This is a genomic window from bacterium SCSIO 12741 (assembly GCA_024398055.1).
Lineage (GTDB): Bacteria > Bacteroidota > Bacteroidia > Flavobacteriales_G > Salibacteraceae > SCSIO-12741.
The window spans coordinates 807,401-1,730,146 of record CP073749.1 but is presented as its reverse complement, the minus strand read 5'-3'; the positions used below and the strand labels follow the sequence as shown (position 1 = coordinate 1,730,146).

765 protein-coding genes, 13 tRNA genes, 3 rRNA genes, 1 other RNA gene, 10 pseudogenes and 1 riboswitch (2 of these 793 only partly in view) are annotated in these 922,746 nt (G+C 44.5%); of the genes and pseudogenes, 414 read left to right on the top strand and 378 right to left on the bottom strand.

The window, feature by feature from the left end; translation table 11 throughout:
- Together KFE98_07365 and KFE98_07360 are read right to left on the bottom strand one after the other, a co-directional pair.
- On the bottom strand, window positions 1–592 hold the 5' portion of the coding sequence (locus KFE98_07365; GenBank protein UTW63949.1) for a T9SS type A sorting domain-containing protein. 389 nt of this gene lie to the left of the window's left edge; 592 of the gene's 981 nt are visible here — the first part of the coding sequence; it begins with the start codon at window positions 590–592; its stop codon lies off the left edge, out of view.
- Window positions 593–675: 83 nt separating this feature from the next.
- The gene (locus KFE98_07360; GenBank protein ID UTW63948.1) at window positions 676–7,191 is read right to left on the bottom strand and encodes a VCBS repeat-containing protein; all 6,516 of its coding nucleotides are present in this window, start codon (window positions 7,189–7,191) and stop codon (window positions 676–678) included.
- Between the two features lie 169 nt (window positions 7,192–7,360).
- Between KFE98_07360 and KFE98_07355 the strand changes: the two genes are divergently transcribed.
- The 18 genes from KFE98_07355 (at window position 7,361) to KFE98_07270 (ending at window position 28,972) form a co-directional block, all read left to right on the top strand.
- A complete protein-coding gene (locus KFE98_07355; GenBank protein ID UTW63947.1) occupies window positions 7,361–8,710 on the top strand; it encodes a sigma-54-dependent Fis family transcriptional regulator in 1,350 nt (449 codons plus the stop codon).
- Window positions 8,711–8,733: 23 nt separating this feature from the next.
- Window positions 8,734–9,276: a heme NO-binding domain-containing protein gene (locus KFE98_07350; GenBank protein UTW63946.1), complete on the top strand. Its 543-nt coding sequence runs from the start codon at window positions 8,734–8,736 to the stop codon at window positions 9,274–9,276.
- A gap of 9 nt (window positions 9,277–9,285) precedes the next feature.
- Complete coding sequence (locus KFE98_07345; protein UTW63945.1) at window positions 9,286–12,099, top strand: PAS domain S-box protein; 2,814 nt, start codon at window positions 9,286–9,288, stop codon at window positions 12,097–12,099.
- Between the two features lie 150 nt (window positions 12,100–12,249).
- The gene (locus KFE98_07340) at window positions 12,250–12,708 is read left to right on the top strand and encodes a response regulator (GenBank protein UTW63944.1); all 459 of its coding nucleotides are present in this window, start codon (window positions 12,250–12,252) and stop codon (window positions 12,706–12,708) included.
- 3 nt (window positions 12,709–12,711) lie between these two features.
- The gene (locus tag KFE98_07335) at window positions 12,712–13,449 is read left to right on the top strand and encodes a polysaccharide biosynthesis/export family protein (protein ID UTW63943.1); all 738 of its coding nucleotides are present in this window, start codon (window positions 12,712–12,714) and stop codon (window positions 13,447–13,449) included.
- A 2-nt stretch (window positions 13,450–13,451) separates the two neighbouring features.
- On the top strand, window positions 13,452–15,785 hold the full coding sequence (locus KFE98_07330) for an AAA family ATPase (protein ID UTW63942.1): 2,334 nt from the start codon (window positions 13,452–13,454) through the stop codon (window positions 15,783–15,785).
- The gene (locus tag KFE98_07325) at window positions 15,782–17,020 is read left to right on the top strand and encodes a lipopolysaccharide biosynthesis protein (protein ID UTW63941.1); all 1,239 of its coding nucleotides are present in this window, start codon (window positions 15,782–15,784) and stop codon (window positions 17,018–17,020) included. The genes KFE98_07330 and KFE98_07325 overlap by 4 nt, the downstream gene beginning before the upstream one ends.
- The gene (locus KFE98_07320) at window positions 17,017–18,135 is read left to right on the top strand and encodes a glycosyltransferase (GenBank protein ID UTW63940.1); all 1,119 of its coding nucleotides are present in this window, start codon (window positions 17,017–17,019) and stop codon (window positions 18,133–18,135) included. Before KFE98_07325 ends, KFE98_07320 begins: the two co-directional genes overlap by 4 nt.
- Complete coding sequence (locus KFE98_07315; protein ID UTW63939.1) at window positions 18,132–19,424, top strand: O-antigen ligase family protein; 1,293 nt, start codon at window positions 18,132–18,134, stop codon at window positions 19,422–19,424. The genes KFE98_07320 and KFE98_07315 overlap by 4 nt, the downstream gene beginning before the upstream one ends.
- Window positions 19,425–19,576: 152 nt before the next feature.
- A complete protein-coding gene (locus KFE98_07310) occupies window positions 19,577–22,222 on the top strand; it encodes a hypothetical protein (GenBank protein UTW63938.1) in 2,646 nt (881 codons plus the stop codon).
- 11 nt (window positions 22,223–22,233) lie between these two features.
- Window positions 22,234–22,941, top strand: a complete 708-nt coding sequence (locus tag KFE98_07305; protein ID UTW63937.1) for an acyltransferase — start codon at window positions 22,234–22,236, stop codon at window positions 22,939–22,941.
- A gap of 13 nt (window positions 22,942–22,954) precedes the next feature.
- On the top strand, window positions 22,955–24,253 hold the full coding sequence (locus KFE98_07300) for a glycosyltransferase family 4 protein (GenBank protein UTW63936.1): 1,299 nt from the start codon (window positions 22,955–22,957) through the stop codon (window positions 24,251–24,253).
- The gene (locus tag KFE98_07295) at window positions 24,240–25,334 is read left to right on the top strand and encodes a glycosyltransferase family 4 protein (GenBank protein UTW63935.1); all 1,095 of its coding nucleotides are present in this window, start codon (window positions 24,240–24,242) and stop codon (window positions 25,332–25,334) included. The genes KFE98_07300 and KFE98_07295 overlap by 14 nt, the downstream gene beginning before the upstream one ends.
- Window positions 25,335–25,458: 124 nt before the next feature.
- Window positions 25,459–26,670, top strand: a complete 1,212-nt coding sequence (locus tag KFE98_07290) for a DUF1972 domain-containing protein (GenBank protein UTW63934.1) — start codon at window positions 25,459–25,461, stop codon at window positions 26,668–26,670.
- Between the two features lie 21 nt (window positions 26,671–26,691).
- Window positions 26,692–27,567, top strand: a complete 876-nt coding sequence (locus tag KFE98_07285; GenBank protein ID UTW63933.1) for an undecaprenyl/decaprenyl-phosphate alpha-N-acetylglucosaminyl 1-phosphate transferase — start codon at window positions 26,692–26,694, stop codon at window positions 27,565–27,567.
- The gene (locus KFE98_07280; protein ID UTW63932.1) at window positions 27,549–27,806 is read left to right on the top strand and encodes a hypothetical protein; all 258 of its coding nucleotides are present in this window, start codon (window positions 27,549–27,551) and stop codon (window positions 27,804–27,806) included. The genes KFE98_07285 and KFE98_07280 overlap by 19 nt, the downstream gene beginning before the upstream one ends.
- 9 nt (window positions 27,807–27,815) lie before the next feature.
- Window positions 27,816–28,301 (top strand): hypothetical protein, encoded by a 486-nt coding sequence (locus KFE98_07275; protein ID UTW63931.1) that lies wholly within the window; start codon window positions 27,816–27,818, stop codon window positions 28,299–28,301.
- Window positions 28,302–28,387: 86 nt separating this feature from the next.
- Window positions 28,388–28,972, top strand: coding sequence for a hypothetical protein (locus KFE98_07270; protein ID UTW63930.1), 585 nt, complete (start codon window positions 28,388–28,390; stop codon window positions 28,970–28,972).
- Between the two features lie 58 nt (window positions 28,973–29,030).
- Here KFE98_07270 and KFE98_07265 read toward each other — a convergent pair whose 3' ends face one another.
- Both KFE98_07265 and KFE98_07260 read right to left on the bottom strand, forming a co-directional pair.
- Complete coding sequence (locus KFE98_07265; GenBank protein ID UTW63929.1) at window positions 29,031–29,672, bottom strand: response regulator transcription factor; 642 nt, start codon at window positions 29,670–29,672, stop codon at window positions 29,031–29,033.
- A complete protein-coding gene (locus KFE98_07260; protein UTW63928.1) occupies window positions 29,669–31,603 on the bottom strand; it encodes a sensor histidine kinase in 1,935 nt (644 codons plus the stop codon). Before KFE98_07260 ends, KFE98_07265 begins: the two co-directional genes overlap by 4 nt.
- Window positions 31,604–31,752: 149 nt before the next feature.
- Between KFE98_07260 and KFE98_07255 the strand changes: the two genes are divergently transcribed.
- Window positions 31,753–32,727, top strand: a complete 975-nt coding sequence (locus tag KFE98_07255) for a hypothetical protein (protein ID UTW63927.1) — start codon at window positions 31,753–31,755, stop codon at window positions 32,725–32,727.
- On the opposite strand, the gene KFE98_07250 is transcribed toward KFE98_07255, so the two are convergent.
- The 10 genes from KFE98_07250 to KFE98_07205 all read right to left on the bottom strand — a co-directional run bounded on the left by KFE98_07250 (window position 32,728) and on the right by KFE98_07205 (window position 42,935).
- Complete coding sequence (locus KFE98_07250) at window positions 32,728–33,357, bottom strand: NAD(P)H-dependent oxidoreductase (GenBank protein ID UTW63926.1); 630 nt, start codon at window positions 33,355–33,357, stop codon at window positions 32,728–32,730.
- A 10-nt stretch (window positions 33,358–33,367) separates the two neighbouring features.
- Window positions 33,368–34,246, bottom strand: coding sequence for a pirin family protein (locus KFE98_07245; GenBank protein UTW63925.1), 879 nt, complete (start codon window positions 34,244–34,246; stop codon window positions 33,368–33,370).
- Between the two features lie 90 nt (window positions 34,247–34,336).
- The gene (locus tag KFE98_07240; protein UTW63924.1) at window positions 34,337–35,218 is read right to left on the bottom strand and encodes an AraC family transcriptional regulator; all 882 of its coding nucleotides are present in this window, start codon (window positions 35,216–35,218) and stop codon (window positions 34,337–34,339) included.
- Window positions 35,219–35,280: 62 nt separating this feature from the next.
- Entirely contained in the window at window positions 35,281–36,525 is a 1,245-nt protein-coding gene (nrfD, locus tag KFE98_07235) for a polysulfide reductase NrfD (GenBank protein ID UTW63923.1), read from the bottom strand.
- 12 nt (window positions 36,526–36,537) lie between these two features.
- Window positions 36,538–37,605: a 4Fe-4S dicluster domain-containing protein gene (locus tag KFE98_07230; GenBank protein ID UTW63922.1), complete on the bottom strand. Its 1,068-nt coding sequence runs from the start codon at window positions 37,603–37,605 to the stop codon at window positions 36,538–36,540.
- 15 nt (window positions 37,606–37,620) lie between these two features.
- On the bottom strand, window positions 37,621–38,259 hold the full coding sequence (locus tag KFE98_07225; GenBank protein ID UTW63921.1) for a hypothetical protein: 639 nt from the start codon (window positions 38,257–38,259) through the stop codon (window positions 37,621–37,623).
- Complete coding sequence (locus tag KFE98_07220) at window positions 38,256–39,023, bottom strand: cytochrome C (protein ID UTW63920.1); 768 nt, start codon at window positions 39,021–39,023, stop codon at window positions 38,256–38,258. The genes KFE98_07225 and KFE98_07220 overlap by 4 nt, the downstream gene beginning before the upstream one ends.
- 31 nt (window positions 39,024–39,054) lie before the next feature.
- Window positions 39,055–41,382 carry a molybdopterin-dependent oxidoreductase gene (locus tag KFE98_07215; protein ID UTW63919.1) on the bottom strand — a complete coding sequence of 776 codons (2,328 nt, stop codon included), beginning with the start codon at window positions 41,380–41,382 and terminating at the stop codon, window positions 39,055–39,057.
- 10 nt (window positions 41,383–41,392) lie between these two features.
- Window positions 41,393–41,620, bottom strand: coding sequence for a hypothetical protein (locus KFE98_07210; protein UTW63918.1), 228 nt, complete (start codon window positions 41,618–41,620; stop codon window positions 41,393–41,395).
- Window position 41,621: 1 nt separating this feature from the next.
- On the bottom strand, window positions 41,622–42,935 hold the full coding sequence (locus KFE98_07205) for an alginate export family protein (GenBank protein UTW63917.1): 1,314 nt from the start codon (window positions 42,933–42,935) through the stop codon (window positions 41,622–41,624).
- Window positions 42,936–43,358: 423 nt separating this feature from the next.
- Here KFE98_07205 and KFE98_07200 point away from each other — a divergent pair, with 423 nt between their 5' ends.
- The 3 genes from KFE98_07200 to KFE98_07190 are packed head-to-tail and all read left to right on the top strand — an operon-like array spanning window position 43,359 to window position 46,323.
- Window positions 43,359–44,054, top strand: a complete 696-nt coding sequence (locus KFE98_07200) for a CoA transferase subunit A (protein ID UTW63916.1) — start codon at window positions 43,359–43,361, stop codon at window positions 44,052–44,054.
- Between the two features lie 48 nt (window positions 44,055–44,102).
- Window positions 44,103–45,662 (top strand): glycosyltransferase family 39 protein, encoded by a 1,560-nt coding sequence (locus tag KFE98_07195; GenBank protein ID UTW63915.1) that lies wholly within the window; start codon window positions 44,103–44,105, stop codon window positions 45,660–45,662.
- A 1-nt stretch (window position 45,663) separates the two neighbouring features.
- Window positions 45,664–46,323 carry a CoA transferase subunit B gene (locus tag KFE98_07190; GenBank protein ID UTW63914.1) on the top strand — a complete coding sequence of 220 codons (660 nt, stop codon included), beginning with the start codon at window positions 45,664–45,666 and terminating at the stop codon, window positions 46,321–46,323.
- Here KFE98_07190 and KFE98_07185 read toward each other — a convergent pair.
- Window positions 46,320–48,164, bottom strand: a complete 1,845-nt coding sequence (locus tag KFE98_07185) for a hypothetical protein (protein ID UTW63913.1) — start codon at window positions 48,162–48,164, stop codon at window positions 46,320–46,322. The genes KFE98_07190 and KFE98_07185 overlap by 4 nt on opposite strands.
- 82 nt (window positions 48,165–48,246) lie before the next feature.
- On the opposite strand from KFE98_07185, the gene polA reads away from it, so the two are divergent.
- Window positions 48,247–51,063 (top strand): DNA polymerase I, encoded by a 2,817-nt coding sequence (polA, locus tag KFE98_07180; GenBank protein ID UTW63912.1) that lies wholly within the window; start codon window positions 48,247–48,249, stop codon window positions 51,061–51,063.
- Between the two features lies 1 nt (window position 51,064).
- On the opposite strand, the gene rnr is transcribed toward polA, so the two are convergent.
- A complete protein-coding gene (gene rnr / locus KFE98_07175; GenBank protein ID UTW63911.1) occupies window positions 51,065–53,197 on the bottom strand; it encodes a ribonuclease R in 2,133 nt (710 codons plus the stop codon).
- 145 nt (window positions 53,198–53,342) lie between these two features.
- On the opposite strand from rnr, the gene KFE98_07170 reads away from it, so the two are divergent.
- From KFE98_07170 to KFE98_07160, 3 genes are read left to right on the top strand one after another with little or no spacing between them, the layout of a single operon-like run.
- On the top strand, window positions 53,343–53,858 hold the full coding sequence (locus tag KFE98_07170) for a ferritin (GenBank protein UTW63910.1): 516 nt from the start codon (window positions 53,343–53,345) through the stop codon (window positions 53,856–53,858).
- A gap of 12 nt (window positions 53,859–53,870) precedes the next feature.
- The gene (locus KFE98_07165) at window positions 53,871–54,896 is read left to right on the top strand and encodes an SPASM domain-containing protein (protein UTW63909.1); all 1,026 of its coding nucleotides are present in this window, start codon (window positions 53,871–53,873) and stop codon (window positions 54,894–54,896) included.
- Between the two features lie 30 nt (window positions 54,897–54,926).
- Window positions 54,927–55,592 (top strand): redoxin domain-containing protein, encoded by a 666-nt coding sequence (locus KFE98_07160; protein ID UTW63908.1) that lies wholly within the window; start codon window positions 54,927–54,929, stop codon window positions 55,590–55,592.
- A gap of 3 nt (window positions 55,593–55,595) precedes the next feature.
- Here the strand turns inward: KFE98_07160 and KFE98_07155 are convergent, their stop codons facing one another.
- Together KFE98_07155 and KFE98_07150 are read right to left on the bottom strand one after the other, a co-directional pair.
- A complete protein-coding gene (locus KFE98_07155; GenBank protein ID UTW63907.1) occupies window positions 55,596–56,057 on the bottom strand; it encodes a PKD domain-containing protein in 462 nt (153 codons plus the stop codon).
- An 89-nt stretch (window positions 56,058–56,146) separates the two neighbouring features.
- The gene (locus tag KFE98_07150) at window positions 56,147–57,673 is read right to left on the bottom strand and encodes a hypothetical protein (GenBank protein ID UTW63906.1); all 1,527 of its coding nucleotides are present in this window, start codon (window positions 57,671–57,673) and stop codon (window positions 56,147–56,149) included.
- 547 nt (window positions 57,674–58,220) lie between these two features.
- Here KFE98_07150 and rpiB point away from each other — a divergent pair.
- Complete coding sequence (rpiB, locus tag KFE98_07145; protein ID UTW63905.1) at window positions 58,221–58,655, top strand: ribose 5-phosphate isomerase B; 435 nt, start codon at window positions 58,221–58,223, stop codon at window positions 58,653–58,655.
- A 4-nt stretch (window positions 58,656–58,659) separates the two neighbouring features.
- Window positions 58,660–59,724 (top strand): endonuclease, encoded by a 1,065-nt coding sequence (locus tag KFE98_07140; protein ID UTW63904.1) that lies wholly within the window; start codon window positions 58,660–58,662, stop codon window positions 59,722–59,724.
- A gap of 5 nt (window positions 59,725–59,729) precedes the next feature.
- On the opposite strand, the gene KFE98_07135 is transcribed toward KFE98_07140, so the two are convergent.
- The 4 genes from KFE98_07135 to KFE98_07120 form a co-directional block, all read right to left on the bottom strand.
- Entirely contained in the window at window positions 59,730–60,839 is a 1,110-nt protein-coding gene (locus KFE98_07135; protein ID UTW63903.1) for a choloylglycine hydrolase family protein, read from the bottom strand.
- 87 nt (window positions 60,840–60,926) lie between these two features.
- Window positions 60,927–60,997: transfer RNA gene (locus tag KFE98_07130), tRNA-Cys, on the bottom strand.
- Window positions 60,998–61,040: 43 nt separating this feature from the next.
- Window positions 61,041–61,391, bottom strand: coding sequence for a dihydroneopterin aldolase (folB, locus tag KFE98_07125; GenBank protein UTW63902.1), 351 nt, complete (start codon window positions 61,389–61,391; stop codon window positions 61,041–61,043).
- Window positions 61,384–62,910, bottom strand: a complete 1,527-nt coding sequence (locus KFE98_07120; protein UTW63901.1) for a glutamate--tRNA ligase — start codon at window positions 62,908–62,910, stop codon at window positions 61,384–61,386. Before KFE98_07120 ends, folB begins: the two co-directional genes overlap by 8 nt.
- A 190-nt stretch (window positions 62,911–63,100) precedes the next feature.
- On the opposite strand from KFE98_07120, the gene KFE98_07115 reads away from it, so the two are divergent.
- The 8 genes from KFE98_07115 (at window position 63,101) to KFE98_07080 (ending at window position 74,561) form a co-directional block, all read left to right on the top strand.
- Window positions 63,101–66,448, top strand: coding sequence for a hypothetical protein (locus KFE98_07115; protein UTW63900.1), 3,348 nt, complete (start codon window positions 63,101–63,103; stop codon window positions 66,446–66,448).
- Window positions 66,449–66,451: 3 nt separating this feature from the next.
- A complete protein-coding gene (locus KFE98_07110; protein UTW63899.1) occupies window positions 66,452–66,862 on the top strand; it encodes an ATP-binding protein in 411 nt (136 codons plus the stop codon).
- Window positions 66,846–67,280, top strand: a complete 435-nt coding sequence (gene ybeY / locus KFE98_07105) for an rRNA maturation RNase YbeY (GenBank protein ID UTW63898.1) — start codon at window positions 66,846–66,848, stop codon at window positions 67,278–67,280. The genes KFE98_07110 and ybeY overlap by 17 nt, the downstream gene beginning before the upstream one ends.
- A gap of 40 nt (window positions 67,281–67,320) precedes the next feature.
- The gene (mnmG, locus tag KFE98_07100) at window positions 67,321–69,192 is read left to right on the top strand and encodes a tRNA uridine-5-carboxymethylaminomethyl(34) synthesis enzyme MnmG (protein ID UTW63897.1); all 1,872 of its coding nucleotides are present in this window, start codon (window positions 67,321–67,323) and stop codon (window positions 69,190–69,192) included.
- 151 nt (window positions 69,193–69,343) lie between these two features.
- Window positions 69,344–70,093, top strand: a complete 750-nt coding sequence (locus tag KFE98_07095) for a DUF1295 domain-containing protein (protein ID UTW63896.1) — start codon at window positions 69,344–69,346, stop codon at window positions 70,091–70,093.
- Window positions 70,094–70,149: 56 nt separating this feature from the next.
- A complete protein-coding gene (locus tag KFE98_07090; protein ID UTW63895.1) occupies window positions 70,150–73,488 on the top strand; it encodes an isoleucine--tRNA ligase in 3,339 nt (1,112 codons plus the stop codon).
- Between the two features lie 11 nt (window positions 73,489–73,499).
- Window positions 73,500–73,886: a TraR/DksA family transcriptional regulator gene (locus KFE98_07085; protein ID UTW63894.1), complete on the top strand. Its 387-nt coding sequence runs from the start codon at window positions 73,500–73,502 to the stop codon at window positions 73,884–73,886.
- Window positions 73,887–73,952: 66 nt separating this feature from the next.
- Window positions 73,953–74,561 (top strand): lipoprotein signal peptidase, encoded by a 609-nt coding sequence (locus KFE98_07080; protein ID UTW63893.1) that lies wholly within the window; start codon window positions 73,953–73,955, stop codon window positions 74,559–74,561.
- Window positions 74,562–74,774: 213 nt separating this feature from the next.
- Here the strand turns inward: KFE98_07080 and KFE98_07075 are convergent, their stop codons facing one another.
- Both KFE98_07075 and KFE98_07070 read right to left on the bottom strand, forming a co-directional pair.
- The gene (locus KFE98_07075; GenBank protein ID UTW63892.1) at window positions 74,775–75,674 is read right to left on the bottom strand and encodes a class I SAM-dependent methyltransferase; all 900 of its coding nucleotides are present in this window, start codon (window positions 75,672–75,674) and stop codon (window positions 74,775–74,777) included.
- 118 nt (window positions 75,675–75,792) lie between these two features.
- Window positions 75,793–76,845, bottom strand: coding sequence for a polysaccharide deacetylase family protein (locus KFE98_07070; GenBank protein UTW63891.1), 1,053 nt, complete (start codon window positions 76,843–76,845; stop codon window positions 75,793–75,795).
- Between the two features lie 106 nt (window positions 76,846–76,951).
- Here KFE98_07070 and KFE98_07065 point away from each other — a divergent pair, with 106 nt between their 5' ends.
- Both KFE98_07065 and KFE98_07060 read left to right on the top strand, forming a co-directional pair.
- Window positions 76,952–77,287 (top strand): hypothetical protein, encoded by a 336-nt coding sequence (locus KFE98_07065; protein ID UTW63890.1) that lies wholly within the window; start codon window positions 76,952–76,954, stop codon window positions 77,285–77,287.
- Between the two features lie 138 nt (window positions 77,288–77,425).
- The gene (locus tag KFE98_07060; protein ID UTW63889.1) at window positions 77,426–79,411 is read left to right on the top strand and encodes a hypothetical protein; all 1,986 of its coding nucleotides are present in this window, start codon (window positions 77,426–77,428) and stop codon (window positions 79,409–79,411) included.
- Here the strand turns inward: KFE98_07060 and KFE98_07055 are convergent.
- Both KFE98_07055 and KFE98_07050 read right to left on the bottom strand, forming a co-directional pair.
- Window positions 79,389–80,318, bottom strand: a complete 930-nt coding sequence (locus tag KFE98_07055) for a T9SS type A sorting domain-containing protein (GenBank protein ID UTW63888.1) — start codon at window positions 80,316–80,318, stop codon at window positions 79,389–79,391. The two genes, KFE98_07060 and KFE98_07055, sit on opposite strands and share 23 nt — an antisense overlap.
- A gap of 29 nt (window positions 80,319–80,347) precedes the next feature.
- On the bottom strand, window positions 80,348–81,706 hold the full coding sequence (locus KFE98_07050) for a hypothetical protein (GenBank protein UTW63887.1): 1,359 nt from the start codon (window positions 81,704–81,706) through the stop codon (window positions 80,348–80,350).
- A 203-nt stretch (window positions 81,707–81,909) separates the two neighbouring features.
- On the opposite strand from KFE98_07050, the gene KFE98_07045 reads away from it, so the two are divergent.
- From KFE98_07045 to KFE98_07025, 5 genes are all read left to right on the top strand, one after another.
- The gene (locus tag KFE98_07045; GenBank protein ID UTW64661.1) at window positions 81,910–83,079 is read left to right on the top strand and encodes a 1-deoxy-D-xylulose-5-phosphate reductoisomerase; all 1,170 of its coding nucleotides are present in this window, start codon (window positions 81,910–81,912) and stop codon (window positions 83,077–83,079) included.
- Window positions 83,080–83,173: 94 nt separating this feature from the next.
- Window positions 83,174–84,520 (top strand): RIP metalloprotease RseP, encoded by a 1,347-nt coding sequence (gene rseP / locus KFE98_07040; protein UTW63886.1) that lies wholly within the window; start codon window positions 83,174–83,176, stop codon window positions 84,518–84,520.
- A 90-nt stretch (window positions 84,521–84,610) separates the two neighbouring features.
- On the top strand, window positions 84,611–85,459 hold the full coding sequence (locus KFE98_07035; GenBank protein ID UTW63885.1) for a hypothetical protein: 849 nt from the start codon (window positions 84,611–84,613) through the stop codon (window positions 85,457–85,459).
- A 3-nt stretch (window positions 85,460–85,462) separates the two neighbouring features.
- Window positions 85,463–86,743, top strand: a complete 1,281-nt coding sequence (locus KFE98_07030; protein ID UTW63884.1) for a cation:proton antiporter — start codon at window positions 85,463–85,465, stop codon at window positions 86,741–86,743.
- Window positions 86,744–86,794: 51 nt separating this feature from the next.
- Window positions 86,795–88,333 (top strand): aldehyde dehydrogenase family protein, encoded by a 1,539-nt coding sequence (locus tag KFE98_07025; GenBank protein ID UTW63883.1) that lies wholly within the window; start codon window positions 86,795–86,797, stop codon window positions 88,331–88,333.
- A gap of 134 nt (window positions 88,334–88,467) precedes the next feature.
- On the opposite strand, the gene KFE98_07020 is transcribed toward KFE98_07025, so the two are convergent.
- The 6 genes from KFE98_07020 to KFE98_06995 form a co-directional block, all read right to left on the bottom strand.
- On the bottom strand, window positions 88,468–90,081 hold the full coding sequence (locus tag KFE98_07020; GenBank protein UTW63882.1) for an outer membrane beta-barrel protein: 1,614 nt from the start codon (window positions 90,079–90,081) through the stop codon (window positions 88,468–88,470).
- On the bottom strand, window positions 90,078–90,650 hold the full coding sequence (locus tag KFE98_07015; GenBank protein ID UTW63881.1) for an RNA polymerase sigma factor: 573 nt from the start codon (window positions 90,648–90,650) through the stop codon (window positions 90,078–90,080). The genes KFE98_07020 and KFE98_07015 overlap by 4 nt, the downstream gene beginning before the upstream one ends.
- A gap of 17 nt (window positions 90,651–90,667) precedes the next feature.
- Window positions 90,668–92,194, bottom strand: coding sequence for a T9SS type A sorting domain-containing protein (locus tag KFE98_07010; GenBank protein UTW63880.1), 1,527 nt, complete (start codon window positions 92,192–92,194; stop codon window positions 90,668–90,670).
- Between the two features lie 148 nt (window positions 92,195–92,342).
- Window positions 92,343–92,924, bottom strand: coding sequence for a hypothetical protein (locus tag KFE98_07005; GenBank protein ID UTW63879.1), 582 nt, complete (start codon window positions 92,922–92,924; stop codon window positions 92,343–92,345).
- Between the two features lie 47 nt (window positions 92,925–92,971).
- Window positions 92,972–93,514: a hypothetical protein gene (locus tag KFE98_07000; GenBank protein ID UTW63878.1), complete on the bottom strand. Its 543-nt coding sequence runs from the start codon at window positions 93,512–93,514 to the stop codon at window positions 92,972–92,974.
- Window positions 93,515–93,576: 62 nt separating this feature from the next.
- The gene (locus tag KFE98_06995) at window positions 93,577–94,149 is read right to left on the bottom strand and encodes a HupE/UreJ family protein (GenBank protein UTW63877.1); all 573 of its coding nucleotides are present in this window, start codon (window positions 94,147–94,149) and stop codon (window positions 93,577–93,579) included.
- 60 nt (window positions 94,150–94,209) lie between these two features.
- Between KFE98_06995 and KFE98_06990 the strand changes: the two genes are divergently transcribed.
- A complete protein-coding gene (locus KFE98_06990; GenBank protein ID UTW63876.1) occupies window positions 94,210–95,109 on the top strand; it encodes a hypothetical protein in 900 nt (299 codons plus the stop codon).
- A gap of 7 nt (window positions 95,110–95,116) precedes the next feature.
- Here the strand turns inward: KFE98_06990 and KFE98_06985 are convergent, their stop codons facing one another.
- Window positions 95,117–95,620: a (4Fe-4S)-binding protein gene (locus KFE98_06985; GenBank protein ID UTW63875.1), complete on the bottom strand. Its 504-nt coding sequence runs from the start codon at window positions 95,618–95,620 to the stop codon at window positions 95,117–95,119.
- Between the two features lie 91 nt (window positions 95,621–95,711).
- On the opposite strand from KFE98_06985, the gene KFE98_06980 reads away from it, so the two are divergent.
- Window positions 95,712–98,171 (top strand): mechanosensitive ion channel, encoded by a 2,460-nt coding sequence (locus KFE98_06980; protein UTW63874.1) that lies wholly within the window; start codon window positions 95,712–95,714, stop codon window positions 98,169–98,171.
- Here KFE98_06980 and dprA read toward each other — a convergent pair.
- Genes dprA through KFE98_06965 form a run of 3 tightly spaced genes read right to left on the bottom strand, consistent with a single transcriptional unit; the run spans window position 98,168 to window position 100,670 of the window.
- On the bottom strand, window positions 98,168–99,256 hold the full coding sequence (gene dprA / locus KFE98_06975; protein ID UTW63873.1) for a DNA-processing protein DprA: 1,089 nt from the start codon (window positions 99,254–99,256) through the stop codon (window positions 98,168–98,170). The genes KFE98_06980 and dprA overlap by 4 nt on opposite strands.
- Window positions 99,257–99,301: 45 nt before the next feature.
- Window positions 99,302–99,745: a hypothetical protein gene (locus KFE98_06970; protein UTW63872.1), complete on the bottom strand. Its 444-nt coding sequence runs from the start codon at window positions 99,743–99,745 to the stop codon at window positions 99,302–99,304.
- A gap of 10 nt (window positions 99,746–99,755) precedes the next feature.
- Entirely contained in the window at window positions 99,756–100,670 is a 915-nt protein-coding gene (locus KFE98_06965) for a hypothetical protein (protein UTW63871.1), read from the bottom strand.
- Between the two features lie 116 nt (window positions 100,671–100,786).
- On the opposite strand from KFE98_06965, the gene KFE98_06960 reads away from it, so the two are divergent.
- The 13 genes from KFE98_06960 (at window position 100,787) to KFE98_06900 (ending at window position 115,402) form a co-directional block, all read left to right on the top strand.
- Window positions 100,787–101,575: a TatD family hydrolase gene (locus KFE98_06960; protein UTW63870.1), complete on the top strand. Its 789-nt coding sequence runs from the start codon at window positions 100,787–100,789 to the stop codon at window positions 101,573–101,575.
- Between the two features lie 33 nt (window positions 101,576–101,608).
- Window positions 101,609–102,643 carry an asparaginase gene (locus tag KFE98_06955; GenBank protein UTW63869.1) on the top strand — a complete coding sequence of 345 codons (1,035 nt, stop codon included), beginning with the start codon at window positions 101,609–101,611 and terminating at the stop codon, window positions 102,641–102,643.
- Entirely contained in the window at window positions 102,640–104,586 is a 1,947-nt protein-coding gene (locus KFE98_06950; GenBank protein UTW63868.1) for a tetratricopeptide repeat protein, read from the top strand. Before KFE98_06955 ends, KFE98_06950 begins: the two co-directional genes overlap by 4 nt.
- A 108-nt stretch (window positions 104,587–104,694) precedes the next feature.
- Window positions 104,695–104,781, top strand: a tRNA-Ser gene (locus KFE98_06945).
- A 50-nt stretch (window positions 104,782–104,831) separates the two neighbouring features.
- Window positions 104,832–105,716, top strand: a complete 885-nt coding sequence (locus tag KFE98_06940; protein UTW63867.1) for a MotA/TolQ/ExbB proton channel family protein — start codon at window positions 104,832–104,834, stop codon at window positions 105,714–105,716.
- Between the two features lie 35 nt (window positions 105,717–105,751).
- Window positions 105,752–106,129, top strand: a complete 378-nt coding sequence (locus KFE98_06935) for a hypothetical protein (GenBank protein ID UTW63866.1) — start codon at window positions 105,752–105,754, stop codon at window positions 106,127–106,129.
- 18 nt (window positions 106,130–106,147) lie between these two features.
- A complete protein-coding gene (locus KFE98_06930) occupies window positions 106,148–106,735 on the top strand; it encodes a biopolymer transporter ExbD (protein UTW63865.1) in 588 nt (195 codons plus the stop codon).
- A gap of 2 nt (window positions 106,736–106,737) precedes the next feature.
- Window positions 106,738–107,205, top strand: coding sequence for a biopolymer transporter ExbD (locus KFE98_06925; protein ID UTW63864.1), 468 nt, complete (start codon window positions 106,738–106,740; stop codon window positions 107,203–107,205).
- Between the two features lie 72 nt (window positions 107,206–107,277).
- Entirely contained in the window at window positions 107,278–108,288 is a 1,011-nt protein-coding gene (locus KFE98_06920; protein ID UTW63863.1) for a hypothetical protein, read from the top strand.
- Window positions 108,289–108,378: 90 nt separating this feature from the next.
- Entirely contained in the window at window positions 108,379–110,676 is a 2,298-nt protein-coding gene (locus KFE98_06915) for a VWA domain-containing protein (GenBank protein ID UTW63862.1), read from the top strand.
- A gap of 44 nt (window positions 110,677–110,720) precedes the next feature.
- Entirely contained in the window at window positions 110,721–111,302 is a 582-nt protein-coding gene (locus KFE98_06910; protein UTW63861.1) for a biopolymer transporter ExbD, read from the top strand.
- 11 nt (window positions 111,303–111,313) lie between these two features.
- Window positions 111,314–111,757: a biopolymer transporter ExbD gene (locus KFE98_06905; GenBank protein ID UTW63860.1), complete on the top strand. Its 444-nt coding sequence runs from the start codon at window positions 111,314–111,316 to the stop codon at window positions 111,755–111,757.
- Window positions 111,758–111,907: 150 nt separating this feature from the next.
- On the top strand, window positions 111,908–115,402 hold the full coding sequence (locus KFE98_06900; protein UTW63859.1) for a hypothetical protein: 3,495 nt from the start codon (window positions 111,908–111,910) through the stop codon (window positions 115,400–115,402).
- Here KFE98_06900 and KFE98_06895 read toward each other — a convergent pair.
- Both KFE98_06895 and KFE98_06890 read right to left on the bottom strand, forming a co-directional pair.
- Window positions 115,399–116,019, bottom strand: coding sequence for a polysaccharide deacetylase family protein (locus KFE98_06895; GenBank protein UTW63858.1), 621 nt, complete (start codon window positions 116,017–116,019; stop codon window positions 115,399–115,401). The two genes, KFE98_06900 and KFE98_06895, sit on opposite strands and share 4 nt — an antisense overlap.
- A gap of 15 nt (window positions 116,020–116,034) precedes the next feature.
- Window positions 116,035–119,115: a DUF2723 domain-containing protein gene (locus tag KFE98_06890; GenBank protein ID UTW63857.1), complete on the bottom strand. Its 3,081-nt coding sequence runs from the start codon at window positions 119,113–119,115 to the stop codon at window positions 116,035–116,037.
- 213 nt (window positions 119,116–119,328) lie between these two features.
- Here KFE98_06890 and KFE98_06885 point away from each other — a divergent pair.
- Window positions 119,329–119,401 (top strand) — tRNA-Gln (locus KFE98_06885).
- Between the two features lie 154 nt (window positions 119,402–119,555).
- On the opposite strand, the gene KFE98_06880 is transcribed toward KFE98_06885, so the two are convergent.
- Window positions 119,556–120,362 carry a DUF4625 domain-containing protein gene (locus KFE98_06880; protein ID UTW63856.1) on the bottom strand — a complete coding sequence of 269 codons (807 nt, stop codon included), beginning with the start codon at window positions 120,360–120,362 and terminating at the stop codon, window positions 119,556–119,558.
- A gap of 202 nt (window positions 120,363–120,564) precedes the next feature.
- On the opposite strand from KFE98_06880, the gene hemA reads away from it, so the two are divergent.
- The 3 genes from hemA to KFE98_06865 are packed head-to-tail and all read left to right on the top strand — an operon-like array spanning window position 120,565 to window position 123,364.
- Window positions 120,565–121,794 (top strand): glutamyl-tRNA reductase, encoded by a 1,230-nt coding sequence (gene hemA, locus KFE98_06875; GenBank protein ID UTW63855.1) that lies wholly within the window; start codon window positions 120,565–120,567, stop codon window positions 121,792–121,794.
- A complete protein-coding gene (gene hemC, locus KFE98_06870; protein UTW63854.1) occupies window positions 121,794–122,714 on the top strand; it encodes a hydroxymethylbilane synthase in 921 nt (306 codons plus the stop codon). The genes hemA and hemC overlap by 1 nt, the downstream gene beginning before the upstream one ends.
- Window positions 122,714–123,364, top strand: a complete 651-nt coding sequence (locus tag KFE98_06865) for a uroporphyrinogen-III synthase (protein ID UTW64660.1) — start codon at window positions 122,714–122,716, stop codon at window positions 123,362–123,364. The genes hemC and KFE98_06865 overlap by 1 nt, the downstream gene beginning before the upstream one ends.
- Here KFE98_06865 and KFE98_06860 read toward each other — a convergent pair.
- Genes KFE98_06860 through KFE98_06850 form a run of 3 tightly spaced genes read right to left on the bottom strand, consistent with a single transcriptional unit; the run spans window position 123,315 to window position 129,184 of the window.
- Window positions 123,315–124,442: a bifunctional 3-deoxy-7-phosphoheptulonate synthase/chorismate mutase type II gene (locus KFE98_06860; GenBank protein ID UTW64659.1), complete on the bottom strand. Its 1,128-nt coding sequence runs from the start codon at window positions 124,440–124,442 to the stop codon at window positions 123,315–123,317. The two genes, KFE98_06865 and KFE98_06860, sit on opposite strands and share 50 nt — an antisense overlap.
- A gap of 54 nt (window positions 124,443–124,496) precedes the next feature.
- Window positions 124,497–126,836 carry a T9SS type A sorting domain-containing protein gene (locus KFE98_06855; GenBank protein UTW63853.1) on the bottom strand — a complete coding sequence of 780 codons (2,340 nt, stop codon included), beginning with the start codon at window positions 126,834–126,836 and terminating at the stop codon, window positions 124,497–124,499.
- A gap of 35 nt (window positions 126,837–126,871) precedes the next feature.
- Window positions 126,872–129,184 carry a T9SS type A sorting domain-containing protein gene (locus tag KFE98_06850; protein UTW63852.1) on the bottom strand — a complete coding sequence of 771 codons (2,313 nt, stop codon included), beginning with the start codon at window positions 129,182–129,184 and terminating at the stop codon, window positions 126,872–126,874.
- A 257-nt stretch (window positions 129,185–129,441) separates the two neighbouring features.
- Between KFE98_06850 and KFE98_06845 the strand changes: the two genes are divergently transcribed.
- Complete coding sequence (locus KFE98_06845; protein UTW63851.1) at window positions 129,442–130,113, top strand: PorT family protein; 672 nt, start codon at window positions 129,442–129,444, stop codon at window positions 130,111–130,113.
- A 17-nt stretch (window positions 130,114–130,130) separates the two neighbouring features.
- On the opposite strand, the gene KFE98_06840 is transcribed toward KFE98_06845, so the two are convergent.
- From KFE98_06840 to KFE98_06810, 7 genes are all read right to left on the bottom strand, one after another.
- Window positions 130,131–130,523 (bottom strand): response regulator, encoded by a 393-nt coding sequence (locus tag KFE98_06840; protein UTW63850.1) that lies wholly within the window; start codon window positions 130,521–130,523, stop codon window positions 130,131–130,133.
- Between the two features lie 147 nt (window positions 130,524–130,670).
- Entirely contained in the window at window positions 130,671–131,186 is a 516-nt protein-coding gene (locus KFE98_06835; protein UTW63849.1) for a DUF2892 domain-containing protein, read from the bottom strand.
- A 61-nt stretch (window positions 131,187–131,247) separates the two neighbouring features.
- Window positions 131,248–131,949 (bottom strand): YdcF family protein, encoded by a 702-nt coding sequence (locus KFE98_06830; GenBank protein ID UTW63848.1) that lies wholly within the window; start codon window positions 131,947–131,949, stop codon window positions 131,248–131,250.
- A complete protein-coding gene (locus KFE98_06825) occupies window positions 131,939–133,435 on the bottom strand; it encodes a GH3 auxin-responsive promoter family protein (GenBank protein UTW63847.1) in 1,497 nt (498 codons plus the stop codon). Before KFE98_06825 ends, KFE98_06830 begins: the two co-directional genes overlap by 11 nt.
- A 16-nt stretch (window positions 133,436–133,451) precedes the next feature.
- A complete protein-coding gene (locus tag KFE98_06820; GenBank protein UTW63846.1) occupies window positions 133,452–134,408 on the bottom strand; it encodes a DUF3078 domain-containing protein in 957 nt (318 codons plus the stop codon).
- Between the two features lie 20 nt (window positions 134,409–134,428).
- Entirely contained in the window at window positions 134,429–135,268 is an 840-nt protein-coding gene (locus KFE98_06815; protein UTW63845.1) for a mechanosensitive ion channel, read from the bottom strand.
- 84 nt (window positions 135,269–135,352) lie between these two features.
- Window positions 135,353–135,928 carry a phosphoribosylglycinamide formyltransferase gene (locus KFE98_06810; protein ID UTW63844.1) on the bottom strand — a complete coding sequence of 192 codons (576 nt, stop codon included), beginning with the start codon at window positions 135,926–135,928 and terminating at the stop codon, window positions 135,353–135,355.
- A 113-nt stretch (window positions 135,929–136,041) separates the two neighbouring features.
- Here KFE98_06810 and KFE98_06805 point away from each other — a divergent pair, with 113 nt between their 5' ends.
- The 4 genes from KFE98_06805 to trxA are packed head-to-tail and all read left to right on the top strand — an operon-like array spanning window position 136,042 to window position 137,918.
- Window positions 136,042–136,650, top strand: coding sequence for a nitroreductase family protein (locus KFE98_06805; GenBank protein ID UTW64658.1), 609 nt, complete (start codon window positions 136,042–136,044; stop codon window positions 136,648–136,650).
- Window positions 136,635–137,153 (top strand): hypothetical protein, encoded by a 519-nt coding sequence (locus tag KFE98_06800; GenBank protein ID UTW63843.1) that lies wholly within the window; start codon window positions 136,635–136,637, stop codon window positions 137,151–137,153. Before KFE98_06805 ends, KFE98_06800 begins: the two co-directional genes overlap by 16 nt.
- A 41-nt stretch (window positions 137,154–137,194) precedes the next feature.
- Window positions 137,195–137,620 (top strand): rhodanese-like domain-containing protein, encoded by a 426-nt coding sequence (locus KFE98_06795; protein ID UTW63842.1) that lies wholly within the window; start codon window positions 137,195–137,197, stop codon window positions 137,618–137,620.
- Window position 137,621: 1 nt separating this feature from the next.
- On the top strand, window positions 137,622–137,918 hold the full coding sequence (gene trxA, locus KFE98_06790; protein ID UTW63841.1) for a thioredoxin: 297 nt from the start codon (window positions 137,622–137,624) through the stop codon (window positions 137,916–137,918).
- On the opposite strand, the gene KFE98_06785 is transcribed toward trxA, so the two are convergent.
- Window positions 137,907–139,760, bottom strand: a complete 1,854-nt coding sequence (locus KFE98_06785; protein UTW63840.1) for a hypothetical protein — start codon at window positions 139,758–139,760, stop codon at window positions 137,907–137,909. The genes trxA and KFE98_06785 overlap by 12 nt on opposite strands.
- A gap of 99 nt (window positions 139,761–139,859) precedes the next feature.
- On the opposite strand from KFE98_06785, the gene dxs reads away from it, so the two are divergent.
- Window positions 139,860–141,791, top strand: coding sequence for a 1-deoxy-D-xylulose-5-phosphate synthase (gene dxs / locus KFE98_06780; protein ID UTW63839.1), 1,932 nt, complete (start codon window positions 139,860–139,862; stop codon window positions 141,789–141,791).
- A 7-nt stretch (window positions 141,792–141,798) separates the two neighbouring features.
- Entirely contained in the window at window positions 141,799–142,251 is a 453-nt protein-coding gene (gene rnhA / locus KFE98_06775; GenBank protein UTW64657.1) for a ribonuclease HI, read from the top strand.
- Window positions 142,252–142,258: 7 nt separating this feature from the next.
- Here the strand turns inward: rnhA and KFE98_06770 are convergent, their stop codons facing one another.
- The 7 genes from KFE98_06770 to KFE98_06740 form a co-directional block, all read right to left on the bottom strand.
- Complete coding sequence (locus KFE98_06770; GenBank protein ID UTW63838.1) at window positions 142,259–143,770, bottom strand: T9SS type A sorting domain-containing protein; 1,512 nt, start codon at window positions 143,768–143,770, stop codon at window positions 142,259–142,261.
- A 59-nt stretch (window positions 143,771–143,829) separates the two neighbouring features.
- Window positions 143,830–144,345: a hypothetical protein gene (locus KFE98_06765; GenBank protein UTW63837.1), complete on the bottom strand. Its 516-nt coding sequence runs from the start codon at window positions 144,343–144,345 to the stop codon at window positions 143,830–143,832.
- A 289-nt stretch (window positions 144,346–144,634) separates the two neighbouring features.
- On the bottom strand, window positions 144,635–145,456 hold the full coding sequence (locus KFE98_06760) for a T9SS type A sorting domain-containing protein (GenBank protein ID UTW63836.1): 822 nt from the start codon (window positions 145,454–145,456) through the stop codon (window positions 144,635–144,637).
- Window positions 145,457–145,531: 75 nt separating this feature from the next.
- A complete protein-coding gene (locus KFE98_06755; protein ID UTW63835.1) occupies window positions 145,532–146,533 on the bottom strand; it encodes a M28 family peptidase in 1,002 nt (333 codons plus the stop codon).
- Window positions 146,530–147,474 (bottom strand): NAD-dependent epimerase/dehydratase family protein, encoded by a 945-nt coding sequence (locus KFE98_06750; protein ID UTW63834.1) that lies wholly within the window; start codon window positions 147,472–147,474, stop codon window positions 146,530–146,532. The genes KFE98_06755 and KFE98_06750 overlap by 4 nt, the downstream gene beginning before the upstream one ends.
- A 130-nt stretch (window positions 147,475–147,604) precedes the next feature.
- Window positions 147,605–148,009, bottom strand: a complete 405-nt coding sequence (locus KFE98_06745) for a helix-turn-helix transcriptional regulator (protein ID UTW63833.1) — start codon at window positions 148,007–148,009, stop codon at window positions 147,605–147,607.
- Window positions 148,010–148,191: 182 nt separating this feature from the next.
- Window positions 148,192–148,551 (bottom strand): hypothetical protein, encoded by a 360-nt coding sequence (locus tag KFE98_06740; protein UTW63832.1) that lies wholly within the window; start codon window positions 148,549–148,551, stop codon window positions 148,192–148,194.
- 131 nt (window positions 148,552–148,682) lie between these two features.
- Between KFE98_06740 and KFE98_06735 the strand changes: the two genes are divergently transcribed.
- The 11 genes from KFE98_06735 (at window position 148,683) to accC (ending at window position 158,447) form a co-directional block, all read left to right on the top strand.
- A complete protein-coding gene (locus KFE98_06735; GenBank protein ID UTW63831.1) occupies window positions 148,683–149,843 on the top strand; it encodes a homogentisate 1,2-dioxygenase in 1,161 nt (386 codons plus the stop codon).
- 35 nt (window positions 149,844–149,878) lie between these two features.
- A complete protein-coding gene (gene hppD / locus KFE98_06730) occupies window positions 149,879–151,024 on the top strand; it encodes a 4-hydroxyphenylpyruvate dioxygenase (protein ID UTW63830.1) in 1,146 nt (381 codons plus the stop codon).
- A gap of 133 nt (window positions 151,025–151,157) precedes the next feature.
- Window positions 151,158–152,612 carry a leucyl aminopeptidase family protein gene (locus tag KFE98_06725; protein UTW63829.1) on the top strand — a complete coding sequence of 485 codons (1,455 nt, stop codon included), beginning with the start codon at window positions 151,158–151,160 and terminating at the stop codon, window positions 152,610–152,612.
- A gap of 2 nt (window positions 152,613–152,614) precedes the next feature.
- On the top strand, window positions 152,615–153,709 hold the full coding sequence (pdxA, locus tag KFE98_06720; protein UTW63828.1) for a 4-hydroxythreonine-4-phosphate dehydrogenase PdxA: 1,095 nt from the start codon (window positions 152,615–152,617) through the stop codon (window positions 153,707–153,709).
- 64 nt (window positions 153,710–153,773) lie between these two features.
- Window positions 153,774–154,121 (top strand): hypothetical protein, encoded by a 348-nt coding sequence (locus KFE98_06715; GenBank protein ID UTW63827.1) that lies wholly within the window; start codon window positions 153,774–153,776, stop codon window positions 154,119–154,121.
- Window positions 154,118–154,297 (top strand): DUF177 domain-containing protein, encoded by a 180-nt coding sequence (locus tag KFE98_06710; GenBank protein UTW63826.1) that lies wholly within the window; start codon window positions 154,118–154,120, stop codon window positions 154,295–154,297. The genes KFE98_06715 and KFE98_06710 overlap by 4 nt, the downstream gene beginning before the upstream one ends.
- Window positions 154,298–154,306: 9 nt before the next feature.
- Window positions 154,307–154,498, top strand: coding sequence for a 50S ribosomal protein L32 (gene rpmF, locus KFE98_06705; GenBank protein ID UTW63825.1), 192 nt, complete (start codon window positions 154,307–154,309; stop codon window positions 154,496–154,498).
- A 40-nt stretch (window positions 154,499–154,538) separates the two neighbouring features.
- On the top strand, window positions 154,539–155,477 hold the full coding sequence (gene plsX, locus KFE98_06700) for a phosphate acyltransferase PlsX (protein ID UTW63824.1): 939 nt from the start codon (window positions 154,539–154,541) through the stop codon (window positions 155,475–155,477).
- Entirely contained in the window at window positions 155,477–156,484 is a 1,008-nt protein-coding gene (locus KFE98_06695; GenBank protein UTW63823.1) for a ketoacyl-ACP synthase III, read from the top strand. The genes plsX and KFE98_06695 overlap by 1 nt, the downstream gene beginning before the upstream one ends.
- Window positions 156,485–156,495: 11 nt before the next feature.
- Window positions 156,496–157,044, top strand: coding sequence for an acetyl-CoA carboxylase biotin carboxyl carrier protein (gene accB, locus KFE98_06690; protein ID UTW63822.1), 549 nt, complete (start codon window positions 156,496–156,498; stop codon window positions 157,042–157,044).
- 35 nt (window positions 157,045–157,079) lie between these two features.
- Entirely contained in the window at window positions 157,080–158,447 is a 1,368-nt protein-coding gene (gene accC / locus KFE98_06685; GenBank protein UTW63821.1) for an acetyl-CoA carboxylase biotin carboxylase subunit, read from the top strand.
- Window positions 158,448–158,610: 163 nt separating this feature from the next.
- Here accC and KFE98_06680 read toward each other — a convergent pair whose 3' ends face one another.
- The gene (locus KFE98_06680; protein UTW63820.1) at window positions 158,611–159,465 is read right to left on the bottom strand and encodes a M23 family metallopeptidase; all 855 of its coding nucleotides are present in this window, start codon (window positions 159,463–159,465) and stop codon (window positions 158,611–158,613) included.
- A 165-nt stretch (window positions 159,466–159,630) separates the two neighbouring features.
- Between KFE98_06680 and KFE98_06675 the strand changes: the two genes are divergently transcribed.
- The 3 genes from KFE98_06675 to KFE98_06665 all read left to right on the top strand — a co-directional run bounded on the left by KFE98_06675 (window position 159,631) and on the right by KFE98_06665 (window position 163,260).
- The gene (locus KFE98_06675) at window positions 159,631–162,189 is read left to right on the top strand and encodes a tetratricopeptide repeat protein (GenBank protein ID UTW63819.1); all 2,559 of its coding nucleotides are present in this window, start codon (window positions 159,631–159,633) and stop codon (window positions 162,187–162,189) included.
- 63 nt (window positions 162,190–162,252) lie between these two features.
- On the top strand, window positions 162,253–162,648 hold the full coding sequence (locus tag KFE98_06670; GenBank protein ID UTW64656.1) for a polymer-forming cytoskeletal protein: 396 nt from the start codon (window positions 162,253–162,255) through the stop codon (window positions 162,646–162,648).
- Between the two features lie 105 nt (window positions 162,649–162,753).
- A complete protein-coding gene (locus KFE98_06665; protein UTW63818.1) occupies window positions 162,754–163,260 on the top strand; it encodes a hypothetical protein in 507 nt (168 codons plus the stop codon).
- Here KFE98_06665 and KFE98_06660 read toward each other — a convergent pair.
- A complete protein-coding gene (locus KFE98_06660) occupies window positions 163,257–163,766 on the bottom strand; it encodes an acyl-CoA thioesterase (protein ID UTW63817.1) in 510 nt (169 codons plus the stop codon). The genes KFE98_06665 and KFE98_06660 overlap by 4 nt on opposite strands.
- 78 nt (window positions 163,767–163,844) lie before the next feature.
- On the opposite strand from KFE98_06660, the gene KFE98_06655 reads away from it, so the two are divergent.
- From KFE98_06655 to KFE98_06635, 5 genes are all read left to right on the top strand, one after another.
- Window positions 163,845–164,384, top strand: coding sequence for a CopD family protein (locus KFE98_06655; GenBank protein UTW63816.1), 540 nt, complete (start codon window positions 163,845–163,847; stop codon window positions 164,382–164,384).
- A gap of 52 nt (window positions 164,385–164,436) precedes the next feature.
- A complete protein-coding gene (locus KFE98_06650) occupies window positions 164,437–165,429 on the top strand; it encodes a T9SS type A sorting domain-containing protein (GenBank protein ID UTW63815.1) in 993 nt (330 codons plus the stop codon).
- A gap of 122 nt (window positions 165,430–165,551) precedes the next feature.
- Window positions 165,552–166,100, top strand: a complete 549-nt coding sequence (locus KFE98_06645) for an RNA polymerase sigma factor (GenBank protein UTW63814.1) — start codon at window positions 165,552–165,554, stop codon at window positions 166,098–166,100.
- Window positions 166,084–167,298, top strand: coding sequence for a PorT family protein (locus KFE98_06640; GenBank protein UTW63813.1), 1,215 nt, complete (start codon window positions 166,084–166,086; stop codon window positions 167,296–167,298). Before KFE98_06645 ends, KFE98_06640 begins: the two co-directional genes overlap by 17 nt.
- A complete protein-coding gene (locus KFE98_06635; protein ID UTW63812.1) occupies window positions 167,298–168,413 on the top strand; it encodes a PKD domain-containing protein in 1,116 nt (371 codons plus the stop codon). The genes KFE98_06640 and KFE98_06635 overlap by 1 nt, the downstream gene beginning before the upstream one ends.
- Here KFE98_06635 and trpS read toward each other — a convergent pair.
- On the bottom strand, window positions 168,410–169,387 hold the full coding sequence (trpS, locus tag KFE98_06630) for a tryptophan--tRNA ligase (protein UTW63811.1): 978 nt from the start codon (window positions 169,385–169,387) through the stop codon (window positions 168,410–168,412). The two genes, KFE98_06635 and trpS, sit on opposite strands and share 4 nt — an antisense overlap.
- 114 nt (window positions 169,388–169,501) lie before the next feature.
- Between trpS and KFE98_06625 the strand changes: the two genes are divergently transcribed.
- Window positions 169,502–170,257 carry a 1-acyl-sn-glycerol-3-phosphate acyltransferase gene (locus KFE98_06625; protein ID UTW63810.1) on the top strand — a complete coding sequence of 252 codons (756 nt, stop codon included), beginning with the start codon at window positions 169,502–169,504 and terminating at the stop codon, window positions 170,255–170,257.
- Window positions 170,247–170,537, top strand: a complete 291-nt coding sequence (gatC, locus tag KFE98_06620; GenBank protein ID UTW63809.1) for an Asp-tRNA(Asn)/Glu-tRNA(Gln) amidotransferase subunit GatC — start codon at window positions 170,247–170,249, stop codon at window positions 170,535–170,537. Before KFE98_06625 ends, gatC begins: the two co-directional genes overlap by 11 nt.
- 3 nt (window positions 170,538–170,540) lie before the next feature.
- On the opposite strand, the gene KFE98_06615 is transcribed toward gatC, so the two are convergent.
- Entirely contained in the window at window positions 170,541–172,025 is a 1,485-nt protein-coding gene (locus tag KFE98_06615) for a glycoside hydrolase family 28 protein (protein ID UTW63808.1), read from the bottom strand.
- A 279-nt stretch (window positions 172,026–172,304) separates the two neighbouring features.
- On the opposite strand from KFE98_06615, the gene KFE98_06610 reads away from it, so the two are divergent.
- Window positions 172,305–173,150 (top strand): hypothetical protein, encoded by an 846-nt coding sequence (locus KFE98_06610; GenBank protein UTW63807.1) that lies wholly within the window; start codon window positions 172,305–172,307, stop codon window positions 173,148–173,150.
- Between the two features lie 8 nt (window positions 173,151–173,158).
- Here KFE98_06610 and KFE98_06605 read toward each other — a convergent pair whose 3' ends face one another.
- On the bottom strand, window positions 173,159–173,581 hold the full coding sequence (locus tag KFE98_06605; protein ID UTW63806.1) for a pentapeptide repeat-containing protein: 423 nt from the start codon (window positions 173,579–173,581) through the stop codon (window positions 173,159–173,161).
- Window positions 173,582–173,622: 41 nt separating this feature from the next.
- Complete coding sequence (locus KFE98_06600; protein ID UTW63805.1) at window positions 173,623–174,399, bottom strand: pentapeptide repeat-containing protein; 777 nt, start codon at window positions 174,397–174,399, stop codon at window positions 173,623–173,625.
- A gap of 113 nt (window positions 174,400–174,512) precedes the next feature.
- Between KFE98_06600 and KFE98_06595 the strand changes: the two genes are divergently transcribed.
- The 3 genes from KFE98_06595 (at window position 174,513) to KFE98_06585 (ending at window position 179,459) form a co-directional block, all read left to right on the top strand.
- The gene (locus tag KFE98_06595; protein ID UTW63804.1) at window positions 174,513–175,820 is read left to right on the top strand and encodes a sugar porter family MFS transporter; all 1,308 of its coding nucleotides are present in this window, start codon (window positions 174,513–174,515) and stop codon (window positions 175,818–175,820) included.
- A 43-nt stretch (window positions 175,821–175,863) separates the two neighbouring features.
- A complete protein-coding gene (locus KFE98_06590) occupies window positions 175,864–177,882 on the top strand; it encodes a hypothetical protein (GenBank protein UTW63803.1) in 2,019 nt (672 codons plus the stop codon).
- A gap of 95 nt (window positions 177,883–177,977) precedes the next feature.
- A complete protein-coding gene (locus KFE98_06585; protein ID UTW63802.1) occupies window positions 177,978–179,459 on the top strand; it encodes a T9SS type A sorting domain-containing protein in 1,482 nt (493 codons plus the stop codon).
- Window positions 179,460–179,487: 28 nt separating this feature from the next.
- Here KFE98_06585 and KFE98_06580 read toward each other — a convergent pair whose 3' ends face one another.
- The 6 genes from KFE98_06580 to KFE98_06555 form a co-directional block, all read right to left on the bottom strand.
- Window positions 179,488–179,829: a cupin domain-containing protein gene (locus KFE98_06580; GenBank protein UTW63801.1), complete on the bottom strand. Its 342-nt coding sequence runs from the start codon at window positions 179,827–179,829 to the stop codon at window positions 179,488–179,490.
- Window positions 179,830–179,980: 151 nt separating this feature from the next.
- A complete protein-coding gene (locus KFE98_06575) occupies window positions 179,981–180,418 on the bottom strand; it encodes a hypothetical protein (protein ID UTW63800.1) in 438 nt (145 codons plus the stop codon).
- Between the two features lie 166 nt (window positions 180,419–180,584).
- Window positions 180,585–181,289: a hypothetical protein gene (locus tag KFE98_06570; GenBank protein ID UTW63799.1), complete on the bottom strand. Its 705-nt coding sequence runs from the start codon at window positions 181,287–181,289 to the stop codon at window positions 180,585–180,587.
- A gap of 69 nt (window positions 181,290–181,358) precedes the next feature.
- Complete coding sequence (locus tag KFE98_06565; protein ID UTW63798.1) at window positions 181,359–181,970, bottom strand: hypothetical protein; 612 nt, start codon at window positions 181,968–181,970, stop codon at window positions 181,359–181,361.
- Window positions 181,971–182,124: 154 nt separating this feature from the next.
- Window positions 182,125–182,418 (bottom strand): DUF1330 domain-containing protein, encoded by a 294-nt coding sequence (locus KFE98_06560; protein UTW63797.1) that lies wholly within the window; start codon window positions 182,416–182,418, stop codon window positions 182,125–182,127.
- Between the two features lie 70 nt (window positions 182,419–182,488).
- Window positions 182,489–182,968, bottom strand: a complete 480-nt coding sequence (locus KFE98_06555) for a Crp/Fnr family transcriptional regulator (GenBank protein UTW63796.1) — start codon at window positions 182,966–182,968, stop codon at window positions 182,489–182,491.
- Between the two features lie 173 nt (window positions 182,969–183,141).
- Here KFE98_06555 and KFE98_06550 point away from each other — a divergent pair, with 173 nt between their 5' ends.
- Together KFE98_06550 and KFE98_06545 are read left to right on the top strand one after the other, a co-directional pair.
- Window positions 183,142–183,741, top strand: coding sequence for an ankyrin repeat domain-containing protein (locus KFE98_06550; protein UTW63795.1), 600 nt, complete (start codon window positions 183,142–183,144; stop codon window positions 183,739–183,741).
- Between the two features lie 87 nt (window positions 183,742–183,828).
- The gene (locus KFE98_06545; protein ID UTW63794.1) at window positions 183,829–184,914 is read left to right on the top strand and encodes an adenylate/guanylate cyclase domain-containing protein; all 1,086 of its coding nucleotides are present in this window, start codon (window positions 183,829–183,831) and stop codon (window positions 184,912–184,914) included.
- A gap of 2 nt (window positions 184,915–184,916) precedes the next feature.
- Here KFE98_06545 and KFE98_06540 read toward each other — a convergent pair whose 3' ends face one another.
- From KFE98_06540 to KFE98_06520, 5 genes are all read right to left on the bottom strand, one after another.
- Window positions 184,917–185,402, bottom strand: a complete 486-nt coding sequence (locus KFE98_06540) for a hypothetical protein (protein UTW63793.1) — start codon at window positions 185,400–185,402, stop codon at window positions 184,917–184,919.
- An 82-nt stretch (window positions 185,403–185,484) separates the two neighbouring features.
- Window positions 185,485–186,381, bottom strand: coding sequence for a haloalkane dehalogenase (locus KFE98_06535; GenBank protein ID UTW63792.1), 897 nt, complete (start codon window positions 186,379–186,381; stop codon window positions 185,485–185,487).
- A complete protein-coding gene (locus tag KFE98_06530) occupies window positions 186,378–186,998 on the bottom strand; it encodes a short chain dehydrogenase (protein UTW63791.1) in 621 nt (206 codons plus the stop codon). Before KFE98_06530 ends, KFE98_06535 begins: the two co-directional genes overlap by 4 nt.
- A gap of 11 nt (window positions 186,999–187,009) precedes the next feature.
- Window positions 187,010–187,597: a hypothetical protein gene (locus tag KFE98_06525; protein ID UTW63790.1), complete on the bottom strand. Its 588-nt coding sequence runs from the start codon at window positions 187,595–187,597 to the stop codon at window positions 187,010–187,012.
- On the bottom strand, window positions 187,594–187,974 hold the full coding sequence (locus KFE98_06520; GenBank protein UTW63789.1) for an alpha/beta fold hydrolase: 381 nt from the start codon (window positions 187,972–187,974) through the stop codon (window positions 187,594–187,596). Before KFE98_06520 ends, KFE98_06525 begins: the two co-directional genes overlap by 4 nt.
- A gap of 125 nt (window positions 187,975–188,099) precedes the next feature.
- Between KFE98_06520 and KFE98_06515 the strand changes: the two genes are divergently transcribed.
- Window positions 188,100–188,447 (top strand): helix-turn-helix transcriptional regulator, encoded by a 348-nt coding sequence (locus KFE98_06515; GenBank protein UTW63788.1) that lies wholly within the window; start codon window positions 188,100–188,102, stop codon window positions 188,445–188,447.
- Between the two features lie 41 nt (window positions 188,448–188,488).
- On the opposite strand, the gene KFE98_06510 is transcribed toward KFE98_06515, so the two are convergent.
- The 7 genes from KFE98_06510 to KFE98_06480 all read right to left on the bottom strand — a co-directional run bounded on the left by KFE98_06510 (window position 188,489) and on the right by KFE98_06480 (window position 192,320).
- Entirely contained in the window at window positions 188,489–188,632 is a 144-nt protein-coding gene (locus KFE98_06510) for a cytochrome c (GenBank protein UTW63787.1), read from the bottom strand.
- Window positions 188,590–188,838 carry a hypothetical protein gene (locus KFE98_06505; GenBank protein ID UTW64769.1) on the bottom strand — a complete coding sequence of 83 codons (249 nt, stop codon included), beginning with the start codon at window positions 188,836–188,838 and terminating at the stop codon, window positions 188,590–188,592. Before KFE98_06505 ends, KFE98_06510 begins: the two co-directional genes overlap by 43 nt.
- 59 nt (window positions 188,839–188,897) lie before the next feature.
- Window positions 188,898–189,386 (bottom strand): DUF1772 domain-containing protein, encoded by a 489-nt coding sequence (locus KFE98_06500; GenBank protein UTW63786.1) that lies wholly within the window; start codon window positions 189,384–189,386, stop codon window positions 188,898–188,900.
- Window positions 189,387–189,457: 71 nt separating this feature from the next.
- Window positions 189,458–190,360, bottom strand: a complete 903-nt coding sequence (locus KFE98_06495; GenBank protein UTW63785.1) for an AraC family transcriptional regulator — start codon at window positions 190,358–190,360, stop codon at window positions 189,458–189,460.
- A gap of 121 nt (window positions 190,361–190,481) precedes the next feature.
- Complete coding sequence (locus KFE98_06490; protein UTW63784.1) at window positions 190,482–191,087, bottom strand: alpha-ketoglutarate-dependent dioxygenase AlkB; 606 nt, start codon at window positions 191,085–191,087, stop codon at window positions 190,482–190,484.
- A 2-nt stretch (window positions 191,088–191,089) separates the two neighbouring features.
- Window positions 191,090–191,932: a methylated-DNA--[protein]-cysteine S-methyltransferase gene (locus KFE98_06485; GenBank protein ID UTW63783.1), complete on the bottom strand. Its 843-nt coding sequence runs from the start codon at window positions 191,930–191,932 to the stop codon at window positions 191,090–191,092.
- A gap of 70 nt (window positions 191,933–192,002) precedes the next feature.
- Window positions 192,003–192,320, bottom strand: coding sequence for a helix-turn-helix transcriptional regulator (locus tag KFE98_06480; protein ID UTW63782.1), 318 nt, complete (start codon window positions 192,318–192,320; stop codon window positions 192,003–192,005).
- A gap of 122 nt (window positions 192,321–192,442) precedes the next feature.
- Between KFE98_06480 and KFE98_06475 the strand changes: the two genes are divergently transcribed.
- Window positions 192,443–193,219 carry a DsbA family protein gene (locus KFE98_06475; protein UTW63781.1) on the top strand — a complete coding sequence of 259 codons (777 nt, stop codon included), beginning with the start codon at window positions 192,443–192,445 and terminating at the stop codon, window positions 193,217–193,219.
- 105 nt (window positions 193,220–193,324) lie between these two features.
- On the opposite strand, the gene KFE98_06470 is transcribed toward KFE98_06475, so the two are convergent.
- Window positions 193,325–196,132, bottom strand: coding sequence for a bifunctional aconitate hydratase 2/2-methylisocitrate dehydratase (locus KFE98_06470; protein UTW63780.1), 2,808 nt, complete (start codon window positions 196,130–196,132; stop codon window positions 193,325–193,327).
- A gap of 285 nt (window positions 196,133–196,417) precedes the next feature.
- Between KFE98_06470 and KFE98_06465 the strand changes: the two genes are divergently transcribed.
- Window positions 196,418–198,661, top strand: coding sequence for a gliding motility-associated C-terminal domain-containing protein (locus KFE98_06465; GenBank protein ID UTW63779.1), 2,244 nt, complete (start codon window positions 196,418–196,420; stop codon window positions 198,659–198,661).
- Here the strand turns inward: KFE98_06465 and KFE98_06460 are convergent.
- The gene (locus KFE98_06460; GenBank protein UTW63778.1) at window positions 198,640–199,641 is read right to left on the bottom strand and encodes an adenosine kinase; all 1,002 of its coding nucleotides are present in this window, start codon (window positions 199,639–199,641) and stop codon (window positions 198,640–198,642) included. The two genes, KFE98_06465 and KFE98_06460, sit on opposite strands and share 22 nt — an antisense overlap.
- A gap of 114 nt (window positions 199,642–199,755) precedes the next feature.
- Between KFE98_06460 and KFE98_06455 the strand changes: the two genes are divergently transcribed.
- From KFE98_06455 to KFE98_06440, 4 genes are all read left to right on the top strand, one after another.
- A tRNA-Asn gene (locus KFE98_06455) sits at window positions 199,756–199,829 on the top strand.
- 378 nt (window positions 199,830–200,207) lie between these two features.
- A complete protein-coding gene (locus KFE98_06450) occupies window positions 200,208–200,492 on the top strand; it encodes a hypothetical protein (protein UTW63777.1) in 285 nt (94 codons plus the stop codon).
- A complete protein-coding gene (locus KFE98_06445; protein UTW63776.1) occupies window positions 200,489–202,648 on the top strand; it encodes a hypothetical protein in 2,160 nt (719 codons plus the stop codon). The genes KFE98_06450 and KFE98_06445 overlap by 4 nt, the downstream gene beginning before the upstream one ends.
- Complete coding sequence (locus KFE98_06440; protein UTW63775.1) at window positions 202,597–203,580, top strand: gliding motility-associated C-terminal domain-containing protein; 984 nt, start codon at window positions 202,597–202,599, stop codon at window positions 203,578–203,580. The genes KFE98_06445 and KFE98_06440 overlap by 52 nt, the downstream gene beginning before the upstream one ends.
- A gap of 7 nt (window positions 203,581–203,587) precedes the next feature.
- Here the strand turns inward: KFE98_06440 and gatA are convergent, their stop codons facing one another.
- On the bottom strand, window positions 203,588–205,006 hold the full coding sequence (gatA, locus tag KFE98_06435; GenBank protein ID UTW63774.1) for an Asp-tRNA(Asn)/Glu-tRNA(Gln) amidotransferase subunit GatA: 1,419 nt from the start codon (window positions 205,004–205,006) through the stop codon (window positions 203,588–203,590).
- Window positions 205,007–205,080: 74 nt separating this feature from the next.
- Window positions 205,081–205,248 carry a twin-arginine translocase TatA/TatE family subunit gene (locus KFE98_06430; GenBank protein ID UTW63773.1) on the bottom strand — a complete coding sequence of 56 codons (168 nt, stop codon included), beginning with the start codon at window positions 205,246–205,248 and terminating at the stop codon, window positions 205,081–205,083.
- A 111-nt stretch (window positions 205,249–205,359) separates the two neighbouring features.
- On the opposite strand from KFE98_06430, the gene KFE98_06425 reads away from it, so the two are divergent.
- The 8 genes from KFE98_06425 to atpG all read left to right on the top strand — a co-directional run bounded on the left by KFE98_06425 (window position 205,360) and on the right by atpG (window position 211,287).
- Window positions 205,360–205,563 carry an AtpZ/AtpI family protein gene (locus KFE98_06425; GenBank protein UTW64655.1) on the top strand — a complete coding sequence of 68 codons (204 nt, stop codon included), beginning with the start codon at window positions 205,360–205,362 and terminating at the stop codon, window positions 205,561–205,563.
- The gene (locus tag KFE98_06420) at window positions 205,544–205,936 is read left to right on the top strand and encodes a hypothetical protein (protein ID UTW63772.1); all 393 of its coding nucleotides are present in this window, start codon (window positions 205,544–205,546) and stop codon (window positions 205,934–205,936) included. Before KFE98_06425 ends, KFE98_06420 begins: the two co-directional genes overlap by 20 nt.
- A gap of 269 nt (window positions 205,937–206,205) precedes the next feature.
- Window positions 206,206–207,345, top strand: coding sequence for a F0F1 ATP synthase subunit A (gene atpB, locus KFE98_06415; GenBank protein UTW63771.1), 1,140 nt, complete (start codon window positions 206,206–206,208; stop codon window positions 207,343–207,345).
- Between the two features lie 39 nt (window positions 207,346–207,384).
- Entirely contained in the window at window positions 207,385–207,597 is a 213-nt protein-coding gene (atpE, locus tag KFE98_06410; protein ID UTW63770.1) for an ATP synthase F0 subunit C, read from the top strand.
- An 81-nt stretch (window positions 207,598–207,678) separates the two neighbouring features.
- Window positions 207,679–208,176: a F0F1 ATP synthase subunit B gene (locus tag KFE98_06405; GenBank protein ID UTW63769.1), complete on the top strand. Its 498-nt coding sequence runs from the start codon at window positions 207,679–207,681 to the stop codon at window positions 208,174–208,176.
- A 2-nt stretch (window positions 208,177–208,178) separates the two neighbouring features.
- On the top strand, window positions 208,179–208,736 hold the full coding sequence (gene atpH, locus KFE98_06400) for an ATP synthase F1 subunit delta (protein ID UTW63768.1): 558 nt from the start codon (window positions 208,179–208,181) through the stop codon (window positions 208,734–208,736).
- 30 nt (window positions 208,737–208,766) lie between these two features.
- Entirely contained in the window at window positions 208,767–210,350 is a 1,584-nt protein-coding gene (gene atpA, locus KFE98_06395) for a F0F1 ATP synthase subunit alpha (protein UTW63767.1), read from the top strand.
- A gap of 52 nt (window positions 210,351–210,402) precedes the next feature.
- Window positions 210,403–211,287, top strand: a complete 885-nt coding sequence (atpG, locus tag KFE98_06390; protein ID UTW63766.1) for an ATP synthase F1 subunit gamma — start codon at window positions 210,403–210,405, stop codon at window positions 211,285–211,287.
- Window positions 211,288–211,369: 82 nt separating this feature from the next.
- Here atpG and KFE98_06385 read toward each other — a convergent pair whose 3' ends face one another.
- The 3 genes from KFE98_06385 to KFE98_06375 all read right to left on the bottom strand — a co-directional run bounded on the left by KFE98_06385 (window position 211,370) and on the right by KFE98_06375 (window position 214,696).
- The gene (locus KFE98_06385; protein UTW63765.1) at window positions 211,370–211,885 is read right to left on the bottom strand and encodes a gliding motility lipoprotein GldH; all 516 of its coding nucleotides are present in this window, start codon (window positions 211,883–211,885) and stop codon (window positions 211,370–211,372) included.
- A gap of 1 nt (window position 211,886) precedes the next feature.
- Window positions 211,887–213,326, bottom strand: a complete 1,440-nt coding sequence (locus KFE98_06380; protein ID UTW63764.1) for a hypothetical protein — start codon at window positions 213,324–213,326, stop codon at window positions 211,887–211,889.
- A 230-nt stretch (window positions 213,327–213,556) separates the two neighbouring features.
- Window positions 213,557–214,696 (bottom strand): DNA polymerase III subunit delta', encoded by a 1,140-nt coding sequence (locus KFE98_06375; protein ID UTW63763.1) that lies wholly within the window; start codon window positions 214,694–214,696, stop codon window positions 213,557–213,559.
- A gap of 101 nt (window positions 214,697–214,797) precedes the next feature.
- Between KFE98_06375 and KFE98_06370 the strand changes: the two genes are divergently transcribed.
- Window positions 214,798–215,991, top strand: a complete 1,194-nt coding sequence (locus tag KFE98_06370) for a phosphoglycerate kinase (GenBank protein UTW63762.1) — start codon at window positions 214,798–214,800, stop codon at window positions 215,989–215,991.
- Between the two features lies 1 nt (window position 215,992).
- Here the strand turns inward: KFE98_06370 and KFE98_06365 are convergent, their stop codons facing one another.
- Entirely contained in the window at window positions 215,993–216,571 is a 579-nt protein-coding gene (locus KFE98_06365) for a CvpA family protein (GenBank protein UTW63761.1), read from the bottom strand.
- 93 nt (window positions 216,572–216,664) lie between these two features.
- Between KFE98_06365 and KFE98_06360 the strand changes: the two genes are divergently transcribed.
- Window positions 216,665–217,003 carry a hypothetical protein gene (locus KFE98_06360; protein UTW63760.1) on the top strand — a complete coding sequence of 113 codons (339 nt, stop codon included), beginning with the start codon at window positions 216,665–216,667 and terminating at the stop codon, window positions 217,001–217,003.
- Between the two features lie 9 nt (window positions 217,004–217,012).
- On the opposite strand, the gene KFE98_06355 is transcribed toward KFE98_06360, so the two are convergent.
- Window positions 217,013–217,462 carry a hypothetical protein gene (locus KFE98_06355; GenBank protein ID UTW63759.1) on the bottom strand — a complete coding sequence of 150 codons (450 nt, stop codon included), beginning with the start codon at window positions 217,460–217,462 and terminating at the stop codon, window positions 217,013–217,015.
- Between the two features lie 206 nt (window positions 217,463–217,668).
- Between KFE98_06355 and KFE98_06350 the strand changes: the two are divergent.
- Window positions 217,669–218,390, top strand: a pseudogene (locus tag KFE98_06350) (peptidylprolyl isomerase).
- A 12-nt stretch (window positions 218,391–218,402) separates the two neighbouring features.
- Here the strand turns inward: KFE98_06350 and KFE98_06345 are convergent.
- Window positions 218,403–219,278, bottom strand: coding sequence for a ChaN family lipoprotein (locus KFE98_06345; protein ID UTW63758.1), 876 nt, complete (start codon window positions 219,276–219,278; stop codon window positions 218,403–218,405).
- 134 nt (window positions 219,279–219,412) lie between these two features.
- Between KFE98_06345 and KFE98_06340 the strand changes: the two genes are divergently transcribed.
- On the top strand, window positions 219,413–224,461 hold the full coding sequence (locus KFE98_06340) for a T9SS type A sorting domain-containing protein (protein ID UTW63757.1): 5,049 nt from the start codon (window positions 219,413–219,415) through the stop codon (window positions 224,459–224,461).
- 16 nt (window positions 224,462–224,477) lie between these two features.
- Here the strand turns inward: KFE98_06340 and KFE98_06335 are convergent, their stop codons facing one another.
- The gene (locus KFE98_06335) at window positions 224,478–225,266 is read right to left on the bottom strand and encodes an SDR family oxidoreductase (GenBank protein UTW63756.1); all 789 of its coding nucleotides are present in this window, start codon (window positions 225,264–225,266) and stop codon (window positions 224,478–224,480) included.
- Window positions 225,266–227,704 (bottom strand): T9SS type A sorting domain-containing protein, encoded by a 2,439-nt coding sequence (locus KFE98_06330; protein UTW63755.1) that lies wholly within the window; start codon window positions 227,702–227,704, stop codon window positions 225,266–225,268. Before KFE98_06330 ends, KFE98_06335 begins: the two co-directional genes overlap by 1 nt.
- Before the next feature lie 133 nt (window positions 227,705–227,837).
- Here KFE98_06330 and KFE98_06325 point away from each other — a divergent pair.
- Window positions 227,838–228,367 (top strand): annotated as a pseudogene (locus KFE98_06325) (3-hydroxyanthranilate 3,4-dioxygenase).
- Here KFE98_06325 and hemW read toward each other — a convergent pair.
- From hemW to KFE98_06295, 6 genes are read right to left on the bottom strand one after another with little or no spacing between them, the layout of a single operon-like run.
- On the bottom strand, window positions 228,364–229,491 hold the full coding sequence (gene hemW / locus KFE98_06320) for a radical SAM family heme chaperone HemW (GenBank protein UTW63754.1): 1,128 nt from the start codon (window positions 229,489–229,491) through the stop codon (window positions 228,364–228,366). The pseudogene KFE98_06325 and the gene hemW overlap by 4 nt on opposite strands.
- On the bottom strand, window positions 229,491–230,996 hold the full coding sequence (locus tag KFE98_06315) for a HAMP domain-containing histidine kinase (GenBank protein ID UTW63753.1): 1,506 nt from the start codon (window positions 230,994–230,996) through the stop codon (window positions 229,491–229,493). The genes hemW and KFE98_06315 overlap by 1 nt, the downstream gene beginning before the upstream one ends.
- A gap of 38 nt (window positions 230,997–231,034) precedes the next feature.
- Window positions 231,035–231,754 (bottom strand): tRNA pseudouridine(55) synthase TruB, encoded by a 720-nt coding sequence (gene truB, locus KFE98_06310; protein UTW63752.1) that lies wholly within the window; start codon window positions 231,752–231,754, stop codon window positions 231,035–231,037.
- Window positions 231,755–231,757: 3 nt separating this feature from the next.
- A complete protein-coding gene (locus KFE98_06305) occupies window positions 231,758–232,564 on the bottom strand; it encodes an undecaprenyl-diphosphate phosphatase (protein ID UTW63751.1) in 807 nt (268 codons plus the stop codon).
- Window positions 232,565–232,569: 5 nt separating this feature from the next.
- Window positions 232,570–232,818, bottom strand: coding sequence for a DUF3098 domain-containing protein (locus KFE98_06300; protein ID UTW63750.1), 249 nt, complete (start codon window positions 232,816–232,818; stop codon window positions 232,570–232,572).
- Window position 232,819: 1 nt separating this feature from the next.
- Complete coding sequence (locus tag KFE98_06295) at window positions 232,820–233,698, bottom strand: permease-like cell division protein FtsX (protein UTW63749.1); 879 nt, start codon at window positions 233,696–233,698, stop codon at window positions 232,820–232,822.
- Window positions 233,699–233,821: 123 nt separating this feature from the next.
- Between KFE98_06295 and leuS the strand changes: the two genes are divergently transcribed.
- On the top strand, window positions 233,822–236,404 hold the full coding sequence (gene leuS, locus KFE98_06290) for a leucine--tRNA ligase (protein UTW64654.1): 2,583 nt from the start codon (window positions 233,822–233,824) through the stop codon (window positions 236,402–236,404).
- Between the two features lie 5 nt (window positions 236,405–236,409).
- Here the strand turns inward: leuS and KFE98_06285 are convergent, their stop codons facing one another.
- From KFE98_06285 to KFE98_06250, 8 genes are all read right to left on the bottom strand, one after another.
- On the bottom strand, window positions 236,410–237,069 hold the full coding sequence (locus KFE98_06285; protein ID UTW63748.1) for a PKD domain-containing protein: 660 nt from the start codon (window positions 237,067–237,069) through the stop codon (window positions 236,410–236,412).
- Between the two features lie 76 nt (window positions 237,070–237,145).
- A complete protein-coding gene (locus tag KFE98_06280) occupies window positions 237,146–239,314 on the bottom strand; it encodes a peptidylprolyl isomerase (GenBank protein ID UTW63747.1) in 2,169 nt (722 codons plus the stop codon).
- 82 nt (window positions 239,315–239,396) lie between these two features.
- Entirely contained in the window at window positions 239,397–240,665 is a 1,269-nt protein-coding gene (locus KFE98_06275; GenBank protein ID UTW63746.1) for an HlyC/CorC family transporter, read from the bottom strand.
- A gap of 41 nt (window positions 240,666–240,706) precedes the next feature.
- Window positions 240,707–240,931, bottom strand: coding sequence for a hypothetical protein (locus KFE98_06270; GenBank protein UTW63745.1), 225 nt, complete (start codon window positions 240,929–240,931; stop codon window positions 240,707–240,709).
- Window positions 240,928–241,545, bottom strand: a complete 618-nt coding sequence (gene lptC / locus KFE98_06265) for an LPS export ABC transporter periplasmic protein LptC (GenBank protein UTW63744.1) — start codon at window positions 241,543–241,545, stop codon at window positions 240,928–240,930. Before lptC ends, KFE98_06270 begins: the two co-directional genes overlap by 4 nt.
- Before the next feature lie 2 nt (window positions 241,546–241,547).
- Complete coding sequence (locus KFE98_06260) at window positions 241,548–242,873, bottom strand: hypothetical protein (GenBank protein UTW63743.1); 1,326 nt, start codon at window positions 242,871–242,873, stop codon at window positions 241,548–241,550.
- 26 nt (window positions 242,874–242,899) lie between these two features.
- A complete protein-coding gene (locus KFE98_06255; protein UTW63742.1) occupies window positions 242,900–244,246 on the bottom strand; it encodes a hypothetical protein in 1,347 nt (448 codons plus the stop codon).
- Complete coding sequence (locus KFE98_06250) at window positions 244,233–244,964, bottom strand: type III pantothenate kinase (protein UTW63741.1); 732 nt, start codon at window positions 244,962–244,964, stop codon at window positions 244,233–244,235. The genes KFE98_06255 and KFE98_06250 overlap by 14 nt, the downstream gene beginning before the upstream one ends.
- A gap of 121 nt (window positions 244,965–245,085) precedes the next feature.
- Between KFE98_06250 and KFE98_06245 the strand changes: the two genes are divergently transcribed.
- A tRNA-Phe gene (locus tag KFE98_06245) sits at window positions 245,086–245,158 on the top strand.
- 127 nt (window positions 245,159–245,285) lie between these two features.
- Here the strand turns inward: KFE98_06245 and KFE98_06240 are convergent.
- From KFE98_06240 to KFE98_06225, 4 genes are all read right to left on the bottom strand, one after another.
- Window positions 245,286–245,705, bottom strand: a complete 420-nt coding sequence (locus KFE98_06240) for a nuclear transport factor 2 family protein (protein ID UTW63740.1) — start codon at window positions 245,703–245,705, stop codon at window positions 245,286–245,288.
- Window positions 245,706–245,817: 112 nt separating this feature from the next.
- Complete coding sequence (locus KFE98_06235; GenBank protein UTW63739.1) at window positions 245,818–246,693, bottom strand: helix-turn-helix transcriptional regulator; 876 nt, start codon at window positions 246,691–246,693, stop codon at window positions 245,818–245,820.
- Between the two features lie 25 nt (window positions 246,694–246,718).
- Window positions 246,719–247,549 carry an MBL fold metallo-hydrolase gene (locus KFE98_06230; protein UTW63738.1) on the bottom strand — a complete coding sequence of 277 codons (831 nt, stop codon included), beginning with the start codon at window positions 247,547–247,549 and terminating at the stop codon, window positions 246,719–246,721.
- Window positions 247,550–247,720: 171 nt separating this feature from the next.
- The gene (locus tag KFE98_06225; GenBank protein UTW63737.1) at window positions 247,721–250,210 is read right to left on the bottom strand and encodes a T9SS type A sorting domain-containing protein; all 2,490 of its coding nucleotides are present in this window, start codon (window positions 250,208–250,210) and stop codon (window positions 247,721–247,723) included.
- Between the two features lie 243 nt (window positions 250,211–250,453).
- Here KFE98_06225 and KFE98_06220 point away from each other — a divergent pair, with 243 nt between their 5' ends.
- Window positions 250,454–250,789, top strand: a complete 336-nt coding sequence (locus tag KFE98_06220; GenBank protein UTW63736.1) for a n-acetylglutamate synthase — start codon at window positions 250,454–250,456, stop codon at window positions 250,787–250,789.
- Between the two features lie 135 nt (window positions 250,790–250,924).
- Complete coding sequence (locus tag KFE98_06215) at window positions 250,925–251,554, top strand: response regulator transcription factor (protein ID UTW63735.1); 630 nt, start codon at window positions 250,925–250,927, stop codon at window positions 251,552–251,554.
- Here the strand turns inward: KFE98_06215 and KFE98_06210 are convergent.
- The 3 genes from KFE98_06210 to KFE98_06200 all read right to left on the bottom strand — a co-directional run bounded on the left by KFE98_06210 (window position 251,496) and on the right by KFE98_06200 (window position 255,256).
- Window positions 251,496–253,391 (bottom strand): hypothetical protein, encoded by a 1,896-nt coding sequence (locus KFE98_06210; GenBank protein UTW63734.1) that lies wholly within the window; start codon window positions 253,389–253,391, stop codon window positions 251,496–251,498. The two genes, KFE98_06215 and KFE98_06210, sit on opposite strands and share 59 nt — an antisense overlap.
- 172 nt (window positions 253,392–253,563) lie before the next feature.
- Complete coding sequence (locus KFE98_06205) at window positions 253,564–254,052, bottom strand: hypothetical protein (protein UTW63733.1); 489 nt, start codon at window positions 254,050–254,052, stop codon at window positions 253,564–253,566.
- Window positions 254,039–255,256 carry a hypothetical protein gene (locus KFE98_06200; GenBank protein UTW63732.1) on the bottom strand — a complete coding sequence of 406 codons (1,218 nt, stop codon included), beginning with the start codon at window positions 255,254–255,256 and terminating at the stop codon, window positions 254,039–254,041. The genes KFE98_06205 and KFE98_06200 overlap by 14 nt, the downstream gene beginning before the upstream one ends.
- Before the next feature lie 318 nt (window positions 255,257–255,574).
- Here KFE98_06200 and KFE98_06195 point away from each other — a divergent pair, with 318 nt between their 5' ends.
- The 3 genes from KFE98_06195 to KFE98_06185 all read left to right on the top strand — a co-directional run bounded on the left by KFE98_06195 (window position 255,575) and on the right by KFE98_06185 (window position 258,173).
- Complete coding sequence (locus KFE98_06195; protein ID UTW63731.1) at window positions 255,575–256,669, top strand: acyl-CoA desaturase; 1,095 nt, start codon at window positions 255,575–255,577, stop codon at window positions 256,667–256,669.
- An 82-nt stretch (window positions 256,670–256,751) separates the two neighbouring features.
- The gene (locus KFE98_06190; GenBank protein ID UTW64653.1) at window positions 256,752–257,936 is read left to right on the top strand and encodes a DEAD/DEAH box helicase; all 1,185 of its coding nucleotides are present in this window, start codon (window positions 256,752–256,754) and stop codon (window positions 257,934–257,936) included.
- Between the two features lie 12 nt (window positions 257,937–257,948).
- Window positions 257,949–258,173 (top strand): hypothetical protein, encoded by a 225-nt coding sequence (locus KFE98_06185; protein ID UTW63730.1) that lies wholly within the window; start codon window positions 257,949–257,951, stop codon window positions 258,171–258,173.
- Window positions 258,174–258,244: 71 nt separating this feature from the next.
- On the opposite strand, the gene KFE98_06180 is transcribed toward KFE98_06185, so the two are convergent.
- Window positions 258,245–258,694, bottom strand: coding sequence for a hypothetical protein (locus KFE98_06180; protein ID UTW63729.1), 450 nt, complete (start codon window positions 258,692–258,694; stop codon window positions 258,245–258,247).
- A 6-nt stretch (window positions 258,695–258,700) separates the two neighbouring features.
- The gene (locus KFE98_06175; GenBank protein UTW63728.1) at window positions 258,701–260,239 is read right to left on the bottom strand and encodes a tetratricopeptide repeat protein; all 1,539 of its coding nucleotides are present in this window, start codon (window positions 260,237–260,239) and stop codon (window positions 258,701–258,703) included.
- 626 nt (window positions 260,240–260,865) lie between these two features.
- Between KFE98_06175 and KFE98_06170 the strand changes: the two genes are divergently transcribed.
- Window positions 260,866–263,109 (top strand): T9SS type A sorting domain-containing protein, encoded by a 2,244-nt coding sequence (locus KFE98_06170; protein ID UTW63727.1) that lies wholly within the window; start codon window positions 260,866–260,868, stop codon window positions 263,107–263,109.
- A gap of 4 nt (window positions 263,110–263,113) precedes the next feature.
- On the opposite strand, the gene KFE98_06165 is transcribed toward KFE98_06170, so the two are convergent.
- The 4 genes from KFE98_06165 to tatC are packed head-to-tail and all read right to left on the bottom strand — an operon-like array spanning window position 263,114 to window position 268,322.
- Window positions 263,114–264,184 (bottom strand): hypothetical protein, encoded by a 1,071-nt coding sequence (locus tag KFE98_06165; GenBank protein ID UTW63726.1) that lies wholly within the window; start codon window positions 264,182–264,184, stop codon window positions 263,114–263,116.
- A 57-nt stretch (window positions 264,185–264,241) separates the two neighbouring features.
- Window positions 264,242–264,973 (bottom strand): LPS export ABC transporter ATP-binding protein, encoded by a 732-nt coding sequence (gene lptB / locus KFE98_06160; GenBank protein UTW63725.1) that lies wholly within the window; start codon window positions 264,971–264,973, stop codon window positions 264,242–264,244.
- A gap of 1 nt (window position 264,974) precedes the next feature.
- On the bottom strand, window positions 264,975–267,476 hold the full coding sequence (locus KFE98_06155; protein UTW63724.1) for a carboxypeptidase-like regulatory domain-containing protein: 2,502 nt from the start codon (window positions 267,474–267,476) through the stop codon (window positions 264,975–264,977).
- Window positions 267,477–268,322 (bottom strand): twin-arginine translocase subunit TatC, encoded by an 846-nt coding sequence (gene tatC / locus KFE98_06150; GenBank protein UTW63723.1) that lies wholly within the window; start codon window positions 268,320–268,322, stop codon window positions 267,477–267,479.
- A 148-nt stretch (window positions 268,323–268,470) separates the two neighbouring features.
- On the opposite strand from tatC, the gene KFE98_06145 reads away from it, so the two are divergent.
- Window positions 268,471–268,905 (top strand): heavy-metal-associated domain-containing protein, encoded by a 435-nt coding sequence (locus KFE98_06145; protein ID UTW63722.1) that lies wholly within the window; start codon window positions 268,471–268,473, stop codon window positions 268,903–268,905.
- Between the two features lie 108 nt (window positions 268,906–269,013).
- Window positions 269,014–270,060 (top strand): COX15/CtaA family protein, encoded by a 1,047-nt coding sequence (locus tag KFE98_06140; GenBank protein ID UTW63721.1) that lies wholly within the window; start codon window positions 269,014–269,016, stop codon window positions 270,058–270,060.
- On the opposite strand, the gene gldD is transcribed toward KFE98_06140, so the two are convergent.
- From gldD to mutY, 4 genes are all read right to left on the bottom strand, one after another.
- Entirely contained in the window at window positions 270,017–270,577 is a 561-nt protein-coding gene (gldD, locus tag KFE98_06135) for a gliding motility lipoprotein GldD (GenBank protein UTW64652.1), read from the bottom strand. The genes KFE98_06140 and gldD overlap by 44 nt on opposite strands.
- 40 nt (window positions 270,578–270,617) lie before the next feature.
- The gene (gene gldE / locus KFE98_06130) at window positions 270,618–271,964 is read right to left on the bottom strand and encodes a gliding motility-associated protein GldE (protein ID UTW63720.1); all 1,347 of its coding nucleotides are present in this window, start codon (window positions 271,962–271,964) and stop codon (window positions 270,618–270,620) included.
- A 28-nt stretch (window positions 271,965–271,992) separates the two neighbouring features.
- Window positions 271,993–272,457: a single-stranded DNA-binding protein gene (gene ssb, locus KFE98_06125; GenBank protein UTW63719.1), complete on the bottom strand. Its 465-nt coding sequence runs from the start codon at window positions 272,455–272,457 to the stop codon at window positions 271,993–271,995.
- Between the two features lie 79 nt (window positions 272,458–272,536).
- A complete protein-coding gene (gene mutY, locus KFE98_06120) occupies window positions 272,537–273,595 on the bottom strand; it encodes an A/G-specific adenine glycosylase (GenBank protein ID UTW63718.1) in 1,059 nt (352 codons plus the stop codon).
- 150 nt (window positions 273,596–273,745) lie between these two features.
- Here mutY and KFE98_06115 point away from each other — a divergent pair, with 150 nt between their 5' ends.
- The 5 genes and pseudogenes from KFE98_06115 (at window position 273,746) to prfB (ending at window position 277,887) form a co-directional block, all read left to right on the top strand.
- Window positions 273,746–274,039 carry an integration host factor subunit beta gene (locus KFE98_06115; protein ID UTW63717.1) on the top strand — a complete coding sequence of 98 codons (294 nt, stop codon included), beginning with the start codon at window positions 273,746–273,748 and terminating at the stop codon, window positions 274,037–274,039.
- Between the two features lie 5 nt (window positions 274,040–274,044).
- Window positions 274,045–274,512 carry a tetratricopeptide repeat protein gene (locus KFE98_06110; protein ID UTW63716.1) on the top strand — a complete coding sequence of 156 codons (468 nt, stop codon included), beginning with the start codon at window positions 274,045–274,047 and terminating at the stop codon, window positions 274,510–274,512.
- A 230-nt stretch (window positions 274,513–274,742) separates the two neighbouring features.
- A complete protein-coding gene (locus KFE98_06105; protein UTW63715.1) occupies window positions 274,743–276,296 on the top strand; it encodes an Rne/Rng family ribonuclease in 1,554 nt (517 codons plus the stop codon).
- A 20-nt stretch (window positions 276,297–276,316) separates the two neighbouring features.
- The gene (locus KFE98_06100) at window positions 276,317–276,787 is read left to right on the top strand and encodes a RecX family transcriptional regulator (protein ID UTW63714.1); all 471 of its coding nucleotides are present in this window, start codon (window positions 276,317–276,319) and stop codon (window positions 276,785–276,787) included.
- Window positions 276,784–277,887, top strand: a pseudogene (prfB, locus tag KFE98_06095) (peptide chain release factor 2). Before KFE98_06100 ends, prfB begins: the two are co-directional and overlap by 4 nt.
- 160 nt (window positions 277,888–278,047) lie before the next feature.
- On the opposite strand, the gene KFE98_06090 reads toward prfB, so the two are convergent.
- Complete coding sequence (locus KFE98_06090) at window positions 278,048–281,935, bottom strand: gliding motility-associated C-terminal domain-containing protein (GenBank protein ID UTW63713.1); 3,888 nt, start codon at window positions 281,933–281,935, stop codon at window positions 278,048–278,050.
- A 113-nt stretch (window positions 281,936–282,048) separates the two neighbouring features.
- Here KFE98_06090 and arsC point away from each other — a divergent pair, with 113 nt between their 5' ends.
- On the top strand, window positions 282,049–282,393 hold the full coding sequence (arsC, locus tag KFE98_06085; protein ID UTW63712.1) for an arsenate reductase (glutaredoxin): 345 nt from the start codon (window positions 282,049–282,051) through the stop codon (window positions 282,391–282,393).
- Window position 282,394: 1 nt separating this feature from the next.
- Here the strand turns inward: arsC and KFE98_06080 are convergent, their stop codons facing one another.
- Window positions 282,395–282,547 (bottom strand): hypothetical protein, encoded by a 153-nt coding sequence (locus KFE98_06080; protein UTW63711.1) that lies wholly within the window; start codon window positions 282,545–282,547, stop codon window positions 282,395–282,397.
- A 100-nt stretch (window positions 282,548–282,647) separates the two neighbouring features.
- Here KFE98_06080 and fumC point away from each other — a divergent pair, with 100 nt between their 5' ends.
- On the top strand, window positions 282,648–284,051 hold the full coding sequence (gene fumC, locus KFE98_06075) for a class II fumarate hydratase (protein UTW63710.1): 1,404 nt from the start codon (window positions 282,648–282,650) through the stop codon (window positions 284,049–284,051).
- A gap of 77 nt (window positions 284,052–284,128) precedes the next feature.
- Here fumC and KFE98_06070 read toward each other — a convergent pair whose 3' ends face one another.
- The 3 genes from KFE98_06070 to KFE98_06060 are packed head-to-tail and all read right to left on the bottom strand — an operon-like array spanning window position 284,129 to window position 286,480.
- Window positions 284,129–284,923, bottom strand: a complete 795-nt coding sequence (locus tag KFE98_06070; GenBank protein ID UTW63709.1) for an alpha/beta hydrolase — start codon at window positions 284,921–284,923, stop codon at window positions 284,129–284,131.
- 16 nt (window positions 284,924–284,939) lie between these two features.
- On the bottom strand, window positions 284,940–285,992 hold the full coding sequence (locus KFE98_06065; protein UTW63708.1) for a mannose-1-phosphate guanylyltransferase: 1,053 nt from the start codon (window positions 285,990–285,992) through the stop codon (window positions 284,940–284,942).
- Between the two features lie 47 nt (window positions 285,993–286,039).
- Window positions 286,040–286,480 (bottom strand): SprT-like domain-containing protein, encoded by a 441-nt coding sequence (locus KFE98_06060; GenBank protein ID UTW63707.1) that lies wholly within the window; start codon window positions 286,478–286,480, stop codon window positions 286,040–286,042.
- Window positions 286,481–286,985: 505 nt separating this feature from the next.
- On the opposite strand from KFE98_06060, the gene KFE98_06055 reads away from it, so the two are divergent.
- On the top strand, window positions 286,986–287,726 hold the full coding sequence (locus KFE98_06055; protein UTW63706.1) for an ABC transporter permease: 741 nt from the start codon (window positions 286,986–286,988) through the stop codon (window positions 287,724–287,726).
- Complete coding sequence (locus tag KFE98_06050; GenBank protein UTW63705.1) at window positions 287,723–288,478, top strand: ATP-binding cassette domain-containing protein; 756 nt, start codon at window positions 287,723–287,725, stop codon at window positions 288,476–288,478. Before KFE98_06055 ends, KFE98_06050 begins: the two co-directional genes overlap by 4 nt.
- A gap of 109 nt (window positions 288,479–288,587) precedes the next feature.
- Here KFE98_06050 and KFE98_06045 read toward each other — a convergent pair whose 3' ends face one another.
- Complete coding sequence (locus KFE98_06045; GenBank protein UTW63704.1) at window positions 288,588–291,614, bottom strand: T9SS type A sorting domain-containing protein; 3,027 nt, start codon at window positions 291,612–291,614, stop codon at window positions 288,588–288,590.
- 109 nt (window positions 291,615–291,723) lie between these two features.
- Window positions 291,724–292,398 (bottom strand): ABC transporter ATP-binding protein, encoded by a 675-nt coding sequence (locus tag KFE98_06040; protein UTW63703.1) that lies wholly within the window; start codon window positions 292,396–292,398, stop codon window positions 291,724–291,726.
- A gap of 78 nt (window positions 292,399–292,476) precedes the next feature.
- Between KFE98_06040 and KFE98_06035 the strand changes: the two genes are divergently transcribed.
- From KFE98_06035 to mgtE, 10 genes are all read left to right on the top strand, one after another.
- Complete coding sequence (locus KFE98_06035) at window positions 292,477–293,388, top strand: DMT family transporter (protein ID UTW63702.1); 912 nt, start codon at window positions 292,477–292,479, stop codon at window positions 293,386–293,388.
- Window positions 293,389–293,469: 81 nt separating this feature from the next.
- On the top strand, window positions 293,470–295,044 hold the full coding sequence (locus KFE98_06030; GenBank protein UTW63701.1) for a sulfatase-like hydrolase/transferase: 1,575 nt from the start codon (window positions 293,470–293,472) through the stop codon (window positions 295,042–295,044).
- A 267-nt stretch (window positions 295,045–295,311) separates the two neighbouring features.
- On the top strand, window positions 295,312–295,842 hold the full coding sequence (gene rplU / locus KFE98_06025) for a 50S ribosomal protein L21 (protein ID UTW64651.1): 531 nt from the start codon (window positions 295,312–295,314) through the stop codon (window positions 295,840–295,842).
- A gap of 32 nt (window positions 295,843–295,874) precedes the next feature.
- A complete protein-coding gene (gene rpmA, locus KFE98_06020) occupies window positions 295,875–296,135 on the top strand; it encodes a 50S ribosomal protein L27 (GenBank protein UTW63700.1) in 261 nt (86 codons plus the stop codon).
- 209 nt (window positions 296,136–296,344) lie between these two features.
- Entirely contained in the window at window positions 296,345–297,616 is a 1,272-nt protein-coding gene (gene serS, locus KFE98_06015; GenBank protein UTW63699.1) for a serine--tRNA ligase, read from the top strand.
- The gene (locus tag KFE98_06010; protein ID UTW63698.1) at window positions 297,616–298,155 is read left to right on the top strand and encodes a hypothetical protein; all 540 of its coding nucleotides are present in this window, start codon (window positions 297,616–297,618) and stop codon (window positions 298,153–298,155) included. Before serS ends, KFE98_06010 begins: the two co-directional genes overlap by 1 nt.
- 10 nt (window positions 298,156–298,165) lie before the next feature.
- The gene (locus KFE98_06005; GenBank protein ID UTW63697.1) at window positions 298,166–300,013 is read left to right on the top strand and encodes a tetratricopeptide repeat protein; all 1,848 of its coding nucleotides are present in this window, start codon (window positions 298,166–298,168) and stop codon (window positions 300,011–300,013) included.
- Window positions 300,010–300,309 (top strand): DUF4286 family protein, encoded by a 300-nt coding sequence (locus KFE98_06000; GenBank protein ID UTW63696.1) that lies wholly within the window; start codon window positions 300,010–300,012, stop codon window positions 300,307–300,309. The genes KFE98_06005 and KFE98_06000 overlap by 4 nt, the downstream gene beginning before the upstream one ends.
- Window positions 300,310–301,071: a 16S rRNA (adenine(1518)-N(6)/adenine(1519)-N(6))-dimethyltransferase RsmA gene (gene rsmA, locus KFE98_05995; GenBank protein ID UTW63695.1), complete on the top strand. Its 762-nt coding sequence runs from the start codon at window positions 300,310–300,312 to the stop codon at window positions 301,069–301,071. It begins immediately after the preceding gene.
- Window positions 301,072–301,133: 62 nt separating this feature from the next.
- Window positions 301,134–302,492: a magnesium transporter gene (gene mgtE, locus KFE98_05990; protein ID UTW63694.1), complete on the top strand. Its 1,359-nt coding sequence runs from the start codon at window positions 301,134–301,136 to the stop codon at window positions 302,490–302,492.
- Between the two features lie 73 nt (window positions 302,493–302,565).
- On the opposite strand, the gene KFE98_05985 is transcribed toward mgtE, so the two are convergent.
- Both KFE98_05985 and KFE98_05980 read right to left on the bottom strand, forming a co-directional pair.
- Window positions 302,566–303,423: a DUF2911 domain-containing protein gene (locus KFE98_05985; GenBank protein UTW63693.1), complete on the bottom strand. Its 858-nt coding sequence runs from the start codon at window positions 303,421–303,423 to the stop codon at window positions 302,566–302,568.
- A 335-nt stretch (window positions 303,424–303,758) separates the two neighbouring features.
- On the bottom strand, window positions 303,759–304,703 hold the full coding sequence (locus KFE98_05980) for a pyridoxal-phosphate dependent enzyme (GenBank protein UTW63692.1): 945 nt from the start codon (window positions 304,701–304,703) through the stop codon (window positions 303,759–303,761).
- Window positions 304,704–304,840: 137 nt separating this feature from the next.
- Between KFE98_05980 and KFE98_05975 the strand changes: the two genes are divergently transcribed.
- Window positions 304,841–308,782 (top strand): DUF11 domain-containing protein, encoded by a 3,942-nt coding sequence (locus tag KFE98_05975; GenBank protein UTW63691.1) that lies wholly within the window; start codon window positions 304,841–304,843, stop codon window positions 308,780–308,782.
- A gap of 138 nt (window positions 308,783–308,920) precedes the next feature.
- On the opposite strand, the gene KFE98_05970 is transcribed toward KFE98_05975, so the two are convergent.
- The 4 genes and pseudogenes from KFE98_05970 to KFE98_05955 all read right to left on the bottom strand — a co-directional run bounded on the left by KFE98_05970 (window position 308,921) and on the right by KFE98_05955 (window position 313,733).
- A complete protein-coding gene (locus tag KFE98_05970) occupies window positions 308,921–309,496 on the bottom strand; it encodes a hypothetical protein (protein ID UTW63690.1) in 576 nt (191 codons plus the stop codon).
- Window positions 309,497–309,568: 72 nt separating this feature from the next.
- Window positions 309,569–310,002: pseudogene (gene dut / locus KFE98_05965) on the bottom strand (dUTP diphosphatase).
- Between the two features lie 19 nt (window positions 310,003–310,021).
- Window positions 310,022–311,473, bottom strand: a complete 1,452-nt coding sequence (locus tag KFE98_05960) for an oligosaccharide flippase family protein (protein UTW63689.1) — start codon at window positions 311,471–311,473, stop codon at window positions 310,022–310,024.
- Between the two features lie 97 nt (window positions 311,474–311,570).
- Window positions 311,571–313,733, bottom strand: a complete 2,163-nt coding sequence (locus KFE98_05955; protein UTW63688.1) for a gliding motility-associated C-terminal domain-containing protein — start codon at window positions 313,731–313,733, stop codon at window positions 311,571–311,573.
- A 226-nt stretch (window positions 313,734–313,959) separates the two neighbouring features.
- Here KFE98_05955 and KFE98_05950 point away from each other — a divergent pair, with 226 nt between their 5' ends.
- Complete coding sequence (locus KFE98_05950; GenBank protein UTW63687.1) at window positions 313,960–315,483, top strand: serine hydrolase; 1,524 nt, start codon at window positions 313,960–313,962, stop codon at window positions 315,481–315,483.
- On the opposite strand, the gene KFE98_05945 is transcribed toward KFE98_05950, so the two are convergent.
- The 18 genes from KFE98_05945 to KFE98_05860 form a co-directional block, all read right to left on the bottom strand.
- Window positions 315,484–316,692, bottom strand: a complete 1,209-nt coding sequence (locus tag KFE98_05945) for a peptidoglycan DD-metalloendopeptidase family protein (GenBank protein UTW63686.1) — start codon at window positions 316,690–316,692, stop codon at window positions 315,484–315,486.
- Window positions 316,693–316,794: 102 nt separating this feature from the next.
- Window positions 316,795–317,628 (bottom strand): DUF4292 domain-containing protein, encoded by an 834-nt coding sequence (locus KFE98_05940; GenBank protein UTW63685.1) that lies wholly within the window; start codon window positions 317,626–317,628, stop codon window positions 316,795–316,797.
- On the bottom strand, window positions 317,609–319,348 hold the full coding sequence (locus KFE98_05935; GenBank protein UTW63684.1) for a tetratricopeptide repeat protein: 1,740 nt from the start codon (window positions 319,346–319,348) through the stop codon (window positions 317,609–317,611). Before KFE98_05935 ends, KFE98_05940 begins: the two co-directional genes overlap by 20 nt.
- Before the next feature lie 4 nt (window positions 319,349–319,352).
- A complete protein-coding gene (locus KFE98_05930) occupies window positions 319,353–320,357 on the bottom strand; it encodes a nucleotidyltransferase (protein UTW63683.1) in 1,005 nt (334 codons plus the stop codon).
- A 127-nt stretch (window positions 320,358–320,484) separates the two neighbouring features.
- Window positions 320,485–321,993 (bottom strand): NAD(P)/FAD-dependent oxidoreductase, encoded by a 1,509-nt coding sequence (locus tag KFE98_05925; protein UTW64650.1) that lies wholly within the window; start codon window positions 321,991–321,993, stop codon window positions 320,485–320,487.
- Complete coding sequence (locus tag KFE98_05920) at window positions 321,986–325,261, bottom strand: MMPL family transporter (protein ID UTW63682.1); 3,276 nt, start codon at window positions 325,259–325,261, stop codon at window positions 321,986–321,988. Before KFE98_05920 ends, KFE98_05925 begins: the two co-directional genes overlap by 8 nt.
- Window positions 325,201–325,674 carry a hypothetical protein gene (locus KFE98_05915; GenBank protein UTW63681.1) on the bottom strand — a complete coding sequence of 158 codons (474 nt, stop codon included), beginning with the start codon at window positions 325,672–325,674 and terminating at the stop codon, window positions 325,201–325,203. Before KFE98_05915 ends, KFE98_05920 begins: the two co-directional genes overlap by 61 nt.
- Window positions 325,675–326,856 carry a DUF2062 domain-containing protein gene (locus KFE98_05910; GenBank protein ID UTW63680.1) on the bottom strand — a complete coding sequence of 394 codons (1,182 nt, stop codon included), beginning with the start codon at window positions 326,854–326,856 and terminating at the stop codon, window positions 325,675–325,677. It lies immediately after the preceding gene.
- Window positions 326,857–326,866: 10 nt separating this feature from the next.
- A complete protein-coding gene (locus tag KFE98_05905) occupies window positions 326,867–327,244 on the bottom strand; it encodes a 3-hydroxyacyl-ACP dehydratase (GenBank protein ID UTW63679.1) in 378 nt (125 codons plus the stop codon).
- Window positions 327,241–327,915 (bottom strand): hypothetical protein, encoded by a 675-nt coding sequence (locus KFE98_05900; protein ID UTW63678.1) that lies wholly within the window; start codon window positions 327,913–327,915, stop codon window positions 327,241–327,243. Before KFE98_05900 ends, KFE98_05905 begins: the two co-directional genes overlap by 4 nt.
- The gene (locus KFE98_05895; protein UTW63677.1) at window positions 327,881–328,507 is read right to left on the bottom strand and encodes an outer membrane lipoprotein carrier protein LolA; all 627 of its coding nucleotides are present in this window, start codon (window positions 328,505–328,507) and stop codon (window positions 327,881–327,883) included. Before KFE98_05895 ends, KFE98_05900 begins: the two co-directional genes overlap by 35 nt.
- Window positions 328,500–329,273, bottom strand: coding sequence for a polysaccharide deacetylase family protein (locus tag KFE98_05890; GenBank protein UTW63676.1), 774 nt, complete (start codon window positions 329,271–329,273; stop codon window positions 328,500–328,502). The genes KFE98_05895 and KFE98_05890 overlap by 8 nt, the downstream gene beginning before the upstream one ends.
- On the bottom strand, window positions 329,270–330,325 hold the full coding sequence (locus KFE98_05885) for a beta-ketoacyl synthase chain length factor (protein ID UTW63675.1): 1,056 nt from the start codon (window positions 330,323–330,325) through the stop codon (window positions 329,270–329,272). Before KFE98_05885 ends, KFE98_05890 begins: the two co-directional genes overlap by 4 nt.
- An 18-nt stretch (window positions 330,326–330,343) precedes the next feature.
- On the bottom strand, window positions 330,344–331,522 hold the full coding sequence (locus KFE98_05880; protein ID UTW63674.1) for a beta-ketoacyl-[acyl-carrier-protein] synthase family protein: 1,179 nt from the start codon (window positions 331,520–331,522) through the stop codon (window positions 330,344–330,346).
- A 3-nt stretch (window positions 331,523–331,525) separates the two neighbouring features.
- Window positions 331,526–331,783, bottom strand: coding sequence for an acyl carrier protein (locus KFE98_05875; protein ID UTW63673.1), 258 nt, complete (start codon window positions 331,781–331,783; stop codon window positions 331,526–331,528).
- Window positions 331,776–332,339 (bottom strand): 3-oxoacyl-ACP synthase, encoded by a 564-nt coding sequence (locus KFE98_05870; GenBank protein ID UTW63672.1) that lies wholly within the window; start codon window positions 332,337–332,339, stop codon window positions 331,776–331,778. Before KFE98_05870 ends, KFE98_05875 begins: the two co-directional genes overlap by 8 nt.
- A 61-nt stretch (window positions 332,340–332,400) precedes the next feature.
- Complete coding sequence (locus tag KFE98_05865) at window positions 332,401–333,534, bottom strand: beta-ketoacyl synthase (GenBank protein UTW63671.1); 1,134 nt, start codon at window positions 333,532–333,534, stop codon at window positions 332,401–332,403.
- A 114-nt stretch (window positions 333,535–333,648) separates the two neighbouring features.
- The gene (locus tag KFE98_05860; GenBank protein UTW63670.1) at window positions 333,649–334,380 is read right to left on the bottom strand and encodes a DUF4197 domain-containing protein; all 732 of its coding nucleotides are present in this window, start codon (window positions 334,378–334,380) and stop codon (window positions 333,649–333,651) included.
- A gap of 82 nt (window positions 334,381–334,462) precedes the next feature.
- Here KFE98_05860 and KFE98_05855 point away from each other — a divergent pair, with 82 nt between their 5' ends.
- The gene (locus tag KFE98_05855) at window positions 334,463–334,825 is read left to right on the top strand and encodes a hypothetical protein (GenBank protein UTW63669.1); all 363 of its coding nucleotides are present in this window, start codon (window positions 334,463–334,465) and stop codon (window positions 334,823–334,825) included.
- Here the strand turns inward: KFE98_05855 and KFE98_05850 are convergent.
- The 20 genes from KFE98_05850 to KFE98_05755 all read right to left on the bottom strand — a co-directional run bounded on the left by KFE98_05850 (window position 334,822) and on the right by KFE98_05755 (window position 351,267).
- Window positions 334,822–336,027 (bottom strand): hypothetical protein, encoded by a 1,206-nt coding sequence (locus KFE98_05850; GenBank protein ID UTW63668.1) that lies wholly within the window; start codon window positions 336,025–336,027, stop codon window positions 334,822–334,824. The two genes, KFE98_05855 and KFE98_05850, sit on opposite strands and share 4 nt — an antisense overlap.
- Before the next feature lie 50 nt (window positions 336,028–336,077).
- Window positions 336,078–337,355, bottom strand: coding sequence for a sigma-70 family RNA polymerase sigma factor (locus tag KFE98_05845; GenBank protein ID UTW63667.1), 1,278 nt, complete (start codon window positions 337,353–337,355; stop codon window positions 336,078–336,080).
- A 5-nt stretch (window positions 337,356–337,360) separates the two neighbouring features.
- Window positions 337,361–337,699 carry a hypothetical protein gene (locus KFE98_05840; protein ID UTW63666.1) on the bottom strand — a complete coding sequence of 113 codons (339 nt, stop codon included), beginning with the start codon at window positions 337,697–337,699 and terminating at the stop codon, window positions 337,361–337,363.
- A gap of 75 nt (window positions 337,700–337,774) precedes the next feature.
- Window positions 337,775–338,176, bottom strand: coding sequence for a hypothetical protein (locus KFE98_05835; protein UTW63665.1), 402 nt, complete (start codon window positions 338,174–338,176; stop codon window positions 337,775–337,777).
- 1 nt (window position 338,177) lies between these two features.
- The gene (locus KFE98_05830; protein UTW64649.1) at window positions 338,178–338,660 is read right to left on the bottom strand and encodes an SRPBCC domain-containing protein; all 483 of its coding nucleotides are present in this window, start codon (window positions 338,658–338,660) and stop codon (window positions 338,178–338,180) included.
- A gap of 196 nt (window positions 338,661–338,856) precedes the next feature.
- Window positions 338,857–339,639: an RNA polymerase sigma factor gene (locus KFE98_05825; GenBank protein ID UTW63664.1), complete on the bottom strand. Its 783-nt coding sequence runs from the start codon at window positions 339,637–339,639 to the stop codon at window positions 338,857–338,859.
- A gap of 47 nt (window positions 339,640–339,686) precedes the next feature.
- A complete protein-coding gene (locus KFE98_05820) occupies window positions 339,687–340,109 on the bottom strand; it encodes an acyl-CoA thioesterase (protein UTW63663.1) in 423 nt (140 codons plus the stop codon).
- The gene (locus tag KFE98_05815; protein UTW63662.1) at window positions 340,102–341,385 is read right to left on the bottom strand and encodes an ABC transporter permease; all 1,284 of its coding nucleotides are present in this window, start codon (window positions 341,383–341,385) and stop codon (window positions 340,102–340,104) included. The genes KFE98_05820 and KFE98_05815 overlap by 8 nt, the downstream gene beginning before the upstream one ends.
- Window positions 341,382–342,140, bottom strand: coding sequence for an ABC transporter ATP-binding protein (locus tag KFE98_05810; GenBank protein UTW63661.1), 759 nt, complete (start codon window positions 342,138–342,140; stop codon window positions 341,382–341,384). Before KFE98_05810 ends, KFE98_05815 begins: the two co-directional genes overlap by 4 nt.
- Window positions 342,140–343,138 (bottom strand): BtrH N-terminal domain-containing protein, encoded by a 999-nt coding sequence (locus KFE98_05805; GenBank protein ID UTW63660.1) that lies wholly within the window; start codon window positions 343,136–343,138, stop codon window positions 342,140–342,142. The genes KFE98_05810 and KFE98_05805 overlap by 1 nt, the downstream gene beginning before the upstream one ends.
- A gap of 6 nt (window positions 343,139–343,144) precedes the next feature.
- Window positions 343,145–343,546: a hypothetical protein gene (locus tag KFE98_05800; GenBank protein UTW63659.1), complete on the bottom strand. Its 402-nt coding sequence runs from the start codon at window positions 343,544–343,546 to the stop codon at window positions 343,145–343,147.
- 50 nt (window positions 343,547–343,596) lie between these two features.
- The gene (locus tag KFE98_05795) at window positions 343,597–344,070 is read right to left on the bottom strand and encodes a hypothetical protein (protein ID UTW63658.1); all 474 of its coding nucleotides are present in this window, start codon (window positions 344,068–344,070) and stop codon (window positions 343,597–343,599) included.
- The gene (locus KFE98_05790; protein ID UTW63657.1) at window positions 344,067–344,525 is read right to left on the bottom strand and encodes a hypothetical protein; all 459 of its coding nucleotides are present in this window, start codon (window positions 344,523–344,525) and stop codon (window positions 344,067–344,069) included. The genes KFE98_05795 and KFE98_05790 overlap by 4 nt, the downstream gene beginning before the upstream one ends.
- Before the next feature lies 1 nt (window position 344,526).
- On the bottom strand, window positions 344,527–345,663 hold the full coding sequence (locus KFE98_05785) for a beta-ketoacyl-ACP synthase III (protein UTW63656.1): 1,137 nt from the start codon (window positions 345,661–345,663) through the stop codon (window positions 344,527–344,529).
- Between the two features lie 21 nt (window positions 345,664–345,684).
- Entirely contained in the window at window positions 345,685–346,605 is a 921-nt protein-coding gene (locus KFE98_05780; GenBank protein UTW63655.1) for a dialkylresorcinol condensing enzyme DarA, read from the bottom strand.
- 35 nt (window positions 346,606–346,640) lie between these two features.
- A complete protein-coding gene (locus KFE98_05775) occupies window positions 346,641–347,507 on the bottom strand; it encodes a lipid A biosynthesis acyltransferase (GenBank protein ID UTW63654.1) in 867 nt (288 codons plus the stop codon).
- A 9-nt stretch (window positions 347,508–347,516) separates the two neighbouring features.
- Window positions 347,517–347,771 carry an acyl carrier protein gene (locus tag KFE98_05770; protein UTW63653.1) on the bottom strand — a complete coding sequence of 85 codons (255 nt, stop codon included), beginning with the start codon at window positions 347,769–347,771 and terminating at the stop codon, window positions 347,517–347,519.
- A 12-nt stretch (window positions 347,772–347,783) separates the two neighbouring features.
- The gene (locus KFE98_05765) at window positions 347,784–349,010 is read right to left on the bottom strand and encodes a beta-ketoacyl-[acyl-carrier-protein] synthase family protein (GenBank protein ID UTW63652.1); all 1,227 of its coding nucleotides are present in this window, start codon (window positions 349,008–349,010) and stop codon (window positions 347,784–347,786) included.
- Window positions 349,010–349,741 (bottom strand): 3-oxoacyl-ACP reductase FabG, encoded by a 732-nt coding sequence (gene fabG / locus KFE98_05760; protein ID UTW63651.1) that lies wholly within the window; start codon window positions 349,739–349,741, stop codon window positions 349,010–349,012. Before fabG ends, KFE98_05765 begins: the two co-directional genes overlap by 1 nt.
- Window positions 349,738–351,267, bottom strand: coding sequence for an aromatic amino acid lyase (locus KFE98_05755; GenBank protein ID UTW63650.1), 1,530 nt, complete (start codon window positions 351,265–351,267; stop codon window positions 349,738–349,740). The genes fabG and KFE98_05755 overlap by 4 nt, the downstream gene beginning before the upstream one ends.
- 133 nt (window positions 351,268–351,400) lie before the next feature.
- Between KFE98_05755 and KFE98_05750 the strand changes: the two genes are divergently transcribed.
- Genes KFE98_05750 through KFE98_05740 form a run of 3 tightly spaced genes read left to right on the top strand, consistent with a single transcriptional unit; the run spans window position 351,401 to window position 355,609 of the window.
- Entirely contained in the window at window positions 351,401–352,642 is a 1,242-nt protein-coding gene (locus KFE98_05750) for a tryptophan 7-halogenase (protein UTW63649.1), read from the top strand.
- Complete coding sequence (locus KFE98_05745; protein ID UTW63648.1) at window positions 352,632–354,308, top strand: acyl-CoA--6-aminopenicillanic acid acyl-transferase; 1,677 nt, start codon at window positions 352,632–352,634, stop codon at window positions 354,306–354,308. Before KFE98_05750 ends, KFE98_05745 begins: the two co-directional genes overlap by 11 nt.
- A gap of 2 nt (window positions 354,309–354,310) precedes the next feature.
- Complete coding sequence (locus KFE98_05740) at window positions 354,311–355,609, top strand: AMP-binding protein (protein ID UTW63647.1); 1,299 nt, start codon at window positions 354,311–354,313, stop codon at window positions 355,607–355,609.
- A 91-nt stretch (window positions 355,610–355,700) separates the two neighbouring features.
- On the opposite strand, the gene KFE98_05735 is transcribed toward KFE98_05740, so the two are convergent.
- Window positions 355,701–356,123 carry an Hsp20/alpha crystallin family protein gene (locus KFE98_05735; protein UTW63646.1) on the bottom strand — a complete coding sequence of 141 codons (423 nt, stop codon included), beginning with the start codon at window positions 356,121–356,123 and terminating at the stop codon, window positions 355,701–355,703.
- A 282-nt stretch (window positions 356,124–356,405) separates the two neighbouring features.
- Here KFE98_05735 and KFE98_05730 point away from each other — a divergent pair, with 282 nt between their 5' ends.
- Together KFE98_05730 and KFE98_05725 are read left to right on the top strand one after the other, a co-directional pair.
- A complete protein-coding gene (locus KFE98_05730) occupies window positions 356,406–357,821 on the top strand; it encodes a HAMP domain-containing histidine kinase (GenBank protein UTW63645.1) in 1,416 nt (471 codons plus the stop codon).
- 11 nt (window positions 357,822–357,832) lie between these two features.
- Complete coding sequence (locus KFE98_05725) at window positions 357,833–358,615, top strand: enoyl-CoA hydratase/isomerase family protein (protein ID UTW63644.1); 783 nt, start codon at window positions 357,833–357,835, stop codon at window positions 358,613–358,615.
- A gap of 114 nt (window positions 358,616–358,729) precedes the next feature.
- Here KFE98_05725 and KFE98_05720 read toward each other — a convergent pair whose 3' ends face one another.
- Genes KFE98_05720 through KFE98_05700 form a run of 5 tightly spaced genes read right to left on the bottom strand, consistent with a single transcriptional unit; the run spans window position 358,730 to window position 364,003 of the window.
- Entirely contained in the window at window positions 358,730–361,129 is a 2,400-nt protein-coding gene (locus KFE98_05720; GenBank protein ID UTW63643.1) for an ABC transporter permease, read from the bottom strand.
- A gap of 17 nt (window positions 361,130–361,146) precedes the next feature.
- Window positions 361,147–361,830, bottom strand: a complete 684-nt coding sequence (locus KFE98_05715) for an ABC transporter ATP-binding protein (protein UTW63642.1) — start codon at window positions 361,828–361,830, stop codon at window positions 361,147–361,149.
- A 5-nt stretch (window positions 361,831–361,835) separates the two neighbouring features.
- Entirely contained in the window at window positions 361,836–362,741 is a 906-nt protein-coding gene (locus KFE98_05710; GenBank protein ID UTW63641.1) for a hypothetical protein, read from the bottom strand.
- A gap of 12 nt (window positions 362,742–362,753) precedes the next feature.
- Window positions 362,754–362,963 carry a hypothetical protein gene (locus KFE98_05705; protein UTW63640.1) on the bottom strand — a complete coding sequence of 70 codons (210 nt, stop codon included), beginning with the start codon at window positions 362,961–362,963 and terminating at the stop codon, window positions 362,754–362,756.
- 23 nt (window positions 362,964–362,986) lie between these two features.
- Window positions 362,987–364,003: an HlyD family efflux transporter periplasmic adaptor subunit gene (locus tag KFE98_05700; GenBank protein ID UTW63639.1), complete on the bottom strand. Its 1,017-nt coding sequence runs from the start codon at window positions 364,001–364,003 to the stop codon at window positions 362,987–362,989.
- Between the two features lie 328 nt (window positions 364,004–364,331).
- Here KFE98_05700 and KFE98_05695 point away from each other — a divergent pair.
- Both KFE98_05695 and KFE98_05690 read left to right on the top strand, forming a co-directional pair.
- Window positions 364,332–365,662, top strand: a pseudogene (locus KFE98_05695) (sigma-54-dependent Fis family transcriptional regulator).
- Complete coding sequence (locus tag KFE98_05690; GenBank protein UTW63638.1) at window positions 365,643–366,971, top strand: PAS domain-containing sensor histidine kinase; 1,329 nt, start codon at window positions 365,643–365,645, stop codon at window positions 366,969–366,971. The pseudogene KFE98_05695 and the gene KFE98_05690 overlap by 20 nt, the downstream one beginning before the upstream one ends.
- Here the strand turns inward: KFE98_05690 and KFE98_05685 are convergent.
- The 3 genes from KFE98_05685 to KFE98_05675 all read right to left on the bottom strand — a co-directional run bounded on the left by KFE98_05685 (window position 366,968) and on the right by KFE98_05675 (window position 369,891).
- Window positions 366,968–367,687, bottom strand: a complete 720-nt coding sequence (locus tag KFE98_05685) for a 3'-5' exonuclease (protein UTW63637.1) — start codon at window positions 367,685–367,687, stop codon at window positions 366,968–366,970. The genes KFE98_05690 and KFE98_05685 overlap by 4 nt on opposite strands.
- Window positions 367,688–367,841: 154 nt before the next feature.
- Window positions 367,842–368,864, bottom strand: a complete 1,023-nt coding sequence (locus KFE98_05680) for a zinc-binding dehydrogenase (protein UTW63636.1) — start codon at window positions 368,862–368,864, stop codon at window positions 367,842–367,844.
- A 28-nt stretch (window positions 368,865–368,892) separates the two neighbouring features.
- Window positions 368,893–369,891: a GSCFA domain-containing protein gene (locus KFE98_05675; protein UTW63635.1), complete on the bottom strand. Its 999-nt coding sequence runs from the start codon at window positions 369,889–369,891 to the stop codon at window positions 368,893–368,895.
- Window positions 369,892–370,013: 122 nt separating this feature from the next.
- On the opposite strand from KFE98_05675, the gene KFE98_05670 reads away from it, so the two are divergent.
- Window positions 370,014–370,379, top strand: a complete 366-nt coding sequence (locus tag KFE98_05670) for a VOC family protein (protein ID UTW63634.1) — start codon at window positions 370,014–370,016, stop codon at window positions 370,377–370,379.
- Between the two features lie 29 nt (window positions 370,380–370,408).
- Window positions 370,409–371,863: a TIGR00341 family protein gene (locus KFE98_05665; protein ID UTW63633.1), complete on the top strand. Its 1,455-nt coding sequence runs from the start codon at window positions 370,409–370,411 to the stop codon at window positions 371,861–371,863.
- Window positions 371,864–371,865: 2 nt separating this feature from the next.
- On the opposite strand, the gene KFE98_05660 is transcribed toward KFE98_05665, so the two are convergent.
- Both KFE98_05660 and KFE98_05655 read right to left on the bottom strand, forming a co-directional pair.
- Window positions 371,866–372,870, bottom strand: a complete 1,005-nt coding sequence (locus KFE98_05660) for a sensor histidine kinase (GenBank protein UTW64648.1) — start codon at window positions 372,868–372,870, stop codon at window positions 371,866–371,868.
- 45 nt (window positions 372,871–372,915) lie between these two features.
- Window positions 372,916–373,593: a response regulator transcription factor gene (locus tag KFE98_05655; protein ID UTW64647.1), complete on the bottom strand. Its 678-nt coding sequence runs from the start codon at window positions 373,591–373,593 to the stop codon at window positions 372,916–372,918.
- Between the two features lie 203 nt (window positions 373,594–373,796).
- Between KFE98_05655 and KFE98_05650 the strand changes: the two genes are divergently transcribed.
- From KFE98_05650 to KFE98_05640, 3 genes and pseudogenes are all read left to right on the top strand, one after another.
- On the top strand, window positions 373,797–376,643 hold the full coding sequence (locus KFE98_05650; GenBank protein ID UTW63632.1) for a carboxypeptidase regulatory-like domain-containing protein: 2,847 nt from the start codon (window positions 373,797–373,799) through the stop codon (window positions 376,641–376,643).
- 103 nt (window positions 376,644–376,746) lie between these two features.
- Window positions 376,747–378,012 (top strand): hypothetical protein, encoded by a 1,266-nt coding sequence (locus tag KFE98_05645; protein UTW63631.1) that lies wholly within the window; start codon window positions 376,747–376,749, stop codon window positions 378,010–378,012.
- Window positions 378,013–378,137: 125 nt separating this feature from the next.
- Window positions 378,138–378,580: pseudogene (locus tag KFE98_05640) on the top strand (DedA family protein).
- Here KFE98_05640 and KFE98_05635 read toward each other — a convergent pair.
- The 3 genes from KFE98_05635 to hemL form a co-directional block, all read right to left on the bottom strand.
- Window positions 378,570–379,184: a class I SAM-dependent methyltransferase gene (locus KFE98_05635; GenBank protein ID UTW63630.1), complete on the bottom strand. Its 615-nt coding sequence runs from the start codon at window positions 379,182–379,184 to the stop codon at window positions 378,570–378,572. The pseudogene KFE98_05640 and the gene KFE98_05635 sit on opposite strands and share 11 nt — an antisense overlap.
- Window positions 379,185–379,258: 74 nt before the next feature.
- On the bottom strand, window positions 379,259–379,429 hold the full coding sequence (locus KFE98_05630) for a hypothetical protein (protein ID UTW63629.1): 171 nt from the start codon (window positions 379,427–379,429) through the stop codon (window positions 379,259–379,261).
- 32 nt (window positions 379,430–379,461) lie between these two features.
- Window positions 379,462–380,760, bottom strand: coding sequence for a glutamate-1-semialdehyde 2,1-aminomutase (gene hemL / locus KFE98_05625; GenBank protein ID UTW63628.1), 1,299 nt, complete (start codon window positions 380,758–380,760; stop codon window positions 379,462–379,464).
- 91 nt (window positions 380,761–380,851) lie between these two features.
- Here hemL and kynU point away from each other — a divergent pair, with 91 nt between their 5' ends.
- From kynU to KFE98_05605, 4 genes are all read left to right on the top strand, one after another.
- A complete protein-coding gene (gene kynU / locus KFE98_05620) occupies window positions 380,852–382,123 on the top strand; it encodes a kynureninase (protein ID UTW63627.1) in 1,272 nt (423 codons plus the stop codon).
- 119 nt (window positions 382,124–382,242) lie between these two features.
- The gene (locus KFE98_05615) at window positions 382,243–383,577 is read left to right on the top strand and encodes an FAD-dependent monooxygenase (protein ID UTW63626.1); all 1,335 of its coding nucleotides are present in this window, start codon (window positions 382,243–382,245) and stop codon (window positions 383,575–383,577) included.
- 11 nt (window positions 383,578–383,588) lie between these two features.
- Window positions 383,589–384,428: a hypothetical protein gene (locus tag KFE98_05610; protein ID UTW63625.1), complete on the top strand. Its 840-nt coding sequence runs from the start codon at window positions 383,589–383,591 to the stop codon at window positions 384,426–384,428.
- 635 nt (window positions 384,429–385,063) lie between these two features.
- Window positions 385,064–385,804: a LytTR family transcriptional regulator gene (locus KFE98_05605; protein UTW63624.1), complete on the top strand. Its 741-nt coding sequence runs from the start codon at window positions 385,064–385,066 to the stop codon at window positions 385,802–385,804.
- Between the two features lie 19 nt (window positions 385,805–385,823).
- On the opposite strand, the gene KFE98_05600 is transcribed toward KFE98_05605, so the two are convergent.
- Window positions 385,824–386,471, bottom strand: a complete 648-nt coding sequence (locus KFE98_05600) for an MBL fold metallo-hydrolase (protein UTW63623.1) — start codon at window positions 386,469–386,471, stop codon at window positions 385,824–385,826.
- Window positions 386,472–386,587: 116 nt separating this feature from the next.
- Between KFE98_05600 and KFE98_05595 the strand changes: the two genes are divergently transcribed.
- The 4 genes from KFE98_05595 to KFE98_05580 all read left to right on the top strand — a co-directional run bounded on the left by KFE98_05595 (window position 386,588) and on the right by KFE98_05580 (window position 392,237).
- Complete coding sequence (locus KFE98_05595; GenBank protein UTW63622.1) at window positions 386,588–389,860, top strand: hypothetical protein; 3,273 nt, start codon at window positions 386,588–386,590, stop codon at window positions 389,858–389,860.
- Window positions 389,861–389,872: 12 nt separating this feature from the next.
- Window positions 389,873–390,238, top strand: a complete 366-nt coding sequence (locus KFE98_05590; GenBank protein ID UTW63621.1) for a sulfite exporter TauE/SafE family protein — start codon at window positions 389,873–389,875, stop codon at window positions 390,236–390,238.
- Window positions 390,239–390,269: 31 nt separating this feature from the next.
- A complete protein-coding gene (locus KFE98_05585) occupies window positions 390,270–390,578 on the top strand; it encodes a hypothetical protein (GenBank protein ID UTW63620.1) in 309 nt (102 codons plus the stop codon).
- A gap of 243 nt (window positions 390,579–390,821) precedes the next feature.
- Window positions 390,822–392,237 carry a tetratricopeptide repeat protein gene (locus KFE98_05580; protein ID UTW63619.1) on the top strand — a complete coding sequence of 472 codons (1,416 nt, stop codon included), beginning with the start codon at window positions 390,822–390,824 and terminating at the stop codon, window positions 392,235–392,237.
- Here the strand turns inward: KFE98_05580 and KFE98_05575 are convergent.
- Window positions 392,234–393,274 (bottom strand): aminopeptidase, encoded by a 1,041-nt coding sequence (locus KFE98_05575; protein ID UTW63618.1) that lies wholly within the window; start codon window positions 393,272–393,274, stop codon window positions 392,234–392,236. The genes KFE98_05580 and KFE98_05575 overlap by 4 nt on opposite strands.
- A gap of 66 nt (window positions 393,275–393,340) precedes the next feature.
- On the opposite strand from KFE98_05575, the gene KFE98_05570 reads away from it, so the two are divergent.
- The 6 genes from KFE98_05570 to KFE98_05545 all read left to right on the top strand — a co-directional run bounded on the left by KFE98_05570 (window position 393,341) and on the right by KFE98_05545 (window position 400,631).
- Complete coding sequence (locus tag KFE98_05570; protein UTW63617.1) at window positions 393,341–393,799, top strand: hypothetical protein; 459 nt, start codon at window positions 393,341–393,343, stop codon at window positions 393,797–393,799.
- Window positions 393,786–394,412, top strand: coding sequence for an SCO family protein (locus KFE98_05565; protein ID UTW63616.1), 627 nt, complete (start codon window positions 393,786–393,788; stop codon window positions 394,410–394,412). The genes KFE98_05570 and KFE98_05565 overlap by 14 nt, the downstream gene beginning before the upstream one ends.
- A complete protein-coding gene (locus KFE98_05560; protein UTW63615.1) occupies window positions 394,409–394,813 on the top strand; it encodes a cytochrome c in 405 nt (134 codons plus the stop codon). Before KFE98_05565 ends, KFE98_05560 begins: the two co-directional genes overlap by 4 nt.
- Window positions 394,814–394,902: 89 nt before the next feature.
- Window positions 394,903–397,944, top strand: a complete 3,042-nt coding sequence (locus tag KFE98_05555; GenBank protein ID UTW63614.1) for an ATP-binding cassette domain-containing protein — start codon at window positions 394,903–394,905, stop codon at window positions 397,942–397,944.
- 61 nt (window positions 397,945–398,005) lie between these two features.
- Entirely contained in the window at window positions 398,006–400,492 is a 2,487-nt protein-coding gene (locus tag KFE98_05550) for a WD40 repeat domain-containing protein (GenBank protein ID UTW63613.1), read from the top strand.
- Between the two features lie 64 nt (window positions 400,493–400,556).
- A tRNA-Val gene (locus KFE98_05545) sits at window positions 400,557–400,631 on the top strand.
- A gap of 307 nt (window positions 400,632–400,938) precedes the next feature.
- On the opposite strand, the gene KFE98_05540 is transcribed toward KFE98_05545, so the two are convergent.
- The 17 genes and pseudogenes from KFE98_05540 to KFE98_05460 all read right to left on the bottom strand — a co-directional run bounded on the left by KFE98_05540 (window position 400,939) and on the right by KFE98_05460 (window position 415,997).
- Window positions 400,939–401,499, bottom strand: a complete 561-nt coding sequence (locus KFE98_05540) for a hypothetical protein (protein UTW63612.1) — start codon at window positions 401,497–401,499, stop codon at window positions 400,939–400,941.
- Between the two features lie 5 nt (window positions 401,500–401,504).
- On the bottom strand, window positions 401,505–402,338 hold the full coding sequence (locus KFE98_05535) for an alpha/beta hydrolase (protein UTW63611.1): 834 nt from the start codon (window positions 402,336–402,338) through the stop codon (window positions 401,505–401,507).
- Between the two features lie 169 nt (window positions 402,339–402,507).
- A complete protein-coding gene (locus KFE98_05530; GenBank protein UTW63610.1) occupies window positions 402,508–403,014 on the bottom strand; it encodes a GNAT family N-acetyltransferase in 507 nt (168 codons plus the stop codon).
- A 137-nt stretch (window positions 403,015–403,151) separates the two neighbouring features.
- Complete coding sequence (locus tag KFE98_05525) at window positions 403,152–404,462, bottom strand: phosphatidylserine decarboxylase (GenBank protein ID UTW63609.1); 1,311 nt, start codon at window positions 404,460–404,462, stop codon at window positions 403,152–403,154.
- A gap of 177 nt (window positions 404,463–404,639) precedes the next feature.
- Entirely contained in the window at window positions 404,640–405,971 is a 1,332-nt protein-coding gene (locus KFE98_05520; protein UTW63608.1) for a toxin-antitoxin system YwqK family antitoxin, read from the bottom strand.
- A gap of 102 nt (window positions 405,972–406,073) precedes the next feature.
- Window positions 406,074–406,286: a hypothetical protein gene (locus KFE98_05515; GenBank protein UTW63607.1), complete on the bottom strand. Its 213-nt coding sequence runs from the start codon at window positions 406,284–406,286 to the stop codon at window positions 406,074–406,076.
- A 13-nt stretch (window positions 406,287–406,299) separates the two neighbouring features.
- A complete protein-coding gene (locus KFE98_05510) occupies window positions 406,300–407,178 on the bottom strand; it encodes a hypothetical protein (protein ID UTW63606.1) in 879 nt (292 codons plus the stop codon).
- Complete coding sequence (locus KFE98_05505; GenBank protein UTW63605.1) at window positions 407,178–407,528, bottom strand: DUF2147 domain-containing protein; 351 nt, start codon at window positions 407,526–407,528, stop codon at window positions 407,178–407,180. Before KFE98_05505 ends, KFE98_05510 begins: the two co-directional genes overlap by 1 nt.
- Window positions 407,529–407,618: 90 nt before the next feature.
- Window positions 407,619–408,200 (bottom strand): Crp/Fnr family transcriptional regulator, encoded by a 582-nt coding sequence (locus KFE98_05500; GenBank protein ID UTW63604.1) that lies wholly within the window; start codon window positions 408,198–408,200, stop codon window positions 407,619–407,621.
- Between the two features lie 94 nt (window positions 408,201–408,294).
- Window positions 408,295–409,035 carry a DUF481 domain-containing protein gene (locus KFE98_05495; protein ID UTW63603.1) on the bottom strand — a complete coding sequence of 247 codons (741 nt, stop codon included), beginning with the start codon at window positions 409,033–409,035 and terminating at the stop codon, window positions 408,295–408,297.
- A 2-nt stretch (window positions 409,036–409,037) separates the two neighbouring features.
- On the bottom strand, window positions 409,038–409,892 hold the full coding sequence (locus KFE98_05490) for a pirin family protein (GenBank protein ID UTW63602.1): 855 nt from the start codon (window positions 409,890–409,892) through the stop codon (window positions 409,038–409,040).
- Between the two features lie 71 nt (window positions 409,893–409,963).
- On the bottom strand, window positions 409,964–410,494 hold the full coding sequence (locus tag KFE98_05485; GenBank protein UTW63601.1) for an NAD(P)H-dependent oxidoreductase: 531 nt from the start codon (window positions 410,492–410,494) through the stop codon (window positions 409,964–409,966).
- A complete protein-coding gene (locus KFE98_05480; GenBank protein ID UTW63600.1) occupies window positions 410,491–410,919 on the bottom strand; it encodes a MarR family transcriptional regulator in 429 nt (142 codons plus the stop codon). The genes KFE98_05485 and KFE98_05480 overlap by 4 nt, the downstream gene beginning before the upstream one ends.
- 153 nt (window positions 410,920–411,072) lie before the next feature.
- A complete protein-coding gene (locus KFE98_05475; GenBank protein UTW63599.1) occupies window positions 411,073–411,825 on the bottom strand; it encodes a response regulator transcription factor in 753 nt (250 codons plus the stop codon).
- Entirely contained in the window at window positions 411,819–414,686 is a 2,868-nt protein-coding gene (locus KFE98_05470; protein ID UTW63598.1) for a histidine kinase, read from the bottom strand. Before KFE98_05470 ends, KFE98_05475 begins: the two co-directional genes overlap by 7 nt.
- Before the next feature lie 386 nt (window positions 414,687–415,072).
- A complete protein-coding gene (locus KFE98_05465; GenBank protein UTW63597.1) occupies window positions 415,073–415,501 on the bottom strand; it encodes a DUF1801 domain-containing protein in 429 nt (142 codons plus the stop codon).
- A gap of 220 nt (window positions 415,502–415,721) precedes the next feature.
- Window positions 415,722–415,997: pseudogene (locus tag KFE98_05460) on the bottom strand (hypothetical protein).
- A gap of 310 nt (window positions 415,998–416,307) precedes the next feature.
- Here KFE98_05460 and KFE98_05455 point away from each other — a divergent pair.
- Both KFE98_05455 and KFE98_05450 read left to right on the top strand, forming a co-directional pair.
- Window positions 416,308–416,475, top strand: a complete 168-nt coding sequence (locus KFE98_05455) for a hypothetical protein (protein UTW63596.1) — start codon at window positions 416,308–416,310, stop codon at window positions 416,473–416,475.
- A complete protein-coding gene (locus tag KFE98_05450) occupies window positions 416,472–417,179 on the top strand; it encodes a DUF4386 domain-containing protein (protein ID UTW63595.1) in 708 nt (235 codons plus the stop codon). The genes KFE98_05455 and KFE98_05450 overlap by 4 nt, the downstream gene beginning before the upstream one ends.
- On the opposite strand, the gene KFE98_05445 is transcribed toward KFE98_05450, so the two are convergent.
- From KFE98_05445 to KFE98_05410, 8 genes are all read right to left on the bottom strand, one after another.
- A complete protein-coding gene (locus KFE98_05445; GenBank protein ID UTW63594.1) occupies window positions 417,171–417,803 on the bottom strand; it encodes a Crp/Fnr family transcriptional regulator in 633 nt (210 codons plus the stop codon). The genes KFE98_05450 and KFE98_05445 overlap by 9 nt on opposite strands.
- Window positions 417,804–417,845: 42 nt before the next feature.
- Entirely contained in the window at window positions 417,846–418,412 is a 567-nt protein-coding gene (locus KFE98_05440) for a hypothetical protein (protein UTW63593.1), read from the bottom strand.
- Window positions 418,413–418,691: 279 nt separating this feature from the next.
- Window positions 418,692–419,006, bottom strand: a complete 315-nt coding sequence (locus KFE98_05435; protein UTW63592.1) for a DUF3817 domain-containing protein — start codon at window positions 419,004–419,006, stop codon at window positions 418,692–418,694.
- Window positions 419,007–419,008: 2 nt separating this feature from the next.
- Complete coding sequence (locus tag KFE98_05430) at window positions 419,009–419,473, bottom strand: hypothetical protein (protein UTW63591.1); 465 nt, start codon at window positions 419,471–419,473, stop codon at window positions 419,009–419,011.
- A 76-nt stretch (window positions 419,474–419,549) separates the two neighbouring features.
- Complete coding sequence (locus tag KFE98_05425) at window positions 419,550–420,140, bottom strand: TetR/AcrR family transcriptional regulator (protein UTW63590.1); 591 nt, start codon at window positions 420,138–420,140, stop codon at window positions 419,550–419,552.
- A gap of 109 nt (window positions 420,141–420,249) precedes the next feature.
- Window positions 420,250–424,053 (bottom strand): M4 family metallopeptidase, encoded by a 3,804-nt coding sequence (locus KFE98_05420; GenBank protein ID UTW63589.1) that lies wholly within the window; start codon window positions 424,051–424,053, stop codon window positions 420,250–420,252.
- A 144-nt stretch (window positions 424,054–424,197) separates the two neighbouring features.
- Window positions 424,198–424,920: a DUF3667 domain-containing protein gene (locus tag KFE98_05415; protein ID UTW64646.1), complete on the bottom strand. Its 723-nt coding sequence runs from the start codon at window positions 424,918–424,920 to the stop codon at window positions 424,198–424,200.
- Between the two features lie 100 nt (window positions 424,921–425,020).
- Complete coding sequence (locus KFE98_05410; protein UTW63588.1) at window positions 425,021–425,329, bottom strand: diacylglyceryl transferase; 309 nt, start codon at window positions 425,327–425,329, stop codon at window positions 425,021–425,023.
- A 257-nt stretch (window positions 425,330–425,586) separates the two neighbouring features.
- Here KFE98_05410 and KFE98_05405 point away from each other — a divergent pair, with 257 nt between their 5' ends.
- From KFE98_05405 to KFE98_05395, 3 genes are all read left to right on the top strand, one after another.
- Window positions 425,587–427,011 (top strand): MBOAT family protein, encoded by a 1,425-nt coding sequence (locus KFE98_05405; GenBank protein ID UTW63587.1) that lies wholly within the window; start codon window positions 425,587–425,589, stop codon window positions 427,009–427,011.
- A complete protein-coding gene (locus KFE98_05400; protein UTW63586.1) occupies window positions 427,011–427,952 on the top strand; it encodes a hypothetical protein in 942 nt (313 codons plus the stop codon). The genes KFE98_05405 and KFE98_05400 overlap by 1 nt, the downstream gene beginning before the upstream one ends.
- 719 nt (window positions 427,953–428,671) lie before the next feature.
- Window positions 428,672–429,061 (top strand): carboxypeptidase regulatory-like domain-containing protein, encoded by a 390-nt coding sequence (locus KFE98_05395; GenBank protein UTW63585.1) that lies wholly within the window; start codon window positions 428,672–428,674, stop codon window positions 429,059–429,061.
- 31 nt (window positions 429,062–429,092) lie between these two features.
- On the opposite strand, the gene KFE98_05390 is transcribed toward KFE98_05395, so the two are convergent.
- On the bottom strand, window positions 429,093–431,033 hold the full coding sequence (locus KFE98_05390; protein ID UTW63584.1) for a tetratricopeptide repeat protein: 1,941 nt from the start codon (window positions 431,031–431,033) through the stop codon (window positions 429,093–429,095).
- 44 nt (window positions 431,034–431,077) lie between these two features.
- Between KFE98_05390 and KFE98_05385 the strand changes: the two genes are divergently transcribed.
- On the top strand, window positions 431,078–431,806 hold the full coding sequence (locus tag KFE98_05385) for a response regulator transcription factor (GenBank protein UTW63583.1): 729 nt from the start codon (window positions 431,078–431,080) through the stop codon (window positions 431,804–431,806).
- A gap of 461 nt (window positions 431,807–432,267) precedes the next feature.
- Here KFE98_05385 and KFE98_05380 read toward each other — a convergent pair.
- A pseudogene (locus KFE98_05380) lies at window positions 432,268–434,714 on the bottom strand (arylsulfatase).
- Window positions 434,715–435,331: 617 nt separating this feature from the next.
- Between KFE98_05380 and KFE98_05375 the strand changes: the two are divergent.
- Together KFE98_05375 and KFE98_05370 are read left to right on the top strand one after the other, a co-directional pair.
- Entirely contained in the window at window positions 435,332–436,129 is a 798-nt protein-coding gene (locus KFE98_05375) for a hypothetical protein (GenBank protein ID UTW63582.1), read from the top strand.
- A 415-nt stretch (window positions 436,130–436,544) separates the two neighbouring features.
- Complete coding sequence (locus tag KFE98_05370; protein ID UTW63581.1) at window positions 436,545–437,528, top strand: hypothetical protein; 984 nt, start codon at window positions 436,545–436,547, stop codon at window positions 437,526–437,528.
- A 37-nt stretch (window positions 437,529–437,565) separates the two neighbouring features.
- On the opposite strand, the gene KFE98_05365 is transcribed toward KFE98_05370, so the two are convergent.
- Window positions 437,566–438,078: a GNAT family N-acetyltransferase gene (locus KFE98_05365; GenBank protein ID UTW63580.1), complete on the bottom strand. Its 513-nt coding sequence runs from the start codon at window positions 438,076–438,078 to the stop codon at window positions 437,566–437,568.
- A 218-nt stretch (window positions 438,079–438,296) separates the two neighbouring features.
- Here KFE98_05365 and KFE98_05360 point away from each other — a divergent pair, with 218 nt between their 5' ends.
- A complete protein-coding gene (locus KFE98_05360; GenBank protein UTW63579.1) occupies window positions 438,297–441,791 on the top strand; it encodes a T9SS type A sorting domain-containing protein in 3,495 nt (1,164 codons plus the stop codon).
- Window positions 441,792–441,870: 79 nt separating this feature from the next.
- Window positions 441,871–442,617 carry a DUF1573 domain-containing protein gene (locus KFE98_05355; protein UTW63578.1) on the top strand — a complete coding sequence of 249 codons (747 nt, stop codon included), beginning with the start codon at window positions 441,871–441,873 and terminating at the stop codon, window positions 442,615–442,617.
- Window positions 442,618–442,634: 17 nt separating this feature from the next.
- Here KFE98_05355 and KFE98_05350 read toward each other — a convergent pair whose 3' ends face one another.
- On the bottom strand, window positions 442,635–443,228 hold the full coding sequence (locus KFE98_05350) for a hypothetical protein (protein UTW63577.1): 594 nt from the start codon (window positions 443,226–443,228) through the stop codon (window positions 442,635–442,637).
- A 101-nt stretch (window positions 443,229–443,329) separates the two neighbouring features.
- Window positions 443,330–444,553, bottom strand: a complete 1,224-nt coding sequence (locus KFE98_05345) for a hypothetical protein (protein UTW63576.1) — start codon at window positions 444,551–444,553, stop codon at window positions 443,330–443,332.
- 181 nt (window positions 444,554–444,734) lie between these two features.
- On the opposite strand from KFE98_05345, the gene KFE98_05340 reads away from it, so the two are divergent.
- The 5 genes from KFE98_05340 (at window position 444,735) to KFE98_05320 (ending at window position 451,854) form a co-directional block, all read left to right on the top strand.
- Window positions 444,735–446,792, top strand: coding sequence for a DNA topoisomerase 3 (locus tag KFE98_05340; protein UTW63575.1), 2,058 nt, complete (start codon window positions 444,735–444,737; stop codon window positions 446,790–446,792).
- 107 nt (window positions 446,793–446,899) lie between these two features.
- Window positions 446,900–449,338, top strand: coding sequence for a DUF2339 domain-containing protein (locus KFE98_05335; GenBank protein UTW63574.1), 2,439 nt, complete (start codon window positions 446,900–446,902; stop codon window positions 449,336–449,338).
- A complete protein-coding gene (locus KFE98_05330; protein ID UTW63573.1) occupies window positions 449,331–450,557 on the top strand; it encodes a DUF3999 family protein in 1,227 nt (408 codons plus the stop codon). The genes KFE98_05335 and KFE98_05330 overlap by 8 nt, the downstream gene beginning before the upstream one ends.
- Before the next feature lie 176 nt (window positions 450,558–450,733).
- Window positions 450,734–451,132 carry a hypothetical protein gene (locus KFE98_05325; GenBank protein UTW63572.1) on the top strand — a complete coding sequence of 133 codons (399 nt, stop codon included), beginning with the start codon at window positions 450,734–450,736 and terminating at the stop codon, window positions 451,130–451,132.
- A gap of 639 nt (window positions 451,133–451,771) precedes the next feature.
- Window positions 451,772–451,854: transfer RNA gene (locus KFE98_05320), tRNA-Tyr, on the top strand.
- Window positions 451,855–452,339: 485 nt separating this feature from the next.
- Here the strand turns inward: KFE98_05320 and KFE98_05315 are convergent.
- Entirely contained in the window at window positions 452,340–452,762 is a 423-nt protein-coding gene (locus KFE98_05315) for a hypothetical protein (GenBank protein UTW63571.1), read from the bottom strand.
- Between the two features lie 388 nt (window positions 452,763–453,150).
- Between KFE98_05315 and KFE98_05310 the strand changes: the two genes are divergently transcribed.
- Together KFE98_05310 and KFE98_05305 are read left to right on the top strand one after the other, a co-directional pair.
- The gene (locus tag KFE98_05310; protein ID UTW63570.1) at window positions 453,151–456,642 is read left to right on the top strand and encodes a response regulator; all 3,492 of its coding nucleotides are present in this window, start codon (window positions 453,151–453,153) and stop codon (window positions 456,640–456,642) included.
- Between the two features lie 139 nt (window positions 456,643–456,781).
- A complete protein-coding gene (locus KFE98_05305) occupies window positions 456,782–457,681 on the top strand; it encodes a toxin-antitoxin system YwqK family antitoxin (GenBank protein ID UTW63569.1) in 900 nt (299 codons plus the stop codon).
- A gap of 49 nt (window positions 457,682–457,730) precedes the next feature.
- Here the strand turns inward: KFE98_05305 and KFE98_05300 are convergent, their stop codons facing one another.
- Both KFE98_05300 and KFE98_05295 read right to left on the bottom strand, forming a co-directional pair.
- Window positions 457,731–458,891: an RtcB family protein gene (locus KFE98_05300; protein UTW63568.1), complete on the bottom strand. Its 1,161-nt coding sequence runs from the start codon at window positions 458,889–458,891 to the stop codon at window positions 457,731–457,733.
- A gap of 116 nt (window positions 458,892–459,007) precedes the next feature.
- A complete protein-coding gene (locus KFE98_05295) occupies window positions 459,008–460,099 on the bottom strand; it encodes a slipin family protein (protein UTW63567.1) in 1,092 nt (363 codons plus the stop codon).
- Window positions 460,100–461,225: 1,126 nt separating this feature from the next.
- On the opposite strand from KFE98_05295, the gene KFE98_05290 reads away from it, so the two are divergent.
- Complete coding sequence (locus KFE98_05290) at window positions 461,226–461,912, top strand: hypothetical protein (protein UTW63566.1); 687 nt, start codon at window positions 461,226–461,228, stop codon at window positions 461,910–461,912.
- Window positions 461,913–461,976: 64 nt separating this feature from the next.
- Here KFE98_05290 and KFE98_05285 read toward each other — a convergent pair.
- Window positions 461,977–462,048 (bottom strand) — tRNA-Asp (locus KFE98_05285).
- Window positions 462,049–462,377: 329 nt separating this feature from the next.
- Window positions 462,378–462,449: transfer RNA gene (locus tag KFE98_05280), tRNA-Phe, on the bottom strand.
- A gap of 206 nt (window positions 462,450–462,655) precedes the next feature.
- On the opposite strand from KFE98_05280, the gene KFE98_05275 reads away from it, so the two are divergent.
- Together KFE98_05275 and KFE98_05270 are read left to right on the top strand one after the other, a co-directional pair.
- On the top strand, window positions 462,656–464,389 hold the full coding sequence (locus KFE98_05275) for a WYL domain-containing protein (GenBank protein UTW63565.1): 1,734 nt from the start codon (window positions 462,656–462,658) through the stop codon (window positions 464,387–464,389).
- 36 nt (window positions 464,390–464,425) lie between these two features.
- A tRNA-Arg gene (locus KFE98_05270) sits at window positions 464,426–464,497 on the top strand.
- A 149-nt stretch (window positions 464,498–464,646) separates the two neighbouring features.
- On the opposite strand, the gene KFE98_05265 is transcribed toward KFE98_05270, so the two are convergent.
- The 6 genes from KFE98_05265 to KFE98_05240 all read right to left on the bottom strand — a co-directional run bounded on the left by KFE98_05265 (window position 464,647) and on the right by KFE98_05240 (window position 469,040).
- Window positions 464,647–465,486 carry a T9SS type A sorting domain-containing protein gene (locus KFE98_05265; protein UTW63564.1) on the bottom strand — a complete coding sequence of 280 codons (840 nt, stop codon included), beginning with the start codon at window positions 465,484–465,486 and terminating at the stop codon, window positions 464,647–464,649.
- Between the two features lie 105 nt (window positions 465,487–465,591).
- Window positions 465,592–466,581, bottom strand: coding sequence for an NAD(P)-dependent alcohol dehydrogenase (locus tag KFE98_05260; protein ID UTW63563.1), 990 nt, complete (start codon window positions 466,579–466,581; stop codon window positions 465,592–465,594).
- A gap of 1 nt (window position 466,582) precedes the next feature.
- Entirely contained in the window at window positions 466,583–466,819 is a 237-nt protein-coding gene (locus tag KFE98_05255; protein UTW63562.1) for a MoaD/ThiS family protein, read from the bottom strand.
- Window positions 466,816–467,400 carry a molybdenum cofactor guanylyltransferase gene (locus tag KFE98_05250; protein ID UTW63561.1) on the bottom strand — a complete coding sequence of 195 codons (585 nt, stop codon included), beginning with the start codon at window positions 467,398–467,400 and terminating at the stop codon, window positions 466,816–466,818. Before KFE98_05250 ends, KFE98_05255 begins: the two co-directional genes overlap by 4 nt.
- Before the next feature lie 33 nt (window positions 467,401–467,433).
- On the bottom strand, window positions 467,434–468,618 hold the full coding sequence (locus KFE98_05245; protein UTW63560.1) for a molybdopterin molybdotransferase MoeA: 1,185 nt from the start codon (window positions 468,616–468,618) through the stop codon (window positions 467,434–467,436).
- A gap of 11 nt (window positions 468,619–468,629) precedes the next feature.
- Window positions 468,630–469,040 (bottom strand): DUF2141 domain-containing protein, encoded by a 411-nt coding sequence (locus KFE98_05240; protein ID UTW63559.1) that lies wholly within the window; start codon window positions 469,038–469,040, stop codon window positions 468,630–468,632.
- A gap of 235 nt (window positions 469,041–469,275) precedes the next feature.
- Here KFE98_05240 and KFE98_05235 point away from each other — a divergent pair, with 235 nt between their 5' ends.
- The 8 genes from KFE98_05235 (at window position 469,276) to frr (ending at window position 479,236) form a co-directional block, all read left to right on the top strand.
- Window positions 469,276–474,405: a DUF4082 domain-containing protein gene (locus tag KFE98_05235; protein ID UTW63558.1), complete on the top strand. Its 5,130-nt coding sequence runs from the start codon at window positions 469,276–469,278 to the stop codon at window positions 474,403–474,405.
- Between the two features lie 56 nt (window positions 474,406–474,461).
- A complete protein-coding gene (locus KFE98_05230) occupies window positions 474,462–475,112 on the top strand; it encodes a YceI family protein (GenBank protein UTW63557.1) in 651 nt (216 codons plus the stop codon).
- Between the two features lie 154 nt (window positions 475,113–475,266).
- Window positions 475,267–475,722 (top strand): 50S ribosomal protein L13, encoded by a 456-nt coding sequence (gene rplM, locus KFE98_05225; GenBank protein ID UTW63556.1) that lies wholly within the window; start codon window positions 475,267–475,269, stop codon window positions 475,720–475,722.
- 6 nt (window positions 475,723–475,728) lie between these two features.
- Complete coding sequence (gene rpsI, locus KFE98_05220) at window positions 475,729–476,115, top strand: 30S ribosomal protein S9 (protein UTW63555.1); 387 nt, start codon at window positions 475,729–475,731, stop codon at window positions 476,113–476,115.
- A 132-nt stretch (window positions 476,116–476,247) separates the two neighbouring features.
- Window positions 476,248–476,988, top strand: coding sequence for a 30S ribosomal protein S2 (gene rpsB, locus KFE98_05215; GenBank protein ID UTW63554.1), 741 nt, complete (start codon window positions 476,248–476,250; stop codon window positions 476,986–476,988).
- Window positions 476,989–477,017: 29 nt separating this feature from the next.
- Window positions 477,018–477,836 carry an elongation factor Ts gene (locus KFE98_05210; GenBank protein UTW63553.1) on the top strand — a complete coding sequence of 273 codons (819 nt, stop codon included), beginning with the start codon at window positions 477,018–477,020 and terminating at the stop codon, window positions 477,834–477,836.
- Window positions 477,837–477,923: 87 nt separating this feature from the next.
- Complete coding sequence (locus KFE98_05205) at window positions 477,924–478,631, top strand: UMP kinase (protein ID UTW63552.1); 708 nt, start codon at window positions 477,924–477,926, stop codon at window positions 478,629–478,631.
- Between the two features lie 41 nt (window positions 478,632–478,672).
- Complete coding sequence (frr, locus tag KFE98_05200; GenBank protein UTW63551.1) at window positions 478,673–479,236, top strand: ribosome recycling factor; 564 nt, start codon at window positions 478,673–478,675, stop codon at window positions 479,234–479,236.
- Window positions 479,237–479,264: 28 nt separating this feature from the next.
- On the opposite strand, the gene KFE98_05195 is transcribed toward frr, so the two are convergent.
- The 3 genes and pseudogenes from KFE98_05195 to aspS form a co-directional block, all read right to left on the bottom strand.
- The gene (locus tag KFE98_05195) at window positions 479,265–479,909 is read right to left on the bottom strand and encodes a hypothetical protein (protein UTW63550.1); all 645 of its coding nucleotides are present in this window, start codon (window positions 479,907–479,909) and stop codon (window positions 479,265–479,267) included.
- A 179-nt stretch (window positions 479,910–480,088) separates the two neighbouring features.
- Window positions 480,089–480,733, bottom strand: a complete 645-nt coding sequence (locus tag KFE98_05190) for a hypothetical protein (protein ID UTW63549.1) — start codon at window positions 480,731–480,733, stop codon at window positions 480,089–480,091.
- 98 nt (window positions 480,734–480,831) lie between these two features.
- Window positions 480,832–482,582 (bottom strand): annotated as a pseudogene (aspS, locus tag KFE98_05185) (aspartate--tRNA ligase).
- 104 nt (window positions 482,583–482,686) lie between these two features.
- On the opposite strand from aspS, the gene KFE98_05180 reads away from it, so the two are divergent.
- A complete protein-coding gene (locus tag KFE98_05180) occupies window positions 482,687–483,130 on the top strand; it encodes a nucleoside deaminase (protein ID UTW63548.1) in 444 nt (147 codons plus the stop codon).
- Here KFE98_05180 and KFE98_05175 read toward each other — a convergent pair.
- The 5 genes from KFE98_05175 to KFE98_05155 form a co-directional block, all read right to left on the bottom strand.
- Window positions 483,127–483,876, bottom strand: coding sequence for a response regulator transcription factor (locus KFE98_05175; protein UTW63547.1), 750 nt, complete (start codon window positions 483,874–483,876; stop codon window positions 483,127–483,129). The genes KFE98_05180 and KFE98_05175 overlap by 4 nt on opposite strands.
- A gap of 131 nt (window positions 483,877–484,007) precedes the next feature.
- The gene (locus KFE98_05170) at window positions 484,008–484,763 is read right to left on the bottom strand and encodes a response regulator transcription factor (GenBank protein ID UTW63546.1); all 756 of its coding nucleotides are present in this window, start codon (window positions 484,761–484,763) and stop codon (window positions 484,008–484,010) included.
- A gap of 62 nt (window positions 484,764–484,825) precedes the next feature.
- Entirely contained in the window at window positions 484,826–486,835 is a 2,010-nt protein-coding gene (locus tag KFE98_05165) for a histidine kinase (GenBank protein ID UTW63545.1), read from the bottom strand.
- Window positions 486,727–487,641: a hypothetical protein gene (locus tag KFE98_05160; protein UTW63544.1), complete on the bottom strand. Its 915-nt coding sequence runs from the start codon at window positions 487,639–487,641 to the stop codon at window positions 486,727–486,729. The genes KFE98_05165 and KFE98_05160 overlap by 109 nt, the downstream gene beginning before the upstream one ends.
- Window positions 487,641–488,006 carry a hypothetical protein gene (locus KFE98_05155; GenBank protein ID UTW63543.1) on the bottom strand — a complete coding sequence of 122 codons (366 nt, stop codon included), beginning with the start codon at window positions 488,004–488,006 and terminating at the stop codon, window positions 487,641–487,643. The genes KFE98_05160 and KFE98_05155 overlap by 1 nt, the downstream gene beginning before the upstream one ends.
- Window positions 488,007–488,126: 120 nt before the next feature.
- Here KFE98_05155 and KFE98_05150 point away from each other — a divergent pair, with 120 nt between their 5' ends.
- Both KFE98_05150 and KFE98_05145 read left to right on the top strand, forming a co-directional pair.
- Window positions 488,127–489,026 carry a TIGR01777 family oxidoreductase gene (locus tag KFE98_05150; GenBank protein UTW63542.1) on the top strand — a complete coding sequence of 300 codons (900 nt, stop codon included), beginning with the start codon at window positions 488,127–488,129 and terminating at the stop codon, window positions 489,024–489,026.
- 35 nt (window positions 489,027–489,061) lie between these two features.
- Entirely contained in the window at window positions 489,062–490,423 is a 1,362-nt protein-coding gene (locus KFE98_05145; protein ID UTW63541.1) for a hypothetical protein, read from the top strand.
- On the opposite strand, the gene KFE98_05140 is transcribed toward KFE98_05145, so the two are convergent.
- The 6 genes from KFE98_05140 to KFE98_05115 form a co-directional block, all read right to left on the bottom strand.
- Window positions 490,420–491,118 (bottom strand): polyprenyl synthetase family protein, encoded by a 699-nt coding sequence (locus KFE98_05140; protein ID UTW63540.1) that lies wholly within the window; start codon window positions 491,116–491,118, stop codon window positions 490,420–490,422. The two genes, KFE98_05145 and KFE98_05140, sit on opposite strands and share 4 nt — an antisense overlap.
- Window positions 491,067–491,396, bottom strand: coding sequence for a polyprenyl synthetase family protein (locus KFE98_05135; GenBank protein ID UTW63539.1), 330 nt, complete (start codon window positions 491,394–491,396; stop codon window positions 491,067–491,069). Before KFE98_05135 ends, KFE98_05140 begins: the two co-directional genes overlap by 52 nt.
- 7 nt (window positions 491,397–491,403) lie before the next feature.
- Complete coding sequence (gene rfbA, locus KFE98_05130) at window positions 491,404–492,267, bottom strand: glucose-1-phosphate thymidylyltransferase RfbA (GenBank protein UTW63538.1); 864 nt, start codon at window positions 492,265–492,267, stop codon at window positions 491,404–491,406.
- A 213-nt stretch (window positions 492,268–492,480) separates the two neighbouring features.
- On the bottom strand, window positions 492,481–494,691 hold the full coding sequence (locus KFE98_05125) for a M4 family metallopeptidase (protein UTW63537.1): 2,211 nt from the start codon (window positions 494,689–494,691) through the stop codon (window positions 492,481–492,483).
- Between the two features lie 11 nt (window positions 494,692–494,702).
- Window positions 494,703–495,869, bottom strand: a complete 1,167-nt coding sequence (locus KFE98_05120; GenBank protein UTW63536.1) for a hypothetical protein — start codon at window positions 495,867–495,869, stop codon at window positions 494,703–494,705.
- Window positions 495,870–496,021: 152 nt separating this feature from the next.
- Entirely contained in the window at window positions 496,022–496,492 is a 471-nt protein-coding gene (locus tag KFE98_05115; protein UTW63535.1) for a GNAT family N-acetyltransferase, read from the bottom strand.
- Window positions 496,493–496,560: 68 nt separating this feature from the next.
- Between KFE98_05115 and fbp the strand changes: the two genes are divergently transcribed.
- On the top strand, window positions 496,561–497,538 hold the full coding sequence (fbp, locus tag KFE98_05110) for a class 1 fructose-bisphosphatase (GenBank protein ID UTW63534.1): 978 nt from the start codon (window positions 496,561–496,563) through the stop codon (window positions 497,536–497,538).
- An 18-nt stretch (window positions 497,539–497,556) separates the two neighbouring features.
- On the top strand, window positions 497,557–500,934 hold the full coding sequence (gene mfd / locus KFE98_05105; GenBank protein ID UTW63533.1) for a transcription-repair coupling factor: 3,378 nt from the start codon (window positions 497,557–497,559) through the stop codon (window positions 500,932–500,934).
- Here mfd and KFE98_05100 read toward each other — a convergent pair.
- Together KFE98_05100 and KFE98_05095 are read right to left on the bottom strand one after the other, a co-directional pair.
- A complete protein-coding gene (locus tag KFE98_05100; GenBank protein ID UTW63532.1) occupies window positions 500,908–501,774 on the bottom strand; it encodes a hypothetical protein in 867 nt (288 codons plus the stop codon). The two genes, mfd and KFE98_05100, sit on opposite strands and share 27 nt — an antisense overlap.
- The gene (locus KFE98_05095) at window positions 501,771–502,394 is read right to left on the bottom strand and encodes a hypothetical protein (GenBank protein UTW63531.1); all 624 of its coding nucleotides are present in this window, start codon (window positions 502,392–502,394) and stop codon (window positions 501,771–501,773) included. Before KFE98_05095 ends, KFE98_05100 begins: the two co-directional genes overlap by 4 nt.
- 132 nt (window positions 502,395–502,526) lie before the next feature.
- Between KFE98_05095 and gcvP the strand changes: the two genes are divergently transcribed.
- The 15 genes from gcvP (at window position 502,527) to KFE98_05020 (ending at window position 537,904) form a co-directional block, all read left to right on the top strand.
- The gene (gcvP, locus tag KFE98_05090) at window positions 502,527–505,385 is read left to right on the top strand and encodes an aminomethyl-transferring glycine dehydrogenase (GenBank protein UTW63530.1); all 2,859 of its coding nucleotides are present in this window, start codon (window positions 502,527–502,529) and stop codon (window positions 505,383–505,385) included.
- 45 nt (window positions 505,386–505,430) lie between these two features.
- Window positions 505,431–508,088 (top strand): T9SS type A sorting domain-containing protein, encoded by a 2,658-nt coding sequence (locus tag KFE98_05085; GenBank protein UTW63529.1) that lies wholly within the window; start codon window positions 505,431–505,433, stop codon window positions 508,086–508,088.
- Window positions 508,085–508,633 carry a cob(I)yrinic acid a,c-diamide adenosyltransferase gene (locus KFE98_05080; GenBank protein UTW63528.1) on the top strand — a complete coding sequence of 183 codons (549 nt, stop codon included), beginning with the start codon at window positions 508,085–508,087 and terminating at the stop codon, window positions 508,631–508,633. The genes KFE98_05085 and KFE98_05080 overlap by 4 nt, the downstream gene beginning before the upstream one ends.
- Window positions 508,634–508,720: 87 nt before the next feature.
- A complete protein-coding gene (locus KFE98_05075) occupies window positions 508,721–508,942 on the top strand; it encodes a DUF2795 domain-containing protein (GenBank protein UTW63527.1) in 222 nt (73 codons plus the stop codon).
- Window positions 508,943–509,229: 287 nt separating this feature from the next.
- A complete protein-coding gene (locus tag KFE98_05070) occupies window positions 509,230–518,220 on the top strand; it encodes a T9SS type A sorting domain-containing protein (GenBank protein ID UTW63526.1) in 8,991 nt (2,996 codons plus the stop codon).
- Window positions 518,221–518,352: 132 nt separating this feature from the next.
- Complete coding sequence (gene secA, locus KFE98_05065; protein ID UTW63525.1) at window positions 518,353–521,721, top strand: preprotein translocase subunit SecA; 3,369 nt, start codon at window positions 518,353–518,355, stop codon at window positions 521,719–521,721.
- Window positions 521,722–521,817: 96 nt separating this feature from the next.
- Window positions 521,818–522,399: a ribonuclease HII gene (locus KFE98_05060; GenBank protein ID UTW63524.1), complete on the top strand. Its 582-nt coding sequence runs from the start codon at window positions 521,818–521,820 to the stop codon at window positions 522,397–522,399.
- Window positions 522,400–522,530: 131 nt separating this feature from the next.
- Window positions 522,531–523,460: a hypothetical protein gene (locus tag KFE98_05055; GenBank protein ID UTW63523.1), complete on the top strand. Its 930-nt coding sequence runs from the start codon at window positions 522,531–522,533 to the stop codon at window positions 523,458–523,460.
- Complete coding sequence (locus KFE98_05050; GenBank protein ID UTW63522.1) at window positions 523,457–525,286, top strand: hypothetical protein; 1,830 nt, start codon at window positions 523,457–523,459, stop codon at window positions 525,284–525,286. Before KFE98_05055 ends, KFE98_05050 begins: the two co-directional genes overlap by 4 nt.
- A 126-nt stretch (window positions 525,287–525,412) precedes the next feature.
- Window positions 525,413–526,939, top strand: a complete 1,527-nt coding sequence (locus KFE98_05045; protein ID UTW63521.1) for a hypothetical protein — start codon at window positions 525,413–525,415, stop codon at window positions 526,937–526,939.
- 15 nt (window positions 526,940–526,954) lie between these two features.
- Window positions 526,955–528,313, top strand: a complete 1,359-nt coding sequence (locus KFE98_05040) for a hypothetical protein (GenBank protein UTW63520.1) — start codon at window positions 526,955–526,957, stop codon at window positions 528,311–528,313.
- Between the two features lie 14 nt (window positions 528,314–528,327).
- Window positions 528,328–533,091 (top strand): CHAT domain-containing protein, encoded by a 4,764-nt coding sequence (locus KFE98_05035; protein UTW63519.1) that lies wholly within the window; start codon window positions 528,328–528,330, stop codon window positions 533,089–533,091.
- Window positions 533,091–533,453, top strand: a complete 363-nt coding sequence (locus KFE98_05030; GenBank protein ID UTW63518.1) for a YraN family protein — start codon at window positions 533,091–533,093, stop codon at window positions 533,451–533,453. Before KFE98_05035 ends, KFE98_05030 begins: the two co-directional genes overlap by 1 nt.
- Window positions 533,454–533,581: 128 nt before the next feature.
- Complete coding sequence (locus KFE98_05025) at window positions 533,582–535,183, top strand: RNA-binding S4 domain-containing protein (GenBank protein ID UTW63517.1); 1,602 nt, start codon at window positions 533,582–533,584, stop codon at window positions 535,181–535,183.
- A 51-nt stretch (window positions 535,184–535,234) separates the two neighbouring features.
- Entirely contained in the window at window positions 535,235–537,904 is a 2,670-nt protein-coding gene (locus tag KFE98_05020; GenBank protein ID UTW63516.1) for a hypothetical protein, read from the top strand.
- A gap of 76 nt (window positions 537,905–537,980) precedes the next feature.
- Here the strand turns inward: KFE98_05020 and KFE98_05015 are convergent, their stop codons facing one another.
- The gene (locus KFE98_05015) at window positions 537,981–538,892 is read right to left on the bottom strand and encodes a cation transporter (GenBank protein UTW63515.1); all 912 of its coding nucleotides are present in this window, start codon (window positions 538,890–538,892) and stop codon (window positions 537,981–537,983) included.
- 134 nt (window positions 538,893–539,026) lie between these two features.
- Here KFE98_05015 and KFE98_05010 point away from each other — a divergent pair, with 134 nt between their 5' ends.
- The 5 genes from KFE98_05010 to pbpC all read left to right on the top strand — a co-directional run bounded on the left by KFE98_05010 (window position 539,027) and on the right by pbpC (window position 548,234).
- Window positions 539,027–540,313: a T9SS type A sorting domain-containing protein gene (locus KFE98_05010; protein UTW63514.1), complete on the top strand. Its 1,287-nt coding sequence runs from the start codon at window positions 539,027–539,029 to the stop codon at window positions 540,311–540,313.
- Window positions 540,314–540,387: 74 nt separating this feature from the next.
- The gene (locus tag KFE98_05005) at window positions 540,388–543,006 is read left to right on the top strand and encodes a hypothetical protein (GenBank protein UTW63513.1); all 2,619 of its coding nucleotides are present in this window, start codon (window positions 540,388–540,390) and stop codon (window positions 543,004–543,006) included.
- A complete protein-coding gene (locus KFE98_05000) occupies window positions 542,970–544,562 on the top strand; it encodes a hypothetical protein (GenBank protein ID UTW63512.1) in 1,593 nt (530 codons plus the stop codon). The genes KFE98_05005 and KFE98_05000 overlap by 37 nt, the downstream gene beginning before the upstream one ends.
- The gene (locus KFE98_04995; GenBank protein UTW63511.1) at window positions 544,547–545,947 is read left to right on the top strand and encodes a hypothetical protein; all 1,401 of its coding nucleotides are present in this window, start codon (window positions 544,547–544,549) and stop codon (window positions 545,945–545,947) included. Before KFE98_05000 ends, KFE98_04995 begins: the two co-directional genes overlap by 16 nt.
- Window positions 545,931–548,234, top strand: a complete 2,304-nt coding sequence (gene pbpC / locus KFE98_04990) for a penicillin-binding protein 1C (GenBank protein UTW63510.1) — start codon at window positions 545,931–545,933, stop codon at window positions 548,232–548,234. Before KFE98_04995 ends, pbpC begins: the two co-directional genes overlap by 17 nt.
- On the opposite strand, the gene KFE98_04985 is transcribed toward pbpC, so the two are convergent.
- Genes KFE98_04985 through KFE98_04975 form a run of 3 tightly spaced genes read right to left on the bottom strand, consistent with a single transcriptional unit; the run spans window position 548,231 to window position 552,143 of the window.
- A complete protein-coding gene (locus KFE98_04985) occupies window positions 548,231–548,902 on the bottom strand; it encodes an NAD(P)H-binding protein (protein UTW63509.1) in 672 nt (223 codons plus the stop codon). The genes pbpC and KFE98_04985 overlap by 4 nt on opposite strands.
- Window position 548,903: 1 nt before the next feature.
- Window positions 548,904–550,853, bottom strand: a complete 1,950-nt coding sequence (gene ispG / locus KFE98_04980) for a (E)-4-hydroxy-3-methylbut-2-enyl-diphosphate synthase (GenBank protein ID UTW63508.1) — start codon at window positions 550,851–550,853, stop codon at window positions 548,904–548,906.
- Between the two features lie 57 nt (window positions 550,854–550,910).
- Window positions 550,911–552,143, bottom strand: a complete 1,233-nt coding sequence (locus tag KFE98_04975; protein UTW63507.1) for a CHASE2 domain-containing protein — start codon at window positions 552,141–552,143, stop codon at window positions 550,911–550,913.
- 138 nt (window positions 552,144–552,281) lie between these two features.
- On the opposite strand from KFE98_04975, the gene KFE98_04970 reads away from it, so the two are divergent.
- Together KFE98_04970 and KFE98_04965 are read left to right on the top strand one after the other, a co-directional pair.
- Window positions 552,282–553,175: a hypothetical protein gene (locus KFE98_04970; GenBank protein ID UTW63506.1), complete on the top strand. Its 894-nt coding sequence runs from the start codon at window positions 552,282–552,284 to the stop codon at window positions 553,173–553,175.
- A gap of 84 nt (window positions 553,176–553,259) precedes the next feature.
- Entirely contained in the window at window positions 553,260–553,667 is a 408-nt protein-coding gene (locus KFE98_04965; GenBank protein UTW63505.1) for a hypothetical protein, read from the top strand.
- A 44-nt stretch (window positions 553,668–553,711) separates the two neighbouring features.
- Here KFE98_04965 and KFE98_04960 read toward each other — a convergent pair whose 3' ends face one another.
- A complete protein-coding gene (locus KFE98_04960) occupies window positions 553,712–554,620 on the bottom strand; it encodes an LD-carboxypeptidase (GenBank protein ID UTW64645.1) in 909 nt (302 codons plus the stop codon).
- A gap of 54 nt (window positions 554,621–554,674) precedes the next feature.
- On the opposite strand from KFE98_04960, the gene metG reads away from it, so the two are divergent.
- The 6 genes from metG (at window position 554,675) to KFE98_04930 (ending at window position 559,055) form a co-directional block, all read left to right on the top strand.
- On the top strand, window positions 554,675–556,693 hold the full coding sequence (metG, locus tag KFE98_04955; protein UTW63504.1) for a methionine--tRNA ligase: 2,019 nt from the start codon (window positions 554,675–554,677) through the stop codon (window positions 556,691–556,693).
- A 46-nt stretch (window positions 556,694–556,739) separates the two neighbouring features.
- Window positions 556,740–557,390, top strand: coding sequence for a hypothetical protein (locus KFE98_04950; protein UTW63503.1), 651 nt, complete (start codon window positions 556,740–556,742; stop codon window positions 557,388–557,390).
- 60 nt (window positions 557,391–557,450) lie between these two features.
- Window positions 557,451–557,864 (top strand): DUF1801 domain-containing protein, encoded by a 414-nt coding sequence (locus tag KFE98_04945; GenBank protein UTW63502.1) that lies wholly within the window; start codon window positions 557,451–557,453, stop codon window positions 557,862–557,864.
- Window positions 557,865–557,978: 114 nt separating this feature from the next.
- Window positions 557,979–558,050, top strand: a tRNA-Arg gene (locus KFE98_04940).
- Window positions 558,051–558,259: 209 nt separating this feature from the next.
- Complete coding sequence (locus KFE98_04935; protein ID UTW63501.1) at window positions 558,260–558,628, top strand: hypothetical protein; 369 nt, start codon at window positions 558,260–558,262, stop codon at window positions 558,626–558,628.
- 73 nt (window positions 558,629–558,701) lie between these two features.
- Complete coding sequence (locus tag KFE98_04930) at window positions 558,702–559,055, top strand: heavy-metal-associated domain-containing protein (GenBank protein UTW63500.1); 354 nt, start codon at window positions 558,702–558,704, stop codon at window positions 559,053–559,055.
- Window positions 559,056–559,217: 162 nt separating this feature from the next.
- Here the strand turns inward: KFE98_04930 and KFE98_04925 are convergent, their stop codons facing one another.
- The 3 genes from KFE98_04925 to KFE98_04915 form a co-directional block, all read right to left on the bottom strand.
- Window positions 559,218–562,418 (bottom strand): hypothetical protein, encoded by a 3,201-nt coding sequence (locus KFE98_04925; protein ID UTW63499.1) that lies wholly within the window; start codon window positions 562,416–562,418, stop codon window positions 559,218–559,220.
- Window positions 562,419–562,513: 95 nt separating this feature from the next.
- Window positions 562,514–563,437: a hypothetical protein gene (locus KFE98_04920; GenBank protein ID UTW63498.1), complete on the bottom strand. Its 924-nt coding sequence runs from the start codon at window positions 563,435–563,437 to the stop codon at window positions 562,514–562,516.
- A gap of 115 nt (window positions 563,438–563,552) precedes the next feature.
- A complete protein-coding gene (locus tag KFE98_04915) occupies window positions 563,553–564,371 on the bottom strand; it encodes an SDR family oxidoreductase (GenBank protein UTW63497.1) in 819 nt (272 codons plus the stop codon).
- A gap of 248 nt (window positions 564,372–564,619) precedes the next feature.
- Between KFE98_04915 and KFE98_04910 the strand changes: the two genes are divergently transcribed.
- Together KFE98_04910 and KFE98_04905 are read left to right on the top strand one after the other, a co-directional pair.
- On the top strand, window positions 564,620–565,585 hold the full coding sequence (locus KFE98_04910; GenBank protein UTW63496.1) for a DUF3365 domain-containing protein: 966 nt from the start codon (window positions 564,620–564,622) through the stop codon (window positions 565,583–565,585).
- Between the two features lie 85 nt (window positions 565,586–565,670).
- Window positions 565,671–568,133, top strand: coding sequence for an HYR domain-containing protein (locus KFE98_04905; protein ID UTW63495.1), 2,463 nt, complete (start codon window positions 565,671–565,673; stop codon window positions 568,131–568,133).
- Between the two features lies 1 nt (window position 568,134).
- Here KFE98_04905 and KFE98_04900 read toward each other — a convergent pair whose 3' ends face one another.
- Together KFE98_04900 and KFE98_04895 are read right to left on the bottom strand one after the other, a co-directional pair.
- Window positions 568,135–571,215, bottom strand: a complete 3,081-nt coding sequence (locus KFE98_04900) for a T9SS type A sorting domain-containing protein (protein ID UTW63494.1) — start codon at window positions 571,213–571,215, stop codon at window positions 568,135–568,137.
- Between the two features lie 115 nt (window positions 571,216–571,330).
- Window positions 571,331–573,070 carry a tetratricopeptide repeat protein gene (locus KFE98_04895; protein ID UTW63493.1) on the bottom strand — a complete coding sequence of 580 codons (1,740 nt, stop codon included), beginning with the start codon at window positions 573,068–573,070 and terminating at the stop codon, window positions 571,331–571,333.
- Window positions 573,071–573,493: 423 nt separating this feature from the next.
- Between KFE98_04895 and KFE98_04890 the strand changes: the two genes are divergently transcribed.
- A complete protein-coding gene (locus KFE98_04890; GenBank protein ID UTW63492.1) occupies window positions 573,494–573,898 on the top strand; it encodes a hypothetical protein in 405 nt (134 codons plus the stop codon).
- 7 nt (window positions 573,899–573,905) lie between these two features.
- Here the strand turns inward: KFE98_04890 and arsS are convergent, their stop codons facing one another.
- The 6 genes from arsS to KFE98_04860 form a co-directional block, all read right to left on the bottom strand.
- Window positions 573,906–574,964, bottom strand: coding sequence for an arsenosugar biosynthesis radical SAM protein ArsS (arsS, locus tag KFE98_04885; GenBank protein ID UTW64644.1), 1,059 nt, complete (start codon window positions 574,962–574,964; stop codon window positions 573,906–573,908).
- A gap of 15 nt (window positions 574,965–574,979) precedes the next feature.
- On the bottom strand, window positions 574,980–575,318 hold the full coding sequence (locus tag KFE98_04880; protein ID UTW63491.1) for an arsenosugar biosynthesis-associated peroxidase-like protein: 339 nt from the start codon (window positions 575,316–575,318) through the stop codon (window positions 574,980–574,982).
- Between the two features lie 26 nt (window positions 575,319–575,344).
- Window positions 575,345–576,079 carry a DUF547 domain-containing protein gene (locus KFE98_04875; GenBank protein ID UTW63490.1) on the bottom strand — a complete coding sequence of 245 codons (735 nt, stop codon included), beginning with the start codon at window positions 576,077–576,079 and terminating at the stop codon, window positions 575,345–575,347.
- A gap of 72 nt (window positions 576,080–576,151) precedes the next feature.
- Window positions 576,152–576,802, bottom strand: a complete 651-nt coding sequence (locus KFE98_04870) for a hypothetical protein (protein ID UTW63489.1) — start codon at window positions 576,800–576,802, stop codon at window positions 576,152–576,154.
- Window positions 576,789–577,241 (bottom strand): sigma-70 family RNA polymerase sigma factor, encoded by a 453-nt coding sequence (locus tag KFE98_04865; protein UTW63488.1) that lies wholly within the window; start codon window positions 577,239–577,241, stop codon window positions 576,789–576,791. The genes KFE98_04870 and KFE98_04865 overlap by 14 nt, the downstream gene beginning before the upstream one ends.
- 35 nt (window positions 577,242–577,276) lie before the next feature.
- Window positions 577,277–578,239: a TraB/GumN family protein gene (locus tag KFE98_04860; GenBank protein ID UTW63487.1), complete on the bottom strand. Its 963-nt coding sequence runs from the start codon at window positions 578,237–578,239 to the stop codon at window positions 577,277–577,279.
- Between the two features lie 232 nt (window positions 578,240–578,471).
- On the opposite strand from KFE98_04860, the gene KFE98_04855 reads away from it, so the two are divergent.
- The 4 genes from KFE98_04855 (at window position 578,472) to infB (ending at window position 584,778) form a co-directional block, all read left to right on the top strand.
- Window positions 578,472–580,037 (top strand): hypothetical protein, encoded by a 1,566-nt coding sequence (locus KFE98_04855; protein UTW63486.1) that lies wholly within the window; start codon window positions 578,472–578,474, stop codon window positions 580,035–580,037.
- 92 nt (window positions 580,038–580,129) lie between these two features.
- On the top strand, window positions 580,130–580,594 hold the full coding sequence (gene rimP / locus KFE98_04850) for a ribosome assembly cofactor RimP (GenBank protein ID UTW63485.1): 465 nt from the start codon (window positions 580,130–580,132) through the stop codon (window positions 580,592–580,594).
- An 11-nt stretch (window positions 580,595–580,605) separates the two neighbouring features.
- The gene (nusA, locus tag KFE98_04845; protein ID UTW63484.1) at window positions 580,606–581,844 is read left to right on the top strand and encodes a transcription termination/antitermination protein NusA; all 1,239 of its coding nucleotides are present in this window, start codon (window positions 580,606–580,608) and stop codon (window positions 581,842–581,844) included.
- Between the two features lie 96 nt (window positions 581,845–581,940).
- Window positions 581,941–584,778 carry a translation initiation factor IF-2 gene (gene infB / locus KFE98_04840; protein UTW63483.1) on the top strand — a complete coding sequence of 946 codons (2,838 nt, stop codon included), beginning with the start codon at window positions 581,941–581,943 and terminating at the stop codon, window positions 584,776–584,778.
- Window positions 584,779–584,911: 133 nt separating this feature from the next.
- Here infB and KFE98_04835 read toward each other — a convergent pair whose 3' ends face one another.
- Together KFE98_04835 and KFE98_04830 are read right to left on the bottom strand one after the other, a co-directional pair.
- Window positions 584,912–586,333: a T9SS type A sorting domain-containing protein gene (locus KFE98_04835; GenBank protein UTW63482.1), complete on the bottom strand. Its 1,422-nt coding sequence runs from the start codon at window positions 586,331–586,333 to the stop codon at window positions 584,912–584,914.
- 187 nt (window positions 586,334–586,520) lie between these two features.
- Window positions 586,521–587,087 carry an SPOR domain-containing protein gene (locus KFE98_04830; protein UTW63481.1) on the bottom strand — a complete coding sequence of 189 codons (567 nt, stop codon included), beginning with the start codon at window positions 587,085–587,087 and terminating at the stop codon, window positions 586,521–586,523.
- Between the two features lie 239 nt (window positions 587,088–587,326).
- Between KFE98_04830 and KFE98_04825 the strand changes: the two genes are divergently transcribed.
- The 10 genes from KFE98_04825 to queG all read left to right on the top strand — a co-directional run bounded on the left by KFE98_04825 (window position 587,327) and on the right by queG (window position 600,708).
- Window positions 587,327–588,577, top strand: a complete 1,251-nt coding sequence (locus KFE98_04825; GenBank protein UTW63480.1) for a c-type cytochrome — start codon at window positions 587,327–587,329, stop codon at window positions 588,575–588,577.
- A 30-nt stretch (window positions 588,578–588,607) separates the two neighbouring features.
- Window positions 588,608–591,745, top strand: coding sequence for a TAT-variant-translocated molybdopterin oxidoreductase (locus tag KFE98_04820; protein UTW63479.1), 3,138 nt, complete (start codon window positions 588,608–588,610; stop codon window positions 591,743–591,745).
- 26 nt (window positions 591,746–591,771) lie between these two features.
- Window positions 591,772–593,145 (top strand): polysulfide reductase NrfD, encoded by a 1,374-nt coding sequence (nrfD, locus tag KFE98_04815; GenBank protein UTW63478.1) that lies wholly within the window; start codon window positions 591,772–591,774, stop codon window positions 593,143–593,145.
- A 12-nt stretch (window positions 593,146–593,157) separates the two neighbouring features.
- Window positions 593,158–593,688, top strand: a complete 531-nt coding sequence (locus tag KFE98_04810; GenBank protein UTW63477.1) for a DUF3341 domain-containing protein — start codon at window positions 593,158–593,160, stop codon at window positions 593,686–593,688.
- A 13-nt stretch (window positions 593,689–593,701) separates the two neighbouring features.
- Window positions 593,702–594,382, top strand: coding sequence for a c-type cytochrome (locus KFE98_04805; GenBank protein UTW63476.1), 681 nt, complete (start codon window positions 593,702–593,704; stop codon window positions 594,380–594,382).
- A gap of 102 nt (window positions 594,383–594,484) precedes the next feature.
- On the top strand, window positions 594,485–595,702 hold the full coding sequence (locus KFE98_04800; protein UTW64643.1) for a quinol:cytochrome C oxidoreductase: 1,218 nt from the start codon (window positions 594,485–594,487) through the stop codon (window positions 595,700–595,702).
- A gap of 29 nt (window positions 595,703–595,731) precedes the next feature.
- On the top strand, window positions 595,732–596,886 hold the full coding sequence (locus tag KFE98_04795; GenBank protein ID UTW63475.1) for a cytochrome c oxidase subunit II: 1,155 nt from the start codon (window positions 595,732–595,734) through the stop codon (window positions 596,884–596,886).
- Between the two features lie 26 nt (window positions 596,887–596,912).
- Window positions 596,913–598,670, top strand: coding sequence for a cbb3-type cytochrome c oxidase subunit I (locus KFE98_04790; GenBank protein ID UTW63474.1), 1,758 nt, complete (start codon window positions 596,913–596,915; stop codon window positions 598,668–598,670).
- Window positions 598,671–598,748: 78 nt separating this feature from the next.
- The gene (ruvB, locus tag KFE98_04785; GenBank protein UTW63473.1) at window positions 598,749–599,765 is read left to right on the top strand and encodes a Holliday junction branch migration DNA helicase RuvB; all 1,017 of its coding nucleotides are present in this window, start codon (window positions 598,749–598,751) and stop codon (window positions 599,763–599,765) included.
- Window positions 599,766–599,769: 4 nt separating this feature from the next.
- Window positions 599,770–600,708, top strand: a complete 939-nt coding sequence (queG, locus tag KFE98_04780) for a tRNA epoxyqueuosine(34) reductase QueG (GenBank protein ID UTW64642.1) — start codon at window positions 599,770–599,772, stop codon at window positions 600,706–600,708.
- A gap of 65 nt (window positions 600,709–600,773) precedes the next feature.
- Here the strand turns inward: queG and KFE98_04775 are convergent, their stop codons facing one another.
- From KFE98_04775 to KFE98_04755, 5 genes are all read right to left on the bottom strand, one after another.
- Window positions 600,774–601,427 (bottom strand): PorT family protein, encoded by a 654-nt coding sequence (locus tag KFE98_04775; protein UTW63472.1) that lies wholly within the window; start codon window positions 601,425–601,427, stop codon window positions 600,774–600,776.
- Window positions 601,399–602,298, bottom strand: a complete 900-nt coding sequence (locus tag KFE98_04770; GenBank protein ID UTW63471.1) for an Omp28-related outer membrane protein — start codon at window positions 602,296–602,298, stop codon at window positions 601,399–601,401. The genes KFE98_04775 and KFE98_04770 overlap by 29 nt, the downstream gene beginning before the upstream one ends.
- 12 nt (window positions 602,299–602,310) lie before the next feature.
- Window positions 602,311–603,993, bottom strand: coding sequence for a hypothetical protein (locus KFE98_04765; protein ID UTW63470.1), 1,683 nt, complete (start codon window positions 603,991–603,993; stop codon window positions 602,311–602,313).
- 26 nt (window positions 603,994–604,019) lie between these two features.
- On the bottom strand, window positions 604,020–604,532 hold the full coding sequence (locus KFE98_04760; GenBank protein UTW63469.1) for a TlpA family protein disulfide reductase: 513 nt from the start codon (window positions 604,530–604,532) through the stop codon (window positions 604,020–604,022).
- A gap of 130 nt (window positions 604,533–604,662) precedes the next feature.
- Window positions 604,663–605,382, bottom strand: coding sequence for an NAD-dependent deacylase (locus KFE98_04755; GenBank protein ID UTW63468.1), 720 nt, complete (start codon window positions 605,380–605,382; stop codon window positions 604,663–604,665).
- A gap of 152 nt (window positions 605,383–605,534) precedes the next feature.
- Here KFE98_04755 and KFE98_04750 point away from each other — a divergent pair, with 152 nt between their 5' ends.
- The 38 genes and pseudogenes from KFE98_04750 to KFE98_04565 all read left to right on the top strand — a co-directional run bounded on the left by KFE98_04750 (window position 605,535) and on the right by KFE98_04565 (window position 650,501).
- Window positions 605,535–607,853 (top strand): NADP-dependent malic enzyme, encoded by a 2,319-nt coding sequence (locus KFE98_04750; GenBank protein UTW63467.1) that lies wholly within the window; start codon window positions 605,535–605,537, stop codon window positions 607,851–607,853.
- Window positions 607,850–608,434 (top strand): Holliday junction branch migration protein RuvA, encoded by a 585-nt coding sequence (ruvA, locus tag KFE98_04745; protein ID UTW63466.1) that lies wholly within the window; start codon window positions 607,850–607,852, stop codon window positions 608,432–608,434. The genes KFE98_04750 and ruvA overlap by 4 nt, the downstream gene beginning before the upstream one ends.
- Before the next feature lie 134 nt (window positions 608,435–608,568).
- On the top strand, window positions 608,569–615,885 hold the full coding sequence (gene sprA / locus KFE98_04740; GenBank protein ID UTW63465.1) for a cell surface protein SprA: 7,317 nt from the start codon (window positions 608,569–608,571) through the stop codon (window positions 615,883–615,885).
- Between the two features lie 73 nt (window positions 615,886–615,958).
- The gene (locus KFE98_04735) at window positions 615,959–616,648 is read left to right on the top strand and encodes an energy transducer TonB (GenBank protein UTW63464.1); all 690 of its coding nucleotides are present in this window, start codon (window positions 615,959–615,961) and stop codon (window positions 616,646–616,648) included.
- Window positions 616,649–616,826: 178 nt separating this feature from the next.
- On the top strand, window positions 616,827–617,207 hold the full coding sequence (gcvH, locus tag KFE98_04730; GenBank protein ID UTW63463.1) for a glycine cleavage system protein GcvH: 381 nt from the start codon (window positions 616,827–616,829) through the stop codon (window positions 617,205–617,207).
- Between the two features lie 82 nt (window positions 617,208–617,289).
- Window positions 617,290–617,964 (top strand): energy transducer TonB, encoded by a 675-nt coding sequence (locus KFE98_04725; GenBank protein UTW63462.1) that lies wholly within the window; start codon window positions 617,290–617,292, stop codon window positions 617,962–617,964.
- A 175-nt stretch (window positions 617,965–618,139) separates the two neighbouring features.
- Window positions 618,140–619,048 (top strand): deoxyribose-phosphate aldolase, encoded by a 909-nt coding sequence (gene deoC, locus KFE98_04720; protein UTW63461.1) that lies wholly within the window; start codon window positions 618,140–618,142, stop codon window positions 619,046–619,048.
- 2 nt (window positions 619,049–619,050) lie between these two features.
- A pseudogene (locus KFE98_04715) lies at window positions 619,051–620,516 on the top strand (aldehyde dehydrogenase family protein).
- Window positions 620,513–621,400 (top strand): aldehyde dehydrogenase family protein, encoded by an 888-nt coding sequence (locus KFE98_04710; protein UTW63460.1) that lies wholly within the window; start codon window positions 620,513–620,515, stop codon window positions 621,398–621,400. The pseudogene KFE98_04715 and the gene KFE98_04710 overlap by 4 nt, the downstream one beginning before the upstream one ends.
- 10 nt (window positions 621,401–621,410) lie before the next feature.
- Window positions 621,411–622,190, top strand: coding sequence for a 3'(2'),5'-bisphosphate nucleotidase CysQ (cysQ, locus tag KFE98_04705; protein UTW63459.1), 780 nt, complete (start codon window positions 621,411–621,413; stop codon window positions 622,188–622,190).
- Window positions 622,191–623,261 (top strand): GDP-mannose 4,6-dehydratase, encoded by a 1,071-nt coding sequence (gene gmd / locus KFE98_04700; GenBank protein UTW63458.1) that lies wholly within the window; start codon window positions 622,191–622,193, stop codon window positions 623,259–623,261.
- A gap of 6 nt (window positions 623,262–623,267) precedes the next feature.
- Window positions 623,268–624,203, top strand: a complete 936-nt coding sequence (locus tag KFE98_04695; protein ID UTW63457.1) for a GDP-L-fucose synthase — start codon at window positions 623,268–623,270, stop codon at window positions 624,201–624,203.
- 10 nt (window positions 624,204–624,213) lie between these two features.
- On the top strand, window positions 624,214–625,767 hold the full coding sequence (locus KFE98_04690) for a hypothetical protein (GenBank protein UTW63456.1): 1,554 nt from the start codon (window positions 624,214–624,216) through the stop codon (window positions 625,765–625,767).
- Between the two features lie 20 nt (window positions 625,768–625,787).
- Window positions 625,788–626,867, top strand: a complete 1,080-nt coding sequence (locus KFE98_04685) for an undecaprenyl/decaprenyl-phosphate alpha-N-acetylglucosaminyl 1-phosphate transferase (protein ID UTW63455.1) — start codon at window positions 625,788–625,790, stop codon at window positions 626,865–626,867.
- On the top strand, window positions 626,845–628,473 hold the full coding sequence (locus KFE98_04680; protein ID UTW63454.1) for a hypothetical protein: 1,629 nt from the start codon (window positions 626,845–626,847) through the stop codon (window positions 628,471–628,473). Before KFE98_04685 ends, KFE98_04680 begins: the two co-directional genes overlap by 23 nt.
- 60 nt (window positions 628,474–628,533) lie before the next feature.
- Window positions 628,534–628,893 carry a UbiA family prenyltransferase gene (locus KFE98_04675; protein ID UTW63453.1) on the top strand — a complete coding sequence of 120 codons (360 nt, stop codon included), beginning with the start codon at window positions 628,534–628,536 and terminating at the stop codon, window positions 628,891–628,893.
- Window positions 628,890–629,423: a protoheme IX farnesyltransferase gene (locus tag KFE98_04670; protein ID UTW63452.1), complete on the top strand. Its 534-nt coding sequence runs from the start codon at window positions 628,890–628,892 to the stop codon at window positions 629,421–629,423. Before KFE98_04675 ends, KFE98_04670 begins: the two co-directional genes overlap by 4 nt.
- Window positions 629,423–630,019: a cytochrome c oxidase subunit 3 gene (locus KFE98_04665; protein UTW63451.1), complete on the top strand. Its 597-nt coding sequence runs from the start codon at window positions 629,423–629,425 to the stop codon at window positions 630,017–630,019. The genes KFE98_04670 and KFE98_04665 overlap by 1 nt, the downstream gene beginning before the upstream one ends.
- A 15-nt stretch (window positions 630,020–630,034) precedes the next feature.
- On the top strand, window positions 630,035–630,769 hold the full coding sequence (locus KFE98_04660; protein ID UTW63450.1) for a cytochrome c oxidase subunit 3: 735 nt from the start codon (window positions 630,035–630,037) through the stop codon (window positions 630,767–630,769).
- A 29-nt stretch (window positions 630,770–630,798) separates the two neighbouring features.
- Window positions 630,799–631,167, top strand: coding sequence for a cytochrome C oxidase subunit IV family protein (locus tag KFE98_04655; GenBank protein ID UTW63449.1), 369 nt, complete (start codon window positions 630,799–630,801; stop codon window positions 631,165–631,167).
- Between the two features lie 7 nt (window positions 631,168–631,174).
- Complete coding sequence (locus KFE98_04650; protein UTW63448.1) at window positions 631,175–631,840, top strand: hypothetical protein; 666 nt, start codon at window positions 631,175–631,177, stop codon at window positions 631,838–631,840.
- Window positions 631,830–632,348, top strand: a complete 519-nt coding sequence (locus KFE98_04645) for a DUF420 domain-containing protein (protein UTW63447.1) — start codon at window positions 631,830–631,832, stop codon at window positions 632,346–632,348. Before KFE98_04650 ends, KFE98_04645 begins: the two co-directional genes overlap by 11 nt.
- The gene (locus KFE98_04640; GenBank protein ID UTW63446.1) at window positions 632,338–632,571 is read left to right on the top strand and encodes a hypothetical protein; all 234 of its coding nucleotides are present in this window, start codon (window positions 632,338–632,340) and stop codon (window positions 632,569–632,571) included. The genes KFE98_04645 and KFE98_04640 overlap by 11 nt, the downstream gene beginning before the upstream one ends.
- A 69-nt stretch (window positions 632,572–632,640) precedes the next feature.
- On the top strand, window positions 632,641–633,633 hold the full coding sequence (locus KFE98_04635) for an endonuclease/exonuclease/phosphatase family protein (GenBank protein ID UTW63445.1): 993 nt from the start codon (window positions 632,641–632,643) through the stop codon (window positions 633,631–633,633).
- 60 nt (window positions 633,634–633,693) lie between these two features.
- Entirely contained in the window at window positions 633,694–634,257 is a 564-nt protein-coding gene (locus KFE98_04630; GenBank protein ID UTW63444.1) for a pyridoxamine 5'-phosphate oxidase family protein, read from the top strand.
- Window positions 634,258–634,311: 54 nt separating this feature from the next.
- A riboswitch (SAM riboswitch) is annotated at window positions 634,312–634,424 on the top strand.
- Between the two features lie 82 nt (window positions 634,425–634,506).
- Window positions 634,507–635,517 (top strand): homocysteine S-methyltransferase family protein, encoded by a 1,011-nt coding sequence (locus tag KFE98_04625; GenBank protein UTW63443.1) that lies wholly within the window; start codon window positions 634,507–634,509, stop codon window positions 635,515–635,517.
- On the top strand, window positions 635,507–638,179 hold the full coding sequence (metH, locus tag KFE98_04620) for a methionine synthase (protein ID UTW63442.1): 2,673 nt from the start codon (window positions 635,507–635,509) through the stop codon (window positions 638,177–638,179). Before KFE98_04625 ends, metH begins: the two co-directional genes overlap by 11 nt.
- A 150-nt stretch (window positions 638,180–638,329) precedes the next feature.
- On the top strand, window positions 638,330–639,742 hold the full coding sequence (locus tag KFE98_04615) for a TolC family protein (GenBank protein UTW63441.1): 1,413 nt from the start codon (window positions 638,330–638,332) through the stop codon (window positions 639,740–639,742).
- Between the two features lie 8 nt (window positions 639,743–639,750).
- A complete protein-coding gene (locus KFE98_04610) occupies window positions 639,751–641,055 on the top strand; it encodes an efflux RND transporter periplasmic adaptor subunit (GenBank protein ID UTW63440.1) in 1,305 nt (434 codons plus the stop codon).
- A gap of 3 nt (window positions 641,056–641,058) precedes the next feature.
- Window positions 641,059–641,775 carry a tRNA (adenosine(37)-N6)-threonylcarbamoyltransferase complex dimerization subunit type 1 TsaB gene (gene tsaB / locus KFE98_04605; GenBank protein UTW63439.1) on the top strand — a complete coding sequence of 239 codons (717 nt, stop codon included), beginning with the start codon at window positions 641,059–641,061 and terminating at the stop codon, window positions 641,773–641,775.
- Window positions 641,776–642,194: 419 nt separating this feature from the next.
- Window positions 642,195–643,714, top strand: a 16S ribosomal RNA gene (locus tag KFE98_04600).
- A gap of 136 nt (window positions 643,715–643,850) precedes the next feature.
- A tRNA-Ile gene (locus KFE98_04595) sits at window positions 643,851–643,924 on the top strand.
- Window positions 643,925–644,000: 76 nt separating this feature from the next.
- Window positions 644,001–644,074 (top strand) — tRNA-Ala (locus KFE98_04590).
- Between the two features lie 331 nt (window positions 644,075–644,405).
- Window positions 644,406–647,274: ribosomal RNA gene (locus tag KFE98_04585) — 23S ribosomal RNA — on the top strand.
- Between the two features lie 110 nt (window positions 647,275–647,384).
- Window positions 647,385–647,492, top strand: a 5S ribosomal RNA gene (gene rrf / locus KFE98_04580).
- Together the 16S, 23S and 5S rRNA genes with 2 tRNA genes alongside form the textbook arrangement of a ribosomal RNA operon.
- 244 nt (window positions 647,493–647,736) lie before the next feature.
- A complete protein-coding gene (locus KFE98_04575) occupies window positions 647,737–648,639 on the top strand; it encodes an energy transducer TonB (protein UTW63438.1) in 903 nt (300 codons plus the stop codon).
- 26 nt (window positions 648,640–648,665) lie between these two features.
- On the top strand, window positions 648,666–649,163 hold the full coding sequence (locus KFE98_04570; protein UTW63437.1) for an acetyltransferase: 498 nt from the start codon (window positions 648,666–648,668) through the stop codon (window positions 649,161–649,163).
- 102 nt (window positions 649,164–649,265) lie between these two features.
- Window positions 649,266–650,501, top strand: a complete 1,236-nt coding sequence (locus KFE98_04565) for a hypothetical protein (GenBank protein ID UTW63436.1) — start codon at window positions 649,266–649,268, stop codon at window positions 650,499–650,501.
- Window positions 650,502–650,504: 3 nt separating this feature from the next.
- Here KFE98_04565 and KFE98_04560 read toward each other — a convergent pair whose 3' ends face one another.
- The 4 genes from KFE98_04560 to KFE98_04545 all read right to left on the bottom strand — a co-directional run bounded on the left by KFE98_04560 (window position 650,505) and on the right by KFE98_04545 (window position 654,994).
- A complete protein-coding gene (locus tag KFE98_04560; protein UTW63435.1) occupies window positions 650,505–651,407 on the bottom strand; it encodes an RHS repeat protein in 903 nt (300 codons plus the stop codon).
- A 6-nt stretch (window positions 651,408–651,413) separates the two neighbouring features.
- Window positions 651,414–653,456 carry a thioredoxin domain-containing protein gene (locus tag KFE98_04555; protein ID UTW64641.1) on the bottom strand — a complete coding sequence of 681 codons (2,043 nt, stop codon included), beginning with the start codon at window positions 653,454–653,456 and terminating at the stop codon, window positions 651,414–651,416.
- Window positions 653,457–653,625: 169 nt separating this feature from the next.
- On the bottom strand, window positions 653,626–654,078 hold the full coding sequence (locus KFE98_04550) for an LEA type 2 family protein (protein UTW63434.1): 453 nt from the start codon (window positions 654,076–654,078) through the stop codon (window positions 653,626–653,628).
- Entirely contained in the window at window positions 654,071–654,994 is a 924-nt protein-coding gene (locus KFE98_04545; protein ID UTW63433.1) for a HAMP domain-containing histidine kinase, read from the bottom strand. Before KFE98_04545 ends, KFE98_04550 begins: the two co-directional genes overlap by 8 nt.
- Before the next feature lie 119 nt (window positions 654,995–655,113).
- Here KFE98_04545 and KFE98_04540 point away from each other — a divergent pair, with 119 nt between their 5' ends.
- From KFE98_04540 to KFE98_04460, 17 genes are all read left to right on the top strand, one after another.
- Window positions 655,114–656,463 (top strand): PhoH family protein, encoded by a 1,350-nt coding sequence (locus tag KFE98_04540; protein UTW63432.1) that lies wholly within the window; start codon window positions 655,114–655,116, stop codon window positions 656,461–656,463.
- 15 nt (window positions 656,464–656,478) lie between these two features.
- Entirely contained in the window at window positions 656,479–657,093 is a 615-nt protein-coding gene (locus tag KFE98_04535; protein UTW63431.1) for a threonylcarbamoyl-AMP synthase, read from the top strand.
- A gap of 94 nt (window positions 657,094–657,187) precedes the next feature.
- The gene (locus KFE98_04530) at window positions 657,188–657,583 is read left to right on the top strand and encodes a hypothetical protein (protein UTW64640.1); all 396 of its coding nucleotides are present in this window, start codon (window positions 657,188–657,190) and stop codon (window positions 657,581–657,583) included.
- 141 nt (window positions 657,584–657,724) lie between these two features.
- The gene (locus KFE98_04525; protein UTW63430.1) at window positions 657,725–659,026 is read left to right on the top strand and encodes a hypothetical protein; all 1,302 of its coding nucleotides are present in this window, start codon (window positions 657,725–657,727) and stop codon (window positions 659,024–659,026) included.
- A 66-nt stretch (window positions 659,027–659,092) separates the two neighbouring features.
- Window positions 659,093–660,037 (top strand): nucleotidyltransferase domain-containing protein, encoded by a 945-nt coding sequence (locus tag KFE98_04520; protein ID UTW63429.1) that lies wholly within the window; start codon window positions 659,093–659,095, stop codon window positions 660,035–660,037.
- Window positions 660,034–661,479 (top strand): B12-binding domain-containing radical SAM protein, encoded by a 1,446-nt coding sequence (locus tag KFE98_04515; GenBank protein ID UTW63428.1) that lies wholly within the window; start codon window positions 660,034–660,036, stop codon window positions 661,477–661,479. Before KFE98_04520 ends, KFE98_04515 begins: the two co-directional genes overlap by 4 nt.
- A gap of 8 nt (window positions 661,480–661,487) precedes the next feature.
- The gene (locus KFE98_04510; protein UTW63427.1) at window positions 661,488–662,279 is read left to right on the top strand and encodes a class I SAM-dependent methyltransferase; all 792 of its coding nucleotides are present in this window, start codon (window positions 661,488–661,490) and stop codon (window positions 662,277–662,279) included.
- A complete protein-coding gene (locus tag KFE98_04505) occupies window positions 662,276–663,670 on the top strand; it encodes a B12-binding domain-containing radical SAM protein (protein ID UTW64639.1) in 1,395 nt (464 codons plus the stop codon). The genes KFE98_04510 and KFE98_04505 overlap by 4 nt, the downstream gene beginning before the upstream one ends.
- A 71-nt stretch (window positions 663,671–663,741) precedes the next feature.
- A complete protein-coding gene (locus KFE98_04500; GenBank protein UTW63426.1) occupies window positions 663,742–664,821 on the top strand; it encodes a glycosyltransferase family 9 protein in 1,080 nt (359 codons plus the stop codon).
- Window positions 664,818–666,212 (top strand): radical SAM protein, encoded by a 1,395-nt coding sequence (locus KFE98_04495; GenBank protein ID UTW63425.1) that lies wholly within the window; start codon window positions 664,818–664,820, stop codon window positions 666,210–666,212. Before KFE98_04500 ends, KFE98_04495 begins: the two co-directional genes overlap by 4 nt.
- A 129-nt stretch (window positions 666,213–666,341) precedes the next feature.
- Window positions 666,342–667,619, top strand: coding sequence for a DUF2029 domain-containing protein (locus KFE98_04490; protein ID UTW63424.1), 1,278 nt, complete (start codon window positions 666,342–666,344; stop codon window positions 667,617–667,619).
- Complete coding sequence (locus KFE98_04485; GenBank protein ID UTW63423.1) at window positions 667,612–669,039, top strand: B12-binding domain-containing radical SAM protein; 1,428 nt, start codon at window positions 667,612–667,614, stop codon at window positions 669,037–669,039. Before KFE98_04490 ends, KFE98_04485 begins: the two co-directional genes overlap by 8 nt.
- Complete coding sequence (locus KFE98_04480) at window positions 669,039–670,220, top strand: hypothetical protein (protein UTW63422.1); 1,182 nt, start codon at window positions 669,039–669,041, stop codon at window positions 670,218–670,220. The genes KFE98_04485 and KFE98_04480 overlap by 1 nt, the downstream gene beginning before the upstream one ends.
- Window positions 670,220–671,416, top strand: coding sequence for a hypothetical protein (locus KFE98_04475; GenBank protein UTW63421.1), 1,197 nt, complete (start codon window positions 670,220–670,222; stop codon window positions 671,414–671,416). Before KFE98_04480 ends, KFE98_04475 begins: the two co-directional genes overlap by 1 nt.
- On the top strand, window positions 671,409–672,488 hold the full coding sequence (locus tag KFE98_04470; GenBank protein UTW63420.1) for a radical SAM protein: 1,080 nt from the start codon (window positions 671,409–671,411) through the stop codon (window positions 672,486–672,488). Before KFE98_04475 ends, KFE98_04470 begins: the two co-directional genes overlap by 8 nt.
- On the top strand, window positions 672,488–673,999 hold the full coding sequence (locus KFE98_04465; protein ID UTW63419.1) for a B12-binding domain-containing radical SAM protein: 1,512 nt from the start codon (window positions 672,488–672,490) through the stop codon (window positions 673,997–673,999). Before KFE98_04470 ends, KFE98_04465 begins: the two co-directional genes overlap by 1 nt.
- A 3-nt stretch (window positions 674,000–674,002) precedes the next feature.
- Window positions 674,003–674,671, top strand: coding sequence for a methyltransferase (locus tag KFE98_04460; protein UTW63418.1), 669 nt, complete (start codon window positions 674,003–674,005; stop codon window positions 674,669–674,671).
- 41 nt (window positions 674,672–674,712) lie between these two features.
- On the opposite strand, the gene KFE98_04455 is transcribed toward KFE98_04460, so the two are convergent.
- Window positions 674,713–675,015 carry a hypothetical protein gene (locus KFE98_04455; protein ID UTW63417.1) on the bottom strand — a complete coding sequence of 101 codons (303 nt, stop codon included), beginning with the start codon at window positions 675,013–675,015 and terminating at the stop codon, window positions 674,713–674,715.
- Window positions 675,016–675,348: 333 nt separating this feature from the next.
- Between KFE98_04455 and KFE98_04450 the strand changes: the two genes are divergently transcribed.
- Window positions 675,349–679,143 carry a hypothetical protein gene (locus tag KFE98_04450; GenBank protein UTW63416.1) on the top strand — a complete coding sequence of 1,265 codons (3,795 nt, stop codon included), beginning with the start codon at window positions 675,349–675,351 and terminating at the stop codon, window positions 679,141–679,143.
- On the opposite strand, the gene KFE98_04445 is transcribed toward KFE98_04450, so the two are convergent.
- From KFE98_04445 to KFE98_04410, 8 genes are all read right to left on the bottom strand, one after another.
- Complete coding sequence (locus KFE98_04445) at window positions 679,140–679,811, bottom strand: sugar transferase (GenBank protein ID UTW63415.1); 672 nt, start codon at window positions 679,809–679,811, stop codon at window positions 679,140–679,142. The two genes, KFE98_04450 and KFE98_04445, sit on opposite strands and share 4 nt — an antisense overlap.
- Before the next feature lie 401 nt (window positions 679,812–680,212).
- On the bottom strand, window positions 680,213–681,496 hold the full coding sequence (locus KFE98_04440; protein ID UTW63414.1) for a hypothetical protein: 1,284 nt from the start codon (window positions 681,494–681,496) through the stop codon (window positions 680,213–680,215).
- 6 nt (window positions 681,497–681,502) lie between these two features.
- On the bottom strand, window positions 681,503–682,606 hold the full coding sequence (locus KFE98_04435; GenBank protein UTW63413.1) for a DUF1972 domain-containing protein: 1,104 nt from the start codon (window positions 682,604–682,606) through the stop codon (window positions 681,503–681,505).
- Complete coding sequence (locus KFE98_04430; GenBank protein ID UTW63412.1) at window positions 682,599–683,690, bottom strand: glycosyltransferase family 4 protein; 1,092 nt, start codon at window positions 683,688–683,690, stop codon at window positions 682,599–682,601. Before KFE98_04430 ends, KFE98_04435 begins: the two co-directional genes overlap by 8 nt.
- The gene (locus KFE98_04425; protein ID UTW63411.1) at window positions 683,687–684,916 is read right to left on the bottom strand and encodes a hypothetical protein; all 1,230 of its coding nucleotides are present in this window, start codon (window positions 684,914–684,916) and stop codon (window positions 683,687–683,689) included. Before KFE98_04425 ends, KFE98_04430 begins: the two co-directional genes overlap by 4 nt.
- Window positions 684,913–686,022 (bottom strand): oligosaccharide flippase family protein, encoded by a 1,110-nt coding sequence (locus tag KFE98_04420; GenBank protein UTW64638.1) that lies wholly within the window; start codon window positions 686,020–686,022, stop codon window positions 684,913–684,915. Before KFE98_04420 ends, KFE98_04425 begins: the two co-directional genes overlap by 4 nt.
- Window positions 685,929–686,411, bottom strand: a complete 483-nt coding sequence (locus tag KFE98_04415) for a hypothetical protein (protein UTW63410.1) — start codon at window positions 686,409–686,411, stop codon at window positions 685,929–685,931. Before KFE98_04415 ends, KFE98_04420 begins: the two co-directional genes overlap by 94 nt.
- A gap of 9 nt (window positions 686,412–686,420) precedes the next feature.
- Window positions 686,421–687,323 carry a hypothetical protein gene (locus tag KFE98_04410; GenBank protein UTW63409.1) on the bottom strand — a complete coding sequence of 301 codons (903 nt, stop codon included), beginning with the start codon at window positions 687,321–687,323 and terminating at the stop codon, window positions 686,421–686,423.
- Window positions 687,324–687,679: 356 nt separating this feature from the next.
- Between KFE98_04410 and KFE98_04405 the strand changes: the two genes are divergently transcribed.
- On the top strand, window positions 687,680–688,597 hold the full coding sequence (locus tag KFE98_04405) for a glycosyltransferase (GenBank protein ID UTW63408.1): 918 nt from the start codon (window positions 687,680–687,682) through the stop codon (window positions 688,595–688,597).
- A 3-nt stretch (window positions 688,598–688,600) separates the two neighbouring features.
- A complete protein-coding gene (locus tag KFE98_04400; GenBank protein ID UTW63407.1) occupies window positions 688,601–690,442 on the top strand; it encodes a glycosyltransferase family 39 protein in 1,842 nt (613 codons plus the stop codon).
- A gap of 29 nt (window positions 690,443–690,471) precedes the next feature.
- Here the strand turns inward: KFE98_04400 and KFE98_04395 are convergent, their stop codons facing one another.
- The 3 genes from KFE98_04395 to KFE98_04385 all read right to left on the bottom strand — a co-directional run bounded on the left by KFE98_04395 (window position 690,472) and on the right by KFE98_04385 (window position 694,385).
- Window positions 690,472–692,361, bottom strand: coding sequence for a glycosyltransferase family 39 protein (locus KFE98_04395; protein ID UTW63406.1), 1,890 nt, complete (start codon window positions 692,359–692,361; stop codon window positions 690,472–690,474).
- Between the two features lie 243 nt (window positions 692,362–692,604).
- Complete coding sequence (locus KFE98_04390) at window positions 692,605–693,348, bottom strand: glycosyltransferase family 2 protein (protein UTW63405.1); 744 nt, start codon at window positions 693,346–693,348, stop codon at window positions 692,605–692,607.
- Between the two features lie 185 nt (window positions 693,349–693,533).
- Window positions 693,534–694,385, bottom strand: coding sequence for a methyltransferase domain-containing protein (locus tag KFE98_04385; GenBank protein UTW63404.1), 852 nt, complete (start codon window positions 694,383–694,385; stop codon window positions 693,534–693,536).
- 104 nt (window positions 694,386–694,489) lie between these two features.
- On the opposite strand from KFE98_04385, the gene KFE98_04380 reads away from it, so the two are divergent.
- The 9 genes from KFE98_04380 (at window position 694,490) to KFE98_04340 (ending at window position 704,060) form a co-directional block, all read left to right on the top strand.
- Complete coding sequence (locus KFE98_04380) at window positions 694,490–695,515, top strand: N(4)-(beta-N-acetylglucosaminyl)-L-asparaginase (GenBank protein ID UTW63403.1); 1,026 nt, start codon at window positions 694,490–694,492, stop codon at window positions 695,513–695,515.
- Window positions 695,516–695,607: 92 nt separating this feature from the next.
- Window positions 695,608–696,177, top strand: coding sequence for a TetR/AcrR family transcriptional regulator (locus KFE98_04375; GenBank protein ID UTW63402.1), 570 nt, complete (start codon window positions 695,608–695,610; stop codon window positions 696,175–696,177).
- Between the two features lie 66 nt (window positions 696,178–696,243).
- On the top strand, window positions 696,244–696,996 hold the full coding sequence (locus KFE98_04370) for an outer membrane lipoprotein-sorting protein (protein ID UTW63401.1): 753 nt from the start codon (window positions 696,244–696,246) through the stop codon (window positions 696,994–696,996).
- Window positions 696,996–698,222, top strand: coding sequence for an ABC transporter permease (locus tag KFE98_04365; protein ID UTW63400.1), 1,227 nt, complete (start codon window positions 696,996–696,998; stop codon window positions 698,220–698,222). The genes KFE98_04370 and KFE98_04365 overlap by 1 nt, the downstream gene beginning before the upstream one ends.
- Window positions 698,219–699,442 (top strand): ABC transporter permease, encoded by a 1,224-nt coding sequence (locus KFE98_04360; GenBank protein UTW63399.1) that lies wholly within the window; start codon window positions 698,219–698,221, stop codon window positions 699,440–699,442. The genes KFE98_04365 and KFE98_04360 overlap by 4 nt, the downstream gene beginning before the upstream one ends.
- A 1-nt stretch (window position 699,443) precedes the next feature.
- Window positions 699,444–700,664 carry an ABC transporter permease gene (locus KFE98_04355; protein ID UTW63398.1) on the top strand — a complete coding sequence of 407 codons (1,221 nt, stop codon included), beginning with the start codon at window positions 699,444–699,446 and terminating at the stop codon, window positions 700,662–700,664.
- 27 nt (window positions 700,665–700,691) lie between these two features.
- Window positions 700,692–701,381, top strand: a complete 690-nt coding sequence (locus KFE98_04350; GenBank protein ID UTW63397.1) for an ABC transporter ATP-binding protein — start codon at window positions 700,692–700,694, stop codon at window positions 701,379–701,381.
- The gene (locus KFE98_04345) at window positions 701,381–702,598 is read left to right on the top strand and encodes a hypothetical protein (GenBank protein ID UTW63396.1); all 1,218 of its coding nucleotides are present in this window, start codon (window positions 701,381–701,383) and stop codon (window positions 702,596–702,598) included. Before KFE98_04350 ends, KFE98_04345 begins: the two co-directional genes overlap by 1 nt.
- 70 nt (window positions 702,599–702,668) lie before the next feature.
- A complete protein-coding gene (locus KFE98_04340; GenBank protein UTW63395.1) occupies window positions 702,669–704,060 on the top strand; it encodes an arginine decarboxylase in 1,392 nt (463 codons plus the stop codon).
- Between the two features lie 375 nt (window positions 704,061–704,435).
- On the opposite strand, the gene KFE98_04335 is transcribed toward KFE98_04340, so the two are convergent.
- Both KFE98_04335 and KFE98_04330 read right to left on the bottom strand, forming a co-directional pair.
- Window positions 704,436–705,119 (bottom strand): response regulator transcription factor, encoded by a 684-nt coding sequence (locus tag KFE98_04335; protein ID UTW63394.1) that lies wholly within the window; start codon window positions 705,117–705,119, stop codon window positions 704,436–704,438.
- A gap of 98 nt (window positions 705,120–705,217) precedes the next feature.
- Window positions 705,218–706,483, bottom strand: a complete 1,266-nt coding sequence (locus tag KFE98_04330) for a T9SS type A sorting domain-containing protein (protein UTW63393.1) — start codon at window positions 706,481–706,483, stop codon at window positions 705,218–705,220.
- Window positions 706,484–706,635: 152 nt separating this feature from the next.
- On the opposite strand from KFE98_04330, the gene KFE98_04325 reads away from it, so the two are divergent.
- The 7 genes from KFE98_04325 to KFE98_04295 all read left to right on the top strand — a co-directional run bounded on the left by KFE98_04325 (window position 706,636) and on the right by KFE98_04295 (window position 711,653).
- A complete protein-coding gene (locus KFE98_04325; protein UTW63392.1) occupies window positions 706,636–706,965 on the top strand; it encodes a winged helix-turn-helix transcriptional regulator in 330 nt (109 codons plus the stop codon).
- A gap of 12 nt (window positions 706,966–706,977) precedes the next feature.
- Window positions 706,978–707,502 (top strand): VOC family protein, encoded by a 525-nt coding sequence (locus tag KFE98_04320; protein ID UTW63391.1) that lies wholly within the window; start codon window positions 706,978–706,980, stop codon window positions 707,500–707,502.
- Between the two features lie 4 nt (window positions 707,503–707,506).
- Entirely contained in the window at window positions 707,507–708,175 is a 669-nt protein-coding gene (locus KFE98_04315; protein UTW64637.1) for an MIP family channel protein, read from the top strand.
- Between the two features lie 6 nt (window positions 708,176–708,181).
- A complete protein-coding gene (locus KFE98_04310; protein ID UTW63390.1) occupies window positions 708,182–708,619 on the top strand; it encodes an arsenate reductase ArsC in 438 nt (145 codons plus the stop codon).
- Entirely contained in the window at window positions 708,592–709,314 is a 723-nt protein-coding gene (locus KFE98_04305; GenBank protein ID UTW63389.1) for an SDR family oxidoreductase, read from the top strand. The genes KFE98_04310 and KFE98_04305 overlap by 28 nt, the downstream gene beginning before the upstream one ends.
- Window positions 709,315–709,377: 63 nt before the next feature.
- The gene (locus KFE98_04300; GenBank protein ID UTW63388.1) at window positions 709,378–710,757 is read left to right on the top strand and encodes a TonB-dependent receptor; all 1,380 of its coding nucleotides are present in this window, start codon (window positions 709,378–709,380) and stop codon (window positions 710,755–710,757) included.
- Window positions 710,736–711,653: a TonB-dependent receptor gene (locus tag KFE98_04295; GenBank protein ID UTW63387.1), complete on the top strand. Its 918-nt coding sequence runs from the start codon at window positions 710,736–710,738 to the stop codon at window positions 711,651–711,653. The genes KFE98_04300 and KFE98_04295 overlap by 22 nt, the downstream gene beginning before the upstream one ends.
- Before the next feature lies 1 nt (window position 711,654).
- Here KFE98_04295 and KFE98_04290 read toward each other — a convergent pair whose 3' ends face one another.
- From KFE98_04290 to gldA, 11 genes are all read right to left on the bottom strand, one after another.
- The gene (locus tag KFE98_04290) at window positions 711,655–712,086 is read right to left on the bottom strand and encodes an Rrf2 family transcriptional regulator (GenBank protein ID UTW63386.1); all 432 of its coding nucleotides are present in this window, start codon (window positions 712,084–712,086) and stop codon (window positions 711,655–711,657) included.
- Window positions 712,087–712,089: 3 nt separating this feature from the next.
- The gene (locus KFE98_04285; protein UTW63385.1) at window positions 712,090–712,863 is read right to left on the bottom strand and encodes an ABC transporter permease; all 774 of its coding nucleotides are present in this window, start codon (window positions 712,861–712,863) and stop codon (window positions 712,090–712,092) included.
- The gene (locus KFE98_04280) at window positions 712,856–713,614 is read right to left on the bottom strand and encodes an ABC transporter ATP-binding protein (GenBank protein ID UTW63384.1); all 759 of its coding nucleotides are present in this window, start codon (window positions 713,612–713,614) and stop codon (window positions 712,856–712,858) included. The genes KFE98_04285 and KFE98_04280 overlap by 8 nt, the downstream gene beginning before the upstream one ends.
- On the bottom strand, window positions 713,607–714,839 hold the full coding sequence (locus tag KFE98_04275) for a nitrous oxide reductase family maturation protein NosD (GenBank protein ID UTW63383.1): 1,233 nt from the start codon (window positions 714,837–714,839) through the stop codon (window positions 713,607–713,609). Before KFE98_04275 ends, KFE98_04280 begins: the two co-directional genes overlap by 8 nt.
- Window positions 714,839–715,261 (bottom strand): nitrous oxide reductase accessory protein NosL, encoded by a 423-nt coding sequence (locus KFE98_04270; GenBank protein ID UTW63382.1) that lies wholly within the window; start codon window positions 715,259–715,261, stop codon window positions 714,839–714,841. The genes KFE98_04275 and KFE98_04270 overlap by 1 nt, the downstream gene beginning before the upstream one ends.
- Window positions 715,258–715,836 carry a hypothetical protein gene (locus KFE98_04265; GenBank protein UTW63381.1) on the bottom strand — a complete coding sequence of 193 codons (579 nt, stop codon included), beginning with the start codon at window positions 715,834–715,836 and terminating at the stop codon, window positions 715,258–715,260. The genes KFE98_04270 and KFE98_04265 overlap by 4 nt, the downstream gene beginning before the upstream one ends.
- Before the next feature lie 126 nt (window positions 715,837–715,962).
- On the bottom strand, window positions 715,963–717,924 hold the full coding sequence (gene nosZ / locus KFE98_04260; protein ID UTW63380.1) for a Sec-dependent nitrous-oxide reductase: 1,962 nt from the start codon (window positions 717,922–717,924) through the stop codon (window positions 715,963–715,965).
- Between the two features lie 18 nt (window positions 717,925–717,942).
- Window positions 717,943–718,437 carry a c-type cytochrome gene (locus KFE98_04255; protein ID UTW63379.1) on the bottom strand — a complete coding sequence of 165 codons (495 nt, stop codon included), beginning with the start codon at window positions 718,435–718,437 and terminating at the stop codon, window positions 717,943–717,945.
- 204 nt (window positions 718,438–718,641) lie between these two features.
- Complete coding sequence (gene metK / locus KFE98_04250) at window positions 718,642–719,898, bottom strand: methionine adenosyltransferase (protein UTW63378.1); 1,257 nt, start codon at window positions 719,896–719,898, stop codon at window positions 718,642–718,644.
- Window positions 719,899–720,158: 260 nt separating this feature from the next.
- Window positions 720,159–720,707, bottom strand: coding sequence for a hypothetical protein (locus KFE98_04245; protein UTW63377.1), 549 nt, complete (start codon window positions 720,705–720,707; stop codon window positions 720,159–720,161).
- 103 nt (window positions 720,708–720,810) lie between these two features.
- Window positions 720,811–721,719 carry a gliding motility-associated ABC transporter ATP-binding subunit GldA gene (gene gldA, locus KFE98_04240; protein UTW63376.1) on the bottom strand — a complete coding sequence of 303 codons (909 nt, stop codon included), beginning with the start codon at window positions 721,717–721,719 and terminating at the stop codon, window positions 720,811–720,813.
- A 96-nt stretch (window positions 721,720–721,815) separates the two neighbouring features.
- Here gldA and rsgA point away from each other — a divergent pair, with 96 nt between their 5' ends.
- The 6 genes from rsgA (at window position 721,816) to KFE98_04210 (ending at window position 731,811) form a co-directional block, all read left to right on the top strand.
- Window positions 721,816–722,751 (top strand): ribosome small subunit-dependent GTPase A, encoded by a 936-nt coding sequence (gene rsgA, locus KFE98_04235; GenBank protein UTW63375.1) that lies wholly within the window; start codon window positions 721,816–721,818, stop codon window positions 722,749–722,751.
- Between the two features lie 269 nt (window positions 722,752–723,020).
- Window positions 723,021–724,877 carry a S9 family peptidase gene (locus tag KFE98_04230; GenBank protein ID UTW64636.1) on the top strand — a complete coding sequence of 619 codons (1,857 nt, stop codon included), beginning with the start codon at window positions 723,021–723,023 and terminating at the stop codon, window positions 724,875–724,877.
- 206 nt (window positions 724,878–725,083) lie between these two features.
- On the top strand, window positions 725,084–725,629 hold the full coding sequence (locus tag KFE98_04225) for a hypothetical protein (GenBank protein ID UTW63374.1): 546 nt from the start codon (window positions 725,084–725,086) through the stop codon (window positions 725,627–725,629).
- Complete coding sequence (locus tag KFE98_04220) at window positions 725,626–727,485, top strand: ABC-F family ATP-binding cassette domain-containing protein (protein UTW63373.1); 1,860 nt, start codon at window positions 725,626–725,628, stop codon at window positions 727,483–727,485. Before KFE98_04225 ends, KFE98_04220 begins: the two co-directional genes overlap by 4 nt.
- 143 nt (window positions 727,486–727,628) lie before the next feature.
- Window positions 727,629–730,334, top strand: coding sequence for a T9SS type A sorting domain-containing protein (locus KFE98_04215; protein UTW63372.1), 2,706 nt, complete (start codon window positions 727,629–727,631; stop codon window positions 730,332–730,334).
- 10 nt (window positions 730,335–730,344) lie between these two features.
- On the top strand, window positions 730,345–731,811 hold the full coding sequence (locus KFE98_04210) for a T9SS type A sorting domain-containing protein (GenBank protein UTW63371.1): 1,467 nt from the start codon (window positions 730,345–730,347) through the stop codon (window positions 731,809–731,811).
- Window positions 731,812–732,039: 228 nt separating this feature from the next.
- Here the strand turns inward: KFE98_04210 and KFE98_04205 are convergent, their stop codons facing one another.
- From KFE98_04205 to KFE98_04175, 7 genes are all read right to left on the bottom strand, one after another.
- A complete protein-coding gene (locus KFE98_04205) occupies window positions 732,040–743,154 on the bottom strand; it encodes a T9SS type A sorting domain-containing protein (GenBank protein UTW63370.1) in 11,115 nt (3,704 codons plus the stop codon).
- Window positions 743,155–743,247: 93 nt separating this feature from the next.
- A complete protein-coding gene (locus KFE98_04200) occupies window positions 743,248–744,930 on the bottom strand; it encodes a sodium:solute symporter (protein UTW63369.1) in 1,683 nt (560 codons plus the stop codon).
- A gap of 102 nt (window positions 744,931–745,032) precedes the next feature.
- Window positions 745,033–747,537 carry a PIG-L family deacetylase gene (locus KFE98_04195; protein ID UTW63368.1) on the bottom strand — a complete coding sequence of 835 codons (2,505 nt, stop codon included), beginning with the start codon at window positions 747,535–747,537 and terminating at the stop codon, window positions 745,033–745,035.
- A 144-nt stretch (window positions 747,538–747,681) separates the two neighbouring features.
- Window positions 747,682–748,467: a hypothetical protein gene (locus KFE98_04190; GenBank protein ID UTW63367.1), complete on the bottom strand. Its 786-nt coding sequence runs from the start codon at window positions 748,465–748,467 to the stop codon at window positions 747,682–747,684.
- Window positions 748,468–748,553: 86 nt separating this feature from the next.
- Window positions 748,554–752,744, bottom strand: a complete 4,191-nt coding sequence (locus KFE98_04185; protein UTW63366.1) for a TonB-dependent receptor — start codon at window positions 752,742–752,744, stop codon at window positions 748,554–748,556.
- 15 nt (window positions 752,745–752,759) lie between these two features.
- On the bottom strand, window positions 752,760–753,215 hold the full coding sequence (locus tag KFE98_04180; protein ID UTW63365.1) for a hypothetical protein: 456 nt from the start codon (window positions 753,213–753,215) through the stop codon (window positions 752,760–752,762).
- Window positions 753,216–753,433: 218 nt separating this feature from the next.
- Entirely contained in the window at window positions 753,434–754,078 is a 645-nt protein-coding gene (locus tag KFE98_04175) for a hypothetical protein (protein UTW63364.1), read from the bottom strand.
- Window positions 754,079–754,353: 275 nt separating this feature from the next.
- Here KFE98_04175 and KFE98_04170 point away from each other — a divergent pair, with 275 nt between their 5' ends.
- From KFE98_04170 to KFE98_04135, 8 genes are read left to right on the top strand one after another with little or no spacing between them, the layout of a single operon-like run.
- A complete protein-coding gene (locus KFE98_04170) occupies window positions 754,354–755,154 on the top strand; it encodes a hypothetical protein (GenBank protein ID UTW63363.1) in 801 nt (266 codons plus the stop codon).
- Between the two features lie 5 nt (window positions 755,155–755,159).
- Window positions 755,160–756,380: a hypothetical protein gene (locus KFE98_04165; protein ID UTW63362.1), complete on the top strand. Its 1,221-nt coding sequence runs from the start codon at window positions 755,160–755,162 to the stop codon at window positions 756,378–756,380.
- Between the two features lies 1 nt (window position 756,381).
- The gene (locus KFE98_04160; GenBank protein UTW63361.1) at window positions 756,382–757,224 is read left to right on the top strand and encodes an FkbM family methyltransferase; all 843 of its coding nucleotides are present in this window, start codon (window positions 756,382–756,384) and stop codon (window positions 757,222–757,224) included.
- Window positions 757,221–757,988, top strand: a complete 768-nt coding sequence (locus tag KFE98_04155) for a class I SAM-dependent methyltransferase (GenBank protein ID UTW63360.1) — start codon at window positions 757,221–757,223, stop codon at window positions 757,986–757,988. Before KFE98_04160 ends, KFE98_04155 begins: the two co-directional genes overlap by 4 nt.
- Window positions 757,978–759,411, top strand: a complete 1,434-nt coding sequence (locus KFE98_04150) for a glycosyltransferase (protein UTW63359.1) — start codon at window positions 757,978–757,980, stop codon at window positions 759,409–759,411. Before KFE98_04155 ends, KFE98_04150 begins: the two co-directional genes overlap by 11 nt.
- 6 nt (window positions 759,412–759,417) lie before the next feature.
- Entirely contained in the window at window positions 759,418–761,862 is a 2,445-nt protein-coding gene (locus KFE98_04145; GenBank protein ID UTW63358.1) for a tetratricopeptide repeat protein, read from the top strand.
- A complete protein-coding gene (locus KFE98_04140; GenBank protein UTW63357.1) occupies window positions 761,859–763,739 on the top strand; it encodes a tetratricopeptide repeat protein in 1,881 nt (626 codons plus the stop codon). The genes KFE98_04145 and KFE98_04140 overlap by 4 nt, the downstream gene beginning before the upstream one ends.
- A gap of 58 nt (window positions 763,740–763,797) precedes the next feature.
- The gene (locus tag KFE98_04135) at window positions 763,798–764,385 is read left to right on the top strand and encodes a hypothetical protein (protein UTW63356.1); all 588 of its coding nucleotides are present in this window, start codon (window positions 763,798–763,800) and stop codon (window positions 764,383–764,385) included.
- Window positions 764,386–764,388: 3 nt separating this feature from the next.
- On the opposite strand, the gene KFE98_04130 is transcribed toward KFE98_04135, so the two are convergent.
- From KFE98_04130 to KFE98_04110, 5 genes are all read right to left on the bottom strand, one after another.
- Window positions 764,389–765,207, bottom strand: coding sequence for a hypothetical protein (locus KFE98_04130; protein ID UTW63355.1), 819 nt, complete (start codon window positions 765,205–765,207; stop codon window positions 764,389–764,391).
- A 12-nt stretch (window positions 765,208–765,219) separates the two neighbouring features.
- On the bottom strand, window positions 765,220–766,065 hold the full coding sequence (locus KFE98_04125) for a hypothetical protein (protein UTW63354.1): 846 nt from the start codon (window positions 766,063–766,065) through the stop codon (window positions 765,220–765,222).
- Between the two features lie 2 nt (window positions 766,066–766,067).
- Window positions 766,068–768,353, bottom strand: a complete 2,286-nt coding sequence (locus KFE98_04120; GenBank protein UTW63353.1) for a M48 family metallopeptidase — start codon at window positions 768,351–768,353, stop codon at window positions 766,068–766,070.
- Between the two features lie 8 nt (window positions 768,354–768,361).
- A complete protein-coding gene (lgt, locus tag KFE98_04115) occupies window positions 768,362–769,171 on the bottom strand; it encodes a prolipoprotein diacylglyceryl transferase (protein ID UTW63352.1) in 810 nt (269 codons plus the stop codon).
- Between the two features lie 69 nt (window positions 769,172–769,240).
- Complete coding sequence (locus KFE98_04110) at window positions 769,241–769,834, bottom strand: TIGR00730 family Rossman fold protein (GenBank protein UTW63351.1); 594 nt, start codon at window positions 769,832–769,834, stop codon at window positions 769,241–769,243.
- Window positions 769,835–770,045: 211 nt separating this feature from the next.
- Here KFE98_04110 and hemB point away from each other — a divergent pair, with 211 nt between their 5' ends.
- Both hemB and KFE98_04100 read left to right on the top strand, forming a co-directional pair.
- Window positions 770,046–771,029 carry a porphobilinogen synthase gene (hemB, locus tag KFE98_04105; GenBank protein ID UTW63350.1) on the top strand — a complete coding sequence of 328 codons (984 nt, stop codon included), beginning with the start codon at window positions 770,046–770,048 and terminating at the stop codon, window positions 771,027–771,029.
- A 13-nt stretch (window positions 771,030–771,042) separates the two neighbouring features.
- The gene (locus KFE98_04100; protein UTW63349.1) at window positions 771,043–773,100 is read left to right on the top strand and encodes a S9 family peptidase; all 2,058 of its coding nucleotides are present in this window, start codon (window positions 771,043–771,045) and stop codon (window positions 773,098–773,100) included.
- 20 nt (window positions 773,101–773,120) lie between these two features.
- Here the strand turns inward: KFE98_04100 and KFE98_04095 are convergent, their stop codons facing one another.
- The 5 genes from KFE98_04095 to KFE98_04075 form a co-directional block, all read right to left on the bottom strand.
- A complete protein-coding gene (locus KFE98_04095; GenBank protein UTW63348.1) occupies window positions 773,121–775,946 on the bottom strand; it encodes a hypothetical protein in 2,826 nt (941 codons plus the stop codon).
- A gap of 9 nt (window positions 775,947–775,955) precedes the next feature.
- Window positions 775,956–776,444: a T9SS type A sorting domain-containing protein gene (locus tag KFE98_04090; GenBank protein UTW63347.1), complete on the bottom strand. Its 489-nt coding sequence runs from the start codon at window positions 776,442–776,444 to the stop codon at window positions 775,956–775,958.
- Between the two features lie 193 nt (window positions 776,445–776,637).
- Window positions 776,638–777,669 carry a 2-oxoacid:ferredoxin oxidoreductase subunit beta gene (locus KFE98_04085; protein ID UTW63346.1) on the bottom strand — a complete coding sequence of 344 codons (1,032 nt, stop codon included), beginning with the start codon at window positions 777,667–777,669 and terminating at the stop codon, window positions 776,638–776,640.
- Window positions 777,670–777,671: 2 nt separating this feature from the next.
- Entirely contained in the window at window positions 777,672–779,516 is a 1,845-nt protein-coding gene (locus KFE98_04080; protein UTW63345.1) for a 2-oxoacid:acceptor oxidoreductase subunit alpha, read from the bottom strand.
- A 106-nt stretch (window positions 779,517–779,622) separates the two neighbouring features.
- Window positions 779,623–780,042: a hypothetical protein gene (locus tag KFE98_04075; protein UTW63344.1), complete on the bottom strand. Its 420-nt coding sequence runs from the start codon at window positions 780,040–780,042 to the stop codon at window positions 779,623–779,625.
- Between the two features lie 442 nt (window positions 780,043–780,484).
- Between KFE98_04075 and KFE98_04070 the strand changes: the two genes are divergently transcribed.
- Both KFE98_04070 and KFE98_04065 read left to right on the top strand, forming a co-directional pair.
- Complete coding sequence (locus KFE98_04070; protein UTW63343.1) at window positions 780,485–781,015, top strand: transposase; 531 nt, start codon at window positions 780,485–780,487, stop codon at window positions 781,013–781,015.
- A gap of 150 nt (window positions 781,016–781,165) precedes the next feature.
- The gene (locus KFE98_04065; GenBank protein UTW64635.1) at window positions 781,166–782,089 is read left to right on the top strand and encodes an aminotransferase class IV; all 924 of its coding nucleotides are present in this window, start codon (window positions 781,166–781,168) and stop codon (window positions 782,087–782,089) included.
- A gap of 3 nt (window positions 782,090–782,092) precedes the next feature.
- Here KFE98_04065 and KFE98_04060 read toward each other — a convergent pair whose 3' ends face one another.
- Window positions 782,093–783,220, bottom strand: coding sequence for a glycosyltransferase family 4 protein (locus KFE98_04060; GenBank protein ID UTW63342.1), 1,128 nt, complete (start codon window positions 783,218–783,220; stop codon window positions 782,093–782,095).
- A gap of 59 nt (window positions 783,221–783,279) precedes the next feature.
- Here KFE98_04060 and KFE98_04055 point away from each other — a divergent pair, with 59 nt between their 5' ends.
- Window positions 783,280–784,305: a hypothetical protein gene (locus KFE98_04055; protein ID UTW63341.1), complete on the top strand. Its 1,026-nt coding sequence runs from the start codon at window positions 783,280–783,282 to the stop codon at window positions 784,303–784,305.
- 48 nt (window positions 784,306–784,353) lie between these two features.
- Window positions 784,354–785,766, top strand: coding sequence for an O-antigen ligase family protein (locus KFE98_04050; protein UTW63340.1), 1,413 nt, complete (start codon window positions 784,354–784,356; stop codon window positions 785,764–785,766).
- Here the strand turns inward: KFE98_04050 and KFE98_04045 are convergent.
- The 8 genes from KFE98_04045 to KFE98_04010 form a co-directional block, all read right to left on the bottom strand.
- On the bottom strand, window positions 785,741–786,964 hold the full coding sequence (locus tag KFE98_04045) for a PP2C family protein-serine/threonine phosphatase (protein ID UTW63339.1): 1,224 nt from the start codon (window positions 786,962–786,964) through the stop codon (window positions 785,741–785,743). The genes KFE98_04050 and KFE98_04045 overlap by 26 nt on opposite strands.
- Window positions 786,954–787,877, bottom strand: a complete 924-nt coding sequence (locus tag KFE98_04040) for a UDP-3-O-(3-hydroxymyristoyl)glucosamine N-acyltransferase (protein UTW63338.1) — start codon at window positions 787,875–787,877, stop codon at window positions 786,954–786,956. Before KFE98_04040 ends, KFE98_04045 begins: the two co-directional genes overlap by 11 nt.
- Before the next feature lie 3 nt (window positions 787,878–787,880).
- Complete coding sequence (gene efp / locus KFE98_04035) at window positions 787,881–788,447, bottom strand: elongation factor P (protein ID UTW63337.1); 567 nt, start codon at window positions 788,445–788,447, stop codon at window positions 787,881–787,883.
- Window positions 788,448–788,559: 112 nt separating this feature from the next.
- Window positions 788,560–789,186 carry an ATP-binding cassette domain-containing protein gene (locus tag KFE98_04030; GenBank protein UTW63336.1) on the bottom strand — a complete coding sequence of 209 codons (627 nt, stop codon included), beginning with the start codon at window positions 789,184–789,186 and terminating at the stop codon, window positions 788,560–788,562.
- A 1-nt stretch (window position 789,187) separates the two neighbouring features.
- The gene (gene lpxA, locus KFE98_04025) at window positions 789,188–789,961 is read right to left on the bottom strand and encodes an acyl-ACP--UDP-N-acetylglucosamine O-acyltransferase (GenBank protein UTW63335.1); all 774 of its coding nucleotides are present in this window, start codon (window positions 789,959–789,961) and stop codon (window positions 789,188–789,190) included.
- A 3-nt stretch (window positions 789,962–789,964) separates the two neighbouring features.
- Entirely contained in the window at window positions 789,965–791,365 is a 1,401-nt protein-coding gene (locus tag KFE98_04020) for a bifunctional UDP-3-O-[3-hydroxymyristoyl] N-acetylglucosamine deacetylase/3-hydroxyacyl-ACP dehydratase (GenBank protein UTW63334.1), read from the bottom strand.
- An 18-nt stretch (window positions 791,366–791,383) separates the two neighbouring features.
- Complete coding sequence (gene lpxD / locus KFE98_04015; GenBank protein ID UTW63333.1) at window positions 791,384–792,409, bottom strand: UDP-3-O-(3-hydroxymyristoyl)glucosamine N-acyltransferase; 1,026 nt, start codon at window positions 792,407–792,409, stop codon at window positions 791,384–791,386.
- A gap of 119 nt (window positions 792,410–792,528) precedes the next feature.
- Complete coding sequence (locus tag KFE98_04010; GenBank protein UTW63332.1) at window positions 792,529–793,776, bottom strand: HD domain-containing protein; 1,248 nt, start codon at window positions 793,774–793,776, stop codon at window positions 792,529–792,531.
- Between the two features lie 167 nt (window positions 793,777–793,943).
- Here KFE98_04010 and KFE98_04005 point away from each other — a divergent pair, with 167 nt between their 5' ends.
- From KFE98_04005 to KFE98_03980, 6 genes are all read left to right on the top strand, one after another.
- Window positions 793,944–795,500 (top strand): PglZ domain-containing protein, encoded by a 1,557-nt coding sequence (locus KFE98_04005; protein UTW63331.1) that lies wholly within the window; start codon window positions 793,944–793,946, stop codon window positions 795,498–795,500.
- A complete protein-coding gene (tsaE, locus tag KFE98_04000) occupies window positions 795,497–795,931 on the top strand; it encodes a tRNA (adenosine(37)-N6)-threonylcarbamoyltransferase complex ATPase subunit type 1 TsaE (protein UTW63330.1) in 435 nt (144 codons plus the stop codon). Before KFE98_04005 ends, tsaE begins: the two co-directional genes overlap by 4 nt.
- A gap of 18 nt (window positions 795,932–795,949) precedes the next feature.
- A complete protein-coding gene (locus tag KFE98_03995) occupies window positions 795,950–797,173 on the top strand; it encodes an alanine dehydrogenase (GenBank protein UTW63329.1) in 1,224 nt (407 codons plus the stop codon).
- Window positions 797,174–797,176: 3 nt separating this feature from the next.
- A complete protein-coding gene (locus tag KFE98_03990) occupies window positions 797,177–797,461 on the top strand; it encodes a hypothetical protein (protein UTW63328.1) in 285 nt (94 codons plus the stop codon).
- A 109-nt stretch (window positions 797,462–797,570) separates the two neighbouring features.
- Complete coding sequence (aroB, locus tag KFE98_03985; protein ID UTW63327.1) at window positions 797,571–798,641, top strand: 3-dehydroquinate synthase; 1,071 nt, start codon at window positions 797,571–797,573, stop codon at window positions 798,639–798,641.
- A 103-nt stretch (window positions 798,642–798,744) separates the two neighbouring features.
- Window positions 798,745–799,179, top strand: coding sequence for a DUF983 domain-containing protein (locus tag KFE98_03980; protein ID UTW63326.1), 435 nt, complete (start codon window positions 798,745–798,747; stop codon window positions 799,177–799,179).
- On the opposite strand, the gene KFE98_03975 is transcribed toward KFE98_03980, so the two are convergent.
- On the bottom strand, window positions 799,151–799,600 hold the full coding sequence (locus tag KFE98_03975; GenBank protein ID UTW63325.1) for a hypothetical protein: 450 nt from the start codon (window positions 799,598–799,600) through the stop codon (window positions 799,151–799,153). The genes KFE98_03980 and KFE98_03975 overlap by 29 nt on opposite strands.
- 30 nt (window positions 799,601–799,630) lie before the next feature.
- Entirely contained in the window at window positions 799,631–801,172 is a 1,542-nt protein-coding gene (locus tag KFE98_03970) for a YifB family Mg chelatase-like AAA ATPase (protein ID UTW63324.1), read from the bottom strand.
- Between the two features lie 85 nt (window positions 801,173–801,257).
- On the opposite strand from KFE98_03970, the gene KFE98_03965 reads away from it, so the two are divergent.
- Genes KFE98_03965 through KFE98_03950 form a run of 4 tightly spaced genes read left to right on the top strand, consistent with a single transcriptional unit; the run spans window position 801,258 to window position 805,668 of the window.
- Entirely contained in the window at window positions 801,258–803,180 is a 1,923-nt protein-coding gene (locus KFE98_03965; protein ID UTW63323.1) for a hypothetical protein, read from the top strand.
- A gap of 9 nt (window positions 803,181–803,189) precedes the next feature.
- Window positions 803,190–803,696, top strand: coding sequence for a hypothetical protein (locus tag KFE98_03960; protein ID UTW63322.1), 507 nt, complete (start codon window positions 803,190–803,192; stop codon window positions 803,694–803,696).
- Between the two features lie 43 nt (window positions 803,697–803,739).
- Window positions 803,740–804,672: a hypothetical protein gene (locus KFE98_03955; GenBank protein UTW64634.1), complete on the top strand. Its 933-nt coding sequence runs from the start codon at window positions 803,740–803,742 to the stop codon at window positions 804,670–804,672.
- 9 nt (window positions 804,673–804,681) lie between these two features.
- Window positions 804,682–805,668 carry a hypothetical protein gene (locus tag KFE98_03950; protein ID UTW63321.1) on the top strand — a complete coding sequence of 329 codons (987 nt, stop codon included), beginning with the start codon at window positions 804,682–804,684 and terminating at the stop codon, window positions 805,666–805,668.
- On the opposite strand, the gene KFE98_03945 is transcribed toward KFE98_03950, so the two are convergent.
- The 3 genes from KFE98_03945 to KFE98_03935 form a co-directional block, all read right to left on the bottom strand.
- The gene (locus KFE98_03945; protein ID UTW63320.1) at window positions 805,665–806,915 is read right to left on the bottom strand and encodes a hypothetical protein; all 1,251 of its coding nucleotides are present in this window, start codon (window positions 806,913–806,915) and stop codon (window positions 805,665–805,667) included. The two genes, KFE98_03950 and KFE98_03945, sit on opposite strands and share 4 nt — an antisense overlap.
- Before the next feature lie 158 nt (window positions 806,916–807,073).
- A complete protein-coding gene (gene fabD / locus KFE98_03940; protein ID UTW63319.1) occupies window positions 807,074–807,961 on the bottom strand; it encodes an ACP S-malonyltransferase in 888 nt (295 codons plus the stop codon).
- 6 nt (window positions 807,962–807,967) lie between these two features.
- Window positions 807,968–808,381: a 6-carboxytetrahydropterin synthase gene (locus KFE98_03935; GenBank protein ID UTW63318.1), complete on the bottom strand. Its 414-nt coding sequence runs from the start codon at window positions 808,379–808,381 to the stop codon at window positions 807,968–807,970.
- 116 nt (window positions 808,382–808,497) lie between these two features.
- On the opposite strand from KFE98_03935, the gene rfaD reads away from it, so the two are divergent.
- Complete coding sequence (rfaD, locus tag KFE98_03930; protein ID UTW63317.1) at window positions 808,498–809,463, top strand: ADP-glyceromanno-heptose 6-epimerase; 966 nt, start codon at window positions 808,498–808,500, stop codon at window positions 809,461–809,463.
- Here rfaD and KFE98_03925 read toward each other — a convergent pair.
- Entirely contained in the window at window positions 809,460–809,795 is a 336-nt protein-coding gene (locus KFE98_03925) for a MerR family transcriptional regulator (GenBank protein UTW63316.1), read from the bottom strand. The two genes, rfaD and KFE98_03925, sit on opposite strands and share 4 nt — an antisense overlap.
- 49 nt (window positions 809,796–809,844) lie before the next feature.
- Window positions 809,845–810,816, bottom strand: coding sequence for a M23 family metallopeptidase (locus KFE98_03920; protein ID UTW63315.1), 972 nt, complete (start codon window positions 810,814–810,816; stop codon window positions 809,845–809,847).
- 157 nt (window positions 810,817–810,973) lie between these two features.
- On the opposite strand from KFE98_03920, the gene alaS reads away from it, so the two are divergent.
- Entirely contained in the window at window positions 810,974–813,598 is a 2,625-nt protein-coding gene (gene alaS / locus KFE98_03915; GenBank protein UTW63314.1) for an alanine--tRNA ligase, read from the top strand.
- On the opposite strand, the gene KFE98_03910 is transcribed toward alaS, so the two are convergent.
- From KFE98_03910 to KFE98_03850, 13 genes are all read right to left on the bottom strand, one after another.
- The gene (locus tag KFE98_03910) at window positions 813,595–816,996 is read right to left on the bottom strand and encodes a T9SS type A sorting domain-containing protein (protein UTW63313.1); all 3,402 of its coding nucleotides are present in this window, start codon (window positions 816,994–816,996) and stop codon (window positions 813,595–813,597) included. The genes alaS and KFE98_03910 overlap by 4 nt on opposite strands.
- 177 nt (window positions 816,997–817,173) lie before the next feature.
- On the bottom strand, window positions 817,174–820,602 hold the full coding sequence (locus tag KFE98_03905; GenBank protein UTW63312.1) for a T9SS type A sorting domain-containing protein: 3,429 nt from the start codon (window positions 820,600–820,602) through the stop codon (window positions 817,174–817,176).
- Between the two features lie 26 nt (window positions 820,603–820,628).
- Entirely contained in the window at window positions 820,629–824,063 is a 3,435-nt protein-coding gene (locus KFE98_03900; GenBank protein ID UTW63311.1) for a T9SS type A sorting domain-containing protein, read from the bottom strand.
- A 103-nt stretch (window positions 824,064–824,166) separates the two neighbouring features.
- Window positions 824,167–827,520: a VCBS repeat-containing protein gene (locus KFE98_03895; GenBank protein UTW63310.1), complete on the bottom strand. Its 3,354-nt coding sequence runs from the start codon at window positions 827,518–827,520 to the stop codon at window positions 824,167–824,169.
- Between the two features lie 12 nt (window positions 827,521–827,532).
- Window positions 827,533–828,699 carry a sigma-54-dependent Fis family transcriptional regulator gene (locus KFE98_03890; protein ID UTW63309.1) on the bottom strand — a complete coding sequence of 389 codons (1,167 nt, stop codon included), beginning with the start codon at window positions 828,697–828,699 and terminating at the stop codon, window positions 827,533–827,535.
- 2 nt (window positions 828,700–828,701) lie between these two features.
- The gene (locus KFE98_03885) at window positions 828,702–830,039 is read right to left on the bottom strand and encodes an ABC transporter permease (protein UTW63308.1); all 1,338 of its coding nucleotides are present in this window, start codon (window positions 830,037–830,039) and stop codon (window positions 828,702–828,704) included.
- Window positions 830,032–830,964 (bottom strand): ATP-binding cassette domain-containing protein, encoded by a 933-nt coding sequence (locus tag KFE98_03880; GenBank protein ID UTW63307.1) that lies wholly within the window; start codon window positions 830,962–830,964, stop codon window positions 830,032–830,034. The genes KFE98_03885 and KFE98_03880 overlap by 8 nt, the downstream gene beginning before the upstream one ends.
- A gap of 108 nt (window positions 830,965–831,072) precedes the next feature.
- Window positions 831,073–832,212, bottom strand: a complete 1,140-nt coding sequence (gene dnaJ, locus KFE98_03875; protein ID UTW63306.1) for a molecular chaperone DnaJ — start codon at window positions 832,210–832,212, stop codon at window positions 831,073–831,075.
- Between the two features lie 3 nt (window positions 832,213–832,215).
- Window positions 832,216–832,785, bottom strand: a complete 570-nt coding sequence (locus KFE98_03870; GenBank protein UTW63305.1) for a nucleotide exchange factor GrpE — start codon at window positions 832,783–832,785, stop codon at window positions 832,216–832,218.
- Between the two features lie 131 nt (window positions 832,786–832,916).
- Window positions 832,917–833,480: a TlpA family protein disulfide reductase gene (locus tag KFE98_03865; protein UTW63304.1), complete on the bottom strand. Its 564-nt coding sequence runs from the start codon at window positions 833,478–833,480 to the stop codon at window positions 832,917–832,919.
- 19 nt (window positions 833,481–833,499) lie between these two features.
- The gene (murA, locus tag KFE98_03860; GenBank protein UTW63303.1) at window positions 833,500–834,807 is read right to left on the bottom strand and encodes a UDP-N-acetylglucosamine 1-carboxyvinyltransferase; all 1,308 of its coding nucleotides are present in this window, start codon (window positions 834,805–834,807) and stop codon (window positions 833,500–833,502) included.
- Window positions 834,808–834,815: 8 nt separating this feature from the next.
- The gene (locus KFE98_03855; protein ID UTW63302.1) at window positions 834,816–835,418 is read right to left on the bottom strand and encodes a DUF4290 domain-containing protein; all 603 of its coding nucleotides are present in this window, start codon (window positions 835,416–835,418) and stop codon (window positions 834,816–834,818) included.
- A 40-nt stretch (window positions 835,419–835,458) separates the two neighbouring features.
- Entirely contained in the window at window positions 835,459–837,816 is a 2,358-nt protein-coding gene (locus tag KFE98_03850) for a UvrD-helicase domain-containing protein (protein UTW63301.1), read from the bottom strand.
- 332 nt (window positions 837,817–838,148) lie between these two features.
- Here KFE98_03850 and rpsL point away from each other — a divergent pair, with 332 nt between their 5' ends.
- The 36 genes from rpsL to KFE98_03670 all read left to right on the top strand — a co-directional run bounded on the left by rpsL (window position 838,149) and on the right by KFE98_03670 (window position 859,803).
- Window positions 838,149–838,523: a 30S ribosomal protein S12 gene (gene rpsL / locus KFE98_03845; protein UTW63300.1), complete on the top strand. Its 375-nt coding sequence runs from the start codon at window positions 838,149–838,151 to the stop codon at window positions 838,521–838,523.
- 11 nt (window positions 838,524–838,534) lie between these two features.
- Window positions 838,535–839,002 (top strand): 30S ribosomal protein S7, encoded by a 468-nt coding sequence (gene rpsG, locus KFE98_03840; protein UTW63299.1) that lies wholly within the window; start codon window positions 838,535–838,537, stop codon window positions 839,000–839,002.
- Window positions 839,003–839,022: 20 nt separating this feature from the next.
- Window positions 839,023–841,131, top strand: coding sequence for an elongation factor G (gene fusA, locus KFE98_03835; protein ID UTW63298.1), 2,109 nt, complete (start codon window positions 839,023–839,025; stop codon window positions 841,129–841,131).
- 10 nt (window positions 841,132–841,141) lie between these two features.
- Window positions 841,142–841,447, top strand: coding sequence for a 30S ribosomal protein S10 (rpsJ, locus tag KFE98_03830; GenBank protein ID UTW63297.1), 306 nt, complete (start codon window positions 841,142–841,144; stop codon window positions 841,445–841,447).
- Between the two features lie 23 nt (window positions 841,448–841,470).
- Complete coding sequence (gene rplC / locus KFE98_03825) at window positions 841,471–842,088, top strand: 50S ribosomal protein L3 (GenBank protein UTW63296.1); 618 nt, start codon at window positions 841,471–841,473, stop codon at window positions 842,086–842,088.
- Between the two features lies 1 nt (window position 842,089).
- On the top strand, window positions 842,090–842,716 hold the full coding sequence (rplD, locus tag KFE98_03820; protein UTW63295.1) for a 50S ribosomal protein L4: 627 nt from the start codon (window positions 842,090–842,092) through the stop codon (window positions 842,714–842,716).
- A gap of 7 nt (window positions 842,717–842,723) precedes the next feature.
- Complete coding sequence (gene rplW / locus KFE98_03815) at window positions 842,724–843,014, top strand: 50S ribosomal protein L23 (GenBank protein ID UTW63294.1); 291 nt, start codon at window positions 842,724–842,726, stop codon at window positions 843,012–843,014.
- 16 nt (window positions 843,015–843,030) lie between these two features.
- Window positions 843,031–843,852: a 50S ribosomal protein L2 gene (rplB, locus tag KFE98_03810; GenBank protein ID UTW63293.1), complete on the top strand. Its 822-nt coding sequence runs from the start codon at window positions 843,031–843,033 to the stop codon at window positions 843,850–843,852.
- A gap of 14 nt (window positions 843,853–843,866) precedes the next feature.
- Window positions 843,867–844,142, top strand: coding sequence for a 30S ribosomal protein S19 (gene rpsS, locus KFE98_03805; GenBank protein UTW63292.1), 276 nt, complete (start codon window positions 843,867–843,869; stop codon window positions 844,140–844,142).
- Window positions 844,143–844,158: 16 nt separating this feature from the next.
- The gene (gene rplV / locus KFE98_03800; GenBank protein ID UTW63291.1) at window positions 844,159–844,566 is read left to right on the top strand and encodes a 50S ribosomal protein L22; all 408 of its coding nucleotides are present in this window, start codon (window positions 844,159–844,161) and stop codon (window positions 844,564–844,566) included.
- Window positions 844,567–844,570: 4 nt separating this feature from the next.
- Complete coding sequence (gene rpsC, locus KFE98_03795) at window positions 844,571–845,275, top strand: 30S ribosomal protein S3 (protein UTW63290.1); 705 nt, start codon at window positions 844,571–844,573, stop codon at window positions 845,273–845,275.
- A gap of 26 nt (window positions 845,276–845,301) precedes the next feature.
- Window positions 845,302–845,724 carry a 50S ribosomal protein L16 gene (gene rplP / locus KFE98_03790; GenBank protein UTW63289.1) on the top strand — a complete coding sequence of 141 codons (423 nt, stop codon included), beginning with the start codon at window positions 845,302–845,304 and terminating at the stop codon, window positions 845,722–845,724.
- An 11-nt stretch (window positions 845,725–845,735) separates the two neighbouring features.
- A complete protein-coding gene (gene rpmC, locus KFE98_03785) occupies window positions 845,736–845,936 on the top strand; it encodes a 50S ribosomal protein L29 (GenBank protein ID UTW63288.1) in 201 nt (66 codons plus the stop codon).
- Between the two features lie 5 nt (window positions 845,937–845,941).
- Window positions 845,942–846,193, top strand: a complete 252-nt coding sequence (gene rpsQ / locus KFE98_03780; protein ID UTW63287.1) for a 30S ribosomal protein S17 — start codon at window positions 845,942–845,944, stop codon at window positions 846,191–846,193.
- A 25-nt stretch (window positions 846,194–846,218) separates the two neighbouring features.
- Window positions 846,219–846,587: a 50S ribosomal protein L14 gene (rplN, locus tag KFE98_03775; protein UTW63286.1), complete on the top strand. Its 369-nt coding sequence runs from the start codon at window positions 846,219–846,221 to the stop codon at window positions 846,585–846,587.
- An 18-nt stretch (window positions 846,588–846,605) separates the two neighbouring features.
- Window positions 846,606–846,926, top strand: a complete 321-nt coding sequence (gene rplX / locus KFE98_03770) for a 50S ribosomal protein L24 (protein ID UTW63285.1) — start codon at window positions 846,606–846,608, stop codon at window positions 846,924–846,926.
- A gap of 2 nt (window positions 846,927–846,928) precedes the next feature.
- Window positions 846,929–847,474: a 50S ribosomal protein L5 gene (gene rplE, locus KFE98_03765; protein UTW63284.1), complete on the top strand. Its 546-nt coding sequence runs from the start codon at window positions 846,929–846,931 to the stop codon at window positions 847,472–847,474.
- Window positions 847,475–847,483: 9 nt separating this feature from the next.
- Window positions 847,484–847,753 (top strand): 30S ribosomal protein S14, encoded by a 270-nt coding sequence (gene rpsN, locus KFE98_03760; protein ID UTW63283.1) that lies wholly within the window; start codon window positions 847,484–847,486, stop codon window positions 847,751–847,753.
- A gap of 20 nt (window positions 847,754–847,773) precedes the next feature.
- Window positions 847,774–848,172 carry a 30S ribosomal protein S8 gene (gene rpsH / locus KFE98_03755; GenBank protein ID UTW63282.1) on the top strand — a complete coding sequence of 133 codons (399 nt, stop codon included), beginning with the start codon at window positions 847,774–847,776 and terminating at the stop codon, window positions 848,170–848,172.
- An 18-nt stretch (window positions 848,173–848,190) separates the two neighbouring features.
- Window positions 848,191–848,742: a 50S ribosomal protein L6 gene (gene rplF / locus KFE98_03750; protein UTW63281.1), complete on the top strand. Its 552-nt coding sequence runs from the start codon at window positions 848,191–848,193 to the stop codon at window positions 848,740–848,742.
- A gap of 9 nt (window positions 848,743–848,751) precedes the next feature.
- Window positions 848,752–849,105, top strand: a complete 354-nt coding sequence (gene rplR / locus KFE98_03745; protein ID UTW63280.1) for a 50S ribosomal protein L18 — start codon at window positions 848,752–848,754, stop codon at window positions 849,103–849,105.
- 7 nt (window positions 849,106–849,112) lie between these two features.
- Window positions 849,113–849,631: a 30S ribosomal protein S5 gene (gene rpsE, locus KFE98_03740; GenBank protein UTW63279.1), complete on the top strand. Its 519-nt coding sequence runs from the start codon at window positions 849,113–849,115 to the stop codon at window positions 849,629–849,631.
- Window positions 849,632–849,641: 10 nt separating this feature from the next.
- The gene (gene rpmD / locus KFE98_03735) at window positions 849,642–849,824 is read left to right on the top strand and encodes a 50S ribosomal protein L30 (protein UTW63278.1); all 183 of its coding nucleotides are present in this window, start codon (window positions 849,642–849,644) and stop codon (window positions 849,822–849,824) included.
- A gap of 16 nt (window positions 849,825–849,840) precedes the next feature.
- Window positions 849,841–850,284: a 50S ribosomal protein L15 gene (rplO, locus tag KFE98_03730; protein UTW63277.1), complete on the top strand. Its 444-nt coding sequence runs from the start codon at window positions 849,841–849,843 to the stop codon at window positions 850,282–850,284.
- Between the two features lie 13 nt (window positions 850,285–850,297).
- Window positions 850,298–851,650, top strand: coding sequence for a preprotein translocase subunit SecY (gene secY, locus KFE98_03725; protein ID UTW63276.1), 1,353 nt, complete (start codon window positions 850,298–850,300; stop codon window positions 851,648–851,650).
- Entirely contained in the window at window positions 851,650–852,444 is a 795-nt protein-coding gene (gene map, locus KFE98_03720) for a type I methionyl aminopeptidase (GenBank protein UTW63275.1), read from the top strand. Before secY ends, map begins: the two co-directional genes overlap by 1 nt.
- Entirely contained in the window at window positions 852,437–852,655 is a 219-nt protein-coding gene (infA, locus tag KFE98_03715) for a translation initiation factor IF-1 (GenBank protein ID UTW63274.1), read from the top strand. The genes map and infA overlap by 8 nt, the downstream gene beginning before the upstream one ends.
- Before the next feature lie 8 nt (window positions 852,656–852,663).
- Window positions 852,664–852,780, top strand: a complete 117-nt coding sequence (ykgO, locus tag KFE98_03710; GenBank protein ID UTW63273.1) for a type B 50S ribosomal protein L36 — start codon at window positions 852,664–852,666, stop codon at window positions 852,778–852,780.
- Window positions 852,781–852,790: 10 nt separating this feature from the next.
- Complete coding sequence (rpsM, locus tag KFE98_03705) at window positions 852,791–853,168, top strand: 30S ribosomal protein S13 (protein UTW63272.1); 378 nt, start codon at window positions 852,791–852,793, stop codon at window positions 853,166–853,168.
- 10 nt (window positions 853,169–853,178) lie between these two features.
- Window positions 853,179–853,562, top strand: coding sequence for a 30S ribosomal protein S11 (gene rpsK, locus KFE98_03700; GenBank protein ID UTW63271.1), 384 nt, complete (start codon window positions 853,179–853,181; stop codon window positions 853,560–853,562).
- 29 nt (window positions 853,563–853,591) lie between these two features.
- The gene (rpsD, locus tag KFE98_03695) at window positions 853,592–854,200 is read left to right on the top strand and encodes a 30S ribosomal protein S4 (GenBank protein ID UTW63270.1); all 609 of its coding nucleotides are present in this window, start codon (window positions 853,592–853,594) and stop codon (window positions 854,198–854,200) included.
- A 96-nt stretch (window positions 854,201–854,296) separates the two neighbouring features.
- The gene (locus KFE98_03690; protein UTW63269.1) at window positions 854,297–855,286 is read left to right on the top strand and encodes a DNA-directed RNA polymerase subunit alpha; all 990 of its coding nucleotides are present in this window, start codon (window positions 854,297–854,299) and stop codon (window positions 855,284–855,286) included.
- A 34-nt stretch (window positions 855,287–855,320) separates the two neighbouring features.
- Window positions 855,321–855,914 (top strand): 50S ribosomal protein L17, encoded by a 594-nt coding sequence (gene rplQ / locus KFE98_03685; GenBank protein ID UTW63268.1) that lies wholly within the window; start codon window positions 855,321–855,323, stop codon window positions 855,912–855,914.
- Window positions 855,915–855,987: 73 nt separating this feature from the next.
- On the top strand, window positions 855,988–857,109 hold the full coding sequence (carA, locus tag KFE98_03680) for a glutamine-hydrolyzing carbamoyl-phosphate synthase small subunit (protein UTW63267.1): 1,122 nt from the start codon (window positions 855,988–855,990) through the stop codon (window positions 857,107–857,109).
- The gene (gene eno / locus KFE98_03675) at window positions 857,106–858,392 is read left to right on the top strand and encodes a phosphopyruvate hydratase (protein UTW63266.1); all 1,287 of its coding nucleotides are present in this window, start codon (window positions 857,106–857,108) and stop codon (window positions 858,390–858,392) included. Before carA ends, eno begins: the two co-directional genes overlap by 4 nt.
- A gap of 121 nt (window positions 858,393–858,513) precedes the next feature.
- The gene (locus KFE98_03670; GenBank protein ID UTW63265.1) at window positions 858,514–859,803 is read left to right on the top strand and encodes a citrate synthase; all 1,290 of its coding nucleotides are present in this window, start codon (window positions 858,514–858,516) and stop codon (window positions 859,801–859,803) included.
- Window positions 859,804–859,884: 81 nt separating this feature from the next.
- Here the strand turns inward: KFE98_03670 and KFE98_03665 are convergent, their stop codons facing one another.
- A complete protein-coding gene (locus KFE98_03665) occupies window positions 859,885–860,505 on the bottom strand; it encodes a hypothetical protein (protein UTW63264.1) in 621 nt (206 codons plus the stop codon).
- Window positions 860,506–860,842: 337 nt separating this feature from the next.
- On the bottom strand, window positions 860,843–861,253 hold the full coding sequence (locus KFE98_03660) for a hypothetical protein (protein UTW63263.1): 411 nt from the start codon (window positions 861,251–861,253) through the stop codon (window positions 860,843–860,845).
- Between the two features lie 328 nt (window positions 861,254–861,581).
- On the opposite strand from KFE98_03660, the gene KFE98_03655 reads away from it, so the two are divergent.
- Window positions 861,582–861,905, top strand: a complete 324-nt coding sequence (locus KFE98_03655; GenBank protein UTW64633.1) for a helix-turn-helix transcriptional regulator — start codon at window positions 861,582–861,584, stop codon at window positions 861,903–861,905.
- Here the strand turns inward: KFE98_03655 and KFE98_03650 are convergent.
- The 9 genes from KFE98_03650 to KFE98_03610 all read right to left on the bottom strand — a co-directional run bounded on the left by KFE98_03650 (window position 861,902) and on the right by KFE98_03610 (window position 872,956).
- On the bottom strand, window positions 861,902–863,311 hold the full coding sequence (locus KFE98_03650; GenBank protein UTW63262.1) for a DEAD/DEAH box helicase: 1,410 nt from the start codon (window positions 863,309–863,311) through the stop codon (window positions 861,902–861,904). The genes KFE98_03655 and KFE98_03650 overlap by 4 nt on opposite strands.
- A gap of 81 nt (window positions 863,312–863,392) precedes the next feature.
- On the bottom strand, window positions 863,393–865,168 hold the full coding sequence (locus KFE98_03645) for an acyl-CoA dehydrogenase family protein (GenBank protein UTW63261.1): 1,776 nt from the start codon (window positions 865,166–865,168) through the stop codon (window positions 863,393–863,395).
- Window positions 865,169–865,188: 20 nt separating this feature from the next.
- A complete protein-coding gene (locus KFE98_03640) occupies window positions 865,189–866,364 on the bottom strand; it encodes an acetyl-CoA C-acyltransferase (GenBank protein UTW63260.1) in 1,176 nt (391 codons plus the stop codon).
- 12 nt (window positions 866,365–866,376) lie between these two features.
- Window positions 866,377–868,779 carry a 3-hydroxyacyl-CoA dehydrogenase gene (locus KFE98_03635; protein UTW63259.1) on the bottom strand — a complete coding sequence of 801 codons (2,403 nt, stop codon included), beginning with the start codon at window positions 868,777–868,779 and terminating at the stop codon, window positions 866,377–866,379.
- Window positions 868,766–869,218 carry a MarR family transcriptional regulator gene (locus KFE98_03630; GenBank protein ID UTW63258.1) on the bottom strand — a complete coding sequence of 151 codons (453 nt, stop codon included), beginning with the start codon at window positions 869,216–869,218 and terminating at the stop codon, window positions 868,766–868,768. The genes KFE98_03635 and KFE98_03630 overlap by 14 nt, the downstream gene beginning before the upstream one ends.
- 61 nt (window positions 869,219–869,279) lie before the next feature.
- Complete coding sequence (locus tag KFE98_03625; GenBank protein ID UTW63257.1) at window positions 869,280–870,056, bottom strand: PorT family protein; 777 nt, start codon at window positions 870,054–870,056, stop codon at window positions 869,280–869,282.
- Window positions 870,028–870,750 (bottom strand): bifunctional demethylmenaquinone methyltransferase/2-methoxy-6-polyprenyl-1,4-benzoquinol methylase UbiE, encoded by a 723-nt coding sequence (ubiE, locus tag KFE98_03620; protein UTW63256.1) that lies wholly within the window; start codon window positions 870,748–870,750, stop codon window positions 870,028–870,030. Before ubiE ends, KFE98_03625 begins: the two co-directional genes overlap by 29 nt.
- Complete coding sequence (locus KFE98_03615) at window positions 870,747–871,850, bottom strand: D-glycero-beta-D-manno-heptose-7-phosphate kinase (GenBank protein ID UTW63255.1); 1,104 nt, start codon at window positions 871,848–871,850, stop codon at window positions 870,747–870,749. The genes ubiE and KFE98_03615 overlap by 4 nt, the downstream gene beginning before the upstream one ends.
- On the bottom strand, window positions 871,763–872,956 hold the full coding sequence (locus KFE98_03610; protein ID UTW64632.1) for a pyridoxal phosphate-dependent aminotransferase: 1,194 nt from the start codon (window positions 872,954–872,956) through the stop codon (window positions 871,763–871,765). The genes KFE98_03615 and KFE98_03610 overlap by 88 nt, the downstream gene beginning before the upstream one ends.
- Before the next feature lie 178 nt (window positions 872,957–873,134).
- On the opposite strand from KFE98_03610, the gene KFE98_03605 reads away from it, so the two are divergent.
- The gene (locus tag KFE98_03605; GenBank protein UTW63254.1) at window positions 873,135–873,656 is read left to right on the top strand and encodes a hypothetical protein; all 522 of its coding nucleotides are present in this window, start codon (window positions 873,135–873,137) and stop codon (window positions 873,654–873,656) included.
- Here the strand turns inward: KFE98_03605 and meaB are convergent.
- The 3 genes from meaB to KFE98_03590 are packed head-to-tail and all read right to left on the bottom strand — an operon-like array spanning window position 873,653 to window position 875,782.
- Window positions 873,653–874,660, bottom strand: coding sequence for a methylmalonyl Co-A mutase-associated GTPase MeaB (gene meaB, locus KFE98_03600; GenBank protein UTW63253.1), 1,008 nt, complete (start codon window positions 874,658–874,660; stop codon window positions 873,653–873,655). The two genes, KFE98_03605 and meaB, sit on opposite strands and share 4 nt — an antisense overlap.
- A 22-nt stretch (window positions 874,661–874,682) precedes the next feature.
- On the bottom strand, window positions 874,683–875,066 hold the full coding sequence (locus KFE98_03595) for a hypothetical protein (protein ID UTW63252.1): 384 nt from the start codon (window positions 875,064–875,066) through the stop codon (window positions 874,683–874,685).
- A complete protein-coding gene (locus tag KFE98_03590) occupies window positions 875,066–875,782 on the bottom strand; it encodes a hypothetical protein (protein ID UTW63251.1) in 717 nt (238 codons plus the stop codon). The genes KFE98_03595 and KFE98_03590 overlap by 1 nt, the downstream gene beginning before the upstream one ends.
- Window positions 875,783–875,997: 215 nt before the next feature.
- Here KFE98_03590 and trxB point away from each other — a divergent pair, with 215 nt between their 5' ends.
- From trxB to KFE98_03560, 6 genes are all read left to right on the top strand, one after another.
- Window positions 875,998–876,945, top strand: a complete 948-nt coding sequence (trxB, locus tag KFE98_03585; GenBank protein ID UTW63250.1) for a thioredoxin-disulfide reductase — start codon at window positions 875,998–876,000, stop codon at window positions 876,943–876,945.
- 191 nt (window positions 876,946–877,136) lie between these two features.
- Window positions 877,137–880,445, top strand: coding sequence for a BspA family leucine-rich repeat surface protein (locus tag KFE98_03580; GenBank protein UTW63249.1), 3,309 nt, complete (start codon window positions 877,137–877,139; stop codon window positions 880,443–880,445).
- A 356-nt stretch (window positions 880,446–880,801) separates the two neighbouring features.
- Window positions 880,802–883,711 (top strand): histidine kinase, encoded by a 2,910-nt coding sequence (locus tag KFE98_03575; GenBank protein UTW63248.1) that lies wholly within the window; start codon window positions 880,802–880,804, stop codon window positions 883,709–883,711.
- Between the two features lie 2 nt (window positions 883,712–883,713).
- Window positions 883,714–884,457 (top strand): response regulator transcription factor, encoded by a 744-nt coding sequence (locus KFE98_03570; GenBank protein UTW63247.1) that lies wholly within the window; start codon window positions 883,714–883,716, stop codon window positions 884,455–884,457.
- A gap of 201 nt (window positions 884,458–884,658) precedes the next feature.
- Window positions 884,659–890,154: a right-handed parallel beta-helix repeat-containing protein gene (locus KFE98_03565; GenBank protein UTW63246.1), complete on the top strand. Its 5,496-nt coding sequence runs from the start codon at window positions 884,659–884,661 to the stop codon at window positions 890,152–890,154.
- 183 nt (window positions 890,155–890,337) lie between these two features.
- Window positions 890,338–892,371, top strand: a complete 2,034-nt coding sequence (locus KFE98_03560; GenBank protein UTW63245.1) for a dihydrofolate reductase — start codon at window positions 890,338–890,340, stop codon at window positions 892,369–892,371.
- Window positions 892,372–892,439: 68 nt separating this feature from the next.
- Here KFE98_03560 and rnpB read toward each other — a convergent pair.
- Window positions 892,440–892,783: RNase P RNA component class A (rnpB, locus tag KFE98_03555), an RNA gene on the bottom strand.
- 191 nt (window positions 892,784–892,974) lie between these two features.
- Between rnpB and KFE98_03550 the strand changes: the two genes are divergently transcribed.
- The 3 genes from KFE98_03550 to KFE98_03540 all read left to right on the top strand — a co-directional run bounded on the left by KFE98_03550 (window position 892,975) and on the right by KFE98_03540 (window position 897,434).
- The gene (locus KFE98_03550; GenBank protein ID UTW63244.1) at window positions 892,975–895,980 is read left to right on the top strand and encodes a serine hydrolase; all 3,006 of its coding nucleotides are present in this window, start codon (window positions 892,975–892,977) and stop codon (window positions 895,978–895,980) included.
- Window positions 895,981–896,059: 79 nt separating this feature from the next.
- On the top strand, window positions 896,060–897,196 hold the full coding sequence (bshA, locus tag KFE98_03545) for an N-acetyl-alpha-D-glucosaminyl L-malate synthase BshA (GenBank protein ID UTW63243.1): 1,137 nt from the start codon (window positions 896,060–896,062) through the stop codon (window positions 897,194–897,196).
- A 31-nt stretch (window positions 897,197–897,227) separates the two neighbouring features.
- Window positions 897,228–897,434 carry a hypothetical protein gene (locus KFE98_03540; GenBank protein UTW63242.1) on the top strand — a complete coding sequence of 69 codons (207 nt, stop codon included), beginning with the start codon at window positions 897,228–897,230 and terminating at the stop codon, window positions 897,432–897,434.
- Between the two features lies 1 nt (window position 897,435).
- Here the strand turns inward: KFE98_03540 and KFE98_03535 are convergent, their stop codons facing one another.
- Genes KFE98_03535 through KFE98_03525 form a run of 3 tightly spaced genes read right to left on the bottom strand, consistent with a single transcriptional unit; the run spans window position 897,436 to window position 900,556 of the window.
- Complete coding sequence (locus tag KFE98_03535; GenBank protein UTW63241.1) at window positions 897,436–897,789, bottom strand: translation initiation factor; 354 nt, start codon at window positions 897,787–897,789, stop codon at window positions 897,436–897,438.
- Complete coding sequence (locus KFE98_03530) at window positions 897,786–898,682, bottom strand: YegS/Rv2252/BmrU family lipid kinase (GenBank protein ID UTW63240.1); 897 nt, start codon at window positions 898,680–898,682, stop codon at window positions 897,786–897,788. Before KFE98_03530 ends, KFE98_03535 begins: the two co-directional genes overlap by 4 nt.
- Window positions 898,679–900,556, bottom strand: a complete 1,878-nt coding sequence (locus KFE98_03525) for a sulfatase-like hydrolase/transferase (protein UTW63239.1) — start codon at window positions 900,554–900,556, stop codon at window positions 898,679–898,681. The genes KFE98_03530 and KFE98_03525 overlap by 4 nt, the downstream gene beginning before the upstream one ends.
- Window positions 900,557–900,916: 360 nt before the next feature.
- Here KFE98_03525 and KFE98_03520 point away from each other — a divergent pair, with 360 nt between their 5' ends.
- From KFE98_03520 to KFE98_03500, 5 genes are all read left to right on the top strand, one after another.
- Entirely contained in the window at window positions 900,917–902,893 is a 1,977-nt protein-coding gene (locus KFE98_03520; protein UTW63238.1) for a dehydrogenase E1 component subunit alpha/beta, read from the top strand.
- A 113-nt stretch (window positions 902,894–903,006) separates the two neighbouring features.
- The gene (locus KFE98_03515; GenBank protein UTW63237.1) at window positions 903,007–904,188 is read left to right on the top strand and encodes a DUF4856 domain-containing protein; all 1,182 of its coding nucleotides are present in this window, start codon (window positions 903,007–903,009) and stop codon (window positions 904,186–904,188) included.
- Window positions 904,188–905,306: an imelysin family protein gene (locus KFE98_03510; GenBank protein UTW63236.1), complete on the top strand. Its 1,119-nt coding sequence runs from the start codon at window positions 904,188–904,190 to the stop codon at window positions 905,304–905,306. Before KFE98_03515 ends, KFE98_03510 begins: the two co-directional genes overlap by 1 nt.
- An 85-nt stretch (window positions 905,307–905,391) precedes the next feature.
- Window positions 905,392–906,651: an HTTM domain-containing protein gene (locus KFE98_03505; GenBank protein ID UTW64631.1), complete on the top strand. Its 1,260-nt coding sequence runs from the start codon at window positions 905,392–905,394 to the stop codon at window positions 906,649–906,651.
- Window positions 906,648–908,207: a carboxypeptidase-like regulatory domain-containing protein gene (locus KFE98_03500; GenBank protein UTW63235.1), complete on the top strand. Its 1,560-nt coding sequence runs from the start codon at window positions 906,648–906,650 to the stop codon at window positions 908,205–908,207. The genes KFE98_03505 and KFE98_03500 overlap by 4 nt, the downstream gene beginning before the upstream one ends.
- Before the next feature lie 898 nt (window positions 908,208–909,105).
- Here the strand turns inward: KFE98_03500 and KFE98_03495 are convergent.
- The 13 genes from KFE98_03495 to KFE98_03435 form a co-directional block, all read right to left on the bottom strand.
- The gene (locus KFE98_03495; protein ID UTW63234.1) at window positions 909,106–909,573 is read right to left on the bottom strand and encodes a hypothetical protein; all 468 of its coding nucleotides are present in this window, start codon (window positions 909,571–909,573) and stop codon (window positions 909,106–909,108) included.
- A 25-nt stretch (window positions 909,574–909,598) separates the two neighbouring features.
- The gene (locus KFE98_03490) at window positions 909,599–909,994 is read right to left on the bottom strand and encodes a hypothetical protein (GenBank protein ID UTW63233.1); all 396 of its coding nucleotides are present in this window, start codon (window positions 909,992–909,994) and stop codon (window positions 909,599–909,601) included.
- 89 nt (window positions 909,995–910,083) lie between these two features.
- Complete coding sequence (locus KFE98_03485; protein ID UTW63232.1) at window positions 910,084–910,608, bottom strand: hypothetical protein; 525 nt, start codon at window positions 910,606–910,608, stop codon at window positions 910,084–910,086.
- 279 nt (window positions 910,609–910,887) lie between these two features.
- Window positions 910,888–911,925: an amidohydrolase family protein gene (locus tag KFE98_03480; GenBank protein ID UTW63231.1), complete on the bottom strand. Its 1,038-nt coding sequence runs from the start codon at window positions 911,923–911,925 to the stop codon at window positions 910,888–910,890.
- Between the two features lie 55 nt (window positions 911,926–911,980).
- Window positions 911,981–912,685 (bottom strand): hypothetical protein, encoded by a 705-nt coding sequence (locus KFE98_03475; protein ID UTW63230.1) that lies wholly within the window; start codon window positions 912,683–912,685, stop codon window positions 911,981–911,983.
- 44 nt (window positions 912,686–912,729) lie between these two features.
- Complete coding sequence (locus KFE98_03470; GenBank protein ID UTW63229.1) at window positions 912,730–913,623, bottom strand: HNH endonuclease; 894 nt, start codon at window positions 913,621–913,623, stop codon at window positions 912,730–912,732.
- A gap of 154 nt (window positions 913,624–913,777) precedes the next feature.
- A complete protein-coding gene (locus tag KFE98_03465; GenBank protein UTW63228.1) occupies window positions 913,778–914,443 on the bottom strand; it encodes a cysteine hydrolase in 666 nt (221 codons plus the stop codon).
- 33 nt (window positions 914,444–914,476) lie between these two features.
- On the bottom strand, window positions 914,477–915,055 hold the full coding sequence (locus KFE98_03460; protein UTW63227.1) for a cysteine hydrolase: 579 nt from the start codon (window positions 915,053–915,055) through the stop codon (window positions 914,477–914,479).
- Window positions 915,056–915,195: 140 nt separating this feature from the next.
- Entirely contained in the window at window positions 915,196–916,074 is an 879-nt protein-coding gene (locus KFE98_03455; GenBank protein UTW63226.1) for a hypothetical protein, read from the bottom strand.
- 3 nt (window positions 916,075–916,077) lie between these two features.
- Window positions 916,078–917,541 (bottom strand): MBOAT family protein, encoded by a 1,464-nt coding sequence (locus tag KFE98_03450; protein ID UTW63225.1) that lies wholly within the window; start codon window positions 917,539–917,541, stop codon window positions 916,078–916,080.
- 123 nt (window positions 917,542–917,664) lie between these two features.
- On the bottom strand, window positions 917,665–917,928 hold the full coding sequence (locus KFE98_03445; protein ID UTW63224.1) for a hypothetical protein: 264 nt from the start codon (window positions 917,926–917,928) through the stop codon (window positions 917,665–917,667).
- Between the two features lie 33 nt (window positions 917,929–917,961).
- The gene (locus KFE98_03440; GenBank protein UTW63223.1) at window positions 917,962–918,693 is read right to left on the bottom strand and encodes a hypothetical protein; all 732 of its coding nucleotides are present in this window, start codon (window positions 918,691–918,693) and stop codon (window positions 917,962–917,964) included.
- A gap of 11 nt (window positions 918,694–918,704) precedes the next feature.
- Window positions 918,705–919,283 carry a Smr/MutS family protein gene (locus tag KFE98_03435; protein ID UTW63222.1) on the bottom strand — a complete coding sequence of 193 codons (579 nt, stop codon included), beginning with the start codon at window positions 919,281–919,283 and terminating at the stop codon, window positions 918,705–918,707.
- Between the two features lie 19 nt (window positions 919,284–919,302).
- On the opposite strand from KFE98_03435, the gene KFE98_03430 reads away from it, so the two are divergent.
- On the top strand, window positions 919,303–919,875 hold the full coding sequence (locus tag KFE98_03430; GenBank protein UTW63221.1) for an NUDIX hydrolase: 573 nt from the start codon (window positions 919,303–919,305) through the stop codon (window positions 919,873–919,875).
- A 255-nt stretch (window positions 919,876–920,130) separates the two neighbouring features.
- Here the strand turns inward: KFE98_03430 and KFE98_03425 are convergent, their stop codons facing one another.
- Window positions 920,131–920,280, bottom strand: a complete 150-nt coding sequence (locus tag KFE98_03425) for a hypothetical protein (GenBank protein UTW63220.1) — start codon at window positions 920,278–920,280, stop codon at window positions 920,131–920,133.
- Between the two features lie 102 nt (window positions 920,281–920,382).
- Here KFE98_03425 and yaaA point away from each other — a divergent pair, with 102 nt between their 5' ends.
- From yaaA to KFE98_03410, 3 genes are all read left to right on the top strand, one after another.
- On the top strand, window positions 920,383–921,156 hold the full coding sequence (gene yaaA, locus KFE98_03420) for a peroxide stress protein YaaA (protein UTW63219.1): 774 nt from the start codon (window positions 920,383–920,385) through the stop codon (window positions 921,154–921,156).
- Window positions 921,157–921,249: 93 nt separating this feature from the next.
- Window positions 921,250–921,873, top strand: coding sequence for a thioredoxin family protein (locus KFE98_03415; GenBank protein UTW63218.1), 624 nt, complete (start codon window positions 921,250–921,252; stop codon window positions 921,871–921,873).
- A gap of 197 nt (window positions 921,874–922,070) precedes the next feature.
- Window positions 922,071–922,746, top strand: partial view of an outer membrane beta-barrel protein gene (locus tag KFE98_03410; protein UTW63217.1) — the 5' portion only. It continues 560 nt past the right edge of the window; 676 of the gene's 1,236 nt are visible here — the first part of the coding sequence; it begins with the start codon at window positions 922,071–922,073; its stop codon lies beyond the right edge, outside the window.

Here is a 922,746-nt window from a genome sequence, read left to right as displayed (position 1 = left end):
TGAGAATGTAGTTGGTGTCTACTTCTACCTTCTTGATGCGAAACACGTTGGAGTAATTCGTATTGCCAGGCATTTTGAGGGTGCCAAAGCCATCGTAATCGGTCGTGGTTCTTCTTTCGCCAACCTGGTTTGCTCCTACAAAAATAGGCGCCGTTACATCTGAGCTCTGGTTAAACCCTATCGGATAAACAATGGAAGCCAGCGGGGGATTAAAACTCGTTCCGGAGGACACCCCTCCAGTTCTGTGTTGAAATAGGGTGTCGTTTCGGTAGCTAAACAGACTAACAAATTGGCCTGCTGAACCCTGCCTAAACTCCTCTATCGTTGCCGTAGGGTGGGTTGAGCTTACCGGATGCTGTTTGGTTCTAAATGAATCTGTTTCATAAAAACCCAGGTTAAACATCAAATCGGAGAAGTCCCAATTGTATCCATTTCCGGTCTCAGCATCCAGGTCGTTAGTAATAGCGTGGTAGGTCAAATACAAGATCGTATCCTGATCGCCAATATCGGGCATATCGTTTTTGGTAAAATCGGGTTGTGCCAGCAAACTTCCAGATAGAAGTAACAAGGCGATTGATAGAACATTCTTCATGAGCGATTTTTGATACAAAGTTCTCGCCCAATCCCAGTAAATGGTCTACGTCATTTGCCGTATTTTTCGATAATTCCCAGGTTTTACCTCACCATTACTTTGCCGGTATAGGGATGATTCCACTCATCGCGAATTTTCAGAATGTACATACCATTACCCCAGGGGATATCGTCCAGAGATACGGGTCCTGGTTCATCTATCTCCCGACTGGCAACAAGCGTTCCCGACAGGGTAAAAACCTGCAATTGTCGAATGGTAATCGGTAAATGCTCCTCGCCTGTCATCACCAGCTCTAACTTCGATTCGGGCTGCACTGGATTAGGATAAACAATCATTTTCACCCATTCATCTCCATCCATACGATCCACCACCGTGTGAAACACTTCATTGGTAATGATGTAATCGTTGAAGTCAAATTGAATAGCAGCCGTATTTCGAATCACGGTACCGGACAGAGTTTGAACCCGAGGCAGTATTTTAAAGCTGATAAAACCCTGACTCAACAACGGGTCAGACATACTATCCGGCAATTCAATTCCATCGAACAGAACATGAAGTACGCCATTCTCAAAAAGGGTAAACTCACCGTCATGACTCATTTTTAAATCGTGCAAGGAGGTCCAGTCCAAGTCGCCACTCAAGGTGTCCAAAACCACCACTCGGGCAGCCGGGTAGTTACCTATATTTTGGAACCGGATTTTGTAGGTCAAGGTATCCGAAGCTAAAACCAAATGAGCCGCTCCAAAACCACGTGGCCAGGCCAATTTATCGTTTGGATCTACAGCTCCTACAATTTCTTCCCGAGCCAATGATTGATTATTAGCCAAGTTGTTTTCTGCAGTAGAAGTGGTAATGCTCGCTGGAATGTTTTTCCAATCTCCTAAAGTGGCAGCCAACGAAACAGAATCAGTTAAGACTAACTGGCCATAGGCTTGAACCGGAAGCGAATCGAAATACCAGAAGTAGGTGTTTTGAGAAACTGAATCCCAGGGAATACTGGTCTCTACCAATACCAAATCGGGATCCACTTCTACTCCTACCCAAACATCCTTGGCAGTGACGGTTCCTTCGTTGCCATAATTCACCAAAATGTTGTTTCGGAAACCGCGGCGAAGAGCAGACGCCCCAATAGTTACACTTACATCGGCCAAGGCATTTTGAGCCTGAAGTGGAAAATCAAGCCCAGTGTGAGATTCACCCGAAGCACCACTTACCGAAATACTATGCGTAATGGTTGAAGCCCCACATTTTGCTTTCCAGGAACTGGAATCTTTGAGCGCCAAGGTGTAGGCTCCCATTTCAAGATAGGTCTCGTAGTTTCCTTCAGAATTGGTGGATACATACCTCGGACCCGGGGTCAATTCTACGGTTTGATGGGCCAATACCTGCTCCCCTTGATCCCATTGGCAATTGTTGTTCTGATCAATAAACACGCGACCTGAAACCAATGTTCCTGCGGGCTCGGTAAGCTCCATACAGTTCTGCAAATTCACCTGAGTATAGTATTCTTTCAACCCAGATGGCCACTCGATGATTACCGAATCCGCTTGAGTGGCATCTCCCAATCCAATCAATTGACGCAAGGAACTTTGTCCTCCGGCTCCTCCTCCCGATTGGGCGGAAACCTCTCGCATTTGCCATACGGCTACTCCATAAATGGTCGCCTTAACCCGTACCTTGGCTCCAACCGCCGAACGGTTAGATTGGGTTCCGGTCAACTTGACGCACAAGGCGGACTGACAACTTCCAGTTTCGTTTTCGTAAAAGTCATTGTCGTTTCCAGCGCGGTTTGCCACCATTAAATCCAAGTCCATGTCATTGTCGAAGTCGGCCAGGGCTACTCCAAAAGACTGTGAACGCTCTTCGGTCATACCGGTTTGAAACCGAGAGAAATTTCCATTTCCATCGTTCATGTACACGAAGTTCTCTCCGTTTTGATCGTTCGCTGTGAATAGATCCAAGTCGCCATCATTGTCCAAGTCGGCCCAGGCACTTCCGTGGGAATGACCGCCGTTGTTCACAACCGCTCCATTCGTGATTTTGGTAAAACCTGCGGCTCCATCATTCCGGTACAAAAAGTTATCCTGATTACCGGCATTGGTCACAAAAAGATCCAGGTCGCCATCGTTGTCGTAATCGCCCCAGCTACTACCTACCGAGTTGCCAGAATCAGTGGTAAATGGCGCTTGCAACACCTTTTCAAAAGTACCGCCCATGTTTTCGAAAAGGCTGTTCTTTTGATTATTGGTATTCGGCATGAAAAGATCCAGGTCGCCATCGTTATCGTAGTCAGCCCAGGAAGCCCCGATCGAATAACGGGCCTCCTGAGTGACTACGGAAGACTCCACCCTAGTAAATGTTCCATCACCGTTGTTGTGATACAATAAGTTGAAACGTGTGGGCATAAATTCACACACGATTAAGTCGAGGTAACCATCGTTGTCGTAGTCACCCCAGGCTGCGCCATGGCAGTAGCCGCTATAGTCGACCAGGCCAGGGGCCGATACTTCGGTAAATTGCCCGTTTCCGTCGTTGCGAAACAACTGGTTCCCTGCTCCAATGTTGTTCGCTATAAAAACGTCCGGGTCACCGTCGTTATCGTAGTCGCCCCAGGTGCTGGTGACTGCTCCACCCAACGCAGATGTGAGATCTCCCCCACTCAATACTTTCTCAAAGGTTCCATCGCCTTTGTTTTTCCATAGTTGCCCGCTCTTTTGGGGATCGTATTCGGTAAAATACACGTCTTCCCATCCATCGCCATTGTAGTCCATCCAGGATACGCTCCAGGAGTCGCCTCCGCCACCTTGAAAGCCAGCAGTTTGGTTTTTCTCAAATCGAATAGATGGATCATAGGCCAGGTTGAGTGTGGGCAGTTTTCTTCTACAAATCTCTTGGCCGGCAATGGTCAACTGAACATACTCTCCAGGCTTGAATTGAGAGCTCAGGTCCAACTCAAACTTGAGTCTGAATTTGTTTGAATCGAGGTTTAACACTCCTGGTAATCCTCTACTACCCAAAGTACTATTGACCTGAGCGGTAGCATAGGAATACGAGACTCCTCCATTTTGTGGATCATTGATGCCTCCCCAACCGGAGTTCAACGGATACTCAAACTGACTTGATCCGGAACGGTAGCTCATACTTCCACTGGCAGGCAGCTGAAAGCTTACATCAATGCTATCTGCCGAAGCGAAGTACACACTAGCCACTTCCACTTCTACTTCTACAGTTCCCGAACACGCCCCACCAACAGTGGCCCCTTTGATTCGGGCTTGAATGCCTGCAGACTTAGGCTCAACCCGAAGCTCATAACTCGATTTTGGGCAGGTAAAGGCGTAATAGGAGGACGGGTATCCCGAACACTCATATCCGGTATAGACCCAAAGTTTATCGGCATTACAGGCACTGTACTTAGCGGTGATACTTACCTTACGGGTGCGGTTTCTGGCTATTTTACCCATGGGGTAGATATCGCTTACCTGGGTTAATACAGTATCTGCATCGGTATCACGAACCTCTACCAGGGTCAAGTCTCCCGAAGGAAGAATAAAATGGAGCCAGGAATTATTGGCATCGGTGTTGGAAGTAGAATTCTTAATCTCCAATTGCCAAGTCACGGTTTTGGAAAGTCCGTCTACCACAGGGGCGGGTGAACTCATCGCCAATTGAGTCGGGCGATAACGAATGCGGTCCGCATTTGTGGTCAGGTAGGCGGTGCTTGCCGAGCCCAAGGCTGTGCTTTGGTTAAAATTAAACTGCCAATCAATGTCTTCATAAGTGTTAGTGGGTACGTCACAAGTAGGAGCCACTTCCAGATACAAGGTCCCGATAAAGCCCTCATCACTGGGTTGAACAGTTCCCCCCTTGCCTGCGTACAAGCTACTGAGGTCATAAATAAGGGTATCCTGACTTTGAGTTGGAGTCAAATTGTATCGCCAATCTGTAATGTACGCGTTTGTAGTGCGTGTTCTCCGCATACGTACATAGGAGTTAACCAACTGATAGTTTTGTGGAATTACCACACGAGCTTTGTTTACTTCAGCCCAATTGCGGTATTCAAAGGGAAAGAGGTTCCCGCCGGCATAATTTGAACAGCAATCACCGATACTCATGCCAAAGTTTTGCTGAATCACCCGGGTACAGGAGTTCACAGTAAAGTTGTTTTTGGAGGAGTTGTTATAGAAGTAACCAATCAGGGTAAAACGACCGTTGTAGTAGCCGCAGGAATAACCTCCACCCGAACTTGGATTAGCCATAAAGGAAAGGTATAGACTGTTGTCCACCTTCACCTCTTCAACTATACCTCCTGGGTTGCTACTTACCCGATACCGACAAACCAATTCAATGGAGTCTCCAGGGCTGTATTTCCACTGATTTAACGCCGCATTTTGCGAGACATATTGAAAAGCCGAAATATCGTAGGCAAAGGTCTTGTTGGTTCCAGAAACGGTTTCTGAAGGATTGGACACAGTAACGGTGTAATAAGCTTGAGCCGATGCGTCGTAAATATTCAAGGTCGCATCGATCGCATCGAGGTAGGTTCCTTTTTCGATTTCAGAACTGGCGTAAGCGTACGACCACTGAGACGAACCGGTAGATTGAACCACCCCGGTAAAAACTCCTTGCAGGGTATCTCCAACCATCACTCGCTGAGATTTTATTTTACTTAAATCCAGGCTTCCACTATTGTCTGCCAAGCCATCCTGGTTGTTATCCGGTTGTCCAAAATTGGTACGGACAATGGAATAATTCTGGAAATAAACACCTTGGCAAGGCCCTGAAAGCGGACAATGCAAATCCACCTCAACAGACTGGTTGCAGAGAAAAGGAATACTTACAACCGTGGAGCAAGTGGTATCGGGAATGTAGGATACGCCATAGTCCACGGTCAATCCAGGAGTGCTTCCTACCACCGAGCAATCTCCAGTCAAGTTGAGCTGCACTTCTGATTTTGGGAGGGCGAAATTAACCGGCAAGGCAAAGTCTACTTCCAATACTCGATTTTGGGCATCCCAGGAAGACTTTAAAGCCGGCCATTGAGAACTTCCACTGGTCAAATTCAGGGTATTTGCCGCTGGACTGTAAGCCAATCCTTGAGGAATGTCGAAGCGATAACGCAAACGACCGCCTGTGCCTAATGGCAGTTCATTGGTGTAGCTTGAAATGCTGAAGGTAAATGTTTTGGTTTCCTGGTCTTTGATGTCGGTTGGTGATTCGGTAAAAATGCTCATGTTGGCATCCAAGGTACCTTGTCCGGTCCCGCTCTTCGAATAGTTGACCGCACAACCATCTTCATAAGCCAGGGAATAGGCCCAACCGCTAACCTCTTCACCCTGGCATACGGAAATGGCACAGTGACTCATATCCCATTCCAGGGTGAGTTTTTGTCCAGGGGCCAAATCGGGTAAACTCAGAAAAACTTGTCCCACAGGGTTTTGACCCAAGCAGGAATAAGAGCCGGAAGATTGAGTAGCAACTACACTATCCGGAGATATGGCCACTTGCGTTCCTCCATCTATTTGGTACACAAAACTTTCAGCCACAATCTTGGAAAACAAACTCTGGTCATATCCCGACCCGCTCGACTTGAACAGGTTTAACACAAGATCTTTTGCGGTTCCTTGGCCGTTGTTGGTAAACTCCAATTTCTGGCCGCTTAAGTCTCCTGAGGCAAAACAAGTCACCAAACTTGGAGTCGCCTTTGCTGAAATATTGGGTTTTTGATACTTGATTTGAACATGACCATAAGTGGAAACACCAGCCAAATTCTCTCCCGAACAGCCCCAATGGGTATTGATTTCGGAGGTAACCGTTACATCCTGGCAACCGGACCCTTGAAAGGTCTGAACAATCAGAATAGATTCATTGGGATCCAAAAAACCATCGTTGTTTCCAATTCCTTGAAAGTCGGAACTGCTTAGGGTAAGCGTGTCGCCCGTGGCATTCCATTGACCATGACTGGCCGAAACCGCGCTCAACCGAGCATCGTTGCGAACATCTGAAATTCGGATCTGATCAACTTTGCCATATCCGGCATTAACCACGGTGACTGTACGAGTAACCTGATCTCCACAATTAACCTGAGTGGTACTTGGAGAAACCTGAGTTATACTCAGCGCCGGGTACAACAGATTAAAAGCGTTGGAATATTGTTGTGCATTTCCACCTTGATATTGCAAGTCGGTTAAGACTCGAAGTGTATTCCCTTGCTGCAGGTAATTAACGGCTTTTGGGTCCGCCTTAACCAACAAACAAAACTTCAGGCTATCCCCTACACCCAGGAATGTGGCCCCAAAAGTTGGCCGCTCCAAATTTGAACTATCCAAAACTGTTAAGCCATGAGACGTAAGCTCTCTTGTACTTCCAGCAACATACTCTATTCCCGTGGGTAACTGGGTCTCCACAATGAGACCGGAAAACGCTTGTGACAAATCATTATATACCGTCACTTTCAAAGTATCCGACTCCTGGCATACCGTTAACTCTAAGGCCATGTCTGTTTGAATGGTTTGAGCTTGAAGAAAAGCCAGTCTTAAGAAGATAAGTTGGAACAAAAAGATCTTTTTAAAGGAATTTGAGCTGAAGTAAGGGTAATTCATGGTGTAAATTTTCCTATCCCCTTAGGAGCACCATGCCAAAATACAGACTGTTGATTTTCAACAACTTAAATGAACCAACATAATCTTCAATTGTCTCTAAAAGAAAAAAATCTCTATTTGAGATACATTCTTTAAGTTTATAGGAACCTAATTCTAAACTCCCGGTTCTATGCAGAATACATTTAAAATATTTCTGGTCGAAGACGACATTTGGTATGCCGAATTGCTTCAGTATCACCTGAGTTTGGATCCGGAATTTGAAGTTCGTCATTTTGGAAATGCCAAAGACCTCCTGGGTGCATTGAATGAGAACCCCCAAGTGATTTGTACCGACTTCAATTTACCCGACATTGACGGAGGCGAACTGGTGAAACAGCTAAAGGAACAGATGCCCAAGGTTCCTCTTTTGGTCATCTCAGGACAAAACGATGTGAGCACCGCCATCGACCTGCTTAAAAACGACAATGTATACGATTACCTGGTTAAGGATGACGACACCAAAGACCGACTGTGGAAGGCCGTGCATCAAATCAAGGAGCGAAGCAGCCTGGAAGAGGAAGTAGAAACCTTGAAGGAACAACTGGGCCAGAAATACGACTTCAACGAAGCCATAAAAGGAAACAGCCAGTCACTTCAGGATGTGTTTAAACGCATGAAAAAAGCGTGCGATAACAACATTACCGTATCCATAACCGGAGAAACCGGAACGGGTAAGGAATTGGTGGCCCAATGCATCCACTTTAATTCTACCCGAAGCAAAAAACCCTTTGTGGCCGTGAACATGGCCGCCATTCCCAAAGAGTTGATCGAAAGTGAACTTTTTGGCCATGAGAAGGGGGCCTTTACCGGAGCCCATGCCAGGCGTATTGGAAAGTTTGAAGAAGCCCACAAAGGCACTCTATTTCTGGATGAGATTGCCGATTTAGATGCCAGTTTACAAGCCAAGCTCTTACGTGTTTTACAAGAGCGTGAAGTAACCCGTATAGGGGGAAACAAACCGATCAAAATAGATGTGCGGGTGATTGTGGCCACCTACAAAGACCTGGCGGTGCAAGTGAAAAACAACCTTTTTAGACAAGATCTTTATTTCCGTTTGCTGGGCCTTCCCATCTCCTTGCCTCCGCTTCGGGAAAGAAAAGAAGACATCCTGCTGCTGGCCAAACACTTCGTTGATCAGTTTTGCCGAGAGAACAAAAAACCCAAGAAAACCCTTTCGGCAGAAGTCCGAAAAAAGCTCAACCAATACCACTATCCTGGAAACGTCAGGGAGCTCAAAGCCATTATGGAACTGTCTACAGTTCTGGCAGATGACACCGAAATTAAGCCCGAAGATGTAACCTTCAACAGCAGTGTTTCGTTCACTGACTTTATAGGTGAAGATACTACCCTTAAGGGCTTTACCTCTCAAATTATCCGGTATTACCTGGATAAGCACAGCAACGACGTGGCCCTGGTGGCCAAGAAGCTGGACATTGGCAAGTCGACTTTGTATAAAATGATTCAGCGAAACGATGTATAATCTTAAACTAAACGAACATAATTATGTATGGAATTGTTAATCAAGCGATTCAGGGCCTTGTAACCGAAAACTTCGGAGAAGACAAGTGGGAAGCCATTAAAGCCAAGGCTGAGATCGATACCGATTTCTTTATGAGCAATGAGTCCTACGATGATTCAGTGACCTATAACCTGGTTGGCGCCGCCAGCGAGGTTCTTGAGGTTCCTGCTTCTGCCGTACTCAGCGCTTTTGGAGAATACTGGATTCTGAAAACCGGAATGGAAAACTATGGCTCACTATTAGCTTCCGGAGGAGATAACTTCAAGGAGTTTTTGGTGAACCTTCCCAATTTCCACAGCCGGGTAATGCTTATGTATCCGGAATTAACCCCTCCTGAGTTTCAGGTGACCGATGTAACGGATAACACCATGCACGTGCACTATTTCTCAGAACGTGAAGGCCTGGCTGATTTTGTGACTGGCCTGCTCAAGGGAATAGGGAAAATGTTTCAAAAAAATGTGGACGTAGAAATGGTTGAAAGCCGTGATGCCGGAGCCGACCATGAGGTCTTTTTGGTGAAATTTTAATCTTTCGATTTGCCCGATCTTTTTCAAATAGATGGCGAACAGCTCAATGTTCTGTTTCCGTTCTACATTCAGGTAGATCCGGATCTCAACATTACCCGAGCGGGTAAGAGCATGGTTAAGCTTTTTCCCGATATAGTAGGTCAAAACCTGTTTGACCCCTTCAACATTTTACGTCCATCATTGCACCTGAACTTGTCCTTCGAATCCATTCAGGAGAATACCAACAAAGTATTCATCCTAAAAGGGAAACTCGGCATGAACCACATCCAGTTTCGTGGACAGGTTTTAGCCTCAGATGAACGATTACTCTTTGTGGTTAGCCCCTGGCTGACCGCGGTAGAGGATTTGGAGAAACACAATTTGTCCCTCACCGACTTTGCCATTCACGATCCGGTTACCGATATGCTTCTGGTCATTAAAGTGAGACAACTCGCTATTCAGGATTACAAGAAGCAACAAGCCATTTTAACGAAAAAGAACAAGGAAATTTCTGAGCTGGCAACCATCCTTTCAGAAAGTGAAGATCGCTATAAACAGCTGGTGCAAGATGCCAGCGATATCATTTACAAAACCAACCCGGCCGGTTTTTTCACCTTTACCAACAGCGTAGCCGAGCGACAAACCAAAATGACCTCGGAACAACTCGAGAAAACCCACTTTACGGACCTCGTTCGCGAAGACTGGAAGGAAAACGTCATCGAATTCTACCGCAAACAATTTGAAGAGCGATTACCGACGACCTATTTCGAGTTTCCAATTTTAGACTCCGAAGGCAATGAATTGTGGATCGGGCAAAATGTTCGAACCCTGTTTGAAGGCGACCAAATTGCAGGATTTCATGCCGTAGCCAGGGATATTTCTGAAAAGCACCACTTCATTCACCAAATCAAAGAAAGTGAGAACAAGTACCTGGGTATTATTTCGAATATGAACCTGGGCTTGCTGGAGGTGGACCAAAACGAAATAATCCGCTTTGCCAATCAACGCTTGTGCGAAATGAGTGGCTATGAACGCAATGAACTGATTGGTAAAAATGCCCGAGAGTTGTTCTTACCTGAAAACAAACGTCAAGCTGCCATCAAGGTGAATGAACGGAGAAAAGCCGGTAAGTCGGATGCCTATGAAGCGGAAATCATAACGAAACAGAAAAAGAAAAAATGGTGGCTTATTAGTGGGGCACCACTCCGGGATCGTGAAGGTGTGGTCGAGGGATCAATTGGAATTCACCTAGACATCACTGAACAAAAAGAACTGGAGGAAAGCCTTAAGGAATCCAAGCGAATCGCTGAAGAATCTTCGGCTGCCAAGGAACTTTTTCTGGCTAATATGAGTCATGAAATAAGGACGCCTATGCACGGTATTATCGGGATGAGTCGGTTGCTACAGAACGCTCCTCTCAATACCCGGGAAAAACAATACCTGGAAGCCATTCAGAATTCCTCTCGAACCCTGCTCGAAATCATCAACGATATTCTCGATTTGTCCAAAGTGAATTCGGGTAAACTCGAGCTTCAAAATGCACCTTTCTCACTCTCTCAACTTATGGCGGGTGCATTGACAGGTGCAGAATACCTGGCTGCTGAAAAAGATCTGATCCTAAGTTCCAACACCGATGAAATGGATGAAAATCTTGTTCTGGTTGGAGATGGCATTCTGCTTCACCGAATTCTCACCAACCTGTTGAGCAATGCCATCAAATTTACACCGGATGGCGAGGTGCGATTGAGCTGCAAAATGGAGCTGAAGGACACCAAGACGGTATTGGCCCATTTTGAAGTAAAAGATACAGGGATGGGTATTCCTAAGGATCGGTTGGAGTCTATTTTTGAGAGCTTTGAACGGGTAGAATCCAAAGACCGTCCAGCCATTCCGGGAACAGGATTGGGGCTTACGATTTGCCGCCAGTTGGTCCAAATTCAACAAGGAAAGATTTGGGTGGAAAGTGAAGAGGGCAAAGGAAGTTCGTTTTTTGTGACCATTCCTTACCCCTTGGGTAAACCCGAAGATTTAGGACACAAAGAAGAAAAAGAAGATTTGGTTTACGACCTCTCCGGGCTCAAAATTTTGCTGGCAGAAGATAACCGTATCAACCAGGTTTTGGCTTCCAGTATTTTGGAAGAATATCGGGTTTCAGTAACCCTGGCCGATAACGGTAAACGAGCTTTGGAAATTCTTGAACAAGAAAATTTTGACCTCATTTTGATGGATATTCAAATGCCGGAAATGAATGGGATTGAAACCACAGAGGTAATCCGAAACCAAATGGAGTTGCCCATACCTATCTTGGCCCTCACCGCCAACGCCTTTAAGGAAGACAGCGAAAACTACTTGCGGGCCGGGATGAATGATTACCTCTCCAAACCTTTCGATGCCGACCAGTTAATTGAAAAAGTAGGCTCCCTGACCGGGCGAAAACGATTGCAAGTCAAATCGGGGAAAGAACGAGATTTGGCCGCCTCAGAACCCGAAGAAGAACTACTCTACAACCTGGAAAAAATCCATGAAATTTCAAGAGGCAATGACGACTTCGTCAATCGGATGATAAACCTGTTTGTTCAGGAAATTCCAAAGTCGCTCGAAGCGCTTGAAAAACATTTGGAACAAGAAGATTGGGCCAGTATCAAACAAGTGGCGCACTCGATAAATCCGTCCGTTCAAATGATGAATATAACGGGTATCGGAGACCAGATTCAGGAGTTGGAAAAAATGGCTGAGTCACCCAGTGACCGCGATGCCATTCCAGCTCGAATTGAATTTATCACTCAAGCCTGCCGAGCGGCTATCAAACAGCTCGAAAAAAGGCTTGCTGCTTATTCAGAATAAGACTTATCAACCTTATTGCCCGATTCTCTGATCGAGAATCACTCTCTAACATAGACTAATTGACTTTGTTGGAAAACATTTAACCAGTTGCTTTTCAGGGGATTATGTTTTTGGTATCGCTATTGAATATCCAAAAGCAAACAATAAATCATGAAAAAAATGGCCTCTCCCCTGGTATTTGTAGTTGAAGACGACCCGCTCTACGGAGCTTTCATCAAAGAGGTGCTTCTTCAGAACGAATACACGAACCTTAAACTCTTTCAATCTGGCAAAGAATTCATGGAAGAGTTACATAAAAACCCTTCCATCGTCATTTTGGACTACCGCCTTAAGGAGCCTGGATTGGATGGATTGAAAATCTTAAAACGCATTAAAGCTTACGATCCTGACATCCATGTGCTGATGCTTACCGGGCAGCAAAAGCTCGAAGTAGCAGTAAACACCTTGAAGTATGGTGCTTTTGATTACGTGATCAAAGATGAAAATGCGCAACGCAACCTGCAAAAACAACTGCAGCGAATCGAAGAGATCAATAACCAGATCAAAAACAAAAAGTCGTCTGGTGGTTTTGGTCGCCAGCTTTTAAACTCTCTTCTCCTTTCCTTTTGAATCATGAAAACGCTCCCATCCTTTCAACTGATGCTTTTGTTTTTTCTGGTGCTTAGCCTAAGCAGCTGCCAGGTTCAAAACTTGCTGGAAACCGGAAAGCACTATCCCCTAACTGCAGATAGTCTCGCTGCCGACTCAGCAAGCTACGTGCTACGGGTAGACGACAAAGTGTCCATCAGCTTATGGAATCACAACGACTTGAGTGTAGGATCTGTTTTTGACATCTACAACTCCGCTGAGGCCTATGGAAAATGGGAACTGATCGATCCGGAAGGAAATATCCAGGTTCCAAAAGTAGGCAAGGTGCACCTGGCGGGTCTTACCCTAAATCAAGCAGCTGATACCCTAAGCGCCCGGTTTGCCGAATTTGTGGTTAACCCCATAGTGGTGGTCAAAGTGCTGAACAAGGAAGTTACTCTTCTAGGTGAATTTAACTCGCCAGGAAACTACCTGCTTGAAAAGGAAAAGAACACCCTATACGAAGTCATTGGTAAGGGTAGCGGCTTTGATTACTACGCCGATAAAAAGCGAGTGAAACTCATTCGCAACAACCGTCAGTATGTCTTGAATCTCACCGAAATGGAGGAGTATGAAATCAACAACATTTCGGTGTTGCCTGGAGACATGATCATCGCCCCGGCTAAAAACGGAAAGGCCCTGGACAAAAAGGCCCCGACCCTCATCTCTGTAGCAAGTATCATAACTGCGGTAGTGATCCTATTCACCTCATTTGGAAATTAATCATGGAAAACGCTCAACAACTAAAACGAATGCTCTGGCCCCTGCTCAAGGGTGCACCCATCATCCTATTGAGCGTGTTGCTGGCTCTGGTATTGGCCTTTCGCTACGTGCTGTATACCAATCCGACTTTTGAAAGCACCTCAAAAATCAAGTTGGACGATATTGGACATGGTTTTTCGAGTGCGTCCCTGTACGAAGATTTCGACCTGTTTTCTCACTCCAACAAGATTGCTGCTGAGGTGGAAGTATTGAAGTCTCCGATGTTGGTTCAGAAAGCTTTGGAAACCTTAGATTTTGAAGTGAGTTACTTCCGGGTGGGAAAGGTGCGCACTTCTGAACTTTACCTCCACACACCCTTTTTGGTGGAGTACTCAGGTATGGCTTCAGAAGCCTATGATCGCTTTTTCGATTTGTACTTGAATCAGGACTCCACCTTTACCCTCGTTTTTGCGCCGGGAGGAGTTGAACGCCGGGTAACAGGAAAACTAAACACGCCTGTAATAGACCCTCTTTTTCAATTTACAGTAAAACTAAATCAAGAACTATTTACCGACAAAGAACAAATAGATTGGGCGGATCATTTTCGCTTTAAAATCCACTCCAAAGAATTTATCAGCGAGCACCTGGTTGGTGACAATCTGGACGTGAGTGCCATCGATAAAGACATTGCCATTCTTCGGGTATCCTATCGCTCCGAAGTACCCGAAAAGGCGGCAGCTTTTGTCAATGCCCTATCCGAATCGTATGTGCGCGATTACGTAGAAAACCGAACTCAAGCCGCCGGTCGTACCGTACGTTTTATTGAAAATCAATTGGCCAAGGTTGAAAATGAGCTGAAGGAATCGGAAAGTGCTCTGGAGAAATACCGACTACAAAACAACATCATCAACACCTACCAGGAAAATGAAACCGACTTACGGAAAATAGCCCAACTCAAAATTCAATTGGCCAACCTGGAAATGAACGAAGCGGCCCTGGACACCCTGGAACACTACGTGACCAAGTCTCAAAGAGATTTTACCGAATTGGCTCCCAATTTCGAGGCCTTTAACGACTTGCTGTCCACCGAACTGGTAAAAGAACTAATCCAGCTTGAAGGCGAAAAAAAGGAGCTTTTGGTGGTCTACACTCCTGCCGATGAAAAAGTGAAGTTGGTGGAGGATCGTATCCGTCATATCGAGAACTACATTGTGGAAAGCATTCGCAATACCCGGATTAATAGCGGGATAAAAAGAAAGGAAATTGAAAACGCCATATTAGCTGCTGAAGAAGCATTGCTTTCGGTTCCTACCAAGGAAAAGCAGCTGGTTATTTTGGAACGCGACTTTAAACTGAACCAAAAGATCTACAACTTTTTAGCTGAGAAGAGAACGGAGGCGTCGATCGCAGAGGCGGCCAATATCTCCTTTCACCGCATTATTCAGCACGGATTGATACCCCGAATTCCGGTATCGCCCAAAAAGAACATGGTTGTTATCATTTCGGTATTCATCGCCTTGTTGGGATCTATCTCCTTAATCGTAATTCACGAAATGCTGCAGGGGAAAGTAAACTCCCGGGAGGAATTGGAAGCTACTTCTGCCACTCCTCTTTGTGGCGAAATTCCACACCTGAGTGCTAAATCCAATGGTAAGGATGAAGCCGCCTGGCAAAGCCTGGCCACCAATCTGCAGCTGCTTAAACGAGTGGTTCGGGGAAGTGCCGTGTCATTGGTATCGTCTCATCACGGTGAGGGTAAAACAACTTCAGTTCGCGGATTGGCCAAAGCTTATGGATTAATGGGATGGCGAGTTATCGTGTTGGATGGAAACCTGATCAACCCGGATCTATCTGCTCAAATGCAATGTGAATCTCATGCCGGATTGGCCGAAATATTGAACGGTAGTGGCACTTTGGAAAACTGCCTGGTACAAAATGAAACCGAAAACTGGAGTTTCTTGCCTGCCGGCAACAATCGCAATTTCCCGCTTCGGTTGTACAATCAGCCACAGCTTGAAGAATTGATCAACTCGCTCAAAAAAGACTTTGATTTGGTTCTAATCGACTCCCCGGATTTGGCAACCTCCATAGGAGCCTTAAAGTGGATGGAATACAGCAACCAATCCATCTGGGTGATTCACGCCAAACGCAGCAAGGAAAAGGACCTAATGGCCGTAGATAAAATCAGCGAAGAGTATGGGTTTTCAAACCTGTCCATTCTACTCAATGGAGTAAAGGGCTTCCACTTATCCGAAGTGTGGCCCTTCAATAGCCTCAAAGTGTTGTGGGGTTACCTTCCCAGCAATTCCCGCTTAAAACTGAGTGGCGATAAACTCATTAAACACCTAAGATCATGAACCTAAGTAAGTGGAAATCTAAGTTGTTGCCCTTTATGGATCAAGGCGTGGTGAGCGGAGGAAACTTCATTGCCGGCGTGCTGCTGGCCCGTGCTTTAGGAATGGATGGCTTCGGACAATTCTCCATCTTTTGGTTGGTGGTATTGTTCTTCAGCAGCTTGAATCAAGCGGGAATCAGTACTCCTTTATACACTCTGTTTCCACAGAAGTCCTTGGAACAAAAAACCGGCTACCTCACTTCGGTAGGTTGGATGCAAGCCTTGTACAGTATTGGCGCCTCTGGACTTCTGATCCTCGTTTTTACCCTGGCTACCCCTTGGGTGAGTGTTTGGAATCTGGACCAGGCCTTATTGGGTTCGGGCGTGTTGTTCTCCTTTTTGACCTTTGACTTTATCCGTCGCCTTCACTATTGCCAGGGAAAAACCAAGCAGGTTCTGGTACTCGATTCGGTGGTTTATACCCTTCAATTAGGGGCCTTCGCGATACTTACCTGGATGGGTTCCGTAAGCTTAACTTCTGTTCTATTGGTGCTGATGGTTACCTACCTTATTCCTCTATTGGGTTTGAATCAGGTTTTGCCCATTCGCTCTATCAGTCTCCATGATTTTAAAAGTGATTTAGCCCGCCACTGGACCTTTTCCAAATGGTTGATCGGTACGGCATTGCTTCAATGGACTTCCGGAAACTTCTTTTTGATTGCCGCATCCGTTCTACTTGGACCAGCGGCCGTCGGCGCCATTCGAATTTTGCAAAATCTGGTGGGCGTTATGCATGTGGTATTCCAGGCCCTGGAGCACATTGTTCCTCTTCGGGCTTCTCAAATTTTCCAGCAGTTAGGATCTGGAGCACTAAAATCTTTTTTGAAAAAAATTGCGGGTCAGGGGGTAATGGCCACTACCGTCATGGGCATTTCTATGGCGGTTTGTGGTCCCTTTTTGGTAAGACTTCTTTATGGAGATGATTACGTGGATTATGCCCACTTGCTGTATGGCTTTGCCCTGTTGTACATCTTCGTGTTTACCGGTACTATTCTTCGTTTTGCCATTCGTACGCTCGAACTCAATCGAAGCATTTTTATCGCCTACACCTTGAGCACTATTTTCAGCATTTGCCTGGCTCACCCGGTAATTCAATTCTTTGGTATTGCCGGTGTGGTTATTGGGCTTATCGCCAGCCAAGTCATCATCCAAATCTACTTTCTCTATTCCCTAACCTTAAAATTTAAGCAAGCATGAAAATCATTCACTTGATACTTGGAAAAGCCAATCCCCTACGCATGAATGGGGTAAACAAGGTGGTGAACAACCTGGCCACTACCCAGGCTCAATTGGGTCACGAAGTAGAGGTTTGGGGAATTGCCACTAATCTGGAGTTAAACTACCCGGAAAGAAACTATGTGACCCGCCTCTTTTTGGCACCTTCTTTTCCGTGGGGACTGCCTTCAGAACTTAAGCAACGACTAACCGCCATGAAGGATCCTTGTGTGGTTCATATTCACGGTGGATTTATTCCTCGCTTTTTCGTGGCTTCCAAACTGCTGGATCGTTTGAAAATTCCATACGTACTCACTCCGCACGGAGCCTACAACGACAAGGCTATGGAGAAAAGTAAGTGGGTCAAAAAAGTCTACTTCCAACTTTTCGAACGCCGTTTGATTGAGCATGCTCAATCTCTACATGTGATCGGGAAAAGCGAATGGAATACCCTTCAGCAACGTGAACTGCACCCCAACGGCGTGTTGATTCCCAACGGACAGATTCTGCCTCAAAACCAAAAAGATTACAAGCTGAAAAACCGCAAGCACCCTGTATTTACCTTTTGCGGAAGAATCGATATTGAAACCAAGGGCCTCGATATTCTGTTGCAAGCTTTTGAGCTGTTCACCCGTCAAGGTTTGCAAGCCGAACTCTGGATCATTGGCGACGGCGCTGAATTGCCCAAGCTCAAGGAACTGGCTCAATCACTGGGCCTAGATCATCGGGTGACTTTTCATGGCATGCAGACCGGTGATGCGAAAAACCAATTGCTGCTGGAATCGGATGTGTTTTTTCACCCCTCCCGGAACGAAGGTTTGCCCGGAGCCGTGCTGGAAGCCGCCGGATTTGGCGTGCCCTGCGTGGTAAGCCAGGAAAGCAACATGGCCGATTATATCAATCAATTTAAGGCCGGTGCCGGATTGCATAACAACAACTCCAAAAACCTGGCTCAAAGCATGAAACAAATGCAAGATCACTTTGCCAATGGCTCTCTCGAAAAATTAGGAGAAAATGCGCGCCAAATGGTGAGAAAAGCATTTGACTGGAGCTCCATCAGTGAACAACTATTTCAAGTATACCGCGCCGCACTATGATGGCCCAAAGCCAAGATAAATTTGCCCGAAACATCGCCTGGGTTCTGATCGCTATCCTGTTTTTGAAAGTGGGAAGCTACTTTACGGTATCCGAGAGTATCGTGATTACCCGAGTAGTTAAGGTGATCGTTCGATTAATGGCTACCGGGTGGTTGATCTTGGTTTTAAAACAACTTCAAAATCGAGGAAATGTTACTTCCTTTCACTGGCAAAATCAGGCGGCTTTGTTCTTTTATTTCGGCTACCTGTTTTTGGGTTTGTGTTCCCTTTTGTGGTCCACCAAGCCGGGTTACTCTTTGCTGCAATTAACCATGAACACCGAAAGTTTCCTTTTCGGCTTTTTGTTCATCAAAACCTACTTGGTACTACGCGATTTTTATCCGCAAAGAGCCACTCGATTTTCGGCTCTATTGGCCCCCGCCCTGTTCTTTATCCTGGCCATTTTCGTCATTGGATTATTCGTTAATCCCGACACCTTTTACCGGTTAACCCATGGAGGGGAAGAAGCTCGACTTGGAGGATATTTTATGAACCCCAATGAGCTGGGTATGCTGGCCGTGATAGGATTGGCTTGTAGCGGAATGGAATTGTACCTCGGCGCACCCAAGGTGAAGCACATCCTCATGATGGCGGTTATGCTTTTTGCCCTGGTCAAAACCGGATCCCGATCGTCGATGATCGGTTTGGCCTTGATTCTGGGCTACTTCATTTTCATTTCCAAAAACCGTAAGCTAAAGTTGGGTATGGTGGCAGCAGGAATAGCGGCCGTTCCTTTGGTCGTAAATACCATCATCATCAAACACGGCGGCCTGGACGAGGTACTAAGTATGACAGGACGTTTACCGTTTTGGAAAGCCCTGTTGAGCGAAGGTCTCCCAAAAGAACCTCTATTCGGTTTTGGCTACATGCGCATCGCTTACACCGATGCCTTTCAAAGTGTACACACCTATGCGGGTAAGATGACCCACAACACCTTTATTCAAGTCCTGATGAATTTGGGCTTCGTGGGGTTTTCCATCGTACTGGTTCAAATGATATTCACCTTCTCCGGTGTTCGAAAACTCTCCCTTCAGGCCGATCGCTTGTTTTTCATTGGACTGATTATTCCCTTGCTGATTAACTCATTCACCGAATTCGGGATTTTTGGAGAAACCAATTTTGGTATTCTCTTCTACCAACTTCTAATCTGGCTGCTGGTGGTTAAACGTAACCCCTTGCTCACCCTCAAGCAGAAAGTGATTTTAAGGAAAAAGAGGCCCGACCTCTATCAATCCTGGGTAAAAGGCTAAGCGTATTCTGTTTTCTCCTGTAGAAAATGTCTCTAATCGAGAATAGCTCTTTTACCTGCCAAAAACACAACCAACTAAAAAACAATTAGTTACAATCTTTTCCGCCCCTGGCACAAGGTTGGTTTAAGGTTTATGGAACGAAATCATTGCTTATGAAACCCTTTTTAAACTCCAGCGATTTAAACATTCTTACTCACCTCTTCGCTTCACCCGAGGCAGGCATAATAAGTAAGAATTCTCAAGATAAAATAGGCCACAACGAAACGCTTCGTAATGCCTCTCAAGAGGATGCACCTACCATGCAGATTCGTGTGGCTGAGGATGATCGATCTGAAATGCGATCAGACTACATCATGGACTTTACGTCTCGCTCTGGAGCTCCTCAAAAGGGTTATCAGCACAAGAAGTTTTACTACATCAAAAATCAGGATGGAAGCATGCGCTGGGTTGTTCCTCAAAACGCCAAGCGAGCCACCTTCTTGAACTTCTATTGCTCTTCGGGCATGCGGGCAAAATTGTTGGCCTTTGTTTGGTCCCTTGCTTTTGCTTTGAAAGGGTTTCGTTCGGCCTTCTTCCCATCCTTTACGGTTTACTACAAAAAGCCTCTATGGATGGAAGGCTGCTGGGCTCCATTAGACTTTGAGAGCTACAGCTTTTTTATGGGCACTACCGGACCCAATCGCAAGGTTGTGGTGGAGCTCAATCAGCGCGGCAAATCCACACATTTTGTAAAAATTCCACTGGGCCGTGGATCCCAGAAAATATTGGAAAACGAAATGTCGGCCATCCGCCGACTGTCCTACCACAGCTGGACCAAGCTTGTATTTCCACGGCACTCCTTTGATGGTGCTGGTCACAGTTTGATTACTCAAAACGTTCGTCCTTCCGCAGATTCACAACCCACAGAAATAGGGAATGTACACAGCGCTGCGCTGGTGGAGCTTCATGTGAAAAGCAGTTCACTTTCCACCTTGGGAGAGACTGCCTTCTTTCAAAAAGCCAAAAACCGGATGGACCGCCTCTATCCCGATCACCGAATCCAGCACAGTGATTTGATCCGTCAATGCATGATCGAGCTGGAAGCATCTTTGGATGAAGGAAAGCTGATCCACACCTCCATGGCTCATGGTGATTTTACACCCTGGAACTTGTACAAGGCTTCCAACAGATTGCACGCTTTCGACTGGGAGCTATCCGAATCCAAAATGCCAGCCTTGTTCGACCTTTTTCATTTTGTATTTCAGAGTGGTGTTTTGGTTCAGCGTAAATCTTATTCAGAAATCAAAAAGACCTTAAACAAGGCCTTGAAAACAGAGCCTATTCGTCGTTTGATTGAAACCCACAACCTGGACGTGGATCTCTATTTCAAATTGTACCTCTACTACCAGGTAAGTTATTACCTCACCCTGTATGCTGCTCAGGAGAAATTGCATACTCAGGTTCAGTGGTTGGCCGAGACCTGGTTAGACGCCCTTCGCGATGTTATTCCATTGCCTCAGGAAGATGTGAAAATGCTGTTTCTCCAGGATTTTTTCGGACGTATGGCCAACAGCACCTATGCCCTGCTTAAGTTTCACGAAAATCAGTTGGAAGAACTTCAGCCTGGTTCCGACTTAGATATCTTAATTCCAAAGGCCAACTTGGAGCCCATAAAAAGCTACCTGAAAAAGTATCCAGGGGTGGTTCGTGCCCGGTTTGTAGACAAGTCGTTTATGACAACAGCTGAGCTACACCTTTCGGATAACTCATTCCTAAGCCTCGATTTACTACACTCTTTTAAGTACAAAGCCAAGGCCATGATGAATCCCGAGCGAATGTTGCTCACTGCTCGTCAGGAAATGTACGGCTTGGCCCTCCCAGACGAGGTACTTGATTTTGAATTCGTATTCCTGTTCTACCAATTGAACAGAGCTGATATTCCAGCCAAGTACCGCACCTTTTTCAAGGCCTTCAGTGCCAAGAAACAAGATTTGACTATCCATCACCTTAACCGCAAGTACAATCTCGGTTTAGAGAACAAGGAAAGCCTGTTTAACGCATCCGCTTCTATCCGTCAATCTTTGATGCAGACTTTGAATCAGGATCCTCGAAACAAGGGATGGGAAGGGTTAAAAAACACCTTCAATTATGTGGTAGATACTTTCACCCGACTATGGAAAAACCAAGGCATGATCATCACCTTTACTGGCGTTGATGGAGCTGGAAAATCGAGTGTGATTGAGGCTGCTGGAAAACGCATCAGCTTAGAACTTCGTCGCCCGGTAGTGGTGCTACGTCACCGCCCTTCCTTGTTGCCCATTTTGAGTGCCTGGAGATACGGGAAACAAGGAGCGGAGCAGCGCAGTATCAATCGTTTGCCACGAACCGGCACCAACAAAGGAACCCTGAGCTCCCTGCTTCGTTTCGCTTATTACTACACCGATTACGTGGTGGGTCAGATCTACGTGTACTTCAAGTACATCTTACCAGGAACCATTGTACTCTATGATCGCTACTACTTTGACTTCATTAGCGACTCTCGTCGATCCAACCTGGTATTGCCCAAAGGATTGATCCGTGCCCTGTACAAATTCATCTGGAAGCCTGAAGTAAATGTATTGCTCTTTGCCTCGGCCCAGGAAATTCTAAAACGTAAACAAGAGCTCACCGAAAACGTGATCACCCGCCTGACTCAGGATTACCAATCCCTGTTTCACGATTTGGCTGGAAAAAACAGCCAGTCCAAGTTTCTTCAGATTGAGAATGTGAACCTGGATGCCACAGTAGAGCAAGTTGTACAAGAAGTAAGAACCTTTTAAATCTCCGCCTTATGAAAGCTATTATAGAACGCATTATCCGTCTGAGAAACCCTCAATTTGCCTTTGGTCCGGCTGTAACCACCTCCATGGTAATCGAGCTTTTTACTGAAAAGTTGATGGCCTGGGCACGATCCGGAAAACTGATCCTAAGAGGACGAATTCCAAACAAGGTTCTTTTGGGCCGCGGAGTTCAGTTTCACTATCTCAGTAAAATCTCCCTGGGTCGCTGGGTAAAAATTGAAGATCACGTTTGCTTAAGCGCCCTGGGTTCAGGTAAAATCAAAATTGGAAACAACGTAGGAATCGGAGCCTTTAGTCGGCTTATCATTTCCACTTCATTTGGCCAAATCGGTCAATTCATACACATAGGAAATAACGTCGGGATTGGGGAATTTGCCTATCTGGGCGGGGCTGGAGGACTGACCCTTGGGGAAGGTTGTATTATAGGTCAGTACTTCAGTTGCCACCCAGAAAATCACCACTTCGGAAGGTTGGATCAGGAAATTCGCTTTCAAGGCGTTAGCCGCCAGGGAATTAACATCGGTAAAAACTGCTGGATTGGATCCAAAGTCACCGTTTTGGATGGAGTAACCCTGGGCGATGGTTGTGTGGTGGCTGCCGGATCGGTCATCACCAAAAGTTTTCCCGCCAACTCCGTCATTGCTGGTGTTCCAGCTCGAAAAATCAAAGAAAGAATCGTCACCCCAAAAGTGGCTTAAACACCCCAAAATCATGACTACAATTTTAGCCTCAGCATACGCCGTAAATCCATACAAAGGATCTGAAGATGGAATGGGATGGAACTTTGTTCTACAAATAGCCCGCTTTAATCGCATCTTGGTGGTGACCCGAAAAAACAACCGGGAAGCCATCGAAAAATACCAGCGGGCCAATCCTGATTCGCGCTACAAGAACATCTCGTTCTACTACTTTGATTGGCCTTACATTCTTCGGGCCTGGAAAAGAAAAGGTCAGGGAGCACTCCTGTATTTCTACCTCTGGCAAATGACTTTGCCCCTGTTTGTGCTGGCTCAAAAACTCAAATTTGATATCACTCACAACCTCAATTTCCACAACGATTGGACTCCCTCTTTTTTATGGACTTTAGGCAAACCTTTGGTTTGGGGTCCTGTTGGACATCACCCCAAAATTCCAGCAGCCTTTGTTCAATCGGGAAAACCCTTCAAAGACAAGCTGAAGAACTCCATGACCTGGTTGGCCAAAAAGTTCTTTTGGAACCTGGATCCCTTTGTGTTTTTGACCAAGAAAAAATCCAATAAGGTTTTAGCGATGCACTCCGGTGTGGCCAAAGAACTTCGCTTGGATGCCAAACAATGGGAATACATGCCAAGCGTGGCTTCCGAATGGCACAATGATCAAAAAACAGTACATGGAGAAGGCTTCAAGGTGCTCTCCGTTGGACGGTTTGTAAGCCTTAAGGGGTTCGACGTTACGTTGCGTGCATTTGCCCGGTTTCACCACCGCCTGCCAGAAAATCAAAAAGCACAATCTCAATTGCACCTGATCGGAAAAGGGCCTTTGGAGGATTACCTGAAAAACCTGAGCAAACGTTTAGGCATCGATAAGGCGGTAACCTTTACCTCCTGGATCGATCGGAATGAACTCATGAAAATCTACCAGGAATCAGATGTGTTTCTTTTTCCCTCGCACGAAGGTGCTGGAATGGTCGTATCTGAAGCCCTTTCTTATGGTCTTCCTGTCATTTGTTTTGACAACGAAGGTCCCGGAGAGTTTGTAGACAATTCCTGTGGTCGCAAGGTTCCTTATGGTGAGTATGACTACACTGTTATCCAGTTTGCTAACCGCTTGACCGAATTGTATTACAACCCCATTCAGAGAAAACAGCTATCTCGTCAAGCTCGCTCTCATTTTGAGCAATGGTTTGCCTGGGATCAAAGAGGCTTGCAATTGCGTGATGTATACGACCAGGTTTTGGGTCATTCTCAGGCTGCTTTTTCCAAACAACAATTTACCCCTCAAACTAAAAACGACGCCTATGTCTCTGCCTAAAACAAAACTGGTTTTTGTTCATTTGATGGACGACCTCAGCGGTAGTCCAAAGGTTTTATCTCAAGTCATTGATCACTTTGCTAATCAAGGACACCCCGCCGATTTGTTCACCTCGAGCACTGGTAACAAAGGTTTCTTGCAAGATCTAAAGGGCGTTAATCGAGTGGAATTAGGGTATAAACGGCATGAAAACAAATGGCTTCAGCTCTACTCTTTTTTGGCCAGTCAGGTGGCTTTGTTTTTTATGATTCTAAAATACCGAAAGGAAGATGCCATCATTTATGTCAACACCCTGCTGCCCTTTGGTGCTGCCCTGGCCGGAAAGTTAACCGGTAGGAAGGTGATATACCACATTCACGAAACCAGTTTGAATCCACGTCAACTGAAGTGGTTTCTAAAAAAGGTGGCTCAGTTTTGTGCCACTAAGGCTTACTACGTTTCAGGATATTTGAAGCAAGCCGAAGAACTTATCGGGGTGCCTGGCGAAGTGGTGTACAATTCACTTACTCCCGAATTCATTGAAAAATCTTCGCAATCCATTCCATCCTTACATAAGCCTTTCACTGTGCTTATGCTCTGCTCCCTTCGGACCTATAAAGGCGTTAATGACTTTGTGGAACTGGCTCGGAAACTACCTAATCTTCAATTTGTGTTGGTGGTAAACGCTTCTTCTGTGGAACTCGACCAATTCTTTATCGATCAGTCCTTGCCTTCTAACTTAGAGCTTCATGCAGCGACCAAAAACGTGCACCCATTTTATGAAAAAGCACATTTGGTTCTCAACTTATCGCACCCCGATCAATGGGTAGAAACCTTTGGCTTAACAGCCTTAGAAGCATTATCCTATGGCCTCCCTGTAATCGTTCCACCGGTTGGCGGAATTACGGAAGTGATCGAGGATCAGCGCAACGGTTATGCTATTCATGTTGACAACAAGGGTGAAATGGTGCAAAAAATTGATCAATTAGCTCGAAACGAGCAGCTCTACGAAGAGTTTTCAAGAGCCGCCCGAACCGGTTCTCGCTTCTTCACCCCAGAAGTAATGAACTCCCGCATTGAACAACAAACCTTAAGTGCCTAATCTCTAAAAGAGAATCCGTCCTCACAAGAGAATAACAATTCCTTACCAAAAACCATTAAACACTTGATTTTCAACACATTCTTCTTCTGGCACGACTCTGACATAAAGAGTAGAAAAAGAATTCATGAAAAAGATCGCCATCATAGGTACAGCTGGAGTCCCTGCACGATACGGGGGATTTGAAACCCTCGCCGATAACCTGGTTGACCAATTGGGAGATCGTTTTGAGATGAGTGTGTATTGCAGCAATCGGTATTACTCCAAATCGGAGCGAACCAAATACTACAAGAAGGCTCGCCTGTATCATTTACCACTCAATGCCAACGGACTTCAAAGCATCCCCTACGACATCATCTCCATTCTACATGCCCTCATTTTTGCAGATACGCTGATCATTTTGGGTGTATCGGGTTGCATTGTTTTACCCTTTGTCAAACTCTTTTCCCGCAAACGCATCATTGTAAACATTGATGGCTTGGAGTGGAAACGGGGCAAGTGGAGCAAACCGATTCGGGCGTTCTTGAAGTTTTCGGAATACCTCGCCGTACGTTTTAGCGACGCTGATATAACGGATAATGAATCCATCAAACGATACACCGGTCGTTACTACAAAACCCTAAGTCACCTCATAGAGTACGGAGGTAATCATGCTCGCTCCAGAAGAATCAACAAGGCTGATCGGGCTAAGTATTCCTTTCTTCAGCAGTTTTATGCTTTCACGGTTTGTCGAATTGAGCCCGAGAACAACATCCATGTATTACTTGAAACCTTTAAGTCGCAGCCCGACAAGCCTTATGTAATAGTAGGCAACTGGGAAAACAGCCCTTACGGTCAAGAACTTAAAGCCAAGTACAGCTCCTATTCTCACTTGCATTTACTGGATCCCATATACGATCAAAAAGAATTGGACAAGTTGCGGTCCAACTGCTACGTGTACGTTCATGGCCATAGTGCCGGAGGAACCAATCCATCGCTGGTAGAGGCCATGTACCTGGGGCTGCCCATCATTGCTTTTGATGTTTCCTACAACCGGGCAACTACAGAAGGGAAGGCTTTCTACTTTGAAAATAGCGACGACCTCACCCAGGTGCTGAAGGAGAAAAGAATTGCCGACTACACCAAGAATGGTAAAACCATGAAGCGGATTGCCAAAGACCGATACGAATGGTCGGAAATTGCAGGAAAGTACGCCCGATTGATCTTCGGCTTTGACTACAACTACCAGAAGAAATCGATTTTCAGTTCTACCCGCTCACTGGAGCCACAACTCCTGATTAAAACGGGCAAAGCTCATTTATTGAATCAAAGACTCTTTTTTGACGACGACGAATATTAAACCCTAAAAAACACCCTTGATATGGAACAGATTTACCCTTTACTGATCGTTTTGTTGGCAGGTTTAGCCCTTGCCGGAATGGGTTTAATAACTCACTTCCTCATCCCAAAAATTATTCAATACGCCGTGAAGCACCGCTTGCTCGACGAACCCGACGAACGCAAAAAACACGCAACGCCAAAACCAGCTTTGGGTGGAGTAGCCGTCATGATTGGATTAACCCCCATGCTGTTTTCTTTCATCTTTTTACATGATCCGGTTACCTGGTTCGCTGTTGGTCTCGGCATTATCGCCTTGTTTTTTACCGGTTTGCGTGACGACCTTAAAGAGATGAGAGCGACCCTAAAACTCTTCATTCAGTTTGCCGCCGCTTCCCTGGTTTTTGCCGCAGGTATTCGAATCGAGTCGTTGTTTGGAATCGGATTTGACGGAGAGCTTCCTTTTATGGTGCAATACCTACTTACCGTATTGGTGATAACGGGTATCACAAACGCGATTAACCTCATGGATGGAATCGATGGATTGGCCGGTGGAATTGGTGTGATTTTGAGCCTCCTGTTTGCCTCCGTTTTCTGGGTTCAAGGACAAGTGGAGTTCATGTTATTATCCTCAGGAATGGTTGTTTGTTTGCTCGCTTTTCTCAAGCACAATTTCCATCCTTCCAAAATATTTCTGGGCGATAATGGGTCACTCGTTGTTGGATTTATTCTGGCGGTATTTGGCGTGGTGTCTACCCAAAACCTGGAAAGTGGATTTTCAATGACCTTACTTCTGGGGCATTCATGCTACCCGTATACGATACACTTCGCGTCTTTTCCTTGCGCTTACTCATGGGTAAGTCGCCTTTTCACCCTGACCGAAGTCACTTGCACCATAGCTTGCTTCGACATCGCTTAGGTCATCAGGGAGCTGCACTTACTCTTTATGCCTTGGAGGTTGTGTTGATCATCATCTCCTTCGGGCTTGATTTTACCTCCTTAGACCTCTTCAGCAAGGCTATCATATTGGCTGGAACAACGGTGTTTTTCTCCGAATTTATGGCCATCAAGCGTTTGCTCCGCATCCGATCAAGAATTGCGCAGCTACGTCAAATGCAACATATCAACCGTCAAAAAAACTATTTACTCGAACGATAAACGAAACCCATGACTCCTCAAAAAATTGCCATCGTTTCCAATTCCCCGGCAAAAGCGCTGGGATGGGCCCAACAAATAGAATCTTCAGGAAATTACCTGGTCAACTGTTTTCATCCTCAACAATGGAAAACCTTGAATGTACCTGGTGCCTTCTCCTGCTTAATTATCCTTGAATCGGCAGACTCTGATATCTCCTACCGGGAAATCCGCCGATTGATAAGCCGTCCTGAGGTTTTGCCCACGGTTATTCTCTCTGATGTTGAAAACCATTTACAGCGAGCTTTACAATTGCTCCGCCATGGTGCCTGTGACTACATCATCAACAACAGCCGTGCATTCTCACAACTCATTCCGTGTATACAACAAATGCATCGGCAAAAACAAGATCAACAAGAGTTGCAGCATTTGAAAACGAAAAGCAAGCGAACCCTAAAGCAAACGGTTTTCGTCATTTCGTTATTTCTCACTTGTGCCTTAATCGCAGCAAGTATGTAGCTGAAAAATACGGGAATTACTCTATTTTTTGGAGGAAATGAGTCCGGTAGCTTTGGTCTAATCTGCAATTCAAAAATTAGATCGTTATGAAAAAAGCTGCAAAACTTGGGCTCTCGGCACTGGCCCTTCTTCTCGTGTTTTACTCCTGTAAAAAAGAAGAAACGCCCGAACCAGAAACTCCGACTACCACGACCACTACAACGAACAATAACTCAAATAACAACAACAATCCCGTCACTCAGGGAGAGTACATTCAATGCAAAATTGACGGCAAAGATTTCCTCTCTAAGGATGATGACGAGAACCGCTTCTCTTATGCTCGAATAAACTTTGGGCAACACCACCTCAAAGGAGCAGATTCCACCACCCAATCTATCAATCTCTGGTTCTTCGAATTTGATAGTGTGGGTACCTATCCAGTTGGTGGGCCCAATAATGTAAGTTGCCAATGGCTGACAACGAACCCGCTCAAAACCTACGACTGTAGCGAGAAGTTGGCCAAAGACGGAATAACTACGGGCCAAATCGTGGTGACCCATTTCGACGGTGTTAAAATTGAAGGAACCTTTGAGTTTACCGCCGTATTCCCGGATTGGAATGATCCACAAAACCCAGACTATTCAGACAAGGTTACCGTGACAGAAGGTAAGTTCCGACTCAACTACAAATAAGGCCTTATTGGGGGCAGCCTGGTCAAGGAGCATTTCATGCAGATTGGCCGGGTTGCTTTTAATGAACAAGCTTGTTCTCAAAGGCAAAACGCACCAAGGCAGCCACATTGTGTACCTCCAGTTTGCGCATAATATTGGTTCGATGGGTATCCACGGTCCTTGGACTGATGAATAATCCCTCTGAAATCTCTTTGTTCGATTTTCCCTTGACCACCCATTGAATAATTTCCAATTCCCGAGGAGAGAGCTCGGCTACCAAAGGACTCTGAGTCAAGGATGGATTTACCCTGCTTTTGTTGGTTAATACTTCTTCTACATCTTTGGGAAAATAGGTCTCGCCCTGGGCCACTTTTCGAATCGCTTCAGCCAGCTCTTGTTGACCTACCGTTTTAATCAAATAACCCTTTACACCCACCTCCAGGCAGCGAGTCATCAATGCCTTTTCAGCGTGCATGCTAAGAATAATAATTCGATCGTTGGGGTATTTTTTTAGCAAGGTTTGAGCGCAATCAATGCCATTCATCTCAGGCATATCGAGATCCAATAAATAGACATCTACCTCCAGGTTGGCTACCTGTTCAATCACATCGCGGCCATGGATACATTGGGCTACCACTTCAATATCCTGCTCGGGCTGGAGCAATTGAGCAATTCCATCCAAAATAATTTTGTGGTCATCTGCTAAGAGTACTTTGATCATCCCATTGGAATTGTAACCGCCATTCGAGTTCCTTTATTAGGCGTAGATTCAACCATTAACTTTCCTTGAACCGTTTCCAACCGGCTGGTTATGTTACGCAATCCGATACCATCGCTGTTTGCGTCTGAATCAAAGCCTACTCCATTGTCCTCAACGCTCAAATGGATCTGACTTCCAGCTTGAAACAACTGAACCTGCACCAAAGATGCTTGGCTGTGTTTAAGTAGGTTATTAACCAACTCCTGGGCCACCCGAAAGAGCGTAATTTCCAGGTTTTCAGCGTATCGATTCGGTACATTAAAATGCTCAAAAGAGTATTCTATTCGATTTTTCAAAGAGAGTTCCAGCATGTCTTCCAAAGCTGGCACCAAACCAGATTCAGCAAGCGATCGAGGCATCATGGTATGGGAGAGTTCTCTTAACTCCTGAGTGGATTGATCAAGCAAGTCCATGAGCTTTCCCGAATCTTGGTGAGGTGTATCTCCAAACAATCGTCCGAAACCTAATTTAAGGCCTGCGAGTTGTTGGACCATTCCGTCGTGCAGATCCCGTGCAATGCGACTGCGCTCTTGCTCCTGAGCCTCGATAACGGCCTCCAATCCCTTTTGCTGTTCTTCGATTCGAGCAGCCGCCAGTTTCGATTTTTCCTGTTGTTTGTTCCTGTAAAAAACGAATCCTAAGCCCAGGATTAAAAACCCACCAGCCCCAGCAATAATGCCAATCAGGTTATTCTTTTCGGAAACCTTGAGCTCGGCTTCCGCTTTTTCTTTTTTGGTTTTATACAGCTCCTTCTCCTTCTCACTGATCTGGTATTTCTTATCCAATTCCAAAATCGTGCTTTGTACTTCCTCCCCACGCACCTCTTCTTGCAGCTGGTAGGATGAATCCAGGTAGTGATAGGCTTGGGTAAAGTTTTTCTGCCTGGAGTAGATATCGGAAAGGGTGTAGTAGCTCATGAATTTTAACCGTTGGTCGCCCATTTCCCGAGCCAAACTCAACGCTTGTTCCACTTGATTTCTGGCCTCGGCATAGTCTCCGGTTTCGTTCAATGAAGTTCCCAGGTTGAATCGATTGATCATTACTCCCTCCCAATCGCCAATGGCCTCGTCCACCTCCAGGGAGTTGCGGTAGCAATCAATTAAATCTTCTTCCGACGAGCCCATTCGGGTGTAGATCGCACAACGGTTTCTGCGGGCGATGGCTTCGTTATAGATCAATTCTTCTTTTTGGAAAAGATCAATGGCTTTTTGGTTGTAAAAGAGTGCCGAATCGAAGCGTTCGTTACGTTCCAATCCATAGGCCAGCGAGGTATAGATGTTTCCCAACGTTCGGGGATCTTCAATGCCTTCCATGGCACTTAATGCCCGATGCTGGTAGCGATCTCCTTCGTCAAAACTGTTCATTAGGTAATAGACGTTGCCCAGGTCATTCATCACCTTGATCATTTCCAGGGAATCCTGTTGCACGGTGTAATAGGCCAGGGCTTTGAGGCTACTTCGAACAGACTCTTCGTAGCGTCCACCGTTTCGGTAATTGGCTGCCAGGTAGCGATAAGTTTTCATCACCTTAGCGGAATCGGGAATGTGGCGGGCGTGGATCAAGGCTTGGGAAAAATAGTAGCTGGAAGAATCTATATATCCCGAGTATTTATAGCTGATTCCAATGGTCATTCTTAGGTCGTAACTTACCTCTGAGTTCAATTCTTCCAGCTCGTTGAGGAGCGGGATACAGAGGGAACGAACTGCCACTTGATCCGTACGAACCATCAATTTTCCATAAGCCACAGCCAATTCGGCTTTTTCCTGGTCTTGGGTCGATTGATGGTAAATCTGAAGCAGGCTATCTGCTTCCGCAGAATCAGCATAAACTGATCCAGGCGCTGCTAGCCAGAGGCAAAGGACTATACCTACCCAAATTGATGATCCCCTCATTGTTTGCTTGAATTTCCCACTCACCTCCAGGCCGACTCAGGATAAAAATAAAGCAAATAAACCAGTAAATCAGCACCTTCAAAATACAGGAATCACCGTATTGATCTCCGCGTATCACCCCGATAATTTTGAGCTAAATGCATGAAATTATGAAGTTTATTAAAACAATTTTAGCCTCAGCGGGGACCACGACTCTCGTCGTTCTCACTTTCGTCTTCGCTCCTGTCTCTCCTGTTCAAAGTCAGTCAAAAGACCTGCAAAAACTGGTCGAAAATCCTGAAAAATTAGGCAAGTACATCGTTGTGCCTCCGGGCCGAAATGAAATCAGAAACTGGCAAATCAAAAAAGGGTATTGCTCAGAAGGTGATTACCAAATTCCCAAGAAAGTCGCCTTACTCAGTTTCTACATCAAAGATGATAACTACACCGCTTTTTCCAGCGGCTATTACTTCAATACCAGCACCACCACCAAGGCATCGGCTGCCCAAGTCAATGTGCTTACCCAAATTCTATACGATCAAGAAATCGCTGCCCTTAAAAAGGAGTTTGAAGCCCTGGGTATTCAGTTGCTCGAACCCCATGAGTACCTGGACACCGAAGAAAAGAAAAACTGGTATTATAACGCCTCGTTACCCATTATCGATGAAAAGATCAAATCCTGGGGACTAAGCGGCAACAAATCAGCTATTCCAGATGGATATCGTTTGCTACCTTTCAATGACCTCTTTCTCAACGGAAACAAGTTCTTCAACGAAAAAGACGACTTCCTCGACAAGCTGGGCATGGACGCCTACCTTACCATTGGCATAAATCTATCTGCAGCCGGCGGCCTCTACAAACGATCATCGGCGAGCATTGATGTTAGAAACCCTGCCCAGGGAAGCAAAACCATCTACCGGCCTTTCCATGAGAACGTCTATGGCAACACCAAATTCGGCCGACAGTTTGACGGAATCTGGATCACCGAAGAAAGAGATGTGGTCAACAAAAAAGGTAAAACCAAAACCCAAACGGTAAAGGTGGGAGTAGATCAAAACATCTCAGTAGTAACCCGCATTGTGGCCACAGCTACCGGGCAACAACTGGTCGCCTGGATTGAAGACAAAAAGAAGAAGAAGAAATAGTCACCTCACTTCAAACAGGTCTGCCAAAGGTTTGCGCACTTTTTTCAAATGCTGGGCTTGGTCCTCTTCTGAACGGAATCCTACAGTAGCAACCACTACAGAAGCCAATCCTTGCTCTTTTAAACCTAATGCTTCATCGTACTGGCTAGCGTCGAATCCTTCCATCGGGCAAGCATCAATACCCATGGCTGCTGCTGCTACCAGAAGTTGACCCAAGGCGATGTATACCTGACGAGTGTTCCAGGCCTGAAGAAATTCTGAACTCTTCGGTTCAATAGTCTTCTTAACAAAGTCACCATAACCAGAAATGGACTCCAGGGACACTCCTCGGGTATCGGCCATTCGCTGTACGAATTCATCTACCATATCGGGAGTCATATCGGTATTGGCGCAAAACACAAACAAGTGCGAGGCATCCGTAATCTGAGACTGTCCCCAGGACATGGGTTTTAGTTTTTCACGCAATTCTGCATCACGAATGTCAAGCACTTTGTAAGGTTGCAGTCCATACGATGAGGCCGACAATTGAATGGCTTCCCAAAGCTCATTTACCTGTTCGTCAGACAGTTTTTTGTTCGGGTCAAATTTCTTGGTGGCATAGCGCCACTTTAGGGATTCATTTAAATTCATTGCTTACTATTTAAATCGCCATGGGCACTTCCATCAACAGTACGCGGGCCGTGCTTCCAGCTTTTACTTCAATTTCATTTACTTGGGTTATTCCGAAACCATCTCGTGGTGCCAGTTTTTGACCGGCCACTTCCACTTCGCCTTCAAGAACGAACAGGTAAAGGCCGTTACCTTCCTTTTTTCGGGTATAGTTCGCTTTCTTTCCGGCATCGAGGTTGGCCAGGCTAAACCACGCATCCTGGTGAATCCAAACCCCTTGGTCATTCGGATCGGGAGAGAGTACCTGGTAAAAACTATTTGGCTTAGCAATATCTCGGATGGAGATTTGATCGTAGCGAGGGGTTACGTCCTTTTTGTTCGGAAATACCCAGATCTGTAGAAACTTAACCGCCTGGTTTGCATTCTTGTTGTATTCACTGTGAAAAATACCTGTCCCAGCACTCATCACCTGAACATCTCCCTGGCGAATAACAGCGGTGTTTCCCATGCTGTCTTTATGCTCCAGGTCTCCTTCCAGGGGAATGGAGATGATTTCCATGTTATCATGCGGATGGGTTCCAAACCCTCGTCCAGCTTCTACTCGATCATCATTTAATACCCGCAATACACCAAAGTGCATCCGCTCAGGGTTGTAGTAATTGGCGAAACTAAATGTATGGTGTGTATCGAGCCAGCCATGGTTGGCATGGCCTCTTGTTTCAGCTTTGTGTAATACCGTATTCATGGTTTTGTCCTCCTCATTGGGTAGGTGATTAAACCCTACCTGTTTCATCATCTGGTCGTAATCGGAGTTTTTCAAGCGTACATTTTTGGCCTGAAGCATGGCGGGTGCAATGGCTCCAGCAGCTCCGGCTAATAAGGTCTTTTTGAGAAATTCTTTACGTTCCATAACGATGCGATTTAACGATAGAACAAAGTTCCCCACTTAGGGTTGAATGGAGCTTATCAAAATTCCGGGTGGGCTTATCAAAATCCGGGGTTATCTTTTTTGCCGGAAAGAAGAAGGGCTTATTCCGGTACACTTTTTAAAAAAGGAACTGAAGTTTGCGGGCTCGCTGAATCCTAATTCGTAGCTGATTTCTTTGTTGCTCAATTCGGTAAAATAGAGCATTCGTTTGGCTGCTACCGTGATCCTGGATTGTATGTGTTCCTTGGCTGATTTACCCGTCAGTGACTTAACTGAGGTATTCAGGTAATCCGGAGTCACGTTCATGGCTTGGGCATACTCTTTTACCTGGTGCCATTCCTTGAAGTGGTTTTCAAGTAATCCCTTTAAGTTCCGCAATAGCGTGAAGGATGCCTGGGCTTTTTGTGGATTATCCTGCGAATCGTTTAAACACCGTTGATTGCACCGGATGAGCAGCAATTTTAGCCAGGACCCAATCTCGGCGTATTTCAAAGCGTGGTTTTCGCCTTGTACCTGGTGGATTTTATGGGCAAAATCCCAAATCTCTTGGAACCCTTCTTGACCAGGGTTTAATGGGGGTCGGTTGCCAAAGTCCTCAAACAAGTGCAGGTCATCTATAAAGATCTTTTCGATGCCACTTTCCAACATGAACTGGGTAGAAAAAACGATAGCATATCCTTCCGGTCTACTGGTAGCGATGAGCTGATGGACCTGCCCTGGGGACAAAAAATAGATCTGATGGGCTCCCATATCAAACTCCTTAAAATCAACCAGGTGTTTGCCACTTGCCTTTTTGACCAGCAAAACGATGTAGAAATTGTGTCGGTGAGGTTCATCCGCAATGCCTTGATTGCGGTCATAGATATCCTCCATTCGCTTAAGGTCGAAGGATAGTTCCGTATTATCCGGATCAACTTCCTGGTAAACTTTTATGGGTCGTGCCTCGCTTGACATGAAAATTCAAAGCACTAAAATAAGCCTTATCCCTCGGCCCTTAAGGTTAAGATTTGTCAATCCTAATCCACCTTCTCAAGCGGTTTTTTAGTCACCGATGGATGAAGCATCTGCCCGGTTTCAATCCGGATAGCAATTTTTGCCAGGGCACTGAAGATAAAAGCCCCCATAGCCAGCACACCTACACAAACCACAAGTTCTACCCAGGTGGGGGTATACTCCACAATTTTGCCCCAAGGTCCGGGAATGAATCCTGGGATGATCAAGCCCAAACCCTTTTCAATCCAAATACCCACAAAGAGCATGGCACAAGCCAGAGAAAGCATTTTGAAATTTTGCCGAAACATTCGGATCGTAAGCATCAAGGTTGCCACTAAATTGAGGGCTATACCGGTCCATACCCAAGGAACCAAAGACTCATGACCTTCCAATCCAAAGAAGAGATATTGGGCACTCAAGCTATGGTGAGTGGGTGCGTAAAACTCCTTGAACAATTCAGATCCAAGCATCACCAGGTTAATCTGAGCCGCCACCGTTACAATCATGGAGATCTTTCTCAAGGTAATGTCCTCGATGGAAAACCGGGTGTACTTACGAACAAACTCAAGAACCAGAATAATCAAAGCAGGTCCCGCTGCAAAAGCAGAGGCCAGAAAACGAGGGCCCAAAAGTGAGTTGTTCCAAAACGGACGAGCGGGTAATCCGGCATAAAGAAATGCGGTAACCATATGGATTCCCACAGCCCAAAAAACGGAGATCAAGACGCCTGGAAGGTAGATGCTCTTTTTGGGCTCAATGCCCTTGTAATGGCAGTAAAGAATGTAGCATGGAATGGAAAAATTGATAAACAAATAGCCATTCAACACCAATACATCCCAGGCCAACATAGAATTGGGCCAGTTGAAGTAACCAATAACGGGAATCAAGTGCCAGGCTCGAGCAGGCCCGCCAAGGTCAACCACCACAAAGGCCAAACACATGCATAAGGCTGCCACAGCCAACCCTTCTCCAATTAATACAGCCTGCTTAAAGTTCATATCCTTCAACACATAGGCGGGAAGAATAAGCATCACAGCAGCCGCAGCTACCCCAACAAAAAAGGTAAAGTTGGAGATGTAAAGCCCCCAGCTAATCCGATCGTTCATTCCTGTGGCCTGAAGCCCTTCGTCCAGCTGAACGGTATAGGCATACATGCCCATCAAAACCAGAAAGGTGAGCAAGGCCATCCAAAGGTGGTAGGCCCGGTTTCCATGTATGACTGAATCGAGGCAGTCTCTTACAAATCTGAATATGATCTTAACTTCCATTTCTACTTTCGATTAATCCATGAAATACCAAAACTTAGGCTCGGTTCCGAGTTCCTCTTTTAAGCGAAACACCTTCTTGTTCTCCAATACCCATCTGATTTGACTGTTGGGGTCTAATAGGTTACCAAACACCCGTGCACCTGTTGGGCAGGCGTCTACACAAGCTGGGTTTTTACCACTTCGGCTTCGCTGAATACAGAAGGTACATTTCTCCATCACCCCTTTCTTCCGAGGGCGATTTCCCAGGTAATGCTGTTTCAGGTTGATTTCTTCTTCAGGAATTTCGGGCTCCTTCCAGTTAAAACGTCTTCCATCATAAGGACAGGCAGCCATGCAATAGCGACAGCCGATACACCAATCGTAATCGATTACCACAATTCCATCTTCTTCCTGCCAGGTTGCACCCACAGGACATGCCTCGATACAAGGAGCGTTTTCACAGTGAAAACACTGGGTGCCCATATAAAAGTGACCAGCAGCAGGAACTTCGTGAAAGAAGTTGTCATCTGCCCCATCAAAATTCACTTTTCCATTTTCAATTTCATGAATCCGGATATACTGCATTTGAGTACTTCTATCCTGGTTGTTTTCCTCCACACAAGCGTTTACACAATCCATGTAACCCTGGCATTTGGAAACATTGAAGGCGTACCCATAAAGCACATTTTCAACCGGGGCATCAGTACCAATGCTCACCGTTTTACCAGTTCGCATTTCATAAAGCTTTTGAAGTCGGTCTACGGTTTGGCCGCGCTCTTCATCCGTCATCAAGCGGTAGTTGGTCTTGAAGTATTCGTCCCACTTCATACTCGTTTTTTCACGAGATTCGGTTGAAGTGGCCATATTACAAGCCGTTTGAGTGAGCCCTGCCCCCACAATAAGTCCTTGGGTAATGGTAGATAGTGCCTTCCGCCGACTTACGGATTTATTCAACACATTATCGTAGCCATCCGGTTTCTTGTGATCCTGACATCCACCGGAATTTGATCCACATCCGCAGGATTCTTTTTTCGTTTCAGCAATCTCCGAAGCAAAAAAGGATCGGATACTTTGCTTGGCTCTGAGTAAGTCAATTAACATAGCATTCCCGTTTTGTCATTTGTCTTCCAATTTTTGAGTACTGTATCGGGCCGGTAACCGGGTTGGAAAAGAGGGATTGTGGGGATTGTGACAACCGACACAGGTTTTAGCCAGCCGGGGTGGCGCCCAGCCGTTGAGTTGTTTGCCGTGAGCTCCTCCCTGCCAATCTTTATACTGGGTGGAATGGCATTGCCCACAAAGCTCAAAACTTCGGTTTATAGAGAGCGGTTTACCTGTAAGTGTCACCAATTCATCCAGGTTGGATTCTGAGTGGCAAGTCAGGCATTCCATGGTTTCCGAAGAAGCATGTTGCAAGCTCAAGTTCCAATGTGAGTTTTTAGGCTTATCGGGTTTGGCTTGAAGTTCGGCCAGAGATTCGCTGTGGCAGTTGGAGCAGGGAAAAGAATTTAACCCATCTTCCCGGGTTTCGGTATAAAAGGGGTGAACTCCGGCAAGTTTGGGGTGCACCCGAACCAATAGGGAGGTGTCCAAACGACTGTTGTACTCCAAATGGTAAGTGGGTACCTCATCGTTTTTTTGAATTTCCTTAATCAGGCTTCCGTGATGGCCTGAACCATGGCTCAGCTGAGGAGCCAGTTTGGCGATCAAAACGACCATCAACACGAGAACTAATAGAACGATCCACTTTTTCATTCGTTTGATGTTTTTTGTTCCTTATCAGCTAACCATTGAATCAGCTCTTTCCTTTCTTTTAATCCCTGTTCACTCATCGTATCACGAATGACTGGAGCATTCATCGCATCGGGTCTGGAAAATTCCATGGACGATTCCCCGGCCACATGGCATTGGCGACAATTGATTCGCTCAGGGTGTGTGGTTCGAATTTCCACCGGTGCCGCAGATCCAGCATGACAGGAAAGGCAATTTCCCCTTAACTGCAAGGTGTGCGGAATGGGCGGAGGTGCCCCTGGTAGAGCCGCTTGATGCAATTCTGGAAACTCGGTTTTTTCCCATTCGGTGGGTTTGAATTCTCCATCTGTTGTTTTGGGAACATGGCATTGCCTGCAGTTGGTAAAATTGGGGTGTGGAGCAATCGGTGCGTACGCTTCAAACTCGGGAGTATAGCCCCCGTTTTTGTGACATTGTAAGCAGGTTTTTCCGCCCACCTCGTTCTCCGAAAAAACGGCATGAGGAATAATAGGTGGTGCTCCTGGATAAGCCCGATGAGCATAATTGTCTTTCAGGCTTCGATCTCCGTCAGGCATATTTTTGTATTCCAATGCCTTTTCGGATATAGAAAACACGTCCCGGTCTGCTTGAAGGGATGGTGTTAACACGGTTTCCAGAGGCGTTTCATGTACGTCCTCCATCTCTTGTTGGAGAGCCGAAAAGAAAACCAGAATGCTTCCCAACATGACCAGCGTGAAAAGACCGATAAAAAAGAGTCGTTTTTTCATAATTGCCGATTTATTGCCAAGTAAAGCATGGTTATACCTTCTCGATTTTTACTGCACACTTCTTGTAATCTGGCTCCTTGGAGATGGGGCAAAAAGCATCCAAAGTGAGCTCGTTGATAAGGTAACCCTCATCGAAAAAGGGAACGAATACCTGACCCACAGTTGGCTCTCCCCTTCCATACACAGATGCTGGAAGAGTTATGGTTCCCCGCCTTGAAGTAATTCGAACCAAATCTTTGTTGTGAATGCCCATTCGTTTGGCATCTGCCGGATGTAGTTCCACATAGGCATTGGGAACGGCTTGATGCAACACGGGAATTCTACGGGTCATGGATCCGGTGTGCCAGTGCTCAACCACACGACCAGTATTCAACCAGAATGGGTATTCCGAATCTGGAGATTCAGCCGCTGGTTCGTAAGGTCGAATCCATATCCAGGCCTTACCATCGGGCTTGCCGTAAAAGTCAAATCCATCACCTTTGGCTGCAGGGTCATATTTAGCATGGAACCTCCATTGAGTACTCTTTCCATTTACATAGGGCCATTGAGCCCCAGGTTGAGACTTCAGCACTTCGAGGGGTGCCATTCCATGTTTTTTGCCTTCGTGGAAGCGGGTGTATTCGTTGTAGATCTTTTCCACATGATTTTCGGGAGTCCAGGGAAACAGCTTTTCATAACCCATTCGATGGGCCACCTCAATCAGCTGCCAGGTATCGCTCATAGCTTCTCCGGGAGGATCTACGAGTTGATCAAAATGCTGGGTTCTTCTTTCGGAGTTTCCATACATTCCTTCTCGTTCAATCCACATCGCAGAGGGTAGTACCACATCGGCTATGTCGGTTGTAGGTGTTGGGTATACATCGGAAACCACAATAAACCGACCTTCCTTTTTGGTGGCATCCCGATATCGTTTCAACTTGGGTATGGTTACCATGGGATTGGTTACCTGTACCCACATAAATTTGATTTCACCACGGTCCAGAGCCCGGAACATTTCCACGGTATGGTAGGTCGGTTTACTCGGAATATTTTCCACCGGAACCTGCCAGATTTCTGCCGCCATTTGACGGTCTTTTTCATTCATTACCACTCCGTGAGGCAACTTATGGGTAAGTGTTCCTACTTCACGTACAGTTCCACAGGCACTGGGCTGTCCGGTGAGGGAGAATGGGCTGTTTCCAGGAGTGGAAATCTTTCCGGTAAGCAGGTGAATGTTATACACCAAATTGTTAATCCAGGTTCCTCGAGTATGTTGGTTCATTCCCATACACCAAAGCGACATCACTTTGAGATTAGGATCTCCATACAAAGAGGCCATGTACTTAATATCCATGACGCTTACTCCAGAAATCTTGGCCACTTTTTCGGGGGTATAATCCTGTAAGAAAGCCCGGAAGGAATCAAAAGAGGCATCCTCCGCTTTATCCTTGAATTTGAATTTGTCCTCTACTCCATATCCGATGTTGGTTTTTCCACTTTTAAATACACAGTGATTACGCACAAACTCCTCGTTCACCCAGCCATTTTCAATGATCTCATAACAAATGGCATTGGCAATAGCCAAATCGGTTTGAGGTTTAAACAAAAAGGAGCTGTCAGAGGCATGGCTGGTTCGGGTTGTTCGAGTAGCAAGATCAATAATCTTAACACCCTTTCGGTTCAAGCGCTGATCCAACATCCGAGAGAACAAAACGGGGTGCATTTCGGCCATGTTGTTTCCCCACATCACGAATACATCGGCGTGATTAATGTCTTCGTAGCAACCCATGGGTTCGTCCATTCCAAAGGAGGTTAAAAACCCGGTTACAGCGGAAGCCATACACACACGTGCGTTGGCTTCTACATTGTTGGTTCCAATGGCGCCTTTAAATAATTTGTTAGCCACATATCCGTCGGGAATGGTCCATTGTCCAGACCCGTAGATAGAAACGGCATCTTTTCCGTGATCGGCAATGGTCTGCTTCATTTTACTGGCCACGAGATCGAGAGCTTCCTCCATAGAGGTTTCAACCAACTTTCCGTTCTTTCTAACAAGCGGTTTGGTCAATCGATCTTTGCCATAGAGGGCCATCACGGAATGGTAGCCTTTTACGCAACACAATCCTTTGTTTACTGGACTGTCTGGGTCACCTTTTACAGCTACTGCCTTACCATCCGATAAGCCAACCAGAAGACCACAGCCTACTCCGCAAAATCGACACGGAGTCTTTTTCCAGGAGATCGCATCTCCCAGCAATTCTTTCATCACCTGGTCTTCCGGAAAAATGATTCCAGGAAACAAGGATGCCGCCGCCAATAGCGCCGAACCTCGAGCTATTCGCTTTAAAAAATCTCGTCTGTCAAGTTGCTTATTCATCATGACTAATTCTTTATTCACTAAATGCTGAAACCAGCGTGAGTAACTTAATGGAGTCCATTTCTTCCAACTTTTGTTGCAAGGCTTTTTCCTCCGTTTCGTTTTCCGTTTCGGTTAATAGAACCACCACGTCCTTGTTGTCTGCTGGAGAAGCATCACATTCTTTCATGTTATTCAACTCCTGAAGGAGCTTATCTTTTCCTCCGGCAGCGGGTATTGCGAGATAACTCTTGACGGGCATTCTATTTAATTTTTGGCTTGAACGTATAAGAAGGTTTTAAGGTAATCATGGCCCAGGCCCAATTCTGAACTTCGTTGCGGTCTCCTCCCTTCAATCTTTCCATCGTATCGCTGGCAAATAGGTGAGAATAACCAAAGTTCAACTTGCTGTTCTTCGTCAATTTTAGGCCTACGGAAAAGTCAAGTTCCGTACCCAAATAGCTGTCCATGGCTTGGCTTCGAGCATCCACCACATCGGCATTGGAGTAGAATACGTGACCAGTCAATACAAGCTTGAGTTGCTTCGGTCCTTTTTCTTTCCAGGCCGCTGTCAGGTAACCATCGTTCAGTCCAACACTTCCAATGTGGTTTCCGACATAGAAGTAGTCCATATAACCATTGAATTTGTGGTTGGTACCGAAGTAGGGATTAAAAGCATTGTTTTCTCCGTTAGCAGAAGCTTGGCTGTTTCCACTCAACATTTCATATCCTCCAGTGGCAGAAAGTTTCTTGGTCACTTTGTAAGTTACATCCAAGCTGGCCTGATAGGCATTCATAGTACTACTTAGCGTATCTCCATTTACTCCTCCTTGATAATAACCAGATCCATTCACAGCAAGTTTTCCTTTCTTCCAACCGATCCGACCTCCGTAGGTCTGAGCATAGTTAACGGATGGGTTTCCAATCACAGGAATAACCTGTACTCCATTGTTGAGAACCAATAAACTCAGATTCAAATTCTTCCAATCCTTATGCAACCACAAATACTGCATGGTTTTGTAGTTGTTTCGGGTAGTATATAAGGTGGTGTTTGACCGAATGCCATCCTGGTTGTAGGCCAACCCTAAGTGAGCCTTGAAGGTGCTGTCTTGATAACGCAGCAACAAAGCGTCATGACTACGAGCTTGCTGCGCCCAGTTTACGGCACCAAATAAGCGTTCGTCGTCGTATGAAATTTCTTGTCGACCAAATTTGAGGTCCCATTTCTGGTGTAATTTTATGATCCCCCAGGCCTGGTGAATGGCTGTTAATGCACCATCATTATCCACCAATTGAGGTTGCGATCCCCAAACCCGTATATCTTGAAAACTGAGGTAAACCTCTATATCCGACATTTTAATTCCGGCATTCAACCGCGTTCGTTGCTGAACATAAAAGGCCCCTTCCTGATGGGTATTGGCCAGCGTTCCATAACCATGTCGGTATTCTGCCCGGGGTCTGATTTCACCTTCTAATTTGATTTCTGTTGGTGGTGTTACCTGACCGAATGCGGGTTGCATCCAGCCGCAAAGAATGAGACTTGATACACACACCAAATCACGTATTCTTCTAATCATAATACTAGATTTTGTAAAACTGATAATGTTTGAACCGGCCCTCTTTTTAATAACCTGTTTTGGACCGTCTTTCCAAATGTAGACCATCTATTCACCTGATAAACTGATATATAAATCCATCAATTATGAGTTTAATCATGTTCAAGGATCAGTACTCAATCGAGTTAAAAAGATAAGATTTTTAAAAAGACTGTTCTGATTATCAATTGGTTAATTTCAGTATCCCCCGCAAATGGGGGCTTAAAGAAGATTTGATCTTGGATTGAACTTCCATTTAACAAGTTCAATTTTGGATTTTACTCATCCTGTCCATTCCATTCTCGAGTTAATCATTTGGTCTCCGTATTCCGCAAGGGCATGCCCATCTATTAGTCGATTATCATACCTTTGGGCGGTACCCTAAATTGATTATTTCCCATGGCAATGAACAAAGTTGTTTCGAGCGTAGAAGAGGCCCTGGAAGGCGTGCAGGATGACATGACCTTTATGTTGGGTGGATTTGGTTTATGCGGAATTCCCGAGAATTCGATCGCCGAACTGGTAAGACGCGGTATTAAGGGAGTGACCTGTATTTCAAACAACGCTGGTGTAGACGATTTTGGATTGGGCTTGTTGTTGCAAAACCACCAAATCAAAAAAATGATTTCATCCTATGTGGGAGAAAACGACGAGTTTGAACGCCAGATGCTGAGCGGGGAATTGGAAGTGGATTTGATTCCTCAAGGATCTTTGGCTGAACGCTGCAGAGCGGGTGGAGCTGGAATTCCTGCATTCTTCACTCCTGCGGGTTATGGAACTGAAGTGGCCGAAGGAAAAGAAGTTCGGGTTTTCGATGGAAAGCCACACATTCTGGAATCTGCACTAACTGCTGATTTTGCCTTTGTAAAAGCCTGGAAAGGGGACACCGCCGGAAACTTGGTATTTAAAGCAACGGCCAGAAACTTTAACCCGATGATGGCTATGGCCGGAAAAATTACGGTTGCTGAAGTGGAAGAACTTGTTCCTGCTGGTGAGTTGGATCCAAATCAAATCCATACACCGGGGATTTTTGTGCAACGAATCTTCCAAGGACAGAACTACGAGAAAAGAATCGAGCAGCGTACTACACGACCGGCCTGATTTTTTCGTTACGCTTAGTCTAACGAATTCAATTCAAGGTCGCTTCGAATGATTAACACCCCTCGCCAAAGAGACCTACTCCTAATCACCTGTGTGGCTTTGTGCCTGCGCTGGTTAATGATGCCGTGGGCCGAAACCGTGGATGCCGATGCCGTGTCTCGTATATTTCTGGCCAAGCAATGGGCGGCCCATCCCGATTGGATTTCGGAAGGAGTATGGGGTCCTTTTCACTTTTATCTATTTGGTTCTGTTTTTTGGCTCACGGATGATCATGTTTGGGCTTCTACTTTTTTGCAAACGGTAATTAGTGGATTGACTGCTATTCCGCTTTACTTGCTTGGATCTCGACTTTATGGTCGGGTGGGTGGGTGGGCCTGTGCTCTATTTCTGGTGGCAAATCCGGTTATTTTGCACAACAGCTTTCAAGGCTTATCCTTTCCTCCTTTTGCTTTGTTTACGGCCTGGTCGATGTATTATTTTCAACGGGCGATGGCTTCCGAAGGAAAGGAAAAGGATGCTTTTTATGCAGGTCTTTTTCTCACCATCGCCTCGGGTTTTCGATTCGAAGCCTGGATCCTCATGGCTTTGTTCGCCGGCTTTCTTCTCTGGAAAAAAGGATGGAAATCAACTCTGTCTTTCGGACTCATTGCCGCTTCTTTCCCACTCATTTGGATGGCCGGCAATTGGAGTGCTCACAACAATCCTCTTTATAGTATTACGCCCTACCAAACCTGGTGGAATGAATCTCTCACAGATGCTCAAAAAAACCCAATCATCTGGTGGAAACGTAGGCTTTTCTTTCCCCTTTCACTCACCTACTTGGTGCAACCTATATTGGGGCTCTTTTTCATAGCTATGAGCGTTTACCTAACGCTTAAAAAGAAGTGGAGATTTGAAGTACTCATCTGGTGGGTTCCACTCCTGGTTTTCCTGGTCCTTTGGATGCTAAAGGTGATTAACGGATCTATGTTTATGCAACATCGATTTACTTCGATCCTGTTGTTGCTTCTGGCTCCACTCATTGGAATTCTCACCCAAGCTCCCGGAAAACGCTGGATCAACCATAGTCTGCTATTCCTATTGATTGCCATCAATATTCCAGCCTCCTTCCGTTTCCGGTCCTTCCGAATAGAGAACTTCATTAACCAACCTAAAGAGGTTCGTGAGGCTCTTTTCGACTTTAGAGAAATGGGATTAGAACAAACCACGGCGATTCCCAGACTCAAATCCGGAAAAGTGCGTCCATGGGTTCAAAAACTTCAAGCCCAAAGATTAGAAAATCCCAATGGATTAATCCTGGATTTTATGGGCTGGGAAGAAACCTATCACCTGGCTTTTACGAGTGGATGGCACCCCGACAATATCTTACTCATTCCTGGCGGATGGGAAGGTGATTTTAACCCGGATGCCTTTAAATACTTTTTTGACCGATCTAATAACCTTTCCGGGACCTTGCTCATTCAAAAAAATTCTAAGTTTGATGAGTTATTTGGACCCGATACTCCCGAGCGTTTTTTCGAAGGCCGTGGCATCCGAGTTGAGCTCATAGAATTGGATCGGGACGAAGAATTTATCCTGTATAACTACACCTGGAAAAAAACGACATAACATGGCATTAGATAAAAACGGTATCGCACAACGAATCGCACGAGAAGTTCAGGATGGTCAATATGTAAACCTTGGAATTGGTATTCCCACCTTGGTGGCCAATTACATTCCTGAAGATATTGATGTAGAATTTCAATCGGAAAATGGTTTGTTGGGTATGGGCCCGTTTCCCGTAGAAGGTTCTGAAGATGCCGATTTGATCAATGCAGGTAAACAAACGATTACTACCCTTCCTGGAGCGGTATTCTTTGACTCGGCTACTTCTTTCGCTATGATCCGTGGAAAGCATGTGGACCTTACCATATTAGGAGCTATGGAAGTTTCTGAAAAGGGCGATATCGCGAACTGGAAAATTCCCGGTCGAATGGTAAAAGGAATGGGTGGTGCCATGGATTTGGTTGCTTCGGCTGAAAACATCATTGTGGCCATGATGCACACCAACAAAAAGGGAGAGTCTAAATTACTTCCTGAATGTTCTCTTCCACTCACCGGAGTAGGTTGTGTAAAGAAAATTGTGACCAACCTGGCCGTACTCGATGTAAAACCGGAAGGCGGTTTCCGCTTGGTGGAAAGAGCTCCTGGAGTAAGTGTTGAGGAAGTCGTTCAGGCCACAGCAGGTGAATTGGAAGTTCCTGCTGACGTTCCTGAAATGGTTATCTAATACCGTACGTAGTAAAAATTGACCCGTAAATGGTCTATCCAAACGGGGTCTTTTGAGTCGTTGAGCAAGAAGAAATAGAGGCCTTCCTCATCTTCTTCAAGCGATTGAATTTTATACTCAAATCGAGCTCCATTCCACACGTTTTGTTCCCGGGCACTGGTCGTTAACTTACGAGACATCCATCTGCCTCCACCACCTTTCTTCTGAGTGCCCACCACCGCTACTGCTTGAAGGTCGGGTCGTGAATACAAGGCATCAAAGGTTACTTGCATCACCAGGGAATAACGATTGTCTCTAATGGAATCCGTGGATAATTTTATTTGACCTCCATAAGGAGCCAATCGATCTACCTTGCAGCTGGTCATTCTGTTCTGAAAAGGCGAATGAGGTAACCATACTTCGGGTTGTTTGTTCTCAAAATAGGGAGATGGGTAGTTAAAATCTGTGTAGTAGCATTTTACAGAATCAATTACCTGATTTCTCAGGTATTCAGGTGGATCTGAACTCAGCCATCGGTATGATCCATCGGTCTTTAAAAAGACTTGCCAATACTTGGTATCATCCATGTCATCGTAATGGATGATGTTGGTTACGTACTGGTAGTTTTGCAACAGGTTTAAACCCACAAAAAGCAATACGATTCCAACGGCCATCACCCGACCCATACTCTGCCGAATAACCTGTAATCCCAAAGCCAGAGGAAGAGCAAAAACGGGAAACAAGTCAATCATAGATCGCATACCAAAACTCCCTCCATACCACCAGCACCACCAAGAAGATAGAATCCAGGTATTGACTACGAAAAACAAAACGAATGTTACTCCCGATCGAGGGCTGTTTTTCCAAAGGCGAATCACCCCTGGAAACAACAAAAAGAGCAAGGGAGTATAGACAAACAACCCCTTCCGAAATCCGAAGAGAAAAGGTCCCCAATTAGGGTTGGATAAATCAAAACTCTCCCCCTCGTATGACCACATCCACCAGGAACCGGTTTGCCAATAATACCAAAACGACTGCCCTCCCAACAAAAGAACCGGAAGAAGAATACACAGCCATCCCCAAGGTGAAATGAGAATGGATCGAATGCTTTGAAAGAGATCGCGCCAACCACCGGCCAAAAGCGGCAATATCAATAGGACCAAACCGGAGGTCGGCCGTATAACCACGGTTAATCCAAAACTCAATCCTGCCCAAGCCAGATATTTCCAGTCGCCCTTCCTAAACCACCGGGTTTGAAAATACAGAAAAGCCGATACTGCAAAAAAGGCATAAGCATGGCTAAAGCCCGATTCGTTGAAAACATAGTTGAAGAGGCAAGTACCCATATACACCCCTATGAGGGTCAGATAAATCAAATTATCGGACAGGTTCATCAATTTTAACCACCTCTTGAGAAAATAAATTCCAAGCAGGGAATAAAACAAGGCAGCCAGCATAACGCTCCATTGAAAGGGAGGGGAAAAGCCATCAACCGGATAACCGGAAACCCAGGCAAAAGCAGCTGCTCCCAGAAAAAAGGGCAGTTGCAGCAACGAGGTACCATAATAGTATTTGGTATATCGTTTCCCGTCGGCTGTATTCTTTACGGCATAGGTAAAATTTTGACCGTACCTTTCATTAAAGGTCGGTTCAAAGAGGTAATCGTAATTGGAATCCTGGTAAATGAACAGCGTGGGTAATCCCAAATAATAACCCAAAGCATCGTTTTGGAGAACACCGTACCAATTTCCTTTTTGGTGATGGGGAAGTTTCAAAGAAAACAAGGCTATCATCCAAAACAGAATCAATACCAGATACAAGCCCCGGTTTTGAGCTACACGGTATTTTAGCCAGGCAATCACAACTCGCTAAAATAGCCTTTTTAGCAGCTACATCTACCCGGTGATTTTCTGTAAATTCGGAGCTCACTTAACACCCCGGTTCATGGAGATCAAAGACGAAAACAAAAAGGTGTTTTTTCTAGACGCCTACGCACTCATATTCAGAGCCTACTATGCCTTTATCAAAAACCCGAGGATCAATTCCAAAGGGATGAATACCTCAGCGGTTTTTGGATTTGCCAACACCTTACTCGATCTTCTTAACCGGGAAAAGCCGTCGCACCTGGCTGTGGTATTCGATCACAAGTCACCCAATGTACGTGTTCAGGAATACTCCGAATACAAGGCCAACCGCGACGCTACTCCAGAAGATATCAAAGTAGCCGAACCCTATATCCGTCGTTTAATTGAGGCTTTTAACATTCCCCTACTCGAAGCCGCCGGATACGAAGCGGATGATGTAATTGGAACCTTGGCTAAAAAGGCTGAAAAAGAAGGCTACACTGTTTTCATGATGACCCCGGATAAAGACTTTGGCCAGCTGGTGTCAGAAAACATTTTCATGTACAAACCGGCCCGTGGTGGCGGTGCTCCTGAAGTTTGGGGTGTGCCTGAGGTGTGCGAAAAATTTGGGGTAAATCGTCCGGAACAGGTAATCGACATTTTGGGAATGTGGGGAGATGCTGTAGACAACATTCCAGGAATACCAGGAGTGGGTGAGAAAACAGCAGCCAAGTTGGTTCAGCAATACGACAGCATGGAAGGTTTGTATGAAAACACCCATGAGCTCAAAGGAAAAATGAAGGAAAAGGTAGAGGCGAACAAAGACATCGCCTTCCTTTCTAAAAAACTGGCTACCATTCTTCTGGATGCCCCGGTAGCCTTTGAACCCGATAAATTGATCATGGAAGATCCGAACAAGGATCAACTTCGTGAACTATTTACCGAACTGGAATTTAACAACCTTTCCAAAAAGTTGTTGGGCGAAGAAATTCGAATTCAAGCTCCGGCAAAGCCAGCTTCTTCCGGAAATCAAATGTCTTTGTTTGGTGGAGAAGAGCCAAATGTTGCTGAAGAAACCCTGGAAGAAGAATCTTCGGAAATCAAAAACCTGGAAAATTCACCGCACGAATACCACTTTACAGATACTCCGGAAAAACGGAAATCCTTACTCTACATTCTTCGCGGGCAAAAGAGTATATGCTTCGACACAGAAACTACGGGTACCAATCCCCTACTGGCTGAACTGGTAGGATTGTCCTTTGCTGTAAGCGCCTATGAGGCCTTTTATGTACCCGTGCCTGATACCCTCGAAGGAGCTCAGGCCATTGTGGATGAATTCCGCGATATTCTTGAGGACGAAAACGTAGAAAAAATCGGCCAAAACCTGAAATATGATATTCTGGTACTTCGGAAGTATAATGTGCGCGTAAAAGGCCCTCTTTTCGATACCATGGTGGCTCATTATCTGCTAGAGCCGGATATTCGGAAACATGGTATGGATTATTTGTCCGAAGTGTTTTTGAACTACCAGCCGGTTTCCATTACCACCCTCATTGGTCCAAAAGGCAAAAAGCAAAAATCGATGCGGGATATTCCTCAGGAAAACATCTCGGATTATGCCTGCGAGGATGCCGATATTACACTTCGGCTCAAGCGCAAATTCCAACCGATGTTGGAAAAAGAAAACGAGATGGATTTGATGAAATCGGTGGAAACTCCGCTGATCTCGGTGCTGTCGGATATGGAGGAAGAAGGAATCCGATTGGATACGGAAAACCTCAGCGAACTCAGTGAAAACCTGGGTAAGGATGCCCTAAACGTTAAGGAAGAAATCTACGAACTAGCCGGCATGGAGTTCAACATTTCCTCTCCCCGACAAGTGGGTGAAGTTCTGTTTGATCACCTCAAGGTGGATAGCAATCCGAAGAAAACCAAGACGGGTCAATACATGACAAGTGAGGACGTCCTCAAAAAGCTGGATGCCATGCACCCCGTAGTAGGTAAGATTTTGGACTACCGGGAACTACTCAAATTGAAAAACACCTATGTGGATCCCCTACCTCAATTGGTCAATCCAAATACCGGAAGAATTCACACCACCTACAACCAGGTTATTGCAGCTACCGGCCGATTGAGTTCAGAAGCTCCCAACTTGCAGAACATTCCTGTGAGAACGGAAAGAGGGCGGGAAATTCGAAAAGCTTTTATCCCCAGAAACGAAGATTTTATCCTCCTCTCTGCGGACTACAGTCAAGTAGAATTGCGCATTATGGCGGCTTTGAGTGAAGATCCGGGAATGATTGAAGCTTTTAAAAATGGAGAGGATATTCACGCAGCCACGGCGGCCAAAGTATTTGGGGTAAACTTCGATGAGGTAACTCGTGAAATGCGTTCTAAGGCCAAAGCGGTTAACTTCGGTATTGCCTATGGACAGGGAGCTTTTGGTTTGGCTCAAAACCTCAACATTAGTCGGACGGAAGCTAAAGAAATCATTGATTCTTATTTCACCAAATATGCGGGTGTAAAAGCTTACATGGATGCCTCTATAGAAAAGGCTCGTGACAATGGATTTTGTCAAACGATCTTGGGACGAAAATTAAGGTTGAGAGACATTCATTCTTCCAATCATACGGTTAGAGCTCAAGCCGAACGAATTGCCATTAATGCCCCCATTCAAGGATCGGCAGCAGATATCATCAAGAAGGCGATGATCAACATTCACCGTCGAATGAAAGATGAAAAAGTAGAAAGCAAAATGTTACTCCAGGTACATGATGAATTGATCTTTGATGTTCCTAACCAAGAGAAAGAATTGATCAAAAATCTGGTGGAAGAAGAAATGGCCTCAGCTGTTCAGCTGGTCGTTCCACTGGTTGTGGATAGCGGATTTGGCCACAACTGGCTGGAAGCACACTAAGCTATTGCTCGAGCTTTTCTACCAGTTCAAAATCCAGACGTCGACGAGATAGGTCTGCCGATTTTACGCGGATTACAAGCTTGTCACCCAGGTTAATTTCGCTTTTGGAGTTATGTCCAAGAACCCGGAAATTGGCCTCATCGAAGTAGTAGTAATCGTCGTCTAATTCCCTGAGTCGGATCATACCTTCACATAAGCTGTTTTCGAGCTCTACGTAAATACCCCATTCGCTAATTCCGGAAACGGCACCGGTAAATTCTTTTCCCTCAGTATCCTGCATGTACAGCACCTGGAAAAACTTAACGGAATCGCGTTCAGCATTGGTAGCCCGTTGCTCCATTTCACTACTGTGCTTACACAACTGCTCCAGCTCATCCTCATTGGCCGACTTGCTATTGGTTTCGTAGTATTCCAACAAGCGATGAACCATCATATCCGGATACCGGCGGATGGGTGAGGTAAAGTGAGAGTAGTACTGAAAATGCAATCCGTAGTGGCCAATGTTATCGGTGGAATATTCAGCCTTAGCCATGGTTCGAATGGCCAGATTTTCTAAAATGGACTCTTCCCGTTTGCCTTGAATTTCATTGAGCAACTGGTTCATATTGGAAGCCACATTGCCTGACGAAAACTTGTAGTTGTAGCCAAACTTTCGAATGAATTCGGAGAAAACGGCCAACTTTTCCGGATCAGGATTATCGTGTACCCGATAAACAAAAGCCTTTTTAGTTTGCCCACCATTTACCGATTTTGACACGGTTTGATTAGCGAGCAACATGAATTCTTCAATCAGCTTATGAGCATCCTTTTGAACTTTAAGAAATACACCTTCAGGCTTTTTCTCTTCATCCAATTGGAACCTTACTTCTACTTTATCAAAGGCAATGGATCCCTTTTTGATTCGCTTTTCCCGAAGGACTTTAGCGAGGTCATTCAGCTTGTGCAATTCCTCTTCGTAATCGCCTTTTTTTCCTTCCAAAATTTCCTGTACTTCCTCGTAGGTAAATCGCCTATCGGAGTGTATTACGGTCCTTTTGATTCGGTAATTAACCACCTCAGCCTGGTCGTTCATTTCGAAAATACAGGCATAGGTGAGTTTGTCCTCATTCGGACGAAGTGAACAAACCACATTGGAAAGTTCTTCAGGAAGCATGGGAATCACCCGGTCTACAAGATAAACCGAAGTAGCTCGCTCAACAGCCTCTTTCTCCAGCTCCGTTCCTGGTCTCACATAATGGGTTACATCGGCAATATGTACGCCCACTTCCACATTCCCATTTTCGAGGGAACGGAAAGACAAGGCGTCATCAAAATCTTTAGCATCTACCGGGTCGATGGTGAAGGTAGTAACCTCTCTAAAATCTTCCCGCTTTTCAATTTCCGATTTAGGAATTTCCATCGGAATTTGGGCTGCCTGAAGCTTAACATGTTCTGGAAAATCGAGGGGAAATCCATATTCCACCAAGATTGAATTCATCTCGGCTTCGTTATCTCCTGGATATCCAAGTACTTTTTCTACCCGACCAAAAGGACTGGATGCCTTTTCAGGCCAATCTGTCATTTGAACAATGACCTTTTGCCCATTCTTAGCTCCGTTAAATTTGGATTTAGGAATAAAGATATCCACCGGCATTTTATCATCATCGGCGATCATAAAGGCAAAACGATCCGTAATTTCCATGGTTCCCACAAAAACAGTCTTTTTGCGTTCCACCACTTCGAGTACCGTGCCTACCAGTTTACTTTTTCCTTCCTTGGATACTTCCACTTTTACGCGGTCTCCATTCAAGGCCTTACCAATTCTACGGTTTGGCACATAAACGTCCTTCTCCATACCCTCCACAATGACATAAGCAGAGCCTTTGGAAGTCATATCAATCAATCCTTCCACCACTTGAGTCACGTAATTGAGTTTGTATTGCCCGGGTTGAATTTCTACCAACATACCTTGTTGGGCCAATTTCTCCAGGTTATGCTGAACAATGCTTTTCCCCTTTTTTGTATTCAGGCTTATACGACGCGCCATCTGCCTGTAATTGTAGGGCTTGTTGGGAGTGTCGTGAAATATGGATAAGATGTAATTCCCAATACTTTTATCCGCGCCTGATTTCTGCTTTTTCTTCTTTCTCCCCAATCTTGTTATGTAGATTTATTCCAAATTCCCTCTTTTCCGCTATTTTTCCTGCAGGAGTCCACAAATTATGTGCAAAGTTTTAAAAGTAGACATAATTTTGACGTAGAAAATCACTCCAGGTTTTCTTTTACTAAAAACACACACTATGCTCGCTAAGAAGATTGAGGACGCATTAAACGAACAAGTACGATTGGAAGCGGCTTCTTCCCAATTTTATCTTGCTATGGCCAGTTGGGCTGAGAATCAAGGATTTAATGGCACGGCTACTTTTATGTATGCTCACTCTGATGAGGAAAGAATGCACATGCTTAAGCTTATGCAGTACATCAACGAGCGCGGTGGTCATGCGGTAGTTTCAGCTTTGGATCAACCCTCAACGGATTACAATTCCTTGCAAGAGGTGTTTGACAACTTGCTGAGCCACGAAGAATTGGTTACCCAAAAGATTAACGAATTGGTTTTCCTCTGTCTGCAAGAAAAAGATTACACCACTCACAACTTCCTGCAGTGGTACGTTTCGGAGCAAATTGAAGAAGAAGCTTTAGCCCGCACTATTTTGGATAAACTCAAATTGATCGGAAACGACAAAGGTGGATTGTACCTGTTTGACCGCGATGTGGAAAACATTCAGGTAAAAAGTGTTGCGGCTAACAATGGATAATTCTCCTTTGTTTTGACCAAAGCCCAATTGGCAGACGCACTGAACCTGTGGAGTAAACTTACCCCGCGGCGTTTGTTCAATGCCATTCAGGTTTTCGTTGGTTATTACTATTCCAGAATTACCCGCTCACCCAAGCCTTGGGGTGCACCCATTTCTCTTTCTATTGAACCTACCACTACTTGCAATCTGGGTTGTCCGGAATGCCCAAGTGGTCTACGTTCCTTTACCCGACCCACCGGTAATTTGGAGACCGGTATGTTTCAAAAAGTGTTGGATGAACTGGGTGATCGATTGACGTATTGCACTTTTTATTTTCAAGGCGAACCCTACCTCAATCCCAAGTTTTTGGATTTGGTAAAACTGGCTTCCGATCGGGGTATTTACACCAACACCTCGACCAATGCTCATTTTTTGAGAGATTCGGTTGCCCGTAAAACGGTGGAATCCGGACTGGATAGAATCATCATTAGCATCGACGGAAGTACCCAGGATGTTTATGAACAATACCGGGTAAATGGTAAACTGGATAAGGTGATTGAAGGAACCAAAAATCTGGTTCGGTGGAAAAAAGAACTCAAGAGTAAAACACCCTACATCATCTTTCAATTTTTAGCGGTTCGTCCCAACGAACATCAAGTGGAAGAAGTGAGGCAATTGGGTAAGGATTTAGGAGTGGATGAAACCAAAATAAAAACGGCTCAACTCTATGATTACGAGGATGGAAATCCATTAATGCCTACCCAAGAAAAATACTCCCGCTACAAAAAAGGAAAAGACGGAAAATACCAGATCAAAAACCCTCTACTCAACCACTGCTGGAGAATGTGGCAGGGTTGTGTAATCACCTGGGATGGCCGAATTGTTCCTTGTTGTTTTGACAAAGACGCCAAACATCAATTAGGTAATCTTTCGAATCAAAGTTTTTACGACATTTGGACCTCAGATCCTTACCTGGATTTTCGCAGGAACTTATTGACATCGAGAAAGTCTATTGACATTTGCACCAATTGTACCGAGGGAACTAAGGTATGGAGCTGATTTTTTGATCTTTTTAATTCTCCCTTTATCATGAAAGTTAACTCTCTCCTTTTAGCTTCAATCGCCTTATTTGCCGGATTAGTCACTGCTGCATTTTACCCAAGTGCTGGTGCTCCAAAAGCCATCGTTTCTGAAGAAATGAAAGCCTTGGAAATTGGTGCTGTTGCACCGATGGCTGAGGTAAAAATGAAAGATGTTTCGGGAGAAAGTTTTTCCTTGACGGACCTAAAAAAGGGTAACGGATTACTCGTTATTTTTTCTTGCAACACCTGTCCATTTGTGATAGGTCATGGTGAAAAAGAAGGCTGGGAAGGTCGCTACAACGGCTTGTTTGAAACCTGTGAAAAAAATGAGATGGGAATGGTTTTGGTCAATTCCAATGAGGCTAAAAGAACCGGTGATGATTCCATGGATGAAATGATCAAAAGAGCCCAGGAAAAAGCCTACAAAATGAACTATGTTTTGGATCCCGGATCAGCCATGGCTGATGCCTTTGGAGCTCGCACCACACCACATGTTTATTTGTTTGACAAAGACTTGAAATTGGTTTATCAAGGAAAGATTGATGACAATGTGAATAGCGCCAAAAAAGTAAAGGCTGAATACTTAAACGATGCGTTGAAAAATCTGGCCAACGGTAAACCTTGCGATCCCAACCGCACCGAAGCTTTGGGATGCAGCATTAAGCGTATTTAAGCCTCAATAGAGCTGGCAGGAATACCCTTCTTCCTGGTGGTGTTTAACTTCCTCATCCAGAGAATCGAAATAGGGATCCACATTTGAACCACAAAGCCGTTTTACAATGCTTCCTTTGGTGCATAGGTAGCATTTATCCACCACGTTAATTCTCATTTCTGCCATGGTTGGATTTCCAACTCCCAATCCATCTCGGGAATAGGCTTTTAATTTCACCAGATAAGACCCAGGATGATTGTAAGTATGCGAAAATGAACTTTCGTATTCATACTCTGTCTGCACTCCCCAATAGGAATCATAGACTTCGTATTCCCAGTCCACACCACTGGTGCGCTTTGAACAAGAATTGAAAACAACAGGCTCACCTACAAGCACTTCATTGGAAGAAGCATCAATACAAGCTTCGGGTTTGCAGGAAACCAAAGAAATGGTCAGAAAAAGGGTTCCAAACAAAAGATATTTCATGTTGATCGTATAGGGTTCGACGACCAAAATATAAAAATCGATTTTAAGGGTGGTTTTAAGGCTTTAATTTCAGATTTGAGGGTAGGATACTATTTGATCTTTACATTGTCATATTTCTTCTCCCTACCATCCTTAAATTGAATCTTGAGCAGAATGGAAGCATCCTCATTGTAGCGAATCCAATATCCTTCTTTGGAACCGTACTCGTATTTTCCTTCCAGCATTTTACGTCCACTTGGGTAGTAATACCGGTGCTTACCCACGGCCAAACCTGATTCATATTTTCCCCGAAAACGAACCACACCATTGTTGTAATAGTGCACCCATTCGCCTTCGCGCTGACCATTGACATATTCGCCAGTTTCCTTGTAATCATGCACTTGGTAAACCCATGGACCTTCCTCCATTCCTTCCACATACTCCCCTTCAGAGAGCACCGTTCCAGAATCGGAGTATTCTACAAAGGGTCCATTTTCGATGCCGTAGGTGTAATACTCATCGCGCCAAACTTGTCCACTTGGGTAAAACCATTCCCAGTGTCCATCGTAGTACTCGTTTTTGGTAAATGATCCCTTCTGCTCTACCTCTCCGGTGGGGTAATAGAAAATCCATTCTCCGGTTTTTAATCCCTTGTCGTAGATTCCCTCAGCTCTGAGCTTTCCATCCTCGTAATACTCCTTCCAGTGATCGAACTTAATTCCATCCTGATCAGCCAATCCTTCACCCATCAAATTTCCGGCGCGATACACCTGTGCAGCAACTACATTTCCGGCCGTATCGAATTGTCTACAAATACCTTCACGAAGTCCTGCAGGATTGTAATTGCAAATGGAAGAAATTTCTCCATTGGAATGAAAAGTGGTACGAATATCCAGAAAATCAATTTCTTCTGAATCTTCATCCAGTTGCCCATCCATGTATTTCTGGGTGTTGATCAACAGCCCTTTTGGGTTGTATTCTTTCCAGTATCCGGTCTTCTTGTTGTTCCGGTATTTTCCTTCTGATTTTACCGTACCGTCTTCGTAAAATTCCTTCCAAAGTCCTTCTTTTTGGCCGGTTGTATCACGTCGGTTAAGTTCCTCCCGTTTGTACACAAAATCGTTTTTGTATTCCACCATGGAAATGATTTTGCCGGTACGATCGTAGCCGTAAGCCATGCCGTGTTTCTTGCCCCACACGTAGGGTATTTCTTCACTTACACGGCCATCATCGTGGTAATAATAGGCCATTCCATGCAGCGTATCGCGGGTAAAAGGCAGAGAAGATTCTAAAAATCCTTCGGATGCATAAGTCAGCGTACGACCATTGCGAATATTTTCTCCGTACTCGATTTCTTTCAGCAGAATACCTTCTTCGGAATAAAACTTCCATTTACCAGACAGCAAATGATCTACCCGGCTACCGGAAGATTTTACCGCACCATTTTCAAAATAGGTAATCCAATAACCTTCGGGCTTACCATTCACCAAATAACCCTCGCTAGAAATCGCGCCGCTAGAATATTTGAATTGTTGGAAAGTTCCTCCCGGTATTTCCGGAATACTGTCTTTGTTTTGGGCCGTGGCCCATGACATCATACAAAACAGAAAAAGGAATACACTTAGGGATTTAAACATCTCCAATTATTTATTTAAATATTTAAAAAAGTTATTAGTAATAGTATTATGCTGTTGATAGTGTTTGAAAGTCGTTGCCAAAATTATTGGATTTCTGCTTTATCAAAATTTAATAACATCAAATGAACAGATTAATTTTTCTAAAGGCTTGAAAATTAGCAGGAGGTTTTTGGTTTTACACAATAGTTAACAATTTCAACACCCTGTTGATTATTGAAAAGTTTTGGTGAATTTGACTCCTAGTAACGTATTTCGGAGAGTGAATAAGTACTCAAAATAAAAAGCAATTCACTCTTGATTTCCTCGACAGAATAGTCAATTCACATTTTAGGGGAATAATGCAAGAAAAAAGTTTGAGGAGTTTTTAACGGTTATCAACGGTGTTATTAAACGTAATCTTAACCCATTGTTAATTCATTGAAAATCAACCTATCTTAAAGTTAACTCTGTCTTAACTACCTGTAAACTACCTAGAAATCAATTTTCCTTTCCTATTTGATGATTCCGAAAGCCAGGGTAAATGTATTTTTGTCCAAAATAGGAATCTATGAAACTTGCATTGGGAAGCGATCACGCTGGATTTGATTTAAAGGTTGAAATCAAAAGTTACTTGGAAGAACTGGGTCACGAGGTAGTTGACTACGGTCCGGGTTCTGCTGAGCGTTGTGATTATCCTGATTTTGCACACCCTGTGGCAAATGCTGTTGAAAACAAGGAAGTAGAATTAGGAATCCTCATGTGTGGAAGTGGAAATGGGATCAACATGGCCGCAAATAAGCACCAAGGTATCCGTTCGGCTTTGTGCTGGCAAAAAGACATCGCTGAATTAGCCAGACAACACAATGATGCTAATATCTGTGCACTTCCTGCTCGATATTTGGAAGTAGATAAGGCGAAGGAAATTGTTCACGCCTTTTTAGCGGAGTCTTTTGAAGGTGGTAGACATGCTGATCGTGTGGCTAAAATTCCAATGAACCACTAGTCTTGTGAAATCCTTCGGCTCGCTTCTTATTTTATTGGGAATTGTTTCCCTGGTTTCGGGCCAAACCTATTACGATAAATTACCGGAATCATTCAATGATTTTCCTCGTGGAGAAGATGCCATTCGCGTGTCTTTCTACAATGTTGAAAACCTCTTTGATACTTACGATGATTCCTTAAAGCGGGATGAGGACTTTACTCCAAAGGGAAATCATTATTGGAACAATTACCGTTTTTACGATAAGCTAAACAAGTTAAGTAAAGTGGTTATGGCGGTTGGCGGTTGGGAACCTGTTGAAATCGCCGGATTCTGTGAATTAGAAAACCGCTATGTACTGGAGCAGCTATTGAGTGAAACTCCATTATCGAAGAACAACTATGATATTGTTCACTTTGAATCGCCGGATCGACGGGGAATTGATGTGGGACTTATCTATCGGGCTGAAAAAGTTGAGCTGCTAAGTTCCAAACCCATTCCAATAACCTTTCCGTGGGATAGTGCTTACAAAACCCGAGATATTCTATACGCTCAATTCAAAGTACTGGAAAAAGATACCCTGCACCTCTTTATCAATCACTGGCCCAGTAGATGGCGAGGGCATTTAGAAACTCAACCAGCCCGAATGCATGTTGCCCGGGTATTAAAACAAGAGGTGGATCGGATCCAATCGGAAGATCCTTCTGCACGAATTTTAATTATGGGCGACTTCAACGATCAGCCAGTGGACAAAAGCATGAAAGAGGTACTCAATGCCAAATTGGATACGACTAATCTTGATTCTACTGATCTGGTAAACATGATGTTTGATAAATTGGAGAATCAAGGCACTCACAAATACCAAAGTGAATGGGCTGTTTTGGATCAGGTAGTTGTGAGTGCACCTATGCTTACCAAATCCAAGGGCCTTGTTGTTCGAAACAAACAAGCTCAAATATTTTCAGCTCCTTTTCTAATTGAGCGGGATGAGAAGCATGGCGGTACTAAGGTTTACCGAACCTATATCGGTATGAAATACCATGGTGGATACAGTGACCACTTACCGGTGTTTATCGACCTCAAAGTATTTTAATTTGCCTACAAACCAGGACCAATTTCCAGGATGTCTTGTTCTTTCTTTTCATCCATAGTGATATGAACAATTTCATCACCCATATTAGAAAAATCAATCTTCTTTAAATCTAACTGACGTAACCTGCGGTTGTGCTGGGTATGAAAATTCAGCTTGAGATCCGTCATGTTCCAAGAAGTAGTCCAAATAGTGGACGAGCGCATCAGATCATTATTGCTTTTTTCACTGGATCCTTCCGCTCCATCGGGACCTAAAGGAAGTTGAAAATTGTCTAAAATTCGGAACAATTCGTACGTAGCTTCTTCCGCATTTGGAAGTTCACGAGCGGTTTGAGACCAGGCTACGGCTCTAATAAATCTTGAAGGAGGAGTATTGTCTCCAGGTAATCCGGTCATTCCAGATCCAGCTCCAAGTGGACTAAAACTGTAACTCTCAATTTCTTTGGTAGGCAAAGAATACATGGATAGGTTGATGTGGTTTCGAAGGTTGGTAAGGTGCCAATCGTAATTAGGCGCGTTGGTAATTACACCCAAGGGAGCATCAAAAATTTTTAATTCCCCTTCATTGTATTCAATCACTATGGAATTGCCGGATGCATCGCTCACCATCCAATGACCTTCTACAATGATTCCTAGTTTGGGTTCTACCACGCCAACGACTTTAACTTGTTCCATTCCTGTTTTTACTTCTTCCACCGAGGCAAATTGAGTTAAGATGTAATTGGGAACTTCCTGAGCAGAAATAGTGTTGGTTGCCTGAGTCTTTTCAAATTCTGGGTATTTGGCAAATCCAGGATGGTAAAACAATCCGATTGTTAGTCCTTTTTCGTTCATTCCATCGGCAATGAGGTCTTTGTGTAGCATATCCAATCCCACTACTCCGTATATTGCCTGGTAGGTTTTTCCAGTAAATCCATCCGGAGTGAGGCCTGTAAAAGTGTATCCTCGGGGAACAATGGCCACTCTTGAATTTAGATCAAAAGCTCCCCATTCCATACTTCTACCGTAAATAACACCCCCGTCTTTGGTTACCAATCGAATGCCGGTACAGGTATTTCCAATAAAACTACTGAGAACAAGGGCAACCGTAAAAAGGGATAGGAAAAGGTTTTTCATAGCTAGCGTTTTAGGGCGATTTGAATACAAACAAATAGAAATAAAAAAACGGGTGAAATCATTAGATCGCACCCGTTTTTCATGTTGAGGTCTCGAGCGGATTCGAACCGCTGTACATGGTTTTGCAGACCAGCGCCTAGCCACTCGGCCACGAGACCCTTTTTTGTAAGGTCTGCAAAGGTAATAAACTCAGTTAATAAATCACTCTTCCAATGTTACACTCACCCCTTTGGTTTTTTGAGGAATGGGTGGATAGCATTTGGTAATCTGAACCTTAATTCGATTAATGGGTGAAAATTGTTTTTTGATTCGATCAATAATTCGCTGTGCAACGTGCTCCAAAAGATGAGATCGTTGCGCCATTTCGGCTTCAGCGAGTTCAATCAATTGGGTATAATCCAGGGTATCTTCCACCTGATCACTAATAACACCCCGATTTTGATCTTGCCAAACATCTATGTTGATCAAGAAAGTATTTCCGTTTTCAGCTTCCTCCGGATATACACCGTGGAAGGCTTTAATCTCCAGTTCGTGAACGGAAACTTTAAGCATTGGCCAGGTTGTTCAATCCTGTATCAATCCGATTCAATACCTCTTCTTTTCCTAAAAGAGCAGAAATTTCAGACATAGAAGGGCCCATTCCTTTTCCGGTAACCAAGAGTCTGAATCCAGGCATTACCTTACCAAAGCCATAACCATTGGCTTCCAAAAACTGGTGGAAAGCAGCGTCAATTGATTCAGCATTAAATTCCGGAAGATCGGCCAAAATCTGACGTAGGTTCCCGATAATGGATGGAGTATCCTCTTTCCATTTCTTTTTACGGGTTTTTTCGTCGTACTCCGTGGGCGCCGTGAAATAGAAGGATTCGGAAACCAAATCGCTAATAAATGTAGCTCGTTCCTTCATCAATTCACATACCTGAGCCAGATAAACTTCATCTACATCATAACCAGCTTGCTGTGCCAAAGGCATGGCCAAAGCAGCCAACTCGTTTTTATCTTTTTTGCGTAGGTATTGCTGGTTGTACCATTTGGTTTTGTCAGCATCAAATTTGGCTCCAGCTTTACCCACTCTTTCTAATGAGAAAGCTTCGATAAGTTCGGTAAGGGTAAATAACTCTCGATCATCACCTGGGTTCCAACCCAAAAAGGCCAACATATTGATAAAGGCTTCTGGAAAATATCCCTTTTCACGATATCCACTTGATACTTCATCACCAGCATGCCATTCCAATGGGAATACAGGAAAGCCTAAACGATCTCCATCACGTTTACTCAATTTTCCATTTCCATCTGGTTTTAGGATAAGAGGAAGGTGAGCAAATCGAGGCATTTCTTCTTCCCATCCCAAGTAACGGTATAGTAAAACGTGCGTAGGTGCAGAAGGCAACCATTCTTCCCCACGAATTACATGGGTAATTTTCATAAGGTGATCATCCACCACATTGGCCAGGTGATAAGTAGGCATTCCATCAGCTTTTAGAATAACCTTGTCATCAATGTTGGAAGTATTTACTACTACCCAGCCACGAATCAAATCATCGATACGGATTTCTTCATTTCGGGGCGCTTTTAAACGAATTACATACGGAGTTCCTTCATCCAACAACTGCTGGGTTTCATCCTTCGACAAGGTCAAGGAGTTTCGCATGCTGTTACGCGTAATGCTGTTGTATTGCCAATTCGGCATTTTCATTTGCTTGGCCTGTTCTCTTACCGCGTCAAGCTCTTCGGGTGTATCGAAGGCATAATAGGCGTGGCCATTTTCAACCAGCTGATCTGCAAACTGACGATACATTCCCGCTTCCTTACGTTCACTTTGGCGGTAAGGACCAAAAGAACCGGGTTGAGAAGGACTTTCATCAGGAAGTAATCCACACCAATCCAGAGCTTCTACGATATAGTCTTCAGCTCCTGGAACGTAGCGGGTTTGATCCGTATCTTCAATTCGAAGAATAAAAGTTCCACCGTGTTTTTTAGCAAACAGGTAGTTGTACAATGCCGTTCTTACTCCACCCATGTGAAGGGGTCCAGTCGGACTGGGGGCAAATCGCACTCGAACATTTTCCATTTTCAACGCCTTTAATTTGGGCTGCAAAGATAATTTTTGATTCCTATTCCATGAAGCGCTCTATCGAAGGTTTGGATTTTGAGATTCACAATATGGATTCTCATTTTAAGTTAAGAAGTACTAACAGGATTGTTAAAACCAATGGTCAACCTAAAATGTCGCTATATTCGTAGGTTACACAGTTGAAAACATGGCATCAAACTTTGAGCTCATACTCAAAAAATTAGACCGGTTTGTACGTAGGTACTACACCAATCGACTGGTTAAGGGCATCATCTTTTTTGTGGCCTGGTTTACCTTGTTCTTTATTGGGGTAACTACCTTGGAGCATTTTGGCCGGTTCGGTACTGGAATCCGGACCTTTTTGTTTTTCTCCTTTTGGTTGGGAAATGGATATATCCTGGTACGCTATGTAGTTATTCCCCTCACCCGATTATATAAACTGGGTAAGGTTATTTCAGCCGAACAAGCTGCTGAATTGATTGGTCAACATTTTCCTCAGGTAAAAGATAAATTAACCAATACCCTTCAGCTCCAAAAGCTGGTTGAATTGTCGGATACCAACCGGTTGTTGATTGAAGCAAGTATTGATCAACGAGCTGAAGAACTGAAACCCATTGCTTTTTATAAAGCCATTGATTTATCCCAGAACAAAAAGTACCTCAAGTTTGCTGCAGTACCCTTAGGTGCTCTCTTGATTTTAGTTTTTGCGTCTCCTAGCGTAATTACAGATAGTACGGAGAGAATTCTGGAATACGACGAAACTTTTGAAAAACCCAAACCCTTCGATTTCATATTACAGAATGAAAACCTCAGCTTTCTCAAAGATCAGGATGCTGAAATTGTCGTGAGAACTGAAGGAGAGGAAATTCCGGCTGAGTGTTATTTTGAATGGAAGGGTAACCGTTATAAAATGAACCGCCAGGAAATAGGTGTATTTAGTTACACCCTAAGAAATCTGCAGGAAAGTAATTCCTTCAACCTTTCGGCCAATGGTTATGAATCCAATTCTTATGAACTGCACGTAATGCCTCGTCCGGTTTTTAGAAGTATATCGCTGGATGTGAAATACCCGGAGTACATCGGTCGCGAAGCTGAAACCCTAAAGGACGTAACCGAACTATTTGTACCAGAAGGAACCCAACTCACTTGGGATTTTGAAACCCGTCACACCGGAACGATTCAGGTAAAAACAACCGATTCCCTTGTTGAGGTAAATCGTAAAGGAGAGGATATTTATTCTTTTTCAAGAATTGCATCCAATCTGGAAACCTTAACTTTCTTTCCGTCCAATAGTGAAGTAAGTCTGCATGATTCACTTAAGGTTCACGTAAAAGTGATCAAGGATCAATACCCAAAAATTCAGGTTTCAAAAATGAGCGATAGCCTGGCTACTCGGATCTTTTATTTCAAAGGCCAGATTACCGACGACTATGGTTTTACCAGATTGTGGTTTAAGTACCGGAAAAATGGTGGGGAGAATTGGAAGCAGGAGGAAATTCTGTTGCCAAAAGGTGTGAACAACCACCTGTTTTTTCACGCTTGGAATTTGAAGAATCTGGAATTGGCCATGGAGGATCAGCTCGAGTACTACTTTGAGGTTTGGGACAACGATGCCATTCATTCCCCTAAATCGGCCAGAACACACTCGTTGTTTTACCGAATGCCAGGTAAGAAAGAAATCCGCGAAGAAGCAGATCAGAAGGCGGAAGAAATTGTAAAGGACTTGGAGGCCAGTCTAAAAGAAGCCAAAGACATTAAACGAGAAATTGACAAGCTGAATCGTAAACTGATTGAAAAGAAAAATATCAGTTGGGAAGAAAAGAAACAGCTCAATGAATTACTCGAGAAGCAAAAGAATTTGCGCAATTCCTTTGAAGAAATTCAAAAGAAAAACAAAGAGAGAAACGAACGTCAGCGAGAGTTTAGCCAGCAGGATGAATCTTTGATGGAAAAGCAAAGACAACTCGAAGAACTTCTGGAAAAAGTGATGGATGAAGAGATGAAAAAAATGCTCGAAGAAATCCAGAAGATGATGGACGAAATGAACAAAAACCAGATGCAGGATAAGTTGGATAAGATGGAACTGTCCAACAAGGATCTTGAAAAAGAACTTGACCGAAGCCTGGAGTTGTTCAAGCAATTGGAGTTTGAGGATAAACTCAATAAGACTATTGAAGACCTAAAGGAGCTTCAAAAGAAACAGGAAGAACTGCGAGAAAAAACCGCTGACAAGAATGAAGAGAGCGAAGACTTGAAGCAGGAACAAGATAGCCTGAATAAGGAGATGGAGGATCTCGAAAAGGAATTGGAGAAGCTGGAGGAGTTGAACAAAGATCTCGAGAATAAACAGAACCTTCCGAATGTAGATCAGGAGAAAAAAGAGGCTAAAGACCAGATGCAAAAAGCCTCCGATCAAATGCAGCAGCAGAAGAAAAAGGAAGCGCAAAAATCCCAGCAGCAAGCGGAACGGCAAATGCAGAAAATGCAACAGAAGCTATCCGACTTGCAACAACAGATGCAAGAAGAACAGCAACAAGAGGATATTGAAGCGCTGCGTCGGTTGAGAAAAAATCTATTGGAGTTGAGTTTTGATCAGGAATCGTTGATTGATGAATCCAAGAAAACACAACCCAACGATCCCCGATTTACGGAGTTGACCAAAGAACAAAAGAGATTAAAGGACAACGCCAAAATGATTGAAGACAGTCTATTTGCCTTATCCAAGCGCAACATTCAGATTCAATCGGTGGTAAACAAAGAAATTTCGGCCATAAACAGCAACCTGGAAAAATCGATCAAACACATGGCTGATCGGAAATTGCCGGAAACCCTGAGTCGCCAGCAATTGGTGATGACTTCGGTAAACAATTTGGCTCTACTGCTGGATGAAAGTATCCAACAATCGCAGAAGCAAATGGCCGAAAAGAAGTTTGGTAACAAGAGCTGTTCGAAACCAGGATCAGGCGGAATGCCTAAGATGGGTGACCTAAAGAAAATGCAACAACAGCTGAGTAAACAGATGCAAAAGTTGGCTGAGCAGATGAAGCAGCAACAACAGAATGGTAAGAAGCCAGGAAGTGGCCAAAAAAAGGGTCAGGGAAATAAATCTGGGCGTGGGTCCCAGATGAGCGAACAAATCGCTAAAATGGCCGCAGAACAGTCTGCAATTAGAAATGAATTGAGACGTTTAAGTGAGCAAATGGAAGGTCAAAATGGTGGTGCTGGCTTGAAAAAATTGCAGGAGTTGATGGAACAGAACGAAGAAGATCTATTAAATCAACAATTAACTCAAGAAAGTATTCGTCGTCAGGAAGAAATTATGAGCCGCTTGTTGGAGTCTGAAAAGGCAGAGCGGGAGCGGGAATTTGACAATAAAAGAGAATCTAATACTGCCGATAATCTGTACGAAGAACAGCAGATGTTAGAAAAGTACAAACAAGAGAAAGAGAAGCAATTAGAATTATTGGAAAGTATTCCCTTAAATTTGAAACCTTTCTACAAGAATAAAGTTAACGAGTATTACAACAACTTGTAGCTGATGAAAAAAACGATTAGCTTTTCTTCGGTTCCTGAAAATCTGGATATCGTGGAACGCTTTGTTACCAACATCTGCGATTTTGAAGAAATCGACGAGCGTTTCTTTGGAAACATTCTCATCGCATTGACTGAGGGTGCTACCAATGCAATCAATCATGGTAACAATGCGGACCCCGAAAAAGAAGTAGTTCTTCAATACGATATCGACGGGAGCAGGTTGAAATTTGTTATCCAGGACCAGGGAAACGGGTTCGATTATGAAAACATACCAGATCCTACCTTGCCAGAGAATTTGGAAAAAGTAAATGGACGAGGAATTTTCCTAATTAGGAACCTTTCTGATGAATTAGAATTTAAGGATCAGGGTAAGGTCATGGAAATAACTTTCAACCTGAATGAACAACCCGCCTAAGATTGAATTCTACTCTGAAGATATTGATTTTCAGATAGATAAACCGGAATACATCCAAAATTGGATAGAAAAATGTGTTCAGGAAAACTCCTTTTCCATTGAGCACATCAATTACATCTTTTGCTCCGATCCCTACCTCTTAGACATCAATCAGAAGTACCTGAATCACGACTATTTCACGGACATTATCACCTTTGATAATAGTGAGCCGGAAAGTGAAGACCTCGAAGGAGACCTCTATATTAGTATAGATCGAGTGCGTGATAATGCTTTGCAATTGGATCAACCCTTCGAGCGTGAATTGCACCGTGTAATGATTCATGGTGTCTTGCATCTCATGGGCTTCCAGGACAAGACTCCTGAGCAAGAATCCGAAATGCGCGACCAGGAGGATAAATGCCTAAATTTGCAGCCCTGAAAAGGCACAATGTTCCACGTGGAACATTAAAGGGAAAATCATGTTACCAGAGTATGACGTTATAGTTGTTGGAGCTGGCCACGCTGGTTCTGAGGCTGCCGCCGCTGCGGCTAATCTAGGTTCAAAGGTTCTATTGATCACGATGGATATGGGTAGAATTGCTCAGATGTCGTGTAACCCGGCTATGGGTGGAATTGCAAAAGGCCAAATTGTTCGTGAAATCGATGCACTCGGTGGATATTCTGGAATTGTAAGTGATTTGTCGGCGATCCAGTTTAGGATGCTCAATCGGTCAAAGGGTCCTGCGATGTGGAGTCCGAGGACTCAAAATGACAGAAACCTCTTTTCTGCTGAGTGGCGTAAAATTTTAGAATCAATACCTAACGTCGAATTCTGGCAGGATATGGCAGTGGGTATTTTGACTAAAAATGGAAAAGTTTGTGGAGTCAAGACCAGTTTAGGAATCGAAATAAGATCCAAATCGGTAATTCTTACCAGTGGGACGTTCTTGAATGGATTGATCCATATTGGAGAAAAGAACTTCGGTGGTGGTCGAGCTGGTGAAAGAGCGGCTGTTGGAATTACGGAATCACTTAATGAACTCGGTTTTGAAAGTGGCCGAATGAAGACGGGAACACCTCCAAGAGTAGATGGAAGAAGTCTTGATTATTCGAAGATGGAGGAACAAAGAGGTGATGAAAACCCGGGTGTGTTCTCTTATCTAACGGATAAATCGCTACCCGAACAAAGGAGCTGTTACATTACCTATACGAATCAAGAAGTCCATGATTTGTTGAGAGAAGGGTTTGATCGTTCTCCCATGTTTAATGGACGTATTCAATCGATTGGGCCGCGCTATTGTCCATCGATTGAGGATAAAATTGAGCGTTTTGCTGAGCGAAACCGGCACCAAATATTTGTTGAGCCAGAGGGTTGGGATACGGTAGAAATCTATGTAAATGGCTTCAGTACTTCTCTTCCGGAAGACGTCCAGTTTAATGCAATGCGTTCCATTCCTGGGTTTGAAAATGTTCGTGTATTTAGACCTGGTTATGCGATAGAATATGACTATTTCCCTCCTGTACAGTTGAATCACACCTTGGAAACGAAGTTGGTTGATAACCTCTATTTTGCTGGTCAAATCAATGGCACTACGGGTTATGAAGAAGCGGCGAGTCAAGGATTGATGGCTGGTATTAATGCCCATCAAAAGGTAAAGGGATTGGATCCTTTTATATTGAATAGGGATGAAGCCTACATTGGTGTTCTTATCGATGATCTGATTACGAAAGGCACAGAAGAACCCTATCGGATGTTTACATCACGAGCGGAGTATCGAATTTTACTCCGTCAGGATAATGCGGATATTCGATTAACTGAGCGATCAAATGCAATTGGGTTGGCATCAGATGAACGTATGCGTCGATTAGATCAGAAGAAGGTTGGTACTGCTGAGTTGTTGGAGTTAATGGGTAAGGAAAGTGCTCAACCGGATGTTTATAATGATGTTTTGGTTGAGAAGAATACGAGTCCACTAAAGCAAAAAATCAAGCTTCAAGCCTTACTTTCGAGACCTCAAATTTCCTTATCGGATATTGTTGAACGGGAGAATGGTGTTCAAGATTTGCTCAAAATTTTTCCTGGCAGAGAAGGCGAAATTTTGGAGCAAGCGGAGATTGAAGTTAAGTATTCGGGTTATATAAACAAGGAAAAGGAGATGGCCGATAAACTTCAAAAGTTGGAACACATCAAAATTTCTGAAGGAATTGACTATCATTCATTCTCTTCCTTATCGATGGAAGCTCGGGTAAAGTTGACTGAAATTCAACCCAAAAATTTGGGTCAGGCTTCCAGAATTTCGGGTGTTTCTCCTGCCGATATTTCGGTACTTCTCGTATATCTTACCAAATAGTTCCACGTGGAACATTCCTAATATTTTAAGATCAATTATTTGTAAATCAGTTTTTTAGACTTTTTTCAGGTATTAGGTGTGTGGATTTGTTCCACAAGTTATTGATTTTGAAATTTGAATAACTTGCGGGAGTATTCAATCGGTCTATTCTATGGATTTTATGCACTTGGTTGGCGGCTGGATGTTGGTCGCTATTTTCACGTTTATCGCCCTATTATTTATTAGAGCTCCATACGGAAGATTTACCCGTGGTGGCTGGGGTCCGATGATTGATAACCGTTTAGGCTGGATTTTAATGGAGACGGTGTCGCCATTGAGTTTGACTTTTTGGGTGATGCTGAGCCCAAATGAACTATCACCATGGGTGTGGCTTTTTTACGGTTTATGGGTGTTTCATTATTTCTACCGGAGTTTTGTATTTCCCTTTATGCTTAAAACTACGAACAAGAAAATGCCACTTTCGATCGTATTGATGGCGGTGTTTTTCAATTCGGTGAATGGTTCTTTAAACGGTTATTACTTCGGTTATGTCAATCCCGATGTGCAATGGAGTGATATCCATCCCCTATTATTTGGCCTGGGTTCGGCACTTTTTGTGATTGGTTTTATGCTACATTTTCGATCGGATCGAATCTTAATTGGGCTACGGACATCAAGTGATGAGGGATATAAAATACCCTTTGGTTTTGCCTATCGTTATGTTTCCAGCCCCAATTATTTAGGTGAAATTGTGGAATGGCTGGGTTATGTATTGCTTACAGGATCCCCGGCAGCGCTTACTTTTTGGGTTTGGACCCTGGCCAATTTGTACCCTCGAGCCCTGGCAAATCACAAGTGGTATTTAACCAAGTTTGAAGACTATCCTAAAAACCGAAAGGCCATCCTTCCGTTTATCCACTAATCTCAGGCGAAGCAATACTTGATTTTGCTAATTTTGCGCTTCTTTTTTCGGAGAAAATGACAAAACCTAAATATCCTGAATACAAAAACCTCGATTTGCCCGCCCTGGCTGATGAAATGCTGGACCGCTGGAAAGAGGAAAATACGTTTGAAAAAAGTGTCTCGACCCGTGAAGGGAAAAAGCCTTTTGTGTTTTATGAGGGGCCTCCCTCAGCAAATGGTCTACCTGGTATTCACCACGTGATGGCCCGTACCATCAAAGACCTTTTTTGCAGGTACAAAACCTTGGAAGGTTTTCAGGTAAAACGGAAGGCTGGATGGGACACCCATGGACTTCCCGTGGAACTTGGAGTTGAAAAGGAATTGGGAATTACCAAAGAGGATATTGGAAAAACCATTTCGGTAGAAGACTACAACGATGCTTGTCGAAAAGCGGTGATGAAATACACGGATGTATGGAATGACCTAACTGAAAAAATGGGTTACTGGGTGGATATGGATGATCCATACATTACCTACAAAAGCAAATACATGGAGTCTGTTTGGCACTTGCTCAAGCAACTTTATGACAACAATATGTTGTATAAGGGCTACACCATTCAGCCCTATTCTCCGAAGGCTGGAACCGGATTGAGCTCGCACGAATTGAATCAACCTGGAACTTATCGTGAGGTAAAGGATACGACCATCGTTGCCCAGTTTAAAGTCATACGCGATGAGGCCTCCGAAAAGGTTTTTGAAAAAGCATCTGGGGAGGTGTTCATCCTCGCATGGACAACAACTCCTTGGACACTTCCAGCGAACACTGCTTTGACGGTTGGAAAGAAAATTGAATACGTTTTACTTCAAACCAAAAACCGATATACCCAAGAACCCATAAATGTGATAATGGCAAAAGACCGACTTTCGGCCTATTCCAAAGAGGATAGCGGAGATGAGGTATTAGCCACTTTTACGGGTGAGGAATTGTTGAACATTCGCTACGAGCAATTGATCGATGCGGTGCAACCGATGGAAAATCCAGATCAGGCTTTTCGTGTAATTCCTGGTGATTTTGTTACCACAGAAGATGGTACCGGAGTGGTTCATACTGCACCAACGTTTGGAGCGGATGATGCCTTGGTAGCTAAGTTGGCTGGAGTGCCACCTATGTTGGTTGATGATGGAAATGGAAATGCCGTGCCCATTGTAGATCTGCAAGGACGCTATATTTCTTCCATGGGCGAATGGGCCGGAAAGTATGTAAAGAATGAATACTACACGGACGAAGAGGCTCCGGAAAAATCCTTGGATGTAGAAATTGCAATCAAATTGAAAACGGAAAACCGGGCCTTTTTGGTTGAGAAATATGAGCACACCTATCCTCATTGTTGGAGAACGGACAAACCGGTCCTTTACTATCCCTTGGATTCTTGGTTTGTTAAGTCAACTGCTGTTAAAGAAGAGTTGATCGAGAACAACAAGAAGATCAATTGGAAACCAAAATCTACCGGTGAAGGTCGATTTGGAAACTGGTTGGAGAACCTTCAGGATTGGAATTTATCTAGGTCCAGGTATTGGGGTATTCCTATTCCCATCTGGACAACCGAGGATAAAGCGGAACAAATAGTTATCGGTTCCGTGGAACAACTCAAGGCAGAAATAGAAAAATCACTTCAGGCCGGATTGATGGACAAAGATCCATTCGAAGGATTTGAAGTTGGAAATATGAGTGAGGAAAACTACGAGCTCATCGATTTGCACAAAAACATTGTTGATGCCATCGTTTTGGTTTCTCCTTCTGGCAAGCCCATGAAAAGGGAAGCGGACCTGATCGATGTTTGGTTTGATTCGGGATCCATGCCTTACGCTCAGTGGCACTACCCTTTTGAAAACAAAGAAGAGTTTGAGCAAAACTTCCCTGCAGATTTCATTGCTGAAGGTGTGGATCAAACTCGGGGATGGTTTTTTACCCTGCATGCCATTGCGACGATGACCCAGAAAAACATTGCGTACAAAAACGTAGTGTCGAATGGACTGGTACTGGACAAAAATGGACAGAAGATGTCTAAGCGTTTGGGTAACGCAGTAGATCCTTTTGAGACACTGAAAAAATATGGCCCTGATGCTACCCGTTGGTACATGATTACCAATGCACAGCCTTGGGATAACCTGAAGTTTGACTTAGAAGGTATTGTTGAAGTGCAGCGGAAATTCTTCCGAGCCCTTCATAACTCCTATTCCTTCTTTGCGCTTTATGCCAATGTGGATGGATTTACCAATGAAGAACCTGAAATTCCTGTAGCCCAAAGACCGGAAATTGATCGATGGATTCTTTCCCGATTAAATTCCCTGAACAAAGCTGTGAGAGAATCCTTGAGTGATTATGACCCAACGAAGGCTGGTCGTATGATCCAGGAATTTGTCGTGGACGATCTTTCCAACTGGTGGGTTCGTTTGTGTAGAAAACGATTCTGGAGAGGAGAATACAACCAGGACAAAAAAGCGGCTTACCAAACGCTATTGACATGTTTGGAACAGGTAGCTGTATTGTCTGCTCCGATTGCACCCTTCTTCAGTGATAAACTTTACCGCGATTTAAAGGGACAGGAGAATTCAGTACACCTGGCCTATTTCAGCGATGTTCAAGAAGAGTGTATTGATGCGGCCCTGGAAAGTCGTATGCGTAAAGCCCAGAAAATTTCGTCTTTGATTCTCGGATTGAGAAAGAAGGAAAATATTCGAGTAAGACAACCGTTACAACGGATACTAATTCCAGCTATCCAGGAAAATTTCCGGGAAGAGGTGGAAGCGGTACGATCTTTGATTTTGAATGAAGTAAATGTAAAAGACTTGGAGTTCATTGATCCGGATAATGAAATTCTGGTCAAACAGATCAAAGCCAATTTTAAAACCTTGGGTCGTGTTTACGGAAAACAAATGAAAACTTTGGCCGGCATCATTGCTGGTTTGGATGCTGGAAGTATCGCTCAACTTGAACAAAATGGAGAGCTGGACGTAGACTTAGAAGGAAAAATGATTACCCTTAATCACGAGGATGTCATCATTACTTCTCAGGACGTACCAGGTTGGTTAGTAGCCTCTGAAGGTAATATTACCGTCGCTCTGGATGTTCAGATTTCCGATGATTTATGGCAGGAAGGTATTGCCCGTGAAATGGTGAACCGAATCCAGAATTTGAGGAAAAACCAAGGCCTTGAAGTAACGGATAGAATCCGTATTAACATTTGCAAAAATGAACAGCTGGACCCGGCGATAAATAACAATTTGGATTATATTCGCGCGGAAACGCTTGCAGATCAGCTGACTTTGGTAAATGAAATGATCGGGGCCGACAGTGTGGAAGTCGAAATCGACGACCAAATCAAAACCGTTTTAGAAATAGAAAAAGTCTAAATCCTTTCGATATGGCTGAAAAAGAAAAAACAAGATATTCTGATTCCGAATTGTCGGAATTCAAAGAAATCATCTTAGGGAAATTGGAAGAGGCCCACAAAGACCTGGAACTACTAACCAGTACGATGTCTCACAAAGATCACCACGGAACGGATGACACCTCACCCACTTTCAAATTGATGGAAGATGGACCGGATGTTCTTTCCCGTGAAGAGACCGCCCAATTGGCTTTAAGACAGCAAAAATTTATCAAGCACCTGGAAGATGCGATGGTGCGGATTGAAAACCAAACCTACGGAGTTTGCCGGGTAACCGGAAAATTGATTCCAAAGGAAAGGCTGCGCGTTGTGCCACACGCTACCTTGAGTATCGAGGCCAAAATGGCTCAGCAGAAGTAATAGAAACATTCTTACTACAAAGTAGAGTCCCGGTTTTTGATCGGGACTTTTTTGTAATCCTACCCCATGAAAAATACCTCATACCTTGCCACGATAACCGTCTTATTGGTTCTTGTGTTGGACCAAGCAAGTAAGTTTTGGGTAAAGTTGAACATGACTCTGACCGATGAAATTGCGGTTGCAGGAAATTGGTTCTACATCAATTTTACCGAGAACAATGGTATGGCCTTCGGTATTGAGTTTGCCGGTGAATATGGAAAATTGATTCTGACCTTGTTTCGAATTGTGGCAGTTTCAGGTATTCTGTACTTCTTGGTAAGAATGATTCGAACAGGATCTCCAAAAGGGCTCGTGATTAGTTTGTCACTGATCCTGGCTGGAGCTTTTGGAAATATTGTGGATTCCGTTTTCTACGGAATTTGGTTTAACGATAGCTACCATCAGGTGGCAACATTCCTTCCAGATGCCGGTGGATATTCCAAATTGTTCCACGGGAAAGTGGTAGACATGCTCTATTTTCCCATTTTAAGCGGCCATTTTCCGGATTGGATGCCATTTTGGGGCGGAGACCCCTTCCTGTTTTTTCGACCGGTTTTTAATATAGCAGACTCATCCATAACCGTAGGTGTAGGAATGATCATCCTTTTCCAAAAGAAATTCTTCGCCAACGCCTAAGAATACCAAGGCACACAAACCCATCAAAGAGACAATCACTCTTTCGGATATGTCATCCGAAAGCATGAGCCGCGGATTACTCACTTCGTTCATGAGGTCGCAAGCTCAGTTTAAAATCCGCAACCTCCAACATTCGGATTACAAATCCGAATGGGACTACTTAAAATAAAGGTTTCAGAATTGAAATTTCAAGATTCAAGATTGAACCCCACCCTACCCACGTTTCTTCTTCAGAACGTAGATCACCGAGCTCGCTTTCTTAGGATTCATCCATCCTTTTAAGAATGACATTTTACCCCAGATAAACCCGGAAATCAGATAAAGCGGATTCTTCTTGTATTGCTCGCTAAGAAGAGAATTGTAGAATGGATCAAAAGGCATACCCGTCAAGCGAATTCTGTTGAATCCATGTTTCTCGGCCAGGTTGTCGATATCCGAAGGGGTGAAATGCCACAAGTGCAAGGGCACGTCATAGGCTGCCCAGTCAGATTTGTAGTGAGCCGCATCCAGGGAATCGTGGTTCGGAACGGCGATAACCAAAATACCGTCATCTTCCAGGTGCTTATGCATGGTTTCCAGATAGCGGTTTAGCTGGTGCAAATGTTCCAATACGTGCCACAGCGTAATAGCTCCAAATTTTTTCCCAAGACCTTTGTCCAGGAATACGTCAGGATCAAGCACGTCGAGGCCAAACAGATCTTTACAGGTTTTACGAGCATCAGGATCCTTTTCTACACCGGTCACTTCAAAACCTTTGTTCTGCATGTAATCCGGGAAGTAACCTGTTCCACACCCGATATCGAGTAAAGTTCTGTGTGCCGTTAACCCGCTGATAAGTTTCCATTTCCGGTTGAGCATGTATTGCCTTACCCGGTGGTAAACTCGATTGATTACACCCTTCTTTGAATCAGAGTGAGAAATGTAGGCTTCACTTTGGTAGTAAGGCCCAATGGTGTCTTCAGAAGGAACGTTTTGAGTAAAAACAAAACCGCAGTTGCTACATTCCACCAGTTCAAACACCTCTTTGGATACGGAATGATCAGGAACCGCCAAAAACGGTTTAAAGTGTTGATGATCACAAACGGGGCAGTGGGTATAATCGATCCGGCTCATAGTATGCTTTGTCTCTGTTTACCTGACTCTAAACCCTTCAGAAGCAGGAGTTTTAAGCGGGCTCGAAATAACGAAAAAAAACAATAGGATTCAAACGAATTCACGAAGAGGAAATCCCCTATTTCGCTTGATTTCTACGCACCATTAGGTCTTTAAATGTGGTAAGAATAACTCCTTCATCTTTTAGAAATTGCTGAAAGTCAGGATCTGTCATTACCAGAAAGTCACCTTTTCTAACGTGGATAGATTCCGTAATATCAGCAAAAGCCGCAGTAGGTTCAGTACAATGCATAATGATCATTGTTACACCAGGCTTGGCATTTTTAACCACTTCTTTGTACTTGTTTTTTCGGTATTCCAAAATGTTTTCGTCGGTCATTTCCATGTCTTCGGGGTATGGCCAATCGTAACTTTGGTTGTGCATGTCATCGATAACGGGAAGGCCAGCACCCCACAACAGTTCACCCATCTGGGCAGATTGTTCATCGGTCATAGGCAAAGGAATATCCATTCCCTCCTGGTATTGACCCATAGCCATCAATCGAAACTTTCCTTGTTCGCGAAGAAAATTCTTGAAATAGGTGTTGTGGCCACAAGGGAACATAACTGGAATATGATTTTCCATTCCCAAAGCAACAAAGTGATTCATGAAGTCTTCACGGGCAAAAATGGTTCCCATGTGTGCATCAATGTGGGAGGGTTCAAAACCCATCTCACGAGCTTTCTGAAGCTGGGCGCGAATCTCGATTTTTACCTCTTCTGGGTTTCCATTTTGAATCGCCTGACCCGTCGATGGCCACAGATAACCCATATCATCGCACAGCGTAGGCACCGCAGATTTACCCGCTACAGGACCCCACCGGTAGTTATCCCATTCTGAATTCAGCGTAAGATGCAAACCGGCATCCACATCCTGGTTTTCCTTCAACCAGTTGATAAAGCCAGGTGCCCAGGGGCAGGGCATCATTACGCTACACGAGGTGGAAGCACCGTCTTTGATTGCCTTTTTGGTTCCTTCATTGGAGTCATAGGACATACCAGCATCGTCTACATGTAAGATGATAACTCGGTCTCCTTTGTTATAACCTAAGCGTTCGGCGAAGGTTTGATTTTGTCCTTTGCAGGAAACAAAAAATACCAGCACAAAGGCCAGCAGCACTGAATTTTTCATAGTCGGGTAATCTTTAGGTTTGACCAATATAAAACAAAAAACATCCTTCAAGCGCCGCTTAAGCCGCTTTAAAAATTAAATTTGGAGCGTTAAAACAGAATGAAAAATGGAGGCATTAGATAAAGTAGTTAAAGCCTATCAGAAAAATGGTTTCGAAGATGGTCAGGTTGTGGAAGCTCTGAAAGCCTTGCGCGAAGAGTTCAAAACGATTGGAAATCCTACATTGACCAAAGTTTGCCGCTTGGCTTACGAGCACATCGAAGAAAACGGAGATTTCCTGGTTGATGTTTTTCCAGAAAGAGCCGAAGACGATGAAACCAGCTTTGAGTATTTCCTCCAATTAGTTGGCGACTATTCCAATAAGTTCAATCTGTCTGAAATTCAGGATTACAAAAAACTTCTTTTAGGAGAAGAACTGGAGCCGGAAGAAGAGGAAGAATAATCCGGGCCTTCAGGAGTTATTACCCCAATGTCATCTTCGGGAATCATACTCCGACTTTTTCGTAAATACGCACCCTACCTTCTTATTGCGTTTACCGTGGCGCTTGCCCTGTGGCAGATAAGCACCTATTCGCGGTTAATGAAATGGGACATGATGGACATTACCTTACCGTGGAGACACTTGGTAAGTGAATGTATTCGAAATGGTGTTTTTCCTTTTTGGAACCCCTACATGAATGGTGGCTTCCCTCAAATGGGCGATGGTTCCACCTGGTACCCCATTGCCTGGATCATAGGCTTAATAAGACCCTACACCCCAGCATCTATCCAATATGAGTTTCTCATTCACCTAATCCTTGCTGGATGGGGCATGTATAAACTTATGCGATGGTGGAATATTTCCAAACAAGCCTCTTTGATTGGGGCCATCTATTTTTCCCTCAATGGATTTATGATTGGAAATGCTCAACACTTGGGCTATGCCGCTGGTGCCGCCTGGCTTCCCTGGTTGATTTGGTTATTTGATCGCTACTTGCAGAGTTTTCGATGGCAATTGATGCCGCCCATCTTTTTGGTTTCCTTTTGCATGATTACAGGAGTTTATCCGGGAATTGTCATTGTGGTGGTCTACCTTCTAATCGCCCTGTTGATCATTCGATTAATTCAGCAGATTCGAGCACAAACCTTTGTTCTGAAAAAATGGTTCAATCTGATTAATCTGGGAATCGGGGTAATCATGATTTCCTCCGTATTTCTTCTAGGCCTACTTGATCTAACCCCTTTGATTAATCGAACCCAAGGCCTTTCGCTCGATGGTGATGCCTGGGGAATTTTAACCGGATCTCTTCCCTGGAAGGCTATTTTATCCGTGTTCACTCCGATGGCGGTTACGATTCAGCCAGATTTTTGGGGAGCCGATTTGGCCTTAGTCAATTGTTTTGCGGGTGGTTTAACTTGGATGTTCATATTGCTCGGAGTGGTCTTTTTCCGACGGATGCCAAAGTCATTTTGGGCCTATTTCTTGTTGGCCATTTTCTTTTACATGACGGCCATGGCTCAGGATTTTCCAGTGAGAAAAATGCTGTACCACACCTTGCCGTTAATGGATTTGTTCCGGTTTTCAACGCTCTTCCGAATGTTTGCCACCTTCTTTTCCTTGTTGGCTTTTGGAAATGCGTTTGATGCCTTAATCAAAGACCGAAAAGCTTTAATGGGCTTGGCTGGAATTACCGCGGTCTTGACTTTAGCACTTATCGTTGAAGCCTTTTGGGTAGAACGTTGGATGATTCGAGACTTTTTTCTGGAAGGATATTTTCGTTTTGATGAAGTCGCAGGAATAAAAGAGCGGGTTTACCTGGAGCAGTTTTTTGTTTGGTTGTTTCTCGTTGGATCTGTGGTGTTAATCTACACACATCGGTTGAAGTGGTTGACCGGGTTAGTGGTTTTAGAAATCATACTGTTCACACAGCTAAACATCTACAGCACTGTGATCGAAAACCGAGCTCCGGATGACGTAGAAGCCCGACTCAAAGAAATGCCCAAGGGCTTTCCGATTCCTAACCTCGATCAATCCCTGGCTGAAAATAACGACATCACGCTCAACAACATTCCTTATCTGTGGAAAAACCTGGCCATCTACCAGAAGATTCCTACGATTGACGGTTGCAGTCCCTATGGCTTGACACTTATGGATCAAAGCCGCGAATTAGGTCATTTGGAACCCATTTCGCAAATGCCATTGGTATTTACCGGAGTGGAGCAAAACGGCTTGATTTTACCCGATTCAGCCGCAGCGCCGATTACCATTCACCATTTCGATCCCAATGAAATAAGGCTTGAAGTGAAAATGGAAAAACCGGGACGATTGGTGTTTAATCAAAACTTTCACAAATCGTGGATGGTAAGAGTAGATGGCGAACGTGTCGAAAACCTACCGGTAAACACCAACATCAATTCCGTTCAGCTGGATGCAGGAACCCATGAAATCAAATACTGGTTTAACCCGGCTCTTGTGCGAATGGGATTTTTTGTTTCCCTCTTTTGGTTTCTAATCAGTGTGGTAACCTGGATGGTAAATGGGTTGCTTGCTTGGAAGAAAGGCCTTAGTTCAGAAACAGAATTTTAGTAACCATTTTTTCACTGCCATCTTCACTCGAAGCGAAAACGAGGTATACTCCAGTATGAACCCGGTTACCGTCATAATTCTTTCCATCCCAGGAGTAAGATCCTCCTTGAGACGTTGCCTTCATCACTAAGTTTCCAGACACGTCCGTAATTCGAATCTCAGAATCAGGCATGAGTCCCGATATACCAATGTTTCCGGTGTAATCCGATTTTACCGGATTTGGAAAAACCTGAACTTGGCTGTAATTACTGTTTCCTGTAGTCGCTTCACCGCGATAGCCGATCAGTCCTTTGTCTGTTGCGAAAAGAACTTCTCCTGAAGAACCATCGATTACCAGGCTATTTAGGTAATCGCTATAAATCGGCGAGTTTTCCACCGTGAAGTGCGCAAGTTCTTCGGACCCATCAGCCGAAATTTGAAACGCTCCTGAACCTCGGGTGGCCATCCATTTTTGATTGGCACCATCCACCGCGATCCAAGCTACATTCTCATTTTCCATGAGAATTTGGGTGTAGATTCCTTCCTGAATATACACGTCTTGTGCATTGAAATTACTGGAGTTAAAAGCATTTCGAGCATTGTAAAAAACGCGCATTCCTACACGGGTTCCCACCCAAACGTGGCCGTCATAATCCTCCACCGCACAATACACCTCATTGTCAGGTAAATTTCCGGTTTCCACTCCTGAGTTCAAAAACATGTATCGGTCGTCAGTCGTGTCCTTTAACGTACCGTTGTAATCATAGATAAAAAGGCCATTTTGAGGGGTAACAACCCAAATGTGACCCCAGGTCATGTGAAACATTCGACCCGTGTTTATGGTAGCACCATCCAACAAAACAGGGAACCTTAAGTGCTCACCCGCAGGAGTAAAAGCCTGGAGTGGTTCTTTGGTCAACCCATTCACAAACCACAGGTTTGCATCTTGATCATAGCTTACATCACTAATGAAGCATATTCCCCCGTAATGGTATCCAGCGTATCTCCATCACAAGGATAATGCGTTGTGGCCTGGTCATTTTCAAATTGAATGAGTCCTTGATTTAGTGAGGAGGCGAAGAATATGTTTTTGTTTTTGGGGTTTACCGTAACACTGGTAACATCCTGTACACCCTGAAATTTGCTGGTATTATAGCCTGTGTAAATGGTCCAATCGTCATTTTCCTGAAAGGATAATTCGGCACTCAATTTAAAGGTAAACCCATTCGTATTGTGACCTCCACCTGTTACAAAATGACGATTTCCATACACAAACACGTTAAATGCCCGATTGGATGCAGGTCCGCCCAGATTGATCACATCGTTTACCTGCTCATTGAGGTTTTTGATCAAGCCTACGCGTCGATCACCAATCCAGACAACCTCATTCTGTCCCAAAACACAAATGTTAGGGTCCAGTCCGCCGCCACCCCAAGTAAAAGCTTTGCGCAATACCGTCCAGCTGGAATCATACATTTCCATGGAGGTGGTAGATGCAAAAACGATTCGATCGTCGTAGCGTTTCATCGATCGGTTGTCCTCACCAAGCCGATGCGTATTGACACTCCACTTTCCATTGATTTTAGAAAAAAGAGTGTCTTTGCGGTATTCAAAAACCGGATAATTGACCAATAGTTCATTACCAATGGAACTTACAATGTCGAAGTTGGAATCAGGGTTGGGAATCGTAGTGTCCTTTTTCCAATTGGAGGGGACATAAAGTTCGTTGTTGTACGGAGATAAAAACAGCCCTTCTTCTGTTGCCGCATAAAGAGTGTCGTTGAGCACATGGGTTGAATTAACAAACACATAAGCACCCTCATCTCCGATCAAAAAGGTTTCTCGGGTTTCGGCATTGATGATGTCACCATTTTTGTAATCGAATTCGAGAATACCAAAACCTGTGGCGATGTAGCACAAGTCATTGTGAAACATGAAGTCATTGATCTGGCGGTTACCCAAAATATTGGCCCGCACAGCATCCGCACGGTAAACTATCTGATTTCCCTTGACCAAATCAATACCGCCGGTTTCGTAACCCACGAAAAGCACTTTTCCATCCGGAGAAGCACCCAATGCCGTGATTCCAATATCCGAAAGACCGTTAATGGTGGAGATTCGATCTACCGACTGTTCGTTCAAATCATAGGCCATAAGACCCGATTCAGAAGAGGCATATACCCGATCCGCTGTTTCAGCGATCAGTTTTATGTTTCGGTAGGGAAGATGATCTCGCCACTGGCCGATGGCCACTTCCTGGGCTATACTTCCCAGTGACAGAGTCAATGCGATCAGACTGCTTAAACAAACTTTCATTGCCATGGGTTAACAAAAGTATCTCGAATTTAGTATTGCAGGGCTTTCTTTTTTTCTGATCGGTCAATAGGGTGACTTCTTTTGAAGCCAAATTCAGAAAACTAAATGCTTTTGAACTGGAATGGAACCGGGTAAAAATCAAATTCTCTAATCGTTCTATTACCTGTTTGTGCTACGTCAGGCTTTCCTACTTTTGTGCAGCTATGGACGAAAAGAAAAAAGGAGTTGCTATCCTCGGATCCACAGGTTCTATTGGAACCCAGGCTTTGGATGTAATTCGAGCACACTCTGATAAGTTTTCGGTGGAAGTATTGACCGTGAACAAAAGTGCAGATGCACTTATCGAGCAAAGTTTGGAATTCAAACCTAATGCAGTAGTTATTGGTGATGAATCCCAGTATCAAAAGGTATCCGATGCACTTTGGTCAGAAGGAATCAAGGTGTACGCAGGTCGGGAAGCTTTGGAGCAATGTGTGGAAATGGAAAGCATCGACATCGTCCTAACGGCTTTGGTTGGCTATGCTGGTTTGAAACCCACACTAAATGCCATTGAAGCCGGAAAGAACATTGCCTTGGCCAACAAAGAAACCCTCGTGGTTGCTGGCGATTTGGTTACCCAGTTGGCTCGCCAAAAAGGGGTAAATATTTATCCGGTGGATTCGGAGCATTCCGCCATTTTTCAGTGTTTGGCTGGAGAATTTCACAACCCCATCGAGAAGATTTACCTCACCGCATCAGGAGGTCCGTTCCGCGGAAAAAGTCGCGACGAGCTTCAAAATGTTACCCGGGAACAAGCCCTCAAACATCCCAATTGGGATATGGGTGCTAAAATCACAATCGATTCGGCCACGTTGATGAACAAAGGCCTGGAGGTCATTGAAGCAAAATGGTTGTTTGCTTTAAAACCAGAGCAGATCGATGTGATTGTACACCCTCAATCCATTATCCATTCTATCGTTCAATTTGAAGATGGAAGTATGAAAGCGCAAATGGGATTACCCGACATGAAGCTGCCGATCCAATATGCGCTTACTTACCCAGACAGATACCCTTCTGACTTTCCGAGATTTAATTTTTTGGACTACCCATCTCTTACTTTTGAACAGCCTGACCGTGAGACATTTGGCAACCTAAATCTGGCGTTTAAAGCACTGGATTTGGGAGGAAATATGCCTTGTGTATTGAACGCATCCAATGAGATAGCTGTAGAAGCTTTTTTGAACGGTAAAATTGGGTTTCTGCAAATTGCTCAATTGAATGAGGCGTGCATGGATGCAGTTTCATGGGTTGAGAAGCCAGGTTATGAAGATTATGTCTCCAGTGATGAGCAAGCCAGAGGTTGGGCTCAGGAGCAGGTTAGTAAAGGATTTTAACGCTTTTTTTGTTCCAATCCGGGGAATAAGAAATTCTTATGACCGATAAACCACGGATTTTCTCAAATTTGCCATTCATTTTTCGAAGATAACTATGGAAGAGTTTATCATAAAAACCGCTCAGCTCATTTTGGGGCTATCCCTGCTGATCATTCTCCATGAGCTGGGTCACTTTATTCCCGCGAAACTGTTTAAAACCCGGGTTGAAAAATTCTTCCTCTTTTTTGACTACAAGTTTGCCCTGTTTAAGTTCCGGATTGGTGAAACCGTTTACGGAATGGGCTGGATTCCGCTCGGTGGCTATGTCAAGATCGCTGGTATGATCGATGAGTCGATGGATACCGATCAAATGGATAAAGAGCCCGAACCCTGGGAGTTTAGAACAAAACCCGCTTGGCAGCGATTGATCATTATGCTGGGTGGAGTTTTTGTCAACCTCATATTGGCCATGGCCATTTACGCAGGAATTCTTTTCACCTGGGGAGAAAAATACATTCCCAATGAAAACCTAACGGGTGGAGTTTGGGTAAGAGATTCCCTGGCTTACGACCTTGGGCTGAGAAGTGGTGATCACATACTTCAAATTAACGATCAGAAAATAGATCGATTTACAGACATTCTACCCAACATGATCTTGGGCGGTGAGATGCAAGTTCGTCATGAAAATGGCCAACAAGAAACCATGGAGATTCCACAGGACTTTATTGGAAAGCTCATCGATAACCCAACCAAAGCGGTCATTTTTTATCGGGTTCCTTTCATTATTGGTGGAATTCCGGATAGTTCGCATAACGTCAATTCCGGCATTCAGCTCAAAGACTTGATCACTGGAGTAAATGGTGTGGATTTGCCCTGGTGGGATCAATATGCAGATCACCTCAAGCAATTTGCGGGTCAGGAAGTTACCCTTAACGTGATGCGCGACGGAGAAGCTTTGGAAATTCCAGTAAAGCTGAATGATGCCGGTCAAATCGGGGTAATGCTCTATCCTCCATCAACGGATGATTTGGAAAGACTCGGCATTTACCAATTCGAAACCCAGGAATACGGATTCTTTGAATCTATCCCTGCTGGTATCAACAAAGGAGTAGAACAAGTGGGCTCTTACCTGAGTCAGCTAAAAATGATTTTTACCCCAAGCACGGGAGCCTACAAAGGTGTGGGTGGATTTAAAGCCATTTGGGATTTGTATCCACCAGAATGGGAGTGGCAGGTATTCTGGACCATGACTGCCTTTCTTTCAGTGATGCTGGCCGTGCTTAATTTGCTACCTATTCCTGCCCTCGACGGCGGCCACGTTATGTTCACCCTTTGGGAGATCATTACAGGTCGTAAGCCGGGTGATAAGTTCATGGAATATGCGCAGATTTTTGGCTTGTTCATCATTCTTGCCTTGTTCCTGTTTGCTAACGGGAATGATATCTTCCGGATGTTCAAGTAATCCTTATCCGGGATCAACTGTTGAAAATTATCTTTTGGGGCGGCCTACAGGGCTTTGAGTCGCTGTAATTTTAAGCCATAACTTTTCGGGATGAAGAAACTCCTGCTGATAGGCTCTTTTATTTGGGCCCTGGGTGCTGTTCAGGCTCAGGATGAAACCATGCATATTCTTGAAAACGATCACGGTCGATTGGTCAACGATACTCTTTGGACTTTTGGTGATCAACCCAAATTGATGGTGGTTCCTTTTAAACCCATGATGTATAAATCATCCATCACCTCCAGTATTGGGCGTAACGATGGAACAAGTTACGATCAAATTGTAACGAATTTCCGAAGAGGACTCGACAATCTGATTTACCTGGAGTCTAATGCAAACTATCAGGTAGTTCGGATGATTGCTGCAGATGAAGAAACGCAGGAAGACCTCCATTTTATCTATCGCTCTCTTAAGGACGAGTATCGGGAGCTGCCAGATCAGGGAAAAGAGGATGACAAAAAGATCAAACTCAAACTGAACAAAAAGAAAAAAGTAGAAGAAGATCCGGGTAAGAATGGAACTTATATGCAGCAGGGACAGATTCGCTCCAATCCCGATGGAAAGCCCAGGTTTATGGCATGCTCTGTTCGTGACACCGCTCTGTTTGACTACCTGGAGGATAAGTATTCTTCAGTACTTTATCTTATCATCAATCAAATCGATATTGAACCTCAGGCCGGTTTGGATTATCGGGCGTTTGAGGGTGATGAGTACCAACGTCAGATAACCGTACACTATTCTATTTTCACCCATGATCAGGAAGTTTATGCGGGAGTAGTAAAAACGTACTTCTCTTCCACTGTAAATGGGCAGAAAGAAATTATTCAGGATTATTTTCCATCCTTAGCTCAACAATTGGTGGGCAAGCTACCCGTAATGACGGCAGCTAAATCAAATTGATGAATGGCAGGAACAAGTCCCTATATTCTCATTATTGTCCTCAGCGCGCTGGTTATCCTGTCCTATGTCTATGGGCTTATTGCCAAGCAAACAAACATTCCATCGGTTCTTTTACTCATTGTAACCGGGATGGGAATAACCTTGTTGATCAAGTATTTTGAGCTCCCATTTATTGATACCAACTGGATTCCCATTCTCGAGATTTTAGGAATTGTAGGTCTAGTCATGATTGTGCTCGAAGCCGCTCTGGACCTGGAGCTTACCAAGGAAAAATGGCCGATTATCTGGAAATCGTTTCTCGTTGCCCTACTCTGTTTGGCGGCAACGAGCTTCTTGTTTACCCTGTTGTTCAAACTCTTCTTTTTGGCCGAAACACGGAGTGCCATTTTGTTTTCGATTCCCTTGGCCATCGTAAGCAGTGCCATCGTGATTCCAAGTGTGAGCAATTGTAGAGAAGAGATCAAAGAGTTTCTAATCTATGAGTCTACCTTCTCCGACATTCTTGGGATTATGGTTTTCTACTTTGTTCTCGAAGGGTTTGAGGCACCTCCAGGAACGAACCTGTTTTTGGACATTACCGGGAACCTGATTCTTACGATTGCCATTTCGATCATTTCAGCCTACGTTCTAACGATTATTTTTCAGAACATCACCTCCCAGGTTAAGCTCTTTTTGTTGATCGCCGTTTTGTTAATGCTCTACTCCATTGGCAAGATGTTGCATATTTCGTCGCTGCTCATCATCTTGTTCTTTGGTCTTATGATAAATAACCACAAGCTGTTTTTTGTACGTGGGCTGGACAAATACGTGGATCACCGAAGGGTGATTCAAACCCTAAAGTATTTCAAGATTATCACCTTGGAAACAGCCTTTGTTGTTAGAACCTTTTTCTTCATCGTATTTGGGATGAGCATTACATTGGCGTCACTGGTTAACCTGGAAATTTTGATCATTTCCCTGGTCTTTTTAGGAGTCATATTCATCGTTCGATATGTCTTCTTTGCTTCGGTCGCCAAGCAATTTATGATTCCGTCTTTGTTCGTTTCGCCCCGTGGTCTGATTACCATTCTTCTGTTTTTTGCCATTCCAGAATCCTTTGGCATTCCTCTATTCGATAATGGGGTATTACTTTACGTCATTTTGCTGAGCAGTGGTATTATGACACTCGCTCTCATTACCCGGGAGAAAGAAGAAAAATTACCAGGAATTCTCAAGGCAACCAGCCGCATGCTCAAAGCCGGTGAAAAGGAAGGTAACCCTTCAGACAAAACTGAAGGCGAATAATTCTTGCCACGTTATTTTACGATAGTACCTTTGCGGCTCAAACGCTAAATCATGGATCAAAACGAGATAAAAGAAGTACTCGGCCAGTTAGGCTTAGGAGACAAAAATGGTGGAACTTCTACTGGCGAAAATTGGATGGATAGTGGATCATACCTAACGTCTTTTTCTCCAATCAACGGAGAGAAAATCGGTGAGGTAAGCACAACTACCCGTGAGCAGTATGAAGCAACGATAGAAAAGGCGTCAGAGGCGTTCAAAATTTGGAGCTCTATGCCCGCACCTAAAAGAGGTGAGATCGTTCGTCAATTTGGAGAAAAACTACGTCAGTATAAAGAACCACTTGGAAAGCTGGTTACCTATGAAATGGGTAAGTCTTACCAGGAAGGATTGGGTGAAGTTCAGGAGATGATCGACATCTGCGATTTTGCTGTAGGTCTTTCTCGCCAGTTGTATGGACTTTCTATGCACTCTGAGCGTCCAGGTCACCGTATGTATGAGCAGTGGCATCCACTTGGAATTGTGGGAACCATTTCAGCATTCAACTTTCCGGTAGCCGTATGGTGCTGGAACAGTGCTATTGCCTGGGTTTGTGGTGATGTTTTGGTTTGGAAGCCGTCTGAAAAAGCACCAATGTGTGGTGTGGCTTGCCAAAAGATTATTGCAGAAGTATTGGCTGAAAACAACCTTCCGGAAGGAATTAGCTGCTTGATCAACGGAGATCGTGAAGTGGGAGAATGGATGACTGCTGATACTCGCGTTCCTTTGGTTTCGGCTACTGGATCTACCCGCATGGGTAAAGAAGTTGGAGCAGCCGTTGCTCAGCGCTTAGGTCGTTCTTTGCTCGAGTTAGGAGGAAACAACGCAATTATCATTACCCCAGATGCTGATTTGAATTTGGCGATTACGGGTACTGTATTTGGCGCCGTTGGAACTTGTGGTCAGCGATGCACCTCTACCCGTCGATTAATCATTCACGATAGCATTTACAATAAGGTAAAAGACAGTTTGGTTCACGCCTATGGTCAGCTGAAAATTGGAAACCCATTGGATGAAACAAACCATGTTGGTCCATTGATTGATCAAGATGCGGTTAAAGCTTACTCAGCTGCTTTGGAAGCTGCCGTGAGTCAAGGAGGTACTTTGGCTGTTGAAGGTGGTGTATTGTCCGGTGAAGGTTACGAAGGCGGATGCTATGTAAAGCCAGCCATCGTTGAAGCAGAAAATAGCATGGACATTGTTCAGGCAGAAACGTTTGCTCCAATCCTATACTTGATTAAGTACAGTGATTTGAACGAAGCTATTGCTATCCAAAACGGAGTTAAACAAGGATTGTCTTCTTCCATCATGACTACGAACATGAGAGAAGCGGAGCGTTTCCTTTCCCAAGGAGGTTCTGACTGTGGTATTGCTAACGTAAATATTGGTACTTCGGGTGCTGAAATCGGTGGAGCCTTTGGTGGTGAAAAAGAAACCGGTGGAGGTCGTGAATCAGGATCTGATTCTTGGAAAGCCTACATGCGTAGACAAACAAACACGATTAACTATACCAGTGATATTCCACTGGCTCAAGGGATTCAATTTAATCTCTAAGAATAGAAAATTTCTCCCGGATAGTCGGGAAACGAATAAAGATTTGGCGCTTATCCGAGAAACTTGGAGGCGCCAAATTTTTTTATACCCCTCCAGTTAAGAGGTAAAGTTCTTTTCGAATATTGGAGAAGTTCTTAAAACTGGTAACGAAGACCAGCATTCAGGCCGTAACCTGAGAATTGTCCAGAGTAGGAATGATCCTCTTTGTAAGCCGTGTTTAAGCTACGAGAATAGGAAGGATTCAAATAAAGGCTCACACGATCATTCACGTTATACCCAATTCCCAAATTCAAGCGATACTTCCAAAGGACTGGGTTCAATTCAGATTTGTCCAGTTGAGCAATGACGCTTTGGGTTTCTGGATCGTATACGGTTCCCGTAGCGCTCACCAATACCGCCATATCCATTCCTGTACTCAAATGAAGGTAAAAGTCCTTCAAAGGCAGCTCATATCCAATGTATAGAGGGATCTGAGCATAGTCAATGGTATAGGAGGAGCGATACATTTGATTTTCGGCTACTACAGCGCTGAAGTAATTGGTATCAACATGGATAGCCCAAGCCGTATCATAAACCGTGTCAATGCGGTAATCAAACGTATTATCAGGACCAGGAACAATGATAAGCTTTGAATTTGGGCTTGGCAAAGTCTCTTTAATCACTCGACGCTCGCTGATATCCATATCAACTTGTTCAGACAAGGCAATGAAGTTCATTTCATAGGCCTGACTTAAGTTTGAATATTTCAACCCAGATTGAACCAAGAAGTTGCGGTACTTCACACCAAAATCAACTCCAACTTCCATCGATTGGTTCCGATACATGTCCATGGTCAGATCTCTATAATTACCAGATGGGGTAATCAAAAGATTGTTGTCGTTGTTCAACATAGAATACCCAGCGCTTGCACCAAAATAGAAGTGCAGTTTAGGCATCTTGAAGGGGTTTCTGGCAATGTTAGACGCCGATGACTGTGAAGTGCTTAAATCAGGGCTTAAAATCGCTCCCTCGGCAAATAGAGTTGCATCTCTAAATGGCATTCTTGGAAGAGCATTGTCATTGGCTACAGTTTCATTAACCTCAACATTCGCAATAGCGCTTTCGCTTTCAGAAGTGGATGAGAAACGTTCGGCCTGGGCAAGAGAGGAGCTTCCAGCGCCAAGTACGGCTTGCTGCTGATTACTTTTCTTTGGAGAAGATAAAGCAAATCCAGCCTGCTGAATAGCTGCTTTTTGCACCGATTTCGATTGTTTCTCTTTCGAGAAAAGGCTCGATGCCTTGGACGCCTTATCCGGTTGAATAGAATGACTACCCTCTGATCGGGCTTCTGACGTCTGCTCAACCTGATCCATGGATGCCGATTCTGCTTGAGCTGAAGTACTTTCAATACCCGAGGATAATGAAGTTTTACCTTCTGATAGCGTTGCCGCAGCCGGTGCCGAGGCAACAGATTTAGAATTCAATTCTTCGTTGGAAGAATTATTGGCGTTTTGAACCGAGGTAGACTCAACTTGAGTCTGGTTCTTATCAGCCAATACGGGACCTTGTTCGTTTGAGTTCCAGAACCAAACGGAGGCCGTAGTTGCCACTGCCAATACAGCAGAGGCAGCCTTCCACCACCAAGAGGGTACTCGAGGTGCAGCCGGGCCCATGGAAGCTTCCATTTGCGCCCAGTACTCAGGCTTGTAGCTATATTCCTGCTTGGGAAAAGCCTTCTTATACGCGTTATCTATATTGCGGTCGCTCATAAGGCCACTCTTCGGTTTATGTTTAGGTTATCCTTTAACAGTCTTCTTAATATTTTACGGGCATTGTTTAGGTGCCACTTTGATGTTCCTTCAGAAATTCCCAAAATTTCAGCAATCTCCCGGTGGTTGTAACCTTCGAGTACGTAAAGCTGGAATACTTCCTGCGAACTGTCAGGAAGTTCATTGAGTAACTCCTTCAACTTTTCTACAGAGACCAATTGAGATTCTTCCCAATCGTCATCTTCCACCCGTACAAAATGATCCAGCATCGCTTCTTTCTCCATGTAGATGTATTCCGGAGAATGCTTTTGTTTGCGGTAATCATTAATGCAGCAATTGATGGTAATTCTTTTGGCCCAGGCTTCGTAAGGAATCTTGGGGTTGAGGTTTTCGAGGTTATTCAGGATTTTGAGGTAGGCATCGTTTAGGATGGCAACTCCGTCTTCCTGGTTAGTCTTGTAGCGCATACAAATCCCCATCAGCATGTCAAAGCTGAGCTCATAAAGCTTCTTCTGAGCGCGTCGATCGCCTCGTGCAGCAGCTTTTAATATTTTGGGACTTATTGTCATTGGGCTACAAGCCAGTATTAATTTTTAATAACCTTGAATATGCTCTCTTCGTTGCTTTCGTTTCTAAGTTTCAGGAAGTAAATTCCATTTTCCAGGGTAGTTAAATCCAGCTCCATTTGAACTCCAGTGAAAGAATCAACAATCATCTTCACTTGTCCGTTCATGGCAACCAATTCGCCTTCCACAGTGCCGGCTCCCTGTAATAATACACGTAATTTACCCTGGGTAGGGTTTGGATAAACCCTAATGTTAAATTCTTTTTGTTCCTCAGCTTCAGTGCTTAGAGCTCCCGATAGGCCACTACCCAAAGGAGTTACAACCATTTCCACACCAGTCAAGTGCATTCCTGATTTAGCGATGTAAACGGGATATGGATGATAAGGAATACCCACTTGATCATACACCAAATAGTACTGACCAGAAGTGAGGCCATCAAACTCAAATTGACCATCACTATTGCTTTTGGAGAAGGCCATAGGCTCTTTCATGCTGTTGAGAAGCAAAACCGGAACTTCACTCATCGGAGATCCCGATTGTTGGATAGGGTAGTAGTTAATGACACCACGAATGCTGCTGGTTCCATTTAAAGGGTGGAACTCATCCAAATGAATATCTAATTCAGGCTCAGGATTACCATTGATCTTGATGATCTGAGCTTCATCCCAATAATTGACATCACCATAGTATTCAGGCAGTAACCGGTGTTGAGCGGAAGCGGGTATGGCTTTCACCAGAAAGCTTCCTGATTCGCGAATCGAAAACAAATAGCTTCCACCATGACCAACAGGCTGGGAGGCTTCCCAAACCAAACTTTGGGTAGAAGCCTGGTAACGGAATAGGTGCACATCCACTTCGTTGGCATAAACAGGTAAGCCGTCGTTTAAGATTCTACCTCCAATAAAAGGAAAGGGATCTGTTCGGCAACTCTCGTAATCGATTTGAATACTATCGCGGGTTTCAAAAAGCCAGTTTTGCATGACAATTGAGCCGTAGCAATCAGTCAATTTGGAGAAAATGACACCGGATTTATGAATTCCTGTATTAAACGTTTGGCTGTAGGTTCCATCCTTGGCCGTAATGGCGTTTCCAATAAGTTTATAAGTCTGGTTGACATAGAAACTGACCACAACGCCTTCAGCTGGACTTCCATTATTCAAAACGGTTCCACTGATATAAACCCGGTTTCCAGAAGGGCACAGATCAAAATTCTTGGTATAATTAGTGATTCCATTCTGGTATTCGAAACTCCGGGTTACCGTGTCTCTAATACAGTCGATGGTATAAACATCGAAGGACTCAAAGTCATTATAAGCTTGGAAGGTAAGCGAGTAATTTCCGGCATTGTCAGTGTATACTACCGTATCCACGTTTTGTCCTGTAAAGTATACAGCATGGTTGATTTTGATCTGACCAGACTGTTTTACCCAGCCGCTAATGTTGCAAACAGCGGAGAAACCTTGGTGGCCAGCAAGCATAAACAGGCTTAAAATCAAGATTTTAATTGTCGGTATTTTGTCCATCACCTCTTTCATGATCCTTTTCACAGAGTAATCCTAATTGTAATTTCGGACTCCTTTTTCGTATTGCCTAAAAAAGCAAATTAATTCAGTAGTTAGTTTACCTTCTTACTGAATAACACAAAATAATTATTGAGGGGTTGGGTAACCCATGAAAATCAATGACTACTGATTCCTATCGGGCAATACCGATACTGATCCCTGGGCGGAAAAAGAAACCATAGTCGCGGTAATAAACATTACCCTGATAAGTTCCGAAATTATCGTAGCGATTTTCAGAATAGCGGTAGCTTCCAAACCCTGTTTGAATATTGAAATCAATCGCCAGGTTTTTCTTCACTACTTGGTATCCAAAATGGCCACCAATTTCTGGTGCAACACCCGTTTCAGAAGGGAACCCCATGCCCAACCCAATTCCAGCGTAGGGACCGCTGAAGGCAATATCAAAATACCTTCTTGCCATAATACCTACGTTAAATACGTTTTGGTATTGAGGAATATTTCTGCGCTGCGTTTCAGAGTCCTCGGTTCTGGTAGCATAGTTAATGTTGAGCCCAATAGTGGATTCGTAGCTTATTCTTTTTTCCAAAACACCTCCCCAAACTGAAGAATTTGTTCTGGCTCCAGAAAAGGAAAAAAGTTGATAGTGACCACTTGCCCGAACGGAAAAATCTACCTCTTTTTCTTGAGCTTGCACAGTTGAAGCAAATCCCAAAAAAAGAAAAGTGGCGATCAAAAGAGAAGAGAAATAATTCATCAAATACGGTTTGTAGCTTTCGGATAAACTATCCGAATAGATTCATTTTAGCGAAAATTAGCCTGCAAAGATTGTGAAAACTGAAACTTCACAATAGGGTCGAGGTTCGGAAATATTTCTTCCAGCCCATAATCAAGGATATTAAAGGCTCCTGAGCCGGAAATTTGATACATGTTTTGGTTGTTGGTTTTCTTATTGGAAACGGTCAAAACAACAATAATCTCGCTGGTGTTGTTATTAATCGTCGCCTCTCCGGATACAGTAATGTTCTCATCCGCATGGCTGTGGTACTCAAATTGATTCACATCCACCTCTAAAACGATCTCAATGTTACCCAGAAAAGAATTCTGAAGCTGCTCATTAAACTCGATATTATCCGTTTGCAGGGTCATGGGGTCTAAATAAAGAACCATTAAATCCTGGCTGGGTGGATATTCAATTTTCATGTCTTTTGAGCTTCCGTTAATGGGAACCCCATTCTGTGTAGCGGCTTGAATTTCAGTGTGAACCATACCGGTTTGGACATATTGCTGACCAAATGACAAGCCCGAAAACAGTAGTAAAGCGATTAGAAGTAAACAGTTTTTCATACCAGCAGTAAATATAATAATTCTGCCCAAGCCCTTCAGGTTAAGAATTCTGGCTTAAGACTTTAAAAATAGTAGGACAGCGAAAACAAAAACACGCCTCCAGCAAGGATTGCAGTCCATCGATCCATGGGGACCCATTTCAAACGATGAACCAGAAAATTAATCAATAATACGGCCCCAACAATGACTAATTGACCAACCTCAATGCCCACGTTGAATGCGAAAAGTGATACCACGAGGTCGCCACTATCGTTGAGAAGACTGGCAAGCAAATTGGAAAACCCCATTCCGTGAAGTAAACCAAAAGAGGCTACCAAGGCATATTGAGTGAGGAATGACCATGAGGTTTTCGTGGATCTAAAACTGGTCACCAATTGAAACAAGGCGGTTATGGAAATAGTCACCGGAATCAAAAACTCAACCAGCTCTGCGGAAACCTGGATCCATTGAAAAGTGGCCAGCATTAGGGTTAAACTATGAGCAAGGGTAAATGCCGTAACCAAACCAAGGGCACGCTTCCATTGATGAAGGGAATACCCCAGACCCAATAAAAGGATGAAAAGAATATGGTCCAAGCCATCAGCCGAAAGGATGTGGTCGACCCCGATGCCGAAATAGACGTTAAAGGTGCTCATTGTCCGTTTTGTGAGCCACGAAAATAGGGAGAAAGGAATTATTGATTTAGCTTTGAGAACATGTATATCCAGAAGCGATTTTCCCTTTCGAAAATTATTCTATTTGAGTCCAAGTGGGTTGTTGCCATTTTGATTTATTGCCACACGGTGGCCGTTTGGTACAGTTACAACCCAAACCTCTCCATTAGTATTTCCATCCCGGCGGTTTTAGGTACGGCCATTTCCTTGTTTCTTGGTTTTAGGACCAATTCAGCGTATGAGCGTTGGTGGGAAGCCCGAAAAATCTGGGGAGCGGTGGTAAATGATTCCAGAACCTTGGTTCGAAAAAGCTTGGGTTTTATTCAGGATAGCCCGGAGCAATCAGCCAAGGATTCAGCCAAACGCATTGCCTATCTACAAATGGCCTGGTGCTATGCCTTGAGCAAATCGTTGAGAAAGCAAGACGTATTGGAGAGCCTGGATCAATTCCTTACAGAACAGGATTTGATTTGGCTAAGTAGCCAACAAAATATCCCGAACGCTATAATCCAGCTTATTGAAATGGAGTTGAAGCAGTGCCGTTCTCGGAATCAGTTGGATGCTTATCAATTTGTTTCGATGGATAATACCTTGACGCGGTTGTGCGATTCCATGGGAATGTGTGAGCGAATCAAAAACACGGTTTTCCCGACTCAGTACAACTTTTTCACGGTTTTTTTCATCATCATTTTCGTGGCCATTCTCCCTTTTGGTTTGTTAGAATACCTGGGTTATTTCACCACCCTGGTCACCTTGGTGATCGGATTTACCTTCTTTATGATTGAAGCCATTGCTGTGTTTATGCAAGATCCTTTCGAAAACCGGCCAAATGATACCCCAATGACGGCTATTTCGCGAACCATCGAAATCAATATTCGACAGATGCTGGGAGAGACGGAACTACCCGAGGCGGTTAAGCCCGAAAATGGAGTATTGCTATAGAGCTAACTTAGTCCAGGTGGTTGTGAGATCCATCACAAAAGGGCGGGCTGGATGTCCTTTTACACATACATAAGGCTCGTGTCTGAGTTTTCTCTTCCTTAAACACCAAAGGTTTGTGTGAGGTTCCTTTATGTGCTCCGTTACACCAAGGCTGATTTTCTGATAACCCACACGCACACCAGGCATGGGGTTTCCCTGCCTCTAAATCGAGAACAACGGGCGTTTTTCCAGCAATTTTTGCGGTGGTGAGTTTAACATCCGGTTTTGATGCATCTGTATTTTGAGGCGCTTTTTTCCACTCATAGGATAAGGCTTGGGAAGGGCATTGATCAATTTGCTGGGCAATTCTTTCAGAGGAGGCGCCATCCAATTTAACCCAAGGTCGATCCTTAGGGTTGAAGACCTGGATAAGTCCTTTCCAACAAATAGTAGAGTGAATGCATGTAGAAGGTTTCCAGGTGATCCGGATATCTTCGTTTTCGTAGTGTTTTGTGATTTCCCGCTTTGACATAGCACCTAAGATACAAAATGCAGGAGTAACAAAATTGGACCGTGGCCACTTCAACCAACAATGCTTAGTTTAGTGGACCTATAAATTTGCCATGTTAAGTAATATCTGGTATTCTCCAATTCTCCTTTTGATCTTGGTTTTTTCCCTGGTAGGGTCGACAAATCTTGCCGCGGAAACTAAGACTGATACCATTCAGGGAGAGGCCGTTGAATCAGTTTCAACTTCCAACATTACGGTTCAAACTGAACAGACGCTTTCGCGAATGAATCAGATTTCAGAAAACCTGATTCAGAATCACAAAGTAGACGCTCTTGAGAAAAAATTGTCCAAAGCGCAGTCCAGGGTGGAGGATTTGGAGCGTGAAACCAATAGCCGGATAAATGATGAAATTGGAGTTCATTACTTGAATGATATCCGAATAAAATGGGACGGCGAAGAAAAGAAGCTGCGAAGTATCGAGGGTGATATTAGTGAGGTTGTTGCTCAATTGGATGAGTATCGAGCCGAACTTGAAATGGAAAAGTTTCGATGGAATTTGACCATTGATCAACTACGAGATGAAAAGGCCGCCCCGAGTTTGATCAAGAGTAGTGCAGAATTGGTCAAAGAAATCAAAAAGACAATCAGAACGCTCCGTGATACAGGCAACTCAGCTATGGATCTCCTGAGCCAGGTCGGGGCGATTAAACAACAAGTTTCCAAAAATCAAGACCTGGTAATTTCTACCGCCCAGCAGGAGCAATCGCGTATTTTCGAGAAAACCCGGCCCAATCTTTTAACCGAGATATTGAACCCAGAAAAAGACAGCGTTGGCGTTCAAAGTCAGTTCCGCTTGATTTGGGAATACTCAGCCAGAGATGCTGTTCGTTTTGTAAAAAAGAAAAAGAATACGGTCATTGGCCAGATTCTATTACTGGTTCTGTTGATTGCTATTTTCTTTTTCGTTCAGGCCCGATACAAATCCTGGCGAGTGTTTAAAGATGAAAGCCTAAGGACCACACTTACCTTTATTGAAAGTCCCCTTGCCACGGCGCTGTTCATAGCAATGTTTTGCACGTTTTGGATCTATCCGGGTCTCCCAAGTACTCTGGCCGAATTCAATACCCTCATGCTTACGTTGGTTATGATGGTGATCCTTCCCAAAATTGTCAATCGGGTAATTCACCCATTGATGTACATGTATGCAGCAGCCTTCTTGTTGCTTCAGATTGAGACTTTACTCGTGGGCCATGGATACGTGCAGCGGTTGTTAACCTTTACCAGCAATGTGCTTATCCTGGTAGGAATGGGCGTTTTCTATTTCAAAAACCGCCAAAGCATTAGACAATACTTAAAGAATAAACCTTCTTACCGGTGGATATCCCTATTCCTATGGATTTCGGCTTTCCACATTTTGATCGCTTTGGTAGCCAATGCCCTTGGCTATGTGGCACTTTCTGATTTCCTCACAAGGGCAACGGTCAGGTCCTTTGTGATCGGGGTGTTACTGTTTGTTTCAGAGCGCATTGTTCAAGGAATTCTCACCATCATGCTACAAAGCACTTGGGCCAACTATTCTTACGTAATCAATAAGCGTCGCGCTGATATCCATCGTTGGATTTTGGGCGCTTATGGATTGGTGGCCATTTATCTGTGGGTTGGTGTCGTTTTACATCAGTTTGGTATCAGTGAGGATATTGGGGCCTTTTTTAAAGGGCTGAAGGAAGAAACATGGGTTTTTGGATCGGTCGAATTTACCCTGTCTAATGTGTTCGACTTTGTTCTGGTCTTGGTCATTTGCTGGTACCTGAGCATTATTGTAAAAACCATTCTCGAAGAAGAGATTCTCTCCCGATTGAGGTTAAAAAGAGGGGTTCCAATGGCGATTGCCATTGTGACCCGTTATTCCATTTTAACTTTTGGGTTCTTCCTTGCAGTTGCTGCAGCGGGACTCAATTTGGAGAAGCTAAGTTTTGTTGCCGGTGCTTTGGGTGTAGGTATTGGATTTGGCCTTCAGAATCTCGTGGGGAACTTTGTGTCTGGTATGATTCTCATTTTCGAAAAACCGATCATGATTGGAGATGTCATCGTTGTAGGTGAATTCGAAGGGGAAGTCACAGAAATTGGAATTCGATCCAGTAAAATGAGAACCTGGGCAGGGGCTGAGGTTATTATTCCCAATGCTGAATTGATTTCTCAGCACGTCACTAACTTAACCCTATCCGATAAGAAAAGACGTATCGAGCATCTTTTGGATGTTGAATCTTCAGCCGATCCACAAGTGGTGATTGATTCGGTGAAGGAAGCGATAATCAAACAAGAAAACGTACTAAGGGAACCGGAACCCCTGGTTTTGTTTCAGGGCCAGGTTGAAAATCGCTTAAAGTTTAGAGTGCTTTACTGGCTTTCAGAAAACCTTCTTAGAGCCAAAGCAGAGGTATCCTTGAACATCCATCAAAACCTTAAGCAAGCAGGAGTTGATTTCGCATTGCCTGAAAGCCGGATAAGTTTGAAGACAGAGGAAAAGATCTCCATTGAAAGCATCAACCGGAAATCCAAAGACAAAGATTAGCCCCCTAATTGGTAGCGATCTCCTGAAACAGGGACGATAAAGCCGCTCATTTCAGCGTCAAAAACCAGTTGGGTTACTTCTGATTCCCCTAAGCACAGTCGACCTTGAATTTGTACCAGATTGAGCTCCTTTATTTCCTGGAACAACTGATGTAACTTTTCAAATGCAGGAGGAATAATCCTTCGCTTTTTCGTGGCGGGTTTCAATGCCTCCCAATTAAGGGCGTCCAAGAGGTCTTGGGCATTGGTAATTAAGGCTGCTGTTTGAGATCGAATAAGCTTGTTGCATCCTTTAGAAAGCGGATCGTTGATGCCTCCTGGAATGGCTAAAACATCTCTGTTGTACTGGGAGGCCAATTGGGCTGTGATCATGGCTCCACCCTTTTCAAGAGATTCTACCACAAGGGTGGCGGATGATATTCCGGCAATAATCCGATTTCGCCGAGGAAAGTTTTCACGATCCGGACGGGTGCCGCTCATAAATTCTGAAATCAGCCCACCACGGCTGATCATTTCTTGGGCTATCATTTGGTGCTCGTGGGGATATACTCGATCAAGCCCGTGGGCCAGCACACCCAATGTGGGCAAACCAATTTCAATAGCCTGCCGATGAGCCCAATAATCAACACCATAGGCCAACCCGGAAACCACCAAAAGTCCTTGATCCTTTAAGTCGGAGATGATCGCCGATAAAGTCTCTTGGCCATAGCGAGACATCTTACGAGTGCCAACGATACTTAACACTTGATGCTTATTTAAATCTTCATTCCCCAAGTAATATAAAACCAATGGATGATCGGGGCATTGCAAAAGAAGTTGAGGAAATTCTGGGTCGGTGTACACGATAGGTCGAATGCCGCACTGTTCCATCCACTCAACTTCTCGATCGATTCGATCAAAAAGATCACAATGATGAATGGCTTGGGTTAACTGTGAGCCAATACCGGGAATTTTTTGGAGGGTGCGTGAAGATTCGTGAAATACGCCTTCGGCACTACCACAATATTCGATTAGGACTTTTGCTTTAACGGGGCCAATGCCGTCCACGCAGGACAAGGCCATGAGGTACTTTTGGTTGGTTCGCATACCCAAAGGTATGCATTCCCCCGGGAAAAATACTACTCAATCAGGTTATTCCCTAAATCCCAAAACTATGGAGGCGCACCCACTGGGTGTGGTCTCTGATAGGTTGTCTTTTTGCTCAGGGACGATAACGTCTATGCGGAGATCCTGAGTGGATGCCACGGAAAAGTCATAGAAGATTTTTCCGCTTCCCTGACTATCATACAATAGAGTTCCACTCATATCTCTCACTTTAAAGTGAACGTTTTCACCTAAAACTGGGTGAGAGCACACGAGAAGTCTATAGTCAAGCAAAGAATAAAAAGTCATCACGAGGCTTGCAGAATCTCCTTCAAAAAGTGAAGTTGTATTGATCTGGCCATTATTGATGAATGGGGCCAGTTCAGGCAAGCAATTTTTTTGGGTAAACCTCCGGCATTGAGCGGAAGCATCCATATTCATGAAAAAGGCGAATACCGCCAAAATGGAAAGGGTATATAGCGTCGATTTCATAGAATTGTTCTTAGGCATATTTCTTCCGAATGTCAGTTGTTTTAGCGATGATTTTTTGAAGCACTCCTTCTGGGTAGGTATGGCTTATTTTTGAGCCAATAACGGCCACACCATTCTCATCTACAGAATCTTGTGCTGGTGTCGAAGTAGTTTGAATTTCATCAAACAATACCTCCAACTCTTCCAAATCATTTAGTACTTCCTTCAGGTTTTTAGGGTCTTTAAATGATTTGAGGTATTTGATCAATTGTTTTAATGATCCTTTTTGCTCGGCAATTCGCTCGGCGATCATGGAATTTTCGTCAGAACTTCCCACCAACGAAACGGCGATATAAAGCCCTTCTATCCAACCACCAGCGGCAACTAGTGCAGCAAGGCTTTCACGGTCATTTTCTTTTAATTCGGTATTGGCCTTCCAATAGGATTCAGACAAAAACTTGAGCACGGAGTCCTCACTGTTAATATGCTCATCTACCTTTTCAATAAACTCTTTGGTAAATACTCCACTTAGTGATAAGTCATCCGACAAAGAGCGAACAGCAGAAAAATAATCGAAGCAATCTTGCTGTTGCCCAAACGCATTGGCATAACTCAAATCGGCTACGTAGATACCCAACGCGATGGCTTTGCTTTTAGAAGTTTGGTAGTTGTTAATGTTCCCAGGCTCGTTCAGGCTTTCCTTGTTATAAATAGCTCCCGATTTTTTCAGAATACGGGAAGTTTCCATAGGGGAAGGCAAGGAAAAAAATACAATCTTAGCGCGCTGAAATCTCACACGATCTTTGGCACTGGCATTGATCTCCGCACTGTCCAAGGTGGTCTCAGGAAGGGTGTTTGTTTCGTCGGTGCTGGTTCCATCCGTGCACGATGCAGCAAGAAAGATCAAGCAGGTTAGAGGAAGATAAAATTTTAGCGGATTACGCACTTTGATTTGATTTAAGTTTAAAAACCAAGCAAAAATAAGAATAATTTGATACCGTCTTTTTTCATCTGTATCGGATAGTTCGCTGATTTTCAGGCAATTCAAAAATCTCTACAAAAATGAACCTTTCAGATACGCACAATCATTTTTATACAGATGCCTTCGATGAGGATCGTGATTATGTAGTTCAACGTGCTGTTGAACAAGGGGTTAAAAGATTCTTTTTGCCCAACATTGATTCCGGCTATACAGATAGATTGGTTCAAATGAACCAAAAATACCCGGACCTTACTTTTCCGATGATGGGATTGCATCCCTGCTCGGTTAAAGAGGATTATAGAGAAGAACTAAAACGCATTGAAAATGACCTTTTTAACCCAAGTCGATTAGGTGATATAACTTGGTTTGGAGTGGGAGAAATTGGCCTGGATTTGTATTGGGACAAGTCTTTTTTTGCCCAGCAGCAGGAGGCGTTTCGAGTGCAGTGTGAGTGGGCAAAGGAGCTTGGCCTTCCAATTATCATTCATGTAAGGGAAGCTTTCGACGAAATATTTGATTTGGTAGATGAATTGAATGATGATCGCCTCTTTGGGATCTTTCATTGTTTTACCGGAAATGAGGCTCAGGCTCAGCATATTTTGGAATACGGTGGTTTTAAACTCGGAATTGGTGGGGTTCTCACCTTCAAGAATTCTGGACTGGATAAGGTAGTTAAGAATATTTCCCTGGAGCACTTAGTCTTAGAAACAGATAGTCCCTATTTAGCACCGCACCCGTACAGAGGTAAAAGAAATGAGCCCTCTTATACTTCTATTGTAGCACAAAAGCTGGCAGATATCAAAGAGGTTGACATATCGGTGGTTGCAGAGCAAACGGAGCGCAACACCAATGAAATTTTCAGACTTTGAGATTACGGTACAAATTCGTACCATTGACATCCTATGAATAGCAAGGAGCCATCAATCCTAATGATTTACACCGGTGGTACCATCGGTATGATTTTGGACCCGGTAACCGGACGCCACAAGCCCTTTGAGTTGGATCATCTGATTCATGCCGTTCCGGAGCTGGCCAGGTTTAATTTTGATATTCATACCCGCTCGTTTGGGGAACCCATCGACTCATCAGATGTTCAACCCCAATTGTGGTCAGATTTAGCACGGGTCATTCTGGAAAAATACGATGACTACGACGGTTTTGTTATTCTTCATGGCACTGATACCATGGCGTTTACTGCCTCGGCACTTAGTTTTATGATTCCCGAGTTAGACAAACCCGTTATTCTGACGGGCTCTCAACTTCCCATTGGAATGATTCGAACCGATGGAAAGGAAAACTTAATCACAGCCCTTCAGATTGCGGCCTCAAAAAATAGCATGGGAGCAGCTCGGGTTCCTGAGGTGGCTATCTATTTTGATAGTTTCTTATTTCGGGGTAATCGTTCACACAAATCGAGTACGCAACACCTCAATGCATTTTCCTCTCCAAACATGGCGCCCTTAGCAGAAGCTGGAGTTCAAATATTGTTCTACGATCGCCGAATTTTGCCGCCTTCAACTAATGGGTTGTCTATTTTGGACAAATACGACGATCGGATTGGAGTACTTCCCTTTTTTCCTGGAATGTCTCCTGATTATTATGAACCCACCATTAAGAATGAACAGACTCGTGCGTTGATGCTGATGTCTTATGGTTCAGGCCAAGCTCCCAATGACCGCAAGCTTTTAAAACTTTTGAAGGATGAGGTGGACCGAGGTAAGATCATTGTAAATGTTACTCAATGTGCTCAAGGGATGGTGGACCAAACCCGGTACGAAAATGGTGCAAGGCTGCATCACGCCGGTGTAATTGGAGCTAGGGACTTGACCTATGAAGCTGCATTGACCAAACTAATGGTGCTTTTGGCTAATTTTCCAGACCATGAAGTGGCAGAACGATTCACGAAATCCTGGAGAGGAGAATTAACAGAGTCATGAAAAATCAAAGCCAAAACTTAGGAAAAATAGCGGTCCTCCTATTGGCAGTTCTGCTGTATGCCCAAACCTTGAACTACGATTTTGTGCTGGACGACAAGATTGTAATCACCAACAATTCATTTACTAAAAAAGGCATTGATGGAATCGGGGACCTGTTTACCCATGATAGCATGACCGGTTTTTTTGGTAAGGATAAGAACTTGGTTTCTGGTGGACGATATCGCCCCCTGTCCATGACCATGCACGCTTTGGAGTGGGAGTTTTTTGGAAACTCTCCGGGGGTGTATCACTTCTTCAACATCCTTTTGTATGCCTTAACAGGCTTGATGTTGTTTCTAATCTTATCCAGACTAATTCCTCCGGAAAAAGGGCTTTGGTTTTTGGCCCCCGCTTTTATCATTACCGCAATCTTCTTGGCTAACCCTCTACATACTGAAGTAGTGGCGAACATTAAGAGTCGTGATGAAATACTTGGAACTTTTCTGGCGTTAACCGCTTTCTATTATGTGTTGCGCTTTTTTGAAAAGTCAAACTGGATTTTTTTAGGAGCTTCAGGCTTTTTGTTTTTTCTAAGTCTTCTTTCCAAAGAGTCGTCCGTAGTATTTGCCGGTTTCATTCCTTTAATCACTTTTATCCTGCTCAAGGATCTGGATAAAAAGAAATGGGCCATGGCATCCGGAACCTTGATTTTGGCCACGCTTATATATATAGGTATGCGGTACCAGATATTGGGGTCGGCCAAAACAGAAATTGCCAAAGAGTGGATGAACAATCCATTTCTTTATGCTGAGCCGGGCGAGAAATTGGCGACCATCTTTCACACCTTGAGCCGTTACCTCTATTTATTGGTTATTCCACACCCACTTACTCACGACTATTACCCTGCTCAAATTCCAATTTATGGTTGGGGAGAATGGACTGCTTGGCTCGGGTTAATATCACACCTCTGTTTAATCGGTGTATTTGTTTGGGGTGTTATCAAGCGAAATATTTGGGCCATTGTTTCTGGAATTTACCTGGGAGGAATTGTTTTGTATTCCAATCTGCTGTTCCCCATTGGTACCTTTATGAATGAACGGTTTTTGTATTTACCCGTTCTTTCCATTGGCTTTGTGGGTGTTTTTTTCCTTCAGAAAATCAAAGCAGAAAAGTTACGTGCCGTCGTTTTCCTTGGAATTGTGATTGCCTATAGCATTGTCACCTGGGTAAGAAACCCGGCTTGGGAAACGGATGCGACCCTGGCATTGACCGATGTTGAAGTATCCACCAACAGTGCCAAGTGCAACATGTCGGCTGGATTGGCCCTAATTGATGAAGCAGATATTGAACGGAACCCGACAGAAAAAGCGCGAAAATTGAACCAAGCAATAAATTATCTCCACCGTTCATTGGAAATATATCCTACCTACATGGCCCCTATGCTGCTTTCGGGAAATGCTTATACAGGGCTGAAAGATTACGCTTCAGCACTGGTTTATTATGAAAACTGCTTAAAGATGACGCCGGGCTATTCCTTTGCCATGACCAATCTGGAATACGTAGGGCAGGAAGCTACCGCAGATGGAAAGTTTGCGGAAGCTGAAAAGGCCTATTTACTCTACTTGCAATACGATCCAAAAAATGGCACAATACTTGAGAAGATTGGAGAGTTGTACGGAAAGAACATGAATAAACCCGAACAGGCCATCTCTTACTTGGAAAAAGCCTACCAAATTGATCCCCAAAACAAGGATTATGTGCAGAAACTGGGCGTTGCCCACGCTCTACTTGGTCATTTAGATCAGGCAATTGAGATGTTTAATCAAGGAATTAAACTGGATCCGGATAATGCTCGATTGTGGCTAAATCTTGGAGTGGCTTATGCGAATCAAGGTAAAACGGAGCAATCCAACGCTTGCTATCAAAAAGCGTTTGAAATAGATCCAAGCCTAAAAACACAATAGGGTAAGCAGTATTAACTAAAAATTAAACAAATCGCCCGTTACGTACGGTGAAGTAAAAATTTTGTAATTTGCGCCCGCTTTTACGGGGGCTGCCCGAAGAAGATTAGAGGAGAGGTGCATGAGTGGCTGAAATGGCACGCCTGGAAAGCGTGTAGATCTTTACGGGTCTCGAGGGTTCGAATCCCTCTCTCTCCGCAAGGAAAAACAATGATGACAAAAACTAAATAATTCAAATCAAAACAGGTATGAACAAGTTGTTTTCAATGATGGCCATTATTGCAACGCTAAATTTTGGCTATGTAACAAGCTCATTTGCTCAAGGTGATCCCGCCGATGACAGCACGGCTACAGTGGAGCAGACCACAGATTCTGCAAACGCTGGAGCTGATATGATGCAAGATGATCAAATGGCAAATGAGGAGTCGGCTGCGACTGCTACTGAAGCTGAAAAAATGGGTCCTGAAGAGGATAAGCAAGCCGCTGAAAGCGATAAGCCATTTCACCAAATCCTTAAAGACAAGTTTATTGCGGGTGGACCTTTCTTTATGTCCTTCGTATTGATTTGTTTGATTTTAGGATTGGCCGTATGTATTGAAAGAATTCTTTACTTGACTCTTTCTACTTCTAATACTAAGAAGTTGTTGAGCGATGTAGAAGGAGCTCTTCAAAGCGGTGGTGTTGAAGCTGCTAAAGAAGTATGCCGCAATTCTCGTGGTCCTGTAGCTTCTATTTTCTACCAAGGTTTAGACCGTGCGTCTGAAGGACTTGATATGGTAGAAAAATCAGTTGTTTCTTATGGATCTGTTCAAATGGGTCTTTTGGAAAAAGGTCTTTCTTGGATTTCATTGTTCATCGCCCTGGCTCCGATGCTCGGATTCTTCGGAACGGTTGTGGGTATGATTGAAGCATTCGACGCGATTGCTGAAGCGAACAACATTTCTCCAGGAATTGTAGCGAACGGTATTGGTGTGGCTTTGATTACTACAGTATCCGGTCTTTTGGTTGCGATGATTCTTCAGGTTTTCTACAACTACATCGTATCTAAAGTAGATAGCATCGTAAACGATATGGAAGACGCTTCTATCTCTTTGGTAGACCTTTTGATCAAGTACCAAAACGCTAATAAATAAGAGGCTTAAAGATGAATGCAGAAAAAATTTCATCAATGGTACTGTATGTACTTCTAATCATTGGCGTTATCGTATTCGTAGGTAGCGTATGGTTCGAAGGTTACAATGCCATGTTGATGACCTCATACATCTTCATGTTTATCGGTGTGTTGCTGGGCCTTGTTGCCTTTGGAGCCGGATTGGCTGCCAAACCACATACGATTAAAAACATGTTGATTGGGGTAGGAGCACTGGCACTCGTTGTCGTGCTGGGTTACGTGCTGTCCTCTGGTGAACGTTTGGATTCATATCCTGCAGAGGTTTCAGATACAGCCATTCGTTGGAGTGGTGCTGGTCTTTGGATTTTGTACATCCTTACCGGAGTTTCGGTATTGAGCATTGTTTACGCCGGTGTAGCGCGTATTACCAAATAATTAAGATAGTTAAAGGTTATGGCTAAAAAAGATCCACCCGAAATAAACGCCAGTTCGATGGCAGACATTGCGTTTCTGCTGTTGGTGTTCTTCCTGGTTACAACTACCATGGATACGGATTTCGGTTTGGCGAGAAAATTGCCACCACCGCTTCCGGATGAGATTGAAGAACCACCGGAAATCAAGGAAAGAAATGTATTCGTTGTTCTGGTAAATGCCAATGACCAGTTGCTGGTCGAAGGTAGCTTGATGGACATTAGTGAGTTGAAAGACGCAGCTAAGGAGTTTATCGCAAACCCATACGACGACGAAAACTTGCCTGAAAAATCCATGAAAGAAGTTCCGTTGTTCGGAAATGTGGAGGTTTCAAAGCAGGTTATTTCTCTTCAGAATGATAACGGAACATCTTACAACATGTATATCCAGGTTCAAAACGAATTGGCCCGGGCATACAACGAGTTGAGAGATGAATTGGCAAAAGAGAAATTCGGAAAATCTTACGATGCTTTGATTGCTGCTAAAGATGAGCAACGAGTAAAAGCAGTTCGTTCGGTTTATCCACAAAGAATTTCCGAGGCTGAACCTAAAGATATTGGAGGAAACTAAACATGTCAAAGTTTAAACAAGGCAAAACGAAAGATACACCTGCTGTATCAACCGCCTCTCTTCCGGATATTGTATTCATGCTACTTTTCTTCTTTATGGTTTCTACCGTAATGCGGGAAGTAGAGCTCAAGGTGAACATGTCTCAACCTGAAGCGACGGAGATTAAGAAACTGGAGAACAAATCTTTGGTTAACTATATCTATATCGGTTCTCCTACAGATGCCGCTAAATATGGTACTACTCCAAGGATTCAGTTGAATGACGCCTTCGCTTCTCCTGCTGATGTAGGTCCTTACATCGAGCAGAAAAGAGCTGAACAAGACGAGCAATTAATTCCTTTGTTGACGACTTCTATGAAAGTGGATCGGGAAACGGAAATGGGAATTGTTACCGAGGTTAAGCAAGAGCTTAGAAAGGTACAGGCCCTTAAGATTTCCTATTCCACCATGGAAAAAGCGCAGAAGGAATAGAAAAATTCATACCTGATAAAAGAGAGTCCGCCCTACGGCGGGCTTTTTTTTTGCCCATTTTTGAGGTAGTAAATGAAGCGACTGGTTATCATCATTCTGTTTTTTGGCACCCTTAATAGCTATGGGCAGCAAGGAATAATTCTTGGAAATGATTCCTTGGTGCAAGTAACTTTCCAGAACAATACCCAAGAACAGGTGGTGGATATGGCTGAGGCCATTTCACAGAAATACAACCGGGTGGTACTGCACCTTGGGCGTAAATACCCCTTCGGAAGAGGTGGCTTTTTCCAATCTTCTCAAAGTCAGGAAAACTTAAAGGCGTTTTGCATGGCTTTAAATCGCCGAGAGGTAGAAGTTCACCTCTGGTATATGGATAGCTATGGAAAGGACGGTTTTAAGGCCTTATATGAGGATCATGAGGGCATTACCAATAACCTGGTAGAAGAATTGATGCGGTTGGAGGTTCCTTACCAGGGATTGGTTCTGGATATGGAATGGATAAATCGTTCGGGAGGGAATAACAACAAGAAGTACCTGGAGATATTGGCCTACGTGAAAAAGAAAGCCAAAGGAAAGCAGGTTCATGCCTTCGCTTCTATCATTGATGTGCCTGATCACAACAAGAAAAGGGGCTATGACGAAGCCAAAATCTCTAAAGTAATCGACGGAATTTGGCCAATGCTCTATCCGGCCGATGGAGGATTTCACAAGAAAATGGGAAATATTCAACCCTGGGTCCGCGATATTCGGATCGATAGTATGAGAACCTATTTTGATTCTCGGTCTTATCAGGTGGTTATATCTGCAGAGCCTGTTTTGCTCAAAAAACGATTGTTTGGGGTGACTCATTTAGCCAGCCCTACTCAATCGGCCTCTCTTTTTTCTCACCTTAAAAAGAAAAGGGTAAAGAAGTATAAGTACTACACGATAACCAAATACAAAGCGGTATCTGACTTTTCAGTGGCCAACAGAAAGGGCGAGAAAAAGCAGGTTAAATCAAAGCAAAAGCTCTTCTATTTTCAGATCAAACCGGAATTGGTCCAGGCCAACGATTTGATCTGGGAATACACCTATCTCCACTAATGCTTTCTATCGGTACGGAGAGAAATTAGCCATCCTGCCAAAATATATGGGTTTCGTTTTCGTTAGCTAAATAAGCCTAATCCACACATTATGAAATTTTTAGCATCGGTATTTACCCTGGCATTGCTATGCCTTTTTTCTTCCTATTCCTGGTCTCAAACCGAATTTACCTACCACATAACCGTCAAAAATTACCGGGGACAAAGCCAACCCAATGTCCGAATTTGGTGGAAGGAACAGAATACTGGAGAAGTGCTTGAAGCCAGAACCAATTCTACGGGGCAGGTGGAGTTTGAAATACCTGCCGGAGAATGGGCAGTGAGCCTAAACGGCTTACCTGATTATAAACAGATTAGAATCAAAGAAGGGGCCATGGGGTCTGGGTCCATGACCATAGCCTATGATTTGGCTACCATTCAACGGGAAGAGGCTTTACGAAAAGCTCGGAAGGGACAAACCTTTGAATCGGTTGATCAAACCGGAAAGGTTTATCGGCAGCCGAGTAGGGGAATGGCCGTCGTTCAGATTAAGGTAAAAAACAAAGAGAAAAAAGGGGTGCGCGATGTTCCGGTAAGCCTTTTGGGGCCACAAAAAGGCGTGCAATACCAATCCAAAACCAACTCAACTGGGTTGGCCAGTTTTCAAGTGCCCATTGGCGAAGCTTACATTGTGGATTTGGATGGAATCAAAAACCACGGTTATACTCCTGAAATTTCCCGAGAAAGCATCCACTCCCTTAGCTATACTTATGTTCCTACAGAGATTAAGGAATGGGAAAAGAACGATACCCTAATTCAAAGTATCAAACCCGATGAACCTCCTACAACGGCAAGGGTACAGTTTAAAATGCAGGTGAATAACCTAAAGAAGGGCGGGCCCATTTATCTGAATCAAATAGGTAGCAACAAGGTGTTTTATTCAAAAGCGGATGCCGATGGGAAAGCTACGTTTTTGCTCCCTAAAAAGGAAAAATACCTCATCCAATTTGAGTTTCAGCGTGATGTAGATGTGATCAATTTGGAAAAGACCTCGGGACTCGCCCATAAATTCATGCAAATAACTTACCAGCCCAACCCAAGGTTGCAATATCCAGAGCGATACCTGCCAACACGAGAAAGCGCTTTTATACAGGAATTCGAATCCTTTTTAACCAAGAACCTTCCTGCGCCGGATCACGGAAAGAAAATTGGTCTCTTCCTGAATTGGGGTAATGACCGCGTGAAGAGCACTTCTCGGGAAGCCGTGCTTCAAATTGGTGTGAAGGGCACTCCTGAGCCTGTTAAGAGAACCAAGGAAGTTGATTTGGCGTTCGTTATCGATAAAAGTGGATCCATGGCGGGTTACGATCGATTGGATGCGGTGAAAGTATCCATGGCCAATTTGATTCCGGATTTGATTCCTGGAGATCGGGTAGGGTTATATGCTTTCAACGAGACGGCATCAGAGCGACAACCGATAGGTGAGGTACAGAATGGAGCACTGTTAAAAGAAAGAGTGGAGGAGTTGGAAGCTGGAGGGGGCACTCGGATCTACAACGGACTGGAAATGGCCTTCCAGAAAATGCTTGAAATTCAATCTCCCGATCGCCCTCAACAGGTTATTCTACTCACGGATGGATATGGCTCCAGACCTCCTAAAGAAGTAGTAGATATGGCGAACAGCTATACAGCCAAAGGGATTGACATTTCTGCCATAGGAGTAGGAAACAACTATAACTATGCCTTGTTAAAGTTGATTACTCAAAACCACGGCGGCTTACTTTCCCAAGCTGTGGGCGGGAAGGAAATTGAACAAACCTTCAGAAAACAATTAAACGGCATCATAGCTCCAGTAGCAGAAAATGTGGTTCTCTCCATCCAATTCAATCAAAAAATTCGATTCAAGGAACTCTTTGGAGCTGAGGTCAAAAAAACAGAAAAGGATCGAGTTCAAGTGGAATTGGGAACGGTTTATAGAAATTACCAGAAGGTTACTTTGGCGCAGTTTAACTTAATTAAGCCGGATCAATCCATCGAAAATGAACCGGTTACAATCGAATTGGATTACCGGGATGCCGAGACTGGGAAACAAGAACGCTTGACTCAAAAAGCCTATTTGAAATGGGAACCAGCTACGGGAAGAATGCAGGTAATTCTCGATCGGGAGTTTAAGAAATTGTATGCCGTGGCCATCATGAATCAAAGTATCAAAGTGCTTATCGAAGCTTTGGAAAAGGAGAATTTCCTAGAGGCTAAAGTTGCCGTTGAAGGCTGCTTGGATCAAGTGCAGGAGTTGTTTCCTGAAGCGAAGGATGAAGATGTCAAAAAACTGGTGGATGAGTTGACCGGTTATGTTCTCGCCGTTGACCAGTTGGCCAAGAATGGAAATGTTAAAGTGGTTAAAAACTAACAAGTTGGCACAGAGTTTGGAATTTGTGATTCAAATTCCAAACCATGAAATACTTCAAAGAATTACCCTCTATCAATGCCAGTTCAATGGCCGATATCGCTTTTTTGCTTTTGGTCTTTTTTCTGGTAACCACCACGATGGATACGGAGTATGGCCTCGGCCGAATTCTGCCTCCAGATAATGACGTAACTCACCCGCCTGTTGAGCGAAAGAGAAATTTAATGATCGTCCTGATCAATGGGCAGGATGAGCTGCTTGTTGAAGGAGAGTTGCTTCCGGTGCAGGAGCTTAAAGACAAAGTGCGAGAGTTTATTCTCAATCCGGATAACCTGGACCATTTACCGGAAAAGAGGGAAAAAGAGATTCCGGGGCTCGGAAAAAGGATGGTTTCCAGGCAACTGATTTCCCTTCAGAATGACGCCAAAACCAGCTATAACCAATATATCCAGGTACAAAATGAGCTGGCTCGTGCCTATAAAGAAGCGAGAAACGAATTGGCCCGGAAAGAATTTGGCATCACTTATGAGGAGTTAATTGAGAAAGGTGAAAAGGAAAAGGTGCTGGCCATCAGAAAACTTTGTCCGATGAGGATATCTGAGGCCACGCCCTATGTGTCTGAACGATAAAGAGGAGAATTATGGGAAAAAAGAAGAAAGGAAAGCAGTCAACTATATCCACATCGTCCCTGCCGGATATTGTATTCATTCTATTGTTCTTTTTTATGACGGTAACGGTTATGCAGCAAAAAAATCTGTTGCTTAAGATTAGAGAACCTCATGCCAGCGAAGCCGAACGAATTCAAAATCGATCGTTGGTTAGTTACATCTACATTGGCTCACCCATTGATACCGCACGTTATGGTCGTGTTGCCCGGGTGCAACTAAACGATGCCTTTGCCGACCCATCCGAGATTGGGGCCTTTGTGGAACAAGAGGTGAACCGACACTCGGAGGCAGAACGAGGAAAATGGACGGCATCCTTAAAGGTTGATCAAGAGGCTCGTATGGAAAATGTGACTCAGGTAAAACAAGAACTTCGAAAGAGTAGAGCGTTCAAATTGCTCTACAGTACCTACCCCTAATTCCGGCTCGCTCAAACCAAAAAACGGAACTTCTACGAATCGGTAGCTGGCTTACATACTTCGTTCCCACTTAAGACGTTTGCTTGTGTTCTTGCTGTAGCGCTCAAATTGGCCTTGCGGCAAGGATAATGGATACCTTTGGGTGCTGGTATGAAATCTGGGATTAAGACGTTTTTTGGCCTACTTCTGATCGTCGGAGTGATAAACTCGGCTTGGTCACAGCGCCCTGGAAGTTCGTCTCAGTCTAAGTGGATTCCATTGATGGAAGACACGGTGCGAATGGATAGCCTATCCATAATTGCCCATTCGTTTAAGCTGACCACAGAAACGGGCACTCCCATCGATACAGCGTTGTATGAGTTAATACCCCTAACGGGCGAATTGGTTACCACACCTGAATTTCGAAACCAATACCCTCGTGTAAAGGTTCAATACCGCACCTTTCCCTTTAGTTTTTATGAGGAATACTACCACAAGAACCCGGATCGAATCAACCCTAAAATAACCAGCCTTCAAAATCCATTTCGATACACCGGTAAGGATGCCCAGAAGCAGGACGTTTTTGAATTGGGTGGTCTGGAAAAGAGTGGTAGCATCAGTCGGGGAATTGGATTTGGAAACAACCGGGATGTAAGTGTAAGCTCCAGCTTGAATTTACAATTGAGTGGAAAAATTGCTGATAACCTTTACGTTTTGGCTGCCATTACCGACGAAAATGTCCCGATTCAACCGGATGGAAATACCCAGCAGCTTCAGGATTTTGACCAGGTCTACATCCAGGTATACAACGACAAAGTCAAGCTTGTGGCTGGTGATTTTAAGTTAAACCCACCGCAAAGCTATTTTATGCGATACCTCAAAAAAGCTCAAGGACTGAGCGGAGAGGCCAAATTTTATGTGGGCAAGAATAGACCTGATACCCTGGATCGTGGCAAGATGAAGGTGAAGCTCAGCGGGGCTTTGAGTCGGGGTAAGTTTTCCAGAAACATCATTCAGGGTGTGGAGGGTAACCAAGGTCCCTATCGCTTGATGGGAGCTGAAAATGAATCCTACATCATCATCCTGTCTGGTACGGAGCGAGTATTTATAGATGGTCGGCTTTTGGTGAGAGGGCAAGATCAGGATTATGTGATCAACTACAATACCGCAGAGATCACCTTTACGGCTAAGCAAATCATCACCAAAGACAAAAGGATTGTGGTGGAATTTCAATATTCTGACCAGAATTATACCCGCTCCCTGGTCCAATTTTCGGATCACTACCAGTACAAAAACCTGACCCTTGATTTCAATTTGTACTCCGAGCAGGACGCCAAGAACCAAAGCTTACAGCAGGATCTATCGGATGAGCAAAAACAGATTTTGACCCAGGTTGGAGATAGTTTGGACAACGCCTATTCCTGGAGCCCGAAGCAAGTGGAGTTTAACGAAAACGAGATTCTGTACAAGATGGTGGATAGCCTGGGCTATGATTCCGTTTTGGTTTATTCCAACAACCCCGACAGTGCTTTTTACCGAGTGACTTTTACTGAGGTTCCGCCTGGAGCGGGAGATTATATCCAGGTAAATACAGTGGCCAATGGTCGCGTATTTCAATGGATTGAGCCGCTGGCTGGAGTCAGGCAAGGAACGCATGCTCCGATAACCGTTTTATATGCCCCTTCTCAAAAGCAAATGGCCACGTTCGGTGGTGCCTGGAAATACAAGAAAGGATCGAGCGTTACCGGGGAAGCGGCGATCAGCAAAAACGACATCAATACGTTCTCCGACTTGGACAGTGACGACGATGTGGGTTATGCAGCTAAGGCCGGCTGGAAGCATCAATTTGCGCTGGCAGAAGACCCCAAAGGCTGGGCATTAGTGCCTGAAGTGGCCATCGAGCATTGGAGCAAACATTTTAGTGAAATAGAACGGATTCGAACGGTGGAATTTTACCGGGATTGGAACCTGAGAGACCTCAACTTGGTTGCTGAACAAAACATTGCCCAGGCTGGAGTGAGTTTGCAAAAGAGTCCGGTGCGTAAGGTTGAGTTGAACTGGCAAGGTTTTTTTGCAGAAAGCCAGTACCAAGCCAATAAGGCCAATCTCTTGGCTCAGTACAAAACGGGGGGCATTCATTTGGATTTTACAGGAAGTGCCTTGACCACGGATGGTGAAATGAGCAAGTCTGAATTTATCCGCCATAAAACCTTGCTCAAGAAAAAAGTGTGGAACCTATGGCTGGGATACCGGGATGACCGAGAGGACAACCGAATATTTGATCCGGCAGCTGATACCTTGTCCAGTGCGGCCTACCGGTTTTGGGAACGAGAGTTTTTTGTGGAGACAGGAGACAGTAATCAATTCGGATATCGGGTGTTTTACAACCAACGGGAAGATGATAAAGCTGTGGAAAACAGAATTTCTCCAGCCACTTTTGGAGAGAGCTATGGGGCATCCATCCATTGGCGGAAAATGCGTCAACTTCAAGTGGCCGCCAGAACCACCTATCGGAAACTTGAAATTCGCAATGAATCTATTGCTGCTTCCGAACCAGATGAAAACCTGCTAAGCAGGTTGGAATACAATCTTAACCTGTTCAAAGGAGCTGTAACGGCGGGTTCTTTTTATGAAGTAGGATCGGGGTTGGAAGCGAAAAGAGAGATCCGTTACATAAAAGTGGCCAGTGGCCAAGGTGTGTATACCTGGATCGACTACAATGAAAATGGAATTGAGGAACTCAATGAATTTGAGATTGCAGCATTTCAGGATGAAGCGGACTATATCCGGATCTTTAATGTGACGGATGAATACGTGAAGACGTTTTCTAATCAGTTTAACCAAACGCTTTACATCAATCCTGCGCGAATATGGCGGAGTAAGAAAGGTATCCGCAAACTCCTTTCTGCCTTTGCGAATCAAACGGCCTACCGGATAAGTCGCAAGACGGAAAATGAAGACTTTGACGCTCGTTTTAACCCACTTCCCAGTGCCGGTATCGATTCTCAGTTGGTAGCGCTTAATTCATCCTTAAGAAACACGGTGTATTTCAATCGAACCCACCAGATTTTTGGAATGGACTGGACCTATCAGGATATCCGAAGCCGAACATTGCTTACAAGCGGACTGGAATCCAGGGCCAATATTTTCAATAAAATCCGTGCTCGACTGAACATTAAGCGCTTGTATTTGATGGAGGTGGAAGCAACCCAAGGAGACCAGTTCAGCGATGCTGAATATGCCACGAGTCGAAACTTTAGCATCGATTATTATTCCGTTCAGCCCAAGCTCACCTACCAACCGGGTATTGCTTTCAGAATGGCTTTGAAGTATCGTTACGAATGGAAGGAAAATGAGATTTCGCTCGGTGGAGAAACGGGAGAAATCAATGAGTTAGGATCTGAATTACGTTTCAATAAGGTGGGCAAAGGAAGCTTTTTGGTAGAGGCCAATTACCTGAGAATAGCCTACGAAGGGGAGAGCAACAATTCCCTGGCTTACGAAATTTTAGAAGGCCTTCAACCCGGAAACAATGCTACCTGGCAAGTATCCTACCAGCGAAACATAGGAAAATACCTTCAGCTGGATTTGAGTTACAGCGGTCGTCAATCAGAGGATACCAAAACCATTCATTCAGGTACGATGAGGGTACGGGCTTATTTCTAAACCTGCGGAGGTAATGCCTTGAATTGATACCCTTTATCGGAAAAATACTCAAGGGTTTTCTTTAGAGCGGGCAGCATATTTTTTTCAGCCTTTTCGCTATCGTGAAACACGATGATACTACCAGGTTTAGAGTGTTGAATGACACGCCGGGTGCAAATCTCCGGGGAATCACTTTTTCGGTAATCGCCGCTGAGAACATCCCACATAGCAATTTGATGGGTACGAAAAATGGCTTTAGCCTGAATTGGTTTAATCTTTCCGTAGGGTGGCCTGAACCATTGAGTGGCATGTTGGTTTTCGGCCCTGAGAAAATCTTTGAAATACGACTTGTTTCCTGTTTTCCATCCATTCAAATGATGGAAGGTATGATTGCCAATCAAGTGCCCTTTTTCAAGCACCTGTTCGGCAACATCAGGATATTTTCTCAAGTTATCACCTACACAAAAGAAGCTTGCCTTGGCATTAAAATGTTCAAGCAATTCAAGCACTTGTGGGGTGATTACCGGGTGTGGACCATCATCAAAGGTGAGGTACAATACCCGCTCATGGCGTGATAAATGAAAGGTATACTTCCGAAGCAGTCCGGAAACGCTATCAGGCGTTCGGTAATACGGCATGCGGAAAGTTACGAATTAACGTGCGACTCCTTCTAATCGGTTAAAGTCAGCCTCCAAACGCTTGAAATCATCCGTCAAATCTTGGGTGATCTGATCACCAGGCACATATTGACTGGCCATGAGGTTCAATCGGTAGAGGATAGAAATCGTTTGTTTCGCCTGACTCTTAATCTTCGCATACATATCACGGTCAAGGGCAAAGTAGTAATCCAACTCAGCTACGTAGGTTTCACGCATTTCTGAAAGGATCGCAGTCGCCTTTTCCGTTTGACCTAACTTGTAATAGAGCTCAGCAATAGGTAGTACAAAGAAGTTGTAAGGAACATTCTCTTTTGGCATTTCAAGCATACAGCGATCAAGCACTTCCAGAGCTTTGTCGTTCTTTCCTTGGCGGTGCAAGGCCTCAGCACAACGAGCAAAGTTGTTTCTCAGGTTCATGCACATTCTCAAAATGTTGTGATCCACGTATACATTTGGATCCTTCACATTACCAAACTGGAACTTGTTCATCAAGTTGTCATACATGATTTCAGCGTGTACATAACCCGTTTGTCCATCAGGGCTTGCAGCTTTATAAGGTACCAGACGATAAGTCAATCCTTCCAACTGGAAGTAACCTTGAAGACCCAAGTAGGCGTCATTACCCGTAGTAATAGCGTAGTAAATTGGGAAGTCCCAATTGAAGTGAGCCAACAAGTCCATCATCATGATGTCTTTCTTCAGCAGGTAGCTTCGGCCGACGGTCCATTGAATTTCAGGAACAATCTCGCCCCATTTTTCCTCAGGAATAGATGGGTTGTTGATGAATTTATTGGTATCCACCTTCAAGGAGTATAGCTTGGTAGGGGAGTAATTCATCTTCTTATTCTGACCCATTACCGCTTGATTCTTCTCATTGGTGAAGAATTCAACCACACGCTTGATGTCCACGTGTTCCTTCTTTTTGTTTCGGTCAATTACGGGAATGTAATCACGAGTTCCCTGACGGTATTTTGGCTCAGGAATGGTGAAGCGAACGGGGCCAGATTTGTAGGCCTTACGACGCATTTGATTAATGTACCAATCGGTATTCAAAAGGCTCAGGTTAATCACACGTACGTCTGTTCTATATCCTTCTACCTCCTGTACGTACCACAGTGGGAAGGTGTCGTTATCCCCGTTCGTGAAAAGAACCGAGTTAGGCTCACAGGAATCGAGGTACATTTTCGCAAAGTCTCTTGCTGTGTATCGCCCGGAACGATCGTGATCATCCCAGTTTTGAGCGATAAGGATAGTAGGAATTGGAAGACAAATCAAGAGCGCCAAGCCTGTTGCGATAACGGGCTTCATCGATCTCTTCAAGGCGTCAAACAAGGCCAACAGACCTAATCCAATCCAAATACAGAAGGTCATAAACGAACCTACATAAGCGTAATCACGCTCCCGAGGCTCCATCGGAGTTTGATTCAGGTAAACAACAATCAAAATACCGGTAAACATAAACAGCATCGTCACCACGACGGCACTCTTCATAGAGCGGCGGTAATGGAAGACCAGTCCAATTAATCCCAGGATCAAGGGGAGGAAATAATAGGTATTTCGAGCCTTGTTGCTTTTCAGTGAATCAGGCAAGGTACTTTGTGGGCCTAGGCGTGCCGAATCCATAAAGTCGATACCGCTAATCCAGTTACCATTGGCAATGTCTCCGTGCCCCTGAATATCATTTTGTCGACCGGCAAAGTTCCACATGAAATAGCGGAAATACATCCAGCCAAGCTGGTAGTCCATCAGGAAGCGAATGTTTTCTCCCATGGTGGGCTTTTCGATGACCTGCATTTTGCCAGCCACCTTGTATCGAACCTTTTTACCCTTAAACTTCGACCATCTTTTATAGCCGGAAAGGTGTCTTCTTTCCTGACTTGCCATTCTCGGGAAGAGCATGTTGAATTCGCCGGCGTAATTAGGTATGGAGGCCTTTTTCTTATCGGATACGATGTATTTGCCAGAAGCTTCGTCCTGAAACCAAACTTGTTTTCCGTCTTTATAAGGTTCATCCTTATCCAAGGGAGAAGCAAAAGAGTGACCAATGAGTAAAGGACGCTCTCCATATTGTTCACGGCCTAAGTAAGCCAGAAGGGTAAATACGTTTTGTGGATCGTTTTCATCCAACGGAGGGTTGGCGGAAGAACGAATAAGAATGATGGCATAAGAAGAATAACCGATCAATACAAACGCAAAGCCCAACAAGGCTAAGTTGGCTAAATACTTTCTGTTTTGGTGGCTGTAGTAAACTCCATAGGCGATTAGCGCAGAAAGCAAAACAAAGAAGATGATCAATCCAGAGTTGAATGGCAAGCCCATGGTGTTTACAGAGAACAGTTCCATGTAAGCGGCTACCCGAAGCATTTTTTGGATAATTCCATACTGAATGATCATCAAAAGCAAGAATCCAACACCAGCGGTGATAACAATTCCTTTGCGGTTAACCTGGTGACGTCTGAAGTAATAAACGAAGCAAATTGCTGGAATGGCAAGAAGGTTCAATAGGTGAACCCCGATGGACAATCCAATAACGAAGAAGATGAAGAGCAACCAACGATCACTACGTGGTTCATCGGCAACTTCCTCCCATTTCAAAATAGCCCAGAAAACCAAAGCCGTTAAACACAAGGACAAGGCATATACCTCAGCCTCTACTGCCGAAAACCAGAAAGTATCGGAGAAAGAAAAGGCAAGAGCACCAATGGTAGAAGAGGCCAATACAGCGGCGATATTTCCAGCTGTAAAGTCTTCCTCAGACTTCATTACAATCTTTTTGGCAATGGATGAAATAATCCAGAACAAGAACAAAACGGCAAACGAACTACTCAACGCCGACAGGATGTTAACCAAATAACCGGCATCTTCAGGAGACCCAAAAAGCGTAAAGAAACGGGCAATTAACATAAAGGTAGGAGCACCTGGTGGGTGACCGATTTCCAAGCGGAAAGCAGTTGCGATAAATTCACCACAGTCCCAGAAGCTAACGGTGGGTTCGACGGTCATGATTAGTACAATGGTTGAAATGGACCATACCAGCCAACCTACCAGATTGTTGTAAAACCTGAAAGTTTTCATAGATGTGTTGAGTTTTGTACCTATTTATACAAAAGGGGCAAATATATTAATCTATTGCTATTTATCCTCGCCTATTTCCTCAAGCTACAAGCGGTTTTTCAATCTCTCGATCTGTTGTCAAATCAAGGACTTTCGTAAACTGCTTCGGAATACTGAGAAAATTTATCCTTCTGTTTTAAACATTTTATTTACTTTCGCGTCTCCAAATTACGCTGTCCCATGGTGTAACTGGCAACACGTCTGATTTTGGTTCAGAAGAGTCTAGGTTCGAGCCCTAGTGGGACAACAAGATCAAAAGATCGCAGATCAAACCCCCTGAATGTTCAAGTTCCGGGGTTTTTTTATGATTCAACTTTCAGGTAAAAAGGTTCACCAAACTTTGGGAATAAAAAAAGGGCCCCGAAATCGGAAGCCCTTTAAAATCTTGTGTGATAAGTAGTTTAGAACTTACCCTTCACAGCAATTGTTTCTTCAGAAGAGTTACCTGCAGCATCAGTACACACAACTTTTAGGTCCATGTCATACTCGGCTACTCCACCTTGAGGAGAGTGCTGGATAGTAATTTCTTCATTAATGTTCTTAGGATCGCTGAATTTGGTAGCGTCGGTAGTCGTTTTTCCGATTTCCGATCCGTCACTTTTCAACGTAAGCGTAGTTACGATAGTAGCAACTCCCATATTATCGGTTACTTGAACACGAACTTTGTTCGGTGTAGAAGCTTCCATGGGGTTTGGAGCCAATGGCCAGGTAACTACAGGAGTTTGCATAACTGGCTTTTCGTTATCAGCAACATCTTGTGTAACCTTAATCGTTACGGTAGATTCAGCGGAAACATTTCCAGCCTTATCCGTTGCAGTAGCAGTTAGTGTATAGTCTCCAGCTGCAGTGGTGCTGCTTACTACCAATTTTTGGTGAGCATGAGCACTCGTTCCAGTAATGGACTCAGTCAACGTTTGATCCCAACTACCACCAGAAACTTTCAAGGTATATGTAGAAAGAGCTACATTATCGGTAAAGTCCATATGAACTTCAACGGTATCATTCTTGGCATATTCAGTAGCATTTGCAGGTTTCTCAATAGTAGCTACTGGCTTTTGAGTATCCCCTGGGTCAGGATAAGTACAAGATCCATCATCAGTTTTGGCATCAGCGTCATAATTCGTTGCATTCGCATCCGTACATCCTTCTTTTTTACATGCACTAAGAACCAACGTAGCGGACAGTAAATAGAACAGCACTTTCTTCATAGGATTCAATTTTTTTAGTTTCCGCCTAAAAGTACGCATTTTTACTAATCTTTTAATAACCCGGAAACACCACCCACAATCAGATAATTGGCCTTCATGAGGCTGTTGGCTATTTAGAACGATTCTATTTAGACTTTCTCTGACATTTCCATGACAAAGTAACTCGCCTTTCCCCGCACTTTTGCAGGACGATCGTTATTGTATGAAGTATTTTCATGCTGTCACATATACGCACAGTTCGGTTGGTATCGAACAAGTAGGAGCCTTTCACATCGCTCCTGAAAATCTCCAGAATCGCTTACAGTCACTTTTGGGATCACGGGTAGAGGAATTGTTGTTTCTCAGTACCTGTAACCGAGTGGAAATGTGGTTTCGCACGGAGGAAGAGTTAACCGCTGATTTTCTAAATGAGATGTTGGCTGAGATCTATCCAGATTGGAGCCAGGAGCAAGTAGACAAAGCTGAAAAGCAAGCTTTGGTTTATTCTCACTTGGAGGCCGTTGATCATGTATTTCGCGTAGCGGGTTCTTTGGACTCACTTGTGGTGGGTGAACGGGAAATTATTTCTCAGATCAAGGATGCCTACCAAAATTGTAAAGAAGCCGGATTGACCGGAGACTTTATTCGCATCCTGATGCGTAAGACGATCGAAACAGCAAAACAAGTTTTTACGGAAACTTTGATTGCTAATCGCCCGGTGAGCATCGTTAACCTGGCGTACCGCAGATTAATTGAACAAGGAATTTCTACCGAATCGGGAATTGTGGTTGTTGGTGCAGGAAAAACCAACAAAGCAATGCTGCTGAAATTGAAAAAAGCGGGTTATACCAACTTTTACATATTCAACAGAACCTTGAGTCGGGCAGAAAATTTGGTTCGCGAAATTGGTGGTCAGGCTTTTGCTTTGAGTGAGTTGAAAGATTTTCAATCTCCTTTTGATGCACTCATCACCTGTACCGGATCTGAAGAAGTGATTATCACTCCTGAAATATATGCTTCTCTTAACCCAGAGCAACCAGCAAACAAAACGATCATCGATCTGGCTGTTCCTGCTGATACCCACTCTGACATAGTTAAAGAAGAGTCGGTGGAATTTATTGGTGTTGAGTCTTTGAAAGACTTGGCGGCGAAAAACCTGGAATTGAGAAAAGGAGAATTGCACCGTTGCGAGGCCATCGTTAAAGAAAACTTGGACGACTTTGTAAACATTCACAAGGTGAGACAAGTAGAACTGGCGATGCGTAAAGTGCCTGAGCAAGTAAAAGACATTCGTAGACGAGCAGTCGAAGAAGTTTTTGCCCGGGAAATTGACGAGTTGGATCAAAACTCCAGAGAAACGCTGGATAAGGTGGTTTCTTACCTCGAAAAAAAGTACATGAGCACTCCTATGCTCTTGGCTAAGGAAATCCTACTAAAAGAAGAAAAAAAGTAATGTCGGATCGTCAGTCCGGTATCATCATCGGTACCAGAGGAAGTGATCTTGCCCTTTGGCAAGCCAATCGTGTAAAGGATCAGCTCGCTGAGCAAGGTGTAAGCTGCGAACTCAAAATAATTAAGACTCAAGGGGATAAAATCCAGCATCTCAGCTTTGATAAGCTAGAGGGAAAAGGGTTTTTTACCAAGGAAATTGAGCAGGCTCTGTTGGATGAGTCGGTTGATTTAGCGGTTCACTCCCACAAAGACCTGGAAACCGAACAACCGGAAGGACTCTCGATTGCAGCAGTTTCGGATCGGGAAAACCCATCTGAATTACTACTTATCCGTCCAGAGAGTGTGGATACCTCGAAGCCGCTAAGTTTGAAATCGGGAGCCAAAGTGGGAACTTCATCGGCTCGTAGAAGATCTCAGCTTTTATTCTTTAGGGAAGATCTAAACCTGGATGATTTGCGCGGAAATGTTCCTACCAGAATTCAAAAGCTGCGCGACGGACAATACGATGCCATTGTTATTGCCCTGGCAGGTGTATCTCGCCTGGAGCTACCACTGGATGATTTTTTCGTTGAAATTTTGGACCCTACGGCTTTTATTCCGGCTCCCGCTCAAGGAGTTTTAGCTCTTCAGATCAGAGAAGGAGATGAAGAATTGCGCCAAACCCTCCAAGCCCTAAATGATGATCAGGTAGCTACAACGACCCATATCGAACGAGCTATTCTCAATCGTTGTCAAGGGGGTTGTAAATTGCCTTTGGGTGTTTATTGTCGCGAAGAAGAGGGACAGTTTCAGCTTTGGGTTTCTTATGCTGCCAAAGAAAGGGATCCGTTAAAACGATTTTTTCTAGAAGGAAAAGATGGTGAAGCCTTGGTTCAGGAAGCGATGGATCGAATCCAGGATCAGGTAAAAAAAAAGTCTTAATCACCAAAGAGCTTGATTGGTCGCTCTTTGCCCAATCTTCAATTTCCCATTTTCTAACGCTTGTAGAAGCTCCGTTTATTCAAACTCAGCCGCTGCCTTTCGGGCCGGTAGAAGAGGATATTCAATGGGTGTTTTTTAATTCGCCGTCGGCCGTTCGCCACGCCTGGAATAGGATTCCATCTACAACCAAAATTGCGGCCTTAGGGGAGGGAACCGCTCGTGAACTCATCAAACAAGGTTTAACACCTCAGTTTATCGGATCGCACCCTGTAGAAAAAGCGGCAGCCCAGTTTGGTCAGCTGGTCGGTGAGGGAAAGGTGCTTTTTCCTGTAACGCGCATTGGAAAAAGGACGGTGCAAAAGGCTCTTCCTGCAGATCAGGTAATCGAAGTAGGGGCCTATGAAACCCTTAATCGATCTTGTGAATTACCCGGTGATTTGGATGTTATTGCCTTTACGAGTCCATCCAATGTTCAATCATTTTTCGATCAGCATGAAATACCAAAAGGCGTTCAATTGGTAGCTATAGGTGAAACCACAGCAGAGGCGCTTCGAACCAAAGGGTATTCGGCTCGGGTAGCCAAGGGTTACGGAATGTTAGCTATTCTTGACCGGATAATGGGTCTTGGCCCTGAGAAGGATCCTGCATGATTCCCGTTTGGATCCGAATGGATTCTACGTGGATCAACTCCATGAGCTTCTTGACAAACTCGGCATCCATTCCGAGTTCTCCACCCATTTTGGCCCGGGTTTTCAGGATTTCGTTCCACCGATCAATTTGGTAAACAGTCACATTGTTCTGCCTTTTGTACTGACCGATTTGTTCAATCATCTTTAATCGAACTTCCAAGGCGCTCAAAATCTCCTCATCCAGCTTGTCGATTTTGTCTCTCAATTCTTCCAATTGATTGATAAAGACGTCATCAGACCCGTGTTCTGAACGAACCGACAACAGGTCTACCATGTCGTGGAAGTGGCCAGGTGTAAGCTGTTGTTTGGCATCACTCCAGGCTTCTTCCGGATTTGGGTGAACTTCTACCATAAGTCCAGCCATGTTCAAGTCAAGAGCTTTTTGGCTCACCAAAGGAATTAACGGGCGACTACCAGCGATATGACTGGGATCGCAAATGAGTGTCAGATCAGGAAATCGACGTTGGAGTTCAATGGGAATTTCCCAAAGTGGAATGTTGCGGTAAGGTGAACTTCTAAAGGTGCTAAAACCTCGGTGAATAGCGCCTACATGGGCCACTCCTGCATTTTGAATCCGTTCAATAGCACCCATCCATAGGTTTATATCTGGATGAATAGGATTTTTTACAAATACGGTAACAGGGGCGCCCTTTAGCGCATCTGCAATGTCTTGAACAGAAAAAGGATTCACTGTGGTGCGAGCTCCAATCCAAAGGTATTTTAACCCCTGATCGAGAGCCTCTCGGGTGTGCCGGGCGTTGGCAACTTCGGTGATGGCAGGCATTCCAAACTCTTCCTGAACCCGCCGAAGCCAGTGTAATCCTTTTTCGCCAATTCCTTCAAAATTGTCTGGTCGGGTTCTGGGTTTCCAGATTCCTGCCCGAAAGAGCTGAACCTTTTTTTGGGCCGCCAAAGATTCGGCAACCGATAAGATCTGTGTCTCACTTTCGGCGCTACATGGCCCAGCAATTAATAGTGGTTTCTTATCCTTCACCCTCGGTAGTACAAGATCGTTCCCTTTTTCGTTCAAACCCTTCATAGCCTGTGCCTGCAAAGGTAGAACAAACCGCATTTAAGAGGGTTGAATTAGGATCTACTGATCAGACTTAAAGTAGGGTAGGCTTATTAGTTCCTTATCGGTTTGGATACGAACAATGTATGAGCCTGAAGGTAAGTTAGATACAACGACGGGCCCATTCCCTGGATAATCCATCTGATGTACTTGTTTGCCGGTCATATCCAGCATTTCCATAGACAGAATGATTTCACCATCCGGGTTGTGGAAGAACAACTCATCAATACCCGGATTGGGATACAGTTTTAGCGTCGTTTGATTTGCACTAATCTCTTCAACTGATGTAGTATCAATTTCGGGTGGACGGATGATGTTTCCTCCATCTTTCAACAAAATACTCATCCCACCAGCACGATGTCCGAATATCATATCCGGCTTACCATCGCCGGTTAGGTCTTCCATGTGAATGCTTGGGTGTCTGGTGTAGATGTACAGGCTATCCAGTAAGCGGAAAGAGGCGCCACGGGTGCTGCTAAACTGATCGTATAAATACATCCAGCCAGATCCGGCAGAAACGAACATGAATCGCTTGATCGAAGTATCATTCGGGTCGTTGCTCTCCACGCCATTGGTGTCCATGTCTTTAATAACTACCGTTAAATTTCCATGGCCCCATTGATCGGCGAGGGAGATGTTGCCAAATGTGCTATCCACGCTGGTAGGGCTGAAGTCCGCCACTTGGGCAGTTCCGGTATTGTTGTAGTAGCGAATAGTATTTCCCTTATCGCCCAACAAAATGTCCAACTTGCCATCGTCATTCACATCATACAGATAGAGTCTCGGGTTCCTACCAAACGATTTTCCATTATAACTCACCGACGTCCTCACAAATTCCGCAGAATCCTGTGCTGAAGCCGCTTGATTTTCATAGTAGTGCAAATAGCCCTGGGCTGTAGCCAAAAGCAAGTCCTGGTCACCGTCATTATCCAGATCACCAAAGGCGGGATATAGTCCGGTATCAATCGGGTTAGGTGTGGGAATTAAATCCCGGGTAATGAATTTAAACTCAGGAGAGGTAGTGGTTCCCACATTTTTGTAATAAGCCAATCGGCTGTCAAATGTCCCTAAGGAAGGCTGGTAAACGCCATATCCTCCACAAACAATATCCATCAGGCTATCACCATCCACATTGAAAAATACGGGGTAGGCATTTCTTCCCAAGTCAATTACGTCTCTTTCAAAAAGCGGATCAAACTGGTATTTATAATCCGGGCAGCTGGAATCACCTTCGTTTTTATACAGTAAGACTTGCTCCGTATTTAAGTAGCCTTCAATGTCATTGGGTGCAATTACCAGGTCGCGCAGGCCATCATTGTCCGCATCGAAGGTGTAGGCAGCAGGGAAGGAGTGTAGCTCAACAGGAACATCCTTGGAAGGATAAGACGTGTCTTGTTGGGTAACAATTGCCGTATCTACGTTTCCAAAATTGTAGCCCACAATCATGTTAGGAAAGCCCTGGTCGCCTATCATCAAGTCGGGTAGGCCGTTGCAATCCATATCTTCCAGCAAAATGGTTTTGGTAGGTGCGTGTCGTCCGCCTGGGGCTGCGGGTGGTATCATACCAAAGCACGAGTGCAAATCCAGGTTAAAACCAATGGAGCCTTCTCTCAGTTGGCCCCAACAAATGTCGTAAAGCATAAAATCCAAAGGCTTGGAGCTGCCCCATTCCACTTGCATGTTTCTCCAATATTGAAAATTTGGAGTGTCAAAGGCCATGATATCTAAGTCTCCATCGTTATCCGCATCCACAATGGCTGGAATATCGGGGGAGCCACAAAATACATTGGTGTAGAAGTAGGGCTTGGAAAGGCCATTTACATAGTACCTGGCCGTTAAGTTTTTATACATGAAGTTGCTGTCCCAGTGTGCTGGAAAGAGTTGACCCATAAAGTCCATCGAATCAGGATCAAAGGTGCTGGACTCATTTTTAAACACTCGAAAGTCGCCTACGTCTGAGGCTGTAAAAATGTCGTGTTTTCCGTCGTGATCGTAGTCGCGGAAAAGAGCAAAATCCCACATTTTTGGGAAGGCAGCTTCGTATTCCGGAGCATGACGATAGGCGTCATCGCCAGGCAAACCCGTATTGATCAAAGTTCTGGGAAGAAACACATCACGATCGAAGAACACCAAGTCCATCAAGCTGTCTCCATTAAGATTGAACGGAGAAAACTGGGGAGTTTCCATACCTCCCAACCACGGCATTTGCATCACACCATGACTGTTGGAGACTTCAATAGAATCGTATCTACCATACTGGATTAGCTTAACCTCAGTCTGAGCATTCAGATCGGAACTTAGGAATCCGCCCACTAGCAGAATGCCCAAAAATCCGAGTATCGGGTTTGTGACTTGTTTCATAGTTTGCTGTTTTAAAAACTAATCCTTAGCGCACGTTAAGGTGCCAGTAGATACCTTGTAGTGAAGATACCCTTTTCGTGGGTAATTCGAATCAAATATATGCCTGGCTTTTGGTTAATAATTTCAAATTGAGAATTATTTAGCTCTTCAAATCGTTGGACCAATTGCCCTGTTGTACTCCATACTTCTACCGCAGAAATCAGGTGGTTGTTGGGGTTTTTGATGGAAACAGCGCCGGTTCCGGGGTTGGGAAATAAGCTAAATTGCCCAGATTCAATAGTGGATTCGTTCACACTAACGGTGGAGTCAACAGGTTGAGGAACGGTGTTGCCACCATCCTTGATCAAAATACTTAACCCTCCGGTGCGGTGTCCATAAATCATATCTGGCTTTTCGTCACCATCAATGTCTGCCATGGAAAGACTTACATCTCGGGTGTAAAGAAATAGACTGTCGCGAATCCTAAATTGAGCACCGGTGTTTGGACTAAACTGATCGTAGAGGTATACAAGGCCTTCAGAGGATCCGATAAAAACCATCCGCTCTGAGCTCATTTCTCCAAGGGTATCTATCGTTTTTCCAGCTGTATCTATATCCTGAATGGTGATGGTGAGGTTTCCAACCCCGCTGGCATTGCTGTGATGGATTCCACCAAAATTAGGCTCCATAAAAGCAGTGTCGAAATGAGCGACTTGAACGCTACCTACGTTCTGAAAATATTGGATGGATGATCCCTGGTAACCTACCAGTAAATCCAATTTGTTGTCGTTGTTTACATCAAACAAATACGGGTGTGCATTTTTTCCCAGCCAGATTTGATCGTAGGAGGTAGATTGAGGAACAAAAACGGCTGAATCCTGAGGGCTTGCTGCTTGATTTTCGTAGTAATAGACTGAACCGTCGAAAGAGGCAATGAGCATGTCCATATCGCCATCGTTGTCCATATCTCCAAACGTGGGGTGCAACCCGGTATCAGCTGGAGATGCAGCTCCAAGCAAGTCTTCGGTGGCTAACACGTACTCTGCTCTTTGAGCGGTACCCGTATTCTTGAAATAGCTGATCTTGCTTACAAAAGTTCTTTGAGTAGTGTCGAAATAGCCCATACTTCCGCAAAGGATGTCGGTGAGTCCATCCTGGTCCAAATCGAAAAATTGGGGGTGAGAATTAGTGCCTAAGTCGATTAGGTCTGTTACGAGGTAAGGATCAGGTTGTCGGGCAAGCCTTATGCAGGAATCCAAACCTCTATTGAGGTAAATCTGAACCTGGTTTTTGTCCATATACAGTTCTGAAGCATTGGGCGCTACTACAAAATCCTCTCGGCCGTCGTTGTCTCCGTCAAAACCATACGCAGCAGGAAACGAAATAACATCTACAGGAACGTTGGATGATGGGTAACTGGTGTCCTGATTTGTAATGTTTGCGCTGGAATGCATTCCTGTGTTGAATCCAGCAATCATATTCCGGTAGTCGTTATCACCAAATACAATGTCAGTCAATCCATTGCAGTTCATGTCATTTAGGTAAATGGAGGATCCTCCGCTGTGGCGGGTTCCAGACAGATTAGGTCCAAGGCCCTTACAGCTTCCCAAAAGCATAGAAAAGTCAATGGCGCTTTCCATAAATCGGCCCCAGCACAACTCTAAAAGCTCAAGCCGGAGTTCATCTGGATAGCCTTGATCTGCACCTTTGTTTTCATACCAGTATACCGAGCCGGAACCGTTGCCAAAGGCCAGGATATCCAAATCACCGTCCCGGTCCACATCCGCAATTCCGGGCATGTCGTTTACGGAGTTGTATACATTGGTGTAAATGTATTGGGGTGGATTAGCGTAGTATTTACAAGTCAGGTAATTCTCTAACTGTGTGGTGTCCCAAGGGGCTTTAAAAAGCTGTTGGGTAAACTGCAATGAATCGGCGGAAAAACCAGTTGAGGTATTTTCAAATACCCTAAAGTCTCCGTTGTAGCTGGTAAAAATATCTTCTCGCCCGTCGTGGTTGTAGTCCCGCATGAGCGTGTAGTGCCACATTTTGGGGAACCCCACTTCATACTCCGGTGCATAGCGGTAAGGACGTAATCCACGATCTCCACTATTTAAAAATGGTCGGGCACACCATCCATCTCGATCAAAAATCAATAAATCGGGCAAGGAATCCCCATTCAAATTCATTTTTGAAAACTGGGGAGCATTAAACCCGCCGGCCCAAGGGAAGTATAGGCTATCCCCATATTGGTATACCGCAATGGAATCGAACCTCCCGTATTCCGAAAGCTTAACCTGTGCATTTAAGGCTCCCGTGGTGAGAACTAAGACCAGGCAAAACAGAAGGTTATGTAGAAAATTTCTCATGCAGCAAAAATAAGCCCGTTGTTTGAAATTGATTGTTTGCCACCTGCTATTAGGCTCAGTGGCTCTTAGGATTGACGGAAAGTTTTTCAAAGGGTTGGTCGTCAGTGTACAATAAGCGTTGAATTTTGGAGTTCAGAGTGGAAGTTGGATTGCATTGAACCACAAGAAGTAAATGAGGCATTGCGAAATCTTGGCTTTCCCAATAGGAAGGTGTACGAGGTGATGAAATGACTTACATTTGCAGCGATTGAAAAGCTATGAGAGTACTGATTACAACCCTGTTGTTGATGGTGGCCTTTGGAGCCATGGCCCAACGGGGGCAGAGAACGGGAAAGCCCATTAAAGAAGATAACCTTCTAGTTGACCTGACCTACGAGTCTTTAGGAAACCAGCCGGCAGGTGTCCATTTCGATTTTGGATTTGGAGCATCTTTTCAGTTGTTGTACGATCACCAGTTTAAGGTGAAGACCCTGAGTGGAGCCATTGGTATTGGATATAGCAATGCCAATTACTACAACAATGCTATGTTGCTACACAAGGATTCCGTTTTGGGCGATTATGCTCAATTCATACCGATGCCTGAAGACTCCTCTTACAAACGAAACAAATACGTTACCAATTACTTCGACATTCCGGTTGAAATCCGTTACCGATCCAAGCCCAATTCCAGTGGACACTCCTGGAAGGCTGCTGTAGGATTTAAAGTAGGGTTTCGTTTAGGATCACACACCCATGTGGTGACCGATGAAGGGGTATACAAAGACTTTATCCACCCAAATTTAACGCGTACTCGGTATGGACTTTCAGCTCGAGTGGGATATGGAAGGGTAGGCTTATCCGGCTATTATAGCCTTTCCACCTTGTTTGAAGAAGGCAAGGGTCAACGATTGGTTCCCTGGAATGTGGGAATCACCATTTCTCCTTTCTAAAATTTAAAGGGAACCTTTTACAAGGTTTTTACGTAACAATCCTGACGGATTATTTCAGCCATTTGGCGATGATCGATAGGCTTGTGGAAGAAGCGGTCGAATCCTAAACTTAGGAAGTATTCTTCGTCTTCAGGAATGCCCAAACCGGTGATGGCGTAAACCAAGGTTTCGTCTGGCATGCCGTTTTGCTTCATAGCTTCCAAGACTTCGCTTCCGTCCATGGAATGACCCAATTCGATATCCATAAGAATCACGTCAAAATTCTGTTTATGAGCCAAATGGATGGCTTCGATTCCATTACGTGCTACGGTTAAGCGGTAATGTGGCTTGAGAATCTTTTCCATAACGAAGATGGCGATCTCATCGTTCTCAACCAGCAGTACATGGATATTGGAGAATTCAGGTGACATGTGTATCAATATTGGAACATTTCAAATATAGCTGGGTGATTCCGCAATACACTTGTATCGAAACTAAGGTTTTACACGGCGCGATGTTAATTGGCTATTCGAATCGCGGCAATGCCAGATGGCTGTAAGTGAGGAGGTTGTGGAAAACTATATGCGACCCATGTTGCTCTTCAGCATCTTCACCTGGTCGGCCAGCAATTTTTGTGGATCATGCTTTTTAACCTGAGTCAGGTAGGTCATAGCTTCTCTTTTCCGTCTGCGAGCCATAGCAATACCGGCTAAGTTTAAATTGGCCATCGCAATGTCATGGTCCATATTCAATCCGGCGTTCAGTGCTCGTTTGAAGTACTTCTCACTTTTTGACATGTTCTTGCCCTGAGAGGCACACAATCCGGTAAGGAAGTAGTAATAAGCCTCTTGTTTTTTAGGCATTTGCTCAGGGTGCTTTACCCAGCCCAAAATCTTTTCGGCACTTTCAAACTTTTGCCTTCTGATTTGGAAAAAGGCAATTAGGTTAACCTCATGTTTGAAAAGCAACAAGACGATAACGGCAATAATCAGAATAAACATGATGCCATTTCCGATGTGACCTTCGTAAAACTCGTAGGCCATCATAGCGGTGCAAAGGGCAATCAAAACGTACTTGATAATCTTATTTACCATGGGCTTATAATTGGGTCGGCAAAATTAATGGCTACCAATGGGATAACCAAAGAAAGAAAAATTAATTCCCCATCTTTTTCTGGGCTTCTTTCCTGGCCTTTTTCTCGGCCTTCTTTTCATCCTTAATTTGCTGCTTTACCCGCCGCCCCATGGAGTTTTTGTACTGATCTATTGGGGAAAGCCTTTCGTTGAGCTTAACAAAACTGTCTACGTAGGCTTTTTGGTAATCAATTTTCACTTCTTCAAATTCCATGGTAAACAAGGAATCATAGAGCAAGGGAATGTAGGGTATGTTGAGATCAAACTTCCGATTGTGCTTAAACATCATGGCACCCTGATAGGGGTCTGTGGCTAAGGCTACCTTTTCGAATCCCAGTTTTTTGGCCAGTTTGTAGGAGTAATACAAGTTTTCCGACCCGTGTTCGGCTTTTCCTTCCTCAAATATATGTTCGGCAGGGATACCATACTTTTTGGCGTATTCAGCCATAATGGTGGATTCCCGGTACGGACTATGAACGGCAGACCCGGTGAAAATGATGTTTTGGGTTATTCCTTTGCGGTAGAGGTATACCGACCAAAGAACCCGGGTTTCCATGATTTTGTCCCACTCTGGCGGATCAAATGGAATTCCAGGGACGATTATCGCGTCGTAGGTTTCTTGGGTGTTTTCCCTATAAATTTCATGAATTCCAGGTTGGAAAATAAGGCAAGATCCACATAAAAGAATGGGGGTGAGGGCGATAATGATTAACCTATAGCGCATACGATTCAAGTTGATCGGCTATGCTTCGGTCATTCGATAATCGGGGTACTTTATTTTGTCCACCCAGTTTTCCGGCCGATTTCATAAACTCTACAAAGCCTCGATCTTTCATCGAAGTAACAACCAAGGGGCGTAAAATGTTTCCTTGAATCAAATCCAGGTAGTAGGGGTTTTTTTCCTGTAGCTTTTTGTCCAGCAAATCCGCAAATTGATCAGGGTGGGAAGGCTCTTTTTCAAACTCTACAAACCACTGATGAAATGGAAGTCCAGATGCCGGACTTACCTGTGGAGCAACGTGAAATTCGCGTACAATGGCATCGCTGTTTTCCAGGGCATGTTTCATTGCACCTTCCACCTCTTCGGCAATTACGTGCTCTCCAAAAGCGGAGGTAAAATGCTTGATCCGTCCGGTTACTATCAGACGATAGGGGCTTTTGGAAACAAATTTTACGGTATCACCGATGCTGTAGCCCCAAAGTCCGGCGTTGGTGTTGAGAATGATGGCATAATTCACACCTACTTCCACATCCTTCAAGCTTACCCTTGTAGGGTTATCATTAAAGTATTCGTCGGTGGGAATAAATTCGTAGAATATCCCGTCGTTGATCACCAGAAGGAGGCCCTCATTTTTCTGACTGTCTTGAAAGGCTATGAATCCCTCAGAGGCCGGATAGGTCTCTACCAAATCCACATTTCGTCCAATCAGTTTTTGAAAAATCGATTCGTAGGGTTTGAAGTTTACCCCTCCATAAACGAACAGGGAGAAGTTTGGAAATACTTCGGCGATGGATTTTTTTCCAGTTGATTTAATGAGCCTTTCAAAGTACATCTGAACCCAGGATGGGATTCCTGAGATAAGCCGAAGGTCTTCTGTTTGAGTCTCGCCAACAATGGCATCCACCTTTTCTTCCCAATCCTCAATGCTATTGGTTTCAAAGCTCGGAAGACGATTTTTTTGAAGGTAGCCCGGTACATGGTGAGCCACAATACCCGACAGACGTCCAAAATTGATTCCTGCCTTTTTTTCTAAAGTCGGACTACCTTGAAGAAAGATCATTTTTCCATCCACAAACTGGCTGTTTCCCGTTTCATGCACGTAGCAGAGTAGGGCCATTTTTGCCGAATTGATGTGGTTGTGAATCGATTCTTTACTAATCGGAATGTACTTGGCACCAGAAGTGGTTCCTGAGGTCTTGCACAAGTAGATGGGTTTTCCCGGCCACATAACATCAGACTGACCATCCAGAATCTGATCAATGTAGGGCCTAAGTTGTTCGTAGTCTCTTACCGGAACCTGTTTCTTAAACGATTCGTAATCGGAAATCTGATCGAAATGATGGTCCTTTCCGAAAACCGTGTTCTGAGACGATCGAATGAGGTGATCAAGCACCTTTTGCTGTTCCTGCACCGGTTGTGCAACCGCTTTTCTTAAGCGACCAACCAGGAAGGAAGCATAGTATTTTGCCAGATATGATTTGAGGCCCATACGGGCTCAAATATATTTAAAATGATAGGCTCAAACCAACTCCAAGAACCTCCTTAAACTGAGTACGAGGACCTACGGAATCTTCTTTGCCATCTCCGGTCGTGTCAATCGGGATATCGATGTCGTGATCGTAGATGAGAGAAGTGGTTAGACTTGCTGAAAGCCACTTGTTTACCTTCATTTTTAGGAGCAAATCCCAGTTGACGTCAATATTGCCCGGACGATCCAAATAGTTGGAGAAGAAATTAATCTTGGTGTCCAAATCAATGTTTTTGGCAATGGTATTCACGTAACGAAGCGATAAGTTACCCCCGAACTCGTAGCGAATGTTTTCACCTTCGGTGATAATTCGACCATTGGTATCATAAGTAGCAGCTTCTACACCAAAGGCTCCAAAATTGGCCAGATCCTGATTTCCAACAAAGGTGATTTTACCAGCAACCGGTGAAATGTTAGCCGAAAAATGATCGTCTGGCTTGTAATCCATACCGAGACCCATGGTGAGGTAACCAGGTGCCATGAAGGTAGAGATCAGGTCTGAGTCATTAGGCAAAGCATAACCATCAAACATCTGAGTACGGAAATTGATAAAAGCCGAGTAGTACCATTTCTTCGCAGCTTCGCGGCCCCCTTTGGAGTTAAACTCAATACGGTCATCGGTTTTGTTCCAGGGATCCTCTCCAGACAAAATTCCCCCGTATCCAACCAAAAGGTCATTTTCCCAATTGTATTTTCCTTTTTTGTAATTGGCAAAAACTTTGAATAAACCGTTTGCGGCCACCGAGTTTTCACCACCCGCTGCCCAGTTAACCAAACTGGTTTGGGCAATATTTAGGCTAAATGTTCCTCCTTTTTTCCAGTAGCTCGTATCCGAAGGTGCTGCCGAAGATGAATCGGCTTGGGCAAAAGAGGTAGCCGGGCCTATCAATAGAGCCGCGGCAAGAAGAAGATTCAAGTAAATTCTTTTTTTCATATCCAATCTCTGTTTTGTATTTAGGCGTCCGCGGCAGTGGCAGACTTGTGTACATGAACGTCCATTTGAGGATAAGGAATGGACAATCCTTCTTTATCAAAATTCTTGTAAACTTTTTCGTTCATATCGAAGAAAACTCCCCAATAATCGGCGCCGTCTACCCAGCCTCTTACAGCAATATTTACTGAGCTATCTGCCAGTTCTACCAGGCCTATAAAGGTTTCAGGATCTTTTTTGATACGTGGGTCTTCATCGAGGTAGCGTTGCAAAGTTGCTTTGGCGTGATCGTAATCGTCGCCATAGGCAATACCAAATACCCAGTCTACCCGGCGAGTGCCCATTCTGGAGTAGTTCACCAAGGACCCTTTCCACATGTTTTCATTGGGAATAATGATGGCTTTGTTATCACCGGTGGTCAGTACTGTATTGAAAATGCCGATTTCATTTACGGCTCCGGAATATCCTTGAGCTTCAATCCAATCTCCTACTTTGTAGGGTTTGAAGAATAGAATCATTACTCCGCCGGCAAAGTTTTGAAGCGTTCCGCTCAAGGCCAAGCCGATGGCAAAACCAACCGAACCTAAGATGGCAACGAAGGAGGTCATTTCGATTCCCAGAGCGCCCAAGGCGCTTATTACGACCAATACGCGAAGGAGCATTTTGGTCATGCCCAGAATAAAAGGCTTTAGAGAGGGAGAGAGGTCCTGGCTTTCAAGACGACGTCTGATAACTCCCATGATCATGCCGACGATCCAGAATCCCAGAATGAGAATGGCCAGGCCAGCGGCAATTTTTCCGCCAAATTCGACCGCCATCTGGCTAATCAAATCAGCGTATTTGCTGAAGTCAATGTTGTTCATAACGAATAATTATTAGTCCTACTTAAAAATGATGCACTTCCTATGCGGGCATATTTAATTTCGCAAAAGGCAGGCAAAAGTTTTCTAACCATTCTTCCCAAGCAACAGTTCCTCGACCACTGTCGGAAAATACCGATGTTCGAGCTTTTGCACCTTGTGGGCAACGTCTTGGGGTGTATCGTCTTGATCTAGAGCGCACCTTTGTTGCGTGATGATGGCTCCTTCGTCGTATGCTTCATTCACAAAATGGATGGTTATTCCGCTTTCCTTTTCACCGGCAGCCACTACGGCCTCATGAACAAAGTGTCCATACATGCCCTTGCCACCGTACTTGGGCAGAAGAGAGGGGTGAATATTGATAATTTGATTGGGGTAAGCGGCGACTAATTCGTCTGGAATTTTGAGTAGGAATCCGGCCAGAACGATCAGATCTGTATTTGCTTTTCGGAGTGTGTCGAGTAAGTTTTCGGGAGACTCAAGGTCCTTTTTTTTGACCAACAGGGTGGGAATGTCATTTTCTTTAGCCAGGTCCCATACCCCCGCATTTTCTTTGTTTCCCACGATTAAGGATATGTGGGCCAAATCGCTATCCTGAAAATGCTCGTGGATTTTTCGAGCGTTACTTCCGGTTCCCGAAGCAAATACTACCAGATTCTTCATTTAAACTAAAATAGAACAAACCGGCAGGAATCATTAATTTGCACACAAATTTTTTGACCGTGGAAAAAAGTCTTTTTATCCCTTACGATTTCCAATCTTTTAGCGAATCTGAAATGCAGGAGCGCTCCCAAAATTTTTACCAGGAAATGAACCGCAGAAGATCGGTTCGTGAGTTTTCTGACAAGCCGGTTGATCCAAAGGTTTTGGAGAATATTATTCTCACCGCTGGAACGGCTCCATCCGGAGCTCATAAGCAGCCATGGACCTATTGTCTGGTAGGCGATCCTGAAATAAAAAGAAAAATCAGAGAGGCGGCTGAAAAGGAAGAGTATGAAAATTACCATGGCCGTATGAGCGATGAGTGGTTGAAAGACCTGGAGCCCTTTGGAACGGATCAACACAAACCCTTTTTAGAAATAGCCCCCTATCTCATTGTGGTTTTCAAAAAAGTATTTGACTTAGAAGGAGAGCAGAAAAAAACGAATTACTACGTCAACGAATCTGTGGGCATATCTGTAGGAATGTTGCTTTCAGCCATTCATATGGCCGGTTTAGCATCCCTTACCCACACGCCGAGTCCAATGAACTTTTTACAAGAAGTGTTGGGGAGGCCTAAAAATGAAAGAGCCTTCTTGCTGATACCTGTTGGGTACCCCAAAGATGGAACTCAGGTGCCCGATATTTCCCGTAAACCCATAGACGAAATATGCGTCAAGTATTAATTGTTTCGCTCATTGCGGTTTCCCTGATCGGGTGCAACCCATCCTCCAAAAAGGAAGCGGAGATTCCTTTTCCCTTCCAAGAGGCCAAAGCTGAAATGAAGGCGGCAACCTCGGCTATTGAAAAACAGTTTGTATGGGAAGACAAGGTGGAAAAGAAAACCTTGAGCACCATTGAATGGACGAAAGAGTTTGCTCCACTTGATTCGGCTTTGCAAACTTTTTACGAAAGACCGGATATTGAGTCCAAAACCATTGAAAAAGGGGATACTACCATTATTGAATATCGACCGCAAAAATCGTCCGGTAGCCAAATGGTGGACGTTAAATTAGTCGACAACAAGCTGGTTTATCTTGAAATGACCCGAGAACAAACAGGTACCTTTAACCAAACCTTCAACCGAATGGTTTTGATTCCCGCTCAAGGATGGGAGTACAAAGGAAAACTCAAAGTATACGGACTTGAAGAAAAAGACTACCGGGTGAAGGTGTTGATTGTAACCTGAGTCACGGTATTAGTCAAAATTGTCTTGTTAATTTTGCATCTATGAAAACATTGAAGTTAATGGTAGCTGTGCTACTGATGGGAACCTCTATGATCACAACTGCCTGCAACGGTGGTTCTGCTGATCAAAACCAAGAACAATCAGCCGCTACGGTAAAGGACATTTCTGTGGACGAGTTCAACACTATGAAATCGGAAAAGCCGGGAATCATTTTGGATGTACGTACTCCAGGTGAAGTGGCCAGTGGAACTGTGCCAGGTGCCATCGTCATCGATATTATGGATCCAGATTTTGAAAAGAAGGTAAATGAGTTGGACAAAAACGCTACGGTTTATGTGTACTGCAAAGCAGGTGGTCGTAGTGCTAACGCTTCCGACAAGATGAATGATTGGGGCTTTAAGACCGTTTATAACGTAACCGGTGGATTTGACGCTTGGTCTTCCAAAGGATATGAAGTAAGCAAATAAGATGGCGACATTCAAAGACATCATTGATTCTGACAAGCCGGTTTTGATCGACTTTTACGCCGATTGGTGTGCACCTTGTAAGGCATTGAGCCCCATGGTTCAGCAAGTTGCGGCAGAATTAGGAGATAAAGCAAGGGTGATCAAAATCGACATTGATAAAAACCAGGCATTGGCCTCTAAGTACCAGATTCAGGCAGTGCCTACTTTGGTCGTTTTTAAAAATGGAGAACTTAAGTGGCGCCAGGCTGGTGTCATTCCTGCTCAGCAAATTCGCCAGGCAGTGGAATCATTTCTTTAGTTTTTTCACTTCCAGGTACTCAATAGGAATCTTTTGCTCCATCCTTACCGCGATGGGCAACTCTGATACCCAAGCCGGTTCCCAAAAGGTGTATTGATCGGTGTAGAGTTTCAGGATTTTTTGATCCCATTCCTGATCTATTCCGCGAAGAGTGGACGCTTTGGATACACTTCCAAACTCATCAAATTCTACCAGGACCATTCCCACGCCAATTTTTGGATCGCTTGGCTCTTTTTTGTTCCGTAGTCTAATTGGATTTAGGGTTTTAAGTAATAAACCTAAATCGTAGTCTTCTACTTTATTGATTTCGGCCTGGCTGCTTTGAGTGAGCAGTCGGGGTTCCAGTAAGGTGGCTTGGTTGCTGTACTCATCACTGCTGTTTCGCTGAGAGGAAAAGAAAACATAATTCGGGAACCGTCCTTTGCCAATGTATGAATCAAAATGGAGGACCGTTCGGTTTGCAGACAAGTAGGCCGTGATTCTATCATTGAGTGAAACGCTCCTTGATATGGAGTAGAAAGTTCTTTCCATTTGGTCTCTTGGGCGGCAGGAATCACTTGCGAAGTAAGATTCACGAGCAGTTACTTGATTGGTGTATACTTCTTTGTACCCTACCCGGCCAAAGTCGTTGTAGTAATTCCAGGTGCCCACTTTAATATTGTGGTAGTAGCCTCCTTTTACATTGATGTAGCCACCCGGATTGTAGTCGGTAAAATTACCATGCTTGAGTCCATTCTTGTAGTGAACCACTGACCTCAATTCATCGTACAAATCGTAGGTTCTCCAGATGCCCTCTTTTTTATTATTGACTACTGTCCCTTCAGATCGGGCTCTGCCATCGCCGTGGTATTCGATGATAAAGGCGCTGTCGTTGCTGAAATAGTGCGTTTCTTTTTCCAGCTTCTGTTTCTTTTTAAAGATGTTATAGCTTTTCCAGGTTCCCGTCCGGTTTCCACGGGTGTAATACCCCTCAGAAGTCTTTTGCTCATTGAAAAAGTAAGTCACTTTGCCATGAGTTTTGCCGCCAAGCATATCCACCCGGCTCGCCAGAGATCCATCGTAGTGGTAAAGAAGCAGCTCTCCACTTCCGTTTCTAAAAGTTCCTCGATTATGATCTCGGCCTACGGGGTTGTTGTAATCGTAGATCGCGTCCAACCTTCCTTGGGTATACTTAAATCGCGACCAAAGCAGCGTGGTGTGGTAGTACGTTTCGCGGATGCTGTCTACTTTTTCTCCCAGCATGACCACTTTTTGGTAAAGCTTGCCGGATGGAAAGTACTGTTCCTTGTAAATCTTACCATCTGTTCGGATGCGGTAGAGCTCCTTTTTAATGGGGTCTACATGTTTGTCTTTGGTGTCGGAAGGGTGGTAGTACCGAATTTGATCACCCGTTAAGGTATCCGCTCGGTATTGGTGAACGATGGCAGGATAACCGCCATAGTAGTAACCTTTCCATACGCCGGTTTTTTGTCCACCCTTAAAGAAGGTTTGGGCACGCATAGAACCGTCTGAAAAAAAGTATTCCCATTTTCCATGCTTGCGATCCATGATGTAGTTGGCTTTCACATACACCTCACCATTGGGGTAAAACCGCTTCCAGGCACCATGCTTTTTTCCAATGTGGTATTTTCCTTCCACCACTTTTTGTCCGTGGAAATAGTAAATGTAGTTGCCATGTCGGATGTTGGTATCCTTGGTCATTACTTGATAAACAATGCGATGACCGTGATACAAGTCCTTGGCTTTGTTGCGAACTTGAATGTTGGATTGGGCCGAAATCGAGCCTGAGAACAGGGTTAGGATAACCAGGAATATGGACACGTGGTGGTTCATTATTTTCAAAAATGGTCGATTCGCGGCGTTTGAACAAAAAAAATTTGAATTTGTACTACAGAGACGGAGGAAAATCTTCCTATTATATTTGCACATTAGTTTGTTATCATGGATATTAAAACAGGTCCGCTTCTTAGTCAGATCGTCATTCCTGAAGATTTGCGTAAACTAAGCTTGGAAGATCTACCCCAGGTTTCCCAAGAACTTCGTGAATTCATTGTTGATGTAGTGTCGCAAAAAGGAGGCCACTTCGGTGCCAGCCTTGGCGTGGTAGAACTTACCGTGGCCCTGCACTACGTATTCGATACACCCAGAGATCAGATTGTTTGGGACGTTGGGCACCAGGCCTACGGTCACAAGATTCTGACCGGAAGACGGGAGCGCTTTCACACCAATCGGAAGTACAAAGGTATTTCTGGTTTTCCCAAAAGGAAGGAAAGCGAATACGATACTATGGGAGTGGGACACTCCAGTACTTCGATTTCTACGGCACTGGGGATGTCGGTAGCCAATCGATACCAAAACAAAAAAGACATTCAGCACATTGCGGTCATTGGCGACGGTGCTATGACAGCTGGTTTGGCCTTTGAAGGACTGAACCATGGTGGTGCAGAAAATACGGACATGATTGTTGTTCTCAATGACAACTGTATGTCTATCGACCCGAACGTAGGGGCCTTGAAGGAGTATTTAACAGACATTAGTACTTCTCATACCTACAACACAGTAAAGGATGAGGTTTGGACCTTGCTCGGTAAGCTTTCTAAGTTCGGGTCCAATGCTCGTGAAATTGTAGCGCGGATCGAAAATGGAATTAAGTCCTCACTACTCAAAAACTCGAACTATTTCGAATCCCTCAATTGGCGGTATTTCGGCCCTATCGATGGGCACGATCCTATTCATGTGGCCAAAGTACTTCGGGATTTAAAAGATATTCCAGGTCCAAAAATCCTCCATTGCCTTACCGTAAAAGGAAAGGGATATGGACCTGCAGAAGAAGGAAGTTCTACTACCTGGCATGCTCCCGGGCTCTTTAATAAAGAAACTGGAGAGATTGTTAAGGTGGTTCCTAAGTCTCCTCAGCCTCCCAAGTTTCAGGATGTTTTTGGTCATTCCATCATTGAGCTGGCTGAAAAGAATGACAAAATCATGGGAATTACTCCAGCAATGCCTACAGGGTGTTCGCTCAAGTACATGATGGAAGCCATGCCTGATCGGGCTTTCGATGTGGGTATTGCCGAGCAGCACGCTGTTACTTTCTCGGCTGGTTTGGCTACTCAGGGGATGGTTCCTTTTTGCAACATCTACAGTTCCTTTATGCAGCGGGCTTATGACAATGTGATCCACGATGTAGCCATTCAGGATTTACACGTGGTTTTCTGTCTCGACCGAGGTGGATTAGTTGGAGCTGATGGACAAACCCATCATGGTGCTTACGACTTGGCATTTATGCGTTGTATTCCTAATATGATCGTGTCTGCTCCAATGGATGAAGAAGAGCTTAGAAACCTGATGTATTCTTCTCAAATGGAAAAGAATGCCCATCCTTGGGTGATTCGCTATCCTCGTGGAACTGGAATTATGCCTGATTGGAAAAGACCTTTCCGCGAAATCAAGGTAGGTAAAGGCCGGAAGATTAAGAATGGGGAAGATGTTGCCGTTTTAACCATCGGAGCCATCGGAAACGAAGCCGTTAAGGCCACTCAGCAGTTGGAAGAAAAAGGATTGAACGTTGCTCACTACGATATGCGTTTTGCCAAGCCATTGGATGAAATCATGTTGCACGAAGTGTTCTCCAAATTCGACAAAGTAGTGACTTTGGAAGACGGTTGTATTCAAGGTGGATTTGGTAGTGCTATTGTTGAATTCATGGCCGATCACGGCTACAAGGCTCAGGTTATTCGTCTTGGAATTCCAGATCGTATTGTGGAGCACGGTACCCAGGCTGAATTATACCGGGAGTGCGATTACGATGCCCAATCCGTAGTAGAAGCTTGCCTGAAAATGGTATCCCGCAAATCTCATTCTCTCACGGGGTAAACTCACCATCATCGCACAGATCATTATTTATACCGACGGTGCCGCAAAAGGCAACCCCGGACCCGGTGGTTATGGAGCTGTTTTGCTCTCAGGTGTTCACCGAAAGGAACTTTCCGCTGGATTCAGGCGAACCACCAACAACCGAATGGAGCTATTGGCCGTTATTGTTGCTCTCAAGGAGCTCAAAGGTTATGGCCATGAAGTAACCGTTTTTTCCGATTCCAAATACGTGGTTGACGCTGTGGAAAAAGGCTGGCTTCAAAATTGGAGGCGCAAAGGCTTTAAGGACAAGAAGAACGTGGATTTATGGCTCAAATTCCTGGAGGTATATCCCAAGCATAATGTGCGTTTTGTCTGGGTAAAAGGCCATGCCAACATCAAAGAAAACGAGCGCTGCGACCAATTGGCTGTAAAAGCTGCCGAGGGAGAGAATTTGCCTCCGGATACTGGGTTTGAATAAAGGCAATCTAATATTTCACTAAACTACGGTGATCCATTTGCCCTGCTTCACTTTCGAAAATGAGCAAGTACACGCCTTGCTTTAAGTGAGCAACATCAATTTTTCGTGCTTCTTTCTGAATGTAATAATCCTGAACCTTTTCTCCATTTAGGTTATGAATGGTTAGTGTCCCTGGGTGAGTAGAACTTAACTGAATAAATTTTGAACAAGGGTTTGGATAAGCATTGAATACTGGTCTTTCTGTACGAAGCTCGTCAACGTTGGTGCCATTATCGGAAGGAAAGTACGTACTACAAGAGGTTGTATCAAAGCACCAATTTTGATTGATGGCTACAGCGTATTGTCCAGGTTTGCTAGGAGCAAACTTTGAATGAGACGCACCGGGAATTGCCTTATAGTTGCTGTCGCAATCGAGCCATTGGAAATAGGCCAGCCCTTGAGCCAAAGCATGAAGAGTGTCACCCACTCGAGTAATTTGGGTGTCCACTTTTTGAATGGTGAGGTCTAAAGTTACCACAGAGTCACACCCACTTTTATTTGTGAGGGTATAGGTTGCCGTCGAATCATCCGAAGTATAGGTTTGACCATCAATCCAGGTGAAGGTACGGCAAGAGGTTTGTTGGTCTACACCGGCAGATGGTTGGCAGGCGTTTTGACTATAGACAGCGATAGCTGAACTCCGCAATGAACCTTGAATATTTATTTGATGAATAGACCCATTTGGATCCATATCCAAGGGTGTGCCGGAGTTGGCTGAGATTAATAGCCGATTGGATGGAGTAAGTTGAATATCAGTAATAATGTTGTCTCCATTGGATTCTAAAACCTTAACCCAAGTAAAGTGGCCGGAAGGGGTTAATTTTAACATAAACCCCTGAAAAGTATTGTGAACACCTGTTACCCGCTTCTGACCCGGACCAGGATCGAAATCTACAGATCCTAAAAAAACACCTGATAGGTAGAGCTGTCCAATAGGATCGATTGCGAGATCCCTGGCCCTGATGTTTCCGTCAAAATCCAAAGTCGAAGCCCACAACAAATCACCGTTATTATTGAGCCCTTGTACAAAGGTGCATCCTTTTACTCCCGAGGTCAGTATATGTTGACCAGTATCGGGGTCAAAATCAATCGTTCCTACCATATAGCCAATAGAGAAAACTTCTCCGTTCGAGCCTAGAGCGATTTCATTTCCATAGCTCTGTAACCCGTTAGCGAGCACAGAGGACCAAAGAAATTGGCCTTGGTTATCAAGCTTAAGTACAAAGGATTGGTAAATTCCTGAATCTCCACGATAAAAGTTTCCAGGGCCCGGATCCATATCAACAATGCCCCAGGTTTTGCCCGTAAGAAAAACATTTCCATGGCTGTCAACTTCCACATCTTCACCTTCATCGATACCAAAAGACCCTAGGGTTTTAGTCCATAAAAGTTTACCATTTGGGTCAAATTTGGAGATGAAAAGATCACTCGAGCCTTCAGACTGGTAATAGGTAGTGTCAGGGCCAGGATCAAAATCCATGAAGCCTTCGAAACTGCCTGTGACGTATAAATTTCCGTTATGATCCGTAGCTATATCTTTTATATTCTCATTACCTGCCCCCCAAAAGAATGTGCTCTGATCAGTTGGCCCGATGAATCCAGTTTCAGGATGAAGGCATCGGTAAGACCATTAGAAATATGAAGGTCCTGTGCCGGACCCGGATCAAAATCGGAGGTGTCCAAGAAATACCCAGCAAGGTAAACATGGTCATTTGCATCTATCGAGATGGCTTCAGTTTGGTCTGTGTTTCGCCCACCTGTGGTCAGGACTCTTTTAAAGGTTCCGGTGGAGTCTAATTTGAGAATAAATAAATCCTTGTTGCCATGGGATGTTCTGTTTTCGATAACCTGTGGAGAAGGATTAAAGTCAACCGTATTGGAATAGTATCCTGTAAAGAAGACATTACCTTTTGAATCTGAGGCTATTTGGAAAGTCTGATCGGTTCCGTTGTTTCCAAGATTACCAATTCCCTGGGCCCATTCCATTCGGAAACCCTGACCCTGGGCAAAAAGGATTCCTCCTAGGGCCACAAATGCGCAAATAATTCTTTTCATAGCTGTTAATGCGAGAATCAGGCGATATTAAATCCAGGATATGGATTATGCTGATTACCACAAAGTTGGCTAATGACTTGCTGACGACGAATACCGAATTCAAACCCAAAATGACCGAATTAAAATTTTTGGTTAGGAGTGCTGAAGAAGCAGGATGATGACCTTTAAAGTAACCTTATGACTTCCAAATTCATTAAAAGTTCATCATTTTACCTGAACATTTAAAATTCAAAACAAAAAAAGCCCTCCCACCAAAGCGAGAAGGCTTTTCCATAAATATCTTCTTGTACTAGTACTTAATTAAGGTCTGCTGCAATAAGGCATCAACCCCATTGTCGAAATTGACTACGTAGAGACCTCTTTCAAGAGTGCTTACATCTACCGTTTCAAGATCGTGGTTTAGCTGTTGCTCCAACATCAATTCCCCATTCAAATTGTAAACTGTGAGCAAGCCTGCGTTTTTAGAATGTACCCGCATAAAATCCTGAGCAGGATTTGGGAATATGGAGAAGGCATCTTCATGGTTCGCATTAACTTGAATACCAGTGGTACCGCCGCCGCTTTTTTCTTCTACGGTAAGGGCATCCATATAGACGTTATCTCCACTGGCCATCCGGTTATCATTACCCGCATTTCCGGTTGCGTAGAAACTAACAGTACCGGTACCGGCAGCAGGTGCTTTCCATTGGAATGGCCAGGTTTTGCTATTGCCACTGCGAGTGGTTCCGGTTTTATGAGAGATGTAAATGTTATCGTTGCTCAATTCTGTTCCGGCTCCTGGAATCAGCGTTCCCAAGCCATCACCTGCATTGTTTTGAGCAGTAAGGGAGAAGCCAAATACCATTCTACCCGAATCTCTAACCATAACTGACACGTTGTAAGTCTGGCCCGGCGTGTATCCTTCAGCAGGAATATCGGTGATGATCATTCCCGGCATTTGCGTTGCTCCGCCACCATGACACCCGCCATTGGTTCCGCACGTTCGACCATCTGCTGGAGAGCCTGTGTAACCCTTGGGAGCAGGGGAGTTTGAATAGGACATGAAAAGGCTGACGGCTACGATTGATCCAATGCTAAAGACCGCACCGCGGAGTAGGTAACTGAGTTTCATAGATGTGAGATTTTGAATGTATATACATCAATAACGCTTCAAGATTATGAAACGTTGGTAAATCTCCTAAAAAACTCAGTCTTCGCGGTAGATGAGCTCCAAAACGGTCACCCCTACCGCATGCAAGGTCTTGGTATCGATAATAGCCATGTCGTCCGTGTGACGGTGGTGAAAATGACCAAAATCGCGACGGTCATGGTGGTAGTGAATGATGTCGATAGTAGGGATTCCAGCCAGGCGATTTACGTAAAGGTGGTCGTCCGTAATGCCTCCAGGGGCGATCTTAGGAACGAAGTAATTTCCGTAGCCCAATTTACCCGCCAGGTACCATACCCGGTCGACCAACTCAGGGTTGTACTGCATAGACACCCCTTCCTTAGGGAACACGGCGCCGGTAGCACCTACCATGTCTAATAAAACGCCATACTTAGGTTGATAACCTTCAGGTAGGTTTTGACTCCAATATTGAGAGCCCAGACACCAAGTGTTTCCGTCTTGGCCTCCCATGGCCTGGCTGGGTTTGCCATAGTCTTCAGCATCAAAAAACACAATGTCTATTCCCACATTGGGTTTAAGGCTATCCTGAGCGATAACCCGAGCCATTTCCATTAAAACTCCTACTCCTGAGGCGCCATCATTGGCTCCCGGAATAGGTACATTTTCCCGTGAATCGTCACGATCGGCAAAGGGGCGAGTATCCCAATGTGCAAATAGAACAACCCGATTGGGATTGGCCTTGTCGTAGCTAGCCATGATGTTATAAGCCGGCAATTTTTGGCCATTAAATACTTCTACGGTAATATCTTGAACCTCTACATCCCAACCAAAACGAGTCATTTCGGCAGATAGATAATCGGCACAAGCCTTGTGCTCCTTGGTACCCGGAACCCGAGGCCCAAAGGCTACTTGTTGATCTATGTAGTGGTAGGCACTATCTGCATTGAATGCTGGTTTAGCTACTGGCTTAAAAGTAGATTTAGGGGCAGCTCCCGTTCCTAATTGTCTTTTGGGTTTGTCTTCTTCGCAGCCCCAAATGATTAGAAGGAAAATGGCTAAGGTTGCAGCTTGCAGTTTCATACTGTAGCTCGTTCTTTAAGGTTTTCGATCATGTTTTCGGTCAACCCTTTTAGGTCGTACTTTTCTTGCCATTTCCAATCTTGACGAGCCTCTTTATCGTTGATGGCGGCTGGCCAGGTATTGGCAATTTCCTGGCGGTAATCGGGTGAGTAACTGATGGAAAAATCAGGAATGTGTTTTTGAATTTCCGAGGTCAGTTCGGCGGGATTAAAGCTCATTGCGGCAATGTTGTAGCACGTTCGTAGGCGAACCCATTCTGCTGGAGCTTCCATGATTTCCCGGGTGGCTCTTACGGCATCCTCCATGTGCATCATAGGGAGCGAAGTATCCGGGTTAAGGAAGCAGTTAAACTGCTCACCACGTAAAGCCGAGTAGAAGATGTCTACAGCATAATCCGTAGTACCTCCACCGGGTAAACTTTTCCAACCAATCAATCCAGGGTAGCGCACGCCACGCACATCCACCCCGTATTTCTGGTGGTAATATTGATTCCACATTTCTCCTGCCATTTTACCAATTCCATATACCGTATTGGGTTCAATGACGGTGTGTTGAGGAGTATTGTCTTTCGGTGTAGTCGGACCAAAAACCGCAATCGAACTGGGCCAGAAAATCTTTTTAATGTGATTTTCTTTCGCCAGGTTTAGCACATTGAATTGTCCGTCCATAGACAGCCTCCAGGCAAAGTCTACATGCTTTTCGGCTGTTGCTGAGAGCAGGGCAGCTAAGTTGTATACCTGCGTAATTCCATATTTCTTAACGATACCAAACAGCCGGTCTTTGTCTAACACATCCAGCTGCTCGTATGGATAGATGAAATCCGGAGCATCCTTTACATCTGACGCAATTACATTCTCCGCACCATAATCTGCGGCCAACGACTCAAGTAACTCTTGCCCAACCTGACCCAGGGCTCCAATGACCAAAATTCTTTCCGACATAGGCTTCATTCAAATAAGGTCTACAAATGTATCCAAAAACGAATGTCGAAATCGGTCAAATGAAGCAAATTGTGTTAAGCAATGAGCCCGTGCCAAAAGGGAAGTAAGAGACTTAAATCAAAGTCGGATTTTATTTCTCTTCCAGTTTTTTGGTGAGCCTTCTGAGCTTGTCCTCCAGGTCTTGGATTTCGGTGATCAACTCCTTGGTCATCCGATCGCTCATGTCGTTTTGCTTTTTCAGAAAGGTGTTTTCTGCTCGGAGTTCCCGGTTCTCATTTTTGTACATTTCTGGATCTTCTCTGACCACATCCAGATCATCGGATCCAACTCCAAAAAACCAGTTAGGACTTAGGTTGAAGTGTTCGCTAAGTCGTAAAATTAAGTCCGCACGGGGAATGCGTTTTCCCCAACGGTAGTTGTTGATCGATGGAACAGAGACTCCGGCTATGTTTGCCAGCTTTTCACTGCTCAACTTTTTTCGCTCGATTAACTCCTTGATTCTGATACAGGTTATATGACTACCCTCGTAACTCATAAATAGCTAGGAAAATTTTTTATGATCCAATAAATCAGACCAATACGAATGTTAATTTAAAGTAGTTAGACGTGGCCAAAAGTACCGAACATTTTGGTTTTATGCCTTCCAGAACAAATTTACTTCCCAAGGTCCCAATAAAGTTTTCCATTGTACCGAAAAGGAAAATGACCTAATCCGGTTTACCGCCAACTTGGAAATAAAGGACGATTGTGAAATAATGATTCTTTTAGCCAAACCACCGTTCCGCCGATTATAGCATCACCTGCAGTCCTGGCGCACCAGGGATTATCGATAGGTCCACAAGCATTTGCCGGTACATAAACCGACCAGAAAGGGGTATAGCAGCTTCGAGAAAGGTAATGGTTGATTTCACGGAGTTGGCCGACGGTCATGGTTTGCTGAATGGTCGGTTGTGAAAGGCCATAATCCAATCGACTCTGATTTTTAAGCGCCTCAGGAGAAGTCACAGAAAGTGATACTTGCCCAAAGGAAGTTAAGTAGAGTGCTCCAAATAAAAGGATTAGGATAGCCGATTTCACAGCGTAAAGATACGGCCTATTTCTATAGGATTGACAGCGAGTTCATTGCTTTTCAAAGTTGATATATATCATTGTTCAAGGCTGGGGGACTCGCTACTTTTGGACGGATTTAAATTAAGCACTGAACGATTATGCCTTTTTATCACAAGCTGGGAAACTTTCCCTCCAAGCGTCACATCACCTTTGAAAAGGAAGATGGCGGATTGCACTATGAGGAGCTATTTGGTACTGCAGGATTTGCTGGAATGTCATCGCTGTTGTACCACGTTAACCGACCGACTCAGGTATCCCAAATTTTGGGTTCAAAAGATGTAACTCCAAAAATTGCTGTAGAACGTAACCTGAAATCTCAGCGCTTAAAAGGATTTCAAGTGCCTCCGGCCGCAGATCATCTTGAAGCTCGTGTACCCATTATGGTTAACGGCGATGTGCTTCTCGAACTGGCCGCGCCTACTTCTCAGGAGGTCGACTATTTCTACAAAAATGCAGATGAAGACGAAGTGATTTTTGTTCACGTGGGAAGCGGAACCTTGCGCACTATGTTGGGGAATATTCCTTTTAAGAAAGGAGATTACCTGGTTATTCCACGTGGAATGATCTACACGCTTAAGTTCGATTCAAACGAAAACAGACTTTTTTATACCACTTCGAAGCACCCGGTTTTTACACCGAAAAGATACCGCAACAACTTCGGTCAAATGTTGGAGCACTCTCCTTTCTGTGAGCGTGATTTCCGCCCGCCATCGGAGTTGGAAACACACAATGAGCAGGGTGAGTTCTTAATCAAGATTAAAAAGCAAGGCCAGGTGCATGACTATATTTACGCTGCGCACCCCTTTAGCGTAGCTGGTTGGGATGGTTACAATTACCCTTACGCTTTCTCGATTTACGAATTCGAGCCCATTACTGGACGGGTACACTTACCTCCACCCATCCACCAAACTTTTGAAACCGATGCTTTCGTGATTTGCTCGTTCGTGCCTCGTTTATACGACTATCACCCGCAAGCTATTCCAGCGCCTTATCACCACAGCAACATCGACTCTGACGAGGTGCTTTATTACGTAGATGGTGACTTTATGAGCCGAAACGATATTGCCCCGGGACACTTGACCTTGCACCCAGCGGGAATTCCTCATGGACCACACCCAGGTGCAATGGAAAGAAGTATCGGTAAAAAAGAGACCCTCGAATTGGCTGTAATGGTTGATACTTTCAAGCCGCTGATGCTAACTGAGGACGCGATGAAAATTTCAGACGACGACTACTACCGTAGCTGGTTGGAGCATTAAAAAACTTACATTTATTAGACTCAATTGATAGAACTATGAGCACTGGATTAAAAAACGTAGAATACGGATTAGAAAAAATCTTCGATGGAGCAGAGGATTTCTTGCCTCTTTTGGGAACTGATTATGTGGAATTGTATGTAGGAAATGCGAAGCAAGCCGCTCACTTCTACAAAACAGCATTTGGGTTTCAATCTTTGGGTTATGCCGGATTGGAAACAGGAGTGAAAGACCGCGTGTCTTACGTTCTTCAACAAAACAAAATTAGATTGGTGCTTACCTCGCCAATGACTGAAGGTGGGGAAATCAACAAGCATATCGAAACCCATGGTGATGGTGTTAAGGTAGTAGCCCTTTGGGTTCCTGATGCCAGAAAAGCTTGGGAAGAGACTACCAGCCGCGGTGCTAAATCCTACATGGAGCCGGTTGAAGAGTCTGATAAATACGGAAAAGTAGTTCGTTCAGGAATTCATACCTACGGAGAGACGGTTCACATTTTCGTAGAAAGAAGTGAGTACGATGGTGTTTTCCTTCCTGGATACGAGAAGTGGGAATCTGACTACAATCCGGAGCCAATTGGCTTGCAATACATCGATCACATGGTGGGTAATGTAGGTTGGAATGAAATGGATACTTGGTCTGAGTTCTACTCTAAAGTTATGGGCTTTACTCAGCTTGTTTCTTTTGATGATAAAGATATTTCTACGGAATACACCGCTCTCATGAGTAAGGTGATGACCAATGGAAACGGTCGTATCAAATTCCCAATCAATGAGCCTGCAGAGGGTCGTAAGAAGTCTCAGGTAGAAGAATACCTGGATTTTTACAACGGAGCTGGGGTTCAGCACATCGCTGTAGCTACCAAGGATATTGTTCACACCGTATCTGAAATGATGCGTCGCGGAGTAGAATTCCTACACGTGCCCGATACCTACTACGAAACCGTAATGGATCGCGTAGGAAGCATCGATGAGGAGTTGGCTCCGTTGCGTGAGCGTGGTATTCTAATCGATCGCGATGATGAAGGATACCTGTTGCAGTTGTTTACCAAGCCTGTAGCAGACCGTCCTACCCTTTTCTTCGAAATTATTCAACGTAAAGGAGCGCAATCCTTTGGAAAAGGAAACTTTAAGGCCCTTTTCGAAGCGATTGAAAGAGAGCAGGAAAATCGGGGTACTCTTTAGGTATAACCCGTCACGATAGAAGTTAGAAGGCTTTCTGGTATACCTTTAACAAAAGGTAGCGGGGAGCCTTCTTTTTTTGCCCTATCTGTCCCTGCTTTTTACCTACTTTTGCCCCCTTAAAATGTCCTAATTTATGAGCAATCTATTCCATAAAACCGGTACTGATAACTACCCTAATCAAATTATCCTTTGTGAATCTGTAGACGCTATCCCAGACGGGGTGTTGAGCGATGCAGAAAAGAGTTTTGTTGCTGATCAACTGGGTGAGAAGAAAAGCACCGTTCATTTGAATCGTTTGACCGGTCAGGTTTTTGTGTATCAAGTATCTGCCGATTCTCGGGCTTATATGAATAAAGAGAAAGCCCGTATCGCTGCCGCTCAGGTATGTAATTCACTGAACGGTTTGGGTGTGGAAGAAGTAGCTATTTATGGTTCTGTAGACGCCTATTTGCGTTTGGCATTTGCCGAGGGTGTGGGTATGACCAATTACCAGTTTCTAAAATATTTCTCCGATCAGGATAAGCGTAAAAACTCCTTGAAGAGTATCGCCATTGATGGTGTGGAGGACAATGATATTGTTGAGTTAAATGCGGTTGTTTGGGCCAATGGCCTGGCAAGAACCTTCGTTAACGAGCCCTTGTCTTATTTGACGGCCGAGCAATATGCTCACGACATTATGGATTTGGGCGATGATCTTGGATTCAAAGTGGAAGTCTTTAACAAGGCCAAGATCCAGAGTATGAAAATGGGAGGTCTGTTGGCTGTAAATATGGGATCTCCTAATCCTCCAACATTTTCCACCATGGAGTGGAAGCCAGAAAATGCCGTAAACGCTGAGCCATACATTTTAGTAGGTAAAGGTGTGGTGTACGATACGGGAGGGTTAAGTCTTAAGCCGACGCCAAATTCCATGGACTACATGAAGTCTGATATGGGAGGTTCCGCCGCTGTGGTTGGAACCATCTGTGCATTAACCAAGGCAAAGCTTCCAATCTGGGTAATTGGATTGGTTCCTGCTACGGAAAACAGACCTGACGGAAACGCTTATGCTCCGGGTGATGTTATTCACATGCACAACGGCATGACCGTAGAGGTGTTGAATACCGATGCAGAAGGTCGTATGATTTTGGCTGATGCTCTTTCTTATGCGAGAAAATTCAATCCGAAGTTGGTTATCGATTTAGCTACACTTACGGGAGCAGCTGCTCGAGCCATTGGAGATCAGGCCATGATTTCTATGGGTAACGCAGATCAGACTTACCAGGATGAATTGATCCAAAGTGGTTATGAAACCTACGAGCGTGTTGTTCAGTTTCCATTCTGGGATGAATATGCCGATCAAATGAAATCTCATATCGCCGATATCAAAAACATTGGTGGCCCTGAGGCTGGAATGATCACTGCCGGTAAATTCCTGGAGTACTTTACCAAAGATGATGATGGTAATTCGGCTTATCCATATATCCACTTGGATATTGCTGGGCCAGCTTACAATCACACCAATAAAAATTACCGCGGCATTGAAGGAACCGGTGTGGGAGTGCGTATGCTCTTCGATTTCTTCAAAAGAACGGTTGAAAAAGGCTGATCATGGTCGCCCGAAAAAAGCACTCAAAATCGAAGCCCAAGAGTGGAAAGCTAAGGGTTGGTATTTCGGTTGGTGACATCAATGGAATTGGTCTGGAGGTGATTATCAAAACCTTCTTGGATTCCCGGATGTTTGAAATCTGTACCCCCGTTATTTATGTTTCGCATTCCATGGCCCGAGCTCATCGCAAGCTTCTCGGTATTCAAGACTTTAGCTTTCAGGTGGTAGAAGACGCCGATAAGGCAAACTCCAAGAAAACGAATGTCATCGAGGTGTGGAAGGAAGAGGTTCCACTGGAAATCGGGAATTCCACGGCTGAAGGTGGTAAATATGCCTTCTTGTCGCTGGATGCGGCTACCCGCGATTTGGCGGCTAACAAGCTCGATGTATTGGTTACAGCTCCGATCAATAAACACAACATTCAGTCAGAGGATTTTCCTTTTGCGGGCCATACCGAGTATTTGGCTAATTACGCTAATGAGGATCACCCATTGATGATATTGGCCCATGACAATTTGCGAATGGGTACAGTTACAGGACACGTGGCTTTGAAGGATGTGGCCGGACTGATCACCAAAGAGTTAATTGTTAAAAAGCTGGAGATCTTTAACAAATCTCTCATTCAGGACTTTGGATTAACGCGACCCAATATCGCTGTATTGGGATTAAATCCTCATTCCGGAGATAACGGAACCATTGGAAAGGAAGAGCAGGAAATTATCATTCCAGCTATTGAAGAAGCTTTCTCCAAAGGTATTCGCGCATTTGGTCCCTTCCCATCCGATGGGTTTATGGGTTCGCCCAATTATAAGAAGTACGATGGCATCCTTTCCATGTACCACGATCAGGGCTTAACACCCTTCAAGGTGCTGTCTTTCGATCAGGGGGTGAATTTTACTGCTGGGTTACCCATTGTTAGAACTTCTCCGGACCATGGAACGGGCTATGATATCGCCGGGAAAAATGTGGCGAGTGAACAATCTTTTAGAAATGCCGTTTATTTGGCGCTTGAAGTATTCCGTAATCGTAAGGATTACAGAAAGTTATCAGAAAACCCCTTGAAAAAGGCAAAAATCAGAGACAACCGAGGAGACTGAGAATTTCTTACGGCTGTTGTATGATTAATTTTTATAAATTTGCCGGCTCGAAAACTTGAAAGGTATGGAACGCTATGAAATTAGGCTATCCGGCTTAAGTACAGGGAAACATACATTTCAGTTTGAGTTGGATAAAAAGTTCTTTGAATTTTTTGAGCAGAATGGATTTGGTGAAAACCTGATTCAGGACGGGAGTTTAGCGGCAGAAGTGTTGCTGGACAAGAGAGAAAGCATGCTGGAGTTGAATTTTACAATTGAAGGTTCGGTTTCGGTTCCTTGCGACCTTTGTATGAATCCTATGGATGTTCCCATGGCGATTGAGCAAAGAGTAGTTGGGAAGTTTACGGATGAACCCTCCTGGCATGAAGACGAACTCATCCACATATCCCTGCGGCACATAAATACGACGTGAGTCAGTTGCTGTATGAATTCATACACTTGGCTTTACCATTAAAAAATGTGCATAATGAGGGAGAATGTGATCCGGAAATGGTCAAGAAAATTGAAGAGCTGAATTACGGCGAAGGAGAGGAAGAGGAATCAACCGATCCCCGCTGGAATGCATTGAAAAGTTTGAAACGGAAATAATTTACGAAGATGGCACATCCTAAACGTAAAACGTCAAAGACAAGAAGAGATAAGAGACGGACGCATTACAAAACAGTAGCACCTACTGTAACTACCTGCCCTACAACGGGTCAGCCCCATCTCTATCACCGCGCTCACTGGTTTGAAGGCAAACTATACTACAAGGGCAAAGTTGTGATGGAGAAAGCGAGCGAAGTTTAAATAGAATATCTATTTTAGCTTCCCTTTCTTACCATAATATATGCGTTTAGGGCTAGATATCTACGGAGGGGATTTTGCACCCGAGTCAACCATACTCGGAGCCGTTGAAGCACGGCGAGAACTCCCCGAAGAAATAGATATCGTTCTTATCGGCAACCGGGATGAAATTAAGGCTCGGGTCGAGAAGGAAGGACTGGATCCCTACCGCTTCAATTACGTTCACACCACGGAATTTATTCGCATGGCCGATCATCCGGCTCGTGCTTTCAAAAATTCACCTAATTCTTCCATTGCCCTCGGCTTTCACCTGCTGAAAAAAGGGGAAATTGATGTATTCGCCAGTGCCGGTAATTCAGGCGCTATGCTGGCCGGATCCATGTTTACTATTCGCGCAGTGGAAGGGGTGATTCGCCCAAGTATTACTACAGCACTACCTTGTCCAGATGGGTCGATGACCATCTTACTGGATGTGGGAATTAACCCCGATGTAAAACCGGATGTTTTGTATCAGTTCGGAATTTTGGGGTCGGTTTACGCCGAAAGTGTGTTTGGAATAACCGAACCTAAAGTAGGATTGCTTAATATTGGCGAAGAAGAAGAAAAAGGTAGCCTGCTCGCCCAGGCCGCTCATGGACTCATGAAAGATTCTCCGGATTTTCGTTTTGTAGGTAATGTGGAGGGACGCGATATTTTCAATAGCGACGTCAATGTCATTGTTTGTGACGGATTTACCGGTAACGTGATGCTTAAGGAAGCGGAAGCCTTTTATTCGATGATTAAGAAACGAGGGATTCAAGACGAATTTTTCGATCGCTTTAATTATGAACTTTATGGTGGTACACCTGTTTTGGGTGTTAATGGTAACGTGATCATCGGTCACGGTATATCCAGTCCGGAAGCCATCAAAAATATGCTCAAACATTCGCTCGATGTGGCTAAGGCTCGTTTAGCGGATAAAATCAAAAACGCCTTTCAATAATGGGAAAAATCAGAGCAGCAATTACTGCCGTTGGGGGATATGTACCGCCTGATGTTTTATCCAATAAGGACCTGGAAAAAATCGTAGATACTACGGACGAGTGGATTACCACCCGAACGGGTATCAAAGAACGACGAATCTTGAAGGGTGAAAAAACCGGAGCTTCTGATTTAGCTGTTCCGGCGGTATTGGAGCTTTGCAAGAAACGGGGCATTGAGCCCATGGATATCGATCTGCTTATTTGCGGTACGGTAACCGGAGATTACAACTTTCCTGCTACAGCCAATGTTATTTGCGACAAAATCGGAGCGAAAAATGCTTGGAGTTTTGACGTAGGTGCGGCCTGTTCGGGATTCATCTACAGCTTGTCCACTGCTTCTCAGTTTATTGAAACCGGGAAATACAAGAAAGTAGTGGTTGTGGGAGCAGACAAAATGAGTTCGATTATCAACTACGACGATCGCACAACTTGTGTGATTTTTGGAGATGGTGCCGGAGCTGTTTTGCTGGAACCTACCGAAGATGAAGTAGGTATCATGGACTTTAAACTGCATTCTGATGGATCCGGTGTTAAGCACTTGGTTCAGCCTGCAGGTGGTTCGGTATTGCCGGCCAGTCATGAAACTGTAGAGGCCAATCAGCATTTTGTGCATCAAGAAGGCAAGCAGGTATTCAAATTTGCCGTAACCAATATGGCTGAAGTTTCAGCTGACGTGATGACCCGTAACAACCTTACCGGGGACTCAGTAGATTGGCTGGTTCCTCACCAGGCTAACCTACGAATCATTGATGCGACAGCCAGCCGGATGGATTTAGATCCGTCCAAGGTGATGATTAACATTCAACGATACGGAAATACAACTTCCGGAACCATTCCACTTTGCTTGTGGGAATGGGAGGATAAATTAAAAAAAGGAGATAACCTGATTCTGTCGGCTTTTGGAGGTGGATTTACCTGGGGAGCTGTTTACGTTAAGTGGGCATACGACGGAGCTAATACAAAATAAACACTGACAATATGAAAATTGAAGACATTCAGGCATTAATCAAGTTTGTAGCCAGATCAGGCGTCAGCGAGGTAGAACTTGAGATGAACGACGTAAAGTTGGTGATCAAAACGCCGGCACCTAAACCTAAAGGAAAAGCTGCTGCTGAGCAAACCGTTATTCAAGCGGTACCTATGGCAAACGTACCTCATGTACCTGCCGCCATGCCAGCTGCCCCTGTGGCTCCTGTGGCCCCTGTGGCTGCCGCTCCGGCACCTGCACCCGCACCGGCTCCAGCTGCTGCACCTGCACCTGAAGCTGCTGCCGAGGACAACTCGAAGTACATTGAAGTAAAATCACCTATGATCGGTACCTTCTACCGCTCTCCATCTCCTGATAAGCCCGTATTCTGCAATGTTGGTGATACGATCAACAGTGGAGACGTAGTATGCATCATTGAAGCGATGAAGTTGTTTAACGAAATCGAATCTGAGGTATCTGGTAAGATCGTGAAGGTGTTGGTAGACGATGCCACTCCAGTAGAGTACGATCAGCCTCTATTTTTGGTTGACCCAAGCTAATTGGTAAACTGATTTTCGGATCAAAATAGGAGCCTATGAAAAAGCAGAAAGCAAAGCTTTTTAAGAAGATATTGATCGCCAACAGAGGTGAAATCGCATTGCGCGTTATTCGTACTTGTAAAGAAATGGGGATCAAAACCGTGGCTGTATATTCCACGGCAGACAAAGACAGCTTACCGGTAAGGTTTGCTGACGAAGCGGTATGTATTGGTCCAGCTTCCAGTACGGATTCTTACCTACGCATACCAAACATCATCTCAGCTGCTGAAATCACGAACGCAGACGCTATTCACCCAGGATACGGATTCCTTTCTGAAAACGCCAAATTCTCTAAGATTTGTGAAGAAAACGGAATCAAATTCATCGGAGCATCTCCTGAAATGATTGAAGGAATGGGAGACAAGGCTACGGCTAAGTCTACTATGATTGCTGCAGGTGTTCCTTGTGTTCCTGGATCAGAAGGTATTCTTCCTGATTTTGAAACGGCGAAGAAAGTAGCCAACGAAATCGTTTACCCTATTATGCTGAAAGCTACCGCCGGTGGTGGAGGTAAGGGTATGCGCGTTGCCTGGAATGATGAAGAATTAGAAGATGCTTGGTATTCGACCAAACGTGAAGCTGCTGCTGCCTTCGGAAATGATGGTATGTACATGGAGAAATTCATTGAGGAGCCACGTCACATCGAAATCCAGATTGCTGGTGATATGTACGGAACGGTTTGTCACCTTTCTGAAAGAGACTGTTCTATTCAGCGTCGTCACCAGAAGTTGGTTGAAGAAACACCTTCTCCTTTCATGACTCCTAAGTTGAGAAAGGCCATGGGTGAAGCTGCTATTCGCGCTGGACAAGCAGTAGGATATGAAGGTGTAGGTACCGTAGAATTCTTGGTAGACAAGCACCGCAATTTCTACTTCATGGAGATGAACACCCGTATTCAGGTGGAGCACACGATTACCGAAGAGGTGATCCAGTTTGACCTGATTAAGGAGCAGATTTTGATCGCTGCAGGTGAATCTATTTCTGGAAAGAACTACTTCCCTAAAGGGCACGCTATTCAGTGTCGTATCAATGCGGAAGATCCGTTCAGAAATTGGATTCCAAGTCCGGGTAAAATCACCAATTACCACGAACCAGGAGGGATTGGAATTCGTATCGATACTCACGTTTATGCGGGGTATACGATTCCACCTAACTACGATTCCATGGTATCTAAATTGATCACCGTTGCTCAAACCCGGGAAGAAGCCATCAAAAAGATGGAAAGAGCCTTGGGTGAGTACATTGTTGAAGGAGTGAAAACGACCATTCCTTTCCACAACAGACTGATGAGAAACGAACGGTTTATCGAAGGTGATTTTACAACCAAGTTCCTGGAAGAATGGGACTACAAGAGTGAATCTTAAATCTTAAGGATTGATCTATATTTTAAAAGCCTCGAATTTTCGGGGCTTTTTTTATGCCTAAAAAAAGAGAGAAAGAGAGGGGCTCAATTTTAAATGTTAAAGCTGAAGTCAAATTTTCAGGAAATTAAGATTTAAGATTTTCCCTTATGATTTAAGATTCAACCTAAAAGACCATATACTTCCCAGGATCTACAGGTTGGCCGTTGAACCACAGCTCAAAATGAAGATGAGGTCCTGTGGAAAGTTCTCCGGAGTTGCCCACCATAGCGATCGCCTCACCGGCTTTTACCAGGTCGCCTGCTTTTTTGAGTAGCACGGAGTTGTGTTTGTACACCGAAATGAGGTTACCCGGATGCTGAATCACCAAAACATGCCCTTCTTCCGAAGTCCAGGAAGCCTGAATCACCATGCCTTTATAGGTGGCTTTTACTGAGGCATCTTCGGATGCAGGAACCACATCTATACCATAGTGCTTTAAGCTGGCTTCGTAGGGTGAGCTGATCATTCCTTTAATAGGGGCAAAAAGCACCAGTTGATTAAGCGGATCTTCTCCGTTACCCGATTCCTGATGGGATAAATTGTAGCGCTCTTCTCTTTCTACATGATCCCGAAGCGTATTTTCATCCTCCGAAGGTTGATCGGAGCTGGGTTGAAACCCTGCACTTTGTACCAGAGGCTTTCCCTGACTGGAATCTTCGCCATTAGGTACATTGCCTTCCATGATAGCCTTAATATTATCGAGGTACAATTTATTTTGGCGAACCACATTTTGTAAGGAGTCAGCTCGAATATCAGCATAGGTAGCCAGCTTTCGAGTGTGAATGTCCGCGTAGCCTGGAATAAGCTCACGCAGTGGAGTAAAGGCAATGATCAAGGTGATCACAGTGGCAAAAAATAGGAGAAAGAGTCCGCCCCAGGTGAAGACGTTAAGCATAGACAGATTCATGGAAAACTGCTCTTCAAAGGTGTCGTCATTCATGATTACGAGTCTCGACTTGTGTCGGATTCGCTTCATCATTTTTTGTGCCTTGGGCTGTTTTTTCTTGCTTTCCATCTGTGAATCAGCAAATATCTTATAATTTGACTTAACGAGCTTTCTTGAACTTAGCAACGTTCTGCTAAAAAAATAAAATAATTTTGCGCGTCAGTCGTTTGGTTAGCTTCGCTAAACGCACCATTCAGGTTGAAGACGAAAACCTACATACCTATTCTGTTGTTTGGAGTGATTCTTCTGGTGACTTCTTGTTCCCAAAAGAAGAACACCGCACTCAACCGTTTTTACCACAATACCAACGCCCGTTGGAATGGCTATTTCAATGCCAAAGAGGCCTATAGAGGTGGAACGGAAAAGCTGGCAAATGGCCACCGGGATAACTACCGGGAACGCCTGCCTTTGTTTATTTATGGAGATGACGATGCGGCCAATGCCATTCAAGGTGACATGGACGTGGTGATTAAAAAATGTAGCCGGGTTATCGAATTTCACTCCATGGACATTAAAGGTAAAGAGTACTGTAAATGGATCGATGAGGCCTGGATGTTGATTGGGAAAGCCTATTTCTACGAAAAGAATTACAAGGAATGTAAGCCCATCTTTAAATACGTACACAAGAAGTTTAAGAAAACCGAGACCAAATATGAGGCCCAGCTATGGATGATCCGCACGTTGTTTGAAACGGAAGAAATGGATCGGGCGGAAAACATCATCTACGTCATGAACAACGATGGTGATATTCCAGAAAAGTACATGGCCGAGTTTAAAGCTTTAGCGGCGGAATATTCTCTACGAACCGGAGATGTAACCAAGGCCATCATTCTTCTTGAAGAGGCCATTAAATGGCAAAAGGACAAGCAAATTGGAACCCGGTGGATGTTTATTCTGGCTCAGCTTTATGCTGAAGAAGGAGAGACGATCCGAGCCAATGAAATGTATCAGGCCGTGGTTAAACGGCACCCCGAGTATGAAATGGAATTCTGGGCTCAAATGAACCGAGCCCTGGCCTATACCTCTGATGATGGAAGTGCCTACGACATTAAGCGAGTATTGCTAAAAATGCTTCGCGACGAAAAGAACCTGGAATATCGCGACAAATTATACTATGCTCTTTCTGAAGTATACGAGGCTGAAGGGGAAGAAGAAAAACAAATTCGAGCCCTTACTCTGTCTACTAAAACGAGCGTAGATGATGACTATCAAAAAGGATTGTCGTTCCTGACCTTGGCAGAATTGTATTTTGATCGCCCCGAGTATATTCCAGCTCAGGCCTATTACGATAGTACGGTTCAGTACATTCCCGATGATTTTCCGGATCATGCCCAGATTGTAAACATCCAACAGAGTTTGAAGGACCTGGTGGAGCAGATGCTCATTGTTCAATTTGAAGACAGTGTTCAGCAATTGCGCAACCTGAGTGAAGATGAGCTGGAGGCCTACATCGACAATATTATTGATGATCGAATTGCAGCAGAGGAAGAGAAACGCCGATTAGAAGAGGAGCAAGAGAACGCCATTCCAGAATCTTCAGGATTTTCAGGTTTCGATGACCCCACCGCTGCCAAGGGTAAATGGTATTTCTACAACGACCGAAACCTCCAGATAGGAGAGGCAGAGTTTAAAAAGGTATGGGGAAACCGGGCAAACGCCGACGATTGGAGAAGGAGTGATAAGACCAGTATTTCGCCCGACGATTTTGCTGACTTTAACGATAGTATGGGTGACTCTGTTATGGCAGGAATCACCGATCGTACCCAGTACCTAAAGGATATCCCCTTTACCGACGAAGCTTTGGCTGAGTCCAACAAAAAGATCGCCGATGCCTATTACGCGATGGGGAATATTTACAAAGAGAATATGCAGGACATTCCTGCCGCCATTGGAGCATTCCGAAATCTTGTTAGCCGCTTTGATACCTCAGAGCACCACATGAACTGTTACTACCGCTTGTATCGGATGTATTACGACCTCGGTAGGGATTCGGCGAATTACTACAAAAACTACATCCTCTATCGTTATCCAAACAGTGATTACGCCAAGATTATCAAAGACCCGGATTACGCCTCCAAACTCACCGATAAGAACAAAGCCGTTAGAGATCGATACAACAAGTGTTACTACTACTATTCACGCGGCTTTTATCAGGCTTGTATCGACTATGTGGACAAATCCATGGCGAAGTACCCGGATAACGATTACAAGCTAAAATTCCTCTATTTAAAGGCCCTGAGTAAAGGGCAGGGGAATAAGGGTGAATTGGTGGCCAGTCTCAAAGATTTTGCCGGCCGTCATTCGGGTACCGATGAGGCTAAAGATGCTCAAAACAAGATTAGTATTCTAACAGCCGAAAAGAAGGTGAGCGAAGTAAAGCCTCCTCCACCTTATTCCTATGAGAAGAATTCAAAATACCTGGCGGTTCTCCTGGTGCCTAAATCCGGACATGATATTTCTGAAATCAAGAAATCGGTGGCCAATTACAACAAGGCCTACCATGCCATGAAAGGATTGACCGTGGATGAAGCGATCGTGATGGGCGATAATTACATGATTGCCATCAAGCAATTTTCTAATGAATTAGGCGCTCAGGATTACTACGAATCCTTTAAGGGAAATCATACGAGCTTGAAAAAGATTAATCAACAGAATTTCAAGTTCTTAATCATCTCCTATAACAACTACGCAATCTTCTTCAAGGACAACCGCCCTGAGCTCTACGAGGAATTCATGAAGAAGAATTATCAACTGTGAATTGTTGATAATCGTTATCTTTGGCCCCTTAATTTTCCCGGTATGTTAAAAAACAGGAAGAATATGGCGCGCAACGGAGAAGGAGAATCAGGCGCACGAAATCACATTGCCAATGGGACTAAAATCACAGGTGATATTGAAACTAATGGTGACATTAGAATCGATGGAATTCTGTTTGGTACGGTTCAGTCAAAAGGCAAAGTTGTAGTGGGTAGCACCGGTCGAATTGAAGGTGAAATTATTTGCCAAAACGCCAATATTTCCGGGGAAGTCAAAGGGAAAGTCAAGGTCGAAAATCTACTCTCACTTCAAGCGACCGCAAGGCTCCATGCCGACATCGAAACGGTGAAGCTTTCCATCGAACCAGAGGCCATCTTTACGGGTACTTGCAACATGGGTGCAGTCATCAAAGACATCAACCAAAAACAGCCCCAGCAAGCCGAATTGGTCAACGGTTAATACCGTTAAAAAGCTGTTTGTTAATGTTTTCTGAGCCGGGGTAGAACGCGGTTGTGTTTCTGGCAGATTTGGGTATCTTTATTGAAACTTAAATTTTTTGTGCCTATGGAACAACTTCATACTCTGTTAAAATTACCTTTTATTGAATTTTACCAGTACGCTGGTAATAACGAATTTTTATGGGTTTTGCTCGGGCTACTCATAGCCTTCGGCATCCTCGGACAATGGGTTTTGTACTACAAGTGCAGCCTTCCAGGGGTGGCCAGCATCATCCCGGTTTGGAACGTGGTTATTTTCCTTAAAATCATGGGACGGCCGGCTTGGCAAAGCCTTTTTTTAATGATCCCTCCACCCATCATTGCTTACATTGTTTTGACGGGTGATCATAGCATGGCCGCAAACGTAACCATGGTAGCTATGATGACCATTATGGCCATTTTCATTGCCACTGTTTACATTGAGCTATGCAATTGCTTCGGCAAACGAGGAATCGTTAATTACATCCTTGTTATTCTGTTCAACGGGCTTTACGTGATGTACCTCGGTATGTCTTCCGCTGAATACGAAGGTCCGCTATACGGGCCAAAGGCTTTTAAAGCCGCTTCTGCTTAGGAAAACAGCGCCTTGAGCTCGGTAGCCTGGGAAGGATCCATTTTCCCTGCCAAAATCAGGCTGAGCTGCCGACGTCTCAGCGCTCCTTCAAAGCGTTTAACTTCTAATTCGGTTTCGGGCTTTAAGCCCGGAACCTCTATTGAACTTCCATTTTGATCGACCGCAACGAAGGTGTAGATAGCTTCGTTGCATTTGATTTTTTCACCACTGGTGCGGTGCTCCACGTAGACGTCGATGTAAACTTCCATGGAAGACGAAAAAGCCCGAGAAACTTTGGACTCAATCGTCACAATGTCGCCCAAGGCTATTGGGTGGTTGAACGAAACATTGTTGACGGAAGCAGTAACTACCACGCGACCGCAATGACGGTGGGCCGATATGGCAGCTGTAACATCCATCCAGCTCAGCAATTGCCCGCCCATGAGATTATTCAAAACATTGGTGTCGTTGGGAAGTACAATTCGGGTGGATATGGTGAGTGATTCAGATGCTTTTCTAGCCTTCATAATTTTTTTTGCAAAGTTAATTCGATCCTCAAAAGGCGGGCCTAGTTCCGAGTGCTTTACTTTTGCGTAAAAATTGAGATGTCTTACCTCTATTTCAAGGCGCTTCACATCATCTTTGTAGTCACCTGGTTTGCCGGGCTGTTCTACATTGTTCGCTTGTTTATTTACCAAACCGAAGCTTCCGAAAAGGAAGAGCCGGAGCGAAGCATATTGATTCGCCAGTTTCGTTTGATGCAAAAACGGCTCTGGTATGGCATTACCTGGCCCTCAGCAATTTTGACCGGAGTATTTGCCGGTGGAATGCTCTACCTCAATCCTTCCTTGCTCACAGCCCCATTTATGCACCTAAAGTTGAGTTTTGTTTTTGGCTTATACCTCTACCACATTGCTTGTCATTCTATTTTCAGAAATCTGGCCCAGGATCGTTACAAGCACAGCTCCTTTAAACTGCGTATTTGGAATGAAGTAGCCACTGTCTTTTTGGTGAGTATCGTGTTCATCATTTCCCTCCGTGATCTAATCAATTGGGTATGGGGACTAATTGGACTTTTGGTGTTTTCAGGCTTGCTGATGATCGCCATTAGAACCTATAAAAGAATTCGAAAGCAAAACAATTAGCCTAGTAACCAACTTTTTACCCGTTTTTTCCGTCTAAGCTTATGGATGCCGGATGAACCGTGATTGGAAAATAATTGGAAGTCTTCTTCCAGGGTTGTTTCTTGTGCTTTTTGCATTTGGGCAATCTAATGACAGTCAAGTGGTTAGGTCGGCTGATGCGTTCTATTCTTTATCGGGAAAAGTTTTTAAAGGAAGCTTTACCATGGATTCCGTAAAGGTGTTTCTCTACCGGGAACAATTACCCGGGCATGCTGAAAAAATTGATTCAGTTACCTCTTACGGAGAAAATGGGGACTATGAATTTGATCTCCTTATTCCAGGAACTTATTATGTTCAGGCCAGAATGGTTTCGGCCCAGTCGCATGATTACCTGGATACGTATTATGGCAATCAAGTTCAATGGAAAGAGTCAACCGCTCTGGTCTTAAACGGGGATATGGATCACAAAGACATATCCTTACAATCCAAAACATTGGCATCCACGGGTACCGCTCGAGTTTCGGGCACGTTAACCTACGGATCTGGGGTGGTAAACCACCTGGAAGGTGAATTGGCCAGTGGTGTCCAGGTCATTGTGTTGAATGCACAAGGCCGTGTGATTGCTCAAACCTACTCCAATCAACAAGGCAAGTTTGTAGTAGACCAATTACCGCTGCTCACTTTGGGCTTGGTTGTAGATTACCCAGGTAAATCGATGGCAACTGTTTCCATGGAATTTAACTCTGCGAATCCTACTTTGGAGAACCTTCATTTTATCATTGGAAAGGAATCTGTTGAGGTTTTGGATGCTCTTGGAGCAGCAGATTTAGAAAAAAATAGTCCGGAAATAAAAGTTTTTCCCAACCCGGTAAACGATCGATTTTACCTCCAAGGGGTAGAGTCGAGTACCGAAATTCGGTTGCGAAACAGTCAAGGTCTTGAAGTCCAACATCTAAAGTATGATGGGGATTTCGGAGTAGAAACGACGAATTTGCCAGCCGGTTTTTATTGGTTAGAAATGATTACATCAGATGGAATAAGGACAATTCCGTTGGTGATAAAATAGGATTTGGAATAATAATTTACTGATTACAAGGAGCATGCAACTTCGAACGTATCGTTCTGGTTTGTATATTTGTTAGCTTACTCAGTTAAATGTTTGTAGATAAGGAACTCTTAAAAAAGTGCATGAAGGACAATCGTAAGGCTCAATTCAAGCTTTACAATACCTGCTACAGCACCCTGCTTGCTATCTGCCTGCGCTATGAGCGCAATAAGGAAGATGCGGAGTTTCTCTTGAATCAGGGTTTTCTCAAAATCTTGACAAAACTCAAGACCTACAGCAACGATCGCCCCTTTGAAGCGTGGATTCGGAGAATTATGATCAACACGATCATCGACAACTACCGGAAGCACAACAAGGAAAAGAGCATCGTCCAGTTCAAAGACATCCAATCGGATGGTTCGGCGAACGACTGGGTAGCATTCAATGTGGCAGACCTGCAGTTTGAAGCAGAGGAATTGCTTGAAATGGTGCAAAGCTTACCGCCCGAAAGCCGGAAGGTATTCAACCTTTACACCATGGAAGGATATTCGCACAAAGAGATCGGCGTTAAGCTTGAAATCTCGGAGGGAACATCCAAATGGCACCTTTCCTTTGCCCGTAAAAAACTGAGAGCAATGATCGCCCGTTCGGTGGAGCAGTCCGAACAACTCCTCTATGGACAAACCAGGTAATATAGACGACCTCTTTCGCAAGGGTTTAGAAGACGTCAATCCCGAGTTCAGTGCGAACTCTTGGGAGCAGATGGAGTCTATGCTCGATCAGCGTACAAAGGTTAACTGGTACCGCCGAGCCGGAATGGCTGTAGCTGCACTGTTGTTGCTATCGGGTGGTTGGTTCTTCCTGGGATCGGACGAAGAGGCACCCGCTGTAATTGGTGCTGACCAAATCGCTGAAAAAGCTTCTAATGCGGCAACGGACCAAACTTCAAGTGCGGTAAGTACGGCCTCTCTTTTTCCAGAAACAGAATCTGAATCACCCCTTCCATCTGCTACATCTTCTGCTGAGAGTACACTTTCGGTAGTACCTAATGAAACTATTTCTGCAGATCAAGAGAGCCCCGTTTCTGCCGTTTCGGAAGAAGCATTACCTCAAGATCAGCCTGAAGCTCAGGAATTGGCGGCCATGGCATCCTCATCTGCCGAGTTGCATTCTTTAATGCCCAAGGGCTTTGCGGTAAACAGCAGCACATGGGATTTGGATGGAGCTTCCATGGAAACCAGCGGTGATCCAATCGATCGAAATAGTATTCGCAATAAGCGGAGTGAAATTGGCTTGCGTGCCGGCCTTCTTTTGAATGAAGGATTGCAGCAACGAACCGGAATTTTTGGAGGAAAGATTCTTCAAAATGCGGGCATCTATTACGCTTATCACCTCAACAGTCGTTGGGCTATCGAAACGGGTTTGAACTACAAAGCCCTGAGCGGAAAGGGATCGACTCTCACTTTTACCGAAGTGGACTACGGTTTTGGAAAAACGGTTAAAACAACTCAGATCAAAGCTCGCTCGATGCACTACCTCGAACTTCCTCTTGATGTTCGCTTTAGCCCGGCTGCCAAGCACACGCTTTTTGCTGGAGCCTCTGTCTCTTATTTGTTGAGTGTTAAAAGCGATGTAACCAGCACAGAAGAAGAAATCCTTGCTGGATCATCCACAGAAACCCAAACCCATTGGGGATATCAAAATGGATTTAACTCTTTGGACATCGCCATAAGAGCGGGATACGACTACGAAGTGGACAACCGCTTCAAAGTGGGTGTTTTAGGAAGCTACGGACTTAAAGATGTTACGCAAGACCAATTTTTTGAAGCCGGTGATAACCGCAACCTCGAACTTCGTTTGAGATTGTCCTACCGCCTAAGCAATTTTTAATGCGCCTTCTAACTCTGGGCATATTACTCCTCTTGGTGGCGAGTTCCTGTGAGAAAAAGGAATTTCCAGATAACAGTTATGATGAACCCGACTTTTTCCTTTCCGGAAAAGTAGATGATCAAGCCTATAATCAAACCGCTGGAGACAACAATTACTACATGAATACTCAGGCGTCTCAGGATGCTAATGGAGTATGGGAATATTACGGGAAACTGGAGCCGGCTGGATGCCAATCCGGATGTACGCGTACAGTAGCCCTTCGTTTTAGAGAATCTCAGCCCGGAAGAGTTCCAATTGAGGTTTTGAAAAAAGGGAGTATCGACTTCAAACAAAAAGATACACGTCCCACCTATACCATTGAATTTGACGCTTCGGAAACGTATACCAGCAATGCTAATGGAGTAACTTATTCCTGGAACTTTGGAGATGGTGGAAGTGCCGAGGGAGTAAAAACAACGCACACCTTCAATTTGGATCAATCCTATTATGATGTGTGTCTAACGGTGAACACTTCCAAGGGAAGAGAAAGTGAATTGTGTACTCGAGTATACCCTGGAAACGACTGTAAAGCTGGGTTTGAATTGGAGTATGGAGGCAATGTATTGCTCTTTAGGGCCCAAAATACGGGTGGGGTGGCAAAGAAGTACCTTTGGGAGTTTTCCAACGGAATTACGGCGACAACACCAACTCTGGAAATGGTTCACGACCAATTTCAAAGCACCGAACAAGTTTGTTTGACCATTACCGACCACTTGGGCTGTATTTCACAAAGCTGTCAAAACGTGATTGTGAATGAAGAAACCACCTTTACTGCTGCAAATTTTGAGACCGAAGTTTCGGAAAACATTGTTCAGAATGGAGAACTTCAACTGAACACTGTAGTGGTTGAATACGAAGATGAGTATGGTGTTTTTTACTCTACTGAAATCAATCCTCAGGACCCTTCCCATGAATTTGAAATTCTAACCATAGAGGAGTATTCACTCACCAATGACAACCGCACCCCGGTTAAAAGAATGCAGGTGTTGTTCAGTTGCGAAGTTTTCTCAGCCACAGGAGAGTCCAAAAAACTAACAGACATGACCGGCTGGATCGGAGTTGCCTATCCGATTTAGAGTTCCCCGACTCCTAATTTTACCCGTACTCGATTCAATACCTCACGAGCCGTTTTCCGAGCTTTTTCCGCTCCAGCAAGCAATATTCGATTGATTTCCTCGGGATTTTCCATGTAGTGGTTGTACTTCTCTCTGGGCTCTGCAAAACGTTCAAGAACCAATTCGAAAAGTTCCTGCTTAGCATGACCAAATCCATATCCACCAGCCAGGTATTTCTCCCGCATAGCGGCTGTTTGCTCTTCCGTAGCGAGCAGGCTATAGAGGGCAAAGGCATTGCAGCTATCCGGATCTTTCGGCTCTTCCAAAGGCGTGCTATCCGTTACAATACCCATGATTTGCTTCCGCAACTTTTTCTCCGGAAGGAAGATATTAATGATATTTCCTCTGGACTTACTCATTTTGTTTCCATCCGTTCCGGGAACATACATGGTGTTGTCGTCCAGTTTGGCTTCCGGTAAAATCAGGGTTTCACCCATTTGATTGTTGAATCGGGAAGCCACATCACGGGTCATTTCCAGGTGCTGAAGTTGATCCTTACCTACAGGAACAAAATTGGCGTCGTACAACAAAATGTCAGCGGCCATCAGCATGGGATAGGTAAACAAGCCCGCATTTACATCTTGCAAACGGTCTGATTTGTCTTTAAAGGAGTGGGCCAGCGTAAGTCTTTGGTATGGAAAGAAACATTCCAGGTACCAGGCCAGTTCAGCCGTTTCGGGTACATCACTTTGGCGGTAGAAAATAGTCTTGTCCGTGTCCAACCCAAAAGCCAACCAGGTAGCGGCCGTACTGTTGTTTCCCGTTTGTAGGGTAGCTGCATCTTTGATTTGGGTTAGAGCATGCAAGTCGGCCATGAACAAATAGGAATCATTGCTTCCTTCATTAGCCATTTGAATAGCGGGTAGGATGGCCCCCAAAATGTTACCCAAATGTGGGGTTCCTGTACTTTGTATTCCGGTTAATATTCTCGCCATAATGATTGTAAAAGCGCAAATTTAAAATTACGCCCCCGGATTCCAAGAAGAAACTTCCGGCACAATTAAATTCCACGAAGACCATAGGATGGGTTTAGCTACCTTTGGCGGCTCATGAAGAAACTCCTACACTGGATTCGGCTTCCTTTTATGGTTTTGTACAAGACCTACTTCGTGCTGCTGTTTTTCGTGTACTTGCTTCTTCTTTACCCCTTCTTTGTGTATAACATGAATCGCAAAAATTTTAAGCGAGGCATGTTTTGGTTTCGGGTGTGGTCTTGGTTGATGAGGCTTTCGTCTGGAATTATTCTACGGGCACATGGAAAAGAAAACTTACCCAAGGGTCCTTATATTTTGGTTTCGAACCACAGCTCCTACCTGGATATTGTGTTTATGTATCAAATTATCAAGGAGCACTTTGTTTTTATGGGCAAAGCCGAATTAAACCAATGGCCACTCATTCGAATTTTCTTCCGCAGTGGAATGAACATTTCGGTAAACCGTGCGAATCGAAAGGATTCGCACCGAGCTCTTCAGGAGGCTCGCCAGGTGCTCGAAGAAGGTAAGGTTTTGGTCATTTTTCCGGAAGGAACCATTCCAAATCACACGCCGCGCATGAAGCGTTTTAAGAATGGAGCCTTTAAAGTTGCTATTGATACTGGGGTGCCTATTGTGCCCGTCACGTTTACATCCAACTACAAAAGGATGATGAACGGAGGGTATTTTAAGGCCCAGGCTTCACCAGGAATCTGTCCTTGCTTCATCCATAAGCCAATTCAAACCAAGGGCATGACCGACGAAGATTTAGTAGCTTTGCGCGAACAAACGTTCGAGACCATTAAAAGTAAAATTCCGTTTTATGGAAATTAACGAAGAACTGATAGATCGATTGGCCGGCTTGGCTCGCCTTGAGTTTGAAGGAGAGGAAAAGAAACAGGTTCAAAATGACTTGAATCGTATGCTCGGATTCGTAGAGAAACTGGAAGAAGTAAATACGGATGGTGTTGAGCCTTTGATCTACATGACCCAGCAAACTTCCCATGTTAGAGAAGACAAGGCTGAGGTTACCATTTCCAAGGAAGATGCTTTGAAAAATGCGCCCCTCAAAGACAGCGATTACTTTAAGGTTCCAAAGGTTCTCAAAAAGTGATCTCTACTTCAATTCACGAATGTTTTCTGATTGATGAAAGAAGAACTGTTGCTTCTTTTCATCGCCCTTTATTTCCACTCCTTTTAGCTCCGAGTTTTTGACGTCATCAAACACGATGGCTGGCCGGTAATCGACATCCCTGATTTTAAGTACTACATTTTTGAAGGTTATTCCTTCAGCATGGCGTACATAAAATCCCCAGGCAGGTAATTCACCAAACATGGAAAACTCCGGATAGTGTTTTTCCCGTTCCGGAATAGAATTAAGTCTCGTTAAGGGCAGGTAAGCATAGGCCTTGTTTCCACGTCCCGGGTAGCTGATCTCGATGTTCTCCAAGGTTATATTCTGAATGGGGTGACCTGGAATTCCTACGATAGAGGATGGAAACGGGTTGTGAAAGAAAGCCAACTCCGGGCCTCGCATTTGATAGTTGTAATCAGGACGTTCGAAGGGCACAGTCACTTTTACGTTTCGTATGGTTACGTTTTTTAAGGTGCCCGGAGGTTTATGCGCATACTTGCTATCTCCCAATCGAAGGAATATGGCGTTACCCGTATTGGTAGCCACTACATTCTCCACCAAAATATCTTCCACTTTTCCCCCATAAACCGATTGAATGGTAATGGCCGATCGGAAGGTGTCAAATACCTTAATGTCCCGGATCACGATATTGGTAAACCCGCCACGGCCCGCAATGCCCAGTTTAACAGCACTGGCACTTGATCTAATCGTGCAATTGGCAATGTAGATGCTATCACAAATCAAATCGTCCTTGTAGGATTTAATGCAGATGCCATCATCTCCCGAGTTGAAATAGGAATTGGTGAGTTGAACGTTTCGGCTGTCCACGATGTCCATCCCGTCATTGTTCCAATAAACATCACTTTCCACGCGGATTTGATCGATCACCAAATGGTAACAGCGATCATAGCTTTGTACCCAACAAGAGGCATTTTTAAGGGTGATTCCTTCCACCCGAATGTGCTGGCAATTCACAAATTCGATAAGCTGAGGACGCAAGTACCATTTGGGCCTCATTTCAGGAAATTTGTAGTCGATACTGTCCAATTCACCAATGTAAAAGAGGCTGTCGATACTCATCGCCAGTTTTGCTCCCTGACCGTTTAGAGTTCCTTTTCCTGTAATGGCGATACGAGAGGCACTATCGGCCATGATGAGGCCTTTCCAACGATTGAGTTTCTGGTAATGATCCTGATTGGTGCTCCCTAAAATGGTCGCTTTCTTTTCCAGGTGCAACTCCACATTAGACTTGAGGATAATGGTTCCGGAAAGGAAGTCACCGGCCGGCACAACCACACGTCCACCTCCCTGCTCATGGGCCTTATCCACAGCCAATTGAATGGCCTTGGTATTTAAAGTTTGGCCATCGCCCACTGCACCGAAATCTAAAATATTAAGCTCCTGGCCTTGTATAGAGGTGGCTATCAGAGACCCTATGAGAAAGAAAAACAGGTGTTTTTTAATCATAAAAAATGGCTTTTCAGCGGTGCTCCAAATTACGTATTAAATGATTAATTGAGGCAGGAGGTTCAATCATGGTGATTTTCCTTCTTTCCCTAACTTTAAAGCCGTTTAATGAAAGGAAATTTATCCATCTCGCATTTATCATTTCTCTGGATTGGGATCATCGGAGTTCTCGTTTTTTTAGGGTGTCAACCAAGTGCGCCTAAATTAGTCGGAGAACCATGCAAAAAATCGGCCCGAAGAGTTTCGGAGTTTGATTCAAGTTCAACCTATCCTACCGTTGTGGCTGCTCTATTGGCCTCCCGTTTTGAAAACTTAGAGGAGCTCAAAAAAGAGATTAACCTATTCTACACCCAAGATAGTTCGAACTTCGAAAGTGATAGTACCATTCACCATAAAGTGGTTATGCTTCAATGTGCTGGCGGTGGCGGTGTGGTGAGCGTTTTGGAGAGTGGAATCACCCAAAAAGAAGTGGCTGCCGTTAAGAATGCCGACCTGTATGATAAGTTGAAGTTTGGTATTTCGAGTCCCTATTCTGTGGCCAACCGGGAGTCTTTGCAACAAGTTTTTTTATTGGCCCGCCGGCGATCCAACTTATTTGGGGAGAAGGATTTCGCATTCTACGATTTGGCTTTGGCCCACACCCAAAACATCAGCACTCCCGAATTGGCGTATCTAACGGCAAGAGATAGTTCCGAAAAAGGATATATCAACTCCTTCAACCACATCACTGCCCAAGCTTTTATCACCACGTTGTATTCCAGAAAGCTGGCCGATTTTGTGGCAGACCTTCATGAACGTTATGCCATGCCCGAGCTCCTTACCGGAGAGTTTACCGAAGATCAGTTGAGTCACCCGGATGATAACCCAGTGGACAATTACGTGGACATGATCAACAATGAATGGGGCCAGCAACTGGGGCTTGATCTTAAGAAGAAATATTCCATTAATCCAGCTACTGAATGGACCCCAGAATTACTCGCCAATTACCTCAACGATTTACAGGAATTCTACAGTTGGTCTTTTCAGGTTGCGTTTAAACCATTCAGACCAGATCAGGAAATCGTCATTCGATTCTCGCAAAAGATCATGGATGTACAAAGTCGGAAATACCTGTACGAAAGATAGCACCTCATTTACTTCTTGAGTTGCAATTGGTACTTCTCCTTCGGAAAAAAGGAAGGTGCCTTTTTGATGACTTCGAACCGGTTCAAAATGGACTCGCCGTCAATTACATTTTGAATGGCAAACCGCTCCAACCAGGTATCTTCCACAGCGGCTTCTTCGAGTTGAACCTGGGTAAAAATGGCCTTTTCAAAGGTGGCGTCCTTAAGTAAACTTTGATTCAGATTGGCGTTCGAAAAATTGGCCTTATCCATTTTGGCACCCTTCAAATTGGTGCCCCTCAAATCGGCGTGGTTGAGCATGGTTCCCCTCCAAAAAGACCAGAGTGAAGTTGCATTTTTGAGTTTGGCCTGAACCAAGTTGGCCTGGCTCAAGTCGGCTCCATCTAAATTGGCGGAGGCGAGGTTTGCTTGGTGTAAAGAAGTCCACCTCAAATCGGCACGTCTCAGGTTGCAGGAATCGAGTTGTGCAGAATTCAGTTGAGCCCCCAGAGTTCACAACCCTCCAAATTGGCCTGGCTGAATGTTGCTCCCTCCAGATTAGCATCTCTTAGTAAGGCATTCGGCATGTGAATACCTGTCAGGTTTTTGCCCTGTAAGTTGGCGTTTTGAAGGTCAGCATTAGAAAAATCAGCGGAGTTCAAAATTTGCTGCAACGAGGAGGAATCGATTTGAAGAGCAAGTAAAGCCTGGAGCAACTGTCCTCTTTCCGGACTATATGCATTGGGTGTAAGACTATCTCCCTGCCAATAAGGGTAGGGGCGAAATGCCTGGCTAAGCTCAATGATCTGCTTTCGCGTTGTGGCAGACAAAGAACTATCAGGATTTGATTTTAACTGGGCCACCATTTCCTGCAATACTTGCTCCATTATTTGGGAGGGATTGCTCGTTTTGATGGATTCAATAATCTGCGCTTGCTGCTCAAGTTGATGACGCTGTTCTCGGAGCGTTTTTTGACTCCATTGGAATCCAAATCCGCCCAAGGTAATGGCCGCGATAAGCAGCACAGACAGGCCTAAAACAAGTATTCGACGGGCTTTTCCTTCCTGGGGTCTACGGCTTCGGGAAAGCTTTTGCGAAGCACGGATTAGTTGAACCAGAACAACGAGCAATAAGATGGCTGCTGCACCCGCCAAACCACCTACCCAAAATGAATGCTGAACATCCACGATAGGAAGCCTAAGAAAGCCTAGGGTCCACCCAATAGACACGCAAAGTAAAAACGCCAAGAACAGGAAAGCCTTTCGTTTCATGTCGTAAAGATAAATTTCTCAGCCATTCAAGTTTTGGAGGTGTCAAAGCCATTAAGCCTTGAATTTGAAGTTGTTGTAAAATGGCTATTTTGGTGATCCTAAGCAAAGCGAATATGAACAAGGTTTTTATGTGGGCTTTGGTGGTTGCACTCGCCGGTTTCCTTTTTGGTTTTGATACCATCGTTATTTCAGGTGCAGACAAGAGCCTTCAGGAGTTGTGGAACAGTTCTGAGTTGTTTCATGGTTCGGTAGTAATGGGAATGGCTCTTTGGGGAACGGTTGCCGGAGCCCTGCTGGGCGGATACCCGACCAACCGGCTCGGGAGAAAAAAGACCTTGATTGGAATTGGCTTTCTTTACCTGGTTTCTGCTATTGGTTCGGCCTTAGTGAGTGATCCGTATTCGTTTGCCTTTTTCCGATTTATTGGTGGACTTGGAGTGGGTGCATCAACGATTGCTGCTCCGGCCTATCTTTCAGAAATTGCCCCTGCAGACCGTCGCGGTCGGTTGGTGGCCATGTATCAGTTGAGTATTGTTTTGGGTATTCTGGTTGCCTTTTTATCCAATTTCCTGTTGAGTGGCTTGGGGGAAAACGCATGGCGGTATATGCTTGGAGCTGAAGCCATACCCGCTTTGATTTATTGCCTACTTATTTTATTGATTCCAAGAAGTCCGAGGTGGCTGGTATTGTCCGGAAAAGAAATGGAGGCCAAAGAGGTCTGGAGCAAATTGGGTGTGGTAGGCGTGGATAATCGAATGGTCAAGTTGAAAGAAGGGAAAAATAAAGCTTCTGAGACCATATTCAGCCCCGCCTATAGACCGGCCTTGATGGCTGTCATTCTTATCGCCTTTTTTAATCAGTTTTCTGGAATCAATGCGGTTATGTATTACGGGCCGCGAATTTTTGAAGAGGCTGGATTGGCTGAAAAATCAGCTTTTTTGAGCAGTGTGGGAATTGGCGTAACCAATTTGATTTTTACCCTTTTGGGTATGGCTCTCATTGATCGAGTAGGTCGTAAAACACTGATGGTTATCGGATCCGTTGGCTACATCGTTTCCTTGTCTTTGGTGGCTCTTTCTTTTCTCTTGGGTTGGTCAGGACTGGCAGTGCCACTTTTTCTTTTCTTGTTTATTGCCTCCCATGCAGTGGGCCAGGGAACGGTGATCTGGGTTTTTATCGCCGAGCTTTTTCCCAATCATTTACGAGCTTCCGGACAGGCTATGGGATCTACGGTTCATTGGATATTAGCAGCCTTCATTCCGTCATTGATCCCGGTGGGAATGGCAACGATTGGTGCCGGAAGTGTGTTTGCTCTTTTTGCGATTATGATGGTTGGGCAATGGATGTGGGTAAGCCGTAGTATGCCAGAAACCAAAGGGAAATCGTTGGAGGAAATTAGTGCCGAGCTGGCTCACAAGTAAAGCGTATTATGAATCAATTCGTTTCTTTGATACGAGAATTACCATGATGATAAAAAACACCCCATTTATTTTCTTTCTAATCGGTCTTTTATGGGCTTTAGGAAGTTGTGAATCCCCAGAATCAACCGATACCGATCTTCAGGAGACTCGAGAATCCTTTTATCCCAGCTCCAAGCCGTGTACACGATGGTGGTGGTTCGCAACAGAAATCAAAAAGCCCGATGTGAAACACCAATTGGATTGGGCCAAGGAAAACAACTTTGGCGGTGTAGAGATTGCCTGGGTTTATCCACTTCACCGCTACCAGGGTATGTATGCTAAAAGCTACAACCGGCATTACCCAGTTGATTCTTCTGCGCAAAAATGGTTGAGTCCCGAATGGTCCGAAGTAGTGGCTTACACGAAATCTTACGCCGATTCCATTGGCCTGGCCTGTGATTTTACTTTCGGTAGCGCCTGGCCAGTAGCCGGCATCAACATTGACAAGGAGCACACTACTCAAATCTATGGCGATACATCATTTAGGCAGTGGCTCACATTTGCCTGGTCGTGGCCTGAGAATCAATTGGTGGTCAATCATTTGGACAGTAATGCCTTTAACCTTTTTGCCCAGCCCGTTGGAGATGCCTTGAAAGAGGCTTTGAAAGGTTCTAAGTCTGCGCTTTTTACGGATTCCTGGGAAATTAAATTGAATGGGACCAATAAAATCTGGACGCCTGGTTTTGACTCTACCTTCCAAAAGAAATTTGGTTACGATATCATTCCTTACATGGAGCAAGGCCTCGATTCCTTTCCGCATGTTCGTTACGATTACATGTTGCTACTCGATGAATATGTGACCAATGGATTTTTTAAACCTTACGTCCAAAAGTGCAAAGAATTGGGGGCCTGGTCCAGGGTTCAATGCCTGGCCTCACCCACAGATGTGATGACGACTTATTCGCTGGTGGATATTCCGGAAACTGAGTCCATGCTCAACAATCCGAACTATTCGTTGATCGTGAGCTCGTCGGCTTGCCTGGCTTCGAAGCCTATGGTTTCCAGTGAGACTTTTACCTGTATGTATGGTTTTCCAGCCACCTACCTGCGCAAGGAACAAACAGCTGATTTAAAAATGGTGGCAGATGCGATGTTTGCCCAGGGAGTTAATCAGCACGTTTACCACGGAATGCCCTACAATCCCAAGGGCTCGGATACACTTGAATTTTTTGCAACGACCTACTTTGGGCCGGGAGGTAGTTTGAGTGAAGAGCTTCCGGCATTCAATGCGTACATGGAAAAAGTAAGCGGGATACTTCAAAAAGGAGTTACCTACTCAGATGTGGCCGTTTATATTCCCTATGAGGATGGCGTTATGCAAGGCGCTTATCCCAAGGAGAGGCAACGCGTTTGGGTGTGGGGCGAATATGAGATGCGCTACATTGACCCTCCTGAGGAGACCGAGGGTTATCACCCTCTTTGGATCAATCGGCATTTTCTGGAACAAGCCCAATTTGAAGACGGAAAGTTAAAGGTTGGAGATGCTCAGTTTTCCATGCTGTATGTGGATGTCAAATACATGGACGTAAGGGCTTTGGAACGCATCGTTCAGTTGGCCAAGGTTGGATTGCCCGTATGTTTGAAATGGATACCCATGGAGCCTGGAAAAATCAAATCTGGCAAGTACGGGGATCTTTTGAGCAAATTAAGGTCTTTACCGAATGTTTCGAATGAATTTGAAGAAGTGGTTGATCACCCTCCACTCGTTCAAGGAGAGTTTGCACCCGACTATTGGTGTCGAGTTGAACCCGATGGAACGCACTACCTGTTTCTCGCACAGGGTCCGGCTAAAAAATTGGTGTACCCGGTCTATTGTGGCCAATCCTATAGTGATCGTTCGGAGGTTCGTGAGGTGGTTTTAAATGTTGCCGGCAAACAGCAAAAAGTTCAACTCACTTTTGAGCCCTACCAATCTTTGATGCTCAAGATATCGCCAGAAGGAAATATGGAATATATGGACATTGAATTTGTTCCCAAGGATCCGGTGGTTCTCCCCAGAGAAAAGCAGCGAATGAATTTTTAATCGAGTTTTTTGTAACGTTCAATTTTCCCTCGTGCAGCGAAAATGGGTTTGCTGGGTCTTAAGGTTATAGAATAACCATTAGGAACCCACTTACGATGCACGCAAGACTTTTGCCCCTATTACTTCTTGGTATTACTTTTCTTGGTGGCTCTTTAAGAGCCCAGGATGGAACCTTGGACTCAACTTTTGGCTCCGGAGGAATCTACACTTCAACGGATACTTATGGAGCTGTGAAAATAGACAGGGATGGTAGCCTTTTTGTAGGGGGCTATTTCTCCACTTTCGCTTCCGATTTTAGCTTAACTAAACTGAAGCCAGAGGGAATTCCGGACTCCACTTTTGGAACCCATGGTAGAGCAGTTACAAGAGTACCTCAGTCTCACTGGAATGTAGCCCGGGATCTGGCCATTTTACCGGATGGCAAAATTTTGTTTGCTGGAGATGGAGATGCCATGGGAGTGGTCATGAAGTTTGAAGCCGATGGAAGCTTAGATACCACTTTTGGTGATACGGGTTTTGTTATCAATCGAAATATGAGTTTGTTGAATGCCATGGTCGTTCATTACGATGACAAGATCTTGGTAGGAGGACAATCCTTTATCGTGGCCAGTACCTATTTTACACTGGCCCAATACAATCTCGATGGAACCCCAGATCTATCTTTTGGAAATGGAGGTGTCGTAAACACGGATTTATCATCTGCTCGTGGCCAGGCCGGAAACGATAACCTGAAAGCATTGGCTCTTCAGGCTGATGGAAAAATACTGGCTTGTGGTCAAAAAGCTGGAGATTCCTTGGCCTTGGTTAGGTATCTGCGTAATGGAGATGTGGATTCCACCTTTGGTATCAACGGTGTCGCTGATATTGAACAAGAGGGTATTTTTAATTCTGTGACTGTTCAGTATGATGGAAAAATCATTGCTGCTGGACGTTCAGGGGCCAATGATATCATCGTGGTTCGGTTTGACCCGTCTGGATCTCTCGATACCGATTTTGGCCAGGCAGGTGTAGTTGAAACTTCATTGACCTTAGACCGAGATGAGGCCCATGAGGTGGCGGTTCAATCCGATAAGAAAATCGTGGTGTGCGGCAGAGTCCAAATGAATTTGGAGTATCACCTGGCGTTGATTCGATACGACATCTATGGGCAGGTAGATTCTACGTTTGGAACCAATGGCATTACCATTACCGATCTCACCCCAATGGGTATGGGAGCGGAGTATTCTATGATTTTGCAGCCCGAAAGGAGAATCGTGGTGAGTGCCAATGGTAAAGTAGCTCGTTACCGCAATTCTCTGGTTAGCTGGATTAGTTATCCAGCTTCTTTAGAGCCAGTTACCATTTACCCCAATCCGACCTCCAGGTGGTTAAATGTTGTATTGACAGAAGATTTATCGGATCAAGTAACCCTGGATTTGTACAATCAAAATGGCGCACTGGTTCGACCTATGGAAAATGGGTTTTGGAGTGCAAAAGGAAGTTACTCCTTTGCAATAGACGATCTTCCAAGCGGGATGTACACCTTGAAGCTGACCCAGAATGGAGAGCAACGTTATTTCAAGGTTGTAAAACGCTAAGGCGAAAGTCAATCCTATACCTGGCCTTTTAAGAGGAGACCACTTCCTTAACCCGATCCGTTTGATCCAAAATGGAAAGAGTCAGGCGGACGATGCTTTTTTCTATGGCTTGTAGATCGTGGGGTACATTGCCTTCCAGGGAAATTAAATCTCCTTTTTGAAGGTGATGGACTGTGCCTTGTACTCCAAAGTCGATGGCTCCTTCAACGATTTCGACCACAATGGGAAACTTGGTTTTGTGTTCTTTCATGACTTGACCCGCTTCAAAAGCAATGCGAATTTCTTTGGTAAAGTTGCTTTGAAGGAGAACTTGAATGGCTGGTTTATCTGGGTTATAGTTGAGATCTTTTAAAAGTGATGAGGTTTCCATATCCAATTCTTGAGATTTATTCTTGAGTGATTTTTTGAGACAAGATAGCCCGCATTTGCATCGTGTGCAGGATTCTTTTGATGAGGTAAGTGCTATAGGAGGTGCCTTCGCGGCAACATTTGCATTATTTGTAAGAGAAGGGTTCAAAATATTAGTTCATTTTAGTGTACGAGTTCCATCCGTGATTTTGAGTTGTAGAATCTGCAGGAACCTGAATACTCAAGCCCTCAGTTAGGTCTTTTACCTCTTGTTTGTATAAGGTAATGGTGGTGCTGTCAGGAATTTTTACGAATACAAGAAAGGTGCGATTATCCGAAGTATGGCCTATAAACCGGTTGTTTTCAAGAATAAAAGTGTCCTTGATCATCACGTAGTCGGCCGTTCCGATTGGACCCGATAAGGTATATCGAATACTGTCTTGGTAGACGGAATATAGCACTTCATGCAGGTTTCCAGGGCCTGCTTCAAACTCTCGGGTCCATTTTCCGAGAAATGGAATTTTTTCGTCTTCAGGCCCTGGAGTTTTTACCGTTTGTGTAGTAGATGTGGTTGGCTGTAGTTCTTCTTCATCTTTCTGACAGCCAGTCATTATAAGGATTAATAGAAGAGGAGTTATATATAGCCGATGCATGAAAATTTCTTTTATTTAGATTGGTTCTAAATTAGGTTGGTTGGATGATTCCATTTATGAGTCATGTCAGTTTTTGACATGATTCTTCTGAATCTACAGAGGCCAGCTAAAGATGAGTTGAGCCCTACTTTATTTTCAATACAATGGGGGCTGCCTGAAATTGGTTTCCCAAGGAGTCTATTATTACAATATCCTGAATTAACAGGTAATCTCCGGTTTCCAAATGGGCCATGTATTTTCTATTTGCATCAGAAAATACGGCTCCAATCTGGCGACTTGTTGTCCATGGACCGATAGGAAAATTAAGAACACAGCTGCTTACTTGGTAATTGGTATCAGTCAGTTGCAAGGCAGTGGGAAATTTCGACTTTTTCACCTTCCATTCCCCTGAATCACTTCCAGAAATGTAGCATCTGACATTGGAAATTGGCAGGTTGTTAGAATCTACCTGATTCTTATAGGGAACTTTAAGAGCGATCGAGTTTGCGGAGCATGGTTTGCCCAGACTATCCTCCAATATCACCTGATAGATATGCATCGAGTAGCCGACATTGACACTGTCTTGAATAAAGCCCTTAAGCTCCTCAGAGAATTCTGGGCCTGTATTGGAAAGCGTACTATGATTATGACGGCTTCTGGCTTTCAAAAAAGTGAATTGGGTCAGGTTATAGGACGAATCTTGGATTTCCAGTACAGGATTATTATTTAAATCCGGGATGGATGAAAGCCCGTCTACTTTTTTATTCCAGAACACGGTGGTAAGGCAACTCTTCATGGGGCTGCAACCAGAAAGCAGGAAGAAGAGAAGGATGCTGAGGGCTGTTTTCAAAGTAACTGGGTTCGAACCAAAGATAAGAACCTGATTCAAGCCCATGATCGTCCAATTGGGACCATAGGATTAGGACAATAGAAGCATTCGAACTCCTTCCAGAAACCAAAGCAACTTTCCTTCTATGAGCATTTGATGAAGGAAAACCGGTAGATAGCCGGCATAAAGCAAGAAGTAGAGAAGATAAAACCAATTCGAATTTCGCTTAAACCGCAGCAAAAGGAGTGGAAGCAAGTAGAGTAAAGGAATGAGTGGATACAGGGTAAATAGGTTGATTTCATCATTGATCTCGGTCACATCACCTTCTGGACTCACGATGGAATATCCCTGGAATTCATGGAGGAAGGGAGAAAAGTTGCGAAGGAAAAGATCCCCGCTGTCAAGTTGCACATGAATTTCATTGGGAATGTACTCAGACGAATCATTGGCATAATACACCGGACTCTTGTGCATACTATTGTAGAATTTCTTGGATGCCACTTGTTCGCCAACTTGTTCTACGGGAAGCCAGTAATCGATGAGTATAGTGAGGGAAAAGAAAAGAGAGAGTAGCGCAATTAGCTGACTAATACGCCAAGGCCAACCGCTTGTGAGGTAGTCAAACGCCTGGTTTTCTATTTCTTTCATTTCCTCCCGATTTTTCCGGGCATGGGCCTTAGCCTTTTGTGATTTGGACTCCATTGTAGATCGTTTTCGGGACACAAACGTATACTTTTCGACTAAAATTGTTTTTTGGTCGAAAAAAAATAAAGAAGTTGTTTGTTAATGGCTTATTGAGGAACAAAAAAAGCTGGCCATTAGCCAGCTTTTCATGTTGTATTTCAACCCTATAGGACTAAAAACCCTTTTCCAGAATAACGGAGTCGCTTTCACTCACTTGTTGACGCCAGGCCTTAATGGGTTGATAGTCGGGATCGTTGTAAAAACCTTCAGCGGCCTCTTTTGAATCAAATTCGACGATCACAATTCTTCCTTGCGGTACAGCCCCTTCAATGGTAGACGGATTTTCGTCTACGGCTACGGTTACTCCGCCATGTCGTTCTACAATCGGAACGGCTTTTTCAATGTATTCACGATTAAAGGTTTCCAGATCGTTTACCCGAACGAATGCCAGCATATATGCCTTCATAACTAATTGTTTTAATGATTATTAATGAGGCAAATTTGCGGACCAGCCAGGCCCTGTGCATTAATATATATTAAGGATTTGAGGAGGACCTAATTTGATCTCCTTTGGCCTTACTCAGGGCTTCAGGGGTTATTCCCAAGTAAGACGCGATCATCCGTTGGGATACCCGCTGGGTTAAGTCAGGGTATGTCTTAATAAAGTGTTCGTATCGCTGAAGTCCGGAAAAACTCATCAGCATAATAATACGGCGCTGAAGAACGAGCATACGGCGAGCAATAGCATGACTATTGAGGGTAGTTTGACTGAGGTCTTTGTCTCGTATCACCACAGAGGTATCTTCCAAGGCCTCAATGAAGAACTCACAAGGTTCGTCCATGGGTACCGCATCGGCAATAATCCAACCTTCAGGGGCAAACATGAATATATGCTCTTTACCCTTTTCATCAATGGTGTAGCTCCTCAACAATCCAGAAACCACTTCGTATACGCGGTTATTGATATCTCCTTCATGCTGAAGAATTTGCCCTTTTTTTACCTGCACCGTTTTCATCTTCTCAAAATACTCGTTTTCTGAATTCCGCGAAACCGGGAATTGGGGATACAAAAATCTTCACTTTTTGTAATTTGATCACCCCTCCTGTCGTTAAAGGAATAAAATGCTAAACCGAAAAGTCCTGAGGATGCAAAAAGTTGGGTGAAATTGAATAAATAAACACAGGTTAAATGGTGTTCGGAAAATTATTTGGAAATCGAAACAAATGGTCAGAATCCTCGGACGAAGAAAAGTACATGGCCTTGAAAGAAGCCATTAACAGCGGATCGATGCAAGAGTTGAAAAAACGCACCCGGGAAGGCTTGCCGATCAATACGCTGGATCCGTATTCCCAGGCAAACATTCTGATGTTTTATGCCTCTAAGGCTCGAGATTTACGTTGGGACTCCCGAGAACTGATTGCTTTTTTGAAATCTGAAGGAGTAGATTTAAATCATTTCAGAAACAACCGGTTGAAGGGCTCCACCTCTGCTCTACATTTTGCAGTAATCCAAAAAAATGAAGGCTTAGTAAAAGCCCTTGTCAAGGAGGGGGCTTCGGTGGATCTTAAAGATGGAAATGGGAATACCCCATTATGGAAAGCCGTGATGGACTATCGAGGTGAGCCTGAAATGAAATCCATTATCCACTTTCTCATCGAGCAAGGTTCTTCCCTCGATGAGAAGAATGATTATGGAAACAGTCCCCGCGATATGATCATTCGAGTTTCAGAAGGAATTAAGGCAGGAATCAATCAAAATGAATGGGATTTATCCGAGTTGCTTGGGTAATCCAGCCTGAATACTCATTTTCAAATAATGTAATTTTAGCCAAAGCCCAAGCATAGATCATTTTGCCACAAACAGTATTTAGCGATCATGGTTAGCCCCAAAACAAAAAGGAGATTTTTCCAGGTCATTCCATTCGGAATTATCTGCTTTGGGCTTAGTGTGGTTTACGGCTTGATTGAAAAGGGTATATTGGGAAATGCGGCCTATTACCCTTCCAATGGAAACCCCTACCATTTCAGTATTTGGGTGCCTTCAATTACCGCTTTTTTTGCCGGAATTCTTATCGGTCTTCTTGAAGTTTACTTACTGAATAGGCTTCTGCAGCAAAGCAGTTTTATTCGCAAAATGCTCACCAAATGGGTAATCTATTCCTTTCTTCTGGTCGGTTTGATCATGGTGGTTACCCTTATAGGTAATGCCTACGATCTTGGGTTATATCCTTGGGATGATAGGATTCTGAAAGGGGCACGTGTTTTTATATTCAGCTTTACCTTTTGGAGCGTGATGACCTATGTGGTGGTGGGGCTCGTAATCTGCTTGTTCTACAATGAGGTGAGCGACAACATAGGCCAGGGGATTCTGATTAATTTCTTTTTAGGCAAATACCATCAGCCCACTGAGGAGGAGCGGATATTTATGTTCCTCGATATGAAAAAGTCAACAACCATTGCTGAAGAACTTGGGCATGTGGTTTACTTCAAAATGTTGCGGGAATATTATTCGGATCTCTCCGATGCCATTGTCCAATTTGGAGGGGAAATCTATCAATATGTCGGTGATGAGGTGATCATTTCCTGGAGGCACCATCGGGATAGGCCCAGCAATAAGAGCTTGCACTGTTTTTATGCCATGAAGGCCAACCTTCAAAAACAGAGAAAGAAATACGAACGGGAGTTTGGTGTGGTCCCTACTTTCAAAGCCGGTCTACATTTAGGCGAAGTAACCACGGGTGAAATTGGTGTGATTAAAAAAGAAATCACCTTCACTGGAGATGTGATGAATACCACGGCACGAATTCAAGCCCTGTGCAATGCTTTTGAAGTTGACCTGTTATTGTCTCAGGACTTGGTAGAAGAGTTAAAACTGGGCTCTGAGTTTAAGCCCAAGGCATTGGGTGAAATCGAGCTAAGAGGGCGAAAAGAAAAGGTGAACCTGTTTACCCTCTACACCTAAACTTAATCCAATAACTTGAAGCTGCTGTAGAAGTGTTGGAAGCGCTCGTCCTTAATGGCATCATTCACAAATTTGTACCAGTAATCGTCGGTTTTTAGGACCACAATCTCAATGTATTCCTCACGGTTATCGGGATGGGTAATAGTTGTGTGATCACCTTTAATTCCGTTAATGGTCACGGACTTCTTCTCGATATCATATTCAGGGTATAGGCCCTCATCGTTAAACACAAAATCCAGCCTTTCCTTGTTATCAGTATGGCTAAGCCACATCGTCCATTCGGCATTCCGAAATCCACTTTCCTGGCCACAAATGAAACCGCCCTTTGCACTGCTTGCCGTCCATTTGGCTGGATACTCGATGGAATAGCCCATGGCTGTGTCCGTAAATACCTTCCATCCCGCTATTAATTCCGAGTTGGATTCCTGACTGTATGAATGACTGGACAGCGCTAATAGAAGAGACAATAAGACTGGGAAATACTTCATGATTGATTTAGATAATAAGTAGTTTGTTTAACCAAGCCAAACTAAAAATAAAAAAGGGTGAAGGCAATGTTTCCCTTAAGATTCAGAGCTTGGATTGAACAAGGGATTTGATCCACTTTTTTAATCCAGCTCCAATGGTATGTGGGTGGTCTTCCTGAACGAAGTGAATACCCTTACCCAGTTTAATAGAAGTGAGGTTCGGAAAGTTTTTTTCTATCCACGGAACTTCCTCTATTGGGATCAGCATTCCAGGATCTGCGTAAAACATCAATTTCGGTATTGGCGTTTCCTGGAGCCAATAATTGTAGTTGTTGACCGCCTCTGCTGTATGTGCTGGTTTGTTTTTGATGGGAACATCCCGAGGAAAAACATAGGAAGGCTTGCGACTTTTTAGAGTTTTAAAAGGAGCTGCATAAGTTTCCATTTCCTGAGGACTAAGCTTTCTAACAATACCATCAGGAAGCATTTTTTTGATGAATTGGTTTCCTACTCCGAGCATAAGCCAGCTCAAAGGTTTAGATTGAATCATGGTAAAGGCCATTTTCAACGATGGAGTCAGTTTATTCCAATCCTTTTGTTCATACATGGCTTCCATAAAAGCAATTCCTCTAATGTTCTCCCGGTGTGTATTGGCATAGTGAAATCCGAGCCCCGACCCCCAATCCTGAACCACCAGGATGATATCCTTGAGTCCCAGCTTTTCAATAAAGGCTTCCAGGTAGGCATAGGAATCAGTAAAGCCATAATCAATTGCGGGTTTATCCGATTTTCCGAAGCCGATCAGATCCACTGCAATTGCCCTGGAGTCTTCCGTGACATAAGGGATAATGTTGCGCCATATGTAGGATGAGGTGGGATTGCCGTGGATAAACAAAATGGGATTTCCCTGCCCTTCGTCTATGTAGTGCATTCGACTCCCTTTTACTTCCAGAAATTTGGATTCAAAGGGAAAGTTTTCGCCTATTTCAGTCTTTTTCATGATTCTTTGATTTGTGCTAAAAATTCGGGTACGTTGATAATGCTTCCGTTGGCTTCGTTGTCGATCAGGTATTTATAGGCCAGTGCGGTATCGGCTGAGGAAATTCCCGAACTACTGTCCATTCCAAATAATTCCATCGTTTCCTTAACAAAGGCCGGACTTACGGCATTAATGCGAATTCCTCCAGTTTCTTCCAGAGCAGCAGATCGAACAAATGCTTCGATACCGGCACAGGCCACCGATAGGGTGGATGCATGAGGAATGGGGTTCATACTGGCAATGCCGGAAGTCAGAATGATAAATCCGTTAGGAACCAGTGATTTTACGGCCACTTTTATCAGGTTAAAGTTGGCAATCACTTTTGAGGCAAAGGCGTTTTGAAAATCCGCTGCATTTAACTCCAATAGTGGAGCCATTGGACCATCTCCAATGGTGGAGATTATCCCGTCGATCGGGCCCAGGCCTTCAAAAAGCTGCTCGATGCTTTGGGTATTGAGCAGGTCAACCTGATGGTCACCCCTCGTTTTTCCGATACTTATGATTTCATGGCTTTGCTGAAGCAAATTGACAATTCCTGAACCGACCGTTCCCGGCCCTCCTATCACTGCTATTCTCATGTGTTCGAGTTTTATTTAATCCAATTAGTGATGTTTTTAACTAAATCTTCGGGTTGGTCCTCCTGCAAAAAATGAGAGGCATTTTCGATGGTAATGTGAGGTTGGTCCGCTGCACCGCTGAAGTTCCGTTGCAGTTGCTTATCGTAGCCTTTACCGGCTAAAAAAGGATCTTTGTCGCTGAAAAGAGTTAGAACAGGCTTGTTCCATCGTTTCAATTTTTTCCAATCCTCATTGATTTGGGTTAAATCCGTGGCAATTATCTGGGGCATGGTTCTCGGGCCTGCCACGAATTTTTCACTCGGGAAGGGAGCGTCATAGGCATCCATTTCCTCAGGGTCCAATTCCCGGGTGGTTAATACTTGCATGATTTTGCCAATTTCCAGGTGTTCGGCTCGGGCGAAATATCCACCCCAGTTTCCAAAGTTTTGCTTGCCGGCAAATTTTTCAACAGATGGCTTGCCACTGGTCGTAAGCATAAGTTTCATCACCTTGGGAAAGACCAACTTACCGATGCCCTTTATTTCTGCCAAGGCCGTATTGGCTACAATGAGCCGGTCCAGCCAGTCTGGGTTGTTAGCTAATACCCGTAGCCCAATCATGCCCCCCAATCTTGCATAAAGGCTTGGGCATTTTTGATTCCCATCTTCTGTACAAAATCGCTCATCCACTTCACGTGGTTATAGAAGGTATGGTCATCCGGAGAAACCGGTTTATCGGATTTTCCAAAACCGATGAGATCAGGAGCAATTACATGAAACCCTTGCCGAACCAGGGTTGGAATCATATGTCGGTACAGATAGCTCCAGGAAGGTTGTCCGTGAAACAGAAACAAGGATTTTGGATTGCCCTTTCCCTCTTCTACATAATGCATATGGACACCGCCGGTTAATTCCATATAATGTGGCTCAAAAGGATAGTCTTTTAAGTCTGCGAAAGCCGAATCCGGGGTTTTGACTATATGTTTAACTCTTTTCATTTTCAATGAATTATTCGTTTTAATCGAATGGAAAAGCAAATTTAGATTGATTGGTATATATTTGCTACTGGATATATAAAATATACCGGTATACTTGAGTATACTCGGTCGTAAAAGGAATTGCTATGGGCAAGACTCCAGATGAGTGTTTAAGTAAGTTGATGCCAGTTAGAGACGCGCTGGATGTGTTCCAAGGAAAGTGGAAGATTCAAATCATAAGTGCTTTGATCTACTATGAAGAGTGTGGCTTCAAGCAGCTTAAAGACACGGTTATAGGAATAACCCCTAAGATGCTTTCCAAAGAATTAAAAGACCTCGAAATGAACTTACTGGTCAAGCGGGAAGTGACAGATACCAGGCCCGTGACCATAACCTATTCCATCACGGAATATGGGAAGACCTGTAGCGAGGTGATAAAGGCGCTATATAATTGGGGGCAAAAGCACCGTGAAACTATTATCAATCGGGACTAATGGAGGTTGATTTAATGGAATAGAACCGGTATTAAACCGGGTTAGCCATTCTTGAAAGAGTTAAAGAAACTAATGATTTGACCAATCTCTTCATCTTTAAGCTGGCCGCCATAAGGAGGCATAGAATTACGACCATTTTTGATCACCTGATGTAGACCAAGGCTATCGAGCTGGGTGGTTTGCAAGTTGGCTGCACCCCTCGTCCGGCATCTCCTTCTTTTCCATGACAAACCGAACAGTTGTCCAGATATATCTCATAGCCCGGATGTATTTCTTCGGATGGTGATCCGGTATCCGGGCCCAATCTAACCGATGACTTTTTCGGTTTTTCACTATCCTGGCAAGCAGCTAAAGAGATAACAAGGGCTAAAAGGATTGAAGTTCTTTTCATGATAAGGAGATAATGGGAATGAGAATAAGAAGGTGCGCACTCGAACGATAAGGTTCGAATTATTCACTTGTTTTTAGGCTAAACAGTTGAGCCAGCTTGTAGAGCCCAATGGCTGGAAGAATGATTCGAATCATATTCAAAACGGCCCAGATCTCCAATTGGAATTTTTGAGCTTCTCCAGTCAAAGTTCCTTGATCGATCACCGGTACATTGATAAATACAATGACATAAATGGTTACTGCAAATACGATCATAAATAGGATCAGCGACCACTTAACATGTTGCTTCTGCAAGGCAGTAAGATTCGCTTTGGCCCGCATCAAAAGGAGGTGGGAAACAACGGCCACAATGGTGAGCGGGAAGTAAAACATACCCGGATCGGTGGTGTGTTTGAATTTTCGGAAGTGCTCCATATTTTCATCCACATTTCCAATTAACCAATTCGGTACAAAAACGACCTGCTCCAGCAATTCTCCAAAGAGGAGGGCACTAACACTTAAAAAGGCTATAACTAAATGTCGGGTTTCTTTTGTTAAGTTTCTTTCCATGATGCAATTGTTCAACACTGCAAAATTGCCATGGACGTAACCGGGATGGGGTACTAAAAACCGGGTAAAAATTATGAAAACTTAGGTCCTTGCTCGATCCTATATCGGGAGGGCGTAAAACCACTTTCCTTTTTGAAAAAATTGATGAAATTGGAAGTAGCGCTAAACCCTAAAGTATCCGAGATATGGTCTATGGTATCTGTTGTTTGCAACAGAAGGGTAGAGGCGTCCAGCAGAACATACTCTTTTAGAATTTGCTTGGCGGTTTTGTCGGTAGCCTTTTTTACGCATTCCGATAAGTACACCGTGCTTAGGTTCAACTTTTGCGCATAGAATTCCAGGGGCTGCCTTTCACGAGAATGTTGCTTGATCAGGTTTTCAAAGGAAAACGCAATTTGTTGAGACCGGGTGGAAAGCGTTGTTTTTATAGATCCTTCCAAAAAGGCTTTTCGAGCTTCAAAAAGCAAAATGTTTAAGTACGATCGAATGATTTCCCGGTTCTCAGCGGTGGGCTCTTTAAAGAGGGAGTGAATTTGTTGCAACAAATCTGAAAACACGTTTTCCCCCTTCTCCAGAAAGTAGACCGGAGAAAAATGGGGGTTAAAAAAGGGGAAGGATTGCTGAATATCGAAATTGGACCGGCCGGTTTGAAAAAAACTGGCCTCAAAGGCCACCATGTAACCACTTGATATAGGGTCCACCTTCTTTACGTCTACGGATAAGGTTTGCAAGGGAGCCAAAAAGGAAATCAGTGTTTTGTCCTTGGCTGAGAAAAAGGTGTCGTCCACATGAATGTCGGCATCATAATGGTTGGAAAAGTAGAGTAGGAAGAAGTCGCACTGCCGGGAAACGGTTTGAAGTGAAAGGCGGTCTAAATGGTCCTTAAACTTAAGAATGTGAAAGCTGTCGAATACCTGATAATCAGCTACGTTTAGTGACGTCAATAGGTCTGTTATGGTTTTATGCTTGTTCATACACCCTTGAGCGATCTTCTAAATCCTTGTTGTGGCGTGTTACAATATAGTTTTTCCATCGAATATGGAGCTCCGCAGTCCAGGTGGTTCGGACGGTAGGAAAGAAAGTGACCTTTCTAAATTATCGAATCATTTGCCTAAACGTCAGGTTGATCCTTGGATCGTGCACTCGTTTGGTCGTGGGAAGGTTATGCACCCAATGGCTTTGGGTTTCATCCTTCATTTCCAGTAAGTCGCCGCTGTTGAGCTCAAATACTTTTTTGAATTTCGTTTTTCGGTGCTTAAGAGCAAATTTTCGTTTCGCACCAAAGGATAAAGAAGCAATGGAACCGTGAGTTTGTAGGTCTCGCTCATCGTCGCTATGCCAGGCCATTCCTTCCTGACCGTTGTGGTAGAGATTTAATAAACAGGAATTGTAAACCTGCTGTGTTTTAGCTTCCACTTGTTGCTTCAATTCCAGTAACAAAGATGTCCAGGGGAGGGCGGTCCGGTGAATTTTTGAATAGGTATACTCAAAGGGCTCATCAGCATACCAGGCCACTTTACGTTTAGTAACGATGTGCTTTCCAAAAATGATGGCTTCATCGTTTTTCCAGGCGATGTTTTCCAGCAGCAGATCCAAGTATTGCCTGGCATCCTGTTCAGAGAACACCTGCCCCCAATAATGAACCGTACCGTCATAGGGCAAATGATTGGTGCTACTATCTATGGGATCATCAAAAAGCATTTTTAGGAATCCGTTTTTGCCGCTTCCCAGCCCAGAATAGCCTTCTTTCGGATAGGATTCCAGCGATAGCCACCTGTCTTTCCAGAAGATTGGATGACCCTATGACAAGGCACCAGGTAGGCAATGGGATTGCTGCCAATGGCCGTGCCCACAGCACGAGAGGCTTTGGGTTGCTCTATTTTTTGAGCAATTTCACCATAGGTGGCCAGTTTTCCGGAGGGGATGCTAAGAAGTGCTTCCCAAACTTTGAGCTGAAATTCAGAACCCTTGAGGTGCAATTTGATTTCCTTCAATTCGTCCCAATCGTTGTGAAATACAGCCAATACTTCTCGTTGCAACTCGTCCTCCTGAGACTGGTATTGGGCATTGGGAAACTGTTTTTTTAACTCCGCCAGGCCGGTTTCGTTGTTCTCAATAAAAGCCAGATAACAAATACCCTTTTGGGTAGAAGCTACGAGAATATTACCAAACGGGGTTTCGTCGTAGCGGTAGTTTATGGATAAATGCTCCCCACCATTTTTGTACTCACCGGGAGTCATTCCTTCGAGATTGATAAACAGATCGTGCAACCGGCCTGTACCAGATAGTCCGGTGTCAAGGGCCGTATCAAACAAGGTTGCATCACTTTTCTTCAGCTTGCTTTTTGCGTAGCTTACGCTTAAAAACTGCAGGTACTTTTTTGGTGTAACCCCTACCCAGTCTTTAAACAGGCGCTGAAGGTGAAACGGGCTAAGGTTTAATTGTTCAGCCAGCTGATCCAACGAGGGTTGCTCTTGAAAATGATCATCTAAATACTGAATCGCTTCCGCAATCTTATCGTAGTGATATGGGTTATCCGTTTTCATCTTCCTACTGGTTTTGACAAAGAACAAAGTTCATCAAGAACCCCCTTTTTCAAAACCCGATTCTTGCGGTTTATAGCGCCTCTTCTCCAAACTTTTTAAAGCTTTCGATTACAGGTAAGGCCAAGCGTCCTTTTTCCGTGAGGAAGTATTCCACTTTGGGCGGAATTTGAGGATAAGATTTTTTGTTTAGGATGTCGTATTCCACCAAGGTTTTCAACTCTTGAATTAGCATTTTTTCGCTGATGTCAGGAATGAGCCGTTTTAGTTCTCCAAAGCGCCTTTTTTCCAATCCCACTTCATTGATAATACGCAATCGCCATTTACCTCCCAGCACCTTGATTGAACGACCAACAGGACAGGGATGTAGGCTGTTATCATTTTTTTGCATTTCTGAAACCTTTATATTGCTTATTTCACACCTCAAAGTAGGTACCCTACAATAAGGTATGTACTTGTATCGTAGTCGGTAAAATTAGACTTTTGTTAGCGAATTGAACCAGAATAGAATTTATGTCGATTAAAACAGTGGTTATAGCTTGGGGAATGGTATTGTATTCCGTGCTTAGCACCATTGGGGCTTTTGCTCAGAAAAAGGAGGAAACCAAAATGAAGTTGATTTATGTTATGGACGCACAATGCGGATGGTGTTATGGAAATGGATTTAATATGGCCTCCATTTACCAAGAGTTTCAGGGGGATTATGACTTTGAATTCATCAATGGCGGTATGTGGTTGGGCAATCAAGCTCCAACGGCGGGTTCTCAAATAAGCAGTTACATTCAATCTCACTTGCCCCGGTTTGAATCTTACACGGGCATCATTGTATCCAATGAGTACAAGAGTTTGATCAAAGACTCCGACTACGTGATGAGTAGTTTAGAGCCCAGCGCAGCCATTGTGTTGTCCAAAAAGTTGGCCCCGGATCATGTATTTGAATTTGCCAAAGAAGTTCAATTGGCTCTTTTTGATCGGGGGATGCGTTTAAACGAGTTCGAGACCTATCTGCCCATCCTGGAAAAGTTTGACATAGACCCTAAAGAGTTCAAATCTCAATGGCTGAGTGAAGAGAACCTAAAGGCCACCTATGCCGAGTTTCAAAGCATCCAGGGAGTGGTCAATGGCTTTCCCGCCCTTATTCTTGAAGCCAATGGCCAAAAGCAATTATTGGCTTCTGGGTACTTTCAACTTGATGCCATGCGCAAGGCGCTCACCGAATTAAAACAGCAAGAGAAAACAGCCGTCAAAGCCGATGGAGCTTCCTGTGAGATTGGCGAGGATTGCGACTGATAAAAGGTAATTTACCGCATTGTTCCGTTGTCAAAAAAACGGACTTAATTCCAGCTAACCTCCCGAGGCTACGAATTCGATCCAGAAAAGAGCTCGAGCCTCAAATTAGTACGACAACAAGTGCCCTGGAGATGAGTTAGAACTCAACTTTTTTAGGGGAGGAGCAAATTTCGTCAACTTGATTCCTTCTACGGCCGCTTCATATTCTTCCATTGTTGGAGTTCGTCCAAGAATAGCTGATAATACGACTACGGGAGTAGAGGCAAGTAGCGATTCTCCTTTCTTACGATCAGAATCCGCAACCACACGTCCCTGGAATAGGCGGGTAGAAGTAGCCATAACCGTATCCCCTTTTTCCGCTTTTTCCTGGTTACCCATACAAAGGTTACATCCAGGACGCTCGAGGTACATCATATTTTCATATTCCGTACGAGCTGCGGTTTTTGGAGCGTTATCGTCAAACTCAAATCCGGAGTATTTTTCCAGTAATTCCCAATCTCCCTCTTCCTTCAACTCATCAATGATGTTGTAAGTAGGAGCGGCAACTACCAGCGGAGCATTGAATTCAACAGCACCATTCATTTTCTCCAGGTTTCTCAACATTTGGGCTACAATTTTGAGATCACCTTTGTGAACCATACAAGAACCAACAAAGCCCAGATCCACATTCTTTTCTCCGCCATAATAGGAAAGAGTTCTAATGGTATCGTGGGTGTAGCGCTTAGAAACGTCTTCATTGTGCACGTCCGGATCTGCGATCATCGGTTGAGCAATGGCATCGAGGTCAACCTCAAATTCAGCAAAGTACTTGGCGCTTTCGTCTGGAGTTAGAGCCGGCTTTTTACCTGATTGGATTTCGTCAATTCTTTCGTTGGCCTTATCAATGAGGCCTTGAAGAACTTTTCGGTCGTTGTCCATGCCCTTGTCGATCATGATTTGAATTCGACTCTTGGCAATCTCGAGCGATTCGATCAACGTGTCGTCTTGGGAGATACAGATAGAAGCCTTGGCTTTCATTTCTGCAGTCCAGTCCGTAAACGTAAAGGCTTGATCTGCCGGAAGTGTTCCGATGTGTACTTCGATTACTCGACCCTGGAATACGTTCTCTCCACCAAATTTCTTCAGCATTTGAGCTTGAGTAGCATGAACAACGTCGCGGAAGTCCATGTAATCTTTCATTTGCCCTTTAAAGGTCACCTTAACGGATTCCGGAATGGGCATAGAAGCTTCTCCCGTTGCCAGAGCCAGAGCGACTGTTCCGGAGTCAGCTCCAAAGGCAACACCTTTTGACATACGGGTGTGAGAATCTCCACCAATGATAATCGACCAATCATCTACCGTAATGTCATTAAGTACCTTGTGAATTACATCGGTCATCGCATGGTATTCACCCTTTGGATCACGAGCGGTAATGAGGCCAAAATCATTCATAAACTTCATGAGCTTAGGAATGTTTTTCTGGGCTTTAAAGTCCCAAACAGAGGCCGTATGACAACCCGATTGATAAGCACCATCTACGATGGGAGAAATCACCGTTGCGGCCATTGATTCCAACTCCTGAGAAGTCATCAAGCCAGTGGTATCCTGAGAGCCGACGATATTTACTTCTACGCGTACATCAGAACCTGAGTGTAAAATTTTGCCAGGAGTGTTTCCAACGGCGTTTCTATTGAAAATCTTTTCTACAGCCGTTAGACCTTGGCCTTCATGAGAAATCTCTTTAGAGGGAGCAAATACTGGAGGCACATCGATTCCAAGGGCCTTGGCAGCAAAAGTCTGAAGCTTCTTACCAAATACGATGGCATAAGAACCTCCCGCCTTCATGAATTCCATTTTTTGCGGCGTAAATGCGGCAGAAATATCTTTTAGTTCTTGATCTCCTGAGTAAAGCTTTTTGGTTTTGGTGTTAATGGTTAGCACGGTACCGGTGTCAATGGAGTAGGCTTGTTCCAATACGGGTTCACCCTCTTCGTCCACTACAAGATTACCATCCGCGTCATATTTCTTAACCCAGTTTTTTAGGTCAAGTCCAATTCCTCCGGTTACACCCACTGTTGTCAAGAAGATAGGTGATATGCCATTGGTTCCCGCAACGATGGGAGCAATGTTGATAAAAGGCACATAAGGGCTTGCTTGTTTTCCAATCCAAAGTGCCACGTTATTCACGCCCGACATTCGTGAAGATCCAACTCCCATGGTTCCTTTTTCAGCAATGAGCATTACTCGCTTATCCGGATGTTGTTCCTGAAGGGCGAGAAGTTCATTCTGACGCTTCTTATCATGTTCAAACATACACTGCCCATGAAGCTCACGGTCCGATCTGGAGTGAGCATCACTTCCTGGGGAGAGTAAATCGGTAGAAATATCACCAATACCCGCAACGTAGGTCACTACTTGAATTTCTTCCTCCAACTCCGGGAGATTGGTAAAGAATTCTGCCTGAGCGTAACTTTCGATGATTTCTCGAGCAATTTGGCTTCCGTTGTTGAACGCATTTTCCAATCGCTCTGTATCTGCTTCGTAGAGGAAAACTTGAGTTTTTAGAACCTTGGCAGCTTCTTGTGCAACTTGTCCTTCGTGATCCAGGGCTAAGTCCAAAAGCACCTCGATAGAAGGTCCCCCTTTCATGTGAGACAACTGCTCAAATGCAAATTCAGCACTCATTTCTTCTACTGAACACTGCCCCAGAATAATTTCCTTGAGGAACTTGGCTTTTACACCAGCAGCACTTGTGGTGCCAGGTAATACATTGTATATAAAGAAATTAAGAGAGTCTTTTCGGTGTTCATTATTGAGGTCTTTTATTTGCTCAATAACTTCAGCGAGCAATTCGGATCCATCAATTGGTTTTGGGTGAAGTCCTTGCCCCTTTCTTTCTTCAATTTCCTTCAGATATTCAACGTATAAACTCATACAGGCTCTATTCTATTTTGCAGCAAATACTATGCAGATTTTAACTTGTGCAAAAGTAAGAAATGCCATCCTTATTAAAAACCCATTAACTGGATGGAATATACAGGCTCAGAGTTACACGAAATTGAGGTAATAAAAAGCCGCAAAATGGATCCCCAGCTCGAGCTCCATCTTGGTTCTGAAGCGGACCTCCTTGGCTTGGCCTAACGCGATTCCAAAAATTGTTGTGGTAGTCAAAGTAACCGTTCAATTCGCTCGGCTGCGCGAATCTAAAACCAAGGGCCCATGAAAAAGACTTCCATGCTTGCTGACTCCCACCTGATAAAATGGACTTTAATGCTCTTTATGGCCATTACCGGCTTGCAGCTTTTGGCCCAAAAAGAAACCAATTACTGGTACTTTGGAAAACATGCAGGACTCAACTTCAACAAGATAACGAATGGCTTGCCCGAGGTTTTGAGCGATGGAGAGATGTATGCTTACGAAGCCAATGCTACCCTGTCTGATAGAAACGGCAACCTGCTGTTTTACACCGATGGCCGCTACGTCTTTGACGCCAATCACGATACCATGCCTAATGGAAAGGGACTTTTAGGAAATATGTCCTGTACGCAATCCATCATTGTTCCAAACCCCGGAAATTCCAATAAGTTTTACGTTTTTCACAACGATTACCACGCCTATGTTCGGTCGGTCGGATTTTCATATACGGAGGTGGACCTGTCTTTAAGAGGAGGATTGGGTGACGTTATCCCGACTTCCAAGAATATCAGTTTAGCCGATACGATTGCCGAACGGATTGCTGCTGTGAAGATGAAAGGAAGGAATGGCTATTGGGTGGTAGTGCACAAGTACCAGGAAAATGGACGCCCAACCAATGTATATCTGTCCTATGAGGTTACCTCAGCCGGAGTAAATCCAGTTCCGGTAGTGTCTCGAATTGGTCCTATTCCTACAGGAAACGTGGATTATGTGGGCGCTTTCAAGTTTAGTGGTTGCGGAGATAAAATTGCTACAGCTTTTGAAGGTGGAACCGTCATTCTAATGGACTTTGATGCCTTTACCGGACAGTTTAGCAATGCGAGATCCCATAAAATCACGATTGGGACGCATCGTGTACGTACGTATGGAATTGAGTTTTCAGAAGATGGAGACTTGCTTTATGTAGGGGTTGAGGTCAGAAACGATCAAACCAAAACCAAGATTTTACAATATTCAGCTACCTCTACCACATCCGCAGCCTTTTCCCTATCGGCCATGGATATTACGGATCCGATGTTGGAGAGTATTCGTGGAATGCAGCGAGGGTCCGACGGTAAAATCTATTTCGTCTACGGTGGTGCCAACGTGCTGGGAATTCTTCACGATCCGAACGTCAGGGGAGTGGGCTGTAATCTGGATCCCAATGGACTGTCCTTACCAGGAAACACAGATGTAAACAATTCCCTGGGGCTTCCCAATTTTTTGTGCACGTTTTTTTGCCCTGATCCAAGGATTGAGGCTGAAGACTACTGCTTAGGCCAGCCAACGCTCGTAGAATTGGCGGGCAGCCTCGAACAAGTCGACTCCGTTCACTTCAACTTCGGTGATCCCAATAGCCAGAACAATTTCTCCAATGATGTAAAGAACGCTCATTTATACAGTGCTTCCGGTCGCTTCGACATTGCCGCAATTGTTTATTATACCTATGGCGGGGTAGTGGTTAGGGATACGCTTTATCGAACCATTGAGATCGTTGATGTTCCGCAGGATTTCTTGGGGCCAGACACCGTCATTTGCTTTGGTGACACCCTTACCTTAAACCAATCAGCTCATTCAGTTACCATCCTGGATGATCAAATGAATTCAGTAACAGCGGCGCATAGGGCTGGTACTTACTATGGAAAAATTGAAATTGACGGTTGCTTTGGCTACGATACCCTTGAGGTCGATAGCCTCCCTGCTACTACCGTAGTTTTAGGACCTGATACCCTGATGTGCAGAGATGAATTGGTACTTCAGCCCTATCGCCAGGATACCCTGTTTACTTACGAATGGCACGATGGGTGGAAAGAGCCACAACGAACTATAAATGCTCCCGGAGTTTATACCCTAACTGCTTCTGGGCCCTGCGGCCAGGCTATTGACACCCTTCTTGTTGAAGACGAGTGCCGCTGTGAGGTTTTATTTCCCAATGTATTTACTCCGAATGGAGATGGGTACAACGATCTATTCAAACCGGTTCATGATTGTGAGGTGGAGTATTTCCGGTTTACGATGTACAATCGATGGGGGCTCGAAGTCTACAGTTCAGCTCATGCCGTGCCCACATGGACAGGAGAGTTCCAGGGTAAGAAATGCACCAGTGGCGTTTACTTTTGGGAAGTCGAGTATCAGCAAAAAGACGAACCACGAAAAAGTCAGAGTGGACACCTTATGTTGATGGGGATTAGTTGGTCATCCCATCGAACCCGTAAACGATTTTCGAAAGTAGCTTCCTCGGCTATGCCGAATAATCAGCGAAACGATCAGGGAGTTTCAAACAAGTGATTCAGAATCTCTTTGGCTTGGTGCCATTTGAGACGTGGGCCAAATTGCGAAACGATTTTAGATGAGGCCAAACTTGCAATTTTTCCGGCTTCAGCGAAACTGTGTCCGTGTGTGATTCCATAAAGGAAGGCTCCAGCAAACATATCACCAGCACCGTTGCTGTCTACTGCATCAACAGGGTAAGGCTCAATGTCGATAAAGGTGTCGCCATCGAAAATCATAGCTCCATTTTTTCCTTGGGTAATGGCGAAACGCTTGGCTACTTTTTTGAGTTCTTCACGAGCTTCTTCAATGGTTTCTTTTTCCGTGTAGAGCATGGCCTCTTCTTCGTTGCAGAACAACAAATCAACAGACTCGCCTACTACCTCAACCATTTCGTTGCGGAAGTATTTTACCATACTTGGATCGGAAAAAGTCAAAGCGGTTTTTACACCATTTTCTTCGGCTACTTTCTTAGCTTCAAGGATGGCATTTCGGCCAGATTCGGAGGGAACCAAGTAACCTTCACAGTAGATGTAGGTGGAATTTTTGATGGCTTCAGCATCGATTTCAGCTTCCGACAAATCGGAGGTAATTCCCAAGAAAGTATTCATGGTACGCTCCGCATCAGGAGTCACCATAACCAAACACTTTCCAGTAACCCCTTCAGGAGCTGTTTCTGAAGTAAGCTTTGTGTCAACTCCATTCTCGCCCAAATCTTTGAGGAAGGCACTTCCAAAACGATCTTTAGCTACTTTACAAGAGTAGTAGCAATCTCCACCAAACTGGCTTGTGGCTACGATAGTATTGGCTGCAGATCCACCACCCGTCATCATGTGATCTTCGATATGGATCGCATCAATCAATTTTTTCTGGCGGTCTTCATCCACCAAAGTCATCAATCCTTTTTCCACTCCATGGGAATCCAAAAAGCTCTGATCTACTTCAAAAACCAAATCAATCAAGGCGTTACCTACGCCGTATACATCGTACTTTTTCATAAGCCAAAATTCGGTGCAAATATATTTGAGAAATGCACCTGAAAAACGATCTGGTCTTTTTTTAAAAAAAGGTTGCAAAGTTTCAATTTTGTGTTACTTTTGCCGTCCGCTAATTCCTCCTTAGCTCAGTTGGTTAGAGCATCTGACTGTTAATCAGAGGGTCCTTGGTTCGAGCCCAAGAGGAGGAGCGAAATACAGAATGAGAAGCGAGATTCGAAAACGGATCTCGCTTTTTTTATTTATATCCTTGATAACGAGGGTATTATTGTTCTTGGTTAAGCCTAAAACTAAGCTCCACATTGGGTTGTTTTTCCTTCTAACATTTCTAAGATCAGGTGATTTAAAAGCCTGAATTACCGCATTTAGGCCAATTCTTTGTCATTTTCCGTTGTCACTTTTAGAGATAATGGGCCTTTTTTGGGCGCAAATGATCTCGTGAGACTCGCAGGTTTTTAATCCAAAACGCATTTTACTCTTTTGTAATTGACCGGTCCCGCTTTGTATTTGGACAGCCCTTCTGTCATTTTTTGGGGAAGTTTGAATTTGAATCATTTCAAAAGAAAACCGTGCAATTTAAAAGATGGAAAGGGTCGGGCATTTTGCCCTTAAGGAGCTTGTGGCTCGTGCTTCTATTTTGCCTGCCGGCTTTTCTATTTGCCCAAAAAGAGGCCAATTGGTGGTATTTTGGAAATAAGGTTGGCTTAGATTTCAATTCCGGATCACCCACTCCTTATGCTAATGGAGGTATGGTGGCAACGGAAGGCTGCGCATCCATCGCTCATCGAAATACCGGGCTCTTCTGTTCTATTCCAATGGATCCACGGTTTGGAACCGTAACCATGCTCAGATGACGAATGGATTTGGCCTGTTGGGGCATTCGTCATCTTCTCAGTCTGCTGTAGTGGTTCCTTTTGTAAGTCAGCCGAACAAGTATTACCTGTTTACGGTGCCAACTACTCCCGCAGTAGGGGCTAAGTATTCGGTGGTGGATATGGCGCTTAATAATGGATTGGGTGATGTGGTCCTTGCTACGAAGAACACCTCTTTGACCAATTTTCCGGTATCGGATAAAATGAGCGCTGTTGCCCACGCCAATGGGAGGGATTATTGGTTGATGGTTCAAAATGAAAACACCTGGTCTTTGAATGCCTATTTGGTTTCCAGCTCCGGGGTTGCAGCTACGCCGGTTGTATCCTCCACTTCAGGTGGAGCTTCAGGGTCGGTTGGGCATTACGGTTGCATGAAGTTTTCCCCCAATGGTAAGTTCGTTTGCGCAGCCGTTGGTGCCTATCAAAGCCTTTACTTATATAGTTTTAACGCAAGCTCCGGTGCGGCAACTTCTCTGCTAAACGTGTCCAGCTTGGTCGACTACAATTTAATCTATGGAGTAGCCTTTTCCGCTAATTCCAAGGTGCTTTATGTGAGTACTTGGGGTCAGGTTTACCAGTTCGATTTAACCCAAACCACTTCTACCGCGATCTTGGCCTCCAGATATACCGTTGATACGCATTCGGTAACGACCGGCATTGGGGCTCAAATGCAATTGGCACCAGACAAAAAGATTTACATGTCCAATTTAGGCCAAACCTTTTTGTCTGTAATTGATAGTCCCAATTCACTTGGCTCATCCTGTAATTTTTCAAAAAATGGTTTGAATCTAACCGCCGGATCCAACTGTGCTTTTGGCTTGCCCAATTTTGTTCAAACCTTTTTGCTCAACCCAAAACTTCTGGTGGAGGATGCCTGTGATGGCCAGTATGTGAAAATAGCCTTGGAAGACACGTCAGGACTTGATTCAGTTTTATTCAATTACGGAGATCCTGCTTCTGGGGCATCCAACTATTCCAGGCAATATTTAGATAGCCATAAGTTTACCACGCACGGCAAGTTTTTGGTCACCACCTACACCTATTCCACCGATAATTTTGGCGTGGTAGTGACCGATACTTTGGTCGATTCGGTTCTGGTAGATCGTATACCGATTGTTTCCTTGCCAGGTGATACCATGATTTGTATTTGGGATTCGGTTGAGGCTAGGGTTACTCAAGCCGTGAAGTACGATTTACTTTGGAAGGATAGCAGCACTACTCATTTTTACACCGTTGATACCACCGGATCCCATTGGGTGGTGGCCAGCAATCATTGTGGTAGTTCCACAGACACCATTGTGGTAGATAGTCTATTCCTTCGAACGATTGATTTGGGCAAAGACACAGTGGTTTGTGAAGGAGATACTTTGCGGCTCACGGTTTCGGATACGGGGGCAACCTACCTTTGGTCCGATAGCAGTTCATTGCCCATTTTCGAAATGGATACCAGCGGATTGGTATGGGTGGAGACGGTTAACCAATGTGGGGTAAAAAGAGATTCTATTTATGTAGAGCTAAGAAGGGTTCCTGATTTTACGCTCGGGCCAGACACAACTATTTGTGCAGATTCCAATTACATCCTTGGTCAACCTCTCGAAAAAGGGGTGTCTTACCTGTGGGATAACGGGTGGAGCGGAGTTGCTCAGGTTTTGGCGAGAACCACTGGGATAAAGTGGTTGGAGAAAAGTACCGTTTGCGGAAGCCATCGCGATTCAGTTTTTATCCTCGTCCAGCAAAGGCCCAAGGTCACTTTGGGGCCAGATACAGTAATGTGTGCCGGAGATACCTTCTTGCTACACGTACTCGATTCACCGGCCACTTATACCTGGCAAAATGGGAGCTCAAATCGCAGCTTCGAAGTAACTAAGGATGGTATTTATTGGGTCGATTTGAAAAATGCTTGCGGCCAGGTCAGGGACTCGTTGAAGGTTGATGTGTTAACGGTTCCGGTTGTTCAGCTGCCTTCGGATACCGTATTGTGCCAAGGGGATTCCATTATGGTTGAAATGCCCAATCCGCAATCTGCCTATCTGTGGAGCGATGGAAGTAACCGGCATTTTTTACGCATTTCTTCTCCGGGTGTCTATTGGGGCGGGCCACCAACTCTTGTGGAGACGATCAGGATCAATTTACCGTGACCTATGAAAATTTACCCCAATTCAATTTAGGCCCCGATACTACGCTTTGTAATGAGGAGTGGGTTTCCATTGGAGCGGTTGTCCCCAATCAACCTAATTATTTATGGAGTGATGGATCTGTCACGCCTAAGATTCGTATCAACGCTGCTGGAACCTATACCTTAACGGTGACCAATTCTTGTGGTTCTTATAGGGCTCAAAAGACTGTAAGCATGCGGTATACTCCGCAACCGGATCTTGGGCCGGATCAGTTTATTTGTGAAGGGGAGGAACTTCGTCTCAAAACGGGGTTGACAGAATCTACCTTGGTGGGAGCGACCGTTAAATGGCAGGGCCGCCACGAGCGACATGAGATCAGTGCCAAGAATGAAGGAATTTGGCGAGTTGAAGTTTCCAATGATTGTGGAACCGGAAGGGATTCCATGGAACTTAATGTGCATCTTCTTCCAACCGCCAACTTGCCCAAAGACACCACTTTTTGCGATGCTGAATTGATCATTGATCTCACCGGTGAGGCGCTTGAAGTGGAATGGGATGATGGTCAGATCTCAGCCCGGCGCAGCATTCAGGAGTCAGGAAATTATGTATTTCATTTAACCGATGAAAATGGATGCCAGGCCACTGAACGAATTGCGGTAAAAAGATGTCCAGGCGAATTCTATTACCCCAATTCCTTTTCACCTAATGGTGATGGGGCCAACGATTTTTTTCGACTCTACCATTCTGGATTAAAGTCTTTTCACCTGACGATATATAACCGATGGAACGAAGTGATGTTTGAATCCTATTCGATCGATGAAGGGTGGGATGGACTCCGAGCCGATAATCAAACCCGATGCCCTTTAGGTCAATACATCTGGAAGGCAGAGTACAAGGAGGAAGTCAAAAATACAACCCGTGTAGTGACTGGAAAAGTATACCTGGTCAGGTAGGTCCGAATTAACCCTCCATCAACGTCTGGCTAAAGCCAAAGAGCTTTTTCTCCTCAAACATTCCGGTGACTACCTGCATTCCAAAAGGCAATCCATTGGAGTGGGTAAACAAGGGTAAGGAGATGCCAGGAGTACCGGCTAAGTTTGCTTGCACCGTGAAAATATCCTCCAGGTACATGGCAACCGGATCATGTGAATTGGCTCCAAATGCAAATGCGGTGTGAGGAGTCGTTGGCGTAACAATGAAGTCGTAATCCTTTAATATTTCCAGTGTACGATCTTGAATCATTCGGCGCACCTTTTGAGCCTTAGCGTAATAGGCGTCGTAATACCCAGCACTTAGCACGAAGGTTCCCAACATGATTCGACGTTTTACCTCAGGGCCAAATCCTTGAGATCGACTCTTGGTATAAGTCGTTGGAACGTCTGTTGCGTCTTCACTGCGGAACCCGTAACGCATTCCATCAAACCGAGACAGGTTGCTGGAGGCCTCTGCATTGGATAAAACATTATAGGTAGGAACCAAATGATCCAACAAAGAGAAGTCTACACCTTCCACCGTGTGGCCTTGCTCTCTCAACTGATCAAAGCGATCGAGGTGAGCTTGTTTGACCTCGGCGTCAATGCCTTCAGCAGAAAAGCAATCGTTGAGGTAGGCAATCTTATAGGTTTTTGATTCTTCTCTTTTGGAATAGTTGTCCACCGGTTGATCAGAGGCCGTGTTGTCAAAACTATCTTGACCAGCCATAACTTCCAACACCAATGCAGCGTCCTCTACCGAGTGGGCAAAAGGACCAATTTGATCCATGGAAGAAGCATAAGCGATGAGTCCGTGACGGGATACACGACCGTAAGTAGGTTTCATGCCGACAATGCCACAAAAAGAAGCCGGCTGTCTAATCGATCCTCCCGTGTCTGACCCTAAGGAAACCAAGCACATGTCAGCCGCAACAGCTACAGCAGAACCTCCTGAAGAGCCTCCTGGAACCAAAGATTCGTCCAGTGGGTTTTTTACCGGACCGAAGGCCGAATTTTCATTCGATGAGCCCATGGCAAATTCATCGCAATTTAACCGACCAATAAAAAGGCAGTCTTCCGCTTCAAGCCGCTCAACCACGGTAGCAGAATACAACGTTTCAAAACCTTCAAGAATACGAGAGGACGCCGAAAGCTTATGACCTGCATAGCAGATGTTGTCCTTAAGTCCCATGACCATACCCGCTAAAGAGCCAGCTTCACCCTGATCCATTTTTTGCTGGATCTGCTCCGCTTTTTCCAAAGCTTCTTCAGCCCATACTTCCAAAAAGGCGTTGAGTTGTTCTTTTTGCTCAATGTTGTTCAGGTAAAAACGAACCAGCTCGGGAAGAGTGTAGTTTCCCTCTTTAATGTGGCTTTGAACTTCCTGAAGTGATCTTGGTGCATTCATGTCGGTAAACAAGAAGGGGCAGACCTCGATTGTTATCGGGATATGCCCCTAATTTTATGGATTAGAAGGACCGCTTAGTCCTTTTTGTCATCAATTTTTTTGTCGTCTTCGCGGGTAGCATCTTTAAATTCCTTCATTCCGCTACCAAGTCCTCGCATCAATTCAGGGATTTTCTTACCCCCAAAAAGCAACAGGAGAACTACCACAATTAAAACTACTTGCCAAATGCCAATGCCGCCCATAACTTGAAATTATTGAATTTTCGGTAGGCAAAAGTAAGTAAAAATAAGGTGTAGCTTTGTTTTCAAATGACGGAATCAGAGGACGATAAAAAACCGGTTAAGAAGGGTATGATGGATGCCTATGCGCGTTATTCCTCTATGGCGATTCAAATGGCCTTGATTATTGGAGGTGGAACCTACCTCGGTAATTGGCTCGATAGCCGTTCGGAGTCTGATTTTGCGCTATGGACATTGATCCTATCACTTTCTTCTGTTATTCTTGCACTTTATATTGTACTCAAACAAGTGATCGATCATGGGAAAAGGGATGATTAGCTACGCGATTAAATTGGTAATAGCACTTGTCGTGGTCATTCCCGTGCATGCCTGGGCATTGAGTTTTGTCAGTGCTCTTGATACACTTGATTTTCTGGCAGACATTTCCGTGTATTACTTTTTGTTGATAGCACTATCTATTGCAGGGCAATTCCTGGGCCTTTACCTCATCAAAAACAATCCCGATTATGCGGGCATGTCTTTTTTGGGAATGGGGATGGTAAAAATGATGGTTTTGGTGATTGCGCTTTTGCCTAAAATGCTTCAAGATCCACCTGACAAATTTTTAGCCTTAAATGCGGTTGGATTATTCTTTGTTTTTCTCCTGCTCGATTCCTGGGCTATGATTGTGGAGATAAGAAAATTGAAGTAGTCCTTGCTGTCACTGGGTTGACGTTGGTTTTTGGTCATTTTTTGATGCAAAAATGCGCTTCAGGTAAAAGAACTTCTCCAAATCACTTCGGATCGGCCCTGAAATCTTAAAAAAAACACCAAAAAAACAGCTCTTATAAGTGGCTGTAAATCAGCTGAGAAAGTCTTTTTCTGGATTAAACTTATCAATTTCATTTGGGTAGGTGAATTTTAACTACATTTGCACCGAATTTTTGACCGCTACAAACGGTGATTTTTGAAGTAAATAAAATGCACAGAAAAAGTATTTATTTCTCGCTATCCCTGGCTCTCCTTGTATTTGTTGGATTTTCAGGGTTCTCAAACTCCCAGGAGGCCCCCGCCGACACATTAAATCCAGATCAAATCGTAAAAGAAATTGAATCGGCTGTTCAAGAGAAAGTCGAAGCTCTGGAAGAAGAGGCGTTTAATCCTAATGAAATGATTATGCACCACGTTTTGGATGCCCATGAATGGCACCTGTGGGGACATACTTCACTTCCATTGCCAATTATTCTTTGGGATGAAGGATTGCACATGTTTAGTTCTGCTAAATTTCACCATGGTGAAGATGTAGTTGAGAGCAACGGTAAGTACTACTTTGTTTATCATGAAAAGATTTACCGTACAGATGCTTCTGGCCAATTGAATATGGATGATCACGGTCACCCGACTAATGTGAAGCCCTTGGATCTGTCTATTACTAAGAACGTTTTCTCTATGTTGATTTCGGCCTTAGTGTTAATGTTGTTGTTCATGTCAATGGCGCGTTCATACAAAAAGAACCCTGGAGCGCCTAAAGGTTTGGCCGCTTGGTTGGAGCCTTTGGTGTTGTTCGTTCGTGATGAGATCGCTAAGCCTTACATTGGAGAAGCTAAGCACAGAAAATTCATCGGATTCCTTTTGACTGTATTCTTCTTTATCTGGGTAAACAACTTGATGGGATTGATTCCTTTCTTCCCAGGTGGAGCGAACCTAACAGGAAATATTTCGGTAACTGTTGTTCTCGGATTATTCTCCTTTATCATTATTAATGTATCTGGAAACAAGCACTATTGGGGGCACTTGTTTGATCCTATGGGGAGCAGCATGCCTTTAGTTGCCAAGATTCCATTGTACATCATTTTGGTGCCGATTGAAGTTGCAGGTATCTTTATTAAGGTTGCCGCTCTTATGATTCGTTTGTTTGCAAACATCACTGCAGGTCACATTATCGTGCTTTCCTTGATCGCCATCATCTTTGTAAAGAATAGTATCGGATGGGCTGGACTATCCGTGCCGATGACTTTGTTTATCTCAACATTGGAATTGTTGGTTGCTGCGTTGCAGGCCTATATTTTCACCATGTTGACTGCTTTGTTTATTGGACAGGCAACTCAAGATCATCATTAATTAAGTAAATAATTTGTATAACTATATAATTAATCTATCATGACAATTCCTGGAATCGCAGCAATCGGAGCCGGACTGGCCGTAATTGGTGCAGGTATGGGTATCGGAAGAATCGGTGGATCTGCAATGGACGCTATTGCACGTCAGCCTGAGCAAACTTCTAAAATCCAAACTAACATGATTATTGCCGCAGCTCTTGTTGAAGGTGTTGCCCTGTTCGCAGTGGTAGTTTCCTTCTTGGTTGCTGGTTAATTGGTTATTTAACATTCTCCCGTAACGGTTGGTTGCGGGAGAGTGTTGCTTTTTGATAAAAAACAGAAACAAGATATACAGATGAACCCATTAGTAACACCGGACTTAGGATTGATGGTTTGGACCACTTTGGTCTTTTTGATCCTGATGTTTTTGTTGGCCAAATTTGCCTGGAGACCTATTCTTAATGCAGTTAAAGATCGTGAAGATTCTATTCGCGATGCATTGCAAGCTGCAGATAAGGCCCGTGAAGAAATGTCTGCATTGTCGGCTCAAAATGAAGTACTGCTTAAAGAAGCTCGTGCTGAAAGAGACGTTATGCTAAAAGAAGCCCGGGAAACTCGCGACAAAATCGTTTCGGAAGCGAAAGGTGCAGCCAAAGAAGAAGCTGATAAAATGATTTCTTCTGCACGTGATGCTATTCAAACCGAAAAAGCAGCTGCCATGGCTGAGGTTAAAAATCAGGTAACTGAGTTGGCCTTGCAAGTAGCTGAAAAAGTGTTGCGCGAAGAATTGTCTTCCGAAGCTCGTCAGAAACAATTGGCTAACGACTTGGTAGCCGAAATCAAATTGAACTAATTATGGTTGCCAGTAAGGTCGCCCGGAGATATGCCAAATCATTGCTTTTCCTCGCTATGGAGCGTGGTGAGCAACAAGCGGTTTTTCAGCAGCTGCAGCAAGTAGCTAAGGTGGCTGAAGAAAATCGTGATTTGCGCATTTTGCTTAGTAGCCCGGTTGTTCAGAAAGATAAGAAGATCTCTATTCTTCAAACCATCTTCGCCGGTTCATTCGGTGAATTGCTCAATGGATTTGTAAGCTTGCTCACCAAGAATAATCGGGAGAGCTTGTTGCAGCAGATAGCTGTGGCTTACATGGAGCTTTACAAGGCAGAAAACAAAATTGTTTCGGCTCAGGTTACTACCGCCATCCCAATGGATGATGATTTCCGTCAGAGAATTCGCGGTGTAGTTGGTGCTCTTGACAGCAACGAGGTTGAAATCCTTGAAGATGTTGACGCAGAACTAATCGGTGGCTTGAAATTACGCATTGGTGACATCCAAGTGGATGCTTCAGTTGCCAGACAATTGAGAGAAATAAGAAATAAATTAACGAACGAAGATTATATCGTAAAAATGTAAGGGTCCTGCCCTACTAAATAAACAGTAATCATGGCGGAATTAAAACCTGCAGAAGTATCGGCTATTCTTAGAGAACAATTGGCCGGTTTTAAATCGGAAACTGAACTGGAAGAAGTGGGTACCGTACTTCAAGTTGGAGATGGTATTGCACGTATCTACGGATTGAACAACGTTCAGGCTGGTGAGCTTATCGAGTTTAACAACGGGTTGCAAGGGATCGTACTGAACCTGGAAGAAGACAACGTAGGTGCTGTATTGTTAGGACCTTCTACTGGTATTAAAGAAGGAGATACCGTAAAAAGAACAAACCGTATTGCCTCTATTAATGTAGGTGAAGGTATTGTTGGGCGTGTTGTTGACGCTTTGGGTGCTCCAATTGATGGTAAAGGACCTATCGAAGGAACTACTTACGAAATGCCTATCGAGCGTAAAGCTCCTGGGGTAATCTACCGTCAGCCGGTAAACGAGCCGATGCAGACTGGTATCAAAGCGATCGATGCGATGATTCCAATTGGTAGAGGTCAGCGTGAGTTGATTATCGGTGACCGTCAGACTGGTAAGACTACGGTTGCAATCGATACCATCATTAACCAGAAAGAATTCCACGATCGTGGAGAAACAGTATACTGTATCTACGTAGCTTGTAGCCAGAAGGCTTCTACCGTTGCGCAGATTGTAAAGAAATTGGAAGACGCTGGTGCAATGGCATACACCACTGTAGTTGCGGCTAACGCTTCTGACCCTGCTCCAATGCAGTTCTACGCTCCATTTGCTGGTGCTGCGATCGGTGAGTTTTTCCGTGATACTGGACGTCCTGCATTGATCGTTTATGATGATTTGTCTAAGCAGGCTGTATCTTACCGTGAGGTATCTCTTCTTTTGAGACGTCCTCCAGGACGTGAGGCTTACCCAGGGGATGTATTCTACCTTCACTCACGTTTGTTGGAAAGAGCTGCAAAAGTGATCAAGGATGATGCAATTGCTGCTCAAATGAATGACCTTCCTGAAGCACTTCGTCCTTTGGTAAAAGGGGGAGGATCTTTGACTGCACTTCCAATTATCGAAACTCAGGCTGGTGACGTTTCTGCGTATATTCCTACCAACGTAATTTCGATTACTGACGGACAGATCTTCTTGGAGTCTGACTTGTTCCTATCAGGTGTACGTCCTGCGATTAACGTAGGTATCTCTGTATCACGTGTAGGGGGTTCTGCTCAGATTAAGTCCATGAAGAAAGTAGCTGGTACCTTGAAGCTGGATCAAGCTCAGTACCGTGAGCTTGAGGCCTTTGCCAAGTTTGGTTCTGACCTTGATGCTGCTACCACTCAAGTACTTGAAAAAGGTAAGCGTAACGTGGAAATCCTTAAGCAGAGAGAAAATGCGCCAATGTCGGTTGAAAACCAAATTGCGATCATCTACTGCGGTACTAAAGGATTGTTGTCTAACGTACCTGTGAGCCGAATCAAAGAATTTGAAGTTGAATACTTGAACTTCTTGCAAGACAAGCACAACAGTGTGTTGGAACAATTGAAGAGCGGAAAGATCTCTGAAGAGATTACCGATACACTTGAAAAAGTTGCAGCTGATCTTTCAGCTAAGTACAAAGAAGATTAATAAACCCAAGAGGTCCTGCTCCTAGAGTGGGACCCCTATATATTTTTCGATTATGCCCAGTTTGAAGGAAACCCGGACCAGAATCACCTCGGTGAATTCGACCATGCAGATTACCTCTGCCATGAAAATGGTATCGGCGGCCAAATTGAAAAAAGCCCAGGACAAAATCACGCAAATGCGTCCTTACGCCAGTAAGTTGGAAGAGATGCTTTCTCACCTGGCTGGAACCATGGCTGATATGGAGAACCCATTGGTGGTAGATCGTCCTGTAAAACGCGTATTGTTGATCCCTATTAACTCCAATCGTGGACTTTGTGGGGCTTTTAATGCAAACGTGATTAAAGGGGTAACGAAGTTGATTGAGAACGATTATTCGGACGCTCAAGTAACTCTTTTCCCTTTTGGAAAGAAGGCTTACGACTGGTTCAAGAAATCAGAATGGATGTATGCAGGTGGAAGTTTGGGAAATCCTGAGAACAATGCTCAGATTTATGATGACCTATCTTACGAAAATGCTGCATCTCGTTTTGAGCCCATTATGGATGCTTTTGCGGCTGGAGAATTTGATGAAGTAGTTGTGGTGTACAACCGTTTTAAAAATGCGGCGACTCAAATCACAACTGTTGAAAAGGTTCTACCCGTTTCTCCTATGGAAGAAGAAGATGCTTCACATGAAGTAGATTACATCTTCCAGCCCGATCAGGAAGAGTTGTTGGCTGACTTGATTCCAAGTGCCTTGAAAACTTCTTTCTACAAAGCTCTATTGGATTCTAACGCTTCTGAGCACGGTGCGCGTATGACGGCCATGCACAAAGCAACGGATAACGCATCTGATATGCTATCCGAACTTAAATTGACTTACAACAAAGCTCGTCAGGCGGCGATTACTACTGAGATCCTTGAGATCGTTGGTGGTGCAGAAGCATTGAAAGGCTAAGGTGTAAATAATAGGAATAATAGAAAAACCCCTTTCGGTTTCCGGAAGGGGTTTTTTAATGGTCAATTTTCAAGTTCAATTCTCAATCAACAACATTGAAAGTTGAAAATTCAACCTGAATATTGAAGGTTGTTCTACTCGGCTTTTTCCACCCGAAGGCCAACATCATAGATACCATCCAACTTGGCTTCACGCATACCTTGCTCCACTTCAAAGCGGTAAGTACCCGATTGGGGAATTGAATCTGTCGCTGAAACATGATCTGGTTGTTCACCATGTCCGACAAGCCTTCTCCGTACCATTTTCCGGACGGATCGGCCAAAATGAATTGAAAGGTATCCAGTTCCTGTTTTCCGCCCGGATAAGTGGTCTTAAAAAACGTGTATAAGTTGCGGTATCGATATGCCTTGCTGTTGCGAAGATTGAAATAGAGGTTATACTTCGCCAAGGTATCCTGAATCTCTACTTCAAAGTAGGGGCGATTCGCCACATCCCAAGTCGATTCGGGGATTTCCTGGTTCTCTTCATACAAACGCTTACTGTCGCAAGAGCTCAAGAATAGGGCCGCGGGTAAAACAAGCATCCAGAGATAGCGCATATTATTTCTTCGCTTGAGGGTTATTAGGCTTCTTCTTTGGGCTTCCTTGTCTTTTTGGCCGAGATCCCTGATTGGAATTATTAGTGGCCTTAGGACCTTTGTTTCGGTTGTTTCCGCCCTGGTTTTTATTTCCTCCACCTTGGTTCTTGCCTTGATTCTTATTCTGATTCTTGGCTTGATTCTTCGGGCGGTTACCTTGACTATTGTTCTGACTTTTTGGTCCGCGCTGATTGGAGTTGTTCCCTTTTTTGTTTCCGGGTTTGTTTCCTCCTTTTTGAGCACGAGCTTGTTGTTGCTTCCCACCTGATGATCCGGCGCCTTTTCGATTGCGGCCACCTTTACCTTTGTTTCTTTTCTGCTTGTCAAAACGCTTGAGATCGTCTTGCCCAACTACATTTTCGAAATCGGGTTGACGTTCTACCTCTGCTTGGTGGAAGTCTTTGAGGTCTTCAGGTTCTTTGCCCCGGCGATTCATTTCCATGATTTCCTTTACCCGGTCAAGGGTTACAGGATGGAAAATGGCGGGTTCTTGCAGGTAAATAAACCAAAGTACTTTTTTGAAAATATCGGTCTTTTGAAGGACGGCGTCACCTTTACGGGTTTTCAGCTTAATATCACCTTGCGGAAATTCGCTGAGGGCGTCCATGTAGCTGTCGAGTTCGTAATTGAGACAGCATTTTAGTTTACCGCATTGCCCAGCCAACTTCATTGGGTTGATGGCCAGTTGCTGGTATCGAGCTGCACTGGTGGATACCGTTCTAAAATCGGTTAGCCAGGTAGAGCAGCACAATTCGCGGCCACAGCTACCAATACCACCCACTCGACCGGCCTCTTGTCGAGCGCCAATCTGCTTCATTTCTACCCGAACCTTAAAGGAACTGGCGAATACTTTTATCAATTCACGGAAATCTACACGACCGTCGGAGGTGTAGTAAAAAGTCGCTTTGGTGCCATCACCCTGGTACTCCACATCTGATATTTTCATATCCAACATGAGTTCCATGGCCAACTTACGAGCGCGAATCATAGTCTCGTATTCTTTGTCACGGGCTTTTGCCCATGTATCGAGGTCTTTTTGGCTGGCAATTCGACGAATGCTATTCAGGCTTTTGAAATTGCCTTTAACGCCTTTTTTGGCCATTTGAATCCGGACCAATTCTCCGGTCAATGAAACGGTACCAATATCGCTTCCAAAATTCGCTTCTACCAATACATTGTCGCCCACTTTGGGGTCAACATCGGCTGGATACCGGTAGAATTCTTTGCGGGTGTTCTTAAAACGAACTTCCACGATACGAGATTGGTTTCCAGGAATTTCCATGCCAGCGAGCCAATCGAAAACTTCGAGCTTATTGCACCCTCCAGTGGCACAAAATCCCTTATTCCCGCAACCAGCGGGAGTCGATTGGCATGCTCCACCGGAACAACTACCACATCCCATGAATTATTTCCTTTTATATTTTGTTCACCGGAGCCGGTACTTCGTGAATGAGGTCTTCCCCTTGGCTTTCCGCGGTGAATCTTTGGTTCAACAATTACAACAAAACTAAAGAAAATGGTCGGGTAAAGCGAAACGTGCGTTCAAGAAGGAATTTCGAATAAGCCTTACCGAAAATTTGGAGCCTGAGGATGAAAGGGTAATGGGAAATTTTATTCCTTAAAGCTCGGGAATTAGGCCTTCACTCTCAACAACTTCATGATGTGTATGGAGAGGTCGTAAAAGAGGATTTTGGTATTCGCATTGCGCTGCACATCCCGAATAGCCAATTCAAATTCTTCGATCAATCCCTGGCAATTGGCCTGGTTGATGTAGAGGCAAAACTTTTTGGCGAAAGCCAGTTCTTCGCCTTCCAAGTGAACGAGTTCGGGTGCACCGAAGTTCATCATGAGGCATTCGCGAAAGAGGTGCAGGCCATATTCAAAGAAGGTTTTCAGACTTTCCCGGTTTTGGCGACTAATTCCGTCAATCCAATTGAGAATTTCATGGGGTTTCCGAGCAAAGCAAAGACGCATCCAATGAATAAATTCTTCCCGGTTGCGGTTGTTGTGCTCATCGTGGTTGATCAAAGCCAGGGCTCGATGGTAATTTCCTTCTGCCAGACGAACCACTTCTTTTACATTGGCGGCCGGCAACTGATGCCTTGAGATTAGAGCCTCTTCCAAATCGGAATTTTGCAATCGGGGAACTTTGACCAATTGAGTCCGGGAAGTAATCGTGGGCAAAATTTGATCTCCATCTTCGGCGATCAGGATAAAAACCGTCTTCTCGGGCGGTTCTTCCAAAATCTTCAGCAACTTGTTAGCTGTCTGAACATTCATGTTCTCCATCATCCAGATAATCATCACCTTGTATTCCCCTTCGTAGGGTTTGAGGCTCAGCTTCTTCAGGATCTCCACACTCTCATGCACTCCGATCAATCCTTGCTTGTTGCCAATACCCATCGTTTCGTACCAATCGGTAAGGTTGTGGTAAGGATTTTCCAAGAGGCTTTCCCTCCAGGCAGCAATAAAATTATCCGATGTGGGATGGCTTGTTTTTACCGTATCCGATTTATTGACCGGAAACACAAAATGAAGGTCGGGGTGGACGTACTTATCCAATTTGTAGGCCGAAGAAGTGATTTCCTCATCCAACCATTCGCCATTTTTAAGCTGACAAAGAATAGATCTTGCATAGGCAAGTGCCAATGGAAGCGCGCCACTTCCCTCAGGGCCAATGAACAACTGCGCATGGGGTATGCGTCCATGGTGAAGCGCATCCAAGAGGTGTTTTTTAACCACCTCCTGACCGATAACATCTGTCCATTTCATGATCGGGCCAAAAGTAACCCAATTGCGCTTTGAAACCCTAATTTCTCCGCTGCGATTCGGTAATGGATTTTATATTTGCCTTTGGACATAATACCAGGAACATGAAAACAGTAAAAGATTTTGATGTAAAGGGCAAGAGAGTTCTTACCCGTGTGGATTTTAACGTTCCTCTGAACGATGATTTTGTGGTAACCGATGACACTCGAATGCGAGCTGCACTGCCAACCATTAATTGGATTTTGGAACAAGGCGGATCCCTGGTATTGATGTCCCACCTGGGGCGGCCAAAAAATGGTCCGGAGAATAAGTTCTCTTTGAGTCACTTAGTTGCTCCGCTTTCTGAGCTGACCGGAGTGGAAGTAAAATTCGCGACAGACTGCATTGGAGAAGAAGCTGAATCGCTTTCGGCTAATTTGAAGCCTGGAGAAATTCTGCTTTTAGAAAATCTTAGGTTCTACGATGAGGAGAAAAAAGGAGACGTTGACTTCGCAGGAAAATTGGCTAAGCATGGAGACATGTATGTAAACGATGCCTTTGGTACTGCCCACCGAGCCCATGCAAGTACGGCAATCATTGCCCAGTTTTTTCCCGAAACCAAAGCTTTTGGATTGTTGATGGCTTCTGAGCTGACCAACATTGGCGAAGTGATGGAAAACGCTCGTAAACCTTTTACAGCCGTAATTGGTGGAGCCAAGGTTTCCAGCAAAATTTCAATCATTGAAAACCTTCTGGACAAAATTGATAACCTGATTATCGGTGGTGGAATGTCCTACACCTTTGTAAAAGCCATGGGTGGAGAGGTTGGAAGCTCCTTGGTAGAAGACGACTTTTTGGAAACAGCCAGAGAGGTAATGAAAAAGGCCGATGAAAACGGAGTTCGAATTTTGCTTCCTCAGGATTCGGTTATTGCCGACAACTTCAATAACGAAGCTGAGCGCAAAACTGTAGCCTCCAATCAAATTGATTCCGGCTGGATGGGATTGGACATTGGTCCTGAGGCGGTAGAGCACAACAGCCTTTGCCTGGAAGAATCCAAAACCATTTTGTGGAACGGTCCCATGGGCGTATTCGAAATGGAGAACTTTTCTGCTGGAACCCGGGATATAGCTTACTCGGTAGTTAAGGCCACCGAAAGAGGAGCTTTTTCTTTAGTGGGTGGAGGAGATTCCGTAGCTGCCGTCAACAAATACAACCTTAAAGAACATGTTTCGTACGTGTCTACAGGAGGAGGAGCTATGTTGGAATCTATCGAAGGAAAGTTGTTACCGGGAGTAGCTGCGATTCAGAATAACTAAGCTACACATCTACTACATCAGGTAATTTTTCTACATCCGGAATATCTTCGGGTGAAGGAGTGTCTTCTGGAATTTGGTCGATTAAGTCCCGGTACCAGGACGAATCTTCCAGCGTAGGGAGAAGAAATGGGGTAACCGCGGCCAGCGGTCCGTACAAGTATGATTGCTTGCGTGTGTCTTCTGGAATAAAGGTAAAACGCTGATTAAAAGCTTCGATCAGCAATAGAACTACACTCAGAATCAAAACCATTTTGAGGGTGCCAAAAAGGGCTCCGGCCATTTTATTGGCAAATTTCAGGGCGACCAGATTCACCATTTTTTCCAGAAACTTAGCCAAGGCAAATACACCAGCGACCACCACCAGGAAGGTGACCATAAAGGCGGCAAAATCGAGGGTGTTTCCTTCGAGATTAAATTGGTTTTTGAGCTGTTCTGCAGCTGAATCAGAGAAATAGATTCCACAGTAAATACCTACCACCAAACCAACTAAAGAGGCAATTTCGATGATCAAACCCCGGGTAAAGCCCTTGTAGAACCCATACAAAAGGGGAACAACTAAAATGATGTCTAGTACATTCATCTTCGCCAAAAGTAAGACCCTTGATGGCTAAGCCCTTTGCGTGCAATAATACTTTTCCAATCAGAAAGGTTAAAAACAACCTACTTTTGCCGCATGGAAAACCTGAGGGCACGTTGGGATATAGCTGTAGCTAAGCTGGAGAAGATTTTTGGAGAGGACTTGGACATGCAAGCCATTCTCTTTTTAATTGGAGTTCAGGAACTGGGAAAAGGGCGCCGTAAATTCAACAAACGTCAGAAAATTGAGGTAATTCATATTGCCGTTTGCACCTTGCTGAGTGATTACGGTTTCTACGAGTTTGAAGGTTACGACGATGACGGGTGGCCCCATTGGACAAGAACCCAAAAAATTCCTCACCTAAACGGTTTAGAGCAAGAGAAATTAATGATGGAAGCCATTGTCCATTACGTGGACAAAAAGGAACTTGTATAGAAGGGGGATTTACTCCTTGTTGCAGTTGGTCAGAATCATACGCTGCTCAATAGTTTCATTGATTTCCAGCGTAATAAAAGCTTCCGCACACAAAGTGTCACCAACGGTAAGGGTGCTGTCGGTTCCGGGTAATCCACTACCTGTATTGATGGTTACAACGTCTTCTTTCCAAACGTCAATTTTCAATACAGCAGGATTTTCAAATTCAAACAAAGTTTTACCAACTTGATCGGTGTACTGCGTATCGGCTACGTTGCAGGAGCGAGTTTCATCGGAACGTTGAATGCAGTGAAGAATAACCCGAGCATTTTGCACAGCTGTACCCAAGCTATCCACAACGGTAATTTCGGCTTTCGGTGGAGTATCTTTTTCACAAGAGGAAAAAACCAAGGACACCATTGCCAGAGCAAAAGCTCCGATTAACATTTTTTCTACCGCACGACCAACCAATCTCGTCATTGTAACTAATTTTACGAACACAAATATAGCAATATCAAATCAAATTTTAACCCTCTGTTTTGCAATCGATTAAGTTCAATTCACCGGCTGTAATTTTCGTTTTTTTGATTTCAGCCTCCCTTCTTGTAGGGTGTTCCGTTTTTAAGGGTAAAACACCTAAACCACCTCAAAATGTGCGTGTTTTAGTGGAAACTAATTACGGAAACATGACGGTTTTATTGTACGATGACACACCCATCCATCGTGATAATTTCATGAAACTGGTGGATTCGGCTTACTACGATAGCTTGTTGTTTCACCGGGTGATAAACAAGTTTATGATTCAGGGAGGGGACCCCAGTTCGAAGGGAGCTGAACCTGGCCGTACTCTTGGAAACAGTGGGCCGGGATATACGCTGCCGGCTGAAATTGTAACTGGGCATTACCACAAAAGGGGGCTTTGGCTGCTGCTCGTCAAGGTGACGATATCAATCCGGAGAAGAGAAGTTCGGGGTCTCAATTTTATTTGGTTCAAGGAAAGGCCTACACCAAAACAGATCTTTTGGCCATGCAGGAAAGCTTTAACGAAGGCAAGAAAATCAAGCATCTGCAAAGCGAACTGAACAAGCCTGAGAATAAACCGGTTATGGATGCCTTAATGTATTACCGCAATGCCCGAATGAGTTTCAAGTACGATAGTTTGATTCGGTCCTACGACCCAATGCTCGAGGCTTATTTGGATTCAGTGGGTCGTTTTAAGTTTGATGAGACCCAGCTAGAAATTTACTCAACAGTTGGAGGAACCCCGCACTTGGATGGAGGTTATACTGTTTTTGGCGAAATTGTAGAAGGCCTTGAAGTCCTCAATGCCATTGCCGGAGTGAAAACAGATCGCTACGACCGCCCGGTAGAAGATGTGATGATCTTAAATATGAAGTACGTCAAGTAAGGCCTTTCTGATTTAGTACGATTTCGGGCTGTTCGTTGGGACGACGAAAATATAGTGCCCCTGCTTTTTCCATTCTTTTGAAAAACCGTTCTCATCGCTTTCCAGGGAAGAGATGATTACTACCTTAAGTTTTTTGTTGAACTGCTTGAGGTACCAGGCAATTCCGCCCCCGTTTTTGGAGTGGAAATCACCGTGGAAGTGAACAAACTTCTCACCCTCCTCCCAATTAGAATATAGAAAATGGGCCATGGTGGCATCTTTGAGAGCCTGAGCCTGAACCATCTTTCGGGTATCCATTTGGTGCCCTGATCCAAAATCCTGCTCAAGGAGTTCCTTGTATCCTGGGGCTTTGTAATTAAGCTCAATAGGAACCGGCGCCAGCCATTGACGATCGCTATCACTCAGAGTGGTGTAGAGGCTGTCTAAGCCATGATAGGCGGCAAATCGAGGGTAACTTCTTGGGGTGTTGGTTCCGTAAAAAGGAATATTCGCCCGTTTGGCTTCAACCAGTAGTGGGCGGTAATCCGTTACGTAGTTGGGCCAAAGCTTGGTTGAATGCTCAAAAACAGAATCGGTTATAATTCCTTGTAGGTACTCATCCATTAAGGTCTGTTGAGAAGTGATAAACATTTCAGCACCCACTTTCACCTTCGGGGCGTAATCCTTGAGTACAGTTTGAAGCAGTTTCAATTCCAATTCATGCACGGTTTGATTGTTGTGCAATTCTCCGAAAAGAATAATATCGGCTTCTTGAAAATCAGAGGCCATTTCTTGCCAGGTCACTAATTTTCCTTTCCCGTTAAAGAGGGTGTAACTGGAATCATTTTGACCATTTACCGAAAGGCTTAGGCCAAGAACGGTTAGGAGAATAAAATACCGGAAGCTCAATTTCAGCGATTTTTTTAGTTATGCGGCCCAAATGTACGTTACCACGGGATTTTACGCATTTTAATTTTCGTTAGATTTGGGAGTCAAATCCCAAACGCTTTAACCTTCTCTGGTGTTAGGGTAATTGTATGAAAATGAAGAAACTGCTACTCATGGCCGGATGGATGGGAATGGTGATTTCCACCACCTCATTACAGGCCCAGGACGATCTATATTACTTGGAGATAAATGGCGAGGATACCACCATCAATCGTGAGCTATTTACCAAGTACCTCAACGAGCATCCCTTTGAAAACCGCCCAAGAATGACCAAGGCGGAATGGAAAAAAGTGCCCAAGGAAGATCGACCTGACCTGGCTTGGGAGCAAGATTTTTTAAGGACCATGGACCCAAAAACCGGTCGCCCAATGACGGAGCGCTTGTTTCCGATTTTAGCGTCAATGCACGGTGGATCGGCGCAACAGGGCCTTGCACCAGGAGGAGGAAGTAGCAATCAATGGACGGAAAGAGGTCCGAATAATGTGGGTGGCCGAACTCGAGCTCTCATGTTTGATCCCAATGATGCTACCCATAAAAAAGTTTGGGCTGGTGGTGTAACTGGTGGCCTTTGGGTAAACAATGATATTACCAGCAGTACCAGTACATGGACGGCGATCAATGACTTTTGGGCCAATATCGCGATTACCTGTATCGCCTATGATCCGAATAACACCAATGTAATGTACGTGGGAACCGGTGAAGGCTGGGGAACGGGATCGAGCAGAGGTGCCGGAATTTGGAAAACCACGAATGGCGGTACAACCTGGACGCAATTAACAAGCACAACCACTTACTACTACGTAAACGATATCGTTGTTCGCGACGAAGGAACGACCAGTGTGGTTTTTGCTGCAGTAAACCAAATGTCTTACCGAGGGCAGTTTCACGGTCCCCAAGGGTTGTTTCGTTCAACGAATGGAGGTACGTCGTGGTCTCAAGTTTTGCCAAATACCGGATCTCAGCCTCACGCACCGGCGGATATAGAAATTGCCAAAGACAATCGAATTTGGGTAGGAACCCGTGCAAACTCTTTTGGTTCTGGTGGAGGAAAAGTACTGTACTCCGATAATGGAACCACCTGGACTACCTCATTTACTCATCCCAATAGTGCACGTCGGGTTGAGCTTTCCTGCGCACCCAGTGATTCGGCTGTGGTTTATGGTATTGTAGAAAAGTCTTCCAAGGTGGAGGATATCATTAAGACCACGAACCATGGAACCACTTGGTTGAGATCGGCTACGAGTGCCAACCTGACCGAACCCAATGACGCAGATAATGGTATTCCGGCTACCGATTTCACCCGAAATCAGGCTTGGTATGACCTTATCTCGGTTGTAAACCCGAATGATGAAGACGATGTTATCGTTGGAGGAATTGATCTATTTCGTTCCACCGATGGGGGTAAAACCTGGACTCAGATTTCAAAGTGGTCCAACAATCCGAACCTGAATACCTTGAGCTGTCCTTTGGTACATGCTGACCAGCACATGGCCATCTACCGTCCCGGGACCACCAAAGAACTCCTTTTTGGAAATGACGGTGGTGTATACTACTGCAGTGATGTGACCAAGGCTCATAATACCTTCAACATTATCTCTGCCAGAAATTCGGGTTACAATGTGACTCAGTTTTACGCAGGAGCCATTCACCCCAATGCAGGGTCCAATAACATGATTGCCGGATCTCAGGACAACGGAACGCAACGTTTTACCGCGGCTGGAATGAATTCTACTTCTCGGCCTATTGGTGGAGATGGAGCATTTTGCCACATCGACCAAACCAATGGATCTTATCAGGCGGGTAGTTATGTGTACAATAGTTTGTATCGCTCGACAAATAGTGGGGCATTCTTCTCCCGGTTTATTAATGATGTGAACACGGGGCGCTTCATCAATCCAAGTGACTACGACAATTCCCTAAAGATTCTGTACACCTGTAAAACCAATTCTGAGATTTATCGGTTTTCCAATTTTTCTGGAGCAAGTATTTCTACTTCTACCATAACTGTGACCGGGATGACTGCCAAGGCAACAGCTATGACCGTTTCTCCGAATACCACAGCCAGTACCACCATATTTGTTGGAAATTCAAGTGGTCAGTTATTTAAAATGACCAATGCCAATGCGACTCCCGTGGTAACGGACATGGATCCAGGCAACACATTGCCTTCTTCATCCATTTCCTGTATCGAAGTGGGAACGAACGACAACGAACTGTTGGTCACTTTCTTTAACTATGGAACCACATCGGTATGGTATACTTCCAATGGAGGAACATCCTGGGTAAGTAAGGAGGGTAACCTTCCTGATATGCCTGTTCGCTGGGCCATGTACAATCCAAGAAACCGGAAGGAAGTAATCCTGGCTACAGAAATTGGAGTTTGGGCAACCACGGATATTACCGTAGCGAGCCCGACATGGGTGGCATCTAACAACGGCTTGGCCAATGTGCGGGTAGATATGTTGCAATACCGAACAAGTGATTCCCTGGTCATGGCGATTACCCATGGACGTGGTGTATTTACCGGTCGGTTTAAAACTCCATCTTCCGGTGGAGGTAGTAAACCCGTTCCGTCTTATACCACGAATAGGGACACGATTTGTGCGGGTGATTCAGTTCTCTTTACCAGCACTACCACCAATAATCCAACATCTGTAGAGTGGACCTTTACCGGAGGATCTCCTGCTACAGCCAATGCTTCCCCAGTACAGGTGACTTACAACGCTGCCGGATCTTATGCGGTTAAGCTCAAGGCCACCAATTCATCAGGAAGTGATTCCATTACAACCAATAACAAGATTTTTGTTCGGGCTTTACCAACGGTCAATTTGCCAAATCCGGGCCCCTTCTGTTCCAACGACAGCCCAATTACGCTATCGGGAGGAACTCCTACAGGTGGAACTTACTTGCTCAATGGGTTTACCGTAACCACTTTTGACCCTACAACAGCAGGTGTAGGAAATTATACCCTGGAATACCAGTACACCGATGCAAATGGGTGTAAGAATTCCGATATGAAAACTATTGTGGTAAATGCTCATCCAACAGCTGGAGCCACCACCGTAAATCCGGTTTGTGAAAATGCGCCGGCATTTGCTTTAACTAATGGAACTCCTTCTGGTGGTGTTTATTCTGGGCCAGGTGTGAGTGCCGGTCAATTCGACCCATCCGTGGCTGGAGCCGGAGCACACTCTATTCAATACAAATTCACCAATAGCAACCAATGTTCTGATAGCACCACCTTCAGCCTTACGGTTAATGCTAAACCAACAGTAACATTTACTGGGGTTGGACCTTTTTGTTCAGGAGACACCGCCCAACTGCTCACTCAAGGGTCGCCTTCGGGAGGAACGTATTCTGGTCCAGGTGTAACCAACGGTCGTTTTGACCCATCTGCTGTGGGAGTGGGATCCTACACATTGAAATATGTGTTTACAGATGCGAATGGCTGTTCAGATTCTGCCACGACTTCTGTTAGCGTTTCCAATGGTGTTTCCGTAACCTTGGCACCCTTTGCCGATCTTTGTGGTAATGAGCCAAGTTTCATTTTAACGGGTGGACTTCCTAATGGAGGAACCTATTCAGGTCCAGGAGTTTCAGGAGGAATTTTTGACCCTGCAGTTGCTGGTCCAGGTACCCATACAATCACTTATACGCATCTATTGGGATGTGGTGGTGGTGCAGCTACCGAAACAATTAAGGTAGATTCATTTCCCAATCTTGTCATTTCGAATGACACCTTTGTATGTGTAGGAGAATCGGTACAAATATCAGCTTCAGGGGCAACGAGCTACTCTTGGTCTCCAGCTGGATCATTAATTGGTTCTTCGTCACCGAGTCCGGTGGCTACTCCAACGGTTACCACGGTTTACACTGTGACTGGAAGCTATGCCAATTCCTGTAGTGCCAAGGATTCGGTTAGAGTAATCGCCAGACCTCTTCCTAACGTGAATGCAGGCCCGGATACTTCTGCTTGTGCGGGAACACCATTCCAATTGCAGGCAAGTGGTGCGATAAGCTATACCTGGATTCCCCCTGTAGGATTGAGCAGCACGACCGTATCTAATCCGGTAGCAACCATTAATACGAATCAGACCTACATTGTTACAGGTACCGATGCATTTGGTTGTAGCAATACCGATGTAATTAATTTGACTGTACTGAGTGCACCAAATGTAAGTTTGACCTTGCAGGATTCAGTGTGCGAAGAAACCCCTCCATTTACGCTTAATGGTGGAACTCCAACTGGAGGTCTTTACACCGGCTCTGGTGTTATTAATGGGGTGTTTGATCCTAAAGTAGCTGGATTGGGAACCCATTTTGTATACTACTCGGTGGCCGGATCCAATGGTTGTTCAGCTGCAGATACCCAAAAGATTGAAGTAACTGGCCCACCAACGGTCAATTGGATTCAAGCTGGGCCATTCTGTAACGGTGATTCACCAACGGCCTTGCAGGCTTCTCCAAGCGGAGGTACGTTTTCCGGACCAGGGGTTTCATCAGGTAATTTCGACCCTTCAGAGGCCGGAGAAGGAAACCATGTTTTGACCTATGAGGTAACCGATGCAAATGGATGTACCACAAGCTCGGAACAAAAGGTTCGGGTGTTCCCAGCCTCACCAATCGATTCGATTCAAGGCTTTTTCCATGTGGTGCAAAATCAGTCTTACAATTACCTGGTTAATGCCGTTAATGGAGCTTCCTATACCTGGCAGGCAATTAGCGGAACCATCATGAATACTCAATCCAATGGAGCGGCCATTCGATGGGGAGCAGGGCCGACTGGTGAAATTGAAGTGGTGCAAGTCACCGCTAATGGTTGTCGCGATACAACTCGTGAAATTGTTTACATCAGTATTCTTGGAACGGAAGAGTTTGAGTTGGCAGGAAACAAAATTCGTGTCTATCCAAACCCAGCTACCGATCAGGTGCGAGTTCGCTTTGAAACGGCCTTGTGGTTGAATGAAGTAAATCTGTATTTGTACAACGCTTCCGGACAGGAATTGTACAAAGCTTCACGCTCCAATCTTACATCAGGTGACGAATGGGTAATCGATGCCTTGAACCTGGATAATGGAATGTACTTCCTTCATCTGGAATCCAATGGAAATCGGATCCAGGCACCGGTAATCATTCAGAAATAAAAGAGGGAAACCTCGTTTACAAACTTCCTGTTCTTCCTCCATCAACCGGAACATTGATTCCGTTGATGTAGGAGGCTGCAGGGGAGGCCAAAAAGGCAATGGCGTTTGCCACTTCTTCGGGCTCTGCAATGCGATTCATGGGAACCTGCTTGGCCATACCATCCAACACTTCCTCAGCCGATTTGCCGGTTTTAGCCGCTTTGTTTTCAGCAATGGAAGAGAGTCTAACGGTATTTGTGGCTCCCGGTAAAACGTTGTTTACCGTAATGTTGAATGCACCAAGTTCATTGGCCAAAGTCTTAGACCAATTGGCAACAGCCCCTCGTATGGTGTTGGATACACCTAATCCATTTAATGGAATCTTAACCGAGGTGGAAATAACATTAACGATACGACCGTATCCGCTTTCCTTCATTCCGGGAACTACAGCCTGAGCCAAAATCTGATTACAGATCAGGTGTTGATTGAAAGCAATTCGATAAGCTTCAATATCGGCATCAATCGCTTGTCCACCAGCAGGGCCGCCTGTGTTGTTAATCAAAATGTGGTAGCTGTTTCCGGCTTCCACGTGAGAAGTGATCACTTGATTTAATCCGTCTGGAGAAGAAAAATCAGCTTGCAGGTAGCTGTGCTCTTGTCCTTTTGGGGTGGGCAATTCGTTGCGAACGGCCTGCAATTTGTCTTCGTTTCGGGCAACGAGAGTTACGGTTGCACCTAATAGCGCTAACTCAATGGCCGCTGCTTTTCCTATTCCTTGTGTACTTCCGCATACCAAAGCATGCTTTCCAGATAGATCCAGATTCATTATCTAACAATCAGTTTTTCCGTGATCAGGCCTTGGCCCGTATTTACCAGGACAAAGTAAATACCTGTTTCGAAATGACTGGTGTTTACACGCAAATTATTCTGATCTTCTAAATCTTCTTGCAAAAGAATCTGACCTTTAAGGTCTACCAGGGTAACGGTCAACTCGGTATTTCTGGATTGTTCAATTTGAATATTGACCTCGTCTGTAGCCGGGTTTGGATAGAGTTTTACTTGCGTAAACACATCTTTAGCGGCAACTTCTGAGGTAGATAGATTAACTCCATCAATGTATTCATGACCTTGTCCAGAGGCACTCACGGTAAAGCTCCACACCTGGCTCCAGTCTGAAATGAATGTGCCTCGGTGAGTTCGCACTCTCCAGTAGTAAGTTTTTCCAGGAGTTAAGTTACCCGGTTTGAATCGAGTGTCGTCGTTGTTTGGCGTGCCATCGATGTAGTCCTTGGTTCCCTGGAAGGCAGAGGCGGAAAATTGCGCATCTTCACTCACTGCATATTCGTAACGGGTTACATACGGAACGGCTTTCCAATCCAGGAATACGTCGCTCGAAACACTGTCCATTCCATTTAATGGGAACTCAAGTACAGGAACGTCATCATAGCTTCCTGTCAAGTTGATATCATCAATAAAGAAGTTATTTCCTCCTCGCTTTTCTACCTCAAACCGTACCATCAGGTTTTGGGTAAAATCGTTTCCGGAAAAATTTTGGAATGTCACCTCATACCAATCAGAAGCCTGCGTAGGGAAGAAGGCGTTCGATTCTGATTTTCCATCAGCAAGGGTATTACCGTTATGAGTTTGTCTCAAATTCCAAGTTTCACCGCAGTCGCTGGATACGAATACCCGGAAAATATCCGAAGCAGTTTGTCCGGGAATTTCGGCATGAGCAACCTTGAAAGTAAGTTTTGGACTCTTGATGTTACTGAGGTCAATCGGGTCACTAATCACTGATTCAACCTGGTAAGGTAAATTGTCGAAGTTTTCAAGCATTAGGTACTTATCTCCAGAGTAACCCGTTCCTGTTCCTAATCTCCAATAGATGTTGTCATTGTCTTCGTTTATGGGGTACCAGGAAACTTGAACTAAGGCATCAGGGTAACTTTCAAAATTTTCGGAGTAAGGAAGGAAATGACCCACACTTCGGTTGATTCGAATAAAGTTTTCTACCGTTTTAGTTTTGGTCACCCCATCTTTGTTTCTTACCGTCAATTTAACTTTGTAAGACCCAGGATTTGCATAGGTAATCTGAGGGTTTTTCTCGGTTGATGTGGAAGGATTTCCTCCTTCAAACTCCCAGCTCCAATTGGTCACATCGTAGTAAGAATCATCCTGGAATTGAACCATTTCTCCCGTACATGCAACCGGTGTTTCGGTGCTAAACATAGCCTCGTGCAAGTCCAAAACTCCTGCACTTTTATTATTTGAGAACGAAACCAATTGGTTTCTCTGAGCCACTGGGCTGTTCAACGTCGCTTGCATGGCCAAAACCTGACGAGCGGTAAACATGTTGCTGCAGTAGGAGTACTCCATGAAGTTCTGTACATTATCCAAGCTTCCGCAAGTAGAACCATTCACATTACAAGAAGTCCAACCTACGGTAAGTGGGGTATCAAAAATGCCATCGTCGGTGTTGCAGTTAGTAGCTAAGCCAGGAGTGTTTGTTCCTCCCCAAGGATGTTCCAGATTGAGCCAGTGTCCTATTTCATGAGTCAAGGCTCTGGAGCGACGCTCGTTTCCGGTTCTAACGGAAGAAAAATAAGTGTACAACAGAATGATTCCATCTGTGGAAGCACGCCAGTGAGCGGTAGAAGGCAAAAAGGTGTATCCGGCAGCACCACTTCCAATGGAGTTTACAATCCATACATTCAAATAGGTGCTTCTCGGCCAAGTGTTCAGCTTTGAACTTTCGCCGGCCTGGAACGTGCGGGAAGAACTAATGCGGTCAATTCCACTATGAGGGTTTCCTTGAGGGTCCCTTTTTGCTAACCGGAATTCGATCCGCGCATCACCTACGATAGATTGAAACGCACTAATAACATCAGAAGTATCGGCATTTCTTTTTTGAAAATCCTCGTTTAAGATGCGCATCGCATCGTGAATCTCCGTGTCGGTCAAAAGCTCAGGGCCATTTTGGTGTAACACGTGAAATACAACGGGAATAATGTAATCGCTTTCATCATTACGAGAGGCATCGTTTTCATGGGCCTTGATGTAAGCCGCTGTAAATTCAGCCAGTTCTTTTTCTTTCGCAGTAATCTTATCCGCCAGATGGGGATTTAATCGTTTTTGCGTTTCATTTAACATGAAGTCATCTTCCACGAAAGGATGTTCGTGGTGATCGTGCCCGGTTTGAGCAAAAGAAAACGTTGAGGTTAGTAGAAGGGTGGTTATCAATCCATTGATGAAAGTAATTCTCATAAGTTATCCCCCAATTAAGAAGCGTACAAAAGTACCAAATTGTTCTTATAACAATCTGGAAGTAAAAGGTGTTGGGTCATTATCCCTGCTCTTTGTCAAAAACACTACTTTTATCAGGTTAAAAAATCATAACATGGAGCTGAGAAAACCCTTCAATTTAAAGCAGTGGATCGAGGATAACAGAGACTTGTTGAAACCCCGGTTGGCAACAAAAACCTGTACGTAGAAGCGGGTGATTTTATCGTTATGATTGTAGGTGGACCCAATGCTCGAAAAGACTACCACTACAACGAATCGGAGGAGCTTTTTTATCAGTTAGAAGGCGACGTGATGGTTAAGGTGCAGCTGGATGGTAAAGCGGTTGAGGTTCCTATCAAAGAAGGGGATATGTTTTTACTACCGGGCAACATCCCTCATTCACCCATTCGTGGCGAAAACACGGTAGGTCTGGTCATCGAACGAGTTCGTGAAGGAACAGATTTAACCGATGGACTTATGTGGTTTTGCGATAAGTGCAACAACAAACTTCATGAAACCTACTTTCCTTTGAGAAACATCGAAAACGATTTCATCCCTCGTTTCAAAGAATTTTATGGTTCTGAGGAAATGCGTACCTGCAACAATTGTGGGCACGTGATGGAAGTGGACGAGCGTTTCGTTTAATCTGTAGTAAATAGATCCGCCGCTATTTGGTCGGCGAGAAGCTGTCCTTCGAAGGTAAGGGTGAGCTTTGATTCAGCCCGGACCACATTTCCTTGCTGAAGGTGGGTTTCAATTTCTCTTAGCAATTCTTTTTGTTGGTTATGCCCAAATAGGTTTTCAACCTCCTCTAAGTCAATGCCCCATTGCGTGCGCAAATGAGTCATGATGTATTCGTTGTATTGATCTTTTGGGTCGAGTTCTTCAGATTCGTAGTGCACCTTGCCTTCTTGAAGCAGAGATACATATTGGCGTGTATCGGGCAGGTTCCAGTAGCGTTTTTGACCGTCATAGGCGTGCGCAGAAGGGCCTAAACCCAAGTAATTTACTCCTTTCCAATAGGACGTATTGTGCTGAGCGTATTTTCCGGGTTTCGCAAAATTGGAGATTTCATAGTGCTCATAGCCAGCCCGGTCCAAAGAATGCTTAAGGGCTTTAAACTGTCGTACTATTTCAGCTTCGGTGGGATAGGTCAAGCGGCCTTTTTTGATGGCGTGTTCCAAAGGCGTTTTTGGTTCGATGGTCAGGCAATAGGAAGAAACATGATCGACGTTAAGAGAAATGGCCAGGTCCAAATTTTGCTGCCAGCTTTCCATAGTAGACCCAGGTAGGCCGTAAATCAAATCCAGGCTGATTTCATCAAACCCCAGTTCTTGAGCTCGTTTAATGGATTGAAGGGACTGTTCTCCGGAGTGAGCCCGATTGAGCATTTTGAGGTCGGAGTCGTGAAAAGACTGGATACCAACACTCAACCGATTGATGGGCGATGCGGCCAAAGCATTAAGATAGTCTTCGGATAAGTTGTCAGGATTGGCTTCAAGTGTAACCTCTCCAACTTGGCTAAGATCAAATGAATGGGAAAGTGCGGCCCAGATTCGCTTCAATTCATCCACACTAAGTTGTGAGGGGGTTCCGCCGCCAAAATACACGGTTTGAATGGGTTCGGATAGAAAATCCTTCCGTCGTTCAATTTCGGTCTCTAATGCCGTTAAAAACGACTCCTTAAAATGAAGGTGGGTGGAAAAATAAAAGTCGCAGTAGGAGCAAGCTTGTCTGCAAAAGGGAATATGAAGGTAGATGCCCGCCATTAGGCTCTGTTCAGCGTGATTCGAAATGTAGTGCCCTCTCCTGGCTTGGAGTTTTTCACAAAGATTTTTCCCCGATGATACTCTTCAATTATTCGTTTAGACAGGGTAAGCCCCAGGCCCCAGCCGCGTTTTTTAGTGGTATACCCAGGCTCAAAAATCGTTTTCTTTTCCCGGGAGGGTATCCCTTTGCCAGTGTCGCTAATGTCGATCCAGATTTTTTTGTCCGTTGTCCCAGCCTGAAAGGTAAGTAGGCCTTGACCGCCCATAGCATCGATGGCATTTTTACACAGGTTTTCGATGACCCAGCTAAAGAGTGATGGATTGAGTTTTACCTCCAGATTATCCGGGATTTTGTCACTGGAAAAATGAATTTTTCGTGGGCTTCTTTTTTCCATGTACTCCGTGGTTGAAAGCAGTGCCGTTCTCAGGTCCATGGTGTGCAATTCAGGCGTACTTCCAATTTTCGAAAAGCGATCGGTGATCACTTCCAGGCGGTTGATATCCTTTTCCAACTCGGCAGCCATGGCCAAATCGGTGTCTTTTGACTTCATGTATTCTACCCATCCCAAAAGAGAAGATAGAGGCGTGCCCAATTGGTGGGCTGTTTCTTTGGCGAGCCCAACCCAAACCTGATTTTGTTCTGCTCTTCGAGCCATGTTAAACAGGTAATAGGCAATGAGAATAAAGGTTCCGATTACTCCGAACTGTACAAAAGGATAATACTTCAACTGCGTAAGTATCCACGAGTCTTCGTAGTATATGTATTGGGTAGATCCTTCTTGCAGATGTACTTCAATGGGTAAATTGGTTTCGGACAGTTCCTGAATGAGTTCAGACATCAACTCCGGAGAGCTATACCGGGATGAGTCCAGGTTCCCCACCGCGATCAATTCGTTTTTTTCTTCGTTGGTTATGATAACGGGGACCGAAGCACTGTTAGACACCACCTCATTGATAAAGGATTGCTGCAGATCGGCAAAGGTTTGCTCCAGTTCTGAAATGATTCGGGAATCCTTGTAATACAGGTAATCCGTCTGATCTTCATACTTGATTTCAATCGGATCGTAAAGCGCTTTCATCACCATTACCTCCTGTTGCAGGAGCACCGGGTCGTTTTCGATGATCGTATCCAGGTTTCGACTGAATTTTGGACGCAGGTTCTTATCGGTGAGAATAACCGGTACGGTGGTGTTGTCGGTTAGAATGTGGGTTAGAAAAACAATGTCAACGTTCGGATCCTTACTTGCGAGACGTTCACTGGCTTCCACATAGAGTTCCACTTTTTTACGTTCCTCGCCCCGTAATTTGGCAAAAAGCTGGTCGGTGTAGTTAACCAGGCGAGCCTTTTTTTGAATGGCTTCTGCCCAAAGTCGAACTTTATTACGCTCTTCCCGAGCAATGTTCTTTACCATCTGATCTGTGTACCAGAAGGACAATAGAATGATGAGTACACCTAAGGCAATGAGAGCCTTTTTCCAGATTTGTTTACGAGAATAGATATTCATAACCGACCGGCCGTAAAGATATTAAGGAAAGGGACAACTTAGGAGTTCGCTTGATCGACCTCAGTGATAAATTCTGCTAAGTTTCTGGCGTCCTCCAAAGAATAGGGGCCGATGGAGGTTCTGCGTAGAGCGCTGAGGTAGCCACCACAATCCAAAGCCAAGCCCAGGTCCCGGGCCATGGAGCGGATGTAGGTGCCTTTGGAGCAATGAATCTTAAAATGGCAGTTCCATCCACCAGGAAGAGATTCGTGCGGCTCAACATGGGTAATTTCAAAGCCAAGAACCTCAATAGCGTGTGATTTCATTTCTACCACTCTTCCAGCTCGGGCCAATTCGTAGGCCTTTTTACCATTAATCCGTTTGGCCGAAAAGGCGGGAGGAACTTGATCCTGTAGGCCAACTAAGGATTGAGCTGCGTTTTTGATAAGCTCTTCGGTAAGTTGCGGAGCTTTCTCATCGGGCCTTACTTCACATTCCAAATCAAAGGAATCTGTGGTTCCGCCCAGGGTTATTATGCCATCATAGGTTTTGTCAAGACCTGTGAATTCGTTGATTTTTTTGGTATTTCGCCCGGTGCAAACGAGCAATAGGCCTGTGGCTAATGGATCGAGGGTTCCCGCATGCCCCACCTTAATTTTCTTGACACCCAAATGACGCTTAACCGCATAACGAATTTTGTTGACCACGTCAAAAGAGGTCCACTCCAAGGGTTTATCAATCAGCAGGAGTTCGCCCTGTTGAAAATCAAATGAACTCATAAATTAAAGGGAAGCTACGATGGCAACGATACCTACAATGAAGCAGTAATAGGCGAAGTATTGAAGTTTACTTCTTTTCACCAATTCCACCATCCAGCGACAGGCAACCAATCCACTTAAAAAGGCAGCGGCAAATCCGGCGATCAGCGCATTGGCAGTAAGAACTTCACTTCCCGATTCCATCACGGGAGGCATCTCCATGTAATCTTTTACTTCCAAAAGGGTAGCGCCCAAAATGAGCGGTAATACCATCAAAAAGGAGAACCGCGCAGCACGACTGCGTTCTACACCCAGCATAAGTGCAGTAGCAATGGTTGCGCCCGATCTGGAGATTCCGGGAAGAATAGCTACGGCTTGTGAAACCCCGATGATAAAAGCGTTTTTGACGGTTACTTTTCCACGTTTACGTTTCACTCGGGTTGTCATGTAAAGCAACAATCCGGTGATGATGAGCATGAAGCCAACCAATAGAATTTGATCTTCGAAGAAGGCTTCGATTTCATGCTTGAAAAACAAACCGACCAATCCAGCCGGCACCATCGAGATGATGATGTACAGGATGTATTGACGTCCAGCGTTCCATCGTGTGGGTTCAAACAAAAGTCGGATCAACATCATGATGTCCATCCGAAAAATAACAATGGTACTCAGCGCCGTAGCACTGTGAACCACAATAGAAAATAATAAGGGGTCTGCCGGGGTAACGCCCAATAGCGCTTTACCCAGTTCAATATGCCCCGAACTGCTTACCGGAAGAAATTCCGTAAGACCTTGTATGATGCCTAAAATCAGCGCTTCAAATACCGACACGCAGGTTATTTTTTAGCCGAACCCGGTTTTTTGAGAATACTAAAGAATACAATCCCAAAACCGAGCAGAATGGTAAGTGGGGCAACCGTCACACGACGTGCACTGAAAATCTCGTCCGCATTAAATACGTTAGGATCCTCTGATCCACCACCAGCCATGAGCAAAAATCCAATGATGACAAATGCCACACCGGCAATCATCAGCAGGTAATTCTCCCGGGTAAAAACCAATTGTTGTTGTTCTTTTCCTTCCATATCAGGAGTATAGTTTGTCCGTTTTCATTCTTAAATAGCGGCGAACCGCCAAACCTGTACTTATCCAGGTGATGATAATTCCCAACAAAAGTACCATTCCAAATAAATAACCGATCAATTCTACATCCTGAATATCAAAAAGTTCAGGCATTTGTTGTTGGGCCCAGTACAAACAGCTCAATAACAGGGCTATAGCGATGAATGATCCGTAGATTCCATTGAGAATTCCTCGCCACACAAAAGGCGTTCGGATAAAACCTGACGTTGCGCCTACAAGCTGCATGGTTTTTATAATGAAGCGCTTTGAATAAAGGGCTAAGCGTATACTATTGTTGATTAGGGCAACGGCGATAATCAATAAGAATCCACTAAAAATGAGAATGATGAGTGAGATGTTGCGGATGTTTTCATTGACCACCACAACTAAATCCTCTTGGTAAAACACCTCTTTGATTCTTGGATTCTTCATGAGGTCGGCTGCAATCCATTCCAAACTATCCGGATTGGCGTACTCTGCATTTAACCGAACGTCGATCGAAGCTAATAGGGGATTGTAGCCTAAAAAGTCCACAAAGTTTTCACCCAAATCTTCCGTCAATTCCTTAGCAGCCTTCTCTTTATCAATGTATTCGGTAGACTTTACGTAAACTGCTGCGTCCAGTGATTTTTGAAACTTGACAATATCAACTTCCTTGACGTCGTTTTTCAGCATCACCGAAAATCCAATGTTCTCTTTGACGTAGTCAGAAATACGTTTGGTTTGCAGTAGAATGATTCCCTGAAGGCCGAGCATAAACAACACCATGGAAATACTGATCACAACCGTGAAATAGGAGGATCGCAATCTTTTTCGGGAAAAACGCTCTTCAGCTGTAGCCATGCGGGATTTTGGGTATTTGCAGGCTAAAATAATAAAATTTCAAAGGGGTGGAACCCGGGCTATTTTTACTTTTGTACACCTTTTTGGGGAAAACCAAAAAGACCGAATCTGGAGATGGAAAAGATGAAAGAATACGACTTTAAAGCCTTAGAGGAAAAATGGAGAAAACGGTGGTCTGAATCAGGTACCTATCAGGTGCAGGTAGATCCTAACCGCCCGAAGTATTATGTGTTGGATATGTTTCCTTACCCTTCGGGGGCAGGGTTGCACGTGGGTCACCCTCTCGGCTATATCGCTTCTGACATCTACAGTCGATACAAACGATTAAATGGATTCAACGTGTTGCACCCGATGGGTTACGATGCCTTCGGTCTTCCCGCTGAACAATATGCCATTGAAACCGGACAGCACCCGGCCATTACTACCCACGACAATGTAAACCGCTATCGTGAGCAATTGGATTTGATTGGTTTTTCCTACGATTGGGATCGTGAGGTGAGAACCAGCAGTCCGGACTACTACAAGTGGACCCAATGGATATTCCTTCAACTCTTCGACTGCTGGTTCAACAATGAATCTCAAAAGGCGGAGCGTATCGAAACTTTGGTAGCCCGCTTTGAAACGGAAGGAAATGCTGAGGTAAAAGCTGCTTGCGAAGAAACGGATGCGTTTACAGCTGAAGAGTGGACAGGCATGTCTGAAAAAGAGCAGCAGCATATTTTGCTGAATTACCGATTGACTTACCTGGCAGATACAATGGTAAACTGGTGCCCGGCTCTGGGAACGGTTTTGGCCAATGATGAGATTAAGGATGGGTTGAGTGAGCGTGGCGGACACCCAGTTGTACGTCGCAAAATGCGCCAATGGTCCATGCGAATTTCAGCATACGCCGAGCGCTTGCTTCAAGGTTTGGAAGGGTTGGAATGGACAGATTCCCTGAAGGAAATCCAGCGCAATTGGATTGGAAAAAGTGTTGGAGCTTCCGTGTTTTTTGATGTAAAGGATTCGGAGCGCAAACTCGAAATATTCACGACTCGCCCGGATACCATTTTTGGAGCCACATTTATGGTGCTTGCACCCGAACATGAATGGGTTGCTGAGCTGACAACGGAAGAGCAGAAAGAGGAAGTGGAAGCCTATATTCAACGTACCAAAACACGTTCTGAACGGGATAGAATGTCCGACGTGAAGAATGTGACTGGAGCTTTTACCGGAGCCTACGCAATTCATCCATTTAGTGGAGAGCCTATTCCCATTTGGATTGCTGACTATGTGTTGGCGGGTTATGGAACCGGAGCGGTTATGGCCGTTCCATCTGGTGATCAACGCGACTGGGATTTTGCCCACCACTTTGGACTTCCAATTCCTGCGGTTATCGAAGGAAGTGACGTATCCGAAGGTGCAAATGATGATAAAAATGGAACCTTGATCAATTCTGATTTCTTAGATGGTCTTCCAGTGAAAAAGGCGATTAAACGCATGATTCACGAAATGGAAACCCGGGGAATTGGTGAGCGTCAGGTAAACTATAAAATGCGTGATGCCGTGTTTAGCCGGCAGCGTTACTGGGGTGAGCCTATTCCGATGTATTTCAAGGATGGCGTACCTTACCCGGTAGCTGAAAAAGACCTTCCTCTGGAATTGCCTGAGGTAGAAAAATACTTGCCAACAGAAGATGGTGACCCACCATTGGGTCATGCCGAAAACTGGACCTATTCACCGGAAGGGAGCGATGAAAACTATCCCCTGGAGTTGAATACCATGCCAGGTTGGGCGGGTTCGTCCTGGTATTACTTGCGTTACATGGATCCAAAAAATGAAGACGGTTTTGTATCGAATGAAGCGGTGAACTATTGGCAAAATGTAGACCTCTATTTAGGTGGCGCCGAGCATGCAACGGGACACTTGTTGTACTTCCGCTTTTGGACCAAGGTGCTTTTTGATTTGGGTTACCTGCCCTTTGATGAGCCTGCTAAGAAATTGGTAAATCAAGGGATGATTCAGGCCGAAGATGGTCGTAAGATGAGTAAGCGTTATGGCAATGTGGTAAATCCGGATGACGTGGTTATGGGTCATGGAGCGGATACCCTTCGTTTGCACGAAATGTTTCTCGGGCCTATTGAACAAAGCAAACCTTGGAACACCAAAGGAATTGATGGTGCTCACCGTTTCCTGAAAAAATTCTGGAGGTTGTTTTATACCCAGGACGGGGAATGGTTGGTAACCGACGAACAACCGAATGAGGATGAATTGCGCTCCTTGCACAAAGCTTTGAAAAAGATTCAGGCCGATAATGAACGTTTAGCGTTCAATACGCCCGTTTCTACCTTTATGGTGGCGACCAATGAGCTTACTTCCCTGAACTGTCACAAAAAGGCCATTCTTGAGCCTCTATTGGTGGCGATGCACCCGCATTGTCCATTCATTACGGAGGAACTTTGGAATCAATTGGGGCATGAAGAGAGCTTGTTTTTAAGTGCTACCTGGCCTCAGTTTGAAGAGAAATACCTCAAGGTAAGTTCTCATGACTATCCGGTTCAGATTAATGGTAAGGTTCGCTTGAAATTAGCGCTGCCTATTGAAATGGATAAGGCGGAGGTTGAAAAACAGGTGCTTCAACATGAGGTAACCCAAAAATGGCTGGACGGAAAAGAGCCCAGAAAGGTCATTGTGGTTCCAGGAAAGATTGTAAACGTAGTAATCTAAAGGATTTACGGACGGGATCCGCGGAAGCGTAAAATCCAGGGAATATCTCCCAGGTAAGGATCTGTACCCTGAAGTGTCATTTCAAACTCTTCAACACCTCCTGCATCAAATTCTCCTGTACCGTCTAGCATGTCCGCTATTCGGCCCTGCTGTTCGCGAATGGAACTAAAGGTGTAGTTGGTCGAAGTTCCTTCTACCGTAGCGTGAAAGGACCCTCTGACGGTGGAAATGTAGATGTTATTGTTGTCGATAGCCTCAATGGTTAAAGTCTGGGTGTAAGACTTGTTGTAAATCACATTACCGGGATAGGTTTCGGTGAATTTACCGGTATATTGGCCAGCGGAAAGTCCGGTTCGATCTACCGATTCTACCCGAACAGTACGTGTTAAAACGTCTTCGTCGCCATCTTTGGTAACGGTAAGCGTCATTTTATATACGCCCGGATTACCGTAGGTATGCCGTCCGCCACTGCTGTCTGAGGCTTGCCCATCACCAAACTCCCACCAGTATTTAGCAGCTTCGACCGAACAATCCTCAAAAAGGTATTCTACACCCGTTTCCATGGATTCATTAGGCACTACAAAGCAGGCTACCGGTTTCTTTGTGCATCCCGATAGAAATAGCGCTAAAACAACGATTAGTGAGAGGTGGTATAGGTTTTTCACGCTTCGAATTTACGAAATAAAAAAGGCCTTCACCCGAAGATGAAAGCCTTTACCTATTAAAAGGTCTATAAATCGATTAGTAGTAGTCGGAACGGTTGTCCACTACATTTCCTTTTTCTTTCAGTGCTTCGAATACTTCAGCGTCAACACGACGAGCATAGTCACCAGCAATTTGGTTTTTCAACTGCTCAACATCGGCTGAATTTTGGTTTGGTGTTTTGCTGTCTACGCGAATTACGTAAACTCCACCGTTTCCAGCGATTGGATCAGAAGTTTGACCTTGCTCCAATCCGAAAGCTGTACCCAAAACAGCTGGTTCGTTTCCAATTCCTTTAATAGAGAAGGAGTTGAAGGTAACCGCAATGTTTTGCTCTTTACGTCCACCCGTACTGCTTACTACAGCATCCAAGTCGGTGTTTGAACCAATTTTGTTTTTGATCCATTCGGCTTTCAATTCCTTTTTCACTTCCTCTTCTACCTGATCGCGAACTTCTTCCAATGGAAGGGTTCCTTTACTGGTAACTCCGGTAACGGCAACAATCACAATTTGATTTTCGCTCTCAAAAGGATCGGTAGATACTGAACCCAATTCGTTGTCGTACACCCAGCGGATGATTTGACGAGGATTTTCCAGGTTACCCAAAACCTTAGCTCCTTTGCGGATAGAAGTGTGCTCATTGGCTTTTGAGTTCAATACAGCGTCACCTTCAAGTCCGGCGTTAAAGGCATCCAGGTTGCTATTGGTAATAGCGAAGTTGCTTGCCTCGTTATAGATGCGATCCAAGGTTTCTTCACTCGCTTGAACCGTGCGCTCAACCGTAGCCAAAATCACTTTCTCACGTGCTTGGGTTTGATCTTGGATTTCTACCAAGTGGTATCCCAAACGACGAGAACGAACTACGTATAGGTCACCTGTCTTAGCACCGAAGGCAGCTTGAATAAACTCAGGCTCATATCCAGGCTGACGTTCAACAAACCAACCCAAATCACCACCATTTCTGGAGCTTCCAAGGTCAGCACTATATTTTCCAGCCATCTCAGCAAAATCGGCTCCATTTTCGATAGCCGTTTTAATACTGTCCATGCGAACTCGTAGGGCAGCAGTATCGGCATCAGGAGAGTTGGCCAGCAACAAAATCTGACGAGCGCTTACTGAGTCAGGACGCATTTCTTGACCTAACTTTTTGCTGATTTTGAAATTCAATCCTTGTCCATAAGGGCCAACAACAGCTCCGTCTTCAGCATTGAAAACCAGGCTGTCGATGTCAAGTGGCAATTCGAAACGACCGTAAGAAGCAAAAGCGCTATACTGATTGTCGGTGTTTTGAATGATGAACAAAGTATCGTTCTCAGATTTGGCAAAACCGTCTTTCAATGCAGCCATTTCGTTTTTGGCAGTTTGAATGTCGTTGGCAGAAGGAACTACGTCAAATACCACAACTTTGGCCGAACGCATGTCTTCGTCCTGCTGGAACTGATCTTCACTTTTGTGCTTGTTGTACCAAGCTGAAATATCGCTTTCAGAGTATGAGATGTCTTCGTCCTTAACTTGGCCGTAAGACATTCCTGCCCAGCTAACCACGATTTGATCGTTGTTGTTCTTAGATCTTTCTGTAGCCTGGAAATCAGTTGCAGTCAATCCTCTTTTTAGCAATCCGGTATACTTTCCAGACATTAGTTGCTCACGGATAGAACGCTCGATAACCGACCAGTTCTTCTTTGCTTCTTCATCTTTCACCAATTGCTTCAGTTGAAGAATCGCCATTTGCATGTTTAGGCCACCACGCTCATCGCGGAAAGCTTCATAAATCTGTCCTGTATTACGATCGGTGAAGTAAGCAGAGAGAATTCCGTCGCGGTTGTTTTTGATTTCATCCCACAACTCGTCATCTACTATATCCACTCCAAGGGCATCGTATTCGGTTTTGATCAAGTAGTCTTGCAAGAACAAGTTCCAGGTCTGGTTGCGATACAATTCCATTTCGTTGCTACCTACACTTTGGTCGCCAACGACGTCCTGTACACGTTGTTCAAACTGCTTAAGGGTGATGGTGGTACCGTTAATTTCTCCGACGTTATATTCTTGTCGGCTGAAAAACTGTCCGTTACTGTTTAGCAGGTCACTACCTACAAACAATACCATTGCGCCTCCTATGACTGCTATCAAGAGTCCTGATCGGTTTCTGATCTTTTGAATTACCGCCATTTCTTTTACCTTCTTAAAATTGGGTTGCGAATATACCACTATTTGGTATTTTTCTCAACTATTTGTGTTCTTAAAATAAGTTGTTGAAAATCAAGGGAGTTAATCGAGTGAGTTCGTGGGCTTATTCTTCACCCGTAATTCGCAGGTTGACCAACTCAATTTTGTTCTCCGAAACCTCTTTGATGCGAAATTCAAATCGCTCGATGCGAATGAGGTCTCCTTGATCTGGAATACTTTCTGTTTCATTGATTATCAGCCCTCCCAGCGTTTCATACTCTTCGCTTTCGGGCAGGTTAAGGTGGTAGTGATCGTTGATGTGATCAATTTCTATTCGAGCAGAAAAATTGTATTCATGCTCATTCACTTGTTCCTCAAAAGGTTGCTCCATATCGTGCTCATCCACGATTTCCCCAACAATTTCTTCAATGATGTCTTCCATGGTCACAATTCCGGCTGTTCCGCCAAATTCGTCCAACACCACGGCAATGCTTCGTTTGTTTTTGTTGAGCAGCGATAGGGCTTCGTTCACCGGCATAGCTTCCGGAATGAGGGAGATTGGAAGCAATATCTTTTTGATGGAGGAGGGGTTACGAAACAGTTCAAAGGAGTGGGTGTAGCCTATAATATTATCGATATCGTCCCGATAGATCGGAATTTTGGAAAGCCCGGTTTCAATGAATTTTTCCTGCAGAGCTTGTATCGATTCGGTTTCTTCGAGGGCAACAATATCGGTTCGGGGCACCATACACTCCCTTACTTTTTGATCGGAAAACTCTAAGGCATTTTGAAAAATCTGTACCTCGTGCTCCAGTTCTTCCTTATTCTCTACCTGACTGGTCGCTTCTTTCAAATAAAGGTCTAAGTCTACTTTTCCAAAACCTACATGGGCTTCATCGGCTTGAGCTCCTTTTAAGAATAGACGAAGAAACAGGTTGGTGATTAAAAGAGTGAATTGGGTAGGAAGGTAAAAAATGAGGTAGACCAACAGAGTGGGTAGATAGAATACGTTCAAGGTACGGTTTGGATCGATGCGAAAAATCGTTTTGGGTAAAAATTCCGCTGTGATCAATACCAAAAGTGTGGATACAATGGTCTGAAGTAAAAACACCACAAAGCCAGTCGTAACAATGGCGGCCATCATGGGCTCCAGGTTATAGCTCATAAAGTGACCATAGATCACCAGGGCGGCGTTGTTCCCAATGAGCATCGTGGTGATGAATGCCCCTTGGTGCTTCATGAAGTAAGAGTTGATTCGAGCCGGAACCTGGCCCTGTTTCTTGGCCAATTCAATTTTCAACTTATTCGCAGAAATGAAAGCAATTTCCATCCCCGAAAAGAAGGCCGAAAAGAGTAAGGTAAGGATGACGATCAGCCAGGAAAATTCGTACATGTTACAGTGTTCCTATCAAAAATAAGGATTTCCTTGAATCGTTATTGATCCATTTTGTCGCCGCGCTCTTCATCTCTTTTTTGCATCCGCAAACGAAACCGGCGACGCATGTAAAAGAGACCAAAAGCAACTAGGGGAAGAACGTAATACAAAGGGTGTAGTAGCTCGTCCACTTTGGGGCTGAAGAAGCTGTAAATGGCAATGGAACCGGTAATGATGGATACCGCCAGCCAGAAGTATTCCATGACCAGGTTAAGCTGTTTCATAAGTCATTATTTGATGATTGAAGTTCATCTGCGGTTATTTCATCAGCCTCTTCCTCGTCTTGAACAGAGATGGAACCTTTGATGTTTTTGATTCGGTAATTGGTGAAATTCTCATTCGACTCCAAACCGTCTCCGTAAATAATTTCGTCTTCGGTGGTGATTTTGACAAATTCCTCGGTGTAGATTTTACCGTCTTTTCTCGACCAGATGAGGTGCTCAGTATTCAGTTTCTCACCGTCAACATTAATTACCTCTACGTCGTTTTTTACTTCGATTCTACGCTCATCAGGGTAATTCACACCGTAGTTGGCCTTCAAGCTCGACTCCTGATTGCCCAGACTATCAAAAAGCAGCAGGGTTAGCCCTTGTGGAAATTCCACATAAGGATTGTCTTCGTCGCTGTAGCGCACCAATTCAGGGGTGTTGAGTCTTACCCGAATAACGGCTGAGTCGCTGTAAATGATTTCCGTGTTTAACGAGACCTCGGTAGGCAGGTCCTGTTTTTCCTCCATTTCCTGAAGGGCCTGCGGATCGTTGCTACAGGAAAAAAGCAAAGCCGGAACAAGAAGTCCGGCTAAGCTCTTAAACAATATGTTCGTGTATGTTTGGGTCACTCTTAGTTAAATCGAACCTTAACAGTTTCATTGATCCAACATCCGATTTTGAAATCTGCACCTTCGTTAATTCCGTAGAAGAAGCAGTCCTCTTTTTTCGGGTATTGAGCCTTGGCTTTTCCAATTTTTGGGTTCACCTTTTCGGCCAATGATGGATCCTTTGCACGGGCTACTTGGTACTTGTCTACAGCGGCCCAGTATCCGGCTTTCTTAGCGCAGTCATTGTCTCCGCAAGCAGATCCACCATAAAGATAGGCATCTCCAATTAACATGTAGGCATCTCCGTTGTCAGGATCGATAGCAAGAACTCGCTTGGCCATCAATTTTACCTTGGCAAATTGCTTAGTAGCTAAGTAGCAACGAGCACTTGAAAGCCCAGATTTTACTTTGAAAGGAGCCTTATCAGCTTCAGGCATACTATCTGCCAAAGCAAATGCTTCCAGGTAGTAGTCAATAGCGTTAGAACACTCACCTTTACCGGCGTACCAGTTGGCGATGCTGTAGGCAGCTCTTGGAGAGGGCTCCAATTCTTGCAATCTTCTGGCTACTTCAATGTAGAAATCAGTATCCTCACATTCTTTAGCGTTAAGCAAAGTAAGGATGTCATTCATCATTTTGGTGTCGTCTTTGTTTGCATCAAATCGAGGTTTAAAAGCCTCTACCAAATCAGGGCACTCCGCTACACGCTTAAAGAACTCAAGCAGGTTGTCGCCACTCTTGCGGTACTTCTCTTTGGATTTGTCGCTTCCGTTGGCCACATTGTAGTCAACCACAGCTTTTAGAGTAGGGTAAAGAGAGATTACATCTGCCTTCGTACACATTTTCTTTCTGTACATCGCATAGCGGGTTTTGTACATGTATACCAAGGATGATGCAGACATTTTGTTGCCTTGCAATTCAAAAGCCTCTTCGAATACCGCGTAAGCTTTGTCTGGCTCGTTTTTGCGGTATTTGATCATGTAGATTGCTTTTTTGCTCAGTACTTTTCCTCGCTCACCGAAATGTTCAATTCGGCTATCCATAATCATAAGAAGAGTATCAACCAGTCCTTCGCGAACATCTGGATTTTCCTTGTTCTCCTTAATCTTCATTTCGTACATCTTCGCACCTTTCTGGTAGATGGACTTGCTGCACTTTGGGCAAATGCTGTAGATGTTTCTCCAAAATACAAGGGCATCATCGTAAGCTTTTTGCTTATAGTAATCCTGGTAGAGGGAAATGTTTTTGATGCATTCCAAACTATCCTCAGGAGTAGCTCCGTATTTCTGCGCTTTTGCTCCGATAACAAATAGCGCTAATACTGCAGTAATCAACAACTTTCTTTTCATCACTTCCGTTTATTGTAATCTATTGTTTATTCGTATTTCCGGGGATTAAACCATTCGTCCTGTTTGGCAAGTGGACTAAAGGCCACTCCAAAATAAACTCGGGTAAACTGTTCATTCACCCCGGTCGATAAGTTATTACCTCGTTGACCAAAATCTATACCAACATTAAGAGAAGACCTCGAAACGCTTTTCAAAATGGGCAATCCAAGCCCCAGCGAAACGGTGTATTCTTGCAGTTGCTGGTTGTTCACTTCCAAGCGAGTTTGGGAGAACCTCACACCAGCCCGGTAGCGGATCACAGCCAATAATTGTCTTTCCGCATTGTGCTTAGGTACATACTGTAACCCAAAGGCCATGTCGGTGCGGTTTTTTAGATTTTGAGGAGTATCAAATAATTTCAATTCAGACCAGTTGGTCATGCGGTAATCCATGTTAATGGTCCAGCGACGTTCAAGTTCCAATGAAATACCCCCACCCATCGAACTTGGAAAGGTGATTTGGCCATCAATTTCGGTACTCGTTACCGTGTCTCTAATGTTCTCTACATCGTTGTTGGGGAAGTAGCTATACGATACCTGAAGGTTTTTCGCTGAGATGTCTAATGAAGGTTGGTAGTAACCTGCAACCGAAAGGAAACTCAAAGAGTCCATTTGCAATCGGTAGTGTAAGCCGAAGTCGAAGGCGGCTCCGTTTACGTTGGTTTTGTTTTTCATTTTGGAACTCAAGTGCGCAGGGTCATCAATAAAATTGGTGACCGCACGGGAAGTTTGAGCGAATCCGAAATAGTAAATCACATTGGCGCCAATAGACAATCGGTGATTGATGTATTTTTTCTGACCGAAGTTTACTCTCCGTCGAGCCGTATCCAGGTAAGTGTCCCATAGCACAGCCGATACTCCTCCCATGGCCTGGTTGATTCCACCGTCGCCTTGGTAAACAAAATCGTAATTGCCAATCACTGAGTCGTATTGGTTAGCTACAATGTTGTAGCCCATTTGGGTGTATGGGTTAATGCCCGCTGCAAATCCAAAACGCTTTCCAATGGGAAAGGCCAAGGCAATGTTGCTGAGGTAGGCATTGTTAAAACTTTGAGAAGAGGCGGGGGCTTGAACGTTGAGAAAATCGAAGTTTACATCAGCGCTAAAAATGGGTTTTCCCAGACTCGCATAAGTCGCCGGATTGCGGAAATTGACATATCCGGAGTCCACATGAGCGATTTGAGCCGTTCCCATGGCACGTTGGTTCGCGAAGGCTCTACTTCCTTCATCCCCGAGTCCATAAATCGAGTAGGGAGAGTTGGTTGTGGTTTGATTCCAAGCGGTTAAGCAGGTTAGTAAACCAGCAACGATTAAGCAGATTTTAGCGATCCTCATTGTATTCCAATATCCGGTTTAACCCAATTAGGGTCAATTCCGGGCGTGCAAAAATGCTATTTTTAAATGCCTTAGCAAAATATTGATGGTCTCCGCCTGTAAATATTGTGTTAAGGTTGCTCCATTGGCTGCTGTAAGCCCGCATAGCGCCCTCAATCTCGAAGATAATTCCTTGTGCAACACCCGATAAAATAGATGAATTTGTATCCCGTCCAATTAGTTCGGGATTCCCGTCAAGCTGCAACAACGGCAATTTATCCGTGAAAGTATGCAAGGACCGAAATCGCATGTTCAATCCGGGAGAAATGGCGCCGCCGAGGTAAGTTCCTTCGGGAGACACAAAATCGTATTTAATGCAAGTGCCAAAATCAATAGAAAGAACGGCCTTACCAGGAAATAGACTTTGAGCGCCTACTGCAGCCGAGAGTCGGTCTTTTCCTAACGTGTCTGGAGTGGCGTAGTCGTTTTTTATCGGGAGCGGGGTGGATGAATCCAGAACGATGAGCTCCATGCGTGTTCGAATCCAATCTTCCAACTCAACTGAGTGATCGACTACAGAACTGATGATGGCTTGATTTGCTTGAGGATGGTTTTGAAGCCATTTTTGAAGCTCCTCAGAAGAAGGTCTTGCACCCATAGAATCGCTGGCAACCAGGGTTGAACGATCAAATAAGGCTATTTTGCTTCGGGTGTTTCCCAGGTCAAGAACCAGATTCATGCCGGTAAAATTGGCCGCAAATATATGGATATAAGGAGGTTGGATTAGGTCGAATGAAATTCAACACAAAAAAAACGGGTAAGATTTAAAATTTATTTACATTTGCAGCCCTCTACAAAACGGTGCCATAGCTCAGTTGGTAGAGCAACGGACTGAAAATCCGTGTGTCGCTGGTTCGATTCCAGCTGGTACCACTAAAACAGAAAAGAGCCTGAGATGAAAGAACCTCAGGCTCTTTTTGCTTTTACCCGTTGCGTTTTTAGCATAAAAAAAGCCCGGAAATTTCTTTCCAGGCCTTCTAATCGTTCCTATTAAAACGTGTTATTTGGCCAAAGGCTCAAGAAAAATGGCTTCCCGGATTACTTGCCAGCGGTTGTCTTCAAATCGGAGTTCTATGTTGCATAGTAGCCGCATCTCTTCTCCATTCATTCCGCTGTGTTGGCGGGTAAGTACACAAACGGCAGAGTTGCCCAGAATATGAAAGTCATGCCAATCGGCCCAGGTATTGAGCTGGGTTTTGCCTTCTTTGGCTTGCTTGGCAAAATGATCCTTAAATTCTTGTTTGTTGTACGTGGTTACTTCGCCATTGGGAAGCACAAGGGTGGTATGAAAATCCTTGTGGTAGATTTCCTCCAGTGCCTCCACATCGAATTGAGTTGCGCGATCAATCAGGTGATCCATTGTTTCGCGAATGGCTTCTTGGGTATGGGTAGAGCCTTGAGCATCAGCAATTGTTGTCATGACTATAAGTAAGTAAAGGGTGAATACTGTTCTTTTGAATAAGTCTTTTTTCATGATGAAACAAATCCTTATTGCAAAGTTCAAGAATCCGGCAAGCACGGTGCTTACCAATTCATGCTAAGGGTTGCCCATTTTGATAAGCCTTACGGTATTCCAAGGGAGATTGACCGGTTTTCTGTTTGAAAAATCGGGAAAGATGATTGACCTCTGAAAAATGATAGTCATGGGCAATCTCCGATACAGTTTTTGGACTGTGAAGAAACTGCATTTTCAATTCAAAAAGTAGCCGCGATTTTATGAATTCTGTTGCGGTGACGTTAAATTGATTTTTTACAGCCTTGTTCAAACTTACCCGACTCAGTTTCATCAGATCGGCATACTCTTCCACCCGCTGTTTGCAGGCTATGTACTTTTCTACCAACTTCCTAAATTGATAGGCACTATTGTCTACCGAAATAGCTTCTTCAATTCCATTGACCTGGGCATATTTTCTGTTAAGGTTGATTAGCGTGTAATAAAGTAACGACCGGATAATGTGTGCGCTATCACTGCGGGGCTCTACCAACTCTTTTTTTATTTCCTTGAGTCGTTCAATATGCTCGAAGAGGTAGTTTTCTGAAACCGAAAGGACTAAGGGATGTTCAGTTTGATAAAAATAAAGAAGTCGATAGGCAAAGTACTGATCCGAGAAAAAATCATTGAGAAATTCGTCTTGAAAAACCAATAACTGTCCTTCAAAATCGGAAAAGTCACCATGCCAGGAATGGTGTTGAAACTGGGAGATGAAAACCACGGTATTGGGTTTTAACTCAATGGTTTTGTCATTGAGCTTTAAGAAGCCCTTGGCCTTTTTAATAAAGAATACCTGAAAGTAATTGGCCGATTGCGTCTCGCTTTCAAGGGTATAATCACAACCGGACTGGAAGTCAATTACATTGAGCAGAAAATCTACGCCACAAACCGTCTTATCAAACTTGATATGCTGCATGGTTCAAATCTCCCAGGCTTAGGGTTTATAAAGATAGGGTGATTCTTTCACCATCGGCAGGAACCCGAATTTCAACTCCCGCTTCTTTGGCCGCCTTCGTTACTTTGGCTCGGGTAGTTTGGCAGTGATCTAAGGCTTCCATGTGCACAGCAATTACCTGAGCATGGGGAGCAAATTGGGCAAGCTCGATAGCATCATTTTCGTTCATAAGAATTTGTCCTCCACCATATTGAGCCCCGCCGGTATTGGCTACAATAATGTCAGGGTTGAATTCTTTTATAGTCGCTTTTACCTCATCATCCCAAAGGCAATCTCCAATGATGTAAAGAGTGGGATGCCCTTCGGCTTGAAGAATAAATCCAGAAACCTCTCCTAAAGCTTCCAAAAGCTGTTCCGGCCCATGTTTTCCAGATGTGCGGATTATTTGTGTTCCCTCAAATTGAGTTTCAGATTCTACAAAATGGACGTTTTTAAATGGGCTTTGGCTTAATCTTTCTTGGTCACTCGGTTGAGCAAACAGCGGGAGATTGGAATCCAGATTTTTTTCAGCTGCTGCATCAAAGTGATCCAGATGCGTGTGGGTTACCAGCACAGCATTTACTCCTTCGGTAATCTGGTTGATTGCCAAGGGTAAGTCCACGGTAGGATTTAGGTTTTGATCTGGCACTACAAAAGACATAAAGCTTTGTTTGGCAGAGAGTGAAGGGTCAACCAGAAAGGTGGATCCGTTGTAATTTACCTTGAGTGTGGCATTTCGAATAAGTTGAATGTCAATAGCTTTAAATTGAGTTTTTGTAGAAGTTGAACAACTCCAGAGGACGATAACGAGAGCAAGTAATGAGCTAACCTTTTTCATGAAAATTTATTTGTGGCAATATTAGATCTGGGCTTTTGGAGGCTGCTTACCAAACCAGTGTCATTGTTTACCAATTTGATAATCGAGCTTGTCATTGAACCTGGGGTTAGAAACTAAAAAAGGCCGTTCCTGTTAGGGATACGGCCTTTGGGCGGGAAAATGGATAGCGCCTTATTTGATAATCTGAACAGGCAAAGAATGCCGTTCCGAATTCGTCTGAAGAAAGATGTAATAGATGCCCATGGGTAGGGTGGATACATCGTAGCTCAAACTGTAATCTCCCGTTTCCCGTTCCCCTTCTTCAATAATGGTGATCAGCTCACCCGCACTGTTGTACAAGGAAAGTTGAATGGAAGATGGTTTGTTGAGCGTGTAGGAAATGGTGGTTCGATTTTCAGTTGGATTGGGAGCTACCTTGAAATTCTCCTTATCCACAATCAGATCCTCAATGCCGGTGGTTCCCTGCTTGCCCTGTTCAAATCCACCTCCACCGGTAGGTGGGCCAAAAAAGGTAAGCTCACAAGTGTCACGAATGGGTTTGGTACACAAAAGATCTCCGTTTGAATCATACACGGCTAATACTTGATCGAGGTACAGTTCAACAGTAGATACTTGGCCGGGAGCCAAAAGTGGGCCCAAATCGAAGGTGTAGTTGTGGCTGCAGAAGGTTCCCATGTTTGAATTTGGGAAGGTAATGGCGGTTGCAGGAACGGGTGTCCCGGCATCCAATACCATCCATCCGGCAACATCACAATGTTCACCTATGATCCAAGGAACATTAATATCCCAACAACATCTGATGGTATCCGGATCGATAATTCCAATGCCCGGAGTAGTTTGAGTAGCTTGAGCTGTGGTGGTAGGATGAATGCCATCGCAACAACTTTGAATATCATCGCAGTTCTCAGATACTCTTTTGTGACAAACGACTTCACCCTGAACATTTAAAAATTGAATGGTGTAATCGAAAATGCTTCCGTGGGCGCAGCAGTAACTACCTAGGTGCTGATTTCCGGGAAAACTCGTTGATAGAGCAACGGTATTTTGAATCTGAAAAAAGTTGTCAATCACACGAATCGCTGTAATCGATGGGCATGCATCATTTCCGAAAATGGCGCGGATATCGGCGCAATCGGGATCGTTGCCAGGGGAGCGAATGAGGTGAATGTCAATGTCGTCACAACAGGCTTCGGGACAATCTTCGAGCTCGTAGTTGTAGCTGCATTGAACGTCGTATCCATCGGCTGGATTGGCGGTGAAATTGTACAATTCTAAATCCAATTCCGTGGCAGACTTGTCCATGCAAACCATGGTCTGTGAGCTGAGTTCGTCGCCAACATTGGGCAAAATCACGTTTCCGGCGTAGTAAGGTATTTGAAAGTCAACGTCTCCTGCGATGCCGAAACCGTAGATTTCACAGGCATTTTCAGCGATTCGTTTAACCTTGTAGTTGAAGCAACAGCTACTATCTTCGCTGTTGTACTCCCGCTCAAAGGTCCATTCATAACCGTTGCAGGTGCAGTTGATCATTTTTCGGCACAGCTGATTTCCGGCGTTGTCCTTGAGTTGAATGAGCACAGTGCCAATAGTGCTTCCGGAAAAACAGAATTGGTATTTGCCTGAATAAGCATCCCGGTCCCAAGTGATGACTTCGGTGCCAGGGTCTGTTCCAGCGGTAATGGTTCCACCTTTGTTAGCTGACGTTAGGTTTCCTTCTACCGTAACTACGATTTCATCTACATCCAATTGACAACCTGGGGGCATGGAAATATCGAGTTCCTTGCAACCTGGCCCGCTTCCAGCCATTGAAAATTCAATGTCCTCGCAATTACATGCTGAAGCGGTGGATGAATTCACTTCAATTTTTACATCGTCAATAAAGGCGTAGGTTCCGACAGGATCGCTCGGAAGAAAAATTCCGGCTCCTGAACGTAAGTCTGCCTCAGACAAAAAACTGCCGATCATAAGTCGATCGAGAACTACCCCACCTGGACGAACGGGTACCTGGCCAGATACGGTTACCCAGTTGTCTTCATCGGCGATAAAAGAGGTGTTACTTATTTCAAATGCTAAGGGGTAATTGGTGACGTAAGAGGTCAACGGAACCCCAGTGGTGCGATTGGCCAATACCAAATTAGGGTAAGTGGTTTCGTTAAATAAGAAAGCCGAAATTCCTCCAACTGGAATATCAATGCTCGGTTTAACTAATCCAATATGAGTGGCGTCGTGATCAATAATATTAACTTTAAAGCTTACGGTATAAGATTTCGTAGGGTCCAGACCACCATAGTCCAGGGGAATGCTTAAGTACTCCCAATTATCGACGTTTTGGAGGGGGCTTGCGGTTTCTCCAATATTGATTCCGGCGTAAGCTTCTCCCCAGTTGATATCTACGTCCTGCACCCCAAATTCGAGCATAGAGGTACGAGGCAACCAAACGGGCGATCCGGTGCTGGCATTGCGATGAAAATATTCAGGAGTTCCGTCCGTAGTGGCGCTTTCCCAAGGTGTGGAAAGGTAAATTTGACCATAGGTTGTGGGAAGGGCAGAGTGGCTTTCAAAGCTGCCGTTGGGCACCAGCTGACCCCAGCTAATTGCCGGGGTTAATACGAGGGCGACAAGGAAGGCCCATATTCGGGTAAAAGTTGTATTGATTTTCATAAGATTTGCATTAGATAATTTGTAAGGTTTAATTAGGGAGGCCTCTATTCTTCAGGTAATTACTGACTAAACAAAGGTAGAGGGTCGGCCAGGGGGTAACTATACCCGAATCCCGGATTTGAGTAGCGGATTCCGCTATTTTAGACTCATGAATTCCCTGATTTCTTTAGGGATTTGACGACGGCTCAATTTCGCTGGAAGAAATTTGATAGAATTGTAGAAATCGTTTGAACCTCAGCAGCCATGAATTACCACAACAAAACTTTTCGTCCGGTGGAAACCAGTGAAAATGGAGAAGTCGGTGAGGAAACCATTTTCCACTACCAGCAACAGGACCATATTCTTACTTGTACGTATTCGGGTAAATCCATTCGAAGCGGGCATCTAATGGGTTTGGTAGATCCGGATGGAAACATTGAGATGCGCTACCACCAAGTGAATTCTAAGGGAGAGTTGATGACTGGAATTTGTACGTCCAAACCCGAAATCATGGACAATGGAAAAATTCGATTGCACGAATCCTGGAGCTGGACATCCGGTGATTGCTCGTCCGGAAATTCTATTTTGGAGGAGATTTGATTGCTTTCAGACGAAAGGTTGTTAAGGTTCGCCTTGTGAGATTCCAGTTTTAAAAAAGGATTCGGTGAACTGGCAAATTCCTATTTAAACGGGGCAGAAAATTTTGAATCTACTCCTTATTTTTACCCTTCAACCATGATTCAAGTTGTTGCCATAGATGATCATCAAATCATGCTCGATGGGCTGCAAGCGATATTCAAACCTTTAGCTGATATCGAATTAGTCCATGTGGTAGATCGGGTAGACCGCGCCAAGCGATTGAATTATAGCCAAATTCAAGTGGTCATTCTCGATATTGATTTAGGCGAGGACAACGGGATGGAATTTGCCCGATACTTGCTAAGTACCTACCCACATCTCCGCATTCTTGGATTTTCCATGCATGAAGAAAGAGAAGTTATTTCCGCTTTTATCCAATTGGGCTGCCACGGATATGTCAACAAAATGGTGAGCGAAGATGAGCTGATCCGAGCTATACGACAAGTGGCTGCCGGGCAGCTTTTGGTGGGAAGCAAAACCGTGGGTTCTTTGGCCGACCTATTTGCAAGTGCTTCCGCTCATTCTCAATCCCCTCTTTCAGAAAGGGAGCAGGAAATTGTTCATTTGTTGGTGGACGATCATTCTACCAAGGACGTGGCCAACCGGTTGTTTATCAGTCCTTCTACCGTAGAGACGCATCGACGCAATCTGATGAAAAAGTTGGGCCTCAAAACGCTTTCGGGATTAACGAGGTATGCGATTCGCATGAAGTGGATTCAACCTTAGTTTTGGACCGAGATAACCATCGAAAATTGAATCCTCCCTTTTTTGCGTGACGACCAAACCTTACCCCCAATCCATCCATGTATTTACGAATCAGGTATAGGCCCAGCCCAGTAGATAATTGGGTATGTGATTTGTGGTGTACCGTGATCGGTGTGGATCCGGAAAAGTCAGAGCCGGAGGTGCTTTCGGGCATATGTTCCTGGTTGGTAATCGACAGACAAAGAAAATGATCAAATCGCAGGGAGCAATTTAGCTGAATGGTGGAGTATTCACTGGCATATTTTACGGCATTGGATAAGAGATTATCCAATACTTGATAGAGAAGAAGTTCTTCAATTTGAACTGGATTGCGTGTAGCTGCGGGTGTAAATTGAATTTGAATATGCTTGTAGCGTGCATGCTCCCGGTAGAGCTGAATAAGGCTATAGATTAAGTCATTGACATCCACTTTTTGTTTCGGGCTGCTTTGTTTTAAATCCATTCTATAGTGCTTAATCAGCAGTTGAGTAGAATCGATCATCCGTTCAATATTGGATTGTACAATGCCTATTTTTTCATGATGCCCGGATGGATCATCTTTTGATGCCTGAAGAATACTTCCCAGAAGATACCGGATGCCAACAAGAGGAGTCTTAAGGTTGTGACTCACCATGGCCAGCAGTTCACTTTTTTCTTCATTGAGTCGCTCCAGTTTTTCGTTTTGCATTTCCAGAGCTTTCTTCTGCATGGCGCTTTTTCGTTGAGCCCGGTGTTTAAAAATGACCAGAAGACCCAGCAACAGCAGTACCAGAAGGGCGGAGGAAAGAACAATGAGGAATTCCCTTGACCGGGCTTCGGCCAGTTCTTTTTTGGTTTTAAGAACTTGAATTTGCTGCTGCTTTTTGTAAACCTCAAACTCCGATTCCGCACGACTAATTTTTCCTTCATTTTCTTGGAGAAGAATCATTTCCCGGAGCATATAAACTCTTTTGTAAGCCTCCAGGGAGGAAGAGTATTCCAAAGCCGCTTCGTAATATTCAGAAAGGTCCCGATAGACCCGGGCCAGCGATCTCAAATCGTTTTGCGTACGATCCAGTGTCTGATAAGCCGTATCCAGATAAAGTTGGGCTTCATCATCATCTCCGCCGCGCAGGGTTATCTCAGCAAGTCGGACGTAATTGGCCGCCGGTGCCAGGCCGTAATGTTCTTTTTCCAGAGCAATGTTTAGCTTCATGTAGTATTGCGCTGAATCGTAAAACCCCAGGTCGTAGAGGATGATGGCCTTGAGGTATACGGTTTCCAGGTAAACATGAGAATCCTTGAATCGTCCCAGGAGATTTAGTGATGAATCCAGGTAGACTTTTGCGATCGGAAAGATGAGCTTGTCTCGATATACGCATCCCTGGTTGTTGATCACATTGGCCCATTTTAAGGTGTCTTTACCGAGGCGATGTATCATTTGGGATTGCACAAAAAATGAATCCGCCTGGTCAAAATAGGCGGCATTGCGGTAAATCAGCCCAAGGTTATCATAAATATCCGCTAATACGGAATCTCGCTTTTGGTCGCCGTGAAGCTGAAGTGCTTCATAAAGCTTGGTGCGGGCTTGTTCACTGTCTCCATCCAAGTGGTAGGCCCGTCCGCTTCGAGTGAGGGATTTGATCATCCAAAGTGTATCCTTCGATTCCAGGCTCAATTCCTCAGCACGATTCAAAAAATACCGAGCCTTGATTACATCTATGGGCCAATAGTATTCGGCTGAGTCGAGTTGTTGCTGGACGGGATGAACCGTTGAGTTTTGGGCCTTAGTGGGCAGGCAAAAAAGCACAGCAATTAAACAAACGACAGCCGTTTTCATGAATTAAGGTTTGGAAGAGCGGTATTCAGTGTTTCCGCTATCAACTTGAATTACGGGCGATTAGGGTAATAGTTTGCCCAACAAACAGGGAAAAGTGACATTGTTCGGCAAAGCCAAAAATTTATGGTTGAAACGCAGCGGCTTACCCTTGACAACCAGAGGTTTTCAACCTTCAATCGGTCACAAACCAACCATGACTTCCGGCAACAGCACCTGCCGTGGTGATTAGGCTAAGGAGAAGTAAAAACCAATGCGCCCGGTGCATGATTTGAAAGGTCTTTTCCGGGTTTTTGTTAGCGTACTTTTTAAATAATCTGTGCAGGACGAAGGGCTCCAAAATATAAAGCACGAGTGAAAAAATGACCCATACCAGCGTCATGGTATGAACCCACCAATACTTGAATTCAAAGTACCGATGCCATCCATTGAGCGCATACAGCATGTAAAACCCGGTGATGCCTGTGATCAACGTGGTGATTTTTGCCTGGAGCGCAAATCGTCCTTCAATTTGTTCAAAGGTCTTTATTTGATCCTCTTTGGAGGCCAATCTTTTAATGGCCGGTATGATCACGGTGGTGACCATGCCGACTCCGCCAATCCATAGAACAACGGCCAATACGTGCAACACCCTGGCCAGGGTAAACCATTCAAATTTTTCCATGATAAGCAGTTTTCGATGTGGGATGAATAACAATTAAAAAGATGCCCAAAGCCATCATCGCACTTCCTATGAAAAGGGCGGTCGAAGGATAGAATATCCAGTGAAGCCCATCGAATACCAAGAGCATTTCAGTCCAACAAAATCCGGTTAGGAAGAGAGTTAATCCAACGGGGACAAGCTTTTTGGTGGTAATCCATCCCAGCTCGATGAGAAGACCAAGAAACAGGAAAGAAATCACCCCGATAAGGCTCAGGTGCAAGTAGGCCAGGATGATCGATTTGCTGGTAAAAGCATAGTCCTGAAAAATGGGCACAACTGAGAGACTTTGAAGAACAGTTTTCAGAACAAAGAAGAAAAGGAACAGCCCGATAAATACCCGGCTCCAGCGACGCAAACTGATCCAAAAGGCGACCAAGACAGACTGAACAGAAAGTACAAAGTAAATGGCCCCTGCGAGTAACATTATCGTAGAGAGGGTGGCTGGTACCTGAAGGTATGGAGCAAAACTCATTCCCAGGAGAGAAAGGGTAATGGCCGGTAGAGCGGCCAGCGCAAAAAGGATAAATCCATGCCTGGCCTTTGGCCTATGATAAGGAATGTTTCTGATTTCCAATAAGCGGTAAAAAAGCCCCAGTGCCACAAACAAAAACCAGCCGTTGTACTGCAAATGCAGAAAAGTATAGACGAGTGATTGGTACGCCTCGCTTCCTCCTAATCCTTTGGCAGACATGGCGCCGATGCCAAAAGGAACCAAGGTGGAAAGCAGCCCAAGCCAAAGGCCGGTTTTGATATAATGGATGGAGATCAGATCTTTCTTCTTGCTAGGTGATTTTTTCAAATCCCCTAAAAAGCGGAAAATGAACCAGTAGTTAAGCCCTTGAAAAACCGTTGAGAAAATGATTGAATACAAGGCATAACCCTGAAGGGAAAACGAGGCCAGTATCGCAATAATTAGGGGAATAGTCCATTTGAATTGGAGGGCGTATCTGCCTTTTTTAATGGTTTCAGAATCCAGGTAAAGGTGGGTTAGAAAAAGGAGCATTAAGGGATAAATCCAACCTTGAAATGCCACGTGGGAGTGAGCATGAACGAGGTGCCCGTATTGAAAGGGGAGGGAAAACAGAAACTGACCGCGCAGAAGGGTCCCGATAAGGGCTACGACCAACAGAAACAACAAGCCGATTCTACTCCAGGAAACCTGCATTTTTTACTAAGTGGACAAAGGTAGTCCCTTTCCGGCATTGCTTATTTATAAAGAATTTAAGGTTAGTGTAATTCGCTGTATTTTAACTGATTGCTTGCTTAATTTGTTCGTTCGCGAATAATACTATCTTTGGCGCTCGGAACAGCAGATGTACCAGATTGGCCTTTCCCATCCCTAGTTAGATCCTCTCCACGTATAAACGCTTAACGGACCTGTATCCACAGTTGGATTCAGTTGATTAATTACCTGAATAGTACCAAGGGGGCTACTTCTTGCAGGAAGAAGCTTTGGGCCAAAAGAAGGGGAGAACCTCACTTAATGACAGCATTTGCCAGATTTGACACGAAGAAGGATCGTGATTTCCTAAAAACCATACGTAAAAGAGTAAACGAGCACTTCAAGTCCAACGACATTTCAAGATTTGCCAATTCGACAATGGTGGTAAAAACCATCGTTATGTTTGCCTTGTACCTGATTCCTTTTCTGTGCATCATTTCAGGGTTGTTTACCAATTACTGGGTCATTTTTCTTTTCTGGATGATTATGGGTATTGGTAAATCGGGCATTGGTCTTTCGGTGATGCATGATGCTAACCATGGAGCTTATTCCAGAAACCCCAGAGTAAATCGACTTTTGGGACTATCGATGAATATTATTGGAGCCAATGCCGAAGTTTGGAAATTACAGCATAATGTGTTGCACCACACCTATACCAATGTCGATCAGATCGATGATGATATAAATGCTCCGTCCTTTCTGCGGTTTACACCCTATCAAGAGTTAAGGCCGATCCATCGTTTCCAATTCCTTTATTTCTGGTTTTTCTATGGGATTTCTATTCTTGCTCGAGTAACCTTTAGAGAATATTTTAGAGCCTACAAGTTCAAAAAAATGGGGCTCACCCCAAAGCCTGGACAATTCCGTGAGCTGATGGTGAGTTTGGTGATTTGGAAAGTGATTTACTTTGGCCTGTTCCTGGCTCTACCCATTTGGCTTTCCCCGGTTCCCGTAGGATTTACCATCCTTTGCTTTGTGATTATGCACTTTATTGTTGGATTGACTCTTTCTATGGTTTTTCAGTCTGCTCATGTGCTGCCCAATTGTGAAATTCATCAAAGCAACGAGTCTGGCGACCTGGAAAATAGCTGGATTGCCCACGAATTAAAAACAACGAGTAACTTTGCACCCAATAGCAAGGTGTTATCCTGGTTTATCGGAGGATTGAATTTTCAAATAGAACACCATCTCTTCCCCAATATTTGTCACGTGCACTATAAGAGCATTTCAAAAATTGTGGAGCAAACTGCCCGTGAATTCGATCTTCCTTACAACTCCTATCCAAGTTTTACCCGGGCCTCTATGGAGCACGTTAAGCTGCTTTATGACCTGGGCCGAGCTGAGAAAGTTCGATAGCCTTCCTACCATTAGTTAACCACCAGTCTCCATAATTAGGGAGACTCTTTAATTGTTAAAAATGCAAACAAGAAATAAATCTATGCCCAATAAGGGCAAACCCGTTCGGGCCAAATCCAAACCCCGACATGCTTCAAATAGGAAGAAAAATAAACGGGTATCATCCATAAATCCGGATTCCTTAATTCGAAAAGCGAGCCCGGCGAAACCCGAGGAAGTAACTCTCCATCGAGAGGTTAAATCTCTTCCTTTGGATCATCGGTTGATCCGAAATATTACCCACAAGGGATTTAAGCAATTAACTCAGATCCAGGACGGCTCGCTGGAATTTCAGCTGGAAGGAAAGGATGTATTGGGGATTGCTAAAACTGGAACAGGTAAAACCGGGGCCTTTTTGATCCCGCTCATCCAGCGACTTTTGGTAGAAAACAAAAACCGAAAAACGCTCATTCTGGTACCCACCCGTGAACTCGCCGTTCAGGTGGAGGAAGAGTTTAACAGCCTGGCCAAAAAGCTCCCTATGCGTGCTATTTGTGTGATTGGTGGAACTTCAGTCAATCGGGATATTCAGCGCTTAAGAGAAAGGCCTCAGCTGGTTATCGGAACCCCTGGAAGGGTTCAGGATTTGATTGTCCGCAAGGCGCTTCGATTGAAAAGCTACAACGGGTTGATTCTTGACGAATTTGATCGAATGCTCGACATGGGATTTGTCAAAGAAGTAATGGGAATCGCACGTGGAATGGTGCACAGAGATCAAACGGTATTGTTTTCGGCTACCGTTAACGACAAACAGAAACCATCTATCGATGAACTGTTGAAAAATCCGGAAATGGTTCGAACGACCTCTGGAAAGGAAACTTCTGATCATATTGAGCAGCAAGTGATAAGGATTAAGCCGAATGAAAATAAGTTCTCGGTTCTCTTGAATTTGATCCAACAAGACGAATATGAAAAGGTTTTGGTATTTGCGGAGACCAAAAGTTGGGTGAAAAGAATTACGTCCAAGCTGCGAAAATCGGGGATAGATGTCGACGAGATTCATGGCAACAAAACTCAGAACTACCGGATTCGGGCTCTCAATAAATTTCGCAGAGGCGAATTGCAGGTACTGGCCGCAACAGATGTAGCCGCACGGGGCATTGATGTGGATGATGTAACCCATGTCATCAATTATCAGATGCCTATGGATATGGATAGTTACATCCATAGAATCGGTAGAACCGGAAGAGCCGGTAAACAAGGAAAAGCTGTAACTTTAGTAGATTAACAGGGGATAAGAGTGTCGAAATCACAACAAACATTTGGAAAACGCGATCGGGAGAAAAAGAAACGACGCAAAAAAGAAGAGAAAAAATACAAAGCTGAACAACGGAAATTGGAGCAGGCTGAGAATACCAGTAAAGGCCCTCAGATTGATTGGTCACAGGCACCGGAAAACCGAACCCTGAGTAAAGCAGACCATACCCGTAGAAGTCAGATTCAAGGCGAGTCTGAAGAGGAGTAGAATAAGGTTTTAACCTCCAAAGCATAGGCGTTTACGATCCGTTCCAATGGCCAAAGAATAATACCTAAGGGTCATTCTTCGATCAAATGGGTAATGGTCTGAGCCGCATAAAAATAGGAGAGCCCATTTCCTTCACCACCCATGGATTCATCCGTGGAAAGTACCATTTTAAGTTCGGCAAACAAGTAATGTCCGGGTTCCATTTCTTGCGGTCTAAAACCCAATCTGCTCAAATGCTTGATTATTTCTGGTAGGTCATTTCCGAACTCAAGTTCGAAGCCATTAGTTTGAACCGATAGCCCCTCGTGCACCTCCAGCTCTTTAAGTTGGCCCTCCGGATTGTAGGTGAGAAAAAAATAGTTTTCGCTGCCGTTGTAATCTTCGTAAATGTCTCGTAGGTTGTCCTTCTCAGACGGTGAGCCTAGTTTTTGGTGCACATGGGTTCTGTCTTCTCCCCATTGAAATTCATTTCTATTTAGAGTGAATCCCTGGTTTGGGGTGTAGGATAGAATCAGGCTCATAGTTTTTTAGCTTTTCTCGAGGAAGGGGAAGGTGATTTCCACTTTAAAACCCTCATCAGAAGATAGACTTATTTCCCCATCCAATTCATGGACAAAAGTTTGGATAAGCCTAAGACCGAATCCGGTGGATGAGTGCGAGCTGCTTTGGGCGTCTTTTAATCCAGGGCCATTGTCCTGCACTTTGAGGAAGACCTGATTGTTTTCGAATAACGTTAGGATGATTAATTCGGGCGATGGATTGTTTTCCAGGGCATACTTAAAGAAGTTGGTCATTAATTCATGAACCATAATTCCCATTTTCATGGCCAATGAAGACGGAAGTGAAAAGCGCCGTAGTTCGTTTTGAATAGAAACGCTTTTAGAAGAAGTATACCCGAGCTCTGTATTTTGAATAAGCTCATCCAGGTAACTGGACATATCCACCACTTCTTTTTCTCCCGAAGGATTAACCAGGTGCCGGTTGATCATAGACAGGGAGTCTACCCGACCTTTATAATCTTGAAGGACCTGGCTCAGTAATTGACTTTCGCTGGCCTTGTCGTGGATTTGAAACATGGCGCTGATCATGGAAAAATGGTTGCTCGTTCGGTGTTTGTATTCTTGATGGAGAACCTGAATTTGTTCAGCTTGTTTTTCCAACTGCACTCCTTGAGCCCGAAGTTGGCGGTTGTTTTTCCGGTTGATATTCAGCAGGTAGACCATCGATATGGAGAAAAGAATAAGCAGAATTACTCCACCTATGAGCAAAGAGTTCGTCCGAAACAGAGCAGCATTCCGTTCCTCCAGCAATTGACTTTTTTCCTCCTCCTGTGCCAGGGCCTTTTGGTTTTGCTCCACATCAAATTCAATCTGCATCCGGTCAATGGCCTCTTGCTTTTCGATGCCGTAGATCTTTTGTTGAAGGGAGTCCTTGATGCGGTACCATTTGGAGATTTCTTTTGGGTCGCCGAGGGCTTCGCTCCATTCGATTCGAATTTTCGCAATATCTGGAAGTGTGCCATTGATTGAATCTCGTAAAGAAAGGCGTTCGGCTTTGCTTAATAAAGAATCGCTATAGTGAAAATTGCCTTTATGAGTTTCTATTCGAGCTATCTGAGCAATGGATGAAGAAACTTTTGATGAGTCACCAATTATCAGTCTTATATCAAGACTTTTTTTGTAGTAGAATTCGGCACTATCTAAATTTTTCAATTTAAAATATAAGTCCCCAATTAAGCTTTGTGTATTTGATAGTGATCTTAATTGCTTTGATTTTGATTTTATTCTTTGAGACTCATAAAGGTATTTTTTGGCTGAGTCTAAATTTCCGCTTAATAGGTAAACTTGGGCCAAATTGTTTTTTACTCCTGAAGTGCCTAAAGTGTCTTTGGCTAAATATGATGATTCTAGAGCCTTATAAAGAAAGAATAGGGATTTGTTGTAGTTTTTGAACTCCTTTTGTAGATTTCCGAGGGTGTTATAGTATTTATAAACCGACTCAGGGTTTGCCCTTTCTTTTTCAGCCTGAAGAATGGATAAAGTTGTTTCGTATGCTTTTACATACATCCCCTTTTTTTTAAAGCTCAACCCTAATATTTGATCTAATTCTAGATGGTGTCCATAAATCCCGAGATCTTCGTAGATGTGTCTTGAAAGTTGGATTGAGGATATACATGATGATATTTTACCCAAGCTATATTCGGAAATTCCCAAGTAATGATACAATTCCGCTTTGTTCGAATCTGACTCGAAATTTTGATATTGTTCGATCCCAAGATTATAGTAATGAGATGCGCTATCAAACCTTTCTTGCTGATAATGGACAACACCCTGATTTCTTAAAGGCAATACTTTTTCATCATATTCCTCTATGGTCATTACGGGTTTCGAATTTTGAGTTTGAGAAAAGCCCGGCAAAGCCCACAAAAGAGCAAACAAAAAGAAATACTTCATGGGTTAAATTCTACTTGGTTATTGAGTTTGGTCGGTCTAAAGTAACCAAAAACGAAGAGTCAATTCGGTGTTTTGACCTTTATGAATGAATACGCTTGAATCAACAAACCCCAACCTTCCTTCGAATTAAATGTTCTTCCCGATAGAACCGATATTTTGCCTAATCCTTTCCATTCGAAGGGGTTTCGTCAAATGACATTCGGTTTTTTCGATATTTGCACAAATTATTTCCAAAAGATATGAATCGATTTTTCCGACTTTCCACGCTCTTTATCACTGTTTTATCTGCCTTCACGGTCCAGGCCCAGGTGAATGATGGTGCCATTGTTGAACAGATTTCACCGGACACCTGTGCGTCTTCTAACAACGTGATGGTTGTGGTGGAAAACAAGGGTTCGGCTACCATGACTTCCGTATCCATCGGCTGGACGGTCAACGGTACCAGCCAGACCCGGGCCAGATTTTCGGGGCTTAACCTGAGCACCAACCAAAAGGACACGGTTTCATTAGGAGCTTTCTCTTTCGGTGGTGGTTCTACCGATGTGGTAATCGCTTGGACAGACTCGGTATCCGGATCTATCGATGATAACCGATCAAACGATACTTTAAAAACGAATGTACATACACCTCCTACGGCTACTTTTACGGCCCTGGCCGATGTTTGCGAAAACGGTGGTAGTGTAACCCTAAACCAAGGTAGCGGTACTCCAGCTGGTGGTACAGAAACCTACTTCGGAAACGGGGTAAATGGAGGGATCTTTGAACCCAGCCAGGCTCAATCCGGAGTTCATGTGATTAGCTACGTATACACGGCACCTAACGGATGTTCGGATACGGCGACCCAAAACATCACGGTGGATACCATTCCTCAGGTTTCTTTTACCGGAGGAAATCCGGTTTGTGAAAACAATGGAATTTTCCCACTTACTTCAGGTCTTCCTATGGGAGGTAACTACTCAGGAGTTGGTGTAAGCAACAACATTTTTGATCCAGCAGTAGCCGGACCCGGAGTTCACAACATCACCTATACTTACACCGATTCAAAAGGATGTGCTGATTCGGTTAGTGCACAGCAAGGTGTGGATTCCATCACGATAGCGTCTGTTACTTTACCAGTTAGCATCTGCTTGAATGGCGATTCCATCATTTTGAACACAGGAATGCCTGCCGGTGGAACGTATTCAGGAAATCAGGTTAATGGAAACGTTTACCTACCTGTAGGAGCTGGATTTGATACCGTGATGTATACGTTCACCAATGGTTTGGGTTGTACCGATATCGATACGGCCACTATTCGTGTAGATGTAACTCCTAAAGTAGGTTTTAGAGCTATTGGCGATGTTTGCCGCAACTCAGGATTGGTTTCACTTAGTCAAGGAACTCCAACAGGCGGAGTGTATAGTGGTCCTCACGTTGTTAATGGACAGTATGATCCCGTAAATGATGGAGTGGATACGCTTAAGTATGTATACGTGGACAACAGAGGTTGCTCGGATTCTGCTTACCAGACCATTCGCGTTGATTCTCTTCCTATTGTTCGTTTGATTCCATTCCCATCCAATTGTGAGAACAATCCAGCCTTTATGCTTTCAGGTGGACTTCCATTCGGAGGAACGTATTCGGGTAGAGGGGTTATTGGAAACCAATATCATCCGAGTCAAGCCGGAAGCGGATTGGATACCATCAAATACGTTTTCGTAGATGGAAATAACTGTAGCGACAGCACAGAACAAACCATTATGGTGAATCCCGCTCCAACGGTTACCATTACCACCCCAGCTCCCGTTTGTTCCAATGAAGGAGCAGTTAACCTAAGTGGTGGAATGCCTAACGGTGGAGAGTACCATGGAATGTACGTAAACCGTGCCACAGGATCTTTTGATACCGATGCAGCCGGAGCAGGTAAGCACCAATTTGGCTACACATTCACCGATGTAAACAATTGCCGCGACTCTATTTTCGATACTTTGGAAGTAGTAGCAGCTCCGGTATTCAGTTTGGGCGCCGATACTTCTATGTGTGGCGATGCAAAAGTGACGCTGGATCCAGGAATTGCTAACATGACTTACAACTGGAGCACAGGTGAAACCACTCAAACTATTGAGGTTCAAAAAAGCGATCTGTTTTGGGTAGAATTAACGGACAATAGCACGGCTGCCAATTGTTCTGCCAGAGATACAGTTCGTGTAGATTACGATTCTCTTTGCTTAGGCCTAAATCCAATTACTCAAGAATTGGCTGAGGTAGTATTCTACCCAAATCCAAACAATGGTTCTTTCCACATGAATGTTTCCGGATTGGCCGGTCTTGACTTGGAAGTACGCATATTCTCTCCAAACGGGCAGGAAGTGTACAATAAGCAATGGGTGAGTATTGCAGATTTTCACCAAGCTAACGTAGATCTTCAGGTAGATCCAGGAGTATACTTAATTCAGGTTATTTCAGGAGATCAAGCCGCTACTCACCGCTTGTTGGTGCAGTAATCGCTTAGCCGAGGATCTCTAATATTCCGCTAATTATTTCACTGGATCCCAAAAGGAGTCCAGTACCCAGAATAAGTTGGTTTTCCCTTAGCCTTTGAAAGGCAAGGGGAAGACCAGTAATTCCTGATGCACTAAATCCAAGGGCAACAATGACAGCCCCGGTGATTTTCAAAGCGGTCAATGGTACATTGATCAAAATAGCACCGCCCAAAATCATCATTCCAATGCCAATGGTAAATACTCGCTGTTGATTGGCATGAGTACGAAGCCCTAACAGGAGTGCTGCAACGGCGGAAACACCAAGCATAAGAAAGGAAAATACGGATCCACTCATGGATCCTACCGGGCCTTGAGATGGAATGAATTCCATCAACAAACCTTTGCCCAATCCCAAAGCCATGCCCATCGCAATAATGATGAGGTAGGGATTGCCGGTTTTTGAAGGTTTGTTTCTCTCTTGGAGGGGAATCTGAGTTTTTTCAGCTACGGTGGCTGTAGATGATTTGAGAAACCAATAACCCGATCCGCCGACCAAAACTCCTCCGGTAATGAAGGTTAGGGTAGGGCCGAGAAAGTTAACCAGGCCTACGATTAAGGGTTCCAGGGCATAGCTGAGATCAGATGCTAAAATCAGAATTCCCATGACCAAAGGGAGGTTCTCCTGAGAAGTAAATCGTTCGATCAAAGAATTCGCAGGACTAATAAATATGTTCATTGAGATTAACCAAAAGGCAATCATAACGGGCAGGGCTGTCAAAATCCATGGGCTCTGGGGAATACTGATCAAGGTGGCCACCACCATAAAAATCATCGCTGTAACGGCAATTCCAATGGCGAAAACCAAAAAGAAGTTGCTGCCCTTTCGGAACATTCGATCCGCAATCCATCCAGCCAGAGGAGGAATGCAAACCAAAACAATGGCCTTCATCCAGATGAGTAGGCGAGCCATATCCGTAAGTCCAAATGATTCTAAGAGATGGGGTTGGTATTCGTGGTAAGCGATCCAACTGATACCAAGTGCAACATTGAGCGCACCTAAGCTGATAATCTGTTTCCAGGGTAATTGCCGTTCCATACGGGCTAATTTACAGAAAATCAGAAGGGAGAAAAATGGATGTGGCTGAAGGGTGGTCTAAACTTTCCGTTGTAGAACGAAGTTCTTTCCGAGGTAAACCCGTCTTACCTGTTCGTCATTGGCCAATTCTTCAGCCGTCCCAGCTTTAAGAATTTCACCCTCAAAAAGCAGGTAGGCCCGATCGGTAATGGAAAGGGTTTCCTGTACGTTGTGGTCGGTAATCAGAATACCAATGTTCTTTTCTTTCAGCTTACCCACAATGCCTTGAATGTCTTCTACCGCAATTGGGTCAACGCCGGCAAAGGGTTCATCCAACAGAATAAAACTGGGGTCTACCGCCAGGGCACGAGCAATTTCCGTTCTGCGTCGCTCTCCACCAGAAAGAAGGTCTCCCCGGTTTTTGCGCACATGGTCCAGACTAAATTCATCGATAAGCGCTTCCAGCTTGTGGTTCTGTTCCTTTCGACTCAGTTTAGTCATTTCCAAAACCGCCTTGATGTTATCCTCAACGCTCAGTTTTCGAAAAACAGATGCTTCCTGAGGTAGGTATCCGATTCCTTTTTTGGCACGCTTATACATGGGGAGATTCGTGATCTTTTCGTCGTCCAAAAAGATCTCACCACCATTGGGCTTTATAAGTCCTACGGTCATGTAAAACGTGGTGGTTTTTCCAGCACCATTAGGACCAAGGAGACCCACAATTTCTCCTTGCTCTACATTGACCGAAACGCCCTTTACAACGGTTCGACTCTTGTACTTTTTAACCAGGTTTTCTGCTCGTAGAATCATATTAGAATGCGAATTGCAAAGAAAAGGCTAATCCGAAATTACGAACCCTCTTCACGTCATTACCCTTACTAAGATTTGTTAAGCGCCATAGCCCATCAACCCTTAGAATTTTAAAGATGTTTTCGATCCCTACACCCATTTCCACGTAAGGCTTCGTAAGTCCGGTAAGGGTAGTAGGAAAGATCATTTCCTGTTGATTGGCCGCAGAAAGATTTCCGGCAACCCCTTTTACGTGGATCACCTCTCTCCATTGCAATTTTCTCATGTAAGGAATTCGGTTGAGGAATATTCCATTGAAGTGATGGGTCAATCCCGCCTCGATGTACTCATCACTGGCATATTCGTAGTAGTTCATCAAGTTGAAAGCCAGGGGATCGTAAAAGAAGGTTTCGTTACCGTTATGCAATTCGAGTGCAGGGAAAGGGACTAAGCCCCAGATTTTTCCAGCACCCACTACCAATTGGGTATAACCAAAGGGATTGATGTAAATTTTGTCGGTGAGGTAAACAAATAGTTTTTGGTACTCGTATTCACTTCCCAATACTCCCTTGAGTCCAAAAGTAGCCTGGACGCCTACCACCGGGTACTTACTTCCGAGGCTGTAACGGTCAAAGGACCCCAGTACAAACTTTTCCCGCAGGGCCAGGCGCATACCGAGTTCTACCTCAGTAAATTTGACGTATCCGGCATCGCGTACCACGCCATCATCCCCTTTATGCTCAAATTTGAGCAGGTCGCTCACCGACCATAGAGAGCGGTGTTGAAGTTTTAGGTTGTGCGAAAATCCGTCGGACCAGAAGTGTTCCCAGCGAATTTTATAGGATTCTACCGCATTCAATTGGTTCGCTGGGTTGGCCCTGAAAATCGAAGCTAACAGATTGTCTTGATCTTGAAAATTGACACTCGTACCCAGCTGCTCAATGTCGCGGTTGTAGTCAATATGGATCATGCTCCAGGGCTTCCTGCTGAAGAATATATCCGTACCCGCGGCATACTTAAACTGTTGATCCTTGGTTCCGTAGGCCAAATAACCGCGTAGGCGAATCTTTTCATTGAACTCCTTCAGAGTTCGGGCTCCCATTTTAAAACGATGACCTTCAATAATGTTGAAGCTATAAATGCTGGTGTATGGTCCCAGTTCAAACTTTTCGAACTCTTTATAACCCGTCGTGATAATCTTGATGACATCCACATAAGTCCTAAAGGCTGGAACCTGATTCAGTGTGTCTACCATTTCGTAGACCTGAGATTCCGTTTTCGACAATTCTTCGTGGCGGGTACTCTCCCAATATTCCCTGGTTTTTTGGTTGGCATCGTCTTTCACAACAATGTTGGTCCCTTCGGAATAAAAGGTACCCGGTCGGGGTTTGTTGATGGTGAAATTTCGATAGGATGAAGTCTTTTTACCGTAGATTCCAATGGTTCGATCGGCGAGGTTGAAATCCACCTCCATGTAGTCTCGGGTAAGCATCCATACCTCCTTCTCCACCTGGTTGTATACCTGGTGAATACTCAAATCCTGCACGAAGTTGATGTTGGCGCTTTTAGAAATCGTTGCTTCTACTTCCTTTACCGCGTAGGTGGTATCTGCGATCCACATATAGCCGGTAAAATTCAATTCGTGCTCCCGACGTGGAACAAACTTGATTTTGTAGCACCAGGTATTTTCTACAAAGGAGCTATCGATCAGGTAGTAGCGGTAAGAGGCCTTTCCCACGTTGGCCACAGGGCTTAGGAAACTTTTGTTGAAGATTTTGACGTAGTTGTCATAGATATTCACGTTTTGGTACATATCTCCCAAAAACTGCTGAATACTCTCATTTTTTACCCCCGAAACCATCGTTGCCTTGATGATTTCCTTATTCCGTTTGGGAATGCGGGTGTAGTAATAATCCGACATCGATTCGGTCATGAATATGGGTAGGAAGGGCTTGTCGCCAGTACTATCTACATAATCGAATACGAAATCAAACTTCTTCCAAACCTTTCGGCTTTTGAATTTTTCGTCAATGTTGTTGAGGTCAAACTCCACCTTGTTGTACACCTCATATTCATAGGCGTCGAGCTTGGATTTGTTGTTGATCTTTTTGTTAGCCAACACCTTGTCCAGAATGACGAGGGCTGGATTGATATCCTTTTTGTCCGGTCTAACGACCACCTCCTGAAGTTGCACCCCAGGTTGCAGGTTAAAGTTGATCGTTTGAATGACGTCACGTTTAACGCGCTTGGTTTGTTTGATAAATCCAACCGAAGAAGCGATCAGTGAGTCTGTGGGGTAATAAGTCTCCAGGGTAAAATAACCGTCCAAATTACTTGTTGTTCCAATCTTGGAATTCTTGAAGGCAATATTTACAAAGGGCAGGGGCTGTTGGGTACTGGCATCAAGCACACGACCTTTTACGATGGTTTTTTGAGCCATCAGCGGCGAGCTGCTTAGAGCGAGCATCAAAGTCACTCCCAGAAAGAGTGCTCCTCTCAATACCGTATCCCAAAAGGTTTGCACCTAACTTTCAGTTGTTTTAGTAACGCGGCGTGAAATAAAGATACTGATCTCGTACAAAAACACCAACGGAACCGTTACCAGCAATTGACTGAAAACGTCGGGTGGTGTAATAAAGGCCGAGAGAATCATAGATCCGGCAAAGGCATGCCTTCTGTATTTCTTCAGCACCAGCGGGCTCAAAATACCCAGTTTGGTTAGAAAATAAACAATTATTGGTAGTTGAAATACCACACCACAAGCCAGTACCACAGTGGTTACTGTGGAAATGTAAGTGCTCAAAGTAGGTGTGTTCAACACGTTTTCGCTGACCGAGTAATTCATAAAGAAATTGACCGATAACGGACTAATCACAAAATAGCCAAAAGCCACACCGCTCAAAAACAATACCGAGGTGAAAAATACACCGCCTCGGGAGTAATTTTTCTCTGAAGGATTGAGCCCGGGACCGATGAAACGCCAAGCTTCCCACAGTACGTAGGGTATGGCGACAATAAGTCCGGCAATGAGGCTAACCATGATATGGGTGGTAAACTGCCCAGCCATCGTCATATTGCGCAACTCGGGTAAATTTTGTCCAATACAAAGTAAATCGCCACCTAAAAAAGGAAGCCAGGACTGCAATTTGGCGGAAAACCAACAAAGGGCTCGAAAGGTGATGAAATCAGAACTTTTGGGGCCAAAAATGATCTCGTCAAAAAGAAACTTTTTATTGAAAAAAGCAATGAGTCCAAACAGGATGATGGCCGCAGCGCTGCGTACCAAATGCCACCTTAGGATTTCCAGGTGATCCAAAAATGACATTTCCTCTTCTTCTACCCCAATTTCCTTGTTCTTCTGCTCCGCCATAATTGAGCCGCAAATATAGTGGATACAGGGGAGAGGGCCGAACCTGTGAAAAAATTATAAATCCTTGAAAATAAGGTGCTTTTTTTTGCGTTTCTGCAGGCAGAACACTGGGCTTGTATTACTTTTGAGTCACCTAAATCTGTTTATCATGAAAAATGGCCTTATACTGGGGCTTTTAGCATTGTTGCTTTTCACGGCTTGCTCTGATAACAAACCTGAAGCCACCGAACCATCAAGAGTTCAATTTACCCTTTCTCATTCCAGTTATGATGATTTGTACCAGTTGGAAAATCAATTGAGCCAATCAGAAGGTGTGATGAGCGTAAAAGTTTTTCCAGAAGAAAATCGGGTAGAGGTAATCTTCGATAAACAGCTTACGGACTCAGAAGAAATAATTTTGGTGTTGGATGAACTTCCCGCCAGTTTTGGAGAGCTTCCTGTAGAGCCCACTGCTCAGCTGAAACGAGCTTCTGCACCAGAATTGATCAACAAAGATGTGCTCTTCGAAAAGATTTCTTTCCCGAGTATTTTTGATGCACTAATCCTGGCGTACCGCAAATCAGGCGGCTATTCTCATCATTAGAATTCCACCGGGATTAACTCCCTTTCTTTTCCTAAAATAGTTGAACCAATGTTCGTTTGACGCGTCTTTGGAATATACCTTTGCGCGGTAAATTCTGGAGCACTTGCTATGACAAATTCGGTTGTTTCCCGACCAACAGAGCGTCAAAAAAAGATCATTATCACCTGGTTAATTACCGGGGCAGTTATGGTTTTTATCATGGTTATGATTGGAGGGATAACCCGGTTGACCCACTCTGGGCTGAGTATGGTCGATTGGAATCTTTTTATGGGTTCCATTCCTCCCATGAATGAAGCAGACTGGCAGGATAAGTTTGATCAATACAAGCAGTTTCCGGAGTTTCAGGAACTCAACTACCAATTTACCCTCGAAGACTTTAAGTCCATCTTTTGGTGGGAGTTCATTCACCGCGATTTCGGCCGGTTGATTGGCTTGGTTTTCCTGTTTCCTTTTTTATTCTTCTGGTGGAAAAAATGGCTCAATCCTGTTTTGATGCGGCAACTGCTCTTGGCCTTTTTTCTGGGTGCTTTCCAGGCCTTCCTGGGCTGGTTTATGGTAAAAAGTGGATTGAGTCAGGAGCCACGGGTATCCCATTACCGGCTGGCCGCCCATTTGATCACAGCCTTCCTCACCTGCGGTTGGTTGATTTGGGTAGTGGCGGAATTGAAATGGCCGGAGCGAGGTAAAATAGCTTTTCCTGGAATTCGAAAAGGAATCGTTTGGCTTATTGTCTTAACCCTGATTCAAATCCTTTATGGTGCCTTTGTTGCCGGTCTGAGAGCAGGATGGGTTCACAATACTTTCCCTTTAATGGATGGTCAACTTATCGCTGATTCGGTGTGGTTAGGGGATTCATTGCTCGAAAGCTTTCTTCAGGGAAAATCAGGGGTGCAGTTTGTTCACCGAACCTTGGCCATGATCTTGTTTGCTGGGGTTTTGGTTCTGTATTTCAAGGCCATGCGATTGCCTATTGACAAGCTTCAGGTTCGAGCCATCCGATTGACAGGACTTATCGTAATGATTCAGTTTTTGCTCGGAGTGGTCACCCTGTTGCTCCAGGTTCCAATTGCTTTGGGAATATTGCACCAGTTAGGCGCTTTGTTGTTGCTGCTTACGCTGGTTTTTGGCCTGCACCGTTTCCGTAGTCCCAGCTAAAAGATTCAATCAAGCGACGTAAATCTTCTTTGATGTAAGCGCTGACAGGTTCCAGGGAATCTGAATTAGGCGCTACATTAAAATACATGGACCCCGATAAAAAGTGATCGGTGCTATCGGTCAAAAAGAACTGGAAGTTGGTTGCCGTATTTCCCTCAAAATTGTAGATCAGCCCATACACTCGTTTTTCAGGATTTTGAAAGAACTGCTCTTCGATGGCATCCGCTCTCACGGTGTGCTTCATGGCCATGTTTCTGGAATCTTCCAGGTATTCATCAAGGTTGTTTCCATCAACGCCCACGTAGGTCAGGTGAATGGTAGCGCGATGTTGTGGGTAGTGTAAGTTGACCCAGCATTTTTCTTGAGCCCGTTGACTCATGGTGTCCAGAAGAGAGCGAACCGGGTAATCAAAATTGTAAGGGCAGGAACCGGAATAATGCTGGTATTCTTTTTCAGGTAAGTCGATACGGAAATAGCCCAGTGGCTTTGGTGTATAGCTTGATTCTTCGCAACCCATGAGGAGCCAGCCCGAAAACAAAACGCCCAGCGTTGCCCACTTAATCTTTTTCATCATTTTCCGCTTCTTCTTCAACCTCCTGAATGGTCACCTTGATGGTGTCAATTTTACGTTTATCCGCAGCCTCAATAGTAAAGAGGTAATTATCAAATTCTACTTCATCTGCCTTCTCGGGAATACGACCGGCAATTTCGATAACAAAGCCAGCCAGGGTGTCTGCTTCGCCCTTGGATGCTTCAAACTCCTCTCCCTCGAGATCCATCAAACGGTAGAAATCTTTGAGTAGTGTTTTACCCTGGAAGATGTAGTTGTAATCATCCAACTTCGAATAGGTGATGTCGTCATCGTCAAACTCATCGGCAATATCACCAACAATTTCTTCAATAATGTCTTCCAGAGACACCACGCCCGACGAGCCGCCATATTCGTCTACCACAATGGCCAGGTGAATTTTCTTTTCCTGAAATTCTTTGAGCAGGTCATCAATCTTTTTGTTTTCCGGCACAAAAAAGGGCTGGCGTAACAATTGATTCCAAGCCAAATTCTTTTCACCTAAATGAGGAAGGAGATCCTTGATGTATAGCACGCCCTCCACCTTGTCGAAGTTGCCTTCAAATACCGGAATTCGGGAAAATCCAGAATCCAATATCTGTTTTCTTACGGTTTCAAAAGGTTCGTTTACATCCAATGACATAACGTCTACCCGGGCAGTCATGATTTGCTTAACCTCGGTGTTTCCAAACTTGACGATTCCTTTGAGAATGCGGGTTTCTTCTTCTTTTGAGTCCTCGTTTGAGGTTAGTTCCAGGGCATGTGATAATTCGTCTACCGAGATACTTTCTGTTCGCTGCTTAAACCGCTTGTTGATGATATTAGTAGAATAGACCAACAAGGCGCTTAGGGGATAAAAAATCTTACTTAACAGGAATATCGGAAAGGCCATTAACCCAGCCAGTCTTCCAGCGTTTCGGCTGGCATAAACCTTTGGGATAACTTCCCCGAAAAGGAGAATTAAAAAGGTGATGACGATTACCTGAATAATAAATGCCATGAACTCACTTCCTTCAAAATCGAACAGCGTGGAGCTAAGCGAGGTGGACAGGAGAATAATCGCGATGTTGATGAAGTTGTTCGCAATCAGAATCGTGGCCAGCAGGCTATGGGGATTCTGTAGTAGTTGAAAGATCAACTGGTGTGTTCGGTTGTCGCTTTCCTTGAGCTCCTCCAATCTTTTTTGGTCAAAAGAGAAGAAGGCAATCTCCGATCCTGATACCAATCCTGAGGCTAACAGGAGTAATAAAAGAACAAGAAAACTAATGATGGAGCCCAAGGTTATTGGGTTCAGAGCAAACAAATATATCCACTGCGGTTCAGGGGGAGGTTCCATACCTTAGCAAGTTCCTGAGGAAATCATTTTAGAAAGGTAAATCATCGTCTTGAGAATCGGAAGCGATGTTGGTATTTTGTTCCCCTTCTGAAATGTTTTGTGAAGCTCCTGGTGGAGCAGAGCTGGCCGGTTGGCCACCTGAAGAATTCTCTTCATTTCTACCACCCAATAAGGTTAAGTTGTCTACGATAACTTCGGTTACATAGCGGGTTTGATTGTTCTGATCTTCGTAAGACCGGGTTCTTAATCGACCCTCTACATATACCTTGTTCCCTTTTTTGAGATATTGCTCTACAATACCTACCAATCCGGGACGCCATACCACAATATTGTGCCAGTCAGTTTGTTCCTGTCGGTTGCCATTTTTGTCTTTGTAGGTTTCAGTGGTAGCAATAGGAAAATTAGCTACACCACGTCCTTCCTCAAAATAGCGAACCTCTGGATCTTTACCCAGGTTGCCGATCAGAATTACTTTATTTACACTTCCTGCCACTAATAATTGGGTTTTAGTTGTTTGGAGCTGAGCTAACTTTCTATGATTCTGTTAAGTAAGCCCTCTTCAGTTGCCAAAATTAATCATTATCGCTGAACAAACCTGTTAAAAGGTGCTTATCGACAATCCGTGGAACAGCGAGATTTTTCAACTCCTCAATAGAAACGATTCGTTCTCTTTCCTCTAGGTCAGGAAATTCATGGACTTCAATTTCCCAAAATCGGATGTGTAATTTCCGGTGGCTCAAAACATGGGTATAGTCCGGTGAAATGTTATGAACTTTAACCTTATTCAAATTTCCGATCAATTCGGGTAGAATATCTTCGGCAAATGTTTTTTGACTGATCCGATTTTCAGATTGACTCAGACGAAAATCATAAAGACCTGCCCAAAATCCGGTTTCAGGTCTGCGATGGACCAATAATTCACTGCCTTTTCGCAGTATTACATAATTAAGGTATAGAGATTTTTGTTTGGTTTTCGATTTTTTGATCGGCAGTTCTCCCACCCGGTTGGTTTCAAGTGCGACACAGTCAATCTGCATAGGGCAGGTGAGGCACGAGGGATTTTTGGGCGTGCAGTGCAGGGCCCCGAATTCCATGATAGCCTGATTATAGGTTCCTGGTTCGCTGCGATCCAAGAGGAGTTCACTGGCTTCGGCAAAGCGCTTTTTTCCGGTAGTGGTGTCTATAGGATCATCAATGCCCAGCACCCGGGAAAGAACACGGTATACATTTCCATCTACCACCGGCACGGCTTCGTTGTAGGCAAAAGATGCAATAGCAGCCGCCGTGTAGGGGCCAATTCCTTTCAATTCGAGCAAGCCGAGGTAGTTTTTCGGAAACTTTCCACCTCTTTCAACCACCTGTTGGGCCGTTTTTAACATATTTCTTGCCCGATTGTAGTAGCCTAATCCTTGCCAAAGCTTCAAAACGTAGTCTTCTTCCGCCTCGGCCAGATCAAAAATTGTGGGAAAAGCAGCCAGGAATTTTTCGTAGTAAGGAAGTCCCTGAACCACACGGGTTTGCTGAAGAATTACCTCGGATAACCAGATGGGATAAGGGTCTTGAGTTTGCCTCCAGGGAAGGTCTCTTTGGTTTTCAGAATACCAGTTCAGGAGTTTTGCGTTAAGTTCCAATGTGTTGTAATGAATTCGTCAACAAATTTAAAGGATACTATTTGTATGGTATTCTATTCATTGTTGTATATTTGCACCCCTTTACGAGGGGTGGAAAAGCATTATAACGTTCTAAATATTAAATACATACAAGTAAAAAATAGTTAAAAAATGACTAAGGCTGAAATTGTAAATGAGATTGCGGAGAGCACAGGAGTTGAAAAATTGGCTGTACAGACGACTGTTGAAGCCTTCATGAACGTGGTGAAGAGCTCTATGATCAATGGAGACAACGTTTACTTGAGAGGTTTCGGAAGCTTTATCATTAAAAAGAGAGCAGAGAAGACAGGAAGAAACATTTCCAAAAACACAAGTTTGGTAATTCCTGCTCACTACATTCCGGCATTTAAACCATCTAAATCTTTTTCCAACGAGATTAAGACCAAGGTAAAAGTAGAAGACTAATACCTATGAGCCTTTCCCGAGGTCAGTATATCGCCATCCTATTGGTTGCTCTTGTTGGGGTCACCTTAGCATTTCTGCCGCATCATTCTGATGTGGACCCATCAGCAGATTTAAACCAGAAGGTAATGGAAGCAGTTGAGATCATCGAAAGTGGTACTCAGCCTCCGATGAAAGCTATCGGGATGCTCAAAGAGGTCTTGGAAAAAGATCCAGAAAACGAATTGGCCTTGTATCAATTGGGGAAATTCTCCATGATCTCCGGTCAATTTGACAAAGCGAAAATTCGATTGGAAAACCTCCTTGAGGTAAATCCTAATCACGACGAAGCTCGACTTATGTTGGCTCAGTCACTTCTCGCTTTACAAGACACTGCAAAGGCGGTTGAGCAATATAGCCGCCTTTTGGAGACTTCGGACGATCCGAACTTCAAAGAAGAAGCAAGAAATTATATTGAGAAATTGAAAAATCTTTAGTTATGCCAAGTGGTAAAAAACGTAAAAGACACAAGATTGCTACCCACAAGCGCAAAAAACGACTGAGAAAAAACAGACACAAACGTAAGAAGTAATTAAGATGACTTGCTCCGGATTGTTCCGGAGCAGGTTTCTTTATTTTACGTTTTGTTTGGGAAGGTCCTTCGTCGCGGATGAAGAGAACCTTCAGAGAATTAAGTTTCTTTATTTTCCAGTTAATTGGCTTGTAAGTGAATAAGGAGTTAATCATAAATTCTTCTCCTTCGGAAGTCCGATTAGCCTTATTGGAAGATAAGCGTTTGGTTGAACTCCATGCGGAGAAGTCTGACATCGAATTTGCTGTAGGCGATTTATACCTGGGCCGGGTGAAAAAACTGGTTCCGGGTTTGAATGCTTGCTTTGTTGATGTTGGTTACGAAAGGGATGCTTTCCTGCATTACCTCGATCTAGGCCCACAGCTTAGGTCCTTGCAGAAGTATGTCCATCTGGCCCGTAAAAAGAAGCGCAAATCCTCCTCACTTTCCGACTTTAAAATGATGGATGACATCAACAAAGACGGAAATATTAAAGAGGTCTTTGTGCAAGGGCAGGAAATTTTGGTACAGGTTGCCAAGGAACCCATTTCAACAAAGGGTCCACGCATCACCTGTGAGATTAGCCTGGCAGGTCGATTCCTGGTTTTGGTGCCATTCTCCAACCGGATTTCCATATCACAACGTGTTCGCAATCGCAATGAACGCGCCCGACTTAAAAGCCTGATTGAGAGTATTAAGCCCAAAGGTTTTGGGGTTATTATTCGCACAGTTGCCGAGAATAAGAAGGTGGCTGAACTGGATCAGGATTTAAAGGATTTGGTGACAAAGTGGGAAGCCATGTTTGACAATTTAGTCAAGGGTAAGGCTCCTAAAAAGGTATTGGGCGAATTGAACAAATCGGCTGCTATCCTAAGGGATATGCTTAACCCGAGCTTCAACAGTATCGTGGTGAATGATCCCAAGTTGTTTGACGATACCCGAAACTACCTGAACACCATTGCTCCTGAAAAGGTCAACATTCTCAAATTACATAAATCCAAAGTGCCTGTTTTCGACCAATTTGGAATCGAAAAGCAGATCAAAGCTCTTTTTGGACGCCACGTCACCATGCCTTCCGGGGCTTATTTGGTGGTGGAGCATACCGAAGCTTTGCACGTGATTGATGTAAACAGTGGGAATACGGCTAAATCAGAGGATAACCAGGAAACCAATGCGCTTCGTGTAAACAGTGAAGCGGCGGAGGAAATTGCCCGACAGCTTAGGTTAAGAGATATGGGTGGAATCATTGTTATTGATTTCATCGATATGCGCAAAGCCGAAAGCAAAAAGGAACTGGTGACCAAGATGAAGGAGTACATGCGTGCGGATAAGGCAAAGCATCACATTCTTCCACCTAGTAAGTTTGGGTTGGTGCAAATTACCCGTCAGCGGGTAAGACCAGAAATGGATATCAAAACTTCTGAAGTAATTCCTACCAAGGATGGAAACAAGGAAGTAAAAGCAACCATTCTGATCATTGATGATATTGAAAACGCATTGGAGCGGGTAGCTCGATCTACGGAAGGAAATTTCCGTTTGCATTGCCACCCATTCATTGAAGCTTACCTCAAAAAAGGTGGCTTGATGTCCTCTTACCGTTGGAGGTGGATTCGCACCTACAAAAAGTTTATTAGCATCACGTCATCCAACTCGCTGCAATTGGTAGATTATAAGTTCTACAACAGCAAGGATGAGGTTATCGAAATCTGATCTTACCTTTGAGCCTTAGCATGGCAATTCAAAGGCAAAAAAAGATTTCTTTATCCGAGGCTAAAAGCCGCATTCTGAATTTCTGTGTCAAGCGGGAACGGGCACACGAAGAAGTACGCCAAAAGTTACTGGCTTGGGGAGTACATCCTGACCATACAGAAGACCTGATCGGATTTTTAATCAGTGAGAATTTTTTGAACGAAGAGCGATATGCAAAAGCCTATTGCCACGATCGCTTCCTGTTTAGGAAATGGGGTAAATTGAAGATCGTTCAAGGATTGAAGGAAAAAAAGATTTCGGAGTTTTGTATCCGCCTGGCACTGGAAGAAATCAGTGATGAGGAATACGAAAAAATGATCTTTGATGTGGGCGAAGGAAAACGTTCCCGTCTCTCCGGAGATTCTTTTGAAATAAGAAATAAGCTATACCGCTTTCTGCTACAACGAGGGTTTGAGCCGGAAGGGGTTCGCAAATATTTGAATCAATTATGATTAATCAGGAACAACTCAAAGGGTTGACTGAGCGCCTGGATGCGCTAAGGGGGCATCTTTGACGTAGATGATCTACGCGAATTTGTCAACGACGAAGAACAAAAAACACACTCTCCCGATTTTTGGAATGACCCGAAAGAAGCCGAGGCCGTTCTGAAACAACTCAACAAAAAGAAATTCTGGGTTCAGGCCTACGACGAGGTGGCTGGACTGCTGGATGATTTGGTGGTACTCCGCGAATTTTTTGAGGAAGGTGAAGCCAGTGAAGAGGAAGTAAATGCCCTTCACGAGAATCTGGTTGAAAAGCTCGAGGAAGTAGAATTCAAGAACATGCTTTCAGGTGAAGAGGATGGGTTAAATGCCATCCTTGAGATCAATTCTGGTGCAGGTGGTACCGAGAGTCAGGATTGGGCTGAAATGCTGCTCAGAATGTACGTAATGTACGCTGATAAGAATGGCCTGAAAGCAACGGTAACAGAAAAGTTGGATGGTGATGGCGCCGGTATTAAATCGGCCAGGGTTGAGATTGAAGGCGATTTCGCCTATGGATACCTGAAAGGGGAGAATGGAGTTCACCGATTGGTACGTATTTCCCCTTTGATTCCAACGCAAAACGGCATACGTCCTTTGCTTCGGTTTTCGTTTATCCGGTGATTGATGATACGATTGAGATTGAAGTAGCCTCTTCAGAGATTGTCTGGGATACTTTCCGCTCAGGTGGAGCTGGTGGACAGAACGTAAACAAGGTAGAAACCGGTGTACGTTTGGAACACAAGCCTACGGGAATCATTATTCGGAATACTGAATCAAGATCACAGCTGCAGAACAAGGAAAACGCCATGCGATTGCTCAAGTCCAAGCTATATGAGCTGGAGTTACGTAAGCGTGAGGAAGAAAAAGCAGCGGTAGAAGGATCAAAGATGAAGGTGGAATGGGGTAGTCAGATTAGAAACTACGTATTGCACCCCTACAAACTCATTAAGGATTTGCGCACCAACCATGAAACTGGAAACGTGCAACAAGTGCTCGATGGAGGATTGGGTGATTTTATCAAAGCCTATTTGATGGAATTCGGCCAATCGAAGGGAGCAAAAGCCTAATAGAATTCTGGAAAACATGCCGGCGTTTTAACCAAGGCTGGTGTGTTTTCCTTTTTTAGCCAATCCATCTGATTCAGCCAACCTTCAGAACTTATCCCAATTTGATTTACTTACAGGCTATAAAAGCCTGAATTAACCTTTTATCAGGAATTCTCCAGAATTATCTGTACAGGTAAAGTGTCCCTTGCAATTCACGGGTTGGAGCACTGTTTACTCCATCGATGAGCTCATAGTTTGAGCGGTAAGTCAACTTGTAGGCGTAAGCCCCAATCGGCATATCCTTTCCGTTGATCATGTGACGTCCATTCCAGGAAACATCAGGATTATTAGTCTCCCAGGCGATACCTCCAAAGCGATCATAAACCTTGAGGTTAAACTCCAGGAAGCTTTCCAGAGAAACTACCTTCCAGAGGTCGTTATCTCCATCATCGTTAGGGGTAAAGGAATTTGGAATCCAAATGTTGCTACAGTCATCAAAATTGGCAAATACTTCATCGATGTCAGAACCACAATCATTGGTCATAACCAGGGTATACAAGCCCGATTTTGATGCATAGTAGATACTATCCGTATTTCCATCCTGCCAATCGTAGGTGATTTCCAAGGTGGAAGATCCCGTAAAGTGAGGGTGAAGTTCCAGAATTTCCCCAACACAAAGAGCCGTATCGGAAGACTGAATCTTGAAATCTACTTCTGGATAAATATCCTCTCGAATAGTCGTCTGTACTGAATCTACACAGAAAGGTTCCGGATAGTAGTAAGCTACCACCTTGTAGGTTCCAGGACGAACGATGTGGTAAATCGTAGAAATGGTATCCAGGAAGGTATCCGTTGGATTCTCAATAATTGGATTTAACAAGGAATCACTTACTCCGGATACATCCGATAGCTTGTACCAATAATAAGCTTTGTAATCCTCGTCAAAGGCATTCAGATGAACCGTATCACCTTTACAAAGGAGCGTATCTCCTGACCAATCGATGGCTGGTCTGGCTACTTCGTTGTATTCTTTTTGAGCTCTGTTGGTACAACCGTTATTAGCGGTAACGGTAACCAGGTAAGTACCTTCAATGGTAACCCGAATATCACGAGTGGTTTCACCCGTAGACCAGAGGTAAGAAGCATAATTGTTTGCTGGATCGGCATCCAGGGTGTCAGCCCAAATTCCGCGTTCCGTTTCACAATAACGTTCTGGAACGCCCAAATTGATCGAAGGGATGGGTAGTTCTACCACATCCAACGAGTCTCGGTTTACACATCCATTGTTGTCCGTCACTTCCACAATCAGTCGGGCAGAAGTATCTTGTACCAAGGCAAACTGCCCGGCATTGGTCAACTGAACCTCGGCGCCTGATTTAAAATCGAACCAAGTATAGGTTACAAAACCTGCCCCAGCATTGGCCAGGAAGTTAAAGCTCGTACCAGAACAGAAACTGGTGTCTGGACCAAGATTTACATTCGGACGGAAATTCGCATTAATGACAACCGTATCAGAAGCCATACAGCCATTGTTGTCGGTAACGGTTACATCGTAAGTACCCGAGGCTAAAGCAGTATCTCTACGGCAGCAACCTTCGCCACCTTTTCTTCCGGAAGACCAGTCATAGTAAGCAAACCCTCCACCTGGATCCATAGGTTCTTTAATCGCAGTACCGGAACAGAATTGAAGGTCTGGTCCCAAATTCGGCGTAGGCAATTGATACATCGCAATATTGATGCTGTCTCCGCCTTTACATCCGTTGGAGTCAATCACCTCAACCTCGTACTTACCCGGAGTAAATACTTTGATAGACTGGCTTGCAGCTGGAGGAGTCCAACTGTACAAGAAGTAATGTGGACCTGCATCCAAAGTGAGCGTATCTCCAATACAGAATCCAGTATCTGGCCCCAAGTTGATCACTGGTAAGGTGTCATGTGTGAGCACCATAGTATCGTGAGCAAAACAAGTAGTATTGGTATCCGTAACTTTTACAATGTAGGTGGTGTCTTTTAGAATCCAGATGCTGTTTACGTTTCCAGAATCGGCCGAATTCCAAACATAGTTGTAGTGTGCCGCGTAATTGGCCACCAATTGAATGCTATCCTGCGTGCAGATGGTTGTATCAGTTCGTAAGCCAGGAACTGGAAGAGTATCGTTGAAGACCTCCAGCGAATCTGCAATCTTACAGGTATTCGTGTCCTGAACGGTTAATACGTATTTGCCTGGGTTAGAAACTTTCAAGGAATCATCCAAAGGCTGATAAGGACCGCCATTCCAACTGTAGGTTAGGTTTGGATCGGTCATGGCTGCATGCAACCATATTGAATCCATGGCACAAATAGTGGTGTCGCCAGGGAGTCCGTCATGTAATAAGGTGACTTCAGGTAAGGAATCAATACCTAAAATAAGGATGCTTGATCCCACACAATCATTGGAGTCTACAACAACTACGTTGTAAGCCACACCATTGTAGGCCTTGGTAGTTTGGGTAGTGCTTCCACTGGACCAGAGGTACTGTTTATAGCCCGTACCGGCATCCAGGATGAGCGTATCGCCCAAACAGATATTGGTATCATTTCCAATAAATGGAGTAGGAATCGTATCGTGTAATACAACCAGGGTGTCGTAAGCCGCACAGTTATTCGTGTCGCGCCCAAAGTAATAATAGGAGCCCGCCGTGTCGGCATTGATGGAAACTCCAACTACGGTATCCTGGTAAATAATCCAGGAGTGGAACACGAAGTTATTTGGACCATTTAGCTTGAAAACATCACCAAAACAAACGCTGGTATCGTTTCCTACACTAATGTTCTGAGACAAAGCATGGCTGACAATTTGAGTATCCGTATGACTACAACCAATTTGATTTGTAATGGTGAGGATAACGGTGTCGGCCGTGTCTGTTTTAAAGAAAGTGTTGGTACTTCCGTCCTGCCAGAGATAAGTATAGGTAGGATGAGTAAGCGGCGATTTGATGGTAGCCGTATCACTATTACAAACTACGGTATCAGCGCCAAACCGGAAAAATGGAATGGTATCGTGCTTAAGTAGGAAGGTATCTGAATAGGAACATCCGTTACCATCAGTACGGGTACAGATATAATCTCCAGGATTGGTAAGCGTATCTTTTTGAGAGGTTTTACCCGAGCTCCACAAATAGGTGTAACCTGCCCCAGCATCCAATATGACCACTGAATCGGCGCAAACTTTTGTAGAATCACCCATGGAGAATACGGGTAATGTATCCACTTTTACAATGGCTGAATCAACAGCCGTACAGCCATAAGCATCGGTTACGGTGAGCATATAGCTTGTTGTATTGGCAGGAGAAACTTTTAGCGTATCTCCATTTCCACCGGGCGCCCAGTTGTAGGAATAAGGCGTAGAGCCTAACAATGCACTGGCATAAATCGAAGTAGAATCGGTAGCACAAATCGTATCACGACCACTTGTAGCCACCTCCATACAGAGGCTTACTTTGATAACCGCAGGGAGTAAGATGGTGCAGCTTGTATCCGACCAGGTAAGCGAATCATTTCCAGAAAGCCAGATTTGAACACAATCATCAGCACCCGGAGAACCGGTAGGTGCACCGCCCGCCCAGTTTTTGTAGGTCGTATCTGATCCATCAGACCAGACGAATTTTCCGTCTTGGGTTTTGTCGTTCAAGCCAATCCAGGCAGAAGCAGTCAATCCCTGGCCACGCAACCAGGCAACAACACTATCGTTGTCCGCCTTGGAGTGGATAGATGCCAAATGGGCTCCTACTGTTCGTGCCAGATTATGGGCACTGTCGGAAGTAACCGATTGATTGTACAAAAAGTAGATTCCACAGCTGTCGGCGGAGCAACCTAATTCGGTCATTCCACTTGCCGTCATCGTGTTTCGAATCGTGGTTAAATTACAGGTGCTTCCCACCTTCTGACATTGAGCCTGAGCATCAGGCACGAAGGCAGAAAGAATCAAAGTCAGCGCAAAAACGCCTGGAAAAAGGGGTTTTTGGAGACTCTTAATTACCCCGCTAAATCGAGATAATGAATTGAAAATAAGGCTCTTGTCTCGTGTCATCCACACAATATCAATGGTTCCAAAAATACTAAACAAATAATTAAATGCAATTCTGCTTAAAAGGGACTGAGAATGTACATTTGGAGCCTTCTGAATTAATAAATATTTGACCTATGTCAGTACGTATTTTACACAACCCTCGTTGCTCCAAAAGCCGTCAAACGCTTCAGCTCTTGCAAGAAAAGGGTGTTAACCCCGAAATTACCGAATATTTGGCGGTTCCTCTGGCGAAAGATGAACTAAAAGATGTACTTCGTAAATTGGGTAAACAGCCTCACGAAATATTGCGTAAAAACGAGGCCATTTTCAAAGAGAAGTTCAAGGGAAAAGAACTCTCTGAGGATGAATGGATAGAGGCAATGATTACCTATCCCAAATTGATGGAACGTCCAATTGTAATTAACGGCGAAAAGGCAGCCTTAGGCCGGCCACCAGAAGACGTATTGGAAATTCTGTAGTTTACTCGTCCTTTTTGTCGGTCTTAGGATTGAAGGTTAGGGCTTCCCATAGTTGCGCTCCGATCCAGTAAGGAAGGAATACGGCTAAGAAAATTAGGGTAAAGAAGGCTCCACCTGCTACGACCAAAAAGAATAATACGGCTATAATTTCCATGACTTTTCTGAATTGAGCGACAAATTTAGAAGAAAAGTTTTTAGACAAAAGGGCTTCCTAAAAAATGCCATAGAATAATTTTGTAAAAAACACACAACTTATGGATTTTCGGATCGAAAAAGATACGATGGGCGAGGTTAAGGTACCCGCCGATAAATACTGGGGTGCGCAAACCGAGCGTTCCAGAAATAACTTCAAAATCGGGGATTACAAGCAAAAAATGCCCTTGGAGATCGTTTACGGTTTTGCTTACTTGAAGAAGGCTGCAGCCTATACCAATTGTGAGTTAGGTGTTCTTTCTGAAGAAAAACGTGACTTGATTGCCCAGGTGTGTGATGAAATTCTTGCGGGTAAGCACGATGATCAGTTTCCTTTGGTGATTTGGCAAACGGGTTCTGGAACCCAGTCCAACATGAATGTGAATGAGGTGGTGTCTAACCGCGCTCATGTGCTTCAGGGAAATAAATTGGGCGAAGGACATTCTTCGGTTCACCCAAATGATGACGTGAACAAGTCACAATCTTCTAACGATACTTTTCCAACGGGAATGCACATCGCTGGCTACAAGATGATTGTAGAAACGACCATCCCTGGTGTTCAGAAACTACGCGATACCTTAAAGCAAAAGTCTGATGCTTTTAAGGACGTAGTAAAAATTGGACGTACTCACTTGATGGATGCCACGCCATTGACCTTGGGTCAGGAGTTTTCAGGATATGTTTCTCAGCTGGATCACGGACTGAAGGCCTTGGAAAATACCTTGGCGCACTTGAGCGAATTGGCTTTGGGTGGAACGGCTGTTGGTACAGGTATCAATACTCCGGAAGGTTATTCAGAATTGGTAGCGAAATACATCGCTGAATTTTCCGAACTTCCATTCGTTACTGCCGAAAACAAATTTGAAGCATTGGCTGCTCATGACGCTATTGTAGAAACCCATGGTGCGTTGAAGCAATTGGCTGTGAGCTTGATGAAGATTGCGAACGACATCCGCATGTTGGCTTCAGGTCCGCGAAGTGGTATTGGTGAAATCATTATTCCTGCCAATGAGCCAGGCTCGAGTATTATGCCTGGAAAAGTAAACCCAACTCAGGCAGAGGCCATGACCATGGTTTGTGCTCAAGTTATGGGAAATGATACGGCGGTTTCTGTTGGTGGTGCTACTGGACATTACGAATTGAATGTGTTCAAGCCATTGATGGCAAGCAATCTTTTGGTAAGCGCTCGTTTGATTGGTGATGCTTGCGTATCATTCAATGATAATTGCGCGGTGGGCATCGAGCCAAACCACGATAACTTGAAAAAGAACTTGGATAACTCTTTGATGCTTGTAACGGCTTTGAATACTAAGATTGGTTACGAAAAAGCAGCTAAGATTGCCAAGACGGCCTATGAAAACGGAACAACTTTGAAGGAAGAAGCCGTTAATCTGGGATACTTAACAGCAGAACAATTTGATGAGTGGGTGGTGCCTTCCGAAATGATCGGATCGCTGCACGCTTAATCGGATTCCATAAATTTTTTGAGTCCCCTTTCAGTTTTCTGGAAGGGGATTTTTTTTTGCCCTTTTGAGCAACTTGATTAGGGTTGGTTGGAAAGAAATTGGCCAACTTGATTCAAGATTACTTCTGGCATTTCTTTGTGTGGAATGTGTCCGCAATTCGGCAAAATGACCGCGGTAGCTGGAGCGCTAACAAGTTGTTTTAGGGCCTCTGGAAAGGCAATGGACCCATACTCGTCTTGGTCACCATGAAGAATCAAGGTGGGGCATGATACGGGCTGCTCGTCATTGCTTAACGACCAGGATTGAAAGGCCTCGGATAGCCAAACCTCGGTCCACGAATTAAGCACCCAATCCTTTTTGTTGCCATGAAATCGCTGTAGCCAGCTGATGCCTTTTTCGGTTTGAAAAAATTGTTTTCCAGCTCGAATTCCATTTATCGTTCTGTCTTCTACAAAGGCCTGTGCCGATTCGCTGATAACGGCCTGAATTTTTCCGGCCAGCTGTCGAGCCGCTGAAATGGCCATGGCCCCACCTACGCTGTGGCCGAATAGAATGACTTTATCCAACTTCAATTGATTCAGGATTTCGGGTAGAAAACGAGAACCTTCTTCTTCAATGAAGTCTGGAAGGGGAAGTTCGATTCGTGCTTCAGATTGTCCAAAGCCCAATCGATCGTAGGCAATAACCTTCCGTTTGGTAGCAAGGCTTAGCAAAGCTGGGAAATCACCCCAGGTCTCGACGCAGCCCAAGGAGTCATGAATTAAAAGAATCGGCGTTAAATCTTCTTGTTTGGCATTGTTATCAGCCGCCCAAAACCGGACAAAGAGAGAATGCCCGAAAACCGATATGAATTGATCCTGATGCGGCACCATTCAGGGCCTCGTTTTCTTATTTGAGTTTAGCGACCAACTGCTTGATCTTTTGCTCATCCGATTTTTTGCAAATGAGTAGTACATCATCCGTGTCTACCACAATCACGTCATCAATACCTTCTGTTACGACGAGGCGCTTTCCAGACCCCTTGACGATACAACCGGTGGAGTTAGAAAGGTGAACCTGGTCGCCCAATGAAGCATTGTTTTGCTCGTCTTTATCCAAGATTGAAAATAGTGATCCCCAAGTGCCCAGATCCGACCAACCAAAGTCTCCAAAAATAACCTTTACCTGATCCGCCTTTTCCATAACACCGTAGTCGATGGAAATGTCTGGACTGTTGGCAAATTGCTCGCTGATTACAGTTCGTTCGTTATCCGTGTTTAAGGATGATTCTAAACCGGTGAAAAGTTCATGTAAATCGGGAATGTAGTTTTCAAAGGCTTGAAGAATTACCTGTAGGTTCCAAATGAAAACTCCTGAATTCCAGACGAAGTTGCCCGCTTCAATAAACCGTTTCGCGTTTTCCAAATCTGGTTTTTCGCGAAATTGTTCCACGGAGTGAATTTCCTGGCCTTCAGATTTTTGGAATTCGATATATCCATATCCGGTATCAGGGCGGGTAGGCTCAATGCCAAGGGTAATTAAGTCGTTGGATTGGGAGGCGTGGTCCAGCCCTAGGCGAATAACTCGTTGAAACTCTTCTTCCTTTAAGATCACATGATCGGCAGGCGTAACAACAATATTGGCCGCTGGATTTATTCCTTTGATTTTGTATGATGCATAGGCGATACAAGGGGCCGTATTCCGGCGAACAGGCTCGCACAGTATCTGATCTGGATTCAATTCGGGAATTTGCTCTTGTACCAGGTCAAAGTAGCGCGCATTAGTCACCACGTAAAAGTTTTCAGCTGGACAAAGTCCAACAAATCGCTCGAAGGTTTGACGAATTAAGGTTTTTCCAGTACCCAGAATATCCAGAAATTGTTTCGGGGTGGTTTCGGTGCTCCAAGGCCAGAATCGTGAACCGATTCCTCCGGCCATAATGATGCAATAATTGTTATTCATCTCAAAAATTGAGTTGCAAATCTAAGGATTGAATTGGATTGACTTGCTTAAGCGAGTGGTGCGACCTCTGCCATAAAATGAATCAGGTATTGACGACCGGATTTTACTTCCGTACAAAGATGACGGGTTCGTCTAAGGGGGCCTTTTTTAAACTGCTTCTTACCAATGGCAAAAACCTGTTGATCGGATAGGTCTTTAAGGTAGATTTTTTGAAGTTCAGGATGGTCCCAATGGCTGAGGGCAGAGTAGAGCTGATGATCTGAGAAGGTGCTGGCCTTAGGGTTTTGAGCATATCGACTCAGAGGTGGCATCAAACTTTCCGGAAAAACGCCCTTTTCCATCCAATACACCAGGAGGGCTTGAAAGGCCATTTTCCATTCCCGGCCATGAGGTGATACCCGATTTTTGTGAGCCTCAAAAACCTGCAAATGTGCCATTTCATGCAGCAGAGTGATCAAAAAAGCGTAGGGATTTAACGTGCCGTTCACAGAGATTTGATGAAGGTTTAGCTTTCCTCTAGGAGGCCGATAATCGCCAAATTTGGATTTTCGGTGGTTCTTAATAGTAAGCCTGGCTCGATGCTTGTTAAGGAAGTCCAGAATTTCTTCAGAGACTCCTTCAGGCAAAAATCGGTTGAGTTCATCAATTTGATTTTTCAACGCGGCTTTCTGTAACGGGTTTTCTTGGCCTTTTTTTGTTCTCCGAATGTCGGGCAGTCACAATCTTTTTTGGAAGATTTACAAGAAACCTGGGTCGCCGAGAGGAAAAGAGCGATAAGTAGTAGACTTGTTAAACGTGAAATTCGGACAGGCATAAAATATAGTCGAGCAAATTTAAGACAAAGATTATGAGGATTTGGAATGAAACATTCACTTCTCGCCGGTCAAAAACGCATTCCGTTGATCAAAATTGCAGGCAATTTGGTCGAATTCAGTTATTACAACAATTTTAACCGGACATCAGTGCTTTCAAATATTAAATTTGTTCACCTGCATGAAGATACTTTACCACATAGGCAGATATTCCCTTTTTCTTAAGAAAGCCTTCGAAAAACCTGAAAAATTCAAGGTTTATTGGAATCTGTTTGTGGACGAGATGTACAACTTGGGTATCGGTTCCTTGGGCATCATCGTTATCATTAGTGGCTTTATGGGAATGGTGATCACCATTCAAACAGCTTCTCAGATTGAAAGTGGCTGGATTCCTTCCTACCTGGTGGGATACACCACCCGTCAATCCATGATATTGGAATTTTCACCCACCATGTTGGCGCTCATATTAGCGGGGAAGGTGGGGTCGAATATCGCTTCAGAATTGGGAACCATGCGGGTAACGGAGCAAGTGGATGCTTTGGAGATTATGGGGATCAATTCGGCGGGTTATTTAACCTTACCCAAGGTATTGGCCATGATGTTCATCATGCCGTTTTTGGTTTTGATCAGTATGTTTCTTGGAATCTTCTTTGGTTACATCATTTGCGATATCACAAGCATTACCACTCCTGCTCAATACATTACGGGAATTCAATATGACTTTAGACCGTTCGATGTTTTTTACGCATTGATCAAATCGGTCATTTTCGCCTTTCTAATTACTTCCGTTTCGGCCTATCACGGCTATTTTGCGAGTGGAAGTGCTCTTGAAGTAGGGAAGTCAAGTACACGTGCTGTAGTGTTTAGCAGCATCGTTATCTTGATTGCCAATTACCTAATCACTCAAATGCTTTTGATATGATCGAGGTAAAAGGTTTGAACAAGTCGTTTGGGGATAATCACGTCCTCAAGGATATTAACATCACCTTTCAGCAAGGGATACCCAATTTGGTTATTGGAGCTTCGGGTTCGGGTAAAACGACGCTTTGCAAATGCATCGTCGGATTACATGAGCCAGAAACGGGAACCATTTCTTATGGTGGTCGAGTATTTAATAATCAGTCTGAATCGGTAAAAAAGGAAATCCGTCAGGAAATTGGATTTCTGTTTCAAGGAAGTGCTTTGTTTGACTCCATGACAGTGGAAGACAATATCAAATTTCCGCTGCGCATGTTCTCCAAGCTTTCTGACAAGGAGATGCAAAGCAGGGCTGATTTTTGCCTGGAGCGTGTCGATTTGAAGGGAACGAATAAGTTGATGCCTTCTGAGCTGAGTGGTGGGATGAAAAAACGAGTAGGAATTGCTCGTGCTATTTCATTTAACCCCCGCTACCTATTCTGCGACGAGCCTAACTCGGGCCTTGATCCGCAGACGTCTATTTTGATCGATAAATTAATCCTGGACATTACCCAGGAATTCAATATTACCACTATCGTAATTACTCACGATATGAACTCTGTATTGGAGATCGGGAAGCACGTGGCCTTTATCTACAAAGGTGATTTGCTTTGGACCGGAACGAACCAGGAGATTCTACGTGCAGATACCGCCGAACTGACGGATTTCGTTTACGCTTCTGAATACATGAAGCGGATCCGCAGCCTCATGCAATAAGCTTTTTCTTAGGAAGGAATATACAAGAGTAGTCTTTGGAATGACTACCAATAAAAAAGGCCCGAAGCATTTGCTCCGGGCCTTTTCTATATAAAAGGTTTACTTGTGCTTATCGTACAACTACACGGTGAGTTGTCTCAGTAACACCGTTAGAAACGCTTAGGAAGTATACTCCGTTTTCAGCGTCAAGATCGATGCGCTCGTCATAGTCTCCAGCAATGTTTACAACGTCGCTGTAGATAGTTTGACCCAAAGCATTTCTTACAGAGATGGTGTAGTCATTGTTGTCAGCATTTTTCAATACCAAACGGAATGAACCATCATTCGGGTTAGGGAACAGAGAAAGAGTAAAGTCTTGACCAAACTCTTCAACTGATAACCACCACAAGAAAGTAGCATTGATTTCAAACGTTTTGTCAGTAGTACAAAGCTGTGGATCAGTAGCTACAACAGTGTAGAAGTCGTTGTCATTCTGACCAGCAGGCTTGTTTGGACCAATTTCCAATACGTTAGCACTACCTGAGTTAGGAGATAATGGAACTCCGTCAGAGTTAGTCCAACGGTAAGTGTTAGTAGCAGTAGTTCCGTTACCACCTTGAGTTCTTACAGTAATAGTTACCAAAGTGTTGCTTGCGTCGTACTCAATTTCAGTACTGATGTTAGGAATGCTTCCTACGTCACGAATCTTGAACTCAGCAGGCTGAGTAACGTTGATTGTACGAGTAGCAGTACAGTTGCTTGCATCAGTTACAGTAACGGTGTAAGGACCAGCTTTCAAGTTAGCTTGAGTAAGACCAGTTCCACCATTGCTCCAAGTGTAAGTTTTGGTACCAGTACCACCAGTTGCAGGAACCAGGTTAATAGTACCGTTGCTATCGTTGTAGCAAGTTACGTCATCTACAACAGGAGATGGAAGAGCCAATGCGTCAGTAGGACCAGTTACAGTAAATGTTCTGGTTTGCTTACATGGAGGAACAGCACCGTCAACGATCTCAACAGTGTAGTTTCCTGATTCCAAGTTTGACAAAGTAGAGTCACCACCAGTAATCGGGCTACCAGAACCGTCAGTCCAGTTGAATGTGTATCCAGAACCGGCGCTACCTGGAATCAAGTTGAAGCTAATAGAACCTTCTCCGTTACCAGCACAAGTAACATTGTTTACTTGGTCGTTAGTAATGGTAGGAGCACCAGCATCAGATACAGTAGCAGAAGCAACTTGGTTACATCCGTTTTTGTCTTTGATGGTTACGTTGTAAACACCAGAGGCAAGGCTACCAACAGACTTAGTTGTTGGGTTTCCAGGAAGATCCCATAGGTAAGTATAAGGAGCTGTACCGTTTGTTGGATCAACAGCAGTAGCAGTACCATCAATGTTACCACAAGAAGAAGTAGGAGTAGCTGAAGCAGAACCGTTCAAGTTAGGACAGTTGAAAGCTTTAGTGATCAAGTTGATGTAAGGAACATCTCCTCCGATCAATCCCCAGTTACCCATGGTACCAGTAGAGTTTCCACGAGCAAAGCTGTATAGATCATAAGGATCATCATAAGCACCACCACGCTTCATGGTAATGTACATGGTGTCAGCACTAAATGCCTGATCAAAAAGGATAGAAACAATGTAAGTTCCTGAATCACCTTCGTTAGTAGAACCAGCTACTTTAGAAACCGGTAGGCGAATCCACTGACCTGTTTTAGTCTGGTCAATTTTTACAGCTGCAGACTGGAAAAGTGGCGCGTTAGCCAAAGAAATACTTCCGTCAGTCCATCCACCAGCGTAAACGTTAGCTTGCATGGTACCCAAGGTTGGGCCATTCATGTTGTCTTGAGAAATGAATACCTCAACAGCAGTGATCGTATCGTCAACCATCAAGTCGTATACAGTTGCGTACTCAATTTCAAATGGAACCTGACCACCGATAGTGTAGAAAGTACCAGCTGTAGTATTGTCTACATCGCCACGATCGTTACGGTAGTAGGTAGAATCAGTTACAGATACATCAAATCTTACTGTATCGTTACCTAATGTATAAAGAGTAGAGTCAGAGAAAGTAGACATTACGATGTCATATTTTCCTGTACCGTTGTTCAATTTAAGAGCAGTGGTCATTGTACCTGAGTCAACAGATGCAGTAGGCAATGTTGAAGGTGCAGTAGTTCCAGTGTAAGAGAAGCTGGCAGGACCAGTTACTTCTGTTTTGATACCAGCATTAGGCTGAGCTTTTTGACCTTGGTTCTCATACAAACCAGACATCCAGAAGCTTGTTCCGTTAGCTTGTCTTGCAGGCATACCTTTAGGCCAGTAACGCATGTGAGGACGAATAGAATCGTTATACTGCCAGAAGTAAGCGTCGTTCAAGCTGATAACGTTGTTTTGACCTTCCAAAACAGCTACATCATCAACGAACCATCCGTAACCAACACCGTCGTTAGCAATACCTTGGTCCAAAGACTTCCAGCGGAATCTTACGTATACAGTGCTTTTGTTAGCAGCTACAGAAGAAATATTAACAACTACCTTGTGAGGGTTTGAAGTTGGGTTTGTTCCGTTTTGAACAGAGGTTACAGGCAACCACATGTTGTCATAAACTCTTGTCCAGTTCGTTCCGTTATCAGAAACTTCAACAAATGAAGAATCCGTGAAACGAGCATTCCATTGCTCAAATTCTAAGAAAACGGCAGCTTTACCACTACAGTTAATAGGGGAAGCGTTAGTCATATTAAAAGAAGCAGCTGAACCAGCAGGACCAGGGTTCTGGGTAGGATCAGCAGGATCCATTACAGCATGAGGAGCACCAGAAGTAGAGTTAATGGTAGTAGCTCCGAAGTACCAAGTACCACCGCTACCAATAAACCATCCACGATTCTGACCACCAACCGTACCAGTTTGAGCAGTCCAATTTGTAGACGAACTGAAGTCGTCACTCCAAATTGTATCACCAGCAGCAGCAAGGCTACCTGATGCAGAAGTACCTTTTGTTGATTTCGATGAGGTACCCCGAACCATCAACTGATCCGTGATTTTATACTCACCCGGGCTCAACATATCCACAAACGTCACTCGCTGTACGGGGGCATTCTGCGCATACCCCTGCAACCCGAAGACCGCAATAAGTAATAGTAAACCTAATTTTTTCATAGTGTAATTGTTAATTAAACTTTTAGCACAAAGCATGCAAAAGTAAACCTTTTAAAAATATAACGCCCCCTTTCTCGCCGGACGAAGTATTTATAAAAACGTTTTGGGGTTAGGAGGGTTGGGTAAGACCGTCCTTCATGCGAACAATTCTTTGCGCTCTTTCAGCTACATCCTCTTCGTGGGTGACCATCACCAGGGTGTTTCCACGCTCGTGAATTCGATCGAAGAGTTCAAGAATTTCATGGGTAGTTGTGGAGTCCAGGTTTCCGGTAGGTTCGTCGGCCAGAATGATGGCAGGGTCATTAATCAATGCCCGGGCAATGGCTACCCGCTGCTTTTGTCCCCCGGAAAGTTCGTTGGGCTGATGATCCATGCGGTCTTTGAGACCCACGGTTTCGAGGGCTTGTCTGGCTTTTTCGCGACGCTCATTTTTGGGAATGCCAGCATAAACCAGCGGAAGGGACACATTATCTAATGCTGTATATCGAGGTAAAAGGTTGAAGGTTTGAAAAACAAATCCAATTTCCTGGTTTCTGATTTCAGCCAATTGGTCATCTGTCAGAGTAGAGACCAATTTATCATTCAGGTAATAATTTCCTGAGCTGGGGGTGTCCAAACAACCCAGAATGTTCATTAAGGTGGATTTTCCTGAGCCCGAAGTTCCCATCAAGGCAACAAATTCCCCACGTTGAATATCCATTGTAACACCTCTAAGGGCATGCACAACTTGTTCTCCAACTTTAAATTTTCGGGTAACCTCTTGGGTGCGAATAACCGGATTCATGCTTCAAATGTAATTCAGCCTACAGAGTACAGAGGGAAAACTGGTATAGACGGTTAAAAATCTACATTTGCCCGCGAAATGGAAAGGCGAATAGATACACCTCTCGTACAATACCTGATTTTAGGTCTTTTGGCTTTGACCTGGGGGAGCTCTTTTATATTAATGAAAAGGGGATTGGAAAGCTTTTCGTCTTTTCAAGTAGCAGAGTATCGCCTGTTTATCGCCTTTGTTGCTCTTCTTCCTATTGCGATTCGCAACCTGCCGAAGTTTCCTAAAACAGGTAAGCAGCGCATAGGTATTGTGGTGGTCGGTTTGGCAGGCAATTTTTTTCCAGCCTTCCTTTTCGCCGAAGCGCAAACCCGTCTTCCCAGTGGAATTACCGGCATGCTCAATAGTATGGTGCCACTCTTTACACTTATTCTGGGTGTACTGGCGTTTGGCGCGTCCACGAACCGCAGGCAGGTTTTGGGTGTTTTTATCGGATTAATTGGAGCGATAACCCTGATCTCTTTTTCACACGATGGTACTCATGTGGATGTGCCGTTGATCTATCCTTTATATATAGTAGCGGCTACTTTGTGTTATGCAACCAGTGTCAACATCATTAAAGCCTTTCTCCAAGAGGTAAATGCCATTCATATTACGGCCTTCGCTTTTTTAGTCATCGGTCCCATTGCCGGATTAGGCCTTTTAACCGGTGACTTTTGGTCTGAGGCTTTTCGTACCAGCGCCAACCTGATCAACTTGGGTTACATTACTATTTTAGGAGTGGTAGGAACGGCGGCCGCACTGTTGCTATTCAATCAATTGATCAAGGCTACCACAGCGATTTTTGCTTCTACTGTTACCTATTTAATTCCCATTGTGGCTATGTCCTGGGGTATTTTGGATGGAGAAACAGTTACCCTCATGCATGCCGGCGGGATGGGATTAATTCTATTCGGCGTTTACCTGATCAACCGGAAAAAGAAGCAAGCGGTGAACCGTTAATTATTGGTTTTTACTGTTTATCAGTTAGTTATTGTTTAAATTAGTGGTAGGGTCAATCCTAAATTTAAACTCTTGCTTGCCATGTCACTTCCCAAATTCTATTGGAAAAGGATAGCCGCTGTTGCTATGCTTCCCTTACTTGTTGCTTGTTCTGCCCCCGAAAGATCTACGATGAATCCCACGGCCGAAACGCCTTATCCTCCCAACATTATCTTTATTCTGATTGATGATCTTGGATCGATATCCACTCCCTATTATCAGGATTTTAAATCGGGTAATTCGTCCTGGGTTTACGATGAAAATGGAGATTCAGCCGATTACAAAACACCTCATTTAGATCGCTTGGCTGATCACGGCACGGTGTTTACCCGAATGTATGCTACTCCCTATTGCGCTCCTTCGCGAGGGCAGTTAATGACCGGCCGATATCCCTTTCAAACCGGAATCGTTTATCCGGGATACACAGCCTGCCAGCCAGCTAATCTCCAGTCGCGATTATACGGATACCTGTCCGACACCATTTCCACTTATGCCAACGTCTTAAAGGACTATGGTTACCAAACGGCCTTTGGCGGAAAATGGAACCTGCGGTTTGGCCGAGAAAATGCTTGCTTCGATCACTCCACCAACTACACCAATCTGGTGAGCGTTCAGAAAGAGCACCTAAATACCCATGGATTTGATTCCACCTATGGGCCCAATGCCCTCTTGGGAGCTATGGTCGATTATTATCCCCCGCAGATGGGCGGTCGGTATTTTCCGGATCAATTGAATCAATGGGCCATCCAAAAGATCAATCAATTGGATTCCTCAAAGCCCTTTTACCTTCATTATTGCATGGGGTTGATTCACGAAGAACTGGATAGTCTCTGTGTAGATGCTCCTACGCCCGATGGTCCTCACCAATCTAAAGCCGCCATTTTTGCTTCCAAAATGGCCTACGCCGATAGTTTGATCGGAGAGGTGATTAAGACTTTGGAACAGAAAGGAATTTTGGAAAATACACTCCTGATCGTTGCCGGAGATAATGGAACGGAAAACGACTATTTTTCCAAATACAGGGGAATGATAGTGAGAGGTGGTAAGGGAACTACTTTTGATCATGGGAGTAGGGTGCCTTTCATTGTCCATTGGCCTGAGCAGATCAAAAAGAAATCTCTGGATACTGACTTAGCCGATTTTGCCGACGTGTTTCCAACCATGGCTCAACTCTGTGAAACGTATGATTCTTCTTTGGCACCGGTTAGTCTTTCTGGAATTCAAGGGACCTCCTTGCTCGGAAGAATGACCCAAGGCAATTTGGGTGGTAAGGACTCCATTCGCAAATTTGTTTACTGCCAGTTTAATACGACTGCCTTCATTGCCAATGAGAAATTTCAGTGGATCATCAATTACCGGGATTCCATCGGTGATCCGCGGCCATCGGATACCACTTTTTATCAAATTTATGGTCCAGGTGTTCAGCGCATTCCCACGAATCCTAACGATCACCCTGAAGTGGCCGATGCATTTTTGGCTTACTACAACCAATTGAATCCTGACTTGACCAATGGTTTGGCTTGGTCCTCACGGAAAAGGCAGATGTTTACCCTGGAAGACAGTATTCCTAAGTGCTATGAAAATGGGTGTACCCATTTTTCCAGGTGTGAAAATTAAACGGACGGCGATAGCCTTAGGATTGGATGTTTGATTAAATGATTGGCAACGATGTATTTTTCAAATTTTGGGAATCAAGTTGCAAGGAGCTTCTTTTTCAGTTGTTAGCATTGAAAATGACTTTCAATTTGGTCTTGATTTAGTTTGCGATAGAGTTCGTTCAAAAGAAGTTGATCATTCGCTAAAGGCATGTACTTGTTATAATTAAATAATTCCCTACTTTTGCAAGCCGAATTTTCGGATAGTTTAAATAATTCAATTTTAACGATGTACGCAATTGTAGAGATAGCAGGGCAGCAATTTAAGGTGCAAAAAGACCAGCAGATCTTTGTTCATCGCTTGCCAGAAGCAGAAGGATTGAAAGTAGAATTCGACCGTGTGCTTTTGACTGATGATAAAGGTAAAGTGACTGTTGGCGCCCCGGTTATAGAAGGTGTTAAAGTTAGCGCCAAAGTAGAAAAACACCTAAAAGGTGATAAGGTTATCGTCTTCAAAAAGAAGAGAAGAAAAGGATACCAAAAAAGTAACGGTCACCGTCAATACTTAACTCAGTTGACTATTGAAGGAATCGGTGCTGGTAAGAAAGCAGCTCCTAAAAAGGCTGCCGCTAAAGCTGCTCCAAAAGCAGAAGCTAAGGCTGAGGCTCCTAAAAAAGCCGCTCCAAAGAAAGCTGCTGCACCTAAAGCAGAAGCTGCACCAAAAGCCGCCCCTAAAAAGGCCGCTCCAAAAGCAGAAGCTAAAAAGCCTGCAGCTAAAAAAGCAGCTCCTAAAAAAGACGAAAACAAAGAAGAAAAATAAAGACGGCCTTTGGGGTCTAAACCTATAAGATTATGGCACATAAGAAAGGAGTCGGTAGTTCCAAGAACGGTAGAGAATCAGAATCGAAACGACTCGGTGTAAAATTGAGCGGCGGTCAGAAAGCTATCGCAGGAAACATTATCATTCGCCAAAGAGGTACCAAGTACAAGCCCGGTCGTAACGTGGGTGTTGGAAAGGACCACACCATCTTTGCCCTTGTTGACGGTAAAGTGGTATTCGAAAGAAAAAGAGACAATCGTAGCTACGTTTCTGTAGACCCGGTTGAGGCTTAGTTTTAAGCCTGTAAATAAGTTTTTAATCCCGCTCCATCCCATTCCGATACTCATTGGAATAGGGACGGGCCGGGATTTTTTGTTTTTTATACACGGTATAATTGATAAATACCGTTAAGAAGATTATCCATTCATCAAATCCAACCGGAGCAAAAGGCAATGGCTGGTAAAAGGGTCGTATTTTTAAGCCCTTAAAGAAAGATTAATTCATGTTACTGTTAGCTGATATCAGAAACAACGCGGACGACATCATCAAAAGAATGCGCGTTCGAAACATTGAGGTCAAGGACCTGGTAGACAAAATTGTAGCCCTGGACAAACGCAAAAGAGAAATCCAACAACGGGCTGAAAACAATCAACACCAAATTAATGAGAGTTCTCGTACCATCGGGGAGATGTTCAAATCCGGAAACCGGGAAGAAGGAAACAAACTTCGTGAGCAAACGGCCCACCTGAAGGAAGACAACAAGTTGCTTCAGGAAGAGCTTCACCATTTGGATGATGAGCTACTTAAATTGATGTATCAGCTGCCGAATGTGCCCAACACTAAAGTGCCAGCCGGGAAAGACGATACCGAAAATGAATTGGTAGAAGAATTTGGCCAAAAGCCAGAACTTACTCAAAGCATACCTCACTGGGAACTGGCCAAAAAATACAACCTGATCGATTGGGAACTGGGTGTGAAAATCACTGGAGCTGGATTTCCAGTATACCGAAACTACGGTGCTCGTTTGCAACGTGGATTGGTTCAGTTTTTCTTAAACGAAGCGGGTAACAGCGGATATGAAGAAATAAATCCGCCATTGTTGATCAACGAGGCTTCCGGATATGGAACGGGGCAGTTACCGGATAAAGATGAGCAGATGTATCACACTGAAAAGGATCACCTGTTCTTGATTCCTACTGCTGAGGTACCGGTAACCAATATTTACCGCGATACCATCGTTAAGAAGGAGCAACTACCCATTAAAAACACGGCCTTTTCTCCTTGTTTCCGTCGCGAAGCAGGTAGTTATGGAAAGGATGTTCGTGGATTGAACCGTTTGCACCAATTTGAAAAAGTGGAAATCGTTCAGTTGGTTGATCCGGAAAAATCCTACGAAGTGTTGGATGAAATGGTAAACCACGTAAAGGGCTTGTTACAGAAATTGGGATTCCATTTTCGCATCGTTTGCCTTTGTGGAGGTGACCTTGGATTTGCCTCTGCTTTGACCTACGATTTTGAGGTATGGAGTGCGGCTCAGGAAAGATGGTTGGAAGTAAGTTCCGTATCCAATTTCGAGAGCTTCCAGTCTAACCGGATGAAGTGTCGATTCAAAGGTGATGATGGTAAAATGCATTTGGTACATACTTTGAACGGGAGTGCCCTGGCATTGCCACGAATTATGGCGGCCTTGCTGGAAAACAACCAAACCGAAGATGGAATCAATATTCCAGAGGTGTTGAGACCCTATGTTGGATTTGATAAAATTGGAGCTTAATGAAGATTTTAATTAGAGCCCTGCAGCTATTGATGATTTCAGCCGTATTGGTGGCTTGTGATCAAGGACCCTTAACCAAGTACAAAGGAGAGGTGGATTCGTTGATTAAAGTGGTCGAAAAAGCGGGTGGAGAATTGGATGATATCAATCCGGAAAAGTACCAATCCTGGAAGGATAGCATCGATTTTGATGTACGCTTCCTTCACGCTACTTGGGATACCATGCCCTTGGAGAAAGGCGTTAAAGTAGATACATATTACCGTACCAAGAAGTCGATTCTTAAATACGATAAGACCTGGAAAGATCAGTCGAACGATATCAAATTTAGCCTCAAGCAATTGCAGGAGCTTCGTATGGATTTGGAAAGCGGTGCCATAGATACGCTTGGCTTTAAACCCTATTTTGAATCTGAGAAGGCGGCCATCAATCGTTTGATGGAAAGCAATATTAGTCTCAAAGCCTGGGCAAAAAGTATTGAGAAAAACTACAATGGGCTGAGACCTGAAATTCAGGCGATGATGGCAGAGGGAAAACAGTAGAAGGTTTGATATGGTAAGAAAGGGAGGCATACTTGTTTTGTTGTTGGGACTGTTTTTGGTTTGGTCCCCGGCTCTTGTGGGGCAAACAACTGACAGCCAATTAGCCGCTCATTACTACCAGAATGGAGAATTTGATAAAGCCGCTCTTTACTACAAGCGACTTTATGACAAGGACAAAAACACCCTCAACTACAATTATTACCTGCGTTGTTTGGTAGAACTGAAGGATTACGAAACGGCAAAAAAGTTGATTCGTGGTCATCAGAAAGTGGATGTACTTAGCGCTAAGGCCAAGGTGGATTATGGAGTAATTCTTAAACTTCAGAACAAAACCAAGCAGGCCAATAAGGAGTACGATAAGATCATCAAAAATCTACCACCCAATTACGAGCAGGTAAATCAACATGCAGCAGCATTTTCTGCGGCAGGTGAATACGACTATGCCCTAAAAGCCTATCAGCGAGGCCGGGTGATGTTGAAGAATTACTACCCCTTCAACATCGAAGTCGCTTCGGTGTATGGAAAACTGGGGCAGTATGATAAAATGGTGGACGAATACCTGGATCTTTTGGAACTGCACAATGGGTATTTACAGACCGTTCAGAATGCCATTAACAACAACATTGACCTTTCTTCGGAGAGTGAGCAAGGACAGATTCTAAAAGCCCGGTTGGTCAAAAAGATTAACCAGAGCCCAAATAATTACCTTTTTCCAGAGATGCTTATCTGGTTGTATCAGCAGGAGGGAAACTGGAAGGGAGCCTTAATTCAAACGAAAGCACTGGACAAGAGACTCGAACGCGATGGCCGGAGAGTGTATTACCTGGCGGAAGTTTTACTGAATAATCAAGCGTATGATGAGGCTGCAGAGGCCTGCGATTATGTGCTCGATTATGGAATGGATGGTCAGTTTTACATTGAAGCCCGCATTCTCGGATTGGAAACGCGTTATGAGAAAATCACCCGTTCGGGCAACTATTCTTCTGAGGATGTGGATCATCTCATCGACGATTATGAGGAGGCTTTATTTGAACTTGGAGTGAATGCTGCTACGGCAAGTTTGCTCCGTGAAAAGGGTTACATCCAGGCTTTCTACCAACATCAGTTAGACTCGGCCCTGAATACCTTTGAAGCCGTCTTGGAGATTCCTGGAATTAATGAAGTCTTTCGGGCTTCTACCAAGTTGGATTATGGCGATGCACTGCTGGCCGCCGGGTATATTTGGGATGCTTCTATTCAATATGGTCAGGTAGACAAGGCCTACAAATTTGACCGCTTGGGTGAGCAGGCCAAATTTAAGGGTGCCAAGGTGCATTTTTACACAGGTAACTTTTCCTTGGCCAAAGCTCAATTAGACATTCTCAAAGGAGCCACTTCCAAATTGATTGCCAACGATGCCATGCATCTTTCCATTCTCATTACCGACAACTCAACGGTAGACACTTCTACGGTACCCCTAAAGCTCTATGCCGATGCCGATTTATTGGTTGTGCAAAATCGTTTTCCGCAAGCGGAGTTGAAGTTGGATTCCATCAATAAGCAGTTTCCAGGACACGCCCTAGCCGATGAGATTCTAATGCTGCGATATGATATGGCCATTCAGCAACGAGATTATGAAACTGCTGCGGGATACCTCGAAGAAGTGATGAATCGCTTTTCCTGGGACATCCTCGCCGACAAAGCCACCTTCTTGTTGGCCGAACTCAATCAAAATCAATTTGACAAGCCTGAACGAGCCAAGGAATTGTATCAAAAGATTTTAACTGATTTCCCAGATAGCCTATTCGTTACGGAAGCTCGAAAGCGTTTTCGGGCATTGCGGGGGATAAGCTCAATTAATTTAGTTTCGGAAGTATGATCATTTACAACGTAACCGTTAAGGTAGAAAACGAGGTGCACGCAGAATGGCTCTCATGGATGAAGGAAACCCATATTCCTGATGTGATGGCAACAGGCCTTTTTGTAGACAGCAAAATGATGAAAGTTTTGGTGGATGATACCGACGGAATGACTTATTCGGTTCAATATCGCGTGGAGACTTGGGAGCTTTTAAAAGAGTACCAGGAAAATCACGCACCTCGACTGCAAAAAGAGCATTCGGATAAGTACGAGGGCAAATTCGTTGCTTTTCGCACCCTTCTTGAAGAGGTATAAATGGTTCGCCCCAAAAAACATCTTGGACAACATTTCCTAAAGGACCTGAATGTTGCCGAAAAAATTGCCCGTGGACTTTCTGGTAAAGGGTATGAGGAGGTTTTAGAGATCGGTCCGGGAACCGGAGTTTTGACCCAGTTCTTGCTGAAAAGCGATAAAACCGTTTACCTCTGCGAAATCGATACCGAATCGGTAGCCTACTTGAAGGAACATTATTCAGAGGTAGCTCCAAGGTTGTTTGAAGAAGACTTTTTGAAAATGAATCTTCAAAAGATTACCGATAAGCCTTTGGCACTGGCCGGTAATTTTCCCTACAACATTTCCAGTCAGATTCTTTTTAAAGTGTACGACCACAAAGATCAGTTTGTAGAGGTGGTAGGTATGTTTCAAAAGGAAGTGGCTAAGCGAGTGGCCTCGCCTCCCGGATCCAAGGAATACGGAATCTTGAGTGTGCTGCTACAAGCCTTTTTCGACATCGAGTACCTATTTACAGTACCTCCAGGAGTGTTTTTGCCTCCACCCAAGGTGGATTCCGGAGTGATACGGCTGCGTCGAAATGGGGTGAGCGAACTGGGTTGTGATCCTAGATTCTTTACCCAAGTGGTGAAGGCAGCTTTTGGCAAACGTCGTAAAACCCTAAGAAACGCTCTAAAGCAGATAACCCCAGAAGGTGTTACCGAGTTTCCGTTTATGGATAAACGGGCGGAACAACTCGAAGTGGCAGATTTTGTGGCTATTACCCAAGCCCTCTCAATTTCTTAGCAGAAGTTTTACATTTGTCGGCGATCCGTAATTAAAAAACCCCCTAATTTGGAGCCGTCATTATGCAGTTTGAACTCACCAAGGAATACCTCGCGGAGATCAGAGAGGCTGTTGCGGCGTCCAACGAGCAGAGGCTAATTGAGCTTATTGCGGATGTTCATGCTGCCGACCTGGCAGAGATTATTGATGCGGTTGAAACCGATCAAGCCTATTACATTCTTCAATACGTGGAAGCGGAAAAAGCTTCTGAAGCTGTAGCACATCTGGATGAAGATGAGCGGAAGGAACTGCTGAAGGTTTATACCTCTGCAGAGATTGCCGAAAACTTCATTGAGAATCTGGAGTCTGATGATGCTGCCGATTTGATTCAGGATCTGCCTGAGGATCAGAAGGAATCGGTTATTGCCCAGATCGACGATATTGACCAGGCTGGGCAAATTGTAGACCTGCTCAACTACGAGGAAGGTACTGCCGGTGCCATCATGGGTAAGGAGCTGGTAAAGGTGAACGAAAACCTCACCGTCACGGAGAGTGTTCGTCAGCTGCGGAAACAGGCCGAGGATATCGAAAATGTTTACACCATTTACGTGGTCGACGACAAGGATCGGTTGTTGGGTAGGCTATCTCTGAAAAAAGTATTGGTAACCTCGCCGCGGTCTAAAATTGGCGAAATATACCAGGCAGGAATTAAGCAGGTAAAAACCACCACTGATCAGGAAGAAGTGGCCAACGTGATGCAGAAGTATGACTTGGTAGCCCTTCCCGTAGTGGATGAAATTGGTCGCTTGGTAGGTCGTATTACCATCGATGACGTTGTGGACGTTATTCGTGAAGAAGCCGAGAAGGATTACCAATTGGCATCGGGTCTTTCTGAAGATGTTGAATCCACGGATAGTGTCTGGATGCTCACCCGAGCTCGTCTGCCTTGGTTGTTATTGGGAATGCTGGGTGGTGTTTTAGGGGCCATGGTCATTCAGCTTTACGAACACGACTTGATTAAGCATGCTGAAATGGCCTTTTTTATTCCTCTCGTTGCAGCAATGGGAGGAAATGTGGGAGTTCAGTCTTCAGCGATTATTGTTCAAGGGTTGGCCAACAATTCTCTGGGAATGGGAAGTATGGCGTCTAAATTGATGAAGGAATTTGGAGTGGCCTTGCTCAATGGATTGGTGTGTTCTGTATTGCTTTTGATTTATAACATTTTTCTCAGTGGATCGTCCCTCACACTTACCTATACGGTAAGTAGTGCATTGATGGTGGTGATCCTGTTTGCGGCCTTGTTTGGCACCTTTGTGCCACTTGTTTTAGATCGTTACAAGGTAGATCCCGCCTTGGCTACAGGCCCATTTATCACGACGATGAATGACATATTAGGCCTGTTCATTTATTTCGGAATCGGGCAGTATCTCTATAGCCTTTAAAAAAAGAAACCCGGAAATTTCACGTGTTCATTCAGTGAAATCCCCGGGTTTAAAACCTTTAAAAAGAAGAAGCTTATTTCTTAGAAGAAAGCTCTTTAATTAGCTCATCGTTCATTTTGATGTAAGCATCGTATTCTTCTTCTTCAGCCAATTTTTTCGATTGCTCAGCAGCCTTGATAGCTCCTTTAGTATCGCCTGATTTAGCCAAAATTTTAGCTTGCCAGTGAATCACCCAGAACTTAGGCTTTTCCTGATCCATCTCTACCGACTTGTTGATCCAGTCAGTCGCTTTGCTGATGTCTTTGTCGTTCTCGTAGTAGTAACGTGCAGACAAGTAAAGGTCGCGGCTACTTGGTCCGTTCATCACTCGTTCAATAGTTTTCATCACTTCTTCAGAAGCCGTCACTTCTACTGGAATTACAACAGCCGTGTTTTCCCAAAGAAGAATCATGTTAGCGCCATCAGCAGTGAACGCTTGAAAGTCAATAGTGAAAGACTCAACTGCAGACTCAATTTTTTTCGAAGAAACTTTAAAACGAACTACGTCATCAGCCGGATCGTGATTCTGTGGATAGGTTCCCAGGTTTTTGTTGATGATGATTTCCCAATCACTTTCTCCAGGAATGGATAGCATGGCGTATTCACCAGCTTCGATCTCGTTTCCTGCCAACTTGATTTTTTTGTCGAATTTGATTTTCGTTGGAGAGTTTGCTCCGGTTCTCCACATTTTACCGTAAGGTACCAAGTCACCAAAGATTTTACGACCCTTGATTCCTGGACGGGAATAAGTAACCGTGATTTCAGTTAATCCAACTTCTTGGGTAAGAGTTGATAATGGGCTTGGGCGAGGTGTTTTAATCTCTTGTGCGTATCCAGTGGATTGGATGGTGAGGGCAAGAAGCAACGCCCCCATTGCAAATAGGTTTTTCATGTCCTGTAAAATTTTGCGCTAAAATATTCGATAGGAGCATACAGCCCTTCACCGATCTTCACAAAATAGGTCAGGGAAATGGCAAAAAAGGGAAATAAGTGGTGTCGCCGCTAGGCTAATGGAAGGATTTATCTTCTCACCCGGACAGGAATTGGCTTCAATTTGTTTCTTCTACGCTGTTCGCAAGGAAGGCCTAAGTTTTTACACAACAAATCAGCAATCCATTGAAGCAATGAGTTGAATTGCGAAGCCGGCTTGTGGGGATTGATGTACGTCATAGGAGAAGTGATTTCGGGTAATAGACTGTTATAACGAGTCCAATATACAGTATTAAATTATACGAAGGACCATTTTTTCAGATCTAAGTTCCCGCCGCTGAGAATGATACCCACCTTTTTTCCCTGAACGACTTCCGGATTATCCATAATCGCAGCTAACGGAACCGCAGCCGATGGTTCTACCACCAGTTTGAGTCGCTCCCAGATAAGCAACATTGCTTTTTTGATCGTATCGTCACTGGTAGTGATAATGTCTGAAACTCTCTCCTGAATGATTTTAAAATTGGTTTGACCAAGCGAGGTAAGGAGGCCATCTGCAATGGTATCCGGGTTTTTAGATGGGACCCAAACTTCGGAGTCAAAGGACCTCTTGGCATCATCGGCACCCAGGGGTTCTGCACCGTATACTTTCACATTATTTCCAAAATAATGAGCCGAAAGGGCAGAGCCAGCTAACAAACCACCACCGCCTACTGGTGTGATAATCACGTCTGGGGAGAAGACTTCGAGCATTTCTTTCGCCGCTGTGGCCTGGCCGGCAATAATCCAAGGATGGTCGTAGGGAGGGATGAAAAAAGCCCCTGTTTTTTCCTGAATTTCCTCCAAGGTACTTTCCCGGGCTTGTAGCGTTGGTTCACAAAAGGTGATTTTGGCTCCATATTCTTGAACGGCAGCTACTTTCACCTGGGGTGCAGTTTCGGGCATGACTATATAGGCCGGGATTCCCAAGGTCTTCGCAGCCAGAGCGATAGCTTGAGCGTGATTTCCTGAAGAATGGGTGCAGATTCCGTTTCTTCGTTCGGCTTCCGAAAGCTGTAACGCAAAGTTGAATGCACCCCTCGCCTTGAAGGCGCCAATGCGCTGCAGATTTTCGCATTTAAACAGGATGTTACAGCCCAATATTTTGTCGATTCCTGATGAGCTAAATGTCGGAGTATGATGAATATAACCCTGAATTCTCGCCTCCGCTTTTTCGATCTCTTTTGCCTGAATTGATGCCATGCCTCGAAGCTATGATTTTATTTTATCGAAGATAAAGTGTTGTTAGTCGAACTTAATCCAGGAATATTTCAAATTTAAAGGTGGTCTGGGTTGACTGTATTACTTTAGAGTTCCCAAAATTGCATAGCAGGATAGTGATGAAAAAAATTGTACTCGGGTTATTGATAGTTGTAGCGGCCCACTGGTCGTTTGCCAATAACGTAAAGGTTACGAATACTTTAGACTCCGGGCCCGGAAGTTTAAGGGAAGCTCTTAACACGGCTAATGCCGATTCTCTGATTGACACAATTCTCTTTCGAATTCCCATTTCCGATCCAGGATTTGATACCTCTCGAGGTGTTTTTCGCATTGAGATTACCTCCAACAATCTTCCTACCATTCATGCTCACAATCTGGTGATCGATGGATGTAGCCAAACGGCATTTACCGGAAATACCAATACGGCCCTTCTCGGTCGTGGAGGTTTGGTCGGTTGCCATGGTGATACCCTTTCAACCCTGGATGGTCCAGAGGTGGAAATTGTGGACAAGGGTAATTTGAAGGTTGGTTTTAACATCAATGGAGACAATATCGTTATCTGCGGATTTGCCGTATACGGTTTTGGAAAGAAAGAATACTTCGCCCACGCCAACATTGTGATTTGCCCCACACGCTACAACGTACGAATCACCAAGAACGTAATTGGTGCTTCGGCCACGTCCTTCACTGCTCCAGCAGGAGCTGAAGTGAACGGAGCCTACAACATTGGTGCAGGTGATGGCGATTCGGTAATCATCGAGAATAACTTGATTGGCTATGCGAAATACTCCGGTATTTATGTGACCAACTACAAAAGCAAGATCAGTCAGAACTGGACGATCGACAACAATGAAATTATTTCCAATGGTGTTGGCAAAAGCAATCAGGATGGAATCACGTTGGTAAACAATACCAAAAACGTAACCATTTCTGGCAACTACATCGGAGGTAACTCTGGAAACGGAATTGATACCTGGCAAGGTACCGGAGAATGGGTTATTGATGGAAATACGGTAACTGAAAATGGAAAGGCTGCTAACGAAACTGCAGGTATTCGCATCTTCGGATTTGATTCTGAGGTTAGTTCCAACAGCATTTCCTCAAATTATGGTGCTGGGGTAATGGTTACTTCAGGTGCAAGCCAAACGAAAATCTCGCAAAACTGCATGTGTGACAATGGATATGTAACGGGTAACTCCGGACAAGCTGCCACACAAAACATCGGTATTGACGTTCTTTACTCTACCGAAAACGAAGACAAAGGAAACGCCCCATACTATACTTTGAATGACGAACATGATTTTGATTTAGGAGGTAATGGTGCCCTTAACTTCCCGGTAATGGAATCTTGTGAACTCTTGAACGGCGACTTGATTGTAAAGGGATGGACACGTCCGCAATCGGAAGTTGAAATCTTTAAGGGTTGTGTTCCTAACAATGCTGTTTTCCCACAAGGTGAGGAGTTTATTGCTGCCTTTACCGAAGGTTCGGGAGATGATGCCAGCAGTGCTATTTCCTGGTACGGTCCTGGCCCGGTTCAAGGTTTAGGTCAAGGTAAGGATAGCACCAACCGTTTTAGCTTTACCATTACGGCTCCTGTTGGAATTCAGGTTGGTTCGGTGATTACTTCTACGGCAACGCTTAACAACAACACTTCAGAGTTTAGTGGGGCTTGTGTGGTTACTCAGGCGCTATCTAAAATCTCTCCCGTTTTGGAATGTGTTTACCCAGATACAAACGGTTCCTACACCGCTGTATTTGGCTACAACAACCCAAACAACACCGTGGTTAATCTGGCCATTGGCGGACAAAACGAATTTGTTCCTGCTCCGCAAAATCAAGGGCAGCCTACTGCTTTCCAACCGGGAAGACAATGGGATGTGTTTGAAGTGAACTTCAACGGTTCTAACTTGGTTTGGAAGTTGGATGGAAAAACGGCTACGGCCAGTTCTTCTTCCCCTCAATGTCCTTTCGATATTGCTGTAGCCAAATCAGTAAGCAACTCGGCTCCTAATTCTGGAGACACCATTGAGTTTACCGTTGAGGTGAGCAACCAGGAAATGAAAACCATGACCAATGTAGAAATCTACGATGAGTTGGATCCAAACCTTACTTTCCTTTCATATACCGCTACTCATGGTACTTATGATGTAAACAACGGAAAATGGACCATTCCTGTCGTTATGAACGGAGATACGGCCTCCATGAGCATGGTGGTTATTGCCGACTCTACTGCTGAGAACCTGGCTTGTTTGACCGCTTCTGATCAAGTGGATGGAAATGCTTACAACAACTGTGCAGTAGTAGCTGTATGTGTGAAAAATACTTCGGGTGGAAACAACGGAGGATTGGAATCTAACGGTCACTTGGCCTCTTTGGTAGCCAATAGAAACTACCAACGTCAGGTGAGAGATGAAGATGACTTCTACGCTAACGTGAGCCAGCTTCCGGTATTTTCACATACCAACACGGCCGTTCGTGCCGGTCAAACCAGTTTGGAAGATTACCTTCCTGAAACAGGTCCAAACGGAACTCAAGCAAAAATTACAACTCCAACCGATTTGATCGGTATCTCCAATGCCAACGAAGTATTCTCTGTAGACTACTTTGATAAGGATCGCAGATTGGGAGCCATTTTGGCCATCAACAGTAAAGATGGAGAAGTGTATGAGCACACCAAGGTTATTTGTGATCGATTGAACGGTGGTCGCTTGACCAACCTACGTCACGAATTGATTGCCGGTCGCCCATTCATAATGGCTAAGATTCAGCAAGAAAACGGCGATTTGGATTATGCTGTAAGTTTTGTCGCTTTGAAGAAGGCCAATGGTACCTTCTCGATCGATAACCGTTGGAACATCGAAGAATACCAGGTGGAAGCCAGCGACAGTGTGTTCAACTTCCAGGTTTGGTCTATTGCCCCTAACGAAACCCGTAAAATGGTAGAAAACATTTTGCAGCGAATCGATGGAAAAGGATACATGAGATACCTGAATAACTGGGCACCTACCATTCCTACCGTGTACGTAGAGTCTGCTTCTTACCACAATGGAAACCTTGAAATGATTGTTCACAACGACGTTCAGGCAGCTGAGGTATTCATTTCTGGAAACCGCTCTTTGGTAGAAAATGGCGACAGACTTGGTTTGGATACCAATATCACCTTGACTTCCATTGGTGGTAGCTCTTACCAGGCTAATGTAGAAGCCGGATACCTATTTGATGCCGGGTTTAGCTTGTCTAACGATCGCATCGGTGGAAGAGACATCTTGTATGTGGCGGATGGTCCTTGGGGAACTGATTTCGTAAGAAACACCGGAGCGAAAGAAACTAAGTTTGAAGTAACCGAGCACGACACTACTTATTTGAATGTAGATGACTACCCTGTAGAAAGAGGAGTGGAAGTAGAAGGTGAGGTTCAAACCTACTACTCCGTATTCAAAACCTTGAAAGTAGGTAACCGTCCGGTGGATGTGAATGCCTACAACCAAATTGTTTTCCAGGCCAGTGCTACTGGTGTAAAAGAAATGGAATTGGTGGTTTCTCGGGCATCTGTAGGCCCTTGGAAAGATCAGTTCCGTGTGAAGTTCCCGGTTGAAGATGGAATGAAGGAATACCGTGTTGGTTTCCCATTGCTTACTTCCTCCGATCAGTCGCTTCAGTTTGATGCTGAGGATGTGCTTACCTTCACTTTCGTAATGGAAGGCGATTACCAGGCTATGAAGCCATTTAGCTTAAAAATTGATCAAGTGAAGTTGGATAACGATTTTGTATCGGCCTTGGTTGAAGAACAAGCTCAGGATAACCATGTTTTGAGAATGTATCCCAACCCTACCACCGGTATGGTTCAATTCAATTTAGAAACACAGAGCCCTGAAAAAGTAAATATTCGGGTATTCGATATGCAAGGAAAGCAGGTTCAATCACTGGGTGATCGTAACCTCGTTGAAGGGATGAATAATTTTATCGAAGATCTATCAGGGTTGGAGAATGGTGCATACGTATTAAGCGTTGAGGGCCCTTCCATCCACTTCCATAGTCAGTTGATCATTCGTAAATAGTACTTTGGAAACACGATAGCAATTTTCATTTGCGGTATGGCACCCGGTTCTTTTGAGCCGGGTGTTTTTTTTGCTGCCAGGCACAAAAAAAGCCCAATCCCCGAAGGGAGTGGGCTTTCTTATAACTAAGAGAAATTCTTATTTAGTTCCGGTGTAATCCAAATCTCTGGTGATTTTGAATCCGTTGAAAATACCTGAACCATTCAAGGTCATTTTCAATTCAGTTGCAGAAATAGTTCCGCTACCGGTGTACTCGTAAGTACGATTTTGGTCATCTGTAATAGACTTTGTTTCTACCGTAAAAGAAGAAGTAGCATCGTTGATCGTGATGTTGAATGTTTCACGCTGAGGTACAAGAGGATTAGCTGAGATATCCATTTCAACTGTAAGCTTAGTTACGTCTGTTCCATCAACGTTCACAGAAGCCTCACGAGTATAAGTCAAAGCTCCTGGAGTGATGCCTAAAGAGCCACTGAAAGAACCCGTATAGTTAGAACGAATGGCAATAGAGCAAGTAGATCCAGTGTAAAAGGTTGGGCAAGCACAGCTCCCGTCAGCAGTGGAGCATTCTCCTCCATTTTGGCAAACACAAACACAATCCCCGGTATCCGAATCACAAGAGGATCCATTTTCACAGGTTTTGTCTTTACACTTATCGCATGAGGTCAATAAACCCATGCAAAGAATTAACATTCCGAAGAAGATTTTTTTCATGATAGATTATTTTAGTGATTAACCAAATCTATCATTTTTTTGATAGAATCCTCCTTCGACCCTGATTGTCACCTATTTTTTACCGGTGTGGCCAAAGCCTCCAGCCCCTCTATCGGTGTCTGAAAGGTGGTCTACTGGTATCCATTCAATCACTTCGTGTGAAGCCACAATGAGCTGTGCCACTCGTTCTCCATCTTTAATGGTAAAAGGCTCGTTGGAGCAGTTTACCAAAATTACGCCTACCTCACCACGGTAGTCAGCATCAATGGTCCCAGGAGCATTTAATACAGTGAGTCCATGCTTGGCGGCTAAACCGCTTCGTGGTCGTACCTGAGCTTCGTAGCCTGGGGGATTTCCATAAAAATTCCGGTGGGAATAATGGTTCGTTCAAGTGAATGAAGCACAATTGGCTCATCTATATTGGCCCTTAAATCGAGGCCAGCGGCATGAGCGGTTGCATATTGAGGAAGGTCGTGTTTGCTTTTGTTGATGACTTTGATGTGCATGCGATATGTCGTTAGGGTGTTAACCGTTCTTTCTAAATTCTTGCAAGGGCTTTTCTGCTACCATAATTAGGCCAACAAAGCCAAGTAGCATAACATTGTTGATCAAGGCATTTAGCCATGGGTTTTCAGTGGCTACAAACTGGGAAATCAAGTAAAGCCCTAAACTCACAAAGAGGTAGAGCCCCGCCCTGGGTAAATCATATTGTATTGGATAGATTCTTCGTCCCCAGAAATAGGAAGCCACCATCATAAAGAAGTAGGCGGAAAGTGTGGTCCAAGCTGATCCTTCATAACCCATGATGGGAATTAAATAAAGATTGAGCCCAATGGTGATAAAGGCGCCTCCAATAGATATATAGGCCCCGTATTGGGTCCGATTTGCCAGCTTATACCAAATGGATTGGTTGTAATAAATACCCAGAAATATGTTCGCCATCAATAGAATCGGAACCACCTTCAGTCCTTCCCAATACTCCTCGTTGGGAATAAACCATTTGAATAACTCCAGATTAAGACTAATGGTTAAGAACATGGTGGAAACCACGATGATAAACCAGGTCATTACCCGGGAGTAGACCTCGTCTTTGTTTTTATTCTTTTCCTGGGCAAAGAAGAAAGGCTCGGCTGCGTAGCGAAAAGCCTGAATGAATACGGTGATCAGGATAGATAACTTATAGTTAGCGGAGTAGATACCGACCTGACTTTGAGCAAAATCCAAACCTTCATCCAACAGCAATCGCTTGATCAAAATGCGATCCAGAGTTTCATTGATAATTCCGGCAAACCCTCCAATTACGAGCGGAACGGCAAAGATGAGCATAGCACGCATTTGCTGTGTGTTCCAAGTGAATCGAAAGGATAGTACTTCCCGGAAAAGGAGTGCTGGTTTTAAGAGACTGGCTACCAAATTCGCTAAGAAAATGTACCCAATGCCCAGGGAATCCGGATCATTCGGATCGTAGAGAATACCCAGAAAAACCAAGTTGAGTATGATCGTAATACCAATGGACGAAAGTTGAACAACAGCAAACTTGCGAGCCTTTTCCTGAAACCTCAATTTGGCCATGAACAGGGAGCTAATGGCATCGGCAGCGAGAATAATACCCAGCCATATCACGAAGTGCTGATAGTGTGGAAACTGCAACCAATCGGCAATATCCTGGGAGAACACTCCAACCAGAACAAGAAAGAGCACATTCAGGAGCAAGATAAAACTGGTTGCTTGATTGAATACCGACTCTTTGTCCTCCGAGCGGTTTACGAAACGGAAAAAGGTGGTTTCCATACCAAAGGTGAGCACCACTACAAAGAAGGCCACATAGGCATAAAACTCGCTGATAATTCCGTATTCCTTGGAGACAAAGAAGTAGGTCTGCAAGGGTACGAGCAGGTAATTGAGCAAGCGACCCAAAATGGAAGAAAGCCCATAAACGGCCGTTTGCTTAGCTAATTTCTTTATCGGATTTGCCAATACCAGAAGTTCTGTCCCAAAGGTGGTAAAATGAAGAGGGCTCTATCGTTCGGGGAATTTGTTTTTTTAACAGCGCATCGGGGAATTCCGAAATGGGCTATCTGAATAGGTAGACATTACCTGAATAGAAGTGGCGTTCATCGAGGAAATCACTAACCTGGACTTTGTACATATAAGTACCTATCGGGCTTGGTTTCTCGGTGTTGGGTTCGGTTCCTTCCCAGCCAACCGTCGGATCATCGGATTCAAAAATGACATGTCCCCAACGATCATAAACGGAGAGTTTAAAGGTCTTCCATCCCGTAACCACCGGCCTAAAGGTTTCATTCAATCCATCGTGATTCGGGCTAAACGAATTTGGAATAAAGAAGGAATAGGCATTTTCTACTACGATCAACTGAGAGGATGTATCATTACAGCCAAAGCTATTCTCAACGTATTGACTAATACGGAAAATACCGGGTCGGGTGAATTCGTGGGAGGAGCTACAGGGGGTTTGCACCTTTTCGTCGCCATAGAATAATCTACAGCGGGTAGCGTCTACCGAATGATCCCATACCTGAATTTCTGGGTTGTAAATACTCACTACTGTGTCGGAAACACTAAAGCCGGCAACGGGTCCTTTCTTCACCACCACTTTGGCATTGATGGTTTCCAGGGTATCGGCGCATCCTTCGGTGGTATAAACCGTTAGCGATACCGGATAAGTTCCTGGCTCGTTGAATACGACGCGTTCTTCTTTTTGGGTGTATACCTTACCATCTACTTCCCACCGACGATATACCGGGGTCCAGGCTTCAGACAAGTCCAATAGCTTTAGATTCATGGGTGTACATCCTTCTAAGGCATTGATTCGATAGCCTAATTCGGGGTGTGGGTAGATGACCAATTCCTGGCTGTATGAAGCTGAGCATGGTCCATGTTTCATGGTCACTTCAATGGGGTAACGACCGGCTTTGGCAAAGGTAATTCCCGTCGGATTTTCGTCTGTGGAAGACGTCGGGTTACCTGATGAGCTAAAACTCCAGTCAAATTCGGTATAGGTTTCATAGGTACCCGCAGCAAAGAAGTTAAAGTCCGCTTCTGAAGCACATTTTTCGGGGAAGTCCATCATTCCAGGATCCAGTTTTGGAAACACCCGAACGGGAATGGTAAGCGTATCAGCGCAGTTGAAACCTGGATTAGCAATGAGCCGAACGTTGTAGGTTCCTGAATCTGGGTAGGTGTAGGTCGGATTTAATTGGCTGGATGTGTCCTGAATGGTAGGCAAAACACCAAAGTTCCAGGCATAACTGCCACTGGTCGTGCTAAAGTTGCTGAAGGTCACCGTAAGTCCATCACACACAGGTGGAGGAGTAAATAGCGCTTGAGTGTTTGAAATACAGGTTTTTACATTTACCTGGTATTCTCTTCGGGTAACTCCGATCAGGATGCCATTGCGGTATTCACTTACGCAGATCACAAATACATATTGACCCAAACTTCTTGGAGTACCCGTCAACAATCCGGTGTTTCGATCAATAGCAAAAGCAGGATTTGCATCAATGGGGTAACTGGCATTGTAACCTGTATTCCAGGTCACCGTCGAGTAGGGTGGTGGTGAGGCACTATCCGGTTTGGGAGAGTTCCAACCGTTATCGTTTAGATTTTTACCTCCACCGTGATAGGGTTCGCAAAGTTCGTAAACCAGAGAGTCACCATCCGAATCGGTGGCGGAGTGATCAAATTTGAAGTTGGATCCGAGGCAAATGGCAAGCGGCGGTTTCGATTTAAAGTGGGGCGAACTGTTGCAGTTCACAACTCCAATTCCCGGAATGTGATTGGTAAAAGTAGAGCCCCAATCGCCAGGAGTTGTAATGTTTTTGATGGTTCGGTTCCTACAGCATCGTTGGTAGGAAAGCGTGTACCCTCCAGCAATGGGGGGTAGGGTGAGAATGGTGTCATAAATCGCCTCTTCTACACAAACACCCGAAGGAACATCAAAACAGGGATCGTAAATATCACTGGGAATATTAGAAATCTGCTTGGGATAAATCTGAAGGTTGTAGAGAATGTCGGGATTGAAATCGTAGATGGTCAAATTGGCCGGCCGGTCGAAGTCAACTTCACCGCTTATGCAGTCCCTGTAGACGTACATCGTGATTCGATACTGATCGTTACCCAGGCATTCGTAGTAAATACCACCACCCACAATATGAGTAGCACTCCCCGAAAAGGGAAGTAAGAGTAGCAGAATCAGACAACCAAATACAGATTTCAACGATCTAGGTTTTAACCTTCTAAAATTAAAGATAATCCTTGTTTCTTATGATACCCTAACAAATTACTGAACGGTAGAGTTGGCTGGGGTTCGATTAAAGGTTACGGATCAAATTGCTGAGTTGACGTAGCCCCTTGTTCAATTCTTTATTACTTTCGAATCTTTGTGGTTCGAGTCGGCTTGATAGTTGACATTAAAATACCGTAGGATCGGATACCTTTTTGCTATGAAAAGCTCACATTATTTAGTTCTTGCCACCTTGCTGTTTTTTTCCTGGAGCTCCCTGGCTCAGGAAGCGGATTACGGCGAGATTAATTCATACATCTCCAAATCGGTTGCTCAGCACAAAATTCCAGGTCTTGCCATTGGTATTGTGCACGATGGTGAAATTGTATTCCAACAAGGTTATGGAGTCTGCAAAGCCGGTGAAACGAAGCGGGTAAATACGACCTCTATGTTTGGTATTGCCTCCTTGTCGAAAGCCTTTACTGCTGCGGCATTGGGACAGCTGGTAGATCAAGGGAAAATCAAGTGGAACGATAAGGTAACCACCTATCTTCCCGATTGGAAGCTCTATGACCAAACGGTTACCGACATGATGACCATTGAAGACTTGCTTTCGCACCGCAGCGGATTGAAAACCTTTGATGGAGATCTACTTTGGTACGGAACGAACTATTCACGCGATGAAATCATTACCCGAATTCGCCACTTGCCATTGAGCTACGAATACCGAGCAGGATTTGGGTATCAAAACATTATGTACATCACCGCTGGTCAGGTTATCGAGAAAGTTTCGGGCATGAGCTGGGATGACTATGTTCGTCAAAACATTTTTGAGCCATTGGGAATGAACAAAACCAACAGCTCGATTAGCAATTACAAGGAAACTTATTCCATCGCTTATCCTCACTTAAAAGGACAGCCTCAGGAACTTATTGACTACAACAACTCGGGGGCTACCGCCGCTCTTAACAGCAATGTGGTGGATATGGAAAAGTGGATGTTGTTTTGGTTGAACAACGGAATCCACAATGGAGATACCTTACTGCAGCCGGCCACCATTCGCAAAATTTGGAGTGTTCAAAACCCACTACCTGTATCGGGCTGGGATGAGAAGAATGGAACTCATTTTAAAGGTTACGGAATGGGCTGGTTCCTTTTCGATTACCAGGGATTAAAAATTGTGCACCATGGTGGAGGGCTTCCTGGCTACATTACCAAAGTAGCTTTGATTCCAGAAAAGAATGTAGGAATTGTGATTCTTACCAATGACATGTCTGCGGTTTGTACAGCGTTGATGTACAAATTAATCGATATCTACAGCGGTGCAGAAACGAATAGAGATTGGTCCAAAGAATTTGCCGGGTATGCTAAAAGACAAGAGGCGCACCAGGCTAAACAGGATTCAACGGTAGACGCCAATCGCAAGACGGATATGCCTCCATCGCTCGAGAAGATGGCTTACACAGGCAACTACGTTGATAGTTATTATGGACCTGCAGTAATCACGCTGGAAGGAAAAGGAAAAAAGGCCAAACTCAAATTGGAGCTCACTCCGGCCAAAGAACTCTTTACAGGAATGATGGAGCATTGGGAAGGAGATACCTGGGTATTTAAGTTTAATGATGCTTTTCTACCTCGTGGATTTGTAACCTTTCAAGTGGAGAATGGAACCTGCAAAGGTTTTACCATCGACCTTCCGAATCCGGATTTTCACTTTTCCAATTTGAATTTCTCGAAGCAGTAATTACTTCAGTTGGTAAATCCATTGAGTAGGATTCAATGGATCTTTACTGCCGTCTTTGTACAGCTCGAAGTGAACTTCTGTACTTCCGTCAGAATTGTCGGTTAAGATCGTTCCAATGCTTTGCTTGGTGCTAATCATGTCGTCCTTCTTCACGTATACCTCTTTTAGGTTGGAATAAACCGAGAGGTAGGTTCCGTGCTTCACCATGATGGCTTTACCCATTCCTTGAAGAACAACTACGGCCACTACTTGACCATCAAATACAGCCCGACATTGAGATCCAGGGTCGGTGCTAATGTCAATACCCCGGTTGTGAACGATGATTCCACGTAGTACCGGGTGAGCATGTTTTCCAAATTTTCCAGTCACAATACCGCGATCGGTAGGCCAAGGGAGTTTTCCCTTGTTGCTTTCAAAATTAGCAGCTAAAGCCAAAGCTTCTGGTGTGAGTTTGTATTTGCTGCCTGCGGTGTTTTTGCGGCGTTCTTCTTCTAAAATGCGGTTTATCGCCTTTTGCAAATTGACCTTTTTTCTTTCCTTCTCCTTCAGCTCTTTCTCCAGTTCTTTTTGCTTGGAGTTTAGGCTGTTGTACGTCTTCTGTTTGCTGGTGCGGTCTATATCCAGGTTCTTTGTTTCCGATTCCTTGGAGCTTAACAGGTCTTTTTTCTCGTTTTTTCGATCGGCCAATTCGAGGTTCTTTTGGTTGAGTTCTTCCTGAGTTTGAACGATCAATTGAGCCTGACTTTGGCGGTAAGTCGAATATTGTTGAAGGTAAAGCAGTCTTTTGTAGGCCTGGTTGAAATCCTTGGAGGCAAACACAAACATGATCTTATCGTAGGTGCTTCGGGTTTTGTAGGCATTATAGATCAACTGGGCATATTCATCCTTTAGTTTATCCAGTTCCTGTTCTTTAGCCAGAATTTCTAATCGGTTTACCTCAATATCCTGATCGATTAGATCGATTTCACTACGCAGGTTGTGAATCAGTTTTTGACGTTTTGCAATTTTTTGGCGAAGAAGTAGAAGCTCATTTAACGAACTCGATTTTTTCTTCTGGGTTTCTTTGATCAGTTTTTTGTTGTAGTCAATGTCTTTGAGTAGAGAAGAGCGCTGTTTCTCAAGCCGGGCTTTCTCGCCGGATTGGCCCATGGATAGGTTAGTCCAGGATAGGAGGATGAGAAATAGGGCTATGATTTTTACCGAGCGCATTACCATTCGAAATTAGCCAATTCTAAGTCCTGTACTGGATTAGGGGAATTGGTTTTCAACAAAATTCAACGGAAAACCTATGGTTTTAGCGCTTCTGTGGGTCTAAAAAAAGGGCTCGTACTTAGACGAGATGTTAAAGGGGAAGGAGGTCTTTTCGTTCACCGTGAGCTTCAATACTTCCATGCGAAACTCCATCTCTTCCTCATCTTTTACGAAATATCTCGCCTTATGGGGAATCAATTCATCGTTCACTTGCTGATGCTCTGAAAACTCAGCCACAAAGTTCTTTTTGGTTTTGCTCTCCGAAATTCTGGACTTGGTTACCTTATAGCTTTCCGGATCTACCCAAATGGTGTAGTTCTGCTGATGTTGGACTACGGTGGTGTCGCTTGTTTTGTATTCACGGGTTTGCAAACTGCTCACGAGATACTGGCCTCTTGAAGAGTAAGTTCTTGTTTTTTCGCTTTTGCTCAGGTCAAAGGAATTTCCAAGAATAATGGATTGAAAGGAGTAAAAATCGAAAGGCATTTTGAAGCGATTTTGCACGAATGCATAATCACCGAGGTAGTACTTCCCGTTTTTGCGGTCGATCATTTTAACGCTGTCGGGAAACATTAGGAAGCGGGCAACTTCTACTTTGTAGTAGGTAGCCGAAACCCAGATCACGCTGTCCTTTTTCATACGAACGTGCATCTTGAAGGAATCTGAAAGCTTTGGTGTCTTAAAATATACCTTGGTCTTAAGGTTGAGGTATTCGGCGTCCACTTCGTTTTCGGATACCTTGGTCATCAACTCGTCCTCGGTCATCTTTGGAAGGGTATTGCCAAAGTTGATCACCCCGCTATCTCTCTTCGACTTACAAGACGAAAAGACCAGGGCCAGGCTGATTACTACCAGCCAGGTTAAAGATCGACCATTACTCTTCGTGCAGTTCACCGGTTTCCAGTTTTTGGTTTAGGAATTCTGAGCCTTCCCCTGCTTGAGAAGCCTTCTTCCAGTAATTACGGGCTTCATCCTTTTCTCCCAATTGGTAGAGGATGTCACCATAGTGCTCCAGAATTACGGCTTCGCCACGGCCTCCGTGATTCAGCGCAAATCCCATGTATTTCTTGGCCTCTTCGTAGTCACCCATGCGGTACAATATCCAAGCATAGGTATCCAGAAACGTAGCCGATTCGGGTTCGTTTTCAACCGTCCGTTTCGACATTTCTTTCGCCTTTTCAAGGTCACGATCTAAAAGAGACAAGTAGTAGCTGTAATTGTTGAGCACCACCATATTGTTGGGGTCCAATTTGAGCGCCTGGTCGTAATTTCCGAAAGACTTATCGTAGTTGTCGAGGTTGTAGTAGGCGTCACCCAGGTAGGTATAAAACTGGGCCTTCAACTCCCGGTTGTCCATGATGAGGCCCAAGCCCATTTCCAAAATATCAATGCAATCCTGATTCTTGTCCAATTGCAGAGCGGCAACACCCTGGAAGTAGTAAAAACTGGCTTGTGTCGGAAAGAGATCGACCGCTTCAGCAGCATGGTCATACATACCTTGCCAATCCGCCTTATCGGAATCAATGATCAATACCTGGCTCCAAACCAAAAATTGATCCTTGTTGATGTCAAGGCTTTTGAGGTAGTTCTTTTTAGCCGGATTGATTTTCCCGGATTGGTAGAGCAAATCCGCATAAACACCAAATGCTTTAGCATCCTCAGGGTGAGTTTCGGTCAACGTTTCCGCCAGCTCCAGGGCAAAGGGATTGACCATTCCCTCGGGCACGCCTCGATAGGCGATGTGGTTAAAAAGTATCCGTGCTTTGGAGTCAAATTCCAGGTCAGGATTGGCGAAGGCCAGCTTCATGGTTTTTTGAGCCTCTTCCACATTACCCGCTTCATAATAGTAGGTAGCCATGGAAAGTTGAACCAAGGCATTATCCGGATCAATGGCCAGCAATTTTTCGTAGGTAGCTACTCCCGCTTCTTTGTCTCCGGTTTTGAAGTACAACTCAGCCAGGGCCGTATAATAGCGAGCTACACTGGGGTACGTTTCCACCAATTTGTTGGCTTCTTCCAGGGCTTTGTCATTTTTTCCCTGAGCTACATATATCTTTTGTTTTTGGGTGCTGGTCATTTCATTGACCCCAAATTTCTCTTCAGTCTCATTGTAGACCTTCATAGCTGACTTGAGATCATTTTGGTAGAGGTACATGTTGGCCAGCGATTCGTACAAGGCTATGTTATCAGGATTAACCTCGATCAAAGCCCTAACCTGATCCGCTCCCTTTTCATATTCACCTACCGTTTCGTAAATGCCAGCCAAAGCTTGACGGTACCATTTGTTTTTGGGTTCAATTTCTACCGCTGCCTCAAGCAAAAAGGTGGCTTCTGCCAAGCGGGTTTGTTGCATCCGAATTCCGGCTAACTCATATAGGGAGGCGGCGTGTTCCGGATATATTTCAATGCAACGTTGAAAGAGCTCAGCAGCCTCCTGATAGTTGTCAAGCATCTTCTGCTTGTTCGCTTCGAAAAAGGTATGCTTGAGTTCAATCAGCTGTTTTTCAGTCAGCCCGGGAGAAGACTCCTTCTTCTTCTTTTTCGCTTGAGCATTGGGAATGGCCAGGCAGATAGACAGAAGAATCAGAATCGATATTTGGGCTATTGACTTCAATAAATTAGGCTTTTAGAGTACTGTAATCACTAATGCTCAAGTCCATCGCAGATCCTTCTACGCGGGCATGGTGTCCGATCATAGAGTCAGCTACTACCAGCTGATTCAAATCAGAATTGGCTTGAACAATACTGTTGCTCACAACGGAGTTTTCGATCTGGCAATTGTCTCCAACGCTCACGTGCGGGCCTACAATTGCATTTTTTAACGATACTCCTTCCCCGATGTAACAGGGAGGAATGATCACACTGTTTTCCAGAACCAGGTTATCTCCATTTTTCAACTGGTCTTTGGTGTTTTCCAAAACCCGTTGATTGGTATAAACGGTTGCGTTCTTATTTCCACAGTCGAGCCACTCATCCACTTTGCCTGGTACAAATTGCATGCCCTTGGCGGTCATGTTCTTCAGCGCCTCTGGCAATTGGTATTCGCCATCGTTGATGATGTCGTTGTCGATGAGGTATTGCAATTCTTGGCGGAGTGTCTCTCCATCTTTGAAGTAGTAGATACCAATCATAGCCAAATCCGATACCCAGGTTTTGGGCTTTTCTACAAAGTCGGTAATGACTTGATTGTCGTCCAGCTTTACTACCCCAAATGCGCTTGGATCTTCAATTTGGCTTACCCAAAGAATTCCATCGCGTTCGGTTTCCAATTTGAAATCGGCACGAAACAAGGTATCTGCAAAGGCAACAATGGTTTTGCCTTTCAACGTTTCTTCGGCACAAAGAATGGCGTGGGCCGTTCCCAAAGCTTCTTTTTGGTAACAAATCTTTCCCTTGGCGCCGAGTGATTCTGCTATAGCGAGAAGCTTGGCTTCCGTTTCTGCTCCAAAATCACCAATCACAAAGGCAATCTCGTCAATCTTTTCGGTGCACAAACCAGCGATGTCTTCAACTAAACGTTGAACAATTGGTTTGCCTGCTACGGGGATTAATGGTTTCGGTACGGTTAAGGTGTGTGGGCGCATTCGCTTGCCCATTCCAGCCATTGGAACTATTATATTCATCAGCCCTTTAAGTTGTTTTGCTGCGTTAATGAACGCATGGATAAAACCGCGGCAAAGATAATCGAATCCGGGAGGCCCATGTTACCAGTACTTTCAAAAAATACAAAGGCATGTTAACGCGACCTGATTAGTTGATTTTGTTGAGTAGGTAGGGCAATCCGAAGATTTCGGAACAGGTTTTAAAAGCAGATACGCTAACCCCCAATATTCCGTGAAGGTTAAGGTTTTGTCCGGTGAGATAGAGGTTTTCCAGCTTGGTCTTGCCAGATATCATGGTGCTCAAGGGGTTTCTACTGTCTTTTTCAATCCCATACATCGAGCCCTCAGGAGTGCCTATGTAGTCGCGGTAAGACAGGGGAGAAGAGGTGTATATGGATTGAACACTTTGTTGAATTCCTGGATACCTTTTTTCCAGTTCCAAAAGAACTTTTTCGGCTTTTTGGCTTTTAAACTGTTCGTAATCCTCTCCCCGATTGGCGGTGGCGGCAATGGTGTTGAAGGAGTCCTTCCAGGGGGCCATTTCTTCGCTTCTCATGTAGGTTAGGATGGAAAGCCCGTGGGCGTATTCCCTGTCATCGCCTTCTGCTGGAACGGATAACATGTATGATCGAGGCCAGTCTTCTTGCGTATAGTCTGCAGCACTCCAGGCATTAGCGGATTTAAAGTGGTAGCGGTTGTGGTTGAGGTAGGGAAAGGATTCGGGTTTCATCACCAGGTGAACGGAGAAGGCAGAAATGCCATTTTCAAGGGCCTTCATACGTTGTCGGGTGGCTTTTCGAATGCCTTTTTCCACCAAGTCGAAAGTCATGGCTGGATGTAGGTTGGAAATAATATGTTTGGCGGTAAAGGTTTCTCCTTTGGTTGTGGTCACTCCAAGGGCTTTTTTACCATCGGAGAGAATTTGATCTACTTGCCGATAGCGAAGCAGCTTTCCTCCCTTTCTCCGAATTTTTTTTGCCAGGGCTTGGGCAATTTGGCCTCCACCATTTACGCATCGATATGCGCTTAGAATGTAGGAGTTGCAGACCAAGGCATGTACATAAAATGGGGTCTTTTTCGGATTGCCGGCGTAGAGTAAGTTATTTCCTGCCAATACCGCCCGAAGAGTAGGATTGGAGGTGAGTGAATCGATGAAATCCTGGGCATTTAGAGATAGCAGGTCTCCTTCCATAGAGAGTTCACCTTCCTTGAGGTTGTACAGCGGAAAGCGCAGACAAAACTCCTGAATCTTGGCGCAGTATTTTTTAATGGCTTCTTGTTCTCCTGGAAATTGGCTCGAAAGGGTTTCAATAAATCGTTCATAACCTTGAGCCCATTTGTAGTCTTGGGGATCGTCGTCGAAGGAAATGATGTCAAATCCTTCGGGATCCATAGGGTCCAATTTCAAATCAGACAGAATACCGTGGTATTCAAACAAACGATGGAGGTTTTGTCCTTCTCCGAGTCCGCCTAAATAGTGCACGCCCGTATCGAAGGTCACTCCATCTCGCTTAAAGATTTGAAGGTTTCCTCCAAGCTGGTTGTTCTTTTCCAGCACCAGCACTGAAAGTCCTTCGTCGCAAAAAGTAGAAGCACATAGCAGCCCGCCCAGGCCACTGCCAATTATGATCGCATCGTAATCCAAATGATCAGAAATGTTCGGGTCGGATCGGCCAGTTGTTGGACTCGTTCCGCCATTCCTCCGCCAAATTAAGCGTAAAAATTTGATTCGCCTGTAGCTTGCCCGACTTCAACCAACTCTGTAGCTTGTCCCATTGATCCGACGGCAAGGAACCATCGGTTTGATCAATCACCAGGGCGTCAAAAGAGTGATCTTCTGATCCATCAGGAAATGCCTGAAATTGGATTTTGTCATTTTTCAAAGTCGTAAAACTTTGCTCCGGGAGATACAAATCAGCTTCCTGTTTTACCCAGCTGGTGAATTCACGTTTTTCAGAAAACCAGGAATAATAGAAAGTTCCGAGCCCCAGAGTTTCTCCTACTACCAGAATGCGCCCTTTAAGTGGAAGTTGCCGGTTGATGGTTTCTCGGCTCGCTTGATTGCTTCGAATGACCCCTTTGGCTCGTTTTTCCAAATCGAGACCCTTGTAGAGGTAATGCTTAAACAAACGATGACGGTGATAATGAACCGTTTCTAACTCAAAACGCATGGCCAGGAATTGAGCCATAAAATCTTTCCGAACCGATTTGGCTCGTTCTCGGTAGTTGTCACCCCAACTTCGATCTTCGTAGCGAATGGGTTCCAGGTAACGAGTGGTAACTGAGCCATTTTTCAAAATGAAATCATCGCTTTTGGTCATCGCATCTCCAAAACCGTGCAAGAGGATGGGAACCATGTCCAGCTTCAACTCTTCGGCGATAAAGAAGGCTCCGCGGTGAAAGCGTTGGATTTTGGGAAAGACGGAGCGTGTACCTTCCGGGAAAACACAGATATTAAATCCTTCTTTCACCTTTTGACTCAGGTGAGGAATACTCTTTTCGTAGCCTTCAGAAACCTGGAAAAAACCCGCCCGCTGGACGATAAATCCAAATACAGGTGACTTGTACACCCAGTCGTTCGTGAGTAGAATGTTCTTGGGATTTAGAGCCAAAATCAGTAGAATATCCAAAAAGGATTCGTGATTGGCAAAGTAGACTACCGGTTTTCCACTTGGGTTTTGTTTAGGCAAATCAAGGGAGCGTTTAACGTTTCGGGAAACGGCAATCAAAGACAACATGTACCGGCTGATGCTCCAGGCCAAAAAGCGTTGACGGGTAACCGGTTTTACCGGAATGATTAAAGCGATGGCACTGAGTACGGTAATAATTACTGAACCAACCAGAAAGTAGAAAAAGGTAAACAGGGTCCAAAAGATATTGACCGTGGTAAAGGGCTCCACGCCTTTTTTCTTTCGCTTTAATATGAGTAGGTCAAGCAGGAAGTACTGAAGCGTAAATGAGATCCAAATGGCCACTGATATTCCAAGCAGGGAAATGAGGGCCATGGAGTGAAGGGCCGGATGTTTGGCAAAGATCAATACTCCAATTCCGGCCAGTGTGGTAAGTCCGGATAGCAGAATAGAAGTTTTGTAAACCGATACTTTTTGTTCTCCCGTCTTGAGCTCATGCAGGACGCCTGAAGTGATGAATATGGCATAGTCGATCCCCAGCCCGAAAATCAAACTGGATACGATGATGTTGAAAATGTTGAATGGAACATCCAACCATACCATTAAGCCGGTAACCCATACCCAACTAATAGCCACGGGTAATAGGGTGATGAGGGCCAACAAGGAATGCCTGAAAAAGATCAGAAGAATAAGGAAGACCGAAATCAAGGACAGGCCGATGAGCGATGAAAAATCTTCTTTCAGGGCGAGAATGATTCCGTTGGCAAAGTCACTTTTATCAAATACGGTTACGCCCTCTTTGCGTAAGGCCAACTTCAATGAATCAGCAGGTGTTTGGCCAATTCGCAAAGGACTATAGATGATTAAATCCTTCCCGGTTTGACCGGTGAATGCCGATAGGTTTAGTGCTTTGAGTTCCTGGGCCTCATCAAAAGACAAGGGTTCGTAATCCTTTTCCAGTCGTTTGTAAAACCGTTTGAAAGCGGTCTCTTTGAATTTGTAGGGAGTGCCGGCTTCGATGAGCATTTGTCGAAGGCCATCGATACGCTCGTTTGTCCAGAAATTATTCCACAAGGCCAGTTTTCGCTCCTGTTCTTCTTTAGAAAGAACAATGGGTGCCAAAGAAGCCGCATGAATTTCGGGATAATCTTTTTGCAAGTTTTGAACTACTTGAAGGATGCGCTGGTTCTCAGCAAATACTTCGTTTTGATCCGAAGATCGGGCGACGAGGTAAATGGTTTTTTCTTGTTGACCGTTTATCGAGTTTAGTCGGGTAGCGGCTTCTTCCAGGGCTTCGCTCTGGTAATTCATTTTGGAGAGGTCTCCATCAAAACGAACCTCACTAAAGAAGAAAAGAAGGACTGCAGTAATGGCCAATGATGCGAGTATAGCCCAGGGCTTTTTGTGCAAAGGGTATTGACTCAAGGTCTGCATGAATCCCTTTTTCGGAGCGCTTTTCCTGGTAGAATCTCCTTTTTTAGATTTCACCAAATTGGAAAGAACCAACAAGGTGGCCAGGGCCGCCACGATTACACTGATAGAGGCAAACAAGCCAAGATCGGTTAGGGCGTCTGAACCTACCAAGGCCAAACACATAAAAGCAGAAGCAGTGGTAAGGCAAGAAGTTAGAATAGGGCGTGCGGTAGATCTCAAAACTGATTCCACTTCGTTTTCTTCCCGCATGTGGTTCAGAAAGTGAAGGCTGAAATCAATGGTGATTCCTAAGATTAAAGAACCAATTCCCAGGGAGATGGCTGAAATCGTTCCCTTCACCAAATAAAGAGTGGCCAGGGCAAATCCCGCTCCTAAAATCACCGGAAGAAAGAGCAAAATAAAGGTGGTGGGCTTGCGAAAATAAAAGGTGAGAAAGACGAGTAGAATGATAACGGCAATACCAACCGTCGATTGAATGTCTTTTTTGATTCGACGAGCATTCCCTACGGCAACGGCGGTGGTTCCGTAGTACTCGGCCTTTACCTGGTCGGTAGAGAGCGATTTCAAGTCCTCGGAAAGCAGGTCGAGTAATCGAGCATTTTCGGTGGTTTCGTTCGGTTCATTTTCCGGAATCAACCACATGAGCAGATGGCGCTGATCTTTGGAAACGTAGTAGTTGTTGTAGAGCTCAATGCGATCATCCAATCGGAGTTGGTTGAGCTTATTGAGACCGAGGCTATTCATTCCAACCGGATCGTTCATAAAGAACTTTCCGGCTACCATTCCAGCTGGTGAAAGGATCAAATCGTAACCACCGCGAACGAAAGACTGGATGGAATCGGGTTGCAGGCGTTTATCCAATACCGATAATCTTTTTCGGAAAGAAAATAGGGCAGGTTGTCTGAGAGGTAGTTGTAAACCGCTTGTTGATCTTCATCGGTCAATTGATATTCGAAGGTTCGAATCAGTCCCTGATAGCTCGTGTCGCTTAGCCGTTCGGCCAGTTGATCAGCGAGCTCGGTGAGGCTGTCGGGATGTACATCTCCGTCGGCATAAACGTGAATAAAGAGCCGATCCATGAACCCGGAAGATTCAATCAAACGATTGACTTCCACCAATTCCTCGCTGCCGGGTAGCATACGGGATATGTTTTCTTCAAACCTAAGCTGAGAGACCAAGCCACCAAGCAAGGCCATGAGGAGCAATAGCAGTCCGAAGAATAGGGCTTTCTTCCGGCTAAAATACCGTTGAATATGGATAAACCAGTTTTCCAATCAACCGTGTTTCTGGGTTCGGGTGGAGGAAAGATAAACAAACGTCAGCAATCCAAAAAGGAGTGCTAAAAGAGGGGCAAGAATGGTACTGCCAACGGCATATTGCACCAGATGATCTTTAATGGATTCTACCGTAATGTCCATGTTGAAGGCGATCACTTTACCTGTGCCAAGGGTCCACTTCCCGATGATCATACTCAAAAAGACCAGAATGGGAACAAAGGGCGGAAAGCTGATATTGGAAGCCAAAAAGGCAATGAACTTGTTCAGCTTAAATACGTGAGCGAATACAATGACCGAGAGGGTGTGGAGTCCCCAAATAGGTAAAACGCCAATAAGAACACCCAACATCACGGCCTTCACTTTTTTGTGAATGGGCTCATGACTTTGAATCAGATCTTCACGGATGAGTTGGCGAATGCTTTTTTTTTGAAAATGCCGCAAAAGATTCCTCGGCTTGTAGTAGAGTAAGGCCAAGGTAACCAACCAAGTATTGAGAATGCTGATTCGCGTGAAGTCTTGCAGAGGGCGGAAATGAGTAACCCGCTCTTCGGGGTCATACAATACCTTAATCGGAACCGGAATAACCGGAATATCCCTCCAGGCTGCCTTCACGATTACCTCGATTTCGAATTCAAACTTCGTTGTAAAGAATCGAACCTTATCCAAGGCCTTTACCGGGTACAACCGATATCCGGATTGAGTGTCCGGGAGTTTTATACCGGTTTCAAACTGAAACCAGAAGTTGGAAAATTTGTTTCCAAAGCTACTTTTTCCGGGAACCGTCTCCTGATCCATGTTTCGGGCTCCGATAATCAGCGCCCCTGGATTTTCCTCCAGTTTGGTCACAAAATCAGGAATGTTTTCCGGGTAGTGTTGTCCATCCGAGTCGATGGTTATGGCATAGTCAAATCCCAGTTCAACCGCTTTTTTAAATCCGGTTCTCAACGCATTTCCTTTTCCCTTGTTGGGTTGATAGGAAACGACATGGGCTTTGTTTTCGTAGTTTTTTAAAAGTTCGGGAGTGGAATCTGTTGCACCGTCGCAAACTACAATCAGATCATCGGAGTATTCCAGTACGCCATCCAACACCCGAGTCAAAGTTTTCTCGTTGTTGTAGGTCGGAACAAGAATACAGCACCGAAGTTCTTTGAGTTTTGACTTGCAGTCGGTTTTTTCCACGGGGTTGGATTTAATTTACTGGACGAAAAGATCCACTGAATTTAAGGGCTACCGTTTCCCCAAATCGAGCCGAGCAACGAATGCTGTAGAAGTCCTCTTTTTCCAAGATTTGCACATCGAGTTGCAATACAGGATCTGTTTCAGGATTGATAATCGCCATAAACTTGACGTTGTTGGCCGAAAACAAAAAGAGTTTTTGATTGAGGTCTTCCTCTGCCAATTCTCGAATGATCTGAATCATGCATACTCCCGGGGTGATAGGGTTACCCGGAAAATGACCTTTGAATATTTCGTGTTCAGGATTGATACGGATGGTCCAACTGCGCTTGTCTCCGTCAGCCTCACCTTTGTTCACCACCGAGTAGAAATCCCCAAGTACTTCCGTCATAACTTTCGTTTTAAGGTGATGGTAGTTTGAGCCAAATAGTCCTTCAACACCATATGGTCGGGAATGTAAATAGTGGGAACGCCCGATGGGGCATTTCCTTTCGATTCCTTTTCCAGAGGACGAAAATTCGATGCCTGTACTTCTACCCTTACCTTGTTCCTTCTAACCAGCTGGATTTTTTCATAGGTACCCGTCCGATTAGAATCGGGGTAAAAGTAAATCTTTTCCTTCTCCCAATGAATCCGTTCATGTAAGGGTTTTTGTTCATAAACCCAGGTCTCGCAGTCATAAGGGATGTACATCAAAAGGGTTCGAAACTCTTTTTCCAAAATGCCTTTTAGAATGGCTTTATCCATGTCTGGATAGATGTAGTTCCATTGAACGCCTTCCCGGGTCAGGAGGAGATCAAATAGCTTGTAGCCCATGTCTGTGGTCATGGCTATTTTAACCTGGTTTGAATCAATGGATTTAAAGTAAAATACGCCGGTAAAGTGAGATTCCTTGCGGTCAAAACTGGCGTCGAAGCGATAAAGACCGGGCTGATCCACCCAATCGGCAGCACTTCTCCCTTCTTGCCGCCCATAGTCGTCAGCATACTTGGGCAGCGGTTGGTATCGGCATCCTGTCAGGAGTGCGCTAAGGAGCAAACATCCGATCAGGTACTTCAACATTCAGCTTTTTGTTTTCGAATTTAATCAGGGAAAAATCTTCGGAAGCTTCGATCATTTTGAGCTGAACAACGCTCATATTTTCTTTGTCAAACCACACAACGATTTCGCTTATCACATTGCTTAGGGCCTTTACCTGTGGGATCAAATGAAGCTTGTAACCCTCACTACTTTCAAAGAGGTTGCTTTCAAAATCCGGGTGATTTATGATATCACCGTTGATACTCCCAAGCATGATCTTGTTGATCTCCCGAAAGGTTTTGTTCTTGGAGGCATCAATTGTAGTTTCCTTACCATTCATCACGGTTGTGATGGTTTTGTCATTGATCAAAATGAAATAGGCATTGGGTTCTTTGTATTCCCAACGAACCTGATTGGCTTTCTTAAAATAGAACACTCCGGTGCTGGTTACTGTTTCTTCCAGGAAGCTCAAATGCTTTTCTTGAACGAAATCAGCCATAAGAGTTTTAAGACCATTGGTGCTTTGTTGAACCTTGTTCTTAAATTCAGCTTTGTCGCTTACCGCTGTCCAGGTGTTTTGGGCATGGGCCGTTGAGCCAATGACCAACATCATAATCAGGAGCCACTTATTCATAGGCTTTCTCATTTATCAACTCGTCCAAAGGAACGATTTTGAATTCAGTCTGACGGACTTCTACCAAAAACTTCTCCAAAATTTCTGTGGACCATTCCAAGTGGTCGTGAAACAGCAGTATATCACCGGATTCCAGCTTTCGGGTAACCTTGCGAACCACCTTGTCAGTCTCCTTATTTACGGTGTCAAAGGATCGAATACTCCATCCAATACTCAACACGCCTGCTCGTTTGATTCCACCGGCCACGCGAGGATTGGTAATGCCATAGGGAGGGCGGAAAAAGCGAGGTTTTAAACCAATGAGTTTTTGGGTCAGGTCGGAGGTTTTTTGAATTTCGGCCGCAAATTTTTTGATGGGGGTCAGGTCAATAAACTTGCTGTGCGAGTAGGTGTGATTTCCAATGAGGTGACCTTCCTGATGAAGTCGCTGTACCAAATCTGGATGGGATTCCATTTTATGGCCAATGCAGAAAAAGGTGGCTTGGATGTTTTCCCGTTTGAGAATGTCCAGCAGTTTTGGGGTAAATTCTGGGTGAGGACCATCGTCGAAAGTGATGGAGATTTGTCCTTTTGCTTCTGGGTTTTTGCAGATGGTTTCGGTAAACATGTTGGCTCGAATGCTTACCACACCCCAAAACACAACTGCCGCAAAAAAAACGATTAGGATCAAAGGAAAAAGAAGGGACCAACCTAAGGCGTACCAACCATACACAAAAACGGCAAGGGCAACCAGAAACGCTAACCTAAATCGGTTGTAGCGATTCATTTTTCCAATAAAATTAAGGAGTGATCGCGGTGGTCGTATTGGTTATAAATCAGGATTCGGTTCCAATCGGTTGTTGTGTTTTTTCGAGTGAATACAACTTCCGGAACTTCTTGATCCTGTAGAATGGATGCGCCCAACCAAAGGGCGAAAGCACTAGCTGTGTGGTATTCTCCAACGAGGTGTTTAAATGCACCGATGGATGGAGTAGAGGCAGAAGCTTCTACGGCTTCGTACCAGCGATTTTCTTCGGGATTTCCGTTTTTTCCAAGCAACACCAAGTCGATGTCGTTAAGGGAAGCCCCGGATTCTTGCAAGGTAGAATTGATCCAATCCAACACCTGCTGTTCGTTTGTCGGTTTGTACAGCGTTTTTACTGCCGAGATTCGCCCAAAGTTGTGTTCACTGGGCTGATGAGAAAGAACGAATGCGGTGGCACCTTCTCCATAAACAGATCCTTTTTGTTCGCTTTTCAGCAGATCCAGAGTCGGTTCAGCATCTTTTACGTTGAGCCCTATTCGCTGGAAAACTTCCAGGGTATGAGTCGTCATTTCATCTACGCCAAGGGCCAGTACTTGTTGTGCCCAGCCCTCTTCCAGAGCTAAAGCCGCATCAACCAAAGTGTTTTCGAAGGAAAATCCCCGGTGGCAATAGGTAAAGTTGTAGGCCCGGCACTTGAGCATAAGTGCTACCTGCCCGGCAACCGTGTTATGGGTAGATTGAATGAAAGAGGTAGGTGTCAAAAACTGCTCATCATGATCGATAATCGCGGTGAGAAATTTTTCACTATCCTGCTGGCAGCCCAATCCAGTTCCTGCGATAATGGCATCTGGCATGTCGGTGCCGGCTTGACTCAAGGCTTGCTTAGAGGCCACAACACCCATTTTGATCGCCGTACCCATTCGACGAATCATAGCAGGATTGATGTATTCTTTGTAGTTGGGTTTTACGATGTTTCTGCGCACATCCGTTTCGCCCAGGGGTTCAGCAAATAAGGGTTTCTCAGAAGTATTCTGAGGAGCTACACAACCGATGCCATTTAGATACATTTCCATTTTACACCGCTGAGAATATCAGAGAGGTACAATTCCCCCAAAACCAAATGAATTACTGAGTACGTGCTGAATGTTTTCTCCTTCCCGACCTTCGGTTTCCGGCACCAGGTTTAAGCCTTCAATCGGATGCTGGAAATTCAGATTCGGATAGATACAACCCTTATCAATGGCCATAACGGAGTAAACAGCTTCCAGTCCTCCGGCCGCCGCAAGCGTATGTCCGGTAAACGCCTTCACCGAAGAGAAGGGAGGTGTGTTTCCCTCGTAAATTCGGTTGATAGCCGTTCCTTCTGACTGATCGTTATTCTCGGTCCCCGTTCCATGCACGTTAATGTAGCTGATGGCTGAAGGTTCCAGTCCACTCACTTGAAAAGCCTGGCTCATGGCCAGGAACGCACCCTCTCCTTCCGGAGAAGACGCCGTTTGGTGGTGAGCATCATTGGCATTTCCGTAGCCCGATACTTCTGCCAGGGCCTTTTTACCCGATTTACGAACCAGTTCTTCTGATTCCAAAACCAGGAATCCGGCTCCTTCTCCCAGGTTTAACCCTCTTCGGGTTTGGTCAAAGGGACGACTGTGCTCGGCATCCAAAATCATGAGGGTATTAAACCCATTCAAGGTGAATTTGGTCAGGCAATCCGTTCCACCAACAACCACACGGTCTAATTGACCGCTCTTGATCAATCGGGCGCCCATCATTACTGCATTGGCAGCAGATGAACAGGCTGTGGAAATAGTGGCGAGGTAATCTTTTATTCCAAAATAGTCTGCCAGGCACTCGGTGCTATCACCACAATCGTGGGTGATGATGAATTCCAGGTGCTCGTCGTTGGTTAGGTAGTCGTAGTAGTAGTTTTCGGTTTTTCCCATTCCACCTACGCTGGTGGAGGAGATTAATCCAGTTGGGGCGTCGGAACAGTCTTCGATTCCAGCTTGAGCCAAGGCCTCTTTAGCGGCCAACATGCCCAAAAGGGAAGTTCGGGTAAAGATTCCTTCCGGATTTCCCAGCTTCGCGAGGATCTCTTCATCAGAAAGTTTTACTTCACCCACCATCAGGTGACTGTTTTTGGTCGAAATACGCTGAACCGGAGCAATACCATGTTTGCCCGTCAGCAGCGACGTCCGATTCTCTTCAGCCGTCAACCCAATGGCTGAAACTGCGCCAATACCTGTTACGAATACCCGGGGTAAAGCCAACGATTAGGCGTTTTGGTGGTTCTGAATAAATTCGGCGATAGACCGTACAGAAAGGAAAATCTTTTGACCTTCTTTCGGGTCTTGGATTTTAATGCCATAGAATTTCTCCATCAGCACGATTAGTTCCAATGCGTCGATTGAATCCAATCCCAATCCATCTCCAAACAGAGGAGCATCCGCATCAATATCATCTGGGGTCATGTCTTCGAGGTTCAATTGCTCGATGATTTGCTCCTTCAGTTTTACAATCAATTCATCCATTATTTCTGGTTTTCAAATTCGATATGTTTTCTTCGCTCAATGGGCCCCATTCTCCACCTTCTTGCTCGGCGAGATAGAGTTCCGCTTCATAAGATTCTCCATCCACATCCACCCAGCCGAATAGTACGGCATCGGCCTTGTTGGAGGCCAATAATCCCTGAGCCAGATCAACGAAAAATCCGGGCTCAAATTTATCAAAAATGAAGAAAGCATTCTCTCCACGAAAGGTGTGGCGAATGGCGATTTCTCCAAGCACGATATTGGGCAATGTGTATACGAAGACAGCCGGACTCGGAAAATAGTTTTCACGATTTTTGATCGATTCGTGATGCTTCCGGTCTGTGTCCAGACTGGCTGCCCGGTTACCCAGGAGAACGGCTACTCGTTCGGGTCCGTATTTTTCGGAGAGGTTTTTGCCTTCCAAAACCAATTCAGCGGCCATAAAACCAAGCTTGCTGAGCCGGTCCATTTTAAAAAACTTTCCATAACCCACTTCCCGCGAACGGTACCAGGCTTTGACCCAGTTGTCGAAGGAATTTACCGATTCATAAGCCATTTGATTGTTGCACCAGGCTTGAGCCCGATTCAGTATGGCATAGGAAGATATGTGAGCGTCTTTACTGATTTTTTTCGAAGATTAGTGCGTTATTTCCACCTCCGAATCCGGAGCCGGTTTTAAGTATGGTTTTGAGCATTCTCTTCCGAGTATACTCAATGATTTCAATTTTTCGGCTTACTCCATGGTAATCGTAGCCAAGCGATTCGATTACGAGATTTTCCTTCAGGCAGGAAACAGCTAATATACTTTCCAAAATTCCTGCTGCACCTAAAGTGTGTCCAACGTAGGCTTTGAAGCTATTTACAAAGGCTTCATTGAGCCCTCGGCGATCAAAGGCGATCGATTCCATTTCGTCGTTGTAGGCTGTTGCCGTTCCATGGGCCGAGATATATCTAATGTCACTGGCCTCTTTGTTGGCTTCCTTCATAGCGTTGCCAATGGCCAGATAAAGCCCTTCTCCTGTTCGGGAGGGACCTGAAATGTGATTGGCATCATTGCTCGTTGCCGCTCCTATCAAACTGATTTCAGATGGAGTGGAAGAAAGTACCATGCAAGCTGCTGCTTCTCCCAGGTTAATTCCATCACGATTGTCATCAAAGGGTTTGCATCGACTTTCGCTCAGGGCATGAAAGGAACGGAATCCGGAAACCACAAATTCTGTGATTACATCGCCTCCGCAAACTACCACATTTTTGTAGCGACCAGCATCCAAAAAGGTTTTGGCCAACTGCAGTGCATTTCCACCAGAAATACAGGCATTGGATACCACAATGGGAGTGTTGGCGCATCTAAAAGTCTTGCCCAGCGTTTCGGCTACCGAAGAGAGGTAGGATCTTTCTTTTGCAAATCCACCCAATTGCACAGGTCGTGTGTCAGCAAGTAGGTCAATATTACCCTTCGTTGTGGAGAGTATAAGCAGAGAATCTTTGTTTCGAAGATCCGCTTCCGGAAATTTCTTGAGAGCGTCCAGGATGGTTTGCATCATCATGCTTTCCAATCGGGTGATCCCATCTACCTTCATGGGTTCGATTAACTCATCCTGAATTTTGGATACGAAAAATGGAATCGGAGAAAGTTCCGGATCTTCATTGTAGACCACTGCGGAATTTCCCTGAACAAGCGCATCGAAGGTGGTGGCGCTTCCCAACCCAAAAGGGCTCAAAATGCTATGACTGGCTACGTAAACCGACATGGGGGTAAAACGGGGGCAAAGGTAGGGTTTCGGAACGAGATTGAGAAGGCGAATGAAGGGCTAAAACAAACGTGATTTTTAACCCGGATTTTGCCTAATTAAGTTCCTAATAGCCTATTTAAAGACTTTCTTCAGAATGTCGGTTACCCGAGCGGCAGGGTCTTTACGGATTTTTTGTTCTTCCTGAGCAACCAGCACAAAGAGTCCGTCTATGGCTTTTTTCGTTACGTAGTCTTCCAGATCAGGATTCACTTTTTTAACGAAGGGCACTTTGTTGTAAGTGCTCGCCAGGGGATTCCAATATTTGGTAACCTGGACCTTTTGGGTAGCTGCCACCACGATGGGTTTAAACTTGTCGTAGAGTTGATCGTAGGTGGTCTTTTTTAAATATTGACTGGCTGCGTCGTCGTTGCCATTGAGAATAGTAAATCCGTCTTCGATGGACATTTGTTTGATAGCCGCTATAAAGATTTCAGTGGCATCTTTAGAAGCTTCTTCAGCCGCACGGTTCAGGGTTTCTTCAAATTCATCTACCTGGCTCTGCATACCCATTTTGAGCAGGTACTTTTTCATTTCTTCAGCTTCCGGAGGAAACGGAATTCGGATTTCAAGATTCTTGTTGAAGCCATCCACTACGGAAGCAGACTTTACTGCGTTTTCAATACCCACATTCAGGGCTTCCTTCAGTCCAGCGATCACTTCGTCGTTAGACAGGCCGGTGCCTTTCCCGCCGGTAGTTGTACTTAAGGTTTCTTCTGCTTCTTTACGGAGTTTGCCGAGGTCAATCTGGCTGTAGGATGGATAGGCAAATAGAAAAGCGAGGCTAAGTGTGAGTAGGATGCGCATTTGATTTCGTTTATGACCAAAGTACAAGTTTTATGCCTTGAGCATCTTTTGCACGCCAATTGGGATTATTTACCTTAGTGGAATGAGCAAGAAAACGACTATTCCAGAGGATAAATTAAAAGCTTATGACGAACTGATCGCTTCATTTCCGGATATCGAAAGGAAGGGAGCAACTATGCCCTATACTTCACTAAACGGGCACATGTTTTCCTTTTTGGATAAAGAGGGAACCATGAGTATTCGCTTGTCGAAGGATGTTCTGGCCGATTTTCTGCAAAAACACAATACCGAACTTTCGGTCCAGCATGGCCGAATCATGAAGGAGTATGCTGTGGTGCCGGATGGATTGTTGCAAAATCAGGAAGAGATGAAAGCGGTGATTCAATCGAGTTACGATTACATCGCTACCTTAAAACCTAAGCCTACCAAAAAGAAGAAGGCTTAGTCTTGTACGTAAATCTGAAAATCGTACCAGGGAATCCCAAGAAGGCCATCTTTCATTTCAAGAATCATTTCATCCCCGATTTGAACTTCTTCATAGGTGCTTCTTGATACGGTTACATCGTCTCCGTCCGGAAAGGGTCCTGTGGGTGCAAAGGTAACATGGTAGCTCGTGTGTTTACTGCCGGAGGTATGGAGGTCAATCACTTCGGTTGCATAGGTGGCTCCCTGTGCGTGGGAATCATAATAGCAATTGATGGAAACAATGATTGCAAAGGCGAAGGCATGACCATAGACCAAAGAGCCTACGTAGGCCATTAAATCGGTGAGGTCTTTAATGTTTATCGAGCGGGTTGACCATAACATGAAAACGGCTAAAGCAATACCCAGGGCAATAAGCGAAGGCCAAAGGGGACTGTAGTCGTAGATTTCAAAATCCATTAAACATCTTACAAACAGCACTACGCCTGGTACCAGGGCGCCTGCATAAACGGAAGGATAAGCGCTGTTGTCATATTGGTTCACCCGAATCAATCCTTTGAAATTGATGACCACACCATAGCAGGTTAGCGTGAGTAGTATACCGAGCCAAATTACCAGATCATAGGGCTTGGAGTAAAACAAGGCCCAGGCACCATATCCCCAACCGGCATAGTTGAGGTATTTCGCCCATTTTTTAGCCTGCAGGAGCTGAATGTTGCGTTCTGCCTCCGTGTCTCCGAATTCAGGATTGGATAGAATGTCTTCCTGCTCTTCTTCAAACTCCAGCTCGTCCAAATTGGCAATATCATTGCGGGCAAACCAGGTGTGAAGCATATAAGAAGGTTGTAAATAGGTGGGCACCGCAATATTCTTTAAACCCTTTTGATTGGCTCTGATTCGAACATATTTTTCTTCTTCGGAATAGCCTTCAATTTGATCCAGAGTTAGCTTTTTGGTCCTAAAAACACCAACATAGATTGCTCCCTGGCTGCTCAGTTCAAGGCGGCATTTGAACGCGTCGATCAATCCAAGGAAAATGATGGCGTTTCCCGCTGCAATCAGGAGGAGAAATAAAATAAGTTTCCAGCCTTGCTGATCAGAATTCAAAAGTTGAGGAATGCCCCAAATATCAGCAACCAGTGCCGCGATGCTCAATACCGCCAAAAAGCCCTTAATGAACGTGGAATAAGTAAGTACGATTGGAGTGTTGCCGTCTGGTTTCAAGAAGTTTACCGGTTCAGATTTCGATCACAATAATACGGGCAACTCGAATACTAATTACAGATGGCAGCGATTTTATCTCTTAAGAATCGCTTTTCCGGGGCTGATTGGGTCAGTTTCGCAGCAGCTTCTAAAAACTGAACGGCTTCTGCTTTTCGCCCCAAGCGGTCCAGTATTTCACCGAGTGCGGCATGATAGAGGTAATAGTTCTGCATTTTTTGGTGATCCTGGATCTGGTTCATGGCGTCCCAGGCTGCCTGAGGACCCTTTAATTCCAAAAGGACCAAACAGCGGTTGAGATAAACGACAGGATCGAAGGCCAAGGAGAGCCAATGGTCATAATATCGAAGGATGGCTTCCCAATTCGTTTCTTGATAAGACTTGGCTGTGGAGTGCTCATAAGCGATGGCTGCTTCAAGGTGATAAGGGCTTACCGTATCTCCAAAAGCCGCCTGGTTGAGCAGGTCGTTGCCCTTGTAGATTAATTCCGCATTCCAGGTGCTTCGGTCCTGTTGATTGAGCAGAATCAATTCTCCTTCCCGAGTCAAGCGACCTTCAATTCGGGCGGCATGAAAACACATGAGGGCCATAAGGGCATAAGCCTGTGGAAGCTGAGTTTTGGGATTGTCCAGCAAAGATTTGCAAAGCAACATGGCCTGCGAAATAACATCTTCCCTTATGAGCTGGTCATTATGGGTAGCGCTATAACCTTCGTTAAAAACCAGGTAGATAGCACTCAATACAGCATCCGTTCGATTGGCAATTTCATCGGGTCCGGGAATTTGAAGCTTAACCTTGTTTTTTCTGAAGTACTCCTTGGTTCGGTAAAGCCTTTTGGAAATGGTGTCTTCACCGGTTAAAAAGGCCTTGGCTACTTCGCGGGTACTGAACCCGCAGAGGGATTTCAGGATGAAGGTAATTTGGTTCTCTTTGCTGAGCTCAGGATGACAACAGGCGAACATCATTCCCAGGAAATCATCCTGAATTTCGGTCTCTTCCCAAAATTGATCCATCGTACGAGAGAGGGTGTATTCGGAAGTAAGCAGTTGATGTTCCGGCGCCGAAAAATCAAACGTTTCGCTGAATTTGTTTCGCCTTACAATATCGATGGCTTTGTTTTTTGCGGTTCGATAAAGCCAGGCTCTGGGATTATCCGGAACTCCTTTAATTTTCCAGGTTTCCAAGGCGCTTACCAAGGCATCCTGAACCACATCTTCCACCATTTGCAGGTGTTCGGTGCCAAATACATTAACCAAAACGGCCACCATCCTTCCCGATTCTTGCCGGAAAAGATGGTTTAGCGTTTGGTGTATGTTACTTCCTTCGTTCAAACGATTTACATGGCGCGGATTTCCCGTACCTCGATGGAGCAGTCGTGCTCAAATCCTGGGCATCCTTTGGCCATTTCAGTAGCTTCATCCAGGGTTTCTGCTTTTACGATCAAGTAACCTCCTACGAGTTCCTTTCCTTCGGCAAGGGGTCTGTCGATAACCTGAGTTCCTTTTTCAACCAGTGATTTTCCTTCACCTTGAAGAGGTTGACCACCCACAAATTTTCCTTGTTCGGCCATGCCGCCCATCCATTTTTGCCAGTGCATCATGTGTTCTTGCATCTGCTCAGGTGAGTGGTTCGACATGTCTTCTCCGCCGCGAATAATAAATAAGTACTCTTTCATGATTTCTTTTTTTTGAGTGTTTCTGATCCTAAGACGAATGGCTTTATTGGATTTGGACACTCCTTTGAAAAAAAATTACAAGGCCTTCATTCGGTTGTTGCGTTTGTTGTGTTCCACTTCGGCCAATCCAAGTTCTTCCATCAAAGGAGGAATGTACATCGCAAAGCGTCCGCGAAAGTTTTTCTTAAGGCCATACCAACCACCAACAGGATTGTCTGCCGAGCGTGCCCAGTGTTCTACCGTATCGGGCTTGGTATCTTGTTTTTCATCCTTGCTCCCTAAAAGTATCCAGTCACCGTGATCGGTTAGCATTTTGTGTAGATCTTCCAGGCAGCGGTAGCGGTAGTGAAGAACTGTCTTACCAACCGTACAGACGATAATTTCCTCGCCATCTTTTTCATCTACATACATTTCGTAGGTAGAGCTTTGGGGTGGTGTTTTTAAAATCCAGGGATTGTCTTTTCCTCGCTTTTCCATATCAGTTTTTGAGATTAGCTATTGTTTCTGCTTCGTTTTTCAGGTCCCGTGCGTATTGTTCGAAGTTCTCTTCAAATGGGGGAAGATATCCTTTGTACATAGGAAACATCAGTCCGCCAATTTTTTCACGCATGCTAAAGGTAACACTTCCATCTTCGTTCGGGGTCAGGGTAAATACGCGTTCTCCCTGGCTGTCTCCCCAAACCATACGATGAGGAGCTTCCATCAATCGAATTTTAATTTTAAAAGTCCGCTTGTCATCCAGTACTGATTTTAGGTGAATTTTCTGGCCCACCTCAATGCTTCCTTCCAGGGAAGTAATGGTAGAATTCCAGCGCGGAAAGTCCGAGGCGTTTGTTAGAAGTGCCCAAATCGTGGAGGCGTCTGCATGGATTCGAATGCTCACGGAAGTTTCTTGGCTAAAAGCCTTTTTAGTCGTTACGGCCTTTCCATTTTGCGCCGCAGAAGTTGCCAATGTAGTCATCATCAAAAGGGTTAAGAATAGTTTCATTTTATAAGTGATTTTACCCTTTGACGGCTGGTGAAAAGAAAACGATAGGATTTGGAGGGAAAAAATTGAAAATTTTTTCAGAACGAGTGTGAGGGCTGAGATGTGAGGAAATTTTTAAGTCCCAAATAAAAATTGATCCGATCACCTTCGGATTGATCATTTAAGATTGTTATCCTTCCATTACTCCGCGATTATGCTCCAAATGATGCAATTGCAGTTCGGCTGCACCCGATTCAAACGGATCCAGCTCTTGTACAATTTGCATGCGCAGATCAAAAAGGTGCTCTTTGTCTTTTTTGGCGGCTTGCTTAACCAGGTCCAGTTTGTTTTTGGCTTCGGCCTGATCTTGTTTGGGATTGAAAATTCCGTTGAGCTCAGTGCACTGATGACAAACACCTTCTTTATTGATCAAGGAGCAGCGGTGATCGAAAATCTCAATCATCTTGCTTCGCCCCACATGGAGATGGTATTTGACCATAGCTTCGTTAAGCTCGGTAATCGCACTGATTTCTTTGATTTTGAATCCATGAACTTCCTTGAGCAACAGAATGAGATGCTGTTCGAGCGGAAGCGATTTGGAGACGCAGGTAAAGCAAAAGGAGATATGCTCTTTAATCTCAAAATTCCCTTGGGGCGATGTCTGCCGGATTTGCATCGCCTCACCAAAGAATTGGGGGTTGCTCAGAGCGGCTTCCTTGCAGATATCAGTAACGTTTTCCGGCCATCTTTTCTTGGACCTGAGTAAATCCCGGGCCAGGTTCGATGCAATGGCAAATACCCAGGTTTTGATACTGGAATCCCCTTTAAAACCATCGATTTTATCATGGGCCTTGAGGTAGGCGTCTTGAACAATGTCCTCCGTGTCCTCCACACTGGCGGTCATTCTTAAAATGTAAGCTTTGAGGGCTCCTCGAAAGGATTCGAATTCGTTGGCGAGAACTTCTGCAGTCATGGGAAAGGTAATCTTTCCCGGAAAAATAAGGATTTATCCTTGGAATCTTAGAGCAGGCCTACCTTCCTTTTCCAAGCGAGAAAAAATTCAGGAGGAACGTAACACAATTCGTGTGCGAAGGTGGTAAACACCTGAATGGTTTTTCCGGTAGCCACGAGCTCGTTGTCCGAAAGGCGATAAAGTTTGTACTCGAAAATCAATTTGGCAGCGGGAGAATCTACGAAGGTGGTCACCACTCTCAGTTGATCTCCGTAGGCAACCACTCGTTTATAATCGATATCCACTTTGACCAGAGGGATGGCGTGCTCGTTATCCTTAAAGTCTAAGTAGGTGAGGCCGTGTTTGGCGCCGAAATCTTCGCGGCCATCTTCCAGGTATTTTACAAAATGTCCGTGCCAGACAATGCCAAGCGAATCCACTTCATTAAAACGAACGGTAACTTCCTTTTCTGTGGTTAATCTTTTATCCAATCGATTGCTTTTTTCTCCAGATTGAGAGGCCAAATGTACATCCAAAAAACAGGATTAAAAAGAAGGCGTTCCAGAGTAGGTCCATTCCTGCTTTACCCCGAATGATGATGGAGTAGTAGCCGCTAAGGGCCCAGTTTAAAGGTGATATGTGACTGGCTGTTTGCAAGGCAGATGGCATGGCGAATTCAGGAACCCAAACGCCACCTAAAGCAGCTAAGATGATCACGCCAACGGAACCAAAAGAGGCAGCTTGATCCCGGGTTCGGGCAAACTCGCCCAGCAACAGGGCCAACCCCGAAGAGGCCAGTGATACGGTGATGCTAAACAAAAACAAAATCAACATCGAGCCATTCATCTCCAGCTTAGGGAGACCAATCCAGGGAATGACGAAGAAGCCAATCAGTAAAATGAGGAGGGTTTGTGTTAAGCTGATAGCTATGTAGGTGATGGACTTACCCAAATACAGCAAGGATGCAGGAGCAGGTAAGGACAACAATCGACTATTGACGCCGCTGTTACGTTCTTCCACAATGCGCTGCGAGAAGGATACCACGATAAAGAATATGGCAAAAACAGTCCAGGCGGGAATATTGTGTTGGGTAGAGCTGGGTAGCGACTGGAGCCCTCCTTTGTAGACATACTCATCCTCCATTTGAATCAATGGGGGAAGTTCCTTGCTCTTTCCTGATGGGTTATAGGGGAAGTGAGCAGATAAACGTGATTGGAAAACCTGAAAACTAATCTTGGTCTCCACTTCATTGATATAACCTCTTAAGCCATTCTCAATACCTGATTTAAAGTTGGCTTGAGTTAAGGGGTCAAAGAGAATGCGGATGCTTACGGCCGGAGGAACTGCTTTCTTGATCTTGCCGCTATCTCCAATGCCAAATTGGGTCAGCAAGCTATCTACGCGTCCTTTTACCTGGTGCTTAAAGTGTTTTTCAAATCCAGCTGGAATCAAAATGCCAACCTGGTACTTTCCTTCCGCAATTTGATTGCGAGCAGAGTTGACTAAATCATCTCCTTCGGGTTCCACCAGGCTATAGTGGCCCGATGCATTCAGACGATCTTTAATTTTTTCGCTCAATTTGGATTGGTCCTCATCCATCCAAAGTACTTCCACACCTTCGGTAGAAATGGCTCTAAAGGTAGCATCCTGAATGTAGGTCATTACCACAACCAGCAGAACCGGCATGATGAAAAGCAGAGCCAGCCCGGCTTTGTCCCGAAAGAGGAGCAGCAGTTCTTTTTGTATTTCAGCCGCGATAATTCTCATGACTGATCGCGGTATTCGGTTCCAGTAAGGGCCAAAAAGGCTTCTTCCAAAGTGGACGCGTTACCCGTTTGTTCTTTGATTTGGGCCCAGCTTCCTTGAAGTTTAACCTTTCCCTGGTCCATGATTAGGAGCTCTTCGCAGAGTCCTTCCACTTCACTGAGCAGATGGCTGGTGTAAATGATGGTCGTTCCCTTTTCTTGGTTTAGTTTTTTCAAGAAGGTCAAAATCGCATTGCGGCTTTGCACATCAATTCCCTCAGTAGGTTCGTCCAGAAAAAGGATTTCGGGTTCGTTCATCAATCCGGCAATCAGGTTTAGCCGACGCTTCATGCCACCACTAAACTTTTGAACGGGTTTATTCCTAACCTCGTAAAGCCCAAATTGCTTGAGGAAATAGTCGCTCCGGGTTTGAATTTCCGAAGAGCTTAGTTTCATTAACCGGCCAAAGTACTTGAGGTTTTCTAATGGAGTCAGGCTTTGATACAAGGCTATTTCTTGCGGGACGATACCAATTTTTCGATGCAGCTCGTGAATCTGTCGAGGTAACGAAAACCCGCCAACGGTCACCTCTCCACTACCTGGAGCCAAGGTTCCGCTCAATATGGAAATGAGGGTGGTTTTTCCAGCTCCATTGGGCCCCAATAAACCAAACAGACTGCCCTGTGGAATGGAAAAACTAATCTTATCTAAGGCCACAAAGCCTTCTTTGCCAAAGGTCTTTCTAAGGTTCTGAATCGCTATGGCAGCTGTTGCCATTAGACCAATTTGAGGAGTCGGGTAAATATTTTTTCTTCCCGGGCAGCAATTTCCACCAGAAGATCAGCAGCTGAGTCGTAGCCTTTTGGATCTTTGCTTCGGTCTTTGTAAATCCGTGAAGCGGCCAAGGCAAACTCACGCCATAGGTCGCCTACCTGAGTCATTTGAGTAGATAGCTCATTGAGCTCATCAATCTGAAGAATCTTGGCGGCCTCTTGTAGGAATGCCGCGTACAGGAATCGAAATCCAGCTCCACCGGTTCCAATTTCTTCTTGCATTCTAACCACAGCGGCGAGGTACAAAGCGGCTTTTTTATCCCCGTGTTTCTTCTGCCATTTACGAATGTCTTTGGCCAGAAAGCGGATTCCTTTTACCCCGAAGAAGGGGATTGGAATTTTGGTCATATCCTTGGCCGTCCTTTTAATCCCTTTTCTCACAGCCGTCTTCAGGTCAAAAGAATCGGGAACGTTAACCGGGTGGTACATCTGACCTTTGGGAGAAAAGATTCCTTTGGCAAAACGAACCCGTTTCATTTCTGCTCGGGTTAGCCGGGTAGTGGTTTCCATTACTGGATCACTAATCAGGTATTCGTCCCCTTCTTTGCCATAAACCACGAGGTTGTGGGCGTTGAAGTGAAATCGATAGGGATCAGGAAAGTAGGTCAAATGAAAAACACCAACCTGCAATCCAACAGGCAAGCCTTGCTCGAGGGATTTATCCAGATCGCGCATGGCCTTTTCAGCACTACGGTATTTTTTGCGGAATATTTGAATGCCCAGGTTTTTGGCAGCTCGTTTAAAAACCAAACCCGGCATGGTTCTGAATGCCGATCCAGGCGCATGATTCACCTTGATAAAGGGGAGGTAAGAAAAGAATAGTCCTGCTCCTATCCCAAATACCAAAGGCTCATTAACATCAATGCCGTAATACTTCAACAGATTGGCAGACACACCATTTTCACAATGGGCAGATTGCCTGTGCTCAAAGTCTAATTTCATAGAAAATTACTCGGGTAGTTTTTTTAGTTCCTCAGGATCGATGCGTAGAATTTCAGCATACCGGGCAACAGTCTCTTCGTCGAGCGCATCAAAATACTTGGGTCGCATGTGTCTTTTGACGGTGCGTTTTGTTAGCTCCATGTAGTCCGCCATAAGGGAAACGTCCATGTAGCGTCGCTCCATTTGGTAGGCGAGTAGGCTTTGTTTTCCAGCCCGTACTTTTTCGAGGACCTTTTCGGCACGTTCGTTAAAGTAGTCGAGGGAATGCTGAAGGGCGGCATTTTTAGGATCCCAGCCAGTACTTAAACCTGTGGTGTAATTGCCATTCTCATCCACGGCGTAGCAGAGATCCCGTGTTTTGCCTTCCAGCAATTTTGCATCATCCTGTGGAATGTTCTCTTTTTTCATAGGGCGACTTCAAAAATAAGAATCTTCCCTGTAATCTGAATTGGCTCGGCTTAAGGGTAGGTGAGAAACACCTTAATTTCTCCTTCGGCACAGAGTCGATCGCCTTGTCGAATCTTTCCTTTAACAAACAAGATGTCGGTCTCGCCGCTTCGTAGGGTATTGATAATGGTGGTGTGGGTTTCAATGGATTCATTGACCGATGGAAGTTCATGAAACTCCACTTTTTTAATGGCTCCTAAATAACCCAGAGGCGGTTGATAGTCAACCAATTTTCCTTGGTTTTGAATGAAATAGGAATAGCCTGCACTCAAAGCGGCCGTTTGAGCCATGTTCTCCAGAAGTCCAGGCTCTGTGAGCTGGCCTTGACAAACCATTACGTTGTCTTCTTTTACTTCAAGTGTGGTGATGGCTTCTTCGGCTTCCATCAAGGTCAGGGAAGAAATCTGTAAAAATGGAGGTTGATGAGGTAGTAGGTCTACCACCTTGCCCCCATAGTAGTCTTCTTTGACGAATGAAGCGTTCAATTCGAGTCTCCTCCGGCAATAACGGTTTTCATTTCGATCTCGGCCAGAAGTTCATCTCCAGAGTACATTTTACCAGTGGCCAGCGTTACGCCAAACATCTCCTGAATGACTTCGATATCGGTGCGAATTTCTTCTCCCGAGGATGGCAGGCGGTGAATGTTGAGTTTTTTGAAACTTCCAATATATCCTGTAGGTGCAGGCTCGTTCATTAAGAAGTATTGATAACCTACCCGAAGCGCCATGGTTTGCGCAAAGTTTTCAATGATGCCAGGTTCCAGAAACTTTCCGTTGGAACAGAAAAGATTTTGGTCTGCAATGGTTAGACCCGATGAGGTTTTGTTTTCTTCCCAGTGCAGCAATCGATCCATCATAACGATGGGTGGACGTTGAGGGATAAACTTAAGTAGAGCTTCTTCGCCGATCTCCGGGCCTTGAAATTGCAACTCGCTGCTCATCTTAGCAAACGGTTAGCAAAGAGTAAGCATACAAGAATCGAGCACTTTCGGGTACGCAAAGGAAAATGCGATCTCCTTTTTTCAAATCTCCTGACTGAATTAATTCATCCAACATTAGGTAGATTGAAGCGGCACCGACATTTCCAACCCGAGTCAGGTTTGTAAACCATTTTTCAGCTGGAATTTCTACCCCGTGAGCAGCCAATTCAGCATTGAGCTTATCTCGGAAGAATTCAGATGAAATGTGAGGAAGGAAGTAGTCAATGTCATCAGGCTTGAGGTTGTGCTTTTGCAAGGTCTCAAAAAAGAAACGCCCGCCAATTTGCATGATGTTTCCGCCTAATAATCTTACGTCTTGTTTAAAAGCAAAGGTGGATTCATCCAGCCATTCCTGCTCCCGCATTTCTGACCATCCGGTTAACGATCCATCCTCGTTTTTACGAGCACCGGCATACATACAGCTTTCCATCTCATTGGCGTAGGAGCAGATGTCGATCCACTCCACTTTGAGGGGAAGATCTCCTTTGGGCTCCGATTCCAGTAGAGCAGCTCCCGCTCCGTCGGAAAGCATCCAGCGCAAAAATTCTTTATCAAAAGCCAGCATTGGGTTTTGGGATAACCCAGCCAGGTTTTCAGCTTCTTTTTCGTAGTTCTTGGCCATCAGCCAGGTAGAACATCTTTCTGATCCCGTTGAAACAGCATGTTGCTTGTCCCCTGTACGAATGGCCATCCAAGCGCTTTTCATGGCTTGCATTCCCGTTACACAGGCACCCATAAATGAATTGACTTCAATAGGGCGGGATTTGATCTCTCCCTGTACCATGGCAGCATGGGAAGGAAGTAGTTGATCTGGAGTAGAGGTTCCACAGGCTAGAAAATCCATATCGTCCATGGGAAATCCCTGGTCAGCTAAACCTTTCACAGCTTCTGCAGCGAGCTGAGCGTTGGTGTGGGTTATGTTCCGGTCGTTGTCAAGGGCGTAGTAACGAGTTTGAATCTTGTTACTCCGTTGCACAATGGCTCTCGATTTGGCCGGTTGCTCATAAACCTGTCCCAGTTTTGCTTCAACCTCGTCATTATTTACCGGTTCGTTGGGTAAAAACCGGGATATTTTATTGATGTAAACACTTTCTGACATGTACGGCTATCTCCTTAAACTTCACTGCATCTTGACCCCTGAAAAATACTTAATTTTCCTTCTGACAGCGTCTTTTCCAAATATCCGGCCAAAAGTAGAAAAAATTGAAATTAGGGGTGAGATAAACAGGATTACGAAATAAAGGTAAAATTCAAAGATTTTGAGGAGGATTGCTCTCAACACGGAACTTTGTTTTCCAGCTCCCTGAATGAGCTTGGCCCAAATACCAAAAACCCGCTTGGCTTTGCTTTCCATGGACAGGATATTGGGCTTTACCAGAACAGCTCCACGCTCTACAAGCTCCCTTTGCAAAGGCTCATAGTTTCCTTGTTGAAGTGCCTTGTGAATTGGGTCTCCAAATGATGAGGCATTCTCAATATCTTCTTCCTGAACGCCGGGTTTGGGAAAAACGCCCAGCAATTTGTCTGTCTTTCCGTGAAAAAGCCAGTAAACAATGGTTACCACACTCACCAAATTGGGAGAGTGATCCACCAAAGCAATGTTGCCTACCAACTGGGCTTGAAGTCCATGTAGTTTTTTCTTGACCGATTCCTGCGCCATGATCCACATGTTTCTACCTCCGCTCACCGTAACTACTGGTTTGTCTTTCAGCAATCCGGCTACCTCTGGCATTCCTAGCAAAGAATTGAGTGGAATAGAAGGGGATAGAAACCATACCTGATAGCCCAAAATGATAAGATCATAATCCTGATCTTTGGGTAAGACAAGAGGTTTCATCGGCACTGGGTTTTCCAAAACACAATCGGGCATAGCTCCAAAAAAGGCTTTGGCGTTCCAGGGGAAAGGAAAAGCTTGTTCGGGTTCATACCGGCAGTAATCTACGCGCACCTCGGAGTCTTCCTGAAGCGTATCCATCACTCGATCCAGAATTCGCTTGAGCTGTCCGGTTTGAGAGTAATACAGTACGAGGACTTTTTTCATGATCGTAGCAAGCCGGTTTTGGGTAAATCTATTTTTTAGGCCTCCCAAAATTTGTAATAGTTGAACCATTGAAGCGGGTATTTGTTCAATTTCTCTTCAATGGATTTGCAAAATTCAGCCACAATTTCCTCGGGTTTTAATCCGATTCCAGATGCCAATCGGGCTGAAAAGTAGTAGTGTGAAGAAGAATCCTTCATGGCATAAACGAAGATTACCGGAACCTTCAGTTTACTTGCCAGGTCGAATACTCCTGCCGGAAAACGAGCGGATTCACCTAAAATCGTTCCCGTGTAGGTTTTGCCTCCCATAAATCGATCGCCGGTAAAACAAACGAGTTCATTGTTTCTAACCGCTTTGCTGATCTCAATCATATGACTGAGGCTCCCGGGAACAATGTAGATGGGATTAATTTTTTGATCGGACATCACAGACTCCATGTATTCCTGGGTCTGACTTTTTTCCATGTTGGTGGTAACCAGGTTGAGTTTGCAATCCAGGCGGCTCATAAAATGACCGGCAATCTCAAAGTTGCCGATGTGAGCACTAATTAGGATTCCGCCCTTTTCTTCCTTAAGGGTTTTTTCCAGCAAATCTTCCCCGTCAAAGTCGTAGGTCAAGCCTTTTTCAAATCCACCTAAAACAGCAACTTTATCCAAAATGGTTTGCCCAAAAACGTAGTAATTGCGGTATATAGAAATCCAGCTCTTAAGCTTACCAAAGCCTAAGCGGTTGTGGAAATAATAATACTGTGCGGAAAATGCTTCGGGAGAAAACAGGAAATAATAGGCCGCAACAAAGTAGAGTACAAAATAGGCAGATTGAACGCCCCAGTTTCTGAGGACGAAGGCAAATATTTTATAGCCTAAGAGATTCCCTCGGGATTGTCCCGTCCATTCAGCCATGTAGCGATTTTATACAGCAGCCTCTTCTACTTTCTTTTCGATGTAGTTGTAGAAGTCTTCTAAAGTCTTAATGTGAACAAAATCCTCGCCTTTTACCTTGAATCCAAAGTACTGCTCGATTACCACTACGAGGTCAACGTAATCCAGGCTATCCAGGTCTAATGTTTCTTTCAGGTTGGCGTCTGGAGCAATATCATCTTCTTCCACCTCGAACTCCTCGACCATGAACTCATTCACTTTTTCAATAATCTCTTCTCGATCCATGATTTGATCCTGTTATTTTTCAAATTTCCTGATGACCAGGGAAGAATTGGTTCCCCCGAATCCAAAAGAATTTGACAAAAATACGTCAATATTATGTTTCTGAGTATCCCGAGCAATATTCAGGTCGGCGGAATGCTCATCCGGTTCTTCTAAATTGATATTCGGTGCCACAAACCCATTTTGCATCATCAACATGCTGTAGACAACTTCACTGGCACCGGCCATCCAACACTCATGTCCGGTCATGGATTTTGTGGAGCTTACAGGTGGTTTGGACCTTCCAAATACCTGGTGAATGGCCCGGGCTTCGTTAGCATCTCCTACCGGAGTAGAAGTAGCGTGGGCATTGATGTAATCGATGTCGTGTTCGCTCATTTTGGCCTGATCAAGAGCCATGTTCAAAGACCTTACCGGACCATCAACATTGGGATTGGAGATATGATCTCCGTTGGATGAAAATCCGTAACCCATCACTTCGCCCAGAATATTCGCTCCCCGGGCTAAAGCGCTTTCCAAGTCTTCTAAAATGACGGTTGCCGCACCACCGCTTGGAACTAATCCATCGCGATTTTTGTCGAAAGGGCGAGAGGCTGCTGAAGGTTCCTCTTCTTTGGTGGAGAAAGTTCCAAGTCCATCGAAACTGGCCATGGCGTAGGCGTTGATTTCCTGTGCGCCGCCGCAAATAACCATCTTCTCAAAGCCTTGCTTAATCATCATGTAGCCCAGCCCAATAGAATGGGAGCCACTGGCACAAGCAGCACTAATGGTAAAATTGATTCCCTTTAACCGGAAAATGGTTGCCAGGTTCATTGTAACGGTTGAATTCATGGATTGAAATATCATGCCCGATCCAACCAAAGTAGTGTCTTTTTTAGCCCTTACAATGTCGGTAGACTCTACCACCGCTCGGGCAGAACTGTCATTGCCGAAAAGGATTCCTACAATGTTGTTGTCCAGGTAATCCTGATCCACACCCGCTTGATTCAAAGCAGCTATTGTAGACATGTAGGCGTATTCTACCTCTTCTGCCATGCCTACGCGTTGACGACGTTTAAGCATGCCTTTGAGGTTAGGAGTAGGAACCATGCCCGTTAAAGCCGAGCGAAAGCCCATTTCCTTTCTTTGCGGGTCAAACTGGATGCCCGAACGACCGGTTCTGAGCGATTCGGTAACCTCCTCGAGGGTGGTTCCGAGGCAAGAATAGGCGCCCATTCCGGTTATGACAACTCGTTTTTCCATTACGAATACATTCCACCATTAACATTGATGACTTCTCCTGTGATGTAGGATGCACCTGGAGAGGCCAGAAATCCAACTACTTCTGCCACCTCTTCGGACGTTCCGAAACGGTTAGCAGGAATTAGTCCTTTCAATTCTTTTTCGTTTAAGTCACCGGTCATGTCGGTTTTGATAAAACCTGGGGCAACAGCATTTACCGTGATTTTACGCTTGGCTACTTCCTGTGCCAAAGCTTTGGTAGCGCCAATAACGGCGCCTTTAGCTGAAGAGTAATTGACCTGTCCGGGTGTACCTTTCAATCCAGACAGAGATACCAGGTTAATTATTCTACCGTATTTATTTCTCAAAAACCGCTCCAAAAGGGTTCGGGTTACGTTGTAGAAACCGTGAAGGCTGATGTCAAGCACATCATTCCATTCTTCGTCGCTCATCCATACCATGAGCACGTCTTTCGTGATGCCCGCATTGTTCACGAGGACTTCTATCACCGCATCCGGGTTGTTTTCGAGCCAGGTGTTGAGGGTGCTTTCTACTTGTTCTTTATTGGAAACGTCAAACTGCAGAGCCTCACCATCGGTGCCTGCTTCACTAACCAAACGAATGGTTTCATCGGCGGCAGCAGAGTTGGAGTTGTAATTCACCAAAATGGAATAACCCATGGATGCCAACTTAAGGCATACAGCACGCCCAATTCCTCGGGAGCCTCCTGTAACTAAAGCGTATTTTTTCATATTTCTTTTTGCATCAGGTATTCTTTCACTGCTCTTACCTGATCGTATTTGGGATGATCGTCCGAAAAATTAGGGAATAGGGCTCGAATTTCTTCGTACACATTTTGTGAGGTACTGGAAAGACGGGTTTTGCAATCCAGTATTTCAACGGCCTGTAGCAACGACATAAAGTGAATCGACATCACCTCAAAGGCATTTTCGATCACCTTGCTCGTTATCAAAGCAGCGTTGGTGCCCATACTTACGATATCCTGGTTGTCATTATTATTGGATATGCTATGCACATACATAGGGTTAGAGAGCATTTGGCTCTCGGCGGTAGTTGATACGGCTGTGAATTGAACGCCTTGCATTCCGAAGTTGAATCCCAATTTACCCAAGTTAACAAACGGGGGTAGGATATCGTTCAGTCGAGCGTTCAAAATAAAGTTCAATTGTCGCTCAGCAAGCATGGTTAGCTTGGTTACGGCAATCTTTAATTTATCCATTTCCAGAGAAACATAGTCACCGTGGAAATTTCCACCGTGAAATACATTCTGTTTTTCTACATCAATGATTGGGTTGTCGTTGCCGGAGTTTACTTCTTCGATCAGTACTTTTTTGCTGAAGGAGATGGTATCCAACACGGGGCCTAAAATTTGAGGGACACAGCGTAGGGAGTAGTATTCCTGAACTTTTTCTTCAAACACCTCTTCCTCATGATCGCCAGAGTATAAGTGCTCCTTGCGGCTTTTCACCATTTGACTATCGGCGAGGTAATTGCTCATCAAGTCGGCTACCCGTCGCTGACCTTTGTGGTGCTTGGCTCGGTTCAATTCTTTGGAATAGTGATCATCATAAGTTCCTACCAATTCATTGATCAGGCAGGAAGCTTCAACACCTAAGCGAAGAATTTTTCGAGCCATCAGTACATTGATGATTCCGATTCCGGTCATGCAAGAAGTTCCGTTCATAATGGCCAGCCCTTCTCTTCTTCGAACCTTAAGTGGAGCGATATTCAATTCTTCAAACACCTCCGCAGTCGGACGACGCTTGCCTTCGTAGAATACTTCACCTTCTCCGATCATGACCAATGCCAGGTGGGCCAATTGAACCAAATCACCTGAAGCGCCAACTCCCCCATGTTCAAAAATCAATGGAATAACATCCCGATTGATCAGTTCGCACAAGACTTCCAGGGCAGAAACGTGTACGCCTGAATATCCCTGAGCCAGAGTATTCAGTCGAGCCACCATCGTTGCCTTGGCGTAAGAGGGCTTTAAAGGTTGTCCTACTCCTGAAGCGTGACTTCGGATAAGGTTGTATTGAAGGGTGATTCGATCTTCGTCATTGATTCGATATTGAGCCATGGGCCCAAAGCCAGTATTTATACCATAGATCACCTTATCGTCCGAAAAAGAATCCAGAAAGTCAAAACTCTTTTGAACTTTCAAACGTCCTTCTTCTGAGATGCCCACTTTCTCATCGTGAAAAAGAATGCGATTAAAGTCATGCATGGTTAGTGGTCTTCCTCCAATTTCAATCATATGCTCGTGCCAAATAAGTTGATTAGAATCATAGAAAAAGCTAAAATATCCAATACAGATGATTCTAGCTATTTGCGTAAATTTGCAGGACAAAAATAGACTTTCATAGTTGAATGAAGAAACGGTGGATTCTATGAGAAAAGAAAAGGTAGATATACTGGTGATAGGTGCCGGGCCATCCGGTTCGGTAGCAGCGGCTTACCTGAGTAAGCAAGGTTTAAATGTTAAGATCGTGGAGAAGCAAAAATTTCCACGTTTTGTCATTGGCGAAAGCCTTATACCCCGGTGTATGGAACATTTCGAAGAAGCCGGACTTCTACCAGCATTGGAAAAACAAGGTTACCAGAAAAAATTCGGAGCCCGTTTTATGAGGGGGGACAAGGTCTGTAATTTTGATTTCTCCAAGCAATATACCCAAGGCTGGTCCTGGACCTACCAACTGCCTCGTGCTGATATGGATAATATATTGGCAGAAGAAGTGCAGAAAATGGGAGTGCCAATCGATTTTGAGACGGGCGTTGTAGATGTACGCTTTGAAGGACGTGACTCCTTTACCACCGTAGAAGATAAGGACGGAGAAAAGAAAGAAATCGAAGCTAAGTTTTTGATTGATTCAAGTGGATACGGCCGTGTACTACCTCGACTTTTGGATTTGGAAAAGCCAACAGATCTGGACATGAAGGCTTCTTGTTTTGTTCATGTCAAAGACGTTAATCGCCCTGAAGGACGCGAGGGTTGGATGATTACCTTCGATATATTGGAAAAGCATGTTTGGTTTTGGTGTATTCCTTTTTCCAATGGAATTACCTCCATCGGATTTGTGGCTCCACCGGAGTACTTTTCAGAAGAAATGACTGAAGAATCTTTCCGCGAATTGCTTGAGAATACAGAGTACTATCGCGACCGATTCAAGGATGCGCCCATGGAATTCAATCCCAGAAAGATTGTGGGGTATTCTTGCGGTGTAAAACAGCTTTTTGGTGACGGTTATGCGCTTACCGGAAATAGTACTGAATTCCTCGACCCTGTATTCTCTTCCGGAGTAACCTTTGCTACCGAGAGTGGTATTCAGGCGGCTAAATTGGCTGCCCGTGAGGTAAAAGGCGAGGAGGTAGATTGGCAAACCGAATACACGGACTACATCATGCAAGGCGTGGAAACGTTTAAGACCTATGTGAAGACTTGGTATACCGGAGATCTACAAGACATTTTCTTTACCCAAAACGAAAACAAAGACATTAAGAAGCAAATCTGCTCGGTGTTGGCTGGTTACGTTTGGGATAGAAATAACCAATTTGTTAGAAACCATAAGCGAGCTGTTACCTCACTGGCCAAATTCATCCGTCAAACCGATCCTTCGTTGAATGAGGTTTAATCCTCTTCTGTTTGTCCTGTTAATCGGGACGTTGATTAGCCTGTCGAGCTGCGACAATTTCTACGAGAAAAGAAAGAAACCCGAGCCTGAAGGAAATCTTGCCTGGGTGGATTCTACCCGCCATGAGTTTGGAGTGAATCATTATTACTCCGATTCCAACTGGTTGCGCAAAAACTCCTACGGTCTTTGGGAAATGTACCTGGAAGGCAAGCCTTTTGATCGAGGTGTGCAATACGGTATCTTGTCCAATGACTTGATGGCCAATCAGGAAAAGGTCTTTTTTAACCAGATCAAAACTATTGTTCCCGACTCAGCAAAACTCAATCGATTGAGAAAGTTTGTGGCTGTTTTTAATCGGAATTTACCCTACTACTTTATTCCGGAGTACCAGCAGGAGCTATTGGGTACTTCTTATTTCATTTCTGACCGGTTCGACTGGGTAGGACCCAAGTATTTTCGGGCGCTCAACCTTCATGGAGCTCACGATATTGGCCATGCCTTGCAGGATTTGATGCTGGTCGGGTGTACCTCGTTTGCCGCCTGGGGACCCAATACCGAAGACGGAGGGCTTCTATTAGGCCGGAATTTTGATTTTTATGCAGGGGAAGGTTTCTCGGAAGAGAAGATGGTCGTCTTTATGAAGCCCGATCAGGGGATTCCGTTTATGATGATTTCCTGGCCCGGTTTCCTGGGAGTGGTTTCCGGAATGAATACCCAGGGATTAACCGTTACCATTAATGCAGGGAAGTCTGGAATTCCGACCAAGCCAGGAACGCCCATTTCTATTCTTACCCGTGAAATTTTACAATATGCTTCCACCATTGAAGAGGCTATTGAGATTGCTGAATCTCGGCAGGTATTTGTTTCAGAATCTATTTTGGTGGGATCTCAGAAAGATGGGAAGGCCGTGATCATCGAAAAAAGCCCTAAAAACCAGGGTGTATATGTGGTAGAAGAGCCACAGTTGGTGTGCTCCAATCATTTCCAAAGCGAGGCTTTTTCCAAAGACAAAAAGAACCTAGAGCATATTGAAAAATGGCATAGCCAATACCGAATGGATCGAATGAATCAGTTGTTGGCGGCTGAGGACAAGCTAAACTATACGGATGTAGCTGAAATTCTACGAGAAACAGATGGCCTTGCAGGTAAAAAGATTGGTTACGGAAATGAGAAAGCGATCAATCAGTTAATGGCTCATCACGGAATTATTTTTCAACCTGGAAAACTCCGTGTTTGGGTTTCGGCAAATCCTTATCAATTGGGAGCTTTTGTTTGCTATGACCTAAATCGTGTATTTGAATTGGCTCCTGGGTTTCGATCCGAAGAACCTATTCACGAACAAGGTTTGACCGTGCCAGAGTCCGATTTCCTTCAAACCGATGACTACAAGAATTACCTAACTTTCCGCCGAATTGAAAAAGAACTGGACCTTTGGTTGGAAGACCCTAAAGGGGTGATCCCAGAAAAAAAGTTGCACGAAATGGTGGAGTCCAATCCTGATTTTTGGTTGGGTTATTACAAGGTTGGAAAATACTTTGAAGAAACCGGCAACTACGAAAGGGCCAAGGATTTTTACGAGCAGGCCATGCTGCGGGAGCTTACTACGGAGTATGATCGGGAAAACCTGGAAGAACGAATTAAGAAGTGCAAGAAGAAAATAAAATAGCCATGCACCCTTTGGAGCCAGCTTTAGAATACCAATCCATGGAGGTCATTCGCGATGCTCAATGGGTGAAGCTGAAAGAGATACTCCGCTATTTGTCCGATAACTCTCCTTTCTACCAGAAGCGATTTGCGGAGGAAGAAATTGACGTAGATCAGATCAATTCGTGGGAGGGTTTCGCTCAAATTCCATTGACCACCAAAGATGATTTGAACGCGCACAACGATGACTTTGTCTGTGTGCCGCCCAAAAAGATTGTGGATTACGTTACTTCTTCAGGAACCCTGGGAGATCCAATCACTTTTGTGCTTACAGATAGCGATCTGGAGCGGCTGGCCTACAACGAGGCGTTGTCATTTATCACGGCTGGTTGTGATGACGAAGATGACATCCAATTGATGACCACCATCGATAAACGTTTTATGGCTGGGATGGCCTATTTCTTAGGTGCACGAAAGCTGGGTGCGGGTATCGTTAGAGTGGGTTCTGGAGTGCCTGAATTGCATTGGGATACCATTCATCGAATCAAGCCAAGTACCATAATCGCGGTGCCATCTTTTATTCTCAAGTTGATTGAATTTGCGGAATCCCGGGGAATCGATTATCGGGAATCTGGAATTAAACGGGCTATTTGTATTGGTGAAGCCTTAAGGAATGAGGACTTTTCACTCAATACTTTGGGACAAAAAATCAATGAGAAATGGCCTATTGATTTATACTCCACGTACGCTTCAACGGAAATGAGTACGGCATTTACGGAGTGCAGCGCAGGGCAAGGGGGACATCATCATCCCGAATTAATCGTAACTGAATTTTTAGATGATCAAGGCAATCCGGTGCAGCCGGGTGAGCCTGGCGAAGTAGTGATAACTACCTTAGGAGTTGAAGGGATGCCTTTGTTGCGTTTTCGCACCGGAGACATTTGCCGCCATTACACCGATCCGTGTAGCTGTGGGAGAAATACCCTGCGATTGGGGCCGGTGATTGGTCGGAAGAAGCAGATGATCAAATTGAAGGGGACCAGTGTTTATCCGCCTGCCATTTACGATATCCTGAATCGGATGGAAGGAATCACCAATTATGTGGTAGAGGCTTACACCAATGAAATTGGTACTGATGAGCTACTTATTCATATTGGAAGTAAGGAGCATTCTGATTTCTTTGAGCATCAAATCAAGGAGCGGCTTAAGGCCAAGATTCGAGTGACGCCTAAAATTGCTTTTTTGCCGATTGATAAAGTGCAGCAAATGCAGTTTCCAGAGTTGAGCCGTAAGCCTATATTGTTTTTGGATAATCGTTCGTAATAGGAAAAAAAAACGGGTTCCGGCCGAAGCGCAGAACCCGTAAAACCAACTACTCAACTCAAAAAATCGCCTTTCGGCTTTCCGCTACACCCTAGCGAATGTCAATTTTTTTAGGACTCTTAATTTCCTTCTGTTTCAAAGGAAGTTTCACGGTTAAAATTCCGTTGTCGTAAGAGGCATCAATTTTTTCAGCGTTCACTGTTTTGGGAAGGCTAAAAGACCGGTCGAAAGAATGGTAGCTAAATTCTTTGCGGGTCCATTTCCCGTTTTTCTTTTCTTCTTTTTTGGTTTTCTTGTCACCGGTTAGGTGGAGGATTCCGTCGTGAACTTCGATTTTAATTTCGTCCTTCCCAAATCCTGGTGCGGCTACTTCAAGTTCAAAACCTTTTTCGTTTTCATGGATGTTTACGGCTGGGATAGAGCGTCTGCCTTCCGCAGCGTCCCTCATTTCACGGTTAATAAAATCGTTCATCAATTGAGGGAATCCTAAGTGTCTGTTTCTGATTAAATGCATGATATGTGTTTTTTAAATGTTGTTTTCAATGTTTAACTACACTTCCCCCTATTCAATTCAGAGACCATTAGCTTTTCGGTGTAATTTTTGCGTCATTATGGCGCAATGACTGGATTTTCGATGCCATATTGGCGCGATTTGGTTTTTTTGAGGTGCTGATTTGACGGTTTATGATCTGAAACGAATGGTGATTAGATTGATTCGAGAATATGGTTTAGGAGAATTACTTTTGTGACTATGGCATTTAAAGGATGGAGTTTAAAAAGAAGGATTTATACATCCATGATCCTTTTAATTCTGTCTTCCTTTTTAATCATTGGTGCGATTACGATTTGGTATACCAAAGAGGAAAACGAAAAGTACCATAACCAACGATTGATGAGGAAGGAGCGGGCGGTAATGGCGTCCTTGAGTTATTACCTGATTGAAAAAGAGGGCGACAACCAAATTTTCTATACCGATGATTTTCAACGCAAGCTTCTGGAGATTTCAGATGTTCACTCCTTGGAAATCAGCCTCTACGATTTGGATGGAAATTGGATTGCTTCCTCTGATCGAAGTGGGCATACGCTTTCCCATCCTCACCCTTCTTTAGAAAAAGAGATTCTAAGTGAATTAGCCCTATCCGGCGGTGATTTTATTTCGAGTAAAACCGTTCACGGAGAAATTTACCTAACCGCCCTTCGCTACCTACGGAGCAATTCGGAAAAACCACTGGCCATCATCAATATTCCTTATTACTCCGATCAGCAACACACCCGAGAAGAAACCCAGGATTTCCTTTGGGCATTGGCTCAAGTGTACGCCTTGCTTCTTGTTTTGGGCTTGATCATCGCTTATGTGCTCAGTAATTCCATTACTAAAAGTCTTCAGGCAATCCAGCAGCGGATTCGCTCGATTAGCTTGAGTGGAAAGAATGAAGAATTGGAATATGCAGGTAATGATGAAATTGCAGCATTGGTAAACGAATACAACAAGAAGGTAAGAGAGTTGGAGGAAAGCGCAGAAAAGCTCGCCCAAAAAGAACGGGAAGGCGCCTGGCGAGAAATGGCTCGTCAAGTAGCTCACGAGATCAAAAATCCTTTGACTCCGATGAAATTGAGTGTACAGCAATTGGAAAAAAGCTGGAAAGATGGGCGTGAGGATTATGGTGATCGACTGTCTCGATTTACTCAGATGATGACCGAGCAGATTGATACCCTTGCCCACATCGCTTCTGAGTTTAGCGATTTTGCTCAGTTGCCCAGAGCTCAAGCCGAGGTATTTGATCCCGTAAAAGAAGCCACTCAAATTCTAAACCTTTTCCGAAAGGAAGGTGGCGCCGAATTGACCCTGAACAATACCCTTGTTCCTGAGAGTCGGATTAATATGGACCGCAACCATTTCAAAAGAGTATTGACCAACCTGGTTACCAATTCCATTCAGGCATTTGAAGATGAGGAAAAGGGAAAAATAGAGCTGGCTTTTACCTTGGAAAACGAAGATCGATTGCTGTTGACGGTGAAGGATAATGGCGGCGGAATTCCGGAAGACTTACAGCCTCGAATTTTTCAACCCAATTTCACAACCAAATCAGGGGGTGCCGGTCTCGGTTTATCCATGGTAAGAAGCATGGTGGAAAACGCGGAGGGAGACATTCGTGTGGAATCCTCAGTGACCTCTGGAACTACCTTTTTTATAAGTTTGCCCCTGCATTAAATTCAAGCAATATGAGCTACGAAAATCTGATCATTGAAAACGAAGGAACACTTCGTATTATCACCATAAACAGACCCAAACAATTGAATGCCCTTAACCGGGATACTATTGCGGAATTGAACCGTGCTTTTACCGAGGCAGAAACGGATCATTCGGTACGATGCATTGTGATTACCGGATCTGGTGATAAGGCCTTTGTTGCTGGTGCAGATATTAAGGAGTTTGCTCATTTTTCGATGGAAGAAGGTGCTGAGCTAAGCCGCAACGGGCAAAATACGTTGTTTGATTTGGTAGAGAATCTCCGAACTCCGGTAATTGCTGCCGTTAATGGATTTGCCTTAGGTGGTGGATTGGAATTGGCCATGTCGACTCACATTCGAGTGGCCTCTGATAATGCTCGTATGGGATTGCCCGAAGTTTCTTTGGGTGTGATTCCTGGATATGGAGGAACCCAGAGATTGCCACAGTTGGTGGGAAAAGGAATTGCCAATGAAATCATTTTTACGGCTGGAATGATCGATGCCAACCGTGCTCATGAAATTGGCTTGGTTAACCATACCGTTCCTGCTGAAGAGCTAATGGACAAGTGTCGAGATATCGCCAAGAAAATTTCTCGCAACTCTCCCATCGCTATTAGTCTGGCCATTGAGTGTGTTAACGCTGTACACGAAGATGGAACCAATGGGTATGAAGTAGAAATCAACGCATTCGGAAGAGCATTTGGTACGGCCGACTTTAAAGAGGGTACCGGGGCTTTTATGGAGAAGCGGAAGCCTGCTTTTGAAGGACATTAGTCAGAAGCGAGGACGAGGACGAGTCACGAGGATGGGATATACCATTCATTAGAATAAAAAAACCGGGCTGGAGGGATTCCAGTACCCGGCTTTCTAACTATACACAGACTTCAATTATTCGTATCGCAAAGACTCCACAGGATTATTGGTAGCTATGCGAAACGTTTGGTAACTCAAGGTTACTGATGCAAGGATCAGGCCAATTGCTCCACTTGCTATAAATACCAATGGGTCAAGTTCTTGTCGGTAGGCAAAGTTCTCGAGCCAGTCGCTGAGGTACCACCAACAGAAGGGGGCGCAGAACAAAAATCCGAGGGCGACTAAGACCAAAAATTCTTTGCTGAAGGTAAACGTGATGGCCAGCCAATCGCCTCCCAGAATCTTTCGTATTCCGATCTCCTTGGTTTTTAACTCGATGAGGTAGCTGCTCAAAGCAAACAAGCCAAGCAAGGCGATCAAAGCGGAGATCAGGGCAAAACCAGTAAACAGGGTCATCAGACGGTCATCTTCGGCATAGGCTTCGTTAAATCGCTCGTCAACCAAAAAATACTCGAGGGGATGGTTGGGATCAAACTCCTGCCATTTAGCTTTTACGGCATCCAGGTTGGCACGGGTATTCTGTGAGCCCAGATCCACCATTAAATACCGGGCACGACGAGGAGAGAAGATCAAAACTAAAGGCTCAATGGGCTGATGGAGGGATTGAAAGTGGAAATCGGCCATAACACCTACAATCTTTCCGTCACTTTCTGCCTGATTGTTGGGCAGAAGACCCCACTGAATTCTTTTGTCAAGAGCCTCTTGCCCCCAGCCAAAAGCTTCGGCCGCTTTTTCATTAATAATGAAGGCCTGCCGTTGATCTGTTTGCATGTCGCGATTGAAATTTCGGCCTTGAAGTATTTCGACGCCTAGGGTAGATAGAAATTTCTCATCTACAAACATCATTTTGATCGTTTGCTCGGTCAGCTCGTGATTTCGCTCCACGCGAAACATCAATTCTCCCGTACCAATGCCCGGGATGTTATTGGTAAGCGAGGCGTTTTCAACTCCTGGAATTTGTTGCATCTCCTGCTGAATGACAGGAAGCTGTCGCTGAAGGGCCGTGTCTCGTGGGATTTCAAGAACCATTAATCGCTCCTGGGTGAATCCCAACTCCTGATCTTTGAGGTAGCCAAGCTGGCCGTTGATGGTAAACATGCCAATGAGCATGAACAGAGAAAAGGCAAACTGAACCACTACCAGTCCTTTGCGCAGAATGCCCAGATTTTTCATAGGTCGCATAACACTCGCTGCTTGCAATCGGGATAGAACTACCGCAGGATAAAGTCCGGATAGAACGCCGGTGACCAAGACCAAGCCTATGAGCAGGAGAATCATGTCGGGCCGGAAGATTTGAGAAATGCTAAAGTTTTTATCCGCTAAGTCGTTGTAGAAGGGCAGGGAAAGCTCCACCAAAATGAGGGCAACGAACAAGGATATAACGGATAGGATGATGGACTCCAACAAGAATTGAAGGAGGATTTGTCCGCGATCGGCTCCCAAAGTTTTACGAACCCCGATTTCTTTGGAACGACGCGTGGATTGGGCCAAGGATAGATTTACATAATTGATACAAGCCACCAATAACAGAAATATGGCGATGAGCCCCAAAGTAAGGAGGGTGTCTGTGTCGGCCTTTGGGGTGTCGTATTCTTTGGTGTTGTCAAGGTGTACTTCTGCAATTGCTTGAGCCGAGTAGTCGATTCCACCATTCAATTGGTTTTCTTCCACAAATGGACGTACATGTTTTTCACTCAGCTGGCCCAAAATCTCAGACCATTGCTCTTGACTGGTAACGCTACGGGTTTTTACATAGGTCTGCGTAGCAATGCGAAACCAATCGGTGAGTAGAACCTGCATGCGTTGAGGGGGAATGGTGGACATGGAGACCAAGGCCGAGTACTGAATGTCGGAATTGTCCGGGCAATCTTCAATGATTCCTGTGACCTTAAATTCCTGAAAGTCTACCCGCAGAGGCTGATCGAGCGCATTTTCATTGGGAAACAGTTTTTGGGCTAAGGTTTCGCTCAACACAATGCTTCGTGGGGTTCGCAGCGCCGTTTCTGGATTTCCTTGCAAAAGCTTGTAGCCGAACATGGCCAGGAATCCACTATCTACCAGCTGAATTTGGGACTGGTTAAAGAATCGATCCTCTACCCGGAGCAAGTTTCGGGCACCATAAGGCGTAATCCGGGTAAAGGTTTCGATTTCGGCATATTCTTCCATCAAGGTGGGGCCAACAGCCATGCTGCTTAGTCCGGAGTTGAGCTCACCGTTGTAATTCAATTTGGCGCAAACCCGAAACAGCTGCTCCTTTTGATCATGAAACTGATCGAAGGATGTTTCATGACGAACATACAAAGCGATTAGCACGGCACAGGCTATACCCAAGGCGAGTCCTGTAATATTGATAATTCCGTAAGTCCGGTTTTTGATCAGGTTGCGAAGGGCAACCAAAAAGTAATTCTTGATCATTTTAGAGCTCCCTTGGATTAGGCGTTTTGCAGTTTACTTTCCATTAAAACCTGACCATCGAGCATGCGTACTATTCTATCGGCAAACTCGGCGTCACGAGATGAGTGGGTTACCATCACTATGGTGGTGCCATCCTCATTGAGTTCAGTCAAAAGGCTCATGACTTCCTGCCCGTTTTTCGAATCCAGGTTACCCGTGGGTTCATCCGCCAGAATAAAACCCGGTCGATTGACCAAAGCACGAGCTACGGCAACCCTTTGTTGCTGACCACCTGAAAGCTGCAGTGGAAAATGTTTGGCGCGGTGGGCCATATTTACTTTTTCGAGCACTTCATTTACCCGGGTTTTCCTTTCGGAGGATTTCATTCCTGCATAAATCAACGGCAGCTCGACATTTTCGTAAACCGAAAGCTCATCAATCAAATTGAAACTCTGGAAAATAAACCCCACATTGTTTTTTCGAACCTTGGCTCGTTGTTTTTCATTGTAACCGGAAATATCTTCTCCATTAAAAAGGTATTGACCAGATGAGGGCTGATCGATCATACCGAGCAAATTGAGTAAGGTGGACTTTCCGCAACCGGAAGGCCCCATAATGGCTACAAAATCACCTTCCTTAACGTGTAGGTCAACCTGGTTTAAGGCCGTTGTTTCGACGTCTTCGGTACGGAATACTTTGCTGAGGTTGTGAGTTTCAATCATAGGTTTTAGGGTATAATGAATATAGGGGTGTAGTGCAGATTTCCTTCCACTTCGATTTCCAATAAGTATCGACCTGGCTCTAAATCGAGCTCCAGTTGATCGCCTTGTAGTTTGCCTACAAATTGAACCGAATTTAAGTAGTTCATCAATCGGTATGGATGTTCTTCAATGAGCCCTGGGAATTTAATTTTAAAGTTTCCGGTAGACGGATTGGGGTAAACTTTGAGCTCTTCCTGGGCGGGTACTTGTGCAGAAATGCTGTTGGGCTGCTCCAGGTTGAGGTTGTCAATCAGGAGTCCATCATGAATCCAGGCGGGTGGAGCATGTGGATTTCCTGGGTCATCGCTGTAGAAGGCGATAATCACTGAGTCGGGCTGCTCGGTAGATCGATAGTCGATATCCACCTCAAAAGAGCTAAAGTGTTCCGTTGGCGGCAAAAAGGTTTGACCATATCCAATGGTGTCCCGACTTCCAGTGGTGGGGTTAAATTTCTTTAGAATGACCACGGCTTTGCCTCGTGCAGCTACGTGGGCATTGAGTAAGTAGTGGCCCGTAAGTTTTTCAGGTTTGTAGGAAATCGGTTTTCCGCCGGTAATCAAATCCAATTCGGGTTTGTTAGGATCCGATCCTGCTTTGGGTTTGCCCAGGCAAGCCATGGAGTACCAACCCGAGTTGATATTTACGCTTAGTAGCTGCATGGAATAGCTACCTTGATAGGCCTTGGGCGATTTTCGAATGCCAGCCGAAGTCCATTCCGTTTGAGCATTCGTGGAGGTCCATTCGGCGGGTTCTTCCCAGTTGAAGGGGGAAGGTTGCCCGGAAGAATTCCAGGTTTCAAAATTTAGATTCATGGTCTGTGCCCAGGTGCCTGTGGCTACCATCAAAAGGGCGAGGGTGAGGATATTTCGCATATTCAGGGGGATTTAATTCAAGATCAACTCGTCTTTGTTTTGAAAGGCGCTGTAGGATGATACAATCACCTGCTCCCCCTGAGCCAAGCCTTCCAGGATTTCAAAATATTCCGGGTTTTGTCTTCCGGTGCGTATGGCCCTTTTTTCGGCCCGACCAGATTCCGGATTAATGACATAGACCCATTGTCCCCCTGAGGTATTAAAAAATGAACCTCTTTGCAATCGGATCGCGGTTTCTTCGCTACTCAGCGAAAGTTTAAACCGAAGGGTTTGCCCCGACGCGGAGTCAGAGGCACTTCGGTGGTAAATCGGAAATCTGCGCTAAAAGTTCCATTATCAACTTCCGAAAATATTTTGATGATTTCTAATTCATAAATGCTGTCGCCCCGCTCATAGTGGGCAATTTGCCCGGGAAAAACTCTTCCGAGGTAGTGCTCATCAATTTGAGCTCTAAGTTTCATGGCCTCCATTTCATCGATTTGACCCAGGTTGGCACCCTGGGCAATGGCTTGCCCAAGTTCTAAACCCGTCGTGCTGTAGTGCCCGTTGAAAGGTGCCCGGATTACGAGGTCTTCCAGATTTTGATGAATCATTTCCAGGTTTCGCTCAATCAGTTTGGCAGATTGTTTCATTTGAACCTGTTGGTAGGCCCGAATCAGAGAATCGGTTTTGATTTTGTCCAACAGGAGTTCTCTACGTTTTTCCAGGTATTGAAATTCGTCTTCTACATTCTCAAATTGATCGGCTGAAATAGCACCTGCATCAAACAGTTTTTTGTTGCGTTGAAAATCTTTTTGCCGGTCAATCAATCTATACTCGATGTCAAGAAACTGATCGCGGAGGTTGAGGCTTTGTTCTTCCATTCTCAGCCGAGTATTGTTCAGGTTGTTGAGCTGATCCAGCAATTGTGCCTCTTGACTCATGTAGGTCATTTGCAACGTGGTATTACTCAACCGGATCAACGGATCCCCCTGGTTTACCTGAGCACCATCTTCCACAAACAACTCTTCGATGATGCCGCTGTTGGAAGCATCAATTTGTACCGTGTGTATCGGAATGAAAACCCCAGTTACAGGAACAAATTCGCGAAATGGTCCTTGATCCACTGTTGCCAATGTCAGTGTGGTGGAATTGACCTTGAGTGACGAACCATTGGAGCGATTGCTGAGTAGAATCAAAAGCAGGATCAAGGTTCCTGATCCGAAGCCGATCCAGTAAATACCTCGTCGGTACCATTTTTTTCTGGGAATGATTCTATCCATTGTTTTGGGCTAAAAATCCCGAAGGAAAGGCCGTTGGTACCAGGGGGCGTACCGATTCGACCTTTCCGGGATTTACGTTATTCGCGTTTTCGGGAAGTAATATGGCAATCGACGAGCCAAACAAGTAACTTGCTGTTAGCTAAGCGCTTGTGCGAATTGGTGCTTGCATGTGAGTTGTTTGCCTGTATCGAAATGACACAGAAGTTGTTCCAGAATGAAACACTTTGGTACAGAGGGGACTATCCTGGTCTTTTGGTCTAATTGGGTCAATCCTGCCGCTTATCAAGATTTGATTCCAATTCCGCCATGCCCTATGTTCCTTTGTTCTATGCCAGAGGGTTATACCTTATTAATAATAGACGACGAACCGGACATTCTGTTTTCGTTAAAACTTCTGCTTGGAAAGCATTTTGAGTCAGTGCACACAGCAAGGCATCCAGCTGAAGTTAAAAAACGATTGAAGCAGGAGAAGGTGGACTTGGTGTTGTTGGATATGAACTACCAGCGTGGATACACCACGGGTAAAGAAGGTATGGCCTACCTGGAAAAAATCAAGAATTGGTCACCCGAAACTTCCGTTGTTTTGATGACCGCTTATGCGGACGTTAACACCGCTGTGGAAGGCATGAAAAAAGGTGCCTGTGATTTTGTGGTTAAGCCTTTTTCAGAGGAAGAGGTGTTGCAAAAAACAGAGCAGTGCTTGAGTAAAAAGCAGAAGAAACCCGAACCTCTTAAGTCCAATTCTGGGTTTACACTTGGGTGTTCCCCAGAGGCTCAAAAGTTGCAAAAGTTAGTGGATAAGGTAGCAGCTACCCGAGCCAACGTATTGATTACTGGTGAAAACGGAACCGGAAAATCTCAACTGGCCCGTCACTTACATCGCCTGTCGGATAGAAAGGATCAATCGCTCATTAGCCTGGATCTGGGAGCGATACCTGAGTCCTTAATGGAGTCGGAGCTTTTGGGTTATGTAAAGGGTGCCTTTACCGATGCCCGACAGGACAAAAAAGGAAAAATTGAGGAGGCTGACTCTGGAACCCTATTCCTTGATGAATTGGGAAACATGACTCTTCCGGTACAAGCCAAGTTGCTAACCATTTTACAGGACAGACAGATTTGTCGCTTAGGTTCAAACACCTGGAAGTCGGTCGATTTTAGATTAATTGCAGCGACCAATGTTTCCCTGGAAGAATGGGTGCAATCAGGAAGGTTTCGACAGGATTTACTCTACCGGATTAACACGATTGAAATTGAGATCCCACCCCTTCGGGAGCGCCCGAAGACTTGGAGTTGTTTGCAGATCAATACCTGGAGCACTACAACCAGGAATACGGCAAATCTCTTCGGTTTGATACTTCCGTTTTTTCTGCTTTGAAGGCTTACCACTGGCCAGGAAACCTCCGAGAATTGGCTCATAAAATTGAGCGGGCAGTGATTTTGGGAGAAGGAGAAGTTTTAACGGGAGAAGATTTTAGCTTGTCAGCCCCCGTAGCCGAAAGTGTATCTGTTTCTACCCGAATGGATGACGTAGAAAAACAGACCATTATTCAGGCTATTCGAATGAATCAGGGTAACTTGTCCAAAACGGCTCAAGCTCTTGGTATGGGTCGAACTACCTTGTACCGCAAAATCGAGAAATATGGCATTCAGGTCCTTTAGGTTAAAGGTCCTTCTACTCACTTCGTTGCTCGTTGCTTGGTCGATGGGAATTGCCTGGTGCTGGGCGGTTGCAGGCCTATGGTTAACGGGACTGCTGTTCTTCTTTTTACTGATTGCAACCGTATGGTCTCTGTTGCGGATTTTTGAGAACAATCGAAAAGACTGGGGGCGATTACTTACGATTCTTCGGGGAGGGGAGTTTAATCAAAAACTCAAATCCCAATTTTCAGAAAATTCCCTTGACTCCTTTGCTGAGGAGGGAAATCAGGTGATTGATGCCTTTGCCCAATTAAAGGGGAAGGAGTCCGGAGAATATTGGTTGCTTCGTCATGGATTGCAAGCTCTGCAGGCTGGGGTGGTCATAACCGATGGAGAACGTCGCATTCGATGGATGAATCCAGCTGCTTCAGAGTTGTTGGAAATGCCTCAATTAAGAACACTTAGCGACCATGAATTGCTGGTGCAGCATCTTCCGAAAGATTCTCAGGAATGGGAGCAAGTGGTGGAATGGGATCGACAGGGATGGAAAACTAAATGGTGGATTCGTTGGGAAATGGTCAAGGTTTCAGGTGAGCCCCTTGGACTTTTACTTTTTCAAGAAGTGGAGCAAATTTTGGAGACCGAATCCATTGAAAATTGGAAACGAATGATCCGAATCCTCACCCATGAAATTACCAATTCGCTGCAACCCATGCTTAGTCTTTCCTCCTACCTTGAGGAGTGGGTGGAAACCAATGGGCAATCAGCCACAGACAAGGAAGAGGCCATTCAAGCGGTTGCTGCCATTCGCAGAAGAGGACAGGGCTTGATGCGTTTCGTTAAGTCCTACCGAGATTTTGCCCGTCTAAATCAACCCTTAATGAGGGAATTTGCCGTTCGAGAATTGTACCAACGTCTGGAGGAACTACTAAAACCGGAACTCGAACAAGAGAACATTATTCTCACTTGGCAAGCTCGTCCTGGTTGTCGGTTAGTCGGTGATTTTGAAATGCTGGAGCAGGCCTTAATCAACCTGGTGAAGAATAGTAGAGAAGCCTTGAAAGAAGCCCAATCAGAAGAGCCAAGAATTGAGTTATCTGCCTTTTTGGAACGGGAAAAAGTAGTGTTTTTGGTACAGGACAACGGTCCGGGAATAAAATCTGAAATCGAGGAAGATTTGTTTACTCCATTCTTTACCACCAAAAGAGAGGGATCCGGAATTGGCTTGAGTATGGTCAAGCAACTGGTTAATACCAACGGCGGAAAAATTGCGTGGTTAAAGTCCGACCAACCAGGCACGACCTTTCGCATGGAATTTCCGATGGCTTAAGCGGTAAAGCGAAGTTGCACTTGAGATTCGTCCGCGGTTTTTTGCTTTTCGGGCCTCAGGTTCTGATAGATTTCCGTGAGCAGCCGTACATCATCTTCGCAATAGTGTACAATTTTCCGAAGATCCTTTTCCTCGTAATAGGTGGCGCGTACCTGACTGCCGTCCAGGGTTGATTTGGAAGATTTGAGTCCAAATAGTTCAGCCAAAAGCGTCAAAGAAGTATAGTGTTTGAAGTCGCCAAACTTCCACAAATGGAGCGTATCCAGGTGTTTTACCTCCCAAGGTTTTTTACCGGCCAGGTCGAGTGTTTCTGGCAGCGTTAGGCGATTGATCAAAATTCGTCTGGCCAGGTAGGGAAAGTCAAACTCCTTTCCATTGTGGGCGCAGAGCCGGTATTTGGGATTGGCGTAATAGCGATTTAGGGAGTGGCAAAAATCCTGAAGCAGTTTGCGTTCGTCATGGCCGAAATAGGACCGAATTCTGAGTTTGCCAAAACGGATGCGACCTACAGAAATGCAAATGACTTTACCGAATTCGGCATAAATCCCGGCGCGCTCATACAGGGATTCGGGGCTTTCATTGTCTCGGGACAGGTACTGAGCTTTTTGGTTCCAAAGGTTTTTCCAGGTTTCTGAAAGGTGCTCGTAATGGGATTCTGCGGGGACGGTTTCTATATCTATAAATAGAATATTCTCCAGAGGGATGTTGGTCTTCATGTTCGTTAGTTTTAGGTGTGGTAAAATGGTTTTGTTGGGTCAATATTAGGGATATAAAAACAAGTTTCAAAGCTTTGTTTGAGACCTGCAAATACAGGTAAAGAGTATCTCTTTACCTAAAAATGAAAAAAAAATTAGGGCGCCGTTTTGAAGCCTACTTTTCCCACTCCACCACAATTTTTCCCATGGAGTTTCGGCTTTCTAATAGATGATGGGCGGACGCAATTTCGCTGGCCTTGAATACACCACCAACATGTGGTTTGGCAATTCCTTCCTTGTACATTTGAAGTACTTCCAACATGCCTTTTTGGATGAGTTCAGGTTTGTAATCTGCAACCCGCAGCATATTGACTCCGAGCCAACTTTGTGATTTCATGAGGAGCGCAATGGGGGTGTGAAAGCCATAACCGAAGACCAATTTCAAGACGGCCATCATTCCCTTTTTCTCTCGGGAAGAGGCTCCAAATATGACGGCTTTTCCGCCATGTCCTAAAAGCTTGGTGCTTCGCTTGAATACCTTTCCTCCAATCGGGTCAAATACGGCATCCAAAACTGGCTTCTTGGTGATTTTGAGCACTTCTTTTACGAAATTACTTTTCCGGTAATTGATGGGATAGTCAACTCCTAAATCTTTTAGGTAGGTCAGTTTTTCTGGTGAGCCGGCAGTTCCGAAAATGGTGCATCCTTTCCATTTACAAATTTGCACCAAAGCCGTTCCCACGCCACCCGCAGCAGCGTGAATCAATACCTGATTGCCCGGATACAGATTCATTACCTCCATAGCCGAATACCAAGCTGTACAGTATTGAGTGGCCAATGCAACAGCCACCCCGTTTGGCATATCGTCTGGAATGGCAACCACTGCCCTGTGATCAGTTTTTACCTTTTCGGCATAAGCACCAAATCGGGTAAATGCAGCCACACGCTGACCTACTTGAAGGCCCTTCACTTCTTCACCTACTTCCTCAACACGACCTACGCATTCATACCCCAAAATTCCGGGTAAATCGGGCGCGTCTTTATACATGCCGTTTCGAGCAATAACATCAGCGTAGTTTAAGCCAAAGGCGTCCACGGCAATAAGCACCTCAGTGGAAGAAACTCCCGGAGCTTCGGTTTCTCTTACTTCAAAGGCTTGATCGGCGGCTCCGTATTGGGTGAGGTAAATAGCTTTCATTTTCAAGGTATTTTGCGCAAGGTAAATATTAGGCCTTTTGATGTTTCAGTCGTTTCAGTTCTTTCTCAAATGAAAGGCCGGAGGAATGCTGAAAGGCGACCATTTTTTGCTTCAATTTTTCTAAAAACAACTGATGGGCTCGTGAATCAGGATTGTTGGTCCGGTGATTAAGGCCCTGTAGGATTTGATCGATGATTTGGTTCCAGGCCTGAGTTTCCTGATTGAAAAGAGATTGGGTGAGCTGCTCCCAAATAAACTGTACCGCTTCTTCACTGGGGTGTACCCGATCGGTTTGAAAAAAGCGATAATCCCTCAACACGTCAATGATCCATTCATAAGCCGGGAAGTACTCCCTATTTGGGTTCTGATCCACCAATTGGTGCGTGGCCTGGATTAAGGCCGCTTTGCTTCGGTTATTTTCGATTATCCCATCTCGTATGTGCCGGATAGGACTAACGGTGAATATAATTTTTAGGCCTGGATTGAAGGCTTGAAGATCTTTTAATAACGGGGTCCATTCCTTCTCGATTTCTTCAGGAGTTAAAAGCTCCTTGGTAAATTCAGAAGCCGGTACTTTGTGGCAGTTAGCTACTCGGTTTCCGGTAGAATTGAGCCGATAGGTCCAAGCAGTGCCGAAGGTTATTACCAGTAATTGGGCCTTTTTTAAGAAGGCGTGTCCCTCTTCAACATTTCGTTGGATGTCCTTTAAGACCAGATCGGGATCGGTGGAGTTGAACTGACCGTGATGATTCCAGGAAAACCATTGATCATCTTTTTGAGTGAGGTCGTCGTACTGGTAGCTTTGGTTGTTTAACAAATCCTTTAGGCACTGGGCCAATGCCAGGGGGTGATAGAGCGTCCCGTACGGATTGATAAGCGTTTGAAATTTGTACTTGACAAATCGATCGCCAATGGAATCGGAAAAACAGCTGCCCAGTAGAAATACGGGATCCTTGTGATTCAATTTCCAATTCCACTGAGGAGGATCCAGGGAAAGAAAGAAGTCAGAACTTGACTTGGAATTCATGGCGGCAAAATTCGACTTTTGCGTCAAATCGTTTGTGACTTCCGTCTGATTTTGTTGCTATACGCCGTAATTCTTGCGGTTTTTGTATTATTAAATTTCAATTTCGAGTCAAATCGCGAAGCATGCTTGGATTACGCACGACCATTTATCTGGTGCCTGATATGGAAAAGGCCAAAGCTTGGTATACCGAGGTTTTTGGAACAGCTCCTTACTTTGATGAACCTTTTTACATGGGTTTTGACATTGGGGGATATGAATTGGGCCTTTCTCCGGATAAATCGGGAGACCCAAATAAATCGGCAAATGTGCTATCCTATTGGGGAGTGGATGATCTCGAAAAGGAGTATCAACGATTTTTGGATTTAGGAGCGACCCCTCACGAAGAGCCTCAGAACGTAGGTGGGGAAATTGTGGTGGCCGCTGTAAAAGATCCCTGGGACAATGTTATTGGCTTGATCTACAATCCTGAATTCAAGCTTCCCCAATAAGGAATACCAGGCACAGTACCCATTATTCTATGGCAACAAAAGAGGAACGCAACAACCCCCGATCTGAAGAGAATTCAAAACCCATGGAGTCCTTCCTGGATTTCCTGAAGAGCTTTAAGCACTACTTGAATATTCGAGAAGGGGTAGATGTTAATGAAACGGTGGAAGCCATTAAAAAGGATGTGGAGTTTAAAGGCCACAACATCTACATTCTCATCTTTTCCATTTTCATCGCTTCGGTAGGATTGAATTTTAATTCGGCTCCGGTCATTATTGGTGCAATGCTTATATCCCCGTTAATGGGACCCATTGTTGGTTTGGGGCTATCTGTGGGGATTGCGGACATTGCCTTATTCCGAAAATCGTTGCGCAACATTAGCGTTACGGTGATCTTTTCGGTGCTAACAGCGGCCCTTTATTTTTGGATTACCCCGATTCACAATCAAAACCATGAGCTTTTGGCTCGAACAACACCTACCATTGCTGATGCATTAGTTGCCCTTTTTGGTGGCTTTGCTGGTATTATGGCCAGTTCGCGAAGTGAGCGAGGAAATGTGATCCCTGGCGTAGCGATTGCTACCGCCCTGATGCCTCCATTATGTACCGCTGGTTTTGGAATAGCGACTGGAAATTGGGCTTTTTTCTTTGGGGCTTTCTACTTGTTCGTACTCAATTCTTTATTCATCAGTTTAGCTACCGCCTTGGTGGTTCGGTATGTTGGATTTCCACGGGTAAGCTTTGTGAGTAAAGAGCGGGAAAGAAAAGTTAAGCGCTTTATCTACCTGGCAGTTGCCATCGTTTTGATTCCAAGTGGTTACCTGTTCTATCATGTGATTAAGAAATCCATATTCGATCAGCAGGCACTTGTATTTGTAGAGCAAAATTTCAACAAGGACGAACTCATTGTAATTTCCCACGAACCCAAGTATAACCGAGGTGACAGTAGAATTGTGGTCACCTTGATGGGGCCTCGCATCACAGCAGACGAACAACATGAGATGGAAGCTAAAATGCTGGAGCTTGGCTTGGAGAATTGCCGTCTAATTCTTCGCCAATCGGGCGATTATGAAGCTCGGATGGATGAGGAAGAGCGCCAGGAAAATGAGCGTAATCTGGAGCGTTTAGGAACCGAAGTTAAAACGGGTATTATTCAGGATATGTATGAAAAGAATCAGCAGTTGATGGCTGATCAACAGTCCCGGATTCGCGATTTGGAAGGTCAACTTCACCGCTTAATGGGAGATTCGGTGCCCAATTATGTTTTGCGTCGGGAAGTTCATATCCAATATCCCAAAATTGAGAGTAGTTACTTCGCGGTAGTAGAGGTAAACCTGAAAGATGGATCACAGGATACAATCCCAACCGTTTTCGTTCATTGGAAGTCCAGAACTCCGCGAAGAGAGAAAAACGCAGAGTCAGAAAAATTGGGGCAATGGCTTCAGGTAAGGCTTAATATGGACACCGTTCGTGTGGTGGAATACTAAGTCTATTTGTCTTTTTTCAGGGTAAAAGAAAAGGTACTTCCTTTCCCCTCAGTACTTCTAACGGTAATGGATTGATTGTGCCCATCGATAATGTGCTTCACAATAGCGAGTCCTAATCCGGATCCACCTGCGTGCCTTGCACGGCTCTTGTCTACCCGATAGAAGCGTTCGAACAATCTTGGAATGTGTTTGGCGCCAATACCGATTCCATCGTCCGAAATTTCGATCATCACATTATCACCTAAGTCTTCAAATGAAATGCTTGTTTCGCCCTTTTTCTTTCCATACTTAATGGAATTGACGATGAGGTTGGTGACTACCTGATAGATTTTTTCCTTATCGGCGTACACCCAAAGCTCCGTATTCTTTTTGGTGTCGATTTTAATGTCGATACCGTGCTCTTTGGCTTTGTCCTCCAGGTTGTCAGCTACCTTATAAACCAGGTTGACCAAATCAAATCGCTCCAGATTCAGAATGTCTTTTCCGGATTCCAATTTGGTGATGTGGTCCAGATCGTTCGTCAAAGCTTCCAAGCGTTCAACGTTTTCGGCTGCCTTTAGCAGGAACTTCTCACGGAACGCTTTGTCCTCAACAGCACCTTCTAAAAGGGTTAAAATATTCCCTTGAATAATGGTAAGAGGGGTTTTTAACTCGTGGGATAGGTTTCCGATAAATTCTCTTCGGTATTGAGCCTGATCCTTAAGTGTTTCGATTTCCTTTCTGGAATCTTCTGCCCAGTGCTCCACATCCCGGTTGACCTCACGAAATACATCGCGGCCCATATCGATTTTCATAGAGCTAAGCGGGCGGCCTATTTTTTCATGATGAATAGTCCGGTAGATCAGCTTGATCTTTTGGTCGATAAACTTCTCCATAAGGAAGTAGTAGACCCAATAGGTAACCCCATAGAAAATAGGAGGGAGGGCAAATAGAATTAACCCCATCGAATCCCTGAATAGGATGAGGTAAACAATCAACACCAGACCAGCTAATGCAGAAGAGGACATGAGCGCAGCGCGAAAAGCGATGCGCCTGGGAGTAAGGGTTTTCATTTACTTCCCAAATTTATAGCCAACTCCCTTAACCGTCTTTATGTATTGATCACCAATTTTTTCACGAAGCTTACGGATGTGAACATCGATGGTGCGATCGCCTACCACCACGTCATCTCCCCAAACGGTAGAAAGAATAACCTCCCGGGTAAATACTTTACCAGGCTGAGAGATAAGAAGTCCTAGTAATTCGAATTCCTTTTTAGGCAGATTTAAATCCTGACCATCCACAGAAACCAAATACTTGTCCCGGTCGATAGCGATGCCATTTACCTGCTGAACTTTTTGTGGACTCGTGCCTCCTCGCCTTAACATTGCCTTAATCCGTGAAATCAAAACTCGGGGCTTAACCGGCTTTGAAATGTAGTCATCAGCGCCCGCATCGAACCCGGCAATTTGAGAATAATCTTCTCCCCGAGCCGTCAAAAAGGCGATGTAGGTATTCTTTAGTTTGTCAATTTTTCGGAGCTCGATGCAAGTTTCCATACCGTCCATTTCGGGCATCATTACATCAAGTAAAATCAAATCGGGTATGATTTTTTGGGCGATCTCAATGGATTCCAATCCGTTGTTGGATCCATGGACTTCAAATCCTTCTTTTTCGAGGTTGTATTGCAATACTTCTACAATATCTGGCTCATCGTCTACGAGAAGGATCTTGTATTTCTTTTCGTCCATTTTCTTTTTATTCTTCTTTTTCTCTTTCCCAAATTTGAGTTTATCGCCACCCATGTTACCTTAATTAAATGTTAACTAAAAATTATATAAAGTTATTCCAATTCCGGTAAGGGGGTTCATTTATTAATAATTGATTAAACGGATTTACTTGCCCACCGCGGATTGCTCCCGTTCCTTTGCAAAAAATTGGAAATTGTAGAGAAATGAAGATTTTGAAAGTACTTACCACCCTAACAATCATGGCCCTATCCTTCAACGTTTGGGCACAGAATGGGGTTGTGACAGGAACGGTAACGGAAGAGGTTGACGGAAATTTGCAACCTGCTCCATTTGCCAACGTAGCGTTGTTTTCAGTTGCAGGTGGCGCTCCACTTGGAGGAACAACAGACTTCGATGGAAAGTATCGCGTAGAAAATGTAAAGCCAGGGGATTACACCTTGGTTATTTCCTTTATTGGTCTAAAAGCTGACTCATCTAAAATTACCGTTGCCGCAGGGCAGGAGGTTGTGAAGAGTGTAACCCTTGGTAAAGATGCTAAGGTGTTGAAGGCTTTTGAAATTGAAACGAAGGTGTCTCGTGAAAGTGAGGCCATTCTTTTGATGGATCAGAAAAATGCATCCAGCATTGAGCAGACCATTGGCGCGGCAGAAATGTCGAAAAAAGGTGCCAGTGATGTAGAAGCTGGTTTGACCAAAGTGACTGGGGTAACTGTAGTAACCGGAAGCGACCTTTTTGTTCGTGGATTGGGTGACCGTTACAACCTGGCGATGATGAACGACAACCCGGTTCCCTCTCCGGATCCAGACTTGAAGGTGATTCCTTTGAGCTTGATTCCTACCGACATCGTTCAAAACATCTCGATCGATAAAACATTTAAGGTAGACAACTTTGCTGATTATGCTGGTGCATCTATCGATATTAAAACCCGTGACTATCCAGATGATCCTACCTTCAAAATCGAATTGGGTCTGTCAGGAAACAGCATTACTACCTTCCAGGATTTTCAAGCTCAGAATTCAGGAAGCGCTGACTTTTTTGGAATCGATGGTGGAAACCGTGATCTTCCTACTGAAGTAGAGAATAGCAGAAACTTTAATACCTCTCTTCAAGAAACTCCTATTTATCCGGAAGGATTTAAAAACGGATTTAACTCTCCAACCAACACCGCTATGCCAGCAATGAATTTTGCTGCTTCCGGTGGTAACTACTACAAGATTGGTAAAGAAGGTGGATTTGGATTCTTCGCTTCTGCCGGTATCGAAAACGATTACCAGTACACCGAAGGTTACGACAAGCTGTTGATCGCTCAAGGTGCGGTGAAAAACGACTACAACTTTCAGAAGTACCGTTACAATACCGACAAAGTTGGATTCTTGAATGCCAACTACCGTATTAACAAGAAGCACGACATCGCTTACAACTTGATGGCGATTCAGTCTACCGAGCAACGCTCAGATGAGTATACCGGATTTAACGGTGACCAGGGACAGGATCTTTTTACTCGTAGAAATACCTACTTCGTAAACAACTTGGTGAACCACCAGTTGACCGTAACCAACAAGATGATGAAAAACGATCGTTTGATTCTGACTTGGGGTGGTAGCTACGGTATCGCTTCCAGCGGTGAAAAAGATCGTAACCAGTTGGTTTGGTTGTTGAATGAAAACACAGGTGGCTATGCGATCAACGATTTGGATGTAGCAAGTAACCACCGTTTCTACTCTGACTTGCAGGAAAACATTTTGAATGCCAAAGCAGATGTTCAGTTCAAGTTTAACTACATCTCAGAAAAGAACGACGATTCAAACCGTGGTGTGTTGCAGGTTGGATACAACTTCTACAGCAAGTCTCGTGAGTTTGACTGGCGTCAGGTAAACTATGAGATTTTGACCTCTACTCCTGACAATCCATTGACCGAAGAAATGGACGTGGACAATCCTGATGCTTACTTCAACCAGGAAAACTTTGATTCTAAGTACTTCCGTTTTAAAGAGCAATTGGATGCCACTTCATTTTACGATGCTTCTTTGGATATCAACGCTGGTTACTTAGCAGTTGATTACGACGTAGTTCCGCAAAAAATTAAAGTGTCTTTGGGAGCTCGTGTTGAGCAGTCTTACCAGTTGACCCGCTACAAGGAATTGGGTGACAAATTCTCTGATCCTTTGAGAAGAGCTGTTTTGGATACGGTGAACCTTTTCCCAATGGCAGGTGCCAAATGGACCATTAACAAGAAGAGCAATTTACGTTTCGCTGCAAGTAAAACCATTACTCGCCCAAGATTCCGTGAAGTTGCCCGCTTCCAGTACGAAGAGAAATTTGGTGATGTTCAGAACCAAGGTAACCCTGACTTGAAAAATGCTTACAACTACAATGTAGATGTGAAGTACGAATTGTTCCCTAATCCGGGAGAGTTGATTGCTTTCAACCCATTCTTCAAATACCTGGACAACCCAATTGAGCGTGTTCGTGTTTCTTCTTCTACTCCTTTGCAGACTTACTTCAATACTGATAAGGCCTACATCGTAGGATTGGAAGTGGAGTACACCAGAAACTTGGGAGCTATGTTGAAGTCAGCCGACAGCAGCATTATGCGAAACATCTTTTTGGGAGCTAACTTGTCTTTGATGTATTCTGAGATTTCTATCGACACAAGTGCATCAGGATCTATCAACGTTACGAATCCTACTCGTCCACTTCAGGGAGCTACTCCGCTCTTGGTTAACGCTGACGTAACTTACCGTTTGCGCCACAAAAAGAACCAGGAAGTGGGTGCTAAAACGGACTTTACTCTGGCTTACAATGTTTTCGGTAAGCGTATCGCTGCGGCCGGTGTAAACGGAATGGGTGACATCTACGAACTTTCTGTAAATACCCTGGACTTCATCTGTAAGAACAAGATTGACGAGCATTGGTCAATTGACTTTAAAGTGATGAATATTTTGAATCCTTACATCCGTCAGGAGCAGAACACAGAGGCTGGCGACATCCTGGTTAATCGTTACAAAAGAGGAGTTGACTTCGCAGTTAAGGCGGTTTACAATTTCTAAACATTGCCAATATTATTCGTAACAATTGCTTAAAAGCAGACTAAATAACGAATAAAATAACCACACGTTCTTCGCATCAAATAAAAAGGATAAAACACACGAAATGAAAACAATTAAAAAACCCGCTAAATCTTTGATGATTGCCGTACTAGCACTTGGTATGGTAGGTGGAATGACCTCTTGTAAGAAAGAAGGTTGTACAGATTCAACTGCTACTAACTACGATGCCGACGCTAAAGATGACGACGGTTCTTGTACTTACGCTTCTAAGTCTTACATCGAGAAATTGAACGAAGGTTCTACTCAGACTTTGAACGCTGATATTACTGCTAACGTAACTCTTCCAAAAACTGCATATACTCTTCAAGGTGGTATCCACGTAAAAGAAGGTGCTACTTTGACTATTCCTGCTGGATGTACTATTACTGCTGATCCAAATGAAACAGTAGCTTACCTATTGGTTGAAAGAGGTGCTAAGATTATGGCTGAAGGAACTTCTGATGCTCCTATCGTTTTCACTTCTGGTAAATCTTCACCTGAAAGAGGTGACTGGGGTGGTATCATCATCTGTGGAAAAGCTCCTATCAACAACGGTTCTGAAGCTGAAGCTGAAGTAGGTGGTGTTAAGTACGGTGGTACTGATGCTTCTGACAACTCAGGTGTTATGGCTTACGTACGTGTTGAGTACACTGGTAACGCTATTAACGCTGAAAAAGAGCACAACGGATTTACCTTCAACGGTGTTGGTTCTGGAACTACTCTTCACCACTTGCAAGCCTACATGGGCGGTGATGACGGATTTGAGTGGTTCGGTGGTACTGTAAACACTGAGTACTTGGTATCTACTGGTTCTAAAGATGATAGCTTCGACTGGACTTTCGGATGGACTGGATCTAACAAATACTGGATCGCTGAGCAAGCTTCTGACGCTGGAGACCGCGGAATTGAGGCTGATAACCAAGAAGACAACAACGCTGCTGCTCCTTTCTCTAACCCAACTTTGGAAAACCTTACTTTGATCGGTAACGGAAGAACTAAAGGTTCTGGTGATGCTATCGACGGTATCAAGTGGAGAAGAGGTACTAAGTGTACTTTGAAAAACGCTTTGATCAAAAACTTCTCTGGATACGCTATCGAAGTTGAAGATGATCAAACTGTAAACAACGTAATGGACGGAAGCGTTAACGTAACTACTGTACAGATTGAGAACTGTGTTGAAGGAAACTTCAAGTTCAAAATGTCTAAAGACGCTAACGGTGACCGTGGTCCACTTCCAAATGGATTTGATGAGAACGTTTGGGATAGCCAAGTTGGTACTGCTTCAGGTGCTGGTACTGGATGGACTGACGGATGGACTAAAAGTCTATAAGATTCTACAATTTCCTCAATGGAATAAAAAAGGGTGGTTCCGATTTAATCGGACCGCCCTTTTTTTATGCCTTAATTTTCGAAAGAAATGAGCTCCGGGTATCGGGGCTTTTTTATTTTGCGGCCATGGATGTTTTGCTCAATCCTGAATGGTGGACTTTGTTTGGCTGGTCATTTTTGGCGGCTACGGTCTTGCCTGTTTCCTCGGAGTTTTTTCTGCTGTACATGGTGGCTGGTGGGGCAAATCCTGTGGCTTGCATCTTGGTGGCCACGTTGGGAAATACATTAGGGGAATGAGCTCTTTTGGATTGGGCTGGTTGGGCAAGCTTAGTTGGATTGAGAAATACCTCCGTATTAGCCGCAAAAAGCTGGAGAGTTTTCAATCTCGTGTGGATCGTTGGGGGGCTTGGCTGGCTTGGCTAACCTGGACACCGTTTCTGGGCGATCCACTGGCAGTTGCTCTGGGTTTTTTCAAGGTGAGTCCCTGGCGGGTATTGCCTGGAATGACGGTGGGCAAAATGGCGCGCTATGCCTTTTTGGTATATGCCAGTATCGAGCTTATGGATTAAGCCGGTAGGTTTGCCGCATGATCAATTCCCGATCGCTGGAATGATCTTCTACCAAATGATAACCACATTCGGTAAATAAGGCCTTAAAGTCCGGGAGATCCTGAAACGGGATATCCGTAACCACATGAAAAAAGAGGTACATGGCCTGAACCAGGGCCTGGTAGCTCGTTTGTTGAAATCCCGGAGTGTCGGGTATGGAGAAGTCGGTGAGGTAAACGGTGCCGCCAGGAGCAATTAACCCCCTTAAATCGTGCAAGACTCGTCTTATTTGATCCAATGATAAGCAATCCAGTACAAAGGGCAATAAAACCGCATCATAATTTCCTGTGAGGTATTTGAGTTCGTGCTCAATATCCAGCTTCTGGAAAAATACCTGATCAAAATGATGAGGACATTCACCAGCCAGATTTTGCCGAGCTTGTTTCAGCATACCATCCGATAGGTCCACAAATTCCACCCGGGCATCTGGATGCAATGGAAAGAAATCAGGAAGAAAATGACCCGTGCCACCGCCTAAAACCAAAAGGCGTGAAATAGGTGGGGTATGGATAAAATGATCCGCCTGGGCCTGGATGAGTTTCCGGCCAAAAAAAACTTTCGACAAGAGGAAATAGCCAGGAGCTAACCGGTCGAATCCCGAAGCGATCTTAGACTTTTTTAACAACCTCTAATCTGGTTTTACACAAACAAATGCTCCAAATCGTCTTTCGAATAGCGGTATTTCTCTTTCAGTTCAGCTTCGCGAGCATATCTAAAAGATTGGTTTTTTACCAGCGAAAGAGTCTTCAAAGCTCCCCGGTTACGGGACTTTCTGCGCAAATTCCACTTATGTATACTTCTCGTATTCATCGTCATTTGAACTTGCTGCAAAAGTACGGTTTTTAGCCTTGATTTTCAAGAGCTTGCATGATCCCTTTATTAAGGATTTGTGCAGCCTGCAATAACTGATCTTCGGTGTGAGCAGCTGAGATAAATCCAACTTCGTATCCGGATGGACCCATATACACCCCATTCTCCAGTAAATAGGAGTACAGGTCTTTGAAGAATTTCATGCTATCAGCATCGATTTCTGAAGCGGCACGAATGGCTTTGCTGTTGTCAAAGGCCAACCAGAAGATGGATCCGATCTGTTGAACATGGAAGGGGTGATCTTCACCCAAGCCATCGCACATTTCCTGAACGAAGGCCGTGGTTTTCATTTCCAACTCATCGTAGAATCCAGGCTCCAGGCATTTGCGAAGTGCGGCCAAACCAGCTGACATGGCTACTGGATTTCCGGAAAGGGTTCCGGCTTGATAAACCGGGCCATCAGGTGCTACCTGGCTCATAATGTCCAATTTAGCTCCGTAAGCTCCTACTGGCATACCACCACCAATGATTTTTCCATAGGTTACAATGTCGGGCTGAATATCATAGAGGCCAGCGGCACCTTCGAATCCTACGCGGAAACCGGAAATTACTTCGTCAAAAATCAAGAGGATGTTGTTCTCTTGGGTAATCTCTCTTAAGAATTCGAGGTATTCTTTTTCCTGAACCAATAGGCCGTTGTTGGCAGGAATGGGCTCAATAATAATACAAGCCAAGTCGTCACCGTGATCGGCAATGGCTTGTTTTACGGCATCACGATCGTTCAATGGTGCAACGAGTGTTTCGTTCACAAATGAATCGGGAATACCTGCCGAAGAAGAAATTCCAAAAGTGACCAGACCTGAACCGGCATTTACCAGAAGCGAGTCAACGTGACCGTGGTAACAGCCATCAAATTTGAGGACCTTATTTTTTCCAGTTACGCCACGGGCCAATCGGATGGCAGACATAACTGCTTCGGTTCCTGAACTCACAAAACGGATCTTGTCGATAAAGCGGTTGTTGCTTACAATCAAGTCGCCCAGTTCGTTTTCCAAAGCAGTTGGAGCTCCAAAGGAAGTTCCCTTAGCGATGGTCTTGGTTACCTTTTCGCGAACGTCTGAGTCGTTGTGCCCCAGAATCAAGGGCCCCCAAGAACAACAAAAATCAATGTATTCATTACCGTCCACATCGCGAATAATGGCACCGTCACCAGAGTCCATGAACACAGGCTCACCTTTCACTGAGCGAAAGGCTCTTACGGGAGAATTAACTCCTCCGGGAAACAGGTTTTTGGCGTCTTGATACAGTTTATCGGATACTTCTCTTTTCATGACTTTTGTACGTGTTTTGATTAATGCCGCTTTTTTACCTTTGAGGCCGCGCAAATGTAAATGTTTATCACGCAGACAAACGAGCCGTAAAATGGATTTTGAATACAGTTTGGATTTTGCCCGGAAAATGGACGACCAGGATGTTTTAGCGCCCTGGAGAAAAGAATTCCTATTTCCGCAGCATGAGGGGAATGATGTAGTTTATTTCACCGGTAATAGTTTGGGACTTCAGCCACGTCAGGCCGAAGCAGCTTTGAAACAAGAATTGAAGGATTGGGCCACCTATGGGGTCGAAGGGCATTTTGATGCCAAAAATCCTTGGTTCTCTTACCATGAGATGTTTGCTGAGCCTCTTTCGAAAATCGTTGGTGCCAAGCCTAAAGAGGTAGTGGCCATGAATGGATTGACCACCAATCTGCATTTGATGATGGTTTCTTTTTACCGTCCGACTGCGGAGCGCTACAAGATTGTTTGCGAGGCAAAGGCCTTTCCATCGGATCAATATGCCTTGGAAAGCCAGGTTCGTCACCATGGGTTGAATCCGGATGAGGCCTTGATCGAAATTGCACCCCGAGAAGGAGAGCACTTGATCCGAGAAGAAGATATTCTCCAAGCGATTGAAGAAGCGGGCGATTCACTGGCCTTGGTTATGATTGGTGGAGTGAACTACTACACCGGTCAGGTATTCGATATGGAGAAGATTACCGCCGCAGGTCATAAAGCAGGTGCCTATGTGGGGTGGGACCTGGCCCACGGTGCAGGTAACATCCCTTTGAAATTGCACGATTGGAACGTTGACTTCGCTTGTTGGTGTTCTTACAAATACATGAACTCAGGGCCGGGAAGTATTTCCGGCGTTTTTGTTCACGAACAGCATTGTGATAACCCAGATTTACCGCGTTTTGCCGGCTGGTGGGGTTATGAAAAAGAAACCCGCTTCCTCATGGAAAAAGGGTTTAAGCCTATGCTCAGTGCCGAAGCGTGGCAGCTGAGCAATGCTCCTGTATTGGCCATGGCTGTCCACAAAGTTTCACTCGATATTTTCGAGCAAGCTGGAATGGATAACCTTCGCGAAAAGTCTTTAAGGCTGACCGGTTACCTGGAGTATGTGATCAATCAAATCAACGAAAAGCACGAAAAGGCCGATTTTGAAATAATCACCCCCAAGGATACGAACCAACGAGGATGTCAATTGTCGATTTTGGCTCATGGTTATGGTAAAACCATGTTTGATCGGTTGACGGAAAGAGGTGTGGTGGCTGATTGGCGTGAACCTCACGTGATTCGCATAGCCCCGGTGCCTTTGTACAATTCATTTGAAGATATCTACCGATTCGGGCAGATTTTGGAGGAGGCCATCTGATATGATGGAGATCCTCGGCATATTGCTCGCTGGAATAATCATCGTTCGATTGTTCTCCCGGGGTACGCAACAGCGACCCAGAGGAAGCGATCGTTTTAAAAGGAAATTTGATAACTAACATGGAAAAAGTAATTGTGGTTGGAGCCGGCCTGGTCGGTAGTTTGCAGGCTGTATTGTTGGCTAAAAAGGGATATCAGGTAGACGTGTATGAGCGTCGTGGTGATATTCGTGAAGTCGAGTTTATCGGTGGAAAATCGATCAACCTGGCGCTCTCTACCCGGGGTTGGAAGGCTCTTGAAATTGCCGGTGTGTCTAAGGACATTGAGGAAATTTCCATTCCGATGTATGGTCGCAAAATGCATTCGGTAGATGGTGAGATCTCTTACCAGCCTTACGGCAAGGATGGGCAGGCAATTTACTCCGTTTCGAGAGGTGAGTTAAACCGCAAATTGTTATTGAAAGCTTCGGAATACGAGCAGGTGAATTTTCATTTCGACATGAAATGCCTAGACGTAAATCTGGAGACGAATGAAATTACTTTTCTAAATACAACTACCGGAGAAAAAGTAACCGACAAGGCTGATCGAATCTATGGAACGGATGGGGCTTTTTCGGCCGTTCGCCAGAGACTTCACCGCACCGATCGTTTTGATTATTCGCAAACGTATATGAAGCATGGCTACAAGGAATTGGTGATTCCGGCCAATGCTGACGGTAGCCATAAGTTGGACAAAAACGCCCTGCACATTTGGCCACGAGGTCAGTTTATGCTGATTGCCTTGGCCAATTTGGATGGTAGCTTTACGGTAACGCTCTTTTTCCCGTTTGAAGGGGAAACTTCTTTTGAAAGCCTGGACACAGACGATAAGGTGATTGACTTTTTCAAAAAGACTTTCCCGGATGCTTTGGACGTTATGCCCACTCTGATTGAAGATTACCACGAGAATCCAACATCCTCTTTGTGCATTATTCGTTGTGCTCCCTGGAATTACAAAGATCAAATCCTATTGATGGGAGATGCCGCTCATGCCATCGTTCCATTTTATGGCCAAGGAATGAACGCCGGGTTCGAAGACTGCTCCGAATGGTGGAGATTGGTTGAAGAGAATGGTGAAGATTGGCCTAAGGTCTTCCAGGAGTATGCTGAAGTCCGCAAACCGAACGGAGATGCCATTGCTGATCTCGCCTTGAAAAACTACATCGAAATGCGCGACCTGGTAGGTGACCCTGAATTCCTACTTCGCAAAAAGATTGAAAAAAGAGTATACGCCAATCATCCAGACAAATGGGTGCCTCTCTATTCAATGGTAACATTTACCCATACACCTTATGCCGATGCACTGAGCATTGGTAAGAAGCAGGAAGAAATCATGGATGAGGTGATGCAGTTGCCAAATATTCACGAAATTTGGGAGTCACAGGAAGTCGAGTCGATGATCCTGTCTAAGTTGTAAAGGGAATAAAAATGGGCGTTATTCGTAGACTGGGGCTCTTGGTAGCTTTATTGGGTTTAACTCTCTCTGTAGCGTCTCAAGGCTACCATAGGAAAAAGAAGGATGCCTTTCCTCCGCAACCTACTTACGAAAAGTCACATTGGTATTTTGGTCCTGGGGTTACCTATACCTGGTCGCCCTTTAGCAAGAAAACAGTTGATGGTACCAGCGTTCCCGACACTTCGTTTCATTCTGACCTCTCTCAACAGGCGAGAATCGGATTGGCAGCGGAATTTGGTCGCTACCACCTAATCAATAAATTGTACTTCTTCCGGTATTGGAACTACGGTGTCAATTACCGCTGGATACAGGCCAAAGAAAGGTACACCGATCGAATGACTGCCAGTGGAGAAAATACAACCATTGGAACGGGGGAGAATAGTTTTTCGGATCACTTTATCAATGCTCATGTGGAGATTTCAGGGATCAACAAACTGTCTGACTACGCCTTCCTTCAGCATACCTTGGGGGCAACGGCCGGATATGCCATTGGTTCTAAACGAACTTATAGCGATCATCTTCCAGGATTAACGGAAACTACCAATGGTCGATTTCATTCTTATTTGTACTACAAATTAGGGTGGGGCTATAAGGTCAATAAGAAGTCTATTATCATTCCAAGTTTGGAGATTCCCCTGTTGAATATTGCCAACTGGAACAACGGTCGAATGGAGACGCCTTACTTCAATAGCCAATACTGGCCATGGACTCTAAGTGTTAGAATTCTTCTGGCAAGGCCTTACCGAATGAAAAATTGTCCCCCTGTTGATGCCATTGGTGTTCCCGATGGATTTGATCCCGGAGGTGAATAATACCGAGCCATTAAGTTAATTCCGAAGCTGATTTTTTGAATTTTGAATCAGTAGTGCTCAAATCCATTCGTCCCAGCCCATTTTTTCGTCACATTTTCGGGTTCATTCGTCACAATGTCCCTGTTTGCGAGATATTTTTTTTACCGACCAAATAATATTGTTCTTCTGAAGGGGTTGGTCAATACACTGTTGTAATTCGGTGAAATGGATGCGCTCCTGAAACAAAGGCGGTAGCCGAAAAGCCATATCAGAGTAGGTCAATTTTATCCTTAACAACTATGAAGAATGTATTGATGACGACGGGAGTCAGCTTCCAAATGACGGCCATAGTTTCTAACCCAATCGGGCAGTCCTCTGTCTTTGGTAAATGGATGATTGGAGAATCTGGAATAAGCTTCTTTACGGGTTAGTTCAGTTGTGCTCAGCGTGGAATTTTAGCAGAAGAGTCAAAGTTACTTATAGGGATTCGTCAATTGATTCGGCCTTGTTATTGCTGATAGTTGTGCGTTAAAGTCTTTGTCTTATTAGGGAATCGGGGTAAAGGAAAATCTTCCTTTGTGCAGGATTTTTTCTGCTGAAGAATCGGTAATTCGTTCAGGTACTACACCTCAAACCCATAGCCTTATTCTATTTCTATGTTCAACTTGTGGATCAGCCCATTAATACTTTTCAGCTTAGTAACAGCACTTCAAATAACGACACCCGCTTTCGGCCGTCAAGATGAAGCTTCGATAAGTTTAAGCAGGTCGAAGTCCGGAAATATTACCCATGCAGAGTCAGGGCAACAGGACATTTATTTAGAAACTTCAGGTGAGTTTTCCCGGGGTTCAACATCCAAAGTGGTCTACCCGAAACCGCAGGAGCAAACAACCCCTCCCCAAGGCACAGAGACCTGGAGTGAATCCACTTTCACCCGATGGTGGTTTCCATTGATTATGCTGGCCATGGGGCTGCTGCCCGTTTACCTGACTTACCGAATTCTGGCCCAAGACAAAGATTTTTTGTTGGCCATAAAACAGCGCATGTTTCGGAATGAAAGGAACAGAGAGCACTTCTTATTTTTCAAAAACCACGGCCGAACGGTAAAGATCCCAACGAGAGAGATAAAATATATCCAATCAGCAGGAAATTACCTCGAAGTTCACACCGAGGATCACGTTCATTTGATACGGGCCCGAATAAAGGAATACCGAACACTATTGCCAGATCCCAATGCGTTTATGCGCATTCATCGTTCCTACGTGGTTCGGCTTGATCAGATAGAAGAAAGGAGTCCTTCGGAAGTCGTGATAAAGGGCTCAAAAATCCCGGTAAGTAAAACCTATCGTCGCGATTTTATCCGAAAGTCCAATTACCCTAATTCTTCCAGGTTATAGGGGAATATGTTCTTTAGATTTATTGGAAATTGAGAAAAGGATTTGTTCTCCTTTCCTGTCCAACTGTTGTTTCAGGACCATGTCCGCTGTATACTACCACGTCATCCTCCAAGGGAAGTACTTTGGTTTGAATGGAGTCCAGCAAAGTTTGCATGTCTCCGCCAGGAAGATCCGTTCGTCCGATGCTGCCTTGAAACAAAACATCTCCGGAGATCATAAACTTTTGCTCCTGGGAAAGAAATGCCACATGACCAGGGCAGTGTCCCGGAAGAAATAGAATGTCCAATTTCGACTGACCAAATGAGATCGTTTGCCCTTCTTCCAGGTTATAAGAGGGTTCTGGAAGAGGATCGGCATGGTGAAATCCATAAATGGATGCCGTATTGGCATAACTTACATACACCCGCTCATCGCTTGGGTGAAGTTCTGGAGTTAGGCCCCAGGTTTTGTGAACGAAGTCATTGCCAAAAACATGATCCAGGTGACTGTGGGTATTGAGCAAACGAACAGGCTTAAGTTCCTTGGAATCAATGAATTCTTTAAGTTCTTCCTTTTCATGACGTTCCAGGCAACCGGGGTCAATAATTACACATTCCAAAGTCTCATCCCAAACCACATAGGTGTTCTCAAAAAAGGGATTAAAAACAAATCCTTTAATCTGCATCATAATCGCTTAATTATGCCGTTGTACCACTTACTGGATACCCGGTTTTTCGCGGCGCCAAAAATACAATTAATGCGTACCTTTAGCGCCCTTTACGGGAATAGCTGCATGCGGTCCTATTGGAAAACATATTTATTGATCATTGGTTTACTCCTGCCCACTTTGGGGTGATGGCCCAATTCAACAATGGGATGCGCCATGCCTATGGAAAAAACCGGGTTCAGCACAAGGATTTGTTCTGGACTTACTACAAGTTTTCCCGGTTTACCATTTACCAGTATGATGGGGGAGATATGCTTGCCGAATACACGGCTCGAAACGCTCAGAATATTCTCAAAGACCTGGAACGAAGGCTGGGTTATTCTACCAACCTGCACATCAACTTCATCATTTACAACAAGCAAAACGAATTTGAGCAGAGCAACATCGATTACGATGACGATTACAACGGAACGGGTGGTGTAACCGAAATTGCCAGTTCTAATGTGTTCCTCTATTTCGAAGGTGACTATACCAAGTTCTACTACCAGCTCAGAAAGGGTCTGGCCGAAATGCTCGTCAATCGAATGATGTTTGGTGACAACTGGAAGGAAGTCATCAAAAATGCCACGCTGCTCACGGTGCCCGAATGGTATACCCAAGGTTTGGTTTCTTATGTGGCACATCCCTGGTCGGTTGAAATTGATAACCGGGTAAAGGATGGTGTACTAACCAATCGCTACAAGCATTTTAATCACCTGGATGAGCCGGACAAGACCTATGCCGGACATGCCATCTGGAATTATATCGCGGAGGTATATGGTCCCGAAGTGATCCCGAATGTGCTCTATATGGCTCGGGTAAGCCGAAGCATTGAGAGTGGGTTCATGTTTGTGCTGGGTACCAACCTCATCGATTTGACCAAGGATACCTGGATGTTCTACCAGATCAAGTATGAGATGGATGACGAAGGGGCCAGCTTTACGGAAGATAATTTGGTGTATTCCAAGACCCGCAAGAAAAGAGAATATTTTGAGGTGAAACGAAGTCCTGACGGACGCTACCTCGCTTATGCAACCAATAAACTGGGTAAGTACAAAGTCATTTTGTACGACATTGAAAAGAAGAAACGCAAAACCTTGTTGAAGGGCGGAATTAAGTTGGACCGTTTGCCCGACTATACTTACCCTCTTTTGGCTTGGCGCGACGATGGAAGTGTATTGGCGGTGTTCTCCGAAAAGAAGGCCGAGCCCAATATGTTTATGTACGACGTCAACGAGAAGAAGAAATTCAAGCGACCGGTTTTCCGGGTAGACAAGGTGCTGTCCGCAAGTTTTTCTCCGGATGGTTCGCGAATGATTCTGTCAGCCATGCTTCAAGGGCAAACGGACCTTTGGGAGTATAACCTGAGAGCGAATACGGTAAAGCAGTTGACCAAGGACATGTATGATGACCTGGACCCGGCCTATGCCAACGATAATGATCATATTGTATTTGCCAGTAACCGTCCAACTGACACGCTTATCAAATACCGGGGCTACCTGGATGATTTGATGAAGCAAAAAGATATTTACCTGCTCAAACGCAACAAAAAAGACCTAAGTCTGACTCGGTTAACCAATACTCCTTTGGCCGATGAAAGTGCTCCGTACTACTACAAGCCACTTGAGTATGTCTACCTCTCAGATGAAAATGGAATCAAGAATCGCTGGATGACCAAACTCGATAGTGTGGTCAGCCATATCGATACCCTGATTCATTACCGCTATGTGACAGAGTCCTATCCATTGACTAATTATTCGAGGAGTATTCTGGAGCATCAAATCAATCCTGAAACCGGTAAATCGATTGACTTGGTTTTTAAAGATCATCGTTACCAGATTTATTCCATGGGTATTTCAGATAACCAGAATTCCAGCGCACTTGGAATGAAAGAAACCTCGTTTAAGGAAAAGGAACGAAGTGATGCTGAAAACCCCGAAGATCCTTTTGAAGTCCCCGAGAAAAAAGTCGAGTTGGATATTCGTATTGTAGAAGAGGCTGAGCCGGATTCTACGCAGGACGAATCGCTGATCAATATTCACGATTACACCTTCCTCGGCGAAGAGCGTAAGGATGAATACCAAAAGATTGGTGCGGGTCAATTTACCACCCTGGTTTCTGGAAAACAGGCCGCCGACAGTTCTGTTGAGGATCTTTTCGCGATGCCACAAAAGCGGAACTACAACCTCAATTTTTCTTACACCAAGATTGTATCTACCCTTGATTTCAATTTTGCAGATCAGCTCTATCAGCCTTTTAATGGTGGGCCCTATACGAATCCAGGGCTGGGTCTGTTGATGAAAGTGGGCATGCTTGATCTGTTCCAAAATTACAAGTTGGAAGGTGGTTTCCGCTACGGATTTAGCAACAGCAATATTGAATTCTTCTTGTCCCTGCATGACCGCTCCAGAAGATTGGACAAGCGCTATACCCTGAAACGTCAGAGTCTTAAGTATGTGAGCGACGCAGAGGTGACCAAGGTGATTATTTACAAAGGAGAATATGGTTTGAATTACCCATTCTCTGAAGTAATGGCCGTACGCGGGGAATTAAGTTACCGTAACGACCGTACGGTTCATGCCAGCATTAGCGATGCCAGCTTGGTGCAGCCGGATGACATCATGAGCCAGGCGGGATTGAAGCTGGAATTGGTCTTTGATAATACCCGTAAGCGAGGATTGAATTTGTACTACGGTACCCGGTTCAAGATTTTTGGTGAGCGCTACCAATTGACCGATGATTGGCAAAGCGATTTGAATGTGGTAGGACTGGATTTCCGTCACTACCAGAAAATCTCGAGAGACTTCATTTACGCAGGACGTGTAGCTGCCAGTACCACCTTTGGAAATCGTAAGATTGTATACTACCTGGGGTCTGTGGATGACTGGATCGTGTTGAGTCCGGATCGCGAAAGATTTAATCGCCAAACTCCAATTGCACAAGATCAGAACTACACCTTCCAGGCTCTGGCCAGTCCGATGCGTGGATTTATTCAGAATGCCCGGAATGGAAACTCTTTTGTGGTAATCAATAATGAATTAAGATTCCCACTTTTCAAATACTTCGCTCGCCGTCCATTAAAATCCGATTTTACGGCCAACTTCCAGGTGGTAGCTTTTGGAGATGTGGGAACAGCCTGGAATGGTCAAACCCCATTTAGCGACGACAACGAGTTTAATACCATTACAACCGTAGATGGTCCAGTGACCGTTAAATTGGACAACAAACGCTTCCCAATTATCGGAAGTTATGGAGCTGGTATCCGCACCAAGTTACTCGGTTATTTCCTTAAGTTTGATTTGGCTTATGGAGTGGATGATGGTATTATCCAAGACCCTATCACCCATATTTCTATGGGCTTCGATTTCTAAAAAACAATGAAAATGCAGGAGTTAATCATCCTAATTTGTATCGGTCTGGCGGCCGGTATCCTCAGCGGTATGTTTGGTGTTGGCGGTGGATTGATTGTGGTGCCTGCCCTGGTATGGTTTCTGGCCATGAACCAACATAGTGCTCAAGGCACGAGCCTCGGAATGATTCTGTTACCCGTTGGAATTCTGGCAGTGATTAACTACTACCAGGCCGGCAGTATTAATATCAAATACAGCCTCATTATCGCTGCTGCCTTTGTTATCGGTGGTTATTTGGGATCTAAGGTTTCTTTGGGAATGGCTGAAGGAATGCTGAAAAAAATATTCGGATTCTTCATGCTACTCGTAGCCTTAAAGATCATCTTCCTCGACAAATAATATATTTGAGGACCACGAAAACAGGATTATTATGAAATATACATCGGTATTAGTAGCGGCTTTGGCCATGGTGCTCGCCTCATGTGGCGGATCGGGAGAGAAGCAGGAAAATGAAAATTCAAACCTGAATCAGGTTGAGCAAGGAGTTGAGGAAATTGGTAAAGGCGTTGAAGAGGGAAGCAAAACAATAGGTTCAGACCTGGAGAAGGCCCCTGAAGAGATGTTAGAAGACATGGAAGCCGATGCCAAAGCGGTTGGCGAAGAAGTAAAAGAGGAAGCTGAAAAGTTAGAGGCCGAAGTAGAAGAAATGGTCGATGGCGAATCAGACAAAAAAGAATAATTCAATTGGGGCAAGTCTCACATTAGATCTTGCCCCAATTTCTTTTTTAGCCACCCTGAAAGACCACCCCAAAACCATCAAAACATCCCCCACCAGTTATCAGTATTCTCCTTCGTTAAGTTTTCATTCGAGAACGATCATTTAAGCTGCATAAGTGCTTTTCAATGTCCGATTGTTAGGAAGTTTCGAATGGGCAAAAAGGATTTATTGCCGGAGCAGTTAGGTTTGTATAAAGAGCTTGTTATGCATCGGATTGCCCTTTTGATTGTGCTTATTGCAACCAGTTTGTCCTTGTCGGCCAACGACTTTAAGGATAAAAGCTATTCAGAGCTATTTCAGGAAACCAAGCTACTTATCGCCAGCCACAAAGAGTCCGACGCCATTCCTTTGTTAGAAGAACTTTATAGCCGGGATAAGGACAATGCCAACGTGGCTTACCTGTTGGGTTTGTGCTACGTGAAATCCTACCAAAAAATTCCCCGGGCTATCGACCTTCTGGAAAAGGCTTCAGAGGAGTATACCCGCTTTTACGACAAGACGTCCATTACCGAGCGCGGAGTTTCAGAATACGTATACTACTACCTCATTGTGGCCTACTCTTTAAAAGGCGATTGCAAGAAGACCATCAAAACCCTGAACCGTTTTTACAAGATATACTCCTACGAAGATGAGTGGTACCTGATTGACGGACAGAAGTGGCACCGCGAATGCGGAATGCACAATTGGAAAGATGAGAATGACTCCCTTGTAGAGCCAAGTGACACCTTGCCTGTGGTGATGGATGGAAAATTGGCCATTCAAATCGAGGAGGGACAACCAGAACAACCTGAATTGCCAGATACCCTGGATGGGAAATTGAGAATTTATACCGAAGGTGATCCGCCTGTTGAAGATACGACGGTTCCAGCCCCTGAAGTGGTAGAAGTGGCTCCTCCCGCTCCTAGTGGACCGGTGGTTCCTTACCATGAGCGATTGCGAAGAGTAGGGGAGTCGGGTGGCCCGGAGGTGATGACCAGAGAGGTGAATTACACGGCTCGAAGTTCCTTGTTTGGAGTTCAGGTTGGAGCTTTTATTAAGCCCCGGTATTCCAAAGATTTTAAGGACCTCAAAAACGTAGAGGTTTACATTGACAACTATGGGGTGTTCCGTTATGTTATTGGTCGATTTGTTTTTCGCCAGCAAGCCGAGAAGTTACTCGCATATGTGAAGGACGTAGGCTATCAGGATGCCTTTATTGTGGACATTAACTCGGGTGAAAACTACAGCAACGAAGTTCTCCGGGTAAACAACCAATCCATCAAGCGGGAGATTTCCGGCGAGGTTGATTTTCGCGTTCAGGTAGGAGCTTTTCAGGCGGAAATTCCGGATGACATCATGCAGATTTACCTCAAGTTTGATGACATTAAAGAAAACTACCAAGGCGACCTGACCGTGTTTACCATTGGTACCTATGGAACCTATGAAATTGCCAGTGCCTTTTGTGCCAATATTCGCGACAATGGTGTTCCCGATGCCTTCGTAGTGGCGTACAATGGCAAACGTAAAATCTCGATCGATGAGGCCAATGAATACATCGATAGGATGCGTGAGGCTGCTTCAGAAATTGGTCGCGAAGAAGAGGAAAAAGAAGGCAAGAAGAAAAAGAAGAAAAAGAATTAGTCGTTCTCTTCTTTTAACGCTTGTAACCAAGCCTCAAAATCCCCCCCGTATTCCTTTAAGAACAAGTCCCGAATGGAATCTTGCTGGTTGTTGTACATGAGGTAACCCGTAAAGTAAGTATTGTTGATTTCATTGGAATCTGCCCAGATTCGTTTGAATCGATCGGGCTGCCGAAAGGACAATTGGCTAAGGTCTTTCTTGAATTGGGTTATCATGGAGTCCTTTAGGTGTTGCTTAAGCTCTTGTTCTGCATCCTGGTGTATTTCGTAATGGTCTTTTAGTTCCAGGGCAAAATGGTGCATGTGCTCTTTATACAGCCTCAAATCCTGCATGCGATTTGAATAGTAGGTATGGGGTTCGCTGCCGTTTCCGTATTGATGGATCAAAAAAAGATAAGCTCCGGAATCACCTATGAAGGTTGCCAGGTTTTCGTTGAATACGGCGTCACTCTCAATAAACACCGTTCCATGGGTCATTTCGTGAATAATCAGTCGGGCCAATTCGCCTTCACTATAGTCCAGCATTTTACTCAGAATAGGATCATCGAACCAGCCCAGAGTCGACCAGGCTGAAACGGGATCGAGCGAAACGTCAAAACCCTCCTCTTTCATTTTTTGAAGGTCCTTTTGTCCCCGCTCTTTGTTGAAATAGCCGCGATACCCTGCTTCGCCGATAAGCGGATAGGTCCATTTATAGGGTTCCAGAGCATAAGGATCACAAGCCGTCAGGGTCCATAAAATGGGTTTGCCTTCCTGGTCAAATACTTTGTTATAGCTCTCGGATGGGCTTATCCCCAGCGAGTCGATTGCAAATTGTTTAATCTTCTCGATGAGCAAGGCCTTGCTTCGCTGCTTCTCAGTAACGTGGGGCTTAAGTACCCATTCTTCCATCGGTTCGGCATTCCATAAAACGTTTAACTGTCCTTTGCCCTGCATCCACCAGTAGCTGCCCCATTCGCTCCAAAAGAGGGCAAAAAAGAGGGTGACGGTTGTGAGGATGATATAACGCCTCTTAAATTTTGAAAACAGCCGTTGCATTGCATACAAAGATTGGTATACCGGAGCAATTGTTGACTTAACTTTGCCGGCAAATTATTTGAGTACATGAGAGTATTGAATTCCACCATTGTAGCCGCCGTTCTATTTCTGATGATTGCTTGCGGAGGTGGAACAGGACAAGAAGAATCCAGCTGGACCGAAGATCAAATGCGTACGAAAAAAGTAAGCGTAGATTCCGTGATGGCTGCCCACGATCGTTCGATGATGAGGATGGGAGAGATTCATCAGCTTAAGGTGAACTTGATTCAACGTGTGGATAGCAGTGCAGGAGATTCCTTGCTGCAGGTGATTGAAAACAAGGTGAAAGCTTTGGAAGTGGCCGATGAAGCCATGATGCAGTGGATGAGAAGTTACCGCGAGCCGAGAGATACGGTGAGTTTTGAAAAAGCCATTGCCTATTTGAATCAGGAAGAGAAGAAGATAAAAGAAGTAGACGAGCAAATGAAAAAGAGCATTAGTGAAGCTTCTGAATTGCTCAAATCCTTGAACCATGAAGTGGAGTAGTTTACTTTTTGCCCTTATCCCATTTTTTGCTGCCTGTGATCTTGGCGGTGATGAGCCCCTTCCCATCCTTGGGAGACACCTCTATGAAACGAAAATGGAAAATGGCATTCCGTCAATTGACACCATTTACTACAAGTTGCCTGACTTTGAATTGGATGGTCATCGTGGATCTACCATCAGTCAAAGTGATTTAAAAGGAAAAGTCTACGTAGCCGATTTCTTTTTCACGTCTTGCCCTTCCATTTGCCCTATTATGTCGAAAAACATGCTGGCCCTGAGCGAGACCTTTAAGGGAAACGATCAGGTGGCTTTTTTATCCGTGAGCATCGACCCGATTCATGACTCCGTTCCTACTTTGAAAAAATATTCAGAGAAGCTTCAGGTGCAAAATCCAAACTGGCATTTTGTAACCGGCGAAAAGGATGGTATTTTCGATTTGGCTGAGGCCTATATGGTAAGCGCTATGGAAGACTCAAGAGCTCCGGGAGGATATGCGCACAGTGGGGCATTCATTCTGGTGGATGCCGAAGGTCATATCCGGGCTTACTACGATGGCACCAAGGATGAGGACATTCCTGAAGTTGAACGCGATATTAAACGTCTTTTGAAATGAAAAGAATTTCAATCCTCTTAGCGGTTGTTACATCTCTCGGGCTCATGTTAGGTTCTTGTTTTAACGGTACCCGGGAATACGGCAAGGAAATGTACATGACCCATTGTTCCAATTGCCACGGCATAGAGGGAGATGGTCTACAGGAGCTTTATCCACCATTAAAGAATTCGGATTATTTACTTTCTCATCAGGATCAGTTGGCATGCATTATCCGCTACGGTCTTCATGATACGATTCAAGTAAATGGAGTTGAGTTTAACATGGGCATGACTCCCATCCCTGTGCTCTCCGATATCGACATCCACAACGTGATCAATTACCTCTCCAGAGAGATTGACACACAAATTCAACCGGTTACCATTCAGGACGTACAAAACCAGCTTGACGGCTGCCAAGATTAGGTACTGATAAATATCAGGTAAACTTTTAGGGCGTTTTCTCGTAAATCATCTTTACCGATAGGAACTGGATGATTCTAAACGCCTGATGAATGAGTGAATCTTTACTCGATGCTTTGATGCAGTTGTTTGCTATTGTAGCTGAGGTAGATGGCCTCAACGACAATAGTCGCTCGACTGTAAAGTCTTTTCTCGAAGAAGAGCTTGCTGCCTCCTGGGTAGAGAAGTACCTGGCGCGTTACGACGAATACATCCAACATCACCATTTTAGAAGGACCAAGAAAGATGGCCGGATTAAGCGAACTTCCAGAAACTCGGTTAAAATCCTTCGAATTGCCAAAGAAATTAATGAGAGTTTAGTCAAAACTCAAAAACTTGTAGTGCTCATTCGCTTGATCGAGTACCTACATGTTCAAAATATTCAGACGGAGCAAAACGATGAATTTCTACAAACGATTTCGGATTCCTTTCACATCGACGAGGGAGAGTTTAAGTTGCTTTGTAAGTTCATTGGTCTCGATCAGGGAGATTGCATTGAAAGTGAGACCTTCTTAGGATTAGGTCCCATAGAACGCTGCGACCAACGGGTGTATAAAAACGATCACCTTCAGGCAGAACTTCTTTTTGTTCGTTTACAGCATTCCAAAACCATTGCTTTTCGAATGCTTGGCCAGCAAGAGTTGTTTCACAATGGTCAACTGATTCGTGAAGGCAAACTTTATTTCTTCCGTCAGGGTGACTCCATTCGTAGTCCTTTAATTACTCCGATTTACCACAGTGATATTCTTTCCCGGTATACCCACGATCACCTGGAAACACCCGTGGTGTTATCAGCCCATGAGATTAGTTATTCCTTTAGGCCCGGGCAAATTGGACTTCACCCCTTGAGTTTTTCTGCTTCCAGTGGAGAAGTGGTTGGAATTATGGGCGGAAGCGGAACCGGAAAATCTACATTGCTTAATGTGCTAAATGGGAACTATCCTCCCACAACCGGGTACATTGAAGTAAATGGCCTGGACCTGTACGAAAATCCGAAAGATCTTCAAGGTTTTGTGGGATATGTGCCTCAGGATGATTTACTCATGGAGGACTTAACCGTTTATCAAAACCTGTTTTACAATGCTCATTTGAGTTTTGGAAAAGAGAGTAATGAGGAAATCGTTCGGCGGGTAAAAGTGCTGCTTAAGTCTCTTGGGCTTTATGAGGTAAAGGATTTGAAAGTAGGCTCGCCCTTAGAAAAAACGATTAGTGGTGGCCAACGGAAGCGGTTGAACATAGCCCTTGAGTTAATTCGGGAGCCTCCGATCTTGTTTGTGGACGAACCCACTTCAGGTTTGTCTTCCCGTGATTCAGAAAACATCATGGACCTTTTGAAGGAGTTGTCTTTAAAAGGTAAACTCATATTTGTGGTCATTCACCAACCTTCTTCCGAAATCTTCAAGTTGTTTGATCGCTTGCTGATTCTTGATCGGGGTGGGTATTTGGTCTATCAGGGCAATCCATTGGATGGAGTCGCTTACTTTAAGAATCAGAGTAATCAGGTTCCTTCAGGGCATGGATATCATGGAACTGAGCAGGTGAACCCTGAACAAATATTTGATGTGCTGGAAGCACGGGTTATTGATGAATTTGGATCCTTCACCGAAGAACGTCGGAAAAGTCCTTTGGATTGGAACCGCCTCTATAAAGAGCACTTGGAGCCTTACATCAAAATCCCAAACATTCCCAAGAAGATACCGTCCATGGATTTTTCTATCCCCGGATGGGTTAAGCAGTTTCGGATCTTTACCATTCGTGACTTGTTGTCCAAGTTGTCTAACCGGCAATACTTGTTCATCAATTTGTTGGAAGCTCCGGTACTGGCGCTGATCATTGCTGGCTTTTTGCGCTACCATACCTCCCTCGGTTGGGATGGGCAGGGGTACATCTACCGGGAGAATGACAATATTTTGGCCTACCTGTTTATCTCCGTGGTGGTCGCTTTGTTTTTAGGACTTTCGGTAAGTGCTGAGGAAATCATAAAAGACCGTAAGATTCGGCGTAGAGAATCCTTTTTGAACCTGAGTAAGGGAGGGTATCTACTCTCCAAGGTGCTAATCCTGTTTGGATTGTCAGCCATACAGATTTTGACTTACGTGTGGATTGGTAATTTCTTACTTGGTATTCAGGACATGTACCTCGACTATTGGATTGTGCTTTTCTCAGCGGCGGCCTTTGCCAATGTGTTGGGACTAAATCTATCCTCTGCCTTCCGAAAAACCGTTACCGTCTACATTCTTATTCCCTTTATCATCATTCCGCAGATTCTGTTTAGCGGAGTTATCGTGAAGTATGAAAAGCTCAACCCGATGTTGGCATCACATCACTATGTGCCTTTTGTGGGGGAGATGATGGCATCACGTTGGATTTTTGAGGCCTTGGCCGTTCATCAGGTAAAGAACAACCGGTTTGAAGCTGAATATTTTAAGCTCAGAAAGAAATTATATTACGCCAACTACCGCAGAAACTATTGGATTCCTGCCATTGAATCAGCCATTTCCAGAATGGAGCAGAACAAAACCGAAACGACCGGAGCCATATGGAAACGGTCGGCTAAGCTTATCTACAATGAGATGAGCAAATTGCCCGAGAAGGAAAGGACCCATTACAAAGGAACCCTGATACATTTTCATACAGGAGATGTATCCATCGATGAACTAAATACTCTGAAAATCTTTATTCAGGTTTTGGAAGGATACTACGTTCGATTGCTCAAAAAATCCGAAAGCCGTCAAGATGCCATTACCGAAAAACTCAAATCTCGCCATGGTGGAGATGAGGGGTATCGGAAGTTTCGAGACCAATACGAAAATCAGCAGTTAGCTGAATTCATTAATAACAAAAACGATCTAAAGCGATTAGTAGAAGTCAATGATCACATCATCCGGAAAGAAAATAAACTGTACGAAGACCCACGCCATTTCAGAAGCCACTATTATGCTTCTCAAAAACTGTTCATGGGCGAATATTACCCCACCTATTACTACAATATCTCCGTTATATGGCTGGTAACCCTAATCCTCATGTTAGCTCTTTATTTCGACCTTTTACCGGGGTTGATCAGTTGGGGATCAGGACAGTGGCGCAAACGGTAAACCGAAAAGAGTACATTTGCACCTTTCCAATCTCAAGATCTTCAGGGATAACGGGCGAGGAATGAAGAAAACCAAGGGCATATGGATCGGGGTAGCTGCAGGAGTGCTGCTCCTGGCGGTGGTGTTTTATTTGTACCGTCAAGGGAAACGTTCTCAATCTCGAGAATGGTCGGCCTATGCTGAAACTGTGCTCAAACAGGACCCTACTTTAGCTTATTTGTTGGCCGAAAAAGCCTACGAAAGTGATCCCGGTTTGCAGGCGGCCAGAATGCTGTTTGAAGCTTACGATCGCGGACCCTTTTACCGGATGATTCCAGGCGGTAACCTCTGCATTGCCGGCGATGGAAAACACTTCGTGACCCGCACAGCCCGCAACGAAATAACCCTCTGGGACGAAAACTTTGAGGCCGTTGAGGTCATTGAGTTTGAACCCGCAGAATTTGGAGCCCAAATTCTGGAACTTTCACCCAATGGTGAGTACTTTGCCCTGGTGGAGGCCGATCAAATCAGCTTCCATGATTTTATGGGAAACTCCTTTGGTGCCATGGGACTCCCACCCGCCTCAGAAGGTGGCCAGCGCTTCGAAATGAACTTCGCATACAACGGAATGCGTTTCTTGTTGTCTGATCTAAAAACCCACACCGTTCGCCTATATGACTTGTCTGACGAATCGGAACAAAAAGTAGGCATCGATGGGTTTTACCTGACTCGCTTTTCCAGCCTTTCTCCCTCCGGAAAATTTGTAAAAATTGAGCTCCAGCCCGATAAAATTGCCAACGGCCGATCCGGAAATAGTCTTCGGATATTAAACAGTGATCTGGAAACCGTTTTCACCACAACGATCAACCGGGGCGATGCATTCAGTTTTGTGACCGACGATCGTGTTGTATTTTCCAATCGCCTGGCAGAATCCTCTTCGCCTTATTCCAACCGATTGGTCATGATTCACCTACCCGATCTGGAGAGCGAAGCCATTGAAGCAGGAAAAGGGCGCTACAACTTTCGAAATTTCACCGACTTTTCTCGGGCCGTGTTTCAAGTGGGATCCAAGTATTACTTGTTTCACAATTCCAAAGGCAGTTATGCGCCCTTGGGAGAGGTTCCCCAAAACTGGTTCTTTCGGGAAGGCTTGTCGGAGCAGAAGATTTTGATTTTTGAATCCGTTGATGGCCAGGAATCCGCCACCAGCGACTACAATGGTCGGTTGATCAATCGGATGCAGGGCAAGTTGTCTTTTGTAGATCAAACCTCGGGTAATCTTCTCTTGCAGCAAAAGTTTGTTACCCGCTTGTTCACCTCCAGAGGAGAGCTTATCCGCAAAATTGATGCTCCCTTCTATGAAGCCGGATTACTGGGAGGTCAATACCTGGCCGGTGAAACCCGCTCCAATGATGAAGAACGTTGGATGAATCAAGTGAAGTTGGCTTCCTTCAACTACGAGCGTGATTTACGTCTACAGCCCCTGTTTAGAAATGATTTTCATCCCATTCAACTGGACGTAGCTCGAAATGGGGAGTTGATATTGGCCACCGATGACCGCAATATGCTGCGCATCCTCAACAATAAAGGAGAACTTATTCAAGAAATTAAAGCCGGAAAGGGACCTTTCTTTTTCGCTCGGTTTTTGGACGATGGCCAGCGAATATTGACCATTACCCCGCAAAAGTTGATGACCCTGTGGGATGCTTCGGGTCAGATCCTGCTGCAAGAGTCCATCAACAGCTTAGATCGATCATTAAATAGTGCGGTTACCTATTCTGATGAGGCCCTCTTTTTCGTGTCAAGCAATGTGCCCCGTGAAATTCAGCAGTATGATTTTACCGGCCGCAAAACGGCTTCCTTGGAAGGAGCCAAACAGGATCTAAAATTGATCGATCGGGTAGGAGAGACTCTTTTTGCTACCGACGGTTCGGGGAATCTTTATCGAGGTTCCGGAGGTGAATTAGAGGAGGAAGAAACCAAAGGTCCGGTGGAATACCTGGCCGGTGGAAAAGACCGTTTGGCCTGCCTGGAGAAAACAGGAGAAGGGAAAACCATGGTGGTTTTAAGTGAATCCGGCAGTGAAGATTACTCCTTCGAAGTATCAGGCAAGTCCAACTACACCCAATTCCCGGATGAAGATCTCATTTATGTCGCCGAAGTTGATTTCATTCAAGCCGATTATTTTGTAGAAGATCGCAAAGAGCAATTGCATGTACGCTATCCTTCCTTTGGTCAGGGTTATCATCCAGATGGAGAGCCTTACAAAGCAGAGGTGGAGGATTTGGTGAACTTGGAAAAACACAAAAACGGCTACTTGGTTAGCTACCTGCAGGACGGAAGTTTTTATGCCGGGATAGTAAGTCCTGAAAAGAAACTGTGGTACCGGAAATCTACGCGAAATGCTCGCTGTTTGCCAGGTACTTGTCGCCTACTATGTTTGGATGATGATCAGTTGTTGTTCTTCCCGACAACACCGGAAGAAATCATTCGATTGGTACGTGACGAAAAGATCTTTGGAGATATCCGAAGTTTCACTCCGGAGGAAGAAGAAAAGTACGGGCTGTAATTTTTTTTAGAAGTTCTTGCAACAATAAAGAAAAGGACTATATTTGCAGCCCCATTCGGGAAACGGGCGATTAGCTCAGTTGGTTCAGAGCACCTGGTTTACACCCAGGGGGTCGGGAGTTCGAATCTCTCATCGCCCACTACAAAAGCCTCATCTGCATAGCAGGTGAGGCTTTTTCAGTTTTGAGTGCGAGAGAAGCCGAAGGCTTCATAGAGTACGAGGAACTGAAAAGAGCCAACCAAAGGTTGAACGCTTTTGTAGTGAAGGCCCTCTACCGATCACCAGCCGGAGCGAAGCGGAGGTTGGTAACCTCAAATCCTTTTAAATCCGATCTTGTCAATAGAAGATAAAGCTCGAATCTATTTTGAAAATAGAGAGGATAACTTTCGCCGTAGTTTTAAACTACGGCGAGTGTGGGGAGATACCAAAGAGTTTCCACGTGCTGTTTAGTTCCTTATCGTATTTTTAAGGGTATCATTACGCCATTCGAAAATTGTTTCGGGTATTCCTTTTTTATTGTAATGGTACTCGAATCCATTTAACAAGTTATTTTCATATTCCGTCCAGGAAATCTTTTGCCCATTTTTACCGTAGCGTATGGAAACTCCTTCTAAAGAATCACCCTTTAATTCATAATCTACGAAAGCTCTTCCCTTTTCATCAAAGACCATCCGATACTCGGCAATACCGTTCGAGTAGAATAATATTTCTCGAATGGCATTTTGCGAATCAAAAACACGCTCAATGCCCTCTTTTTTTCCATTTATGAAAACAACCTTTAACCTTAAATCTTCACCATCAAAAATCTTGAAATCTCCATGCAAAGTATCATTCCTATAGTTGATTTCAGCGTTGGGGAGATAGTATCCAAGACTATCAAGGCCGTAAAAAATATTCCAAGTCCCTTGCTTACGTCCTAAAGAATCTATTTCATTCTTAATTTGTCCAATCAGTAGTTTTCCAAGGATCAAAAAAAAGCACATTCCAAGTATTCTCTTTGTCATCATAACTATCAGTCATCTTCACTTTTATCCAAAAACCTCAAAATCAACTCAGCAATCTCCACTGTCTTTTCTTCAGCTGCAAAATGCCCAGCATCCAAAAGATGTAATTCGGCGTTCGGCAAATCGCGTAAATAAGCTTTGGCTCCGTCGGCATTAAATTTTAGATCCTTGGCGCCCCACACAATCAGGGTTTTGGGCTGTGTTTCGCGTAGCATTTTTTGCCATTCAGGGTAACGGATCAGATTGGTGTTGTAGTCCTGAAACAACTGTACTTGAATCCGGCGGTCGCTATCGGAATGGAGAAAGGCCAGATCATGCACCCAAGCATCAGGACTTTGAATGTGGTAATTGCTGGAATCCAGATCGAACCGGTATTGCTTATGGATGACGGCTTCTTCACTGGTTAGTCCGTACAGAAATTCATATTTCTCCTGAGAAGTATCGGTTTGTGCGGTACGGAAAAACGTTTGCCTTTTAGGAGTTAACCCATCCAGGTAGGCATTGGCATTTTGAACGATGAGCGCATCAACCCGCTTAGGGTTTTGCATCATCATTCGATAACCCACCGGTGCTCCAAAATCCTGCATATAGAGGATAAGATTTTGGATGTTCAGCTGGTCCAATAGTCCATTGATCTGATCGGCCAAAAGGTCGAAGGTGTAGGTAATGGAATCTGGGTTCGGATGAGCACTAAATCCGGAACCGAGGTTATCCGGAGCCACTACGTGGTAATGGGTGGCCAACATGGGAATCAGATTACGATAGGAATGAGAAGAAGAGGGGTAGCCATGCAACAACAATAGAGTCGGTTTGGATTTGTCCCCGGCCTCTCGGTAAAACATCTGATGTCCGTTTACCTGGGTATAGTGATAGGTAGTTGGAGGGGGAGAAAATAAGATTTGGCCTTGTCTTCCTTGGGTTGCTGGGTATTACATGAGCTTAGAAGAAGGAGGAGCGCTGTGAGAATGAGTAGGTGTTTCATAGATCAGTGGTGTTGTGGATGAGGTGAATTCAAGTTTCCCATTGACTCCTTTTAAGCACCATGTTTATTCGAGTCCATTCCTGGCCATTTACGTTCATTTTATCTGAGTTTTCAGGAATGATCCTAAATCCAACTTTTTCATAACAACGGATGGCTCCTTTGTTCCAGTCAAAGGTGTTTAAGTCTACCTCCTTAATAGCCGGGTTTTGAAACAGGAGCTCAACCATTTGACGAACGATTTGCTCCCCGATCTTTTGGCCTCGTAATTCCTTTTTTCCTACCACGATACGGGAGAGTCGATTGTTCCCATTTTCATGGTTGAGTTCACAATGTCCAATGGTTTCCTGGGTAGAAGTCAGAACCACTTTATAGGGCTTTTTATCCGCCATGTTGAGGTAGTTTCCTAACTGCTCATCATCCAAAGGATAGGTGAAAATGGGTCCGGCAAACTGAAACAATTCTTCGGCGCTGGAAGCCCAGGATTTGAAGGTTTCAAAGTCGGATTCGGTAAAGGGCTTGAGTTCGATCATGGTCATGTACTCCAATCTCTGGATGGAATTGGAGGGGCAATATCCGAAATTTTAGAACACTTTTCTCCATGACCTTCAACCTTCAAAAACAAAAAAGCCCCTGTGCCCGGAAGCAACAGAGACTTTTTTGAAGTGAAACGGGATTATTGGTTCTTTGTTACATCAAAATAGGCAGCTACCTGACCATATTGAAAATGAATGGGTTCGAGTGCCGGGTCATTTTTAAAGAGATAGAGATTGGGGGCTTTTTGGAACAACATAATGATATCGGAGCCGCCAAATTTAAACTTGCCAAATTCCTGACCCTTTACCACGTCGGTTCCTCCTAAGTGAGAATTCATTTCTACGCCGGATACCTGGGCCATGCCTATGGGGAGAATAGCCACCTTTCCGACGGATTCTCCACCTTCAATAATGATGAGCCCTCTTGCTTGGTTAAACTCATAACCGTCCTGAGCACTATCGGGAGCATCCCATTGGCCATCGGTAAGGTTAACGTCCAGGTAAACCTGCCCTTGAATGGCACGAATTTCCAATACTTCACCTTCAATCGGAGTATGGAAACGGTGATAATCGAAGGGGCTGAGGAAATAGTGAACGAAGGTACCGTTGTAAAAATCTTCTGCGAAAGGAGAGCCATCCAGCAATTCATTAACCGTACCAATGGAGTGGGTGTTTTTTAACGTGATTTTGGCCGGGTTGCCCTTGGAGTCGATCACGTTTCCTGTTCCATCAATGGCATAGTCCATTTTATAGGTGCAATCCGCTGGAGAGGTAATGGTGTTGTTGTCCTTTGGTGCAGCAATGGGCCGAAGGGGTGAGATTTTGGTTACTGGGGCTGCATCGTTGAATTCCCGGTAAAAGAATTGATTGAAGGTCGTCCAGTTGGGCTCATCTTTCGAGTAGAGCGGGAAGTTGTACATCGGATCCTGCTTGAAGGAATCCAGGGTTTTGGGGGTAAGGGATTCAGTGGTATCCAAAAATTCGCCCCAGGCAGAGGCAAAATCGACCAGCCATCGAGCAAAGTCAGGATAGGCCTGCATAGTAGGAAATGCACCATTTAGAGGTTGATCCACCAACCAGTAGAATTGGCAGAGCAGGTCGTATACCTTTTGGTTATAACCATTTTGCTCGTTGCTACTTTTCCAGGCATTGGGATAGTTCGGGTCATCCGATTCATCGGGAATCAACTGAACATACATGTTGAGGTAGTCCAGGTAGTTGGAGATAGTAAGGGGCCAGCCATTGCCCTCAAAAACGTCGTTGATGGCATAGTACAAATCCCGATTCAAACTTCGGTAAGCCGAAATCTGAGCGTTGGCCAAAGAGATTTCCAAATCCGCTTTCATTCCAGGATTAGAATCCAGAAGGATTGCCAGGTGTCTTACGACGGTGGCATAGTGGTTTGTGTTCAATACCGCTGCACCGTTTTCGGAGGTAGTGTTGCCGTTCATGGGAAATAAAGTTTAGTTTAAGGGTATATAATTAGTGTTCGTTTCAAGTGATTATTCAGTACTGGATGGTAGTGAAGTTAGGGCAAGTTTGAATGTTCGGAATACGTAATTCTACTCGATTTTTAAAACCGATATTTTTACTTGATTGAGCGATTGGAGTTAAACGGAGCCTTTTAGTTATTCCTTTGGGGGTTCAATGGCTTTATAATCGTCAAGGCTTTCCACTTTTTTTCCATGCTCAAAGAAGTCGATGTGAAGTGAGCCATCTTCGTCATGGGTAGTTACTTTGCCATGGGCTCTTCCCCGAACGTAAACACAATGTTGCTTTGGGCTTCCGTCTTCATAATAGACTAACCAGGGGCCTTCTTTTTTGCCGTCAAGGTAACTGCCGATAAATTGGGTTTGTCCATTTTCATACCATTCTCTTGCCTCTCCTTGAAGATCACCATTTTGGTAGTTTAGTTGTTGTTTGAGTTGCCCATTCTCATACCAATGTAAACTGGGCCCAACGAGGTTTCCACGGTGGTATTTGACAAGCTGTCTTAGCTTGCCATTTTCGTAGTAAGTCCTTCGAATGCCAGTCAGTTTATCTGAATAGTAGGTGGCTATGTCACTCAACTGTCCAGACATGAAGTATTGTTCCTGTACCGAGGAGTCGACCTTGGTATAAAAATTATACTTGATATTTCCATTCGAGTAGAACTCCTTCCAGTCAGCGCTTCGTTGATGATTTTCTACTCGTCCCTTTTGGAACAATTCTCCGTTATCATAATGCCTTTCAAACGGACCATTGATTGGAAAGTATTGATCCGGGTCCCCTTCGCCATAAACCAGAATTTGAATGATCGTACCTGCAGTATCAAAAAAGAAACAAGAATCGTTACGCTCGTAATTTTTAATCCGCCCGCTTTCATACACCTGCCCAGTCGAATAAAAATTGGTGAATTGCCCCGATTCAATCATTTTACCATTTCCTCGGTGGAGCCACTTTCCTTTTTCCGCTCCGTCCATTACCACCCACGACCAGTTCGTGTTTCTTTTTGCAGGGTAATCAAAAGATTCTCCAAGCCACTCATCCAATATCATGGGCCTGGGAGCTCCATTGAAGGTGAGGAAAGTTGGTATAAGAAGGAGAATGAATAAAAGTCCGTTCAGTTTTTCGAAGCCACTTAGGGGGAACCAATTGTTCTTTCCGATTATGAGGTAAAGGGTACTTCCCACGAGCAGGATAACTACCAAAGGGGCGTAATAATCAGAGAATGGATAATGGAGATATTTAAAACCTAAAACGGTCGCGGTCAAAGACAGGAGTAGATTGAAGTAGCCGCTAAAATCAAACTTTTTGTTTTTAATGATAGTCGCAACTCCCTGCCCAAAATACCATAGTGCCAAACCCGAATAGGCAACCAGCGTTGAAAATGCCCAGCCCGGATAGGTGGTGTATTTAAGGACCCAGGACAAGATGAGAATTCCATAAATCGGAAGTAGGATGAGAAGTCGGGTTTTCATGACCAGGTGGATAATGGTTTAGTTTATCCACCTAAAGTAGAAAATTCATGGCTACCCGTATTTTCGGGATAATGCCCTTACATGGCAGTTGAATAAGGTTTATCAGTCCATTAATTCCTCGCAGAAAAGGCCCAAGTCGCCAAGTATTTTAACGATTGCCTGAGACACGATTTCCTGACTTTCAATTCTCAGGATGTTATCACAGTCTTCCAAGTCAGTACTCCATCGCAAAACCGATTTGTAGTCGTTTAAAACGGGAGTGATTCGGCTGAGGTCATATGCTGAAATATTGGTTTTAAAAACAGAAACTATCATACTTCAAAAAGATTTAATCCAGGGAGGGTTTGATGATGAAACCCACACTTATAAAAGCAGCGGTAGTGGAGGAATTGGTAAAAGTTTGATCATTTAGATCCAACAGACGAGAATTACGTCCGGTACTGATTCCTCCGGTCAGTTCAAGTGTAATCAGTTTTCTGGGTCTAAAGTGAATAATGGGGCCCAGGTTAGCTCGAGTGTAGTGGAACTTGTTGATTTCGATATCGTGGTAGGAAATGTCCGTGATGTTAAAGTTTCCACCGTTCACAACGGCCTTAAAACCGATATCCAAATTGGGTTTGAAGCGATAGGCATACATGAATTTGATAGGCAGAATGGCATTGATACGGTGTTTTTTGCTTTTGAGGAACAAAGGGACCACCGGTACGACCAGGGGTTCACCCAGTCGGGTAGTATAGGCGAGACCACCACCCAATTTTAGATTGGGTCCAACTTCTTTTAAGGCAAAAGCCATGGTTTGAATCACGAAGTCGTCGGTGCTTAGTGAACCCTTTAGATTGGAGGCCAGCGTGGGGACAAAAGAGGCCATGATTATCCACTTTTTAGGCAACTTTTGGATTATGGAAAAGTTGTAGCTCGCTGTATGTAAATTGATTTTTCCCGCCTCAGGAAGCAAACTGTTTTGCTGATAATCCACATGAACTAACCCATAGGCAATGCCATTAATGAGAATGGTTTTCTGATTTTTCAGTCGGGTAGGGAGGTTAAAGAATCCTCCGGTCTCCTGAATCGAATATTGATCGTTGTGTGGACGTGTACTCGAACTGGGGTAATTGAAGTATCGAATGCCGGCCAATTCCAAATCCTGGCTTTGTGAAGTAAGCGACAGGATAAGGAATAACCCAATAAGAGGGAGGGTGAATTTCATCACTTACTCCGGCTCCACTCCAGCGTACGACTCAAAAAGCCGACACTCACTTCCACGATTAATTGGTTCGCTTCAGGAGTGATTTCAACGTCGTACCACGACTCCCGTTTTGGGGCGTAAATTTTCCCTTCCCAGGTGTCACCGCTTTTTTCGAGATCCTTTAGAATCAAGGTTCCCTTTTGAACATCTTCGTTATCGGTGCTTTTAATTTTTCCTTCACAATGGCTTTGAACCTGGGTTATTTCTATCACGGTATTGTTGTCACCAGTGGCCCACAGACCTTGAATGGAAGATTGAGCACTTGCCACAAAGCTGAAGAGCATCAAGGAGATTATTAGGATACTTCGCATATAATTTGTTTTGGATTTAAATTCAGAAAAGCAAAAGTAGGAGTGGTCAAATCTGAAAATCCTCAACAAATGTTGAAAAATGGAAGGTCGCTACTTTTTGTTGCGCACCCGACTTAACTGGGTAGGGGTAACTCCGATCATGGAAGCAATCAGTCGAAGTGGAAATTTTTGAATCAAGGAAGGATGATGCTCCATAATGTAGTTGTACCGGTCTGAGGCAGATCCCGTAAGAAATAGGAGTTGCTGCCGTCCGATATCGATCATTTGCTGGGTAGCGTGTTTACGAACCACCACATTGAGCGCCAAATTGGTCATTAAGAGATCCTCGAAAGGTTTAAAGTCACAAACGAGCATGGAGAGATCCTCCAGGCATTCCGCACCTGCTTCCCGGGGTGCACTGTCATTCGGATCCATTAGCCTTATGGGGTCGATGAGCAGGACATTCTTCTCCCGAATCCGAAAGGTGGTTTCTTCCCCTTGATCATCATAAATAATCGTCCGAATGGCGCCCTCGGGAATAAAGGCAATCTCCAATCCTTTGGTAAAGGGTTTTTTAAAGAACTCTCCTTTTTTAAAGGATTTAGGGCTAAATAAGTCAAGAATTTCCTCCACCTCCGAATCAAGCGGAGAAGGGACCCAGTTCCTGATGTATTCTTCCAAACGGTCTTTCATAATGCCAATACCCGGAAGCAAAATAAGAATATCTTGATTCCTAAGCGTGAATTAAAACGGTTAAAACCTGTTGAAGAAAGCCTCCCCTGATCTATCAGTTTCTAAACTGGTAACTTAGCTCAAGCAGGGTTTGTGTATTCAGCTTCTCAACGCCTTCCGCAGCAATATTGTTGTAAAAGAGCTGGTGATTGATCAAGGCGAAAAACCGACGTGTGATTTTAAACTCCAGTGAAACCTCATTTCCACCTCCCCAAAACGCGCTCTGTCGAGTGGAGTGATAGGTTGACAGTTCCCAAAGAAAGGAAAGGTTTTTGGAAATGGGAAGTCGGGCCCTGATGAGGCTTCCCAAGGCAAAAGAAGAGTGGGGCGATGAGTTACTAAATTGCAGGTTTAGGTAAGTACCCAAGGCATGGAGTTGCAAATAACTGCTGTTGTTTTTGATGAGGTTAACTCCCCCGCCAACACCATTGACAAACGAATGGTCGATTCCAAAGGATTTAGCAAATCCATTAATGCTGTGTGCCACGGGATAGAGCCTTTGAGTCGGTCGGTACTGAAAAATAGCCTTGGTCCAAAAGTCATTGATTGGGGTTATCCCTTCTACTTGCACGTAGGAATACTTGGCCATTAGTTCTACCAAAAAGGTCTTTTTATACGCCCGAATCAGAGCATTTGGCATGACGCTCCATTGGTTTAGATTTCCCTTTTGCCATTGCCCCATCATGCCTGCTCGAATTTCCCATTGGAGGCTATCCGTTTCCAGGGAATCACTTTGTTGGGCGAATAAGGGTATTGTCCCAAGGCTAATCAACAAGAAAAGAAGAACGGTTTTCATGGCTATTGAATGATTCCAAATCGTCCTAATTCGTAGTCTACCTGGGCCTGACGAATTTCTTCCTGGGTGTTCATGACAAAGGGTCCTCCAAATGCAATGGGTTCGTTCAAAGGAGCTCCGGAAAGGATGAGAAGCTGTGCCTGCTTAGACGTTGATATCCTTAACGAATCTCCTTCTTGCTCCAAGGTGGCCAATTGATGTTCTCGTAGAACCCGATTTCCTACTTCGGCCTCTCCTTCCAATACATACACCATCACGGTGTAACCATTCGGGAAGGTGCCTATTTCCAGGCTACTTTTTCCCTCCGCAATCAAATGCCCAATTTGCGTGGTGGCCTTGGTTTTTATTTTTCCTTTTAAACCATTCAAGGTGCCAGCAATTACTCGGAGTTTTGCGCCACCTTCCAGCAAAAAAGGAATCTCCTGGTTAGTCACATTGTGAATGCCAGGTTTCGAATTCTTTTCGTTGGACGGGTTGTTTACCCAAAGTTGTACGCTGTGAAATCGTCCGGTATCCGAATCAGAGGCCATATCACCACCATGAATAATTCCCGATCCGGCATTCATGCGTTGAACTGATCCAGAAGTCAAGGTTTCCTCATTGCCCAATGAATCGCGGTGATATAAGGTGCCTTCCAGCAGGAAGCTCAACGTTTCGAACCCTTTGTGTGGATGGTCGTGACCCTCTCCATTTAAGAAGTAATTGGCCCCCACTTTTTCAGGGCCAATGTGGTCGAGCATCAAAAAAGGATCCGACTCCCGAAAGGCTCGGGTGGGAAAGGCTCGCTGCCCGCGAACTCCGGGTACCAGGTTGTCGATACTGGAATATCCGTAGATAGATTTGACTTGTTTTTGCATGACTTTATTTTTTTGTTAGTACAAATAATGTATATACATCTATTTGGGTAAAAAAAGGTCAACTCGCAGGATCAAAGAGCCTGCTGAAATTGCCGAATCTTATCTTCCAGTGCGCCACGTAGTTGCTCATCCTGGATACCGTTTTTACTAAAATTACTGTGGAAAGAAGGAAGGGAGAAGTCTGCTATAATGTTGGCTCCTGCATGGGGGAATAGCGTTTTAGCCGTGGCTAACACAGAAGCTCCACCGCGACCTCCTGGAGAAGTAGAGAGCAACAGCATGGGCTTTTTTCTCCATAGCTTCATTTCAATTCGAGACACCCAATCCATGGCATTTTTGAAGGCAGCTGGAAAAGATCCGTTGTGTTCGGCAAGAGAAAGCACAATGGCATCTGCAGAATCGAGCACGTCATTTAGTCGTTGTGCATTTTCCGGAGATCCTATTTCCGCTTCCAGATCTACGCTGAATAGGGGTAGTTCATAATCGTTGAGATCCACGACTTCGGTCTCGGTGTTTTCCAGTTGATGGGCCACATAAGTCGCAAACTTCTTGTTGATGGATGTTTTGCTTGTGCTTCCACCTAGGGCTACAATCTTTTTCATGTTACGTTTTGTTTGAGTTTTATTATTAATTCAGTTAATGTTCTTGCTTCATCCGGAGTCAGGTTGTTCATCATTGGTTTATGAAATTCATCTACCTTTTTGTTTAGCTTTTTCAGTAGCGCACTGCCTTCCGGAGTTATCACAATATCCATTTTGCGCCGGTCTGTTGAACACAATGTGCGCTCCACCAAACCCTTGGCCTCCAGCTTATCAATAATGCGGGTAATGTTGCTCGACCGTTGAATCATACTTTCTAATATGCGATTTACAGAAACCGGCTTTCCCTTGGCTCCTTGTAGGATGCGGAGTACGTTGAACTGGGGCTCGTAAATTCCATATTCCTTAAGCTCCCGAGAAACCATATCGGTAATCCAGTGACCGGTTTTGATGATTTGAAACACCGCGTTATGATACTCACTTTTCATTGTAGGTAAATTATTTGTAGGTACAAATATATGAAGGATTATTAACTCCCACCCCTTTTCGCAAAAAATTAAGACTTTGCAACCGAGAAGAGTATCACTTTAGTGAGGCTGATTTAGGGAGTTGTTGCTTGAAAATGAGTGCTTTGTAGTAGTTTATTGGCCGGGTAGTGCCTTCAGTTGGGCAATTACTTTTTTCTTCAAATCCCGACTTATGCTCACCTCTTTTCCGTTGTTTAGAACCACCATTCCATCCTTAGACAGGCTAAAACCTTTGATGTGATCTGCGTTCAAAGCGTAGGAGCGGTTGACTCGAATCAGCTTATCATTGGACAGGAGTTCGAGCACTGTTTTCAAATTTTTGGACAAAACATGGCTCTCATCAGCTGTCACAATTCGGGTGTAACTTCCTTCGGCTTTCAGGTACATGATTTTGCCCAAATCGAGGAGTAGGGTCATTCCATTCTTAATAATGGGAAGTTTTCCCGAAGATGTTTTGGTCGCTTCAAGATCAGGCAGACCATTCAATCCTCTTACTCGTTCAATCACCTTGGTCATCGATTTCACAAAAGCCGACTTGTCAATGGGCTTGAGGATATAGTCCAGGGCTTGTACTTGAAAAGCTTTCAAGGCATGATCAGCATGAGCCGTGATAAACACTACTTCAAATTTTCGTTCGGCAATGAGTTCAACCAACTCCAGGCCAGAAACTTCCGGCATATTAATGTCGACCAAAAGCAAATCTATTTCGGCTTGATGCCGGAGGTAGGATAGCGCTTCGATAGGAGAGTTGCAAGTGAACACAACTTCTATATCCTCTTCAAAAAAACGTTTCAGGTAGTTTCCAATAAGGCCGGTTGCAGTGGGTTCGTCGTCCACCAAGGCAATTCGAATTTTCTGATTTAGCATGATTTGATTGGGATTAGAATTCTTATTTCAGTTTGATAGTCGTCCTGATCAAGGAGGTGGTATTCCATAGAACACGACACCTTTTCAGTTTGGGCAATGAGTTTCAATCGATCCGATAGTGTTTTGAGGCCAGTGGATTCGTAGATTTCCGCTTGCAGTAATTTCAACCGATCCGGATGAATGCCTACACCATTATCACGCACTACAAATTGGAGGAGTTGGTTGGGCTGGAGAGAAATGATCACTTGAATTTTACCGGTTTTGGATGATGGTGCAATTCCGTGATGAATAGAATTTTCAATGAGTACTTGTAAAAACAGCGGGGGAACGCAGAACTCAAAATACTCCCTTTGCGTCTGGTTGATAAATTCCAATTCCGTAGATCGTTGAAACCTTAGGTTCTCGATGGCCAGGTAGTTTTCCAACATCCCTTTTTCCAAATCGAAAGAATACCAGCTTCGGTTCATATTGGCCAAAACCGATCGCAGCAAGTTGGCAAATTTGGACAGATACTCTTCGGCTTCTTCCAACCGTCCTTCTGTAATCAGAAATTGAATGCTCGCCATTGCGTTGAAAGTAAAATGGGGCTTCAGCTGGGCAGAAACAGATTTTGACCTCAATACATTGAGTCGATGGGCGAGCTCATTGGCCTTTATCTTCGAGCGGAAATACAACGTGGCTGAAAATCCAAGGGGCAGGAAAAAAGCCAGCATGGCAGAAGGTATAAACCACCAACGTTGCCAAATGGGCGTGGGAACAATGAGAGCCAGATTGGTTTTGGGCGATTCGGTCTCATTAGCCAGGTTGACCGTTTTAATCGACATTTCGTGGTCTCCGGGAGGAAGTTTGGGTAGGATGAATGTTGGACTGGTAAGGTTGAAATTGGATTCAGATTCGCTTCCGTACAAATGGAGTGAGTTCAGGATAAAAGGATTTTGAGCGAAGTTAAAAGTGGAAATCTCGATTTTGGATGGGCTTCCATCGGACGAGACATTTCCGGAGTTTTCTCCAGCAAACGTTTTTCCCGAAAATTGGATGATGGGCTTATGGACAATGGGTTGGTTCCGCAAAGGAAACGGGATGCGGTAAACAAAACTTTCGTCCAGCAAATACAAAGTATCTGCGATGCGTTCAAAGCTTTTAAATTGACCTTGAAACATTTCTGAATAACGGGGGAGGGAAGTGCGGGTAAATCCGGTGTCTGATTGACTAATCTGTAGCAGTAAATCCTTAAAAAGAAGAGTGTACGATTCCGGTTGAGCTTCTATTTTCAATACGGGATTCATGAGCAGGCTGGAATCCTGATAGATGGGAATGAATTGGGTCGTGTCTACGATTTCGAACAAGGTGCCGGAGTGATCAATGACAAAAACGCGACCGTTGCTGCTACACAGACTGTGGAGGGGAACAGGCCAGTCGATTTTTTGAATGGACTTAGGATTCTCCGTAGAGGCCACATAGAGATGATGTTCTCTAAGCCCATAATAGTATGATTTGTCTATCCCTAAGCACTGATGAAAATGCATGGCATGTGGCGCGTTTACTTCCAGAGAGTCCATAAGCCGGAAAAAGCCTTTTTTCTGAAAGGTCAGTAGCTGATTGGAGTCGGCCCATATCTCGGTATGTCCGAACCAAGGCATGTAGTAGTGATTAGACTCCTTTCTTTGTCCATCAAAATTTCCAAAAATCAACAGGCGTTCCGGCATGCCAACAATCTGATCAATCCGGACATTTTCAGCACACAAGGTGTCGTAACTCTGATTAGTTTGATATACCACCGTTTGGTCATGAGTGAGTAATGCCAATTTATTTTTGAATTGAGCGATTCCTTTTACCTTGCTTTTCTTGTATTCATAACTCAAATCAAGACGGGGGAGGTAGTAAAGACCATTTCCAAAAGAAGCGATAAAAAGCCCACCCGATTTTGTTGGATAAAACTTGGTGACGTGCTGAAATTCGGGAAACCTCTCCAACCGCGTTCTGCTACTGTCAATAGTGGAAAACTGGACCCTTATTGCGTCCCCATCATTAACGCCTAACCACAAGGTGGTATCATTCTGAAACCACAGCGAGCCGGAATTAACTACATGATCAAACTCAAAATAGTATTCCTTTTGGTCAATGAGGGCAATCACTCGATGGCTAAAGGCTGTGGCCACATTTCCTTGAGGAGAAACATCTGATTCGCTCAAGAAATTTTGATAACGAATATGCTGGCTATTGAGGAATAATTTGGATTGAGAATTTCCTTTTTGAATAATGGCCCAAAGATGACTTGTCAATCTGTTGTGACAGCTGACAATAGTTCCCCGCTTGTAGCATTTGACCAAGGCATACTCCCCTTCTTTTGGGGTATAGGAATGAAGATCCCAGGAATGGTCTGGATGGATGATAATGTTGTTGATTTCTTTTTTGCCACGCGACCGTAGGCCTATTTCCAGGTAATTGGAATCGTTAATTCCCCAATTATGTACGTGTTGATTGGTGGCCAGCAAAAAAGAATCAAGGGAATGAAATTCTGGTGGATGGATGATAGAATCGCCGGTTAACAGCAAGATCTCATAGGTGCTCGATAACAAATAGGTTCGCCCATAGATCATGATTAGTCTATATATCTCGTTGACGAAATTCTGTTGGGTTGGGAAGTTTTTGAAGTTCTTTCCGTCGTATCGCTGCAGGCCAGTATTGGTGCCTATCCACAGGTAGCCCAGTTCATCCTGATGAAGGTCATAGCATTTTTGATCCCGTAAACCATCATCCAAGTTTAGGTTTTGATAGGGGATTCCTTGGCCGAATAACTGACTAACGGGCATCAGCGAGAGGGCCAGGGCAAAGCAGACAAGTAGTCGAATAAGGTGCAAACTAATACCAGGTAATTATTGGTTTGAACACGCAACATAGTTACAATTTCCTTGGCTCGATTCAAAAAATAAACCACCTGCATTGATAATCGACGATTCTTCTGTCGCAAGCAGGTTCTAAGGTGGGGTGGAAATTGGAGGTGACCTTTTAATTGGGGTCTTAGGGTAAAAACGTGGAAACGGGTAAAGGTTGTCTACTGCTCGCAAACAAATATCTACAGGCCACAAAGTTTTTCTCTTTTTACCTGAAAAGAGGCTCCTATCTTGTCTGCCTAAGATTCAACAAGTGCCAGGGAAACCTTCCTGGTATTTCGTACTCAACCACCTGAACTTGGTTTTATTTTGGTTAGTTTTAAAGAGACTCCTCATCCTGGGGGTCTCTTTTTTTATACCCCAAGGGTCATCAGGTGCTTTACCTTGTGATACCTTAAGGTGGCTTTGATGCATTCTTTTAGCGCCTCAACGGGTATATCCTCATTCATGTGAAAGACGATGGCCCGTTTACCATCGAAATGAAATTCATGATCAAAAACCATTCGAAAAGTATCGACCAATCGGCTGGTGCATTGGAAATAGAGGGCGTATTCATCAGGTGATCTTGACTTCCAATCCATCCGAAGCGTACTGCCATTTTTGGTGACAAAACTGGGCTCTCCCCATTTCAAGGTTTCTTCCAGCTCATCGATGTCTTCCGTTTCTTCGGCAGTTTCCCTTACCAGTTCACGCAAATACAGCATTTTACTGCGGGCAGGTTCTGGGTATTTGGCAAACACCTGCTCAACTTCGGGATTTGTTTTAATGACCAGCTGTGCCATATCTGGAGTTTTGGTGAAGGACAAAAATAAAGGGTTCTTGTGTCAACCTTCTGTCAAGGGTAAATTCTGGCTGGAATAAAAGCAAAAAATCCGCGACACTGGGTCAGCGGATTTTTATGAATGGTTTCCTATGAATTCGAATTTGTCGTTAGGCGTGGGCCATGGCTTCTTCTTTACTCACGTCAGGACCGTTTTCGGCTGTTGTGGTTCCTTGAATAAAATAGACGTAGGGGCCATTTGGACTGGCTTCGGCGATATAGGCAAAGTTCCAACCTGTTCCCCAGGGCTTGCCGGTGTCGTAGTTCTGGTTGTTTTCATTGTCCCAACTCCAGGCTGCGGAATCATTGGTTGGGTCCGATGGGAATCCACTGTTGTACAAATAAACGCGACCTTGTTGCGCTCTGAAAGGGGAGTTAGTGCTCCATCTGAGCCAAACATTTCCTCTGTTTTCGTAGGCCTCAAGGCTCCATTCGAAAGAATTAGTAATTGCAGACATAACTTGATAAGATTAGATTGTCCTACTCTGTTAAAGGTTTTTCGGAATTCACCTGTCTCTCAAATGTATTGGGGGTAATTGATTTTTAACAGAGCGCTTCTACTTGATTCATAAATCACGGGAAATTACCCCATGCACTCGGTGATTTGAGCAGAGGCATACCGTATTTATACGTATAAGTAAATGATTGTCAGTCTGTTTTGGGTTTAATGCGAGGAGGCATTCAATTCATTTCTTACCATAAGTCAATGCACAGCAATTTGAGACTTCAGAGTTTTGGCGCTGAATTTTTCAATCAAATAATGGAAGGATGAAAAACGAAGAAATAGGTATTGGATTAGGGGTCGGACTGGGTGCTGTGATAGGGGCTACTTTGGCCGTCTTTGCCGGAAATGAGGCCCTTTGGATTACAGGGTGTATGGCTTTGGGATTTGGAATAGGTATCAGTTGCTCACGAACCAAAAAAATCAAGTTATGAATTCAATGACTCCCTTAAGTAGACGGTCCTCTCAATGGGCCGGAGCGATGTACCTCATCATTGCCGTTGTTGGTGGATTTAGTATTGGTACAGTGCCCGAAAAAATTGTTCAAATGGACGATGCGGCTACCACTTTTCAGAATTTGATGGATCATTCGCTCCTGTTCCGATTCGGAATGGCCGGTGATATTGTGGTCTTAATTATGGAGGTTGTGCTTACCGTTCTTTTGTTTCAACTGTTCAAGTCCTATGGAAAAACGGCCATGACCGTTGCCACCTATTCTCGGTTTGCCATGGCCATTATTATGGGCTGTAACCTGATCAATTACCTCATTCCCGCCATATTGGTGGAGCAACCTGAATACCTTCAGGCATTCAGCAAAGAGCAACTCGAAGGGTTGGTTTTGGTCTTCCTCAAGGCCCATAAATATGGTGAGTTGATCTGGCAAATCTTCTTTGCGATTCATTTACCCGCTCTTGGGTATACTCTGTTAAAGTCTCAGGTAGTTCATAAATGGCTCGGGCGGTTGATGGTTATTGGAGGAATGGGATATGGCGGAGATAGTTTGATTCAGCTCCTTGGAATTTCTTTTGAGCCCTTGTCCATGGTCTTTGTAGGACTGCTCGTAGCGGCGGTAATAGGTGAATTTTGGTTTGCTTTCTGGCTTTTGCTAAAGGGCGGAAAAGCAAAGAATTTAAGCTGAATCTTTTTTCTGAAAGAACCTTCTTTTTATGCGGCTCAAGGATTCAGGAGTTACACCTAAATAGCTGGCAATTTGATGTTGAGGTACACGGTTCATCAACCCGGGATTGGATTCCAGCAAATCCGTAAAGCGCTCTTCTGGAGTGGAGGTCATAAAGGAGGCCATTCTATCCTGCAGCGCACCGGCATCTTTTTCCACTTCGGTTTGAATCAATTCAGCCAGTCTGGGAATACGAGCACACATCTCGTCCACCAGGGATTGGGAACCAACCGTGAGCAAACAATCTTCTGAGCATTCCAAAAAATGCCGGGAGGGAAGCTGATTGGTGTAACTGGAAAAGGAATTGACCGATTGACCTTCCGTAAAAAAAGCGGTGGATCTGTCCTGGCCTTCCTTGAGGTAGTATTCGCGAACGCAACCGCGAATAACAGCATAGCACTCCTTGGAAATACTTCCTTCACGGAGTAGGACGGTGCCTTTTTTAAACTCTTTGATGACACTGTGTTCAACCAGAATGTCCACTTCGTTTTCCTGGAGAAAGGGAAAGTGGGAAAGAAAGGCTCTGAATTCTTCTTCTATTTCTTGAGGTGTAAGCACTCTAATAGGTGTGAATTTGAATTTCAAATTAATGAAATTGAGGGGATATGGTAGCTAACTATTGGGGAATTACTGAATCTTCGGTTTACCTTCCAAGTAGCGCAAAACGTCCGGATGAATGTCACAAACTTCGTGTTCATCTTCATTAAGCAATCGATCAATTAATCCTTTTGACTTGACCTTGGTAAGCTGAAAGTAGGTGGATCCTGCAATTTCCTTGGGCCAAAGGACCTGGTGCCAGTTTTGGGCGGTAGTTATCTCCCTGGGAATGGATTCCCCAAAGGCATCTTCCAGCTCTGCCCAAAATGCTTCAAATGCGGGTAGTTCGGTTGATATTTCATAGTTGGTTTCCTTTAGGTAAAGGAATATGGAACGACTGTCTGGGTAATCGGTATGGTACCATACTTCACCGATCAAACGTAATTCTTCAGGAGCAAATACGAGCTCTTCTCCTTCATGAGATAAGACCAGTTTTCCCGCATTACCTCGCTCTTTTTCAACTTGTTTTTCTTGCCGTTCAAGGAGAATTTGGGCGGCTGCTTGTCGAGCATTTTCTAAGTAATTCTCTGAATCGTTGGCAATGTTTTCCAGCTCTTTATTGGACTTGGATTGGTATTTGGCAAGGAAACGATTCATGGCAAAGGTTTGATGGAATCCAAATTACTAATTATTGCTGGAAGAATCCAGAACACGGGTATGGGAGAATTCAATCGGGGAGTTCCTCGCAATAGAAACCATGATTTTGTAGTACCTCCTTGACAAGTTTAGAGATTTCATTTTCTGATTCAACGCGCAAAATATGGTCGCAATCTTCCAGATCAAAATTCCACTTGATAGTAGCCGGCAATTCACCCAAAAAGGGTTCTATTTTGCGTACATCTTGTTGGTCTTCTACCGATGTTTTGAAAACAAATATCATGAGTTGGAGTCCATTTTTCTTAGGATGCGGTTGTCGATGTAGAAGGTCCCAAATGGAATAAGACAAGCAATCAATACCTTCCAAGTTGTTTCACTGAATTTCCAGCGCTGCTCAATGCCAGTTCGGAGTGTGTTGAAGATGAAAAGTAGGAATAAGCCACCATGAATGGGTCCCATAAGAGCCACCCACTTGGGTTCATGCAAAAGGTATTTGAGGGGTACCGCAACAAATACCAGAATAAGGAGAGATAAGCCCTCTAACCATCCAAAAAGTCGAAGGCGTCCCATGTTTGTGGTGAAAAAGTGAATCATGACTAAAATGTTCGGAAATAGGGCCTACTCGAAAGGGGCGAGAATGGCCATGGAATGGCAACCAAGATGATTGCGAATGATATGAGGAACCAGATGAGCATGGTTTTAAACTTTTTGGGATCGCTGGATTGACGCTTGGCCAATGCAGATCCAATAGTTAGAATGACGATGGCAGACGTCATCAGGAATAAGTGAAAAGCTCCGTAGAAAAAGAGGGGTAGATTTTTTAGTGCACTTCCTGGTGAGGACCAAAAAGCCTTAACGAAGGGGCTTTGTGTGTAGAGGATGATACCAAGAACGAGTTGGATATGAGCCACGGTTGCTGTCCAATGTCGGATGGAGTTGTCGCTTTTGGTGAAGGGGCGGGTTTGAAAGTGCCCGGTCCAAGCTCTAAAAATGGCGTAACCCATCAGAAAGAGCACCAGCCATCTTGTGAGCGAATGAAAAATTAATAATTCGGAATACATGATTCGTCTAATTATCCAATGACTGGACGAAGGTAGAATTAAAACATACTAATCAGTATGTTATTGGAGAAAAAAATTATTGAAGCCCCTGAAGATAGTTTTTAAGTTCCTCTAAATAAGAAGAATATGCCTTTTTACTGTCCTCCAGTTTCCCAAAAATTCGAATGCCCCAATACCCGGATATCACAAAGCGCGTCACCTGTGCAGCGTTAACATCTAGACGGATAAATCCCTTTTCCTTTCCTCGGTTGATCGCATCTACCATCGATTGATTCCATTGATCATTGAGCTGACTAAGTACGGTGTTGAACTTGTTGTTCCAAGGGCTCATTTCCTGGGTGAAATTGGAAGCTGGGCAACCGTATTCAGCTTTTAAAAATTCATTTTCCAGGAGAAGCATGTGCATCAGTTGGTAAATGGACTCCATCGGATTCTCATTTTCATCCAAAATCTGCTTGAACGAACCGGATAAAGCGGGTTTAAGAATTTCCTGAATGATGGCCAGTCCCATGGCATCCTTGTTTTTGAAGTGGTAATAAAAAGCTCCTTTTGTTACCTGGGTGGTTGCTATGATGTCGTCAATACTGGTGGTTTGATACCCCTTTGCATAGATCAACTCGAATGCCTTCTGCAATATCATTTTTCGGGTTGCCTCTGCTTTTTTCATGCCTTGGAAATGGATATAGGTATAAGCGGACAAAACTACCAAAAGGTGTGATTTAAACGAAAACGAGCCCACCGGAATCCGATGAGCTCGCTCTTGAGGTTAAGATTATTTATTGTTTTACAATTCGAATGACTTGGGTTTGCCCTTCGGTTACGGCATGCATCGAATAAAGCCCTACCGACCATGCGGAGGTGGAAATTTGAAAAGAAGATACATCCAGATTGGACTCTTCAAGCATCAAACGACCATCCGATGAATAGACCCGGATGGATTCAATAACGGCATCACCCGAAGATTGGATGGTGAGGTCCCCATGGACTGGATTCGGGTAAATGGATAGAGCGTTGTTTTCGCTCTCCGCTGATTCAACCGACGTCACTAAAGGATCTGCTAACTCATCCTCTTCATCTTCTCGAACCACAGAGCTTGTGTGCCCCGATTCAATGGTGTGTTTGGTTAAAAAGATGCGGTGATGAACCTCGGGAGTATCAACGATTCCGACAATGGGAAGGGAAAAGGTCTCAGAATAGGTGCCAGTAATGAGTAGTTTATCACCTTGCTTGGCTACTCCGCCATAGTGCACCATGGGGTTATCGAGATACCTAAAATCAGTTGGATAGATATACTCAGGTAAATAGACATTTGGTACAGGACCAGGGAACCAACGGCCCAAACGCAGCGGACAAGGGCTGGAGTTGTCAATGAAATAGCTGTTGATTCCATAGGTTTCCCGCTTGGTTAGAACCTTGTTAATGTCTAATGTCCCGCTGGAACACAAAGCGTCCGGTATATAGTTAACCACAGAGTTTTCAATAACACCTTGCGTCACGATGTAGAATTCATCTAACCATGAACTGGACCTGGGCTTCAACACAATTTTTCCATGGAAGTAAGAGGCATCATTTTGCCCGGGTAAAACCTGGGTTGGTACTCTCATTTCTCCGACGGTTCCAAAGTAATGGTTGGTTCCGGCGGTTTTATCAAAGGCGAGGGTCTGAGGGTCTAATTTGAAGAAAAAGACGTTTTGATTCCCCGGTGAACCTTCAATGTGTCCGGTATAGTAAGTATACCAATCTGTTTGGTTATAGTGCTTTTCGATCACGTCCTCTTGAAATACACCCGACACCAGCAACAATCCAGAGTTTGGATCATGTTCTACATCCTCTAGACTACAATGAACTTTGGAGTTAAACCAATTGTTGGCCATGTTCAAGTACCCTCCACCTGGCTGCTCCATAAGCAATGAAATCAAACCAACATCATTTGAAGCTCCCTGCATTTGCCAATCCAAAGTAGTGTAGTCTCCAGCCATAAATACTTGACCGTTTTCGGCCCAGACCGATTTAATGTGGAGTAAGTTTTTGAAGTTATAAATTGGATTGATGGAGGTGGCCAGATTGTGATGTTCATATTGGAAACTTCCGTTTTGGTCAATCACCTGAAACATGCCGTCCACAGCACCTGGAGATTGACTTGAGCTTTTCTGGCCACCACCTACGAGGTAATACATAGAGCCGCCTGGATTATTGACGGAATTCAAATCAATAGCCAGGTCTTGAATCATGAGATATCCGGGGTTATTTAGGATAAGCTGGGTGGCCGTTGGGGAATAAAACCAATTGATATTGCCCATCGGGTCAATGGCCATAACGGCATGAGGCGTTGAATTGGAGTGCGAAGCGACATTCATGGTAGGAAAACCTGTGGCATCCAGGTAGTTAAATTCAAGATTTCCAGAGGAGTAGGATTGGTCAAAGGCAAGTATTAATTGCTGAGATTTTTCATCATACTCCATCACAATAGGTTTGGCGTTTTCATTGCTCGTAAAAAGCGCCCATTGAAAGGTGCCACAGGAATCGTATTTAGACAGGTACATATGAGTGTTTCCTGGTGTAAGGCTGGGAAAGGCAGTCCCAGCAAGCATCATATCCATATCATAAGTTCCCCCTAAGAAAATATCCCCCCTTGCGTTAACAGCGATCACTTCTCCGTAATGTTCGCCTCCAGGAATAGGGGATTGAGAAACGCTATTGGTAATTTCCTTGTTACCTACCGTGTAATCAAAGATCTGATTACCGCAGGAAGAGCTGACTGTTAGTTGATAGGAACCTGGTGCCAAATTGGATGCGTTAGGTGTATTTGCAGTGAACCCGTTAGGTCCTGTCCAGGAATAAGTAACGCTTGAAGGGGTGCCTTTGAAATGGATAGAAGTGGCTATCACACCATCATTGGATTGGCAATTAGCATCATTAACATCGGCGCAAACTACAACGCTACAAGTATTGGTTTGATCGTAGATCCCAACCGCATCGAAGGCTTCGATGGTTTGGAACACATTGGGAGAACAAATGCCAAAAATATCAGTAGCTGCTTGGATGGCTCCATTTCTTATATCCTGAAAGTCGGCCAAAGGGTGCATGTAATAAAGAAGATTTCTAATGGCAATGTCTGAAGCTTCGGCAAAGCCTATTCCACCCACATTATAGCTATAGGTAGTGGGTGCATTGTTGGTACCTGTTCCACCATCTGATAATAAATAGAACCAGTAACTCAAAACTGAGGAGCGGGCATGAGGATTCCCAAAGCTTGTAGAGTTCCACTGAGTACTCAAGTAAGAATCCGGATTCCCCTGAGAAACGGGGTTGTTGATCCTCCTTCCCAAAGTGTTTAATCCGGTGTTCATTTGCCAGGTGAAGTTGGTAAGCGACGTGCCTCCGATATCAGTTCGAACCCGATGCTCAGTAATGGCCCCAAAAATGTCTGCATAGGACTCGTGAATGGTGGCTTGAATCGTTGAGGACAAATAGGGAATCTGAGCCATATGGAAGGCAGCTCCGTGTCCATATTCGTGACCTGCAACATCGATATCCATCACCGCAGTTGAGCTTGGATTAAACATATAAATGTTGTTGCGCTTGTTGATCAAATCAACCCGGTAGGAGGCATTTGACGCACCTTGGGTAAAGTCATTTTCAATGGCAATTGGCCATCCTCCCAAACTGTTGTGGTGATATTCATCCTCTACATAGTCATGGATGGTATTGATTGCCCAATAGGCCAAACCAGATTGATACGGAATGGCTGTACTTGAGTTAGGGTAGGTCACCTTGTTGGCAAATCCGTTTTGGTAGGCCGTGATTTGTTCGCAGGTATTTTCCAGAATAAAATTGGTACCGTCGTCTTCTAACGGAAAATGCATCGGAGAACTAACGTTTCCGACATAAGAAGCAGGTGAGTTGACCGCAGGAGCAGGTGTGCTTCCTGAACAGTAATGTTCCAAAGGAACTGCGGAGATAAACCCGCCATGGCTCATGGATAAGTTAAGGATATAGTGCTCACCTGCAATTTCTGCAAAAGCCTCACAACCTGGAATGAATGTTCTTTCTCCAAGTGGGGCCTCGGGATTGCCACAGATAAATTTGGCACTCGTAGAGTCTACTCGGATGTTGTCTTCCGCAATTGGCGTAGATCGATGGCGGTGAATGTGATCCTGATTTTGAATCACAAGACTTTGAATGTCTTGGAGAGAAGGTGCACCTGGAGTGCCCGATAGGAGGTTCAGCGCTTGCATGCCATTGGCCAATTGAAGGTGGCCGTCTTGATCGTAGTGCAGATTTGTAATGGCGTACTGTACCTCAAAACCATCGTGGTACTGTTGCAATTTGACGTGTAACCTGCCTTCTGGATCAGTCGCTTCAGATTTTACCTGAAAGGTGGATTTTTCGGGAAGTTCGAAAACCAGCTGGGCATTTTCAATTAGTTCATTTGGGGATAGACTGGTGTTGTTCTGAAACTGAGTCCATCCGGGAAAAGATTGGGACGAATTTATGAGTTCGTCGCGTTCAAGTTTAGCTTGACCGAATACTGCAAAAGTTGCAAATAAGGCTAAGATTAATAGTGGGATTTTTTTCATAGCTAAAGAATTAGTTTGAGACAAATTAGTTGGAAATGAGGGGATTGTTGGATGCGAATTTGCGAAGTACATCAAATCCTTTGCAGTGCGCTGGAAAACTTCTGTGAGTGTAGCTTGAGGAAGATGTTCGAAGAAATCTTCAGGCTAAGCCAATAATTTATCAATGGATAGACCCAAAGCGGCAGCAGCCACGATGAAGGAAATCATGCCGAATACATAACTCAAAAGCCCTTTGAGGTAGTTTCGTTTTTTGCGGCCATCAAAAAATTGACCAATGGCCCAGGAGCAATAGATAAAACTGAGATTGGCTCCAATCTGAAGAGCCGGCCATCCAGTCAATACTTCAACTAATCCGAAGAGGGTATAAAGCAACATGGTCATACCCATGACGAAGCAGAGCAATACCACAATTTCATAGAAGTTATAACCGTATTTGCGAAACAGAATTTTGATCCAAAAACCAATAAATAGGGCCATTAGAATATTGGCATAACCATAATTCTCGCCAATCCAGGTAAAGATGTGGCCAATGGCCAGGCCTTTCCAGTCATCGAAGTTGTACCCAACATACCCATCTTCAAAATGAACGAGCTGCTGCACCACTGAATAGATCAGGGAACAAACCAGGATAAAGAATATGGGTTTTACCAACCGATGCCGGTCATGCAAAAGAAAATGCCGGATACTCTTTCCGGGCCTGATTGATAATTCGCGAATGGAATAAAGAATTCCCTTGTCAAAGTGTAATACACTTCCAATCTCTGTCGAAATGTACTTCCAATCAATTCGTCGAAGTTCTTGAGGTGTCCCGCAGTTAGCGCAGAACGGCCCTGTAAGCTCACTGCCGCATTTATCGCAAAGGGGGATATCTTTTTCCGAACTCAAGGTATTCCTGTTGGTGAGTATTAAGCACTCCTATTGGAGAGGCTAATTTACACGATTGAAGGAAATGTTAGGCGGGATGATATTACTTGTCTTTGAACAAAAATCCCAATCCTAAACGAGAGAGCATTTTCTTTTCAAAATCCCAGAAGAAGGAAAACTGGCCAAACATCCAACCCACGATGGGTAGGGTGATTTGGTAAATGGGAAAAATCAACAATATCCGAAGTAGGATGTATAGAGGCATACCCATGGATTCGGAATTGACACCGAAAAACTCGGTTACAGGTTTGGCTACCCAAGCTGCAAACGATCCATTAATTGAAAATACCACAAGGATCAAAACCAACTGTAGGTTGGATGTAATCCCCCAACGTTTTTTCAGTTTTTCCATGCCGCGAAATTAGGGACTATTTTTTCGCTGGGCAGCACATCAATTAGAAATATTGATTCACGCCTAAATTCCTAACCATGAGGACCTAATTTGAGGTGGGTATTTGTTTAAAAAGGGGACTTAGAGCAGAGTCTTTTTGTTGGATTAAGTCTACACCGACCAAGTCATCGATTGTAATACCAGGCAGAGATGCATAATTCAGCCTCCATGAATCATAGGAAACCCGAATGGCTATATTTGTCCATTCGACCTAAAGTATGGTATTTAACTCGGCCAATTTCCTTCTCTTTTTTGGGGCATTCTTCCTGCTGTATTGGTTCGTAAACAAGCGCTTGTCTGTTTCATTTCGCAACGCTTTGATCCTGCTCGCCAGCTACTGGTTTTATGGGGCCTGGGACTGGAGGTTCTTAGGACTCATTGTTCTTAGCTCCCTGATAGATTTTATGCTTGGGCAACGAATCTTTCAAAGCAAATCCGAAAGGCAGCGGCGTCTTTTGGTTGGGACAAGCCTGATGGTCAACCTGGGTATTCTGGGATTTTTTAAATACTTCCACTTTTTCGTTGGGTCCTTCAGCCAACTATTGAACGCAATGGGCGTTGATGTGCCTACCAGCACCTTAGAGATCATTTTGCCCGTTGGTATTTCCTTTTACACCTTTCAGACCCTGAGCTACACCCTGGATATTTATAAGAGGAAAATCAAACCCGCGAAGGATTGGTTATCCTTTTTCGCCTTTGTGGCATTCTTTCCTCAACTCGTGGCCGGGCCCATTGAGCGAGCGTCCTCCTTGTTGCCTCAATTCTATGAGAAGAAAGTATTCGAGCGATCCAATTATGTTTCCGGGCTTCGATTGGTGCTTTGGGGATTTTTTCAAAAAATAGTCATAGCTGACAACTTTGGGGTATTGGCCGATGCCATTTTTGATTCTACCATGGAGGCCAATGGCCTAACCGTCCTCGTCGGAACCTTTTTCTTTGGGCTACAGATCTATGCCGACTTTTCTGGGTATTCCAGCATTGCCATCGGCTTGTCTCGAATGCTGGGCTTCCAGTTAATGACCAATTTTCAAACTCCTTATTTGGCCACTTCCTTTCGTGATTTCTGGCAGAGGTGGCACATCTCATTATCCACTTGGTTTCGAGACTATCTGTATATCCCGCTTGGTGGTAGCCGTAAGGGATTGGGACGAACCTATGTAAACCTTATAATCACTTTTTTACTTTCCGGGCTATGGCATGGGGCCAACATTACCTTCTTGATTTGGGGAGGGATGCATGGAGTCCTTCTCGCCGTAGAGAGACGCTTAGCTTGGCATCGGGGCAGCGTTTTATATGCTCCTGTGGTATTTGGATTGGTTATGCTTCTTTGGCTTCCTTTCAGAGCCAAAGGGTGGTCACATTTAAGTCAGCTACTGACCTCCTTGGTTCAATTTTCAGCATACAACCTGAGTCAGTTATCAGAAATAATTGCCGCCTTCTCCTTTACCCGATTTGGGGTGCTTTTAGCCGTCCTGGGTTTGACCGGGACAGTGGAGCTTAAACTAAGGAATAGCAACCTGGATTCCTGGCTTTCTTCTACCCAGAGATCATGGCGGTGGGCTTTTTATTATGCAGTTATCCTGATTTTGTTGGGAGTAGGAAACTTTAGTGTCAAACCCAGTTTTATCTATTTTCAGTTTTGATGCGAAAGATTTTGTTCCATACCCTATTGTTTGCGTTGCCTGTAGTTCTCTTGCTCGTTGCTCTACCCGTTGAGCGACAGCAGCAATACAATAGTGTGGTTGATGATTGCTCCGGGCGAGGAGCCTGGCTTTACGATCAGGTTTTTGATCAAAGCGATTCTTTAGAGTGGGTTTTTATAGGGGCCTCACATGTCATGTGTGGTATTCAGGATTCCTTGTTGGCCTCAGAGCTCAATGTTCCGAATTTGGTTAACCTCGGTTATTGTCGAACGGGGAGAAACTTTCAATATTCCGTGGTAAAGGGACTGTTGGAAAAGCATCAGGTCAGGCATTTGGTTTTAGGAGTTCTGGAAAAGGAGCCGCGGTTTAGCCACCCCATTTTCCCATTTGTAGCCACCAGCGGCGAGCTTTTTACCTCTCCTTTGTGGTACAACCCAGACTATTTATCCGATACCTGGAAGCATCTGGCTTTTAAAACCGAACTGATTCAGGACAGAGTTTATTCTAATACAGCCCATCCAAAGATTACCTTGGGGCGCTATGGATATTTTGCGCTCCATCAAACCATAAGTCCAGAGGTCGCTGAACGGGAGCGTTTGTTCAGAGCTCGGGAAGAACCAGAGGAGTTTGCGTGGGAGACCGCCTTCTACCGCAATTATTCCAATCAATACCTCCGGAAAATAGCCGCTGAATGTGCAAAGCATGGGGTGAAAATCTACTTTTTGTACCTGCCCGCATTCGGTACCCGTTATGCCCTTCCAAGAGACCACGAGTTGTATGAACCGTTAGGCACGATTTTGGTACCACCTACTGAAATATTAATCAACACAGAATATTGGGCAGATGGACATCATTTTAACCGGGCTGGGGCCCATGCACTTAGCAGTTGGCTGGTAGGTGAATTGGGCTCAGAAGACAAGGCCATCAAAAAGGGCGAATAAAGCCTCAATTTTTGGGAAAATTCTTCAATTTTAAGTCCTTGTTTTTCATTTAGTTAAGTTAAAATAATTAAAAAAATATCAATGCGCAAATAGGTTGCGTTGAGACTAGTCATCTTTGTCTCGTTAAAAATTAATGAACCATGAAAATGCAAGAGAACAATCGAATCAAACACGCTGTCGCGGCGGGGTGGCTCTTGCCAATCCGACCAGGATGCGACCGTGTAGGAATTCAATGCCTACGCGAATGATGAAGTGATCGACTCAGGAGGATTATCCAACGACCAAACCATCATCTTCCAGTACCAGACGCTTTTCCCAAAAAATGTGAAAAAGCAAGCAATCGCCCGCCTGTCAAGGACTTGAGGGAGATTGAGGAAGACAATAAAGTGGGGAAATCTACGTTACTTCTCTAAGAAGCCGACTAACTTCTACAATGACCAAGACCAAACAAGATATTACCAAATCTTCTTTGTGACTTATTAGCGCTGATGCCATGCGCGGAGCATCAGTAATACGTCCGATGCACTTTGAGCGGTGCTTGGATTAAACTGCAACTGTTGAGCCTTCTGAAAGGATGAAGGGTTCAAACGGCTCGACAGCCCCTTCTAAACCAATTTATCCGTCTCGATACGATGAATTGACGCGAACTCTCCGCATGGAGCTGGGAGAATTGCGTCCGATCGCCAGAGACGGGATTCAAAACACTAATCAAACTGATCATGAAAAGGTTAATTCTATTAATTGTTACAATTTCTCTATTTGGATTTATGGGATGCGAAAAAGAACCACTCCCACAAATGAACAACGATAAAGGCACTGCAGAGGTAGTGATGCGAACTTTGAAATCTGGTGGTGAAGATGGCGACCCGGTAGTCCAAGGAAACATCGTTGATGCCAACGGAGGTTCTGTGAGCGCAGCAACTGTCGAATTGTTTGTTGAAGGAAATGGCACTCCCGTAGCAACCGACATTTCTGATGCCAACGGGATCTTCCAATTCCAAGCGGCTCAAGGAGATTACTACATCGTAGTTACTCCGGGTGTTCAAAACTCAGTCAATACAGGGACTTTCTCTTTGACTGGAAATACCCATATGACCATAGAGATATAGTAAATCTCGATATATCACGCAAAGGCGGTTCCTAGTAAGGGGCCGCCTTTTTTTGTGGAATTTTGACCAGGAAGGTAAGCCCTTCATTCTCGAATACTTCCAAAGATCCATCCAGTTCTTCGATAAAGGTTTTGATCAGGTTTTGTCCAAAGCCGGAATCCGGGTCTTTTTTGCCCGTTGAGGATTGGTAACCAGGACCGTTGTCAGCTACCACTATTTCGAGAGATCCGTTAAACAAGCTGGTGGTAATTCTTAGAATAGGTGTTTTGTCCGGAGAGATGCCATACTTAAAGAAATTGGTCATCAATTCATTGACCACAATCCCTAACTTCATAGCCATATCAGGTTTAACCAGAGCTTTTTCCAGATCCGTTTCTACTTCAATATCGCGGTCTCCACTATAGCCAAGTTCGGTATTTTGGATTAGTTCGTTTAGGTAAGGGGCTAAATCTACTTCCTCTTTTTGACTTTCTTCCCGAACCAAGTGACGGTTTATCATAGCCAAGGCGTCGACTCGTCCACGGTATTCGTTAAGCAATTCTTTGGGATTCGATGAAGGGGATGAGCGTTTATGAATCAAAAACATGGCGCTAATGATAGCGAAGTGATTTTTGGTTCGGTGTTTATATTCTTTATGAAGCAAAGAAATTTGTTCAGCTTGATGCTCCAATTTTACACCCTGAATTTGCAGTATTCGGTTTTTGTCACGGTTGATTTTGAGTAAATAAATCAATGCTGCTGTTAACAAAAAGAGAGTAATAATGCCCAAGGTCAAAAGGGTATTGGTGCGAAAAAGTCGGTCATTCTTTTCCTCTAAAAGTTGACTTCGTTGTTCTTCAAAAGCCAAAGCTTCTAAGTTTCTTTTGACATCGAATTCAACCTGCAGCCTCTCAACCGCTTCCCGTTTTTCTATTCCTACAATTTTTCTATGTATTGAATTGTATGTTGTGTACCAATTCGAAATCAATTTTGCATCTGCCTTTTTCTCGCTCCAGCTTATTCTAATTTCAGCAATATCAAGTAAAACTTTATTTGCGTCATTTTCTTTGGCCAAAACCCATGATGATTCAAGAAGTGAATCTGCGATGGATAGTTGGTTTTCAGAGATTAGAACATTGGCTAAATGGGCCATTGTTGAAGCAATCATTATTTCATCACCAACAACTTGCCTGTTTTCCAAGGCTTTTTCATAATAAAATTTCGAGCTATCTAAGTTTTCGTTCTTGAAATAGAGCATTCCAAGAAGCCATTGAGTTGAAGCAATAAAGCTTGGATTTTTTATTCTTTTTTTGAGCCTCAGTGCTTGACGCAGATTTGTTTCAGCAGAATCTAATTCATTTTTTAAAAGATAAGCATGTCCAATGTTGTTTAATGAGGAAGCGATGCCAAATTCATTATTCATATTCACTCTGACCTTTAGAGCTTTTTTATGAAATTGAATTGAACGGTCGTAATCTTCCAAATTCATTTGGATGTTCCCTAGGGAATTATATCCTCTTGCAATATCTGCAGAACTGTTTATTTTGTTGAAATGTTCCTGACTCGATATTACGAGATCATAGGCCTTATAATACATGCCCATTTTGCTATAAACTAAGGCTAAATTATACTTGGTTTGGGCGGCTTTATCCTGAAATCCAAAGCCATTATAGAGCTCTTTAGCAATTTCGTAGTGTTCGATGCATCCAGGTAAATTCCCCCTGTAATATTCTGCAACGCCCCAATTGTTATGAAAAATTGCCAAATTGGAATCATTGGGGTTATTTGTGTAGAGTTTGACACCATCAGAATAAGATAGTGCGGCGCTGTCATATTTGGCCCTCTTAAGAAACCCCAAGCCTCTCTTCATCAACGAATCCACAGCCTGTTTGAACTCGGGAGTTATTGGCTTTGGCTCAACCGGAGCTGGCGTTTGATAAGCCCATGCCCCCATCCAAAAGAATATTGCTAATATTGAAACGAGAGATTTCATCTGGTAAGGGGCCAAAATAACCACTTATTGGGTTACTAAACTATATGTTAAAGAAGAACATTGGAATTGTCGAGGATCAAACGCTGGTTGCGGAACTGCTAAAAGATTACCTCGAAACCCTCAATTTTGATTGCTGCGGAGTAGCGAATAACCTGACTAAGGCTCGGAAATTGGTCGAAGATCAGCAGCCGGATGCTATGTTGCTGGATATTGATCTTAATGGCGTAGAAAGTGGATTGGACCTGGCTCCTTTGCTTCATCAAAAGGGAATACCTTTTATCGTCTTATCGGATTTACAGGATGCGAATACGTTTAAAACGGTGATGGAAGGTCGGCCAGCGCACTACCTGGAAAAACCGGTGTCTCTTATAACTCTTCGCAATGCTCTGTTCTCGGCTTTGCCCGCTGCGGCAAAACCGGCTAAGTTGGACGGAGGAAATATGCTTCAGGTAAAAGACAAGCAGGATTTCACCCTCCTCATTCCTATTTCGGATATTGTTTACGTTCATTCCGATCAAGGTGGATGTGAGGTGCATTACTGGGACAACAACGAATCGCGTCTCAATCGAAAAGTGGAATTAGGAACTTTGATTGGACTACACCAAAAAATGGATCCTGAATCCATCTGGCAAGTGCATCGTTCTTACCTGGTTAACAAGAAGTTTATTACTTCCTTTTCCCCATCTGGATTGCGTCTCAAGCATACCAATGCCTTGATCCCAATAGGTAAAACCTACAGACAGCAGATAATGAATTGGTGCCAGAATTTATAGGCTTTTTTCCGTTCGCTTCTTTTTTCACTCCATTCGCTGGCAAAATGACTCCCTTGGCTGGAATTCCTTTTTCTAGCAGGTAATCATGGTATTACTTTGTTCTTGTTCTGCTGAAAGGCCGGACGACAAACATGAAACCTTAAATGAAACAGAGGGGGCTGATGAACTTTTAGCCGATGCAACACCATACTCATCCCTCCTTTTTACGACGCTTAGAGGGTTCAGCTCTCTTCACTACGGGTGTCCCAACAACCAAAAGGAGTTCATGGGTATCAAAAGTTTTTGATGCTCATGGCTTTTCATTTTGTTAGTCAGCAAATTTTATCTGGGATAACCGGGAGCTGACTCTTTGTACCGAACAATCATCAATAGTATAGCAGGAGTATTCTGCACAACCACCCAAAAAAAACGGTGCGAGCCCAAGGGCCGCACCGTTTTTGTATGAGGTATGGAAGGATTTCCTATTGGGTCATCATCACCCGCTTGGCTTCCAATTCAAGATCCATGTATGGAGTTCCTTCTACGGTTACTCCCACAAATTGAATGATTCCACCTTTGAACCTTCCTGGTGACTCGTAAAGCTCACTTACAGCATCACCGCTATCGTATCCGATACAAAGTCCATCACCGGAAAGGGTAAACTTGGCCGGCTGCGTTTTCATAGGGCCTTCAGCTACCACTTCGTCATCGATGTACAGTTTCATGGTTCCAAAAGACTCACCGTATTCACCCGCTTTTTCACGAATGAACTCCATTCCCAAAGTATATTTTCCAGGAGCAAGGGTTTTGCTGGAAATAAAGGTTTGCTCTGGCTTAATGCCCAAGAAATTGTACACATAGTGTAACTTTTGATCTCTAATAAACAAACTGTGTCCACCAAAACGAGATCCGTGAGCAAACAATACTCCGGAAGCATTTTTGTCCGTGATTTCGACATTCGCCAGAATCTTGTAGTTTCTTCCACGAACGTTTACAGCAACACCTTCAGGAACGGGTGCCGTGTAAGGGTAGTAAATGTAGCGATCTCTTGCAGGTTCCTGAGAAGGACGCTCAACGGTAAGGATCTCTGCAGCACTGCGGTCATCCAATGGCAACACTTTGTTCTTTTCGGCTTCAGCAAACCAAGCGTCGATCAGTTCCTGAAGTTTTTCAGGGTTTTCTTTAGCCAGGTCTTTAGACTCGGAACGGTCTTCTGCTACGTGATACAATTCCCATTGATCCTGATCGAAGTTTCCTTTACCGCTCAATGGAGAGTGAACAGCTGCAGCTTTCCAGCCATCTTTCCAAATTCCACGGGTACCCAACATACAGAAGTACTGGATTTCCTTTTGGGTAGGAGCATCAGGAGTGGCATCAAATGAATAGGCCATACTTACACCAGAAAGAGGTGTTTGCTTAACTCCGTTGTACTCACCTGGCATTTCTACACCGCAAATCTCAAGAAGAGTAGGTACGATATCCACCGAGTGGTGGTATTGGTGACGCAATTCACCTCTTGCCTTAATTCCTTTTGGCCACGAGATTACCAATGGGTCATTGGTTCCACCAGCATAGTTGGAATAACGCTTAAACATTTTGAAAGGTGCAGAGAATGCAGCTGCCCATCCGGTAGGGAAGTGGTTGTAGGTTTCTGGTCCACCAAGGGTTTCCAGGTACTTCAAGTTTTCAGCCAATTCATCTGGGTATCCGTTGAAGAATTTGTTTTCGTTTACAGATCCGTTCGGGCTACCTTCTCCTGAAGCTCCGTTATCGGCAGCGTAGAGGATAATAGTGTTGTCCAGCTGTCCAGACTCTTCCAAGTAGTCTACGATACGTCCAATCTGAACATCGGTATACTCTGAAAATCCGGCGTAAACTTCAGCCATACGAGAGAAAAGCTTTTTCTCGTCATCATTCAACTCATCCCAAGGTCTAACGTAGTCAGCTGGGTTAGCAGCATTTTCAGGGAGTGGATTGAAGCCAGTCAATTCAGTAGATTCAGGAATGATGCCTTTTTTCTTCATGTTATCGGTTACCCAAGAACGGTAAGCATCGTACCCATCGTCAAATTTGCCTTTGTATTTATCAGCATACTCTTTTGGTGAGTGGTGTGGAGCATGGTTTGCTCCTGGGTTAAACCACATGTACCAAGGCTTAGATGGGTTTGTAGCCTGCTGGTTGCGAATCATTTCCAGGGCCTTGTCTGTCAAGTCTTTGGAAAGGTGGTAACCTTCTTCCGGAGTGGCAGGGGCTTCGATGAAGTGATTGTCTTCCACCAAGTCAGGGTACCAGTTATTGGTTTCTCCACCCAGGAATCCGTAGAAACGATCAAATCCGATTTGGGTAGGCCATTCAGCACGGCTTCCACCTGGTGCTACGTCTTGCTCAGGTACGTTGTGGTTTTTTCCAATCCAGAAAGTACTCCAGCCGTTGTTTCTCAAAATCTCGGCAAATGGGGCACAGTCGTCTGGAACGCGACCATTAGCTCCAGGATAACCATCAGCAGTTTCGGTAATGGCAGCCATTCCGTTCAGGTGGTGGTTACGTCCGGTAAGGATTGTGGAGCGGGTAGGCGAACACAGAGCGGTAGTATGCCATTGGGTATAGGTCAAACCATTGGCAGCCAAACGATCAAGTGTAGGCATGTTAATCCGGCCTCCGTAAGGTGACCAGGCTCCCAGTCCTGTATCATCATACAAAACGAACAAAATGTTAGGTGCTCCCTCTGGGGCCCTTTTGGGGTAAAGGCAGACCAATCTGATTTAGAATCGCGAATGTCGAGTGCGATTTTTCCTTTGAACGAGGACTCATCATCCTTCGTAGGCTCGTTTTTAACCGGTTGTTGACAACCCAAAATAGATGCTGCCAGAAACAGAGCCAAAGTTTTCCTTCCCACCTGTTTGATGGAGAAGTAGTTCTTAAAGTTCATGAATATTGGAATTTGATTAAATAGTTTTTCTCTCCTAAAATGTGATGCGCGCATCGGAAAACGAAAGTAACCATTAGGAGCTTGCGAATGATACTCGAGGATTCACTTCGTCAATTTTTGAGGAAGAACATAGATTTTGATCCCACCGAGGTTATTTTGATTTTAGGAACTTGGCTATGTCCTGGTGGAAATAGAGTACCAGTGATAACATCATCTGGAAAATGATCATGCCTATCAAAAAAGGGTTCTGATCAAATCCCTTTTCAAGGGCCCAAAGGGCTGAAAGGAGGTGATAGCCGGAAAGAATAAATAGAGCTCGATTAGACTTCTTTAAAAGTATAAATGCGATTAAAATAAGTTGGAAGGCCGATCTGGTTAAATGCCAGGGAAGTCGCTCTGGGCCTATTTTTAAATAGAAAAGAGTGTCAATCAAAATTTCAAAAAGAAGGGACAGTGCGATTGCAACGTATAAAATTCGGATTCCGGTTTTTTCGGTGCTCATTGTTGGCGTGGTATGGAATGTCGAAAGATAGAACATTTCAAAGGGTTCCTATTAAATCCATTTATGGCCTTCCAGTGACTGAGATTACCTAATTTCGCCAGCAAATTAAAAAACCATGAAAGCACTTAAAATGATACTCGGGTTGGCCTTAACTCTGAGTCTTTTTTCCTGTGGAAACGTGACCGAGGAGATTACCATTAAAGAAGATGGATCCGGTACATACCACGTAGAATACGACATGATTCCGATGATGAAACAAATGTCGTTTCAAATGATCAAGGCTTTTTCCGCTCTTGATACTACCAAACCAGCTAAGTCAGACGAGGAGATTATGGCCAAAGTAGAGGAAATGATCTGGGCTAAGTTTCCCGAAAAGATCGATTCCATTATTGACTACAAGGAGATCTTGCCAGACAGCATCCTAAACGACAAGAAAAAAATGGCGGTGATCGAAAATGCTAACGGTTTCCTACGCGGTGGGAAGGAAGAAGGCGTATTGATGTCGGGTATGGACTACCGATTCAGCAATATTTCTGAGTTGGAAGCCTTTTTTGAGTTGATGGAGAAGAACAACCCTGAGGCAAGAAAGACTCAAGGACTAAACCTAAGTGGAAAAACCAGTGCCTATACCTTCAAGAAACGCCTCATTTCTCGGACTTCAAAGAAGAGTAAGTCAAAAGGAGATGAGGAAGAAAAGACCCCTGAAGAAAAGGCCAAAGAAGAGAAAATGATGGAAGAAATGTTTGGAGAAGGCACCTTCCGTACGGTGATCAATTTGCCCAAAGAAGTGGAATCCGTTAAAGGGACTAACGTGATTTCTCAAGAAGGCAAAAAAGTGGTTTTGGAGTACAGTATGATGGATATTATGAACGATAAAGTATCTACTGACTTTGAGATTATTATGAAAAAATAAATGGAATTCGGGGCGGCTTCGGTTGCCCCGATTCTTTTTTCTACAACACCAACCAACTTACAATACCAGCCCTTTCTAACCGCTACCCCCTCTTCAACAATTTTTTACTCAAAGACCCTCTATACGGGCGATTCCTTTACCTTTTTAAGTACAAAAGGATTGGGATAAATTCGAATGTATTGATATTTAGGTATTTGTATATATTTGAGTGGGAACCCGAAACTTAAACTTTTGAACGATTTACCTTGGCTATTGCTCGTATCCTTGATTCTAACTGGGATACAGGCTGTGGACTCAAAGAGTCAATCCTTGAGTTTCACTCTATTATTACCCGACCTACAAATTAAACTTCAACCCCCTTATAACTTCTTGACTCGCAAATTCAATACACATCTTAATTATTCAATTTACGTTTATGAAAACAAATCACTTGACTATTAAAAAATGGGTGCTGGCCGTGGCCGTAGTAGCCATGGGATGGACGGTTACCAGTTGCGGATCCTCCGGTACTGAAGGTTCGGATGTTGCTCCTGGCGAAATGGAATCAACGACCCCTATGACGCCTGAATCACAGGATGGTATGGTTCAATCTGCAGCTCCCGATGCGGGCGTTGACTTGCCCTGGGAGCCCTTGGGAGATGATGCTGATGCCGGAATGATTGCAGCCACTTCTGCTACCGTGTATCGACTGAATCGTGCTGAAGGAAATCGAGTAGAAGCCTGGGTAGATGGCGATAACGTTTGGGAGGTTGTAGGTAACCCTGCCAATGCCATTTATGCAGCGGGAGATAATCTCTACGCCATTGGTACCGACCAGAGTCTATGGTACTATAAGGGAAGCCCTCAACAATGGGAGCCCAGAGGCGCCGGACCGGCAAAGGCGGTATATGGATTCGCTAACGATTATTACATTTCTACCGACAATGAATCATTCATGTGGCTTCCAGACCCGGATAACCGTTGGGAGCCGATGTGGCCAAACACGAAGTTTATTCTGGAAACTGACATGACCTTTATGGTTGGCACTGACGGCCAGGGACATGTGATGGATGGCGCTACCGATGGAACCATGGGTGGTGGCTTGGAAATGCTTGCTGGTACGGCCGAGGCAACATGGGGGTTGTTCTCTGGTGGAATGGTACAGTATTACACAGGTACCGCTCCCGATTGGGGCGATCATTGGGGTAATGCCGGTAGCAAAACCATGTCGATGATTGCTGGTACGGAAAGCAGAAGACTACTAGGTATTAACTCGGAAACGATGGAGGTTGAAATTCTGGAAAACGCAACCCAAACCTGGGTAAGCACAGGTCCTCAACTCGGTGAAAAGATTTATGCTGCAAGAAATGTGGTTTACGTTTTAGATAACGGAACGGTAAGCCGTGTAACGGTAGAGTAAATTCCTAAATAATCGAACAATGGATAGGGGTTCTCGATTAGTTCGAGGCCCCTATTTTTTTCTCGTATAGGTTGCAAGTAGAGAGCGGAAGGTCCACCTGACCCACTTTTTCAAACCCTTGATTCTGGTAGTAAGAGCAGAGTTTTTCGTTGCTAGCCAAGCAGTCTAATCTCAAAAAATCTTGATTGCTTTCGATCGCATCCAGTTCAATTTTTTCAAGAACGTTCGTTCCCAGTTGTAGCCCTGCCCATTTTTCTTCCACAATTAAAGAATGGATGTACCAGGCTTGATCAGCTTTTTCTCCCCAATACAAGTGATCTTCGGTTTGAATGCGTACCATTCCAGCGATTTCATCGGAGTTCAGTTGAATGAAATAATAGTCTCCATTTCGTAATCCATCTTCCAACCATGCTAATTCATCCTTAGGTGGATTCAGCCAATATTGCCATTGATCCACTCCCTTTTTGGCCAGACTCTTTGCGGCTGATTGAAGGAAGCTAAGGGCTTGAGATTGATCGGTGATTTGAGCCGGGGTGAGTTTGAAATCCATGGAGCATTTAGGCTTTAGCGCGGTTTTAATTCCTCCCAAATGTATTCTCAAAAATGATTCGGAATAGTTGCCTTGTATATTATTCCGATCGGGAAAGGGGGCAACCCAACGGATGAGTGGAACAGGAGTCCATTCCTAAAGTAATGGGAATCAGTTTGTCAACTCGATTTGTGTAGGAAGCCTTCCTGATTACCTTTGAATAGACGTAACCCCAAACCATGCTTCAGGCCTACCCGATAAGATTCCTTGTTTCGTTCACCCTCTTTTTGATGGTGGTAGAGATTCATGCACAGCTTGAAACCAATCATTGGGTTTGCTCGGATTCCATTCATATTGAGTTTCATAAAGGTAGGCAAGTACCCACGTTGGATACCCATGTGACGCACTTTAGTAGCTACAGCAATGGATGTGTTTCTGGTGCTGATGGGCAGTTTTTATTTGCCGTGAATGATGGGTTTATTCATGATCGAAATTTCCAATTGATGCCCAATGGGGATAGCCTGAATCAACGTTTTGGAAGTCATCATGAGATCATTCTCAAGTTGCCTGGAAACAATGATAAATACTTGGTCATTCATCACGATTCCATTGATCCGAGAGCTCCGTTTGGAAGTCGAATTTCAGATAGTTTGCTCTTTACAGAAGTGGACATGAGCTTGAACAATGGATTAGGTGCAGTCACTCAAAAAAATCAGTTCTTGGGTCACAATTATTCCATGGGTATGGATGTTACCCGGCATTACAATGGTCGTGATTTATGGTTGGTCATGCATCATACCTTAAAAGCTCCTCTTCCAAGTATGTTCCATTCCTATTCAGATACCTTGGTCGCTTTTTTGGTAGATAGTAGTGGCCTATCTTCTCGTCCGGTTTATTCGGTTTTGGATACAATCCTAAGCGCTCGGATTTGGGACGAGCTAAGGATCAGTCCCAACGGTGATATTATTGCGATGACCAATAGCCATATTCATCACACCAATCCCGGAGTATCGCCGGTCAATCGATTGGTCTTGTGTCGCTTTGATTCGAAAACCGGCAAAGCTTCCAGCACGATTTCCATTCCAAGTGCGTCCAACGGTTTATCCTCCAACCCGATGCATCTGTGTTTTTCAAAATCAGGAAACAAGCTTTATGTCAACGATTATCCCATGTATCGAAATGCCTTTATGCAGCCCGTTGCATCCTTGGCTCAGTTCGATTTGACTTCTTGGAATCAGCAGGCCATTCGGTCCAGTAGGTACAATCTTGTTCACCAGCCGGCCGCTCCTTATCCCTCCGGTGTTCCCATCAATAATACCTTACACGATGTTCAGCTTGGCTTGGATGGAAAGATCTATTGGTCCCATTTTTATGATCAAATAGGTGTGATCCATGAACCCGATAGCACCGGCCCGAAATGCGATTACCAAGATTCCTTATTTCTGTTGCCTCCAGGGTCCCATTCTACTTTTGGTAAATTTCCGGTTTTCCCAGCCTCGGTTTATGATTTCGAGCCCTTCCAGGTAAGGTATACCTGCTGGGGAGACACCACGGTTTTCTGTTTGAAAGATACCGCACAGGTAGATTCCGTCCTTTGGAATTTCGGGGACCCTCTATCGGGGCAAAATTCTGCGGCCTCCTATTGCGCAAAGCATGCCTTTTCCAGAGTGGGAGAGTTTACCGTTATAGCTCGAATCAAATGGAGTACCGGAAGTATTGATACCCTGGTTCAATCGGTATTCATCGATTCTATTCTCAATCCCAAACTTCCGGCCGACACCATGCTTTGCCTTGGCGATACAATCGATCTACGATTTACGGATAATGCGCCGGCACGTTTTTTCTGGAGTGATAGTTCCGCTACTGATTCCTTGTTGGTGGATTCGGGAGGTTGGTATTGGGTTGAGGTCTACAACCGATGTGGAGAATGGCAGGATTCTATTTTCATTTCGGAGAATAGATACCCCGAATCAACACTGCCGATGGATACAGGATCTTGCGGAGATTCTCTGCTTTTGATAGCGAATGGATCCTTGGGAAGTACTTTTCTCTGGAGCGGTGGTAGTATGGATTCCACTCAATGGATTGATTCCACGGGCAGCTATTACTTAACCGTGAGCAACCCGTGTGGAAGTCATACCGATTCGGTGATGGTCCATATCGATGACTCCCTTCAAATCGATTTGGGGTCGGATACAGTTCTTTGTTCAAGCGATACTCTTTGGTTAAATGTACCTGGGTCTGATGTGCGCTGGTGGGATGGGGATTCCTTGAGCCCAAAGCCAGTTGCCCAGACCGGCATTTATTGGGTTGATGTAAAGAATTATTGCGGTGTGTTTAGAGATTCTTTGATCGTCCCATCGTTGTATCAGCCCGCTTGGCCTGATTTAGGAAGAGACACTTTAACCTGTTCCCATTCTCCCTTAACGCTGATGGCGGGAATGGGTGAGAAGGGAGCCCAATACTGGTGGAAAAATCAGTTGATTACAGACTCGATTGTCACGGTTTTGCAATCCGGGCTATTCCATGTTAGCATCTCCGGGCGGTGCGGTGAATTTCAGGATTCAGTTTGGGTCCAATATCTCCAAACTCCTCAACTTGACTTACGAGATACGATGCTTTGCGAAGGAGATACGCTGCTTGTATCCGTTGCAGTGGATTCGGCACAATACCTGTGGTCAAGTGGATCCACCATGTCCACGCACAGGGTTACACCCGTTCGATCCTACGGACTTCGTGTCAGCAATCGCTGCGGAGCTGATTCTGCTGGATTTAAGGTCGATACCTTTCCGACCTTGAGCGTCCATTTTCCTGTGGATACAGTCATTTGTGATCAAGCACCGTTTCAGCTCGATGCAGCTAACCATTCAGCGACTTATCTGTGGCAGGATGGTAGCACTTCCTCCAACTTTTCGGTGCTCAAAAGAGGACGCTATTTCGTCACAGTTTCCAATCCTTGTAAGAGTTCCATTCATTCCATTCAAGTGGATTTTCAGGTGCCACCATCTCCCTCGATTTTGCAAAAGCCGGAAGGTAAGTTTTGTCCAGGTGAACCTCTTAGATTGATTGGAGTGGGGAATGATTCAACTACCGACATGGAATGGTCCACGGGCGATAACTCCGCGGAGATACAGATTGATCAACCAGGTGAATACACTTATACTCTAACCAATCGATGTGGCGTTCGTTCGGCGGTTTTAAGTCCAGATTATTATCCTGTGAAGGCTGATTTTGAATTGAACTCGAAAGAGGGTAGTCAGCCCTTCCATTTATCGACTACCAACTTGTCTGATTCAGCCACCCATTATGCATGGGTATTGGATGGCAAGCATAGATCCAGGGAGGTTAACTACTCCGAGGTTTTATCCAGGCCGGGAACTTATGAAGTAAAGCTGGTGGCCACCGGATTTTATGGATGTCGGGATTCCCTGATTGATTCCGTTCAGGTTCACTGGAAACCAGGAGCGCTTCCTTTGCTCTGTGATTTTCGCATCGATCCCAATCCCACCAAAGGGAGGTTTACTGTTTCAGCCATGAACAACGATAAGCAAGTGAAGGGATTAAAAGTGTTCAACACCTTGGGGGAACAAGTCTATGAAGTAGATGTGAGCCATCTAAAAGAGAACCCTTTTCTTTTTGAATATGAATTTCCTCAACTCAGCTCCGGGACCTATTTAATTGGCTTGTATTGTGAGAACGAATCGGTTCATAAGCGGGTGGTGGTGACCCGGTAAGGGGTGCCTGCTCATAGAATCCACCTGGAGTGTTGAAGAATGCGTAGTTTTAATCCATAAACCAATGAATACGATGAGTATGAAACCACTTTTATTTACCCTGACCTTTCTTTTGGGAGTGAGCGTCACCCAGGCTCAGGTCGAAAAAGAATCGGTAGACCCTGGGCCGACAACCACCATTCAGTTTGATGAAACTACCTATGATTTTGGGGAGGTGCCCCAAGGCGAATCCGTTACCCACGTATTTACCTTTACCAATACAGGGAGCGTTCCCTTGGTCATTGCCAGTGCTAAGGGGAGTTGTGGTTGCACCGTTCCTTTTTATCCCAAAGTGCCCATTGTGCCAGGAGAGAGCAGTGAAATTGAGGTGGTATTTGATACCCGAGGAAAAATGGGACTTCAGTTCAAAAAGGTCTATCTAATAGCCAATACAGAACCATCAACGACCGATTTACTGGTGAAGGGAAAAATATTGAAGTCGGATTATCAGGAAGAAGGAATTAGGGGTATTGGCCCAGAAGAGCAGCGCAAAAGGCGAGAAAAAGAATCGATCGAAGAGGTTAAGCCGAACTGCTTTATTATTTATCCGAATCCTACGAGCGATCAACTGCAGCTGGAGTTGAAAGAACATATTGGTGAGTCGGCCACGGTATTAATCTACAACCGGGTTGGTGAGTTAGTTCTGGAGCAAAAGATTGAACGGATTTCAAGATCTTCCACCGTTTTTGATGTAAGCGAGTATCCACCCGGGGTTTATTCTGTTACTATCCAGCTGACAAATAATGAGCTTTATACGCAGTGTTTTATGGTTACGGCGTCAAAATAGCTATAGGCTGAAATCAATTATTTCCTGCCATAATCAGGGATTCGAATCAATTCACGATACCTGGAAGAATTCATCTTTCCTTTTCGGTTATACTTTTTTAGAGTAAACCCATAGGTGAGGTATTTGGGATCATCCTCCGCTCGTTTGGCCAGGTAAACCCGTTCTTTTTTCAACCGACCTTTTTTGTTGAAGTATTGCCAGGCACCAACCTTACTTGGGCCATCGCCGAAGTATTCCGACCGACCATCAACGTTGTAGTCAGCGAGCCCGTAAAACTCTGTTTTTTGGATGACTCCATTTGGGTAGTAATAGGTGACTCGGCCTTCCAATTCGGTGGCATGTCGGCTATTCCCTCCCTCAAAATGCAAGGAGCCAGACTTCCGATAAACCCTAAAATAACGCGGACCGGGATTGACTACTAACGAGTCTTGATTGGTGAGTCTGTTTGGATAAAAACGAAAGGTGCCAGATTCAAAGAACCACAAGCGATGATATACCTTAAAGCGAATGCCGGCATTTTGAGGATGAATGTCCACAGTGTCCGAGTATTCTATCGTTTTAGCGATTAATGGAAATTCCTGAGCCAAGAGTAATTGGGGATTAATCCCCATCCCTAGAATGAAAATCGGCAAGGTGAATTTGAATGGGATCACTTGAGGTGCAATTGGACAAATCTCCTAACGAGGAAATGGCCAAAATCGTGTTTCCGAGCCTACCGACTTTGCCTCATTGAGGGAAAGTCGTTCCACTGAATGGAGTCAATGGGAGCATTTGAGTTTTGGAAAGCGGGGCCGCCATGAGATATGGATTTCATCTCTTCTTCGCTCCGGCACAACAGATTTTGGTGTAGCCACTGATCCGCAAAACGGTTATCAGAAGTGGTAAACAAAAGGACAGCTTCGTCTCCTGAAGTTTGGGTCTCCAGACGGGTAATGTCATTTACTTTTTCAGGATCCGTTGGCGATATCCATTGAAGCGAATCCAGCTGGTTCAGGCTCAACATTTTTTCTGTTTGCAGAGAATCCATTATGTCAAAATCAGAGATAGACTCTGTTACGGCTGAGGCAATCAGTTTAGGCCATAAATCCTGAAAGAGTTGCTGGTTGTTGTAGGTGTTGATTTCATAAACTTCGCCATTGATGGCGTATCCGAATCCTACCACCTGCTCGCTTTCCATGAGCCGGTCGGTAAAGTACTGGATCATCTCTTCTCTTACCTTGTTTAAGGTGTCGTTTTCCAGCGCCAATTGTAGGCTCGTGGCTGAAGCGCTGTCGGATACATTCACGGAGTAGTACCCGTACTTTACGGCTAAACCATTGTTAATCTCATTCATGCCTTCAGACACTTTTTCCCAGACTTTACCTTGGTCTTGTCGGTATTTGGAACTCACTTTTAAATCCCGGGAGGATAGCATGCAGTTGTTGCTTTGAAAATGGGTGACTGCCTCCTCGCCCCGATTGGTCCATCGAGCAGATTCCACACAAAAGCTGGCCAGATTTACTTTGCGCGCATGGGGTGGTATGATGACGTCTTTGCTGAGCGTACGATCTTGTTTTCCACCTTTTACGATGTCACCTGAGTGAATAAAAATGTAGTGATCCGATAGATTGTTGATCTGAAGTTGGTTGACCTGGCCGGTTTCCTTCACCTTAACGTATTCTTTTTCCATAGCCTGGTCCAGGGTGACATAGCTTTCTTGGTTTTCCGGATTCCCGGTGAGAAAAAAAACTTCGAGATTATCCATCCGAAAACGATTCCCAACTTCATAGGGGAGGCCCCAATTTGGAGTTGAGATCGTCGGATGCTGAGCTGTACGGGTTGTTGGGACAGGATTCGACCGAGTTAGCAAGGGAGTTTGATCATCTTGTGCACAGCTGGGTAGGAATAGGGAGAGGCTGAATAGGTAGGGGAGCAGTTTGAGGACAGAACTTTTCATGGCGAGATTTTGAGCCAAGGTAGCAGTGCTATTAAGGTCTGTCAATCTGAACTTGGTGTAGGTTGGTTTTGACTGGGTGAAGTAGGGTGTATTGGATTTCCGGTGATAACTTTCCAAAATCAGCTCTCAATTCGTTTGGACTTTTTCTTTGGGTTTTGGATTTTTGACCCTCCCCGCAAACATGAAGCTCTGTATCGCAGAAAAGCCAAGTGTGGCTAAAGATATTGCCCAAGTATTGGGAGCAAACCAGCGCCAGGATGGTTACTGGGAGGGAAATGGCTATTGGGTGTCCTGGACTTTTGGGCACCTCTGTACTTTGAAGGAGCCGGCGGATTACAATGACTCCTGGAAATCGTGGAGTATGCCGACTCTACCCATCATACCGGACAACTTTGGGATTAAGCTGATTCCGAATTCAGGAGTTAAAAAGCAGTTTGATACCATTGCTTTTCTGGTAGAAAAATGTGAGGAAGTCATCAACTGCGGGGATGCCGGCCAGGAAGGAGAATTGATTCAGCGCTGGGTTCTGTCTAAAGCCAAAAGCAAGAAACCCCTAAAGCGCCTTTGGATATCTTCCCTGACTGATGAAGCGATTAAAGAAGGGTTTGGAAACCTAAAGCCCGGAGAAGATTACAACAACTTATACGCGGCTGGAACGGCCCGAGCTATTGGAGATTGGCTGCTGGGAATGAACGCTTCCAGGCTCTATACCCTCAAGTTTGGAGCTTCGAAGCAGGTTTTTTCAGTGGGCCGGGTGCAAACGCCTACCTTGGCCATGGTGGTGGAGCGGCAGCGTGAAATTGATCGGTTTGTTCCGGAGGAATATTTCGAAATCAAAACGGTTTATCGGGACGTTGAATTCTCGGCTACCCAAGGAAAGATCTCTGAAAAAGCGAAAGGAGAGGAATTGGTTGAGTCGATCAAAGAAGCTGACTTCGAGATCATGTCCTACACCCAAAAGGAAGGAAAAGAAACACCTCCATCCTTGTTTGATCTGACCTCCATTCAGGTAGAATGCAATAAGAAATTTGGATACACCGCCGAAGAAACACTCAATGCGGTTCAGCACCTATACGAGCAAAAACTGATTACCTATCCGAGGGTGGATACGTCTTATCTTCCTAATGATCAGTATCCCAAAATTGAAGGGATTTTAAGTCGTCTATCCGCGTACTCATCGCTAACCGCTCCGTTATTGGGCAAGCCTATTCGCAAATCGAGCAAGGTGTTCAACGACAAAAAAGTGACTGATCACCATGCCATTATTCCTACTGGAGAGAATCCTTCTTCTGTGGGATTGACCTACCAACAAAAGAAAATATACGACCGCATTACCCGTCGTTTCATCGCTGCGTTTTACCCGGATAGCAAGGTGAGCAATACCACGGTACTGGGCGAAATTGATATGGATTCCCGACCAGAGTTTAAGGCTACCGGAAAACAATTGCTCGATCCAGGATGGCGGGTGGTGTTTGAATCCGGAAAGGAAGCTGAGAAACCTGCTGATGATGAAGAGAAAGTCATGCCGGTATTCGAAAAAGGAGAAAAAGGTCCCCACATTCCGGAGTTGCAAAGCAAGCATACCAAGGCGCCCAGTTATTTTACTGAAGCCTCTCTATTACGGGCTATGGAAACGGCTGGAAAACTGGTGGATGACGAAGAACTTCGCGACTTAATGAAGGAAAACGGAATCGGTCGACCATCTACCCGAGCTAACATCATTGAGAAATTGTTTGCTCGGAAATATCTGGTCCGTCAGAAGAAGAGAATCCTGGCTACGGCTGTAGGTCAAAACCTGATCGATCATATCGAAAACGACCTACTCAAATCAGCGGAACTAACTGGTGTTTGGGAAAAGAAGATTTCAGACATCGGAAAAGGAGAATACGACATTCAGTTGTTTAAAAAGGAACTGAATGAAATGGTGACGGATCTAACCGAGCAGGTAAAGCAACAAGGCTACCGACCCCGAAAAGATGCCTGCCCCAAATGTGAAATCGGTCACCTCATACCCGGTAAACAAGCCTGGGGTTGTTCCGACTGGAAAAAGGGGTGCAAGTTTACACTTCCGTATGAATTCAAAGGAATTACCATCAGTGAAAGCGAAAAGCAGGAACTACTTGAAAATAAGGTGACTCGCAACGGATATATCTTCCATAAAAAGAAGCCTGAACTGCTACAAAAAATTGAATTGACCAGCCGATTTAAATTGGCCATTCGCAAGGAGAAGGAGGAGTAAAGTCCAATTTCTCAAACGTTAAAAAATACAAGCAAACGTTTCATTATCAGGGCAAACCAAATATCTTGCGGTGACCAATGGTGCTAACGACCTAAAATCAAAGGCCTATGGCAGATAATCCAAACCGCATAGAAGAGCTACGGAAAAAGCTGGATGCTCTTCTCCGTCAACAAGCCGAATTTTCCCAATCGGTGGAAGAAATCAAACGGGAATTAGATCGTTTGCAATGGGCAGAACCTGAACCTGCTGAAACGGTGGATCCCGATCTTAAATCGGATGCTGAGCCGGTAGAAACTCCTATAGAAGACCCCGCAGAAGAACCTACTCAAGAAGAGAAATCGGAGACTTGGGAAAAAGAGCCCGAACCTGTTCCTCTTCTGAATTTGGATGGCGAAAAGGGAATGTCGGATTGGAAAGTGGGTAAGCGTCCAATGGATGATCAGGCCGAGGCCCCAAAAACGGAGCCCGTAAAAGCCAAAAGGTCTAACCTCGAGAAGTTTGTAGGTGAGAACCTCATCAACAAAATTGGAATTGTGATTACCGTAATCGGTGTGGCAATCGGAGTTAAGTATTCCATTGATCACGACCTTATTAATCCTCTTACCCGGGTTATTATGGCCTTTTTCGTGGGTATTGGTTTGATTGGAGTGGGTTTTAAACTCAAGAATAAGTACCACAATTACAGTGCTGTATTGGTCAGTGGTGCCATGGCAATCATCTATTTTGATACCTATGCCGCCTACGATTTTTATGACTTTATACCGCGAATGCTGGCCTTTGCGCTCATGGTGATATACACTGGGTTTACGGTATTTACAGCGATACATTACAACCGGCAGATTATTGCGCACATTGGCCTGGTTGGGGCCTACGCTGTTCCCTTCCTATTGAGCAATAACTCAGGGCAGGTCGAGATTCTGTTTACCTATATGGCGTTGATTAATGCCGGTATTCTGGTCATAGCTATACGGCGATACTGGAAAGCTTTGTATGTGGTGGCTTTCGTGCTCACGTGGTTGATTTATTCCAGTTGGGCAGTAATCGAAATGCGTTCGGGTCAAGATTGGATTGCCCTCGTTTTTGGCTTTGTCTTCTTTGCCATTTTCTACGCTACATTTTTGGGTTACAAGCTGCTTAAGAAGGAAAAATTTCAGTACTCGGATATTGCTTGGGTATCGGTCAATTCCTTCTTGTTCTTTGGTTTCGGCTACATGGTATTGGATGATCATTCATCCAGTAGACCCTATTTGGGCTTGTTTACCTTGTTGAATGGGGTTATTCACTTCGTTGTGGCCTGGATCATATATCGCCGCAAGCAGGGAGATCGAAACCTGTTTTACATGATCACTGGAATGGTTTTGCTATTCCTTACCTTGGCTATACCGGTTCAGTTGGATGGAAATTGGGTGACCCTGCTCTGGATTGGTCAGGCAAGTCTATTGTTTACCCTCGGTCGGAAAAGAAAGATTCCTTTTTACGAGGGAATATCCTACTTGTTAATGATGCTTGCATTTGCCAGTCTACTCGAGGATTGGGGATCGACTTACATTGACATTGTAAGGCAGAAAGATGCCGAATTCTTCATGCCGGTTTTCAATGTGCAAATGCTGAGTTCGCTGCTATTTGTTGGCTGTCTGGCTTGGATTAACAGGGTGCATTTGTCCAAACACGTGGCGCCTTCAGCCTTTAAGGATATCACCTTGAAATCCTTGTTGAGTTATGGCTTACCCGGTGCTCTGGTGATTACTCTTTTTGCCTCTTTCTTCTTGGAGATTGGTTATTTCTTTGATCGCCTCTATTGGACCACTTCGGTAGAAAATCCATTGTGGCCCGACAGCCCCATTCGCTACCTTGGGGATGAAGATATTCGAGGTTTCAAATCTCTTTGGTTGCTTCACTACTCCTTGATTTTTGCCTCTATTTTTACTTGGGTCAATTTGCGTTGGTACAAGAAAATGGATCTCGGAATGGTCAACGTAATCATCAATGGATTTTTGCTTTTACTCTTCCTAACCACTGGCCTTTATGAACTGAGCGAGTTGCGGGAAAGTTACTTGAGACCTGCTGCTGATAGCAATTTCATTCACGGTCCTGAAAACATGATGTTGCGTTACTTGAGCATTGTTCTTATTGCGGGTATGCTGTGGATCACGCACCGCTTACTTAAGCAGCCTTACATGAAACTTCGTATGGATCAGGCCCTGGAAATAGTTGTTCATGGGACCATTCTTTGGGTATTGAGCAGTGAATTGCTAACCTGGATGGATGTTGGCGGAGTGGCACATAATTACAAATTAGGCCTAAGCATTCTTTCCGGTTGTTACTCAGCGCTTTTGGTAGGATTTGGAATTTGGAAAAAGAAACGCCATCTCAGAATTGCTGCCATGGTGTGGTTTGCTGTTATCCTTATCAAATTGGTGTTTTACGATATTGCTCACCTCAACACGCTGGCAAAAACCGTCGTATTTGTGTCCCTTGGGATTCTGCTCTTAATTATGTCTTTCCTTTACAACAAGTACAAACAAATCATTTTTCCCGATGAATAAGACCGTTATTGCATCGCTCATAGGTGTATTGTGGATTGGCTTGACGCATGCTCAAATGGAGAAGTATACCTACAAAAGAGCCTTGGCCAATCTGGATAAGGGGTGGAATGAAGTGGAGCTGCCTCCCGAAATTTTCAAGAACCTAAACTCCCATTGGAGCGACATCCGGATTTATGGAATTAATGCAGCTGGAGATACAGTAGAAGCTCCGTACTTATTTAGGGAGAAGAAAGAGGAAGGGAAATTAGATCGGATCAGCTTTAAAGAGTTGAATGCCACAACTCGGGAGGGCAGTCAATACCTCACCTTGTCCATGCCCGATTCGTTGGAAGTAAATCAGCTTCAGTTAAATCTATCCGAAAACAACTTCGATGCTCGTGTAGATGTAGAAGGAAGTCAGGACCAGAAGGAATGGTACTCCATTGTTCAGGATCAACGCATCCTGGCTATTCAGAATGATCAAACCCGATACCGGTATACCACGCTGAAATTTCCGACTGCCAAGTATCGTTTTTTGCGGTTGAGAATTCAGGGAATGAAGCCAACTGAGGTCCGGGTAGAGGCTTTTAAGGCTGGATCGGAATCTGGGAAATACTGGAATTTTGAACCCCAATCCATTACATCCAGTTCGGCTGAAGGAAAAAGGAGTCTACTGGAATTTGATTTGGACGAAGAGTACCCCATATCATTTATTCAATTAGGGGCTTACGAAGATTACGACTTTCACAGAAAGGTTACCATTAAGTGTTTGAGAGATAGCATTAAGACAGAGAAGGGGTGGAAATATCGTTATAGAAATTTAACGGCAGGTGTCCTTAGTTCACTGGAAGAAAACCGCTACGAATTTCCCATGCAGGTAACAGGTCGCGTACAAGTATTGGTTGAAAATAGGGACAATGCGCCTCTTACACTTCAGGTAAAAAGGGTAGGTTCTCATGTCAATACCTTGATTACCCGAATCGATCAACCTGCCGATTACTTTTTGGTTTATGGCTGGTCCAAAGCTTCCAGCCCCAGTTACGACATCGCTCATTTTTCAGATACGGTGAGTGAGGTAAAGGAGCAAATTGGTGTAGGAGAAGAACAGGTGCAGCCTAAAGAAGAAAAGGAACAATTGAACCCCTTAATAACCGATCAAAAATGGTTGTGGGCTGTTATGATTCTGGTCATCTTAATTCTGGGCGGACTAACGCTGAAGATGATTCAAAATCCCAAATAACCAAGGGTAGAATTTTCGCTTAACTCCTGACTTTTCCGAGCTCAACTTATAAGTAAATAAGCCTATTCTTAGTAGAAATGATGGTTTTTGAAAATGGTCATTTCTGCCCTTTTCGATAGTTCAGAGTCGCTATACGTTTACGGTGTTATTTTTTATTCACTCAAACCCTTAAACGTATGAAAAATGTAAGTGCATTATTAGATGATTACCGAAACAAGGTAAAAGAAGAGCTCAATGCGAACAGCAATCCTATTGCCAAAATCGAAAATTTCGACGTAGACTTTGCCGATGGACAGCTTTACGCATCTGCCGAATGCCAAATTCTGGATAATGACTACAGCATTGTCTACAGCGCGATTTTTGCCTACCCAACTGATCAACAGGAAGATGCCCTTATCGCTACAGGAGCAGCTACCGAACCGCAATGTACAGACAGCGTTATTGGTGTCGACGGAGTGGTGCCAGACTCCTATAATGGTCAAAAATGGTCTGTTACCTGCGTGTTTTTTATTCCTAAGTCAGATGACTGGTTTTATTCCATTTCAATGACTCAGGATATTCTTATTTCTGATTAACAGAAAACGCTATCGATCATCAAAGGCTCGGGCAATGATTTGTTCGGGCTTTTTTTATGCTGAATTACCAAGAAAAGGTTCTGGCGAAATAGGTATTTATTGGAAATTGACCATTTCTGAAAAGTCTGAATAGAGTAGGATCGAAACTAATTCGAATAATTATGAAGCGGCTTGATCGTGCCGTAAAATCGGGTGGATAGAATCATAAAGTTATAGCCTCTTGATATTGGTGGTGATGGTGTTTTAACGGTAGGCTAAAAAAGGAAAACCGACAAACATCCAAACTAAGGATGCAGTCTTTTTGCGCAATAAAAAGGGGCTTATAAAAATGCTTTTCTGTAGCACCAAATGCCCTTTTCGATTCATTAGAAATTCAAGAAATTATTTGGTTTTCAGGAATTCTTTACAAGATATTTGCAGCGGAATTGAAAGTTCCTAAAAAGAGTTAAAGTGAAATTAAGTAGTCAAATAGCACAAGTTCTTCCGGATTTCCACGGCGAGCAATCAGGCATCTGCATGATAGACCTGGCCGCAGGATATTACCCGAACACTGGACCATGATGTAATTTGATTTTTCCATAAAACAAATGAAAACCCTGGTCCAAGAATATTAGACCGGGGTTTTTTTATGCCTTAAAACGGGGTGCGCCGGAGTTGGAGAGCCGGGCCAGACTGTAAATCTGGTGCTGATAGCTGAGAAGGTTCGAATCCTTCCACCCCGACAAAAAAAGTGAACCTGAGTTTCGAGATGGATAGGTACAATACCTCAAATCTCGAACTCGAATCTGATAGAAGAATAAAATATGACAGAAGACTTTAGAAGATATTCAAATTCCCAGGACTGACAGGTCGCGAAACCCGCACCGTTAGTCAGACACGGGTGGGTGAAATAGTGTCCAGGAGCTTATGGCTCTGGTTCAGGGGACGGAATTTGGAATGTTTTTAGGTAAGTCTAACTGGTTAATTGAATGATAATGGAACACTTTTTAAGGTGAATGGATATACCCGAAATTGGGTTCGAAGAGGTACAAAAAATCCTCACCGTAGAATCTACGGCAAGGATTCTTATTTAACGATGTTATGACCTCTTCCTAAATTGGGATAATCGATAAATAGTGGAGTGGCTAAAGCTCTAATCGGTATTTCCTTTTAGGACTCTACCCTAAGTCAGAATGGTGAGACCTCGCTATAACGGTCTATGAAATTCTTAGTCAAAATCGATGTAAATAAAACCACCGGAGGAGTTACAGCTCCACTTTGCTTTTACGTTTGCGCCGCAACAGCCGTCATATCCGGAGTCATAGGTTTGAGTACCGAAAGTACAAGATGCACAGCTCCCAACACCAGATGGTGTGCCTATGAATAGGCTTACAGGCGTGCTACATATTGGAAACGAGGAGATTTGACCATCAACCCACTCGTATCCTGTTGGCGCAGTGGCCACTACTCCTTGAGTAGCCGGAATGGAATAGGTTGTAACGTAGGAAGGACCGTTGCAATTTCCTATAGGTACTGCGCGCAATCGAATCACATAGTCGCATTCGGTGGCGTTTTCGAGGGTTACTTCAGTTTGCGCAAAAACGCCCAGTGCGAGAATTGAAAATAATGTGCTAAGGATGAAATTTTTCATAAGATTTAGTTTTTGATTTATGATTAGAAACGAAGAAGAGGTCATCCGACTCCGTGAACACGCCCTAATAGTGGAGCTACCCTATTTTGATGTTCACGAGCCCTGATCCTGTTCCAAAAGAATCATTCTCTACCCAGTAAGAGTGCACTGAAATGTTCTAAAAATGTACCGTTTGGTTGAGGCCTGTAACGTTAGATTCAAATTTTGTAACATTAGGTTCTCATTGCCTGATTTCAGGAGAGGAGAAGCAAATTTTGCCGAGGAAAAGAGCAGGTTTTTTTATTTTCAGACCTCCAATTAACTAGATGAGGAGAATCCCATTTTTAGGTGATTGCAGGTTTCTGCATCACCTTTTTTACCCAGTGTTGACCTTAAATTTATCCGGAATATGTCGATCGTAAAACGCCTTGTTACAGTCCTGGCAATCCTGCTTTTTTCCCAATTCGCATCTGCACAATTCTTCAAACAAGCCCATGCCGATAGCTTAAAACAGGCTTTAGTTGGTCAAAGTGAGCAGGCTCGGGTTAATACCCTTCTAAACCTCGCTCAATGTTACCAGAACATTCAGGTAGATTCCTCACTCAGTTATGCTAATCGGGCAATGGAGGAATCACAGGAGATAGGTTTTGAATGGGGGGCTCATAAGGGTAGATTGATTCGGGTTTGGTGCTTGAATCAAATCAAAAATCCGATGGAATTGAAAGCAGAGCTTGCTGCCTTAGAGGAATGGTTTAGCCAGGCTGGGTATAAAACCGATGCTATAAGGTGTCGACATTTAGACGTATCCATTTCCAGGCATTCTCAACCTGTTGATATAAGCAAAAGTCAGGTTGAGCAACTTATGGAGGATGCATTGCATACCCGGGATTGGCAAATTATCGGATCGGTGCGTCTATTAAAATTCGTGATTCATAACATGGATATGGACGGTGAAGACCGATTGGAATTACTGGATTCCTGTATGAACGATTATTCCAAGTGCCAGGATTCCTTGGGGATTGCTTACACAAGTAGTCTTAAAATTTCCTATTCCAGAATTTTCGAGCCCATTGAAATGAGGTTGCATTGGCTGTCAATCGTTAAATCCTGGGAATCCAGGCGTCTTGAAATTTCCATGTATAATCAGTTGGCTCGCTATTATTCGGCCATGAGACAAATAGATTCTGCCAAATACTACTTCGATCTTCAGAAAACAGAAACAGATCTCTATGGGAGTAATGTGCTAAGGTTAAGGTATTGGACACTCAAAGGATATTATGGCTACAAATTTTTTGATGAAATTGAGGAGTCCATCGAATTGTTGACCCGGGCCAATCAAACGGCTTTGCGATTAAATGAGCTTTATCAGGCTAATGCGATTTATCCTTGTTTAGGATGGATATATAAATCGCAAAAAGACTATCAAAAGGCTTTGGTGTGCTATCAAAAGGCCTTGGCCCTGGCTGAACAAATAGAAAACCATTACTCTACTGCCGTAGCCCAAAAATCCTTGGCAAGTCTTTATGTAGTAACCGGGGATTACGTTCGAGCCGAGTCGTTGTATAGGCAAAGCATCGATTTTGCTCAAACGGAACTTTCCGAGGTACTGAAGAAGCAATTTCTTTATTCGTCCTACATCGGGTTAGCGGAATTGTATCGGGAGCAAAAAAAGTATGATCAGGCATTGGCTTTTTTGGACAGTACCGCCACGGCTTATAAAGGGGGTATAGACAGAATAGTTAATCTGAGCATTCTTGAAATGGCCATTAATGTGGATGCCGGGTATCTGAAGCAGGCGGAGGAAGTTAGGGATAGGGTCATTTCGTTAAATCAGGAAGGCTACGGCAAAGTCTATCCTTCTGATTTTTACTTTCAAACCGGAAGGCTACGGGCTCAACAGAGTAGATGGACCGAAGCGATTGAGGCTCTCGAGCACTACTTGGAAGAAACCGAGGATGTGGCAACCAGTAAAACCCTCCAGGAAGCCTACGATTTATTAGCCAAATCCTACGAGCAAAAAGGAAACTTCAAAAAAGCCCTGGTTTATCATAAGGCCTTTAAAACCTCCACAGATAGTATTCACCGGGCACAGTCTCTGGAAAACCTGACCCATTTACAGCGAGAAATGGAGTTGGCAGAAAGTGAGACTAAGCTCGAACAGGCTATCCACCAAAAAGAGGTACAGGAGCTACTACTTAGTCAAAAGCAAAAAGAGTTACAATTAACCCGTTTATACATTATCATCCTGGTGATTCTTCTGGTCTTCTGGGGAATTTGGTTTTACCAACGTTTCCAGATGAAAAAGAAACGCCTTCAATTGCGGGCCCAAGCCGAGAAACTGGAAGTAGATAAAAAGGCATCCTTGGCCAAAAATCAACTCGATTTGGCTGAGGCCAAGGAAGAACTCTTTGCCAATATTTCCCATGAATTCAGGACACCTTTAACCCTTATTCAAGCACCGGCCAAGCAACTAATGCGTAAGGCCGAACAAAACGATTTGGGCCTGTTTCGTTCCATTCTCCGAAATACGGATTACCTATTGACCATGGTGGACGAAATCCTTGAATTGAGCCGATCGAGTTCAAGTAAGAAGAAGCCAACTTTAGTCTCCTTTTCCCTGGATGACTTTATGGCTTATTTGAAGGCGGACTTTTCTCTCTTGTTTAACCAAAAGGGAATTCATTTTGATCTGGTTCTATCGGATAGGCATGTTTATGTGGAAACGGATCGAAACCACTTGAATATTGCCTTAAATAACCTGCTCAAAAATGCCTGGCATCACTGCCCTGAGCAGGGTGAGGTGTATTGCCGGGTTCGGGTTGATGATGCTGAGCAGAAGTTGTTGATCGAGGTAGAAAACATCGGGAAAGGATTGGATGAAAATATTCAGAGAGATATTTTCAAAAGGCACTTTAGAGAGGATTCCGATTTGTACACGGGAAGTGGATTAGGCCTAAGCATTTGCAAGGAAATTGTAGACATTCACGGAGGACGCATTCAAGTAGATAATCAGGCCGAAAACCGAGTGCGGTTTTCTATTCAATGGCCCATGCAAATTTCCAGAAACAAGGTTGCCGACAAAGTAGTGCCCATTGAAAAGAGTTCAGGGCCATCAACTATTCGGATCCTTCCCGAAAAGTCTGGTAAAAAGATTCTTATTGTAGAAGACAATTTCGAATTGCAGATGCTCCTAAAGGAATTGTTGGCTGGTCATTTCGATCTCAGTTTTGCCCGGGATGGAGAGGAGGGCGAAGGAATAGCCATTCAGGAACAACCGGACCTGATTGTGAGTGATATCATGATGCCCGTGAAGGATGGATTTGAGTTGCTGAAATCGCTTAAGGGTAAAAGAGAAACCAGTCATATTCCCGTGGTTTTGCTCACCGCTCGGGCTGACAAAACGAGTAGGTTGGCCGGATTGAATCAGGATGCGGATGACTATATCTCCAAACCCTTTGATCCGGATGAATTACTGGCGAGTATCCATAATTTGCTCCGAAACCGGGAGCGACTTCATCAGCTATTTAAGGAGAATCCCTTCAGGCCCGTTAAGTCGGAGCATTGGTCGCAACTGGATCAGGAGTTTTTAGATCAAGCTAAATCCATTGTTGAGCGATACCACATCAATAAAGACTTTGGCGTTGAAGCTTTTTGTCGGGAATTGGCCTTGAGTCGAAGCAATGTTCATGGGAAAATGAAATCTCTTCTTGGATTGACCGCCTCCGAATTTATCAGAGAAGTGAGGTTAACCCGAGCGGCCGATGCCCTTCTTTCCACCAGCGATACCATTGATCAGGTGGTAATCGGTTCAGGTTTTGGAAACCGACAAAAATTTTACCGATCATTTAAGCAAAAGTTTGGAGTAACTCCGGTTGAGTTTAGGAGGCGGAGAAGAGCTTGATTGGGAATTGAAAATTCATGACCGATGTTCGATGAAACTGGAAAAGTTTAGATGATGGAATAAGAGTTTCACTCGAAGAATGTTTGGTATGCTTTAATTTTAAGCCTTGTTTAATCCAGCCATGTCTATAAGCCAAATTTTGAAATCCATTCTGGGTGTGTTGTTTGTTACTCTCTGCTTTGTTCGATGCGATGAAGATTCTATCAATGATCCCGAAAAAAGGAATGAAAACTGGTGCTGGTTTATTGATATGAATACGGGCAAGGGAAGTTGGGTTCCATTCGGAGATAAACAGACTGTGGAATCTGGACGCTATGTCTATTTCTACTCGAATGGTTTTATTCGCTGCAAAGGACGAACTGAGAATTACCTGGATGTAGATACAATCTATCATTTTGATCTCAAGGGAAATTACACCCACTTTGACGTACTATATGGTGATTCCACAGATCGGCATTATGTTGAGGATGGTCCGTTTCAGTCTTATTATTCAACCACCGAGGTGGAGTATTCAGGCACTATTAAAGATCGAGAGAGAATTGGAACTTGGAAAAGATACGATCGTTCTGGTCACTGCCATCGGATCATTCGAATCTCAGGTGATACACTCCAATTTACCGAATTGTATGTTAATGGGAACATAGATAGAGTGTGGTCTGAGTTAAATAATATTCCTCATGGCCCTTTTAAGATGTGGTATGAGGATGGAACTCTCAAAACCCATTATTCCTACGTAAATGGAGTGCCACATAGTGAATACAATTCCTGGTATCCTAATGGTAATAAAAAGAAACACGGAATTTATAGAAACGGGAAGGCTGAAGGAGTCTGGTATTTCTACTATGAAGATGGAACTCTCAAATCAGAAGATATGTTTCAAAACGATCTAAGAGAGGGCCCTGCAATAGGTTACTATTCAGAAGGTGGATATGTAAAGTATCACCATGTAGATGATAGAATAGAAGGTAAGGTCGAGTTCTTTGATGCTCAGGATAAATTAGAGAGAGTTGCTCATTATCGAAATGGAAAAGAGATATAACCCTAATCCAACTCTCAGCTTATTCAGAGAGCCAGATTAGGGTATTTCATTAACCTTTCAACACAGCCAGTGGGGTCAATTCCACCACCACCTCGGCCAAATCGGTCTGATTGCTCATCACTTCCTGAATGTCCTTGTAGGCACTGGTGGCTTCGTCCAAATCCTTCGGATGACGAATTCCATGTACCACACCCATTTCATTCAAGTGATTGATTTCCTCTTGAAGGTCCAGTTCACGAATGGCTTGTTTTCTACCCAGTTTTCGTCCTGCACCATGAGAACAGGAGGCAAAACTTTGTGGGTTGCCCAGTCCCCTTACAATGTAGGAGTGCGAGCCCTGAGATCCTGGAATCATTCCCAATTCACCTTTAAAGGCCCGGGTTGCTCCTTTTCGATGGACGAGTACATTTTGTTCAAAATGGTTTTCCCAGGCCGCAAAGTTGTGCGACTTATTAATGATTTCATCGGTTTCAAAGTCACCTTTCACTTCGGTCAATGCTTCCACCATTCGGGTCATCATAAGCTTTCGGTTGTTCAGGGCAAATTCAACGCAATACTTCATTTCCTTGAGGTAAAGCTTGGCTTCGGGAGTGCCAAGAGGAAGAAAGGCCAGGTCCTGATCCGTGGTTACTTGCGAATGGTATTGGGCATTGAGCTGCTTCGCTAATTTGTTGTAATGCTTAGCAACCTTCAAACCCAGGTTTCGGCTTCCCGAGTGAATCATGATCCAGATGTATCCATCACTTCCTTTTTGAATCTCGATAAAGTGATTTCCACCTCCCAGGCTACCCACTTGATAACGGGCTTTTTCAAAACCTTCCGATACCAATGGTAATTCTTCTGGCAGCTCAGGCATCCAATGATCTTCCTGAGGCTCATCATGCCAATTGAATCCCAATGGAATGAGTTTTCGGGCAATGCCAAGGGTAGATTTTAATTCCTTTTGACTGATTTCCTGTAAGTCAGTTCGTAGAGCGCACATTCCGCAACCAATGTCAACTCCTACGGCATTTGGAACAACCACAGATTGGGTGGCCAAAATGGAGCCGATCGGCATTCCATACCCGGTATGACTGTCCGGCATAAGCGGGATGTGTTTGAATGCAAAGGGTAAATTAGCCAGGTTTTTGGCTTGGTTCAAGGCGCTATCCTCTAAGTTTTCCAACCACATTTTGATTGGAAGTCTTTCTGTGCTGATTACTTGTTTCATAGTTATAGTGCTTGTGTTTAAAGGAGAGTTGAGGTCAGGCAGGAGAAGCAGGATTAAAAATTAATCCAAACCTCGCTTCTCGCCACCCGAGCCTCGCCTCTCAATTAGTTGGTTTATTAAGAGAACAACTCTCGCAGTTGGTCTACTACTTGGTTTCCTCCAGAAACAGATATGCTGTTGATCTTTTCCGCGATCTTTTCAACGTATTCCATTTCCTTCAGTTTGTACAGCATTTTGTTGTCCTCCATCAATTTGGCGGTGTTCAACAAACTTCGTGTAGAGGCTGTTTCTTCCCTTCGGGTGATGGTATTGGCTTGGGCCTTTTTTTGGGCCACCAGCACCTGATTCAGGATATCTTTAACCTCTCCGGGAAGGATGATGTCTCGGATTCCGCAGTCGGTTACTTCCACTCCCAACCGGTTGGGTTTGTCGGTCAGTTTGTTGAGGATGAAAGTAGAAGCAGAATCACGGTCGGCCAGCAATTCGTCGAGACTCAAGGTTCCGATGAATTCCCGAAGGGCCAATTGCATCAAGATGTAGAGTTGTTTCTCGTAATCTTTGTTGTCCATCAACGCCTTCACAGTGTCGATAACCCGGTATCGGGTGTAGAAGTTGATTCGAAGCGCAGCCTTGTCCCGAGTCAGAATTTCCTGACCGGAGATTTCGAGTTGTTGCTGTCGTTTATCCACTTTCAAAACCTCTACGGAAGTTTGATTTTTCCAGAAGTAGTGTGTCCCTTTTGCCAAGGTTCGCACCAATTTTCCATCTACAAACAGGAGGCCTTCCTCATGAGCAGACAGGGTGAAGCTTCGTACATAAGGGGTCATTGCTCCCAGAGAAAATAGATTTTGATCCACCTCGGCATCAATTTCTACTTCGCTCAAGTCAACCCGTACAAAATCCAATTTCAAAAGGCCTTTGAAGTAGAAATAGCGACCGGGTTTAAGGACACTATCGAAGTTTCCGTTCAGGTATTTCAATAGAATCTCCTGGTCCCTTACTTCCAGTACTTCTACCAAGCTGGCGAAATGCTCATCTCGAAGCATGATGCTAAGGTCCTTTTCAGACTTGTAGATTACCGCTTGATCATACAATCGCACCTTATCGGAAAATCCAACCCAGTGTACACCGGCTGTTAGGGTTTTGCGGTAATCTCCTTTTCGGGTGACTATACCCACCTTTCCTACATTTATTCGTACTTGTATCATGACGTATAGTTTTATAAAGCCTCGTGTTTTACGTCAACACACCAGGCTTTTGGTTAATAAAAATGGTTTCTTTTTTTAAAGAAATCAGCCGTGGGCAAAACCACCTTCATCGAGTGGGATCGTCATTGAGTTGGAGTTGAATTCAACAGTGACTTTATGCTGGAGATGACCTTGATGGAGCTCAAAGTCACCCGGAGAAAAAGTCAGTCCTAAAAACGCCTCCGACGGTATCCTGATTTTCCGGACTCCAATCGGGCTGTTCTTCATTCATTAGGCCAAGCAACCTCCTAAAAGGTCAGCTCAAACCCATGGACTTTAAACCGGTTTTACCTCGTACTGATTTCGGAGATCCGTTTTACAAGAGATCAGCTTTTACGTGGGGATGATTTTCAGTCATCGCTGGATTAAGAGTCCAGTGCTCTACCATTGAGCTAACACGCCATAACGTGCACGGGAATCGAACCCGCAACCCCTGAGTCTGTTGTTCTAACCTAACTGAACTAATTCCGGTTATCCGGAATAAGGGATTCGAACCCTTGACCTACAGAGTGGTAGTAAATATCCTAACCTGGAAACGGCATATAAATAGGTAGTCCTAATTACACCCCCGGGCTATACAGAAACCCTGGTCAGGTTTTCCAAGAGAGAATGATTTACTGTCTTCCGTGCCTCAGCACAATATTTTAAAAGAACGTTTTTTAATTTGATGAGACAAAGGTGAAATGGCAATACGCAGCCTAATTGCGTATCGATATTTTTTTTGAAAAATAGTTTGAGAGTTGCTGATAATCAGTGAAAAGCGGCCATGCTGATTGCCGCGAATCAATCTTTAGGCTCCATAAATGTAAACGCAGACATGATACGTATTATCGGTTTTTGTAGTCATTATTTATAATTATTGAAGTGGCTTTAGTTTTATGTGTGTTTGATTTAAATTGCTGGTTTATATGGTTTTGTAAGGTTTTTAACACCTCATGTTTAATTGTTTTGCTTAACAGTGCATTAACATTGCGTAAATGCTAAATTAACTTTGTTGGCGTGTCAGAAAATTGGCATTAGTCAAATTAATATGAATCCTTCCGCTTCACCTTGATCAAGTGAATTTGCGGTTCTAAAATCAAATACCATGAGTAGTTCTAAAAAGAAGACAAATTCAAAGAAGAAAAAGGAAGAAGCTAAAAAAGAGGAATTGAAAAAGAAGGCTCTGTTGAAGAAGAAAAAAGCCTTGGCCAAGAAGAAGGAAGAGAAGAAAGCGGAGCTCAAAAAGAAAAAGGCCTTGGCTAAAAAGAAAGCAGAAGCCAAAAAGAAGGCCGAGTTGAAAAAGAAAAAGGCACTTGCCAAGAAGAAGGCAGAAGCAAAAAGAAAAGCAGAGTTGAAAAAAGCGAAGGCCTTAGCGAAAAAGAAAGCTGAGCTAAAGAGGAAAAAGGCTTTGACGAAGAAAAAAGCAGAGGCGAAAAGAAAGGCCGAGTTAAAAGCGAAAAAAGCGCTGGCCAGGAAAGAGGCAGAAGCGAAGAAGAAAGCCAAATTGAAAAAGAAAAAAGCCGAAGCAAAAAAGAAGAAGGCTGAACTCAAGAAGAAAAAATCGGTCGCCAAAAAGAAGGCAGAGGCTAAGAAGAAAACGCTATCCAAGAAAAAGTCGGAAGCCAAAAAGCAAAAGCCTACTTCCAGGAAGAAAATCAAGAGCAGTAAATCCACAAAGGCCAAAAAGGTGGCATCAAGCAAGAAAAAGCCAGTCAAGAACCAAACTCCTTCCAAAAAGAAGATGAAGGTGGTGGCCAGAAAGAAAAAAAACACCCCAAGGAAAGCAGCCTAAAACGAACGAGAGGCGAGTTCGAAAAAAAGATCGTCCTCGCCTCTCAAACTCGTCCCTGAAATTGCGGTCCTTACGGGAATTGAACCCGTATCGCCTGATAGACAGTCAGGAAGGATAGCCATTACCCCAAAGGACCAGATCAAGAGAAAGCCTGTCCTCGACTCTCGTCCGACAGCAATCGGAGCTCGAGTCTGGAATCTCGACTCTCAAATTCAGATAAGATTGGTTTCAGCAGTCATCAGGACTTTTCCAAACTGTGGCTCCCGCTTGGTGTAAGAGCCGTGGACTTTAACCACTTCCTGATGCAAACTACCAACCACCAGCGCCAGTAGTGCTTCCACCGATCTTTCTCCGAATGTTGGAATTCCTTATCCGTTACATCTTGGGCGTCCCTTCGATATTCAGCAGATAAGAATTCCGTGGCCATTGCTTTACATTCCGAAGAATGGTTAGAATGGTCAGTTGTGGAGCGGAGAGGAATTGCACCCCTGACTCCCGGGCTTCAACCGGGCGCTTGACTAACTAAGCTACCGCTCCAAAATCAGATTTTGGTTGCACCTGAGGAGGTTGATTTGGATGGTTATGGTCGGCTTCCTCAAGCTGAAATCTGATTCTTATTGGTTGGGATTTATCCTCCCATGTGTTGGTTGTTTTTCAATTTCACGAAGCAAACGTATAGGGCTATTGCGCAATCTTTTTGCGTGGCAAAATCTTTTTTTTAATTTTCTCGAAAATTCCCAGAAATGCCCGTCAATAGAAATGCACTGATCCGATACAAAACCCTTGATAAGTGCCTACAAAACCGCTACCGAAAATGGACTCTTGATGATCTTATTGAGGCTTGTTCAGAAGCCTTATACGATTACGAGGGTATCGATAAAGGGGTGAGTAAAAGATCCGTTCAGGCTGATATCCAGATGATGAGGAGCGACAAGCTGGGTTACAATGCTCCCATTATAGTGGTGGATCGGAAGTATTATACCTACGAAGATCCCAATTACAGTATCACCAATATTCCGCTTACCGATCAGGATTTAAGTCACCTGAGTGAAGCGGTGGAGTTCATGAAGCAATTTCAGGGCTTCTCGCATTTCAGAGAATTGGACGGGATGGTCCAAAAGCTGGAGGATCATATTTATTCCCAAAAGACGAATACCCGACCGGTGATCGATTTTGAAAAGAATGAAGATCTAAAAGGACTTGAGCATCTCGACTTTCTTTACCAATCCATTATAAACAAGAAAGCCTTGCGGATAACCTACCAATCCTTCAAGGCCAGGCAGGCTAATTCTTTTGACTTTCATCCCTTTTTGCTCAAAGAGTACCGCAACCGATGGTTTTTGATGGGACGGAAAAAGAAGCAGGAGGACATCATGATCCTGGCCATTGACCGGATCGTAAAAATTGAGCATTCCGAAAAAAGGTACCGCGATTACCCGGGCTTTGATGCGCTCAGTTATTTTAAACATGCAATTGGAGTAACGGTTGCTGCCGGTAAAGATCCGGTGAAAGTGACCCTACTGGTTTCGCCGAAACACGCCCCTTACGTATTAACAAAGCCTTTGCATCCCTCCCAAAAAATGGTTAGTCGGGATTCGAACGGAGCGGTAATTTCCATGAAGGTGCAGCACAACTTTGAGTTGGAAAAAGAGATTTTGGCCTTTGGTGACGGAATGAAAGTAATCGCACCTGATAGTTTGAAGCAAAGCATTCGATATCGGTTGAAAGGAGCGGTGGATATGTACGATACCGAACTTTCGGAGAAGGGCTTGGTGAAGGCCAGAAAAAAATTGAAAAAGCAGGGTTATGCCAAGCTGAATCAATTGTACACCAGTCGGGAAATTCGGAAAATATTGGCGCTATTGGATCCCGTGATTGATCCGAACGGAAAAACATTCGCTTGTAGAAGGTTGTTGCAGGAGGTTCCTGATCTGTCCTCTGCTCTTCTTAATCAAAATATGCTACGCGTTATTCGTACCATTGATCCCAAGGCCTTTTTAACCAAGGCGATCTATTTTGACAAACCACCAAAAGCCAATTGGTATGTTACCTGGCATCAGGATGTTCCCATTAACGTCAACAAGAAAAAAGAGGTAAAAGACTTTACTTCCTGGACCGAAAAATCCGGTGTGATTAGCGTTTGCCCACCTTTAGAAATTAACCAACGTGGATTTACTATCCGAATTCACCTGGATGATACAGACGATAAAAATGGAGCCTTGAAAGTGGTTCCCGGATCTCACCAAAAAAGACTGACCGACGAGGAAATTCGATTGATCACTACCTTGTCCAATCCCTATACTGCCGAAGTTCCGGCTGGAGGGGTTATGTTGATGAAGCCTCTGCTGCTACATGCTTCCGCTGAATCCAAAACCGAGAAGAGAAGAAGGGTTATTCATCTGGAGTTTAATTCCCGCGAACTGCCTAAGAAATTGGACTGGGCGGAAAGACTAAACCTCGAATTTCCTATAGAATAGAACAAAAAATTGCACTAAACTTGCAAAATCTTTTCCGGCCTCATAGTACAATGGATAGTATGTGGGTTTCCGGAGCCCAAGATTCAGGTTCGATTCCTGATGAGGCTACTAAATCAGGTTCGAGTGCGAGAAGCGAGAAGCGAGGAGTACTTGAATCTGATTTTCTTCGTTTTCGTGCTCACACTCATTCTTAGTCTTTGCGGCTACATCTCTTCTCTTGATCCCACAATTTTTACCGCTTACTTTTTATAAAGCTTTTACCGTTTTATAAATCTCATGGTGGCGATATTGTTATCCGTCTTGATCGTAATGAAATATATTCCAGCAGGTTCCATAACGCTTCCATGGATTTGTTCAACGGATTTAAACCTTGCTTCGCTTACTTGCTTGCCTGCTATGTCAGTAATGATTAGGTGAACGTTGGATGTTGTTTCTCCAAGATCGATGGTAAATTTAGCCTGTGAGGGGTTGGGGAATAAGCGAATTTTTTGACCAAATTCATATTCAGTAACCGATGTTTCCAAGCTTTCAGATAACAGAGAGACGTTGTCGATGGCCACACCTCCGGTTTGAAAAGAGGGCATGGTTCCTTCAAATTCAAGGTAGCAACCGGGTTCGCTTTCCGAAACAATCAGGCTGTCTTCAAAGGTGAACCAGGTGTTGATGCTTGGTGATTGAACCGTCCAGCTTCTAAGCGTGTTGCCTGCGGCCGTTTTTATAGAAACCTTAGCGTCTACCTGGGCTAGTTCCGATCCATATTGAAAACTTAGTTTGATGCTGTGGTGGGCCTTAAGGTCAAAGGAATTGCTTTTGAGCACTCCGAGGCTTGAGTTGCCAGAGCAGGAGCCTACCAGATCGACATACCATCCCGTGCCGTCAGGCCAATTGTTGTTGGCCGACCAGGAATCATTTATTCCATCAATTTCATGGCTGGTTACTGTCCAGTCTGAAAGACCTGAATTGGTACAGAGTTTAAGGTTTCCGGTAAAAGTGTTGTTTTCAAAATCGCCATTACTCACCAATTGGATTTGGGAGTAGGAATTAATGCTGAAAAGTGCTAAAAAAAACACACATGAAAATGTTAGCTTGATGTTCATCTTGTTTGGTTTTGTAGATAAATGATTGGATTCTAATTCTATTGGTTTGGTGTAGAATCATGTTGATCCATTGGTTTACTGACAACGAAAATAGAAAAATTGACTTTACCCCTTTGATCTTGAGTCTAAAACTGAAATTACAATCTTGCCGGAGTGGAGCCCTTCTCCAAAGTATTGAATGGCCCAAGGAGTCTTTTCCAGGGGGTAAGGCCCGTCAACGATCGGTTTGATTTTACCGTCTTCAAACAATCGATTTATTTCATATAGGCCCTTATTGGGTTTTAGGGAGAGGATACTCAGCTTTTTGGATGATGTGCGATTTACGAGTGGTGAGGCAATGGCAAATTGCATCAGTCGATTAAGATGGCCTCCTACGGTTACATAATGCCCATTGGAGCTCAGGCTCCTCAAATAGGAGCGCGGAGGTCTACTGGTTTTGCAGTCCAGAATAAGGTCGTATTGTTTTCCACTTCGGGTAAAATCTTCTTTTTTGTAGTCGATCACGTTATCGAACCCGAGTGATTTCATCATCTCTAATTTGCCCCCAGTATCCACGCCGGTCACTTCCACATTTAAGGCTTTGGCCAGTTGCAATCCAAGGGTGCCAACTCCGCCGCCGCCTCCATTGATCAAAAGTTTTTGTCCTTTTTGCAGATTCCCAATTTCAAATAATCCTTGGTAGGCGAGCAGACCGGCATGAGGTAGGGTAGTGGCTTCCTCAAAAGACATCGCTGAAGGTTTGATTATCAGCGATTTTTCCGATAAGCAAATATATTCGGCCAGGGTGCCAAATCCATGATCAGACGTGTCTCCATACACCTCATCGCCTGGCTTAAATTGGGTGGTGCCCGGGCCCAGTTTTTCTACCGTTCCTGCAACCTCCATTCCAGGGATAGGATTTTTAGGCTTTGTGAGTCCAAATAGAAGCCGGTAGAGATGGGGTTTTCCTCTCGACATGCTCCAATCATAATCGTTGATGGCTGAGGCATGAACTCGGATCAAAACTTCTCCTTCCTTGGGTTCTGGAGTGGGGACATCTTGTAGACTGAGAACCTTTTCAGGTTCGCCATAAGCGGATTGGATTATAGCTTTCATGCTAACTCTGTGTGGGAGGAAATAGGGCGATTTCCGCATCCTGATCTACTACCCAATCTTCGGATACGAACTCATGGTTTACGGCTATTTGAAAGGCGGTTTCACCCAGCTGAGGGTAAAACGAAATCAGGGCATCTCGAATTCCTTGAACGGTGGTCGCTGCCGGAAGAGGGCGGATTTCTTCCTTCTTTTTCATGAGGTCCACAAAGGGGCCGTAGTACTTTATGGTCAGGGTCATTGCACCAGGTTTTCCTGCCAGTCGCTAAAGGCTTCCGGCGTGTTGAGGTTTATCAGGTGGCTTAGGGTTTCTGTGTTGGGTGTTATTTTTTCAGGATCGTTCTTTTCCACGAATGAAATCATTCGCCGCTGACCTGTATCAAGCAGGGTTTTTAGATGCGGAAGAAGGGAACGGTGATACCAACCTGGGAAAGGAAAAAGTCGATCTTCATTGGCGTAGCAAATAATCGATTTTCCACAAGGTCTATTCTCTAATAAGAGCTCTATATCGGTACCGGTAATGGCTGGCATGTCACAGGTCATAACCAGGTTCCAATCCGTTTGCGAATGAAGCAGACAAGAGTAGAGCCCCATTAACGGACCTTCGTTTTGATCTTGATCAGGAATTCTTGAGGTACCGCTGAGTTCATGTCGAGTATGGCTACTAGATACATACACCTCTTCGCAAAAAGGCTTGGCTAGGTTCAGTTGTCTTTCGAGAAGGGATTGACCTCCGTGGGTTAACGAAGCTTTGTCCTTTCCCATTCTTGAGCTTTTTCCCCCAGCAAGAATGATTCCGGTGTTCCACTCGTTGTGGCTCATACCCACAAATTTAACGAACGAAATCCGGAAAAACTACAAGGGAATCACCAAAACCTCATCTCCTGTATGGTATTGCTTTTCTTCAGTCGGAAGTTGCACCAGTGCATTGGCCTCTGCGAAGGAGTAGAGCATGGCCGAACTTTGCCCATCCAATAGGCTAACGGAACCATTTTGAATAGATGCTTTGAGCATTACGGCGCGGTCTCCTTTTTTGAAAAAATCTTGTTGCAGTGGAAGTTTTAGAAAAGATGGGTCGAAGTTTTTAGAGCCTCCGTGTTTTTCCAGTGAAGGTTTGAGGTAGCGGTAAAAACAGGTAAGAGCTGCTGCCGGATTTCCAGGTAAGGCAAATACCAGACAGCTTTCTTTCTTTCCAAAAAATAGAGGCTTGCCCGGCTTTTGACGCACTTTGTAAAATAAAGATTCTACGCCTAATTGCTCATTGGCTGTTTTTACGAAATCGTATTTCCCAACGGATATTCCTCCGGAGATGATCACATAGTCTGATTGATTGAGGGCAGCCTTCAAGGTCTTTAGCGTTTGTTCGAGGTCATCGCCTAATTTTTGTGCCTCGATTCGCCTAATTCCAAGTTGATTCAAGGCACCAATGAGCATACGGCAATTGGATTCGTAGATCTCTCCATGTTTAACCTCCTTTCCGGGCTCCACCAGTTCGTTTCCGGTAGAAAGTATGGTTATCTGAGGTTCGGTGTAGCAGGGAACCTGATCAATGCCGAGAGAAGATAGAAATCCAATGGTGGCTGGATTAATGTGCCATCCCCGGTCAAAAAGCTCTTTGCCCATTTCTACTTCTTTTCCCTTTCGCCTGATGTGGTTACCTTCTTTAAAGGGAGTGTTTTCCGCAAAGCTTACCGTATTTCCATCATTTTGGGTAAACTCTTGCATGACCACCGATGCGGTGTTTTCGGGTATTGGAGCTCCGGTGAAGATTCGAGCCACTTCACCCGGATTTAAGGTTCTTTTTTGAGTGTCACCTGCAGGTACTTCATACGCTATTTCAAAGGTAGCTCCAGCAGGATTTACATTCGGACCGAGGGCATAGCCGTCCACCGCTGAGTTGTCGAAAAGGGGTAGGTGTATGGGAGCCTCCAAAGTTCGGGTCAACCGTCGATGGAGCGATTCGGAAACCGAAATCAATTCTTCAGATGCCAGTTCGGTGTTGTTGATCACCCGCTGATAGGCTTCTTCAATGGAAATCATGTAGGAAAGAATTACTTTAATTCAAAGGTAATAGTCTGGTCTTCGGAAAGGTCAAATAAAACATCCTGGTAGTCGGGTTTGCCTAAAGTTCCGCGGGCATCATTGGAGAAGCCATAGGGTTCGGTAGGAACTCCCAAGAAATTGGTGTCCAGCTCTTCATTGCCATTAACATCATGGTAAGCAGTGACTCCATATTTTCCGGGTTTTAAGAAAAGGGTTACGGAGGCTTCGTTGTTGTACACGGGTAAAACCATTTTGGAAACATCCTTTTCCGACTCATTTTGAATCAAAACCATGATTTTTCCATCCGAAGTAGATAGGTTCGAATAAGAAATCGTCAATTTTTTTACCGGTGTTTGCGCATGGCCTTTAAGTGTTAAAATTGACAGGCACAGAATGATCAGAAGCTTCAGTGTTTTCATAGACTCCGCTAAAATCTGAATAAAATAATTGTTGAACTAAGATTTTGTGGAATCAAATTGATTTTCATCGAAATACGCGGCAAATTGAGCTGAATTAAAACCTTTATTCAATCTCGTCGTATAGTTTTGATATATACGTCTGAATTTAGGATTAGGGAAAATGACGAAATTCAAAATGGCGAGCCTACTATGGCTTGCAACTTTATTTATTGGGGTAACAACTGCGTACTCGCAGGTGAGTCCGCTGAAGCTGGAAAACCCCACTTTGACAAACCAGAATATTAACTGGAATTACAATATGGGTTATCGATTCACTGCAAATGTGAATGGACAGATAACCCAACTCGGTGGTCGATGGACCGATGGAGTGGTTCACACCGTACGATTGTATTCCTATCCGTCGGGTACGCTGCTGGCATCCACGAATGTGACCGGTTCTATTAATTGGGCCTACAACACATTAGGAACAGCGGTAAACGTGACTGCCGGTTCGGAGTACGTGGTAGCGGTTCGATTAAACTCCCAGTCAAGCGGGTGTTACTCATCCGGAACCAACATCGCTCTTCCGATTAATCAAGGTGGAATTACCATTTCAAATACCTCCTACGCTTTCGGATCCAATAACATGCCAACCAATAATGTGACCACGGCCATGTATGGTCAGGCAGACATTACTTTCGTTCCCTGTATTTTCGCCGGTACCATTACTGCCGGTTCAGAAAAAGTTATTGAAGGAGATAGTACGACCCTAACCGTACAAAACAACATTGGAAGTATTCAATGGCAATCTTCATCAGACGGAGTGAACTTTACAGACATGCCTGGTGCAACTGGAATTCAAGTCAGTTCTGGAGCCATCACTTCTCAAATGTACTTTAGAACACGTACCACTTCTGGAGGTTGCGGTTCCGATACTTCAAACATGTTAGTTGTTTCCCGGGAGGATCCATTTTATCCTTTGCGGGTGCAAAATCCTGCTGTGACCGGACAAAACCTAAACTGGAATTACAACATGGGTTATCGTTTTGAGGCCACTCAAAACGGACAGGTAACTGAATTGGGTGGACGCTGGAGAGACGGCGTTCAGCATACCGTTCGTCTTTATGCTTACCCATCGGGAACCGTTTTAGCTACGGCTAATGTGACTGGATCTATGGATTGGGCATACACCTCTATTACTCCAGTTAATTTGACCAGCGGACAGCAATATGTAGTGGCGGTGAGGTTAAATGCGCAGTCGAGCGGAACCTATTCTAACCTATCCACTCCACAAAATTCGGCCGGGGTTGAGATTTTGAATGGAACTTATGTTTCTTCAAGCAATGTGATGCCAACAAATTCCACTACTAGCTATGTCTATGGATTAGCTGATATGCGTTTCGAGCCATGTGCTTATGCCGGATTGTTGAGTGCGAGCCAAACTTCTCTGAATAAATGGGATAGTGTGACCATCAATTTGGTCAACAATATTGGTTCCGTTCAATGGCAACAATCTACGGATGGAAGCAACTTTACTAACATCAGTGGTGCAACAGGATCTTCCTACAATACCGGACCTCTGGGTCAAACCATGCACTATAGAACTTACGTTTCGGGAGGAGGTTGTTCTGGTGATACCTCTACCGTTTTGACGATTACTGTAACCGACCCGGATTACCCACTTCAGGCTTTGAATCCTCCAATCACGGCTCAAAACCTGAACTGGAATTACAATATGGGCTATCGGTTCACGGCCAACGCCAATGGAAATGTTACTGAATTAGGTGGCCGTTGGAGAGACGGAGTTACTCATACTGTTCGCTTGTACTCCTATCCTTCTGGATCTGTTTTGGCTACTACCAATGTTACGGGCAACGGAGATTGGTCTTACGCAAGTATTTCTCCAGTGAGCCTAACCAGTGGACAGCAGTACGTTGTAGCCGTTCGCTTGAATAGCCAGAGCTCTGGATTATACGGTTCGGTTTCTATGCCGACCACCAGCGGGCAGATTACCATTAATGGATCTTGCTACGCCAGTTCTACGAACAATATGCCTACCAATATTATTACCTCCACGGTTTATGGTCAGGCCGATATCAAATTTGAGCCTTGTGTATTTGCCGGTGTAGTTTCTGCTACCGATACATTGATTTGTCCTTCAAGTGGAACCACTTTAGAAGTAGTTGATTCTGAAGGATCGATTCAATGGCAGAGCTCTTCTGATGGAACTAATTTTTCGAATATTTCTGGAGCTACCGATACTGTTTACAACGCCTCTAATTTGGCGGCACGAACATACTACCGGGTTCAAACTTCTGCTGCTTGTGGAACGCACATTTCCAACGTGGTTTCAATCGGAATCATTGGAGGTGGCCTTCACGGTGAATGGACGGGTGAAAACAGCACCGATTGGTTTGATGCTTGTAACTGGGCTGATGGTCAGGTGCCCTTGGCTGAGGATAGTGTGATTGTTCCATCAGGAACTACGCCTCCATCCAACATGCCCAACATCATTTTGAAATACCTGGAGCTCAATATAATCGGAGACTTTACGCTGGCCAATGATTTGACACTTACCGAAGGTTTAGTGCTTAACTCTGGTAGATTGAGATTGGCAAACAGCAATTTGATATTGAACGCCAGTGCCACTATTACAGGGGGGCAATCCACGGCTTACATTCAGGCCAGTGGAAACGGTGAGATTCGTAAAATTTATTCCAGTGCAGGTTCTACGATTACCATTCCTGTAGGTGATAACTCTCAGTTCACACCGATTACCTTCTCGTTAAACTCGGCTACCTTGGGTTCAGGAGCTTATTTCTCCTTCCGTTCTGTAGACCAGAATCACCCAAGTTTAGGTACGCCTACCAATAGAATTACCCGTTACTGGGTTGTTGGCGGAAACAACGTGAGCAACTTCAACTACAATGTGACCCTGTCTTATGCAGACATTGATATTGTGGGAACGGAATCCTTAATAGTTGCCCGTTTTCTGGATCCTACAAACCAGTGGAGCAGCTTTGGTTCTGCCCAAACAGCCTCTAACCAGCTTTCGGCTACAGGTGTAACCCAGTTGGGAACATTTACCGGAGGCGATGATCTGCCCTTCCAGTCCAATCAGGATGGAGACTGGAATACGGCCAGCACTTGGTCGGGAGGAACAGTCCCAGGGCCTACTGACGACGTGACCATTTTACCTGGTCACCGGGTTACCGTAATGTCCGCCACTACCGTTCGTTCCGTCTCTGTGAACAATGGCGGAGTGATTGATCTTGCTGGAAATGACCTGAACGTGGAAGGCGATTGGTCCGGTTACGGTCAAATCGATGGAAACGGATCCATTGTGATGAATGGAACTTCGGCTCAGCAAATCAGCGGAACGACAGAATTTGGGGTCTTGGAAATTGACAACTCAGCTGGAGTGGCTGTGGTAGCCGGTTCTACATCGATCCGCACCCGTTTGGAGATTACTACCGGTAATTTTAACGCGGGGGGAAGAATAACCTTAATCTCTGATGCGTCCGGAACAGCAAGCATTGGTGAGATTACAGGTAGCTTATCAGGAACCATTACTTCTCAGCGACATATTTCTGCTGTAAACTCAGTGGATTACCGCCACATCTCAACACCGATCGCCAACTCTACTTTGAATGATATTAAGTATGATGCGACCAACAATCCAAATGGAATGTATTTCTACGGCTTCTCTGGGTCTAATAATCCGAGTGCTGGAATATCTTCCTGCTTCTATTTCAATGAAGCGGCAGCTGGTTCATCAGGAAGCTTTAATGACGGCTGGCAAGCTCCATCGTCCATTGGAAATTCCAACAACTACTTGAATGTACTCTCTTATTATTCTGGTGGTCCTAATTTCTCTTCCTATGACTTTAGCTTAAGTGGAGCTCCTAATCAAGGAAACATTACTTTGTCCAACTTGAGCTTTACTGGCGGAATGGGATGGCACTTGATTGGTAATCCTTATCCATCATCCATCGATTGGAATCAAGTGAGCTTGGTTGGAGTTGATGCAGTTGGTTATGTATTTACCGGTGGTGGTTATGTAGCTACTAATTTGCTTTCTCCTTCCAACTACATTGCACAGTATCAGGGATTCTTTGTACACGTTAATAGTGCCACCAATTCCATATCCTTCCAGGAGAATGACAAAGTGGATACCGATGCAGCTTTCCGCAAAGCGGCGCCATTGAGTAACCGCTTCAAGTTGTCATTGAAAAACTTGGGAGAAGACATTGTTACTTATTGTGCTTTGGATTTCAAGCAAGATGCAACGCTTGATTTCGATGGCAAGCACGATGCTTATATCATAGGTAATCCTGGAGCTATTCCTGACTTAGGATTTGCTATGGGCGGAGATGAATTACAGGTAAGCGCTGTTCCAGCTGGAATAAAAAAGCTGGAAGTTCCATTAATTACCCGTTGCCATGAATCCGGACAATTTGAATTGCATGTAGATCAGGTGCCAGAGGGTAATTTCTGTATGGTGCTTTATGACAAAAAGGAAAATACTTACCGTTCCTTGTCACAAGGAGATACTATCCGATTCTCTTTAACAGCAAATGAAAATGTTCACCGCTACGTCCTTCAGGTGTCTCAACCTTATGAAGAGTTGTATTACTCCACCGAGACTTGCCAGGGAAAAGAAGATGGTGACATTCTATTAAGTAATGTAGATCCTGCAAATTGGTCCCTTAGTGTGTTTGATCTTCAGGGAAACAGTCAGCTAATAGAAGTAGACGGACATTATCAAAAGGCCAAAGATTTGGCGCCAGGAATTTACAAGACCGTAGTGTCCGATGTACAGGGACAGTGCGAATCTCAAACTGAATTTATAACCATCACTGAGGCTCCAGGTAATTTTGCTGCATTTGAAGTGGTGAATTTGGGAGCTGATTTGGCTGGTGAAACCGAGGTGTCCTTTTATAATCAAAGTGAAGGAATGCGAACCATCGCCTGGATGTTTGGTGATGGTGAATCATCGAATGAAACGAATCCTACACATATATTTAAAGAGGAGGGAGTGTATACCGTATCTCAATTGGCTTTAGTAAATGCCGAATGTTATCAGGTACTAACCCAGGAAGTTGTGGTATCTGGAAACACCTTGTCTGCCGACATGACTTCTGCTTCTTCTATCCGCATTTATGATACAGGATTAGAATGGGTGTTGGAATTACCACGTGGAGAAGAGGACGTTCGTTTGGATGTGATGGATGTTAACGGTAAGGTTTTGGAAAGCTATCAGTGGGAAAGACTCGAAGCCGGAGAGCACCGGGTAGCACACGAATCCTGGTCTCAGGGATTGTACCTCTATCAATACCATTCTTCCGAAAGCGATTTGGCTGGAAAAATAATCCAGGGAAAATAAACCGCTTGCTGGCTGATTTGTACCAAATTTGTTAGCAAATCTCTCAATTGGAAATCATGAAGTACTGGACAGGTCTATTTATGGTGGCCTCAATTATGCTGACCGCCTGTGGTGGTGAGTCGGGGTCGAATGAAACCGAAACAAAAAAAGAAAACCTAAAACTCGACAGCGAAAGCTGCAGCTACACCATCGACCCAGCGTCGGTTAGTGTGGATTGGACGGCGTTTAAGTTTACCGAAAGGACTGGCGTTGGCGGAACCTTTGATTCTGTGAGCGTAGTAGCCAATGGTACAAAGGAAAACCCTGCTCAGCTGCTCAACGACGCTCAATTGAGTATTTACACCTCGAGCGTGAATAGTAACAATGCTGATCGCGATAAGAAAATTGGCAACCGCTTCTTCGGTAACCTAACCGATGGTGAGATGATGCAGGGTGAGGTTGTGGCCATGAATGAGGAGGAAAATTTGGTGGAAGTACGTTTGACGATGAACGGAAAACAGCAAATTGTAACTATGGATTATGAAATCGACGGTCTTTCCCTCACTTTGAAAGGTTCAGTTGATTTGGCTGAGTGGGAAGCTACTGCTGCAGTTGATTCACTCAACGCTGTATGTTACGAATTGCACAAAGGAGAAGACGGCGTATCCAAGCTTTGGAATGATGTGGATATTACCGTAAAGGCCCTTCTGGAGAAGAAGTGCAACTAATTGGTATACTGTATTTACAGGTGCAAAATTATCCTCAAAAGATTTTGTGAGTTATCTGTGTAGGAAAGTTTTGTACATTCAAAATATAAATTCTAAATTTGCACCCCCGATTTTGGGGGTGTTTGTTTTTAGTAACAATTAAAAGAGAAGAGTTTTGGATACTTTGAGTTATAAAACAGTTTCAGCAAACAAGGAAACAGCTGACAAGAATTGGCTGCTTGTAGATGCTGAAGGACAAACTCTGGGAAGATTGGCTGCACGGGTGGCGTTTTTGTTGAGAGGAAAGCACAAGCCTAGCTTTACACCTCACGCGGACTGCGGAGACAACGTAGTTGTTGTGAATGCCGAGAAGATTACCCTGAGCGGAGCCAAGATGGATACTAAAGAATACGTTCGTCACACTGGATACCCAGGTGGACAGCGCATTACTTCAGTAAGAGAGATGTTGGAAAAACATCCTGAGCGTGTGCTTGAAAAAGCGATTAAAGGTATGTTGCCTAAAAATCGTTTGGGAAGCCAGCTTTACCGCAACCTTCACGTTGTGGTTGGAAGCGAGCACAGCCACGAGGCTCAGAAGCCTGTTTCATTTGATATTAATACCATTAAATAAGAATTTATGGCAGTCATTAATACAGTAGGTAGAAGAAAAACAGCCATTACCCGTGTTTACATGACCGAGGGAAAAGGATCCATCACGGTTAATAAGAAAGCGGTTAATGAATATTTTACCTCTGCAGAGCACCTGCAAATCATCAATAAGCCATTTCAGGTAACAGAGAATGCTGGAAAGTTTGACGTAAAAGTTAACGCCAGTGGTGGTGGAATGAGCGGACAGGCAGAAGCTTTGAGTCTGGCTATCGCAAGAGCTTTGGTTAAAGTAGACGAAGAGTATCGTCCTGCTTTGCGTGCTGAAGGCCTTTTGACACGTGACCCTCGTATGGTTGAGCGTAAGAAGCCGGGTCAGAAGAAAGCTCGTAAGCAATTCCAGTTCTCTAAACGTTAAGAATTTTTTCAGAGGTTCTGTATCCAATCCTGTGGCATCGTGCTACAGGATGCTCCTTTTTGGTGGAGTCGCTGGAATGAGAACCTGACGCTGGCCTGGCAGATTCCAGGAGTATTTTTTAAATAGTTAATCATGGCGAGAACCAATTATCAAGAACTTCTGGAAGCAGGAGTTCACTTTGGACACCTCAAAAGAAAGTGGAATCCCAACATGGCTCCTTACATCTTCATGGAGCGCAACGGAATCCACGTAATCGATCTTCACAAGACCGTAGCAAAACTGGAAGAGTCCTGCAACGCATTGAAACAAATTGCTGCTGCTGGAAAGAAAGTTTTGTTTGTTGCTACTAAAAAACAAGCACGTGATGTTATCTCAGAAGCTGCTTCTTCTGTAGATATGCCTTACGTAACTGAGCGCTGGACAGGTGGTATGTTGACCAACTTTGTGACTATTCGCAAGGCGATTCGCAAAATGGGTCAAATCGAAAAAGTACTGAACGATCCAGAAGCTACCGGTGTAAACAAAAAAGAGCGTTTGTTGCTTAAGCGTCAAAAAGACAAGTTGGATAAAAACTTAGGTTCTATCTCCGATTTGAACCGTTTGCCCGCTGCTCTTTTCATCGTTGACGTGAAAAAAGAGCACATTGCAGTAAAAGAAGCTCGTCGCTTGAACATCCCAACATTCGCTATCGTGGATACGAACTCTGATCCAAGTTTGATCGACTTCCCAATTCCTGCGAACGATGATGCGGCCAAGTCTATCGACAAGATCTTGAGCATTGTTGCCGGAGCGATTGGCGAAGGTTTGGCTGAGCGCAAAGCGATCAAAGAAAAGCGCCAAGCTGAAGCTGCTAAGGAAAAAGAACAAGCATAATTACACTAACATTTCAATAAAAGAGAAAAATGGCTGTAACAGCTGCAGAAGTTAATAAGCTCAGAAAGCAAACCGGATTGGGCTTGATGGACTGTAAAAACGCCTTGGTTGAAGCTGAGGGTGATTTTGAAAAAGCCATCGAGATTCTGAGAAAGAAAGGACAAAAGATCGCCGCTAAACGTGGTGAGAATGATGCTGCCGAAGGTTATGTAGTGGCTAAAACTGCTACCGACGGAAAAAGCGGAATCAGCTTGGTATTGAACTGCGAAACTGACTTCGTTGCTAAAAACCAGGATTTTGTTGACTTTGCAAACGCTATTGCTGACCTGGCTTTGAACAACCTTCCTTCTTCGAAAGAAGAGTTGGCTGGTTTGGACATGGGTGGTGAAACCGTTGCTCAAGCAATCGAAAACCAAATGGGTAAGATCGGTGAGAAGTTGGAAGTTTCTGACTACGGAATGATCTCCGCTGAGTGTGTTGTAGCTTACAACCACCCAGGTAACCGTACGGCTTCTTTGGTTGGAATCAACAAAGAAAATGCTGAAATCGGAAGAGACGTTGCTATGCAAGTAGCAGCTATGGCTCCTGTTGCTTTGGACGAGTCTGGTGTTTCTGAAGAAATTAAGCAGAAGGAAATGGAAATCGGTAAAGAGCAAGCTATCGCAGAAGGTAAGCCTGAGCAAATTGCCGAGAAAATTGCTGTTGGTAAATTGAACAAGTTCTTCAAAGAGAAAACTTTGATGAACCAGGAGTTTATCAAAGAAAGCAAGAAGACTGTAAAGCAATACTTGAAAGAAGTTGACGGCGATTTAGTCGTTGAAGGATTTAAGTTGATTACCCTGTCGTAATCATCTTTAATAAACTGTTAGAAAAAGAGAGATTGGCTCAGCCATCTCTCTTTTTTTTGTCCTAATTTTCCGATTCAAAAGGATGATATGAAGTACAAGAGGATATTGTTGAAACTCAGTGGAGAAGCCTTAATGGGCAATAAGGATTTTGGAATCGATCACGATCGTTTGCAGACTTATGCCGAAGATATCATCCAGGTTATGGAAACGGGAGTGGAGCTGGCCATTGTAATCGGCGGAGGAAATATTTTCCGTGGCGTGCAATCGGACAACAGTGCCATCGATCGCGTTCAAGGCGACTACATGGGTATGTTGGCTACGATGATTAATTCTATGGCACTTCAATCTGCTCTGGAAGGGGTGGGTCTGAAAACCCGCTTGCTTTCCGCTATTAAAATGGAACAAATCGCTGAACCTTTCATCCGAAGAAGAGCGGTACGTCACTTGGAAAAAGGCCGTATTGTGATCTTTGGCGCAGGTACAGGAAACCCTTATTTTACAACAGATACGGCTGCTTCTTTGAGAGCTATCGAAATTGATGCGGATATTATCCTAAAAGGAACCCGCGTGGATGGAGTATACACAGCCGATCCCGAAAAGGATCCTTCAGCGAAACGTTTCGACAAGATTTCATTTGAAGAAGTACTGCTTAAGGGGCTTAACGTAATGGATAAGACGGCCTTTACTCTTTGCCAGGAGAACAAATTGCCCATCATTGTGTTTGATATGAATAAGCCCGGTAACCTGAGAAAGGTTGTAGTAGGCGACGAAGTGGGTACCCTGGTTGATGTGTAAGGGAAATTTCTATTTTTACGGCACCTAAAACTGATTGAGATATGGAAGAAGAGTTAGGAATGGTATACGATATGGCCAAGGATTCAATGAATAGTTCCCTGGACCACCTGAAGAAAGAATTGCTAAAAATTCGAGCTGGAAAAGCTACACCAGGAATGCTCGATGGAATCATGGTAGAATACTATGGATCCAATACTCCTCTGAGTCAAGTATCCAATGTGAATACGCCAGATGCCAGAATGATCTCGATTCAGCCTTGGGAAAAGCAGATGCTGGATCCTATCGAAAAGGCGATTATCAACTCCAATTTAGGTTTCAATCCTCAGAACAATGGGGAGATGATCATCATTAATATTCCACCTCTTACTGAAGAGCGTCGCCGTGATTTGGTAAAGCAGGCAAAAGCCGAAGGCGAAAAGACCAAAGTTTCTGTTCGCTCTTTCCGTAAGGAAGCCAATGATGAGCTTAAGAAGCTTAAGAATGACGGATTGCCAGAAGATATGGCGAAGGATGGAGAAGAAGAAATTCAGTCCATTACCAATGCTCATATTAATAAGGTGGACAAGCTGATCGAAGAGAAAGAAGCCGACATCATGTCGATCTAAGCCTCACCCGATCCCTCACTTTTACGTATTAGAATTTAAATCCGGCAACAAGCCGGTAGGAAGTAAACCCGATTCCTGAGCCACTTTGCTGGCTGGGGTGTCCTAATCTTCCAATGCTTCCTTCCACGCCTGCCATAAATATTTTGTAGTGGTAGTATACCGCTGGAATGGTGCGTAGGTTTAGCGCAGCTGTTTCACCTAATCGGCCCCCATTGCCGGGAATAGCCCATCCCAGGACCAATTGCGGACCAAAGCGAACAACCGCATCAATGGCCATATCAGATCTGGGAGAATAACTAATAAAAGGACCCACTTCGGTGGTAATGTAATAACTGAAGCCCTCAGCATCTTCCTCATTGGGATCGAGCGGTGTGTATCGGCTTCGAACAAAAGTGTTTTTTAAATAGGCGGCATCAATACCGAGTCGCCAGCGTTCTCCTAATGGGATGCCGTTTAAATAGAACATGTTGCCAATCTGAAATCCAAAACCGTTGGCTTGTCGCCGGTACAAATCCAGCTCGTAGTTTTCAGCATCTAAGTCGGCCTCCTCAAAGTGCTCACCTGGCAAATAGTAGTGAAGCCTTAAAGAAAATCCATTTTTAAACGCCTTTTTTTGGGCATAGGTAGATTGACAAAGAATCGCTAAGAGTAGAGTAAAAAGAATACGGTACATAAGTCTGATTAGTTTGCATGGGTTGTAGAATTAATCCATTTAGATCAATTATCGTGCCCATTGATTTCTTTCCACCGTAGAGGAGTCCGTTAAGGATCGTGAAGCAGGGTTGGATTATTTAACTTCACCTAAGTAAGGAAGTGATGGATTGAAGGAAAGTGATTTAGTAAGGAGCTGTTTTAAAACTTGATTCCCAAAGATAATCTCCAAGCGGTAAACCCGGTGGCGGTTGATGTATTTCCTAACTCTCCAAAGCTGGCGTCAACTCCGGTAAAGAACATTTTGTATTGGTAGCGGAACGCTGGAACAGCACGAAACCGCAGACCAATTTGTTCCGTTAGCAACCCGCCAAAGGGAGAGTTGATCCCGATGGCAATTTGAGGCCCGAAACGACAGCCCAAACTCAATCCCATATCTTCTGCCACCTGAAAGGCAACTAACGGCCCAATTTCGGTCCCTAAGAAGAGGAATTGAGCTCTTTCCCGATAAGGACTTCCATCGAAGTCATAAACGGACTCAAATTCATAATCAGCGCTGAGAAAGCTCAAACGGAAATAAGCAATGTCAAGGCCTATTCTGAATTTCTCTCCCAGGTTGATATCGTTAAAATACACCCAATGACCAAATTGGCTACCAAAACCTATGGTTTGACGAGAAAACTTTTCTTCCAAATACTGCTTGGCTTCCATATCAGAAAACTCAAAATATTCTCCCGGATGATAATAGTGGAATCCTACGTTAAGGCCGCTATCGAATAAATCCTTTTGACCCCACAACAAGCTCGTGGGAAGGATAAGTACCAGAAGAGTAAGAAGTGTTCTCATTTTTGATGGCATTTGAGATTATACAATCCAATCGAAAGAAAGTTTTCGATTCGCTGCAATCAAGAAAATTTTGGAAGCTTTGCTCAAAGCGCCGAAAACTATTCTTCGAGATTCAGGCTCAGGTTCAATTCATCCAATTGAGCTACATCAATTTTGGATGGTGCATCAATCATCACGTCTTTTCCGGAGTTATTTTTCGGGAAGGCGATGTAGTCGCGAATGGAATCTGTTCCTCCGAAGATGGCACACAAACGGTCAAATCCGAAGGCGATACCGCCGTGAGGAGGCGCACCATATTCGAAGGCATTCATCAAGAAGCCAAATTGCTCCTGAGCCTCTTCCGGGGTAAATCCAAGCACGTTGAACATTTCCTGCTGAAGATCCTTATCGTGGATACGAATAGAACCACCACCTAATTCCACACCGTTGATCACCATATCGTAGGCATTGGCTTTTACCTTGCCAGGCTCGGTCGCCATCAAATCGCGGTCTTCTGGTCTTGGAGAAGTAAATGGATGGTGCATGGCGTGCCAGCGTTTGCTGTCCTCATCCCATTCAACCAATGGAAAGTCCACTACCCACAGAGGAGCGTAAGTATTAGGATCGCGCAATTCTGTACGGTTACCCATTTCCAATCGGAGTTCGCCCAATTGCTTGCGGGTTCCAGCTTCCTGACCTGACAAAACCAATAGAAGATCACCAGGCTTGGCTTCCAATCGGGCGGCCCATTCTGCCAGGTCTTCCTGCGTGTAGAATTTATCCACAGAAGATTTGAATGATCCGTCTTCGTTGCATTTTACGTAAACCAATCCCTTCGCACCAATTTGAGGTCTTTTTACCCAATCCGTGAGTTTGTCCAATTGCTTACGGGTGTAATCGGCCACGCCAGGAACACAAATTCCAGCTACCAATTCGGCTTGATCAAAAACGTTGAAGCCCTTGTTTTGTGTCAGGTCATTTAAATCAGTGATGCGCATGCCAAAACGAACATCGGGCTTATCCGAGCCGTAGTATTTCATGGCATCGTCATAGCTCATTCTGGGGAAGTCACCCAAGTCGATTCCTTTTACTTCCTGGAAAAGGTAGCGCGCCAACCCTTCAAAAGTTTGCAGAATGTCTTCTCGTTCTACAAAGGCCATTTCGCAGTCTATTTGAGTAAACTCAGGCTGACGATCAGCACGAAGGTCTTCATCTCTAAAACAACGAACAATTTGGAAGTAACGGTCATAGCCACCAACCATCAATAGCTGCTTAAAGGTTTGTGGAGATTGAGGCAAAGCGTAAAACTCACCACTGTTCATACGAGATGGAACGATGAAATCACGAGCCCCTTCTGGGTAGATTTAATCAAAACCGGAGTTTCGATTTCCATAAATCCCTGGCGGTCCAAAAACTTGCGAACCGATAGAGACAATTCATGTCTTAATCGAAGGTTCTTTTGCAAAGGATTTCTTCTCAAATCGAGGTATCGGTATTGCATGCGAAGCTCTTCACCGCCATCCGACTCGTCTTCGATGGTAAAGGGAGGTGTTTGAGCGGCATTCAAAACACGAAGTTCTGTTACCTGGATCTCAATATCTCCTGTATCCATGTTCGGGTTTTTATTTTCCCGTTCCACCACGGTGCCTTTTGCCTGAACTACGAATTCACGTCCTAGGGATCGAGCTTGTTTGCACAATTCCTCATTCAAATCGAGGTTGAAGGCAAGCTGAGTGATGCCATAACGATCTCTGAGATCCACGAAAGTTAGTCCCCCTAAATCACGGGCTCTTTGTACCCAACCGGATACAGTTACTTCCTTTCCTGAATCGCTTAAACGGAGTTCTCCACAGTGGTGTGTACGATACATAATGCTTCCAATTTGTTCGCGCGAAATTACGGATATAAGCTAAGGAAACGGGCATGGAATCGAGGGAATATTTTGCACTACTTTTGAAGCAAATTTCAAGCGGTATGATCACGGTTCAGTCAGACGAGCATTTCATGAAACAGGCTTTGCAAGAAGCTGAAAAAGCCCGAGACCTGGAAGAGGTTCCGGTAGGAGCTGTTATCGTCTGTAAAGGAACCATTATTGCTCGTGCCCATAACCTTACCGAAAGGCTAACCGACGTGACCGCACATGCTGAAATGCAGGCTATTACATCAGCTGCCGAATTCCTGGGAGGAAAATATTTGAATGAGTGTACTTTGTACGTTACGCTCGAACCCTGCGTGATGTGTGGAGGAGCAACCCACCTGGCTCACATGGGTAAAATCGTATACGGGGCCGGGGACTCCAAACGTGGATTTTCTCGATTAGGGGCGGGCGTACTTCACCCAAAAACCGAAGTGGTTTCAGGCATTATGGAACAAGAATGTGCTGATATTCTTACGACCTTCTTTCGGGCCCGTCGTTAAATAAAATTGACCCGGTCGGTAATGCGTTCCATTACCTCGCTGCGAATTTTCCGTCCAATGGTTATTTCGGTACCATTCTCCATGGTTACCAATCCACCATCTTTTTTGCAAATGCTGCGGATGAACGCCATGTTGACCACAAAGGATCGACTCACTCGCAGAAAATTGTTTTCTGGAAGTGTATCAGTTAAATGTTTGAGGTTTTTGGAAATCAGAAACTCGTTTTCGGTAGTTACGATTTTACAATAGCTTCCTTCAGCTTTGAGGTAAAGCACATTCTTTAAATCAACAATTCGAAAGGAACCGTTGTAAGGGATGGCAAACTTTCCGGGTTCTTCTGCGGCCCCCGATTGAATGACTTGATTGAGCTGCTTACTTCGGGCGATTCGATCCAAAGCACGGGATACAGTTTTGATAAAATCGTCGCGATCCACGGGCTTGAGAATGTAGCCGAGCGCTTGTTTTTTGAAGGCTTCTACCGCGTATTTCTCATAGGCCGTTACTACGATGGTTTCGAAACTCGGGTTAATGAGGGTTTCTAACATTTCGAGCCCGTTTCGATCAGGCATTTCAATGTCAGTAAAAAGTAAATCGGGTTTATAGGTTTGAGTAAGGTGCTGGAATTCCTCCGAGTTTTGGCTGGTGGCTATTACTTCAACTTGAGGGAAATACTTCTGGAGTCGTTTTACAATTACCTGGATTGCATTCGGCTCGTCATCAATGATCAAGGCTTTGATCTTATCCATTTTGGTTTCGAGGCTAAGATTGACAATTTTAGTTAACTAGGTAGGCTGACCAGGTAAGCAACCGTACTAACAAAGTTAACGAAAAGAATTTTCCAAAAAGGATACGAGGTCTTGACGGACCGAAAAAACCGTTAAATGAAGTTCAGGCGTTCGTTGAGTTTTTCCATGATAGCCGGGCGGTTCGAGGCTCCAATTTCCACTCTTTCACCATTGTTTAGAATGAGATATCCACCATCATTTTTGTGGTATTCCTTCACCATTTCCAAATTCACAATGTGCGATCGGTGCACCCGTAGGAAATAGTCTTGTTTCAAGGCAGACTCGATGCTCTTAAGATTTTTGGAGACCATGATTTCGCCTTCATTATCGGTAAAAATCGTAGAATAACTTCCATCCGCTTTGATGTGAACAATGTGCTCAGGATCCAAAAACTTATGCCCATACAAGGTAGGAATCGCCAACTTGGCTTTTTCTTCCAAGGCTACACGTTTTAGAACTTCCTTCACATTCTGAGGCTGGCTCAATTTTGCTTTAACCTTGTCTACTGCCGTTTTCAAGTCATCAATGTCGATAGGCTTAAGGACGTAATCAATGGCTTCGTTTTTAATGGCCTGAATCGCGTAATGATCGTAAGCCGTGATAAACACCACGTGAAACTTGCGATCGCCTACTTTTTCCAACAGGTCAAAGCCGCTTCCCAGAGGCATCTCTATATCCAGAAAAACCAACTTCGGTTGATTGGCTTCAATGGCTGCAATTCCATCTTCCACATTGTGGGCCGTAGCCAGTACATCAATTTCCGGACAATACATTTCCAGAAACTTTGAGAGTACGTTTACAGCATTGACTTCATCATCAATAATTACAGTAGAAATAGATTGCGACATAGATGTGTTTTTGGGAACTCTTTCAAAAATACGAATAAGTAGGCGGTTAATGCCAGTATCGCTTAACGGCAGGGCACTAAGAGTTCAACTCTCGTACCTCTCGGTTCACCGGACTCATTTTTGAGATCGATGATTTCGTAGTGAAACTGGTCGTCGAATATGGCCTGGAAGGCTTCGAGCCTCTCCCGGGTGATACGCAGACCTTGGGATTTAAACTTTTTGGATTGTCTGCCTGCGTGAAAATCCCGACCTACTCCGTTGTCTTCTATGGTGCAGTTCAAAACATGTTCTCCGGCCCGTGAAATGGAAACGGTGATTTGTCCTTGTTTCTGACCAGGAAGAATGCCGTGGAGGATAGCATTTTCTACAAAGGGTTGCATGAGCATGGCTGGTATTTTTAGACTATCGGCATCCACATTGGGTTGAATCTGAATGGCGAAATCAAACTGCTCGTTAAATCGAATTCTTTCAAGCTCCATGTACAGTTCCAGAGAATGAATTACCTCCCGAAATGGGGAGAAGGTTTTGTCTGAGTTGTTCAGCACCAATCGCATTAACCGAGCAAATTTGGTGAGGTACTTATTGGAGCGTTTGAGGTCATTTTCGATAAGGAAGTTTTGGATGGAGTTGAGTGAATTGAAAATGAAGTGCGGATTCATCTGAGCACTCAGGGCTTTAATTTTTAAGGAGTTCAATTGGTTTTGGAGGAAGTTTTCCTTCCGTACTTTATTCACCTGCCGCCTAATGATTAAACGTACAATGGCTGCTAAAGCCAAGAGCATCAAGGCGATAAACCACCATTGTCTCCAAAATTGTTGCTCCACTACAAATGGAATTCTCACCGGTTCCTGAGACCATTCACCGGCTTCATTTTGAGCCGAGGCTACAAAGGTGTAGCTGCCGGAAGACAGGGCCGAGTAGCTAATTTCTTGTTGCGTGCTGTAGTTCCAGGAAGTGTCGGGCTCCAATCGATAACGGTAGAGAATCGCATCTTCAATTCGGAAATCACGAGTAAGCAAGCGGAAAGTGATGCTGTTTTCGGAAGGGGGTAGCCGAAGACTTCCTGCTTGACCTTTCCATTGTTCTCCCGTATTGATTTTGGCCTCAATAGTAAGGTTGTCCGGTTGAAGGTCGAGGTAGTCCAGATCCAGAACGGTTAATCCTTTTCTCGTACCAATGAATAGGTTATTTCCTGATCGAGCCAAACCATTTATCTCGTTGCTCATGAGGCCATCGGAAAGGTCCAGAATGCGTTCCACAGAATCCCTCCAAATGACCAAGCCTTTATTGGTAGCTACAACCAGTCGATCCTCGAAGGCCAACAAGTCGCGAACAAATGAGGTGGGCAGACCTTCGGACTTACCGACAAACTCAAGATTATCCTCTTTGACGATTCCTATTCCCTTGCCTTGGGTAGCCAGAAGAAGGCGGCCGTTGGACCAAAGCAATTCATCAATTCGTATGTCTTGAGTGCCCGGGAATAGTTTTACCGAATCCCCATCGAATGTGTACAAACCACTCAAGGTTCCCAACCACAACTTTTGCGTGTTTGGATCATGGTGAAGGCAGTTGACCCGTTCCTGAAAACCGATTTCCGCAGAATTGAAAGTCTCCTTGTCTCCCTCGAAGTAGGCAAAACTGTAGATTTTACCCACCCAATACTCTCCTTGCTTCTTACCTGGGGCAATACAGAGTCCACTGATAGGAGAAGAAAAAGGTTCCTTTTGGCTCACCGTGTTGCAAAGCAGGTAGTCTTTGCCTTGAGCTTTGTAGATAGCATTGATAGGTGACTCCGATTGCAAAAAGAGTTTTGCTTGCCCCGATATCCAGTGATCATACTGCAATTCGTAGAGCACGTTTCTGGTATCTGAAAAGTAAATCCCCTTCTCAGTGGTTTGAATTCGCTTAACGTCGGGATCTTCAATACCTGAAATGGATCGGTAATGAACCATATAAAGGTTTTTCAGGTGATAAACCCCATCCGAATAGGTCCCGATCCAGATGCCTTTTCGCTGATCCTGGCAAAGGGCCGAAACAGCATGCTGAGGCAAAATTCGATTAACTTCCCCCATCGATCCGGATGAGTAACCAAGAGACCATGATAGGAGCCAATCCATAGATTGCCAAATTCATCCTGAATCAACGCACCAGTGGTTCTGCTTTTGAGATCCAAGGTTCGTAGATCACCGTTTATTCCCAATTGCCAAAGCTCATGTCGGGTTAAGATGTACCAGCATTTTCGAGTCGAATCGAATTCCACTTTTCGGATCATCTCCCGACCGGAAGAAGGTAGAGCAATGGTTGGTGATTTCTGCAAGGGTTCAAACAGAGAATCTTTTAAAGACCCGCCAAAAACGCCCGATTCGGAATCCCAGGAGATGCCTGGTGCAGCCGGCGTAGGTTTCCAGTTGCCCTCTTGATCGGCCAAAACAAAATAGCCCTCTCTTCGGCTGCCGGACTGAACTCCGAGCAACAACTTGTTAGATGCATTAAACCCAAGGGAGGTGATTTGATCCGTTCCCAGCTTTTCGAGTAGTGATTCGTTTCCTTGGTAGGCTCGGGCAGAATCGCCGACCCACGAAAGTTTCCGGTTAAATCCAAGCATCCAAACCACTCCAGAATCTTGGATGGCAAGCTTTACGATGGAGTTATCGGCTAAGCCATCTTCGGCTGTGTAAGTCTTAAACAAGTAGCCGTTGTATTGACAAGCTCCAAGATCTGTTGCGATCCAAATATCACCGGTAGGGGACTGTTGAATGTCGTATACCTGAGATCCGGGCAGTCCCTCGTTTACACCATAGTGCCTCATTTGAAATTCCTGGGCACTAAGCGATAGACTGAGGAACAGAATTCCGAATATGATCCACCCGTTTTTCATTAGGAATCTAAGGTTTTACTGTACCACATCCGAAGGACTACTTTTTGAAGTTCACGTTCCAGAATGAGATGAGTGATTAATTCGTGTTCCGGCATGTCGGAGAATTCGATGCGAGCCCTGGCCAGCTTTTTTTCCGAAACATCAATTCGATATAAGGTATGCATCAGCCAGGAATAGTCTTGTTGCAGCCAGTTTTTGACCAAGGGTTGAACCTGTTGCTCCAATTCAGGGTAGGCTTTATCCGGATCCCCGCTAAGCGGAATTGACTGGTTTAACTGCAAGTCCTTTTCCAATTGCTCCGCCACTTTTTGGATGACCATTAGCCGGTTTTTGTAACCATTGATGTCGGGGATGGCATCATTCATAAACCCGATTGCAATCTTGATTGTTCAACAAAATATTTAATGCGATGTTAATTTCCTTTTAGAAAGGGCGCATTGTCTCATACCTTTAAAAAGTAGTTCAACGAAAATAGTAAATATACGATGGCTAAGATTTTGATTTCAGGCGGAACGGGTATGGTGGGACGGCGTTTGACGGCTCTTCTTCTCAAAGCTGGTTACGAGGTAAATAACCTGAGTCGATCGGGGAGTGCTCCACAGGGAGCTACTGGATTCCGATGGAATTACCCGACCGGAGAAATTGATGAAAAAGCATTTGAGGGCGTTTCTAAAGTTATTCATCTGGCTGGGGCACCCGTGGCTGATGGCTTGTGGACGGCGTCCCGAAAAAAAATTCTGACTGAATCGCGTTTGAAAACAGGGGAGCTTTTGGTTAAGACCAGTCTTAAGTTGGGTATCTCCTTGGATCAGTTTATTACTGCTTCGGGAATCGCCTACTACGGATTTGAACCCGATAATCATTCCTATACTGAAGAGGATCCGGTTGGTCCTGGTTATTTGGGTGAGTTGGCCCGTCAATGGGAGGGTGTTTCAAAGCCCTTGGAAGATCAAGGTATACCCGTTACCCGAATTCGAATTGGAGTAGTTCTGGGGCCGGAAGGTGCTTTGCCCAAGTTAGCACTTCCCGTGAAATGGGGTGTTGGTTCAGCGATGGGCAACGGACGTCAAGTGATGTCCTGGATTCATTTAGAAGACCTCTGTCAGCTGTTTTTGTTTTGTGTTCAGAATGACCAAACAGGAATCTTTAATGCCGTATCCCCGGAACCTCGTACTCAAAAGGATTTTATCCGGACCATTGCCAAAGTGGTGAATCGTCCTATGTGGGCTCCTGCTATTCCTGGTGGTCTTTTGAAAATGGCTGCTGGAGATATGGCCCGCGAAATGCTCCTGGGAGGAATTACCGTATCCAGCGAAAAAATCAGGAATCTGGGCTTTGAATTTCAATATCCAGATCTCCATTCGGCCTTGCGAGATTTACTTTAAGAAACGGCGCAAAACTTCTTACTTTCGATTTCGCAATGAATCGAAAACACTGGATTGCCCTTGCTTTATTGGTAGCGACCGTTTTGGCTTTACTATGGCCGGCCTTGTACAATGGTTACCCCTTGGTTTATTCCGATTCCGGAACCTACATCAATTCAGGGTTTAAGCATGTTTTGCCGGTTGATCGCCCGGTGACCTATTCCTATTTGGTGCGGCACATTAGTATGGAGCATTCCCTCTGGTTTGTCATCATTGTTCAGGCCGTTATGGTTTGGTTTTATTCGGGTTACTTTCTTTCAACCTGGTTCAAACGCCCCTATCTGCTGTCTTCGGTATTGCTGATCCCATTGGCTTTGCTCACAGGTTTGTCCAATTTTACCTCGCAAATCATGGCCGATCTTTTAGAAGGTTTGGCTTTGCTTGGATTTGTTGCCCTGGTTTTGAAGAAGGAGTTTAAATGGTACGACTACCTGGTTTTCCTTTTTACGGCATACTTGTTTAGCACACACATGGCTTTTGCGGCTTTGGCCATAGGGCTAACTCTTGTAGTCGCCCTTTTGGTTGTTTTTCGTCAGCTACCGCTGAAGTCTCTGCTCAAGTCTTCCACATTAGCGATCCTTCCCCTAGTCTTGCTCATGTTTATTCAATGGAGTTATTCGGGGCATTGGAGGTTGTCTCCAGCCGGTAACGTATTCATTTTTGGAAGAACGCTCGACAGTGGAATTATGCAGGATTACCTCAAGGAAAACTGCGATGAGAAGGGCTATTTTCTATGCGAACGGGTAAATGATGTGCCTAATCATTGCCATGAAATGCTCTGGGTATTGGAAAGCCCTTTGTATGATTCTACTTGCATAAGTAATGGGGGGTGGAGCAATTGCTGGAAGGTGCGCAACGATGAGCTTGGAGTCATAGTGGGGGATCTTTTCACCGATGAGAGATACCGAGCCAGGCTCATTTCTTATTATGGTCTGGAGTTTTTCCGCCAATTGGGTGATTTTGAAATCGGACACTTGAATTCGGAGCGGGAAGGTAGCTCGGTGGTTTATGCCATTGAAAACCGAATCAATCGGGAATTGCCTGCCTATCAAGCGGCACGACAGTATGAAGCTGCGCTCACCTTCGATGCCGTAAGCACCATTCAATGGATAGTGGTTATGCTGTCTTTAGCTGCCCTGCTTTTCTTCTCGATTCGATCCTGGAAAACCTGGCCAGTCTATTTCAGATTAGCCTTGCTACTCATCATCCTGGGAATTCTGGGGAATGCCTTAATTGTGGACCTCTTTGGAACCACCGTAAATCGATACATGGCGCGAATCGTTTGGTTGTTGCCTTACCTCGCTTTGCTCATGATCCTTTTTCAACCTGGCATTCGCAAGAAGTGGGAAGATCTTTAAATCTCTCTTACCATCAAGCTCTCAGCGTACTCTTTCAGGATTTTCTTTCGGTCGTCTTCCACCGTAATGGAGTGAAGGGCCATTCCTGATTTCAAGTAGAAGCGATTCATCTCAGCAGTAGTAAGACCTTTGACGTCCAGTTTGTCAAACAAGGCTTTGACCGCCTCAATCTTTTCATCCGCTGAAGATTGCTCGTTGTAATACCAGTGCTTCAATTGATCGGCCTCTTCTTTACTGGCTACTTCCAGCGCTTTTAGGTACAGGAAAGTCTTCTTTCCAGCTAGAATGTCTCCGCCAATTTGCTTGCCGAATTTTTCGGGATCACCATACAAATCCAAAAGGTCATCCTGAAGCTGAAAAGCGATACCGAAGTTCTTTCCAAATTCATAGATCAGCTGGCAATTGGTTTCATCAGCTCCCGCCATTTTTGCACCCAGTCGCAAAGACTCGCCTAACAATACTGCGGTTTTCTTCGCAATCATGTCCAGGTATTGTTCCAGGCCTACTTCCGCATTTGGATCTTCAAAATTCATATCCATTTGCTGCCCTTCACATACTTCGATAGCCGTTTTGTTGAAGAAGGAAAGCAATTCGTAAGCCTTGTCCTCAGCGTTTTTCTTCAAATACTGATACGCGATAATCATCATGGCATCGCCTGAAAGAATACCCACATTGGTGTTGTACTTGATGTGCACCGTTTCGCGTCCTCTGCGTAAGGGGCCTCATCCATAATGTCATCGTGGAGCAAGGTGAAGTTGTGGAATATTTCCACTGCCAATGCCTGGTTTACGGCATCAAAGGCTTGTCCCCCAAACATTTCGCAAGCCGCCAGTAAGCATACCGGCCTTACTCGCTTTCCTCCGCCCTGTAGAGCGTATTGAATGGGTTCATAGAGTTCGCTTGGCTTGTTGCGGAATTCGGTTAATTCCAAAGCTGCTTCAAACCGCGAACGGAGTTCTTCTATGGTGTGCATGTAGAATTTACTTATTCATCAATTCCAACAAATACTGACCGTAACCACTCTTGATGAGCGGTTGCGCCACTTCGCGGAATTGATCGTCATCGATGTAGCCCATTCGCCAGGCAATTTCTTCGATACAGGAGATTTTCATGCCCTGTCTCTTTTCTATAACCTGAACAAATTGACTGGCTTCATGAAGGGAGTCAATAGTACCGGTATCCAACCAGGCAGTACCTCTCTTGAGGATAGAAACCTGAAGTTTTTCTCTTCTCAGGTATTCCAAATTGATATCGGTAATTTCCAATTCGCCGCGATCTGAAGGTTTCAGGTTGCGAGCAATTTCTACTACGTCGTTGTCGTAGAAGTAGAGCCCTGGAATTGCGTAATTGGAGCGAGGATCTTTAGGCTTTTCTTCCAAAGAAATGGCCTTTTGATTTTCATCAAATTCAACCACACCATAGCGTTCCGGATCGGAAACATGATAGGCGAAGATGATACCACCCTCTGGATCGGAACAAGCGCGCAGCTGACGGCCCAATCCACCACCGTAGAAAATATTGTCTCCCAAAATCAGGGAAACTTTGTCATCGCCAATGAAGTTTTCGCCAATGGTAAAAGCCTGAGCAATTCCTTTAGGTTCGGCCTGTACAGCATAGGTAAAGCGGCAGCCAATTCTGCTTCCATCGCCCAATAGTTTTTGAAACAAGGGCATATCGTGTGGAGTAGAAATGATCAAAATTTCCCGAATTCCAGCCAGCATTTGGAGGGAAAGTGGGTAATAAATCATGGGCTTGTCGTAAACAGGCATAAGCTGCTTACTAATCGCTAAGGTCAATGGGTGTAGTCGGGTTCCCGAACCACCGGCGAGGACGATTCCTTTCATGGTTTTGCTTTTGTTAGGGGGGCAAAAGTAAGCCATTTTAGCAAGGAATCTCAGGCCTGAGTAATACGCTTAACGAGGATTGCTGCAAACAAAAGAAGCCCGCTACTCGAGCAAGGCTTCTTTTGTTTTCTGAAGGAAGAAAAACAGGCTTTCAAATGAGGGTTACCACAGTTAGGAAAAAGTGAATTTCATCGAAAGTCTCATTAGCTTCAATTATTGGACAACAGCTCTTTTACTGAAAACTTCAGAGCCATCTTTAATTTGAATAAGATAGAGTCCCGGTGGATGGCCGATCAAATTGATTTCCGAGGATTCCGGGGTGTGGTAATCCGAATGAATCAATTTGCCTTGTTGGTCAAATACCTGAACTTCTATGGGCTCATCCGGCGATTGATCAAATCGGATAAAGAACGATCCAGATGAAGGGTTAGGGTAGACATCGTATGAACGCTCTGCATCCTGATGTAGTGATTGGTACTCTTGTGAATTCGAAGCATCGGATAGCAGGGTAGATGATCCTGTTTTTTGAACTTGAACACCACCCAGACAGTCATCAATATCTGCCAACATTTCGGTTTCGCTTTCAAAACCCGGAAGCAACAAAATTTGATTCCCAGCCAACAAGGTAACTGAAGCGGGTGAGGTATTGGAAATAGCACAGTCCGTCTCAATATTATGGATAACTCTCTCGAAGTAGTTGTGCCCGGCATTGTGCACATTGTTCAAGTGGTTGCAATCCACTATGAGGTCATAACCAAACCCGAAGGAAGAAGGAACACCTACAGCATCCCAGGCTTTAATGGTCTGAACAACTTCATTCGAACAGTATCCATAGAGGTCAATGGCAGACCAGATGGCCCCATTTTTTGCATCTGAATAATTGGAGGTCGATGTCAAATAGACGTCTAAGTTACGGTAAGCAATGGCCGCTGCCTTGTCTCGACTGATGCCGCTCACAGAATAGGAAAATCCATGGTCATTTACTCCGCTTCCACCTTCGGCCAAAAGGTAGAACCAGTGACTTTGGACACCACTGTTGTTGTGAACACCAACGCCATTTCCTGTAGCATTGTGCAGCCAATGGTTTCCTAAGTAGGTATCCGGATCGGATTTGGAGTTAGGGTCCCCAAGGTCGCGCAACTTTCCGTCGGCAATCCAGAAGTCTTCACCCATGGTATAGTCTCCCGTTCCACCTTGTCCATAGAATTCTACCATGGTTCCGAAAATGTCACTGAATGATTCATTGAGTGCTCCCGATTCTCCGGAATAGACCAAACCAGCGGAGGCATGGGTAACACCATGGGTAAATTCATGACCAACCACATCTAAAGAAACCATGTGAGAATGAACCAACGTACCTGGCCGCCCCAAAATCATTTCGTCTTTGCTTTTATCCCAAGCAGCGCTATTGGCTGGGCCATTCGTCTTGATTTTAACACCACTGCCTGCCCCATCATGACCATCTCGGCCAAATGTATTGTAGAAGTAGTCATAGGTCATCTCACCGGCCCAATGGGCGCTACCTGCTGCCCGATCGGTCTGGTTGTTTACGAAATTGTTGTTCGGATCATAAACATCCACAAACGCCCCCAATCCATTTCTACCTTTGGTATGAATTCCACCTCCCCGGCAATTATCCTTTAAGGTGTAGGTGAACAAAGGAAATCCTGTATACTTCGTGGTGATACTTTGAGTTCCATTGAAAAGGGTAGAAACCGATCCTGCACAGCAGGAACAGCCTAATAATTGACTCTCTGCCCGAAATACTTCTCCCGTATGCGCATCCACATACACCGCCAACGTGAGCGCAATGGGATCTACCGTAGTAATCATAAAATGGTAGGCCAATCGGTAATTGGCGTTGGTGTAGTCTCCATTGTTCACTTCATAAGCCAGCAACAGTGTGCCTTCCGGATAGTCGGAGAGAGGTTCGCCAGTTTCATCGTCGATAACTTCCCAACCATAGAGTGTAGCTCCTAATTCTTGTTGAGCCCATTGGAGAGCTTGATTTTCATCCTGAGTGGGCTGAGTTGGAAGCTCCATTCCATGGGCCATTTTCCCATTTGCTGAAAGGAATACTCCATTTTGCTCATGCAAGTTGAATTGACAACCTTCAATCTGCAGGCCTTTGTAGTACTGGTCGAAGGTGTAGTGCGTCATTTCAAATTCATCGGTAAAGGATGAAGAAACCAGCATTTCATCGTCGTTTGTCAAGCCAAAAGCCGCAGCATAATGGCTGAAAAATTGTTCTGCTTCAATGGATTGCCCCTCTTGACTCGACAGTTTGAATTTGATCCAATCTGGCGAACTCGTAGGTTCCGCCAGCTCTGTCATTTCGGGGTTCCAAAAAATGTAGTCTTCTTGAGATTTTCCCATTAAAACCAGTGAGCAGAAAAGGAATAGTGTTAAACTAATTTTTTTCATGCTTTCCGATTTTATTGGTTACCGTGAGAAATCTTTTCAGAAAGTCTTTCGTTTTCCTTCTTTAGCTCAATCACGTAAAGGGTCAATTCTTCAATTTTTCGCAATAGGATAGCGTCCATTTCGGCCAGGTCAAAACCATTTCCTTCTACCTCTTCAGCAGATGGCACATCTGGCAAGTGATGATTTTCATCAATATAGCTCTCCACTTCTTCCAAAGATCTCAAGCTATAATCTTCTTCAAATACAAAGTCTGCCCACGCTCCGGTTCCAATGTTGGCCACCTTTACTTTTTCCGTGAGAATTCCAGTCTCCACATAAAGCTTGTAGTCGTTGGATGACAATACAGGGGCATTGCCAATGAGTACCTGTCCTTCTTTTTGGATCAGCATGATACGGTGCATCCACGCTCCACTTGCATCTGCTCTCCAGAAAGAAAAGCCCGCTTCGCTGACTTCACCAGCCTCGGTGCATACAAAGTCAATGGCTCCAGGGTTGTTGTCCGGATTGGTTCCGCCATTAAGCAAAATTCCTCCGCCATCAGCCCAGCCGGTATTCCCGTAAAGCGCTAAACCATGATTTCTCGATCTACCGTGAATATGACGATACGTAATGCTGGTTGGGGCAAAGCCCATATCTCCACCGTCGATGGTTACCCGATCCATTGGGAAATTGGTTCCGAAACCACTGTTGGTTTGTGTTAATACGCCTCCGCCAAATTCACCGTTTCCATCAGCCATTAGGTTCCAGGTAGCATGAATATTTCCTTGTACGTCGAGCGGCTGTTGGGGATTGGTCATGCCAATACCTACACGACCTCCACCTAAATTTCCCCAGGCTGAAAGAATCACATTGTCTAAGGTTGCCGGAGAAGAGGTAGATGAGTTGGGATAGGTATCGTAAATACCCTGTTGTCTAATCTCAAAGACGGGGTGTTCGGTGCCTACCGGTGAGGTGTTCGTTGAATTGGTGTAGTAAGTTTCTTCAAATAGAAAGGCTGGTGCGCCTCCATGATGAGGATGTGCCATCGTATCCCTGGCTTCCAGAAGATGATTGGGCGTTGAAGTGCCAATTCCCACATTCCCAAAAGGGTTAAGCGAGTTGGATTGTGCGTGTAAGGTTTGAATTCCTGCGAGACCCAAGGCTGTGCATGCAAGGGCCATCTTAATCGAATTTTTCATGATCGAATAGTTTGATGTTGAATAGTTTACAAGGGTTTGATCCCGAGTAACAAGGTTAGGGGAATAGGCGGTTGAGTTAAGGCGAGAATCCGTAACTGTGGCAATTAGGTCGGTAAGTGTGGAATTGAGGCTTTAAGTGCCTAAGGGAGGTATTAGAACTGCTGAAGTTGGTCGTAAACCAACCGGCCGTTGAGCCATTCATCGTTGATGTCGGCCTGATACTTTTTGTAGAATTGAATGGCCGGTTCGTTCCAATCCAGCACCTGCCATTCCATACGCTTTACATGACGGGATTTGGCTACTTGAATCACAGCATTGAAAAGCCGGGATCCGATTCCTTTGCGGCGATCTTCTTCGCGAACAACGATGTCTTCCAAAAACAAGCAGGGGCCTTTCCAGGTAGAGTATTTGGTGTAATACAAAGCGATTCCCGCGATGCGATCTCCTTCCAGGGCAACAAAGAATTCGAAAATCGGGTGGTCTCCGAAGCCGTCACGTCGCAAGTCTTCTTCAGTTACTTCTACCTGATCGCCTGCTTTTTCATAAATAGCTAGCTCTGTGATCAAGCCTAAAAGCGCTGAAACGTCCTCTTCTTTTCCCTTTCTGATTTCTATGCTTTGCATTGTTTGTCGAATTCGTTTTCCTCCTCTAAAGAGGATCGTATATTTGCAGCAAACCTAATGGAAAACGAATGAATGGTGTGACGACGCTCGATGAGTTTATCATCGACAGACAGGGAGATTTTCCCTTCGCTACCGGAGAACTTTCCCGCTTGCTACGGGATATAGGATTGGCCTCCAAGATTGTAAATCGCGAAGTGAACAAGGCTGGATTGGTTGACATTTTAGGAGCCTCTGGTGCCCACAACGTGCAGGAAGAAGAACAGCAGAAACTGGATGTTTTTGCCGATGAAGTTTTTATTCGTGCCTTGAGAAATGGGGGTGAGGTTTGTGGAATTGCCTCGGAAGAGCAAGACGATTTCTTAGCCTTTGACAACGCCACTTCGATGGAAGGAAAGTACGTGGTGCTTATGGATCCATTGGATGGTTCAAGTAATATTGACGTGAATGTATCGATTGGAACAATCTTCTCGATTTACCGTCGACTAACACCTACTGGAACCCAGGCCGAATTGAAAGATTTTCTGCAGCCAGGTACTCAGCAAGTTGCCGCTGGATACGTGTTGTATGGCTCTTCTTCCATGTTGGTTTATTCTACTGGTTTTGGAGTCAACGGATTTACGCTGGACCCTTCTATCGGTGAGTATTGCCTTTCTCATCCGGATATGAAAACAGATGTGGATGGAAAAATCTATTCCATCAATGAAGGAAACTACCGCCAATTCAATTCGGGTATTCAGAATTACGTGGATGAATGCAAAGACCAGGTAAAAACGGCTCGATACATTGGATCATTGGTTGCGGATTTTCACCGGAACTTATTGCGAGGTGGAATTTATTTGTACCCAGCTACCGAAAAGGCAACCAAAGGGAAACTTAGGTTGTTGTATGAGTGCAATCCGCTCGCCTTCATTGCTGAGCAAGCCGGTGGTAAAGCATCGGATGGTCACGGTCGAATTCTTGAAATTGAACCTACCGAATTGCACCAGCGGACTCCTTATTTCGTAGGGTCCCTTGATATGGTGAATCGGGTTGAGGAATTGTTATAGGAATCATTAGTACTTCTTTTGGCTGTATTGACGCGCAAAGAGTTTGTTGCCGCCTTTTCCACTTGGCCACAGGTTGAGGAATATGCGCAGCATCATAAGGAATGGGTAAACCCGGTCGTTCACCTGGATGGCCTTCGGGGAAGTGCGCCCTATTTTTTCTTGTCGGCTTGTGTTCGCCACTTGCCAGGCATCTATGTGGTGGTGCTCAACGATAAGGAAGAAGCCGCCTATGCGTTCAATGATTTACAGTCCCTCTTAGGGGAGGATAAAGTTTGCTTTTTCCCGTCACCCTTCAAATACCCTTACCAGGAAGAAAGTACCGATAATACCAGCGTGCTGATGCGTTCAGAAACGCTGGATATGCTGGTGAAAAGGCCCTCCTGGTTGGTTATCGTGACCTACGGAGAAGCGCTGAGCGAAAAAGTAGTTACCCGCAAACAGCTCAAAAAGAACATCCTTGAGATTCGGGTAGGAGAAGAAATCTCCATCGATTTTGTCAATGAATTGCTTTACGAATACCACTTTGAGCGGGTTGACTTTGTTACCGGGCCAGGGCAATTTTCGATCCGTGGTGGAATTGTAGATATTTTCTCTTTTGCCAATGATGACCCCTACCGAGTAGAGCTCTTTGGCGATGAAGTAGACTCGATTCGGACTTTTGATCCGGCGAGTCAATTGTCCAAGAAGAACTACAAAAAGATCCACATCCTACCCAATATTCAGGATTATACCCTGATGGAAAAAAGGGAGAGCTTTACGGACTTTTTACCTCCGCACGCTCATTTGTGGTTTAGTGATTTTTATGGGGTGACCAAGCAGTTGGATCAAGCCTACTCGGTGGCCGAAGAGGCCTTTGCCAAATTGCAGACTCCCGATATTCATTTGCCTCCCGCCGAACTTTATGTTCAGGGAAATCAAATTGAAGCCTCGCTCGAAAGACACCGCTTGATCGAATTTGGCACCCAGAAAACCGGCGAGAAGACCTGTCAGCTGACCTTCGATCAAAGGCCACAGCCCAATTTCAATAAGAACTTTGAGATGCTGGCCGAAGATCTTCAGAAGAATGGAGCAGCTGGGCAGCAAAACATTATTCTTAGTGGTCAGGCCAAGCAAATGGATCGTTTGCACGCCATTTTTGAGGACCTGGAAGCCAATGTGGATTTTTCTCCTGTGCTTATGCCAATGCACAGCGGATTCATTGACAAGCAACTTAATATAGCGTGTTACACCGATCACCAGATCTTTCAGCGCTACCATCGTTTTCGACTCAAAGAAGGTTTTAACAAAGCCCAGCAGTCAATCACGGTAAAAGACCTTACAAGCCTGAAGAAAGGAGATTTCGTTACCCATATTGATTATGGAGTAGGACGTTTCGATGGGCTTCAAAAAATAGAGAACAACGGCAAAGAACAAGAAGCTATCCGGTTGATTTATCGCGATGGGGATATCCTCTATGTGAGCATTCACTCTTTGCATCGTATCGCTCGGTTTTCCGGGAAAGATGGAAAAGCACCCAAGATCAATAAATTGGGTACTTCGGCTTGGAAAACGCTTAAGAACAAGACCAAGAAAAAGGTCAAAGAAATTGCCTACGATCTCATTAAGCTTTACGCTAAGAGGAAGGCGGCTCCAGGTTTTGCCTACACCCCAGACTCGTATTTGCAAACCGAATTGGAAAGTAGCTTCATCTACGAGGATACGCCGGATCAGCTTAAGGCTACACAAGACGTAAAACAAGACATGGAATCCCCCCACCCTATGGATCGATTGATTTGTGGGGATGTGGGATTTGGAAAGACAGAAGTAGCTATTCGGGCTGCCTTCAAGGCCGTTGCTGATAGCAAGCAGGTTGTTGTTCTTGCCCCTACAACTGTACTGACCTTTCAACACTACAAAACCTTCAAGAAAAGATTGGAGGGACTACCTTGTACGGTCGATTACATCAATCGATTTAAAGGGACCAAAGAACAGAAAGAGACACTCAAGAAGTTAGAATCCGGTGAGGTCGATATTCTTATTGGAACCCATCGTGTAGTGGGTAAAGATGTAAAGTTCAAAGACCTGGGCTTGATGATTATCGATGAGGAACAGAAGTTTGGTGTATCGGTAAAGGATAAGCTGAAAACGATCAAGGAAAACATTGATACCTTGACCTTGACGGCGACTCCTATTCCCCGAACACTTCAGTTTTCCTTAATGAAGGCTCGTGATTTGAGTGTAATCAATACACCTCCTCCTAATCGCCAGCCAGTAGCCACCGTATTGAGCTCCTTTAATGAAGAAACTATTCGCGATGCGATTTACTATGAGATTTCGCGAAACGGTCAGGCCTTCTTTGTTCACAACCGGGTTGAGAATATTCGAGAAGTGGCAGGAATCATCCAGCGGCTTTGTCCTGAGGTGAGAATTGGTGTGGCTCATGGGCAGATGGAGGGGCATAAACTGGAGCAAACCATGATGCAATTTATGGATCATGAGTTTGACGTCTTAGTGGCCACTACCATCATTGAATCCGGATTGGATATCTCCAACGCCAACACCATAATCATCAACAATGCGCACAATTTTGGTTTGAGTGACTTACACCAAATGCGTGGTCGGGTAGGTCGATCAAACCGAAAGGCTTTCTGCTATTTGTTGGCACCTCCGGTTGCTTCATTGACTACAGAGGCACGCAAACGGATTCAGGCCATTGAGCAATTCTCTGATCTTGGAAGTGGTTTCAATATTGCTATGCGCGATTTGGATATCCGTGGGGCAGGTAACCTTTTGGGTGGAGAGCAAAGTGGATTTATTACTGAAATTGGTTTTGAAACCTACCAGAAGATTTTGGATGAGGCCATTCAGGAATTGAAGGAAAATGAATTCCGCGATCTGTTCCGCGAAGCGGAGGTGAAGTCTACCCGTTACGTAAGCGATTGTACCCTGGACACGGATTTGGAAGTTTTGATTCCGACCTATTATGTGGCCAGTACCAATGAGCGCCTAAATCTCTATCGTGATCTTTCCGACGTAAAAACGGAGGAACAGCTTCAGGCTTTTGAAACGGGACTAAAAGATCGGTTTGGAGCATTGCCCAAAGAGACCCACTATTTGATCGACGGGGTGCGGTTGCAATGGGGCGGTGAGAAACTGGGCTTTGAGAAAATTGTCTTGAAGAACGGAAAGATGCTGTGTTACTTCGTGTCCAATCCAAATTCGACTTATTACCAATCTCCCGTATTTCAGCGTATTCTCCAATTCGTTCAGCAAAACCCCCGAAAGTTGGCGATGAAAGAGCGGAAGGAGAAGCTGTATTTGGTTTTTGAAGGTATTCGATCGATGGATGAGGCGCTTTACACCTTGTCGCCTTTAGCGGATAGCATTCAATTAGCCAACGAGGAATCCCAAGGATAGAATCAGCAGAAACTGAATGATCATGGTTCCTTCAATCAGCAGGGAATAATAGTACTCCGAAGAATTTTCATTGCAGTATTCAATAATCCATGCGGTAGCAATGGCCGACAGCAAGTAGGCTATGGTGATGGTGGCATTCGCCTCAAACAGGTAAAAACTGATTCCCGCAAAAAAGACCAGAGCAAGCAAACTCAATCGCTTAGCCCGCTGAATACCGAAAAGCAAGGGAAGGGTCTGCAGTTTGGCGGGCTCGTCAAATTTGTAGTCTCGGATATCGAAGGGAATGGTAATCGCTAAAATGAAAAAGGCTCGGGCAAGAGCATGTCCCAGGGCCACTTCATTTCGCCACAAATCTCCAGTTTCGTTCATCAAGGGCAGAATAGCAGTAACATAACTGACTGTAAAGCTGATTAGAAAAATCTTGGCATAAGGAACATCCCTCAGTCGGTAGGGCTTTCCTTTTTTTCGAATGATGGGTACCGTGTACCCCAGGGCGATTAGAGCAGGAACAAGCAATCCCCACCAAAAATTAACCTCGGTTGAATAAAGGAAATAGGGGATGCCCAGAGCAGGAAGAATGACCAAGGCTCGCATCACCCATGGGTGGTCAAGTGCCCATTGATGGCGTGGGGCAACATCTCCCGGGTCCATTTGATTTAAGCCAACCAATCGGTGGGTGTTGTATAAAAACAGTGTAGAGCAGTAGATGAAGGCCAAAACCGGCACAGAAACCGGAATTGAAAAAATGAGGTAGGTAGACCAGGCCAATGCGGATACAGGTAAGGCCACATACAGGTTGCTGAATACGAACCAGTCGATAAGGGGTTTTACTATTCTCAAGGGGTGTTGTTTCCGGTGATCAATCCTGCCAGGGCTCCAGCAGTGGCACTGGCAATTCCGATTCCGATACAATTGAGCACTTTGCGGGCTTTCGCTTGCTTTTTGTACCCCATGATGTAGGCAGGTTTATTCAAGTATTCGGGATTTATATCACTTTTTAGGGTCGGGCCATTTCGTTGTGTGAGGCTGCCTGCAATGGTCCCAACAACAGGGGAAAGTACCACCAATCCGCTTCCCTCATAGCCTGCATAAAAGGCCGTTCCAAAACTGACTACAGCACTGGTGATCACGGGTAAGGTCGTTTTGTGCTTCACAAGAGCGTCCTGCTGACCATAGATATAGTAGCGCATATCTTCTACCGAAAACCCCAGTTCACTTTCCTCAGGATCGTAAACAATGGTCTCCTTTCCATCAACCGTGTAGGAAAAGAAACGGGTTTTATCCATCATCTTTACCTTGGTTTTTCCCTTGCGCTCATACTCGATTTCCAGGTATTCCTCCGTTTGGCTTAGGATTTTTCCCTCGAACTCCTGTCCACTCAAAAGCAGAAACTGAACCTGAGCTGATGCTGAATTCAGCAATAAGAGGATAAAAGCTATTCCTATTCCAAACGATTTCATGGTTATTCGGATTGAGCTTCAAAAGTAGCGATTCTTCGCGTTGAAAATGATTGAACCAAAGTGCTTGCTTACTGGTTAGTCCTTATATTTGTCAGCTTTTATAAAAATAACTAAGAATCAAGATATAAAACTATGGGAGTGAATCAGTTTTCTACCCGTCATATCGGGCCGAGAGGTGAAAATGTAAGCGAGATGCTCAAAGCTGTTGGAGCCTCTTCTATTGATCAATTGATTGAGGAGACCATTCCACCTGCTATTCGATTGAAGAAGGAGCTTAATCTTCCTAACGGTATTTCTGAAAGTGAATACCTGAAGGAAATTGCTGATGTAGCTTCCAAGAATAAAATGTTCCGGACTTTTATTGGTCAGGGCTACTACGGAACCATTACGCCGAGCGTAATCCGAAGAAATATTTTTGAAAATCCAGGATGGTATACGGCTTACACGCCCTACCAGGCTGAGATTTCTCAAGGGAGATTGGAAGCACTTTTGAACTTCCAGACCATGGTTAGCGACTTAACCGGAATGGAAATGGCCAATGCATCCTTGTTGGATGAAGCTACTGCTGCTGCTGAGGCTATGATCATGTTCTTCCACGCTCGTAGCCGGAAGGATGTGAAAGCCGGAAAGAATAAATTCTTCGTTGATCAGAATACCTATATCCAAACTCGTGAAGTGGTGGAGTTGAGAGCTTCGGCCCTGGATATTGAGTTGGTTTCCGGAACCTGGAAAGAATTTCAATTTGATGATAGCTTCTTTGGTGCTTTGATTCAATATCCGGATAACACTGGAAGCATTGCCGATTATTCGGAGTTTGTAAAAGGTGCTCAGAGCTTTGGAGCAAGAGTAGCTGTAGCTTCCGACTTGATGGCTTTGGCTGTCCTTACTTCTCCGGGAGAATGGGGCGCTGATGCAGTAGTTGGAAATTCCCAGCGTTTTGGTGTTCCACTTGGATTTGGTGGCCCACACGCTGCCTTCTTCGCAACGAAAGAAGAATTCAAAAGATTTATTCCAGGTCGAATTATTGGAGTGTCTCAAGACCGCAACGGAAATCCAGCGTTAAGAATGGCGCTTCAAACCCGTGAGCAGCACATTAAGAGAGACCGAGCTACCTCTAATATTTGTACCGCTCAGGCTTTGTTGGCTACTATGGCTGCCATGTATGCTGTGTATCACGGACCAGAAGGCATTCGCAATATTGCCTCCGAGATTCACCACAAAACAACTTTCCTGGCTAATGAATTAAAGGCCTTGAATTGGGAAGTAAAAAATGCCCATTGGTTTGATACCTTGAGCATTGCCGCTTCAGCAGATCAGCAAAAAGAGATTCGTGAAAAAGCCCTGGCTCAGGAAGTGAATTTCTGGTACACCGAGGATGCGATCATGATCGCCCTGGATGAAACCGTAGGCGCTGATGATTTGAAAACCATCGTTTCCATTTTTGGCGGAAGTGCTGAGTGGAACGGTGCTGAAACATCAAGCATTCCGTCTTCTTTGGTGCGTCAGACAGAGTTCATGACTCACCCATCGTTCAATTCCTACCATTCGGAATCAGAAATGATGCGGTATTTGAAGAGCCTGGAGAACAAAGACATTTCGTTGACGCATAGTATGATTTCATTGGGCTCATGTACCATGAAATTGAATGCAGCTACTGAATTATATCCCGTTTCTTTCCCTGAGTTTGCCTCGTTGCACCCATTTGTACCGATGGATCAGGCTGAAGGATACAAATTGATGATTGATGATTTGAGCCATTGGTTATGTGAGGTTACCGGATTTGCTGCCATTTCCTTTCAACCAAACTCAGGAGCTCAGGGTGAGTACGCCGGTCTCCTGACCATTGATGCTTACCACAAAGATCGTGGCGATCACCACCGAAATATTTCTTTGATTCCTCAATCTGCGCATGGAACCAATCCTGCATCCGCGGTGATGGCCGGGATGGAAGTAGTGGTTGTAAAATGTGATGAGGCCGGAAACATCGATGTGGACGACCTACGCGAAAAAGCAGAAAAGCACAAAGAGAATTTGTCTTGCCTGATGGTGACTTATCCTTCTACCCATGGAGTATATGAGGAAGCCATTATGGAGATTACCGATATTATCCACCAGAACGGTGGCTTGGTGTACATGGACGGGGCCAACATGAATGCTCAGGTGGGCTTGACCAATCCGGCTACCATTGGAGCCGATGTATGTCACCTGAATTTGCACAAGACTTTTGCTATCCCTCACGGTGGTGGTGGACCTGGTGTTGGACCAATTGGAGTTGCCGCTCATTTGGCACCTTTCCTTCCTGGCCATGCCTTGCAGCCTACCGGTGGAGAAAAAGCGATTAAGCCCGTTTCAGCTGCACCTTGGGGGAGCTCTTCCATTTTGCTTATTTCCTATGCCTATGTGAAAATGTTGGGTGGCGATGGTTTGAAAGCAGCGACGGAGTACGCCATCTTGAATGCGAACTACCTGAAGAATCGTCTGGAAGGTCATTACCCTATCCTTTATGTTGGAGGACAAGGTAGAGTGGCTCACGAAATGATTGTTGACTTCCGTGACTTTAAAAAGAATGTAGGGGTTGAGGTGGTAGACATTGCCAAGCGTTTGATCGATTTTGGATTCCACGCTCCTACGGTTTCTTTCCCAGTTGCAGGAACCTTAATGATTGAGCCTACCGAAAGTGAATCTAAGGCAGAATTGGATCGTTTTTGTGAAGCTCTAATGGCCATTCGCGAAGAGATTCAAGCCATTGAAGATGGAAAGGCTGATGCCGAAAACAACGTATTGAAAAATGCACCTCACCGTGCCGCTGATGTAGTAAGCTCTGAATGGGATAAGCCTTATTCCAGAGAAGACGCTGCATTCCGTTTGCCATGGGTGATGCAAAGAAAATACTGGGTTCCTGTTGCACGTATTGATGATGGCTATGGAGATCGTAACTTGATGTGCGTTTGTCCACCGCTTGAAAATTATACGGAAGAAACCTCAGTCTAATCATACTATTCAACCGAGCGTTTCGTTCCCTACCTTTATTGCCTTATGCTTAAGCTTTGGACCTGCTTTATATTGACCCTTGGAATGCTTCAGCTTTCCGCCCAAAGAACTGGGCCCATCTTGGTCTATACACCGCAGAAAGCCAAAGTGCAAAAGCTTCCTGCACAGGGAATGTTAGCGACGGTTAATGCCTTTTATTCAGAAGATTTTGAGGCTGCAGGCGATACTTTTCCCCACAATCAAATTGTGAGCATCACTTCGGGTACCGATAAAGGGTACTACCGAGGTAGTTCGGCTGAAAGCAATGTGGGCCAGGTCTGGAAAGTTCCGGATCATGGACGATTTGCTTACACCAATGACGATTATTGCAATTGTGATAAGTCTGCCGATACGCTTGCCTTTCCGTCCATTGATATGACCGGGAAACAAGCGGTGGTGATGCAATTTAGCTACTACTTCAACCGGGTAAACCGGAATGAATCGGCTAAGTTGATGTATCGTTATGGCAGCGGAGTCTGGGTCGGGCATAATCTTCCGCCCAAACAGGGATGGCATACCATTTCGATTCCTTTGAATGGAGCTACCGGTATGTTTAACATGGCTTTCGTGTACAACGATGGAGGCGGTGTTACTTCCTGGGGTAGTGGGCTTGCGGTTGATGATATTTCTTTCTGTGAATCCACACATACCGTTGATTTGGTTCAGGATTCTTTCAAGATCAATCAATTGCTTCCCGAAGAGTTCTACAAGGTATTGCCATTTAATCAAGCCTCTTCCAGGACGTTTGAGGTGGAATCCCGTATTTGGAACCAAGGCAAAGACACAGCCAGAAAGGCTAAGGTGATTACCTCGGTATTGATTAAAGATCAGGAACAACAAGAAACCAATCCGATTGATCTCGCATTTGCTCAAGGTGATCGCGGTCCGTCATTGGTGTCCTATATCCCTGCCAAAGGCACGGGTTCTTACCTGTTTCAATCCGTTGCTGTTTCTGATAGTGTAGATCGTGATCCATCTTCTGATACGGTTGCGTTCAATCTGGAGTTGTCTGATACCACTTTATCAAGGGTTCATCGAAAAAGTACAGATCGAGGCTTTTGGTATGGCCCGGGATTGGATTATAGCTTAATTCAGGAAATTGATCTTACAGCCGGAGATACGGTTTCTTCCATGAGTATCTTCTTTCACAAGAATACGGAAGCCGGAGGGAAAATTGATCTCGTTTTGATGGATCAGTTTTTTCAGAATGCGATCCGTTTGACTGGAAACGATTATCACCTCAATATTACGGTTAAGAAAGAGCACATTGGCAAATGGGTAACGTTCCCCATTCCGTTATCTGCTGTTCCTCCTGGCAAGTATTACATGGGAGTGAAAGTGAGAAGTGGAAATGTGGTGATGGGAGTGAGTGAATCCACCATCAAGGCTCGTTTGGTACAAGCCCGTATCGGTGCTTCTGCATGGATTCCAGTGGATTATATGCCCTTTGCGCAATTGCATTTTAGAAAAACATCATGTTCACATATTGCCACTCCTTTGAGGATCTCAAAACCCAATTGCGGTTTTAATAACGGAGGGATTCACATTGGAGCGATTGGTGGCACCGAACCCTACAAATTTCAATGGGGAGCCAATACGGGTTACGATACCGATACGCTGCTAACCGGATTAAGATCGGGGCACTATACCGTAACGGTGACCGACTCTGTGGGGTGTACCCGAATTAGACATGTTGCTCTGAGTGATCAGGGGTCGGTGTCCATGAATACAACCGTTTTGGATCATGAGGTTTGTTTTGGTGATAGCCTGGGTGAGATTCAAATTCAACCCTTAGGTGGAACCAAGCCCTATTCCGTCCAATGGAGCAATGGAGGTACCGATACCATCAATACCAAATTGGTGGCCGGAAATTACACCGTTACCGTTACCGATGCTGCTTCTCCGAATTGCCTGTTGATTCAGAGTTTTCAAGTACTCGGACCAGAAGCTCCACTTGCGGTAAGTGCCAAAACGACGGATAACTTCTGCTACAGCGATAAGCAAGGAGAAATTAGAGTGACCGCTCAAGGTGGATTTGGAACTTATGCATACGCTTGGAGTGATACTTCCAATAAAACACCAGTGGCCACTCAATTGGCCTCAGGATGGCACAAGGTGACCGTAACGGATGCGAACCTTTGTACCGTTATTGATAGTTTTGAAATTAAGAGCTTTCCGGAGTTAAAAATGACCTCCACAGTGATTGATACGTCTACTTTGGGGTCCATTTCAACCCAGGTGTCAGGTGGAGCTCCGAGCTATACTTACTTCTGGAAAGGACCAGGTGGTTTCGTTAATCCAGGAACGCCGGAAATTATTGAACTGCAAAAGCAAGGGCAATACATCGTAGTTGTTACCGATTCAGCCGGGTGTCAGATTACCGATACCTTTCAGCTTGGCGGTGTGGTAAGTGTTACTCCGATTGAGTCCACTCCATTGGAAGCACGCCTTTATCCGAATCCTTCGAGAGGATCTGTTACATTGGAAACCAGCGAATTTCCTGTGCAATGGCAGGTAATTGATCCCAGTGGAAGAATATTGAATTCCGGTGAAACCTCAGGTCCTATTCAGACTCTTGATCTTCAGCCGGGTACCTACTGGATAAGAATTCAGGGAACTTCTCAAGCTCCATCCGTACTTCCTGTTGTAATTTTAAGGCCATGAAAGTGTATACCAAAACGGGAGACAAAGGGGAAACCTCTTTGTTAGGAGGTACTCGTGTGTCCAAAGACGATATTCGAATTGAAACCTATGGTACCGTAGATGAGTTAAACTCCCATGTTGGGCTCATTCGGGATCAGGAAATGGATTCATCCCTCAAAGAAGTACTTATAGAGATACAGGATCGCCTGTTTACCCTCGGTAGTCATTTGGCTTCTGATCCGGAAAAAACGCCCCGAAAATTGCCTGGTATGTCCGAAGACGACATCACCCTTTTGGAGCAGAAAATGGATGAAATGAACGAAGAACTCGAACCTATGAGATCCTTTGTTTTGCCCGGTGGACATACCACCGTATCCTATTGCCACATTGCCCGCTGCGTGTGCAGAAGGGCCGAAAGACTGGCGATTAGACTGAAGCGGGAGAGTTATGTAGATTCACTGGGAATACGATATTTAAACCGTTTGTCGGATTATTTGTTTGTGTTATCACGCCGTTTAACCCAGGATTTGGGTGCAACTGAAATCCCTTGGGAGCCAAGAATTTAACCAAATGATTAAGTTGTAATTGATTGACTTGCATTTGATGCGAAAAAAATTACATTTGCAAAAAATTGGACCTTTAACAATAGGCCTATGTACTGGACGTTAGAATTAGCATCATATATGGAGGATGCTCCTTGGCCGGCAACTAAGGAAGAGTTGATTGATTACGCATTGCGTAGAGGAGCACCCCTAGAAGTAGTAGAAAATCTTCAGGAAATCGAAGATGAGGGAGAAGTGTATGAGAGTATCGAAGACATTTGGCCCGATTATCCATCCAAGGAAGATTTTTTCTTCAACGAAGACGAATATTAGCAGCAAAAAGCTGATCGAAATTTGAAAACACCGCACTTTTTTTAAGGCGGTGTTTTTTTTTGATTTATTCTGTAGCCCAGGCACATAAAGGGATTTAGGGATGCGGCTTGTCGAAGATGGTCGGACTTTGTCTGTATTAAGAAACCAATGTTAATTCCTTGCGTTATTATAGATCATCTACCCAAACCTTAAACACTAAATTCACGAGTTGAATTAAAAAAGGATCAGATTTTAGAATTTCACAAGTGCAGGAATTGAAATTCGATTAACGGAGAGAATAAGTAAGTATGGCCCGGTGGACGCTGCTGGTATTTTTACTCAGCGCTTTTTCGGGATGGAGCCAATCACGGTATTGGGTAGCTTCATCCACAGGTAATTGGAATGATGTAAGCAATTGGTCAACCTCATCAGGAGGTGCCGCTGGTGCCAGCGTGCCTGGTGCTGGTAATACGGCCATCTTCAATGGTAATGGTACAGGAAAGTGCGTCCTGGATATTGCCCCTACCGTGGGTGGTCTCACGGTCAGTGGCTACGGAGATACCCTTGATGTAAACGGAAATACCTTTTCCATAACAGGTGCCATCGATTTTACCGATGGTGTCATGGTGGATGGAAGTACCGGAGGATCTTGCAGTATAAATTCAACGGGAACCACTTATTTCAGAGGAACTCAATTCGATGTTCCTGTAACCTGCGTCACCGCCCGAATGTACCTCAACGGTAGTACCTTCAATGGCAAAGCTGATCTTACCCATAACGGAGCCTCCTCTGCACACGGAAATGGAGGAAACGTATTCAACGATTCAACCTGGATTAGAAACACTGGAACCAGTTACTTGTTATCGGCCAATGTATCTCCAGACACTTTTCGCACAGCTTTAGAAATTAACAATTCAGGATCCAATCGGATTCACATGACCTATGCTGCTGCTGGTAGTTATTTTGACTGTAACGTTACTCTCAACAATACAGGAACTGATCGCATAACCATTGGAAGCAACAACGGAACGGCCACCCTTACAGCAGGTAACCAATTTCTTATTGGGAGTGGTGGTTATGCAGCCAATTACCTGGATTTAAGAAATGTTACTCAATTGGGAGCCACTGCCCAGTCTATCACCCTTACGGGAACTGCTCGATTGGATATGCGTGGCAATACCTGGAATGGTGATTTTACTTGTGTTGCACCTGTTGTATATACCCAAACCTCCCGGTATAATGGAACGCTTACCATTACCCAAAACGGTACGGTGAATAGCTCTTCTTCAGGAGGAAACTTTGTGGTAGGGAATACCATTTTAAACTGTACGGGCTCTGGCTATCTCATGATGGGTAACGGTACGGCAGATACCTTCTCCTTGAATGTTACCGCAAACAATACCGGAAGTTATCGCTTCTACATGGCCCAGAATGGAGTGGGGCACTATATTGGTGGAGACTTAGTAGTCAACTCAAGTGGCTCAGGAACGGATGGTAACATCTACATCTCCAATGCATCGACCGCCTCACTATCTATTTCAGGAAAATGTCGCATCAACCAAACGTCCACTGCAACTTCGTCAACTATTTATCTAGCTGAACAAGGGGACTTGACTATAGGAGACTCCTTAGTTATTGTGAATAACGGAACCGGAACAACGAGTCAGGTTGCTGTAGCTAACGGAACTGCCTCGGCTGTGGTGCTCAACGGTGCCACTGCAATCACCAACCAGGGAGCCATTACAACCAGCCGAATTTATATGGGGAACAATGGTGACATGACCTTCAATGGCAACCTTACTATCACCAACAGCGCAACCAGCACCAACTCAGAAATTTACTTACATAACGGAACGGCTAGTGCCAATCAGTATCAGGAAAACATTTTATTGTCTTCTTCCGGTGCCGGTTGTGACGGGATTTTCTTTGGTAACTCAGGTGGTTCCGCTACTCTCGCTGCTGGGAAAACCATTACCGTGGGTGCTGCTTACAGTGCCGGTAACCTGTTGCTTAGAAACATTACTCAGAGCGGAACTACTGCTCAATCGATTACCATTACCGGAACGGGGTATTTGAACAGCTATAATAACAACTGGGGAGGTAATATCTCCTTTACAGCTCCGAGAATGTACTCTCGAGGATCCAGATATGCAGGAACCTTGTACCTGGAAAAAACCGGGGCCACCAATGATGCCTCAGTGGGTGGAAATATCGTGTTGGGAAATGCCGAACTAGTGAATTCCGGAAGTGGATACTTCCTCATGGGTAATGGAACGCCAGACACCTTTCAGCTTAACTTGATCATGACCAATTCCGGAAGTCACAACCTTTATCTGGCTTATAATTCGGCTGGAAACTATGTGGGCGGTACTCTAACCGCAAACAATGCACCTACCGGAGGCTCCAATAGCATGTACTTTGGAGGAGTTAATGGAACTGGACTTACCGTTCAAGGTAAAACGACGCTTAACAACACCGGATCAGCAACTACCAGTAGTATTTATTTCGGTGAGCAGGCTACCATTGTGGTCAATGATTCGTTGGTGATCAATCAGGCCGTTACCGGAACCTTTGCCAACGTTGTAGTGGCCAATAATTCGAACTCCACCGTAACTGTAAACGGGAGTGCTCGGGTTAGGCAAACGGCAGGCGTTAATAGATCAAATCTCTATTTAGGAAACGGAGGAGATCTAACGATAACAGGAACCTTGTATGCGCTCAACGGAGCTTCTGCTGCCACCAGCGATCTCTATATGGCTGATGACTCAGCTTCTACAGTAACTCTGGGAGGAAATGCCACCATTATCAACAATGGATCTGGAACTATATCGAGGGTTTATTTGGGAAACACAGGCGATGTTGTTGCTAACGGAACCCTGGATCTGACCAACAGCACTTCAGCGACCAATTCACGCTTCTATTGTGCGAACAACGCGTACAGTACCCTTACTCTCAATCAAAACATACAGGTGTCTTGTACGCATGCGAATGCTCAAGGATTTTACTTTGGAAATAGTGCGGGTACCACCAATCTGGCAAGTGGACGAACTTTAACAATTGGTACCAGTTTTATCGCCGGGGATCTTTTCCTACGGAATTTCAATCAAACCGGTCCAACGCCTCATGCTCTAACCATTACGGGTACAGGATACATTTATAACTACAACAGCAACTGGGGTGGTAACGTAACCTTTATCGCTCCACGAATGATAACCCGAGGCACCACATACAGTGGAACGGCCTATTTGGAGAAGAATGGAGCCACAGACGATAATTCAGCAGGGGGTAACACCTTTACCGGAAATGCTACCCTGGTGAATTCAGGAAGCGGCTATGTTAGAATGGGAGATGGGTCACCCGATGTTTTTTCTGGTCATCTAACGATCGAAAATACAGCCAGTGATCATTTTGTGCTCGGTCAAAACAGTACTGGAAATACAGTAGCTGGAAACCTGACCTTGACGAGTTCGACTTCCGGAACTTCGGCGCACTCCTACATTAGTAATTCCACTACTTCGGGAGTGAGCATTTCAGGAAAGACCTACGTTACCAATACGAGTACAGCGGCTACTGGAAATGTGTACATTGGAGCCACCGGTGATTTGACTCTCGGTGATTCCTTAATTGTTACTAACGCACCGACTGGAGCAAGTGGAACGGTTTACATTGGAAATTCCAGTACGTCACAGGTGACAATCAACGGCCCATTAACGGTAACAAACTCGGGTGCTGGAACCACAAAGCGGTGCTACGTTGGATATTGGGGAGATGTAACCATCAACGGAAATACGACAGTTTCCAGCAGTGCGTCAGCCACCAATAGTCACATGATTTTTGGCGATGAAGATAGTAGTCACACCACCTTTAACGGAAATCTGGTAATATCGAATACGGATGCCAGCGGTGATGGATATCATTTTGGAAACAACGGAGGTAGTGCTACGCTTGCCAATGGGTTTACTGTTTCAGTCGGAACCTCTTTCATTGGTGGAAATTTGATCTTTAGAAACTTTACCCAAGTAGGCGGAACTCCACAGTCCATGACGATTACCGGAACTGGGTATATCTATTTTTACGATAGTCAATGGGGCGGAAACATTTCGTTTACCGGTCCGAGAATACTGGCACGCGGGTCTACTTTTAGCGGAACCTCTTACCTGGAGAAAACGGGTGCTTCGGATGACTACTCTGTTGGGGGAAATACCTTTACCGGCAATGCGGAATTGGTAAATTCAGGTAGCCGTGTTATGGCCATGGGAAATGGTTCTCCCGATGTGTTCTCAGCAAATTTGACCATGAACAATACCGGTTCCAATCATTTGCATGTGGCCTACAACAGTGCTGGCAATACCGTTGCCGGTAACGTTATTGCTAACAATGCGACAAGCGGATCAGGAGGGCACCTCTATTTAAGTAATGGTGGAAATTCAACCTTGGCAATTACCGGAAAGACCTATCTGACCAATACCTCCACCGCTGCTAGCGGTCACCTATATTTGGGTGGAACAGGGGATGTTACCTTAGGAGATTCGTTGATTGTGGTGCATAATCCTTCAGGCGCTTCCGGGGTGTTTTATATGGCTGCCAGCCACGGGTCCATAATCACAGCCAATGGCCCTGTAACCGTTACCAACAGTGGAGCAGGTACCACCAAAACATCTTACCTGGGTAACTGGGGTGATATTACGTTTAACGATAACGTTCATTTGACCAATACGGCCACGGCCAACACAGCGGTGATTTACTGCAACAATGAAGATAGTAGCAACAACCAATACAATGGGAATATAGAAGTATCAAGTACCGATGCTTCCAGTGATGGAATCTATTTTGGAAATTCAGGAGGTCGTTCAACTTTGGCTGCCGGTCAAACGGTGACTGTGGGAACAAGCTTTATTGGTGGAAGTTTGATTTTCCGTCGATTTACCCAAGTAGGACCTACCCCTCAAGCAGCGACCATTACAGGAACCGGGTATTTGTACAACGACTACAGTAACTGGGGTGGTAATGTGACCTTTGTGGGGCCTCGAATCATTACTCGTGGAACGACTTATAGCGGAACCGCATATTTGGAAAAAACGGGGGGCTCGGATGATAGTTCACCAGGAGATAACACCTTTACCGGTAATGCGGAACTTCGAAACTCGGGATCAGGCCGAATCTATTTGGGGAATGGCACTCGGGATACTTATACGGCAGATGTAACCCTGACCAACTCGGGGACAAGCAGTATCTATTTTGCTCATAATTCAGCTGGAAATACCGTAGGTGGTAATGTCATCGTTAGCCAGTCGAACACCGGATCTGGAGTAACTGTGTTGAGTTCTGCTTCGGCATCAACTCTTGCTATAACCGGAAAGTGTGTAGTGAGTAATACGGGAAGTGGAGTCACTTCAAACATTTACGTTGGAGATGGAGGAGATGTAACCATTGGAGATTCTCTGGTTGTTACCAATAATGCTACTTCTACAACAGCCGATGTATACATTGGTGATGACGCGACTTCATCCGTGAACATTAGTGGTCATAGCCAATTTACGAATACCGGAGGTGGAACAAATCACCGTTTTTATGTAGGTGCCAATGGTGACCTTGTATTTACCGGTAACCTAACCATGACCAACAACTCAACCGCGACAAATAACCAGTTTTACTGCAACAATTCTTCTAATAGCTCGAATAACTACAACGGGAACATCGTTGTGTCCTCCACCAATGCCGCATCTGATGGAATCTATTTCGGAAACAGCGGCGGAACAGGAACTTTAGCAGCTACGCGTACCATTTCAGTCGGGTCTTCCTTTATCGCAGGATATTTGTATTTCCGGGACTTTAATCAGGTTGGAGCCACTGCTCAAACATTGGCCATCACTGGTGGTACAGGTTACATCTACAACTACAACAGTTCTTGGGGCGGTGATGTGAACTTCTCCGGACCGAGACATGTTACTCGGGGAACGACCTATCATGGGACGGCTACCTTGGAGAAAAACGGTGCTTCTGATGATCCTTCTGTAGGAGGAAATACCTTCATGGGGGATGTGGTTTTGACCAGTTCTGGAAGCGGATACTTTCTTATGGGAAATGGTAGTCCTGATGCCTTTACAGGAAATGTAACTATGAACAACTCTGGGAGCTACCGCATGTACCTGGCGCACAACAGTGCCGGAAATACCATTGGAGGTAACCTGATCATTAACAACTCTGCTTCTGGTTCAAGTCCTTACGTATACATCAGTACCGCTTCGGCGAGTACGCTGGCAATTACAGGAAAGCTTGTTGTAAATAATACCAGTACCGCTGCTGCTGCCAATGTTTACATCGGAGACGCCGGAGATATCACGGTAGGTGACTCCCTCTTATACAACGGTAATGCCACAGGAACGAGTTCGAGCGTTTACCTCGGCAATCAATCCAACTCTCAAATTACGATTGGTGGTTTTGCCCGATTTACGGTCAACGGTGCGGGAACCACTTACCGGACCTATCTTGGAAGTAGCGGTGATGTTATTTTCAATGGAGATTTGGAAATTGTGAATGCCAACTCATCGTCCAATTCGGAGTTTTACCTCAATTATGGATCAAGCAGCTCCAACAGTTACAATGGAAATATTCAAGTGTCGAGCACGCATGCCAGTTGCGATGGTGTTTACTTCGGAGCCGGAGGAGGATCGGGTACTTTGGCCAATGGTCGTACGATCACCATTGGATCAGGATTTATTGGAGGAAACCTTTATCTCCGCAATTTCACACAGGTAGGAGGTACGCCTCAAGCACTAACCATTACTGGAACAGGATATATCTATAACTACGATAGCCAATGGGGAGGAAATGTAACCTTTATAGGCCCTCGAATGATAACCCGTGGAACAACCTATAGCGGAACGTCCTACCTGGAAAAGAATGGAGCAACAAACGATCAATCCGTAGGAGGAAACACCTTTACCGGAAATGCAGAATTGGTGAATAGTGGATCGGGTTACTTCTTGATGGGAAGTGGTAGCTCTGATGCTTTTGGCGCCAATTTGATCTTAACGAACACAGGATCTTACCGCATGTATTTGGCTTATAATTCAGCCGGAAATACAGTGGCCGGAAACCTTACGGTGAATAACTCTCCGAGCGGGTCAACCCCATACGTTTACCTGACCGATATTAACGCCTCTACATTAGCAGTAACCGGAAAGTTGATCGTAAACAATGCCGGAAGCGCAACCAATGCGAATATCTATGTAGGTAATAATGGGTCGGTTACGGTAGGCGATTCCTTGGTATTGGATAACAATTCTACCGGGAATAATTCACAGATTTATGTGGCCAATGGTGTGAATTCGTCAGTAACAGTTACTGGAGCCACAGCAGTAACCAATCGCGGATCAGGAACCTCCTACCGGGTTTATTTAGGTAGCAATGGTGATGTGACCTTTAATGGGCCGGTAACACTGACCAACAGCAGTACCGCAAACAACTCTGAGATTTACTGTAACTACAATGCCAATAGTAATAACCAATACAATCAGGATGTGACCGTGGCTTCTACCATTGCAGGTAGTGATGGGATCTATTTTGGCCGTAATGGTGGAACGTCTACCATGGCTGCGGGAAGAACAGTAATCGTAGGAAGCTTTGTAAGCGGTGACCTTTACTACCGGAATTTTACCCAAAATGGAAACGCCGCTCATACCGCTAACATTACAGCTGGTACAGGCTACGTGTACAATTACAACAGCAACTGGGGAGGAAATGTGACGGCAAGTGCACCTCGGGTTTATTGCCGGGAATCCACTTTCAATGGAACGAGCTCCTTTACCAAAAACGGGTCAGGAAATGACGATATGTATGGTGGAAATGTATTCCAGGGTGATGTGACCTTTACCAATAATGGAACCAGCCGAATGATTTTGGCCAACAACGCAGCCGATGATTACAACGGCGATGCTAACTACATAAAAACAGGATCTTCTCGAATTTATCCGGCTTATAATACGGTGTGTACCCATGCTGGTGACATCAACTTTAACTCTGACATTGCCATCACTTTTGGAAATGCCAATGGCCGGGTGGTTTTTGATGGAACGGGTGCTCAAAGTATTAATGATTTAGGAGCTTCACCAACTTCAATATTCCGTCGAATTACCTTGGATAATTCCGCAGATGATGTGACGCTAAACGTACCTATTTCAGTAACCGTAGATTTGACCTTTACCAATGGTAATATCATCTCCGATGCGGCGAATTTGATTACTTTCTACGATAACTCTGTGGCATCGGGAGCATCCAATAATTCCCATGTGGATGGACCAGTGGCCAAAGTTGGAAATGATGCATTTGCCTTCCCGGTAGGGGATAATGGAATGTATAGACCGCTATCTATTTCCGCACCATCTTCGGGTTCGGCAAACTTCCAGGCTCAGTTTATCAGTGACAATCCGAGGGTGGCTGTTGGAAATACCCTAACCGCCCCGATCGACCACGTGAGCCAAATGGAATACTGGACCCTGGATCGAAATGCGAGTACCAATGCGGTAAGTGTTACCCTGAGTTGGGGTACAGGAAGTGGGGATGTGACTAATCTGGGTGATTTGGTGGTGAGTCATTACACCGGTGGATCATGGACCAGTGAAGGAAATGGAGGCACAACTGGAAATACAACCGCCGGAACCATTACTTCCAGTGGAACTATATCTTCTTTTAGTCCTTTCTCCTTAGGATCGATTACCAGTGAAAATCCACTTCCGGTAGAATTGGTCTCCTTTGAGGCTATTCCTAACAAAGAGGATAATGTGGTGGATCTTGTGTGGATCACCGCTTCTGAGGTGAACAACGATTACTTTACAGTAGAACGTACGCAGGATTTGGATTGGTTTGAAACCGTGGTTGAAGTTGCCGGGGCCGGAACTACCAACGAGCGTCAGGAATACCACGAAGTGGATCCGAAACCTCTGGAGGGAATTTCCTACTACCGTTTGAAGCAGACCGACTTCGACGGAAAGGAAACCAAGTTTGATTTGAGAAAGGTGGCGTTCAATCCGGAAATAGACATTGACATTCAGCTTTATCCGAACCCGAATGACGGAATGAATCTTTACTTGCAAATTCCGAATAACAACGAAGAGGAATTGAATGTTTTGATCAGCGACTTTTTGGGCAAGGAGTACCTACTCGATTTTAGTGTTTACAACCATGGAACCCATTCTGTCATTACCATGGAATTGAACAAAGTTTTGGCTCCTGGAAGTTACTTCGTAAACATCGAAGTAGGCGGTAAGGTGTATACGCACAAACTAATTGTTCAGTAAGGGAAAACATACCCTAACGTCGACTAACTGAGTATTTTAATACCCTATAACATTCCTGGGTGTGAAAGCCCTGCTCTACCTCATATTTTCCGCTATTTTTGCAGACTTGGAAAAACACAATCGAGCTAAGAAATGGAATTTGTATCAAAGCTGCTCAACTTATTTGTCGGCAATAAATCGGAGAAAGATATCCAGGCTCTCGAGCCTCGGGTAAAAGAGATCAACCAGATCTTCGACAGTCTGTCCGGCTTAACCCACGACCAACTTCGCGAACGCACCCAAAAACTGAAAAAGTCTATTCACGATCAGCTTGCTACTGAGCAAGATGAAATCGATAAGTTGAAAGCCAAAGCGGATGGCAACTTTGAGATAGACGTTCATGAGAAAGAGGCGATTTACGATCAAATAGATAAACTGGAAGAGGTAATCACCTCTAAACTGGATAAAGCCCTGGACGAAGCGCTTCCTGAAGCCTTTGCCCTGATCAAGGAGACTGCACGTCGTTTTAAAGAAAACGAGGTAGTAACGGTAACCGCCAGTCCTTCGGATGAAAGCCTGGCTGTGATCAAAGGTCACGTGACCGTAGAAGGCGGAAAAGCCCATTGGCAAAATCGCTGGTTGGCGGCGGGTAATGAGATTACCTGGGACATGGTGCATTACGATGTTCAGCTGATTGGTGGTATGGTTCTCCACAGTGGAAAAATTGCGGAGATGGCTACGGGTGAAGGTAAAACCCTCGTAGCAACGCTTCCTGTGTTTCTCAATGCCCTCGGCGGTAGAGGGGTGCACCTGGTAACGGTAAACGACTACCTGGCCAAACGGGACTCCGAATGGATGGCTCCTTTGTTTGAATTCCATGGATTGACGGTAGACTGTATCGATAAGCACCAACCGAATTCTGAAGAAAGAAGAAACGCGTATCGTTCGGATGTGACTTACGGAACCAATAATGAATTTGGTTTTGACTACCTCCGTGACAATATGGCCAGTTCACCCGACGACTTGGTGCAGCGTAAGCACAACTACGCCATCGTGGATGAGGTTGACTCCGTACTGATTGATGATGCTCGTACTCCATTGATTATTTCTGGTCCTACTCCAAAGGGAGACCAGCACGAGTTTATGGAGCTGAAGCCAAAAATTGAGATTTTGGTGGGTGCTCAGCGTAAGTTGGTGAATACCCTCATCGCTGATGCGAAAAAATACTTGTCGGGCAATCCAGATAAGAAAGCAGCTGAGGCTGGTGGTATGGCACTTTACCGTGCCTACCGTGCTATGCCTAAGAATAAGGCTCTGATCAAGTTTTTGAGTGAGCCTGGAATTAAAGCTCACTTGACCAAAACGGAGAACTACTACCTCCAGGATCAAGGAAAAGAAATGCCCGTTGTAGATGCCGAATTGTTCTTCGTGATCGAAGAGAAGATGAACTCGGTGGAAATGACGGAAAAGGGTATTGAATTGGTGACCGGGGAAAGTGATGACGCGAATTTCTTCATCATGCCCGATATCGGAACGGAAATCGACAAAATCGAACGTTCTGATTTAAACCACGAAGACAAGATCAAAGAGAAGGATCGCCTGATCTCTGATTACTCTGTTAAGTCGGAACGAATTCACACCGTTAATCAGTTGTTGAAGTCCTACGCCATGTTTGAAAAAGACGTGGACTACGTGATCATGGACAACAAGGTGAAGATTGTGGATGAGCAGACCGGACGTATCATGGAAGGTCGTCGTTATTCCGATGGTTTGCACCAGGCTATTGAAGCCAAGGAAAATGTAAAGATTGAAGCGGCAACGCAGACCTATGCAACCGTAACCTTGCAGAACTACTTCCGGATGTACCACAAGCTATCAGGTATGACGGGTACGGCTGAAACGGAAGCAGGTGAATTCCATGAGATCTATGAATTGGATGTGGTTGTTATTCCAACAAACCGTCCGATCCAGCGTGATGACCGGGAAGACTTGGTTTACAAAACCGTTCGTGAGAAATACAATGCTGTTATTGACGAAACCGTTCGTTTGGTGAATGAAGGCAGACCTGTATTGGTAGGTACTACTTCGGTAGAGATTTCGGAGTTGCTCAGTAGAATGCTGAAGCGCCAAAATGTGCGCCACCAGGTACTGAACGCGAAGCTGCACCAAAAGGAAGCAGACATTGTTGCTGAGGCAGGTAAGCCTGGAACCGTAACGATTGCCACCAACATGGCCGGTCGTGGTACCGATATTAAGCTGGGCGAAGGCGTAAAAGAAGCTGGAGGTTTGGCCATTATTGGTACGGAAAGACACGAATCTCGTCGTGTTGACCGTCAGTTACGTGGTCGTGCCGGTCGTCAGGGAGACCCAGGATCTTCCCAGTTCTTTGTGTCGCTTGAAGATAACTTGATGCGTCTGTTTGGATCCGAAAGGATCTCCAAGTTGATGGACCGCATGGGGCTAAAAGAAGGAGAGGTAATTCAGCATAGTATGATTACCAAATCCATCGAAAGAGCTCAGCGTAAGGTGGAGGAAAACAACTTCGGTGTACGTAAAAGATTGCTGGAATACGATGATGTAATGAACTCTCAGCGTGAGGTGATTTATACCCGTCGTAAGCACGCCTTGTACGGTGAGCGAATTCAGGTTGATATCTCCAATATGATCCACGACTTGTGCCTCGACATGACGCACATGTACCATGATGGAAAAGACTTTGTAGGTTACCGCGATGAGTGTTTCCGGACGTTCGGAATGGAAACTCCATTGAGTGAAGAAGAATTCCTAAAAGGAAATCCTCAACAAATGGGTCAGGAGTTTTACGACAAAATGATGAATCATTATCAGACCAAGTCTGATTTGATTGCTCAAATGGCGTTCCCAGTGATCAAGGATGTTTACGAAAACCAGAGTGCTACCTTTAGAAACATCGTTGTACCGTTTACCGATGGACGACGTTCGATTCAGGTTGTGGCCAATTTGGAAAAAGCCGTAAACTCCGAAGGTAAAGAAGCCGTTCGAGCCTTGGAAAAAGGAGTGATTCTGGCCATGATCGATCAAAATTGGAAAGAACACCTTCGCGAAATGGATGATCTCCGTCAGTCGGTGCAATTTGCCCAACACGAGCAGAAAGATCCATTGTTGATTTACAAGTTCGAATCTTTTGAGCTGTTCAAAACCATGGTGTCTAAGGTGAACAAGGAAATCGTTTCCTTCCTGGTGAAAGCCGGATTGCCTCAAGCAGAAGCCCCACAAGTGAGCCAAGGAGATAATTTGCCGCGTCGTGAGCAACCCAAAACTCAAGCAAGTCGAGGAGGAGCTCCAGAGGAAATGCAGCAGGGTCAGGATTACCATGACCCAAGTGCTCCACAACAGAAGAAAGAGCCTGTTCGGGTAGAAAAGAAAATTGGTCGCAACGAACGCGTCGATATTCAAAACATCATGACCGGCGAGAAAAAGACCGTTAAGTACAAGCAAGCCGAGCCCTTGATTGATTCTGGGCAGTGGGTGCGTGTGCAGTAGGAATTTTGTGGGGAGGTGGTTAGTTGTCTCCCTTTAAAAGAGTCTTCTTAAACCATTAAGTTTGTCCGAACTCCTTAATTCGGAGAACTTAAAACTATGCTCAAACCTTTTCATACTCAGGGTTTACTTGAAGCAGGCTGCGACGAAGCAGGTAGAGGATGTCTGGCTGGTCCGGTGAGTGCTGCGGCGGTTATTCTTCCGGAGGATTTCTACCACAAAAAGCTCAACGATTCCAAGCAACTTAGCGAAAAAGACCGATATACTCTTCGCGAGGTTATCCTCAAAGATGCCATCGCATACGGAGTAACCATGGTGGATCATAAAGAGATTGATCAGATCAATATTCTCAAAGCTTCGATTTTGGGAATGCACCGAAGTTTGGACCAATTGGATCCCCGGCCTGAGCATATTCTGGTGGATGGCAATCGATTTTTGCCCTACAATTTCATTCCTTATCAATGTGTGGTCAAAGGAGATGCTAAATTTCTGTCCATTGCCGCTGCCTCGGTTTTGGCCAAGACCTACCGAGACGATTTGATGAAGGAAATGCATGCCAAATACCCCCAATATCATTGGGATAGAAACAAAGGATATCCAACCGTAGATCACCGCAAGGCTATTCAAGAACATGGCCCGTCTCCCATTCACAGAATGAGTTTCAAACTGCTTAAATCCTAAAACCGGGCAACTGGAAATAGATCACGAAGCAAGCATTTGCTGAATCCACGTTAGGCTGTTGAAATTGAACCTACTTATTGCCTGACAAGCAGTAATCTTCAGCTAATTTTACACCCAGACGGAATTCCCTTATGGTCAGAAAAATCGTATTTGGTGTTTTGCTGGCGGCTTTTGCTGGTTTACTGGTATTTGCGTGGTTCAAACTCACCCAAACCAAAAAAATCAACTACGAATATTATGAGGCTATTCCTTATTCATCCGCGGTTGTGGTTGAGTTTAGGGATCCGGCTGAACTCTTTTCCCGGGTTCAGAACACCAATTTGATCTACGACGAGTTGCGTACCGCTGGTTTGGTTGGACCACTTGATCAGACTTTGGAACAATTGGATACACTGCTCTCCTCGGAGCCGTGGTTTAAACAAAATCTGTCACAGGTGCCGGTCCTTATGGCCTGGATTCCCGGTGGTGCTCAGAAATTCAGTTTCTTGCTGTCCATTCGGGTTCCATCAACGGTTGACGAAGACGATTTTAAAGAGCAAATAAGTCGTCAGTTTGAAACCTATTTTTCAGGAACAGACAAGGCTTATGATTCCGGAACTATCACCCTATTAAAGCGGAAAGGAAGTGACGAGACTTACGCTATGTCTTTCCATAAAGGTTACTTCTTGTTCAGTCCCATGTCGATTGTGATTGAAGAATCCATTCGCCAGATCAACAGTGGAGTTTCTTTGAAAAGTAAACCAAACTTTTTGCAAGCCTATCAAACCGCTGGAACCTCGAAATCCATCAATGTTTACATCAATCATCAGGTGTGGTCGCAGTATATCTCCTCTTTGATGGATCCCTCTTTTTCTAACCGATTGGCCTCCTTGCAGAGTTGGGCATCCTGGACGGAATTAGACGGAATCGTGAAGCCGAATGGCCTTCTTTTTAATGGCTACAGTTTTGCCGCCGATTCGGTACAGAACTTTTTGAGCCTGTTTGAGGGCAGAAGGCACGGTCTCTCGATATCACTCGTGTGTTGCCCTCCAATACGGCGCTTTTTTACCACTATGGATTGAGCAATTTCAAAGATTTCTACGTAGCTCGAAAAGGTTATTTGGAATCTGGAAATCAATTGGTGGCTCATGAGAAGAAGGTTTCAAAGCTGGATCAGGATTTTGCCCTATCATCCCGAGACCTAATGGAGTCGGTTTGTGGAAGTGAAATTGGTTTGGCCATTTTGGAAGTCAACGCGCCCACCTCCGGAGAGCAAGTGAGTTCCTTGGGAGGAAGAGCCATTGGATTGATTCGATTAATCGATCCGGGAAAGATGAAAGAGGCCTTTGCCCCACTTATGCTAACCGACGATGAAGGAGAAGTGGACGTTAAAGAATACCGCGAAACCTCCATTTATACGCTAAAACCCAATGGCCTTCTGGAGGTATACCTCGGAAATACTTTTCGGGTGTTGGAAAGTCAATACCTCATGGAACTGGATGGATTTGCCATTTTGGGTAACAAGCTCTCCACCATGCGGGAAGTTATCAATGCCTTTAAAGGGAATAAGACCCTGGATGGCGATGAAAATTTCGAAAATTTCAGCGACAACCTTTCTTCAACGGCCAATCTTACAGCCTATGTAAACATTGCTCGCTCTCCATACCTCATCCATCACTTCCTGGCACCGAAAAATCGATCCTGGGTGGATGATAACCTGGAGCTTCTCCGGAAATTTGAGGGAGTATGCCTTCAGGTGTCGCACGATCAAGGGAACATGTATTACAACAACCTGTTTCTAAAGCACAATCCAATCTATAAGAAGGTGACTGCATCCTTGTGGGAGATTCCACTGGACACCACGGTTAGTTCGCAGCCTTATTTGTTTACCAATCATTACACCAAGGCTCGGGAAGTATTCATTCAGGATGATAACAACCGGGTTTACCTCATCTCAAACACAGGTAGAATTCTTTGGAGTCGCGACTTAGAAGGGCCCATGGTTGGAGGAATTTTTGAGGTAGATAAGTACCGCAACGACAAGTACCAGATTCTTTTTGGTACGGCTCATAAAATCTACTTGATCGATCGTAACGGGAAAGACGTGGACGGTTTCCCAATCCGACTATCTGAAAAAGCTTCGGCTCCGGTCATGGTTTTCGATTACGACAACAATCAGAAGTATCGCATTATGGCCCCATTGAAGGATGGTAATGTGGTTTGTTATGATATCCAGGGAAAGCCGGTAAAAGGCTGGAAGTACAAGAAAGGTGACCCGGTAGGCCGTCGGATGACTCACGTGGTGGTCAATAAAAAAGACTACATCATCGCCTGGCAAGAAAACGGGGGAGTGAGAGTGGTCAATCGCCGAGGTGAAGATCGTTTAAAGCTTAAGAATGAGCTACAGGTAAACGAGCGATCTCCATTGAGAGTTTTGCCTGGTAAGGATCTGAAATCCACTTTTGTGGTAGCTACGGATAGTTCAGGTAATTTACTTCAGCTGTCTCTTCAGGATAAATTGGAAACAGTTCAGTTCAAGCATTTCGATGCTCGCCATTATTTTGATCTGATTGATGTGAATCAAGATGGGGAAACCGAGTATCTGTTTTTGAACGGTGAAGGCTTAGAAGTCTATGATGCCGAAGGGAAGTCAGTTCTGTTGTACCCGCTTGAAAAGGCCCAAAAGATGCGCCCCGGAATTTTTACCGGACAAGAGGGAGCTTATATTACCTTGGTGCAGGACAGTTTGGCTGAAGTACATTTAGTAGATCGTTTTGGAAGCCCCATGGAGGGTTCGCCATTTTATGGACAAACCCGTGCACGTGTTACCGACCTGAATCTGGATGGCCGGTTAGAACTGGTTACTTGCAGCTATGATGGTATGGTGTATTGTTACGTTCTCAACTAAGTCCTCAGGCCATTTCTATTCGATAATTGGTAAGGTTTATTCTTTGAACCGAAGTGTCCAATACCCACTTTCTGCTTGACTTAGCCAGGTGATATCCTTAAGTTTGTTAATTCATCTTAACTCAGTATGAAAAAGTTTACGGGCTTTTTAATGATCGCCGTCTTGTTAGCGGCATGCGTTAAAAAAGAGGAGTACGATTTCGATAACCTATCAACCGCCGGCTGGGAACCTCAACTTGCCATCCCTTTGGTTAAGAGTTCATTGGAAGTGCAGGATATTTTGGGTTTTACGGATTCTTCCGTGGTAACCACAGATGGTGATGGATTAGTCACTCTGGTCTACAACAGCGACGTTCAGGAATTTGTAGCTGACGATATTGTGGAATTTGGCGACGTGTCTGAAACGGTTCAAGCCGGGGTGTCCACCGGTACTATTGTGGTGGATGTGCCTTTTGATTTACCAGGCGAACAAGAGTTTACCCAAATCGATTTGGAAACCGGTAATCTAAACCTAAACCTGAATACATCGGCAACCGGAACGGCTACGGTTACGCTTCTCTCCATTAAAGAAACAAGTAGTGGTAATCCACTCACACAAACGGCACCGCTTGGTAGCTCCATTAACTTTGATTTATCGGGTGCCAGTATTGAGCCGACGGCAAACAATGAGATTAGCATTCAATTTGCCTTTTCTTCCGTTAGTTCGCCCAGTACCATGAACCTGGGCATGGCAATGACCAACTTGGACTACAAAAGACTTTTCGGCGATTTTAAGGATAAGTTGGTGAGGCTCCCTCAAGATTCGCTTAAGATTCACCTTTTCAAAAACATTGCCTCCGATGGAAATATCCATCTTGAAGACCCTCGAATTATTCTCGATTTTGAAAATAGCCTGGGTGTTCCACTGGGATTGAAACTCGATAGTGTAGATGGTTACAATCCAGTAACGAAGCACCTTTTTGAAGTGATCAAATCGAATACCGGTGAATTGAAGGTTGGAGCTCCAGATGTAAATAGCATTGGAACAACGGTAAAGACTCAAATCATTCTTGATCGCTCCAACACCAACGTAGGAGATGTGTTTAAGCCTACTCCTACTTATTTGGTTCACAGTGTTGGTGTAAGTGCCAATCCGGATGCTACCACGCAGAATTTTGTAGAAAAGGGAGCCAAGTGCCGTATGGAAATGCGCATTGAATTGCCTTTGGTAGGACGGGTAGAGAAGTTCCAGATTTTGGATACCATCCCCATTTCCCTGGATCAGGATATTGATTTTCTAAGAGGAGTAACAATCAAAACCTTTTTGGAAAATGGTTTCCCCATTGATGCGGTAGTTAAGGCGACCATTCTTGATGAAAATTATGTTCCCCTTAAGCTGGCCAATGGGGAAGAGGTTGATTTGATCAGTTCAGCTCAAGTAGCTGCATCAGCCATTATTGATGGTAATGGAAAAGTGACTGAGCCAGGTTATGTCTCCACGGAGAATGAGCTAAGCGAGGAGCGAACCGAATTGCTACGCCAGGCCAAATACGTTTTGGTTCTTGGCAGCCTGTCCACCTCCAACAATGGAAACACGACCGTAAAAATCTTTGACGACTATAAAATTGATGTTAAAATCGGAGTTAAACTCACGGGAGATCCTGGGGTATTCTAAAGACCATTGATGATCATGAAGACAAGATTCTGGATGCTGATTGCCTGTATGGTTGCTACCTTTTCCCTGGAAGCCCAGCAGGACCTGACCCTATATGACCTGAGAAGTGTTCCGCAAGCCAATCAGATCAATATTTCGAGAATGCCCTATTGCCGGGCTTACGTTTCTCTTCCGGTGATTAGCGGCGTATATGTTTCTCCTTACAACCAAGGCTTTGCCTACTCCGACCTTTTTTATGTGGACGATACCAATGCCTTGAGAATGGATATGCCAAAAGCCATTTCTCAGATGGATGACCTGAACGATTTGGGAATTGACTTCAGAACCACACTTCTGGGCTTTGGCTTTAGAACCGGAGCCTCTTACATCACTTTTAACGTGGAGGAAAAGATCTCTGGGCGTTTTACCTATCCGAAAACGCTTTTTGAATTTATGTGGTACGGAAATGGTCACCCCGATTATATCGGTCAGCGTTTGGCTTTGGATGGCCTTGGAGGTGACTACATGCAATACACCGAGTTTTCTCTCGGATTTGCCCGCGACTTAAATGAAAAATGGTCGGCTGGTATTCGGGCCAAGTACCTAAGCGGACTGGCAAACCTACAAACCACAGATACCCGTTTGGGATTAACCACCAATCCTGATGATTATTCCATCAAATTGGACGGTGCCATGTCTTATCGTTCGGCTGGGGCTATGACTGCCATTCTTGATTCCAATGTGGAGTTTATGGATGCCGTTACCCAATCGATTACCGGTAATTACGGATTCGCTGCTGATTTAGGAGTTACCTACCATGCAACCGAAAAGCTATCCTTGTCTTTGGCAGTTAACGACCTGGGTTTTATTAGCTGGAACAGCAACGTGGTCAATGGAACCTCCAACGATGTAGAATATTACTACGACGGTGAAGATTTGAATGACTGGATTAACGGTGGTGCTTCAGGAAATGGTACGGGAATCACTCGGGTTTTAGACAGTATTTTGGAAGGAATTGAGTTTGAAGAAGACAACAACCCTTACACCACCACTCTTCCGGTGAAAACCTATTTGGGGGTTAACTACCAGCTCTTCAAAAAGACAGATGCCAACCTGTTAACCTACAACGAATTTTATAACGGTACTTGGCGCTCTTCCTTCAAGGTAGGAGTGACCCAGAAAGTAAGAAATTGGTTTGCCGCAACGGTAAACTATTCCATTTATGGACGAAGTTATGCGAATGTTGGATTAGGTCTTTCTGCGAATGCAGGGCCCGTCCAGCTCTATGTGGTAAGTGATAATGTTTTGGCCTACGCCTTCCCGACGGAGGTTAGGAATTTTCACCTGCGATTTGGGCTGAACCTGACGTTTGCAAACAATTTTGGTCAAAAGTAATTTGGCATCGGTACATGAGGAGATTTAAAGCAGCTATTAACCTACTGGCTATTAGCTTATGCCTGGTTATTTCATCATCAGCCTGGGCGCAGACTGAGAAGATGGATAAGCAGGCCAGCAAGAAGCTGGAGAAGACAGAAAAGCGCTACGACCATGGTGAATATCACCATGCGCAAGTAACCACAAAGCGGTTAATGAAAAAGTGGCGCAAAAAAGGGTATGGAACATCCCAAAACTATGCCCTGTTTGCCTTGTACAACGTTAAGTACCTGGAGGCAATTGGAAACTATTTTGAAGTACAGGATAGCCTTGAAAACGCGCTGTATTATTTCAGCTTCAACATCAAGGAAGATAGCAGCGAATACCTCAATGGTCTGTTGCTTATCAGTGATATTTATGCGCACTTTGGAAACCAGGTTTTAGCCTACGAATACCTGGTTCAGGCGGATGAATTCCTGCACCAATCCTGGGACGGAGATACCTCCGATGCTACAGCTTCAAACAACTCTGTTGACGATACCACAGCCCAAGAAGAACCGGCTTTGGACTTACCCCTGACGCCCGAAAGCATTCAGGAAGATACCACCGTAGTGGATACCGTTCTGTCGGGCTTTATGGGATTGATCAAAGACAACCCATCCCTGGATAGTAACCAGGTGGCCATGGATTCATTGACCTTAGACTCTTTGATTCAATCCAATGACACACGTATTCAATCTCTATCGGATTCGTTGGAAGCTATGGCCGGAAGTGAAGATTCGGCCTCTATGAAAAGGTTAGTTGCGGCTCTGGATTCGGCTAAGGCTTTATCCAAAGACTATGCAGAAATTGAATTGCCCAAGACGAATGTAGTCCCAACACCTCTTGTTACCCAGGCAGAACCTGTAGTTGAGGAAGCTGCCGAGGAAGAAGTTCAAGAGGAGGAAGCTTCTGAAGAAAAACGCTCCTTAATGCAGGTGAAAAGTGACCTTTCCACCAATGCGGATTCTTTATTGGCCTTCGAAATCAAAAGGCGAATGGTTACCATTCAATTGGACCGCGGTTTCTTTCGGGAAGTAGAATACCTTATTCCCGAGTTGATCGGTTTCCAACGTTCCATTACCAAAAGAGAATTTCCTAATCCTGACACTACGGCTAAAAAGTCTACCATCAAGTTGGACAAAGATGAGTTTAAGGCTCGTCAATTCCGTTTAGCTGAGTTGTATGTACTGCGTGCCGATTTTTACCGGGAGAGAGGAGACTTTAGCCGGGCTTCTAACCTGTACTATGAAAACGAAAGACTGATCCATGACTTAGTTGGAAAGCGCTCTTTGCCGACTATCGAAAATGAATTTGGCCGTGCCGTAATGGCTGAGAATGATGGTCAACTGGAAAAGCCGTACAAGGAGTACAAAAAGATTCACGCCCGAATGCTGAAAATCGGGATTTCAAGTCACCACAAGTTCTTTAATGAAGTGGCAGAAAAGGAGATCCAATCCTTTATCGAAGCGGACAAGGATAGAAAGGCAAGACACCTATTCCTTAAGTACAAGTTGGACAACATGCACAAGTATGGTAAGACCAGTGTGTACTACCTCAATGCGTTGATGCTTGAAAACCGTTTTAACAACCGGAAGAAGCGTTATAAAAAGGCGGTTAAGCAAGAGGTGAAATTGAAAGAAGGTGTTGCCGAGAATGTCCCGGATGACCACGTTTCGAACCTTCAGTTCAACGACCACTTCTACGATTTTTACCACCGCAATCACCGAGTGGAGGAAGCCCGAATCGAACGGGAAACCAATGTTTGGATTGCCAAGAACAACTTCGGAGACAATTCTCCAATGCACTCCATCGAGCAGCTGAAATTGGCTGGATTCAATGTGGAGAACGAGGACTTGTTTGAGCAATCGAAGCAGGTTTATCAAGATCACTTTGAAGACGTAATCAAGTACCAGTTGCACGAGGACCATCCTTTGTACATCGACTTTTTACGCTCCTACAGTAAGCTGAAGGCCTACATTGATCAGTATGATGAAGCTTATACCATTAGTGAGCAGGCATTGAAAATTGCAGAGCGTAAGTTCGGTTCCAGTTCAGAGTTATACGGAGTGATTTTGGTAGACATGTCTGAAATAAATCTTCAAAAAGGAGAGTTTGATCAGGCCGAGCAGCAGTTGGAAAAAGCGACTGAGGTTATTCGGAAGCAAGGAACCAAAAAGAGCTTGAGCTACTACATGGCTTTGAAGAGCTTGGCTGGTTTGTACATGGTCAATGGAAAGTTTGAAAAGGCCAGAGATACTTATAAGAAGGCTTACAAGCTACTCAAGAAATCCGGTGAAGGTGGAAACGAAAACATCAGCTCTTCCGAAGAGATGGCTGAGCTCTACATTACAACCGGTCGTTACAAAGGAGCTGAAGACATTCTAAAGAGTTCCATTGCCCTCAATGAGAAGAAGTACGGAACGGATCACTACCGATTGGTTGAGCCCCTAAGTTTGTACGGAAAGCTTTACCTGATTACGGGTGACTTCATCGATGCTGAAAAGATGGTGCGTCGCTCCATGAAAATTAGCAAAACCAACTTGGGTGATACATCCGTGGCCTACATGGATAACCTGGCTTTGTTGGCTGAGGTATACGTGTCAATGGGTAACTACGATGAGGCCAAAAACATTTATGGCGACGCCCGAAAGCTGATCCAGAAAAAATTTGGAAATGGCAATATTCGCGAAGCTGACATTCTTCAAAAACTGGCCGAAGTAAACTTCAAATCGGATGACGCCGACTTGAATGTGATCAACGCCTACCTGGAAGAAGCCAAGGAAATTGTAACCACTAACTTTAATAGTTCGCATCCTCAATATGGTGAATTGCTCGAATACCAGGGTAAGGTTTACATGCTGTTTGGTGAGCACCAAAAGGCTGAGCAAACTTTAGCCGATGCTCGAACTATTTGGTTGGAATTGTTTGGTAAAAACCACTTGAGAACCGCCCGTAACGAAATGCTTACCGGAGACCTCGAGTACCTAATGGGTAACTTTGATAAGGCTGTAGAAAACTACAAGGATGCTGCTGAATCCTACAAGTCGACTTTCGATGACGAGCACCCGGGATACATTCAGGCTCGTAGTAATGAGGCCAAGTCATTCTACGCAAACGGTGACTTTAAGAACGCCTTGGTGATCTATGATGAAACCACTGATAAGTACTTGGATTACTTGAAGAAGTACTTCCCATCTCTTTCTGAAAAAGAAAAGAACACTTACTGGAGTTCGATTAAAGGTGATTTTGAAATCTATCACTCTTTGGCCATGAATCTGGACAAGCAAAATCAAAAAGCCTGGAACAAGGTGTACGATTTCCGCTTGGCGACCAAGGCTATTTTGTTGAGTTCTTCTACCCGTTTAAAAGAACGAATCGTGAACTCAGGTGATGGAGATTTGATTTACCGTTTTCAACGCTACACCGAGAAAAAGGAGATGCTAACTCGTGGACTCGCCATGAGTGAAGAAGAGCGCATTCAAAATGGTATCAATATGCCTGCTCTTGAGAAAGAGATCAACGGCCTCGAGAAAGAATTGAGCGAAGAATCAGAAGACTTTGCCAAAGCTTTTGAGCAAGAAGAAATGAACTGGAAAATGGTTCGCAAAGCCTTGAATGAAGGTGAGTACGCCATGGAAATTGTCCGTTTCCGTTATTTCAAAACCGATTTTACCGACAGCATTATTTACACTGGTTTGATCCTGGATCAGAAATCGAAAAAAGGACCGGAAGTGGTTTTGTTGGACAACGGAAACAAGTTGGAGAGTCGTTACTTTAAGTACTACCGAAACGGAATTAAGTACAAGGCCAAAGACAAGTATTCCTACGAGCAGTTCTGGCAGGATTTTGACGCCAAGCTGGAAGACAACACCACCGTTTTTGTGTCAGCCGATGGAATCTACAACCAAATGAACGTGGAGACCTTGAAGGACAGCAGCGGCCGTTTTGTAATCGACAAAAACAACATTTACTACGTAAGTAACACTCGGGATATATACCATACCCGAATGGACGAGGATGTGGAACCTTATGACAATACTACCGCTGCCATGTTTGGAAATCCGGAATTTGCCGGAAGTGAATCGAACATTGACCAGGAGAATAGAGTAAGTTCTTTGGAACCACTGCCCGGAGCAGAGGAGGAGATTAAGTCTATCAATCGTTTGCTGGCTCGTCAAAACTGGCGCACCACAACATTCCTGGGCGACGAAGCTACCGAAGCCGAAATCAAGAAGGTAAACAGTCCTCGGGTGTTTCATGTGGCCACCCACGGTTTCTTTATGCAAGAAGCTCAACAGGATCATGCCAGCACCAATTTGAAAGGTGATATTGCGGATAACCCCCTACTTCGTTCAGGCCTGTTGTTCACCGGAGCTGGAGAGCTTTTGGCCAACAACAACATTTACGACTTCAATAAGAAGGACGGAATCTTAACCGCTTACGAGGCGATGAACCTGAACCTGGACCACACCGAGTTGGTTGTACTTAGTGCTTGTGAAACCGGATTGGGTGAAGTGAAATCTGGGGAAGGTGTTTACGGATTGCAACGTTCCTTTATCGTAGCTGGATCCAAGAACGTAATCATGACTCTGTTCAAGGTGGACGACAAGGTAACCCAGGAGCTGATGAATGACTTCTATTCCAATTGGCTCGAAGGCCAGGACATCCGGGTAGCATTCCAGGATGCCAAGAAGCGGATCAAGGAGAAGTACAGCGAGCCCATCTATTGGGGTAGTTTCGTGATGATCGGACTTTAATGGCCGAACACCTTCATCTGGGTCAAAAAGGGGAAACGGCGGCATTACAATACCTCATTGAGCAAGGATATTCGATTCGAGCTCAAAACTGGAAACACGGACACCTGGAAGTTGATTTGATCGCGAATATTAGCGATGAGCTTGTATTCGTAGAGGTTAAAACCCGTTCCACCGATTACTTTGGGCATCCCGCTGAAGCCGTTACAGATTCCAAAAAAGAACATCTTTATCAAGCAGCAGAGGCCTACTTGGAGGATGAAGACGAGGATTGGGAATGTCGTTTTGATGTGATTGCGGTCATTATCAACTCTAAGGGTGTCGAGATAGATCACATGCCAGACGCTTTTGGCCCGGAGTTTTGAATTCAATATCCATTTGATGAATTCTGAATTCTGAACCTTTTCTTCTTTCTGATTCTCGCCTGAAAGCTTTCGAGTCTCGCATCTCGCTTCTTAACCCCGCATCTGTGGGTTATTCGTACTTTTGCCGGATGAAAGAAAATCGGCAGCAGAAAGGTAGAGGCGGATCTGGAAAACGCGATGGCAAATCCCGGCCATCTGACTCTCGTTCAGGGGGATCATTCAATCGGGGTAGAAATTCAGGAGGCAATCGACGTACAGCTTCCTGGTCCGACCGTAAGGAAGGTGAAGGCAGGAATGAAGGACGTAGAGAGTCCTACGGATCCAATTCTGACCGCAAAGGTGGATTTGGCAACCGTTCCCGCTCTTTCGGTGACCGTGATTCAAAGCGATTTTCAGGCAATAGAAGCTGGTCCGATCGTAGAGACGACGAAGGAAGAAATGAGGATCGCAGAGATTCTAATCGTTCCGACTCTGACCGCAAAGGTGGATTTGGCAACCGTTCCCGCTCTTTCGGTGACCGTGATTCAAAGCGATTTTCAGGCAATAGAAGCTGGTCCGATCGTAGAGACGGCGAAGGAAGAAATGAGGATCGCAGAGATTCTAATCGTTCCGACTCTGACCGCAAAGGTGGATTTGGAAACCGTTCCCGCTCATTCGGTGACCGCGACTCCAATCGATTTTCTAACAAACGACCTTGGTCCGATCGCGGCGAAGGTGAAGGAAGAAATGACGACCGCAGAGATTTTAACCGCTCCGATTCAGATCGCAGAGGTGGATATGGAAATCGTTCCCGTTCATTCGGAGATCGCGATTCCAATCGATCTCACTCCGACCGCAAAGGCGGATTTGGTAACCGTTCCCGCTCTTTCGGTGATCGCGATTCTAAAAGATACGATGATCGACGTGGTGGCCGTTCCTTTGAAGGTGGGCGTGACTCTCGATGGAAAAAAGGCGATGCCGATGGTGGTAAGTTAAGCTGGTCGCGCAATGCTGAAGTGAGTGGAGATACTGAGGCCGAAGAAGTAAGACTAAATCGTTTCATTGCTTCCAGCGGTATTTGTTCTCGCCGTGAAGCGGATAAACTCATTGAGCAGGGACTAATTACCATTAATGGTGAAGTAGTAACCCAGTTGGGAACCAAAGTGAAACGTGGAGATGAGGTTCGTTATGGTGGTGAAAAACTGCAATTCGAACGATTTGTCTACCTCATTCTCAATAAACCGAAAGATTACATCACCACTTCCGACGACCCAGGAGGAAGAAAAAAGGTGACCGATTTGATCGGTAAATCTGTACAGGAGCGTATTTATCCTGTAGGACGTTTAGACCGTCAGACTACCGGACTCTTAATGTTTACCAATGATGGTGAATTGGCCAAAAGGCTGACCCATCCGAAACATGGCGTTAAGAAAGTGTATCACGTTGTTACCGATACCCCTGTTACCAAACAACACATGGACGAGTTGCAGGCCGGTATAGAACTGGAAGACGGTACCGTACAGTTTGACCAGGTTGCATACGTGGGTGATGGACAGAATAAAAAGGAAATTGGCGTAGAGCTACACTCCGGTAAAAATCGGGTAGTTCGAAGAATGTTTGCCGCTTTAGGGTATGACGTTGTAAAACTCGATCGCGTAGCTTTCGCTGGATTGACCAAAAAGAAAATCGCACGAGGAAAATGGAGATTCCTGACCCAAAAAGAGATCAATTCTTTGAAGATGATTTCTTAAGGAAAGGTACCCTTAAACGATAACAGAGCAGGAACAGATTGAGCTTTTAGCATGCGTTGGTTAAAGAGAATCGCGATTTTTCTGGTGATATTGATCATCGCCTTCGTAGGTGCAGGTCTTTTTATGGCCTGGAAGTATGGTGATATTGTTAGAAACGTGGCCATCGACCAATTGAACCAAACGCTTCAATCTGAAATGACTGTCTCTTCCATCGATGTGTCATCCATTGAAAAAGCGCCGTATCTGAGTCTTCAATTCAATCAGGTGGCGCTGATGGAGCCGAAATCGTACAATCCCGAGCCGGATACCCTTTTCTATTTCGATAAGCTCTACCTGCAGTTTAATGTGTGGGATATCCTTCAGGGCAATTACCAAATTAAGAAAGTGGAAATTGCCGAGGGATTTGCAAAGATGCGAGTAGACCTTAAGGGGAATCCTAACTATGATTTTTTACGGGCAGATACTTCTGCTTCCGATACATCATCGGTAGCGATTGGCTTGGACGAGATCAAAATTGTTGGGGTGGACTACCTGTATCACGATCGCCAAAAAGAAATCCAGGTTCAAACCCGGGTGGATCATGCCGAAATCTCGGGTAACTTTTTGAAAGAAAAATTGAACCTGGAGATCGCTGGAAACTTTGATCAGTCCTGGGTTAAGGTAGGGCCTGCCATTTATTTGAATCGTTACAACCTCAAGATCAATACAGCGATGGGTATTGGTGGAGATTGGGGTGGCGTGCAAATCGATCGAGGTTCCGTTCGGATTGAGAATCAACTCAAGCTGAATTTGGTCGGAAAGATCAATGAAAAGACCTACACCTTCGAAGCCGGTGGTAAAAACCTCGATTTGGCCGTTTTACGCCACGTGTTGCCCGCCGACTGGAAAGAACCCATTCAAGACTACCGGGCTAAGGGAAAACTCGATTTGGACTTAAAGCTTCATGGCGATGCTGAATCTTCCCTGGCGCCCAAATTGGATGTTGATTTTGCTATTCAGGATGGATGGGTAAAGAACACTTCAACCGAAACCGAGCTTTCGAAATTGGCTTGTGCGGGGTCTTTTACCAATGGAAAATACCGGACACTCAAAAGCATGGTGTTTGACTTGGACACCTTTTCTGTGCAGCTATTAACTGGACAAGTTGCCGGTAGAATGAAGTTGGCCAATTTGGAGCGAAAGAACCTGGATGTTAGACTTCATGGACAGCTGGATCTTTCCGATCTGCAATCCTTTTTGAAATTGGAAGGCGTGGAGTTATTGGATGGGAAGGCTCAATTTGCCATTGCTGGAAAAACACCCCTTTCCGAATGGATTGAGGGCGTTTACAAGCCGGAATACAATCCTTTTCGAGGGCGATTGGAATTTAACGGAGTGTCCTACAAAAGCCTGCACGTTGACCAAAATCTTGCTGATTTCAAAGGCCTCATAGCATTTGATCAGGAAGGAATTATCGTAGATGGCGTTTCCGGGGTATTTGCTAAAACGCCCGTTCAGATCGACGGAGAGCTTTTCAATTTTTATTCCTGGTTGTTTCGGGATGATAAGAAGCTTCGAATGGTGATGAATGTTAAGGCCGATGAGGTGCAGTTAGAAAATCTGTTAGGAGCCAAGAGTCAGCGTCAGGAAGCTGGAGAAGCTTATCCACTTATCGAAATGCAGTTGACCACCGAAATCGGTCACTTTTCCTACCGCAGGTTTGAAGCGAACAATCTGAAAATGCGCTTTTACATGGCCGAACATGAGTTTACCGCTAACCCGGTGACTTTTGACGGGATGGGTGGTAGCTTTTCAGGAAAGTTCTCGATAACCGATCGGGAAGACGGGAATGCCGATGTACGTACTGAGGGAGACCTTAAGCAAGTGGATATTCAGCAATTTTTCTACCAGTTTGAGGATTTTGGTCAGGCCGAAATTCGTTCTGAGCATCTTCGTGGAGCTACCGATATTGATTTTAAAATGACGGCCATCGCCAATCAAAAATTGGAGATTGATCCGAAAGATATTGATGCCTATGCTCATGTGGTGGTTACCGGCGGAGAATTGAAGAACTATTCCACGCTTCAAGCTATATCCGATTACGTTAAATCCAGCTTGGCGCTTCGAGCTTTGATCCGGGAATCGGAGTTGCGCAAGGAATTGAACAACGTAAAGTTTGACCGATTGGAGAACGATATTTTTATCGGAGATGGACAGATCCATATTCCCCGAATGACCATTCGAACCAGTATTCTTACGCTTCATTTGGATGGAACGCACTCCTTTACCAACCAATTGGATTATCACTTTGATTTTGACCTGAGTGAATTGCTCGTTAAGAAGAAGGAATACAACACCGAATACGGCTATGTAAGCGATGATGGTACCGGTGGGTTCCGATTGTTCCTAAAGATTACAGGAGACGCCGCCGATCCGGATATCGATTTGGATAAAGAACGCAAAAAACAATTCCGCAAAGAGCGTCGTAAAAACCAGGAAAGCGACTTAGTCAAAGCCCTATCCCGAGACTTAGGCCTTGGCAAGCATGACGAGGGCCGAAAAGTGAATCAGGAATTCGATTACCAAATCGAGTGGGAGGAAGATAGTTCAGCCGATACCACTGCACCAGCAACTACAAAGCCCAAAAACAAACCAACTGCAAAAGACAGCACGAAAAAGAAGTTTCGCTTACTTCAACCCAATGAAGAGGAAACCGAATACTTCGAATACGATGATCTATAGAATTTTCAATTTTTAGGATCAATTTTAAACGTTCAATAACTGAAAATTGAATCTGAACATTTAAAATTGAAAATTCTCAAGACTGTTTTCCGATCCCAAACTTCTCTTTTTCTTCGTAGTTGCCCAGAGGTTCGAAGTGGATCATGATATCATAGACCCGTTCAATGCGGTTGTGGATTTCGTTTTCTACCTGTACGCCGATTTCGTGTGCATCTTTTAGCGGAAGATCGCCGTCCACTTCGATATCCATTTCGATAATGATCAGGTTAGACAAATGACGTACCCGGATACGATGAGGATTGCTGGCACCTTCAATGGCATCGACCGATTCAAAAATCTTTTTGTACACCTCCGTGTTGTCCAGACTATCCATGAGTTCAGTAGACGTTTCCCGAAACAGATCGAAGGCCACCTTAAGAATCCATAGGCCCACGAAAAGGGCGAGGATGGGATCGATCCAGGAAAGCCCCCAAAAGAGCGAAGCAGCTACGCCGAAAAGCACACTTAGCGATAGCAGAATGTCATTCCTCATGTTCACCGCATTGGCGATAAGCATTTTGCTTTCCAACTGTTTTCCTCGTTTCATTTGCCACCAGGATAGAGCCAGTTTTACCACTACCGAAATGGCCGTTATCCAAAGCGCCCAAGTTGCGGGAATTGTGCTGACTTCTCCAGAGATCAATTTGGCCGAAGAGGTAAATACCAGCTGGGCACCAATAAAAAAGATGAAAAACGAAAGCAATTTGGTGGCAATAGCTTCAGCTCGGTTATAGCCGTATGGAAAGCGCTCATCAGGCGGGCGCATCATAATTCGGGCCGCCACCAGAGTGATGAAATAGGTAGCTACATCATTGGCCGAATCAATACCATCGCCCATGACAGCCAGCGAATCAAAAAAGTACCCTCCGCCAATTTTTAGCAAGGCCAGGAGCAGGTTGACTCCGATTCCAACCCAAGATGCTTGTATGATCGCCTTCTGTCGATTCACAGGGCAAAATACGGTAAACCGATTCAGATAGCTCCTGATCAAAATCAAGTTTCGGTTTTTGAACCTTGCCACTCAAGCATCTGTTTATAGCTATATCCTTGGGATTCGTACCTTTAGCCGATTAAGTTGAAACCATGAAGAATATTCTGTCTTTTGTAATGCTGGCCGCTTTGCCCTTTTGGGGAAGTGCACAATTCTCTCTGACCCACCAGGAAATGCCGGATGTTAATTCTCATTTTAACTATTCGGTTTCCTCTGGAACACCGGGAAGAGACTACCAGCAGACAGGGGCAAACCATACCTGGGATTACACGGATCTTATGCCTGAATCGCAAGCTGACGAGAAGTATCAATCTGCAGTGAGCATCAATATATTCTTCATCGCCCTTGGAAATGGTGCTTTTGGGACCTTGGTAGCCGATTCTTTAGGCTTTGGGCAATTTCAGGTGAAGGACATTTACGATGTTTTCAAAACTACTTCCGCCAGAATGACGGCAGAAGGACGATCCATGAGCTATCAGGGAATTCCGGTTCCTCAGTTTTATTCAGACAAGGATGAAATCTTTCAGTTTCCCTTGGATTTCCAAGATCGCGACTCAAGCACGTTTAAGGTAAGTTTTAGCCTCGGAGGACAAATTGAGATGATTCAACAGGGTTATCGCATAACCGAAGCCGATGGGTGGGGCACGTTAAAAACGCCCTATAAAACCTATTCCAATGCTCTTCGGGTAAAGTCGACCAAAGTAGAGGTGGATTCCATCAAATTGGCTGGAATTGCTTTGCCGCCTATTCCCATTACAACAGTGGAGTACCGGTGGTTCATTCAAGGAAAACAGGGGCCGGTTATGATCGTTTCCGGAAATGAGCTGGTTGGAAATTTTGCGGTCAATCAGATTCGCTACGAAGATGGTAAACTCGATTTGGTTGGTTTCGAAGCGGATCGCAACACAGCGGATACCTCCACTACCGTTACCATTACAGACACCTCCATGATTTCTGGATTGAACCGCTCCTGGAAAATTGATCCCGGGACCTTTCAATACATTAACGGTACCAATGATGGAGACGAGGTAATTGAAGTAAAGTTCACACAGCCCGGCAAGTACGATGTCATCCTATCGGTTACCAATCGCTTTGGAACCACCACAGAGTGGAAGAAGCAATACATCGAAGTGTTGGATGTTACGGGAATATCAGAACATCAAAATGCTTCCGATTGGAAGGTGTATCCTATCCCGTTTTCTGACCGTATTCAGGTAGAAGGCAATCAAATTCCCGATGTATTGTCCTTGGTTGACGCTGAGGGAAAAGTCATTCGTGAAGTTTACCAGCAGGGCGAGCTTCAAGGTTTGGGTGAGCTTCCGGCTGGAGTCTACTTTTTACGGATTAATAACAGTGAGGTACTTCAAATAAGCCACTAATCCCTCTCCAGCTCCCAAATTATTTCTAACTTGTTGTTCAGAACAGGCGAGTATTTACTAATTCTAAAACAACCATGAAAAGAAATGCGCTACGCGCCACTGCCCTGTGGTTGGTAGCCCTGGCCTTGCTCGTGGCCTGTGGAGACCGCAAAGACCCTGTTAAAATTAACCCTGCTTTTTCTAATTACATTGCTGCCTTTAGCTCGGGACTAATATCCTCTGAATCGGCGATTGTGATCAAATTAAACGATCCGATAGGCCCTACCGATATCGACCTGGAAGACTTGTTTGACTTCGATCCGGGCATTGATGGGGAAGTTGTGGTTAAAGACAACCGAACGCTCGAATTTATACCCGACGAACGCCTTCCTTCCGGTGAGGTGATTAACGGGAGTTTTGATATTGGCAAGTTGATGCTCATGCCCGAAGGGATGGAAACCTTTGAGTTTCAATTTCAAGTTACCAAGCAAGACTTTTTGGTGAGAATCACCGATATGTCCCCCTACGATCAGCAGAATTTCCAGTACATCCAGGTCAAGGGAAATGTACTTACCTCCGATGTTATCAACCTGGATGAACTTGAACAAACGTTTTCCTTTTACCAGGACGACGACAAGTTCGCACCCACCTGGACTTCAGACGAGTCTCGCAAACACCATGAGTTTGTTATTGATTCCGTTTTGCGTGGAGATGCTCAAACGCAGTTTTTAATTGAATGGGATGCCTCTGATCTTGATCTGGAAATTGAAGGTCAGGAAGAGCAAGTAATTCCTGCCATCAACGATTTTACCCTGATAAAGAGCGAGGTTATTCAGCATCCCAAGCAGTTTTTGCGTTTGGTCTTTTCCGATCCCCTGAATGCTTCTCAAACCCTTAAGGGAATGATCAAAATTGGGCGCTACGATGACTTTGATTACAACGTCGAAAACAATGAAGTCAAGGTTTATCCGAAGAAACGCTTTTCGGGTTGGCAAACCGTTCAATTGTTTAGCGGAATTGAGAATTCCTTGGGTTACAAAACTCAGGAGACCGTTTCACGATCCGTTCATTTTGAAGATATAAAACCGGCTGTTAAATTTCTGGGCGACGGGGTTATTCTGCCTCAATCGGGAAACTTGGAAATTCCATTTGAAGCGGTTAACCTGAATGCTGTTGACCTGAGGGTTATTCAGATTTACGAAGACAATGTTGCTCAGTTTCTTCAGGTGAATCAACTGGATGGGGAGAATGAATTGAAACGAGTAGGAAGATTGGTCTTTCGCGAAAAAATTGACCTCCTGACTGAGAATCCTATTGACCGTGGAAAATGGAACACCTTTTCTGTCAATCTATCCGAAAAAATGGCCACCGAACCAGGGGCGATTTACCGGGTGCAATTGAGTTTTAGAAAAGGTTATTCGCTCTACCCATGTTCTGATGAAGGCGGGGACGAAGAAGAAACCGAGATTCAAGAAGATTGGGATTACAGCATGGACTCCGAAAGCTCTTATTGGGATGGTGCTGAAAACTATTGGTCTTATGATCCCTGGAATTACGGCAACGATTACAACTGGTCGGAGCGAGATAATCCTTGTAGTCCATCCTACTATGGTGGTAAGCGGACGGCTTCCCGAAATTTCCTGGCCAGTGATATTGGCTTGATTGTGAAACGGGGTAGTGGAAAGAAACTCAACGTTTATGCGGTAGACATCAATACCACTGAACCTCTCTCTGGAGTGGAATTGGAATTGGTGAATTACCAACAGCAAGGAGTGGCCAATGCTCGAACAGCTGCGGAAGGAAAGGCAGAAATGGAGTTATCTGGTAAACCCTTTTTGTTAGTAGCGAGTAGAGGAGACCAGCGTGGATACCTGCGGTTGGATGATGGATCCTCCCTGTCGTTGAGTAAGTTTGATGTAGCAGGCACCAAGGTTCAAAAAGGACTCAAGGGTTTTGTATATGGCGAACGCGGTGTATGGCGGCCAGGAGATTCTTTGTACCTCACCTGCATGATCGAAAACAACCTGGAACCCCTTCCTGAGAATCACCCGGTTATTTTGGAGATGTATAACCCTAGAGGTCAGATGCACCGACGGTTGGTAAAAAACAAAGGTGTTAACGGCGTTTACTCCTTTAGAACCCGAACCGAAGATGATGCGCCAACCGGAATGTGGCGTGCCGTAGTCAAAGTAGGAGGAGCCAGTTTTACCAAGAATTTACGTATTGAAGACATTAAGCCAAATCGACTAAAAATTAACCTGGCCTTTGATACAGAAATACTCACTTCCAATTCGGGAAATGTAATGTCAGGTAAGCTATCCAGTAAGTGGTTACACGGCGCTCCGGCTTCGGGTCTCAAGGCCATTGTGGAAGCAGGAATTAAGCAAGGAGTAACCAAGTTTGACCGATATGCCGAATACGAGTTTCAAGATCCAGTAAGAAAATACTACTCCGATTCCAGGGAGATATTTACAGGAGCATTGAGTCAGGAAGGTAGCACAGAGGTCAACTTTGAACTTGAAGAAGCCTACGAAGCACCTGGAATGCTTAAGGTTCAATTTACCACTCGGGTATTTGAAAAAGGCGGAGCTTACAGCATTGATAATTATTCCATTCCGTATTCGCCCTTTCCCCATTATGTAGGGATCAAAACACCGAAGGGAGATGCCGCTCGGGCATGTTGCTCACCGATACCGATCATCAGGTGGAAGTAGCAACGGTAGATGAAAATGGAAAGCCGGTTTCATTGGAAGGTTTGGAAGCCCGGGTTTACAAAGTAGCCTGGAGATGGTGGTGGAGTCAGGAACAGGAAAATTTTGCAAACTACCTATCCAACTCGGAATATAACCTCATTACCAAAAAGACCTTCAACACTTTGAATGGTACCGGAAACTTTACCTTCCAGATTAAGTACCCCGACTGGGGGCGTTATCTGATCCGAATCACCGATCCGATTGGTGGGCACGCCACAGGTAAAACCGTTTATGTCGATTGGCCTGGTTGGGCCGGAAGGGCTCGTAGCGAAAATCCAGGTGGGGCATCCATGCTCACATTCTCGTTAGACAAGAAGAAATATGAGGTAGGTGAAACCGTGCGAGTGACTGTTCCTACTTCAGAAGGTGGAAAGCTCTTGTACTCTCTGGAAAATGGTTCAGAGGTCATTGAATCCAAGTGGTATCCGACCGAGAAAGATCAAACCATTATTGAGTTGGAAGCCAGAAGCAACATGGCTCCTAACGCCTATGTTCATATTACCTACCTGCAGCCCCATGCTCAAACGGCGAATGATCTCCCGATCCGTCTTTACGGAATTCTACCTGTGCTTGTGGAAGACCCAGCTACGCGATTGGAACCTCAAATTGCCATGGCCGATGAGTTGAGGCCTGAAGAGGAATTTGAAATCAAAGTCAGCGAAAAGGACGGGAAGGATATGACCTACACCCTGGCTGTGGTGGATGAAGGATTGCTGGATTTGACCCGATTCAAAACCCCGAACCCGCATTGGACCTTTTATGCCCGAGAAGCTTTGGGAGTAAAAACCTGGGACTTGTACCAATATGTGATTGGAGCCTATTCCGGTAAGCTTAATGCCTTGCTGGCTCTTGGTGGTGATGAAGAATTAAAAGCACAGGACGAAAAAGCCAAACGCTTTAAACCCGTAGTGCGCTTCCTCGGACCTTTTGAATACACGGGTGGAACTAACGAGCATACCCTAAAGCTGCCGAATTATGTAGGCTCAGTGCGGGTAATGGTTGTTGCCGGACAAGATAAAGCCTATGGCCGTGCCGAAAAGGCCGTTCCCGTGAAGAAACCGTTAATGGTGATGACCACCTTGCCCAGGGTTTTGGGTCCTGGTGAAGAACTTCAGCTTCCGGTCAATGTGTTTGCCATGGATGAAAAAGTGAAGCGGGTGAAATTAAAGGTTTCGGGCAACGAACAATTCGAAATTCTGAATCCCAATCACCAATTGCAGTTTGACCAAATTGGCGATCAATTGATCTATGTACAAGTGAAGGTGAAACAATCCGTTGGTAAAGGGACTTTGCGTGTTGAGGCCAAATCAGGTTCGGAGACTTCGTTTGAGGAATTGGAAGTTCAGGTGCGAAATGCGAACTCACCGACCTTCCAAATGACCTCCGAAATTGTATCCAGTGGTAATGGCGTTCAACTCGATTATGAGCCTCTGGGAATAGCCGGAACTCGTGGAGCGGAAATAGAATTCAGTAGCATTCCCCAATCAATTTGGGTTATAGAATGCATTACCTGCTAACCTATCCTCATGGATGCGTGGAGCAAACTACATCCCGGGCCTTCCCCCAGTTGTACCTCGGATCTCTTGTGGATATGACCGATCAGGAGGAGGAAAGAGCGCGACAAAATGTGGATGCTGCCATTACTCGTTTGATGCAAATGCAAATCAGTTCGGGTGGATTTGGTTATTGGCCAGGAAGTAATACAAGCTCCGATTGGGGAAGTAGCTATGCAGGTCATTTCTTGCTGGAAGCGGAACGAGAAGGGTATGATATTCCATCTGGTTTTAAAGACCGGTGGATCAGGTATCAAAAGCAGGCAGCGGCTTCCTTTGAAATGCCGAATCAAAAGAACCTGAGAAATTTAGGATTAGCCCAGGCTTACCGTCTTTATACATTGGCCTTAGCTGGGAAGCCGGAAGTAGGCTCCATGAATCGTTTGAACAGTACCGAAGAAATTAGTCCCAGGGCTAAATGGATGTTGGCTTCGGCCTATGCTCAAATGGGGCAGAAGCAGGAAGCTGAAAAACTCATTGCCGGTCTCTCTACTCAGGTAGAGGAATACCGCGAACTGGATTATACCTACGGTTCATCGCTAAGAGACCGTGCTTTAATCTTAATGACCTACACCGATTTAGGGAATACCACAAAATCCCTGGAATTGACCAAGGTAATTGCCAAACGTTTGAATACCACCCGATGGTTGAGTACGCAGGAAGTGTCCTTTTCTCTAATGGCGATTTCACGCTACCAAAAATCGGTTGGAGGAGCTGATGCTCTTCAGGTAGAATATGAGGTAGGAGCTCAAAAAGGCTCTATTTCTGGCGGAAAAGGAATGTATGTAGTCAAGTTAACAGATCCCGAGAAAGCAGGAGATATTCAGATTAAAAATAACTCTGGCGGAGCTGTGTTTGTCAATGTCATTCGGAGGGGAGTTCCGGAAGTAAGTGAAGAGATCAGTGAGAGCAACAATCTTATCATGAAAGTAAGCTACCTGGATGCAGATGGTTATCCTTTGGATGTATCGAGTTTGAAGCAAGGAAGCGATTTTATTGCTGAGGTAACCGTGAATAACCCAGGACATTTGGATCATTATCAAAACCTCGTGTTGAGCCAGGTATTCCCATCAGGATGGGAGATTCGCAATCAACGTATTGAAGGTATGGAAGGGCAATTTGCTTCCGATGAGCCAGATTATCAAGACATTCGAGATGATCGCGTCTATTCTTATTTCAACCTTAGACGCAATGCGGTTAAGACTTTCCGAATAAAATTGAATGCCGCCTACTTGGGTAAATTCTATTTGCCTGCTACCAGCTGTGAAGCCATGTATTCTGAAGATATCTATGCCCGGGAAAAAGGGCAATGGGTAGAGGTAGTGAGCGGAGATGAGCTGGCTCAATAAGTATCGATTTCGAATAGCGATTTTGATTGGGGTGTCTGTGGCCTTTGCCTGGATTCTCCCCAATCCTCTATTTGATGTTCCCTACAGCACTGTGGTGTTGGATAGTCAAGGCGGATTGCTGGGAGCTCATACCGCCCGAGATGGGCAATGGCGTTTTCCCCTTTCCGATTCCGTTCCTGATCGATTTGCGAGTTCCTTACTTCATTTTGAGGATGAGTATTTTTATTGGCATCCGGGAGTAAATCCGGTTAGTTTGAGTCGGGCACTTTGGAGTAATATCAAATCAGGAAGGGTGAAAAGCGGAGGGAGCACGTTGACCATGCAGGTGATTCGCTTGTCCCGGGAAAACCCACCTCGAACTTATCCGGAAAAGATCTGGGAAATGGTTTTGGCCATGAGACTTGAATGGTCTTACAGCAAAGACGAAATCCTCCAGCTTTATGCGGCCCATGCACCTTTTGGTGGGAATGTGGTGGGACTTGAAGCGGCGTCCTGGCGGTATTATGGCAAGCCGGCCGAGAAACTCACTTGGGCGGAGAGCGCTACACTTGCCGTTTTGCCCAATGCACCATCCATGATTTATCCAGGAAAAAATCGGGAACCTCTGGCCCGAAAGAGAAACCGTCTTTTGGAAAAATTACTTCACAACGAGGTGATTGATTCCAACGAATTCTCCCTGGCCTTGCTCGAACCTATTCCAGAAAGGCCCCAGCCATTACCGCGAAGAGCAGCCCATTTAGTGGATCGCTTACAAGCCATTCATGAAGGACAAACCCTAAGATCTACCTTGGATCCCTATCTTCAGGATCAAACGAACGAAGTGTTGAATCAGGTGGCTGAGGAAAATGCTTACAACCATATTTACAACCTCTCAGCTTTGGTCATTGAGGTGTCCACCGGTGAGGTCAAAGCTTACGTTGGAAATTCAAAGGATCTCCAGTACCGTCACGATAATTGGGTAGATATGGTGGGGGCTCGACGAAGCACTGGAAGTTTGCTCAAGCCCTTTTTGTTTGCAGCCATGTTGGAGGATGGGAAAATGACTCCTTATTCTCTCGTAGATGATATTCCGGTCAATTTTCGGGGATACAGTCCTAAGAACTTTAATCGACAATTTGAGGGCGTAGTGCCAGCTGATCATGCTCTTAACCGATCGCTTAATGTACCTGCGGTTAATGAATTACAACGGTATGGTGTAGAGCGATTTTATCAATACTTGAGTAGTTGGGGGATGAGAACACTGGACTTTCCGTCAGATCATTATGGCTTGAGTTTGATTTTGGGAGGTAGTGAAGGTACTTTGGAAAATCTATCTGAGATGTACCTCAATTTGGCTCGAGCGGTGCAGGAACAATCTCCGGAGAAGCTGAAAATTTTACCGTCTTCCGCAGCGGAGAATACGAATTTGAAACCCACCTTAGAACCCAGCTTGGCCTGGTTTACCACTCAGGCCCTGGTTGGCGTTAGAGACCAGAATGCATCAAGAAAGCCTACTTTGGCCTGGAAGACAGGAACCAGTTTTGGTAACCGTGATGCCTGGGCAATAGGGTATAATCCTCAGTATGTCATTGGCGTTTGGCTGGGCAATGCCGATGGCGAAGGCCGGCCAGGACTTACAGGGGCCTCCAAGGCGGTTCCATTGATGATGAAAATTGCCAATTTTATTCCTGAGGCGTCTTGGTTTGAAATGCCCTATTCCGGATGGGAAGAGCGTGAATTATGCCTCCATAGCGGGTTGCCCAAATCGGAGAATTGTCGATCTGCGGAAAGTCTTCCGGTTCCAAGGAATATGAAGGAAGTTCTACCCTGCCATTATTGCCATCGCTACTTAACCGACACTTTGGGTGAGCGGAGGTACAATCGGCAGTGTTTGCCAAGTGGAATGCCTTATGCCTGGCACTCCTATTTTCAGCTAAGCCCGGTGAGGGAATGGTATTACAGTCAGTTTCATGGAGACTATGAACGGGTGCCAGCCCTGGCCAGGGTGTGTACAACCGAGCGCCCTTCCAATCCAATGGGACTCATTTTTCCGGATAAGCATAACCTCAAAATTTATATTCCTGTTGAGGTAGATGGAAAACTCGGTAAGGTGGTATTTCAGGCCGTTCATCGCAATCCGGAGAGCACCATTTTTTGGCATTTGGGCGATCGATATTTAGGCGAAACTCAAGGCATTCACCAGCTATCTCTTCAGCCTGAACCAGGGAAATATGATTTAGTCCTTCTCGATGCAGAGGGTCATGAAATCAGACGTACCGTAGAAATTTTGGGAAAGGAATCGAATTAAAGCCTCAATTTGGCCACGTCGAATATCAGGTCATTGGGGATGATCTTTTTGCCCTCGTCTTCCATTTTCGCCAGGTTAATCATGGCTTGAGCTACTACTTTTCCGGGAATGGCCTTGTATTGCCGAAGATTTCCAATAAACAGGGCATTAAAAGTGGTCATAACAACGGTGGCCAACTTCTCTGCCAATCGAAATTCACGACGTTGCCCCAAGAGTAGGGAAGGCCGCAAAATCAAGATATTATCCAGGTGCGAATCATTCATGAGGTAATCCTCCATTTCACCCTTCACCTGGTTGTAAAACATCCGCGATTTGATATCTGCCCCCATAGCCGATACGGCGATAAATTTGCGAACCTTACGAAAGCGGCATATACTGGCGAGACCAGTGACATAATCGTAGTCCACTTTTCGAAAAGCATCCCGACTTTGGGCATTGCGCATCGTGGTACCTAAGCAACAAAAAGCAACATCAATATTGGCCGGTAAATCTTTTTCCGAAAGGGTATTGTAATCGACAATGATTTGATGAATTTTCTCCTCATCTTCAAAGGCAGGTACCTGTTTTCTGACGAGGACAAATACTTTTTCCACCGCCTTTTCTTGCGTACAGAGATGAGTCAGCTCACGACCCACCATGCCGGTAGCTCCGGCAATGACAACTCTCATGTTAGTGTTCCTTTAGGGCAGGCTCCGTCCAGTCACCATGCTCTTTTATTAATCCGATCAGCTCATCAACCGCCTCGGTTTCGGGAACATTACGTTTTACTACTTCTTTTTCTTTATAAAGCGAAATCTTGCCCGGTCCCGTTCCGACGTAACCGTAGTCTGCATCAGCCATCTCTCCAGGGCCGTTTACGATGCATCCCATGATACCGATTTTGACTCCCTTGAGGTGTTCGGTCCGCGAACGAATGCGGGCTGTTACCTCTTGCAAGTCAAATAGTGTTCTACCACATGAGGGGCAAGATATGTATTCTGTCTTTGAAATCCGGGTTCGCGTAGCTTGCAGGATACCAAATGCAGTTTGATTCGTTGTTCGGTCTGGTCCGCAGTTTTCGGCGGCGATAAACACGCCATCTCCCAGGCCATCGAGGAGCAATCCGCCCAGGTCGGTAGCGGCATAGAGCTGCATTTGCTCAGGTTCCAGATCTTGGTAAGCACGACCAATAATAACGGGAATGTCGCATTGGTTTTCGATCAGGTCAAAAAACAAGCGTCTTTGCTCAGCCATTCCATGAACATGATAGGTGTCGATCAGAAGCACAGCATTCGAAGCCGATTTTAGGGAGTCGATCAATTCCTGAGTCAGATCTTCCAGGCAGGCATATACGAAGTTGAGATCAGCGTGACGATCTACTCCGGCCAACCATTCTGCTGGTTTGATAAAAGGATAGTGTCTGGCTTTATCGCGATTCTCCAGCCAGGTGGCGTGCATTTGAACAATTCCCAAAGTGCCGGGAATGTCGAAATCCACCGTGCGATCACCTACAAAAACGTAATCGCAGGCCTGATCGCTAAGCGACCACTTGTCATTAGGTACCGAATAATGGTATCCCACAGCAAACAAAGAAGCCGGGGTAATTTCTTTTTTTAGGGAGAAGTCAGCCATGACAACTGGAACCTGTCGTCCACCAATGTTGCCTACTTCTTGGGTGTGACGGCGGCTGTATTCAAAGGGATTGATGGGCGATTTTTCCAATGCCGGAATTGGAGGATGTCCTTCTCGATGGGTATAACGATCTACCAATTGGCGGGCAACCGGGATCTCTGCTTCAGGTTCTTCTGTTAGGGAAACCCGAATGGTATCACCCAAACCATCTTCCATCAACGTTCCAATTCCAACTGCTGATTTGATCCGTCCATCTTCGCCTTCGCCGGCTTCCGTTACTCCCAAGTGAAGAGGGTAGTTTCTACCCGTTTCAATCATACGGTTGACCAACAAACGATAGGCTTGAACCATGACCTGAGTGTTCGATGCCTTCATGGAAAGAACGATGTCCTGGTAGCCTTCATCTTCGCAGATTTGCACAAATTCCAGTGCCGATTCCACCATGCCCTCCGGAGTGTCCCCGTAACGACTCATGATACGATCCGATAAGGAACCATGATTGGTGCCAATTCGCATCGCCGTTCCATGCTCTTTACAGAGCTTAACCAGAGGCGTAAAGCGCTTCCGGATTCGATCCAATTCTTCCTGGTAGCTTTCGTCGGTATATTCGAGGTCTTGAAATTTCTTTTTGTCGGCGTAGTTACCCGGATTTACCCGCACCTTGGCCACAATTTGGGCCGCAGCTTCAGCCGCATTAGGGGTGAAATGAATATCCGCAACCAAAGGAGTTGGATGGCCCAAATCCCTCAGTTTTTGCTGAATGTTCTCCAGGTTTTTAGCATCTCGAATACTGGGTGCGGTGATCCGCACCAATTCGCACCCGGCTTCAATCATTCGTACCGATTGATCCACGGTGCCTTTAGTATCCATGGTGTCGGTTGTGGTCATGGACTGAACCACAATCGGATTATCTCCTCCGATTTTTACATTTCCCACCTTTACTTCCCGGGTTTTGAACCGGGAAAATTCGGTCAGGCTGTTCGTATACTTCATTTCTTGGGTAGACATGATTCGGCAAAAATAGAGACTTCAGCTGCCCTAATTACACCTGGAGGGCGTAAAAGTTTATTCCTGAGTGCCGAAGCCGAGTTTGCGCAGTAGTTTTAGCGTAATGGGTTTGAGGGATCCCATGTAGAGTTCGGTGAAGTCTCCTGAGAAGAAAATGGCAACAATCAACGTTGACAAATGGAATTTGAATTCAAACTTCAGCATCAGAATTACGATCAGGAACATAAGAAGCATCATTTCCAAAATCTGCACCGATTTAGTGATCAAATCGTAGTAGATTTTTTTATGCTCAGCCACGAAAATGAAGAAGCAAATATTGAGGTAAACAATAATGAATATGAGTACCCAGTTCACCCATTCAGGAGCTTCGTGCAGGTAGTTCCCATGAAGAATCATGGAGATAATATTGGCATGAACAACAACTCCGTAGGTGTCCGGATAAGAACGCCCGGCAACGCGATGGTTTTGGGGAGTATAGAATATATCGACCAGGTCGTAATTGCCCATGGGAACGCCCATATAACCCATCAAAACAATTTTGCCCTTGATGAAGCTTAGGTCGTATTTTTCATTCATTACGTCTTCAGCATCCAGAGCGTAGAAATTACTGTAGTGCCCCCGCCAGTTGATTACTTCCTCTTCGTTGCCTCGTTTTATTAGTTTTTCATAAGCTTCAGGGTCATAAAGCTGAGCAATCTTAGTAGAGAAATTAGGGTAGCTGCTATCACCTAAACATTCTACAGGAGAGAACTTCTTTACGGTTCTGAATCCCTGGGTTCCCGAGCTGGCTACCACATTGGCAAATCCGTTGTTGGCTTTTTCATTGAAAATTGGGTTGGAAAGGGAAAGGGAATCAAAGCAGGCATATCCTGAATCGATATGATGTAATTCACTAACCAAAACCAGGTTCTTAACGTTAGCCAGAGCCATGGCCAGTGGAAAATCCTTCATGGGATCCTTTTCCTTCCTGAAAAAGGCATCAATCGCGATTATAGCCGGTTCATGCTTGTTGAGTACGTCGATTTGTTTCGCTATTTGTCCGCGATCGAGCATTCCGATGTTAACCAGTACGATGCTGGTATCGGCCTCCGGTTTAGGTCGCAGGGTTGCCTGATTTCTGTCGTTTTCTTTGGGCTGTGTGAAGACCACATCCGAAATCTCAAAATCCTCGAAAGCCTTGGCTACCGGGTCGAACACCTCTACGTTAAAATTCAAATTTGACAGCAGTACGACTACTCCGAGGAGAATACTCGTGCAGATAAGGCTATCGAGACGAAAAAGATATTTCATGTATTAGGTCGAAGAATTACTCCATTCAAAGAAAAATAAATCCCTAAAAATAAAGCAGTTAAAAACCGAGTATTTATGGGCAATTGTTAGTAATTTTAAGAAATGGAGTAATTTTGCTCTAACAAACGCGGAGTAACCATGAAAAAGAATTTGCTGCTCAGTCTGCTGATTTTTCTGTTAAGCCCAGCCCTGTGGGCCCAATCAAGCAGTTTTAAAGTATTGTCTGTAAAAGGTGACAATGCCGTACAAAAAGAAGGAACTTTTCAACCCATTGGACCGGGAACCGAACTCCCGTCGGATGCGAAGATTATGGTAGCCGAAGGTGGCTCCCTGCAATTGATGCACGCCAGTGGACAATCCTTCAACTTACACAAAACAGGGATTTATACACTTAACGATGCGGCTGGAAATTTTGAGGCCGATAATTCATCCTTGGCGCAGCGCTACCTGACTTATGTGATGAATGAAATGCAAGGTACTGACGATTCGCGAACGGCGAACATGAGTATCACGGGTTCGGTTGAGCGCTCGGTGGATAATTACGACATCAAAGTGTACTCGCCAGAAACCACGTATATCCTAAATCGAATGACCTCGGTTAAGTGGGATGCCAAGAGTCCTTCAGAAAGCTACAAGGTGGAGATCTTCAATTTGTTTGATGAGTCTGTAATTACCCTTGATGTAAAAGAAACCGTGGCTGCCGTGGACTTATCTACTATTGAGTTTGAAGAAGATGCGATTTACAAGTTGGTTGTAACCGATGCGGACAACAAAAAGTCCCGTGAATTGATTCTTCGAATTCCTACTGGTGAGGAGATGGTTCAGATTGAAAAAGACCTGGCCGAGATCAATAAGGAAGCTGATCCTGATTCTCCATTGTACCATGCTCTTTTGGCTGAGTTCTACAAAATCAACGGCTTGTACATGGATGCGGTAACCCACTATGAAAAGGCAATTGCTCTTGCTCCTGAATCCGAAATGGTTCAGAAAGAGTACGATCGCTTCTTGAAGCATGCCGGGGTGAAAAACTAAGGCAGTCTGATCTGTAGGATCTGATTAAGCTTTAGAAATTCCATGCTAATCTGCACACATTCTTGACCAATTACCAATCAATTAATGAGTGTTCTGAATCCCATAAAGGTCCAGTTAGATAAGGTAATTAGTCAATATGGGCCTTTCAATGATCATTACATTTTGGATTTTTGCATAGGGTCTGATGTGGCTCTTCAGGTGATCCATCCCATGAGCATAGAGAGACCCGAATTTCCGGCTGATAATTTTGGCTTAGTCGTTTATGTGCCCTTCGACTTAGATGATCCGAATCAAGTTTCGGAGTACGAAATATTCAAAAGTCTCAATTTGTATAATGAGTTTTTCAAGTATGAGTGGGAAGGAATACTTTGTTATGCCAAAGATTTTGGATCAGATTCATTGGACGCTGCCGGCGCTATAGCAGTACTTCTTCAGTTGGTTTATGGATTAACAGACTTTAGACTACTGCGATCTGAAATTCATTCTACCTGAGGTGGAAAACGATCCCGAAAGCCATCTGAGCTCTGAGTTTACCCTTAAAATTGATAACCTAATCTTGTTTCTAAAGAAGAAACCTCTAAACGATAGCGTCCGCCGTTGATTATTGGGTAGTTTCGATGGATATGTCCGGTTGGGAAACGATAGGCTACTGGGTAATTGTAATCGGATAAGTGCTCTTGAATAATATCGTAGGCTTCTCCTTTAAACCATCCTGAAACGTCCGTCATGTCTGTGAAACCTCCTATGATTAAGCCTTGTAAGTTTTTGAGCTTTCCGGATTTCTTGAGCGTAAACATCATCCTATCCAGGTGATACAGTTCTTCACACAAGTCTTCGAGAAAAAGGATTTTTCCATCTGTTTCCAAATCCGAATTGGTTCCGCTTAATCCCGCCAAAACCGAGAGGTTTCCTCCTACTAATTCACCTTCCGCTTCGCCAGATCGATTAAAAGGATGTCCATCGATTTGGATGGTAGCAGGTTTTCCAAAGAGCATCGATTGGAGTTGTTCAAGCGCCTCTTTTCGTTTGTCTCGATCCTTAAATTCGAGTGGCATTGGACCGTGAATGGTCGCTGTGCGATGGTTGCGATTAAGATGGGTATGAAAAACCGTGATATCGCTGTAGCCGATTATCCATTTTGGATGATCGAGAAATGAAGTGAAGTCCAATTGATCAATAATTCGAACGGACCCATATCCACCGCGGGCACAAAAGATGGCTTGGATATCAGGATCGCTTAAGGCTTTTTGAAAATCGAATAACCGCTGTTCGTCTCGCCCGGCAAATTGGTTGTGTTTTTCGAGGACATGAGCTCCGGGAACAACCGTTAATCCCCATTCCTCGAGAAGCGTAATGGCTTGGGTCAAGGCCTCCTTTGGAAGCACCTTTCCGGGGTTGACAATAGCAACCTTATCACCGGTTTTTAGAAAAGGGGGAATTATCATTTGATCCATCTATCTTTGCAGCCTTTTGCGGATAAAAGTAGAAAAATAGCCCTAATGAAAAATTACAGCCGATACCTCATTACCTCTGCGCTTCCTTACGCTAATGGACCCTTACACATTGGACATTTGGCCGGTGCCTACTTGCCTGCCGATATCTATGTTAGGCACCTGCGAATGCAAGGCAAAGAGGTAGCCTTTATCTGTGGCTCGGATGAACACGGGGCTGCGATCACTTTACGTGCCAAAAAAGAGGGTATTTTACCCCAGGAAATCGTTGATAAATACCACGCCATCAACAGAGATGCGTTCAAGGATTTTGGCATCGATTTCGACATTTATCACCGTACCACAAGTCCGTTGCACCACGAAACAGCCCAAGAGTATTTCAAGGTGTTGGAGGAAAAAGGTGTTTTCGAAATTCGGGAAGGACAGCAGTTTTACGACGAAGAGCACAAGCAATTCTTAGCCGATAGATACGTGCAGGGAACCTGCCCTAATTGCGGTTCAGACCGAGCATACGGCGACCAGTGTGAAAACTGCGGAACATCCCTAAGCCCCTTAGAGCTGATCAACCCCGTAAGCACACTAAGCGGTGCCACCCCCGTCCTAAAAGATACCTCCCATTGGTACCTCCCTATGCAAGATCACGAAGCTTGGTTGAGGTCCTGGATCGAAGAGGGAACATTAGACGGAAAAGAACACCACGATCCCAAAACCTGGAGAAATCAGGTTCTCGGTCAGTGTAAAAGCTGGATTGATGGAGGATTGCAGCCTCGTGCCATGACACGTGACCTGGATTGGGGAGTAAAAGTTCCGGTTAAAGGAGGAGATGGAAAAGTACTTTACGTATGGCTTGACGCTCCTATCGGATATATCTCAGCTACTCGTCAGTGGGCAGCTGATCATGGAAAAGACTGGAAGGAATACTGGTCTGGAGACGATACAGCGATGATGCACTTTATTGGGAAAGATAACATTGTATTCCATTGCATCATTTTCCCGATTTTGCTCAAGGCCCATGGCGAGCTAAACCTACCAATTAATGTACCTGCCAATGAGTTTTTGAACCTGGAGGGCGATAAAATTTCGACCTCTCGAAACTGGGCCATTTGGTTACCTGAATACCTCAAGGATTTTCCTGGAAAGCAGGATGAGCTACGTTACGTTCTCACTTCCATTGCTCCGGAATCCAAGGACAGTGAATTTACCTGGAAGGACTACCAGGCCCGTGTAAATAACGAATTGGTAGCCATCTTAGGAAACTTCGTGAATCGTTCTGTGGTGCTTACCCACAAATATTACGATGGAGAAATTCCGGCAAGAGGTGAGCTTAGCGAATACGATCAGGAAGTATTGGCTGAGATTCCGAAAATAAAAACCCGAACCGAGGAATTGCTTAACAGCTTGAAGTTCCGAGAAGCACAGGCCGAGGCAATGAACCTGGCTCGATTAGGAAATAAATACCTGGCCGATGAAGAGCCTTGGAAAAAGATAAAAACCGATCCAGACCGGACCGCTACAATCTTGTCCATCGCTTTGGAAGTGACCCGGGAATTGGGTACTATTTTTATTCCTTTCCTCCCTTCTACAGCGGAAAAATTGCAAGGTGTATTTCAAGCCGAAGAAGGAAAAATCGAAAAGGCTGGATTGTTATTCCAAAAGGTAGAAGATGCTCAAATGGAAGAGCAGATGGCCAAATTAGAAGCCAGCAAGGCTCAGCCAGAAACGGCCCACGAACCTCAAAAGGAAGCCGTTGATTTTGAAACCTTCCAACAAATGGATATCCGGGTTGGAACCATTTTGGAAGCCGAGAAAGTACCCAAGGCTAATAAGCTGCTCAAGCTATTAGTAGACACCGGTTTGGATAAGAGAACCGTGGTTTCTGGGATTGCCGAGTTTTATAAACCCGAAGAGATAGTAGGTAAGCAAGTAAGCGTTTTGCTCAATCTACATCCTCGCAAGATTCGTGGTGTGGAATCTCAGGGAATGATTCTTATGGCTGAAGATAAGGATGGTAAATTGGCATTTGTTTCACCTGAATCTACTATGGACAGTGGGTCAGAAGTGAGATAATTCTTTTTTGCATACTAACACGACCCTTCATTCGTTGGCCCTTCGTATGCGCCATTTGATTTGTTTTTGTGCCCTGATCGGTTTAGGGGTTTTAGCTCATTCCCAAGAGGACAATATTTGGGGTTTGGATACCTGTAATGTACTCAACTATATTCCAGATACGACTAACCTAGACGATGTCTACGTAAGATACGTCAATCGAAGTGGACGAGTGGATATTGAATATGGTAATGCCAACGTGAGCAAAACACTACCCTCCTGGTGCTCGTTTGAGTGTACCGATAAATACATACCCTCCATTCCCACGATGGAATGGAAAAATGAGGAGTTTGTAGGCTTGACCATGGGTTGTGGGACCTATTGTTTTGCGACCATTTTGGCACCCTTAAGAGCGGAAGATACTGCTCAAATAGCAGATGGATATTTGATTGATACGAATCAAACCCTGTTTATGAATTTGTATTGGGATACGGTCACCTTCAAGCCCATGATGGAGGTAATGAATTACCATACGGGAAAGAGGCTTGAGATTAAGCTGAAATCCAAGGTATTCTGGGGAGCTATTCTGGAAGAGAGATTGGATTACTCCCCGCCTCATTCCGATGGCTTTCTTTTTCGTGAAAAGATCCTTACCCTGTATCTCGATACGGATAAAAAGAAGTATCAATCCATCGAGTTCGATCTTACCGAGCTGTAGATACCCACTGGTTAGTATCATTTCTTATTTGGCTATCTTTAGAGGATAACTCTCTTGGTCATGACTCAAAAGAAAACCCTGGTAAACGCCCAGACCGATGCAAGCGTAACTGCTTTTTTGAATGCCGTAGAAAACGAAAAAAGAAAGTCCGATGCTTTCACCGTTTTGGAAATGATGAAGGAGATTACCGGCGAGAACCCAAAGATGTGGGGAAAAAGCATTGTAGGGTTTGGAAGCTACTCCTATCAGCGGAAAAATGGAGATGAATTTGAGTGGTTTAATGTTGGTTTATCTCCCGCCAAAGCCCATCTATCCGTTTATGTAATGTACAATTTGCAAGAGGAGGAAGAGATGCTTGAGCGCTTAGGAAAACACAAAAAAGGAAAGGGTTGTCTCTATATCAAAAAGCTGGAAGACATCGATTTAGAAGTACTCAAAGAAGTCATTCAAAAAAGCGATCGCTGGTCCCAATAGAGGGAAGGTTCCTTCTCATTTCTGATCCCATTATTTTTTCAGGCAATGATTAAATTTGCCGCCGTTTCCTCCTGAGGGAACAATTCCTTTTTGATTTCTACCGGACATCAAAATGGCCCCATAGTTCAATGGATAGAATAGAAGTTTCCTAAACTTTAGATCCAGGTTCGATTCCTGGTGGGGCTACTAAATCAGGTTCGAGTGTGAGGAGTGAGAACGAGGATCACTCGGATCTGATTTTCTTCGTTCTCGCACTCAAACTCGTTCTGACCTCTACCAATCCTCCCTCAATTCTCGCATCACGCCTCTCGTTTCTCTCTCCCTCCTTTGCATTTTTTCACGATTCCTTCTCGGTCATGCTGTTCCCAATTGATGCCGAGAAATAGTTTTGAAAAATGAAAACCAATGACGTACTCAAAACCATCCTAATCTGGCTGCCTTCGGTAGTTCTTACCTCATTCTACATTCCCAATGCGTTCAACAAATTGCTGGATCCGAATCAAACTGGAAAAATCGTAGAGAGTAGTGCAGTGATGATAACTGCTGGAATTTACATCCTGCTTTCCACGGGATTGTATCTCTACAACAAAACCCTGCTTTATGGAACCTCAATGTTATCGCTATACATGATATTCATCGTATCCATTCATTTGTACAAGGGCAAACCTGCCGAAGTGGTCATGTTGATACTGGCTGCAACCGTTTTTGCGGCCTACCTCCGGAAGCCAGGACTCTTTCGAGTACCCGATGCTACCAGCAATTAGGATAAACCTCCTTTTGAGCGGATAGGGAAGTTCCAGTTTAGCTTCTTATATTAGCGGCACTAAAATCGATGCAATGAAAATCCTTTTAAACCTTTCCCTCTTCTTGGCATTTATGGGCTTTACCGCTCTTTCTTATGGTCAAAGCAAGATGGATACCTTGAACGTTAAAACAAAAATCAACTGCAGCCATTGTCAGGTTTGTGGCAGCTGTGGTAAAAGATTTGAAGGTGAATTGAGTTTTGGAAAAGGGGTAAAGCAAGTGCAGTACAACCCGTCCGATACTACCATCACCATCATTTATAGAAGCGGAAAAACTACCCCGGACGAACTGCGACAAGAAATCGCGAAACTTGGCTTTCCAGCAGACAACATTCCTGCCGATCCAGCAGGCTATGCAAAGCTTGATGCTTGTTGTAAAAAGGACTGATTGAAAAGAAGCCCCTTGATATTTTTTTGAGGGGCTTTTTTATTTTCAGAATGTCACTATCCAATCTCTCCCGATGGTTATCGGAATCCAATCTCCAATCTCCAACTCAGAGCGAAGCGATCACCGTAGGTAATCTCCAATCTCGAATCTCGAGCTTACCTCTCACTTCTCCTTAGCCAAAGAAATCTTGTAGTCCTCCATGTTGCCGGCGATTCTTAGGTTGAGGTATTTTACCTTTTTCTTGGGATCTACCTTAACGATTTCGTCATCGCCGGTTTCACCGCTTTCGGTTTTCTTACTGCCGAACATTTTGTAACGAGCACCTTCTTTGATTACTGTCCAGGGCACACGGATGTAGTATTCCATGTTGTAGTTCATGTCCTGGGTACCAGAAAGTTCGTAATGGCCCAAGGTAGATTCGATGGTCATGTTTGGAATGGTGAGCACCCCATTAGTTACGTCCATGTGGTTTTTTAGGGTGTCAAATTGAATGCTTGTTAAGTCCTTGTCGCCCATATAATCAGAGAGCATGAGCATGTATTCGTAGTTCTCCAGGCGGCCTTCGAGCACTTCAATATCGGCGTGCACTTCGGATTGATCCAGATCGGGAACGAGGTCTGGGTAGATGCGAATTTTACCGGTTACATGGGCTGAAATACGACCATGAAGGTTGTCTGACACGATCACATCCTGGCCGAAATTCTCGAATTTGAACAACACCCGATCCAGTTCTACATTGGTGAGATTTAAGTTAGGCTTGAGGTAAATGTGTTCCGGATCGCTTCCATTGAAATAACCGGACATATCCACTTTTCCGCCGGCTGCATTCATGTGCAGGGTGTCAATGTAGAGGTAGTGGTTTTCTGTGGTGCGCATTTTGGCTTGAATGTCTTGCAGATCGATGCGGTGGTAGATAAAATGTCCCACCTCCACATCAAAGGTCATATCGGTGAAGGGTAGCTCGTAAATGTTGAAAGCGTCGGCGTGCTTTGGAACATCCATGGTGGTCCCGAAAATGGCCACTTGGGTGTCAGGTTCGGCGCCGGGCAGTTTGAAATCGAAGAGCTGATCAAAGTCGATGTAGCTGGCATGGAGTCCCAAATGATTGTCTCGTTTCCTTACCGTGGGATCATCGCCGAGGTAGTAATTCATGTCCACATCAAATCGGGTTTGTCCCATTTTTCCATGAAATCTTTCTACCACCAAATGGTCATCCTCGTAATGGATTCGACCGTTGAACTCTTCGAACTTTAGGGGGTGAACATGCATCTTGGCCTCAAGCTTATCCAATTCAAGATCGATGGAATGTAGGTGCGAATCCCGGAAGTGCATGCTTGAATTGATGTGCACGGCCAGTTGTTCCAACTCTTCATGGCGGTAATCTTCGGGAACATAATTCTCACCTTGGTAGGAAAAGAGATCTTCTAACCGCAGGAGATCGGACTTCAGGGTAACGTCCAAATCCACGTCTCCGTTCAACACATCTTGCATCCAAAAACCGTAGTCATGAACCCAGCCATTGAAATGGAAATCCGAATCATCGATGTAACCGGTAAAATCTTTGATGCTCAAATCACGCTCATCAATCATTACATCCACGTGAAAGTCGTGCAATTCGTGCGGATAATGCTTGAGCTGAGCATGTAGGCTCTCTACGAAAAACTCACCATGGGGCAGGTATTTCGACTCAGTAAAAGCCCGTGCCGATGAATTAAAGGAAAAGCTCACTCGAAGGTCTTCAATTTGCTCATCAATCCCCGTGCTGTCTTCTTTGGAGTAACCCGTTATTTCTGCCAGATCAAGTCGCTTAGATTTGATTTCGAGATGGGCCACAACGGGGTCGTAAGTATGATGCACGATGGCAGGGAGGTCGGTAAGAAAACCGGTGATGGACAGATCCGATTCGCCGAACTTTAGATCAAACTGATCGAGTTTGGCTTCTTTTCCATTCATGATCAGGTGGGCATTGAGTCGCTCGAGCTGGGCGGGAAGTTCGGTAGACGCCAGGCTGAAATCGGTAATCTTTAGTTCACTGAAATAGGCTTGGTTCAAATCGTTTAAAGCCTTTTCCGGATGATCGAGGTCTATAATGTCGTGAAAACGCATGCTCAAGGCCACCCGACCTGATACGTCTTGAATTTCAGAGAGATTGAAAAAGCTGGCGAGAAATTCGAGGTTAAAATCGGCATCAAGTTCCATGTCCACCTCAGGCTCTTCAAAGTTCACCACTTCAACCGAACCCAGAAAGTTTCCATTCTCCATTTTCGCCGCCATGTTGATCAACGAAAACTCCATGGTACGTAGATTCCGCTCTTTACCATTAGTAAAGTGTCCCTGGAAGCCCATGTCATCAATTCGCTTTCTTTCAGATGTGTTTTCCAAAAAGGCTTCGCTGGCTCCAAATTGAACATCAATAAAGGGTAACTGGCCTTGTGCGGTAGGTCCTTCAAGTAATGCGTTGAAGTAAATCTTGCCTTCGTTTTTGTAGCGTTCCAGTACGGGTATCAAGTCTTCAGGAGCAAAGGCAATAAGCATATCAAAATTGGGCTTGGTTCCCTTCACTTTGATATCAACGTAGTTGTCTTTTTGGGTGTCCAATGACCCTTCTAACTCAAAGTCCCCATGCTCCATTTGAATGCGTGAGGGTTCAAAAGCGAGTATACCTGAGGCACTGTCGTACTCAAGATCGGTATGAATATCGAAATGTTTGTGTTTAACAAAGGTCGTGTCACCATGATCGATCACATTGAGCTCAAATTTTGAATCTACATGAACATGAATCAGGCTGCCTTCGCTTTTAAACCCGCCATCGGCCTGGTAAACGAATGTCTCTACGATCAATTGATTCGATTCGTTCAATTTGTGAATGTCCAGGTTGCGCAAGGTGATTTCCTGAAGATGGATGTCCATGGGATCATCACTACTTTCTTCGGACGAGGTCAGCAGGGCATTTTCAAGGTTGTTGCTGCCATCTTCGTGCAACACAAAATGAAAAAATCCTTCCTCGATTAACAGGGATTGGATGTCGTAGGAGCCAGTAACAATGTCCCAGAAATTGAATCGAACAAAGATGTCGGCCACATTTAGAATGGCTGTTGCTTCGGGAGCTTTGGTCTCGTAAACATGAACTTCATCTATTTTGATGGAGATGAGCGGAAAGTCTTCGAAGGGAGCCAGGTGCGTATCTTCAATGGTCACCTTGCCCTGGTACTTCTTGTTAATGGCCTCCAACTGATGCTGCACAATGGCGTCCTGCTTGAAGTAAAGGACCAAAAGTAGGGTGCCGAAAAATGCAGTAGGTAAAGTGATAGCGAGTCCTGCCAGCCACCAAAACAGCTTTCGTTTTTGGAATTGAATCTTCATGATTCTTTATGTTCTTTGAATTGTCCCGTTAAACGTGAAAGTAGCAATAGATAAAGAATCAGACAAATAGAAAATGAGCTTAAGTCATCTGCGTCTTATTCCGTATGATCAACAATCCAATTGACCAGAAGTTCTTCATCCACGATGGTCCAGGAATGGCAATTTCTATTCCCTTTTCGGTCAAAGCCTTTTCCGGTGGTGGTAATCAGCGTGATATCAGTGTTTCCCAGTTGCTGAAGGCAAAGCGTGAATCCGGCTAAATCATAGGAATTGAAGTCGTAGTAGGTAGCGCCACGTTCGTTTAACCACCAATCAATATCCGGTTCGTGAAAGAGGATGATAGGTGTGCTTTTCAGTTTAAAGGCCTGCCCACCCAAGCTGTCGTTGGCTGAGAATACCGAGGCATCTTGGTAAGCCATCGGGAACTCATCGGGACTGCCGTTAAACAGTTTTTGAAACAAGGGCAACATCCAATCGGCTTCCCAGAGCATGCCTTCTTTGAAATTGGATCGGTGATTTTTGGCTGAATTATAGAACCGAGTGAGATCCAAAGGAGAATCGACAGCGAACACACCACTAATCTTAAGATCCGATTTGCCAGAAGCACAGTACTCGGCAAACCGCAAAGCCCTCGATCCACTGGCAGAGATTCCACCCAGAAAAAGTGAGCCCTTTGGAATTTGATGGTCTTCAAGAACCTCATGGATGATTTGATCCAAAAGAGCCATCGTAGAATCTTGGGTGAATAATTCGGGAAATTGGGTGGAAGTGTTGGTGTACAAGGTCATATAACCTGCTTGAGTGCAGAGGTCCAAAAAACCATAGGGTGAAGATTTAGTCACATCGGGCAGGTTAGAATAGTCCCGAACGATCAGGCCTTTCATCTCCTTGGTGTTGGGAATCACCTTTAAATAGCAGTTGTGGCTGCTGTCGGATGGATTGCGGTAAACGTATTCGAAACGCTGACTGTGGGCGTTTAGGTTGAGTATTATCAGAAGTGGAAGTAGGCCTTTTATCATTGCTAAACCGTTGTTTGATTGGGGTAAAACTATAGCTTGTAAAGGTTCAACAAACAAAAAGAAAGCCGCCCCTCAACACTTGTCAAGAAGGCGGCCCTCAACCTAAACCGAATTATTATTTCAAACCGAATTGGTTAAAGATTCCACCGATAAAGGTGGCGTCATCGTATTCCTTTCGGTTTTTCATGAATTCTTCCGCATCAGGTCCGGCTGTATAGCGAATCTGAGTGGTACCATCGGAAGCCGCTGTGTAAATCACATCTCCTACCAAGGATGCAGGGGATGCATTGCCTCCAAGATTTTCGAAAGCGGCATAGAGAGTTTGAACGGTACTTTGATATTCAGCGAGACTCTCGTCGTTTTGGAAATCGAAAGAGCGACCGCCAAAGTCAGTTGCAATAGCACCTGGTTCTACAATTTTGATTTTTACTCCAAACTGAGATGTCTCGTAATTCAAGGCTTCTGAAATTCCCTCGACGGCAAACTTGGTTCCGTGGTACAAAGATCCCAATGGGAAGGTCATTTTTCCGCCAATGGATGAAATGTTGATAATCGTTCCTGCTTGTCTGGATCTCATGTGGGGGAGGATGGCACGGGTTACGTCCAATAGACCTATCACATTGGTGTTGAACTGGCGAACGATGTTTTCTCGGGGAAAAGATTCCAATGGCCCGTAGGCGCCATATCCGGCATTGTTTACCAACACATCAATTCCGCCAAAAGCCTCGATTCCGGTTTCAATGGCTTGGTTGATCGAATCCAAATCCAATACATCCAGTCGGGTAACCAACACATGGTCCAACTGATTCAATTCTTCTTCCTTTTCAGGAGATCGCATGGTGGCAATAACGTTCCAGCCTTCTTGCTGAAACTTCAGTGCGGTGGCGCGTCCAATTCCTGTGCTTGATCCGGTGATTAAAACTGTTTTTCGCATGATTTCTATTTTTTTGTGTTTTGGATAGTCCAAAGTTCCTGAGATCTTGCCACGGGCTAATGGCACAAATCCTCGATTGTAAAACACATTTTCCTGACGGTGTTGGTTTTCAGTTTTTTAACGATTGGATTTGATCTGCCAGGTGACCTGAGTTACAATCCGGACTTGAAAAACAACCTATTTTTGATCCTTACGAAAAACAACGATTGATGAAGGTTTTTAACCCCCAAATACTAAGCCGTTGGATAATGTTAGGAATGCTCTCCAGCATGGTGCTTGTCGTTTCCTGTAGCGGTCCGGAAAAAGAACAAGATTCAGAAGAGAAGCCACCAGTAAAGGTGACTCCGCATGATCTAAAAATGGCCCAAGGATTTGAAGCTTTATCTAATACCTGCTTGGCCTGCCATAGACCAAATCTAAACGAGGGGACTGTGGCTCCCAACTTGGCTGTCCTCAAGTCGACCTATGTTTCCGAAGGAGTGGAGTTGGAACAATTGAGCAAGAAACTGGGTTTGTTTTTGGATAATCCGAGGGAAAATGCGGTAATAGCTGAGGCTGTGGCTCAGTACGGTCCCATGCCAAAAATGAATGTATCTCCAGATGAGGCGGAGGCTATCGCCTATTACCTGTATCACACGCCTTTGGAAGATTCGAGCTGGTATGAGGGCGGGTTTGAAAAACAACAACAGCGCTATTCTGAAATGAAGGACCTGGGTACGGTAGATTACCTGGCCAAAGGTCGGAAGCTTGCCATGGCCACAAAAGGAGTATTGGGGAAAAACTTGCTGGGAGCGATAAAGGAGAAAGGCACTTCTGGAGCATTAACCTTTTGCAATGAGCGAGCCTATCCTCTTACCGATAGCATGAGCCTGGAGTTGAATGCCACCATTAAAAGGGTCTCAGACAAAAACAGAAATCCCAACAATGCGGCTAACGAGGAGGAACTCGAGGTGATCAGTCGGATGAAATCTGAGTTGATAGCAGGCCAAAAGCCTCAAGCCGAGTTAAAAGATTGGGAAGGCCATTTGGTGGGCTACTATCCAATCATGACCAATGATATGTGCATGCAGTGCCACGGTGAACCGCAAAAGCAAGTATTGCCAGAAACCCTTGATGCCCTGACTAAACTGTACCCGGAAGATAAGGCCGTTGGTTATTCACCGAATCAACTACGTGGAATTTGGGTAGTTCGTTTTTCAGAGGATAATAAGTAAATCCGACCAAGAGCCACCTGAAGCCCAGGTATTTATCAGGCTTTCTTATTTTTGATTGGTCAATAGCTTTGAAAACCAATTGAAAATGAAATCAATCGCAACATTTAAGTCTTTACCCTGGGCTTTAAAGTATTCGATTTTTACACTGGCGTTGTGTTTTTCCCTGTCTGGAATAGCTCAGAAAACATGCTCATTCAGTGATGATTTGAGTACGGCCACTGGGTGGATGCAGGTAGGAAGTCAGGTTCAAGTAGCCAATGGTCAAGTGGAATACAATAGTGCTGCTTGTGGCCAGCAAAGGCGAGTTTATAAGAACATTGGACTATCGCTGGACCATAACGACAACTTTACGGCTGAATGGACCTTCAGGCCCAATTCGGCAGGAACTATCGGAGGAAATCCAAATTGCGACGCCTATACATTGGCACTAACAGCGGGAACAGGAGAGCCTTATTCTAACTGCCTAAACGTGGCTTGTACCGGTTATCCAAACTCTGTGCAGGACGGTATTTTCGTAAATTTCAGAAGCTTTAACCCTGCTGATGGTCACTTGTATTTTAGAATTGTAGCCCGGGATAGCTTAGCGGAATACAACTCCAGCCATTTAAGGTATGTGGGGCTAAACAAGAACTACTACATGAGGTTGGAAAGAGCTCAGGATACTTTGCTTGAGTTAAGCGTCTATTTGGATTCAGCTCGAACCACCCAAATGACAGGATCTCCTATTTCATTGGTTATTCCCGCCAGTATTGATGGGCTCAACACGGCCCAATTCGGAATGGTGGCCAAAGGATGGAGCGCCCGAAGTTTAACGGGTAGCGTAGATAACATTTGTATTAGTGCGGCCCCAGATTTAATTCCTCCGGTTGCCAAGGCAAAACCCGATACGGTCTACCTGGATACGGCTGGTAACGCCAAAGCCATCGCGCAAAACCTGGATAACGGAAGTACCGATAACGTTGGAATTACCTCCTGGACGCTAAACGACTCCCTGTTTCAATGCGCCGATCGCGGAATAAATCCAGTGGTATTTACCGTGGCCGACTCTGCTGGAAATACGGATACGGCTCATACCTACGTGGTGGTGCTCGACACCGTACGCCCAGAAGCCAAGGCACGTAATCATTCCATCTTCCTGGACTCCAATGGCCTGGCATCACTCACCGTGGCCGATATCAATGACAACAGTTTCGACAATTGCGCCATTGCCCAATTGTACGTGGATAAAACCAATTATGACTGCACCGACATGGGGCAATTCCTGATCACTTTAACGGCGGTTGATTCCAGTGGAAACCGGGATTCGGTTCAATCGGTTGTGGTGATCGAAGACAACATTGTTCCCATTGCCAGGGCCAAGGCTGATACCTTTTACCTGGATTCGACCGGAAACGTAATCGTAAATCCAGCTGACTTGGATGATGGAAGTTGGGATAACTGCAATTCCATGCTCTTTAGCCTGAGCCGAACGCAATTCAACTGCTCAGATATTGGAACCCATACCGTGTTGTTTACCGCCGCTGATTACGGTGGCCGATACGACACGACCAACACCCGCATAACAGTATTGGATACCACACCACCAACTGCCACTACAAAAACGGATACGGTGTATTTGAATGCCTCCGGTGTGGCTACCATCATACCTGGATTGCTGATTGCCAGTGTTGCGGATGGGTGCGGCATCAGTCGTGTTACCGCCAATCAAACTCAATTTGGATGCGCTGATTTAGGGGTAAAGCATTTCACCATTTTCGTGGAAGACTCATCCGGAAATCAAGCTTCCATTCCAGCTGCAGTTGTTGTATTTGATACGATTACTCCAACCATAACCTGTAAGGCCGATACCGCTGTTTGCCAAAATCGATTGGATGGATACCGGGCGGGAGAATATCTTCCTCGGGTTTCTGATAATTGCACCAATTGGAATGTTCAACTCACTTCAGGTGTTGCTGTGGGAGGAATCTTACCAGTAGGAACAACAACCAATACCTATACCGTTAGAGATTCCAGTGGTAATAGTGCCAGTTGTTCCATGAACATTAGGGTGAACGCAGCACCTGCCTTCGACTTTGGACCGGACACCTCTATCTGTAGCCAGGAGACCATCTTGTTGCAAAGTGGTCACAATTCCTTTACCAATCCCCACACCTGGCAAGATGGTAGCAAGGGAAGCACCTTTACAGTTACCGGCCCGGGACTCTATTGGTTAGAAGTTCATGATGTAGGATGCTCTTACCGTGATTCGCTGGTGGTTACCCAGACAGAAATCTGCATGGGTATCGCCGAAGCATCTGGTTTTGGAAGCCTCAAAGTGTTCCCAAATCCTACGCAGGGAACATTTAGAATTCAGGCCGACGCGGTTCAGGGAAGAGTGGAATTGAATATCTATTCTACTTTGGGTAAACAAGTTTATCGCGAATCCTGGTCAACTTCCAACCATCAATTGGACAAAGAGGTGATTCTAAACCAGGCCCCAGGTACCTATTTGGTCATTTTGCGCGACGATCAAAGTTTGTCCCAATTTCGGGTTACGGTGATCGAATAAATCATTGAACACTAATCCAGCGGCTTTCATTTCCCAGTTGTAAGAGGTAGAGTCCTTTTTTAAGATGACTTAAATCCAGTGTGTGTTTTTCTTGAGGAGCAAGGTTTTGTTCCAATACCGGCTGCCCGAGCGAAGAGTAGATTTTGATTTGCCCGAGCTCCGAGTCCAATGGTAGTTGGAGGTGAAGAAAACCATCCGTTGGGTTTGGAAATACCCGAAGGCCATTTCTCTGAACCCGTTTTTGCGGAGCTACTTTTACGACTGAGCTGTAGGATTGGGTTCCGTCTAAATCCACCATTTTCAAGCGGTAGTACTGGTCCTTTTCTTCCAACAGATTGTCCATGGTTTGGTAGAATTGCTCCTGATTTGAAAACCCTTGTGCGGGTACTTTTTCCAAAGACTCAAAGGTGCCTTTTGTTGTCAACCTTTCCACTTCAAAATGGGCCAGATTAACCTCAGAAACAGTTGACCAGTGAAGATGTACCCAATGCTGATCCGTGAGTTGAGCATTAAAATCTTGAAGCTCGACGGGCAACGGACTACCCGCTAAATCAGCAGTTCCTAAAGTGTAATAGCCATCGTTATTGATCGCTAAATCCGAAAACAAAACCTGATCATTGCTGTAGCTGGATGCCGAAGCAAGAATGGTCCATGAACCTGATTGCCCGGATCGGTAAAGCAATTTGTAATCGCTTGCCGTTCCATAAGGGTAGCCTCCAAATCCGGCATCGCTAAAATCAAAAGTGAGGTCGATGGTCATACCGGCTCCCACGTCCGTTTGATCCAAAAACCAAACGCGTTCCCATCGGGCGGATAAACTTCCGGATGTGGTGGTAATGTCTGTTTGAACGGCGTTGTTTTTAGCCACCTTGTGTCCGAAGAGCAGGTAGTCTCCGTTACCAAAGTTGGATTTTTGGCTGATGTGTAGACCTGCCGAACTGGCGGCGCTATTACTTCCGTCAGATTCGGTGCCTACTCCGGCCACTTCCAAATCATAATCTCCATTTCCGTTATCGTCGCCGCTGTATTTATCGGATTCCACGCTGAGGTTGAATTTAGCTCCCAGGTAGGAATGGACGATGTGGCGCTCTGCGGTGTTGAGCACTTTAGTAAACACGATTACATCGCCCAATTCCCCACTCAGGTAATGAGCGCCTGAGTTCCATCTACCTATGGAGAAACTACCATCCGTGGAAAGGCTGGCGGAATAGTCGCTTACAGTTTGGGAAGTATTGTCAATATAGAGATTGTGGTATGGTGAACTGGTTTGATGCACCTGGGTATAAATGTTCCATTGTTGCCCGGTAATGGTCGGGCCAAATTGGGTGCCGTTTCCGTCCCAGCTGTAAAATTTGTCGGCATCGGCTGGAGTATCATTTTTTCTTCGGGTAATGCTGGTGTGTTGGTTATTAGTTCCATTTGCTCCGATCGAAAAGACGTAATCATTGTCATTTGATCCTTGGTTGGTCGAGGCAAAACGGGCTACCGAAATGATGGTTAACGGGGCATTGAGATTAGCTGACATGTTACCGGTCAAGTAATCGGCTACTCCATCAAATTCGAGTGTATTTAGCCCGTTTGCTCCCGACACGTTGAGCAGGGGAATGTTGTTTAGGGTTCCTTGCGTAGCATGGTGGTTCTTTCCGGATTGATCCTCCAGCGTGAGTACATAATCTTGATCATCGCCACTAATGTCTGAGGGTTTAAGCCACATTTCGAGGTTGGAACTTCCACCGGTATTTTCCAGTCCACCGGGTCCGTCATTTCCAGCGGTGGTTGCTGCTACCCCAATAGGGCTGTTTGTTTGGTCGATGGTTCCCAAAGTATAATAGCCATCGGAGCTGATGGTGACATTAGAAAAGGTGACAAACTTTCCATAGTGGGCCGACCCTGAGGCAAGTAGCGTCCAGTTTCCAGAGTTACTTGACCGATAGAGTAGTTGGTAATTGCTGGCTAATCCCTGGGTGTTTCCTCCTAATCCGGAATAGTCCAATCGGAAGGTGAAGTTTGCTGAAATCGCGGTTGAGGTATTGGTTTGATCCAAATACCAAATGCGTCCCCATCGGGCTTCGAGGGTGCCTCCGGCATCGCTGGCATCTGCTGTGTTTACTGAATTTTCGGCGGAGGCATGACCAGCCACCAGGTAGTCACCATTCTCAAAGTTGCTGTTGATGCCCAGCATTAAACCCGCTGCTGTAGCCGAATCTGAATTACCATCTGCTTCTTGTCCAATTCCGATAATGTTTTGGTCAAAATCACCATTGGCGTTGTCGTCTCCGGCGTACTTATCATTGTTTACCGTGATGTCATATTTCCCGCCCAGGTAGGAATTGACGAGATTGGTCTCTGCCGAGTTCAGAATCCGGTTGTAGAATATAATCTCGGCCAGATTTCCGTTGAATTGATGTTTGGTGCCCACACTGCTGGTATAATCTCCGATGCGAAATATCCCGTCGGTGGAGATGGCTGAGCCAAAGTCTGTCACCGTCTGATTACTTCCGTTCAGATTTAGGGAGTGATAGGTAGCCGAAGAGTTTAATTCCTGGTGAATGATTTGCCAGGTTTGCCCAGAAAGTGTCGGGCCGTAGTAACGGGTGTCGCCATCGTATGAGTAATATTCATCGGCATTCCCATCGTTCGATTTTCGCCGAGCCAGGTTAAACATGGACCCGGCACTGGCGGTAGATCCTACACTGAAGACATAGTCGTTGTCCTCACTTCCCTGATTGGCACTTGCAAAATAACAAACGGTAAATGTGGTTACCGGTGTGCCTGCACTGCTGAAAGTTCCATTGAGTTCTTCGTTATTACCATCAAATCGAACCACGGGTAGCCCGTTAACTTCATTCAGGTAAAGGTTCGGTTTTAGACTGGGAGAATTATTGGATGCGTGATGATCATAACCCGAAAGGTCGTTCCAGGTGGTAATGTTATTATCGTCACTTACTCCTTCAATTTGAGAAGCATCAAGCCAAAGAAACAGATTGGAACTCCCGTTAGTAGATTCTACGCCAGCAGGTCCAGTTTGAGACCATGCCCAAAAAGGTAGGCACAATCCTAGCAAGGGTAATACTCGATTCATATCGATTAGAATTTGGGTGCAGGCCGGTTCTACGCGAACCAAATAAAAATGGCCAGGTTAGGCACCCTTCAATTACCCCTACAATGTCCCTACACGTATCTATTAGGCTTGATTATCAGGATATTGAGCTAATAATTTCAAGGAGGTTTTCGCTCGTTTCAAGGTTCATTTTCTTCCGCATACGGTAGCGAGATGTCTCTACGGCCTTGTAACTTACGTTGAGCAAATCGGCAATTTCCTGTATCGTGAGGCCTTGTCGAATGAAGGCACAAAGCCTAAGTTCACGTAAGGTGAGTTTGGGGAATTTTTCCTGTAGAATTTTGAAAAAATCGGGATGGACCTTTTCGAAATAATAGTGGAATTCTTCCCAATTGAGTTGGGTACTTTGGTTACGTTTTAATTTTTGAATAACCCGTTCCAACATTTCCTGTTGCTCCTCAGAAATGGATTGATCCTTGAGCGATTCAATTTGTTCAATAGCCTGATTGTAGACCGAATTCTGTTCGATCGTTTTTAAGGTAAAAGCTGAAATCTGTTTGTTCTTTTCCCGGTTTTCATGACGGAGTAGTTCTTTTTGAAGGTTTAGTTTTTCCACGGAAGCTTCATGCAAAAGGGCAGAGGCTTTGAGCTTATACCGATAGCGGCTATACGCCAGGGCAAGAATACCAATGAGCATCACAATGAGAAATACAGCATAAATGCGCTGCGTGCGCAAGGCCATGGTTTCCGCTTTTTCATTCTTTAGGTTCAGCTGCTCGATTTTTACCTGATCAACCAACTTTTCTACCCCGTAGCGCACTTCTGCAATCTGCAGAGACTCCTCATTTTCATCGGCCAACACATCTTCTTTGAGCGCCGTATATTTTTTGTAAGATTCCAGCGCCAATTGCGCCTTTCCCAAATCTTCATAGAGGTAGGCTCGATACTCGTAAATCTGCAAGGTGATAATATCGGCTTCCAATGCTTCAGATTCGTCCTGAGCCTGAGCCAGCACTTTTTCAGCTTCCTCGAGCTGGCCATTGTGGTAGAGGTTGTTTCCCAGATTGGCCAAGGTTAGTACTTTCCAAAAAGGTTGTTGCAGCTCTTCCCAGAGTGGCAGGCACTCCCGTAGAATAGGAATGGCCAGATCATAACGCTCCTGACTTTCGTAGTAAATGGCCAGGTTGTTTTTGGCTCCCACATAGGCCGGTTTGTTGTTCAGCAATTCCCAGTAGGTAAGCGCTTGGTTGAGGTAGTTCAGTTCTTTTTCATGATCGCCCATTCGGGAATACAGGGCAGACAAGTTGGTAAAACATCCACCTACACGATCGCTATCTCCTTGTCGTTGGTAATAGCCCAGGCATTCAAACAGTGTCTTTTCCGCCTGAGCGTTGTCGTCATGTCCAACATAGTTTCTGCCCAAGGCCATTTTGGTTCGAATGATTCGGGATGAATCTTCCAGCACCTCATAGTAATCCAGGGCTTTGAGCAAGTGAGGTATACCTATATTATAAAGACCCAGATCGCTATAAACATCCGCAAGGTCGATTCGGACTATGGCCAGCAGGCTGTCTCTTTCACTTTGAATTGTTCCTTGAATTGCCCATTGAAAAGCTCGACTACTTTCCTGAAGCTGGTAGTTAGCGTAGTAGGCTTTGCCTTGGTAATACCTCGCCATGATTTTCGAATAGGACGAATCAGGGAATTCTTCCGTCAGATAGAGGGCCGTTAAAGTCAATACCGAATCTGGATTTTCCTGTAATACCTTCTTCCAAATCTGGACCAAGGATTCCGTGCTTGGGGCGGACTGCTGAGCGAGGAGGGGGCAAGGAACGCTCAGGCAGGTGACCCACAATAAAGTCGTTAACCACTTCATTTCCTAATCTTTTGCGGAGGCCAAAATAAAAAAAGCAGCCCGATAGCCAGACTGCTTTAGACCGCCGAAGCGGTCGGCTTTGGAAAGCACGATTTATTCAAAAATAGATCGCCTTTTTTCGGTTTTATGAATTGACAATGACCGTTTTACAGGGAATTACCCTCGGACAACTAAGTAGGGCGTATTGCGCGTAAATCGCCCATTTGAATTGATGAGGCAGGCTTTTTTTATCCCCACATGGCAAACCCAAACCAGCCATTAATAAAAGACACCTCTGGTTGATCCTCTTTTTTTAATCGACAGGAGAAAAGGTTTTGTCTATTCAAAGGGGACTTTGGTAAATCTCCTGCATTATTGCATTTGATTATCAGGGTGTTGTGCTAATTTTAGTGAAGCAATCTATAAATCTTAAATTTAATTTTCATGAAAACCTTAGCTATTTTGGCCATTGTGCTATTGACCTCTGTGGCCCTTCAAGCACAAACATCACTTACTATTATCAACAACACCTCAAACGATTTTTCCATTGACATGGCCTACACAAGTTCTTGTCCACCCGGGACAAATCATAACCTGCAATCGCCTCCATTTAGCAATCAGGTATGGAGCACTCCGAATGGAGAGAATATCTATGAAGTTGAAGTGATCGGTGGTTCCTGTCCTATTGTACCGCTTACCCTAAATGCAACTCCGGCAGGTGGATTACCAGCTTGCTTATTAGGTCCTTTAGGTGGAGTAGTGGCTTATCCTTATCTGCCACCCTGTATAGGAACAGTGAGTATTAGCTACCAATCTAATGTAGGAGGTGGAACGCTTACGATAAATTAGAGGGAAATCAGGCTACCGTACCCTGGCAGCTTGAACCTGCTCCAGCTGTACAGCCAAAGCAATGCTGATCCGTTCGGATGGCTCGGTTCGTTAACTTTTTTAGGTCAAACTCCGAGATGTGCTGACCAGCCGCCGGACTGGTTTTTATTTCCAGCATTTGGTTAAAATCACAATCGTACATGTGGCCTTGCCAGTCTACCGATATGGTATTGCGACACATGACCCCATCAATGGCTGAGGGATTAAATGCAGTGATCAATCTGTCCATGTAGTCTTCGTAGTTTTCGGACACAATCAGGTAATCCAGAAAACGGGAAATGGGCAGATTGGTAATGGTGAAAAGGTTACTAAAGCTTACGTCAAAATCTTTTTTCAATGCTTGCTTAAAGTCCAGTTCCAATTGCATTTGATCGCCGGGTAAAAATGCGCCACTTGGGTTGTAAACCAGATCGAGGATTAGGCCACTGCCTGGTTTGCCATATCCTTTTTCATTGAGTCGTTGCAAGGCTTCAATCGATTTATCGAAAACGCCATTGCCTCGCTGTCTGTCCGTTTTATTTCGTCGGTAATAGGGAAGTGAAGATACTACCCGGATACCGTGTTGTGCAAAGAACTCGGGCAAATCATGGTATTTGGGATTGGCCAGCAAAATGGTGAGATTGGATCGAACAATGATCTCCTGTACACCTCGCTTGTGCGCCTCTTCAACAAACCATCTGAAGTCGGGATTCATTTCCGGAGCCCCGCCGGTAATGTCTAAGGTTGGAATCTGATTTTTCTCCAGGACATCCAGGCACAACTCCATCGTTTCCCGAGTCATAATCTCCTTGCGATCAGGTCCGGCGTCTACGTGGCAATGCTTACAGGTTTGATTACACATATAGCCCACATTCACCTGGAGAATTTCCAGCTGAGCGGGGCGCAATGGAAATCGCTCATTGCGCTGAAGGTAAATTTCAAACTTCTCATGATCACCCGAAGCAAAAATGCCATTGTTCAAAAATTGAAGCTGCTCCTCAGTAGAAGCCAATCGGTGATTCTGAGCTTTTAAAGATTTAATCATAATGACTATTCCCTGGAATTACATGCCGAGCTTCTTGGCTTTGTTCATCATCTGAACACCATGAACCAAGCTAGCTCCTCCTCTAATGGCACCGGCCACATGTAGGGCCTCCATCATTTCTTCCTCACTAATTCCTCGTTTCATTCCGTCTACCGTGTAGGCATCAATACAATAAGGGCATTGTACCGTGTGAGCAACGGCCAGAGCAATCAGAGACTTTTCTCGTGCACTTAGCGAGCCTTCCTCAAAAACGGCGTTATACCAATCAAAAAAACGTTTGGCAAGGTCGTCGTTCCATTCAGCGATATCGCCAAACTTTTTTAGGTCAGCGGGGTCATAATAAGTTTTACTGCTCATACTTTTCCTTTGGATAGAGGGCTAAATTAATTTTTCTTTTCGTTCAGCTTCCAGTTGTACTCGAGGTAATCAATGGCTGCGCTTGCCGGAATGGGGCTTTGTGCATATTGATTAATGTATTCCCGAATGGTTTTCCCATCTCGGGTAAAATCTCCGGAATACCAGCTAAATAGTTTGCTGATATACACCTTGTCCTTTCCTTTAATTTGATTCTTAATGGAGTTGTTGACGAAGTAGCGAGCCTGATCGTTGAGTTGATTTTCCAGTTTAGAGGCAACAAAGGCTTCGTTCCTCAGTCGTGGGCAACTAATGGAGGCACAATTCACGGCAAAATGAATTCGGGCATCTTTGAACTGACCCCGTAGTTTGTCGTGTTCAATGTTGTTGAGGTTCATTTTCTCCCCACCAATTTCTATGAAATCAATGTCCCAGGTGGTGTTCACCTGATAGATCATTCCACCCAAGTCTTTGATGGACTCCACTGGGTAGTGCTTGCAAATCAACTTTACGGTGTAGGCATTGTAGGCATTGATCCAATAGGCCATAATTTCAGCCTTGCCCCAGCTGGACTGAGGAGCATTGTTGGCCAGCATGTCCAGATAGGCGTCCAGGTGCTTTTCATCGGCTTTAAACCCTTTGTAGTTTACATCCCCATTGGGAGCTACATGTTTTTTTACCAGGTCATCCCAGGCCATGTGAGAGACCTGAGCCTGGCTTAGAAGTACAGTTAGGATAAAACCCAAGGAAAACAATATCCGCATAACTCAAGAATTTTGACACAACAAAGCTAGTTTAGTTCACTGACACATTTTGTTACCCTTACTACATATCGGTTATCCCGCCTGTCCTTCAAACCCTGAAATGATCCGATCCAAGGCTCCTTTTCGTTTCTTATAAAAGATGGCATAGGCCGTATATCCCCAGGCTGCAGCGAAAATCGACATAACGATGGAAAGGGCTCCCGTTGCCAAAACGTATTGGGTAAAATAGGGCTCAGGAAAATTGATAACGCCTTCAAATGTTTCTCCATCCAGGGTTAGAATCCACTTTCGAGAGGTTAAGAACCCGGGAATACAAATGATCATACAGAGGAAAAAATTCATCACCACTTGATATATGCGGTAAAACCGAATGCGGCTACTCACACTTTTCAAGTAGGACACGGTGCTCAACGAAGCGTCGGGTTGATGAATGGCTCGAAAGAGCGCAAAGGATGGGACCAGAAGGACAAATGTTGTAATCCAGGCCAACCATTTAACTCCGGCGGGAAGGTATCCCTGAGGATCCATCAAAAGCATAGCCAAGCCTACCACGGGAACACCCATTGCGCTGAAGCCCAATTCTAAGAGGTTGTTATAAATGAGTCTTTTGTAAGGCATGGATTGGTAGACGCTCTGAACTTCTGCAGAGGGAAGGTCGGGAAGCGTTTCCTGAAGTTGTTCGCTCACTTGAGCCCATTCGGTTTTTAAATTATGCAGTTCCATGAATGAATTTTTTGAGTTTGTTTTTAATGCGGTGAATTTTTACACCCACCAGGTTTTCGCTTATTCCCAGGATTTCACCGATTTCTCGGTAGGGAATGTCGTCGAGAAAGAGCATGACCAGTGATTTTTCAGCTTCATCCAATCGTTGGATGGCTTGCTGGAGCTCTTTCTGTTGCTCCCTTTTTTCCTCATCAGGTTGGGCCAAATGAGTGTGTTGGGAAAGGGGTTCGGTAATCATTTTTTTCTGGCGCAACTGACCAATAGCCGTGTTGATTCCTATTCGGTAAATCCAGGTGCTGGGCTTGGAGTTTCCTTTAAAAGAGGAGTAGGATCGACAAATCTGATACACAATTTCCTGGGCCAGGTCTTTCCGTTCTTCCGGATCCCGGGTATAGAACCAGGACACCTTGTGAATCAACAGCAGGTGATCCCGGATCATTTTTTCCAGTTGGGGTTCAGTTCCTTGTGGTAGTGTCATTTGCTTACCTGGATCGATTCTACTTTGTATCCCTTTTTCTTCAGTAGCTGGATCAAGCCCCGTTCTCCATAGAGGTGGCCGCTACCAACGGCAATAAACCGACTTTCATGCTGATCGATTAAGCCGTGACTCAACCAGTATTCATTGCGCTCCGATACCAGAATATTGATGTTTTCAGGGCTACTTCCCATACCGGTTTTTACCAGGTTGTAAAGACCCTCAATGTCTTGTCGAAGATAGGTATCCAGCATTTCATCATAGCCCAATCTTGGGTCTTGTTTGGCCGTCTCAGTTAGTAATACCAGATTATCAGCCTGTTCCAGTGCATCTAATTTGCTTAGATAAGAATAGACGTAATCGGGACCTTCGGCTCCATCCAGAATCACTCCACGTTTCTCGGCCAGTTGGATTAGTTCATCTTCATAACTCGTCAAAGGATAGGCAGCACCTAAAACCCGTGTGGTGATAAGTTGAGCAATAACAAGAGGTTGATACCGCACCAGCTGGTTAAAATCCAATCCAATGGAATCGCAAAAATGGCTGAGCATGGCCATTTCTGCCGGCGTATACATATCCTGGATTAAGGACGGATCAAGGACAGCGTGTTTACTAGATGCTGCCTGAATAGCTGGATCTCGAGGGTTGGCTTCGAGTACCAGTCTGTCGCTAAGTAGTAGAAGTGAATCCAGTGTTGGAATAAAGCCCAGCTGGGGCTCCGGTATCAAATGGATGGTGCCAAACAAGTAGGAAGGTTTTTCGAGGTCGCCTCCAGAGACTTTCCAGAATAAAGAGGAACGGTTTTCTGAAATGGGCTGAGGGCTTGGTGAAGCGCTCGAATCTTCTGATTGCGCAACAACCATTGTTCCTGTTTTGGTTTCAGGATGTTCAAGGGGCTCTTTTTTGCAGGCCCAAAGCCCGAAGAAAAGAACCAGAATCCAAATAAGATGGGGAGTTTTCATGGCGAAATGTTTTAGTGTTTATTGGATTAGTAGCAAGGAGGCCAGAAATCTTACAACTCGCATGAAATTTTTTTTGAAGAGTTTAGCTTAAGAATACTTAGAAGGCTGTTTTTCAGTTTATCAGGAAGGGTTGAAGTGGGCAAAAGAAGTCTTCGGCAATTTGTTCATTATTTTTTTTCGCTGATCAATAGCCACCCGTTTCGCCTCCTACATTTGCAGAAAATCAGCAGGTATGCGCAGCATTTTTTCATTTCTACTCATAACTATTGGGCTCACATCCTGGGCGCAAAACGTTCAACACTATACCGGGTTTTACGACAAAGACAGTACCCTTAAACTCAGTGAAGGGAATTATGTTGATGGAGTAAAGGACGGCAAGTGGACCTATTGGTACGAAAGCGGAAAGCTGAAAGAAGAGAGCCACTACCTCGTAGGAAAGTTGCATGGATCGGTAACCGTTTGGTACGAGAATGGCCAAAAAATGAATGAAGGCTACTTCTATTTCAATTTGCAAGATAGTGTATATACCTCCTGGTTTGAAGAGGGACAGGTAAGAGCCAAAGGACAATTTGAACGGGGGTACAAAGACAGCCTTTGGACCTACTATTTTCCGGATGGAAAAAACTATAAGGAAGAAACCTGGAACAAACGTGAGGTGCGTTTAGAAAATGCCTGGAAGCGTGATGGCTCTCAATCTCTGACCCATGGAACCGGAGTTTTCTACAAATACATGGGGCAGTCCATAATGGCTGAGAACCACTACAAAAACGGAATTCTCGATGGCCCCTACAAACGTTGGTACACGGCAGATCAAATAGAAGAATCGGGAAGCTACGAGCAAGGCTTAAAGACTGGCCTTTGGAAGAAGTTTTTTGCTAACGGTAGCCCCGAGAATGAAGTGAATTACGAAAAAGGCATGAAGCAAGGGGCCGTTCAGAGTTGGTATGCCAATGGACAATCCAAGGTAAGTGGGTTTTACCAAAAAGATGAAAAGGATGGCTTCTGGAAGTTTATTCAGGAAGACGGGCACCTTTACATGTCTGGCTATTTTGACCAGGGATTACAAGACAGCCTCTGGACCTACTATTTCGAAGACTCTCAGGTGAAAGAAAGTGAAGGGCTATTCCGGTCCGGAAAAAAAGATGGGGAGTGGAACTTCTGGTATGAAGATGGCAGCCTCTGGAGAAAAGGGAATTATGCCCAAGGGATTAAAGAAGGGCTGTGGACCACCTGGTTCGAAAATGGAAACAAGCTTCAGGAAGGGAACTACGAAAACGGTAAAGAAGAAGGAGAGTGGAATTCCTGGTACGAATCCAAAGGCCCTAAAGACAAGGGGAGTTTTGCTGCGGGTAAGATGGTTGGCGAATGGACCGGCTGGTACGAAAACGGTAAGACCAATTACCACGGCTCACTTAAGGATGGCTTAAAGGAAGGTAAATGGGAATTCTTTTATTCTTCCGGAAAACCTCGTGAAACCGGATCCTACAAAGGTGGTATAAGAGAAGGTATGTGGACTTTTTATTACGCACATGGGCATATCGATCAAAAAGGATCGTACACAGAGGGTAGAAAAAACGGGACCTGGGAATACTATGCTGAGTGGGGACAGCTGCTGCGCAAAGTCAGTTATAAGGACGATAGACTTCACGGTCCGAGCACTTCCTACTACAAAGGCGATAAAATTCAGAGCCAAACATCCTACAAAGAAGGGGTCCAAAACGGGGTTTGGAAATTCTACGATGAGGATGGAAACATTACACGAAGTGTCAAATACGTGAATGGCTTTATAAAAGAATAATTATTGAAAGAAAAATCATAAATTTGTGGCGCAAAACGTCATTAGTGATATAGAGAGGAGGGGTTTTAGCCCCTCTTTTTAGTTTATAAAACATGATTACGAAAGAGCAAATAACGCAACTGGTGGATGAGAAACTACATGGTACAGAGTACTTTGTGGTGGATATAACCGTGAGTGGCTCCAACAAAATTGTTATCGAAATTGATGGAGATCAGGGCTTCAATATCCAGGAGTGCGTGAATGTTTCGCGTCATGTAGAGCACAGCCTTGACCGGGAGAAAGAAGATTTTGAACTTCAGGTTTCCTCTCCAGGCTTAACCAAGCCTTTCAAAGTAATGCGTCAATACACCAAAAATGTAGGGCGCAAAGTCAAAGTAACTCCAGTAGAAGGAGTGGTGGTGAAGGGCCAATTGGTTGATGTAAATGACGAACGCATCATAGTAGAGACTACTTCGAAAGAAAGAGTAGAAGGAAAGAAGAAAAAAGTGGAAGTGAAACAGGAGCATGAGTTCCCGTTCGCGGAAATAAAAGAGACAAAATTGATATTGGATTTTTAAATCGTTAAGTCATGAATACGCAGGAATTAATTGAGTCGTTTTCGGAATTTAAAGACCTGAAGAACATTGATCGGGTTACGATGATGAACATTGTAGAAGATGTTTTTCGTAATGTGATTGGCAAACAGTTTGGAACCGCCGAGAATTTCGACATCATTATTAACCCCGATAAAGGTGACCTCGAAGTATGGCACAACCGAGTGATTGTTCCAGATGGAGAAGTAGAAGATCCGAATGCAGAAATTTCATTGACTGAAGCTCAGAGAATCGAGCCCGACTTCGAAGTAGGGGAAGATGTATCTGAGGAATTGCGTATTGAGCATTTTGGAAGACGCTCCATTACTGCATTGAAACAAAACCTTGCCGCCCGTATCCACGACCTACAGAAAGACGGTATTTACAAGAAGTATAAGGACCGTGTGGGAGATATCGTAAACGGAGAGGTTTACCAAATCTGGAAAAAAGAAATTTTGTTGCTCGACGATGAAGGCAACGAGTTGGTGCTACCTAAATCTGATCAAATTCCTTCTGACTATTTTAAGAAGGGAGACTCAGTTCGTGCGGTAGTAACCAAAGTAGAAATGCGTAACAACTCACCTATTATCTTCTTGTCAAGAACTTCTCCAGCCTTCTTGGAGCGCTTGTTTGAGATGGAAGTTCCTGAAATTTTTGATGGTTTGATTACCATTAAAAACATTGTACGTGAGCCAGGTGAAAGAGCTAAAGTAGCCGTAGAATCTTACGACGATCGTATCGATCCGGTAGGAGCTTGTGTAGGTATGAAAGGTTCTCGTATCCACGGTATCGTACGTGAGTTGCGCAACGAAAACATTGATGTAATTAACTATACCTCCAATTCTCAGTTGTACATCCAGCGTGCTTTGAGCCCGGCTAAGATTTCGAATATGAATCTGGACGATGAGGCGAGCAAAGCTGACGTTTACCTTCGCCCTGATCAGGTTTCCCTGGCCATTGGTAAAGGTGGATTCAACATCAAGTTGGCAAGCCGCTTGACCGGATACGAAATTGACGTATACCGCGAATCAGCTGAAGATATTGAAGACGTAGACCTGGAAGAATTCTCTGATGAAATCGATCACTGGATTCTCGACCAGTTGAAAGCCATTGGTTGTGACACTGCTAAGAGTGTACTCGACTTGGGTAAGAGAGAACTGGTAAAACGCGCTGACCTCGAAGAGGAGACCGTAGAAGAAGTGCTAAGCATTTTGAGATCCGAATTTGAAGATTAGAAAGGGATCGAAAAAGGCGTTTAGCCGAGAGTTTTATATTTGCACACGAAGAAAGCTACCCCTTTGTTTTAAAGGGTTTGATAACTAAAGAATTATATGGCAGGAGCTATTAGGTTAAGTAAAGTTGCTAAGGAATTAGGAGTTGGGGTTAAAACCATTACCGACTTCCTGGTCGAGAACGGAATAGAGTGCGATGGTCGCCCTACTTCGAAGATCGATGAGGATGCCTATGACCTGCTGCTTCAAAAGTTTTCTTCGGACAAACAGGTGAAGGAAAAATCTCGGGAGCTCAGCAAAAACCGGGAAAAACGGGTAACCATTTCTATCGAAGATCAGGTAAGAGAAAAACCATCTCGTACCGATGAACTGGAAGAGGAAGTGGTGATTAAGAATGTATCCGTTAAGCCAATTATCGATTTGCCTAAGGAGGAGAAGCCCGAGGAACCTGAAGCTAAGGAGCCAGAGGTAGAGAAAAAAGCTGCTCCTGAGCAAGTGAAGATGGAAGAGGTGGAAACGCCTGCTGATCCGGACGATAAAGGGCCTAAATTGGTAGGTAAGATCGACCTGGATTCATTGAACCTAAAAACTCGCCCTGGTAAAAAAGAACCAGAGCCCAAGCCAAAGCCTAAGAAAGAGGTGGAGCCTCCTAAGAAAGAGGAGCCAAAACCTCCTGTGGCTAAAAAACCTGAGCCGAAGAAGGAAGCACCTGCTAAGCCTGCGACCCCTTCCAAGCCAGAGAAAATCGAAACGAAGGTGGAGAAGTTGGCTGGACCGAAAATCACGGGACAGAAAATTGACCTCTCTCAATTCGAGAAGAAAAAGAAAAAACCAGTTGCCTCTTCTGATGATAACAAAGAGATTCAGCAACTGAAGAAAAAGCGTAAGCGCATATCTCCTGATTCTGGTAGACCTGGAGGCAGACCCGGTGGTAGACCTGGCGGGCCTGGACAAGGTCAGCGCGGTGGAAATGATCGCCGTAAAGGACAAGGTAGAGGCAAATTCCAAAAGAGAGAGCCACAACCAGAAATTACCCAGGAGGACATCCAAAAAGAAATTAAGGAAACCTTGGCTCGCTTGAGTAGCGGTGGAGGTAAGTCCAAAGGTGCAAAACACAGACGTGCCAAACGTGAAGCGATTTCTCAACAGCAGGAAGAGCTCATGAAGCAGCAGGAAGCTGAACAAAGCATCTTGAAGATTACAGAGTTTGCCACCGCAAACGAATTAGCTTCCTTGATGAATGTGAGTGTAAACGAGGTTATCGCAGCATGTATGTCGCTCGGACTCTTCGTTTCCATTAACCAGCGTTTGGATAAAGAAACCCTGCAGGTGGTAGGTGAAGAATTTGGTTTTACCATGGAATTCACCACGGCTGAAGCAGAGGATGATCAGCTGATCGAAGAAGATGTGGAAGAACGGATGAACGAACGTCCGCCTATCGTTACCGTAATGGGTCACGTAGACCACGGTAAAACCTCTCTTCTTGACCACGTACGTAAGGCTAATGTGATTGCCGGTGAGGCAGGGGGTATTACCCAGCACATTGGTGCCTACAGTGTGAAGCTTGAAAATGGAAAGACCATTACCTTCCTGGATACACCGGGTCACGAGGCCTTTACCGCGATGCGTTCACGGGGTGCCCAGGTGACGGATATTGCCATCATCGTGATTGCGGCTGACGACAATGTGATGCCACAAACCAAGGAGGCTATTAACCACGCTCAAGCGGCTGGAGTACCTATCATTTTCGCCATCAACAAGGTGGATAAAGAAGGTGCAAATCCTGAAAGAATTAAAGAAGAACTCGCTGCTATGAACTTCCTGGTTGAAGATTGGGGAGGTAAGTATCAGAGTGAAGATATTTCGGCCAAGAAAGGCCAGAGAGTAGAGGAGCTGTTAGAGAAAGTGCTTCTTGAAGCTGAATTACTCGAATTGAAAGCAGATGGCGAAAAACGGGCCAATGGTACCGTTATTGAAGCTGCTCTTGATAAAGGAAAAGGATACGTATCCACTATGTTGGTACAAAGCGGTACCATGCGTGTTGGAGATGTGATTTTGGCAGGTGCTTACACCGGTAAGGTTAAGGCTATGTTCAACGAACGCGGTCAGCAAGTAGCTGAGGCAGGACCTTCACGTCCAGTTAGTGTTCTGGGATTGAACGGAGCTCCAAGTGCGGGTGATAAGTTTAACGTAATGCCAGATGAGAAAGAAGCGAAGAACATTGCTCAAAAGCGTCAGCAGCTGTTGCGTGAGCAAGGTGTAAGAACTCAGAAACACATTACCCTTGACGAGATTGGTCGTCGTATTGCGATTGGAGACTTCCAGGAGCTTAACGTGATTATCAAAGGTGATGTGGATGGTTCTATCGAAGCCCTTTCCGATTCCCTACAAAACCTTTCTACCGAGAAGATTCAGGTGAACATTATTCACAAATCGGTGGGGCAAATTAGCGAGTCAGATGTGTTGTTGGCATCCGCTTCCAATGCAATCATTATCGGTTTCCAAGTTCGTCCTTCACTGAATGCACGAGCCATTGCCGAGAAAGAGATGATCGATATTCGTTTGTACTCTATTATCTACGACGCCATCGAAGAGGTGAAACAGGCCATGGAAGGAATGTTGAAGCCGAAAGTGGAAGAGCGCGTTGTGTGCAACGTAGAGGTTCGCGAAACGTTCAAAATCTCCAAGGTGGGTACTATTGCCGGTTGTTACGTAACCGATGGTACGATCACTCGAAATACCAAGATTCGCTTGATTCGCGATGGTATTGTGGTGTACACAGGAGCTCTCGGATCCTTGAAACGATTCAAAGACGACGTAAAAGAAGTGAAGAAAAACTTCGAATGTGGTTTGAACATCGAGAACTTCAACGATGTAAAAGTCGGCGATGTAATCGAAGGATACGAAGAAGTAGAAGTAAAACAGACTTTGGATTAGTCCTCGGTCTGTTAGAGATAAAAGAAAAGCCCATTCCGATACTTCGGGATGGGCTTTTTTGTTTTTGGTGTTTAAGCTTAGGTACGCGTTTAACTCAGGTGCGTGTCTAAACGCGTAGCTGAGTTAGATCAGTCTAACGTCGAATAACCTTTTTCCAGTCCGTTTGATTTCCGTTTGAAACCTCAATAAGGTATAGTCCTTTGTCCTCAGGTAAATCCAGTTGACCGGACCATTCATGGCTTAAATAGGTGGTTAGGAGGATGCCGTTACTGGCGTATACCTTCACTGTTGAAATCGGGGAGTTTGGCGATTCTATATAAACCGTTCCCGTGCTTGGATTGGGGTATACCCGAAGTGTGGAGTTTGAGGGTTCTCCTAGGTCCTCAGTAGAAGTGCTTGGAGGAAAGGTATTAAATATATAGACCACGCCATCCACTGAGTTGCCGGCAATTACCCAGCCCAGGTGTAGGGCGAGATCGTTTACAGGAAGGCTGTTTCTATCGCTCGGAACCATTTGATTTGTACGGTTAAATGATCCATTGGATGATTCAAACATTTCGATTTTACCACTCATGCCTACCACTGCAGTCTTAGTCGAACAGGCTACTACCACTTCACCACCAGTTCGGGGTGGACATCTAAGCTTAGCCGTTTGCTGCCAGGACCCGGCATTCTTTTGGTATACCAATCCACCATAAAGTGTTGTGTCAGAATTGTCCGACCGGGCACTTACAATGGCCAGGTTGTCATAAACGGAAATGTGGTCTCCTACATCCGGACCAACTATGCTGGCTTCTTTGACCACCCGCTCCGTTTTGCTGAATACTCCATTGGTTTTTTCAAAGGCGATTACTTCGTTGGAGGTAGATTCTCCAATTAGAAGATTCGAGTCACTCAAAGTAACAGACGCTCCAAAGTTGTTTGAGAGGTTGGCGTCGGCAGCGGTGATCATTTGCTTTTGAGTCCAGGTATTTTGGTTCCTTTCAAATAGAAAAACAGCACCGGAATTTGGAGTAGTGGAGCTATTGTGAGGGGACATGTAGTCTCCCACCGCAATCATGTTTTGATGAACGTCTACTGCACTTCCAAATTCACTCGACATTTTAAAGGAGTGGTTTAAGGAATCAACCAGTATCTGTTGCTGTACCCAGGAGTTGCCCTGCATTTCGAATACATAGGCGGCTCCGGACGAATCTCCAATGCTCATACCGTTACTGGCGCCAACTACAAGTGTGTTTCCCTCGATGCCTACCGAACTCCCAAAAAGATCGTTGGGCCTGCCATCAGAGGCCATTAGAGTTTGGTCGAGATTCCAATTCGTTCCATCCCATTTATAGATGTATGCCTTGCCTTGAACGTTTGGATTAGCGCCGATAAAGGGTGAGCCCACAACTGCATAAACTCCGGATATATCCAAGGAATGACCAAATCGGTTATTCGGAGTCGTGTCAGGAGAATTGAATTTGGCTATCTCATTCCAGATTTGTGCATGCATCTGGCAGGCCGCTCCAAGGGCAATAATGAGTATAAGGAATCGGGTAAGCAATTGGTTCATAGTTTAGAATTTTGATTTTAAGCGCGCCAATTTATCGCACACCAAAGGTGAATTCTAAAATAATCGATGAGCTGGCAGAAAAGTGGGTTAACGGGTAAGGTAGCTCTGAAATGTTGGAATGCCGAGAAATCCAGGTGCGCGTTTAAACGCGTACCTGGTTAAACGCGCACCTGAGTATGTTCAGGCTTTAACGATTCCGAGGGTCCTCGCCGCCACCAGGAGTGATTGGCTGATCAGGGGCGCCATCCGGAGGGTATACGTAGGGCTTGTTTTCCTCTTCTTCCTCTTTTTGTTCAATGCTTAATTCTGGCCATTTGATTTGGGTGCTCACGATAAACGCGTCTGGAAAGTTCTCTTTGAGTTCCACAAAGAAGCGCTCCGCGTCCAAGCGAGAACGGTAGTCTCCAATGCGGACCTTAAAACTGGGCTCCAGGAATTCAATGTAGCAAGGTAGGTCAGGATAGATGGTGAGAAACTCCTCTTGTACCTCATTGGCCTTATTCCAACTGTTGGCTCCGGAAGAAGAGAAAAGTTGAATCCGATAACCGGCAATTTCTTCTTTGCCCTCATGGCTTCTAACGTAGCGATCTTTGAGTTGGAGAATGCGCTCGTCACCATATTGGGTCAATCCTTCCGACTCTTCCATTACCGGAAGTCCATATCCGACCCCTTCAGGAACCTGAGCCTGGGCCGAAAAATAGAAGCAAGTACTAAAAATGGTAAGGACAACTGTATTGGAAATAGTGCGATTCATACCCTCAATTTTGAGCAAAAATACTAACTAAAATCGTGCCCGATTGTTAGTTACATAAAAACAAGAAGGCTCAGGTGGAATGCGGGAAAGAGATGGCCTTGTTTAGAATTGTTCTAAATTATTTTACCCAAAGCTGATTTTCGTCACCCTTCCGAGGCCATGTTAACGTTTGTTATAAATTTGCCGCTTGATAAAACTGGGGTTTAAGTAAGATTTTTTCGATAAAAACCTGAAAAATAATGAGGATTTTCTTCAAGTCGATTTCGCATATTTCCTGTCTATTTCTCTTAGTTACAGCGCTTTTATTTTCTTCGGGAAAGGCTGTAGCACAGGACGGCGAGAAACTATTTAATTCAAACTGTGCGGCCTGCCATAAGATGGATAAAAAGTCCATTGGGCCCGCTCTTTTAGGTGCAGAGGAACGTTGGGAGGGAGACCGCGATAGAATGCGTGCCTGGATCAAGAATTCAACACAGTATCTGAAGGATAATCCTGATCATGCATATGTTCAGGAATTATTCGAGACGTACAACAAGAGTGTGATGACTGCTATGGCGCTTTCTGATGCTGAGGTTGATGCGGTGTTAGATTATATCCGTGATTGGAAGCCGGTTGATCCGCCAAAGCCTCCGGGTGGGGATGTGGTTACTGTCGAGCAGCCTGACTACACCATCTACTGGTTGTTGGGTATCATGGTGATCTTCTTGTTGGTCATTAAGATCATGGGGGATATCAAGCGTTCGCTTAAAGAAGTGACTGCTACGGTTGAAGGAAAAGAACCTCCTGCTCGTAAGGGTATGATGGAAGCCTTTGTAGATTGGATCGCTGATAACAAGCGTACCTTCGCTACACTGGTTCTTCTCATCTTGGTTTTGTCTTCCGTTAAATTGTGGTTCGTTGTGAAGAGTGTTGGTGTGAATCAGGATTACGCTCCTGAGCAGCCGATTAAGTTCTCTCACAAAATCCACGCTGGTGACAATGCAATCGATTGTGGTTACTGTCACCACTCCGCTTACAAAGGTAAGAATGCTGGAATTCCTTCTGTGAATGTTTGTATGAACTGTCACAAAGGGATCTCTACCGGTAAGGTTGACGGAGAAAAAGAAATTGCAAAAATTTACGAAGCTGCGGGATGGGATCCAAACGAAATGGCCTACACCAAAGAGTCTAAGCCTATCAAGTGGATTCGTATTCATAACCTGCCTGACTTTACTTACTTCAATCACTCTCAGCACGTAGTGGTTGGAAAGCAAAAGTGTCAGACATGTCACGGTCCGGTTGAAGAATTTGGGTATCCAATGAAGCAACATTCAGAGTTGACCATGGGATGGTGTATTAACTGTCACCGCGAAACCGAGGTGGCCATGGAAGGTAATGAGTACTACGAGAAGTTGCACGAGCAGCTACTTGAGCGCCATGCCGAAGAAGGAATCGAAAACTTCACCGTGGAGCATATCGGAGGTACCGAATGTGCTAAATGTCATTATTAATCAGACGTTCAATTAAGTAACAATTCCACTATGAGTACTAAAAAATACTGGAATAGTTTAGAGCAGCTTCAGGAAGACCCTAAGTTTTTAGAAAGCGCTCAAAAAGAATTCAACGAAGAAATTCCAGTAGAAGAATTTTTGGGAAATGAAGTATTAAAAGATACTTCGACTTCACGTCGTGATTTCCTGAAGTTTATGGGATTTAGCTTGGGTGCTGCTACCTTGGCTGCCTGTGAGGCGCCAGTAGTTCGCTCGATTCCTTACGTTGTAAAACCTGAAGTAGTTACTCCAGGGGTTGCTAACTGGTATGCCTCTTCCGTGTTCCGCGGAGGAAACTTTGCCAGCGTATTGGTGAAAACCCGTGAAGGTCGTCCGATTTTCTTGAAAGCTAACGATAAGTATCCTGAGCAAATGCGCGGTTTGAATGCCCGTGCAAACGCATCTGTTCTTGAGTTGTATGATGACAACCGTTACCGTACTGCCAAGAAAGGTGAAGCTAACATCTCTATGATGGATGCTGACCGCGAAATCATCGCTGCCCTTAGAGGAGTGAAGATGAAAGGCGGAAACGTTCGTGTATTGACAGGTTCTGTAATGAGTCCTTCTACTCAGGCTGTACTTAATGATTTTGCTGCTGCTTACAGTAGTGAAGAAGAGGGTGCTGCTGATCAGGTAGTAGTGAACTACGACGCCATGTCAAACGGCGGTATGCTCGATGCTAACGAAAAAGATTTTGGAGTACGTTCCATTCCTGCTTACGACTTCGGTAAAGCCAAGGTAATTGTATCCTTGGATGCTGACTTCCTTTCTTCTTGGTTGGATGAGGTAAGCAACTCCATTGGTTACGTGAAAAACCGTAAACCAGAAAATGCTTGGATGTCTCGTCACTTCCAGTTTGAAACTAACTTGACCACTACCGGTGCTAACGCCGATGTTCGTGGTGCGGTTAGACCTTCTGAATTGGGAACTGTTGCTAAGGCTCTTTACTTCGCGATCGCTTCTAAAGCTGGTCAAGGTTCAGGAAGCGCTAAAGTGAGCGACGACGATAACGGTGTAAACAATAAGATTGCTCAAGCGGCCAACGAATTGTGGGCCAATAAAGGTACTGGTCTGGTTGTTTCAGGGAGCAACGATTCGAATGTTCAACAGTTGGTGAATGCCATCAACACGATGTTGGGTAACTATGGATCAACCCTGAAATTGGATATGGCCAACAATACCCGTTCTTCTAACGATGCTGCTGCGAAAGCTTTAGTAGCTGACATGAAGGCTGGTAAAGTAGATGCCTTGATCATTTACGGAGCAAATCCACTATACACGATGCCTGCTTCTTGGGGTGTAGCTGAGGCTATGTCTAAAGTAGGTTTGAAGATTTCTTTGGCCGATCGTCCAGATGAAACTTCTACCATGTGTGATTACGTTTGTCCAGACCGCTTCTTCTTGGAAGCCTGGAATGACTACAATCCGTACAACGGAATGTACACCATCGCACAGCCAGTAATTAAGCCATTGTTCCCTAAAACTCGTGCCGCTCAGGAGTCCTTGTTGACTTGGGCCGGTAAAGACGCTGATTTCTACAACTACATGCGTCAGGTTTGGGAAAGAGATATGTTCCCTGCTTCTGGTGAGCTTTTGTTCGACGGGTTCTGGAACCGCGTTGTTCAAGAAGGTATTTACCAGGCTAAGCCAGCTGCTGAAGCTACTCCTGCTGTTTATGCTGGAAATGCTGCTGCCGCTGCAAGCGCTATCAAAGCAGGTGGATCCGGATTGGAAGTAAACTTCTACTTCAAAGGATCTATGGGTGATGGTTCTCAAGCCAATAACCCACACCTTCAGGAATTGCCTGATACAATGTCTAAAGTTTCATGGGACAACTACATTACCATGAACCCGGCAGACATGGAAGGTAAGTTCGAAACCAATACTGCTCAGCAGACTCCAGCCGATATGGCTAAGTTGACCGTAAATGGTCAGTCTATCAACCTTCCGGTTGTGGCTGCTCCAGGTCAAAAAGTGGGTACTGTTGGTGTAGCTTTGGGGTACGGAAGAACAGTTACTGGTCCTGCTGGAAAAGTGGGTCAGAACGCCTACCCATTGATGGGAGACAAGAATGGAACTTTGAGCTACTACGCTGAAGGATCTATTGAGGAATTGGGTGAAACTTACCCCATTGCTTCCGTACAGACTCACGACACCATGATGGGTCGTAAGATTGTAAACGAAACAGATATTACCACCTTTAAATCGGTTGATAAAAACGATCCGGTAAAAGGATGGAATAAAGACCTCGAATTAGTGGACGGTGTTGGTAAAAAACGTCCTCTAAGAGAATTGAACCTATGGGATGATCATGGTTTGGAAATCGGTCACCACTGGGCCATGTCTATCGACTTGAACGCTTGTACAGGTTGTGGATCTTGTGTTACAGCTTGTCACATTGATAACAACGTTCCAGTTGTAGGTAAAGATGAGATTCGCCGTACACGAAGCATGTTCTGGTTGCGTATCGATCGCTACTACTCAAGTGATACTACTAAGGCAAACGCTTCTGAGGAAGGTAAAGGCATGATCGATACCTATGCAGAAATGGAAGTTCCTTCTAAGTATCCAGAGGTAGTTTTCCAACCTATGATGTGTCAGCACTGTAACCACGCTCCATGTGAGACGGTTTGTCCGGTAGCTGCTACCACCCATAGTGAGGAAGGTTTGAACCAAATGGCTTACAACCGTTGTGTAGGTACACGTTACTGTGCTAACAACTGTCCTTACAAAGTACGTCGCTTCAACTGGTTCAACTACAACAAAGATCCTAAGTTCACAGACGTTAACCCAGCTCAGAATGAATTGGCACGTATGGTATTGAACCCAGACGTAGTAGTTCGCTCAAGAGGGGTTATTGAAAAATGTAGCTTCTGTGTTCAGCATATCCAAGCCGGTAAATTGGCCGCCAAGAAAGCGGGTCGTCCAATTGAAGACGGTGAAGTAACCAGTACTTGTGCTGCTGCTTGTCCTACCAACGCAATCACTTTCGGTGATATCAACGACAAGGACGCCAAGGTACGTGCTGACTGGAAACTGGATCGCGCATACGCCGTGATCGAGGAAGTAGGTACACAGCCAAACGTGAAGTACCTGACTAAAGTGAGAAATACAAAAGCAAACGCTTAATAAATATTCAGCTAAAGTTTTGATCCATGCATAAGGAATCGGAAATCAGATACCCCCTCATCTTAGGGGATAAAACCTATCATCAGATTACTGAAGATGTTTGCGGGCCGGTTGAAGGTAGAGCAAACAAACTTTGGTACCTCGCCTTTTCCATCTCCGCCGTTGGAGCTCTATGGGGCCTCGGGTGTATTCTGTACACAATCGGACGTGGTATTGGTGTTTGGGGTTTGAATACGACCATTGACTGGGCCTGGGATATCACCAACTTCGTTTGGTGGGTAGGTATCGGTCACGCCGGAACCCTGATCTCAGCGGTACTGCTTTTGTTCCGTCAAAAATGGAGAATGGCGATTAACCGTTCTGCAGAGGCGATGACGATCTTCGCGGTAATGATGGCAGCCCTTTTCCCAGGGATTCACATGGGACGTATTTGGATGGCCTACTGGGTACTTCCACTACCTAACCAGTTTGGATCTCTATGGGTAAACTTTAACTCACCACTTCTATGGGACGTATTCGCGATCTCGACGTATTTCTCGGTATCGCTTGTGTTCTGGTACATTGGTCTGATTCCTGACTTTGCTACCATTCGCGACCGCGCTACACGTACCTTGCCAAAAGCTATTTACAGCATCCTTTCTTTCGGATGGAGTGGTAGAGCTAAGCAGTGGATTCGTTTTGAAGAAGTTTCTTTGGTATTGGCCGGTTTGGCAACTCCACTGGTATTCTCGGTACACTCGATTGTATCCATGGACTTTGCTACCTCGGTTATCCCTGGATGGCACACCACCATCTTCCCTCCTTACTTCGTTGCCGGTGCGATCTTCTCTGGATTCGCCATGGTACAAACGCTGCTTTTGATCGCTCGTAAGGTGGTTAACTTGGAAGACTACATTACTCGTAAGCACATCGAGTACATGAACATCATTATTGTAATCACCGGTTCTATGGTAGGTGTTGCCTACTTGACCGAGTTGTTCATCGCCTTCTACTCGGGAGTTGAGTTTGAGCAGTACGCGTTCCTTAACCGTGCTACCGGACCTTACTGGTGGGCATACTGGTCGATGATGTCTTGTAACGTGATTACTCCACTGTTGTTCTACATCGAGCGAGTAAGAAAGAGCATCATCGCTTCTTTCATCATCTCAATCTTCGTAAACATCGGTATGTGGTTTGAGCGTTTCGTAATTATCGTAACCTCCCTACACCGCGATTACATTCCATCTAACTGGACCTTGTTCCACCCAACATTTGTTGATATCGGAATCTTCGTGGGAACCATTGGAATCTTCGGAGTATTGTTCTTGCTCTACGCCAGAACCTTCCCGGTACTTGCACTGAATGAATTGAAGTCTATCCTGAAATCTTCAGGTGACAATTATAAAAGACAACAACACTAATTCGTATTACGGATGGCTACTGAAAAGAAAATCTACGGTCTGTATAACGACGATGATATCCTAAAACAAGGAGCAACCGATATGGTGGCTCAAGGGATTCACATCAACGAGGTATACTCTCCATTTCCAATTCACGGAATTGAGAAGATCATCGGAATGAAGTGGACACGTATTGCGATTGCAGCATTCATGTTCGGAATTACCGGAACTACCTTGGCTTTGGTCGGAATGTTCTATTTCATGATCTACGATTGGCCAATGGACATTGGTGGTAAGCCCAGCTTCTACTTGTTGGCAAACATTCCATCATTCATTCCAATTACATTCGAGTTCACGGTATTGTGTGCAGCTCACGGAATGGCCTTGACTTACTTCGTAAGAAACTGGACTTTTCCTGGTGTATCCGCCAAGAATCCAGATCCAAGAACAACAGATGATCACTTCGCAGTGGAAATCGTTCCTGGAGATAATAGCAAGTTTAGCAAAGAAGAACTGGAGACCATTTTAAAGGGAACCGGTACTGTTGAAGTTTTTGAAAAATAAAATACCCTTCTCAATGCAATTAGCAGATTATATGAAATCGTTGGGCTTGATTTTCGCCGCAGTAGTTGTACTAACTGCCTGTGAAGATAAAAACAGTCCGGGAGTGGAATACATGCCGGATATGTACCGTTCACCATCCTACGAAACGTATGGTGTAAACTCCATGTACGGTGATAGTATGGAAGCACGTTTGCCTGTGGCTAACACGATTCCAAGAGGCGCCGACAATCTTCCTTACGATCTTCCGAATACACCAGAAGGATACGACGCAGCAGCAGCACTTACCAATCCTCTAAAGGTAACTGAAGCAAATATTGCTGAAGGTAAAGTATTGTATGGCCGTTTCTGTCAGCACTGCCACGGTAAGAAAGGTGCTGGTGACGGATCTGTAGTAACCAACAGTGAGTTGGGTGCTCCTCAGGCTTATAACAAAGGATTGAAAGATCTTCCAGAAGGAAAAATGTTCCACTCAGTTACATACGGTAAAGGGATGATGGGATCGCATGCATCTCAATTGACCAAGACCGAGAGATGGAAGATATTGATGTATGTACGCACCTTGCAAAATCCGGATACCTACAAAGCAATTTTAGGTGGTGGAGAGGCAGCTCCCGAAGCTATGGCTGATACTACAGCTACAGCCGAAGCAGTTGCAGAGATGACAGAGAACAAAGAAGCAGAGGCTACTAACTAATAAAGAAAAAGAAAACTTACGATAATGGAACAATTCGTATTTACCGGCAAGCTGAAAAGAATCGCCATGGCGCTTATGGGCGTCGGAGTTTTGGCTCTTGTGATGGCAATTGCGCAGATTTTTATGGCTTCAGGAGATGAAGAGTCTCACACGGCTGTGGCCCGGTTGTGGTCGAATCTGTTGATCGACGGATTCTTCTTCTTTGGTATTGCTCTCGCAGCTACCTTCTTCCTGGCGGTTCAATTTGCCGCAGAAGCTGGATGGGCTGTAATCATTCGCCGTTTGCTTGAAGCTATTGGTAGCTTTATGCCTATTGGAGCTGTTGTATTGGTGATTGTATTTGTTGCGGCTACTATGCACTGGAACCACCTGTTCCACTGGATGGACCCAGCTGTTCAAAATGAATATGTGATCGAATCTACTATTGATTCGGCTCACCCTGAGTACACCAACGATAAGGATGCTGAAGGCGCCGTATTCAACTTGGAATTTGATGAAATTATTGCCGGTAAGTCTTGGTACCTAAATCTACCATTCTTCTGGTTCCGTGTAATTCTTTTCTTAGGTGTTTGGATGTGGTTCTGGACTCGTTTCCGTAAACGTTCTTTGGAAGAAGATTTAGGATACGATCGTAAACGACACTTCCGCAACGTTCGCGATGCGGCTATCTTCCTTGTATTCTTTGGATACTCTTCTTCAGCTGCTGCTTGGGACTGGGTTATGTCAATTGATACTCACTGGTTCTCTACTTTGTTTGGCTGGTATACCTTCTCTGGTATCTGGTTGAGCTCTATGGTAGTGGTTACCTTGTTGGCCATGTGGTTGCACAAGAACGGTTACCTAAAAGGATTAAACAGCAGCCACCTGCACGACTTGGGTAAGTGGATGTTCGGTTGTTCTTTCTTGTGGTCTTACCTGTTCTTCTCTCAGTTCATGTTGATCTGGTACTCTAACATTCCTGAAGAGGTAACTTACTTCCAGGCACGTATCGAGCACTACCCAATTATGTACTGGGGTATGTTTGCCGTTAACTTTATTTTCCCAATGATCGCATTGATGGATCGTGACAACAAGAGAAACTACGGTTTCCTTACCGTTATCGGTTTGATCATCTTAGGTGGTCACTGGATGGACACTTACATGATGATTACCCCAGGTACCATGCACGAGCACGGTCACATTGGATTTGTTGAAATCGGAATGGCTTTAGGATTCTTAGGAGCATTCATTTTCGTAGTGCTTAATACTTTGACCAAAGCTCCACTGGTGACCAAAAATCACCCATTCTACGAAGAGAGTATCCATCACGAAATTCATTAATAATTAGAAAACGTAAACAGTAAGCGAATATGACTTCATTATTGATATACCTCGTTATAATACTGGCAATCGTAGCGGTTGTACAGATATTAAGGGTATTTGAGTTGTCCAACTTCCTCAATGGAGAAGATGGGATCAATGTTACGGACCGGGAGACGAACAACATCAGTTTGATGTGGGTATTATTCCTGATCGCTTATTTCGCAGGTTTCATTTACCTGGTTGTACGCTTCGGCCCACACCTTTTACCCGAGGCGGCCTCCGAACACGGAGCTGCGATTGATACGTTGATGGATTTTAACCTGATCATTATTACTGCGGTATTTGTTCTTACCCACATTGTAATGATCTACTTCGTGTACCGCTACGCTAAAACACGAAGCCCTAAGGCGACCTATGTAACCCATAATAACAAACTTGAGTTTATCTGGACTATTGCTCCGGCAATTGTTTTGGCTATCATCATCATTTACGGTATCAATACCTGGAACAAAGCGATGAGAGAGAAGCCAAACGGAGCTTTGAACATTGAGTTGTACGCTCGTCAGTTTGACTGGACTGCTCGTTACGCTGGACAGGATACTACTCTTGGTCACGCTAACTTCCTCATGATTTCTGGGACCAATCCACTTGGATTGATCAACAACCAGCGTTTGGATGAGCGTCTGGGAGAATATGATCAGTGGGTATCAGACTTGGAAGAAAGTCGTGGTAAGGTTTATCCTGGTGGTAAAACCGATCGCGAAATCTTAGACAAGATCTCCACGGTTAAAAAGCACAAAGCTCTGGTTGAGCAAATGAAGGCCCAGTCTGCCGTAAAGGATTACTCGGTTGCGGATGATGATATCATCGTAAAAGGTGAATTTCATATTCCAGTAGGTAAGCCAGTGAATTTCCAAATTCGTTCTCAGGACGTTATTCACTCCGCTTACATGCCTCACTTCCGGGCTCAAATGAACGCAGTACCTGGTATGATGACTTCTTTCTACTTCACTCCGACCATTACTTCGGAAGAGATGAGAAACAAGCTCGGAAACCCAGAATTCGACTACTTGTTGTACTGTAACAAGATTTGTGGTGCGGCGCACTACAACATGCAAATGAAGATCATTGTTGAGACCGAAGAGGCCTACAACCAATGGTTAGCAGAACAAAAGAAATTTTACACGGCAGACGCTCAATAACTAAGAACGATTTAATCTGAAATAAGATGTCAGGACATAAAGAACCATTTATTACGAAATATCTTTTCAGCTACGATCACAAGATGATCTCACGCCAGTTCTTGTTGACTGGTACCTTCATGGCCTTTGTTGGGATGATTATGTCGCTGCTTTTCCGTTTGCAGCTGGCCTTCCCTGGAGAGAGCTTTGAAGTGCTGAACTTCTTCCTGGGAGACAAATGGGCACCAGACGGAGTACTTGATCCTAACATGTACTTGGCTTTGGTAACTATTCACGGTACCATCATGGTATTCTTCTTGTTGACTGCCGGATTGAGTGGAACCTTTTCAAACCTTTTGATTCCATTGCAGATTGGTGCCCGTGATATGGCATCTGGAATGTTGAACATGCTTTCTTATTGGTTCTTCTTCCTTTCTTCAACTGTAATGATTGCATCTCTTTTTGTGGAAGCTGGACCTGCCGCTGCTGGTTGGACGGTTTATCCTCCATTGAGTGCATTGGCTGAAGCTATGCCTGGTTCAGGTATGGGTATGACGCTTTGGTTAGTAAGTATGTCGTTGTTCATTGTATCCTCTTTGTTGGGTGGTTTGAACTACATCGTTACAATCGTAAACTTGCGTACCAAGGGAATGAAGATGACCCGTTTGCCTTTGAGTATTTGGGCCCTGTTTGTTACCGCTATTTTGGGGGTACTTTCTTTCCCAGTGTTGTTATCAGCAGCTTTGTTGTTGATCTTCGACCGTAGCTTCGGTACTTCTTTTTACTTGTCTGATATTTACTTGGCTGGTGAGGCTTTGGATCACACCGGTGGTAGCCCATTGTTGTTCCACCACTTGTTCTGGTTCCTTGGTCACCCTGAGGTATACATCATCCTTCTACCTGCATTGGGTATTACTTCTGAGGTAATTGCAACGAATGCTCGTAAGCCGATTTTTGGTTACCGTGCGATGATCGGATCTATCCTTGCGATTGGATTCCTTTCCTTTATCGTATGGGGTCACCACATGTACATGAGTGGTATGAATCCGTTCCTTGGTGATGTATTTACATTTACTACACTCTTGATTGCGATTCCTTCTGCGGTAAAAGCGTTTAACTACATCTCTACCTTGTGGAAAGGTACATTGAACTTTACCCCTGCCATGTTGTTCGCTATCGGTATGGTTTCTACCTTCATCACGGGTGGTGTTACAGGTATCATACTGGCTGATGCGGCTCTGGATATTAACTTGCACGATACTTACTTTGTGGTAGCTCACTTCCACATTGTAATGGGACTTTCTGCTGTACTGGCGATGTTCGCTGGTGTTTACCACTGGTTCCCTAAGATGTGGGGTAGAATGATGAATAAGAAAATTGGTTACCTCCACTTCTGGATTACATTTATCTCTGCTTATGGGGTATTCTTCCCACAGCACTTCCAGGGATTGGCAGGTGTACCACGTCGTTACTACACGAACTCTGAGTTCCCCATTTTTGATAGCCTTACCGACATCAGTTTGATTGTAACTGTGTTTGCTATCATCGGTGGTTTGGCTCAGTTCATCTTCCTGTTCAATTTGATCTATAGCATTTTCAGTGGTCCTCGTGCTCCTAAAAACCCATGGCGTGCAAACTCTTTGGAATGGACAACTCCAGTAGAGCACATTCACGGAAACTGGCCTGGAGAATTGCCTGTTGTACACCGTTGGGCATACGACTATAGCAAGCCAGGTAAAGAAGAAGATTTTGTTCCACAAACCGTTCCTTTAGAGGAAGGTGAAGTGGATGGAGAAGGCCACTAAGGCTTTCCATAAAACCTTGAGGAAAATGTCCTTGCCGGAGTCGGTAAGGACATTTTTTTTATCCCTACTTTTACCGCTATGAATGAGCACCTCGATCCACAAATGAATCCCGCTGACAGAGACCTGGAGAAGGTTTTACGCCCGGTTCAGTTCGAGGATTTTACAGGACAAGATCAGTTAAAGGAAAACCTCAAAATTTTTGTTGAAGCGGCCCTTCAACGTGATGAGGCTTTGGATCATGTTCTGCTTCATGGCCCTCCCGGATTGGGTAAAACGACCTTGGCTCACATCATCGCCCAGGAATTGGGAGTTGGTATTAAAATCACCTCAGGGCCTGTATTGGACAAACCGGGTGATTTGGCCGGACTTTTGACAAACCTCGAAAAGAACGATGTACTGTTCATTGACGAGATTCATAGATTAAGTCCTGTTGTAGAAGAGTTTTTGTACTCGGCCATGGAGGATTACAAAATCGATATCATGATCGATTCTGGCCCGAATGCGCGTAGCCTTCAAATCGATTTGGAGCCCTTTACTCTGGTTGGCGCTACCACCCGGTCAGGATTGTTGACCTCCCCTCTAAGAGCTCGTTTTGGAATTAATGCACGACTGCATTATTACGATGCTGCTACCCTTCGTTCCATCGTTGAGCGTTCGGCAGGAATTTTGGACATCGAAATTCTGAATAAGGCCGCTTTAGAAATCGCTGGTAGAAGTCGAGGGACACCTCGTATTTCCAATGCCCTGCTTCGGCGGGTAAGAGACTTTGCTCAAATCAAAGGCGATGGAAGAATTGATGAGGAGATTGCTCATTATGCTCTGGATGCGCTTAACGTAGATCAGCATGGTTTGGATGAAATGGATAACAAGATCCTTTCAACCATTATTACCAAGTTTAAAGGTGGCCCTGTTGGATTGAATACCGTTGCCACTGCCGTTGGTGAAGACTCAGGAACCATCGAAGAAGTTTATGAGCCTTTCTTGATTCAAGAAGGATTTTTGATGCGTACTCCACGAGGTCGTGAAGTAACTGAAAAAGCTTACCGTCATTTGGGCATTGCGCCCCGTGCCTCTCAGGGCGATTTGTTTAACTAATTCTATCTCTTTGGATAAGGCCTATTACACCCGTTTTATTCGTGAAAAGGCGAATGAATTGGGGTTTATGTATTGTGGAATTTCCAAAGCTGAGAAGCTCGATGATGAAGCCCGTTTTTTAGAAAACTGGCTCAACCAGCAGAAGCATGGCGAAATGAGTTGGATGGCCAATCATTTTGACAAACGTGTGGACCCCACATTATTGGTCCCAGGGGCTAAGAGTGTAGTTAGCCTGGCTTACAATTATTTTCCGGAAAGCACTCAAGAGGATTCAGAAGCGCCAAAAATCTCTCGATATGCCTATGGTCGGGATTACCACAAAGTGCTTAAGAAAAAGCTTAAAACGCTCTTAGAAGAGCTCGTTTCGGAATGTGGAGAGCTGGCTGGTCGTTGCTTTGTCGATTCTGCTCCGGTAATGGACAAAGCCTGGGCCAAAAGGGGAGGAGTTGGATGGATTGGAAAACACACTAATCTGGTTAACCCTAAAGCTGGTTCTTATTTCTTTCTGGCCGAATTAATCATAGATCTGGAGCTGGAATACGACGGCCCCATTAAGGACTATTGTGGCACTTGTACGCGTTGTGTAGAGGCCTGCCCTACGGATGCTATTACCGAGCCCTATGTAGTGGATGGGAGTAAATGCATTTCCTATTTCACCATTGAGCTTAAAGGGAGTATTCCGGATGAGCAATCTGGTAAGTTCAATAACTGGGCTTTCGGCTGCGACATTTGTCAGGAGGTATGCCCTTGGAATCGCTTTTCAAAACCCCACAACGAACCCGATTTCAACCCCCATCCTGATTTGTTGACCATGAGTAAGTCAGACTGGGAGGATTTGAGCGAAGAAGTCTTTCAGGAAATATTCCGCCAGTCAGCGGTAAAGAGAACCAAATACGACGGCCTTAAACGTAACCTGAAGTTTCTCGGAATAGACGGAGATTGAACATTGAATTTTCAAAATTCAGAATTCAACATTCGGAATTCAAAATTCACCAAAGGTGATCAGGGTTAAAACCGATAATTGATACTTGCACCAATTACCACATTCCAAGCACCGCCATAAATTCCAGCTGGGGTAACGAGTGTGCTACTCACCACAGAAGTAACGGAGTGATGAACCCGGACATTAACAAATAGTCGCTCTTTGGAGTCCATGTAATAATTGGCTCCAATCATAGCATCGAGTTCAAAGTTTCTCCAGGAAGTGGTTAGGTTCTTAACCTCTCCATTGGAATCAAATTCCTGCGCATGAAACATGAATCCAACACCGGGTCCAGCTTCCAGTTCAAACTTCTTCAATTGAAACTGCCAGAGAAAAGGAATCTCAATGTAATGAAGCCGAATCTTGTAGGAATTGTAAAAGCCTTTGTCTGGTCGTGCGGGCTGATGACTGCCTTTTTGTTGGTAGTAGAGTTCGTATTGAAACTTCAGTTTGTCATTTAGTCTGTGGTTGGCAAATCCACCGATAATGGGGGAGAACTTAAAAAATCCCCCGTAACCGTCTCCGGTCATTTGGGAGGTGTTTATTCCGAGTTTTACTCCGGCATGAAAAGACCGATCATTTTGAGCACTTCCGCTCCAATGAAAGGCAAAAAAAACGGCAACCCAAAGGGCCGCCGTTCTAAAGGTCTTATTAGTGGTTATCCACTGCATGGATCTCATCTGCCTGGATAATTTGTCCAGTGGCATTCTCAATAACCGCAACCACGAAGATCAAATGTTTTACATCCCAATCCGTTGAGCGATCTTCCTTAGCGAGGTCGTATCTTACCTGTACAGTATCACCTGTGGTCAATCCATTGGCATCGATAAAGGCATTTCCATTCACCGATCCGATGTGACCACGAACCATGTGACGGTGTGCGTAATTTGGATCACGAGGGTCCAACCCTTGCAACTCACGACGCTGATCCGTTTGTGGGGAAATAATGCTGTCTTCTACGATGTAGACAACAACCGTATGGTCGCCAGTCAAATCCTTTTTAGCAATACCCCAAATGGTCAGGTTATTTTTGTCTTCAGCATCACTTCTAATGTTGCGCAGATCCAATTGAAGAGAAGCATCGGTAAAGAACCCAGAACTTTCCAAATTGGCCAATTCACCGGCCCAGGTACCAGGAGATTCAGCGCCCGCTTTTAGGCGACTGAATGTACAAGAAGGGTAGAGCGTAGCTCCCACCTTATCGTGAACCTCTTGGGAGGTTTCGCTTCTAAAGTCAGCCGGGTATCCTTTTTGAGGATTGGGTTCTGCAAATGAACCATAGTGCAAAGCCGCAATGACCATTTTGCCTTTGTACTCATTTTTGGACCAATCATTCAAAGATTCCGACCATCTCGGACAACTTTGACAAGTGTGTCCAGTGAACTCTTCCGCTAAAACTTTGCGAACGTTTCCTGTGCTCGTGCTGTTGGTGTCTCCCACCAAATCACCACCGCCTTGAGCAATTCCTTCAAAAGGATCGGTGACCTTATCACAGGAAGTAAAACTGAGAGCAATTATGATTGCTCCGGCTAATGCGATTAATCTTTTCATATTCCTTCGTTTTTAGAAACTGGAGGTTACCGTCAGAGTAAAACCATTGGAGGCTGGAACCTGACGACACACCCCTCCGATACAGAATAATCCGGCCTTCTGCCTTCCGTACCCTAAAGATATGCGATTTGACTTATTCGTGTAACCAAAAGTGGCGTAAGGATAGTGAATCCGGTTTCCAGCAATGGGGTTACCGTAGTTAAACTGATCCATAACGGCAGCAAACCAGTGTGGAGAAAAAGTGTACTCCACTACCAAAGTGGCCCAGTCTCCCTGATCTTGATCGCTCCAAAGTCCTTGGATCTCTGTACGAATCGAATGTTTGTGATTCAGTTTAAAAAGCATGTCTAAAACGGCAATGTCGGCGTAAATATTGCCAGCAAATTTTCCGTTCAAACCGGCGAAATTCATCACCTTGTTGTTCACCATCAAGTTCATGTACATGGCTTTTACCTTAAACCATTTAGACATTTTACGAGTAACGGTGATGTTGATGTCCTGGTAGTAATCGGTTCCCATCGAGAAGAAAGGCGCTTCATAACCCATTCTGTTGGTGGTTTCATCATGAAGCTGAGTAGAGTCCAAACCAAATGCTTTCGACGCATTCAATTCCACTCGTGTACCATACTTACCACCGTACCAGGTTTTCTTTTTCAATTTGAAGAAGATATCAGCCTGAAAAGCCGTCTCACCCGTTGGCTGAGTAGCGTAAGGGTAAAGTGTAGCAGCCAGGTTGTAGGTGTGCTGCTTCGTTAATGCAGGCATGTAGTTGATCATTACGTTGGTCAACGTTTCGTCCCGGTCGGAACGGAAACTCATGTTGTCCACCGTTTTTGCCGTCAGGTTAATCCCCAATCCTTTGCGGGAATAAGATCCCGAAAGGTAAAGACCGTGACCTGGCTTGTAGATGTAGTTGTTGTCAAAGGAAGGATCGTTTTCCTTGTAAGAGTACTCCGCAAAGAAGGCGAAGTTTTTGTAGTTCAAGGTAAGGCGACCTCCATAGGCTCCCACGTTTTCAGGAAGCACATAGTTGGGGTTGTCATCGGCCTGGTACTTACTCACAAAGCTACCTCCGATTTTTACCTTCAACTTGCTTTTTTTCATGCTATCGAACATTTCGTTCAAGGCCACCTCTCCGTCAAAGGCACGAACAATACCTTCACTTAGGTCAAAGAAGTAACGCTGACGTCCGATCAATCCTTTCAAGTAGATACCCTTGCCCATTTTGTAGCGAACACGCATACCGTCAAAGGCATTATCCAATCCGAGGTCTCTCTCTTCATAAGAGCGGAGAAGCATTCCCGAACCAAATTGCTCGTAGAAGTTTCCCGCTGTCACTTCCAGGCCATTCTGGTGGAAGGTAAAATAGCGGTAAGGTATTCCACTACCTTGGTAACGGGCATCGAAACCCAGAATCGGGTTCAAATAACTTTCGTATCGAAATCCTGCAGAAAATGGTCCTTTGTCGATGATGACGTTACCGAAACCATTAAGAAGAAGTTTTTCTGGAACATCTGGAGCTCCAATCGCCGAATCTGAAAAATAGTATTGCGTTGCAGCACTAAAGTTTCCGTGAATTTCGATGGGGTCTTTCAACCATTGTTTAACCTGATCCTGCCCTTTCATTGAAAAGGGGATAGTAGCCAACACCAAAACGGCTACTGGGACCAGATGCTTAGCGAAAGATTTAAGCATGCTGTAGTCGTTTAAATCGGGATTTATTATTTGATGCTTTCGCCGTTCGCCAATTTCTGAACGAGTTCATATAGCTCATACTCGTCTCCTTCACTGTAGGAGTTGTGCTGCCATACGATTTGTCCGTCACCATTTACTAAGAAAGTGTGAGGCACCTGATTTACGTTCAAAGCTCTTTTGAAGTCAGCGTTAACATCCAGGTAAACTTCGTAATCCCAGGCTTGTCCATCAACGTAAGGCTTTACTTTTTGAACGTTACGTGCATCATCGATAGAAATAGCAACCAGTTTTACTCCAGTTTCATCCATCCAGTCATCGTAAAGTTCAGAGATGTTGTTTAGCTCACGTTTACAAGGGCTACACCAGGTTGCCCAAAAGCTAATGATCATTGGTTTGCCTTCATTATTAATTTCGGAAGTATTAAAAGCCTCCCCTTGAATATCCTGAATAACCACCGATGGGATACTCCTTCCTTTATCCTGTGCCTGCGCGAATCCAATTACCAGCACCAATGCTAACAATCCAACTATCTTCTTCATAAATTTTGCTTTTAGGGCGACGAATTTAAGCATTTGCCCTCGTTTATTAATAGAAATATAACTTCAACTTTTTCTTTAACAACCTGAAACCGACCGATTTCGATTCCTTTTAACCGTTATGTCTCCTCATTTACCATTTTCCTTTCTGAGCCAAAAGCTCCTTAACCAACCCAGGTACTATATCAACCGCTGTGCCAGTTCGTACGATAAATTGATTTCCATATTCTTCCTGACTCAAATTCGGATCCACCAAATAGCGGGTGCAGTGGGCGGGCACATAATTGACCAAACTGGCCGCCGGATATACATTTAAAGAGGTACCAATGACTACCAAGATATCTGCCGTTTGCATGATCTCCGCAGCATGATCGAGCATGGGAACCATTTCACCAAACCAAACGATGTGTGGACGAAGCTGATGGCCTTTATCACACAGGTCTCCCAACTGGATATCTCGGTATTCTATATCGTAAATTAATTCGGGGAAAGCTGCGCTTCTCGCTTTGGTAATTTCTCCGTGAAGATGGACTACTTTCGATGAGCCTGCTCGTTCATGAAGGTTGTCAATGTTTTGAGTTACCACAATGACCTCAAAGTCTTGCTCCAATTCGGTGAAGGCTTTATGCGCTGCATTGGGTTCAACTTCACCGATTCTTCGGCGACGTTGATTGTAAAATTCAAGGACCAGTTCCGGGTTTCGTTGAAAGGCTTCTGGAGTGGCTACTTCTTCCACGCGGTATTGCTCCCATAAACCACCATTGTCGCGAAACGTGGCGATGCCACTTTCAGCCGACATTCCAGCTCCACTAAAAACAATTAATCGCGGTTTATCGCTGCGATTTCTTTCCATCTCCTATGACCCCATTTTTAGGGCGAAACATACCCTCGATTTACCCTTTTTCGATCGCTTAAAAATCCATTCCTGCCCAAAATAGGTCTAATCCACCATTTATGAGCTTCAAAACTCCCTAAATAGTTACTTTTACCCGCTTAATTTGAGCCATGCGGAAGACGAAGAATCGAAAAAAAGAAGCTCTTGATTACCATTCGCAGGGTAGAAAAGGAAAGATCGAAGTCAGACCAACCAAGCCGTATACCTCACAGCGCGATCTGTCTTTGGCCTACTCTCCGGGCGTTGCTGAGCCTTGTCTGGAAATTGCAGATGAGACCAGCAAAGTATTTGAATACACCGCTAAGGGAAATCTCGTAGCTGTTATTTCTAACGGTACAGCAGTACTGGGGTTGGGTGACATCGGCCCGGAAGCTTCAAAACCGGTAATGGAGGGGAAAGGACTTCTCTTTAAAATATTTGCGGATATCGATGTATTCGACATTGAAGTGGATGCCACCGATATTGATGAATTTGTTCGTACCGTAAAAAATATTTCTCCCACCTTCGGAGGAATCAACCTGGAAGATATCAAGGCTCCCGAAGCCTTCGAGATAGAACGGCGTTTGAAAGAGGAGTTGGATATTCCGGTCATGCACGATGATCAACATGGTACAGCTATTATTTCAGCGGCTGCCTTGGTCAATGCTCTGGAACTCTCCGAAAAAGACATTGATAAAATCAAAATTGTAGTGAGCGGAGCAGGGGCAAGTGCCATTTCCTGTGCGCGACTCTACGCTGCTCTTGGTGCCAAGAAGGAAAACATCATCATGTGCGATAGCAAAGGGGTGATTAAATCTTCTCGTGGAAACCTGGATCAATACAAAAGCTTGTTTGCCAACGAGGTGGAAGCCAATACCCTGGAAGAAGCTATGGTAGGTGCGGATGTTTTTCTGGGATTGTCTCGGGGAAATATTGTGAATGCCGATATGGTTCGAACCATGGCTCCCAATTGCATCGTGTTTGCCTTGGCTAACCCTGATCCTGAAATTCCTTACAAGGAAGCCATTGGTGCTCGTGAAGATATCATCGTGGCAACCGGTCGTTCGGACCACAATAACCAGGTGAATAACGTACTTGGATTCCCGTTCATTTTTCGGGGTGCCTTAGACGTTCAAGCCACAGCGATCAACGAAGCCATGAAATTGGCAGCTGTAAGAGCTATTGCCGAATTGGCGAAGGAACCGGTGCCCGAAGAGGTAAACATTGCTTACAACGTTACGAATCTGACTTTTGGTAAGGACTTTATCATTCCAAAGCCCCTCGACTTCCGGTTGCTGGAAGTGGTGGCTCCTGCTGTGGCTAAAGCAGCTATTGAATCTGGAGTGGCCAAAAAGACCATCACTGATTGGGACAAATACCGCGAAGAGCTTCAACACCGAATGGGGCTTGACAACAAGTTGGTAAGCGGCCTGGTAGAAAGAGCCAAAAAAGACAAACAAAAGGTAGTGTTTGCAGAGGCCGACAACTACAAAGTTTTGAAGGCGGTTCAAATCGTACATGACGAGGGCATCGCCGAACCGATTCTACTCGGTAACCGGGAACGAATCCATCGATTGATTGATCAATTTGAGATGGATTTACAAGACGTTCAAATCATCGATCCTCGCAGCAAGGAACAAGAAGATAAACGCAAAGAGTTTGGGCAGCATTTTTACGATATGCGCAAACGCAAAGGCTTCACTTTGTATGAAAGTGTAAAAGCCATGAGGGAGCGAAACTTCTTTGGCGCTGCCATGGTTAAGTGGGGAGAAGCTGATGCCTTTATTTCCGGTATGACCCGCAACTACCCAGATACCTTGAAGCCACCTCTTCAGGTGATTGGTGTGGGAAGCCGATATAAGACCCTTGCCGGAATGTATATTTTGAATGCTAAGAATGGACCTCTGTTTTTGGCGGATACTACGATTAATTTTAATCCCGATGCACGTCAGTTGGCAACCATTGCCGTTCAAGTGGCAGAAGCCATCAAGGGATTCAACATACAACCCCGGATGGCTTTGCTGTCCTATTCCAATTTCGGTTCTTCTAAAGGAGAAGATGCAGCCAAAGTGAAAGAAGCTGTGGCCATTTTGCACCAGGAACATCCCGAAATTATCGCCGACGGAGAAATCCAGGCCAACTTTGCACTAAACAGAGAAATGACTGAAGAACTCTTCCCTTTTTCCCTGTTGACTAAAAAACGTGTGAATACACTTATCTTTCCAAACCTATCTGCAGGAAACATTGCTTATAAACTCCTTCAGGAAATGTCTGATATCGAAGCTATTGGCCCGGTGTTGCTTGGCATGAAGAAGCCTGTACATGTACTGCAACTTGGAAGCACGGTTCGAGAGATAGTAAACATGGTGACCATCGCAGCTAACGATGCTCAGCAACGAAAAATCAAAGGAAAAACCGGTATGGAGGACCAAACACAACCCGTATTATGATAGAGTTTATTCAAGGGAGATTGATCGAAAAGAATCCCGCCTATGCAGTGATTGATTGCAATGGAGTGGGCTACATTCTGAATATTTCCGTGTACACCTACGAAAAAATGGGCAATGATGAAGCGTGTAAGTTATTAACCCACTTGGTAGTAAGGGAAGATGCTCACACACTTTTTGGCTTTGCCGATGCTTCTGAAAGGCAGTTGTTTCGCAATTTGATATCCGTAAGTGGAGTAGGGCCTAATACCGCTCGAATTATTTTATCCTCCTACAAACCCGCCGATTTGATGGAAGCCATCATTAACGAAAATGTTACGCTTCTTAAATCTATCAAGGGGATTGGAGCAAAAACAGCCCAACGGGTGATCCTCGATTTGAAGGATAAAATCCAGAAAGAAGAACCCCAACTTGAAATTTCATCCATCTCAAACAATACAACAAGAAATGAAGCGTTATCTGCTCTTGTGGCGCTGGGCTTCGATCGTCCGCGATCGTTGAAGGTGTTGCAGAAAGTGTTAAGTGGAGCGGATGCCGATATATCGGTAGAGCAAGTAGTAAAAGAGGCTTTAAAATATTTTTAAACAGCGGAAGGAATTACGCTTCGTTTGTGTTGTCAATAAATCGCATATACGCGAAAATAATAGGGCTCGTTATCGGGCTTTTTTGTCTGAATACGACCGCCTTTGCAGAGGACTTTTCAGCCACTGACTATCCTATGCCCAAAATTCAGGTAATGCCTGTGGACTCGGGGGATTCAGATGATGTGAAGTTGCGTTACCCTTTTCGAGATACAGAGTCAACCGAAGTTTCCGGAGAAGAGCCCAGCCTGGGGCTTGGAGATCCGGGTAACATCAAAACCGAAGTAAAATACAACCCCGAAACCGGCCAATACGAAGTCACCAAAACCATGGGTGATGGAATTGATTACCGCCCCCCCACATACATGGACTTTGACGAGTACATGGAGTACACCCGCAAAAAGACCTTAAGCGACTATTGGAAAGAAAAGAAAACAGCCGAAGAAGAATTTGAAGAAGGTGGATCGGGTGGAGGTTCTAAGGCCTTTCGTCCGGAGCTGAAGATTAAGAGTAAAGTCTTTGACCGCGTTTTTGGTGGAAACACGATCGATATTCGACCATCGGGTTCTGCTGAATTATCTTTTGGAGCACGAATTAGCCGGACCGATAATCCGGTTATTCCGGTTAGAAACCGACGCATCACCACCTTCCAGTTTGACCAGAACATGCAGATCAATGTGATTGGAAATGTGGGGGATAAACTGAAAATTACCACCAACTACAACACACAATCCACCTTCGATTTCCAGAACCAGTTTAAGATGGACTATACCGGTTACGAAGATGAGATGCTGCAAAAAGTAGAACTCGGAAACGTGAGCATGCCGTTGAATAGCCAGCTGATTACGGGTAGCCAAAGTTTGTTTGGAATCAAAACGAAGTTTCAATTTGGCCGCTTGACAATGACCACGGTTCTTTCGCAGGAAAGAGGACAGAAGTCGGAAGTGGAAACCAAGGGTGGTGCGCAGATTAGCGACTTTGAAGTAAAGGCCGACAACTACGAGGCCGATAAACACTACTTCCTGGATCAATATTTCCGCGATCAATATGAAGAAGCGGTTTCGGATCCAATGGTACTCAATACTACAGTCAACGTAACCCGGGTGGAAGTTTGGGTAACCAATACCCGTACTGATCCAAATGCTCGTGACATTATCGCCTTTCAGGATTTGGGTACTGGTGGAATGGATTTCACTAAGTTTTTTAATGCTCGATGGGTCCGTGGTACAAGCCCTCCCTGGCCGGATAACTCGCACAACTCCTTATACTTTACAGTGAACGATCCTGCAACAGGATTTGGAGATAACAGAACCATCGACCAGGCGATTCCCGTCCTGCAAAACGACCTTGGACTTGACCCCCGACTTGACTTCCAAAAAGTAGAATTGGCCCGTAAACTGGAGCCCAGTGAATATACCCTTCACCCGCAGTTGGGGTACATCTCATTGAAGCAACGAATGAATTCCAATCAGGTTCTGGCTGTGGCTTACGAATACACCGTGAACGGAGAAGTGTATCAGGTAGGGGAATTCTCAGTAGACTTAGCCGAGCCTGCACCGCTGTTGGTGAAAATGTTGAAGAGTACCGAGCTTAATACCCGCGTTCCAATGTGGGATTTGATGATGAAAAACATCTATTCAATCGGTGCTTATCGGGTGAAAAAAGACGGATTTAAATTCAACGTTTGGTACCTGGATCAAAACCGAGGAGTAGATATCAACTTCTTACCCGAAGATGAGATCAACGACTTCAGCTTGATTCAGCTGTTAGGAATGGATAGCCTTGACTTTAATGGCCGCCAGCGTTCGGATGGGGTATTTGACTTCGTTGACAAAATCACCATTAATACCGAGAACGGTCGAATCATCATTCCTCGACTGGAACCTTTTGGAGATGGACTGCGGAGGGCCTTTGAAAGCATTGATGGAATAACTCCTCAACGGGTGGAGGCCCTGATGGATTTATACTCCTTCGACTCGCTCTATACCAACACCCAGGCCGATGCCAAGGTGAAGTGGCCCGAACGAAATCGATTTACACTGAAAGGGGAGTATCAATCGGAATCGAGCAATGAGATTGCGCTGAATGCCATGAACATTCCCGAAGGATCGGTTACCGTAACGGCTGGTGGACGTCAATTGGTCGAAAACCAGGACTACACCGTGGACTATACCTTAGGCCGGGTAAAAATCATCAACCAAAGTATTATTGAATCCAACACCCCAATTAAAGTGAACCTGGAGAGTAACCAGCTCTTCGCTCAGCAACAAAAGAATTTCCTCGCCCACAGAATGGACTACAAAATCAGTGATGACTTCATTATTGGTGGTACATTGATGCACTTGTGGGAACGTCCTCTGACTCAGAAAGTGGATATCGGATACGAGCCTATTTCAAACTGGGTATGGGGAGTAGACCTGGCCTACAAAACTGAACTTCCCTGGTTGACACGGGTCATTGACAAGATTCCTGGAATTGATACCAAAGAAAAATCCACCCTTTCGGTAAGTGGTGAATTTGCTCAGATATTGCCGGGTCACTCCAATGCGATTGGTAAAGACGGAAACTCCTACATCGATGATTTTGAAGGAAGTCAAAACACCATTGACCTCCGTTCTTTCAGTACCTGGTTTTTAGCTGGTACTCCTAAAGAACAATTGGAAGAATTTCCCGAAGGAAATCTTTTCGACAACGTAGCCAAGAACTTTAACCGAGCCTTGTTTAACTGGCGTGTAGTTGACCCGATATTCTATCAGAATCAAGCACCACCTAATATTCAGGGCGACCAGGAGCAGCTGTCCAATCACTTCGTACGTCAGGTATTTGTAGAAGAGGTATTCCCCAATCGTCAATTGGCCGTTGGACAGAATACGAACATCTCTATGCTCGATATGACCTTCTATCCTTCTGAGCGGGGTTTTTATAACTACGATATCGATGGATTGGACCCGAATGGAAATCGTTACTCCGCTGGGGTAAATGAAGGAGGGCTTTTGAATGAGCCTGCCACGCGTTGGGGAGGTATTATGCGTCGAATTGATCAAAACGACTTTGAGGCTGCCAACATTGAGTATATCCAGTTCTGGGTAATGGACCCCTTTAACGAAGACTACGAAGGTGGAGCTGAAAAAGGATACCTCTACTTTAACCTGGGTAACATTTCTGAGGATGTAATGAACGATGGTCTGAACATCTACGAGCAATTGCTACCTAACAACGAAGCTGAAGCCACCGATATCAATTTTGGAGTGACCTCTGAATGGGGACGTGTTACACAAGGAACTCCATTTGCAACAGGATTTGACAATGACCCAGCAACCCGCCCCTATCAGGATGTAGGGTTGGATGGATTTAGAAGTGAAGAAGAGGCCGAATTCTACAGCGACTTTTTGACCAAGGCAGAAGGAGCCATCACCGATCAAGTAGCTCTTGAATTGTTGAAGGCTGACCCTTCTACAGATGACTATCACTACTTCCGTGGAGACGATTACGACAACGACGCCTTGTCCATTATGGAGCGTTACAAAAAGTACAACGGTACAGAAGGTAACTCACCTACGGAAGAGCAATATCGTTCTCAGAACTCGGGAGGATATTCCACCGCCGCTTCTATCCGTCCGGATAAAGAGGATATTAACGGTGACAACGTGGTGAACCCTGTAGAAGCTTACTACCAGTATAAGGTAGAGATTTCTCAAGAGGCCTTGGACCCATCCAACATCGGAAACAACTTTATCAACGACATTTTGGTAACCAGCACCTCTACGGTTGATGGCCGTAAAAGAGACATCAAATGGTACCAATTCAGAATTCCAATCCGAACCAACAAAAAGACCAAGCACGGTAATATTAATGACTTCCGCTCTATCCGTTTTATCCGGATGTTTATGAAAGGATTTAAGGATCCTCAAACCCTTCGTTTTGCTCGATTGGAGCTGGTCCGTGGAGAGTGGCGACGTTACTTAGGTGACATTGATGATAACACCGAAGGAATTACCAGTGATATTGAGGCTGACTTTACCGTAGGAGCTGTAAACATTGAAGAAAACAGTGGCAAGACTCCAGTGAACTATGTATTGCCTCCGGGAATTCAACGTGAGATCAATGTGAACACCACCAGTTTGCAGCAGATCAATGAGCAGTCTTTGCAAATGACCGTATGCGGATTGGAAGATGGTAAAGCTCAAGCGACTTACCGGAATACAGACTTGGATTTGAGAATGTATGGCCGGGTGAAGATGTATGTTCACGCTGAGTCATTGGCCAATCAGGATGAGATTTCTGACGGAGATGTAACCGTGTTTGTTCGTTTTGGAACAGACTTCGTGAACAACTACTACGAGTACGAAATTCCAGCCACCATTACTCCAGCCGGATATTACAACCCAGATCATGAGCCTGCCCAAAGAGAAGTTTGGCCTCTTGAAAATGAAATTGACCTACCTCTGGATGTGCTGACCAATCTGAAAATTGCCCGAGACAGACTGCTCTTAGATGGTGCCAGTGACATGCTCAGTAGAAAACGATACAGCGAGCCCTATGAAAATGGTACCGTGTATGTGGTAGGTAATCCAAACTTGGGTGGGGTAAGAACCATTATGATCGGTATTCGAAATCCAAGGGCACCAGATGGATCCACCAGCGATGATGGGATGCCTAAGTGTGCCGAGGTGTGGGTTAACGAATTGCGACTTTCTGACTTTGATCAAACCAATGGATGGGCGACGGTAGGGCAGGCCAATTTGAAGATGGCCGACCTCGCCAACGTTTCTGTAACCGGAGGAATGAGTACTCCAGGATGGGGAAGTATCGATAAGAAGGTGAGCGAACGGCAGAAAGAAACCAAACGGAATATCAACGTTACCACGAGCGTGAATTTGGATAAATTTCTACCTGAGCAATGGGGTGTGAAATTGCCTATGTATGCCAGCTACAGTGCCGACTTAGAAGATCCGTTGTTTACTCCACTGGCTCCGGATATCGAGTTTAAAGATTACGTTAAAGCCTTTGATGATAAGGCTCAAAGAGACTCGGTGAAGAAGGTTTCGAGGGATAGGATCATTCGAAAATCGTTGAACTTTACCAACGTTAGAAAGGAGCGAACGAAAACGGATGGCAAGAAAACACCCATCGATATTTCCAACTTCACGGCTTCCTACGCCTATTCGGAAGAAAACCACACCAACTACGAAACCGAACGAGACCTTACCCGAAACCAAAAAGGAACCCTGACCTACAACTACGGATTCTCTCCAAAACCTATAAAACCTTTATCCAAAGCCAAATTCCTCAAAGGATCGAAGTACCTGAAACTGGCCCGGGAAATGAACTTCTATGTTCTGCCGAAAAACATCAGTTTCAATACCTCGATGAACCGATTGTACAACGCCTATAAGGTGCGAAACAACAACCCGGGTATTACGGCTCGCCTTCCTGAATTCTACAACAAGCAGTTCAATTGGAACACCGATTATGCGGTGAAATACGACCTGACAAAAAACTTGTCTTTGGACTTTAGGGCAGCCAACCAATCCTTGATTGAGGAGCCAGATGGAGCTGCAGAAAGAGGGCGGAACGAAGAAATTACCCTGGAAAATGGAGAAACGATAGGGCAGTACGATTACTGGAAGCAGGAGGTGTGGAGTAATATCCTATCGGGTGGAGAACGGATGAATTATAACCACTCGTTGAATATTTCCTATAAGATACCATTGAACATGATTCCTGCTACCGATTGGATCAATTCGACCTTGCGGTATGGATCAACCTACAGTTGGCAACGATCGCCTTTGGGAAGGGAGGAATTCGGAAACATTATCCAAAACTCCAATACCATTAGTGCCAACGGAACCTTCTCCTTTAAGCGACTCTACAACAAGTGGGGATATTTGAAGAAGGTAGAGCAAAAAGCCCGCCGCCACCAACAAATGAAAGACCGCCAAAAAGCCAAAGAAAGAGCCCAAAAGAATAAGAACAAGGAGATTACTGAAAATGCAGATGGTGAGTCTGCTCCGGATGAACCTAAAAAGTCGAAGCAAAAGTCGAACTATAAAATGGGTGACCGAATGGTGAAGTTCCTGATGATGGTTCAAAATGCGACCTTGACCTATAGTTTGAATAAGGGAACAATGCTTCCTGGATTTAATCAGAGCAATAGCTTTGTAGGAACCAACGGTAACTTCTCTAATCCAGCACCAGGTTGGGGATTTGTATTTGGTCAGCAAGGTGGATTTGATGGAACAGATGAAACCGAGTTTTGGACCCATGCTGCCCGTAAAGGATGGCTGGAACAAAACCCAAATCTGAACAACCGGGTAAGTCAAACCGAAACCGAAAACATTTCCTTCCGAGCTACAGCCGAACCGATTCGAAGCCTGAGAATCAACTTTACGGCCAATCGGAAGCAGTCAACGAACAACAGTTTATTCTATCGCTACAATCCGGATTCATTAAGCTCAGACGGAACCAATTGGTTTGAGCAGAGTCCGACCGTTTCAGGAAATTATTCGGTAAGTTTCTTTGCCCTTCGAACTTCTTTGGTTCGGGATGATCCAGTTTCGGGATCCAACCGGGTTTTTGAGCAGTTTTTGGCCAACCGGGAGGTGATTTCTCAACGACAAGCGGATGAGCCAGGCTCCAATTCGAATGGTGAGCACTTGAAGAATGACGGTTATGCAGACGGATATGGACCAACCTCTGCTGATGTATTGATCCCATCCTTCCTGGCTGCTTATTCCGGAAAGGATGCGAGTACGTCCAAACTGAATTTTAGAGACATCTTGCCAAGTATTAACTGGAGGCTTACCTACAATGGATTGAGCAAAATACCCGCGTTTAAGAACTTGTTTAAGACCGTTACCATCAGTTCAGGATATACTTCCTCGATGACAGTGGCGAATTTTGTAAACAACCAACGCTGGCAAGAGGACAGTATCTTCTATGATTTGGATAGCAACTTTGTGACCGAATTCCAATACAACTCGGTAACCATTTCAGAGCAGTTTAGTCCGCTTATTAATTTAGACCTTCAGTGGAAAAATAAGATCACCACACGATTTGAATTAAAGACGGGTAGAACCGTTGCCCTGAATGTGGGTAGTGCCCAAATTATGGAGCAGAAAACGCGCACCTATGTGATTGGATTGGGGTATCAGTTCCCATTCACCTTCCCGGTTAAGATTAACGGGAAAAATCCACAGTCAGACATTAAGCTCCGGGGTGATTTTTCCATTCGACAAAACTCCACTATTATCCGTAAAATAGTTGAGAATACCCATACGCCCACTGCTGGACAGGATGTACTCTCCGTAAAGGTTACAGCAGATTACCAGTTGACCCAGGCTTTGAACTTGAGACTCTTCTACGATTACGTGCTTAACACGCCGAAGATCTCCAACTCCTTTAAGACGGCTAACACCAACTTTGGTATTAGCATCCGCTTTAGCATCTCATAACGGCTGCGGAATAACCCTAAAAGCCTTTCTTTTTTGGCAGGATTCTTGGTTTGATAGCTACAAAACAATTGCTATGCAAACCAAAAAAAATCCCAAAGTTGATTTAGAGAAAAACAAATCGATGTTGTTTCTCATCGGATTGGCCACTGCGCTAACTCTCACAGTCATCTCTCTCGAGCTGATGGTCTTTGAAAAAGAATTGACCGATTTGGGTGGCGTGAGCGTTACCCTGGAAGAGGAGGAGATGATTCCCATTACTCAGATGGCTCCACCGCCTCCACCACCTCCACCGCCGCCGCCCCCTCCCACAACTGTCATCACCTTGGTGAACAACGACAAGGACATTGACCTTGATTTGGACATCGATACCGAAGGGGACGAAGAGGACATAGTAGACATCGTTATTGATGATGACGACGATGACGATAGAGTAGATGATGAGCCTACCGTTTTTACCATTGTAGAGGAAATGCCCTCCTTCCCAGGCGGAGAAGCTAAAATGTATGGCTACCTGGGCGACAATATGAGTTACCCTGCTCAAGCCAAGGATGTGGGCATTCAAGGGATCGTTTATGTAACCTTCGTAGTTAAAGAAGACGGAAGTATTGACGGTGTAAAAGTGCTCCGAGGAATTGGTGGAGGATGTGATGAAGAAGCCCTTAGAGTGGTAAAAAACATGCCTAAGTGGAAGCCTGGAAAGCAACGCGGAAAAGCCGTTCGCGTTCAGTTTAACATGCCGATACGATTCGTTTTGGCCAATTGATACTAGGTTGAAACTTGAATTCTGGATTCTGAATTATGGAGGTTTAACGAGGGATCTCTTTTAGGAGGGAATTGTCGCTAAATTTCATTGTTCAGAATTCGGAATTCAAAATTCGAATTTCAGAATTCAAGACTGATTCCGAAATACTATATTTGTCCACCTTATTAAAAATTGGACCATGAACATTCCAGGAGATTTGAAGTACACCAAAGACCACGAGTGGGTTAAAGTATTGGATGGTGAAACGGTAGAAATTGGCATCACTGATTACGCTCAGGATCAGTTAGGTGATGTAGTTTATGTTGAAATTGAAACAGAAGGCGAAGACCTGGATCAGGAAGAAGTTTTCGGTGCTGTAGAAGCCGTAAAAACAGTTTCTGATTTGTTCATGCCAGTATCTGGAAACGTGGCTGAGGTAAACGAAGCTTTGGCTGATGCTCCTGAAACGGTAAACAACGACGCTTACGGTGAAGGATGGATGATTCGTGTAAAAATTTCCGATGCTTCTCAGCTGGATAGCTTGATGAGTGCGGATGAGTATAAAGAATTAGTAGGTTAAGCTAAAGATAAGGTTTCCAAAAAACTGCTAAGCGGTCAATCTGCAAGGCAAAATCTTAGTATTTTAGCGCAAAATTTGAACTATGGATCCGAAGAAAAATCCAGAAGTGGATTTGGAGAGAAACAAGTCGATGCTTTTCCTGATGGGATTGGCAGCGTCTTTGGCTATAGTTGTCATCTCCTTGGAGTTGATGATTTTTGAGAAGAGCACTACGGACCTTGGAGGTATTAAAGTAGAGCTGGAAGAGGAAGAAATGATTCCAATTACCCAGCAAGCTCCTCCACCCCCTCCGCCCCCACCCCCACCCCCACAGACTACAGTGATCGAAATCGTTGAAGATGACGAGGAAGTAGAAGAGGAGATCGAAATCGATACCGAGATGGACGAAGAGACTGTCGTGGAAATCGTTGAGATCGAAGAAGAAGAGGTGGTAGAAGAGCCTGAAATCTTTACCATTGTGGAAGAGATGCCTTCTTTCCCTGGTGGTGAAGCCAAAATGTACGAGTACCTCGCTGAAAACATGAAATATCCTCCCATGGCAAAAGATGCCGGGATTCAAGGAATCGTTTACGTGACCTTCGTTGTGAAGGAAAACGGAAAGATTGACGGAGTAAAAGTTCTTCGTGGAATTGGTGGAGGTTGTGACGAAGAAGCGATCCGCGTTGTAAAAACAATGCCTTCTTGGAAGCCAGGAAAGCAGCGTGGTAAATCAGTTCGCGTTCAGTTTAACATGCCGATTCGATTTATCCTGAGATAAGTCTTTAGAATACTTTTTTAAGAGACCTCTTTTCGTCGATGATGGAAAGAGGTTTTTTTATGCCCATCGGTTATTGCCGCTATAGGTCGGAATGGTAGGCGAAAAGCCTGAGATCAAGGCCCTGAGCCGATCGGTTTTATTACTTTTACAAGCGTTCGACTGAACGAAACTTGGAATGAAAGAAAATAAGCTGCAAAATGTTCCTGTGTCACCACCAGTTGATCAGGCCGGAGTTGCCGATCGAATTGAGAGGGTGACTAAAAGGAGCATCAAAAAAGACACCAAGCTCGAAGGGCTGAAAATGGTGCTCAATATGATTGATTTGACCACGCTGGAAGGAAAGGATACTCCTCAGAAGGTTAAGCAACTCTGTACCAAAGCCCGGCACTTACATGAGCCTTACCCCGATTTACCCACCGTTGCTGCGGTTTGTGTTTATCCAACACTGGTAAAAGTGGCCAAGGAGTCCTTAAAAGGAACGGATATTAAAGTAGCTTCAGTAGCTACGGCATTTCCATCCGGTCAATCGAGCCTGGAGGTGAAACTGGAAGACACACGAATGGCGGTTGCTGAAGGTGCCGATGAAGTAGATATGGTGATCTCCCGTGGAAAGTTTCATGCCGGAGATTACAATTATGTGTTTGATGAAATTGCTGCCGTAAAAGATGCTTGCGGAAAAGCCCGACTCAAGGTTATTTTGGAAACCGGTGAATTGGGAAACCTCGATCGTATTCGAAAAGCAAGTGACCTGGCAATATATGCCGGTGCAGATTTTATCAAAACATCTACAGGTAAAATACCTAAGGCTGCCTCTTTGCCGGTGACGTGCGTAATGCTTGAAGCTATTCGCGACTATTATTTCAAAACCGGAATTCAAGTAGGAATGAAGCCTGCAGGTGGTATTTCCAAATCGAAATTGGCTCTACAGTATCTGGTACTGGTTAAAGAAACGCTTGGCGTGGATTGGCTGAGCAACGAATGGTTCCGCTTTGGTGCCAGTAGTTTGGCCAACGATGTACTTATGCAGTATGCCAAGCAGAAAACCGGATTGTATCAATCCGCCGATTACTTTTCCATTGATTAATTATGAAAGCTGAAATAAAACATACCGGTCTGTTTGATTATGCTCCGGCTCCTGAGAGTACTTCTCATGTGCAGCTGAAGAATCAATACGACCACTTTATTGGCGGTAAATGGGTAAAGCCATCCCAAGAGGATTGGTTTGCGACCATTAATCCGGCCGATGAATCAAAAATTGCGGATGTTGCTCAAGGTTCTGATCAGGACGTAGACAAAGCCGTGAAAGCTGCTCGAAAAGCATTGCCAGGTTGGCAAGCCTTATCAGGCAAGGAAAGAGGTAAGTACCTCTACCGAATCGCTCGTATGATTCAGGAAAAAGCCCGTGAGTTTGCCGTGGTTGAATCCATGGATGGAGGAAAACCTATTCGTGAGTCAAGAGATATTGATATTCCTCTGGCTGCCGCTCACTTTTTCTACCACGCTGGTTGGGCTGACAAACTGGAATATGCCTTTCCAGGAGCAAGCCCGGGACCTATCGGGGTAGCAGGACAGATCATTCCTTGGAACTTTCCCTTGTTGATGGCCGCCTGGAAAATTGCTCCGGCTCTGGCTTGTGGAAATACGGTGGTGATTAAACCTGCCGAAACAACCCCTCTAACCGCTTTGAAATTAGCCGAGCTTTTTGCTGAAGCAGATCTTCCGGCTGGTGTAGTTAATGTGATTACTGGAGACGGAAGAACCGGGCAGCCTTGGTGAAGCATCCGGATGTAGATAAGATTGCCTTTACGGGTTCTACCGAAGTGGGTAAAATCATTCAGCGTGAAACGGCTGGAACGGGTAAGAAATTGACCCTGGAGTTGGGTGGAAAAGCAGCCAATATCATATTTGAGGATGCGGCCATCAATCAGGCAGTAGAAGGTATTATCAATGGAATTTACTTCAACCAAGGGCATGTTTGTTGTGCCGGTTCCCGCCTGTTTGTTCAGGAAGCTGTTTTAGACGAAGTGGTCATGAAGCTCAAGGCAAGAATGAATAACTTGGTTTTGGGTGATCCGTTGGACAAGAACACCGATATCGGAGCGATTAACTCCAAAGGGCAGTTGAAAACCATCGAACAGTTTTTAAGTGCTGGTAAAAACGAAGGTTTGGAAATGTACCAGCCTGAGTTTACCATTCCCAAGAAAGGTTTCTGGTGCGCTCCAACTTTGTTTTTGAACGCGGCACAGAGTCATACCATCGTTCAGCAGGAGATTTTTGGTCCTGTGTTGGCCATTCAATCTTTTCGTACCATCGATGAGGTTATTCAAAAAGCCAACAATACGCCTTATGGACTATCTGCAGGAGTATGGACAGACAAAGGCTCCAAGATATTTAACCTGACTGCCCGAATGAAAGCGGGAGTAGTGTGGGCGAATACCTATAACAAATTTGATCCAACATCACCTTTTGGAGGGTTTAAAGAAAGTGGATTTGGTCGTGAAGGAGGAGTTCATGGCTTGTCGGCATACCTTCAATTAAATGCGAGGAAATGAGTAGATTGAAAGTACTGAAGACCTATAAAATGTATGTTGGTGGCAAGTTCATTAGAACGGAATCCGGTCGCTTTTATGCCTTGAAGGACAAAAAGGGAAAGCCGGTCGCCAATTTTTGCTTAGGATCAAGAAAGGATGTTCGGAATACGGTAGTTGCTGCACGAAAAGCCCAAAGCGGTTGGCAGGAAAGAACAGCCTTTAACCGATCTCAAATTTTATACAGAATTGCAGAAATGCTGGAAGCACAGCGCGACCAGTTTATTGCTGAGCTGCAGCAGGAAGGTCATTCAGCCAAGAAGGCAAGTGCCTTGGTTGATATAGCTGTAGATCGCTGGGTTTATTATGCGGGTTGGTGCGATAAATACAGCGCCGTGTTTAGTTCGGTAAATCCCGTGGCTACAGGTCATTTTAATTTTTCTCAGCCTGAAGCACAGGGAGTGGTAGCCGTTTTGGCTCCAAAAGGACCTTCACTAGTCGTACTTACTTCTTTGATTGCTCCGGTGATTGCCTCCGGAAACAGTGTGATGTATTTGGCTCACGAGGATTTCCCTTTATCAGCCTGCTCCTTTGCCGAGGTAATTAACAGTTCTGATGTGCCTGGTGGGGTAATCAACATCCTCACCGGTAAGGTGGATGAGTTGGCCTCACACATGGCAGGACACATGGATATTAATGGATTGTGGTATGCCTTGGATGATACCCAGCAATTGGCTGAATTACAAAAGATAGGTGCGGAAAATGTGAAACGCATTTATTCCGATTTACCAGCTAAAGATTGGGAAGATGAATCCTGGGAGTCACCCTATTTGATGGTTCCTTTTACCGAAACCAAAACAACCTGGCATCCGATTGAAAATATTGGAGGAGCTTCTTCTACCTACTAAAGATTAGCAAATGACAAAGGAAGCTTTAGCCCTAGCCGCTGTTGAAGCGGGCTGGGCCATCATGGAATGTTACAACCGTGATTTTGAGGTGTATGAAAAAGAAGATAAAAGCCCGTTAACTGAGGCCGATATCGCTTCGCACCACGTGATTATGAGGCATTTGGAGCCAACGGGATTACCCGTTTTGAGCGAAGAAGGTAAGGAAATGCCCTACGAGGAGCGTTCCTCCTGGACCGACTTTTGGGTAGTGGACCCGCTTGATGGAACCAAAGAATTTTTGAAACGAAATGGAGAGTTTACCGTTAACATTGCCTTGGTGAAGGGAAACTATCCAGTTGAAGGAATCATTTATGCTCCTGTTTTAGGAGAGCTCTACTACACCGATCAAGGGAAGTCCTGGAAGATGACAGAAGTGTTTCGACCAGAGGATTTGGCTACTGGTTGGGATAGGGTAGAGCAGATTCGGGTGAGTGAGCCTGAAGGCGGAGTTATCCGTATTGTTGGGTCCCGCTCACACATGAATGACGATACCACAAATTATGTGGAAGAATTGAAGAATCAATTTGAACAAGTGGAAATTACCTCCAAGGGTTCATCCCTAAAATTTTGTTTGGTCGCTGCAGGAATTACGCATGAATATCCTAGATTTGCGCCCACAATGGAATGGGACACAGCAGCAGGGCAAGCGATTGTTGAAGCTGCTGGAAAACAGGTAATTGACCGTTCAACCGGTGAGCGTATGGCTTACAATAAAATGAAACTATTGAATAATTATTTTCTGGTAAGATAAATGGAGAAAGTAGCTTTAATCACCGGGATTACCGGGCAGGATGGAGCCTATTTGGCTGAGTTGCTGTTGGAGAAGGGATATGTAGTTCACGGCATTAAAAGACGTAGTTCGCTTTTTAATACCGATCGTATTGATCACCTGTACCAGGATTTTCATAAAAAAGGAGTCAAATTCTTCCTTCATTATGGAGATTTGACCGACAGCACCAATTTGATTCGAATCGTTCAGGAAACACAGCCTGACGAAATCTATAACCTCGCGGCCATGTCGCACGTGAAGGTGAGTTTTGAAGTTCCTGAGTATACTGCCAATGCAGATGCGATGGGAACGTTGAGAATTCTGGAAGCTATTCGAATTTTGGGCTTGGAAAAGAAAACCCGTTTCTACCAGGCTTCAACTTCTGAGCTTTATGGAAAGGTTCAGGAAATTCCTCAAAAAGAAACAACTCCATTCTACCCAAGAAGTCCTTACGGAGTAGCCAAGTTGTACGCTTTCTGGATTACGAAAAACTACCGCGAAGCTTATAACCTTTATGCCTGTAACGGTATCCTTTTTAACCACGAAAGCCCTCGTCGAGGTGAAACTTTTGTGACCCGTAAGATTACTCGTGCAGTAGCTCAGATTAAATTGGACCTGGATCGCAAACTGTTTTTGGGTAACCTTGATGCCAAACGTGACTGGGGTCATGCCAAGGATTACGTAGAGGGAATGTGGCGTATGCTGCAACAGGATAAGCCTGATGATTTCGTTTTGGCTACGGGTGAAACCTATACCGTTCGTCAGTTTGTGGAAATGGCCTTCAAAGAAGTGGACATCGAAATTGAATGGGAAGGCAGCGGAATCGACGAAAAAGGATACAACAAGGAAAACGGTAAAGTACTCGTGGAAGTAGATCCTACTTATTTCCGTCCAGCCGAAGTGGATTTGTTGGTTGGAGATTCTACCAAAGCCCGTGAAGAACTGGGTTGGAAACCTGAATACGATTTAGCTGCTATGATCCGCGAAATGGTATCTGCCGATATGAAATTATTTATGGAGCACCGCTTTCTTCAGGAAGGTGGTTTGAAATAAACCGAAATGGATAAAAACGCTAAGATTTACATTGCCGGCCACCGCGGAATGGTGGGTTCTGCCATTGTAAGAAGATTGCAAAAAGAAGGGTATGAAAACCTGGTTGTGCGAACTTCTTCTGAATTGGATTTGAGAAATCAAGCGGCTGTAAGTGAGTTTTTTAAGACCGAACAACCCGAATATGTCTACCTGGCGGCAGCCAAGGTAGGCGGAATTCAGGCCAACAATATTTACCGCGCGGAGTTTCTGTACGACAACTTGATGATCGAGGCCAATGTTATTCATTCAGCCTACGAGCAAGGAGTGAAAAAGCTCTTGTTTTTGGGATCCTCATGCATCTACCCTAAAATGGCTCCACAGCCCTTGAAGGAAGATTACCTGTTGACCGATTACCTGGAGCCTACCAATGAGCCCTATGCTATCGCGAAAATTGCCGGTATCAAGCTATGTGAAAACTACCGCCGTCAGTATGGAGCTAACTTCATTTCAGCCATGCCTACCAATTTGTATGGACCCAATGACAACTACGATTTGCAGAACTCCCACGTTCTTCCGGCGTTGATTCGAAAGTTTCACACCGCCAAAGTAGAAGGAGCTGCTGAAGTAGTGGTTTGGGGGACGGGCTCTCCGATGCGTGAATTTTTGCACGTAGACGACCTGGCTGACGCCTGCCTGTTCTTGATGCAGGAATACGACGGAGAGGATTGGCTCAACATTGGAACCGGGTCTGATGTAACGATCAAAGAACTCGCATTAACCATCAAAGAAATTGTGGGATTTGAAGGAGATTTGGTCTTCGATACCGACAAGCCCGATGGAACACCACGCAAATTAATGGATGTTGGTCGCCTGCATAAGCTGGGATGGCAACACCGAATCGAACTCAAAGATGGAATTCGCTCCGTGTACAACGAAGTGAAGGAAATGGGATTTGAGGGATGATAAATAGCGTATGAATTGGAAAGTAGCCTGTTTGGGAATCATGTGCCTGTGTGCCTTAGAAAGTACCGCGCAGTCCTTGTTTATTCCCCTGGAACAGAGCTATAACCAAAACCTTGATAGAAAACTTAACCAGGCCAGTGAAACCCATTCTACTTTGGTAAAACCTCTGGTTTCCGGTCAATGGACCGATACCTTGAGTAAGTATGATGAAGGAAGATGGCAACGTAAGCAGCGAAGTAAATGGCTGGGTCGAAAGCTCAAAAATGAAAACCTGATTGTTGTTGATACCGGAGATTTTTACCTGACCATTGATCCTCTGATGAACTTTCAGTATGGACAGGATCTGGCCGAAATTAAAAACAACGACTACTCAACCAATACCCGTGGTTTTTTGGTTCAGGGTGCCATCGGAAAGCAGTTTTCCTTTTATTCATCCTTTTACGAGAATCAGTCTTTTTTTCCAACTTACTTGTCCGATGAGATTAACGCTACGGGAGTCGTTCCCGGTCAGGGGCGATTCAAGGAGTTTCAAACGACCGGGTTTGATTATGCCATGGCCAGTGGAGCCTTTTCTTTTCGACCCTGGAAGATGGTTGAATTTCAATTTGGCCACGGAAAAAGTTTTGTAGGAGAAGGGTATCGAAGTTTGCTTCAATCGGATGTGAGTTTTAATTATCCCTATTTCCGAACCCACTTGAGTTTTTTGGATAACAAGCTGCATTACTACATTCAATACGCTTCACTTCAGGAGCTCGAACGTATCCCGGCGACTACTTCTTCCGAGGCTCAATTTATTCGAGAAGCGGGAACCTTTCATACGTTAAGTTATGTACCCATTCCTCAGTTAGAGGTGGCCTTGTTTGAAGGAACGGTTTGGCAGAATTGGGATTCGACAGGAACGCAACGGCTACCATGGAATTACTATGTTCCCGTTATCGGTTTTAATTCGGCCTACCAGGGCTGGGCAACCGAAAATTCCAAAACCGTTTTCGGGATAAACTTGAAAGTAAACCCGGTAAAAAATTGGGTAGCCTATGGTCAATTGGCCATGGACGAATACCTGGGGACCAACTGGAGTTGGCAGGCAGGAATTAAGGGATATGATTTGTTTGGTTTAAAAGACCTGAATATGAGGGTGGAATACAACCAAATTGCGGCCAATATGTATGGGCATGCCAATAGTCGAAACAGTTACGGGCATTACAACCAGGCTTTGGCGCACCCATCAGGAAACAATTTGACAGAACTCATCGGTCAGGTGAATTACTCCTTCCGGGATTTCTTTGTGCAGGCCAAGGTGAATTGGATTAACAAGTTGGATCGCGATGTGGCCGTGCCATTGGAAAATGCAGCAAGTCCAAATTTGAGTTTGATTGTCGTCTCCGATCAGGAATTGATTTACCAGGAATATGCCGTTGGCTATTTGATCAACCCGAAGACCAATATGCGGTTGAAAGTAGGTTATCTTGGTCGGGTATTAGATGATGTTAGAGGAGCAAATGAAACCGACTGGGTGTATATCTCCTTTGAAACAGCGCTGCAAAACATTTATTACGATTTTTGATACTTAAGAATTAAAGGAATATGGAATTTATAAAACCACTGCTGTCGGTGTTCACCTCGTTTGTAGTTGTACTGATCGGTACGCCGGCATTGATTCGGGTTGCCTACCTGAAAAAATTAGTGGATGCACCTGGAGAAGAGCGCAAACTACACAAGCGCCATATTCCGACCATTGGAGGAATCCTGATTTTTGCAGGAACACTATTCTCTGACTTGCTTTGGTATCCCTTTACCGAGCACATCGATTTTGGGGCCATTGCGGCATCCATGTTGGTGTTGTTTTTTATCGGCATTAAGGATGATATCGTGGGAACCGCTCCCGTTAAAAAACTGATGGGACACCTGGCCGTAGCCTTCATCTTGGTGATCATGGCAGATATCAAAATTACCAGCATGTACGGCCTTTTTGGGGTTTACGAACTACCAGATTGGGCCAGTATTCTGCTTTCCATTTTTACCTATACCGTAATCGTTAACGCCTTCAACCTTATCGATGGTATTGATGGCCTTGCTGCTGGTGTTGGTGTACTGGCTTGCCTTGCCTACGGTATCTGGTTTTACATGGCCGGTTCTACCGAAAATGCAGTATTGGCATTTGCCCTAATGGGGGCGCTTCTTGGATTTCTGGTCTTTAATTTTGAGCCCGCCAAAATATTTATGGGCGATTCGGGCTCGCTGACCATAGGGCTTATTATATCCGTTCTCGCCATTAAACTCATTCAATACGATACCGGAAAGCTTCCTATGGAGTTGCTTTTCGTGTCCAAGCCCATTTTCGCGATGTCGGCTATTGTTTATCCGATGGTTGATACTTTGAGGATTTTTATTGTTCGTGCTTTTTCCGGCCGTTCTCCTTTTTCAGCAGATAGAAACCACATTCATCACAAATTGATTGATTTAGGTCTTTCTCACCGTGCGGCGGTTTTGGTGATTTACACCTTTACTCTGATGGTGATAATGCAGGCATCTTTGCTGCCCATGGAAGCTAACCTGAAATTAGCATGCATTGCCGTTTTTGTGCTGATTACGGCCAATATTCCAGGGTTCCTTGTTAAACGCAAACTCAAAATGGAAGCCGGTGTTAAATCCAGCAATGGGTAATCCGAAGTCATATCTTTCCTTAGGTTTTTTGATCCTATGCCTATCCCTTTCGTCGATTGGGCAGGCGCAAAGTGATCCAGTTTATTTGAACCGGGATTACGAATGGCAATTTCAAAAGGCTCAAGCCAAAAAATCGCTGGATCATCACGATGCGATAAAACCCTACCTCCATTCCGATTTCACAGACGATGATTCAGTCCGTTACCGGGCGGGGTTTCCTATGCGCTGGTCTCGGGAAGAAAACGACGATCGAGTGGCCAATAGTCTGGCAATTTACCCCTTGTTGAGGTCCTCCTTTATGTACGACGCCAGCACCGAAAGTGATTGGCAAAGTCAACTCGGTATTGGAGTGGGAGCCGGTTATGCCTACAAGGATTTGGTGTCCTTCCGTATCAATGCATCGGCCCATCGTGTTCAATATCCGCTTTACCTAAGAACCCGTACCGAACAAATGGGTGTGGTTCCGGAAGGGGAGGTGTGGCATCGAAATCACCATGGCTACCATTATGTAGATATAAATGGGTATTTGTCTTTTAACGCCGGAAAGCACTTTAATTTTCAGGTTGGGCACGGGAAGAATTTTATTGGTAATGGCTACCGTTCTATGCTTCTGTCGGATCAGGCGGGAAATGCTACCTACGGAAAAATTACCACAAGCATATGGAGACTCAAGTATGTTATTCTCTATTCAGCATACAAGGATATCAACCAAAATGAATCCCGCAAATACAGTGATTTTCTAACCAAGTATTCCACGACCCATTACCTCAGCTGGAATCTAACCAAGTGGTTGAACGTAGGTTTTTTTGAATCCGTAGTTTGGCGACCTAGCGATACACTCGTAGAACGTGGTTTTGATGTAAACTACCTGAATCCAGTCATTTTTCTTCGGCCCGTTGAGTTTTCCACCGGTTCTTCCGATAATTCACTTTTGGGGATGAATTTGGCCGTTAAGCCAGCCGATAAATTTCAAGTATACGGTCAATTCATTATTGATGAATTTATCGCTGAGAACTTCTTTCGGGATATCAGTAACATATTCAAGCAGGAAAAAGACCCCGAAGCCGGATGGTGGGGTAATAAGTATGCCTGGCAGTTGGGGGTAAAAACCTTTGATGTTTTCGGAGTCAAAGGACTTGGCTTTCAAACCGAGTGCAACCTTGTTCGCCCCTTCTCCTATTCACACAGCAACCCAACCCAGAATTATGGCCACATGAATTCCTCCTTGGCGCATCCAAGAGGAGCCAATTTGGTGGAGAGTATCAGCTTCGTAAATTACCAGAAAAAGAATTGGTTTTTTGAGGCCTATTTCCAATTTATGGATCAAGGATTAAGCACCGATACCATCAATTATGGTGAAGACATCTACCGCTCCTATGCCGATCGCGAAAACGAATATGGTCACTTTGTAGGTCAGGGTGTTCAAACCCAAACCGTCAATGCCGGAATTCGTGCATCCTACCTGATCTATCCGATCAATAACCTGAGGCTATTTTCAAGGGTCAATTACCGATGGAATTACCATTGGGGAACCCCAACCCAACAATCTATGCAATTTGAAATTGGATTGAGTTCAAGGCTGTTCAATCGTTATTATGATATTTAGATTGAATCTTAATTGAAAAAAGACAAACATTTCTAAATTTGCACGCAAATTGTTCAAGACTTGATTTCTAAGACAGTTACAGAAGAGAGCAGTAAGATTACCCTAAAAATGAGGCTCGCAGATTTGGCATTATTGACCAAAATGCGGCTGAGTATGTTGGTCGTTATTTCGGCAATTTTGGGGTATTTGGTAGCCGCTCCATCGGTTTCTTTGTACAAATTATCCATCCTCATTGTAGGTGGTTTTTTAGTTACTGGAGCCTCCAATGCTTTTAACCAGATTTGGGAACGTGACGCTGATCGATTGATGAATCGCACCAGCAAGCGTCCATTGGTTACCGGGCGGATGAGTATTCGTGAAGCACTCATCTACAGTACTCTCTTCGGTTTAGGGGTATTTTGTTGCTCTGGTTTGGATTGAATCCTTTAAGTGGGATTTTGGGTGCACTGGCCTTGTTCATGTACGTCTTTTTGTACACCCCATTAAAAAAGGTGGGCCCAATTGCTGTTTTTGTTGGAGCCTTTCCAGGAGCTATTCCACCCATGTTGGGCTATGTAGCCGAAACGGGTACTTTCGGAATGATTCCGGGTATTTTGTTTGCCGTACAATTCATTTGGCAGTTTCCTCACTTTTGGTCCATCGCCTGGAAGATTCAGGATGATTATTCAAAAGCAGGTTACTTTTTGTTGCCTTCCAGAAAGCGTGACAAAGCCAGTTCTATGCAAATCTTGCTGTATACCTTGTTTTTGATTCCCATTTCTCTTTCCCCTTATTGGTTCGGAGTATGCGGACAATATGCAGCTGGAGTCATTTTGATCTGCGGTTTAGGAATCTCCTATTACGCGGCTCGTTTGCATGTGACCAACGATTTAAAGGATGCAACTAAATTGATGTTTTCAACCTTTATCTATCTCCCAATTGTTCAACTAGCATACTTAGTTTCATGGTAATGGCAACAATTAGATTAGATAACCTGAATCCAGAGGATCGTCAGGAGATTAGAAAGAAAACTTCAAAGAGCATTTTATGGGTAGCTATGGGTACGATAGCTATGCTGTTTTCAGGCTTTTTGAGTGCTTACATCGTACGTCAGGAAGAAGGGCAATGGATGGAATTTGCACTTCCCACTGAATTCTTCTACAGCACTGTTATTTTGCTGGTAAGTAGTGTCACTATGTGGTGGGCTACCAATTCGGCCAAACACAACCGATACGGAGGTATTAAATGGGGCCTCCTCGCTACTTTGGTGTTGGGGATTGCTTTCTCCGTTACCCAGTATATTGCATGGGGAACGCTTTACGATCAAACCATTGTATTCGCTGGTTCTCAGAGTAATGCGGCAGGGTCTTACCTCTACGTTATTACTGCCATTCATTTGGTTCACCTTTTTGGTGGTATTCTCAGTTTGATTTATACATTTGCCCAATCGCTTCGCAGGAAGTATCATTCAGAGAACAAGCTTGGTCTTGAACTCTGTGCCATCTACTGGCATTTCCTCGATGTGTTATGGGTAATTTTGTTTTTATTCTTATATAACGTCAGATAATCTAATTCAATTTCCATGGCAGGAGAAGTAACAAAAATTATTGATCAGAATACCCTTTGGGGTGGTGGTCGATCGCCATTTAGTGTAAGCTATGGTAAAATGATGATGTGGTTCTTCCTCATCTCAGATGCACTCACTTTCGGTGGGTTGCTTGCAGCTATTGGTTATATGCGCCACAAGATTGACAATTGGCCAGTAAGTGAAGAAGTATTTACTCACTTCCCATTTACACACGCTCACTTACCCTTGATGTATGTGGCGTTTATGACGTTTATTCTGATTGTATCTTCAGTAACCATGGTATTGGCAGTAGAAGCTGGTCACCGTATGGATCGCAAAGGAGTTACTTTCTGGTTAGGTTTAACTGTATTAGGTGGAGCTATTTTCGTTGGAAGCCAGGCTTGGGAATGGGCAACATTTATTGCTGGTCCTGATGGAGACATCTCTACCTGGGCTGACAATGCTACTCTTACTCAAAACTATTATGCTCCGGGCTTCAGCGACCCTGATAATGTAGGTGGATTTTTCCTCGGCCCAGTGCAGTATTCCCAGTTCTTCTTTTTCGTAACCGGTTTCCACGGAACTCACGTATTGAGTGGGGTAATTATTAACCTGATTATCTTCATCCAAGTAACCCGCGGTACCTACGAAAAAACCGGACACTACGAAATGGTTGAAAAGGTTGGTTTGTACTGGCACTTTGTAGACCTTGTATGGGTATTTGTATTTACCTTCTTCTATCTATTGTAATTCCCTTTTAAACCTGAGATAAGAAAGACATGAAAAGAGACGATATCATAGAATATTCTTTAGGAGCTACTCACAGCGAAGAAGAAGGGAAAAAGATTCGGAAGAAAATCTGGTTTGTTACCGCGATCCTTTCGATTGTTACGGCGGCTGAGGTTCTTTTAGGTGTTTTTGCAAACGCCTGGGGAGTGCCATCCATTGCCTTGAAACTTATCTTTATCGGATTGACGATTGTAAAAGCAGGATACATTGTAATGGTGTTTATGCACTTAGGCGATGAGCGCAAAATGTTCAAGTATTTCATTTTGTTGCCATACGGAGTGTTCATTCTCTACCTACTTTTCTTGCTATTTACTGAAGCGACTTCTGTAGCATCATCAGTGATGTCTACTTTGTACTAAGCATCTCATGACAAGCAAATACAGGAAGGTAGCATTACTTCTGGTAATCCTGCTGTTTCCATCCTTGCTTTACGTCCTTCTTTCCACGGCGAAGCATAACTTCATCAGTCGCCCCTATTTTGGAAATCATACAGTTAATGAGGCTGGTGATACCGTTTATTATCAGGTTCCCGCAGCTGAATTTTTGACTTGCGATTCTACCGAAATTGATTCCAGTGATCTGGCGAACAAAATCCTCTTAGTAACTGTTTTTGATCCAAAGGACAAAAAGTATGGTCCGAGGATTTATAGTCAGTTGGTGTCCCTACAAGATAGATTTAGAGAAAACGATGATGTGGCTTTGCTTACGATTAGCTTGAGGTCAGCATCTGATTCTACCAATGGAATCTGTGAACTTACCAATGAGTTTCGAATTCTCGAAGGCAAATGGAATATTCTGGCTTTAAAAGACAGAAATCCTGAGGTGTTTGCAACTCAAGGCCTGGGTATCACAAACAATGATAGTTTAAACCTTCCCGTCGATATAACGCAAGTGGTTCTCTTGGACAAAAAGAGGAGAATAAGAGGCTATTACGATGGAACGCAATATGCCGAAGCCAAGCGTTTGACCGAAGACCTTAAGATTGTCAAAGCAGAAGAGTTTATTCCCCGAAAGAAAAAAGATGAACAATAAGAAAGCCCATTGGATAATTTGGAGTTTTACGATTGCCGTATTTGCTCTGGTTATTATCCTTCATGAGATGCCTGGTGCAGAATCTGCTCCGGCTTTCACCGCCTTTCAACCGATGTTGCATGCCATTATTAATGGAACTTGTTTCATCCTTTTGTTGGCTTCTTTGTTTGCGGTTAAGTCCAAAAATATTCCCTTACACAAAGGGCTGAACACTTTGGCCATGATTTTGAGCTTGGTCTTTCTGTTGAGTTATGTGGTGTACCATCACTTCACAGGTGACACTTCTTACGGAGGAGATTATAGAGGGCTGTACCTGTTCATCCTTCTTACCCACATTCCATTGGCAGGGTTGTCCTTGCCTTTCATCTTATACGCCTACTACTTTGGGATGACCAATCAGATCGGTCAGCACAAAACCTTGGTGCGATATACTTATCCGGTTTGGTTGTATGTAACGTTGACCGGAGTACTTGTTTATGTATTTTTGGCACCTTATTATGGTGCGTAAGCTGAGCATAGGAATTGTTGCCGTTCTCATTGGGAGTTTACTTTTACTTCCGGTCGAGAGCATGGCTCAATGTGCGATGTGTAAGTTGATGGCCGAGTCAAGCTACGAAAGTGGTTCGGATATTGGACGTGGCCTTAATGACGGGATTACTTTTATCATGGGAATCCCTTACCTCCTTATCCTTATCGGAGGAGTCTACTTGTTCCGCAGGAACATGAAGTAGATTTCAAATTCCCTTCTTGACCTTTTCCGCTTATTTTCAGATATTTGGGTGAACCTTAATCTGAACGCTATGTACCACGGCCGATTAGACTATTATACCTCCCTAGGTCTTCGGGAACTCAAAAAGAGAATTAACGATGCAGGAATTCCATCATCCAAATTGGATGAAACGATAAATCTCGCAACCTGGAATATCCGAGAATTTGGCAAAAAGCGTCGGCGAAAGGCTTCGATCCATTTCATTGCAGAAATATTAGGCCAGTTTGATTTGATCGCTGTCACCGAATTGCGGGACAATCTGACCGAACTGAAAAAGGTGCTCGAAATACTCGGACCGTATTGGGATGTGGTCTTTTCTGATTATGCCATGGACCGTGGAGGAAATAAGGAACGCATTGCTTTCATCTTTGACAAGCGAGCCGTAGTATTCACAGGTTTGGCTGCTGAAGCAGACCCTCCACGTAAAAAAGATCGTCGAACCAACGAGTATGTGCCATCCATTACCTGGTGGAGACCTCCATTTATGGCCTCCTTTTCAGCCGGTAACTTTGATTTCGTTTTGCTTGCCGTTCATATTCGGTGGGGTAAGAAACTGAGTGAACGAAAAGGAGCTCTGGCTGAATTGAGCAAATGGGTGGAGAAAAAACGAAAGGATCGCCATGGCGTTGATAAGGACATTATCGTAGTTGGGGACTTTAATATTCCCGATTTGGATGACGATTTGTTCAATGCGATGACCAAACACAAACTCAAAATTCCGGATTCGCTTCGCAACCAAAAGTTCGGATCCAACCTGGCCAAAGACAAGCGATACGATCAAATTTTCTATTACCCGAGTCACACCAAGAGTTTTACGAACCATGGAGGTGTACTCGACTTTTACCAGAAAAATATTGACAAGCTTTATCCGGAAAAAACACCAACCAAAAGGGAATTTACCTACGAGCTTTCCGATCACCTTCCCCTTTGGGTTCAGCTGGATGTGGACGTTAGTGATGAACGCCTTGAACAGATCATCGAAAGGCACGAACTTCGAAGAGCGAAAAGAGCAAATGAAACCTAACTTTTTTTGACATTTCTGAATCGCGTCTAATGGCTACCTTCGGTGGTCAATAGTTGAATTATGGGAACACGTATTCAGGAAATCACTCCGGCATTTCAGGAATTTATTCAAGATCAAAAAATGTTCTTTGTAGGAACCGCAGCAAAGGACGGACGAATCAATGTTTCCCCAAAGGGGATGGATTCCTTGCGGGTTGTCTCGCCAAATAAGATTCTTTGGTTAAATCTGACTGGAAGCGGAAATGAAACCGCAACCCATGTTCAGGACAATGGTAGGATGACCATCATGTGGTGTGCTTTTGAGGGCAAGCCTTTAATCTTGCGGGTATATGGTAAGGCGAAGTCCTACCATGAAACCGATCCTGAATGGGGCCAACTAATTGAGCACTTTCCAAACTGGTCTGGCAAACGTCAGGTATTTGAGCTCGAAGTAGACTTGGTTCAAAGTTCCTGTGGATTTGCCGTGCCCTTTTTCGATTATTCCGGTGAGCGAGATATACTGGAGAAATGGGCCGATAAACAAGGAGAAGACAGAATCCGCAATTATTGGAAAGAAAAAAACACCGTTAGCCTTGATGGAAAAGACACCGGAATGGACAAAGTCCTCCAGGAAAAAGGTGCTTAAACGGAAATTCAAATAGAATTCGTAGCCTTAAAGTATTTCACTTAACTTTGCTCAAACTTATTCAGAAAGGTGGAGGGACTGGCCCTGCGAAACCTTGGCAACCTTCCCACAGTGCAGCAGCCTGTTGGAAAAGGTGCCAATACCTGGTCAAAGGACCGTGATAAGTAGAGATATGACGAAAAAGAAATTTACATCCCGCAGAAAGTTCCAAACGAAAGTTAGGACTTAGCGGGATTTTTTTTGCTACCTATGAACAAACCAGATATACGTAAAATACTCCAGGAGAGAATCCTGGTATTGGATGGAGCCATGGGAACCATGATCCAACGATACAACTTGGAAGAAGAAGACTTTAGAGGGGAACGGTTCAAAGACCACGATTCACCGCTGAAGGGAAACAACGATTTGTTGGCATTAACCCGTCCGGATGTATTGGAAGAAATCCACCGGGAATACCTCGATGCCGATGCCGATATTTTAGAGACCAACACATTTAGCTCTACCACGATCGCTCAAGCAGACTACAATTTGGAAGATGCGGTGTATGATCTCAACTTTGAGTCTGCTCGGATTGCAAAGAAAGTAGCTGATGAATTCACCGAGAAAAATCCAGATAAGCCAAGATACGTTGCCGGATCCATGGGGCCCACCAATAGAACGGCTTCTCTGTCTCCCGACGTAAACGATCCGGGATTTAGAGCCATTACCTATGATCAATTGGTGGTGGCCTACAAAGAACAAACCATTGCTTTGATGGAAGGTGGGGTTGATCTACTTTTGGTTGAAACGGTGTTTGACACCTTAAATGCCAAGGCTGCCTTGTTTGCGATTCAAGATGCGTTTGATGAGTTGGGAAGAGAAATCCCAATTATGGTTTCCGGAACCATCACCGATGCCAGTGGCCGCACCTTGTCTGGGCAAACGACAGAAGCATTTTTGATTTCGGTTTCCCACATGCCTTTGCTTAGCATTGGTTTGAATTGCGCACTCGGAGCAGAACAACTTCGTCCTTACCTTCAGGTGCTTTCCAGAAAAAGTAACTTTTTGGTATCAGCACACCCCAATGCAGGATTACCCAATGAATTTGGTGAGTATGATGAAACTCCGCAAAGAATGGGAGAGCAGATTGAAGGATTCCTTCAAGAAGGCCTGCTAAATATTGTTGGCGGCTGCTGTGGTACAACTCCGGATCACATCCGCCAAATCGCACACTTATCAGAAAACTACCAACCGCGTTCAGTAGAAGAATATGCAAAGTAAAAACAACATTCCTCCTTTAGTATTAAGTGGGTTGGAGCCATTGGTGATTACACCAGAATCCAATTTTGTAAACGTTGGTGAACGAACTAACGTAACAGGCTCACGCCGCTTTTTGCGACTGATTAAGGAAAATAACTACGAAGAAGCACTTTCAGTAGCCCGAAATCAGGTGGAAGGTGGTGCACAGATTTTGGACGTAAACATGGATGAAGGTATGCTCGATGGAGTAGCCGCCATGAAGCGCTTTTTGAATCTGGTTGCCGCTGAACCCGACATTTCCAAAATTCCTATCATGATTGATTCCTCGAAATGGGAGATCATTGAGGAGGGGTTGAAATGCGTTCAAGGGAAATGCGTGGTGAATTCCATTAGTCTTAAAGAAGGGAAGGAAAAGTTTGTTGAGCAGGCAACAAAAATTCTTCGCTACGGAGCCGCAGTTATCGTTATGGCATTTGATGAAAATGGTCAGGCCGATACCTATGAAAGGAGAACTACTATTTGTGAACGCTCCTACCGGATCTTGGTAGATGAAGTTGGATTTCCTCCACAAGACATCATATTTGACCCCAATATTTTTCCAGTAGCTACTGGAATTTCCGATCACGATAACTACGCCCTCGATTTTTTCAAGGCTACCAAGTGGATTAAAGACAATCTTCCAGGAGCTAAAGTAAGTGGAGGAGTAAGCAACGTGTCCTTTTCCTTTAGAGGAAACAATGCAGTGCGTGAAGCTATGCATGCCGCATTTCTGTTTCACGCTATTCAGGCCGGTATGGATATGGGAATTGTGAACCCGGCAATGCTCGAGGTTTACGATGAAGTACCCAAAGATCTGCTTGAAAAAGTGGAAGACGTACTTCTGAATCGGACAGAAACGGCAACGGAAGATCTCTTGGAGTTTGCCCGAAATGTAGAGTCCGGAGGGAAGAAGAAAAAAGAAGACGACACTTGGAGGTTGCAATCTGTTGAAGAGCGTTTGAGTCATTCCCTGGTAAAAGGAATTACCGATTACATTGATCAGGACGTGGAAGAAGCCTTCAAAAATTTGGGTCGACCCTTGTCTGTGATTGAAGGCCCACTTATGGCCGGAATGAATGTAGTAGGTGACCTGTTTGGCTCGGGGAAAATGTTCCTACCTCAGGTAGTAAAAAGTGCCCGGGTTATGAAAAAGGCCGTTGCCTATTTGATGCCCTACCTGGAAGCTGAAAAAGAACAAGGAGGACATAGTTCTTCAGGCAAAATTATCATGGCTACCGTAAAAGGGGATGTTCATGATATCGGCAAAAACATTGTTGGGGTCGTGCTCGGATGCAACAACTACGAAGTCGTGGACCTCGGGGTAATGGTTCCCGCCAATGTAATTGTTGAACGAGCCATTGAAGAAGATGCTGAAGTAATCGGACTGAGTGGTCTTATTACGCCGTCGTTGGATGAAATGATTCATGTGGCTCGTGAAATGGAGCGAGCGGGATTACAAGTTCCGTTGCTTATTGGTGGAGCAACCACTTCCAAGGCACACACAGCCGTTAAGATTGAAGAAAACTACAGCCATACCACCGTCCACGTGAATGATGCTTCTCGTGCAGTAACCGTAGTGGAAAAATTATTGGGCAGCGACTCCGCGAATTTCTCTGGAGCAATCAAAGAGGATTACCAGAAAGTGCGTGAGCAATATGCCAATCGCGAAAAGAAAGAGTTGATTTCCTTGACCCAGGCTCGTGATAATGCCATCCCCTGGAAGGAGGAAGAGGCGAACATAACCAAGCCTAAGAAATTGGGGATTACCGAGTGGTCCGATTATGATCTAAATGAATTGCGCAACTACATCGATTGGGGACCCTTCTTCCATACCTGGGAGTTGGCTGGAAAGTTTCCAGACATTTTAGAAGACCCGATTGTGGGTGAAGAAGCAACCCGCTTGTTTGCCGATGCTCGTAGCATGCTGGATACCCTGATTCGCGAAAAATGGATTAAGGCATCGGGAGTCGTTGGTCTCTGGCCCGCCAATTCCGTCGGCGACGATGTGGTACTTTACCAAGAAGATGGCCAGGAAGTACTGGACACTTTCCATTTCCTGAGACAGCAAAACAAACTGCGTAGCGGTGTTCCGAATAGATGCCTTTCCGATTACTTAGCTCCGCAATCATCCGGAGTTCAAGATTACATGGGTGGCTTTGTGGTTACCGCGGGACTCGGAATAGAGCGTAAGTTAAAAGAGTTTGAAGCCGATCATAACGAATATGATTCCATTTTGCTCAAGGCATTAGCCGATCGATTGGCCGAAGCCTTTGCTGAATGTATGCATGAAAAAATAAGACGCGAGTACTGGGGATATGCTTCTGATGAAAAGTGGAGCAATCAGGATTTGATCCGTGAAAAATACCAAGGTATTCGTCCGGCACCCGGTTATCCAGCTTGTCCAGAGCATACGGAAAAAACAACACTGTTCAATTTGCTGAATGCCACCGAAAGTACCGGAGTTTCTCTTACTGAAGGAATGGCCATGTACCCGGCTGCGTCTGTAAGTGGATTTTATTTTGCTCATCCCAAGGCCCGTTATTTCAATATTGGCAATATCGAACAAGATCAATTGTTGGATTACGCCGAAAGGAAGAACTGGGACAAAGAGCAGGCCGAGCGTTGGTTGGCTCCACTTCTGTAATTGGATTTTAAGATCAAGGTTAGGATCTCCTGTAGGTCATTAACCTGTCATCACAAATAATAACCACCCTCTGTCCTTCGAATCCTTTGGTTAAATACCTGGGATGGACTGGGGCTTCGGTTATACCTTTGTGTATCTTATTATCTGATCATGAAAAATCTATTCATTCTTATTCTTATCCTGGGAGTAAGTGGCATTGCCAAAGCACAAGAGTCTTGGTCGTTGGAGCAATGCATCAATACCGCCTTGGAACGCAACCTCAATGTTAGGAACTCCAATCTTCAGGTAGATTTGGCTGAGACCAATCATTTGAACAACAAAGGAGCCTTCTTGCCGAGTGTCAATCTATTCCTCAATACGAATCTAAACTTTGGTCGAACCATTGACCCCTTTACCAACACCTTTGCGACAGATGAAGTGCGCTCAGATGCCTATGGAGTTAACGGGCGATGGGAGCTTTTCAATGGTTTGCAGAATGTAAACCGTTACAAGAGAGGGCAATTTGATTTGATGGCAGCTCAGTATGATGCTGATAAAACCGCAAACGATATTTCCCTTCAGGTTACGTATGCTTATTTGGATGTTCTTTTTAATGAAGAATTATTCAAAGTAGCTCAGGAGCAGGTAGCCGTTACCAGAAAACAAACTGAAAGAACTTCGAAGCTGGTGGATGCCGGTAGCCTTCCCATGGGCAATTTGATGGACATGCAGGCTCAATTGGCCAATGAGGAATTAAACGAGGTTAATGCTCAAAACAACATGGAGCTTTCTTACCTAAAGCTGCTGATTCTGATGCGCATCGATTCGGTAACCTCCTTTGCTATTGATAAACCTGAATTGAACATTGAGGATGTAACTTCTTTGGATGCTACACCAGCCTTCGTATACAACAAGGCCGTCCAAAGTCTGCCTGAAGTTAAAAGTGCCGAGATGCGTTACGAATCATCAGTTAAGGCTTTATCCATGGAGCGGGGTAAAATGAGCCCGTCTTTGGTTCTTCAAGGATCTGTCGGTTCAGGTTACTCAGGAAAAAATGTAGATCCAAACTCGGCCTACCTTACCGGGGTTGAAACGATTGGAGTCACTGAAACAGGTGAAGATGTTTTGCGACCATCTTATGACTATGCGGCCATTAAGCCATTTGGTGATCAGGTAAACGACAACTTCAACCAATCCATCGGGTTCACATTCACCCTTCCTATATTAAATGGTTTGAGCACTCACACCTCTATCTCCAGAGCTAAAGTGAATCGTGAGATTCGTCAAAACGAGTTGGATCAGGTAAAATACCAGATTAACGAAACGGTGAAAAAAGCCTACTTCGATGCACAGGCTGCTTTGAAAAAGTACCAGTCCAATGAAAAGGCTGTAGCGGCAAACCGCGAGTCCTATAAATACGCCGAGAAGCGATACGAATTAGGAATGATGAATGCAGTGGAATTTAACCAGAGTAAAAACAACTTGATTCGTGCTGAGTCCAATTTATTGCAGGCTAAGTACGATTATGTATTCAAATCAAAAATTCTGGATTTCTACATGGGTAAACCACTTACCCTTAAATAAGATCGAAAATGAGTAAGAATACCTGGTTGATTATCGGAGCCGTTGTGCTCATCTTGGTACTCCTAATTATAGGGAAGAAGCAGTTCGGTGGAGGAAGTACGGAAGTCTATGTGGAAAAAATAGAACGAATGACCATCGTAGAGACGGTTACAGCCAATGGAAAGATTCAACCCGAGAAAGAAGTAAAGATAAGTTCCGAAGTTTCTGGAGAGATAGTAGACCTATTAGTAAAAGAAGGGGCCGTTGTAGACTCTGGACAACTTTTGGTTCGTATCAATCCTGATATTTTGGAGTCCTCTGTAGAACGGATGGAGGCGACACTCAATTCTACTAAGGCCAATCTGTCCAACGCCAAGGCTAGGCAATTGCAATCCGAAGCCCGATTGAGGCAATCTCAGTTGGATTTTGACCGAAACGAAAAGTTATGGAAGCAGGGAGCGGTGTCTCAGGCTGAATTGGATCAGGTGAGATCGGCTTTTGAAGTAGCCCAGGCTGAAGTAGATGCAGCAAAGGAATCGGTAAAGGGTGCAGAGTATTCCGTTAGAAGCACCGAGGCAGAACTTAGTCAAGCTCGGGAAAATCTTTTAAGAACCACATTATATGCACCGATCTCCGGAACGGTAACCCGGTTGGAAGTGGAAGCCGGTGAACGAGTAGTGGGTACAGCACAAATGACCGGTACCGAAATGCTGCGTATTGCCAATCTCGATAATATGGAGGTTAAGGTAGAAGTAAACGAAAGCGATATTGTACGCGTGGGCATGGGCGATTCCGTAGAAGTGGAAGTAGATGCCTACCTCGAGAGAAAGTTTTTGGGACTCGTAACTGAAATTGCCAATTCTGCTAACGACAAGTTGGCGTCCACCGAACAAGTCACCACCTTCGATGTTCGCATCCGATTGGTGAGAGAGAGCTACCAAGATTTAATGGAAGGAAAAGGGGAGTATTTTTCTCCTTTTAGGCCAGGTATGTCTGCAACCGTTGAAATCAAAACTCAAAAGGTAGAAAATGTGGTAGCCGTGCCTATTCAGTCTGTAACCCTCAGGCCGGATAGTTTGAAACCGGGAGAATTACTTTCTACCGTTGACCGTGATGAAATGAATGAGTGTATTTTTGTTTCCCGAAACGGAAAGGTTGAACGCATATTTGTAAAAACGGGTGTTCAGGATGAAAATTACATCCAGTTGCTCGATGCTGACAGCCTTGAAGGGGAAGTGGTAAAAGGACCTTATTCAGCAGTTTCCAGAAAGCTGTTGAATGATAAAGCCGTTGAGGTGAAGCCCGAAAGCCACTTTTCCGGAGAAAAACAATAGTACATGACACCCTACATATTAGGAATTGAAACGTCAACCACCAATTGCTCGGTTGGATTGTTTCGGGGAAATGAAGTCATTCATATAAAAGAAGTCAATTCAGGCTACTCCCATTCCGAGAATTTAGCTCCTTTCGTTGAAGATCTATTGAAAGAGACTGAAGTCAAATCATCAGACTTAAATGCCTTGGCGGTGGGTATGGGGCCCGGCTCCTATACCGGATTGAGAATTGGAGTGTCCTTAGTCAAAGGACTCGCCTTCGGTTTGAACATTCCTATTATAGGATTGAGCAGTTTGCAAATTATGGCGGCTGAAGTTCAATCCAGGATTATAAAGGTAGAGGATAAGGATGCTTTTCTTTCCTTATTAGATGCTCGACGCATGGAAGTTTATGCTTCCGCTTATAATGCGGAGCTGAGTGAAGTGCTTCCACCGGCGGCCATTGTTTTAGAATCCGATTCTTTTTCCACCCTCGTCAATGACTATTCGAGAGTCTTTGTGTTTGGTCCGGGTGCAGAAAAGTTTGTTCATCAATCCGACCATTCTGATTCCTTTGTCTATGTAGAGGAAATTTTTCCTTCTGTAAAAGGAATGAATGAATTGGCGTTTTCGGCTTTTTCAAACCAGCGTTTTTTAGATACAGCCTACTTTGAGCCCTTCTATTTAAAGGATTTTATTGCCGGTAAACCATCGCGCAATTTGTTAAGTCCTGATAATTAGGCTGCTGCGATTTTAAAAACATTTTGAGAATATTTTTCAAGTTTTTTGATGCGTGGGTGGTTTAATTGTTTTTATATTTGCCACCCCGTTCGAAACGGGTATCGTTCTTAAACAAATCGGCGAAAAAAATATTTTTAGAAAGTTACTTGGTTATTAAGAAAACCTTCTTACTTTTGCCGGCCCGTTTAAGGGGGAACGTTCTACGAAAGATTAAGACACACAACACAGCTGAAGATTGAGAGATTGATTGAGGCGAGAGAAATGAATTGAAGAGAAAGGGTTGTGTAGATTGATATAAGTGAACATTTCTGATTTTCGGATCAGAAGAAGTTCTTTGAAAAAGTTGAATAGCACTAGATAGCGAATCATTAGGATTCTCTTATCGATTTCTTGAGGGAGTCAGTTTTAAACACTTTTATACAATGAAGAGTTTGATCCTGGCTCAGGATGAACGCTAGCGGCAGGCTTAACACATGCAAGTCGAGGGGCAGCATAATCTTCGGATTGATGGCGACCGGCGCACGGGTGCGTAACGCGTATGCAACCTACCTGTTACAGGGGGATAGCCCGGGGAAACTCGGATTAATACCCCATAATATTACGAAATCGCATGGTTTTGTAATTAAAACTTCGGTGGTAACAGATGGGCATGCGTAAGATTAGATAGTTGGTGAGGTAACGGCTCACCAAGTCAACGATCTTTAGGGGGCCTGAGAGGGTGAACCCCCACACTGGTACTGAGACACGGACCAGACTCCTACGGGAGGCAGCAGTGAGGAATATTGGGCAATGGGCGAGAGCCTGACCCAGCCATGCCGCGTGAAGGAAGACTGCCTTATGGGTTGTAAACTTCTTTTATTTGGGAATAAACCCGTCTACGTGTAGGCGGCTGAATGTACCAAATGAATAAGCACCGGCTAACTCCGTGCCAGCAGCCGCGGTAATACGGAGGGTGCAAGCGTTATCCGGATTCATTGGGTTTAAAGGGTGCGTAGGCGGCTTAATAAGTCAGTGGTGAAATCCCGGGGCTCAACTCCGGAACTGCCATTGATACTGTTAAGCTTGAATCTATTTGAAGTGGGCGGAATACGACATGTAGCGGTGAAATGCATAGATATGTCGTAGAACACCGATTGCGAAGGCAGCTCACTAAGTTAGTATTGACGCTGATGCACGAAAGCGTGGGGAGCGAACAGGATTAGATACCCTGGTAGTCCACGCCGTAAACGATGGTCACTCGCTGTTGGCAACACACTGTCAGTGGCTGAGCGAAAGCATTAAGTGACCCACCTGGGGAGTACGTTCGCAAGAATGAAACTCAAAGGAATTGACGGGGGCCCGCACAAGCGGTGGAGCATGTGGTTTAATTCGATGATACGCGAGGAACCTTACCAGGGCTTAAATGTAGAATGACAGGCTGGGAAACCAGCCCTTCTTCGGACAATCTACAAGGTGCTGCATGGTTGTCGTCAGCTCGTGCCGTGAGGTGTCGGGTTAAGTCCCATAACGAGCGCAACCCCTATTTTCAGTTGCCATCGGGTAATGCCGGGGACTCTGGAGAAACTGCCTGCGTAAGCAGAGAGGAAGGTGGGGATGACGTCAAATCATCACGGCCCTTACGTCCTGGGCCACACACGTGCTACAATGGCCGGTACAGAGGGCAGCTACCCCGCGAGGGGATGCGAATCTCAAAAACCGGTCTCAGTTCGGATCGTAGTCTGCAACTCGACTACGTGAAGCTGGAATCGCTAGTAATCGCGCATCAGCCATGGCGCGGTGAATACGTTCCCGGGCCTTGTACACACCGCCCGTCAAGCCATGGAAGCTGGGGGTACCTGAAGTCGGTGACCGAAAGGAGCTGCCTAGGGTAAAACTAGTGACTGGGGCTAAGTCGTAACAAGGTAGCCGTACCGGAAGGTGCGGCTGGAATACCTCCTTTTTAGAGACAAATACTCTTTCAAAAAGGATAAGAACAATGAATTCCAATGAAAGAGCTGTCTGGTGCTTATTTAACTTTTTAAAATTTTGGTGCAGAGTGAGCCAAGCTCCCACCGGAGGGGTTACACTCTTTTTAGAGTCCCGTAGCTCAGCTGGTTAGAGCACTACACTGATAATGTAGGGGTCGGCAGTTCAAGTCTGCCCGGGACTACAATCTCAGCAGCGAGATAAGAGAAAGAGAACGAGGAAAACCTCGCACTCGAACTCAAACTCGATACTGATTGTCCGGGGGATTAGCTCAGCTGGCTAGAGCGCCTGCCTTGCACGCAGGAGGTCATCGGTTCGACTCCGATATTCTCCACAAAAGGTCATTAAAGATGGCCGAATAGGTTGTGAGATGATAAATCAAACAACGAATGTTCTTTAAATAACAGAATTTGCTGGTGCAAACAACAAGGTTCGATTCCTTGTAATTCAACTTTTAGTTTAGCCGTTAGAAAGGCTTACTCAGGAAGTGATCAATAACTCTATTCTTTCTTACACATCACGGAGTTATAGGCGCAGAGAGGGAAGCTGCTAAACAAGAAGTTCTTTGACATATTGGACGAAAGAAGAGAGAAGCTAAGTAAAAACAACGAGTAACAAGAAAACAATTAGATCAAGGCTTTAGGATATATCGCCAATTGCGGAGAAGAGAAGTAATTAAGGGCGTATGGTGGATGCCTTGGCTCTCAGAGGCGAAGAAGGACGTGGTAAGCTGCGAAAAGCTACGGGGAGCTGCACACGAGTGTCGATCCGTAGATTTCCGAATGGGGCAACCCAGCTGGTTGAAGACCAGTTATCCTTTCGAGGAGGCAAACCCGGGGAACTGAAACATCTAAGTACCCGGAGGAGAAGAAAACAAAAGTGATTCCCTAAGTAGTGGCGAGCGAACGGGGACTAGCCCAAACCCAAGTTGTTTCGGCAATTTGGGGGTTGTAGGACTGTAATGTGGACTTAAGTTGTATAATAGAATTACCTGGAAAGGTAAGCCATAGAAGGTGATAGCCCTGTACATGAAATGCAATTTATACCTAACAGTATCCTGAGTAGCGCGGGGCACGTGAAACCCTGTGTGAAACTGCCGGGACCATCCGGTAAGGCTAAATACTCCTGAGAGACCGATAGTGAACAAGTACCGTGAGGGAAAGGTGAAAAGTACCCTGAATAAGGGAGTGAAATAGTACCTGAAACCATACGCTTACAAGCGGTCGGAGCCTTCGGGTGACGGCGTGCCTTTTGCATAATGAGCCTACGAGTTACTCCTCACTGGCAAGGTTAAGACTTACAGAGTCGTAGCCGAAGCGAAAGCGAGTCTGAATAGGGCGATTCAGTCAGTGGGGGTAGACGCGAAACCGTGTGATCTACCCATGACCAGGTTGAAGTTGCGGTAACACGCAATGGAGGACCGAACCAGTAGATGTTGAAAAATCTTTGGATGAGTTGTGGGTAGGGGTGAAAGGCTAATCAAACTCGGAAATAGCTCGTACTCCCCGAAATGCATTTAGGTGCAGCGTTGAGTTAGAGTGTCATAGAGGTAGAGCTACTGATTGGGCTAGGGGGCTTCACCGCCTACCAAACCCTGACAAACTCCGAATGCTATGACATGTTTCTCAGCAGTGAGGGCATGGGTGCTAAGGTCCATGTCCGAGAGGGAAAGAACCCAGACCATCAGCTAAGGTCCCAAAATGTATGCTAAGTTGAAAGAACGCGGTCGGATTGCATAGACAGCTAGGATGTTGGCTTGGAAGCAGCCATTCATTTAAAGAGTGCGTAACAGCTCACTAGTCGAGCGATCTGGCATGGATAATAATCGGGCATAAGCATACTACCGAAGCTATGGACTTATTTATAAGTGGTAGGGGAGCATTCTGGTTGCGCTGAAGTTGTGTCGTAAGGCATGGTGGAGCGGCCAGAAAAGAAAATGTAGGCATAAGTAACGATAAGGCAGGTGAGAACCCTGCCCACCGCAAGACTAAGGTTTCCCCGGCTATGCTAGTCATCCGGGGGTTAGTCGGGACCTAAGGCGAACCCGAGAGGGGTAGTCGATGGCAAATCGGTTAATATTCCGATACTTGCTTTAGCAGTGATGGGGTGACGGAGCAGTGAAAGCACCGCGTACTGACGGAATAGTACGTTGAAGAATGTAGGTATACGCCTGGTAGGCAAATCCGCCGGGTGTGCTGAAATTCGATAGTACCACAAGACTTCGGTTGAGTGGATAGTGTGCCTAACCATACTTCCAAGAAAAACCTCTAAGCTTATGTTAAAGCAACCCGTACCGTAAACCGACACAGGTAGTCGAGGAGAGTATCCTAAGGTGGACGAGTTATTCATGGCTAAGGAACTAGGCAAAATAGACCCGTAACTTCGGGAGAAGGGTCCCCCATTTAGGTGGGGCGCAGTGAAAAGGCCCAGGCGACTGTTTATCAAAAACACAGGACTCTGCTAAGTTGAAAGACGATGTATAGGGTCTGACACCTGCCCGGTGCCGGAAGGTTAAGTGGAGATGTTATCTTCGGAGAAGCATTGAAATGAAGCCCCGGTAAACGGCGGCCGTAACTATAACGGTCCTAAGGTAGCGAAATTCCTTGTCGGGTAAGTTCCGACCTGCACGAATGGTGCAACGATCTGGGCACTGTCTCAGCCATGATCTCGGTGAAATTGTAGTAACGGTGAAGATGCCGTTTACCCGCAGCGGGACGGAAAGACCCCGTGAACCTTCACTACAGCTTCACATTGACTCTGGGTAAACGATGTGTAGGATAGGTGGGAGGCTTTGAAGCTGATACGCTAGTATTGGTGGAGCCGTCCTTGAAATACCACCCTTCGTTTATCTGGAGCCTAATCCCGTAAGGGAGACAGTGTGTGGTGGGTAGTTTGACTGGGGTGGTCGCCTCCAAAAGAGTAACGGAGGCTTTCAAAGGTTCCCTCAGCACGCTTGGTAACCGTGCGTAGAGTGCAATAGCATAAGGGAGCTTGACTGTGAGACTGACAAGTCGAGCAGGTACGAAAGTAGGATATAGTGATCCGGTGGTTCCGTATGGAAGGGCCATCGCTCAAAGGATAAAAGGTACTCCGGGGATAACAGGCTGATCACTCCCAAGAGCTCACATCGACGGAGTGGTTTGGCACCTCGATGTCGGCTCGTCACATCCTGGGGCTGGAGAAGGTCCCAAGGGTTGGGCTGTTCGCCCATTAAAGTGGCACGCGAGCTGGGTTCAGAACGTCGCGAGACAGTTCGGTCCCTATCTGCTGTGGGCGTTGGAAGCTTGAGAGGACCTGACTCTAGTACGAGAGGACCGGGTTGGACGAACCTCTGGTGTATCTGTTGTGGCGCCAGCTGCATCGCAGAGTAGCTATGTTCGGATGAGATAAGCACTGAAAGCATCTAAGTGCGAAACTCGCCTCAAGATGAGGCTTCCTTTAAGGGTCGTTGGAGATGACGACGTTGATAGGCTGCAGGTGTAAAGTCAGTGATGGCAAAGCCGAGCAGTACTAATTACCCGATGACTTCCCTTCGCAGCGAAATATTCTATAAGCTAAGATCTGGGTTCTTGTAACTCCTTTATTTAGCCTCTCTTCAAAACGTCCAGTGTGTTATTAAAATACTGACGCTAAGTCAAACGATTTACGGTGACTATGGCGGTGGGGATCACCTCTTACCATTCCGAACAGAGCAGTTAAGCCCACTTGCGCCGATGGTACTTCTTTCGAGGGAGAGTAGGTAGTCGCCGACCTTTAAAAAGCCCGTCCAATTCTTGGTCGGGCTTTTTTGTTTTATACCCCTACAACTACCTTTCAATCTCCAACTCAGAGCGAAGCGATCACCGCAGGTAATCTCCAATCTCCAATCTTCAAATCTGAACCAAACGTATTCCGAACCTAATCCTAATTCTAATCCTGAATGTTGAACGTTGAATGTTGAATGTTGGATGTTGAAGATTCAAAAAGGGCTGGCATAAATGTTGAAGCGGGCCTGGTATGAAAGCCCAAATACCCAATCCTTGTCCAGCCAAATGGGAAGACATGAAAATTGGACAGTTGTCCCGCCATTGTTTTCAATGCCAGAAGGATGTTGTTGATTTTACCCAATTTACTCGCGAAGAGATCCTGAATTACCTCCTTGAAAACAGACGTAAATCGGTATGTGGACGAGCATACCCAGAACAATTGGATTTTAGCCATACACAGCCTTATTTGGTGTTTACGGCTATCAGGAAGAGGCATTTTAGGTCTCAAATACCCATTTTCCTTCTGGCAGCTGGAGTGCTTAGCATAACTTCTTGTGAAGCTCCGGAGAATAGAACCATTGAAGATCGGATTGTTGAGGCGCCTATTGATTGGGAAAAGGCCATTGAAAAGAGAGAATCATCGGTCGATAGTTTGGATTCGAGTCGAGCTATATCATGTACTAAGTCGAATCCGGTCGACCTGGAATCTTTATCTATTGATCATATTGAAGATGTTATCACAACGGGTATTATGATTGCTCCAGAACCACCGAATGATTGGTTAACTGATGAATTAGGGGATGTAGATTTAAGTGAAGAATTTCATCCCCATCATTACGCTGAAGTCATGCCGGAATTCAAATTTGGTAATGGAGGCTTGAATGATTACCTCAAACAAAACCTCAAATACCCGGATCAAGATCGAAAGATGAATGTGGAAGGGATGGTTTGGGTCAGTTTCATCGTCGATCGGAACGGTTCTGTAAATGATATTGAGATTGAGGGAATGAAAGACGGGTCAAAAAGAATGGAGGCAGAGGTTCTCCGATTGTTTTATGATATGCCATCTTGGATTCCAGGTGAAAATGGTGGGGATAAAGTGGACGTTCGAATGGTGATTCCAATTAAATTTAAACTTGATCCGGGAGCTTAGCTCCACGGTAAGCCCAGTTTACGTTTATGAATTCAAAACTCTCTTTTAGAATGGCCACAAGTGCCGATATTGATTTACTGCGGCATTGGGATAATCAACCCCATGTCATTGCCAGTGACCCCAATGATGATTGGGATTGGGCTAAGGAGCTTAAACAGGTGTATATCTGGAGAGAACAATGGATTGCTGAATGGGATGGTCAACCTCTTGGATTCTTACAAATAATTGACCCTAAACGCGAAGAAACGCACTACTGGGGTGACGTGGAGGATAATCTTAAAGCCCTGGACATTTGGATAGGGGAGGCTAATAACCTCGGAAAAGGATATGGAACATGGATGATGCTATGGGCTATCCAAAGATGCTTTGAAGAGGAAGGTGCCAAAGCCATTCTACTGGATCCCTTGGAATCTAATAAGAAGGCGCATAAATTCTATGAACGATTGGGTTTTGTGCATATCGAGAATCGAGTATTTGATCAGGATTATTGTCGTGTCTATCGTTTAAATAATCCAAGTCTGTGAGTTCATCTATTACCAATTAATAAAACCAAATCCTTATTCCCTCAAATCGGCATGGAGCAAAAGTCGATTTGAGATATCTTTATTCCACTAAATTTAGAAGACTTGATTTTTCGTTCGGTTTTAGCTGCTGTCCTTGTCGTTATTCTGCAAGGAGTTGCAGTGTCTCAGGAAATTATTTGGTCCAAAGAGGCTCATCCTGATGGGCTTCAGACAAATGGTGTTCAGTTCGATTCAGATGGCGATCGGGTATTGACTGTAACCAATTGCCATCCTGCTAAAATTCGGCTGTTCTCGGCTCAAGATGGTAATTTGATTTGGGATTACGAAGTGAGCACCAACCTGCTTTGCATCATGGGAGGTGGAATTGCCTCTAATGGAAAGAATATAGCGGTTATCGAAGAATTTGGAAACCTTATCCTTTTTGATCTTACCACCAATCCACCAGATTCCATTAACGCCTTTCATGTGGGAACTCCTTACGCCTTTTGTATGGATTTTTCTCCTTCAGGCTCTCATGTCGCTGTGGGAGGTTCAAAAGGCAAAATGATCATTTGTTCCGTTGATTCGGCAAAGGTTCTGCACTCCGTAAAAGGGCATTTGGATTGGGTTACAGCGGTGCGGTATGACCCCAATGGTCAATTTATCGTGAGTGGAGGTAATGATGGAATGGTTAAGGTATGGGATACCCTTGGGGCTCCCTTGGCTCAATTGCCCGGACACGTTGATGAAGTGACTGATCTGGCCATTTCTAAGGATGGAAAAACGCTGATTTCGTCTTCTCGGGATAAGACCATTAAGGTTTGGGATGTGCCCAATAAAAAGCTTTTAAAAAGCATTGATAACATTGGAGCGGCCACCAATGGCGTATCCTTTTCTCCGGATCAAAAGCATTTGGCAGTCGTATCAGCAGATTCTCTCCTGCAGATTTATTCCACCAACTCCTGGGAATTGGAGGCTACCACAAAAGATGAGATCAATGGATTTGGTTTATGTGTTCATTGGGCACCCGTAGGAAAAAGAATTGCGGTGGGGACGAATATCGGAATGGTAGCCGCTTATTCAATGGAGACGCTTGGTAGTGGAAGCTTCTTTTTGGAGCAAACATCGTTCAACGTCTATCCCAATCCCTTAGTCGATAAGCTTTATATAGAATCTTTCATAGAAGGAATGGAATACATCATTACTAACTTGCAAGGGGTGGAGATTTCCAAAGGTTATCTGGATTCAAGTAAAAATGAATTGGACTTCCCTTCCGACCAACCGGGTTACTACTTGTTGAAAATACTTGACCCAAGCACCAATCGGGTGCAGGTATATCCTATTGTTAAGTCTAAATAGGGCTTAGAAGTACTGGTATTTGTACTTGATGATTTTGATCTCTCCCGATTCTTCGTTTTTGATCAATTGTGCCTTGAGAAGCAGCGTTTGAACGAAGTATAGGAATTGACGGGTTTCAATTAGCTTACCATTCTTATGCACCTTGGATTCTGTCAAATTACTCAACTCATCATAGGTATAAGTATAGGTGAGGGTAAGATTCCCCATAATATTCGAGTGGTCGATGATTTTGGTCAACCGCCCTTCTACGTCGTAGGAATAGGTAATTGTGTTTTTCTTGTTCGTTAGGTAGTAGCGCGTATTTTCTGCAGAACAATGACCCAAAGAATTAAAACGGAAAAGGGTTTCCTTATACGGTTTGCCCTCAGCATTCAGATAAACCCTTTTTCGGATGCTATCGCTAACCGTTTCGTTTTCGTAAGATTCCTCTTTGATGATACTCTCTTTGCCCTTTTCTAAGTGAAAGGAGAAGGGACTTTTGTTTTCTCCTCTTAACCAGGTTTGACCAGAACGGTTTCCCTCGGCATCATATTGATATCGAATGGCATCATAGCCGCTCAACATTACGGAAGTTTTGGAGACCAGATGGTCCAGGTCGTTGTATTTGAAATAATCTTGGGTTGTATCAATTTGACCACCGCGCAATCGAAAGGATTTGATGTGTTCCAGCAACTGTCCTTTTTCATTGAACAAGTATTGATCGATGGTTCCCATATGGGTAATGGGGCGCATTTCTTTTTTGACGGAAATCTCGCCGGTAATCGATTGGATACCATTATCGCGAAGGAACTTACCGTTAAAGATGCAGTCTCCTTGGTAAAGTTTCCCTTGGTTGTTATCCAAAATTTGAGCTTGCCCTATACCATAGGCAAGGAGTGCTGTGCAAAAAGCCAGGACGTATTTCATTTCTGACTAAAAGTTGATCTGTTTTAATGCTTCTCCTGCCTCAGTAACCGGAAGTTGACAGGCTTTATTTACACAAACGTAGATATAGGTTTCCCCCTCTACATATTTATTCTCCAGGAGCGGAAGATGGCTGTCTTTTTTCGAGCCAATGAACATTTTATTCGGAATATATTTCTGGTTCAATTCAAGCGATTTTTCCCGGGCGTCAGATCCAGAAATGGCGATTTCATAAAAAGGAAATGTCTGTTGAAGGTAGAGTATTCCCCAGTTCGAGTATCCTGAACCGTAACCCGTCATATGTGGAGCAACATTATTGAGCATGGTTTCCGCCATATTCGAGTAGGCTTTGTTGTCAAAATAATGTCCCAACAAAAACAAGTTTCGGGCCATGGAGGAGTTGGAGGCAGGAATCACGTTATCTGAATTCTCCATTTTACGAGCAATCAAATCGGGGTCTAGGTCAGAAGTGAAATAAAACATGCCTCTCTGACTATCATAAAAATGTTCGATGGCATAATCGGCCAGATCTTTTGAACGCTCCAGCCATTTTTCATCAAAGGTAGCTTCGTAGAGTTTGATGTAGGCTTGAATGGTGAAACAGTAATCTTCGAGGTAACCATTGATGGTAGAACGCCCTTCTTTGAAACTGTGGTTTAGCCCTCCGTCACTTTTTCTTTGGGTGTTCCAGATAAACTCTGCGTTTTTTAGAGCAGGCTTTAGGAAAGTAGCCTCATCGCCAAAAGCCAGGTGGGCATCTACCAATCCAGAAATGGTCAAAGCATTCCAGGAAGTGAGCGTTTTGTCATCCAAACCTGGACGAATTCGGGTGTCTCTTCTTTCCATCAATTTAGAATTGATGGCTTCGATTCGAGTCTTTAACTCGTCCTCTGAAATTTCCCATTTTCTGAGAATAGCTCGTTCCGATTTTTCATCCCGAACCAAGATGTTGGTTCCATGTTCCCAACGTCCTTTTTTACCGACCTGATAAAACTCTTTGGCCAGTTCAAAATCTTCACCAAGAACCTCTTTCAGTTCCAATTCGGTCCAGATATAAAACTTCCCTTCTTCTCCTTCACTATCTGCATCCAAGGCCGAATAGAAAGCGCCGTTTTTAGCCGTCATTTCACGGTCGATGTACTCGGCCGTTTGGTAAGCAATGTCTTTATATAATGGTTTCTTGAAACGCTGATAACCTTCCGAATACAAGGAAAGTAACTGACCATTATCGTAAAGCATTTTTTCAAAGTGGGGAACCTTCCAGTCTACGTCTGTTGAGTAGCGGGCAAATCCGCCTCCAATTTGATCGTAGATACCACCATAGGCCATTTTATCCAAGGTAAGCTCAACATGGTCCAACACCTCCTTGTCAAGGAAAAGTGTTCCATATTGAAGCAGGTAGGAATAGTTGTTCGGAATCGGGAACTTAGGTGCCCGATTGGGGCCTCCTTCTTTGGGATCGAAACGGTGCTTCCATTTCGATGTCATGGCAATTACTGTATCTTTTTGGAAGTCTACCGGCATCGGGTTGATGTCCAGTAGATCAGAGTGCTTGACCCCTTGAGTTAAGCGATCCGCATATTCCATTACTTTTTCGCGGTCTTCGGTGTAGGCTTTGTGAATTTGACCCATGGTCTGCATCCATTGTGTGGGGTTGAAATAGGTTCCCCCAAAAACAGGACGTCCATCAGGCAGGGCAAAACAATTGAGAGGCCATCCTCCGCTTCCAGTCATCAGCTGAACTGCGCTCATGTATACCTGATCGATATCGGGTCGTTCTTCGCGATCGATTTTGATGCAGACGAAGTGTTCGTTCATGTATCGAGCTACCGCCGTATCTTCAAAAGACTCTCGCTCCATCACATGGCACCAATGGCAAGCTGAATAGCCAATACTTACCAAAAGAAGCTTATTTTCCTGTTGGGCCTTGTTGAGAGCTTCCTCGCCCCAAGGGTACCAATCTACCGGGTTATGAGCATGTTGTAGTAAGTAGGGGCTGGTTTCATTAATGAGTCGGTTAGTATGGAGGTGGTTGCTTTCCGAATCTTCCATGGTTCCCTCTTTGGATGTGAGCATACAGCTTTGTGTACCGCCAATAATTAAACAAAACAGTAAGAAAGTCCTCATGCTCGAATTTAAGCAAATATAGTCCGCTGAATTGGGATGAATTGAATATTCAACGACGGAACTATTGGGAATTGTTAAAAGCCCAATTTTTGAATTACATCGTTAGATTTCGATCGAAGGAAACGTCGATGGATCGGGTGATTCCTTTGGCTTTGGCTTGTATTTTTCCCTCTACCTTAAGGCGGAGAGAACCCATCAAAGTGCCCTGAGCCAGCGTGCCAATGTCGATGTTGCCATCTGCTGGTATTTCAGACACCATGTAGAATTCGTATTCATCTACTTTTTTGGGTTTCAATTGAATCTTGTCTCGAAGATTAGCCACGCCCAGGTATTTCCCATTTAGATACACCTTAAGGTCCTTGGTATTGAGTGAGATTTTGTACTCATTCGGATTATCCACCGTGGCTTTTACTCGAATAACCACTCCTTCCGGCGTAATGCGTTCCAGATCCGTTTCATTTACAGAAACCAGGCGGACCTCTTCATAGTCGATACAAGAAGTCATCAAGGTAGCAAGGAGAACAAAGGGCATAATGTACTTAAGCATGCGAAAGGGGGATTTCAACTCGAAACGTGGTTCCGATATTTTTATTTTTTTGATGGGAAATACTTCCATGGTGCAATTCTACCAGATTTTTTACAATGTACAATCCCAATCCCGTGCCAATTGTGTGGCGGGTTTCTTCATTTTGTTCACGGTAGAATTGTTGGTAAATGCGTTCTGCGTTATCCTCTGAAATTCCGGGACCTTCATCAGATATTTCCAGAACAGCCAGATCGCCGTTGGAAGAAAGAGATAGGGTCACCAATCCGTTGTCGCGGTTGTATTTGAAGGCATTTTCAAGAAGATTTTCAACTACCGTTCTAAAGGCCACCTGATCTACGCGTATCAAAATACCGGGTGTGATCCGACTTTTCATGCGGTTTTCTCCAAAGCGGGTGGTAAACTCATTGACTGCCCGTTGAGCCAGCTCGGATGCGTTTTCGTTTAGGAGTTGAAGTTGAATTTTTCCTTCTTCCAACCGGGCAGAGGTAAGGATGTTGTTGACCAGTTCTTTGAGTCGCTCCGTTTCCTGGAGAGCATTCTCCGAGATCCGATCTCTTTTCGACTTTTCCAGATCTCGTTTGATCAAGGTTTCCAGGGAAAGCTTAATTGATGAAAGAGGAGAGTTAAGCTCATGAGTGACAGAGAGCAGGAAGTTTTTCTGACGCTTGGCCAATTCCATTTCCCGCTTGAGCGAGGACCGAACTTTGTAGAAACCAAAAACCAACATGATTAGAAAAACAGCTCCTTCGCCAATGATCATTAGGGTGCGCCGAATCATTTCACCCGGATCATTTGTAGATAGGGTGATAATGGTCTGACCCTGATCAATTAACAACCAGGCCCACCAGAAAAATTGGATCAGGATGTAAATTCCTAATACATAGAGCCAAAACGTTGGATTTCGTCTCTTATTCACGGTTCAAAATTAGCGTTATTTTCAGGCCAAAGCCCTTTGTGAATAACAATTTTACCCTTAACTTTTGGGAAAGTTTGTGGTAATCTCTATACCTCATAATTGATTCCTAAAAATAGCTAATGGCAATACGTAAAAGCACCTCCAAACAACGCAAGATCTTTGTGTTGGACACTTCCGTTATTCTCTACGACCACAGTGCAGTAAGATCCTTTCAGGATAATGATGTGGCCATTCCCATTACGGTTCTGGAAGAACTGGACAATTTTAAGAAGGGTAACGACATTAAAAACTACGAAGCTCGAGAGTTTATTCGCTTTGTAGATGGTTTAGCCGGAAAATCCATTCTTAAAGATTGGATCAAAGTAGGAGGAGCTCGTGGCGGAAGGTTTAAGGTGGTGATGCAGAACGGTGGTCCTAAGACTATGGATGCCAACAAGATTTTTGCCGAGAAAAAGGCGGATCACCATATTTTGAATGCCGCCATTACGCTGCAAGAGACCGAGAAGGATTCCAAAGTTATCCTCGTAACCAAAGACATAAACCTACGGCTCAAGGCCAAATCGGTTGGACTACCTGCGGAGGATTATGAAACCGGTAAGGTTGAGGATATCGATAAACTCTACACGGGAAAAACAACCAAGGAAGGGGTTAAAAAGGAATTGATCGATGAATTGTTTCGGAATGGAGAAGTTCACTACTCCAAATTGTACAAGCGGAGGCCTACCAATAATCACTATTACATTTTAAAGAGCGGGAAATCTTCCATTCTCGCCTTCTTTAATAGTGAGTCGGGTATGTTTGAGCGGGTAGAAAAACGGGGGATGTATGGAATCAAACCACGCAATGCTGAGCAAACCTTTGCCATTCATGCCATGACTCACCCGGGTATCAAGTTGGTAACCTTACAAGGTGTGGCCGGTACTGGGAAAACCTTGTTGGCGCTTTCTTCGGCCATCGAGCAGGCACGTTCTTTTAAACAGATTTTATTGGCCAGACCCATTGTTCCGTTGAGTAATAAGGATATTGGTTACCTGCCGGGAGATATTAAGTCGAAGTTGAATCCTTACATGGAGCCTCTGTGGGACAACCTCAAGTTTGTCAAAAACCAGTTTAAGGAAACCGATAAAAACTACAAGAAGATCGAAGATATGGTCAACAAGGAGAAACTCTTGGTTACTCCATTGGCTTACATTCGCGGCCGGAGTTTATCCGATGTGATCTTTATTGTGGATGAGTCGCAAAACCTGACTCCTCATGAAATTAAGACCATTATAACCCGGGCCGGTGAAAACACAAAAATTATCTTTACCGGTGACGTTCATCAGATTGATTCTCCCTACCTCGATTCTCAGTCAAACGGGCTGTCCTATTTGATCGATCGCTTGAAGGGAAGTGAGTTGTTTGCTCACATTACCTTGGAAAAAGGAGAGCGCTCGGAGCTGGCCAATTTGGCGAACGAATTGTTGTAAATTCAAATTTGAGTTATGGCTGAATACCTTAGAATTAATGCCGACGAGCCTCGATCAGAAGATGTGCTCAAAGTGGTGGATTGCCTGCGAAACGGCGGGGTGATCATTTATCCTACTGATACCGTGTATGGTCTGGGGTGTGATGTGACCAATGCCAAGGCCGTTGAGCGTGTTGCTCAAATCAAGGGAATTAAATTGAAGGATGCCAAGTTCGCCATTATCGTTTATGACCTGAGCCATTTATCTGATTTTGCCAAAGTGGATACACCCGTATTTAAGATGATGAAAAAGAACCTACCCGGTGCCTTTACTTTCATTTTGAATGCCACCAACAATGTGCCTAAGTTGTTCAAGAACAAAAAGAAGGACATTGGTTTGCGGATACCCGATCATGCCGTGCCTCGGGAAATTGTTCGTGAACTGGGAAATCCCATTGTAACCACCTCCGTTGTAGATGATGATGAGATTCTGGAATACACTACAGATCCTGATTTGATCTATGAGGGTTTTAAGGATAAAGTGGACCTGGTGATCGATGGAGGGTATGGAAATAACATTCCTTCTACTATTGTGAATTGCACCACTGGTGAGCCTGAGATCCTTCGTCAAGGATTGGGTGAGTTGGAGTAATTCTGACTTTGTAGCTGCAAAATATTTATAATCAGTAATTTGCATTTCTGTCGGGAAGTGTTAATTTTAGATGAAATTATCACTTGACTTGACTATGGAAGAACTTGGAATTAGTGCAGGGATGTACATTTTTATTGTCATTTCTGCCATCATTATTAGTGCCTTTTACATTTTCTGCTATTGGCGGATTTTTGAAAAGGCGGGAAAACCCGGATGGGCTTGTTTGATACCTATTTACCGCGAAATTGTTTTGCTGGAAATTGTTCGGAAACCCTGGTGGTGGCTTTTTCTAATGATGTTTCCCATTCCCATTTGGTCGATCTGGGTCATTAATCTTCTTTCTAAATCTTTTGGCAAAGGAGTAGGCTTTACCCTTGGACTTTTGTTTTTTGGGTACATCTTTTTACCCATTTTGGCCTTCGGAGATGCCCAGTACCAATACGGAACCAATGACTTAAACGACGACAGCCTGGATGCTGGAGTCGTCTAATCGCTCACCCAACAAACATGTCCCCCAACCTTGCCATTGGGTAACGGTTCGGGGATTTTTTTCAACCCACTGTTAATACTTTTTTCCCGCCCACCCACCCACCCTGATCTCAATCCCTACATTTGATCAAAATCCACTCGGTTGGCTCTTCATTACATTTTTGTTGGTTTTTTCCTGATTGCCTTTTTGGTGGCAATCCTCCGATTGATCGGCTATTTCTTCCGTGATTTCTTAACCCAGTTTGGCCTTCACTTTGGTCCCGACGATCTCAATGTGTTTTATGCCATCGTCCAGTCTACCTTCGATATGGCAGAGACATCGATTAGCATTGTGGTCTATTTGATCGGAATTATGACGCTTTGGCTGGGCATCATGAAAGTGGGAGAAGCCGGCGGTGCGGTGAACGTTCTTTCTCGACTGGTCGCTCCATTTTTCAGAAAACTCTTTCCTGAATTACCGAAGGATCATCCCGCCATGGGAAGTATGATGATGAACTTTTCGGCCAACATGCTTGGATTAGACAATGCGGCAACTCCCTTGGGATTAAAAGCCATGAAAGAGCTTCAGGAGGTCAACGATAAAAAGGACACGGCTTCCAATGCACACATCATGTTTTTGGTTCTCAACACTTCAGGGTTGACTTTGATACCAGTTTCAGTCATGGCGTTGCGGGCCTCCTCAGGAGCAGTGAATCCTACCGATATATTTCTGCCCATTTTATTGGCGACCTATTTTGCGTCCCTGGCCGGATTGATTTCAGTGTCTGTTATGCAGCGGATCAACCTTCTCCAACCCGTCATTTTAGCTTACTTGGGAAGCATTACCTTGGGTGTAGTGGGCTTAATTGCCTGGCTTTCTGGACCTGGTCAGCCCTACATGGAGCTCGTTGGGAAAGTGGTAGGAAACCTCATCCTCTTCGGAGTGATTTGTGGTTTTTTCTGGATGGGGGTAAGGAAAAAGATTGATGTCTACGCCACCTTTATAGAAGGAGCCAAAGAAGGGTTTAATGTCGCCATCAAAATCATTCCCTATCTCGTGGCCATGTTGGTAGCTATTGGTGTTTTTCGAGCTTCTGGAGCCTTGGATATTTTGGTGGAAGGTATCCGTATGCTTTTTACTCCATTTGATATTGATACCCGATTTGTAGATGCACTTCCTACGGCCTTTATGAAACCCCTGAGCGGAAGCGGGGCCCGTGGAGCGATGTTGGAGACTTTCGCTAACCCTCAATTCGGAGTGGATTCATTTGTTGGGAGGTTGGCCTCCGTTTTCCAGGGATCCACCGAAACCACCTTTTATACCCTGGCTGTTTATTATGGAGCCGTCAATATTACTCGAACCCGGTATACGGTCGCTTGTGGATTAATTGCGGATGCTGCCGGAATTTTAGCAGCTATTTTTATAAGCTACTTTTTCTTTGGTAACCTTTCACTCATCCAATAAGGATGTACAAGGTGAATCCCTACCTTTGGGGATTCGTGCTTGCAGAGCGCATCAGAACAGAGAAAGTTGCGAATAGAAGAATTGACAGATACCGGAATAATGTCGGATATCGTGAGGTCCTTGTTGTACTACGATATTTTTGACTACCCTTTGACCAGAGAGGAGCTCAAAGACAATTGTAAATTGGAACCAGCCCAGGTGGAAAGCCAGTTTGAAGCTACCCTGGATAGGTTGGTTGAGCAAGGTTTGATTTATCCTTTAGGGGAGTTTTTCTCAGTCCACAACAATCCTGCATTAGCAGAGCGGCGGCGCCAGGGAAATGATCGAGCCAGAGAGTACATGAAGATTGCTTCGGAACGCTCGCAGTTTATCATGAATTTCCCTTTTGTAAAGGCTGTTTATCTATCCGGATCCATTTCTAAAAACTTTATGCCCGAAGATGGGGATATCGATTATTTCGTGATCACCGAACCGAAGCGACTTTGGATTGCTCGCACCCTGTTGATCATGTACAAGAAGATCTTTCTTTTGAATTCCCGTAAGTTCTTTTGCCTCAATTATTTTATTGACACAAGGAACCTGCAGATTGAAGAAAAAAACCTGTTCACTGCTACTGAGTTATTGACCTTGGTGCCCATGTGTGATTCGGGTTGTTACCCTGAATTTATGGAGGCCAACCAATGGGCTCGTGAACTTTATCCCAATTTTCCCCTTCGTCAGGTTGAGCACAATGTTGGGAGCCAAAAGCCCTGGTGGTCTGCTGGAATGAAGTGGGTATTAAGTGGATTTTTAGGAGAGTGGATGGATGGTTTCTTCATGCGTTTGACCATGAACAGATGGAAGCAGAAATTCGGCCATTTTAATAGTGGCGATTTTGACGTAGCGATGAAAAGTAGATCCTATGTGTCTAAACACCATCCGCGTAATTTCCAAAAGAGAGTGATGGATGCCTTTGCAGAAAAGGTGGTTGAATTCGAAAAAATAAATCAAGTTTCGTTGAAGGAGTCATGAGTCGGATTCTATTTTCTCATTCGTATTACTACCAGCTGGACCCGAAGCAATGGAAAAAGCAACAACCTTACCCGCCGTTGGGAACCCTTTTTGCGGCATCTTATATGCGTGAATTGGGTCACGAGGTAGACCTGTTTGATACCAATCTGGTAGAAGGCCCTGGCGAAATTGTGGGGCAAATAGATTCCTTCAAACCAGACTACCTGGCGCTGTATGACGATGGGTTTAATTACCTAACGAAAATGTGCTTGACCAACATGCGGGAAGCTGCATTTGAAATGATCAAAACAGGCCGGGATAAAGGCTGTACTGTAATAGTTTCCAGTTCAGATTCCACCGATCATTACGAAAAGTATTTGGAGGCTGGCGCTCATTATGTATTGTTAGGAGAGGCCGAACTTACGCTCAAGGAATTGGTCGAATACCTGGATGAGGGTAAGCCTGTGAATCAGGTTTTGGGATTGGCCTATAGAGATGATCATGAGATTCGAACCACGAGACGTCGACCTGTTCTAAAAGACCTGGATGACCTGCCGCAACCCGCTTGGGATCTTATCGATATTCAACCCTACAAAGACATTTGGAAAGCCGGTAACGGTTACTTCTCCTTAAACCTGGCGACCACACGGGGCTGCCCATTTAAATGTAACTGGTGTGCAAAGCCCATTTATGGCAACCGCTACCATTCTCGCTCTCCGGAGCGAGTAGTGGAAGAAATTGCTTGGGTAACCGAACATTTTCAACCCGATCATTATTGGATGAGCGACGATATTTTCGGTCTCAAGCCAGGTTGGGTTCAGGAGTTTAATCGACTACTCAAGGAAAAAGGATTAAGCATTCAATACACCATTCAATCGCGGGTAGATCTGTTACTAAAAGAAGATACTATCGATGCATTGGCCGAATCCGGATTGCATGAGGTTTGGGTAGGGGCCGAGTCGGGTTCTCAAAAAATTCTGGATGCCATGGACAAAGGGACTCAGGTGGAACAAATTGGTGAAGCGACCAAGCTGTTGCATGAAAAGGGAGTGCGCGTTGCTTTCTTTTTGCAGTTTGGATATCCGGGAGAAACCCGCCAAGATATTCGAATGACCATTGACATGGTGAAGGAATTGGTACCCGATAATATTGGAGTTTCTGTTTCCTACCCTTTACCGGGAACACCTTTTTACGACCGCGTCAAAGAGGAGCTGAGCCAAAAGGCCAATTGGACCGATTCTGATGATTTGGATCTGATGTTTTCCAATACCTACCCCAAGGAGTTTTACCGAAAACTGCAGCGCTACGTTCACAAGGTACTTCGTCGCGAACAAGGTTTGAATCAACTCAAAGGAATCGCTCAATCGGGTAAGAAGCCAAAGTTCGCAATACGTCCGATCATGGCTTTGCCTTATTACATCCCGGCTGCCGCTTGGGACAAACATCAGCTTAATCAGTATTAGCATCGGGCATGGCCTCATTTGATCAAGCCGCATACGATTACGATCGGGAATTTACGCATACCGCAGTTGGTAGAATGCAGCGTGATCGGGTCTGGCATTTTCTGCAATCCAGTTTGGATGGTCAACCCATGAAGATTCTCGAACTCAATTGTGGTACCGGAGAGGATGCTTGTTACCTGGCATCTTTAGGTCATGAGGTATGGGCTACCGATGCGTCCGAATCCATGCTTGAATTGGCGAAAAAGAAGGCCGAAAATCAAGGTGTGGAAAAGAACCTTCATTTTCAGACCTGGGATTTGACCCAAATGAATGCTCTAAACGAAAAGGATTTTGACCTGGTCTTTTCCAATTTTGCCGGACTCAACTGTTTGGATGAGAATCGGATGATTTCATTGGGAGAGGAGCTTTCTCATATCGTTAAGCCAACAGGTAAAGTATTGGCCGTATATCTATCCACTCATTGTTTGTGGGAACAGTATTACCTCAGGTTTAAGGGCCGGGGAAAAGAAGCAAAACGAAGAGCTACAGGCGAAGCCGTAGAAGTTCCTGTTTCCGGAAAGTTTGTGACCACCTGGTATTACAATCCGAACCAATTGGAGCAACAGTGGTCTTCTCACTGGCAGGTAAATAGAATCAAACCAATCGGGTTATTTTTGCCACCATCTTACTTGAATCCCTTTTTCGAAAAAAGAAAGGGAATTCTTAATGGTTTAAACGCACTGGAAAAAAGCTTGGGAACGCTCGATAACTGGTCAAACTACGCCGATCATTTTTTAATGGAATGGGAGGTGAAGCGATGAAGGTATGGCTTACACATGGATACTTTATTGGTAATGATCCGTTGGAGCAAAAAATCATGAAGCCCTACCCACCATTGGGAATCCTGTATATCTCCGCCTATCTACACCAACAAAAAATTGACAACAAACTATTTGATTCCACCTTCTCCGATCGTGAATCCTGGTGGGCCGATTGGACGGCATACCAACCCGATGTAATGGCCATTTACACCAACCTGATGACCAAAGTTCAGGTGCTGGCTTTGGTTCAGGAGATCAAAAAACTACCTGAGGGTAAAAGACCTAAAATCGTTTTAGGCGGCCCTGATATCACTTACAATGTAGACAACTACCTCGCTGCCGGTGCCGATTTTCTGGTTATTGGTGAAGGCGAGCAAAGTGTAACCGAGTTGGTTCAAGGCCTGGAATCCGGAGCTGATTTATCCACTATTCCGGGTTTGGCTTTTAAGCAGAATGGGGAGACCGTTCAAACCCCTGCTCGGGTCAAAATCAAAAACCTCAATGAATTGCCCATGCCCAATAGGGAGGGTATTGACCTGGATCGTTACCTCAAGGCCTGGAAGGGCAGACATGGTTACAGTGCGATTAACGTAAGTACCCAACGTGGATGTCCTTATACCTGCAAATGGTGTAGCACCGCAGTTTATGGCCAGAGCTATCGTCGACGAGATCCGGTGCAGGTGGCCGATGAGATTGAGTTTCTCTTAGAGCGCTATCAACCCGATTCGATTTGGTTTGTAGACGATGTTTTTACTGTAAGTCACAAGTGGTTGGAGGCTTTCTACCAGGAAGTCAAAAAGAGAAAGTTGGTTTTTCAGTACGAGTGTATTACCCGTGCCGAGCGGATGTCAGAAGATGTGTTACATTGGCTCAAAGAGAGTGGATGTTTCCGCGTATGGATTGGAGCGGAAAGCGGATCTCAGAAAGTGATCGATGCGATGGATCGTCGGGTAAACGTATCCACCGTTCAAGATATGCTGGTGAAAACCCGTCAGAAGGGAATGGAAACCGGAACCTTCATCATGCTCGGCTATCCCGGGGAGGAGGAAGAAGACATTGTTCAAACCGTGAAATACTTGAAAGCGGCGAATCCCAGCCAGTTTACCATCACCAAAAGTTACCCTATTAAAGGGACCGCACTCTATAACGAGATTGAGAGTAAGCTGACCAAGGTTCCGGAATGGACCACCAGTACCGACCGGGAATTGGACTTTGAACGACCTTATTCAGATAAATACTACCATTTTGCCGTAAGGTGGGTGGTCAATGAAGTGAGCTCCCATCAGGAATGGGTAAAAAATGGGCCCAGCGTCGCCTTCTGGAAATTGAAAGGAAAATCCTTGTTTGCCAGAACCGGTATGAGGTTGCATAAAAAGGGCGATCGACCATGAGCATGTCCACCCGCAATACCTTGTTAATTGATGGGCTCCTGTCTTTGCCATTTAAAATTCTAAGGGGTTTAATGCATCTGTCGGGTGGACGAAAAATTCGCAATGAGGGCCCCGTGATCTTTATCAAGCTTTATGGGATGGGGAGTTTGATCCGTTTACAACAAGTGGTGGATCAATATGATTTGAAACAAGAAGAGTTCTATTTGGTTACCCTTCCCGGATTAAAGCCGGCTGCAGATTGGCTCGGATGGAATACCATCGATTTTTCGGCAAGCCATGCCTGGCAATTGCCCGGCGCTTTTTTGAAAGCCGTAAGTCAAATAAAGAGCCTGAAACCACGAGCGATCGTGGATCTGGAAAGGGCATCCAATGGAGTTGGTCTGCTTAGACTTTTTAGTCGAAATGGAGCTCGGGAGATTTCTTTTCGGGTAGACGCCCGTGAGACATCAAACTCTTCAAGTCGGGAGATTTCACTCTATCAGAAGCCGGTAACCCTGGCACTGAGGGAGGCATTGGAAGATTTAGGTTTTGTTGCTGGTGAATTGACGTATGAAGTTGAGGTGGAGTCTCAACCCAATTTGTTGGTGAATTTGAACGCCAGTGATTATCTCCCCGAACGAAAATATCCGGAAAATCAATATCTGGAATTGGTCCGGCTTTGGTCGAAAAAGTACCCGGATTCTCGTATCCTTTTTACAGGAAGCCATGGGGAAAAGGAATTTGTACAAAGTGTGGTAGATCAATTGAAAGGCTCAAAGGTTGAAAACAAAGCAGGCAGTTGGACCCTCAATCAATTTGCGCAAGAATTGGCCGCAGGTTCCTTACTTATTACCAATGACTCTGGCCCAATGCACTTGGCTCATTACCTGGGAACGCCTACTGTTGTGCTATGGGGACCCACACATCCAGAATACGTAGGTTACCCGGATTCGGATCGATTGAAAAATATTTGGATGGAAAAATCGTGTTCGCCTTGTTTTGAACACCCCCGGTCTCGCATTGCTGAATCTTGCCAGGGGCGGGTAGATTGCTTGAAGGAGATAAGCCCTGAGTTAATAATGCTGGAAGCAGAAAAACTATGGAAGCCTGGTGTGAGTCGAAGGGTTCGTTTACCTCAATTCCATGAAGTTCAAAAGGAGGTGTCGGCATGAAAAAAGTTTTGCTGCTCAACCCTCCCGGGGAAAAGATCTATATCCGGGATTACTATTGTTCCAAGGTCTCTAAGGCCTATTACCTTCCTCAGCCGGTTGATTTGATGATTCAATCTGCTCATTTCCCGAAGGATCAATACGAGGTAAGAGTGGTAGATGCTATCGCAGAGCGCCTGCCAGTGGAGTTGGCTTTAGGGATTTGTGATGAGTTTAGTCCAGATTTGATTATTTCCCTTTGTGGTTCAGTTTCTTTGGAAGAGGACCATTACTTTTTGAAGGCTCTCAAAGCCTGTTTGCCTAAGTCCCTTTTGGTTGCATCGGGTGACGCTTTTCTCGAAGATCACGAAGATCGCTTTAGAGAATACGAGTGGTTGGACGGAATTATTACCAATTTCTTTAATGACGGTGCTCGTCGACTTTTGGAGAAAAAGTGGGATGCTATTCGAGGTCTGGTTTACCGGAAGGACGGCTTGGTAGTACATACGCCAGAAGACAAAACGAAAATGGTGGAATTGCCGGTGCCAAGGCATGATCTTTTCCGCAATGCTCTCTATCGGATGCCCTTTGCCGATGCGCACCCCATGGCTACCGTTCTAACGAATTATGCCTGTCCTTTTCCTTGTACTTTTTGCATTATGTCCACCTTGCCATTCGTTTCAAGAACGGCTGAAAGCATCATTGCCGAACTCAAGGAGTTACAACGATTGGGAATTCGATACCTCTATTTTTCAGACCAAACTTTTTACCTCTCCAAGGCAGTTACCGATCCAGTTCTCGACTACTTGATTCAATCCGATTGGGATGTGCACTGGATGTGTTTTTCCAGAGTGGATGTGCTCGATCAGGAGAAGTTGGAGAAGATGAAGCAAGCGGGTTGTAACCTCATCATGTTTGGGGTGGAATGGGCTGAGGACAAATACCTCAAGCAATACCGAAAAAATTACACCATCCAGCAAATTGAAGAAACCTTTGCGCTCACCAAAAAGATTGGCATTAAACGATTGGGCACATTCCTCTTGGGAGTGCCCGGACAAGATGAGGCTTCCATAAGGAATACAGCTCGTTTTGCAAGAACCATCGACGCTGATTATGCTTCCTTCAATATTGCCGTTCCAAGGTCCAATACCTCTTTTCGTGATGAAGCTCTTGATGCTGGTTTGATTGAGCAAGACCTTAGAGTGATGGATCAATCCGGGAGCGAGATTGCGATGGGCACGGGAAAGGTGAGCAAGAAAAAATTGAAAGCGCTTCGAAGACAGGCCTACCTTGGTTTTTATTTTAGACCCTCCTATCTATGGAAAAGGGTATGGGCGCTTCGCAATAAAAGGGAGTTCCTGACTCACACTCGTGAGGCTTGGTTTATTATTCGTGGATTAATAACGGGACAGTAGTTTGCCAATTGCTGATCTGCACCTTATTTGGTAGCTCTCCTATCTTCATAACATTTCCAAGGAACAAGTAGGCTGTTTGCAAGGAGCATTGTATTTTGCATCGCGTTTCAGGAGGATCAAAAAACGATCATGGAGTCCATCGAAAAAACAAGGATAGCCAAGTTAGTCATGGCTGTATTGACCTTATTCTGCGTCACTTTGGTGGTGTGGAAAGGACTGGTGCCTGGCTGGAAAAATCTGGATTCAGACTTCCCCAATTATTATACCGCTTCCCGATTGTTGCTCGAAGGAGAGCCTGTAGCCAAGTTTTACGACAATGATTGGTTTGAAGAACAGGCCCACCAAAGGGGAATTGATGCCCCGGCTCGGTTTTCGCCATTCCCTCCCATTACATCCGTATTGGCTATTCCACTCAGCTTTTTTGAGCCCCTGGTGGCAAAAAGAATCTGGCTCTTATTCAATGTATTCTTGCTTTTTGTGCTCATTGCGCAACTACGGATGATTACCAACTTGTCCTTCGGATGGGTCTTTTTTATAGCCTTTTGGTTGGCGCTACCTCTTATGAGTAACTTCCGTATGGGGCAATTTTATCTGGTACTGGTCTGTGGAATGCTGGCAGCCTATCAGGCGGCGATTCGAAATCGATCAAAATCGGCTGGAAATCTATTAGCGATACTCACAATTTTCAAATACGTACCCATTACACTCCTAATGGCTTTTGGAATTTTGGGTAACAAGCGAATCTGGATCATGGGAAGTATCACACTGCTGGTGCTGTTTGGTTTTCAAATATTGTTTTTTGGAATGGACACCTGGCAGACCTATGTGAATGTTTTGCTGGGGCACTTGTCCGGTGAGATTCCCGGGCAGGGAAGGTTTGTTCCGGCTTTTCAGTCCATTGATTCCTTTGCCGCTCATCTTTTCATTTACGACGCCGAATACAATCCCAACCCTTTGGCAGACTTACCAGCAATGCCTCGTATTTTGAAATACAGTTTTTTGGCCTTGGTATTATTGATAGGAAGCTTGACCCTATATTCCAGTAAAGGGCGGAACAAACGGACTTATCGTGATATTACTTTGATCGTTGTTAGCTTGGGGACCCTTTTGGTTTTACCAGCAACGGCTACCTACCATTTTTTGCTGCTGTTCTTTCCGGTAACTTTATTCCTACGAGTGGGAAAAGACCATTTACGATTGGGTGATGTTTTGGTTCTTTTCGCTCTTCTTTTCGTCAGCGCCAACACTTCTTCGTTTACTGTTGACTGGCAAACCGGCTCGGATGTCATAGATTTGATTCTTTCTTACCCACGTCTCTGGGGACTATGCGGATTGTATCTCTTTACCAACTGGTGGTTAGGAATTGCCGTCCGTAAGAGAAGGGTGGAGAACTTGATTTATGGCTAAACTCCTATTTCTTCAGAACATAGATTATGAATTCATGGGGCCGATGTACTTATCGGCTATCCTGAAAGACCATGGGCATCAATGTGATTTGATATTGGGCCAGAAGTGGGATGATTTTAAGGCAAAAATCGAATCCTTTAAACCGGATATGGTGGGCTTTTCGATTATGAGTGGAAGCCATCACTGGGCACGTAACATGGCTCGAACGATTAAAGCAGAAACGGGTATTCCTAACATCTTTGGTGGTTCGCATCCTACTTTTTTCTCTGAGTTTATTCAAGAAGAAGGAGTGGATTACCTGATCAGAGGAGAAGGAGAAGAATCGCTTTTGGAGTTGATGAATCGTCTGGATCAGGGAGATTCGTTTCAGGATGTGCCCAATCTTTCTTTTCTCCAGGATGGAAAGGCGGTTCACAATCCCTTGCGAAACTTAAGCAAGCGACTGGATGACTTGCCTTACCCCGATCGGGAATTGTACAACGATTTGGATAATCGCCAGGATAGACGGGTCCGTAATGTGATCACCTCACGAGGTTGTCCCTGGCACTGTACCTTTTGTTTTGAAGACGCTATGCGTGATCTCTACAAAGGCAAGGGAAAGTACGTCCGCATTCGTGAAATGGATGAGGTGATCGAAGAGTGCCGTCGACTTAAGAATGAAACCGAGGTAGAAGTGATCTACTTTGCCGATGACGTTTTTGGAATGAGCCGCAGTTGGTTGTACGAGTTCCTTGAGATATACAAACGAGAAATTGGACTCGAATTCATTTGCCTCGTTCGAGCAGACCTGGTAGCAGCTGATAAAAAATACGCCTTTAAACTGGCTGAAGCGGGATGTAGATCCGTATTCTTCGGTGTGGAGTCGGGGAATGAGGATCTCCGAAATCAACTTCTAAAAAAACAGCTTACCGATGAGCAGATTGTAACTGCTGCTGGCTGGTTACATGAAGCTGGAATTAAATTCAGAACCTACAATATTTTAGGACTCCCGGACGAAACTCTGGAAGACGCCTTCTCCACTCTGGAGCTCAATATTCGGATCAAAGCCGACTATCCTTGGTGTTCCTTGTTTTCTCCCTTCCCCGGAACAGAATTGACCGATTATGCCTACGCCAAGGGCTACCTCAGCCCAACCTTTGATGTAGAGACTTTGGATAAGTCTTTCTTCCTGGAATCTAAGTTGGAAGTGCCGAATATTAGGGAAATGCAGAACCTGCAGAAGTTTTTTCAAACCGCCGTTTTATGGCCCTGGACCTATCCGCTGATTAAACGATTGATTTACCTCCGACCCAACTTTTTGTTTAAGGCTTGGTTTGGATTGATATACTTCTACGTGTACATCCGAAGTGAGAAACGAAATTTCTGGGATACCTTGAAATTTGCCTTAAAAAACTACCAACACGTGTTGGCCAAGGAGTAATGAAAAGAGGAGTACTTGTCATAGCCCTTTTGTTGGGTTTATTCATTCTTTTGGATGGATGCCGGAAGGAGGTACATGAGGTGCCGATTTCTCAGGAGGAACCGGTTGAAGAAACCATGAAGCCCTTTTACCTGTATTGGGATGCCTACTCTCCGGAGGAACGAAGAGAAGATTTTGAAACCGGGTTTTTATGGGGACTTTCCTTTTTGGGGGCCGAACTTCCAGCATCTACTGCTCACGAAATATTTGAATGGCAAGGAAATCGCATGACCTTTCATTACGAAAAGGCAGGTTTTAGCGAACAAGCACAAGAAGTACTTGAAAGTTTTATCCGTTACATCCAGGGCCGGCGAGAATACCAGCACAGAGGTGGAATGGACGCCGGACGATTTTTGATGCTTACCTTGAACAGTAGCTGGCATTACTATAAACTCGTTGAGATGCCTAATCGGCAGAAAGCTTTTCAGGCCAATTATAACTTTCGGGAGAAAGAAGCTGGAATTGTAGAGTCTGCGGTGTCTCATAAATCCAGACTCATTCAAATGACGTCGGTGATGGAGAATAGCCATGCCATGGCTTTTGTTTCCAAAGAAATTTCGGACACGGCCAATCCAAATTCTATCCTTGAATTCGAGGTGATGGATGTGATGAAAAATGGTCAACTACGTTTTGGTATTTACGGTGTCTCGGGAATCTTGATTACCGCAGCTGATCCGGTGTTCAGTGCAGCGGGAAAGCCTGCCAAGTGCCTCTGGTGCCATGAGCTTAATGTGATGGAGCCATTTTCGGCAGTTACTCATTACCGAGATTACTTATCACCGGATGACTTTCGGGAGGAAGTAGATTCCTTTCAAACTGCTTTGGATCGTTACCGTGCCGGGCTGGAAACGGCTATTGATTATTCCAATAAGCAGGATCACACCTTTATGGAATTGCTATACCTCAGTTTTGAAGAGCCCAGTGCCTACCGCTTGGCTCAGGAATGGGGGATGACTGAGCAGGAAGTAAAAAACAAATTGGCCGGATTGACCAGTCATAAACATGGAGAATTCCCTCAGTTGGGAGATGTGTATAGCCGCAAAGACGTTGATCCTTTAGCGCCCTTTCCAGCAACACCTGTACCTGAATCATCGCGTGAATTTTCGGCTTATGAGCCCAATTGGCCGGTGGATGAACCCTAATGTCTAAACGACGCAAAATATGGAATCGATCGAGGCTGGTGAGCCTCGAAACGCTCAATACCTTTTCTAAACCGGTTGCAGGAATCCTGGCCTCTTTACTGGTGGTAAGGTTGGTCTCTCCTGAGCTTTGGGGAAGTATTGTGCCCTATCTCGTGGGAATGGAGCTTCTTTTTATTGGGCTCAATTGGGGGAGCCGTCATTACCTGATGCGGGAATTTTCACTCTCACCCGCAACCATTAATCAGGAATGGGGCAAATCTTTGGTTGCTCGTTCCCTATTCTTATTGCCGGTAGCTGCCATTGCCTTTTTTCTTCCCGTGGGTTGGGATTTGATCAAGCCACTGTTGTTCTGGATGGTGGCTCGTTTTGTTTACCATTCTTTCGAAGCCCTCATTCAATACCATCGGAAGTACCTCTATTCGCTTGTTACCGAAGGCATAGGAATGGTGATACTCATTGGAGGAATTTGGTTTTTTCGGGATACGCTTACCGTGTCTGACTTTATTTGGTGCGTAGCTTGGCAAACCTGGATTCGTAGCGCATTGCTACTCATAGGATTTTCTTCCGTATTACCCAAAGCGTTCAAAACCACAACCAGGACTTCCATTCAATCCTACCTGGTTCTGAGTTTTCCTTTTTTTATGCTGGCTTTGGCCGGTTTGCTTCAGAGCAAGTCAGATTTGTATGTGGTTACCTGGTTATTGCCCGAAATTGAAATTGCGAAATACCAGGTTTTGATCGGTTTTTTGGTTGTAGTGCAAACCTTTGCCGGATTGGTGTTGTCACCTTTTCAAAAGAACATCTACCGAATGGACGAAAGTGGAATAATTGCTTTAAGACGTCAATATATTCTATTGGGGATGGTGGTGAATTTAGCAGCCCTGTTAGCCATTAGTGGAGTTCTTTATTATTTCTATGATTTTGAGCTAACCCTTTGGGAGTTTGGCTTGTGTTATTTGTACCTCGCCCCCTTGTACTTTTACTTGATCGAAAGTATGGGGCTCATGAAGAAAAATGAGGCAGGAAGCTTGGTTAAGTTTACCTTAGCGGCCGCTGCAATCAATGCCTTGTTTTGTTATTGGGTGGTTCCAGATTATGGGATAGCCGGGGCCTTGCTTGGAGGATTAATTTGTCGGATTTCGTTAGCTGCAATGGTTAAACGAAAATACCGACTTACAGTGCGTCATCATGCTTAGGGAAAAAGTCAGAAATATTAATGCACGTGTTTACCCGGGAAAAGTTCTCGTTGGTCCGGAATGGGTGGTTCTGGGAGTGAATAATGTGTGCAACCTACATTGCAAAATGTGTGATGTTGGAAATGGGAATACCGATACCGTTTTTGCCCAAAACCTGGTAGGAACTCACCCCTTGAACATGCCGCTTGAGCTGATTAGCAAAATAATAGATCAAACAGCCAGGTATTCTCCGAAAAGCAAGTTGGCTTATGCATTCACCGAACCGCTGGTCTATCCACATTTGGAAGAATCCCTAAAACTGGCTGATCAAAAAGGATTGTTTACCACCATAACTACCAATGCCCTCGTGCTGAGGCAAAAAGCCAAAATGCTGTGCGAAAGTGGTCTCAATGAATTGTATGTTTCGCTGGATGGTCCTCAGGATGTGCACAACGAAATTCGTGGTAACAAGAGGTCTTTTCAAAAGGCTTTGGAAGGACTTGAAGTGCTGGCTGGCGAAAAGAACCCACCCAAAATTGATGTCATCTGCGCCATTACTGAATGGAATACCGGAAACCTAATGGAATTGTTGGATTCCTTAAAGGGAATGCCCATCCGGGAAGTGTCTTTTATGCATACGCAGTTTACTGATGAAAAAATGGCGGAAATTCACAACGCCAAATGGGGGCATCTCTATCCGGCCACAGCATCCAATCTGGATGAGGTTGATTTTTCCAAAATGGACCTTAACGAATTAATGAATGAAATTCGGGAAATGCGAAAGCGCGACTATCCCTTCCGGATTAGTTTTTCTCCCGAAATAGAGGACCCTGATTATTTACAGGATTATTACCTCAAGCCCGAACGAATTTTGGGTAAATATTGTACTGCCATCTTTTCAAGCATCATGTTTAAGTCCGATGGCTCGGCAATTCCCGCACATGGGCGTTGCTTTAACCTAACCCTGGGGAACCTGTATGAACAGGACTTTCCTCAAATATGGAATTCCAAAACAGCGGCCGATTTTCGCACCTCAATTATGAAAGAAGGTGGATTTATGCCCGCATGTTCAAGATGTTGTAGTGCTACCTGATGAAAAAAGCTGTCCTACTGTTTAATCCGCGAAGCGCCCGCCACAAATACCGGGTGCCCAATTCTATCCTTCAGGTAGCAGCCTCGATTGACGGGAATTACGAATATGCTTTCGTAGACGGAAACCTGGAATCGGATCCATGGAGTGTTATCAAATCACATTTGGATTCGGGAAAGTTTGGATTTTTTGGGTCTACCGTTATGCCTGGTCCTCAGTTAAAAGAGGCCATTCCTTTTACCCAGAAAATAAGAAAGGAATACCCCAATATCGTAAACATCTGGGGAGGCTATTTTGCCTCCAACCAATGCGATGTAGTGCTCCGTTCCGGGGCGGTAGATTATGTGATCAATGGACCTGGAGACTCGGCATTTCCAGCCTTGTTGGATGCCATCGATAATGACAAGCCTGTAGGTGATATCCAAAACCTGATTTACCTGGAAGAGGGTAAGGTGGTAAAGACCAGAAAGGAAGTGCTGCCCGATATGGATAAGCTACCTCCCTTGCCCTATGAAAAGATGAACTCCTTTTATCCTTTGGAGAATTACTTGGGTAAGACCTTTATGGGGAGTAAAACTTTTGCTTTGCACACCAGTTTTGGCTGTCCGTTTACCTGTTCCTTTTGTGCAGTTGTACCCATCTACAACGCTCGTTGGAAGGGGCAATCTGCCGAGGCTATCTACCGTAATGTTACCTACCTCAAAGAGAAGATTGGCATTAATGGAATTGAATTTCACGACAACAATTTTTTTACTTCCCAGAAAAGAACGGCCGAGTTTTCTAAGCTCATTTTAAATGATGGAATCGAGTGGTGGGGTGAAGGACGAATTGATACCATAGATCGCTATAGCGATGAAAACCTGGCTTTGATGCGAGAAGCTGGATGCCGAATGATTTTTCTTGGGGCAGAAAGTGGAAATGATGAGGTGCTTGCCCAAATGGATAAAGGAGGAACTCAAAGTGCAGAGCAGATTTTGAGTTTCGCTGGTCGAATGAAGAAATTTGATATCGTTCCTGAGTATTCTTTTGTTCTTGGAATGCCAGGGCCGGATGAAGATACAGTGATGCGTCAAGTGGAAGCAGATATCGACTTCATTAAGCAGGTGAAGGAGGTAAATCCGGATACTGAAATCATAATCTACCTCTATAGCCCAGTACCTACCGAAGGATCCGATTTGTACAAGCAAATTACGGAAGCGGGATTCAACTTTCCGGAAAATCTGGAGGATTGGTTAAATCCGTCGTGGGAGAATTTTGATTTGAGAAAGAATCCACTCACTCCTTGGCTTACTCCTAAAGTTATTGACCGGGTCCAGAATTTTGAAACGGTTTTGAATGGCTATTATCCCACTCAATCAGATTTTAGGATTAAGGGTGTGAAAAAAGGATTTATGCGAACACTGGCTTCCTGGAGGTATCGATCAGGGGTATATGGCTACCCATACGAGATCAAGGCTCTTCACAAAATCTGGAAGTATAGACAACCTGAAATCGAAGGTTTCTACAGCGAATAAATCATGCGAACGCTCGTTCGGAAAATATCGAAACGCTTGTTTGACCCCCATCTCAAGCGGATGGAGGAAAAGTCGTCTTCAAAACCGCGAATGTGGTCCTGGAGAGACATTAATTTGACTGTGGCTCCCGGTGTCTTTCATCCTGGATTATTTTTTAGCACCAGGGTTTTGCTCAAGTACATGCTGCGATTGCCGCTAAAGGGAAAGAAAGTGCTGGAACTCGGAGCAGGGTCGGGAATCATTTCCTTAGTCGCTGCCCAGCGGGGAGCTACGGTGACGTCTACCGACATCAACCCAGTTGCTATTGAAAACCTGAAAATCAATGCGATTCAAAACGGACTGGAGGTACGAGCGCTGGTATCCGACCTGTTTGACCATATTCCGGATCCTCAGTTTGATTTCATTTTTATTAATCCACCTTACTACCCCAGAAACCCTTCCAAAATGGCGGAACGGGCCTGGTATTGTGGGGAGGAATTTGAGTACTTTGATCGCTTGTTTCATGAGTTGGTATTGATGGATCGCAAGAGTACTCGGATATATATGGTTTTGTCAGAGGACTGTGCCATAGATATCATTCGAGACAAAGCGGTGAAGGAAGGACTGAGTTTTCAGTTGGAACGGGAGCGAATGGTATGGTTGGAAAAGAACTACGTGTTCCTTATCCAATAGAAGTCATTCGATTAGTCGGAAATGCTTGTTTGTCGCTTATTCTAAAAGAAGTAGAATAAAAGAATCACCAGAAAGAAACCAAGCGGAACCCCAAAACTAACAGCAATCATTCGGGAATGTGCCATCGTTAGAAAGGGGCGTATAGATCGATAGACCAGCAGTTGGCAGAAAATGAGAGATACAGCGTTGATCAAGACGCCATATACGTTTCCAGGCTGTGAAATCGGGTAGCTGGAATGGACTCCGGCATCCACCCAAAAGAGGGCCAATGCAGTAGTCACCGAGGCGATGATAAACAATAAAATGGCTGGTATACGACTTCGTTCTTGCAGAGCGATGTGCATAGCGATTTGGATTTATCGGGTTAAACGAAAATTCGGTCAGATGATTGCCCTATAAATGACCGGATTTTAGTTAGATTGAAAAAACTATGCCTAAATATCAGGGATTTAGCTCAAAATCCGAAAAAAAAGAACAAAAAAAGCGAAATCACTTTACGATTTGCCAACCAACTGACAGATAGGAGGTGCTCTTTTGAGATTTGTTTTTGGGGCGAAACCAACTGCTTGTCTATCAGGTTATAACTGCCTCATTTTTTGGAATTTCCCGGATTTCGGTTTAATTTTCAGAATTGCGTCGCCCTTATTAGGCTATAAGGAGGCCAAATCTCAACGCCCATGAAACTAACACTATCCGCAGTATGGATGGCAACTTTGGTCATTGCCGCAGTGCTATTCTCCTATTTCTATTACCAGCTAAGTCGAAATGAAGAAGTTCTAATTCGACAAGGAAAGCGAAGTCTACAAACTATTCAGCAGGCCATATCTGAAAAAGAAGCGCTTTATGAGGATATGAGCTACCGGAAGATTTCGGCTAAGCGGGCCGTTGATTCCTTGGCGCAAAGAATTCCTCGACCAAAATCGTACGAGGGGCTTAAAGCCTTTCATGATATTATGGTGAGTTCGGGAATTCACTTGCAAACCTTCCGGAGAGAAGGGAAAAATGTAAAGAGCACCGTCCAACGGGAAAAGGGTTTGAGGTTTCGGGAGAATGGAACTCAAATTAATCTGTTGCTAAGGGATACCCAATACCTGTCCATGGATTTTTATGGATACATGGAGGACTTGGTAAACACCGATTTTTTCGACAAAGTCGCTATTTTCAGACTGGGTCATATTTACTACCAATCGCCAGCTGGTTTTCTTCCTTACCACATTTCGGATACGTTGCTCAATGAAAAGAGAATGGGGGAGTTGGCCGCTACTAAAAATGAAATTGAAGTCTCGGGTCAGAAGTTCCGCTACTTTGTGCTGCCTCTCAAGATTCAGGAAAAGGATTACAAGCTTATTGGATTTATGAATTTGACCCGATTCAATCGGGCTCGAGGCCAAATCGATTATACGGTTTTGGGTTTTGTTTTCTGTTTGCTCCTGCTCTTGATTTGTGCGGTGCCAGTGATTCGCTATTTCAGTCTGGGAAAAGGGGATCGGCTGAGTAAAATTCGGGTGTACGAAGGCGGATTTTCAGTCGTGCTGATTGCCATGGTGTTTGGGCTGAGCCTGGGGTATTTTTCCAATTACTTCACGCTCTTTCATCGTGAAACGGTGGAACTGGATGAACGAACCGAGGAATTAGCCGAGAAGTTTGCTGGCTACTTGCAGGAGAAAGAGCAAAAACTGAAAGAATTAAAAAAGGCTTTCCCCAATGTTCAGCAGGTTCAAAACGGACTCATCGCTCCCGATCAGTTTGTGACCATCGATAATGATACCGGGGTTATGCAAAACCTCATTGAACCCCAATTTTACCTGTTTAACCCACCGGAAACGGTCGGTGACTTGAGCCACCGCGACTATGTAAGGGTGTTTCTGAAAAAGGGTGTTTCTGGGCTGGAAAAACAGGAATTGGAATCCGATTTGAATTCCGATCGAGAGGTGTTTTTGAGTTCCCACTATTCCATTGGTACCAGTCAGTTTGAAGGGGTGGTGTCCCTTCTTGATGGCGAGCAAATTCTGGCTCATACTTTCGGATTTTCTGACTGGGACTCTCGCATTTTGAACCCTCTGAAAATGGATCACAAATACATGATCATACGATCGAATGGCGACGTGCTTTACAACCCCAATTTGAAAAAGGAAAGGCTCAACAACGTGTTTGAGAATACGGAGTTCTCAGACAACCTAAAATCCTTGATTACCTCAGGAGTAGATCGGGGAAATTCTTTTTTTTCTTTGAAAGGGCATGGGCAAGAAGTGGCCTTCCGATCTATTGATTGGTCACCAGATGGACCTCCAAGATTTTATGTGCTCACCTATTTTGACCGGGATATTCCAGCTATGCTTTCTTCTTCGGCTGTAGCGTTATGCATGTCGCTGGCGATTGCCTTAGTTGTTTTGGGCTACCTGCTTGCCTTAGTCCTGGCAGCTGGTGGTTATCGTTCCACTTGGTTTAAGGTGCCTCCTTATTCAGCTTCCTGGTTTCGTCCTTCCCAACATCTCAACAAGGCTTACCTGAGGCTCAGTTTCGTTTTTGTCATTTTGGCTGTGTTCCAGCTCTACGTCTATGGCCGCTTTTCGCATCAAATCTTTTTGTTGGCCTTGATTTGTGCTGAGATTCTTGTTTTCGTAGCATGGATAAGCTACGCCGTCGTGTTCCGCTACCGGCATTTGGAGAACAGGCAGGATAAAAGGCCTTTTCATGTTCTTTTCAGTTTGGTTTCATGGTTGCTCATTTTAGTAATAAGCGCATTGATTTGGGATTACCAGTCCAAGGGACAAGTAATATGGCCCTTATTGGGGCTATGGGGCATCCAAGGAGGTTTTCTGTTGATTTTTCGAACCTCATGGTCGGGTAAAGTTTTGACTCCGATTCTTCATGTCTTAGAGCGTTTTTCTCCCGCTGGGCGACTTCCTGTGCTGGTCTTTACGTGTATGTTGGTGTGTTGGGTGATAGTTATTGGTTACATGCCCACTCTGGTATTGACTAATGCCGCTATTAACCTGGAAGACGATTTGTGGCAAAAAGCGGGTAAAGACTTGGCCCTGTCGGCTAAAAAGAAAAAGGTGATGGGCTGGGATAGCTTTCGTAGGTTCGATTTTCTGCTCTATAGGGCCATGCGGATTCAAATGAACAATGTTTCAGAGAATGAAAAACAAATTGAGCTTTTTCATAACCTGAATCCGATTTCGTTTAATGAAATTATTTGGAAACCCGACCCTCTTGGTGCCACCAAAGATCAACCTTATTACCGGGGAAAATGGTTGGCCCGATTTATTGGCTTTTTATTTTTTCTGGCTCTCTTGTTTCCATTGATTCACTTACTTGTTTGCCGGATTTTCTTGGTTAAAGTGATTCAATCTAAGTCCATTATTCCTGATGATTGGCACGAGTCAGGTGTTCTTCCCGCTTACTCCCAAGCGAGTAGAACCTTATGTATGGGGCCCTATTATTCAGGGCGGACCCGAAAGATGACACCGGACCTTGCCAAATCTTCGGCAGATCCTTGCCAAGTGGACTTGATAGAACTGGATTCGATTGATCAATTAAAACGTTTTATGGATCAATATGACCCGGGGAATCCCAGCTGCCAGAAACTCGTCATGCACAACTTTGATTACCTCTTGTATAGAAGTGATCGTTTGGATCAGTTTCTGGTCCAGTTTGAACGCCTTGTATCAACCAATGAGCTGGATTTATTGGTGTACTCGAATTCTTCTTTGGATGAGATTTTGGAGAAAATACAGGAAAACCGTTGGTTCAACGAGGATGAACGCTACTCGGGATCAGAACTTGCACAGTTGGTCGATCGGTTTGAGTATTTGTTGGCTTCTTTTGCAACGATTAAAGTTCCTTTGGCCGAACCCTCGGATGCCGATCGAAATATTCTCAATGAGTTTGCTTTTGGTCCTAACCTCAAGGATTTTGAACCTACCGGTATTCCGGACTCGATGACCACACTTCAGTCGGATCGCCTGATTTATCAAATCATTCAGTACAACAAGGCTTATTACCTGTCTATTTGGAGCTCATTAACCTTGCGAGAAAAGCATTTGATCTACGACACAGCAGAAAACGGTTATGTCAACTATGCCAACCGCGATGTGCTTATTCGAATGGTAGACAAAGGGTTGTTTGTCATCGATCACAAAAACTTTGCGATCAACCTGTTCAATCAGAGTTTCCGCTACTTTGTGTTGGATGTGGTGAACGATCGAGAGCGAGAAGGGTTTAGTATGCTACAGAGCCGTACTGGAAATTGGAAAAATGTAAGGGTGCTGGTTATTGTTTTAATTGCTGGATTGGTCATCTTCATGTACCTGACCGATCCCGGAATTTTCAATAAGTCTCTCGGTATCCTTAGCAGTTTGGCAGCGGTCATAGGAATTGTAGCCCAGACGGTATCCGGGGCACAATTCAAAAACTTTTTACCCTTCCTGAAATCAGGAGGAGGTAGCCAAACTTCTTCTAAAAATTAGTAGGCGTTCTCGTTCGTGACGAAGATCTGACGAGCCGTCTCAAAGATGATTCGGATGTCCATGGCCAAGTTGCCATAGTGAATGTAAAATAGATCCAGACGAACCCGGTTAGCCATGTGGTAAAAATTGATGGTTTCCCCGCGGTAACCTTTTACCTGAGCCAATCCAGTAATTCCTGGTTTAACAGCCAAACGTCCATAGTAGTCATCAATCAAGGTGTCGTATTGCTTGTCCAATTCAGGAGTATGAGGACGTGGGCCAATAACCGACATCTCATTGCGCAATACGTTGATGAATTGAGGAATCTCGTCCAAGTTTGTTTTACGCAACCAACGGCCAATACGAGTAACTCGTGGATCGTTTCTACTGGCTTGTTTAAAATCCCAGTTGCGGTTATACATCGTACGAAACTTCAAACACATAAATGGTTTACCGTCTTTTCCAGAACGAATTTGACGATAAAAGATAGGTCCCTTTGTGTCGAGTCTGATGAGCAATCCAACCAGTGGAATAAACCACCAGAGGAGGAGAATAAATACCAGTAAGCTGAATGTAACATCAAGTACACGAGCATAGGTAGCATGTTGGCTGGTCTTCACATGTTCGAGTGCAATGCCTAAACCACCTGGGTTCAGAGTCATTTGTTGTTTGCGACCTCGGTTGAGCATTTTTCTTTTTTTTGGTTTGAGAGAGGTTTTTTAATAGGGTTTATTAGAGAAACAAGTTCCCAAATTCACCTCCACTTTCCGGGCGCGAAAATAAGTACTCTGTTCTGCTTGAAAAAATAAATTTTCAACGGACAGAATAAATAATCTTAACGCCTTTTCAACGGGGCTAATTATCGGTTCTAAAAAAATTAAGAAATGTTCCACTTATCACCTATACATACCAATCTGAAAAGGGTTGGTTGGCTCTAATTTTTTTTGAATCGGCTTTTGACTCTTTTTATCGACGTATGACTCCTTTCGACCGTCGGACTGGTCGGTGTTTACAGGTGTTTCGGTGAAATGTGAAGTTTCTGTTAAGGTTTGAAACTTTCTGTTTGGTAGAGGTTGAATATTAAGAGATTTTAGGATCCTTGTGAATCTGTCTCCGGCCCAGATTCCATACTTTTTTGTGATTTCGTGGATAACATTAGGCTAAAAAACAGGACGAAAAAAACACTGCCTGTATGTCGCTCAAAAAGGGATTCGGTGATCGCCAAAAACAGAATCATCCAAGCCAAATAGTTAAATGCTGGATTAAAATGGCCCTTACTCAACCAAAAAACAGCTCCTAAAAGAGTGAGGAGGGCAAATAACCCCAACAACCCTGTGGAGTATAAATCTTGAAAATATTGGTTGTGTAAGTTGTAACCCAGGTAGCCAGTATCTCCGAATTCAACATTTCCGGTATAGAGTCCTCTTTCCACATAAGCGCTATCCAGATACTGCTGTGCATCTCCGGTACCAACTCCAACGTACCAGGGACCATGAATTTCGCTTTGTTGACGGGCTAAGTCCCAGATTAACAAACGTAAACTGAGTCCGTTTAAGGGAGTGTCGTACCTTAATTTTTCCAGTTTTAGCACAGCCAGACTATCACCAGATATGTTTTGAAAGCGCTGCCGAAGTCCTCCGCCAAGGGCAAGCATTACGGCTACTATTACTACAATGCTGATCCAGGTAGAAGGCTTCTTCCACAAAGATTTCTTGTTGAGTAAATCAAGGGCTGAAGATAGCACCCAGATTAGGAGGAAAAGGATCAAAATATTCTTGGAACTGAGCAATAGTAGTACCCCGAAAAGAAAAAGACCGACAGAACCATAGAGCCAGATTGGAACCTTTTTTCTCCAACCTTTCCAGATGAATAAGGCAAAGGCTATATAGAGCGAGTAGTATATCGCATGGGCGTTTATTTGATAGGCAAGTGGATGGTAAAAGAAGACTCCCTTATCTCCTTGCTCCAAGTATTCTAAACCAGCCAATCCTACCATGGTCAGGGCTCCTAAGGCCACAACAGAAGTAAAGCAGAGCAAGATCTGCTGAACCTGTTTTTGCATCAATCTGGGACCTGAAGCAAGAAAAATAGGGAGAAGAGCCATGCCTCCTTTTTTTTCAAGGATAAACAGGGCTTCCCGAGATTCTTCAGAGATTAGCCAGCCATATACCTGAACCAAGTAGTAAGCAATAAACAACCAGACCCATGGGTTGGCCTTCAGGTTTTTCCATTTCTCCCTTGGATGATTGCTCAATAGCCAGGATAGCCCGAAGAGGGCAATGCAAATGCTGTTTAAATGCGTGAAAAAGGGGAGTGTGATTACTACCAGAAGGAGACTAAAAAAGTAAATACGGTATGTAATCGCTTGATTCATCTTTACCTAAGATAGGCTTTTTAAGATGGCAGCTTCGTATTCATCTATGATCCTTTCCCACGAAAAGCGGTTTGTTATTTTTTCCCGATTTGCCTGAATTTGAGGAATGTCTACAGACGTTTTGGAGACGGTTTCTATAAGTTCCTTCACTTCTCCCGCTGTTTTGAAAAAATGGGCGTCCTCATTCAATATGGCTCGGTTAAATATGTTGTTGTGCGCTACAATCAAGCAATTGGAAGCCATCGCCTCCAGCAAAGAAGGATTAGTACCACCAACGGAGTGTCCGTGAAAATAGAGGTGGCTATAATGTCTTAAATGATTGAGTGCTTCCAAGTCGTAAAGTCCTCCGAGAAAACGGACAGAGGGGTGGTCATATTGTTTCTTAAGGCGTTGACCAAAAGCAGTGCCCTTCCAGTTTCCAATCAGGATCAAGGGACGTTCTGACGAGGCTTCTACTCTCCCTTGAATCACGACTTCTACATGATTTTCTGGCTCCATCCGTGCAATGAGTAGATCATAGCCAAAGGGCTTCAAGTCAAATCGACTGAGCACCTCTTCATCCGGAGTATTGAATAGATGGGCCCCGTAGGGAATGTACTCAGAGGGTTTGTTGTATTTCTTTTTGAGGTAATCCTGAATACCAATGGAGTCGGCAATGAGTAGGTCACTCGTGACTGCTCCCAGCCATTCGGCCACTTTCAGAAATTGTTGGACGGGCCAATTGTATTTGCTTCTTTTCCATTCAAGCCCATCCATGTTGGTCACGATTTGAGCTGATTTTGGAAAACGCCAATACCAAACCGTACTACTCGTATACCCCAGCTGCAAAATGACATCAAAATCGCGTTTGCGACTATCGTTTATACAATTGAGATCATAGGCAAATTGGCCAAAAGTAGAAGGTAGGTATTCCGGGTCCTTGCAACTGATAATGTTCACCCCATTCCAGGTAGCCTCCTGGTAGGGATGCTGAGACGAATTGTACACCGTTACTTCATATCCCTTTTCAACCAACCCCACTGATAAAAACTCAGCCAGTTGCTCAAAGCCACCGTAGTGGTTGGGAATTCCTCGTGTGCCGATAATGGCCACTTTTGGTTTTCTATTCACCCAAAACCTCCTTGTATGCTTGTAATGTTTTTTCCGCCGTTCTTTCCCAGGTATAATTGGCGCGAATGTGATCCTGGAAATCACCCAATCGAGATTCTTTGAAGGAAGATTCTACTGCCTCCCGGATGGAATCAGGACTTTCTGGGTCGCAATAAAATGCGTACTTCCCAAAGTATTCTTCCGTATCACCACGATTGGTGATTACGATTTCGCAACCTTGCATGGCCGCTTCCAAACTAACTAATCCGGTAGTTTCAAACCAGGAGGCCAATACATGTACCCGCTGTTCGGAAAATAGTTCTACCAGTTTATCATGTTCCATGAAGCTGAATAGCTTAAAGCGATCACCCAATTCCTTGGCCTCCTCCATACATTGCTCGTAATAGGAAATTTGGTTTGGGCTCGGATCTCCAACCAGAGTTAAAGTGTGATCTGTGTTTTTTAAGGCCCTAATCAGGTTGAGCTGATTTTTCCGATACTCAAAACGACCGACGGAAATAACGCCTTTTCTTTCCTTCCCAGACTGGGTATTGCTACCATCAAAAATGGCTGCATCCACTGCATTAGGAATCACTTTAAACGGTCCGCTGCAATTGTAATCCTTCATGAGTCTATTGATCTCACTTTGAGAGTTGGGCAGCATCAGATTGGCCTTTTGGATTAAGTATCGAATACAATTTCGATGCCCTCGTAGCAGGTAATCTTTGCTGGTAATGGCTTCCCCACTTTTAATCCATCTTGCTACAGCTTTTAGGTATTCAACACGATCCCTTCCCAACACGGAGTAGAGGGTTCTGAACAAAACACCTCTAATCTTCATGTCCAGTACACTGTAGTCCACATAAATGGTGGAGATGACGAAAGGAAGATTCGATTTTCGAACGTGGCTGATTATATCATCGGGGCGAATGATATTGAAGAAATGCAGCAAGTCATAATTCGAATAGTCGACAGGCTCACCGCTCAAAATGATATCAGCCTCAACGCCCAACTTTCTCAGGTATTCAGCGGTTTTTACGATCTGAACCGTATCTCCTCCTTTTCCCGAGTATAAGGTGCTACGTGCTATTAGAGCCACTTTCATGTGCTGACTGTTTTTTGTTTTTTGTCGAAATCGTGGAATCCGGGAACAAAGGCAATGACCCAAATTACGTATTCGGCGATGTTGGTTAAATAACTACCAGTGAATTGGTAGAGGAAAATGTAAGCGAATAGTGAAAAGCGGTAGTAGTTGCGGTATACCTTGGTTTTGAAGAAGAAGTAAAACTCCAGAACAAAACGCGCAACAATGCCTGTAATTCCAAAAACTGAGATGGTTTCACCCGTTACAGAAGGGATACGAATAATGGGAATATCATCAATCTGATACTTGTAGTAAACACGAACTACTTCTTCTCCCACTACCTTCATTTGCCCCAATCCACAGCCAAACCAATAACTCTTCAGTTCAATCATTTGGAAGGAAAGTTTCCAGGCTTCAAAGGTGCGTCCCTTTCCGCTGGTGTCCTCTCCAGCAAATATGTCTTCAATCCTTAAGAACAGCGGATTGTCGGGATAAACGACCAGCAAGGTTATAAACGCAAATAAGACTAAAGCAGTGGACCCAGTAACGGTGTACAGTACCTTCCTTGATTTCATGAGCGTCTTAAAAAAGAACAAGAAGGTGACCACCATGGCAAAAGTCAAAGAACTCAACACACCTAAGGAAAATGAAATAAGGAGCGGAATACCGATGAATATCAAAAGAAAGGCGACCTGTCTTGGGGTGTATCGCTTGACAAAGAAGCCGAGAAAATAATACAAGACGATAGGTACGAGTAAGGTGGAATAGTAGGAGGGTTCATAGGTCAACATCATCAATCGGCTAATATTGGTGATGTTGTGCGTTAGGTTTTTCGAATACCAAAAGAACTCTTTAAGCGGAGTAAAAAAGGCAATTACCGCCACAATGGTCATGGCAAAGTTTAGCAGGACAATTTTCCCGTACACCCTTTCCAGCTTGCCTGTGTTTTCCTTGAGATAGACATAAAAGGTATAGACTATGATATAGGTGAGCAGGTAGAGAACGACCGATTTGAAATAATAAAACAGGTCTACCCCCACACTGAGATGCACTACAAAATAGGGGAGGAGAACGATGAAGAAATAACCAAGCACATTCTTAACACCCTTCTTAATCATCCAATAATAGAAGAATGGAGTAAGAAAGAAGAGATACAGCAATCCTTGAGGAATCAAGAAATTGTTGAAGAAGAAATAGATAATTGCTATTCCAAAGAAGAAGTCAATATTTCGCTCTTTTGCTATCAAGATTTGCGTTTTAATAATGACTTTAATTCTTCTACCTGGTAAGCAATCGGTTTATTCGAATAGGCCACTACTACCCAAAGTGCTGTAACCACAGTCAAAGCAAAGAAGATGAGCGAATAAAGTAGCTCATTTCCCAAAAACAAAAGTGGAATAAACGCCAACATGGGTAGGACGAAGAAGATGTCTTGAGGAGCGATTTTTACTTCGGTCTGAAACAACTTTTTTCGAGCAATGATGGATTGAATGGGTACGTAAAGAAGTAAAATGGAAATGTATCCATAAACAATTCCAATACTGCCACCCAATTGATATCCAGCGATCAGGGTAGGAATAAAAACCACTTTGAGGCCTACATCTAAAATGGTGTTTTGTTTTACGCTTCCATTTCCAATCATAAATACTGACGGTATGTAGGTGAGGGCCATAAGAGAAGCCATGAATACAAAAGCCATAATGAAATCAATACTCTGGCTAAAGGTTTCTTCTCCAAGCCAAAGCTTGAATGCAAAGTTGCGCACCGTAAAAATGCCTAACATCGTCATCACAATCATGATAAAGTAGGCCCGCTTCGCCAAGGAATAAAGTCTTTGCAAGTTTTCCTTCATCACCGATTTGGCCGAAACTTTAGGTAAGAGCCAGTTGCTGGCTGCGAGGAAAACCTGTTGCAGCTGTTTGAAGATGAGTAAGCCAATGGAGTAGTAAGTTAGGGTCTCTAAACCTACAAAAAGGGCAATCACAAACTTATCCAGCTGCATAACCATGGTTGTGAAAACCACTTGCAGCCAACTCCACCCGCCAAATTGAACGGTACTCTTGTAGAGCTGCATGTTGAATCGAACCCTAAGCTTGAAGGTGGCAAACATTTGATTGAGCGCTATGGCCTCAACGATCAACATGACAAATACGATAATTATGATGGCCAGAAACAACTCCGTAAGGCCATAGCCCATAAACAGGACGATGACGTTGGAGAAAATGATCAGTAGTTTAGTGGTTAGTGAAAATCGGGAGGCTAAATCATACCTTCCATACCCCTTAAAAAACTCAGAAAGAATTGTTCCACCATTTTTAGGGTAAGTCCTACGAAGGCAATGGGAATTACAAATGCAAACAAGTCGTAGAGCTCAATAGGCACATCCAAAAAGGAAACACCAGGTTTGACCACATAGAACAATACGCCAGCCGAAATACCGACAATAACCGATAAAAGTAAAATCGGAAATAGGGTGGCTACCAGGTCAATGATTTTTTGGTGTTGGTCTTTAACAACGTAGGCCGAAATGAATTTAATCAGGGTTTCATTTACGCCAAACCCCAATATGTCGAGAAACGCTAAGGAACCGTTGATCAGCATCCAAAGGCCATACATTTCGACTCCCAGCTTTTCGATAAAAAAGGGGGTGGCCAAAAGCAGAACCAGAGGATAAATGATAACCTCTAAAACGCTCCAAAACGCATTTTGAAAAGATCCGTTTTGAATCACATTTCTCAACATCGCGCTAAGTTATGCTGCCCTTAAGGTCCTTCTACAAGCAATGATCCAACCGAGAAGAAGCATTATTGCCGCAATGCCGGCTACGTGTCTAAGTCTTGGGAATACGGGTTTTTCGTTCGTTACAAATGGAATGACCAGTTTAACCGGTTTCATCACTCTAAGTTCTTGTTCCAAACCAATTTTTTCGGAATGCAAAGCCCGAGCTTCCTGGTGAACGGTAACCGGGTTAATCGGTTCTCCATAGATCAAACCAGAGCCTTTACCTTGAATTTCGAGACTCTTTTCGACCACTTTCTTCAAGCTATCCATTTGAGAAAGTTGAGAGTTTAGGTTGTCAAGTTTGGAGATGATGATCTGTTTTCTTTTGTTGAAATCCTCTGAAGCCAGTGGTAGGTCGTTCAAATAATTAAGAATACTGGTTTCGAATAAGCTCATATCGGTGTTGTTATAGGCTTCCAAAACCACGAAGAAATCCTGGCCTTCCTGAACAGTGTCACCCACCTCAACTTCTTCTCCGAGCATGTCCAAGTAGGTGATGGAATACAAATCTTCCACCTTATCTTCTTCCAAATTTAAAAGGGTAGCCAAACTTTGGTAGGACTCATCATCGATCAACTCGTTCATCATTTGGACCGCATTAAAACAAGTGTGGTTCGAAATATCAGAGATACGGATCAAAGCTCTGGTCTGGTAAATCTTATCAACCGAAAAGTAAAGGATAGCTCCAAGGATCAATCCAATTACAGAGAAGACAGAAATCAATCGCCATTCATTTATGGCGCTGTCAGTCAGGAGCTTAAAAAATCGGCTAATAGCGTTGGCGCGATTTAGAAACCAGGCAATTAGCGGCTCAAAATCTACTTCCTGATCCTTGGGCGTATTTCTATTTTCGTTTTCCATATTGATACTCATGGTAGGGTGAAAGAATGGCTCTTTATTTGGCGGCAAAAGTAATCATTCGTTTCTTAACCTTCGTTAGTTTTTCTTCCTGTCCTATTGTTACGATTTTAGCGGTAAATAGTGGGGTTCGGTGCAACTTGGATTCGAATTCAGGATGAATGGATGGTAAAATCGAGGAAAGGATTTGGATGCATTTTTAGGGAGAGGCTAAGATGAGATATTGGATGGTGATCGACCATTGGATTTTTCATGGCTGAATGCCTCATTCAACTTGTTTTAGTGACCCGTAGTCCTGCTTTTTCGATTCAAAAAAAGAGTGAGATTATGGTTTAATTAGTGCTACATTTGCAGCCAAATTGATGACCAATATGATAGCCGTCGTAGCACCGTGCTTTAATGAACAGCTAACCATTACCACCTTCCTCGAGCGTTTGGAGTCTGTTTTAAGTCAGCAGAATGAGGAATTTATCGTGGTTATCGTAGACGACTGTTCCCAGGATAATTCTTTTGAACTTTTGTCAAACTACAAGTTCAAAGCAGCTAATGTTAGCTACAGTCCCATTCGGCTTACCTTTAATATGGGCCACCAAGGGGCAATCTATAATGGCCTGCTTCATGCCCACGACCTAAATTGTACATCTTCCATTATCATGGATTCTGATGGAGAGGATGATCCGGGGGCAATTCCACTTTTGCTTGCGCAAAAGGATAAGGAAATTGTGGTAGTAGGTCGAGGTAAAAGATCGGAAGGTTTTGTTTTCCGCTTTTCGTACATCATCTACAAGTTGATTTTTAAGTTGATCACCAACCAAACCATCAAGTTTGGTAACTACTGCTTGATTCAGCGAAATATTATGGAGCGCATTAAGCATACCTCTTTCATTCACTTGCCGGCCTACTTGCTTAAGCAAAAGGCTTCAAAAGGTGAAGTGATTTATAACCGGAGCAAAAGAATTGATGGGAAATCCAAATTGGGTTATAAGGGTTTGTTGATGCATGCTTTTAAATCCATGATTGAATTTGGGGAAGATCTTCTGATGTTGTTTTTGAAGATGTTTGCCTTTATCATGGTCATATTTGTGGTTGTCCTGGGCAATATCATTTATCAAAAATTTGTGGCCCATACGGCCATCCTTGGATGGTTTAGTACCTTGGCCTTGGGATTGCTAACCTTAGCCACCCTTTGCATTGGATTCTTTATCATAGGATTACTCTTGCTTAACCTGATCCATCAACAAAACAACAAAAGCCTTGTTAACTACAAGGAGTTTATCCGCAACAAGTAAATCATGGCGCAAATTCTGAATGTAATTAAGACGCAATGGGCATTGCTGTTCATCATTGCCCTTGCTACTTTTTTAAGGTTCTTTCATATCGATTTTCAAAGCCTGTGGTTGGATGAGTTACATACCATGGTTGAAGCTGATCCCTCCGAACCCTGGTCGGTTTTGTTTCACCATTTAAACTGTTGCGATCAGCATCCTCCGCTGCACTTTGTAGCTGAAAGGCTTTCCTTTCAAATTTTTGGGCACACAGCATTGGTAGCACGAGCCGTTTCTGCCATTGCCGGGATATTGACGGTATATGTGATGTTTCGTCTCGGTCGTGAATTGAAAAGCGATCGCCTGGGTTTGATTATGGCCCTGTTTACTGCTATTAACTACTATGCCATCTTTTATTCCCAAGAAGCCCGAGGTTACATTTTTGCCTTGCTTTTTGCGGCTTGGTCCATGTTATACCTTATTCGGTTAATCAAATCACCAAATCGAAAAAATGCGATCTACTACGCCTTAACCGCTTTGGGCCTTTTGTATAGCCATTACTTTAGTTTGTTTGTGGCCGTTGCACAGGCTGTTATTGCTGTGATTTTCCTACTGGACGAACCCAAGGAATCCCGGAAGAATCTGTTTATTCATCTTTGTGTTGCAGGTGGAGCCATTGCCGCAGGTTACTTGCCGTGGCTGCCATTTTTGCTGTCCATGTCAAAGATTGAATCCTTTTGGATTGCCCCTCCATCAGACGATTTTTTCCAAACCTATTTCCTGAATTATTTCGGTGACTCCAAATTACTGCTGCTTCCCTTGTTGGTGTTGCTCATTTCCTATGTGGTGCATGTCGTGATCAAGAATCAAAAAAGCAGTAACGAACCATTGAAAAATGAACCGGCTAACCTATTACTGGTGGTAGGCTTGGTCTGGATCGTAGTTTCGTTTATGATTCCATATTGGAGATCCTTGATGGTGGTTCCTATGCTTTTCCCACGGTATACCATTATTGTGCTCCCAGTTATTATTGCCTTCTTAGGCTACGGAGTAATTGCCTTGAAACAGCGTGTGATTCAGGCCGTTTTAGTGATTCTTGTGGTGATGTTCTCTTTTAGCGATCTGTTGTTGGTCAAGCATTATTACACAGCTCCAAGCAAAACTCAGTTTAGAGAAATGAATGCCTACCTGGCTGAGAACAACGAGGAGAATTACCCAATGATCAACGAACGCACAGAATTTCAGAATCAATACTTCATGAAGTTGTACAACATTCAATCTGAAGTATTGAGCGGTGGTAAAGTGGATCAGATAAACCGGATTCTGGAGTCTTCCGAATTGAAGGGATTCTGGGTTTTTAGAGCCCATGGTGATGAAGAAATTCCAGCCGACGTAAGGACAAGGTTATTGGATCAATATGCAGTTGCTAAACAACAGGAATTCTTCTTAGGCTCTTTGGAGCTTTTTGTCTTGAAATCGGAGTTTATGTACTTGGAAATAACTCACGACAAGGGCTTCGTGGAAGGTAAAGGTTCAGTCCTCAGTGATAATGGAGTTCGGGCTATTTGGGATAACAGTGATATAGAAAGTCTTCCATTCTCGCTTGAAAAAGGCAAATACACCATTGTTGTTTATGCCAATGGTACGCCTGCTCAGGGTGAGTTTCCACACCTTATTCTCAAGGTGGATGGAAAACAAGTAGGAGATTTTTTCGTCAAGGAGCAGATGGCTGATTATTCGTTTGAGTTTGAATACAATCCAGAGCAAGCAGCGGATGTAACCTTGACCCTGGAGATGGATAATGACTTTTACTCAGAAGGGGAAGGCGATAAAAACGCTTTTGTTGAACGGGTTATTTTTAGGAGGTAACCAGTTTCCCAATTCGCTTTATCTGAGATTCAATTTTCCAATTCGATTTTTTGCAAACTCATGGAGTTTATAAAGACATTTCTGTCTTCATGGGTAACTTGATCGGAACTATCATTAAGTAGTTCAAACTGGAAGACACTAACCGAGTCCGTTATCTCAATATTCTTTTCGAATAACTTAAAATCCGATGTGCAGGTAATGGATTGTACTTGGCTGTTGTTCAACTTTACCGCTACTTCAGAGAATACATTTCCAAGCGAAGTGCCTTTGCAGGCCACCGTGCATTTATAATGCCCAGGTTCAATTTTTAAGGCTTTCGTCTCGACAAAGCCATCCCAAATCGCAACCAATTTTTCCTCATCAATGGAAATGACATTATACTCATGGAAAGAGGTGTGGTTAAGTCTAATTTGATTTTCGCTTTCGGATTTTATGACGGTAACGCCATAGTTCTTAAAAGAAAATTGATCCATTATTCGGCGGCTGTATTCCAGCTTGGAATGGATCTCCTCAGAATTGGCCAGTTGATCCAAATTATAAAGTAAAACAGAGTTGTTGGGCAGGCCCAATGTTCGACTTTCTACTTCTTGAAAGGTAAGGTTCCAATTCAACGGAATGATTGTTTTGGGTTTTAACTGCCCGGTTTTTTCGTAATATCTAACCGTATTTATAGGAGTGGTGACAAATAGAGATACGCTGTCAGGTAAATTATTGACGTATTCCATGGAAGGTTTAAACTCTCGATACCACTGTGGAAATTCATGGTAGGACTTGATGCTGAATTGGTAGGCTGAAATCAAAACAACAATCCAGAATAAGGAGATATGAATTCGTTTGCCCAGAATATTTGCCCATTGATAGCAACCAATAGCTACAATCAAGATAAAGGGAGGGATAAGATCCAGAATTAGCCTTCGGTAAAATGGATAGATGTGAAAGGAAGAGAGGATTAAGTGGATTACAATCGGAAGAACAACCAGGCCATAAATAGCTCTGTTTTTACTCTTAATAGCGTACCCGACAAACCCTACGATAAAGGCTATAATGACCCAATAAAAGCCATATAGTGGAGAGATATTAAGAAGGAGGTCGAAAAAGACTTGCTTGTATTGGATTTGAATAAAGGACAGAAATTCAGCACTAAAAGGATTAATCGGCATGAAGGCTGAGTCCCAAAAATTCATCATCTCCGAACTTTTTCGATGCGGATTATTTGCGATAAAGAACAAATAATTGAATAGGAGAACGGCAACCCATGAGGCGAAAACAGCGAACTGCTTTTTATCTATCTTTTTGTCCCTTATCCACTGAGTCAAGGTATATGCTCCGATGCAAATCAGAATGATAACTGACGTAAAGGACATAAACAGGGCGATGGAACCGGCGATTAGAAGCCATAGGTTTCGGTATTTGGCAACTAAGCGATGGTCACTAATCGTGATATAGACCAAAGCCAGGTAGGCGGCTAAATCAACGGCATAAGGTTTCAATTCAGAAGCGAAGTAGCCCGGAGTTAGGCAAACAGCAAACAGAAAGAAGGCGAGTAAGCTAATTCGTCTGTTACCGGTGATTTTTAAGCTTATGAAATAGAAAAGTGGGAAGGTGAGAACGGATGACATAAAGGGGACACTTCTCAAAGCCATTTCGCCATAACCAAAAATGGATGTCATGATTTTGGTAGCCAGCATAAACAGCACCGGGGCGATTTGAAGGTGGTCAAGCGGTTCGGTTAATTCCCAAAATGATCGATCCAATAGATTTAAGGCCAAATGAGCCTCATCCTCCCAAAGGCTCCTACCCATTAAGTAATGGTATAGTCGGGATCCGAGGCCAATGGCCAGAATAGCATAAAACAACAAAGAGTGGATGAGTTTTGGACTTGCATCCTTAGGTTGGTTTTCCTCTTTTTGACTTTTCATTTTATCCTTACTGATTCTTGGATGATTCTTTTAAAATCAGTTTTTAATAGAATGCGATTATCTGAATGGAGGGACGTCTTTCTCCAAACATTCGTTTTGCTTTGATCGCCATCCAAAGATAAGAACCAAATAATACCCCGATAGGGCCTTAGGTGGTGCATCTTTTGGTGTATGAAGGGAATGAAATGCCGCCGTTTGACTTTTGATTAAATCTTTATTTCGGCGGCAAAATCTCAAGGCCTGTTAACGGCTAAAAAGATTGTACTTCAGTATGCAGTAGATAGCTCTGAATCCATCTTTCCATCCAATTTTCTTTCCTTCCTCATAAGTTCGACCGTAATAAGAAATTCCAACTTCGTAAATCCGGATTTTAGGAATTCTCGAAATCTTAGCAGTCACCTCAGGTTCAAACCCAAATCGATTTTCATTCAATTTGATGGACTGAAGGATTTTGGTATCAAACAATTTGTAGCAGGTTTCCATATCCGTTAGGTTCAAGTTCGTGAACATGTTGGAAAGGAAGGTGAGAAATTTATTTCCGATGGTGTGCCAAAAGAACAGAATGCGGTGAGGGTTTGCTCCCTGAAATCGAGAACCATAAACCACGTCTGCATTTCCATTTAACACTGGTTTAAGTAGGTCGTTATATTCTTCTGGGTCGTATTCAAGGTCAGCATCCTGAATAATTAGGTATTCTCCAGTGGCGTGCTCAATTCCAGTATGGAGTGCAGCACCCTTACCCTTATTCACCTCATGACGCAAGGTGCGAATATTCATTTCCGGATGATCATTTTTGTAAGCCTGAAGGGTTTCATAGGTACCATCTTTTGAACAATCGTCCACAATGATGATTTCTTTTTCGATTCCTTCAACAATTTTTACCTCCCCCACTTTATTCAAAATTAAGTGGATGGTAGCAGCTTCGTTGTAAGCTGGTATAATGATCGAAAGCTTTTGAAAATGATTTTGTGATGGTTCTTGAGTCATATTGTTAAAACTTTAGCGAATGCTGAGTAACAAAACTTTATTCTTTCAATTGATTTTTTCGTTTTGGTTCTAATGGTAAGGGTTGCCAAAAACGCCGCGAAGTTAGCATTAAAAACAACATTATTTATGCTGTTCGTGAATTGTTTTGGCTTCTTGGTAAGTATCCGATTACCAGAGTGCTAAGTCTATTTTGGCTTGTGAATTTTCACCACCTGATAATTCCATAATCCCTGGCGCAAGGTTTTGTATTGCCAGTAGCCGGATTGGTAATGCTTGCGGGCAAATCTACTCGCTGATGGATGAAACAGGTTGTACAACTCTGAAGGGATTGCCCCCAGGATGGCTCCATGGTACATTCGCTTGGCTGAGCGCAGTATGTGCGGAGTGTAATCTTTCATGATCACGTTTTCGAATCCCACGTCGTAGCACAGCTTTTCGAATTCATCCTTACGCACCAAATTGGGTATGGCCCAAAAGCCCAGCCATTTGTTAATGGGAGATGCTTCTTTGGTCGTTAAATCTCGATTGGGAAGGAAGTAATCGATAACGATCAACTTTCCACCTGGTTTTAACAGACGGTAGGCCTCTGCCAAGAAATCTTTCTTATGATCACTGTGGCACATACTTTCTACGGCATAAACTCCATCAAAACTATAATCCGGATATCCTGTAGCAAGGTAGTTCCGTTCTTCCAGAATTACTCGATTGCCGAGTTCCTGGGTTTCTGGGAGGTTGTTCGCAAATTCGATCAACTTGCTTCCCAGGGCAATTCCGGTTACCTGGCAATGAAAATGCTTGGCCAAAAATCGGGCGGTTCCCCCTACGCCGCATCCGGCGTCCAGCAAACGATGTTCTGGGCGAGGGTCCAGTAACTCGGCCACCTTTCGATTGGAGTTTTGCAAGGACTCAGCAAAACTTCGGGTGTCAGGATACCAGATTCCATAATGAATGGCTTGCTGTTGACGGAGCTTCCAATGTCGCTTGTAGTGCACCAGCGTTTGGTTGTAGTAGTCCGATATGTTTTGAGCCGGATTCATCCTGAACGCAAGGTTAGGCAAATTTGTGTTTTACCATGCCGAATACATGGAATAGGCTCATTTTCATTTATTTGGACTAATTTTTAGGCCAAGAATTAACCGGAATGGACGAGCAAAGAAGAGATTTTATCAAAAAGGTTGCTTTGGGTGGGCCGGCCCTGGCGACTATGGGAACGACCTTGGCTGTACAGAGTTGTGCAGCGGAAAATGTGCCCGAAGGTCAAAATGCCATGGCTGCAACACCTCTCCAGGTTAGAAAGCCAGTGGTTATCTCGACCTGGAAATTTGGCTTTCCGGCCAACGAAAAGGCCTGGGAAATACTCACTGAGGGTGGTCGAGCCTTGGATGCGGTGGAGCAGGGAGTTCGAGTGCCGGAGGATGACCCCAATGTGGCTACGGTCGGATATGGCGGGTACCCTGATCGAGATGGGTTTGTGACCCTCGATTCCTGTATCATGGATGAATTGGGGAATTGTGGATCGGTTGCCTATTTGCAGCACATCAAAAATCCTATATCTGTAGCCCGTAAGGTGATGGAAGAAACGCCCCACATTATGTTGGTGGGAGATGGTGCTTTGCAATTTGCGCTGGATCAAGGATTTGAAAAGATGGATTTGTCTACCGAACATTCTAAAAATCGATGGGAAGAGTGGAAAAAGGAAAAGAATTATGAGCCGGTAATCAATATCGAAAACCACGATACCATCGGAATGTTGGCTTTGGATGAAAACGGAGACTTGTCTGGAGCTTGTACCACAAGCGGACTGGCCTGGAAGATGCACGGCCGCGTTGGAGATTCACCTATTATTGGGGCCGGTCTATTTGTAGATAATGAAGTAGGAGCGGCTACGGCCACAGGAAAAGGGGAGGCTGTGATCAAAATTGCAGGAACCCATTTGATTGTGGAATTGATGCGACAAGGGAAAAGTCCCCAAGAAGCTTGTGAAGAGGCCATTCAAAGAATCATCAAAAAACAGCCCGACCATAAGGACTTTCAGGTGGGCTTTTTGGCGCTCAACAAGCAAGGCCAATATGGCGCCTATTCGATTCAAGACGGGTTTGCCTACAATGTTTTCTACGATGAAGAAAAGATCCATACCAAGTCGCCTTCAGCGTTAAAAAAGAAGTGAGAGCACGATGAATATTGAATATTGAATTCTGAATCCTGAAGGTTGATAGGGCTCGGAATTCAAAATTCAGAATTCAAAATTAACTTTGTCTCATGCCAAGATCCAAGGAAGCTTTTGAGGAGATAAGACTCGCCACCCGAAGTCGAATTTTGGAGCAAAGCATGAAGCTATTTGCGGATTACGGATTTAAGCATACCTCCATCAACCGAATTGCCGATGCCTGCGGCATAGCGAAAGGTACGGTTTACCACCACTTTAAGACCAAAGAAGACATCCTTCTGGCCATTATTCAGAATTATGTGGAGCAGATGATTGATGGAATTAATCAGATTCCAGTAACCCATGGAGCTGCCCAAATCCTTCATGAAAGGGTTAAGAACATCATTCGTATGGTCAAAGAAAACCCTGAAGTGCATCGACTTTTTACGGCTGTCATACAACAAATTCATAACCACCCGGCTGTGATTCCTTATCTTGAGAAGATGAAGGAAGTGATGCTGGTGGACTACATTGATTTGTTTCGCCAGATGAACTTTGAAGATCCTGAAATGGAGCTTATGTATTTTGATGCGGTGCTGGATGGGGCAATCTTCAAATTTCTTCTATTGGGAGAGGAATATCCTTTGGATCAGGTTATTGCAGAATTAATGAAGCGGTATTGATTTTTTAACCGGACCACTGGTCAGTTAAAAAAATCTGCTTTACATTTGATAAATAAAATCCTTACCATGAAATCTTTGATGATTTTCCTTTCACTCCTTTTGGGTATTGGACAGCCACTTGTAGCACAAGAACTTTCAGCACGAGATATTGTAGACAAAGCCAATCAATTGACCCTTGGCAATTCGGCGAAAAGTGAAATGGAAATGACCATTCAACGCCCTTCCTGGAACCGAACGATTACTATGAAATCCTGGAGTTTGGGAACGGAATACTCCATGATTTACATCACCGGGCCTGCTCGCGATAAAGGGCAAGTTTTTCTAAAGCGACAAACAGAAATGTGGAACTGGATGCCTACCGTTTCGCGAATGATCAAAATTCCAAGCTCCATGATGGGGCAAAGCTGGATGGGCTCTGATTTTACCAACGATGATCTGGTTCGGATGAACTCTAAGGTGGAAGATTATACCCACAAACTTCTCGGTGAAGAAAACATCGGTGGTTATGATTGCTACAAGGTGGAATTGATTCCAAAGGAAGATGCCGCCGTAGTTTGGGGGAAGCTAATCATGTGGATTGCCAAAGATGAGTTCTACACGATGAAGCAGGAGAATTACGACGAAGACATGGAACTGGTCAATACCATGATTGGATCGGACATTCGCCAGATGGGAGATCGAAAATTACCTGCACGCATGGAATTGGTTCCAGCAGATAAAAAGAATCAGAAGACCATAATTGTGGTGAAGTGGCAGGAATTTGGAATTGATATTCAAGAAGGCTTCTTCTCTCAGCAGAACATGAAAAAGGTGCGGTAGTGAAAACCTACTTCATATTGGCTTGGCGCAACTTGTGGCGTAATCGGCGACGAACGTTGATTACGGTGTCGAGCATTTGTTTCGCCCTGTTTTTTGGCCTCATGATGAAATCGGTGGTCAAAGGGATGTACGATCGCATCGATGATCAAATGATTCGTAACACTACGGGTTATGTTCAACTCCAGCATCCAGCTTATTGGGACGATAAGAACATTGATAATTCCATGGCCTGGGATGAGGATTTTAAATCCCTGGTTCAATCCACTCCTGGGGTGGAAGCGATGGCTCCTAAGCTTGATTATTTTGCCTTGGTTTCAACGGGTAATATCACCAAAGGAACCGCGGTCATTGGAACACTTCCTGAAATGGAAAAGCAGCTGTCGGGCATGCACACCAAGGTGGTGGAGGGGACTTACTTTTCTGAAGCTAATCAAGGAACGATGGTGGCGGTGGACTTGGCGAAATACCTCAAGCTTTCGATTGGTGATACGCTGGTACTGTTCGGTCAGGGCTACCATGGAATCACTGCTGCAGGAAAGTACTGGGTGCAGGGAATTGTAGATTTTAATGTTCCGTTGATGAATACCTCCATGTTGTTCATCCACCTGGAAGATGCCCAACACCTTTTCGGAGCAGAAGGCCGATTGACCCATGTGTCCCTCATGGTGGAGAGTCCTGAATACATGATCCCGGTCCAAAGCCAATTGAACCAGCAGCTAGATTCAACCCAAGCTATTGCCAAAAATTGGAAGGAACTTAACCCGGAATATGTCCAATCACAAGGCACAAAAAATGTTTCAACGGGAATTATGATTGGCGTTCTTTACCTGATCGTAGGTTTTGGCATTTTCGGAACCTTGTTTATGATGACCCTGGAACGGCGCAGGGAATTTTCAGTGATGATCTCCATCGGAATGAAGCGCAGTAAGCTCGCCATCGTGGTTTTTATTGAAAGCGTTTTACTTGGAATTATAGGCGTGTTGAGTGGATTGGGGATAAGCCTTCCGGTCTTGTTTTACCTCAATGCGAATCCTATCGAGTTAACCGGTGATATGGCCGCCATGTATCGCCAGTATAACATTGAGCCAACGTTCATATTCTCCACAGAGCCCGTTTTTATCTTTAACCAGCTGATGATCATCTTTTGTATTTGCGTCCTTCTGGCCGTGGTTCCCATTATCAGCGTTCATCGGCTCAATTTTGTTAATGCACTAAGAGGAAGATGATACTTGCAAGATTGGCCTGGAGAAACTTATGGCGCAACCGTCGCCGAACTTTGATCACGATATCGAGCATTGCCTTTGCCGTGGTTATCGCCGTGGTGATGCGCGGATTTCAGCTCGGTACCTATGATTCCATGATTGAAGGTACGCTGCGTACTTCAAGTGGACATGTCCAAATTCAGCACAAAGACTTTTTTGATGATGCCAGTATAGAGCACATTTTCGACTACACGCCAGAACTTCAAAAGTTAACTGCGGTAAATCCAGCTATTCAAAATCAATTTCCGCGGTTCGAAAATTTTGCCTTGGCGTCTTTCGAGTCCCACACCAAGGGCGTGCCTGTGGTAGGTATGAAGCCCGAACTTGAGGTTGATGCTCTGGCTATTCAAGATAAGCTGACCCAGGGAGAATATTTAGAACCGGGTGAAGACGGACTTCTAATTTCCGAAGATTTAGCTCGATTTCTGCAAGTAGCTTTGGGTGATAGTATGGTTCTGTTTGGTCAGGGCTATCATGGGGTGACGGCTGTTGGTAAATATCCGATCAAAGGGATTTATGATTTCAATTATTCAGGGCAGGGGGGAGGTCCTGTATTTCTTAATCTGGAACAAGCTCAGGATTTATACGGTGCCTACGGTATGCTCTCTTCCCTGAGCCTAATTCTGAATAACAAGGAGGAGTCAGAAGAGCTTCAAAAAGAACTTTTGACCGAATTTGAAGGTTCTCCAATTACCGCCTTGACCTGGAAAAAACTAAACGAGAATTTACTTCAAAGTATCGAGTTGGATAGCGTTTCGGGGCTCATTATGATTGGGGTTCTCTACCTCGTCATTGGCTTTGGAATTTTTGGAACGCTACTTATGATGGCGGCAGAACGTAGAAGGGAGTTCTCAGTTATGAATTCCATGGGTATGCAACGCAGGCATATTGTTCAGCTGGTGGCCATTGAAACGCTTTGGTTGGCCCTTATTTCGGTCATCGTTGGGGTACTGATTTCATTGCCCATAAATGCCTATTTCTGGTATAATCCCATTGAGTTTTCCGGCGAAACAGCCGAAATGTTTTCCGAATACAACGTGGAGCCCGTTATGAGGATGTCGATGGAGTTGGGTTATCTGATCGATCAGGCCTTGGTTGTGTTTCTTTTGAGCACAGTCTCGCTTATAGCACCGTTGAGCCTGATCTTAAATTTAAATATCGTAAACGCACTTAGAGGGAGGTAATATGCTACTAAAAATCGCCTGGAGAAATGTGTGGAGAAATAAATCCAGAAGTGCCGTGGTCATTTTGGCTATTGCCATTGGAATATTCGCTGCTATATTTTTCGCTGCCTTTATGACCGGAATGGTCAACCAGCAAATCGATCGGAATATTCGTTTAGAAACGTCTCATTTGCAGCTTTGCGCCAAGGATTTTCCACTGAACGAAGATCTCGGCTTGTACCTTGAAAATTCATCCCAAATAGTGGCCGATCTGAAGAGCCGAAGCGGGGTGCAAAGTGTCACTTCTCGAATCGTTTCCAATGGAATGGCGTCTACGGCCAACAAAGCCTTGGGCGTTCGAATTATGGGCGTTGATCCTGATCAAGAAAAGCAAACTACCAGGCTGTGGGCCGAAGTTGATACCGGTACCTATTTTGAAGGCAAGAGCAGAACCGCCCCCATATTAATCAGCCAAAAGCAAGCTGAAGAGTTAAAGGTTCGCCTCAAGTCTAAGATTGTACTCGATCTGCCAGATAGAACCGGGAATGTATCACGGGGGCTGTTTCGGGTTGTTGGTATTTATAAGACGGGAAATGGATTGTTTGATGGATCATCAATTTTCGTCAAAAAAGAAGATTTAAGGCCATTGCTCAATTTCCCGGAAGATGGTGCTCATGAAATAGCGGTAATGCTTCAGGATGACCGAATTCTTGAGGAGTTTCACAAGCAGGTAACGGAAGATTACCCCAATGCCGAAGTAAGAGATTGGGGAGAACTGCAGCCCAGCGTAAAAATGTATTCTGGCTTCATCGACCAGTTCAACTTCATCTTATTGGCCATCATTCTAATCGCCCTCATTTTTGGTATTATCAATACTATGCTCATGGTCATTATGGAGCGTACGCACGAAATCGGGATGTTGAGGTCCATTGGAATGAGTAAGCCCAGGGTAGCTGGAATGATTATCCTGGAGACCATGTTCTTGTCCTTGGTTGGGGGAATAGCCGGTTGCTTAATTTCCATAGTCGTAATTGGATATTTAGGGAATTCAGGAATTGACCTTACCGCTTATATGGGAGCTATGGAAGACTTAGGTTTTTCTCCCATTATTTATCCCGAGGTGGAGTTCGTGTTCTACTTCCAGATAACCATTATGGTGAGCATCACCGCCATCATTGCCGCTTGGTTTCCAGCGCGTAGAGCCATTAAATTAAACCCCGCTACCGCCATACGGGAAATGTGATTAACGAAAGAGATTAAAAAAGGAATTATGAGCGTCATAAAAATTTCTGATTTGCAGAAAACCTATAACGAAACTACCGTTCCGGTTCATGCCGTTAATGGAATTGATGTGGAATTTGAGGAGGGCGAATTCACGGCTTTGGTCGGTCCTTCCGGATGCGGTAAAACGACTTTTCTTAACATGCTGGGAGGTTTGGAACAAGCCAGTAGCGGCCACGTTCAAATTGCGGGTACCAATATTTCTACGCTCACACCGTCGCAGCTAACTGAGTTTAGGTTAAACCATATCGGCTTCGTGTTCCAGGCCTATAATCTGATCCCAGTGCTCAATGCCAAGGAAAACATCGAGTTTATCATGCAGTTACAAGGAGCCAATCTAAAGGAGAGCGAAGCCAGGGTAGACGAGTTAATCAAAGAGTTGGGAATTCTGGACCAAAAGTATAAGCGACCAAGTGAAATGTCGGGTGGTCAGCAACAGCGGGTAGCTGTGGCTCGGGCTTTGGCTTCTAAGCCTAAATTCGTTTTGGCTGATGAACCAACGGCCAACTTGGATAGCCGATCTACCGAAGCTTTATTGGACTTGATGAAAAAGCTAAACGAAAAAGAAAATACCACCTTCATATTTGCCACCCACGACGAACGGGTTATGCGTAAAGCCAGACGTATCGTGCACATGGAGGATGGAAAGATCATTCGAGACGAGCGTAAAGACGGATAATGAAAAAGCGTTATCTCTTGCTTTTAGCCCTGGCCACCTTGCTTGTTCTACCCCGTTTTTCGGTAGCACAGGAAGCCGCTGATTCAACCAAGAAGAAAAGTCAGCTTCTTCAAAATATGCAGTTCAATGGCTATGTCAAATACCTGAACACGCTGTTTGTCCCTCCCACAAGTTCAGGGCAATGGCAAGGAGACAACCTACTTCACAACCGCTTAAACTACAAGTGGTTTATCAACAATAGCCTGACTTTTGAGACCGCCATGCGGAATCGCTTTTTTTGGGGAGAGCTCCACAAGGCCAATTATACCCTTGTCCCTGATTATTACCAGCTCATGGATTCCGATCCCTCCTTTTTTGATTTAACCTGGATCTGGGCCAGCGATACGAGCTACATGATGCACAGTACCTTCGATCGACTCAACCTGTTCTATTCTTATAAAAACTGGGAAGTTATATTGGGAAGGCAGCGGATTAACTGGGGGACAGGATTGGTGTGGAATCCAAACGATGTTTTCAATGCCTACAGCTTTTTTGATTTCGATTACGAGGAGCGGCCGGGAACGGATGCGGCCTTAATTCGATATTTCACCGGACCCTCTTCCAGCATGGAGGTGGTTTACGCTCTTTCCGATAGCATTGAGAGTAGCAGTGTTGCCGGGCTTTATAAATTTAATAAGAAGGGCTACGATCTTCAGTTTTTTGCGGGCTGGCAGCGTAGTTATTGGATTAGTGGTTTAGGCTGGTCAGGTGAAATAAAGGGAGCAGGCTTTAGAGGCGAAGCCACCTATTTTTATCCCGCTTATCAATACCTTTCTTTTAATCCTCAGTTAGTGGCCTCCGTGGATTTGGATTATACCTTCAAAAACTCACTCTACATTCATGGTGCCTACTTGTATAATAGCGAAGGATTGGACGCCAAATCTGGAGATTACCAGGCCTTTTTTCTAAATCGGGAATTGTCGGCTCAGACGTTGAGCCCAGCTATGCACAACGTTTTTGGCGAAGTGTCCTACCAGTTGATGCCCATGTTACGAGGTTCTATCTTTTCCATTCTCAACCCATCTGACGGCTCTCTGTTTTTTGGCCCCATGGTCTCTTACACGGTGGCAGATAACTTTGAAATTCTGCTGAATGGCCAAATATTCGCTGGTGATCAGAATACTGCTTATGGCGGTTACGGTTCCATTTATTACCTCCGATTCAAGCTGAATTTTTAATTCACGGTCATCTATCTGAATTAACTGAGTTACATTTAGCCGATTTTTTGAAAGTAACTCAATTGGATTTATGAAGACGAAGTACATCGATCTGGTAGAGAATACCTTTGATTTTCCCCAGAAAGAGTTTCAATTAGATGATGATCAGTTGGTTTTCCACGGCATTCCACTCATGGATTTGATCAAACAGTATGGCACTCCACTCAAGTTTACTTACTTGCCGAAAATCTCTGAAAATATTAACCAGGCTAAGATCTGGTTTAATGTGTCCATGGCGAAGCATCAATACGAAGGCCGGTATTTTTATTGCTACTGTACCAAGAGCAATCATTTTAGACACGTTCTCGAAGAGGTGCTGAATAATGACGTTCATCTGGAAACTTCTTCAGCGTTTGATATCAATTTGATTGAAAGTCTATATGAGGCAGGTAAAGTAAGTAAGTTACATTATGTGTTGTGCAATGGATATAAGATGCCTGAATATGCTGAAGGAATCGCCAGATTGATTCGATTGGGATTCAAAAATGTAATTCCGATACTGGATAATATCCGTGAATTGGATCAACTTGATCGTGAAATTGACCAGCCTTTCGAGGTCGGTATCCGGATTGCTTCTGAGGAAGAACCTAAGTTTGAGTTTTACACCTCTCGTCTTGGAATTCGCTACAAAGACATTGAACGTTTGTACCTGGAAGAGATTAAGCCCAATCCTAAAGTGAAGCTGAAAATGCTTCATTTTTTCATTAATACTGGGATAAAGGACTCGGCCTACTACTGGAACGAGCTTTCCAAATGTCTGGATGTTTATGTGAAGCTAAAAAAGAACTGTCCGGAGCTAACCGCTTTAAATATTGGCGGTGGGTTTCCGATCAAAACTTCCTTGAATTTTCAGTATGACTACCAATACATTATCGATGAAATTATTGGTCATGTGAAGTTTACCTGCGACCGTGCTGGTATTCCCGTACCTGATATATTTACCGAGTTTGGCTCCTTTACAGTTGGGGAGGCCGGTGGAGCCATTTACGAAGTGGTTCACCAAAAAAGGCAAAACGACCGGGAAAACTGGAACATGATCAATAGTTCCTTTATGACCACTCTTCCGGATACCTGGGCCATTAATAGTCGTTTTCTCATGCTACCAGTCAATCGGTGGAAGGATGAATACGAGCGGGTACTTTTAGGAGGGCTTTCTTGCGACAGCGATGATTACTATAACTCCGAGCAGCATGTAAATGCGATTTACTTACCGAGGTATGAGGAAGAAAATCCCTTGTACATAGGTTTTTTCGGAACCGGAGCGTATCAGGAATCTGTAGGTGGGTTTGGAGGAGTTCAGCATTGTCTGATTCCCTCTCCAAGACAAATAATCATTGAGCGATTAGAGGATGGAAAGGCCCATTTCAAGCTGTTTTCCAAAGAACAGAGTTATAAAAGTATGTTGAAACCCCTTGGATATTAACTTTGAACCGGGTGACTATAGTCCGGCTGAAAATCAGCCAGACTATAGTTTAGCTTGATGAGTCGCTTGTGCAGGATCAGGGAAGAAGGGGTAAACGACCCACCCGGTTTTTGGTAGTTGCTTGAGGTAACCGATTCTTACCCTTGCCAGATCGGAATCGATTACGTTCATAGAACTACTTCAAAGGTATTGGCTTTCGCCGTTTTATTGACGGTGGAAATCCGGAGAAATTCGACCGTTTTCCCACATCCGAGGAGATGGGGTAATATGCATTTATTGATTTTATTGCCTTGATATTCATTAGTTTAAGTGGTGAAGTGATACCTAATTTACGAAAATTAATTCTAAAAGGTTTCATTTTTTAGTTCAAATAGCCTAAAATTTTTGATAAAGACTAAAAAGACCATAGGAAATGGCATATATCACCAATCCTGTGGATGATCTTGTTCCTGTTTTACGATAGAGTTGTTTTCGGATGTTTTCAATGCTTCTTTCCGAGATTTTAAGCTCTTCTGAAATTCCCTTATTTGTTTTTTCCTGGCAGATCAGTTGCAGTACTTCAATCTCGAGTGGCTTGAATTCAGGAGACAGTGAATAATCCCGAGATCTCGATACTTGATTGGATACATGACTGGCCAAAACCTTGGATACCCGTTTGGTAAAATATTTTTCTCCAGAACTTACGGTTAAGATAGCTCGGTGAAGATCTTCCGATGAAATCTTCTTATTCAAATAGGAATCGGCGCCGGCACTGACCAATTCAATGATGTTTTCGGGAGAATCGTACATAGACACCACAATGACTCCGATCTGCGGGTATTTGGCCTTTATAGCCTGCGTGGTTTGATAACCATCCAGATCTTCCATCTTTAAATCGGATATGACCAGATCAGGTAGATCGCTATTCGACTCCAGAAACTTGAGCAAAGGGTTTCCTCCGGCGGCATGAAATATGACTTCCATTCCCTCAAAGGCATGAATAATCCGACACAGTCCCTCACGGAATAGCCGATGATCGTCCACCACTGCAATGGTGAGCGTGTCCTCCTTGTTTAGCATAATGTTGATTGCCTACTCGACGCAAGTCTAAAATAGACCACTCTCTTATAAAACACCAGACTATTTACCCAGTGCCCAGATTTTCTACCCCTGTGGCTCTATTGAACCACTAATTTTTTGCGGAAGAAATACCCGTTTTGATCCGAACCTTCTACCAGGTAGAGCCCGGCTGGAAGATCGCTGATATCAATTTTTTCGGAGGTAGAAGAAAGGTCTATGGTCTTGGACCATTTTCCATCCACTGCCGTTAAATTTAAGGTTGCAATGGATTTCCCACTGTTGTTTCGGAATTCGAAATAGCCTTGTGCAGGTTGAGGAAACAAGGTTATTTGATCATCCAAATTGTATTCGCCAACGGAACCTGGATTGCCACCACCTCCAGAACCGAGTTCGGTGTAGATCAACTTAAACTCCATATCGGTATGGTATATTCCTGAAGCAGAGGCCCAAGCGGTACCGGGTTGATAACGGTCTCTCCAGCCATTGGAGTTGTAGTCGTAGCGAACACTTTGAGTAACCACCAGGCCATTGTTGTACTCACCGGCCAATACATTGGGCACTTCATCTCTAAATTCGTAAACCAGGAAAGCGTTTACGCGATTGGTGGCCAGTGGGTCGATGTACACATCTATGGTGTCATCGATGCCGTCTTGATGACCGGGAAAGAAAGATATGGTTGAGGCAAACAATCCCGTATCGAAGGGAAGGTTTACATCGAAGGCCAATCGACGTTGTCCGGCAAACATGGCCGTATCCTTATTGTCTAATAAATAGGTGATTTCATAAGATGGGTCTGAGCCTTTTCTTATCTGGTAGTCATAATCAACGTTCGCATAGGAGGCACCACTTTGCCATCCTGGATCATGTCGGGAGCGAATTTTGGTACGGTCATAAAACTGAATACGCAAGGTGTCAGGTGCCTGATCATTCCACCGGAAATAACGGTAGAAATAGGCTACTGAATCTACGGTGTAGCGAGAGGTGTCATTCAGGTTAACCAAATCCAGTTTGAAGTAGATCGACTTAGGATCAAAAACTTCACCAAAAGAGTGTTTCCAGACTGCTCCATAACCAGAGCTAAACTCCACTTGCACAGTAGAATCCGGATAGAGGTAATTTCTAAAATAGCTGCGTGAGCCTCCTTGGTTGTAGATAGCTCGACCATAGTTTAGCCATACTTCTTGAGTATCTCCAGCTGCTTGCATACCATGTACTGCAGGTAGCGGTAATTGGGAGGAAGGAATAGCTTCCTGGTTTTCACCGTAGTTAACGAGAGGAGAAAAATCTGATTGCTGGGCGTTAGCGGATAACCCGGTAAAAATTAAGGCGGTTAGGGTAAAAATAGAGAATAGCAAGTTCTTCATAGTAAGCTGTTTACGGTATTAAGAGCTTAAATGTAAACAATAATTTCGAGGAGTGTTTGACCGCTTATCAATTGGTTGAATTCGTAAAAAAAATGAAATGAAGCTTGTCGTCAAACTCTTTCATCGTAATATTGCAATAAATAATTATTACGATGGGTTTAACGAAATCAGAAAACTTCTCGGTTACACAAAACGACCTGGCTGAGTTATTCAAAGCCTTGGGACATCCCGCAAGAGTGGCGATTCTCGAGCATTTGATTCAGTCCAATACCTGTATTACCGGCGATATTGTAGAGCACCTGCCATTGTCTCAGGCCACCGTGTCACAGCATCTCAAAGCGCTCAAAAATACGGGGTTGATTAAAGGAACGATTGAAGGTACGAGTGTTTGCTACTGCATCGATGAAGTTGCCTGGGCTGAGGCCAAGTCCAAGCTGGGAGGCTTTTTCGATCAATTCGATCCCCATTCAACCTGTTGTTAAATAGAAATAGTGATGAAAAATCCAAGTATGCACGTTAGCTTGTATTCGGCTAACATCGATAATACGGTAGCGTTTTACACCAAATTTTTTGGACAAGGTCCAGCCAAGGTAAAAAGTGGTTATGTCAAGTTTGAGTTAGAGGAACCTTCATTGGTTATTTCCTTTGCAGAGAATGCGGACCGGGTATCCCCCAATTTTGGACACCTGGGCATTCGTATCGATTCGGCGGAGGAACTTCAATCCAGAATGGAAGCCATTCAGGCGCTCGGATTGGAAACCAGAGAAGAAATGGGCACCAATTGTTGTTATGCCCGCCAGGATAAGTTTTGGGTTAAAGACCCGGATGGGCACCCTTGGGAAGTGTATCAGCTGCACGAGGATGTGGAGTATAACGATCCTCATTATGCAGATGAGAATGCACCGGAAGCCGAGGCTTGCTGTTCTCCAGCGATGGTAACCGAACCAAAACAAAAAATTCAATTGGCGGAGATTACCGCTGACGGCCCTTCTTGTGCTCCAGGATCTGGATGCTGCTAAGCGAATGAAACTATCAGGATTGACGGCCAGAATTCTGGCCGAAGGAATTGGAACCTATGGCCTCGTCTTTTTCGGGGCTGGTTCCATTGTTATGAATGAGGCGTATGCCGGAGTGCTTGGTCACCTTGGCATCGCCCTTGTTTTTGGAGCCATTGTGTTGGCTATGATCTATGCTTTTGGTGAATCCAGTGGGGCGCATATTAACCCAGCGGTGACCATCGCTTTCTCCCTTTCTGGTCGATTTCCGTGGAAAGAGGTACCTCTTTATGTTATAGCCCAAAGTATTGGAGCTGTTTTGGCCGCCTGGAGTTTACACCTGTTTTTTCCTGACAGCCAATACCTTGGAGGGACCTATCCCAGCTTGTCGCCTATGGCGGCTATGCTCATGGAATTTATCCTGACCTACTTTCTTATGTTGGTCATCATTATGGTTTCTACCGGATCCAAAGAAATTGGTACTCTGGCAGGAATTGCTATCAGTACCGTGGTGATGCTCGAAGCAGCTTTTGCTGGACCAATGACTGGAGCCAGCATGAATCCGGCGAGGTCTTTAGGTCCGGCATTGGTTTCTGGTCAATGGGCAGATCATTGGCTTTATTGGGTAGGTCCTATTGGTGGAGCTGCCTTTAGTATCCTCACCTGGAAAATGTTGAAACAGCAATCTCAAGAATAAACAAACATGTCAACTAAAAATGTGTTGGTACTCTGTACAGGAAATTCCTGCCGGAGTCAAATGGCTCAAGGGTACCTTAAATCCCTTGGACAAGGATGGTTTAATGCCTACAGTGCTGGAGTGGAAACCCATGGATTGAATCCCGATGCGGTGGCGGCCATGAAACGGGATGGAATTGATATCAGCGGACATACCTCTAATCATATTGATGAGTATGCCGATGTTGAGTTTAGTGCGGTCATTACGGTTTGTGATAATGCCAAAGAACGCTGCCCTTACTTTCCCACTCAAGCCAAAAAGCTTCACCACAATTTTTCCGATCCATCCAAATATGAAGGTTCTCCGGAAGACAAAATCAAAGAATTTGATCGTGTTCGTGGTGAAATTAAGGCCTATTGCCAGAATTTTGTGGAAGAATGGAAACAAGAAAACACTCAAGGGTAATTCTGCTCTCCGGTGCGGGGAGTGGAATCGGTAGGGCTACGGCTCTGTTGCTGGATAAAAATGGGTTCAGCTTATCCTTAACTTCTCGCAACCAGCAAAAACTGGATGCCCTGCAATCTGAATTGACAGGAGATCATTTGTATGTAGCTGCTGACGTTCGCAACGAAAGCGAGGTAGCTCATTGGATGAATCAAACGGTGGAGAAATGGGGCAAGATGGATGCCCTCGTCACCAATGCCGGTTTGGGATATTTCGATCCTGTAGAGGAGGGTAAGTTGGCTGAATGGCATACCATGGTGGATGTAAACATCAAGGGGCTCCTCAATTGTATTTACCATGCCTTGCCACACTTAAAAAAGTCGGAAGGTGCTCAACTGATTCAATTGGGATCTGTTGCTTCCCATCAGGTATTCCCAAATTCGGGAGTTTATTGCGCCACCAAACATGCCGTTTTGGCCATCAGTCAATCCATTCATTTGGAAATGGCCAAGGATATCCGAGTCACCACGATTTCACCCGGTGCTGTCGCAACTCCTTTTATCGAACAATCTACCAATGATGGATTGGTAAACGAAATGCGCGACTATTTTGCCGCAGGGTTGAAACCCGAAGATGTTGCAAATCAGATCTTGCATGCCTTAGAACAGCCCGAAGACGTTACCTTAAGCGAGATAATTGTTCGACCCAAAAGGTGACTCGAAATAAATTTTTAGACTAATCTAAAAATTCAAACTTATCCTTACCTTTGTGCCTTCGGTATGAAAGCTAATTGGTATTGGATATATATTGGGGCCCTAATCTTATTTGGGCCTCTTTCACTTTTTTCCCAGGTGACCTTTAAAGGGGAAGTTAAAGCAGGTAATGAGCCTCTTCCTTACGCCCAGGTTTCTGTTCAAGGCGGATCCACAGGTGCGGTGGCTAACCTTAACGGTTATTTCGAAATCAAAGATTTACCAGCTGGATGGTTGGTTTTTCAGATCCGAGCCATTGGATACAAGCCTTTTTCGGACAGTGTTGAGGTAAAAGATGGCCAGGTCTATTCCCAAAATTTCACCCTAAAACCAGATGTGTTTGGCTTGGAACAAGTGGTTGTTTCAGCTTCGAGAAACGAACAGAATCGGGCGCAAGCAGCCGTCCGGGTAGATGTAATTGGGCAACGACAATTGGAACAGGTCAACGCCTGGTCCGTTTCCGATGGGCTTAAATATTCCCCCGGATTGCGAATGGAAACCAATTGCCAGAATTGTGGTTTCTCCCAGGTTCGGATTAATGGATTGGCGGGTACATACAGCCAGATTCTGATTAACGGAAGACCTACCTTTTCGGCTCTTAATAGCATCTATGGATTGGAACAAATTCCCACCGACATGCTGGATCGGGTGGAGGTGATTAAGGGGGGAGGATCTGCTCTTTATGGCTCCAATGCCATCGGCGGTACCATCAATGTGATTACCAAAGAACCCGTGCGCAATAGTTATAGCATACACACGCAAGGCGCTGTCATGAATAGTAAGTCAGGAGCCTATAATCTGGGTTTCAATACCACCCGAATGACCAAGTCGTACAATGGAGGAATCAGTTTGTTTGGAAACTACCGCTCTCGGGAGGCTTATGACCGCGATGGAGATGGTTATTCCGAAATTCCCCGCTTGCAAAACTTGGGATTAGGTACAAGGGCCTTTCATCGCTTGGGCAAGCAAGCGAAACTTTCTTTGAATGTATATGGCCTTCAGGAATATCGCAGGGGAGGAAATTTACTGGATCTTGAACCCCACGAAACGGATATTGCTGAAGAATTGCAGTCAGAAGTTATTGGTGGTGAACTGGCCTTTGATTATTGGTCGAAGAACGGGAAGAACAAATGGAACGCCTTTGTAAGTGCCCAGAATACTAATATGGATAACTACTACGGTGGAGGTCAAGATCCCAATGGTTATGGAAAAACCACGGACTTTTCTTTCGTGAGTGGGTTGCAATATTCCAGAAAAAGCAAGGGGCCTTTTATCGGAAAAGGAGAATTGACCTCTGGACTCGAGTACAAGTGGGATGACATGGCGGATGAGAAACCTGGCTACAACTTATACATTGATCAAACGATTAGCACCCTGGGGCCTACTTGCAATACGATTGGAATGTAAACGGGTTGCTTAAAATCAAGGCAGGTGGTCGCTTGGATGCTTTCCAGCCTAACCAATACAACGCCAGTCCTATGATTAGTGCTCGCTATACCCTATCTCCCGGATTGGAGTTGCGTGGAAGCTATTCCCGAGGATTTCGAATTCCCCAGCTGTTTTCAGAAGAAGTACACACCGAGTTAGTATCTGGAGAAATTAGGGTCATTCGCTTGGCGGATAATTTGGATGCTGAACAGTCTGATTCCTATACCCTTTCGTTGGACTACGATAAAGAATGGTCCGGTGGACAAATTGAATTGGTGGCCGAAGGTTTTTATACTCGAATCCACAATCCTTTTGTGTTAGAAGATGCTTCTTCGGAGTATGATCAAAACGTATTGGAAAAACGAAATGGAGCAGGTGCCACGGTTCAGGGAATTAATCTGGAAGCCGCTATTACCAACGGTAGGTACTACACCCTTGAAGCCACATTTACCATCCTTCGGAGTCGTTATGATGAAGTGCTGAAATGGTCGGAAGAGGTGGGTGATGATCAGCTTACCCGCTCGTTTTTGAGAACGCCTGAGCGGTATGGAAGTTTAATGGCTGGCTTTAGCGGCTTGAAGAATACGGAAATTAATGCCTCCATGATTTATACAGGGCCTATGTGGGTTCAGCATTATGCAGGCTACATTGAAGCTGATCGATTGGAGCGCACACCCGATTTTGTGGAACTCAATCTGAAGGCGAGTCATACCTTTAAGTTGAAAAAGAACAAGCTGATCGTAAGCGCTGGAATCAACAACCTGTTGGATAGCTTCCAGGAGGATTTTGATCGCGGTCCGGATCGTGACGCTTCGTACATATACGGGCCACAGCAGCCAAGAACCTATTTTATAGGTCTACGACTTCACAATTAAATTACAAGGACAAGTAGGTATTCAGCGAATCTTCGGTCAGGGTTCCAATGGTCAATTCGTCGAAGAGTTTGACTGTGGAAGCTTTAAGGCTGGCGAATCGATGGTGAATGGGGCAGGGTTTTTCTTCCGAGCAGGCCGGTAGTCCTAAGAGGCAGGCCTTTGAAAAATCTTTACCATCCATAATCGAAATGATTTCACCCAATTTGACCTGAGCCGTATGAGGTTCTGCAGCAAATCCACCGTTAGGACCCTTCATCGATGAAATGACTCCATGGCGCACCAGTTGTTGGAGAATTTTTGCTGTAAAATGGGTAGGCGACTTTATGGCCTCAGCAATTTTCCGGATATCCACTCGATTTTCACCCGTTTGGGTTTCGCGTTGGATGTAGATTAAGGCTCGTATGGCGTATTGAGTGGTTTTGGACAGTAACATTCATTAAAAATCTTTCCGGTTTCCTTTTCTCAGAAGGATTCCCAAAGGTACAATTACCCATAATACGGCAGTCATCAAAGCCACGACGATACCGACAGAAGATCCTAAGAAATGTTTAAACGATGCACCGGTAAAACCGAGCAGCGCAGAAAGGTCCAACTGCAATAAAATCAATACCCGACCCAAGTCAATGGGGTTGAACAAGGTGGCGATGAGGGCGGCATTTTCGAGGGGGTAATCGCTGAACCACAAGAGGAGAATCAGGAACAATCCGTCGTAAATGATAGCAAAGAATAACCAGGTTAAAATGGCCATCCCAAATCCCTTGATTCGGTTTTCGTTTTGAAGACTAATCCACAAAGCAAGGGCTGAAAAGATGAGGGACAGGAGAATGCCTGAGGTGAGCAGAATTCCGAGTTGACCGATGTAGTTCCAACCAAAAACCAAGGCTGGAACACCCAGTCCGATTAAAAGACTGAGGATCATAGAAGCATTCAACCCGAGGTAATTGCCCAGGAAGAAGTGCACTCTTTTAATGGGTTGGGACAGCATCAACTCAGCAAATTCCCGGTTTTGATAAAAGTAGATGATCCCCAATAGCATGGAAACCAAGGGTGTGATGAATAGTACAATATTCATTAAGCTGGCTACTGCGTTGCTTGGGGAATTAGAAAAGTGGAGTAGCGCTGAAGCACAAATCAGGTAAAATACGGTATAGACCACACTCCAGCGACTGCGAAGCAGGTCAAACAAACAGTAGCGAAATACATTAACCATAAACCAGTCCTCCTTCGGTTTTTAGTTCAACAGATTCAGAGTTGGAAGAAGGTCCTATAGACAATACTCGTGCTATCGCCTGCTCCAGATCCTGACTTTGTGTTTTTTCCATCAATTCACCGGGACTTCCCTGGAATCCAACCTTGCCTTCCAGCAGGAAGATGATTTCATCGGATAGGGTCTCGGCCAAGTGAAGAATGTGGGTGGTCATCAAAATGGTTTTGCCTTCATCCCTCAATCGCATCAATCGATTTTTAAGATGAATTCGGTTGATCGGATCCAGGCCAGAGGTGGGCTCATCTAATATGAGCAGATCGGTGTCAAACATGAGAGCCAAAACCAGATTCACTTTTTGGCGGGTACCTCCACTTAGGTTTTTCAGCTTCTGATCCATAAAAGGATGTAGTTGAAAAAGCTCTATAAAGGGCTGAGGATTGGCTTTTTGTTTACGCAATCCGTCTATGAGACTAATTAACTCTTTTACCCGGAGGTTTTCAGGAAATCGGGCAATTTGAGGTACGTAGCTAATCCGTTCACGAAGGATGTCGTTGCCCAATATCGTTTGCTCTTGAATGGATACCTGACCAGAATTGGGATGAATCAATCCCAGAAGGGTTTTGATCAAAGTGGTTTTGCCTGATCCGTTCGGACCTAACACCGTATAGATTTTTCCGGCTTCCAGGTGCAGATCGATGCCCTTGAGAACAGAAAGCCGTCCGAAACTCTTGGATATGTTTTCTATTTTAATCACGTCTTGGGTTCATTAAGGGTTTATGATCTGTTAGCGATTCCGGGGTTACTCCAGGTGCAGCTTTTTCGGCAAACTCAAGGAGTCCAACAAAATGACTTCTTAATAGTAAGATGGCAGGCTCACTTTTCTCCACCACATAGGTAAAGAGGCTCACTGGACGATGGGGAACATCGCCAATTCCATCGTGGTTGAGGTCATAGCCGGAATAGTCGCTCCAGTAATTCTTTTCATACAGGTTGTAGTTGCGTGGCGTGTTGGTGAACAAACTGAAAGTATTACCCACAAAGTTGTTTCCGGTAATGGTATCTTCCATACAACTGCTGAGGATCTTCATGGCCCAGCCGTTGCTCTCAAAATGGTTGTTGTCTATCCGGGTACGCACAGCACCTTCACCGTAAATGGCAGTAGTGTTTTTGTAAAAGGTGTTGTGTGAAATTTGACTATCGAATATTTCCTTTAGGAGCAAACCATAAGCAGCGGGCCCCCAATTGTTGCGGAATTCATTGTCACGCATTTCGATAAAGCTGGAATACATCACCGCTACACCTGAGCCATTCTCCATGAATTGGTTGTGGATGTAACGATTTTTGTCAGAGAACATAAAATGCAGTCCGTAGCGAATGTTGTTAATGCTCTGGTTGTTTTGGATAACTGAATTTTCTACAAATTCCAGATAAATACCATCGCGGTGTTGAACCACTTTGTTGTTATCAATCAGAATGTCTTTGCAGTACCAAAGGTGAATGGCGTTGCCTGAAGACATCTCCATTTCGGCTTGGCCTAACACTTCATTTCCCCGGATGATACATTGGTCGGAATGACGTAGGTAAATCCCAAAAAAGGCATTGATCAAACGGTTGTTTTCAATAACACATCCGGTGCATCGATCCGAGCTGATGGCTGCCCAGTCCTTGATGTAACTCGTTCCAATATTTCGAAACTCCAGACCTGACACCGTTATGCTATCAGCATGCAAGGTGAGAATTTCCCCCTGTTCCTGTGCGTCGAAAATGGCACCGGGTTCGCCCGTGATTTTAAGCGGTTTTTGAATTTCGATGCCATGCTCAAAATAGGTTCCTGCTTCCACCACGATTTGATCAAAGGGCTGTGCCTGTTGAACGGCCTCGGCCAGGGACAACCCACCGGGTGAAACCCGGATATTTTGACCTATGAGTAAGCCAGGTAGAAGGAGTAACCCACCAAGTATGGAGCTTAACGCTTTCATCAGAATCGGATTTGAGCCTCTTTCCAGTGAAGGACAGAGCCACCGTGATTAAACTGGTAGGCCAACACAGAATCAGAATTGCCAAAAGCCGTGAGGTATCGGCCCATTGGACTTGGCATTGCTTCACTTTTTAGGATGAAACAAGAATCAGCTGGAACCAATTTGGACGGGTGTGTAAATGAAGTCAGCCACAGGCTATGAATCTCCGTCTCATTTTCCAAAAGGTAATCGATTAGGCACTCTACTGAATCGAATTTGTAGCGTTTTCCTTTTGCTGTTACCAGCTCAGAGCCATAGCGAGCATCGGTGATGATCATCTTACAATGGGCACAGGGATCGGTGCCGTAACTAATGGGCTCCACTCGAGGTGTGCAGCCCACTAGTGTTAGCAGGGGCAAAGCCAAAATGAACCACGCTTTCATCGCCGACTGGTTTTGGGATAAGTCAAAAAGGCAACCAGAGACAACATGAGTCCTGTTCCAAACAACCACCCGCCGGTGGCAGGTAATGAGGTAGCTTCAAAATTCAGGAGCATTTTGGTGCCAATCAGAGGCGGTTGATACACCATGCCTGGAATTTTGATGGGAGCCGTTTCGCTGAGGTTATGACCATAATCGTACTCCCACAAATAGAAGTCGTAAATACCCAAGGCGCCTAAAAGGGCCACTAAGATGAACCAGGATAGGTAGAGGTATTTGCGATTGGCAATAAGCGCTCCCATTCCGAGAAGGGAAATGGCCAATACAACGTATTTGAAGTATTGCAGCTCCGGAATAGAATCCGGTTCGATGTATTTCATTCCCACGTAGTGATTCAGAATATTAATGTTCTGAAGCGTGTATTCCGTATCCCCGGTGATACGATCAATCCAGATAAACATGGTAATGCCGTCCGGATATTGAGGGGCCACCAGGGTAATGGACCACATGGGGAAAAGGAACAGTTGCATGGTGAGTAACACCGCCAGCAACATAAATAAACGTGGTAATTGTTTCATTTTATTCCCGATTAAATGTCTTTGATGACAAGCGAAAAACAGGAAAGAACCGGCCCAAAAGAATTCAAAATGTCAGGTACATCTGTTGTTCTCCCGGTCCTTTCCTGCATACGCTCAAGCTTATTTTTATTCGCCTAAAGACCAGCTAAGCTCTGTATTGGCATCTGCGGCAGATACGCGGATGTAGCCTTGCATTTCCTGGTGCAGGGCAGAGCAGAAGTCGGTGCAGTAGAAAGGAATTACACCTTCAAATTTGGGCTCCCACAGCAAGGTTTCAGTTTGACCCGGCATGATGAGTAGCTCAGAAGTGTTGGCACCCATGATGCTCACACCGTGAGGGGTGTCCCAATCCTGTTCGAGGTTGGTAACGTGTAGGTACACTTTGTCACCCACTTTTACCCCTTCAATGTTGTCGGGGGCAAAGTGACTTCGGATACAGGTCATATAGATATGTACCTCGTTGCCATTACGCTCTACCCGAACCTGATCTTCTTTCAAAGTGGCATGAGGGTGATGGTTTTCTTCCAGTGGATAGATCTTCTTGCTGCGGTCTTTGATCACGTCCGCAGCAATACCTTGAGCGTAGTGTGGTTCACCCATGGTAGGGAAATCCAGGATAAGTTTCATCTTATCGCCGGAGATGTCATACAATTGAGCAGAGTGTGCCAATTCTGGACCTGTAGGTAGGTATCTGTCCTTGGTGATTTTGTTCATCGCCACCAGGTATTTACCCCATGGTTTTTTAGAATCTCCACCAGGAATCATCAAGTGACCTACAGAGTAGTAACAAGGTACGCGGTCAACCACTTCCCAGGTTCCAATTTTCCATTTCACTACTTCACTGGAGATAAAGAAGGTGGTGTAAGCATATCCGTTACCGTCAAATTCGGTGTGTAATGGACCAAGACCTCCACTCTGTACCGCTCCTTCCACAACAGCGTCGAATTTCAGTACAGGAATACCGTCAATTTCTCCATCAAATGCCTGGCTTTCGATAGCGGCAATCATCTTGTCAAAAGAGTGAACGGTAATGTCTGCAGAAAGCTTACCAGCACCCACGATGTAAGATCCTGTTGGGTCTACGTCAACTCCGTGAGGAGATTTAGGTGTAGGTAGATAATAAATCAGCCCTGGGCATTCAGAAGGGATCAGCACTTTCACGTTTTCTTTCATTTCAGAAGTAGCCATGTGGGTCTCTTCGTTGTAGTAGTTGTGCGCATAGCGGGCTGGCATTTCTTTGAAGTTTCCAGCAGCGATATACTCCTCCGCTTTTTTCCAGTTAATGGCAGCGATGAAGTCTTTGTCATTTTGAGAAGCGTTGACCTCTTTTAGGGTATGACTTTCTTCGGTGTTGTAAGAGGTAAAGAAGGTCCAGCCGTGAGACTTTCCTTTACCAGAGTGGGCCAAATCGTAATCATATCCTGGAACGAGGATTTGGAAACTTACGTCCATGCTTCCTGGTTCATCAGCTTTGATGAAAGAAAGAGCTCCTTTAAAGTTTTCCTTGTAGGAGTTGATCGCTACATCCGTTTGAGGATAAGGCACACTAAAGCGGGTACCAGCTACGATGTATTCAGAGTTTTCCGTAGTGAATGGAGAACTGTGGTTTCCTCCACTGTTTGGAATCTCGAGAATCTCAGTGGTTTCAAAAGTTCCCAGATCAATCCGGGCTACCCTTGGTGTATTGTTACCGTTGATGAATAACCAGCGACCATCCGGCACACCATTAGTCTGAGATAACTCGGGGTGGTGAGCATCATCCCAGGGAATGAATCCGAATGATGTTTCCAACATGGGTTTTGTTTCTTCGTTATATCCCCAAGCCTTTTCGGCATCTTGCGAGAATACCGGAATGATTTTAAACAATCGTCCTGAAGGAAGTCCGTAGACCGTTACCTGACCGCTGAATCCTCCAGAGAGGAAGGCGTAGAATTCATCGTGTTCACCAGGTGGGACATATACCTGAGAGGCAGCGTCACCATTCCCGATGGGTGTTGTTGTTGCTTTTTGGCCTGCGTTGTTTTGGCATCCGTAGAACAGGAAGCCGGCCAGAGCCAAAAACGAAAGGATTTTACCTGACTTTTTCATTTGAGAATGTATTAATGATTAAAGCGTTCTGAAGTATTCCAAAATCTTTCTTGCCTGGTCTTCACTAAGCCCTTGATTGGCCATTGGGGCCATATTGGCTTCCACCAGCAATTGTTTGGCAATAGGATCTTCTTTCACCATTTGTTCGGGATTAAGAATCATGTTCATAATCCACTCTGGGGTACGTCTGTCGGCTACTCCACTAATAGCTGGACCGATAAATTTCTTATCCAACTTGTGGCAAGCCACGCAGTTTTGTTCGTAAATCTCTTTCCCTTCAGCTGCCATGGCCTGATCTATGGCTTCCAATTGAATCTCCGTAATGGGGCCAACTCCTTTACTGTCGCTTTTTTCAAGCGTAGTGGTCGGTTTTGGAGGAGCAGCGGGAAGAGTGGTGGGTTCGCTGTCTAATTTCATTTTTTCCTTCTTCGGTGCGGTAGCTTCTGGGTCGCCACCACAACTGGCCAGAAAGGCGATTGCCAATGTTGCCAGTATTACAGATGTGAATTTCATAATGACCTTCTTTTTGGATATTCAAAGGTTTTAATCTTCATTAAAAGAAAAAAAGACCTTTATATCTTAAATAAATGATTGATGTCACTTTTATTCTGGTTGTGAGGAGGTTGGCTTTGGAAGTGCTTGAAGGTCAGCGCAAAAAAAATCCCCTAACCAGCTCATTTGCCGGGTTAGGGGATTCTGTATTTTGAGAGTCAGGTTTTAGCTCAATCCAAAAGCAGATTTTACCTGATCAACGTAATCGAGTTTTTCCCAAGTAAACAACTCTACTTCAACGTCACAAGAAGATCCGTCAGGAGAAGTAAATGTTTTGGTTACCGTCTCAGCTTGACGACCCATGTGGCCATAAGCTGCAGACTCTTGGTAAATAGGATTTCTCAACTTCAGTCTTTGCTCAATAGCAAAAGGACGCATGTCGAAAATCTCTTCCACCTTACGAGCGATTTCTCCGTCCGATAGGTCTACGTGGGCAGTACCGAAGGTATTGATGAAAATACCCATAGGCTTAGCTACACCAATTGCGTAAGAAACCTGAACCAGAATTTCGTCAGCTACACCTGCAGCAACCAGGTTTTTAGCAATGTGACGAGTCGCGTAAGCGGCAGAACGGTCTACTTTAGAAGGATCTTTTCCAGAGAAAGCACCACCACCGTGAGCACCTTTACCACCGTAAGTGTCAACGATGATTTTTCTTCCAGTCAATCCGGTGTCTCCGTGAGGACCACCAATTACAAACTTTCCGGTAGGATTAATGTGGTATTTAATTCCCGATCCAAACAACTCCTGGATGTGTGCAGGCAATTGAGCTTTAACACGTGGAATCAAAATGTTTTTTACATCGTCATTGATCTTCTGAAGCATGCTAGCTTCGCTGTCAAAATCATCGTGCTGGGTAGATACTACAATCGTATCGATTCTCACCGGACGGTTGTTGTCATCATATTCCAGAGTAACCTGAGATTTTGAGTCAGGACGTAGGTATTTAATTTCATCATTTTCGCGGCGCAAATCGGCCAATTCTTTAAGAATCAGGTGAGCCAATTCGAGAGCCAATGGCATGTAGTTCGCCGTTTCGTTGGTGGCATAACCAAACATCATTCCTTGGTCACCCGCACCTTGATCTTCTTTGCTGGTACGATCAACACCCTGGTTGATATCTGCACTTTGCTCGTGAATAGCTGAAAGTACACCACAAGAGCTGGCGTCAAACATGTATTCACTTTTAGTATATCCGATTTTAGCGATTACTTCTCGAGCAATTTTTTGTACATCCAGGTAGGTATTGGATTTTACCTCACCTGCTAGTACAACTTGTCCTGTAGTAACGAGCGTTTCACAGGCCACTTTGGAATCTGCATCCCAAGCCAGGAAGTTGTCGATCAATGCGTCTGAAATCTGATCAGCAACTTTATCGGGATGTCCTTCTGAAACTGATTCAGAGGTAAAGAAATAAGGCATACTTCTTGATTTTTTATAAATGAATTGCGAAAATATACAGTTTAGGTATTGGTTGTATGCACTTACCGGACTTTTCGCACCTGATTTCGGCGATTTATTTGGGATATCCTACCAAGCCTCCTCCAATGCTCGGTTTTTTGGAGGGATTGAACACCTAAAATGACTGTTATGGTGAGCATTATGGGCTAAAACTGGAGTTCTATTGTATAAAATGGACGAACTCGTTCTGCGGCTAATCAGCCCAACTGAAGTCGTTTCCATTATAATTCATAATCGACATACTCATCCCTACTACTTCCTGTCATGTTGAAGAATTTGAATTTGGTAATGGTCATTCTTCCGGAAATGGAATAATGGGCTTCGGAGCGCGGAACGATCAGAAAGGCCATAAAAGGTTTGCGACTCGAGGACTTGCCATCATAGCCTTTAATCTTGATAGTGAAATCGATCTCTTCGTCGGTGGAATTTACTTTGACCTTATATCCTCTTAATTCTGGGCACTCGCCGGTTTCACTTCTTGGATAGGCCGTCATTAAAAATACAACCTCTTCATCCAGATTCACATGGTCTAAAATGCCACCAGATAGAGGAATAACCGAATCCAAAAGAGTTTGATTGTCAATTTTCACGATTTTGGTTGAACCGTCATCATTCATTTGATGTAACCTCGAAAAATCAATAGCCGTGGTATCCTGAGGTGGGTAAGCACAATGACGGACTTGCATATCTGCATCGCGAAAATCCTGTTTTTTACATCCGGATACAAACAAAAGAATTAACGCTATTAGAGTTAAGATGTTGGTTTTCATGGCTTACTAAGTTAGTCTATTTGAGCACAACTCAACGAAAGAATAGGAGGGTTATTTTCAAATCTAGCTTGAAATAGGGCGAAAAATGGAAGGGGACAGTAGATTAAGGCTTCTTCCGGGTCAGGTTTTTAAATACCGACTCCAGTCCTTGCTCTTCTTTTTGAAGGGTCAATATAGACAGCCCTTGATCTACACTGAGTTTGAACAGATCTTCACGAATGTCACGATCTGCCTCAATGATCCAACTGTTGCCGGATTCCACTTCGGCAAGAGTAACACCCTCCAGCGAGAGTAGAATTTTCTGCTCGGGATTGTTGGCAAACTCTACCTTAAATCGCAGGGAGCTGTCCTGCGCTGCCTGAATCTCGCCAGCCTTACCATCGGCCACCAATACACCTCGGTTAATGATCATCACCCGGTCGCAAACGGCTTCTACCTCTTGCATGATATGGGTACTCATCATGACGGTTTTGGTTTTACCAATCGACTTGATTAATTCCCGGATCTCTTCAATCTGATTGGGGTCAAGCCCAGTGGTAGGCTCATCGAGAATCAATACTTCAGGATCGTGAATCATGGCCTGCGCCAATCCTACCCGCTGACGATATCCCTTAGAGAGTGCGCCGATTTTTTTGTGCTGTTCCAATTGGAGTCCCACCTTTTCAATCATTTCGGCAACCCGTTGTTTTTTGTTGGACAATCCGTGCAATCCGGCTATAAAGTGCAGGTATTCCTTCACATACATTTCCAGATAAAGGGGATTGTGCTCCGGAAGGTAACCCACCTTCTTTTTCACCGCCATAGGTTCTTCACGCACATCGTGACCACATACGGTCACTTCACCCGAAGTTTGGGGCAAAAAGCAGGTGATGATTTTCATCATTGTCGATTTACCTGCGCCATTAGGTCCTAAAAATCCAACAATTTCACCCTTGCGGATGGAAAAGCTTACCTCATTCAAGGCCTTTTGAGTACCGTAAATCTTATTAACTGATGAGACTTCAATCGACATGGGCCAAAAGTATAAACGTTTTTTAATGAAATAGCTTCCCGGAAAGCACGTTAGCGCAAATTAACATCGAGTCACTTTTTTACTTTTGCGCATTGAATGAAAGGCAGAGTTTATAAATCGACCGGTAGTTGGCTGGAGGTGAAGTTGGAAAATGGAGAGTCCCTTCCTTGTAAGGTGAAGGGTAAATTTCGCTTGAAGGGTATTCGATCTACCAATCCGATTGCCGTAGGTGATTGGGTAGAAATAGAGCGAGTGGATGACGGCACTGGTGTGGTGAAGAAACTCATTCCACGCAACAACTACCTGATTCGTAAATCGGTTAACCTCTCGCACCGGGCGCAAATTTTGGCATCCAATATCGATCAGGTTATTCTTTTGGTGACGCTCAAACAGCCGGAAACGACATTGGGTTTTATTGATCGTATTCTGTGTTCGGCTGAGGCTTTTCACATCACACCCGTTCTTTTGTTCAACAAGATCGACTTGTTGGAAGAAGAGGAAATGGGCCGGTTGGCAGAATGGATGGAATTGTACGAGCAGGTGGGCTATCGCTGCGAGGCTATATCGGTGGAAAAGGGTGTAAACCTGGATGTGGTGAAAGAACTCATGACCGACAAAACATCGACCATTTCAGGGCATTCAGGAGCCGGAAAATCTTCCTTGATCAATGCCTTGGATCCCAATTTGGATTTAAAGGTAAAGGCGATTTCCACCTACCACAAACAAGGAGTGCATACCACCACATTTGCTGAAATGTTTGACCTGGACTTTGGCGCTCAAATCATTGATACGCCCGGAATTCGAGGCTTTGGCGTTCTCGATATCGATCGCTCTGAGCTCTCTCACTATTTTTTAGAAATGCGTGAGCTGTTGTCGGATTGCAAGTTCAATAATTGCCAGCACATCAATGAACCGGGATGTGGTATCAAAAAAGGATTGGTGGAAGGAAGGGTAGCAGAATCACGTTATTTCAATTACCTGGATATCTACGAGGAAGACAAATCCGAAAACTACCGCGGTACGGATTATTAAAGTCTTTTACCCTTAATCGAACTTCTTATTCTCTTTTGTATCCGGCAATTTTAGGCAGGATGAAAACCCTATTCGAATCGTTTTTAAGCTGAATTGGGGCTAAATGGCCGTATAGCAGGATGCGCGGTGAACATCTACAGATGAGGTGTTCTAAATTTGGAGAAAATTGAATCGTTATGAATCCTGTTAAGCAATTGGGAATTGCTGCACTGTCGTTTGGCCTTTTAGCCACAGCGGTATCTTGCAGTAGCCCGGCACCCGAAGAAAAGATGGAAACCGTTCAGGTCAAGCAATACGACTTGAAAGAGTTCTTCAAAAATCCCGATAAATCCAGTTACCAAATATCTCCCGATGGGTCTCATTTTTCCTACCTGGCTCCGTACCAGGATCGGATGAATGTGTTTGTTCAAAAAGTGGGCAGCGAAGAGAGCAAGCGTTTGACCGAAATCACCGACAGAGACATTTCAGGCTACACCTGGGCCAATGACAATCGTATCCTTTACCTAAAAGACAATGGTGGAGATGAGAATTGGGCTATCTACGGAGTTGACATCGATGGAAGCAATCCCAAAACCTTAACGAAGTTCGATTCTGTAACCACCCGTTGGATTGACGACCTGGAAGGATTGGATGACTACATCTTGGTTGGTTTGAACAAGAGAAACAAAATGATCTTCGATCCTTATCGCCTCAACATTGTGACGGGTGAACTGGAGATGTTGGCTGAGAATCCAGGCAATATTCAAGGTTGGATCACCGACCATGAAGGCAAACTTCGTCTGGCTACGACTACCGATGGGGTGAATACTTCCATCTTGTACCGTGCCACAGAGCAGGACGATTGGAAAGTAATTGTGACCAACAACTACAAGGAATCCATCAGTCCATTGTTCTTCACTTTTGACAACAAAAACATCTATGCCAGTTCTAACATTGGTCGCGATAAATCGGCCATTATCCTGTTTGATCTGGAGAGCGGAGAAGAAGTAGAAGAGATTTTTAACCACCCTGAAGTGGATGTTTCTTCTTTGAATTACTCAGAAAAGAGAAAGGTGTTGACCAGCGTTAGCTACAATACGGACAAGCGTCACCGTCACTTCCTTGACGAGGAGACCAAAGGCTGGTTTAGCAAGCTTGAGAAAAAGCTCGAGGGTTACGAAATCGGTATCGGTGCTATGAATAAGGAAGAAGACAAAATGGTTGTTCGTACTTATTCCGACAAGTCCAGAGGAGCTTTCTACATCTATGACAAAAACAGCGATAAGCTGGATAAAATTCACGATATCAGCCCTTGGTTGAACGAAGACGATATGGCTGAAATGAAGCCTATCCAATACAAGTCCAGAGATGGTCTGACCATTAACGGTTACCTGACCTTGCCAAAAGGAAAAGACCCAAAGAATCTACCCGTTGTGGTTAATCCACACGGTGGTCCATGGGCTCGTGACTATTGGGGATTCAACCCACAGTGTCAGTTTTTAGCTAACCGTGGTTATGCGGTGTTGCAGATGAACTTTAGAGGGTCAACCGGATTTGGACGTGCCTTCTGGGAAGCTTCTTTCAAGCAATGGGGGCAAGCCATGCAAAATGATGTGACTGATGGCGCTCAATGGTTGATTGACCAGGGAATTGCAGATCCAAAGCGTATCGCTATCTACGGCGGAAGCTATGGTGGATATGCTACTTTGGCGGGTCTTTGCTACAGCCCTGAAATGTACGCCTGTGGTATCGATTATGTAGGTGTTTCTAACTTGTTTACCTTTATGAACACATTTCCTCCCTACTGGGAACCTTTTAAGCCTATGGTTTATGAGATGGTAGGGAACCCGAATACGGAAGATAGTGTGATGATGGCTAAGTACTCGCCATCCTTGAATGCAGATAAAATTGTAGCGCCTCTTTACATCGCGCAAGGAGCCAATGACCCTCGGGTGAAAAAGTCTGAGAGTGATCAGATGGTGGAAGCTATGCGTGCCAGAGGAGTAGAAGTGGAGTACCTCGTTAAAGACGACGAAGGCCACGGATTTAGAAATGAAGAGAACCGGTTTGAGTTTTACGAAGCCATGATCGGATTCCTCGATAAGCACATCGGCGACGCTCCGGCTGAGACTGCTGCTGCTGAATAAGACTTGGTTTTAGCACAAAGCCAGAAAGCCTTCGGTTGAATTTATTCGGCCGGAGGCTTTTTTAATTTACAATCCGATGATTATCGGAACAGGATCAATTTTCAATTTTCGGGAAAACCTTTTGGATCCTGGATCGAAGGTTCTTGTTCATTTCCAGCTTCGGGCTCAACACTCCATTCTCGCTTCTGATCTCCTACCTTTGCCGCATGTCGCAGGAATTGCTCGTTCGTTTTTTTGATAATCAGGATCTGCCCGAAGGCCGGATGTCAACTTATGCCCGAATCAATGAAGAATTGGATACGCTTAAGGAAGCTGGCTTAGAAAAGACGGTGTCCTATTGCACAACGCTTTGGTCTTCGATTGATTTGATGGCTCGTTTTTACAGTGGTCAATTGGTCAACCGGAATTCCACGGGGCGAATCAGCAGATACCTGAGAGGACCCATGAGTCGCAATGGGAAGAACAGCGAGATTTTGCTTCTATTCCGCCATGCCTGTACCCATGGTTTAGGAATGTATGCTTTTGATGCTACCCGAAAAACCGAAGTGCGCTTTTCCTTAAGCACCCAATCTCCCGATTTGATCACCAAAATTGGCTCCAGCCATTTCCGCATCAATCCCCATTTATTGAGGAACCTCTTTCAAAAATCGGTGGAAAACTACCGCGGGCAATTGGAGCAGGATGAGGAATTATTGAAGAAGTTTGCCAAGGTCTATCGCAAGTTGGGATACGCCATAATTTACCAAGAATGAACTACCTCTCCGTAGAAAATATATCCCGCCGGTTTGGCGAACGAGTCATCTTTAAGGACATTTCATTTGGAATGGCCAAAGGGGATAAGCTGGCTTTGGTGGCGCAAAACGGAACCGGAAAATCCACGCTGCTCAATATTTTGGCCCAGCTCGATGAACCGGATGATGGGCAGGTCGTTTATCGCAAGGGAATTAAGGTGCGCTACTTGTCTCAAGATCCAGATCTACCCGTTCACCTTAAAGTATGGGATGCTGTTTTCGAAGGATCCGATCCGGTGATGCGGGCGGTGAAAAAATACGAGGAGTGCATTGAAAATCAAGTGGAAGGGGAAGAGCTTCAAAATGCTATTGATCAAATTGAAGAACTCAAGGCTTGGGATACGGAAGTTCGGGTAAAAACTATTCTTACCGAGCTGGATATTCATCATTACGACCTCGAAGTAGGGCAACTATCCGGAGGGCAAAAAAAGAGATTGGCTTTGGCTCGGCTGCTTTTGGAAAACCCCGACTTTCTTATTCTCGATGAGCCTACCAACCACCTTGATCTGGACATGATCGAATGGCTGGAACGCTTTCTGATTAACGAGAACCTTACACTCTTAATGGTGACGCACGACCGCTATTTTTTAGAGCGGGTATGCAACGTTATTCTGGAGATGGATGACCACGGTCTGTACTCTTACAAGGGGAACTACTCCTACTTTCTGGAAAAGCGGGAAGAACGCAAACAGATTGAAGCCTCGGAAATCACCAAAGCCAAAAACCTGTACCGAAAGGAGCTCGACTGGATGCGTCGACAGCCGAAAGCTCGAGGAACCAAAGCCAAAGCAAGGGTTGATTCCTTTTATGACCTCAAGCAAGTAGCTAAGCGGAAAATTGATCAATGCGAAGTGGAGTTGGAGATCAATATGCAGCGCCTCGGAAGTAAGATCCTGGAGTTTCATACGGTAGGTAAGTCCTTTGGTGAGAAGCACCTGTTCGAGAAATTTTCATACAAGTTTGTTCGAGGGGAAAAGGCCGGAATTATCGGAAAGAATGGAACTGGAAAGTCGACCCTGCTCAATATGGTGATGGGGTTAACTGAACCCACTTCGGGTAAGATCGTTGTTGGAGATACGGTTTCCATGGGCTATTACAACCAGGAGGGGATGAACCTCAAACCCGATGGTCGGGTTATTGAGATCGTCCGTGAAGTGGGAGAATATTTGCCCCTCAATAAGGGTAAAAAGCTATCGGCTGCGCAGCTGTTGGAGCGTTTTCTATTTCCCAGAAGCATGCACTTTAACCGAGTGGAAAAGCTAAGTGGAGGGGAGAAGAAAAGATTGCATCTACTGACCATATTGATGAAAAACCCCAATTTTCTGATCCTGGATGAGCCGACCAACGATCTGGATATTATGACCTTGAATGTTCTGGAGAATTTCTTGCTCGATTTTCCGGGATGTGTTCTCATCGTTAGCCACGATCGCTACTTCATGGATAAGCTCGTGGATCACTTATTTGTTTTTAACCAAGGGACCGAGATCCGGGATTTTCCAGGGAACTATTCCCTGTGGCGAAACGAAAAAAAGCCACCCAAAGAAGCCAAAGCCGTTAAGCCGGAAAGTGAGAAATCCGAAAAGAAAAAATCGGATCGTTCAAACAAACTTACGTTCAACGAAAAGCGTGAATTTGGTTTATTGGAAAAGGACATTGAACGTCTCGAAAAACGCAAAGCACAAATCGATCAGAAGTTTCTTCAAGCCGATACTTCTCCAGAAGAATTAATGGAATTGTCCGAAGAATTGGGAATCGTGCTTCAGCAATTGGATGAGAAAGGGGATCGCTGGTTAGAACTTTCAGAGAAGGTGGAGTAGCTTCCACAAAGATTTTCTTACACTTCGTAAAGGATTTTCCACAGTTCGAAAAGTAAATGCCGTATTTGGGTATAAGTAGTTGTTTTTGAGTGGTTTGTTGAGTTAATTTTAAATCAACATAAGTCCCATTAACTCAACTACTCATGAAAACCTCTACCTCTTTAATTAGTCTTGCCTTCTTGTTATTTTCAACCTACAACCAGGCCCAGGAACTAACCCCCATTTACCAAGGACAAATATTTGAACAAGGCTACAGCCGATCATTATCCGATGTAGTGGATGAAGAATCAGCCCTTGATGTGGTCGTCACTCCAAATGGTTTGGCCTTTTGTGGCTGGATTGGAAATGAATCCATTGGAAAAAATATGGCCGTCTGGAACGTGGATGATATTGGAGACCCCGTTCTATTTGGTGATTACGGCACGTCCTCATCCGATGAAATTGCAACGGCCATGGCCTTGAGCTCCTACGGTGAAATGGTATTGGTTGGTCGGGAGACCAATCCAGGGTATACCGACGATGATCATGATCTTATAAAAGATGATGATCGGATTCTTATCAAAGTCATTTCTGCCATGGGGCAGGAGATTTGGACTCGATCTTTAGATTCTCTGCCGGATACGGCTCAGGTGGCCGTTGATGTGATTAATGACGGGAGTGATAACTTCATCGTATTGGCCAATCGTATGTATGACCAGGGAGCCTCACAAGATATTCGTTTGTTCAAATTGTCTAACAGTGGGCAGATTGTGTGGAACGAAACCATTACGCTGAGCAATCAGATGATCTTCGCTCAAAAAATCATCCCTATGACCGGTAATAACCACTACCTCATTCTGGCCAATGACGTAACCGATCCCAATAATTCTTTTCCCATGGTCATTGAGGTTGATGGAGATGGGGTCTATGAAACCCGGGAGGAATACGCCCTTCCCCTTCATACCAAAGGATACGGAATTGCTGCACGAGGCCATGAATATGTAGTAGCCGGATTACAACACAATGGCGGAAATGAAGATGGTATAGTTATGAGTTTGGACGGCGACTTGCTTCAAACCAACATGAATATTATCGTTAATGATGAAGCTGGAAATGAAGGCTTTCGTGATGTCGTTTCTTTCGGAACAGGATTGTTGGCCACAGGATATTGTGACAATCGCGGAGAAGGATTATCCGATGTATGGGTGTGTCATTTGGACACCTTACTCGATACTACCTATGTAGAAACTCTCGGGGGTGTAGATACTGATTATGGTCGATCTGCCGTATACCTTCCTGGGGTGAATTCAGCTTTTGTTGTAGGGTATAACAACAGCTACACCATCGAGGAAAGTGGAAATGCCTATTTGGGAGGAATCAAAGTAGGAACCGATTTTCCAGCGGCTTCCAGTGCTAGTTGCCAAGTACCCCGATCGTTGTTTGTTGATCGATTTACCTGGCATGATGGTAACGGTGGTATTGATCTTAGCAACAACATTTTAGGAAATGCAACGGCAGAAGCTAATTTGATTAATTACGCTAAAAAACACAACATTACCTACCTCATTTTATATGGATTGAACTTCGTTTATGATCCCAATTACCAATCGCATCCAACCACTCAAACTGCAAAGAATAACCTAAACTCCTTCATCGCTCAGTGCGCTCGAAGCACACCCCGCATCCATGTTGGATTGATTTCTACCACCAAAGAAGCGGTGTATTTGAATGCCATTGATTACAACGATGATGTGGTCAACAATTCCACGAAGTACAACTACAACAACACGGGTAAGATCTCCTACTTTGTGTTAGAGCATGAATTTTGGAATCCACAAACCATTAATGCATCCACAGGACCAACCGCACCGCCCACCTACGATAATGAGGATGGAAACACTTCAAACGACGTTCCTAATAATCAAATGAATGTGCATTTTGATCAAGTGTACGACGATCACAAAGACATTTTGGACAAGTTGGATAAAAACAAAAAATTCGACGCCAATGTTTTGGGCATGCATGACTACATTGGTTATTTCTTCAACCGTTGGTCGGCTACAACATCGAACACTTCACCAAGGTCAAATTTGACCAAGAGAAGCACCAAGGCTGCTTATATCGAGTCTCATTGCGACGGAATTTTCCTGGTTTATTACCAACGATACAGCTCTCAGGACAACGGAAAGGATTTTTTAACCACCCAGGCCACTTCAGGGGTCCGGTTAGCGAATGTTGATACCTGGAAAGAACGGATTGGTTTCTTGGGGCAGCAATCCAACAAAGAGACCAATATAATGCCCTTGTTCTCTGCTGAAATGGATCACCAAGGGCAATCTTGTGGAGACGGAAACCAGTTTTTGGGCCGTTATTTGGAAGACCCTCCCGGGAATGGAGCAGGTTCGTTTTTCTCGGTGGAAACGTCCTATCAGTCTCAGCACAACACGGTTTATAACAATACCACCTCTTATCCAGATATTCAGAATGTGAAAGTGATTGCTAATTCGTGGTTTACCTACTCTTGTGTGGATCAGAAGGATTTTGGAGCCAGCAATGGGCTTCCCGATTGTAACGTATTCAATTCCGTTTTGTCCAACGCAGATATGGATTTGGAAAGCGACAACTGGGTACTTTACCCCAATCCCAATAATGGAGAGTTCTTCTTGAATTTGGGTCGAACAGAGGATTTAAAGTCCATTGAAATTTTCGATTTAAAGGGTAAATTGATACATTCGGATGACTTCAATCACGGGCGTTCCGATGACGGGCAAATTCAAGTGAAACTGCACTCAGCAGATCCTGGGATGTACTTGGTTAAATTGAATTACCTGAACGAAAGTCCTCAAGTGAAGAAGTGCATTGTAAAATAAAACCACCCCTATGAAAATATTGCTGGGCATCATTTGGATCATCCTGTTTTCGGCTTGGTCGGGATATGCCCAGCATTCTTTGGATACCTACCTTCGATACGACCAGCTCGAAACTACCGGGAAACTCGATAACGTTACCGGAGTCAATTGGCGGATCAATCATCCAGATAGCTTCCAATTAATTGGAGTGAGTCGAAAGCTTTCCAATTCGAGGTTTTTTATCGCCCATTACGATAATCTCGGGGAGCTCCATCAAGTGGACATGCTGTCCGATTTACATTCTGATTGCTTTTTTGAGCAAGCCATAGACTGGAAAAATGATGAGCTTTTTTTGATAGGAGTGGGAGACAATTCTCAAGCTATCCAAGTAACGTTCAATTACCGATATGATTCCAATAACCAGTTGATCTGGCAAAATGATTCATCCGGCTTTTTCAAAAAGGAGGTGCGTACCGACGGGGATTCTATTCTGTTTGGAGCCTTAGTACGTCCTGCTGGTTTCGGGGTGAGCAGTAAATCAGAAAATCACTTTGGTCTTTTGCTGGGGGCCAATGATTCTATTCTATCAGTGCCCTTGTTTCAATTGGCCGGTTCTGATTCTTCTAATCGTGATCTCAACCTATTGGGAGTAGAAAAATTGGACTCGCTTTATCACTTGTTTATCCAAGACTCTTCCCTGAATAATCAACAGATCTATATCCGGTGTAATGGTGACTTTCAAAACAAGGGACAAGACACCATTCCTGTCTATGGAGCTTTGCATTGGACCCAAAAAGTGGGAAATCAAATTCTGTTTAGTGAGCAACAGGAACCCTCCAATGGGCCTGAATTTTTTCTGCGGGCCTTTGATGATCAGGGAAGTAAAATCTGGGAATTGGATGGCTCGAATGAATACGATTATCACTCAGTTAGGCTCGGTTTGATCCAAAACCAAAACGACTATCCGATATATGCTTATTTAGATATCGTGGATACCAAATCCACCTTTTCGGCCTATACCCAGTTAGTGCGGCTGAACAAAAACGGGACCTTACAAGAAATTCGAAGTTATCAAAACGACTCCAGTGATTTTGACTTTTACCCGATGTTGCTCAATGCCCATTCCACCCTGATCGGAAGCGGAGTGATGAATCAGGTATCTCCATGGAACTCGCTGCTTATTGCTACCGATACCACTGGATGTTTTTACCAAACCGATTTTTCTACTCCTTTGGTTTGTAACCACCTTACCATAGAACAGCTCTACTTGGAGGACAAGGTGAAAATCTATCCCAATCCGGTAAGCGATGTATTGTTCATAGATACGGATGCTGAGGTGAGTTTATCCTTAGTGAGTATTACCGGACAGGTAATGATTCAAAGAACCATTCAAGCCGCAAGCCAGATTGATCTAACTCCATTAAAAACCGGGGCATACCTCCTTTATGTTCAAAGTGAAGGGGAGCTTGAGGTACATAGACTCCTTGTAAATCGGTAGAGCGAAGAAAGTACCCGTAATTGGATGTACTCAATTATGAATGCTCACTAGTAGGTGTGTCCTCAGGCTGGAAACCTAAACCCAATTATTTATAGAAACTGGATCAGGCCTTCAGATTACTTATGATTTGGAGCTGGTATAATTGAACCTATCACGAACAACAAGCCACAAAAAAAGGCCCTCCGAAAAGGGCCTTTCTTAAAATTTAACCTTAGGGTTTAAGATTTATCATTTATTCACCGTCATCCGCTCCCGGTAGCTTCCGCCATTTTCGGAGGTCAGATTCAGGTAGTAAATTCCGCTGCTTAAGTGATCCAGTTCAAACACCCGCTTCACTTGCTGATCAGATGGGTGAATGGTTTCCTTATGCACCACTTGTCCATTCAAGGTGATAATCTCGATGGTAATGGGTGAAGGAACTTCGTTGTAGAATTCAACCGTGAATCTTCCTGTAGAAGGATTCGGGTACAAGTTGAAATCGACAAAGTCAGCTGCTGGATCGTAAACGCTTACCGTAGTGAAGGTAAATGGCTCAGACAAGGCTTTACAACCATTTGAATCGGCTACTTCTACCTGGAATACTCCATTGTTAAGTGGTAAAAAGATTTGGCCAATTTCACCTGGGATGGCATCACCACCCAAGTACCATTGGTAATTGGAAGCCTTGGTAGTTTCCAAAACGTTACCCACATTGGTAATTACTGGAGTAGCCGGAGCCGCTAACATAACCACAGATACGCTGTCAGACAATACGCTACATTGGTTGTTGTCTGTGTAAGTCACGTAGTAGTTACCTGCTTGGTATACATCAATACTTGCGGCTTGAATGGAGTTTACATTCCATACCACGTTGTTTGGAATACTTGAGGTAAGCGTGGTCGTGTCACCTGGACAAAGTTCAACCGTTCCGCCTGGAGCTATGGATGGAGGTGTAGGTAAAGCGTGAACCACTACATCTTGTGGTACCGACATACTGCTACATCCGTTAGAATCGGTATAACTCACCTGGTAAGATCCAGATTGGTAAACCGTCATCGACGGGGCACTTCCACCTCCATGCGACCAAGTATTATCAGAGCTATAGGAAGAGAACAACGTTAAGCTATCACCCATACAGAAAGCTGAATCTCCACTGTAGGAAATGACGGGAGCACTTGGGTTTGGATAAACCGTAATCGCCGTATCCTGTACAGATGAGAAACATCCGCTGTTGTACAACCTGAGTTCTACATTCGCGGAACTCTTAACAGTAATGCTCGCTGTGCTATCTCCCGTAGACCAAACGTTGTCTACCGGGCTGGATGAAATCAAAGTAACACTGTCTCCCTGGCAGAACTCAGAAGCACCTACCAACGAAATGGAAGGAGCAACTGGCACATTGTTTACCGTAATGCTAATCGGGGTAGAAGAGGCTTCACAACCCTGAGCGTTTTCAGCAGTTACTGAGTAGAAACCAGTGTTGTAAACCGTAATGGTTGAAGTGGTGTCATTGGTCGACCAAGTGTTGCCATTCGTTGCGTTGGAAACAAGAACCACACTATCACCATTACAGAAATTAGTTGCACCCAGGGCCGTAATGGTTGGCGTTGCAGGAAGAGCGTTTGCTGTAACAGCAATGCTACTCTGACCCGAGAAGCAGGAATTAGTATCCAAAACCATCAAGGTGATGAGGGCAGTGGATTTAACCACAGTTTGCTGAGTAGAATCTCCATTCGACCAAATGTTTCCTTGAGTAGAGCTTGAGGAAAGCAATACACTATCTCCCATACAGAAGGTGGTGTCACCTACGTACGTGATGGTAGGTGTAATTGGAGTTGCATACACCTCTACAAACAGAGAAGTAGATTGAGCAGAACATCCGGCCAGGTTGGTCGTGGTTACATCATAATTGCCGGTTTGGGTAACAATAATACTTGAAGTAGTATCATTCGTAGACCAGGTATTTCCAGAAGAGTTAGACGAAGTCAAGGTTACCTGTCCGCCATCACAGAACTTAACCGGACCATTGGCAGAAATCGTAGGAACGGCAGGCAAATTATGAACCGTCACATTCAGCGCCTTCGAACTTGCCTGACATTGATTGCTGTCGGTATAAGTAACGTGGAAGTTACCCGATTGGAATACGGTAATGGAAGGAGTGGTATCTCCAGAACTCCATTGAATTCCTTTGCTCAGTCCAGATTGAATGGTCAAGCTATCTCCTGCACAGAATACGCTATCGCCAATCAAGGATAGAGTAGGAGTGGCAGGTAATGCAAATACTTCAACAAAGGTTTGAGCCGATGAGGAAGAACATCCGTGGATATTCGTTACCACCACATTGTAGTTACCTGTTTGGCTTACCGTGATGCTTGAAGTAGTATCATTTGTAGACCAGTTATTCAATCCAGTTCCACTTGAGGTGAGGACCACTTGACCGCCATCACAGAAGGAGGTAGATCCTGAAGCAGAAATGCTGGGTACAGGTGGAAGCGCATTAACCGCTACCGTAACTGGAGCTGAAGTGGCTTTACATCCGTTTGTATCCGTGTGAGTCACTGAGTAAACACCAGCCAACTTGGTATGAATTTGACCCGTAGTATCTGCGGTTGACCAAAGGTTAGACGAGCCATAGTTCGAAGTCAGAAGAACGCTGTCTCCTGCACAAAGGTTCGTGTCTCCTACAACGCCAATTGTCGGCTGAGTAGGATTGTTCCATACGGTCACCTGAACATCATCAGACTGTCTTTCACAACCCTGATTGTTGATCGCTGTCACACTATATGTTCCAGAATTCTTAGCCACCAATGACGACCCAGTTGAAAGATCCGACCATCTACGTTGTCCATTAATTCCACTGTTTAGAACCACACTATCACCTTGACAGAAGTTCAACGCTCCCTGAGCAGAGATAACCGGTTTGGCAGGCAAAGAGTGGACAACCACTAATTCGCTAACCGTAGCACTTGAACAAGCTCCGTTGTCCACTTTTAAGGAGTAGGTTCCACCGGTATATGCCACAATGGAAGAAGTAGTATCACCTGTTGACCAAACATTGTCGTTTGGAGAACTGGAATAAAGCACTACTGAGTCACCTACACAAAGATCTCCGGTATCACTTAAAGTAATTACTGGATCTACCGGAGTAGAAGTAACCGTTACGTTCTGAGTTGCTGACTGAGCCGAGCATCCAAAGGCATTGGTATGAGTAACCGAATAAGTTCCGCTGGATTTAGCGAAAATGGAAGTAGCCGTATCACCAGAGCTCCAGATGTTGCCGGATGAGTAGCTACTGATCAGTTCCACACTATCCCCTTGACAGAAGGTCGCATTTCCGTTAAGAGAAATGACCGGTGCTGATGGAGTAGGGTTAGCCGTAACTTGGGTAGATACAGTGTCACTCTTACAACCAAAGTTATTCTTCACATATAAGGTATAGTTACCACTACTATTCACCGCAATGCTTTGGGTGGTGTCCCCATTTGACCAGTAGTTGCGGGTAGAGCTTCCGGAAATAAGCAGTACACTATCTCCTTGACAGAAAGTAGTAGATCCTATTTTGTTCACCTGTGGCTTAGCTGGCAAAGCATGAGCAGTAACTTGGGTAGGCATGGAAGTCGATTGACAACCGTTGGTGTCCGTATGGGTAACGGTAACAGCCAAAGAGCTATCAACGATGGCAAAATTACCAGCTACACCCGTTGACCATTGGTTGCCGAAAGTGTAACTCGAATTCAAGGTTACCGAACCACCTTTACAGAATGAAGTAGCAGAACCGGCAGTAATAACCGGAATGGCCGGAAGTGGGCTCACTTTAACATTAAGTGTGTTAGAAGTGGCTTTACAACCATTGGTATCTGTAATGCTGGCGAAATAGTTTCCACCATTCGATACTTGAATGCTTCCTGAAGTAGCTCCGTTGCTCCAGGTAATACCTGAGCTATCCGATGAGCTAAGCGTCACTGTTTCTCCTTGACAAACACGTCCGCCATGGGTAGCTGAAATCACAGGGCTCGATGGAGGAGTGTTGATCGTAACACTTTCCTGAGCCGATCCCGAGCGACATCCGTTTTGGTCCACAATCGAAAGATCAAATTGACCGGAATGAGCTACACGGATCGATTGATTCGTATCTCCGTTTGACCAGGAGTTACCGTACAAAGAACTTGAAGTAAGGGTGATCGTATCTCCCAAACAAGCTTGAGCTGCTCCGGTTCTTGTAATGCTCGGAGTAGCTGGTAGGGCGTTCGATTGAACAAGTACAGGCGTTGAAGTAGTGCTACATCCAAATGAATTGGTGTTGCTCACGGTCAATGTTCCCGATGTCTTAACCACAATAGACTGCGAAGTATCTCCATTGGACCAAACATTGCCTCCAGCGGCACTTGAACTAAGAACTACCGAATCACCCGCACAGAAAGTAGCATTTCCGATAGTGCTGATCACCGGTTTGGCCGGAGCCGATTTCAAGGAAGTCGTTAATTCATTGGAAACAGAGCTACATCCATTTGAGTGGGTGTACGTGGCATAAACGGTGAGTGAGGTATCAACTGTAAGTACTGAATCAACCACTCCCGTGCTCCAGGTAATACCTGTAGTAGGACTTGCCTTGAAGGTAACTGATGTTCCAGGACAAAGGTTCAAGGAACCATTCGCAGTAATTGTTGGAGGAGCCGGCTTACTTTTTACGGTAACCGTATCCGGTACTGAGTTTGTCGTACAGTTATTATTGTCGGTTACTTGCACGTAGTACACTCCCGATTGAGTTACTTTCAAAGATTGAGTAGTGTCTCCACCTGGATACCACACGTTGCCAGTTGCACTGCTTGAGGTCAAGGTAACTGTATCGCCTTGGCAAACTGCTGCCGGAGCTTGAACTGAAACCGTTGGAACTGGATTGGTAGTCACATTGGTGGCCAGAGAAGTGGCAGAGCAACCTGTAGAATCAGTATAGGTTACAGAATAGCTTCCTCCAGATGTCACAGTGATGGATTGAGTCTTTTGACCTCCTGGATACCAAGTATTGCCAGTAGGTTTATTCGATGTGAGTACCACATTTCCACCGATACAGAAATTGGTAGGCCCTCCGGCCGCAACCGTAGGTCTTGATGGAGGTGCTCCTACAGATACTTGTAAGGAGTTAGATTGAGCACTACATCCATTGGTGTCAGTTACTACAACATAGTAGCTTCCTGCTGTATTTACCGTAATAGTTTGTGTGGTTGCTCCTCCGGGATACCAGGTGTTTCCTGTAGCAAAGCTCGAAGTTAAGGTCACATTTTCACCGGTACATAGTTTGGTTTTACCCAAAGCGCTCACCACAGGAACACTTTGTCCGGATACCACAAACAAGCTATCACTTTGATCCGTTTTAGTGGAATCGGCAGCATCGCTTACCCGAACCAGGTATTGGTTACCTGCCAGGGTAGGAACGGTCCAGTTAAAGCTTTTTGTTGCCGCGCTAGACGAGTAACTGGCTGTAATCAGGTTCCAGCTTTGTCCAGCATTGTTACTGTATTCCAATTTGTAGGAAGCAGAACTTCCGGCATCCGTCCATTTAATGTCCTGTTTCGAACAGGCTTGCCAACTTTCACCACCTTTAGGGGTGACCAAGTCGATGGTTTTGTTGCTGGCCGAAATGGTAAATGGAATAACGCTTTCTGTTTTCTTACAGTTATTAATGTTGTCCGTTACCCGGATTTTGCAATTGCTGGATACGGTTCCAGGTACTTTCCAGGCGTAGCTGTTTCCACTGGTATTGTAGTTAAACACTACTGATGTCCAACTAACGCCACCATTGGTCGAGTAATCGATGTTGTAGTAGTTCGATGTTCCGTTAGATTTCCAAACGATATTAAAGGTATCTCCTACGTAAAGAATTCCACCGTAATTCGGCTGAATCAAATTGATCGGAGCAGTAATAGTAAAGGTATTGTCACTCTGATCCGTCTTAGTCGCATTGTTTCGATCACTTACCCTAACCAAGGCTTTGGTAGTGGCCGTGTTTGGCATGGTCCAGTTGTATACTGGGTTGGAGCTTGAACTGTAGAAGCTGGAAGCAATAGTACTCCAGGTTGAGCCATTGTCCAGCGAGTATTCAATTTTGTAGTAGCGCGAAGTTCCACCAGCTGTCCATTTAATTGAGGTAACGGTACAACCACGGTAATCCACAAATCCATTGTCTCCGTTTGGAGCGGTCAACTCGATCGATGGCTTAATGCTGAATACAGCATCACTAATGTCCTGCATCGAAGGATTGTTGTACTCCTGGATTCTAACCAGTGCATTATCGGTAACAATGTTAGGGACGGCCCAGTTGTAGCTGCCGTTGTTGTTCGCCGCATTTACAATTGGAATCCAGGTAGCTCCGGAATCGGTTGAATAATCCAAACGAACGAAAGGAGCAGTTAAGTTGGCACTGGTCCAGCGAATGGTGTAGGACTGGCCTTCATAAATCGTATTGGCTCCATTAGGACTGGTCAAGGTAAGAACAGGTACTGGAGGCGTAATGGCAAAGGCACTATCTGAATCGTCGTACTTACAAGAGTTGTAGTAATCGCGAATTCGAATTTTGTAGTTGTTGCCAGGAGCATTTGGTGCCGTCCAGTTTACGGAATTTCCATAAGAATGACTGTAGTATGACCAAGAGGCTCCGTTGTTGGATGAGTAGTAAATCCGAGCTCTGGAAACACCCTGATCCAACCATTGAATGTTGATCGACTTATTGGCTTCGTAGCTTCCACCACCATTCGGCTTGATTACGGCGATATCCTGATAAGGAACCAATGTAGCCACGGCATCACTGGTATCCGAAAGATTTCGGTTCGAATCGTTATCCTTAGCTCTAAACAAGAGCTTAGATGTATTTGACTTGGTAGGCACGGTCCAGTTAAATGAACCCGACTTGTTTCCAAGGGTAATCCAGGTAGCACCGGAATCCAGTGAGTAATCCACGGTATAGGTTCCAGATCCACCACCTACAGACAAAGAAATGCTCTTGCTGTCGCAGCCTTTCCAGATTTCACCACCATTCGGAGAATTGACCCGCAAGTAAGGTGTTGCCATGGTAAAACGATTGCTCCAGTCATTGACAGATGGTCTTCCCACTTCAGAAATTCGGAAAAAGCACTTACTCGAAATAACGTTCGGTAAGGTCCAGGAATGAGAACCATCGTTGTTTGTACTGTTGATTACGCTGGTCCAGGTACTACCGCTATCCGAGGAGAATTCAATGTTTACAAAGCTGGAGCTTAGGTATTGACTGCTCCATGAAATGTTAACGGATTGAAGGGGGTAATAGGTTCCACCACTTGGTGAGTTAACCGAAATCCAAGGTATTGGAGCAATGACCGTAAAGTTAGAGTCACTAATGTCTTGTTCACAGCTATTGTGGTAGTTGGTTACCCGAATGCGGTAGTTGCTTCCAGGGTTGTTAGGAACAGACCAACTAACGGAGTTACCATAAGAATAAGTATAATAGCTCCAGGAGGCTCCGCCATTAGAAGAGTAATAAACATTGGCACGAGAAACGCCATTGTCTACCCATTGTATCGTAGTTGATTTGTTAGCTTCCAATACTTCGCCGCCATTGGGCTTCGTGATGATGATATCGGTATTGGGAGTAATCGTAAATACGTTATTACTAACGTCCGATTTACCGGTTGATGCGTTGTTGATTCGCACCAATGCCTTAGAAGTGCTTAGGCTCGATGGCAGAGTCCAGGATCGAGAGCTGCTACTCGAAGATCCAACGGTTATCCAGGTACTTCCGGAATCTGCAGAATATTGAATTAAACTGCTTCCTACGAGTCCACCTGAACTCCAGGTAATGTTTCTGCTATCACATCCTTTCCATACTTCACCACCGTTAGGCGAGGTAATGGTTACATAAGGTTCAGCAATGATAAAACGGTTGCTCCAGTCATATACGGATGGACGTCCATATTCCGATACTCGGAAAAAACAGTTGTTTGAAATGTTGTTTGGTAAAGTCCAATTGTAGGAGCCATTGTTATTGGTCACCGATACCACGCTTGTCCAGGTTGAACCGCTATCCGAGGAGAAGTCAATGGTTACGAAGCTTGAATTCAAGTATGAGCTTGACCAACGAACCTGGACCGAAGAATTCGGATAATAAGTACTACTTCCAGGTGAGGTCACCGTAATAGTTGGAATGGGAGGTACGATGGTGAAGTTGTTGTCACTCTCATCGAACTTACAAGTATTGTAATAGTCTACAACTTTGATTTTATAGGTGTTGCCAGGGCTATTTGGAACAGACCAGTTGTAGGAGTTGCTATAGGTGCTTGTGATGTAGTTATAACTTGCTCCGGAATTTGCAGAGTAGTAAATGCGGAAACGAGAGACACTATTGTCAACCCATGAAATACTTTTAGTCTTTCCGGCTTCTAAAGAGTCACCGCCATTGGGTGTAGTAAGTACGATGTCGGTACTCGGAATAATGGTGAACGGAGCATTACTTTGATCCTGCAAGTTTCTGGTTGCATCCGTAATTCGGATAAAGGCTTTGTTGGAAGATAATTTAGCAGGAAGGGTCCAGCTTCTTGAGCTTCCACCATAGGTCCCAATAGTCGTCCAGGTAGAAGCTGAATCCAGTGAGTATTCCAGCTTGTAGCTGTTTGATCCACCTCCAACGCTCCAGCTAATGGTTTGAGACTGGCAGCCTTTCCAAACTTGGCCTCCATTGGGAGATGTCAGCGTAAGGAATGGAGCTCTAATACTAAATTGGGCACTGGTGTCATTAACCGATGGTCTACCCACCTCAGAGATTCGGATAAAACATTTGGTAGAAACATTGTTTGGAACCGTCCAGGAATGACTTCCGTCGTTGTTGGTTCCGTTCACGATCGTGTTCCAGCTTGACATGCTATCCGAAGAGAACTCAATGTTTACGAAGTTCGAATTCAGGTATTGACTCGACCATTGAATCGTAAAGTTGTTTTGAGGGTAAATCGTGCTTGACGCATAAGGGCGAGTTACATTGATATAAGGGGTAGGAGGGATAACTGTAAATACAGAATCACTTTCATCCACCTTACAGCTGGTGTAATAATCATTTACGCGAATCTTGTATTGAGATGTTGGTGTGTTAGGCACCGACCAGTTATAGGAGTTGCTATAGGTGTTGGTGATATGAGTCCAGTTTGCTCCGTTGTTAGTCGAATAGTACACTCTAAAACGACTTACGCCATTGTCTACCCAGGAAATGGTTTTTGAGGTAGCAGCTTCCCAGGATTCACCCCCATTTGGGGAGGTGATAATGATGTCTGTATTAGGAATAATAGAGAATATTGCGGCACTGGTGTCACCCAAACCGGAAGTAGGGTTTATAACCCGAATTAATGCCTTGGTACTGGATGTTTTGCTCGGGATGGTCCACGATCTTGAAGTTCCGGAAGTAGAGCTGATGTAATTCCAGGTACTACCTGAGTCTAACGAGTATTCGACCCGGTTGCTTCCTGTGTTTCCACCTTGAGACCATGAGATAGTTTTCGATTCACATCCCTTCCAGATTTCACCTCCATTTGGCGAGGTTAAATTGAGGTAAGGTGGGGCGATGGTGAAGGTGGCATTGCTGATGTCGAATACGCTGGCATTGTTATACTCCGATACTCGAACCAAACATTTTGTGGATACCGCATTGGGTACTGTCCATCCATGGCTTCCATCGTTGTTTGTTACTGAAACTACACTGGTCCAGGTTGAACCACTATCTGAGGAAAAATCAATGGTTACAAAAGGAGAGGTTAGGTGAGCCGAACTCCAGTTAATGTTGGTTGATGCGTTTGGATAAAAGGTGTTTCCTCCATTGGGATAAGAAACCGTAATCACAGGTACGGGTGGGGTAATGGTGAATACGTTATTGCTCTCATCCTTTTTGCAGGAATTATTGTAGTCTTGAACGCGGATCAGGCAGTTGGAAGAAACGGCTGATGTTGGAATGTTCCAGTTTACATAGTTGTTGTAGGTGCTGGAAGTAATGTAGCTCCAGTTTGCTCCATTATCGATGGAGTAATAAACCCGGAAACGACTCACGCCATTGTCTACCCATTCCACTTTATAGGTTTTTCCCGCTTCCCAGGATTCGCCACCATTAGGAGTGGTCACAATGATATTGGAATTCGGAACCAGGGTAAAGGTTGAATCGGTTTGATCGTAATTTGCACTGTTGTTGTAATCCGATACCCGAATCAGGGCATTGGCTTGAATGTTGGGTACCGTCCAGTTATAAGTTGCATTGGTTTGACTGCTTTGGTAGTAATTGGTGGCTATATTGATCCAGCTAAAGCCGTTATCAGTAGAGTACTGAATGTTGTAACGGCGATTAACCGTTCCACCACTCGACCATCGAATGGTTTGGGTGTTACAGCCCGACCAGGTTTCGGTTCCATTAGGAGTATTGAGCTGAATAAAAGGTTCTTTAATCGAGAAGTAGAAGTCACTGGAATCCTTTAGGGTAGTCGATCCTACTACTTTGAGTCTTATCCGGCAGGCATTGGATGGAGTATTGGGAACTGTCCAGGAATGAGATCCGGTATTTGAAATTCCAGTTACAATCGGAATCCAGGTTTTGGAGGAATCAATGGAGTAATCCAGGGCAATAAGGGCACTGGTCAGGTTTTGAGAACTCCAGGTAATGTTATAAGCTTTTCCGGAGTATAGGGTTTGCCCGCCGTTGGGGTAGGTTAGCCCAATGGTAGGAGTTGGAGGATCGATAGTGAATACGTTGTCACTCTTGTCAGTCATACAAGAAGTGTAGTAGTCGGTGATTCTGATCAAGCAAGAAGTAGAAGGAGCGTTAGGAACGGTCCAGTTGTAAATCCCACTGGTGTTGTAGTAGTTGGTTACAATGTTGGTCCAGCTGCTTCCTGCATTCGTGGAGTACTGAATGTTGTAGCGCTTAGAGGTTCCGGTAGCAGCGAAAGTGATGGATTTAACCGTTCCGGCTTCCCATTTTTCACCTCCATTTGGAGCGGTTAGAATCAAGGGGGCGGTAATGGTAAAACTCGCATTACTCTGATCCTTGGTTCCCGGATTGTTGGAGTCGGTGATTCGAACCAGGCAGTTCGACGAGTTAATGTTGGGCACCGTCCAGGAATAGGATCCGGAAGTGGTGTTGTAAAAACTCGTTACCGAGGTCCAATTGGTTCCCCCATCCGTCGAGTAGTCGATCGAATAAAAGTTAGAGGTACCGGAAGCGGTCCAGGTAATGTTTTTTGTGGTACAACCGGCCCAGATTTCTCCGCCGTTAGGCGCGGTTACAGTAATGGTTTGGGCCAAAAGCGAACCAGACAATAATAGGGTCGACAAGGCCGTTAACAAGATGGATGTAATACGGTTCATAGCAAAAGCACTTAGCGATAGTCAGCTATCTTTTTTCGGTTTGATTATCGTTCATATCAGCAACTAATCCAGGGTAAGATTAATACGTTACTTTCAATTTCTAAAAAGCCCCACAAGGTAGGAAAAAATCAGGACTGATAGACAGCCCAAGAGGTTATATAACAGATAGCTAACGTCATCGCCAAGAATGAAGAAGGATGCGATGACCAAAGTTTGGGTGATGATAGCGCCAATAAAGGTCTCAAAACTCTTTAGTTTTTTCAAGAAAAAAGCGATCAAAAAGACACCCAGAACCGTCCCGTAAAACAGGGACCCAAGGATATTAACCGCCTCAATCAAATTCTCCACCAGGCGGGCAAAAAGGGCGAAGCTAATGGCCAGAATGCCCCAAAATAAGGTGAGCCATTTCGACGCCAATACTTCCTGTTTAGCACTTTGGACCTTTCCCAATCGCTTGTAAAAATCGATCGTAGTGGTTGAGGCCAATGCATTGAGCTCGCCCGAAGTTGAAGACATGGCAGCTGAAAGTATCACGGCTATCAATAACCCTACAATCCCTTTTGGTAAATGGTCGAGAATATAGGTCAGGAAAACGTAATCTGAATCTTTGGATACGGTGGTGGGATCGGCCTGAAAAGCCAATTCCTGTGCCTGATCGCGTAGTGCTTTGGACTCTTTGTCCATCACCTGCAATTGATTCTGGTATATATCGGTTTGATCCTGGTCTTCTTCATGAATGGCCTGAACGAGGTGGTGAATCGTTTCCTTTTTCTGGTCGTGCAGAAGGTGATGCTGGTGATTGAGTTGAGAAAACTCTTCCGCATATTCAGACTGCTGCACGGCTGAAACGGCATTTCTGTTGAACAACAAGGGCTGATCATTAAGCTGGTAAAAAACGAAAACCAATACCCCGGTCAGCAAAATGAAAAACTGCATTGGGATCTTCAATAAGGCATTGAAAATGAGCCCCATTCGGCTTTCGTTTACGGATTTACCACCCAGGTAGCGTTGAACTTGAGATTGATCGGTGCCAAAGTAGGAGAGTGCTAAGAAAAATCCACCACCTATCCCGGTCCAAATGGTATATCTCTTTTTCAGATCAAAGGAAAAATCAACGATTTCCAAACGACCCGATTTTCCAGCCACATGCAGAGCGTCGGTAAATCCAAAGGATTCGGGTAAGCTTTGCAGCAAAAGGAAAAAGGCAGTGAACATTCCGGTAAGAATGATCATCATTTGCCACTTCTGAGTCAGGCTTACCGCTCGGGTACCTCCGGTAACGGTATAGATGATTACAAGGGCTCCCACTCCAATGATGGTTAGGTTCAAATCCCAACCCAGCATCGCAGCCAGTATAATGGCCGGCGCATAAATCGTAATCCCTGCTGCGAGTCCACGCTGAACGAGAAACAAAAAGGCCGTTAATAGTCGGACCTTGAGGTCAAATCGCTGTTCCAGGTATTCGTAGGCGGTATAGACTTTGAGCTTGTAATAAATGGGAATGAAAACCGCACAAACCACAATCAGGGCAAGCGGCAGACCGAAGTAATTCTGCACAAATGCCATTCCCGATTCATAAGCCTGTCCGGGTGTGGAAATGAAGGTGATGGCACTGGCCTGTGTAGCCATTACCGAAAGCCCAATAGTAGCCCAGCCTAAGTCTTTTCCTCCCTTGAGGTATTCGTTGAGGTTGGCATTTTTTCGGGTTTTCCAAACTCCATAGCCCACAATTGTTGCGAGCGTCCCAATTAAAACTACCCAGTCAATTTGACTCATGAGAAATGCTGAGTTAGCAAGAGATAAATACCAATTTGAGCAACCAGGGCAAAGGCGATGAACCAGTACCAGTTACTCCATTTGGAAAACAAAGGAGGTTTGTTATTTGGCGGGTTGCTTTCCATAGGATAGAATATTCGCAAATAGTCGATATGCTCCTTCTACACCCGCAGGCAATTGGCGGAAAAATGAAATTCCTGTATACACAAAGTGTCCTTTGCCATAAGGCGCTGCAATCAATCCGCCTTCCATGGGTTTTTCGCCTGGGTCGTTCCAGGACAATACGGTTTCGTACTGGTTATCCCACTTATTAGCAAAGTATAATCCTCGTTCTTGTACCCAGCCTTCAAAGTCTTCCTGGCTTAGCTTATTAGGAATCTGCAAAATGGAATGATCGGGAGATTTAAACCGAACTTCAGCATACTCATCGGTTACCCGATCTCTGGAAAGGGAAAAAGGATAGGGGCCAATGTTCTCTGTTTTCAAACCTCGGTTGGTGTTGTACTGCACCACAAGTAGACCGCCTTTCTCTACATAATTGAGCAAAAGTTCCTGGAAAGAGCCCAGCGCTTCTTGGGTATTGTACGCTCGGATTCCGGTAAGAATTACATCGAAGCTGTCCAGCGGGGTTGAGGGAATTTCCTCCGGAACAATGATGGTAGGTTGAAGCCCCATTTGCATCAAAGCCTCAGGAATTTCATCACCTGCCCCTTTAATGTATCCCACCTTGGTAGAAAGCGATTGGAGGTCAACGGCTACCAATTTTCCCTCACATTTTGGGAAAAGTACCTGTTTGTGAATATGGAGGTAATCGATCACCACAAGAGAGCGATCAAATGTTTTTGGTCCCACTACACACTGCGCCTTGAGGGGGCCGGTTTGAGCATTTTTTCCGGGAACAGCACGAAAGGTGTAAACCTTGGTTGTTCCTTTGGTGTTGATGGTAAATTGATGATTGGCAGGTAAAATATCCCATCCTTCAGGAACCTTTAGTTCGAGTTTACCCGTTAGTCTTTCTTTGTGGGTTTGAAGCGTTACGCTAATCGTTTGCTCTTTTCCATTCGGGGCCAGGTATACCTTATCATCCAGGTTGACGGTTACATCCGGAACCACGGAGAAATTGGCCACATTTTCCCCGTCTACCCGGTCTCTCCATTTGTAAACTACCGGAGTGGTGTAGGTGAAGTAAGTGCCGCCAATCATGATTTTATAGCCTACGGTTAAGGTAGGAGGGTTTTCCGGTAATCCCCGAAGCATGGGGTCGCGCACCACAAACATGTTTTCATAGGGCTCGGTCAACCAATAGGGCTGAGTGATTGGGGTATTGGCAGGCAAGGTATAGGTGGTGGTGTATTTCAACCACTTGTTCACTTCAATGGGGTTAAGGATGGCGGTATCTTTTCCTGGAAAATGAACCGTATCCAGATCGATGCCAGGATAGTTTCCTGCATTGATGATTTCCGCGGTAATTCGAATAGGTGAACCAGGTACTCCATATTCCTCAGAAGCGATGGCCTCGATCCAAAGTCCGGATGCATCAAAGATCAATTGCTTTAATTCTTCCTTTTTTCGATCCATCATAAAATCGCGGTACGGGTATTTTTCCATCATTTGGTACAGTTCCACCAAGTCGGGAACTGATTTAGAAGGGTCGCGAGGATCGTAGGCTTCGATGATATCGTTTAACCGGTTTTGAATGGTTTCGGTTTTAGCTAAGCGTTTCCAGGAAATGTCGAGTCCTTGAAACAAATCGTTGTTACCTGCTTTTTGCCCTTTGATGTATTGCAGGTATTCCATTTGCTCTCCGCGAAGCAACGAAGCTCCGAATCCCTGGCTCTTGTGCTGGCTTCGGCTTTCCATGGCAATCTGGTTGTGCCACTGACCCAAGTTAGGGTTGTATGACCCGACATCGATGGATATAATGTCGTCGCGGTATTTGGCCTTTTCCGGAAGCGATTTATCCCACCATTCAGAGGTGTTGTGATACATGCGATTTGGTTTCCAAGCCGTAACTACCGATAACTGCTCGGGAAACTGAGCTGGGTCTCCGGCCATATCAAAGGCTTTTTCAGCAAGAATGGCTGACGCGGAATGATGACCATGTCCGGCATATTTATCTTTTGGGAATCGAGTGATGATGATGTCAGGTCTAAATTGACGGATTACCCACACCATATCCCTTAGTACTTCTTGCTCATCCCATTTTTGAAAAGTCTCTTCGCTGGTTTTGGAATACCCAAAGTCCACTGCACGGCTAAAGAATTGCTGGCCTCCGTCAATCTTGCGGGCTTCGAGCAACTCCTGGGTTCTGAGCACACCAATTAGTTCTCCTTTTTCAGTTCCAATCAGGTTCTGTCCGCCGTCTCCACGGGTAAGCGATAGGTAAGCGGTTCGTACCTTTTTGTCATTGGCCAGCCAAGAAATGAGGCGGGTGTTTTCATCATCCGGGTGTGCAGCAATGTATAGCACAGAGCCCATGACGTTTAACTTTTGAAGGCGTTCCAAAACCTCGGTCGAACTCAATGGGGAAGGCGAGTGGCTTCCTTTTGCCCAGCTGCTAATTACAGCCAAAACCAAAAGAGCACTAAGTAGTAGGTGTTTTCTCATCGTTGTTGAAAATCGAAAGACAAAAATAGCAGTTTGGGTATAGCAACCGAAGAGTATAACAATCGGAGCCAAAAATGTTTTCGAAATGACGAATTGAACGCCCTTCAAGAGAGCAAATACCTGGACTCTATTTCAGGCCATGCCTTAGAACAAATACCCTATGCCCAGTCGGAAATGGTAGAAGTTTTTAAAGGAAATACGAGATTGAGTAGCGCTTTTGGTTAATGATTCTAAATCCTCGTTTGATGTCATTTCTGAACTATCGATGTTGTCATCAGAGAATATATCAGTGGCCACTCGTCTTTCGTGAATCCAGGCCAGGTTGAGCCCTAGTTGACCGGCTACGTTAATCATAAGGTGGTTCCCAATCAAATGCTGGGTGCCTATTCCAAGGCGCAGCATGGGAGAGAGGTAAGGACGAGTTTGGGTGTAGGAAAAAACGGTCTCCTGATGAGTACTGTTCCACCAATTGGCCGCTTCGGTGATGACGCTTGCTCTTACTGTTCCGTCCAATTCAGTAATCGCCATGCCCAAGCCTACATTCAAATAGGTGCCAAGTGGCGCATTTAAATCATTGATGAATCGGTAAAATTGAATGCCTACCTCGGTAGTTCGAAAAGGGGTATAAGTTTTTCTTGAGTCAAAAATATGGGCACTGGTGTATTCGATGTCGGCCACATCTCGGCTATACATGCCGTGGATGCCTGCCACCCAATGGCGATTGAGGCAATAGTTGAGCGACAAATCGTGAAATCGGTTTAGATAGGGTAGGGCAGTTGGATTTTCGGGTTTGTTTCCAATCAGGTTTACAGATGCGCCAAAATTGTACTGAAGATACAGGCGATGTCCCTGATATCCGTAAGGATTCTGACCATGCAGGTATAAACAGCCCAGGGTTAGTAGGGCTAAGAGAAGTAGGTTCGTTTTCAAAACAGTGGTTTAAATGCAGGACCAAAATATTGCATTTTTACCTAAGTTCACCTTTTTGGCTTTTTTGGGGACTGCCTAAAAATGATCTAATTACCTGCGTTGATAAGCATCTGGGCTTCTTTTACCGTAATCAATACACCATCATAATCTCCAACGATTCTTGGTTTACCAAATCCGGCTGCTTCCAATTCTTTTTGATACTTCTCAGCAAGGCTGATATCAGAGAAGGTATTGGACAAGAAGGCTACTGGTGGATCGTTTTTGGATGCACCTTTTGAAACGTAACCCAGTTCTTCCAATTTCTTTAATTGATCCGGGTTCAAGTTAGCTTCAAATACACCCAGCTCAAGGCGATAGGAGATCTTCTTCTTATCTATGGATTCAATGCCGTTGTTAGGTGCATCAGGATTGGTTTTCAATAACAAGTCATCGATCAAGTCATCTACCTGATCAAATTCCTGGCGATTGTCAATTTCCTGTGGTCCTTCATTTTGATCGATTAACTCGTCAATCAAGTTATTCAAGTCTTCGTAGTCGCTCATGTCGGCCAATGATTCCAGCGATTCACCATCGGTGGTTTGGTTATTCGTTGTTGCAGGAGCTTGTGTTGCCTGGGCAGGAGTGGCATTGGAGCGGGCCTGTTGAGCACGACGCTGTTCGGCTTGCTGACGTCTTCTTTCTTCATCCTGACGCTTAAGTCGTTCAGCTTCTTCCAGTGAAATGATTTTGCCGTCGTAGTCCGCAACAATTTTTGGATCTGGATCCTTAAATCCTTCATCAATCATATCATCCCGGTAGCTTTCAGCATTTGGTAGTTGACGGAACTTTTCTGACAGGTAGCGCACCTTGCCATCAATAGGTTCATTGTCTTCTTTGTATCCCAGGCGAATGAGCTTATTAAGAATGTCCGCAGGAACGTCATTGGTAAACTCACCCAGGTCAACCCGGTAGCCGAGTTTTTGTGGATCAAATTCGGTTTCCTCATTTAGGATGTTGTCCGGAATATCGGTTTGTCTACGTCCGTTTTGGAAGGCATTTGGAGCAGCTACCTGAGCCGGTGCGCTCTGTTGTTGAGCTGTTTTTTCTTCTAAGTTTTTCAATCGATCAGACAAGGCCTGAATCAACTCCTGCTGGTCTTTGATCAGTTTTTCCAGTTCGGGGCTTACACCACCGCCACTGCCTGCTGCTGGATCCTGAGTCTTTTCAGGTTCAGCTTTGGGTTCGTCATTGCCGGCACCAAATGATTTAAACTGGTATACCTGATTTCCTGACGTATTGATGCCACGGTCTTTCTCCTTGAAAACAAAGTCGATGTTGTACACCGCATTTTGACTAAAGTCGATGATGTACTCGTCGTTTTCAATTTCAAAATCAGGGCCCAGGGTGTTGTGGCATTTCACCTGGAAAACGCCCGATTGAGGAATCGTTAAGGTGTAGTTTCCATAGTCATCGGTAAAGGTGGCAAACTCTTCGTTGTTGCTGTTGGTGGCGGTAATCTTTATTCCTTTAAGCTCCAGGTTGTCGTGATTACTGAAGTTCTCATCACGTTCTACCATAACCTTCCCAACCGATTTGAAGGACTCGATAAAAGGAATGTAATACGTGGTGTTTGAGGTGATAATTATTTTTTGTTCGTTGCCATAGCGAGGGAAAATGTCCTGCAAATTTTCCATGGGGATGATGGAAATGTCATAAGTTCCTTCGGCAATTTTGTTGTATTCCACCATGCCCTCAGGACTGGTACAAAGATCTTTGCTGGCAAAGTAGACCTTGTCTACATCCGGAATCTCGGTGTTTCTTTCAAAGTGAATCAGAATGTTCGGCAAAACGTTTTCGTTTTCATCCTTCATTCCATTTCCGTTCACATCTTTAAAACATACCACGTCGATGTCGTAGTACTTCATTCGAGGTTGCTGCCAGTCAAATGATTTCTTAAATCCAAACAACATGGTCAAACCATTGGTGGTAACGGTTCCGCTTCCTTCCCGGTTCCAGCTGGTGCTTTGCCAGTTGGCAGCAGCGTTAAACGACCAGTAATTCGGTAGGTACAAATCTCCGCGTAAATAAACGCCGGTGGCCACCCGTCGTGCTGGGAGCATGTACATGTAGTTGAGGTAGGTCGTCAGCTTAATAAAGTTGTTGAAGAAGAAACGCTGGTAGGCCGGACGAATCTGAATAATCTGATTCGGGGATAAGTCATAGGGCTCATCAGCCAATGGATCGTATACCAGACGGAAAGTTGGATTCTTGGAGTAATAGGCCAAAACTCGCAGGTGCTTTCCATAATAGTTTATCCCAACACGGTAAGTAGGCTCCCAGTTGGAAGTCCAATTGGGAAATAAAGTATCGTTCGAGGCTACTTGAACCTGATAGGCACCGGCATTAAAATTCAGAGATACCGATTTAAATTCATCCAGACGGTAACGCATCAATCCATAAATACCCGGGTTGTATAAGGAGTTGCGGGTCTCGGTTTGTCTGAGCGTATTGTAGCGATTGTTCACCGATCCCACATAAGAAGGTCCAATTCGGCTGATCGTTCGGTCCCCTAAAGGCATTTGAATGGTTAGCAATCCATAGTCGTAGTTGTAGTAATCCGTTGGTCGGAAGAATCGCAGGGGATACCGGGTTTGGTTTTGGCGTCTGAGGTTGTAGTTGAGCTCCAGCAGCACCTTTTTGGTGAACTTGTACATACTCCGAATCCGAATTTGATTGGAGCCACTATTCATAATGTAGTTGTTGGTGTGATTTAGGTTGTTGATTGAGAAACTGAATTTTCTAAACCCAAACGCATAGCCCAGGTTGTAGGCATAACCCAGAACGGATGTATCCGATTGGCTGGTGTTGATTCCCGGGAAAGTATTCATGTTGTTGAAGTCCGCTTGGGTGAACAACACATCCAGGAATACGTGGTTGTACTTCAATACCCTCAATTTACCACCCAATTGCAGCGACTGCGCATTGTAGCGGAATACCTCGTTGGTCTCCAAAATAATCCCGGCACGGGCGGTGATTCCATTTTTGTAAAAACCGTTGTAAAAAGCCGAAAACCCTTGAATGGGCGCTAACGGATAGCTTACATATCCGGCTTCAATGTGGTGGTTTTTGAGAAGCTTGTAGTAAGCGTTTATTCCTCGACCATTCACCGAGTGTAGCTTACCCGTATTCAAACGATCGCCGTAAGTCAAGGTGAGTTTTGGTGAACGGTAAACCAAGTACAAAAAGGCATTTTGGTTGTAGTTCCACTGATCCAGCTTATTGAAATTCCAAATACTGTAGAAGCGGTAGTACAATTCTCGTTGACGTTTTAGCTCAACGGTGCCCCACACATTCAGGCGCAGCCGAGGTCTTTTGACAAAAATCAGGTTCGAAAAACGACCGCTGATGTTTAAGGGGAATTTGCTCGTAGGACGCTCATTGGTATACTCACTTTCCAAGGCTATTACACGGAAACTTCGGTATTCTTTCTTTTCGGTGTTGCCCACTTCCAAATTGATCGAGGTGGCTTTCCAGCTATTCTTGTAGCGGTCGGCCAAATCCGGGTCCATGTCGGTGTTGGGCATCACATACCAGGTAATGGTAGTGTCTGTTTGCGGAGGAATTTCAATGTATTTGAAATTGAGGTCTTTGTTGAATCCGCTTACCTTAAGAAGTTTCCCGATTTCCAGCTGCACCCGAATAAGTTCCGTGGTGTTTCCATCGTTCTTCAACTTGAACTGCATGGGGGTAAACTCATCCGTTTTGGTTTGGTAAGCCAACCCTTTGTCCATGATCAATTTCCAGTTGGACTTAACCGGGGTACGAACGAAATCGATACCGGTATATTTCTTGTCGTCCAATTCAAAATAGGCGTTGAGAATATAACTCAGGCCTCCGTAAGTTTCTGCGGGAAGGGATATTCGGAAGGGGATATAGAGAGGTTGTCCAGGCTGAACTGTCGTAGATCCTGATATACTGTATACGATGTTCCAGTTGTCAGGGCCTATGATTTTAACCTTTCCGGAAATGGGGCTTCCCGTGTTGTTGTCAATCTTGACAATATTGAAGTAGGAAGAATCGGGAGAGTGAGATTGATTAGGTCTCATAAAGGCAATCGACAGATCGCCATCTGGATTGAGTTGATCCAGTTTTTCTTGCAGGCTCAAGCCATCACCCAGAGAATCCAAAGCCAAGGAGTCTCCTGCGATACCCGTAGAATCGGGCTCGGTAACCTGGGCATGGGCGGCAAGGCTAAATAGCAAGAGGCCGCTCCAAATGATTGACCTAATGGTTCCCACTGGGTGTTTATGTATTTAGAATCCAGGCCCTGTAGGGATAAGCTGGAATTCAATTTCAACACTGTAATAGTCTGCAGGCATTCCCAACAGGCTACCGCCGTCCCCACAACGGTAACTGATATTAATCTGGTGAGATGCCGCGTCCAGACTGTTAAAAACCGGCGCGCCTAAGGCCGCCGCTTCGGTGTATTCTACACAATTCTTAAACACCTGATCCAATTCCTGAGGTCCTCCGAGTCCGTCATTAAAAATGATTACTCCGGGAGCCGTTCCTATTCCGTTGTCGCTGGCTTCAACTTCGATTTCGCTGAGTGGTAAAAAATTGAGTGGGTTCTCACCTGTGATTTGCGTGGCGCCATTAAAGGCACGAAACTGCAATTCAAATCCCGTTAGATCGTGACCAACCTGGTTGCTGTCAACCATGGTGATTCCGATTACGGTGTAGTCAGTGAGGGTTATCCCGTTTTTCAATTTGTTCAGGGAATTGAAGTTAAAGGGCACCCGACCTCCATTAACAATAGAGACCCGGGCATAATTCCATTCCTGGGCGACAGATTGCAAGCAGCCGGCAAGGGCAAATAATAATAATAATGCTACTCTCAGGAACAATGTTGAACGCTTTTAAGCAAATGTAACAAGACAAAAAAATGGCCACTAGGGCCATTTTTTATATCATGAACAAATGAATCTTAATTAGAAGCGTTCAGCTCAAAGATCACGTTCGTCACGTAACGGTCAGCGGCATTACCCTGATCGATGAGTGACTGTGTATTCATATCGTCGTTCGCGTTGTTTGAAGCTTCAGTAGTACCACATCTCCAGTGAATGGTGAAGTCGTTATCTGCTTCATCGCCAGCGTTTGAGTCGTTAGATGTATCAGTGTGACGGAACAAAAGACGGTTCATACCAGTTGAGTATTGCAACAAGGCTTCAACGTCGTTAGATGAGTCCCAGGAAGTAGTAGATGTTGTCATTTCAGTCAACAACTCTGTTCCTAATACGTGGTTACCTGTAATTTCCAAAGTGTAACCAACATTGTTTAGTTCGATTGTGTGGGTGTTATCGTCCACTCCAATGAAAGTCGCGTCCTCTGATCCCATTCTTACTTCCCAATCCGAGGAAGATGATACTGAAAAACGAGTGTTGTACTCATCATCATTATCAATTCCACTTTCATACTGCTCAATAGTTGAGAACGTAAATTCTACGTTACCACCATCCAGAATATCCAGACGCAAAATCTGGTTCAGGTTAACGGCAATGGGTACAACATCACGATCTGAAACAGCTTGAGCATTGGCCGTGGCACTGAAGAGAGCAAAGGCGGCAAGCAACGTTCCGAATTTTTTCATTTTTTGTGTTTTAGTAGTTTAACAATTTCGATTATTGATGACCCCTTGTACGGGGGGCAAACAAAAAAGTTAGGACCAAAGAAGTTTTTTTTCGTCTGCCCATATGAATTTGATCGATGAAACTGTTAAAAATCGGTTGTTAATAACCTTGTCAGCAAGGGGTTATGATTTTTAAGGCATCTTTGTTAGAAAATTGACCAAAACCCAAATTAAACTTCGGCGTATAAAGCTCTACTTTGAAAATTAATTCGCCCAATATGAAACATCTACTCACCACCTTGTTCGCTGCACTTCTATATACAGGATTGAGCGCCCAGGATTTTGAAGTTGCTCCAGTTGTTATGAGTTATCAGGTTGAGCCTGGTAATATCGAAACCAAAAAGGTTACCATTACCAATCATGCCAACGAACCTCAGCGTTTCGTTTTTAAAATGGCTGACTACGGAGTAAACGAAAAGGGAGGAAAGTACTCCATGGAGGTTGGTACCTCGGAACGAAGCTTGTCTTCCTGGATGACGATTAACCCCGGATATTTAGATCTGAATCCTAATGAATCAGCAACTTTTGACGTTATTATAACGGTTCCTCAAAACAATTTTCAAACCCGCTGGGGAATGATTCATGTTCAATCCCGTGAAAAAGAAGGGGTAGATCCTATTGATAAGGACAAGACCGCTGCGGGTGTGATCGTGTTACCCAGAATTGCCATTTTGGTGAAGCAATCTCCTAAATCCAATAACAACTACAAATCCCGGGTTTTTGACTTGCACGAACTGGATGAGAAATTCAACGGGTTTCGGGTATTTGAAGTAACCGTTGAAAATACGGGTGACAAAATTGTAGAAGGCGAGCTTAGCCTGGCCTTGGCCAACATCGAAACGGCGGTGGAAGAAAAGTATCAGCCTAAAAAGATTACTGTATATCCAGGACACCCTTTAAAGGTAAAACTGGTATTGCCCACGCAACTTTCTCCGGGCAACTACGCTCTGGCTGCTCTGTTTAACTACGGGCACCGACAGCCTATTGAAGCAACTCAGGTTCCTCTTACCGTAAAATAGATTCGATGGCATTGTTTCGACCTATTGGTTGTTTGATCATAGCGCTTCTTTTTGCCTTTCAAGTAAAGGCTCAAACGGATTCCCTGGTTGATAAACAGGGCTTTAAGGAAGTATTTGGAATTCAAAAGGTGGATACCGGAAACGTTCGCCACGGTAAGTATTCCCGCTACTATCCAGATGGAAAGCTGGAGCAGGAGGGAAGCTACAACCGTGGAAAGAATACGGGAATGTGGATTTTGTACCATGAAAATGGTCAAGTAAGACAAACGCTCTTTTTTGCGGATGGTTTTCTCGAAGGACCTGTTGAGATCTACTACGAAGACGGAGCTTTGAAAAAGGAGATTCCCTACATCGGGGATGTGGTTCATGGGGTTGTAACCTCTTATTACCCCAATGGTCAGATCATGGAAATGAGCACGTACAACAAAGGCGAACTCAACGGCATGGCCCAAGGGTTTTCCGATGAAGGCGTTATGCTGTATGAAAAGTACTTTCTAAAGGATCTCGAACATGGTCCTTTTAAGACCTGGTACCGGAACGGATATATCCGGTCGGAGGGATCGCGAAAAGAAGGGAAATACTCAGGGCCATTTAAATCCTATTACAAAGATTTTAAGCCGGGTGCACTCCAAAAGGAATGTACCTATGTAGATGGAATGTTAGACGGGGATTTTCGCGGTTACTATCCGAACGGTAATTTGATGGTGGAAAGCCAATACAAGGACAACGTACAGGTAGGCATTTTCAAAAAATATTTTGGTTCCACAAAAGATACAACCGCCTACAACGGTCAACAAATACTTTGGAGGCAAGGCGTCTACGATCAAGGAAAAAAATCGGGTCGATGGGAGACCTGGTTCTCCAATGGCCAGCTTCAATCGGAAGGAATTTACCTCGATGGTGAATACTCGGGTGAATGGAAAGTATATTTCCACGACGGCAGTTTAAAGCACAAGGGACTTTACAAAAAAGGATGGGCCCAGGGTGAGTGGGAGTTTTATTACCCGGATGGAACCTTGCGTAAAAAAGGATCTTACCTCGACGACCTCAAAGAAGGGGAGTGGAAAAGCTTTTATCCTTCTGGAAACTTGCAAGCGGTGACTCATTTTAAGCAAGCCCGAAGAGAAGGCTGGGCTATAGTTTACTCCGATAATGGGGTTGAATTAGGTCGCCAGCGATTTGAAGACGATCAGTTGAAAGAATCCATAAAGGGAGGAACACAATAATATGGTGGCTTCCTATTTTCAGAGCACGGCATTCAAAATTGCTGTAGCTCGTTCGATGTATCGCTTGCTCAAACCCATTACCGGTAAGAACAAAGAAGTAACCCGAAATGGTATTCGTTATGCCCTGGACCTCAGCGAAGGGATTGATTTCTCCATTTGGTTGAGAGGCAATTTTCAGGAATACATTTTTGCCAGCAAGCAGTTTCAGTTACCCGAAAATGCCGTGGTGATGGATGTGGGAGCCAATGTAGGAGCCATTTCCCTCCAGTTTGCCCGCCAGATTCCTCAAGGAAAAGTATGGGCCTTTGAACCCACTGACTACGCGCTCCAAAAGCTAAAGACGAACTTGAAACTCAATCCCGATTTGGCCGGACGCATTGAAGTGACTCAGACCTTTATTTCTGATCAATCTGAGGAGAATCCCGAACTCAAGGCATTTTCAAGCTGGTCTTTGGAGAAGGAAGAGGGCGACTTGCATCCCGTTCATCTGGGAACCGCCAAGTCGGCAGAGGGAGTCGGAGCCATTTCCCTGGACGATTTTGCTCAGGCACAATCCATCGATCGGGTGGACCTGATCAAGATTGATACCGACGGATATGAGTGGGAAGTGCTTAAAGGATTTGAGCAGGGCCTGCAAAAATACCGTCCTGCAGTGGTATTTGAATGTGGTCTGTATCTCTTAAAAGAAAGAGGGCAGCGGTTCGAACAATTTGAGACCTTTTTTAAGGGCTTGAACTACGACCTTTTTGAAGCGAAGTCGGGTAAATCGATCTCCTCGAACTCCATTGAGCAAATAATTCCACCTCAGGGAACCGCAGATATTTTGGCATTACCGAAGTCATGAAAGAGCTTTTTGAAAAGAAAAAATCACTGGCTTTAGATGATCCGGAAACCTCCCTGGTTCACCGGGAAATCATCTTAGGGAAACCCTTCCTCAAGAAGTTGTACACCGAGTGGTACGATGGATTCATACAAGCTGCAGAAAAAGGCCCCGAAGGCATGTGGTTGGAGATTGGAAGCGGCGGCGGTTTTCTAAAAGATAGAGATCCTCGAATCACCACTTCCGATATTTTGCCCCTGGGTTGCGATTATACATTCTCGGCCTTAGATATGCCTTTGGAGGAGGGGAGTGTGAGCGCTCTGTTTATGCTCAACGTATTTCACCACCTGCCTGATGTAGAGCAGTTTTTGCGAGAGGCAGCTCGGGTAATTAAACCCGGAGGAATTGTTTACATGGTAGAACCTGCCAATACCCTTTGGGGGCGTTTTTTTTACCAAAACATTCACCACGAACCTTTCGATCCAAATCGCGCGGAATGGACCTTTCCTTCAGCTGGCCCCCTTTCCGATGCGAATGGTGCTTTGCCTTGGATCGTGTTTCAACGAGACCGTAAAAGCTTTCTTAAAAACCACCCTCAGTGGAATGCGCCACAGGTTCAATTACACACGCCGGCAGCCTACCTTTTGTCCGGTGGATTATCCACTCCTTTATCCCTACCAGCATCCTTATTTTCCATGGTTAGATTAACCGAACGAATCTTTTCGCCATTAAATGCGTTAACTGCCATGTTTCAAACGATTACTATAGTACGCTCACATGAATCCTAAGCTGGAAGCCCGCAACCGTTTTTATTCTTTTTTCGAAGACTTCGCTCCTCGCTATTCCCGGTATCGATCGGGAAGGAAGTACTATTGGAAGTCCATCACCAATTGGTGTAACTACTTTATTCATGAGGATGACAAGGTGCTGGAAATTGGCTGTGGAACCGGAGCTACTTTGAGTCAACTCAAAGGATCAAAGCGTGTGGGAATCGATTATTCTCCCGCCATGATTGACGCGGCTAAAAAAGAAAACCCCGATCTGGAATTTCATTGCATGGCAGCCGATGAGCTTGATTTGGATGAGAAGTTTGACGTGATCGTGCTCACCAATGTGGTAGGTGTGTTTGCTAATGTGCAGGATGTTTTTGAAACCCTGCACCGGGTGTCTCATCCACAAACTCGGGTCCTGATTAGTTACTTTAACTACTTCTGGCAGCCTCTTTCTTCTTTGGGGGAGACTTTGGGATTCAAAAAGAAAATGCCTGTTCAAAACTGGTTGTCCAACCAAGATATTGCCAACCTACTTTACCTGGCCGACTTCGAGGCTTTTAAGCAAGCCAAGGGAATGTTGATTCCTTTTAATATTCCTTTGATCTCGTTTATCTGCAACCGCTACCTGGCACGTTTGCCTTTGATTAATAGGTTGTGTTTAAACAGTTTTCTGGTAGCTCGCCCACAGCCTTATACAAGGTCTGATGTGGAGGAGAAGTATTCTTCTACCATTGTTATTCCCGCCAGAAATGAAGCAGGGAATATTGAAAATGCGATCTTACGCCTACCCAAGTTTGGGAAACACCAGGAAATCATTTTTGTAGAAGGAAATTCTACCGATAATACCTGGGAAGTTATTCAGGAAATAAGCGAAAAATACAAGGATTCCCACGACATAAAAATCGCTCGTCAGGATGGCAAAGGAAAAGGAGATGCCGTTCGCAAGGGCTACCAAATGGCTACGGGCGATATTCTCATGATTTTGGATGCAGACCTAACCGTCCCGCCCGAAGAGTTACCCAAGTTCTATCATGCATTGGCCTCAGGTAAAGGAGAATTTATCAATGGGTCAAGAATGGTTTATCCCCTGGAGCAAAACTCCATGCGAACCCTCAACATCATGGGGAATAAGTTTTTTAGCATGGCCTTTAGCTGGATTTTGGAGCGTCCTATCCGCGATACCTTGTGCGGTACCAAAGTGATGTTTCGCACCGATTACCTCAAGTTGGCCAAAAACCGAAAGTTCTTTGGGGAGTTTGATCCCTTTGGTGACTTCGACCTCATTTTTGGAGCCTACAAACTCAATTTGAAGATTATAGATTTGCCTATTCGCTATCAGGAAAGAATCTATGGGGATACCAATATTTCTCGATTCCGCCATGGTTTTATTTTGTTGAAAATGAGTTGGTATGCCATGCATAAAATTAAATTCTGGTAAGTTGTCATGAGTCGTTCATTTACCCTTTCTCAGCGCTCCGAGCGCCTATGGCTACTGGTTATATTGTTGGTGACCTTTGCCGGTTTTTACCCGTCCTTGTTTTGCGATTTTACCAACTGGGATGACCCCAAGCTAATTATCTGGAATCCCCTGATTCGCCATTTTGATGGTGATGCCCTGGTGACCATGTTTACTCAAACCTATTGGCTCAATTACCAGCCGCTTACCCTGCTCACGCTGGCTTTGGAACATCATTTCTTTGGACTCAACTCTTTTGTCGTTCACCTGGATAACCTATTGCTGCATTTGATCAATACCATTCTGGTCTATGTCTTCATTCGCAAGTTGTCTGATAAACCTTTGGTAGCTCTAATTGCCACAGCCTTCTGGGCCTTTAATCCCATGCGGGTGGAATCGGTGAGTTGGGCTGTAGAGCGTAAGGATGTGCTGTATACTTTGTTTTACTTGCTGGCTTTAATTCATTATGTGAACTACCTGAAGCAAGGCTTGAAAAACAAGTACCTTCTCTTTGCCCTTGGATTCTTTATCATTTCCTGTTTTGCCAAGGGGATGGCCGTTTCCTTGAGTTTGGCCATCATCGCTTTAGATTACTACTACAAGCGTAAAATCACGACTAAGGCCATTGTGGAGAAGGTGCCCTTCTTTGCATTATCCATGGTCTTTGGTTTGATTGCCGTTTTTGCCACGGCTACCGATGGACAGGATCAGGTGAATGCCATGTACAACTTGCCCGAGCGTGTTTCCCTGGCGAGTTTGGGCTACCTGCTTTATTTGAAGAAATTTATTTTCCCCTTTAACCTGTCCAATCTCTATCCCTATCCAGTTTATGGGACGGGTGAGTTTCCTTATTCCTTTTGGCTTTATCCGGTGGCTGTAACCTTGCTTTTAGGCTTGGTTGCCTTGACTCACCGAGTGACTCGGGTAATAGTATTTGGATTCGCGTTTTTCAGCGTTACCATCGTTATGGTCCTTCAGCTGTTGGCCACCAACACCGGTTTTATCGCTGATCGATACACCTATATTCCCTATATCGGATTGTGCTTTATACTGGCAGAAGGAATCTACTACTTAATCAATAAGCCTTTGCCTGCTTTGGACGACAAGCTGAAAAACCGACTCATCTTCGGAACGTTGGCCGTTGGATGGATCATTCTTGCTATTGGTACCAATATTAGAACCCGAGTTTGGCAGAATGGAGAAACCCTTTGGGAAAACGCAGTAGCTACCTGGCCGGTATCCGATAAGAGTCACGCTAACCTGGCTGCTACTTACGCAGAACAAGAACGCTACGACGATGCCTTGTTCCAAATTCGGTTGGCTCAGGCCAAGCGTCCAAGTTTTAGTCAATACTACATGGAGGAGGCGCTATTGCACAGCTCCCTCAAAGATTTTGAAAGTGCCAACCGCAGTGCTCAACGTGCATTGGAGATTAACCCAAGCAATGCGACCAACCTACACAAGTTTGGCGCTCTGATGTACCACCAAAAAAACTACGACGAAGCCCTTAAGTTTTTGAACCTGGCCGTGGAGAAAAAGCCAGACGATGAAATCAATTATTACTACCGGGGAAATGTTTGGATTAAGAAAGGAAAGCAAGACAGCGCTTTAGCCGATTTTAATCGAGCTTTAATCATCAAGCCAGTCTATACGGAATGTATCCACGCTCGGGGTAATACTTACCAGGAATTGGGTCGCTTCAAGGAAGCCATGCAAGACTATAAGCGGGCCTTGGATGTGGATCCAAGCTTTACACCCACTTACACAGCGATGGCCCTTTACTACATGAATCAGGTGAATGATATGGATAGTGCTTGTGCCTGCTTGATGAAAGGCAAAAAGCTGGGCAATGAGCGTTCATCTGAAATGCATCAGAAGTACTGTGTCGAGAAAACGGTCAAAATCAAAAAACAAGAACCGGCGGAAAAGGTCTATTACGACAATGGTAAGATTATGCTGGAAACGGTAAGAGAATTTCGTGACGGCGATAGCCTCACTCTTTTGAAACGCTATAACCGTGCAGGTTGGTTAGAAGAAGAAGGGGTGATTGAAAACGGGGTGTATGCTGGAAAGGTTCGTTGGTTTTTTGAAACTGGACGAGTTGGAATTGAAGGTTATCACCAGGACAAAACACCTTATGGTGATTGGATTGAATACTACCCGGGTGGTGCTGTAAAAGCCAAATACAGTTATCAAAATGGAGTGAAGGAAGGCGTTTACGACTTCTTCTACGATATGCCAGGTAGACTGTGGACCCGAAGAATTTACCGCGGAGGAAAGCTCTGGGAGGTTCCTGTGGTTCTTTCCTTTACTGGGGATACATTGGAGGTAGGTTCCTTCAAGTCAGGTAGTGGTGTCCTCAATCAGTACAATGCTAATGGGAAACGCGTTAAGCAGGTGTTGTATAAAAATGGGGAGGTTGTGAATCGATGAATAAGGAGTGGCTGAAGAAGAACCGCAATTTGCTGGGTTTGCTTGTGCTTACCTTTCTTCTTTATTCGCCAGGGCTTTTCTTTGATTTTACCAATTGGGATGATCGGAAACTGATTGTCCAAAATCCTTACACGGTACTTTCCTTCTCTACTTTGATAGACATGTTCACTCAACCGTATTGGTTGAATTACATGCCACTGACTTATCTGTCCTTCGCCTTAGAAAGAAGCATTTTTGGTCTGAGTAGTACAGTAGTTCACTTTACCAATTTGATGCTCCATGTTGCCAATGTCGCGCTGGTATTTTTCTGGATTAAGAAATTGACACGAGGCCAGGTTGCCGTTGCTTTTTTTACCGCTGCACTGTTTGCTGTTCACCCCCTACGGGCAGAGTCGGTAGTATGGGCTGCGGAGCGCAAAGATCTCCTTTATACCTTGTTCTACCTTTTGGCCTTGATGCGGTACACGGATTATGTACTCACTGGAAAGAGCAAGTATTGGTGGCTGGGAATTTTGTTTTTCGGCCTGTCTTGCTTGAGTAAGGGAATGGCGGTTTCCCTCTCGTTGGTTTTGATCTTAATTGATGTATTCCTGAATCGTAAATGGTCTTGGAAATGGGTGGGGGATAAGGTTCCCTTTTTCGCCCTGTCTTTGACTTTTGGATTGATTGCCGTTTGGGCAACGAGCACCCAGGATCAGGTGGCGGTTGATGCCGTGTATTCCTGGCCGGAGAAAATGAAACTGGCCGGAATGGGATTCATCATTTACACCTGGCAACACATTTGGCCCTTCGATTTGTCGCCTATTCATCCTTATCCGGAGGTATCTTCCTGGCGCTATTGGCTCTACCCATTTGCTGCTCTTTTGATGGGTGGATTGGCTATGTGGCGTTGGAAACGTTTTCCGGCACTTTTGTTTGGACTTGGATTTTTTACGGTCAACCTTCTATTTGTTCTTCAGCTCTATGCCACCAACAACTCCTTTGTGGCGGATCATTATACCTACCTGGCTTCTGTTGGAATGTTCTTTCTATGGGCAAGAGGTATTACCTGGTTTAAAAATAATTATCCCCGTTTTCAACGTACCGACCTGGTCAAGCTGGCTTGGATGATGACTATTTGCCTTTCGCTGTTAACCTGGAAACAGAATCAAATCTGGCAGAATAGCGAAACATTATGGACCCGGGTGATAGAAGTATACCCGGATTATTGGAAGGGGTATTTATCTCGGGGGCAACATCACCTGGAGAATTGGAACTTTGAACCCGCAACTGCCGATTTGAGACAAGCTTACGAACTGAACCCTAACCAGGAGATTGTTGCAATGTCATGGGCTCAAAACCTGATTTATACCAAAAATCACAAGGAAGCCGGTGAGGTTTTGAAAGCCTGGGTAGAGCAACATCCTGATCATGCAAAAGGTTGGAGTATGATGGCGTCCCTGGCTTACGAATTACAGGGTTATGAAAAGGCTATCGAATTTGCTGAAAAGGCCATTGAATTAGATCCGGACTATTCGGTTACCTATTATTACCTGGGGTGTTCTCAGGTAGCCATTGGTCAGTCGTATTCCGCCATTGGGTCCTTTACTCGACAGATAGAATTGAACCCCTTGGAGAGTGCACGTTCTTACCAAATGCGGGGTTATTGCTACAACATAAGAGAGAATTATGATCAGGCCCTGAATGATCTATATACCAGTGTTTCATTAGACCCTGAATTCGCCAAGGCCTACCTCGGTATTGCTGATATTCTATTGCGCCGAAAGAACGATCGAGACGGAGCTTGTCAAGCCTTTGCTCGAGCAGCAGAGCTCGGTGATGAACAAGGGAAAAAGCTTCATGTGATGCTTTGCCAGAACAAGACGCAAGGTCGATAGTTTGAAATAGACTGATTATATCCTTATATTTGAGGTTGTTAACCTCAAAATCCAACTTATGAAACAAGCAGCCATTACCCTTTTCATTTTTCTCATGGTCGGTTACGGCTTCGGTCAGGAAGTTTCTGAGCCAGGCGATTTACCTACTTCAAACAAGCAAAACGTTAAGTTCAACATCAATGATTTGGGCTTTGCCTTTGGAACAAGCACAAATGGACTGACCAACCTGGTTGTGGACTTGAGCTACGAGCGGTCTTTAAACAGAAGTTTTTCGGTTCAAGGAGGCATCCTGTTTGGAGCTACAGAGATGTCATCTACCTATACACCAGCGTTCCATTCTGGTTTTGAATTGAGCGGACGGTTTTATCATTTGGCCAAGAAAGCAGGACGGCCTTTAATGACTGGTGGGTATATTTCAACCGAATACAATTGGATTCAAACCCAACGGAGAAACTACTTCGATACCGACAACATGATTCATGCCGTTCACTCTCAGATTTCCTTACTCTATGGATGGCAATTTGACATCGGGCAAAAGGGATTTATTGATATCAACGTAGGGCCGGCCTATCAAATCGGTCATGATCAATTCAAAGACAATGCCTTGATTATGGATTTCAATTTTGGGATTGGGCTCGGCTTCTAAGGCCTAAAAAAGCAGGATTCCTACCCCCAACTTAAAGTTGAGCAGGTTCTTATAGAATACGCGGCTCTGAATGCTCTTCTTGGCCATGTTCTCGTAACGGGTCGGATCCGTTTCATCGGTATTTTTCGACAATTCAAGGCCTACCAAATTGATCAAGCTATCATACACCAGAGCGTCTCCAATGTAGGCCAGATTCAGGCCAATAGACATTCCGTATTGTATAAAGATTCGATTGCTCAGCAGCTGGCGGTTTCCAAAGTGGAAACGCAACATCGGAGATACGACTGGACCGGTTAACTGAAAAGTCGTGTCACTTAAGTTGGGTCCATTATTAAAACCAAATTGAGGGTCTGTGCTACGGATGTGGATGGAATCATTAAACGACGAAAAAGCAGCGCCAATACCTATTCCAAAGTATTTCCCCAGGGGAGCATTAGTGCCTGATCGGTACCAGAAGTGTTCCACTGAAATATCCGTAGTTCGAAATGCCTGTTTGTCCAGCGAATCTTCCTCAAAAGAATAATCGCTATAACTCCACCAAGCCGTTCCATTGTAGGTCATGGTAGCAACGTCATTGTACAGTTTAACACTCAGGCCTAATTCATTGCGCTTGTTGTAGACATGACGAAGCGATATCTCCGGCATAACGTTTACCGGCGGACTGAAGAGTTTTCCCTCCTCATTGTGAGCCAAAACCCGAAGGCTACCGGTCAAATCTCCTGTTAGGTAAGTACGTTTCCCTTTATATCCGTAAGGGGATTGGGCAAAGGCAAAGGTGGTGACAAGGAAACTAAAAAGAAATAGTACAAAAGCTCTTTTCACAATCACCACGGCTTAAAACAATAGGATTCCCCCACCAATTTTGAAGTTAAGCAGGTTCTTCATGAAAACACGTTGTTGAACAGCTGCTCGAGTATTTTGATTTAAGGTTTCCTGATCAATGTTACCACTGCCAACGAGTATCGGTTCAATGGGGTCGCCGTTTGAACTAAGGGCGGCTCCAATAATTCCCAAATTCAGTCCAAATTCCATTGCTGCATTCAAAAAGAAGCGATCAAAAAACAGCTGCTGACCACCCAGGGTGGTGCGGAAAATTGGAGAAATAATAGGTCGGGCGTTGTCGTAGAAAATGAAAACATCATCTGGGTTAGGAACTCCAGAACTTGTTTCATTTAGTCCTTTTAGGTAGTCCTCCTGGTAAGTAGACACCCGAAATGTTTCAGGGAAGTTGGACATACCCAAGCCTAATCCCATACTCACGTAACGTCCCAAAGGAGCGTTAAGATCGGAAGTGTACCAAGTGATGTGCACGCCAATCTCATTGGTCGTAAACCGCTCATGAGCTAAAAAATCGCTGCTACTTAAAGGGCCAGAACTGAAAGGGCCAATATTAGCACCATCCGTAACCGAAGCAACGTCGCTGTAATACTTGTAGTTTAATCCCAATGCCGTGGTTTTGTTCGTAACCATCGACAGCGAAACATTGTGAAACAGGTTCAATGCCGGAAATGCATTTTCACCACTTTCGGTCATTCTCAAAATACTCAATGATCCAGATAGATCGTAGTTGAGAAAAAGCTTTTTCCCTTTGTAACCATAGGGGCTTTGTGCCGAGGCCGTATGGTTAGCCATCAATACCAGAACAGCCAACCCAATTATTGTTTGAATAGATCTGTTCATGATTATCGACGTTTAATTTGGGACATACTATCGTAGAGGCAGCTATTGACATTGGCGTCGCTGTCTCGATGGAGAAATACGTATTCCTCATCAAATACGCTGTTGCCCGATTTCAAATCGAGTACATAGAATCGAATGTAGGTTCCTTCCGTTGGCGTCACCATTTTGTAGATCGCCCAGGGGATCGTTACTACAAAAAACATCGGCCAGATGTACTTTCCTTTGTTTTCGTTGATGGTGAAATTGTAGCAGGCCGGAACCGCGACATAAGGCGTGTTAAAGGAATTAGAAACCTGGTTCAGTTCTTCCAGCAGGATGGAGTTAACGGAGTCTACTTCATGGGAGGACATCTCACTAATCCATTCTTTCATTTTCATCAAGGCGTTAAATTCTTTCGTTTGAGAGTAATCAAACACCTTAGGGTCAAGTAGGGTAGTCTTAAGTTCAATGTCGCTCGATATGTCGGAGATTTTGTCTTTCAAGTCTTGCTTCTTGCCTTCTGACTGAGCGTAATTGACCTTGCTGTTTGAACCCCGGTCATCAATCACGAGGTAGGTAGGATCAACCACCACCAACTCGTCAATGCCTAAGGCTTCCCCTTTCTTGGCAATCATCTTTTCCCGCTTCTTGGCTTGTTTCGTCATACGAGCTCTTTCCGATTCGCTGATGTCCGTATTTTTCTGGTACCGTGAATAGGCCTTTTCAAACATGATTTCGAAGTCAGGATCCTTGAAGAAAGAACGGAAGGCATTGAGGTAGTAATACTTCTCGTCGTCAGACATGGCTTCTTTGTCCTCGCTCTTCTTCTTTTTGATTTTGTCGTATTTACTCAGTTCCTCATCGTCGTCTTCATCCTCATCTTCATCGTCCTCCGATTCAGCAGAAGCCGATTCTTCATCGTCCCCATCTTCGTCCTCACTTTCATCTTCCTTGTCCCGGGTAAAGTCTTCCAAAGACAATTCGTAGAATGAGATCAGGTGATACATTAAGTCCTCAGCATACTTAGCCAGGTACTTATCGTCTGGGTACTTCTGGTAAATTTCGTAGGCCTTGGCGGTGGTCGTAATGGCCAATTCCTTCTTTTTGATTTTGCGCAGGAAGTAGGATACATCCTGGGAGTAGCCTTCTACTTTTTTGTAGTAAGACATCGCCTCCGATGATTTGTTTTGTTCCTTGTAAGCCAGAGCTCCGGATAGAGCTTGAATCAAACACTTATCCAGCCATTTGTTATTGGGGTAGTCTTCCTTCATCAGGAAGCAGTTGTAAATGGCTCTGTCGTAGCGGTGCATCAGCAGGTTTTGACGAATAATTTCAAAACGGGCAATGTCGCGAACGTATCTGAATTCTTCTTTGCTGGTAAGGTAAGTGCTTTTTCCTTTCGAGCTTTTCTGAAGTTTTTTGAATCGTTTTAGAGCGGCGTCGCGTCGCTTGCGGATGTTGGGGTGGGTGCTTAATTCGTCACTCACATCATCACGAGCACTAATGCTTTTTACACTGTCCAAAAAGTACTTTTCTGGAAACTCGAAGGAGGAATTACCTAAGAATCCACGGTCAAATTCTTCTTCGTCGAAAGGTAGGTAGGAGTAAAGCAAAACATCAAACAGGCCTTTGGCCTTCTTAATGTTGTAATTGGTGTTGGCCAGCATTTTAAGGCCTTCCTTATCCGCTTCAGTCTCCAATTCGCGGGAATATTGGTAGTAGGAGTTAACACGATCGGAGGTGCTGGTGTAACGGTATTTTCCTTTTCCTTTTTTGATCAGGTCCGTTTCCAAAAATTCCTGAATGTTGTGCTGTTCGCGGTAGTGAACCAATTCGTGTGAGAGTACGAAAGCCAATTCCGTTTCATTCGATACCTGAGCCAGCAAGCCAACATTTACGAAGATGTATCCCTGGTCTGTGGCAAAGGCATTTACGTGAGGAGATTTGAAAGTGAAGAAGGTGACCTTTTTTTGTAGTTCAGGGTTGTCCTTCATGAGTTCTTTCCCAATCTTGTTGAAGTATCGGGTAAGGGTAGCACCAAACAAGATGTCACCGCTTAGGAGAATTTGATCGAGCATGAAATTGCTCATCTCATAAAAATTCTCGGTTTGTTTTCTGACCCTTTTGCTTTCGGTGGCGTATTGGTTCTGTTCGTTTATTTCTTTAGAAATTTCACTGGAGAGGCGGAGAAAAACTTCAGGAATTTCCCCTTTGCATTCCAATGGTCGGTAATCTTCTTTTGATAGCTGAGCGAAAGTAGGTATCGCTGCAATCAGAAGTAGGAACGCGATGCTGAGAGGTTTTTTCATAATTAGGGTTATGTTTTTTTGGCTCGTATTAGGAAATAGATACCACCAAAAATAAAAGGAATACTTAATAATTGTCCCATATTGAAATATAGCCCGTCTTCAAAGGCCACTTGATTCTCTTTGACAAACTCAATGAGAAAACGTGCAGCAAACAGTAAAATCAGGAATAATCCAAAGATGGCACCGGAGCGTTCGCCCCATTTTTTCTTCCAGTAAAGGAAGTTAAGTACCAGGAAAATGGTGATATAACTCAAGGCTTCATACAACTGGCTGGGATGCCGTGGAAGGTCGTCAACTTGCTTAAAAATGAATCCCCATGGCAAGTCCGTAGGTTGGCCAATGATTTCAGAATTCATCAGGTTACCCATTCGAATGAAAAATCCACCAAGGGCAACGGTAATTACCACACGGTCGAGAATCCAGATGATGGACTTTTTGCTCACCTTGCGAGACCACAGCCAAAGGGCCAATATTATTCCGATTGCCGCACCATGACTGGCAAGGCCCAAGAATCCAGTGAATCGAAACTCGGGCTCAAATTGGACAGGTAGAAATATTTCCAGAAGATGATTCTGAAAGTAAGCCCAGTCGTAAAAAACGCAATGCCCGATGCGAGCTCCGGCCACCGCGCCAATAATCACATACATCAATACGCTATCCAACCATTCCTTATTCACTTGCTCATTGCGGAACATGCGGTTGAGAACAAAATATCCGGATAGGAAGGCACTGGCAAACAAAAGGCCGTAGTACCGAATCGCTATTGGAGAGGAGATGATTTCAGGGTCAATGTCCCAGGTGATATAAAGCATGTGCATGATGTATGGCTTGCAAATTAGCTAAAAAATAGTTCTTTTTTTGGAGCCTTGTTCAAGGCAATCAAAGGTTTAGGTTTGTTCTTCCAGGATTTTAAAGATGGAATCTCCGGGCAAGTAGGTTTCAAAATGGTCAAATACTTCGTCCAGGTTGGAGCACAAATGAATTAAGGGGCGATGCTTATCACGTAGCAGACCTTCCTTCGCCATTAAGTCCAATTGTTGGCCGAGTAAATCATAATATCCATTGACGTTTAAAAGGGCAACTGGCTTGGCGTAGAGCCCCAATTGAATCCAGGTGACGATTTCAAAGAGTTCTTCAAAGGTTCCAAATCCTCCGGGAAGGGTAAGTACAGCGTCAGAACGCTCATGCATTTCCAATTTTCGCTCATGCATGGAAGAAACCGTTAGAAGATCGGTAATTCCAGTGTGTCCAACCTCATGAGGAATCATGAATTCAGGAATAATTCCGGTCACTTTTCCTCCGGCTTCCATAGCACCGTCTGCCACGGCACCCATAAGGCCAACTTTACCTCCGCCATAAATCAATTCCATGCCACGCTGGGCAATGGCTTTACCTGCTTCTCGGGCAGACTTTTTGTAAATGGGGTTGTTGCCTTCTCCTGAGGCACAGAATACACAAACGCTACTGATTTTATTTCCCATAAACTCCTTATCAATGGTGCTACGAAGTAAACAATTCCTCGGGGAATCGGCAGGCATATCGGAGCAGAATAATCCCGCTTTAACGTTTCTTATTTTTTGAATAAAGATTCCCCGCTACCATTGAGCCGTTGGCGCTACTTTTGGCCTAATTTTGAAGGGTTAGTGGAGAACCTCCCTAACTCAATTCAGAACCTAAGTAAAGAACAAAACAATGCACAGAAGACCAAGAAGAAATCGCATGACGCCTCTAACCCGAGGTCACTTGAGAGAAACCAGATTATCTCTGGAAAATTTGGTTCAACCTCTATTTATGGTCGATGGAAAGGGAATTAGGGATGAGGTGAAATCCATGCCAGGAAATTTTCGCCTGTCTACGGATGAACTGCTCAAGGAAATTGATTCCTGCCTCGAGCTGGGAATTGGAAGTTTCATTTTGTTCCCTGCGGTTCAGGAAGAACTCAAAGATTCAAGAGCGACCTACGGTGGTCACCCGGATAACTTTTACCTAAAGGCTTTTACCGAAATCAAAAAGCGATTTGGCAAGGATGTTTGCCTCATTACCGATGTAGCCATGGATCCCTATTCCAGCGATGGTCACGACGGATTGGTGGTAGGAGATGATATCGTAAACGATGAAACCCTTCCCATCTTGGCGGAAATGGCTTTGGCTCAGGTTCAGGCCGGAGCAGATATCATTGGGCCATCGGATATGATGGATGGTCGAGTGGGGTACTTGCGGGAAATGTTGGACAGCAACGGATATACCGATCGTGGCATTATGGCTTACACCGCCAAGTATGCGTCCGGTTTCTACGGCCCCTTCCGTGATGCCCTGGATTCGGCACCCAAAAAAGGGGATAAAAAGACTTATCAGATGGATCCGGCAAACAAAAGAGAGGCCCTGCTTGAAGCAGATCTTGATTATGCCGAAGGAGCGGATTATCTGATGGTGAAGCCGGCTTTGCCTTATCTGGACATCATTCACATGTTGAACGAGAACTACGATATTCCCATTGCTGCTTACAACGTGAGTGGTGAGTGTGCCATGTTAATTGCGGCTGCACAAAATGGTTGGTTGGATTTTGATAAGGTGATGCCTGAAATGTTACTGTCCATCCGACGTGCAGGAGCCCAGGTTATTTTGACCTACTTCGCAAAAACATATGCCCAAATGGCCAAAGACGGCAAAATCTAAGACCCCTTAGAGCATGAAGATGAAGAATTTGCCCTTTTCCGGAGTGGCTGAAAAAAGACCGGAGCAGTTGGAAAAACACGGTGACCTAAGAACCGATGATTACTACTGGCTGCGAGAAAGAGAAAACGAAGAAGTACTGGATTACCTCCGGCGGGAGAATGCCCATACCGAAGAGGTTATGGCTGACCTGAAAGACTTTCGTCAATCCCTTTTTGAGGAGATGAAAGGCCGGATTAAGGAAACGGACATGTCGGTTCCTTACCAATCAGATGGTTGGTGGTATTATTCGCGGTACGAAGAAGGGTTGGAGTATCCCATCTATTGCCGAAAGGAGGGAAGCCTGGATGCTCCGGAAGAGATATTGCTCAACGTAAATGAGCTGGCCAAGGACTATGAGTACTATCAGGTTGTTGGCCTGGCCCTCAGTCCAAACAAGAAGATATTGGCCTTCGGTGAGGATACCCTGAGCCGGAGAATCTATACCATCCGTTTCAAAAATTTGGAGACGGGTGAATTACTCGATGAACGAATCGAAAATACCAGTGGCGATGTGGCTTGGGCCAATGATAATGGCCACATTTTTTACTCAAGAAAAGACGAGACTCTTCGTCCTTATCAGGTTTGGCGCCATGCCTTTGAATCTAATCCGGCTGAGGATGTAAAGGTTTTTGAGGAAGAAGATGCTACCTTCAATTGCTTTGTCTACAAGTCGAAGTCCAAGAAGTACATTTTAATTGGAACCTCAAGTACGCTTTCTACGGAATATCGATACCTGGATGCGGATCATCCTTTTCAGGACTTTACCATAATTCAACCGAGGGAAGATGACCTCGAATATGGTGTCGGTCACATTGGAGATAAGTTTTACGTACTCACGAATTGGAAAGCCAAAAATTTCCGATTGATGGAGGTGCCGGTTGGCGTCACCAGCAAAGAAGAATGGGTAGAGGTTATTCCGCACCGTGAGGATGTGTTGCTGGAGGATATCGAGCTGTTTGAAAACTACCTGATATTAGAAGAACGCATTCAGGGAATCGTTAACATCCGAGTGATGACCTTGGATGGCTCACGAGATGAATACCTCCAATTTGGAGAAGAAGCTTACCAGGCATACTGCGTCAATAATTATGAGTTTGCCGCTCAAAAATTGAGAATTAGCTATACTTCCATGACCACTCCGTCTTCCATTATGGAATACGATTTTGAGAGTCGGAATATGGAGGTGTTGAAGCAGCAAGAGGTTCTTGGTGAATTTGATGTGGCGAACTACCAGAGTGAGCGTTTACAATTAGAAGTTCGTGATGGAGTTAAAGTGCCGGTTTCATTGGTTTATCGAAAGGGCGCCATGGATCAAGGTGCAGCCCCTTTACTTTTGTACGGATACGGAAGCTACGGACACAGCATCGATCCTTATTTCTCTTCCGTAAGACTATCTCTATTGGATAGAGGAGTGGTATTTGCCATTGCCCACATTCGAGGGAGTGAAACTCTGGGCAGATCCTGGTACGAGGACGGGAAGCTTCTCAAAAAGAAAAATACTTTCTTCGATTTTATCGATGTTGCCGAAAGTCTTATCCAAAAAGGATATACCAGTAAGGAGCAACTTTTTGCCATGGGCGGAAGTGCCGGTGGTTTGCTTATGGGGGCGGTTATGAATGAGCGCCCTGATTTGTTTAAGGGGATGGTGGCTGCCGTGCCTTTTGTGGATGTAGTAACCACCATGCTGGACGAATCTATTCCATTGACAACAGGTGAGTATGACGAATGGGGAAACCCCAATGATCCGGAATACTACAACTACATCAAGTCCTATTCTCCCTATGACCAGGTAGAAGCCAAGGATTATCCAAACATTTTGGTAACTACAGGGCTACACGATTCTCAAGTTCAATACTGGGAACCTGCCAAATGGGTAGCTAAACTCAGGGAGTTAAAAACGGATAACAACATTCTCCTGCTTCAAACCGAAATGGATTTTGGCCACAGTGGAGCAAGCGGACGATTTGAATCGTTGAAAGAAATTGCACAGGAATATGCCTTCCTGTTGGATCTAATGGATCGCGCAGAATAAAATCCGGCGAGGTCTCCTGCTTATCGATTAGCGGGAGACTCGCTGTTTTCCAACACCTTTTCAGATACACCACGAGTACCTTCCGACTGTTGTTTGATTTCTTCAATCGTTTTGTCCTGCTTCAAAGGCTGGTACATTGCCTTGGTTGCAGGCTGACCATAAGCCTCAGGATGTAAGTATTTTCCACGCTCCTCAGCATTCTTGTCCTGAACAGGAACAATACGATTTTGCTGTGCGTATGGATCGTTACGAATTCCGGTAACCTGCCAGCTAACTTTGACATTAGGCTGATCCGTTTGAATGATGAACTGATTGCCCGAAATTTCCTCTTTTACAATACACTGAGCAAACTGACCAATGGGAGTCAATTGGTAACGGTATTCAATGTTGTTGCCATCAAAGTAGTCTGGTAGGGTAACAGTAGCATATCCTTGAGCATCAGTTACAATGTTTCCGTTGTAGATGTTCATCATATCAGGACTTTCCACAAAACTGTGCACCAAGAATTTGTTCTCTGGATCTTCTGGGTGATCAATCTTAAAGGTACCAGAACCTTTACTGATTGAACCGGTAATAGACAAGTTTCCTGTGATGGTCACGTTTCCGATGAAGTATCCTGCTAAGCTACCGGTACTGGTATTTACTCGAGAATAAACACCGATGTTGGGGTGGGCGAAATCGTCGGCTGCATAACCGTACAAGGCAATATTGGTATCAGCACCCCAGGCATAGCCGTAGGATCCAACATTCCATTTTCCACCACCGGTTGCAACACCGTAGGCAAATCCGGCCGATCCATAGTTTCGATCAGCCACTGTCCCATAGGCCTGTCCTACCACACCATAGTTAAGCGTACTATGACCTCTTGAGAATCCACTTAAACCTGCATTGAAACCATTGCTAAAGGCCGAGTTAGTTACTTCTGCAAAACCCGCTACCCCTTCATTTCTTAGAGTAGTAGATGATTCGGCAATACCGGTTACACCTCGGTTGTCGCTATTAGAAGAAGTAGATCCACTGTTGGCCTCGCCAAAAAGGCCTGAACTCAAGGTTTGACTAGCCCCACTTCCTCCTCCTTCGGCATAACCGTAAACACCGTAGTGGTTTCCACTTCCACCAGTACCAAATTGGGGACGAGCTTGACCAAATACACCATGTTGTTCGAATGTATTTCCAGCAGTGGAGTAGGTATTGGCTATAATGGCCGTATTCGTATTAGTGCTCCGAGCATCCGATTGAATACCAATGGCTCTCTGACTCCCTTCCTGTAAATTATAAATACCGATAGCAGGACCGTTATTGGCAGTTACCTGGTTGTAGATCCCAATGTTTTGCGTGGCAATTCCTGAGCCTGAGACTAAAGTTCCAATCATACCGAAGTTTGATCCTCCATTCTCAACAGAATAGGAAATACCAATGTTCGCATCAGAGGCTCCTGAGCTTTCCGCTACCGCTTGCACCGCAATGTTGGTGTCGGCATCGGTGGCATAACCTAAAACCCCTACGTTGTGGCCTGAAGAGTTTCCGGCAGACACCCCTTGAACACCGCGATTCACACCATCGGTACCCACTATGGTGGCGCCTATGCCAGCATATTCTGTGTTGGCTGAGTTGGTAATTTGAGATTGAACCAATACTCCATAACCTTGATTAGTTGTACTGGTTTGATTGGTCGTATCCAATACGTGCAACTGATGAGAAGGAGCAGATCCACCGATGGCAACGTTGCCTGCGGCATAATAAATATCGCTTCCGCTTTCGCCCCAAACGCCGGAGTTATTTACCACAAATCCACCATTTTTGGAAAGGTATATAGTATCGTTAGACGAGGAGATCGTTTGAATTTCATTCGTGCTATCACGGTCGTGATCCGTTGCACCACCGGAGTTAATCAATCCGCGGAGAACAGAAGCAGTATCCGCCAAGTGCGTGGTCTGTACAATGGAATCGGCTCTGATTTTCGCTAATAGGGTGGCCGAAGTAGTCGCAACGTTGGCAGAATGAACCAACGAGTCAGCTTGAATTTTGGCCAAAAGCGCATTGGATGTAGCTGCAATGCTTGCGGAAAGAACCAAGGAGTCAGCTTGAATTTTTGTGGTGAGAGCAGTGCTCACGGCTACAATCCGAGTGGCATGAACCACGGAGTCCAATCTGATTTTCGTAGCCAGGGTTAATGAATCGGCTACTTGCTTGATTACAATTTGTTGCAAAATGGTGGCAAAAATGAGGGAGTCATTTCTGCGTTGGATTACTAAGTCGTTGAAATCCGCTTCGAGCGAATCCAAATCCATGTTCAAGGTATCTACATCTCCTTCGAGGGTATCCAGGCGAAGGGCATAGGTGGATAGATCTACTTGTCCGCCGTTTTTGGACAATTCAATAATATCGTTGTTGAAGGATAGCGTTTGAATCTCATTGGTTGAATCCTGGTCATGATCGTTTGGATTATCCGATGTGGCTGCATACAATGCGTATGGCACAGAGACCAGTTGAGAATTGCTCAACACCGTGTAATTGGTGCCTCCGTCCGGATCAACCTCTACTTTCAATACGTGTTCAAATTGGCCCCATTTTACCGTGCTGAAATCTCCGGATACAACGGTTCCTTCACCGATTCTCAAGCTTACTAAACCGTAGCCATTGGTAGTTGCCGTTTGTGTTTCCACATACACATCTACGCCACCCGAGTGATTCTCAAAAATGGTGAATTGGAAATTGACAGTTTTGTTGGGTACAACATCTCCGTCAGAGTTTCTTACTACTGCTTGATAACTAAACAAGTCAGGAGCCTGGGAGAAAGCCTGCAGGCTCAGTAGCATAATTAGGAAAGGAAGTATTTTTTTCATCGCAAGGATTTATTGGGACTTAATAACTTTAAAATGCTCTTGGTATCTTCCGGATTCGGAACGAATCAAAAGCAAATATTGTGCATCAGCTAATGGTGGAAATTCTAAGGTGTTTTTGTCATTGATCAGGTCAAATCGGTGAAGAACCTTACCCGTCATGTCTGTAAGGGTGGCTGTAAACGACTCTTCCTCAAAATCCTGAGGAACAAGATTCAACTCATGTTGGAAAGGGTTGGGATAGATTCTGAATTGGCCAGCACTGGGCTCTCCAATACGATCAATGGATACAATGGTAAATCCAGCTTGATGTAATCCCTGCGTAAATGTAAAATTGCCCGAAGTATCGGTTAGGGTCATTATTTCCCCCACGGTCCAACTAATGGAATATCCATTTGTATCGATCGTTGAGCTGGCAACAGTTCCTATCAACTCCTGGCCCGATAATGAAAGGGGCAGAAGACTGGATCCGAACAGGATATAGGAAAATAGCTTCTTCATGGTTTTGATGTCTTATTCAAATATACCGAATACTTAAATGCCTTTTTTCAAAAAAATGGAATGGAAGAATAGTCTTGGTTTCTTCGCATCGTCTCTCACTTCAAAAGAACACGTTTAAGCGCACATGCGTTGGTGTGTTGAAGTTGAGGTTAGTTTAGCAGCATAAAAATTCGACGAAAGCCTCGACCTCGGATTACTCGATTTTCCAAGTGTTGTTTCCGGCCAGCAATTCATCCAAATCACCTTCACCTTGTTGTTCGATAGCCTGGTTGATTTGAAGCTGCATAGCTTCTTCATAACACAAGCGATCTGCGGTGAAAAAGATTCCAAATGGACGAGGCATGGCGCGCTCATCTCTTGGATCGTCAAACATTCGGCTAAGCAAATGAGCTTTAAAGGGATCTTTTTCATCATGAATCCATAGGTCATCAGCCGAATAATCCGAACCTAAACTCACTACTTCAGGTGAAAATCCGTTTAAGCGAATTCCTTTGTCGTTATTGGCTCCGAAGATCAATGGCTTCCCTTGTTCGAGGAAGAGGGCCATTTCCGGTTTGGTGTCTTTATCGGTAAAGGTGAAGAAAGCTCCGTCGTTAAATACATTGCAATTCTGATAAATCTCTACCAATGAAGAACCACGATGGCTCTCAGCTCTTTTGAGAATGTCTTTCAAATGGCGAGGATCACGATCCATGGTACGCGCTACAAAGGTGGCATCAGCTCCCAGGGCCAAGGCCAGAGGATTGAAGGCATGGTCCAGTGCACCTAACGGACTGGATTTCGTGATTTTTCCTTCACGGGAAGTGGGCGAATACTGCCCTTTTGTCAAGCCGTAAATTTCATTGTTGAACAGAAGAATATTAACATCGAAGTTTCTTCTCAACAAATGGATCAGGTGGTTACCTCCAATGGATAGGGAGTCACCGTCGCCGGTGATGATCCAAACATCCAATTCGGGATTTGTAGCCTTAAGTCCGGAAGCAATAGCTGTGGCACGTCCATGAATCGAGTGCATACCATAGGTTTCCATGTAGTATGGAAAGCGACTTGAGCATCCGATACCGGAAATAAATACGGTTTCTTCACGATTTTTGCCCAATTCAGCCAATACCGATTGAACTTGTTTGAGGATGGAATAATCCCCGCAACCAGGACACCATCTCACATCTTGATCGGTGGCGAAATCCTTAGCTGTTAATGTATTTTTTATTGTGGAGTTTTCCATAATTAGTCTTCGTAGATTTCCCGAACCTTGTCTTTGATTTCCTTAGCTGTAAAGGGGAGTCCTTTGATTTTGCACAATCGAATGGACGGGATCAAAAACTTGTTTCGAATCAAAATATCCAACTGACCATCGTTGATTTCTGGAATCAACACTTGATCAAAACGTTCCAGAATTTCGCCCAGATTTTTGGGGAATGGATTCAGGTAACGCAATTGGGCATGACTTACTTCATAGCCTTCCAAAAGAAGATCGCGAACAGCCGATTTAACGGCTCCATAAGGAGAACCCCAACTCAGGATTAAAATTTTACCAGATTCAGCTCCCTGATCAATGGTTTGAAGGGGAATGTCTTCGGCAATTTTATCAATCTTGGCGGCTCTGGTTTTTACCATGTGCTCATGGTTATCCGGATCGTACGAAACGTTTCCGGTCAAATCTTCTTTTTCCAAACCACCTACCCGGTGTTCCAATCCTTTCATACCTGGAATGGCCCATTGGCGAACGAGGTTTTCGTCGCGTTTGTAGGGGTAGTAAGTCTCTTCGGTAAAGTCTTCCGGATTGGGAAATTTGGCCGTAATGCTTGGCAATTGATCAGCTGTTGGGAAGGCCCATGGTTCAGAGCCGTTGGCGACATAACCATCGCTGAGTACCATGACAGGAACCATATGCTCCACGGCAATCCGACAACCTTCATACACTGCGTCAAAACAATCTTTAGGCGTTTGCGGAGCTACTACCACCGTTTGAGCCTCACCATTCCGTCCAAACAAGGCTTGCATCAAGTCAGACTGTTCCGTTTTGGTAGGAAGTCCTGTTGAGGGGCCACCACGTTGAACGTTGATGATAACCAACGGCAATTCCAGCATAACAGCCAGTCCCAAGGCTTCTCCTTTGATGGCAATTCCAGGCCCGGATGAACCTGTAGCAGCCAGAGCTCCGCCGAAGGATGCTCCGATACAAGCGGTAACAGCAGCAATCTCGTCTTCGGCTTGAAAGGTTTTTACGCCGTATTTTTTATGCTTTGCTAATTCGTGCAGAATGTCGGAAGCAGGTGTAATGGGATAAGATCCATAGAAAAGATCCAGATTTGCCTTTTTAGAAGCAGCGATCAATCCCAATGCTGCAGCTTGGTTTCCCATTACCGCACGGTAGGTGCCTTTCGGCATGTTGGCCCGCTCTACGTTGAATCGAGAGGTGAAAGTTTCGGTCGTCTCACCGTAGTGATAACCCGCTTTCAAAACTTGGATATTGGCTTCTGCAATCTCGGGTTTGCTGGCAAACTTTTGATGGATAAAGCCCAATGTTTGATCCAAAGAACGGTTAAACATCCAGTACACAAAACCCAGCACAAACATGTTTTTGCTTCGGTCAACCACCTTTCTGGATAAGCCTGATTCTTTCAGGGCTTCACGAGTTAGGGTGGTAACTGGCATGGTAATCACCTGATAGTCGGAAAGAGATCCATCCTCCAGGGGATTACTCTCTTGACCAGCTAATTTTTGGTTCTTTTTGTCAAATCCATCTGTGTTGATGAGAATGACTCCGTTTTCGGCAATTTTATGTTTGTTCGCTACCAATCCGGCAACGTTCATAGCAACCAATACATCACACAAATCTCCAGGAGTGAATACATCAATGCTACCAAATTTCATTTGATAACCCGATACTCCGGCAACCGTTCCAATTGGAGCGCGGATTTCTGCAGGGTAATTTGGAAAAGTGGCCAGGTCGTTACCGAACCACGCATTGGTGTTGGCCAATTGGTTCCCGGTCAACTGCATACCATCCCCGGAATCTCCGGCAAATAGGATGGTAATTTCCTTTTTGATTTCTTCTGTTTTTGTCATAGTCGTAAATCGGTGCAAAAGTAGTGATAAACCGCTACTCGTCCGGTGACCTTTATTACAATTCATCGGGAGAAAAGTTGCAAACCGCGAAACAAGGCTGTTGTGCCTATCCCAGACTGTGAATGAGCCAGATAGCCAATAGAATAGAACGCAAAGTCCAGCTTGCAGTTCGAATCCAATTGGTTCGAATCAAAAACCGGATGAGTTGAGGGTTAGGAGAGGCTGCCAAGCGAAGGTGAGTGGGAACCTGAAACAGAAAGGTACTAAGGCCGATGGCGATCATAAGGGCTCCATTAATCATCCACCAAACATCGGGTGTTTCCCAAAGCATCCAAAATCCAGTGATCCATTCTACAATCATAACGGGCACCGTGATGTAGCCTGTGGCAAAATTGCGCTGTTCGTATTCAGCAAAATCTTCTTGCCTGATTTGCAAGAACAAGGGATAGTGTACGATTTGAACAAACCAACAGAGGCCCGTCATGAAAAGGGTCAGGAGAATATGAATGGTGAGGACGATGGTCATGATGTTTCAAACATAACTCTTTCGGCCCCGATAACCATCGGGGATCCGAAAGGAAGAGTTGCGGATTTAAAATCCGCGGCTCCCACATCTGGATTGCAAATCCAGATGAGTTACTTCAATTTGGATGACGATTTAGCCTTACCTATCTTGTGATCTATTAACCAATCAAATTAAACCATGAGCCAGAAAAACAAAATTTACCCTGGTCTCGTCTATTTTCTTACGCTCACTGTCGTCGACTGGGTAGACCTTTTTACGAGACCTGTATACCGCCATATCATTGTTGATTCAATCTCTTTCGGATTTGCAATCCGAAAGGAAGAGTTGCGGATTTAAAATCCGCTGCTCCTACATATAGATTGCAAATCCAGATGAGTTACTTCTTTTTGGATGTCGATTTAGCCTTGCCTATCTTTGATTCATTAACCAACCAAATTAAACCATGGGCCAGAAAAACAAAATTTACCCTGGTCTCGTCTATTTTCTTACGCTCACTGTCGTCGACTGGGTAGACCTTTTTACGAGACCTGTATACCGTCATATTATTGTTGATTCATTAAACTATTGCATTAGCCACAAAGGCTTGAAGGTTTATTCCTGGGTTCTTATGTCGAATCATCTTCACTTAATTGCTTCATCCGATAAACAGGATTTGAGCTCCATTTTACGAGATTTCAAGAAGTATACCTCCAAGAAAATATCGGCAGAAATTATTCAAAATCCTCAAGAGAGTCGAAAGACTTGGCTCTTGGATCGATTCGAATTTGCCGGAAGATTTGATTCGAAAATTCGATATTTCAAAATATGGGCTCCTGGAAACGAAGCCAAGGAGATGGATTCAGTAGAAATATTGGACCAGAAAGTGAATTACATTCACCAAAATCCGGTTAAGGCAGAGTGGGTAGAAAATGAAGAGGAATACATCTATAGCTCTGCTCGAAATGTGAGTGGGCAAAGAGGATTGGTAAATTGAACAGCTATAGGACTTTTTCAGGATTACAAATCCTGAGCTCTTGCTTTCGGATTATTCCCTACGGTCATGAGGCAGTTGCAAATCCGAAAGAGTTGTCCGGAATTGAAATCCCAAAAGGTGTATTTTCGATTCCCTCAAAAGCTTTTTACCATGGTCCACGGAACCCACAACGCACTGGATGATCCACGCAACGAATCGATTCAAATTTCGATAAATGGAGAATTGTTCAACCGAAATGAAGCCCGAATCTCGGTTTTTGACAGCGGTTACCTGGTGGGCGACGGCGTTTGGGAAGCCTTACGACTTCACCAGGGAGTTTTGGTATTTCTGGACCTCCACCTGGATCGGTTATGGGAAGGTGCAGCGGCTATCGGGATGAAGCTTCCTTTTAGCCGAGAGGAGTTGACAAACCAAATAGGGGCTACGCTCAAGGCAAACCAAATGACAGACAACGTCCATGTTCGAATCATGGTGACCCGTGGAATTAAAAAGACACCCTCTCAAGACCCAAGGCTTACCATTTCGGGTCCCAATGTCGTAATCATTCCGGAGTACAAAGTAGCCTCACCCAAAAGTCGCGATGAGGGAATTACCTTATTCACCAGCACTATCCGTCGCGGATCTGCCGACTACCTGGATCCTAAACTCAATTGTCATAGCAAATTACACGAGGTTCAGGCCTTGGTGCAAGCCATAGAAGCGGGAGCCGACGAAGCACTAATGCTCGATGTTAATGGTTTTGTGTCCACTTGCAATGCCACCAACTTTTTTGTAGTCAAAAGGGGAGAGGTGTGGACCTCAACCGGAGCTTACTGCATGAATGGAATTACCCGAGCCAAAGTCATCGAAGCTTGCAGCCGATTGGGGGTAGCATGTCACCAAAAGGACTTTAGCCTGACGGATGTGTACTCGGCTGATGAAGCATTTGTAACCGGAACTTTTGGCGGACTTACACCAGTCAATCGAATCGACGGTCGGGATATCGGAACGGGCAGTCATGCCATGATTGATAAGCTTCGAAAAGGTTATCACGGTTTGATCCAAGAAGAGATTGATAAAAACAGATTGGCCTAAAGACTAAGAAAGCGCCTTCTCAACGGAGGCCCATAATAGGTCGGCGGATCTTTGCCAGGTAAACTCTTTAGACCGATTTAAACCTCGTGCAATGAGGTTGTTTCTAAGATCCGAATTATTCCATACTTCGTGTAGTCCGCGGGTAATCGAATCTGCGTTAAAAGGATCAATCCCGAATCCTGCCTCGCCACAGATTTCCGGCATGCTGGTAAGGTTGGAAACCACCACGGGTACCCCAGCTTTCATGGCCTCCAAAGGAGGTACTCCAAATCCTTCAAAGGTGGATGGATACACCATCAATTCAGCTCCTCCAACAAGAGTATTGGCCTCGCTCTGTTCAAAGCCAGGAACAAAATGAATTTCACTTTTATACGGTGAGCTCTGAAAGGCAGATTCCATATCTTGATCCCACCATTTCTTTCTTCCCGCCAACACCAACTGGATTTCTTCTGATCCCTGAGTTTTCTTGAAGTCATCAAAAGCCCGAATGAGTCGTGCAATATTTTTTCTTGGATGTAGGCTTCCGATAAACAAGAAGTAGGGTTTCCCTCCGGCGTATTTTTGACGGGCCTTTTCCTTTTCTGCCGAATCAATAGGATGGTAATCTTCCGAAATCCCATTATAAACCACATCGATTAATTCCGAAGAAATTCCATAACGTTCGCTGATGTCTTTTTTCGAATACTCGCTAACGGTGGCAATTCGGGTGGCTTTTTTGGCATACTTGGGAAAGAAATGCCGGTAGTAATGCCTGTACCAAAAGGGTAAGTCCTCCGGGTGATGTTCAAAGTTGAGGTCATGAATTACGGGTACGCAAGGCACGTGAGTGAAATGCGGCAGGTAACCATCCGGAGATAAAAATAAATCCGGTTTAAGGTGATTGAGCAGGCGTGGAACCGTGTTGCCAAACCAGATATACCATAAAAAAGGATGGCGACTTGGCGGACCCGCCCAAACGCCACGCACATTTTCGCTGAATAAATAGGGAGGATGATATCGACGGTCGAATAGAAAAATAAATTCAACCTCCGGACGTTGTTGCGTGATACGTTTCAGGGTCTCGTAGGTGAACCACCCGATTCCGTCAAGTTTATTCGGAAGCAAAAGACGGGTATTAACCGCGATTTTCATGGACAGCTAAACTAATTCAATTTCGCTTACTTTTGGCGAAATTTAAGCGATACAGATTGATGAATTCTGAAGAAAGAAAGTCAGCAGATTTTGATTCAACCAACTTATTGGTGTTTTTGCTGCAGTGGAAGAAACCGCTCATTATTATCACTGCGATAGCGGCCATAGGGTCGGCCATTGTATCGCTTCTAATCGAAGAGAAGTACGAATCCACGTATGTTTTCTTCCCCGCTTACACCAGTTCGATTTCCAAAGGGGTAATGACGGAAGATGCCGGGGCAAAAAACGATATCGTACAATTTGGGGAAGAAGAACAAGCCGAACAAATGCTTCAAATTTTGAATTCCGAAGAAATCCGGGACAAAATTGTAGCCAAGTACAACTTGTTTGAGCACTATGAAATTGATGCGGACGACAGCTATCCTCAAACCAAATTGATTAAAACCTGGGAGAGTAACGTTTCTTATAAAAGAACAGAATTCCAGTCCATCGAAATTCGGGTATTGGACAAGGATCCAAAAATCGCTGCTGGTATTGCCAACGACATTGCGTCCCTCTTGGACTCCACCAAAAACCGGATGATCCACGACCGTGCCATTCAGGCCTTTGAGGTAATTAAGAAAGAGTACAAGCAAATGGAAGCCCAGATGCAACGTATGGACGATACCTTGAGCTACTTGGGTGAACTTGGAATCTACAACGTGGAAAAACAAACTGAGATGCTGGGGCAGGAGTACTACAAGGCTTTGGCTCAAGGTAAATCTGAGGCAGTTAAGAAATTGAAAGCTCAATTGGATGTTTTGGGTAAATACGGAGCCCAGCACGAACGTCTGTCCGATCAGCGTGAATTTGAGCTGGAACGTATGATCCTTCTTCGCTCTAAGTACGAGGAATTGAAAGTAGATGCATCTCAATCGGTAACGCACAAGTTTACCGTAAACAAGGCTTGGCCAGCTGAGAAAAAGGCCTATCCTATCCGCTGGTTGATTGTGGTTATTTCAACCCTTTCCACCTTTATTCTGGCCGTTTTGGTCATCATCGGAATTGAGAACTACAAACGCATGCAGCGCAAAGGAATGCTGTAAGTCACTTTGGACTCCAATCCTTCTATAGCTTCCAAGTCAAGTCAATGGGTGTTTTATGCCCTATTGGGGACTTACCTTATTGCAGCAGGACTGGCTACCTATGCTGAGTTCTATTGGCTGTGGGCCTTGCCCGTTTTTGTTGGCATTGTTGGGGTAGCGTTATTCAAGATGGATTGGTTGCTTTTGGCCATCGTATTCTTCGTGCCCTTATCCCAAAACCTGGAGAAGCTTGAATTTGGATTAGGAGTCTACCTTCCTACCGAGCCACTCATGTTTGGGGCTATGATCGTGTATGGGGTCAAATTGTTTTTTGATGGTGACTACGATCGAAGGATTTTGTCCTATCCGCTAACCTTGGCCGTGTTGGCTAACTTACTTTGGATCTTTCTTACCATATTTCCGAGTCAACTTCCTTTGGTTTCGTTGAAGTTTTTGATTTCCAGACTTTGGTTTGTTGTGCCCTTCTTTTTCATGGCGGTCCTTCTGTTCAAAAACACCAAAAACATAGACCGTCTTTTCTGGTTGTACATCATTCCCATGGCTGCCGTTATCATTTACACGGTTTATAATCACGCCATTCGAGGCTTTGAAGAAAAGCCCGCCCACTGGGTCATGCAACCCTTTTTTAAAGATCATACTTCCTATGGTGCGATGATCGCCTATTTCATGCCCATGATGGTGTGCTACCTGGCCTTGCCTAAGCTGAGAATTACCTCAAAGATTCAGGTTTTTCTCATCCTTATCGTATTCACCGTAGGGGTTATTTTCTCCTATACCCGGGCTGCATGGGTAAGTCTTTTAGGAGCCTTTTTGGTTTGGTTGGTGATTTACTTGAGGGTCCATTTAAAATACTTGATTGTATTGGCCGGTTTTGCCCTGTTTGTCTTCGTCAATTTGCAGGATCAAATCTTCATGAAATTGGAGAAGAACAGGCAGGATTCTTCCAGTGACCTATCTGAGCACGTAGAATCGATTTCTAACGTGGCAACGGATGCGTCGAACCTCGAGCGTATCAATCGTTGGAGCGCGGCGTTTAGGATGTTTGAAGAACGGCCTGTGTTTGGTCATGGTCCAGGAACTTATTCCTTTTTGTATGCTCCTTATCAGCATTCGAGTCAATTAACCATCATCTCCACCAACTTTGGAGATGGAGGAAATGCCCACAGCGAGTATTTCGGGCCTCTGGCAGAAACGGGAGTACTGGGATTGGTGACTTTTATCGTGATTGTCTTTTTCTTCTATTACAAGGCCATACCTCTTTATTACGTGCTGGAGGACACACGACTCAAATACCTGCTCATGGGTGCCATTCTTGGGCAAACAACCTACCTCATACACGGAGTGCTCAACAACTTCTTAGATACGGATAAGGCTTCCGTTCCCTTCTGGGCAAGTGCTGCTTTGGTGGTAAGTTTGGATTTGTATCAGAAGAAGATCAGCAAAACCGAACACTCAGAATAGCCAGATCATCGGCGTGTGGTTGATCTCCCAACCAATCCTCAATTCGCGTAACAATCTTTTTATTGATCTCCTCTGGCGGCGCATCATCAAAACCATTGAGAAGTTCCATTAGGCCTTCGCTTTGAAACATTTCTCCTTCGAGGTTTTCGGCTTCCGTTACACCATCGGTTGAGCAAACCAAATAGGCGCCTGGAATCACTTCCAAGGTAGCCACATCGTGGTCGGGAAGTTTGTCGAGCATGCCAATACCTGGTAGGGTCGATTTTAAAGGAGTGATGATTCCCTCTTCAATCAAAAGGGCATCTGGATGAGCGCAATTGATGTAACTAAGTTCTCGGGTAGTGGAATTGTAGTGGCCTATAAAGAGCGTAAGAAAATTGGTTCCTTTTGTGTTTTCTACAATTACCCGATTTAGTTCCTGCAGGGCAATTGGCAGTGGGAATCCCATTCGGATAAGGGAGCGAAAAGAAGCTTGGAAATTGCTCATTATAAGGGCCGCCGATACTCCTTTCCCAGAAATATCGGCCATACAAAAGACATATTCTCCTGGACGTATTTCCAACATATCGTAGTAGTCGCCACCCACGCGGTCATGAGATTGGTGGAAGGCAGCTGCTTGAATGCGATCGTCGTAGGGCAGGTTTTGAGGCAATAAGCCCTTCTGAATCTGGCCAGCGAGTTTCATCTCATTTCGGATGCGTTCCTGATTCAGGGCTTCCTTGGCCATCCTCTTATTTTCAATAGCCACCATAATGATGTTGGCCAAGCTTTGAATGTAGTTCAGGTTTTTGATGAGCGGGCTTACCCGGTTCACTTCATCTTCCTGATCTTTTAGCAAGACCACTCCAAGAACCCGTTCTTTGTGGTAAACTGGAATGACCATCTCCACGTCAGGAAATAGTTCATTGTCAGCTACACCTAAGGAGGTGATTTCATGAAAACGATGGAGTTCCTTTTCCGGAATTTGATTGGTCCAATTGGGAAAGCCAATGTGAATTACCTTGCCCCATTGTTTGTTTTCACAAGTGTAGAAGAGGAGATGAGGTAAATGAAGATCCTGAGCCAATATTTCTTCAAATATGGCATATAGGGCCTCTCCTGACTCGTTGTTGTTAATCGCCGTGGTGATTTGGAGAATACGGCGGAATTGGAATTTTGCTTCAGCTAATTTTTCTCTTTGCGTAGGGTTAATGGCCATGGTTCTTGGTTAACGATCGAATAGCCGCCACTTCCCTGAATTTTTCGCGCATGGGGCCTGCTGGAGACCCAAATTGAGTCTCATTGGCAGGAACGCTTTTTGCGATTCCCGACTGCGCGTAAACAACTGCATTTTCGCCAATTTCAATATCACTAATCACGCCTACCTGTCCCCATAGAGTAACATTGTCTTTGACCACCACGCAGCCTGCAATTCCCACCTGGGAAGCCAATAAACAATTTTTACCCAACACGGTATCGTGACCTATATGGACCAGATTGTCCAATTTGCTTCCAGCACCAATTGTTGTATCTCCCGTTACACCACGATCAATGGTGCAATTGGCACCAATATGAACGTCATCCTCGATAACCACACGCCCGCCAGAGGTGAACTGCTTGTAAGCACCGTTTCTCTTTTGGTAATAAAAGGCATCGGCTCCCAATACGGTATTGGCATGAATAATTACCCGATCTCCGATTACTGAGTAATCATTGATCACGGCATTGGCGTGAATCACGCAGTCTTTGCCAATCGTAACGTGATTTCCGATAAAGGCTCCGGGTTGAATGTGCGTTCCTTCTCCAATGGTGCTGGAGTTGCTAATCGCTTCTGTCGCTTTTTCAAAAGGACGGAAGTGTTCGATCAGCTTCAGAAAATCTTCAAAAGGATCTTCGCTAATTAGCAGTGCCTTGCCTTCCGGGCATTCCACTTCCTTGTTGATCAAGACAATGGTAGCTGCAGAATTCAAGGCCTTGTCATAGTACTTGGGGTGATCTACAAAAACGATATCACCAGGTTCTACAACGTGAATTTCATTCAATCCCAGAATCGGGAAATCATCCGGACCTACCTTACTGCAACCAATGAGGTCGGCTACAGTGGTGAGCGTTTGGGGGCTTGGAAACTTCATGGATTAGGATTTCACCCTTTCTGAATAGGTTCCGTCCTTCGTGTTAATTTTTACTTTATCTCCGGTATTGATAAACAACGGTACACGTACTTCAGCACCTGTTTCTACAGTAGCTGGCTTAAGTGTGTTAGTAGCTGTATCTCCTTTTACGCCAGGCTCGGTGTAAGTAATTTCCATCACCACATAAGCCGGTAATTCTGCAGACAGCGCAGCTTCTTCATCAGCGTGAAAAAGAACATTTACAATGTCTCCTTCCTTAAGGAATCCAGGAGCATTGATCAGCTTCTCGTCCAAGAAAATTTGCTCATAGGTATCGGTGTGCATAAAGTGGTATTGCTCACCATCGTTGTATAGGTACTGATAATTGCGGTTCTCAATACGAACAACGTCAATTTTATGTCCTGAAGGGAAGGTGTGATCCAATACTTTACCGGAAGTCAGGCTCTTAATTTTTGTCCGAACGAAAGCTGGACCTTTACCTGGTTTTACGTGCAAAAACTCAATGATTTGGTATAGGTCATTGTTGAAGTTGATACACAATCCGTTCTTTATATCTGAAGTTGATGCCATAATAGTATTATCAATGTATTTGCTGCGAAATTAGGGGATAATTTTCAATTTTCAATCCGATCTATATGGGATCCCTTTTAAGGGGTAGATTTTAGAATTGGATTCTGGAGAATTAATTCTTGTACGCTGCCAGATCGATGTTCTTGTCGCAGAAGAAGTATTCGTCCTCTACCTGATTGGAGCACACACAAATGACTCGGTTTTCCTGGTGCTCACGAATGGTTCTTTTATACCAGGCAATTCCGTTAGCGTCGAGGTTAGATAGAGGTTCATCCAATAAGAGAAGCGGACTGTCGCTGAGCAAAGCCAGGGCAAGTTTTATTCGTTGCTTCATTCCCGAAGAGAACAGGTGTAGGGCCTTGTCATGTTGGTAATGAATTTCCGTAAACTCCGACATTTCTTTACCACTAAAGTGGCGCTTCAAAGGTTTTACCGATTGGTGGAATTGAAGCATCTCATCCAGGGTAAACTCTTCGATAAGTTGTAAGTAAGGTGTACAAATATTCAGGTGTCGATAAATCTGATCCACCTCAATGGCTTGCCCATCTATTTCATACGAGATTTTGCCCTCATTAGGGCTTACCACGCCAGAAATAACTTTGAGTAGGGTAGATTTTCCAGAGCCATTGTTTCCTTGAATTAGGTAATGGTGTCCAGATTCGATCGTGGTACTAAGATGACGGAATATCCAATCGTAGTTAAACCGTTTTCCTACATCGCTTAACCCGATTTTTATCATCCTAAACCCCTTTCATAATTCCGTTGGGCGATTCAGCGATGAATTTTAGGATCATTTCTTTCTCCATACAATCGGGAACCGTTTCACGGATAATCTGGATGGCTTTGGTCATGTTTTTATTCTGGATGTACAGAATCTTATAAATCTTCTCGATGGTGCGAATCGTTTCCTCATCGTAGCCTCTACGCTTCAATCCTACAGAGTTGATTCCGATGTAGGAAATAGGCTCACGAGCGGCTTTTACAAAAGGAGGAATGTTTTTCCGTACCAAAGAACCACCTGCGATAAAGGAGTGAGCTCCAATTCGGATGAACTGACCGGTGCCTACCTTTCCTTCCAGAATGGCGTAGTCTTCCACCACCGTGTGCCCGGAAAGTCCGGAGTACCCAGCAATAATACAGTGATCACCCACCACGCAGTCGTGCGCAATGTGTACGTAAGACATTAATAAGGTATGGCTACCAACTACTGTTTTCCATCGATCGGCGGTGCCTCGGTGAATGGTTACCCCTTCGCGAATGGTGGTATGATCACCAATTTCTACGGTGGTGTACTCACCTTGGTATTTGAGGTCTTGCGATACAGCAGAAATAACGGCTGTTGGATAAATGGTACAGTGACTTCCAATACGAGCCCCGTCAAGAATATTGACGTTGGACATAATTTCCGTATTGTCACCAATTTCCACATCTGCAGCGATGTGGGTAAAGGGTCCAATCTTTACATTCTTGCCGATCTTGGCATCTGGGTGTACGTCAGAAAACTTGTGAATCATGGATTAGCGAACTTTTGCTACCTGGGCCATTAATTCTCCTTCGGTAACCAATTTGTCACCGACGTAGGCCTTGGCTTCTACAACACAAATTCCGCGCCGTATAGGCTGGATCAGTTTAAGCTCCATAATCAGGGTGTCGCCGGGTACGACTTTCTGCTTAAACTTCACCTTGTCAATTTTCATAAAATAAGTGGCGTACTCTGAAGGATCGTCCACGGCGTGAAGGAATAAAATCCCTCCGGTTTGTGCCATCGCTTCAATGATCAATACACCTGGCATTACGGGCTCTCCAGGGAAGTGACCATTAAAGAATTCTTCATTACGCGTTACGTTCTTCACTCCAACTACACTATTCTCGGTCAACTCAATAATCTTGTCAACCAATAGGAAAGGGTAGCGGTGGGGAAGAAGTCGGGTGATCTCGTGAATGTCTGCTACTGCAGGTTTGTTTGGATCGTATTGAGGAGGACGTTTCTCCTCTTTGCGGATCAAGCCTTTGATCAGTTTTCCAAACTCTACGTTTCCGTAGTGACCTGGGCGAGCAGCCAAAATGTGACCACGAATCGGGCGACCTACCAAAGCGAGGTCTCCAACGATATCAAGCAATTTGTGACGAGCTGGCTCATTTTCAAATTGCAGTTCCAGGTTGTTGAGTATTCCAATGCCCACTTTAGCCAATTCCGATTTGTCTCGGTTAAAGGCTGCAGCCAGGCGATCTTTTTCTTCTTCTTCGAGTTGGGTATCCACCATAACGATGGCGTTGTCTGCATCACCACCTTTAATCAGTCCGGCGTTTACCAGATTCATTAATTCACGGAGGAATACAAAGGTGCGGCAGTTGGCAATCTCCTCTTCAAACTCATCCATGGTGTACATGTGAGCGTGCTGAGTTCCCAGTAGAGGAGAGTTGTAGTCAACCATTACGGTCAATCTGAATTCTCCACCGTCAGTAGGTACGGCCAACATTTCGATGCCTTTCTCGGTGTCTTCGTAAGCCAGGTTTTCTTTGAGAACAAAGTAGTTTCTGTCTTTGTCCTGATCCACGATGCCTGCTTTACGAATGGCTTGAACAAAGTAGCGTGAGCTACCGTCCAGAATCGGAATTTCAGGGCCATCAAGTTCGATCAAAGCATTGTCTACACCGAGGCCTCTCAAAGCAGCCAACAAGTGCTCAGTCGTATGCACTTCGGCGCCATTTTGACGCATAGAAGTTCCACGCTGAGTAGCAAATACATTGTCTACATCAGCCTTGATGGTGGGCCCGCCGTCAAGGTCCACTCGTTTAAAAACATACCAGTGGTCTACCGGTGCGGGCTTTAGGGTGATGTTCACGTGCTTCCCTGTGTGAAGACCAATACCCGATAAAGTTATTTCGTTAGCTAAAGTCTTTTGCTTATCACTCATATAACTACTAAACTCAGTTTAACTATCTTTTTCCAATTGATCAATCCTGGACTTCAATTCTGGCAAATTTCTAAAAATTACGTAAGAACGCTGGAAATCACGCACTTTAATTGCTGGAGAACCTTGCCAAAGTGAGTTTTCCTCCTTTATTGGTCCGCCAATTCCAGATTGAGCAGCAATCTTAACTCCGTCAGCAATAGACAGGTGACCGACGATACCAACTTGGCCGCCAATCATGCAGTTCTTGCCAATTTTCGTAGAGCCTGCAATTCCAGTTTGGGCAGCGATTACGGTGTTTTCACCAACCTCCACATTGTGACCTACTTGAATTAGATTGTCCAGTTTAGCTCCTTTGCGGATCACAGTGGATCCCAAGGTGCCTTTATCAATGGTGGTGTTCGATCCAATTTCTACATGATCTTCAACGATCACGTTTCCAATATGTACCACCTTTTGGTAATTGTTTTCACTATTTGGGGCAAACCCAAAGCCATCTCCACCGAGAATAACTCCACTGTAGATCATACATTCCTTACCTACTACGGTGTCGGCGTGAACTACAGCATTGGCGAGTACCTGGGTATTATCACCGATACTTACCATATCTCCCAAGGTAACATTCGCATGAAGTTTAACTCCATTGCCAACCTTACATTGTTCTCCGATGCTTACTCCAGGCCCGATGTATACTTGCTCACCAATTTGAGCACTATCTGCCACTACGGCACTCGGATGAATTCCTACTTTGCTGTTTCGAAATTGCTGGTAAGCTTCCAACAACTTGGCAAAGCTCATTCGTGGATCGGCTACGCGAACCAGAGTAAGGGATTCTTTAATGGGACGGCTCGGACTAAAAGTTTCAGCTACAATAGCTACAGAGGCGTCGGTTTCGTATATGTACTCGGTATAGGCCTCGTTGGCCAAAAAAGTCAGAGAGCCAGATTCGCCCTCTTCAATCTTTGAAAGTTTGCTGATTTTGACTTCGGGGTCTCCTTCAACTGTACCGGTTAAAAGATCTGCTACTTGCTTAGCGGTAAATTCCATAAAATCTTCTCGTCCCTAACGGGATACAGTGCTGTCCTTGATGTTTAAAAACGCTCAAAAATAAATAATAAAAAAGAGGCCGTTGGTCAGTGATATCAAACTTTTCAACAAAACTTTCTCTAGATCGAATGACCTGATGGATAACAGAGAAAAAACTTGGTCACCGGTTTCGAAAGAGCAGATATGTTTAACAAGTCGGCGGCTTGAGCAATATCTTGTTTGGTTCCATCTTTAAAAAGCAAATTAATTCCAGTCATTTCGCTTTGGTAGGCCCGGTTGTAAATGGAGTCTGAAAACACAAAGTAGGAAACTTCGTCAGGGCTGAGATTGCTGGATTGCAGGGTTTTATCTTTGGCTTCCTGGATTTCGGACTCGCTAAAGGGAGAATTTTGCATTTTGATTTTCAAAAGCTTCCGATCCACCAGGCTTTGACACAGCTGAGATAATACGCGATCCTCATGATGAGCCCAAACTTTAATCGCTCCGAATATGTCGTAGTCGTCCAATTGAGCGAAGGTGGCTATCATTTCAGGATTCTTTCGGAAATCGTCTATTTTCCACGAATGGTATAGAAAATGACGCAAGGGAGCGGATCCAAATAGTTCTTCTCCGGCTTCGGCCAATTCCCGAGCCCTGCGCAAAATATTCACCAGCATCTGCTCAGCAGCAATCACGGTTTTGTGCAAGTATACCTGCCAATACATGAGTCGACGGGCCACAATGAATTTTTCGATGGAGTAGATTCCTTTGGCTTCGATCAGCAGCTCATCATCTACCACATTCAGCATTTTGATAATCCGCTCTACCCCGATCACTCCTTCAGATACGCCAGTAAAAAAACTATCGCGGCGCAGGTAGTCCAATCGGTCCATGTCGAGCTGGCTGGAAACCAATTGGTTCAAATACTTTTTCGGGTACTCATTTTTGAAAATGCTGATCGCAATGTCGAGTTTGCCCCCTAATTCCTGGTTGATTTGCTCCATGATGAGCAAGGAAATCTGCTCATGGCTAATTTCCGTAACCAGGCTATTTTCCAAAGTATGGGAATAGGGGCCGTGACCAATATCATGAAGGAGAATGGCAATTTGAACGCCCAAGGCCTCTTCGCCTGAAATGGGGTGTCCCTTCGATCGAATGACCTCGATGGCCTTGGTCATCAGGTGCATGGCGCCAATGGCGTGCTGAAATCGGGTGTGTTGAGCTCCACCATACACCAGGTTAGTCAGTCCCAATTGCGTAATACGCCTCAATCGTTGAAACCAGGGATGTTGGATGAGGTCAAAAATTAATTCATCCGGGATGGTAATAAATCCGTAAACCGGATCGTTCAGTAGTTTCCTTTTGCTGGTGTGAAGGGAGTCGTTCAAGCCTTACAATTATCAGGGGGCAAAAATAGATGGATTTATCGACTCGGCATCTTAACGCTCAACGAGTAAATGGAAATCTCGATCGAATAACTTTTAACTTTTAATTTTTTAAACCCAGGGTTCCATCCCTTTGGGTATCTTAATTTCGCATTAAACACTTTCACTCCATGAACGAAATAAACATTCTCTGGGCCGACGATGAAATTGATTTGCTAAAACCGCACATTCTATTTCTAGAGGAAAAAGGATATCGGGTATTTACCGCAACTAGTGGCGACGATGCTTTGGAATACCTGGAATACCAGCCCATTGATATTGTTTTTCTCGATGAAAATATGCCTGGGTTGACGGGGTTAGAGACCTTAACGAAAATCAAGGAGACCTTTAGCTCCTTGCCTGTGGTAATGATTACCAAAAGCGAGGAAGAGCATATCATGGAGGATGCCATCGGATCCAAGATTTCGGATTACCTGATTAAACCGGTAAACCCCAAGCAGATTTTGCTTTCGGTTAAAAAGAACCTGGATACGAGAAGATTGGTTCGCGAGAAAACATCTTCTGAATACCAGCAGGAATTTCGCCAGTTGAGCATGCGTATCAACGATCGATTGGATGCGGATGAATGGACTGAGGTATACCGTAAACTGGTATACTGGGAATTGGAGCTGGATAAGTCGAAAGGAAGCGGAATGGGAGATATTCTTTCCATGCAAAAAGAGGAAGCCAATAATTCCTTCTGCCGCTTTTACGAAGACAACTACCTGGATTGGATTAATGGAAGGAGTGAAGTGGCACCAATTATGTCGCACACGCTTTTCCCAAAACGCATCTTGCCACAGGTAAAAGACGGGGAAGATCCGCTAGTGGTTATTTGCATCGACAACATGAGATACGATCAATGGAAAACCATTGAACCTATTATATCAAATTACTACCGTTCCGAGTCCGAAGAGCTGTATTACAGTATTTTACCTACGGCTACTTCGTTTTCCAGAAATGCGCTGTTCTCGGGATTACTTCCCACAGAAATTGAGTCCCGCTACGGCAAGCAGTGGTTTACCGACGATAATGACTTTACCGAAGAGCAGGTACTTTTGGAAGGAATGGTGAAGCTGTATGGCAAATCTGTTAAGTCGGAGTTCATTCATGTTTCCAATATCGAAGAAGGAAAAAAGTTGGCGGACACACTCTACAACCATTTGCATAACGATCTTTTGGTGATTAGCTACAATTTCGTGGACATGATGACTCATGCTAAAACGGATATGGAGGTCATTAAAGAGTTGGCTGATGATGAGTCTGCCTACCGTTCGGTTAGCCGTTCTTGGTTCGATCATTCTCCTTTGCTCGAGATCATTCAAAAGTTGGCTGAGAAAAAGGTGCGAGTAAACCTAACTACCGACCATGGTAGCATTCGAGTAAGTGATCCATCTAAAGTTATTGGTGATCGTAATACAAACACCAATTTGCGCTACAAGCAAGGGAAAAATCTGGATTACCAAAAAAGAGATGTGTTTGTGGTAGATGATCCTCGGGAAGCTCACCTTCCTGCTCCAAATATGAACACTGAATACATCTTTTCGAAAGGAGATAAGTACTTCATCTATCCAAACAATTACAATCATTTTGTGCAGTTCTATAAGGATACTTTTCAGCATGGAGGAATTTCTCTAGAAGAGGTCCTGATTCCCTTTGTAACTTTGTCGCCAAAGAACATTCTATGATTCAGTATGCACGGCAATTGGATGATTTACCAGCCATTGCCCGCAATTTGTTAGCCGAATTTCCGGAAGATCGAGTTTTTGCTTTTGTTGGTAAAATGGGTGCTGGTAAAACCACATTTATCAATGCCTTGTGCCAGGAATTGGGTGTGATAGAAGAAACGGGAAGTCCTACTTTTTCCTTGGTAAATGAATACCAGGGAGGAGCGGGTGATCCGGTTTATCACTTTGATTTTTACCGCATTGAGAATCCGGAAGAAGCCTTGGATATGGGCTTTGAAGAATACCTCGAAAGCGGTCATTACAACCTGGTAGAATGGCCGGATCGGGTGGACGCCTATTTACCTGCCGATATGATTTTGGTGAAGATTGTGGAAACCGAAGGCCAACGTGAGATTCGTGCCGATCGACTACCCCTTCCATCTGAGGGCTGATTTTATTACTTTTGAGTCATGAATTTGCACTCAGACGAACTGCGCCGCTTATCGGAATCAGCAGCGTTCTCGCCCAAGGAACAACTTCAGGCCATTGAAAACCAAAAAGACACTATTTTTTTTGGAATTCCCAAGGAAACTTCTTTTCAAGAGAGAAGGGTTGCCTTAACACCGGATGCGGTTGCCTTGATGGTAGCTCATGGACATCGGGTTATAGTGGAAAGCAAGGCCGGTAACGGATCCAATTTTAGCGACAATGAATTTATTCAAGCTGGAGCTGAAATTGCTGAAGATTCCAGAAGGCTTTACAAGGAGGCCAACATCATTATGAAGGTGGCTCCACCGTCCCTGGCCGAGATTGAGCTGATGCAAACCGGGCAGACTTTGATTTCTGCTCTTCAATTAAGCACCCAGCCTAAGAATTCTCTGCAACGCCTGATGGACAAGAAAATCACGGCTATTGCCTGGGATTTTATTCAGGATGAAGATGGCGTTTATCCCATCGTGAGAGCTATGGGTGAAATTGCAGGAAACACGTCCATACTTATTGCTGCTGAGTTGCTCAGCCAGGCCCCCAATAGCCAAAAGGCGATGTTGGGCGGAATCACTGGTGTGCCACCAACCGAGGTAGTTATCCTGGGAGCGGGTACCGTAGGTGAATATGCAGCACGTGCTGCCCTTGGTCTTGGAGCCTCCGTCCGTTTGTTTGATCGGTCGATGGCTAAGTTGAGAAGGTTGCAAAATGATATTGGAGTACGCTTAAATACTTGCACCATGCATCCGGATAGTCTGGCTCAGGCCTTATCTACTTGCCATGTGGCTATTGGAGCGGTTCGTTCTGATACGGGTCGCACGCCTTGTTTGGTGACCGAAGAAATGGTAAACAACATGAGCTATGGTTCGGTAATCGTGGATGTGTCTATCGATCAAGGCGGATGTTTCGAAACGTCTGAAGTAACGACTCATGAGCACCCCATCTGCACCAAGTATGGAGTGATCCATTATGGTGTACCCAATATTCCAAGTCGGGTATCGAGAACGGCCAGTAAAGCCCTGAGTAATATTTTTTCTCCTATCCTCATTAAGTTTGGTGAGCAGGGTAGCCTGGTCAATGTCCTGAGAAATTTTGAAGGAGTTAGAAATGGCGTGTATCTCTATAAGGGAACACTCACCAGCAATGCTCTGGCCAATTCCTTCGACCTGCCCTTCCGTGATTTGAAGATGTTACTGGGAATGTTTTAACCTATGGCACGAAGAGTTTTAATCTATTCCATCGGATTCCTGATGGGATGTATGGCCGTATATATGTTGTTTTATAAAGGTCAGGACCGCGAATTTTATGGCAGCTGGTTGCCTGAAGGTCGTGTGTTAAAAAAGATCCATACAACCCTTGATCGTTCAGATACTACTTTGAATTGCTTGATGGAGTGCCAGGGAGTTTTTGATTCTGATTTGGATCTGTTATTCAAGGACGGTGAGGTCGACTTCTCGTCCAGTGTAACCCAAGGATCCCCAAAGAATATAGTTTGAAAGTGGATCGTGAAGGAAATGAACCGCTTGAGATGAGGTTTTTCCTAGAAGAAGATAGTAGTTGGGTTCATTCTGCCCATGGAAAAACGCCTGCCGATTGTCAATGCCCATGAATTACCCGATTGTAATTGGGGATATCTCTTTTGAGTCCCTACAGCTTTTTTTGGCTGAAAATTTTGAAGGTTACCAGAAAATCATCCTGTGTGATGAGAACACCGAGGAAGCCAGCTTGATGCGAATTGATTTCGAGGGAGTGCCCGATCTCATTGGCGCGGAAACGATGACGGTTCCACCAGGAGAAGAGTCGAAGAGTTTTGCCATTGTTGAGCAGTTGGTTGAAGCTATGCTGGAATCTGGGTTAACCCGTAAAACACTCATCCTTAACTTAGGTGGAGGTATGGTTGGAGACTTAGGCGGTTTTTTGGCATCCATTTACAAGCGAGGAATTCCATTTATTCAAATCCCTACGTCTTTGTTGGCCATGGTAGATGCCTCTGTTGGTAGTAAAACGGCAATTAATGTAGGTGGAATTAAGAATCAAGCCGGCGTGTTTTCTGATCCACAAGGCGTTTTCATTTATCCGGGATTTTTGGAAACCCTTCCTGAAAGGGAATTGAAATCCGGGTACGCAGAAATGCTAAAGCACGCTTTGATTTCAGATGCCGAATACTGGAAAACCCTTACTTCAAGAGATTGGGGCCAGAACGAGGATTGGGAAGCTCTAATTCGGCAATCTGTGGACATTAAATCCGCCATTGTTGAATCCGACCCATTGGAAAAAGGGCCGAGAAAAGCCTTGAATTTTGGGCATACCTTTGGTCATGCCCTCGAAACACTTTCCCATGCTGCCGAAAAGCCTTTACTTCATGGTGAGGCCATTGCTTTTGGAATAATGTTGGAAGCCGGACTGTCTCAAATGCATTGTGGATTGTCGGCTCAGGAGTATGGTGAGATTTGTGAATTCATCAGTGAACATTTTGGATACTTGAATCCACCCAAATTTGCTTTTGAATCCTGGGTTCAAATTATGCGAGCCGACAAGAAGAATTCGTCAGACAAAATCAATTTTACCCTGCTTACGGGTATTGGAGCTCATGAAATCAATCGGGAATTTGAGGAGGCAGAACTTCAAACGGTCATCGATGAATTCAATGCCATTGATTTTTCAAGCGAGAATTAGTGATAGACTGGATTGAAAATCTGAAAAATATTCTCAATAATGTGACCCAGGTTACCAATTTTTCAACTTTTACGGGCGATCTTTGTCTTCCATTTAGTCCATCATGATTGGTAAGGGAACAAAATTATACAGCATCTTCGGGCTTAAGTGCCCCAAATGCCATGAGGGAGATCTATTCCCCAACAAGAATCCATACAAACTGGATAAGTTTTTTGAGATGCATTCGGAATGCCCGAATTGCGGCTTGAAATATGAACGAGAGCCTGGATTTTATTACGGAGCTATGTACGTATCCTACGGGGTCGCGGTAGCTTGGATGGTCTCTGTTTTTGTGGCTATGTATGTCATTTCTGATTGGATATCGGCAGAGTTTAATTTGGAGTGGTACTTGGCTGTATCAATCGGAAGTTTGATTGCGATTGCTCCATTGATGTTTAAGGTTTCAAGATCGATTTGGATCAATATGTTTGTGCATTACGATCCAAAGTACAAGGAGCCTAAAGCAACGGCTAATCCTTCAGCCGATAGCGTAGCGTAAAACCCCAATTTTCTGTATAAAGATCGGTACGGTTTACAAAGGTGAATGACGGTCGATAATCAAAGCCGAAAGTAATCGGGAATTCAAAAGCATATTCGAATCCCATATTCGCGGCTATGCCCATTTCAAAATTCTGATCAAAGTAGAATTCCGGGCCAATACCTGGATATAAACGGAATCGTTTGCCAAAGTCGAAGAGTCGATCGAGGTAAAGTCCAACGCCAATTCCATTATTTAGCCAATAGAAGGAAGGGTGCATGCGGGTGTGAGCTGAAAGGCCCATGGTGCCATCGATACCAACTCCGGGAGAGCGTCCGGGACTATTGCCGATCCGAATACCAGCCTCAATTCCATTCTGACCAAAGGAGGAAAGAACCGACCCCAGAAAAAACACGCTTATCAGGATAATCCGGAATACCATATCTTGAGTATCTGGGGACGGAAGGTAACACTAAATCCGGTAATATGGGCGGTCCATACACCGGTATCGAACGGCCTCGGCTATGTGCAATTCCTGAATGAGTTTTTCTCCTCTCAGGTCCGCTATGGTGCGCGATACCTTTAAAATTCGGGTATATGCTCGTGCCGATAGATCCATCTTGTCAATGGCTTTCCGGAGCAGCTTTTCAGCCGTAGGCTCAATGTCACAATGTTTGCGAATCATCTTCGGTGTGAGTTGAGCATTGCAATGCACTTTTTTGATCCGCTTGAACCGTTTTTCCTGAATCTCCCGTGCTTGGATGACGCGTTCTCTGATGCTCTCCGATTTTTCACCCAGTGGTTTGCTGGTAAGATCATCAATAGATACCGGAGTAACTTCTACATGAATATCGATTCGGTCGAGCAGCGGGCCGGATACCTTGCTTAGGTACCTTCGGACTACATGCCAGGGATCGGATTCCGGATCATTTGGTGAATAGAAGTTTCCACTCGGAGAAGGATTCATGGAGGCGACGAGCATAAAAGAGGAAGGATACTCTACTGAAAGCCGGGTTCTCGAAATGGATACCTTTCGATCCTCCAGAGGCTGACGAAGCACTTCAAGAGCTTGTCGCTGAAATTCAGGTAACTCGTCCAGAAAAAGAACCCCGTTGTGAGCCAAAGAAATTTCTCCAGGCAGAGGATTGCTGCCACCTCCCGCCAAGGCCACATGAGAAACCGTATGATGCGGAGATCGAAAGGGGCGCTGGGTCATGAGAGCGGATTGGGCATCCAATTGCCCGGCGATTGAGTGAACCTGGGTGGTTTCGAGAGCTTCCTGCAAAGAGAGGGGAGGAAGTATGCTCGGGATTCGTTTGGCCAGCATCGATTTACCTACTCCCGGAGGTCCTATAAGCAAAATGTTGTGGCCGCCTGCCGCCGCAATTTCTAAACCTCTTCTCGCGGTGGATTGACCTTTAACATCTTCCATATCAGGAAGATCGGCATAGAGGTTTTTACTGGAGGATAACCCGGAATAGGATAAAACTGTGGGAACCAGTCCAAGACCGGTGGTAAGAAATTGAACCACATCCTGAAGTCGTTCCGCACCATAAACATCTATCCCCTCCACCACGGCTGCTTCCCGAGCATTGGCTTGGGGAAGAATGATGCCTTTGAATCCTTCCTTCCGGGCTTGAACGGCCATGGATAGTGCGCCTCTTAGAGGCTGAAGGCCACCGTCCAGGGAGAGCTCTCCCATGATCACATACTTGGAAAGGTGTTCCGCATCCATCTGCCCGGAAGCTTGAAGAATGCCTAAGGCAATGGGTAGATCAAAACAAGCACCTTCCTTTTTGAGGTCGGCAGGTGCCATGTTGATGATGATTTTTTTGCCGGGCATTTTGTAACCCGATTGAGACAAGGCGGACCGAATTCGAAATTGACTTTCTTTCACGGCGTTGTCAGGAAGTCCAACTAAATAATACTTGACTCCTTTAAATGCATTAACTTCGATGGTAATGGTTTGGGCGTGCACGCCAATGATGGCGCTCCCATAGATTTTGGTTAGCATAGTAAAAATTGGTTGATTTCCTGCTAAAATACAATTTTGGAACTAATTTTGGTGGGCTTTGAATAAAAGAACAAACTCATTCTCCATGAACGGTTTTTTTCCTTCGGCCTTCCTATCGTTCGTCGCCCTATTTCTTCAATTCACCGTATTTGCGCAGTCAGATACCCTCAATCCGAAAAAGGTTGACGCCAACTATGACAGGCTTTCTTTAACCTACCTCTACCAGCCCTCCGGTGATCGCTTCGAATCGCGGATGCAAAAGTTATTTGAAAAGGTGCGGGTAACGGATAAGTTCAACGACAATCGCCTGGAAGATAATGTGCTCGAAAAGTCACGCTCACTTGGGCCTGGTGCATCGGGCGGTGGAACCAATGCTCAAACAGCAGGCGTTCGCGAAAATTCCTTGGGCAATGTAATGCGCCATGAACAGGTCGGTAAACACATTCTTGAAATCTGGTACAACCAGCAGGAAGATGGCTCGATGAACATGGATCGGGTAACGCAACGTGGTCAATACAATGCGAGCGATGAGCAGGTAAAGGAAGCCATGATGACCCGAAGAGGTTTGTCCTTTTTGGATGAAATGGCCCTAACCCTCATTGATAAGAGTTATGTACTCGTGATGCGATACAACGGTATACGCACCATGAAAGAGATTTACGACCAGCAGGATGCTCAACGCCGTAAAAGAGCTCAGGCTACCAATCAACGATTTGTTCCGGTAGAGCGATCCAAAAACGGTTATAAAGGAAATGCTCACGTTTACCTATACAAGATTGATTTCAATGACGAATTGAGCTCAGAGTTCTATTCGCAATTGTGGGTAAACTCTACTGACCCAGATAGTGTGAAGCAGGCCCGTAAAGCGGCCCTCGATACCTTCGATATTCCATTCACTTTTGTTTTTCGTTCCAGTTTTTCGGTTGAGGGAACTCAGTTTAATCCGGGATATGGATTCATGAATAAGAAACAGGGATCCAAGGACGATATGTTGGTTAAGTTGATGCAAGATGGAGTGAATCGAGCCATCGATCGATTTGAACGTAAAATTCCTTCATTCCGGGTAAAAACCAGAATTACAGATACCCACCCAATTCGTGCCAAAGTGGGGCGCAAAGAAGGACTTGGTGTGGAACAGCGTTACTTCGTTTGGGAAGATCGCCAAGGGAAAGATGGAACCGTAGCATCCAAGAGAAAAGGGGTAATTCGGGTTCGTTCGGTGGTGGACAACCGCAAGATTTCAGAAGGAGATACCGAGCCCTCTCAATTTTTTCAGGTAGCTGGTAGAAAAATCAGACCGGGAATGCTCATCGAACAGAAAAAAGCTTTGGGAATTGGAATTCGTGCAGGTTACGGCTTTGGCGAAATTCGAGGCTTTATGCTTGGGTTTGACTTTAATCTCTCCAATTATATTGGGTCGCAATTACCCAATATGGATCCAGGATGGAAATTGTGGATTGAAGGAGCCGCGGATTTTAATACCTACAACAGTCCGCATTTGGATTACTACGATCGGTTCCACAAATTTTTGGCTACCCATCCCGATTTTTCGGATTACGAAAGCGACGAAATTTGGTCAGCTCCATTTAATTTTTACCGTTTGCAGGGTGGATTCTCAAGGGATTTTGCAGTTGGTCGCAACTTTACCATTACCCCGGGTATCGGCTGGTGCTATGAGTGGGGCTTTAGTACAATTTTGAGAGATTCAGATGGAAATCGGGTGAATACGGGAGCAGGAATTTACAATTACCAGGTCTTTTCCACTTTTCCGCAATATTCACTTGACGCCAATGTGTTAGAAGTAAGAGGGAACTTGTTTTTGGTAAACCTACAAGTGGCGAGGTATTTGTATTACCCGCTTCAAGTGTATGGAAGGGCGGATTATTACATCCCCTTTTTCAATGCAGTGGATAGAGAGGATAAGTTTTATTTGGATCGGAAGTACACAGATTTTTTTCCAGGTCGTGAGGGACTTACCCTTGAAGCCGGAATTCGAATTGATTTATAAATATACGTAATGAAAATGCTGAGGAATTTTCCCATTTTGATGTTGGCCCTACTCCTGTTTATGGGCATGGAGGGAATGGCGCAATCGAAAAAGAAGAAAAAGATTGCCGGGACCACAAAGACAGATTATGAAGCCGTTTGTGCTGGAACTGGAGCAGAAGGTACCCAATTAATTAAGGTGTACTTCTACTTTAAAAAGGACAAGAATGCCGGAATTTATGCGAAAATGAATGGCGTACAAGCAGTCATGTTTAGAGGGATTACTCAAGGATCAGGCTGTATGAAAAAGCCTTTGGTTAAGCCCGAAGAACGAAGCCAAAACGAGGCTTACTTTGAGAAGTTTTTCGAACCCGGCGGAGAGTATCTAAACTATGTGAATTCTACCGGAGGAATTACCGAAAGAACAATGGTGGGAAAACAAACGAAAGCGGCGATGGTTGTTTCAGTAAATCATGCAGCCTTGAGAAAAAAATTGGAAGATGATGGAATTATTAAATCCCTGGATTATGGATTTTAAGCGCAATCTATTCGCTCGACTCGGTTTGGTAGCCGGTTTTTTAATGCTGGCCGGAATGGTTACAGCTCAAGTAAAGAAACCTACCCTTATGGTAGTGCCCAGTGATGCATTTTGTAAGCAAGCGGGTTACATGCAGAAGTTTGACAACATAGGAACCATAATGGAAGTGCCCGATTACACGGCCGCTCTTCAAGGTGATCCTGATTTGTTGTTGGTAATTGGTAAGATCAATACCATGATGGCCGAAAGAGGATTTCCTCTGAAAAACCTGGAATCGGAACTTAAGTCAATTAAGCAAGAAGCTGCCGAATCTTCGGTGATGATGAGTAAACAAGGTTCGATGATTAGCGAATCGCCTATTGATGTACTTAAGCGTACGGCTCAGGCAGACATCATCATTCAATTGACTTACACGGTTAACGAAGTTGGACCTAAGAAGACCATTAGCTTCAACCTTCAGGGCTTGGATTCATACACCAATAAGCAAATTGCTGGAGCCCAGGGAACCGGAAACCCTTCATTTTCGGCTGATGTTCCCACATTGTTAGAGGAAGCGGTTTTGGCTAACATGGATAATTTCTCCAATACGCTTCAAACTTATTTCGAAGACATGTTCGAGAAAGGACGTGAAATTACTTTTCAGGTTAAAGTTTGGGATGGTTCACCGGTTGATTTAGAAGAGGCCTATGACTACAATGGAGAGAACGAAGAGCTCAACATCTTTATCGACGACTGGGTAGCTGAGAACACGGTTAAGCAGCGTTACAACCTTTCTACTGTTACTGCCAATCAAATGAAATTTGAACAGGTTCGTATTCCCTTGACCTACGAAAGAAATGGTCGTGAACGGGGAATGGACTCCCGGGTATTCGCCAATAATTTGAGAAAGTTTCTGGCACAAGAACCGTTTAACCTGGAATGTAAAGTATATCAAAAAGGCCTGGGCGAAGCTTGGGTGATTATTGGTGAGAAATAACAAAGACTTATGAAAAACTGGATAATGTTAATGATTGGCGTTTGCTTCACTTTGGGCTCGGTGGCTCAAAATGATCGCGGTGCCATGGACGATTTAGAACGAATTGCGCTTAAACCTATCGTTTTGAAATCGGAAGGAATGAGTGAAAACTCCGTCAAAATGTTGGAAGGGAGATTGATGCAATTGGCCACAGCAACTGGACTGGCAGCTAAAGGCGAAAGCTCTCAATTTGCGTTGGTGGGTAGAGTTTCATTGGTTGACAAGAATGTAACCATGACAGCGCCTCCTATGCAGACGGTTACGCTGCAATTTGACCTCTATGTGATTGACTTGTATTCGGAAGCGGTATTCAACAACTATACGCAAGAACTGAAGGGTGTAGGGGAGAATGATACCAAGGCATACAACTCTGCCATTAAGAATATTACTCCCAAGAATTCCGGAATTAAAGCCATGATTCAAAAGGGGAAAATGAAAATTGTGGAGTACTACAATGCACAATGCGAGCAGATTCTTGAGCAAGCCCGAGTATTGGCCACAGGAGGAATGACTCGTGAGGCTCTAACGGTTTACTACAACGTTCCTGATGTATGTGCGGAGTGTAAGTCACGGGCTAATGATGCCATGGGTGAAATCTTGAGCGAACACAACAATCAACTTTGTGAAGAGCGTTCGGCACTGGTTTTAGGTTTGATTAAGTCAGGCGCAGAAAGCGGTGAGATTATGAAGCGCTACGAAGAAATGGTTCAGACTCCAGGATGCTCAGCCAAATCGGAAGAAGTAATCCAGGCACTGAAAGAGAAGAACCTCGCGGATCAGGCCGCTAAAGCCGAAGAAATGGCGAAAGCCGAGGCAGCTTCCCAGGATGCTGAACCGACGCCAGAGTCAACCATGGCCGAAACCAAAAAGGTTATTAGCGAAATGAAGGACGCGGATGCAGAAGATGCTGCGATGCGTGCAGAAGAAAAAGCTCAGGAAATAATAGGAGGAAACTAACGAACCTCATAGGGCAAGTTTCTTAACCAGGCCCGTCCGGATTGACCGGATTTTTCCGCAGTATAATAAACGGTGCCCCTCAAGGTGCCGTTTTTCTTTTGGGGTATATCACCCTTGTATTCACAGGTGATTAAATGAACTCCTTTGCCCGAATAAGGATCTGTTCCTGGAAGCAAGGTAATGGATGGCTCGCCGGGAACAGTCAGGTCAATTTTTTCAATGCGAAAGGTGTTTCCGTATTTCTCAACCAGGGTCAAGCTTACTTTATAACCAGAACCAGCAGGCTCAAATACTACCTGATCCTTTCCTGTAAGTTCTACCTTTTCTGAAGTAACGTCAAACCTAAAGCGGCGAGTAACTCGGTCCGACCCGATTCGGTAGAGTACATCGATACCGTTTTCAGGATCATCTTCGATGCAGTAGTCGGCGTTGTACTTAACCAATACTCGGCCGTCAGATGACTGTGTATTGAGGATGTCTGCACAGGCTGAAGTTACCTTAGGATTTTTGCCATAGGTAAATGAACGCCCGTCATATTGCAGTTCAAACTCAAGCATGCCCAATTTGTGTGAAACGGCTACTACCTGCATGTTTTTGATCATACTTCTAAGCTCAGAGATAGCAGCAATGGCTCGGTCTTGGCGAAGGTCAACAAAACTGTTTTTGAGGGTAGATAATTGGGCAATACTGGACTGAATATCTTCCACTTTGTCCAATTCCGGAATAGCATTGACAATTTTATCCAGCTCGTAGGTCAATTCAGCGTCTTTACGCTTGTAATCCGTGATCAACTCGTCCAGCTCTGCTTGGCTGAATGGATATTTAATGTGGTAATCGTAGCGGTTACTTTTCTTGTCGGTGTCGTAAACTTTCTCCCAGTAAAAATCCTCCACTTTGCTGATGGAAATCCCTTTTACAAAATCGGTTTTCCCAGATTCGGTTGTAGTGGCCGAGGAGTAGTTTTCGATAAAGAATTCGACTTGCTTATTCTTGGATTGCTCCTCTGAACTGAGGTTAGAAGTGGTACGCACATTATCAGCAATAGAGGATACAATTTGCTCCTTCACTCTTACCAAAGCCTTTTGCTTGGCAGATTCAAGATCGGCATCTCCTGCCATGGTAATAATGTATCCAGTAGCAAGCGTATTGACCCACTTGGGTTTTTTGCCGCTTTTGTCAACGATTTTTTCTTTCGCACCAAGGGATAGAGTCAAGGTCAGGGCAAGCAACAAGGCCAGGTTTCTCATGGAAAAAAATTTTACCTAAAAGTAAGGATTAACCAGTCTCATCTGCAAAAACAAGACCAAATTCCATGAGTAATTTATCACCTGAAAAAATAGGTAATTACCAAACCCAAGATGACCAATAAATAGGGACTCCTTTTCAGAAGGAGGGCGGAAGCTCCTTAAGCTAGGATTTCAGCAGAGCTGGTAGGAATCTTACGATCTACCTTCTTTACCAATCCGCGAAGTACAGCGCCTGGGCCCACCTCAACAAATTCAGCAGTTCCGTCAGCAATCATTTGTTGCATAGTTTGTGTCCAGCGAACTGGGGCTGTCAATTGCTTAATCAGGTTTGCCTTGATTTCTTCCGGATCCGTTACAGCAGATGCTGTTACGTTTTGGTATACTGGACAAACTCCAGCTTTAAACTCCGTTTGAGCAATGGCTTCTTCCAATTCCTGACGTGCAGGCTCCATCAAAGGAGAATGGAAGGCTCCACCAACAGGCAAAACAAGTGCACGACGAGCACCGGCTTCGGTTAATTTTTCGCAGGCTTCATTTACGGCTGGAATGCTACCAGAAATAACCAGCTGGCCTGGGCAGTTGTAGTTAGCTGCGACAACGATGCCGTCTACTTCTGCGCATACTTTTTCTACGACCTCATCATCTAATCCCAAGATGGCGGCCATTGTTGACGGCTCTGCCTCACAGGCTTTCTGCATGGCCATAGCACGCTTAGATACCAAACGCAATCCATCTTCAAAATCGAGGGTGCCATTGGCTACCAAGGCAGACAATTCTCCCAGGGAGTGACCAGCTACCAAATCAGGCTGAAAACTATCGCCCAATTCTTTGGCGAGAATTACGGAATGCAAGAAAATTGCAGGCTGAGTAACCTTGGTTTGTTTCAATTCTTCATCGCTGCCTTCGAACATGATATCCGTGATTTTAAAACCAAGAATTTCATTGGCCTTTTCGAATAATTCGCGGGCAGTTTCGCTTTGATTGTACAAATCCGATCCCATGCCGGAAAACTGTGATCCTTGTCCAGGAAAAACGTATGCTTTCATCCTTATTTAATTTCCGTAATATTCAACGTAGTTGTTCTCGGTTTCGGTCAGCTTAATGCAGTGGAGAATTCCTCCCATGCCTTTAATTGGTTCTTCCAGCTGGGCCCAGATTTGCATGGCCAGGTTTTCAGTAGAAGCCATAAGTCCGTGCATGAAATCCACATCCAGGTTGAGATTGCTGTGATCAACCTTCTCGATAACCTGATCTTTAATGAGCTTACTCAGATCTTTTAAATCCACAACAAAGCCGGTATCAGGATTTACTTCTCCCTTTACCGTCACAAGTAATTCGAAATTGTGACCGTGCCAGTTTTTGTTAGCACATTTTCCAAAGACGGCCTCATTTTTCTCTTGACTCCAGTCCTCTTTCCACAATTTGTGGGCGGCGTTAAAGCACTCTCTTCGTGTAATATAGATCATAGTCCTGCGCTGAAAGCGTGCAAATATACTACGATTGATGAACTCAAAAACAGGATATTAGTCAGTATTCATTCTCCGACGGAGCAAAAGGGTTATTTTTGCGGAAAATCCTAAGTATGATCGTAGTTACCGGAGCGGCCGGATTTATCGCCAGTTGCTTAGTCACCCGACTAAATGAAGCAGGTTTCAAGGAATTGATTTTGGTAGATGATTTCTCCAGGGAATCGAACCGGGCTAACTATGAGAATAAAGAATACCGCGAACTTGTAGATCGCAATGAGTTTGTGGATTGGTTGAAGGAAAATCACAAACTTACCGAGTTCATTTTCCATATCGGTGCGCGCACAGATACAACGGAGTTTGATCGAGCCATATTTGATCGGTTAAACCTGAACTACACCAAAGATATTTGGAACCTCTGTACCGAACACGGTATTCCTTTGGTCTACGCTTCTTCTGCGGCAACCTATGGAATGGGTGAGTTGGGTTACCGAGATGATCATACTATCATACCGCAGCTCAAGCCACTAAATCCTTACGGAGATTCCAAGAACGAATTTGATATCTGGGCCCTGGAGCAAGAAAATAAGCCTTACTTCTGGGCGGGTTTAAAATTCTTCAACGTATATGGACCTAATGAATACCACAAAGGACGAATGGCTTCTGTGGTGATGCATGCATTCAAGCAGATTCAGGAAACAGGTGGAATGAAACTATTCCAATCCCACAATCCGGATTACAAAAATGGCGAGCAAATTCGTGATTTCGTATATGTAAAAGATGTGGTGGAAGTGCTCTTCTTCCTCATGCAAAACCGAAAAGATTCAGGAATTTATAACCTGGGTTCAGGAAAGGCCAGAACCTTCAACGATTTGGTTACGGCAACCTTTGCTGCCATGGGTAAGGAACCCAATATTTCTTACATCCCGACTCCCTTGGATATCCGTGATAAGTACCAGTACTTCACTGAAGCAGATATGAGCAAGCTTATTTCTATTGGTTATGACAGACCCTTTAGCAGCTTAGAAGAGGGAGTAAGTGATTACGTGATAAATTACTTAAGCGACGGGAGTTATTACTAAACTTCAGATTTTAAGTTGATCAGCTCGGTACGGATCTTTTCCAGGTTTTTGAGCAACTTATTTTCCGTCTGAATAGCATCCTTATTCTCTTTTAAGGCTCTTTTGGCGCCATCCAAAGTGTACCCTTTTTCCTTGACCAATCGGAAAATGATGTCAAAGTTTTCTAAGTCTTTTGGAGTAAATAAGCGATTGCCCTTTTTGTTCTTCTTGGGCTTAATGACATCGAACTCCTTCTCCCAAAAACGGATTAAAGAAGTGTTTACTTCGTATCGGGAGGCTACCTCGCCGATGGTGTAGTAAATCTTGGTTATTTCTTTTTCCCGGTAAGGCATTTCTATGGGCTCAAATAGGGCCCGTAAAGGTAATCATTTGGACCAATAATCAATCAAAGGATTGAAGTGGCATCTGCGATAATTCGATGATCTCCTCATATTGCTGGGGAGTCAGATCCTGGTAGTAAAAGTTCACGGGATTGATCTTCTTTCCATTATGGATTACTTCGTAGTGAAGGTGCGGACCGGTTGAGGTTCCGGTGTTACCAGAAAGACCTATAACTTCTCCTCGTTTTACCTTCTGACCCAGCTTAACTTTAAACTCGGAAAGGTGAGCGTATAGGCTTTGGTAACCGTATCCGTGGTCTACCACAATGTGCTTTCCATATCCGTTTCGCACATTTTTAATTTTAACCACTTTTCCGTTTCCGGTAACATAAATCTCGGTTCCAACATTGGCGGCGAAGTCCTGTCCCGGATGCATCTTTAGAATTTTAAGACGGGGATGGATTCGCATTCCAAACCCTGAACTTACCCGCTTAAGGTCATCGTTCGAAATTGGAATGATGGATGGAATAGAGGCCAACATGTCTTCCTTCTTCTGGGCCATGTCCATCACCTCATCGTATGATTTGGATTGGATGTATAGTTCCTTTTTGAGTTGATCCATACGCTTGTGCGCATCGATAACCAATTTTGAATTCTCGTAACCTTCCAAATGCTGGTGACGATTTACTCCACCAAACCCAGCCTTTCTAATGTTATCTGGAATCGGTTCGGCCTCCAAAACCACACGCCAAATATCGTCATCGCGACGCTCGAGGTCTGCCAAAACATTTTCCACCAGGTCCATGTCCTTATCCAGTAAATCATACTGAAGGCGGAGCTGGGCATTTTCTCGTTTAAGCTGTTTTTCCTTGGGACTGTCAATAAAGAAGTAAGTAAGCAATACAAAGATGGAAGCAAACACCACTCCGGTAAACGCATAGGTCGTCAAACGAACTAATCGATCCCGAGCAGTAAGCTGAATACGCTCATACGAAAGCGTGGTCCTGTTATACCGATACTTTTTTTCTTTCATGTAAGAGGAATTCCCTCGATAGGCTTGCCGGCAAAATTAGGGATTTCAACTAACTTTGCAATTTGGTAGCCACAGGCTACCTTTTTCTTTATGTTTTTTAACAAGGTGTCAGATTGCCAGTTAGTTAGCAAAAGGAAATAAAGTTGAATCAAAAATAATGTCAGCGAAGGTGAAGAACTGGGATGTAAATCGAATCAGGAAGGCTTTTTTAGAGTATTTCGAAGGGAAAGGACATAAAGTAGTGCCATCGGCACCGGTTGTGATCAAAAATGACCCGACTCTGCTTTTTACGAATGCAGGGATGAATCAGTTTAAAGATGTGTTTCTCGGTAATGATAACCGAGCGGAAAAAAGAGTGGCTGACGCTCAAAAGTGTCTTCGCGCATCCGGAAAGCACAACGATCTGGAAGAAGTGGGTGTAGATACCTACCACCACACTTTATTTGAAATGCTGGGAAACTGGTCTTTTGGAGACTATTTCAAAAAGGAAGCCATTGACATGGCCTGGGAGCTTCTCACCCAAGTTTATGGTATTGATCCGGCAGATTTGTACATCACCATTTTCGAAGGAGATAAAAAAGACGGTACTCAAGCTGATGAAGAAGCTCGGGAATACTGGCTCAATCACCTTCCTGCCGATCGAATTTTGGAATTCGACAAAAAAGACAACTTCTGGGAGATGGGTAAAACGGGGCCTTGTGGACCATGTTCTGAAATCCATATCGACATTCGTTCAGAGGAAGAAAAGAAACAGCAAGACGCCCGTGAGTTGGTCAATATGGATCACCCGCAGGTCATCGAAATTTGGAACTTGGTGTTTATCCAATACAACCGCATGGCTGATGAGAAGTTGGTTCCCTTACCAAGCAAGCATATTGATACTGGAATGGGTCTTGAACGCTTGGCTATGGTTCTCCAAGGCAAGCAATCGAACTACGATACCGATGTTTTCTCAGGACTGATTGGCCACCTCGAATCTTTAAGTGGAAGATCGTATGCTTCCAGTGAAGGAAAAGAAGAAGTGGCTTTCCGAGCTATTTCCGATCATATCCGTGCCGTAGCCTTTACCATTGCCGATGGTCAGTTGCCATCCAATAACAAGGCGGGGTATGTTATCCGTCGTATTTTGAGAAGAGCGGTTCGCTACGGATACAGCTTCTTGAATTTGAAGGAGCCATTCATGTATACCTTGATTCCTGTGCTTTCTGAACAAATGGGAGAAAGCTATCCTGAATTGAGATCCCAAGAACAATTTATCGCTCAAGTGATTCGGGAAGAAGAGGAAGGCTTCCTTAGAACCTTGGATAAAGGAATAGATCGCCTTCAAAAGATTCTTCAAAACGGAAATCAAGTAGACGGAAAATCGGCATTTGAACTCTATGATACCTTTGGTTTCCCCATTGATTTGACCGAACTTATTGCCTCTGAGGAAAACGCTTCGGTAGACCGCGAAGGGTATGAAGTGGAGTTGGAAAAGCAAAAGAACCGCTCCCGAGAAAGAAACCTTCTGGAGACCGATGACTGGGTTGAACTTACCGGAGAAAGTACCACCGGGCAGTTTTTGGGGTATGATCAGTTGCAAGCCGACGTCCAAATTCAGAAATACCGGAAAGTAAACCAAAAGGGAAAAGAATTCTATCAGTTGGTACTTGACCAAACACCTTTTTATCCAGAAGGTGGTGGACAGGTAGGCGATAAGGGAACCTTGGTTTTTGGAGATCAAACAATTGCTGTGTTCGATACCAAAAAGGAGAACGACTTAATCGTACACTTTACCAAGGAATTACCTGCTGATGCAAGTCTTTCAGGTAGAGCAACCGTATACTCCGGACCACGTCAGGATACGGCCAGCAACCACTCTGCAACTCACTTGCTTCATCACGTTTTAAGAAAACATTTGGGTAATCATGTGGAGCAAAAAGGATCTATGGTAAACAAAGATTACTTGCGATTTGATTTCTCCCACTTTCAAAAAGTGAGCGAAGAAGAGTTAGCTACCATCGAAAAAGAGGTGAACGAATGGATCGATGCTCGTGTGCCTTTGGATGAAAGACGCTCGGTGCCTTTGGCGGAGGCTAAGGGAATGGGCGCCATGTCACTGTTTGGTGAGAAATACGGCGAAGAAGTGCGTGTGATCAAATTTGGCGACTCGATCGAACTCTGTGGAGGAACTCATGTGGGCAACACGGGTGATATTAAGTATTTTAAAATCACGGGTGAATCATCTATTTCCGCTGGAGTTCGAAGAATTGAAGCGGTAACCGGTCAGGGCGCTATGGCTTTATTGGAACAAAAAGAGACTACCCTGGATGAGTTGATGGCGCTTTTGGGAAATCCTAAGGACATTAAGGCTTCTGTATCTCAGTTGATGGAGGATAAGAACAAGCTTGAAAAGAAACTGGCTCAATTTGATGAGGCTCGCAAGGCTGAATTGGTTCAATCGCTCAAAAACAACGCGGTAAGCAAAGATGGCATGGCCATCATGTCGGCAGTAACCGATTTGGACACCAAGAAGGTGCGCGATATTTGCTTCCAGTTGCAAAAAGAAGTAGATGGAGCCGTCGTTGTAATCGGATCCAAAATGGCCGATAAAGCTGGTCTTTCCGTACTGATCGATAAGGGCTTGGTCGAAGAAAAATCGCTTAATGCTATCCAAATGATCAAGGAAGTTTCCAGCCTCATTAGAGGTGGTGGGGGAGGGCAACCTTTCTTCGCTACAGCTGGAGGAAAGGAACCTGCCGGAGTGGATCAGGCGGTAGAGCAGATCGTAAGCAGTCTTTAGTGAACGACTAATCGGACCGTTTTAGGTTCTCCTTTTTCCGGACTTAAGTACAAAATATAGGTACCTGTTTCCAGCTGAACGGCGGGTTGAAAAACTTCTTTGGGTGCATTCTGATAGAGTGTGTTCTTCAAAATTTGTTTGCCTTGAATATCGGTAAGCCTTAACTCCCATTGTTGGCTGAGATCAGATTGAAGTTCAATATTAAGCTCACCCGAGCTTGGATTGGGATATACACGTGCTGAAAGATTTCCTGAATTTAAATCTTCCCATCCCACACCTATAATGCTGACTGTATCGGTATGACTTGAATCTCCGCAACGTTGACTACTTACAGTTAAGGTGACCACGTAATCATGAGTTCCGGGCTGTTGATAGGTGTGCAGGGTTTGCCAGGAAGTTCCCGAAGCCGTTTGACCGTCTCCAAATGACCAGGCATAGTTACTTGCGGACTTATCCTGTGCGGTAAATTGCACTTGATTCTGACTTTGAGAAGTGGTAAATAGGGCTTGATGTGCTTTTAAATGCGTTAAGATGAAATCATCGGAGCTGGTGCAGCCATACGGGTCCAGATGTTGCAGTCGATAGGTGCCCTGTTGATCTGCATTGATTTGGTGATTGGTATCTATCGCTTGACCATTAAGAGTCCATTGATATCCACCTGGCCCTTGCTTGGGGTTTAGGACTACAGACTGACCCGGGCAAACGGCCGTGTCAGAGCGAAGCTTTAGAGTTTTGGAATAGGTAACCTCTACGGTATCTGCAGAGCTACAACCGAGGGTGTCGATCAGGCTTACTTCATAAACCCCTGGTTTGGTGACCAATTGTGTACGGTTTTGAGTGCCATCGTTCCAAAGAAATTGGCCGGTAGCAACATTGGGTTGAATAATCCAGCTGAGGCCTGCACAGAGATGGGTATCTGGTCCTAATTCAATTTTGGGACTTTCATGAAGACTAAAGTATTGGCGTATCGAGCCACAAGCTGACGAGTAATCGACGAAATAGTTGCCGGGCTGGGCGCTTTGAAATTGGTGCGATTGAAGACTTGAATTCCACAACAGAGTATCCTTTGGACGAATTGAGGGAGCAAAAGTGTACGTGTCTCCTGGACAAATCCACCCATCTGCAATATGGAAGTTATTTAGGGAGATGAATTCGTAGGCACCAACATCAGGGTGATTTGGATCCCGATTAACAAGAGTTTGATCAAAGGCTATGCTGTGATTCGAATTGGCTCGATTGTCCAGTTGTGGGGAACAGGGGCGAAGGTTCTGAGGCGGCGAAAATTGAGGGTCTGTGAAGGTGCTATTTGAGTCGATTCCGGTTAAGAAGCGCCAAGTGGCCATTGAGGAGATTGTGTTGGCGCCAAACTTCAAAGTCGGGTTGAAAGGATCATAATAGTTATTGTGGTTCATAGAGGCAATGGAGGTCGATTGATCGAGGTAAACAATGTTTCCCAGGCTGTCGTTCACCAGATTATTGTTGTGAATTCTGAGTCCTGCTCCTTTATTGATGTATAGGCAATTGGATTGGCTGTGATTTCCTTTGATGGCTACGGTGTTATGGTAAATCTGAGTAAAACTTACGGAGTCTATGTCAAGACCTATGATAGGGTTTGTACGGGTATGGTTATAACCACTGGTCAAAACGTTGTTGGCAATTAGATTTAGTTGACCCGCCTTTCCGCTTGCAAACCTAACCCAAATACCTCGGTGCATGTTTTGTATGGTATTTCCGACCACCCACAAAGAATCTCGAACTCGATTTAGTTGTATGCCCATTTGAATAGCTTGGTTGGCATTGGAGGTAATTTGATTTTGTTCAATTATTACCCGCCTGGAATATTGAATGTCAATAGGGTTATTGTTTTGGTTGGTAAAGGTGCTGGACTTAATGGTTAAGTCCTTGTTCAATTTGCCAATGTTTCCGGATAAATAAATGGCACTGGCTCCATTCGTAAAAGTGGAGGAATCGATGCTGAGGTTTTCTATTTCATGGGGATAGGCGACATGAAGTAGCGAGGCTGTGGCAGGATCCTGAAAAGAGCTGGCTGAAGAAATGTGGCAATTGTGGAAAGAGATGTTTTGGGATTTATTCTTGAAGGTTCCAACCATGGCCCAAATCGAGGTATTGCGATTACGAATTCCAATATGCGAAAACAAAAGGTTGGATGTTTGATCAAACTCAATGGTTCCATTATCATTTGATCCGGTTGATTGAAATTCAATGGAGCAAAGGTTGTGGTTTTTGGATTTGGAGGTAAAGGTGACTAATTTGCTTGGAGCACTTCCCGGGTAGTCCTTAATGACAGGGCGAGCATAATGAACGGTATCCGTTAATTCGAAGGTTACCGGGCCGCACACTCCCCAGAGGTTTAGGATATCAACGGCTTCAACAATACTGTCAAAATCCAGGTTAGATCCTCCTACAGTATATTTTCCTTCCAGTCCGGGTCGAATAGAAAAGGTGAGGGTGTCGTTGTCGTTAATGGAATCAACAACCCCGTTGGGTAGGGATGTCCAGATTTTGAGATGAATTAAACTGTCGGCGGGAAAATTGATGTTGCCCAGGTGTAGAAGCGTATCATTGGGAAGGTTACCTCCTAAGGTATCCAACAATGATCGTAAGTGAATCATGGGTTGAGTAACCCCATTGACTGTCCAATGGACTTGAACGCTGTCCATTTGATTGCGTCCCCGGTTACTGATTTTAACGCCAATATCGTTGTTTCCTTTGCAAATGGGCTGGGGTAAGGTATGGTAGTGCAGAGCGGCATTGTTTTGGCCATTTGAATAAGAAATTCCAGTAACCTTAATATCGTCTATGAGGTGGTCATGGTAATAAGGGGTTGATGCATTTTTGTTGACCGAAATCCGTAATACGGCTTTCTTGTTTCGGGAAATTGGAAAGGGTGTAAGGTCAAGCGAAATTTTGTGCCATTGCTGATTCGAATAGTTACCTGCAAATACATGTACATTTTGATTCCATCGTTTGCCATCAAAGAAGTCAATATAAAAGGCATTATGTCCTCCGGTTTGAAAGGTTACATTGTAGGAAACATGCCATAGTTCTAAAAAGACCGAATCTGCTTTGGACAGATCCATGGAGTCACTTTGCAGGGTGCAAATGATGGGGTAGGGATAGCTACCATCCACCCAGGCAAAATGCCCACCGTTTCCGGTGTGATCATGCACGTTGGTATTTTGCCTAAGGCTGTCGTTGTATTTCCAGAATGAGTTGGGATGCGAATTGCCATAATTATTGGTGTTGGTCCAACCAATAGGTGTGCTGGGATTGTCGAAGGACTCCACATAGGAGTGGACAATAATTTGGGAATAGGAAGAATGGCAAAGGAGTAGGCTGAAGAGTAAGGCGACTCCAAAGGAATAAATGAATCTCATAGCGAATAGGATTAGGCTGTTGGTTCCCGTTTCATTCCTACAAACTAATCATCTCTCTGGTGAACCGTATAAGGATAGACCTTTTATTTTAATTGGAGTTGGCCTAAATGTTTGAAGCAAAAAAAAAGCCCGCTCAGCTAATGCGGAGCGGGCTTTCAGTGAGTATTGTTTATAGGCTTACTCTACAGTAAACTTAGCATTGTGTACTTGGTCATCCAGGGTAACTTTAATAAAGTATACTCCAGACTCCAGGTTCAAGGCGAAGTTCTCAGTAAGAGTACCGTAAATCGATCCAAGGTTGCGGTTAGCGATAACCTTACCTTGAACGTCGGTAATTACCATTTGAGCATTTTCAGCATTCACATCAGTGAAATCCACTTGGAACTGTCCGTGGTTCGGGTTAGGGAACAAGGTGAATACCATGTTTCCTCCGTTCTCATCAACTCCCAAGAACTCAACCATTACTTCGTAAGAAGCAGAGTCAGTTCCACAGTCGTTGGTAGAGTAATACCATACCGTATAGGTTCCTGAGCTACCGTAAAGGTGTCTTGGCTCTGGGAAATCAGAAGTATCACCGTCACCGAATACCCACAAGTGAGTAGTAGCTGAAGTGTTGTTCTGATCGATGTGGAAAGCCAAACCGTTAGTAGACCAAACGATTTGAGATGCATCTGGTGGAGTCTCACGGAAAGTGTAGATAGTATCAGATGTAGTACATCCTCTGTGATCCAAATTACATACTACCGTATCAGTGTCATTCACCTGGATGTAGTCAACGAATACGTTGTCACCAGTTTCAGCACCTGATCCTAAGAATCCATCCCAAGTATAAGATACATCTGGTCCGTCAGGTGTACCACCGAATAACTGGATGGCTACTCCTTGACAGATGATAGCTGTATCACTACCCATGTCTGCAGCATTAGAATAAGTAACATTTACTGAATCCATGGTGATACATCCCCAAACGTCAGTTACAGTTACAGTATACTTATCTTCAGCTGTTACAGTAATGTTAGCAGTAGAATCACCAGTAGACCATACATAGATATCACCGTCAACGATAGAAGCATCGTAAGAGATAGTTGTCATTGGACACTGGTTAGTGTCATTTGGAAGAACAACCATATCCGGATCAATAATAGTAATCGAGTCAACCAAAATACCACAGGCATTCAGAAGAGTTACCTCATAATCTCCAGGCTGGTGCACAACCAAGAACTGAGTAGAGTCAATTACTTGACCGGTACCCAAATCTTTCCAGATTACACGGTCACCGAAGTTGTTGTTACCACCTTTTAGGACAGTAGAGTCTCCAGGACACAATCCGTAGTCATCACCCAAAGAGAAGAATTCTACAGGAGCAAATTCATCAGCACCCATACATGGAGCAGAGGCATCTCTCATATCACCGTCGAAGTCATACATCACAGATGCAATTGGAACACCACCTTGGAATAGGGAGTCGTTACAAACGTGAAGGTCATTCTGAGCGACATTAAAGAAGTTAGGATTAGCTGTAATGGAGTTTGCATCCAATGAAGAGCTAAGCTGCCAATCAGCCAAAGTGGCTTGACTGGTTCCGTTGAATTCGGCTACGTCTTGTCCTGGGTTAACATACAAGTCGTTGTTATCAGAATTCAAGATAGCAGCTGCTGTAGTAGAGATCATAGCTTTACCTGTAAGCATAGAGGCAAAGATGTTGTTGTAGAATTGGTGATTAGCACCACCTTCAATATGAACACCGGCGTTGTCAGAGCTGTTACCAGTTGCAACGAAAGTGTTGTGGTAAGCCTCTACACCAACACTATTGTTGATAGCAATTGGATGGTAGCGAAGGCTACTCCAAGGCTGACCAACATTAATCATGTTGTTAGAAATGTGACAGGTCTTTCCAATAGCGTTATAGTCATAAGTACTAATACCGTAACGTGGCCACTGACCGTTAGAGGAAAGGATCGCGTTACCGTTGATGTGCAATTCACCGTGTACTCCATCCAAGAAGATAGCTGTACCGATGCTGGCTACAGTGTTAGTACTACTTGCGTAAGTAGACTTAGATCTGAACCAGTTGTCATCAATCAAAGTAGCTCCAAAATCCTCAAGACGAATAGACATCCAGTACTGATCTTCGAATACACAATCTTCAATCATGATGGAATCTCCGTCGATCAAGTAGATAGCGTCACTACCACCGTAGAACAGACACTCATCAAACTCGATATATCTACCCACTTTAGAATCCGTGTAAACCAATTGTTTTCTACCTCTGTTAGAAGTATTGGTCACTAAGTCTGTAGTGAATGAACAATCTTCAAAGCTTACGTGGTGTGCTCCATCTTCCAAAGCAATTACACTGTGGTAACCAGTTTGGTTAATCACATTAGTAGAAACGAAGTTGATTCCTTCGAAGTTAATGTGAGAAGCAGAACATTTAAGTGTGTAGTTCCGACTCGAATATGCAGAGTCTCCTAAAACGATGACTTCAGTCGTGTTCGTATCAATCGGACGGAAAGTGATGGTATTGATATAGGAAGTACCTAAGATGTTATCAATTTCATAGTGTCCTCTTGAGGTCAGATTTACTGTATCTGCCAGCATGAATATTACCGAGTCACAGATGGCTCCAAATGAATTCAAGTAATCAATCGCATCACTTAAAGTATGGAAATCATAGGCAAAGTGATTCGTATCACCAACGGAGTAGTGAGTTCCAGGAACAACCGCTTTAAGAGCAGTACAAAGAGTATCGTCAGTAGTATTGTCATCTGGCAAACTGTCTGGGAACGTAGCCCAAATGTAAATGGTATCACCAGGGTTAAATCCATTGCTGAAGCTGTACATGTTAATAGGTGCAGTTTCACTGCCTGAAAGAATCGGAACAGTGTAAAACGAATCCGGAATAGTATCTCTCAAACGGGTTGTGGTTCCACTAACTCCGTAGTGAATAACACCACCCAGGGTAAATCCTTTAGTCAAATCATTTTGACCGGTGTTTTCAACGGTAACAATCAAATCTGTGCTTCCTGAACAAGCAGGGTTTCCAGGAGAAACCAATTTTCCAGGAGAAACAGAGTAAGGTACAGAGTAGCTGATGGTGAAGTCAACTACGTTACCATCTCCGAAACCAGAATAACAAGGGTTCGCTTGGTTAATCATTAACCTGGCCCGTGTTGTGTTCTTAGCAGGATTGTTAGGAGGATTAATAGTGAACGTTTTCGTTTGTGGAAATGGAGCCGTGCTGGTATTTGATGCAATCAATTCAGCAGGGTTATCAAAAATGTTGTTACCATTCCAATCCGCCCACAAGTACAAGCGACCGCCTGACCAGGTAGATGACGAAAAACAGGTGGACATGTTCACGGTGAACGTTACCGCTGCACGTGACATAACCAAGGTATCAGTACCTGTGTTATCATGATAGTTTGGTCCAGACGAATTCGCACTTAGACCTTGCATGTTTAGGTTCGTTACCCCACCCGTAGTTGTAACGGAGCTAATGTAACCCCAACAGTCACCAAAGCTTGGAGAACAATATTGGGCGTTAGCGAGGTTTCCGAACATCAGTGCGGAAACCAAAAGTACCAGAGAGTATATCTTTCTCATATCTCTTAATTTACTGTTTTAAATGCTTACTTAATTGAAATTTTGTTCTGGTATACAGTGTTTCCAGCATCCTGAATTTGGATGAGGTATAGACCAGTTGAAGTTCCAGACAGATCAATGGCGTTGTTGCTACCACCTTGAAGTCTTTGTTCGTGGATCACTTTTCCTTGTGCGTCCAGAACTTGCAATTTCAATTTGCTGTCCAAAGAGTTCTCAATATCGATATTGAACAATCCGTTGTTTGGATTCGGGAAGATGTTGATGTCTTCATTGTTGATCAACTCAACAACGCTAACATCGATTACAGCAACGTCTTCTGTGTAAGTAGAATCTCCACAGAATTCGCTGGTAACAGTAAGTGTTACTCCGTATGTATTTGTTCCACCAGCTGTGTAGTGATTAATGGTTTTCCAAGCTGGACCGTTAACTGTTTTACCGTCACCGAAAGACCAGAAGTAGTTAGATCCTGTAGTATCATCTGCAGTGAACTCTACGTTGTTCTGATTTTGAGTGTAAGTAAATGTAGCATGAGGTCTTGGGTAAACTACAATGTCAAGAGTATCGGCACTGTTACAGCTGTTAGGATCAGTGTAGTTAACGATGTACTCACCGTCTACTGTAGCAAAGATCTTAGAAGCAGTAGTAATCAAGTTACCATCACGGTACCACTCATAGCTACCAGCTCCAGTTCCTGGATCAAGCTCAACGCTTTCACCGTCACATACTGCCGTGTCAGCTCCTAACATTACAGGAGTTCCAACAATGATTTCAGAAGTATCAGAAGATACACATCCGTCAGAATCAACTACGTGTACATAGTACTGTCCAGTTACACCTACCATAATGTTTTGAGTAGTATCACCTGTGTTCCACATGTAAGTACCGTTGTTAATGTCAACACCTACAGTAGTCATTTGACCGTAACACAAGTTCGTGTCATTAGAAGCCTTAGCCAAAGAGTTGATGGCTACTTCAAAAGTATCACGTGCAGTACCACAGAATCCAAAAGCTTCTACGATATACTGTCCTGCCATGGTAGTCATGAAAGTGGTAGTAGTATCAGCATTAGGAGTTCCTGGTTCGAATACCACAGTGTCAGTTGCACCAACAGTGGCTTCAAATACAGCTGTATCTCCAATACACATAGCTACATCGTCAACAACGAATCCAAGAACAGAAGCATACTCGTATGCACCTGGGTCAGGAGTAGAAGCATCACGTGGAGCTCCAAGAATATCTTCAGTTACAACCAATGAAGGCCATCCGATGTTATCCAGATCAGGAGAACACAAGTTCAACTCAAGTCTTCCGTGGAATTGAGGATCTGCAGATACAGACATTTGATCATAACCAGTGTTTGCTGTCCAAGATGCAAGGTTTCCTTGGCTAAGGTTATTGAAACTTGCCAATTGAAGTCCCATTGGAGCATAAAGGTCGTTGTAATCCATGATAGTGATACTACCATTACCCATTACGTCAACCGCTTTACCAGCTCCCATGCTCACGAAGATGTTGTTGTAAACTTCAGCTCCACTACAATCGTCTACCTCAAGAGCAGAGGAATTGTTGTCTTTACCATATACTACAACGGTGTTGTGTACAACATTGGTAAATTGAGATTGATACAAACGAATACCTACAAACATGTCAGTGCTTGAAGTATCACCTTCACTAATGATGTTGTTAGCAATCCAGTTGCGGTTTGATCTTGCACCTACATTTTGAGAAACAAAGATTCCGTAACGTGGCCAATCATTCTTAGTAGCGATCATGTTGTTATAGATCAACATTTCGCCGCTTGTATTCAGGATGCGCATGGCACGTCCGTCAGTACGAGTACTTGCAGATTCAAATTCATTTTCGTTGATGTCAACGTCAACTACATTGTCAATGCGGATACTACCGTAGTTCTGGTTCCAGAAACCGTTGTCTTCGATAGTAATGTTGTCGTGGATGAAAGCACGATCACCGTCCAGATTCAAGGCCCAAGAACCACCGTTTAGCAAACAGTCGTGGATCCAAAGTCCGTCAACCATAGACTCGTCATCAGCGTACATCAAAGCAGCATTGTTAGAAGTACCTGAGTTGTAGTCATTCTTAATATGACAGTTATCAAATTCGATGTTTTCTGGCTCATCAACAAAGTTTACAACTCTACCGTAAGTACCAGTACCACTATTGTACATTGTAATGTTTTCGAAAATGATATTCGTTGCGTTATTCAGTATTACAATGTGATTCGAATTGTTGTTGTTCGCCATGTAAGTCCATTCACATAAGGACGTATCACCAGATTCAGAGGTAAAGGTTACTGTGTTAATAGGAGAACTTCCAACAAAGTCAGTGATCTCAACTTGTTCATTCCAGGTCGAGTCAGCTAATTCAAATACTACGGGACCACAAACACCCCAGCGGTTCAAAAGATTAACAGCTGTAGTAATGTCAGGGAAGTCACCGTTAATAGAGTCAGCAATGGTATAAGTACCATTCAACGCTGCGTAATACTCATGATAAATCGTGTCATTCCAAGCAACGGTGTCAACGGTATCGTTAACCGTTTTAATCCAAGCTTTAATAGAGTAAAGGCTATCAGAAAGAATGTTGATTGAATCCAACAAAACTTTTACGCTTTGAGGGCTAGATCCAAGCAAGGTATCGATCAAACCAATGTATTTTACATCTGGTTGAGCTACTCCGTTCAGAGTCCAAGCAAGTGATACACTATCTACTTGGTTAATACCATCATTCTGAACAATCGCATGAATGTTGTTCTTTCCAGCACAAACAGTCACAGGATCCAACTCAGGGATACCAGCATTGTTCATACCAAAAGCAGCCAATTCTCCTTCCAATTCAAAGTCATCGATAAGGATGTCATTGTAGAAGGTGGTACTTGCGTTTTTGTTCACTGTAAAGCGAACCTTACACATTTTGTTTCCATCAGGCGGATACGCCGAAAGGTCAACAACTTTTTGAACCCAAGCGTTGCTTGCGTTGCTACCCTTTTGGGTAAATACACCAATGTGCCAAGTTTGACCATCGTAGAAATCTACGCTGAAGTCGTTATGACCTGATGAAGAATAGGTCACATTATAACTAATGTGCCAAAAACGAAGTTCAAGATTTCTTTCAAGTGAGAAATCAAAAGATTTTGTTTCCAGGTGAACAACCTCTGGATAAGGAAATGATCCATCTACCCAAGCATACTCACCACCGTTTCCGGTGTGATCAGATGCACCCTGAACGTCATAGTTTGGAGAACCAGAGAAGGCTCCAATTTTCCAAAAAGCGTTCGCGGATGTGTTACCCGAGTTATTGGAAGTAGTCCAACCTGCAGGCATCGTGTTGAAATTATCAAACGACTCCTGATAGGTCTTGATTTTTTGTGAGTAAGCGTACTCACCGGTGAGAAAAATGAGACACAATAAAAGTGCCTTTTTACAAAGTAACCACTTTTTCATAAGCTGAATTAATTAGAATATTTCTTAATTACCTCTAAAATGAACTCCCAAATATAGCAATTTAACTATAGGACACAAATCTTTTAAAAAATAGTTAAACCTGTTAAAGGCTATATTCCGACGGTGTGCCTAGGACGCTCAAAACCTGAAGAAAATCATTGTTTACAGCCGACACGATGAGGTATTTACCATGGGCTGTTTTTACCAGTTTCACATCCTTGACATCCCCGGGTGTATAATACCCGGTTGATGAGTATGGTAATGCGTCGAATCCACTTTTGCCATCCCCTTTCAGGAAGGTACCAATAGACGCATCGTTTCGGGGTGTTTCTACTTCTGAAGAGTACAAATTACCCGAAACCACGATATCCAAGTTGTGATCTCCGTCAAAATCACGGGCTATAATAGAGTGTACGATTGAAAATTGAGCGCGTTGGGGTAAATTTTTAATCTTGAATTGATTACCGCCCAAATTTTCGATGTACACCGAAGAAAATCGGGTGGCCTTATAGTTCAACGCATCTTTCAATTGCTTCCCATAAACGTCTTCTATAGTAGCCGAAGCAAAATCGTTATAAGTTGGAAATTTGTCTTTGATAAATGGCATCTGCTGAGAAGAACATTGACGACCTCTAACCGGGTAGCAACCACCGTGATCAAAGTACCCCAAAACGATATCCAGGGTGCCGTTAGCATCAAAATCATGACACCAAATCTGAAAGGGCTCTTCTGGCGATGTTTTGTACTTGTAGTTTAAGCCTAAGTTACCAACGACAAAATCTAAATCACCATCGTTGTCAAAATCGCCGGCTTCCAAGCCACTCCACCAACCGGTCTCTTCATGAAAGGGGTGTCCTTCTTCTAATTTGCTGAGTTTGCCTCCATCGTTGGTCATCAACAGGAGTGGCATCCATTCACCCACCACCATTAAGTCCAGATCATTGTCACCATCATAATCTACCCACATGGAGTTGGTTACCAACCCGGGTTCATACAAGTCAGGAGCAACTTCGTTGGTAGCGTCAACGTACTTACCGTCTTCATAGCGCAAAATGTAACTTCTGGGTGCAAAGGGATATTTGCCAGGAACTAATCGACCTCCTACAAAAAGGTCAAGGTCTCCATCCGCATCAAAGTCTCCAGCGGAAACTGATTTGCCACTGGTAAGCATAGTGGGTAGTACTCCTTTGGATTTGGTGAAGTTCCCTTTTCCATCATTGGTATAAAGGCGATCCTGAAGTTCGGGAGCATTTTCGGCATATTCATTTCCTCCACTTGCTACATATAAATCCAGGTCACCATCTTTATCGTAGTCGTAGAATAGGCTCCCTACATCCTCAGATTTTTTATCAGAGATAAAGGCGGGTAGCTTTTTGGGACTAAACTTCCCGTTTTCATTTTGAACAAACAATTGTCCGGCTTGATTCATCGCTCCACCTACATATATATCGTCCAGACCATCTCCATTGATGTCACCCACTGACATGCCAGGGCCATGTTGACTGTTGCGGTGAGGAAGTAGAATCTCTTTTTCGAAATCATCAAAAGGATTTTCTACATGTTTAAAATCCAAACCAATACCCGCGGCCTTGTTCTGAGCAAACAATGGATTTACACTTTCTGCGGCGTTGGCGCTCCGTGCAGCATCCTTGTAATCTAAGGTTAGAATTTGGTCACCTTTAATATTGGTTAGGGTTTGAGTTTTTCCATCGGGCCAGGTAACCGTGAGTCTATCCACTATACTCTGGTCGCCTAATCCGAAATGCAACAAATCGTTCATCGAGGAGATGTACCCTCGAGTTACATTGAGCAACTCTAATTGGATGCCATCTTGAGTTTCAATCTCTACTTGGGCGCCAATTGGATTTTTGGAATCGCTTTTCAAGGACACATTCAAGAAATGCTTTCCGGATTGATCGGCGGTGTTTTGATAGAGCCAGGCACGTTCGTTCATGTTGTTCATGACTAAGTCCAAATCACCATCGCGGTCAAAGTCGGCGAAAGCTGTACCCTGGGTAAATCCTTTTTGAGCAACACCCCACTCGTAGCTTTTCTTGGTGAAGGTGAAGTCTCCATTGTTTTTGAATACGTAGTTCGGCAATGGAGTAGAAGGCGTGTTTCTAAAGATGGTTTTCTTTTGATCGTCGGTAAATTGCTCAGTAGTTCCATATTCACGGGCTACCTTGCGCTGGTAATCGTTGTCGCGATCATCGAGGCGGTATCCATTGGACACAAAAAGATCCTTGTAGCCATCATTGTCGAAATCAGCAAATAGGGGAGCCCAACTCCAATCCGTACTGTGCACGCCGGCCAATTGTCCAATGTCACTAAAGGTTCCGTTTCCGTTATTTACCTGAAGGGTATTGTACATGTATTGATGGGGGAGTCCAAACTCAACCAACTCGTAAAACTTCTTAGGGGCCATCGCACCCATTTGGGTTTTTAACCGAAAGTGATCTTCAGCGGACATATCCAATGCGATAAAATCAAGTAGGCCATCGTTGTTGAAATCGGCAATGTCATTTCCCATACTATAAAGAGCAATATGAGAGGTGCGCTCTTTGATTTCATCCTTAAAGGTTCCATCCCCCTGATTCATATACATAAAGTCAGGTGAGTCATAGTCGTTGGATACGTATACATCTGGATATCCATTTCCATCCAAATCACCTACGGCGAGTCCAAGGCCATATCCACCAAAGATTTCATTCTTCAGTCCAGCAGACTTCGAAACATCGGTAAACTTTCCTCCATCATTGCGGTAGAGGTGATCGGCAGTGATCAGGTTATTTGTCAAATCGTTTCGACTCAGTTTGCGATCTCCTTTCCAGGTGTTCTTATGATTCAGTACGTATAAATCCAGATCACCATCCAGGTCAAAATCGAAGAAGGCAGATTGAGTAGTATACCCACTGTCGGCTATGCCATAAGATTCAGCTTCTTCCGAAAAGGTAAAATCACCTTTATTAATATAGAGTCTGTTTTTACGTTCTTCTCCAGGTAGGTATCCACTTTTGCTTACGTAAAGGTCGGGTAGACCATCATTGTTTACATCGGCTACCGTCACTCCTGTGCACCACTCATTCTCGGCACCCACTCCCGCTTTTTGAGTGAGGTCTTCAAATTTGAGGTTACCCAGGTTTCTATAGATACGGTTGCTTACTTCGTTACCCGAGAAGAAAATATCCGGTAAGCCATCCTGATCGAAATCGGCGACGGCTACACCTCCACCATTAAATAGGTATTGGAAGTTGTAGAACAGCAATTCAGTCTCTTCGGTAAAAGAGTTGCTAAAATCAATTCCGCTTTCTTCGGTAGAAAGCAATTTAAACAGGGTGGAGGATTGAGTAGGGGCGGCGGCATGGTGGTCTTTGGTTTGGGATTCCTTCGGCTTATCTCCACATCCTGTAAATAGAAATGGGGTGAGAAGTCCAGCTAGCAATACACGCATCTTCATAACATCTACCTTTTATTTAGGGTTCGCATACTTTTTAATGTCGTCGCCTCCAATTTCGTTATCACACAAAATGACGAGTCGTTCGACTATGTTCTTAAGTTCCCGAATGTTCCCTGTCCAGTCAATGGATTGCAATTCCTTAAGGGCTTCCGAATTGAAGGACTTTAGGGGGAGGCCCATATCCTCGCAACTCAACTTTAGAAAGTGTTCCGCCAATAAAGGAACATCTTTTTTTCGATCATTTAAAGAAGGGACCTCAATTAGTATGACGCTAAGTCGATGGAAAAGGTCTTCTCTAAATTTCTTTTCGTCAATTTCCTGACGCAAATTTTTATTGGTTGCCGCAAGTACTCTTACGTTAACCTTAATGTCTTTTTCACCACCCACCCGGGTGATCTTGTTTTCCTGGAGAGCTCTCAGCACCTTGGCTTGGGCAGGCAGACTCATATCACCAATTTCATCCAGAAATAAAGTTCCGCCCTGGGCTTGCTCAAACTTACCCTTCTTCATTTTTACGGCTGAAGTAAAAGCACCTTTCTCATGCCCAAATAATTCACTCTCGATCAATTCGGAGGGAATAGCCGCACAGTTTACTTCCACGAAAGGTTGTTTGCTTCGGTTACTTTGATTGTGAAGCTCCGAAGCCACCAATTCTTTTCCCGACCCATTGGGTCCGGTAATGAGCACACGAGCATCGGTCGGAGCCACTTTGGCAATCATGTCGTGAATGTTTTGGATGCCTTCAGACTCTCCTAAAATGGCTCCGCTTTTTTGCCGTTGAATTTTCTTTTTGAGTTGGCGGGTTTCCTGAATCAGCTCTTTTTTGTCCAAGCCGTTTCTCACGATGACCAAAAGGCGATTAAGGTCGAGGGGTTTCTCGAGGTAATCGTAGGCTCCTTTCTTAATAGACTCAACAGCCGTCTCAATGGTTCCGTGTCCGGAAATCATGATCACCGTGAGGTCAGGTTTTATCTCCAGGGCCATGGCCAAAACATCCATGCCATCCATTCTTGGCATTTTGATGTCGCACAAAACCAGGTCATAGTCGTTTTTCTTGATCAGAGAAATCCCTTCCATTCCCTGTTCGGCCAAATCTACCTGGTGACCTTCATATTCCAGTACGTCTTTTAAGGAGTTGCGAATGCTCTTCTCGTCATCAATGACTAACAGGTATGCCATAATTAATTGGATTTATAGGTAATCCACTTCCACAATTCTTTATAGGAGGCTTTTTTTCCGTACATCAATATTCCCGTTCTGTATATTCTTCCAGCCATCCAAGTAGTAAGTAGGAAGAAGATAATAAGTAAGGCCCCGGAAACGAATAATTCCCATTCATGTCCATCTTCCAGACCTACGGCCATCCGTATGGGCATGGTGATCGGAGAGGTGAGCGGAATCATCGATAGCCAAAAAGCCACAGGGCCTTCCGGATTCTGAATGATGGCCACCCCCGATATGTAAGCAACCGTGAGTGGTGCTGTGAGGGGAACCATAAATTGTTGGGTGTCGGTTTCACTATCCACAGCTGCTCCTACAGCAGCAAATAATGCACTGTATAAAAAGTAACCGCCAAAGAAGTAAAACAAGAAGCCTGCAATTAGGCTGACCCAAGGGGTATTGAACAAGATGTTGTTTTGATCAAAGTACGCTTTACTAACTGCCGATTGCTCTTGCTGTATCTGTTGGGCAATTTCGGGGGTTGCTTGAACGGTTTCAGACAAGCTTGCCGGATCCAAGAACTCCGAGATGAAAAAGGATTGTACTACAGTGAACAGGGCCATAGTAATCAGAATCCAGAAAAAGAACTGAGTTAGGCTGACCAATCCAACACCAAGAATTTTTCCCATCATCAATTGCATGGGTCTAACCGAAGTGACAATGACCTCAATAATTCGATTGGTCTTTTCTTCAATCACACCTCTCATCACCTGAACTCCATATAAGAAGATGAACAGGTAGATCATGGCTCCAAATATGAATCCAATAACTGCCTTTTTGCTATTGCCTTCTTCCTCTTCGCCGCTTTCCGAATATTTGACGGCCGTTAGGTTAAAATCTGTGTTGACCTTGTAAAAAGCTTCGCGATCAATGTTGTATTGATCGAGTTGAATTTCTTCGATGATTTTTTCAACCTCGTTTTCGATTACATGGAGGATGTTCAGGCTCGGTTGCTTCTTGTAAAACAGTTTAATGCTTCGGCTGAATTCCAAATTGGGTGGAATGTAAAGCACACCTGTGAAGTTGGTTTCGTAGAGCATCTGTTTGGCTGTGGCCAAATCCAATTCAGGTCTGTAAGTGAACTCCAGGTGTTTTTTGTTTCGCAAAGAATTAAAGGCTGGAGCGTGGCCATCGATCACCAGGATGTGATGGTCTTCTGTTTCCTGAAGACTCAACCATAAGGCCAGAGATAATCCAAGGATCATTACGACTGGTCCCAACAGGGTAATTAGCAAGAAGGTTTTCTTCTTGACCCGGGTCATGTATTCCCGCTCTATTATCAGTCCTATCTTACCCATGGCTTTCGTTTATTTCAGTTACCCGACGGATAAATATATCGTTCATAGAAGGTACTCGCTCTTGCAAGGCATGAATTTCCACATGCGGGATCAGAGCCTTGAGTAAGTCGTTTGGCGTTTTATTGTTCAGTAGTTTTATCTCTGCAGTATGCAGACTTCCTTTGCGCCCCTTGTCGATCAGTTCAGCATCAATCCAAAGCGCTCGGGTGAATTCAACTACGTCGCCTTTATACATGATTTCGTAGACGTTTTCCTTTCGTTCGTTTTTTACTTCTTCCAAAGATCCGCCCAGAATTTTCTTGGATCGGTAGATCAAGGCGATGTCATCACAAATCTCTTCAACCGAAGCCATGTTGTGGGTGGATAGAATGATGGAAGTTCCTTGGTCCCTTAGTGAAAGAATTTCGTTGCGAATCAAAGAAGCATTGATGGGGTCAAAGCCAGAAAAGGGTTCATCCAGAATCAAAAGATCGGGCTGATGCAAAACGGTAACGATGAACTGTACCTTTTGCTGCATCCCTTTGGAGAGCTCTTCAATTTTTTTATTCCACCAGGGGGTAATTTCAAACTTTTCAAACCAGTGCTTGAGGCGGTGCATCGCTTCCGATTTCGAAAGTCCCTTGAGTCGGCAGAGGTAGAGGGCTTGTTCCCCTACTTTCATTTTCTTGTAAAGACCGCGTTCTTCAGGTAGGTAGCCAATCTTAAGCTGATGAGCAGATTGAATCGGCTCCCCGTTAAATAGCACCTGGCCGCCGTCTGGCGCGGTGATTTGGTTGATAATTCGAATCAGACTTGTTTTACCAGCCCCATTTGGGCCAAGTAGTCCGAAAATTTTTCCTTCGGAAACCTCCAGCGACACATCGTCGAGCGCTTGGTGGTTTGCGTAGTGTTTGGAAATATGATCAATCGTGAGTGTAGCTCCCATTCGGAATCAGGCATAAAAAAAGCTGACTAATAACCTCTTCTTATATAAAGAGGTATACAGTCAGCTTTCAAATATAAAAATTGTCTGATTCCTTTGAGGGGAGATGCCCTAAGAATGGAAAAATTCGCGCATTCGGTTAAAGAAGCTTGAGTCCTTCTTGTCACCTGTCGGTTGAAAATGTTCTGCCTCTTTTAGATCTTCCATCATCTTTTTCTCTTCACGAGAAAGCTTGGTAGGTGTCCAAACGTTTACGTGAACCAAGAGATCTCCACGGCCATAGCCGTTGATGTCAGGTAAGCCTTTACCTCTCAGGCGTAGAATTTTACCCGCTTGAGTTCCGGCTTGAATATTGATTTTTGCTTTACCCGATACAGTAGGAATCTCCTTGGTGGCACCGAGAGCTACTTCTGGAAAACTTACATCCAAATCAAAGTAAAGGTTCGTGCCTTCCCGGTGCAATTCCGGATGAGGTTTTTCCTCCACTACGATGATCAAATCACCAGGTACCCCTTCATAAGGCCCTTCGTTTCCTTTCCCCCTTAGGGATAGCTGCATGCCTTCTTCAACCCCAGCAGGAATTTCAATGGTTTCCAGAACTTCTTTCCGGATCTGTCCATTGGAATCTCCTCCTTTGCCTCGGTTATTAATCTGCTTACCCGTTCCATGACAAGTAGGGCAAGTAGATGCCGTTTGCATTTGGCCTAAAATGGTATTGGTTACCCGAGTCACTTGTCCAGTACCTGCACACGTGGAACAGGTGCTAAAAGTTGCATCCGGATTGTTTACCAGTTTATTGAGTTTGATCTTCTTGGTCACCCCATTGGAGATTTCTTCAAGATCAAGTTTTACTTTAATTCTGAGATTGGAGCCTTTAACACGAGCCGATCTTCTAGGGCCTCCGCCGCCGCCGCCGAAACCGCCGCCAAATCCGCCACCAAATGCTCCTCCGAAAATATCTCCAAACTGACTGAAGATATCCTCCATGTTCATACCCTGGCCACCACCAAATCCACCGGCACCGCCACCCATGCCTGCATGGCCAAAACGGTCGTAACGGGCTTTCTTGTCAGGGTTGCTAAGCACTTCGTAGGCTTCAGCAGCTTCTTTAAACTGATCCTCAGCTTCCTTGTTGCCAGGATTTTTATCCGGGTGAAACTTGATGGCTAGCTTCCGATAAGCTTTTTTTATCTCGCTGTCGGATGCGCTGCGATCAACGCCAAGTACTTCGTAATAATCTCTTTTCGACATCGGTTATTCTCCTACTACTACTTTAGGGTATCGAATGACTTTGTCCTTGATTTTGTATCCTTTTTCCACTACGTCCAAAACCTTGCCTTTTTCCTTTTCAGAAGGAGCTGGGATTTTCGTGATTGCTTCGTGCAATTCCATATCAAAAGTTTCTCCCATGGCCTCAATTTCGGTAACGCCCGCTTGAGTCATAACGTGGGCAAACTTTTGATGCACCAGTTGAATTCCTTCCTTAACGGCGGCTATATCGTCTGTTTTTTCAGAGTTTTCAATAGCCCTGGCAAAGTCATCCATGACCGGAAGAAGGTCTCCAATAACTTTTTCACCCGCTGTTTGGATCATTTCCAGTTTCTCACGGGCCGTTCTGCGACGGAAGTTTTCGAACTCTGAATACAACCGAACATAGCGATCATTCAATTCCTGAACTTGATCTGTCAATTTTTGCAGCTCATCTACTTCAGTGTTCTCCGTTTCGGTGGTTTGTTCTTCAGCAGCCTCGGCTGATGTGTTTTCTGGGTTCACGATTTGTTCCTCAGTCGAATTAGTTGAAGTGTTCTTTTCCTCCTTGCTCATTTCACGTTCTCTTAACAGTTGCCAAGGGCAATACCAAATTATCTGCCAGATGGCATTTTTGACATAATGGCACAAAAAAAATAAAGGCAGAACAAATGTCTGCCTTTATTTCATAAAATATTGTCAGTGATTTAAAGTTCCTCGACCAACTGATCGATGGTCACATGGAGTTGGGCACCACGAAGGTTCTTCGCGATAATGATCCCATTCTCATCAATGAGGTAGTTCGTAGGGATGCTTGAAATACCGTAGTCAGTAGCGGCTTTTCCATACCAGAATTTCAAGTCACTTACGTGGTATTTCCAATCCAATTTATCTTGAGTGATGGCTCTTTCCCAATCCGGTTTGTTGCGGTCGAGAGATACGCTGTAGATCTCAAATCCTTTTCCAGATTTGAACTTGGCATCTTTGTACTTTTCGTACGCTGCCACTACGTTTGGATTCTCTCTCCTACAAGGGCCACACCAGCTTGCCCAGAAGTCAATTAAAACCACCTTGCCTTGCAATTCACTTAAGGCATATACGCTGCCATCGGGAGCCGCTAAGGAAATTTCCGGAGCTTTATCCCCAACTCGTGTGCCGACCAAAACTTCTTGCTTTGGAAGCGACGATAAAACGTAGTTGCAAGGAATAAAAGCAAGAATCATTAGCCCCAAGGCGCCGATCATTAGAATGGTTTTTGCTTGTAATTTCATAACAGTTATCATTTTGGTGTCAGTTTATCCTGACAATTTCCGCGCCAATTTTATTTAAGCGCTCATCGATGCGTTGATAACCCCTATCTATCTGTTCAATATTGTGAATAGTGCTGGTTCCTTCTGCCGACATGGCAGCTATCAACAACGACACTCCGGCACGAATATCAGGTGAGGTCATCTCAATGGCTCTCAATGGATATTGACGATTTAATCCAATAACAGTTGCCCGGTGTGGGTCGCACAAAATAATTTGGGCTCCCATGTCGATCAACTTATCTGTAAAGAACAAACGGCTTTCAAACATCTTCTGATGAATGAGAACACTTCCTTTGGCCTGCGTGGCCACCGTGAGCATAATGCTCAATAGGTCGGGTGTAAACCCTGGCCATGGAGCATCTGACAAGGTCATGATCGAGCCGTCAATAAAGGTTTCAATTTCGTAATTTTTTTGCGAAGGGATAATCAGATCATCGTCCTTTCGCACCAAAATGATTCCCAGCCGACGAAACATTTCGGGTATGATGCCCAAATGCTCATAACCTACATTTTTGATCGTCAACTCCGATTCTGTCATCGCAGCCAATCCAATCATACTTCCCACCTCAATCATGTCGGGAAGAATGGTGTGCTCACACCCACCTAACTCCTTTACACCATGTATGGTCAAAAGGTTGGATCCAACTCCTGATATTTTTGCACCCATGCTATTGAGCATGCGGCAGAGTTGCTGAATATAGGGTTCGCAAGCGGCATTGTAAATTGTAGTAACGCCTTTGGCCAACACAGCAGCCATAAGGATATTAGCGGTACCAGTTACGCTAGCTTCATCCAGCAACATGTGGGTTCCGCTCAAATTTTTGGCACGAGCTCTATAAACGCCTAATTCGGGGTCATAGCTGAAGGTAGCTCCCAACTTTTCAAATCCAATGAAGTGGGTGTCAACCCGGCGGCGACCAATTTTATCTCCACCTGGCTTAGGAATGTATCCTCTACCATAGCGGCCTAAAAGGGGGCCAACCACCATAATGGATCCTCGAAGGCCTCCACCTTGTCTGAAGTATTCAGGGGTGTTCATGTACTCGATGTCCACATCTTTGGCTTCAAAGGCGTAGGATTCTGGTCCCAATTTTTCCACCTCTACGTTCAGCGATCTGAGGAGGTCGATCAGCTTGTTTACATCCCGGATGTCGGGAACATTATTGATTATTACTCGCTCCTTGGTGAGGAGAGTTGCACATAGAATTTGCAGGGCCTCGTTCTTCGCACCTTGTGGAACAATTTCTCCACGAAGTTTGTGACCGCCAGTAATCTTAAAAGTTCCCATGGATCGTATTAGCGCTTTTTCTTTTTGTTTTTGGTGTTCTTGGATTTGTTTCTCGGCTTTGTAATGATCTCCGTGCTCTTGATCAATTCGGTACTCAGATCGAGTTGAAGCTGTCCTTTGGAAAGCCGATCAAGATCATTGATGATTTCTTCGTCGATCACGGATTCCTTATTCCAGGTCACGTAAGACTTTTTCATCATGTTGGCAATGGATAGAATCAAGGCATTCTTTTCATCTCCGTCTTCCATTTCAATAGCCGACTTGATGTACTTAGGAATAATCTTGCCGTAGTGCTTAAAGGGGATGCGTTCGTCGTTGTAACTCAGCATTTCAGGGCGAGCTTCCAGAGCTTCCTTCTCAGGAAGAGGGAAGGGGGAGTCTACATCCAACTTAAAGTCTGCGATGATGTGTAAATGGTCCCACAACTTGTGGTTAAACTCGTTGACATCACGGAGGCTGGGGTTCAATTGCCCCATAATTTTGATAATGGTTTTGGCGGCTTTATTTCGTTCTTCCCGGTCTTCAATCTCAATGGCCAGGTTGACCATCTTCTGTATGTTTCTTCCGTATTCCGGGATGATGAGGTGTTCTCTTACTGTATTGTATTCCATTTTTGGATCTTAGACTTTCAAAGTTAGATATTTCAGTGGGCTAGAGAAGCTGAAGTTTGGCAAACTTAAGGAGTAATTGTTTCTGGCCCACAGATTCAAAGTTTACCGAAGCTTTCCGGTTGTCAGACGGTCCTTGTATGTCGACGACCTTTCCTTTTCCAAATCGTTGATGCAACACTTCAGCACCAACGGTAATAAGGCTTACGTCAGATGGCGTGAAATCAGCGGGTGGTGTAGCAGGTTTGGCTGTATTCATCCGTTTCATGCCGGGTCTTGGTGGTCGGCTTGGTGCAGCGGATGGACGCGGTGAGCTTGAACTGGATTGGTAAGCAGGTTGGCGGTAGTTTAATCCACCTTCGCGTGCCCCTCGTTCAAAATCAATTCCTTCACTTGGCGATTTGCCTCCTGCTCCAAGGTCATTGCGTTCCACATAATTGGGATCGAGTTCCTCTAAAAAACGACTGGGTTCGCAATAGGTTAGGTTGCCCCAACGGTAGCGAGTGGTGGCGTAAGAAAGCATGGCTTTGTTTTCAGCCCGGGTTAAGGCCACGTAAAACAATCGTCGCTCTTCCTCCAGCTCCGTTCTTGAGTTTACCGATAGTTGGGAAGGGAACAGGTTTTCTTCCATTCCCGAGATGTATACATAGGGAAATTCAAGTCCCTTGGAGGCGTGAATGGTCATCAGGGTTACCGTGTCCTTATTCTCTTCCTTATTGTTGTCGGAGTCGGTGAGCAAGGCGATGTCCTGCATATAAACGTCCAGTGTTCGTTTGTCGTTTCCTTCCGGTAGATCGATTACATCGTCTACCGTGTCGTTTTCGGCAAACTCTTTGATCCCGCTCAAAAGTTCCTGAATGTTTTCATAGCGGGCAACCCCTTCTACAGATTTATCCGAATAGAGTTCTTTTAGAATAGTGGAGGTAGTTGCAATCCGACTTGCTAATTCAAAGGCATCTTCCGTTTGCAGCAATTGGTGGAAGGTTTCAACCATTTCTGCGAATCCTCGTAATTTGTTAATCACAGCAGCTGAAAACTGCAGGCCAAATTGAGCCGGATTATTGACCACCTGCCAGAGGCTAACGCCTCCCTGAGAAGCGGCGGCTGAAATCTTGTCCATGGTGGTGTTTCCGATTCCTCTTTTGGGATAGTTGATCACCCGTTTCAAGGCTTCTTCGTCCTTGGGGTTAATTGCCAATCGGAAATAGCCCAACAGGTCCTTAATTTCTTTTCGGTGGTAAAAGCTGAGCCCTCCATAAATGCGGTAAGGGATGTCCTTTTTTCTTAAGGCCTCTTCCAGCGAACGAGATTGAGAATTGGTTCGGTACAAAATGGCAAAGTCGGCGTTTTCCCGCTGTTCATTATGCTTCCGGAAGAAGATGTCATTGGCTATTTCAAAGCCCTCTTCGTTGTCAGAAAGCGCTTTTACGATTTTGATCTTTTCGCCTTCATCGTTGTTCGTCCAAACATTTTTCTCCAGCTGCTCCTTGTTTTTGCTGATCAGGCTATTGGCCGCCTGAACAATGTTTTTGGTTGAGCGGTAATTCTGCTCCAGCTTAAAGGTTTTTACGTCTGGATATTCGTTTTTGAAGTTGAGGATGTTTTGGATGTTCGCTCCACGGAAGGCATAGATACTCTGAGCATCATCACCCACCACGCAGATATTCTCAAACCGGGCGGCAAGCTTTTTCAGTATTAAGTACTGAGAAAAGTTCGTATCCTGGTACTCATCCACCAAAATGTAACGGAACTTGTTTTGATATTTGATCAAAGCGTCCGGATGGTCGCGAAACAAGACATTCGTTTTGAAGAGTAGATCATCAAAATCCATGGCTCCCGCTTGAAAGCATCTTTTCTCATACGTATGGTAGATTCGTGCCAATTCAGGCTTGCGGGATTGGATGTCCTCTTGTTGAATAACCGAATTGTTCGCATAGTTTGCTGCCGAGATCAAGTTGTTCTTCGCAGATGAAATCCGACTTAAGACCAGATTTGGTTTATATACCTTATCATCCAGGTTAAATTCTTTGATGATTCGCTTGATTAAACTTTTGGCGTCATCCGTATCATAAATGGTGAAATTAGATGGGTATCCCAAAAGTGTTGCTTCATTTCGCAATATTCGTGCAAACACCGAGTGGAAAGTTCCCATCCAAATATTCTTCGATTCGCTCGCTCCAACAATCTTGGCGATACGGCCTTTCATCTCACGTGCTGCCTTGTTGGTAAACGTTAGTGAAAGGATATTGAAGGAGTCGACTCCTCTTTCAATCATATGGGCTATTCGATAGGTGAGTACCCGTGTCTTTCCCGATCCCGCACCCGCAATTACCATTACTGGTCCTTCGATCTGCTGTACGGCCTTTCTCTGCTCCACATTTAGGTTGTCCAAATAACTCATGCTGCAAAACTATCTTTTATACCTATATATATAAGCCGTCGATGAGGCAATTTTTCCACCCTTTTGAAGTCGTCAATTTTTAAAAGTGCGCATAGGGAAATTGACGCTGTGTTTTGGGAGTTTATTCACCGGGGTTGTGGAGGGAATTGTGGATGTTTGCGGCCCGATGTTCTAAACGCTTGAATGCCTGTTTATTTATAGCGTTTAAAACTGGAATTCTGATCTTGGTAAATTAATTTCAAGGGTAGTTGAATTTAATTGGAAAAACTTCTACCTTTGCCGCCCTGAATTTATTGGGGTGGAGTGCCTCAATATAACAGATTTTAGAATATATGCCTACTATACAGCAATTAGTAAGAAAAGGAAGACAGAGCAAGATTAAGACATCTAAATCCGCTGCTCTAGATGCGTGTCCCCAGAGAAGAGGGGTATGCGTACGGGTGTATACTACCACCCCAAAGAAGCCGAACTCGGCCATGAGAAAAGTGGCCAGGGTTAGATTAACGAATGGTAACGAGGTGAACTCCTACATCGGAGGAGAAGGTCACAACCTACAGGAACACAGTATTGTACTGGTTCGTGGTGGTAGAGTGAAAGATCTTCCAGGTGTACGTTATCACATTGTACGTGGTGCATTGGATACCGCTGGTGTTGACGGGAGAGCTCAAAGAAGGTCTAAGTACGGAACAAAACGTCCAAAAAAATAGGAGACTGAACGATGAGAAAAGCGAGAGCAAAAAAGTTTGAAACCGCGCCGGATCCCAAATTCGGTGAGACACTGGTTACCACTTTTGTGAACAACTTGATGATCCAAGGAAAGAAGAGTATTTCCTTTAAAATCTTCTACGAAGCTTTGGATCGTGTAGAGTCAAAGACTGGCGAGAGTGGTCTTGAGACTTGGAAAAAAGCATTGTCTAACGTTACTCCTCAAGTAGAAGTACGTAGCCGCCGTGTTGGTGGGGCAACTTTCCAGATTCCTCAAGAGATTCGTTCGTCAAGAAAGACTTCTCAAGCTATGAAATGGATGATTCTTTTCGCCCGTAAGCGTAACGGAAGATCCATGGCTGAGAAATTGTCTGAAGAGATTATGGCAGCAGCTCGTGAAGAGGGTGGTGCTTATAAGAAGAAAGAGGATACTCACCGTATGGCTGAGGCTAACAAAGCGTTTTCACATTTTAGATTCTAACCCAAGATAATAAGGAAACAATGGCTAAAAGAGATTTAACATATACCAGAAACATTGGGATTATGGCCCACGTGGATGCCGGTAAAACGACAACCACCGAGCGTATTCTTTATTATACTGGTATCAGTCATAAGATTGGAGAGGTTCACGACGGTGCTGCCGTAATGGACTGGATGGCGCAGGAGCAGGAGAGAGGGATTACCATTACTTCCGCTGCTACTACCTGTTTTTGGAATTACAGAGACAAAGAATATCGTATCAACATTATTGATACTCCTGGACACGTTGACTTTACTGTTGAGGTAGAGCGCTCCTTGCGTGTATTGGATGCTGCTGTAGCTTTGTTCTGTGCTTCTTCAGGTGTTGAGCCACAATCAGAAACTGTATGGCGTCAGGCTGATAAGTACAACGTACCACGTTTGTGCTTCGTAAATAAAATGGACCGTGCTGGTGCTGACTTCTTTGGTACTGTTGAGCAGATCAAAGAAAGACTAGGCGGTAACCCAATTCCACTTCAGATTCCAATCGGAGCTGAAGACGAGTTTAAAGGTGTGGTTGATTTGATTAACAACCGTGCTATCGTATGGAATGAGGAAGATATGGGAATGACCTGGAAGGAGATTCCTATCCCTGAAGATTTAGTTGATCTTACTGCTGAGTGGCGTGAGAAGTTGGTTGAAGCTGTAGCTGAAACAGATGATTCTTTGATGGAGAAATTCTTCGAAGATCCAGATTCAATTACAGAAGAGGAAATGTTGAATGCAATCCGTACTTCTACCATCAATATGACTATCCAGCCTGTAATGTGTGGTTCTGCCTTTAAAAACAAAGGTGTTCAAACCATGTTGGATGGTGTAATGGAATTTATGCCATCTCCATTGGATAAAGGTGCTGTTGAAGGTCATGATATCAACGACGAAGAAAAAGTATTGAAGCGTGAGCCTTCTAAGGAAGAGCCTTTCTCTTCTTTGGCTTTTAAAATTGCTACTGACCCATACGTAGGTCGTCTTTGCTTCTTCCGTTGCTACTCTGGTAAATTGGATGCAGGTTCTTACGTAATGAACACTCGTACCCAAAAGAAAGAGCGTATTTCACGTATCTTCCAGATGCACTCAAACAAGCAAAACCAGATTCCTTTCATCGAGGCTGGTGATATCGGTGCAGCTGTAGGATTTAAAGATATTCGTACTGGAGATACTCTATGTGATGAGAAAGCTCCTATCGTACTTGAATCAATGACTTTCCCTGAGCCAGTAATTGGTATCGCTATCGAGCCAAAAACTCAAGGTGATGTGGATAAGTTGGGTGTTGCTCTTGGAAAGCTTTCTGAAGAGGATCCAACGTTCCGTGTTAAAACCGATGAGGATTCTGGTCAAACCGTAATTAGCGGTATGGGTGAGCTTCACCTGGAAATCATTTTGGATCGTTTGAAGCGTGAGTTTAAAGTTGAGTGTAGCCAAGGTGCTCCTCAGGTAGCTTACAAAGAAGCGATTACTTCATCTGTTGATCACCGTGAGACTTACAAGAAGCAAACAGGTGGTCGTGGTAAATTCGCCGATATCGTGGTGAAAGTTATGCCAGGTGATGAAGGTAAAGAAGGATTGGAATTCGTTAACTCCATTAAAGGTGGTAACATTCCAAGAGAATTTATTCCTTCAGTGGAAAAAGGATTTAAAGATGCTATGGTTAACGGTCCTTTGGCTGGTTACCCACTTGACAGCATGAAAGTTGAGTTGATTGATGGATCTTTCCACGCGGTTGACTCCGATTCACTTTCTTTTGAGGTTTGTGCCAAGTTGGCCTACCGTAACGCTGCCAAGAATGCTACTCCGGTATTGCTTGAGCCAATTATGAAATTGGAAGTAGTTACTCCGGAAGAAAACATGGGTGATATCGTTGCTGACTTGAACCGTCGTCGTGGTCAAATCCAGGGAATGGATAGCCGTAACAACGCTCAGGTAGTAAAAGCAATTGTTCCTCTTTCTGAAATGTTTGGATATGTGACTGCTTTGAGAACGATCTCTTCTGGTCGTGCAACTTCTACTATGGAGTTCTCTCACTACGATCCAACACCAAGGAACATCGCTGACGATGTAATAGCAAAAGTTAAAGGAACTGCAACTGTATAAGTAAGAAGACATGGCTCAGAAAATTAGAATTAAGTTGAAGTCTTACGATCACAATTTGGTAGACAAGTCTGCTGAGAAGATCGTAAAAACGGTAAAGTCTACCGGAGCAGTTGTGAGCGGGCCAATTCCATTGCCCACTGACAAAAAGATCTTCACCGTATTGCGTTCTCCACACGTAAACAAGAAGTCGAGAGAGCAATTCCAATTGAACTCATTCAAGCGTTTGTTGGATATCTACTCTTCGTCTTCAAAAACTGTGGACGCGTTGATGAAGCTGGAACTGCCCAGTGGTGTAGATGTAGAAATTAAGGTTTAAGAAAGCATTAATACAGAATAAAGATGCCTGGAATAATTGGTAGAAAAATAGGAATGACCAGCGTGTACAATGAAGAGGGTAAAAACCTTCCTTGTACCGTCATCGCTGCCGGTCCTTGTGTGGTGACACAGGTAAGGAACGAAGAAACAGATGGCTATACCGCTGTTCAGATTGGGTACGAAGAGAAATCCGAAAAACACACTTCCGCTGCCCTGAAAGGTCACTTTAAGAAATCCGGAACTACTCCGAAGAAACATGTTCAAGAATTTGATGGCTACGATCAGGATGTTAAGCCTGGCGATGTAATCGATGTGAGCATTTTCGAAGAAGGAGAATTTGTTGACGTTACCGGAACTTCTAAAGGTAAAGGCTTCCAGGGTGTAATGAAAAGACACGGTTTCCATGGTGTAGGTGATGCTACACACGGAACCAAAGACGTAGGTCGCGCTCCCGGTTCTATCGGGATGGCCTCTACTCCTTCTCGTGTATTTAAGGGAATGAGAATGGCAGGTCGTACTGGCGGCGATACGGTTAAAGTTCAAAACCTTCGTGTTTTGAAAGTTATTGGAGATAAAAACTTGTTGGTCGTTAAAGGTGCTGTTCCTGGTCCTAAAGGTTCAGTAGTTACAATTGAGAAGTAAGATGAAGGTAGATCTGTATAAAATTGATGGTTCTAAGGCTTCCAAAAAGGTAGACCTGAATGATGCCGTTTTCGGAATCGAACCAAATGAGCACGCTGTTTACCTCGACGTAAAGCAGTACCTGGCAAACCAAAGGCAAGGAACTCATAAAGCAAAGCAACGCGGAGAGATTACGGGTAGTACTCGTAAGATCAAGAAGCAAAAAGGTACCGGTACTGCTCGTGCGGGTAGCATCAAGAATCCATTGTTCCGTGGTGGTGGTCGTGTATTCGGTCCAGAACCTCGTTACTACGGTTTCAAATTGAACAAAAAAGTTAAAAAATTGGCCCGTAAATCTGCTTTGGCTGCTAAGGCAAAAGCTGATGAAATCATGGTCGTAGAAGACTTTTCGTTCGATGCTCCTAAAACTGCAGAGATGGTTAAAGTTCTGAATAACCTGAAGTTAACAGACAAAAAAACCACGCTGGTGTTGCCTGAGCAGAATAAAAATGTATATTTGTCCTCCCGAAATTTAGAGGGGCTTTCATATATAACTGCCTCAGAATTAAATACTTACAGTATTGTTAACTCTGGGAAATTGGTTTTGTGTGAAGGTGCGATTGGCAAAATTGAAACGATTTTAAGTTAAGATAACGATGAAAATTTTACTCAAACCAGTGATCACTGAAAAGATGACCCAAGACGGTGAAGATTTCAATCGTTATGGGTTTGTGGTTCCTAAAGACGTGAACAAGCTGCAAGTTAAAAATGCAGTGGAAGAGGCTTATGGGGTAACCGTAAAGTCAGTTAACACCATGATCGTTGCCGGCAAGAGCAAGACTCGCTATACCAAGAGAGGGGTTCAGCAAGGTTCTACGGGTTCTTACAAGAAAGCTGTAGTTACTTTGGTTGACGGTGATATGATTGATTTTTATAGTGGTATTTAAGAAATAACAGAAAACGATGGCTGTTAGAAAGTTTAATCCGATTACTCCAGGTCAACGACATAAAGTCGGGAGTATGTTTGGTGAGATCACCAAAGGCACTTCGGAGAAAAGTTTGACCAAATCCATCAAGAAGTCCGGAGGTAGAAATAACGATGGTCGTATGACTGTTCGTTACCGAGGCGGAGGACACAAAAGACGTTACCGCGTGATTGATTTCAAGCGTAACAAAATGGGTGTTCCTGGTAAGGTTGCTTCTGTAGAATACGATCCGAACCGTTCGGCTCGTATTGCTTTGATTGTATATGCTGATGGTGAAAAGAGATACATCATTGCCCCTAATGGCATTGAAGTAGGTCAAGAAATCATGAACGGTGAAAAGGCTGCTCCAGAAATTGGAAACGCTCTTTTCCTACGTGATATTCCTTTAGGTACAATTATTCACAACATTGAAATGCAGCCTGGTGCTGGTGGGAAAATTGCTCGTGGAGCAGGAGCTTACGCTCAACTTACCGCAAAGGATGGCAAGTTTGGTGTAGTGAAAATGCCTTCTGGTGAAACTCGTTTGATCTTGTTGACATGTATGGCCACAATTGGTTCTGTGTCCAACAGTGATCATAACTTGGAGCGCTCTGGTAAAGCAGGTCGCAGTCGCTGGTTAGGTCGTCGCCCACGTACTCGTGGTGTGGCCATGAACCCGGTTGATCACCCAATGGGTGGTGGTGAAGGACGTCAGTCTGGAGGTCACCCAAGATCACGTAACGGTGTTCCAGCTAAAGGATTTAAGACACGTTCAAAGAAAAAAGCATCTAATCGTTACATCATAACGAAGAGAAAGTAATTAGGGAGTAGATTATGAGTCGTTCATTGAAGAAACCGCCGTTTGTACATTACAAACTAGAGAAACGAGTACTGGACATGCAGGCTTCCGGCAAAAAGTCGGTGATCAAAACCTGGTCCAGAGCATCCATGATTACACCTGACTTCGTTGGGTTGACTATTGGGGTGCATAACGGAAGACAGTTTATTCCGGTATACGTAACTGAAAACATGGTAGGGCACAAATTGGGAGAATTTTCTCCAACCCGTACCTGGAGAGGTCACGCCGGTAAAAAAGATAAGAAACGATAGATAACTGAGGTTTAATATGGGAGCCAGAAAACACAATAAAGCACAAGAGAGAAAAGAGGCGAACAAAACCGTTTATTCGGCTAAGCTGAATAACTGTCCAAGCTCTCCCCGCAAAATGAGATTAGTCGCAGATCTAATCCGTGGTGAGGAAGTGGCTAAGGCCTCAAATGTTCTTCAGTTTCACAAGAAGGAAGCTGCTGGTCTTATGGCCAAGCTCCTGTGGTCGGCTGTAGCCAACTTCGAAGAGAAGAGTGGTGATAGCTGGGAAACTGCAGGCCTTTTCGTTAAAGAAGTGAAAGTTGACGGTGCTCGCACCCTTAAGAGAATTAGCCCACGGGCTCAGGGTCGCGCTTACCGCATCAGAAAGAGATCAAATCACGTAACACTAGTACTGGGAACACAAAACCAGGAGGTAGAAAACTAATAAGATGGGACAGAAGACAAATCCGATTGCTAACAGATTAGGTTTTATCCGCGGTTGGGATTCCAACTGGTACGGTGGAAGACGTTACGAAGACAAATTGGTTGAAGACCATAAGATTCGTCGTTACCTGAATGCTCGTTTGAGAAAGGCGAGTGTTTCTAAAATTGTGATTGAAAGAACACTTAAGCTGATCACTGTTACTGTTAAGACTGCACGTCCAGGTATCATTATCGGTAAAGGTGGATCTGAGGTTGATAAGCTGAAAGAAGAGTTGAAAAAGATCACCCGTAAGGATGTTCAAATCAACATCTTTGAGATAAAGCGTCCTGAATTGGATGCAAGCCTGGTGGCTGATAGCATTGCTCGTCAAATCGAAGGACGTATTTCCTTCCGTAGAGCGGCTAAAATGGCTGTAGCCTCCGCCATGAGAATGGGTTCTGAAGGTATTAAAGTAACTATCTCTGGTCGTTTGAATGGCGCTGAGATGGCACGTACCGAGCACTACAAAGATGGTCGTATTCCATTGCACACATTCCGTGCTGATATCGACTACGCTTTGAGTGAGGCTCACACCACTTATGGTCGTATTGGAATTAAAGTATGGATCTGTAATGGTGAAGTACTTGGAAAACGCGATTTGTCCCCTGTTGTTGAGAAACAGAAGAAAGGGCCACAAAAGCAGCGTTTTAACAGAAAGAAAAGAAATTAATCGTCGGAGATTTAATTTAGGGAAAGATGTTACAGCCCAGGAAAACAAAGCATAGAAAAGTACAGAAGGGAAGAATTAAAGGAAACGCCCAACGTGGCGCCCAGCTTGCCTACGGATCTTTCGGGATCAAAACCCTGGAAATGGGTCGCATTACAAGCCGTCAGATTGAGGCTGCTCGTATCGCAGTAACCCGTTACATGAAAAGGGAAGGACAAGTTTGGATTCGTATTTTCCCAGATACTCCGATCACCTCTAAGCCAGCCGAAGTACGGATGGGTAAAGGTAAGGGTAACTTGGACCACTGGGTGGCGAAAGTGAAGCCTGGTAGAATGTTGTTTGAGATCGAAGGAGTGAACTCCACCATCGCTCAGGAAGCCCTGAGACTGGCTGCTCAAAAACTACCAGTTACCTGTAAGTTAGTTGTTAGAAGAGATTACGACGGAGAATAACAAGAGAAGCGATGAAGCAATCTGTAATTAAAGAATTGACTACCGAGGAGTTGTTTGAGCGTTTGGGCGATGAGACTGAATCATTGGGCAAACTTGAAATGAATCACACGGTATCTCAGCTGGAAAACCCGATGGTAATCCGTGAGAAAAGAAGAACTATTGCCCGGTTGAAAACCGAAATCACCAAACGAGAGTTGGAGCAATCTAAATAAGAGCAATGCGAAATCTTAGAAAAGAAAGAATCGGTGTGGTAACCAGTGCAGCTATGGACAAGTCCATCGTTGTAGCTGTGGAGCGTAAAATTAAGCACCCGAAGTACGGTAAGTTCGTTAAGAAAACGACGAAGTTTATGGCACACGACGAAAAAGACGAGTGCGGAATAGGCGATACCGTAAAGATCATGGAGATGCGTCCAATGTCTAAAAACAAGCGTTGGAGGTTGACCGAAATTATTGAGAAAGCCAAGTAAGGTTTAACAGGCTAAAGGAATAACAATGATTCAGCAAGAAAGCAGGTTACATGTAGCAGACAATAGCGGCGCCAAAGAAGTATTGTGTATCCGCGTTCTGGGTGGTACCGGAAGAAGATACGCTTCAGTTGGTGACAAGATTGTAGTTACTGTGAAAGATGCCATGCCCTCAGGCAACGTGAAAAAGGGTGCAGTGAGCCGCGCGGTGATTGTGAGAACCAAGAAAGAGGTGAGAAGAGCAGACGGATCTTACATCCGTTTCGATAATAACGCCTGTGTGCTATTGAATGCTGCAGGAGAAATGAGAGGAACTCGGATTTTTGGTCCGGTAGCTCGTGAGCTGCGTGAAAAGCAATTCATGAAGATTGTTTCTCTTGCACCTGAAGTACTTTAACGGATAAGAAAAGGAAAGATGAAAATCCACATTAAAAAAGACGATACGGTAAAAGTGATTGCCGGATCCTACAAAGGCAAAACCGGAAGGGTTATGTCCGTAGATCGTGAAAAATACAGAGCGGTTGTGGAAGGTGTTAACGTGATTAAAGTTCACGCCAAGCCAAGCGCCACTAACCCTGACGGTGGAATTGTTGAGAAGGAAGGTACCGTACACATTTCCAACTTGATGCTCGTTGACAAGAACGGGGACGTAACCCGTGTTGGCCGCATGAAGAATGCTGAAGGAAAAACTGTACGCTATTCCAAGAAGTCTAAAGATAAACGGGAGGAGATTTAATTATGTATCAGCCCAGATTGAAAAAAACGTACCGGGAGACTATCGTATCCAACTTGATGGATAAGTTCCAATACAAGTCTTCCATGCAAGTGCCTAAACTGGAGAAGATTGTTATCAGCCAGGGTATGGGTAAAGCAACTACTGACAAAAAGATTTTGGAAGTAGCTGTTGAAGAGTTATCTATGATCGCAGGTCAGCGCGCTGTTTCTTGTAAAGCCAAGAAAGACGTGTCTAACTTTAAGATCAGAAAAGGGATGCCAATTGGTACCAAAGTGACTCTTAGAAACGATAATATGTACGAATTCCTGGATCGCCTGGTTGCCTTGGCTCTTCCACGTACTCGTGACTTCCGCGGAATTAGCCCTAAAGGGTTTGACGGACGTGGAAACTACACATTGGGTATCAAAGAGCAAATCATCTTTCCGGAAATCGATATCGATAAGATCAAATCGATCAATGGTATGGATATCACTTTTGTGACTTCAGCCGATACCAACGAGGAAGCTCGTGCATTGTTAGACGAATTTGGATTACCCTTTAAAAAATAAGACAGAAGGATGGCTAAAGAATCAATGAAAGCAAGAGAGCGCAAACGCGAAAGAATGGTTGCGAAATTTGCCGAAAAGCGTGCTGCTCTTAAAGCTGAAGGAAATTGGGAAGCTCTTCAGAAACTTCCTAAGAACTCTTCTTCCGTTCGTTTGCACAACCGTTGTAAACTAACCGGAAGACCAAGAGGATACATGCGTCACTTCGGTATTTCCAGGGTGACCTTCCGTGAAATGGCTGTACAAGGCTTGATTCCCGGAGTGAAGAAAGCGAGTTGGTAGAATAGAGACAAGAAGGAATTATGTATACAGATCCTATAGCAGATTTTTTGACCCGTATCCGAAACGGTGTACAGGCCAAACATAAAGTAGTTGAGATTCCTGCTTCTAACCTTAAGAAGCAGATGACCAAGATCCTTTTTGAGAAAGGGTACATCCTGAACTACAAATTCGTGGACGAAAAACCACAAGGTAAAATTATGGTCGCTTTGAAATACAATGCCGATGGCAAGACCAACGCGATCAAAAAGATTACCCGTATTTCTAAGCCAGGTTTACGTCAGTATACCAGCGCTAAAGAAATGCCACGCGTACTGAACGGATTGGGAGTGGCCATCGTGTCTACATCTCAAGGTGTGATGACGGATAAAGAAGCAAGAAATTTGAATGTTGGCGGAGAGGTTCTTTGCCACGTGTATTAATCAGATAGACAATTAGAAATGTCACGAGTAGGAAAAGCACCTATAGCAATACCTGAAAGCGCAACCGTTACCGTTGATGGTAACGTTGTGAACGTTAAGGGTCCTAAAGGAGAGCTGTCTCAGGAGTTGTCGGATCACGTAAGCGTGAAAATCGAAGACAACGTTCTGACTCTTGAAAGGAAAGATGACAGTAAAGATTCCCGTGCAAGACACGGTTTGTTCCGTGCTTTGATCAATAACATGATCATTGGAGTTACACAGGGATATAAGAAAGAATTGGAAATGATCGGTGTTGGTTACCGTGCTACCGCTAAGGGGCAGGAACTGGAACTGGTTGTAGGATTTTCCCACAACGTGCTGATCCAATTGCCTGAAGAAGTTAAGGTAGCAGCACAAACTGAAAGAGGTAAGAATCCTTTGATTCAGTTAGAGTCTCACGACAAGCAGTTGCTTGGAATGGTGGCCTCTAAAATTCGCTCCCTTAGAAAGCCTGAGCCTTACAAAGGAAAAGGTATTCGTTACGTAGGTGAGTACATCCGTAGAAAAGCAGGTAAGTCAGCAGCTAAATAAGTTTGAGAGATGGCACTAACGAAATTACAGAGACGTAGCAGAATTAAGAAGAGAATCCGCAAAATCGTTAGCGGTGACGCAAGTACTCCAAGATTGTCTGTATTCAGAAGCAACAAGGAGTTTTACGCTCAGTTGATCGATGATGTATCAGGAAAAACCCTGGCATCTGCATCTTCTTTAAATGATAAACAAGCCGCTGAAGGAAGCAAAAGCGACCAGGCTGCTTATGTAGGAAAAGTAATTGCCGGTAAAGCGGTAGAAGCTGGGATCGAAACCGTAAAGTTCGATCGTAACGGTTATTTGTATCACGGAAGAGTTAAATCTTTTGCTGACGCGGCAAGAGAAGGCGGACTCAAATTCTAATCGGATAATGGCAAACGCAAATATTAAACGAGTAAGATCCAGCGAGATCGAATTGAAAGATAAGCTGGTTAACATCCGCCGGGTGACTAAAGTAACCAAAGGTGGACGTACTTTTAGTTTCTCCGCTTTGGTTGTTGTGGGAAATGAGAATGGTGTAGTTGGATTTGGAACCGGTAAAGCGAAGGAAGTAACCTCTGCTATTGCCAAAGGAATTGACGACGCTAAGAAGAATTTGGTAAAAGTTCCTATCATTAGAGGAACTATTCCTCACCAACAAAGAGCACGTTATGGTGGATCTGATGTATACTTGCAGCCAGCTTCACACGGTACCGGGGTAATTGCCGGTGGTGCGATGCGTGCAGTATTGGAAAGCGTTGGTGTAACTGACGTATTGGCAAAGTCTAAAGGTTCCTCTAATCCACAGAACGTGGTTAAGGCTACAGTTAAGGCTTTGACTGAATTGAGAGACGCTTACACTGTGGCAAATCACCGTGGTGTGAATGTGAACAAAGTATTTAACGGTTAAGAATAAGACCATGGGTAAGATTAGAATCACTCAAGTACGTTCCGGAATTAATCGTCCGGCTAGACAGAAGAAGACTTTGGAAGCTCTAGGTCTGAAAAAAATGAATCAAACCGTAGAACATGAAGCTACTCCTCAAGTTGTAGGAATGGTGAAAAAGGTGGCTCACCTTGTTCAAACGGAAGAGGTTAAATAGATAAGAACCAGGAAAGATGAAATTAGAGAATCTGAAACCGGCAGAAGGATCGGTAAAAAGTAAGAAGCGCATCGGACGTGGGGAAGGAAGTGGAAAAGGCGGAACCTCCACACGTGGACATAAAGGTGCTAAGTCTCGTTCAGGATACTCTCGTAAGATTGGATTCGAAGGAGGTCAGATGCCCCTACAACGTCGTGTTCCAAAATTCGGTTTCAAGAACATTAACCGCGTTGAATATAAGCCTATCAACCTGAGCACGCTTCAGGAATTGGCTGACAAGAAGATTACTGAGGTAAATCAAGAAATTTTGGTAGCTAATGGATTGGCTTCTAAAAATGATTTGATCAAAATTCTCGGTAACGGTGAATTGAACGCGAAAATGAAAGTGACGGCTGACGCCTTTTCGGAAAAAGCTAAAAGCGCAATTATTGACCAAGGCGGAGAAGCATTGACCGCTTAATCAGAACAACCAAATGAAGAGATTAATAAGGACATTTGTAAACATTTATAAAATAGAAGATCTACGTATTCGAATCCTGAATACGTTGTTCTTTTTGCTTATTTATCGTTTGGGCTCGTTTATTGTTCTTCCGGGTGTAGACTCGGTTATGTTGGAACAATATGCCAGCCAGGGTACAGGACTTGCATCATTGTTAAACATGTTTGCGGGAGGTGCTTTTTCACGAGCATCTGTGTTTGCCCTGGGTATTATGCCTTATATCTCGGCATCGATTGTTATGCAGCTGCTGGGAATTGCAGTTCCTCAGTTTGCTAAGATGCAGAAAGAAGGAGAAAGCGGTCGTAAGAAAATTACACAGTGGACTCGTTTGTTGACTATCGCCATCTGTTTGGCTCAGGCTCCAGGGTATATCGCTACTCAGGTGCCAGCTGAAGCTATGGTAAGCAGCGGACCATTCTTCTGGATTTCTTCTACCGTTCTTTTGGTTACTGGTACCATGTTCGTAATGTGGTTGGGTGAGAAAATCACCGACAAAGGACTGGGTAACGGTATCTCCTTGTTGATCATGATCGGTATTATCGCCAACTTCCCAACAGCTATCATCTTTGAATTTGAGAGCCGTTTGGGTGTTGAAGCTGGTGGTACAGTGTTGTTCCTGGTTGAGATGGTATTCCTTCTTTTGGTTACCGTAGCTACTATCCTGTTAGTACAGGGTGTACGTAAGGTACCGGTTAATTTTGCGAAAAACGTAGTAGGTAGCCGCCAGTACGGTGGAGCTCGTAACTACATTCCATTGAAAGTAAATGCTTCTGGTGTAATGCCAATTATCTTTGCTCAGGCTTTGATGTTCTTGCCAATGACTTTGGTTGGATTCTCTTCTGATGAGTCCAGTGCATTGACCAGTTTTGCATCCGTATTTGCGGACATCACAGGGTTCTGGTACAACTTTACCTTCTTTGTGTTGATTATTGCATTTACATATTTCTATACCGCGATTACCATTAACCCGAATCAGATGGCAGATGACCTGAAGAAGAACGGTGGGTTTGTTCCCGGTATTCGTCCTGGAAAAGCTACGGCTGATTTCTTGGACAACATTCTTTCAAAAATTACTCTCCCTGGATCTATTTTCTTGGGAGTGATAGCCATATTACCTGCATTTGCTATGATCGCAGGAGTAAGTACTCAGTTTGCTTACTTCTTTGGTGGAACCAGTTTGTTGATCATGGTAGGGGTAATTTTGGACACACTTCAGCAAGTAGAAAGCTACCTGTTGATGCGTGAATATGACGGACTGATGAAGTCTGGAAAAATTAGTGGTCGTTCTACGGCTGGTGCTTATGGCACCGGAGGAGCAGCAATCTAATGGCGCAGATCTTTTACAAGACTGACGAAGAGATTGAGATCCTCCGCGAGAGTTGTTTGCTTGTTGGCAAAACCCTGGCGGAAGTAGCTAAACGAATTGAGCCTGGAGTTGTTCCGCTCGATTTGGACAAGATCGCAGAGGAGTTTATCCGCGATCATGGAGCTAAGCCAGGATTTAAAGGATTTGGCGGATTTCCAAATACCCTTTGTTTCTCAGTAAATGAGCAAGTGGTACACGGGATTCCTACAAATAAACCGCTTGAAAACGGGGATATTGCCTCGATTGATTGCGGAGTTGTTCTTAATGGTTTTTGTGGTGACTCAGCTTACACCTTTGAAATTGGTGAAGTTGCTCCGGAAGTGAAAAAGCTTTTGGAAGTAACCAAAGAAAGTTTGTACCTCGGTATTGAACAAGCCATAACTGGTAATCGCATTGGTGATATTGGTTATGCAGTTCAAACTCATGCGGAAAATCACGGCTATGGTGTGGTTCGTGAATTAGTCGGTCATGGGTTGGGGCGCGATCTTCATGAAGGTCCCGAAGTTCCTAACTACGGGAAGCCAGGAAGGGGTAAGATGTTGAAAACCGGAATGGCATTGGCAATTGAGCCAATGATCAATCTGGGAGTACGGGGCGTGAAACAATTGAACGATGGCTGGACCATTGTAACACGTGACGGAAAACCTTCAGCGCACTTTGAGCACGATATTGCCATCAGGAACGGCAAGGCAGATATTCTGTCAAGTTTTGAAGAGATAGAAAAGGTATTGGATAATAAAAAAAAGTATGCCTAAACAGTCATCGATAGTACAGGACGGTAAGATCATCGAAGCCCTGTCCAATGCTATGTTTCGCGTAGAACTCGAAAACGGTCACGTGATCACAGCACACATTTCTGGTAAAATGCGGATGCACTACATCAAGATTTTGCCAGGGGACACGGTAAAGGTGGAAATGTCTCCTTATGATTTGACGAAAGGTAGAATTACTTACAGATACAAATAAGGATTGAGATGAAAGTAAGAGCATCTTTGAAAAAGCGTAGTGAGGATTGCAAGATCGTCAGAAGAAAAGGACGCTTGTATGTGATCAACAAGAAGAATCCTAAATTCAAACAAAGACAAGGTTAATAGTTAAGTTATGGCCCGGATTACAGGTGTAGATTTACCAAAGAACAAAAGAGGAATTATCGGCCTTACCTACATTTATGGTATTGGTCCCTCGAAGGCGAAAGAGATTTTGGAAGCGGCTGAGGTCGATCCAAGCATTCGTGTGAAGGATTGGGATGACGATCAATTGTCAAGAATTCGTAGTTACATCAACTCTGAATTGAAGGTTGAGGGTGCACTTCGCTCGGAAGTACAACTAAACATCAAGCGATTGATGGATATTGGTTGTTACCGTGGAATTCGCCACCGTAACGGTCTGCCCCTACGTGGTCAGCGTACGAAGAACAACTGCAGAACCAGAAAAGGAAAGAGAAAAACGGTTGCAAACAAGAAAATTGCTTCCAAATAGTAGATAGATCATGGCAAAATCAAGTGCAAAAAAGTATAAGGTTAAGATTGATGCCGTTGGAGAAGCTCACGTTAGAGCATCTTTTAACAACATCATTATCACTTTGACCAACTCACAAGGACAAACTATCTCCTGGTCATCTGCTGGGAAAATGGGATTCCGTGGTTCGAAGAAGAATACTCCTTATGCTGCTCAGCAGGCAGCCCAAGATGCGGCTAAACCGGCTTACGAGGCAGGATTGAGAAAAGTGAAGGTGTACGTTAAAGGCCCGGGTTCAGGTAGAGAATCTGCTATCCGTAGCCTGCACAACGCTGGTATTACCGTGATGGAAATTGTGGACGTAACTCCACTTCCACATAACGGATGTCGCCCACCAAAGCGCAGAAGAGTTTAATTAGTTCAAGAAGAGAAAAGCAATAAGCAATGGCAAGATACAGAGGCCCCAAATCAAAAATTGCACGTAGGTTTAACGACCCGATTTTTGGTGCTGATAAATCACTGGATAGAAAGGCATATCCTCCCGGACAACACGGCCCAAACAAGCGTCGTATGAAGCAGTCCGAATATGCACTGCAATTGGCCGAAAAACAAAAAGCTAAGTATACTTACGGTATTCTTGAGCGTCAATTCTCGAACTTGTTTGACAAAGCATCCCGTTCTAAAGGAATTACAGGTGAGAACCTGTTGAGATTGTGTGAAGCCCGTTTGGATAACACCGTTTTCCGTTTGGGTATTTCAACTACTCGTCGTGGTGCTCGTCAGCTGGTTACTCACCGTCACATTACTGTTAATGGAACTGTAGTGAATGTACCTTCATACCACGTACGTCCAGGTGATGTTGTAGCGGTTCGCGAAAAGTCTAAAACCTTGGAAGTTATCCGCAACTCTTTAGGGGCTTCTAATGTATCTAAATACCCTTGGTTGGATTTTAACCGCGAAACTCTTTCTGGTACTTTCGTTCAAGAACCTCAAAGAGATGAGATTCCAGAAAATATCAAGGAGCAGCTAATCGTAGAATTGTATTCTAAATAATAATTAATCCCATTGGATTGGGGCTAAAGGGTTGGTTAGATTTCTTCACTCTCTCCAACCGCGCAACCCTGAAACAATTAAAAAGAAGAAAAAAATATGGCAATCCTAGATTTTCAGAAGCCCGATAAGGTAATCATGATTGAGTCAGACGAGCAAAATGGTCGTTTTGAATTCAGACCATTGGAGCCTGGCTATGGAATTACCATCGGAAACTCATTAAGACGTATCCTTCTGTCTTCTCTTGAAGGTTTTGCAGTGGTATCTGTAAAATTAGAAGGTGTTGATCATGAGTTCTCCACTTTGAAGGGTGTTTCGGAAGATATTACCGAAATCATTCTGAATCTGAAGCAAGTTCGGTTTAAGCAACAAATCGAAGATATTAACAGCGAAAAAGTGATCATCAAAGTAAGCGGAAAGGAAACTCTTACCGCTGGTGATATCGGTCAGTTTACTTCTGCCTTCCAGGTATTGAATCCTGACTTAGTGATCGCTCACATGGACGAGTCCGTAGACATCCAGATGGAATTGACCATCAATAAAGGTCGCGGATATGTTCCTGCTGAAGAAAATAAATCTGATTTGGCTATTGGCGTAATTCCGATCGATGCCATTTTTACTCCTATCCGCAACGTGAAATACTCGGTTGAAAACTACCGTGTTGAGCAAAAGACGGATTACGAGAAATTGATTGTTGATATTGAAACAGACGGGTCCATTCATCCTAAAGATGCTTTGAAAGAGGCCGCTAAGATTCTTATCCACCACTTTATGTTGTTCTCTGATGAGAAGATCACGTTGGATACAGAAGAAAAAGCTTCTGAAGAAGAATTCGATGAGACTTCATTGCACATGCGTCAATTGCTTAAAACCAAATTGGTTGATTTGGACTTGAGTGTACGTGCATTGAACTGCTTGAAAGCAGCGGAAATCGATACCCTCGGAGATCTTGTACAGTACGACAAAAACGACATGCTGAAGTTTAGAAACTTTGGTAAGAAGTCTTTGACCGAACTGGAAGAATTGGTAGAGGCGAAAGGATTGTCCTTTGGAATGAACTTGTCCAAGTACAAGTTAGACAAAGACTAAGAAGAGGAAGGTTTAAAGAGGAATATTTGTTGAGATGAGACACAATAATAAAACAAACAGCTTAGGTAGAAAAGCCGGTCACAGAAAGGCGATGATGGCAAATATGGCCAGCTCCCTGATCGAGCATAAGCGCATCAACACGACTGTTGCTAAAGCTCGTGCACTAAGACGGTATGTAGAGCCTTTGATCACCCGATCAAAAACGGATTCTACTCACTCCAGACGTGTGGTGTTTAGCTACCTTCAAAATAAAGTGGCAGTTTCCGAACTGTTCCGCGAAGTGGCTCCTAAAATTGCCGACAGACCAGGTGGATACACCCGCATTATCAAAACAGGATCTCGTAAGGGTGACGGTGCTGAAATGTGTATGATCGAACTGGTTGATTTCAACGAACTGTACGGTCAAGATGCCAAGAAGAAGACTACCCGTCGTCGTCGTCGCGGTGGATCTGCTTCTACTGCTCCTAAAGCGGAGGCTCAAGCTGAAACAACTGAGGCTGCTGCTCCTGAAGCAGAAGCGAAAGTTGAAGAAGCTCCTGCCGCTGAAGCTGCTCCAAAAGCAGAAGCGAAAGCTGATTCTGATAAAGGATCAGAAGAAAAAAGCAAAAAGGAAGGAGACAAAGAATAGAATTGAATCCTACACTCAAACAATACAAAAAAGGATAGGGCAACATTGCCTTGTCCTTTTTTTTTGATCTAAAATGAAGTATCACGAAAGACCCAAAGCCACATTGCTACTCGAGGATGGTAGCGTGTTTTATGGCAAAGCAGTAGGTAAAATTGGTACCGCCACCGGTGAGATCGCGTTTAATACCGGAATGAGCGGATACCAAGAAATTTTTACTGATCCCTCTTATTACGGGCAGATTCTTTTGCTCACAACATCGCATATCGGGAACTACGGTGTTAACGATAAGGAGATTGAATCGGACTCTATCAAGATTGAAGGTCTGGTTTGTAAGAAATTCTCTGAGGATTTTTCTCGGGTAGATTCCACAGGATCTCTGCAGAATTACTTTGAAGAAAATGACCGCGTAGGTATTTCTGATATTGATACCCGGGAATTGGTCCGCCATATCCGTCACAAAGGAGCGATGAATGCCATTATTTCTTCGGATATCCAGGATTTGGATGAGCTTAAAGCAAAACTTGCTGAAGTGCCATCTATGGACGGGTTGGAATTGGCCTCTAAGGTTTCTTGTACTGAGCCTTATTTCTTCGGTGATGAATCGGCTTCGATTCGTATCGCTGTGTTGGACTTAGGAGTAAAAAGAAACATTCTTCGTTGCTTGGCCGATCGCGGAGCCTACTTAAAGGTGTTCCCATACAATACACCGGCAAAGGATATTCTGGATTGGAATCCGGATGGAATCATGTTGTCCAATGGCCCTGGAGATCCATCGGCTATGAAAGATACCATTGCAACGGTTAAGGAGTTGGTGGATACCAACACACCGACCTTTGGAATTTGCCTGGGACACCAGGTATTAGCCCTTTCTCAAGGACTAACTACTTCAAAAATGTTTAACGGTCACCGTGGAATTAACCACCCGGTTAAGAATCTGGTTTCCGGACATTGTGAAGTGACTTCCCAAAACCATGGATTCGTGGTAGACTGGGAAACGGCGGAAAAAGATCCTCGGATCGAAATCACGCATCGTCATTTGAATGATAATACGCTTGCGGGACTTAAGGTAACCGATCGTAAAGCATTCTCGGTGCAGTATCACCCTGAATCGTCGGCTGGACCCAATGATTCCCGTTATCTATTTGATGATTTTATTACCCTGATCAAAACCTCTAAAAACATACCAGTACAATGAGCGCAATCATTGATGTAACCGGAAGACAAATTCTGGATTCTCGGGGAAACCCAACTCTTGAAGTAGAAGTATTTACCGAAAGTGGAGCTGTTGGCCGTGCCGCTGTTCCTTCTGGAGCCTCTACGGGAGTGCACGAAGCTGTTGAACTTCGCGATGGCGATAAGGACTATTACCTGGGCAAAAGTGTTTTGAACGCTGTAGACCATGTGAACAACGATATTGCTGAGTCCTTGATCGGTGTACCCGTATCTGATCAGAACGATATTGATCAACTTTTGCTTGATCTGGATGGTACCGAGAACAAAGGAAAGCTAGGTGCGAATGCAATCTTAGGTGTTTCTATGGCTGCGGCAAAAGCTGCTGCTGCCTATCATGGACAGCCTTTGTACCGCTATGTGGGCGGTGCCAATGCCAATACGCTTCCTGTACCGATGATGAACATCCTTAACGGAGGTTCCCACGCAGACAACAAAATTGACTTTCAGGAATTCATGATCATGCCTTTTGGCGCCGATCGTTTTTCGGAGTCTCTACGCATGGGCGTGGAAGTGTTTCATCACCTGAAAACGGTTTTGAAGAAAGCCGGATATTCGACGAATGTGGGTGATGAAGGTGGATTTGCACCAAACCTACAATCCAATGAAGAAGCAATCGAGTTTGTTTTGAAAGCGATCGAATCTGCTGGTTACCGTCCAGGAGAAGACATTTGGATTGCTATGGATGCTGCGTCAAGCGAATTCTACAACAAAGAAGAGCAGGTTTACCATTTCCACAAATCCGATGGTCGCAAATTGAGCGCTGGCGAGATGGTGGATTACTGGGAAAGCTGGACCAAGAAATACCCGATCGTATCCATTGAAGATGGAATGGACGAGGATGACTGGGCAGGCTGGAAATTGTTGACCGAAAGAATTGGAAATAGCTGTCAGTTGGTGGGAGACGATTTGTTCGTGACCAACACCAAAAGATTGCAAAAGGGAATCGATGAGTCGATTGCTAACTCCATTTTGATCAAAGTAAACCAGATTGGAAGCTTGTCCGAAACCATGAATGCGGTTGCATTGGCTACTGCTAACTCATATACTTCGGTAATGAGTCACCGATCAGGGGAGACGGAAGATGTAACTATTGCTGATTTGGCAGTAGCGATGAATACAGGACAGATCAAGACAGGAAGTGCTTCCCGTTCGGATCGTGTGGCTAAATACAACCAGTTGCTTCGCATTGAAGAAGAGCTTGGATCGGCTGCGAAATTTCCTGGAAAAAACTTCAAATTTCTTTAGCGATTTCGCATTAGGAATTCTGAAGCAGTAGTTGTATATTCGCGTGACGCGGGAAATCCCCCACAGAAGGCGAATTTCGACGGTTTTTCAAACGTATTTTTAAACTTGTAACAGGCATAAAATGTCAGACTTTGCAACACTCACCTATAATGGTCAATCCTACGAACTGCCGGTAATTGAAGGTACCGAAAATGAAAAGGCAGTAGATATCAGTAAATTGCGCGGTCAATCCGGGCTAATTACACTGGATCCAGGATTCAAAAACACCGGTTCAACCAAGAGCGGAATTACTTACCTCGATGGTGAAAACGGAGTGTTGAGATACCGTGGATACTCGATTGAGGACTTGGCTGAGAACGCTTCTTTCTTGGAAGTGGCTTACTTAATCATCTACGGTGAGTTGCCGAATAAGGCACAATACGAGAAGTTTTGTAAAGACATTACTGAGCATACCTTGGTTCACGAAGAGATCAAGAATATTTTGGACGGATTTCCTTCAAAAGCTCACCCAATGGGTGTTCTTTCGTCCCTAATTTCTTCTCTGACTGCTTTCTATCCAGAGTCTTTGGATCCTAACCGTTCTGTGGAAGAAGTTAACTTGAGCATTATCCGCATCTTGGCTAAGATGCCTACGATTGCTGCTTGGGCTTACAAAAACGAAGTAGGTCACCCTGTGAACTACCCAGACAACTCTATGGATTATTGTTCGAACTTCTTGAAAATGATGTTCGCTATTCCATCTGAGTCTTACCAAACAGATCCGGTTATTTCCGATGCTTTGAACAAGCTTTTGATTCTTCATGCTGACCACGAGCAAAACTGCTCTACCTCTACCGTTAGAATCGTAGGATCAAGCCACGCCAGCTTGTACAGTTCGGTTTCAGCAGGTATTTCTGCTCTATGGGGTCCACTTCACGGTGGTGCTAACCAGGCAGTGATTGAAATGCTTGAAGCTATCCGCGCCGATGGTGGTGATACAGCTAAGTTTATCGCTAAGGCTAAGGACAAGAATGACCCATTCCGTTTGATGGGCTTCGGACACCGCGTTTACAAAAACTACGATCCTCGTGCTTTAATTATCAAGAAAGCTGCTGATAAAGTATTGGCTAAGCTGGGAGTGAATGATCCTGTACTTGAAATTGCTAAGAGCCTTGAAAAAGTGGCTTTGGAGGATGAGTACTTCATTCAAAGAAAACTGTATCCAAACGTAGATTTCTACTCTGGAATCATCTATCGGGCTATGGGTATTCCAACTCAAATGTTCACTGTAATGTTTGCTTTGGGACGTCTTCCTGGATGGATTGCACAGTGGAAAGAGATGCGTGAAAATAATGAGCCTATCGGACGCCCACGTCAGGTGTACACGGGTTCAACCCATCGCGACTTCGTCAACTTTGTTGATCGCAAGTAAGCGTTAAGAATTATATTGAGTCAGAAAGAGCGGCTAACCTTCTTCGGAAGAAGCCGCTTTTTTTGTGCCTAAAAATTAGGTTTACATTTCCCAGAGAATGGTTTGGTAGCTGATTAGTGAGTAGGAGGTAATGGAGCCATTTGCTTCGTATTCCATCCATTTGATGCGTCCTACCCGTGGGGAGTAAAAGTCTCTTCGAACAGGGAGATCGGCCTTCGCTGAGGCAAACTGAACTACTTCATCCACTTCTGTAAAAATGAGCGAACGAATTTTCATGCGATCCAGTCGCGGAGTTTGGTAGAGCAACTGGTCGTATTGCGGGTGAAAGAGCGTATCGTTAAGTTGAGCGCCACTTCTTTCCCAATAGGAGGGGAGAGAGGTAGACTCCTGATCGGTTGGAGGATTGCTAAACTCTCCTTCTGAGTAGGAATAACTGAAGTCGGCTGGTGATAGTTGACTCTGGATAAAGCAAATCGATTCGTGGTGCTCCTGATTTGGGGCTTGATCACGCTTAGTGCTTCTTACTTTAACCTGAATGAGTTCTCCAGTGCTGTCGTTTTGATAAATCCATTTAGATCCGGCGTCGAAAATATAATTCGACGACCGGAGCTGGCAGGATGGTGAGGTTAGGTTCCGGGTGGTTAGCCCTTGAACGTCATTTTTTTGGCAAGCATGTAGCAAGCTGATTGTGAGCAATGCCAAGAGGGGTAGTAGTTGGGACCTTGAAATTAACATAGGCGACGTGTCTATAAATCTAACAATCGCATTTTTCGGGGAGTTGGGTGCTCGGCATTTTTGAGGGGCTTGCTAAGGCTGAAATTGAGGAGATGAGAATGGGTAGTAGGGGAGGCTGAATAGGCCGGAATAAGGCTGTTTTTGGGCGGTATGAGTGAATTTATTTAAGGGATTGATGGAGGATGAAAAAAAACATCCTCAAACGCCTGTGCCGCCAACCTTTGCAGAAATGTGACCTGGTCACAACCTTAGACTATTGAACTGCAACGGCACCGGCGAATGAGGAATATTTTACTGGAGATATTCAGGGAATCTCCGAAGGGTGTGTTCTGGTTTGAAAGAGCGATCCAATAAACAAAACACCAAAGTAGATGCAAAGACCGACCAGTGCTCGATCCACGAGCCGGTCTTTTTCTTCCCACCCATCCTGCATTAGCCCTAAAGCCATGAGTGAAAACAGCAAATATTGCAACTGGAAGTAAGGTCTTGGAATAGAGCCGTACATCGGCACATGATCAACCTGTCGCATTCTATTGAGTAGCGTCAATAGTCCTACTGAGAATAGAATGCTCAAGGCCAAACCCAAATTGTAGAGCCAAGGCGTAAAAGGATTAAGACTTTGGAAGGCGGTAATGCAACTCACCACCAAAAAAGCCGTGCATTTGGCCAGGGTGCTGTAGGATACATTTACGGGAACCATCCAGTTCGCTTCCATTGTTTAGTTCTTAGTTTTTTCCTCCATTTACATGGAGTAATAATTCGGTTGAAAAAGTTCTTTTTAAATACAAAAAGAACAACTCAAATGTATTAAATTTGAGTTTTTGAGATTCCTGCGAAAAACAAGCCAATCTAACCGATTTTCTTCCTTTTTGCAGATGATACCACAAATATAAGTCAGTTGATTTTCAGTTTACCCCGAAAATCGTATAAGCTTACCCAGTTCTTGGGATAGTCTATACCCTTTTTGGAAAGGCAAAACAGTACGAATGTGTTGCTTTGTCTTTTACTATGAGTTCGCCAACTTCTTAAACACAAGTGGATCGATGGATCTCGCATTGGCCATTCGAATTTTACGAGAATACAAGCATTTTACACAAGAGTATGTTGCCATCCAATTGGGTGTTTCCCAAAAGGTGTATTCAAACTTAGAAAACGGAGTAACCCGAATTCAGGCTACTACATTTTATGAAATATCCCGGGTGTTGGGCTTCTCTATGGATGAGATTGTACGCTTTAGTCGAGAAGGAAACAAAGTGAGGCCGGATCAATTAAATCCCATTTCAAATCCAGCTGAAACCGAAATTAAAATGCTCTACCAAAGGTTGGAAAACCTGGAGCAAGAACTGAAGCAATTAAAAGGCAATTAGGATTTGCCCTGGCCAGAGTTGCCTGAACCTTTTTGGGAATTGTTTCCCTTTCCCGGTGGTCTTTTGCCTTGAGGTTTCTTGCCCGAACGATTGGACTGGTCATTGTTCTTTTTCTGACCACGAAAATTCTTCCCGCCTTTGTTACGGTTGTTCGAATTTCGGTTTTGTCCTCCTCCTTTTCTGCGGTTTCCTCCGCCCTGACGGTACCTGGACTTACCCCGGCCTTTTCTTTTTCGCTTGAGTAACTCATCCGGATTGTATTCCGGACTCGTTCCAATGGATTCCGGAATGGTCAATTTATCCAGTGATCGTTCGATAAGCTCTTCCACATTTAGAAGCTTGAACTGATCATCCCGGTTTACAAAAGAAATAGCTATTCCAGAGCGGTCAGCTCGGGCAGTTCTACCTACGCGATGTACATAATCGGCAGGGTCGTTCGGCATGTCATAATTAACAACATGGCTCAAGCCTTCAATGTCAATTCCGCGGGAAAGAACATCGGTGGCTACCAATATTTTTAGGCTTCCTGCTTTGAATTTGCGGAGTGCTTCGTTTCGCTCATCCTGTGATTTGCCCGAATGCAGGTTTTGAATACTGCGATTTCCACGGTTGAGCTTGCGGTAGATTTTATCGACGCCTTCTTTAGTGGAGGCGAAGATGATCATGTTACTGATCTCCTCAGCTTCGTTATCCAGCAAATGCTCGAGCAAAGCTATTTTGTGCTCGTCATTGACCAGGTATATTTTCTGAACCGCGTTTGCAGCAGGCTTTGCGATGGCCAGGTTTACTTGTACGGGATTCTTCTGAATCTTTTTGGCCAATACCCGAATCTCAGTAGCCATGGTCGCGGAAAAAAGTAGGGTTTGCCTTCCTTCTTGCGGACATAGATTGATGATTCGTTGAATGTCGTCGATAAATCCCATGTCGAGCATGCGATCCGCTTCATCCAGAATGAGTGTTTCCAGGTCATCCAGATTGAGGTAACCCAGATTATGGTGTGCCAGAAATCTTCCGGGTGTAGCGATAATGATATCGACCCCTTGCTGAATAGCCATTTTTTGCCGGGCAAATACATCACCAACACCACCGCCATACACAGGAACGGAGGAAACATCGGCAAAGTAACCGAGAGCGTCTACCTGCTCGTCAATTTGCATAGCCAATTCCCGGGTAGGAACCAAAATGAGTGCCTTAATTCCCTTTTTTTCTGACTTGGATATCTTCTCCAGCAGGGGAATTAAAAAGGCCGCTGTTTTCCCAGTTCCCGTTTGAGCGCAACCGATTAGGTCTTTGCCTTCGATAATGGATGGGATGGCCTGTTCTTGTATCGGGGTGGCCTTTTCAAAACCCATATAAAATATGGCGTCTTTCAGAGGCTCGGAAAGATCAAAATCGTCGAATTTCATACTAATAAACTGTCGGCTCTAAATTGAACAACAAATTAGAGCTGATGAAGTTTGCCAGGTGAAATTATCTCGGGAACGATGTTAATAACAGTAGCGGTTAGCTTCAATCATTTTGGCAGCAATAGCTCGGCGAGCTTCCTTAACATTGACTGGGTCCACCTTAGCAAACCTTTTTAAACCCATCAATTGCAAACGGAGATCGTCTCCCTCAACAAAGGAAGATAGAGCGTCCTTGCCGTGTTTGTGAATGGCATCAGCAGCATCGTAGATGAATAACTGAACCATGGCAATTTGTTCCCTGCAGGATTCTTCTCCCCGCATGCCAACGAGCTTTTCTACACGAAGCTGAATAGATTCGGCAATATACGTCATAATGGCCATGTCTGAGATGTTCATGAGTACTTCCTGCTCCTTGGCCAATTGCATCGCCAATTTTTGAGCCGCTGATCCGGCTACTAAAAGGACTGCTTTTTTGAAGTTGGCAATGGCCTTTTTCTCCTTTGCGAAAAGCCCTTCTTCAGCATCTCCGAATTCAGGAATGCCCATTAACTCATTGGCCACTTTTTGGGCATGTCCCATGAGGTCCAATTCTCCTCTCAGGGCCTTTTTAAGTAACATGTCAACCGTCAGCATCCGGTTAATCTCATTGGTCCCTTCAAATATCCGGTTAATACGAGCATCGCGGTAGGCACGGTCCATTGGAGCTTCTGCTGAGAATCCCATACCTCCATAGATCTGAACACCTTCGTCGATTACGTAGTCGGCTACTTCTGATCCGTATACCTTTAGCATGGCTGCCTCGGCTGCAAATTGTTCCACTCCTTTGAGTAAGGCTTGTCCATGTTCCATTCCGCTTTCTTCGAGAGCCAGAATGGCGTCATCGATGTTTTGAGAGCAACGGTACATGGCAGATTCCAAAGCAAAAGTGCGGGTTGCTTGCTCTGCCATTTTATGACGAATGGCGCCATACTTGGAAATAGGGCGTCCAAACTGATTTCTTTCGTTGGCATAATTCACGGACAAATCGATGGTGCGTTTCGATCCACCCAGGCAGGCCCCTGCGAGTTTAATTCTACCAATATTGAGAATGTTAAGAGCGATCTTAAACCCTTTGCCACGCTCATAGAGCATGTTTTCCACCGGAACTTTACAGTTGTTTAGAAACACCTGAACGGTAGAAGAACCTTTGATTCCCATTTTCTTCTCTTCTGCACCCAGTGAAATTCCTTCGTAACCGCGTTCAACGATAAAGGCACTCAAATCCTCGTCATCGTCAATTTTGGCAAAAACCGTGTACACATCTGCAAAGCCACCATTGGTGATCCACATTTTTTGCCCATTTAAGATGTAGTGCTTTCCATCTTCAGACAAAGTAGCTTTTGTTTTTCCAGAGTTGGCATCAGATCCCGAACCAGGTTCCGTTAAGCAATAGGATGCTTTCCACTCGCCGTTCGCCAGTTTGGGAATGTATTTTTGTTTTTGCTCCTCGTTACCATAGTATAGAATAGGGAGGGTTCCAATTCCGGCATGGGCCGAAAAGGCAACAGCAAATGAATGGCCCGCACCCGTAATTTCGGTGGTGAGCATAGAGGTGACGAATCGTTTTTCAAACCCTCCATATTCTTCCGGAACAGAAATACCAAGCATACCCAATTCTCCAGCTTTTTGAAGCAATTCGGGCATCAGGCCTTCTTCCATCGAATCAATGCGATCAAGGTGGGGAAATACCTCTTGATCCATAAAATCCTGGCAAGTTTGGGCGATCATTTTTTGTTCTTCGTTCCATTCTTCGGGAATAAAAACCGATTGAGCATCAGTTTCACGAATCAGGAATTCTCCTCCTTTAATAGCATCCATTTTTAAACGTTTTTTAGTTCTTAATCCAACAATTCATATACACCGGCAGCACCTTGTCCGGTTCCTACACACATGGTCACGATTCCATATTTCTGTTTTCTCAGTCGCATTTCATTAAACAACTGGACGGATAGCTTGGCTCCGGTACACCCCAGGGGATGACCAAGAGCGATAGCACCGCCGTTTACATTGACGATGTCTGGGTTGAGGCCTGCTTCTCGAATCACTGCGAGAGATTGAGAGGCAAAGGCTTCGTTGAGCTCGATGAGGTCAATATCTTGAAGGGACATGCCTGCCAGTTTCAAGGCCTTTGGAATAGCTTTCACCGGACCAATACCCATGATTTCAGGCTCTACCCCTACAGCTGCGTAAGACAGAAGTCGGGCGATAGGTTTGACGTTGAGCTCCTTGACCATTTTTTCAGACATCACCACTACGAAAGCAGCTCCATCCGAAGTTTGAGAAGCATTACCCGCTGTTACCGAACCATCGGCTGCAAAAACAGGTCGCAACCGAGCGAGAGCCTCCAAATTGGTGTTCGGTCGAACTCCTTCGTCCACGGATAAGGTTTTCTTACGGGTTTTACGTTCTTTTCCGTCAAGGAATACTTCTTCGACTTCTACCGGAGTAACTCCCAGTTGAAGGCGTTCTTCCTGAATGGCCAGAGCCGCTTTTTGATGAGACTTCATGGCAAATTCGTCCTGGTCTTCCCGGCTTACGTTGTAGCGGTTAGCTACTTCTTCTGCGGTTAGGCCCATTCCCCAGTACCACCCGGGATTGTTTTTTCCGATTCGCGCATTTGGAACCACACGCCATCCACCCATAGGAATAAGAGACATACTTTCTGTTCCTCCTGCAATAATGCAATCGGCCATTCCTGCATGAATTTTAGCGGCAGCAATGGATATGGTTTCTAATCCGGATGAGCAATACCGGTTTACGGTCATTCCAGGGACCTTGTCCGTGTCGAAGCTCATCAGGGAGATTAATCGACCTACGTTTAGTCCGTGCTCAGCCTCTGGCATGGCATTACCCACAATGAGGTCATCGATCCGGTCAACTTCTAACTCAGGTACCGAATCCATCAAATCGCGAATAACGTGCATGGCCAGGTCATCTGGGCGGAGAAATCGAAAGGTTCCCCTGTTGGCCTTACCTACAGCCGAACGCTTGGCAGCTACGATGTATGCATCCATTTTTCTATGCGTTTAATTTCTTAATACTTTACCTGTTTTAATAATGCTTTGAAGTCTTTCCAGGGTTTTACGTGTACCACATAATTCCAGGAATGCTCTTCGCTCCATATCCAACAGGTATTGTTCACTTACTTCAGTTATTTCAGAGAGATCTCCGCCACACAGAACCCATCCCAATTTTTCAGAGATCAGCTGATCGTGCTCAGAAATGTAATGACCCGATTTCATTGAATTGGCCCCAACGTATACGATTCCCAATCCTTCCTGACCAAGTACCTTGATGTCGGTTCTTGGAATGGGCTGTGTATATCCACGTTCGGCCATTTCCAAAGCGGCTCTTTTGGCCGTAGACAATTGTAGCTCACGGCTTACGACTACTTCGTCAATTCCCTTTCTTAGGTAGCCTAAATCAAAGGCCTCGTATGCTGAGGTAGATACTTTGGCTTGACCAATGGTCAGGAATCGATCGCGGAAAGTGTTGATTCTGATGTCACCATCTTTAAAACCGTCGGAGCAACGGAGGGCAAATTCTTTGGTTCCACCACCTCCTGGAATAACACCTACTCCAAATTCCACCAAGCCCATATACAGCTCGGAATGAGCCACCACCTTGTCAGCATGCATAGACATTTCACAACCACCACCTAAACAAAGATTGTGAGGGGCTACTACTACGGGAATCGAGGAGTATCTCACCCGCATAATAGTATTCTGAAAGGTTCGAATGGCAAAATCCAGCTCGTCGTATTCCTGCTCAATGGCCATCATGAAAATGAGTCCCACATTGGCGCCTGCCGAGAAGTTGTCTCCGGTATTTGAAATGACCAGACCTTGATATTCTTTTTCGGCCAGGTCTATGGCGTAATTGATTCCGGCGAGAACGTCACCTCCAATCGTATTCATCTTGGTGTGGAACTCCAAATTCAGAATGCCATCACCCAAATCTGTAAGGGTGGTGGAGGCGTTTTTCCAAACCGTATTTTGATCGCGGATAACGTCCAGGGAAATAGTCTTCTCTTGTCCTGGGATCAGGCGGTATTCACCGCTTGCTTTATCGTAGTAGGTCCGTTTGCCGTCTTCTACGCCGTAGAAAGATGTTTTACCTGAAGCTACCATTTCAGCAATCCAGGGAGCTGGAGCATGTCCACTGGCCTCCATTGCCTTTAACGTGTCTTCCAATCCCAGCATGTCCCAGGTTTCGAAAGGACCGTATTTCCAACCAAATCCAGCCCGAATGGCATCATCAATTTTGTATAGCGCATCTGTGATTTCCGGAATTCGGTAACTCACATAGGCGAACAGGGCCATGAATGACCTGCGGTAAAACTCACCAGCTTTGTCCTTGCCCGATACCAACACCTTGAAACGTTCGGCCATGTTTTCTACTGGCTTCGCTGCTTCTAATGTGGCAAATTTTGCTTTTTGGCGGGGGCCATATTCAAGGGTTTTAAGATCAAGTGATAGAATCTCACTTTTACCATTTTCCCCCTTTATTTTTTTGAAGAATCCCTGCTTGGTTTTACTTCCAAACCAGCGATTTTCTACCATTTTCTCGACGTAATCAGGCAACTTGAAAATGGCGCGTTGTTCATCGTTTGGCAGATGTTGTTCCAACCCCTTGGCTACTCGAACCAAGGTATCTAATCCAACCACGTCGCAGGTTCGGAAGGTTGCCGATTTAGGACGGCCAATGAGGGGGCCGGTTAATCGATCAACTTCGTCTACTGTTAGTTCTAATTCATCTACCAAATGGAAGAGGGCCATAATGGAGAAAATTCCAACCCGATTCGCGATAAATGCTGGAGTGTCTTGACACAATACCGTCTGCTTGCCCAGGTATCTCTTGCCATAATCCATTAAGAAGTCAATGACCGAAGAGTCTGTTTTCTGGGTAGGAATAATTTCCAATAAAGCCAGGTACCGAGGCGGGTTAAAAAAGTGAGTCCCGCAGAAGTGCTTTTGAAAATCATCGGAGCGCCCCTGAATCATCATGTTGATAGGGATGCCCGAGGTATTGGAACTGATCAAAGTGCCCGGTTTACGCAATCCATCCAATTTCTCGAACAAGGCTTGCTTAATACCCAGGTCCTCAATAATTACCTCGATAATCCAATCCGTATCACTCACCTTGTTGAGGTCATCGTCCAGGTTTCCGGTTTGTATCCTTGAGGCAAATTTTTTGCTGTAAATAGGGGAGGGGTTTGACTTTAAGGCTTGCTTGAGGGAATCGTTTACAATGCGATTTTTAACCGCCTTGTCCGACAGATTTAACCCCACTTTCTCCTCCTTCTCAGTGAGTGCGTCTGGTGCGCGATCCAACAATAGGACCTCCACACCTACGTTGGCAAAATGACAAGCTATTCGGGAGCCCATCACGCCAGATCCGATAACGGTTACGTGCTTAATTCTCCTCATGCTGAAAAAAAATGTTTTCGTTTTTTAATGATTCGTTTATCAATTCCATCACATCGAAGAAATGTTTACGCTTGCCATTTGGAATTTTCTTGGAGAAAAATTCATTGAAACGAAGAACGGCATCCTTGGATACCTCTCTTTTTTCATGACCCAGTTCGGTCAGGCAAATGCGCACTTTTCTTTTGTCAGAAACGTCAGACTCTTTGTAGATATAACCTTTGTCCTCCATCGTTTTTAACGTACGGGTGAGGCTCCCGGGTTCCATGCCAATTTTCGGTCCAAGCTGGGTGCTTGGAGTTCCCTCATTCATGTCGATGTTAAGCAATACATACCCCATCGTCATGGTTAATTCGTGGCGCGAAGCGATCAAATTATACTGTCTTTGAATGCCGTGCCATGCCCATCTGATAGGGAAGTCAATAGTGTCTTCAGGTTTCATATGACCCAAATTTAGATAAAAAAATACTATGCTCGCATAGTATTTTAAAGAATTTAAGAGATTACCCTTCGAAGGTAAAAGACACCAGAAAGATACGTGATTTCAGGTAGTTAAGCGGGGTGGCAAACAAAGTATTATCCTGAATCAGGTTATTGTTTAGCCCCATGGAAAGTTTAAATTCCGGAGAGAACTTAAAGTAGGGTAGAAAGAAATCAAACCCCGCTCCGATCTGATAACTGTAGGTATGTTGATTAAGTTTGATAACGATATCATCGGGGTTAACCGATTCATTGACCACGTCGTGCTGACTCACCAAATCGTAGCTATACATGAATCCACCGACTACATAAGCTGCAAAATTGTGATACCGGGCTGAACGTAATTTGAGGTTCAGGGGAAAGTCCAGGTAGGTGGATTCAACTGGTTTTATGTACTTCTTGTTTTGACTCCCTGCGAAACTTGTATAGGTATATTCCATGTTTCGTTGGCAGAAAGACAGAGTAGGAATAAACCGTAGACTTACGTGTTTGCCAAAGTGAAGAGCTCCTACAATTCCGAGATTAAAACCCAATTGAGGATTCGTTTCAACAATCTTGAGTGAGTCATTTCTACTTAAGTCATTCTCCTGGCGGAAACCAGCCGTGTTTACACCCAAGGAAAATCCGAAATGGACCAATTTATCATCGAAGGTAGAAAGGTTGGTAATCTTCTTCAGCTTATAGCGATGCCGTTGAGCCTGAACCTGGGTGGCGCTCAATAGGAGGAAGAGGGTAATCCCGGTAAGTATGTACAAACGACTTGTCAATCCGCTATCTTTCGCCCAAATATATAGATGCAATACCAAATGTTAGTGGAATGCATTGACCATTTCTAAATCCAACCTCTTTTAGAATAGACATGAACTCATCTCCATAAGGAAAGGCGTCCACCGATTCAGGTAGGTAAGTGTATGCTCTGGAGTCCTTTGAAATCGTTTTTCCGATAAAAGGCAGAATCGCTTTGAAATAGAATTGGTAGATCTGTTTAATAGGAAATGCCTGAGGCTTCGAAAATTCGATAATGGCCACTTTGCCACCAGGCTTAAGCACCCGATGCATTTCCGACAGACCAGCTTTTAGGTTTTCAAAGTTTCGCACGCCGAAGGAAACGGTAATAGCGTCAAACATATTGTCAGAGAAGGGAAGGTTTTCTGAATCGCCATATTTCAGCTCGATTTTTCCTTCCAGTCCGCGTTTTTTCACTTTTTCAACACCCACGGCCAGCATTTCGCGGCTAATGTCCACTCCAGTGATTTTGTCTGGATTTAAGCTCATCGCTTCCAAGGCGAAGTCACCAGTTCCAGTTGCAATGTCAAGCAATTGCTTAGGTGCTGAGGGCTTAAGCAGCTTGATGGCTTTTTTTCTCCAGGTAATATCAATGCCCATGGAGAGAAGGTGATTGAGCAAGTCGTAGTTGGCAGAGATGTTGTCAAACATTTCTGCTACTTGTTCCTTCTTGCTGGAATCGGATTCGTAAGGTGTTACTTTGCTCATGCTGTATAGGAATCTTCCTGATTGAGTGATAAACATTCTTTAAGGAGGTCTTCATGCAAAATGGGAACAACCCCCACTTGCTCGCATACCAAACCTCCGGCCAGGTTAGCAATTTCGGCCAAGTTTTGAGGTGAGGTGCCCGCCGCCAGGCAAAGAGCCGCAACGGAGATTACCGTGTCTCCGGCTCCGGATACATCGGCGATATTTCTTAAGTGAGCCGGAATAATGGAGGATTCACCTTTAGACGAAATGTAAACGCCTTTTTCAGATAGGGTAATCAAGGAAGTTTCGTGATTCAGCTTTTTAGTCAATTGCTGATTCGCTTCATTCAATCCATCAACGTCCGTTTGAAAATCCAAAAGATTAAGACCGTCCTTCAATTCTTTGAGATTGGGCTTAAACAAGGTCACTTTTTCGTAATGCAGGAAGTTTTTTCTCTTGGGATCAACAGCTGTGGGAATTTGATTGGCATTGCAATACTCCACCACCTTTTCAATCACCGTTCGATCGATCACTCCTTTATCGTAATCTTCAAAAATTACCACACCCACCTCTTCTTTCTTCAAGATAGACAAGATGTGGTCGATAAAGTTCAGGCGATCTTCGTCACTCAATGGCTCGATACGCTCTTCGTCAATTCGGAGCATGTGCTGACTGCCTGAGATAATCCGAGTTTTAACCGTTGTTTTTCTGGATTTGGATTGCAGGATTCCACGGGATGGAATTCCTTCGTTTTCCAACAATCCGATCAAATCACTACCATTTGGATCGGCACCAATAACGGAGCAGATGATCGGTGTGGCCTTCATGGCTGCCAGGTTAACGGTTACATTCCCTGCTCCACCCAATCGGGTTTCCCGTGAAGTAACTTCTACCACCGGAACTGGAGCTTCTGGAGAAATGCGTTCGATTTTGCCTCGGTAATAAGCGTCAATCATAACGTCACCGATGATCAATACCTTTTGGTTGATAAAGCTGTCGAACAGCGTATTTATTTCGTGATTACTTAATGTCAATGTAAACGGTTTAAGTGTTTTTTCATGCGGGCAGCAGCCTCTTTGAGTTGATCCTGAGAAGCGGCATACGATAGTCGAATGCATTCAGGATTACCAAATGCTTCCCCTGTTACCACACCTACATGAGCTTCTTTGAGTAGATACATGCTTAGGTCGCTGGCATTGTTGATTTCATATCCATCCGTTTTCTTTCCGAAAAATTCAGAAATATCCGGGAAGAGATAAAAGGCTCCAGGTGGACGGTTGCAACGAATACCTGGAATTTCGCTTAGCAATTCAATCATCAAATTGCGACGGAGCAAAAATTCATCACGCATGTAGGCAACTTTTGCCGGATCGGCTTCCACGGCAGCTTGTGCTGCTTTTTGGGAAATGCCGCTTGGAGCGGAAGTAAATTGCCCTTGCATTTTGGAGCAAGCTTGAGCAACCCACAGCGGGGCTCCGATATATCCAATTCTCCAACCGGTCATGGCAAAACCTTTGGAAACACCATTAACGGTGATGACCTGATCAAAAATTTCTGCATTGGTGGCTAAAGACGCATGGCGTGATTCAAAATTGATCATTTCATAAATCTCATCTGAAATCACCATCAGATTGGGGTACCTGGCAATGACCTTAGCCAATTGCGTTAACTCCTCAGCGGTGTATACCGAACCACTTGGGTTGCATGGTGAACTGAAAATGATCAACCGGGTATTCGGTGTGATCGCATTTTCCAATTGTTCTGCCGAGATTTTAAAATCCCGGTCGATCGACGTTTCGACGGGTACTGGAATTCCACCCGCCAATTTGACGATTTCATAATAGCTTACCCAATATGGAGCGGGAAGTAAAACTTCCTGACCTTCGTTAACAATGCTCAAAACAATGTTGGCCAGGGATTGCTTAGCTCCCGTTGAAATGACGATTTGATCAGCTGGATAATCCAGGTTGTTATCCCTTTTAAACTTGGCAGAAATGGCCTGCCTTAATTCGAGATAACCGTTAACTGGTGGATAATGAGAGTAATTATCATCAATGGCCTTTTTGGCAGCATCTTTAATGAAATCCGGAGTATTGAAATCAGGTTCACCCAGACTCAGACTAATGATATCAAGCCCTTGAGCTTTCATCTCCCGACTCAATCGTGCCATCGCCAGCGTTTGCGATTCAGACAAGGCTTGGATTCTGTCTGACAGTCGCTCCATGGTTTCTTGCGTCATGCTGCAAAGCTATAAAATTGGGGCGCTTGGTGGAATACTATTCTAGGGAAGGTGACGTTATGAAGCAAATTACGATATTTGGCCCCCTGAAAGTTGGACCTCGGGTTTCACAATCCGATGTTTAATCACCCTGCAGGGTTACCCAAATCGAAAAAAGGAGACCATGGATATAGTGCTTGAAATATTGAAATTGACGATTCCCGGAATGATCGTTTTCCTAACTACTTTTTACATGCTGAAGCAGGTATTGGAAAGTCAGTACAAGAGAAAGGAATTGGAACTCCGCAGAGAGGCTCGTCAGGCTTTTACTCCTACGAAGGTGAACGCTTATGAGCGTTTAACGCTGTTTTTGGAGCGCATCCATCCCTCAGAGTTGGTTTTGCGGACTCATAAAAAAGGAATGAAAGGTCGTCATTTTCAATCTGAATTGGTCAAGTCCATCCGGACCGAGTATCAGCATAATCTAACCCAACAGCTATATGTTTCTCCTGAGGCTTGGGGCTTGATTAAAATTGCGAAAGAAGAGACCATTAAGCTGATCAATATTGCAGCCTCCAACATGCCCGAAAATGCATCCGGAATTGATTTGAGCAACATGATTTTTCAAATCATGATGAAAATGAAGGAAAATCCAGTGGATGTAGCCAAGGACTACTTGCGCAGAGAGTTGCGTAAAAGTCTTTAGATCTCGTCCAGAAGTTGATCGGCCGCATAGAATGGGCTAACCTGGCCTTGAACAATGGCCTTTTCCAAATCTTTTATTCTTTCTTGAACCTTTGGTTCATCGAGGAAACGACTCTTGAGCTTTTCAGTTAGACTTTGTCTAAACCATTGCAAAGATTGCTGCCCACGTCTGTTTTCGAAATGATTGTTTTCCTGTACTTGGGTTAAAAAATCCTGGGCTTTGTCCCAAAGTTCAGATATGCCTTCGTGCTTTAGCGCTGAACAAGTCATAACAGGAGTGGTCCATCCATTTGGATTTGGTGGGAAGTAGTGCAACGCTGCAGCCAATTGTTTTTGAGCCAAACGAGCTTTTTTCTCGTTTTGTCCATCGGCTTTGTTGATGACGATCAGATCGGCCATTTCCATGATGCCCCGTTTAATTCCCTGCAGTTCATCACCTGCACCAGGTAACATGAGGAGCATAAAAAAGTCGACCATGGAATGTACTTCCGTTTCACTTTGACCAACACCTACCGTTTCCACGATGACCACATCAAATCCCGCCGCCTCGCAAAGCAGAATGCTCTCTTTTGTGGTTTGAGCCACTCCGCCCAAAGAATCTCCGGACGGGGAGGGGCGAATAAAAACCGAAGGATGCACACTCAGAGTTTCCATCCGGGTTTTATCACCTAAGATGCTGCCCTTGCTCATTTGACTACTAGGATCAATGGTAAGTACTGCAACCTGATGACCGGCATCGGCAAGCGTAGTACCAAAGGATTCAATAAAGGTACTTTTCCCCACGCCAGGCACCCCGGTGATTCCGATCCGAATCGATTTTTTGGGTTGTTGCAGAGCTTGATTGATCAGCTGATGGGCCTTTACCCGGTGCTGAGGTTTTTTACTTTCCAGCCAGGTTATGCCTTGAGCCAAAAGGTAACGATCGCCCGATTGAATTCCGGCAAGAATCTGCTCTACGGAAGGTTCCTTCCTTTTTTTGAGGTGAAAGTTTTTGTTCGTGGACACGGGTCAAAAATAACCCAAAATGTTAACGCCACTTTTGGTCAAATGCGACTATGGGTGACTCACAATTTCCGGATTTTACATCGCTGATGGAACCGGTGAATGAAACACCTACGCGAAGCGTATTGCGAACCAGGGCCTCTTGGGTGATTTCTACATTTCTCAATTCTCCTAAATCCTGGTATTCCCGAGAAAGCGTTCCCTGGTCAAATTGGAGCATCACCCGATAGGTGGAATCTCCATTGGCGTTTACCTCCTTGAATTCGATAGCCGAAATACCAGCATGGAACTTGGAAGTGTACCATTCACAAGGACCGGATTCCTGACATGCAGAAAGCATTAGGATCAAAGAAAAAAGGATGGAAAAGGAAAGGAAGGAGCCTACTCGGCCCGAAAAAAATGCCGTCATCAATTAAAATACTTGTCGTTCCAATTGTCGGAGGAAAAATCCTGCGACGTCATCACGCCATAAATCAGTGATGCGAAAAACAATAACCCACCGGTGACCAGAAAAAGGTAGCCGTGAAGTTGAATCCGCATACCGGTAGACGCTTGATCCGCCAAAAGTAAGCTATCCGGGAAAATCAAAGTAAGAAGAAGCGAGACCATAATTACCGACTTGATCAGGTGGCTCATGCTAATCCAAGGGTAGGATATGACTTTCCGAAAACGACTCATATCACGTCCCCATTGATGAACCAGTAAAAAACGATCGTCTCCCACGCGTAGAAAGAGCAAGGGGTCGTTTGTGCAATCCCTGAGTTGGAATTTTTCGGCCGGTGCAGCGATTCGAAAATCAGCAGCTTTCATGCCTAGTAAATCCTGGTACTTATGAATAATAAACTGGGCCTTGGGAGGAATGTCTCCTTTGTATAAGTGGAGGGGGAGAAATCGCAAACGGTAGCGAAGGCAAATGGTTCGGATAGAAGATTGGCAAAAACTGCTTTCCGAAACTTGGTAAGAGAGGGTAGGGCGAGAAGAGGGACTTTGAATTTGTTCAATCAATACCTCCTCCAGCTTTCGGTTACGCAAAATATAGTTCGCCTCCCGAATAATGCTTTTTTGCTTTTCGTATTCTTCCTCTCGTTTTAATTCTCTGACAAGAGGGTTATCCACTTTACTCATAACCTCCCGTTGTTTGTTCCACTAAAGGTAATGATTAAGTGGTTTCGTGGTCCGGCTTTTTTTAGGCGCCGTTAGGATTGATTTTATTCCCTCGTCAACGACTTGCACAATGTGGTAAGTAGATGACCTAAAAATGTGTTAACAAGGCACTAAAAGACTTTTTTCCTACCTGAGTGCGAACTACATTTGCTACCCTTATTACAATAGATTAAACCATGGAAGTAAAAGAACATCATAAATGTGTGATTATCGGTTCGGGTCCTGCTGGATATACAGCTGCGATTTACGCCGCTCGTGCCGATCTTAGTCCCGTAATGATTCAGGGTATGCAACCTGGAGGGCAGTTAATGGATACCACTGAGGTGGAAAATTTTCCTGGTTACCCGGAAGGTGTTACCGGCCCTAACATGATGGAAGAATTCAAAAAGCAAGCTGAAAGATTTGATACCGACATTCGTTACGGTTTTGTAACTGAGGTGAAATTTGAAGGTCCTATTCACTACGTTCAAGTGGATGGTGGTGATTGGATTTCAGCTGATAGTGTAATCATTTCAACAGGTGCTTCAGCCAAATGGCTTGGGTTGGAATCTGAGATCCGCTTGAGAGACATGGGTGGAGGAGTATCTGCCTGTGCGGTTTGTGACGGTTTCTTCTACCGTGGAAAAGATGTAGCCATCGTTGGAGCTGGTGATACCGCTGCAGAAGAGGCTACTTACCTGGCCAAATTGTGTAATAAAGTTTACATGATTGTTCGCAAGGACCACATGCGTGCTTCTAAAGCGATGCAGCACCGGGTTGAGAATACCGAAAACATCGAAATTTTGTACAACCATGAAACCCAGGAAGTATTGGGTGAGAATGGGGTAGAAGGTGCTCGTTTGTTGAACAACAAAACCAATGAAGAAACGACCATCAATGTGGAAGGATTCTTTGTTGCTATTGGCCATAAGCCTAACACAGACATTTTCAAGGGATGGCTCGATTTGGATGACGTTGGATACATTCTAAACAAGCCAGGTACTTCTCAAACCAATATTGAAGGAGTATTCGTTTCCGGTGATGCGGCTGATAAAGTATATCGCCAGGCAGTAACTGCCGCTGGAACCGGTTGTATGGCTGCCCTGGATGCTGAGCGTTACTTGGCTGCCAAGGGGATTCACTAAGAGATACCACATTCATAAAATGAAAGGCTGCTCCGGATCGGGGTGGCCTTTTTTTATGCGGTTTTGAAACCGGATTGATTCATTATGAATCTGGGGTGCGCAGCTGTGAAATGGTTTCTGCTTAGACCCGCCAGCCTCCGTACTTTGAGGAATTATCTTTTGTTTACTAACTCTGTTAAAATCAATTAGCTATGAAAAAAGAAATTCCCTTTTTTATGCTCCTGCTTTTAGTCGTTGGGGCCTTGCCTGCCCAGGTGATAACAACAACCTGGTACCTGGAGCCTGGATCGGATAATAAGGTGGTTATTCCTACTCATCCGGGGGTATCCTATATCTATGACTATGATGTCGATTGGGATGGTGATGGAATTTACGATGTGATGGGCGCAACAGGAAATGTGTCCCACGTTTATTCAAGTTCAGGTGCGCAAACGGTCCACATTAGGCCGAATAACAGTAGCACCTTTCCAGCGTTTTTCTTTCGAGGATTGGATCACGATGATCGGATAAAGTTGACCGGTGTCACAGATTGGGGAGGAACCCAATGGCAAACGTTCGGACTCGCCTTCTATGGATGCTCCAACTTGACTACTTTACCAGCCAATGCGCCTGACTTGTCTCAAGTCACCGATATAAGCTATGCCTTCAGCGGAGCAACGTCTTTCGATGTAGATATATCTAATTGGGATGTTTCCAACATTACCGATATGCGCGGAACCTTTATGAATGCCTCCAGCTTCAATCAGAATTTATCCAATTGGGCGGTTAATGCTGTAACGGACATGTCCTCTCTCTTTGCTGGAGCTTCAGCCTTTAATCAACCCTTAGCTAATTGGAATACGGGTGCTGTTACTAATATGAGCGCCATGTTTGCCAATGCGACTTCCTTTAACTATGATTTTCAGCAATCTTCCAGTTGGACCACGTCTTCGGTAGAAGATATGTCTCACCTATTCGAAGGGGCGGTTTCTTTTGATCAGTACATAGGAGATTGGGACATGTCGAGTGCAACCGATTTGAATAACATGTTGAGCGCATCAGGGCTTTCTGATTGTAACTACCAGGCCACCTTGAACGGATGGGAGTCTCAAGTGGGAATAGCGTCCAATTTGGTACTTGGTGCTGATGGACTTTTCTATGGATCATCTTTTACTTCGAGAGCAAACCTGATGAGTAACAAAGGATGGCAGTTTGATGGAGATCACCAGAGTAAATACGACGTTTGTCCAGATCCGAGTTGGTTTGTAACGAGATGGAGTATTCCGGCAGGAGGAACAACCGTGGTAACTATTCCTACCCAAGCCAGTCTTGGTAATTATCAATACAACTATGATATCGATTGGGACAATGATGGCGTTTTTGATCCCGTTGATCAAGGTTTAACCGGTGATGCTTCCCATAGTTATGTGAACACAGGTAGTGCACCGATGACCGTAACCATCAATATTCGCGGAACCTTCCCCGCTATTTGGTTTAACAATGGAGGTAGTAAAGATTTGATTACCGAGATTGTTCAATGGGGTGATATTCAGTGGTCGTCTTTTGTAGATGCCTTTTACGGATGTACGCATTTGACATTAGGAGCTCATTTACCTCCTGATATGAGCAATGTAACCAGTGCCCACGAAATGTTTCGGGAGTGCACCAGCTTCGTTGGCCCGATGCAGGATTGGGATATGTCCAACGTGAGCGACCTGAGTGGAATGTTCAATGGGGCAAGCTCGCTCATAGATGGTGGCGTGGGATCCTGGGAGAACTCAGCCACCGGCCGTACCACCAGCGGTTTTGTGGATCTAACCAATCTATTTGCAGGTTGTACGCAGTTCAATGCGAACATATCCAATTGGAACACTTCATCCGTTACCCACCTGACAAGAACCTTCTTAAATGCCCAGTCTTTTAATCAACCCATTGGCTCATGGGATGTGGGTAAAGTAACCACCATGATCGAAACTTTTGCATTGACCAAAAAATTCGATCAGGATATTTCGGATTGGAATGTGAGCAAGGTAACTCGAATGCTCGGTATGTTCAATGGAGCGGAAGTTTTTAATAATGGTGGAATAGATAAGCTGGGTAATTGGGAAAGAACTTCTCCAGACGTGAGTACCCTGGCCAATGTTTGGGATATGGAGTATTTCTTCTTTAAGGCTTACAAGTTCGATCAGGATATTTCCAATTGGAATACAGCAGGAGCAACTACTATGAAGTCTATGTTCAATCATAGTTTGGTGTTTGATCAGGACTTGAGTGCCTGGAATGTTTCCAATGTTACCAATATGGAAAAGATGTTTTTTCAGGCCAATTCATTTACCAATGGAGGGCAGCCTTTGAACGGGTGGGAAAGAACTTCGCCAACGTCAAGCTCCACGGCCAATGTGACTACAATGTTTAACATGTTTGCCTTTTCTGATTTTAATTCAGGAATTGACAACTGGGATGTAAGTTCGGTCACGAATATGAGCAATATGTTTCGGGCATCTCCCTTCAACAAAAGTGTGGGAAGTTGGGATGTTTCCTCCGTTCAAGACATGAGTTTCATGTTTGCCAATACCCCATTTAACCAAGCTCTGAATAATTGGGAACGATCAACTTCGGGGAATACGAGCACAACCCAAAACGTGAAGAACATGTCGTCTATGTTCTACAATGCCAATGATTTTAATCAACCCATTGGTGATTGGAACGTTACAGCGGTTGAAAACATGAGCTACATGTTTGCCTCCAGTAATGCAGCTAACAACTATTCATTCAACCAACCTTTGGCCAATTGGCAAAGATCGACGACAGGGAATTCAAGTACACTTGTCAATGTAAAAAATATGCTACGAATGTTCTGGTATACCGATCATTTTGATCAGCCTATTGGTAATTGGAATGTTTCCAATGTGGAGAACATGTTCAGTATGTTTGATCATGCCTCTGCTTTCAATCAGTCTTTGGGTAACTGGAAGCTGAATAGCATTGTAAACGCTCCACAATCAGGATTACTTCGCATGTTGGATGATTGTGGAATGAATAGAGCGAACTATGACTTAACCTTACATGGGTGGAATCAGAATGGCAACATAGTTCCGAACGTGGACCTTGGTGCGCAGAATATGAATTTTTGTAGTGAACTTCATTCGGGGTCTGGAGCTACGGCCATTACCAATATTGAGCACCAAAGAGGATGGACGATTACTGGTGATGGTGAGAACTGTAACGTTCCAAAGGCTCCGGGTGGTAGTCTGAATTCGGGTTCAAACAGTGGAGCCTTGAATCAGATGTCTATCTATCAACCTGCTCAGGGGGTGCTTCAAGTAGACCAAAGCAATCCTACGAAGCCAAATACTCAGTTAACGGTAAAGGTCTTTAGTGCTTCCGGGCAATTGGTGTATCAAGCCAAGCAATCGGCGAGCAACAACCAGTTTTACCTACCGGGTATAGCTACCGGAATTTATACTGTAACGGTTGAAGCCGATCAAAAGGTGCACAACCAAAAAATACAACTGCGCTAAGAGTAAGTTTTATCTATAGATAGAGTTGAGGTCGAAATAAGCGGCCCGATGCGCATATCCCTCCTTCCAGGATTTTCTGGAGGAGGGATTTTTTTTGCGATATACCAACTATGGGTGAACCAGATGGTTTTAATAGGTGTAGGGAATTAAGTTTGGTTTCCTACTTTAGTGTTCGATGACAGATACCCAAATCTCATATCAAAACTGACTTCAATCGATCTGTGCTATTAAACCTATCCCTTCAAGCCTTCTTCAGACATTTAAAAAGGTTCATTTGTACACACCTATGGGCACCTTGCTTATTTCCCTTTCTGCTCCTAATAGCTGCTCATCTCAGCGGGTATGCGCAAAAACCATTGCGGGCTATCGCTACGGATGCTGATTTTATTGGAAGGGATCAGTTTGGGGAGGGTAGGGTATATGATATGCATGTAGACGAGCGTGGAGTGTTATGGATTTTAGGAAACGGGGGCGATTTGTATACCTATTCCGGTGGCTCGAAAACCACCAGGATTCCTTTTTCGACCAATTCTCCAAGACGATTATATACGGCCCTGCACTCCGGCTATCAAGGGAAAATCTGGTTGAGTAGTCTGTACGGGATCGCCTATGTTGAAAATGATAGCATTTATGAACTTTCCATACCGGAACCGTATTCGGATAAGTGGACGCGTGGTTTTGAAGCAGTTTATAGCGATAGCTCAGGAACACTTCATCTTGCCCCCAGGGGCTTTGGGTATTATACCGTATCCAAGGATGGGGAGTTTACCGAGCAAATTGGCCGAAAGGATGGACTGCGCGGTCATGGTGTATTGGTTTTGGGGGATGGAAGGCTCTTCAATTTCTACGTTACAGATCCTATTCAAAAAAGTCTTTCACGTGGAATTTATTGGATTGAAAAGGATGCTGAGCCCAAATTGATTTTAGTAACGAATGAAAATACCATCTACGAAACTTCATTGGTACAACATGCTGATAGTTCCTATTCATTTTCTATTGGAAATCAGTTGATTATTCGATTTAAATCCGGTAAACTCATTGAAGAAAAGAACTTTCCGCATAAGGTCATAAAGCTGTTTACCGATAGCCGAAATGATCTGTGGATTGGTACTTTGGATCAAGGGATTTTTAGGGCAAAGGGAGGCTCCTTTTCGGATATGGATCATTTCCGGTCAGAGGCATCCGAGGCGGTGGTAACAGAAGGCCAAAACGGCGGACTTTGGATAAAGTCAAGTCAAAAAGGCTTTGGATTTATAGCCCATCCCTCGGCACCCCATTATTCCGAACGAAACGGATTTCCGGAGATGAATCGAGTATCAGACTTTACTTCTGTTCCCGGTGGTGTAATTGCTGTTATGCCTGATACCTTTTTGTTACGCATTGAGAAAGATTCAATTACAACCATTAGATTACCTGATGAAGTATCCGGTAAGGAATACCGACAGTATCCGGTATACGTTGTTTTCAATGATAAGACCGGGGAGCTTTGGGTGAGCTATAGTTCGAAAGTGATGGTTTATGATGGCTCCAATTGGAGGTTCATAAATTTATCTCGGGAGTTAATTGGTCAAAGATATCTTATAAAGCTTGCCGTACTTAACGATGGAACCGTAGTAGGAGCGACCACAAAAAATCTGGTTGTTGTTTCTGCGGAAGAACCCTATTTAATATCAAACTGGGCGCCTTGGAGAATAACCGATTTTATAGAAGATCCGGAAGGCACTATATGGGTGGCGAGTGACAAAGGGCTTTGGAAATTGGAAAATGAGGTGTTTGTGCGGCCTTTTGATGAAATACCGGAGGAATTGACCAAGTTGAATTTTGACTTTATCTGGGCTCATGATCGACTGTGGTTCAGTACCCTTGATTATGGATTCATGAATGTTGATCGAACAGGGGATTTCAACATAGCTAAAAATAAAGACGGGAGTAACCTTTTTCTGATTGGATATTGTACCGGACCTGATGGAAATATATGGAGCAGATGGAGCAGTGTAAGTGGCTACCTATGTCGAATTGGCTGGGAAAATGATCAACCTCAAATGGACTATCTGCATTTTGATAATCTAGCCTCGAGGGATTATGATATGTTCTCCTTTGTGATTCAGGGAGATTATCTTTTTTACGGCTCGAAAGAGGGTGTGTTTATCCAAAAAACTAATGAGATTTTGCCCGTTTCTCAACTTCCCTCTGTACTCATAACCGATGTAGGAGTCAATAACAAGAGGGTGGGGCTTAAGGATTCCTATGAGTTAGATTATTTCGAAAACGATCTTTACTTCACTTTTTCGGGATTGTCCTATTCCATGAAGGAATTGGATTTTCGATATCAATTGCTTGGTCAGGATTCTTCCTGGGTGCCCTCTGAATACGAGAATGTGAGGTATACCAACCTTCCATCCGGAGCGTACACCTTTAAGGTTCAAGCCAAGTTAAAAGGCGCCTTTTGGGGAGAATCCACGATCGTGCAAATAAACATTCGCCCTCCATTTTGGGAGACTTGGTGGTTTAGAATTGGCGTGGTTGTGGCCGCTCTTTTTGGGCTGTTTGGGATTATCCGTTGGCGTACCGATCAGGTGAAAAAGCTGGAGCAACGGAAAGCCAAATTAGTCACCGAACGAGCTTACCTTGAACTCAAGGCTCTGAAGGCCCAGATTAACCCCCATTTCATTTTTAACTCGATTTCTTCGGTCTCCTATTACATGCTCGAAAATGATTCGGTCAAAGCGGAGTCCTATCTCAAAAAATTTGCCCGGCTGATGAGGCTGGTACTCGAGAATTCGGATAAAAATGCCATTTCGTTGAGGGGTGAACTTTCTATGTTAGAGCACTACGTAGACCTGGAATCAGAGCGTTTTTCCGGTGATCGAATCGAATTAATTCTGGAATTTGGAGAATTGGACCTGGATGAGATTCAAATACCTCCGTCTTTGTTGCAGCCCTATGTGGAGAATGCGGTTAGACATGGTTTGAAGGATAAACTGAGTGACCGTAAAATTTGGATCAAGGGAAGAAGAGAAGGTGAGAACCTAATCCTAACGGTGGAGGATAATGGTATTGGTAGGAAGGCAGCTTCGCTCAAACCTGCTGCCGGCAATAATCATCGCTCCTATGGCATATTAGTGGCCACACGTCGTATCGAGGCTTTGAATATGGATAAACAATCCCAATTTGAAGTTGAAGATGTGATCAGTCCTGAAGGTGATGTCCTGGGGACAAAGGTTACTTTTTCGATTCCTTTGGTAATTTCAAAAACGATCAATTAACTGTGCACGCCCTTATATTAGACGACGAGATTAATCCCGCTAATCACCTCAAAGCATTGTTGAAAAAGTATTGCCCTGAAGTGACTTCTATTACCATTCTGACCAATCCGGTTGAGGCCTTACTCTATTTGAAAAAGGAGTCCACTCAGCTGCTTTTTTTGGATATTGAAATGCCCGAAATGAATGGGTTTGAGTTTATCGAAATTGTAGGGGTCGAAAATCTTCCTGGAGTGATTTTTACAACCGCTCATAGCAAATATGCGGTACAGGCTTTTCGGGTTAATCCCATTGACTTTTTGCTTAAACCCGTTGATGAAAATGAATTGGTTGAGGCCGTAAGTCGAGTGACTTCCACTGAGGTGAATGACCTCGAATCGAAATTGGAATCGTTGCTAAATCATTTTCCCGAACCCTTTCACAAACGCATACCGCTAACTGAAGGACAATCGTACCATTTTGTGGAGATCGATCAAATCATCCGGGTCAAAGCATCGGGGAGTTATTCGGAGTTTTACCTGAAAGAGGGGCGTAAAATTCTCACCAGTAGAAGGCTTAAATACTATGCTGATCGATTGGAAAAAAGAGGATTCATTCGCACCCACAATTCCCACTTAGTCAATGTTCAATGCGTCAAAACCTTCATTCGATCCAATGGAGGAGAATTGGAACTTGAGGGAGGGCATTTTGTTCCGGTGAGTTTACGAATGAAAGATCATGTGAAAAGGAAGCTACGCCTTTTGGAGTAAGGGTGCCGCAGTTCGTGGACCTTCCATGCCATGAGTTATCGCTGTTTTGGAGCATGAATCTATAGCGTCATTTAAGCCTTTATTGCCTCAAATTGTGAGAGTTGACCAGCCAACCACCGGGGTGCTTTTTTCGTCTATAACTGAAATAGTTGTTACCTTTAGTGACTTAGGTAGGATAAGCAGATTTAACACCCAACAATTATGAATAAAATATTTTCGCTGACCCTGGCTTTCCTTGCATTCAGTTTGACTGGTCTCGCCCAGCTTTCTGGTTCGTACACTGTCGGGGGTACTGGAGCCAATTATGCCACCGTTGTTGAAGCGGTTGATTCACTCAACTCTCAAGGTGTAAATGGGGCAGTAACCTTTAAGATTCGCACCGGTACTTATACCGGTCGGATACAGATAAATGCCATTACCGGAAGCTCGGCGATCAATACGGTTACCTTTCAACCTGATTCTGCCAATACAGGTGCTGTTATTCTGCAATATGGAGCCCTTTCAGCCGCCAATAGCGGAACGATCACCCTAAGTGGTTGTGATTATGTAACCTTCGATTCTCTTACTGTTCGCGTTACCGGTATCAGCTATGGTCATGCTGTTGAATTTACAGGAGCCACGAGCAATATCACCTTTACAGAATGCTCCCTCGAAGGTTACAATACCTTTATCAGCAATACAGTACATGCTACAGTTTATGACCATTCCGGAGCAGCCAATCAGGCCACCAACGTCACTTTTAAAGATTGCGCGATCCGAAATGGTTCGTACGGATTTTACATTGCTGGATCAAATACCGTTACCCTGCAAAACGGATGGACCTTGGAGAACAATGAGATTACCGGATGGTATTCCCGTGGTGTTGAAGCTTTGTATACCCTCAATCTAAAGTTGAAGGACAACAAGATTATTTCAAAAAATGTGGCTTCCACTGCTATTTATGGGGTCTATTTGAATTATTCTGATCGCGTTGAAATCGAGCGGAACCAGATTGAATGTTATCCAAGCAGCTACGCCTACGCTTTGTATTTGCGATACTGTGACGGAAGTTTTTCGGATCGAAATCTGATAGCCAGCAATACCATTTATGCCGCTCGTGCCTTTTACGGGGCCTGTCTATACAGCTGCAACTATTCTGACTTTGTTTTCAATACGGTTAAAGTAGATGCTGGATTAACGAACCTGAGAGCAGGTTACTTCTATTTTGGGTCTAACACCACGGTTAAAAACAACATTTTTGCCAACCTTGCTACCTCGGGTCATGCCTATTATACCTTGGGTACTCAAACCCATGATTACAACAACATTTGGGCGCCCCATTCACCTACGCCCAACAACACCACTCCAGGAGCCAATTCGATAGCCGTAGATCCCAATTTTCATGGCGTTACCGATTTGCATGTTGACTTTGTAAAGTTGAATGCCGCTGGACAAACCACTCCCGGTGTTACCACCGATATTGATGGAGACATCAGAAGCACAACTGAGCCCGATATTGGTGCAGATGAATTTGATCCCGATTCTTTGGACATGGGAATCGTCTGGTTGGATGATATCTACTGTACCGGAAGTCAAAGTGTCACCACCAATTTGCTTAATCTCGGATTGGATACCATTAAGACTGCTACCATTCACTGGCTGGTCAAAAGAAATGCGGGTGCATTCGTAGCTCAAACACCCTACAGCTGGACGGGGTCTTTGGCTTCGGCCGAAGAGACCATGGCGACTTTGGGTACCTATACTTTTCAGAAAGATTCTTCCTACCAAATCAGGGCCTATGTGTCGGCTCCGAATTCTGGCGTGGATTTGAATAGCAGCAACGATACCCTGGTTACCCGAACTTTCCAAACGGCCATGTCAGGTACCTATACCATTGGTGGTATTACTCCCGATTTTCCAACTGTTATGAGTGCCATCACAGCTTTGCAGCAAGATGGTGTTTGTGGCCCGGTTACCTTGAAATTGCGTGCCGGAAGTTATAACGAACGCTTGTTGATCAATGGAATTAGTGGTCTCAGTGCAACTGACTCCTTGTTGATTACCGCCGATACCGGAGTGCAGCAAAACCCATTGGTATTTACCAATTTGAGCCCGGGAGTAGAACTTACCGGAATGTCGCACGTAACGATCAAAAACATTCGCTTCCGGTGTGACAATGTTTTTGGTATTGCCATGAATTTTGTTGGCGATAACCATGACATTCACATTGACAGCTGTGAAATTCGGACTGATACAACAAGTACCTCGTTTCAATGTCGGGCAGTTTCTAATCGGGCGAATAATGTCTTGAGTCGTTTAACGATATCCAATTCCGTCATTCGAGGTGGATACTTTGGAGTGAACATAGAAGGTACGGGAGCTACTTTCCGCGATACCAGTTTTGTACTCCAAAATTCTGAAGTTCTTGATTTCTACTACCAGGGAATCAATATCGCTTACAATGAGGGGCCCAAAGTGGAGCATTGTAAAGTGTCTCCTCGGATAAATGTTCCTTACACGACCTATGGTGTTTACATTTACTACAGCCGCTTCCTGAAATTCAACAACAACTTTGTATCCGTTGGCGCTTCCAATGCCCAGGTAGTATACATGAACCTGATTGAAGGAGTTAACGGCAACCGTTGTGAAGTGTTCAATAACTGGATCGTGATGCCCAATCACAGTGCTCCAGAGGGGGATGGTCTTCAAATTCTTGCCGGAAGTTATATGGATATTGCCCACAACAATGTTTTATTCAATGCAGGAGGTCAGGCGTCAACAGCCATGTTTATGAACAATGCGGCTACTTGTCTTCTTCAAAACAACTGCGTGGCGCATTTGGGATCTGGAACAGCTTACGAGCAGGCAGGCCCCATGCAGGAATCTTACAACAACTTTCATTCCCGATCGGGAATTGACTTCCTATCTACCCAAACTCAGGCGTCAACCACCATCAACGTGGATCCGGGTTACTACTCCGTCTCTGATTTGCATGTTCAGGCCATTGATTTGAACAACATGGGAACACCGATTACCGCTGTTCCATTAGATTATGATGGCCAGGTAAGAAGTGTGACGGCACCCGATATCGGAGCGGATGAGTTTTCTCCAAAATCCATTGACCTTAGACCCATTGGTTTGATTTCACCGAACAGTGGTGATTGCGGGATGGATTCGGTTGATGTGGAAGTATTGGTAAAAAACAATGGTACCAATTCTATTACCAGCCTTCCGATAGAGGTGCAAGTGATCGGTGCTCATTCAGATACAATAAGTACGACCGTGAGTCGCACCATTCAGTCCAATAAAGCGGATACCGTTTTGGTGGGTAAAATCAGCACTCGATTGGGTGGCCGTTTTCAAATTAAAATCATTTCCAACCTGAACAACGATTCGCTTAGAATCAACGATACTTTAGAATTTGGCAACTTCTTTATCAATCGAACGCCAAACGATCCTGTAGTGGGAACCAACATAGTGGCATGTTCAGATATTGATACCACCTTGGTTTCAACCTCCAATGGAAAATTGACCTACTGGTATGACAAGCCAGGTGGAAATAGAATTCACACCGGAGACTCATTCCGTTTAAACATTTCCACTCCAGATACACTTTGGGTAGAGGCTTCTGATGACTACGTTAGTAATTTCGGGATGAAAAATATTTCCGGTACCACTGGAGCTAACTACTCCTTTATGACGCAGGGAATGACCTTTGATGCCGTTCGAGAATTTACGATTGACTCAGTTACCGTTCACCCCTTTGATTCGGGCGATGTAATCGTTAACCTATTGGATGCCTCCAATACCAAAATCATGTCCGATACCTTCAAGGTTGGAATTACGGGAGAAGAGGTTTTGCCTATTAACTTTTTGGTACCTCAGGGATACGGATACAAACTGGAAGCAACAGGGACCACTTGTCGTGGATTATGGAGAACCTACAGCACGGTAAATTATCCGTATTGGGATGCTGATTCCGCCTGTGTATTACTTGGAGATATCAACGGAAGCACCTTTTCTTACTACTTCTTCTATGATTGGTACATCTCGGTAGATGGTTGTAATTCTAATTTGGTAGAAGTGCCCGTTGGAGTGCGCCCTTCCTTGAATGTGGATATCGGCCGAGATACTGGTTATTGTGTGGGAGTTTCGATCAATCACCCTCTGAATGCCACGACCACTGGAGCTGTATCCTACAAATGGCAGGACAATTCCACCAGTCCGAATTTTAGTGTAACTCGCAAGGGTACCTACTTTGTGGATGTAGCTGCATCGAATGGATGTGTAACCCGGGATAGTATTGAAATTATTGAAGTGCCTTATCCCACTGTGACCTTTAGTCCACGGATGGTTTGCGAAAACGCGGCTGCCGATAGTCTCCATGGTCAGCCCAGAGGAGGTATGATTACCGGAACCGGTGTGGTCAACAATCGCTTTGACCCGAAGATTGCCGGACTCGGAAATCACTTGATCACTTATCGATATTCAAATTATTATGGATGTGCCAGTACGGCAACGGCTTTAGTAAAAGTGGATACAACCGTGAATGTATCCTTAGCCCCGATGACCGCCGTGTGCCAGGATCGTAGAAATCGAATGGCCCTAAGCGGAGGGTCACCCGTTGGTCCATCCGGATACTACTATGGTCGAAATGTGCAGCACAGCAAGTTCTTGCCCAAGGATGTGGGTACCGACACCATTTACTACGTGTTTTACGGAATGAATGGTTGCCACGACACGGCTTGGACAACCGTTCAAGTGAAGCCCGCACCTTACGTAACCTTTGACTCCATATCAACCCTGTGTGAGAATCAAGGAAATTTTGCACTAAATGTGACTCCGGCTGGAGGAACCTTCGGTGGAGGTACCGTGAATGGGACTATTTTGAATCCTGCTGCTACAGGCCCAGGTTTGCACAATATTACCTATACCGTGAATGGAACAGGTGGCTGTAATACCACTGAGATTCGTCCGGTACTGATTCACCCGAAACCTAACGTACAATTACCCGATCAGCCCGAGGCATGTGAAAATCAGACTACCGTTGGATTATTGAGTGGTACGCCTCCAGCAGGTACGTTGTTTGGGCAATACGTGAATTCTAACGCCCGAAGTTTTGATGTTCAATCATCAGGCTTGGGTAGTTTCCCAGTATACTACAGCTTTACTGACTTCAGAGGATGTACCGATACGGCGAGCAAGAATGTTTTGATAAAACCCATTCCAGCTGTGAATTTGGGGGGTGATCGTAGCTTCTGTGGGAATCAAACCTTAGAGTTGGATGCCGGAAATGCGGGTGCTAATTACACTTGGAACACAGGAGGAAGTAGCCAGAAAATTACCGTAACCAAGGCTGGCCGTTATTCAGTCGTAGTGGATTTGAATGGCTGCGCCAATCAGGATGAGGTGTTAATTTCCTATCAGGATATTTGTTTAGGCATTGATCCTTCATTGGCCCAAACAGCAGATATTACGCTATTTCCAAATCCATCAGATCAGCAGTTGAATATTGAGCTGAAAGGAATGGAGGGCATTGAGGCAGTTCTTACGCTTACCGGAATGTTGGGCGAAGAGATTACTTCCAGAACCCTTTATGAAATTCCTTCGGTTCATCAGGAAACCGTTGATGTATCGGCTTTGGCTAATGGAATCTATCTGTTGCGGATTTCCACTTCAAAAGGTGATGCCGTTTATCGAGTTACGGTTCAGCATTAGAATCTTGAATTCTGAATTTTGATGTTATCCTAAGCACTTAAAATTCGAAATATTGATCTCATTCTTCCATCTTGAAATCCTACAAATTTGAGCTTCAAGATTCAAGATTGAGGATTCAAGATTGAAACCCCATCGATCATTTCTCCGATTATGCGATATTTGGGATCCTAAAATTTCACGCACATGAAAACCAGAGCATATCTGCTTAGCGGATTGGCGGCACTTTCGCTGTATTCCTGCCAGGTAGAAAAATCGAATGACACAATGGATAACGCTGATAATCCAGAGAAAACAGAAGAAAAATTTAAGTATCAAACCGAGCAATTTGCGGATATTAAAATCATTCGCTATCAAGTGCCTGGGTTTGATCAGTTGACTCCGAAGCAAAAGGAACTTGTCTATTATCTATACCAAGTGAGCTTGAGTGGTCGCGATATTATCTACGATCAGAACTACAAGCACAACATAGTTATCCGGAGAGCTCTGGAAAATGTGATTGCTAACTACCAGGGTGATAAAAACTCGGCCGATTGGAAAGGGTTTATGGATTACACCAAAAGAGTATGGTTCTCCAACGGTATTCACCATCACTATTCCACGGAGAAATTCAACCCTACTTGTAGCCGGGAATTCTTCGATCAGGTATTGACCGAAACAAATACCACTTTGGACGCAGCTATCGTGGACATCATTTTTGATAAAACCACCGATACCAAGCGAGTGAATCTGGACCCTAAGAAAGACTTGATCGCTGGTTCTGCGAACAACTTCTACGACGATGGAATTACCCAAGAAGAAGTTAAGGCTTACTACAAATCAGTAATCGATACCAACGATGCCGAACCAATCTCTTATGGATTGAACTCTAAGTTGGTTCGCGACGAGAATGGTAACCTTACTGAAATGGTTTGGAAGGCTGACGGTATGTATGGTTCAGCGATCCAAAAAATGATTTATTGGTTGGAGAAAGCCGCCACCGTTGCTGAAAGCGAAGAGCAGAAAAAAGGATTTGAATTGTTGATCGAATACTACAAAACCGGTGATCTGGAAAAGTGGGATGAGTACAACATTCAATGGACTCAAACAACTGGTGATGTGGTAGACTACATCAATGGATTTATCGAGGTATATGGTGATGCCATGGGCTACCGTGCGACTTATGAATCCATTATTCAGGTAAAAGATTTTGATGCTTCTGAGCGGATGAAAGTTCTTCAGGACAACGTTCAGTGGTTTGAAGACAACTCGAGCATTGAAGACCGTCACAAGAAGGAAAAAGTAGTGGGTGTTACCTACAAGGTAATCAACGTTGCCGTGGAAAGTGGAGACGCTTCTCCAAGCACACCAATCGGTGTGAACTTACCTAATGCCAACTGGATCCGTGCTAAGCATGGTTCTAAGTCCGTTTCTCTTGGAAACATTGTTGAGGCCTACAGCCAGGCTGGTGGATCTAAAATGTTAAAGGAATTCTGCCTGACCGAGGAAGAGTACCAAAGAGCAAAAGATCACGGAAAATTGGCATCCAAACTACACACCGCTCTACACGAAGTAGTAGGTCACGCTTCCGGAAAACTGGAAGAAGGTGTAGGAACGCCTAAGGAAACTTTGGAAAGCTATGCATCAACTCTGGAAGAGGGTAGAGCTGACTTGGTAGCCTTGTACTTCTTGTTGGACTCTCATTTGATCGATTTGGGATTGATGGAAAGTCTTGAAGTTGGAAAAGCCGAGTACGATTCTTACATCCGCAATGGTTTGATGGCTCAGCTTCGTCGTTTGGAGCCAGGAGCTGATATTGAAGAAGCTCACATGAGAAACCGTCAGTTGGTAGCTTCTTGGGCCTACGAAAGAGGAAAAGAAGAAAACGTCATTGAAAAAGTGGTTCAGGATGGAAAGACCTATTTCCGGATCAACGACTATGAAAAACTACAGGTAATTTTCGGTGAATTGTTGCGTGAAATTCAGCGAATTAAATCTCAGGGTGATTATGCTGCCGCTACTGAAATGGTAGAAGGATATGGTGTAAAAGTGGATCAGGACATTCACCGCGAAGTATTGGAGCGTAGCGAGAAGCTAAACATTGCTCCTTACGGTGGATTCATTAACCCACGATTGGTACCCGTAGAAAAAGACGGAAAAATCGTTGACGTTAAAGTAGAATACCCAGACGACTTTAGCGAGCAAATGATGGAGTACGCTAAGAACTACTCATTCCTATAAAGAGAACGAGTTCGAAGAGCGAGGACGGTCTTTAAAAGATTCGTTCTCGTTCTACGTTCTCATTGCTTAAATGCTACAACCTTAATAAGCCGGATTCTGTTTTAATCCATCATTTGTCTATACGACCTACCCTCCCGGTTTGGACGAGCAGCCCTCAAACCCGGGTTTATTTGGCCTTTCACCCCAAAAGGTTTACCAAGCTAAGGCTGTTGCCAACCCTACTGGTGCGCTCTTACCGCACCTTTTCACCCTTACCTTTTCCAATAAAATTGAAAACGGCGGTATACTTTCTGCGGCCCTATCTGTCAATTGCCAGTCTCCCAACAACTGCCCCTGGTTTCTCAGGGTATGGCGCTCTTCGGTGTCCGGACTTTCCTCTCCGACAAAGCGGAGCGATGGAACGAATTGCAACGCTGCAAAAGTAACAAGGAAGTTTCAATCATCAATCTCGAATCTTGAACATGAAAAAATGAAGATTGATGATTCAAGATTCAAGATTGAAAAGTTCAACTCGAAATGTTAATAAGTACCTTTCCTAACTACCTGGCACGGTGTTGGATATTCTAATTTTAGATGTTGAATTCCCTTCAATTCGCGTAACACATGATCCGATCCGCAATTACCTGGTTCTTTTGCCTTTGGCTTGTCCTGCCCACCTATGCGCAGTTCAGCGATATCGCAGATGATCCGGAGTCAAAGCCCTACTTATCGACTTTTCAAACCCCCGAATTTCTGCTTGATTCTACCGATCAATGGGTGGATAAAACCATGCGTAACCTAACCGAAGAGCAACGGATCGCCCAGCTTTTTATGGTAGCAGCCTACTCCAACCGGGACGAGGATCACATTAAACAAATCAATAAGCTCATTACCCAGTACCACATTGGCGGGCTGATTTTCTTTCAAGGAGGTCCTGTTCGTCAGGCTAAATTGACGAATGCTTACCAGGAGAAAAGTGAGGTGCCGTTGATGATCGCAATGGATGCTGAATGGGGGCTTTCCATGCGGTTGGATAGCACGATGGAATTTCCTCGTCAAATGGCCTTGGGAGCCATTGCGGATCCCTCTGAAGTGTACGAAATGGGTCGTGTTTTGGCCATGCAATGTAAACGCCTTGGAGTGCACGTGAATTTTGCACCCGTGGTTGACATAAACAACAACCCCAACAACCCGGTTATCAATTCCCGGTCTTTTGGAGAAGATAAACTGCGTGTGGCTCAGATGGGAATGGCCTACATGAAGGGAATGCAGGATGAACATGTGGTGGCCTGTGCCAAGCACTTTCCTGGGCACGGCGATACGGACAAAGATTCGCACAAGGCACTTCCCGTGATTAACCACGATAGTACCCGCCTGCATGATATTGAACTCTATCCTTTCCGAGAGTTGATCAATGGTGGTTTGGCCAGTGTGATGGTTGCTCACTTGCAAGTACCTGCCTTAGAACCTGCAGAAAACACAGCAACAACTTTGAGCCCTAATGTGGTGACAGAACTGTTGCAAGATGACCTTAAATTCAAGGGACTCATTTTTACCGATGCACTCAACATGAAAGGGGTGAGCCAGTTTTACAAACCTGGAGAAGTAGATGTAAAAGCTTTGCTGGCCGGTAACGATGTATTGCTCTTTGCTGAAGATGTTCCTCAAGCGATCAAAAAAATCAAAGAAAGTATTGCTGAAGGGTTGATTACTCAAGAAGAAGTGGATCGTCGCTGCCGTAAAATATTAGCTGCCAAAAAGTGGGTGGGGTTGGATAAATACGAACCCATCGTTCTCGATAATTTGGCCAATGACCTGTCGGAAAAAGAGGCTGAAATGGTGAATCGGAACCTAGTGAAGAAGTCCCTGACTCTATTGAAAAACAACAAGCAGGTGATTCCCATTCGCAATTTGGATAGCCTGAAAATTGCCAGCATCGCCATTGGGGCTGATTCGGTAAATACCTTTCAAAGTGGTCTGTCCCGATATGCTCAGGTCGACCATTTTCAGGTGAGCAAGAAACCGCAACTTAAGAACCTGATTGAGATCAATGACAAAGTAGCCGACTACGATTTGCTCATTGTGAGTTTGCATGGTACAAGTCAATACCCTTCCCGAAAATTTGGAGTGACCAACGAAGCCGTTGACTTCTTGACCTTGCTCGCTGAGAAGAAACCAACGATATTCTCCTATTTCGGAAATCCTTATGGTCTTGCCCGTTTCACTGGGGTAAACCGATTGGAAGCATTGGCCATGGGATACCATGATAACGAATGGTACCAGGACTATATGGCTCAAGCCCTGTTTGGAGCAATTCCGTTTGAAGGAAAGCTACCGGTTTCCGTTGGTGAAACTTTTCCGGTGGGAACAGGTCTAGCTGAAGAAGCTATTGGGCGGTTCGAATATTCGCTTCCTGAAGATTTAGGAATCAATAGTTCAGACCTGGCTCAAATCGATTCTATTGCCTGGGAAGGAATTCGCCAGGGAGCTTATCCTGGATGCCAGATTCTGGTAGCCCGCAAGGGAAAGGTACTTTACTCTAAAAATTTTGGATACCACACCTACGACAAAAAGATTCCGGTTACGGACGAATCCATTTACGATTTGGCTTCCATTACCAAAGTGGCAGCAACAACCTTCAGCTTGATGAAGCTGATGGATGAAGGGAAGGTTAGCCTCGATAATTACCTGTGTGATTATTTGCCAGAGTGGGTAGATACTGCCACCTATCAGTACAGCGAAATCAAGTTGAGAGATATGCTTGCTCACCAGGCCGGATTGGTGCCTTGGATTCCTTTCTACAAAAGAACTTTGGCCAACGGATACCCGATGTACAACTACTACTCCCTGGTTAAGTCAGAGACGTATCCCTACAAAGTAACTGAGAGCCTTTACATGCATAAGGATTACCCAGCTCAGATAATTAGCGAGATCCTCAATACACCTTTGCGCGACAACCGAGACTATAAATACAGCGATTTGGGTTATTACTTCCTTAAAATGATCGTTGAGAAGGAGACTGGACAGACCTTGGATCAATACGTGCTGCAGGAATTCTATCGCCCCATGGGCTTGACCACCACAGGGTTTTATCCACGGGAAAGGGCCCCTTTGGATCAGATTGTTCCGACAGAAAATGACAAAACCTTTCGCCGTCAGCTTATTCATGGAGACGTTCATGATCCTGGAGCGGCGATGATGGGTGGAGTAGGTGGTCATGCGGGATTGTTTTCCAATGCGAATGACCTGGCCAAGATCATGCAGTGTTTTATGCAATTTGGTCACTATGGCAATGAGCAATACCTCTCTCGGGTAGCGGTTAAAGAGTTTACCAAGTGTCAGTTCTGCGAAGATGACAATCGTCGTGGAGCAGGTTTCGATAAGCCGGTAAGAGATGGCGGCGGCGGCCCGACCTGCCACTGTATTTCTTACGAGAGCTTTGGCCACACAGGGTTTACCGGAACCATGGCTTGGGCCGATCCGACCGAAGAAGTGGTGTACATTTTTCTATCCAATCGGGTGTATCCTGATGCTTCTAACTACAAGCTTATTCAGCTCAATACCCGTACCCGAATTCAGGAAGTGATTTACGATGCGATCGAAGCGTCTAAAAGTCGTGTAGAAGGCTAAACCCTGAAATAGTCTTAAATATTGATCGCCATCAATCACCTGTCCCGATGGAGGATTTAATTTTGGCAAAAAATTAGCAATGAAGATAGGTATCGTGCTTTACCCAACTTTTGGTGGAAGTGGTGTAGTGGCCACCGAATTGGGGATGGCTTTGGCGGAGAAAGGACACGAAGTGCATTTCATTACCTACGATCAGCCGGCCCGGTTGAGTGAGTTGGGTGAAAATATGTTTTACCATGAGGTGAGCGTATCCGATTATCCTTTGTTTCACTATAAGCCTTACGAACTTGTATTAACCAGTAAACTGGTGGATGTGGTAAAACACGAAAAGCTCGATCTTCTTCATGTTCATTACGCCATTCCGCACGCTTCAGCGGCTTTTATGGCGCAAAAAATTTTGGCGAAGGAAAATATCCGAATTCCATACATCACTACGCTACACGGTACGGATATCACCTTGCTGGGACGGGATCCCTCATTTGAACCAGTCATTACTTTCGCCATTAACGAAAGCGATGCCGTAACAGCCGTTTCTGCCAGTTTGAAAGACGATACTCACCGCTTATTCCAAATCAGTCGCCCGATAGATGTGATTCCCAATTTCATTTGCCCGGACAGGCATGTACGCAAGGAAAATCCGTCTTTGGTGAACTACTATGCTCCGAACGGAGAACGCATCATTATGCACATATCCAACTTTAGAAAGGTGAAGCGGGTGCAAGACGTGATGTCTGTGTTCGACAAGGTTCGCAAAGAAGTTCCTTCCAAAATGCTATTTGTTGGAGATGGACCGGAACGTTACCGAATTGAGGCCATGTGCAGGGAGTTGGGAGCTTGTGACGATACTTTTTTCCTGGGCAAAATTCAAGGAGTGGAAGAAGTACTCAGCATTGCTGACCTGTTTTTATTGACCTCGGAAACTGAAAGTTTTGGATTGGCTGCGTTGGAAGCTATGATTACCAAAGTGCCCGTTATTTCTACCAATACCGGTGGTTTGCCCGAGGTGAATAAACATGAGTATTCTGGCTACCTGAGCGACGTTGGTGATGTGGATGACATGGCTGCCAATGCCTTGAAAATATTGAGGGATACAGAAACCTTGAACCGGTTCAAAGAGCAGGCCTATGAGCAAGCCTTGGAATTTGACATCAATCGAATTTTACCCCAGTACGAAGCCCTGTATAATCAAGTGCTGAAGAATCCTGTTGTGGAATGATACTTGTATATTTGAAGGGTAAATGATAACCATGAAACGGATATTTATCACCTTGTCTTTTGCCGCTGGCTTATTGGCCATGACGTCTTGTTCCAAGTGTTATGAGTGTCGGGTTCCGGTCGAAGTTCGTACGCCAGACACCACCTACACGGAGTATCAGGAAGAATCGTTGTGTACCGCTAATGAGAGTGAGCTTAAGGCCAAAGAAGACGACGGCTACACCTGTACCGGATCTTGATTTACCCGCCTGCTTTTTTACACGGGTAATTCCACTCTTTGAGCAAGGAAACCATCTTGTCACGCTGGTCTCCCTGAATTAAGATTTCTCCATCTTTTACCGAACCACCTACGCCACATTTCGTTTTCAGCTTTTTGGACAAATCGATAAGGTCATCTTCCGTTCCAACAAATCCCTTAACTACGCTTACCGATTTTCCTCCGCGGCCTTTCTTTTCCAGATAAACTCGTAGCTCCTGATCCTCAGGATCAAGGGTTTCCATCTCTTCATCCGATTCTGTTTCGTAGCTAAAATCCGGATTGGTGGAGTAAACCACATCAATTCTGTTTTTGCGGTTATTCTTTTTTCGGCTCATACGATTTTGTTTTTGGGAACGATAACGTTCAGGCATTTGGGACGAATGATGGCTTCCAAGGGGTAGGTCAACAAAACGGAATCTCCGTCAATGTGAGCATGGGTCTTTTTTTCGCCTTCAGTTCCATGAATCTGAACCCGGGTTATCTGTTCGCTTTCGTAATACTTGGATTGATGAAGGTTATTGGTCATCAAACTCAAACCAATTTGAGGGCCCAGGATTTTGGGATAACTGTGAATGATACTAAGGTCCAATAAGCCATCCATTACGCTGGCATGTTTGGCAATGATGGCATTGTTGCCATACTGCGATGAGTTGGCCACGGTCAGGCTAAAGGCCTGTGTGTCTCGATCCCCATCAGGGGTAGAAATTCTGTAGGTTTTAGACCGGTACTGAGGGAAAAGTTTGACGGCTTCACTGGTGTAACCCAAAATACCTCTGATCGATCTTTTGGAAAACAGGTAGGCTACTTCGGCCTCAAATCCGATTCCTGCCGTTACGAAAAAGGGGTGTCCATTGAGTTCACCTACGTCCATGGCAATGCTGTGGTCTTTCACCAATTCTTCCAGTGCCAGGATCGATTTGAGCGGAATGCCCAAATGTCGGGCTAATCCATTTCCACTTCCTACAGGAATAACTCCAAGAGTGGCTGGCTTGTTCATCAAGGCCCGGGCAATTTCGTTGATCGAACCATCCCCGCCTACACAGACAATGACATCTTCTTTCGTTTTGCCCAATTCCAAAGCCAGTTCGTGAGCATGACCGGGATATTCTGTAAAATGAATGGCCATTTTTTCAGCTCTACCCGAAAAGAATTTTTCGATTAAAGCCCGCTGTTGTTGAGCATTACCCGTTCCTGATTTAGGATTGATTACAAAGTGGTAAAACCTCATTCAGCACTCAATTTGTTGTAGATCATTCGGTTGTTGTATTGCTGGATGATCGCTTTGATCTCCATTTCCAGAGAATCTTTCATAGGAGAAGTCTCCTGCACCAAATTGTTCTTCAATAATGTATCCGAGGTGATGTCAAAAAATCCAACCACCTTTTCATCGCTGTATTGGAGCAGATACTCATCGGTAATGAGTTGATGAACTTCATTGATAAATTGGGTGCTGTATCCTGGATTATCGGTAAAAATGCTTTGGCCAAAAGAGAATATGGGTTGATCGTAATGCAGCCAATCCAAAACTGAGGGTAAAATGTCGGTTTGCTGAGTTACCCGATTGGAGCTTCCGCTCAACGAGCCATCCGGATAATAAGCAATCAGTGGAATGTGATACATACCCAGGGAGTTGCGGTAATATTTGTTTTTGGAATCGGAAGTGTGATCGGCGGTAATGATGAATAGCGTGTTTTCGTACCAATCGCTTTGCTGGGCTTTGATGAAGAATTGTTCCAGGGCAAAGTCGGTGTATTGAACCGTGTTTTCCAAAGGTGTTTTTCCCCCGATAAATCGCTGTTGGTATTGCTCAGGAATAGAGTAGGGGTGGTGCGAGGAGAGACTAAAAAAAACGGAGACAAAAGGCTCGGGAAACTCCTCTAATTCCTGCGCATAAAACTGGAAAAAAGGCTCATCGTAAATCCCCCAGGTGCCATCATAATCACCGTGATTGGGGTATTCGTTCATTCCATAATAGTGCTGAAAATCGGCCGCGGCAGCATAGGCATCAAAATTCATGGTGCCGTTTTTTCCACCGTGAAAAAAGGAAGAGTGGTATCCCTTAGGATTGAGGTATGATGCCAAGCTGCTAAACTCATCTCCAGCATAAGTGGATGAAATGAATGGCGTATTCATCAAGCTGGGAATCCCTGAAACGATGGCAGGAATACCTTCAATCGATTTCTTTCCGTTGGCATAGCAGCGCGTAAATACTCGTGACTTGGCCATTAGTTTGGAAAGAAAGGGCGTTAGTTTCTTTTGGGTTTTATCGCGGTAGATAAACTCATTGGAGAAGCTTTCCAGAACGATGACAACCACGTTTTTGGGGCGGAATTCTCCTTTGCCATTGGGAAAGGTTGTAATGGGATGGTACCAGTCATCCACCTCATCCAAGGTATAGTAATCCACGGGTTCAAGTCCCGTTTTGTCCAGGGTTCGAATGATCGCAAAAGGAGTATTGAGAACCAAAGGAACATTTTGAGGCTGGGTGTTTTTGGCCGCATCCATAATGCCAATTGGTATCAGCTGAGTGCCGCCTCTTCCCATAACGATCAAAGCAGCCAGAATGGAAAGCGTAATTCCAACCCGAATAAACCAATTGGGCGATTGACCTTCCCGAGGTTCGCGTTCGGTTTTGCCGTACACAACAAAAGAGAGGTAAACGAGAATGATAAAGATCAGGTCGATGTACCAGTAGTCCACCAAAAAACGGGGAATGAGGGTATAGATGTCATCTCCGTAAGTGACCAGCGAAAAAATATCGGAAGTAGTGCGTTTGAGGGTGAATTTATAGTACTCAATATCGATGCAGTTGAGCATGACATTAATAGCATTACTCGCCAGAAACGACCACTTGATGATTTGATCATAGAGTTTGTTGACCGGAACCAGCAAGGCGACCAGAGACAATACGTTGAAGGGAAGGAAGAGGTAAAAGAAGGCAGCTCCGTCAAATCGAAGTCCCATCAGAAATTCATCTATTCCCAAGTTGGCAAATTGCCCTGCATTGAAGCCGTAAAACAAAATTCGGCAAAGAGTAAAGACCACAAAGGCCATTAAGGTCCGTTGCAAGTAAGCGGTTAGACGTGCTCGAAATCGATTCATGCGCGGCAAAAATAAGGAAAGAGAGGATTGAGATGCGAGAATCGAGTTCTGAGAGTGAAGGGAAAGTCTTAATAATGTGAAAACTGGATTTTCAATCTCGTTTCTAAATCTTAAACGCTAAGGGAAAATCTTAAATGAGGCGATAAATCTGTTTTCAAGAAACCTGAAAATTTATCGTGATCATTTAACATTTAAGATTGCGCCAGCCCGAGGGGGTAAATCTTAAATGAGGTGCCGCATCCGTTTTCAAGAGTCCTGAAAATTTAACTTGATCATTTAACATTTAAGATTCAAAATCCCTTCTTTCCAACAATTCTTCTTCTCCGATAATTTTACATTTGCCGGGCTAAGTTTTTAGGCATGAAATTCGACAGAAAAAATCTGGATAATAAGGAGCTGATCCGTTTTTACAAATCCTTGCTTCTACCGCGTCAAATCGAAGAGAAGATGATGGTGCAGTTGCGTCAAGGGAAAATTTCTAAGTGGTTCAGCGGCTGGGGACAAGAAGCCATTTCGGTGGGAGCCACTTTGGCTATGAATGAGGAAGAGTTTATTCTTCCCATGCACCGAAACCTGGGAATCTTTACTACACGTAATGTTCCGATGAATCGCTTGTTCTCTCAGTTTCAAGGAAAGCGTTCCGGATTTACCAACGGTCGTGATCGTAGCTTTCACTTTGGAAGTAAGGAACATAAGTTGGTTGGAATGATTTCTCACCTGGGTCCTCAATTGGGGATTGCCGACGGGATTGCCCTGGCTGGTAAACTAAATGGTGAGAAGGCCGCAACCTTGGTGATCTCTGGTGACGGCGGTGCCAGTGAAGGAGATTTTCACGAAGCGCTTAACGTGGCTGCCGTTTGGCAACTGCCCGTGATTTTTCTGATCGAAAACAACCAATGGGGCTTAAGTACTCCATCCAATCAGCAATTCCGATTCAAGCAATTTATAGATAAAGGTCCTGGGTACGGGATGAAGGCCGTTCAGTGTGATGGAAACAACTTACTGGATGTATACAATACCATTAAAGAAGTGGGAGATGAAATGCGGGAAAACCCGGCTCCCGTTTTGGTAGAATGCCTAACCTTTAGAATTCGAGGACACGAAGAAGCTTCTGGAACCAAATACTATCCAGATGGATTGGTCGAAAAATGGGAGGATAAAGATCCCGTCAAAAACTTCGAAGAATACCTATTAAAAGAAAAGGTAATCACCGAAGCTGATGTGGAGCACTTCCGACTCAAGAATAAATTGGCCATCAACAAAGCCGTTGAAGAGGCAGCCCAGGAGGAAACTATAGAAGCAGACGCCGATAAAGAAGTGAGTGACTTGTTTGCTGCTCATGAGCCACAGCTTGTTGAAGCTCAAGGCCCGAAAAAAGAGATGCGCTTCATCGACGCCATTTCTTCTGGATTGAACGAAGGGATGAAAAAGCACCCCGAGTTGGTTCTTATGGGACAAGACATTGGGGAGTACGGCGGTGTGTTTAAAGTAACCGAAGGGTTTGTCGATCAATTTGGCGCCGATCGGGTAAGAAATACACCCTTATGTGAATCTGCCATTGTTGGTGCCGCCTTGGGACTTTCCATCAAAGGGAAGAAAGCCATGATGGAAATGCAGTTTGCGGATTTCGTAACCTGTGGGTTCAATCAAATCGTAAACAACCTGGCCAAGATTCACTGGAGATGGGGGCAAAATGCTGACGTAGTTGTACGTATGCCTACCGGAGCTGGTGTTGGTGCAGGACCATTTCACTCACAGAGCAACGAAGCCTGGTTTTTCCATGTGCCTGGATTGAAAATTGTTTATCCCGCTTTTCCTGAAGAGGCCAAAGGAATGTTGTTGGCCGCCTTAGCTGAGCCGAATCCTGTGATGTTCTTTGAACACAAAGCACTTTACCGCAGTTTGTCTGAAGAGGTGAGTGAAGGATACTACACCTTGCCACTGGACAAAGCCAAAGTGCAGCAAGAAGGTGACGATCTTACCATTATTACCTATGGTATGGGTGTGCATTGGGCTTTGGAAACAGCTAAATCATTTTCAGATCATTCAATTGAGATCATAAACCTGAGATCTCTATCACCCATCGATTGGGATACCTTATATGCATCGGTGGAGAAAACCGGAAAAGTTCTCGTATTGCACGAAGACAATTTGACCGGTGGCATTGGTGCTGAAATTGCCGCTCGAATCAATGAAGATTGTTTCGAATCACTCGACGCTCCTATAAGACGGGTAGCTTCTCTGGATACTCCTATTCCTTTTGCTGCGGCGTTGGAAAAAGACTTCCTGGCATCCGAAAGACTCCAAGAGACTATAGACGAATTACTACGCTATTAGATTTAACTTTAAAATGAGACGAGGTCAAAATACCTATGAGTAGGTATTGTAGTGACCAACCTCGCCTGCTACATTTGCCTTGTTATTTAAAATAAGTCTAAATAAACATAAACATGACAAAAGTCAGATTTTTAGTAGTAGGATTGGCGATGGTTGCAGCTTTCTCAAGTTGTAAGAAAGAAGGGTGTACTGACCCAACAGCAACTAATTACGATAGTGATGCCAAGGAAGATGATGGAAGTTGTATAGCTGCCACGGTTGATTCGAAATATACTCAGCCAAGCACATACGTATTTACGCGTAACAACGAAACCAGTGTAAGCTACAGTGGTCAGACCAACCGATTGGATATGTTGAGCGAGATGACCTCTTATTTGAAATCCGCTAACACTCCAGGTACTTCTTTAGATGCTACCAAGCTTTTAAATATGTACGCTAATGAAAACTCACCTTGGTCAACAGCTGATTTGAATGAGTCTTCTAAGCAATTGAAAAATAAAACAGCTGGTGGTGATGCTTCTATTCAAGCCTATTTCGAAGGGTTGATGAACGCTGCCGCTGCTGGAAGTGATAGTACAGTTACCGGACAGTATGACGGTGCCAATGGAAAGATTGGAGTAGTTCAGTCTGGTACTAAAGCGTATTTGATGGACGCTAAAGGAATGGAGTATACTCAGTTGATCGAAAAAGGATTGATGGGCGCTGTATTCTATCACCAAATTACCAACGTATACTTAGGTTCTGGTAAGATGGACGTTGACAACGAAAGTTTGGTAGACGGTAAGAACTATACCAAAATGGAGCACCACTGGGATGAGGCCTTCGGGTACTTCACTTCAGCTCCTGATTTCCCGGCTAACGGAACAGATCGTTTCTGGGGTAAGTACAGTAATTCTCGTGACGGTTTGTTGGGAACCAACTCGGCTATCATGACCGCTTACTTGAAAGGACGTACCGCAATCATCAACAAAGATTACACCGCTCGTGACGAGGCTATCGCTGAAATTCGCAAGCAATTGGAGCGTGTATGTGCCGGTACTGCAATTCATTACTTGAATTCGGCAAAAGCTGATTTTGCTGATGACGCATTAAGAAATCACACTCTTTCTGAAGCAAGAGCCTTTATCAATGACCTTCGTTTTGGATACGAGCCTTCATTGTCTGGTGCTCAGTTGGATGCCATTCTTGCTAAGTTAGGTGACAACAATTACGAGGTTAAAACGGCTGACATCGACTGGGCAATTGACCAGTTAGGTGCCATTCAGGACTTGGCTTCTCACAAAGCAAACTTGTAGTGAACAAAGGATTTTTACTTTTTCTATTTGCAGCGATTTTGCTGGCCGGATGTAAGAAAGATCCGGATCCGGAACCGACACAACCGGACTCGGCATCTTACGATCAGCAAAGTTTATTGAATAACTGGGGCGATGAAATAATCGTACCCGGTTATTTTGCTTATACCCAGGCCACTTCTGATCAGAAGAGTTTTGCCGATGCTTTTATCAGTGATCCTACTGAATCTTCTTTGCAGGCTTTTTCTGACAAATGGAAGACTTCTCAGAAGACATGGCAGAGTGTATCACTTTTTGAATTTGGACCAGGTTCGGATCATGTAATTCGGGCCAATACCAATATTTATCCTTGCGACACCACTCAGATTGAGAAGAACATTCAAAATGGTAACCTTGATTTGTCAGGAGCATCTCGCTTAGATGAAAAGGGATATGCAGCCATCGATTATTTGCTACACCATGCTACTGCAGCAGAAGTGGTACAGGAGTTTAAGGCAGATTCAAAGCGGGGAGATTACCTTAAAGCTTTGGTTGCTGAAGTAGATCAATTGGCACAAACTGTTTACCAGGAATGGAATTCAGGATCAGGAAACCACGTGGCAGAATTTAAGTCGGCTACCGGCAGTAACGTGGGAAGCTCACTGGGTATCATGATCAATTCGGTTAACATGCATCTGGAGCGTTTTTTACGTGATGGAAAGGTGGGTATTCCTAATGGAGAAAGATCCTTTAGCGGAGATCCCTTGCCCGGGCATGTTGAAGCAGCTTATAAGGGCGATGTTTCTAAAGAATTCATTCGAGCTAATCTAAAAGGACTTGAAAATATCTATTTGGGTACCAAACAAGATGGTAGCAATGGAATGGGTCTTGACGACGCCTTGAATAGCCTCGGTGCAAAACATGGCGATCAGGCCTTGGATGCCGCCATCAAAAGTCAAATTGCTTCTTGTTACAGCGCTATTGATGCCGTTCCTGGAACTATGAAAGAAGCGGTGGTTCAAGACTCCGATAAGGTCTCTGAATTGTTCAAGGAGTTTCAAAAATTGGTGATTCTCCTAAAGGCGGATATGCCCTCAAGTTTAGGAGTACTTATTACTTACCAGGACAACGACGGTGATTAAACAAACATTCCATACCCTGCACCAAGCGGCGGCACGTGAAGTGTCTATCGCACCTCTGGTTACCTTCCGGATTGTGTTTGGGTTGATGATGTTTGTGAGTTTACTTCGTTTTTGGTTAAAAGGGTGGATATACGATTTGTACGTTGCGCCCAAGCACTTCTTTACCTACTATGGATTTGACTGGGTGAAACCCTTTGGTGAAATGGGTATGTACTTCCTGTTTTTTGGCGTAATGCTCGCTGCTATAGGAATCGCATTAGGTCTCTTTTACCGCTGGTCGGCTACCTTGTTCTTTTTAGGTTTTACCTACATTGAGTTGATTGATAAAAGCAATTACCTCAATCACTACTATTTCATCAGTATTGTTTCCTTATTGATGATCCTGTTGCCGGCCCATCGTCATTTTTCAATCGATGTTTGGAGAAAGCCATCGCTCAATCGGAATACTACGGCTGCCTGGACCATTGGAGCCATCCGTTTGCAATTGGGGACAGTTTACTTTTTTGCTGGAATTGCCAAACTTAACTACGATTGGTTGTTTCGGGCTATGCCACTCAAACTGTGGTTGCCGGCTCATGGAACCATTCCAGTGGTAGGAGCTTTGTTACAGAAAACCTGGGTAGCTTTTGCTTTTTCCTGGTTCGGTGCGATTTACGACTTGTTCATTCCCTTTTTTCTAATGGCCAAGCGTTTTCGCTGGCTGGCCTATGGAGCAGTGGTTTCCTTTCACGTGATCACCGGTTGGTTGTTTCAGATTGGCATGTTTCCTTACATCATGATTTTGGCTACCCTGGTCTTTTTCTCAGCTGATTTTCATGAGCGCCTTTTGGGAAAACTGAAAGAATGGGTACGCTATCCTGAAATTGACGGTAATTCCTTGTCTCGTGGAATTCAAGCTCGATGGATTACAGCGGTCTTAGTATTGCATTTCTTCATTCAATGGGCCTTTCCCTTTCGTTATTTGGCCTATCCAGGTGATCTGTTTTGGCACGAACAAGGATTTCGTTTTGGTTGGCGAGTCATGCTTATTGAAAAGGCCGGGAGTACTTTTTTCTACGCCCAATTACCGGGATCGGATAGACGAATCGAAATTCGAAACAGCGATTACCTGACTCCTAATCAGGAAAAGATGATGTCAACCCAGCCCGATATGATGTTGCAGTTTGCTCAGATCATTAAAAAGGATTTGGATGAAAAAGGTTATCCTGATGCGGCCATATTTGCTGAGTCTTATGTTACGCTTAACGGAAGTGGGAGCAGACCTTTCATTGATTCCAATGTCAACCTCGCGGAATTGAGTGATACCTGGACCAATAAACAATGGATTAAACCCTTTGAACAATGAGTAAGTTCTGGAGTGTCATAGGGTGTATTTGGTTCGGACTTATGCTGGTTCAGCCGGCCATGGGTCAAAAAGCATCATTGAGTGGAAAGGTGACCTGGAAAGCCAACGGAAATACCTCCGAGCAAACCGAAATCATTCTCAAGTACACGCCCTATAAAACCCAAACCGATGGGGAAGGGAAGTACAGTATAAAAGGAATTCCAACGGGTACATATACGGTTATCGCATTTACACTCGGAATCAAAAGTACCGAGCAAGAAATTACCTTGGTAGAGGGAAAGAATACCCTCAACTTTGAGCTGGACAGCATTTCAGAGGAATTGGAAGAGTTTAGCGTGATCGCTGAAAATGCTACTGGATTTGGACTGATGCACCGCCGGTCGATTGAAGGGGTTGATATATTCGCCGGTAAGAAGAATGAGGTAGTTGTATTGGATCAAACTCCGGCCAACATGGCCACCAACAACAGCCGCCAAATTTTTTCTCGAGTAGCCGGATTGAACATCTGGGAGAGCGATCGGGCCGGACTTCAGTTAGACATTGGTGGTCGCGGATTGAGTCCCAATCGAACGTCTAATTTTAATACCCGTCAAAACGGTTACGACATTGCCGCTGATGCGCTGGGTTATCCAGAGAGTTATTACACCCCACCCTCTGAAGCCATCGAGCAAATTGATGTAGTTCGTGGAGCGGCCAGTTTGCAATACGGAACGCAGTTTGGCGGAATGATCAACTTTAAACTTCGCGGTCCGGATCCTTCCAAGAAGTTTAGTCTGGTGAGCAGTCAATCCATTGGATCTTTTGGTTTGTTCAACTCCTTTAACTCCGTGGGTGGAACGGTAAAAAATACGGGCTACTATGCCTTTGTTAATTACAAAAGAGGAGAAAGTTGGAGACCCAATTCTCAGTTCGAATCCTTTACCGGCCACGCTAAAATTGTTCAGCAATTCGGGAAGAAATTGACCCTGAAAGCCGAGTATACCGGAATGCAATACCTGGCGCAACAACCTGGTGGATTAACGGATGACATGTTCTACGACGATCCTTCTCAATCAGTGAGAGCGAGAAACTGGTTTCGGGTAAACTGGAATCTGATGGCCTTGATCGTAGAGTATCGATTTAGCCACAAATGGAGAATGGAGATGCGAAACTTTGGATTGATAGCCTCTCGGGAAGCATTGGGAATTCTTGGGTTTATCAATCGCCCCGATCCAGGTGGACCAAGAGATTTACTCTCCGACCGTTACCGCAATTTTGGGAATGAGACTCGGGTGGTACATACCTACAAATTCTTAGGTAACTCCTCCAACTTGCTGGTAGGAATGCGCTATTACCGGGGAATACAAGTAGAAAACAAGGCTTGGGTTCTGATGGTTCCGATGCCAACTTCGATTTCAACAACCCTGGTGATTTGGAGCACAGCGATTACACCTTCCCCAGCCAAAACCTATCCTTCTTTGCCGAAAACATTTTCCAGATTTCTCCCAAATGGAGCATTACTCCAGGACTGCGCTTCGAAAACATCATCACCGAAGCCGATGGCTATTACAAGCTAAGAACGTATGACTTGGCTGGAACCATCCTTGTAGACACCAACATTCAGGACGCACAGCATTTTGACCGCTCCTTCATTATTGGAGGTATCGGTACTTCGTACAAACCCAACGCCAACACCGATATTTATGCCAACATCTCTCAGAACTACCGAGCTGTAAACTTCAATGACATGCGGGTGAATAACCCGAACCTGCAAGTGGATCCGAACCTAAGCGATGAGAAAGGGTTTTCCGTTGACCTTGGTATCCGAAGTTCCGTTCAGGATAAGGTGGTATACGATGTGAGTGTATTCTACATCAATTACGACAATCGAATTGGTTCCGTTCTCATGGTCGATGAGAGCACACTTCGTTTGTATCGATTAAGAACCAATATTGCCAGGTCTCGTAACTACGGCGCTGAGGTTTTTGTGGAAGCCGAATTGCTGCGTTTGTTACGGCAGAAGAACAAGAAATCCGATTGGGGGTTGAGCTGGTTTATCAATACCACCGTTCAGGACGCCCGCTATGTGGACTCCGAAGAGTCTGCCTTTAGGGACAAAAAAGTGGAGCATGTACCTAACGTGATCATGCGAACCGGATTGACCGGAAAATGGAAAACCTTCCAGTTGTCTTACCAGCTAAGCTATACCAGCAAACAATACACCGATGCCACCAATACCGAAAAAGTAGTTACCGCTGTGGTGGGTGAAGTGCCAGCGTATTACGTCATGGACCTCTCAGCCAAATACACCTGGAAAAAACTCAGCTTCGGCGCTGGACTCAACAACCTAACCGACAACGTTTACTTTACCCGAAGAGCAGAAGGATACCCTGGTCCTGGAATCATTCCTGCGGACCCTCTGAATTTCTATGCATCTATTTCCTTGAAGCTCTAACATCAACATTAGAGTTTAATTCATCCAAAATCATGATTGGGTATTATTTCGATGTTCAGGTGGTGATTTTTGGCGTACTTTTTTAGGATTTCTACTGGAACAAAATGTGAGTCGAATTGGAGATTTTGCCCTGATATACCATCAATTTGATAAAGGTGCGAGGTATTAAAACTACGACTGGGATAGATTTTAATCCTATTGATTTCTGAATGATACAAACTATCATTATTGGCTTTATAGGAGTTGAAATAGGTCACCTCGATTCGATTGTCTAACAAGTCTACATATTTGACATCGCGATTGTGGAAGTAGAAAAAAGCGCATAGGCCGATAAACAAACCAAGCATGATGAGAATATTCCAGTATAATGGCGGTTGAATATCGAGCAAATTCTGAATAAGTCGTAAAGGCAAAACAGCGAGCACTGTGCCTAATATTGGGAAGAGTATCCACTGTCTCCAGATTAGAAGTCGGGCCTTGAATTTCATAGTGGTTGGAGCTAAAGGTATGAAACTAACCTTTTTCTTCTAGGAGAATGGAGAGCTTGGCTAAGAAATCTTCTAACTCCTTTTGGTCACAGGATTGAGTCCAGATTTTCTTTCTTTTTTTCGCCGTCACCAAAACGATATACCTACGATTTATTTCAAAATTCTGGATTTCTGAAAGCTCAAATTTTAAGTTTCTGAGTGGACGTCTTATGATGAGAAAATCTGAATTTAGGATAAGGAATGGTTTTAGCTGATAATACAAGATGGCATAAATGCCAAAAATAACTGCCACGGTCATAAAGGTAGGGATAATCCATCCTCCGCCTTCCGAATCCAAATGCAAGTAAACCAACCCCAAAAGGACTGCTCCATTCATTAGTTGTAGAAGGGTGTGAAAGGAGGATTTGTTTACGGTTAGCATTTCTATCGAATTCGTTTATTGGGAATCCACTTGGCCGAGCCTATAGATTCAAACCTCTTTATAGCGCCATATTGAACTAAATCATGAATTTAAAACTCCTGAACGAAATGCCCCATGATTTTCTGGGATATCTCCTGCTGCTGCCAAGCTTTGGTACCACTTGTATCGGTTGACTGGGTTTGTTCAATGGAAATCCATTGGTAGAATCCGGTAAGAACCTGATAAACTTTCCAATTACTTTCTTCTAACTTGAAGCTAACCAAGTAATCAATCCGGTAATCTTCGTCAATTGCGGAAAAACCCATTAAGGCATAATCAAAACCATTCGATAAGATCGGAGGGCTGGCAAAAACTAAAAAATGATCCGACCCCTTGATCCTTTCTCTTGATTTTTGAGCATCAAACCATCCTTGTGGGCCACATAGGTTAGAGTCTATGATTTGGATATCCTCAAAGAACAGGTCTCCTCCAAAATCCACCGCATTCCAGGTTCTATTGTTCGGAGTGTTCACTTGATCAAGCAGGGATTCGTGATCCGTATTTGGAAGGTAAAAGGCCAGTTTATTTTCCGAATAAGAGACATCATTGAAAAAAAGCAAGGAGTTCTTATCCATGGTATCAAGTTGGAAAAGGCCGCATGGATTTGAAGAGTAGATCGGACTTCCTAATTTAACAGTGTCATCTTCCAGGGGTAGGAAATCCCTTTTAAGCTTTGGATAAACTGAAAGCCTCGTGCAATTATCCTGTCTTGGTCCGTCCTAAGCGATTTAACATCGATAGATGGTAATTTCGGTCCATCACAAGATGAGAATAGGAACAATATTAGAAGAAGGAGTGTAGGTTTCATTGGTTTTGCCATCTCTACTTGTTCTTAACTGTGTCTAAGATTTTGGTCAAGAACTCGGTATTTCTATCCCCAGCCAATCCTGCACATTTTTGTACCACATGTCTTTTCGTTCCTGATCAGTGAGAATGCCAATTTCTACTGCATAGTCCACTACACGACCTGGGTAAGAAGTTCCCACACCTTCCATTTCTCCCAGCGGGTAAGGATCGTCCAAACCAACAATAATCTGGCTACTTCCTACTCGTTTTTTCAAAAGTTCCAGGGTATAAGAATCGTGTACCAGCGTGTCGTAAAAAAGGTTTTTATGCCCCAATGATTTTCTGGGATCTTCCATATCCTTGAAGATATCCGGACGACCGTCAAATCCTTGGATTCTTCTTCCGTAGTTAGCGATACCCAACATACCACCATGAGCGAAGCTGGTACGAACATTCGGAAAGCGATTAGGCAAATCACGCAAGGTGTAGAGGTGGAGCGTATCTCCACATTGAGCCATCATCCAAACCAGGTGGAATCGCCAGTATTTGTTTTTCAGGGCAATCATTTTCTCCCCATCGTAGGGGTGAATTTGAATGGCCAGGTTGTGTTCGTTGGCCAATTCATAAATCGGGTCTACATCTGCCTCAGCTACGGAGAGCCATTCTCCCTCAGCGTTTAAGAAATGCGTAGGTAAACAGAGCATTTTTAACCCTAGTTCGTTCACACACCGGTCGATCTCCTTTAGAGCTTGATCCATGTACAAAGGCTGAACCACAAACCCACAAGTAAACTTGTCTGGGTAATCAGCTTGAACCGAAGCATTGTAATCGTTCTGGAAGCGAATTCCATCGGCGCAGTCTTGTTCCTCCCAACCGTTGCAGTACAATTGCGAAAGACAGAGCATTACTCCATGATCGATGTTAAACTGATCCATCCATTCCAGTTTTTCCTTCAGGAAAAAACTCGGATCCGTAATCGGCCGTGACCAATCACCTTGTCGCATGAATTTTTTGTCCTCATCAATCCAAAACAGCTTCTTGTCCCGCATGAATTTGGGGATCTGAGAAGGCTCTGGAAGTATATGTCCGTGTCCGTTTATTCGCATGGGATAAAAGTACAATGGTTATTACAAAGGATTGACCAACGAAATATGGATTTCCTCATCGATCAACCTTGTCATTGTATATAAAGTCGTGAACGGCCTGTTCATCATAATGTTCTTTCGTTTCCCAGTCGCACAAATGCAGCATCAGGTAATTAAGCACCCGATCTTTTTCTTCCATTTTATGTGGAATTTCAGCACTGTGAAAAACGCCGTGAGAAGGCGCATCGTAGGATTTGCTGTTGTTGAGCAGTAGAAGTCGATAATGGTCCTTGTGAAATGGATTCATCTCGGTGGTGTAGGGATCGAGCATCTCCTGATTTAGCACGAGGTTGGCTTCTTGATCTCCACCAAAAAAATCGATCAGGGAAAGATTCTCCTTTTCCAGGTATTTCGTGTAATCGGTAATAAATGCACGACTGTCTACCGGAGTAGGTTCATAGCCCAGCATGAGAAAAGAAAAGGTATCACCATTGTCGCGGTGGTATCGACTGGTATGTTGGTGGTTAAACCGCCCCATGCTCTGGTAGTTTAGCCGCTTTTGCAGCTGACTTTCACAAAGTTGAGCGAGCCCATTTTTAAGTTCCACCATGTATTGCCGAAAAGTTCGCGAGTCGATTTGATCTCCGAGATCCCAATAATAAAAACCAGGTTCCTCTGTGGAGTTGCGGAATACGGCTTGGTAGGCGGATTTGATTTCTTGGGTGGAGAAAAGTCCAATCTTCTTCGGGTTGGTAGCATTTAAACTTTTCACTGTTTCCATTTTTTTATTCTAAGATTTGGAAGCGCCTCTGTTGAGGTTTTGAATTAGTATTCTCTGAAGAAATGGTCTCGATGGTATTTCAAAAACTCTTTTTCAATTTTGTGATTTGGGTTCACAATTAGTGCCCCAGTCTCCCCAATTAGATCGAAATTGTCATTTATAGAAAAGCCTCCAAAATCAAAACTTGCATGATGATTAGGGCAAAGACATAGGATGTTTTCTATGATATCTGGCCCATTATGCGGAGCACCCAAAGGTTTAATGTGAGCTGCCTCTGAATACAATCCTGAGTTCGTTCTGATAGATACTCCGCATACTTGACAACGATTATTGTACAATTCTTTTATCCTTTTGGATAACCTAGTATCTCTAATAATTCTCTGAATTAAGACCTCCGCTCGTTTGCTTCGACCATAATCGTTTTCATCATTTTCATTGGCAGAAATAGGAGCATCTCCAGGAATATTTAGTCCATTTGATTCATTTGTAATTTTGCTAAGACGATACCTCCAAATTTTGTAACCACTTTGTCCGATTTCATGCCAGTAGTCTTCTACTCTGTACAACCCATCATATCTATATCCGATTTTAGGTGAAAATATGGAGTTATGATTACTTCCTCTAATTACCCGAACAGGTAACCCTTGTTGACAATTTTTTACCAAAGCCAAATTTTGTCGAATCAACTCTTGATCCGATGATTGTTTTCCAGTGGCAAGATCTCTCCCTCCATGCCCGGTATAAATGATTAAATCTCCATGATCTTCATCATCTTCGTAACCGCCTGATAGTACAATGGAGTCGGCACCTTGATTTTGGGATCCGCTAATTCCAGCTTGAATCGGTCGATGTACTTTTGATTTGGATAATTCAAGTCTATTTTTAAAAGTTTTTCCCTCTTCAATTTCAGGGATTACTCCAAAAGATCTTTCTTTCATCTTCGTTTCATCAGCTATGAAAGCCAATGGAAATATTAGGTTATAGTCTTCATACAAGATAAAAAAACAAAACCTCCAAGAATGCTAACTTATGCTAGATCCTTGGAGGCATATGAGACGATCCAACGGACAGCCTCTTTACGGGATGGGGAATTTACTTACCGTTCAAAAATTCCTTTGTCGTGATGATTCCGGCGGTGTGAAGAGCCAATGTTTTCAGAGAGGCTTCATAAAGCTCCATACTTGTGGATCCAATGGCATCTGAAATGACCACAGTTTTGTATCCGTTTTCAGCGGCATCGCGTGCATGAGATTCTACGCAACCTTCTGCGAGCATTCCCACTACATAAATGGTTTCAATACCCATCTTTTTCAGGTGTGCTTGAATGGACTTGGCCCAAAAGGAGGAAAATCCTTGACGAAAGGGAAGTACAATATCACCGCTTTTAGGTTGTGCCTCAGGAATGAAATCTACTCCAGGGGTATTGACGGCCAACAATTGGTTTTGAACGATTACACCTTGAATGGCATTCAGCGGTTCAAATCCTTTCATCAGCTCGTAGTCAAATCCTACCGGAGAGTGAATGATGGGAATGTTTCGCTTACGGGCTTCTTTGATCACCTTAAGGAGGTTTTTTCTCATTTGATTTTTTTCGACAGATTCTTGCGTGAATCCCCAGGCTTTCCCGCTTTCAGAAAGCAGGTCTACCTGAGCGGAGGTGATGAGGAGGACGCTTTTGCCGTGGGTGTTATCGGAAGACTGACCAAACATGAGGTTAGCCATGAATAGGAGGGCGAGTACTAAAATTGAATTTTTCATTTCTTTTCGATTTATGGGGTATTAATCTTTGTTTTAGAATTCTTCTGTTGGGATGATGGATGCCGTATGAAGGGCAAGTGTTTTGTAGGATGCTTCTAACAGATCGAGGCTGGTGGAGCCAATAGCATCCGATATCACGATGGTCTTGTAACCATTTTCGGCAGCGTCCCGGGCATGTGATTCTACACATCCCTCAGCCAGCATACCGGCGATGAATAGGGTGTCGGTACCCATTCTCTCCAAGTGCTCTTGAATAGACTTGGCCCAAAAGGAAGAGAACCCCTGACGATAAGGAAGAACCGTCTCTCCACTTTCTGGGCGGGCTTCTGGGATAAATTCGATTCCAGGCGTATTCATGGCCAGCAATTGATTTTGTACAATCACGTTTTGAATCGCATTCAGGGGTTCGTATCCCTGCATCATTTCATAGTCGAAAGCGACCGGAGAGTGGATGATGGGGATGCTTCGATTTCTGGCCTCTCTAAGCAGCGTTGTGAGGTTTCTTCTCATGGAGTTTTGCTTCTCTGAGCTTTCTGTAGAGCCCCAGGCTTTTCCGTTTTCAGCCAGCAGATCTACTTGGGCTGAGGTAATTAATAGAACTGAGTTTTGCATAACCTTTACTTCTTTGGTTTGTAATAAATTATGCAGCAAAGTTGAGCCGGGTCAAGAGCTCATAACGGTATCATTTGATACAGTCCCGAAAAAAAACTGAAAAAAAAATTAAAGGCTTTAGGTAGGTAGGATGGCTTGACTTACTCGGAAGCTCTATTGGCTTTGGCTTGCCTAAACTCTTTCGAAAAGCGGGTGGCTCCAAAAAAATTCAAATGGTCCACATTGGTAAACAAGGAATCAGGATAACTACTCGATGTTAAGTTAAAAACAAAGAGTCCATCGTTCGAATACTTTTCGGATAACTGATTGTACCTTGAAAGAATGGCTGGAGGAATGTTTTCGTAATAGCTGTGGTGAACCGGATTACTGGTTAATATAATTTCAGTTTGATTGCGTTGGCAGTAATCAATGATAGAGTCCAAATAAGAAATGGCCACCTCAGATACACCCAAGCGCTCGGATCGGTAATAATAATGACGCTTAATGGCGGATTCATAACTCTCCACATCGGAAATTCTAAGGGAGGAAAACTTGCCCACGTAGTTGATGTGATTCATCTTGGGATATAGGCAAGTGTGTCGCATTAGAATCTTGTAGTATTCATAAAGGTCCACGTCAACCACCTCGCTGATGTTTTTGTAATCGTTAAGGTAGTAGCTCCGATGAAACATTTGAGACGACCACTGCCGATCAGAAAATTTAAAATCGTTGAATGCCGAAATATTGTGCGGTGCAAAGCCCAAAATCAAGGTATCGACTGGGTTGGATTCAAGGATTTCTTTGACTTTCCAGTAGCTGATGATATAGGGTTCGGCGGATTGACAAACACTTTTGGTATTGTAAAGCAAATCTGGATTGAGGGAAGACATCGGGTGGGAGTCGCCTGCAATGAGGGTACTAGCCCCTTGCAAATCCACCTTTTGGTCCTTTCCGATGTAACGGTTGATTGATCCAATGATTACAAAGTAGATGGAGGGAATCAATAAGAAAACGACCGATTTGTAGATAAACCTCTTCATCCTTTAGAATTGAAAATAAATGAATTCTTGTTCTTTACCGCCAAACCAAAAGACCGCAAGGAGTATCCCATAATAAAAGGCATATCGAAAGGGAATTTTCCACTTCTTGGTCATGTTTTCTATTGCATATTGGCCGTCTCGTCCCAGCCATTCGATGAGAATAAATCCCATCATCATAAGCGGGAATGCATAACGAATTTTTGAAACAACCAGATCCAAGGTTTGCAGGTAGGCTTCTTTATCGGTCAAGCCCAGAATCAAATCCTGAATGTACTGAAATGCATGGCCCATGTTTTCAGCTCTGAAGAATATCCAGGCAAAAACGGTTAACCCAAAAGTGATGAGCATAAAGGCCAAATCTCGAAGGGAAGGAAGCAGTCTTCCCTGGGCTACAATTTCAATATGGTTACGGTTGTTTTTGGTAAGCAACAGCGGTAAAAAGTAAATAGCGTTTAATGTTCCCCAGGCTATAAATGTCCAGTTAGCACCATGCCAAAAGCCGCTTACAATAAAGATGATAAAGGTGTTGCGCACTTGCATCATCGTTCCACCTCGACTTCCACCCAATGGAATGTACAGGTAGTCGCGAAACCAGGTAGACAGGGAGATGTGCCAGCGTCTCCAGAATTCGGCAATATCCCGGGCAAAATACGGGAAGGCAAAATTCCTCATCAGGTTAAAACCAAAGAGTCGGGAGGTGCCGATCGCAATGTCGGAGTAGCCCGAGAAATCGCCATAGATCTGGAATGCAAAGAGGAATGCTCCGAGCGCCAAGGTACTTCCCGAATAGTCGGTGGAGTTGTTAAAGATAAGGTTGGCATATTCGGCACAACTATCGGCGATGACCACTTTCTTGAACAATCCCCAAAGTATTTGCCGCATACCATCTACGGCTTTTGAATAATCAAAAGTTCGCTTGGCGTAGAACTGAGGGAGTAAGTTGGTTGCTCTTTCAATGGGGCCTGCTACCAACTGAGGGAAGAAGCTGACAAAGGCGGAAAAGGCAATAAAGTCTTTGGTAGGCTCAAGCTTACGTTTGTAAACGTCGATGGTGTAGCTCAGGGTTTGAAAGGTATAGAAGCTAATTCCCACCGGTAAAATGATGTTTAGCGAGTTCGGCTTTATTTCGCTTCCGAAGAAGGAAAAGGCGGAAATGAAATTGTCCTGGAAAAAGTTGTAGTACTTAAAGAATCCCAGGAACCCCAGATTAACCAAAATACTGGTCCATAATAAGGCTTTCCTTTTGGTCTGGTTTTCTTCCTCTTTTAGCTTTATCCCAATCGTGTAGTCCACGATGGTGCTGAAAATGATGAGTGAAAGAAACCGCCAATCCCACCAACCATAGAATACGTAGCTGGCTGCAACGATGAGTAGGTTTTGAAGCCTAAGGTTTTTCTGGGTTGCGAACCAATATAGGGCGAAGACAATCGGCAAAAAAATCGCAAAATCAATGGAGTTGAAAAGCATTTGTCTTCTTTAAAATCGTGTTTGTTTAACCGATGTTCTATTACCCGTTGCTGTTCTTTTTCTCGGGCAGCCAAGATATGGAAATGCGCTTAGAAGACTGCGATAGGGGATAGATTGAGATAGCTACTCTGAAGGAACGTTGTCCTTATTGCTATACATTCCGTTGTTGATTCGATCCAAAAGTGCTTCTAAGTCTTTTTGGGAATGAATCCTCATTTCATCAAGGCGGTGGGTGCTGTCGTTCTCAGGATAAATCTCAATGTAATTTGATTGGTCAAAAAAGAGCTCAATTCCATCTTTCGCATAACTCATTGGATTCTGTTGCACCCAGTCGTTTTCCTGAAGGTATGCAATCCAATTTTGAAACTGTGATGTTGTGTCTGCCATGACCGTTAGAAGTTGGAGTCGAAAAGGGGCGATCTACCTCGAAATCGAAATATCAGAGAACTTGAATTTCTTGGGGCCATTTTTTAGATGCTTTTTCTGAAGCACAAAGGTTCCTTCAAAATCGTCACTGAATTTGATTTTGTATTTCTTGAAAGAATAGGATAAACCAGGTGCAAAAATGTCGTCTTCCTTTTCTCTTCGGGTATTACTTCTCGATTGGGTAAAGTCAATCGATATTCCCTCCTCAGAAATTTCATCGATCTCAACAAATTGGGTGTTCTCATCCATAACCCCACCCATGGTATATGAAAATTGATTCTTGCTTGCCGAAAAATCCGATTTGTTCTGGATCAGTTGCTCAACGATGATAAATTTATTCCCTTCTTGATCTTCAATCAATCGGATCCAAACACCTTCTTCAAATGGGAGTTTTTCGGCTACGTTCAATGTAATCGAATCGGTAATCCATGTTTTGCCATTAAATTCGAAATGGAATGGGCCTACCGTGTAGGTGCCTTCTTCAGGGAATTTTACGACCTGGGTAAAATCATCGCTTTGACTTCCATAAGCGGAAGAGCGGTGAGTCATTTCTATTTGTTCCCCTAGCTGGCCTTTTATTTCATCGGTTAAAAAATCAAGCGGAAAAGACATTTCTACCTTGTCTCCTACTCGAGGAGCAGGATTGTCTAATTCTAAACTTAGGGTGTCTTGTGCGGAAAGCAGGTTCCCGCATAAAAGGGTGATGATAAGTAAAGGAATTCTCATAGTAGTTAGTTTTATCTACCAGCTAAGAGCTCCACTTCAGTGGCTCCGGTTCCGTATTCCTTCCTCGAAGCGTCGTGATAGGGTAGTTCGTAGCTTTGGATGATTTTATGTACTTCGGTTTTTAGCACCCCTTTACCCACACCATGGATAAAGACAATACGAGGTTCTCGTTTTCGGATGGATTCTTCGAGGCAATTGACGGTGTAGTCAAGTTGATATTGGAGCATTTCGCCGGGCATCATGTGGCTGTGAGACACCAGCAGATCATGAATGTGTAGATCAAATTCAAGAATGCCTTTGGAATTGCGCCGACCGCTAACCGATCCTAATTCTTCAATCCGTTCCTCGCGGCTTATCGGCTTGGGCAGCTTAATGTCATCAAGTTTGGTTGAAATCCGTCCATCGGTATGGGCCAGGTAATCTTCTAATAGTTGTCGATCAGATTGTGTAACAACCACCAGTTTGGCGGGCGAATATTCAAATTCGAAACCATCGGAATCGATGTAAATCTTTTTTTTGCCCAATCGGGTTACAATACCCGAAACGGCCTCATCGATTACTTTAACTTTATCGCCCACCGAAAATTGCATGGCGCAAAATTACACAGACATGGAGAAATTGCCGACTTATTCTAACCCTTGGCAAACATTATCTACCGAAGAAATTTATGACAACCCCTGGATTAGGGTCCGAGAGCACCAGGTAATTCACCCTGGAGGTACCCCTGGAATCTATGGAGTAGTGGACTTTAAGAACCTGGCAATTGGGGTGATCCCGATTGACGATGAGGGCTACACCTGGTTGGTTGGACAATATCGATATCCGCATGAAGCCTATACGTGGGAGATTCCTGAAGGTGGCGGGCCAATGGATCAAACGCCGCTGGAATCGGCCAAAAGGGAATTGCGCGAAGAAACGGGAATTGTAGCTGAGCACTGGGAAGAAATATTGCAAATGGACTTGAGTAATTCTGCCACCTCAGAAAGGGCCTATCTTTTTATAGCCAAGGGACTAAGCTTTCACGAGTCTAACCCAGAAGATTCGGAAGACTTAAAGGTAATAAGGGTACACGTGGATGAATTGATCGAGCGAGTGCTCTCCGGAGAATTAAGGGATAGCTTAACCGTGGCTGCTACGTTAAAGTTGTATTGGATGCGGCAGAATGGAAAGGTTGGGACTTGAATTCTGAATGTTGGCGCTCACTTTTACGGATTCATTCGGATTTGAAATCCGAATGTAGGGAGATTGCGGATTACTCACTTCGTTCATGAGGTCGCAAGCTCAGTTTTAAATCCGCAGCTCGAACTTTCGGATAGCATATCCGAAAGAGAGGGTCCGAATGAGGGAATCGAAATCAAAAAAGGGCCACTCGTTCCGATCAGCATGGAGATCGTTACAAATGGCCCATCACTTGACTACAGTGCTTACTCTTTAGATCTAGGATACAGAGATAATTTCCAGTTGTGGGTATTTCTCTTTCCAGAATGCCAGCGCCTCCATATCTTTTAAGGTGATGACAGTTCGGTGATCTAAGCGAACCTTGATGTTGTTCGCTATCTCTTTTATTTGTTTGACTTTCTTTTTCATGATATCTCGAATGTTTTTGATTCAGTCTTTGTAATATTAGACGTTGTAGGAGGGGAAAATGTTTTTCTTTGATTGTTAATTAATACAAACGGAAAATAGTTTATGATCACAGTAATCTCACCGGCCAAATCACTTGACTTTGAATCACCTGCCCCAAATGTGGGATTCACAGAGCCTGCTCTGATTGACCAATCCGAAAGGGTTATGCAGTCGCTTCGGAAGAAGAGCGTGAATAAATTGATGCAAATGCAGGATATCAGTCGCAATTTGGCTGAGTTGAACTATGGTCGAAACCAAGTTTGGTCGATGGATAATACGGAGGCCAATTCACGTCAGGCGGTGAGTGCTTTTCAAGGGGATGTATACCAGGGATTATGTGCCTGGGATTTTTCCGAAGAAGAGTATCAATTTGCCCAAGATCATTTACGCATATTGTCTGGCCTTTATGGAATATTGCGCCCCTTAGACCGAATTCAACCTTATCGTCTTGAAATGGGAACCGGTTTACGGACTACCCGTGGAAAGAACCTCTATGAATTCTGGAAAATGAGAATTACAGATGAGGTAAATGCCTTACTTCAGGAACAAGAGGTTCCAGTATTGATTAACCTGGCTTCCGACGAATATTTCAAATCCATTAAGCCCAAGAAAGTCAACGGTACCATTATCCAGCCTGTCTTTATGGATAAGAAGAATGGGAAGTTCAAGATCATTTCCTTCTTCGCCAAAAAAGCCCGTGGACTTATGTCAAGGTACTTGATTCAAAACCGAATCGATGAACCTGAATACCTTAAAGGATTCGATTTTGAGGGGTACGGATACAATGCTGAGCTTTCTCAAGACCATAAATGGGTCTTTACACGGGACCAGGAATAGGTTGTTTTCCTGACAAAAATCATGTCTCCTCTGCATCAAAAGTGACATTTCATTTGTTAGACCTAGGCGAACTTTGTAGCCTAATTGAGAACTATGAAAAGTTTTTTTGCTGAGAAATGGAACCAGGGTGTTGATTACAACACTTTCCTGGAACAAATGAAGGGATGGGTAGATACACAATCCACTTCAGGACCGGTTCAAAACGAGGCCTTAGCTGCCTTCACGAAGCTTAACTACAGCCGTTTGAAAAAATGGAACCGCATTACAAAAATCAATGAGGAGACCACTTCGTTTTTTCAATCCCAGCAAGGCGAGTATAAATGGCTAATGATCATCGAAGCGTGGTGTGGAGATGTCGCTCAAAATATTGCAACGATTAACCAGTTGGCTGAGCTTGGTGGTATTCCATTTAAGATGATTTACCGCGATGAGCACCTCGATTTAATGGATCAGTTTTTAACCAATGGTGGGCGCGCCATTCCTAAGTTGATCTTGTTCGACGGGGATTTGGAAAATGTATTGGCAGAGTGGGGTCCAAGACCCGCCAATGCCCAGCAATTGATGATCGATTATAAGGCCAATCCGGAAGCTTATTCGGGAGACGTTAAGGAAGATATTCACCGCTGGTATGCCGTGAATAAACAGCAAGATCTTCAAAGGGAGATTATGACCTTGATGAAAAACGTCAAACAATCTGCAGATATTCCCGTTAACTGAATCGGAGCGGTCGAAAGAACGTCGAACCTCAAAGGACTATTATCCTTATCTTTGATAGGTTAAAATTTACAATTCCTTAAGGTGTGGCCAAGGGCTAAATAAGCTTTCTGCCGTATCTTGCGGAGCATTTTATTTCAGGGGTTTTCTTGGCTTCAGATTCAATACATAAAAATTCTTCCAAATGGGGCTTTTGGGCCTTGGCGGCTGGGCTGGTTACCGTTCAGATTGCAGTCTCTTTGTTTTACCTGGATTACCATGGAAAAAGCAGTTGGGAAGCAAGGAAGGATTTTATGCGGGATTACCACCGAAATCTTCAAGGTAAAATCAAGCAAGCACTTTCCGATCATCAGCTCGATGAAAGCTATTCAAGAGCCCATCAGGAAAATACTTCCAACCTCATTGCCAGTTTATCAGAAGCTTCTGGTCTGACACAAGAGCCGCAGAGATATTCTTCCGATCAGATGGCTCAGGTAGGAGCCGTTCAACAATATCTTGCTCAAGCTTCTTCTTCTGAGCAAGGGACCAACTGGTCGCCGGAGATGACCGAGGTTGAATCTTCTTCCAATGAGTTAGCTTCTTTACCCGCTAAGCCATTTAGTGGTTTTGCTCAAAGTGGATTGACCTCTTCCTTGAGTGGTTTCAACCCTTTTGAGAAATCCGATTACCCAGATCCAGTGGCTAAAAGAAGTCAGTGGTTTGTGGGCGGAAGTGTTGCCTTTGATTCCTGGGTGGATCATCCGCACTACGCCAGTTTGGTTCAGAAAGAGAGTTTTCATTTTCATAAAAACCTCGACAAGTCCTCAGCCCGTTCGATTACTTATTTGCCAACTACCGGCTTTGCCGTTGGAGTTCAAGGAGGTTTGCAGCTGGGAC

Coding starts and splice junctions, on each gene's coding strand:
- KFE98_07360 (UTW63948.1), bottom strand. CDS start 7,191: ATGAATTACCCTTACTTCAGCTCAAATTCCTTTAAAAAGATCTTTTTG.
- KFE98_07355 (UTW63947.1), top strand. CDS start 7,361: ATGCAGAATACATTTAAAATATTTCTGGTCGAAGACGACATTTGGTAT.
- KFE98_07350 (UTW63946.1), top strand. CDS start 8,734: ATGTATGGAATTGTTAATCAAGCGATTCAGGGCCTTGTAACCGAAAAC.
- KFE98_07340 (UTW63944.1), top strand. CDS start 12,250: ATGAAAAAAATGGCCTCTCCCCTGGTATTTGTAGTTGAAGACGACCCG.
- KFE98_07335 (UTW63943.1), top strand. CDS start 12,712: ATGAAAACGCTCCCATCCTTTCAACTGATGCTTTTGTTTTTTCTGGTG.
- KFE98_07330 (UTW63942.1), top strand. CDS start 13,452: ATGGAAAACGCTCAACAACTAAAACGAATGCTCTGGCCCCTGCTCAAG.
- KFE98_07325 (UTW63941.1), top strand. CDS start 15,782: ATGAACCTAAGTAAGTGGAAATCTAAGTTGTTGCCCTTTATGGATCAA.
- KFE98_07320 (UTW63940.1), top strand. CDS start 17,017: ATGAAAATCATTCACTTGATACTTGGAAAAGCCAATCCCCTACGCATG.
- KFE98_07315 (UTW63939.1), top strand. CDS start 18,132: ATGATGGCCCAAAGCCAAGATAAATTTGCCCGAAACATCGCCTGGGTT.
- KFE98_07310 (UTW63938.1), top strand. CDS start 19,577: ATGAAACCCTTTTTAAACTCCAGCGATTTAAACATTCTTACTCACCTC.
- KFE98_07305 (UTW63937.1), top strand. CDS start 22,234: ATGAAAGCTATTATAGAACGCATTATCCGTCTGAGAAACCCTCAATTT.
- KFE98_07300 (UTW63936.1), top strand. CDS start 22,955: ATGACTACAATTTTAGCCTCAGCATACGCCGTAAATCCATACAAAGGA.
- KFE98_07295 (UTW63935.1), top strand. CDS start 24,240: ATGTCTCTGCCTAAAACAAAACTGGTTTTTGTTCATTTGATGGACGAC.
- KFE98_07290 (UTW63934.1), top strand. CDS start 25,459: ATGAAAAAGATCGCCATCATAGGTACAGCTGGAGTCCCTGCACGATAC.
- KFE98_07285 (UTW63933.1), top strand. CDS start 26,692: ATGGAACAGATTTACCCTTTACTGATCGTTTTGTTGGCAGGTTTAGCC.
- KFE98_07275 (UTW63931.1), top strand. CDS start 27,816: ATGACTCCTCAAAAAATTGCCATCGTTTCCAATTCCCCGGCAAAAGCG.
- KFE98_07270 (UTW63930.1), top strand. CDS start 28,388: ATGAAAAAAGCTGCAAAACTTGGGCTCTCGGCACTGGCCCTTCTTCTC.
- KFE98_07265 (UTW63929.1), bottom strand. CDS start 29,672: ATGATCAAAGTACTCTTAGCAGATGACCACAAAATTATTTTGGATGGA.
- KFE98_07260 (UTW63928.1), bottom strand. CDS start 31,603: ATGAGGGGATCATCAATTTGGGTAGGTATAGTCCTTTGCCTCTGGCTA.
- KFE98_07255 (UTW63927.1), top strand. CDS start 31,753: ATGAAGTTTATTAAAACAATTTTAGCCTCAGCGGGGACCACGACTCTC.
- KFE98_07250 (UTW63926.1), bottom strand. CDS start 33,357: ATGAATTTAAATGAATCCCTAAAGTGGCGCTATGCCACCAAGAAATTT.
- KFE98_07245 (UTW63925.1), bottom strand. CDS start 34,246: ATGGAACGTAAAGAATTTCTCAAAAAGACCTTATTAGCCGGAGCTGCT.
- KFE98_07240 (UTW63924.1), bottom strand. CDS start 35,218: ATGTCAAGCGAGGCACGACCCATAAAAGTTTACCAGGAAGTTGATCCG.
- nrfD (UTW63923.1), bottom strand. CDS start 36,525: ATGGAAGTTAAGATCATATTCAGATTTGTAAGAGACTGCCTCGATTCA.
- KFE98_07230 (UTW63922.1), bottom strand. CDS start 37,605: ATGTTAATTGACTTACTCAGAGCCAAGCAAAGTATCCGATCCTTTTTT.
- KFE98_07225 (UTW63921.1), bottom strand. CDS start 38,259: ATGAAAAAGTGGATCGTTCTATTAGTTCTCGTGTTGATGGTCGTTTTG.
- KFE98_07220 (UTW63920.1), bottom strand. CDS start 39,023: ATGAAAAAACGACTCTTTTTTATCGGTCTTTTCACGCTGGTCATGTTG.
- KFE98_07215 (UTW63919.1), bottom strand. CDS start 41,382: ATGATGAATAAGCAACTTGACAGACGAGATTTTTTAAAGCGAATAGCT.
- KFE98_07210 (UTW63918.1), bottom strand. CDS start 41,620: ATGCCCGTCAAGAGTTATCTCGCAATACCCGCTGCCGGAGGAAAAGAT.
- KFE98_07205 (UTW63917.1), bottom strand. CDS start 42,935: ATGATTAGAAGAATACGTGATTTGGTGTGTGTATCAAGTCTCATTCTT.
- KFE98_07200 (UTW63916.1), top strand. CDS start 43,359: ATGAACAAAGTTGTTTCGAGCGTAGAAGAGGCCCTGGAAGGCGTGCAG.
- KFE98_07195 (UTW63915.1), top strand. CDS start 44,103: ATGATTAACACCCCTCGCCAAAGAGACCTACTCCTAATCACCTGTGTG.
- KFE98_07190 (UTW63914.1), top strand. CDS start 45,664: ATGGCATTAGATAAAAACGGTATCGCACAACGAATCGCACGAGAAGTT.
- polA (UTW63912.1), top strand. CDS start 48,247: ATGGAGATCAAAGACGAAAACAAAAAGGTGTTTTTTCTAGACGCCTAC.
- KFE98_07170 (UTW63910.1), top strand. CDS start 53,343: ATGCTCGCTAAGAAGATTGAGGACGCATTAAACGAACAAGTACGATTG.
- KFE98_07160 (UTW63908.1), top strand. CDS start 54,927: ATGAAAGTTAACTCTCTCCTTTTAGCTTCAATCGCCTTATTTGCCGGA.
- KFE98_07155 (UTW63907.1), bottom strand. CDS start 56,057: ATGAAATATCTTTTGTTTGGAACCCTTTTTCTGACCATTTCTTTGGTT.
- KFE98_07150 (UTW63906.1), bottom strand. CDS start 57,673: ATGTTTAAATCCCTAAGTGTATTCCTTTTTCTGTTTTGTATGATGTCA.
- rpiB (UTW63905.1), top strand. CDS start 58,221: ATGAAACTTGCATTGGGAAGCGATCACGCTGGATTTGATTTAAAGGTT.
- KFE98_07135 (UTW63903.1), bottom strand. CDS start 60,839: ATGAAAAACCTTTTCCTATCCCTTTTTACGGTTGCCCTTGTTCTCAGT.
- folB (UTW63902.1), bottom strand. CDS start 61,391: ATGCTTAAAGTTTCCGTTCACGAACTGGAGATTAAAGCCTTCCACGGT.
- KFE98_07120 (UTW63901.1), bottom strand. CDS start 62,910: ATGGAAAATGTTCGAGTGCGATTTGCCCCCAGTCCGACTGGACCCCTT.
- KFE98_07115 (UTW63900.1), top strand. CDS start 63,101: ATGGCATCAAACTTTGAGCTCATACTCAAAAAATTAGACCGGTTTGTA.
- KFE98_07110 (UTW63899.1), top strand. CDS start 66,452: ATGAAAAAAACGATTAGCTTTTCTTCGGTTCCTGAAAATCTGGATATC.
- ybeY (UTW63898.1), top strand. CDS start 66,846: ATGAACAACCCGCCTAAGATTGAATTCTACTCTGAAGATATTGATTTT.
- mnmG (UTW63897.1), top strand. CDS start 67,321: ATGTTACCAGAGTATGACGTTATAGTTGTTGGAGCTGGCCACGCTGGT.
- KFE98_07095 (UTW63896.1), top strand. CDS start 69,344: ATGGATTTTATGCACTTGGTTGGCGGCTGGATGTTGGTCGCTATTTTC.
- KFE98_07090 (UTW63895.1), top strand. CDS start 70,150: ATGACAAAACCTAAATATCCTGAATACAAAAACCTCGATTTGCCCGCC.
- KFE98_07085 (UTW63894.1), top strand. CDS start 73,500: ATGGCTGAAAAAGAAAAAACAAGATATTCTGATTCCGAATTGTCGGAA.
- KFE98_07080 (UTW63893.1), top strand. CDS start 73,953: ATGAAAAATACCTCATACCTTGCCACGATAACCGTCTTATTGGTTCTT.
- KFE98_07075 (UTW63892.1), bottom strand. CDS start 75,674: ATGAGCCGGATCGATTATACCCACTGCCCCGTTTGTGATCATCAACAC.
- KFE98_07070 (UTW63891.1), bottom strand. CDS start 76,845: ATGAAAAATTCAGTGCTGCTGGCCTTTGTGCTGGTATTTTTTGTTTCC.
- KFE98_07065 (UTW63890.1), top strand. CDS start 76,952: ATGGAGGCATTAGATAAAGTAGTTAAAGCCTATCAGAAAAATGGTTTC.
- KFE98_07060 (UTW63889.1), top strand. CDS start 77,426: ATGAAATGGGACATGATGGACATTACCTTACCGTGGAGACACTTGGTA.
- KFE98_07050 (UTW63887.1), bottom strand. CDS start 81,706: ATGAAAGTTTGTTTAAGCAGTCTGATCGCATTGACTCTGTCACTGGGA.
- KFE98_07045 (UTW64661.1), top strand. CDS start 81,910: ATGGACGAAAAGAAAAAAGGAGTTGCTATCCTCGGATCCACAGGTTCT.
- rseP (UTW63886.1), top strand. CDS start 83,174: ATGGAAGAGTTTATCATAAAAACCGCTCAGCTCATTTTGGGGCTATCC.
- KFE98_07035 (UTW63885.1), top strand. CDS start 84,611: ATGAAGAAACTCCTGCTGATAGGCTCTTTTATTTGGGCCCTGGGTGCT.
- KFE98_07030 (UTW63884.1), top strand. CDS start 85,463: ATGGCAGGAACAAGTCCCTATATTCTCATTATTGTCCTCAGCGCGCTG.
- KFE98_07025 (UTW63883.1), top strand. CDS start 86,795: ATGGATCAAAACGAGATAAAAGAAGTACTCGGCCAGTTAGGCTTAGGA.
- KFE98_07020 (UTW63882.1), bottom strand. CDS start 90,081: ATGAGCGACCGCAATATAGATAACGCGTATAAGAAGGCTTTTCCCAAG.
- KFE98_07015 (UTW63881.1), bottom strand. CDS start 90,650: ATGACAATAAGTCCCAAAATATTAAAAGCTGCTGCACGAGGCGATCGA.
- KFE98_07005 (UTW63879.1), bottom strand. CDS start 92,924: ATGAATTATTTCTCTTCTCTTTTGATCGCCACTTTTCTTTTTTTGGGA.
- KFE98_07000 (UTW63878.1), bottom strand. CDS start 93,514: ATGAAAAACTGTTTACTTCTAATCGCTTTACTACTGTTTTCGGGCTTG.
- KFE98_06995 (UTW63877.1), bottom strand. CDS start 94,149: ATGAGCACCTTTAACGTCTATTTCGGCATCGGGGTCGACCACATCCTT.
- KFE98_06990 (UTW63876.1), top strand. CDS start 94,210: ATGTATATCCAGAAGCGATTTTCCCTTTCGAAAATTATTCTATTTGAG.
- KFE98_06985 (UTW63875.1), bottom strand. CDS start 95,620: ATGTCAAAGCGGGAAATCACAAAACACTACGAAAACGAAGATATCCGG.
- KFE98_06980 (UTW63874.1), top strand. CDS start 95,712: ATGTTAAGTAATATCTGGTATTCTCCAATTCTCCTTTTGATCTTGGTT.
- dprA (UTW63873.1), bottom strand. CDS start 99,256: ATGCGAACCAACCAAAAGTACCTCATGGCCTTGTCCTGCGTGGACGGC.
- KFE98_06970 (UTW63872.1), bottom strand. CDS start 99,745: ATGAAATCGACGCTATATACCCTTTCCATTTTGGCGGTATTCGCCTTT.
- KFE98_06960 (UTW63870.1), top strand. CDS start 100,787: ATGAACCTTTCAGATACGCACAATCATTTTTATACAGATGCCTTCGAT.
- KFE98_06955 (UTW63869.1), top strand. CDS start 101,609: ATGAATAGCAAGGAGCCATCAATCCTAATGATTTACACCGGTGGTACC.
- KFE98_06950 (UTW63868.1), top strand. CDS start 102,640: ATGAAAAATCAAAGCCAAAACTTAGGAAAAATAGCGGTCCTCCTATTG.
- KFE98_06940 (UTW63867.1), top strand. CDS start 104,832: ATGAACAAGTTGTTTTCAATGATGGCCATTATTGCAACGCTAAATTTT.
- KFE98_06935 (UTW63866.1), top strand. CDS start 105,752: ATGGTACTGTATGTACTTCTAATCATTGGCGTTATCGTATTCGTAGGT.
- KFE98_06930 (UTW63865.1), top strand. CDS start 106,148: ATGGCTAAAAAAGATCCACCCGAAATAAACGCCAGTTCGATGGCAGAC.
- KFE98_06925 (UTW63864.1), top strand. CDS start 106,738: ATGTCAAAGTTTAAACAAGGCAAAACGAAAGATACACCTGCTGTATCA.
- KFE98_06920 (UTW63863.1), top strand. CDS start 107,278: ATGAAGCGACTGGTTATCATCATTCTGTTTTTTGGCACCCTTAATAGC.
- KFE98_06915 (UTW63862.1), top strand. CDS start 108,379: ATGAAATTTTTAGCATCGGTATTTACCCTGGCATTGCTATGCCTTTTT.
- KFE98_06910 (UTW63861.1), top strand. CDS start 110,721: ATGAAATACTTCAAAGAATTACCCTCTATCAATGCCAGTTCAATGGCC.
- KFE98_06905 (UTW63860.1), top strand. CDS start 111,314: ATGGGAAAAAAGAAGAAAGGAAAGCAGTCAACTATATCCACATCGTCC.
- KFE98_06900 (UTW63859.1), top strand. CDS start 111,908: ATGAAATCTGGGATTAAGACGTTTTTTGGCCTACTTCTGATCGTCGGA.
- KFE98_06895 (UTW63858.1), bottom strand. CDS start 116,019: ATGCCGTATTACCGAACGCCTGATAGCGTTTCCGGACTGCTTCGGAAG.
- KFE98_06890 (UTW63857.1), bottom strand. CDS start 119,115: ATGAAAACTTTCAGGTTTTACAACAATCTGGTAGGTTGGCTGGTATGG.
- KFE98_06880 (UTW63856.1), bottom strand. CDS start 120,362: ATGAAGAAAGTGCTGTTCTATTTACTGTCCGCTACGTTGGTTCTTAGT.
- hemA (UTW63855.1), top strand. CDS start 120,565: ATGAAGTATTTTCATGCTGTCACATATACGCACAGTTCGGTTGGTATC.
- hemC (UTW63854.1), top strand. CDS start 121,794: ATGTCGGATCGTCAGTCCGGTATCATCATCGGTACCAGAGGAAGTGAT.
- KFE98_06860 (UTW64659.1), bottom strand. CDS start 124,442: ATGAAGGGTTTGAACGAAAAAGGGAACGATCTTGTACTACCGAGGGTG.
- KFE98_06855 (UTW63853.1), bottom strand. CDS start 126,836: ATGAAACAAGTCACAAACCCGATACTCGGATTTTTGGGCATTCTGCTA.
- KFE98_06850 (UTW63852.1), bottom strand. CDS start 129,184: ATGAGAAATTTTCTACATAACCTTCTGTTTTGCCTGGTCTTAGTTCTC.
- KFE98_06845 (UTW63851.1), top strand. CDS start 129,442: ATGAGAGTACTGATTACAACCCTGTTGTTGATGGTGGCCTTTGGAGCC.
- KFE98_06840 (UTW63850.1), bottom strand. CDS start 130,523: ATGTCACCTGAATTCTCCAATATCCATGTACTGCTGGTTGAGAACGAT.
- KFE98_06835 (UTW63849.1), bottom strand. CDS start 131,186: ATGGTAAATAAGATTATCAAGTACGTTTTGATTGCCCTTTGCACCGCT.
- KFE98_06830 (UTW63848.1), bottom strand. CDS start 131,949: ATGCGCTATAGGTTAATCATTATCGCCCTCACCCCCATTCTTTTATGT.
- KFE98_06825 (UTW63847.1), bottom strand. CDS start 133,435: ATGGGCCTCAAATCATATCTGGCAAAATACTATGCTTCCTTCCTGGTT.
- KFE98_06820 (UTW63846.1), bottom strand. CDS start 134,408: ATGAAAAAAAGAATTTACTTGAATCTTCTTCTTGCCGCGGCTCTATTG.
- KFE98_06815 (UTW63845.1), bottom strand. CDS start 135,268: ATGAACAACATTGACTTCAGCAAATACGCTGATTTGATTAGCCAGATG.
- KFE98_06810 (UTW63844.1), bottom strand. CDS start 135,928: ATGAAGAATCTGGTAGTATTTGCTTCGGGAACCGGAAGTAACGCTCGA.
- KFE98_06805 (UTW64658.1), top strand. CDS start 136,042: ATGCAGGAGCGCTCCCAAAATTTTTACCAGGAAATGAACCGCAGAAGA.
- KFE98_06800 (UTW63843.1), top strand. CDS start 136,635: ATGCGTCAAGTATTAATTGTTTCGCTCATTGCGGTTTCCCTGATCGGG.
- KFE98_06795 (UTW63842.1), top strand. CDS start 137,195: ATGAAAACATTGAAGTTAATGGTAGCTGTGCTACTGATGGGAACCTCT.
- trxA (UTW63841.1), top strand. CDS start 137,622: ATGGCGACATTCAAAGACATCATTGATTCTGACAAGCCGGTTTTGATC.
- dxs (UTW63839.1), top strand. CDS start 139,860: ATGGATATTAAAACAGGTCCGCTTCTTAGTCAGATCGTCATTCCTGAA.
- KFE98_06770 (UTW63838.1), bottom strand. CDS start 143,770: ATGGATTTTGATCCTGGCCCTGACACTACCTATTACCAGTCTGAAGGC.
- KFE98_06765 (UTW63837.1), bottom strand. CDS start 144,345: ATGAAAAGAATTATTTGCGCATTTGTGGCCCTAGGAGGAATCCTTTTT.
- KFE98_06760 (UTW63836.1), bottom strand. CDS start 145,456: ATGAAACTCAGTTACCTACTCCGCGGTGCGGTCTTTAGCATTGGATCA.
- KFE98_06755 (UTW63835.1), bottom strand. CDS start 146,533: ATGAAACTGCAAGCTGCAACCTTAGCCATTTTCCTTCTAATCATTTGG.
- KFE98_06750 (UTW63834.1), bottom strand. CDS start 147,474: ATGTCGGAAAGAATTTTGGTCATTGGAGCCCTGGGTCAGGTTGGGCAA.
- KFE98_06745 (UTW63833.1), bottom strand. CDS start 148,009: ATGAGTTACGAGGGTAGTCATATAACCTGTATCAGAATCAAGGAGTTA.
- KFE98_06735 (UTW63831.1), top strand. CDS start 148,683: ATGCCTTTTTATCACAAGCTGGGAAACTTTCCCTCCAAGCGTCACATC.
- hppD (UTW63830.1), top strand. CDS start 149,879: ATGAGCACTGGATTAAAAAACGTAGAATACGGATTAGAAAAAATCTTC.
- KFE98_06725 (UTW63829.1), top strand. CDS start 151,158: ATGAGCAATCTATTCCATAAAACCGGTACTGATAACTACCCTAATCAA.
- pdxA (UTW63828.1), top strand. CDS start 152,615: ATGGTCGCCCGAAAAAAGCACTCAAAATCGAAGCCCAAGAGTGGAAAG.
- KFE98_06715 (UTW63827.1), top strand. CDS start 153,774: ATGGAACGCTATGAAATTAGGCTATCCGGCTTAAGTACAGGGAAACAT.
- rpmF (UTW63825.1), top strand. CDS start 154,307: ATGGCACATCCTAAACGTAAAACGTCAAAGACAAGAAGAGATAAGAGA.
- plsX (UTW63824.1), top strand. CDS start 154,539: ATGCGTTTAGGGCTAGATATCTACGGAGGGGATTTTGCACCCGAGTCA.
- KFE98_06695 (UTW63823.1), top strand. CDS start 155,477: ATGGGAAAAATCAGAGCAGCAATTACTGCCGTTGGGGGATATGTACCG.
- accB (UTW63822.1), top strand. CDS start 156,496: ATGAAAATTGAAGACATTCAGGCATTAATCAAGTTTGTAGCCAGATCA.
- accC (UTW63821.1), top strand. CDS start 157,080: ATGAAAAAGCAGAAAGCAAAGCTTTTTAAGAAGATATTGATCGCCAAC.
- KFE98_06680 (UTW63820.1), bottom strand. CDS start 159,465: ATGATGAAGCGAATCCGACACAAGTCGAGACTCGTAATCATGAATGAC.
- KFE98_06670 (UTW64656.1), top strand. CDS start 162,253: ATGGCGCGCAACGGAGAAGGAGAATCAGGCGCACGAAATCACATTGCC.
- KFE98_06665 (UTW63818.1), top strand. CDS start 162,754: ATGGAACAACTTCATACTCTGTTAAAATTACCTTTTATTGAATTTTAC.
- KFE98_06660 (UTW63817.1), bottom strand. CDS start 163,766: ATGAAGGCTAGAAAAGCATCTGAATCACTCACCATATCCACCCGAATT.
- KFE98_06655 (UTW63816.1), top strand. CDS start 163,845: ATGTCTTACCTCTATTTCAAGGCGCTTCACATCATCTTTGTAGTCACC.
- KFE98_06650 (UTW63815.1), top strand. CDS start 164,437: ATGAACCGTGATTGGAAAATAATTGGAAGTCTTCTTCCAGGGTTGTTT.
- KFE98_06645 (UTW63814.1), top strand. CDS start 165,552: ATGAAGGACAATCGTAAGGCTCAATTCAAGCTTTACAATACCTGCTAC.
- KFE98_06640 (UTW63813.1), top strand. CDS start 166,084: ATGGACAAACCAGGTAATATAGACGACCTCTTTCGCAAGGGTTTAGAA.
- KFE98_06635 (UTW63812.1), top strand. CDS start 167,298: ATGCGCCTTCTAACTCTGGGCATATTACTCCTCTTGGTGGCGAGTTCC.
- trpS (UTW63811.1), bottom strand. CDS start 169,387: ATGGCGAGAATATTAACCGGAATACAAAGTACAGGAACCCCACATTTG.
- KFE98_06625 (UTW63810.1), top strand. CDS start 169,502: ATGAAGAAACTCCTACACTGGATTCGGCTTCCTTTTATGGTTTTGTAC.
- gatC (UTW63809.1), top strand. CDS start 170,247: ATGGAAATTAACGAAGAACTGATAGATCGATTGGCCGGCTTGGCTCGC.
- KFE98_06615 (UTW63808.1), bottom strand. CDS start 172,025: ATGATTAAAAAACACCTGTTTTTCTTTCTCATAGGGTCTCTGATAGCC.
- KFE98_06600 (UTW63805.1), bottom strand. CDS start 174,399: ATGAAACGAAAGGCTTTCCTGTTCTTGGCGTTTTTACTTTGCGTGTCT.
- KFE98_06595 (UTW63804.1), top strand. CDS start 174,513: ATGAACAAGGTTTTTATGTGGGCTTTGGTGGTTGCACTCGCCGGTTTC.
- KFE98_06590 (UTW63803.1), top strand. CDS start 175,864: ATGATGATAAAAAACACCCCATTTATTTTCTTTCTAATCGGTCTTTTA.
- KFE98_06585 (UTW63802.1), top strand. CDS start 177,978: ATGCACGCAAGACTTTTGCCCCTATTACTTCTTGGTATTACTTTTCTT.
- KFE98_06580 (UTW63801.1), bottom strand. CDS start 179,829: ATGGAAACCTCATCACTTTTAAAAGATCTCAACTATAACCCAGATAAA.
- KFE98_06575 (UTW63800.1), bottom strand. CDS start 180,418: ATGACTGGCTGTCAGAAAGATGAAGAAGAACTACAGCCAACCACATCT.
- KFE98_06565 (UTW63798.1), bottom strand. CDS start 181,970: ATGGAGTCCAAATCACAAAAGGCTAAGGCCCATGCCCGGAAAAATCGG.
- KFE98_06560 (UTW63797.1), bottom strand. CDS start 182,418: ATGAAGGCATATATGCTGGCATTCGTTCGGGTAAACGATCTGGAAACC.
- KFE98_06555 (UTW63796.1), bottom strand. CDS start 182,968: ATGAAAACGGTGCAGGTAAAAAAAGGGCAAATTCTTCAGCATGAAGGA.
- KFE98_06550 (UTW63795.1), top strand. CDS start 183,142: ATGGTGTTCGGAAAATTATTTGGAAATCGAAACAAATGGTCAGAATCC.
- KFE98_06545 (UTW63794.1), top strand. CDS start 183,829: ATGGTTAGCCCCAAAACAAAAAGGAGATTTTTCCAGGTCATTCCATTC.
- KFE98_06540 (UTW63793.1), bottom strand. CDS start 185,402: ATGAAGTATTTCCCAGTCTTATTGTCTCTTCTATTAGCGCTGTCCAGT.
- KFE98_06535 (UTW63792.1), bottom strand. CDS start 186,381: ATGAAAAAGACTGAAATAGGCGAAAACTTTCCCTTTGAATCCAAATTT.
- KFE98_06530 (UTW63791.1), bottom strand. CDS start 186,998: ATGAGAATAGCAGTGATAGGAGGGCCGGGAACGGTCGGTTCAGGAATT.
- KFE98_06525 (UTW63790.1), bottom strand. CDS start 187,597: ATGATTGGGCTACGGGTATTAGCTAACAACCCAGACTGGCTGGACCGG.
- KFE98_06520 (UTW63789.1), bottom strand. CDS start 187,974: ATGAAAAGAGTTAAACATATAGTCAAAACCCCGGATTCGGCTTTCGCA.
- KFE98_06515 (UTW63788.1), top strand. CDS start 188,100: ATGGGCAAGACTCCAGATGAGTGTTTAAGTAAGTTGATGCCAGTTAGA.
- KFE98_06505 (UTW64769.1), bottom strand. CDS start 188,838: ATGAAAAGAACTTCAATCCTTTTAGCCCTTGTTATCTCTTTAGCTGCT.
- KFE98_06500 (UTW63786.1), bottom strand. CDS start 189,386: ATGGAAAGAAACTTAACAAAAGAAACCCGACATTTAGTTATAGCCTTT.
- KFE98_06495 (UTW63785.1), bottom strand. CDS start 190,360: ATGAACAAGCATAAAACCATAACAGACCTATTGACGTCACTAAACGTA.
- KFE98_06490 (UTW63784.1), bottom strand. CDS start 191,087: ATGCTTTTTGATGATCCCATAGATAGTAGCACCAATCATTTGCCCTAT.
- KFE98_06485 (UTW63783.1), bottom strand. CDS start 191,932: ATGAAAACGGATAACCCATATCACTACGATAAGATTGCGGAAGCGATT.
- KFE98_06480 (UTW63782.1), bottom strand. CDS start 192,320: ATGCAAAAAAATGATAACAGCCTACATCCCTGTCCTGTTGGTCGTTCA.
- KFE98_06475 (UTW63781.1), top strand. CDS start 192,443: ATGTCGATTAAAACAGTGGTTATAGCTTGGGGAATGGTATTGTATTCC.
- KFE98_06470 (UTW63780.1), bottom strand. CDS start 196,132: ATGAGTTTATACGTTGAATATCTGAAGGAAATTGAAGAAAGAAAGGGG.
- KFE98_06465 (UTW63779.1), top strand. CDS start 196,418: ATGAAAAAGACTTCCATGCTTGCTGACTCCCACCTGATAAAATGGACT.
- KFE98_06460 (UTW63778.1), bottom strand. CDS start 199,641: ATGAAAAAGTACGATGTATACGGCGTAGGTAACGCCTTGATTGATTTG.
- KFE98_06445 (UTW63776.1), top strand. CDS start 200,489: ATGACGAATGGATTTGGCCTGTTGGGGCATTCGTCATCTTCTCAGTCT.
- gatA (UTW63774.1), bottom strand. CDS start 205,006: ATGAATGCACCAAGATCACTTCAGGAAGTTCAAAGCCACATTAAAGAG.
- KFE98_06430 (UTW63773.1), bottom strand. CDS start 205,248: ATGGGCGGCATTGGCATTTGGCAAGTAGTTTTAATTGTGGTAGTTCTC.
- KFE98_06425 (UTW64655.1), top strand. CDS start 205,360: ATGGATGCCTATGCGCGTTATTCCTCTATGGCGATTCAAATGGCCTTG.
- KFE98_06420 (UTW63772.1), top strand. CDS start 205,544: ATGGGAAAAGGGATGATTAGCTACGCGATTAAATTGGTAATAGCACTT.
- atpB (UTW63771.1), top strand. CDS start 206,206: ATGCACAGAAAAAGTATTTATTTCTCGCTATCCCTGGCTCTCCTTGTA.
- atpE (UTW63770.1), top strand. CDS start 207,385: ATGACAATTCCTGGAATCGCAGCAATCGGAGCCGGACTGGCCGTAATT.
- KFE98_06405 (UTW63769.1), top strand. CDS start 207,679: ATGAACCCATTAGTAACACCGGACTTAGGATTGATGGTTTGGACCACT.
- atpH (UTW63768.1), top strand. CDS start 208,179: ATGGTTGCCAGTAAGGTCGCCCGGAGATATGCCAAATCATTGCTTTTC.
- atpA (UTW63767.1), top strand. CDS start 208,767: ATGGCGGAATTAAAACCTGCAGAAGTATCGGCTATTCTTAGAGAACAA.
- atpG (UTW63766.1), top strand. CDS start 210,403: ATGCCCAGTTTGAAGGAAACCCGGACCAGAATCACCTCGGTGAATTCG.
- KFE98_06385 (UTW63765.1), bottom strand. CDS start 211,885: ATGCGCTATCTCTGGATGCTTGTTTTACCCGCGGCCCTATTCTTGAGC.
- KFE98_06380 (UTW63764.1), bottom strand. CDS start 213,326: ATGGGATGTGGTAGTTGTTCCGGTGGAGCATGCCAATCGACTCCCGCT.
- KFE98_06375 (UTW63763.1), bottom strand. CDS start 214,696: ATGAAATGGACAGATGTTATCGGTCAGGAGGTGGTTAAAAAACACCTC.
- KFE98_06370 (UTW63762.1), top strand. CDS start 214,798: ATGAAAACAGTAAAAGATTTTGATGTAAAGGGCAAGAGAGTTCTTACC.
- KFE98_06365 (UTW63761.1), bottom strand. CDS start 216,571: ATGAATGTACTAGACATCATTTTAGTTGTTCCCCTTTTGTATGGGTTC.
- KFE98_06360 (UTW63760.1), top strand. CDS start 216,665: ATGGAAAACCTGAGGGCACGTTGGGATATAGCTGTAGCTAAGCTGGAG.
- KFE98_06355 (UTW63759.1), bottom strand. CDS start 217,462: ATGACGAGATTGGTTGGTCGTGCGGTAGAAAAAATGTTAATCGGAGCT.
- KFE98_06340 (UTW63757.1), top strand. CDS start 219,413: ATGAAGAAACTGCTACTCATGGCCGGATGGATGGGAATGGTGATTTCC.
- KFE98_06335 (UTW63756.1), bottom strand. CDS start 225,266: ATGAATCTGGATCTATCTGGAAAGCATGCTTTGGTATGCGGAAGTACA.
- KFE98_06330 (UTW63755.1), bottom strand. CDS start 227,704: ATGAGAATTACTTTCATCAATGGATTGATAACCACCCTTCTACTAACC.
- hemW (UTW63754.1), bottom strand. CDS start 229,491: ATGGCGGGCATCTACCTTCATATTCCCTTTTGCAGACAAGCTTGCTCC.
- KFE98_06315 (UTW63753.1), bottom strand. CDS start 230,996: ATGAATATCTATTCTCGTAAACAAATCTGGAAAAAGGCTCTCATTGCC.
- truB (UTW63752.1), bottom strand. CDS start 231,754: ATGAGTTCATTTGATTTTCAACAGGGCGAACTCCTGCTGATTGATAAA.
- KFE98_06300 (UTW63750.1), bottom strand. CDS start 232,818: ATGGAAGGAAAAGAACAACAACAATTGGTTTTTACCCGGGAGAATTAC.
- KFE98_06295 (UTW63749.1), bottom strand. CDS start 233,698: ATGGCTACAGCTGAAGAGCGTTTTTCCCGAAAAAGATTGCGATCCTCC.
- leuS (UTW64654.1), top strand. CDS start 233,822: ATGAAAGAATACGACTTTAAAGCCTTAGAGGAAAAATGGAGAAAACGG.
- KFE98_06275 (UTW63746.1), bottom strand. CDS start 240,665: ATGTACGAATTTTCCTGGCTGATCGTCATCCTTACCTTACTCTTTTCG.
- KFE98_06270 (UTW63745.1), bottom strand. CDS start 240,931: ATGAAACAGCTTAACCTGGTCATGGAATACTTCTGGCTGGCGGTATCC.
- KFE98_06260 (UTW63743.1), bottom strand. CDS start 242,873: ATGAAAAGAAAGTTGTTGATTACTGCAGTATTAGCGCTATTTGTTATC.
- KFE98_06255 (UTW63742.1), bottom strand. CDS start 244,246: ATGAGGATCGCTAAAATCTGCTTAATCGTTGCTGGTTTACTAACCTGC.
- KFE98_06250 (UTW63741.1), bottom strand. CDS start 244,964: ATGAATCTGGTTCTTGACCTGGGAAACACCCGAAGCAAAATAGCCTTA.
- KFE98_06240 (UTW63740.1), bottom strand. CDS start 245,705: ATGACAACAATTGCTGATGCTCAAGGCTCTACCCATACCCAAGAAGCC.
- KFE98_06235 (UTW63739.1), bottom strand. CDS start 246,693: ATGCAGCATATCAAGTTTGATAAGACGGTTTGTGGCGTAGATTTTCTG.
- KFE98_06230 (UTW63738.1), bottom strand. CDS start 247,549: ATGAAAAAGGTTAGCTCATTACTTGCTCTCGTTATCGTCCTCTGGAGT.
- KFE98_06225 (UTW63737.1), bottom strand. CDS start 250,210: ATGAAAATCAATACAACTTTTACCCGAATATGGGCCTTCCTTGTCGCC.
- KFE98_06220 (UTW63736.1), top strand. CDS start 250,454: ATGAATTACCACAACAAAACTTTTCGTCCGGTGGAAACCAGTGAAAAT.
- KFE98_06215 (UTW63735.1), top strand. CDS start 250,925: ATGATTCAAGTTGTTGCCATAGATGATCATCAAATCATGCTCGATGGG.
- KFE98_06210 (UTW63734.1), bottom strand. CDS start 253,391: ATGAAAACGGCTGTCGTTTGTTTAATTGCTGTGCTTTTTTGCCTGCCC.
- KFE98_06205 (UTW63733.1), bottom strand. CDS start 254,052: ATGGAAAAATTTGAATGGTTTACCCTGGCCAGGGTGTTGCACGTATTG.
- KFE98_06200 (UTW63732.1), bottom strand. CDS start 255,256: ATGCAGGTTTCCTGGAGTAGAATCGGCTTGTTGTTTCTGTTGGTCGTA.
- KFE98_06195 (UTW63731.1), top strand. CDS start 255,575: ATGACAGCATTTGCCAGATTTGACACGAAGAAGGATCGTGATTTCCTA.
- KFE98_06190 (UTW64653.1), top strand. CDS start 256,752: ATGCCCAATAAGGGCAAACCCGTTCGGGCCAAATCCAAACCCCGACAT.
- KFE98_06180 (UTW63729.1), bottom strand. CDS start 258,694: ATGAGCCTGATTCTATCCTACACCCCAAACCAGGGATTCACTCTAAAT.
- KFE98_06175 (UTW63728.1), bottom strand. CDS start 260,239: ATGTATGTAAAAGCATACGAAACAACTTTATCCATTCTTCAGGCTGAA.
- KFE98_06170 (UTW63727.1), top strand. CDS start 260,866: ATGAATCGATTTTTCCGACTTTCCACGCTCTTTATCACTGTTTTATCT.
- KFE98_06165 (UTW63726.1), bottom strand. CDS start 264,184: ATGGAACGGCAATTACCCTGGAAACAGATTATCAGCTTAGGTGCGCTC.
- lptB (UTW63725.1), bottom strand. CDS start 264,973: ATGATTCTACGAGCAGAAAACCTGGTTAAAAAGTACAAGAGTCGAACC.
- tatC (UTW63723.1), bottom strand. CDS start 268,322: ATGGCGGAGCAGAAGAACAAGGAAATTGGGGTAGAAGAAGAGGAAATG.
- KFE98_06145 (UTW63722.1), top strand. CDS start 268,471: ATGAAAAATGGCCTTATACTGGGGCTTTTAGCATTGTTGCTTTTCACG.
- KFE98_06140 (UTW63721.1), top strand. CDS start 269,014: ATGACAAATTCGGTTGTTTCCCGACCAACAGAGCGTCAAAAAAAGATC.
- gldD (UTW64652.1), bottom strand. CDS start 270,577: ATGGGTTGCGAAGAATCAAGCTATACACCAAAGCCACTGGGCTATTTC.
- gldE (UTW63720.1), bottom strand. CDS start 271,964: ATGGAACCTCCCCCTGAACCGCAGTGGATATATTTGTTTGCTCTGAAC.
- KFE98_06115 (UTW63717.1), top strand. CDS start 273,746: ATGACTAAGGCTGAAATTGTAAATGAGATTGCGGAGAGCACAGGAGTT.
- KFE98_06110 (UTW63716.1), top strand. CDS start 274,045: ATGAGCCTTTCCCGAGGTCAGTATATCGCCATCCTATTGGTTGCTCTT.
- KFE98_06100 (UTW63714.1), top strand. CDS start 276,317: ATGGCAATTCAAAGGCAAAAAAAGATTTCTTTATCCGAGGCTAAAAGC.
- KFE98_06090 (UTW63713.1), bottom strand. CDS start 281,935: ATGACACGAGACAAGAGCCTTATTTTCAATTCATTATCTCGATTTAGC.
- arsC (UTW63712.1), top strand. CDS start 282,049: ATGTCAGTACGTATTTTACACAACCCTCGTTGCTCCAAAAGCCGTCAA.
- KFE98_06080 (UTW63711.1), bottom strand. CDS start 282,547: ATGGAAATTATAGCCGTATTATTCTTTTTGGTCGTAGCAGGTGGAGCC.
- fumC (UTW63710.1), top strand. CDS start 282,648: ATGGATTTTCGGATCGAAAAAGATACGATGGGCGAGGTTAAGGTACCC.
- KFE98_06070 (UTW63709.1), bottom strand. CDS start 284,923: ATGGTGCCGCATCAGGATCAATTCATATCGGTTTTCGGGCATTCTCTC.
- KFE98_06065 (UTW63708.1), bottom strand. CDS start 285,992: ATGAATAACAATTATTGCATCATTATGGCCGGAGGAATCGGTTCACGA.
- KFE98_06055 (UTW63706.1), top strand. CDS start 286,986: ATGAAGATACTTTACCACATAGGCAGATATTCCCTTTTTCTTAAGAAA.
- KFE98_06050 (UTW63705.1), top strand. CDS start 287,723: ATGATCGAGGTAAAAGGTTTGAACAAGTCGTTTGGGGATAATCACGTC.
- KFE98_06045 (UTW63704.1), bottom strand. CDS start 291,614: ATGAAAAAATTAGGTTTACTATTACTTATTGCGGTCTTCGGGTTGCAG.
- KFE98_06040 (UTW63703.1), bottom strand. CDS start 292,398: ATGAATCCGGTTATTCGCACCCAAGAGGTTACCCGAAAATTTAAAGTT.
- KFE98_06035 (UTW63702.1), top strand. CDS start 292,477: ATGGAAAGGCGAATAGATACACCTCTCGTACAATACCTGATTTTAGGT.
- KFE98_06030 (UTW63701.1), top strand. CDS start 293,470: ATGTCACTTCCCAAATTCTATTGGAAAAGGATAGCCGCTGTTGCTATG.
- rplU (UTW64651.1), top strand. CDS start 295,312: ATGTACGCAATTGTAGAGATAGCAGGGCAGCAATTTAAGGTGCAAAAA.
- rpmA (UTW63700.1), top strand. CDS start 295,875: ATGGCACATAAGAAAGGAGTCGGTAGTTCCAAGAACGGTAGAGAATCA.
- serS (UTW63699.1), top strand. CDS start 296,345: ATGTTACTGTTAGCTGATATCAGAAACAACGCGGACGACATCATCAAA.
- KFE98_06010 (UTW63698.1), top strand. CDS start 297,616: ATGAAGATTTTAATTAGAGCCCTGCAGCTATTGATGATTTCAGCCGTA.
- KFE98_06005 (UTW63697.1), top strand. CDS start 298,166: ATGGTAAGAAAGGGAGGCATACTTGTTTTGTTGTTGGGACTGTTTTTG.
- KFE98_06000 (UTW63696.1), top strand. CDS start 300,010: ATGATCATTTACAACGTAACCGTTAAGGTAGAAAACGAGGTGCACGCA.
- rsmA (UTW63695.1), top strand. CDS start 300,310: ATGGTTCGCCCCAAAAAACATCTTGGACAACATTTCCTAAAGGACCTG.
- mgtE (UTW63694.1), top strand. CDS start 301,134: ATGCAGTTTGAACTCACCAAGGAATACCTCGCGGAGATCAGAGAGGCT.
- KFE98_05985 (UTW63693.1), bottom strand. CDS start 303,423: ATGAAAAACCTATTTGCAATGGGGGCGTTGCTTCTTGCCCTCACCATC.
- KFE98_05980 (UTW63692.1), bottom strand. CDS start 304,703: ATGGCATCAATTCAGGCAAAAGAGATCGAAAAAGCGGAGGCGAGAATT.
- KFE98_05975 (UTW63691.1), top strand. CDS start 304,841: ATGAAAAAAATTGTACTCGGGTTATTGATAGTTGTAGCGGCCCACTGG.
- KFE98_05970 (UTW63690.1), bottom strand. CDS start 309,496: ATGAAAAAAATCTTCTTCGGAATGTTAATTCTTTGCATGGGTTTATTG.
- KFE98_05950 (UTW63687.1), top strand. CDS start 313,960: ATGAAAAGCTCACATTATTTAGTTCTTGCCACCTTGCTGTTTTTTTCC.
- KFE98_05945 (UTW63686.1), bottom strand. CDS start 316,692: ATGCGCTCGGTAAAAATCATAGCCCTATTTCTCATCCTCCTATCCTGG.
- KFE98_05930 (UTW63683.1), bottom strand. CDS start 320,357: ATGAATATAATAGTTCCAATGGCTGGAATGGGCAAGCGAATGCGCCCA.
- KFE98_05905 (UTW63679.1), bottom strand. CDS start 327,244: ATGACGGAAGTACTTGGGGATTTCTACTCGGTGGTGAACAAAGGTGAG.
- KFE98_05900 (UTW63678.1), bottom strand. CDS start 327,915: ATGTTGAAGTACCTGATCGGATGTTTGCTCCTTAGCGCACTCCTGACA.
- KFE98_05895 (UTW63677.1), bottom strand. CDS start 328,507: ATGAATAAGTGGCTCCTGATTATGATGTTGGTCATTGGCTCAACGGCC.
- KFE98_05890 (UTW63676.1), bottom strand. CDS start 329,273: ATGAATCGCTACAACCGATTTAGGTTAGCGTTTCTGGTTGCCCTTGCC.
- KFE98_05885 (UTW63675.1), bottom strand. CDS start 330,325: ATGGAAATGTATCTAAATGGCATCGGTTGTGTAGCTCCTCAGAATACT.
- KFE98_05875 (UTW63673.1), bottom strand. CDS start 331,783: ATGGATGAATTGATTGTAAAACTGAAGGAGCAAATCATCGAGCAATTG.
- KFE98_05870 (UTW63672.1), bottom strand. CDS start 332,339: ATGGCTTATGAATCGGTAAATTCCTTCGACAACTGGGTCAAAGCCTGG.
- KFE98_05865 (UTW63671.1), bottom strand. CDS start 333,534: ATGTCGGTTTACGTAGCCAGTCATAGCATTTTGAGCCCTTTTGGGTTG.
- KFE98_05860 (UTW63670.1), bottom strand. CDS start 334,380: ATGCGCATCCTACTCACACTTAGCCTCGCTTTTCTATTTGCCTATCCA.
- KFE98_05855 (UTW63669.1), top strand. CDS start 334,463: ATGAGCAAGAAAACGACTATTCCAGAGGATAAATTAAAAGCTTATGAC.
- KFE98_05840 (UTW63666.1), bottom strand. CDS start 337,699: ATGAAAGAGTACTTATTTATTATTCGCGGCGGAGAAGACATGTCGAAC.
- KFE98_05835 (UTW63665.1), bottom strand. CDS start 338,176: ATGGAAAAGCGAGGAAAAGACAATCCCTGGATTTTAAAAACACCACCC.
- KFE98_05830 (UTW64649.1), bottom strand. CDS start 338,660: ATGACTACATTGGCAACTTCTGCGGCGCAAAATGGAAAGGCCGTAACG.
- KFE98_05825 (UTW63664.1), bottom strand. CDS start 339,639: ATGACTGCAGAAGTTCTCGCCAACGAATTCGAATCCTTTCGAGGAGCC.
- KFE98_05815 (UTW63662.1), bottom strand. CDS start 341,385: ATGAGAATTATCGCGGCTGAAATACAAAAAGAACTGCTGCTCCTCTTT.
- KFE98_05810 (UTW63661.1), bottom strand. CDS start 342,140: ATGGCAACAGCTGCCATAGCGATTCAGAACCTTAGAAAGACCTTTGGC.
- KFE98_05805 (UTW63660.1), bottom strand. CDS start 343,138: ATGAAATTAGACTTTGAGCACAGGCAATCTGCCCATTGTGAAAATGGT.
- KFE98_05800 (UTW63659.1), bottom strand. CDS start 343,546: ATGAAAAAAGAGAACATTCCACAGGATGATGCAAAATTGCTGGAAGGC.
- KFE98_05790 (UTW63657.1), bottom strand. CDS start 344,525: ATGAGCAGCGAGTTGCAATTTCAAGGCCCGGAGATCGGCGAAGAAGCT.
- KFE98_05785 (UTW63656.1), bottom strand. CDS start 345,663: ATGTCAGAAAGTGTTTACATCAATAAAATATCCCGGTTTTTACCCAAC.
- KFE98_05780 (UTW63655.1), bottom strand. CDS start 346,605: ATGAAAAAAGTCCTCGTACTGTATTACTCTCAAACCGGACAGCTCAAG.
- KFE98_05775 (UTW63654.1), bottom strand. CDS start 347,507: ATGGCTGAATGGACGGGACAATCCCGAGGGAATCTCTTAGGCTATAAA.
- KFE98_05770 (UTW63653.1), bottom strand. CDS start 347,771: ATGGATCGAGAAGAGATTATTGAAAAAGTGAATGAGTTCATGGTCGAG.
- KFE98_05765 (UTW63652.1), bottom strand. CDS start 349,010: ATGGAAAAACGAGTTGTCATAACCGGAATGGGCGCCTATTCTTGCCTC.
- fabG (UTW63651.1), bottom strand. CDS start 349,741: ATGAAAAAATACGCTTTAGTTACAGGAGGCTCCCGAGGAATTGGGCGT.
- KFE98_05755 (UTW63650.1), bottom strand. CDS start 351,267: ATGATTGAAATTGGAGGAAGACCACTAACCATGCATGACTTTAATCGC.
- KFE98_05750 (UTW63649.1), top strand. CDS start 351,401: ATGAGAAAAGAAAAGGTAGATATACTGGTGATAGGTGCCGGGCCATCC.
- KFE98_05745 (UTW63648.1), top strand. CDS start 352,632: ATGAGGTTTAATCCTCTTCTGTTTGTCCTGTTAATCGGGACGTTGATT.
- KFE98_05740 (UTW63647.1), top strand. CDS start 354,311: ATGCACCCTTTGGAGCCAGCTTTAGAATACCAATCCATGGAGGTCATT.
- KFE98_05735 (UTW63646.1), bottom strand. CDS start 356,123: ATGCATTTAATCAGAAACAGACACTTAGGATTCCCTCAATTGATGAAC.
- KFE98_05730 (UTW63645.1), top strand. CDS start 356,406: ATGATCCTTTTAATTCTGTCTTCCTTTTTAATCATTGGTGCGATTACG.
- KFE98_05725 (UTW63644.1), top strand. CDS start 357,833: ATGAGCTACGAAAATCTGATCATTGAAAACGAAGGAACACTTCGTATT.
- KFE98_05720 (UTW63643.1), bottom strand. CDS start 361,129: ATGATCAAGAATTACTTTTTGGTTGCCCTTCGCAACCTGATCAAAAAC.
- KFE98_05715 (UTW63642.1), bottom strand. CDS start 361,830: ATGATTGAAACTCACAACCTCAGCAAAGTATTCCGTACCGAAGACGTC.
- KFE98_05710 (UTW63641.1), bottom strand. CDS start 362,741: ATGCGAAATATCCTCACCCTCGCCCTTTTGATGGTAGCCACAGGCACC.
- KFE98_05700 (UTW63639.1), bottom strand. CDS start 364,003: ATGGATAGAATCATTCCCAGAAAAAAATGGTACCGACGAGGTATTTAC.
- KFE98_05690 (UTW63638.1), top strand. CDS start 365,643: ATGGCATTCAGGTCCTTTAGGTTAAAGGTCCTTCTACTCACTTCGTTG.
- KFE98_05685 (UTW63637.1), bottom strand. CDS start 367,687: ATGAAGACCAACATCCCTCTGGAGAATATTCTATTTATAGATATAGAA.
- KFE98_05680 (UTW63636.1), bottom strand. CDS start 368,864: ATGAAAGCTATTTACCTCACCCAATACGGAGCCGCCGATCAAGCCTTT.
- KFE98_05675 (UTW63635.1), bottom strand. CDS start 369,891: ATGAATTCCAAGTCAAGTTCTGACTTCTTTCTTTCCCTGGATCCTCCT.
- KFE98_05670 (UTW63634.1), top strand. CDS start 370,014: ATGCTTGGATTACGCACGACCATTTATCTGGTGCCTGATATGGAAAAG.
- KFE98_05665 (UTW63633.1), top strand. CDS start 370,409: ATGGCAACAAAAGAGGAACGCAACAACCCCCGATCTGAAGAGAATTCA.
- KFE98_05660 (UTW64648.1), bottom strand. CDS start 372,870: ATGTCCTCTTCTGCATTAGCTGGTCTGGTGTTGATTGTTTACCTCATC.
- KFE98_05655 (UTW64647.1), bottom strand. CDS start 373,593: ATGGACGAAAAGAAATACAAGATCCTTCTCGTAGACGATGAGCCAGAT.
- KFE98_05650 (UTW63632.1), top strand. CDS start 373,797: ATGAAGATTTTGAAAGTACTTACCACCCTAACAATCATGGCCCTATCC.
- KFE98_05645 (UTW63631.1), top strand. CDS start 376,747: ATGAAAACAATTAAAAAACCCGCTAAATCTTTGATGATTGCCGTACTA.
- KFE98_05630 (UTW63629.1), bottom strand. CDS start 379,429: ATGAATACGAGAAGTATACATAAGTGGAATTTGCGCAGAAAGTCCCGT.
- hemL (UTW63628.1), bottom strand. CDS start 380,760: ATGAAAAGAGAAGTATCCGATAAACTGTATCAAGACGCCAAAAACCTG.
- kynU (UTW63627.1), top strand. CDS start 380,852: ATGGATTTTGAATACAGTTTGGATTTTGCCCGGAAAATGGACGACCAG.
- KFE98_05615 (UTW63626.1), top strand. CDS start 382,243: ATGGAAAAAGTAATTGTGGTTGGAGCCGGCCTGGTCGGTAGTTTGCAG.
- KFE98_05610 (UTW63625.1), top strand. CDS start 383,589: ATGGGCGTTATTCGTAGACTGGGGCTCTTGGTAGCTTTATTGGGTTTA.
- KFE98_05605 (UTW63624.1), top strand. CDS start 385,064: ATGTTCAACTTGTGGATCAGCCCATTAATACTTTTCAGCTTAGTAACA.
- KFE98_05600 (UTW63623.1), bottom strand. CDS start 386,471: ATGATGCAGATTAAAGGATTTGTTTTTAATCCCTTTTTTGAGAACACC.
- KFE98_05590 (UTW63621.1), top strand. CDS start 389,873: ATGCAGGAGTTAATCATCCTAATTTGTATCGGTCTGGCGGCCGGTATC.
- KFE98_05585 (UTW63620.1), top strand. CDS start 390,270: ATGAAATATACATCGGTATTAGTAGCGGCTTTGGCCATGGTGCTCGCC.
- KFE98_05580 (UTW63619.1), top strand. CDS start 390,822: ATGCATCGGATTGCCCTTTTGATTGTGCTTATTGCAACCAGTTTGTCC.
- KFE98_05575 (UTW63618.1), bottom strand. CDS start 393,274: ATGCAACGGCTGTTTTCAAAATTTAAGAGGCGTTATATCATCCTCACA.
- KFE98_05570 (UTW63617.1), top strand. CDS start 393,341: ATGAGAGTATTGAATTCCACCATTGTAGCCGCCGTTCTATTTCTGATG.
- KFE98_05565 (UTW63616.1), top strand. CDS start 393,786: ATGAAGTGGAGTAGTTTACTTTTTGCCCTTATCCCATTTTTTGCTGCC.
- KFE98_05560 (UTW63615.1), top strand. CDS start 394,409: ATGAAAAGAATTTCAATCCTCTTAGCGGTTGTTACATCTCTCGGGCTC.
- KFE98_05555 (UTW63614.1), top strand. CDS start 394,903: ATGAGTGAATCTTTACTCGATGCTTTGATGCAGTTGTTTGCTATTGTA.
- KFE98_05550 (UTW63613.1), top strand. CDS start 398,006: ATGAAGAAAACCAAGGGCATATGGATCGGGGTAGCTGCAGGAGTGCTG.
- KFE98_05540 (UTW63612.1), bottom strand. CDS start 401,499: ATGATGACAAAGAGAATACTTGGAATGTGCTTTTTTTTGATCCTTGGA.
- KFE98_05535 (UTW63611.1), bottom strand. CDS start 402,338: ATGTTTTACCGAGAGGCCGGGGACAAATCCAAACCGACTCTATTGTTG.
- KFE98_05530 (UTW63610.1), bottom strand. CDS start 403,014: ATGACCATGATCGAACTCAAGCCCTTTACCGAATCCGACTTTGAAACC.
- KFE98_05525 (UTW63609.1), bottom strand. CDS start 404,462: ATGAACGGCAACACTACCTCCGAAAACGGTGCAGCGGTATTGAACACA.
- KFE98_05520 (UTW63608.1), bottom strand. CDS start 405,971: ATGAAAACCCGACTTCTCATCCTACTTCCGATTTATGGAATTCTCATC.
- KFE98_05515 (UTW63607.1), bottom strand. CDS start 406,286: ATGATAGTTTCTGTTTTTAAAACCAATATTTCAGCATATGACCTCAGC.
- KFE98_05510 (UTW63606.1), bottom strand. CDS start 407,178: ATGAAATTCACCCTCCCTCTTATTGGGTTATTCCTTATCCTGTCGCTT.
- KFE98_05505 (UTW63605.1), bottom strand. CDS start 407,528: ATGCGAAGTATCCTAATAATCTCCTTGATGCTCTTCAGCTTTGTGGCA.
- KFE98_05500 (UTW63604.1), bottom strand. CDS start 408,200: ATGAAAGACCGTTTGGAAGAATACATCAGGAACTGGGTCCCTTCTCCG.
- KFE98_05495 (UTW63603.1), bottom strand. CDS start 409,035: ATGAAAACCGTTCTTCTTTTCTTGTTGATTAGCCTTGGGACAATACCC.
- KFE98_05490 (UTW63602.1), bottom strand. CDS start 409,892: ATGCAAAAACAAGTCAAATCTATCTACGGATATTCCAGTATCGACAAC.
- KFE98_05485 (UTW63601.1), bottom strand. CDS start 410,494: ATGAAAAAGATTGTAGCCCTAGGTGGAAGCACAAGCAAAACATCCATC.
- KFE98_05480 (UTW63600.1), bottom strand. CDS start 410,919: ATGAAAAGTGAGTATCATAACGCGGTGTTTCAAATCATCAAAACCGGT.
- KFE98_05475 (UTW63599.1), bottom strand. CDS start 411,825: ATGCTAAATCAGAAAATTCGAATTGCCTTGGTGGACGACGAACCCACT.
- KFE98_05465 (UTW63597.1), bottom strand. CDS start 415,501: ATGGCACAGCTGGTCATTAAAACAAATCCCGAAGTTGAGCAGGTGTTT.
- KFE98_05455 (UTW63596.1), top strand. CDS start 416,308: ATGAAAAACGAAGAAATAGGTATTGGATTAGGGGTCGGACTGGGTGCT.
- KFE98_05450 (UTW63595.1), top strand. CDS start 416,472: ATGAATTCAATGACTCCCTTAAGTAGACGGTCCTCTCAATGGGCCGGA.
- KFE98_05440 (UTW63593.1), bottom strand. CDS start 418,412: ATGAATCGTTTCCTTGCCAAATACCAATCCAAGTCCAATAAAGAGCTG.
- KFE98_05435 (UTW63592.1), bottom strand. CDS start 419,006: ATGATTCACTTTTTCACCACAAACATGGGACGCCTTCGACTTTTTGGA.
- KFE98_05430 (UTW63591.1), bottom strand. CDS start 419,473: ATGTATTCCGAATTATTAATTTTTCATTCGCTCACAAGATGGCTGGTG.
- KFE98_05425 (UTW63590.1), bottom strand. CDS start 420,140: ATGAAAAAAGCAGAGGCAACCCGAAAAATGATATTGCAGAAGGCATTC.
- KFE98_05420 (UTW63589.1), bottom strand. CDS start 424,053: ATGAAAAAAATCCCACTATTAATCTTAGCCTTATTTGCAACTTTTGCA.
- KFE98_05410 (UTW63588.1), bottom strand. CDS start 425,329: ATGGAAAAACTGAAAAAACGTTGGGGGATTACATCCAACCTACAGTTG.
- KFE98_05405 (UTW63587.1), top strand. CDS start 425,587: ATGGTATTTAACTCGGCCAATTTCCTTCTCTTTTTTGGGGCATTCTTC.
- KFE98_05400 (UTW63586.1), top strand. CDS start 427,011: ATGCGAAAGATTTTGTTCCATACCCTATTGTTTGCGTTGCCTGTAGTT.
- KFE98_05395 (UTW63585.1), top strand. CDS start 428,672: ATGAAAAGGTTAATTCTATTAATTGTTACAATTTCTCTATTTGGATTT.
- KFE98_05390 (UTW63584.1), bottom strand. CDS start 431,033: ATGAAATCTCTCGTTTCAATATTAGCAATATTCTTTTGGATGGGGGCA.
- KFE98_05385 (UTW63583.1), top strand. CDS start 431,078: ATGTTAAAGAAGAACATTGGAATTGTCGAGGATCAAACGCTGGTTGCG.
- KFE98_05375 (UTW63582.1), top strand. CDS start 435,332: ATGAAAGCACTTAAAATGATACTCGGGTTGGCCTTAACTCTGAGTCTT.
- KFE98_05370 (UTW63581.1), top strand. CDS start 436,545: ATGAAAACAAATCACTTGACTATTAAAAAATGGGTGCTGGCCGTGGCC.
- KFE98_05365 (UTW63580.1), bottom strand. CDS start 438,078: ATGGATTTCAAACTCACCCCGGCTCAAATCACCGATCAATCTCAAGCC.
- KFE98_05360 (UTW63579.1), top strand. CDS start 438,297: ATGCTTCAGGCCTACCCGATAAGATTCCTTGTTTCGTTCACCCTCTTT.
- KFE98_05355 (UTW63578.1), top strand. CDS start 441,871: ATGAAACCACTTTTATTTACCCTGACCTTTCTTTTGGGAGTGAGCGTC.
- KFE98_05350 (UTW63577.1), bottom strand. CDS start 443,228: ATGGGGATTAATCCCCAATTACTCTTGGCTCAGGAATTTCCATTAATC.
- KFE98_05345 (UTW63576.1), bottom strand. CDS start 444,553: ATGAAAAGTTCTGTCCTCAAACTGCTCCCCTACCTATTCAGCCTCTCC.
- KFE98_05340 (UTW63575.1), top strand. CDS start 444,735: ATGAAGCTCTGTATCGCAGAAAAGCCAAGTGTGGCTAAAGATATTGCC.
- KFE98_05335 (UTW63574.1), top strand. CDS start 446,900: ATGGCAGATAATCCAAACCGCATAGAAGAGCTACGGAAAAAGCTGGAT.
- KFE98_05330 (UTW63573.1), top strand. CDS start 449,331: ATGAATAAGACCGTTATTGCATCGCTCATAGGTGTATTGTGGATTGGC.
- KFE98_05325 (UTW63572.1), top strand. CDS start 450,734: ATGAAAAATGTAAGTGCATTATTAGATGATTACCGAAACAAGGTAAAA.
- KFE98_05315 (UTW63571.1), bottom strand. CDS start 452,762: ATGAAAAATTTCATCCTTAGCACATTATTTTCAATTCTCGCACTGGGC.
- KFE98_05310 (UTW63570.1), top strand. CDS start 453,151: ATGTCGATCGTAAAACGCCTTGTTACAGTCCTGGCAATCCTGCTTTTT.
- KFE98_05300 (UTW63568.1), bottom strand. CDS start 458,891: ATGAAACAAGTAATCAGCACAGAAAGACTTCCAATCAAAATGTGGTTG.
- KFE98_05295 (UTW63567.1), bottom strand. CDS start 460,099: ATGATACAAGTACGAATAAATGTAGGAAAGGTGGGTATAGTCACCCGA.
- KFE98_05290 (UTW63566.1), top strand. CDS start 461,226: ATGAGTAGTTCTAAAAAGAAGACAAATTCAAAGAAGAAAAAGGAAGAA.
- KFE98_05275 (UTW63565.1), top strand. CDS start 462,656: ATGCCCGTCAATAGAAATGCACTGATCCGATACAAAACCCTTGATAAG.
- KFE98_05265 (UTW63564.1), bottom strand. CDS start 465,486: ATGAACATCAAGCTAACATTTTCATGTGTGTTTTTTTTAGCACTTTTC.
- KFE98_05260 (UTW63563.1), bottom strand. CDS start 466,581: ATGAAAGCTATAATCCAATCCGCTTATGGCGAACCTGAAAAGGTTCTC.
- KFE98_05255 (UTW63562.1), bottom strand. CDS start 466,819: ATGACCCTGACCATAAAGTACTACGGCCCCTTTGTGGACCTCATGAAA.
- KFE98_05250 (UTW63561.1), bottom strand. CDS start 467,400: ATGAGCCACAACGAGTGGAACACCGGAATCATTCTTGCTGGGGGAAAA.
- KFE98_05245 (UTW63560.1), bottom strand. CDS start 468,618: ATGATTTCCATTGAAGAAGCCTATCAGCGGGTGATCAACAACACCGAA.
- KFE98_05240 (UTW63559.1), bottom strand. CDS start 469,040: ATGAAAACACTGAAGCTTCTGATCATTCTGTGCCTGTCAATTTTAACA.
- KFE98_05230 (UTW63557.1), top strand. CDS start 474,462: ATGAAGTACTGGACAGGTCTATTTATGGTGGCCTCAATTATGCTGACC.
- rpsI (UTW63555.1), top strand. CDS start 475,729: ATGGCAGTCATTAATACAGTAGGTAGAAGAAAAACAGCCATTACCCGT.
- rpsB (UTW63554.1), top strand. CDS start 476,248: ATGGCGAGAACCAATTATCAAGAACTTCTGGAAGCAGGAGTTCACTTT.
- KFE98_05210 (UTW63553.1), top strand. CDS start 477,018: ATGGCTGTAACAGCTGCAGAAGTTAATAAGCTCAGAAAGCAAACCGGA.
- KFE98_05205 (UTW63552.1), top strand. CDS start 477,924: ATGAAGTACAAGAGGATATTGTTGAAACTCAGTGGAGAAGCCTTAATG.
- frr (UTW63551.1), top strand. CDS start 478,673: ATGGAAGAAGAGTTAGGAATGGTATACGATATGGCCAAGGATTCAATG.
- KFE98_05195 (UTW63550.1), bottom strand. CDS start 479,909: ATGTACCGTATTCTTTTTACTCTACTCTTAGCGATTCTTTGTCAATCT.
- KFE98_05190 (UTW63549.1), bottom strand. CDS start 480,733: ATGAGAACACTTCTTACTCTTCTGGTACTTATCCTTCCCACGAGCTTG.
- KFE98_05180 (UTW63548.1), top strand. CDS start 482,687: ATGATCACGGTTCAGTCAGACGAGCATTTCATGAAACAGGCTTTGCAA.
- KFE98_05175 (UTW63547.1), bottom strand. CDS start 483,876: ATGGATAAGATCAAAGCCTTGATCATTGATGACGAGCCGAATGCAATC.
- KFE98_05170 (UTW63546.1), bottom strand. CDS start 484,763: ATGTCGCAATCTATTTCTACTGTAATTATTGATGATGAAGTCAATGCT.
- KFE98_05165 (UTW63545.1), bottom strand. CDS start 486,835: ATGGGGGAAGTTAATCGAATTTTGCCTCAGCATGCTGTTTCGGCCCTT.
- KFE98_05160 (UTW63544.1), bottom strand. CDS start 487,641: ATGAAAAACGGGTGGATCATATTCGGAATTCTGTTCCTCAGTCTATCG.
- KFE98_05155 (UTW63543.1), bottom strand. CDS start 488,006: ATGAATGATGCCATCCCCGACATCAATGGTTACAAAAACCGGCTAATG.
- KFE98_05150 (UTW63542.1), top strand. CDS start 488,127: ATGGCTAAGATTTTGATTTCAGGCGGAACGGGTATGGTGGGACGGCGT.
- KFE98_05145 (UTW63541.1), top strand. CDS start 489,062: ATGAATCGAAAACACTGGATTGCCCTTGCTTTATTGGTAGCGACCGTT.
- KFE98_05135 (UTW63539.1), bottom strand. CDS start 491,396: ATGCACACCATAGAAGAACTCCGTTCGCGGTTTGAAGCAGCTTTGGAA.
- rfbA (UTW63538.1), bottom strand. CDS start 492,267: ATGAAAGGAATCGTCCTCGCCGGTGGTTCGGGAACCCGACTACACCCA.
- KFE98_05125 (UTW63537.1), bottom strand. CDS start 494,691: ATGAAAAAAATTAGTTTAACACTATTCCTTTTCTGCTCACTGGTTTTA.
- KFE98_05120 (UTW63536.1), bottom strand. CDS start 495,869: ATGAAAAATTCGATTAAGATGGCCCTTGCATGCACAGCCTTGGGTCTC.
- KFE98_05115 (UTW63535.1), bottom strand. CDS start 496,492: ATGCAAAGCATAGAAATCAGAAAGGGAAAAGAAGAGGACGTTTCAGCG.
- fbp (UTW63534.1), top strand. CDS start 496,561: ATGAATGGTGTGACGACGCTCGATGAGTTTATCATCGACAGACAGGGA.
- KFE98_05095 (UTW63531.1), bottom strand. CDS start 502,394: ATGAAATCGTTTGGAATAGGAATAGCTTTTATCCTCTTATTGCTGAAT.
- gcvP (UTW63530.1), top strand. CDS start 502,527: ATGGGAGTGAATCAGTTTTCTACCCGTCATATCGGGCCGAGAGGTGAA.
- KFE98_05085 (UTW63529.1), top strand. CDS start 505,431: ATGCTTAAGCTTTGGACCTGCTTTATATTGACCCTTGGAATGCTTCAG.
- KFE98_05080 (UTW63528.1), top strand. CDS start 508,085: ATGAAAGTGTATACCAAAACGGGAGACAAAGGGGAAACCTCTTTGTTA.
- KFE98_05075 (UTW63527.1), top strand. CDS start 508,721: ATGTACTGGACGTTAGAATTAGCATCATATATGGAGGATGCTCCTTGG.
- KFE98_05070 (UTW63526.1), top strand. CDS start 509,230: ATGGCCCGGTGGACGCTGCTGGTATTTTTACTCAGCGCTTTTTCGGGA.
- secA (UTW63525.1), top strand. CDS start 518,353: ATGGAATTTGTATCAAAGCTGCTCAACTTATTTGTCGGCAATAAATCG.
- KFE98_05060 (UTW63524.1), top strand. CDS start 521,818: ATGCTCAAACCTTTTCATACTCAGGGTTTACTTGAAGCAGGCTGCGAC.
- KFE98_05055 (UTW63523.1), top strand. CDS start 522,531: ATGGTCAGAAAAATCGTATTTGGTGTTTTGCTGGCGGCTTTTGCTGGT.
- KFE98_05045 (UTW63521.1), top strand. CDS start 525,413: ATGAAAAAGTTTACGGGCTTTTTAATGATCGCCGTCTTGTTAGCGGCA.
- KFE98_05040 (UTW63520.1), top strand. CDS start 526,955: ATGAAGACAAGATTCTGGATGCTGATTGCCTGTATGGTTGCTACCTTT.
- KFE98_05035 (UTW63519.1), top strand. CDS start 528,328: ATGAGGAGATTTAAAGCAGCTATTAACCTACTGGCTATTAGCTTATGC.
- KFE98_05030 (UTW63518.1), top strand. CDS start 533,091: ATGGCCGAACACCTTCATCTGGGTCAAAAAGGGGAAACGGCGGCATTA.
- KFE98_05025 (UTW63517.1), top strand. CDS start 533,582: ATGAAAGAAAATCGGCAGCAGAAAGGTAGAGGCGGATCTGGAAAACGC.
- KFE98_05020 (UTW63516.1), top strand. CDS start 535,235: ATGCGTTGGTTAAAGAGAATCGCGATTTTTCTGGTGATATTGATCATC.
- KFE98_05010 (UTW63514.1), top strand. CDS start 539,027: ATGAAGAATATTCTGTCTTTTGTAATGCTGGCCGCTTTGCCCTTTTGG.
- KFE98_05005 (UTW63513.1), top strand. CDS start 540,388: ATGAAAAGAAATGCGCTACGCGCCACTGCCCTGTGGTTGGTAGCCCTG.
- KFE98_05000 (UTW63512.1), top strand. CDS start 542,970: ATGTTGCTCACCGATACCGATCATCAGGTGGAAGTAGCAACGGTAGAT.
- KFE98_04995 (UTW63511.1), top strand. CDS start 544,547: ATGCATTACCTGCTAACCTATCCTCATGGATGCGTGGAGCAAACTACA.
- pbpC (UTW63510.1), top strand. CDS start 545,931: ATGAGCTGGCTCAATAAGTATCGATTTCGAATAGCGATTTTGATTGGG.
- KFE98_04985 (UTW63509.1), bottom strand. CDS start 548,902: ATGAGAGTTGTCATTGCCGGAGCTACCGGCATGGTGGGTCGTGAGCTG.
- ispG (UTW63508.1), bottom strand. CDS start 550,853: ATGTCTACCCAAGAAATGAAGTATACGAACAGCCTGACCGAATTTTCC.
- KFE98_04975 (UTW63507.1), bottom strand. CDS start 552,143: ATGAAATATCTTTTTCGTCTCGATAGCCTTATCTGCACGAGTATTCTC.
- KFE98_04970 (UTW63506.1), top strand. CDS start 552,282: ATGAAAAAGAATTTGCTGCTCAGTCTGCTGATTTTTCTGTTAAGCCCA.
- KFE98_04965 (UTW63505.1), top strand. CDS start 553,260: ATGAGTGTTCTGAATCCCATAAAGGTCCAGTTAGATAAGGTAATTAGT.
- KFE98_04960 (UTW64645.1), bottom strand. CDS start 554,620: ATGATAATTCCCCCTTTTCTAAAAACCGGTGATAAGGTTGCTATTGTC.
- metG (UTW63504.1), top strand. CDS start 554,675: ATGAAAAATTACAGCCGATACCTCATTACCTCTGCGCTTCCTTACGCT.
- KFE98_04950 (UTW63503.1), top strand. CDS start 556,740: ATGCGCCATTTGATTTGTTTTTGTGCCCTGATCGGTTTAGGGGTTTTA.
- KFE98_04945 (UTW63502.1), top strand. CDS start 557,451: ATGACTCAAAAGAAAACCCTGGTAAACGCCCAGACCGATGCAAGCGTA.
- KFE98_04935 (UTW63501.1), top strand. CDS start 558,260: ATGAAAACCAATGACGTACTCAAAACCATCCTAATCTGGCTGCCTTCG.
- KFE98_04930 (UTW63500.1), top strand. CDS start 558,702: ATGAAAATCCTTTTAAACCTTTCCCTCTTCTTGGCATTTATGGGCTTT.
- KFE98_04925 (UTW63499.1), bottom strand. CDS start 562,418: ATGAAGATTCAATTCCAAAAACGAAAGCTGTTTTGGTGGCTGGCAGGA.
- KFE98_04920 (UTW63498.1), bottom strand. CDS start 563,437: ATGATAAAAGGCCTACTTCCACTTCTGATAATACTCAACCTAAACGCC.
- KFE98_04915 (UTW63497.1), bottom strand. CDS start 564,371: ATGCGAAAAACAGTTTTAATCACCGGATCAAGCACAGGAATTGGACGC.
- KFE98_04910 (UTW63496.1), top strand. CDS start 564,620: ATGTTAGGAATGCTCTCCAGCATGGTGCTTGTCGTTTCCTGTAGCGGT.
- KFE98_04905 (UTW63495.1), top strand. CDS start 565,671: ATGAAATCAATCGCAACATTTAAGTCTTTACCCTGGGCTTTAAAGTAT.
- KFE98_04900 (UTW63494.1), bottom strand. CDS start 571,215: ATGAATCGAGTATTACCCTTGCTAGGATTGTGCCTACCTTTTTGGGCA.
- KFE98_04895 (UTW63493.1), bottom strand. CDS start 573,070: ATGAAGTGGTTAACGACTTTATTGTGGGTCACCTGCCTGAGCGTTCCT.
- KFE98_04890 (UTW63492.1), top strand. CDS start 573,494: ATGAAAACCTTAGCTATTTTGGCCATTGTGCTATTGACCTCTGTGGCC.
- KFE98_04880 (UTW63491.1), bottom strand. CDS start 575,318: ATGAGCAGTAAAACTTATTATGACCCCGCTGACCTAAAAAAGTTTGGC.
- KFE98_04875 (UTW63490.1), bottom strand. CDS start 576,079: ATGCGGATATTGTTTTCCTTGGGTTTTATCCTAACTGTACTTCTAAGC.
- KFE98_04870 (UTW63489.1), bottom strand. CDS start 576,802: ATGGAACTGCATAATTTAAAAACCGAATGGGCTCAAGTGAGCGAACAA.
- KFE98_04865 (UTW63488.1), bottom strand. CDS start 577,241: ATGATCCGGGATCACCTGCTGTTGATTCACAAGGTGTCCTGGTTCTAT.
- KFE98_04860 (UTW63487.1), bottom strand. CDS start 578,239: ATGAAAACTCCCCATCTTATTTGGATTCTGGTTCTTTTCTTCGGGCTT.
- KFE98_04855 (UTW63486.1), top strand. CDS start 578,472: ATGCGCAGCATTTTTTCATTTCTACTCATAACTATTGGGCTCACATCC.
- rimP (UTW63485.1), top strand. CDS start 580,130: ATGATTACGAAAGAGCAAATAACGCAACTGGTGGATGAGAAACTACAT.
- nusA (UTW63484.1), top strand. CDS start 580,606: ATGAATACGCAGGAATTAATTGAGTCGTTTTCGGAATTTAAAGACCTG.
- infB (UTW63483.1), top strand. CDS start 581,941: ATGGCAGGAGCTATTAGGTTAAGTAAAGTTGCTAAGGAATTAGGAGTT.
- KFE98_04835 (UTW63482.1), bottom strand. CDS start 586,333: ATGAACCAATTGCTTACCCGATTCCTTATACTCATTATTGCCCTTGGA.
- KFE98_04830 (UTW63481.1), bottom strand. CDS start 587,087: ATGAATCGCACTATTTCCAATACAGTTGTCCTTACCATTTTTAGTACT.
- KFE98_04825 (UTW63480.1), top strand. CDS start 587,327: ATGAGGATTTTCTTCAAGTCGATTTCGCATATTTCCTGTCTATTTCTC.
- KFE98_04820 (UTW63479.1), top strand. CDS start 588,608: ATGAGTACTAAAAAATACTGGAATAGTTTAGAGCAGCTTCAGGAAGAC.
- nrfD (UTW63478.1), top strand. CDS start 591,772: ATGCATAAGGAATCGGAAATCAGATACCCCCTCATCTTAGGGGATAAA.
- KFE98_04810 (UTW63477.1), top strand. CDS start 593,158: ATGGCTACTGAAAAGAAAATCTACGGTCTGTATAACGACGATGATATC.
- KFE98_04805 (UTW63476.1), top strand. CDS start 593,702: ATGCAATTAGCAGATTATATGAAATCGTTGGGCTTGATTTTCGCCGCA.
- KFE98_04800 (UTW64643.1), top strand. CDS start 594,485: ATGGCAATTGCGCAGATTTTTATGGCTTCAGGAGATGAAGAGTCTCAC.
- KFE98_04795 (UTW63475.1), top strand. CDS start 595,732: ATGACTTCATTATTGATATACCTCGTTATAATACTGGCAATCGTAGCG.
- KFE98_04790 (UTW63474.1), top strand. CDS start 596,913: ATGTCAGGACATAAAGAACCATTTATTACGAAATATCTTTTCAGCTAC.
- ruvB (UTW63473.1), top strand. CDS start 598,749: ATGAATGAGCACCTCGATCCACAAATGAATCCCGCTGACAGAGACCTG.
- KFE98_04775 (UTW63472.1), bottom strand. CDS start 601,427: ATGAGATCCATGCAGTGGATAACCACTAATAAGACCTTTAGAACGGCG.
- KFE98_04770 (UTW63471.1), bottom strand. CDS start 602,298: ATGAAAAGATTAATCGCATTAGCCGGAGCAATCATAATTGCTCTCAGT.
- KFE98_04765 (UTW63470.1), bottom strand. CDS start 603,993: ATGCTTAAATCTTTCGCTAAGCATCTGGTCCCAGTAGCCGTTTTGGTG.
- KFE98_04760 (UTW63469.1), bottom strand. CDS start 604,532: ATGAAGAAGATAGTTGGATTGTTAGCATTGGTGCTGGTAATTGGATTC.
- KFE98_04755 (UTW63468.1), bottom strand. CDS start 605,382: ATGGAAAGAAATCGCAGCGATAAACCGCGATTAATTGTTTTTAGTGGA.
- KFE98_04750 (UTW63467.1), top strand. CDS start 605,535: ATGCGGAAGACGAAGAATCGAAAAAAAGAAGCTCTTGATTACCATTCG.
- ruvA (UTW63466.1), top strand. CDS start 607,850: ATGATAGAGTTTATTCAAGGGAGATTGATCGAAAAGAATCCCGCCTAT.
- sprA (UTW63465.1), top strand. CDS start 608,569: ATGCCCAAAATTCAGGTAATGCCTGTGGACTCGGGGGATTCAGATGAT.
- KFE98_04735 (UTW63464.1), top strand. CDS start 615,959: ATGCAAACCAAAAAAAATCCCAAAGTTGATTTAGAGAAAAACAAATCG.
- gcvH (UTW63463.1), top strand. CDS start 616,827: ATGAACATTCCAGGAGATTTGAAGTACACCAAAGACCACGAGTGGGTT.
- KFE98_04725 (UTW63462.1), top strand. CDS start 617,290: ATGGATCCGAAGAAAAATCCAGAAGTGGATTTGGAGAGAAACAAGTCG.
- deoC (UTW63461.1), top strand. CDS start 618,140: ATGAAAGAAAATAAGCTGCAAAATGTTCCTGTGTCACCACCAGTTGAT.
- KFE98_04710 (UTW63460.1), top strand. CDS start 620,513: ATGAGTAGATTGAAAGTACTGAAGACCTATAAAATGTATGTTGGTGGC.
- cysQ (UTW63459.1), top strand. CDS start 621,411: ATGACAAAGGAAGCTTTAGCCCTAGCCGCTGTTGAAGCGGGCTGGGCC.
- gmd (UTW63458.1), top strand. CDS start 622,191: ATGGAGAAAGTAGCTTTAATCACCGGGATTACCGGGCAGGATGGAGCC.
- KFE98_04695 (UTW63457.1), top strand. CDS start 623,268: ATGGATAAAAACGCTAAGATTTACATTGCCGGCCACCGCGGAATGGTG.
- KFE98_04690 (UTW63456.1), top strand. CDS start 624,214: ATGAATTGGAAAGTAGCCTGTTTGGGAATCATGTGCCTGTGTGCCTTA.
- KFE98_04685 (UTW63455.1), top strand. CDS start 625,788: ATGGAATTTATAAAACCACTGCTGTCGGTGTTCACCTCGTTTGTAGTT.
- KFE98_04665 (UTW63451.1), top strand. CDS start 629,423: ATGGCAACAATTAGATTAGATAACCTGAATCCAGAGGATCGTCAGGAG.
- KFE98_04660 (UTW63450.1), top strand. CDS start 630,035: ATGGCAGGAGAAGTAACAAAAATTATTGATCAGAATACCCTTTGGGGT.
- KFE98_04655 (UTW63449.1), top strand. CDS start 630,799: ATGAAAAGAGACGATATCATAGAATATTCTTTAGGAGCTACTCACAGC.
- KFE98_04650 (UTW63448.1), top strand. CDS start 631,175: ATGACAAGCAAATACAGGAAGGTAGCATTACTTCTGGTAATCCTGCTG.
- KFE98_04645 (UTW63447.1), top strand. CDS start 631,830: ATGAACAATAAGAAAGCCCATTGGATAATTTGGAGTTTTACGATTGCC.
- KFE98_04640 (UTW63446.1), top strand. CDS start 632,338: ATGGTGCGTAAGCTGAGCATAGGAATTGTTGCCGTTCTCATTGGGAGT.
- KFE98_04635 (UTW63445.1), top strand. CDS start 632,641: ATGTACCACGGCCGATTAGACTATTATACCTCCCTAGGTCTTCGGGAA.
- KFE98_04630 (UTW63444.1), top strand. CDS start 633,694: ATGGGAACACGTATTCAGGAAATCACTCCGGCATTTCAGGAATTTATT.
- KFE98_04625 (UTW63443.1), top strand. CDS start 634,507: ATGAACAAACCAGATATACGTAAAATACTCCAGGAGAGAATCCTGGTA.
- metH (UTW63442.1), top strand. CDS start 635,507: ATGCAAAGTAAAAACAACATTCCTCCTTTAGTATTAAGTGGGTTGGAG.
- KFE98_04615 (UTW63441.1), top strand. CDS start 638,330: ATGAAAAATCTATTCATTCTTATTCTTATCCTGGGAGTAAGTGGCATT.
- KFE98_04610 (UTW63440.1), top strand. CDS start 639,751: ATGAGTAAGAATACCTGGTTGATTATCGGAGCCGTTGTGCTCATCTTG.
- tsaB (UTW63439.1), top strand. CDS start 641,059: ATGACACCCTACATATTAGGAATTGAAACGTCAACCACCAATTGCTCG.
- KFE98_04575 (UTW63438.1), top strand. CDS start 647,737: ATGAAAGCCCAAATACCCAATCCTTGTCCAGCCAAATGGGAAGACATG.
- KFE98_04570 (UTW63437.1), top strand. CDS start 648,666: ATGAATTCAAAACTCTCTTTTAGAATGGCCACAAGTGCCGATATTGAT.
- KFE98_04560 (UTW63435.1), bottom strand. CDS start 651,407: ATGAAATACGTCCTGGCTTTTTGCACAGCACTCCTTGCCTATGGTATA.
- KFE98_04555 (UTW64641.1), bottom strand. CDS start 653,456: ATGGAAGATTCGGAAAGCAACCACCTCCATACTAACCGACTCATTAAT.
- KFE98_04550 (UTW63434.1), bottom strand. CDS start 654,078: ATGCTTAAGTACATTATGCCCTTTGTTCTCCTTGCTACCTTGATGACT.
- KFE98_04540 (UTW63432.1), top strand. CDS start 655,114: ATGGCAATACGTAAAAGCACCTCCAAACAACGCAAGATCTTTGTGTTG.
- KFE98_04535 (UTW63431.1), top strand. CDS start 656,479: ATGGCTGAATACCTTAGAATTAATGCCGACGAGCCTCGATCAGAAGAT.
- KFE98_04530 (UTW64640.1), top strand. CDS start 657,188: ATGGAAGAACTTGGAATTAGTGCAGGGATGTACATTTTTATTGTCATT.
- KFE98_04515 (UTW63428.1), top strand. CDS start 660,034: ATGAGTCGGATTCTATTTTCTCATTCGTATTACTACCAGCTGGACCCG.
- KFE98_04510 (UTW63427.1), top strand. CDS start 661,488: ATGGCCTCATTTGATCAAGCCGCATACGATTACGATCGGGAATTTACG.
- KFE98_04505 (UTW64639.1), top strand. CDS start 662,276: ATGAAGGTATGGCTTACACATGGATACTTTATTGGTAATGATCCGTTG.
- KFE98_04500 (UTW63426.1), top strand. CDS start 663,742: ATGCATCTGTCGGGTGGACGAAAAATTCGCAATGAGGGCCCCGTGATC.
- KFE98_04495 (UTW63425.1), top strand. CDS start 664,818: ATGAAAAAAGTTTTGCTGCTCAACCCTCCCGGGGAAAAGATCTATATC.
- KFE98_04490 (UTW63424.1), top strand. CDS start 666,342: ATGGAGTCCATCGAAAAAACAAGGATAGCCAAGTTAGTCATGGCTGTA.
- KFE98_04485 (UTW63423.1), top strand. CDS start 667,612: ATGGCTAAACTCCTATTTCTTCAGAACATAGATTATGAATTCATGGGG.
- KFE98_04480 (UTW63422.1), top strand. CDS start 669,039: ATGAAAAGAGGAGTACTTGTCATAGCCCTTTTGTTGGGTTTATTCATT.
- KFE98_04475 (UTW63421.1), top strand. CDS start 670,220: ATGTCTAAACGACGCAAAATATGGAATCGATCGAGGCTGGTGAGCCTC.
- KFE98_04470 (UTW63420.1), top strand. CDS start 671,409: ATGCTTAGGGAAAAAGTCAGAAATATTAATGCACGTGTTTACCCGGGA.
- KFE98_04465 (UTW63419.1), top strand. CDS start 672,488: ATGAAAAAAGCTGTCCTACTGTTTAATCCGCGAAGCGCCCGCCACAAA.
- KFE98_04460 (UTW63418.1), top strand. CDS start 674,003: ATGCGAACGCTCGTTCGGAAAATATCGAAACGCTTGTTTGACCCCCAT.
- KFE98_04455 (UTW63417.1), bottom strand. CDS start 675,015: ATGCACATCGCTCTGCAAGAACGAAGTCGTATACCAGCCATTTTATTG.
- KFE98_04450 (UTW63416.1), top strand. CDS start 675,349: ATGAAACTAACACTATCCGCAGTATGGATGGCAACTTTGGTCATTGCC.
- KFE98_04445 (UTW63415.1), bottom strand. CDS start 679,811: ATGCTCAACCGAGGTCGCAAACAACAAATGACTCTGAACCCAGGTGGT.
- KFE98_04440 (UTW63414.1), bottom strand. CDS start 681,496: ATGAATCAAGCGATTACATACCGTATTTACTTTTTTAGTCTCCTTCTG.
- KFE98_04430 (UTW63412.1), bottom strand. CDS start 683,690: ATGAAAGTGGCTCTAATAGCACGTAGCACCTTATACTCGGGAAAAGGA.
- KFE98_04415 (UTW63410.1), bottom strand. CDS start 686,411: ATGTTGAGAAATGTGATTCAAAACGGATCTTTTCAAAATGCGTTTTGG.
- KFE98_04410 (UTW63409.1), bottom strand. CDS start 687,323: ATGAGTATCAATATGGAAAACGAAAATAGAAATACGCCCAAGGATCAG.
- KFE98_04405 (UTW63408.1), top strand. CDS start 687,680: ATGATAGCCGTCGTAGCACCGTGCTTTAATGAACAGCTAACCATTACC.
- KFE98_04400 (UTW63407.1), top strand. CDS start 688,601: ATGGCGCAAATTCTGAATGTAATTAAGACGCAATGGGCATTGCTGTTC.
- KFE98_04395 (UTW63406.1), bottom strand. CDS start 692,361: ATGAAAAGTCAAAAAGAGGAAAACCAACCTAAGGATGCAAGTCCAAAA.
- KFE98_04390 (UTW63405.1), bottom strand. CDS start 693,348: ATGACTCAAGAACCATCACAAAATCATTTTCAAAAGCTTTCGATCATT.
- KFE98_04385 (UTW63404.1), bottom strand. CDS start 694,385: ATGAATCCGGCTCAAAACATATCGGACTACTACAACCAAACGCTGGTG.
- KFE98_04380 (UTW63403.1), top strand. CDS start 694,490: ATGGACGAGCAAAGAAGAGATTTTATCAAAAAGGTTGCTTTGGGTGGG.
- KFE98_04375 (UTW63402.1), top strand. CDS start 695,608: ATGCCAAGATCCAAGGAAGCTTTTGAGGAGATAAGACTCGCCACCCGA.
- KFE98_04370 (UTW63401.1), top strand. CDS start 696,244: ATGAAATCTTTGATGATTTTCCTTTCACTCCTTTTGGGTATTGGACAG.
- KFE98_04360 (UTW63399.1), top strand. CDS start 698,219: ATGATACTTGCAAGATTGGCCTGGAGAAACTTATGGCGCAACCGTCGC.
- KFE98_04355 (UTW63398.1), top strand. CDS start 699,444: ATGCTACTAAAAATCGCCTGGAGAAATGTGTGGAGAAATAAATCCAGA.
- KFE98_04350 (UTW63397.1), top strand. CDS start 700,692: ATGAGCGTCATAAAAATTTCTGATTTGCAGAAAACCTATAACGAAACT.
- KFE98_04345 (UTW63396.1), top strand. CDS start 701,381: ATGAAAAAGCGTTATCTCTTGCTTTTAGCCCTGGCCACCTTGCTTGTT.
- KFE98_04340 (UTW63395.1), top strand. CDS start 702,669: ATGAAGACGAAGTACATCGATCTGGTAGAGAATACCTTTGATTTTCCC.
- KFE98_04335 (UTW63394.1), bottom strand. CDS start 705,119: ATGCTAAACAAGGAGGACACGCTCACCATTGCAGTGGTGGACGATCAT.
- KFE98_04330 (UTW63393.1), bottom strand. CDS start 706,483: ATGAAGAACTTGCTATTCTCTATTTTTACCCTAACCGCCTTAATTTTT.
- KFE98_04325 (UTW63392.1), top strand. CDS start 706,636: ATGGGTTTAACGAAATCAGAAAACTTCTCGGTTACACAAAACGACCTG.
- KFE98_04320 (UTW63391.1), top strand. CDS start 706,978: ATGAAAAATCCAAGTATGCACGTTAGCTTGTATTCGGCTAACATCGAT.
- KFE98_04315 (UTW64637.1), top strand. CDS start 707,507: ATGAAACTATCAGGATTGACGGCCAGAATTCTGGCCGAAGGAATTGGA.
- KFE98_04310 (UTW63390.1), top strand. CDS start 708,182: ATGTCAACTAAAAATGTGTTGGTACTCTGTACAGGAAATTCCTGCCGG.
- KFE98_04305 (UTW63389.1), top strand. CDS start 708,592: ATGGAAACAAGAAAACACTCAAGGGTAATTCTGCTCTCCGGTGCGGGG.
- KFE98_04300 (UTW63388.1), top strand. CDS start 709,378: ATGAAAGCTAATTGGTATTGGATATATATTGGGGCCCTAATCTTATTT.
- KFE98_04290 (UTW63386.1), bottom strand. CDS start 712,086: ATGTTACTGTCCAAAACCACTCAATACGCCATACGAGCCTTAATCTAC.
- KFE98_04285 (UTW63385.1), bottom strand. CDS start 712,863: ATGGTTAATGTATTTCGCTACTGTTTGTTTGACCTGCTTCGCAGTCGC.
- KFE98_04275 (UTW63383.1), bottom strand. CDS start 714,839: ATGAAAGCGTTAAGCTCCATACTTGGTGGGTTACTCCTTCTACCTGGC.
- KFE98_04270 (UTW63382.1), bottom strand. CDS start 715,261: ATGAAAGCGTGGTTCATTTTGGCTTTGCCCCTGCTAACACTAGTGGGC.
- KFE98_04265 (UTW63381.1), bottom strand. CDS start 715,836: ATGAAACAATTACCACGTTTATTTATGTTGCTGGCGGTGTTACTCACC.
- nosZ (UTW63380.1), bottom strand. CDS start 717,924: ATGAAAAAGTCAGGTAAAATCCTTTCGTTTTTGGCTCTGGCCGGCTTC.
- KFE98_04255 (UTW63379.1), bottom strand. CDS start 718,437: ATGAAATTCACATCTGTAATACTGGCAACATTGGCAATCGCCTTTCTG.
- metK (UTW63378.1), bottom strand. CDS start 719,898: ATGCCTTATTTCTTTACCTCTGAATCAGTTTCAGAAGGACATCCCGAT.
- KFE98_04245 (UTW63377.1), bottom strand. CDS start 720,707: ATGAAAACCAACATCTTAACTCTAATAGCGTTAATTCTTTTGTTTGTA.
- gldA (UTW63376.1), bottom strand. CDS start 721,719: ATGTCGATTGAAGTCTCATCAGTTAATAAGATTTACGGTACTCAAAAG.
- rsgA (UTW63375.1), top strand. CDS start 721,816: ATGAAAGGCAGAGTTTATAAATCGACCGGTAGTTGGCTGGAGGTGAAG.
- KFE98_04230 (UTW64636.1), top strand. CDS start 723,021: ATGGAAACCGTTCAGGTCAAGCAATACGACTTGAAAGAGTTCTTCAAA.
- KFE98_04225 (UTW63374.1), top strand. CDS start 725,084: ATGTCGCAGGAATTGCTCGTTCGTTTTTTTGATAATCAGGATCTGCCC.
- KFE98_04220 (UTW63373.1), top strand. CDS start 725,626: ATGAACTACCTCTCCGTAGAAAATATATCCCGCCGGTTTGGCGAACGA.
- KFE98_04215 (UTW63372.1), top strand. CDS start 727,629: ATGAAAACCTCTACCTCTTTAATTAGTCTTGCCTTCTTGTTATTTTCA.
- KFE98_04210 (UTW63371.1), top strand. CDS start 730,345: ATGAAAATATTGCTGGGCATCATTTGGATCATCCTGTTTTCGGCTTGG.
- KFE98_04205 (UTW63370.1), bottom strand. CDS start 743,154: ATGAACCGTATTACATCCATCTTGTTAACGGCCTTGTCGACCCTATTA.
- KFE98_04200 (UTW63369.1), bottom strand. CDS start 744,930: ATGAGTCAAATTGACTGGGTAGTTTTAATTGGGACGCTCGCAACAATT.
- KFE98_04195 (UTW63368.1), bottom strand. CDS start 747,537: ATGAGAAAACACCTACTACTTAGTGCTCTTTTGGTTTTGGCTGTAATT.
- KFE98_04170 (UTW63363.1), top strand. CDS start 754,354: ATGAAACATCTACTCACCACCTTGTTCGCTGCACTTCTATATACAGGA.
- KFE98_04165 (UTW63362.1), top strand. CDS start 755,160: ATGGCATTGTTTCGACCTATTGGTTGTTTGATCATAGCGCTTCTTTTT.
- KFE98_04160 (UTW63361.1), top strand. CDS start 756,382: ATGGTGGCTTCCTATTTTCAGAGCACGGCATTCAAAATTGCTGTAGCT.
- KFE98_04155 (UTW63360.1), top strand. CDS start 757,221: ATGAAAGAGCTTTTTGAAAAGAAAAAATCACTGGCTTTAGATGATCCG.
- KFE98_04150 (UTW63359.1), top strand. CDS start 757,978: ATGAATCCTAAGCTGGAAGCCCGCAACCGTTTTTATTCTTTTTTCGAA.
- KFE98_04145 (UTW63358.1), top strand. CDS start 759,418: ATGAGTCGTTCATTTACCCTTTCTCAGCGCTCCGAGCGCCTATGGCTA.
- KFE98_04140 (UTW63357.1), top strand. CDS start 761,859: ATGAATAAGGAGTGGCTGAAGAAGAACCGCAATTTGCTGGGTTTGCTT.
- KFE98_04135 (UTW63356.1), top strand. CDS start 763,798: ATGAAACAAGCAGCCATTACCCTTTTCATTTTTCTCATGGTCGGTTAC.
- KFE98_04125 (UTW63354.1), bottom strand. CDS start 766,065: ATGAACAGATCTATTCAAACAATAATTGGGTTGGCTGTTCTGGTATTG.
- KFE98_04120 (UTW63353.1), bottom strand. CDS start 768,353: ATGAAAAAACCTCTCAGCATCGCGTTCCTACTTCTGATTGCAGCGATA.
- lgt (UTW63352.1), bottom strand. CDS start 769,171: ATGCACATGCTTTATATCACCTGGGACATTGACCCTGAAATCATCTCC.
- KFE98_04110 (UTW63351.1), bottom strand. CDS start 769,834: ATGGGAAATAAAATCAGTAGCGTTTGTGTATTCTGTGCCTCAGGAGAA.
- hemB (UTW63350.1), top strand. CDS start 770,046: ATGCACAGAAGACCAAGAAGAAATCGCATGACGCCTCTAACCCGAGGT.
- KFE98_04100 (UTW63349.1), top strand. CDS start 771,043: ATGAAGATGAAGAATTTGCCCTTTTCCGGAGTGGCTGAAAAAAGACCG.
- KFE98_04095 (UTW63348.1), bottom strand. CDS start 775,946: ATGAAAAAAATACTTCCTTTCCTAATTATGCTACTGAGCCTGCAGGCT.
- KFE98_04090 (UTW63347.1), bottom strand. CDS start 776,444: ATGAAGAAGCTATTTTCCTATATCCTGTTCGGATCCAGTCTTCTGCCC.
- KFE98_04085 (UTW63346.1), bottom strand. CDS start 777,669: ATGGAAAACTCCACAATAAAAAATACATTAACAGCTAAGGATTTCGCC.
- KFE98_04080 (UTW63345.1), bottom strand. CDS start 779,516: ATGACAAAAACAGAAGAAATCAAAAAGGAAATTACCATCCTATTTGCC.
- KFE98_04075 (UTW63344.1), bottom strand. CDS start 780,042: ATGACCATCGTCCTCACCATTCATATTCTCCTGACCCTTTTCATGACG.
- KFE98_04070 (UTW63343.1), top strand. CDS start 780,485: ATGGGCCAGAAAAACAAAATTTACCCTGGTCTCGTCTATTTTCTTACG.
- KFE98_04065 (UTW64635.1), top strand. CDS start 781,166: ATGGTCCACGGAACCCACAACGCACTGGATGATCCACGCAACGAATCG.
- KFE98_04060 (UTW63342.1), bottom strand. CDS start 783,220: ATGAAAATCGCGGTTAATACCCGTCTTTTGCTTCCGAATAAACTTGAC.
- KFE98_04055 (UTW63341.1), top strand. CDS start 783,280: ATGAATTCTGAAGAAAGAAAGTCAGCAGATTTTGATTCAACCAACTTA.
- KFE98_04045 (UTW63339.1), bottom strand. CDS start 786,964: ATGGCCATTAACCCTACGCAAAGAGAAAAATTAGCTGAAGCAAAATTC.
- KFE98_04040 (UTW63338.1), bottom strand. CDS start 787,877: ATGAAGTTTCCAAGCCCCCAAACGCTCACCACTGTAGCCGACCTCATT.
- efp (UTW63337.1), bottom strand. CDS start 788,447: ATGGCATCAACTTCAGATATAAAGAACGGATTGTGTATCAACTTCAAC.
- KFE98_04030 (UTW63336.1), bottom strand. CDS start 789,186: ATGATAAAAATCGGGTTAAGCGATGTAGGAAAACGGTTTAACTACGAT.
- lpxA (UTW63335.1), bottom strand. CDS start 789,961: ATGATTCACAAGTTTTCTGACGTACACCCAGATGCCAAGATCGGCAAG.
- KFE98_04020 (UTW63334.1), bottom strand. CDS start 791,365: ATGAGTGATAAGCAAAAGACTTTAGCTAACGAAATAACTTTATCGGGT.
- lpxD (UTW63333.1), bottom strand. CDS start 792,409: ATGGAATTTACCGCTAAGCAAGTAGCAGATCTTTTAACCGGTACAGTT.
- KFE98_04005 (UTW63331.1), top strand. CDS start 793,944: ATGAACGAAATAAACATTCTCTGGGCCGACGATGAAATTGATTTGCTA.
- tsaE (UTW63330.1), top strand. CDS start 795,497: ATGATTCAGTATGCACGGCAATTGGATGATTTACCAGCCATTGCCCGC.
- KFE98_03995 (UTW63329.1), top strand. CDS start 795,950: ATGAATTTGCACTCAGACGAACTGCGCCGCTTATCGGAATCAGCAGCG.
- KFE98_03990 (UTW63328.1), top strand. CDS start 797,177: ATGGCACGAAGAGTTTTAATCTATTCCATCGGATTCCTGATGGGATGT.
- aroB (UTW63327.1), top strand. CDS start 797,571: ATGAATTACCCGATTGTAATTGGGGATATCTCTTTTGAGTCCCTACAG.
- KFE98_03980 (UTW63326.1), top strand. CDS start 798,745: ATGATTGGTAAGGGAACAAAATTATACAGCATCTTCGGGCTTAAGTGC.
- KFE98_03975 (UTW63325.1), bottom strand. CDS start 799,600: ATGGTATTCCGGATTATCCTGATAAGCGTGTTTTTTCTGGGGTCGGTT.
- KFE98_03970 (UTW63324.1), bottom strand. CDS start 801,172: ATGCTAACCAAAATCTATGGGAGCGCCATCATTGGCGTGCACGCCCAA.
- KFE98_03965 (UTW63323.1), top strand. CDS start 801,258: ATGAACGGTTTTTTTCCTTCGGCCTTCCTATCGTTCGTCGCCCTATTT.
- KFE98_03960 (UTW63322.1), top strand. CDS start 803,190: ATGAAAATGCTGAGGAATTTTCCCATTTTGATGTTGGCCCTACTCCTG.
- KFE98_03955 (UTW64634.1), top strand. CDS start 803,740: ATGCTGGCCGGAATGGTTACAGCTCAAGTAAAGAAACCTACCCTTATG.
- KFE98_03950 (UTW63321.1), top strand. CDS start 804,682: ATGAAAAACTGGATAATGTTAATGATTGGCGTTTGCTTCACTTTGGGC.
- KFE98_03945 (UTW63320.1), bottom strand. CDS start 806,915: ATGAGAAACCTGGCCTTGTTGCTTGCCCTGACCTTGACTCTATCCCTT.
- fabD (UTW63319.1), bottom strand. CDS start 807,961: ATGAAAGCATACGTTTTTCCTGGACAAGGATCACAGTTTTCCGGCATG.
- KFE98_03935 (UTW63318.1), bottom strand. CDS start 808,381: ATGATCTATATTACACGAAGAGAGTGCTTTAACGCCGCCCACAAATTG.
- rfaD (UTW63317.1), top strand. CDS start 808,498: ATGATCGTAGTTACCGGAGCGGCCGGATTTATCGCCAGTTGCTTAGTC.
- KFE98_03925 (UTW63316.1), bottom strand. CDS start 809,795: ATGCCTTACCGGGAAAAAGAAATAACCAAGATTTACTACACCATCGGC.
- KFE98_03920 (UTW63315.1), bottom strand. CDS start 810,816: ATGAAAGAAAAAAAGTATCGGTATAACAGGACCACGCTTTCGTATGAG.
- alaS (UTW63314.1), top strand. CDS start 810,974: ATGTCAGCGAAGGTGAAGAACTGGGATGTAAATCGAATCAGGAAGGCT.
- KFE98_03910 (UTW63313.1), bottom strand. CDS start 816,996: ATGAGATTCATTTATTCCTTTGGAGTCGCCTTACTCTTCAGCCTACTC.
- KFE98_03905 (UTW63312.1), bottom strand. CDS start 820,602: ATGAGAAAGATATACTCTCTGGTACTTTTGGTTTCCGCACTGATGTTC.
- KFE98_03900 (UTW63311.1), bottom strand. CDS start 824,063: ATGAAAAAGTGGTTACTTTGTAAAAAGGCACTTTTATTGTGTCTCATT.
- KFE98_03895 (UTW63310.1), bottom strand. CDS start 827,520: ATGAAGATGCGTGTATTGCTAGCTGGACTTCTCACCCCATTTCTATTT.
- KFE98_03890 (UTW63309.1), bottom strand. CDS start 828,699: ATGGCATACCTGTTAGTCATTGATGACGAGAAGAGCATTCGCAACTCC.
- KFE98_03885 (UTW63308.1), bottom strand. CDS start 830,039: ATGGGTAAGATAGGACTGATAATAGAGCGGGAATACATGACCCGGGTC.
- KFE98_03880 (UTW63307.1), bottom strand. CDS start 830,964: ATGGGAGCTACACTCACGATTGATCATATTTCCAAACACTACGCAAAC.
- dnaJ (UTW63306.1), bottom strand. CDS start 832,212: ATGTCGAAAAGAGATTATTACGAAGTACTTGGCGTTGATCGCAGCGCA.
- KFE98_03870 (UTW63305.1), bottom strand. CDS start 832,785: ATGAGCAAGGAGGAAAAGAACACTTCAACTAATTCGACTGAGGAACAA.
- KFE98_03865 (UTW63304.1), bottom strand. CDS start 833,480: ATGAAATTACAAGCAAAAACCATTCTAATGATCGGCGCCTTGGGGCTA.
- murA (UTW63303.1), bottom strand. CDS start 834,807: ATGGGAACTTTTAAGATTACTGGCGGTCACAAACTTCGTGGAGAAATT.
- KFE98_03855 (UTW63302.1), bottom strand. CDS start 835,418: ATGGAATACAATACAGTAAGAGAACACCTCATCATCCCGGAATACGGA.
- KFE98_03850 (UTW63301.1), bottom strand. CDS start 837,816: ATGAGTTATTTGGACAACCTAAATGTGGAGCAGAGAAAGGCCGTACAG.
- rpsL (UTW63300.1), top strand. CDS start 838,149: ATGCCTACTATACAGCAATTAGTAAGAAAAGGAAGACAGAGCAAGATT.
- rpsG (UTW63299.1), top strand. CDS start 838,535: ATGAGAAAAGCGAGAGCAAAAAAGTTTGAAACCGCGCCGGATCCCAAA.
- fusA (UTW63298.1), top strand. CDS start 839,023: ATGGCTAAAAGAGATTTAACATATACCAGAAACATTGGGATTATGGCC.
- rpsJ (UTW63297.1), top strand. CDS start 841,142: ATGGCTCAGAAAATTAGAATTAAGTTGAAGTCTTACGATCACAATTTG.
- rplC (UTW63296.1), top strand. CDS start 841,471: ATGCCTGGAATAATTGGTAGAAAAATAGGAATGACCAGCGTGTACAAT.
- rplD (UTW63295.1), top strand. CDS start 842,090: ATGAAGGTAGATCTGTATAAAATTGATGGTTCTAAGGCTTCCAAAAAG.
- rplW (UTW63294.1), top strand. CDS start 842,724: ATGAAAATTTTACTCAAACCAGTGATCACTGAAAAGATGACCCAAGAC.
- rplB (UTW63293.1), top strand. CDS start 843,031: ATGGCTGTTAGAAAGTTTAATCCGATTACTCCAGGTCAACGACATAAA.
- rpsS (UTW63292.1), top strand. CDS start 843,867: ATGAGTCGTTCATTGAAGAAACCGCCGTTTGTACATTACAAACTAGAG.
- rplV (UTW63291.1), top strand. CDS start 844,159: ATGGGAGCCAGAAAACACAATAAAGCACAAGAGAGAAAAGAGGCGAAC.
- rpsC (UTW63290.1), top strand. CDS start 844,571: ATGGGACAGAAGACAAATCCGATTGCTAACAGATTAGGTTTTATCCGC.
- rplP (UTW63289.1), top strand. CDS start 845,302: ATGTTACAGCCCAGGAAAACAAAGCATAGAAAAGTACAGAAGGGAAGA.
- rpmC (UTW63288.1), top strand. CDS start 845,736: ATGAAGCAATCTGTAATTAAAGAATTGACTACCGAGGAGTTGTTTGAG.
- rpsQ (UTW63287.1), top strand. CDS start 845,942: ATGCGAAATCTTAGAAAAGAAAGAATCGGTGTGGTAACCAGTGCAGCT.
- rplN (UTW63286.1), top strand. CDS start 846,219: ATGATTCAGCAAGAAAGCAGGTTACATGTAGCAGACAATAGCGGCGCC.
- rplX (UTW63285.1), top strand. CDS start 846,606: ATGAAAATCCACATTAAAAAAGACGATACGGTAAAAGTGATTGCCGGA.
- rplE (UTW63284.1), top strand. CDS start 846,929: ATGTATCAGCCCAGATTGAAAAAAACGTACCGGGAGACTATCGTATCC.
- rpsN (UTW63283.1), top strand. CDS start 847,484: ATGGCTAAAGAATCAATGAAAGCAAGAGAGCGCAAACGCGAAAGAATG.
- rpsH (UTW63282.1), top strand. CDS start 847,774: ATGTATACAGATCCTATAGCAGATTTTTTGACCCGTATCCGAAACGGT.
- rplF (UTW63281.1), top strand. CDS start 848,191: ATGTCACGAGTAGGAAAAGCACCTATAGCAATACCTGAAAGCGCAACC.
- rplR (UTW63280.1), top strand. CDS start 848,752: ATGGCACTAACGAAATTACAGAGACGTAGCAGAATTAAGAAGAGAATC.
- rpsE (UTW63279.1), top strand. CDS start 849,113: ATGGCAAACGCAAATATTAAACGAGTAAGATCCAGCGAGATCGAATTG.
- rpmD (UTW63278.1), top strand. CDS start 849,642: ATGGGTAAGATTAGAATCACTCAAGTACGTTCCGGAATTAATCGTCCG.
- rplO (UTW63277.1), top strand. CDS start 849,841: ATGAAATTAGAGAATCTGAAACCGGCAGAAGGATCGGTAAAAAGTAAG.
- secY (UTW63276.1), top strand. CDS start 850,298: ATGAAGAGATTAATAAGGACATTTGTAAACATTTATAAAATAGAAGAT.
- map (UTW63275.1), top strand. CDS start 851,650: ATGGCGCAGATCTTTTACAAGACTGACGAAGAGATTGAGATCCTCCGC.
- infA (UTW63274.1), top strand. CDS start 852,437: ATGCCTAAACAGTCATCGATAGTACAGGACGGTAAGATCATCGAAGCC.
- ykgO (UTW63273.1), top strand. CDS start 852,664: ATGAAAGTAAGAGCATCTTTGAAAAAGCGTAGTGAGGATTGCAAGATC.
- rpsM (UTW63272.1), top strand. CDS start 852,791: ATGGCCCGGATTACAGGTGTAGATTTACCAAAGAACAAAAGAGGAATT.
- rpsK (UTW63271.1), top strand. CDS start 853,179: ATGGCAAAATCAAGTGCAAAAAAGTATAAGGTTAAGATTGATGCCGTT.
- rpsD (UTW63270.1), top strand. CDS start 853,592: ATGGCAAGATACAGAGGCCCCAAATCAAAAATTGCACGTAGGTTTAAC.
- KFE98_03690 (UTW63269.1), top strand. CDS start 854,297: ATGGCAATCCTAGATTTTCAGAAGCCCGATAAGGTAATCATGATTGAG.
- rplQ (UTW63268.1), top strand. CDS start 855,321: ATGAGACACAATAATAAAACAAACAGCTTAGGTAGAAAAGCCGGTCAC.
- carA (UTW63267.1), top strand. CDS start 855,988: ATGAAGTATCACGAAAGACCCAAAGCCACATTGCTACTCGAGGATGGT.
- eno (UTW63266.1), top strand. CDS start 857,106: ATGAGCGCAATCATTGATGTAACCGGAAGACAAATTCTGGATTCTCGG.
- KFE98_03670 (UTW63265.1), top strand. CDS start 858,514: ATGTCAGACTTTGCAACACTCACCTATAATGGTCAATCCTACGAACTG.
- KFE98_03660 (UTW63263.1), bottom strand. CDS start 861,253: ATGGAAGCGAACTGGATGGTTCCCGTAAATGTATCCTACAGCACCCTG.
- KFE98_03655 (UTW64633.1), top strand. CDS start 861,582: ATGGATCTCGCATTGGCCATTCGAATTTTACGAGAATACAAGCATTTT.
- KFE98_03650 (UTW63262.1), bottom strand. CDS start 863,311: ATGAAATTCGACGATTTTGATCTTTCCGAGCCTCTGAAAGACGCCATA.
- KFE98_03645 (UTW63261.1), bottom strand. CDS start 865,168: ATGGATGCTATTAAAGGAGGAGAATTCCTGATTCGTGAAACTGATGCT.
- KFE98_03640 (UTW63260.1), bottom strand. CDS start 866,364: ATGGATGCATACATCGTAGCTGCCAAGCGTTCGGCTGTAGGTAAGGCC.
- KFE98_03635 (UTW63259.1), bottom strand. CDS start 868,779: ATGAGGAGAATTAAGCACGTAACCGTTATCGGATCTGGCGTGATGGGC.
- KFE98_03630 (UTW63258.1), bottom strand. CDS start 869,218: ATGAAACCTGAAGACACTATTGACTTCCCTATCAGATGGGCATGGCAC.
- ubiE (UTW63256.1), bottom strand. CDS start 870,750: ATGAGCAAAGTAACACCTTACGAATCCGATTCCAGCAAGAAGGAACAA.
- KFE98_03615 (UTW63255.1), bottom strand. CDS start 871,850: ATGCATTCGACTATCGTATGCCGCTTCTCAGGATCAACTCAAAGAGGC.
- KFE98_03610 (UTW64632.1), bottom strand. CDS start 872,956: ATGGAGCGACTGTCAGACAGAATCCAAGCCTTGTCTGAATCGCAAACG.
- KFE98_03605 (UTW63254.1), top strand. CDS start 873,135: ATGGATATAGTGCTTGAAATATTGAAATTGACGATTCCCGGAATGATC.
- KFE98_03595 (UTW63252.1), bottom strand. CDS start 875,066: ATGACGGCATTTTTTTCGGGCCGAGTAGGCTCCTTCCTTTCCTTTTCC.
- KFE98_03590 (UTW63251.1), bottom strand. CDS start 875,782: ATGAGTAAAGTGGATAACCCTCTTGTCAGAGAATTAAAACGAGAGGAA.
- trxB (UTW63250.1), top strand. CDS start 875,998: ATGGAAGTAAAAGAACATCATAAATGTGTGATTATCGGTTCGGGTCCT.
- KFE98_03580 (UTW63249.1), top strand. CDS start 877,137: ATGAAAAAAGAAATTCCCTTTTTTATGCTCCTGCTTTTAGTCGTTGGG.
- KFE98_03565 (UTW63246.1), top strand. CDS start 884,659: ATGAATAAAATATTTTCGCTGACCCTGGCTTTCCTTGCATTCAGTTTG.
- KFE98_03560 (UTW63245.1), top strand. CDS start 890,338: ATGAAAACCAGAGCATATCTGCTTAGCGGATTGGCGGCACTTTCGCTG.
- KFE98_03550 (UTW63244.1), top strand. CDS start 892,975: ATGATCCGATCCGCAATTACCTGGTTCTTTTGCCTTTGGCTTGTCCTG.
- bshA (UTW63243.1), top strand. CDS start 896,060: ATGAAGATAGGTATCGTGCTTTACCCAACTTTTGGTGGAAGTGGTGTA.
- KFE98_03540 (UTW63242.1), top strand. CDS start 897,228: ATGAAACGGATATTTATCACCTTGTCTTTTGCCGCTGGCTTATTGGCC.
- KFE98_03535 (UTW63241.1), bottom strand. CDS start 897,789: ATGAGCCGAAAAAAGAATAACCGCAAAAACAGAATTGATGTGGTTTAC.
- KFE98_03530 (UTW63240.1), bottom strand. CDS start 898,682: ATGAGGTTTTACCACTTTGTAATCAATCCTAAATCAGGAACGGGTAAT.
- KFE98_03525 (UTW63239.1), bottom strand. CDS start 900,556: ATGAATCGATTTCGAGCACGTCTAACCGCTTACTTGCAACGGACCTTA.
- KFE98_03520 (UTW63238.1), top strand. CDS start 900,917: ATGAAATTCGACAGAAAAAATCTGGATAATAAGGAGCTGATCCGTTTT.
- KFE98_03515 (UTW63237.1), top strand. CDS start 903,007: ATGACAAAAGTCAGATTTTTAGTAGTAGGATTGGCGATGGTTGCAGCT.
- KFE98_03505 (UTW64631.1), top strand. CDS start 905,392: ATGATGTTTGTGAGTTTACTTCGTTTTTGGTTAAAAGGGTGGATATAC.
- KFE98_03500 (UTW63235.1), top strand. CDS start 906,648: ATGAGTAAGTTCTGGAGTGTCATAGGGTGTATTTGGTTCGGACTTATG.
- KFE98_03495 (UTW63234.1), bottom strand. CDS start 909,573: ATGAAATTCAAGGCCCGACTTCTAATCTGGAGACAGTGGATACTCTTC.
- KFE98_03490 (UTW63233.1), bottom strand. CDS start 909,994: ATGCTAACCGTAAACAAATCCTCCTTTCACACCCTTCTACAACTAATG.
- KFE98_03485 (UTW63232.1), bottom strand. CDS start 910,608: ATGGATAAGAACTCCTTGCTTTTTTTCAATGATGTCTCTTATTCGGAA.
- KFE98_03480 (UTW63231.1), bottom strand. CDS start 911,925: ATGCGAATAAACGGACACGGACATATACTTCCAGAGCCTTCTCAGATC.
- KFE98_03475 (UTW63230.1), bottom strand. CDS start 912,685: ATGGAAACAGTGAAAAGTTTAAATGCTACCAACCCGAAGAAGATTGGA.
- KFE98_03470 (UTW63229.1), bottom strand. CDS start 913,623: ATGAAAGAAAGATCTTTTGGAGTAATCCCTGAAATTGAAGAGGGAAAA.
- KFE98_03465 (UTW63228.1), bottom strand. CDS start 914,443: ATGAAAAATTCAATTTTAGTACTCGCCCTCCTATTCATGGCTAACCTC.
- KFE98_03460 (UTW63227.1), bottom strand. CDS start 915,055: ATGCAAAACTCAGTTCTATTAATTACCTCAGCCCAAGTAGATCTGCTG.
- KFE98_03455 (UTW63226.1), bottom strand. CDS start 916,074: ATGAAGAGGTTTATCTACAAATCGGTCGTTTTCTTATTGATTCCCTCC.
- KFE98_03450 (UTW63225.1), bottom strand. CDS start 917,541: ATGCTTTTCAACTCCATTGATTTTGCGATTTTTTTGCCGATTGTCTTC.
- KFE98_03445 (UTW63224.1), bottom strand. CDS start 917,928: ATGGCAGACACAACATCACAGTTTCAAAATTGGATTGCATACCTTCAG.
- KFE98_03440 (UTW63223.1), bottom strand. CDS start 918,693: ATGAGAATTCCTTTACTTATCATCACCCTTTTATGCGGGAACCTGCTT.
- KFE98_03435 (UTW63222.1), bottom strand. CDS start 919,283: ATGCAATTTTCGGTGGGCGATAAAGTTAAAGTAATCGATGAGGCCGTT.
- KFE98_03430 (UTW63221.1), top strand. CDS start 919,303: ATGGAGAAATTGCCGACTTATTCTAACCCTTGGCAAACATTATCTACC.
- KFE98_03425 (UTW63220.1), bottom strand. CDS start 920,280: ATGAAAAAGAAAGTCAAACAAATAAAAGAGATAGCGAACAACATCAAG.
- yaaA (UTW63219.1), top strand. CDS start 920,383: ATGATCACAGTAATCTCACCGGCCAAATCACTTGACTTTGAATCACCT.
- KFE98_03415 (UTW63218.1), top strand. CDS start 921,250: ATGAAAAGTTTTTTTGCTGAGAAATGGAACCAGGGTGTTGATTACAAC.